The organism is Nocardia brasiliensis, from assembly GCF_042691675.1.
GTDB classification, from domain to species: Bacteria; Actinomycetota; Actinomycetes; order Mycobacteriales; family Mycobacteriaceae; genus Nocardia; species Nocardia brasiliensis_D.
The window spans coordinates 278,586-1,194,831 of the sequence record NZ_CP170507.1; the positions used below are offsets into that span (position 1 = coordinate 278,586).

Genomic DNA, 916,246 nt, shown 5'->3' on the forward strand with positions numbered 1-916,246 from the left:
GGTCGAGCCGTAGACGAAGTTCGAGCGCCGCACGCGCTCACCGGCCGCCGAGGACATGGCGATGATCCGCCCGTAGCCCTGCGCCTTCATCTTCTCGCCGATCAGCACGCCGACGGAAACCGCGGCGGTGTAGTTGATTCCGGCGATCTGCACGGCCTTGCGCTGGTCCTGCCACAGTTCCTCGGCATTGCCGAGCAGGCCGAACGCGACGATGGCCACGTCGATGTCGCCGCCGTCCCACGCCGCGTCGATCACTTTCGGGTGGCTATCGGTATCGAGCGCGTCGAAGTCGATGACATCGACCTGGCTCGCGCCCGCCGCCTTCATCTGGGCGACGGCGTCATCGCGTAGCGGATCATTCGGTAGCGCGGCGAGCACGATGCGCGCGGGACCCTTCTTCAGGTACTCCGCGCAGATCGCCAAACCGATTTCCGAGGTCCCGCCGAGCAGCAGGATGGCCTGCGGGTTACCGACGGCATTGATCACTGCAGCTCCAGCCTTCTCGCCATATCGGACATGAAAACGCCTGTGGGATCGACACTTCGGCGGACCTTGATCCACTCGTCGATCCGCGGGTACATCTGGTGGAACGTCTGCGCGGTGGTCCGGGAGTCCTTGCCGGTGTACAACCGCCCGCCGAACTCGAGCACCCGACGGTCCAGATCGGTGACGAACTCGTTGAGCCCGTTCTTGATCGGGAAGTCCACGCAGATGTTCCAGCCGGGCATCGGGAAGCTCAGCGGCGCTTGGTTTCCCGGACCGAACAGCTTGAATACGTTGAGGAACGAGTAGAACCCGGACCGCTGGATATCGACGATGATGCGTTTGAACTCGTCTACCGACTCCGGCGGCACCACGAACTGGTACTGCAGGAACCCGTTGGAGCCGTAGCCGCGATTCCATTCGCCGAGCATGTCCAGCGGGTGATAGAACTGCGTCAAGTTCTGCACCTTGTTCCGGTAGGTGCCCGACTTGCGGTACCAGAGCTCACCGATCGGGGTGAAGGTGTACTTGTTCGCCAGACCGTTCGGAAACACATCGGGCAGCGTCAGAAACGTCTTCCCGTTGAATCGCAGCGGATCTTTCCGCAGCTTCTTCGGTAGCTGATCCAGCTTGGCGAGGTTGCCGCGGGAGATGGCGGCGCGGCCGAGCTTGGGCTCGGGGCTGATCGCGTCGAACCAGGCCGAGCTGTATTCGTAACGGTCCTCGGAACCGTCGCTGTGGAAGGCGATGGTTTCGTCCAGGGTCGAGGTCACATCACCGTCGGCGATGAAGTACGCGGTCTCCGTCGGCGTCATCTCGATGGTGGCACGCAGGATGATGCCGGTCAGACCGCAGCCGCCGACGGTGGCCCAGAAAAGCTTGGCGTTGCGCTTGGGCGTGATGTGATGCACGGTGCCATCGGCGGTGAGCAGATCCATCGAGCGGACGTGGTTACCGAAACTGCCCGCGCTGTGGTGGTTCTTGCCGTGGATATCGGAGCCGATCGCGCCACCGATGGTGACCTGGCGGGTGCCGGGCAGGACCGGGATCCACAGCCCGAACGGCAGCGCCGCCTTCATCAGCTGATCGAGGTTCACGCCCGCGTCCACGTCGACCAGCCGGGAATCCTGGTCGATGCGATGGATCTTGTTCAACGCGGTCATGTCGACGACCACGCCACCGGCGTTCTGCGCATTGTCGCCGTAGGAGCGCCCGAGCCCGCGCGCGATGACGCCGCGGCGCAGGTGCGGTGGCTTGGCGTCGTTGTCCTCGGCGACCATGGCGACGGCCTTGGCGATCAGTTCGGGATCGCTGGTCGAGAGCACTTCGGAAGAGGTTGGTGCGGTGCGACCCCACCCGGTCAACGTGCGGGTCTGCGTCGGCAATGCGGACGCGGTCCCGGCGTCGGCCCCATCGTTTGTGACGGTGGAGCCGCTCTCGTTACCGGTTGTCGTGGTGGCGGTCGGAGCTTTCGTGGACATCGGCATAGAGGCTACAGGTATGACCGGACATCCGGTCCAGGTCTCTTACTCCGGAGTAGTGATCTACCTATCGGTTCGGCTCCCGCTACGCTCGTCGCGTGCATGCCGAACCCCACCTGCCGCTCCCGGCCGAGCTGCCGCTGGTCGACGAGCCGGGCGGTACCGATGTCGACCTGAAGACCCAGATCGTCCGGTTCACGCTGACCGGTGGCCTGTCGGCGATCGTCGACTTCGGGCTGTACAGCCTGCTGTTCAACCTGCTCGGCCTGCCCCGCGAGGCCGCCAAGTCGCTCAGCTTCATCGTCGGCACGACTACGGCGTACCTGATCAACCGCCGCTGGACCTTCCAGGCCCCACCGAGCCGCGCCAGGTTCGTCGCCGTGGTGATCCTCTACGCGGTCACCTTCGCCGTCCAGGTCGGCCTCAACGCGCTGATGTTCGAAACGCTCCCCGACGCCCCCTGGCGCCAACTACTGGCCTTCGTCATCGCCCAGGGCACCGCCACCGTCATCAATTTCATCGTCCAACGCGTGGTCATCTTCAAAATCCACTAGTCGTCGGGCGCACACCCGCTCCCGCCGCCGCACACCCGCTATACGGGCTGTCCGGCTGACGCGACGGGTGTGCGCACCGACGGGAGACCGGTGGGTCAGTGGGTGGCGAGGGCTGATCCGAGGCGGGCAGCGGTTTGCGCTTTGGCGCCGAAGTAGTCGCCGCCCTTGGCGCGGACGTTGTCGGTGCCCCATTCGCGTTGTTCGCGGTCGGCGGGGACCAGGTGTGGAATGTGCTTGCGGCAGTGGATGTACGCCTCTTCGATGTCGACCACGACCCAGCGTTCGGCGGCCCGGCCCGGCAGGTTCGACGGCAGGCCTGGGGTGGCGTTGCGCAGGGTGGTGTCGGGGATGATCCGGGCCGAGCCGTTGATGTGCAGGCCGATCAGATCGCGCACGAAATCGATTAGCAGGATGCCTACGTGGGGATTCTCCAGGATGTTGCCGAGGCTGGCCAGCACGCCGTTGCCTCGGTACTCGGGGTACGCAATCGTGCGCTCATCGATGACGTGCAAAAAGCCGGGGGCTCCCGCGCGGAAGCTGGCGTCGCATTCGCCGTGTTTGTCCGATGTGGCGATGAACGCCATGTCCATCCGGCCGATGAATTCGATCATCATCGAATTCAGTCGGTCCAGCACTTGATCGTTGTAGAAGCGCGCGGCTCTGTCCTGCGTACCGTACCGATCCTGTAGCTCGTGCTCGCCGTCGCTGCCACACTGTGCACCGGGCATCTTCGCCACCCTCTGGTCGCCGGAATCCGGATCCTTTCGAGGGGTCGACGTTGAGCCCGCGACTAAACCGAAATCCTGTCCATTTTAGTCCGTTTCGGCCTGGCAAAACTACGAAATCCATGTTGAGAATGCACTGAATGCTTAATTAGCGCAAGGGATTCCGTAGGTTAGCTACAAGCCGACCGGCCGGGATGGTCAGCCCGGCCGACCGGACCGGGCGGCGGCCTGCGTCAAGCCGGATTCAGCGTCACCGGGACACCGTTGAAGACCGCGTTGCCGGACGGCACATCGACCACCGAATCATCGGTCAGCACATTCGCGTTGACTCCGGCATGGGCGCGGGCGACCGTCTGCGTGCTGTCGGCATGACCCCACCCGTGTGGCAGGCTCACCACCCCCGGCATGATCGCCTCGGTCGGCTCCAGCGGCACCGTCAGCGTCCCCGCGGCCGACTTCACCACCGCGTGCTCGCCGAGCCCGAAGCGCGCCACGTCGGCCGGATGGATATGCAGCGTACAGCGATTCGATCCGCTCACCAGCTGGCCGATGTTGTGCATCCAGCTGTTGTTGGACCGCAGCTGGCGGCGTCCGATCAACACCACGTCCGGCGCGGCGTCGGCCAGTCGGGCCCGCATCCTGGCCACGTCGTCGAGCAGTGGCTGCGGGGCCAGTTCCACCTTCTTCGACGCGGTCCGCAGCGCGCCGGGGAGTTTCGGTTGCAGCGGGCCGAGCTCGACGCCATGCGGATTATCCAGCAGCACTTGCAGATTCAGCGTTCCGCCGGTCCACTCGCCGTACGGGCCGAGCCGCAGCATCATGTCGAGGCGCTGCTCGGTGGTATCCGCGCCGATCAATTCGTCGCGCCGATCCGCCATTCCGGCCTTGTGCAGGGCGCCCGCGATGATCAGTTCGTCCACCCCGGTGAGTGGGTCGACACCGTCCGCGCCCTCGTGCGGCATGCCGGAGACCGCCGCGGCCAGCCGCGCCAGCACCGCCGATTCCGACGGCCGATCACCAAGTGGCACAAGCGGACGCGAGTAGCGGGCGTAGTTGTGCACAGCGAACTGCAGCAGCGCGAAGTCGTAGTGCGGGGACTGTACCGGCCGCGGTGGCGGCAGAATCACGTCGGCGTGCCTGGTGGTTTCGTTCAGATACCGATCCACGCTCACCATGAAGTCGAGTTGGGCGAAGGCGGCGTCCAGGCGGGCACCGCTCGGCGCGGAGAGCACCGGGTTGCCCGCGACCGTCACCAGCGCGCGGATCTGCCCCTCGCCTGGCGTGCGGATCTCGTCGGCCAAGGTGGCGACCGGCAATTCACCCATCGCCTCGGGCAATGCGCGGACCCGGCTGGTCCAGCGCCCGAGTCGGAACGGCCTGCTGCGGGTGATCCCGCCGGCCGCCGCGGTGGCGAACATCGCGCCGCCGGGCGAGTCGAGGTTGCCGGTGAGCACGTTGATCGCGTCGACGAGCCACTGGGTGATGGTGCCGAATTCCGCTGTGCAGGTGCCGATCCTGGCGTACACCGCCGCCGTCGGCGCCGCCGCCAGCTCGCGCGCCAGCCGAATGACCGTCGCCGCGGGCACTCCGGTGCGCATCGCCACCGAGTCGGGGCTGAAGGCCGCGGCGGCCGTACGCAGTTCGTCCAGCCCGGCGACATCGACCCGAATATCGGTGAGCTGCTCCGCGAACAGCGTGTGCACGATCCCGAACAGCAGATACGCGTCACTGCCGGGCCGGATGAACAGATGCTCGTCGGCCAGCTTCGCGGTACGGGTGACCCGGGGGTCCACCACCACGAACCGGCCGCCCCTACGCTGCAACGCCTTCAACCGCCCGGGGAAATCCGGTGCGGTGCACAGCGATCCGTTCGACTCCAGTGGGTTCGCGCCGAGCATCAGCAGGTAGTCGGTGCGATCCAGATCGGGCACGGGCACTGTCAGCGGGTCGCCGAACATCAGCCCGCTCGCCACCTGTTTGGGCATCTGGTCGGCGGTGCTCGCCGAGAAGAGGTTCTTGGTGCTCAGCGCGCGCAACAGCACCGGTACATAGAGCGCTCCCGCCACGGTGTGCGCGTTCGGGTTGCCCAGATATGCGCCCGCCGATTGTTTGCCGTGCTCGGCGAGGATCGCGGGAAAACGCTCCGCGATGAGATCGAACGCCTCGTTCCACGACGCGCTCCGCCAGGTATCGGTCGCCCGGTCGCGAATCATCGGTTCGGTCACCCGATCGGGATCCTCGTCCAGTTGCCCGAAACTGGCTCCCTTGGGGCAGATGAACCCTTTGCTGAACGGATCCGCTTTATCCCCGCGAACGGAGGTCACATGATCATCCGGATCGAGCGTGATTTCGAGTCCGCAGACCGCCTCACAGAGCGGGCAGGTACGCAATAAGTTGCGAGAATCCGTGACTGAGGCCATGCCTCATCCTCCCGCGCTATCGCCGGTCTGAAAAGAGAACGCGAGAGATGCGGTGGACGCGGCGGCTACATCGTCCGAAACCCGCGCACACGAAACGACCGACACCCGTGCGCCCGGTCGGCGCTACTCGGATATCGGTCGTGGGGGCCGGGTGGTGGACCCGGCCGTAGTTCAGTCCTTACCTCAGCAGGCGACGCTGGTGAGCTGCGTCCGCTTGTTGGCCGTGGCGGCGCGAACGGCGGCGCTGAGCGCGACCACCGGCGGCACCCAGCGGGCCTCGCCGGGCGCGACGCCCCAGCAGGCCGAGCCGACCGAGAGCTGGGTGGGCGGCAGCGGGATGCCCGCGCCGTCGGTGTGCACGATCGCGCCGGCGGCGGTCAGCGCCTCGAGCGCCATTGCGGCCTTGCGGACGCCGGTGACCAGGTGGATCTCGCGGCGCTCGGCGCCGGGCAGCTCGATGACCGGACCGGACAGGTTGTTCGCCCGCAGGAAGCGGCGGACCTCACCGGCCAGCTCGCCGCTGACCTCGATGGCCGAAAGGTCTTCATCGGTGATCAGGCAGAGACCGTTGGCCGTTTCTGCGACCGTCCATCCGCGCTGGGTGTAGTCCTGCGCAGCGGCGGTCATGGTGGCCGCCGAGACGGAAGTCGGAAACGTGGTGCGCACTGTTCTCTCCATTCCCCGGTAGATCTGGGTCCTGCATTCATGGGTCGTATCGGTGGTGGACATCCGCAGCGTTACGCGATCTTCGAAACTTCTTCGAGACTGTTGGCTACGTCTCTTCCGGGCGGTATGAAAGCAAATTGCTATGACTTTGCTCGAACCGCTTCGGATTTGTTGTCCCGCCGCTACTTTCGACCGCTGACCTGTTCTTATGCTGTGTCGTTACTGCGAGACCGCTGAGAATGATGGGACTTGTGTGGTCGGCACTACGTCCCGGCTGGCTCGGAGGTGTGATTGCGGGGAGGATTTCACCATGAGTGATGAATCCACCGCCACCGGCCCGGCCAAGGGGAGTGAGCCGCCGGAGCAGGAGGAGTACGAAGCCGAATCGCGGTGGATCACTTGGAAAGAAGCGGCGTCGCGCAGGTTCTCCCGCGGCGCCGTCGTCCAGGAGGAGCCCCAGCCGGAGCCGTTCGAGAGTCCGCGCGCCTTCCGGCAGTGGAGCGTCGAGGCGGCCCGCGGCCTGCTCGATGTGCAGTTCCGTCGCCCGGCCACCCGCACGCTGCTGCCGCTGGCCTACATCCTCGGCTTGGTGTTCGCCTGCGCCGTGCCGATCGCGCTGACGGTGCTCATGTGGCGGTTCTCGGCGGTATTGGGAGTGCTGGCCGCGCTGATCGGGGTGCCGCTCGGGTTGACCATCGCGGCCGCGGTGCGCCTCATGTTGGAATTCCTGGTGAACGCGTCCCGCCTGGCGACCAGGGTCGAGCACATCAGCGAACTGGCCGACGATCTGTTCCAGGCGCTGTCCGACGTCGCCGAGCCGGTCAACCAGCTCTCCGAAGATGTGCGCGCGGTGCAATTCTGGCGCTTCCGTAGGGGCGGCTCGCGCAGGTAGCACGACCGAATCGGGTCCGGCAGACGATGTTTGGCGTCGTGATGCCACCGGCCTAGCTGCGCCACCGATCGTGACCTGACGCAGATTCGTTGTGAAACAATGCTGTTCGGATGCTCGGATATCGATTACGGGTATCTGATCGAGATGGCCGCGGCAGAGTTCGGTGGTGCGGCCGGTGCATGGCAACAAGGGGGGAACACGCATGGCTTTACCGCAGGGGACCACTGGTTCGACAATGCCCCGACGCCAACTCGGCCGTCATCTGCGCGATCTGCGCAACCGGGCGCGGATGACCACCAGAACGGCTGCCCAGCAGCTGGAATGGTCGGAAGCCAAGATCTGGCGGATCGAGACGGGCCAGACCTCGCTGCGCAGCCTCGACGTCGAAGCGATGTGCAAGGTCTACGGCGCGCCGTCCGACCTCGTCGGCCCGCTCACGGCCTTGGCGCGGGAGACCAAGGCGCGGGGGTGGTGGACCGCGTACGGCGATGTGATCGCCGAAGGTTTCGAGGTCTACATCGGCTTGGAGGAAGCGGCTTCCCGCCTGTCCACCTACGAGAACGAGCTGGTGCCCGGCCTGTTGCAGACCGAGGCGTATACGCGCGCGCTGCTGGCCGCCGCGCGACCGGACATGCCGGCGAACGAGGTAGATCGCCGGGTACAGCTGCGCATGGCGCGGCAGGCGTTGCTCACCCGCGCCGATGCGCCCTTGCAACTCGATGTGGTGATCGGCGAAGGGGTGCTGTGGCGTCGGATCGGCAGCGCCGAGGTGGTCGCCGGGCAGCTGGCTCATCTGCGGCACATGGCCGACCTGCCCAACGTGCGAATCCGGTTGATACCGCAGGATTCCGGTTACCACGACGGCATGGACTCGGGCCGGTTCGTCATGCTCGAGTTCCCCGAGCTGCGGGCTGGTGAGCTGCCGGAGCCGCCGGTCGTTTACGTCGAGGCCTTCACCGGACCGGTCTACCTGGACAAGGAAACCGAAATAGACCGGTACCGAAAGGCTTTCGCGGGCATGGGCGCGGTAGCGGTGGACGCGCGCGACGGTATCGACGTGGCGCGGGCGGGCTGCAACGTCTGAGTCGCGGTGCGGATTACCTAGTGCGTCAGCACCATTGGACCCAGGCGCGTCAGCACTTCTGGCCGGGCACGCCCCAGCTGTCCTGCAGGACCGCGCGATGGGTCGGCAGCGCCTGCCGATAGACCTCGCGGCCCTTCTCGGTGAGGCAGACGAACACCGCCCGGCGATCTTCCGGGCACATGGTGCGCGCGACCAGTCCATCGCGCTCGAGCCGCGCTACCGCACGCGACAGCGCACTTTGGCTCAGGTAGATGTCGTTGGCCAGATCGCTCATGCGGTAATCGCCGCAGTTGGCGTCGACCAGCCGGTCCAGCGTCTCGAACTCACTGAGTCCGATCTGATGCTGTCCCTGTAGCGCTTTTTCCAGTGCGCAACTCACCGTCGCGTGGCGGTCGAGCAGCTCGCGCCACTCGCCGATCAGCCCGGTCGGCGCGACGGTGCGCCGGGCTGTCTCGATTGTCGACGGGTTCGACATGGCCCCATCTTAGTGGTCTCCAGAGATCTATGCAACCGCATTAGATGTGTTGGCATTTAATGCGCGCGCATGTAACGTACCCCGCATGACTTCACCAGCAACCCTGGCGGCCGCCTCGGCGACCGATCCGACCAGATGGACTACCCGGCTTTGGGGCATGCTGATCACGCTGTGCATCGTGCTGTTCCTGGACGGCCTCGACGTTTCGATGATCGGTGTCGCACTGCCGTCCATCGGCAATGAACTCGATCTCTCGACCTCCACCCTGCAGTGGTTGGTCAGCGGCTACATCCTCGGTTACGGCGGCCTGCTGCTGCTCGGCGGACGCACCGCCGATCTCTTCGGCCGCCGCAAGGTCTTCCTGATCGCGCTGGCGGTCTTCGCGGTCGCTTCGCTCGCGGGCGGTCTGGTGAGCTCGGGTCCGCTGCTGATCCTCACCCGTTTCATCAAGGGCCTGGCCGCCGCGTTCACCGCGCCGACCGGTCTGTCGATCATCACCACGAACTTCGCGGAGGGACCGGCCCGGAACAAGGCGCTGTCCATCTACACCGTGTTCGGTGCGGGCGGCTACTCGTCCGGCCTGCTGTTCGGTGGCCTGATGACCGGTGTCGGCTGGCGCTGGACCTTCCTGCTGCCGGTGCCGATCGCGCTGGCCGCACTGGCCGCCGCGTGGGTGCTGGTGCCGAAGGACAAGCCCGCCGAGGAGGGTGGCCACGACATCTTCGGCGCGCTGCTGTCCACCTCCGCCATGCTGCTGCTCGTCTACACCGTCGTCACCGCCCCGGAGGCGGGCTGGGCATCGGCACGCACCATCGGCTCGTTCATCGCGGTGCTGGTGTTGTTCGGCGCGTTCGTCGCGGTCGAGAAGCGGGTCAAGCACCCGTTGGTCCGGCTCGGCATCCTGCGCAAGGTGTCGCTGGTCCGCGCCAGTCTCGCGATCGTCGCGGTGGCCGGTTCGTACTTCAGCTGGCAGTTCATCGTGACCCTGTACATGCAGGACACCCTCGGCTGGTCGCCGCTGAAGCTGTCGATGGCCCTGCTGCCGGTGGGTCTGATGGTCGCGTTGTCCGCGGTGTTCTCCGACAAGCTGGTCGACCGGTTCGGTACCGGCCCGATCATCGGCGTCACCATGGCCGTGATGGCCGTCGGCTACCTGCTGTTCCTGCGGCTGGATACCGCGCCGTCGTACTGGACGATGCTGCTGCCCGCGATCATGCTGATCGGCATCGGCTGGGTCGGCTTCCCCGCCATCAACATTCAGGCGACCAACGGGATCGATGACGACGAGCAGGGTCTGGCGGCCGGTGTGCTGCAAACCTCCATGCAGGTCGGTGCGGCCATCGTGCTCGCGGTGACCACCGCGATCATCGCCTCGGGCACGCACGGTGAAACCTCGCCCACCGCGATGCTGGACACCTACCGCCCCGGCCTGATCTTTGCCGCGGGTATCTCCATCGTCGGTGCGCTGGTTGCCCTTTCGGCCTTCTTCGTCCGGCGCACCAAGCAGACGGACGTTGCTCCGGAGCCGGAGCTCGAACTCGTCGGCTGACCCCTGCGGCCGACTACGAAGCCGACCGGCACCACTGTGGGGTGGTGTCGGTCGGCTTGCGTCTTGCTCAGGAAAAAGGCGGTGCGGCAGTGTCTTTGGCGGACCGGACGAAGGTCAGCGGGCTGCCGTCGCGACCGACCGTCGGCCATTCGATGCCGAGCTGCGGATCGAAAGCGTCGATGTCCCTGTCGAATTCGGGCGTGTACTCGAGCGAGCACAGGTAGGTGACGGTGGAGTTGTCCTCCAGCGACAAGATCGCGTGCCCGAGCCCCTCGGACAGGAACATCGAGCGCCGGTCCACATCGTCGAGCAGCACGCTGTCCCAGCGCCCGTAGGTGGGCGAGCCGGGGCGCAGGTCGACGACCACGTCGAGGAACGCACCACGCACACAGGTCACGTACTTCGCCTGCCCCGGCGGATCCTCGGTGTAGTGGATGCCGCGCAGCACGCCCGCGGCCGAGACCGAGCAGTTCATCTGCCGCAGGTCGAACGGCCTGCCGGTGGCCTTCTCGAACTCCGACGCCTTGAATCCCTCGAGAAACATGCCACGGCCGTCACCGAGTTGCTGCGGGGTGATCACCCAGGCGCCGGGGACCGCGAGCTCGCGAAATTCCATGCTCACCAATCCCGGCCGCGTTCGAGAATGTCGAGCAGGTAGCTCCCGTAGCCGGAGCGGACGAGCGGTTCGGCCAGCTTGCACAGCTGTTCGTCATCGATGAAGCCCAGCCGCCAGGCGACCTCCTCGGGCACACCGATCTTGAGGCCCTGCCGTTCTTCGATGGTGCGCACGTAGTTCGCGGCGTCGAGCAGCGAATCGAAGGTGCCCGTATCGAGCCACGCCGTACCACGGGCGAGCACATCGACGCTGAGCCGATCCTGTTCCAGATAGGCCCGATTGATGTCGGTGATCTCGTATTCGCCACGCGCGGACGGCCGCAGCGTGCGCGCGATCTCGACGACATCGTTGTCGTAGAAGTACAGCCCGGGGATGGCGTAGTTCGACCGCGGCTGCTTCGGCTTCTCCTCGATGGAGACCGCGCGGCCGTCGGTGAACTCGACCACGCCGTAGGCGGTCGGGTCCGACACCCGATAGGCGAATACCGCGCCGCCGTCGATATCGGCAAAGCGATTCAGGCTCGCGCCGAGCCCGGGGCCGTGAAAGATGTTGTCGCCGAGCACCAGTGCCGCGTTGTCGGTGCCGATGTGGTCGGCGCCGAGCACGAAGGCGCGGGCCAGGCCGTCCGGCTCGGGCTGCACCACGTAACTGATCGAGACGCCGAACTGGGTGCCGTCACCGAGCAGCCGCCCGAACGCGTCGGCGTCCTCGGGTGTGGTGATGACCAGGATGTCGCGGATGCCCGCGAGCATCAATGTGCACAGCGGGTAGTACACCATCGGCTTGTCGTAGACAGGGACGAGCTGCTTGCTCACCCCGCGTGTGATCGGATGCAACCGGGAGCCGGTGCCACCCGCCAAGATAATTCCCCGCATGACCAGGAGTCTGCCAGTTCGGCCCGCGCTCGGCGTCGGCGAGGTTCCGAGTCCTCGTCGAATTGATTACGGAATCGGCGTTCGCGGTTTCCAGAGCCGCTGCTCGAGCGATTCTGTTGCTTAGGTCACACAACGCATGGTGTTCTGAAACAGCACTGTGTGAGATGTCAGCGCCGACAGCTCGCCTGGGACCGCTCGGTCGTGGCTCGGCGCGCCAGTTGGTGAGGTAGGTGCGCGATGTCAGCGACCAGAGTCGGCGAGCCCGGCAATGTGATGAATCCGGAAAATTTGAGCGCACCCGCGCGCCTGGTGCTGGCGGCCTGCCTCGGTGTCGTCCGCCCCGCCCTGCGCGCCGCACCGATCACCCGAGCGACCATCCCGATCGGCGCGATGGCGATCGACACGCTGGCCAGGCTGCGGCCGGAACCGCGTGGTGTGGACCGGGAGCAGGTGTCGCTCAACGGTTTCCGGATGGAGATCGTTCGCCCCGCGGGCGCGGCCCGGGCGCTGCGCCACGGTGCCCTGCTGTACATGCACGGGGGCGGATTCGCCGTCTGCGGGCTCCGTACCCACCGGCCGGTCGCGGCCAGCCTGGCGCGGCGTACGGGCCTGCCCGTGGTGAACGTCGATTACCGGCAGCTGCCGAACCGGCGCATCACGAATTCGGTGGACGACTGCCTCACCGCCTACCGCTGGCTGCTGCGCCGCGGCGCGGACCCGAGCCGGATCGTCTTCGCCGGTGATTCGGCGGGCGGCTACCTCGCTTTCGCCACCGCACTGCGCGCGATCGAGGTGGGGCTGCCCGCGCCCGCCGGGTTGGTCGGATTGAGCCCGCTGCTCGATCTGGACTACGCGGCCAAGCGAAGCCACGTCAATGTCCGGCGCGATCCCTATATTCCGCTGCTGGCGCTGGAAGCGGTGGTCCGGATCGGCGCGGAGATCGATGGCAAGCTCGATCCGCTGCTGTCACCGGTCAACGGGATCCTGGCGGGCCTGCCGCCGGTGCTGCTGATCGCCGCGGAAGACGAAGTGCTCCGGTACGACTGCGAGCTCATGGCGCAGCGGCTGACCGCCGCGGGCGTGCCGAACGCGGTGGAGCTCTGGCGTGGTCAGGTGCACGCGTTCATGAGCATCGCCCCGAGTTTGCCGGAGAGCCGGGCGGCGCTGGCGCGGGTGTCGCGCTTCGTCCGTGCTCGGATCGAGGAGGGCCAGCAGGCGCGGACTGCGTAAGCAGTCCGGCCTATCCAGGCGAGCCCCGTTCCGCTGTGGCCGGGACGGGGCTCGCGCCTGCCGGAACCAGTTCGGCCGTACGGTATTTCAACGCGGGAAGACGGAATTCGCTTGGCAGGCAGCGGCGGAGACAGGCGAACCCCGCCCAGCGGTGCCGGGCGGGGTTCGTGCCGTATTCGGTTGTGCGCCTGCGGTTCCGCTTACTTGGCGGGCGCGACGAACGGCTGGTTGATGGTGGTGAAGTACTGGATGGCCGCGCCGATCGCGACGGGTGCGGTGATGAAGATCTGGCCCGCGATGGTGCCCAGCGCGCCCATGGCCGCCGCGCCGCCGAGGCAGCCCGCGATGATGCCGCCGACGAACGGGCCGAACAGGCCGACGATGGTGCCACCGACGACCAAGCCGCCGAGCGCGCCACCCAGGACGCAGCCGACAGCCGCGCCGCCGAGGCCACCGACCAGGGTGCCGATGCTGGCGCCCAGGCTGATCGTGGCCGTCATGCGGCTCCAAGCGGCCTGCTCACGGTCGTACTCGTTCTTCCAGGGCGCCTTGTCCTCGAACGGCAGCGCGACCGGCTTGTAGACGGCCTTGTCCATCTCGATCTGCGGAGTCAAGGTTGCGGTGCGGCCCGCGATGTCGGCGGCGATGGGGAATTCGAAGTCATCGAGCCGGAACTTCAACGGGGTACCGGCGACGACGGTGCCGTCGGCGGCCTTGATCTTCAGCGCGTCGTCCTCGACGACGATGGAGCCCGCATCGATGGAAACGATGGACTGGGTATCGGTGGCCTGGGCGGTGAAATTGATCGGCGCTTCGCCGGCGGGGGCCGCGTTGACGGTGCCCGCGGTGACACCGAGCGCGGCGATCAGTAACGCCGATGTAGCAGCAAACTTCTTGATAAGCATGTCTGTAGTCCTCAATCAGTAGCGTTCAACAGGCGGTAGTGACCATCGACCGAGCTCGCTAATTTCCAGCATTTCGGTCGGTGTTGGAAGAGCCCCGCCTGGCAGTAGCCGGGCGGGGCTCCTGGCTCGCTTTCAGTTATGCGAGTTCACTTGTGGGGCAGAGCAGTTCGCCTTACTTGGCGGGCGCGACGAACGGCTGGTTGATGGTGGTGAAGTACTGAATCGCCGCGCCGATCGCCACCGGAGCGGTGATGAAGAGCTGACCCGCGATCGTGCCCAGCGCGCCCATGGCCGCCGCGCCGCCGAGGCAGCCCGCGATGATGCCGCCGACGAACGGGCCGAACAGGCCGACGATGGTGCCGCCGACGACCAGGCCGCCGAGCGCGCCGCCCAGGACGCAGCCGACAGCCGCGCCGCCGAGGCCACCGACCAGGGTGGCGATGGTGGCGCCCATGGCGATGGTGTCCTTCATGCGGTTGAACGCCGCGACCTCACGGTCGTACTCGCTCTTCCAGGGCGCCTTGTCCTCGAAGGGGAGGGCGACCGGCTTGTAGACGGCCTTGTCCATTTCGAGCTGGGGGGTCAGGGTCGCGGTGCGGCCAGAGATGTCGGCGGCGATGGGGAATTCGAAGTCATCGAGCCGGAACTTCAGTGGGGTACCGGCGACGACGGTGCCGTCGGCGGCCTTGATCTTCAGCGCGTCGTCCTCGACGACGATGGAACCGGCATCGACGGAGATGATGGACTGGGTATCGGTGCCTCGAGCGGTGAAATTGATCGGCGCGTCAGCGGCCGGAGCCGCGTTGACGGTGCCCGCGGTCACGCCGAGAGCGGCGATCAGCAGCGCCGAGGTAGCGGCGAATTTCCTCATCAGCATTTTGTTCGGAACCTCGATGTGAAGCGTTCGGAGGGGACTAGACGATCGAAATCTAGACCAGCTAACGAGTGGTGAACCCCTTGTGACCTTTTATTCAAATTTTGTTCACCAAAGAGACCCATGGCACTGTGGGGCGCCGGAAATAGGCACGCCGACCGGGGTTTTGGGCGACAAAGCGAACTGGGCGTCCTATATCTACCGGAGAGTATGAGACCAAGGTCACAGAGCGCAACTCTGGCGGATCGGCCCCGAGATTGCCTGGCACGGCATCGATCCCGCTTCCGCGCGCCGGGCGAAGTAGAGTCATGGGGTGCGATTGCTTGTCACCGGCGGAGCCGGATTCATCGGAGCCAACTTCGTCAAGCAGACCATTGTCGACCATCCCGACACCACGGTAACCGTTCTCGACGCGTTGACTTATGCGGGGAATCGGGCATCACTCGACCCGGTAGCCGATCGCATCGATTTCGTGCACGGCGATATCGCGGATCTGGATCTGGTCGACGAGCTCGTCAGCGGTGTGGACGCGGTCGTGCATTTCGCCGCCGAATCACACAATGACAACTCCCTGGCCGATCCCTGGCCATTCGTGCAGACCAATATCGTCGGCACCTATTCGCTGCTGCAGGCCGTGCGCCGCTACGACGTGCGTTATCACCATGTGTCCACCGACGAGGTCTACGGCGACCTCACGCCGGACGAGCCCGCCTTCACCGAGCAGACCCCGTACAACCCGTCGAGCCCGTACTCGGCCACCAAGGCCTCCAGCGACCTGCTGGTGCGCGCCTGGACCCGCTCGTTCGGGGTTCGCGCCACCCTGTCCAACTGCAGCAACAACTACGGGCCCTATCAGCATGTGGAGAAGTTCATTCCACGCCAGATCACCAACCTGATCGACGGCGTCCGGCCCCGGCTCTACGGCGCGGGCCATCAGGTGCGTGACTGGATCCACGTCGACGACCACAACCGCGCGGTGTGGGAGATCTTGGAGCGCGGCCGAATCGGGCAGACCTACCTGATCGGCGCCAAGGGCGAACTCGACAACAAGACCGTGGTGCGGATGATCCTGGAAGCCTTCGATCGCGACCCGGACGATTTCGACCACGTCACCGACCGGCCGGGCCACGACCAGCGCTACGCGATCGACGCGACGCTGCTGCGCACCGAACTCGGCTGGACCCCCCGCTACGCCGACTTCCGCGCCGGTCTCGCCGCGACCGTCCAGTGGTACCGCGCCAACGAAACCTGGTGGCGCCCATACAAAGCCATCACCGAGCGGGCCTACGTGGCAGCGGGCGAGCAGACCCTCAGCGGCGCAACGGAATAGCCGCCGAGGGGTTCAGCCCCAGACGATGTCGTAGTACTTCCACGCCGCCGCGATCAGCGCGACGACAGTCGCGACGATGACCGTGACCGCCGGGCCGACGGTGGGCGTCTTGCCCGCGATGTCGGTGAGCCGCAATGGCATCCAGCGCAGCAGCACCGCGAACGCGACGATCGCCAGCGGCACGAAGTAGCGGCCCTGCACGCCGTCGATGATGTAGTAGCCGACCGGCGTGAACGACATGTACAGCGTCACGTAGATCATCGCCACGCTGGCCGCCACGGTGAGCGCGACGAGCAGGGTGCGCCGGAAGGTGGCCGCGGTCATCCGATCCGCGACGCCGATGCTCACCGCGAAGGCGAACAGGCAGGCGAGCATGGTCAGGGCGGGGACATCGATGTAGGCGAAGCCGAGCTCGCCGAAGAACTGGCTGAACCACCGCTCGTCGCGCAGCGCGATGCTCTCGCCGAACACGCTGATGAAATGACCGGGGTCGCTCAGGATTCCGCGCAACTGCTCACCCGGCTTCACCGAATGCCATTGGTGCTCCGGCCGCATCAGGCCCATGCCGTCCCCGGTCGGTGCCGCGATCTTCATCCAGACCGCGAAGACGAGACCGCCGGCCACCGCGAAGGCCCACGGGATCGCGCGCCGCCAGCCGGTGAATCCGAACCGGTCCGCGGGCACCAGCACGACAAGCATCGCCAGCAGCACGTAGGTCGGCTTGCTCACCGGCAACAGGATCGTCGCGGCAAGCAGCGCACCGGTTTCCACCCGCCCGAGCCGGTCGCCGAGGAACAGCGCCTTGACCAGCAGCGCCGAAACCATGATGGCCAGCGCGTTGGTCATCGTGTCCGCCGTGACGGTGCCCGCTTGGAACACCGCGATCGGCAGCACCGCGACGGTGAATGCCAGCCACTGCACCCGATGCCTGCGCAGCGCGTACAGACCGAAGCCGACCACCGACAAGTAGGCGAGCAGCCCGGCGAGCCTGGTCAAAGCGATCGTCCCGCCGACGTCGAGACCGAACAACTCGGCGAGCCGAATGCCAACGGCGGCAGGGATATACGGCACCGGCGAGTAGGCGGCGGTGTTGGTGAACCAGACCGGTTCGGTGTCGTCGGACACCGCGGCGCCGCCGAGCCGGTCGTACGCACCGGGGTCCGCGACCATCGAGCCGGGTTCTTCGGGATTGGTCGTGTAGTCGCGCAGCGCGTAGCCCATCAGGGCGGTGATGCTGGTCGGGACGTCGCCGCCGTAGGCGACGCCGCGGGTGTCCTTGATCTGCTGCGGCAGCAACCCGCCGTGCGCGACCTGGTAGGCGCGGCCGAACTGGGTGATCTCGTCATGGCCCCAGAAGGGCGGGGTGAGGACCGTGAACAGCCCGCCGAAGATCGCGACGAGGACGGTGCAGGCCACCGTCGCCCCGCCGAGGCGTGTCACGATCCTGGCGGCGAAATCGCGGGCCGCGTTCGACGAGGTCGAGCTGTCAGTAGTACCAGCCGATTTGGTCGCGCCATTCGCCTGCGCCGATCCGGCGGACGTCTCGTTCAGCGCCTGTTCCGGAACCAATTCCTCCGCCGTGGCTTTGTCCGCGGAGGTGGTCACCGGCTTGCTCCGCCGGTGCGGGCGTCACCGCCGTTGCCGTTCGGATGGAAGTCGTCCGCGCTCACCGCGGAATAACGCAGGTACACCAGGCGCGCGGCCTCGTGCCGCGAGCGCCGGATGCCGTCGAGGATCAGACCCGCGGTCCAGGCCAGGCTGCCGAGTAGCAGCAAGGTGAAGCCGAGGAACAGAGTCGGGAAACGCGGCACCTCGCCGGTGTTGTAGAACTCGATGACGATCGGGATGCTCAGGATGATCGAAACCAGCCAGCTCAGCGTGCCGAACAGGCCGTAGAACGCGACCGGCCGCTCGTGCCTGGCCAGGCCGATGATCAGCGCCAGGATCTTGAACCCGTCGTGATAGGTGCGCAGCTTGCTCTCGCTGCCCGCCGGGCGGTCGCGGAAACCGACCGGCACCGCGGTCCGCGGCACCCGAAGGTGCAGCGAGTGTACGGTCAGCTCGGTTTCGATCTCGAACTCGCGGGAGACGGCGGGGAAGCTCTTCACGAACCGGCGGGAGAACACCCGGAAGCCGCTGAGCATGTCTTCGACGTTCTCGCCGAACACCTTGCCGACCACGCCGTTGAGCACCTTGTTGCCGGTCTCGTGGCCGGTCCGGTACGCCGAGCCGCTCTCGTCCTGCCTGCGGACGCCGAGCACGTGGTCGTAGGGGCCGTCGAGCAGCGTCTTGATCATCAGCGGCGCGGCCGAAGCCTCGTAGGTGTCGTCGCCATCGATCATCAGGTAGACATCGGCCTCGATGTCGGCGAAGGCGCGGCGCACCACGTTGCCCTTGCCCTTGGTGTGCTCGTGGCGCACGATCGCACCGGCCTCGCGGGCGCGTTCGGCGGTGGCGTCCGTACTCAGGTTGTCGTAGACATAGACGACGATTCCCGGCACGGCGGCCTGCAGGTCGGCCACGACCTTGGCGACGGCAGCCTCTTCGTTGTGGCACGGCACCACGGCGGCAATACGAAGCTCGGTGGAGTCCACCCGGGTCAATCCTCGCGATCGGTGGTGAATGTGGGAACACCGGGAGGGTACAGGGAACTCACCGCTGACGCGTGGCCGACCTCACCGCGCAGCGGGCGGAATTTCCGGTCGGGGCACGCCGTGTCGGGGCTGCGGTACCGTCGGGCCGTGCCAACCAGTGAGTCGACCGCGCAGGCGGGCGCGACCGTACCTCCCGCCGATGGCTCGATAGTGCGGAAGGTGTTCACCGCGCTGCGGCAGGGCAGTGCGTTCTTGGTGGTCGGAGCCATCGGCTTCCTCGTCGACGCGGGCACCTACAACCTCCTGGTCTTCTGGGGTGGCGAGGGCGTGCTTTATCACTACCCGTTGCCTGCCAAGATCATCGCGATCGCGGTGGCGACGGTGGTCACCTATTTCGGTAACAAGTGGTGGACCTTCGCGCACAAGAAGACGGACAATCCAGGGCGCGAATATCTTCTCTATACCGTCTTCAACGTTGTCGCGATCGGCCTGCAACTGGGGTGTCTCGGCTTCTCCCGCTACGTCCTCGACCTGTCCTCACCGCTGTCGGACAACATCTCTGGAACGCTCATCGGCCAGATGGTGGCGGTGATCTTCCGCTACTGGGCCTACGACAAGTTCGTCTTCACCGGGGCGCGCGAACGCGACGACGAGGTCGCGACCGACGCGTCAGCGAATGGCCAGCAACTGCGCTAGGACACGGCGGCATCGCGCCTGAACCGGCAGGTACCGAGGCTGGTTGATATCCTCACCCCCGCCGCGAACGGCATCCAGGGGCGTGTTTGTCCCGTCCGGCACGATAACGATTTCGAGGACTTCATGGATCAGTCGGCTACCCAGGCCGTTACCGAAACGAACGATCGAGCCCCGGCCGTTGACGCCCCGGCCTCGCTGCGCTCCGACCACCGGGCGCCGGATCGGCTGGTGTTGCAGCGCGGCATCTTCTCCGGTCCGTCGGCGAAGGTGAGCGACGAGCTGTATGCCGTGGTCAAGGGTCGCGCGCATCGGGAACGCCAGGTGCTGCGGCTGGAGAAGGGTGCGGCCGCGCACACCAACACCTACTTCGGCCGATTCGCGGCCAGTTATTGGCAGCGTTGGACCACCGTCACCGAGGTGCGGGCGGCCATGGTGCTCGATGTGACCAAGAAGGCGCGGGTCCGTCTCGTCGCCTCCGATATCGCGGGACATCGCCGGATCATCGACACCGCGCAGGTCACCGCGAACGGCCCGCTCACGCTGACCGCGCCGCTGGATCAGTACGTCGACGGCGGCGCGATCTGGCTCGAATTCGACGCCATCGGGGGTGACCTCGGCATCACCGAGGTCAGCTGGACCACGGTGGCGCCGGACCGCATTCGTCCCGTCGCGATCGCCATCTGCACGTTCAACCGGGCCGAGGACTGCGCGCACACGGTCGCGGCCCTGGCCTCCGACGAGGTCGTGCTCGACGCGATCGACGCGGTGTACGTGGTGGACCAGGGCACCGACCTGGTGGAGAACCGGCCGCGCTACCAAGAGGTCGTCCCGGTCTTCGGCGACAAGCTGCGCTACATCCGGCAGCCGAATCTCGGTGGGGCGGGCGGCTTCACGCGCGGGCTCTACGAGGTGTCCGCGGCCAATGAGCACGCCGACGTCATCCTGATGGACGACGACATCCTGTGCGAGCCGGAAACGGTGTTGCGGCTCAACGCCTTCGCCAACATGACGGTGGAGCCGACCCTGGTCGGCGCGCAGATGCTGTTCCTGCTCAATCCCGATTACCTCAATGTCGGCGCCGAAGAGGTGCATCTGCAGGAGCTGCGGCACGGGCAGAAGGTGCCGAAGGCGTTGCGCAACACCAGCATGCTCAAGCGCAACCAGGAACGTCGCGTCGACGCGGGCTACAACGCGTGGTGGACCTGCCTGATTCCGGCCGAGGTGGTCGCCAAGATCGGGTTGCCAGTCCCGATCTTCTTCCAGTGGGATGACGTCGAATACGGCATCCGGGCGCGCGAGAACGGTTTTGTCACGGTCACCCTGCCGAATGCGGCGGTGTGGCACGCGGACTTCTACTGGAAGGACTACGACGACTGGGCGCGCTACTTCAGCACGCGCAATTCGTTGATCGTCGGCTCGCTGCATACCGATCTGAACGGAAAGGCGATCACCCGCAAGCTGTTCCGTGAGCTGGCCGAGCAGCTGGTCGCCATGCAGTACGGCTTGGTGCACACCACGCTGCAGGGTATCGAGGATTTCCTGCAAGGTCCGAAGGTGTTGCGGGACGGCGGGATCGCCGCGCTGGCCGCCGCGCGCGGCAGCCGGGCGGATTACCCGGAGACGATCAAGCACCCCGCCTCGACCCCGCCGGTGCGTTCCGGTGACATTCAATTACGCCGCGCCACCGGCGAACCGAGCAGGCCGATGCTCGTGCTGATCAAGCGAGCCATCAACCAGTGGTTCGGCCGCACCCAGCACGGCATCATCGGCGTCACCCGGGAAGACGCGCACTGGTGGCATGTTTCGCTGTTCGACCACGTCGTGGTCACCGACGCCTCGCAGTCCGGTGTCCGAGTTCGTCAACGGGACAAGGCGCGGGCCCGGCAACTGCTCCGCCGCACCATCCGCGTGCTGCGCCGCCTACGCCGCGAACTACCCGCGTTGCAGCAGCAGTACCGCGCCGCCGTACCCGAACTGACCAGCCGCGCGAACTGGGAGCGGTTGTACGGCATCAAGCCGGAATAGGTTGCCGCACAAGAACTCTGAAAGTGCGTCGAGCCGCCCCGGGTGACTGCCCGGGGCGGCTCGATGTCTTCGGCGCTGGTCGTGATTCGGGATGATTCCGCGGCCCGATCGTGCTGGATTCCGACGTATGCCGGAGCGGTTCTCAGAGGAACAGGTCGGTGGTGAGTTCGCCGTTGCCGGGGACCACGCGGTATTTGTCGAGGTCGGTGATGCCGTGGGTGGCGAGGACGTCCTCATCGATGAAGAAGTTGCCGGTCGTCTCCTTGGCCGGGGACGTGAGCACCAGGTAGGCGGCGTCGGCGTAGATGTCCGGGGTGCGTGAGGTGGCGATCATCTCCTCGCCGCCGAGTAGGTTCTTCACCGCGGCGGTGGCGATGGTGGTGCGCGGCCACAGCGAGTTCACGCCGATGCCGTCGTTCTTCAGCTCTTCCGCCAAACCCAATGTGGTGAGCGACATTCCGTACTTGGCGATGGTGTAGCCCAGGGCCGTGCCGGCCCACTTGGGGTCGAGGTTCAGCGGCGGGGACAGGGTGAGGATGTGCGGATTGCGTTCGGCCGCGGCGGATGCGCGCAGGTGCGGGATGCTCAACTTGGACAGCAGGAAGCTGCCTCGGCAGTTGATGTCCTGCATCAGGTCGTACTTCTTCATCGACAGCGCGTCGGTGGGGGACAGGTCGATCGCGGAGGCATTGTTCACCACGATGTCGATCCCGCCGAACCGCTCGACCGTCTGCCGCACGGCCTCGGCCACCGACTCGTCGATGCGCACATCGCCGACGAACGGCAGCACCTGCCCGCCCGCCGCCTCCAGCTCCGCGGCCGCGGTATGGATGGTGCCGGGAAGCTTGGGATGCGGCTGATCGGTCTTGGCGATCAGGGTGATGTTCGCACCGTCCGCCGCCGCCCGCTTAGCGATCTCCAGCCCGATACCCCGACTGCCACCCGACATGATCATCGTCCGGCCCGCGAGCGGCTTAGATCCCGTTTCCGTCATTGCCCTGCTCCTGTCGTCTCGCCACGGAACCCCGCAGCCTTCCCCCTTTGCACACTAAGCGTAAACCCCACCCCTATGCAACCAGTTGCATAGGGGTGGGTTCATGATCACGGCCCGCACCTGAGCGCCCTCGCACAATGCCCCAGAGCTATCCATCGACCACGCCCCCCGGTTGTCGCCCAACGGGCCATGGCTGAGTGCCCACTCGCACAATGCCACGGCCATGTCCCGTTGGCCACGGTCCGCCGGGGGGCGGTTGCGCTCGACGGGACATGGCTGAGCTGCCACTTGCACAATGGCGCGGCCATGTCCCGTTGGCTACGGCCCGCCGGGTGCGAGTGGTGAACAACGGGGCCTAGTTGAGCGGCTACTCGCACTACGACGCGGTCATGTCCCGTTGACCACGGCCCGCGGCTATTGCCCAACGGGCCGTGGCTTGAACGCCCACCCGCAATATGCCGCAACTGCGTCCCGTTGACGGCGGCTCCCAGAGGGCGGTTGTGCCCGACGGGACATGGCTGAGCGCTCACTCGCACAATGCCACGGCCACGTCCCGTTGATCACGGCCCACCCGGCAAGCTTGATGCCCAACGGGACATGGCTGAGTGCCCACTCGCACGATGGCGCGGCCATGTCCCGTTGGCCACGGCCCACCCGTCGAGCTTGGTGCCCGACGGGACATGACTGAGCGCTCACTCGCACGATGCCGCGGTCATGTCCCGTTCGCCACGGTCAACCGGGGGCGCGTGGTGAGCAACGGGACGTGGCTGAGCGGCTACTCGCGCGATGGCGCCATGTCCGGCTGGCCATGGTCCACAGGGTGGTTGGTGATCAACGGGGCGTAGCTGAGCAGCTACTCGTGCAATGGCTGAGTGCCCACTCGGGCGATGGCGCGGCCATGTCCCGTTAACCACGGCCCCACGCGGCGAGCTTGGTGCTCGACGTGCTCGGCGGGACGTGGCTGAGCGTCCACTCGCACGATGGCGCGGTCATGTCCCGTTGGCCACGGTCTACCGCGGTGGCTGGTGATCGACGGGACGTGGCTGAGCGCTCATTCGTGCGATGGCGCGGCCATGTCCCGTTGATCACGGCTGGGCTGAGCTGGGGGCGGGGCGGGCGGGTGCTGATCGCCGACTGCGGGCCGCCCGCCTCGCGTTTTGGGGTGGGTCAGCGGCGGGAGCCTCGTTCTCGGTAGGCCTGACGCTGTTGTTTGATGATGTTTCGCCAGTTGCGGTCGCGTTCGGCTTGTAGGCGCTTGTCGGTGCGCGCTGCCATCCAGGCGTTTTCGTTGGCGAGTTTGCGGTAGCTGTCGAAGCGGCGCTGGGTTAGTTCGCCGTTGTCGATGGCTTCCTGGACGGCGCAGCCGGGTTCGCTGTTGTGCGCGCAGTCGCTGAATCGGCAGCGGGCGGCGAGGGATTCGACGTCGCTGAAGGTTTTCTCGATCCCTTCGGCGGCGTCCCATAGCCCGATTCCACGCAGGCCAGGCGTGTCGATGAGGGTGCCGCCGTTGGGCAGCGGCCGCAGCTCCCGATGCACGGTGGTGTGCCGCCCCTTCTTGTCCGCCGCGCGAACGGCGTTGGTGGCGAACACTTCTTGCCCGAGCAGGGCATTGGCGAGGGTGGACTTGCCCGCACCCGACGGACCGATCAACGCCACCGTCCCGTCGAGCATGGCGGCGAGTACGTCCAGCCCGACCCCGCTGCTGGCACTCACCGTGAGCACCGCGGCGCCGGGCGCGACAGCCCGCACTTCATCGATCGGAATATCCTCTGCCGCATCCGCTTTGGTCAGCACCACCAGGGGCTGCGCATTGCTCTCCCAGGCCAGCGCGAGCATCCGCTCGATCCGCCCCAGATCGACATCCGCGTCGGCCGCCGTGCACAACAGCACCGTGTCGACATTGGCGGCGAGCACCTGCCCTTGCGACCGGCCGGACACCGACGACCGCATGATCGCCGACCGACGCGGAAGCAGCTGCCGCACAGCCGGTTCGGCGTCGATGGTCACCCAGTCACCGGTGCACAGCCCGCTGACCTCGGAATCCGCCCGCGGGCACCGGGCCCGGGTTACCCCGGTCGGCGTGGCGACATCACATTCGCTGCGATCCATCCGGATAACCCGGGCGGGCACACAGCCTTCCTCGATCATCGAGGCGTATTCATCGGCTACGGCTTCAGTCCAGCCGTAAGGAACAAGAAGGTCGTACTCGACCATGATGGAAGGAATCCTTTGTCGGGCACTGAGCCCGATCGGGACTCAGCGACTGGAGATTGAGGTGGAGTTCCGTGTGGCGGCGTGCACAAGCACAGCTCGACCGCACACGACAATCCGAACGTTCCTGGTCACGGTCCACACCTCCTTGCCTCTCTCGCAGTTGCTCCCCACCCTGACATGCCCCGTTCACCCGCGCAACCGAATTAACGCCCGGCGCGGGCGCCGACGGACGGCTAGGGCCGCTGGTCGGGCTTGCCGAATTGCTCGTGCCGGCCGAGCGACCGCAGATGGAACCATTCGCGCAGGCCCGCAGGGTCGCGGCGGGTGACGAGGAAGAACCAAGAGAAGCGGATCCATTCCTGGGGGAGGAGTTTGCGCATGCCGGGCTGGGACATCAGGTAGCCACGGTTGCGGTAGGTGAAGTAGCGCTTCACCGGGTCGTCGGGGTATTGGGTGTGCATCCGGCCGCCGAGGATGGGCTTGAATTCGGCGGCACCGTTGGGGTGCAGGTACGCGGTCTGCAAGCAGGTGCCGAACGGCAGGCCGGAACGAACCAGTCTGCGATGCACCTCGACCTCGTCGCCGCGCACGAACAGGCGCAGGTCGGGTACGCCGATCACGTCGACCGCCTTGGCGGAGATGAGGGCGCCGTTGAACAGCGAGGCGATACCGGGCAGGAAATCCTCGTCGCCGAGTTCGGAACGCAACCGCCGCCAGACCACACCGCGGCGCAGCGGGAAGGCGAGCTGGTCCGGTTCATCGATATCGCAGACCACCGGCGACACCTCGACGAGTCCGTGCCGCTGTGCGCAATCGAGCAGGGTGGCAAGGACTTCCGGTCCTTCGGGCCGGCCGTCGTCATCGGCCAGCCACACCCAGTCCGCGCCCAGGCTCAGCGCGTGCAGCATGCCGAGCGCGAAACCGCCCGCGCCGCCGAGGTTGTGCGCCGAGCCGAGGTAGGTGGCTTCGATCGGCTGGTCCCGGACCAGGTCGGCGACCTCGGACTCGTTGGCATTGTCGACAACGATCAGGTGGTCGACCGGACGAGATTGGGAAGCAATGACTTTCAGCGATTCGGCGAGCAGTTCGCGGCGCTTGTGGGTGACCACGACCGCGACGATCCGCGCATCCGAACCGGTGCCGCCGGAGCTCTGCGCCGCGGCTTCGGCCGCCGGTGGTGTCGCATCGTCGGAGGGTGCGGGGACGCTAGCTGCTTGGGCCGGTGAGGTTTTCGAGTCTGCCGCGGATTCGCCGACGCTCGCGGACACCGCGGCGCCGGGCTGCTCGGGCGCGGAGTCGACCCGGGCATCCGCCCCGGTCTCGATCGGGGTGTCCTGCCCGGTCGGCTCACTCATGCCTGATTCCGCTCCAGTTCTCGTTCGGTTCCCATGGTCCGTTCGGCTTCCATTTCCCGCAGCACGGTCGCGACGTGGTTGCCCGCGTCCGGACCTTCATAGGCTCGCACCACTTCTTCGATACCGCCACGCAAACGGATCTGTCCGTGATCGATCCACAGCGCCGAATCGCAGAGTTGTGCGAGGAATTCGTTGGAATGGCTGGCGAATACCAGGATGCCCGATCGGGCCACCAATTTCTGCAGGCGCAGCCGGGCCTTCTTCATGAATTCGGCGTCCACCGCGCCGATGCCCTCGTCCAGCAGCAGGATCTCCGGGTCGATCGAGGTCACCACGCCCATGGCGAGGCGCACCCGCATGCCGGTGGAGTAGGTCCGCAGCGGCATGGACAGATATTCGCCGAGCTCGGTGAAATCGGCGATCTCGTCGATCTTGGCCAGCATCTGCTTGCGCGTCTGCCCGAGGAAAAGGCCCCGAATGATGATGTTCTCGTAGCCGGAGATTTCCGGGTCCATGCCGACACCGAGATCGAACACCGGCGCCACCCGGCCGCGGATGCGCGCGCTGCCCCGGGACGGTTCGTAGATCCCCGAAAGCAGCCGCAGCAGGGTCGATTTGCCCGCGCCGTTGTGGCCGACCAGGCCGACCTTGTCGCCTTCCTTCAGCGACAGCGTGATGTCGCGCAGCGCCTCGACCACCACCACGTCGGACTGGTTGCGCCCGATCGCGCCGCCCGCCTTGCCGAGGAAGGCCTTTTTCAGCGACCGCGATTTGGCGTCGAAGATCGGGAATTCGACCCAGGCATTGTGGGTTTCGATACTCACATGGTCGGTCATCGAGCCCCTCCTAGACCCAGTACGGCACGCGCGAACGGAACTGCTTCATCGCGAAGATCGCGACGAGCCAGCCGACCACGGTGATGGCGCCGACGATTGCCCAGTGATACAGATGCTGATCGTCGCCGAGCAACGGTGCGCGAATGATCTCCAGGTAGTGGAACGTCGGGATGATCTCGGCCAGTTTCGCGCGCTCACTCACCTGGCCGCCCTGCGACTCCAGGCTTTTCGTATTCCACATCACCGGGGTCAGCACGAACAGCATCAGGGTGAGGCTGCCGAGGATCGGCGCGATATCGCGGTAGCGGGTGCTGAAGATGCCGAACACGATCGACACCCACATCGCGTTGAGGAAAAGCAGACCGAGTGCGGGAATGGCGAATATCGCGGTCCAGTGCAGTTTCTCCCAGACACCGAACGCGATGAGCACCACGAGATAGATCAGCATGTTGTGCGCGAAGAACAGCAGTTGTCGCCAAACCAGGCGATAGACGTGCACGCTCAACGCGGACGGCAGCTGTTTGATCAGCCCCTCGTTCGCAATGAAAACGTCGGAGCCCTCGAGAATGCTCGCGTTGATGACATTCCAGACGATGATGCCGACCGCCACATAGGGCAGGTAGTCCTTGATCGGCTGGTCGAGCAGCGCGGCGTACAGGAGGCCGATCGCGGCCGCCTGTACGCCGGTGGCAATGGTGATCCAGAACGGTCCGAGCACCGACCGCCGATACCGCTGCTTGATGTCCTGCCAGCCGAGCGACAACCACAGTTCCCGTTGTCCGAAGCCGACGCGGAAGTCCTTGAAGGCCCGCTGGAAGGTCTGCGAATCCGACGCGACCGGCTCGGACTCGGCCGTCCGGGCGGTGTCCTCGGCGAGCTTCTCCTGCGCGGCAGGCGTCTCCCCAGGACTCATCGGATCCTCTTCCGCCGAGCCGTCATCGGAACGCGCAGAACTGTCGCCGAAGGATTCTCCCTCCGGACGCACGGAGTCATCTGAACGAACTTGGCTGTCATCTGAACGCACTGAGCTCTCTTCAGGACGCCCCGAACTCAGTTCCGAGTCGGGGCGAGCGGCAGCGGCGGGCACGGTGCTCGACACTACCCTTGTACATTCCTACCGACCCGCCTGGCACACGCGGGTCAACGCCTCACAGATACTGCCCGGAACCGCCCGTGACGTGATTGGTTTGGCCGCCGCGCGGGTCGGCCGCGTGGATGCCGGGCGGCAGCGCACCCTGGCGCATCTGCTCGAGTTGCGCCCGCGCCGCCATCTGCTGGGCGAACAACGCCGTCTGAATGCCGTGGAACAGCCCTTCGAGCCAGCCGACCAGCTGAGCCTGGGCGATTCGCAGCTCGGCGTCGGACGGAATGGCGTCGTCGGTGAAGGGCAGCGTCAGCCGCTCCAGCTCGTCGCGCAGTTCCGGAGCGAGGCCCTGTTCCAGTTCGCGCACCGACGACTTGTGGATCTCCTTCAGCCTGCTCCGGCTGGCGTCGTCGAGCGGAGCCGCGCGGACCTCTTCGAGCAGCTGCTTGATCATGGTGCCGATCCGCATCACCTTCGCGGGCTGCTCGACCATGTCGGCGAGCGATTCGCCCGAATCGTCCCGTTCGTCCGACTCGTTCTTCTTGTCCTCGTCGGTCACCACCTGTGCGGTGACGGGCGCGTCCGCTGCGGCTTCCGCTGGGACGACCAGCGGGCGGCCATCCGGTCCGACTACGACGATGTGGTCCGGTGCGTCATCCGATTGCGTCATGGTCCCTATCATGTCGCGTCGTTCCAGAACGCGCTAAGCCGGTATTTGAAACCCGTCGGCAAACCACGGAGGGACACCAGCTCAACGGGTTGCCACGGGGTGGCGCCGACCGTCTCGCCCGGTCCCTGACAAAGCGACCCGGCGGCGTTCTATTCTGTTCGGGTCGTGTGGTTCGGATTTGCTGAAAGTCGGTTGCCATGCTGAGTCCCAGGTCGCTGTGCCCCCGCTATGAAGTGGAGGGGAACACGGTTACACAGGCTCGCCCGCTGCCCTTAGAGTGGCCAACATGACTTACGACGTCGCGAGGGTTCGGGGCCTGATACCGTCCCTCGGCGACGGCTGGATCCATCTCGACCCGCAAGCGGGCATGCTGGTGCCCGATGCGGTATCTCGCGCCGTGTCAACGGGATTCCGAACTTCCTCTTTTTCGCATATCGGTCGCAATGGTGCGGCAGTGCGTAGCGCCGCCATTCTGGACGCGGCTCGCGAGGCGGTGGCGGATCTGGTCGGCGGCGATCCGGCGGGCGTTGTCCTGGGGCCGGACCGGGCGGTGCTGCTGGCCTGGCTGGCCGAGTCGTTGAGCTCGCGGCTCGGGCTCGGCACCGGCATCGTGTTGTCCCGGCTGGACGATGAGGCGAATGTCGCGCCGTGGTTGCGGATCGCCAATCGCTACGGCGCGCATGTGCGCTGGGCCGAGGTGGAGATCGAAACCTGCGAGATGCCGTCCTGGCAGTTCGAGGAATTGATCGGGCCCACCGCGCGATTGGTCGCGCTCACCGCGGCCTCGCCGATCGTCGGCTCCGCGCCCGCGGTCCGGGTGGCCGCGGACCGAGTGCACGATGTGGGCGGTCTGCTCGTCGCCGATGCGTTCGGCGCGGCGCCGTACGCGCTCATCGACATCGATGAACTCAATGCCGACGTCGTCGCGCTCAGCGCGCCGGCCTGGGGTGGTCCGCAGATCGGTGCGCTGGTTTTCCGCGATCCGGCCTTTCTGGACCGCATTCCCTCGATGTCGTTGAACCCCTATGCCAAGGGCGCAGAGCGGCTCGAGGTGGGCGGACACCAATACGCCCTGCTCGCCGGGCTGACCACCTCGATCGACTTCCTCGCCGGACTCGACGAGCGAGCCCGCGGCAGCAGGCGGCAGCGGTTGGAAATGTCGATCACCTCGCTGCAGGACTACCACGATCAACTGTTCGAGCACCTGATGGATGTGCTGGACAAGATCCCGCACCTGACCGTCATCGGCCGCGCCTCCACCCGAATCCCCACCGTCAGTTTCACTCTCGCGGGCATGCAAGCCGAGAAAGTCGCCGCCAAACTCGCCGACAACCGCATCGGCACCCTCAGCGGAGTGCACGGCGGCAGTCGCCTGCTGGACGCCCTCGGCGTCAACGACGAAGGTGGCGCGGTAACCATCGGTCTAGCGCCCTACACCACCAAGTTCGAAATCGACCAACTCGGCCGCGCCCTCGCCGCCATGGAGTAGACGGCCCTCTGCGTCGTCCTGTCCGCCGCGAGCGATCTGCCGCCGCGCAGGAGTCCGCCTGCCGCGCATGAACTCGCCTGTCGCGCATGAACCCGCTCGCCGCGCATGAACCCGCTCGCCGCGCATGAACCCGCTCGCCGCGCATGAACCCGCTCGCCGCGCATGAACCCGCTCGCCGCGCATGAACCCGCTCGCCGCGCATGAACCCGCTCGCCGCGCATGAACCCGCTCGCCGCGCATGAACTCGCCTGCCGCGCACGGACTCGCCTGCCGCGCACGGACTCGCCTGCCGCGCACGGACTCGCCTGCCGCGCACGGACTCGCCTGCCGCGCACGGACTCGCCCGCCGCGCACGAACCCGCCCGCCGCGCACGAATCCGCGCGCGGAGCAGCCCGCCGCGCGGAGCAGCTTCCCGCACACGAATTCAGCCTGCCGCGCACAGAACAGCCCGCCGCGAACGAATCAGTGCCGCGCGCTCGGAATTGCTAACGATCATGCGCGCCATGACAACCCATGTACGCCAACGAGCAGTGCGGTGCTCGATCGACTGGCGGCCTCAGTGGGGTCTACGCCGGTGCTGTGCACGGTGGGGTCCTGCCCGCCGCGCACCAGTTTGCGCCCCGCCCTCGAAACGGCTAGCTATTCGGTGCGTGCCAAGAGGATTCGTCCGCAGATGCGAGTAGCCGCAGGCGCCGAAGTTCGAGCGCGCAACTGCTGCAACGGTTTCGGTTAGAGGTCCCGCACCTGCAGGACGACTTTGCCGAAGGTGTCGCCTGATTCGAGTAGACGGTGGGCTTCGCCCGCCTCGGTGATCGGTAGTTCCGCGTGAATGACCGGTGCGACGGTGCCGTCGGCTACCAATGGCCACAGGTGGCGGTGCACTTCGGCGATGATGGCGGCCTTGCTTCCGTGGCCGGTGGCGGGCCTGTTGCGCACGTTGGTGGCGTGCACGGTGCCCCATTTCCGTAGCAGTGCACCGAGATTCAGTTCGCCGGTGGCGCCGCCCTGCATGCCGATCACGATCAGGTGCCCGAAATTCGCCAGGGCGTCTATGTTGCGGGCCAGGTAGGCCGCGCCCATGTTGTCCAGGATGACATCGGCGCCCGAGTCCTCGGCGTGCACCGCGGCGACGAAATCGTCCTCGCGGTAATTGATCAGCACCTGCGCGCCGAGTTCCGCGCATTGCCGCAGCTTTTCGGCCGACCCGGCGGTGACCGCGACCCGCGCGCCGAGGCTGCGCGCAACCTGGATGGCGTGCGTGCCGATGCCACTCCCGCCACCGTGTATCAACACCAACTGTCCCGCGTGCAGCCCGGCCGTCATCACCAGGTTCGACCACACCGTCGCCGCCACCTCGGGCAGTCCGGCGGCTGCGCCGAGATCCAAGCCGTCCGGCACCGGCAGCAGTTGGGTGGCGGGGGCGACCACCTTTTCGGCGTACCCACCGCCGGACAGCAGCGCGCAGACCCGATCACCGACCTGCCAGTCGCGCACGCCGTCGCCGAGTTCGGCGATGACGCCGGAGCATTCCAGACCGATCACCTCGCTGGCACCCTTCGGCGGCGGATAATTCCCTTGGCGCTGCAGCAGGTCGGCCCGATTCACCCCCGCCGCCGCCACCTCGATCAGCACCTCGCCGTGTCCTGGCACCGGATCCGGCGCATCCTCCCACGCCATCACCTCGGGCCCGCCGAAACCATTCAGCTTGATCGCACGCACAGGTCCCATACTGCCCCCGCCCGCCCCATCTCTGTGCGTGGGCCCTGTCGTCCTGGGCCTCCGGGCCCGCATCTTCGTCGTGTGTGGGCACAGGAGCCCCGGGTCTTCGCCCGCCCATCGCCGTGCGTGGGCCTGTCGTTCCGGGTCTTCGCCCGCCCCATTCCTGTGCGTGGGCCTGTCGTTCCGGGTCTTCGCCCGCCCCATCCCTGTGTGTGGGCCTGTCGTTCCGGGTCTTCGCCCGCCCCATCCCTGTGTGTGGGCCTGTCGTTCCGGGTCTTCGCCGCCCCATCCCCGTGGCGTGGGCCTGCCGTTCCGGGCCTCCGCCCGCCCCATTCCCGTGCGCGGGCGCTGCTGCTCGGGCTCCGTCCGCACCACCCTCTGCGCGGATCTCGCCGTCTCGACCCGGGGCCAGTTCGATCCGCCGCCAGCCGTCCGGCGGATCGATCGACTCGGGCACCTCCGCATCGTATTTTCGCGAGCGGCCCCGCACGCCTCGCTCAGGGACTACCGTTCCGGTCGTGAGCAGCGGTTTCGCCGATTTCCAGCACGAGATCTACCTCGGCGGTCTGGGCGGCACAGTTCCCGAATTACCTATGACAGCAGCAGGTTTGGCGCGCAGAGCCGAGGAACTGCTCGACCCGGCGGCGTTCGCGTATGTGGCGGGTAGCGCGTCGGCGGAGCGCACCGCCGCGGCCAATCGAAGCGCCTTCGACCGGCAACGGCTGCTGCCCCGGATGCTGCGCGGCGCCACCGCCCCCGACGCCCGCGATCTTTCGGTGGAGGTACTCGGGACCCGGCTGGCCGCGCCGGTGCTGACCGCGCCGATCGGGGTGCTGGAACTGCTGCACAAGGGTGGCGAGGTGATCGCCGCCGCGGCGACGAAGGAACTCGGCATCGGCACGGTGCTGTCCACGGCGGCGTCCTCGACCATCGAGGAGGTCGGCGCGGCCGCTGGCGAGTGGTGGTTCCAGCTGTACTGGCCCGCCGACGACGAACTCGCCAGGTCGTTCGTCCGCCGTGCCGAGCGGGCAGGCGCCAAGGCGATCGTCGTCACCGTGGACACCCCGACCCTCGGCTGGCGTCCGCGCGACCTCGAGCTGGCCCACCTGCCCTTCCTGCACGGCAAGGGAATCGCGAACTACCTGTCCGACCCCGTCTTTCGGTCGAAACTGGCGACTCCGCCGGAGGAGGGCGAGGACGCCATGCGCGCCGCGATCCTCGTCTGGATCAGCCTGTTCGGCAACCACGCGCTGCGCCCCGCCGACCTCGCGCACCTGCGGGAATGGACCGAGCTGCCGATCGTGGTGAAGGGCATCCTGCACCCCGACGACGCCCGCCAGGTGGTGGACGCCGGCGCCGACGCGGTAGTGGTGAGCAACCACGGCGGCCGCCAGGTAGACGGCGCCATCGCCGCGCTCGACGCACTACCCACCATCGTGGCCACCGTCGGTGACCGGGCCGACGTGCTGTTCGACTCGGGTATCCGGACCGGCTCGGACATGCTGATCGCCCTTGCCCTCGGCGCGAAGGCGGTGCTGTACGGGCGGCCGTGGGCCTACGGGCTCGGCATCGCGGGTCACGCGGGCGTCCGGCACGCGCTGCGGCTACTGCTCGCGGACTTCGATACCGCCATGGGTTTGACCGGTTGCGCGAACCTCGCCGAGGTGGATCGCTCGTTGATCGCCACCGTCCGCTGAGCGATACCGCTTTCCCCACAGCGAGTTTGCGCAGTTGAGGCAACATAGAATGAGCAGCGTGCATCCCGAACCGAGCAGTCCCGTGGCGGCCGAACCGAGATGGCTCACTCCGGCGCAGCAACGGGCCTGGCGGGCCTATATGGACGGACACCAGCGCCTGATGACCGAGCTGAACCGGCAGCTACAGCGGGACAGCGACCTGAGCGTCGCCGAATACCGCATTCTGGTCCTGCTGTCCGAAGCACCCGGCCGCGCCCTGCGGATGAGTGAACTGGCCGACGGTGTGCTCTCCTCCAGAAGCCGACTCACCCACCAGATCCGGCGCCTGGAAGCCGAGCGCATGGTGCGCCGCAACACCTGCCTCGAAGACGGTCGCGGCGTCCTCGCCGAACTCACCGACGAGGGGATGCGCCGCCTCGAAGCCGCCGCCCCCGGTCACGTCGAGGCCGTTCGCCGCAACTTCGTCGACCTGCTATCGCCCGACCAGCTAGAGGTCATCGGAGAAGTCTTCGCCCGCATCGATGCGGAAATCGGAACGCGGCCCCGCTGACCCGTCCGCTACCATCGTGGTTCCTGGAGACGTGGCAGAGCGGCCGAATGCACTCGCCTTGAAAGCGAGCGTCGCGAGAGCGACCGGGGGTTCAAATCCCTCCGTCTCCGCTCATGTACCTGCGTGCAGAGGGCTCCCGCCGACACTACGGCAGGGAGCCCTCAACTTTGCGGGCGGCGGATTCTGTTGTGCTCGAACCGTTTACCGGGCAGTATCCGGTCGTGTGATGAACAGACGAATCAATGGAGCGATCCTGCTGGCCGTATCCGCCGCGGCCGTGACGTTCGCGCCCTTTACCGCCGCGTCAGCGGGCGCGGCGGCACCTCTCGAGGCTCCGGTGGTCACCTTCGAAGGCACCGGACCGGGCACGGTGACGGCGACGCTGCACAACCCGAACGACCGCGGCCAGTGCTGGGCCGAGGCCGGAATCGGGCCCGACAACAACCACGCCTTCTTCGGCGATGGCACGCCGGCGTCGGTGGCCAACCCCGGTCAGACGATCAAAACCTCGCTGACCGGCCTCGAGCCCGGATCCACGATCACGGCCCGGGGCGGCTGCGTGGACACCACTCCCGCGGGCGGGTACGAGCTGGGCGAGACGGTCCTCGTCACCGTCCCTGCCAACAAGCCCGCAACCGGTAGTTTCGGGGGTTAGCCACCCGGTGCGTGGTGCAGGCGCGGTGTTCGCCGCGATCCTGCGCCGCTCGCCGGTGCTGGTTCGTGTTGCCCGCGGAGCTGGTACCCGGCTCCGGCCCACCGAAAACGCCCATCAAGTAGGCCAGCGCGAGTTTGTCTCCCTCGACGCCGGGTAACCGGCCGTCGACTGGGAGGTGCCACCATGACGGAAACGCGGAGCGGCCCACCGACGGAGACACGGTCGGTGGCGGAATTGGTCAACGACGCGACCGAGCAGATGAGCAGGCTGATTCGGGACGAAATTCAGCTCGCCAGGCTCGAGGTACAGAAAAAGGGCAAGCTGATCGGCCGCGGAGCCGGGCTTGCCGGGGTGGGTGCGCTACTGGGGTTCTACGGCGGAGCGGCCTTGATCGCGGCGGCGATATTCGCGCTGGCGATTCCGCTGCCGGAATGGGCCGCGGCGCTGATCGTCGGCGCTGCGCTGTTGGTCGTCGGCGCGGTGTTCGCGCTCCTGGGTAAGAAGGATGTCCAGGAGGCTGTCCCGCCGGTGCCGCAGGAAGCGGCCGAGGGCGTCAAACGCGACATCGAAACCATCAAGGACGGGAGAAACCGATGAGCGACAAACGCCGATCCGCCGACGCCGCAACCGAATCCGACAAGCCGATTCTCAGCGGGCCGATCGAAGAGGAAGCCCTGCGCGCGGACCGCGACCTGACCAGAGAAGAACTCGGGCAAACGGTTTCGGAATTGACCGCCAAGCTGGACGTCAAGGGACGGGCGCAGGACAAGCTGCACGAAACCGCGGACACCGCGCGGGCGAAGGCCGCCGAGACCACCGAAGCGGCCGCCGAGAAGACGGCGCAGGCCAAGGAGGCCGCGAGCCGGAAGGCGACCGAGACCAAGGAGGCCGCGAGCCGCAAGACGGCGGAAGCCAAGGAGGCCGCGAGCCGCAAGGCCGCCGAGGCGGAGGCGGCAGTGCGGGAGAAGGCCGCGCAGGCCAAGGAAGCCGCGAGCCAGAAGGCGGCCCAGGCCAAGCAGGCGGCCGAGGAGAAGGCTCAGCAGGCCAAGGCGCAGGCCCGGGAACTGGTCGAGAAGGCCGAGGCGGCAACGCCGGAGCCGGTCGTCGAGCGGGGCAGGCAGGTCACGGACGTGGCCCGTAGGCAGCCGGTCGCCGTCGCGGGCGCCGCGGCTCTCGCAGCACTGGTGGTCTGGTGGATCCTGCGTCGGCGGCGCGCATGAAGACGCTCTACAAGCCGCTCGGCATGCTGGTCAGCGTTATCGGCGGACTTGCCGCGAACGCCGCGTTCACCCGGGTATGGCGCACCGTCAGCGGCGAAGATCAAGCCCCGAGCGCCACGGCCCGGAACTACACCTGGAGTGAAGTTCTGATCGCCGCGGCCCTGCAGGGTGCGATCTTCGGACTGGTGAAAGCGGCCATCGACCGAGCGGGCGCGACCGGCTACAAATCCTTGACCGGCACCTGGCCGGAATAGCGGGGGACCGGAACGAGAGCGGCCCCACCTAATGGTGGGGCTGTTCCGTCAACCGAACCTGCTGGACAGGCGGTAATGGCCGGTGGCGACCAGCATTTCGAGGGCTGCCTGCCGAGTCGGGCAGGATCGTGGACAGGACCGGTGGACTTGCATCATGCGGTGCGCGTGCTCAAGATCCAGGTCGGTCGGCAGCGCTCTCGCGGTACAGGTCGGGTTGTCGGACACGATCATCCACCTCCCAAATGCATAACGTTCGACTCCAGCATGCGCGCTCTGGCGGATACCGAAGAGATTCCTAACGTTCCCTTAGGACGACGACCACCGATTACCCGTCGGTGTCCGCACTGAAGTCCCGGCGGACGAAGTTCGGGCGGATATCGAGGTCCGGCGGGTCGTAGTACCGGTGGAAGGTCGGCGTCAGACCCGACGAGATCGGCGGGTTGATCCAGCTCCAGTCGGTCGGGCAGGTACGGCCCGCCGCCTCTTCCCGCTTGACGTGATCGCAGAACTGCTTGGCCACCGTGTGGTGATCGACGATGTACACACCCGACTTGCGGAAGCTGTGCAGCACCGCGCGATTGAGCTCGACGAGAGCAAGATCGCGCCACAGGTTGCGCTCGGATCGCGTGTCCAGGCACATCATTTCGGCGATCAGCGGCAGCATGTTGTAGCGGTTGGGGTCGCTGAGGTTGCGTGCGCCGATCTCCGCGCCCAGGTACCAGCCGTTGAACGGCGCGAAAGGGTAAGTGACACCGCCGACTTCGAGATTCATGTTGGAGACCGCGGGCAGCGCGTGCCACCGCAGCCCGAGTCCGGCGAACCACTCGAACTCCGGATGCTCCAGCTCCACCTCGCGGGCCAGTTCGGGCGGGACATCGAACCAGCGAATCGGCTCGTCCGGGGTACTGATCAGCAGCGGCAGCATGTCGAATGGTGTTCTGGCGCCGCGCCATCCGAGCTTCATCGCGAACTCGGTGAGCGCGACATTCGCCGCATCGCCGGTAACCGTGCCGTCGCCGTTGCGGTAGCCCGCGTACCGGATGAGCTGGGGACTGACGATCCGGAATTCCCGCCCGTCGGGCTGCCGCGGCGGACCGACCGTGATCATCGATTGAATCGCGCCGCCATTGGTGGCCATCTCCAGGTGCTGCCAGCACACCTCGGCCAGGTCGCGGGCGGACCGCACCCGCCGGGCATCGAGCAATTTCAATGAGCGCCAATGCTTCCGGCCGACGCAGCGGGCGTGATTACGCCAGGCGAGCTTGGCGCCGATCAGGATTTCCTCGGCGGTCTGTAGATAGCCGCCGGTTTGTTCGAGTTGCTCCAGCGCGGTGCGCCGGCGCTGCGCGGCGAGATGCGCCAGTTCGGGCATCCGGAAGAATTCATCGCATTCGCGGAGCCGGCGCTTCAGTTCGCTGCTGAAAGGCTTTGTGGCAGGGGGGTTTTCGATCGGTGGTACGGGTAATGCAGGGTTCACGGTTTTCTCCGGTCGGGCATAGGTGCTGCGGTGAAACAGACAAGTTCGAGCGGGAGAATTCGCGCGGGCGCGCAGCCGATACCGCCCGCGGCGGCGGCCCGCGAGGGTGTGGCAGGACAGTGATGCCGCGAAATAGCTTCGGCTCGAGGAGGAGTGCGAGTGAGCGGGGTCTGTCGCGACTCCGTACCGAGCGCCCGGTCCGCTTGCTGCACGTGTGCGCAGCCAGGTGACCTCGGTGCCGATAGTGTGGATCCACGATCATGCTCGTCCTTGTTCATGCCCGGAAAAGGCCCGGAGAGTAGCGTACGGCGGGTGTGCTGGCGGTGTGCCCGGATTTGCTGGATTTGCTGGATACCCGCATGTGGCGTTGAGAAATAGGCGGCGTCGAGTAGCGTCGACATTGCCTGGAGTTCAGTAGTGAGGGTTTGCTCGTGCGTAGTGTTCTGGGGATGGCGGCTACCGTTGTCGCTCTTCATGTCATCGGCTGGGGATTGCTGATGCTGGTCGTAGTGCCCGGTCATTACCTGGTGCAGGGTTCGGTGTTCGGTGTCGGGCTGGGAGTCACCGCCTATACCCTCGGGATGCGGCACGCGTTCGATGCCGACCACATCGTCGCGATCGACAACACCACGCGAAAGCTGGTCGCGGAGAACGGCAAAGCGAAGGTCCAGACCGTCGGGTTCTGGTTCGCGCTCGGCCACTCCACGGTGGTTTTCGTGCTCGTCGCGCTGCTCGCGTTCGGCGTGCGTGCGCTGGCGTCCAGCCTGGAAGACGAGGACTCGTCGCTGCAGCGCTGGACCGGGGTGTGGGGCACCAGCGTCTCGGGGACCTTCTTGATCCTGATCGGTCTGCTGAATCTGTCGGCGCTGATCGGGATCTGGGGTGTGTTCCGCCGGATGCGCGACGGCGAGTTCGATGAGGCGCAGCTCGAACGTCACCTGGACAATCGCGGGCTGCTGAACCGGCTGCTGGTGCCGGTGGTCCGGCTGGTGCGCAAGCCGCGCCACATGTACCCGGTCGGGTTGCTGTTCGGCCTCGGGTTCGACACCGTCACCGAGGTCGGGCTGCTGGTGATCGCCGGTGGCGCGGCCGCGACCGGATTGCCGTGGTACGCGATTGTGGTTCTGCCCGTGCTGTTTTCAGCGGGCATGACGCTGTTCGACTCGCTCGACGGCTCGTTCATGAGCTACGCCTATGACTGGGCCTTCGCCAAACCGGTGCGCAAGATCTACTACAACCTGGTGATCACCGGCCTGTCGGTGGCTGTCGCGCTGTTGATCGGCGGACAGGAGATCGTGTCGATCCTCACCGAAAAGCTCGGTGTGCAGACCGGTGTCCTGGCCTGGATCGGGAACCTGGACCTGGGTGATCTCGGCTACATCATCGTCGGTCTGTTCGTGCTCACCTGGGCGGTCGCCGTCGCGGTGTGGCGGTTCGCCGGGGTGGAACGACGCTGGCAGGAGCGCCTCGCGGCGAGCTGAATCGGCCGAAAGTGTCCCTGGTCACACATTATTGCGACCCGCTATGACCAGACGATCGATCCCGGCATTTCTGGCAGGATGGTCGCATGCTGTCTCGGCGTGGGGTGCGGCGCTGGGTATCCGGCGTCTTGGTCAGCGCGGCACTGGTTTCCGGTGCTGTGGGGTTCGGCGCTCCCCAGCTGTCGGCGGCACCCTCGGACTCACCCAAGCCGAGTACGGGCTCCTCGGACGGCCCGGCTCCGGCCGAACCGACCACCGAGCGACCGGCGAAAGCGGCGATCGACCGCATCGAACCGATCAACGATCGGTGGCTGCGGGTCTTCGTCGACTCACCCGCCATGAGCCGCACCGTAGAGGTGCAGGTGCTGCTGCCGCGGGACACCACCCGGCCGCGCCCGACCGTCTACATGCTCGACGGCCGCAGCGCGAACCCGACCAGCAACAACTGGACCGAACTCGGTCGCGCCGACCGGTTCTTCGAGGACAAAGACGTCAACGTGGTGCTGACCGTCGGCGGCCCGGCCAGCTTCTACACCGATTGGCAGAAACCCGATCCGGTGCTCGGCACGAACATGTGGGAAACGTTCCTGGCGCGCGAGCTGCCGCCGTTGATCGACGCGAAATTCCAGGGCAACGGCCGCAATGCCGTGATGGGTGTTTCGATGGGCGCCGAGGCCGCGATGATGCTGGCGATCCGGCAGCCGCGGCTGTACACGGCGATCGCCGCGCACAGCGGATGCTTCTCCATGGGTACCGATATCGGTCAGGCGCAAGCGCGGGCCGTGATTGCCACCTATCAGGGCGAGCCGGACAACATGTTCGGCCCACAAGACGACCCCGCCTGGCTCGATCACGACGTGACGTTGCACGCGGAAGCGTTGCGCGGCAAGACGATCTACATGTCCGTCGGTAGCGGTGTGCCCGGCATCCACGACGTGCCCGGCAACAAGGACGTCGACGTGGCCACCGCCGTCAGCTTCGGTGGGCCGCTGGAGGCGGCCACCAATATCTGCACGCAGCGGTTAGCGGATCGGCTCCGCGTGCTCGGCATCCCGGTGACCGCGCACTTCCGGCCGACCGGAACCCACTCGTGGCCGTACTGGGCCGACGAGCTGGTCCGGTCGTGGCCGGTGGTGGCGGGTGCGCTCGGCGGCTAGCCGAGGAAGCGCCGCAACACCGCCGAATCGGTGGCGAAGCTCAGGAACAGGTCGTTCTCGTGCGGATCGCCGGTGGTGACCCGCACCCCGTCGGTGCCGTAGAGCCGCACCAGCACGCCCGCCTCCGCGCTCGCCTCGCCGAACTCGGCGCTGCGCTCGCCCAGCGGCAGCCAGAGGAAGTTGGACTCGCTCGGCGGCACCCGATAGCCGGCGGCCAGCAGGGCCTCGCGCACCCGGTCGCGCTCGACGACCAGGGTGTCGGTGCGGTCGAGCAACTCGTGGCGCGCCTCCAGCGAGGCGATCGCCGCGGCCTGCGCGACCCGGTTCACGCTGAACGGGATGTGCACCTTCATCAGCGCCGTGATCACCGCCGGATCGCCCACCGCGTAGCCCGCACGCAACCCGGCCAGGCCGTATGCCTTCGAGAAGGTGCGTAGCACAACGACATTGGGTCGGGTGCGGCCCAGCTCGACGCCGTTCGGGAAGTCTTCCGGCGCCAGCCGCAGGTACTCGAAGTACGCCTCGTCCAGCACGATCAGCACGCGCTCGGGTATAGAGTCGAGGAAGCGGGTCAGTTCGGCCTTGCCGACCGCGGTGCCGGTCGGGTTGTTCGGGTTGCAGACGAAGATCAACTTGGTCCGCTCGGTGACCGCCGCGGCCAGCGCGTCCAGGTCGTGCACCATATCCGGAGTGAGCGGGACCTGAACGGCGGTCGCATTGCCCACCTTGGTGACGATCGGATACGCCTCGAACGAGCGCCAGGCGAACACCACCTCGTCGGTCGGGGCGTCGCAGGTGATCTGCACCAGTTCCTGGCACAGCGCCACGCTGCCGCAGCCCACCGTGACGTTCGCCTGCGCGACGCCGAGGAAATCGGCCAATGCGGCGCGCAATTCCAGGGCCTGATTGTCCGGATATCGGTTGGCCAGCTCGGCCGCCTCGGCGATGGCCTTGGCCGCGGCGGGTAGCGGGCCGAAGGTGGTCTCGTTGCTGGCGAGCTTGACCGCGCCGGGGTGGTTGCGGCCAGGGACGTACGCCGGAATCGAATCGAGGTCCGGCCGGGTTGACGCTGTCACACCCCAACCATATGTCGAGAAGCGCAAAGCCTGGCCCGCGTACCGAAAATTCTGTGGGCAATGGGCCCTCAGCAGCAATTTCTACCGAAGATCAAGAAGTCGCCCTACGCTGGAATGATGTCGGGCACTTACAACGACCTTGCCCCCCTGCGCTGCGACGACCTGGCGCCCGAATCCGAGAACGAAGCGAAACGGTCGGCCGCCGATACCCAGGTGCCCATCATCGTGGTCGAACCCGAGGGCAATGCCAGGGGCGGCATCGTGATGCTGCACGAGTCCCGCGAGTTCACCCCCGCCCTGCTCGATCTGATGAGCGCGCTGGCCTCCGAAGGCTGGACGGTGGTCGCGCCCAACCTGTTCCATCGCTCGAACGGCGAACCAGCGGCCGAGGTCTTCGGCGACGAACTGTTCGACGACTTCGACGCCTGCTTCGACTGGCTCACCCGCCGCGGCGTCTTCCCCGACACCATCGGCGTACTCGGCTTCGACTCCGCGGGCACCGCCGCGTTCCTGGTCGCCACCAACCGTCCGGTCGGCGCGGCCGTCAGCGTCGCCGCACCCGGCATCGTCGAACCGCTCACCGAGCAGGCCGACGCCCTGGTGCGCGCCGCCCCCAACCTGCAGGCGCCGTGGCTCGGACTGTTCGGCACCGACGACCCGGCCACCCCGCCCTCGGAGGTCGAGCGACTGCGCGACGCCACCGGCCGCGCCGCCGTGGCAAGCCTCGTCGTCAGCTACCCCGGCCTCCGCCACCGCGCCGACCATCCGGTCACCGACGACGACTACGGTCTGGTCGACTCACAAACCCGGATCTTCGACTGGTTCGACAGCAACTTACGCTGATAACCAGCTGTTTTGCGATCTGGACAACGGCTCCTGTAACCTTCATGCTCGGCGGTTCGAAAGGACCGGTGCCCTCGAAGAGAAGGCTCCAGGAGGCGTGCCAGAGCGGCCGAATGGGACTCACTGCTAATGAGTTGTCCCTTCACGGGGACCGGAGGTTCAAATCCTCTCGCCTCCGCCACACCCGGGCAACCGGTACAACTGAATAACCTATGCGGCTGTAGCTCAACGGATAGAGCATCTGACTACGGATCAGAAGGTTAGGGGTTCGAATCCCTTCAGCCGCACAACATGAAAGCCCTGGCAACCCAACTGCCAGGGCTTTCATCATTTCACTTGGCATCCTCACCGCTCATCAGGGTTTCAATCTCGGCGTCATCCCGCACTTGTCCCGCAGTTGGAGACGCACCCGCGAACCGTTCCAACGCCGCCGACGAGTCGGGCACCAGCAGCTCCCGTTCTACGTAAGTGCTCTTCGGTCACCTTCGAACCACGCCGATGCCCCAGCTGCAAACCCGCCTGACCGATCCCGTACTCACGAGTGATCACCGTGGCCACCGTCTTACGGAACGTCTTCGGAACCACCCATGCGTAGGTATCGCCGCGGGCATCACGCCACGTTCGACGGAAGTTCGCCGGACTGCGCCAGCCCCCTGCACGAGACGGGAAGATCGGCGATTCATCATCCGCATCCCACTTCTCAGCACCGATCTCGATCAGCACCGCCACCGCGAAGCCCGGAAGAATTGCCGAACGCTTGTAGGTGCGGCAACGTGGAGACACCGATTCATTCGTCCGCGAAACATCTATGGAACACCTCGATGCTGTCAGGGACGAATGGCCGCCGACGCATGAGCTCAGGCAGATACTTGGCTGGCACCCAGTCATACCAGGAGATCTCGGCTGCATCTGGGAAAACACGGCGGTCTATCACTACTTCGTGAACCCCGAGCCAGTAGGGCGCGATCGCACCGCGGCACAGGAATTTGAACATGAGTTGAGGCCGGTACTGCACCGAGAGTTCTTCGGCCAGTTCGCGGGCGGCTGCATCCTCATACGACTCACCGACGGCAACCGCGCCACCTACCAACCAGTTGTACTGACCAGGGAAGAGCGCATCGGTGTCCGGTCGGCGGTGTACGAACACTCTGTCGGCGTGGTCACGGCATACGACCGTCGCTACCCGATGCAACCAATGTGACCGAATTGCTGTCGCCCGGTCGACGACACCAAGAACCCGATCGTGCTCATCGACCCGCTCTACCAACTCGCGCACAGAACCACGATGTCACGACAGCTCGATGCCATGCCCCGAGGATGTCCTGAACTCGGCATGAGCGGACTGTGCGGGGCCTGAGTCGCCCTCCGGACCGAGAGTCCCACTATGAGTGTCGACTCGAGCCACTCCCGCATTTGTCCCGCAGTTCACCATGGATCCAGCCGTAATCAGCGGGACTCGTCGGGAACCGCATCAACGCGAAACCAATTGCGTTGGAGAAGCTTTCAGTACCAGCGGGATGGTCCGGGAACCCTATGCCCTGGAACAGAAAGTTAGGGGTTCGAATCCTTCAGCCGCACGCAGCGAGAAGGCCCCTTCCGGGTAATCGGGAGGGGCCTTCTGGCATGTGTGACGACGCCATTTGACGGACAATGGCTACTCGAACAGGCGGTCCATGCCGGTCACCGCATCGCGCTGGACGTCCTCGATCACGTCGATGTAGATGCCCGTGGTCACAGTGATCGAGCCGTGGCGCAAGATCCGCCTCACGGTCGCCGTACCGCCCCATCAAGAGAGGCGCTGCGCGCCGCCCGCGCGGCTACCGCCGCGTCGCGCGACCGCCAGCCTCCGCAGCTGCCGGAAGGGGGCCATGGGGTTGGACCGAGGGGAGGCAACGGAGTCACCGCGCCCAACCCGAAAGATTTGAGTCGACAGACCGATCGTTGGGAGATAAGTAGTCTCGCCTAATCCCACTCGAAGGTGCCCTCACTCTCGCTGAGGATCTTGCCGTCATCGACAAACCTCGCCTCGCCTTCGCCGGTCCCGGGGTGTCCGAACACCGCGCTCATGGTCTCGAGACGAATCGTTTTGGTGTGTTCGGTGCCGTCACAAGTAATGTCGTCGTCAGAGGTTGCCCCGCCGCGTTCCCGCTCCTGCTCGCGTTCCCTCCACCTCCGCTCCATTCGCTTCCGGTCGCTGCGCTCCTCCTCCGATTCCTCCTCCGATTCCTGCGGCGTCGGCTCTCCCGAGTCTTCTGTTTCCTGCTGTGACGCTGGATCGTCTTTCTGGCGCAACTGGATACTGATGTGAGCGGTGCTACCCTTCGCGCACTTGTATTTGACTTTGATGTCCATAGCCATGGCGTTGACGTACGTGACTTTCGTTATCTCGACGTATGGCTTCGGTCCGGCAGACGCCGTAGCCGAAAGACTGATCGAGGACGCGAGAACACCGATGAGGGCGGTACCGGCAAGTCGCTTCGAAACGATCATGAACACGCACTCTCCTGTCCTTGATGACGCGGGATGTACTGCCTGGAGCGCGCGACGACCCCGCAACCGGAAACGGCGAACCCTCGCACACTGTTTCCTATTCGAACCTGTAAGCACTTTGGACCGGACCCTTAGGGGGTTCGAATCCCTTCAGCCGCACTTTTGGACAGCGGGAACGCTGGATGGGCAAACCGCGAACGAGGTCGTTGTTCGCAGCCCTAAGCCTTGCGCACCCAACCTTGCGCTAGATCGGTGAGGTTCCACCACGAAACGTGCTGCGAGTCCTGGGATTCCAGAGCCCACTGCTCCGTGAGGCGGTCGAAGAAGGCGTTGTCGCCGGTCTTTCCGCCCTTGGGTTCGCCGATGTAGACCAGCCGAGTGCCGCCCCTGGATTCGAACTCCCGTAGTGCTTTAGATGCCATCGGGTCGCCCCATCCTGGGGGCCAGCAGAGGAACAGGACACAGTCGCTATTGAGTTCGGCGTTGAACTCGTCGAGTCCGCCAACCGGGTGCCACACATCCAGTTGGCCCGCCGCTCCGGGGAACGACACGTTCGTAGTGCTGTTCGGCGGCTCCACGTCGAACGCAGCGACATCAACGCCCTGCGCGGCGAGCTGCCCAGCCCAGTACCCGCGTCCCGCGCCCAGTTCGAGCACCTGACGCCCTTCGCTGAAGCGTGCCAGCCAGTCGATTGTTTCCGGTGAGGGCACCGCATACGCATACGCCGCTTGCAGGATCGTTTGAGCGAATGCGAGTCGCGCACTACCGCTGGGTCTGCCGCCGTTCACGACTCGACGTCCACCGTCGTCGCCTACCGAAGGTGCGACGATGTCCCAGTACGGGTTACCCGTAGGCGACTTCCCACCGGCCATGTAGTGCACGAGCCGAAGATCGAACGCCGAGTCGGCGCCGGGATCGCCGGTACCGGACAACCGCGGTGCCGTATCCAGATACTCCGCCACCCTCGGATACTCCGCACGAAGCCGCTGCTCGTCCGCCAGCAGCGCCGCCAGTTCGTTCCGCCGTTCATCTGTCAGCACGAAGCCGGTCATGTAGCCGATTCTCGCGGGCACCGCGCACTTCCATCGAAACTCGCCTTTTTCGCGCGATTCAGGGAGGGAGGCTGCGGTTGTCACACTCGGTGGGGGAGCTTCGTCTACTGGGTGTTGGTCCCGAACATCACTCGCAAGGAGCTCGTTCCGATGTACGTCGCATATGTTGTTGTCACTGTTTTGGCTGCCGCTTGGGTGGGGTTTTCGGCGGGGTCGATCTTCTTTCGAGCCAGCTGGGTGGTGGATCCGTTGACCGAATATGGTGTGCCGCAATCGTGGTGGACCTGGCTGGGGGTTGCCAAAGCGGCGGGGGCGGTCGGACTTGTGGTCGGGTTGTTCGTGCCGGTGGTCGGTGTACTGGCTGCGATCGGGGTGGTGCTGTACTTCGCCGGGGCGGTTGTCACGAATATTCGGGCAGGGGCGTATGCGCACATTCCGTTCCCGTTGATGTACATGGTGCCGGTGATCGTTGCCGCGGGGCTGGGCGCTGCGGCCTGAGCGCGGAAGCCGTTGCGGTCGAACAGCAAGCGTCCCCGATCACCGCCGAAGCCCCGCTACCTCGAACATATCGAGGGGCGGGGCTTTGTGGTTTGTGGCGTCAGGTTGGGAGGCCGCGTATCGGGTCGTACTCCAGCCATGGGTCCTGCAGGAACTCACGCCAGCGTGGATCGTGCCCGGATCGCTTGACTCGGAAGTAGATCGCTCGTCGGGTCTGCTTCGCCGTGTTGCCGCCGATATTGTGGCCGAGCAAGTAGTGCGCCAGGAGTAGGTCACCCGCTCGCCCGCGGATCTGTACTGGTTCCGGCAGTGTGATGTGTGGATAACCGGCTGCCTTGAAGAACGCGTCGGGGCCGTGTCGGCGGAAGTACTCCGCATGGGTCAGATGTGTTCCTGGCCAGGCCCAGAGGTTTCCGGCGTCTTCGTCGAGTTGGTCGGAGAGCAAGACACCGGCGAGCAATGTGAATGTCCCCGGTCGCCCGTCCGGCTCAGGAGGAAAGCCGTCGATGTGGGGTCCGCCCGGGCGATGGGAGAACGGCGGGATGTTCAAGGCGATCTGTACCTGCTCCGGCGGCGTCAAAGTGTTCGGCCCGGTGAGGCATTCGGCCAGCGCGAAGGCGGGGCTGTCCATCAACAATGACAGGAGATCGGGAACCTGTTGCGACGCTGGGAAGTAGAAGTACGGACCGCGAACACCGGGCCCTGGCGGCTCGGCCGCGATCGAACCGTCCACGGCCGCTGCCGCCTTGGCCACCAGCTCATGGGACACGACCTGAGGCAATACGAGGAAGCCCTGCTCAGCGAAGGTGCGTAATTCCTCCTGACCCAACACGGCTACCACGTTAGGCCGAGCCACCTACCGCAAGCGAACCATTTTCGGTTGAGCAGGTCCCGCGGTACCGCGCACCGTTCCTGTCAGTCGCGCACCCGGTGTACGGCTGACAGGAAGGGTGCGCGGCTGAAAGAGGGCCAGAACGGCGGGGGGTCTATTTCCAGGCGGGGAGGGTGGGGAGGTTGCCGGTGAGGTCGGAGCCGTCGGAGCGGCCGAGGAGCCAGGCGGCGAGGGCGGCAGCGGGGCCGGTGATGGTGCCGGTTGGGGTGTCGGCGCCGACTATGCCGGTGAAGTCGGTGTCGGTGGCTTGCAGTTCGAAGGCTGCTGTCGGTTCGGTTGCCGCGGTGGTGATTCGGTTCATGTCGACGGTCGCCTGGCGGAGGATGCGGGCGACGAAAGGTGCCGGCCAGTCGGCGGGCTGGTAGCCCGCGTTCAGGTCCACGTGGTGAATTCCGACCTCTTGCAGGCGCATCCAGCGCACTTCGAGTGCTGGAATCGGGCGCCCTTGGCGGGTGCGGACTTCCGCGTGCCAGACGTCGTCGGTCAGCGAATTCGCGAGTGCGAGAAAGCGCTTGGCGGCGGCTTCGTTGTCGACGAGCTGTTCGGCGATGGGGCGCGGCGCACCGGCTTCGATGTCGAAGTCGCGCAGGAACATGCTCGCGTACTGCGGTATCTCGACGCCGGTGTGCGCCCACAACAGCAGATTGAGCAAGCTGTCGGCGTTCCGGGCGGTGTGTGCGAGCACGTGCCCACGAGTCCAGCCCGGCAACAACGATGCCCCGATCACATCGTCATTGCTCAGCTTGCGAATGGTGTCGAGGAAACGATCGGTCGCCTCGCCGAGAGTGTCGAGCGAGACAGGGCCGTCCGGAGCTGCACTGGTCACACCTGCGACCCTAGCGACCCCGATCACAACCCGCCGCCCAATGCGCTAACCAAACGTGCTTCCCGAGCTCACAGAGTCTCCGGACGCCGCAGAGGGTCGGCACTCCTTGTGAGGCGTATGAAAGCTCTGTGGGTGCGACCCGAGGATCGCTCCCAAAGCGTCAACCCAACGGGCTTCCTGAGCTCACAGAGTGTCCACGCGCCACACAGGGCCAACACGCCTTGTGGGGCGTACGAAAGCTCTGGGGGTACCACCCGCAATCACTCGGTGACGATGGCGTCCGCTTCGATTTCGACCAGCAGGGCGGGGGTGATGAGGGCGCTGACCTGGTACATGGCGGTGGCGGGGCGGATGTCGCCGAAGACCTCGGCGTGTGCCTTGGCGACCTCGGACCAGCGGGTGATGTCGGTGACGAAGATGCGGGTGCGGACGACGTCGGCGAGGCTCGCGCCCGCGTCGGTGAGGGCGGTGGCGATGCGGCGCAGGACTTCCCGGGTCTGCTCGCCGATATCGTCGCCGCCGACCGCGGCGTGGCCGGGAATCGAGGCGGTGGTGCCGCTGACCGCGATGGTGTTGCCGACCCGGACGGCCCGGCTGTAGCCGACGATGGCTTCGAACTCGGAGCCGGAGGAAATGTTCACGCGACCAGTCATGGCGACAGCATCGCATGGGGCTGATCTTGGAGCCAGCGGTCGCGAACGGCGGGCAGCGACACCGAGTTGTCATCTCGGCGTCGTCCACCCGTCGGATCGACCCGGTAGGCAGGCGCAGTGAAAGCTCATTCTCGACCCCGCATCACCGCCGTCGCCGCACTCTGCGTCGGCGTACTGGCCGCAGGCTGCTCATCGAACGATTCGGGCGCGGACTTCACCGCGACCAAAGACCAGCCCCTGGTGATCTCCCTGGATGACCTGCTCGCCAAGACCGGTGGCAGCGCCGCCGTTCGCATCGCCGATCCGGCGCACGGCAAGCTGAGCCGCCGCGTCGACGGTGCGCTCGTCTACACCCCCGACGCCGGGTACCTGGGATCCGACAGCTTCGAGGTGACCACCACCGACGCGGTCCGCCTGTACACCACCGACTTTCCGGTGCTCGGCGAGTTCGGTGGAACAACGGTGCAGGGCAGTGGATTCGGCTCGGCGTGGACCCCGGTGCCGGGCAGCGCGGACGAGTTCTACGGGCTCACCGACCGCGGCCCGAACGTGGACGGCCCCGGCAAGAACGAGAAGCTTTCGCCGACACCGAGTTTCGTGCCGAAGATCGCCCGCTTCAAGCTTGTCGGCACCCGTGCGGTGCTGCAATCCAGCATCGATCTGCACACGGCCGCTGGTGTCCCGTTCAACGGCCAGGTCGATGTCGCCGCGAACACCGGCGAAACCATCAAGGACCTCGCCGGAAATGTACTGCCACCCACCGACCACGGCCTGGACCCCGAAGGTCTGGTCGCACTACCTGACGGCACCTTCTGGGTATCCGACGAATACGGCCCGTTCCTAGTGCATTTCGACGCCAAGGGTGCCGAGATCGAGCGCCTCGCCCCCGGTTCCGGCCTGCCCAAGGAACTTTCGCTACGCACACCGAACCAGGGCATGGAGGGTCTGACCATCACCCCTGATGGCAGCACGCTCGTCGGTGTGCTGCAGAGCGGGCTCAACACCCCGGGTCTCAGCGGCTCCGCCAAGGACGTGCCGCTGACCCGCATCGTCACCGTCGACCTGAAGACGAAGGCGCTGAAGGAATTCATTGTCCCGCTGGAGAATCCGAAGAGCACCAAGGTCGCCGACTCCGAGATCACCGCGCTGAGCGCGACCACCTTCCTGATCGACGAACGCGATGGCGCGCTCGCGCCGAAGTCGGACAAGAAGCTGTGGGCCGTCGATATCGCCAACGCCACCGACGTCGGCCCCGACGCGAAGGTGCCCGGCGCACAATATGATCCGGAACGCGGCGGCCTCCAGATCGACGGCAAGCCGCTGGAGACGCTGGTCGGCCCGGTCTCGACCGCGGACAGCATCGCCGCGCTGACCAAAGCGGGCGTCACCCCGGCCGCCAAGACCGAGCACCTCGATCTCGCCACCCTCGTCAAGGAACTCGACGCCGACGGAAAGTTCTTCGGCCACGACAAGATCGAGGGCGTCGCCACCCTGGACGGCGGCAAGACGCTCTACATCGCCAACGACAGCGACTTCGGCCTTGCCGGAAGCCAGGGCGAGCAGCCGCCGTTCGTCCTGAAGCCCAAGACGCTGCCCAATGGCGTGCAGGACAGCGGCGAAATCCTCTTCGTCGACACCACCAAGCTGCCCGCCGAGACCGATAGTCACACGGTCAAGCTGAACGTCGAGTAGCTATTCGTCGGGGTCGGTCCACTCCCGGCCCTCCAGAATCACCGCGGCGGCCAGCGTGATCAACCACAGCGACATAGAACCGACCTGGATCCGCTGGGCGATCCCGAGCGCGTAGTTCCCGGTCAGGTTGTCGGCGACCAGCATCCACACCGTCGCCACCGAGCCGACCACCAGCACGACCAGCCCGAACTCGCGCAGAATCCGCCAGCGGTGATAGCGGAACGCGGCCAAACTGAACGCGAAGGTGGCGACGGCGATCGAGGTGACGGCGATGGTGCTCGACAGCGCGTGCGGCTGGTGCAGTTGCGGGAACAGCTCGCTGCCGCCGCCGCACCCCGCGTCGCTCACGGTGCAATCCTTTAGTGGCAGCAACACATCAGCGATGGTTGCCGCACCGAAGCAGAACAGCGCGACCCAGCCGACCGTGGTGAAGCGCCGCCGCGGGAACACCAGCAGCCCGCCGATCGCGGCGGGGATCAGCAAGGCGCCGACGATCTTGTCGGCGGTCGCGAAAACCGCACGGTAGGGCTTGCCTTCCGCGTCGAGCTCGCTGAGGAACGAGTTGACCGGGTCGACGTCGATCTTCAGAACGAACTCCAGCACCCAGGACGAATAGCAGACCCCCGCGACCAGGATCGCCGCCGCGATCACCAAGGACGCCACCCGCACGCGCCGTTCGGCGATCTTCCGGCTACCTGTCACGGACTCATTCTCCTACCTGCCGCCGGACTGATGATCAAACGGTAGGTCAGCGCGTTCGGAGTGTCTCGGACTCGGCCGCCGATGGGATCAAACACACGGGTTTGTCAACCAGCGCACAGGCTCCTGTCAGGTTCGACGGACAGGCTGTCAGGGAAGCGTTCCCAAGGAGGTCCCCATGATCGGCTACGCAACAGCCGCCGCCGGAGTCGCCGTGATGGCGGTGATGGTGGCATCGAGCTATCTCGCCGCCCACGCGCCGCGCACATTGGTTCGGGTCCGGTCCCGATAATTCACCGCCCGAGCGCGGCAAGCACCCGCTCGGCAGCGGCAACGGTGTCTTCGTGCTCCCACACACGTATCACCTGCCAACCGGCCGCAATCAGCGCCGCGTCGGTTGCCCGGTCCCGCGCCACATTCCCGGCCAGCTTGGCCGCCCACCACTCGGCGTTGTTTCGCGGATCGGTCGCGTGCTGTGGGCACCGATGCCAGAAGCAACCGTCCACATAGACCGCGACCCGTAGTCGCGGAAATACCAGGTCGGCCCGCCGCCGCTGGCCCCGGATCGGCGCCCGATCGACGAAATAGCGCACCCCCCGCCGATGTAGTTCCCGCCGCAGCGCGAGTTCGGGCTTCGTCCCGGTCCGCCGCTGCCGCGCCATCCGCGCGCTGGTCGCCGCGTCGGTGTTCGGTCGTCGGGTTCCACCACCGCGACTCGATTCCGACTTTTCCGCAGAAGACGGGAGTTGCCGCGCATCGTCGGGCGGGTCGCCCGATCGTCGCGCCGCGCCCGCCCACTCGCTCATGCCGCCCAGCCGCCCATCCGATCGAGATGACTCTCCACATCGTCGAGGAATCCCGGCGGAAACCGCAGGCTGCCCATGCCCGCCCGGCGCAGGAACCCGGCGGTCGCCCGCGCCGACAGCAGCCGCGAATCGGTGAGGAAGTTCCGCAGATCCTCGTACGGTTCGTGCACCGGCCAGGTCGACACCGGCACCCGATAGGCCGTCCCGTTGCGACCCCAAGCCGCCACCGGCCACGGTGTTCCCGGCGTCAGCGGCTGGTCACCGGGAATCGGGTCCAGTGGCGCGGCCAACCGCGATCCCACCCAGCCCGCCATGCGCACACTCACCGCGTTACCGACCAGCTTCCACCGATGCCCCTGCCGGATGCCCGGCACCTCACCCGCGGGCGCGGTCCAGCCGGGGGCGAAACCTTGCAACCGTTCCACGTCCACCAGACCGGGTGTGACGATCTCGCCGGACGGCAGCCGCACCGCGGGCGGACTGGCGATACCCAGCGCGGACCCGCCCTTCACCGTCGGCACCGCGTTCACCGCCCAGCCCAGCCCGCGCACCCCTTCGGTCCAGTAGAACCCGCACGGGTCGCGGTCGGCGTCGCCGACGATCCGTGGCCCGGCGTCGTCACCGAACAGCACGCCGCGTGGGTCCTCGGTCCGCGAGGCCAGCATCAGCACCCGCTGACGGCGCTGTGGCAGGCCGAACGCGCGCGCGTCCACTACCCGATAAGCCCAGGTGTAGCCGAGCTCCTCCAGCGCCGCGGTGATGTGCCGCATGGCGGCGCCGCGCCCTAGTTGCAACATGAAGGGCACGTTCTCGATCAACAGCCAGCGCGGCCCACGCTTGCGGCGGACCAGCCGGAACACCTCGTCGACCAGCCCCGACCTGGTCCCGGTGATGCCCGCGGTGCGACCGGCCTGGGACAGGTCCTGGCAGGGGAACCCGGCCGCGACCAACTCGGTCCCGGCGGGTATGGCACGCAACCTGGTGATGTCGGAATGCAGTGGCACGTCGGGAAAGCGGGCGGCGAGTACCCCCTGCGCGCCCGCGTCGATCTCGCAGAGCAGCTCGGTTTGCCAGCCGTTTTGCCCGAGGCCGAGCTCGAGCCCGCCGATCCCGGCGAACAGCCCGACCATCCGCGCGCCCGTCACCGACCGTCCCTTCCTCGCGTCCTCGGGCCACCCGCCGTCGCGCCCGTGCCGGGGAGAGGTTACTCGAGTTGCCGGTAACCGTCCGCGAACAACGCCATGACGGCGCTCGGAACGGCGGCGATCGAGCGCGAATCCGGCGGTGCGGAGAAAGGGCGGCGGTACCCGGAACGGGCCTCGGCGGACAAACTTCGGCGTCGGATTTGCCGATGGCCGGAGCGGAGGCGGGGGAACGCCTGGTACCGTCCGCGTGTCAGCAACATGATCGGTCTGCTGCTCCTCGATAATGCTCATCGGCCGATCATGTGTGCGGCCCTGATGACAGGCTCGGCGGACTGATCTGCCTGCGCTCCAGCGCGATACGCGCGGATGCCCTTGTTCCACGGCGGCCCGTCCGCATGCGAAATGCCATTGCTCCACAAGGTGCTTGCTCCACCAGTTTCGGGCTCGACAAATTTCTTAGTAGTCACGCTAGGGAAAGTGAGCGAACATGCAGATACCTTCGAAAAACAGGAGCTTTCCCAACGTTGTCGTCACCAGCCTGGCGGCGACCACCTCGATCGCCGGTGACGTCGATTCGACGTGGAAGGGCCTGCTCAACGGCGAAAGCGGCATCGACGTCCTAGAGGACAGCTTCATCGAGCAGTTCGAGCTGCCGGTCCGGATCGGCGGACATCTGAAGGTCTCGCCCACCGAGAGCCTCACCCGCGTCGAAGCGCGCACCCTGTCGTATGTGGAGCAGATGGCCACGGTGCTGAGCCGCGAAGTGTGGCGCAACGCGGGCAGCCCGGAGGTGGACAAGACCCGGCTCGGCGTCGCCATCGGCACCGGTCTCGGCGGTGGCGAGTACATCATCGACGCCAGGGACCGGATCAAAAACGGTGGCTACCGCAAGATTTCACCGCTGACCGTGCAACGGATCATGCCGAACGGGTCGGCCGCCTGCGTCGGCATCGAACTCGGCGCCGGGGCGGGCGTGGTCACGCCGGTGTCGGCCTGCTCGTCGGGCTCGGAGGCAATCGCGAACGCGTGGCAGATGATCGTGATGGGTGACGCCGACATGGTGGTCACCGGCGGTGTCGAGGGTTCCATCCAGGCGGTGCCGATCGCGGCGTTCACCATGATGCGCGCGATGAGCACCCGCAACGACGATCCCAAGAGCGCCTCGCGGCCGTTCGACAAGGACCGGGACGGCTTCGTGTTCGGTGAGGCGGGCGCGATGATGATCATCGAGACCGAGGAGCACGCCAAGGCGCGCGGCGCGACGATCCACGCGCGAATCATGGGGGCAGGCATCACCTCCGACGCCTTCCACCTGGTCGCGCCCGACCTCGAGGGCAAGGGTGCCGCGCGCGCGATGACCCGCGCGATCGAGAAGGCCGGATTGACCAAGCGCGACGTCACCCATGTGAACGCGCACGCCACCGCCACGCCGATCGGCGATACCGCTGAGGCGCAAGCGATCAAGGCGGCGGTAGGTGATCACGCCTCGGTCTACGCGCCGAAATCGGCGCTCGGGCATTCGATCGGCGCGGTCGGCGCGCTGGAGTCCGTGATCACCGTGCTGTCCGTGCGCGACGGCGTCGTCCCGCCGACGCTGAATTTGGACAACCAGGATCCGGCCATCGACCTCGACATCGTCAAGGGCCAGAGCAGGCAGGGCCGAATCGATTACGCCGTGAACAACTCGTTCGGTTTCGGCGGACACAACGTGGCGATCGCCTTCGGGCGGTACTGAGCGTCGGAAGGCTACGCACCTGCTAGCCTTCCCGACGCTTCGTTATCGACCTGTGTTCGGTGTAACTGCACGGCTGTATGCGTGCTTTGGCAAAAGGATAAGGCGATGATCGACGAGACCTTCGACGACTATTTGGACGACCAGGGCAATATCAAGATCCGCGGTGACAAGACCCTGATCGACTTCGTCGACAAGCACAGCGCGGAGAACGGCGACGACCTCGCCTACCGCTATATCGACTATTCGCGGGAACGTGACGGCGAGTATCACGAGCTCACCTGGCGGCAGTTCGGCGTGCGGCTACGGGCCGTTGCGGCCCGGCTGCAGCAGGTGACTCGACCAGGCGATCGAGTAGCGATTCTGGCCCCGCAAGGGCTCGACTATGTCGTCTCCATTTTCGCCGCCGTCTACGCGGGCAATATCGCAGTTCCACTGTTCGACCCGGAAGAGCAGGGGCACACCGACCGGCTCACCGCGGTGCTCAGCGACTGCACGCCCGCGGCGATCCTCACCGTCGGTTCCGCGGCGGGCGGTGTGCGGAACTTCTTCCGGCATCTGCCCGCGGCGCAGCGCCCGCGGATCATTGCGGTGGAAGCGATTCCGGACAGCGTCGGCGCGACCTGGGTGCGGCCGGATATCAATATCGACAGCGTCGCTTACCTGCAATACACTTCGGGCTCCACCAGAACGCCTGCGGGCGTGGAGATCACCCATCGCGCGGTCGGCACGAATCTGCTGCAGATGATCGATGCGATTGGGGTGACCGAGAATTCGCGCGGCGTCACCTGGCTGCCGCTGTTCCACGACATGGGTTTGCTGTGTGTGATCCTGCCGACCGTCGGCGGCGGATTCATCACCATCATGTCGCCGAGCGCGTTCGTTCGCCGTCCGTACCGCTGGATCAAGGAATTGGCCGCCGCCTCCGATGGAGCCGGAACCTTCGCCGCCGCACCGAATTTCGCGTTCGAGCACGCCGCGGCGCGCGGCAAGCCGAAGGCGGGCGAAGAGCTCGATCTGTCGAATGTGATCGGCCTGATCAACGGCAGCGAGCCGGTGTCGGTGTCATCGATGAAAAAGTTCAACGAGGCATTCGCCCCGTACGGGCTGCCGAAAACGGCGATCAAGCCCTGCTACGGCATGGCGGAGGCGACGTTGTTCGTCTCGGCGACCAAGGCCGAGGACGAGGCGCGGGTGGTGTATGTCGATCGCGCCCAATTGAATTCGGGCCGGATGGTCGAGGTCGAGCCGGGTACCGACAATGCGATCGCTCAGGTGTCCTGTGGCTACGTCGCGTTGTCGCAGTGGGCGACCATCGTGGATCCGGAAACCGGCGTCGAACGCCCGGACGGCGAGGTCGGCGAGATCTGGTTGCACGGTGAGAACATGGGCATCGGCTATTGGGGTAAGCCCGACGAAACCGTGGCCACCTTCCAGGCCAAACTGACCGCCCGGCAGGCGCAGGGCAGTCATGCGGAGGGGACGCCGGAGGACGCCAACTGGATGCGCACCGGCGATTACGGCGCCTACCTCGACGGCGAGCTGTACATCACCGGCCGGGTGAAGGATCTGGTGATCGTCGACGGCCGCAATCACTACCCGCAGGATCTGGAGTTCTCGGCGCAGGAATCCAGCACGGCGCTGCGGCCCGGCTTCGTCGCGGCATTCTCGGTGCCCGCCAACGAACTTCCGGCGCTGGTCTTCGAAAAAGGCAGCCATTCCGGCCTGAATTTCGATGCCGAGGACAACTCCGAGCAACTGGTGATCGTCGCCGAACGCAACACCGGCGCGGGGAAGTTGGAAACCGGGCCGGTGGCCGACACCGTGCGCGCGGCCGTTTCCCAGCGGCACGGTGTGACGGTGCGTGATGTGCTGCTGGTGCCCGCGGGTTCGATTCCGCGGACCTCCAGCGGCAAGATCGCCCGCCGGGCTTGCCGGGCCGCTTATCTTGACGGCACGCTGCGCGGCGGATATCAGCAGCAGGCATTCCCGGACGCTCCGGCGGAGCGGGAATCCGAGAGCGCGGGCGTTCGCTAGAGCTCGACCTCGTTCGAACATTCGAATTCACGGACCTCGGCGCCCACGATCTGGGCGTCGAGGTCACCGGACGTCCCGGTGCCGCGGAACTTTCCCACCGCGGCCCGGGACGTCCGGCATATGAGCCACCCTTGACCTCGAGGTTACTCGAGGTTGTTTGCTGTCGTCATGAAGGTTGTCGGGACCGAACCAACGGTGATATCCAGCACGAACGCGGACGCGGGGGTATCGGTGCGCCCGGAAAATCGGTTGGCTGATCCGGGCGATGCTGCCACCCTGAAATGTCGGACCTCGATGCGAACATCACCGAGTGTCCCGCTTCACGACACCGCAATCCACAGACCTCGAGGGGGAGCTATGTCAGTTGCACTGGACGTCGCAACGGCCGATCCGGAGGCCGACAGACCGGAGCGGCCCGCGGCGTCCGCGCCCGGCCGCCTGCAATCGCTGCGGCGTTTCTGGCCGTATGTCCGCCCACATCGGCGTGCCCTGCTCGGCGCGACGACGCTCGCGATCCTCGCCTCGCTGACGGCGATCGTCATTCCGCTGCTGCTCGCGCGGATCATCGACGGGCCGATCGCCCGGCGCGATTTCGCGGGGGTCGTCGGGCCGGTACTGCTGGTGCTGTTGCTCGGTCTGCTGGAAGCGTTCGGCGTGTGGGGGCGCCGATGGCTGGTCTCCAAACCGGCGACCGAGTTCGAGATCACCATGCGCGCCAAGATCTTTCGCAAGCTGCAGTCGCTGTCCATCGGACGGCACGACTCCTGGGAGTCTGGTCAGCTGCTCTCGCGTGCGGTCGACGATATGGCCACCATGCGCCGCTTCGTCGCGTTCGCCGGGCCGTTCCTGATCATCCACATCTTCCTGATTCCGATCGGCCTGCTGGCGCTGGTCTGGTTGAGCTGGCAGATCGGCCTGATCTTCGCGATCATCGCGATTCCGTTGACCTACATCTGCATTCGCTTCGAGCGGGAGTACTCGAAGGCGTCGCGGCGGTCCCAGGACCAGTCCGGCGACCTGGCCACCATCGCCGAAGAGTCGGCCCAGGGCGTGCGGGTGCTGAAGGCATTCGGTCGTGGCGTGTTCTTCGGCGGCCGGTTCACCGCTCAGTCGCGCGAACTCCAGCAGACCGAACTGCTCAAGGTGCGCTTGGACGCGCGGCTCTGGTCGGCGATGACCGGTCTGCCGCAGTTGGCGATCGCGTTCGCGCTCGGTTACGGCGGCTACGCGGTGGTGCACGGGTCGATGACGCTCGGCACCCTGGTCGCGGCCATCACGCTGGCGAACTTCCTGCAGTGGCCGATCATCTGGACCGGCTTCCTGCTCGCCGAGCTGAACGACGCTCGCACGGCGGGTGATCGGTACTGGGAGATCATCGATACCCCGGTCGACATCACCGACCCGGCCGATCCGGTGGAGCTGCCGGATGTGATCGTCGGCGAATTGCGCCTGGAAGGCGTCAAGTTCGCGTTCCCCGATGCGAAAGGGGAGGTGCTGCACGATGTTTCACTCAAGGTTCGGCCCGGCGAGACCGTCGCCTTGGTCGGCGCGACCGGTAGCGGAAAGACCGCGCTGCTCAACCTGATTCCCCGGCTCTACGACCTGTCCGGCGGCGTGATCACCATCGACGGCATCGACATCGCGTCCATGCGGCTCGCCGATCTGCGGTCTCTGGTTTCGGTCGCGTTCGAGGAGCCGGTGCTGTTCTCGGCGAGCGTGCGGGAGAACGTCGCACTCGGCGACCCGGCCGCCACCGACGCCGATGTGCGTCGCGCACTGGATGTCGCGCAGGCCACCGAGTTCGTCGACAACCTGCCGTGGGGACTGGACACCAGGATCGGCGAGCAGGGACTCAGCCTGTCCGGCGGTCAGCGGCAGCGGCTCGCGCTGGCCCGCGCCGTGTTGAGCGGGGCGGGGCAGGGGAGCCGCAGCCGGATCATGGTGCTCGACGACCCGCTGTCCGCGCTCGATGTGGAAACCGAGGAGCGGGTGCAGGAACGGTTGCGCACCGTGCTGGCCGGCGCGACGACGCTGCTTGTCGCACACCGGCCGTCGACGGCGGCGCTGGCCGATCGGGTCGTGGTACTGGCCGAAGGCCGGATCGTGGCCGAGGGCACACACGACCAACTGCTGCGTACCAGCAGCCGATACCGAGAACTGATGGGAGGTGAGGAGCAGTGAGCACGGAGACGGTCACGTCGAAAGACGCGGCAGTGCATGAGGATTCGGTCGTCTTGAAAAAACAGGGCGACGAGGCCGCCGATTGGCGCGGCATCGCCAGCGAGGACAAAGAGGTCACCCAGGCCGGAAACCTGGTGCTGGCCGAGCGATCCCGGCGACTGCTGCTCGACCTGGTCCGGCCGTACCGCAAGCTGGCGGCGCTCGCGCTGGTGCTGATCGTGGTGGACAACGCCGCGATGGTCTCCGCGCCGCTGTTCGTCGCGCACGGCCTCGATACCGGCATCCGCGAAGGCGGCAAAGGCAATTGGGCCCCGCTGGCCTGGACCGCCGGTGGATATCTCGCCGCGGTGCTGCTCGGCGTGGTGACCACGTTCCTGTTCCTGCGGGTGTCGGGCAAGCTGAGTCAGAGCGTGCTGTTCGACCTGCGGGTGCGATCGTTCACACACATGCAGCGGCTCGACGTCGCCTTCCACGAGAAGTACACCTCGGGCAAGGTGGTTTCGCGGCTCACCGGCGATATCGAGACGCTGCAGGAGCTGCTGGAGAGCGCGCTGAATCAGGCGCTGAGCGCGATCCTTTCGGTGCTCACCATCGCGGTGCTGCTGGTCTACCTCGATCTGACGCTGGCCGCGATCGTGCTGGTCGGCTTCGTGCCGCTGGTGTTCGTCACCCGATGGGCGCAGCGCAGGCAGCGGGCCGGTTACCGCCGCACCCGTGGCGCCATCGCGAAGGTGGTCGTGCAGTTCGTCGAGTCGATGGGCGGCATGCGCGCGGTGCAGACGTTCCGTCGTGAGCAGCGCAACGAATCGGTGCTGGCCTACGAGGACACCGAATACCAGCAGGCGACCACGACGGCCATGCGCGGCATGGGTGACTACGCGGGACTGACCAGGCTGCTCGGCAACCTGACCACGGTGATCATCATCCTGGTCGGCGCGTGGCAGGTGATCGAGGGCCATCTCGCGGTGGGTGTGCTCGCGGCATACCTGTTGTACCTCAACGAGTTCTACGGACCGCTCGACGAACTCGCCCAGGTGTTCAACTCGTACCAGTCCGCGGCCGCGGCGCTGGAGAAGATCTCCGGCGTGCTCGAGGAGGAGCCGACGGTGCGGGAACCGACCGACCCGACGCCGCTGGCGAAGGCGAGCGGTGCGGTGCTGCTGGATCGGGTCTCGTTCGGCTACGGTCCCGACCGCGAGGTGCTGCCGGAGTTCTCCTTGGACATCCCGGCCGGACAGGTGGTCGCGCTGGTCGGCGCCACCGGTGCGGGCAAGTCGACGCTGGCCAAGCTGCTGACGCGGTTCTACGACCCGACCAGTGGCACGGTCACCCTGGACGGCATCGACCTGCGCCGCATCGCCGACGCCGACCTGCGCCGCAATGTCGTGATGGTCACCCAGGAGTCCTACCTGTTCTCCGGGTCCGTCGCCGACAACATTCGGCTCGGCCGGCCGGACGCGACCGACGCGGAGGTGTTCGCGGCGGCCCGTGCGGTCGGACTGTACGACTTCGTGCAGGCGCTGCCGGAGGGCTTCGACACCGACGTGCGCAAGCGCGGCGGCCGGTTGTCCGCCGGCCAGCGGCAGCTGGTCGCGTTCGCCCGGGTCTTCCTGGCGGACCCGGCGGTGATCGTGCTGGACGAGGCCACCTCCAGCCTGGATATCCCGAGCGAACGGCTGATCCAGCAGGCCCTGGAAACGGTGCTGCGCGGCCGCACCGCCGTGATCATCGCGCACCGGCTGTCCACCGTGGCCATCGCCGACCGGGTGCTGGTCCTGGAATCCGGGCGCGTCGTGGAGGACGGCACGCCGGCCGAGCTGATCGCGGGCACCGGGCGGTTCGCCACCCTGCACGCGGCGTGGCGGGAGTCCCTGGTGTGATGCGGGCTGGTGTGGTGCGGCCAACAGCTCGGTGTCGCTTACGGTAGATACGTGACGACCCCAGCCCCCGAGAGCCAAGCCTCTGGCCCCGAGACGCCACCGGCCTCCCGTTGGCCGGCGATTCTCACCTGGCGCGCGCACAACGCGTCGCGGATGGAGTCGGTGCGCGTGACCCTCAACGGCAATCGCATCCGCGCCGCCGGTCGGATGATCGGCGGCGCGTGCGACGACCATCCGGCGTTCAGCGCGTCCTACGACCTGGTCACCGACGAGAGCGGCGCCACCAAGCGCCTCTCGCTGCGCACCACCACGGCCGCGGGCGAGCGGCACGCGTCCATCGCCAGGGACGAGGAGAACTACTGGCTCGTCGACGCGGGCGGCAGCCACGTGCGCTCCACCTTCGCCGGTGCGCTCGATGTCGACGTGGTGCTCAGCCCGTTCTTCAACACGCTGCCGATCCGTCGGTTCGATCTGCAGCACGCGGTGCACGACGTCCAGGTCCCGGTCGTCTACGTGCGCCTGCCCGACCTGCTGGTCCAGGAGGCGAGTCTGACCTACAGCAGCGCCGCCGACGGCATCAGCGTGCTGTCCCCGGTCTCCAGCGCCACCGTCACGGTCGACGCGGACGGTTTCCTGCTCGACTACCCGGGCCTCGCCGAACGTATTTGACATTCGGTATACCCGCCATTTTGGTGAGCTGACCCTCGGCATTCCGGCGAATACCGAATCGGGCCGCGACGTCCCGACTGGAACCGGGCGTCCGCCGGGATGGCCAGTCGGGCGTGGTAATCAGTTCAAGCTGGTGATAACCCCGCCGCGCCTGCCCGCGTCCCGCAAGTTCACCAGCCAATTGTGGTCGCCGGGGCGGATATCGGTGATTTTCCATCGTTGCGCGGTTTCATAGCGTTCACGGGCATCGTGTCCGGCTTCCACGAGATCGGCGAGGGAATTGTCCGCGCGCAGGCTGTCGCGGGCGGCGCCGAGCACGGTGAGCGTTTCCTCGAGCACCGCCAACAGTGCGGCGGAATTCGGTTCACAAATGGCGCGGACCAGATCGGGCGCGGTGGCGGCGACCCGGGTGCCGTCGCGGAACGAACCCGCCGCCAGTCCGAGTGCCAGTTCACCGCCCGCCGCCCCCGCCGCCGCCAGCGCCTCGGCCAGCACATGCGGCAGGTGCGAGATCCGGGCCACCGCGCGGTCGTGCTCGTCCGCGACCACCGGGACGACCACCGAGCCGCAGTCCAGAGCCAGCCGCACCACCCTGGTCCACGGGTCGACATGGGTGCCCTCGTCCACTCCGACCGCCCACACCGCGTCGCGGAACAAGCCGGAATCGGTGGCGGCCCATCCGGATTCGGCGGTGCCCGCCATCGGATGCCCGCCCACGTAGCGGGCCGACAGACCTTGCGCGCGCACGGCGGCGGCGACCGGCGCTTTCACACTGACCACATCGGTCAGCACGCAGTCCGGCGCGAACGTGGCAATGGACGCGAGTAGATGCTCGACCGCGGGCATCGGCACCGCGAGGACGATCAGCGCGTCGGCTTCGGCGGCCCGTGCCAGTGCGGCGGGCAGGTCTTCGGTGACATCGAAACCGTCGGCTCTCGCGGCTTTCGCCCCGGCGGCCGAGCGGTTGAAACCCCAGGCGGCATAGCCGGCGGCGACGGCGGCGCGCAGCAGGGAACCGCCGATCAAGCCTGTTCCGAGGACGCACACGGGCGCTTTCGCAGCAGAAGTCACCCGAACAGATTCGCATACGACTTCAACATTTCCGCTCGCACAGACTACCGTTGCGGCCATGGCAGCACAGCGCTCGGGCACGAATAGGGCGGCGTCGGATGATTACGACGACGTAGAAGGGTTCGCAGTGGCGGTTGTCCGCGAAGAGGGCAAATGGCGGTGCAGCCCACTGAGCCAGGCCGCGCTCACGGATTTGTCCGCGGCGGAAAACGAACTGAAGGCTTTGCGCAGCTCGGGCGCCGTGTTCGGGCTGCTGGACATCGACGACGAGTTCTTCATCGTGGTCCGGCCCGCGCCGAGCGGCACCCGGATGCTGGTATCGGACGCGACCGCCGCCATTGATTACGACATCGCCGCGGACGTACTCGACGCCCTGAATGTGGAAATCCCGGACATCGATCCCGACGAGCTCGACGACATCGAGCCATGGGAGGAAGGCGACCTCGGGGTGCTCGCCGACCTCGGCCTGCCCGAGCCGGTGCTGAGCGTCATCCTCGCCGAGACCGACCTTTACCCGGACGAGCAGCTCGGCATGATCGCCCAACGCCTCGGCTTCGCCGACGAACTATCGGCGGTGCTGGACAAGCTGCCCCGCTGACGTGGACGGCCCGTCCCTCCCGTCGGACACCGACATGGTGCGCGCCGCGATCGCCGCGGCCGCCGCGGCGGACCCACGCGACGTTCCGGTCGGCGCCGTCGTATTCGACGCCGACGGTAGGGAACTCGCGCGCGCCGCGAACGCGCGAGAAGCCCTCGGCGATCCCACCGCGCACGCCGAAGTGCTCGCCCTCCGCCGCGCCGCCGAGGTCAACGGTGACGGCTGGCGGCTGGAAGGCGCCACCCTCGCGGTAACTCTGGAACCCTGCACCATGTGTGCGGGCGCCCTGGTCCTGGCCCGGGTATCGCGGCTGGTCTTCGGCGCCTGGGAACCCAAGACCGGTGCCGTCGGCTCCCTGTGGGACGTAGTCCGCGACCGCCGCCTCAACCACCGTCCCCAAGTTCGCGGCGGCATCCTGGAAGCCGACTGCGCCGCCCTGCTCGACGCCTTTTTCCGCACCCAGCGCTGACCTCCCGACACCCTCCGCGCCCGATTTCGTGCGTCAAGTCACACCACATCCGCAGCTCCCCTGGGGATTTAGCGATCGGGCAGCGTTCCGGTATGGTTGTCGGCGGTGGCGTGTCCGAGCGGCCTAAGGAGCACGCCTCGAAAGCGTGTGAGGGGTAACCCCCCTCCGAGGGTTCAAATCCCTCCGCCACCGCTCTAGCCCCTCACCTGTCACAGGTGAGGGGCTTTATCTTTGTCCCTATCCCAGGCGTGGGCAGGAGCTGCCGGTGTCGAATCCGGTGCCTACGACTTCGACGGGGATGTAGGCCTGCGAGGTGTACCGGCCGGGGATGCTCTGGATGGCGATGAGGTTTTGCGGGCCGATTCGGGTGGGTGTCCAGGTGGTGGTGACGGTGTTGTTCGCCGGGTGGTGGACGGCCTCGCCGGGGATCCGTTCGCCATTGCCGGGGATGACGCCGCCCGCGAGCATGAAGAACACCGAGCCAGGCGGGACCTCCGCATCGGTGACCGTCGCGGTCACCTGGTAACGGCAGCCGGTCAGCAAGCCGTCCGGGCCGACTGCGACACTGACATCGGTCACGTCGGCGTGCGCCGGGGCGCCGGACAGGGCGACTGTGACGGTCATGGCCGCGAAGGCCGCGGCGCTGGCAACGGCGCGGGAGAAAGCCCTGCTCATCGTGCTACCTCCTTGATTGGAATTTCACGATGTCCTCGGTATTCACACTGACCCATTCCAACAGCCCATGCAATTGCTCCGCCACTTCCGTACCCATCGGCGTGAGCGCGTAGGAGACCTTCGGCGGGGTGGTCGGCTCCACGGTGCGCTCGGTGAGGCCGTAGCCGGTGAAGGTGCGGAGATTCTGGGACAGCATCTTCTCGCTGATGCCACCGATCCGGTCACGCAGCACATGGAATCGCATCGGCCCATCGCGCAGGGACGCCAGAATCAGGACGCCCCAACGACTGGTCAGCTTGTCGAGGACGGTGCGAGCCGGGCAATCACTGTCGAATACGTCACGTCCGGGGGCGGTCGACGACCCATTGGCCTCGAAACCTACTTCCACGTCCTGAGCTTACTTCTAGGTAGGGCCTTACTTGAAGTTAGCTCCATTCGTATGGTGAGCCCATGGTTGAACCAAACAGGATTCTGGTGATCGGGGCGACCGGTCACGTTGGCGGACAAGTGGTTTCGCAGCTCACGACTACCGGGGTGGCGGTCCGCGCGCTCGTCCGCAAGCCCGCTGCGGCATCGCTGCCCGCCGGGGTGGAGGTCGTGCCCGGCGACCTATCCGTGCCGGACACCCTGACCCGTGCGCTCGAAGGAGTGGACGCGGTATATCTGACCTGGCCGATGTTGTCCGCCGACATAGCGACCGCTGCGGTGAAAGCGATTGCGGGACAAGCGAGCCGCATCGTCCTGTTGTCCTCCGGCGCGGTCCGCGACGACGTCGACGAGCAGGACAATCCGATCGGCCGAGCGCACGCGATCATCGAACGGCCGATCGTGGAGTCCGGACTGGAATGGACCTTCCTGCGACCCCATAGTTTCGCGACCAACACTTTGGAATGGGCACCGCAGATCCGCGCGGGCAATGTGGTGCGCGGGGTATACGGAGCGGCATCGATGACCCTGCTGCACGAGGCCGACATCGCCGCGGTCGCCGTGCGCGCACTGACGAGCGAGGGGCACGCCGGGGCACGCTACGAGCTGACCGGGTCGGCGTCGCTGACTCGAGTCGAGCAGGTAACGGCCATCGGCCGGGCATTGGGGCGTCCACTGGAATGGGAGGAGATAACGCCGGAGCAGGCCAAGCAGTACATGGGCTGGGTCCCGCCGGAGTACGCGGACTTCGTGCTCGCTGGACTGGCGGCGATGGTCGACGCGCCTGGCCAGCCGACGTCGACGGTGCGGGATGTCACCGGCTCACCCGCCCGCAGTTACGCCGAATGGGCAACCGACCACGCCGCGGACTTTCGCTGACGACAACTGTCGGCCAGTCGTCAAACGCCACGAGAGAAAAGCCGAACCGGTGGCGGAACCTTGTAACCGGCGGCCTTGATGAATCGCGCGCTGACCCGTGCGTCCCTACTCTCCAGCGGGTCGGCGCCGACGGTGTTCATCAGCCGATTGATCACATTGAACGTGGTGCCCACCCAGACGGCCTCGTCGAACGCCTCGGCGGAAACTCCCGCGTGCCGGATCTTGTCGGCGTCGCCGGTGGTGAGGCCGTCGGGGTCGCGGGTCATCTTCCGGAGGAAGTCGAGCATCGCCTGCGCCTCGGGACGCAGCGGCGAAACATCCCCGTCCGCCAATGCCAGTCGCACGACATTGATGTCCGTGTACACGCCCGCTATCGCATGATGGGCCGACGCGCAGAACGGGCATTCGTTCGCCTGCGAGGTGGCGGTAGCGAAGATCTCGCGTTCGGCCACCGTCCAGAACGAAGGCCCGCGCATGGCCTGTTGGATGAGTTCGGACAGCGGTGACCCGAAGAAGCGGTGCCGATAGAACAGCACCTTCAGTACCGCGGGAACCTCCATCCGGCTGAACAGCTCCATCGTGCGGAGCACCACCCGGGTCGGCCGATCATGGCCGGATTCGATTGCGCCGATCCACATTTCAGTGTCCTTCCCACGCGCGGCGGGCGGCGCGCAGGCGCCGGTCGGCCGCGCCGTAAGCCGCGACGACGGCCGCCTCGAAGATCTGGTCATCGCTGTGACCCGCCGCCGACAACGCGGCGATGGTCTCCTCGGTGACCCGGTACGAACGCTCCGCGACCAGGTCGGTGAAGGCGGCCAGCTCAGCGGGGATGCCGTCAGTGCCCGCGGAATCGGCTGTCTGCCTACGGATCTGCCGCCGCACCTCGGCGGGCAACTGCCCTGGCGCGGACTCGACATGCTCGCCGAACGCCTGCCATTTCTCGTTCATCGACTGCCGTCCCATCGACCCATTGTCGCTGATCGAGGTCCCCGCCGCGCGCTATCGGAAGAGTAAGGACGCCAGCCTCATTCGTGCTTCGGGTCTTCGGGCCGCAGCACGACGGTGCGCCGTTCCAGGTCGACGCCGACCAGCGGCGGCGCCCCCTCCGCTTCCTCGTCGCGCAGCATCGACACCGACTTGCGCAGTACCGACGCCATGGCATTCGAACGGATCGGACGCGCTCCGATGTTCCCTGCGTCACAGACAGGCCGTCGTCGCGTCCCGCCGCGGACATCGCCGAGATGGTTCCGCCCTGGTCGGGGCCGCGTAGGTCGCGCCACGGCCGCGGCCGGTCCACGCCGACGAGCAATAGTTCGGCTGGAGCGGATATTTCGGCGAAACCAGGGTATACGCCCGATAGCTATGTGCGGGAAGGACGTGATGTGCCCATGCGCCGTCGAACAGTCCGCTCGAGACCGATGAGCGAGAGAAATATGAGAATCGGAAGCATTATTGTCCTGGTGTGGTTGCTGATCGGCGTTGTCGCCGCGGCACAGCGCGACTACTTCGATAGCGGCCCGGTGAACTGCGCCGGGTTCGGCACCATCGCGGTCACCGTGATCGCGGGCCCGCTCAACTACATGGGAGTGAACCCCAAGGTCGCGGATTGTAATGTGCCGCAACCAAGTCCGTAGGCAACGGCAACGGTGAGCACGGACTGCGCACCGGCGCAGCCCATTCGATGACCTCGCACCTGGCGACGGGTGCGAGGTCCGTCGTCTGTCGGCGGCACGCAAGCAGGACCCAAGTTCGGGCACCGGTCAATGAGGTTGCTCAGCGGGTGCCGACGCACGATGAAGAATGCCAATTCCGCTCAACTCGCATAGCTGATCCAAGGTCGCCAGCCCCCGTCCAGCCCGTTGGGATAACTCGTGTCCATACGGGTATTCGCAGGTAAGGAGCACGGAAGGGAGCGATGACATGCGCGACCACGAAATACGCGACCGCGATATTCGCGGACGAGCAGGGCGCCACACCGGCACCAGGCTTGTCAGTTTGCTGCTACTTGTCTGGCTGGCCATCGGCATGCTCGCCGCCGGTCAGCGCCACTATTTCGACAGCAGCCCGACGAACTGCGCGGGTTGGGGCACGATCGCCGTCACGGCGATCGCCGGTCCGCTCAACTACATGGGTGTGAACCCGAAAATCGACGACTGCACGTTGCCGCAGCCGAGTCAGTAATAACCGACAACTCGCCCCCACCCGGCACACCGGGCGGGCGCGAGTGCTCCGCGATCAGCCGACGTCGGCGGGTTGTTTCGCACCGCCGGGGGTCGGCTGCCCGCGCAACGCGAACAGCTTGGCACCCTCCACATCGATATCCGGCACGATCTTGTCCAGCCACGTCGGCATCCACCACGCCCACTTGCCCATCAGCGCGAGCAGCGACGGGATCAGCAGCATCCGCACCAGGAAGGCGTCGAACAGCACGCCGGCCGCCAGCGCGAAACCCATCATCTTCGCGGTCACGTCCGACTCCAGCAGGAACGAGCCGAACACCGAGATCATGATGATCGCCGCCGAGGTGACGACCCGGGCGCCATGGTGATAACCGCTGATCATCGCCTCCTTCGGCGGCTTGCCGTGCACGTATTCCTCGCGCATGCGGGTTACCAGGAACACCTGGTAGTCCATGGCGAGGCCGAATACCAACCCGATCAACATGATCGGCAGGAAGCTGACGATCGCCCGCGGATCCTGGATCAGCCCGAGCTTGCCCTCCTGGAAGATCAGCACCGTCGCACCGAAGGTGGCCGCCATCGAGAGCAGGAAGCCGAGTGCGCCGGTGAGCGGCACCAGGATGGATCGGAAGACCAGGATGAGCAGCACGAACGCGGCGCCCGCCACGATGGCCATGTACGGCACGATCTTGCTGAGCAGCACATGGTCGATGTCGGCGTAGATCGCGGTGGTGCCGGTGATGCCGTATTTCATCCCGTACTGCGCGTCGAGCCGACCCTCGGCGTCGCGGGCGTCGCGGACCAAGTCCTTGGTGGACTGATCGTTCGGGCCCGACTTCGGCACGCCGTTGATGACGGCGCCGAGGCCGTCCTGGCTCAGCCGCGGTTGGGTCACGTAGTCCATATCCGGATAGGACGCGAGCTCGTCGCGCAGCGAGTTCAGTGCCGGGGTGCGCTGGTCGGCCGCCACCGCGCTGAGATCGACGGCAACCTGGAGGACGCCGTTGCTGCCCTCGCCGAATCCGGCCGTGCGCAGCTCGTAGGCCTTCCGGACGGTGGAGGTCTTCGGCATGCTGTCCTCGCCGGGCAGGCCGAGGTTCATCTTGGCCGCGGGCAGGGCGAGCAGGCCGAGCACGACCACACTGAGGATCAGCGCGACGGCGGGCGCCTTGCCGATCACCTGGGCGACCCGCATGCCATTGGTGACCGAGTTGTCGTCCTCCGGGTCGTGCTGGGCGATGACCGGCAGCTTCGGCTTGAACAGGAACCGCCCGAACGCACCGAGCAGCGCGGGCATCAGCGTGATCGCGGTGAGCACCGCGAACGCCGCGGCAACCGCACCACCGAGACCCATGAAGGTCAGGAAGCGCACACCGACGATGCTCAGCCCGACCAGCGCGATGATCACGGTCAACCCGGCGAACACCACCGCCGATCCCGCGGTGCCGAGCGCGGTACCCGCCGCCTCGTCCGGTGAATCCTGCACCGCCAGTTCGTGTTTGTAACGCGAGACGATGAACAGCGCGTAGTCGATGGACAGCGCGATGCCGATCATCGAGGCGAGGAACGTGGTGAAGCTGGGGATGGAAAGGAACGACGTACCGAGGAAGATCAGCGAGGTGGCCGCGCTCAGCCCGATGATCGCGGTGACGATCGGAACGAACGCGGCGACGATCGCGCCGAACGCCACGATCATCACCACCAGCGCGACGCCCATGCCGATCATCTCGGACTTACCGCTCGGCGCCTGCTGCTCCATCGCGATCGTGCCGCTCAGCTCCACCGTCAAACCCGCGCTTCGCGCCTGGTCGGCCACGTCATAGGCGGCCTTGCGGTCATCGGCGGTGACCGCGGTGAATTCCTTGATGGTGAACGGCACGCTGAAGAACGCGACCGTGTCCGGCTCGGTCTTGTTGAGTACGTTCAGTGGTGCGCCGCTGCACTTGGAGGCGTCCGGGTCGGGGACGAGGCAGCCCATCTCCTCGGTCGCCGTGACCGGGTTGGTGATCGGCTTGGCGTGGTCGACGATGTCCAACTGGCCGAGTCGCCCGATCAGCGCGTCGATCGCCTGCCGGTTGACCGGGTCGGTGAGTTTCTGTCCAGCGGGCGCGCCGACCACGTAGGTCCCGGTGACGGCGTCGAATTTGAACGCCTCGGACATGCCGGGGAAGTGCTGGTCGAGGATCTGCGTCGCGCGCTCCGATGGCAGGTTGGGCATGCTGAAGTCGTCGCTCATCGGCTCCTTCAACTGGGTTCCCAACCCGCCCAGCACCAGGAACAGGACGATCCAGATGGGCAGCACTAGCCACTTGTGGCGGAAGGCGAACTTTCCCCACCGGTATAGATACACGGACACAGGGTTCTCCTCGCGGTGATCGGGTCGTGCCGGATCGGATCGAGCGACAAACGCGTGCGGGCCGACTGCGCCCGCCGGGGAACTACCTAACTGGAGAGGCCGAACTTCTTCTGAGTCTGCTGTGGACGGCCGACAAGATCAAGAACCGGTCGCGGATACGACTCGGCCCCGCACCCGGAAATCGAGTGCGGGGCCGGGCCGAGTACGTCAGGCGATCAGCTGACGCCGACCGGCTCCTTCACCGTGTCCGCCGACCGCTGCTGCAGTTCACGCAGCTTCGTGCCTTCGACGTCGATGTCGGGCAGGATCCGGTCCAGCCACCGCGGAATCCACCAGGACCACTTGCCCATCAGCACCAGCAGCGACGGGATCAGGATCATCCGGACCAGGAACGCGTCGAACAGCACACCGGCTGCCAGCGCGAAGCCGAACGACTTCGCGGTCACGTCGGTCTCCAGCAGGAACGAGCCGAAGACCGAGATCATGATGACCGCCGCCGACGTCACCACCCGGGCGCCGTGGTGATAACCGGCCACCACCGCTTCCTTCGGTGACTTGCCCTTGACGAACTCCTCGCGCATCCGGGTCACCAGGAACACCTGGTAATCCATCGCGAGGCCGAACACCAAGCCGATCAACATGATCGGCATGAAGCTGACCAGCGGATGCGGGTCCTCGATCAACCCGAACTTGCCCTCCTGGAAGATCAGCACCGTCGCACCGAAGGTGGCCGCCATGGAGAGTAGGAAGCCGAGCGCCGCCGTCAGCGGCACCAGGATCGAGCGGAATACCAGGATCAGCAGCAGGAACGCGGCACCGGCGACGATCGCCAGATAGGGCACGATCTTGCCGAGCAGCACGTTGTCGACATCGGCATAGATCGCGGTGGTTCCGGTGATGCCGTACTTCATGCCGAACTCGGCGTTGAGCTGGCCTTCCGCGTCGCGGGCGTCGCTGACCAGGTCCTTGGTGGCCTGGTTGTTCGGACCGGACTTCGGCACGCCGTCGAGCAGCACGCCCTGCCTGTCCTCGCTCCACTGCGGCTCTGTCACGTAGTCCATGCCCGGGTAGGCGGAGAGCTTGTCGCGCAGCGCCTTGACCGCGTTGTCCCGGATCTCCACCGGCACCTCGGACAGGTCGGCCGCCACGTTCAGCACGCCGTTGCTGCCCTCACCGAAGCCCTCGGTGCGCAGCTCGTAGGCCTTGCGGATGGTGGAGGTCTTCGGCTGACTGTCGTCACCGGGCAGGCCGAGATTCAGCCCGGCCGCGGGTGCGGCGAGCGCACCGAGCACCGCGACGCTGAGCACCAAGGCAACCCACGGCGCCTTGCCGATCAACCGGCCGAAGCGCATGCCGTTGGTGACCGAGTTGTCGTCCTCCGGGTCGTGCTGGGCGATGACCGGCAGCTTCGGCTTGAACAGGAACCGCCCGAACGCACCGAGCAGCGCGGGCATCAGCGTGATCGCGGTGAGCACCGCGAACCCGGCGGCGATCGCGCCGCCCAGACCCATGAAGGTCATGAACTGCACGCCGACGATGCTGAGCCCGGCGAGGGCGATGATCACGGTCAACCCGGCGAACACCACCGCGGACCCGGCCGTGCCGAGCGCGGAGCCGGCCGCTTCCTCGGGTGAATCCTGTACTGCCAGTTCGTGTTTGTATCGCGAGACGATGAACAGCGCGTAGTCGATGGACAGCGCGATGCCGATCATCGAGGCGAGGAACGTGGTGAAGCTCGGCACCTCGATCACCGAGGTACCCAACATGATCAACGAGGTGGCCGCGCCGAGGCCGACGATCGCGGTGACGATCGGGACGAAGGCGGCGACGATCGCGCCGAACGCCACGATCATCACGATGAGTGCGACGCCCATGCCGATCATCTCGGACTTACCGCTCGGCGCCTGCTGCTCCATCGCGATGGAGCCGCTCATCTCGACGGTCAGGCCCGCATTGCGCGCGTCGGCGGCTACCGCGTAGGCCGCGTCGCGGTGCTCGTCGGTGACGTCGGTGAATTTCTTGATGCTGAACGGCACGTTCATCACCGCCACCGAGTCGGGCACGGTCTTGCTGAGCACGTTCAGCGGTGCGCCACTGCACTGGGTGGGGTCGGGGTTGGTCAGGCAGCCCATCTTCTCGGCCGCCTCGACCGGGTTCATGATCGGCTTGCTGTGATCGACGATGTCGAGCTCACCGAGTTTGGCGATGAACGCGTCGAGCGCCGTCCGGTTCGCCGGGTCGGTGAGTTTCTGGCCGTCCGGCGCACCGATCACATAGGTGCCGGTGACGGCGTCGAACTTGAACGCTTCGGAAGCGCCCGGAAAGTGCTTGTCGAGAATGTCGTTGGCGCGTGCGGATGGCAGATCCGGCATGCTGAAGTCGTTGGTCATCGGCTTGCTGAGCTGCGCACCGAGACCGCCGAGGATCAGGAACAGGACCAGCCAGACGGGGAGCACCAGCCATTTTCTGCGGAAAGCGAACTTCCCCCATCTGTACAGATAAACGGACACGAAAGTTCTCCTAGCGGTGCTGGGGCGTGCTGATTCAGGCCGTAGACAGCACTCGCGGGGTGCCCTGCCGTCCCCGCCTCCACATGACGCTTTCTGCCTACCGTGCGGTAGGTAGACTATCCGAGGTCTAAGTGGAGGTACAACCTCAATTTTGCTGGCACCGTTAGCTCGGCGCACGAATGGTGAGAGGATCGTCCGATGGCCGTCCGTTCTGCCCCAGACACCGTTGCCGCTGGTCGGGGGACAAAACTCGCGATCCGCGACGCCGCGGTGAAGCTGTTCGGCGCCAAGGGATTCGAGCAGACCAGCCTGCGCGAGGTCGCAGATGCGGTAGGGATCACAAAGGCATCGCTCTACTATCACTACGCGTCGAAGATCGACCTGCTGCACGCGATCATTGATCCGATCATCGATCACCTGCGTTCGGTGGTCGACGATCTCGATCAGGTGCCGCATGACGCGGACGGCATTCGAGAGGTGCTGCGCGCCTATCTTCGCGGGATGGTGCACCACCGGGACGCGGGCGCGCTGGTGCTGCGCGACACGGTGGCGATCGTCAACGCGATGGCCGATCGGCATCCCGATCTCGTCGACGACGATCAGACCTTGCGCGAATGGCTGGCCGGGCCGGACGCCACCGATGAGGCCAAACTCCGGGCAAGCGCGGCGCTGGCGATGCTCGGCGTCGCCTTGATGTCCAAAGAGTTCGCACCGGGCGCCGATGACGCGCTGGTCGAATCCACGCTGCTCGATGCGGCGACCTGCGTGCTGACTCCGGGCGGTACCGCGTAGATTGCAGCTACTCGACGGACCAACCGGAAACGCCAGGAGACGCTGTGCACATCACCGCGAAGGTCGACTACGCGGTGCGGACGCTGCTCGAGATCGCCCGCGCACCGCGGCTGAATCAGGCCCCGATCGGCCTCGGCCCCGTGGCCCAGGCGGCGCCCGTGGTCAAGGCGGACGCTATCGCAACCGCGCAGCGAATCCCGCCCAAGGTACTGGAGACGGTGCTCGGCGACCTGCGCCGCGCCGATCTGGTGATCAGCAGGCGCGGTCCCGACGGTGGCTACTGGCTGGCCCGCCCGGCCGCCGAGATCTCCATCGCCGATGTGATCAGGGCGATCGAAGGCCCGCTCGCGTCGGTGCGCGGCGAGCGGCCCGAGGACGTGACCTATCCGGGTGCGGCCGAATCCCTGCAGCGTGTCTGGATCGCCTTACGGGTGAATATTCGCGCGGTACTGGAAAACGTGTCGATCGACGACGTCGCCGGCGATCGGCTGCCCGAGTTCGTCGACGCGCTCACTAATGATCCGGGTGCGTGGGCGCGGAGAGAACGTCCGTCGAATTAGCCGACGGCGTCCGCTGAATCGGACAAAGCGCCCGTTCGGCCAGCCACCGGGGCGCTGAATTGATCGCAGGCGGCTGGATAAGCGCGGCGTCCAGAGGCCGTTGATGCAGGTCAGGAATCTGCGCGACGTATGTCACTGTTTGCCGGTAGCCTGCGATTCATCATGCTGATTCGACTACTGCGCACCTATCTGATCCCCTACCGCGCCCAGTTGGCGGGGGTCGTTGTGCTGCAGTTGATCTCGGTGATCGCCATGCTCTATCTGCCGAGCCTCAACGCCGATCTCATCGACAACGGCGTCACCAAGGGCGATATCGGCTATATCTGGAGCACCGGTTTGCGGATGCTCGTGGTCACCGGCGTGCAGATCGTCGCCTCGGCCTGCTCGGTCTATCTCGGCGCGCAGGCGGCGATGGGCGCGGGCCGCGATATGCGTGGCGCGCTGCTGCATCGGGTCGGCACGTTCTCCGCGCGTGAGGTCGGCATGTTCGGCGCGCCGTCGCTGATCACCCGCAACACCAACGACATCCAGCAGGTGCAGTTGCTGATCGTGATGTCCGCGACGATCCTGGTGATGGCGCCGATCATGTGCGTCGGCGGCATCATCATGGCGTTGCGCGAGGACCTCGGCCTGTCCTGGCTGCTGCTGATCGCGGTGCCCGCGCTCGGGCTGTCGATGGGTTTCATCATCAGCAAGATGGTGCCCGGGTTCCGGGATATGCAGACCCGGATCGACGAGGTGAACCGGGTGCTGCGCGAGCAGATCACCGGCATCCGCGTCGTGCGGGCCTTCGTCCGGGAACGCCAGGAGACCTGGCGCTTCGGCGTCGCCAACTCGGAGCTGACCGATACCGCGCTGCGCGTCGGCCGGTTGATGGCGCTGATGTTCCCGCTGGTCATGCTGATCAGCAATGTCACCGCGGTCGCGGTGATCTGGTTCGGCGGGCACGCCGTCGACGCGGGCACCATGCAGATCGGTTCGCTGACCGCGATGCTGTCCTACATCATGCAGATCCTGATGGCCGTGATGATGGCCTCGTTCCTGGCGATGATGGCCCCGCGCGCCGCGGTCTCCGCCGACCGGATCGGCGAGGTGCTGGCGACCGAGTCGTCGGTCGTGCCGCCGAAGCTGCCACAGCCGTTCAAGGGCGACCCGGCCGAGGTGGACTTCCAGTTCGCCGAGTTCGCTTTCCCCGGCGCCGAGAAGCCGGTGCTGAAAGCCATCCGGTTCCAGGTGAAACCGGGCACGACCACCGCGATCGTCGGCTCCACCGGTGCGGGCAAGACCACGCTGCTCAACCTCGTTCCACGGCTGATGGACGTCACCGACGGCGCGGTCTACCTCGGCGGCACCGATATTCGGCACATCGACCTCGAACTGCTGCGCGCGCAGATCGGCCTGATCCCGCAGAAGGCGTATCTGTTCTCCGGGACGGTGGCCAGCAACCTGCGCTACGGCAATCCGGACGCCACCGACGAGGAACTGTGGCGCTGGCTGGAAGTCGCGCAGGCCGCCGACTTCGTGCGCGAGATGCCGCAGGGCTTGGAAACCCCGGTTGCCCAGGGCGGCACCACCGTCTCCGGCGGCCAGCGCCAGCGGCTCGCCATCGCGCGGGCCCTGGTGAAGCAGCCGCGGGTCTACCTGTTCGACGACTCGTTCTCCGCGCTCGACGTGGCGACCGATGCCCGATTGCGTGACGCACTGCGCCCGGTGACCAGAGAGGCCGCCGTCATCATTGTGGCGCAACGGATCACCACCATCCGCGACGCCGACCAGATCGTGGTGCTGGAAGACGGCGAGATGGCCGGCGTCGGCACTCACGAGCAGCTGATGCGCGACTGTAAGGAATACCAAGAGATCGTCTCGTCCCAGCTGAGCGCGGAGGAAGTGCGATGAGGCCCGGAATGCCGGCTCCCGGTGCGCCGGACGCCAAGCCGAAGTCGTTCGTCCCGTCGCTGAAGCGACTGCTGCGCAGGCTCGCACCGGAGCGGAAGTTCGTCTGGCTCGTCGTGCTGCTGGCCATCGGCTCCGTCGTGCTGAACACGCTCGGTCCGTACCTGCTGGGCAAGGCGACCAATATCGTGTTCGACGGTGTGGTCGGCAAGCAGCTGAACTTCCCGCCGGGGACCACCAAGGAACAAGCGGTCGAGTACCTGCGGTCCAAGGGCGACAACACCTTCGCCGACATGCTCAGCGCGATGAACGTCGTGCCGGGCGTCGGCGTCGACTTCGGCGCCGTCGGCCGGGTGCTGCTGCTGGTGCTCGCGCTGTACGTCGGCGCCTCGCTCTTCGGCTGGTTGCAGGGCTACCTGCTCAACCTGGTGATCAACCGGACGGTCAAACGGCTGCGCAGCGACATCGAGGACAAGATCCATCGACTACCGTTGCGCTACTTCGATTCCCAGCCGCGCGGTGACGTGCTGAGCCGGGTCACCAACGATGTCGACAATGTGTCGCAGAGCCTGCAGCAGACGATGAGCCAGCTGATCGTCTCGGTGTTCTCGGTGCTCGGCATCCTGGTGATGATGTTCTGGATCTCGCCACTGCTCGCGCTGATCGCCCTGCTCACCGTGCCCGCGGCCATCGGGGTGACCGCGTTGATCGCCAAGCGCTCCAAGCCGCATTTCGTGGACCAGTGGAAATACACCGGTCTGGTGAACGCGCAGGTCGAGGAGGCCTACACCGGGCACGAGATCGTCACCGCGTTCGGCCGCAACCGCGAGGTCGGCCAGGAGTTCGACAAGCGCAACGAGCAGCTGTACCAGTCGAGCTTCAAGGCGCAATTCATCTCCGGCCTGATCATGCCCGCGATCATGTTCCTCGGGAACGTGAACTTCGTGCTGGTGGCGCTGGTCGGTGGCCTCCGGGTGGCGACCGGTCAGCTCTCGCTCGGCGAGGTGCAGGCCTTCATCCAGTACTCGCGCCAGTTCAGTCAGCCGCTCACCCAGATCGGCGCGATGGCCAACCTGCTGCAGTCCGGTGTCGCCTCGGCCGAGCGGATCTTCGAGATCCTCGACGCCGAGGAACAGCGCCCGGATCCGATCATGGCCGACACCCGCCCCGTCGACCGCGGGAAGGTCGAGTTCGAAGGCATCTCCTTCCGCTACGAGCCGGAGCAGCCGGTGATCGAGCGGTTGTCGCTGATCGCCGAGCCGGGTCACGTGGTCGCCATTGTCGGCCCGACCGGTGCGGGCAAGACCACGCTGGTCAATCTGCTGATGCGGTTCTACGAATTGGATTCCGGCACCATCACCATCGACGGTGTGGACATCACTCAGATCACCCGAGACCACCTGCGTTCCCGCATCGGCATGGTGTTGCAGGACACCTGGCTGTTCAAGGGAACCATTCGGGAGAACATCGCCTACGGCAACCCGAACGCGAGCGAAGAGGAGGTTCTCGCCGCCGCCAAGGCCGCCTACGTGGACCGCTTCGTGCACGCGCTGCCCGACGGCTACGACACGGTCATCGATGAGGAGGGCTCCGGGGTCAGCGCGGGCGAGAAGCAGCTGATCACCATTGCCAGGGCGTTCCTGGCGAAGCCGTCCATCCTGATCCTGGACGAGGCGACCAGCTCGGTGGACACCCGCACCGAATTGTTGGTGCAGCACGCGACCGCGGCCCTGCGCCGCGACCGCACCAGCTTCGTCATCGCACACCGCCTGTCCACCATCCGCGACGCCGACCTGATCGTCGTCATGGAGCAGGGTCGCATCGTCGAACACGGCACCCACGAACGCCTGCTCGAAGAGCGCGGTGCCTACTACCGCCTGTACAACGCGCAATTCGCGGCGGCGGCCGCCGTCGACGTGTAGCCCGGTCGCTCGAGTCCGCCCGCTGGTACTCGAGGCGGAAGGCCGGAGGCCGGTCGAGTGACCGGACGATGACGGTCGCGAGGACGCCGGGTGAGCTCCCGATGACCACACGGCGGAGGTCATCAGCGGCGCCTGAGAGGATGGGCAGCGTGTCTGACCCCGATTCCTTCTCCTTCACCGTTGGTACCCGCCTCGATGGGCGGCACGGCCGGTCGGGCGTGATCAGCACGCCGCACGGCTCGATCGCCACGCCCGCGTTCATCCCGGTGGGCACCAAGGCGACGGTGAAGGCCGTGCTGCCGGAGACGATGCGGGAGATCGGCGCGCAGGCGCTGCTCGCCAACGCCTACCACCTCTACCTGCAGCCGGGTTCCGACATCGTGGACGAGGCGGGCGGGCTGGGCAAGTTCATGAACTGGCCGGGACCCACCTTCACCGACAGCGGCGGCTTCCAGGTGATGTCGCTGGGTGTCGGCTTCAAGAAGGTGCTCGCGATGGAGGCGGTCGACGTCCGCAGCGACGACGTGATCGCGAAGGGTAAGGAGCGGCTGGCCACCGTCGACGACGACGGCGTCACCTTCCGTTCGCACCTGGACGGCTCGAAGCACCGGTTCACCCCCGAGGTGTCGATGGGCATCCAGCACCAGCTCGGCGCGGACATCATGTTCGCCTTCGACGAGCTCACCACTCTGCTCAATACCCGTGGCTACCAAGAGAAGTCGTTGCAGCGCACGCACGAGTGGGCGCAACGCTGCATCGACGAGCACGAACGACTGACGGCGGCCCGCACACACCGCCCGTATCAGGCCCTGTTCGCGGTGATCCAGGGCGCGCAGTACGAAGATCTGCGCCGCAAGGCATGTCGGGAGTTGGAATCGATCCGCGGCAGTGCCGGAACGGGTTTCGATGGTTACGGCATCGGCGGAGCGCTGGAGAAGCACAACCTCGGCACCATCGTCGGCTGGTGTTGCGACGAACTGCCCGAGGACAAGCCGAGGCACATGCTCGGCATCAGCGAGCCGGAGGACATCTTCACCGCCGTGGAGAACGGCGCCGACACCTTCGACTGCGTGAACCCGTCCCGGGTCGCCCGCAATGCCGCCATCTATGTCGCCGAGGGCCGATTCAACATCAACACCAGTCGTTTCCGGCGTGACTTCACCCCGATCGACGACACCTGCGACTGCTACACCTGCGCCAATTACACCCGCGCCTACCTGCACCATCTGTTCAAGGCCAAGGAAATCCTCGCGGCCACCCTGTGCACAATCCACAACGAGCGCTACACGATCCGCCTCGTCGACCGCATCCGCGCCAGCATCGAGGGCGGCTACTTCGACGAGCACAAGGCCGAAACGCTCGGCCGCTGGAAGGGCCGGGTCAAGGCGCCGTGATCAACGGGACATGGCCGCGGCATCGCCCGAGAGCGGGCGCTGCCATGTCCCGTCGGCCAACGCGGACTGCTCAGCTCTGGAGCGCCGGCACTTTGGTGGGAGCGTAGGTGGGTTCGTTCTTCTTGAGCCAGCCGATGACCCGGTAGGTGATCGGTAGCACGATGATCTCGGCGAGGGTCTTCCACAGGAAGCCGACGATCACGTAGTTCACGAACTGACTCCAGGAGTCGATGCCGATGGCGGTGGCCGCGATCGAGCAGAAGATCAGCGTGTCGCCGAATTCGCCGACCACGGTGGAGCCGATCAGTCGCGCCCACAGGTGCTTTTCCTTGGTCCGCTCCTTGATCAGCACCAGCGTCGCGGAGTTCAGCATCTCGCCGACGAAGTACCCGGCCAGACCGGCGGCCACCAGCTGCGGCGTCGTGCCGATAACGGTGCGGAACGCCTCCTGGTTCTCGTAGAACGTGGCGGCGGGTAGCTCGATCGCGATCTTGAAGCACACCACGGTCAGCAGCAGCACGCCGAACCCGTAGTAGATGGCCCGGCGTGCGGACCGGAAGCCGTAGATCTCGCTCAGCACATCGCCGAGGATGTAGGCGAGTGGAAAAAGGAACCAGGCGCCGTCCGTAGTGATCGGCAGTATCTCCAAGGGGCCGAGCTGCACCGAGTGGTCGGTGAAGAACTGCACGCCCTTGGTCGCGCAGATATTGGAAATGATCAGCGTCGCCGTGAACAACGCCACGATCGGTGTGTAGTACCCCCGCGCCACCTGGGCGAATGCCGCATGTTCCGGCGCGGGGTGCCCAGGTTCGGGGGCTTCGGGTGTATTCGGCTCACTCACGCGCTTCATCCAACCAGGTTGTGGAATACGCTGTAGCAATGACGAATCCCGGCGATTCCGACGAATGGTGGAAGCAGTACGGCGGCCAAGGCGTATCGCCGGAATCCGGTGCGCAGAGCTCGGTTCCGCAATACCCGAACGCTGACCAGCCATCGGGGTACCCGTCGGCGCCGCAGTACCCGCAGCAGCCCGCCCAGCCCATGACGCCCCCGCCGCAGCAGCAGTACCCGGGCTACCAGCAGCCACCGCAACCGTATGGGCAGCCGTACGGCTACCAGCCCGGCTATCAGCCGTACGGGATGCCGCAGCAGCAGGGCACCAACGGCATGGCCATCGGCGCGCTGATCTCCTCGCTGGCCGGGTTCGTCACCTGTGGCCTCGGGTCGATCGTTGGGATCGTCCTCGGCGTCATCGCCTTGAACCAGGTCAAGCAGTCCGGTCAGGAGGGCAAGGGCATGGCCCTGGCCGGTATCTGGATCGGCGTCGGCGCGATCGTGCTGGCCGTGCTGTGGTTCCTGGTCGTGATCATCGCCGGAGTCAGCGGCGCGTAGCCGACCCGCCCACGAAAACGTCAGGGGCGCACCCGATAACGGGTGCGCCCCTGCTCGTGTCTTCAGCCGATCGGCGTCAGGACTTGACGACCTGGGTGCCGCCGGCGAACTTGTCGTGCCAGCCTTGCTTGTTCGGGTCCTGCGAGATGGTGACCATGATGTAGATGGCGAGTACCAACGAGACCAGCCCGCCGACACACGGAATGATGTTGGCCGCGACGAACACGTTGCGCTTGAGCGAGGTGACCGGGTCGATCTTGGCCGCGCCACCGGGGGCGAGCACCTTCAGACCGAGCACCTTCTTGCCGAGCGTGGTGCCCTGCGAGGTCTCCATGCCGACGAAGTAGCCGAGCTGCACCAGGGTCCAGACCAGGCCGAGGCCGATGGTCAGGCCCATGCTGTTCTTGACCAGCATGTACAGGATGAAATAGGGGATCATCAGGATGAGTGCGTCGATGACGCGCGCACCGATGCGGGTGCCGAGGTCACCCGGCTGTCCACCGTAGTTGTTGAAGCCGCCCGGCTGCTGCGGGTACTGGCCGTACGGATCCTGCGGCTGCTGGCCGTACTGGGGCTGCTGACCGTACTGCGGCTGCTGGCCATACTGCGGCGGCTGCTGACCGTACTGCGGCTGCTGACCGTAGGGCTGGCCGCCCTGTGGGAACTGTTGACCGCCCTGCGGAAACTGCTGACCGCCTTGCGGATGTTGCTGGCCGCCTTGCGGGTACGGCTGCCCATACGGCTGCCCGCCCTGCGGATATTGGTTGGGGTCGTACCCACCGCTTGTCATAGTTGTTTGTCCTCGTCGAGTGATCAGTAGTTGGACGAATGCGTACGTTACGGACATCGACTGCGTTGCAACAACCCATTCCCGTCGAGTATCCACGGTTCGCGGGGCAGATGTGCCCGGTCGAAACTGTCGAGGAGCTCCGCCGACGAGCTGGCGTCGTAACCGAGCGAGTGGGCGAGCGCCGCCACAACTTGCTCGGGCGTGTTGCCCAGCGCGCGTTGATCGGCGAGCGTCACCGCACCGTCCCGCTTGGCGAGGCGTTTGCCTTCGCTGTTCAGCACCAGCGGAACGTGGGCGTAGTGCGGCACCGGAAGGCCGAGCAGCGTCGCGAGATACGCCTGGCGTGGGGTGGACGGCAGCAGGTCGTCGCCGCGAACCACCTGGTCGACTCCCTGCGCCGCGTCGTCCACCACCACGGCGAGGTTGTAGGCCGGGACGCCGTCGGCGCGGCGCAGCACCACATCGTCCACCGGGGCACGATAGCGGCCGTGCAGATCATCGAGGATTTCGAATTCGCTTGCCGCCGAACGTAAGCGCAGCGCGGCCGGACGACCTTCGGCTCGAAACGCGGTGCGCGCCCGATCGGTCAGGGCGCGACAGGTGCCGGGGTAGGCGCCCATCGGGCCATGTGGCGCCGTCGCCGCCTGCTGGATTTCCCTTCGGGTGCAAAAACATTCGTAGGTGAGCCCGGCGGCGGTGAGGCGATCGATGGCGGCCTGGTAGTGCGGCAGTCGTTCGGATTGCCGGACCACCGGGCCGTCCCAGTCGAGTCCGATCGCGGCCAGATCGGCCAGCTGTCGTTGCTCGGCCCCCGGCCGTACCCGGTCCAGATCCTCGATCCGGAGCAGGAAGCGCCGGCCGGTGTGTCGGGCGAACGCCCACGCGAGCAGCGCCGTGCGCAGGTTTCCCAGGTGCAGATCACCGGACGGGCTCGGCGCGTACCGGCCCGCACCCGGATCAGCCATGGGCTCGCCTCGTGCGGGATGGTCTGTGCACGGTGGCCATGGTAGGTGTCAGCCGCACAGGCGCGGCGCCAGGGCGGTCCGCGGGATCGGCGTCTGGGCGTCCAGGGCGTCGATGAGTGCGTTTGCGTGGGCGATCAGGCCGGTGCGGTCGATGCCGTAGGGCGCGTCCGCGTCGTCGCCGGATCGGTAGTCCGTCAGCCGGGTCACCGCCCGGGTCAGCAGGGTGCGCGCGCCCTTGGTATTACCTCGCTGGATGTGTGTGACGCCGACAGCGAGTTGAGCGAGCGCTTGCCATAGCATCCGTTCGGCGAACGGCCCGTTCTTCCACGCCGCCTCTAATACCTCGTGCGCGTTGAATGCCAAGCCGTCGTCCAGCAGTTGCTGGGCGAAGGTGAGGGTTTGCTCTGGTGGCAGGTTCAGATCGTCGGGAATTCGGGCAACTCCGACACTGCCCGGCGGCAGCGGACGCCCCAATCTGTCACGCGGACGAGAGTTATGGGCGCGACCTGCGTCGTCGCGATCGCGGTCAACCATGATCTCCATGATGCACGGGCCCGGCGGTGTCGTCCATGAGACAGTGTCCGAAGAAAGAAATAATGACGGATCACGGAGCAATCACATCGGCCGTAAAGTTTGCGGCAGCCCGATCAGAGGAATGGACTCTACCGGCTGGCAATGCTTCCGCAACTTTTCATCTTCGCAAACTTGGCAGTTTCGATGATTGAATAAGCAAGAGTCGGGCAAACTTTCGATAGACCTGCTAGTCTTTATCGCGCGGGGGCAACCTCGCGGGGTGAATTCACCCCGACGTACAGTGCGATAACGACGCACCGTGGAGTTGCGCGCTTCCGTTTGGCGCGCAGGGGATTCGGCGTTCCTGGCCGGGTGCCGGTGCTAGTTAGAACGATGTCAGAAGAAATCTCGTTCTCGACGCAGCAAAGGAGCTAGTGCCGTGGAGGTTGATTTGACGGATGCTGTGTGGCGCAAGAGCACATACAGCGGCCCCGATGGGAACTGTGTGGAAGTCGCCTTTCTAGTCGACGGCAAAATCGCGGTCCGTGACACCAAGGACAACGGATATGGTCCGGTGCTGGCGTTTGCCCCGGGTCAGTGGGACGCATTCCTAACCGGAGTTGCGCAGGGGGAGTTCGGGCGCGCCTGATACCGCGGGTCGCCTGAACAGGCAGTACGGGCCCCGAGTCGGCACGGACTCGGGGCCTTCGCAATATTCGGACACCGGCCGGGTTCCGGCGTCCGAATACTTGCCGGCGGGGATATTCGCGCCGATCGGCTATCGGCCCCGCCGACCGGCCTTGGTGTCGTTCAGCTGGCGAGTGCGTCGCTCAGCTATCGAGTAGAGCCGTTACCGTGCGAGCCGTTGCCGCGTTCCTGGTAATCGCGCAGCACCGCGAGCTGTCGGCGCTCCTCCTCATGGTCCATCGCGTGATTGCGCTCGGACTCCTGCGGCGGATCCGGCCGGAAGAAGCTGCCGGTCCCCGGCTTGCCTGCCGCGCCGAGCGTGCTCATCTTCTTCGGCACCGGCGCGCCCTGGTACTCCAGCGGAATCGGGTGGCCGTGCTCGTCGACCGGGCCGAGCGGTTGGTGGATCTCGATGTACTCACCGTGCGGGAGCCGCTTGACCACGCCGGTCTCGACGCCGTGCGCCAGCACCGCCCGGTCGCTGCGTTGCAAGCCGAGACAGATCCGGTAGGCGGTGAAGTAGGCCAGCGGCGGGACGATCAGGATGCCGATCCGCCCGATCCAGGTCGTCGCGTTCAACGAGATGTCGAACTTGTAGGCGACGATGTCGTTCACGCAGGACAGGGTGAGCACGACGTAGAAGGAGATCGCCATCGCGCCGATCGCGGTGCGCACCGGCACGTCGCGCGGTCGCTGCAGCAGATTGTGGTGTGCGGTGTCGCCGGTCAGCCGTTTCTCGATCCACGGATACGTGATCAGCAGTGCGAACACCAAGCCCATGATCAGCGCGCCCCACACCGGGGCCGGCACCGTATATCGGCCCAGATACAGTTCCCAGGGCGGGATGAGGCGCATCATGCCGTCGGTCCACATCATGTAGAAGTCCGGCTGCGAACCCGCGGAGATCTGCGACGGGTTGTACGGACCCATATTCCAGATCGGGTTGATCTGCAGCAGTCCGCTCATGATCGCGACGATCCCCAGTGTGAACGCGAAGAACGCGCCCTGATCCAGTGAGAACACCGGCACGATGCGGGCGCCGACCACGTTCTTCTCGGTGCGGCCCGGGCCGGGGAATTGGGTGTGCTTCTGATACCAGACCAGGGCAACGTGGGCGGCGATCAGCGCCAGCATGATGCCGGGGAACAGCAGCACATGCGCGATGAAAAGCCGCGGAATGATGATGGTGCCCGGATAGTCGCCGCCGAACATCAGCCAGTGCAGCCAGGTGCCGATGATCGGCATGCCGAGCGTGATGGACGAGAACGCCGCCCGCAGGCCGGTGCCGGAGAGCAGATCGTCGGGCAGCGAGTAGCCGAAGTAACCCTCGAACATGGCCAGGATCAGCAGGATCGCGCCGATCACCCAGTTCGCCTCGCGCGGCTTGCGGAACGCGCCGGTGAAGAACACGCGGAACAGGTGCACGATGATCGAGGCCGCGAAAAGTAGTGCCGCCCAGTGGTGTACCTGCCGGACGAACAGCCCGCCGCGCACCTCGAACGAGATGTTCAACGACGATTCGTAGGCCCGCGACATGGTCACACCGCGCAACGGCTGGTAGGAGCCGTTGTAGACCACCTCGGCCATCGATGGGTCGAAGTACAAGGTCAGATACACACCGGACAGCAACAGGATGATGAAGCTGTACAGCGCGATCTCCCCGAGCAGGAACGACCAGTGCGTCGGAAAGACCTTGTTGATCGACCGCTTGAGAAAATTTGCGGCCTGATATCGCTCATCGGCGGCGTTCGCCTGCGCGCTGACCTTACGACCGACTCGAGTTGCCATGGTCGACACCCGCCCCTGGAGAGTGGAATGCGTTCTACTACAGACGGTAGCAGGAGGCACGGCCGGAATCGATAGGTTTCGTCCGATCACCCTGTCAATCAAGATCATTCAGCCCGCTACCAGCGATCGATCGCCCACTTACCGCCCGGCCGACCACGACGCCCACGACGGCCACGCAACGAACGGGACCTGACGGTGGACCACCTCGACGTTTGCCGCAACCACGTCCCGCTCGCCGCCGTCCCCACCGGGTTCTGGGCCTCGAGCGGGACATGTTGGTGGGCTATCTCGGTATTTGTCGCCGTGAGGTCCCGTTCGACGGTGCCGCCCCGTTGGCGGTGTTGAGTTGGGGTTGGTGGGGGAGGGGTGGTGGTCGGTGGCTGGCGCGGGGTGAGCTGGTGGCGGGTTGGGTTCGGGAGCGTTCGATACTGTCGAGTGGTGAGGTCGATGGCGGCGCAGGACGCGACTATGTACTGGTTGTCGGCGCGCACCCGCAACGATCTGTTTCTGTTGTACTGCTTCGCCGACACCGGTCGCCCGTCGGCGGAATTGCGCGCCATTGTCGCCGAACGCAGCGCGCGCATCCCCGACCTGCGGGTCCGGGTGCGCAGCGTGCCGGGTGACCTCGACTACCCATCGTGGGTGCCGTGCGAGTTCACCGCCGAGCAGTTCGTCGAACATCTGCTGCCGGAACCGGATTGGGCGCACCTGGAGGCGGCCGTCGGCGAGGTGGTGGGCACCGGGGTGGATGCGGCGGTGCGGCCGTGGCGGGTGCATGTGTTCCGAAGCATCGTCGGTGCACCTGGACTGAATGACCAGGGTCCGGCGCTCGTAGTAGTTCTGCAGATGTCGCACGCACTCGCCGATGGACGCCGAGCAGCCGAGATCGCACGCGCGCTGTTCAGCGCGGACGTTCAGAAGGGCGAACCCAGCAACGGGGCCGTCGTGCGCGTGCCTGCTGCTAGGGAGGCCACCGCCGCTGCGCTCGCCTCCTCGCTGGTGACGACGGCGCGATCGGTCGCCGCGGCGGTCGTACGGAGACCGACTGCCGCGCTGGCGGATTCAGTCGGCCGCGTGCTGCGTGTTCCAGTCGGCTTGGTGAAAACAGCACCGATAGGTACCGCGCTGGCGGATTCGGTGAGCCGTGTGCGGCGTGTTCCAGTTGGTTTGGAGAAGGCCGCGCCGGTAGCTGCTGCGCTGGCGGATTCGGTGAGCCGTGTGCGGTGTGTTCCAGTCGGTTTGGAAGAGGTCGCACCTGTAGGTGCCGCGCTGGCGGATTCGGTGAGCCGTGTGCGGTGTGTTCCAGTTGGTTTGGAAGAGGTCGCACCTGTAGGTGCCGCGCTGGCGGATTCGGTGAGCCGTGTGCGGCGTGTTCCAGTTGGTTTGGAAAAGGCTGCACCGGTAGCTGCTGCGCTGATGGATTCGGTGGACCGTGTGCGGCGCATTCCGGTCGGCTTGGTGACGGCAGCGCCTGTAGCCGCCGCACTATCCGTGCCGCGGATGCCGATTCAGCTGGCCCGTACGGCAGTTCGCGGCTATCACGCGTTCCGCGCCCAACAGCGGCTCGCCGAACTCACCGCGACGGGGCAGCTCCCACCGCCTGGACCTGACTTTCCGCCCAGTCTTATCAATCACGTTCGCGAAGAGAACACCTCCGTTCCGCAGGAACACGCCGGGGCCACTGCGCCGCGCCCGCTGCCTGACCTTCCCTGCGGCGTTGGCGATCCCGTTGCTGTAGAAGATGCTTCGGCTCAGCATGGGCGCGGCCGCGATCCGGTTGTTGTAGCAGACTCTTCGGCTCACCAGGAGCCCGCCCAGTTCGCTCCGCCAGGACATCAGCGGCCGCCTGCGGCCGATCTTCCGTCCGGCCAGGTTGCCAGGGCAGCGACGGAAGCCGTTGCGGCACATAAGGTGCGAATGATTGTGCGCGACGCGGCCGCACTGCGTGTCCCCGGCTGCACGGTGACCGTCGTCGTGTTGACGGCGGTGTCGGTCGCGCTCGCGCGCTACCTCGAAAGTCGCGGCGATCCGGTCGAGCGGCTCGGCGCCCAGGTGCCCATGGCGCTGTCCGGTACCGCGATGGCCGACGCTCGCAACAACTACCGCAGCCTCAGCGTGGACCTCTTCATCGATGAGCCCGATCTTCGTCGCCGTGCCGACAAGATCACCGCGGCCTTGGCCGACCGTCGCCTGCGCGCACAGCATCCCTTGTTGGCGGCACAGGACCGCGTCACCGCCGTTGTCCCCGCTCCACTACTCCGGCGCGACATCGCTCGCTATCCACTCGACATCGTCCCCGATGCCATTGCCGGTCACACCGTTGTCTCGAGCGTTCACCGTGGCCCCGCGGACCTGACTTTCGGCGGTGGGCAGGTCCACTTCACCGGCGGCTTCCCGGCCATCGGTTCGGTCATGCAGTTGACCCATGGCGTCCACGGCCTCGGTGCGACCGTCACGATCTCCCTCCACGCCGACAGCGCCACTGTCCCGGACATCGATGTCTACGCCGACTTGTTGCGCACGGCGTTGGACGAAGCGGTGCGGAGCTGGAAGTGATTGCCCTCCTGGCGAACCCCGAGCGGCCAGCAGGCTAGCTGTCGGCGGGTTTGCGCCACACCAGCGAGTACCGCCAGTACACCAGCCGCCGCACCCGTGCGCCGGGAAGTATCGCGACCGCCTGCTGCCGCACCTGGCGAGTTGTCAGCGGCGGATTGAGGACGACCGGCATCTCACCATGGGTCGGCTCGTGGGCGAACCAGTTTCCGCGACCGACCTGCCGCAGCACAGCGAACACGATCCCGAGAACCCGATGGCCGACCGCCGCCACAAGCTCCACCGGCAGTTCCCGGCCGAGATCACCCCGAGGCAGTGCGACGACAGCGAGGACACCGCCAGGCCGCAATGCCTCCGCTAACACCGGCAACACCTCGTCGAGCGCCATATGGTGCAGCGTGCTGATCGACACGATCGCGTCATAGGCCCCAGCGGGCAGCGGCTCTTCCAGCACGTCCCCCAGAATGCAAGTGACATTGGCGGGCGTTGCCTGCTTCGCGGCATCGATCATCGCCGGAGACCGATCGATGGCGTCGACCTGTCCGGCATGCCGCGCCAGTTCAGCGGCGAACGCACCGGCCCCACATCCCACGTCCAGTACCCGCGCGCACGGGCTCGGCAGCTGACGCACGAGAAAACGGTGGTAAAAGCTGTTGTGGTTCCAGTCGAATACGCCCATCAAGAACACACTCTGCCACAAGCTTTCGGGCCATCGGGCGATGATCGAGCCAGACTAGTCGAGCTCCAGAGCCGCCGTGACAGAGTCACCACTAACCCTCGCCGCCGCACCGAGCAACCTGCGCGCCGCCGAATTGCCGACCGTGGTGACCGCCACGATCCGCCGCGCACCGATCTCGGCGGCGACCACCCGCAGCTGCTCGGCAACAACCCGCCCGACACCACGCCCGCGATACGAGCGCCCGATCCAGACCCCCGCCTCGAACCCGTCATCGCCCGGCTGCAACCGGGCCGCTCCGACAACTTGCCCGGCCACTGCGATCACATACGTGTATTCCACGGGCTGTTCCGGCCGCAGCCCGCGCCCGCGATGAAAGTCCAGAAACGCCTGCCGCCGCTCCGCGTTCCACCCCGGCTCACCAGCCACCGGTGGCATCACCTCCAGCGGATCCGCGTCGGCAACGGCCGCCGCTAGCAGCAACTCCAGGTTGTGCTCCGTGAGCGGCTCGAGCCCGATCGACTCCGTATTCCTTTGCACAACACCGAGCCTCCCGGACCATGTACCGCCTGGTCAACGCAATTTCCGCGAACGTCGGAGTCGACCGGCCCACTGCTTGATGAACTCGAGCAGATCGGCAGTGAGCCGTTCGCGGTGGGTCCGACGCCGTGCGCCGAGTACACGGTTGCCGACCTCATCGATCACATCGACGAGGTGGCCCAAGGGTTTGCGGCGATCGCGCGCGAGGACACCGGCGAGCCGGACGGCACGGTCGCCGAAGCCGCCCCGGAACATAGTGCCGCGGGGCGCTGCTTGATCGCCGCTCGCGTGCGGGCCCTCGGCCGAGCCTGGGACGACCAGGCCGCCTGGCATGGCGACACCGCGCTGACCGCGGACGTGGTGCTGTCGAACCAGATGTGGGGCAAGATCGCCCTGACCGAGATGGTGGTGCACGGCTGGGATCTCACCGCGGCCACGGGCCGACCCTGCACCCTGCCCGCCGCGACCTTGCGTGCCTGCCTCGCCCACGTCGTCGATTTCGTCCCGAACGCGCCCGTCCCGGCGCTGTGGGGTCCGCAGTCGAAACATCCGACGATGCCGGGCTGATCGACCGGATCGTCGCTGCGACCGGGCGCAATCCACGGTGGGCTGACACCGCTATCCGAGGGTGAACTTTATTTAACAACGGATACCCCCACGGCTCAACTATTTCGGTTGACGCCGGTTCGGTATCGGGCCGTGGCGGCCGAGGCGCGGCCCGCGATAAGCCGCTGACCACTGAGGCGAGTGGTGAACGTTTTACCGCTGGGTGAACAGCACGATACAACTGTTTATTACCTGACAGCTCAACATATTTCCCAGTCGTTTCGGCAAACGACAACCTCTTGTCACATCGCCTTGGACCGTGTGGCAATGCTGCTAACGTGAGTTAGCTGCCCTGTTCCAGGCGCCTGGCAGGCTCGCCGGGTTCGGCCGGTGCTCAGCGGCCGAAATAGGGGGTCTTGCAGGAACTATGAGGTGGAGACGGTGAATCTGCGGCTGCCACAAAGTGTTCCGTCACTCGACGGATACCCCGTGAGCATGATCGCCTATGGTCGGTTGGAGTTTGCTACACCTCCGACCTTTCCTGTCGCACGTGACCGACGAACGTGCCCGCACCGTCTGGAGCCAAGTCTTTGACCACGCCACAATTCGCCGCGTCCGACACCACCGCGCCGGGAGTCTGCCCCGTGCAGCACGGTTCACCCATCGATACCGATGGCCCCCGGGTGCTCCTGCACACTCCGGAGTTCGCCGCCGATCCGCATCGCGCCTACGCCGAGATGCGCCGTCAGTACGGCTCCTTGGTGCCGATCGAGGTGGCCCCCGGCGTGCCCGCCACGCTGGTGGTGGGATATCAGGCAGCGTTGCGAATCCTCAACGATCCCGAGCATTTCCCGGCCGATCCGCGAACCTGGCAGCAGAGCATTCCGGATGACTCTCCCATCAAGCCGATGATGGAGTGGTATCCGAACGCACTGCGCAATAGCGGTGCGGCGCACGCGCGCTATCGGCAGGCCTACACCGCCGCTATCGACGGAATCGACTTGCACGCCCTGCATTCCACCGTTGAAAAGATCGCCGTCCCGCTGATCAACACCTTCAGCGAGGCGGGCTCGGCGGATCTGGTGACCCAGTACGCGTTTCCGCTCATCTTCGACGTCCTCAACCAAATGGTCGGCTGCCCACCGGAACTGGGTCAGCGCGTGGCGACCGGGATGGCCGCGCTGTTCGATACGGTCAACGCCGCCGAGGGCATGCAAATGCTCAGTGCGGCGTTGATGGAGCTGATCCACCTCCGGCGCGCGGAGCCAGGTGACGACGTCACCTCCCGGCTCGCGCATCACCCGGCCGGTCTCGACGACACGGAGATGCTCTGCCAGCTGATCAGCTTCTATGGCGCGGGGCTCGAACCGCAGCAGAACCTGATCATCAACACCCTGTTGCTGATGGTGACCGACGATCGGTTCGGCGGCGATGTCCTCGGCGGCAGTCTGTCGACCCGGGACGCGCTCGACGAGGTGCTGTTCAACGACCCGCCGATGGCGAACTTCTGCACGTCGTACCCGCGGCAGCCGATCCTGATCGACAACAACTGGCTGCCGGCCCACCAGCCGGTCCTGATCAGCCTCGCGGGCTGCAACAACGACCCCGAGATCCGCGGCGGAGACCGTGCTGGGAACCGCTCACACCTGGCCTGGGCGGCCGGGCCGCACGCCTGCCCGGCCAAGTCCGTTGCTTACCTGATCGTGCAGGACGCCATCGATCAGTTGCTCGACGCCATCCCGGAGTTGGAACTTGCCGTGCCCGCCGACGAATTGGTCTGGCGGCCAGGGCCTTTCCACCGCGCCGTCGCATCCCTGCCGGTCGTCTTCCCCAAGTCCCCTCCGTTGAACATGATGTAAGGAGCGTCCGATGGAGCATCAAGCGATAGTTCTGGACCCGACCGGTGCCGACCTCCAAGGCGAGTGCGCGCGGATCCGTGCGCGCGGGCCCGTCGCGCTGGTGGAATTACCCGCCGGTGTGCCTGCCTGGTCGGTGACGGACGCCGCCGTGCTCAAGAGCCTGCTGGCCGACCCGCGCGTCTCGAAAGACCCGCGGCAGCACTGGGCTTCGTTCATCAACGGCGAGATCACCGAAGCCTGGCCGTTGCACCCCTGGGTCGCGGTGGACAACATGTTCACCGCCTACGGTCCGGACCATCGCCGACTGCGGAAGCTGGTCTCGCCCGCGTTCACCCACCGCCGCACCGCGGCGCTGCGCCCGCGCATCGCGGCGATCACCGAAGATCTGCTGACCACGCTGGCGAGCACGCCGCCGGACGAATCAGTAGACCTGCGTGAACGATTCGCGTATCCGGTGCCGATCAAGGTGTTCACCGAGATGATGGGGGTGCCGGAACACCTCGGTCCGGGTCTGCACAAATGTGTCGACGGGTTCTTCGACACCTCGTTCACCCCCGAACAGTCCCAGGCCAATTACATCGAGATGTACGGGCTGGTCTGCGAACTCGTTGCCTATCGCCGCGAGACCCCCGGCGACGACGTCACCAGCGTGTTGATCGCCACCCGCGACGAGGACGACGGTTCGCAGCTGGTCGAGAAGGAGCTCGTCGACACCCTGATGCTGGTCATCAATGCCGGCCACGAGACCACGGTCAACCTGCTCGATCAAGCGATCTACGCGCTACTGACCCATCCCGAGCAGCGCGCCGATGTCATCGAGGGCCGGGTCCCGTGGTCCGACGTGGTGGAGGAAACGCTGCGCTACGAGGCGCCCATCGCGCACCTGCCGTTGCGCTACGCCGTCGAGGACATCGAAATCGGCGAGATCCGGATTCCCAAGGGCGACGCCATCCTTGCTTCCTACGCCGGTGCCGGACGGGACCCGAAGGTGCACGGCGCGACCGCCGACCACTTCGACATACACCGCACCAACAAAGAACACCTGTCCTTCGGCCACGGCGCGCACTTCTGCATCGGCGCCCCGCTCGCCCGGCTCGAGGCGGCGATCGCCCTGCCCGCTCTCTTCGAGCGCTTCCCGAACATCAGGTTGGCCGCGGATCCGGCCGAACTGGCACCCGTGGGCAGCTTCGTCTCCAACGGCCACCGGCAGCTGCCGGTGTTCCTCCAGTAGGCGAAGTAGGTGCCGGCTATTCGCTGACGGTCAAGACCGAGATAACGATCGCGAGGGCGACGAGCAGGCAGACATCCAGGCGGGCAACGCGTTTGGTCTGCTCGTTCAACTCACGGAAATCGATGATGAACGCGAGAGCGACAAAGGTGCTCAGGCTGAGCACGGCCGCGCCGATGGCGGCCGCGCGGATCGCGGTGAGGAAGGCGCCGACGATGACCCACGCACCGATCAGCCCCAGCACCAGCGCGCGATGTCGCAGCAGCAGCTCGAGGTCGCGGTTGCCGAGTTCGGTGCCGTAGGCCGCGGCCGCACGACCGGGTGCGAATGCGACGACGCCAGGGAGCAGGTGGATCACCCCGACCAGCACCAGTGCTGCTTGCGCGAGATATTCGAATCGCATACTCGTCTGCCTTTCATCGGTCGTGCAAGCATGGCGAGTATGGGCAGTGGGGCACTTCCAGAAACGCGCTGTTTCTCGACCGTCTGGCTGTGGCCGGGCCACGCCGTTTATCGGGGACCCTCCTTGCGGCTCGACGCGCACCGCGGTTCGGTGCATTGTCTGGCGGTCGGACTCGACGCACCGTTCACGCTGCGTGCCGACGGGCTGGCGGAAACGGTGCGTACCGCGTTGATTCCGCCGCGCGCGATCCATCGCGTGGTCGCCCACGGTGCGCAGATGCTGTTCTGCTATATCGATCCGAGCTCGCCGCGGGCGAAGACCTGCTGGGACCGGATGACCGAGCGATCCGGCGGATTCGGCCTGACACACTGCGCCGAAGCTGACCTGATAACCCTGGCCGGGCAGGCGGAATTCGATCCCGTCGCCGCGGTCGGCCTCGCCTGTGGTTCCGGCGTGACGACCATCGACGGCAGGATCGCGGCCGCGGCGGCGACGCTGCGCGCCCACCCGGCCAGGCCCAACTCGGCCGCCGAGTTGGCTGCCGAAGCACACCTGTCGACCTCACGGTTCCTGCACCTGTTCGCCCGCCAGGCCGGTACCAGCTTCCGCCGATACCGGCTGTGGGCTCGCATGCTCAGCGTCGGTCGCGCGGTCGCCGAGGGCGCGAATTTCACGACCGCGGCCGTGTATGCCGGGTTCGCCAGCCCTTCGCATTTCAGCGACACCTTCCATGCCATGTGTGGACTCACCCCGAGCGGACTGCTCGGCGCGGGCGCCCGACTCGTCGTTCTCGATGCACCGGAGGCGCGCGGCCGATGAGGGGCAACCGAATCGGGTGTGTCGCCGGATATCTCGAAGCTAGTATTGGCCTCAGCTGACGATCGGTGCATTCGGACCGGGAACGGCCACCAGCGGCGCGCAGACGACCACGCGTCAGTTCGACCCGCGGTCGATATCGAACCGATCGAGCGGTGTCCAGTCCCGGGACTCGAAGTCTGAGGGGACTGGATGCTGCGCGCTGGTGAGGTTTTCGCCGGATATGTGATCAAGCGTCAGCTGGGTCGCGGTGGTATGGGGGCGGTGTACCTGGCGCGGCATCCGCGGTTGCCCCGGCTGACCGCCTTGAAGCTGCTCGATCCGGAGTTGTATTCCGACAACGAGATTCGGGCCCGGTTCGAGCGCGAGGCGGATCTGGTCGCACGGTTGGACCACCCGAACATCGTGACCGTGTACGACCGCGGTGTCGAAGACGGCGTGCTGTGGATCTCGATGCAGTATGTCGACGGCATCGACGCCGCGCATGTCGACCCGCGGACCTTACCGCCGGAGCGGGCGGTGGAGATCGTCACCGAGACAGCGAAAGCGCTCGACTACGCGCATGCCGTCGGCACGCTGCACCGTGACGTGAAACCGGCCAACATCCTGCTGGCCCGGGCCGCCACCGGACAGGGTGAACGGGTGCTGTTGACGGACTTCGGAATTGCGCGATTGCGCGACGACTCACTACACCTGACGCAAACCGGCTCGTTCACCGCCACCCTGGCGTACGCGTCGCCGGAACAACTGTCCGTCGCGACGCTCGACCAGCGATCCGACCAGTACTCGCTGGCGTGCAGCCTGTTCTGGCTGCTGACGGGTTCGTCGCCGTTCGCGGCGGATAGTCCGGCCGCGATGATCGCGGGCCACCTGCAGCATCCACCGCCACCGGCGAGCGCCCGCAGACCCGAGTTGCCTGCGGCCATGGACTCGGTGCTGGCGAAGGCGCTGGCCAAGCGACCCGACGACCGATTCGGGTCGTGTACGGAACTCGCCGCCGCGGCGTGGCAGGCGTTGGCGGTGCCGTCTCCGCAATCCTGGGTCGCGCCGAAGCAACAGCCCGAACTCGCATCGGGGCCGCAGCAGGTCGTCCGACGCCCGGCAGGCCGGTCGCTGCGCTTCGCCGCGATCGGCGGATCGGCGCTGGTCGTTGTGCTGGCGATGGTGGCGGGAGTCCTGTGGGCGACCTCCGATCCCGCGCCCCCAGCGAACAACGACTCCCGATCCGGACCTGTCGCGCAGCAGCCGATCGATTGGTCCGGTGCCGTCGCGCCGGCGACCACGGGCTGGCCCGCGCTGTTCCAACCGCTGGTGCAGATCGATGCCGACGGCAAAGAGGTGGCCAGGCCGAACACCGCGGCCAGTCCAGCAGGGGACGGCAAAGCCACCTGCGAGCCGATGACCATTGCCACGACCGCGCTGCTCACCGGGCCGAACGCCGGGTCCGGTCGCAGCGCTCCCGGTGCCGTGCGGCTGGCCGTCGACCAGTTCACCAAGGCGAACCCCGGTTGCCGGATCACCGTGCAGGAGTTCGACGTCGGTGGGTTTCCGCAGACAGCCGCCGAGGTGGCTCGCCAGATCGTGAGCGATCCATCGATCGTGGCACTGATCGGCCCGGTGCATTCCACCGAAATCCGGGCCAGTGGCGGGTTTTTCAGCGAGGCCGGGCTGCCGTTCCTGTCGCCGGGAAGCACGCCCGCGGATCTGACCACCGGTGGCTGGCGCGGCCTGTTTCGCGGCCTGGCCACCGACGATGTCTATCGCCGTGCCGTGGCGAAGTACTTGGTCGAGACCGCGGGCTTCGACAAGATCTGCGTCGTCCGCGATGATTCCGGCTTCGGCAAGGGGATGGCGCACGACATCGTCGCCGTCCTCGGCACCGTGGCGGACCCGGCCTGCCGGGCGGATGTCAAGCAGGGCGACCGTGACTTCACCGCAGTCGTGAGCAAGATTGCCGCCGCGGGGCCGGATGCGATCTTCTATTCCGGCTACAGCGCCGAAGCAGCCGTATTCACCCAGCAATTGAAGCAAGCGGGCGTCACCGCACCCTTCGTCACCACCGAAGGCGCCCTCAATGTGGATTTCTTTACTCAGTCCGGCAATTCGGCCCAAGGCGCACTGCTGTCGTGCCGATGCGGGCCGGTCGCCGGAAAGTTCTACCTCGACTTCCAAGCCCTGAACGGCCAAGGCGCAGGCTGGAACTCGGTGGAAGCCTACGACCTCACCACGATCGCACTGAACGGCATCGCATCCGGTCACCGGACCCGCGCTGACCTACTGGACTACCTGCGCAAATATGAAGGCAACGGCCTCGCGCGCACGTACCGGTGGTCGCCCACCGGCGAACTGGCGAACCCGGGGATCTGGATCTACAAGGTCAGCTAGCTGGTGCCGGTAGGGCACCTCGAAGGGCATTTCGGCCCGGCGAGCGTTTTCTTCGCGCGGACGATGCGTTGCTGCACGGTGGCGGTGGACACGAGGCAGGCCCGCGCGATCGCCTCGCTCGACAGCCCGCCGACCACCCGCAGCGTCAGCGCGACCTGCGCCCGACTCGATCCGCCAGACGGCCGCGACAGAACGACGCACCGACTCCACCGGGTCCGGGCGACGTACGGGACATTTGCCATCCGGCCACGCGGGTCCTCCTTTCGGCTGATGCCCACCGGTCGGACCCGCACCTACCGTGAATTCATGAAAGCCCTCGTGCACTTCATCCGCGCTCGCATTTTGGACGATGAAACCGGCGCTGGTGTCGATCGCGGCGGGCAAGGCGCCTGGTCGGCGCAGCGCATCCTCGACGAGTGCGCCGCCAAACGCGCGGTGCTGGCCGCGTTGGAACGCGACCGTAAGGAGAAGGCCGCCGAAGACGCGTGGGATTGGCTGGACGAAGGGTCCGCGATCGCCTGGCTGTTCGGCGACTCGAACGAGGAGAAGTCCAAGAAACTGGCCCGGGAGATTTTGCGGGCCCTCGCGCTCCCCTATGCCGATCACCCTGACTACCAAAGTGATTGGTTCGTCGATCAGCGGCGAGCCCGCAAGTTCTGGTGAGTTCGCTGCGATCGGACAACTGACGTTCACCTGGCGTACATCAGGTGGTTCACCCCGTTCTCTTGTGATCTGAAATACACCGTCCTAACCTTGCTGGAACCGATGAATCTCCTATCCCACAAGGAAATTGGATGAAAATATCGTGTACAGCCATCGTCGTTGCCCTGCTGGCTCTCGTCGGGTCGGTCGCGAGTGCCGTTCCGGCCCAGGCGGATACCTCCAGTGACGAAGTGCTCGCCGTGGTCAACCCAGCGCGGGCACAGTACGGCGCAGCACCGCTGACCTGGAACTCCGACTTGTACCCCAGCACAAAGCAATACGCGGAAGCCTGCAAGTTCGAGCACTCGAATTCGCAAGGCCGATACGGCGAGAACCTTTATGCCGGAACCGGAAACGTCGGCTTCGAGGACGCCATGCGGGCCTGGATGGCCGAGGCGGAGTTGTACGACTATAACCGTCCGGAGTTTTCCCCCGAGACCGGACACTTCACCCAGGTGGTCTGGAAGAGCAGCACCCGGATCGCGGTGGGCATCGCGTCATGCCCGGCGGGCACCATCTTCGCGCAGCCGAGCACGCTCGTGGTGGCCCGCTTCACGCCGCCCGGCAACGTTATGGGGCAGTTCGCGCAGAACGTGGGTCGCCCGCAAGGCTGAGCCGGACATCGAACTCCGCTCCCAGCGCGTTGAACTTCTCCGTCGCGCGCTGGGTGAGTTCGTACGTGTTCGCTACCGAACTCGTACCAGCACAACCGTTCTCACGATCTGCTTATGGCAAGGCCAGGGCCGCAGCGCCGAGCGATGTGTGTGATCGCAGCGCCTCTGGCCGAGCGCGTCTGTCAGATCGCTTAGGGCGGAGCGGGACTCGCCGCGATCATCGGATTTGACCTAAAGTCAAGTTGAGCTTCTAGCGTCTTGGAAGACGAAAGGAAGCAAACGTGACGATCTTGGTAACAGGCGCAACCGGAAACACCGGTCAGCACGTCGTGGCAGAGCTGGTGCAGCGTGGGCAGCGGGTGCGGGCGCTGACCCGGGATCCGGCCGCCGCTGCGGCGAAGCTCCCAGCGGGCGTGGAACTGGTGGCCGGAACACACACCGCACCAGGCACATTGGATGCCGCGCTCGCCGGCGTCAGTGCACTGCACATCACCGTGACAGCGGGGCTCGCCGATGTCGGCGCCGAGTTGGTGCGGCGGGCCGTCGACGCCGGGGTCCGGCGAATGACCATCGTGTGGGGTGGCGGGATCGGCCCGGTCGAGCAGGCGGTCGCCGACTCCGGTGTGGAATGGACCCGTCTCGAGCCGCAGGAGTTCATGTCCAACACGTTGACCTGGATCGATTCGATCCGCGCCGAGGGAGTCGTGCGCGAGCCGTACGACTTTCCCAGCGCTATCGTGCACGAGGCCGACATCGCCGCCGTGGCCGCCACCGCGCTACTCGAGGACGGCCACGCCGGGCGCGCCTACAACCTGACCGGTCCGGAATCGCTCACCCCGCGCGAGCGGATCGCGATCCTGTCCCGAGTGCTCGGCCGGGACATCGCGTTCGCCCCGATCACGCACGAGCAGGCCATCGAACGGCTCACGGCCACCGGCGTTTCCCGCGCCGACGCCGAGTATGTCGTCGGCTGGTATGCCGCACCGAATACGGAAGCGACGACGGTGGTCGACACCGTCGAGAAGGTGACCGGGCGACCCGCCCGCACCTTCGAGCAATGGGCCCGCGAGCACGCGGATCGCTTCTAGCGTTTCGGCCGACGCTGCCGCGCGAGAACTCTGTCACTAGTGAAATATGTTGCACGTCACCCTATTTCGCGGCTTCCGGCGGCGAAAACGCTGATCTGAAACGCCCGGTGATGGAAGACTCTCCTGGCAGCTAGGAAAGTGTCGACTTCGGCCGGTGACGGCCGGGGAGAGGAAGGTCATGGAATTGCAAGATGGGCTCAGGAAAGCGGTCTTCGCGGGAGCGGCGGCTCTTGCGTCGCTGGCGTTGATGCCCGGCACTGCGCACGCGGCCGACGGTAGATTCTCCTACATCACCACAGACGGACAGCTCATCCACGTCGACCGCGCGCCCAGCGGCACCTGCCTCCAACTCCAGGCCGGTGCGGTGCGCTTCGAAAACGGCACCTCCGACTCCGCCTTCCTGTTCAGCGACGCCGCATGCAGTACCGGCCATGAAGTCGACCAAGTCGACCTGTTCTGGAACGCCCCAGCAGGCGTCGAAGCACTTTCCGTGCGTCTCGACAAGGTCTGAAGCACAGATGCCGAGCGGGCAGTGGCAGTGGCCACTGCCCGACGGCCAGTTCCGTTGCAGTTCAGGTCGCTCGGCCCCCTCCGCTGTCCCGCCTGGGCTCGGGCCAAGAACCCGCGGAATACAGAATCCGCGATGCCTACCTGCCGTCACGGCCGTAGTCGGCTTCCCGGAAGTGTGGGATGGTCGGCATATGGCGGAACATGTGTACGAGGTCTCGGTCACTTGGTCGGGCGCGACCACCGGGTATCGGGACTACTCCCGTAATCACGACTTGCTGGCCGACGGTCGGCCGCCGATTCTGGCGAGCGCGGATCCCGTTGTCGGCCGCGGGGACCGCACCCGGTGGAATCCGGAACAGCTGCTGGTCGCGTCCCTGTCCGACTGCCACATGCTCTGGTATCTGCATCTCTGCGTCGAAGCGGGGGTCGTGGTCACCGATTATCGCGACGATGCCGTCGGCATCATGGATGACGTGCGATTCCAGCACGTCACGCTGCGGCCGCGGGTCACCGTCACCGAGGCGCGCATGGTCGAGGCCGCGAAACGCATGCATGCCGAGGCGCACAAGAAGTGCTTCATCGCGAATTCGGTGAATTTTCCCGTGAGTCACGAGGCGACGATCGTGGTCGGGAAGGGGTCGTAGTTCTGCTCCACCTTCACCGCGCTACACATCGGATCCCCCGCACACATCCGGATCGCTGCGACCTGCGCGAGGATGGGTGAGGGGGATGCCCCCATCTCGAGGCTTGTTGACGCGGGCACAGGCTATTTACCTGCGCAAACTGCTGTGAGTGACGCCAAAGAGGGCTCTCAACAGGCCTTTTGGTCAACGGCGCCGAGCGGTCGCTGATGCGGGTGGGTCAACACGAAAACGCCCCTGACCAGCCGATATGGCGTGATCAGGGGCGTTTGCCGTGGCGGAGGATAGGGGATTTGAACCCATCCATTTCCACAGGAAAGTCGTGCGACCAGCGAAACTCGTTGCAATTCAGCCTGATTCAGCGCTACTGACAACGCAAACGTTAGGCTCAGGTGTTGACGCGGTCAACACCTGAGCCGAGTCATTCGGGCTCGACAGACTGGGCGGGCTTCTCCTAGTCGGCGGTTGCTGATGGGCTTCCGGAACCTCTGACGACCATGGGACTATTCCGCCGTAGCGGGAACGCCACCGTCGTGTCGGGTGTGCTCGATGGCATCGGACTGCCGATGGCAGCGCACACCTGCTTGCAGGTCAATGTCTGGGACGTGAGCAGAAAGTGTGCGACCGCAGTGATGTCGGTCCATCGTTGGTCAACGAAGTGCTGGGCGCGCGGAATGGCGTCCGCAGTGTCATAGAAGACGAGATCCTCGTCGCCTGCACCACTGACCACTACGTGTGCCCAGGCTTGTGCTGCTCGCCATCCGCATGCGGTGGTCAGGTAGTGGGCCTCGGCGGCAGGTCCGGCCACGCTGATGATGGCAGCCGTCTCTATTGCCATCGCCAGTGGCTCGTCGACGGCCAGTTCGCTAGTGACTCCCGGCTGACCGATGGGTTGAAGGGTGATGAAACGAAATCGGACGCCGTGCGCGATGTAGGCGACGGCCTGGGCGGCGGTGTAGTGGGCCGAGCGCGCGGCCGCGATTTCTGGACTCTGTTCTGTCAGCATGGGTGAGGTCATATCAGCTGGTCACCAGGTTTTCTGATAAGTCCGATCCGCTCGGGGAGTTGGTTATGGCGGTGCGGCCCGGTCTCCACGAGGCATGTGGCCCTACAGCAGGCCACGGCGGCCAGTGAGCAAAACCATGAACAGCGGTACCTTGAGGTAGCGGGGCCAGTCGATCTCGGTCAGTTCAGGATCGGCGGTCAGCAGCAACATCGTGTCGACCTGTCCAGTTTCGGCGTATCGCACGAGCTGTTCCTGTACGCCGTCTGAAGTCCACCAACTCGCGGTTTTGGCCTCGACGCCGACCCTGTGCGAGTCGTCGTAGTGGACGCGGAAGTCAATCCGGCTTCCTCTGGCTTTCGAGGTCCCCACCGAGAGCTCTATCTCGTGCTCGATGGTGACGTCGTTGTCGACACCGGCGTCGAACCACACCTGCCGGACGAGTTCGTGGAACTCGTCCTCATCGCAATACCGGAAGTCGCTGACGTCGTCTACGAACGGATCCACCAGCGGCTTGATGTAGGTCCGCCAGATTGGCGAGTTGTTTGTCTCACCGGGCCGCATGCAGATCTGGTGCACGTAATGCTTGTCGAAGTAGTCCATAGCAGTTCCCCCTGCTCGATGTCGCTCGTACTGCAACAGGATGACTGGAGGTACCGACAAACTTAGGTCGGGCGCGGTGCGCGGGGTAGCACGCCAGCGGTCGGTCCGCTACGAGTGGTGTGAACCATGGACGCACCGGCTAAGGTCCGCGGCGCTACCCAGAAGCTGCTGCCGAGTAAGGTGAGGGTTTCGACTAGCGCGTCGAAGGCGGAGCTTGCGAGCCCGCATCGGTGCGGGTGCTCGACACCTGGAAGTTACCACTGGTCGAAGGGGGGGCCAAGATCTGCGGGGAGCCGCGATTGGCTCGTCACACGTCCGGGGCCGCCAAGTCGGCGATGCGCTGTGTGCATCCGCATTCAGACGACTGAGATCGTCTATTCGTCTATTCGATGGCGCTGTAAGGTTTCGGGGTCGATGTCCCATGCGGCCATGGTGGTGACTCCCGCGTCGCGATCAAGGGGTGGTTCGACAGGACTTGCTCCCGCGGGCCACAGGCGCAGTGCCCGGAACTCGAACCCGTCCTGCTCGGCGGGCTCCCATTCGAACTCCACCTGCTCACCGGCGACCAGATGCCTGCGCTCGGTCTTCAGCGCAGCGAACCACGCCCAGCATCCACCGGGGACCGACGCGGCGTCGATCACGCCCCAGCCTTCCTCGGCGTGCCATTCGCGGACCGTACCTGTTTCACTCATCACTGCTGCTTCCACTCGGTGACTCGTCGTGGAGCGGGGTGGTAACGGTTGGCGTACGTACCAGCCGCCAGCCTGTTCGTGACAAGACCCACGCGATCACCAGCCCGCTGATGGCTCCGATTGCAACTGCCAGGAGCAGCAGAGTCCACGGGCCGGGTAGTCCGTGCAACTGCGCCACTGTGCCTGGGGGAGACACTTGAATGTACTCCCCATCGGGGCGGTATATCTCGACGTCCAGAGAGAGGTTGGAAACCTTCCACAGCGCGCACCCGGCCAGCATCCCCAGTGCGGAACCGAGGGCACCGAGAAGGGTGAACAAGGAATTACGCTTATCGGCGGAGATCATCTGCAGGTGTGTCACCTTGTTCATGATGCCACTACCGTCACTGCCCGTTGGCGTTAACGAATTGATAAGGGTGCGAGAACTGGGCAAGGGTCACGCCGTAAGCGATCGTACCGTTCGGCTTCTTTCGCACCGTGTCGTTGGTGAACTGGCAGGTGCCGAAGAGGTTGTATTTGTCGTATTCTTCGTTGTTGGGGATCCTGCCGTGGTACTGGTAGGTGATCGGGACATCGGTGTGGCCTTTGTCCTGATACCAGCTTTGGGGTACGCCGTTGCGGAGTAGCCATGTGGTGCAACCCATTCGGGTGTTCAGGCCGTTGACTCCCTTGTTGATCATGAAATCGCTGAGGTGGTAGCCCCAGATCAAGATGCTGGTGTCCAAATCCTTCGTGGGTCGAGTACCGTCGAATTTCCCCACTTTGTCAGTGGAACTGATAGCTGTTCCAGGAAAATACCACTGATATTTCGGATCGCCGGGCTTCACCTCGGTGGTGAGGTCGACGACTTCGTTCTGGAAAGCCTGGGTCGGCAATCCCCTCTCGTCGTCATACTGATCACTCGCGGGATATCCCCAAGCGCTCTTCTCATATCCGGTGAACGCCCACCAGGCCAAGAAGGCCCCGCCGACCGGGTGCGCATCGAACGAAGGATGCCAATAGATGACCCCGTTTTCGAACCGGTTCATTCGCCCCTGCCCGTCGGGCAACTTGGTTTCATCGGAGAGTGGATAGCCGAGCCAGCCACTCTCCCAGCCGGCCTGTCCCCACTTGTCCCGGATGGCACCGCTGATGTAGTACGCCTCGTTGAGCTTCCAGTAAACCGTGCCGCCTTGGAAATACTGGCGACGCCCGACGCCATCAGGGTTGACCAGCTCGTCGGAAGTCGGATAGCCGAGCACACCGCCCTCCCAGCCGTTGCGCTGCCAGGCAGCGAAGAAGTGGTTCACCACCGGATGCGCGCCACCATCCGGAGACCAATAGATCGGCCCGTTCTGGAATGTCGAACGCTTCCCCACATTGTCCGGGTTGGTCAGCTCATTGCTCGTCGGGAATAACAGGAAGCTGTTCGGGCCGCCGAGTTCGTTGTACTTGTCACGGATCGCGCCGCACACCTCATAGGGCGCAGGCCAATACACCTGGCAACCGTCCGAGACTCGAAGGTGCGCATTGCGTGAGGGCATGCGGGCTTCCATGGTCTCCGCCTTGTCGGCGTCGGCCTTGCTGTATCCGTCAGGGATCTGTTCGCAGTCCGAGCGCATCTTGCCCGGCTCGATCGTTGCGCGCGGGTTCGGTGTCGGAGTCCAGGAATTTGGCTTCGACTTCGCATCGGGCCCGCAGGTGGTCGCATTCGTTGGCGGCAAGGGTGGAGTCTTCGTCGAAGGCGGTGCGCTGGAGGTCGCGCGCGGCGAAGTTGTCGGGGCACTCGACATCGGAGGTCGGGATGGCGCCGGTGTCGCCGACGGTGGCGAGCCCGTCGTAGTCGGCGTTGCTGAGGACGTGGACGGGGTTGGTGAAGTGGTGGTCGACGTCGTTGTCGACTGGGTCGGCTGAGCCTGCGCGAAGACGGGCCCTCCCGCTGTCAGAACGCCAACCATGACTGCGACCGATGCGGCACGCACGAGCCTGTGCCGCGACTGCTTTACCGAAGATTGCTCAGTGAACATCAGCGAACCCACCCCAATCCATCAATTTGCAGACACCGGGTGCCCAGATTCCTGGCACGCTACGTGGGACCGACAGTCTTTGGCCATGCCAGTAACTCCCCAGATACGACCAGTTGGTACTCACCATCGTCCTGGGTTGCGGTGTGCGAACTCGGTTCCTGTGCGCCGGGGAACCCTGCGACTAGTAATGGCCGCGCCAGGCTGAACGTGTTGAGCACAAGCAGGATTTGGCGCGGGGCGGCGTTTGCGGCCATCGCACGAGCTGTTCGTGTACGCCTTCTGAAGTCCACAAGCTCGGGTTTTGACCTCGACTCCCACCCTGTGCAAGTCGTCGTAGTGGATGCGGAAGTCGATCCGACTCCCCTTGGCTTCCGAGGTTCCCACTGAGAGCTCCAGCTCGTGCTCGATGGTGACGTCGTTGTCGACGCCAGCGTCGGACCACACCTGCCAGACGAGTTCGTGGAACTCGTTCTCATCGCAGTACCGGAGGTCGCTGCAGTCGTCTACGAACGGGTCCACGAGCGGCTTGATATGGATCCCGATTCTGCGGGTCCTCGCCGGCCACGGTGAAAGTAGGCTTCCCCCGGCGCTCAACGCGGCAGACAGTCCCAATTCCCGTCTGCGGGGGCGACAGACAAGAGGCGGTAACTCGTTTGAATGCCCCCCTCGGCGGTGCGGTACATCGCTGAGCCGATGAGCGCTGTGACCTTTTGACCGAGCAATGGAGGAAGGCGCGGAAGTGCGGACTCGACTACCGTGCCGTAGATGTCGCTGTCTCCTGGGTCGTCAGGACTGACGAGATAGAATATTCGGCGGCCCGTCCTGCTGACATCGAGAATGCCTGTGCTCGTGATGGTTTCCTTGGTCAGAGGATCGTCGAGCAGCGGTGAGTTGAGCAGTGCGAGCGCGTGCTCGCACGACACCAACGAACGGTCCTCACCTAGTGAGGACTGGATCTCGATCCCCAGCGATCGGTTCGTCTCGGCTATCACCGAGATCAGTAAGCCGACGGCTGTTCGCAAAGTGCTCGGCAGCGACTGCAACGTTTCCACTGTCAGCCAGTCGTCGGCTTTCGACGGAAGCGTCTGGCATAGCTCCAACGCCGCGCGCACGCTCGACGCGGCATTGGTCTCGGGAGGGTGGCTCGCGGTGCGGGGCTCGGGGGGGAGCCCGAAAACCATCATGTGGGGAGTCATCACCAGCCGAGTGAGTTCGGGTACGAGCGACTGGTCGAGGTCGTGGGTCGTGCGAGTGATATGTGGGCAGATGCGGTGGTGGGCGAACAGCCCGGTGGTGTTGGGCAGCGCGAGCGCAATCTTCCGCGCATCGCGAGCAGACACGCCGTCGTCGGAGTTCACGATCAGCCGCGGGTGAGCCTCTGGGAAGTATTGAGCCTCGGCGGCCCAGAGTGAGGATCTGAGCAATTCCTCGACCAGGCTGCTGCCTCGGTGGCGCGCCATGGCTTGTCGAAAGGGGGTGTTATCTACCACGGCACCTCCACGAACCCTCGGTCGGCGAGTGCGGCCTCCTCCGCGCCATGTCCGGTAGCCCACCCGCGTAGCCACTCCTGCTTGTCGGTGTCGGTGCCCAGGTACGCGGCGATGTGAAAGCCGACAGGATGAACGGCATCGAGGTAAGAGCTCGTGCGTGCATCGCCACCGATGACCACATCGCGCATCGTGAACAGCTTTCTCAACCGGCTGCGCCTTTCCTCTGTCAGCAACTCCAACTCGGCCAGGTTTGCGGGAAACACGGCCAGCGTCAACGCCGGACCCCGCCCCACACCGGGTTGGCCGTCGCGGGTGACGAAGCATCCGTCAAGCCAAATGTGTCCCCTGGTCATGAATTCCCGCAACTGGCCCAGGTAGGCTTGCAACCCGTAATAGACCACCTGGCGGGTATCGGAGTGCTTCGCGTCGATCACGAGCCGCTCGTGAACCTCAGCCATATTCGCTGGCCAGCACCCGAAAGGAAGTAGCCCCTCGGCAGTCCAGTCCGGTAACCCCATGTTGTCCCCCTTGTCGTCGTTCCGTCAATCGGGCGCGTCTGCCTGCACCAGGTAAACGACCTGGAACAGTGCGGAGCGATAGACTTCGAATGCGTTTCGATTGATGCGCTTAAATCGGTATCTGTCGAACTCCGAAGTCCTGGAGTCCTGGCCCGATTGGCTGCAACTGCGTGAAGCGTTCCCCGAGATGGCTTCGACCAGAGCGGCGTTACCAGCCGCTAACACACCACCTACCGCCCGCCAAAATTCTCGATATCAACATCACCACTGTCCAGACCTTCCGTTTCTCGGATCTTGGACAGAGTGCGATGTCAGGAGCATTTTGGCGAGCGCTTCCGGGTCGGTCAGCATTACGTCATGTGGGCCGTCCAATGCGAGAGTCTGATATCCCACGGCCTCCCCGAACCGGGCGAAGGGGTATATCTGTGGCAGGCAGTAGATGGCAGTTCCAGGGATACGGTCGATAGCGCCGGTGAGTCGCGTCGGTTCGGTGAACGTGCGCATCGGCTGGGGGATCAGACGTGAGGTCAGCCAGACCGCGGGGTCGTTGTCGACGATGCCGAACGTATCCGGTGGCGGTGCTGGGATCTGCCATCCGCCACCGGGCGTCTCGACTGCGGTGCTGATCGCTGCGGCGACGGGGCCGCCGCCAAGGTCGAGCAAGCTGACACCGTCGGCCCCTGCCCAGCCGTCGACGAGGATGACGTGGTCGACTGCGTCGGGTCGCGCGTCGGCGGCTTCCCGGACCACCAGTCCCGAGTAGCTGTGCCCGACTAACACAACCTCGTCCTCCTCGGGAACGGTGTCGAGGGCCGCGACCACTGCGGCGGCGTGGTCGTGCAACCCGTGGTCGCCATTAGCGCTGAGATTTGGAGTGAGGGTGTGCACACCACCGGCGCGCAATAATGGGATGACCCGATCCCATGCCCATGGGCCATGCCAGGCGCCGTGTACGAGAACGAAGGTGATCACTGGTGATTCTCCTTGCGTAGCAGGGGCAGAACCTGGCGGACGCGCTCTTCCAGGTCATTTGTTGTGCCCCTCGGTGGCCGGGCGTGACGGCAGGTGGGAACCATCTGGCGTGGGATGCCTTCCGTAGCTGAACTTCTCGTGTCCACCACGACACGCCAGTCAGGGGCAGCACGGCTCACGGACAGGGATGGGTCGTCCCCATCGAAGGCGATAGATCGCACCCTGAATGATTTGATGCACACGACAAACTCCAGTGGCAGCTGACGTGAGCAGCGCAGTCGGCCGCCCACGAAAGGCTAAGTAGCGACGCAGGAACGGATATCGACACGTTCCGCGTAACCCCCTGGAGGGAGTGCAACCCGAACAATAGCCGAACTGCGTCACTGCGCGCCAGGTATCGCGCGGGCCCGTCTCAGGGAACTGGATTGCCGACTGGTCTGAACAACATCGCGCGAAAACGCGGAAGCGCGTGCGGGATTGGCACCCAGGAGATCTGCACTGCTTGCCAGCCGCCGCTCACCGTCAGCAGTCGGAAAGTTCTCTCCGCAGTTTCGATGCGCCCCTCCGCCAGGTCTAGGTAGGTCTGGCGATTGGATGCTCGATCGTCGGGGTGTACGAGGTGGGTGTTGGTAAGGTTGAAAGTCGACCGGCGATCGGTCGGATCTGTGTCGTGGGACTGTGGGTGATGGCGCCATGCGATCTCTGGCAGTGGCGGGGTCAGCCATTCCAGGATCTGCATCGTCAGAAGGTCCATCAGCGCGGTGGTACCACCGAGCAGGGCCGCCGCCGCATCGTTGTGGTAGGTCGGCAGCACGATTCCCGGCTTCCGGTCCTCCTCGATTTGTAACAGCAACGCCCGCAGTCGATTCCGCGCATGGTATCGAAATGTGCCGAAGATGCGAGTGGTGTGGGCATCGTCTGGGGTGAGTACCCGCATCGGTCCCTCCCACACCGTATCGGGATTCGGATCCAGCACGGCGGTCATCAACTGGTCCCGCTCCTCGCACTCGATGATCCGCGACAGGAACCACGCGCCGTGCAGCAGCCGGTGCCGCGCCGGGAGAACCGCCCCGCCTCGGCCACCGCTCATCAATGTCCATTCCCCGCCGTCCCACACGAAAGCATCGATCGGTGGTGGCTCATCGCGCCCGGGTCGCCGCCTGGGGCCTGCCCACAACTGCACCGCGAGGGTCTCGTCGTCGGGGCCGGGAACCGGTATCGCCAATATCTCACGATCTCCTCCGCGGACCCACAAGTCGCGGCTGGCGGGTCGGTTGCTTGAAAGCACCTGGGCGATCGCGCTGTTTGCGGCCGCAGCAAGGGAGTTGGGGCGAATCGCGCGTATCAGCGAACGCTCCCGCGCGATCCCCTCGTCCAGCGTGGACGACAACGCTCTATCCGGGTCCGCAGCATCAACCAGGAACCACATGCTTGCCTCCCGTCCTATATTGGCGTCCACTGCTCGCCACAACCGCCAGCGCGCCGGGTGAAGGTGCGGCCGATCCGCACCGAGGCGCCGCCGCGGGCCTAATGCATCGCGATGTGGCGTTCAGAACCCTGTACTGTATCGCCAAAATTCGACACACTGTCATCCGTGGAGCCAAAAGCGCAGCACAACAACGCGGTTCGTGCCGATCAACACTTCCTCGATCACGAGCACCGTCGCCGCAGATACACCCTCGTGCGTCGAGCATCCGGAACGACACCGGGAGCTGCACTGATCATGGTGCTGCACGGGACTGCGCAAAGCGGTGAGTCGGTGCGCGAGCGCCACAGCGGACTAATCTTCGATGAGCTCGCGCGCACAGGCGACGCCGTCATCGCCTACCCGAGCGCGGTGCGACGCGAGTGGAACGGTGCCCGCAAGGCGGTCATGCTCTCGCCTGCAGTGAAAACCATCGACGATGTGGGCTTCCTGAGTTCGCTGATCACCGAGATCACTGCACGCTGCCCCGTCGACGCCGAGCGGGTGCTCGTCATCGGTTACTCACTCGGCGGCCACATGGCGATTCGTCTCGTCCACGATGCCCCCGAACTGTTGGTCGGGGCGATGCTGATCGGTACCAACCAACCCGCACCTGGCAACCTCGAAAGCGCGGGTGGGCCAGCAATGCCGCTGCCGATGGTGCTGATCCACGGCACTGCCGATCCGTGGGCTCCGTACGACGGCGGTGTGATCAGTTGGCGCGGGCACTTCCCCAAGGGAGAGCACTTATCGGCACTGCAGAGTGCCGAATACTTTGCTGCCCGAAACGGAATCAACGTCGAACCCAGCATTGAATGGCTACCAGGCAAACCCGCACCCACCGAGCTCGGCAGCGTCTGCCGCACCGAGTACCGGCAAATCGGCTGCCCGTCGGTGCGTCTCTACAGCATCGTGGGCGGCGGCCACCAGATCCCAGGACACCGGCAAGTGTGGCCGTGGCTCTTTGGGATATCGCCTAGCACCCTGTCTGCGGCCAGCGTCGCCGCAGAGTTCCTCGGGATCACTCTCCGCTCTGATGAGAAACGCTGAGCAGCAACCTTACTCGTCACGCAGGATGGTATAGCGCCGGGCAACGTGCGACCGAGCTCGGCACGCAACCAGCCCTCGGCAACGGTGTGGCGCACGGAGGCAGCCTGGGTCTGCGCGGACAGCTGCTGTTGGTTGTATTTCCAATCGAGCTTCGACCGCGAAGCTCTACTCTCCCACCTTTCGTCGGGGCCGCAATGACCTGCCAGTCGCATGTGCCCTCTCCTTCGCTCCTTGCTCGATCACCTGCTGGCGACCGCCATCCAGGAGGTCTTCGATCCAGGGGCTGGGCCAGTAGGCGTCGGAGTCAGCTGTGTGGGATTGAGTGGGCTGTAGCGTCGCACCTCCAGTAGCATGGCCTGGGTTACCGGGGGTTCGCTGCGGTTTGGATTCAGCGTTGGCGGCCAAATCGACTGCTACGCGTGCAATCTCACGGCAATCTTCCGGCGGCAGCATGCGAAGCCTCTCGCAAATCTCGACTACATCGGGATACGAGCGGCGATAGCCGGAGTCGATCAACGCGGCATCCACGACGAGCCAATACGGGTACTGCGCCTCTCGGGCAATACCTTCGAGGATGCGCTTGTCGGGAAGTTGCCGAAGGGGTCGCGCCGCCCAGGTGTAGAGGGTTTGCGGGGCGCTGCCTACTCGCCGAGCGAACTCCGCCTTCTTCACACCCCAGCGGTCGATGTGGTTCTGCACGAGGCGTAACAACTCGCTCATGATCGCTCTCCGTTCCGGCGTCGCCGCTTGCGCGACGCCCGCTTCCACTGGCCTGCCCACCATTTCGCTCGACCAGAAACGAAACTTTTTATCCACCGACTGACGCAACGTCGAGCCGGAGAATACGCAGGCTGCGAGCTATATGCCAACAGCAAGCATAGGCTTTCATCCACCCGCCACGCGTGGAAACCTCACAGACTCTTTGAAATCAACGCATCTACCTGGCACGATCGGTCGCATTCGAACATAGGTCCGGCGGGCGGGAAGGATCGCGATGCGATTGACATCAGGGGAGACACTCCGGGCGCTGATGCGCCAAAGGGGCGACACCATGGACTCATTGGGCAGGAAAGCTGGATGTTCGCGGAGCTTCATCGGGCAGCTCTGCAAGGAAGACAAACGCAGTTGCACGCCAGAGTTGGCCGCGCGTATCGCGGAGGCTCTTGCGGTGCCTGCAGATCTTCTTTTTGTGTCCAAAGAACACGCAGTCAGCGATATATATCCACGCAATCTGAGTGGGGCAGCATGAGCGCGCTGCTTGACGCCGACGACGAGGGTCGCCCGGCAGCCCAGGTCGAGCCGACTTTCACCGTCGCCGAGGGCGCAGCAATCCTCAAGCAGACCGAGGGCTGGTATCTGGGCAGGTTGCGCAGCGGTGAGTTGCCCGGTCATCGGGCTGGCCGCCAGTGGTATCTGACCGAATCCGACATCAAGCAAGCGCAGGTGCTTACCGCCCGGCCCGCCGGTGCGCCCGCTCCGCTACCGGCCGGGCTCGCGCCAGCATTTCGTCGCCGAAAGCGACCACCACGGCGCGCGTGAGCGCCCGATCAGGCTCCCTCGGTTCGGGCCGCGCCGACCCGCGTCGGGGGCGTGCGTCCTGGGAGAGGCCACGCGAGTCCCTCAGAGCTCGCGCTCCCAGGACGCACATCACATCAAACAACTTTGTGAGGAGAACAGATGTCGAACAAACAACGCGGTGGTCGCCATCGCAGCGACCGCCCGCACGCAGTGCCGGTGACCGATCTGCAGGCGCGGCTGAGCCGCGAGGACGACGGCGTCGATCCAGAGCCGTCAATCCGACCGTCCGAGGACATGGACTACGACTATGACGGCGGGGGGTCGGCGGCATGAAGGCCAATGAGGATCTTCGGCAAGTGGCTGACCTTTTGGAAGCGGCGACGATCGGCTCAGTGCGACTTGCGCTGGCGCAGTCTCCGCAGGGGCCACAACGGAATCGGAGCCTGCCGGAAAATCTCGACGCCGCGGCCGGAGTGCTCGATCGGCACCGGCACCTGCAGGAAGCGACGATGGCGATCACCTTGGCACACAAGATCTATGACTCCGAGGCCGCCAAACTCGCTCTCACCACACTCGCCTCGAACGCCGATGGCGACCGCGCCGACGGGCCGTCGATGGTCGAGCAGGTCGGCAATGTCGCGCGGCGATTGCTGTCGAGTCCGGTCGGAAGCGAGCTGCACCAGCTCGGCCGAGATCTCGCTGCCATCACCGAGGGCAGTAGATGAACTACGACTGGCAAGAGGACGCTGAATGCCGCGTCGTGCATCCGGAGGTTTTCTTCCCCATCTCGCACACCAGGCCGGGTTCTCGACCGATTCCGGCCGACCGGGAGACCCCTCGTCGCATCTGTGCGGGTTGCCCGGTGCGACTCAACTGCGCCCGACTCGGCCTGGCCACTCTCGCACGAGGGTGGAAACACGGGGTCTATGCGGGCATCGACCTCGAAGAGCGTGACGCGCGCAGCACGTTGCTCAAGGTGATCGACACGCTGGCGCTTGCCTCGATGACTGGCCCCGAGATCGGTGGTACCCGCTCGTCGCCGGACCGGCAGGGCGCGAGGCGGTGAGTATCGCGGAGTCCCTGGTTTCCGTGTCGGCGGCACGCGAGTTGACCGACCGCATTCGCGCGGGAGTGGACGCGGTGTGGGAGCTGATCATGCGCGCGTTCACCACCCGTGTCTGGACCGCGTTGGGTTACGCGTCCTGGGACGAGTACTGCGCCAAGGAGTTCGACACCACTCGGTTGCGGCTACCTCGGGAGCAGCGCCGCGAGGTCGTGGCCTCGATGCACGAGATCGGCATGTCCACCCGCGCCATCGCCTCCGCTCTGCGCTCCAGCACCCGCACCATCGGCACCGACCTGGGGCAGGTGTCTTCCAGGACCACACCTGGCACCACCGTGACCGGCCTCGACGGCAAGTCCTACCCAGCGGTGCACACCAAACCGATACACACAAGCTCGCCGGCCGATCCCGGCCTCGAAACCAGTTCAGCCACAACCCCGCCATCGTCACCCGGCTCCAGCGTGGCGGAACCAGCAGCCACCTCACCTCCACGCACTCGTCGCACCTCGCTGCCGGACTCGTTCTGGGCCGCAACCCGCGAGCTCCGCAAAAGCATCGAACGGCTCCAACGACTCAGCGGCGACGACCGCTTCGACAGCTATGCCGCGCAACTCGCCACACAACATTACAGCGATCTCATCCGAGCTCGCGACGCCGTCCAAACCGTCATTGATCTTCTGCCGCAACCCGATACAGAGGGAAAACCATGAGCATGCACCTGGTGGCCGTGTCACCCGATCCCAGCGAGAACGCCTTGCCCGAGCTGGTGATGGTCGATGCCGACCTCGCCGCTCGATGGTTGGCACGCAACCACAAGAACCGTCCCATCCGGGCGGCACGGGTCGAACAGTACTTCGCCGACATGGTGGGCGGCCGTTGGCGATTCAACGGCGACACGATCAAGTTCGGTGTCGATGGCCAGCTCCTCGACGGCCAACATCGACTGAAAGCCCTGGAGCGTACGAAGGGCAGCGGACTGGTCTTGCCGATGCTGGTGGTGCGCGGACTATCACGCGAAGCACAGATCACCATGGACCAAGGCGCCAAACGCACGCCGGGCGACCAGCTGTCATTGTCGGGTCTGTCCCGCCGCAACACCACGCTGGTCGCCGCAACACTGCGCGTCTACATCGTCTGGATGGAAGACGGGCTCTTCGGCGACCGGGTGCGCACCGCAGTCTCAGCGACCAGGGTGGTCGAGTTCGCCGACGCCTATCCCGAAATCGTCCGCAGCGCCGAGGACCTCGCCGGTGTCGCGATGCGCATCAAATGCCGCCCCGCCGTCGCCTGCGCGCTGGGGATCCGTCTGTCCGAGATCGACCCGGCCGCGGCCACCGAGTTCCTGACGATGCTCGACTCCGGCGCGGGACTGAGCACCGGGTCGCCGATCCTTGCCCTGCGCGAGCGGCTCGACAACATCCGTGCCACCAAGATCCGCACCTCCGACCGTGAGGTCCTCGGCTTGGGAGTGACCGCGTGGAACCTGTGGCGCGACAACCGCTCTGTCTCCAAGCTCCAACGACCCAAGGGCGGTTGGACTCGCGAGAACTTCCCCCAGCCTCGCTGACACAACTCGACCCAACTGGAGCGGAGACAGATGTGACCACGACCGCTATCGCGCCGAATCAGCCGACAGCCAGCCACCTCAGCACACAGACAGCCGCCGACGAAGAGACCATGACCCTCGCCGACCTCACAATCGACCTGCTCCACACGGTTTCGACTTCGCGGGCACACGCACCTACCCGAGCGAGTGCACAAGCCGGGAATCGCACCCGGATCTCTACCCACCAGGGGGCGACGCTGGTCGCGGATGGCCGCCAGCCCACCGGCTTCGACCGCAGGCATCCCTGCGTGGCTCACCAGCTCGGACGGCGACACATCAGTCCCAAAGAGCCGACCCGCCTCAAAGCCCACCTGATGCCCGGTGCTGCACAGCCAGCAGCCGGACCATCCAGCAGCGCGACCACCGAGCCAGCGCCGCCCGACACAGACGAAGGCATCGACAGTGATGAATGAGATCAAGATCGGATCGTTGTTCTCCGGCGCAGGAACACTCGATCTCGCAGCATTGCAGCTCTTTCCGGGATCGCGGCTGGTCTGGCACTGCGACAACGACCCCGCCGCCAGCCGGGTACTCGCACACCACTGGCCGCAGGTGCCCAACCTGGGCGACATCACCGAAATCCGCTGGTGCGAAGTAGAACCCGTCGACGTTCTCGTCGGCGGGTTTCCCTGCCAGGACGTCTCTCTCGCCGGTCACCTCGCCGGCCTCGGCGAGGGAACACGCTCCGGGCTCTGGTCATACATGGCCGAGGCAATCGTGGCACTCGAACCTCGACATGTGCTCATCGAGAATGTCGAAGGAATACTGAGTGCCTACGCCCTACGCGCAATGGAATCCCCGCCGAATGCTGTGGGAGAGCACCGAGATCGATCTAGTGTCCGGGCTGCCGGTGCCGTTCTCGGCGCGCTGGCCACGCTCGGGCTCGACGCGGAGTGGACGAGCTTACGTGCGTCTGCCATCGGAGCCTGCCACCGACGAAGCCGAATCTTCATCCTCGCCCACGCTGCTGCCCACTCCGATGTCGCGAGACCACAAGGGCAAGGCGAATCAGCCCGGACGGACGCGAAAAGGCAGAGCGCGCACCCGAGGCGACGACACGCTGCCCAACGCGGTGGGCCGGATCTGAGGCTGCTGCCGACACCCTCGGTCGCCGATGGCACCGGCGGACATATCTCTCGCTCCGGTGCCCGGATCGGTGAGCTGCTGCTCGGCGGCATCGCCCGCGCCCACGCCGAGGGCACGCTTGCGCCCACGCTGTTGCCCACGCCCCGCGCCAGCGACGGAGCGAAAGGCGCACCGCGCCAGCGTGGCTCCGGCGGTGACCTGATGCTGCCCTCGGCGGTCTATGCACTCACCCACGACCCTGACAGCGGGCACCCATCCGGCAGCCACGACACCGAACGCTCCCCCGGAGCCGACACCGACCGGTGGGGTATCTACGCCGACGCGATCGCCCGCCAGGAAGCGCTGACCCGCCCCGCCCCACCGCCGAACGAACCCAATCGCGACGGAAACCCGCGCCTGTCACCACGTTTCGCGGAATGGATGATGATGATGCCTCCGTCATGGGTCACCGATCCCGAGATCGGCCTGTCCCGCGTACAGCAGTTGCGCATCATCGGTAACAGCGTCGTCGTCCCCTGTGCCGTCACTGCCTACCGGCTGCTGAGCGCACGTGAGCCCTTGGGAGAGGTCGCGTGAGCGCGCTGCGTTACGCCGACGGCACCGTCGTGTCCGAGAGCGACCTCGAGTCGATCGCACGCGCACTGGGATTCTCCTCGGCCCGACGTTGGATCGAATACCACGCCGCCGCACAACGGCGGCGAGATCTGCGCGAGGGGAACGCGGCATGAGCACCACCTGCGTCCGGGCAGCGCGACCACCTCTTCTATTCCCTGCGGGGCGCCGAAAGGAGCAGCTGTGGCGCGCGAGTTCGCGAAGCTCTATCTGAGCATCAATGGCGACGTCGACTTCGAATCGTTGACCGCCGACGCGCAAATGTTCTACACCCGAGTGCTGCTGGCCGAACCCACCCTGTCCTACTGCGGGATCGCCGACTGGCGGCCCAACAGGCTCGTGCGCCGGGCCAGTGACCTGACCCTGCCCCGAATCCTGACTGCTGCAGCCGAACTCGAAAAACGCCGCTACATCCTCATCGACATCGCCACCGAGGAGGTCTTGGTCCGTTCACTCATTCGCCGCGACCACCTGCTGCGCAACCCGAAGATGGCCGCTGCGGTCACCACCGCCTACTACGGTGCCGCCTCACCCACCCTGCGGGCGGCGATCGTCACCGAGGTCCAACGAGTCCACGCCGAGCACCCCGAGTACAGCTCGTGGAGCCACAAGGACTCCGCCGAGCGCCTCGGGCAACTGCTGCGGATGCCCAACCTCGAAACGGTCGGCTACACCAACACCCTTGCGGTCCCAGACACCAATGCCGAACCGGTCCTCAATACCAATCCGATTACCAATACCGGACCGGCCTCGATTGCCAATACCGAACCGGTCACCGACACCGATACCGGCACGAGCGGTGAACACCAACCGGAATACCAATCGGATTCGGCCCCGATTCCCAGTACCCACACCCACACCCCACACCTTGCACCCTCTGGTGGTGGTGACGTAACTACGGAAGCTCACGTGGGCTCACCCCCGTCAAACGTTCCGCCGCCGCGCCGCTGCCCGCAGCATCGCGAGGAACCTTCGCCGCCTCCGTGCCGGGCCTGTGGCGAGGCACGCAAAGCCCGTGACGCCTGGGAACGCGCTCACACCACCGAGATCCGCTCCGCGGTGCGAGCCGAGCGTGATGCCGCTCAGGGCTGTGCGATGTGTGACGGGCGCTGGCGAACCCCGCCCGCCGAGCTGCTGGCCCGTCACCCGGATCCGCCGGTCGTGCGATGTGATCACCGCACCCCGACCAGCCTCGATCACTGGCACACCAGCGAGGTGCGCCGTGGCTGAGCCCACCCTCTTCGACGCAGTCGACCCGCTGCGACCCGGCCTGGACGCCCCGACACCCGTCGGTGACGTCGCCCGGCTCGACGTGGCCGGTCGCACCGAACGGGTGCTGCGGCTGCGCCAGCAGGGCGAGCAGATCTTCAGCGACGCCCTCGCCGCACACCTGGGCCGACACCACGTCGCCGCCGTCTGTGTGCTGTTCTCCGGCGGCACCGACTCCACCGCTCTGGCGCACCTGTTCCGCCACCGCGCCACGCATGCGATCCACTGCAACACCACGATCGGCATCGAGGCGACACGGGAGTTCGTGCGCGAGAGCTGCCTGCAGTGGGGTCTGCCGCTGCTGGAGGAGGCCGCCCCGAAAACGTTCCGCCAGTTGGTGATCGAACGAGGCTTCCCCGGCCCGGCGATGCATCCCAAGATGTACTCCCGGCTCAAGGAACGCGGGCTACGCCAGGCCCGGCGCAAGCTGGTCTCCGACGCGCGCCGCGAGCGCGTGGTGTTCCTGGCCGGACGCAGGCGCCAGGAGTCTCGCCGCCGCGCTCGTGTTCCGCTGCACGAGCGTGACGGTTCGGTCATCTGGATCTCTCCGATCGCGAACTGGACCGTGCTCGACCTGAACACCTACCGCCAGCTCGCCGGTGACGTTCCGGTCAATCCGGTGAGCCAGCTGCTGCACATGTCCGGGGAGTGCTTGTGCGGCAGCTTCGCCAAAGCCGGTGAGCTCGACCAGATCCGCGCCTGGTACCCCGATACCGCCGCCGAGATCGACGCGATCACCACCGAGGTCACCGCCGCCGGACACCGCCCACCCCACAACCGATGGGGCCACGGCTCCGGGCCCCGGACACGGCGTTCCGGGCCACTGTGCAGCGACTGCGAGCTGCGACTGTTCGATCTCGACGAGGAGGCATCCTGATGGCACCCAAGCTCCGCCGACCCCTGCTGGCCCTGCATCATGACGGGCCGACCGCGCACGTGATCACCAGCGGACACGGCAAGAGCTACCAGATCGTGCGCGTCTTCTCCGACCCGACCGAGGCCGCGGTATTCCTTGTCGGGCACAACGCGCGCCCGGACAACGACCGGGCCCGCATCGAGGAATGGGCGATCACCCAGACCGCACCGGAGCAGATCCTGTGGTGGAGCGTGCGCTGGAACCACGACACCGAAACCATCGACCCGCCAAGGCAATTCGCGCAATGGGCTGACGAGGTATCGCTGTTCAACGCCGAACCCTGCCTCTGGCGCACCACAGCCGGGGACATCGTGTCGCTGTCCACCGACCCTGCCCGCGCCCTCGCCGCACTGATCACCGAACTCACCCGCCCCGCCCAGCCGGAACCGAGGGCATCGTGAGCCTCTATCACCGCGACGAGATGACCACCTTGTACCTCGGCGACGCCCTCGAGGTGCTGCGCGAAATGCGCACCAGCAGTGTCGATTGCGTGGTGACCTCGCCGCCGTACTGGGGGCTGCGCGACTACGGCGTGCCGGGCCAATACGGACACGAGGTGACACCCGAGCGGTATGTCGAGACGCTACGCACGGTATTCGCCGAAGTCCGCCGCGTGCTCACCCCCGATGGCACCTGCTGGCTCAACCTCGGCGACACCTACCTCGACAAGAGCCTGGTCGGCGTGCCCTGGCTGGTCGCCCACGCGCTCGGACGCGACGGCTGGCTGCGCCGCAACGCCGTGGTCTGGTACAAGACCAACGCCATGCCCTCCAGCGCGGCCGACCGGCTGTCCTCACGGTATGAGCTGATCTTCCTGCTCACCCGCTCCAAGCGCTACTGGTTCGACCTCGACGCCATCCGCAAGCCTTACACCGGAGACCGGTCGGCATCACGGCGTTCCCGCAGCGGGCGCACCACCAAGTCCACCTCGATCGCCTCCCCGTGGAGTGCCCAGACCAACCTCGCCGCCGACGGAACCCGCCACAGTGCCGCACATCCGGCCGGCGGCAATCCCGGCGATCTCTGGGAACAAGCCAACCAGCCCTTCGCCCAAGCACACTTCGCGGTCATGGCCACCGCGATCGCCGAACGCTGCATCCGGGCGGGCTGCCCGCCTCGCCGCTGCCGCACCTGCGGCACAGCGCCAACCCGAACGAAAGGCGCTGCGGTATTGGATCTTTCCCGGACACAGGCGCGCCGGGCGCAAGCCCTCGCCGAGGCCGCCGGACTCACCGAGGACCACATCACCGCGATCCGGGCGGTCGGCATCACCGACAGCGGTAAGGCCGCCAAATCCCAGACGGGGACCGGCAAGAACGCCGACGAGGTCCAGCGCCTGGCGGCTGAAGCCAAGGCGGTGCTGGGCGGCTACTTCCGCGAGTACCTGCTCGCCCGCCCGCGCTCGACGGGCTGGAGCGACTGCGGCCACGACGACTACCGGCGCGCCGTCGTGCTCGATCCCTTCTCCGGCAGCGGCACCACCGGCCTGGCCGCGCACCGCCACGGCCGCGCCTACATCGGCATCGACCTCAACAGCGACTATCTCGACCTCTCGCTGCGCACCCGGCTCCGCCACGGCGAACTCGACCTCGACGCCGCCTCATGACCAGCACCGACCCGACTCACGAATGCCGCCAGGGCGCGCGCTGCAAGTCCCGAATCCGCGACGACGAGGGCCACTGGCACGGCGGCGGCGTCGAACGCGCCGACACCCTGTGCCGACGCTGTGAACAGGCCGCGTTCGAGGCGATCCGCCAGCTCTATGACGACTGGCTGCTGCTCGAAGCCGCGAAACTCCAACCCCGGCCCAAGGACCGCGCACCAAAGGTCACTCACTCGACGCTGTATTCGCTCCCGATCCGCCTCGACATCGACACCATCCAATCTGCGATCGAAGACGAGACCCTGGCCTGGGCAACGACTCTCACCCGCGGCGACCCAGTGCCGAGTTCCCGGCAGGAATGCGTGCACAAATGCGTGTCGATCCTGTCGACCGGCCTCGGCACCCTGGTCGACCTCCCGCGTCGCCGCCGCTGGCGGTGGACACCGCTCGCCGATGGCGGCGACGACCTCATCCACGTCGGCCGTGACGGCGTCGACGCGGTCCTGTCGCTGGCGGACCTGCACCGACGCAGCCGAGAAATACTCGGCCTCAACGAAACCCGCATCTGGCTACCTGACCCCTGCCACGTCTGCGGAGTGAAAGCACTGACCAGCTCACCGGACCAGCAGCAAGTCACCTGCCAAGCATGCCGAGCCGTGTGGGCCAAAGAGGAATTCGCCCGGCTCAATGGGGTCGGCGTCCTGGACCCGGAACGAGCGTCGTGACCAACGACCCCTGGCCCTTCCCTCGCGACACCGCGCTGCAACGCGCCCGCAAAATTGCAGGCTCCTACCGCGCCGCACTACACGCCGTTGCCCCAGAGCGGTGCGCCGAACTCGATCGGCGCGCAATCGAACTCGGCCAAGGCTGGGTGGCGCCGGTGGAACTGCCGACGCATCTGGTTGAACACGCCCTTGATGCCGAGCTGTCGGCCACCGACATCGAACACTTCTGGCGTATCCCGGCCTCGACCATCCGCACGTGGGCGCACCGCGGGCTCATCACCAGCCGACCGGGGCAGAAATATCTGGTGCGCGAGGTGCTCGCCAGGCAATCGGGGAGCGGGAACAGCACACGCGACGCGTCCTGATCATCGCGACGCCATGGCTGAGGTCCGTTCGCGGGTCAACACCCGCAGCGGGAGCTGACCACCGTTTCTGTCACCAGCGGGCGGTCCGGCCTGACGGATGTCGTGGTTCGGATCGAGGTCCGTCACTGGATTTCCATCGTTGTTGACTGATGTCGTTGGTTGCCCAGCGGGGCCGGGACGGCACGGCTAGGTTCGGGTGGCGTGCGGGCCGATGAGCGACCGGCACGGTGGGTGCCGATGCAGACGACGCTGTTCACGCCCGGATGGGAAGAGGTTGGGAGGGTTACCTGTGATCAGGGTGATGTTCTGGAACATGCAGGATCTGTTCTGGTCCGACACGGCCGAGGAGCAGGCGCGACGTGAGATGGTGTACGAGCTGATCTGCGACCACCATCCGGATGTGTTCGCTGGCACCGAGATCCGCGCCCCACGCAGCGATGACGAACGCGAGGTCGTGTCCGCCCGGTGGCGCGAGCTCACCGACGCGACCGGGCTGCGCTGCGATGTCGGAGACGGTGAAGTCGCGATCGCATTGGGAGGACACACCTTTCACGCTGGGCTGGCCTGGCGCGACGGGATCACTGCGGTGCCGGGTTGTTGGGAGGGGTGGGGTGAGCGCGACTTCTTCCATTCCTGCGGCCGTATCGAACTCGACCTGGGCGGGCCGGTGGTGACCTACGCGGTCTATCACGCGCCGCCGTTCGGCAAGAACCGGCGCGCCGATGAGGCCGAACGCCTCGCGGCACTCATGACCCGGCCCGTCGACCGGTCTGCCGGGATCATTTTGGCGGACTGGAACTCGGTGTCCGCCGATGTCGTGCACCGGCCCGGCGGCATTGGACACGGCTGGATGGGCGACCCCGAAGAGGTTTCTGAGGAGTGGGAGTACTACGACCGGACCCCTACGAACGCCAGCAGTGGCATCCCGATTTTCTCTACCAGTGCCGATGGGAGTACGAGCAAGGGCTTCGGGTGCGGTGGTGGGCCGACCGGACTCCGGGTGAGCACCTACTCGAGGGCGGCTTGCTCGATGCCGCAGCGGTGCTGGGTGCAGCGTGGCAGGCTACGGTCGGGCACCGTGATGCCAGCCAAGGCGACCCTTACGGACAGCGCCGCATCGACGCGGCCAAGGTGACCGCCGGGCTGGTGAGCGCGTTGCGCGGCTATCAGGTGCTCGATTCGGCTGCCGCGCAGACATGCTCGGACCATTTGCCGATCCTGATCGACTACGACATGGAAGGCCAGTGATGCGGCTACCGGATACCAAGACCTCATCGACGCTGGTGACCTGGCTGATCGGTGTAGTGGCGGCGGCGATCGCGGGCGCCACCGTGTGGGTCAGCGGCGATGCGGACATCGTGATGGCGATCTTGTGGGCGGCGACCATCGGTGTGATCGCTGTCATGCTGGCCGTCGGTCTGCGAGCATGGGGCCAGGACCAGCGGGTTCGGGTATTCAGCACCGCCATCGGTCAGCTCGGGTCGGAGAATCCTTTGGTGCGCGCCGGGGCGGTGTACGACTTGGATCGGCTACTGCCGGACTGGGATCCGATGGGTCGCCGTCACGTGCTGGGCATGTACACCGCGATCCTGGCCCACGCCGACTACGCCGGGCGCGGACAGCAATCCCCCGGTCCGGAGATCATCGCGGTATTCGACTCGCTGCGCCGTCACCGCCGCATCCTCGAACACAGTGACCGCCTGTCCTGGCCGGGTGTTCGGCTGCCGGGTGTCGATCTGCATGAGCTGTACCTGGCGGGCGTGGTGCTGGACAGCGCGGACCTGACCGACGTCGATGCACGAGATGCGAACCTGGCGGGCGCGAGCCTGGCCGGTGTCACCCTGATCGGTGCGAACCTCACCGGTGCCGATCTGAGCGGCGCTGACCTCACCGGCTCCAGACTGATCAACACCAACCTCACCGGCGCAAACCTCACCGATGCAAACCTGTCCGAGGTCACGCTCACCGGCGCGAACCTCACCGACACGAACCTCACCCGCGCTGACCTACGGACCATCCGCGGGCACACCCCGACCAGCTGGCCGCCGCCACCGGCATCGATCCCAGCCTGCTACCCAAACCCTGATGCGGGGCGCGCCCTCTGTGGGCCGCTGCGGCAGTGACCTCGCTGTCCGCCTTCTCGACTGCGCAACACCAGCAATGTGATTCGAACGGTACAGGCGACCGGTAGGAAGGCGAGCGTAGTCGCAACAGCACAACTGAAGTGGATTAGAAGAGCTCAACCACCCAACTCGTGCGGTTCGCCAGGTGGTGTGGTGCGACCTCACGGGCAGGAACGACAGTCCGTGGCACAGCGCTTGTTTTCAAGCCGCCTTGACATCGGCCGCCCGTCTCAGGGACGCTGGGAGTCAGCGGTACACGTGTGTCCGCGCGACCCCGATCCATCCCCTCCGGATCGGGGTCTTCGTCATCGATGGAGGGGTTCGCGCGCCCGACTGCGCGTACCTTCTCACCGAACCCCGCTCCGACATGTCGCGCCCGTCTGCGCTATGGACCGCCCGTGGGCAGCTCCAACATCTCTGATTCGGAAGCCGTTCGGTGAGGAGTCCTTTCCCGCAACATCCAAAGGATTGCATCATGCCTGTATTTCTGCAGCTCATCCTCTGGCTCATCGCCGTCGGCCAGCTGGCCAGCGGCTCCGCCAGTGGTTCTGCCGGTCTCCCGACCGGTAGCTAGCAAGCAATTATGAGATCGGTGACGACGGACCCGCGCCAGACCCACCGGTGGCGGGCCATCGTCGCCGACATACGTGCCCGCAGGCTGGCGTGCTGGCGCTGCGGGCAGCCAATCGACTATGCCGCCGCCCGGTTCGCACCGGACGGCTTCGAGGCCGATCACTTCTATCCGGTCAGCACCCACCCGCACCTGGCCCTGGATCCAGCGAACGCGCGAGCAAGTCACCTGCGCTGCAACCGGTCTCGCGGCAACACCGCGCCAGCGACCGGGGAGTGGGTGCGGTCGGACTTCTGACCCGGCCTGGCAACTACGAAAAGCCGCCCAACGCTCCGATTAAACAGAGCACGAAAAGCACGGCGATGGGGACGGCTAGTCCTATACCGTTCCACCGCTTCCTTGGCTTGGGCGGTGTCGCCGGTGCTGCCTCCTGCGGGGAGTTGCCCTGCATGGCCAGCTCGAACAGGAACATCCCGGCGAGCAAGATGAACCCGAGCAGGGCGAGGATCAACCCCAACATGGTCACGAAGAAGAAGCCGACCATCCCGATAACAAGCATCACGAAGCCCAGACCGACAAGCGCTTGGGACACGGCCTTCTGGTTCGGCGACAAGTCATCCCCCATGTAGAAGTCTCCAAAGCTTGCGTACGCAGCCCGCCGGAACCGGCCAGAAGCATCGCTGCCATATAGGCAGTCAGCATCGTAGCAATCCGACTCCAATCACGCTGTACAACAATGAATCTCAAGTCGTCATGACGGCGGGGGAGGGGCGGGTGGAAAGTTGAACGCGATCGGCCTGTCTACTCCCTAGGCACTGGGCAATCTCCCCCCGCGGGCATACCCCCATCGCGCGAGGCCCACAGAGCGCTGCCTAACTGCCGAATTGTCTGTTGAGCACGCGCCCGCGCCGGAGGGCGGTCCCTCCGGCGCGGGTTCACCGTCTGGATTCGGCACCCTGCTACTCCTCGACTGTGAACCGGTAAAGGTCGCCGCTTCGGAGGAGCAGCGTCACGGGGAACTCTCCGAACGTCACCCTGCCGTCCACGACCGCCTCCTTCAGCTTCGCTGCCGTCGTGGGATCGCTTTCGAGTAGATCCTGCTCGGATTCGAGCTCTGCACCCGACTCCAGCTCCGCCAGTACATATTCGAAATTGCTTATCGTCCCGAATTCATATCCGAGGTCGTTTCCCCGCCCCCACCGGACGAACGCCAGCCCGCCGTTGTTGTTGAAGCTGAACTCCGTGCTCATCGCTGCTTATCCCTTCTCGCGACTGTGTTTTGGCATGTCCATTACCGCTCTGAGTCCGGGCGAAGTCAACAACTAGAGGTCATCAATAATGTTGTGTAACAACATCTTTCGCGCACTCGTAGATCCGGACGCGAGAGGGAAACCTGTCTGACAAGGAGTTTCATTCGTGAGTAGTCCTGTGACGGGGATCCGGTTCGACTCGGTACCGGTCGAAAATCTTTCGACATTCGGCGGCAACCCGCGCCGGGGCAATATCGACGCGATCGCAGCGTCGTTGTCGACGACGGGGCAGTATCGTCCGATCGTGGTCAACGCCGGTACTTTGACAGGCCGGGCGATGGAGGTGCTGGCAGGCAATCACACCTTGCTTGCCGCGCGTCAGCTCGGCTGGCAGCAGGTCGAGGCCGGGATCATCGATGTCGACGAGCAGACAGCCCGCCGCATTGTGGCCGCCGACAACCGCACTGCCGACCTCGGCGACTACGACCACACCGCGCTGTTCGAACTCCTCGACGGCCTCGACGACCTCGCCGGAACCGGCTACAGCACAGAGGACTTCGACAAGCTCGTCGCCGAGATCATTCCGCGCGAGACCCACACCGACCCCGACGACATCCCGGAGCTACCCGACGACCCGATCAGCGTGCCCGGCGATATTTGGCAGCTCGGCCCGCACCGGCTCGCGGTCGGCGATGCCACCGACTTCGCTGCGGTCGAAGCGCTGATGACTGGAGAGCAGGCCGACTGCGTGTGGACTGACCCGCCCTACGGCGTCGACTACGTCGGCAAGACCAAGGACGCCTTGCGGATCCAGGGCGACGCCGTAGCCGATCTCGACGGCCTGCTTTCCGGGGCGTTCGCCTCGATGGTCGCGGTCGCCCGGCCCGGTGCGCCGGTCTATGTCGCCCACGCTGACTCCGAACGGCTGCGGTTCGAGACCGCGTTGCGCGAGGCTGGAGTGCTGGTGCGGCAGAACCTGGTGTGGGTGAAGAACACGATCGTCATGGGCCGCAGCGACTACCACTACAAGCACGAGCCGATCCTGTACGGGTTCGTCCCCGGCGGGGAGGGGCGGCTGGGCAGAGGCGGGGACCGCTGGCACGGAGACAATGCCCAGTCCACAACGTTCGAGTTCGACAAGCCCTCGGCAAACCGTGACCATCCAACGATGAAGCCGGTCGCGCTCATCGAGGCGATGCTGGCCAACTCGCTGCGCCCCGGTGGTCGGGTCCTTGATCTGTTCGGCGGCAGCGGCTCTACCCTCATCGCCGCCCACCAGCACGGCTCTGCCGCCCGACTGGTCGAGCTGGATCCGCGCTACGCCGACGTCATTTGCCGCCGCTCTCAGGAGCACATCGGCGTCGTTCCGGTCCGAAACGACGGCGAGGCCGTGGATTTCACGGCCTCGCGCGTGTGATATCTGATCGGCGTTTTGTCAGAAGTCGGCGACCATGGCGATCTGCTCGGGTGTCGGATTCGGGATTTCCTCGATCTCGTCAAGGGTGCACAGGTCGAATTCGCCGTCCGCCCAGCGGACCTCGGCGAGCCCGTGGTGGGCGAACCCGTCCGGGTCGATGGCTGGGCAGGTGATGACCTTGCCGACGGTCGCGTCGACGCCGGTCGCGCCGAGCCAGTAGACCATCGTGCCGGGGATCATGCGCGCCTCTGGTTCTCGATGGCCGACGCGACGGCCGTGTCGATCCACTCGGCGAACTCCGTCGCCTGCTCGGGTAGCAGTGTCAAGATCACGTCGTTGCCGTTGATGGCGTCATAGACCGCGATCCGTACGGTGCCGCCGCGTACGTCGACCAGGGCGTGGCCCCAGTCGTCCACCGTGACGCCCTCCCAGTCCATCCAGTCGCCAGCGTCGGGATCCGGCTCGTCGTTCCACTCGACCTCCAGCTCCTCTTTGCGTCGGTCCTCGGTCATCGTGGTGCTCCCCTCCTGGTCTAGGTACACCACCATGAACGCTCTGACCGGGAACGAAGTCAAGCGTCATGGAAAGCCGTAATATGTTGCTGCACAACGCATTACGGAGCTAAGGTGTGATCGCTTCCGGATCGCGACCGGAAGATGGACCCGCTGTCGACGGGCGGCGGGGTGGAGCCAGGGTTGGAGCCTGCCTGTGGGTAGGGGCGCCGAGTTCGAGTCTCGGACTCCACGCGGACGAGGGATCCGCTCGCTACGGACCTCGGCCCCGGCGAGACGCACGACTCGTCGGAGCTTGGTGGCGGTCCGCGTTGCCCGGCCTGGACCCGACGGTAGCTCCGAAGGGAAAGGGCCGGGGAGCGCAGACCGCCGCTGGCTGATCACGCAACGGCTTCTCGGATTCGGGCGATCACGCCTCCGCGAGATACTGCAGCACCTCCTGTGCGGGCATTCCGAGTTCACGGGCGATCTAGTCGGGCGACTGCCCGATGTGAGTGCCGCAGCGATCGCGAGCTTGCGGACATCGGGGGACTGCGCGGACTCGCGCGGTATTCGCCGGGTGCGTTGATACACCGCCGACGGTGAGACTCCGAGCTGTATCGCCGATGCCATCGAAGTCCACGGACGTGCCCGATGTGACCGGTTCGTCTTTGTTCCCTAGCCGAATGGGATTCAGGCCGAGGTGGGAGGTCCCGCCGAGGTGCGGGTATCACCCCGCTTGCCTCGGCGTTCTCACGCCCTCGCGGCTACGTGACACCGCTACCGGATGGTTGGTCCGGGCGGCCGACCGACAACCTCACCCTCAGTCGGTAATCCGGGGGTACCACCCCCGGACGCGAGGTCCGGCACGCACACAACATAGCTCTGCCATCTCCTGCATGGGAAGGGGTAAACCGGCATGAGTCGTTCGAAATCCGTTGTGGCACAACATGTGCTGCAGCTGCGAAAGGCTGGGGTTTCCTACGCGAAGATCGCCGAGCAGCTCGATATCACCGAAGCCGACGCTTACGACATGGTGACCGCCGCGCTGCAGGCGCACGAGGAAGCGCCCGAGACCCGTACCCGCCTGGACCTCGAACGTCTGGACGCGATGCTGCTCGGTCTGTGGAAGCGCATCGGCCAGGGCGATCCGAAAGCCGTCGAACAGGGCCTGGAAGTCATGCGGATGCGCGCCGACATGCTCGCCGACCGCGCCGCATCCGGCGATGGCAGCGAGGTCGGGGACTATCTGGAATCGGTGAAAGCCGCTGCGCGAGAGAACAAGCAGAGCGCCGTAACGCGGCTGCGGGCGGTGGAGTCCTGATGGCGCGCTCGCTACCGGAGTCGGTCGCCGCAGCGGTCGAGGAGATGACGTGGCTGACTCCCGCCGATCAGGCGGCGGTCGATCTGGCACTGCGCTACGCGGTGCAGATCGAAGCCGGGATCGGTCGCGGCGGTCAGGATGCGACCAAGGCCCTGTACCTCGGTCCGCACCTACTGCGGGCGCTCGCCGAGCTGGGTGGCACTCCAGGAGGCCGGCGAGCGTTCGGTGACGGCGTCGGCGACGGAGTCGAGTCGACGCTGACCAGGTTGCGGCGCGAGTTTGGACACCCCGCGTAGAGGCTGTGAACAGCCACGCGTCTTCACCCCGCCGCTGCGGGAACTGACACGCGAGACGACCCACGGCTTCTCGGTCATCGACTTCGCCGAGGCAACGCTGGGGATCCAGCTGCTGCCGTGGCAGAAGTGGCTGTTCATCCACGCACTCGAACTGCGTGAAGACGGGCTCTACCGATTCCGCACGGTGCTGGTCCTCATAGCCCGTCAGAACGGCAAGACGCTGTGCATGCTGATCCTGGCGCTGTGGCACATCTACGTGCGTGGCTCACGCACCGTGATCGGCACCGCTCAAGATCTCGCCAACGCGGAGAAGGCGTGGGGCGAGGCGGTCGAAATCGCCGAAGCCGTACCCGATCTCGCGGTCGGGATCCGGCATGTGGTCAAGGTCAACGGCAAGAAGTCGCTGAAACTGCAAGCCGGAGAGCAATACCGGGTTGCCGCCGCGTCGCGACGAGGCGCCCGCGGCTTCTCCGGCGACCTGGTACTGCTCGACGAGCTGCGTGAGCATCAGTCCTGGGACGCGTGGGGTGCCTCGACCAAGACCACCCTGGCCCGGCCGCACGCCCAGGTGTGGGGGTTCTCCAACGCGGGCGACTCGCTGTCGGTGGTGCTGCGCTACCTGCGGGCGCTGGCCCACCAGGTATTGGGCTGGCCCGACGGAGACGCTGATGCCACCGCGCTCGAACTCGTCGGCGATGACGTCGTCGACGAGCCCGACGAGGACGATTCGCTGGCATTGTTCGAGTGGTCCGCGCCGCCGAGCGCGGATCGCCGCGACCGCGATGCGTGGGCGCAGGCTAACCCCAGCCTGGGCTTCACGATCACCGAACGCGCGATCGCTGCCGCCCTGCGCACCGACCCACCAGCGGTGTTCTCCGTCGAGGTGCTGTGCCGATGGCTCGAATCAGCCACCGCCGGACCGTTCGGCGACGGCACCTGGGCGGCAACCCTGGACGCTGGCTCTCGCATCACCGAGGGATCGCGGCGGGTCGTGGGCGTGGACGTCTCCTGGAACAGATCGAGCACCTATATCGCGCTGGCCGGATTCCGTGCCGACGGGCGCGCACATGTGGAGATCACCGCCGACCGGGCTGGCACCGACTGGGTCATCGACTGGCTGCTGGAGCGCCGCGACCGGATCGAGGCGGTGGTGCTGCAGGCCAACGGCGCACCGGTATCGAGCCTGCTCGACGCACTGACCGCTGCCGGGCTTCCGGTGCTGGCCTGGGCCGGTCCCGATCTCGGACGCGCGACCGGGCAAGCGTTCGACCTGGTCGACAACAAACGCCTACGCCATCTCCCGCACCCCGGACTCGACCTGGCCGCGACCACGGCGGCGGTGCGTCCGGTCGGGGATGCGTGGGTGATCGACCGCAAGCGCTCACCGAGTGACGCCGCGCCGCTGGTGGCCGCGATCGCAGCGTTGTGGGCGCTGCTGTCACCGGATGACCCGGCCCCGCAGATCCATGACTGGCCCGAGGAATTGTGGGAGGAAACCGGCGTATGAGAGCGAAAACTGTGCTGTTGCTCGATATTTCGGGCACAGCAACGATATTGGGTGGGCTGTGGCTGTTGGGGCCAGCGTTCGTTCTCATCGGCGCTGGCGCGATCTGTCTCATCGCGGCGGCGCTGATCGACCGGCGGGTCGATCGCTCGTGAGCTGGTTGTCGCGGCTGCTCGGCACTGGCGGCGAGGCGCGGGCACTCACCGAGCTGTCCTCGATCCCTTCGAACTGGTCGGGCATCTCCGAATCCGGGATCGCGGTCTCCGAACGCACTGCGTTGCAGCACGTCACCGTCTACGCCTGCGTGCGCCTGCTGGCCGATGCGGTCGCGTCGTTGCCGGTGGACGCTTACCGCCGACGCGGGGAGGTCCGTGAGGAGATATCGCCCGCACCGTTGTGGGTGCGGCGTCCGGATCCTCGCTGGACCCGCTTCGAGTGGCTGTTCCAGGTGGTGTGCTCGCTGGCGTTGCGCGGCAACGCCTACCTGCACGTCACCGCACGCGACCTGAGCCAGTTCCCGACTGTGCTCGAACCGCTGCACCCCGATGAGGTGATCCTGCACGGGGTCGACTCCCGGGGTGTCCCCACCGGCGGCAAGATCTTCTACTCCGTGCTCGGCCAGCCGGTTCCGGCTGCCGACATCGTGCACCTGCGTCGCTTCGTACTGCCCGGCAGCTTGATCGGGTTGAGCCCCATCACGCAGGCCCGCCAGAGCATCGGACTCGGGCTGGCCGCCGAACGGTTCGGGGCACGCTGGTTCGGCCAATCGGCGAACCCGTCCAGCGTGCTGGAGACCGACCAGCCACTCTCGGCCGACGCGGTGACTCACCTGCAGAAGCAATGGATCTCATCCCACGGCGGACGCCGCCACCCAGCGGTGCTCTCCGGCGGGGTGAAGTGGCGCCCGATCTCCATCACCCCGGAAGAGTCGCAGTTCCTGGCCACCCGCGAATTCCAGCGCGCCGAGATCGCGATGCTCTACGGCATCCCGCCGCACATGATCGGCGACACCCAGAAATCGACCAGCTGGGGTGCGGGCATCGAAGCCCAAGGCATCGGGTTCACCACCTTCACCCTGCGCCCGTGGCTGGCCTGCATCGAGGACGCCCTCTCGGACCTGCTGCCCCGCGGGCAGTTCGCCAAGTTCAACGTCGGTGGCTTGCTGCGCGGAGACCAGCGTGCCCGCTATGACGCCTACGCCTCCGCGCGCAACGCCGGATGGATGAGCGTCAACGAGATCCGCGCGCTGGAGGACCTGCCGCCGATCGAAGGCGGCGACTCCTACATCCAGCCCCTCAACTATGGCCCGCTCGGCGCGGACCCCACCAGCTCTGATGAGCCGACATCCCAGGAGGACCCGAGTGGACCGCTCGACGAAGTTGCGTGATTCACGCGAGATCCGTTCCTACGCAGCTCATCACGTGCAGCTACGCAGCCGCGACGATGAACTGACCTTGCGCGGCTACGCCTCGATCTTCGATGCCCCGTATGAGATGTACGGCGGACCCGAGGCCGGCGGATGGACCGAGACCGTCGACCCCGGCGCCTTCGACGTCACCCTGCGCGAACGCCCCGACCTGCACCTGCTCATCAACCACGACGGAATGCCGCTGGCCAGAACGAAATCCGGCACGCTGCGGCTCTCGGCCGACCGGCAGGGCCTGGCTGTCGAAGCCGACCTCGACCGCCGCGACCCCGATGTCGTGCGCCTGGAAACGAAGATGAGCCGAGGCGACATGGACGAGATGAGCTTCGCGTTCCGCGTCAAAGACGACGCCTGGAACCGTGAACAGACCACCCGCCGCATCACCGAGATCAGCCTGCACAAAGGCGACGTCAGCGTCGTGAACTTCGGCGCGAACCCCGCCACCTCGGCCAGCTTGCGTGGGCTGCTCGACGCGCTGGCCGACGTCGAGGTCGATGACACCCTGCTGGCCGAGGCCCGATCTGTCGGCGCGGACCGCCTCGGCTCCGCCCACGAACTGCTGGGCCGCCTGCACGGCGCACTACGCCCGAAGCGTTCCGACACGCTGCGCGTCGCGCAGCTCATCGCACTCGGTGAGGGCACCGACCTGAAGTAGTCCTCACCCACTCACAGCTTTATCCCCAACTACCACAACATGTTTCCGAGTCCTGGCACTGGATCGGGGGCTTCTCAAGCCCTGGCACTGGGCGGAAATGGCCTGGCACTGGCCGCCATTCACCCATTCCGAATCCAGCAAAGGACACCCATCATGGATGAGCGGCTCAACAGGCTCATCGCGCTGCGTGAGCAAGCCACCGAAACCCGTACGACGCTGCTCGGAGCGCGCACGACGATCCTTGCCACGGCCGCCGACGACGGCCGCGAAGACCTCACCGAGGACGAAGACCGCACCTTCCGCGAACTCACTGACCAGATCCGCACCGCTGACGCCGAGATCACCGGTTGCGACGAACGCATCAGCGAGCTGAACGAGGAGATCGAACGCGCCCGCGCGATCGATGAAGGCGCGGTCGCGCTGCGTCGCGCCCAGGCGCGCGTTCAGGTCACCGAGCAGCCAGCGACTTACGTCCGCGGCAACGGCCACTCCTACCTGCAGGACCTGATCCGGTTCTCGTTTCGGATGGATGCCGACGGCACCGCCGAGGAACGGCTGCGTAACCACGGCGAGGACGTCACCCGGTCTCCGGAGTACCGCGACCTCGATCGCGTCGACGGCACCGGTGGGTTCTTCGTGCCGCCGATCTGGTTGATGAACCAGTTCATCGAACTCGCTCGTGCCGGACGCGCGGTCGCCAACCTCGCCGAGTCCGATGTGCTGCCACCGGGCACGGACTCGATCAACATCCCGAAGGTCGCCACCGGCACCGCGACCGAACCCCAGACCGCCGACAACACCCAGATCGCCGACACCGACCTGACCGACACCTACGTCTCCGCCCCGGTGCGCACCGTAGCCGGTCAACAGGACATTGCCGTCCAGCTCTTGGACCAGAGCCCGATCAACTTCGACCAGGTGATCTTCTCCGACCTGATCGCCGATTACGCGGCCAAGCTCGATATCCAAGTCATCGGCGGCAGCGGCACCGCCGGACAGGTGCTGGGCGTCCGGCGCACGGCAGGTATCGCGACCATCACCGCTACCCCGACGGTGCGCTCGGTCTACGGGGCGATCGCCGACGCGGTCCAACGCGTGCACACCAAGCGGCTGCAGCCGCCGACGGTGATCGCCATGCACCCGCGCCGCTGGGGCTGGCTGCTCGCACAGCTCGACGACACCCAGCGGCCGTTGGTTCTGCCGCAACAGAACTCGCCGCAGAACGCACTCGCCACCCTGGGGGCGGTCGCCGCCGAACAGATCGTCGGCAACCTGCACGGGCTACCGGTCATCACCGACCCGAACCTGCCCATCACCCTCGGCACGGCCAACAACGAAGACGTCATCCTCGTGATGCGCGCCTCGGACCTGCGCCTCTATGAATCCGGTATCCGCACAAGGGTTTTCCCCTCACCGCGCTCGGCGACGCTGACCACCCGACTGCAGGTCTACGGATACCTGGCCTTCACAGCCGCGCGCTACCCGCAATCGATCGTCGAGATCGGCGGGCTCACCCCGCCCGACTTCGGCGGCTGACATCTATCGCGGGGGCCTGGTCCCCGAGCGGCGGCACGCCGTTCGGGGACAACAGGTTTGCGCGCCCCAGCCCTCATCAGGGCCTTCAAGCCCCCCTACCGAAAGGGAGGAGTGCCGATGTGGCACATCACGATCACCGTCGACGGTGATCCGTTCACCGATATCAGGAAGGTAGTCATGGCCAATCAGGACAAGATCGACGCCCTGGCAGCACAGCTGACCAAGGTCAAGACCGAGATCGTCACCGAAATTCAGCGGCTCAAGGACCAGCTCGACACCGGCACCGGTGTCCTGGACTTCACAGCGCTGGAAGCCCTCGCAGGCGACCTCGACGCCATCGTCCCCGACAAGCCGAACCCCGGTGAGCCGGACGAGGAAGAGCCAGGTACCGGCGAGCCCGCCTGACACACGGCGGTTCCTTTCGCTGCGGACCGACGCCTCGGGCCGCAGCGAAAGGCCCCTACTGCTACTGACTCATCCCTGTGAGGAGGACAACATGGTGAGCAGCCGAGACGTCGAGGACGACTACTTCCACGCGTACCTCGAGCAGTACACCCGCGCCCGCCACGCGGGCAGGACCGGGGAAGCGATGCGGATCGCGCAGGTGCTGCGCAGCCGGTTCGACCACGAAGTGGATGCGAAGTCCTCGCAGCCTGATACCGGAGCCGACTCCACTGCGGTGCCTCGCCGGCCTCGGGCTCCGAAGGCGAAGGCAACTCCAGCACCGGCTCCCGAGACGACCGTCCACGATTGAGATGAACGACGCGGGCTCGCCTACCCCGGCTGTGGCCCTCGCTGCACCGATCCCGCCGCTGGCCGATGAGGCAGCGTTCGCCGATTACGAAAATGGGAGTCCCGCACTGGCATTGGCGATCGCCAACGCTCTGGTGCGTGACTGGTGCGGCTGGCACATCGCCCCGACCCTCACCGAGACCCTGATCCTGGACGGGTCCGGTGATCGGGTGCAGATGGTGCCGACGCTGCGCCTGCTCGATCTGCACTCGGTCACCGAGAACGACCGCCCGGTCGACCTCGCCAAGGTCCGGTGGTCACGGACCGGATACCTGCGCCGCACGATCGCCTGGACGACCCGTGAGCGCGGCGTCCGGATCGAGATCACCCACGGATGGCCCGCGCCCCCGCCGCTGCTCGTCGGCGTCGTGCTCGGAATCGCCAAGCGCGCCAAGGACACTCCAGCCTCTGCGGTGCGCGCCCGCACCGCAGGACCGTTCAGTGAACAACTCACCGTCAGCGCGGACGGCTCAATCGGTGGGGTGGGGCTGACCCAGGTCGAACGTGACCTGCTCGCCGCCTATCGCATCGTCCCGGTCGCATGAACCTGCCGCTACGCCACACCCTGAGCCACCACCGCCACCGCGACGGCGGCACCGACTCCCACGGCAACCCCGTCTCGCTCTACACCCCGCCCCTGGACGAACCCGGTATCGCGGTGCGCGTGTACGGGTGGGGACCTGCCCGCTCCAGCGAACCCGTCCTCGACGGACACACGCGGGTGATCACCGAGGTCGAGGTGTACGCTCCCGCCCAATTCCATCCCGCCCCAGCAGATCTCATCGATCTGCCGTCCGGTCCCGCTGGTCGTTTCGAGGTGATCGGCGTCGCTGCTGACGCCAACCACGGCCCGTTCGGCTGGACGCCGGGCAACGTCATCACGCTGCGAAAGGTGGACGGATAATGCCCAAGCCGAAGATCCAATGGAAGCCCGACGCCTTCTACAACCTGCGCCGCGCGACCGGCGTGGTCCGCGACGTCGAAGCTCGCGGCCGACGCGTGAAAGCAGCCGCGGGCGAGGGCTTCGAGATGACCTCCCGCCAAGGCGCACGCAACCCGCAAGGTCGCTGGCGGGTCTCCATCTTCCCCCGCACGATCAAAGCGGCCCGCCGCAACGCCAAAGACAACACCCTGGTCAAAGCGCTCGACGCTGGACGCAGCCGGTGACTGAACTCGTCGTCTACCCGGCGATCGAGGCCCTCGTCGTCGCCTATCTGAGCGCGCGGCTGGCCGCACGGGGCGATCTGGCCGTGGTCGCGACGAAAGTCCCCAACCCCCGCCCGGACCGGCTGGTGCGCGTGAGCGCCGCCGGTGGCGGCAACGACCGGCGGATCCTCGCTTCCCGCATGGTGATCATCGAATGCTGGGACCTGCGCGAACCCGAAGCCGCACAACTGGCCGAGCTGTGCCACGCACTGCTACTGAGCGCGCCCCGGGATCCCCAAGAACCACGGATCCGCGCTGCCGTCACGGCCGGTGCCCCGGTCAACCATCCCGATCCCGACACTCGTCACCCGCGCTATCAGGCCACCGTCTCCCTCGACGTGCGCGGTCAACTCACCTGACGACTCCCGCCGCGACGACCCGGCTCGACGCGGCCACGCGGTGCCGACCAAGGAGTTACACGATGCTGTCCTGTTCCGCACTCAACCGATGCCGCACCAAGCGGCTGCGTCGCCCTCCTCGACTGCGTTCGGTCCGGCTTGGCGACATGCGAGTCACCTACGTCCCCGACGGCGCGGTCCGGCTGCGCCCGCGCGGCTGGCTGCCCGAGACCACCGACGCCGACTGGGCAACCCACGCCGACCATCTCGACCAGCACGGCAACCTGGTCGCAGGCATCGGCGCGCTCCTCGTCGAGCACCGCGAGCACCGACTGTTGATCGACGCGGGCGTCGGACCCCTCTCGGTACCCGACGGCCCCGCCAACCCGCTGACCGCAGCCCTGCACGGCGGTGCACTGCTCGACAACCTCACCCGACTGCGCTGCACCCCTGCCCAGCTCGACGCGGTGGCCATCACCCACATGCACATCGACCACCTCGGCTGGGCCTTCCGTCCGGAGTTCGCCCGCACCCGGTTGCTGATCGCCGACGCGGAATGGGCATGGTGGAACACCCTGACCCCGCAACAGTTCGAAGCGATGCTCGAACGCATGGCGCCCTGGGCCAAGGGACAGCTGCACCTGCCCGAGCTGCTCGCCGTCCTGGCACCGCGCGTGGAAACCTTCGCCGCGGACCAGCAGATCGCGCCGAGCATCACCTCGGTTGCGATGGCAGGGCACACCGCTGGGCACACCGCGTTCGGACTCACAAGCGGCCAGCACCGGATGCTCATCTTCAGCGACGCGATGCACTCACCGCTGCAGGTCCAGCATCCGCAGTGGCGCTGCGCCGCAGACCTCTACCCCGCGCAAGCCGTGCTGCACCGGCAACGACTCATTGACGAACTCGCCGCTTCCGGAGACCTGGCCGCCGGAATCCATTTCGCTGACGTGCCATTCGGCCGAGTCCGTCGCCGTCGCGACGGCACCACCACCTGGCAGCCACTGCGCTGACACCCCGCGCCTCTATCCCTATCGCTGCACATCCCTTTCGAGCAGGCCCGGTCCGCCTTGCGCCTGAAAGGGGCTACCGACCATGGCAAGCACGGTCGCCAACATCTACGCGGCAATGCCGCGCGCCACCGGCTCGTTGCTGCGCGCACCGCTGGGCACCACCGGTCCGAGCAGCGCCACCAGCGATCTGGACCCCGCGTTCCTCGATCACGGCTACATAGGTGAGGACGGCTACACCCTCGCCGAGTCGCGTGACGTCGACAAGAAGAAAGCCTTCGGCGGCTCGACGGTCAAGATCCTGCAGACCGACTACACCCTCACCGCCCAGTTCGCGTTCCTCGAGTCCACCAACGCGCTCGTCCTGCGAGCCGTGTACGGCGACGACAACGTCACCGTGACCGGGAACTCGATCGCAGTGCGGCACAACAAGCGCCAGCTTCCGCATTCGAGCTGGATCATCGACACCCTCGACTCCGACGTCGCGCTGCGCCGGATCTGGATCCCCGACGGACAGATCAGCACCGTCGACGACGTGCAGATCGTGCACACCGAAACCATCGCCTACACCGTCACCGTCGAATGCTTCGAGGACACCGACGGCACCCCACTGTATGAGTGGGTCCACAAGGGCCGCCCGCCGAGCCAGTGGACTGTCACGCTATCGGCGACCGCTGGAACCTTCCTGCTCTCGGTCGACGGAAAACCCACCACCGCACTCGCTTTCGACGCCACCAACGCGGCGGTGCGCTCGGCACTCGCGGCGCTGGCCGGGGTCGGCACCGACGGTGTCACCGTAACCGGCCCGGCCGGTGGCCCCTACCAGATCACCCTCTCCAGCGGCGGCACCTTGACCGGCAACGGCACCGGACTCACCGGCGGCACCGGAACCAAGCTCACTGTCACCCCCGCCTGATCGACAGTTCGAGCCCGCGCACGGGTCGCCGGTGCCGAAGCGCCGGTGGCGGGCAGGGCACCAGTCGTGCGCGTCCGGCAAGCACGCGGACTTCGTACTCATCGATCAGGACCGAGGTACTTCAGACCTGGAGCGGCGGCCGACGCCTCGCCGAATACGGCCGACGCTGAGATCAGCGACCCCGTACCCAAAATGCGGTCACAGCACCGAAACTCGCTTCGCACCGGCGCGCAAGCGATTGTGACGCACCCGTCGTCATGTGGCCCCTCGATCCCGCCCGGCGAGGTTCATTCATCCCTTGGACCGGGCCTGCCCTCGCCGGGCGGGCACCGAAAGGCTCAGTCCGCCAATGAAACCCAGAGAAAGGTCCGTCCGAAGGTGATGGAGAAGTTCACGTACACGAGCACGGGTGGCAAGGCGATCTCGCTACCGAAGATGGAGAACATCCCGTTCGGGATCATCCGCAAACTGCGCAAGGAAAACGACACCGAGCAGTTCTTCGCACTCATCGAAGGCGTCGCAGGCGCAAAGGATCTCGCGGTGATCGATGCGATGACCCAAGCCGAGGTGCGCGAGCTTATGAGTGCCTGGCAGAAGGATTCCGGTATCGAACTGGGGGAATCCTCGGACTCCTGAGCCTGGTCGATGCGCACCGCGACGCCGTGGAAGCCGACCTCATCCGCGCTGGTGTCCGGCTGCGCGACGTCGGCTCGGAGTCCTTCAACTGGCACGACCTGCTCGTACTGGTCCGCCAATCGCCCCGCGAGTCCGCGCTCATGGCCGTCATGCACCCCGATGTGACCCGGTGGGGACAAGGCGAGTTCCTGCTCGCCGAGCTGATCGACCTCGCGAGCCTGCTGCTGTGGGCCAAGACCAAAGACGGCGCGAAGAACCGCAACAGGCCGCGCCCCTACCCGCGCCCCGGCGTCGAAGACCCCGGCTCTCGCCGCGTCAACGGGCACGCGGTCCCGATGAACGAGATACGAGACCGGTTGCGCGCCTTGCGAACCCAGAACCAAGGGAGGTGATCAGGTCATGACCAGCGGCGGAGTGAACCTGGCCACCGGCTACGTGTCGCTGGTCCCGGAGACTTCCAAGGTCGCCCCTGGTGTCGAGGGCGCATTCGTCCAGGCGCAAGGCAGTGCCGACAAGGCCGGGCGTTCGCTGGGTTCGCGGTTCGCCTCGGGGTTTGGCGCGGTGTTCAAGACTGCGGTCACCGCTGGGGGGATCGGTGCGGCCCTGTTCGGTGGCACCGCACTGAAGTCGGGGTTAGATCGGCTGACCACGATCCAGAACGCCACCACCTCGCTGACCACGATCATGGGCTCGGCCACCGAAGCCGGTCGCCTCATGGACGAGATCAAAAAGACCGTCAACGGCACCCCGTTCAACTTGGATCAGTTCGCCGACGTCGGCAAGAACTTGGTCGCGATGAACGTGCCCGCGGCGAAAGTCCCTGGATATCTCACCGCGATCGGTGAGGCCGCCGCCGCGTCCGGCAAAGGCGCAGAAGGCGTGGAACAGGTTTCGGCGGCATTCGGGAAAATGGCCGCCACCGGCAAGGTGTCGCTCGATCAGGTGTGGTCGGTCGCCGAAGCCGGTGTCCCCGCGCTGGCCATCCTCGCCAACGGGTTCGGTGTCACCACCGCCGAGATGCAGAAGATGATCTCCAAGGGAGCGGTGCCCGCCGACAAGGCGATGGACATCCTCGCCAAGGGGATCATGGAAGGCTCCGACGGGGCCGCCGGAGCGACCAAAGCCTACGCGGGCACCATGGCTGGACTGCGCCAAACCCTCTCTGGCGCTTCCGGTGGTTTCCAGGCGGCGATGGCACGCTTCGGTGCGGGGATCCTCGCGCCGTGGCTGCCGGTCGCTACGACCACGCTGACCGGGCTCGCCGGTGGCCTCGACAAGCTCACCCCGAAGATCCAGGCGTTCTCCCAGCGATTGGCCGACTCCCAAGCGGTCGAGACGTTCACCGGCTGGATGGTCAACCTGCCCGCCACGATCGAGCGGGTCACCAGTTCCCTTGGCGAGTTCGACTTTTCGAAGCTCACCGCCGGATTCACCACTGTCACCGATCAGCTGACCAAGATCGGCGACGCCGGTGCCGGAGGTGAGGACAGCGGGTTCCTGTCCAGCCTCACCTCCGGGCTGGCCGGACTCGGCGGCGCGCTGGGCAACCTCGGCGTCGACACCATCACCGTGCTCACCGCCGCCCTCGCCTCGATGAGCGACATCCTCGGCGTCCTGGCCGAGCACACCGGACTGGTCACCCCGCTGCTGCTCGGACTGGCCGCAGCCTACGCGACCAGCCAGACCGCGCAGACCGGCTATCAGATCGCCCGGATCGTGCAGACCCCGGCGATGTTCGCGCAGCTGGTGGTGCAGCGCCAGCTCACCGCCGCGATGATCGCCCACACTGCCGCACTGACCGCCAACACCGTCGCGACCGGAGTGAACACCGGCGTACAGAACACCCAGACCGCCACCACCCTGCGGGCCAAAGTCGCTGCGCTCGCCACGGCGGCAGCCTCTCGCGTCGCCGCCGCAGCGACGTGGTTGTGGAACGCCGCGCTCACCGCCAACCCCATCGGCATCGTGATCGCCGCGATCGCGGCACTGGTCGCCGGGCTTGTCTGGTTCTTCACTCAGACCGACACCGGGCGTCAAATCTGGCAAACCGTCTGGGGCGCAATCCAATCCGCGATCGCCTCGGCCTGGTCCTACATCCAACCGATCTGGGCGGGTTTGCTCGACGCGCTGGGCTGGGTCGGAGACAAACTGCTCTGGCTGCTATCGGTGGCTCAACCGGTCTTCGGGTTCATCGGCTCACTGATCTCGACCTGGTGGTCCGGAGTGCAGGTCTACTTCGCTGCCTGGAAGACCGCGCTCGGCGAAGCCGGAGACATCGTGTCCTGGTGGTGGACCAGCGTGGTCCAACCGGTGTTCGGGTTCGTATCGGACCTGATCAGCGGCTGGTGGTCCGAGGTGCAGGTCTATCTCGCGGCGTGGAAAGCCGGGATCGGTGAGGCCGGAGACAAGGTGTCGTGGTTCGCTGACGGCCTGCGCGCCGGTTGGGTGATCATCGGAGCCGCGATAGAGACCGGCAAGGGCTGGTTCACCTCGCTGCGCGATGTGGTGGTCTCCGCGATCGAGAAGATCCTCGAATACTGGGACCGGGTCAAAGGCATCGTCGGCACCGTCACCGACGTCGCGGGCCGGATCGGCTCCAGCGTTCTCAGTATCCTGCCCGGCCACGCCGACGGCGGAGCCATCGCCGGACCCGGCGGCCCGACCTCCGACAGCGTCGTAGCCCGGCTGTCCGCGGGCGAGCACGTCGTCACCGCCCGCGAGGTCGCCTCCGTGGGAGGCCAGGGTGCGATGTACCGGCTGCGTGCGGCGATGCGTTCGGGCGCACTACGTTTCGCCGCCGGAGGCGCGGTCCCGCGCGGCATCCGCGACGCCCTGGCCGCCGCGCGAGCAGTGACCGGTAACCCCTACGCCTGGGGCGGCGTCGGTCCGGACCGTTTCGACTGCAGCGGGTTCATCTCCTTCCTCCAGCGCGTGGCGATGGGCCTGGCGAATCCGGCCGTGCGCCTCTACACCACCCTGGACCTGCTCGCTGGGCGGCTCGCGGGCCTGCAAGTCGGACTCGGTCCGGCCGGCACTTTGTTCCAAGTCGGGGTGAACGCCGAGCACATGGCCGCCACGATCAACGGCCAACCCGCCGAGTCCGGTGGCTCCCACGGCACTTCACGCCTGGGATCACCAGCCGTCGGCGCGGCCGACGCCCAATTCACCCGCGCCTTTCACCTGCCCAACGAGCTGATCGCGGGCTGGGCAGAAGGAGCCAGCGACACCGGCGCCGCAGGCAACACGGGCAAGGGAAAGAAGGAGTGGACCGACGCTGATCAGACGAACCTGGAGTCGGCTCAGGTCTCCGTCGAGCAGGCCAAGCAGCGCCGCGACAAGGTCTACGCCGATGAGGGCAAGTCCGATGCTGATCGCCGCCAAGCCGACCTCGCCGTAGAGAAGGCCGAACAGAAGGTCCTCGGGCTGCAACAGCGCAAGGACGACGCCGCGTCTGGGAAAGCGGATGGTCCCGCACCGCAAGCTCCAGCGCTGGAGCGCAAGTTCAGCGACGACGAGCTGGCCCGCATCGACGCTCAAGCCTCGGTCGACTCGGCCAATACACGCCGCAACGAGGTCTACGCCGATCCCGAGGCCAGCGCCAACGATCGGCTCAAAGCCGATGCCGAGCTCTCGCGGGCGCAGACCAAGCTCGACGAGCTGCGTAATTCCGGCAGCAAGATCCAGGGCCGCGTCCGGGACTTCGTCACCGACGCCGCCGGGATCGCGTTCGACGCGCTGCTCGAACAGCTGCCGTTCGGGCTCGGCGAAACCCGCTGGTGGACCATCGACTACTCGCCGCTGATCGCTGCCGGGCAGAACGCTGCGCAGAAAGCGAGCGAGGCGATCGGGCCACTGCCGTCGTTCTCCCCAGAGTCGATCGCCGCCCAGCTCGGCTACACCCCGGTCGCGGGGCAACCGCCACCGGAATGGTGGGACAAGCTGCGGCCCAAGGTTTTCGACCATGGTGGCTGGTTGATGCCCGGTGAGACCGCGATCAACCTGTCTCGCCGTCCGGAGCCGGTGCTGTCGAGTCCAGGGCAGATGCAGGCGTTCATGGGCGGGTTCGCCGCCGAGCCCGCACTGGATGCCAGCGTCCGCATCGAGAACCTCACCACCGGGATGAGCGCTTCGGAGTTCCGGCGTGAATGGGCGCTGATGACTCTGGACCAGCGTCAGCGCGCCAAGACCTGGCAGGGCCGATGATCACCCCACCCCAAGACACCCGCATCGTCATCGAAGGACCCAGCGCGCAACGGTTCACTGTCGCCGGGCCGGGCATGGGCGATCACGGAGTCGTGCTCGCCGACATCGATTCCGGCACCGACTTCGACGCGATGTACGAGACCGCGACCACCACGATCTGGAACGCCACGGCCTATCAGATCGGCGCGGACTTCGGAGGGCTACGAGAAGAGAAGTTCGACTTCTCGCTCGCCTTCCATGTTCTCGGCACACCACAGCTGCCGTGGCGCAACGCCGATTCGGCTTTCCGGCAAGCCTTTTCGTTCCGACGCGACTCGCTGGTCCGGGTCCAGATTGGTGACACCGCGCGCCGACTGCCGGTGCGCCTGGGCGCCAAACCGCGCGTCAAGATCGTCGGCGACCCGAACATCCACGACTACGGCCTGGTCGTCGTGCCACTGATCGGCGCGTACCCGCGCTGGCTCGAAGACGACGCCACCTCCACCTTCGTCACCACCACCGACACAACCGGCGGCGGTGTCGAGACCGGATTCGTCACCGTCGCCAACCCGCTGCCGATCGACTACGAGATCTGGCCGCGCTGGGTCTTTCAGGGCACCGCCGGAATCGTCTGGACCATCCCCGACTTCTCCTGGGGCAGCGATGAATTCGACCGCGCCGAGATCGACGCCGACCGCAAGATCATCATGCCGCCTTTGCTGGCCGGTGAGCATATCGTCATCGACACCGACCGGATGGCGCGCAACGGCCAAGCCAACTCGAGCCTGGACACCGAGTTCTACGCGCGCATGGGCGGCAAGCGGTTCGTGTACGCGCTGCCCGGGCGCACTCCCGAGACGCGGATTCCGGTGTCGGTGACCGGTGCGCCGATCGGAGCCGGAATCCAAGTGCGCTGCCCGCGGCCGTGGCCGCGCCCCTGGGGCGGGTTGGAGTGAGCACGAGCGTCGAAACCATCGATTTCGATCGGGTTTTCGACCACATCGTCGCGCGCCTCAAGCGCGACACCGATCGCCGGATCCTGCCGCCACTGATGCGGATCTGGGACGGCAACTGGGTGCTACGCGGGGAGATCCACAACGAGATCTCGGCGAAGTTCTCCGCGATCGAAAACGACACCGGCATAGGCACTGTCGAGCTGCCCGCGACCTACTACCTCGCGCGGTGGATGACCAACCACGACGCCCGAACGACCAAGAACATTTTCATCACGGTCGACCGTGACGGGGCGAGATGGTCCGGGATGCTCGACGACCTCGAGCAGGACCGCGACGAGCGCGGTCAGCGCATCATCCGAGCGACGTTCAAGCACGACACGGAGCACCTGCGCCACATAATCGCCTACTGTAACCCGTTCACCCCGCCGGAATTTCAGTTCCCGAAGACCTGGGCGTGCGTGTCCGGACAGACCCTCGTGCAGATCTGCGAGGGCGATCAGATCGTGGCGCGCCCGATCCGGGAGCTGGCCGGGCGCCCCTGCGAGGTCGTGGTCGACGGGCGCATCCACCACTCGCCGACCGGGTCATGGAGCAACGGCATCAAGCCGGTCTACCGGCTCACCACCGCCACCGGCAAGAGCATCGAGCTCACCGGAGACCACAAGGTCCTCACCCCCGACGGATTCATACCCGCCCAAGACATCGGTGTCGGCGGCTGGGTCATGGCCGACCACCAGGTCCCCGAACAGGTCACTGCGTTCGAATCCATCGGCGAGACCGAGGTTTTCGACATCGCGGTCGCTGACGTGCACCGCTTCGTCGCCAACGGAATCACTGTGCACAACTGCTTCGGGCCCGCCCGGTGGAGTCTGCTGCTGACCTTGTTCTTGAATCTCCTTCGCCTCGAAGGGCGACTGTGGACCCTCCCGGTAGGGGATCCGCTGGATCCACGTTCGTGGCTGAACTTGGATACCTCGACCTGGTCGCAAGTGGTCAAGCCGCTATCGATCCTCGATGACCATTCCCAGTTCGCCGTGGTCCACTCCCGCTTCAAGACCATGTATGAGGTCAGTCAGCGCATCGTTGCCGACGCGCAACTGACCTGGGAGCCGCGCCGCTGGCTCACCGGCGACCCGCCACCGTGGCCCGGAGCACGAGTACGCCACGGCGCACTCGTGTGGGACCTCGTCGATTCCTCGGGCTGGGACACCGAAACCTCCTTCGCGGGAAACCTTTTCGACGGCCTGGTGCGTGCGGTCACCCGCATCGCGGCCGACGGCATGGTCGAAACCATCGAGGAGATCAGGGATCCAACCTTCCCCGAGGAATACTCCCGCCCCGGATGGAAGGGGACCATCCCGCGAGCGCCGGGGATCATCCTGCGCGACGGCGACCGAACCGGCGTGGTATCCAACAACTTTCACTGGCGTCCAGCCACCGACGTCGGCTTCGTGACCGGAGGCCACAGCGCACCTGGAATCAACGAAATGCTCGGGGCGGCGGTCAACCTCCTGGGCGATCTGGTGTCGCTGTCCTTGGCGATCCCGCCACTGGGGGGTGTGGCCTCAGAAATCCTGAAACCGCTGTTCACTGACGTGTTCGGGGCCTTCCAGAAGCGCGGTGACCCGGCCCGCGAACGCACGCTCGGCTGGTCGCACTATCACGAAACCTGGTGCGCCGCAGGCGATCGCGCCTACACCCTCAATGCCCTGATTGCCCTGCGCACCGGCCGGTGGCGGACCCGCGAGCAAACCACGCATTCGGTCAAGGTCGTCGATGGCTACGAGAACCTGCGCATCGGCCAACACGGACACGGCAACGCCTGGCTGGGCACCCGCATCGGCACCACGGTGCGCGACTGGGGCACGCCAGGGCGGGTCTATGTCGACCGGATCACCGAAATCGTCCTGGCCTGGGACCGCACCACCACCCCGACCTGGGACATCACCGTCGGCGCGCGAGAACCCGAAGACCCACTACTGAAAGGCTTGGAAATGCTCGATGAGATCGCCGGCCTCGCACGAGACCTCGGAGTCCTCTAAGGGTGGGGTGGAAGCTCGCGGGGTTCTCGATGACTGCTACGGCCGAACAGCTCGTGCCGTTTGTCCCGGAGAGCTCTACGGCGCTCGTCGAGGTCGACGTCGTCAGCCGTGTGTATCCCGAGATCTTCTCGGAGCGCCCGACGCAATAGGCGCACAGCAAATCCCAGTGTGTCATTGAGGTAATGCTCGAGCTCTGTGATTCGTGCGAGGTCAGTCGTATCGGCGTCTATGACTGCTTGGTGGCCAGCGTCCATGCAACGGCTGACTTCAGATGCGATGGCGAGTGCGTTATCGGACAAGACCATCTGAGAACGTGCGTAGCTGTCGCGCAACGCTTCCCAAGCACTGTGAAACTTCTCTGGCTCAGGGCTCGTACCTGCTCTCTCAGCGAGGTAACGGCGGGCGGCGGTGCGGAAGTAGTGTGCCGAAGTGTTGAGGGCGGCATACGCTGCCCGTTTCTCGTCCGATGCCTCTTTCCGGGCAAGCTCGCGTAGTTCTTCGGCGCGCTGGTCACGTTGTAGCTGCGTATCCATCCGCTTGGCGCGCAGCGCGTAGAACTGCGTGGCGATACCACCGCTGAGCGTGCCCGCAGCCGTGATGGCTGCGACCGACACGTTGGTCCAATCCAGGCTCATACCAAGCGATTGTCCCCAGCCGCCGACGAGGGTGCGTCCCGGCCCGACAGCATCGGCAACCGTTAGCCGACTACAGCGTCGACGCGCTATCACGTCGCTACCACAGAGCAGGAGGGCCGATTTTGACCCGATTGTGGCGGCTCGAGGATATCGACCCCGGTAACCCAGAGGAGCGGTTTCTTCCTGCCTTGCAATGTATCCCGATCATCGGTCGCACACCGATCGTGTTCGTCGAACCGCTGGCGCGTGCTATCTCCAAACACCTCACCGAGGCCGGGTGCCCGCCAATGGACTCGGCGCTGGCAACAAAGAAGTTCCAGCGCCCGTACCGGGGTGAGCAGCACTCGCTCAACGGGGCAGGGCAATGGGTCGACATCGACATCACCGATCCCGAGCCGGTCGTCATCCAGGACCCGGCGACGATGACCGTCCGCGAACGCGAAGCCCAGGTCGAGCGGCTGCGCTATCTCGGCTACCGGATCAACGAGCCCGAGCCCGTGACCCCGACCGCCCAGATCATCGACACCCTCGACACTCCGCCACGATTCGACCCGACCAGCCATTCGGTCACCGAGGTCAACGCCTACCTGCGCGGGCTCGACGACCCGATCGAACACCGCCGAGTCATCCACGTCGAACGAAACAACCAGGCTCGCAAAGGAATCCTTCGGAGGTTCGGATGAACAGATACTGGCCGATGGAACGCGGTCACCACGTCACCTCCTACTTCGGGCCCCGCGAGGGCGGCTGGCACTGGGGCGTCGATTTCGGCTGGCCCGGCGGCAGCGCCGGACGCGCGGTCTACGCCATGGCAGGCGGGCGAGTCGATCGCGCTGGACCCGCGCGCGGGTTCGGGCGCTGGGTGTGCCTGGACCACGACACCGCTGATGGTGGCGGCTACACCGTCTACGGGCACGTCGTACCCGAAGTCGCTATCGGTGAGCGCGTCGAGGCCGGTCAACGCATCGCCCACGTCGATCCCGATCCTGCCACCAACGGCGGTGTCGTCCCGCACGTCCACGTCGAGGTCCACGAATCCGTCTGGGTGCAACCAGGGCCGGGCCGATTCGAACCGCTGCTCTGGCTCGGCGCAGCCGCCTATCCGAACGAAAGGCCGACCATGGCAACAATCTTCGGTATCGATGTCTCCAACCATCAGCGGGACTTCGATTTCGGCGCAGCGCGGCGCGAAGGGTTCAGCTTCGCCACGCACAAGATCTCCGAAGGCACCTGGACCGATCCGTGTTGGCCACTCGCCCGAGACGAAATGGCCATCCACTTCCCCGACGCCTGGGGCGGCTACGTGTTCTGCAAGGTCGGCACTGACCCCGACCGCGAAGCCGACACCGCGCTGGCACAGTCCGGTGGCGCCTGCCGCCTGCAGATCGACTACGAGGACCTCGACGCCTACGGCAGCATCGAAGATCTGTGGGCGCGGATCACCGCACTCACCGACCGCGGCTTCGAGTTGCTGCCGATCTACCTACCGCGCTGGTACTGGTCCTCGCGCATGGGCTCGCCCTCTCTGGCTGATCTACCCGTGGGGATCTGGAACAGCCACTACGTGTCCGGCGACGGCTACGCCAGCGACCTCTACCCCGGCGACGGTCACCCCGGCTGGGAGCCGATGGGCGGGCAGCGCATCGACATCCTCCAGTTCTCCTCCACCGCCCGCGTCGCCGGACAACTTATCGACGTCAACGCCGTACGCGGGGGCGAACCCGCCCTCGCCGCTCTTTTTGGAAAGGACACCACCGACATGACCCCCGACCAGGAACGCAAGCTCGACGAGATCCACCGCGAACTCACCCAGCTCTACCCGTCGCGCTCGCATTACCGCGATTCCGACGATCCCGTGGACACGATGGCCGGATATCTGCTCAACGTCGACGGCCGCGTGCACGAGTCCTCGATCGACCTGCCCGCCACCCTCGAACGGTTGCAGCAGAGCATCGACGAGCTGCCCGCCAAGCTCGTCGCCGCCCTACGTGAGGCCAAGCAGTGACCGCGCCCTCGCCGAGGCTTCCCGAGCCCGCGCTGGTGCGCTCGGTGCTGGTCACGCTCACCGCCGTCGCGGCGTACCTGCTCCACCGGCAACTCGACACTAGTTGGGTGGAACCGCTGCTCACCCTCTATACCCTGGCCGCACCCCTGATTGCCGGGCTGCTCATCCGCCGTGCCGTCAAACCCGTCAAGTCAGCTCGGCGGCCGAGGCCCGCACAGGACCAATGAGATGGCCTGGCGTGTCGCAGGGCTCGATCAGGCCGTGGTCATACCGGCGCAAAGGAGTTATTCCATTGTGTCCAATTCCTCGGTGTTGGACTAGATAGCGCCGACGAGTGAGTGCCGCTCCGGCAGAAGGTGCGGACCGGTTTCGGGGCTCCAGTTGGTCGAGTCGCGTGACTTTACACTTCCGGCGGCGTTCTCACCGTTTGATGAACGATGCCGGGACGGCAGTTGAGCAGTTCTTGTGCATGCTAAGGATTGCCACCTTGATAGTCGGCACGATGAGACTGGACCACCCGTTTCTTCGTTCCACGACTACGAAGTCGGCTTTGACGTTTCTGCGACGACTCTTGGCTGACTTCCCTGCCTAAGACTGTGTCGTGTCCCGCACGCACGCGTTCATCGACAATTTGCCTCAACTGCTCGACTGTTACACCTACGGTCCCCGCTAATCCATGCTGTATAAGCTCAATAAACTGACTGCTGACGAGATGCCGTGGCACATGCTGATAACCCAGCATTCGGCCAGGGGTTCCATCGTCGCGTTCTCTGCCGCTGAGCGTGCACTCATTAGCTAAGAGTAATCTGACATACGAGACCGGAAGGTACATTCCTGGGGTGAGACTGTCAGCGCGATTCGCTGATGACGCTTCAGGACTTTTTGGCCAGTACGCCAATTTCAGGAAGCAAGCGTCGGATGAAAGCCTCCATTCGTCAGGCTTTGTTGCCGGTTTACTAAGACTGGAAACTTTCTCTAGGCGGTCCAATTGATCCATCAGTCTCTCGTCGACTGAGATGGAACGCCGAGTGGTGGGAAGGCGCTTGTACTGAAGAAGCATGAAGCTAGAGGTAGGCTCGTGATAGTAGATCATGTCGGCTCCCAATCGGGATTCAGCCGGAGTCGCATTGATATTGGCGATCTCGATCTTGCGCCCGACGGCGTCACGAAAAACATGAATATCACAGCGCACATTTGGATCATCGATCCAATCGCCATAGAGCCCCAAGCTATCCGCTGAAGCGCGTGCATCATGGTCGATATGACTGTGTTCGACAGGTTCCGGAATTAGGCCGGCCAGGTAAGGAGCATCTCGCGCCGCCGGGCGCTTCCACGCGCTGATCGTAGTGGGCGGAAGTCCTGCGATCCGTGCGACCGTGCCCACGGCGTCACGTTGCTCCTGCCACGAACGATCTGCCGCATCCTCGCTGTCCAACAATTCAGGATCAGCCTGGGCGAGAAGCCATTCGAGAGTTGAGGTCAAAGCGGGGTGCTTCTCCAGAAGCTGTACACTCAGACGCTCCCAAGTGGTCCGGTCGAAGGAACCGACACTGTCGAGTCGACACGCCCGATTGAAGTTTTGGCGGGCTTCTTCTGGCAGCTGGGCGAGCAAACCGCTCTCTCCGTCAAGGGGAACATGCTCGAAAACCTCCCGCAGCGGATCTATCGTAATGCTGTCGTCCGCGGGCCCGACTGTGCCTCGTTGAAGCTCGACGCCCATCCAGGACAAAGTTCTGCGCTTCCCCTCGCCGTCGTGGTCCTGCACGACGAGGACCATTCGTGGATGAGGGCGAGAGACGGTACCTTCCGGATATGCCTTGGTTAGTCGTTGTTTGATCCGCAAGTCTGACTGCAACTTGGAAAGTGTTTTCGCAGTGAGAGTTACAACGTATGCCACGATCCGACACTACAGCTCAATCCTGATCGAGTGTGCAGATTGCCTGAACATTTGCTAATTGCGTTTAGCGAGTGGCCACACGCCAGCGTGTGGAACCCGAGTACTGGCGTGCCACGTGAAGCGGCGCGCCGCCACCTTCCGGGGTTGCATTGAAAACACCATCGTTGAACCGTGCTTGTCGGGATTTATTCTTCCCTGGTAGACGGTTCAGATTAGACAACAGTCCGCCGCCTGGCTCTCGCACGGACCTGCAGGCCACATCGCCTGCATGCCCCTGAGCTGTGTTACATCGGGTGCTAATTCAGCTCAGAAGCGGGTATTCGTCCAGCCGTGTCGGTTCATTCGTTCGAAGTAATCGTCGTCGGCGCGCTGAATCTCTTCTTCCGTCGGCTGAGAGCGATCGGTGGGCGCGGGCGTGCTGCGTGGTCGTGGGAGCTGCGCGCCGAGCCGCGGGTCGGCTTTGGTGAGTAGGCATTCGACCCTGGCTCTGGCGTCGGCTCTGGCTTTGCGGTGGCAGTCGAGCAGGGTCGTGGTGAGCTGGTTGCCGCTCCATCGCATTGCAGCGGGGGCGATTTGCAGGTTGGTGATGTCGCCGTCTGCGTCGACCTCGATGATGACACCGCGTACTTCGCCGCGACCCCGCACGACGGCAATGGCAATGGCGAGTTGTGCACTGCTGCGGCGGATGTCGGCGAGGTCTTGCTTGAGCTGCCGCTCCCACTCCTGTATATCGGTCATCGCAACCAGGCGCTTTCCTCGGCCGGAACGGAATAGGTCACATTGATGCGAAACTGGCCGACCATGTCATTCCTGGCGGCTGATAACAGTTCCGGCGGTGACGAGAGGGCGCAGTCCCGCATCCAACATGATCGTCGTTTTCCCGGGCCGACCATGGAGTTCGATCGATTTGATCGTCGCGCCCGTTGTCTGGTCGCCGTTCTGGATGGTCACTGCATCGCCGATGCTGACCGGCTCGCCGGAGAGCACACCGGTGACGAATATCCAGTCGGCACGGCTTGGGAGAACGTCAACTCGTTCGACAATCATTCGTGAAGTTCCGTTGGTCATTGTGTGTTCCTCCGCCAGGTGTCCACGAAGGCATCTTCGGCCGCGTAGGCTTCGTCTTCCAGTGTGCGTGTCATCGAATTGATTTGGCCTTCCGCGTATTGGCGGACATGCACATTTTCATGTGCCAGCGTCCGCACGAGCGTTTCCGGGTCCTGGAAGGACGCCGGTCCGAGTTGGACTCCTTGGGCGTCGGTTCTGGCTATGGCCCCCTGGAAGTCGAGGTAGGAAATCGTGTCGGCATCGTCGAGGATCTCGATCTTGGCTCCTCGAAGGTCGATGCCGGCCAGCCGAGCGTATTCCTCGATTGTGTCCATATCTCTGGGCAGGCCGATATTGCCTTCCAGGACTTCACGATTGGTCAAGGCGCCACCGCGTGAGTACAGGGCGGTGGGTCCGCTGCGGCCGAGGAACTTGGTCCGGGCCGCCTGCACCCAGGTACGAACCTTCGCGACCAGCGGTTTCAATCGCTCGGCGAGTGGTCTGATGACGTCGGCGACAATTTTCGCCGCCCTCGCCGCGAGCTCACCGATGATCGTGGCGATACGTCGAGCCTTGGCGGTGAGGCGGGCAACCAGGGCCGCGTTGCCCACCCATTCCGACAGAGTGGCGGTGAACGGGGCTAGAACCGCGAAAGCTGCTTCGGCGGCGACCGTTTCGATGGCCATGTCTTTGAGCTCGTCGAGGATCTGGCTGTGCGCCTCGTCGAGGTGGTGGGCGTACTCACCGCAGGCGTCACCGAGTGACTGGCAGGCATCAGCCAACGCGTTGAGGTCAGCCTGCCGGGTCTGGCAGGTTTGCACCCCGATCTCGATCTCAGGTGACTGCTGGTTGGTGAGCAGATCGACTGCCTGCGGAGCCGCACCGGCCACCGTACGGAAGTCCGATGAGGCTGTGTGCCATGCGGTTTTGGCGGCGTTCAGTTGGTCTTGATGTCCGCTGGGCCACGCCCACCCGACCATGTCTTTGATGAGCGACCACCCGAACGGCTCCGGTATCCCGTCCCCGGCGGCAGAGGGCGCGGTCTCGGGCAGACACGGATCAGACGACAGCGATGGTGCTGGCGGGTCTGGCAGCTGCCGCAGGTTGGCGGCAGCTTCCGCGACCTGGTGGTTGTAGGCTCCCACAACGATCAGATCCCGGGTCTGCCCGCACGCAGTCGCCAGTTTGGATGACGTCGATATCGCAAGCTGGGCGGCCTCGTCGTAGCCCGCGGCCCACTGAGTACCGACGCTGTCGCTGCCAGCCATCCCCTTGTACGCGGTCAGCACCGTGACCAACGCGGAGTGCGTGGTGACCGAATCGGTGGACATCTGGCCGAAGACCTCACCAGCCGAGGTGTACTCCTGCCCCCGGTGAATGATGAGCGGCACCGTTGGTGTCGGTGTCACCGTGGCCACATCTCCACATTGGTTTGGACTGCGGTGGTGTAGCTCGTGTGTGCTCGCCGAGCCACCTCCCGCAACTCGCCAAGATTCTCCCGCATCTCCGCCGCACCGGCCATCCACCGGTCGTGCGCGACCCGCTGGGCCTGCGCGGCCTCACTCGCCCACGACAGGTGTAATTCAGCGACCTTGGTATCGACTTCCCGCAGCAAGCCCTCGACCTCTGCGCCGAAGGCAGCCATCGTCGCGATCGCTTCGTCGAGTTGCCCGAGATTGACCCTGTAGTCCTCCGCCACGGCTATACCTGCCCACCGACTTGGTTGATCGCGTCCCGGAAACCACCATCGCGCATCTCGTATTGATTGGCCGCAGTCAGCAGTTTCTCAGCCGAATCCTGGAGCGCGGCGACGATCTGCTCGGCTCCGAGTTTCCACTCGACGTAGGACTCGTCATAGGCGGAAGCCGCCGTGCCTTGCCACCCATCGACCAGCAATTCCCGACCGACGGTGCCGTCGAGCTTGTCGACACCGTCCTTGATGCGCTGGGCTCGATCCGAGATGAACCGTGCAGTCTCCCGGAGTCGATCTACCTCGACCTGCAGCTCGGACACCCCGCCTCCCCTCTGACAGCCGCCTTTCACAACATTCTCGCACTATAAGGCAGTCCTCACTCGGCCGCGGCCGAGGCTACGTGCCCGCCACGACTCACACGCTCGTCCTGGCTCACCACCCTCACTGACGGCCGAGGCCACACCGGCCCATAGACCGAGGCGCTGCTGAGCCCCGGCGTCGAGCGCCCACTCCGCTGGTGCCTCTGACCTCGCCACGCTCTGCCGCCAAACCGTGGCGGGCCGGACGTGGCATGCCGCCACCTACCTCGTGCCCCGGAGGTGAGATGACCACTCCAGGACAGCCAGCGCCCGACGGCTCCTTCGTGCTGGGCTCGCAATTCGGGCAGAACATCAACGAAGACTCCGCCAGGGCGGTGCTCAAAGAGGCGACGCTGGCGGTGTTCACCCGCTACCAGCAGCGGCTGCACAACCAGGTCGTCAACGTCATCAACGACCACTCCCAGTCGATCACCGAGCTGCGCCAAGCCTACGAACAACTCACGCTGCATGGCCGCACGATCGTGTTCCCCGGCAACGGCACCTACACGCCCGCCAAGGGCATCGTCTCCGTCGAGGTCATCCTGCTCGGTGGCGGGGCCGGAGGCGCGGCCGGCCGCTGGGATGTCCTCGGCGCGTATCGAAAAACCGGGGGCGGCGGCGGAGGCGGCGGGGAAGTTCACTACAGCATCCCCGCCTCCCTGCTCCCCGTCGACCGCGACGGCAACTTCCTGCCCGTCGCCATCGTCATCGGACGAGGCGGAGGTGGCGGCACCGGCGACGCCCAACCCGGAAACGGCGGCGGCGACACCAAATTCGGTGACTTCCTCACCGCAGGCGGCGGCGTCGGCGGCCAAGCCGACGCCGAAATCGGCGGCACCGGAGGCCCCGGCGGTGTCGGCATGGTGCGCGGCGGTGACGGCGGCAAGGGCTCTTCCTCGGGCACCGGCTCACCCGCTGGTGCGGGCGGAAACTCGTACTCTCCGTACTCTCTCAACGGCGGCGGAGGCGGCGGTGGGGGAGGCGCGGGCATCGCCGGTTCGGGGATGGCAGGAGGCCAAGGCGGAATCTCACTCGGCGGACTCCCCGGTCAAGACGGCCAGGCCCCGTCGAGCGTGGTCACCACCGGTGGCGGTGGCGGTGGCGGCGCACCCAGCACGACCACCAGCGGCGGCCACGGAGCGGCCCCCTCCGGTGGTGGCGGCGGAGGTGGCGCCGGAATAATCCCACCCCGAGGCAACGGCGGCAACGGTGGATCCGGGGTGCTCTACGTCGTCGAGCGATTCACCTGATGCGCGCCGTCCTTCGGCTCTACTCAGCCAACGGCACCTGGCACAAACCGACCGATCTGGAATCCATCGAAATTATCGTCCGGGCCGGGGGCGGCGGGGGCAACGCCACCGACGGCGGAGGCGGCGGTGCCGCCGTGCATCCCCGCCGCATCCGCGCCAGCCAACTACCCGACACGATCGCCATCACCGTCGGACCCGGCGGCGACCTCGGAAACGACGGCGGCACCACCGCGTTCGGTGACCTCATCACCGCCCCACCAGGACTCGGTGCCGACCACGGCGGTACCGGCGGGCCGTCCTACATCCGCGGCGGAAACGGCGGCGGCCCAGGACAACCCGGCGAATCCGTCACGTCCGGTGTTGTCGCCCTGCTCGCCGGAGGCGGCGGTGGCGCGGGATCCGGATCGACCGGCGGCGCATCTGGACTCGTGCCCGCGGGCACCAGTCGTCCGGTGCTGTGGGAGGCCGGGCAATCCGGGGGCGGTGGCCACGACCGGCGACCGGGCGGCTTCCCTGCCGGTGGCGGCGGTGCGGGCGCACACGGCGCGGCAGGGTTACTAACCCTCATCGAATACCTCTTCGAACCGCCGCCGACCACGTCCTGACTCAACCCCATGCGTACCTGCCTATTTCAGGACGCGATACCGAGGAGAGGTAACCCATGGCGCACGCCGTACTCCACGTCGACGACCTCGGTGGGTACATCGGACCCGCCCGCTGCTACAAACTCGACCCACCCGTCCGCCTCGGCGACACCGACCACGAATACGTCACCGTGTGGGTCCAACCACGCCTACCGCACCAACAGGCCGAAGTCGGTGTCGTCGCCGCGACCTCTACCGGCGCGTGCGCCACCTGGTCGATGCTTCGCCAACCCGGAAGCTTTGTCCTGCACAGCGATCCGGACACCGGCGACTACCTCGAAGGCTGCTACACCATGGCACTCGGCCTGCTGGGCTACCAACTCGGCGACGCACCCACCACCTGACACAGCCCCCGCACGCGATCGAGCCCCGGCCTCACGGCCGGGGCTCTTTTCGCATATCCGGGGTCAGGATGAAACCTGGCCCCGGCCGGTCGCACGTCGCCGCGCCTCCAGCCAGTCCTCCCGTTTGAATTCGCCCATCCCGTCCAGTCCTCGTTCATCCACGATCGCCATCGCGGCCACGATCACCTCCGGCGAGGGCACCAACTCGAACTCAGGCGTCGGAGCGACTGCCGCTGTGGTGCGGTCGATCCGTAGATCCGCCGCCACCTCCACCCAGGTGTGGTCGGTGAACAACACCATCACCCGCCCCGGTCGCGGCGAATCCTGCACCACTCGCGTGACCCGGCGATCGCCCTCGTGCCACCGATCGAACGGAAGCAGATCACACACTGCCACCGTGGTATCCCACGGCAGCCGCCCGGTGATCGTGTGATCGATCGCCCAACTATCGGTGCACTCCGCGCAGATGGTGAACTCGTGCCCGCACGCCTCGGTGCTGGACGCGATCGGGATTTCGATCTTGTCGATGAGATGGACCATGACATTCGAACCCGCTGGGGCATAGCTGTTGTCGAGGGTTGCGGTCACCGTCCGCAAGGCAGCATCGGCCATCGCCCGTTCCTTTCGCAATAGGTGAAATGCATATACGGAACGTAGCTCTGGCCGACAAACACTGGAACCCAGATATCGAGTCATTCCAAAGTCAAAATTGTTGTGCTGCAACGCGATACGGCTACCAGACGGGTCCTGTTGGAAGGTGCGGCATCACTGGTGAGTCGCTCCAGCAGTGGCGGTGTCGATCATGAGCCTGACCAGCTACGCCAAAACGACCGAGGTGCGGTGCCGATGATCTCCTTCATCGCGCTTAGGCGCAGGTCTGCCTTGGACAGCTGGGCTGCGGGTAGCCAGTCGAATTCGAGATGTGGCTCTTGGCTCGACGGTTCTCCTTCCAGGGCGACGTCGAAGACCAGATTGATCTCGTGGTGGGTGGACTCGGCGTCGTCGATGTAAACGTGTTCGACCACGACGACCAGGCCGATGATCTTGGCTGCGGCGCCGAGTTCTTCAGTGATTTCGCGAGCGAGCGCGGCTTCGACGGGTTCGCCGGGCTCGACGTGACCGCCAGGCAGAAATGCCCATCGTTTTCCTCGTTCGCGTACCACCAGGACGTGGTCTCCGTCGCGGATTACTGCTCGGGTGATGATTTCTGTTGTGGCGGCACTCATCGGAGCCTTCGTTGCTTCGGGTAACTCCGGATTGAAATAGGAACTGATCGCGCCCGGTGGTCGGCGTGAGCGGCGGCTTAGTGCGGCCAGCTCGGTGGTCTCACTGGTCGAGGCGGGTCAGTCGCCGGAAGGATCACCGGTGCTCCGTGGTCCAGTGGGTTACCAGCCATAGGTCGAGAACATGGAACCGTCAGCGATCTGTCGTATCGCGACGCGGCAGTAGTCGACCATACGATCAGGCAACGCGTCCGACTCGAACCACTGCAACTCGGTGCATTTGCCAAGCTCCCGATTGACCGGCTCCCCGGCCCACCTCGTGACGGTGAAGAAGAACGCCACCCGGCCGCCGCCGGACGAATTGTGCATGATGTGACTGAATCGCACATTCTCCGGCGCTATGACTACACCGATCTCTTCCTCCGCTTCGCGGACCAACGCTCCGACGACGGATTCCCCGGCCTCCACATGACCTGACGGGACATGCCAAGCACCGTCCTCGAAGCCGGTGTTCTGCCGTTGACCGAACAACACTGACTCGCCCCGGCGCAACAACAGGTGTACGTCACTAGGTGTTTTGTGCCGCACAGGACTTACGGCATCGGAATCGGTCGAGGGTATATCCATGGATCAATCTCCTCGTGGTTCAGCGAGCTCTGCCAACCGAGGATGAATCCGGCGGCTAGGTTGGCAGCAGAGCGAGCTGGCGTTGGAGCCGATCAATGTCGTTCTGTGCGGTCTGCTGGCGAGTGCGGATGCCGTCGACGACATCGTCTGGGGCTTTGGCAAGGAAGCTGTCGTTGGTTAGTTTTTTCGCGGTGACCTCAAGTTCTTTCTGCGCCACTGCGAGAGCTTTTTCCAGGCGTCGACGTTCGGCGTCGACGTCGATGGCTTGTGACAGATCGAGGCTGATTCGCGCTTGACCGATCGGCAGCGCGGCTGTCGCGGAGAACGTCTCGGTGACGGGGTCGAGGCGAAGCAACTGTCGGATCGCTGGTTCGTGCAGTTCCAGCCCAGCTGGCAATTCCAGTTGGGCAGGTACCGGCTTGCTGGCAGGTACTCCTTGATCAGATCGGAACCGACGAACTTCGGTGACGAGATGTTGCAGGTCCCGGATCTCGTTCTCTGCGCTGTGATCGCGGTAGCCACTATCGGTTGGCCATTCCGAGATGACGATGGATTCCTGCCCGGTGAGCGTCGTCCACAGTTTCTCGGTGACGAAGGGAATGAGCGGATGGAGAAGCCGCAGGAGGGTGTCCAGGACGTGACCGAGCACGCGTCGAGACGCATCGGCCGCGTCGCCGCCCGCGGCAAAGGTGGCCTTGGACAGTTCGAGGTACCAGTCGAAGACTTCGTCCCACGCGAAGTGGTAGAGCCCATCGGTCAACTTTGCGAACTCGTAGTCTTCGAAAAAGGTATCTGACTCGGCTACAACGGTATTCAGTCGAGAGACGATCCAGCGATCGACCGCAGACAACTGTTCCATGGCTGGGAGCGGGCCGGTCGTCGTCGCTCCGTTGAGCAGAGCGAATCGGGTGGCGTTCCAGACCTTGGTCGTGAAGTTGCGCGCGCCTTCGACCGACTCCTCGGCAATGGGAGCGTCGGTGCCGGGGTTGGCCGCGCGGGCAAGCGCGAACCGCAACGCGTCGGTGCCGTAGGCGTCCATCCATTCGATCGGATCGACCACGTTCCCGAAGCTTTTCGACATCTTCTTGCCGTGCTTGTCGCGGACCATGCCGTGCAGAGCGATCGTCTGGAACGGTGGCTCCCCGGTGGCGTAGAGACCGAACATCATCATCCGGGCGATCCAGAAGAACAGCAGGTCATAGCCGGTGAACAGCACCGAGTTGGGATAGAACTTGGCCAGACTCTCGGTCTTATCGGGCCAGCCCATCGTGGAGAACGGCCACAACGCTGAGGAGAACCAGGTGTCGAGGACGTCAGGGTCCTGCACCCAGCCTTCCGGCGCGGTCTCGTCCGGACCAACACACATGACCTTGCCCGCGGGTCCGTACCAGATGGGGATGCGATGGCCCCACCACAGTTGCCGAGAGATGTTCCAGTCCCGCAGGTTGTCGACCCAGGCGAAGTAGCGGCCGGCCAACTCCGGCGGATGGATGCCGACTCGGCCGTTGCGCACTGCATCACCGGCAGCCTTGGCCAACGGGGCGACTTTGACCCACCACTGCATGGATAGGCGCGGCTCGATGACGGTGCCGCAGCGTGAGCAGTGCCCGACCGCATGCACGTACGGTCGTTTCTCGGCGACGATGCGCCCTTCAGCACGCAGCGCGGTGACGACAGCGCTGCGGGCTTCCAACCTATCCAGCCCTTGGAACGGGCCAGGAGCAGTGACGATCGCTCGTTCGTCCATGATCGTGAGCGACGGCAGGCCGTGCCGTTGTCCGATCTCGAAATCGTTTGGGTCGTGGGCCGGTGTCACCTTCACCGCGCCGCTGCCGAATTCCGGATCCACGTGCCCGTCGGCGACCACACTGATGCGGCGCCCGGTCAAGGGCAGTTCGATCTCGCGGCCGACGAGGTGGCGGTAGCGGTCGTCGTCGGGGTGAACGGCCACGGCGGTGTCGCCGAGCATGGTCTCGGCGCGGGTGGTGGCGACCACGATCGAGTCCTCGCCGTCGCCGTAGCGGATGGAGACCAGCTCGCCGTCGAGGTCTTTGTGGTCGACTTCGATGTCGGAGATCGCGGTGGCGCAGCGCGGGCACCAGTTGATGATGCGTTCGGCGCGGTAGATCAGCTCGTCGTTGTAGAGGCGTTGGAAGATGGTCTGGACCGCGCGCGAGAGGCCCTCGTCCATGGTGAACCGTTCACGCTCCCAGTCGACGCCGTCGCCAAGGCGGCGCATTTGGTTGGAGATCGCGCCGCCGGACTCGTTCTTCCACTGCCACACGCGTTGCTCGAACGCTTCACGGCCGAGGTCGTGACGCGAGTGTCCCTCTTTGGCGAGTTCGCGTTCGACGACGTTCTGGGTGGCGATGCCCGCGTGGTCCATACCGGGTTGCCACAGGGTTTCGAAGCCTTGCATGCGCTTGCGGCGAGTGATGGCGTCGATCTGGGTGTGTTCGTAGGCGTGGCCCATGTGCAGACGGCCGGTGACGTTCGGTGGCGGGATGACCACGGTGTAGGCGGGCTTCTCGCTAGCGGCATCGGCGGCGAAGTAACCCCTGTCTACCCACCGTACGTACAGCTCACCTTCGAGTTCTACCGGTACGAACGTCGTCGGCAGGGTCGTCGGGTCCATACTGTTTCGGGGGTGGGTTTCGGTCACAGTCGCCCAGCATATTGCCTGACCATCGCCGGTCTGACCGCTACCGCACGATGACTGCGATCCGGCTCGGCTTTTCATGGGATGCCCAGTGCATCGATCGGGCTCGCCAAGGTAGCGCTGCGCTGGCGTGCGACCGTGAGGGCCTGGTCAAGGTCCACAGCGGCCATATGCAGCAGCTCGATCAACCGGTCCGGCTTGCGCGTGCAGACGAGTGCCGCCAGTTCGGCGGCCGAACGGTCCTCACCGAGGATCGTTCGGAAGTAGTCCAAGTTCTTGTCGACGACCAGGCGTGTCATCTCCAGCTCACTGATCGCGGCGGCCGACAGTCGCGTGAATTGGGAATGGATGCGGTATTCGTGGAATGGACCTGGGACACAGCGGATCTGGTTCCTCGTGCCGTGCCGGTGGCGGGCTGCGAGTAAGTCGATCGCGAAAGCCCAGTCCTGCCATTTGCGAATGCGGTGGTCATAGCCGCCCGCAGCGAGGGCATCGGTGCGGCGGTAGACGATCGCCATCGGTGCGTGATGCTTGCGGACTAGCAGTTGCTCGTGGCAGGGGTAGGCCGAGATAGTCAGCCCATCGAACTCGCCGAACATCCGCGAGAAGGTGTGCACAAACGCGACATCAGACGTCGAAGACAAGATTTGGACTGCCTGGTCGGGATAGGTGCCGTCGGCCAGCAGTACAGGGTCGATCGCAAGCTGGTCATCGCAGTCCAACGGCAGCACGTAGTCATAGCGGGCCGCGTCGAGCCCAGCGTTGCGGGCAGCTTGGGCGCCACGATTGTCGGGCAGTCGCACGACCCGCACCCCTGGGATCTCGCCGCTGGCATCGATAGCCGCCACTGTGTCGGGGTCGTCGCTTCCGTCATCGATGACAATGATCTCCCGAGCGCATGACATAGGTTGCGCAGCAACGGATTCGACAGCCTCCGTAACAAATCGTCCGCCATTGTGACAAGGAAGGATGACACTGATCCCGGTCGTAGATTCTTCGTTCATGAGCGCCTCTCGTTGTGGTCTCTGCGGTGGGCTTGGACGGTGATCCGGTTGGCCTCGAAGTAGTTTCGCGGCGAATCGGTGTTGCGTTCGGCGTGCTGCGTCAGCGACATATGCAGTTCCCACCCGCTGTAGAGACGTTCGATGGTGTTGCGGAAGGTGGCAGCGGTGTAGGCGGCTTCGTCCTCGATCAGCACGCGGCTGCCTTGGCGGTCGGTGCGAATGATGTCGGTGAACACTTCGAGGAAGTGCCCGGCACCGACAGGAGCGCGCTGAATGCAGCGGGTCAGGACTCCGCGGACCTGATCCGGACGTAGGTAGTGCAACACATCCTTGGCGATCACCACCCCGAACTGACGCTCCACCGAGAAGTCTTCGATCCGACCTTCGACAGGGGTAATCCGGCTCGCCCAGGCGGGGCAGCAGTCTCGCAGACGCGCACGCAGGATCTGGGCCGGGATCTGATCGACGGCAACCACATCGAAGCCGGTGCGCGCCAGAGTGATTGTGTAGGCACCCATCCCGTACCCGAGGTCCAAGGCGGTCCGCGGGGCTCGATCATCGACAGTGTTCAGGAATCCCGCGAACCGGTCGGAGACGGGGGCCGAAAGTCGTTCCGCTGTCGACACTCCGGTGCCGAGCACCTGCTGGTAGAACTCATTGACCTCTTGTCTGGAGCGGACTACACACATGACTGCTCCTAGAATTCGTCGACTTCCACTGTTTGACCGGGGATGCGTAAGGACAGGGCGAGTGCTTCGGTGACCCGCATCGGCAAGTAGTGCTGCTGCAGTCGGCTTCGGGTTTCGGTGCCGCGCAACCAGTTCTGCATCAGAGCACGGTTGCTGTCGCTGTGGAACAGCCCATCGAAACTCTCCCGAGCCACGTACTGGTCGTCGGTGAGCAGGGAGGCGTTGGCGCGGGTGAGTATCTCGGCGACCGCGCCTATCTTGTCGGCGTCCGGGCCCCTTGGCACGTCATAGCAGGTGACGTGAACCGAATACAACGTCGACAACTGCGCCTCGAGGTCGACGCTGCTGGTTCGGCCGTTCTTGTTGTACACCCCATCGGGGAACGCCGACCAGTGCCGGATCGAGGGAGTTGTCTGCTCGAACGACAACGTCCCCAAGGTGATGGTGGCGTCGGTCTCGGCGTCGACTAGTCGGAATGTGGAGGTGATGTCGGTTTCACCATAGCGGCGTGGTTCACGCGCCAGCACCGAACACTTCGAATCCCCGCCGAGCATCTGCGTAGCCGGGCGCGACAACCGTTGCCACTGGTCGGCCGGGAACGCGCCGAACGAGCACACCTGCAAACGAAGATGACGCTTCGGGAAGAGCAGTTTGTTCAGCGACAGCACTTGCACGGCCAAATCGATGTAGTGGTAGCTGCCGTGCATCAGCATGCCGTACCCGTAGCGGTACGGGTGATCGTCACGAGTCACGAACTCGTGTTCCAGATTCCACACGCCGCCCGCCGCACGCAGATGGAACGACGTCAGTGGTGAATGCCATTGGAGCATCCGCTCTTTCAGAGGCGCGATCAGCCGGTCGTTGTAGATGCTGTGGTAGCGGCTCAGCGTCATCACCGAATGGTGGGCTCGGCGCCGCTGTGCGGTCTCGAGAAGATCGGCCATGGTGGCCGAGATCCGCGACGGTTCGAATGTGTCGCCGACCATCGGAGCCAGGACTGGCTTTTCGACCAGCGAATCGACTCCGTCCTCCACACATTGACGCAGATACTGTTCATGAGAGCCGACTTCGGTCGCGATATACGCCTTCATGGGCAGGCCCGGCACTCGCAGGAACTTCAGCGCCGAACTGGCCGCCTCCAGACCCTGCGCCGGGTTGTTCCGCCCCGCCGGAACGAAGAACTTCATGCGCGGCTGCGGATCCGCACCGACCAGGCGCGCTTCGATGACTTCGCGTTCGGATTCCAGATCCACGATCGACCACGAGTCAATGTGGCCGTCCTCGATTGCTGCCCTGATGACCGGCATGTACTTGTTGCGGACGATCTCGTCGTACCCGATCACGACAAGCTGGTGGATGCTCACGAATGACTCCCATCGCTGCACGGCGGGAACGCGCCGCCCGCCTCCGATTGCGGCATCAACCCCACGCCCATCACCGACGGCCACCGGGGGAGAAGGTGCGAATATCATTGCGGTGCTTGGTATTCGACGATCCTCGATGCACTTCTCAACGGTCCCAGCAGATTCGCTCCGGTGGGAGTCTCGTTAAGGGGTACCCGCAGGGGCTTTCGGGGGTACGCTGCCCACACGTCGCTGGTACGGGGGTAGTACCGATGCCTGTACAACTCGAATGGACCGGTCTTGAAGTGCGCGCGCTGCGCGACGCGATGCGCGAAACACGACTCGGATTCTGTGAAGTCGCCGGTGTGCGTTTCGACACCCTGCGTAAGTGGGAACGCCGCAGCCACACACTCACCCTGCGCGCGGTCAACGCCGCGATCATGGACACAATCCTCGCGCGAGCGACCGACGAGCAGCGAGACCGATTCCGCCTGCGCTGCGCCGAACTGCGCCGCCAGCCGGAGGGTATTCAGGCAGCCGAGCCGGGCGATGTTCGGCACGTGGAACTTCTGCGGACCAACACCGGTCCTGCTGTCGCCAATCCGCACCCGCACCTGCGCCTGCACCCCGGCGACCACGAACCGATCGCGGCCTCGGATTCTGAGACTGTCCACAGTCGAAGCAACCCCGTATCGCCACTGGCAGGCAGCACCGGCGAGCCACTGATCCGGACCCCTGCGGGCCGGTACTTCCTCGGGTCGGTGACCCCGGTAGTTTTGGTGCCCGCGGTGCTGGACAGCGGCCGCATCCTTGCTGCCTCGACCGACGCCGTGGCGCTCAATCCGATACTGCTGCGACCCCACCGCAGCATGATTGTCGCGACGGTGAACACTGCCGAAGGGGTCAGCTTCTATGGCCTCGACCGTCGCCGCGCACGCGCTAGGTCACACGCTTCCAATCCCGGTGCGCCGTTACTGATTCCACAGGCGTATCAGCTCGACGACTTCACCCTCGGCATCACATGGGCAGTCACCAATCTCGACGACGCTTTGCTCGATGACGACGCTGAACTAGCCGCTGCCGAGCTGCGGCTGCACACACTGGACTGCCGAGCGCTATCACTGGCGGGCCCTGAGCTCGCCGCTGAGCTATCCGTGGCGTCGCAGATGTGGCTGGGGTCGCAGTTCTGCGCCCGCCACATCCTCGACCACGCCGACCAACTCTCCGATACGCCGTTCTTTTGGACCCGTGAACAGCGAGGAGAAGAAGCCAGCACCTGGCTGCTATTCACCCACAAGTACCAGTACCTGCAAAGCACCGCAGCCACATTCGCTAGCACCGGACGCACGCTTACCCGAGCCTTCTGCATCCCACCCGATTCCGTGACCGCCTCGCGGCGGCCAGAACGGGTGCTGCTGCTACTCACAGCAGCACTCATCGAGTCGTTCGGCGTCACCGTCGCCGTCTGTATCGAGCCCGAATACACGGCAGTGCAGGGCTTTGTCTTGGATCGCGACCGGCGCGCCATCATCGCCACCTGGATCAACACCAATCGCTTCTGGCACGCCGACATCACCGACCACCGCCCGACATTGCACGAGTTCAGCGACGCCAGCGAGTGGGCTCGAACCCATTCCATCCTCACCGCACCGACACCACTGTTACGGCTACACACCTTGTCGGACTACCTCCAGCTGGACTGGACCTGGCTGACCCGCCGAGCCCGCGACCTCGCAGACACCGGAACAGTCGGGCTCATTCGACCCCGCAGCCGCCTGCTCTCCCTCGCCGGCCTCGACAAGAGCCTCCGCTTTCTCGCCGACCTTGCCCGCGAAGATCGCTAGGCTGCCGGAGTGTCCAGAGCCGAAATCCGCCCCAGGGTGATCGTTTTCGCCCTCGGCGGCACCATAGCCATGTCGAGAACCTCCACCGGCGGCGTCGCACCCGCACTGTCTGCCGACCAACTCATCGCAGCTATCCCCGGACTCGGCGATACCGAAATCGAAGTAGAGGTCGTGGACTTCCGGCAGCTGCCAGGAGCCTCACTGAAAGTCTCCGACATCACCGCGCTCGCCGACGCGATCGGCGATCGGCTCGCCGACGCGGACGGTGCTGTCGTCACCCAAGGCACCGACACCATCGAAGAAACGGCCTACCTGCTCGACCTACTCCATACGGCGGCTCAACCAGTTGTGGTGACCGGAGCGATGCGCAACCCGACCCTGGCCGGAGCCGACGGACCCGCAAACCTGCTGGCGGCCATCCAAACCGCTGCCGACCCGCAAGCTCGCCACCAAGGGTGCCTCGTGGTGTTGAGTGACGAGATCCACGCCGCGCGCCGAGTCCGAAAGACCCACACCACCAGTACCGCAACCTTCCAATCAGCCAACGGCGGCACCCTCGGTTACATCGTCGAAGGACATCCGCGGCTACTCAACCACCTCACTCACCGCACGAACGTGCCAGCCAAACCCGTCGATGACACACGCGTAGCGATCATGACCATCGTTCTCGGTGACGACGGCACCACCCTGCGGGCAGTAAGCGAGCACGTCGACGGACTTGTCATCGCAGGTCTTGGCGCCGGACACGTGCCCGCCGACCTGGTCCCGATCCTCGAAAACCTCGCGAGCAGGATCCCGGTCGTGCTCGCTTCCCGCACCGGTGCAGGATCAGTCCTCGAATCCACCTACGGGTTCCCCGGTTCCGAGCGCGACCTACTCTCCCGCGGACTCATCTCCGCCGGATACCTCGACCCGATCAAAGCGCGCATCCTGCTACACACACTGCTCGCAACCGAGTGCAACAATCAGGCAATCGCGGCGGCGTTCGGTGCCGCAGGTGGCTACCGAGACCCCGAAACATGGCCGTGGCTACCTGATTTCAGTGAAGGCAACTAACCATGCGCAGCCACGAACTCACCCTCGGCCGGTCATTCGGCGTCGCATTCGACCACGGCGACGACTTCTATCCGGTGCTCGCTGAATTTTGTCACGCCAACAACCTCCGCCAAGGGTTCATCCCCTCCTTCATCGCGGGATTTAGCGAAGTCGACATCGTCGGTACCTGTGATCGGCTCGACGATCCCCAGGCGCCAGTTTGGTCGAAAGTCCACCTTTCCAACGTTGAAGCTTTCGGCGGAGGCACCCTCGCCTATGACCCCGACACCGGCACGGTACTACCGCACATCCACGTGGCCGTCGGCATCAAAGAGCACTCGGCCACCGGGTACACAAGCCACCTACTCAGTGCAAAGGTGCAGTTCCTCACCGAAATGCTCATCATCGAAGTCGCGGAACCAAACATGCTGAGGATCCGCGAATCCAACCTTTACGACGTGCCGCTGCTGCGATTCGTTGAGGGTGCCAGCCGCAACGTTGGCGGATAGGTAGCGATCGTGACTGATTCCTTCGCCTTCCCCGCATTGCCCGACAACGGGTTGCCGCCAGGAAGAATGGTCAAGGCGACCAACACTGCAGCAGGGGGGCGCGAGGTCCTGTGGGTGTCCGACGAACGGCAACCTAGAGCTGACGTGCTCTGGGGCCGACTCTATGACCAGCGGGCCGACACGGGTTTGTATCCGCTGTTGCTCGATGTCCTGGATCCCTTCCCTCCCGCCGGAGATCTGCAGAACCGTCCCTGGCATAGCGGCGAGCTGGGTTTCGTGCCAGTCGAGAAGATCGACGCACTCGACGCGGAGCAGCTCCTGCGGGGCATGTGGCCAATGACTGACGATGCCTACGCTTCCGATCTCGGCGCACCGAGCAGCTGGCCTGGCGTGGCGGCTCCAGGCACCAGTGGCGGCGACCCAGGCGTAGCCGCTCGGAAGCTGGCTCACGACTTGGCACGTAAGAGAGATCGCCTGATCGGGCTGGTCCCAGCGACGCGCGGTGCCGACGCGATCGCCCTGAGCGGGTGGGAAGGGGCAGTGAATCTCACCAACGACACCGAGGAACTTTCCGCGATCGTTCGATCATGGGAAGACCGATTCGACGTCCGAGTAGTCATGCTCGGCTTCGACACCCTGTACCTGTCGGTGGCCGCGCCGCCGACAACCCAGGACCACGCGTTACAGGTGGCTGCCGAACATCTCACCTTCTGCCCGGACAACTTCGACTTCGGTACCTTCGACGACTACGCGGCAAAATTGATCGGCTGCCATAATTGGGGATTCTGGTGGGACTAGGGCGACACCGTTGTTCTCGAAGGTTCGGATGCTCTGTGCCCCAGCCTCCAGGCCATAGGACCACCGCATAAGGGCGTCGTTGAAGAGCCCTGAGTACTTTGCATGCGGACGAGGTTCCTTCGCGATCTCACGCAGCTCAAGCATCTCGGCTCGTTCGGCCTTGGCGAACTCCAAGTACCTGATTTGGATCCCTGGCCCATTGTTTTAAAGGGTGCCTGCGGCACGTTCCAGCTATCCCTTGGGTAGCAGGGCCTTCCAGTAGGCGCGGTTCCCCGGTTTGTCCCTATAAATCGAGAACCCGGCTGTTCGCTCGTAACCGCACTTTTCATACAGCGCGTGTGAAGCGGTTTGCTTGCTGCCGGTGTCGAGGATCGCTGCCCGATAACCGGCGGCACGGGCGTCTTCCTCCAAGCGGGCAAGTAGCTGCTGGGCGACACCGTGTCGACGCAGGCGGGGTTCGACGTACATTCGTTTGATCTCTGCTGTGGCGCCTGTCTTGTCCTCGACATGGCGTCGGTATCCGCCGCAGCCGATCGGTACACCGTCGAAGTAGGCCACGACGAACGCGCCGCCGTGTTGTGGGGTGAACTCTCCAGGTGAGACCGGCGTCTGGTCCGGGTGTCCGTAGAGTTCCGCGTTGACAGCGTGCGCTTTCGCGATCATCGCGGTGGCGGCCGGAGAATCGTATCGCTCGGAGCGCAGCACGACTGCCTGAGCGGTTACCGACGAAGTCATACATCCAGAATTAGCAGATTTTTGCCTTCTTCATCGTTTCGAACTTGTCGATGAAGGTGCGCACGGTTGAGGTGGCGCGGTGCGGGCGCAGTTCTGCGTTGATTGTGTCGATGAGATTGCGGCAACGTGCCGAACCCACTTCCGGCAGCATCGGCAGCACTTGCCCGGCTTCGTAACATGCGAGCTCAAGATCCTGTCGCCCGCCTGTTCCTCGGGCGTGGGCAAGAGCGAGGGAGAGTCCGTAGAGGACTCGGTCGCGCGTCGCATCCTGGTTCAGGTTTGCGAGACCCTGCGCGAGCTGTTGCTCGGCTTGAAGGGTGTCGCCGAGGTGAAGGTAGCAGCGGCCAGCCTCGCTGGTCAGGACGGTCGGACCCATCCAGTAGACCCAGGCAGGATCGTGGTCATGCTGGCCGCGCGCAAGAGCTTGGTGCGCGCGTTCGAGCGCGGCAGAGGTCTCGGAGTGCATTCCAGAAGTAGCGAATGCGCGCGCCTCACGCATCGCGATCAGCGCTTGCACACGAGGTGTCGTGGCTGAGCGGAGCCCCTGTTGAACTGTGCCCATGATGGATACTGCGTCGTGAGGTCGGTTGCGCCATGTCTGCTGGAACGCGATACAACTGAGCACGAGGGCGCCAAGCTGTTTGTCGCCTGCCGCTACTGCGGCCCGAAGGCCGAGAAGATACATGCGCTGGGCAAATCCGTGTCGTCCCAGGTCGAATCCGAGCCATCCTGCCAACTGGGCCATCTGACCAGCCAGTGAGAGCAGACGACGTCCTAGATCCGCTGGATACGACGAATCACTGAGAAGGTCGATTGCCTCTGCGAGCCGGTTGACGACCGCGCGCAAGACGAGCTCACCACCGTGCCCGTCGTCGAGACGTCGAAGTTCGGCTAGGTCCTTTCCGAGGTAGTCGATGTAGTCGGGGGTGATCCGCCCTTGTCCAGCAGTCATACGGTTCGACATCAACGCGTGGTTGCCGAAGGCCCAGGACTCGGCGAGTGAGGTGAGCTCGTTACCGGAGACTGCAAAGTGGGTTTTTGCTTTCCCAGATGCCCGGAACTCCTTCAGCAGTGCCAGGGTGTCGTGCGGTAGCCACCTATCCGGGGCAATCTGCGCTACAGCGGGCAGCCATACCTCGGTCTTGTGGGCCTGTCCAGGCCACAGTTGGTCGACCGTGACTATTTCGCCACGCGCTTCAGTGAGGATCCCTGCGACCACGGCAGGCAACGGATCTCGTGGCACGGTTCCCCGGTCACGCCATGCAAAGGGCGTCTTGGCGTGAATCCGGCGATCTGGACTGACGAGTCGATTTACCGCTCGCGCCAATTCGTACGGCGACCACCCGATTTCCTCCAGCAGCCGTCGCAGTTCCGCGTTGGAATTCAGCCCACCCATTCCTTGAATCGTACTGAAACTTCGTGCAAGTGGAAGCGAATGTGCTGCTAGAACCCGAAATTCGGCAAAATACTACCCCTGCCTGCCAACATTCGGCGATGTGCGGCATCGCGGTCGGTAGCCACGACCGCCGACATCGTTTGTGCTGGATACAACCGATCGCTATCGGAACATGAACTGCACCAGCACAGGCGGATTGCTAATGAGCGCGGCCTGCAAGGACATCGTTCAGGTCCGAATGCGGTCGAACCGAGAAACGACCGACAAATCCTTCGGCTAACGCCGATCGGGATCGGGGAGCGATGGCGGTACACGTAGTCGGCCACTCGATGAGAAGTGACCAGATCGACCACCAGGCGCGGAGTGTGGAAGGCGGCGGGTGGGAGGTCAGCTTCTTGCCCGGGATGACTCTCACCGCGGATCAAGCTGTTCTTGCCTTGAGGGCGGCCGAGGAGCTTGCGGCGTTGGGACCGTACGCGCAGATCCTTGGCCTGACGACGCTGGAAGTGGTCGGCATGGCGACAGAGCCATGCATATGGCAAAACCGTCAACTCGTTGCGCCTGCCAGGCCGAGTACTCGCCGTGGGATGCGGGCTGTTCGATGACGCAGGACTGGGTGTTGCTGCATGGCAAGCGGGTTCAGGTGCGTGGCAGGCGGATTCAGGGCTTTATGGCCGGTGCGGCGGAGGGGCGGCGTGACGCCGCTGAGTGCGTGTGGGAGCCGATCGGGTCGCCTGCACCGCCGGAAGAACCAGGTGACCACGGTGGGCGTCACTTGGGGGTGGTGCGGTGATGTTCGAAGGCTGTCACGCACCGAAGGACGTGGCGCAGTTCTATCGCAACCGGTACGGGCTGGCGGCGGAGCTGTCCTATCAGCGGGCGTTCGTGCTGACCGATGACACAGTGGGCGCGATCTTGATGCCACCATGGCTGGGCCGACAGGTGAAAAACAGCTTCGGCGAGGGCATTTCGGTTCCGATCATCCGTCACGGTCAACGGGGCGGTTTCTGGATCTTCCTCGTCGGCAGGCGGCGTGGGCACCTGCGCAACCGCGCGGTGCCTGCGTTGACTCGCCACAACGGGGCGATGCTGCCGCCACGTTCGCCCGTATGGCTGCCGATGACCGATGCCGGACTCGGGTGGACATGGCACTCGCCACCACGTCGCGGAGCACTGCTTCCGGCCCGTACCGAGGTGCTGCACTCGGCGCTGGTCGTGATCGACCACGCCGAAGCGGCACCGGATCCGTTGCACAACAGTGCGATTGCGGTGCGTGACCCGGCGTCGGCGCGGGCAACCCGGCGGTGATCGCGGTGTCGCTGCCTTCTGATGACGAGCTATTCCTGGCGATCCGAGGGCAGTTCGAGGACACCCACCGGCTATGCCAGCTCGCCAACGAACTGGGGCGGCTGCACTGGCGAAAGCTACTCGGTAAGCCCGCGTGCGCCGAAAGCTGCTGTGAGCGAGCGGAACTGATTCACGAGATCGACTTGTGGGTCTCGGAGCGGCTGCCGGTCCCGCACCCGAGTGCGACCCTGCACACCGAGACCTTGGGGCAAGTGATCGACCGGTTCGCGTGCGCTGTCGTGCGCGCCTATCACCTGCTGATGACTCTGGATCCTGTCGACGTCAGGGTCCATGCGGCCTGGTATCGGGTCGCCGAGCTCGCCGACGGCTACACCGACCTGTGCACGGAGGTGGGCAATAGAGCGCGGCGGCTTCCTGTGGGCGGTGGGTGCCGTTGATCAGACCCACCGAACGGCATCGACAGCCGCGATGGCGGCGGCTGAGTAGCCCGCTGGCCCCGTGCCGCTTCAGCGCCGAGCTTCCATCCGAAATTGCCAACATCACCATGAAGGAGTGCATCGAAGATGTTCGACGACCCGCCACCGCTGAACGGTCAGCCGTTGAAAGCGGCGTTCACCCGCACGATGCCGGGCTGGCTGGACAGGCTGATGATCCTGGACACCGACCTGTTCTATGACCCCGACGACCTCGCAGCGTTGCTCATTGCCGCCGAGACGGTACCGAATCTCGTTGTGATCACCGCTGATGAGACCCGTGGTCGGCGCGCTCGCCTGGCCCGATACGCACTCGATCACCTGGGTCGTACCGATGTGCCGGTGATCGCCGGCCTCGATCTCGGTGGCGAGCAGCGGTTCCTGATGGACGACTACCTCGATGGCCTGGAGCCACAGCCCGACGATCTGGTCGACGCGGTGGCACGGATCTGCACCATGACGACCGGTCCGATCGACTGGGTCGGTATGGGGCCGATGAGCAACTACGCCGCTGTCGTCACCGCTGCCCCGGAGCTGGCCGAGCGGTTCGTGCTCTATCAAATGGGCGGTTGGCTCGATCATTATCGGGACAAGCGGGTGGCCAGCCATAACCTGCGCATCGACACTGTCGCCGCCGGGCTGGGGTTGCGGATCGCTCACAAGCCAAGGCTGATGCTGTCGGATTTCACCAACGCGCGAGAAATCCGAATCACCCCGGACTGGGCGGTGATCCGCAGCCTACGGTCCTCGCCCAACCCGGCGGCACAGTTGCTGGCTACCAACTTCGAGCTGTGGTTCGCGCGGCGCGGCGGAAGTTGGATGCACGACCCGCTCACACTCACCCTGCCCCTGCAGCTTCCGTTCGTGACCATGCGCGGTGAGTGGATCCGGATCGAGAAAGACGCCCGGCTCTACCGAGACCTCGACGGTCGCGTGATGGAAGTATCGTGCGCGGTCGACTACCCGGGCTTTATCGATTGGTTCCACGAAACCCTCCTAGCGGGGGCATACCGGTGAGGTGGCGATCCTGGCTACATGCCCACCCGCGGACCAACTCTCACCACACTCCGGCAGCCGCCGACATGCGACGTGACACGATCCCGATCGGCGTCGCGGCAGGCCGAGAAGGATACGTCAGGCTGCACGCTGATTGCGGCAGAGCCGAATTCGACGCCGACCACCAGCTGATCCGGGTCGCCTGCCCCGCCGTGTGGTGCGGGGCGGTGTCGGTGGCCGACAACGTGATTCAGTCACACCAGACGTGGGACAACCGAGAGTGCGCGTGGGGCGGGTGGCGCATCGTCGATGACAAGGTCGCGGCCGAGAAGGCGTTGTCATGAACCCAGCGAGCCCCGACCAGATCGGTGCCACAAAGCGTTTCAGTGACTGCCTAGGCGATCCTGGTGAACTCACTCGCGACGACGCCACCACTGCGATGAGCCTCCACTACGACTGCTCGCGCCAGTGCCTGCCGCTGCGACGGGCCGAAGCGACCCTCACCGCCGAGTACGGCTCGGTGCCAGCTGCCAGCGAGGAGATGACCGACCAGAGCTGGGGCGCTGTGATGTCAGCCCGGCTCCGGGTGGCAATGCGGCTGTCCGAACACCGACCTAGCCTCAGCGAACCGACCTAGCGGTAGTCCTGGCCGTTCACCGACAGTGCAAGCTCGCGCGCCACCCCCACTCAGCCGACAAACAGATTCCTGATCTCCGGAGGGGATCCGAATTCTCTTGCCCAACAAAGCTTCCCGATAGGAACGCAAGGAGAACATCATGGGCCTTTTGTACAAGAGCATCGCGACGCTGACCTACACGGTCACGGTGATCGTGATCTACAACGCGATCGTAGCCTTCGCGCGCCAGCAAGTATTCGCAGAGCTTCGCGGCGCCACCTTTGGCGATGACGAATCCGAGCACCAACCGTGAGCTGTTGAACCGCACACGGCCCGGCCGTCCCGCCCGGACGACCGGGCCGGACCTCGTCAGGTCATCAGCCGCTACCGGAAGATTCCGTCGCTGATGATGGAGTAGAGGTCACCGCCGCCGACGGTGGATCGCGCTCTACTGTACAGCCGGACTTTCGCGAGCACGATATGCCCGAACACGACAGGTGATCGAACAGTACTTGGCGGGTCTGCCTGCCCTCTGCGGCACAACAATTTTCCCGCAGCCGCATGATCCGTCCGCCATGCCTAACACACTCGGACCGGACCGAGTTCACGACCTGGCCCAACGAAGGTCGGCGGGTAGAGGAGCCGTTTCTACCCGCCGTGCCGTTCACAGTTAGCGGACGCGGATTCCGTAGCGGGGGCTGGGGAAGGTCTCGGGGTCGACACCGGGCCACTTCTCCTCGGCGCGCAAGCGGTCGCGCAGGTCACGCAAGTACTTGTGGTGGGCCAGGTATCCGTTCTCGCCTTCGAGGAACTCGGTGCGGACCTTGGCAGCGATCTTGTCGATGGGTCGCTTGGTGCTGACCTTGATGCGCTCGTGCCAGTACTCGGCGTTCTCGTCGTAGTAGAGGTCCGGCAGGTCGTAGGTGAGCCCGACCACCTCCACTCGGTGCTTGCCGACGGGGGAGACCCGTATCTTTTGGCGCTGCGGTCCGTTGAGGTACGCCTCGCACGTGCCGTTCATGTACGGGTACAGCGTCCAGCCGGGCTCCCAATGCCCGGCCAGGCGTTCGGTGAAGTCGGCCAGGTCCATGCCGGTCAAGAAGTCGGGCAGTGCGGTGTGGTTGGTGTCGCTGGTCATTGCGAATCCTTTCGTGCTGGTTGATTGCTGCGACACCATGAACGCTCTGCACCCCGCCACGAGTCAAGCCCAGGGTGTATCGAAAATTGTTGGTGGACAACAGATTTCATTAACACCCAGCTTGACTTCGGTGGCGGCGAGAGCGTTCATGGTGTCGTAGCCCGAACACACCGGCAGCACACCGGGGGCTACCGCCCCGACCGGGGCATGACCACCCACCCACACCTTTCGAGGAGCTGTCATGTCCGACACCACCACGACCACCGAACCCACCACCGCCGACAAGCTCTGGGTCGCGCTGCACGAAGCACCCGGTGCCACCTCCGCCGAACTCGCCGAGCGCGCCGGAATCGGCGGCTCCACCGCCCGCAAGCTCCTGGTTGCCCTGGAGCGCACCGGCGGCGCGTACCGCACCGAAGGCGAATCCGATGGCAGTGCCCGCCGCCCCGCCGACCGCTGGTGGCCGAACACCGCCTCCGGCGATACCGACGGCGCGAGCGAGACCCTCGCCGACGAGACCGCCGAAGTCCCCGCTGAATCGGCCGACATCGCGACAACGGCGCACGACCCGGCCACGCCCACCACCGGCGAGGACAACGCGACAGCGGGCGAGGACGAGGCCGACGCCGCAGAACCCGGGATCACCTCCGCCGCTACGGATCTCGACGAAGCCATCGACACCAGCGCCGAGCCCGCCGCCGAGAACGCTGAACCGGCCGAGCAGGACGACGCCACCGAACCGGCGACCGACGAGACCGACGAGACCGACGCCGAGGCGACCTTGGACGCCAAGGAATCGGTCAAGCCGCAGCGACTGGGCAAGGGGGTGCTACGGGGGATGGTCGAGGACTTCCTCACCGATTGCCAGGGCCGGGAATTCACCCCCGGCGAGATCGCCAAGGACCTGGAGCGCTCCGCCGGGGCCATCCACAACGCCCTGGAAAAGCTGGTCGCCGACGGCACCGCCATCCGCACCTGCGACGCGCCCAAGCGATACACCCTCGCCGCCGACGAGTAGCGGATCCAACGCCCAGCCTCGGGCACCGGCCGACCGGCCGGTGCACCTGGCTGGCCGTTGGAACCCATCATGAAAGGGGCGCAAAAGCCATGCCCGACAGCGATATCCGATATCAGACCTATGGCGAGGTCGTCGCCCGGCTCGTCGTCGACCCCGGTGCGCGGATCACCCATGCCGAGGCCCGGACCATCGCATGGCGATGGTTCACCGACTACTACGGCGGCACGCCTTGGAACGGCGAGGAATTCTTCAGCCTCGCTCACTGGTGCGACGGTGGACCGCACGCCGAGCAGATCGCCCGGAGCCAGCTGGCCGCCGAAGCCGAGCGACTGTTGGCCGAAGTCCGGCATCCGGCTATCGCGACGCGATGGCACACCTGGGATCCGGCAGGTGACCCGCACACCGCCGCCCTGGCCGTCGCCGCATTGGCCGAGTTCCTGCACGCAGGGGCAGGTCAGGATGGCTAGGCCGACCTACGGCGACGTCGCCCGCCGCGCCTATCGGGACGAGGGGGCGGGCCTCGTGCTCACCGAGGATGAAGCAAAAGTCGTCGCCGCCGGATGGGTCGGCCAGTTCTACTGCCTCGAGTTGTATCGATGGGTCTGTGGCTTCACCGCGATCGACCTGAAAACCCTCGTCAGCGAAGCGCACAAGCTCCTCGATGACCTCGCTCTCCATCGCGATGATTGGCCACACGCCGGACAAGCCGAGCCCAGCATTGCCGCCGCCTCCGCCTTGGTGAGGTATCTGGAGGCTTGGCAGGACAAGGGGATACGGAAATGAGCGGGCGAAGCGAGATCCGGATCGTGCTCACCGTTGTCGAGGCCGATGCCGACGGGCCTCTGCGGTGTGAGGTCCGGATCAACGATTGGCCGTGCGGGCACGTTGCCCGCGTACCCACCGGCTGGCGCAAGGTCAGCGACAGCACTGGCCGCACGCGCGGCCCGTTCTTCGACACCGCCGAGACCGCCGCGCTGGCGCTGGCCGGTGAATGGGGCTGACCCCCGACGAGCGATGCCGCCCGGCGTACCCGGGCGGCATCGCGGCCTCTCGGGGGCTAGCCGACCTTGAGCAGCTTCCAGAACCCGCCGCGCGCGGCGGCGGCCTCCCAGGCGGCGACGGCCGCGGGCTCGGCGGTGTCGCCGAAATCCGCGTCATCGAAATACTCGGTGTCGGAGAGGGTCTCGTCGAAGGGCATCCCGTTGTTGTCGTACTCCTGCACGATGTAGAGGTTGTTGGCCATCGCCTCGTCCTTCCCGTTGTGGTTGTTTCGTCCACACCATGAACCCCTCTGCCGGGCGAGAAAGTCGACCGTTGCGACGCATAATCGACTGGTCGACAGGACATTACGTAGATTCGCGGCGATACGTGCTATGGCGCTCACCGGACTCCGGCCTTCGGCGGGACCTCGATGAACGAAAGAACCGACCGTCCCTCCCTGGTGTGGAGCGGGCGGTCGGCCGTGGTTCGACATTAGCGTGCTGGTCGTCGATCCATCCACCCGATTAGTGTTGTCCGTCTCAACCCCGACACCGGACAGACGTGGGGCAAGCCCGAACCCGGCTGGGGCGCCCGCCGAAGTCGAACGTCCGCGGCTGATCTCAACGCTGAGGCGGAGTTCCGGGCTCGTCGCCGCGCCGGGCCGCGCAACGACCGCGGGGCACTCGCTCGCCGGCCGCGACAGAGTGCTGCGATCGAGCAGAATCGCGGCGCGTATCCGCCCGGCGCCCCGGCCGCACTTCTACAGTGCGTGCATGACTTCCGATACCGCGCTGTGGCAGCCCCGCAGTGCCCGTGACCACGACTGCGCCGCCGCCGTCCAGGCGCTGACCGCGAAGTTCTTCCGCGACGACGACCTGGGCGCCTCGTATGCGCCTGCCCAGCTCAAGCAGGCGATCGAGCTGATGTCGGTGCTGAACCGCTATCTCAGCAACGCGATCGCAACGCCGGGCTGGCATGGCGCACCCGACCCGGCGCACCGCTTCGAGCTGACGTGCGCGCTGACCGATATGGCCTACGAGCAGCGCCGCTTGTACTGGGGCCTGGCGCGATGGGCCAAACAGAGTCACGAATACGACGAGCTGGACGCCTCGCAGGCGTTCACCGCCGCGCACCGGTTCCTCGATGCCCGCCGCCATGTCGCCGAGCTCGGCGACGCGCTCACCCAAGCCCACAGCTACATCGGCCAGAGTTGCGACCGGGCTTGTACCCGGCACGAGGGCATTGCCAACTACACCGATGACACCGACGAGGACTACGACATGGACTTCCACGACCTGTGATCTCCGCTTACGCAGACGATTTCATCAGGGGGGACAGAGAAGAAGAGGGCGCACGCGGTGCGCCGGAGGGGCGTTCACGCGCTGACGACGCCGAAGAGGTGGCGGCGCAGGGCCGCCACCTCGAACCGTTCGGCTAGGAAGCGTCCGGGAAGGTCCAAGAGCCGATCGTGCCGTCGTCGCTGGCATAGGCGATGGTGCCCGTGGCTCCGGCCTGTTCCAGGTAGTCGAAGGCGTCTTCGGCTTCCGAGGCGTCGCGCTGTCCGGTGAGGTGAATGGTCACGCTCCCGTCGTCGTTGCGCTTGATCTCGGGATCGTCGAAGCATTCGAACTCTCTGGCCAGGTTCTCGGCGATGGCGCTGACCAGGTCGTCGCCGGGCTCGGTCTCCACCATCCAGTAGTGCTCGGTCAGCAGGTTCGCGGCGGCTTGCACCGCGTCGGCGTCCGCGCTGGGCGCGGGGAAGGTGATGGTGGCGTCGAAGTTGATGGTGTCCATCGTGGGCTCCCTTGTGTCGGTGATCTGTCCTGTCGGGCGGGTCCGACCCCGCTCCAACGAGTCCAACATTACAACGGTCGAGTAGTTATTACAACAGTCTGGTCAGGTAAAACTGTTGTGCTGCAACATCTTTCGACCGCTCTGGGCATGTGCGCGGCTCGCTCGGCATCGGATGGGTCGCTGCCCTCGGGGAGAAAACTCGACGGGCACGGGATCCCGCGCCGACCCCGGGGGGTCGTCGTCGCGGGTTCGTGTGGCGGTGCCGTCCGGGATCGGCGGGGAAATCTCGCGGAAGGGCGGCCTGGGGGCCGAAACGGGCATTGCCCTGGGCGAGTGTGCTCGTCGCCCAGGGCAATACGTGATCAGTGTGCGGTCAGCAGCCGGTGGACTTTCTGCGCGTGGTGCGTGGTTTCCAGCAGCTGGAACGCCGCCGCCTCGAGCAGGTAGTTATCGCTGCCGTCGGGTGCGCGCTGGATCATCACCAGGTTCACTCCGCTGACCCAGGTCAAGATCGCCATGAGGGCGGCGCTACGGGCGTCCTCGGATATCGGCTCGCTACTGAGCTTTCGGCGGGCCGCGACCATCGCGTCGAGCGCGTCGTCGATGCTCACCTCCGTCATTGTCGGCATCGGGATCGGCTTCGTGAGCGTGTCCAGGAATCCGGCGATCTCGTCGTAGGTGTGCATGGCGAGCGCGCCGATCTTCTCGGCGTTGTTGTCGTACTGGTCGAGGTTCATCTCGATCCCTTTCGTCGTGTGGTGATCTGTCGCGCCGGGCGGGTTCCGACCCCGTCCAACGACACCCACATTACAACGGCAGGGTAGTGCTTACAACAACGTAGACAATGAAAACTCTTCTACCACAACAGTTTTCAAAACACACCGTGCTCTGGGCGAATCGGCGATCCGCCCAGGGCAAGAGGTGCTCAGGCGTCGGCCGAGAGCTCGGGCATGCCGATGCGGCGCACAGTGAAGGACAGGTCATTCGTGCCGGGGTCCTGAGTGACGGCCACGATGGTGTCGCCGGGGCGTAGATCGTCGGCCGGAGTCTGCACCAGATCCGGCTGCGTTGCGCCGGTTTCGTGAGGCACCCATCCCAGGGATGCCAGGGTTGTTTCGAGGGTGAGGCCGTGGCCGTTCATGCGGTGGCGGATCACCTCGGTCGGGATATGGGTCAGGCGAGCCCAGTCCTCGAGACCCATCCGGACTCCGAACGCATCGAGGGGGACGCCGGTGCCGAGCGTGCTACGCGAGTGGGGCTCCTGGGTGATCGCCTGCTCCGGATCCCATCCCTGCCGGATGCGCTTGCGGATGGTCATCGCGGTGCACTTGGCCCGCTCGTCAACGCCCCATTGGTACAGCGGTTTCGTTTCACCGAACGCGCTGACCGCCACCATGAAGTGCGGTCCGTCGGCTCCTTTGGCGAGCGCGTCGGCGAAGCTCATGCGGCCAACGGTGATTCGCCGGTAGAGGGTGTGATAGTTGATCCCGCTCTGCTCGGCCCAGCCGAGCAGAGTCCGAGTGTGCCCGTCGTGGGTGAACTCAAGCACGGGCCGTTCGTGTTTGGGGCGGGTGACCGCGTCCTCGGGTTCCCAGCCCAGCGCGAGCCGAGTCCGCAACGTCCCCCGCGACACGGTACACCGAGGGTCGATCGACCATTGCTTGAGCGACTTGGCCTCGCCGAAGGCGGTGATCATCCCGCGCGCCTTTTCCCACTCGTAGCGGTCTTCGCGCGGCTTCTGCGGTTTGCTCATGCGCGGTCACCGCGCGGGAACCGAAGGTGGCGAACGAGATTGCGGTGGCGCGGTATTCGGAGCTGCCGTAATTCCACGCCCTGCATGTGTGTGCTGTCGAGGTTCATCGCGAACCCTTCCGTGTTGCCGGTGATCTGTCGTGCCAGGCGGGTCCGACCCCGCGCCGACGACACCGACACTACAAACAGAACAACGGTAATGGAAGCATCATCGCGATGAAAACCCTTGTACGGCAACATATTTCGGCGTACAACACTACCGGCAGGTGCCGGGCCGGGGGAGTCCTCGACGTGCGGATGCCCGGCGCGCTGGGTGCGCGCCGGGCATCGTTGTGGTGATCGGTCAGATCGAGGTCACCATGTCCAGGGCGAGGTGGGCGCGCAGGTCGGTGGCCAGTATCTGGTAGTAGGCCGCTTCGAGTAGCCAGGCGTCGCTGCCGTCGTCGTCGGGCTCGACCGCCGCCAGGGTCACGGCGGTGAGTCAGCCCAGTAGTGTCGCCGCGATCGCGTCGCAGGTTCCCGCGTCGAGCGGCATGTCGTGCAGCGCTGTGCGCGCGCTGGCGAGTTCGCCGAGCGCGTCGTTGAGGTCGGCGGCGGGGAGCGGATTCACCGTGATCGGGATCGGCAGTGCGGCAAGGATTTCCGCGATGACGCCGTGGGTGTGCCTGCTCAGTGCCGCGACCTTGTTCAGGGTGAATTCCTGGGTGCGCTCGTCGTCGTGTTGGTTGCTCATGGTGAGTCCTTCCTGGTTGCCGGTGATTCGTCCGCCGGGTGGGTCCGACCCCGCTCGACGGCACCGACACTACGATGGAAGAGTAGTAACTACACCGATGCTCAAGGTGAAATATGTTGCCCTGAACAGGTTTTCATGACTTCGGCCGTAGATACTTCCGGCGTGCGGCGAGGTCGGCGTCGACGGTGGCGCGACGCCAGCGCTTGACCCCGTTCTCGTCCTCGTCCGGGGCGGGGTACTGGCCTCGTGAGACGTAGGCGGCGATCGTGCCTCGGGCCTTGCCGGTGTAAGCGGCGATCTGGGCGATGGTCAGCAGCTCGTCCGGATCGCCGGGTGTCTGGGCGGGGGCCGGTGGTAGGCCGATCGCGGCTTCGATGTCGCTGGCGAGGTACTCGTTCCAGTGACCGCGTCGCCCGACCGGCGCGGGCCAGCCGGGCTTGACCATCCACACCTTCTGCACCGTGGCCAACGCCCGGCCGTAGCGCTGAGCGATTTCAGGCGCGATCCACCGTGGCGCGGCGGGGCCGTCTGGGCTTACCATCGTGTGTTGACCCCCTTTCTGGGTTGGTCGATTTGTCTGGCCAGCGGGGTTCCGACTCAGGGGTTCGCCTCGCCCCGCTGGCCACCAAACCGTCAACGGGCGGATGCCCGGCGCGCAGCGCGCCGGGCATCCGCTGTCGTTCAGTCCTGCAAGCCGTCGAGCTCCTCGGTCGAGATCTGGCCGGTGAGCAGGCCGTAGGCGATGCTCACCTGCTCGCTGACCCGGTACATGCTCAGCAGCGCCGCGCGCAGCAGCCACTCCGCGTCACCGGGGTTGTCGAAGGCGGTGTTGGTCAAGGTCAGCCCGCCCAGGAAATCGAGTATCGCCGTGTTCAGCACACCCTCGTGTACCGGGTGCGTCGGCAGCTCACGCATGAGCTGGCGGGCGTTGAGCAGGGCGTCGATAGCTGCGGATTCCTGCGCGTCCTCGGGTACCTCGATCTTGATCGGGATGTCGAGCAGTAGCAGGACCTTGGCGATGCGGGCGTGGTTGCGGTCTGTGACCTCGCTGAGCATGGCCAGCAGGTCGTCGTGTTCGTCGCTCATGTGAGCCCCTTCCGGGTTGTTGGTGATTTGTCCGCCGGGCGGGTCCGACCCCGCCCAACGGCACCAACATTACAACAAAAGAGTAGTGATTACAACGCTATCGGCGGGGGTCGTCCACCAACTCGAACCTGTCGAGTCCCGCCGCGTCGCCGGTGGCCCAGAAGTGCCGGCCGGGCAACTCGCCCGCGGGCAGACCCGCCTGCTCGGCGATCACCGACGCCGCCACCAGCAACGGCGCACGGCCTTCATGCCACGGCGTCGCCAGCTGCGCCACCGCGTCCGCACCCTCGCCGTACACCAAGATGCACCGCACCTGCACCCGCTCCTCGGTCATGATCACCATTCTCGTCCATCTCCCGATCGATCGGCGTGGGGCAACGGTGTCGGCCACGACAGCGGGGCGACCCGGATCTTGCCGAGTCGCCCCGCTGGATTGCCTGCGGCCGGTGCCTACTGTTCCCCGACGGCCGTGGCCAGCACCTCCGGATGTGCCCGGAGGAACCCTCCGTTGTCGGGGAAGCCCAGATGTGCCGCGATCAGCGGCCAGGGCACGCCCGCTTCGGCCATCCACTGGGCACACGTCACCCGCAGCACCGCCACGCCGGGACGCGCCCCGCCGAGCATCTCGTCGGAGACCGCCGCGACCGCCGGAGTCCAGACCCGGCGCACGTAGCGCGTGAGCAGCCCCGGCCCGCTCGCCCCGCCGATGCGGAACAACTCCTCACCCGTCCCGCCCAACTCCAGCCGAGCCACCAGCTCCTCGGGCAGATAGATCCGGCGCGGCGCGGGCGAATCCACCAGCTCCCACCGATTGCCCCGACGCCGCCAGTAACGGCGGACTTCACACGCACCGGTGCCGGGGTCGATGTCGGTCTCGGCATGGGCGAACGCCTCGGCCAGGCGCTCGCCGGAGAAGGCCAGATAGTCGGTCAACAGCCGCCATTGGTGCGCGGGCATCCGCTCGATGATCGCCGCGTACTGCGCGCGCTGCAGCGGCGTCGGTGGCCGCATCCGCGAGCGGCGGGCGGCACCGGTACCGCCGCCGATGTCGTTGTGCTCCATGGTGATCACGCCGCCTTCGCGAACGCCGGGGTGTCATAGACCGGAGCGGGCAGCGAGATCACCTTCGCTAGGGTGGGCGGCAGCGGTGTGAGCTCGGGCGGCAGCGGTGCGGGCTGGCTGGGTTGCGGTGCGAGTTTCGCGCCGATCACCGCCGCCGCGTCGGCGGCGGCCCGGCGGTCGAGGTGACCGTAGGTGTCCACGGTGGTCTTGATCGACTCGTGCCCGAGATGGGCCTGCACCACGTGGATCGGCACTCCGGCCGAGAGCATCCACGCCGCACAGGTGTGGCGCATGTCATGGATGCGAGGCCGCTTGCCACCCAGCGGGTCGTTCGCCGCGAGCGAGAGCGCGTCGCGGGTGGGCACCCACACGTCCTTGTAGAAGTGCGAGATGCTCAACGGCTCACCGTCGATGGTGCAGAACAGCCACGCGTCGAGGTCGCGCCCGTCGAGCGGGAGCTTGGCGACCAGACCACCGGGAAGATTGATCGTGCGGGTGGACTTGCGGGTCTTCGGCGCGCCCAGACGGCGCTTGCCACCGGTGTACTTCCACGCCTTGTGAATTCGCGCGGTCAGCGCCGCGCGGTTGATGTCGCGCACGCGCAGCGCGGTCACCTCGCCCCAGCGCGCGCCCGAGGCCACCAGGAACTCCACAAGTAGTCGCCACCGCTCGGGCAGTGCGCGCAGCAGGGCGGCGAACTCCTCGGGTTCGAGGTGGTCCATCTCCGCGCGCACCACACGCGGCAGCTCGGTCTGCTCGCACGGGTTGGACGGAATCACTCCCCGGCGGGCGAGTTTCTTGAGGATGCCGAAGAGCACACCGTGTTTGTTCGCAATGGTTTTCGCGGCGTTGCCGACGTTCTCGGCGAGGTGGTTGATCCACCGGCCGATCACCGTCTCGCAGAACACCGTCACCGGAGACTTGGCTCCGAAGAACGGCTCGATGTCGTTGACCAGCACCCGCCGATAACGGTGCCGGGTGCCCGGCTCCACCCCGGTCATGCTGTCGATGATCTCGGTGAAGGCATCGTGGATGTTGGGCACATCCGTTGCAGCGGCCTCGTTCTCGGCTTCCGCGTACAGGAAGGCCAGCGCCTCGGCCGGACCGTAGAGATTGAGGACCGCCTGCCACCGCTTCGCCTCGTCGAGAGTGTCGAAGCGTTCGGAGCACTGACGTTTGTTGTGCCGGAACAGGACTTGGAAATACGAGGGGCCGCGCTTGGTCGTGCGTTCGCGGATGCTGGGCATCGGGTCACCTTCGGGTTCGCGCCTACAGGAATGTGTCGGTGCGCCGAATCGAGCCTCAGATGCACGGTCGTGTTGACCGCATGTTGACCGCAACCCGGGGGCTATCCGAAAATAGCCCCCGACCTGCGTCTTCTCTGCGGAGGATAGGGGATTTGAACCCCTGAGGGCGTTAACCCAACCCGCGTTCCAGGCGAGCGCCATAGGCCACTAGGCGAATCCTCCGTGGAGCAGCATACCGGTACGGGGCGGGTGGGCGCCAAACGGGTCCATGTGGGCCAGAAAAGTCCCTGTTCGGTCCACTTTTGACCCGAGTATGGGCACCCGGAGGATGGCGGTGGGCGGGGGAGCGGCTACACTGGCCGACGGATCCCGCGCGGCGCGCATCCTGTGAACTCCCCCAGGGCCGGAAGGCAGCAAGGGTCAATGGGCTCTGCCGGGTGCGCGGGGTCCCCTTAATCTCGGGGGCCCGCACGGACCGCGGTCCGGCTGTCGAATATCGCCTCCAAATCAGAGCAACACACGGGTAACGTGAACACGGTCCGTCGGTGCACGATGCGCTCGGCGGGCTGAATGTCCGGCCGCCGCACATCGGTCCGGCCACAACCCACGTCCCGCTGCTTCGAAAGGCTGCCCAGGATGCCCCGGCAAACGCAGATCGGTTTGATGAGCCACGAGGAACTCGTGTCCGAGCACGAGACTCAGAACGCGAACTACGCGACGCTCAAGACCGAGAAGCTCACGCTGGACCTGACCCGAGGGAAACCCTCTCCGGAACAACTCGACCTGTCCGCCGAACTGCTTTCGCTGCCCGGCGACGGTGACTACCGTGACGGCACCGGCACCGACTGCCGCAATTACGGCGGCCTGCACGGACTTCCGGAACTGCGGGCGATCTTCGGTGAGCTGCTCGGCATCCCGGTGGACAACCTGCTGGCGGGCAACAACGCCAGCCTCGAACTCATGCACGACGTGCTCGCCTTCGCGATGCTGTACGGCACCAACGACTCCGAGCGCCGGTGGGCCGCCGAGGACAAGTTGAAGTTCCTGTGCCCGAGCCCCGGCTACGACCGGCATTTCTCGATCACCGAGGTGCTCGGCTTCGAGATGATCCCGGTCCCGATGCACCACGACGGTCCGGACACGCGCGCCATCGCCGCGTTGATCGCGAACGACCCACAGATCAAGGGTTTGTGGGCGGTGCCGAATTATTCCAACCCGTCCGGCGTCACGTTCTCCGAAGATGTTGTCCGGGACCTGGTTTCGATGCCCGCCGCAGCACCCGACTTCCGTCTGATCTGGGACAACGCCTACGCCGTGCACCCGCTGACCGACACCGCGGCCCCGGTGATCGACGTGCTCGGCCTGGCCGCCGCGGCCGGAAACCCCAACCGTCCCTTGGTCTTCGCCTCCACCTCGAAGATCACCTTCGCGGGCGCGGGCGTCAGCTTTCTCGGCGGCTCTACCGCGAACCTGGACTGGTACCTCGGGCACGCGTCGAAGAAGAGCATCGGCCCGGACAAAATCAACCAGCTGCGCCATCTGCGCTTCTTCAAGAACGCCGACGGCGTGCGCGCGCACATGCAGAAGCATCGCGCCATCCTGGAACCGAAATTCGCACTGGTGCTGCGCATCCTGGAGGATCGGCTGGGCGCGTCCAAGGTCGCGTCCTGGACGGAGCCCAAGGGCGGCTACTTCATCAGCCTGGATGTCCTGGAGGGCACCGCGGGACGGGTGATCGCGCTGGCCAAGGACGCGGGCATCGCGCTCACCGCGGCCGGTTCGGCGTTTCCGTACCGGAATGACCCGGACGACAAGAACATTCGGATCGCGCCCAGCTTCCCGAAGCTGCCCGAACTGGAGAAGGCGATGGACGGCCTGGCCACCTGCGTACTGCTCGCGGCCACCGAGAAGCTGCTCGGCAAGTAGATCGACGACAGCGGGCGCGTACCGAGGTACGCGCCCGCTGCGCTGTTCGGGGTCAGTTCGGTTTGTGCGCCAACACGGCGAACATCGTCACCGAGAGATGGATATCGCCACTGGCCGCGCCTGCTTCCAGGTCGTCGATCAGCTGCGCGCGCTGCTCCTCGGTGATCACACCGCGCGCCACCGCCATCGCCGAGATGCGGGTGACCAGCGAGCCGACGCCGACGGTGCGATCCTGCACCAGCGCGTGCGAACCGATCTCGTCGATCACCAAGCCCGCCTTGGTCAGTTGGCCGGGCAGTTTGCGGCCGGAGAACGGGTTGGTGGTCGCGGAGATCAGCGTGTCGACCACCTCGCGGACCACCTGCCGCTCGCCGGGATGCACGATCGCCGTGCCCCAGTCGCTGTCCATCACCACGACGCGGCCGCCGGGGCGCAGCACGCGGGCGATCTCGTTGGCGGCGCGGGCGGGCGCGGTCAGATGCTGGAACACTCGCTCGCACAACGCGGCATCGAAACTGTTCGCGCCGAACGGCAGGCCGTAGGCGTCGCCGGAATGGAACTTGGCGGTCGAACCGGTCTGCGCGGCCCGACGTTCCGCGGAGGCGAGCAGGTTCGGGTCGGGTTCGACGCCCACCGCCACGCCGTCCGGACCGACCACGTCGGCGAAGGCCATCACCTCCGTGCCGGTCCCGGAGCCGATGTCGACCGCGCGTTCGCCCGGCTGGAGTGCGAGCGCGGCGTGCGCCCATTCCCGCAACCGGCGGATGCCGGGCAACGCGGCCTGTAGGTCGCGAACGTCGACGAGTTGATCCTGGCCTGCTCGGTCGAACCGATCCGGGCGCAATGTATAGGTGTTCATGGGCCCGTTTCCATCCCTAGCCGTGCCCATCGTGTGGGGAGCCGATATAGGTACTGCCGTCTGCTGAGGCATGCGCAGGAGCCTACGCGCGGCCCCATACCGGCGCACGCCAGGCCTGTGAGCCCTGTCACCGCCGGACCGAACGGCGCATAGGCGCGCCCAGTTCATGATCAACGGCGCGTGGCCGCGGCGAATAGCGAGAAGAGGTCCCGTGGAGGACGCCTTCATGCGTCTGGACAGATGAGATGATCGAATCCGTCCGAGCAGTTTGTCACGGTGGGAAGGAATGGCGATGAGTCGCAAGCTTTGCCTAGCGCAGGAGGTCGAGGCAGACGAGCTGTTAACCGAGGACCATTTCGCCACCCTGCTCGGCATGCTGCTCGACCAGCAGTATCCGATGGAACACGCCTTCCGCGGCCCGAAAAAGATCGCCGACCGCATGGGTGGTTTCGACATCCACCGCATTGCCGAGGCCGACCCCCAAGAATTCGAAGACCTCTGCGCCACCCCACCCGCCATCCACCGCTACGGCCGATCGATGGCGCGGCGTGCCCAGGAACTGGCGCGCTACATCATCGAGAACTACGACGGCAAAACCGAGAACCTGTGGAAGAAGGACAAGCCCGACGGCAAAGAGGTGCTCCGCCGCCTGAAAGCACTGCCAGGATTCGGTGAGCAGAAGGCAAAGATCTTCCTCTCACTGCTCGGTAAACAGCGCGGCGTCCAGCCGGTGGGCTGGCGGGAAGCCGCAGGTGCCTACGGTGACGAAGGCTCCCGCCGTTCCGTCGCCGACGTAACCGATGCCGAATCGCTCGCGCAAGTCAGGGAATTCAAGAAGCAGGCGAAGGCGGCAGCCAAACAGGGGTAATGGGTGCACCCGTGCTGCCGTCGATGCGCTGTTTGCGGGCGGACTCGCCCGGGGGCTCGCACCGGAAACCGGTGCAGTGGCGGGTTATTGGCAGCGGTCGGGCGTTGTTGGGGACCACTGTTTACCGGGATCGTCGGGGGCGGAAGGAGTGGTCTGATGAGGCGACGTCCAGCGGCGGTTGGTTATCTGCGCCGGGATATCTCCGGTGCTCGGCAGCAGTGGGATGAGGTGTTGATTCGGAGTTTGGCGCAGCGGTTCGGATATGACCTTGCCAAGACTGTGGTGTTCGGTGCGGAGACCGAGGACGTCGTCGGCAGGTTGTTGAGTGTGGCGCAGCGGCTGGAGACGGATGCGGTGATCGTCCCCAGCACAGCACATTTCGAGGGGGACGTGCCCGACGAACTGGTGCAGGTGTGCGACGTGATCACCGTGGCACCGGAGAACACGTACGCGAGGCGGGCGAGTTCCCCTTTTGTCGACGGGGCGTAAGGCCCCTGCCCGATTTGGAGTTCGCGGACTTGGTCAGGACAACGCACATCGGACAACTGGTCGACCGGTGGGTGAAGCGCGGCATAGGCGTGCGAAGACGCCTCGCGGGTTAACTCACGGCGCCGGGTGCGGCGGTGAAGGTATTGCAGTGGGCGGCACGGTTTTTGTCCAGACCGGTCTCGAACCACAGCCCGCCGTTTTCGGAGGTGCCGTGGTCGCGCATGTCGCCGGCTTGGTCGCCGCGGCCGTAGGCGTCTTTGCGGGCCAGGTTGAGCTGGGAATCGGTGAGCGAGCCGCCGCCGGATGACGATGCCAGGTACATGCCGTCGAAGCAGTTGGCCTGCAACTCGACTCGGCGGGAGAGTTCGAGACCGCGACTGCTGCGCGGGCCCGCGTCGGCGCGCTCGCTGTTGGCTTTGCGCAGGATGCCGGACATGGCTTGGATGTGGTGGCCGTATTCGTGCGCGAAGACGGACAAGTAGACGACCCAGTTGTCCCTGAAGAAGTCGGTTTGCAACTGGCTGATCGGCATGTAGATGGTTTTGTTCGCCGGGCAGTAGAAGGCGGCGAAGTTGCTGGTGGAACCGGTGCAGGGCGTGGTGATGCCGGTGGTGGTCGCGCTGACGTGCAACGCGGGCGGCTGGAACGGCAGCTTTGCCTTCTGCATCACCGGTTTCCACGCGGCCTCCAGGCAGCCCGCCGCGCTTTCGAAGAACTCGCGCGCGGCATCCACCTGGGTGCCCCATGGGGAGTACGCGCAGCGCGCGGGGACGAGGGTGGCGTTCGGGTCGACCAGCAGCGGGTTGGCCGCGGTCTCGGCCGGACCGGATGACCCATCGGGGGCGAAGGTGAGACTCGGCGCCGGGCCGGATGCGTCGCCGTCGTCCTTGCCGGTCGATATCGCGTTGCGCACCAGGCCACCCGCGACCAGGAAAACCACTACGACCAGCACCGCGATCCACGCACCGCCGCCACCGGACCGGCGGCGCGGCGGGTACGGCGGACGGCCGGGCGGACCATACGGCATCGGCGGCGGAACCGGCGCGCGATGTCCGGGCGGCGGACCGTATCCGGGCGGCGAATAACCGGGTGGCGGACCATATCCCGGTGGCGGACGATTACCTGGCGGCGCGTAGCCGGGCGGCGGACCGTACCCCGGCGGCGGACCATAGCCCGGCGGCTGACCGTGCCCTGGCGGCTGGCCGTACCCCGGCGGCGGAGCAGCGGGCTGTCGGTGCCCGGGCGCGGGCGCGACCGGTCGCCCACCAGGCGGAACCGGTCCGTATCCGTACGGTGGTTGTGTCACGCCCCCGTACCCCCTCGCTTCAATGATCGCCGACAGCCGATGACGCAGAATAGCAAGCTGTCTAAAGTAGGCAGCCATGCTGACTTTTCGGGGGGGCGCCGTAGGCGCGCTGCTGCTCGCCACCGCGGGATTGCTCGCGACCGCCCCGATCGCCCACCCCCAGCCCGCACCGAGCGGCGTGGCCATCACCGCCGATCTGAAGCTGAGTCGCGAGGGTGTGCTCGAGGTCGTCGAACAGGTTGCGGTGCCGGCCGACGGCACGTTCCGGATGTCACTGCCGTTGCGGCTGCAGGTGGGTGACGACGCAGAGCGTTTCTTCAAGGTCACCGATGTCGATACCAAGGGCGCGGGCACCGCGACGGTGGCGAACGATCAATTCACCATCGAGGCGAAGCCAGGCGAGTCGACGTTCACCTATTCGGTGCACAACCTGGTCAGCGACGCACCGGGCAGCCAGGTGTTCAACTGGCTCGGCGTGATGGGCGCCGACATCGCGTCGATCAGCGCCACCTTGATCAGCCCGAGCTTCGAAATGGGCATCGTGGACTGCAAACTCGGCCCACCCGGCAACACCAGGCCGTGCGCGGACGTGAAGACCGAGGTCGACGGCGTGCTCTATCTGGAGCAGACCGATCTGCGCAAGGGTGACGCCATCGACCTCACCTTGCAACTGCCGCCGGGCAGTGTGCCGAGCAATGCCGATATTCGTGACGGCAGCGATTCCGGTCCGTTCGCGGTCACCACGCCAGTGCTCATCGCCTTCGGCGTTTTGCTGCTCGCGCTCGCCGGTCTGGTCGCCTTCGTGCTGCGCGCACGCCGCCAGAATGCCGCTGCCGGAACCGGATCGGAGACGATCGACCCGCTGGTGCGGGACGGCGAGCGAGTCCAGTTCACCTCGCCGGACGGCGTGCTGCCCGGCGAGGCAGGCCTGCTGCTCGACGGATATGTGGACCCGGTCGACATCGCCGCCACGGTGGTGGATCTCGCCGTGCGCCGGTACCTCTGGGTGACGCCGATCGGCGATACCGACTGGCGGATCACCCGGGTCAATGCCCCAGACGACCAGCTACGTGACTATGAGAAGGCCGTTTATCAGGCGCTGCTGCCCGACGGCACCGACGCGGTCACCATCACCGAACTGCGCGCGCCGGGACGGGTGCAGTCCGGGCCGGTGCGGACCGCGCTGGTTGCCGACGCGGTCGCCCGCGGCACTTTCCACAATCGTCGCCGTCCCGGTCTGGCGATCTGGCTGGGTGGCGCATTGATCGTCGCCGGTATCGCCGCGACGATCGCACTCGCCCTCACCTCGGGTCACGCGCTGGTCGGCGTCGCCATCGCACTCGCGGGTGTCGCCACCGTGCTGCTGCCGAAGTATCTGCCCGTCCGGACCACCCACGGTCTCGCCTTGGCCGGGCAGCTGCGCGCCCTCCAGCGCGGCCTGGAATCAGTACGGCGCGAACAGGTTCCGCCGCTGGACCAGGAGACCGTGTTCTCCCGCGCGCTGCCGTTCATGGTGATCGGCGGCCGTGCCGACAACTGGATCCGTGCCTTCCGCGACCTCAACCCGTCCGCCGATGCCCAACCAGGGCTCTACTGGTTCGGTGGCTTCGACCGGGACCGCAACCTGCAACGGTTCGCAGCCCACTTCCCGTTCTTCATCACCGCGCTGGAAGGACTCTTCGCCACCGCGGGCGACCCTCACCGCTAGACCGCGTCGCCGACCTGGCCCGTGCGCGCTCACCCCGCTATAGCCGCACACCACCCGACCCACCGCACCCGAATCGCATGCGATTCGGTATCCGGCACGTCGGGTGGTGTACGCGTGTCCACCGAGCCGCTGCGCCTCCGTGGGCGTTGGCGGCGGATTTCTCCTGCTCGAGGTAGCGGTCAGTCGGCGAGGGCGGTGCGGCGGATCGCGGCGAGCGGGTCCGCGTAGAGCACGCTCAGCGAGGTGACCACGGCGGCGAATTCCTGGACCTTGCCGCCGAATCCGCTGATCCGGATGTCGGTGGGTGGCAGGGTGGAACCCTGGGCGAAGGCGCGAGCCACATGGGTGACGGCGGGGCGGTAGCCGGTGAAGGCTTGGCCGCCGAGGATCACCCGGTCGGGGTTGAGCATGTCGCGCACCATGGCCACGGTGTGGCCGAGGATGGTGGCGCGTTCGGCGAGCAGTTCGCGCGCCGGTTCCGAGCCCGCCTCGGCCGCGCGGTACAGGTCGGCGATCGTCGAGCCCGCGGTTCCGTTGTGCGCGGGGATGATTCCGCGTCCGACCGCCCGCGAGTGCAGCGAACGGTCGCCGACGGTCACCTCGAGGCACCCGCGCCTGCCGCAGGCGCATTCGACAGCCGAGCCGGTCGGCAAGTGCGCGATGGAGCCGGGTCCGTTGCTCGGCGTGTGCACGCGACCGTCCAAAGTCACTGCCACACCGGCGGTTTCGCGGACATAGAAGTACAGGCTGCTGCCGCGTTCCGGTCCGGCGACGCGTCCGCTGGCCGCGTCCCGCGATTCGATGGTGGGCAGCAACAACTCCGAGGCCGCCATCGCCTCGACATGCGGTGCCACCGACACGGGCAGCTCGAGCACCTCGCCGAGGACGGCACCGATCTGGGCGCCGTGCCAGTCCAGCTTGGGATGGTCGACCACGCCGGTGAGCGGATCGACTCGGCCACCGATGGCGACGCCCGCCCAGAGCGGCTTGCGCCGATGCCATCGCTGCAGGAACGCCTTGGCGCTGCGCGCGACGGTGGTGGTGGCGAATTCCTGACCGGTCAGCGGCGTGGCAATGGCCAGTCCGCCGAGGATGCGGCCGCGCAGGTCGGCCGCCACGATCTTGGTGACCGCGGCCCCGATGTGGATGCCGAGGGTCAGGTACGCCTCGTGGTCGATCTCGAAGGGCACCCGGGGTCGTCCGACCGCACCCGACGCCGTCAGGTCGGGCCGTTCGCGAAGCAGCCCGGCATTGAGCAGCGCGGACACCTGGCGGTTGACCGTGGCGATACTCAAACCCGTTGTGCGCGCGGCATTGTCGCGCGAGACCGGGCCACCCGTCGCGGCGCGGAGGACCGCGGCCGCCGGGTTGTCGGCGATGCGCAGTTCCGGGGCGACCACGGGACGCTGGACGCGGACGCGACCGCCCGCGACCCTGGCGACGGATCGTTCAAGGGTAGGGAGGGACATATGTGAGGTTCCTTGCCGTGGTCCCGCGATCGGCGGGACGTGCCTACAGGGGCGACTAGGCAGCAAACGCGCCGAAAGGGCCGTTCAGCTGCGGCAAGGGCGACTACACAGTTCGCGGGTCAACGGCAGCCGAAGGCCGAGCGCGGCGGTCACATAGGTGACCCGCAGAGCGTTCGATCGACTGGCAGACATGGTATGAAATTAACACCGTCAGCCACGACGCACCAAGCCTCGAGCCACCGCTGTGTTCTCGCACACACCGTCTTCCCGGCTCGGTCCATCCGTCGAGCGCAGGTGCGGCGGCCGCGAACGCAAAACCCCACCCAGCGAGCAGAGTGCTGGGCGGGGCTTTTCGCAGTCGGGACTGTGGACTACTTGGCTGGCGGCACGAACGGCTGGTTGATCGTGGTGAAGTACTGAATCGCCGCGCCGATCGCGACTGGAGCGGTGACGAAGATCTGGCCCGCGATGGTGCCGAGGGCACCGATGGCGGCCGCGCCCCCGAGGCAGCCCGCGATGATGCCGCCGACGAACGGGCCGAACAGGCCGACGATGGTGCCACCGACGACCAGCCCGCCGAGCGCGCCACCCAGGACGCAGCCGACAGCCGCGCCGCCGAGCCCGCCCACCAGGGTGCCGATGCTGGCGCCGAGGCTGATCGTGCTGGTCAGGCGGCTCCAGGCGGCCTGCTCACGGTCGTACTCCGACTTCCACGGCGCTTTGTCCTCGAACGGCAGGGCAATTGGCTTGTACACAGCCTTCGAGAGGTCGAATTGGGGGGTCAGGGTCGCGGTGCGGCCAGCGATGTCGGCCGCGATGGGGAATTCGAAGTCGTCGAGCCGGAACTTCAACGGGGTCGCCGCGACGACGGTGCCGTTGGCGGCCTTGATTTCGAAAGCGTCGTTTTCGACGACGAGCGAACCGGAGTCGATCGAGACGATGGACCGCTTGTCGGTGGCGTGCGCGGAAAAGTTGATCGGGCCTTCGGGCGGCTGCGGTGCGGCGGCGGAAGTGCCTGCGGCGACTCCGGTCGCCAGGGTCACCAGTGCCGCGACCACGGCAAGCTTCCTCATCCTCATCTACTGCGATCCCTCATCTAGATGGTGCTGTCGAGGCAAAGCATCGAGCAGTGGCCCGCGGAGAACGAGGGAAAAACGCAGGCAGATTCCAATACGCGACCGGCGAACGGTCCGTTTCGATGTGCGGTGTCAGAGTCGGCGACGCAGCTCGCTCAGCCAGTTCGCGGCCTCATCCGGCGCCGGGTCGCTGCCGATCATGTCCACGACAACGTGGCCGATGCACGCCGCGCGCAGCACGCGGTTCGCCGCCGCATCGGTATCGCCCCACGGGATATACGGTTTCGCGATCAACAACGATGCGATGCCGTGCGCGGCCGCCCAGAGGTCGAGCACGATCGGCAACGGGTCGCCCGGTGTCATCACGCCCGCGTCCATGCATTCCTGCACGGTCTGCGAAAAATGTTGGAACGCACCGCTACTCAGCACCTGATCCACCGCGCCGCCGACGATGGTCGGCGTGGTCGCCAAGCGATACTGCTCGGGATGCTCCCGAGCGAATCGGACGTAGGCGAGCCCCTGCTGTTGCAGCCGGGTGATCGGGGACGCGGCGGGATCCGTCGCGGCCCGCATCGCGGCGTCCAAGTCCTCGAATACTTGCGCGACAACGGCATCGATGAGCGCGTCCTTGTCGGCGAAGTGCCGGTAGATCGAGGGTGCGCTGACGCCGACCCGCTTGCTGATATCGCGGATCGACACCGCGTCGGCGTGACCGGTGCGGGCCAGCAATTCCCGTGCGGCATCGAGGATTTCGGTCCGCAACTGCGCTCCCGCGCCGCGGGCCGACCTGGATCGACCGGCACCGATCATTCGCGACCGGCCAATACGCGTTCGGTGCGAGCGGGATCGGCGTCGTGCTCACGCAGTCCGACCCGGGCATGCAGGCGGGCCAGCGGTTTCGGTGCCCACCAGTTCGCGGTGCCCATCAATTTCATCAGCGCCGGGGCGAGCATGGTGCGGATGAGGGTGGCATCGGCGAGCACGGTCAGGGTCAACCCGAGACCCATCAACTGGATGAACGACACCTTCGAGGTAACCATCGCGCCCATCACGATGGCCATGAGCAGGGCTGCGGCCGTGTAGATCCGGCCGGTCCGGGCGACACCGACGGCGAGTGCGTGCTCGTTGTCCGCCGCGGTGCGCACGATGACGCCGTCGACGACGCGGCCCGAGGCCAGCCATTCCTCACGGACGCGGGAGAGCAGGAAGACCTCGTAGTCCATCGACATGCCGAACGCGAGGCAGAACATCAGGATCGGCATCGTCGGCGTCATATATCCCACCGCGGTGAAGCCGAGCAGATCGGACAGATGGCCGTCCTGGAAGATCCAGACCATCGCCCCGAACGCTGCCGCTAGCGAAAGCGTGTTCAGCACAATAGCTTTCAATGGCAACAGCAGGCTGCCGGTGAACAGGAACAACACCACGAAGGTGGCGAGTGCGATCAGTGCGATGGCCAGCGGTAACCGGGCGCCGAGCGAATCGAGCGCATCGGAATTGACCGCTGCCGCCCCACCGAACAGCGTCGGCGCGGGGGCGGGCACCTCACGCAGGTCGAGCAATTGCGCCTTGCCCGCCGGGGAGAACGGGTCGACGCGGGTCGCGACATTCACGTATTCGCCGGTGCCATTGGCCATTCCGGGCGGCCCGGCGGCCATTCGCGCGCCCTTGATGTAGATCCCGGCGCTGGACAGTACGGCCGAAACCCCGTCCACCCGGGACAGTTCCGTAGCGTACTCGCCGATCGGCCCCGGCCCGCCGTGATATCCGTCCAGCACGACGGTGGTGTTGTTGCCCGCGTTGGCGGCGGGGAATTCGGCGCGCAGCACGTCACCGACCTGGCGGCTGGCGGCGGTCGTCGGCAGCACGCGGTCGTCCGGGTAGCCGAATTTCACCGAGAGGAACGGCGACCCGAGCGCCAGGAACAGGGCAACGAGCAGCACCGCCACCGGCACCGAATGCCGCATTACCCAGGTCACCGTCCGGTACCACCAGCTCCGCTCCGGCACCAGCGGTGCCATCGGGTCCGGAGCGGGGCGGCCGAGCATGCGCCGCAACGGAATTCGGATGTCGAGCGCATTCACCCGATGCCCGAGCAGGGTGAGCGCGGCGGGCAGGATCACGATGGCCGCCGCCGCGGCCGCGGCGACCACCGCGACACCGGCGTAGGCGAACGACCGCAGGAAGTAGATGTCGAAGATGCTCAACACGGACAGCGAAAGTGCCACGGTCAGCGCGGAATACAGCACCGTCCGGCCTGCGGTCTGCACGGCGCGAATGGTGGCGGGGATCGGATCGAGGCCGTTGGCGAGCTCTTCGCGGTACCGGCTGACGATGAACAGGCTGTAGTCGACCGCCAGCGCGAGACCCATCGCCGTCGTCATGTTCAGCGCGTAGATGGAGACGTCGGTGATCAGCGTGAACAATCGCAGGATGGCCAGGGTGGTGAGGATCGCGAAGATGCCGACGGCCAGCGGCAGCGCGGCGGCGACCAGACTGCCGAACACCAGGATTAGCACGATGAGCGAGATGGGAATCGCGACGCCCTCCGCGAGGGCCAGGTCGTGGGTGATCTGTTTGTTCACATCGTGGAATACGGCGGCCAGGCCGCTCTGCCGGACGGTGACGCCGTCCTTGGTTCCGGTGAGCTGTTCGGTGAGCTCGCCCGCCGTCTCCTGGGCTTTGGTCTCGTCGCCGGTGAGGTAGGCGAGGACGAGCGCGTCCTTGCCGTTGGTGCTGCGCAGGGCGGACCCGATGGCGGGTGGCGCGGTCCAATAGGACTGCACACCCTTGATGTCGGCGCGGGCGCGCAGCTTGTCCACCAAGTCGAGTCCGACGGCGCGGGTGGCCGGTGCGTCGGCGCCCGCGGCCGAGCTGACCAGCAGCACATAGTTCGGTGCGGCACCATCGAAATTGTCCGCGAGCAACCGCGAGACCTGCGACGATTCGGCGTCGGGCGAGGTGAATCCCGCGGACTTCAGATGGGACGCCGCCGTGGCGCCGAACACTCCACAGAGGATCGCCAGTGCGGCCGCGGCGAGCAGGATCGCGCGCGGGTATCGGGTGGCAATCTGGGCGATCCGGACCAGCATGCGCGGCTCCCTCGCTCGGCGCAGTAAGTTAACGCCGTTAGCGTAACGTTGTTAACGCTATGCCGATAGGAGGGAGCCTCGGCCCACTCAGTGATCCCGGTCACTCCCGCCGTGGCCGAAATGCCCCTCACCGAACCGTCGAGGGGAGTGGCCGTGCACCCCTTCCGCATAGGCGGTCTCGGCATGCAGTGCGAAGTCGATGCCTGCCGTCTCGTCTTCCTGGCTCACCCGGAAGCCGACGGTCCGGTCGATCAACTTGCCGAGCAGGAACGTCACCCCGAACGCGTACGCCGCGACGACGAGCACGCCGACCAGCTGCTTGCCGAGCTGGGCGAGCCCGCCGCCGAAAAACAGTCCCTCGACGCCGCCGGTCATCACCTGGGTGGCGAGCAGGCCGATCAGCACCGTGCCGACGATGCCGCCGACGAAGTGCACGCCGACCACGTCGAGCGAATCGTCATAGCCCGCTTTGAATTTCCAGCCGACCGCGAACGAACACACCACCCCGGCCGCGAGTCCGACGATCAACGCGCCGAAGGTGTTCACCGACCCGCAGGACGGGGTGATCGCGACCAGGCCGGCCACCACGCCGGACGCCGCACCGAAGGTGGTCGGCCGCCCGTCGCGGAGCTGCTCGACCGCCAGCCAGCCCAGCATGCCGAGGCAGCCCGCGGCCAGCGTGTTCAGGAATACCGCCGCCGCAACACCATTCGCGGCCAGCGCCGAGCCGGCATTGAAGCCGAACCAGCCGAACCACAGCAGGCCCGCACCGAGCAACACGAAAGGCAGATTGTGTGGTCGCATCGCGTCGGTTTTGAAGCCGATGCGTGGGCCGAGCACCAGGGCGAGCGCTAGTGCCGAAGCGCCGGAGGCGATTTCGACGACCAGGCCACCCGCGTAGTCCAGCACGCCGAACGAGGCCAGCCAGCCGTCCGGACCCCACACCCAGTGCGCGATCGGCGAGTACACCGCCAGCGCCCACACCGGCACGAAGATCATCCATGCGGTGAATTTCGCGCGATCCGCGATCGCCCCGCTGACCAGTGCCGCGGTCAGGACGGCGAAGGTCAGCTGGAAGGTGGCGAACAGCAGCTCCGGCACCGCGCCGCGCACGCTGCTCGGATCGATGCCGGCCATGGCGAAATGGTCGAGGTTGCCGATCAGGCCGCCGCCGGCGTCGTCGCTGAAGGCCAGGCTGTAGCCGACCAGCAGCCAGGCGACGGTCACCAGCGGGATCGCGATGAAGTTCATCATCAGCATGTTGAGCACGCCGGTCGAGCGCACCATCCCGCCGTAGAACAGCGCGAGCGCCGGGGTCATCAGCAGCACCATGGCTGTGCTGATGAGCAGCCAGGCGGTGGCCGCGGGATCCAGGGGTGTGGACACGGGGGTAACTCCTTCCACGCGGGATGCGTCGCAAGGAAATTACCGAACCCTCCTTGTCGCATTTGCGCTGGTACACGAGTTGGGCGCGGGTTCGGACATGGGATGATTGCCGAAGTTGTGGGTGCGACGGTCTGGCGCCGCCCCCCTGGGCGGGCAGCAGACCGGTCGGACTCGCGAGTGCCTACGAGACGCGAGACTTGCGCGCGATCGCGCGTTGGCCACGTTTGCCCGGCACCGGGAGGTCGTCCTGCAACGCGACCCATTCGGCAGTCGTCAGCCACAGTTCTTGGGCGCGCGCGTCGGCGGTGTTGTGGAAGATGCGGCGGCCCCGGTCGTCGCGCAAGTCCTGCGCGGCGGTGGACCAGCGCGGCGGGCGGCCGTGCTCGGCCAGATAGTCCGCGAGATAGGCCGCGACAGCGGTGCCGATCGTGTTGACCGGGCGCAGCGAGACCCGATTGCCGTATTGATCGGAGTGGAAACGCCTTCCGGCGCACAGGGATCTGGCATTGGCATTGGAGGCGATCCAGCCTGCGCGCTGGGCGCGCTCGATCAGCCAGAGGTGTTTCACCGACGCGGGGGCGATGTCGCCGATGCGGGTGCGGATCAGCGACATGACCTCTTCGGAGGACAGCACGTCGCGGCGGGTCGGCCCGATGCCGTGTGCGGTCCAGTGGGCGTACGCCAAGGTGGCGAGGGCGCGGCCGAAGTCGTCGATGCTGCGCTGGGCGCGGCGGCCGAGGCGCTCGATGCGTTCGGCCTCGCGGCGCATCTCGTTCTGCGCGGTGAGGGTGCGGATCGCCGCCATGGTGGGGACCTGGCCGCGTTCGAGGAGTTCCAGGATGGCGGCGGAGGTGGCGGGATCGGCCGCGGCGGCCACCGGGAGCGAATCGCGTTTGATCGCGAAGTCCCGCGGGCTGATCGCGCGGCTCAGCAGGTCGACAGCGGAGCGGTCGCCGGCGAAGTCGGTGCTGGACAGCAACGCGGCGGCGATGTCATCAGGCGACGGCACGGTGAGAAGTTCCTCCGATGGAAGTGGAACTCGGTTGCGCTGTGCGGGAACGTGCGCGGTGCGGGAACTGCGCGGCGACTTTTTGGTTGTGCCCCGGTCGGGATGAGGGACCGGCCGGGGCAACCAACCTGATGAAGGTTTGGCTACCGAAGTTGCCGATTGCCACGGTAGCCAGCCGATTGCGTCGGTGTCACCCTCGTTGACGCTTTCGTTATCTCCACAAATCTGCGGTAAATCGGGGCGTGAGTACATATTTTCCGGTCTACATGGGGGAATTGGGCGGTAGTTTCCCGCATTCGACCGGTCCCGCGTCAGCGATAGCTCGCGCGTTGCCGCTGTTCTTGTCGCTCAGCGGGCGTTAAGAAGGCCGGTGGAATCTTGTGATTTGGATCACATTCCTGGTGGCGCCGCTGCAGGGGTTCCGCCGCGCCGGGCCCGGCGAGGAGCGGGAATGTTCTTTGTCGGTGCACGCCGGTAACCTCTGGCCGTGGCTCTGTACCGGAAGTACCGACCGGCAACGTTCGCTGAGGTAGTGGGTCAGGAGCACGTCACCGACCCACTGAGCATCGCCCTCGACACCGGCCGGGTCAGTCATGCCTACCTGTTCTCCGGCCCGCGTGGTTGCGGCAAGACCTCGTCGGCGCGCATCCTCGCGCGCTCGCTGAACTGCGTGCAGGGCCCGACTTCGACGCCGTGCGGCGGGTGCCCCTCCTGCATCGCGCTCGGACCGGGTGGGCCGGGCAACCTCGACGTGATCGAACTCGACGCCGCGAGCCACGGCGGCGTCGACGACACCCGCGAACTACGCGACCGCGCCTTCTACGCCCCCGCGGAATCCCGGTATCGGGTGTTCATCGTCGACGAGGCGCACATGGTCACCACGGCGGGTTTCAACGCGCTGCTGAAGATCGTCGAAGAGCCGCCAGCCCACCTGATCTTCATCTTCGCCACCACCGAGCCGGACAAAGTGCTGCCGACCATCCGCTCGCGCACCCACCACTACCCGTTCCGGTTGCTGCCGCCCAACACCATGCGAGGACTGCTCGGCAAGATCTGTGAACAAGAGCGGGTCGCCGTCGAAGAAGCGGTGTACCCCTTGGTGATTCGCGCGGGTGGTGGTTCGCCGCGGGACAGCCTCAGCGTGCTCGACCAGCTGCTTGCCGGGGCGGGTCCCGAGGGTGTCACCTACTCCAGGGCGGTCTCGCTGCTCGGTGTCACCGATGTCGCGCTGATCGACGACGCGATCGGGGCACTGGCCGACAATGACGGTGCCGAACTGTTCGGCACCGTCGACCGGGTGATGGAGGCGGGGCACGATCCGCGCCGCTTCGCCATCGACCTGCTGGAGCGGTTGCGCGACCTGATCCTGATGCGCGCCGTCCCCGACGCAGTGGACCGCGGCTTGGTCTCCGGTCCCGGCGACGTGCTCGATCGGATGCGCGAACAAGCCGGGCGCCTCGGCCCGGCCACCTTGGCTCGCTATGCCGAGCTGCTGCACGAGGCGCTCGGTGAAATGCGCGGCGCCACGTCACCACGGCTGCTGCTGGAGGTCGTCTGCGCCCGCATGCTGTTGCCGTCGGTATCCGACGCCGAATCCGCCACATTGCAGCGGTTGGAACGACTCGAACGCGGATTCGCCAGCGGCACAATCGCTGCCGCGCCCGCTACTGTGGGTTCGGTGCCTGCCGCGGCCGCACCACCCAGGCCTGCCGCCGGTGGAACGTCTGCCGAATCGACCCGCCGACGCGGTGCGGAGGCGCTGGCCGCCATCCGCCGCGAGACCTCGGGCTCGGGCGATGCCGCCGTGTCCGGCACCGGTGCGAGCGCCGTGCCGGGAGCTCGCGGGGGAACTTCCGGATCGGGTGCGGCTCCGGGCGACGCCTCGGCGGGCCGCGGTCAGGGCCAGGCCGGGGGTGCCGGATCGGTGAATGCTCCAGCGGCCGACAGCACCGCACCCGCCGCACGCGGTTCTGCGGACGCCGCCGGAGCCGGGTCACCGGGCAACACCACGGGTCGCGTTGATGTAGGCGCGGATGCGGATGTGGCGGCAGCTGGGACCGCCGCGTCGGTCGTCGGTTCGGGTGCCGCTGTCGACCGTTCTACTTCGGCCGCCGGATCTGTGGGTTCCGCGCTGCCGCCCGAGTCGGCATCGTCCGGTCCCGCCGCGGGCCAGGGTCCGGCAGATTCGGCCGACCAGGATTCGACGACGGCCGTGCCGGAACCCGAAGCAACGCACCAGGTTCCCGCAGCCGCAGTTGCCGAGCAGGTGTCCGACTCCTCGGGGCAGGCCGCCGCGCCCGGGTCGAGTACCGCCGGACAAGCCGCCGCACCGCAACCGTCACCTACTGCCGCACCGACTGCTGCCTCCGCCGAGCAGTCCGCAGCGCCGCAAGCATCAGCTACCGCGGCATCGACTGCCGCTGGCGCAGGGCAGGCGACCGCACCGCAACCATCGTCGGCCGCGTCGCCTGCTGGCCCCGCCGGGCAAGCCGTCGCACCACAATCGTCTTCCGCCCAGACGGGCCCGGCCGCGCAAGGCGGCCCAGCTGCTCAGTCGGGTTCGGCCGCCCAGCCAAGCTCGGCCGCCCGTCCAAGTCCGGCCGCGCAAGCTGGCCCGGCCGCCCAGTCAGGTCCAGCCGCCCAGTCAAGATCGGTCGCTCAGCCAGGTCCCACCGCCCAGTCGGGCACGGCCGCCCAGTCGGGCACGGCCGCCCAGTCGGGCACGGCCGCCCAGTCGGGCACGGCCGCCCAGTCGAGCCCGGCCGCGCACGCTGGCGCGAACGCCCAGCCTGACGCGGCTGCCGAGCCGCAGCAGGCGGCAACTTCGGCCGCGCCGAACGCGGATTTGCTGCGTGAGGTCGAGGCCGCGTGGGCGGACATCCGCGCCAAGGTGCGTGAGTTCGGTGCCGCCGTGCAGGCGATGCTCGCCGGTGCTTCGGTGGCGCGGATCGAGGGCGATGTCATCGTGTTCGCGCATCAGCACGCGCCATTGGCGCAGCGGCTGTCCGATCCGCGCAACCTGGATGCCGTGCGCTCGGCGGTCCGTGCGGTGCTCGGGCGGGACCACGACGTGCGCTGGGAAGCCGGGGGCGCCGCGCAACGGCCCGCGGCCACACCTCGGACCGGCGGGCAGGGCAAACCCCAGCGCGGCGCCGGGCAATCGGCGGGGCGTGAATCCGGCAACGCGGCCGGGCGCGGCACCGATGCGCCCGCCGCTCCGCGTTTCTCGCGGCCGAGCCAGGCCAAGAACGCCGCGGCGGATAGGGCCGCCGGTGCGAACAAGCCGCGCTCGTTCGGCGGCGATGACGACATTCCCCCGCCCGACTTTCCCGACCTACCGGATGATCCCGGCCCTTTTGATTCGGCGCCGCCCGAGTCGGCGCAGCCCCCGGTCGGCAATGAGCCAGGTAGCAACGGCGGCTGGGCTGCCGACGGAGTGGTACCGCCCGCCACGGCCGAGGACGAAGAGGAGATGATCCGGGCCGCGGCGGTCCCGGTGGCGCCGGAAGATCGGCGCGACCCCGACGAGGTCGCCCTCGAATTGCTGAAGAGTGAGCTCGGGGCCACACAGCTGAATGGTTGACAACCACCGCCGCCAAGACGTTAAGTTAACCGGAGTTCGCACACCACGGTAGTATGAACGGGTGGCCGTGAGCTCCGGTACGACGAGGTTCTATGGTAAGCCCAGGCGTATGGGCGATCGGAACCTGCGTCCGCCGTCGCATGCCGCGTTTTGTACAGCGTATGCACGGCGAGCGTCAGGGCCGAAGGAGGAAGCTTGCGTAACCACGTAGGCCCAGCGAGTTGTGCAAATTCAATACGGCACGGTCGGTCGCAGGACCGGTCGGCGAGGTTACCCGCAGCTACCCCGCATCGCGCGGAGTAGCCGCACAGAGCGCTCGGACGGACGACGTCCGGCCGCCGCACCTTTAAGGAAGGAACACTCCGATATGACCACAGAGGCCTACATTTACGAGGCCATCCGCACTCCGCGCGGCCGCGGCAAGAAGAACGGCTCGCTGCATTCGGTCAAGCCGATCGACTTGACTGTTGGTCTGATCCAGGAGCTGCGCGGCCGCTTTCCGAACCTCGACGAAGACCGGATCTCGGATCTGATCCTCGGTGTCGTCAGCCCCGTGGGCGACCAGGGTATGGACATCGCCCGCACCGCGGTGACCGTGGCGGGCCTGCCCGACACCGTCGGCGGCTTCCAGCTCAACCGGTTCTGTGCCTCCGGCCTCGAGGCCGTCAACCTGGCCGCACAGAAGGTGCGCTCCGGCTTCGACGACCTGGTGATCGCCGGTGGCGTCGAGTCCATGTCGCGCGTGGCGATGGGCTCCGACGGCGGCGCGTGGGCACTGGACCCCGCCACCAACTACGACACCTACTTTGTCCCGCAGGGTGTTTCGGCCGACCTGATCGCCACCATCGAGGGCTTCAGCCGCGACGATGTCGACGCCTACGCGGTGCGCTCGCAGGAACTGGCCGCCAAGGCCACCACCGGCGGCTACTTCGCCAAGTCGCTCGTCCCGGTCAAGGACCAGAACGGCATCGTCGTGCTGGACAAGGACGAGCACATGCGTCCGGGCACCACCGCCGAGGACCTGGCCAAGCTCAACCCGTCGTTCGCCGTGATCGGTGAGATGGGTGGCTTCGACGCCGTCGCGCTGCAGAAGTTCTACTTCGTCGAGAAGATCAACCACGTGCACCACGGCGGCAACAGCTCCGGCATCGTCGACGGTGCCGCGCTGGTGCTCGTCGGCACCGAAGAGGCGGGCAAGGCCTCGGGCCTGACCCCGCGTGCGCGCGTCGTCGCGACCGCGACCAGCGGCGCCGACTCGACCATCATGCTGACCGGCCCCACCCCGGCCGCCAAGAAGGCGCTGGCCAAGGCGGGCCTGACCATCGAAGACATGGATCTGGTCGAGATCAACGAGGCGTTCGCCTCCGTGGTGCTGAAGTTCCAGAAGGACCTCAACGTCCCGGACGAGAAGCTGAACGTCAACGGTGGCGCGATCGCCATGGGTCACCCACTGGGCGCCACCGGCGCGATGATCACCGGCACCATGGTCGACGAGCTGGAGCGCCGCAACGGCCGCTACGCGCTGATCACCCTGTGCATCGGCGGCGGCATGGGCGTTGCCACCATCATCGAGCGCGTCTAATCCCAACCGACAGCTGAGAATTCAAGGGAGACACATAGCTGTGACCAGCACCGAAACCAACATGATCGGTTGGGAGCAGGATTCGGACGGCATCGTCGTACTGACGATGGACGACCCGAACCAGGGCGCCAACACGATGAACGAGCTGTACAAGACGTCGATGACCGCGACCGTCGAGCGGCTCGAGGCGGAGAAGGACACCATCACCGGTGTTGTCGTCACCTCCGCGAAGAAGACCTTCTTCGCCGGCGGCGACCTGAAGAACATGATGAAGGTCGGCCCGGAAGACGGCCAGGCCCTGATGGACGAGCTGGCCACCATCAAGGGTGCGCTGCGTCGTCTGGAGACCCTCGGCAAGCCGGTCGTCGCCGCCATCAACGGCGCCGCGCTCGGCGGTGGCCTGGAGATCGCGCTGGCCTGTCATTACCGGATCGCGGCCGACGTGCCCGGTTCGCAGATCGGCCTGCCCGAGGTCACCCTCGGCCTGCTGCCCGCGGGCGGCGGTGTCATCCGCACCGTGCGCATGCTGGGCCTGCAGAACGCCCTGATGCAGGTGCTGCTGCAGGGTCAGCGCAACAAGCCGGCCAAGGCCAAGGAGATCGGCCTGGTCGACGAGCTGGTCGGCTCGATCGACGAGCTGGTCCCGGCCGCCAAGGCGTGGATCAAGGCCAACCCGGACAAGGGCGTGCAGCCCTGGGATGTCAAGGGCTTCAAGATCCCCGGCGGCACCCCGTCCAGCCCGGCCTTCGCGGCCAACCTGCCCGCCTTCCCGGCCAACCTGCGCAAGCAGCTCAAGGGCGCGAACATGCCGGCCCCGCGGGCGATCATGGCCGCCGCGGTCGAGGGCTCGCAGGTCGACATCGACAATGCCTCGCTCATCGAGTCGCGCTACTTCGTGCACCTGCTCACCGGCCCGGTCGCGAAGAACATGATCCAGGCGTTCTTCTTCGACCTGCAGGCCATCAACAACGGTGGCTCGCGGCCGAACGATGTGCCGAAGAAGGAGATCAAGAAGATCGGCGTGCTCGGCGCGGGCATGATGGGCGCGGGCATCGCCTACGTCTCCGCCAAGGCCGGCTACGACGTCGTGCTCAAGGACGTCACCATCGAGGCGGCCGAGCGCGGCAAGAACTACTCCGAGAAGATCGAGGCCAAGGCGCTGTCCCGGGGCAAGACCACCGAGGAGAAGTCCAAGGCGCTGCTCGATCGGATCAAGCCGTCCGCCGACGCCAAGGACTTCGACGGCGTCGACTTCGTGATCGAGGCCGTCTTCGAGAACACCGAGCTCAAGCACAAGGTGTTCCAGGAGATCGAGGACATCGTCACCCCGGACGCGCTGCTCGGCTCGAACACCTCCACCCTGCCGATCACCGGTCTCGCGGCCGGGGTGAAGCGCCAGGAAGACTTCATCGGCATCCACTTCTTCTCGCCGGTCGACAAGATGCCGCTGGTGGAGATCATCAAGGGTGAGAAGACCTCGCCCGAGGCGCTGGCCAGGGTGTTCGACTACACCCTCGCGATCAAGAAGACCCCGATCGTGGTCAACGACAGCCGTGGTTTCTTCACCTCGCGGGTGATCGGCACCTTCGTCAACGAGGCGATCGCCATGCTCACCGAGGGCATCGAGCCCGCGACCATCGAGCAGGCCGGTCTGCAGGCGGGCTACCCGGCCGCGCCGCTGCAGCTGTCGGATGAGCTGAACATGAAGCTCATGCAGAAGATCGCCAAGGAGACCATCGAGGCCGCCGAGCAGGGCGACACCACGATGGGCAAGAAGCGCCACCCGGCGCAGGACGTCATCGACTACATGGTCGCGGAGGGTCGTCCGGGTCGCCTGGAGAAGGCGGGCTTCTACGAGTACGACGAGAACGGCAAGCGCACCGGTCTGTGGCCGGGCCTGCGTGAGCACTTCAAGACCACGGCGGGCTTCACCGTGCCGCTGCAGGATCTGATCGACCGCATGCTGTTCGCGGAGGCGATCGAGACCCAGAAGTGCTTCGACGAGGGCGTGCTGGAGACCACCGCCGACGCCAACATCGGCTCGATCTTCGGCATCGGTTTCCCGGCCTGGACCGGTGGTGTGCACCAGTTCATCGTCGGTTACCCGGGTGGGCAGGCCGCGTTCGTCGAGCGCGCCGACTACCTCGCCAAGACCTACGGCGATCGCTTCGAGGTTCCCGCCTCGCTGCGCAAGTAGTCATCAACGGCAAAGCCCGCCACCGTGTTTCGCGGTGGCGGGCTTTCGCCGTTTCCAGAGGCGTCGGTACGGCCGATTCGGGTGCTGTTCACCTACCGGTACCGCACTGTGGATAACGTGATGCGCGTGCATGGACTGGCAAGACGTGGGCGAACACTGTTGGTCGCGAGCATCGCGGTGGCGTTCGGGGTGGCACCGGCGGCGAGTGCCGAGCCCGGGTCCGCGGTTCGATTGCTCGGCGAGCAGGTCGTGCCGTACAACGTGGATTACCAGGGCACGACGGTGGGCGGCCTGTCCGGGATCGACTTCGATTCGCGCACCGGCGATTACGTGCTGATCAGTGACGACCGCTCGGAGCGCGATCCCGCACGGTTCTATACCGCCCGCTTTCCGGTGGGCGAAAACGGCGTGGGCCCAGCGGAATTCACCGGAACTCACCCGCTGCTGACCGCCGATGGTTCCGCTTACGGCCCGAAGTCGGTGGATCCGGAGGAGATTCGGGTCGACCCGTGGACCGGTGACTACTACTGGACCCAGGAGGGTGAGCGCACCGACTCGGTGCTCACCGATCCGTCGGTCCGGGTCAGCCGTCCCGACGGTACTTTCGCGGGCGAGCTGCCGATCCCGGACAACGAACGGATGCGGCCGGATTCCGGCCCGCGGCAGAACATGGCGCTGGAAGGAGCGACGTTCGCCGCTGGTGGTTCGCTGTACGTGACGTCGATGGAAGGGCCGCTGCTGCAGGACGGCCCGCTGGCGACCACGACCTCAGGCGCGACCGCACGGCTCACCGTGCGGGCGCGGTCCGGCCCACTGCTCGCGCAGTACGCGTACCCGATGGACCCGGTCTTCGCCGAGTCCCGCCCGCAGCCCGGCCTCGGGATGAACGGCATCGCCTCGATCCTCGCCGCCGACCCACTCGACCCGACGAAGTTCCTCGTCCTGGAACGCTCCTTCGTCGTCGGTACGGGCAACAAGATCCGGATCTACCAGGCCGACCTCGGCGCCGCGACCAACGTGCTCGATGCCCCGCTCGGTAACGCCCGCCCGGTCACCAAGCGGCTGCTGGTCGACCTCGCCGACGTCGGCCTGCCGCACATCGACAATGTCGAGGGCATGACCTGGGGTCCTCGCCTGTCCTCCGGTGAGCGCACCCTGGTCCTGGTGAGCGACAACAATTTCGCCGATACCCAGATCACCCAGTTCATCGCCCTCGCCGTCCGCTAGGTTCGGCGCACGCGCGAGCGGTGCGCACGCGCACCCTGCTACGGCCCGGACACCGCGCTCCTCGCGACACCGGTCCGCCGGGACGGTCGCTGGCAAATCGCGGCCTTCCGCAACGCCAGGGGTCAGAATGTGATGGAGCGGATCTCGGGCCCGAGCGGCCACAACCATGCGGAGGTCGATGTGGAAATCATCCTGTTTCGAAACTCCGCCCACCGGGTGCCCAGCCGCGCTACGTTGGAGTATGCGCAGACATATCGGACATCGCGCGGGGTTCAGGTGATGTCCGTGCGTCGGCGCGCTTGTTGGTTGCCGCTTGCGCCGATTCGATGTGAGTTCGAGGTGGTCACATGAATCCACGGACGCGTTCGGGCAAGGTCGGTCCCGAGCCGTCTCCGGCCGACTCGGACACCCAGCGCCATCCGCTCATCGGGATCGCCGACGAGCTGGAGGCGATGGGGCTGTCGGAGGCGAAGGAGATAGGCCGAGGCGGCTTCGGGGTGGTCTATCGCTGCGTCCAGCGAACGTTGGATCGAGTCGTCGCGGTGAAGGTGCTCTCCTCGGAAATCGAGCTGGAAAGCCGTGAGCGCTTCCTGCGCGAGGAACAAGCCATGGGCAGGCTGTCCGGGCACCCGAATATCGTCGATATCCTGCAGGTCGATGTCACCCTGAGCGGGCTGCCGTTCATCGTGATGCCGTATTGCACGCGGGGCTCGCTGGAACAGGTGATCCGCGATCAGGGGCCGCTCACCTGGTCGGATTCGCTGCGCGCCGGGGTGAAGCTCGCGGGCGCGATCGAGAGCGCGCACCGGGCCCAGATCCTGCACCGGGACGTGAAACCGGCGAACGTGCTGCTCAGCGGCTACGGCGAGCCACAGCTGACCGACTTCGGCATCGCCAGAATCCCCGGCGGTTTCCAGACCTCCAGCAGCATGATCACCGGTTCGCCCGCTTTCACCGCGCCGGAGGTACTCAAGGGCGAGGAGCCGACCATCCGCTCGGATGTCTACGGCCTCGGCGCGACGCTGTTCGCGCTGCTCACCGGGCACGCGGCGTTCGAGCGGCAGGCGGGGGAGAAGGTGGTCGCGCAGTTCCTGCGGATCACCACTCAGCCGGTGCCCGACCTGCGCGAGCACGACATCCCGCCGGACGTGGCCGACGCGATCCAGCGCGCCATGGCCACCGACCCCGAAGACCGCCCGCCGTCGGCCTACGATTTCGGCCAACTGCTGCGCAACGTGCAACGTGACCACGGCCAGATGCCCGACGAGATGGCGCTGCTGGAAACCGTCTCCGCGCCCGAACCGATCGAGCATCCCGCCGATTCGGCGTCGACTCGGTCCCGCCCCGCGGTGACGGCCCGGCGCAGCTGGCCGCTGACGCTGCGGCCCGCGGTGTCCCAGCACACCGGCGCGGGTGGATCGGCGACCTTGCCGCCGACCGCGGCGACCAAGTTCCGGCCGCCGACCCCGGCTCGCGAACCGGTGCCGCGCCCGCGCCTGCTGGACATCCTGCGCGCGGGCGGCCGACGCAGGCTCGCCGTGATCCACGCGCCCGCCGGTTTCGGCAAGAGCACCGTGGCCGCCCAGTGGCGGGCCGACCTGACCGAGCGCGGCATCCCCGTCGCCTGGATCGGCGTGGATCACGATGACGACAACGAGATCTGGTTTCTCGCCCACCTCATCCAGGCGATCCGCCGGGTCCGTCCGGACGTGGGCACCGGCTTGGATCAGGTGCTCGAGGAAAGACCCGCCGACGCCGCCGCTTTCGTGATCTCGACGCTCATCGACGAGATTCATTCCAGCGGCAGCACGCTGGTGGTGGTCGTGGACGATTGGCACCGGGTCACCGACGCGGGGGCGCACCGGGCGATGGACGCGTTGCTGGACAACGGATGTCACCATCTGCGCTTCGTGGTGACGAGCCGGGAACAGTCCGGCCTGCCGACCAGCCGGATGCGGGTGCACGACGAGCTGGTCGAGATCGGTTCGGCCGCGCTGCGCCTGACCACCGAGGAGACCAGGGAGATCCTGGTGCAGCGGCACGGTTTCCCGCTCACCGACACTCAGCTGGAGCAGATCCACGCCGCCACCGACGGCTGGCCCGCCGCCATCCAGCTGGTCAGCCTTTCGCTGCGGGGCAATGCCGATCCGGCCCAGCTGATCGCCAATCTGTCCGAGGGAAACCACGGGATCCGCGAGTACCTCGCCGAAAACGTGCTGGCCACCTTGGAACCCAGGATGCTCGAATTTCTGACGTCGATCGCGGTGACCGAGCGGGTGTGCGGTTCGCTGGCCGCGGCACTGTCGGAGGACGAGGACGCCGAACAACTGCTGGAACAAGCCGAGCAGCGCGAGTTGTTCGTCCGGCGGATCGAGCACGACCCGGAGTGGTTCCGGATCCAGCCGCTGTTCGCCGAGCATCTGCGCGCCCGGTTGGAACGTGCCCAGCCCGGCCGGTTGAAGTCGTTGCACCGCAAGGCGGCGCGCTGGTACGCCGAACACCAGTTGCTGCGCAAGTCGGTCGACCACGCGCTGGCGGCCACCGATTTCAAGATGGCGCTGGACCTGCTGGAGACCGGCGGCATGGACCTGATCGACCGGTCCCGGTTGGCGACGCTGCTCGGCACTGTATCGAAACTGCCGATGCAGCAGGTGGCTTCGCGGTCGAAGCTGTTGATGGCGGTGGCGCGGGCCAATGTGAATCTGCAGCAGTCCGGTGCGGCGCGCACGGCGCTCGGCAGGCTGTCGAACATTCTCGCGCGCGGTTCGTCGACCGATGAGGATGTGAACCAGCAGCGCTGCCAGGCCGCCGTGCTGGGCGCAGCCGATCAGATCGCCCGCGACCACACCGAGGGCGTGCTGGACCGGATCGCGGATTGCCTGAAGAAGCCGGACGAGCTGCCCGCCTGGACCGTGTCCACCGCGGCGAATCTGACCTCGTTCGTGCGGCTGTGCGAGTTCGACTTCGACGGCGCCCGCGAGATCCAGGACTGGGCGGCGGAATACCATGCGCGGTCGAAGGATCCGCTCGGCGAGGTCTTCGGGCTGTGTGGGCGAGGGGCCGCCGCCTACGAGCAACTCGACATCCGGACGGCGACGGAATGTTTCCAGCAGGCGTGGGAGGTCGCGAAGTCGCGGTCGGGTCCGCGCTCGCACGCGCTGCGGGTGGCCGCCGCCATGCTCGGCGAATTGAACTACCGCCGTGGTGATCTGGACGCCGCCGACCAGCTGCTCGACGAGAGCCATCAGCTGGCCGCCAGGGTCGGCCCGGTCGACTTTCTGATCTCGACGTTCGTCATCGGCGCCCGGGTCAAGGCGGTGCTCGGTGACCTGTTCACCGCCGCGACCCGGCTCGACGAGGGCGCCCGGATCGCGAACGACAAACGGCTGATCCGGCTGGCCGCGCACATTCGCGCCGAACGGCTGCGCCTCGGCTTGCCGCTGGACACCACCGACACCCAGTTCACCGGACCCGAATCGCCCTCCGCGCCGCTACACGCGGGCCATCGGATAACCGGTGCCGCGGTGCTCGCCGCGGAGGCCGAGGAGGTCGCCGCGATCCGCGCGCTGCTGGCCCAGGGTCGGCTCGGCTCGGACGATCGCGCCGTCCGCCGCGCCCGCGCACTGCACGGGCGAATGCTCGAAAAGCACCGCCCTCGAGCGCAATTGGACGCCGCGCTGCTGCTTGCCGAATGCCTCGCCGCATCCGGCTGGGTCGGCGAAGCGACCGGCCTGCTGCTGCCCGCGGCCGCCACTTGCGCCGAACTGGGTTGGACCAGACCATTGCTCGACGCGGGCCCCGGCGTCGTCTCCATCCTGCGCGTGCTGCGCGCCGAAATGCCCAGCGCCGCAGCCCATACCGGAGACATCGAACTGCCCGCCCTATTCCTGGACGAACTCCTGGGCTAGAGCGGGCAGTGGGCTGAGGGCTACGGCTGCCACCACGGGCGCAACGGCACGGTCCAGTCGCCGTCTTCGGGCAGCTTCACGCCGAGCACCTGGTGCAGCTGAACAACGTTGCGCTGGAAGCCGAGTCGGCAACCCGCCATGTACAGGCCCCACACCTTCGCGGTGCCCTCGCCGACCTCGGCGACGCACGCGTCCCAGTTCCGCACCAGGTTCTTGCACCATTCGTGCAGGGTGAGCGCGTAGTGCTCGCGCAGGTTCTCCTCGTGCAGCACCTCGAGCCCGATGTTCTGGATCTCCGAGATGATCCGGCCGGAGCCGATCAGTTCGCCGTCCGGGAACACGTAGCGGTCGATGAAGTCACCGGCCTTGGTGGTCCGGGTGTTGTCCGGCCGGGTGATGCAGTGGTTCAGGAACAGGCCGCCATCGCGCAGCTTGCCCTTGATGTAGTCGAAGTAGTACGGGTAGTTGTGCACACCGATGTGCTCGGTCAGTCCGATCGAGGACACCGCGTCGAAGCCGCTCTCCGGGATATCCCGGTAATCGGAGTGCCGCACCTCGGCGAGATCGGCCAGGCCCTGCTCGGCGATCTTCTTCTGCGCCCATTCCGCCTGCTCGGCCGAGAGCGTCGCGCCGATCACCTTGACGCCGCGCTTGGCCGCGTAGCGGACCATGCCGCCCCAGCCGCAGCCGATGTCGAGCAGCCGGTCGCCTTCCTTCAGTCGCAGCTTCTCGAAGATCAGCCGGTACTTGTTCTCCTGCGCCTGCTCCAGCGTCCAGTCCTCGTCGCCGTAACACGCGCAGGTGTAGGTCATCGACGGGCCGAGCACGTACTCGTAGAACTTGTTGGAGACGTCGTAATGGTGGTGGATGGCCTCGGCGTCGCGAGTCTTGGAGTGCCGCAGGCCCTCCAGCGCGATCCGCCGCCAGCGCGGCAGCGTCTCCTGCGGCGGCGGCGCCACCGGCTTGAGCCGCTCCCAGCCCAGCGAGCGGGCGATGGTGACCAGCGCGAGCGCGGACGGGCGGTGGAACTTCAGCCCGTCCATCGCCCGGAGAATGTCGTAGGGGTCGCCGGGATGGACACCGCTCGCGGTCATGTCGCCCGCGATGTACGCACGGGCCATGCCGAGGTCGCCGGGCGCGGTGGCCAGGTAGTTGATGCCACGCGGCGTCTTGATCTCCAGCCCGTACTTCGAGTCCGCCGGGCCGGTCGTGCTGCCGTCGTACGCGGTCAGCCGGATCGGTACCTCGCCGTCGATCAGCGTCTCGAATATCTCGGCAATGCTGAGTTTGGTCCCTAGATCCGCTAAGACGTCGGAACGGTCCTTGAATGTCGTCATTTGCGTTGCACCGCCTTCGAATACAAATCCAGCAGCCGCTGGTCTGGGTCGTAGCGTTTCTTCAGTTCGGTGTAGATATTGCCGCCGTACAGTGCCGCGAACTCATCCTTGTCGTAATAGGAATCCGAGTACAGCGACTTATGTCCGTCGAAGTCGGTCACGGTGCGCTCGATCGCCCGGTTGGCCGCTCCTTCCTGCTGTCCGGGCACGGTGGGGACGGCAGACCAGAAACCGACGTTGACATACGTGCGGTTCGGCTCGAGCGGGTACAGCGGCCAGGTGCGCTCGGATGTCTCGGGCGCGCCGGTGTCGCGCAGCCGCAGCGGGCACAGCCAGATCGGCTCGATCGGAATCTCGCGCAGGAACCACTCGACGAAGTCGGCGGTGCGTTCGACCGGCACCTCGATGTCCTGCACCACCCGCTCGCGCGGCGGATTGCCCTGCCGGGCCTCCAGCTTGTCGGCGATGTGGTACTTGTGGTCGAGCGCGATCAGTTTCCAATAGAAGCTGCTGCGCCGGTAGCGCTTCGGCCAGAACCGGCGGATCTTCGGATTCTGCGTGCCGAAGGCGCGCGAGCACCAGAACCAGTCGGTGTCCCAGCGCCAGAGGTAGTCGTGGATGGTCAGCCGGTCGCGTTTCGGTTCGGCGGAGTCGTGCTGGATGGACCGGTAGAAGATGTCCATTCCGGTGTAGTCGCTGACCGGGCCCGGCTCGTCGGTTTGGCGACCGAGGGTCAGGTAGCTCTCGTCGGCGGTGAACACCACGCCGTCGAGGTAGTCCACCCGTTCACCGTCGTAGGACTTCTCGTCGACGATCGTGGCGAGGGTCCGCTCCAACTCGCGCAGGTCGTGGAACCGCAGGTGCCGCATGGCCACATAGGGCCGCACGGCTTCCAGCTCGATCTTCAGCCGGACCGAATAGCCGAGCGTGCCGTAGGAGTTCGGGAAGCCGCGGAACAGGTCGGCGTGCTCGTTGTCCGGGGTGGCGGTGATGATCTCGCCCGCGCCGGTCAGGATGTCCATCTCCAGCACCGACTCGTGCGGCAGGCCATTGCGGAACGAGGTCGACTCGATGCCGAGGCCGGTGACCGCCCCGCCGAGGGTGATCGTCTTGAGCTGCGGCACCACCAGAGGTGCGAGGCCATACGGGAGGGTGGCGGCAACCAGGTTCTCGTACGTGGTCATCCCGGCCACGTCGGCGGTCTTCGCCACCGGGTCCACCGCGATCACCTCTGCCAGCCCGGATACATCGAGGCCGGGCGCGGGGTTCTTGGCCCTGGCCCGGAACAGGTTCGACGTTTTCTTCGCCAGCCGCACGTTGGCGTCGCCGGGAATAGCGCGATAACTGGCCAGGAGTCGATCCACCCCGGCCTGATGCGCGGCATACCCGGATTCGCGTGCGGCCGGTGCGCGTCCGGCCTTCCCCAACAGACTCACTGCCACTCCTCGACGCTAGTACGCACCGTTGTGTGAGACCACCACGAGGGCACCGTCTCGGGAGAAATGTCACGCATATGTTGCAAGGCGGAATATCGCCCCGACCGGAGAAGTTCGCCACACGACTCGACCGCTGTGCCGCGCGGCAGCCGCTACAGGGCAGGATGGACACCGGTCGAGATACCGTACCCGGACAAGGAGCTCATTGTGGGACAGGTCAGCGCCAGTAGTTCGATCGCCGTGGCGGCGGATCCGCAGCGCACCCTCGAGGCCATTTCGGACTACGAGACGGTGCGGCCGCGCATTCTTTCCTCGCACTACCGCAACTACAAGGTCGTCGAGGGTGGCAAGGGCGCGGGCACCGTGGCGGAGTGGACGCTGCAGGCCACCGAGAAGCGCACACGCAACGTGCACGCCGTCGTCACCGTCTCGGATTCCATTGTCACCGAACGGGATTCGAATTCCACCATGGTGAACACCTGGACCGTGACGCCGGACGGCGCGGGCTCGCAGGTCACGCTACGCACCACCTGGCAGGGTGCGGGCGGTATCGCGGGCATCTTCGAGGGGATCTTCGCGCCACTCGGACTGAAGAAGATCCAGGCCGAGGTGCTCGGCAACCTGCAGCGCGAGCTCGCCTGAGGCACGCGCACCAGCGCCTGACGCATGCGCACCAGCGCCTGACGCACGCGCACCAGCGCCTGACGCATGCGCACCAGCGCCTGACGCATGCGCACCAGCGCCTGACGCATTAGCGCCGCCCGGCACCTGAGTGCCGGGCTGCGCTCGTCTCGGCTACTTCGCGCCGATGTCGAAGAGATTCCCTTCGGGGTCGGCCAGCGTGGTCCACTTCGCGCCGTACTCGTCGAAATCGCCGATGCGCTTGGCGCCCAAGCTGACCGCGCGCTCGATGTGCTGATGCCAGTCCTCGGCGATCAGGTCGAGGTGGATCACGTTCTTGCCCGGCGTCTTGTCCGGCACCCTGATGAACATCAGCACCGGCGAGGCCCCCGCCTCGCGGCCGATGGTGGCGAATTGTTCGGACGCGCCCTGGTCGACCGGGAGGTCCAGCAACTCGGACCAGAATCCGGCGAGAGCGGCGGCATCGGTGCAGTCGACGGTGACGTGTGCGAGCGACAGGGTCATATTGTCTCCACTTTCTCAGAGCAGGCCGATCGGCCAGCAGACTTCGGTGCGGTAGGCGGTCGGGTCGTCGGTGTCGGCGGGGCCGCGCAGGTACCGTTCCCGAACCGGTTCGGTGAGCGCGCTGTCGTGCTCGGCGACGTGGCTGCCCAGCGCGCCGTAGGTGCGGTCGAAGTCGTCGAAAGGTCCCTGGTGCAGCGCGATCGCGAAGTGCCGCGCCGGTAGCTCGATCACCGATACCCGGTCGAACGGTTCGATCCTGGCGGCGGCCGGGATCGGAACATAGGCCACCACCTCGCCGAGGTCGTTCTCGAAGAACTCCATGGAATAGGTGGCTCCGTCGACGCCGTCGGGTTCGATGCCCGCCGCGATCAGCGTCTGGTGCAGCAGTGGGTACGACGCCTGGCACCATGGGCCGATCTCTTCCCGGCTCACCAGGTCGGTGACCGCGAGCGCGGAAAAGGCCGGGATCGAACGGTATTCGACGGCGATCGGCGCGGCGGGGGTGAGCAGCGAACGCAGCGACGCGACCACCGAGCGGGTCCGGACCAACTCCGCTTCCATCCGTTCCAGATGGGCGCGCAGGGCCACGTTGCGGGTGTCGTCGTCGGGCGCGGCCAGCACAGCCTTGATCTCCGGCAGCGGCATGTCGAGCTGACGCAGACGCCGGATCAGATGTGCCTGTGCCACTTGGTCCGTCGAGTACCGCCGATACCCGGACCCGGAGTCGACCGCGACGGGCTCGAGCAGTTCGATGTCGTGGTAGTACCGGAGCGTTTTCACACTCAGGTACGTCAACCTGGCGAACTCCCCGATGGAGACGGTCGCTGTCATGCCTCCCAGCGAACACCCTCCAGCGGGGGGAGAGTCAACTTTTCGGCGAGAAGATTCAGGCGAGCACGAAAGTCAGCAGGATTGGATCCGGCTTGACACGTACGTGTCAGGAGCGTCGAACAGTGGCGCTACGTCGAATGCATAGTGAACTCGACGCTGTACTGGACGTTGCCAGGAGCGGTGGTGTACCCATTGGTCGCCGTGAAGTCACAGCGCGCTCGGAGCCTATAAGTGGTGTCGAGTCGAAGATCGGTAACGACCGAGTGCCACCAGTAGTCGGCGGGAATGCCCGCGTGGTAGTCGCTGTACCCGCCCTTGCCTTCGACGACGGCGCCGCAGTTCATCGGGCCTCGCACGATTGCCTGCACGGACGGCGAGAGTCGAAGCGACCAGATCAGCCTGTTGCCGCCATCTGCGTTCTGGTTGGCGTAGACCACATCGCCGGTGAAACTACCGTGCAGACCGTCGTAGCGATAGCGAGTGTCATTCGGGTGGTAGTGATAGACCCCCCGGGCGGGTCCGCGGTGGCGTGGGGCGCCAACGCGAGCACGGTTGCCAAAATAGCCGCGAGTGCGGCAACGGCAGTGGTTAAGGGACGTGCCTGCGCACAGATACTGCCCTGCATTCGAACTCCCCCTGTGGAACGTTTTCGATTTCGACGTCGACGCGATCACCCTCTTGCAGAGTGAGCACATCCCCCTCCACGATGCTGGACAAGTGGAACCACGCGGGTGGCCCGTCCGGGCGGGTCAGCACACCGGTGCCGTTGCGGCTGTTCCATCGGTACACCGTGGCCTGCTCCACCGGACTGCTCCCTTCGACGCCTTACTGATCTGACTTGCCCATGATCGCCCCTGTGAGGTTGGCGCGCACTTGAATTCGACGCGCACCTGAATTGGAGGAATGGTCAATCGCGGCGAGGTGTCGCGAGAAGATTCAGGCGAGCACGAAAGTCAGCAGCATTGTGTGTTGGAAGGCGCCGCGCCACCAGGAGTAGCCGAACCAGACGCCGGGTGTGACCTCTCGGATTTCGTCGTAGACGGGGGGTGTGGGGGACGGGGCGTAGTTCAGGGCCCATGTCGGCCTGCCGTCCAGTAGGGCGGGGGCGGTGTAGACGTGTGCGGGCCAGGCTTCGACTCCGGCGCCGGTGACGCGGTTCATCAGGTGGCCGCCGTCGGGGCCGGTGTAGAAGGTCTTGCCGATCCACAAGCCGGAGGCAATGCCCTGGATCGTCGGTGGCCTGGTCACCCAGCCGTTCTTCACGCCCATCGGGACATCGCCGCGGGGTGCGTCGCGGAAGACGGCGTCCTGCTGCTCGGCCGAACATCGGAAGCGCAGCGAGTCGATCGTGGCGGCCTTGTTGTCCGGGTAGAGGACGCAGCCGCCGCCGTAGTCCGCCGCTGCCTCGGTGACATCGGAATCGGCGGCGGCCGTCGGACCGGTCGAGCCGAGGAAGAGACTGGGGATTCCCAGCGAAAGCACCAGAGTGCTCAGGAAACGTACTCGGATCGCGTGCATAGCTATCTCCCGAACTGCCGCACCGGTCTCCCGACTCACATCCGATGGTAAGTCGATCTTGCGGCTCTGCTTCCAGAACTACCCAACCTGTTACCAGCCATGCATCGGAGACATAACGACCGGTCGGGACGTATATTGCCGGGCGGATTTCGGTACCGAGGTCCGTCCGATCGGTCCAGGCGGCTCCGGCCCGCCCGCGCGTCAGGACTAGGCTGATCAGTGACACTTTCCCCAGAGAGGAATATGCCGTGCAGCCCGGTGGTCAGTTCGACATGCAGCAGTTACTCGCCCAAGCCCAGCAGATGCAGCAGGCGGTGATGGAAGCTCAGGCCGAGCTCGCCGCGGCCGAGGTGGAAGGCCAGGCAGGCGGTGGGCTGGTCAAGGTCACCATCAAGGCGTCCGGTGAGGTCGTTTCGCTGACCATCGATCCCAAGGCGGTCGACCCGGAGGACGTGGAGACGCTGCAGGACTTGGTGATCGGCGCCGTCAACGCCGCGATGGCCAACGCGCAGCAGCTCGCGGCCGAGCGCCTCGGCCCACTCTCCGGTGGACTCGGCGGCGGCTCGCTGCCCGGTCTGCCGAACTTCTGATAGCCACGAGGACATAGCCGTTGTACGAGGGTCCGGTTCAGGATCTGATCGACGAGCTGGGCAAGCTGCCCGGCGTCGGTCCGAAGAGCGCGCAGCGCATCGCTTTTCACCTTCTTCAGGTGGAGCCGCCGGAGATCGACCGGCTGCAGGCCGCCTTGCAGAAGGTGCGCGACGGCGTGCAGTTCTGCGTGGTCTGCGGCACCGTTTCCGACGGCGAGATGTGCCGCATCTGTGCCGACCCACGCCGCGACCGCACCATGATCTGTGTGGTCGAGGAGCCCAAGGACGTGCAGGCGATCGAGCGCACCCGTGAGTTCCGTGGTCGCTACCACGTGCTCGGCGGTGCGCTCGACCCACTCAGCGGTATCGGGCCGGACCAGCTGCGGATCCGGGAGCTGTTGGCGCGCATCGGCAACCAGGAGGACGGCATCGATGTCAGCGAGGTGATCATCGCGACCGACCCGAATACCGAGGGCGAGGCGACGGCCACCTATCTGGTGCGGATGCTGCGCGACTTCCCCGGTCTCAGCGTGACCAGGCTGGCGTCGGGATTGCCGATGGGCGGCGATCTGGAATTCGCGGACGAGTTGACGTTGGGCCGCGCACTCTCCGGACGCCGCGCGCTCTAGTTCCGCGCCAGGTCCAGCCCCGAATCCGCGGGGGTTGCGGTACGCCGGGTACGAGTTACTGTGTCGGAGATGAGCATCGAATTCATGCTGACAACGCTCGTCATCGTTGCCACCCCCGGCACCGGCGCGCTGTTCACGCTGGCGGCGGGCCTTTCCCGGGGCACGAAGGCAAGCATGATCGCTGCATTCGGTTGCACGCTCGGCACCGTCCCGCACATGATCGCGGCGATCACCGGTCTGGCGGCGCTGCTCAATGCGAGCGCCGTCGCATTCCAGACGTTGAAGTATCTCGGTGTCGCCTACCTGATCTACATGGCGTGGAGCACTTTCCGCGACAAGGGTGTGCTCACCGTGCCCGAGGAGAGCGAGCAGACCACCCAGTCGGCCCGCAAGGTGATCATCTCGGCGGTGCTGCTCAATATTCTCAACCCCAAGCTGACCATCTTCTTCTTCGCGTTCCTGCCGCAGTTCGTGCCCAACGGGTCACCGAATGCGTTGGCGCGCATGCTCGAACTCAGCGCCATCTTCATGCTCGCCACGTTCGTCGTGTTCGCGATCTACGGCGCGTGCGCTGCGGCGGTCCGCAGCCACGTCATCTCCCGGCCCGCCGTGGTGACCTGGATGCGCCGGGTGTTCGGCGCCTCCTTCATCGCGCTGGCCGGTCGCCTCGCCGTGCAAAACCAGTAGGCCGCAAGGCAATCAGAGTTCGACGCGGGACCACGGCAGCGTGTGCATGCGGCTGCGGTCACCGGTGGCCCAGTCCCAGATGACCGCGGACACCGTCGGGGCGTCCAGCACCGTGGTACCGAAGTGCTTGTCCGGCGAGCCATCTCGGTATTCGAGGGTGAACGCGCCGGTCTTTTCCCGGTAGGTCTGCATGTAGACCTGGTCGTCGCGTTCCACCACCAGGTAGGGGTTCGGCGGGGCAAGCTCGGAAACCCACTGATCGGCAAGGGGTTTGGTCAAGTAGGGGAACTCGCCCGCGCCGCCGTGGGTGACCGTGGCGGGCACATGCCCGGCCGGGTCGATCAGCCACGCCAGCTGCGGGTCGTAGACCGCGTAGTCCAGCGGTGTCGCGATCGAGAACAGCAGCTGCCGGACGAAGCCGATCGCGTCGTACGGGCACGAGACCCGCAGCGCCGCGCCGGTCGCGCCACCGCCCACCGGGGCGGCGCTGAGGAAGCTGTCGTCTTCGGGCAGTTCCGCGTCGGCGGTGTTCAGTTCGGCCGCGATCCGGGTAACCATGCTCGTCTCCGGAACCCCCTGCTGAGTGCTCAGGTAAGCGTCGACCTCGGGGATCGACGACGCGACACCGGACGGCAGCAAGACGTGGTCATAGCTCACCCGGACAGGGTACGTACGGTCCGGATCAGGCCAGGCGACGGGCCGTGTCGGGCTCGGCGCAGGCGCAGCCGCCCGCCACATCGGCGCAGTCGACGACGAAGGTGTGCCTGATGTAGTCGAGATCTACGCAGTCGCCCTCGGTGCATTCGGTGAGCCTGCTCGCATGGACGATGAGGGTGCCGTGACAGTGGTCGACGGCGGATTCGCAGGATGAACAATCCGGCGCACGCATGTGACCTCCCGACGAGATCGGTTCGTTATCTTTTGTCTACCACTCCCGCGCTCCGCGCTGCGGGAGATCGGCGATGTGTGTCGCGTCGCGGTTTCGGTACGCCGGCTGCCGGGCCATGTCGGCGCCGGTGTGGTGAACTTGCTGCATGGGCATCGAGGTGTCGCTCGACCACCGGACCCGCCGCGCTGTCGATCGGCGGCGAGTGCGCCCGCTGGAAGCGCGGTCGGGGCGGTGACGCTCCGCGAGGACGCGCGACCCGAATCGACTGCCGGGGCAGAGGTCCGCGAGCAGGTGATCGAGCAGTTCGCCCGCTACCGCGCCGAGAGCGCCGCGTCCGGCGCCCGCGACGAATGCGGCAGGCCCACCGACGGCTACTACGACGAGCTGGTGGCCCCGGACGGCACCGTGCGCCGGATGTGGTCGGAGCTGTCGGCGGACTTCGTCGAGATCGGCACCGCCGGGCTCGGCAGGTTGCACAGCCGGGTACGCAGGCTGGTCGAGGACGACGGCATCACCTACACCGAGTTCGGCGAGTCGGGGGAGACGCAGAACGCGCCGTGGCGGCTCGACCCCATTCCGCTGCTCGTCTCCGTCGACGACTGGAGCCGGCTGGAGGCGGGGCTGGTGCAGCGCTCGCGGGTGCTCGACGAAGTGCTCACCGATATCTACGGGCCGCGCCGGATGCTGACGTCGGGGCTGCTGCCACCTGAAGTGATCTTCGGCAGCAACGGCTATGTGCGTGCCGCGCACGGCATCACGGTGCCGGGGCGGCACCAGCTGTTTCTGCATGCCTGCGACGTCAGCCGCTGGAGTGACGGCCAGTTCCGGGTGGTCGCCGATTGGGCGCAGGCGCCCTCGGGCGCCGGGTACGCCCTCGCCGATCGCCGGGTCGTGTCGACGGCCATCCCGGAGGCGTTCGAGCATTCCAATCCGAAGCCGCTCACGCCGTTCGTCCGGGCGATGCGCCTGATGCTCATCGAATCCGCGCAGGCGGTCGAGGACGACGATCCGGTTGTGGTGGTGCTGAGCCCCGGCGTGCATTCGGAGACCGCCTTCGATCAGGCCTATCTGGCGTCGATGCTCGGGTTCCCGCTGGTGGAGAGCGCGGACCTGGTGGTGCGTGACGGTGCGCTGTGGATGCGGTCGCTCGGCACGCTGAAACGGGTCGATGTGGTGCTGCGTCGGGTGGACGCGGAATTCGCCGATCCGCTCGACCTGCGGCCGGATTCGCGACTCGGGGTGGTCGGTTTGGTCGAGGTGCTGCGCCGTGGCGCGGTGACCGTGGTGAACACCCTGGGCAGCGGATTGCTGGAGAACCCCGCGTTGGCGCGGTTCCTGCCGGAACTGTCCAGGACCTTGCTCGGCGAGGAGCTGCTGCTCGACAGCGCACCGTCGTACTGGGGCGGTGACGACACCGAGCGGGCGCATCTGGTGCGCAACCTGGACCGGCTGATCATTCGGTCGGTGGTGGACGGCGCCACCGTGTTCGGCCCCGAACTGTCGGAGGCGCAGTGCGCGGAATTGCGGGCCAGGATCGAGGTGACCGGCTGGCAGTGGGTGGGGCAGGAACCCGCGCAGTTCTCGGTGGCACCGGCTGTCGAAGGGTATGGCGGACTCACCCCGGCGCCGGTCGGTATGCGGCTGTTCTCGCTGGCCCGGCGCGGTGGTTACACGGCGATGACCGGTGGTCTCGGTCAGCTCGGTCAGCGTATCGAGCCCGACGACTCGGTCGTCAAGGTGGCCGCGAAGGACATCTGGGTCAGGGCGGCACCGAGTGCCGTTCCGGCGGTGGGTACCGAGGCGCCGCGTGAGGAACGCGAACAGCGCACCGTCGCGGGCGCGGCGGCCGTCACTTCGCCACGTGTGCTGAACGACCTGTACTGGATGGGCCGGTACGGCGAACGCGCCGAAGCCGCCGCTCGCCTGCTCATCGCCACCCATGACCGCTACCGGGACTACCGTTACCGGCCCTGGCTCGACGGTGCCGAGGCGCTGCCGGTCCTGATGGGGGCGTTGGCTCGGACGACCTCGACCGTCGCCCCGGCTGCCGAGTTGACCGATGTCAGCGGCGCGGAGAACGCGGAAGCTCGTGTGGAGCAGGATGATTCGACAGGAGACCAGGAACTCGGTCCGGCCGCTGGGGCGGCAGTGTCGCGCGTGGGGCACGACTACCTGGTGGCATTGACGATCGACCGAGAACTGCCCGGGTCCCTGGCTTTCGCGATCGACCGGTACGAGAACGCCGCGCGTGCGGTGCGTGACCAGTTGTCCGGCGATACCTGGATGATCCTGAGTGCGGTGGATCGAGCGCTCGCGGAGTTCCGTGGTGGCGAGGGCGACCGGGAGAGCGAGTTGGCCGCGGTGCACTCGCTGACCCTGGCGGCGCTGCTCGCCTTGTCCGGCATCGGCGCCGAGTCGCTGGTTCGCGATTCCGGTTGGTACGTCATGGATATCGGTAAGCGGATCGAGCGGGGATTGGCGTTGACGGCGTTGCTGTCGGCGGCGCTGACCCAGGAATTCCCGGAGGAGGCCGAACGGGTGGTCACCGAATCGGTGCTGCGGGCGGCCGAGTCCCAGGTGAGTTACCGTCGGCGGCATCGGGATTCGGTGCGCGTCGCCGCGGTCGCCGAACTGCTGTTGTTCGATACCGCCAACCCGCGTTCGCTGGCCTACCAGCTGGAGCGCATCGATGCCGACTTCCAGGCGCTGCCCGGTGCGTCGGGATCGACGCGGCCGCAACGCTTGCTCGCCGACGCCCAACGGATGCTGCGTCGCCTCGATTCGGACGATCTCGAGGTGACCGACGACGCGGGTGTCCGCACCGAACTCGCCGAACTGCTCGAGGGTGTGCACCTGCGGCTGCGCAAGCTGTCCGATTCGTTCGAAACCTCGAAACTGTCGCTGCCCGAAGGGTTTCAGCCGCTGTGGGGCAGCACGCGGGTGGTCGGATGAGCGGCCCGGACGGTCGCGCCCGGCGTTACCGGGTGGCACACCGCACCACTTACTGCTACTCCGACGACGTGCACAGTTCCTACGGGCGCGCCTACCTGACGCCGCGCGAATTCCCCGGCCAGCGGTTGCTCGCGCACGACATCTCGATCGAGCCCGCGCCGTCGGATCAGTCCATCGGCTCGGACGTGTACGGCAACACCACCTCCTACTTCCATGTCACCGACGAGCACCGGACCCTGGTCGTCGCGGGCGAATCCATTGTCGAGGTGGATCGTCCGGACCACACCGCCGTCTGCCCGGCCGCCCAGCCGTGGGAGAACGCGCGCCCGACCGGCGCGACGGGCCCGCTGGCCGTGGAGTTCACCCTCGACCTGTACCCGCCCGAGATCACACCTGAGGTCACGGCTTACGCGGCGGAATCGTTGACGCCCGGCCGCCCGCTGCTGGCCGCGGTGGCCGACCTCAACAGCCGCATCCACCGCGACTTCACCTACCGGTCCGGCTCCACCACCGTCTCCACCCGGGTCGCCGACGTGTTCGCGGCCCGCGCCGGCGTCTGCCAGGACTTCGCGCGGATCGCGGTGGCCTGCTTGCGGTCCCATGGCCTGGCCGGCCGCTACGTCTCCGGCTACCTGGCCACCGATCCACCGCCGGGTCGGGAGCGCATGGTCGGCGCCGACGCCACCCACGCGTGGGCCGCCGTCTGGGTGCCCGGCAGCGATCAACACGACCGAACCGGTCACTGGATCGACTTCGACCCCACCAACGACCAATTCGCCGACGAACGCTACGTCACCGTCGCCTGGGGCCGCGACTACGCCGACGTCCCCCCACTACGCGGCATCATCTACACCGACGCCAAGGACAGCACCATCACCGTCTCGGTCGACGTCTCCCCGGTGCGGGCGCAATAGCCCGTGCGGGTTTCCGCCAGCCCGAGTCACCGGTAGTCGGGCGGGGGGACGGACTAGCTACGTGGAGCTAAGTGGACTTAGCTCTTAGCTAAGGAGGTGGCCATGTCCGGAGGCGCGGCCGAGCAGTACAACATCCACGATGCGAAAACGAACCTGTCACGAATCATCGAGCGCGTCGAGCGTGGCGAGGAGATTGTCATCAGCCGTGCTGGTCACCCCGTCGCGAAGGTGGTCCCGCTGATCCGCAAGGGGAACCGTGGCGGGCGAGGCTCCCTTCGTGGCAGGCTCGTGCTGGCTCCGGACTGGGACTCGGATGAGACAAATGCCCAGATCGCTGACGACTTCGGCACCACGTCGTGAGCTTGCTGCTGGACACCCACGTGGTGCTGTGGTGGCTGACCGACGACCCAGCGTTGTCCGACGAACTGAAGGAGCGGCTCGACCACGACCCGGACGTCTACGTGAGTGCGGCGACGGTCTGGGAAGCCGCCATCAAACAAGCCCTCGGCAAGTCGGTCGGGCCGGTCGATCTGCCCGAGCACATCAGGGGCAGCGGGTTTGCTCCGCTGCCTATTGACTACGAGCACGCCATCGTCGCCGCTCGGCTGCCGCTGATCCATCGCGATCCGTTCGACCGAATTCTGGTGGCGCAGGCGCGATGTGAGAGTCTCACGCTGGTGACGCATGATGCGTGGTGTCAGAAGTTTGAGGTCGCTGTCCTCGCCGTGTGAGTGCTGGATCCTTAGCCGTGGGCGGCGTAGATGTGGGCTGAGACCTCGTCGCGCATGGTGGTGAAGGCGGGGTGGGCGCGGGTTGTGGTGAAGGAGGGGGTGGGGAGGTCGGCTTTGAAGGAGGTCGGTTTGTCGTAGATGATGCGGCCGGGGCGGGTGCCCATGACCAGGACGCGGGTGCCGAGGAGTAGGGCTTCGTCGATGCTGTGGGTGACGAAGAGGACGGTTTTTCTGCGGTCACGCCAGAGGGTGAGCAGTTCGCCTTGGAGCTTTTCGCGGGTGAGTGCGTCCAGGGCGCCGAAGGGTTCGTCCATCAGGATGATCTGTGGATCGTTGACGAGAACGCGGGCGATCTGGGCGCGTTGTTGTTGGCCGCCGGACAGTTCGTAGGGGCGGCGGCCGCCGAGGTGGTCGAGGCCGACCAGGGCCAGCATGCGTTCGGCCTCGGCGGTGCGCCGACCACGCGGCACGCCACGGACTTTCGGGCCGAACTCGACGTTCTGCCGGACCGACAGCCAGGGGTAGAGATTGGGCTGCTGGAAGACGACGCCGCGGTTCGGGTCGGGTCCGGTGACCGGACGACCACCGACCCGCACCGTGCCTTCGCTCGGCTCCAGAAACCCGGCAAGGATGTTCAGCAGCGTCGACTTCCCACAGCCGGAAGGGCCTACTACACAAACGAATTCGCCGCCATCGATGGTCAGATCGGTCGGTGCGAGCACCGGCGCCGGTCCGCCATCGCCGCGGTAGCTCTTGCTCACCCCGGCGAGAACGACGCGCTGCCGGACGAGCTCGTCGCCCGTCACGAGGCCGCCCCCGCAGCCGCGTCAGCGTAAATGCCGTTCCGGTAGGCGGATTCGTCACCGACCGCGTCGATGCCGCCTTGGCTCAACAGGAATTCGGCCGTCTGACGCAGATCGCCGCCGAACCCACCGCCCAGATACTTCACGTCGGTCTGTTCGGCCGCGCGGAGGTAGGTGTATCCGGCCAGCTGCGGTCCGACCAGTGTGGGCTCGATGCCGAGTTGCGCGCCGAGCGAGACGGCGGCGGCCTCCGGCTCGGTCCGCAGCTGATGCACCGCGTGGTCCTGTAACTTCGCCCAGACCACCGCGAATCGCGCGTTGTCCGCGAGGAACTTCGTCCGCGCGACTGCCACATCGAAGGTGGGCGCGCCCGCGGCCGCGGTGTCGGCACTGGAGGTGACGAGATGCCCGCCGGATTCGATGAGCTTCGACAGGGTCGGATCCCACACCCACGCCGCGTCGATCTGATCGCCGTTCCAGGCGCCGGGAATCGCATCCGGCTTCATATTGATCAGCTGCACATCGTCGGCCAGTCCGGCTTTACCGAGCGCGGCGAGCAGACTGTAGTGCGCGGTGCTGCCGAACGGTGTCGCGATGCGCTTGCCCCGCAGCTCGGCCAGCGTGGTGACCGACTTGTCCTTGGCCACCAGCGATTCCGACGTGCCGATGACATCGTGGATCCACAGCACCCGCACCGGCAGGTGCAACGGCGCGGATAGTGCCTTGGCCGCCGGACTCGACCCCATGGTGCCGATGTCGAGGCTGCCCGCACCGAACGCCTGGACCACGTCCGCACCCGAGGAGAACTGGCTCCAGGTGACTTTCGCGTTCGGCAGGCAGGCGGCGAGCAGGCCGCGATCCTTCACGAACAGATCGGCATTGGGGATCGCCTGGAAGCCGAGCCTGGCCTCCGTGGTGACGCTCGGGTCGGGAGTGAACGGGCAGGTCGCCGGTGTTCCGGTGGCGCCGGTGTCGCCGCGGCCGGACTCCACGCACCCGGCGATCGTCGCGGCAACGGCTGCGATGGCGAGAGCGGTCGTGACGACCCGGCGGACTGCGGATTTCATACCTTGCCTTTCCACGGAACCGCTGTAGCGCCCACGATCTTGATCGCCGAGTCGAGCACCAGTGCGGCGCAGCCGATCACGATGATGCAGGCGATGGTCAGCGGCGTATTCAGCTGCGTGCCCGCGATATACGCGAGGCCACCGATGCCCGGTATGCCGTTGTTGAGCTCGGCGGCGACCACGGTGGTCCAGGCGAACGCGGTGGCGATCCGGATGCCGCCGATCACTTCGGGCAGCGTCGCGGGCAGCACCACGCGCGAAATAACCTGGGCCCGACCGGCACCCAGTGAGCGGGCGGCATTCAGGTAGTCCTGCTTCACCCCGGTGACGCCGCTCAGCGTGGCGACGGCGATGGGTGGGAACGCGGCGAGGAAGAGCAGCCAGATCTTCGACAGATCGCCGATGCCGAACCAGACGATCAACAGACCGATATAGCCGAGCGGCGGCAGTGACCGCAGAAAGTTCAGAATCGGCTCGGTGACCAGCCGCACCGGCGTGAGCATGCCCATCACGAACCCCACCAGCGGGCCGACCACGATCGCGATGCCGACTCCGGCGCCGATCCGCTGCAGGCTGGCCAGCAGATGCTCCCACAGGTAATAGTTCTGCTCGCCGATCACCGTACGATCCACGCCCGCCGCGATCCGATGCCGGGAGTTGGCCCGTACGAACGCCTCCCACACCGCGTGCGGCGACGGCAGATACAGCGGATCGACCAGGTCCGCCGCGGTGATCACCGCCCACAACCCGAGCACGAGCAACAGCGCTGCCACGCGGGTCAGTGCCGGAACCAACAGGCGGCGATAGTTCCTCGGGCGCCGCGCCGCCGCGACAGGGGTGTCGACGGTCGGCGTGTCCGGCGTGGTAACCGCGGTCATCCGGCGCTCCGGTGAAGGCCCACGTCGGGCACGGCACTCTCCTCGTAATTCGGCAAACCTCGACGTTATCGGTGCCGACAGGGCCGAAGGAGAGTTAAGAACGCCGTGAACTTAATTCGCCGCCGCGGCGCACGGCGGCCTGATCAACCTATTCCGTTGACGCTGCCGTTCATGCCGACATGTTCCCCAATGTTCCCCGCCAGCCACTGATTCTGCGCCAAGGTCTCGAAAACACAGATCAGCAGCAACTTTCGACTGCGCCGACTGACCGAGTACTCGAGATCGGGCGCGGCTTCCGGCCCGCGCAGCGCGCTGGAGATGCCTTTACGCAGGTTCGGCTCGGACAGCAACCAGAACAATTCCGGTCCGATCAACACCGATTGCCCGCCGGTCTCGTGGAACCAGCGACCGGCGAATTCGATCAGCAGGTCGGTGAACGCGTCGCCGCTTTCCACCGCCTCGGTGAGTTGGCTCAGTGCGCCCGACCGGTCGACGCTGCTTTGGATCACCGAGGCTAGCCTGCTCGCTACTTCCCGAAACTGATCGACGTCCTGGTCCTGCCAGACTGTGAGAGACATGCGTTTTCTCCATCGAAGTCGTCGAGCACGGATGAGTTACCTGCTGCCGCCGCGGGACTAACGGTGATTGAGCGGGACGAGCTTGCGTCCGTCGGCGGTGTCGAAGGTGTTGAAGCGCATCGGTGTATTCGGTCCGGTACTGAAGGGCGCGGCGGCCTGCGGGGTCGGCTTGGCTAGATCGTGCCCATTGAGCTGCGGCGACGCCACCATCTCCGGTACCTCCTCCACTGCGGGCTGCGCCACTTCCGCGGTGGCGAAGATCGATCGTGACCCGGTGCTGCGGGCCAGCAGGAGAAGGGTGAGGTGCACCGCGAACAGCAGGGTCAGCGGCATCCCGGCGTAGATGATCAAAGACACCGGCCCACCGCCGATTTCCCGCGCGTACTCGATATTTCCGGCCACCGACACCATTGTCGAAATGACGAAAAGTGCCGTCGCATACCACCAGCCGGCGCTGCGTTTCGGGAATGACGCGGTGGCGACAATGGAGCCGACCACCAGGCCGTCGATGGCGATCGGCACATTCGCCGCCAGCTCGGCTTCGACCAGGTTGCGCACGGCCAGATGGTGTAGTGCGGCAAAAGACATCTCGAACGCCTTGAAGGCCACCACCGACGAAACGATCAGCGACAGGTATAACGGGCGCGGCCGTAGGATGCTGCGCCAGCGCGTCCAAACCGGTGGACGGCGTGGCAATACCGGCTGCTCCATTGATTCGGCAGATAACCCCGGCGTGATCGTCGTCATAGCGGCGAGCGTAGCGTGCGAATAGCTCTATGCGCCGGAGCCGATCGGGTCGAGTCGCGTTGAATCGGCATTATTGCCGAACGGTATGGATAACAATCGCACACGATCGACATAGTTCCACCTGAAGGCACAGGCGAGTCGGCTGTGCCGACACCGGCCGCGTACCGCGCTGCGCGGAGTTACTACGCGCGCAGCCGTTCGCGGCGAAGTTGCTCGACTTCCGGCATGGCGAGCGGGGCCAGCTCCGTCACGCCGAGCGCGCGCGCCAGCAGCAGGTCGGCGAGTTCGGGGTTGCGGGCCAGCGCGGGACCGTGCATGTAGGTGCCGATCACCGAACCCTGCACCACGCCTTCGAGGCCGTCACCGACGCCGTTGCCGACGCCGCGGGTGACCCGCGCCAGACCGGTGGCCGCGCCACCGAGTTTCGTGCCACCACGGTGGTTTTCGAAACCGGTCAGGGCCGCGGTGAGTCCGGCGAGCATGGGCGTGGTGGTCACCTCGCCGATCGCGCGCTCGGTGCGCGGGGAGGTGGTGACGTCGATCATGCCGACGCCGTCGACGCGCTCGCCCGACGACGTCTCGTACCACTGGCCGAGCACCTGGATGGCGGCGCAGATGGCCAGCACCGGAGCGCCTTTGGCGGCCGCCTGCTGCAGGCCCGGGTAGCGCCGCAAGTGCCGGGTCGCCAGTCGCTGCGCCGAATCCTCGGCGCCGCCAAGGGTATAGATGTCCAGCGACTCGGGAACCGGGTCGGCCAGGGTGATTTCGACGACCTCGGCGTCGTAGCCGCGCAACCGCAACCGTTGCCGCAGCACCAGTGCGTTGCCGCCGTCGCCGTAGGTACCCATCACGTCTGGCAGCACCAGTCCGATGCGCACGGTGGATTCACTCATGACTTGGCCTCGAGATCACGGTTGAGGTCCCGGAACGCGGTATAGTTGGCCAGCACCTCGACGTGGCCCGCCGGGCAGGAGGCGATGGCGCGCAACGGGTTCGGCACGGTGGTGTGTTCGACGCCCGCGTAGGTGAGGCGCACCGCGAGATCGGTGGCCCGCTCGCCCGCTGCGACCACCTGGACGCCTTCGAAATGTTCGAACCGCACGTCCCACAGCCAGGACAGGTCCTCGCCGTCGGGAACCTGGCCGTTCACCGCGATCACCAGTCCGGCCGAGGAGGGTTCGATCATCGACAACGCTTCCTGCCAGCCCGCCGGGTTCTTCGCCAGCAGCAGGCGCGCGGCATGCTCGCCGACCTGCACTGTTCGATAGCGGCCCGCGATCTCGCGCACCGTGCCGGTCGCCGCGACGGCCTCGGCGGCGTCCGCACCGAGCGCGACCGCGGCGGCGACCGCCTGCGCGGCGTTGCCCCGGTTGGCCCGACCGGGCAGCGCCAGCTTCAGCGGCAGTCGCAGTCCGTCGGGGCCGACCAGGTCTTCACCGTCGAGCCACCAATTCGGTTCGGGCCGTTCGAAATCCGCACCGGTGCTGCGCCAGTGTTGCCCCACTCCGCCGGCTGCCGTCCCCGAGCGTTGCCCCTCCCAGACGATCGGCTCACCGCTGCGCGGGCAGCTGGTGGCGTCCATCGACCAGCCGCTGCCCGCCGCCACCCACACCACGTTCGGGTGGTCGTAGGCGATCGAGGTGACCAGCACGTCATCGCAGTTGGCGATCACGACGGTGTCGGGGTGGCGGGCCAGACCGGCGCGCAGCTTGCGCTCGATCATGTTGATCTCGCCGACGCGGTCCAGCTGGTCGCGGCTGAGGTTCAGCAGCACCACCGCGGCTGGGTTCAGCGCGTCGGTGACGTGCGGCAGATGCAGTTCGTCCACCTCGATCGCGGCGAGCGGCGCGCCACGATGGGCACTGAGCGCGGCCACGATGCCCGCGTCCATATTGGCGCCGTCGGCCTGGGTGGCGACCTCGCCGAGGGTGCTGAGCGCCGCGGTGGTCATCCGCGTCGTGGTGGATTTGCCGTTGGTGCCGGTCACCAGCACCGTGCGCCGACCGCGGCCGAGCTGGTCCATGATCGTCTTATCGATCCGCAGGGCGATGAGCCCGCCGATCATCGATCCCTTGCCTCGTCCCGCCTTCTGCGAGGCCCACGACGCTGCCGCCGCCGCCCGCAGTGCGATACGCCCGCGCACCGAAATGTCTGCCACGCCGCGAGTCTATGTTCGACCGGGCCGCACGGCGTGCCCCGGCCCGGTGGTGTAGCCCACCCGGCCCGCCGCCGCGGCGGTCAGCCCTGGTAAGCGGGGGGATCGATCACCTCAGATCGGGACGTCGAACAGGTTGGGTTGGCCCGCGGCGTAACGATCCGCGTCGATCCGGCGCAGCGGTTCCAGCTCGGTCGCGCGGTACAGCGTGAACATCCGGCAGCGTTCGGCGTTCGAGCCCGCCACGTCGAGCAGGGCATTCACCGCCGCCCGCGCGGACTCGTTGGCGCCCTCCATGGTGGCAAGGTCAACGTTGGTGCGCACGTAATCACCTGCGAGGAACAGGTTTTCGAGCTCACCGTGCGGTTCCGGCCGGAAGTCCCACGAGCCCGCGGTGTTGATCAGCAGCGGGTCGGCGTTGGCGTTGCGGCGTTGGCCCGGCTGCCAGGTGATGCCGGGGTCGAGGAACCAGGAGTGCAGGTCGGCGTCGTGCAGCAGCTCGCCGCGGTCGTCGAGATGTGCCGTCATCTGGGCCCACACCTCGCGAGCGATCTCTTCGTGGGTGCATTCCTTGGCCGGTTTGCCGAACAGGATGCCCGGCGTGTTCCAGTCGGAGATGTCGACGGACAGGCAATCCTGCACCGTGCCGTCGCCGAATTCGCTGAATTTGGTTGTCCACAACTGGTTCTGGGTGATCGAGGTGAGCGCCCACGGTGCGTCGATGTAGGCGGTGTGGCCCTTGGAGATATCGGCGGGCCTGCGCAGATAGAACTGGATGCCGTTCATCCAGTCGGTGACGAGCTGGTCCATTCCGGCCAATTCGGGGCGCACGGCGAGCACGTCGGACGACCACAGGGCGCGTGCCTGCTCGGCGGGCATGGCGACCACGAAGTAGTCGGCATCGATGCTGCGCTGCGCGCCGGTCTGGTCCACGATGCGGGCGGCGGTGATCCGGCGGTCCCGCAGCTCGAGCCCGCGCACCTCGGCGCCGAGCACGAATCGCACGCCCAGCTCGCGCATCCGCTGGAGCCACGGCTCGATCCAGACGGCGTTGGTCGGCCCGTTCAAGACTCGGTCCAACCCACCGTCGTTGCCGATCTCGGCGGGGTTGCCGAGGAACTGTTCACCCATGTTGCCGATGGTGCGGACGCTGGCGACGTCCTCCTTCGCCGCGACCATGATGCTGGTCAGCGTGCGGGACAGCAGAGCGCGGAACTCGTGGGACCGCGCGTGGCCGCCGACGTACGCGCGCCAGGAGGTGTGTTCCCACTGGCCGAACCGGCGCGCGTCGCAACTGGTGTTGAACACCAGCAGGCGGTCGGCGAAGTAGAGGCCTTCGTTGGCGGGCATTTTCAGTGCGGTCGCGAGCGTGGCGCCGAGGGTTTCGCGAAAGCTGTCCGGCGAGAACGCCATTCGAGAACGCGGGCCGAGCGGCAGCCGGAAGTCGTCGCCGTCGCGCCGGGCGAAGCGCGCCTCCGGCACCGCGATCAAGTTGTTCCATACGCCGTTCGGATTGTCCGCGAAGGGGATTCGCCGCATGGTGTCCGGCACATGTTGATAGAAGCCGGGGAAGAAGCGAAAACCGTGTTCGCCGGGTAGATCCGGCCGCCCCGCGGATCCGGTGCCGGGTACCGGCACGCTGCGTGCCTTGCCGCCCCAGGCGCGTCGCTCGAAAATCGTTACCTGGAAACCGCGTTCGGCCAGTTCGTGCGCCGCGGTCAAGCCCGCGACGCCACCGCCGAGTACCGCAACCCGCCTGCCGCCCGCACTGCCCGCGGCAGGCCCCGGTCTCAGCGCACCGCCGATCAGTGCCCCCGATGCCACTACCCCCGCCGCGACCGTTCCGCGAAGTACTGCCCTCCGCGAAACGGCCCACCGATTTTCTGCCATGCGCCGCTCTGTGCCTAGCCTCGGGAACCTTTGTTACACGCTGTCACTACTGTAAAGCGCCAGGTCCATCCCGCCCCACTCGCCACCCCCAAGCTAGCCACCGCTCGTCAGGTCTTGGCCAATTGCTTCGGCTGCCCGGCCGCCGCGTCCAACTCGACGGCCTGGTCGGGGGCAACGGTGCGGCGCTTGCCCGAGGTAGCGGCGAAGGCACCCGCGATGACGACGACCCCGCCGACCAGCGATAGCGGAGTGGGGGTTTCATCGAGGAACACCCAAGCGGCGGCGATGCCGACGACCGGAACAAGCAACGAGAACGGGGCGACGATACCCGCCGGGTAACGGCTCATCAGGTAGGTCCACAGGCCGGTGCCCGCGATCGTCGCCAGAACAGCGATATAGGCGAGGGCCGCCAGAGCAGGCCAGCCGGTCGAGGAGAACGACTCGACCAGAGCGTGTACCCCGGTTGTCGGGCCTTCGGCGAAGGCGGACAGCGCGAACATCGGCACTGGTGGGACGGCGGTCGTCCACAGCATCAGGTGCAGCGGGTTGATACCCGGGGCTTCGGTAGTGGCTTGCCGGGCACCGATATTGCCGAACGCCCAGCCGAGCCCGCCCGCCAGCGTGAGCAGCACGGGCGCCAGCGTGGCGTGTTCGAGCCGGTCCCAGCCGATCACCGTCATACCGGCCATCGCGACGGCGATACCCGCGACCTGGAGCGGCCGGATGCGTTCGCGCAGGAACAGCGTGCCGAGCAGCACGGTGAACGGTGCGGAGGATTGCAGCACCAGCGAGGCCAGGCCGGTCGGCATGCCCACCCGCATGGCGGTGAACAGGAACGCGAACTGCAGGATGCCGAACCCGGTGCCGTACAACAGGATCCAGCGCATCCGCACCCTCGGGCGCGGGATGAACAGCAGCACGGGGACCGCGATGACCGCGAAGCGCAACGCCGCGAAGAAGAAGGGCGGGAAGTGGTCCAGCCCGATGCGGATGGCGAGGAAGTTCAGTCCCCAGAGCAGGACGACGGTCAGTCCGAGCAGGCGGTCACGAGTGGTCACGCTCCAATCGTGAGGTCAGCGAACCATCAGAACAATCGAATTAATGTGCACTATCGATGTAGTTTTGCTTCATGATCCGAATCCGTCGCACACCGGTATCCGGTGCCCCTGCTGACGGGCGAACCTGTGGATGATCAGCCGACAGGACCGCCGATGTCGGTCGAGCGGCTGCGCGTCCTGCGTGAATTCGCCGATCGCGGCACCATCGCCGCTGTCGCCGCCGCCCTCTCGATGACGCCGTCGGCCGTCTCACAGCAGCTCAAGGTGCTGGCCAGGGAAGCGGGCGTCGCACTCCTCGAACCCGACGGCCGCCGCGTCCGCCTCACCGACGCGGGCCACGCGCTGGTCGTGCGCGCCGACGAAGTGCTGGCCGCGATGGATCGGGCCGTCGCCGAGATGGCGCACTACCGGGGTTCACCGCGCGGCCGCGTTCGCGTCGCGGTGTTCCCCTCCGGCGGCGCGCTGCTGCTGCCACTGGTGCTGCCCGCCATGAAGGACAGTGGCGTCGACATCGTCGCCAGCGACGTAGACCTGCCGCCGTCCGAGGTGTCCCGGCTGCTCGCCGACTACGACGTGGTGCTCACCCATCGCGACGAGCGCGCCGCACCGATCGCCGACCCACGGGTCACCGTGCGTGTCCTGATGCGCGAACCCATCGATGTCGTTGTCGCACCGACCCATCGACTCGCGGGCCACGCCGCGGTGACCCCGGCGGAACTGGCCGACGAAACCTGGCTGAGTGTCCGCGGCGGTTTCCCGGTCGACGATGTGCTGCGCTCGATCGCCACCCTGACCGGCGTCCAACCCCGAATAGCTCAGCGGCTCAACGAGTTCCGCCTCATCGAAACGCTGGTCGTCACCGGGTACGGCGTCGCCCTCATGCCGCGCTACTCGGTAGCCCACCCCGACCTGTCCGTGCTGCGCCTCACCGGCGTCCGCGCCGCCCGCAGCTACGAACTCGCCACCCGCCCGCGCGCCGAACATCGTCCCGCCATCGCGGCGGTGCTCGAGGCATTCCGTTCGGCCGCGGCGAATGTCACTGCCGAACCCCCGCCGCCGACCGGATCTGCCACGCACGGTCGAGGCAACCTTGCGGGCGGTAGAAAACAGCGCGGCCCCGGCGGGTAAGCACCGGGGCCGCAACAGCTTTCGAATTCTAGTGACCGAGTGGCCCGGGGTGGTGGTATTGCTGGGCGCTGACGTACCCGAAGTCGTCGGCGACCATCGCGGCCAGTTCCAGCAGCGCGCGACGGGTCGGCTTGCTCACTAGTTCCAGGTCGATTTCCGCGCCTTCGGCGAGGTGATCGTCGAAGGGCACCACCTGGACCGCACGGGTGCGGTCGAGGAAGAGCTTGCGGAGCTGGTCCAGGTCGACCGTGGATGCGCCACGGCGGGAGGCGTTCACGACGACGACGGTGCGCTCGACGAGCTTGTTGTAGCCGTGGTGGTCGAGCCAGTCCAGCGTGGCCGAGGCGCTGCGGGCACCGTCGATGGCCGGCGAGGTGACCAGCACGAGCGAGCTCGCCATGTCCAAGACGCCTGCCATGGCCGAGTGCATCAGGCCGGTGCCGCAGTCGGTCAGGATGATGTTGTAGAACGACTGCAGGATGCCGATGGCCTTGCGGTAGTCGGCCTCGCTGAAGGCCTCGGAGACCGCCGGATCCTGTTCGCTGGCAAGCACTTCCAGGCGGCTGGGCGCCTGTGAGGTGTGTGCCCGCACGTCGGAGTACCTGCTGATGTGCTGGTCTTCCAGCAGGTTGCGCACGGTGGAGCGGGTCTGCCGCGGCACCCGGTGCGCGAGCGTGCCGAGGTCGGGGTTGGCGTCGATCGCGATGACGCGGTCACCGCGCAGCGACGCGAACGTCGAACCGAGACCGACCGTGGTCGTGGTCTTGCCGACGCCACCCTTGAGCGACAGGATGGCGATCCGATAGTCGCCGCGCACCGGCTGATTCACCCGGTCGACGAGGTCGCGGTAGACGATGTCGGCCGCGGACTCGCCCGGGTTGAGCACGCCACCGGTGGCCTTGTGCACCGCGCGACGCCACCCGCTGCGCGGCGCCCGCCGGGCCCGCTTGAGCAGGTTCAGGTCGTTGACCGAGTGGCCGGGCTGACCGGGCGCGGGCACATGCTGCGGCTGGAACGGCTGCGCGGGCTGATGCGGGTTCGGCCCGCCCTGCCAGCTCGGCGCGGGCGGCTGGCCAACGGGCGGCTGCCCCATCGGCGCGGGCGGCTGGTACGCGGGCGGGGGTGGCGGCTGGTGGGTCACCGGCGGTGGCGGTGGCGCCCAGCTGTAGATCGGTCCGCTCGGCTGATCGGCTTGCGGCGCACCGGCTTCGGAATGTTCTTGCGGCACCCGCCGGACCAGCCCGTCGGGGCCGATCTCCTGCCGGTATTCGCCGTAACCCTGCTGTTCTTGCATGCCTGCGATCTGGTGGCTACCACTGTGGCCGGATGCCGACTGGTACGTGCCGGTCTGATACGGCTCATATGCGCCGGTCGGTGCGAACGCGCCCGCGTTCGGCGGGGCGTACCCGCCGTATTGCTCGGCGGGGCCGGGCGGCGGGAAACCTTCGGGCGGGCCGTAGGACTGCGGGGGCATCGTTGCCTGCGGGTAGGACACGGTCTGGTCCGTCGAGCCGCTGAAATCGGGCTCCGCCGGGTCTTGATCCGGCTGGTCCGGCGCTTCCGCTGCCTCGGAGTCCGTCACTTCCACGTCACCGGTCTGCTCCGCCGGCTGGTCGGCGGCTTGCTCCGACTCGGTGGCATCGGCCGTGTCCACCGTTTGACTCTGCAGCCAGGGCGGTGAGGTCGGGTTGTGGTCGTTTGTTGTCACAGTTCCCCCATCTGCTCGGGACTTCGAGCAGAGAGCTCGGCGCTTGAGTGCGAAACCAACGCTAGCACGGGGTTCGCCAGCTCGCGTCACCGTATGCGGGCTCTCGCAAGCGCTCTATGTATGGCGGAAGTGCCCCGATGACACGCCGCCGATATGTGGTCTCCGACAGCAAGATCGAGAGCCGGGCCCTGGGGCGATCAACGACCGCCGCGCCCGGCTCTCACCGTACTCGACCTGCACCCGACGTGGGGCCGGACGACAGTCCTCCGCAATTGCGTACGGCCGGACCGAAGTCGGAGCCTCGCCGGTCAGTGCGCGCGGTTGCCCGAGCGGGCCACCGCACGCAATGACGCGGTTGCCCAGGCGCCACCGCACGCAATGACGCGTTTGTGATCAGTGCGCCCGGTTCACCGCGGAGACCACCGCGCGCAATGACGCGGTGGTGATGGACGTCGCGATGCCGACACCCCACACCACCTTGTCGCCGATCGCGCACTCCACATAGGCGGCGGCCTGTGCGTCGTCGCCCGCGGACATGGCGTGCTCGGAGTAGTCCAGCACCCGCACGTCGAAGCCGACGGTGGCGATGGCGTCGACGAACGCGGCGAGCGGGCCGTTGCCGGTGCCGGTGATCTCCTGCTCGACGCCATCGACTTTCACCACCACCGAGATGGTGTCGGTCCCGCCGTCGGTCTCCGACGCGGTGACCTTCTGCCGGATGCGCTCCAGCGGCCGGATCGGGCTCAGGTACTCGTCGGCGAAGACGTCCCACATCTCCTTCGGGGTGACCTCGCCGCCCTCGCCGTCGGTGATCCGCTGGACCGCCTGGGAGAACTCGATCTGCAGTCGGCGTGGCAGCACCAGACCGTGGTCGGTCTTCATGATGTAGGCGACGCCGCCCTTGCCGGACTGCGAGTTGACCCGGATGACCGCCTCGTAGGTGCGGCCGACATCCTTCGGGTCGATCGGCAGGTACGGCACGGCCCAGACGATGTCGTCCACATCGGCGTCCGCGGCGTCGGCCGCGACCTTCATCGCGTCCAGGCCCTTGTTGATGGCGTCCTGGTGGCTGCCGGAGAACGCGGTGTAGACCAGGTCGCCGCCGTACGGATGGCGCTCGGCCACCGGCAACTGGTTGCAGTACTCGACCGTGCGCCGGATCTCGTCGATGTCGGAGAAGTTGATCTGCGGGTCGATGCCGCGGGAGAACAAGTTCATGCCCAAGGTGACCAGGCAGACGTTGCCGGTGCGTTCACCGTTGCCGAACAAGCAGCCTTCGATCCGGTCCGCACCCGCCTGATACCCCAGTTCCGCGGCGGCGACCGCGGTGCCGCGGTCGTTGTGCGGGTGCAGCGACAGCACGATCGAGTCGCGGCGGGCCAGGTTGCGGCTCATCCACTCGATCGAGTCGGCGTAGACGTTCGGCGTCGCCATCTCGACGGTGGCGGGCAGGTTGATGATCAGCGGCTTGGCCGGGGTCGGCGCGATGATCTCGGAGACCGCGTCGCATACCTCTTTGGCGTATGCCAACTCGGTGCCGGTGTAGGACTCGGGGCTGTATTCATAGCGCCAGTTGGTGTCGGGGTAGCGCTTCTCGATTTCCAGGCACAGTGTCGCCGCGTCGGTGGCGATCTTCTTGACAGCGGCCCGATCGGCGCGGAACACCACTTTCCGCTGCAGGATCGAGGTGGAGTTGTAGAAGTGCACGATCACGTTCTGCGCGCCCGCGCAGGCCTCGAAGGTGCGCTCGATCAGCTCGGCGCGACACTGGGTGAGCACCTGGATGGTGACGTCGTCGGGGATCGCGCCGTCTTCGATGATCTCGCGGACGAAGTCGAAGTCGGTCTGGCTGGCCGACGGGAAGCCAACCTCGATCTCCTTGTAGCCCATCCGCACCAGCAGGTCGAACATGCGGCGCTTGCGGGCCGGGCTCATCGGGTCGATCAGGGCCTGGTTGCCGTCGCGCAGGTCGACGGCACACCAGCCCGGCGCGACATCGATGATCTTGTCCGGCCAGGTGCGGTCGGGCACCGAGATCGGCTCGACCTCCTCGGCGAACGGCCGGTACCGGAAGGTCGGCATCGAGGAGTTCTTCTGCGCGTTCCAGCCGGGCTGGTCGGCCGGGGCGGGTTTGGACGGCGGCGTGATGGTGCGCGAGCCGGATACGAAGGCGTCAGCAGGGGACATGGCGATTTCTCCGAGGGTGTGGTGTTTCCCAAAGGGTGGGTCGACCGGCGCGGCAATACCCCGCGACGGGAGCCGGTCCGATCAGACCCCGTCGCGGCGGCTGAGAAGAAGTGCCCGCTGCATGATGCCGGCGAGTTTACCGTGTGGCATTACACCCCCGAAAGCCCGGCCCCGTCGTCGGGTCATCCGACGTTGCCATTAGCGTTCCGACCAGAAGCAAACGCTTGTACGGGCAGTGCTCGATGGCGTCGTTCACGGGTCCCTGCGTGGTTACGCAAGCTACCGCCTCCGGGCCCGGCGCTCACGCCGCGGGCTCCGACGGGACGTCGAACGGATTCACATATGACCTGGCTGGAACAGCTGGCCGTCTTCGGTGCGGGCATCGCGGCGGGCGGCATCAACACGATCGTGGGTTCGGGAACCCTGATCACCTTCCCGGTACTGCTCGCCTTCGGGCTGCCGCCGGTGACCGCGAACGTGTCGAACACGATCGGCCTGGTCCCCGGCGCGATGAGCGGCGTACACGGCTATCGGCGCGAACTGGCCGGGCAGCGCGAACGGCTGCTGCACCTGGGCACCGCGTCGCTGCTCGGCGGCATCACCGGCGCGGTACTGCTGCTCGTCATGCCCGCGCAGGCGTTCAAGGCGATCGTGCCGGTGCTGATCATCGCGGCGCTGGTGCTCGTCGTGGTGCAGCCACGACTGTCGCGCTGGGTCAAGGAGCAGCGCGCGAACGGTGACAGCCCGGCGCCGAAACACGGTGGCCCGATCCTCTTTGTCGCGGTCTTCGCGACCGGCATCTACGGCGGCTACTTCGGCGCCGCGCAGGGCGTGCTGCTGCTCGGGCTGCTCGGGGTGTTCGTGCACGAGGACATCCAGCGCCTCAACGGCATCAAGAACGTGCTCGCGCTGATCGTGAACGCGGTCGCCGCGGTGATCTTCATCGTGGTCGCCGACGTGGATTGGCGGGCGGTGCTGTGGATCGCGCTCGGCTCGATCATCGGCGGCCAGCTCGGTGCGAAGATGGGCAGGCGGTTGCCGCCGACCGCGTTGCGGGTGGTCATCGTCGTGGTCGGCACCATCGCGGTGGTCCGGCTGTTGATGACGTAGGAGGTGGCGTTGACGAGGCGATCTCAGGGTGCAAGTCATCCCTGCGGAGGACGACGGCTGCGCCGTTGCGGCACAAGATAATCGGTATGCGTGGGTGGAGGATCGTCGTCGTTGCCGCGCTGCTGTTGCCGCTGACCGGTTGCGGCACGCCGGGCAAGCACGAGCAGGCCGTGGCCGACCTGGTCGCCCAGGCCGATGCGGTGCCGACGCCACGGCTGGACTGGGTGCCGTGCCAGGAGAAGGCCCTGAGTCGGCTGCAATGCGCGACCGCGACGGTTCCGGTGGACTACGCGCGGCCGGACGGCGCCACGCTCGCACTGGCGGTGGTCCGCCAGCCCGCGGCCGATCAGTCCCGCCGCATCGGCACCCTCTTCACCGCGGCCGGGGGTCCCGGCGCTTCGGGCATCCGGTGGGCGGGCGATGGCGTGATGTTCCCGGGCGAGATCGCCCGCCGGTTCGACGTGGTGACCTTCGACCAGCGCGGTATCGGTCGCAGCTCGCAGGTGCGCTGTTTCGCCAATCCCGAAGAGCAGAAACAATTTTGGTCCGGGGTGTGGATTCCGCCGGTGAACGCCCAGCAGGAGGATGAGCAGGCGCGCTTCAGCCGCGAGCTGTCCGCCGGATGTGCCGCGCACAATCCCGCCCTGCTGCCCCATCTCACCACCGTCGACGCCGCTCGTGACCTGGATCTGCTGCGCCGCGCCGTCGGCGACAAGCAGCTGACCTACGAGGGCGGTTCGTACGCCAGCTACCTCGGCGAGGTGTACGGCGCCGTCTTCGGCGACCGGGTCCGCGCGCTGAGTCTCAGCTCGATGATCGACCCGGACGCCTACACCGCCGACACCCGCACCGAGGTCGCCACCGCGGCGGCGGGCACCGAGGAGGTGCTGTCGGAGTTCTTCCGGTTGTGCGCCCAGGCCGGGCAGCCGCGCTGCGCTTTCGCCGGTGCGGGCAAGCCGGTCGCCGACCCCGTGGGGCAGATTCGTAGTGATCAAAAGCCAAGCGGCGGTGAGGATCTGCGTGCCCGCGACACCGCATTGCTGGCGCGGCTGCGGCAGGGGCCGGTGGTGGTCGGCGAGGGGGAGCGCGCGCACCAGGTGACCTACGCCGAGGTCGTCGCGTCGCACACGCTGATGCTGTACGACCCCGAGGAAGGCTGGCCCGCGCTCGCGCAACTGCTCACCGAACTGGAGCGCGGCCAGGCGGGCAATCCGGACATCGTGCGCGAGATTCTCGACGCGGGTGCGATGCGGCCCGACTTCCTCGACTCGTTCACCGCGATCTCCTGCGCGGACAACACTTTTCCGCGCGAGCCGGAGCAATGGTCCGCGCTGGCCGAGGAATTGGGCGCGGACGGATCCCCCTACGGCGCGTTCTGGCTGTACCTGCGCCAGCCGTGCGCCTCGTGGCCGTCCCCGCAGGGCGGCTATCCACAGCGCTACCCGGGGCCGTGGATCCTGCGCTCGGACGTGCCCGCCTTGCTGTTCAACAACCGGTTCGATCCGGCGACACCGCTGCCCGCCGCCCGCAAGGCGCAGCAGGCCCTGGTCAACGCGCGCCTGGTCGTCGTCGACGCGGGCTACGGGCACGACACCACCGTCGACTGCACCCGGCGCCTGCAGGAGCGTTACCTCATCGACCAGCAACTTCCCGCGCCCGGCGCGACCTGCAAACCCGATCGAGCACCCTTCGCCGACTGAGTCGCGGCCCGCGGTGCCGCGCCCCTGTCGGCCATCGGCGACCCCGGCCCGTGGCCTGTTGGCCATCCCCGCTTTCCCGGCATCGGGACCACCGGAGGGGCGGTCCGCCGGGACAACGGAAGGGGGACAACGGATGACGACGCGGCAACGACTGTTCAGCGAACGGGAATACCGGTAATCTGCGCTCGGCCATGCGTGATGAGGGAGGTGGCTTGGTGCGTAGACGCGCCTTCTTCAAGGCGGCGGGTGCGGCCGCGCTGTTCGGCGCTGTCGCTGGTTCGTCGTCGGTTGCCGGACCGGCGTCCGCGGACCCGGTCTGGAACCTGCTTTTCCAGGCGTGGGTACCGGAAATCTTTGCGCCCCTGCCTGATCCGCCCGAGCACACGCCCGCGATCGTCATCGGCTCCGGTTTCGGCGCCGCGGTCACCGCGCTGCGCCTCGCCGAGGCGGGCATCGCGAACACGGTGCTGGAGCGCGGTTCGCGCTGGCCCAACGATCCATGGCGGGAGATCTTCACCGGCGACGACCTACCCGACGGCCGCGGCTTCTGGCATCGCACCACGTTCACCGGCGTCAGCAAGGTGCCGATGCAGTTCGCGAGCTTCGGTGGCGTGCTCGACTGCACCAACTATCCCGGCATCGACGTGTGGCGGGCGGCCGCGGTGGGCGGCGGCTCGGTGATCTTCACCGGTGCGATGGTCGCCCCGGAGCGCCGCTTCTTCGACCACCTCTTCGGCGGCACCGTCGAGTACGGCGAGCTGGACCGCGTCTACTACCCGCGGGTGCGGGAAATGCTGCGGCTGAGTTCGATGCCGCCGGACATCTACGCCGCCAAACCGTTCGCGCACTCCAGGGCGTGGGACGATCAGGTGCGCAAGGCGGGCTACCAGCCGATGCCCAACGACTCGATCTTCAACTGGGACATCCTGCGCGGCGAACTGGCGGGCACCACCCGGCCGTCGGCCACCGCCGCGCGCAGCAACCTCGGCAATTCCAACGGCGCCAAGTTCGATCTGAATCAGAACTATCTGAAATACGCTGAGGGCACCGGCCGGTCCACGATCTACCCCGGCCACCAGGTGGAGTCCATCGCCCAGGAGCCCGGCGGCCGATTCTCGGTGCGGGTGACCAAGTTGGCGCCGACCGGCGAAGTGCTCGGCACCAGGACCCTCACCTGCGATCAGCTGTTCCTCGGCGCAGGCTCGGTGGGCACCTCGGAGCTGCTGGTCCGGGCCCAGGCCACGGGCACGCTGCCCAACCTCAACGAGCACATCGGCGACGGCTGGGGCACCAATGGCGACGTGGTGCTCGGCCGCGGCGCGAGTGCGCTGGCCGGTTTGGGCCAGGGTGTCCCCAGCGCGAGCCGGATCTTCGACGAGTCGGGGCTGCCGCTCAGCTTGGAAAGCTGGTACATCCCCGGCATTCCGTTCGAGACGGGTGCGCTCGCCTCGCTGGGCATGGTCCTCGACCCGGCCCGCACCCGATTCGGCTACGACGCCGCCTCGAACCGGGTCGGTCTGTCCTGGCCGACCCGGAATAGGGACGACATGGTGGCCGCCGCCCGCGCGGTCGACCATCGCATCGCCGAACGCGCCGACGCCGTCCTCGAATACGGCGCCCTCGGCTACGACGCGAATGCTCTGTTCACCGCGCACCCACTGGGCGGAGCGGTGCTCGGCAAGGCCACCGACAGTTACGGCCGAGTGCACGGGCATCCAGGTCTGTACGTGATGGACGGTGCCGCCATTCCGGGCAGCACCGGCACGGTGAACCCGTCGCTGACCATTGCCGCGCTCGCCGAGCGCAATATCGAGGCGATCATCCGCGCCGGTAGGTAGACGGCAGCGGATTGTTCGGCTGAGTTCGCCCCGGGGCTACTCATCTCCGTCGCTGCGGTAGCGATTTCGGGGCTGCGACCCGCCGCCGGAATGACGGCGGCAGCCGACGGCGGACTCGAGCCCTGCGCCGGAGTCCGTGCCACCGGCCGAACCGCGTACTACTGTCGGCCTGACCGTTCGGCGTTGAAGGGACACCCCAGGTGACAGCTGCGAGTACCACTCCGGTCGGCGAGGAACTCCCGGAAGGCGATTACCCGCGCAAGCCGCCCGCGTTGTGGACCGACTTCGTGATGCTGGCGCTGGCCGTCATATCGGTGGCGCTGGTCACCTGGATCACCTTCTTCACGGTGTCCGAGCAGACCTATCGCGCGATCGTGATCGTCGACTGGACGGTGTGCGCGGTCTTCGCCGTCGAATTCCTGTGGCGCTGGCGCCGGGCAGGCTGGCCGTGGACGTTCCCGTTCGTCTACTGGTACGAGGTCCTCGGCATGATCCCGGTGACCAGTCCGTTCTTCCGCGGGTTCCGGCTGCTGCGGATCGTGGTGATCGTCGTCCGGCTCGGCCGGGTGGCCGACCGCGTGTTCGGCGACCGGGTCACCGCGGCGCTGGTCAATCGGTTCATGCTGACCATCGTCGAGACGATCAAGCGCCCGATGACCATCGCGGTGATGGACGAGGTCGCCCACGTGATGCGGTCCGGCCACTACACCCGCAATATCGCGGCGGCGCTGCAGGAGAACCGCGCCGAGCTGGACGAGATGATCCTGGAGCTGATCAAGAAGGACCCGCAGGCGGGACGGGTGCGCTATATCCCGTTCCACGACGACATCATTCGGCTGATCGCCGACACTACGTTCCGCATCCTGTTCCAGGTATTGGATGATCCGCGGACCGACGAACTGGTCTCGGATGTGTTGCGCGAGAACATCGATCAGATCCGGCACGCGGTGCAGAACGACGTCCGGGTGCCGCCGTCCGCGTACGGTCCGACGCCTGCCGAACACAGCGTCCGGCATCACCTCACGCGGGTGCCCCGTGCCTGATCTCGTCGCGCGGCTGCGCGAATCGGATTGTCTCCCACACGATCAGCACACCGAGCACGGCGCACAGAATGGCGAGTGCAGCGAGCGCGGGCAGCGCGGCCGCCAGCGGGATCAGCGCGAGCAGCAGCACGATGGTGACCACCCTCGGCAGGCTGACCGCCCCTGTCGCATAGTGTTTCGCGCCGACCAGCGCGATCAGATAGAGCACGACTCCGCCGTACAAGGCGAACAACGGAATTCCGTACAGCGCGTCTTTCAACGTGTGCTGAGAAGAGTCGCCGACATAGTAGAGGACTTTCTTCAATCCCAGTGAGAGCCCGATGATCCCGACGATCATCGGGAAATGCCAAAAGGTGTAGGCGCCCCGCGCGATCTTGATCTGTCGCGCGCCGTCGGCATGTTTCAGCTGGTGTTCGATCGACAGCGCGGCGACATCGAAATAGGTCCACCACAGCAGCCCGGATACCGCGAGTCCGAGCAGCGCGCCGACCGCGATCGGCCACGAGATCGGCAGCTCCGCCACCCCGATACCGATCGAGACGATCGATTCACCGAGCGCCACGATGATGATCAGTCCGTACCGTTCGGCGAAATGGGTCGCCGAATTCAATCGCCAGTCGGTGCCGGCCAGCAGCGTCCACAGATAGTCACCCGCGATGGCCGCGATCCACAGCCCGATCTGCAGCGCCCCGGACGTCATAGCCGCGATCAACAGCAGCGTGGTGCCGATGGTGATCGAGCCGATCGCCCAGCGCAGCACCTGATTGCGCAACTGCGGGTCCTCGGCGCTGGCCAGCCAGAACATCACGACGTGCACCACCCGTACGACGAGATAGGCGATGGCGAAGACCAACGGGCCGTACCAGCCGCCGGGCAGATCGTGGAAGGCCTCGGGAATGGTGAGCGCGGCGAGGAAAGCGCCGCCCATCGCGGTGAACATCGCGACCCGGGCAAAGCCCTCGTCGGCGCGGATCACATTGCCGAGCCAGGAGTAGGCGATCCACAGCCACCACATCACCGCGAGTACGAGCACCGCGCGCAGCATGTTCTTGGCGCTGGTCTCCTCCGCCGCCAGGTCGGTGACCATGGTGAAGGCGAAGACGAGCACCAAATCGAAGAACAGCTCGAGCTGCGTCACCGACGCACCTTCGGCCACCGGTTGGAGCCGAACCCGTTTGGAACCGATCATGGTGCACATCGTCGCACCCCGATCGGCTCGGCGCGTCGCTGCCGCGTTGCGCGTCGTGCGATTTCCCGCCGAGCGTACGTCGACCGGTTGTTATTCGTTATAGCTATACGGTTTCATGGTTTCCGGCTCCGGAAATCGCTCGGCGAACTCGATGAAATTCTGCACGGCGATCTCGTTGGTCTTCCGTACGGTTCGCTTGAGCAGAAGCCCGGGAACGGGGATGGGCATGTAGAGCTCGGTGTGGAACCAGACGTCGGTGCCGTCGGTGCCGTCGGAAACTTCGAACCAGCCGCCGCCCTTGACGCCTCGGGTGCTGTCGGTGACCTGCCAGGACGACCGGACTTCTGTCCAATCATATTCCAGCACTTGCAGATCCGTGCTACCCAACAGTTCGGTCTTGACGAAAACTCGACGCGGCCTTCCTGCTTCGTCGCGCGCGGCGACTCGGGCATCGGTATATCCCGGCGACCATTCCGGGAGCATTTCGACCGCGGCCAGCGCATCCATCACCTGCGCGGAATCGGCGTCGACGACGAATCGAATATCGGTTCTCGTACGCATGTAAAACCTTCCGACCCCCGATGGACAACTCGGCCGATTCTCTCCAGCCGTTATCCGTCCGTCAACCTTTGGTTCCCGGTCCATAGTCCGCAGGCGGGGTCGACGTGGACCGATGTGCCCGAAAGCGCGAGCGGGAACTGCGCGAACCACTTCCGAGTGGAAGGTTTGGGGCATCGCGGAAAAGCCACTGCGCGGTAGTTGCCGTGCGGGCACCGTCATCGGGCCGTGCGAGCACGGTTATCGGGTCTGCCGAACGTTGCCGCATCGCCGGGTGCGGCAGCGTCCGGCGTCAGTGGGCCGGTTCGACTGTCGCGTCCGGCCCGGGATATACCAGCGACTCGTGTCCGTCGGGGTACCGCACCAGATAGGGCGGTGACCCGTCGGGTCCGCGGACCTCGATGATCTGCCCGTGGCGATCACCTTGGCCCACAACGTGTCCGTGCACGTGGAGTCGGTCTCCGACATTCGCCATCATCACTTCATTATCGAATGGAGGTGATGCGGGTCACAAGGGTTCGGGGATTGAGACTGTGCGGTCTTTATCTCCCGATGGCGCGATCGACGGCGGCCTCGATCAGTTCCTGGCTCTGCTCTTCGGTGAACACGTCCGGCAGCGTGAGTCGGTCAACGATCAGCCAGTTGAGCGCCAGATAAAGCAGCAGTACGGATTTCTCGTCGCCGGGCAGGCCCGCGTCGAGGTGGTTGCGCACATTGAAGGCGATGTCCGCGCGCACCCGCTCGGTCAGCACCGCGCGCAGTTCCGGTCGCCGGGTCGCCTCGAGGCGGAGCTCGAGTAGGGCGAGGTAACCGGTGCGGAACGACTCGATGCGCCCGACCGTCTCCTTCATCAGCTCGACGATGTGCGCCCGCGTCTTCGGGCCCTCGGCCAGCTCGGCCATCGTTTCCTCGGTCGGCTGCAACCGCTCGTAGAAGCGGCTGCCCGCTTGGGTGAGCAGGTCGTCCCGGTTGGCGAAGTAGTTCGACGCCGTGCCCGCGGGTACCGCCGCCTCCTTGTCCACCGCGCGGAAGGTGAGACCGCGAGCGCCGTCCCTGGCCAGGACCTCGATTGCCGCGTCCAGCAGCGCTTGCCGGCGCTCGGGATTCGTTCGCACTTGACACCACTCCATCTGTAGTACTACATTTTGACCACTACAAGCACAGTACAACAGTTTGGGTGGTGCCGGAATGCGAAAACTTGTCTACTACGTCGCCGTGTCCCTCGACGGTTACCTCGCAGGTCCGGCCGGGGAGTTCGACTTCTATCCGACCGACGACGAGATGGCCGCCTGGCTCAACGGCCAGTATCCGGACTTCGTCCCGACGCATATCCGGCCGCATGTGGGTGTGCCGCTGGATGAGCCGAACAAGCGGTGCGACACCGTGATCAGCGGCCGCGGCACCTATGAGCCAGCCCTGTCCGTCGGCGTGACCAGCCCGTACGCGCATATGAAGCAGTACGTGGTTTCGCACAGCCTCGGCCGGATCGATGACCCGTCGGTGGAATTGGTCGCTGGCGACCCGGTCGATCTGGTGCGGCGGCTGAAAAAGGAAGAGGGGCTGGATATCTGGCTCTGCGGCGGTGGCAACCTCGCCGCCCAGCTGCTCGACGAGATCGACGAGATGATCATCAAGAGCTACCCGGTCGTCGCGGGCGGCGGAATCTCGGCCTTCGCCGGGGAATTCCGGCCGACCGTGTTCAGCCCGGCGCAGCGCAAGAACTTTGGCAACGGCGCACAGGTCACCTGGTTCACTCGCGCCTGACAAACCCGTACGAAAGAGGCTTTACTATGCGAAAACTTGTCTACTTCGTTGGCATGTCGCTGGACGGCTACATCGCCGGACCCGGCGGCGAGATCGACTTCTATCCGTTGCCCGAGGACTTCATCGGGTGGCTCGGTCAGGAGTACCCGGAGACCCTGCCCACGCACGCGCGCCCGCACTTCGGAATCGCCGCGGACGCGCCGAACCAGAAGTTCGACACCCTCGTGATGGGGCGCGGTACCTACGACCCGGGCCTGGCCGTCGGCCTCGCCAGCCCGTACTCCCACATGCGGCAGTACGTGGTGTCGAGCACTCTCGGCCGGATCGATGACCCGACCGTGGAACTGGTCGAGCGGGATCCGATCACCCTGGTGCAACAGCTCAAACAGGAAGTGGGCATGGACATCTGGCTGGCCGGCGGCGGCAAGCTCGCGGCAGCGCTACTCGGCGAGATCGATGAGCTGGTGATCAAGCGCTACCCGGTCGTCGCGGGCACCGGCGTCCCCGCTTTCGCCGGCGGGTTCCGGCCGACGCTGTTCACGCCGACCGAACGCAAGGAGTTCAGCAACGGCAACCAGGTCACCTGGTTCACCCGCGCATGATCGACCGCTCACCCGTCCGAAAGGAAGGACAGCCGCACCTGGCGCTCTGGATTGTCGACATTGAGGTCGACGAACGCGACCGACTGCCAGGTGCCCAAGGCCATCGTCCCGTCGATCACCGGAATGGTGGCGTAGGGCGCGATCATCGCGGGCATGACATGCGAGCGGCCGTGCCCGCGTGAGCCGTGCGCATGCCGCCACCGATCGTCGGCGGGCAACAGGTCGCGCAGGGCGGCGAGCAGATCGTCGTCACTGCGCGCCCCCAACTCCATCACCGCGATGCCGGCCGTCGCGTGCGGCACGAACACATTCAGTAGTCCGTCGCCGCCGCCGGACGCTGCGCGCACGAACGACGTGCACTGCCCGGTGATGTCCTGCACGACTTCGGTCTGGCCCGTGGTCACCGTGAATACCGTGCTCTTCATGACTCCATCGTGCGTCATTCACTCGGTTTCGTCGGCGCGCAATGCCTTGGTTACCCGAAGTGATGTCTCATGCAGCCGGGTGAACAGTTCCAGGATCAGTGCCAGCTGGTCGTCGGTGTAATCGGCGGCCACCGTGCCGAATTCCCGTGCCAGCAGCTCATAGTGCGGGGCGATCTCGTCGATCCGCTCCTGGACGGCCGTGATGATCACCCGCCGCCGGTCCTGTCCGTCGTGTTCGCGCCGCACGTAACCCGCCTTCAGTAGCCGGTCGATCATCCGGGTGATGGCGCCGGTGGTCAGTCCGGCGGCGGCGGCCAGTTCGCCCGCGGTGGCGGGCCCGCCGAGTCGCAGCATGTTCAGACAGCGCAGATCCGTCACGTGCAGGCCCAATCGGTCCGCGACGGCCTGGTGCATCATCACCGCGTCGGTGGCGCTGCGCTGCGCTGCGAGGGTCAGCGCGGCACCCAATTCCGCCCGCTTCGGCCCGGCATTCTTCGGCATCTTGACACTTTCGTCTGACTCGGACAATATCTTACTCACTCAACTATTTATCGACTCAGTTGATGAGCGGTTCAGATTGTATCGAGAGGTAAGTCATGAGCATCGACCAGCACGCCGACGAGGCCGCAATCCACGCGTTGTTCGAACGTCAGGCCAAGGCATGGAACGACGGCGATGCCGCCGCCTTCGCCGCGGAGTTCGCCGAGGACGCCGACTACATCACCTGGTTCGGCACGCACAGCAGGGGTCGGCAGGAGATCTATGAGTCGCACGTCCCGGTCTTCGAGAAATACCTGAAGAACACCCGGCTGGATGGGGAGATCACCGGCTTCCGCTTCCTCGGCCCCGACGTCGCGCTGGTCCACGGCCGGGGCGCCGTGCTGAAGGGCAGGCGGCGGCGCAACCGCCGCAACACCAAAGTGCAGACGACAGTGCTGGTGCGCACCAACGGCGAATGGCGAATCGCGGCCTTCCAGAACACGAAATACCACTGGCTGCTCGCCAGGTTCGCGGCCAAGGCTGACCAGCGCGTCGAGCCCGCCGCATCGGTCGGCTGAGGAGGCAGGGGTAATCCGCTGGATCACGGCCGGTACGCTGAGTGGCTGTTAGCAGCTGGTAGTCGATCTTGGAGGACCCTGTCGTGGCTCTCGTTGTTCAGAAGTACGGAGGATCCTCGGTGGCTACCGCCGAGCGCATCCGGCGCGTCGCTGAACGGATCGTCGAGACCAAGAAGCAGGGCCACGACGTGGTGGTCGTCTGCTCGGCCATGGGTGACACCACCGACGAGCTGCTCGACCTGGCCCAGCAAGTGGCGCCCGCGCCACCGGCCCGGGAAATGGACATGCTGCTCACCTCGGGTGAACGCATTTCGAATGCGCTGGTCGCCATGGCCATCCACTCGCTCGGCGCGGAAGCTCGATCGTTCACCGGCTCGCAGGCCGGGGTGATCACCACCGGCGCGCACGGCAACGCCAAGATCATCGACGTCACCCCGGGCCGGCTCCGGCAGGCGCTGGACGACGGGCAGATCGTGCTCGTCGCCGGTTTCCAGGGCGTCAGCCAGGACAGCAAGGACGTCACCACGCTCGGCCGTGGCGGCTCGGACACCACCGCGGTCGCACTGGCCGCGGCGCTGGAGGCCGACGTCTGCGAGATCTACACCGACGTGGACGGCGTCTTCACCGCCGACCCGCGGATCGTGCCGGACGCGCAGCGGCTCGAGCAGGTCTCCTACGAGGAGATGCTGGAACTCGCGGCCTGCGGCGCGAAGGTGCTGATGCTGCGCTGCGTCGAATACGCGCGCCGGTACAACGTGCCTGTGCATGTGCGCTCGTCCTATACCGACAAGCCGGGCACCTACGTTTACGGATCGATGGAGGACATCCCCTTGGAGCAAGCAATCCTCACGGGCGTCGCGCACGACCGCAGCGAGGCCAAGGTGACCGTGGTCGGACTACCCGACGTGCCCGGCTACGCCGCCAAGGTGTTCCGGGCGGTTGCCGACGCCGAGATCAATATCGACATGGTGCTGCAGAACATCTCCAAGATCGATACCGGCAAGACCGACATCACCTTCACCCTGCCCAAGACCGACGGCGCGCGCGCCGTCGAGATGCTGACCAAGCAGCAGGACGAGATCGGCTTCTCACAGGTGCTCTACGACGACCACATCGGCAAGGTGTCGCTGGTCGGCGCGGGCATGAAGAGCCACCCCGGCGTCACCGCCAAGTTCTGTGAGGCGCTGGCCGACGCGGGCGTCAACATCGATCTGATCTCCACCTCCGAGATCCGGATCTCGGTGCTGGTCAAGGACACCGAACTGGACGAGGCCGTCAAGGTGCTGCACCGGGCCTTCGAGCTCGGCGGCGACGAGGTCGCCGTGGTGCACGCGGGAACAGGACGTTAACGATGGGAATTCGAGTAGGCGTTGTCGGCGCGACCGGGCAGGTCGGCGCGGTCATGCGAAAACTGCTGGCGGAGCGTAACTTCCCGGCCGACGAGGTGCGCTTCTTCGCATCGGCTCGTTCGGCGGGCACGAAGCTGCCGTGGCGCGGCGGCGAGATCGTCGTCGAGGACACCGAGCTGGCCGACCCGTCCGGACTGGACATCGCGCTGTTCTCGGCCGGTGCCACCATGTCGCGCGTGCAGGCCCCGCGCTTCGCCGCGGCGGGCGTCACCGTGATCGACAACTCGTCCGCCTGGCGCAAGGACCCCGACGTCCCGCTGGTGGTCAGCGAGGTCAACCCCGAACAGACCCGCAACCTGGTCAAGGGCATCATCGCCAACCCGAACTGCACCACCATGGCGGCCATGCCGGTGCTGAAGCCGCTGCACGATCTGGCCGGGCTGCGCCGCCTCATCGTGTCCAGCTACCAGGCGGTGTCCGGTAGCGGCCTGGCCGGTGTGGAAGAGCTCGCGACGCAGGCGCGCGCGGTGATCGACGATGTCGAGAAGCTGACCCACGACGGCCGCGCCGTCGACTTCCCCGCCCCGAACAAGTACGTCGCGCCGATCGCGTTCAACGTGCTGCCGCTGGCCGGTTCGCTGGTCGACGACGGCTCCGGCGAGACCGACGAGGATCAGAAGCTGCGCAACGAGAGCCGCAAGATTCTCGGCCTGCCCGATCTGCTGGTGAGCGGCACCTGCGTGCGCGTCCCGGTGTTCACCGGGCACTCGCTGTCGGTGAATGCCGAGTTCGACGAGCCACTTTCGGTCGAGCAGGCCAAGGAGATCCTGGCGAAGGCGCCCGGCGTCAAGCTGGTGGACGTACCGACGCCGCTGCAGGCGGCCGGTGCCGACGACTCGCTCGTCGGCCGTATCCGGCAGGACCCCGGGGTGCCGGACGGCCGCGGTCTCGCGCTGTTCATCTCCGGTGACAACCTGCGCAAGGGCGCCGCGCTCAACACCATTCAGATCGCCGAGGTGCTGCTCGCGAACCGCTGACACCGTCCCCGGCGGACTAGCGGTGCCGATTCGCATGTGGGTCGGAGTGTGACCCATCCGGTCGAATCCGCTTCCCGAAAGTGGTACCATATGTTGTACCGGTTTCAGGAGGGCTAATGGCTGCGGCGATTACGGCAAGTGAGGCGCGCAAGCACCTATTTCCTCTGATCAAGCAGGTGAATGAGGATCATGACACGATCGAGATCGTGTCGAAGGGGGGCAATGCCGTGCTGATGTCCAAAGCAGACTATGACTCGCTGATGACGACGGTCCAACTGCTCAGTGGGCCTGATGGTGCACGCCTACGTCGGTCGATCCAGGAGCTCGAGGGTGGTGGCGGCACCGGCCGCGAGCTCATCGAATGAGGCTCGTTTTCTCCGAATCCGCTTGGGAGGAATACACCGCTTGGTTACAGCGCGACCGCACCGTGTTGAAGAAGGTGAACGTGCTGATCAAGGCGATCATGTGCGATCCGTTCGAGGGGATCGGCAAGCCGGAGCCGCTGAAGCATGACCTGGCTGGCTACTGGTCCCGCCGGATTACCCAGGAGCACCGCATCGTCTACAAGGTCGTCGAGGATGCGTTGTGGATTGCCAAGGTTGGCAAGCACTACGAATGACTCTTGGCTGGGTGGGCCGTTAGCAGATCGACGAGGCCGCGGGTCCGCAGTCGGAACCACGACCTCGGTCGCTCACTACGTTTCGTAGCGAATTGCCAGGCGGCGATCGGCGGACGAATGGCCTGCTTGAATTTCGTAGGTTCCGGGTACTGATCGCCAAGTGTTGTCGTCTTCGTCCCAGATCTCGAACGCGCGCTGTGGAATTCGGATCCGCGCCGCGACCTGCTCACCCGGGTCGGCTTCGACCCGGGCGAAGCCGGCCAGCCAGCGGGCCGGGCGGATCGCCGAATCCGCTACCGGCGCAAGGTAGATCTGCACCACCTCGGCACCGCGGCGGACTCCGGTATTGCGCAGCCGGACGGTCACGGTCGTCGCATCGCGTTCGATCGACTCGTAATCCCATGTGGTGTAACCCGATCCGTGCCCGAACGGGTACGCCGGAGTCGTGCCCGCCCGCTCCCACGCGCGATAGCCGATGAACACGTCCTCCCGGTAGACGAGCTCACCATCGGTCGGGACGACCTCGGTGACCGGGCAATCGGCCAGTGTGGCAGGCCAGGTGGTCGGCAGCCGCCCGCCCGGCTCGATGTGGCCGAGCAACACGTCGGCGAGTGCGGCCCCGCCTTGCTGGCCGGGGAACCAGCTCAACAGAATCGCCGCGACCTCGTCGCGCCATGGCAGCTCCACCGGCGACCCCGCATTGACGACCACCACCGTATTCGGATTGGCGGCGGCTACCCGGCTGACCAATTCGTCTTGGCGGCCGGGCAGTTTCAGGGTCTTGCGGTCGAAGCCCTCCGATTCGACCTGCTCGGTGGTGGCGACGACGACCACGGCGACATCGGCCGCTCGCGCCGCCTCGACCGCCTCCGCGATCAGTTCATCGGGTTCGCGTCGCGGGTCCCCGTGCGCGAGGCCGACGTTGACCGCTTGGATGGGTGCGTCCGCGAACTTCATCGGGATATGCGTCATGCGCACCTCGACCGGCTGCCCCGCCGTCAGCTCGACCGTGCCGCGCTCGACGGGGGTGCCGAAGAATGCCTCGAAAAGGTCCGCGCCGGAGGGTGTTTCGCTGCCATCGAAGAGCACGGTATCCGCCACGACGAGGCGGAATTCGCCGAAACCCTTGGTGCCGAAGACATGCGCACCGCTTTCCCGTGGGGTGAAGGTGCCCTGGATCTCGACGGTGTGCAGCGCGTCGTAGCTGATGCCGTCGGGCATTTCGCCGATCCACTCGACCATGCCATTGGGCAGCGAGCTGGTACCGAGCACCTCGCCCTCGGCATCGAGGACGCGGACCCGCAACTCGAATCCCTGGTCGGCCGCCCCCAGAGCGTCACTGGGGGTGGCGCCTACCGCGAAGGTCAACGCGCCTTCCGGCAGCGCGGCGGTCAGGCCGTCGAGCGGGGAGACGACGGACTCGGGAAACACGGTGGCCGAACCGCCGCCGAGAATTCGGGCGTCCCTGGCGGCGAGACCGATGAGCGCGACCTTGTCGGCGGCGTCGATGGGGAGCACCGGACGGTCCGCGACTGCGGCGTTCCGCACCAGAACGAAAGAGCGACCGGCGATTTCACGGGCCAGCGCAATGCCGTCGATGTTCGCGGGCGGCGCGGTCACCGCGGGCTCCGCGCCGTCGAGCAGACCCACCCGGGCGGCGAGTCGCAGTACCCGCCGCACGGCTTCGTCGACCATGGACTCGTCGACCTCGCCGTTGCGCACCGCGGCGACGAGCGCGTCGCCGAAGACGCCGCGCGGGCCGGGCATCGCGATGTCGAGCCCGCCGGTGATCGCGCCGACCGTCGACCGTGCGGCGATCCAGTCGGAGACGACCACGCCGTCGTAGCCCCATTCGTCGCGCAGCACCCCGTTCAGTAGGGCGGCGTGCTCGGTCATGGTGGTGCCGTTGACCTGGTTGTAGGCGGCCATGATGCCCCAGGGGCCCGCCTCGCGGACGATCGCTTCGAAAGGCGCGAGATACAACTCGCGCAGCGCGCGCGGGGAGACGACATTGTTCACGGTGAAGCGTTCGGTCTCGGCATCATTGGCGACGAAATGCTTGACCGTGGTGCCGACCCCGCCGTCCTGCACGCCGCGCACATAGCCGGTCCCGATGCGTCCCGTGAGGTACGGATCCTCCGAGTAGGCCTCGAAGTGCCTGCCGCCGAGCGGCGACCGATGCAGGTTGACGGTCGGCGCGAGGAGCACCTGCACACCTTTGCGGCGTGCTTCCTGCGCGAGCAGCAGGCCGGCGCGCCTGGCCAGTTCCGGATCCCAGGTCGCGGCGAGTGCGGTGGGTGAGGGCAGCGCGATGGACGGGTCGTCGGCGGAGAAACGCACCCCGCGCACCCCGATCGGACCGTCGGACAACACCAGCGATCGCAACCCGATCTCCGCCAGCGCGGGCAGCGACCACATGTCCTGCCCCATCAGCAGCCTGGCCTTGGCCGGGAGGTCGAGCTTCCCGAGGGCCGCCGTAACGGCTTCCTCGCGGGCCACGTCGGCTTGACTCATGATGAACTCCTTTGTCTACCAATGTAGTTGCGGACGCGGTCGGCGGATGCCCGCAAAAGCCCCGGCGGGGCAGGCGGCGGACGTCCGCGGACTCCGCTGAACTCACCTAATCAATGGTAGGTGTTGTTATCATCTCGTCATCTATAGACGAGGACCTGCCGCGGTGTCGTCAGCCGGTCCGAGCAACGCGACGAAGTCCCGGAACGCGGCACCCATGTCGACGGCCGCCGGATCGAGCAACCATTGCGTCTGCAAGCCGTCCAGCACCGCGATCAACAGCGGTGCCACCTGCTCCGGTGTCCGCCCGCCCGCCAGCCGATCACCGAACTCCGCCCGCAGCAGGTCGGCGAGTCTCGCCCGGGCGTGGGCGTAGCGCTCGACGAAGTACTCCCGCGCGGGATGCCCGCCGGTCACGCTTTCGCCGACCAGCGCCGTGAACGTCTGCACGACACCGGGCCGCATCGCGTTGTACTCGACCAGCTGCTCGAGATGCGCCAGCCGCCAACTGTCCGACGGCCCGGCCAGAAACGCCGCCGTATCCCAGCGGTCCCGCGCCTCGAGCACCGCGACCAGCAGATGTTCCTTGCTCGGGAAGTAGTGCAGCAGTCCGGGCTGGGTGAGCCCGACGCGCTCGGCGACAGCGGCGAGCGAGGTGCCGCGATAACCGCGCTCGGCGATCACCTCTCGGGCGGCCTCGAGGATGGCCGCGCGGCGTTCGGCGGCCTGCGCCGCCCGTCCACCTCGCTGTTCCGGAGTCACCCGGTCGAGCGTAATGCGCTCCGATGCCGGGGCTGTCGTCGCGGCGCAGCGGGTCGGCATCGTCGCGCACCGAGCGGAGCGCGACGGAAAAATACGTTCGCTCCGCCGCCGTCGCGGCTGTTAGCCTCCGCCGATGGCGAACCCTTATCCCCATGTGTACCTAGGTGACCGGATCGTTGCGGCCGAGCAGGCCACGGTCAGCGTCGCATCGTCGGCGGTGTTGTACGGACTCAGCGTCTACACCGTGTTCCCCGTACACGTGGCAGGGGCAGCGCACACCGCGTTCCGGCTGGACGATCATTTCCGGCGGATCGAGGAGTCCTGCAAGATCATCGGCATCGACCGCTTCGCCGCGGAATGGGACTTCGACCGGTTCTACGCCGCAGTGGTCGAGCTGATCGGCCGGAACATGCCGACGACCGATGTATTCGTCCGCGCTACCGTGCATGTCATCGAGTCGATCCCCGGTACCAGGGTGCGGGGCTGCGCGATTCGGCTGAGCATGTTCGTCTACGACGCGGTGCCGATCGTCCCGCAGGACGGCATGCGTCTGAAATCCAGCCCGTGGCGGCGCATTCCGGACAACGCAATTCCGTCCCGTGCCAAAGTCAATGGCGCGTACGTCAATTCGGTGCTGGCCAAGCAGGACGCCATCGACAGCGGCTACGACGACTGCGTCTTCCTCGATGGCAACGGCCACGTCTGCGAGCTCAGCGCCGCCAACATCTTCCTCGTCCGCAACGACACCCTGATCACCCCCGACGTCTCCTGCGACATCCTCGACGGCATCAACCGCCGAACCATCCTCACCCTGGCGGCCGAGGACGGCATCCCGGTCGTCGAACGCACCGTCGACCTCACCGAGTTGTACATCGCCGACGAAGTCTTCGTCACCGGCACGTCCGCGGGTGCCGCTCCGGTCATCGAGGTCGACGGGCGGGTGGTTGCCGACGGCCGACCCGGCCCCGTCTCGCAGGCCCTGCGCAAACGCCACAGCGCCGCACTGCGTGCCGACACCCTGCACGGCTGGCTCACCACGCTGGTCTGACGCCGCTTCGCTCAGAGGCGTTCGAGCGCGGCGATGGTGCCGAGGAACAACTCGACATTGTCGTGCACGAATTTGTCCCGGGGATAGGGGAGCGACTGCTGGATCCACGCGGTGGTCGTCTCCCCGAAGCCGCCGACCAGGAATCGGGCGGTCAGATCGATGGCCGGATCGTCCGGAGCGCGGTCGGTCAGCAGCCCGTGCAGCAGCGCGCCGTAGGTCCGGGAGACATCCTCGGCCCGCGCGAGTCGGCGCGTCGCGACGGCGGGGTGACCATAAGCCTTGGTGGACAAGAGCTTTCCCTTGGTCGGTGCCTGCAGGAAGAAATCGACCAGCGCCTCGACCAGGGCGGTCACCTGGTCGCGGCGGTCCGGTCCGGCCGCCGCCACCGCACCGTCGACGGCCGTCGCCATCTGCCGGAAGGCTAGTTCGAACGCCGCGACCACCAGATCGTCGAGATCGGTGAAGCTCTCGTAGACGAACCGGGTGGACAGACCCGCTTGCTTGGCGACGGTCCGGATCGTCAGCCCGCCGGGCCCGTCCAGCGCCATCACCTCGAACGCCGCCTCCAGCAGCTGCTCGCGCCGGGTGGCGCGGCGCTGAGCGGCGGGTATACCGCCGTAGGTCCGTGCTTGCTTGGCCACCCCGCAATCTTGACACGGATGTTTCCTAAATCTAGCTTCATTCGGGAGACAACTGATTCCTGATTTAGGGGTGCGCATGACCGGACTTGCCGAAGCATCCGATCGCGGCGTGGAGCAGGTGCGCCAACCGGTGCCACTGAACAGTCCGATGCCGCAGGGCCCGTTGCCGTCGCACGTCGACGGCTGCTTCGGCTGTGGGCAGCACAATCACGCGGGCGTCGGGATGACCCTGGAGCGGACCGGCGATCGGATTATCGGCCGCTTCACCTTCGATGAAAGGCACCAGGGCGCACCGGGTCTGGCGCACGGCGGGGTGGTCGCGGCCGTGCTGGACGAGGCGTCGGGCACCGTGCCGACCACCATGTGCGTCCCCGCGGTCACCGCCAAACTGGAGGTGAACTACGCCAAGCCCGCTCCGCTGCATCGGCCGATGATCGTGTCCGCGATCCTCGATCGCCGCGAGGGCGAGCGCAAGCTGCACATCTACGCGCGGCTCGAGCTCGACGGCGAACTCGTCGCCGAGGCGAACGCCCTGTTCATCGTCGTCTCCCCGGACCACTTCTTCGCCCACGGCGCGAAGGAGGGTGAGCTGCCGTTCTTCGGCGTGTGATTCAGCGGATGCCGGGAGTGCGTGGGTCCGGGCCCAGGCAAGCCAGGATCGCACAACCCGGAGCTGTGTCGGCGAAGGGTGCTGCCAGCGGATAGTTCAGGCAGGTGAGGACGTTGCAGCCCGGATACGCGAACGGACCGTCGCCGAACACCGCCCGCACGAAGTTGACATCCACGAACTGGCTCGGGTTCAGCCGCACCGGTGGTTCGACGTACGGCCCCGGATCGGGGAAGGGCGGTTCCTGGAATGCCGCGAATACCTTGCGGAAGAACTGGTAGGGCAGTTCGGCGGTGTTCTGGATGGTGCCGGTCAGTCCGTGCCTGCTGATATTGCCGTAGAAACCGGTCCACACCACCGTGAGGTCCAGGCTCGGCATGATGAAGACGTTCTGCATGCCGAGTCCGGCCATCATGTACACGTCGGTCGGCAATATGCTCGCGGACTCCGCGCATCCGGGGCCGAGCCAGAACAGATAGCCGTAGCATTTGTTCGCTTGCGAAGGCTGGCGTGCTTGTCGCAGATATCGCGTCGAGACGAGTTGCTGTTCACCCCAACGTCCGTCATTGCTCACCAGCAGACCGAGTTTGGCGAAGTCATTGGGCGGGATCAGCAGGTGCGCATAGCCGTAGGTGTGTCCGGCGCGATCACGGGCCCAGTAGTAGTCGCCGCGGTAGATGCCGAGCGGGTCGAACAGCTCCCGCTGCGCGAACTGCTGGAACGGCTCGCCGATCGCCAATTCGATGACATAGCTGAGCAGGTCGACATTGCGCTGGCTGTAGCTGAATACGGTGCCGGGCGGATTGTCCAGGGGCACACCGAGTGCCTGTACCGCGCTGTTCGGGTCGATCGGGACGACGCCGGTAACTCCCTCGGTCAGCACACCGACCTTCATGCCCGATGTTTCGGTGAGCAGGTTCTCCACCGTGATGGAGCGATGCTGGGCGTCACCGAGTCCGGGCGGCAGGTATCGATCGATCGGCGCGTAGATATCGAGTTTTCCCTGATCCCAAGCCATTCCGGCGAGCACCGAAACTACGCTTTTGGTGGCGCTCCAGATATTCCATGCCACGTTTCCGGTCTGTTTATTGGTCGGCCCCTCGCCGATGAGGCAGTTGTGCCGGAAGACCTGGACGTTCAATCGGTTTCGGGTGGCGGCGAAGGTCAACGCGTCCGCGAGCCGGTCGCTGTCCAGGCCGACCTGTTCCGGCGTCGCCCGCGCGAACTCGCGGCCGGAATGCACCGCGCATCGCGCTTCCTCGGCCACCCGGCTCGGTGCCGCCTGCGCGACCCCGGAAATCACGTTCCCCGCCACTAGCGATAACGCAGCGAACGCAGCCAGGAACCCACCGAAACGCCCCATGCTCAGAGGCTATCGCGCAAGGTCGCCGCCGACGGACGAATGCGGCGTTATGGCGCGCCCGAGATTCATCGGATACCCGGGGCGCCGGGGCCGAGGCACACCAGGATCGCGCAGCCCGGCGGGGTGTCCCAAAAGGGCGGGGCCAGCGGATAGTCCAGACAGGAGAAGACATTGCAGCCCGGATAGGCGCTCGGGCCGATGCCGAATACGGCGAGCAGGATGCTCGGGTCGACGTATTTTCGCGGATCGAGGCGCACCGGCGGCTCGACATACGGGCCGGGGTCCGGCACGGGCCGGTCGTGGAACGCGGCGAATACCTTGCGGAAGAACTCATACGGCAACTCTGCCTGGTTCTGCAGGGTGCCGGTCAGGCCGTGGCTGCTCCGATTGCCGAAGAATCCGGTCCAGACCACCGTGAGATCGAGGCTCGGGATGACGAAGACGTTCTGCATCCCGAGGCCGTCCATCATGTAGAGGTCGGTAGGCACGCCGTAGAGCGGTGCCGCACACTCGGGCCCGAGCCAGAACAGGTATCCATAGCACTCGTTGGCTTTTGTGGGCTGGCGCGCTTTCCGAAGATAACGCTCGGAGACGATTTGCTGTGTGCCCCAGCGTCCCTCGTTGCTCACCAGTAGAGCGAGTTTGGCGAAGTCGTTCGGCGGGATCAGCAGGTGCGCGTAGCCGTAGGTGTGTCCGGCGCGATCACGGGCCCAGTAGTAGTCACCGCGCTCGATACCCAGCGGGTCGAAGAGTTCACGCTGGGCGAATTGCTGGAGTGGTTCGCCGACGGCCAGTTCGAGGACGTAGGTGAGTAGGTCGACGTTGCGCTGGCTGTAACTGAATACGGTGCCCGGCGGGTTTTCCAGCGGCATGCCCAACGCTTGTACGGCACTGTTCGGGTCGATCGGGACTACGCCCGTGATGCCCTCGGTGAGCGCGCCGACCTTCATGCCCGATGTTTCGGTGAGCAGGTGCTCGACGGTGATCGCGCGATGTTCGGCGTCGCCGAGTTCCGGCGGCAGGTATCGGCCGATCGGCGCGTAGATATCGAGCTTGCCCTGATCCCAGGCCATTCCGGCGAGCACCGAAACAATGCTTTTGGTGGAGCTCCAGATATTCCACGCCACATTCCCGGTGATGGCGTTCGACGGGCCCTCGCCGATCAAGCAGTTGTGCCGGAACACCTGCACGTTCAATCGGTTTCGGGTGGCGGCGAAGGTCAATGCGTCCGCGAGCCGCTTGCTGTCCAGCCCGACCTGCTCCGGCTTCGCCCGCGCGAACTCGCGACCGGACTGCGGCGTGCACCGCACTTCCTCGGCCGCGCGGCTCGGTGCCGCGTGCGCATTCCCGGCGAAAACATTCCCCGCCACCAGCGATAACGCAGCGAACCCAGCCAGGAACCCACCGAAACGCCCCATGTTCAGAGGCTATCGCGGGAGGTCGCGATGGTCGTGGCAACAGGCGGAGCGAGGCACCGGCAATCTGCGGCCGAGTTCAGTCGCGCCGCTGGCGAGCCCGCGCTGCCCAGAACGCCACGCCACCCATCGCGAGCACCGCTAGTCCGGTTGCCACCGAACCCACCGGCAGCGACAATCCCACGATCACGCAGCCGACCGCACCGACGATCGGCACCCACCGTGCCGGTCGACCCTCCGCCGCGCCGAGCGTCGCCGCCGAGACATTGGCGACCAGGTAATAGAACAACACGGTGAACGACGAGAACCCGATCGCCGCACGCAGATCGAATACCCCGGCGATCACCGCGACGCAGGCGCCGACCGCCAGCTCCGCGCGATGCGGTACGCCGAACCGCGGATGCACCGCCGCCAGCGCTGCGGGCAGATAGCGGTCGCGCGCCATGGCGAGCACCGTCCGGGAGACGCCGAGGATCAGCGCGAGCAGCGACCCGGCCGCGGCGAGTACCGCACCCGCCCGGATCACGGGCGCCCATCCCGGTGCCCCCGCGGCGGCGACCAGCCGGGCCAGCGGGTCGCTTCCGGCGGCCAGTCCCGCCGAGCCGAGCACGGTCAAGGCGCTGATCGCCACCAGCGCGTAAACCGCCAGCGCCACGCCCAGCGCGATCATGATCGCCCGAGGGATGGTGCGCCGCGGCTCCCGCACCTCCTCGCCGAGTGTCGCGATCCGCGCATACCCGGCGAAGGCGAAGAACAGCAGTCCGGCCGCCTCCAGTACACCTCGCACCCCGATCGGCTCTGGCAAAGCCGTTGCCGCCGAATGCTTTCCGGAGAACCCGACGATCACAACAGTCGCCAGTACGACGAGCACTCCGGCAACGATGACCCTGGTGGCCCTCGCCGACTTCTGCACCCCCGTGTAATTGATCGCCGTAATCGCGACAACGGTCCCCACCGCGACCACCCGTGCGTGCTCCGGCCACGCGTAACTGCCGACCGTCAACGCCATCGCCGCGCACGACGCCGACTTCCCCACGACGAAACCCCACCCCGCGAGATATCCCCAGAAAGCCCCGAGCCGTTCGCGGCCGTACACATAGGTGCCACCCGAAACCGGATACAACGCGGCGAGTCGCGCCGAGGAGGTCGCGTTGCAGTAGGCGAGCAGCGCGGCCACCGCCAACGCGAGCAACAGCCAACTACCGGCCGCGCCCGCGGCGGGCGCGAGGGCGGCGAAGATCCCGGCCCCGATCATCGATCCCAAGCCGATGATCACCGCATCGGTGAGTCCGAGTCGCCGGCGCAGCGCGTCGCTGTCTGTCGTCACCCCCGCATCCTGCGCGACCGCTTCGACCGCCGCGACTCGGCCCGGAAACACAAACGCCGCCAGGTCGCGAAACCTGGCGGCGCTGAGTCGAGTCGACGTCCCACAAGCGCCTCTCGGCGGGTGGTCGCTCGTAGCGACAAAGGGGTGAGGCCCGGGGCTGTCCGGACGCCGACAGTGAGCATCAACGACCATCCATCCGGAAGTATTCCGCGCGGCCGGATGTGATGTGCGCGACGCATGCCTGATCGATTCCTTTTCTTGACTAATTCCAGAAAAGGAGGAGTATCGGTGTCATGCACACCGACCACACCGATCCCCGGACGCAGTTGCGCGCGGCGGGCCTGCGGGTCACCGCCCCGCGGGTGGCGGTGCTGGACGCGGTCGCGGCCGCACCGCATGTCGATGCGGACCGGGTGGCCGCCACCGTTCGAAAAACCCTGGGTTCGGTATCCACGCAGGCCGTCTACGACGTATTGCGCGCCTGCGTGAACGCCGGAATTCTGCGGCGGATCGAGCCGGCCGGTTCGGCCGCGCTGTACGAGACCCGCGCCGGGGACAACCATCACCACCTGGTGTGCCGCGGCTGCGGCACGGTCGTCGACGTCGACTGTGTCGTGGGCAGAGCCCCTTGCCTGGAACCCGATGACGACCACGGGTTCGCGGTCGACGAGGCAGAGGTCGTCTTCTGGGGTCTGTGCCCGACCTGCCGTTCGCGCGGGCGGCAAACATCCTGACAGCCCGGGTCAGCCCACCCGGGGAAGTTGTTCATCAGCCGAGGAGGCTTCGATATGACCAAGCCGACAACCACGAACACCGGCACCCCGGTGGAGAGCGACAACGAATCGCTCACCGCGGGTACCCAAGGCCCGATCCTGCTGCACGATCACTACCTGATCGAGAAGCTCGCCCAGTTCAACCGGGAGCGGGTGCCGGAGCGGATCGTGCACGCCAAGGGCGCGGGTGCGTACGGTGAGCTGGTTGTGACCAACGATGTCAGCCGCTACACCAAGGCCAAGCTGTTCCAGCCGGGTGCGCGGACCGAGTCGCTGGTCCGGTTCTCCACCGTCGCCGGTGAGCAGGGCAGCCCCGATACCTGGCGCGACCCACGGGGTTTCGCGGTGAAGTTCTACACCGAAGACGGCAACTACGACCTCGTCGGCAACAACACCCCGATCTTCTTCATCAAGGATCCGATCAAGTTCCCCGACTTCATCCGGTCGCAGAAGCGCCTGCCCGGCAACGGACTTCGCGACCACAACATGCAGTGGGACTTCTGGACGCTGCGCCCGGAGACGGCGCACCAGGTGACCTGGCTGATGGGCGACCGCGGCATCCCGAAGACCTACCGGCACATGAACGGCTACGGCTCGCACACCTACCAGTGGATCAATGCCGCGGGCGAGCGCTTCTGGGTGAAGTACCACTTCAAGACCGACCAGGGCATCGACTACCTGACCCAGGCCGATGCGGACCGGATCGCCGGCGAGAACGCCGACTACCACCGCAAGGATCTGTGGGACGCGATCGAGCGGGGCGACTTCCCGAGCTGGACGTTGCACGTGCAGGTGATGCCGGTCGCCGAGGCGGAAAGCTACCGGTTCAACCCGTTCGACCTGACCAAGGTGTGGTCGCACAAGGACTACCCGCTGATCGAGGTCGGCAAGTGGACGCTGAACCGTAACCCGGGCAACTACTTCGTCGACATCGAGCAGGCCGCCTTCGAGCCGTCGAATGTCGTTCCCGGCATCGGTTTCTCGCCGGACAAGATGTTGCTCGGCCGGGTGTTCGCCTACGCGGACGCGCACCGCTACCGGATCGGCACCAACTACGCGCAGCTGCCGCCGAACCTGCCGAGGGCCGCCGAAGTGAACTCCTACTCCAAGGAGGGCGCCATGCGGTACTTCTACAACGACGCGAGCGTCCCGGTGTACGCGCCGAACTCCTTCGGCGGTCCGCACGCCGATGCGTCGCAGGCGCCCGACGGCGGCCTGTGGGAGTTCGATCCGACGATGGTGCGGGCGGGCTATATCCAGCATCCCGAGGACGGCGATTTCACCCAGGCGGGCACCATGGTGCGCGAGGTGCTGAACGACGAGCAGCGGGACCGCCTGGTGGACAACATCGTCGGGCACGTACTCGGCGGGGTGCGGGAGCCGGTGCTGAGCCGGGTCTTCGAGTACTGGACCAACGTGGACCCCGATCTCGGCAAGCGGGTCGAGGAAGGTGTCCGGTCCGGTCTCGAGGGTGCGCCGACGCCGCCGCCTTCGCAGGGCTGATAGTTCGACACCGAGGCAGGTGCGTGCCCGTCCGGGTGCGCACCTGCCTCGGTGCTTTGCCACAGATAATGCGCGGCCGTCCGTCAATCCTGTTGGCGGGCGGTGCAATCCACGCTGTCGCGGATCGGCTCTAGTTGCTGGCCGAAAACTCGTCTCGCTGAACCGATAGATCGCCCTCCGGCAGCCGGGTATACCGCTTGTGTCGGTGTGGGTCGCACCGGACAACTCCACCCCGACTGTTCGGCCAGGGGTGGAGCGCTAGGCGGTGCTGCGCCGGGCCCGGAGTCCGGCGACGCCGATGAGGAGATCCGCGATGATCTCGAAAATGGCTGCGAACCAAGAGAATCCGTTGACCTTCGCGGCGGCGGGCGGGTTGATGAAACTGTCGCTGAAGGGGCCGAACCAATCAGGGAACAAGTGCACCAGGATGAACCCGGCCGCACTCACGAAGCCGATCAGAACGGCGGCGGTCGCGGCCCATCGGTGGCCGGTGAACACCAGCACGATCGTCGCCACCGCGAGAACGAATTGCGCGGTGCCGAGCGCCATTACGGTGCTGGACACGGTATCCATGCCACGTCGGAGATGATCGGCGCCGTGGGTGAGCAACGCGACCGCGAACACGGCGGCGGTCCAGCGTAATTCGGCGGAACCGGTCGGGTGAGCCATGGTGACTCCCATCGGGCGAGAGGTGGTTGCGGCTACGCAACCGATCTACGACCGAGTGTAGTAGACCTGGCCGATTCCGACCAGGTTTCCGGTACGGCTACAGCAGTCCCCACCAATAAAGCAGGCAGGCCAGTACCCAGACCACCACGGTTTCCATCGTCGCTCCCACTCTCCTTGGCGCACTTGTCTCCATCATCCGCTATTCGGGTCCGGGTGGTACAAACTCGGCACATTCGCCGCTCTGAAGGCGGGATGACCAGCGGTTTCGCACCTACAAGGTGTTCTTAAGGGCGCGCTAAGCCCGCGCGTGCATTGTTTGTGTCAACACCGAACACGCCGGGCGCTCCGGTTGACGGGGTTAAGCCACCACCGGGGGTGGGAACGGGGCACGACCTGTCTTCGAGGGGTTGACAGGTCGGGCCCCGGGGGAGGGGTGCTTGCCGGGCCGGTCTTCGAGGGGTGACCGGCCTGGCAAGTCACTCGGGACACCGGACACACACTTCGCTGGCTCTTCCGGGAGCTGACCGGCAACGATCATCGTGTTGCCACTGCCGAAGGTAACCGCGGGTGCGCGACGACGGTCCCGACTCGGCAAGGCGGCCGGACCGGTTTCGGAGGGTGATCGGTCCGGCGGATCGAATGAGAACCTGTTCTAGACATAATCGGTAAATTGTCTTACCGTCACTACATGTCGATCGATGTGTATCGGGCAGCTCCCGTGTTCGAGCTCCGCTCCGGCCCGACCTGGACGTCGCCGTGGGAGATGTATGCCGCTCTGCGCGAACAAGATCCGGTGCACCACGTAGTGCCCCAGGCACGGTCGGGCAACGACTACTGGGTATTGACCAGGCACGAGGATGTGTACGCGGCGGCCCGCGACACCGAAACCTATTCTTCCCGCGACGGATTGACCGTCGAGTACGGCGAGTTGGCCCAGATCGGGCTCACCGACAATCCGCCGCTGGTGATGCAGGATCCACCGGAGCACACCGACTTCCGCAAGCTCGTCGCCCGCGGGTTCACGCCACGCCAGGTCACCGAGGTTGAGCCGGTGGTGCGCCGATTCGTCCGCGACCGGCTGGATCGGATCGCCGCGGCGGGTGGCGGGGACATCGTCGAGCAGGTGTTCAAACCGCTGCCCAGCATGGTGGTCGCCTACTACCTCGGGGTACCCGACGAGGACCGGGATCGGTTCGACGGCTGGACCGAGGCGGTGGTCGCGGGCAGTAGCGACCGCGCCCGAACCCAGGCCATGCCCGCCTCGATGGAGATGATGGGCTACTTCGCCGAACTCATCAAGCGGCGCAGGACCGACCCGGGGGAGGACACGGTGTCGCTGCTCGTCCGGGCGGGCATGGCGGCGAATGACGCGGATGTGCGTGGCCTGGTACAGATTCTCGCCTACACCTGGACGATGGTCGCCGGCGGCAACGACACCACCACGGGCCTGCTCGGTGGGGCCGTGCAACTGCTGCAACAACATCCGGACCAGCGAGCGGCCCTGGTCGCCGACAAGAGCCGAATCCGCACGGCCGTAGAGGAATTCGCCAGGCTTACCGCGCCGGTGCAGTGTCTCGCGCGCACGGCGACGCGTGCCGTCGAATTGCGCGGTACAACGATTCCGGCGGGGCGCAAGGTGTTGCTGGTGTTCGGATCCGCCAACCGCGACGAACGTGCCTTCGGCGCCGACGCGGCAGAACTCGATATCGACCGGAATCCGCAGCGCATCCTCACCTTCGGACACGGCCCGCATCACTGTCTCGGCGCTGCCGCGGCCAGGATGCAGGCCAGGGTCGCGTTGGAGGAACTGCTCGATCGGTTCCCGAATTACCTGGTGGACATCGACGCGGTCGAATACGCGCCGGGGCCCTATGTTCGGCGGCCTACCACCGTTCCGTTCCGGTGCGCCGCGTGACCGGCGACTGGCTGGCCGACGGTCGCGCCGAACTGGCGAGCGAGCGCATCCTGGACGCGGTCCGCGCGCTGTTCATCGACAAGGGGGTGAGCGGGGTCGGCATGGCCGAAGTCGCCGAGGCCGCAGGCTGTTCCAGGGCGACGCTGTACCGCTACTTCGACAATCGGCAGGCACTGTATGTCGCGTTCGCCGGGCGCGAGGCACGCAAGGTGGTCGAACGAGTGTGGCGGGACGGGACGGTCGGCGCGGCCACCGACCCGGGCGAGCAACTGCTGGATGGACTCACCGCCTTGCTCGCGCAGGTGCGTGAGACTCCGTACCTGTCCGTGTGGTTCGCCCCCGAGAACGCGGGAACCGTTGCACAACTGTCGGATTCGTCAGAGGTGGTGGACGCGCTCGCGACGAACTTCGTCAGCGGTTTCCGCCCCGATCTGACCGCCCTCGCGGCACAGCGGCTGGGCCAGTGGTTCGTGCGGGTGATGGTGTCCCTGCTGACGCTGCCCGGTGCGAACGAAGCGGAAGAGCGGGCGATACTCCGAAATTTCGCGCTGCCGTTTCTCCTCGATCAACGGATCACGATCGAGTGAGCGGATCGGGGCCGGGCGACAACGACCGGAGCCGTGCCGGACGGTCCGGTCGTTGTGGCTACTGGTTGACGGTCTGGACGGAGTAGTCGGGCAGCTCGTAGGACTCGGTCTTGCTGAGCATCTTCATCATCAGCGGCCGCATCGCCTTCGAGGCCATCAGCTTGCTGACGGTCTGGCCGACGCGAATACCGAAGCGGGACTTGGGTGTCATGGCCCGCAGGCCGCCCGGCGGAAGGCTCTGCGCCTTGGCGATGAACGGGCGGAGCACTTCTTCGTAGCGCGCCACCGCGAGCTCCGGATCGCCTGCGTGCGCGGCGATTTCACCGGCGAGCACATACGCGCCGATCAGCGCCATCGCGGTGCCCTGACCGGTGAGCGGCGAGCCGCAGTACGCCGCGTCGCCGAGCAGCACCACCCGGCCCTTCGACCAGCTCGGCATGTCGATCCTGGCCAGTTCATCGAAGTAGAAGTCGGTTGCCGCGGGCATGGCCGCGACGATCGCGGCCGATTCCCAGCCACCCCCGGCCAGCCGCTGCCGGATCATGTCCTGCTGGGCAGACACCTCGCGACGCAGTGCCGGATCGGCGGCGGTTCGCATGATGATCAAGGCCTTCGAGGTCGCCGGGTCGGCATCGGGACGCAATCCGATGCTGGTCGCACCGGCCAGTGTGTGCATCGCGAACCAGTTGGCCGCCAGGCCGTCCGGCGATGGCAGGGTGAAGAAGGACATGTAGCCGCCGAGGTACGTCGAGAACTGTTCCGCCGGGCCGAACACCATGCGGCGGGTCCCCGAATGCAGGCCGTCCGCGCCGATCACGAGGTCGAAACGCTGCGTCGAGCTACCGGCGAAGGTGACGTCAACGCCCGTCTCGTCCTGCCGGATTGCGCTGATCCACTCGCCGTAGCGGTAGTCCACCCCGCCCGCCTCGGCCAACGCGTCGAGCAGCACCTGGTTGAGGTCGCCGCGGCTGAGCTCGATTTCGGCGACGGCACCCTTGCCCTCGAACATTTCGGTGGGCATGCGCACGATGTCCCGGCCCATGGCGTCGACGAATTTCATGCCGCGCTCGTCGAGTTGGTACTTCCGGATGCCGGGCAGCAGACCCATCCGCTCCGCCACCTCGCGGCTCGGGCCACGCAGGTCGACCGCCTGCCCGCCCGGCCGCGGCGCCGCGGCGCGCTCCACCACGGTGGTCCGGATACCTGCCCGAAGTAGTTGCAGCGCAACCGCATTGCCGCCGATGCCGCCGCCGGCGATCAGGATGCGCGGCTGGGTGGCGGAATGGTTGGTGCTCATGGTCTGGTCCCTCGTTTGACTCGAATGTCTTAGACATATGTCTACACATGGCCTGAACATTTGTCTAGAACAAATGTGTAAGACGAGTGTTCCGGGTGACTACGAGCGATCGAGGTAGGCCTGCCAGCCGCCGAAGGAGGTGATGTCGGTGCCTGCGGCGGCAGCGTCATAGGTGCAGGCAAAGCCGATCACCGAGCGGCCGTCGGACAATTCGACGCTGGTCAGCGCCATCGGGGCGGGCAAGGCGGCGAGGAAACCGCCGAGTCCGGCCTCGGCGATGCGGAACAGTTCACCGGCGATGGGAGCGCCGAGTCCGTCGCCGTGGCGAACGAGTCCCGGCTTCGGGGGAATGGTGTCCAGGGCGGTCAGTCGGTAGGCGTCCGTGGTGTGGATAACTCCGCTGAAGCGGGCGCCGAGCTGTTCGAGCTGCCAGTGCAGCGGCTGGCCGCGCAGGTGCGCGCCGAAGACGGCGAGTTCGACGCCGCGCTCGACCAGCAACGGGGCGGTTTCGCCGCCGAGGATGCGGGCGGCGAGGTCGACGGCGACCTGATCGCCGAAGCGCGGCGTCACCAGCATGACCCCGAAGGGTGCGCCGTCGGTGGTGGGTTCGCCGGGAATCGCGATGGCCCCCATGTCGAGCAGGTTGCAGAAGTTGGTGTAGGTGCCGAGTCGGCGGTTGATGCCGAGCGGGTCCGCTTGTACCGCGGCGATAGTCGGATGCTCGGTGGTCGTCGGCAGCAGTAGCGCGTCGAAGCCGTTGAGCAATTCGGTGGCGGACGCGCGGGCACGGGCCAGTGTGTCAAGGTCTGCGGCGAACGCGGGGCCCGTGGTGGCACGCGCGGATTCGATGATCGCGGCGACTGTCGGGTCGGCACCGGCGGGAGCCGTGTCCAGGAACGCGCCGACCGCGGCATAGCGCTCGGCGACGATCGCGCCGTCGTAGAGCAATCGTGCGGCCTCGAGCAGGCCGGAGATGTCGATCTCCTCGATCTTCGCGCCGGAATCCGCGACGGCAGTGATGGTTCTGGCGAACGCATCCCGGTACGACGCGCTCAGCGCGGTGCGATCCGCGGCGCGCGGGACCGCGATACGTGGCGCGAGCGGCGCGGCAAGCCGGACGTCGGCGGGCCAGGTGCGGCTGCGCGGATCCCGCGGCTCGGGCCCGGCCATCACCGCCGCCGCCGCTACGGCTCGCTCGAGGTCGGCGGCGAAGACGGTGACCGCGTCGTAGTCCGCGCAGGCAGGCACGACACCGTGCACCGGGATGATGCCCAAAGTCGCTTTGATGCCGACGATCCCGTGCAGCGCGGCCGGCACGCGACCGGAACCCGCTGTGTCGGTGCCGATTCCGATATCCGCGAGGCCGAGCGTGACCGCCACAGCCGAGCCCGAACTGGAACCACCGGAAATCAGCGCGGGATCGTGCGCGTTGCGCACCGCACCGTATGGGCTGCGGGTACCGACCAGGCCGGTAGCGAACTGGTCGAGGTTGGTCTTGCCGAGCACGATCGCACCGGCCGCCACCAACCGCTCGACCGCGGCCGCGGTTGCCGCGGCGGTATAGGCGAATTCCGGGCAGGCCGCCGTCGTCGGCAGCCCGGCCACATCGATGTTGTCCTTGACCGCGACCAGCACACCGGCCAGCGGCAGGGCCGCACCGTCGGCGAGCCGCTGTTCGACCGCCGCCGCATCGGCGGCGACCTCGCTCTCCGGGCGCAGCGTGATCCACACCTCGGGTCGATCCACCTCGGCGATCCGCCGATACGCGGCGGCCACCCGTTCGGTGGGTAGTGCGCTGGTGCCCAGGTCGCCGATGGTCATCGAGTCGACTCCTCACTGCCGGTGCGGTTCCTGGATCTACCTTGGCACCCGGCACCGCCTACCGAATCGCTCGCGCGGCACCCTGTTCACCTGCCCGGTGTGGCTTGGTTCACAGGGTGTTCGTTTGCCCAGGTCATGCGGCAACTGAGACCCTGGAGGAGTGTCTCAGCCTGAACAGTCGGGTACGACCGAAAGCTCCGCGACACCCGCACTTCGCCTGGTTTCCCTCGATCACGAGGCGGCACTCGCCGGCGCCGAGGCGCGGCTGCGCGAGGAGTTCGCCACCACGTTCGACCTCGAAGTCATCCACCGCTACCTGCATTCGTCGTACGACCGATTCGCCTCTCGCGCAACGGTAACGCTCTATCTCCCGCTGCTAGCCGAACGCTTCGGCCGCCAACGGCTCCAGGCATTGGCCAAACTCCAGGGCAAGGTCGCCCGCCCCCGTCCCACCGTGCTCTTCCTCTGCACCCACAACGCGGGCCGCTCGCAGATCGCCCTCGGCTTCTTCGCCCAGCTCGCCAAGGGCCGCGCTGTCGCCTGGTCCGGCGGCTCCGACCCGAGCAACACGCTCAACCCCGCCGCGGTGGCCGCGATGGCCGAAATCGGCGTCGACATCGCGAACGAGTACCCCAAACCCTGGACCGATGAAATCATCCGCGCCGCCGACGTCATCGTCACCATGGGCTGCGGCGACACCTGCCCGCTGGTCCCCGGTCCCCGCTACGAAGAATGGTTCATCGACGATCCCGCGGGCCTGCCCGTCGAGCAGATCCGCCCGATCCGCGACGATATCCGTACCCGGGTAGCGCACCTGCTCACCGAACTGGGTGTCCCCGTCTAGCTTGGTCCGCCGATCGCGTTGTCGGCCAACACCCTTGGTAAAACCGCGGAACGGGCGCACACTTTAGCTGTCAGTGTTCAACCGGCTACCACCGTGGCGTACACCGAGCTGGCCAGGCGCCTGCTCGACGCCGCGACCTGGGCCAGGTTCTGATCTGCGGTGAGGGGACGTAGTGGGCTACTGCGAGGAGGCCGAACAGGCGCGGATCGACCAGGTGCCGCTGTCGCACCTTTCGATCGAGGCCGGGCATTTCTGCCTGAACGAGATCGCCGACGACGTGGGTCAGGTGGTCCGCGAGTTCCGCCGGATCGCGCCGCTGGTCGAGGCCTTCACCGCCGCCACTCGGGTGCAATTCGGCCCGCGGGCGCGGGTGAGCACCTGCTATCTGATCGACGACTATTTCCAGCCCGATACCGATCCGCGCGAAATTCTCGGCAAGCTACTCACCGCCGCGGACGAAACCGGCTTGCGCATCGACTATTTGGCCCGCGAATCGGGTTGCTGGGAGGCGGAGCCGTTCGCCGACGGGGCCCCGTTGGACGAGCCGATCCGGCTCGCCGAGATGGTCGCGGCCAGAATCGTTGCCGAGCCGGAGATTTCGTCGTCGACCGGGCGCCGTCCGCCGCCGGCGGAGTCCGGGTGGCTGTGCAATGGTCGGCGTTCGTCGCTGGACGAGCCGGCCCAAGCCATGCGAGTGCAGCCGTATCGGCCGCCGGAGGAGTTCGGCCGACGCGAGCATTCGATCTTCCTCGACGTGCAGTTGTGGAGTAAGCGCACCGAGATCATCAACGGACGCACCGAAGTCCACACCAAGTGGTCGTGCGCCTTCCTCGCCTCGGTCTGGCATCTGCTGCGGCTCGGCATGCTGCGCTACGACGGTGCGGCGGTCGTCGTGCCGCAGCCGTGGCACGCCGGTGACGGCTGGCCGAGCCGGTGGCGGGAGATTCCCGCTGTGGTGCAGCTGAATCCGGACGCGGCGCCGTTCGCGGCGTACAAGACGCTGTCGATGCTGCCCAAACGCTATCTGGGCATCGAACATTCGGTGCGGCTGATCCTGGATCACATCGACCTCGACGGCGATGTGGTCGACCAGATCATCACCCGCGGTATCCGCGACGAGGTGCCGGTCAAGGTGTCGCGCAAGGTCACCGAGCGCCTATCCCATTTATTGCTCGACGGATCCTGAGTGATGGGGCCGTCCAGCACACCGTTGATCGCCCTCGGCGAGGTGCGTACCTGCCTGGTCCCCGCGTCCGCCACCCTGCACCGCGCCGAAGCGAGCGAACTGCTCGCGCTGGTGCCGGGTCGGCGCGTGCTGTGGCGGCAACGCCCGGAGACGCTTGCTGTTTCGCCGGTGACACCGGTCGGCGTCGACTGCGAAATGATGATGGATGGCGCCGCGCCGGTGCGCGTGGTCGGTACGGTCGTGGGCCGGGCGGTGGTGACGGGTGGTCGAATATTGCAGAGTTCGGTGCGCACCCAGGTGGTCCGGGCGGCCGAGCGACGACGGCAGACCTGGTCGCACTACATGAGCAGGGTCGGCGTGACCGAGCTGATCGACCGGATCGGCGACCGCGGCCGAGCAGGTGACGCGTTGGTCAACGGCTACCTGAACGGCCGCCCCGGACCGGAGACACTGGACTTGGCCTCGATCAGTGAGCGGCTGCTCGCGCGGCTGCGCGCCGACCCGAGGCTCGACCAGCAAGTACCGCTGCAGGCGGGCACCACCCGGCTGCGCTGGGCGGCGAAGATCGGCGGCACCGCGGGCCCGAAGCTGCACCTGCGGCTGGACGACGATTTCCGGCGGTCGGCCCGGCTCACCGTGCGCACCGAGGCGGAGCTTGTTGCGGCGCAACGATTCTGCGAGGACCTGGCGGCGCACGACTGGTTGCTGACGGTCGGCGACGCGGCCATCGAGGAGGCCGATCGGTTGCCACCGGCCAGCCGCGAGCAGCTGGAGATCCTGGCCGCGGTGCTGGAATACCTTGCGCACCTGTGGATGCCGGGCGCGCACACCCCGCCCGAGTTGCGCGGCCTGTGGAAGGGTCTGCAATCCGATCCCGGGTTCAGCAGGCAGTGGAACGCCCGCACCGGGCAGGCGCGCGACCGGCTCCGGGCGGCGCAGTGGAACCCGTCCCGGCGTATCCGCATCGGCACTGCCGACTGCTGAACGGAATCGCTTGCGGCACAGCCGGATAGCCGGAACCAGCGGCGGACGAGCAGTGCGACGCCGAACGCGGTTCCGGCGGTTGGTGATCGGTGGTCATGGCCTACGGACGCGTACCTCTCGGTGCCTGCCGTTTCACCGGTCGAGCTTGTATTCCAGCACGTCGCGAGGTTCACCGATGCCGAAGTAGCACTCTTCGTAGGCCGTCCATTCGAAGCCGAGCCGCTTGTAGAGGTTGTATGCCGACTGGTTGGTCGGACGCACGGTGATGAGCACGCTGCGGATCGCGTGCTGCCTGCACAGGTCGATCGCTTCTTCGAGCAGGGTCGAGCCGTAGCCGCGGCCGCAGCGGTCCGCGGTCACCGCGAGGCTGAGCAGCCACGCCCGCCGATCGGGAGTGCGGGCCACCAGCACGTGGCCGAGGACGATGCCGTCGGCCTCCGCGATCAGCCAGTTGTCGCCGTGCAGGTCGAAGAGCTGGCGCAACGCGAAATAGGGGTAGGACTGATCGCCGAAGCGCTCCGTCTCGATCGCCGCGACGTCCTCGAGATCGGACAGCGCGGCAATCCGATACACGGGCGTCGGTGACGTCGTGGCGATGTCCAATGTGCTCCCTTGCGCGGTGACGCGGGTCATAACCCCAAAGCGTAGGCGTTAGCTCGGTCGGTCGAGGCGCACCCGGCGTGCGCCGTCCGGATCGAGGTAGTTTAAGCGGAGCCGAGCCGCATTGCCCGGCGGAAATCGGGTCCTCCCGGTGTCCGTTCTACCCCGAATAGACCCCGTTTACGCCGTTGCTTCGGATTTGCGACCAGTTTGCGTCGGTAGCGAGATCTTTTCAGCCGGTAGGAGCTCGGAACCGGATGTGCCGGGCGGTGCGTTCCTCGGCTTCGTCGCTCGCCAGGAACGCCACCACATCGATGATCTCGGTCGCTTCGTCGAGTTGATCGTGCCCGCTCGTGCCCGTTTCGTAGCTCGGCCCCTGCCCGCTGTTGTCTTGACCTCGGCCGTTCGGCTCGGCTGTGCCGGGGCTGACGGCGTTGACGGCGATGCGCCGAGCTGCGAAGTCCGCGGCGAGCGCGCGGGTGAATTCCGCGATGGCACCCGCTGTGGCGGCGGCGACGGCGTTGCCCGGCGACGGCGCGCAACCGCCCGCGACGGTGATGATGCGGCCGCCGTCGGCCAGGTGGTGCCAGGCGAGCTGCATGCCGTGGAAGACGGCTTTGGCCTGGGCCGCGAAGCCGGAATCGAACTCTTCTCCGGTGATGTCCGGCAGTGGTGTGCCGATCGCCGCCGCGGTGTTGACCAGCACGTCCCAGTGCCCGAACTCGTCGAGTAGGACCTGCACCAGCTCCTCGTATTCGGCACGATCACCGAGGTCGGCCGCGAGTGCCGATGCCGAACCACCGGCCCCGGTGATCTCCTTCACCACATCGGCGGCCGATTCCGGGCTGTGTGGATGCTGGATCACCACCTGAGCCCCTTGTCCGGCAAGGGCTTTGGCGATGGACTTGCCGATTCCGGTGTCGGCGCCGGTGATCAGCGCCGTCTTTCCGGTCAGCGGGCCGGTCTTGGTCATGGCTTTATTCTGCCGGTCCCCAGCGATATCGGCGCAACCACTTCGAGTAGATCGACGGCCGGGAGAACTTGCTCGCCGATCCGAGTTCGATAGTTCGTGAAGAGGAGTAGACAGATCGCCGACTGCCGAAAACAACTCCGCCCCCGGCCTTGGCAGGCCGGGGGCGGAGCGTTCGTCTCAACCACGAGTCGGGGTGACAGGATTTGAACCTGCGACCTCTTCGTCCCGAACGAAGCGCGCTACCAAGCTGCGCCACACCCCGTGAATCGAACCTGGAGTAGCTTACAACAGGGACGGTCTAGACGTTAAACCCCCAGTTCAGAGGGGGTAACCCGGGTGGGTCGGTCAGTTGTCGTGCGGACGGATGCTGGTGAAGATGCGCTTGGCGGTTTCGGTGTCGATGGCCTCGGGGACGCCGGTGTCGGCCGCGATCACCATGACGAAGCTGCCGTTCTCGGTCGGGAACGCGACGGTGTAGACCGAGTACTCGGTGGCGCAGCCGGGCTTGGCTTTGGTCACGGTGCCCTTGGTTTCGACGAACATGCCGCGCTGCGATCCGTCCAAGGATTCGAGCGGGACGGGCGGGGCCGGGTGGCCGTCGGACGACGCCGTGTAGGCGAGCTTGGCCGTTCTGGTGCCGAGTTCGGTTGCGGCGGCTGCCGTATCGGGATCCTTCGAGCCGGTGAGGAAGGAGACGGTACGGGTCGAGCCGGGGCAGTAGCCCTTGCCGTGGCTGGCATAGCCCTTGCCCGCGACCGCGTTCGGTGGTTCACCGAAGCCGCCGATGGCGGTCTCCGGTGCGATGGTCCAACCGGGGGGCACGTCGTAGGCGGCACCGCGGTCGGGGGCGACCACCACCTGGTAGCCGGGGATGACGGGAGTTTCGTTGCGGCCCGGGCCGCTCGGGGTCGGTTGCGCCGACGTGGTTTTCGACGGTGTCGGTTCCGCGTCCGCACTGGTGGTCAGTGCGCTCACCATGGAAGGGGAACTGCCTTGCGCGTCGGCGTTGTCCGACCCGCGCTGCGCGAGCGTCACCGCTGTCACCGCGCCCGCCGCCACCAGCAGCACCACCAGACCGATCAGCAGCACGGTTTTGCCGCGCCCACTGGGCGGTGGACCGCTCGCACCGTGGATCGGCGGCACTTGGTGCGGCGGCCCGCCGAAGCCGCTCTGTGGCGCGTACGCACCGGCTACCGGCTGTCCGTACTGCGGTGCGGCCTGACCGGGCGCCCGGTACTGCTCGATCGGCGGCACCTCGCCGTACTGGGCCGGCGCGGGTTGCCATTGCAGCGTGGGATCGGGCTGACCTAGTCGGGTGGCATTGGGATAGCCGAGCAGAGTCGGCGCCGCCTCGCCCGGCCCGGGCCGGCTCGGTTCGGGCGTTCCGAGACTCGGCTGCCAGAGCCCGGCCGGCTCGCCGGAGTGCGGCTGTGCCAACAGAGTTGGGTCCGCCTGCCCCGGTGCTGCCGAGGGTGGCTGCCATTGCGCGGGCGGCGCGGGCTGGGCCGGTGCGCCGGATAGGGGCTGTGCCAACAGCGTTGGATCTGCCCGCCCGGCCGCCGGGGCCTGCCACTGCGGGGTGGGCGTGGGTCCGTTCGGCTGCCACTGCACCGTCGGGTCGGGTTGCGCCGGTGCGCTCGGACTCGGCTGCCATTGGTAATTGGGGGCGGGCGGCGCCGGTGCTGGCTGGTTCGGCTGTGCCACCGGCGGCCACGTGACTTGCTCATGAAAGCCGGAATCCCGCTTCCACGGCCGGGCGGGGACCGGCTGCTCGGCGGTCTCGTCATCGGACCCGGCGGGGCCGAATCGAGCCGCGCCGGATGACTGTTGCTGGTATGGGTGCGCCGCACCGGGCCGGCCCAGAACCGTCGGGTCGTCGCGCCGGTCGTCGAATCCACTCACAGTTGTCCCCTGCCTGACACACGTCTCGGCACGCGACCTTAGCGGGCGACGGCCTCCGATGTGGACACGCCCTGGCCCGTGTCGGCCGATGGCCGCTTCGGGGGCGCGGCGACCAGCGTCAACAGCGTGGCCTCCGGACGGCAGCAGAAGCGGTACGGCGCCCACGGCGACGTGCCGACGCCCGCGGAGACGTGCAGCCGGGTGTGCTCGCCCCACTTGGACGAGCCCTTCACCCGGGACCGGTCGATGCCGCAATTGGTGACGAGCGCGCCGTATCCGGGCAGGCACAGCTGTCCACCGTGCGTGTGTCCGGCCATGACCAGGTCGTAGCCGTCCTCGGCGAAGCGGTCCAGCACCCGCGGCTCGGGCGAGTGGGTCAGGCCGATGCGCAAGTCCGCCAGCGGGTTCGGGGCGCCCGCCACGGTGTCGTAGCGGTCGCGGTGCAGGTGCGGGTCGTCGACGCCGGCGGTGGCGATCCGGATGCCGGTCACCTCGAGGTCGCGGCGGATGTGCGTCAGATCCAGCCAGCCGCGTTCGGTGAAGGCCGCGCGCAGGTCTTTCCACGGCAGCGGGGCGCCGTAGACGCGGCGGTGATCCTTCTTGAAGTACTTCATCGGGTTCTTCGGCACCGGCGCGAAGTAGTCGTTGCTCCCGAAAACGAAAAGCCCCGGGCGGGAAAGCAATCCGCCGAGGGCCTGGACTACCGCGGGTACCGACTTCTGATGCGAGAGGTTGTCGCCGGTGTTGATGACCAGATCCGGCTCCAGCCGGTCCAGTTCGCGCAGCCACTGCTGCTTTCGCTGCTGGCCGGGCGTCATGTGCAGATCGCTGATGTGTAGCACCCGCAGCGATGACGACCCCGGCGCGAGGACCGGCATGGTGGACTCCCGCAGAACGAAGGCGTTGCGTTCGACCAGCGAGGCGTAGCCGATTCCGGCCACCGCCGCCCCGGCGGCTCCCAACGCGGTCGTGCGGACAGCAGAGGTCGAGATTACGGGCATTTGCCCAGCATAGGTGACCCCGTTGCGGAACGCCGAGTGTGTTTACGCACAAACGCTTGCGCACCCGCCGCTGACCGCCCCGCAAAACAGCGCGGCGATTCGCCGTGGCGACGCAAATGTGGTGGGCGGGTTGCGAAGGACCGGCTACCGTGAGCCTCATGTCGGAACTCAAAGCGCAACTGCGGACGGACATGACCGCCGCGATGAAAGCCAAGGACACGCTGCGCCTTGCCACGTTGCGGATGCTGCTCGCCGCCATCCAGACGGCCGAGACCGCGGGCTCCGAGGCGCGTGAACTCTCCGATGCCGAGGTGATCGCCGTGCTGCAGAAAGAGGCGAAGAAGCGCAGCGAGTCGGCCGAGATCTACACCCAGAACGGTCGCGGTGAGCTGGCCGCCAACGAGCACGCCGAGGCGCGGATCATCGACGAGTACCTGCCGACCCAGCTGAGTGAGGCCGAGGTCGCCGACCTCGCCGACACCGCCATCGCGCAGGTCGCGGAGGAAAACGGAGAGCGTCCCGGTATGCGCCAGATGGGCCAGGTCATGAAGATCGCCACCGAGCTGGCGGCGGGCAAGGCCGACGGCTCGCGGATCTCGGCAGCGGTCAAGGCCAGGCTCTGACGGCGTACCAGCCGAGCTACGGAAAAGGGGCCGCGAACCAATGGTTCGCGGCCCCTTTTTCATCAGCGTGGGATGGGGATCGGGATCGGGATGGGCGGCAACAGCGGTGGCGGTGGCAACCCGGGGATCCCCGGCAGTGCCGGCGGCGGCCCGGGCGGTGGGGCGGCGCGTTGCGTGCCGTCACTGATGTAGAGCGTGATCACCGAGCCGGGGATCGCCGACCCATTGGGTGCGGTCCCCATTACGGTGCCCTTCGGCTGAGCGCCCGGGCCGGTCACCGGTGTCACCTGGAAGCCGGCGCCGACCAGTGCCGCCGTCGCCGCGCCCTGCGTCATCCCGACCACGTCGGGCACCTGCGCGTTGTTCGACCCACGCACGTACTTGTCGTCCAGCGGCGGCAGCGCGGGCGGCGGGAAGCGGTTGAGCACGGGTTTGATGGAGTTGAACCAGGTCCGCGCGGGTTCGTTACCGCCGAACAGGTTTCCGTCGCCACAGTTGCGCAGCGGGAACGAGCAGATCTCGCCGGGTGTCGGGCTGTCGCCGTAGACGTAGGTGGCGGCGGCCAGCGAGTTGGTGAAACCGACGAAGGCCGACGAGCGGTGGCTCTCGGTGGTTCCGGTCTTGCCGGACAGCGGAGCGTTCCAGCCGGTCGACTGGGCCGCGCCCGCCGCGGTGCCGCTGATGTCGTCCTTGCTCATCGCGTTGGCCAGCGTATTGGCCAGGCCCGGCTCGACTACCTGCTCGCAGGCCTGCTGGGTGAGCGGCACCTGCTTGCCCTGGCGGTCGATGACCTCCTTGATCGGGTTCGGCGGGCACCACTTGCCGCCGGAGGCGAGCGTCGCGGCGACGTTCGACAGCTCCAGCGGATTGATCGCGACCGGTCCCAGGGTGAACGAACCGAGGTTCTGTTCCTTGATCATGTCGGCGAGGCTCTGGTTGCCGTGCCCCGAGCTGCCCGGCTCGGTGTAGGAGCGCATGCCGAGCCGGACCGCCATGTCGACCGTCGGCGTCACCCCGACGGCCTGGATCAGCTTGACGAACGCGGTGTTCGGCGAGGTGGCCAGCGCCTCGGTCACCGACATCGGTGACTTGTACTTGCCCGCGTTCTCGACGCAGTAGGTGGCGGGCGGGCAGCCGCGGGCGCCACCGTTACCCATGCCCCTGGCCTCGAACCGGCTCGGCACGTCGAGCTGGGCGTTGATGCCGAGACCCTTCTCCATGGCCGCGGCGGCGGTGAAGATCTTGAAGATCGAGCCCGCGCCGTCGCCGACCATCGAATACGGCTGCGGCTGCACAGTCTCGTTCGCGTCGCGGTTGAGGCCGTAGGTGCGGCTGCTGGCCATCGCGAGCAGCGGATGCGAATCCTGGCCCGGTGCCACGACGGACATCACCTGGGCGATGTTGTCGAGATTCGGGTTGGCCGCCTCGGTCACCGAGCGCTTCACCGAATCCTGCACGGCAGGGTCGAGGTTCGTCTTGATCAGGTAGCCGCCCTTGTCGATCTGCTCCCTGCTGATGCCCGCGTTGGCCAGGTACTGAATGGCGTAGTCGCAGAAGAAGCCGCGATCGTTGGCGGCGATGCAGCCGCGCGGCAGGCCCTTCGGCTCCGGCAGCACGCCCAGCGGCTTGGTCTTGGCCTCACGGAATTCGTCGGCGCGGCTGGGGATGTTCTGGATCATCGTGTCCAGCACCGTGTTGCGCCGAGCCAGCACGCCCTCGGCATTGGTGTACGGGTTCAGCTTCGACGAGCTCTGCACCATGCCGGCCAGCATCGCGGCCTGCGACACGTTCAACTCGGCGGCGTCGATGCCGAAGTAGGTCTGCGCCGCGTCCTGGATGCCGTAGGAGGAGTTACCGAACGGGACCAGGTTCAGGTACCTGGTGAGGATCTCGTCCTTGGTCAGCTCCCGGTCCAGGGTGAGTGCCATCCGGATCTCGCGGATCTTGCGCGCGGGGGTGGTCTCGATGGCGGCCCTGCGCTCGGCATCGGTCTTGGCCACGACGAGCAGCTGGAAGTTCTTCACGTACTGCTGGTCGAGCGTCGAGGCGCCCTGCTGGACTTCGCCGCTGGTGGTGTTGGTGAGGAACGCGCGCAACGTGCCCTGCCAGTCCACGCCCTCGTGCTCGGCGAAACGCCGGTCCTCGATGGAGACGATCGCCAGCTTCATGTCGTTGGAGATCTTGTCGCTGGGAACTTCGAAGCGGCGCTGCTCGTAGAGCCAGGCGATCGGTGTTCCACTCGCGTCGACCATCGTCGAGACGGCGGGCACGGTGCCCTCCACCAGTTCCGAGGACACGTTGTCGACGGCGTCGGCGGCACGGTTCGAGATGAATCCGAAGCCGCCTGCGAGCGGGAACATCAACCCGGCGACGAGCACGGCGGCCAGCGCGCAACTGCCGGCCAGCCTCGCGAGCGTATGTGTGATCGGCACGATCCCCAGCCTACGGGGTGGGGTCCGCGCGCTCTTCCGTGCGTTTACCCGAAGGCGATTCGGATGTGCGTTTGGGCGTGTCGCGAGGGCGAGTCTGGCGTGTCGCGGGACGGCGCGCCGCGAATGTGCCGGACCCGCCGCCGCTCCCGCCATTTTGCAGGGACGGACGTACCAAAAAATCACCGGACGGTCTTGCGCTAGGCCCATACCTTTACCTAGATTGAGAACCCAGTGTGATAGAGCTAACACTCAAAGTGGAATGTGGTGCAGTTCGCAGCGGGGTTTGGGTTGCTGCGACGCTGACACGCGATTCTGGAGCGCCGTTGACCCGGTGTTCGGACTGCAAAGGGGCACACCAAATGCACATGACAACCCCCATCGCTCGATTGGACGTGGAGCAGGCCGAAGCAAGGATCGCCTGGGTAGCCCAGGCCCGATGCAAGGAAGTGGATCCCGATCAGTTGTTCGTCCGCGGCGCTGCGCAGCGCAAAGCCGCGACGATCTGCAGGCACTGCCCGGTGTTGATGCAGTGTGGTGCCGACGCCCTCGACAATCGCGTGGAGTTCGGCGTGTGGGGCGGTATGACCGAGCGGCAGCGTCGCGCGCTGCTCAAGCAGCACCCGGAGGTAACCTCCTGGGCCGACTTCTTCCAGGCCCAACGCCAGCATCAGGTGGCAATGTAGCCCCCGTACACATTCGGAACTGAGCCTGCGAAAGCGGGCTCAGTCCCGTTTGGGGACAATTACTTCCGTCTGGACCTATAGCCGATGCGTCTATGTATCAAGCAGATGCTCGGGTGCCGGTGAGTTGATCACCGACGGCGCGCAGCGCCTCCAGATCCGACACCTCGAACGGCAGCGCGGTCACCGCCACGATCGGTACCCGCGGGTGCGCGCCGGTAAACCGGTGCAGCAGATGCTGTTCGCGCTTGTCGGTGGCGACCCGCCGCGCGTGGATGCGCAACACGGCCGAGGTGAGCGGATCGGCGTCCGCCAACTGCTGCGCCACGGTCAACGCGTGATCGGCCGACAGCGAGCTCAGCGCCGGATGCGTCCGGTTGAGCACCAGACCCGCCAGTGGCATCCGCTCGGTGGAGAGCCGGTCGACGAAGAACGACGCCTCGCGCAACGCGTCCGGCTCCGCGGCCGCGACCACCAGGAAGTGGGTGCCCGGCTTGGACAGCATCGCGTAGGTGCGGTCGGCCCGATCCTGGAAGCCGCCGAACAGCGAGTCCAGCGACTGCAGAAAGTTCGACGCGTCCTTGAGCATCTGGCCGCCGACGATGGTGGACACCCCGCGCACCGCCAGGCTCATCGCGCCGGTGACCAGCCGGGTGACCCCGCGGCCCGGCGCCATGATGACCCGGATCATCCTGCCGTTCAAGAAGTTTCCGAGCCGCTTCGGCGCGTCCAGGAAGTCCAGTGCATTGCGCGACGGGGGAGTGTCGACCACGATCAGGTCCCACTCCTTGCGCGCGGCCAGCTGACCGAGCTTCTCCATCGCCATGTACTCCTGCGTTCCGCCGAACGAGGAGGCGACGGTTTGATAGAAGGGGTTGGCGAAGATCTGCTCGGCCTTGTCCGGGCTGGTGTGCTCGAGCACCATGTCGTCGAAGGTGCGCCGCATGTTCAGCATCATCGCGTGCAGTTCGCCCTTGGCCTCCGGGCCGAGCGGCACCCGCTGCGGTGAGTTGCCCAGATCGGCGACACCGAGTGACTGGGCCAGCCGCCGCGCCGGGTCGATGGTGAGCACGACGACTTTGCGCCCCTTCTCGGCCGCGCGCAACGCGATCGCGGCCGCGGTGGTCGTCTTGCCGACCCCGCCGGAACCGCAGCAGACCACCACCCGGGCCGTCCGATCCTCGATGATGTCCGAAACATTCAGTGGCACGGCCACATTCGGTGTAGTCATCGGACCCCTTGCTTACTGAGGTGTTCGGCTAGTTCGTACAGGCCACCGAGGTCCATGCCCTCCGGCAGGGCGGGCAGGTACAGGCGGGAGACGTCGATCTTGGCGAGCTCGGCCGCGCTGTCGTCCTGCGCCTGCAAAGTGGCCGCGTGCTCGATGGTTTCGGTGATCAAGCCCTGGAAGTCGTTGTCCGCCAGGGTGATCCCCGCCGACTCGAGACCGGCACGGACGGCATCGGTATCGACATCGCCCTGCGCGGCCTTGGCGCGCAGTTCGGCGGGCAGCTGGCCTTCGGCGGCGCGGTTCACGATCACCGTGCCGATGCGCAGATCCGCCGCCTTCAATTCCGCGATGGCGTCGGCGGTCTCCTGCACCGGTAGTGCTTCGAGCAGGGTGACCAGGTGGATCATCGTCTGGTCCGAATGCAGCAGCTTCGAGACGCCCTCGGCCTGCGAGGCGATCGGCCCGCCCTTGGCCACCTCCAGCATGGCCTGGGTGACGTCGAGGAAGCTGGCGATCCGGCCGGTCGGCGGCGCGTCCACCACGATCTCGTCGTAGACCCGTTTGCCGGTCTTGTCGACGCGGACCGCGGTCTCCTTGATCTTGCCGGTCAGGATGACATCACGCAGACCGGGCGCGATCGTGGTGACGAACTCGATGGCACCCATCCGGCGCATCGCCCGGCCCGCGAAGCCGAGGTTGTAGAACATGTCCAGGTATTCGAGGAACGCGTGCTCGATGTCGAGCGCGAGCGCCACCACCTCGCCGCCACCGTCGGCCGTCGCGATCCTGGTCTCCGTCGGCGGCAGCGGCGGCAGATCGAACAGCTGGGCAATGGACTGTCTGCTCTCCACCTCTACCAGCAACACCCGGCGCCCACCCGCGGCCAACGCCAGCGCGAGCGCCGCCGCCACCGTGGACTTGCCGGTGCCGCCCTTCCCGGACACATAGTGCAGGCGAGCCTTCTCCGCGCGCTTCGGCCACCCTGTTTCCAGTCCCGGCTCCGCCGAAAGCGGCACTGCTGTTGGTACTCCCACGCTCGCGAGCCTATAACCCGTTCTGAGATCGTGCCCGAGGGATATGCCAACCCCCTGGTCCAGGGCGCGTGTCTGTACCAGACAGCCGATCATCCCACGCCGAGCAAAGATCACCGGATCAGCCGCGTGCCGCCCCCGAATCCCCCGCACCCCTCGGCCCAACCCCAGGTTTCGAGCGAACCAAGACCGACCTTCGCGCGCTTCCCGTCCGAAGCACACCCCCGCAGGCTCCACTCACCCCCTCACCTACCCACCACAGCGCGAGTCTTACGAGCGCCGTTCGCGGCCCGTCTCGCGTCCGAGTGGCCGAAGCGCACGCGACGAAGTCGCAAGTCTCGGCCGCTCGGACGCGAGACTTCCCGGGGCCGCGAACACGCCGCGGCCACGCGGCAAATAAACCCAGCTACGCTCTGCCACATGAGTGAAGCGAGCTTGTGGGAGTACGCCACCGTGCCGTTGTTGACGCACGCGACCAAGCAGATTCTCGATCAGTGGGGCGCCGATGGGTGGGAGCTGGTGACCGTGTTGCCCGGGCCGACCGGCGAGCAGCATGTCGCGTACCTGAAGCGTCCGAAGTAGAGGAGTACCCGATGACCGCAGTGACCCAGTGGGAGAGCAATCTTGCCCGGCTCGGCGTGACCCTGCCGCCGGTCGCGGCGCCCGTTGCGGCCTACATTCCGGCGATCCAGACCGGTTCGCTGGTCTACACCTCCGGCCAGTTGCCGTTTGTGGACGGTGAGTTGTCGGCGGTCGGCAAGGTCGGCGCCGAAGTCAGCACCGAACAGGCGAAAGAAGCCGCGCGGCTGTGCGCGCTCAACGCGTTGGCGGCCGTGCACGCGTTGGTCGGGCTGGACGCGGTGGTGCGCATCGTGAAGGTGGTCGGTTTCGTGGCGTCCGCCCCGGGATTCAACGATCAGCCGATCGTGATCAACGGCGCGTCGGAGTTCCTTGCCGAGGTCTTCGGCGACGCGGGCGTGCACGCGCGTTCCGCGGTGGGCGTGTCGGAATTGCCGAAGAACACCCCGGTCGAGGTCGAGATCATCGCCGAGGTGCGTTAGAACACAAGGTCCCGGACTGGGATTCGATCGACTGGGGTACATCGATGACGCTGACTCATCCCGCGTACGGGCAGTTACGGCAGGTCACGCCGACGGCAGCGGTGCTGTTGGCGGACAATCCGGGCCAGATGACGCTGGAGGGAACCAATACCTGGATCCTGCGCGCGCCGGGGCGTTCCGATTATGTGGTGATCGATCCCGGTCCGAAGGACAAGGCGCACGGCGCGAAGATCGCCGAGGTCACCGGGGGCGATATCGCGCTCACGCTGATCACGCACCGCCATCACGATCACACCGGCGGCATCGATCACTTGGTGAAGCTGACCGGAACCCCGGTGCGTGCCAAGGAATCCGAGTTCTTGCGCGGTTCGAACGCGCCGCTGGTCGACGGTGAGGTGATCGAGGCCGCTGGCCTGCGGATCACCGTCTTGGCCACCCCCGGCCACACCGGTGATTCGATGAGTTTCGTGCTCGATGACGCGGTGCTGACCGGTGACACGATCCTGGGCAGCGGAACCACCGTGCTCGATTCGACCGACGGGACGCTGGCCGATTATCTGGCGTCGTTGGACCGACTGGTGGAGATCGGGTCGGGTAAGGCGCTGTTGCCCGCGCACGGCCCGGATCACCCCGATCTGGAACCGGTTGCCCGCTATTACATCGCGCACCGGCAGGAGCGCCTCGACCAAGTGCGCGAAGCGTTGCGGGTGCTCGGGCCGGACGCGGGTGCGATGGCGGTGGTCCGGCGGGTCTACGCCGATGTCGACAAGCGACTGTGGCTCGCCGCGCGCAGCTCGGTGCAGGCGCAGTTGGAATACCTGCGCGCCGAGGGTTAGTCCCGGACACGACAACACGCTGGGCTGTGGAGCTCCGAGCCCAGCGTGTTGTTCGGTCTGCTCGGTCGAGCGTCAGCGCGCGCGGCGCGCCAGTCGCTCCGAGTCGGAGATGAGCACGCTCTTGCCCTCCAGCCGCAGCCAACCGCGGTGCGCGAAGTCGGCGAGCGCCTTGTTCACGGTTTCGCGGGAGGCGCCGACCAGCTGGGCGATCTCCTCCTGGGTCAGGTCGTGGGTGACCCGCAGCGCACCGGCCTCCTGGGTGCCGAACCGCTGTGCGAGCTGCAACAGCGCCTTGGCGACCCGGCCGGGGACGTCGGTGAAGATCAGGTCGGCCAGGTTGTTGTTGGTGCGGCGCAGGCGACGGGCGAGCACGCGGAGCAGCTGCTCGGCGATCTCGGGCCGCTGATCGATCCAGGACTTCAGCGCGTCGCGGTCCATCGTGACGGCGCGGACCTCGGTCACCGTGGTCGCGGTGGAGGTACGCGGACCGGGGTCGAAGATCGACAGCTCGCCGAACATGTCCGACGGGCCCATGATGGTCAGCAGGTTCTCCCGGCCGTCCGGCGATCGGCGGCCGATCTTCACCTTGCCCGAGGTGATGATGTAGAGCCGGTCTCCCGGCTCACCCTCGTTGAAGATGACATGGCCGCGCGGAAAATCCACCGGCTGCAGTTGCTTGGCGAGGGCGGCCACCGCAGTGGGCTCGACGCCCTGGAAGATGCCTGCTCTGGCGAGGGCCTCGTCCACTTATGTGCTCCTTATGGGAAATGGCTCCGAACTGGACCGAAAGCGACTCGGCCAACAGCGCAGTCTACGCGGCATGATGACAGCGTAGTGACAGACACCACGTAACGAGTGGATTGCGTGGCGCAGCGAAGAACCGTACCAGTGTTTGATGGCGGTGTTCGCCGGTCCCTACCTCGGGCGCTAACTCGCCCGAGCCACATCCAGCTCCTCGCCGCGAGCACGGCGCCTGCGCATCCGGGCCACGGCCGCGGGCAGGCCGAGCCTCGTCAGCTCTTTCACTTCTGCGTTGCTTGCCTTGTCCAGGTACTGCTGAACCTCTTCGTCGGGTTCGAGAAGTTTGCGGAGCCGGTTCTCGACCCGCTCCATACCCAGTGCGAACAGCATCAACAGCACTGGGAAGAGCACCACAGCGAGTCCTTGCATACGGAGGAGTAAACACGGTCTAGGTCTCAGATGGAACACGGCAACCGAACTGGCCGGGCAACGTTGCCCGACGGTTCCGTATGGTGGACAGGTGCGTGTCACCCCCTCTACAGCCGCCGGAAACGGGCATGCGTCTGCCCCCGAGGCGACCGACGCGCAACCCGCGGCGGCCGCCGCTCCGAAACGGAAATCCCGCGTGCGACAGGCGGAAACCCAGCTCGGCCTGGTCCGCCGAGCGCGCCGGATGAACCGCGCGCTGGCGGCCGCTTTCCCGGACGCGCACTGTGAGCTGGACTTCACCACGCCGCTCGAATTGGCGGTCGCGACAATACTTTCCGCGCAGTCCACCGACGTGCGAGTGAATCTCACCACGCCCGCCCTGTTCGCCAAGTACCCGGACGCGCGCGCCTATGCCGAGGCCAACCGTGCCGAGCTGGAGGAATACATCCGTTCGACGGGTTTCTATCGGAACAAGGCCAGCTCGCTGATCGGCCTCGGCCAGGCGTTGCTGGAGCGCCATGATGGTGAATTGCCTCACACCATGGACGAACTCGTGCAATTGCCCGGGATCGGTCGCAAGACCGCCAACGTCATTCTCGGCAACGCGTTCGGCGTGCCGGGCATCACGGTGGACACGCATTTCGGCCGCTTGGTGCGCCGCTGGCAGTGGACCACCGAAGAAGATCCGGTGAAGGTCGAACACGCCATCGGCGAGCTCATCGAGCGCAAAGACTGGACCATGCTGTCGCACCGGGTGATCTTCCATGGACGCCGGGTGTGCCATGCCCGCAAACCGGCCTGCGGCGTGTGCGTGCTCGCCAAGGATTGCCCGTCGTTCGGCGCCGGGCCCACCGACCCGGACACCGCCGCCGCGCTGGTGAAGGGCCCGGAGAGGGAGCATCTGCTCGAGCTGGTGGGCCGGTGAGACAACTCCCGGTCGCCTGGCGATGGGCACTGGCGGGATTGATCGCTGTGGTGGCGCTGGCAGTTGCCCTGTGGCCGCGCGGCCGCGACACCGACACCGCGGCGGACAACGGGGAACAGGCACGTAGTGCCGGGGTATCCGAACAGCAACGCGCCGCGGCGAACCTCGCGGCGTGCCCGCTTCCCGTCCCGGGAACTGTCGGACCGAGCCCGCTGGCGGGCATCACCGTCGGCTGTCTGGCCGATGGCAAGACCGTCGATCTATCCGCCGCGCTCGCGGGTAAGCCTGCGCTGCTGAACCTCTGGGCCTACTGGTGCGGGCCGTGTGCGCAAGAATTGCCGTATTTGCAGCAGTTCGCCCAACGCGCCGGAAACGCGATTACCGTGCTGACCGTGCACAGCGACCCCGACGAGGCCAAGGCGATTTCACGGCTGACTGGATTGGACGTGAAACTTCCTGGAGTGCTCGACGCGGACGCGCGGGTGCGCACCGCCGTCGGCGCTCCCGCGGTGCTGCCGATTTCGGTGCTGCTGCGGGCGGACGGTTCGGTGGCGCAGGTGGTGGTGCGGGCGTTCAGCGGGGTGGACGACATCGCGGACACGGTCGCGCGGGAGCTGGGCGTGGCCGCATGAGTTATCCAGGAGTCGCGCCATGACCATCCCTGTGCCCCAAGACATTCCGAAATGGTTGAGCAGAGCGACCGAGCCCGCGGCGGATACCTCGGACACGCTCTCGCTGGCGCGTACATTGCGCCGCGCCATGTCCATCACGTCGACGCCGCGGCAGGCGGCGGTGCTGGTGCTGTTCGGCGGCTCACCCGAGGCCGATCCGGACGCGCCGGGCGGGCTGCCCGCCGACGCGGAGGTGCTGCTCACCCAGCGGGCCGCCACCATGCGTCAGCACCGCGGTCAGATCGCGTTCCCCGGCGGTGCGGTGGATCCCGGTGACACCGGCCCGATCGACACCGCGTTGCGTGAGGCTTGCGAGGAAACCGGGCTGGATCGTTCCGGCGTGGAACCCCTCGCGGTGCTGCCGAAGTTGTTCGTGCCGCCGTCGCGTTTCGATGTGACGCCGGTGGTCGCCTACTGGCGCACGCCGAGCGAGGTCCGGGTGGTCGATCAGAGCGAGACCGAACGGGTGGTGCGAGTGCCGCTGGCCACGCTGCTCGATCCGGCGAACCGCTTCCTGGTCCGCGGCAGCCTCGGCTACCAGAGCCCCGCCTTCCTGGTGGACGGCATGTTGGTGTGGGGCTTGACCGGTGGGATTCTCGCCGGAATCTTCAGCACCGCGGGCTGGGAACAGGATTGGGATCGCGACGACGTTCGCGACCTGGAAACCGCGCTGGCCGATGTCGGAATGACGTTATGAGCTCCTCGGCTTGGCTCGACATCGCGGTCGTCCTGCTCGCGCTGCTGGCCGCCTCATCGGGCTGGCGGCAGGGCGCGGTCGCGTCCGCGCTCGCGTTCCTCGGCGTGGTGCTCGGCGCCGTCGCGGGCATCCTGATCGCGCCGCACATCCTGGTCCATGTCGATGCGGGCCGTACCAGGGTGCTCACCGGCGTGCTGCTGATCGTGCTGCTGGTGATCATCGGCGAAGTGGCGGGCATGGTGCTCGGCCGGGCCGCGCGCAGCGGCATGCGACATCCGTTCACCCGCAGCGTCGACAGCGTGGTCGGTGCGGTGCTGCAGGCGGTCGCCGTGCTGGTCACCGCGTGGTTGCTCGCGCTGCCGCTGGCCACCTCGTCGCAGCCGGCCATCGCCACCGCGATCAACGGCTCGCGCGTGCTCACCGACGTGAACGAGGTCGCGCCGAACTGGCTGCGCCGCCTGCCCAACGAATTCTCCAAGCTGCTCAACACCTCCGGCCTGCCGGACGTGATCGGCCCCTTCGGCCGCGCCCCGATCGCGGCCGTCGAGCCGCCGGACGCGAGCGTGCTGGCCAGCCCGGTCGCCGCCTCGCTGCAGCAGAGTGTGCTGCGCATCCGCGGCGTCGCACCGAGTTGCCAGCGGGCGCTGGAAGGGTCGGGTTTCGTGATCGCCCCCGAGCGGATCATGACCAACGCCCACGTGGTCGCGGGCACCACCAGCGTGCAGGTGGACACCGTGCGTGGCCCGCTGGACGCGAACGTGGTGCTGTTCGACCCGTCCAAGGACGTCGCGGTGCTCGCGGTGCCCGGGCTCACCGCACCGGTGGTGCCGCAGGCGCCCGCGCCCGCCCGTTCGGGTGACAGTGCCATCGTGCTCGGCTATCCCGGTGGTGGTCCGTACACGGCGAGCGCGGCCCGCGTGCGCGAGACCCTCGAGCTCACCGGCCCGACCATCTACCGCAACGGCACGGTGGAACGCCAGGTCTACACCGTCCGCGGTCAGGTCCGGGCGGGCAATTCCGGTGGCCCACTGGTGGATACCGACGGCGAGGTGCTCGGCGTCGTCTTCGGTGCGGCCGTCACCGACGACGACACGGGCTATGTCCTCACCTTGTCCGAGGTCCGCGCCCAGCTCGACGCCGCGTCCGGCTCCACCGTCCCGGTCGGCACCGGAGCCTGCGTCCTCAGTTGAGCAGTTTCGCCAACTCGGCGGTCACCACGTCCGGGTTCTCCTGGTGGGCGAAGTGGCCCGCGGCGGGAATGGTGGCCAGCCTGCGGTTGGGCGAAAGGTGCTGGCCCCGGCGGAAAGTGCCGCTGAGCACGTAGGGATCCAGGTCGCCGCGCATGGCGAGGACCGGGATGCTGATCGGTTCGCGCATGGTGGCCATGAAGCGGCGGCCGTCCGGGCGCCACTGGCTGCGGAAGGCCCAGCGCTGGTATTCCAGCGCACAGTGCGCGGCACCCGGGATCTGGATGGCCGAGCGCATGCGCCGTGCCGTGTCGACGAATTCGGTGGTGCCGGACCAGGACCCGCTCACTCGCTGGCGCAGTATCCGCTCGACTTCGAATCCGTCAGCGGTGGTCAGCAGCCGCTCGCCGTAGCGGGGCAGCTGGTAGCGCAGAAAGCCCGGCAGCCAGGTCGCGCGCTGCCTGCGGTTGCGCAGCACCGCGCTCTTCAGCGCCGCGGGATGCGGTGAACTCACCACCGCGATGGAACGGACCAGCCGCGGATGCAGCACCGCGGTAGCCCAGCACACCAGGCCGCCGTCGGCGTGCCCGACCAGCGTCGCGTCGGTGTAGCCGAGCGCGCGGATGAGCCCGGCGATATCGCCCGCCAGGGTCCAGCCGTCGTAGCCGCGCGGCGGTTTGTCGCTGTCGCCGTAGCCGCGCAGGTCGACCGCCACCGCGCGGTAGCCGAGTTCGGCCAGCCCGGTCAGCTGGTGCCGCCAGGACCACCAGAAGTCGGCGAAGCCGTGCAACAGCACGACCAGCGGTGCGTCGGTGCGGTCCGGTGCCGCGTCGGCAACGTGGAATCGGATGCCGTTGGCATGGACGTCCCGATGCGCCCATGGGCCGTCGTAACGGACGCTGGACGGATCCGGAATGAGGTGCGACGACACGCCGATGCAGCCTAATAGTTCGGGGTATCCGCGCGCGAGCGAGCGGTTACGAAGCGGGTTTTTCCAGCGAGAGGTGGTCCTCGTGAGCGGCTGCCCCGAGCCCGTGCGGCAGCACGGCGCGGGCCTGCTTGAGCGAGTCGATCGTCTTCTCCGGCGCGCGCAGCTTCTTCACCCGCAGATAGCCGAGGAAGGCCAGCAGCGCGGTCGCGACGATCATCAGCGCGAACACGATCAGGAACGCGGCCCAGCGGGCCAGCCACACGTCGAGCAGTTCACCGAGGAAGAAGAAAAAGAAGAAGGTGCTGAACAGCAGGACGGTCAGCGCGAGGATGAAGTAGACGCTGCCCTGCAGGCCCTTCTTGATCTCGCCGGTCACCTCGGCCTTGGCCAGCGCGACCTCGGCGCGGACCAGGGTCGACATCTGTTCGGTGGCGTCGCGCACCAGGCTGCCGAAGCTCGCGCTGCCCGCGGGATTGGCGTCGGACAAGGGAATGGAGGTCACCGTACGACCGCGCTGTGCGTCGTTCCCGTTACCGCCGTTTGTGAAACTCACTTGGTCGACCCTTCTCCCTGTCCCGGCACTGCTTCGGCCTCACTCTTCTCGTTGTAACGCACGGGCGTCCTGCCGCGCCTGGTGGACACGCCCACGCCGCAACAGTAGCGCCGAACCGGCGAGCGACGCCGCCATTGATGTGACCAACACGGCGGCCTTCGCCAATTCGGCGGCGGAGCCGTCGCCGACGTCTGCCAGTGCGAGTTCTGCCACCAGAAGGCTAACGGTGAAGCCGATCGCGCCGAGCACCGACAGGGCGAACATGTCGCGGTAGCCGAGTCCGGCCGGACGCTTCGCCACGCCGAACCGGATTGCGAGCCAGCTGATCCCGAAGATTCCGATGGTTTTGCCGAGCAGCAATCCGAGAATCACGGCCAGCGCCAGCCGGTCGCTGAACAGTTCGCCGAATACCTTGCCGTCCAACGGAACTCCGGAGGCGAACAGCGCGAACAGCGGCACACACAGCCCGGCCGAGATCGGCTGGATCAGGTGCTCCAACCGGGTGGCGGGCGCCTCTTCCTCATCCGGGTCCAGCCGCACCCTGGTGAGCAGGCCGAGCGCTACACCGGCCAGGGTCGGATGGATGCCCGCCTCGTGCAGTGCGTACCAGGACACCAGCGCCAGCGGAACATAGACCAACGGCGTGCCGATCCGTTTGTGCTGAGCCAGTGCCCACCCCGCGAAGCAGGCCACGGCGGCCAGCAGCCACAGCAGCGACAACGTAGTGGTGAACAGGACCGCGATCAGAATGATCGCCACCAGATCGTCGACGACCGCGAGACTGAGCAGGAACACCCGCGCACTCGTCGGAATGCGTGACCCGGTCATGGCGAGCACGGCCAGCGCGAACGCGATATCGGTGGCCACCGGAATGGCCCAGCCGCGGTCCATCCCTGGCGCGCCGAAACCGATGGCGAGCGCGATCAGCGCCGGGGTGACCACGCCGCCGATCGCCGCGATGATCGGCAGCGCCGCGCGTTTGGGATCGGCGAGTTCGCCGACGACCAACTCGCGTTTGAGTTCCAGCCCGGCAACGAAGAAGAAGATGGCGAGCAGGCCGTCCTTGGTCCAGTCCGCCAGCGTGAGGTCCAGGTGCAGCGGTGGGATGGCGAGCACCGTCTCGGTCATCGTCACATAGCTCTCGCCCCATGGCGAGTTCACCCACAGCAACGCCACAGCTGCCGCGATGAGGAGGATGGTGCCACCGACGGTTTCGGTCCGTAGAAAGCGGGATAGTTCCGAGCGCACCTGCGTGATCACGGGGAACCTTTCGGCTGGGGTGGTCAGGGCTGCGACCGCACCATCCCAACGATTCGGCTGTCGGGTACACGACCGCACGCCGACCAGACTTCCCGGCACACCTTACGCAATCCTAACGGGTGTAGTCGGACGAAGTCCGTCCGCATACCGCGCCTGGCCGGTGGCGAAGCACGCCACCGGCCCTTTGCACGGGTTACTCCCTAGCTGCGGAGTTACGCCTTGCTCGCCCGAATCGCCTCGAAGACGTTGGGGTCGACCAGCGTCGAGGTGTCGCCGAGTTCCCGCCCCTCGGCCACGTCGCGCAGCAACCTGCGCATGATCTTGCCGCTGCGCGTCTTGGGCAGTTCCGGCACCACGTGGATCTCCCGCGGCCGGGCGATCGGGCTGATCTCCTTCGACACCTCGGCCTTCAGCTCGTCGACGAGCGCCGAACCGGTGTCCTTGGCTTCGGCGGTGAGGATGACGAACGCGACGATGCCCTGGCCGGTGGTCGCGTCGGTCGCCCCGACCACCGCGGCCTCGGCGACACCGGCATGCCCGACCAGCGCCGACTCCACCTCGGCGGTGGAGATCCGGTGGCCGGACACGTTCATCACGTCATCGACCCGGCCCAGCACCCACAGGTCGCCGTCGGCGTCCAGCTTGGCGCCGTCACCGGCGAAGTACCAGCCCTGCGCGGCGTACCGCTCCCAGTAGGTGGCCCGGTACCGCTCCATGTCACCCCAGATGCCGCGCAGCATGGACGGCCACGGCTGGTCCAGCACGAGATATCCGTTGGCCTCGGTCTCGCCGCGCTGGACCGGCTTGCCCTCCTCGTCCACGACGAGCGCCGAGATGCCGGGCAGCGGTGCCATCGCCGCGCCGGGCTTGGCCGAGGTGACGCCGGGCAACGGCGAGATCATGATCGCGCCGGTCTCGGTCTGCCACCAGGTGTCGACGATCGGAGTGCGGTTGCCACCGATGACTTCTCGATACCAGCGCCAGGCTTCCGGGTTGATCGGTTCGCCCACCGAGCCGAGCAACCGGATGCTGGACAGGTCGTGTGCGGCCGGGATCTCACGGCCCCACTTCATGAACGTGCGCACCAGCGTCGGCGCGGTGTAATAGATGCTGACGCCGTACTTTTCGACGATCTGCCAGTGCCGGTGCTCGTCCGGGAAGTTCGGGGTGCCCTCGTAGACGACCTGGGTGGCCCGATTGGCGAGCGGGCCGTAAACGATGTAGCTGTGCCCCGTCACCCAGCCGATGTCGGCAGTGCACCAGTAAACATCTTGTCCCGCTTTGTGATCGAAGACGTTGTGGTGGGTGTAGGCCGCCTGGGTGAGGTAACCGCCGGAGGTGTGCAGGATGCCCTTGGGCTTCCCGGTGGTGCCGGAGGTGTAAAGGATGAACAGCGGATGCTCGGCATCGAACGCCTGTGCCTCATGTTCCGGCGACGCCTGCCCGACCGTCTCATGCCACCACAGGTCGCGGCCCTCGGTCCACGGCACCTCGATGCCGGTGCGGCGCACCACCAGGACGTGCTCGACGCTGTGCTCACCCACCCCGTCGGCTCCGCCTCCTGCCGTGCTGTGCTCACCCACCCCGTCGGCTCCGCCTCCTGCCATCCCCGTGGGCGGCACATCGCCGTTCGCGTGCAACGCCTCATCCACCGCCGCCTTGAGCGGGGCGGCCTTGCCGCGTCGCCACTGCCCGTCGGTGGTGACGATCAGCCGGGCACTCGCGTCATCGACGCGTTGGCGTAGCGCGGTGGGGGAGAACCCGGCGAACACCACCGAGTGGGTGAGCCCGAGCCGGGCGCAGGCCAGCATCGCGACGATCGCCTCGGGCACCATCGGCATGTAGATGGCGACGCGATCGCCCGCCACCAGGCCGAGTTCGGTGAAATAGTTTGCGGCGCGGCTCACTTCGGTGAGCAGCTCGCGGTAGGTGACGTCACGCGAGTCGCCAGGCTCGCCCTCCCAGTGGATGGCGACCTGTTCACCGTGTCCGTCCAGCACGTGCCGGTCGACGCAGTTGTACGCGACATTGAGCTTGCCGTCGACGAACCATTTCGCCACCGGCGCGTCGCTCCAGTCCAGCACCTGGCGCCACTGCTGATGCCAGTGCAACCGACCGGCCTGTTCGGCCCAGAACGCGTCGCGATCGGCCGACGCCCGCGCATAGAGCGAGGCATCGGCGTTCGCCGCGGCGGCGAACGCCGCGGTCGGCGGATACGAATCCCTGTGGTCGGCGGTTTCGGTCATCTCGCTTCTTCTTTCCACGTAGCCTGAGCCCACGATTCAAACGCAGCCAGTTCGACAGTAATCAACTGTGACCTACGCCGCGTCCGGTGTGTCCACCGGGTTTCGGTACCGGCGCGCCGTCGCGTAATCCGCAACGGAGTGGCCGATACCGGAAGTCGCCGGATGGACTCTTCGGAGGCAATGTTCCGGTGGATAGGTCGTTTTCGCGCGATGTTTTTCGTGTTTCGGGCATGTTGCCGTATTGGTAACAAGTGGAACGAACCTTGGTCAATCCGATGACAGAGCTCACTCGAGTGGTTAATCTCCGAGGCACCCAAGGCGGTTTGTGCCGGCATGCGCCTGGTGACCTCACGCGCGTGCCATAGATTCCGCCCTTCTCGAAATCGGGAGAACGCGTTGAGATTCAACAGAGCAATGGCGCTGACCGCGGCAGTACTGCTGGCTACCAGCCTCGGACTAGCCGCGTGCTCGTCGGACGACAGTGCCGGCGCGGACATCGTCACCACGGGAGGCGGTGAGCCGCAGAACCCATTGGTGCCCACCAACACCAACGAGAACATGGGCGGCCGCGTCGTCGACCGGCTGTTCGCGGGTCTGAAGTACTACGACAGCAACGGCAAGGCTCACAACGAGATGGCCGAGTCTATCGAGACCAACGACCGCAAGAACTACCGGATCACGATCAAGCCGGACTGGAAGTTCTCCGACGGCACGCCGGTCAAAGCCAAGTCGTTCGTCGACGCGTGGAACTACGGCGCTCTCGGCACCAACGCTCAGTTGCAGAGTTACGTGTTCACCCCGATCGCCGGCTACGAGGCGGTCTCCGCGGAAACGCCGACGGCGCAGACGTTGTCGGGTCTGAAGGTGGTCGATGACCGCACGTTCACCGTCGAGTTGAAGCAGCCCTCGATCGAGTTCGAGACCGCCCTCGGGTACGCGCCGTTCTACCCGCTGCCGGAGGCGGCGTTCAAGGACATGAAGGCCTTCGGTGAGAACCCGATCGGCAACGGCCCGTACAAGTTCGCGAACAATGGCGCGTGGCAGCACAACGTCCAGATCGACCTGGTGCCCAACCCGGACTACAAGGGTGGCCGCCCGGCCAAGAACAAGGGCCTGCGGTTCGTGATGTACCAGTCGTTCGACACGGCGTACGCGGATCTGCTGGCCGGCAACCTCGACACGCTCGACACGATTCCGGACAGCGCGCTCGCGTCCTACAAGCAGGACCTCGGCGACCGCGCGATCACCAAGCCGACCGCGCAGAACCAGCACATCGGCATCCAGGCCAACGTCCCGCATTTCTCCGGCGAGGAAGGTCTGCTGCGGCGTAAGGCCATTTCGATGGCGATCAACCGGGAACAGATCTGCCAGAACATCTTCCATGGCACCCGTGTCCCGGCACGCGACTTCACCGCCTCCACGCTGCCCGGTTTCGACGGCAACCTGCCCGGCTCCGAGGTGACCAAGTACAACCCGGAGGAAGCCAAGAAGGTGTGGGCCCAGGCCGACGCCATCTCGCCATGGTCGGGTCGCTACGAGATCGCCTACAACTCCGACGGCGGCCACCAGTCCTGGATCGAGGCCGTCGCGAACAGCGTGAAGAACACCCTCGGCATCGACGCCGTCGCCGTGCCGTACCCGACCTTCAAGAACATTCGCGACGAGGTGAACGCCAAGACCATCGGCAAAGCCTTCCGCTACGGCTGGCAGGGTGATTACCCGGCCATGCTGCAGTTCCTCACCTCGCAGTACTACAGCCATTCCGAGACCAACAACGTCGACTACAACAACCCGGAGTTCGATCGCCTCCTCGATGCCGCGCAGGCCGCACCGACGCAGGAGGAGTCCTACAAGCTCATCGGGCAGGCGCAGGCGCTGCTGTTCAAGGACATGGCCGACATTCCGGTGATCGACTATCTGGCCGCCGCGGGTCTGTCGGAGAAGGTGAAGAAGGCCGAACTCGCCTGGAACGGCCTGTTCGATTTCGAGAACATCGAGAAGTAGCCGCTGAGGGGCCGCGTCGCGAAGGCGGCGCGGCTCATCACTGACCCAGGAGGCGAAATGGCCTGGTATGTCGTGCGGCGTCTGCTCCAGATGATCCCCGTGTTCCTCGGGGCGACGCTGCTCATCTATGCCCTGGTATTCCTCGTCCCCGGCGATCCGATTGCCGCGCTCGCCGGCGACAAACCGATGACCCCTGCCGTGGAGGCGCAACTGCGCGCCCGGTACCACCTCGACCAGCCCTTCATCATGCAGTACCTGCTGTATCTGAAGGGCATCCTCACGTTCGACTTCGGGACGGCCTTCTCCGGCAGGCCGGTGCGCGACGAGTTGGCTCGCGCATTCCCGATCACCATCAAGCTGGCCGCCATGGCTGTGTTCATCGAGGCCGTCTTCGGCGTCATCTTCGGCCTGGTCGCCGGGCTGCGCAAGGGCAAGCTGTTCGACTCGACGATGCTGGTCGTCAGCCTGGTCGTGATCGCCGTGCCGATCTTCGTCGTCGGCTTCCTCGCACAGTTCCTGCTCGGCGTGAAGTGGGAAATCGCGCCGGTGACCGTCACCGGCAAGGCGAGTTTCACCGAATTGCTGGTTCCCGCTTTCGTGCTCGGGTCGTTGTCGTTCGCGTACGTGCTGCGGTTGACCCGGAACTCGGTGGCGGAGAACATGTCCGCCGACTTCGTCCGGACCGCGACTGCCAAGGGGCTGAGCAGGCCCCGGGTGGTGACGGTGCACATCCTGCGTAACTCGATGATCCCGGTGATCACCTTCCTCGGCGCCGAACTCGGCTCGCTGATGGGCGGCGCCATCGTCACCGAGGGCATCTTCAACATTCCCGGCGTCGGTGGCACGCTGTTTCAGGCGATCACCCGTGGCGAACCGCCCACCGTCGTGTCGTTCGTGACGGTGCTGATCATCATCTTCCTGGTCTCCAACCTGATCGTCGACCTCCTCTACGCCGCACTCGATCCGAGGATTCGCTATGCCTGACCTCGACAAAGGAAAAGGAATCGACCTCGCGGAAAGCGCGGCACGCGGCAGACAGACCTACTTCGTCGCACCGCCCGACGAGGTCGAGGTGCTCGCCACCGACATGGTCGTCGACGCGGGCTCGCCGACCAGCATCTGGCAGGACGCCTGGCGTCAGCTGCGGCGCAACCCGATCTTCATCGTCGCCGCGCTGATGATCGTGTTCGTGCTCATCGTCGTCATCTGGCCGGGACTGTTCACCAGCCAGGATCCGCGCTACTGCAACGGCGACTTCAGCATGGATCCGCGCGGTCCGGGTCATCCGTTCGGCTTCGACAAACAGGGCTGTGACATCTACGCCCGAACTGTGTACGGCGCACGGGCGTCGGTGCTGGCGGGCGTCGGCTCGACCGTCTTGTTCGTGCTGATCGGCGGCGTCCTCGGTGCGCTGTCCGGATTCTACGGCGGGCTGCTCGATTCGATCGTGTCGCGGGTCGCGGAGGTCTTCTTCGCGATCCCGCTGATGCTGGCCGCGATCGTGATCATGCAGCTGCTCGATGCGCGGACCATCTGGACCGTGGTCCTCATTCTCGCCTCGTTCACCTGGCCACAGGCGGCGCGGATCGCGCGTAGCGCGGTGATCCAAGCCAAGAACAGCGATTACGTCACGGCGGCAAAGGCTTTGGGCGTCTCCCGAATACGCACGCTGTTGCGCCATGTGCTGCCGAACGCGGTGGGCCCGCTCATCGTGGTCACCACGATCTGGCTCGGCGTCTTCATCGTCACCGAGGCGACGTTGTCCTACCTCGGTGTCGGGCTGCCGCGCACGATCGTGTCCTGGGGCGCTGATATCGCCTCGGGGCAGAAGGAGATTCGCACCTCCGCGATCCTGTTCTATCCGGCAACGGCCCTGGCACTGACCGTACTGAGCTTCATCCTGCTGGGTGACGCGGTGCGCGAAGCCCTCGACCCGAAGGCGAAAAAACGATGAGTGACTCGCCACTGCTCGAAATCAAGGACCTCAACGTCTGTTTCACCTCCGACGGCAAGAAGGTGCCTGCCGTCCGCGACGTGAACCTGTCGGTGTACCCGGGGCAAACCGTCGCGATCGTCGGCGAATCCGGTTCGGGCAAGTCCACCACGGCGCACGCGATCATCGATCTGCTGCCCGGCACCGGGCAGGTCACTTCCGGTTCCATCATGTTCGATGGCAAAGACCTCGCCAAGGTGTCCAAGAAGGACGTCGTCGCGGTCCGCGGTACCGGGATCGGGCTGGTCCCGCAGGACCCGATGTCGAACCTGAACCCGGTGTGGAAGGTCGGGTTCCAGATCCGGGAGACGTTGGAGGCCAACGGCATCGCCAAAGGTAAGGCGGCCAAGCAGCGGGCCATCGAGCTGTTGCACGAAGCGGGCATGTCCGACGGGGAACGCCGGGTGAACCAGTATCCGCACGAGTTCTCCGGCGGTATGCGTCAGCGTGCGCTCATCGCCATCGGGTTGGCCTGCCGTCCCAAGCTGTTGATCGCGGACGAACCGACCTCGGCGCTCGACGTCACCGTGCAGCGGCAGATCCTCGATCACCTCGACGGGCTCACCAACGAGCTCGGCACCGCGGTACTGCTGATCACCCACGACCTCGGCCTCGCCGCCGAGCGCGCGGAGCATCTGGTGGTGATGTATCGCGGTCGAGTCGTGGAATCCGGTCCGGCCCTGCAGATTCTGCGCGAACCGCAGCACTTGTACACCAAACGGCTGGTGAATTCGGCGCCCTCGCTCGCGTCGCAGCGGCTGTCCTCGGTGAAGCAGCGCATCGAGATTCGTGAGCAGGCGGTGCAGGTGGCCGAGCAGATCGCGGCGGCCGACACCGAGCTGTCCGTGGTGCCCGACGACGTGGTGGTGGTCGATAATCTCACCAAGGCGTTCAAGATCCGCGGCAGCGTCCCGTGGAAGTCGACCGACTTCTTTGCGGTGCAGGATGTTTCGTTCCGGCTCCGGCGTGGCACCACGACCGCCATCGTCGGCGAATCCGGTTCGGGTAAGTCGACGGTCGCGCAGATGATCCTCGGTCTGCTCGAGCCCACCTCGGGCAAGGTCATGTTCGACGGACAAGAGGTGGCGAAGCTGGATCGCAAGGGCGCCTTCGCGTTCCGGCGCCGGGTGCAGCCGATCTTCCAGGACCCCTACGGCTCGCTGGATCCGATGTACTCGATCTACCGCACCATCGAGGAGCCGTTGCGCACGCACGACATCGGCACCCCGAAGGAACGGGAGGCGACGGTCCGGGAGCTGCTCGACAAGGTGTCGCTGCCATCCACCGTGATGCGCCGCTATCCGAACGAGCTGTCCGGCGGTCAGCGTCAACGCGTCGCCATCGCCCGCGCCCTCGCGCTCGCCCCCGAGGTCGTGGTGTGTGACGAGGCGGTTTCCGCGCTCGACGTGCTGGTGCAGGCCCAGATTCTGCGGCTGCTGAACGATCTGCAGGCCGAACTGGGCCTGTCCTATGTGTTCATCACCCACGACCTGGCCGTTGTTCGCCAGATCGCCGACGACGTGCTGGTCATGCAGACCGGCAAGGTGGTCGAGGCGGCGTCCACCGAAGAGGTCTTCGACAATCCGCGAGAGGAGTACACCCGGCGGCTGCTGGACGCCATCCCCGGGCGAGACCTGCTGGTGGCGGGCTGAGACCCGCTGGCGGGCTGAGGCGGCCGCGCCGCTCGGCGCGCTCCTGAATGGGGTGGGCCGGGCGGCCGCAAGTAGCCTCGTAAGCCGTGACCGATCCGCTACAGCCCCTCGTCGATCTGCCCGGTGTGCGTGCCGCGGCCGACCGTGCCCGCGACGCGCTCGCCGAGGTGCATCGGCACCGGGCGAACCGGCGCGGCTGGCCGACCACGGCCGCCGAGGCCGCGGTACGCGCGGCGCGGTCGTCGGCCGCCATCGACGGCGGCAGTACCGAGCTGCCGGCCGACGGCGCGGTCGGCGATCCGATTCTGGCCGGGTCGCTGCGAGTCGGCCAGGCGTTGGATGGCGACGCGCTGCGCAACCTGGTCGGCACCTGGCAGCGGGCGCCGTTGCAGGCGCTGGCCAGGCTGCATCTGCTCGCCGCGGCTGATCTGGTGGCCGATGCCGAGTTGCTCGGCCGCCCGCGCGGCGACGCGGGTGTGGCGGAGCGGCTGGACCTGCTGGTTCAGACGGTGCTCGGGTCGAGTGCGCCCGCGCCGGTGCTCGCGGCGGTGGTGCATGGGGAGCTGCTCGCGTTGCGGCCGTTCGGGTCTGCCGACGGTGTGGTCGCGCGGGCCGCATCGCGGCTGGTCGCGGTGTCCAGTGGTCTGGACCCACACAGTTTGGGAGTGCCCGAGGTTTTCTGGCTGCGGCGTAAGCAGGCGTATTTCGATGCCGCCGCGGGGTTCGGCAGCGGGGCCGCGGATGCCGTCGGCAGCTGGGTGCTGCTGTGCTGCGGCGCATTCGAGGATGGTGCGCGGGAAGCCACGTCGATCGCCGATTCGGCGTCGGGGTAAAGGCCCCGTACACGTCAGAGCGGGCGGCGTTGTCGTTTGTCGACCTCACCGCCCGCGTAGCACGGACGACCCGGTTACCAAGCGTGCTGGGTGGGTTGTGTTCTACGGCCTCGGCGATAGTCCGAACTCCGACGGTTCATCCCCGCAACCTGTGCGAGGCCTTCGCCGACGAAGACCCGGATTTCGCAGGCCCACAACGCTTCTGCCCTTGTCGCGGCGCGCTCCGCGTGGGTGCCTGGTGTCCGTGCTGGGAAGGCTGGATGGGAGACGGAACCTTCTCTTCCGGTCCTGCCTTGGCCTTCCGACCTTCCGTAGTTACCTTTTTACCCCGTGACGGCGCTCACATCAAGACCTGCGAAGACATTCCATATTCGGCGTGTCGATCGGCGTTTCGTGGTTCAATACCTCGTTGTGACCTCTTGGGCTGACGCCCAGCAAACCCTTCGGCAAGTACCCGGCTTCCTCCCCAGCAGCGCGGGCCGGTCCGTGGTGCGCGTTGGCTAAGGCTCAGCTGCGTCGGCGCAGCAACCGATAGCTGATCGCGCCGGCGAGTACCGCGCTCAAACCCACCGCCGCGGTCGCGGCAAGGGTGGTGGACGACGGTGCCTGGAAGCGGGCCCACAGCGAGACCGGGTTGGAGAAAGTCAAGATCGGCCAACCCTTGGCGGCCGCCTCGCGGCGCAGGTTGCGATCGGGATTGACCACTGTCGGATGGCCTACCGCGTTCAGCAGCGGCAGATCGGTCACCGAATCGGAATACGCGTAACAGCGCGAGAGGTCGTAACCCTCAGTGGCGGCGAGCTTTTCGATCGCCGCGACCTTTCCCTCGCCGTAGCAGTAGAAGTCCACCTCGCCGGTGTACTTGCCGTCCGCCACGACCATCCGGGTTGCCGCGGTGTGCGAGGCGCCCAGTGCCGCCGCGATCGGGCCGACGATCTCCTCACCCGAGGCCGACACGATCACCACGTCGTGGCCTCGGATCTTGTGGTCGGCAATGAGATCGGCCGCCTCGGCGTAGATCAGCGGATCGACCAGCTCGTGAAGCGTCTCGGCCACAATGGTTTTCACCTGCTCCACGTCCCAGCCCGCGCACATGTTCGTCAGATGGGCGCGCATCCGCTCCATTTGGTCGTGATCGGCGCCGGACAGCATGAACAGGAAGTGGGCATAACTACTTTCGAGCACGTCCCGGCGATTCAACAGGCCTTGCGCGTAGAAGGGCTTGCTGAAGACGAACGTGCTCGATTTCGCGATCACGGTCTTGTCGAGGTCGAAGAAGGCGGCGACGCGGCCGTCCGCGGGGGGTGCGTCCACTCGACCAGCTTAGGCGCTGCCGCCCGGCTCGCTCCGGTCCGGCGGTGGACCGCCTCTCGGTGCCTGCCGCAGCGGTGCTCGACTGGGGGTGGACTGGGGATCGTGCGGGTGTCGATGACGGCGGTTTCCGGGCCGGAACCGCGGCCGCGAGCGGGGAGTTTGCCGCGCCGCCGCGGAGCCCGTCACAGCCACAAAGTTCTCCGACGACAGACTTGCGTTGTGGGCGGTGCTTGGGTGTAGTATTGCTGGCACCTGGACATAGTCCAGGCGCGTTCAGCCCGACCCCCCGGGGCTGAACCCGACGGCCCCAGCCTCCTCCCCCCCCGGCTGGGGCCGTCCTCTATTTCGGGGACGGTGCACTGCCCCTTCTCGGAACTGAAAAGTTCTGCACACCCCCGAGTTATCCACATTCGGCGCATCGCCTCTTCTGTCGTCGCCCGGTTTCGGCCACGCTCAGCCGCATGAATCTTGAAGTGGCGCCGGACAACAGCAGCCCGCCACCGGCACTCGTGCTCATCCGCGACCCTCGACTGCGCGACGAAGTGCGGCGCGTCGCCGCCGCGGCCGAACGCGCTCTCGATGAACGGCAGCTGCCCGTCGGCAGGCACGCGTGGACGGGCGCCCCGCTGGTGATCCTGGACACAGTCACGGCCCGCGAGGCGGCCGAAGCGGGATATCTGCGCCGTCTCGGCGTCGTTCTGGTCACCGATGGCGAACCCGGATTGCTCGATTGGCAAGCAGCGGCGGCGGTCGGCGCCGAGCGGGTGACCGCGCTGCCCGGGGCCGCCGTAGGACTTATCGAGATGTTTGCTGAGTACGGTGAACAGCGCCAAGGAGACGGGGTGGTCGTCGCTGTGGCAGGCGCTGCCGGGGGAGCGGGAGCGTCGACTCTGGCCGCTGCGGTGGCGCTGCGATCCGCCGCCGAAGGGTTCCGGCGCGACACCATTCTGGTCGACGGCGCACCCCTCGGCGGCGGTCTCGACCTGCTGCTCGGCATCGAAAACAGCGCCGGATTGCGCTGGCCGGACCTGGTCGTCGAGGACGGCAGGGTGGCGGCGGCCGCGCTGCATTCCGCACTGCCCACCGCCGCTCCCGGGGTGGCCGTGCTGGCCTGTGGGCGCTGCGGTGCGGGCCGGTTGCCACGCGAGATCGGGCCCGCCGCCGTCCGTGCGGTGATCGAAGCAGGCCGTGCCGCAGGCGATTTGGTGATTTGCGACATTTCCGGCGAGCGTGGCCCGCACGCCGACCAGATGCTCGACTCCGCCGACCTCGTCGTCCTGGTCGTTCCCGCGCGATTGCGCGCGGTCGCCGCCGCCGAAGCGGTGGCCGCCCACATCGCCCGCCGAAACCCCAACCAGGGCTTGGTAGTCCGCGGCCCCGCACCAGGCGGCCTGCGCGGCCCCGAGGTCGCCGAGGTGCTCGACCTCCCGCTGCTCGCGGCCGTCCGGGCCCAATCCGGCTTGGCCGCCCGACTGGAACGCGGCGGGTTGACCGTGCAGCGCCGCGGCCCGTTGCGGGACGCGGCCGATGCGGTGCTCGATGTGCTGAGCGCACCGGCGGGACAGCGCCGATGAGGCAACGGTGGGCGGGAAGTCAGGACCGGCCGGGCAGCGCAACGAATTGCCGTCCGACGGTGGAAGAGCAGGGGTGCCTTGTCCGTGGGACCCGGACGGCGGAGGTCTGGCGCCGACGCACGGCGGGCCGGGGACGGCGATGAGTGCGCTGGTGACGTCCGAGCTGCTCGATCGGGTGCGGGAGCGGCTGTCCGGTGCGGCGGGGGATCCGGATCCGGCTCAGGTTGCCGCCGCCATTCGGGCGGAAGCAGGTGGGGTGCTCGGCGACACGGATCTGCTACGGGCACTGCGGTTGTTGCAGACCGAGATGACCGGGGCCGGGGTGCTGGAACCGCTGCTGCACGATCCACAGGTCGCCGATGTGCTGGTGACCGGCCCGGACGCGGTGTGGATAGATCGTGGGCACGGTGTGGAGAAGACGTCGATCACCTTTCCGGACGAGGCGGCGGTCCGCAGACTCGCCCAGCGACTCGCCCTCTCGGCCGGTCGCCGACTCGACGATGCCCAACCATGGGTGGACGGCAGACTGTCCGGAACCGGAGCGGCGCTTGGTGATTCGTTCGGTGTGCGACTGCACGCCGTGCTCGCACCGGTCGCGCACGGCGGCACCTGCCTCTCGCTCCGAGTGCTGCGACCCGCCACGCAGGGCCTGGACGCACTGGCGGCCGCGGGAGCGGTACCCGGCGAAGCAAAGCGCTTGCTGGAGCGCATCATTCAGGCGCGCCTGGCCTTTCTGGTGGTGGGCGGCACCGGCGCGGGCAAGACGACACTGCTGTCCGGCCTACTCGCCAAGATCGGCCCGAGCGAACGGATCGTCTGTGTGGAAGACGCCGCCGAACTCGCGCCGCCACACCCGCATGTCGTGCGGCTCGTCGCACGCACCGCGAATGTCGAGGGTGTCGGCGAGGTGACCGTCCGCGATCTGGTTCGCCAGGCTCTGCGCATGCGACCAGACCGAATCGTGGTCGGCGAGGTCAGGGGTGCCGAGGTCGTCGACCTGCTGACGGCACTCAACACCGGCCACGACGGCGGCGCGGGAACAGTCCACGCGAACTCACCGCAGGAGGTACCTGCCCGGCTGGAAGCCCTTGCCGCCCTTGGTGGCATGGACCGCGCCGCACTGCACAGCCAACTGGCCGCAGCTGTGCAAGTGGTCCTGCATGTGCACCGTCGGTCAGACGGCTCCCGTGGGCTCCGCGAAATCGGCCTCGTTCACCGAAACGACAGCGGCCGCGTCCACATCGCCCCCGCCTGGCACGCGTCCGCCCCGGCCCCCGCCGCCGCAGACCTGGCCCGCCTACTCAGCGAGAGGCTCGACCGATGAGGGCCACCGATGCGGCACCGGCAGCGCCCCGCCTGGATTCGCGGGCGGCACAGCGATCCGGGCCGATGCCCGCCGTGTGGAGGCGGCTGCCGAGGAGCCGGTTCGGTGGGCATTTGGCGCCGCCCGACGACCGAGGCGGCCGATGATCGTGGCATTGATGTGTCTCGCACTTGCGCTGCTCGCGGCACCGGCCGCTTCGTCACGTCGTCGATTCGCCGAGCTGTTCGCAGAACCGATTGCTGCTCGAAAGATGTGCAATGGCAACTTGATTCGGCTCGCTGGTGCAGTCGGCGTGCTGGCTGCGCTGATGTTCGGGCCTGGTCCGTTCCTCGCGGCGGCGATGGTGGTGGGGACGGTGTGGTTCCGGGTGCGCAGGGCCGGTCGGGATCGTCGCAGACACGTCGAATGCGCCTACCTGCTGGATGCCTTGGAAGCGGTGATCGGGGAGTTGCGGGTCGGTGCGCACCCGAGTGCGGCCGCCGAGGTCGCAGCGGGCGAGGCACGAGGTGAATCCGCCACGGCGTTCGCGGTGAGTGCCGGTCGCAGCAGGCTGGGTGGTTCCGCGGCGGACGGGCTACGGCAGCCGGATTCCATTGTCGCCGGGGAACTCGCGCGGATCGCCGATGCGTGGCAGGTCGCCGAGCAGCACGGACTCGCGCTCGCCGAACTCCTGTCCGCAGCACGCACGGACCTGGTGGGCCGCATCCGGTTCCACGGCCGCACCACCGCCGCCCTCGCCGGTGCCCGGGCCACCGCCGCCGTCTTGGCGTGCCTCCCGCTCCTCGGCATCGGCCTCGGCCAAATGATGGGCGCCGCGCCGCTGCACGTCCTCTTCGCCTCCTCAGCGGGCACGGTGCTGCTGCCGCTCGGTGCGGCCCTCGTCTGCGCGGGCTTGCTATGGACCGACGCCATCACCCGAAAGGTGCTCGTATGAAACAACGTCGCTGTCTTATATGCGGCCGATTCGCTGCGCGCCAAGCGGTTTCGGGTACGGCGCTCCTACTTCCCCGGCCCGTGCCCGGGTCTGCGCGGGAGTCGGTGTCGGAGCTGGAGTCGGCCTGCGTCGGCCACACCTGGTCGAGCGCGGACTTCGCGGTCCGCTCGCTTATTCGACACCGCTGCGGACCGCGTCCAGTGGATTCGGCGTGTGCGGGGGATGTCGGTTCAAGAGGTCCGGCTTGCCGTAAGTGCGCGCCGCATTCGTGCACTGATCAGGAGGCTCAGGATGGAACTGGCCGTGGGTTATCCGTCGCTGCCGACCATGTTGCTCGCGGTCGCGCTGCTCCTGTTGCCCGGCCGGGTGGCGGTGAGCCGACGGCTACGGACTCTTCGGCAGCCGGAGGTGGTACGCGCCGCCGAGCCCGCAGCGCGGCAGCGGGACGACCCGCTGGCATCCGCTTCGGTGTTCGACCTGTTGGCCGCGTGTCTGCGGGCCGGACTGCCGATGGCGGGTGCGGCGCGGGCGGTGGCGCCCAGCGCGCCGGAACTGTTGGGCGAGGCACTGAGTCGGGCGGCGGATCTGCTGGCGCTCGGCGCCGATGCGGCGACCGCTTGGGAGCGGGCGGCGGAAGGCGGCGCCGGACGGCCGGGCGCGGCGGACGTCGAGTCGCTGGCGCGGATGGCACGCAGATCCGCGCGGTCGGGCGCCTCGCTGGCGGTCGCGGTAGGGGAACTGGCCGAACAACGCCGGGGTGCGGTCGAGGATGCGGCCGCGGCGCGGGCCGAGCGAGCCGGGGTATTGATCGGCGGTCCGCTGGGTCTCTGCTTTCTCCCCGCGTTCGTCTGCCTCGGCATCGTGCCGGTGGTGGTCGGCCTGGCCGGGCGGGTGCTCGGCGGTGGACTGCTGTGAGTGAGCGGGTCGTTGGCACCGCCACCGCCGTGGCCGCACCGCCCAACGGAATGTGCCCGCGCGGATCGGCCGCGCGGACCGGAGTGAGAGGGGAATCAGGTGCGAGTCGAGCGAGTGACGAGCCACGCAATCCACGAACTGGGGGCTGTATATACGGAGCTGCGTTCGCGAATCCTGCACGCGCTGATCGCCGACGACGGGATGAGCACGGCGGAGTACGCGATCGGGACGATCGCCGCCGCGGCATTCGGTGCCGTGCTGTACGGGGTGGTGACCGGCGACAGCATCGTGAACGCGCTGACGAAGATCATCGATCGGGCCCTCAACACCGCCGTGTAGCAGCTCGGCCGAAATGGATAAAGAGCTGGGGCGCAACGGATCTCGGTGATGATCGAGGCTCGGTGACGGTCGAGGCGGCGATCGCGCTCGCCACCCTCGTCCTCGCGGTCGTGCTGTGTATCGGGGCCTTGCTGGCGGCGTCGACGCAGGTGCGCTGTGTCGACGCCGCCCGCGAGGCGGCCCGGCTGTCCGCCCGCGGCGACGAGGCGAACGCGATCTCGGCGGCCCGCCGGGTCGCACCTCCGGATGCGGACATCTCGGTACGTACCGAGGGTGATCGCGTGATCGCCCGAGTCACCTCCCGCGCCCCACTCCTGCCCCTGCTGACCCTCCGCGCCGACGCCATCGCCGCGCTCGAGCCGGGGACGGCACCGTGAGTGGGGTGAACCGCCAGCTGGCGGCGGGGCCGCGAACGGAGGCGGGAGCGGCGACAGTCTTCGCGTGTCTCGCACTGGCCGGACTGATCGCCGCGACGCTGTTGATCGGACAGGTCGGTGTGGTGGTTGTCACTCGGCATCGGGCGCAGGCCGCGGCCGACTTGGCTGCACTCGCGGCAGCCCGAACTTTGGTCGAGGGCGCGGAGTCCGGATGTGCCGAGGCGGGGGCGGTTGCGCGGCGGATGGGGACGCGGCTGCAAGGGTGCGAAGTCGTTGAGTGGGATGCAACGGTGATTGTGGAAAGGAATGTACCAATAGGTCTGTTCGGTGTGCGGATGGTGAGTGCGGTCGCGCGCGCCGGACCCGTTGATGAGTGAGCGCGACTGGTGCGCGCACTCGCACTCCAGCCGTTCTTGCGAGTAGCGGAAATCGGTAATTCCCCAGGCCAAATAATTCCAACTGGACAATTGTCCGCATTGGCGCGGATAAAGAAACGAATCAATGCGCATGTACGCAGGCGTCGCTGTGGCAATAGCGCAGTTAACCTGAATACATTCCTCTTTATTCGGCCACCCGGAACCCGCCGCCGAGCTGTCGGGCCCGCCCCAGCGTTCCCGGTGAACGCGCAGGTCAGGTGGATGTTCGATCACGCGCCGAGCGCGGCTCCGTCACGAACCGAGCTCGGCGTCGTCACCTGACCGACAGCTCGGCCAGCACCACCGTGAGCAGCCTGGCCGCGCCGACCTTGTCGAGCGGGTGGTTTCCGTTCCCGCACTTGGGCGACTGAACGCAGGACGGACAGCCCGCGACGCAGGCGCAGGACTCGATCACGGCCAGGGTCGCCGAGAGCCAGCGGTGCAGCTGGGCGAAGCCACGCTCGGCGAAGCCCGCCCCGCCGGGTTGACCGTCGTAGACGAAGACCGTCGGCAACCCGGTGTCCGGGTGTTCGGCGGTGGAGACGCCGCCGATATCCCACCGATCGCAGGTCGCCACCAGCGGCAACAGCCCGATCGCCGCGTGCTCGGCGGCATGCAGCGCACCGGGCACATCCGCCACGTCGATCCCCGCCAGCGCCAACAACTCCGGGCGCACCGTGTACAGCACCGCCCTGGTGGGCAGCGTGTGCTCGGGCATGTCCAGTTCGACCAGGTCGAGGACCTCGCCGGTGACCAGAGTGCGCAGGTATCCGATCACCTGGCTGGTCACCCGCACCTGCGCCAGCGCTGTGGTGACGCGGCCGTGGTGGCGATGGTCGGTCATCGCGTCGATGGCGATCGAGGTGACCGAGCGGGCACTGGTGGTCCAGCCCGGCTCGGCGGCGTGCACAAACGCGACGCCCCCCTCGAGATCCAGCTCATCGACCACGTAGGTATCACCTTGATGCAGGTGAACGGCACCCCGATGCAGTGTCGCGGGCGCCCGTCCGGCATCGGCCGTGCCGAGTAATCGGCCGGTCTCACCATCGACGATGGCCACCGGCGTGCCGATCCCGCCGCGCACGTCAACGGCGTCGTGCGGCTGCGTCTCCGCGGTGACGAACCAGCGCCCGCGCTCCTCGGCACCGGGCACGGCACGGCGTCTGATCAGGCCTTTCTCCGCGAGGTCGGTCAACACCTCGCGCGCGCCGAGCTCGTCCACCTCGGCGTCGGTGAGCGGTAGTTCCAATGCGGCGCAGAGCAATTGCGGACCCAGCACATAAGGGTTGCGCGGATCGGTGATCGTGGCCTCGACGGGCTTGTCCAGCAGGGCTTCCGGATGGTGCACAAGGTAGGTGTCCAGCGGATCGTCCCTGGCCACGAGCAGTACCAATGACCCCTGGGTGCGCCGCCCGGCCCGGCCCGCCTGCTGCCAGAACGAGGCGACAGTGCCCGGAAAACCGCAGATCACCACGGCATCGAGCCCGGCGATATCGACCCCGAGTTCGAGCGCGTTGGTAGTGGCCGCGCCCAGCAGCGAACCGTCCGACAGCGCGGTCTCCAGATCGCGCCGATCCTCCGCGAGATACCCCGCCCGGTAGGCGGCGACGCGCTCGGGAAGGCTCGGATCGACCTCGCTCAGCAGCCGCCGCGCATCCATCGCGGTGAGCTCGGCGGCCCGGCGCGAGCGGACGAAGGTCAGCGTCCGCGCACCCTCGACCACCAGGTCCGCCATGATCCTGGCGGCCTCCGTGGTCGCCGCGCGCCGGACCGGTGCACCGTTTTCGCCGGTCACCGTCGTGAGCAGCGGCGGTTCCCACAGTGCGACGGTGCGCGGACCCTGCGGTGATCCGTCCTCGGTGACCGCGACGCACGGCGCTCCGATCAACCGGGACGCGGCGGCCGCGGGCTCCGCCGTGGTCGCCGAGCACAGCACGAACACCGGGTCGGCGCCGTAGCGCGCGGCGATCCGCCGCAGCCTGCGCAGCACCAGTGCCACGTGTGAACCGAAAACGCCCCGGTAGGCGTGGCATTCGTCGACCACCACATAGCGCAGCCTGCGCAGCACCCGGGCCCAGCGCTGATGCGAGCGCAGGATGCCCAGATGCAGCATGTCGGGGTTGGTGAAAATCCAGCGTGCGTTCGCCCGCACCCACTGCCTGATCTCGGCGGGCGTATCGCCGTCATAGGTTGCCGGATGGATATCGCGCAGCGGTCCCTCATGGGTCAGCGCACCGACGGCACGCAGCTGATCCGCCCCCAGCGCCTTGGTTGGTGCCAGATAAATGGCAGTAGCCCTCGGGTCTTCGCGCAACGCGGTCAATACCGGCAGCTGATATCCCATCGACTTGCCGGATGCCGTGCCGGTGCTGACGACCACGTGCGCTCCGCCGAAGGCGAGGTCGGCGGTGCGGGTCTGATGACTCCACGGCGCGTCGACGCCGGTCTCCTGTAATGCGGCGATCACTTCCGGCGATGTCCAATCAGGCCAGGTAGTGACCTCGGCGGCCCGCGCGGGGAGCTCGACGACATGGGTCAGTCGGGGGTCGTCGGAGGGCACGCCGGCTAGGACACGATTCAGCAACGATGTCCCATAGCCGAGGCTGGTGGGCAGCGCTGTCCGGGCGGTCGAGGTCGTCGGATTCATGCGACGCGCACCGCGACACGCTGAGAAAGTGTGAAACGTGTGCGGTTAGGAAGGCCTACCTGCCATTTCGATACCCAATAGCGACCTGGGTCACAGGCTGTTTGCCATACGCCCACTCGGTTATCGGGAGGCAAACGAACCTCAAGTCTGGATTCTGGCATTGTGTCCCTCACCTGCGCATTCGCAAGATCAACTTTTTTGCAAATTGTCGGTAACTCGACTGTTGAATTGCTCGAAGACATGGTTCACTGGTTCCTGGTCGCAAGCTTCTGTGTTCGAGGGACGGATCCAAAGTCCAAACCGTCAGCAGGATCGATGTTGCGAACGGTGTGCTTGGTGCTTTCCTGCAGGGGGAACCAACAGTACAGCGGTCGGAACGGACCCGGTGGACGAACCCAGTTGTCCGCCGTTCCGGTAAGAAAAGAGAAGGAACAGAATGGCACAGGGAACTGTGAAGTGGTTCAACGCGGAGAAGGGGTTCGGCTTCATCGCGCCCGAGGACGGCTCCGCTGACGTCTTCGTCCACTACTCCGAAATTCAGGGGTCGGGCTTCCGTACCCTCGAAGAGAACCAGAAGGTCGAGTTCGAGGTCGGCCAGGGCACCAAGGGCCCGCAGGCCACCGGAGTTCGCGCGCTCAGCTGAGCGTCGCAATCCACCACTCGTCCCTCACCGCCGGGTTACCGGAGGTGAGGGACGAGCTATATCCGGGGTAGGACACAACCCATGCGGATCAGGCCGAACCCGCTGCGAACACGCCGGTGGCGCAGCGGCGGGTAAAAGACAAGGCATACTGAGTCGCAGTGACGCGCGTACGCTCTGTGGTTCAAGTCGCAAGCACTCGGCCACACGTAGCGTCAAGGTATAAACGTGTCTGGTGGCGACGCCCAGCCGTCGTCCCCGCTTGCCCCAGCCGCGCACAGCGCCGAAAAGCGCCCGCGCGGGTCGACAGGAAAGGTGTATTCGCCGGTGGCAACACGAGACCGCGGTGCAGCCGACCAGGGCCGTCCCCTGCGTCGTCTCGTGATCGTCGAGTCCCCAACCAAGGCCCGCAAAATAGCCCCTTATCTCGGCCGTGACTACACGGTCGAGGCCTCGGTGGGGCATATCCGGGACCTGCCGCGTGGTGCGGCGGATGTTCCCGCCAAATACAAGGGTGAGTCCTGGGCGCGCCTCGGCGTCGACGTGGACCACGACTTCGAGGCCATCTATGTGGTGAGCCCCGATAAGAAGGCCAAGGTCGCCGAGCTCAAGAGCCTGCTCAAGGACGCCGACGAGCTCTATCTCGCCACCGACCCCGACCGCGAGGGCGAGGCCATCGCCTGGCACTTGCTGGAGACGCTCAAGCCCAAGGTCCCGGTCCGGCGGATGGTGTTCCACGAGATCACTGAGCCCGCCATCCAGGCGGCCGCCGCCGACACGCGAGACCTCGACAACGATCTGGTCGACGCGCAGGAGACCCGCCGCATCCTGGACCGGCTGTACGGCTACGAGGTCAGTCCGGTCTTGTGGAAGAAGGTCATGCCGCGCCTGTCGGCGGGCCGGGTGCAGTCGGTTGCCACCAGGGTGATCGTCCAGCGCGAGCGTGAGCGGATGGCGTTCCGTTCCGCCGAATACTGGGACATCGCCGCGAAACTCGACGCGGGGCCGGGCGAAGACGGCGACACCAGCAACCCGCGGACCTTCGGGGCGCGGTTGGTGAACGTGGCCGGTGCGCGCGTCGCGACCGGTCGTGACTTCGGCTCCGACGGTCAGCTCAAGACCACCTCCGGAGTGGTCGTGCTGGACGAGGCGTACGCGCACCGCTTGGCGCAGGCACTGGACGGGGCTGACCTGGTGGTCTCCTCCGCGGAGGCCAAGCCGTACACCCGCAAGCCGTACCCGCCGTTCATGACCTCGACGCTGCAGCAGGAAGCGGGGCGCAAGCTGCGCTTCAACTCCGAGCGCACGATGCGGGTCGCGCAGCGGCTGTACGAAAACGGCTACATCACCTACATGCGTACCGACTCGACCACGCTGTCGGAGTCGGCGATCGCCGCGGCCCGGTCGCAGGCGACCCAGCTGTACGGCGCCGAGTACGTGCACCCCAGCCCGCGCCAATACACCCGCAAGGTGAAGAACGCGCAGGAGGCACACGAGGCGATCCGTCCGGCGGGTGACACCTTCGCCACCCCCGGCCAGTTGCACGCGCGGCTGGACAATGACGAGTTCCGCCTCTACGAAATGATCTGGCAGCGCACGGTCGCCTCGCAGATGGCCGACGCCAGGGGCACCACGCTGACCCTGCGGATCACCGGCGTCGCGGCCACCGGCGAGGAATGCGTGTTCTCCGCCTCGGGCCGCACCATTACTTTCGCCGGCTTCCTCAAGGCCTACGTGGAGAGCGTGGACGAGGAGGCGGGCGGCCAGTCCGACGACGCCGAATCCCGGCTGCCCGCCCTCGACGAGGGTCAGGGCGTCACCGCGGTCGAGCTGAATCCTGATGGGCACAGCACTAATCCGCCCGCCAGATACACCGAAGCCTCGCTCATCAAGACGCTCGAAGAGCTGGGCATCGGCCGTCCGTCGACGTATTCGTCGATCATCAAGACGATCCTCGACCGCGGTTACGTGTACAAGCGCGGCAGCGCGCTGGTGCCGTCGTGGGTGGCGTTCGCCGTAATCGGTTTGCTGGAAGAACATTTCGGCCGATTGGTCGACTTCGACTTCACCGCGGGCATGGAGGACGACCTCGACGCCATCGCGGGCGGGCGCGAGCAGCGCGGAAGCTGGTTGTCCAGCTTCTATTTCGGCGGCGACAAGGGCGCCGAAGGCTCGGTGGCCCGGTCCGGCGGACTGAAGAAGATGGTCGGCGAGCGGCTCGACGACATCGACGCGCGAGAAATCAACTCCATCAAGCTCTTTGCCGACGAGGAGGGACGCGACGTCGTCGTCCGGGTCGGCCGGTACGGACCGTACCTGGAGCGGATGGTCTCGAATCCTGATGACCCCGAAGGTAATTCGGTGTCGCAGCGGGCCAACCTACCCGATGATCTGCCGCCGGACGAGCTGACCCCCGAGGTCGCCGAGAAGCTGTTCTCCACCCCGCAGGAGGGACGTTCGCTGGGCATCGACCCGGCAACCGGGCACGAAATCGTCGCCAAGGAAGGACGTTTCGGCCCCTACGTCACCGAGGTGCTGCCCGAGCCCGCCGCCGAGGAGACGTTGGCACCCGCCAAGAAGACCGCGAAGAAGGCGACCGCGCCCAAACCGCGCACCGGGTCGCTGTTCAAGTCGATGGACCTGGCGACCGTCACGCTCGACGACGCGCTCAAGTTGCTGTCGTTGCCGCGGGTGGTCGGCGTCGACCCGGCTTCCGGCGAGGAGATCACCGCGCAGAACGGGCGATACGGCCCATACCTGAAGAAGGGCACCGATTCTCGTTCGCTCACCAGCGAGGACCAGATCTTCGACGTGACGCTCGAAGAGGCGCTCAAGATCTACGCGGAGCCGAAGCGGCGCGGGCGGCAGGCGTCCGCCGCGGCGCCGTTGCGCGAGTTGGGCAACGACTCGGCCTCCGGTCAGCCGATGGTGATCAAGGATGGTCGCTTCGGTCCGTACGTCACCGACGGCGAGACCAATGCCACGCTGCGCAAGGGCGACGAGATCGAGTCGATCACCCCGGAGCGGGCGATGGAACTGCTCGCGGACCGGCGGGCGCGCGGGCCGGTGAAGAAGAAGGCCGCGGCCAAGAAGGCTCCCGCGAAGAAGACCGCCGCCAAGAAGACCGCCGCCAAGAAGGCGACGGCCGCCAAATCCACGACCACCAAGACGGTCGCCAAGAAGACCGCCGCGAAGAAGGCGGCGACCAAGAAAACGGGCGTCGGGAATTCCTGAGTTCGCGGGTCGAGCGGATGGCCGTAGCCTACGGTCCGAAGTGCACGACCCGCGAAAGGATCTCCCATGGCCGACCAGGAACGCGAAGAGCTGATCAAAGTGCTCGCCGATCAGCGAGAACTGTTCCGGATCACGGTGCGCGGCATCGACGACCAGCAGGCGCGGCAGCGCACCACCGCCAGCGAACTGACCCTCGGCGGTCTGCTGCATCATCTGGTGAGCTGCGAACGCCACTGGGTCACCGTCCTCGCCGAGCGGGACGAAACCGCGGAGCTGGACGCGTCGCGCTTCGAGGGTGAATACGTGATGGCCGAGGGCGAGACCGTCGAGGGCCTGCTCGCCGAGTGGGACAAGGTCGCCGCGGCGACCGCCGAGCTGATCCGCACGGTGGACAGCCTGGACACCTCGGTTCCCACCCCGACCACACCCTGGTCGCCGGAACGGATCTGGTGGACGGTGCGCTACACGTTGCTGCACATCCTGCGCGAGATCTCGCACCACTCCGGGCACGCCGACATCATCCGCGAGGAACTCGACGGCGCGAACAGCACGTACTCACGGATCTCGTGAGTCACGCTATTTGCTGAGCACCCTGAGGAATTCACGCATCCAGGCCGGATGATCGGGCCAGGCGCGGCCGGTCACGATGTTCTCGTCGACGTAGGCTTCGCTGTCCACGAACTTGGCCCCGGCCGCCTCGATGTCCGGGGCCAACGCGGGATACGCGCTGCACGAACGGCCGACCAAGACGCCTGCGGCAGCGAGGATCAGCGGTCCATGGCAGAGCGCGGCGATGGGCTTGCCCGCCTCCGCGAAGTGCCGCGCCAGACGCTGGCAGTCCGGGTTGTTGCGCAGATACTCCGGCGCGCGACCGCCCGGCACGACCAGCGCGTCGTAGGACGCCGGATCGACATCGGCGAACGCGACGTCGGCGGGCCAGCTGTGCCCTGGCTTTTCGGTGTATGTGTCGAAGCCGTCGACGAAGTCGTGCACCACGAACTGGAGCTGCTTGACGGCCGGGGCCGCGATGTCCACCTCGTAGCCCTCTTCGAGCAGGCGCTGATACGGGTACATGACCTCGAGGTCTTCGGCCGCATCGCCGGTGATCAACAGAATTTTCACGGTGATTCCACCTCCTCCTCGAGGATCCGCCGGGCCGTCGGCGCGGTCAATAGCGTCGGGTGCGTCGAGCCGAACGGACCCGGCGATCCGTGTCGGTGCGGACGGCTATGGTGTACGGCGTGGCGGGTGTCTTCGATCGGTTGGTCGGCCAGGATGCGGTCGAGTCCGCGCTGACCGCTGCCTCGGTCGCGGCGCGTGCGGAGGTGGTCCAGGGCGCGATGACGCACTCGTGGTTGTTCACCGGGCCACCCGGATCGGGGAGATCCATTGCGGCACTGTGCTTTGCGGCCGCACTACAGTGCACCGATCCCGGTACGCCGGGATGTGGGCACTGCCATGCCTGTACGACCACCATGGCGGGCACGCACGGTGACGTGCGCCGGGTGATCCCGGAGGGGCTGAGCATCAGCACCAAGGAAATGCGCGAGATCGTGCAGATCGCCTCGCGCCGCCCGAGCACCGGACGATGGCAGGTGGTGGTCATCGAGGACGCCGACCGGTTGACCGAGGCCGCGGGCAACGTGCTGCTGAAGGTGGTCGAGGAGCCGCCGGAGCGGACGGTCTTCCTGCTGTGCGCGCCGTCGGTCGACCCGGAGGACATCTCGGTGACCCTGCGCTCCCGTTGCAGGCACGTGCACCTGGTGACGCCCTCGGTGCCCGCCATCGCACAGGTGCTGCGCGAGCGCGACAAGCTCGACGAGAAGACCGCGAACTGGGCCGCCTCGATCAGCGGCGGACACGTCGGCCGCGCCCGCCGCCTCGCCACCGACGAGGAGGCGCGGGCCCGCCGCCAGCGGGCGCTGGCCCTGGTCGCCGCCGCCTCGAAGCCCGGCGCCGCCTACGCCGCGGCCGACGAACTGGTCAAGGCCGCCGACGACGAAGCCAAACAGATGAGCGCCACCCGCGACGACCGCGAGCGCGAAGAACTGGCCACCGCGATGGGCGCCGGTGGCACCGGCAAGGGTGCCGCGGGCGCCACCCGTGGTTCCGCCGGCGTGCTGAAAGACCTGGAAAGACGGCAGAAGTCGCGCGCAACCCGCACCGGTCGCGACTCCCTCGACCGTGCCCTCATCGATGTCGCCGGCGTCTACCGCGACGCCCTCGCCGTCCGCTTCGGCGCCGCTCGCAACGGTTCCGGCGTAGCCCTCACCCACCCCGACATGTCCGACCAGATCCACGACCTGGCCGAGCGCGTCCCCCCCGAGGGCCTACTCAAATCCATCGACGCCGTCCTCGCTTGCCGCGAAGCCCTCGACGTCAACGTCAAACCCCGCTTCGCCCTAGCCGCCCTGGCCGCCGCCTTGATGGCCGCCCAATCCGGCTAGCACCCGGCGCCCCCGTCCAGTCACACCCGCCGCAGCCCCGACCGACTGTCACCTCGCGCCCCGCCCGCTCCCCACCGTGACCACCCGTTTTCGCGATCCACCCCCCGAGACGATAGACTCGCCACGCCGAAAGGCACGCCGCCTTAGCTCAGTCGGTAGAGCGCTTCACTCGTAATGAAAAGGTCGCGAGTTCGATTCTCGCAGGCGGCTCCATCAAATCCAGCTAGTTGCCCGACCCGCTGGACAACTACCATTGCGGCATGCCTCTTCCGAGCATCGAGCGGCCGGACCTCCCCGAATACATGACCTGGGAGGAGCTCGAGCGACTCCCAGAGGAAATCGCCGAACAGATCGAGCTGTGGGATGGTCGCGTGGTGTGGGTCCGCCGCGGGCCCGGTGAACACCAGACCTTCACACGTCGTTTGACGAACTCGCTGGAACGTTGTGCGGGCAAAGCCATGTCGGAAAGTCCCGAACGGTGCTGGCAGGTCAACATGGAGACCAATGTCTTTCTGGGGCACAGCGGAAAGTCCGACTTTCTGACGCCGGACTTCCTGGTCCACCGCTGTCTGGAGTCCCCATACCAGGATGTTCGGGCGATAGACACCGTGCTTGTCGGCGAGGTGTTGTCGCCATCCAATAGGCAGATCGACATCGAGGCGAAGAAGGGTCGATACGCCGGTGCGGGGATTCCCTGGTACTGGGAGATCACCCTGCAGCAAGAGTTGAGTGCGATCGACACTGTGCGCGCCTATGCGCTCGAGACCGGGCACGGGCAGCTCCCGGACGGCGTCCATCCTCTCCGCAGGGCCAATTACCTGCTGGCCGGCGAGTGGACGCACGCTGACGAAACCGGAATCCAGATCGAGTTCCCCTTTTCGATCCACGTGCCATGGTCTGAGCTGGAAGTCTGATCCGGCTTGGTGCCGCCGGACGCCGACACGGTCAGGTTCAGCCGAAGGGTGGGCGGGCGTTGGTGACGGTGTATTCCAGGACGTGGTCGGTCTTGATGGGGATGCCGGGGTCGGGGGCGTTGGCGACGGAGCGCCATGCTTCGAGGTTTTCTCGGGAATCCCAGCGTTCGAAGTTGTAGACGCGGGCGGGGTCGAGGGGGTCGGCGGTGATGGCGACGTCGAGGCAGCCGGGGGCTCGGCGGGCTCGGTTTACCAGGTCGCGGAAGGCGGCGACGTAGGCGTCGCGGTGTGCGGGGTCGACTTCCACATGTCCGGCGATGATCAACACTCGTGGAACCTCTTCTGCCGAAGGGAGATTGCGTGCTCGGCAGTAAGGACGATGTGGGGCCGATGAATTAATCGGCTGGGTGTGCTCCTGGGCCGGGCGCCGTTGACCAGCCCAGGAGAACAGTAGGGGTCAGCCCGCGGCGGCCGTGCGGAGATCGGCCTGCTGGGCGACCAGCTCTAGTTCCGCGTTGAAGCGGTCGGCGGCCTCGATATTGCCGAGATGGCCGGTCGGCCAGCTGTGATAGGCGGCGAGGTGGCCGGTGCGGGCGAGCACGTCGGCGATCCGGCGGGACATCCGCTCCGGCAGGAGGCGGTCATGGCTGCCCGCGATGACGGTGGTCGGCACGGTGAGATGCGCGACGCCATCGCTGACATCGAGATCGGCCAGCGCCGCGGCATGCCGCCCGCGGGTGAGCGGACGACAGGAGCGGACGATGCCGAGGGAGAAGTTCACTTCGTCGGCGGTGGCCGCCCTGCCCATCACCCGACTCTTGAAGACCGTGCCGATCAGCCAGCCGCCGGGCAGCGGCACGGGCGTGGTCAGCACCGTCTCGGAGACGAACGCGGGCAGCCGGACCGGCGCGCCGAGCACGGTGACCGGCTTGTTCTGCACCGTGAGCTGCTTGTTCAGCAACGGCAGCAGGTCGGTGTCGTAGCGGATGTTGCCCGAGGTGGTGTTCAACAGGATGGCCGCGGCGGCGCGAGTGCGGACCTGCTCCGGATAGCGAGCCGCCCACGCCTGCACCGTGATGCCGCCCATGCTGTGTCCGGCGAGCACGGCGCGCTGTCCGGGGCGCAGGGTGGCGTCGAGCACGGCGGACAGGTCGTCGGCGAGGGTTTCCCGGCTCGGCAGCCGGGTGCCGAGTTGGCTGTCGCCGTGGCCGCGCTGGTCATAACAGACCACTCGGTATCGATCGGCGAAGGCGTTGATCTGCGGGTTCCAGTATTCGATGCTGCAGCTCCAGCCATGGATCAGCACGATGACCGCGCCGTCGGCGGGACCGTAGGCGTGCACCCGGAGCCGGGCGCCGTCCACGGTGGTGACCGGGATGACCTCATGGGGGGCGGTGGGGGCGTTCAACGACGCGGTCCGGAAGGTGCGTGATCGCAACCCGGCGCGATATGCGGCGGTCAGGGCGCCATTCCGCGCGTCCGCCAGCGTCTTCATCGACTTCACCAGCATCGAGCACTCCTTTGTGTCTGCCGCCACAGTACAGTGCAAGCTGGGTGCTTGCTAGTGCAAGCGCGTCGTAGCGGATCTTCCTGGCTCATAGGTGTGGATACCCTGATTTCGGTGCAGTGACACTGTCTCTCTTCACAAAGAAACGCGATCGAGATAGCCGTTCTGCTGAGTTCATCGCGGCGTGCACGGCCGCGTTAGCCCGCGAAAGTGGCGATCCAGTAACGGTTTCCGCGAACGTCCGCACCGGACGAAGGCGCGGCCATCGCGGACATCCCTCGATCATGTCGGTCCCCAGTGCCATGATCGGTGACGTGGCTTCCGATGAGATCGGCTTCGCAGCACCCATCCCCGTACTTCGTATGTTCGACGTCGCCAGGGCATACGAGTTCTACCGCGACTACCTGGGTTTCACCGTCGACTGGGAACACCGGTTCGGCGACAACTTCCCGTTGTACGCGCAGTTCTCCCGCGGCTCGGCGACACTCCACCTCAGCGAGCACCACGGTGACGGCACTCCCGGCACCGTCGTGTGGATAGCGGTGGACGACATTCAGGCCTGGCACACCGAGCTGGCGGGTAAGGACTACCGCTACGCCAAGCCCGGCTGCCCGGAGGAAGGTCCGGGCGGCCCCGGTTTCGAACTGGTCGATCCTTCCGGCAACACCCTGCGCTTCGCTCAGCCCGACCAGGACGAGTGACGACCACGGTGTCATCCTGTGGCCACGACCGGTCGGCCACGGTTACGGTTGATGCTGTGGAGAGCACGCACGTTGCCCCGGAACCGGCGGCGCATCCGGAACCAGCGCCCCCGACCCGGTCCGGTTGGCGCGGCGTAGGAGTCCCTCTGCTGGTGGCGGGCGTCGGCATCGGCGTAGGCGTGCTGTTGCACGTGCGCGACCCGCATGTCGAGGGTTCCTATGGCGTGTGCCCGGTGTACGCGCTGACCGGCTGGTGGTGTCCGGGCTGTGGCGGAATGCGGGCGATCCATAACCTGACCGACGGCAACATCCTGGATTCGTTGCACAGCAACCTGCTCGCGGTTCCGCTGGTGCTGGCCTTCGTCCTGTGGGTGAGCGACTGGACGCTGCGCGCGTGGCGTGGCCGGCGTATGCGCCTGCCCTCGATCAACGGACCGACGATGTGGACCTTCTTCGCGCTACTGACGATCTACACCGTGCTGCGCAATACCCCGTGGGGCGCCTGGCTCGCCCCGGTCTGACTCGATCCGGCGCGCCACGTGCGGTTCGCCCGCCGCAGACCGGGCAAGCTGCAAGCATGAGTGATTCATTGAAGGACCGTATCCGGGCGAAGCTACTGCGCCAGCTCCAAGAGGACGGCGCACCGGACGCCGAGCACGACGATCCACGCCAGATCTCGGTGGAATCCGACCTCGAGGCACTCAACTGCGTCCCCGACGACGACCCCCTCCTCGAAGAGCTCGCCGCGCGATACCTGGTGTTCTGACCGCGCTACATCGTCGACGGTGGGAGTTGGGGAAGCGACTTCTCGACCAACCAGCCGTCCCACAGCGGCCGGAGCGGGATCCGGCTGTAATGCCCGGCCAAGTCGGTGAACTCCTCGGTGCTGACCGAGCCGTGGCGATAGCGAATCGTCCACTCCCGCAATAGATCGAAGAACGCCAGATCGCCCAGTTCCAGCCGCAACGCGTGCAGGGTGAGCGCACCGCGTTTGTAGACCCGATCGTCGAACATGTGCAGCGGGCCGGGGTCACCGACGGCGATGTCCTGCGGCTGCCTGGACAGGTTGTGCCTGGCCGCACGGGCGAGTTGGTCGGCGGTGGGGCCGCCCGCCGACTCGGACCAGATCCATTCGGCATAACAGGCGAAACCCTCGTGTAGCCAGATATCGCGCCACTGCGCGATGGTCAGGCTGTTGCCGAACCACTGGTGCGCCAACTCGTGCGCGACCAGCCGTTCGGCGCCGCGCCTGCCGTCGCAGTGGTTGGCGCCGAAGATGGAAATGCCCTGCGCCTCGATCGGAATCTCCAGATCGTCGTCCGTGATTACCACGGTGTACGCGTCGAACGGGTACGGCCCGAACCGCTCGGTGAAGATTTCCATCATCTGCGGCTGGCGGGCGAAGTCGTGCTCGAAGTTGGCGCGCAGCCGGGGCGGGGCAATGGCATGCATCGGCACCGCGCTGGGCGGTGAAACGATGCGGTGCTTGTGATACGGCCCGATCTGGATGGTCGCCAGGTAGCTGGCCATGGGTTCGGCCTGCTCGTACACCCAGGTGGTCTGGCTGGCCTTGATCTGCTTGCGCAGCAGGGTGCCGTTGGCCAGCGCGTAGTACGGGCTGTCGGTGGTGATCGAAATCCGGTAGCTGGCTTTGGAACTCGGGTGGTCGTCGCACGGGAACCAGGACGCGGCGCCGTTCGGTTGGCTGGCCACCAGCGCACCTTCGGTGAGCTCTTCCCAGCCGACCGCGCCCCAGGGGCCACGCAGCGGCCGCGGGACGCCGCCGTACTGGACGACGATCGACAGCACGCCGCCCGCCGGAATCCGCTGCTGCGGCGTGATCATCAACTTGCCACGCTGGTGCACGTATTTCGCGGCCTTGGCACCGTTGACGAAGACCTTGGACACGGTGAGGGCCTGGGCCAGATCCAGCGAGAACCGCGGCTGCACGGCGGTGGTCACCGCGGTGATCTCGGCGCGGCCCGCCAACCGGTTGCTGGCCACCTTGTAGGTCAGGTCGAGTTCGTACCGCGATACCCGGTAGCCCCGATTCCCGTTCTGCGGCAGGTACTCATCGATCGGCGCCTCGTAGAACTTGCCCGGCATCAGCGGGCCGCCCCCGGGTCGCCTCCGAACCACGGCGCGATCGGGTTGCCCCACCAGCGTGTGGACGGGGGAACGGTGTCACCGCGCATGACCAGCGAGGCGGGACCGATGGTCGCGCCCTCGCCGATGGTCGAGGCGGGCAGCGCGACGCAGTGCGGGCCGAGGGTGGCGCCCGCGCCGAGGGTGACGGTGTCCATGGCCATGATTCGATCGTGGAACAGGTGCGTCTGCACGACGCAGCCGCGTTCCACGGTCGCGCCGTCACCGAGTGTCACCAGGTCCGCCTCAGGTAGCCAATAGGACTCGCACCATACCCCGCGGCCGATCTTGGCACCGAGTCCGCGCAGCCACAGATTCAGCACCGGCGTACCCGTCGCGGCGCGCGCGAACCACGGCGCGGCAACGGTTTCCACGAAGGTGTCGGAGACCTCGTTGCGCCACACGAACGAGCTCCACAGCGGATGCTCCTCAGCCCGGATCCGGCCGACCAGCAACCACTTCGCGGCCACCGAACTCGCACCGGCTACCGCACCGGCGGCCAGCAGCACCAGGCCGCTGAGCAGTGCGGCGGGCAGATGACCGATGCTCCGCGCGAGCCAGGCCAGGGTGAACAGCACGCCGAGTCCGATGGCGAAGGTCACCAGCACCGGGACCAGGCGGCAGGTTTCGACGATGCCGCGCGCCAGCCGCAGCTTCGGCGGCGGATCGAAGGTGCGCGCGGTGTCGGAACTCTCCGGCGCGCGGCGCAACCGGACCGGCGGGCTGCCCAGCCAGGACGAGCCCGCTTTCGACTTGGACGGCGCGGCCGAAAGAACCGCCACCAGGCCATTTTTCGGCACCCGCCGACCGGGCGCGGTCATCCCGGAGTTGCCGAGGAAGGCCCGCTTGCCGACCTTCGCCTCGCCGATCCGCAGCCAGCCGCCGCCGAGTTCGTAGCTGGCGATCATGGTGTCGTCGGCCAGGAACGCGCCGTCGGCGACCGTGGTGAATTTGGGCAGCAACAGCACCGTCGATGCCTCGACACTCTTGCCGATCTTCGCGCCGAGCAGGCGCAGCCAGACCGGGGTGAGCAGGCTGGCGTAGAGCGGGAACAGGAAGGTGCGTGCCGCGTCGAGCAGTCGCTCGGTGGACCACACCTGCCAGCCGACCCGGCTGCGCACCGGGTGGTAGCCCTCGGTCAGTCCGATGCTGAGCAGCCGGACGGCGAGGATGGTGACCACCGCGTACACGGCCAAACTGAGTAGCGTCGCGACCGGCAGGATCGCGAAGGCGCGGCCCAAACCGCCCGCGAGGGTGTGGGTATCGCGGATGAACCAGGCGATGAAGACGCCGCCCGAGCCGAGCCCGAGGATGGGCACGGCGGCCAAGGCCATCGAGGTGACACCGAAGATCGCCACCCAGTGCGCCGCCCGAGCGGGGGTGTGGCCGGGCCAGCGATGGTGTGCCTTGCCGACTTTCGAGGCGGGCGAGCCCGCCCACTCCTGCTCGGCTTTGACCTTGCCGGATACCGCGGAGCCGGGGGCGATCTCGGCGTTCTTGCCGATCCTGGTGCCGGGCAGCAGGATCGAGCGGGCGCCGATCACCGCGCCCGCGCCGACGGTGACCGGGCCGAGGTGCACGACGTCGCCGTCGATCCAGTAGCCGGACAAGTCGACCTCGGGTTCCACGCTGCACCCGTCGCCCAGTTCGAGCATGCCGGTCACCGGCGGGAGGGTGTGCAGGTCGACGCCCTTGCCGATCTTCGCGCCGAGCGCCCGGGCGAAGGGGACCATCCACGGTGCGCCCGAGAGGTTTTCGGCGCCGCTGGCCTCGGATAGCCGTACTGCTGCCCAGAGCCGCAGATGCACCGAACCGCCGCGCGGATACCGCCCGGGCGTGACCCCGCGCAGCAGTAGTCGAGCCCCGGCAACGCAGATCGCCATCCGGCCGGGCGGCGAGATGAAGAGCAGGAACGCGGCCAGCGTCCACCACCAGGACAGGTGCGGCAACCACGGCAACGAGCCGGACCAGCCCGCGATATTGCCGACGATCGCCAGCCAGGTGAGCCATTGCAGGCCGGTGAGCGTGGTGAGCGGGATGGTGGCGAGCACCTGCGCCCACTGCGCGAGCCGCGGCGTCGGGCGCACGACGCGCTCCTCGACGGCGACGGCCGGTGTGCTCTGCTCCAGCAGTTCGACCAGCGCGCCGAGGCGGGGATGGTCGTAGAGGTCGGCGACGGTGACCTGTGGGTAGCGCTCGCGCAGTGCGGTGACCAGCTGGGCCGCCGCCAGCGAGCCGCCGCCCAGCTCGAAGAAGTCGGCGTCGAGGTCGGTCGCCTCGCCGCCGAGGACCGAATCCCACAGTCGCGCAACCCATTGCGCGGTGCCGGTGAGTTCGCTTTCGGCATCGTCGTCGGTGTTGTTCGGCAACGGCCATGGCAGGGCGTTGCGGTCCACCTTGCCGGAGGTGCGGGTGGGCAGTTCGGTGACCACCGCGAGCCGGGGGACCAGGGGCGCCGGAAGTTGTTCGGCGAGTTGGGCCCGCGCGGCCTTGGTATCGAAATCGGGCCCGGGGCCGGTGAGGTAGCCGACCAGAATCTTGTTGCCCGCCTTGGTGGTCCGGATGGCCGCGGCAGCGCCGGTCACGCCGGGCAGATGTTGTAGCGCGTTGTCGATCTCACCGAGTTCGATGCGGCGGCCACCGAGCTTGATCTGATCGTCGGCGCGGCCGAGGAAGACCAGACCCGCGCGGTCGTTCCGCACCAGATCGCCGCTGCGGTAGGCGCGTTCCCAGCCGACCGAGGGCAGCGGCGCGTACTTCTCCGCGTCTTTGGCGGGATCGAGATAGCGGGCCAGGCCGACACCGCCGATCACCAGTTCGCCGGATTCGCCCTCGCCCACCGGGTTTCCGGCCGCGTCGACCACCACCAGGTCCCAGCCGTCGAGCGGGAGCCCGATCCGGATCGGCCATGTGCCGTCGAGCAGTGCGGCGCAGGCGACCACCGTGGCCTCGGTGGGGCCGTAGGTATTCCAGACCTCGCGCTCCGTATCCGTGTTGGATTCGCGGCCTTCGCGGTGCCCGCCGTGGTTACGCTCCGCTACCTCCTCCGGGCCCGTCGCTCGTGCCGCGGTGTTCCCGGCAAGACGTTCGGCGAGTTCCGGCGGTACCGCCTCGCCGCCGAAGATCAACAGCCGGACCGCGTCCAGTGCCTCGGCGGGCCAGGTGGCGGCCAGCGTAGGCACCGTGGAGACGATGCTGATCTCCCGGCGTACCAGCCATGGACCGAGGTCGGCACCGGTCCGGACCAAATCGCGCGGGGCGGGGACGAGGCAGGCGCCGTTGCGCCAGGCCAGCCACATCTCCTCGCAGGAGGCGTCGAAGGCGACCGAGAGTCCGGCGAGCACCCGGTCGCCGGGGCCGATCGGGGCGTCCGGCAGGAAGAGCCGGGCCTCGGCGTCGACGAAGGCGGCGGCGTTGCGGTGGGTCACCGCAACACCTTTCGGCGTTCCGGTGGAGCCGGAGGTGAAGATGATCCAGGCATCGTCGGCCGGGGTCGGCGGGGAGCTCGTGCTCGCGTCGGGCGAATTGTCCGCTGCGGCACGGATTCCCGCCGGTGTCGTCTCGATGCCCGCCGCGGTCACGATCGCGGTGACCTGAGCCTCGCCGAAGACCAGCTGAGCCCGTTCGTCCGGGTCGTCGGCGTCGACCGGCACATAGGCGGCGCCCGCGTACAGCACGGCCAGAATGGTGAGGTAGAGCTCTCGGGAGCCCGACGGCATGCGCACGCCGACCCGGTCGCCCGGCCGCACGCCCGCCTTGGCCAGCCGAAGCACGGTCTGCTCGATCTCGGCGACGAGTTCGAGGTAGGTGAGCACCGTGTGGCCGTCATCGATGGCGGGTGCGTCGGGGTGGGTCAGCGCGGTGGCGTTCAGGATGTCGACGAGCGTCCGGGCCGGTGGCGTGTGCGGGGTCCGTAGTAGCGGATCCACCGTCGCGTCAACCTGTGGCTGGAGCATGACGCCCTGCCCACCTCCCATTCGACCTGCCTCGCACTTCCCTGGTGTTGTTGTGTCATAGCTGGGTTACCAGTGGGCAAACACCCTGGTGACCAGTTGTCCACGGTACTCGGGGTTGTCGACGTTTGTTGTTCACCGGCGCGGTTGCCGGGCTCCCGAAGGCGGGCCGGGTCGTTGCAGGTCGTGGCGATTTCTTCTGGGCGTGCCGAAGCAAGGCCTGGTGGGCGGGTCCCGAGGCGAGTTCGCCAGATAGTCGCTGGGTCGGTGGGTTCGCCTCGTTGTGATTCCGCTCATCGGCCCGGTGATCTTGCAGCTCAGGGCCTTTCGAGCACCGCTGCGGCGGTGGGATTCAGGCCGCGGAGGCGGCGGTGCCTAGGCCGAGGGTGGCCAGAATTGCCGCGCTGGCCTGTTCCAGCCGTTCCCGAATCTTCGGACGGCGCAGCAGTGCGACCGCGCGGGAGGCGACCAAGGCCAGGATCACCATCTCTACCGCGGCGATGAGCGATTCGATGGCGCCGAGCGCGAGGGTGTTGACGAAGGTGACCTCGGTGAGGAACTGGGGCAGCACGGCGAGATAGAACAGCCCGACCTTCGGGTTGAACATGCACGAGACGACCCCCGCGGTGAACGCCGAGCGAACCGAGGTACGGGTGCCAGTGCCAGCGTGCGCGAGACCATCGGAGTCACCGGCTTCCCGCGCCGCCCGCCGCTGCCGCCGTTGATCGAGCAGCGCGCGAACACCCAAGTACACCAAGTAGATTCCACCGACCACCTTGAGCACACGGTAAGCCGTCGCCGACTGCTCCAGCAGCGCCGCGACACCGGCCGCGACCACCACCGCCCACAGAATGCCGCCCAGCGCCGACCCGATCGCGGCGGCGATCCCCGGTCGCGCGTCCACCAGCGAGAATCGCAGCACCAGGAACGAATCCGGCCCAGGCGTGATCGACAGCAGGACGCACACCCCGATAAAGCTGAGCAGCAGGGAAACCGACACCCCGCAATGTGACCCCAGAACCCCCGAATAAGCAACGCATTTCCGCCGCTCCCCGCCCAACCCGACCACCACGCCGCCATCTTGTGCCCGAGCCGCCGAGGCACACCCCCTGCGGAATCACCACCCCTCACGCACCCACCACAGCGCGAGTCTTACGAGCGCCGTTCGCGGCCCGTCTCGCGTCCGAGTGGCCGAAGCGCATGCGCCGCAGGCGCGAGTCTCGGCCGCTCGGACGCGAGACTTCCCGGGGCCGCGAACCCGCCGCGGCCACGCGGCCAATCACCCAGTTGACAGGGTCGGGTTGTTTCTGCCAATCTCGGGGCAGGTCATGAGTACCAGCGTTCAGCCCCGGCTTGCTGGTCGGCAACCCTCCTCCGCGGTGGGGTGCTCCGGGTGACGACCGGGCCGACGCCCGACCGGGTGCGGCAAGCGCGGACTCGACGAATCATCTGATTGCGGGTCCCAGAGCCGATGGGATTATCTGATGACTGCTGTTGTGGATCGGAACTGTGCGGCCCTCGCCCGGGTTTCCGGCGATGACCTTCGGGTGCCGCTCGTGCAGGGCGGGACGACCACCTACGCCAACTTCGACTACGCCGCGAGCGCACCCGCGTTGGCCCAGGTCACCGACCGGGTGCAGCAGTTGTTGCCGTTCTACGCGAGTGTGCACCGCGGCGCGGGCTATGCCTCGCGGATCTCCACCGAGTGCTACGAGGCTGCCCGTGGTTCGGTGAGCCGCTTCCTCGACGCGGCCGACGACCAGGTGGTGGTGTTCACTCGCAACACCACCGATTCGCTGAACCTGCTGGCCTCCTGCGTGCCGGGTGACACCGTGGTGCTCGACATCGAACATCACGCCAACTTCCTCCCATGGACCAGGCACGGCCGTCGGGTGGTCCAGGCCGGTGCCACCGTCGAGGAGACCGTGGGCCGTCTGGTCGCCGAGTTGTGCAGCAAGCCCGCCGCGCTGCTGGCGGTGACCGGTGCGTCCAATGCCACCGGCGAGGTGCTGCCGTTGGAGCGCCTCGCTACTATCGCGCACCAGTGCGGGGCCCGCATCCTGGTCGATGCCGCGCAGCTCGCGCCGCATCGGCGAATCAGCTTGCGCGACACGGGTATCGACTATGTCGCGTTTTCCGGGCACAAGCTGTACGCGCCGTTCGGCGCTGGCGTGCTCGTCGGTCGCCGGGATTGGCTGGACAACGCGGAGCCGTACCTCGCCGGTGGCGGCGCGGTCCGCGAGGTCACCACCTCCGGCGCGGAGTGGGCGCCCGCACCGCAGCGGCACGAAGGCGGTTCGCCGAACGTGCTCGGGGCCGCCGCACTTGCCGCCGCCTGTGACGCGCTCTGTGAGATCGACGCCGACACCCTTGCCACCCACGAACATCACCTCGCCGATCGGCTCCGCGCCGGTCTCGCCGCCATCCCGGGCGTGCGGTTGCTCCGCATTTGGACCGACGCCCCAGATACCGTCGGCATCGTCGCCTTCACCCTGGACGGTTTCGTCCCCGGCCACGTCGCGGCCTACCTGTCCGCCGAACACGGCATCGGCGTTCGCGACGGTCGTTTCTGCGCCCACCCCCTGCTCGCCCGCCTCGATCTCGACGGCGCTCTGCGCGCCAGCATCGGTCTCGGCACCACCTTGGCCGACGTCGACCGCCTCGTCCAGGCCGTAGCCACCCTCGTCCACACCGGGCCCACCTGGAACTACGCCAGCACCAACGGCCTCTGGAACCCCACTCCCGAGACCCGGCCGTTCACCTCGCAAGCCCCCACCGGCGCGGCCCCCTGCCTCGTCGGCTGAGCCGCAGCACGCAGGGGGATCAGTCGCCGAGTTTGGTGGGGCGGTGATATTGGCCGTTGTAGTAGAGGAGGGGGGCGGCGGTGGGGGTTTCGTTGGTGTTGTCGTGGACTCGGGTTACCAGGCCCACTACCAGGGTGTGGTCGCCGATGGGGATGAGTTGGTGGATGGTGGCGCGGACCCAGATGGGGGTGCCGTGCAGGACGGGTTCGCCGGTGTCGAGAGTGGTCCACAGGGAGCGGTCGGCGAAGCGGTCCTCGGCGGTGCGGGCGAAGCGCTGGGCCAACTCGTGCTGGTGTTCGCCGAGGAAGTGGATGACGACAGAGTCGGCATCGAGCAGCGCCGCCAGGCTGGACGAGGTGTGCGCGATGTTGAAGGAGACGAGCGGGGGCGCCAGCGACAGGGACGCGAACGAGGTCGCGGTGAAGCCGATCGGGCCCTGCGGTGAGTCCAGCGTGACGACGGTGACACCGGCGGGATAGTGGCGCATCGAGGCGCGGAACTGCTCGGCGGTGATGCCGCTCAGATCGTCGGGAATCTGGAAATCCGTGGCGGGCCGTTGTGCTTCGGTCACACGTCCGAAACTACGCCGTGGTCGGCTGCGACGGGTGATCGCGTCGCCTGCGGAAATCCATCCCGAGATGAACCCCGCTGTTCAGCGGGTTCGCGTGATTCAGTCGACGTCGATCGGCAGACCGGCGGTGATCCGCACCAGTTCTTGAAAAGAGGTGCGGAACACCGTGTTCGGGTGTCCGCCCGCGGCCCACACCTCGCGATGCCGGGACAGCGCGGTGTCCACCCAGGTGGGCAGGTTGGTGGGGTGACCGACCGGCGCGACACCGTTGATCGGCTGCCCGGTCACCTCGCGAACCATATCGGCGGGAGCCCTGGTCAGCGTCCCTTCCAGCCGCTTTCCAGTGGACTCGAGGTCCACCTCGTGCGCGCCGGAAACCAGCAGCAGCACCGGATCCTCGTCCAACAGGAACACCAGCGAGGTGGTGATGGCACCCACATCGACACCGAGCGTTCGGGCGGCATCCGCGACAGTGGGCGTCGGTGCCGGCTGGGTCACGATGACACCGTGATGCCCTCGGGCGATGAGGGTGTCCGCGACTCGGCAGGCGATCGGTGGCAATGTCGACCTGCGCATGTCACCAGAGTAGAGCGATTGCGGTTGGTGCGCCCGGCTACTCGGCGAATGCGTCAGTATTCCGGATACCCCTCGCTCGGCCCCAGCATTCGGGCGATCCTGGCGCGCGTGACGTGTGCCAGCTCGGTCACCCTGCTCCCCGAGACCGGTTCGTGCACAACTACTTCGAGCGCCCGATCGAGATCAGCCTGGGACAGCGCGAGCAGCTCGACATCGGCCTTGGCCAACAACGCCTCCCGATCCTGATAAGGGCGGGCATCGGCGAGCTTGGCGGCCCAGGTGACATTGCAGCAGCAGTCGAAGAGCGCGTGTATCGCACGGGCACGCGAGATCTGGTTGAACCGATCAAGGCCGATTCCTTGATGCATCAGCATGATGGCCTCCGAGCCGATGAATTGAGGTTTGCTGACTCGATTAATGATCCGCTCGACAGCTCGGTGGGAACCAGTGCGCCGCATCGATTTTGCGAAGGATTTACAGTATTTTCGGCCGCGTGGCCGCGGCGTGTTCGCGGCCCCTGAATGTCAGCATCGCGTAGCGATTCGGTGAGGGGCGGTGGTCGGGCGACGGGTGGGCCTCGCGTCCGAGCGGCCGAGACTCGCGCCTGCGGCGCATGCGCTTCGGCCACTCGGACGCGAGACGGGCCGCGAACGGCGCTCGTAAGACTCGCGCTGTGGTGGGTAGATGAGGGGGTGGGTGGGGCTGCGGGCTTTGCTCTGCTCGTTACGCTGGTCAGATGACTGATTGGCAGGCTTTCACCGTCGAAACCAAGGACTACGTCGCGCAGGTGACCCTGACGGGTCCCGGCAAGGGCAATGCGATGGGCCCCGATTTCTGGCGCGAGCTGCCGGAGATCTTCCAGGCGCTGGACGCCGACCCCGAGGTGCGCGCGATCGTGCTGACCGGTTCGGGCAAGCACTTCTCCTACGGCCTCGATCTGCCCGCGATGAGCGGCACGTTCGGCCCGTTGATGGGGGAGCGGGCGCTGGCCGCGCCGCGCACCGAGTTCCTGACCGAGGTCCGCAAGATGCAGGCGGCGGTGACCGCGGTGGCGGACAGCCGCAAACCGGTGATCGCCGCGATTTCCGGCTGGTGCATCGGCGGCGGGCTCGACCTGATCGCCGCCGCGGACATCCGCTACGCGAGCGCCGACGCCAAGTTCAGCCTGCGCGAGGCGAAGGTTGCCATCGTCGCCGACATCGGGTCGCTGCACCGGCTGCCCGGCATTATCGGCGAGGGTCAGCTGCGCGAACTCGCCTACACCGCCAAGGACATCGACGCCGCCCGCGCCGAGAAGATCGGCCTGGTCAACGACGTGTTCGAGGATCAGGCCGCGGCGCTCGACGCCGCACACGCCACGGCACGCGAGATCGCCGCGAACCCGCCGCTGGTGGTGCAGGGTGTAAAGGACGTGCTCGATCAGCGGCGCAAGGACGAGGTGGCCGCCGGACTGCGCTATGTGTCCGCCTGGAATGCCGCGTTCCTGCCGTCCGAGGACCTCACCGAGGCGCTCAAAGCGGTGTTCGAGAAGCGCGCCCCGGAGTTCAAGGGCAAGTAAAGCGTCGTTTACCGCTTGCCCCAGTACCAGGCTCGTCCGCATACTTGCATCGCACAACTAATTGATTGATGCAAGCAAGGATGAGGGTGTGGACGACGAAACGATCGACACGATCGCGGTGCAGCTCACTCGATTGCAGCGGATTCGCGACCGCACGGCGGCCCAGATCGGCACCTGGACCAAGGACGGACTCGATCCCGCCGCATTCGGCGCACTGCTGCGGCTGTGCTGCGACGGACCGATGCGATCGGGCGCGCTCGCGGGCGCATTGCACGCGGACGCGTCGACGGTCAGCCGTCAGGTGGCGCAGTTGGTCGACCGGCAATTGGTCGAGCGGCAGGCCGACCCGGCGGACGGCCGGGCCACCGTACTCGTCGTCACCGACCGCGGCCGGGCCATTGCCGAGCAGATCCGCAGGCGTCGCAACGAGAACCTGACCCGGGTGATGGCCGACTGGACGCCGCAGTCCAGGGCCGACTTCGCCGAGCTGCTCCGGCAGTTCGTCGACGACTTCGAGCGCACCAGGCCGGAGATGATCGCCGCGATGCGCCGCAACTGGGACGAGAACTTTACTGGGACGGAGAACGACACGTGACTGAACGCAGCGAGCGAACCATCGGCACCACGACCGGCGACGGGGCGCGGTCGTGACGACGTCGGAGACCGTGGCGGCGCCCCCCGCGTTCAGCCATCGCCAGATCCTGGTGATCCTGAGCGGATTGATGCTCGGCATGCTGCTCGCCGCGCTCGACCAGACCATCGTGTCCACCGCGATCCGCACCATCGCCGATGATCTCAACGGCTACTCGATGCAGGCGTGGGCGACCACCGCCTACCTGATCACCGCCACGCTGGCGACGCCGCTGTACGGCAAGTTGTCCGATATGTTCGGCCGCAAGCAGTTCTTCATGCTGGCGATCGCGATCTTCATCGTCGGCTCGCTGCTGTGCACGCTGGCCCAGTCGATGTATCAGCTGGCGGCGTTCCGGGCCGTGCAGGGCATCGGCGCGGGTGGACTGATGTCGCTGGCGCTGACCATCCTCGGCGATATCGTCGGGCCGCGGGAGCGCGCTAAGTACCAGGGTTACTTCCTCGCCGTCTTCGGCACCTCCAGCGTGATCGGCCCGGTGCTCGGCGGCGTGCTCGCCGGGCAGGAGACGATTCTCGGTGTCAGCGGCTGGCGCTGGGTGTTCCTGGTGAACGTGCCGATCGGCCTGATCGCGCTCGCGGTGGTCTACCGGGTGCTGAAGCTGCCGAAGCGGCCGCATTCCACCGACCGGGTCGACTGGTGGGGCGTGCTCGTACTGGCGATCGGACTCGTCCCGCTGCTCATCGTCGCCGAACAGGGACGCGAATGGGGCTGGGCCAGTGGACGTTCCATTGCCTGCTATGTGATCGGCGTAGCGGGCATCATCGGGTTCGTCTTCGTCGAGAAGGCGCTGCGAGATGCCGCGCTCATCCCGCTGCGCATCTTCAAGAACCGGACCTTCGCGCTCGGCGTGGTGATCTCGTTCGTGGTCGGTGCCGGAATGTTCGGCGGCATCTCGCTGCTGCCGCAGTACTTGCAGGTGGTGCGCGGGGCGAGCCCCACCCTGGCGGGCTTGCAGATGCTGCCGATGGTGCTCGGGCTGATGACCGGTTCGGTGGTGTCCGGCCAGCTGATCGCGCGGACCGGCCGCTATCGCACCTTCACGATCATCGGCGCGAGCATGCTGACGCTCGGCTTGTTCCTGCTGCACTTCTTGAACGCCGACAGCCCGCTGTGGCTCGCGATGATCTTCATGGCGTGCACCGGCTTCGGGCTCGGCAACCTGATGCAGCCGCTTACCCTGGCGCTGCAGAACGCGTTGCCGCCCAAGGACATGGGCGTGTCCACCGCGGCCGCCACCTTCTTCCGGCAGATCGGCGGCACGCTCGGTGTCGCGGTGTTCCTCTCGATCCTGTTCGCGCAACTCACCCCGAACATCTCCGAGGAGATGCGCAGCGCCGCAACCGATCCGAAGTTCCAGCACGCGGTGGTCGAGGGCGCGCGCAGTAGCAACCCCACCGACGCCGCGCTGGCGAAAGGCCTGCTCGCGCAAGACACTTCGGCCGCCGGACAGGTGCTGAAGGACAGCTCGATCATCCAGCAGCTGAGCCCGGACCTGGCCCGCCCGTTCAAGGTGGGCTTCGCGGACTCCATGTCCACGGTGTTCCTGTCGGCCACCGGTGTCGCGCTGCTCGCGCTGATCCTGGTGCTGTTCTGGCGCGAGGTGCCGCTGCGGTTGACCGGTGGCATCGAGGCGGCCCAGGCCGAAGCGGCCGAAGCGTCCGACGAGCCGAAATCCGGAGCGCACGTGCTGGACCAGACCGGTTTGCTGCTCGGCGGTGGTGAGGCGGTGAGCCCTGCGCACCGCAGTGATCCCGGCGACCGTGCGTCCGGCAGATCGACGGACGGCTCCGGTTCGGCGTGAGCGAATTCGGTCCGGCCGGGCCCGGGGTGACCACCGCCCCGGGCCCGGCGGGCACCGCACGCTGCGGCCGCGTGCTGTTCTGACACCATGACCAGAGTGATGGTGGCCTTGCGATCCGCGCGCGACAAGTTGTGGCGCCTCCCGGGTGCGCTCGGCTACCTGGTGGTCGGCGGCGTGACCTCGGTACTCGCGCTGTTCGCGGTGGTCGTACTGCTGCTCGTCGGCTCGTTCTGTCTGATCGGGGTGGGGATACCCGCGCTGCCCGAGGCGGTCCGGCTGGTCCGGCCGTTGGTGTCGTTCGATCGGCGCAGGGCCGCACGGCTACTCGGTGAACCGATCGAGGAGGCCTATCAACCGTTCACGGGTGGGCTGCGGCAGCGGGTCGCGACGGTGTTCACCGATCCGGCGAACCGCCGCGACTTCGGCTGGCTGGTCGCGCACGCGCTGACCGGGGTCTATATCGCGATCTTCGCCGTCGCGCTTCCGGTGAGCGCACTCGTTCAGCTGACGATCCCCGCATTTTGGCAGTACCTGCCGCCGGGGCAGGAGTTCAGCAGTTACGGGTTCACGGTCGATTCGTGGCCTATGGCGGCGCTCAGCTTTGTCATCGCGTTCCCGGTGGCGCTGGTGTCGCTGCAAATTCCGGTAGCCGCGCGCTGGCAGGCGCTGGCGGCCCGGGCCTTGCTCGAGCCGCCCAAGGGAGTCCAGCTCGCCGACCGCGTCGCGGCGCTCACCGCGACCAGGGCCGCCGCATTGGACGCGCACGGTGCGGAGCTGCGCCGGATCGAGCGTGATCTACACGATGGTGCGCAGGCGCGGCTGGCGGCGGTGATCATGCAACTCGGGCTGGCCGACCAACTGCACGATCAGGATCCGGAAACGGCGCAGCGGCTGGTGCGCAAGGCCCAGGACACCGCGACCGACGCACTGGCCGAACTGCGCGACGTGGTGCGCAACGTGTATCCGCCGGTGCTTTCCGATCGCGGCCTGGCGAGTGCGATCACGGCGGTCGCCGCCCGTAATCCGATCCCGTGTGTGCTCGACCTCAGCGAGGTGGGCAGGCGACCCGCCGCGGTGGAGGCGGCGGCATATTTCGTCATCACCGAGGCACTCACCAACGCCACCAAGCACTCTCGCGCCGAGGGCATCTCGCTGGTACTCGGCGGGGCGCCCGAGCTGTTGACGATCGAGATCCGCGACGACGGCGTCGGCGGCGCCGTGGAGACCTACGGCGGCGGCCTGGCCGGTATCCGCCGCCGGGCCGAGGCGCTGGACGGCCGGATGATGCTGACCAGCCCGCCCGGTGGCCCTACTGTATTGCGGGTGGAGTTGCCGTGCGGGTCATGATCGCCGAGGACGACGCCCTCCTGCGGGAGGGGCTGGTGCTGTTGCTGAGCACCGCGGGTATCGAGGTGGTCGCCGCCGTGGACAACGCGGACGACTTCCTCGCGGCGGTGGCCGCCGACCGGCCCGACGCCATCGTCGTCGATGTCCGGCTGCCGCCGACGTTCACCGACGACGGGTTGCGCGCCGCCGTCCGCGCCCGCAAGCTGCATCCCGGCCTGCCGGTGCTGGTGTTGTCGTCCTGGGTGGAGGACAGCTACGCCGCCGAACTGCTCGGCGACGGCGCGGGCGGTGTCGGTTATCTGCTCAAGGAACGGGTCGGCAAGGTGGACCGCTTCCTGGATTCGCTGCGCCGGGTCGCGGCGGGCGGCACCGCGATGGACCCCGAGGTGATCTCGCAACTGCTGGTGCGGCGCAAGGCCGATGATCCGATGGCCGCGCTGACCGCCCGCGAGCGTGAGGTGCTCGCGCTGATGGCCGAGGGGCACAACAACGCGACCATCGCCGAGCGGCTGGTGGTCAGCGAAGGCGCTGTGCACAAACACATTCGGAGTATTTTCGCCAAGCTGGGTCTGTCCACCGAGGATGTCGGGCACCGCCGGGTACTTGCGGTGCTCGCCTATCTGAACGCGTGAAGGCCTGAACCCGTTGGGGCTCAGGCCTGCACACGCGGTTCCGGGTCAGTCCGCCTGGCAGGTGATATCCGTGGCGGGCAGGGTGCCGTCGCGGAAGTAGGTGTTCACCGCCGAGTACACGCAGCTGTTCTGGTAGCGCCCGAAGATCCAGTGGATGGCCACATCCTGCAGGGTGACCATGCGGGACGCGCTCAGGTAGTTGTGCATGGCGACCGCACCCTGATAGGCGGTGCGGGTGTCACCGGTGGACTGCACGATCAGGGCGGGCACCGAATTACGCACTTCCGTAAGGGGTTCGGCGGGCGGCGCCCAGAACGCGCACGGCGTGATGTTGTTGGCCAACGCGCCGAACACCGGTTGGGTGGCGCGGGCCGCTTCGATGTTGCGCCAATAGAATTGGGGATCCCGTGGCGCGGCGACATCGCCGCACATGATGGCCATCTGGGACGAATTGTCCCTCGGTCGTGCCCGCAACGCGAAGCCGAGCGTGGCGTCCAGCGTCTCGTCGAGCTCGACGGGCTTGCCGGCGGCGGCGTCGGCGATCGTGCGGACCTGACCGGCGAGCATCTCGTACTGCTCCGGGGAGTCCAGTCCGACGAACAGCACCATGGGCAGCCAGTGATCGTCGATCTCGTACTCGCCCAACCGGATCGGCTTGTCCGCGGCCCCGCGGATCAGGTCTTGGACTGCGTCGCGGACCTGGGCGCGGGTGGCGCCGAAGTGGTACTCGCCGTCGCGAGCCGCCACCCAATCCGCCCACAGGTCGAGGGCGGCCTCATTGACCGGCCCCATCGCCTGCATCATCCCCACCACGCCGTACTGGTCCGGATCCGCGGCGCTGTCCAGCACGAACCGATCGCTGCGGTCGGGGAACATCTGGGTGTACACCGCACCCAGGTACGTGCCGTACGAGGTGCCGTAGTAACTGATCCGGTCCACGCCGAGGATGCCGCGGATCACATCCATGTCGCGCGCGGTGTTGCGGGTGGTGATGTGGGGCAGCCGGGCCGCTTCCGTGGTGGCGCAGCGGGCGGCCAGGTCGCCTTGCATCGCAACGGATTCCGCGAAGCTGGTCGCGTCGACGCCCGCCGAGTGCAGCCCGATGCCGCGTGGCCAGCGGCAGTCGATGGGCGAGGAGCGCCCGACGCCACGCGGATCCATGCCGATCAGGTCATAGCGAGCGCGTACGTCGGGCGTCATCGCCTTGCCGACATCGACCATGAAGTCGAGGCCCGCACCGCCCGGCCCGCCGGAGTTGGACAGCATGACGCCGTGTTTGCGCGCCGGATCGGCGGCGATCCGCGAGATCGCGACGGTGAGCGTTGGTCCCTGTGGCTCGGCGTAGTCGAGCGGCACGGTGACATCGGCGCACTGCGCGCCTGCTTCGTCGAGCTTGGGATCTTCGCATCCCTTCCAGTCCAGTTGCTGGCTGTAGAAGCGCTCCAGCGCAGGCGTTTCCGTGTTCGCGTTGGCTGCGGGCCCGGCACAGCCGACCAGACCGGCACAGGCCACCAGTCCGGTCACCCCGGCCAACGCCGCCGTGAGTCCTCTTGTGCGTTTCACTGGCATTCCTCCGAAATGGTTCGGCCGCACCCGAAATCGGAGCGGTCGTGCTGAATGGCCGCACGCCGGTCGGTCACGGGGCGCACAGGGCGGCATCGAGCAGACCTTCGACCTCGTCGGAGGCTTGCTCGGAAGTCGGCAGCTGGTTCACCGTGACGGTCACCGCGGTGCCGTCGGCGGTCACGCCGTTGCGTGTCTCGAAGCCGGGGATGCTGCCGCCGTGTCCCCACACCTCTTTGTCGCACGGCACGGGTTGGTGGATGAGGCCGAGCCCGTAACCCGCGCCCGGCCCGCGGTCGAACGGCACGGTGCGCTTCATCTCGGCCAGTTGCGCGGACGGCAAGAGCTTTCCGGTCAGCAGCGCGGTGAAGAATCGGTTCAGGTCGGCCCCGGTGGCGACCATATCGCCCGCGGTGCCCGCCCATGACGGGTCGAAGTCGGTGAAATCGACTGGCTTGCCGTCCCTTACGTGATAGCCACGGACATGCGGGCCACGGATGGTCGTTTCGCGGGCGGCGGGAACATAGGTGTCCCGCAGGCCGAGCGGCTCGATGATCCGGCGTTGGATCTCGTCGGCGGCCGAGTGACCGGTCACCCGCTCGATCAACAGACCGAGCAGCAGGTAGTTGGTGTTGGTGTAGACCGATTTCGCGCCGGGTTCGAAGTTCGGCGGCATCGTCATCGCATCGCGGACCAGATCGGCCTTCTCGAAGTGCTGCCAGCGCAGCGCTTCCTCCTCCGGGTTCAACTGCGCGGCATGCTCTCGTTCGATGCCGTCGCCATTGCCCCGCCCCAGGTAGTCCGGCAGGCCGCTGGTGTGCTGCAACAGCTGGCGCACCGTGATCCGGTTGCCGTCGTTGCCATTGCCCTGCACCACGCCGGGCAGGTAGCGCTCGATCGGGGCATCCAGGTCGACCCTGCCCTCGGATACCAGTTGCAGCAGCACGGTCGCCACGAATGTCTTTGTGTTGCTGCCGATCCGGACTCGCGCGTCGGCCGGGAACGGAGTGCGGGTGCTCATATCGCCGACGCCCGCGGTGAAGGTGTGATGCCCGCCGGGCCCGTCGATGACCACCTGGACACCCGGAAACCCGTTCCGCACCACGCGATCCATCGCGGCGGCGATAGCGGGCGGAGCGGTTTCGGGCGAGTCGTCCGGCCTGGCCACCGACGTCTCACTGCCACACGCGGCCGCCGCGAGCACCGCGCCGACCACGACGGCCGACAGGGCGGCCTTTCCGGAGTTGCGCCGAAATGGGTTCATGAGCAGTCGATTCCTCCTGTTCGAGCCGGAAGGCATGGGTGCGTCCCCGACGATTCGAGCCTAGGAATCCGGCGCTGCCCAGCCCATGCCGCGCGCACCCGAATGCCGGGTACCGCCTACTGGCGTGGCATGGTGGTGCTAGCACCACCGCGGACTGCGGCATAAGTCGGCCATCATCGAATACTCAGGACGGCGGCCGGTATCGATGACGTCAGATCATCAGTGGCTTATCGGTGACGTCGGAGGGCGAGTGTGCCGACTCGGCCTGACGATTGTCTACGTTCGTAGCCGAAGGTCCGACGGTCAGAGAGGGGACCGAATGCTGAAGTTCGCTGTGCTCGGTGAGGTGCGTGCGTGGCGCGATGAGCTGGAGCTCGATCTGGGTTCCAAGCAGCGCCGAGCCTTGCTGGCAGCATTGTTGTTGCGCAGCGGACGTTCGGCGACGGTGCCGGAACTCATTGATGGCGTCTGGGGCGAGCATCCGACGCCGAGTGCGATCGGCGCGCTGCGCAACCACATCCTGCATCTGCGTCGCGCGCTCGAGCCGGAGCGCCCGTCCGGAGCGCCCGCCACCGTGCTGGTCGGGTTCGGCGGCGGCTACGCGCTGCGGCTCGCGCCCGGCGCGGTCGATGTGGAGATGGTCGAGGACATGCTGCTCGAGGTCCAGCCGGACCGGATCGGCGCGGAGCCGTCACACGCGGTCGAACTGGTCCGCGAACGCCTCGACGCCGCACTGCGGTTATGGTCGGGCACGCCGCTGGCGGGCCTACCCGGGCCCTACGCGGATCGCCAGCGCACCCAGCTGATCGAACGCCGGGTGGCGCTGCTGGAACAGCGGATCGAACTGGACCTGCGCCTCGGCCGCTACCCGGAGGTGATCGCCGAGCTGACACCGCTGTGCAGCGAACATCCGATGCGCGAACAGATCCGCGGGCTGTTGATGACCGCGCTGTATCACGCGGGCCGCCAAGCCGAAGCGCTCGCGGTGTACGCCGACACCCGCAAGGTGCTCATCGAACGGCTCGGCATCGAACCCGGACAGCAGCTGGCCGAACTGCACCAGCGCATTCTGCGAGCGGACCTGCCCGCGCCACAACGGGATACCGATAAACAAGCGGTCATCGTCCGCCCGCCGCGTCGTGCCGTCGCCCGGGTCGCCCAGTTACCCGCCGACGTCGTCGACTTCACCGGCCGCACCGAGACGGTCCGCCGGATCAGCGAATGGCTCACCCGCGCAGATGGTTTCGCGGTGCCGGTGTGTGTGATCGGCGGCATGGGCGGGATCGGCAAGAGCGCCCTCGCGGTGCACGTCGGCCATCGCATCCGGGACCAATTCCCGGACGGACAGCTGCACGTCGATCTGCACGGTTTCGCGCAGGCCCGCGGCCGCAACCTGGCCGACCGGTCCGGCACCCCGGCCGCCGACACGCTGGGTGACTTCCTGCGTGCCCTCGGCATTCCGGAGGGCGAGATCGCGCCGACGCTCGCCGAGCGCTCGGCCCAGTTCCGCAGCTTCCTCGACGGCAAACGGGTGCTCGTCGTGCTGGACAACGCGCGAGACGTCGACCAGGTCGCGCCGCTGATTCCCGGCACTCCCGGGTCGGCGGTGCTGATCACCAGCCGCTCTTCTATGCCCGAATTGCCTTGCGTGGTAGGCGTTCTCGGCGTGCGGCTCGATGTGCTCGCCCGGGTGGAGGCCCGCACCCTGCTCGCCGGGATCGCGGGCCTGCGGCGGGTCGCCGCCGAGCCCGCCGCGGTGGACAGCGTGCTCACCGCGTGCGGTGGGCTGCCGCTGGCCGTCCGGATCGTCGGCGCGCGGCTGGCGGCCCGGCCGAACTGGAGCATCAGCAGCCTGGCCGAGCGGCTGGCGGACGAGAAGCAGCGGCTCGGCACGCTGCGCAGCGGCGACCTCGCGGTCGAGGCGGCGTTCCGGCTCAGCTACGACCAGCTCGATTGCGCTCAGGCCAGGGCCTTCCGGATGCTGGCCGTGCCGGAGGTCGCCGAGATCTCGCTGGACGCGGCGGCCGCGATCCTCGGCGCGGATCGGATGCTCGTCGAGGAACTGTGTGAGTCTCTCGTCGATCTGAACCTGATGGAGACCAGCGCGTCCGGGCGCTACACCTATCACGATCTGCCGCGGTTGTTCGCGCGCGAGCTACACCTCGGGTCCGACGTCGCCGAGCCGGTGTCCGGTGCGTTGCTCCGGCTGCTCGACTTCTACCTGGCCACCATGAAAAACCTGATGACAGTGTGCAATCCGGGGTCGCGGCTGCCCGAACATCTCGGTGCCACCGTCGCGGACGGGCTGTCGTTCATGGACAGCATCGCCGCGCAGTACTGGCTGGATGTGGAACGTCCGAACCTGATCTCGCTGTACGAACAGACCGCGCGAGTGGGTGGTCCCGCGCTCGCACGGGCGGCCGATATCGCCTGGGCCACAGCGGAATTGATCGATGGCGGGCCACATTGCCAGGAGTTGTCGCGGGCGCTGAGCAAGTTGCTCGACGCGGCGGTGCGGGCCGGTGACCGCGGCGCCGAATGCCGGATTCGGGTGACCCTGGGTGCGATCTTCAGTTACTCGCTCGGCACCCTGCGGCAAGGCCGGGATCATCAGCGCATCGCGCTGTCGCTGCCGCCGACCTCGCCGAGTGACGTGCGACTGGTCGCCTTCGCGGCGCAGTTGCTCTCCTCCTCGACCAGAATGGGCACCGAGACGGCCGCCTCGGTCGCGCACGCCGAACGCGCGATCCGCCTGGCGCGCCAGGTCGAGGACCCGGCGGTGGAATGCGCCAGCCTGGTGCACATGTCCAAAACCCTGTCGGACGGCGGGCAATTCGAAGCGGCACAGGATCGGGCGACCGAGGCGAAGACGCTCGCCGCGAAGATCGGCAATGCCGCACTGGAGGCGATGGCGACCCACGAACTCGGGGTGAGTCGCGGATTTCAAGGCGACCATGCGCACGCGATCGAGCTGTGCGGTGAGGCGGTCCAGCTGGCCCGGCTCAGCGGGGTGGAACTGCGCGAAGGCTGGGCGCTGGCGCGGTTGGCGCATGTGCACATGATGGCGGGGCAGTTGGCCGAGGCCGAACCGATCGCCGACGCGGCCGTCCGCCTGCTCAACCGCCAGATCGGCCCGCTCACCAGGGCGCGGGTGCTGGTGATGCACGGACTGATCCTGCAGGCGCTCGGCCGGACCCATCAGGCGTACTGCGTCTACCGTTGCGCGGCAGAAGCTTTCGCGCCGATGGAGGACGCGCACTTCACTCATGAACGGCTCGACCACGAGGTGGAGGCGCCGATCCTGGCGCTGCTGGCCGAGCACCTGGACGAGGTGATCGCCGAACGCAATCAGCGGCGCGACCGCGCCACCGGCGGCGAGTAGACGCGAAAAGCGGGAAGCCGGTTCGCCGGACTTCCCGCTTTTCGTAACCGTGCGGCCGAATCAGTGGCCGCCGTTGTCCTTCAGTCGCTGCAGCGAGGCCTCGACCTCGGCCTCGGCCTCGGCGCGGCCGACCCACTCCGAGCCCTTGACGTACTTGCCGGGCTCGAGATCCTTGTAGCGCTCGAAGAAGTGCTTGATCGCGGCCAGCTCGAACTCGGGCACATCCTTCAGGTCCTGGATGTGATCCCAGCGCTGGTCGCCCGCGGGCACGCACAGCACCTTGTCGTCGCCGCCCGCCTCGTCGACCATCTTGTACATCGCCACCGGACGCACCTCGATGAGGCAGCCGGGGAACACCGACTCGGGCAGCAGGACCAGCGCGTCGAGCGGGTCACCGTCCTCGCCGAGAGTGTTCTCGATGTAGCCGTAGTCGGCCGGGTAGACCATGGACGTGTAGAGGAACCGGTCGAGCCGGACTCGGCCGGTCTCGTGATCGACCTCGTACTTGTTCCGAGAACCCTTGGGGATCTCGATGGTGACGTCGAACTCCACGCCATCTCCTTCGGTGCATCTATGAGCATGAGCAGTCAGGACTGCCGACTCGCCAGGTTGTTCTGGGGAACGGTTGCGCAACGAGGATAGTGTGGTCGGCGGGGACATGGGTGCGGCAGGCGGCTGCTGCGGGAATCAGTCGAGGAGAGCTGCGGGCAGTGGTTGGTAAGAACATCGGTGGCTTGGCTGCCCGGCGGCGCCGCAATCTCTGGATCGGACTCGGCACCACGCTCGCCGTCTTGCTCGCGGCGGGAGCGGGCGTGCTGTTCACGGTCAAGCCGTGGACCGACGAATTCCGGCACGGCGGGCTGACCACGGCCGCCCCGCCCGCCCCGGTCCGGCCGTTCCCACAGGTCGCCCCCGCCCCCTCGAACGCACCCGCGCCCAGCCCGGCCGGGGTGGCCGCCGCGCTCGCCCCGGTGATCGGCAACCCCGATCTCGGCGCCTTCGCCGGGCAGGTCACCGATGCCGACAGCGCGACGGTGCTGTGGAGCGGTGACGCGAACAAGGCGATGATCCCGTCTTCCACCGCGAAGATCCTGCTCACCGCCGCCGCGCTGCTCACGCTGCCCGCCGACCACCGGGTGATCACCAAGGTGGTGGCCGGGAACGCGCCGAATGAACTGGTTCTCGTCGGCGGCGGTGACCCGACGCTGACCGCGGAACCCGAGGGCAAGGGGTATTACCCCAACGGCCCCCGGCTGTCGGATCTGGTGACGCAGGTCAAGAACTCGGGTCGCGCGGTCGACACGATCCTGGTGGACACCTCCGCCTACACCGGCCCCAATTTCGCCAAGGGCTGGGACCCGGTGGACATCGGGGACGGCTCGATCGCCCCGATCGAACCGGTCATGATCGACGGCGGGCGGCTGCGACCACTGGTCGAATACTCGCCGCGCACCACGACACCGGCGCTGGATGCCGGGCGCAGGCTGGCCATCGAGTTGGGCCTCGACCCCGCCCGGGTCAGGATCGCCACCGCCGCACCCGGCGCCGCCGAGGTCGCGAGCGTGCGCTCGGCGCCGCTGCGCGACCGGCTGCGCGACCTGATGGTCTACTCCGACAATGTGCTCGCCGAAACGGTCGGCCGCGAGATCTCGGTAGCGACCGGCGGCCCGGCCTCCTTCGACGGCGCGGTCGCGGCGGTGAACGCCGCGCTGGCCAAGGCCGGTTTCGACGTGTCCGGGGTGACCATGCACGACAACAGCGGGCTCTCGGTCGACGACCGGATCCCGCCGCGGCTGCTGGACCGGATCGTCGCGACGGCGGCCAAGCCGAACGGGGCGACCGCCGTGCAACCGATCGGCACCAAGGCCAGGCCCGAAAACGACCGGCTCGCCACCACATTGGCGCCGCTGCTGGACGACCTTCCGGTCGCGGGCGCGACCGGCTCGCTGAGCAGCCGATATGTCCTCAGAGACCGGGCCGCCGCCGGGTGGGTCCGGGCCAAGACCGGAACTCTGTCGGTGTCCAGCGCGTTGGTTGGGTATGTGCTCGATGCCGATGGGCGGGTGCTGACTTTCGCGTTGATGTCGAACGATCGACCGCCGGAGGTGAGCAGGCCCGCGTTGGACGCGATCGCAGGCACGCTGCGCAACTGTGGATGCTCCTGACGGGTGGTTGACAATGCACCGAGAAAGTTCCGACCCAGCTGATTCCCGCGCGGTGGGTTCAGCGGCCGAGGGGGTCGTGGAGCGGCCCAAGGGCCGTTCCGGGTTCTCCGGTGCTGTCGACTGGCGGCTGGCCGCGAAGACCGGCGCCGCGCTGGTGCCGTCCGGTCCGCGCACCTCGCGTTATTCGGCCGAGCAGGTCGTCGCTGAACTGGCCACCGCCTCGGTGCGGTCCGAGGGGCCGGTGCGGGAGGTGAGCGGGCTGCTCGACGACCAGCCGGTGCCCGCCGCCAGGATCGTCGACCGGCCAGGATGGATCGGCGCGGCCGCCGACTCCATGGCCCAATTGACCGGCACCGAACGCGACGCCGGCGAGCGCGGACTACTACAGGGCAAGCCCGCCGGCGTGCAGGCGGGCGCGATGCTCGCGTTCCTGTCCACCGCGATCCTCGGCCAGTACGACCCGTTCACCGGACCGGACGGCACGCTGCTGCTGGTCGCGCCGAACATCATGGCGGTGGAGCGCGCACTCGGCGTCTCGCCCAGCGACTTCCGCCTCTGGGTCTGCCTGCACGAGGTGACCCACCGGGTGCAATTCTCTTCGGCGCCGTGGCTGGCCGACTACATGCGCGCCAATGTCGAGGTGCTCGGCGAGGTCGGCGACGAACCGATCAACGAGATGCTCGCCCGACTGATCGAGGAGGTACGTGAGCGCCGTCGCGGCACCGCCTCCGAAGACCCCGCCGCCCGCGGCGTCGTCGGCCTGCTGCGCGCCACCCAGGCTCCGCCGCAACGCGAAGCCCTCGACCGCCTGCTCATGCTGGGCACCCTCCTCGAAGGCCACGCCGACCACGTCATGGACGCCGTCGGCCCCGCCGTCGTGCCCTCGGTCGAACAGATCCGCTCCGCCTTCGACCAGCGCCGCAAGCGCCCGACCAACCCGGTCCAGCGCATCATGCGGGCCCTGCTCGGCGTGGACGCGAAGGTCGCACAGTACGTTCGCGGCAAAGCATTCGTCGACGACGTCGTAGGCCGAGTAGGCATGGACCGTTTCAACACCATCTGGACCGAAGCCGAAACCCTCCCTCGCACACACGAAATCGAGCACCCGGACCGCTGGGTAACCCGCGTCCTCGGCTAGCGCGTTCCCGCCTGCCGAACCTTCGGGACCGATTCGGGGCTGATCTCACAGAGCCTTCGTACGTCTCACAGGGTGGCAGACCCTGTGAAGGGTGTGGACGGACTGTGAGATCGGTTGCGGATGGCGAGCCGGGGGGCTTCTGCGGGTGCGGATGCTGGTGGGGGTGGGGTCGGTACGCTGCGGATATGAGCCGCGCGGGGTCGGATGGTGGGGAGGCATCGCCGCGCCGGTTGCCTGAGACGGTGGCGGTGCTGGCAGTGCGGCGGGCCGTTCGGGACTGGGTTGGGGAGTACGTGTCGGATGCTGCGACGGGAGTCGCGGTCGCGTTGTCGGGCGGGGCGGATTCTCTGGCTCTCACTGCCGCGGCCGTTGTCGAGGTGGGCTCGGTCGATGCCCTTGTAGTCGACCATCAATTGCAGGCCGGGTCGGAGGTGGTTGCGGCTGATGCCGCGGCGACCGCGCTGGCGCTCGGGTGCCGGTCGGCTCGGGTGATCGCGGTCGATGTGGCGGGCGAGGGGGGAATGGAGGCGGCGGCGCGACGCGCTCGGTACGCGGCGTTGGATGAGGCGCGGGCCGGGCTTCCGGTATTGCTCGGACACACACTCGACGATCAGGCGGAAACAGTGCTGCTCGGACTGGCTCGCGGGTCCGGCGGACGCTCTATTCAGGGGATGGCGGCATGGGCCGAGCCGTGGGGTCGGCCGCTGCTCGGGGTGCGGCGGGCGGTTACCCGGCAGCTGTGTACAGATCTGGACCTGACGCCGCACGAGGATCCGCACAACGCCGCGCCCGAGTTCACCCGGGTGCGACTGCGTACCGAAGTGCTGCCGTTGCTGGAGGACGTGCTCGGGGGTGGCGTTGCCGCCGCGCTCGCTCGCACGGCCGAGCAGTTGCGCGAGGACGGCGCGGTGCTCGACGCCCTCGCGGGTGAGCTGCTGCACACCGCGAGTGATGGCGAGACACTCTCGATCGAGACGCTCGCCACTGCGCCCGGCGCACTGCGCAGGCGGGCGATCCGGGCCTGGCTGCTCGCGGGCGGTGCGAAAGCGCTGACCGGCAAGCATTTACATGCGGTGGACGAGTTGATCACCGACTGGCGTGGGCAGGGCGGGGTCGCGGTCGGCGGCGGACGGTCGGGTAGCAGGTTGGTCGCGGCGCGCGAACATGGCAGGCTGACACTGCGTCTGCGCAGCGGCTGATGACACATAATGGGTCGGCCGTCCGGGAGCGAAAACCAGAAGGGAACAGCTGACGTGTACGGGGACGACATCGCGTCGGTGCTGATCACCGAGGAAGAGATCGCCACCAAGACCAAAGAGCTGGCCGAGCTCATCGCCAAGCGCTATCCCGCTGATGCTCCCGAGGGCGACCTGCTGCTGGTGGGTGTGCTCAAAGGCGCGATCTTCTTCATGACCGACCTGGCCAAGGCGTTGCCGATCCCGACCCAGATGGAGTTCATGGCCGTCTCGTCGTACGGGTCGTCCACCTCGTCGTCCGGCGTGGTCCGCATCATGAAGGACCTGGACAAGGACATTGCCGGCCGCAATGTGCTGATCGTCGAGGACATCATCGACTCGGGTCTCACGCTGTCCTGGCTGAAGCGCAACCTATCCACGCGCAACCCGGCCTCGCTCGAGGTGGTCACCTTGCTCCGCAAGCCGGACGCGCTACGCACCCACGTCGACGTCGCGCACGTCGGCTTCGACATCCCGAACGAATTCGTCGTCGGCTACGGCCTCGACTACGCCGAGCGCTACCGCGACCTGCCCTATATCGGCACCCTCGACCCCAAGGTCTACTCCTGACCCTCGCGGCTCGCCACCCGTTCGTCAGCGATCGGGGAGAATTCCGAAAATCGTTGCGGGGGAGCCGGAGCCGCCGCTGTACAACGGCCCGCCGACCAAGATCCAGGCGCCCGTCGCGGGGACAGTGACGAGGTTGGCCAGGCATTCCAGGCTGATTCGGTGGTCTCGGTAGAGCAGTTTCGATACCGCGTAGGTGTCGTCCGTGCCCAGATCGGGGCCGAAGGTGTCGATGCCGAGTGCGCCACGGCGGCCGAGCCGCCCGGTGCGCAGCAACCACTCGACGGTCTCGACCGCGAAACCCGGCTGATGGCCAGCGGATTCGCCGGTACCGATGAATTCCGGTGTGCCCCACTTGGCGTCCCACCCGGTCCAGGCGATCACCGCGGCGCCATCCGGGATGCGCCCGTGCCGTCCCTCCCACTTTTTCAGGTCGGCCACGGTGATCGCGTAGTCACGGTCCCCGGCGCACTGCTCACGCACATCGACCTTCACCGCGGGCAGCAGCAGATCATCCAGGTCGAGTTCATCGGCGGCGAGGCCGTCGGAGTGGAAATGAATCGGTGCGCCCCAATGGGTTCCGGTGTGCTCGCCCTGCTGGATGTAGCGCAGGTAGTAGCCGTCATTGGCGACCGTCGCGACGATGTCGGTGTGGAACTCCGGGTCCCCGGGAAACAGGGGAGTGGTGGCCGGGTCGTGCACATGCGACAGGCTGACCAGCCGTGGGAACGGCCGGGGCGAGGTCATCGCGTCCGCTGCGGGATGGCCCGCGCGAGCGCGAGCAGGTCCGCCTCTAGCCAGCGAAACAACCGGTAGGTAACCACGAAAGCCAGAATGCCACCCACGCTGAGTACGCGCACCGGAACGATCACCAACTCCAGATCCGCCGGGTCGACAAAGGTAGCCCCCGCCACGCCGAGCAGCGGAACCGACGCGGCGACGCCGAGGTAGAAGTTGCCGCGCCGGGCCAGGTTTCGTAGCTGTCGCTCATCGCCCGGCCCGATACCACCGCGCACCAACAACTGTGGATACACCGAGCGCACCGCGTACACCATGATCGGAAAGAACGGGTAGGCCAGCGCGATGGCTGCGCAAACGACCTGTGCCGCAAAGAAATGCAGGAAGGTCCCCGGCGGCAGATCAACCCCGGTGAACGCCAAGCCCAGCGGCCAGATGACACCGGCCACCAACCAGAAACCGAACGGCACCAACACCGCCCAGTCACCCATCGACAATGTGTCGCGGCGCGCCTTCGCCAGCGTGCGCGCGGAATACTCGCGGCCGCGGGCCAGCCGGAATCCGATGGTCAGCGGTCGGCGCGTCAGAAAGATCAGCAGCAGCGCCGCGACCGGGAAGGCGATCAGGTTGTTGACCAAGCCGACGGTGGCGAACTTGTGCTGATCGGCGGCCGACATCCGATCGACGATCAGCGACTGGTTCAGCTGGATGTTGTACCAGCTCGCCAGCGCGTTCGGCACGCCGATACACAGCGCCGCAACCGGGATCAGCCAGCCGCGGGCTCGATAGGCCAGGCTGGTCGGCGGCGGGTCGACCAGGTCCCGGGCACGTGCGTCGAGGCACAGATCGAGCTGACCGGCCAACTCGGCGCCGTTGCGCCAGCGCCGTTTCGGGTCGGCGTGCAGGCAGTCGAGCAGTACCCGGCGCAGCGCCGCCGGGGTATCCGCGGGCAGCCGGGACAGCGCGGTCGCGGAGATCCCCGCACGGCGTACGGCGAGCATGCGAGCGTAGACTGCGGCAGGCGCTTCGTTTGTCGGCGCGGGATCATCGAACGGGCTTGTGCCCGTGAGCATTTCCCACAACAACACGCCGAGTGAGTAAAGGTCGCTGCGCGTTCCCGGTGCGGGTGCGGCCGGATCGAGGAACCGGGCAAGCTGCTCCGGTGACCGGTACGGCAACGAATCGTCGGTGAGCTCATCGGGATTCACCGCGGCCTGGCGCGGACCCGACTCACTCAGCGCGAAATCGGCGAGCTTCGGGATACCCTCGGCGGTGAACAGTACGTTCGCGGGTTTGATGCCGTGGTGCAGCACGCCGTGGTGCTCCGCGTAATCCAGCGCGTCGGCCAGCCGCCTGCCGACCCAGGCCACCGTCTCCGGCCAGCTGAGCCGCGCGATCTCGGCCCGCACACTCGAATCCGACGGCCGGATCTCGCCTTTCGTCGCCATCGACGCGTCGATGGCGCGCAGCAGCAGCGCGCCGCCATCGGCCTCCGGCCCGCGCCGCCGCTGGTCGAGCACGCCGACCGCGGTACCGCCGGGCAGGTATTGCATGTAGACGAGTCGCGTCGCGGCGGCACCGAACACGCCGTCGGCAGCGTCGGTACGCAACAGCCGCTGGTCGAAGACTCGCACGATATGCGCGTGATCGAGTTGCGCCATGGTGTGTGGTGCGCCCGCCCGGCCCACCGAAAGCCGCACCGCGACAAGCCGTTGCATGGAGCGCTGCCTGGCGAGGAAGACCCGGCCGAGGATGCCGCTGCCGAGATCGGTGATCAGGTCGAAGTCATCGATTCGTCGGCCCGGAGCCAGTTCGGCCAGGGCGGCGACGGCTTCGCTCGATTCGGCGGTGCCGAAGTCGTCGGTGGTGTCATCGATAGCGAAGGCGTCGAGCCGTTCTCGGATCTCGTCGGCGAACTCCGGGTACCCGGTGAGGAATTCGGCGACCGAGAGTGGGGCATGGCGCCGCCGGGCCAGGAACTCCGCGCAGATCAGATCCGCCAGCTCCGGGCTGTGCTCGACCTCCGGAAACTCCTTGCGGTACTCGGCAACCCGCTTGCCGAGGTCGGCGGCCCTGGCCCAGCGCTCGCGCAGGTCGATGCGCAGCAGATCGGTCAACACGGCCAGGCGCACCTGGGTACCGTCGGGCACGTAGTCCGCGATGCGCGGCGGCGTGAACTGGTCACTGCGCAGGTTGCGTTGCCAATCGGCGGCGAACCGGGCGACAGCGTCGGCGCGCGCGGATCTCACCTGCGGGTCTCCACCACGGTAGGCCCGCTCTCCTCGGGTTCGGCTGCTGCCGCAACAGTATTCGAGCCGGCCGATTCCGGCGCGACGACCCGCTCCAGCGCGCGCAGGTCGGCCTCCAGCGCGCGGAACAGCAGATAGGAGACCACGAACGCGATGATGCCGCCCACACACAACACGCGGACCGCGACGATCACCATCGGAATATCGGACGGGGGCAGAAAAGTCACCCCGGCGACGGCGAGCAACGGCACCGACGCCGCGACCGCCAGGTATCCGTTGCAGCGACGATCCAACCCGCGCAACCAGATCGCGTCCTCGGGACTGAGGTCACCGTGCCGGAGGAACAGCGGATAGATGCAGCGCACCATGTAGAACGTCAGCAGGAAGAACGGATACGCCACCGCGATGGCGCCGCACACCACCAAGGACGCGAGGAAGTGCACGATCGCCCGTGCGGGCAGGTCGCCGGTCACCAATTGCAGCGTGAGCGGAAAGGTGAATCCGGATAGCACCCACAGCGAAAACGCCACGGCCACCGCACGATCGCCGAGTAACAGGGCGTCGCGTCTGGCATGACACAAGGTGTCCGGGTCGTAGCGTTTTCCCTTGCGGAGCCCGCGCGGCACCGTCAACAGCGACCGGGACAGGTACACCACCAGCGCGATGCCGACCGGGAAGAACACCGCGTTCACCACGCCCGTGATGATCACGAAGCTGTGCTGGGCCTCCTCGGTCAGCCTGCTGATGATCAGCCGCTGGTTGTGCTGGATGTTGTACAGCGAGGCAAGGACATTCGGCAGCCCGACCGACAGCAGCGTGACCAGCACCAGCCACGGTCGCAGCCGCAAGCGCCAGCTGTTCGGCGCCGGATCGACCAGTTCCCGCGCCCGCGCGTCCAGACACAGCTCCAATTGCCTGGCCAGCACCGACCCGTTCGCCCAGCGCATCGTCCGCTCCGGCGAAAGACAGCTCAGCAGCACTCGCCGCAGCGCCGCCGGGCAATCGGGTGGCACCCGCTCCAGCGCGGCCGCGTCCACCCCCGCGCTGCGCCGCTCCAGCATCGCCTCCAGTGTCGTGTCGTCACTGTGCTCGCCCGCGCCCGCGGTGCTGTCGTCGAACGGTTTGGCGCCGGTGAGCAATTCCCACAGCACCACCCCGAGTGAGTAGATGTCCGCGCGGGTGTCCAGATCCGCCGCGCTGCGCCCGAATCCGGGATGGCAGGCCTCCAACTGCTCCGGTGACATATACGCCAGCGAGCCGCCGAAATAGGCGACCGGACTCGTGCCCTCGACATTGCGGCTGAAGCTGATGTTGAAGTCGGCGAGCTTGGGCACCGCCTCGGCGGTGAGCAGCACATTCGCCGGTTTCACGTCGCGGTGCAGCACGCCGTGTGCCGAGGCGTAGTCCAGGGCCTCGGCCAGCCTGCGGCCGAGCCACGCTACCGTCTCCGGCCAACTGAGCGTGGCGATCTCGGCGCGCACACTCGAATCGGTCGGGCGGATCTCGCCCTTCTCCTCCATGGCCGCGTCGACGGCGTCGAGCAGCAGCCGACCGCTGCGTTCGGCGGGCGGGGTGGCGCGCACCCAGCGCAGCACACTGAGCAGCGTGCCGCCGGGCAGGAACTGCATGTACAGCAACCGCAGCCGGCGCGAGGGACCGGCATCCGCGTCGAGCAGCCGCTGGTCGAAGACGCGCACGATGTAGTCGTGGTCGAGCTGGGCCAGGGTCTGCGGCTCGGTGCCGTGGTCGGCGGAGATCTTCACCGCGACCAGCCGCTGCAATGAGCGCTGCCGGGCCAGGAAGACGCGGGCGAACGCGCCGCTGCCCAAGCCGGTCAACAGGTCGAAATCATCGATTCGCTGGCCGATTTCGATGCGGTCGAGCGCGTCGAGGCGGTCCGGCCCGGTGGTCCGGTTCAATTCGCTATCGACGAAGGCGGCTCTGGTGCGCGCGAGCGCGGTCAGCGTGAAATCCTCCAGTGCCGCCCGTCGGGTGCTCTGATCGAGATCATCGGCGTTCAGCAGGGCACACAGTTCACTCGCTTGGTGCGGATATTCGCGCAGGCATTCGCGCGGATCCACCCGTTCACCGCTCTGCCTGCGGATGACGAACTCTTCGTACACCAGACCGGCGGGGATACTTCCGGGTTCGAGTTCAGGGAATTCGGCGCAGTATTCGGCGAGCCGTTTGCGCGTCGCCGACCCCGGCCCGGCCTGCTCGGTCGCGCCGAGCACGGTCCGGCGCAGCCAGCGATGCCGCAGGTCGACCCGGATCAGCTCGATCAGCGCCTCGGTCCGCAACGTCTGCGCGTCGGGCAGATACTCGGCGATCTCGGGTGGGCGGCGCGCGGATTGAAAAGCGGCGTCTTCCCATGCTGCGGAGAAGGCTGCCACGGCGCTGAATTCGGTGCGCATGGGATGCCCGCCATAACCGGCCCCGGCATCGAAACCCGAGGCGTAATCGGAACTTCTATCGGAGTCGGCACTCATTCCAGGACCTAGTGGCTCGGCGGACGCCAGAGAATCCGCACTGGTCGGTCGATGGATGTGTCGGAGAAATTCCCGCCACACCCGACGTCATCGTCCCCCGAGCAGTATTCGGAATGATAACTTGCGGCTCAACAGCGATCACCCGAATTCGACAACGATGCGACGGGGGACGACCAGCACATGCACAACAAGTCCACAGCTGTGGCGGACGGTTCGGCAAAAACCGAAACCACCGGCACGGAAGCAGCAGCGCAGCCGCCGACCAAGCACCCGGCGGTCCCGCAGGCTCCGGCTACTTCGAAATCACTGGCGCAGGCGACGGTCGTGCAGGCCGAGGTCGCGCAGTTACCGCCTACCCGATCGGCCGTCGCGGCGACGGCGCCCGCTCGAGATAGTCCGGTGGACGCGAACGACCAAATCGCCACCGGCCAGGACAGCTCACGGGGCCCGGCCGCGGCGATCGCGGCAGGCGTCCGGGACGGTTCGCTGACCGCGACGGAGGTGGTCGAGACCGCCCTCGCCAGAATCGTCGCCGAGCACCGGAATACCAATGCCTTCAGCGTTATCCGCACCGAGAAGGCGCGGTCCGAGGCGGCGTTGCTCGAGCAGCGCGCCGACCTCGACGTGTTGCCGCTGGCCGGGGTGCCGATCGCGATCAAACACAACATCGCGGTCGCGGGCGAGACCATGCGGTGTGGCTCCGCGGCGACGGACACCCGTCCGGTCGCCGACGATCATCCGGTGGTGCGCAGGCTGCGCGCCGCGGGCGCGGTGGTCGTCGGGCTCACCACCATGCCCGAACTCGGACTGTGGGGCACCACCGACACCCAGGACCGGATCACCGGCAATCCATGGAATGTCGCGCGCAGCGCGGGCGGCTCGTCCGGCGGTTCGGCGGCGGCGGTCGCGGCCGGACTGGTGCCGGTCGCGCACGGCAACGACGGACTCGGTTCGATCCGCATCCCCGCCGCCTGCTGCGGGGTCTTCGGCATCAAGCCGGGCAGGCACACGGTGCCCGCGGAGATCGGCCTCGATGCCTGGTCCGGCATGGTCGAAAACGGCGTGCTGGCAACGACAGTCGGCGATGCGGCGCTCGCGCTATCGGTGCTGGCCGCCCGGCCGGACCTAGCTGAGGTGGAGCCGCCCGGCCGACTACGCATCGGTCTAGCCGTGGCTCCGCCGTCTCGCTTCTTCCTCGTCGATCGGCACTGGACCAACGCCGCCCGCACAGCGGCCTCGGTCGCCGCGGCGGCCGGTCACGTGGTCGAGCCGACCACGTTGCCCTATGGCGACGCGATGCTGTCGATCTTCTTGCGCTGGTTGGCCGTTGGTTGCCGCGACGCCGCGGCGCTACCCCACCCCGAGCTCCTGCAACCGCGCACCCGCCGGCATCTGGCGCTGGGCCGCAAGGTGGCCCGACTACGCCTCGTCCGCCCGTCCCAGGTCGACCGGGTCGAGGCGCGACTGCTGGAATACTTCGAACGCTACGACGTGGTGATCACGCCCACGCTCGCCGGCCCGCCGCCCAAGGCGCGGGCCTGGCATAACCGCGGTTGGCTGGCCAATGTGCTTGCCAGCTCTCGGTTTTCGCCCTTCACCCCGCTGTGGAATCTGGTCGGCTGGCCCGCCGCCTCCATCCCGATGGGCATGCACCCCGATGTCGGAACGCCGGTGGCCGCTCAGCTCGCCGGCCCGCCGGGCAGCGAATCCACTCTGCTACGGCTGTCCGCGCAATTGGAATCGCTGCACCCGTGGCGGCGCACTATCAACTGACCGAACTTACGCGCTGACGGCGGGTTGCTGCTGCTGGACCGAGAACCCGCCGTCGACCGCGCGTCCCGCGAATTCGAGGATGGTGGGTCGGGTGTCGTCGGCCCGCCATGCGACGGCCAGCTCGCAGGGCGCGAGACCGGCCACCGGTCGCGCGGTGAGGCCCGGCCAGCGGTACATCGGCACGTTGTTCTCGGCGAGCAAACAGACGCCGAGGCCGAGGCTCACGGCCTCCAGCTTGTCCTCGGGGGTCGCCGCCTCGGCGCCGATCTTCGGCTGACGTCCGTTGCGTGCGTCGTTGCCCAGCCAGAAGTCGCGCACCGCACCGGCTTCGGTGGGCAGCGCGATGAACGGCTCGTCGAGCAGGTCGGTGAAGTCGATGGTTTCCCGATCGGCCAGCGGATGGTTCTCCGGGAGCAGCACCCAGCGCGGCTCGGTGCGCAGCACCTGCCAGCGGTAGCGGTTCGGGTCGGGCAGCGGCAACCAGACCAGGGACAGGTCCGCCTGCCGACCGGCCAGGCCGCTGGACGGGTCGGTCCAGGAGGCCGCGTGCAGAGCGAGCCGATGGCCGCTCGCGCTCTCCAGGTCGTTCAACAGGCCGCGGCCGAGCGCGGACTGGATACCGACGCGCAGCACCTCGCCCGCCTCCTGTAGCGAGACGTTGGTGACCTCCCACAGCTCCAGGATCTTCCGGGCGCCCTCGAGCAGTTCCTTACCGGCGACGGTCAGGGCGACGCTGCGCTGGTTGCGGTCGAACAGGACCACGTCGAGCTGGCGTTCCAGCTGACGGATCTGACGCGAGAGGGTGGGTTGAGCGATGTGCAGCCGCTGAGCGGCGTTGGTGAAGTGCAGTTCCTCAGCGACGGCGACGAAATACCGCAGGTCGCGCAAATGCGGGTCCATAGCCCCTTGCTATCAGAATCAGTCCTGAATTTCCAGCCTTATCAGGCCGGAAAGTCTGGATACGGGTACCAAAACATTCGACAGGTTTGTTAGGGACAGCATATTGCTTGTCATGGTGGGACGCACCATCGACTCCGCGAATCTTCGGCATGCGGGGGCTGTTCTTTCCAGTGCGGTACATCTGGGCGTGTGACCAGCAGTGATGATCATTCGTGGCGTCACGACGGGCGAGGAACTGGCGGTCTGTGCGATTGCCGATCGTCAGCTGGGGGGCCGCTTATGGCCGACCTGCGGTCATTTGCACCCTCTATAGTGATTTTCGTCACAATACGGTTTTGTATTGCTCATTGGATCGGATAGCGAGTCGTCCTCGGACGCGCGAAAGCGCTGCGGCCGAGACGAATCCACGGCCGCAGCGCCCGGCGAGCAAACGAGCTACACGCTGCGCGCCCGCTCCTCGTACGCTTTGCGCTTGTCGGCGTCGACGTCGTCCAGGAACGCGTGCCCCGAGCCGAGCGCCCTGGCGATGCCGTCGCCGACCGCCTCCGGCAGCAGCCCGACCAGCTGCGAGATGATGCCCGCCACCGCCGTCACCCGGACCTTGGACTTCGGCGCGCTGATCAGCCCGACGATGGCGTCGGCGATCTCCTCCGGTTCGGCCGGGCGCAGCAGCTTCGGCGCGGTGACGCCCGCGCCGAGCTCGGTATTGGTCAACGTCGGCAGCACCGAGGAAAAGCGCACGCCGGAATCCCGGTACTCCTCGCGCAGCGTGTCGGTGAAGCCGAGCACCGCGTGCTTGCTCGCGTTGTAGGTGGCCAGGCCGGGGATGTGCGTCTCACCCGCCAGCGAGGCGATATTGATGACGTGCCCGCTCTTGCGCGGCAGCATCCGGGCCAGGCCCAGCTTGGAGCCCAGGATCACGCCGTAGACATTGATGTCGAGGATCCGGCGGGTGATCTGATCCGGCTCGTCGACCAGCCTGCCGGTCGGCATGATGCCCGCGTTGTTGACCAGTACATCGATCGGGCCGACGGTGCGCTCCACCTCGTCGAGGAAGCTCTCGAACGAGACGGGATCGGTGACGTCGAGCTTGCCGTACAGCTCGAAACCGCGGGCGGTGCCGGACTCCTTGACGGTGGCCTCGTCGATATCGCCGATCGCGACCTTGGCGCCGAGCGCCTGCAGCGCGGTCGCGGTAGCCAGCCCGATGCCGCGGGCGCCGCCGGTGATGACGACGACCTTGCCGCGAATCTTCGAAACGTCACTCACTTGTTGTCTCCCTTGAGTTTCAGAACGGCCGGAATATCGAGCCTGCGCAGGCCGCGGGCGCCCGCGGCCCGCATGGCGCCGAGTGCGAAGAGCAGCTTCGGCATCGAGTACGGGTACCAGAACAGTTCCTTCTGCTGGGTCGGCAGGATCGGCGTGGTGATCGCCTGCTGACGGCAGTACTTGCGGACGCCGTTGGCGCCGCCCCAGCGAGCGCCGGTGCCGGACATGCCCCAGCCGCCCATCGGGAGCGCGAAATTGAACAGATTGCTGAAGACATCGTTGATATTGACCGCGCCCGCGTTCAGCTGCCTGGCCACCCGTTCGCCGCGGTCCTTGTCGCCGGTCCACACCGTCGCCGAGAGCCCGTAGATCGAATCATTGGCCAGCCGAATGGCTTCCGCCTCGTCGGCCACCTTCATCACCGGCAGGGTCGGGCCGAAGGTCTCCTCGGTGACGCACGACATGGTGTGGTCGACATCGACCAGCACGGTCGGCTCGAACGCGGTGCCGAACCCGGCCCGCTTGCCGCCGGTGAGCACCTTCGCGCCGGCCGCGACGGCCTCGTCGACGTGGCGCTGCACGATGCTGGTCTGGTTCTCGTTGGCCAGCGCGCCGACGTCGTGCTCGGACTCGCGGCCGTCGATGCCCTGGCGCAGCGCCTTGACGTTCGCGGTCAGCTTGGCGACGAACTCGTCGTAGACCGGCGCCTCGACGTACACCCGCTCCACCGAGATACACACCTGACCCGAGTTGAACATGCCGCCGAACGCGATGCCGTGCGCGGCGCGATCCAGGTCGGCATCGGCCAGCACGATGGCCGGGTCCTTACCGCCCAGTTCCAGGCTGTACGGGACCATCCGCTCCGCACATGCCACGGCGATCTTGCGACCGGTCGCGGTCGAACCGGTGAACTGGATGTAGTCGGCGTTCTCGACGACGGCACCGCCGGTCGTGGCCGCGCCGGTGACCACGGCGAAGATCGGGGGAGCGCCGATTTCGGCCCAGCCCCTTGCCATTTCGAGGGCGGACAGCGGCGTTACCTCGGACGGCTTCAGGATGACGGCGGTGCCCGCGGCGAGCGCGGGGAACACGTCCAGCGCTGGCATGGCCACCGGGAAGTTCCACGGCGTGATGACGCCGACCACCGGGTACGGCCTGTACGCGGTGGTCAGCTTCTTCACCCTGGCCAGTGGGCTGTGCGGAGACGGGTGGTCGTCGGCGAGGAACTTGCCCGCGCGCCGGGCGTAGTAGCCGACCAGGTCGGTCGCGAAGGCGGGGTCGATGAGCGAGTCGACCCGCGGCTTGCCCGTTTCGGACTGCACCACGCCGGCGATCCTGTCGGTGTTGTCGATCAGCCAGTCCTGGAATTTCAGCAGCCATTCCTTGCGGCCGTTCGGGCCGATGGCCTCCCATTCCGGCTGGTACAGCCGTAGCTCGCGGACCTTGGCCGCGACCTCGTCCGCGGTCACTTCCGGCACCGTCCCGACGACCGCACCGGTGCCGGGATTGCGCACCTCTATGACGGCGGGGGCGGTGTCCGCTGCCGTTGTCTTTGCCGCGCCGGGCGCTGGTTCGGTGTTGGTCACTGCTGTTCTCCCACTGACGTTGTGCTGTGAGCCGCGTGGGCTGAATGTGAATCAGGCCACTGAACTATGATCGTGACACAATGTCGGGGGAGATTCTTGGCCCAGTTTGTCAACGGAGCCGCGAGAATTTGTGCTCATAGAACAAAACGGAGGAGCTGTGACCACCGCATCACCCGACCGGATCGGCCCGAACTCCGAAGTGGTCCGCGGCTGGTTGGCGGAGTACGTCTACGAGACGATGCGGACCGAGACGCTCGAGCAGGTCGTCGACCGCCTCGACAGCGCGATCATCGCGCGCATCCCGGAACTCGCCGACCGCGATCTGCGCCGTGATCTCGCCGCGAGCACGCGCGCCCATGCCAGGGTGATGCTGAGCGGAATCACCAGCGACACCTTCGAATACACGCTGCCCGAAGAGGCGCACGCCTTCGCGCGGACGATCGCCCGCCGCGGCTTCGAGCTGCGAATGCTGCTGCGGACCTATCACGTCGGCATGGAAGCGGTGCTCGACTACATGACCGAGGCCATCGATCAGCGGCAGGCCCCGCAGGAGATCGAACGGGCGGTGATGCTGCGGCTGTTCGAGCGGGCGACGAAATGGGTCAGCATGTCGGTCGAGATGTTGACCGATACCTACATGGAGGAACGCGAGCGAGTGCTGCGGGCCGCGCTCAATCGGCGCACCGAGACCATCCGCGCGCTGCTGGCCGGTGACGAGCTCGACACCGACCAGGCGTCGGCCCGGCTCGGGTATCGGCTCACCCAGCGACACGTCGCCTTTGTGCTGTGGACCGACGAGGGCGAAGCCGGCAGTGGCGACGGCGAAGTCATCGGCCTGCTCGAACGGGTCGCGACCCGGGTCGCGACCGAAATCGGCAATGGCAAGGTGCTCACCGTCGCGTCCGGGTCGAGCGGCATGTGGGCGTGGGCCGGACTGGATGACCTACCGGGTGCCGGCGCGGGGCAGAACGGCTGGGCCGAGCAAGGTGCGGGCGAGCCGGGCGCGGTCGAGCGAGTCGCGGCCGGTCTGGTCGAACCGCCGGTCCGGATCGCCTTCGGGGTGCCCGCCGGGCACGTCGCCGGGTTCCGGCAGAGTCATCGCGAAGCGGTGGCCGCCAGGCATGTCGCCGAGCGCGGACCGGCGGGTGCGGCCAGAGTTATCGGTTATCGCGATGTGGAGATCGCCTATTTGGCCGGCGCCGACGACACGGCGATGCGCGGCCTGATCGGGCGGGAATTGCGCGCGCTGTCCGGCTCGGACCCGAACGCGGCGCGGCTGCGCGAGACGTTGCACGCCTATCTGAAGAGCCATCGCAGCCCCGAGGCGACGGCGAAACTGCTTGGGGTGCACAAGAACACGGTCCGCTACCGAATCCAGCGGATCGAGGAACTGCTGGGTTATCCGATCGAGCAGCGCAGCTTGCCGTTGGAGCTGGCCCTCGCCTGCGTTGCTGTCTACGGTGTAGACGCGCTGCCCGGAATCAGTGCTTGAGCTGTGCGTTTATCTGCGGTCAGTCGGCCGACGCTTCGCGGGCTGCGACGCGCAACGGTGGCTCGGTCGGCGGGGCGACCGGTCGGTCCGGTAGGTCCGCCAGCAGCTGTGTGGTGGCCGCGGCGATGGCCGCGACGGCCTTGTCGACCGCCACTTTGGTGGTGGAGCTCAGGCCGGACACACCACCGACCGTGCGCACGTACTGCAGTGCGGCAGCATAGATTTCCTGCTCGGTAGCGGCAGGCTCCAGGCCACGAAGGAGGGTGATGTTGCTACTCATGCGAGCACAGTAGCTCTCGAGCCCGCTATGCGGCAGGGCAAGAAAGTCCTGAGGCGAAAATCGCTGTTCGCCATGCCCGGCAAGCGGGTGGCGTTCAGCGATCGACGCCGACTTCTCGGGCACACCGGACCCCCACGCGCGAGGCTTTCGCGCGCCGGTTCGCGGCCGTCTCGTGTCCGAGTCGGCGCAGCGCATGCGATGTAGTCGCCAGTCGCGACGGCTCGAACACGAGACCAAGGGGCCGCGAACCACGCCGCGCCGCAGGCGCGGCCAATAGACTCGGCTCATGCCTGCCCGCGGTGTACCTACGTTGACGACCTTCCCGTACGAGGAGCTGGATCAGCGCGAAGAGGACCACTGGTCCGGCGCGGCGGTAGCCGATGACGAATTGCGCGCGCTCGCGCTCGGCGCTTTCTACTCCGCCCGCTGGGATGCCTTCCACGATGCGCTGCTGCTCGGCCCGGAGCGCGAGCATCCGCTTGGCGACCGCCGCGAGCTCGCCATCGACACGCTCACCGGCGCCTGGGGCATCACCGACGGGACCGAGGCGCAGGCGTCGATGGAGCAGTTGCTGGACGGCATGCACGCGCCGCTGTACGCGCTGGTCCATCCGCTGGTGATGGCCTCGGTCAATGCCAGTGAACGGGACAGGTTCGGTGAGCGCGCCGACCGGCACCGGGCGTTCCTGCGCCAGGTCGGTTCGTTCCGCGGGATGGACAATCCGGAGGCGCTGGTCCGCGACTACGACATCTGGTCCCAGGCCATCAAGATCGGCTTCACCGACCATCTCGCGCGCCCGCTGCCCAGCGACATCCACGCCTGGGATCTGGCCCGGGTGGTCGCCGTGGCGCGGATGGCCTTCACCGCCGGTTACCTCGACGCGGATCTGGCCTGGGACTATCTGGCCCGCGCCCTGCCCATCGCGCAGGCCAAGTACCGCAACTGGCGGCAGTTCGGCGATGCCTATCTGACCGGCTGGACCTATTGGCAGGCCTGCGAAGACCTCGCCGAACTGAAGAACGGCGGCGTCGACCGGCGGATGGAACTGCTGCGCCTGTGGATGCGCCCGACCAGCCCGTGGCGGCGGATCAGCCTGACCGTGCCGCCGGTCGTGCAGGCCTGACGCGCGGCCCGGACCGTCGTGAACTATCCGCCGTCGGGCAGGGAACGCAGAATGCCGCGGCCGTAGCGCTGGAACTGCGCGTCGTCGACCATGCCGAGTGAATGGCGCTCGACGAGCAGTTCCCATTCCGAATACAGCTGCGACACACCTGGATCGGCCGGACCGGCGGCGCCGTCGGCGGAATCGCGGCGCACCGCGAAGTTCACCGCGCAGGTGACGCGCTCGGTGTCGGCCCGATCGGTGCCGGTGAAACGGAAGGTCATGTTGCCGTCGTGCACTTCCATGCTCGCCTCGCCGCGGACCGCGCCGATCTCGCCGGCCACCACGGGCGTGCCGTCGGTGTTGCGGGCCCACATCACCGCCGGGATGGGTAGCTCGTGCGCGTAGCGGGTGCCGGTGCCGATCGAGATGAACAGCAGTCGCCCGGTCGTCGCGGCGAGCAGGCCGGGGCCGTTGCCCGCGGGCGGGTGCGCGTGCGCGACCGCGGTCTCCAGCACGTACTCGTCCGGTGTGACGTATCGGTGCAGGGCGGCGATCGCCGACTTCGCTTCGCGATGCGGGGCCATCCGGCGCACGGCACGGTCCACGTCGGCGCGGGTCGGGCCGGACTTGCCCCAGGTAGGGGCGGGCGGGTGCAAATCGGGGGCGGCCACGTCGATGCGCTGGGTCGCCAGGATCTGGCTGTTGATCCGGTCCACGATCTCGGTGGCGGCGGGCACGTCGTGCTCGGCGATGAGCACCGGCAGCGGGGTACGGTCCGCGGGTACGCCGGTCAGCACCGGGGTCGGGTATCTCAGGTAGATCTCGATGACGACGGCGTCGTCGGCGCGCCGATTCAACCGAACCTTCAACAGGTCGGTAACCGGTACGTCGAGCACCCGCTCGCCATCGGAGCCAGGACGCAGGACGATCAACCGTCCGCGGCCGTGACGCACTATCGCTGTGGGTGTCCGTAGCTCAACTATGTCCATACCCCCTGCGCTCTGTTCGATTTGCGGTGTTCGCGGTGCCCTCCGTGGTTACGCTTCGCTGCCTCCTCCGGGCCAGTCGCTCGCACCGCGGTGTTCGATTTGCGATGTTCGCGGTGCCCTCCGTGGTTACGCTTCGCTGCCTCCTCCGGGCCAGTCGCTCGCACCGCGGTGTTCGATTTGCGATGTTCAAGGTGCCCTCCGTGGCTACGATTCGCTGCCTCCTCCAGGACCCATCGCTCGCACCGCGGTGTCTGTTTGCGGTGCTCAGGGGGCCTTACGTGGTTACGCAAGCTACCGCCTCCGGGCCGGTCGCTCGCGCCGCGGTGTTGTGTCGTCGCTCACGATAGGCCGAACATGCCATGATTGTGACCACTTGGAGTAACCCGGACCGGGGACTTCGGGAACCACCGACGTCCCTTGGCCGTTTACCTCTTTAACTGCACCTGCAGCCGAACTGCGCGATGTATCGACTAGACCGTACGCGGTAACGTGGCATGTCCGCATCCGAACCCTCCCGGAGCCGGACGCGCCCGACGCATCGCTTGCAAGAACCCGGAGACACCGGAAAGGACTGGCCGGCCGGCCGACGCTCTATGAACCGCAAGACAGTGTTTCGCACCCTGGCCATAGTCTCGGGCATCTTGCTCGTGATCTATGCGTTCAGCTACTTCGGCAATGACACGCGCGGCTGGAAGAGCGTCGATACGTCCGTCGCATTGAGCCAGCTGAACGATAAGAGCAACGTCAAGAACGTTCAGATCGATGATCGTGAACAGCAACTACGCATCGAGCTGAAGAACGGCAACGACGCGACCGGTGGCCAGAGCAAGATCATCGCGAAGTATCCCGGTGGCAGCGAGACTTCCGGACAGGTCTTCGACGCTGTCAAGAACTCCGGCGCGCCCTATAACACCGTGGTCAAGCAGGAGAGCTGGCTCACCCAGATCCTGCTGTTCGTGCTGCCGATGGTGATCTTGTTGGGGCTGTTCGTCTTTGTCATGGCCCGAATGCAGGGCGGTGGTCGCGGCGGCATGATGGGCTTCGGTAAGTCCAAGGCCAAGCAGTTGTCCAAGGACATGCCGAAAACCACGTTCGCCGATGTGGCCGGTGCCGACGAGGCGGTCGAAGAGCTCTACGAGATCAAGGACTTCCTGCAGAACCCGGTCCGCTACCAGGCCCTCGGCGCCAAGATCCCGAAGGGCGTGCTGCTGTACGGCCCGCCCGGCACCGGTAAGACGCTGCTCGCGCGCGCCGTGGCCGGCGAGGCGGGCGTGCCGTTCTTCACGATCTCCGGTTCGGATTTCGTCGAGATGTTCGTCGGTGTCGGCGCCTCCCGAGTGCGCGACCTGTTCGAGCAGGCCAAGCAGAACAGCCCCTGCATCATCTTCGTCGACGAGATCGACGCGGTCGGCCGCCAGCGCGGCGCGGGCCTCGGCGGCGGTCACGACGAACGCGAGCAGACGCTGAACCAGCTGCTGGTCGAGATGGACGGCTTCGGTGATCGCACCGGCGTCATCCTGATCGCCGCGACCAACCGCCCCGACATCCTCGACCCCGCGCTGCTGCGCCCCGGCCGGTTCGACCGGCAGATCCCGGTCGGCAACCCCGACCTGGCCGGCCGGCGCGCCATCCTGCGGGTGCACTCGCAGGGCAAGCCGATCGCACCCGACGCCGACCTCGACGGTCTGGCCAAGCGCACCGTCGGCATGTCCGGCGCCGACCTGGCCAACGTGATCAACGAGGCCGCGCTGCTCACCGCCCGGGAGAACGGCGCCGTCATCACCGGCGACGCGCTCGAGGAGTCGGTGGACCGCGTCGTCGGCGGTCCGCGCCGCAAGAGCCGGATCATCAGCGAGCACGAGAAGAAGATCACCGCTTACCACGAGGGTGGCCACACACTGGCCGCCTGGGCGATGCCCGACATCGAGCCCGTCTACAAGGTCACCATCCTGGCCCGCGGCCGCACCGGTGGCCACGCCATGACGGTGCCCGAGGACGACAAGGGCCTGATGACCCGCTCGGAGATGATCGCCCGCCTGGTGATGGCGATGGGCGGCCGCGCGGCCGAGGAGCTGGTGTTCCACGAGCCGACCACCGGCGCATCCTCGGATATCGACCAGGCCACCAAGATCGCTCGCGCGATGGTGACCGAGTACGGCATGAGCTCGCGCCTCGGCGCGGTGCGCTACGGCCAGGAGGCGGGCGATCCGTTCCTCGGCCGCTCGATGGGCCAGGCCTCGGATTACTCGCACGAGGTCGCGGGCGCCATCGACGAGGAGGTGCGCAACCTGATCGAGGCCGCGCACACCGAGGCGTGGGCCATCCTCAACGAGTACCGCGACGTGCTCGACGTGCTGGCCACGGCGCTGCTGGAGCGGGAGACCTTGCATCGCAAGGAACTCGAAGGACTGCTCGCTTCGGTGGAGAAGCGGCCGCGGATCACCGCGTTCAACGATTTCGGTGACCGGGTTCCGTCGACCAAGCCGCCGGTGAAGACGCCGGGCGAGCTGGCGCTCGAGCGCGGCGAGCCGTGGCCGCCGCCGGAGCAGATCCCGGCGCCGCTGCCCGCGGGTGCGGCCAGGGAGAACCAGCCCGCCAACGGTTATCCGGAGGAGGGTGGCTACACCGCCGCACCGCAGTACGGCTATCCCGCACCGCCCGCGTCCGGCTACCCGGCGCAGCCGCCCGCTCAGGGCTACCCGCAGCGCGGTGGCACGCACGGCTCGCGTCCGGACTACGGCGCTCCCGCCGGTTGGTCGGCTCCGGGTTGGCCGCCGCGTGACGAGCAGCAGCAGCCGAGCCAGCCCACCGGCTGGACCGAGCCGCAACAGCGCCACGGCTACCAGCCGTGGGGTCCGCAACCGGGCGCCCAGGACGGCGGTTACGACCGCGGCAACTACGGCGACCAGCCCGGCTACGAAGAGCCCGGCCGGACGAACCCGAACGGCGAGGGCGACACCGACAATCGCGAGTGGGATGGCCCGAACGGTCGACGCTGAACCAGGCCGGTGCTCTCGTGTCCGCAGTGGTACGTGAGCACCGGCTCCGGGTCTATCGCCCGTGCCGCGCTGTTCGATCGGCGGCGCGCACGGGCCCGTCGCGGTGACGCGGGCTACCGCCTCCGGGCCTGTCGCTCGCACCGCGCCGGTGACGATTAGGCTCGACCATCGGGGTGCCGAGTAATTGCCGGCATCCGAGATTTTGGAGGTGTCCTCGATTGTCGGCCAACAATCACGTCGGCGGCCACGCGCTCGCCGATTCGGACGGTACCGCGGAGAACGGTTCCGGCAATGGCATGACCAGGCCGGAGCTCATCGCTCTTGAAACTGGACGGGCGTTCGACCAGGACCGGGCCGAAGCCGCGGTTCGGGAGTTGCTGCTCGCTGTCGGTGAAAATCCCGACCGGCCCGGTTTGATCGATACGCCGGCCCGGGTCGCCCGCGCCTATCGGGAGATGTTCGCAGGGCTCTATGTCGAGCCGGAAGACGTGCTGAACACCACCTTCGACGAGGGTCACCAGGAACTGGTGCTGGTCCGCGACATCCCCATGTACTCCACCTGTGAACACCACCTGGTGTCCTTCCACGGTGTCGCGCACGTCGGCTACATCCCCGGCAAGCACGGCCGGGTGACCGGACTGTCCAAGCTGGCCCGCCTCGTCGATCTGTACGCCAAACGCCCGCAGGTGCAGGAGCGCCTGACCAGCCAGGTCGCCGACGCGGTGATGCGCAAGCTGGATCCGCGCGGCGCCATCGTGGTGGTCGAGGCCGAACACCTGTGCATGGCGATGCGCGGCATCCGCAAGCCGGGCGCGAGCACCACCACCTCGGCGGTGCGTGGCCTGCTGCAGTCCAGTCCGTCCTCGCGCTCCGAGGCCCTCGATCTCATTCTGCGGAAGTGAACGAGGATCCGATGACCGCAGTGGGGAGCAGCTTCGCACGTGGCGGGCGCTCCTGTGTGGTGATGGGCGTTGTCAACGTCACCAGTGACTCCTTTTCCGACGGCGGGCGCTACCTCGATCCCGACCTCGCGGTCGCGCACGGCGTCGAGTTGTACGCGGCGGGCGCCGACATCATCGACGTCGGCGGTGAGTCGACCAGGCCGGGAGCGGTGCGGATCGATCCCGAGACCGAGGCGGCCCGGGTGGTCCCGGTGATTCGCGGATTGGTCGCGGCGGGCGTGCCGACCAGCGTCGATACCATGCGCGCGGCGGTGGCCGAGGCGGCCCTCGCCGCGGGTGTTTCGGTGGTGAACGACGTCTCCGGCGGCCGCGCCGATCCCGACATGGTGAAAGTCGTTGCCGCCGCTGATGTCCCGTGGATCCTCATGCACTGGCGCGCGGGCGCGGACTACCGGCACACCGGCCCGGCCGACCACTACGACGACGTGGTCGCCGAGGTGCTCGCCGAACTGACCGCCCAGGTGGACCTGGCCGTGGCCGCGGGGGTCGACCCGTCCCGGCTGATTCTCGATCCCGGCCTAGGCTTCGCCAAGAACGCCGAACACAACTGGGCGTTGCTCGGTGCGCTGCCCGAACTCGTGGCCAACGGCCTGCCGATTCTCATCGGCGCCTCCCGCAAACGCTTCCTCGGCGCGCTGCTCGCCGACGACTCGGGCCCGCGACCGCCCGACGGCCGCGAGACCGCCACCGCGACGGTTTCGGCACTGGCCGCTCTGCACGGTGCCTGGGGCGTGCGCGTGCACGACGTGCGCGCCTCCCTGGACGCCATCACCGTTACCGATGCCTGGCAGGCCGCTGCCCGGCAGCACACCGCCACGCCGAGCTCGCGAGGAGCACACCGATGAGTCCGACCCCGACCGACGCTGAGCATGTTGCGTCGCAGGAGAATTCGTCGATCCGGCGCGGTGCCGACCGCATCGAGCTGCGCGGCCTGCGGGCGTTCGGCCATCACGGCGTGTTCGATCACGAACGCCGGGACGGCCAGGAGTTCGTCGTCGATCTCACCGTGTGGGTGGACTTCTCCGTCGCCGCGGCCTCCGACGATCTGGTCGCCACTGTGGATTACGGCCAGCTCGCCGAGAACGCCGTGCGAATCATCCAGGGCCCGCCGCGCAACCTCATCGAGACCGTGGTCTCCGAAATCGCCGACGACGTAATGACCGATCCGCGCATCAGCTCGGTCGAGGTGGTCGTGCACAAGCCCGCCGCCCCGATTCCGCACACCTTCGCCGACGTCCGAGTCGTCACCTCGCGCCATCGCGGGGAGCCGCTGTGAGCCCGATCAGTGAGCCGACCATCGGCACCGCGCCCCGAGGCGTGCTGGAGCCGAGCCGCAGCGAGGTGGCGTCGTGACTCGTGCGGTGCTCTCCATCGGTTCGAATCTGGGCGACCGGCTGGCGCATCTGCGCAGCGTGGTCGACGGCTTCGGTGCTCGCGTCGTGGCGGTGTCGCCGGTGTATTCGACCGCGCCGTGGGGTGGGATCGAACAGGACGACTACCTCAATGCCATTGTCGTGGTGGAAGATCCGGCGTTCGACTGCGCGGATTGGCTGCGCGAGGGCCAGCGGCTCGAGCAAGCCGCCGATCGGGTCCGCGAGGTGCGCTGGGGCGCCAGGACCCTCGATGTCGACGTGATCTGGTGCGCGGAGCGCGCGGACGGCGAGCTGGTGGCCTGCCGCAGCGAGGATCCGGAGCTGACCCTGCCGCACCCGCAGGCCCATCGGCGCGCGTTCGTCCTGATCCCGTGGCTGGACGTGGAATCGGACGCGGTGCTCGAGGTCGACGGCCGCGCGCAGGCGATCACGGACCTGCTCGACGAACTCCCGGTCGCCGAACGCACCGGCGTGCGGCGGACCGAGCTATCCCTGTCGTCCGCCGAAGGATCGGCCCCGTGCAGCTGAAACCCACTCGAATCCTGGACTTGGCGGCGAACGTGGTGATCGCCGCGCTCGTCGCGTGGGTCGCTACCCGGATGGCCTACAACAGCTTTCCGCCGATCTCTACCTACGCGGGCGCCTCGCTGTATCCGGTGGCGGCCATCGAGGCGGTGCTGGCGTTCGTGATCCGGGCGAAGGTCAATGACAACCAGCTCGGCGACGGCAGGAATCAACTGCATCCGATCACCGCGGCCCGTGCGGTCGCGTTGGCCAAGGCGTCGCTGCAAGTCGGTTCGATCGCGGCGGGTGTGTGGCTGGGTTTCCTGTTCTGGGTCTTCCCGCAGCGGGGCACGCTCGGCGCGGCCGCCGCCGACAGTCCGGGTGCCATCGTGGGGATGCTGGCGGGGGTGGCTTTGGTTGCTGCGGCCCTATGGCTCGAGTATTGCTGCCGGGCTCCCGACGACCCTACCGACGATCCAGCAATCACTTAGCAAATATCTCCTCCGGAATTGCCGCACCGAGTTGTGGGCGTGGCGAGTCGATCAAGCTACCCTGGCTTGCATGGTTTCACCCTCCCGTACCAGCACTTCCCGTCGACGGCGGGACGACGCGGGAAAATTGTTCATCGGCGTATTGATTCTGCTCGGGCTGGTTGCCAGCGTTTTCCTGGTATTCAGCAACAGCTTGCAGTTCGTACGGATCGGTCTGGTCGCTGCCCTATGGGCGGCGGTCATCGGCGCGTTAGCTGCGACGAGATATCGCAAGGAAGCGACGATCGACAAGGCCAAGGTTCGCGATCTGCAGACGGTCTACGAGTTGCAGCTGGAGCGTGAGGTCACCGCCCGGCGCGAATTCGAGCTCGGGATCGAGGCCAAGGTGCGCGAGGAAGTGGGCGCCGACGCCACCGAGCTGGCCGCGCTGCGCGCCGAACTCACCGTGCTCCGGCAGAGTCTGCAGCGGCTGTTCGACGGCGATCTGCCGATGGATCGGCCCGCGTTGCGCGCCGACGCGACCCGGATTCAAGAGCTGACCAGCGCGGTAGCCGACCCGGCGAATAATAGCTCCGCGAATGCCGGACCCTGGGCCGTCCCGCCGAACCAGCAACCGCGCAGCAGCGTGACCCCGGTGTTCGTCCCCGATCATCCCGAGCCGCCCGCCTTCGCCAGCCCCTTCGACGACCCGGTCACCGCCGAGACCTCAGCGGTACCCGTCGAACACGACGAAGACGAATTCGAAGTCACCGACGTGGACATCAACGACCGCGACGATCTAACGCAGTCCTCGTCGGGTTGGTCCGACGCCTTCACCGAGGGGCCGGTCATCCAACCCGCACCCGAGCCGACGCAGGCTCCGGCACCGAAGCCCGCGCCGAAGCCCGCTTCGTCCTATCCGTCGACCCGTCCCTCGGCCTGGCCGACGACGGAGTCGCCGACGATCGGTACCGCGAGCTCGCGCAGGCGACGCCGCGCCGAAGCCGATGCCGACTCCGAGGTGCCCGAGCGCAGGCTGTCGGTCGCGGAGATCATGGCCAACCTGCAGTCCGAAGAGAAGAGCCGCGACCGGCGGTGATTGCTGTCGGGCCTGGTAAACGGCAAATCGGGCATTGCGGTGTAAATCACTGCTCGGGTCCGTGGCACTGGCAAACATCGGGCCGATATCCTCGATGACGAAACGTCCGGTACCCGCAAGGCGGGACTGGAACGACATCGAGAGGACAATGTTGACCTCGAGAAGCGTGAATCCTGACGACGCGACTTCGGGCTACCCCATATCGAGCGACCAGCACAGCGGTGACCCCGCACCCGCGCGCCTGACGGTTGGCATCGTCTCGGCGGGACGGGTCGGCTCGGCACTGGGCGCGGCACTGGAGCGTGCCGGACACGTGGTGTTCGGCGTCGCCGCTATCTCCGATGCCTCGGTGCGGCGGGCGCGTACCCGGTTGCCCGACTCCGAGATCCTGCCGGTCGAGAAGGTGGCGGCCCGCAGTGAACTGCTGCTACTCGCCGTGCCCGATACCGAGCTGGCCGGTTTGGCGCGCGGCCTGGCGAGCGCGAAGGTGGTCCGGCCGGGCACCATCGTGGCGCACACCTCCGGTGCCAACGGCGTCGGCGTGCTCGCCCCGCTCGCCGAAAGCGGCGCCCTGCCATTGGCCATTCACCCCGCGATGACCTTCACCGGCCATGACGAGGACATCTCCCGCCTGAGCAACGCGTGCTTCGGCATCACCGCCGCCGACGAGATCGGCTACGCCATCGGACAGGCGCTGGTGATCGAGATGGGCGGTGAACCGGTCCGCGTGCAGGAGCACAATCGCGCGCTCTACCACGCCGCGCTCGCGCACGGCAGCAATCACCTGGTCACGGTGATCGTGGATGCCCTTGCCGCACTGCGGGTCGCGCTCGAGGGCCCAGGCCTGCTCGGGCAGCAGATCGTCGACGATCAGCCGAACGGGCTGGCCGAGCGATTGCTCGCCCCGCTCGCATCGGCCGCGCTGGACAACGCGCTGCGGCGCGGGCAGTCCGCGCTGACCGGTCCGGTGGCGCGCGGCGACGCGGACGCGGTGGCCGCGCACCTGGCCGCACTGGAATCCGTCGACCCCCGCTTGGCCGAGGGCTATCGCGCGCTGTCGCTGCGGACCGCCGAACGAGCGGGTACCAATCCCGCTGTCATCGAGCTGCTGAAGGGGCGCTGATGTTCGATCCGAAATTGCGTGGCGCCTACCGGCCCGGTGAGTTGACCGTGCACCACGACCCGGCGGTGGTCACCCAGGTGTGCAACGCGCTGCGTAGCGTCGGCCGCACGGTCGCGTTGGTGCCGACCATGGGCGCGCTGCACGAAGGCCACCTGGAAATCGTGCGCCTGGCCAAACGGAACAACCAGGTCGTGGTCGTCTCGATCTTCGTGAATCCGTTGCAGTTCGGCGTCAACGAGGACCTCGACAAATACCCGCGCACCCTGGACGCCGACGTCGCACTGCTGCGCGAGGAGGGTGTCGGGCTGGTGTTCGCGCCCAGCGTGTCCGACATGTACCCGGACGGCCCACGCACCACGGTGCACCCGGGCCCGATCGGTGCCGAGCTCGAAGGCGCCAGCCGGCCAACGCATTTCGCGGGCATGCTGACCGTGGTCGCCAAGCTGCTGCAGATCGTGCGGCCGACCGAGGCCTACTTCGGCGAGAAGGACTACCAGCAGCTCACGTTGATCCGGCAAATGGTTCGAGACCTCAACTTCGACGTCAAGATCAAGCCGGTCGCCACCGTGCGGGAACAGGACGGGCTGGCCATGTCCTCGCGGAACCGGTTTCTCGATGCGGCGCAGCGGGAATCGGCGCTCGGCCTGTCCGCGGCGCTGGCCGCGGGCAAGCATGCGGGTGGCCTCGGTCCGGACGCGGTGCTCGCCGCGGCCCGCCAGGTGCTCGATGCGGTGCCCGGCCTCGACGTCGACTACCTCGAACTGCGCTCCGCCAATCTCGACCCCGCTCCGACCACCGGCAATGCCCGGCTGCTCGTGGCCGCCAGGGTCGGCCCGACCCGGCTGATCGACAATGTGGCCGTCACCCTCGGCGCCCCGATCGACGGCCACCCCAACGTCTCCGCCGCGCGGGCCTCCCAGCCTGCCTAGGCCACGAACCAACGAAAGGGCGACGCAATGTTGCGCACCATGATGAAGTCGAAGATCCACCGCGCCACGGTGACCCACGCCGACCTGCACTACGTCGGCTCGGTGACGGTCGACCAGGATCTGCTCGACGCCGCCGATCTGCTGGAAGGCGAGCAGGTCTGCATTGTCGACATCGACAACGGCGCCCGCCTGGAGACCTATGTCATCGCGGGTGAACGCGGTTCCGGTGTGATCGGCATCAATGGTGCCGCCGCCCACCTGGTGCACCCCGGCGATCTGGTCATCTTGATCGCCTACGGTCAGTTGAACGAGCAGGAACTCGCGGAATACGACCCGAAGGTCGTTTTCGTGGACGAGCGCAATCGCCCGGTGGAACTCGGCTCCGATCCCGCGCACGCGCCGGAAGGCTCCGGCCTCACCTCGCCGCGCTCCCTCTCGTTCGCCTGAGCACCGAGCCGGACATGCTGCTGACAATCGACGTCCGCAATACCAATATCGTGATCGGTCTTTTCTCGGGCAGCGGCGCGCATTCGAAACTGGTGCGGCACTGGCGGATACACACCAATCCGCTGCTCACCGCCGATGAATTCGCCAGCCAGGTGCGCGGGCTGGTCGGCGCGCAGCTCGACCAAGTGATCGGAGTATCCGCCCTCTCCACGGTGCCGCCGGTGCTGCGTGAACTGCGGACGATGTTGAACCAGTATTGGGGTCACGTGCCGCATGTACTGGTGGAACCCGGGGTCCGCACCGGCATTCCGCTGCTGGTGGACAACCCGAAAGAGGTGGGTGCGGACCGGATCGTGAACTGCCTGGCCGCCTATCAGCACTATTCCTCCGCGGCGATCGTTGTCGATTTCGCCACCGCGATCTGTGTCGACCTGGTCTCGGCGAAAGGGGAGTTCCTCGGCGGGGTCATCGCGCCTGGCGTGGAAATTTCGATGGAAGCCCTGGTGGAGCGCAGTGCGCTGCGCCGAGCCGAACTGACCAGGCCACGCTCGGTGCTCGGGAAGAACAGCATGGAATGCATGCAGTCCGGTGCGGTTTTCGGTTTCGCCGGGATGGTGGACGGGCTGATCGACCGGATTCGCGACGAGTTCGAGGCGTTTGCCGGCGACGATGTCGCGGTGGTTGCCACCGGACCGAGTGCGGCGCTGATCGTCCCGGAGTCGGAGACGATCGACAACCACGACCCGTACCTCACCTTGACCGGCTTGCGTCTCGTATACGAGCGAAACCAACGCCGCAAGGGAGTGGGCGCGTGAGGTATGCCATTTGCACTGTGCGTCGGCGCTGATACACTCACCGCTGTGAATTCCCGCGTGCGCACCCAGGAGTGTTGTCGAGGCTGACCTGGCCTCGACCGTTCGAGGCCGACCACCGCCCTCGACCGTTCACATACTCCTGGAGATTCGCTCATGCGTTCTTCCGTTCTTTCCCTCTCTTCCGCACGTGACGCCTTTTCGGCAACCCCGCCGCTGGAACGCGCCGTGGCTTCCGCATTGCCGACCCGCCTGCGTCCCGCCGATTTACTGCGATTGACCGACGAGGGCGCCGAAGACGTACTGGCCGGGCGGTATGACCACCTCCTTCCCTCGAATGGCGTCTGGCCCGCCGACGAACGGTGGGCGGCCCGGCTGCTCACCGATGACGAAGTCGATGTCTGGCTGATCAGTTGGACACCGGGGAAATCCACCGAACTGCACGACCACGCCGGCTCGCTCGGCGCATTGACCGTGCTCAGCGGCGCCCTCTCGGAATTCCGTTGGAACGGAAGCGAACTGCGCCGCCGCACGCTCGCCGCGGGTGATCAGGCGTCGTTCCCGATCGGCTGGGTGCACGACGTGATGCGCGCCCCCGCCCAATCCGTGCCGAGTACCGACCCGGCCCTCGATCCCGCACTGCTCGAACCCACGCTCAGCGTGCATGCCTATTCCCCGCCGCTCACCGCCATGTCCTATTACGAGGTCACCGGCCACGGCACCCTGCGGCGCACCCGAACCGTTCTCACCGACCAGCCCGAAGGTGATATGTAATGAGCGAACGTTTGACCATCGATCAGATGCTCGAGAACGCGCGCGCCCAGCTGAAGCGGATCTATGCCTTCGAATTGCCGGAGGCGCTCGCCAGGGGCGCGATTCTGGTGGACATTCGGCCGCAGGCGCAGCGCGTGCGGGAAGGCGCGTTGCCGGGCGCCCTGGTGATCGAGCGGAATGTGCTGGAATGGCGGCTCGACCCGACCAGTTCCGCGCGCTTGGCACTGGCCACCGATCACGACGTGGAATGGATCATCGCCTGCTCCGAGGGCTATACCTCCAGCCTGGCGGCAGCCGCGCTACAGCAACTCGGGCTGCACCGGGCGACCGATCTCGTCGGGGGCTTCCACGCATTGAAGGCGGCGGGTCTCCTGCACATCGGAATCCGGGCGCCGCACTTCGCCCGCGAGGTCGACGCGCTCGCCTCGCTGTAATTGCCGGTATCGCTTCCATCTCGAAACATAAGGTCGCACAAGCGCTTTCGTGCGGCTGTCGGCCGGTGCCCGCTATTTCCGGTGATACCGCACCGCGCAAATCCGGCGCCGGGCAGCGCCCGGAACCGAGACCGATTCGTTACTCCGTGAACTAGGCCGGGCGGCCCGCAAAACGATTTCCGGTGCACGCTAGGGTTGTTGGATGTGAGCACCAGCAACACTCCCTCGTCCAGCGATCCCGCATCGGATTCGCGGCCTGCCGTGGCGTCCGACGCCGACGACGCCCCGGAGCAGATACGGATTCGTAAGGAGAAGCGGGAGCGGTTGCTCGCCGACGGCGGTGACGCGTATCCCGTGGTCGTGCCGCGCACGCACACCCTTGCCGAAATTCGCGCCGCATATCCCGATCTCGCAGCCGACACCCAGACCGGGCTGCAGGCGGGTGTCGCTGGTCGCGTCATATTCATGCGTAATACCGGCAAGCTGTGTTTCGCGACGCTGCAGGAGGGTGACGGCACCAAGTTGCAGGCGATGATCAGCCTGAACGGTGTCGGCGCCGACGCACTCGCGGCCTGGAAGGCCGATGTCGACCTCGGTGACTTCGTTTTCGTGCACGGCGAGGTGATCTCGTCGCGGACCGGCGAATTGAGCGTCATGGCCGATTCCTGGTTCATGGCGGCCAAGTCGCTGCGGCCGCTGCCGGTGGCGCACAAGGAGATGAACGAGGAGTCGCGGGTCCGGCAGCGCTATGTCGATCTGATCGTGCGTCCGGAAGCCAGGGAAATGGCACGGACCCGGATCGCGGTGGTGCGCGCGCTGCGCAATGCGCTGGAACGCCGCGGTTTCCTCGAGGTGGAGACGCCGATGCTGCAGACGCTGCACGGCGGCGCGGCGGCCCGGCCGTTCGTCACCCATTCCAATGCGCTCGATATGGATCTCTACCTGCGTATCGCGCCCGAGCTGTTCCTGAAGCGCTGCGTGGTCGGCGGGCTGGAGCAGGTCTTCGAGATCAACCGCAACTTCCGCAACGAGGGCTCGGACTCCACCCATTCGCCCGAGTTCGCGATGCTCGAAACGTATGAGGCGTACGGCACCTACGACGACTCCGCGCGGATGACCCGGGAATTGGTGCAGGAAGTAGCGCAGGAGGTGTTCGGAACCCAGGTGGTGACGCTCGCCGACGGCACAGAATACGACCTGCGCGGCGAGTGGGCGACCGTCGAGATGTACCCGTCGCTCTCCGACGCCCTCGGCGTCTCGGTGACACCGGAAACTTCGATCGCCGAATTGCGCGAGCTCGCCGATCGGGTCGGTCTGGAAATTCCCGAGGACAAGGGCTATGGCCACGGCAAACTCGTCGAGGAACTGTGGGAACACCAGTACGGCGACAAGCTCTACGCACCGACTTTTGTTCGTGACTTCCCGGTGGAGACCTCACCGCTCACCAGGCAGCATCGGAGCAAGGCGGGGGTCACCGAGAAGTGGGACCTCTATGTCCGTGGCTTCGAGTTGGCTACTGGCTATTCGGAGTTGATCGATCCGGTGATCCAGCGCGAGCGGTTCGTGGATCAAGCACGACTGGCCGCGCAAGGTGACGACGAGGCGATGGCGCTGGACGAGGACTTCCTTGCCGCGATGGAGCACGGCATGCCGCCGACCACGGGTACCGGTATGGGAATCGATCGTCTGTTGATGGCGTTGACGGGTCTCGGAATCCGGGAAACAATACTGTTCCCAATTGTGCGACCGGTCACTCGCTGACTGGTTGATTGCTAAATCTCCGCCCCGTCTTGGAAATTTTGGAATTCGAGGTATTCTTGCCTCGGGTAATCGGCCTAGTATGCGGGTCGCACGATTTCGAGAGGACGTTCATCTCATGGCAAAGAAGGTCACCGTTAGCCTGATCGACGATGTCGATGGGGAGTCCATCGCGGACGAGACCATCGAGTTTGCGATCGACGGTGTGTCGTACGAGATCGACCTGTCGTCGGCAAATGCGGCGAAGCTGCGCGACGGGCTGGAAGAGTGGGTTTCGAGCGCGCGTCGTGTGAGTGGCCGGCGCCGGGTCAAGGCCGCCGCGACCGCGACGGGTGCCCCGAAGAGTCGGGTCTCGATCGACCGGGAACAAAGTGCAGCAATTCGCGAGTGGGCACGTCGGAATGGACACAAGGTGTCCGCGCGGGGTCGTATCTCCGCCGACATCACCGACGCGTACAACAAGGCCGCGAAGGGTTAGTTTCATATTTTTCGCCCGCCGCCCCCGCGAATCGTGCGACGCAGGGGCGGCGGTTTTGTCTTTCTCGGGCGGCCATACCCTCTCGGTATAACAGTGTCATGCGATGACACGCTGCCCGATGTGGCGCGCGGATCGATCTTGCTCGTGGTTCCAGGACGCGGCACCATGGAAACGTGCGGTGGTCACTGGCGGTATGGAGAGACGAGGTATCGGCGCAGTGACTGGTTTCGTCGGATCTTTTTTGCGATTCCAGGATGACACGGGTCGTCAGCAGGAGCTCATGCTCACCGCCGAGCGCGAACGGGTGACGATCGGGCGCTCGCCCCAGGCCGACCTCGCTCTGCCATGGGACGCCGAGGTGTCCCGGCTGCACGCGGCGATCGAGTACCTCGGTGCGCAGTGGACCATCGTGGACGACGGGCTTTCCCGCAACGGCACTTTCGTCAACGGCGACCGGCTGGTCGGCAGGCGCAGGCTGATGGCTGGCGACGTCATCCGGGTCGGCACCTCGCGGGTGTCCTTCCACGATTTCGGCGGCGCCGCCGACGACATCACCCGCACCTCCACCGGTTCGATCCCAACATTGCGGCAGCTCACCGAAACTCAGCGTGCGGTGCTGATCGCGCTGTGCCGCCCGTACAAGAACGGCGCGGCCTTCGCCACGCCCGCCTCCAATCAGCAGATCGCCGAGGAACTGTTCCTGAGCGTCGATGCGATCAAGACGCACCTGCGCGCGCTGTTCGCCAAGTTCGGGGTGGAGGACTTGCCGCAGAACGCGAAGCGGGTCCGGCTCGCCTTTCTGGCGATTCAAAGCGGACTCATCTCCGACCGGGACCTGTGACGCTCCGGTAGACGATCGCTTAGCCGGCCGAGTGTCTCGGCCATGGAGAGCCGTGCTGAAACCGGCTTGACTGATACCCGTGAACCGGAGCGATGAGGGCTCCGGTCGGGTTTCCCTCAGGAGGAAATATGACCGCCGCACGTCTCATCGCCCTGGTGCTGGCCACGCTGGCGACCGGGCTGATCGCGGGCCTGTTCTACGGCTACGCGAACTCGGTGATGCCGGCGCTGAATCGGACCGACGACCGCACCATGATCGACGTGATGCAGAAGATCAACGTGGTCATCATCAACCCGGTGTTCATGATCGGATTCCTCGGCACCGTCGGCTTTTCCATCCTCGCGGCGGCCTTGCATCTGGGCAAGGACCAGCGCGGCACGCTGATCTGGATCGGCATCGCCCTGGCGATCAACGTGATCGCGTTCGCGGTCACCTCCGGCCTGAACGTGCCGTTGAACAATCAGCTGGCGGCAGCGGGTGATCCGTCGCGGATCGCCGACCTGGCTGCCGTGCGCGCCGACTTCGAAGCCGTCTGGGTGCGTTGGAACATCGTCCGCGCGGTGCTGCACACGCTGGCCTTCCTGGTGCTGTGCGGCGCGCTGTTCGTCGCCGGTATGCAGCACGGCAAGGCGAACGCCGCTGGTGCGGCCGCACCCGGTCAGTATGTGGCGCAGGGCCATCCCGGACAGTTCCCCGGTCAGCCGGGTGTCGCGGCCTACCGCTAGCGCTGGTACCAACCGCCACAAGCGATTTCGCGACTCGCCCCCGCCTGGGACACCGCTGCGGTAGCTTTCTGGAACACGTTCTAGATTTGGAGGCTACCGTGCGGCGTGTTCCAGGCTTTTCGTTTCTCGTCGTCGTACTCGCCGCACTGTGGATCGCCGCGGCCGGTCCGGCGCGGGCGCACCAGTACCCGGTCGACTACAACTTCTTCGCGGGCATCCCCAACGAGTTGACGAATCCGGGTGGCTCGTTGCCCGGCGCCAACGATTGGTCGTGCCGCCCGAGCGCCGCCCATCCGAACCCGGTGGTGCTCGCGCACGGCACCGGCGGTGGAGCACAGACGAATTGGGGCGTATACGCGCCGCTGCTGGCCAATCAGGGCTACTGCGTGTACTCGATGACCTACGGCGCCTACGACCTGCCATGGCCGATCTCCGCCATCGGCGGCATGCTCCCGATGGAGCAGAGCGCACCCCAGTTCGCTGCGTTCGTGGACCGCGTGCTCGCCGCGACCGGCGCGCAGCGGGTCGACATCGTCGGCCATTCGCAAGGCAATTTCATCGGCAACTATTTCGTCAAACGGCTCGGCGGCGCAGCCAAAGTGGACAAACTCGTCGCCATCGCCCCACCCTGGCTCGGCTCCGATGTCGCGGCCATAGCCCAGATCGCGGCCTTCAGCCAGCGCCTAGGCGCAGGCCCCGCCTTCGACACCCTGGTCGGTTCCCTGTGCCAGGCCTGCCGCCAGGTCGTCGAAGGCTCCGACTTCCTACAAGCACTAAACGCCGACGGCGTCTACCACCCGTCCGTCACCTACACCAACATCGCCACCCGCCTCGACGAGCTAGTCGTTCCTTACACCGCAGGCCTCGTCCCAGCCCCGAACGTCACAAACATCGTGGTCCAAGACACATGCGCCCAGGACTTCTCCGAGCACGCAGGCATCGCAGGCAGCCCCCGAGCCGCCGCCTACGTCCTCAACGCCCTCGACCCAGCGAACCCAAGAGAAGTCCCCTGCACGTTTGTCGCCCCCTTCACCGGGTAGAACCCCCGTCCGAAAGCTATGACCGACCCCTGACCCACCACAGCGCGAGTCTTACGAGCGCCGTTCGTGGCCCGTCTCGCGTCCGAGTGGCCGAAGCGCACGCGACGAAGTCGCAAGTCTCGGCCGCTCGGACGCGAGGCCCACCCGTCGCCCGACCACCGCCCCTCATGGAATCGCTACGCGATGCTGACATTCAGGGGCCACGAACACGCCGCGGCCACGCGGCCAAAGACACGGCCAAAAATTCAGCTCAGGGCAAAACCGTATTCGGAAACGAATGCTGCAACGCGCACGTTATGAGTGAATGACCGTGCTGACGCTGGTCGCCAATAGGGTGGACTGGCGGCGGCAGTATCCCCCGCCAACTAGAGTGGAGGCGGGGGCCACGACCCCCGGGCTTCATGGCAGGCTGACGCCCACGGTTGTAACACAGCACACTGCGGCGTCTGTTGCCAGAATGTCGGAAGCAGGAGAGTGAGGGAGCGATGTTCGAGAGGTTCACCGACCGCGCGAGGCGTGTCGTTGTCCTGGCCCAGGAAGAGGCCCGGATGCTCAACCACAACTACATCGGCACCGAGCACATCCTGCTGGGGCTGATCCATGAGGGTGAGGGTGTCGCGGCCAAGTCGCTGGAATCGCTCGGCATTTCGCTGGAGGGCGTGCGCAGCCAGGTGGAGGAGATCATCGGTCAGGGCCAGCAGGCTCCGTCCGGTCACATCCCGTTCACCCCGCGGGCCAAAAAAGTCTTGGAGCTGAGTCTGCGCGAAGCGTTGCAACTCGGCCACAATTACATCGGCACCGAGCACATTCTGCTCGGTCTCATCCGCGAGGGTGAGGGTGTCGCCGCGCAGGTGCTCGTGAAGTTGGGCGCCGACCTCAACCGGGTGCGCCAGCAGGTCATTCAGCTGTTGTCCGGGTATCAGGGCAAGGAGCCGGTCGAGTCCGGCTCGCGTGGTGAGGCGGGCACGCCGTCCACTTCGCTGGTGCTCGACCAGTTCGGCCGCAATCTGACCCAGGCCGCGCTCGAGGGCAAGCTCGACCCGGTCATCGGCCGCTCGAAGGAAATCGAGCGGGTCATGCAGGTGCTGAGCCGTCGTACCAAGAACAACCCGGTGCTGATCGGCGAGCCCGGTGTCGGTAAGACCGCTGTCGTGGAGGGCCTGGCGCAGGCCATCGTCAACGGCGAGGTCCCCGAGACGCTGAAGGACAAGCAGCTGTACACCCTCGACCTGGGTTCCCTGGTCGCGGGCAGCCGCTACCGCGGTGATTTCGAAGAGCGCCTGAAGAAGGTGCTCAAGGAGATCAACACCCGCGGCGACATCATCCTGTTCATCGACGAGCTGCACACGCTCGTCGGGGCGGGTGCCGCCGAGGGCGCGATCGACGCCGCGTCCATCCTGAAGCCGAAGCTGGCCCGTGGCGAGCTGCAGACCATCGGCGCGACCACGCTCGACGAGTACCGCAAGTACATCGAGAAGGACGCCGCCCTGGAGCGCCGGTTCCAGCCGGTGCAGGTGGGCGAGCCGACGGTCGAGCACACCATCAACATCCTCAAGGGTCTGCGTGACCGCTACGAGGCACACCACCGGGTTTCCATCACCGATGGCGCGCTGGTGGCCGCGGCGACCCTGGCGGACCGCTACATCAACGACCGGTTCCTGCCGGACAAGGCGATCGACTTGATCGACGAGGCCGGTGCGCGGATGCGTATCCGTCGGATGACCGCTCCGCCGGACCTGCGCGAATTCGACGACAAGATCGCCGATGCGCGCCGGGAGAAGGAAAGCGCGATCGACGCGCAGGACTTCGAGAAGGCCGCGCGGCTGCGCGACAAGGAAAAGCAGTTGGTCGCCAAGCGCGCCGAGCGGGAGAAGCAGTGGCGCTCCGGTGATCTCGACGTGGTTGCCGAGGTCGACGACGAGCAGATCGCGGAGGTGCTGGCCAACTGGACCGGCATCCCCGTCTTCAAGCTCACCGAGGAGGAGACCACCCGGCTGCTCCGGATGGAGGACGAGCTGCACAAGCGGATCATCGGCCAGGAGGATGCCGTCAAGGCCGTCTCCAAGGCGATCCGCCGCACTCGCGCCGGCCTGAAGGATCCGAAGCGTCCGTCCGGTTCGTTCATCTTCGCCGGTCCGTCCGGTGTCGGTAAGACCGAGCTGGCCAAGTCGCTGGCGAACTTCCTGTTCGGCGACGACGACGCGCTCATCCAGATCGACATGGGCGAGTTCCACGACCGCTTCACCGCATCGCGGCTGTTCGGTGCCCCTCCCGGGTACGTCGGCTACGAAGAGGGCGGTCAGCTCACCGAGAAGGTGCGCCGCAAGCCGTTCTCCGTGGTGCTGTTCGACGAGATCGAGAAGGCCCACCAGGAGATCTACAACACCCTGTTGCAGGTGCTGGAGGACGGTCGGCTCACCGACGGTCAGGGTCGGACCGTGGACTTCAAGAACACGGTGCTGATCTTCACCTCGAACCTCGGTACGTCGGACATCTCCAAGGCGGTCGGCCTGGGCTTCACCCAGTCCAACATCCAGGGCTCGAACTACGAGCGGATGAAGCTCAAGGTCAACGACGAGCTGAAGAAGCACTTCCGGCCCGAGTTCCTCAACCGTATCGACGATGTCATCGTCTTCCACCAGCTCACGACCGATCAGATCGTGCAGATGGTGGACCTGATGATCGGCCGCGTCGGTGTCCAGTTGAAGAACAAGGACATGTCGATGGAGCTGTCCGAGCAGGGCAAGGCGCTGCTGGCCAAGCGTGGCTTCGACCCCGTGCTCGGGGCCCGGCCGCTGCGCCGGACCATCCAGCGCGAGATCGAGGACCAGCTGTCGGAGAAGATCCTCTTCGGCGAGATCGGCCCCGGTCAGACCGTCTTCGTCGATGTCGAAGGCTGGGACGGCGAGGGCTCCGGCGAGGACGCCAAGTTCACCTTCACCGGCAAGACGAAGCTGACCAAGTCGGATTCGACCGAGGACAAGCCCGAGGTCGTGCTGACCGGTGCCGCTGAAGGCACCGCGGAAGCGGCCGGCGAGTAAGAGCAACACGTGGAAGGCCCGCTCCCGTTGGGGGCGGGCCTTTCTCGTTGGTTCAGCGCATGGGCAGTTCGCGGGAGTACGTTGGATGGGGTTCACAGAACCGACCCGGGGGTGCGCATGACAAATCCGGACTTGACCCTGATCGCGGTACTACTCGACCGCTCCGGGTCGATGCAGTCGATCAAATCCGACACCGAGGGCGGCTTCAGTGCCTTCATCGAAGAGCAGCGCAAAGTACCGAAGACGATCGAGGTGACACTGGCGCAGTTCGATACCGAATACGAGTGCCTCTACTCGAACCGGCCGATCGCGCAGGTGCCGCCGCTCGACCTGCAGCCACGCGGCATGACCGCGCTGTACGACGCGGTCGGCAGGCTGATCACCGACATCGGCGCGGAACTCGCGAAACGGCCCGAACCCGAACGGCCGAGTACGGTCATCGTCGTCGTGCTCACGGACGGCCACGAGAACTCCAGCAAGGAATGGTCGCATGCCGCGGTGAAATCGCTGATCACCCAGCAACAGGAGGTCTACAGCTGGAACTTCCTGTTCCTCGGCGCCAACATGGACGCGGTCGCGATCGGCACCGAAATGGGCTTCGACCCCCGCAACTCGATCACGTATGCCGCTGCGCCGCAGGGTGTTTCGGGCGTATTCCGGGCCGCCGCGGCGAGCTCGGCCCGGCTGCAAGCCGCACCGCCGGGGTCGGCACCCAGCGGATTCACCGACGCGGAACGCGAACAGTCGAATCCCGGTAGCGCGTAATCACTGCCAGCCCGGCCGCACCAAGCCGGATTCATAGGCCATGACGACCAATTGGGTGCGGTCGCGGGCGCCGAGCTTCATCAGAATGCGACTGACATGGGTGCGGGCGGTGGCCGGGCTCATGAACAACCGAGCACCGATTTCGGCGTTCGTCAGACCCTCGGCGACCAGCACCATCACCTCACGCTCACGTTCGGTGAGTTCGGAAAGTGTCGCGGGCGGCGGAGTTTTGGCGTGGGTGGAGAATTCCGCGATCAGCCTGCGGGTGACGCCGGGGGACAGCAGCGCGTCACCGGCCGCGACCACCCGGACGGCCCGGACCAGATCGGCCGGTTCGGTGTGCTTCACCAGGAAGCCCGTCGCGCCGGAGCGCATGGCCTCGAAGACGTACTCGTCGAGCTCGAAGGTGGTCAGCACGACCACCTTCACCTCCGCGAGCTTGGCATCCTCGGCGATCATCCTGGTGGCGGCGAGCCCGTCCAGGATCGGCATCCTGATGTCCATCAGCACCACATCCGGGACGAGGCTGCGGGTCATCCGCACGGCCTGCTCGCCGTTGTCCGCCTCGCCCACCACCTCGATGCCGTCCTGTGCCGCCAGCAGCGCGACGAAACCGGCGCGGACCAGCGCCTGATCGTCGGCCACCAGGACTCGGACACTCACGACTCCACCTCGCTGACGCTCGGCTCCGTCGTGCGCATCGGCACCCTGTGTCCTCGGTTCACTCCCGGACGGTCGCTCACGGCGTCTCCTACTGCGTTACCGGGCCGGGCGCGCTGGACTGGTGCGCCTTGTCGTCCGGCCGGATCGGCCGCACGTTGTCCGGTCGCACATTGTCCGCTTGGACCACGTCGTCGGAACGACTCGGCGGCAACGGCTTTCGTTCGCTCGGCGCCATCGGACGCAATGGCAGCCGGGCCGCTACCCGGAACCCGCCGCTCGGGCGGGGACCAGCGGTGAGCGCGCCGCCGAGGGCGTGTGTCCGCTCCCGCATGCCGATGATGCCGTTGCCTCCGCTCGTTCCCGATCGCACGGCCTGCGCGGTCGGGCGGGAGTTGTCGACCGTGAGATCTACCGATTGCGCTGTGTAGCGCACGGTCACCGAGGCTTCGGCACCCGGCGCGTGCCGCACGACGTTGGTCAGCGATTCCTGGATGATCCGTGCGGCGGCCACGTCGATCACGCCGGGCAGCTGCTCCGGTTCGCCGATTACCTTGGTCTGCACCGTCAATCCGGCCGCACGCGCCCGCTGGAGGAGATTGTCCAGATCGGCGATGCTCGGCGCGGGGGTCCGCGGTGCCGCCGGGCGCGGGACGGCCTCGGCGGATTCGGTACCGGCGCCGGCCGATTGCTCGTCTTCCGCGGAAACACGCTCGGCGCCTGCCGAATTGCGCCCGCCCCAGCCACGCGGACGGCGGCGGCTCGGCGCGCTCGGTTCGTCGTCGACGAATTCGTCCGCCGAGCCGTCTGATTCGCCGACCGTGCTTCCGGTGCGGATCGAGTGCAGCAGCGTGTGCACCTCCGCGAGCGCGTCCCGGCTGGCCGTCTTGATCGCGTCCAGCGCGGTGGCGGCCTGCTCCGGCTTCCGGTCGAACAGTTCGAGTGCCACCGACGATTGCACATTGATCAGCGAAAGGCTGTGTGCCAGTACATCGTGCAGCTCACGGGCGATGGCGAGGCGCTCCTCGCTGGCGCGACGCTCCCGCTGCGCCTCCTCGTCGCGGCGCGCGGCCTCGGCCCGCTGCCTGCGCGCCACCAGCACGGCCTTGCGCTGCCGAATGCCCTCCGCCACGCACAGCAGCACGACGAGCCAGGCCATCAGCGCGAAGATCTTCCACACATCGGCGCCGCGCCCGAGCAGTTCGGGCAGCGGCCAGACCAGCACCAGATAGCCGAGCGGCACGAGTGGGTAAGTCCACCAGCGCGATCCGGTGCTCGCCGCGGTCAGGAAGGCGATGATCAGCGAGAGGAAAATCGGCCCGTAGCCGTAGCCGAGCGACAGATACGCGGCACCGGCGCCGAGCGCGACCAGCAACACCGGCACCGGCTTGGCCCGCCGCCAGATCAACGCGACCGGACCGGCGAGTAGTAGCAGGTAGCCGAGGACATCGAGCGAATTCTCGCCGGTCCTCATGTTCGCGAACGTGCCCCCGACGATCTGGAGCGCGGCCACGACAAGCGCCACGCCCCAGTCCCATCCCAGCGAGCCCCGACTCGTCATTGCTGCCCTCACCCACAGCAGCCTATTCGGCTGCACCGCGGATCGGCGTCCGCCTCGCTACGTATAACTCAGCTAACCCACTCGCGTATGCCTGCGTACGTACGCCGAACGTCGCCGCGCGACGGATGTGGCGGAAGTGGTCCGCGGCGGAATCTCGAGGCATGACAGATTTGATTGTGGTCACCCGAGGGTTGACCAAACGCTACGGCGAACACACTGCCGTCGACCGCGTGAGCATGAGCGTGGCCGCCGGGGAGATCTACGGGTTCCTCGGTCCGAACGGGGCGGGTAAGACGACAACGCTGCGCATGCTGGTCGGGCTCATCCGGCCGAGCGAAGGCACCGCGTTGGTGGCCGGGCACGCGCCGGGCGACCCGGTGGTGGTGCGCCGGACCGGCGTTCTCATCGAGGGCCCCGGGTTCTATCCGTACCTCTCCGGCCGGGACAACCTGCGGGTGCTCGCGAAATACCGGGGCATCGGCCGTGCCGACGTGGAGGACGCGCTGGACCGGGTCGGGCTGGCCAACCGCGCCGACGACAAGTTCCGCACCTACTCACTCGGCATGAAGCAGCGGCTCGGTGTCGGCGCCGCCCTGCTCGGCCGGCCCGACCTGCTGATCCTGGACGAGCCGACGAACGGCCTCGACCCGCAGGGCATGGCCGAAATGCGCGAGCTGATCACCACTCTCGCCGCGGACGGGCACACGGTGCTGCTGTCCAGCCACATGCTCAGCGAGGTGCAGGAGATCTGCGACCGGGTCGGGGTGATCTCGCAGGGCAAGCTGCTCGTCGAGTCGACGGTCGCGGAACTGCGCGGTGGCTCTTCGATTTTGCTGCGCGCCGAACCATTGGAGGTGGCGTTCCCGGCGGTGCGGGGAGTGGTCGGCGAGCGCGCCGCGATGCTGACCTCCAGTGGCATCCGGATCGAGGCCGGTACCGGGACCGCCCCCGCGGTCGCGCGGGCGGTCGTCGAAGCGGGGGCGGCTCTGCTCGAGCTGCGGATCGATGAAAAGTCCCTGGAAGAAGTGTTTTTCGAAATGACTCAGCTGGAAGTGGCGAAATGACCGTGAAAGACCTGATGGCGAGCACGAAGGCGGAGGCGCTTCGGCTGCGTAAGTGGCCCGCCTTCTGGATCATCCTGGGAACCTGGATTCTGCTGAATCTCACGTTCTCCTACCTGTTCAACTATCTTGCCTACACCTCGGGCGAGTCGGGCCGGATGTCGAACGGCCTGCCCAAAGACACGCTGCTGCAGCAGATGCTGCCCGCCGCGGTGCCGGAGGTATTCACTCAGGGCATGGCCATGTTCGGTGGCGCGCTGATGCTGGTGCTCGGCGCGTTGACCACCGGCAGCGGATATGGCTGGGGCACTTGGAAAGCCGTGTTCACCCAGGGGCCGTCGCGGATCAGTGCGGTCGGTGGGGTAGTGGTGAGCCTGGTTGTCGTGGTGGTCGGGCTGGTTCTGGCCGCTTTCGTGGTGGATATCGGCGTGGCATCGCTGATCGGGGCGACGCAGTCGCAGTCACTCGCGTTGCCGTCGCTGCGTCAGTCGGTGCTCGGGATCCTCACCGGCACCATGATCCTGGGCATGTGGACGCTGGCGGGTGCGCTGATCGGCGCGGTCGCGCGCGGTCCGGCGCTGGCCGTCGGTCTCGGCCTGGTGTGGGTGCTGGTGGTGGAAAATCTGCTGCGTGGCGTCGCGGCGATCTTCTCGCCGATCGCGATCATCACCGATCATCTGCCCGGCACGGCTGCCGGGTCGATGGCCGGGGCGATGCGGACGGTCGGGGCCGGGACGCCCGGCGTGCTCGACATCCTGTCGCGCACCGAGGCGCTGATCGTGCTCGGGACCTACATCGTGCTCTTCGTGGTTGGCACGGCGTGGTTGATGCGCAGGCGCGATCTGATCTGAGTTGAGAACGCGAAAGCCGGTGGTGCAACAGCCTATTTCGAGTCCACCCAGGTGAATCGCCGAGTACCGGCCAACCGTCCTGGACTGCCCGCCGAGCCGTCGAGGTTGCTATGACGGCACTCGAGTCCGACCCGAAGACGCGCGGTGCCCGACTGGCTAGGCTCGGTGCTGCATCGTGACATTGCTCATCAGCGAAAGGACCGTAATGCCTACTCGTACCGCGCGTACTGCTTGGACCGGCACTCTGCAGGAGGGCTCGGGACAGGTCGAGCTGGCCAGTTCCGGCGTCGGCAAGTACGACGTGTCGTTCCCGAAGCGTTCCGCCGAGGAGGCCAACGGCACTACCAGTCCGGAGGAGCTCATCGCGGCGGCGCACTCGTCCTGCTACGCGATGGCCCTCTCGGCGCAACTCGGCAACGCCGGCGGCACCCCGGAGAACCTGGACGTCACCGCCGACGTGACCCTCGGCCCCGACCCGGCGGGCGGCTTCCGGATCACCGGCATCAAGCTGACCGTGCGCGGCAGGGTCTCCGGCATCGATGCCGACGCCTTCGCCGCCGCGGCCGAGGCCGCCAAGGCGGGCTGCCCGGTCAGCAAGGCCCTCGCCGGAGTCGACCAGATCACCCTGGACGCGGCTCTCGCGTAGCGCCGGAACCGTTCCAGTTCTCGGCTGGAGCTTTGATGCCCGGTTTCTCGTGCAGTTGCGCGGGGGGCCGGGCATTACCGTTGGCGAAAGTACCGGCGGGCAGCCGGGTGATACATCGCCGGGATGGCGATCAGCACCGCGACGACGTGGATCGTCCGGAACAGTCCGATCACGGCGGATTCGGCGGTGAGGCCGGTGAAGAGGTCGCCGAACTTGTCCGCGGACAGCAGTGCCGCCAGCGGTTCGATGACGAGCGACAGCAGGCCGAGCACGCCGATGCCGAAGGTGAGCAGGATGCGGGCCCAGCGCGCGCCGTGCGTCATCCGGACGGCGACGAAGAGCACAACCAGGTAGATACCCAGCCGCATGGCGAGCCCGGTGCTCAGCCCGGCGATGTCGGCCTCCGCGCGGTCCAGCATCGCGGCGGCCCGCACGATCGCCTCGCCGACCCCGGCGAGCAGCGCGACGACGAGCCCGACGAAGGCGACATGGACAGCGCGCGGCGGCGTGCGCGCAGCGCCGGAACGAAGCGGTGCGGGCCAGACGGAAAAGGCAGTGTCGATCATGGCACCGACACTGCCCTTCGTCTTCCGGACGCGGATCAGTCCGCGGTAGCGATCGACTCCCGTACCGGAGTATCAGTGCGCGTGGCGAATTCGGTGAGCGCGGCGAAGCCGAGGGCCAGGCAGGCCCACAGCGTCGCGGTCTCGGCCAGCGAGGCCACCCGGAACTCCCACAGCAGACTGGCGGGGAAGTCCGCCTTCACCTCGTTCACGCCGGGCAACAGGAGGTAGCCCACCGTGGTGACGAGGACGAACGCGGCGATCCCGGCGATCAGCCGCAGCATGCTCAGCTGCGCGCGCAGCAACTTGTAGACGTACCCACCCGCACCGACGGCCGCGAGGCCGAGCAGCACCGCCGCGACCCACAGCAGGGTGCGTTCGTTGATCGTGTCCGGATCACCCACCGCTGGCGGGTTCGCCGGATATTTGAAGAACGGCACCGCGACGATCGCCGCCCAGCCGCCGATCCCGAGCGCCAGCGCCAGCTTCGGCCCGGACAATGTGGTGTAGCGCCGCGCGAAGTGCGCGACCGAGGCGTAGATCGCGCCGAGCGCAAGGCCCGCGAGACCGAGTGCCAGGAACTGGCCCGCCTTCTGGCCGGTCCTGCTGACCAGTGGTTCTTCCTCGTCGCCGTGCGAATGTCCGCCTGTCGCCTCCGGTTCCGCGCCGTGCGGATGATCCGCGGGAGCGGAACCGGCTTCCTCGATGGCGATGGCGGCATCGACCTTCGGTTCGCCGACGAAGTAGCCGACGGTCGCGGCGAGCAGACCTGCGATGAGGCCTGCCAGGAGTCCGCGCAATAGGAGGGTTTTCAGCGAACCGAGCAGGGGGACGGCCGCCGACGGAGTCGGCGGGGTGGGTGCGCTCAGTGGCACGGGAGCCCCAGCAAGTGACGTCCGTCGTGCATCAGCTCGTGCATGTACATCCCGCTGCGCGAGATGGCGCCCTGATCGAAGCCGACCAGGTACAGCGTGAGCAGTGCGAGAAGAACGACACCTACCGTGACCAACACAGTGGCGAGTGAATCGGTTGCCCGGCTCGGCGAATGCGCGATAGCCATGCGAGTCCTCCTGAGGGATGCGCGTCCCCGTCGAATGGTGGGCGCGAAGGTGCCGATGTCTGGCTGTCCGGCACTTAGGAACTCGATGCACGGAACACAGTGGCGCGACCGCTCCGGAATCACACCGGATTACCGCATCACCCTCGCGTTTTGTCCTTCGAACTGTGACACCTGTAGGCACCTGCCGTCAACATGACCAGCGGGTATCGCGCCCCGGCGTCGGGCGAGTCGCCGACCCGGCTGAACCGCCTGGCTGGTACCGGTTTCGTCAGTCGGCCGACTTCGCGGTCACGTCGAGGACGACCTCGAATTCCAGCAGCGACGCACCCGTCGAGACCGGCTTCTGCCGCTCACCCGCGTGTGCCTCGCGCGCGGGCCCGTCCCGCCATGCGGCGAACGCTTCTTCCGAATCCCACTGGGTGACAACGAAGTACCGCTTCTCACCGGCGACCGGCCGGAGCAACTGGAAGCCGAGGAACCCCGGCGAACCCTCGACAGCGTGCGCACGGTGGGCGAACCGCTTTTCCAGCTCGGGGCCCGCGCCCTCGGGAACCTCGATCGCGTTGATCTTCACAACAGCCATGGGTTCGACAATACGGCGCACGCGCGGCCGCGGAGCGCGAGGCCGTCGAGCACCGTGCGAGATCGAGGGGGCCGCGAACGCGCCCCGCGGTGGCGCGGCACAATCAACACGGTGTTGCACGACGAAGGCGGAGCGGGAGTGCCGATCCTGCTGCTGCACGGGCTGATGGGCAGTGCTCGGACCTGGCACGATCAGCTGGACTGGCTGCGTGGGTACGGCCACATCTACACCTTCGACGCCGCCGGGCACGGCAGACCGGCGCCGGACGAGTTGACCACCGAGGCATTCGTCGCCGACCTGGCCGCCGCGACCGCGAGCATCACCGAACCCATGGTGGTGATCGGGCATTCGATGGGCGCGCTGCACGGCTGGGTCTTCGCCGCAACCCATCCCGATCGGGTGCGCGCGCTGGTGGTCGAGGACATCGCCCCGGATTTCACCGGCCGCACGGCGGCGAACTGGGCGGCGATGATCGAGGCGTGGCCGCAGCCGTTTCCGGACGCGGACGCCGTGCTCGAATTCTTCGGACCGGTCGCCGGTCGGTACTTCCTCAACTCGTTCGAGCACGGTCCGGATGGTTACCGGCTACACGGTTCGGTCGCGACGTTCCGCGACATCTCGGAGGAGTGGGGGAGTCGCGACTTCTGGCCGCAGTGGCATGCCGTCCGGGTACCCGCGCTGCTGCTCGAAGGTGAACACACCATCACCCCACCCGGTCAGATGCGCCGGATGGCCGAAACTCATCCCGACGCCGAGCACGTACTCGTCTCGGGCGCAGCACATCTCGTGCACGACGACCAACCCGAGCGCTACCGCGCCGAGGTCGAGCGCTTCCTGCGGCGCGTGCTCAACCCCTAGCCGCGCGATTCCGGCTCGCGCACATCGAGTCACCGGTGATCCGTACGAGGAAGCCGAAAAGGTTTGCGGCTCTTCGGGTCAGAGTGCGGTGCCGCCCTCGCCCGCAAGGGCGAAGAGGCCGTCGACGGTCTGCTCGATCAGGCCGTCGACGAGTAGCGAGTCGAGGGCGCGGGCGCGCTGGCCGGGGTCGCGCGGCCAGGCGAGGTCGAGGCGGACTCGCTCGACGGGACCGGTCGCACCGCGCAGGACGTCGAGCAGGCGGCCGCGGGCCTGGCGGTCGGTGCCCTCGTACTTCTGCGTGCGGCGCACCACCTCGGAGACCGGGCGGCCCGCCGTGACCCACGCGCAACTCGGCAGCGGGCAGCGGGAACAGTCCGGCGTGCGGGCGGTGCATACCGTCGCGCCCAGTTCCATCAGCGCGGCGGAGAACACCGCGGCCCGGTCGATCTGTTGCGGCAGTAGCGCTTCCGTCTCCGGCAGATCACGCGACGACGGGTTGCCCGCCTCCGCCCGCCCGTGCACGGCGCGGGCGACCACGCGGCGAACATTGGTGTCGACCACCGGAACCCGTTGTCCGTAGGCGAAACACGCCACCGCCCGCGCCGTGTACGCCCCGATGCCGGGCAGGCTCAGCAGCACCTCGACATCGGTGGGCACCTCGTCGCCGTGCTCGGCGGCGAGCACCCGCGCGCATTCGTGCAACCGCAGCGCGCGACGCGGATAGCCGAGCTTGCCCCACGCGCGCAACACCTCGGCCTGCGAGGATGCCGCCATCGCCGACGGCACCGGCCAGCGCGCCACCCACTCCCGCCAGATCGGCTCGACCCGGACCACCGGCGTCTGCTGCAGCATGATCTCGCTCATCAGGATCTGCCACGCGCTGACCCCGGGGCGGCGCCACGGAAGGTCGCGCGCTGTCTCCTGATACCAGTCGAGCAACACGTCGGCATCGACGCTGTTCGGTGCTTTCCTCACTGTTCCTGTCCTACTGCCGCCGGTTGAGATTTGCCGAGTTGTAACCATGCGAACTCGCTGGTAACGCAAGCGTTGTGCACAATGGTCGGTATGCGAGCTTCCAACCCGATCAGTGCCTGGAAATCTTTGCGGGAAGGCAACGAGCGCTTCGTCAACGGCACGCTGCTGCATCCTAGCCAGGGCGCCGTCGACCGAGCCAAGCTTGTCAGTGGCCAGGAACCGTCCGCGATCCTCTTCGGCTGCGGTGACTCTCGGGTCGCCGCCGAGCTGATTTTCGACCAAGGGCTCGGCGACATGTTCGTAGTGCGCACCGCCGGCCACGTGGTCGACAGCTCGGTACTCGGTTCGATCGAGTACGGCGTGCAGGTGCTCGACGTCCCACTCATCGTGGTGCTCGGGCACGACAGCTGCGGCGCGGTGAAGGCCACCATCGACGCGCTGGACGGCGGGGAAGTGCCCGGTGGCTTCATTCGCAGCGTGGTCGAGCGGGTCACGCCGTCCATTCTGATCGGCCGCCGGGAGGGCCTGTCCACCGTGGACGATTTGGAGGCCAGGCACGTGGTGGAGACGAGCAGGCTGCTCATGCAGCGCTCGATGATCATCTCGCAGCGCGTCGCGACCGGTGATTGCGCGATCGCCTGTGTCACATACAAGCTCGCCGATGGCCGGGTGCAGTTGCAGCGTGTCGTCGGCAACATCGGCGAGCTCGCCTGAACCGGGGTCGTCGGAGTTTTCCCAGCGTGCGGGCCGGAATTTACTCGCCACAATCGCGCATTCCGGTCCGACACGCCGGGAGCATGAGTCGTTGCGCCCGATGGTGCCCTTACCGTTGAGGCGTGCTGGAACCGAATGGACCGCTGCCACCGGAGATCTATTGGCGTCGTCGCGCATTGGCGATCGGCGCCTTGGTCGTGGCGCTGGCGCTGGTCATCTGGCTGGTGCTGACGGTCTCCCGGGGCGGTGACTCGCCCGGTGACTCCGAGCCCGTCGCTGCCGGTGCATCGTCCACGACGACGAGCAAGGCCGCCGAGGTCTCGACGGCAAAGGCCGCGGGCACCAGCGAATCCAGCACCCAGGCGCCATCGAGCAGCGCGACATCGCCCTCGGCCGAACCGGTCGCGGCGGCCGGGCAGTGTCCTGATCAATCGCTGGCGATCAAGATCAGTGTGGACCAGCCGACCTATCGGGTCGGCGAACAGCCGAACTTCCGGATCGTCATCACCAACATCTCCAGCGTGCAGTGCCAGCGGGATATGAACCTGGCGCAGATCCAGGCGTCGGTGTTGTCGTTGGACGGCCAGCGCAAGTTCTGGACGAGTTCGGATTGCTCGCCCGTCGACGAGTCGAACGCGCGGAACCTGAAACCCGGTGAGCAGGCGTTGTTCACGGTGCGCTGGTCGGGCACGACCTCGCAGCCGGGCTGTGTCGGCGAGCGGGTGCCCGTTCCCGCGGGCGCCTATCAGGTCACGGCTCAGTTCGGCTCCCTGCACAGCTCGCCCGAACCGTTCAACCTGACACCCGCCTGAGCTAGAAATCCGGTGCCACTTCCTTCGCCTCCTTCGGCGCCCGGCGTTTTCGCGTGCCGGAGATCCGGATGGCCGATCGGACGTCGGCGACCTCGTGGATCTTCATGCCGCCACGTTTGAGCGGGGCGTAGCCGGGCGGCACCAACGCGGTGGTGAAGCCGAGACGTTCGGCCTCGGCCAGCCTGCGTTCGAGTCCGGTGACCTTGCGTACCTCACCGGCCAGGCCGACCTCGCCGAGGATCACCCAGCCCGCCGGAATCGCCACCTCGGAGTTGGCGCTGGCGATGGCGAGCGCGATGGCCAGGTCGGCGGCGGGCTCCAGCAGCCGCATGCCGCCCACCGTCGCGGCGTACACGTCGGACTTGCCGAGGAACACCTTGCCGCGGCTCTGCAGCACGGCCAGCACCATTGCCACCCGGTTGTAGTCGAGGCCGCTGACCGCGCGGCGCGGGTTCGGAATCTCGGTCTCCACCGTCAGGCCCTGCACCTCGGCGACGAGCGGCCGCTTGCCGTCCATCGCCACGGTGACCGCCGTACCGGGCACCGAATCGGTGCGGTGGTGCAGGAACAGGCCGGACGGGTCGTCGACGCAGGCGATGCCGTCCTCGTGCAGCTCGAAACAGCCGACCTCGTCGGCGCTGCCGAACCGGTTCTTGATGCCGCGCACCATGCGCAGCGCCGAGTTCTTGTCGCCCTCGAACTGCAACACCACGTCGACGAGATGTTCCAGCGTGCGTGGGCCCGCGACATTGCCGTCCTTGGTGACGTGCCCGACCAGCAGCACGGCGATCCCGCTCGCCTTGGCCAGCGAGGTCAGCGCGGAGGTCACCGCGCGCACCTGGGTGACGCCGCCGATCACGCCGTCCACCTCGGGCGCGAGCATGGTCTGCACGGAGTCGACCACCAGTAGCGTCGGCCGCACCTGCTCGACATGCCCGAGCACGATCGAGAGATCGGATTCGGCGGCGAGGTACACCCGCTCGTGCACCGCGCCGGTGCGGTCGGCGCGCAGCCGCACCTGTCCGGCCGATTCCTCCGCCGTGACATACAGCGACTTCGCCTCGTTCTGCCGGGCCCACCGGTGGGCCACCTCGAGCAGCAGGGTCGACTTGCCGACGCCGGGCTCGCCGGACAGCAGCACCACCGAGCCGGGGACCACACCGCCGCCGAGCACTCGGTCCAGCTCACTGACCCCGGTCGGCTGCGCCCGGGTGATCTGGGAATCGATGGTGGAGATGGGGGCGGCGGCGGTGCTCGGCAGCATTGCGCGCCGGGCCGGAGCGCCCGCACCCGTCGCGGCGACGGCGACCTCGTCGACGGTGCCCCACGCCCCGCAGTCGGGGCACTTGCCTACCCACTTGGCGACCTCGTGCGTGCAGGCGGAGCACCGGAAGATCGACCTGGTCTTTGCCACACGCGCACCTTACGTACCGCGTCCGACAAACACCGCGGCCAACGCGAACGGCTGCCGCACCGTGGGGTGCGACAGCCGTTTTGTAAGGGAGCTAGACGATCAGTGTCCGCCCTTGTGCTCGACCTCGGCCGCGCCGGACTTGTCCGACTCGTGCCGCTCGGCGGCGATGCCCGCGTCGACCGGTACCTGAACCTGAACGGTGCCGTTCTGCTTGAAGTTGAACGCCACGGTGTAGGTGAGGCCGGGGGTGATGTCCTTGGTCAGGTTGGTGATCTCGATCAGGATCGGATCGGCCGCCGGGTCGTCGGAGGGTGCGGGCGCGGCGGCGTGATCGCCGGTGCCGTGCGCGTCGGGGGCCGCGGACGGGGACGGCTTGACGGAGGTCGGAGATGCCGCCGAGGTCGGAGCCGCCGCAGAGGTCGGAGACGCCGCAGAGGTCGGAGACGCCGCAGAGGTCGGAGCCGCGCCGTGCGAATCCTCCGCGGGCGCGTCGTGCTTGCCCGGCTTGGTCGCGGCGACCACGGTCTGCTGCGGGGCCAGCTGCACGGCGGACTTGCCGGCCGCCGGGATGATCTTCACGGTGCCCAGGTCGGTGGTGATGCTGTTCAGCTCGTCGGGGACCGACGGGCTGTTGTTGATGATCGACAGCGCGATGAGCGCCTTGCCACCCTTGGTGTTGGTGTATTCGCTGCCCTGGTGCGGGTAGACGATGTGCACATTGCGCAGCGCGATCTTGCCGACATCGGCGTGATTGCCGTTGATCGCGGCCACCTGGTCGGCGGTCTGCGAGATCTGGCCCGAGCTACAGCCGGTCAGTGCGATCGCCGCTCCGGCGGCGAGTGCGGCAACCGGCACCATGCGACGGCGCGCCCTCTTCAAGGCGGTCACAGCTTTCAGGGCAGTCACGGGTTGTCCCTCCATGTCGACCGGGCTCACTCCGCTAGGGAGAGTAGTAACTAGGCAGCGTAGTAGTTCCCGTTACGGACCGAGAGCCCGGGCTCGCGACTCGCGGGTCGTAGATAACAGATCGGTCGAGTGCCGACAGATCGCGGACGTCCTGCCCGGTCGGGGCGTGGGGCTGGTACGGGGGAAGTGCGGGGAGGTAACCCGTTCTGGCACAACGTAATGCACACCGGGCGGGTTCTGTCAAGCCCCACCGCTGCCTCGTTGTGGCCCTGACCTGCACAGTTGATCGCGCCGTTACCGAGTCGCATGTTAAACTGTGAACATCGAAAGGGGCACGGGACACATGATTTTTAAGGTCGGAGACACCGTCGTTTACCCCCACCACGGAGCGGCGCTGATCGAAGCTATCGAGACTCGCACCATCAAGGGTGAGCAAAAAGAGTATCTGGTCCTGAAGGTCGCCCAAGGCGATCTGACTGTTCGGGTTCCCGCTGAGAACGCCGAATACGTCGGCGTTCGTGACGTCGTCGGCCAGGAGGGTCTCGATCGAGTCTTCCAGGTTCTGCGCGCGCCGCACACGGAGGAGCCGACCAACTGGTCCCGCCGTTACAAGGCCAACCTGGAAAAGCTCGCCTCCGGCGATGTGAACAAGGTGGCCGAGGTCGTCCGCGACCTGTGGCGTCGGGAGCAGGATCGCGGCCTGTCCGCCGGTGAGAAGCGAATGCTGGCCAAGGCCCGGCAGATTCTCGTCGGTGAACTCGCGCTCGCCGAGGGCACCGATGACGGCAAGGCCGAGACGCTGCTGGACGAGGTCCTCGCCGCGGCTTCCTGACCGTGAACAATCTCGACAACGGTGCTCGTCTCACCGACGGAACCGTCGTTGCTTTGGTGCCTGCCGCCGGTCGCGGCGTTCGCCTGGGTGAAACCACGCCCAAGGCGTTCGTCCCGGTCGGCGGCAGCCCCATGGTCCGGCTCGCTGTCGAAGGTTTGCTCGCCTCCGGCGCGGTCGACCGGATCATCGTTATGGTTCCCGCCGAATTCGTCGAGAGCGCCGTTGCCCTGCTGCCGCCCTCGGATTCGGTACACGTGGTCGTCGGCGGCGCCGAACGCACCGACTCGGTGCGGGCAGGCATCGCCGCCGCACCCGAGGCCGCCTACTTCCTCGTGCACGACGCCGCGCGCGCCCTCACGCCACCCGGGCTCATCGCCAGGGTCGCCGCCGAGTTGCGCGCCGGGCATCTCGCCGTGGTTCCCGCGCTTCCGGTCGCCGACACCATCAAGACCGTCGACGCGGCGGGCGCGGTGACCGGCACACCGGACCGCGCGGAACTGCGCGCCATCCAAACCCCGCAGGGCTTCGCGGCCGAATTGCTGCGCGCCGCCTATCTGTCCGAGGGCGTCCGAGCCACCGACGACGCCGGGCTGGTCGAACTGCTCGGCACCCAGGTGCGCACCATCCCGGGCGACCCCCTGGCCTTCAAGATCACCACCCCGCTCGACCTGGTGCTCGCGCACGCGGTGCTGGACGGCGCGGACTTCCGCCGGGCGGTGGCCCAGTGACCATGCGCGTCGGCATCGGCAGCGACGTACACCCCATCGAACCGGGCCGCCCCTGCTGGATGGCGGGACTGCGGTTCGACGGCGACGACGGCTGCGCCGGCCACTCCGACGGCGACGTCGCCGCCCACGCCCTGTGCGACGCGCTGCTCTCGGCGGCCGGGCTCGGCGACGTCGGCGCGGTATTCGGCACCGGCCGCCCGGAATGGGCAGGCGTCTCCGGCGCCGCCATGCTGAAGGAAGTGCGCAGGTTGCTCGGCGAGGCCGGCTTCGAGATCGTCAACGCCGCGGTCCAGGTGATCGGCAATCGACCCAAGATCGGACCGCGCCGCGATGAAGCCCAGCAGGTGCTCGGCGAACTGCTCGACGCCCCGGTCTCGGTCTCGGGCACCACCACCGACGGCCTCGGCCTCACCGGCCGCGGCGAGGGCGTTGCCGCGATAGCGACCGCCCTGCTACAAGCCTGTCGCTGACCCCGCTCCGACGGACCTGAGCCGGTCCGGGTACAGGCTTATCTACCGACTAGGATCGAACGCCGTGACATTGCGCCTCTTTGACACCGACACGCGGACCATGCGCGACTTCGCGCCCTTGGTCCCCGGCCGTGCCTCGGTGTACCTGTGTGGCGCCACCGTGCAGGGCGCACCGCACATCGGTCATGTGCGCAGCGGCGTCGCCTTCGACGTGCTACGCCGCTGGCTGCTCGCGCACGACTACGACGTGTGGTTCATCCGCAATGTCACCGACATCGAGGACAAGATCCTGACCAAGGCCGCCGAGGCGGGCCGGCCGTGGTGGGAGTGGGCGGCCACCTACGAGCGCGCCTTCGACAACGCCTACGAAACCCTCGGCGTGCTGCCGCCGTCCGTGCAGCCACGCGCCACCGGCCACATCACCCAGATGATCGACATGATGCGGCGGTTGATCGAACGCGGCCACGCGTACGCCTCCGAAGGCAACGTCTACTTCGACGTGCTCAGCTACCCCGAGTACGGCAACCTGTCCGGCCATCGGCTCGATGACGTGCACCAGGGGGAGAGCGCCGGCGAAGGCAAGCGCGACCCACGCGACTTCACCATGTGGAAGGCCGCCAAGCCCGGCGAGCCGACCTGGCCGTCGCCCTGGGGCCCCGGTCGGCCGGGCTGGCATCTGGAATGCTCGGCGATGGCCGAGTTCTACCTCGGCCCCGAGTTCGACATCCATTGCGGCGGTATGGATCTGGTGTTCCCGCACCACGAGAACGAGATCGCCCAGTCCAAGGCGGCAGGCGACGGTTTCGCCCGCTACTGGCTGCACAACGGCTGGGTGACGATGGGCGGGGAGAAGATGTCCAAGTCGCTCGGCAACGTGCTCTCGGTGCCGAACGTGCTCAAACAGGTTCGCGCCGTGGAACTCCGGTTCTATCTCGGCAGCGCGCACTACCGCTCGAAGCTGGAGTACTCGGACAAGGCACTGCACGATGCGGCCCAGTCCTACCAGCGCATCGAAGCCTTTGTACATCGGACCGTCGACCGCGCGGGCGAGATCCCGGTGGGCAAGTGGACCGACGGGTTCGCCGCGGCCATCGATGACGACCTCGCCGTGCCGAAGGCGCTGGCCGAGATCCACCACGTCGTGCACGAGGGCAACAGGGCGCTCGAGGCGGGCGCGCTCGACAGCGCACGGGACCTGGCCGGACAGGTCCGAGCCATGCTCGGTATCCTCGGTGTCGACCCGCTGGATCCGCACTGGTTCACCCCACGCGACTCATCGGCGGCACTGGGCGCGCTCGACGTGCTGGTGCGCGCCGAGCTCGATCGCCGTCAACAGGCGCGAGCAGACAAGGATTGGGCGAGCGCCGATGCCGCCCGCGATCGATTGCAGGCAGCCGGAATCGAGGTCACCGACACGCAAAATGGGCCGGAATGGGCCCTTGGCGCTGCGCAGAGCTCTGCGCCGGACGCGCCACAACCTGGAAAGGCCAAGTAATGGCAGGCAATTCGCAGCGTCGTGGTGCGATCCGTAAGGGCGGAACCAAAAAGGGCGCCGTGGTCGGCTCCGGCGGTAAGCGCAGGCGCGGACTGGAGGGTCGCGGCGCGACCCCGCCCGCCGAGGCACGCACCAAGCATCCCGCGGCCAAGCGGGCCGCTGCCGCCGCCAAGGCCAAGGCCGCGACGGCGGGTCAGCGCGGTGGCGGCCGGACGGCCGGACGCAAGAACGACGACGGCCCCGAGATGGTGCTCGGCCGCAACCCGGTCGTCGAATGCCTGCGCGCGGGCGTGCCCGCCTCCGCCCTGTACGTCGCCGTCGGCACCGAGAACGACGAGCGGCTCACCGAAAGCGTGAAGATGGCCGCCGACGCGGGCATCTCGATTCTCGAGGTGCCGCGCACCGACCTGGACCGGTTGAGCGCCAACGGTTTGCACCAGGGCGTCGCCCTGCAGGTGCCGCCGTACCGCTACGCCCACCCGGACGACCTGCTCGCCGAGGTCCGCAACTCGCCGGAACCCGCCCTGCTCGTCGCGCTGGACAACATCTCCGACCCACGCAACCTCGGCGCCGTGATCCGCTCGGTGGCCGCCTTCGGCGGTCAGGGTGTGCTGATCCCGCAGCGTCGCAGCGCGAGCGTCACCGCGGTCGCGTGGCGGACCAGCGCCGGGGCCGCTGCTCGGCTGCCCGTCGCCCGCGCGACGAATCTGACTCGCACACTGAAGGATTGGGCCTCCCAGGGCATCCAGATCGTCGGCCTCGACGCGGGCGGCGACACCACCCTCGACGACTTCGACGGTCGCGAACCGACCGTCATCGTGGTCGGCTCGGAAGGCAAGGGCCTGTCCCGCCTGGTCCGCGAGAACTGCGACTCGATCCTCGGCATCCCGATGGCGGGCCCCGTCGAATCCCTCAACGCCTCGGTCGCGGCGGGCGTCGTTCTCGCCGAAATCGCCCGCCAGCGCAGGGTTTGAGCTAGCCCGCCGCTCCGCGTATTCAGGCCAGACCGGGTGCTGCGCGTCAAACGTTGGCGGCCGACGGTCTGCTGCGTTGTCGAGTTCTGGACGTACCGGGCGAGTTACCCATGTACATGCGAAACCAGTCGCTGCGAAACGTAATTCAACGAAACATGATCGGGGTGGCGCTCCCGTAGAATTCGGCTCGTGGTCATACCCAACCAGCCCATCGGTCAGCCGGTCGAGCATCCGAGGGCGACGGCGGTGCTGTTTCTCGGCGCGGCGAGCGTGCTCTGTTGTGGCGTGCTCGGGCCGATGGCGTGGGCGATGGGCAAGCGCGCGCTGGATCAGATCGAGGAATCCAACGGTGGCTACGGTGGCCGGGTGCAGGTGGTGGTCGGGTACATCCTCGGCATCATCGGCACCATCCTGATGATCGTCTTCGCGCTGCTCTACCTGATGATCCTGCTCGGCGGCAACGCCTGACGCGGTCCGTCCTCGGCTCGCGCTACGCCGTCAATCGAGGCTGGGTCGTGCCGGGTCACCCTGGTCGTCCCAGGCCGGCCATTCCTCGCTGACGCTGCCGGTCCACTGGGGTTGTCTGCGTTCCTTGAACGCCGCCATCGCCTCGCCGCCGTCGATGCTCTTGCTGACGTGCTCGTTCAGGTCGGTCTCCAACTGCCCGACCACGGTCGGGCTCATCCCGAGCCCCTCCCACAGCAGCCGCTTGGACATCGCCACCGGCAGCGGGGCAGACCCGTTGGCGATGTCGTGCGCGACGGCCAGCGCCATCGGCAACACCTCGCCGCCGGGCAGACAGTTGTTGGCCAGGCCCATCGCCTTGGCCTCGTCGCCGTCGAAGGTGCGGCCGGTCAGCATGATGTCCGCGGCATTGGCCATGCCGACCAGCCGGGGCAGTGTCCAGTGCGCGTACCCGTCCGCGAGCACCCCGCGCCGAACCTGGTTGAGCCCGTAGACCGCATCCCGCGCCATGTACCGGAGGTCGCACTGAAGGGCGAGCGCGAGCCCGATGCCCACGGCGTGCCCGTTCACCGCGGCGATCACCGGCTTGCGCACCCGCCACGGGGCGGGCTCGATGGTCGCACTCACATCGCCGACCCGGCTGGACAAGTCCGCGCCCGCGCAGAACGCGGGCGGCGTACCGGTCACCACGACAACCCGGACGGTGTCTTCCACATCGCAACGCTGCAGCGCGGCACTCAGTTCGGCGGCCATCGTCGGGGTGAAGGCGTTCTGCTGAGCGGGCCGATTGAGCGTGAGCACGGCGATGCCCGCGGCGACATCGACGTGCAATTCCGAACTCATGCCAGCGATGTTAGTGCACCGGAGCCGCCCTGACTCCGGGCCGAAAAACCTCGCTCAACCACGTAGTACCTTGCGGCCGATGGCGTACTTGTGCACTTCGGTGGGGCCGTCGTAGAGGCGGAAGGCCCGGATATCCCGGAAGATCATTTCGACGACCGTCTCGTCGCTGATACCGATGCCGCCGAGCACCTGCACGCAGCGGTCGGCCACCTTGAACAGCTCCTCGGAGACGAACGACTTCGCGATCGAGCTCTCGTGCCGCGCCTTCTCGCCGTTGTCCATCAGCCAGCAGGCGTGCCAGATGGTGAGGCGGCACTGGTGCAGCGCGATCTCGTTGTCGGCCAACATGAACGACACCCCCTCGTGCTCGCCGATCGGCTTGCCGAACGCGGTACGGGTGCGCGCGTGATCGACCGCGATGCTCTGCGCGCGCTCGGCCGCACCGAGCCAGCGCATGCAGTGCGTCAGCCGGGCCGGTGCCAGTCGCAGTTGGGCGTAGCGCAACGCCTGCCCCGCTTCGCCGAGCAGCGCCGACTTCGGCAGCGTGAGGTTGTCGAACCGGACGACGCCGTGCCCGGCCACGTAGTTGCGGTCCATCGTGTTCATGGTGCGTTCGATGACGATGCCCGGCTGATCGCCGTCGGTGAGGAACAGCGTCGGTCCCGCGGGCAGATGCGGGTTCTCCGCGAGCCGCGCCATGATGATCCAGGTCTTGGCGCCGTTGGCTCCGGTGATCAGCCACTTGCGTCCGTTGATGGTGAAGTTCTCACCGTCGAAGGTGGCGGTGGTGGCCAGCTGCGCCGGGTCCGAGCCCGCCCCGTCCGGCTCGGTCATGGCGAAGACCGAGCGATGATGCCCGGCAACCATCGGAGCGAGGTGGCGCTCGACCTGTTCCGGGTTCGCGACCTTGGACAGCAGGAACATATTGCCTTCGTCGGGCGCCGCGCAGTTCATCGCGATCGGGCCGAGGGTGGACCAGCCCGCCGCCTCGTAGATCACCGCCTGCTCGAGGTGGGTCAGTCCGCGCCCGCCGAGCGACTCCGGCGCCTGCACGGTCAGCAGCTTCTCCGCCCGCGCGAGCTCGACCAGTTCCTGCCGCAGCTCATCGGTCGGCCCGTGCGCGGTGAGTCGCGGATCCCGCTCGTACGGGACGATCTTGTCGACGACGAACTGGCGTACTCGATCGCGTTCGGCGGCGAGCTCGGCGGGAATCGAGAAGTCGATCATCGGTGGTCACCAATCGTTCGGGGGTGCGTGCGTCGAGCATACGAAACCGCCGCCACCTGACTGACGGCACCCGCCCTCAGCAAGCTGTCCGCCCCACGTTGCCCGCGGCGAAGTACGTATCAGCCCCGTGTCAGCGGCGCGCGACATCGTGGGGTCAACGCGAACGAGGACCTACCGGACCTCGCCGAACCACCCGATGAGGAGAACCGCAATGATGACCGCCGCCGCCTTCGCCCAGCTGCTGATCGCCCTCGCCTTCGTCAGCATCCCGATGGTGCGCCACCGGTACGGCGCCGCCGCGAAGGCCGCCGCCGAGGCCGAACTGTCCCGCCAGGGCGTGCGCACCACGGTGTTGGCGGAGAACAACATGCGGTTCGACGCGGGCGGCCACGAGACCGCCGTTCCGGTCGCCGTCGCCCTGGTCATGACCGTCCTGGCGGCGCTGAACCTGGCCGGAAACCAGTGGGGCGCAACCCTGTCCTGGGCCTTCCAGTCGATCGTGCTGCTCGGCAATGTCGTGATCCTGTACACCAACGTGACCGCGGCGAAGTCGGTTCAGGCCGCCTTCCAGCGCAAGAACGATCCCGAACTGCACCGGGTCGATGCCCACGCCCTGCTCGCGGCGGCTGAAGGCGCCTTCCCGCGCTGGGTCATGCCCTACCTGCAGAACGCCAGGCACGCAGTGGTTTTCGGCGGCTCGCTGCTGGTCCTGATCGCCCTACTCGCTGGCTGATTCGAACCGGCCCGGTGTTCTCGCGGACACCGGGCCCGCGGAATTGTCAACGCGCGCGGGCAACCTGGCGACGCCGCGTACCGACGACTCGGCAGACCAGATAGATCAGGAACGAGATCGTGGTGACGAAGGTCGACACCGGAACACCGGGTGCCAGCGAGAGCAGAATGCCGCCGACCGCGGCGATTTCGGCGAAGACCACCGCGAGCACGGTGGCGCGCACCGGATTCGCGGTCAGCTGCGCGGCCGCGGCGGCAGGCGTGATCAACAGGGCGAGCACCAGCAACGCGCCGACGATCTGCACCCCGAACGCCGCCGTGATACCGAGCAGCACCGCGAAGACGATCGACAGGGCGCGCACCGGAACTCCGCGCGCCACCGCCACTTCCGGATCGGAACTGGCGAACAGCAAGGGCCGGTACACCATCGCGAGCACCGCGAGCACGCCGACGGTGCACACCGCGAGCAGCGTGATGCCGCTGTTGCCGACGCTGACCACCTGCCCGGTCAGCAGCGAGAACTTCGACCCGGCCCGGTCCGGGCCGAGCCACAGGAACAGCACGGACAATCCCAGCCCGAACGACAGCACCACCGCGATCACCGAATCGCGTTCTCTGGCGCGCGTTCCCAGCAATCCGAAGAGCACGGCCGCGACCACGGACCCGGCGATGGCGCCGACGCCGACGCCGATTCCCGCGAGCAGGGCCGCGGCGGCGCCGGTCAGCGACAGCTCACTGGTGCCGTGCACCGCGAACGACATCTGCCTGCTGATGATCAGCGGCCCGATCACCCCGGACAACAACCCGAGCAGCGCGGCGGCCAGCACCGCCTGCTGCACGAAGTCGTAGGAGAGCAGGTTCGCGGTGGTAGTGAAATCGAACATCTTCTCGACGACGCCGGACAGTTTGTCGATCACGGGCGGACCCCACGCGGATCCGATTCGACGCCGGTGACCACCGGAGTTTCGGCGCGATACCCGTCGCCCACGTCACCGTGGCAGTGTGCCCCCGCCGTACCGAGTGCGTCCATCGTGTCCCCGGTTCCGACGACCACCAGCCGCCCGCGTACCCGCAGCACATCGACCTCGGTCTGATACAGCTCCGACAGCACCGCCGAGGTCATCACTTCCTCGGGAGTGCCGATCCGGAACTTGCCGTCCACCAGGTACAGCACCCGATCCACCAGCGGCAGAATGGGATTGATCTCGTGCGTCACGAAGAGCACGGCGGTGTCATGGGTTCGCCTGCGCTGGTCGATCAGCTCGGCGACCAGCCGCTGGTTCGCCAGGTCCAGGCTGAGCAGCGGTTCGTCACAGAGCAGTACCTTCGGATCACCGACAAGTGCCTGGGCCACCCGCAGCCGCTGCTGCTCGCCGCCGGACATGGTTTCCAACGGCGCGTCGGCGAACCGCTCCGCGCCGACATCGGCGATGGCGGCGGCGACCCGGCGCCTGCGCTCGGCCCGCGCCCGGAGCCCGAGACCCCAGCGGTGGCCGTCGTAGCCCAACCCGACGAGGTCGACGCCGCGCAACTGCACCCCGGCGTCGATCGTCTTCTGCTGCGGCACATAGCCGATATCGGGGTTGCCGGTGCGCGCGGGCGCGCCCGCGATCTCGGCGGTGCCCGCGCTGAGTCCGAGCTGGCCGAGCAGCACCTTCAACAGGGAGGTCTTGCCGGAGCCGTTGGGCCCGAGGACCGCGACGAATTCGCCGGGCGCCACGTCGAGGTCCAAGCCCTGCCAGAGCGTGCGGTCGCCGAACGACAACCGGCCCCCGTCGAGCCGGACCGCCGAAGTGCCGTACGCGAGTGCCTGCCGCGCCCGTTCGGTGTGTTCGGTCAGCGCGGCTCCCTGGTTCGTTGCGGTACTGGTCAACGCAACGCCGCGGCGAGTGCCTCGGCGTTCTTGGTCTGCCACTGAATGTAATCGACCCCGATGGGCATGGTTTCGGTCACCTCGACAATGGGAAGCCCGCTGGACTGGGCGACCGCGCGCAGCTCCTTGGTCATCTTGTCCTGCGTCTGCACGTTGTAGACCAGGGCGCGAACCTGCTTGCCGGTCAGCAGCTCCCGGGTCGCGGCGACCGCGGCGGGGGCGGGATCGGTCTCCTGTTCGACCGCTTCCTGGAACTCGTGCGGCGTGCGATCGTCGACACCGGCGGCGAGCAGCAGGTAGTGCGCCAGCGGCTCGGTCTGCAGCACCGGCGTCTTCGGCTGCTCGGCGGCGAGCTTGCCCGCGATGGCGGTGATGCCGGCGAGTTGGTTCTTGAAGGTTGTGGCGCGCTCGGTGAAGGCGGCGGCGGAGTCGGGGGCGAGCTCGCCGAGGCTGGTGGCGATCCGGTCGGCGACCGCGGCGACGGTGTTCATGTCGTAGAAGACGTGCTCGTTCTCGTCGTCCTTGTTCGGACGGGCTTCGAAGGCGTCGACGGTGCGCTTGTCGCGCCCGGCCACGGCCTTCTCGGCGAACTCGTCGTAGCCGCCGCCGTTGTAGACGACCAGGTCCGCGTCGCGCAGCTTGGCGGACTCGACGGCCGACGTCTCGTGCGAATGCGGGTCGGCGGACGGGTCGGTGATGATGGACTCGACCTCGGCGTCCGGTCCCGCGATGGTGGCGGCGATATTGCCCCAGACATCGGTGGACGCGACGACGGAGGGTTTCCCCGAATCACCGGAGCTGCTGCCGCAGGCGGCGAGCGAGAGTGTGGCAACGGCCCCCATGGCGACGCCGGCTAACCGAATGGCAAGGCTTGTCTTCACGCGGGGCACTCCTGTGGCGCTCGACAGCTGGTGACGCACTCGAGCGGGTGACACAACGCAGCTTAATGGAAATGGTTTCTGTTTTACTTTAGCAAGCGCACGCAGCGGAGACGAGCCCGGGCCCGCCGACCGAGACGCGCGTGCGCGCGGCCGTCGACGGGCCCGGAACAAGTAAGGGAACTTTCTAGACCAGCGCCTCCACCGGTTGGCTGAGCAGCTGAGCGCAGCGCAGCAGGCCGAGGTGGCTGTAGGCCTGCGGGTGATTGCCGAGCGAACGTTCGGCAACCGGGTCGTACTCCTCGCTGAGCAGGCCGGTCGGCCCCGCGACGTCGACCAGCTGGGCGAACAGCGCCTCGGCGTCCGAGCGCTTGCCGATCAGCAGGTACGCCTCGACCAGCCAGGCCGCGCAGAGGTGGAAGCCACCCTCGCCGCCGGGCAGGCCGTCGTCATGGTGGTACCGGTACACCGTTGAGCCACTGCGCAATTCGGCCTCGGTCGCGACCACGGTCGCGGCGAAGCGCGGATCGGACGGATCGATCAGTCCGCTCAGCCCGATGTGCAGGGTCGCCGCGTCCAGGTCGGTGCCGTCGTAGGCGGCGGTGAACGACTGGACCTCGTCGTTCCAGCCCTTGGACTTCACCTCGTCGGCGATGGTGTCGCGCAGCACCGTCCAGGCCGGGTCGACCTCGCGGGCGAACTTCTGTGCCAGCGTGATCGCCCGGTCGACGGTCAGCCAGCCCATCACCTTCGAGTACACGTGGTGGCGCGGGTTGCCGCGGATCTCCCAGATGCCGTGGTCGGGTTCCTGCCAGCGCCGCTGCACCGCGGCGACCATGGCGCGCACCAGTTCCCAGTCCGCGTCCGGCAGCGCCGCGGCCGGATCGGTGACGCCCTGGAGCTCACGGGCGTGCGACAGGCTGGCGATGAGATCCACGATCGGCCCGAACACGTCCAGCTGCACCTGCATGTTGGCCGCGTTGCCGACGCGCACCGGGCGCGAACCCGCGTACCCCGGCAGTTGGTCGATCACGGCCTCCGGCGGCAGCGTCTCGCCGTACAGCGTGTACAGCGGGTGCAGCCGCTCCGGGCCGGGCAGCGTTTCCAGCACCGTGTGCACCCAGTCGAGGAATCGCTCGGCCTCGTCGAGCGAACCGAGCGACACCAGTGCCTGCGCGGTCAGCGACGCGTCGCGCAGCCAGCAGTACCGGTAGTCCCAGTTGCGCACGCCGCCGATGTCTTCCGGCAGCGATGTGGTGGCCGCGGCCAGGATGGAACCGGAGGGGGCGTGCACCAGACCGCGCAGGGTGAGCGCCGAGCGCTTCATCAGATCCGGCTTCAGCGGCGGCAGCTGCAACGTGCTCGCCCACTCCGACCAGTAGCTCTCCGCCTGCCGCCGACGCTCCAGCTCGCTGGTTTCGGCGGGCTTGAGATCGGCGGTGCCACACCGCATTTCCAGGACGATCGGGCCCTTCGACGGGTCGACCACGGCGCGCGCGGAATCGTGGGTGCCGTCGCTGATGATCTCCCAGGACAGTCCGGGGGAGCGCAGCACCGTCGGATCGTTGGTGCCGAGCACCCGCAGGCCGTTCTCCGTTGCCTCGATGCTCACCGGCACCTGACCGAATTCCGGTCGCGGCGCGAAGGTTACGACGGCCTTGGCGTCACCGGTGATCACCCGGGTCAGGTCGGTGCGGGTCGGCGACACATCGTGCGGCAGGTAGTCGACCACTTGCAGCTTGGCCCACCGGGTTTCGACGGTCATGGTGCTGTCGATGTAGCGCTGCGAAAGCGGCAGGCCCGGCCGTTCCGGCTCGATGGTGAAGTGCCCGGCCTGCGGTCCGCCGAGCAGGTGCGCGAACACCGCGGCCGAATCCGGTTCCGGGTGACAGAACCAGGTGACCGTCGCGTCGGGGGTGAGCAGCGCCACCGAGCGCGGACTGGCCAGCATGGTCAGCCGCTCGATCCGGGGCGCGCTGGCACCGGCCAGCCAGGTGCGCCGCTCCTCCAGCAGGAAGGCCAGTGCGCAGGACACCGCCTCGGTGCTCGCCACCCGGAACTTGGCCAGGCTGTCGCCGTCGCCGACCTTGATGCCGAGGTCGGGACCGGACAGCACGCGGAAGGCCTTCTCGTCGGTTACGTCGTCACCGAAGAACACCGCGGCCGACGCGCCGGCCTGATGCCGGATGGTGTCCAGGGCGGTGCCCTTGTCGGTCTGTACAACGGCCAGTTCGATGACGGCCTTGCCCTCGGTCACCTGCACGCCGAACCAGCACGCCGGACCCTGCCGGACCTGGGTCAACGCCCGGTGCCCGATCTCCGGGCTGGCGTTGCGCACGTGCAGCGCGACGCTGGCCGGTTTGATCTCGACGGTGACGCCAGGGTTGTCCGCGGCGACCTGGGTCAGCGCGGTTTGCACCTCTTGCAGCAGGTGTTTGGCGTCGTTGTCGATGGCGTGCACGAAACCGACGTCGAATTCCGAGCCATGGCTACCGATCAGCTGCACCTCGACAGGCAGTCGCGACAACGCGGCCAGGTCCCGCAGCGCGCGGCCGGAAATGACCGCGGCGGTCGTGCCGGTGAGACCGGCGAGCGCGCGTAACGCGCTCACCGATTCCCGGTGCGGAAAGGCCTTCGCCGGGTCGGACACGATGGGCGCAAGCGTCCCGTCGTAGTCCGATGCGACCAAGAGTCGTGGCACGCGCGCGACCGTCGACAGTGCACGACGAAGTTCCAGTGGCAGATCCTGTGCGCTCACGCATCCAACCTAGTGATCGGAGGAGTTTTTTCAGGGGCGGGCAGAACAATACTGGGTTGAATTCGCCGCACCGACGCCCGCCGCTGTGCGTGCGTTGCGTTCAATTCTTCGCGACTTCCGGTCGGCGTGCGCGTGGGCGCACCGATCGCGCGTCCGAGCGGCCAGGACTGGTCAGTTCGGTGGCTGTGCTGCGCGCACGTCGACGCGGGCCGGGTGGCGGGCCGCGCGCAAAACTCGCGTTATCCGCACTCGGCCCGCGCCCGGCGCGGCCATCAATTCGGCGGAACTGCCGCGCTGCCGGGGCGATTGTGATTTTCGGCACCGCAGCGACGGGCGACCCGAATTTGCCGGGTATGCGCTAGGTGTCCGAATGCTAAGTGCGGTCGCCGAGCAGCAGATCGACGGTCAGTTCGAGGCGCTCCGTCACGTCGGTCGCCGAGGCGCGCCGGGTCAGCCAGGCCACCAGGTTCGACAGCCAGACATCGCTGATCACCCTGGCAATGGCCAATTGACGCTCGGTGGGTTCGCCGTCGTTCATGGCGCGGGCGAAGACCCGATCCATCACCTTGCCGACCCGATCCACCTCGGCCGCCGCCGATGCGTCGGCGAACATGAACGCCCGCGTCATCGCCTCGGTGAGCAGCGGGTCGCGCTGCATCATCCGGGTGATCTGGGTGAGCAGCAGATGCATGCGCTCCTGCGGCGACTGTCCGGCAAGCGGCTTGCGCTTGCCTTCGATCTGCTCGAATTCCCGGGACAGCGCGGAGACCAGCAGGTGCACTTTCGAGGGGAAATACCGGTACAGCGTCCCGACTGCCACATCGGCACGTTCGGCCACCGCGCGCATTTGCACCGCGTCGTAGCCGCCCTTCGAGGCCAGCGCCAGCGTCGCATCGAGGATGCGCTTACGCCGTTCCCGCTGCGCGGCAGAGCTCAACTCGTCTTCGCTGAGCGTCGTGACCGTCGCGGTGGCCGGCGCTGTGCCGGATTGGCGGCGCTCGCGGGCCGCTGCGTGGTCACGCTCCGCTACCGCCTCCGCGGCCGTCGCTCGTGCCGCCGCGGTCGAGTCGGCCGGCTGCGATCGGGAGGGACTGGCCATGGATGAGAGTCCTTTCCGGAAACGTCGTTCGTGTACTGGCCCGAGTATCGGTTCGGCTCGGCGGTCGTCTCTTGACTTCCGCACAGCTAGGATATTAGAACATGTTCTAGGTGTGGGAGTCACGCCGGGAAGGCGGTACGGAGTGTGACCATCGCCACCACTGACGAGCATAAAGCCGTCCAGGAGTCGATGCGCGGATGGGCCGGTTCGGTGCGTCCAATTGCAACAATGCGAACCGATCCGAGCTCCTTCTGGCGCGCGTACTGGCCCGGTCTCGTCGAGCTCGGCATCTTCCGGGTCGCCGTCGCCGAGGACGCGGGTGGAGCGGGCGGGTCGGTGGCCGATCTCGCCGTGCTGATCGAACAGGCCGCGCACGACCTGGTCGGCGGGCCCGTGCTGACAACGGCGTTGGCCAATCTGATCACCGCGGGACGGCTCGACGAGCAACTACCGTGCGGCGTCGCGCTCGACTTCGTTGTCGGAGCGGAGCTCAGCGTACCCGCCGCAGCCGACGAGTTGTTGCTCACGGGTACCTGGGATTCCGTGCTCGGCGCGGCACCGGAAACGGCCGTGCTGCTGCCCGTTTCCGGCCCGCAGGGGCAGCGGTGGGTGGTGGTCACGCCGGACGCCGAAGGGCTTCGGGTGGAACCCCTTTCGCCACTCGACCTGAGTACGCCGATAGCGCGGGTGCACTGCGCCGACGTGCGCGTATCCGCCGATCAGATATTCACGGCACCGCACGCGGTCGAGGATCTGGTCGTGGTGCTGGCCGCCGCCGAGCTGGCGGGGCTGGCCGGCTGGTGCCTGGACACCGCGGTCGAATACGCCAAGGTGCGTGAGCAATTCGGGCGCAAGATCGGCGCGTTCCAAGCGGTCAAGCATCTCTGCGCCGGGATGCTCTGCCGGGCCGAACTGATCCGTGCCGTCGCGGCCGACGCCGCGGCCGCCGTGGACGAAGGTGGAGCGGAACTGCCGGTCGCCGCCGCGATCGCCGCGGCGATCGCGCTGGATGCCGCGGTCGATACCGCGAAGGACTGCATTCAGGTGCTCGGCGGCATCGGCTTCACCTGGGAGCACGACGCGCACCTGTACCTGCGCCGGGCGGTTGCGTTGCGGCAGTTGCTCGGTGGGTCCGCGCGCTGGCGTGCCCGGGTGACCGAACTGACCCGCGCGGGTCACCGGCGCACCACCGGGGCCGATCGGGTCTTCGCCGCCGAAGGTGTTGCGGCCGTGGACGGTAGCGGTGTCGACGAGTTGGCGGCGGAGGTGGCGCGGATCGCCGCGCTGCCCGCCGACCAGCAGCGGGTGGCACTGGTCGAGGCGGGTCTGGCGACCCCGCACTGGCCGCCGCCATACGGTCGCGCTGCGGATCCGATGACGGGCCTGCTGATTTCGGAAGAACTGCGGCGTGCCGGACTGACCGCGCCCGACTTGGCGATCGGCGGCTGGGCGGTGCCGACGCTGCTGCGGCACGGCACGCCGGAACAGATCGACCGCTTCGCCTGGCCGACGCTGCGCGGCGAAGTCGTGTGGTGTCAGCTGTTCAGCGAACCGGAAGCCGGGTCCGATCTCGCCGCCTTGCGCACCACCGCCAAGAAGGTGGACGGCGGCTGGTTGCTCCGCGGTCAGAAGGTGTGGACCTCGTTGGGTGACCGCGCCAATTGGGCGATCTGCCTGGCGCGCACCGACCCCGACGTACCGAAACACCGTGGCATCAGCTATTTCCTGGTCGACATGCGCAGTGCCGGGCTGCAGGTGCGTCCGCTGGTCCAGATCACCGGCGAGGCGCGGTTCAGCGAGGTGTTCCTCGACGATGTCTTCGTCGCGGACGACTGCCTGGTCGGCGCGCTGAACAACGGCTGGAAGATCGCGCGCTCCACGCTGTCGACCGAGCGAGTAGCCATGGGCGGTAACGGCATCGGGCCGGTGCTGGAGGAACTGATCGCGAAGTCGCCCGCCACCGGCCCGGGTGCGGAACTGCTGAACGATCGGCTCGGCGGGTTCGTCGCCGAAGCCATCGCTGGTCTGCTGCTCGAGCAGCGCGCCGCCGTCAAGATGCTGGCGGGCGACGACCCGGGCGCACAGAGCAGTGTGCGCAAACTCGTCGGCGTCCGGCATCGTCAGGCGGTCGCGGAATTCGCCGTGGAGACGGCAGGTCCCGCCGGTGCACAGGACTCCGAGGTGGTAAAAGAATTCCTGCTCACACGCTGTTTATCGATCGCGGGCGGTACCGAACAGATCTTGCTGACCGTCGCTGGCGAGCGGATTCTCGGGCTACCACGCGACGCCAACAGCTAGTCGACAAGGCAACTGGAGTAAAAGCGTGGACTTCACCAGGGACGAGGGCCAGGACGCGGTGGCCGAGGTCGTCGTGAGTTTATTGGAGCGGGAACCGGCACGCGATATCGCGTTGTGGCCGAGCCTGGTCGAGAGCGGGCTGCTGTCGGTCGCACTGCCGGAGTGCTTCGGCGGCGACGGCATGGGCTTGCCCGAGGTGTCGGTGCTGCTGACCGAGTTGGCGACCGACGCCGTCGCGGTGCCCGCCCTGCCGACGCTGGGCTTCGGGCTGCTGCCGCTGTTGTCGCTGCTGCCGGACAGTGTCGCCGAGCGGGTGTTCCCCGAGGTGGCCAAGGGCGCGGTGCTCACCGCGGCATTGAGCGAACCGGCCGCGCCGTTCGCGGTCAAGCCGGAGACGGCGGCGGTCGCCGATGGCGATTCGGTGCGGATCACCGGTCACAAGGTCGCGGTGCCGTACGCGGAGGAGGCCCGTTGGCTGCTGATCCCGACCAATTCCGGTATCGCGCTGATCGATTCGGATGCCAAGGGGTTGATCCGGGTGCCGTCCCCGGTGTCCGGCGGTATTCCCGAATGCACCGTGCGACTCGATCGGGTGCGGATCCCGGCCGATCAGCTGCTGCCCGGTGGGCTAGCGGAGCTACACCGGTTGGCACTCGCTTCGATCGGCGCCGTCGCGGACGGTCTGTTGACGGGTGCGCTCGTGCTGACCGCCGAGCATCTGCGAACGCGGCGCCAATTCGGCAGGCCGCTAGCCGAATTCCAGGCCGTCGCCCAGCAGATCGCCGACCTCTACGTCGTCTCGCGCACCCTGCATGTCGCCGCGGTGTCGGCGAATTGGGCGCTGGCACAGCAGGATTCCAGCCCGGAGCACCAGGCGCGGATCGATGACGATCTCGACGTCCTTGCCTACAGTGTGGCCGCGGATCTGCCCGCCGCCATGCAGAAATGTCATCACCTGCACGGCGGTCTCGGGGTGGACATCACCCACCCGATGCACCGGTACTACTCACAAGCCAAGGACATCGCTCGCTGGCTCGGCGGCGCATCGTTCCGACTAGATCGATTGGGGGCCAGATGTTCATCGACCTGACCACCGAGCAGCGCCGGCTACGTGACGAATTGCGTTCCTACTTCGCCGATCTCGTCACACCCGACGAGGAAGCCGCGATGGCGGTGAACCGGCACGGCGACGCCTACCGGGAGGTGGTGCGCCGGATGGGCCGCGACGGCTGGCTCGGCGTCGGCTGGCCCAAGCAGTACGGCGGACAGGGTTTCGGCCCCGTCGAACAGCAGATCTTCTTCAACGAGGCGGTGCGGGCGGATGTGCCGCTGCCGCTGGTCACCCTGTTGACGGTCGGCCCGACCCTGCAGCAGTTCGGCACCGACGTGCAGAAGGACAAGTTCCTCCCCGGAATCCTGTCCGGCGATGTCCATTTCGCGATCGGCTACTCCGAACCGGAGGCGGGCACCGACCTCGCCTCGCTGCGGACCTCGGCTGTGCGGGACGACTCCGGTGACTGGGTGGTCAACGGGCAGAAGATCTTCACCACCGGCGCGCACGAGGCCGATTACATCTGGCTGGCCTGTCGCACCGGATCGGTCGAGTCCCGGCATCGTGGCATCACCATCCTGATCGTCGACACCACCGATCCCGGCTACTCGTGGACGCCGATAATCACCTGCGACGGTGCGCATCACACCAACGCGACCTACTTCGACGACGTCCGGGTACCTGCGGACATGCTGGTCGGTGCGGAGAACGCGGGCTGGCGGCTGATCACCACTCAGCTCAACCACGAGCGGGTCAGCCTCGGTCCGTCCGGCAAGATCGAGCAGCTCTACGACCGGGTGCGCGACTGGGCGCAGCCGCGCGGTGTGCTCGGCGAAACCGATGTGCGCCGCTCGCTGGGCCGCATCCACGCCATGGTCCGGTTGAACGAGCTGTTGAACTGGCAGGTGGCGGCTGCATCCGATTCGCGGCGTTCGGGGGGCCCTGCGTGGTCACGCTCCGCTACCGCCTCCGGGCCCGGCCCTCGCGCCGCAGGCGTAGACGGCGACCAGTCCAGCGTGATCGCCGATGCGTCGGCCACCAAGGTGTTCTCCACCGAATCACTGCAGGAAGCCGGTCGGCTCGCCGAGGAGATCGTCGGTCGCTACGGCGATCCCGCCGAACCGGGCACCGCGGAGCTGCTCACCTGGCTGGATCGGCGGACCAAACAGAACCTGGTGGTGACCTTCGGCGGTGGCGTCAACGAGGTGATGCGCGAACTGGTCGCCACGGCCGGGCTGCGGTTGCCGCGAGTACCCAGATAGCTACATACAGTGCTAGTCGAGAAGGAGCCGCGCGTGCCGGAAACCATCAGTCCGGAAGCGATTGTCGCCGAGGCCGAACGGATCAAGGCGGCCGGTGATTGCGCGCCGCGCCTCGGGCGTGACCCAGTAAACCAGCCGATGATCAACAACTGGGTGGAGGCGCTGGGCGATACCAATCCGATCTACGTCGACGAGGCGGCTGCCCGGGCCGCCGGACACCCCGGCATCGTGGCGCCGCCCGCGATGGCGCAGGTATGGACCATGTTCGGGCTCAACGGTTTCCGCCCCGACGACGATCCGATGGGCAAGGCGACCGCACTGCTCGATGCCGCCGGGTACACCTCGGTCGTCGCGACCGATTGCCAGCAGACCTATCACCGGTACCTGAACGTCGGTGAGCAGGTGTCGGTGACCAGCAGGCTTTCCGATATCCGCGGTCCGAAGCGGACCGCGCTGGGGGAGGGCTGGTTCATCACCTTCCAGACCAGCTGGCAGGTGGGTGACGAAGTCGTCGCCGAAATGCTCTTCCGGTTGCTGAAATTCGCACCAGGCACCGGTCCCGCTCCGAAAGTGCCTGCGGGGGAGCGGGTCAAGCCGCTGGTCTCGTTGGATACCGAATTCTTCTGGGCCGGAACGAAAGCGGGGGAGCTGCGGATCCAGCGGTTGCCGGATGGCTCGCTGCGGCATCCGCCGATTCCGGCGCTGTGGAAAGACAAGTCGGAACAGACCGACTACGTGGTCGCCTCGGGACGCGGCACCGTATTCAGCTACGTCGTGCACCATGCGCCGAAGGTGCCCGGGCGGCAACTGCCGTTCGTCGTCGCGCTGGTCGAATTGGCGGAAGGGGTGCGGATGCTCGGGGAACTGCGGGGTATCGAACCCGCCGAAGTAGAGATCGGGCTTCCGGTCCAGGTGGGGTTCGAGAAACTCGACGACGAGGTTACGTTGCCGTTCTGGCAGGTGCTGGCATGACGGCGACTGTCGAGCCGACCTCGATTCAGGTCGGCACCACGCTGCCCGAACTGGTGATCAACGCTGATCCGACCTTTGTGATCAGTACGGCCTTGGCCACCAGGGACTTTCAGGACGTGCACCACGACAGGGACAAGGCGGTCGCCCGCGGTTCCAAGGACATCTTCGTCAATATCCTCACCGACACCGGGCTGGTGCAGCGTTTCGTCACCGATTGGGCCGGGCCGCGCGCGATGGTGAAGTCGATCGCACTGCGCCTGGGCGTGCCGCTGTATGCCGGTGACACGCTCACGCTGACCGGCACGGTAAGCGCCATCCAGGGCGACGACATCCACATCGACGTGGTCGGCAAGGACAGCCTCGGCGATCACATCACGGCGAAAGCCGTTATCGCATACCGGAGTTCGCATGAGTGAGCCGAGCATCTCGGGCCGCGCGGCCATTGTCGGCATCGGCGCCACCGACTTCTCCAAGGATTCCGGGCGCAGCGAACTGCGCCTGGCCGCCGAAGCGGTCACCGCCGCGCTGGCCGACGCCGGCCTGACACCGGCCGATGTCGACGGCCTGACCACCTTCACGATGGACACCAACACCCAGGCCGCCGTCGCCCGCGCGGTCGGCATCCCGCAGCTGAAGTTCTTCAGCCACATCGGCTATGGCGGCGGGGCGGCCTGCGCCACCATCCAGCAGGCCGCCATGGCGGTGGCCACCGGTGTCGCCGATGTGGTGGTGGCCTACCGCGCCTTCAACGAACGCTCGGTGTCCCGGTTCGGTCAGTTCTCCACCGCGCTGGCCACCGCGCCCACCTCGTCGGGGATCGACGCGGGCTGGTCTTATCCCCAAGGTCTCGGCACTCCCGCCGCGCAGGTCGCCATGGTGGCGCGGCGGTATATGCACGTATACGGCGCCACCAGTGCGGATTTCGGCCGGGTCGCGGTAGCCGACCGCAAGCATGCCGCGGTGAATCCGGCCGCCTTCTTCTACGGCAAGCCGATCACCCTGGCGGACCATCAGAATTCCCGGTGGATCGCCGAACCCCTGCACCTGCTCGACTGCTGCCAGGAGTCCGACGGTGGTGTCGCCATCGTCGTCACGAGTGCCGAACGGGCCCGCGATCTGCCGCAGCCTGCCGCGGTCATCACCGCCGCCGCCCAGGGTTCCGGCGCCGACCAATACGTCATGACCAGCTATTACCGCGACGCCATGGCCGGACTGCCGGAGATGGGCCTGGTCGGTGACCAACTCTGGGCGCAAAGCGGTTTGCGCCCAGCGGATATGCAGGCCGCCATCCTCTATGACCACTTCACGCCGTTCGTCCTCATGCAACTGGAGGAGCTCGGTTTCTGCGGCCGCGGTGAGGCCAAGGACTTCATCGCCGACGGTGCGATCGAAGTCGGCGGCAGGCTTCCGCTGAACACCCACGGCGGACAGCTCGGCGAGGCATATATCCACGGTATGAACGGAATCGCCGAGGCGGTCAGGCAGATTCGCGGCACCTCCGTGAATCCTGTGGACAACTTGACGAACATCCTCGTCACCGCGGGCACCGGCGTACCGACATCGGGATTGGTGCTCAGCGCGAACCGAGGACTGAGCTAGCGGATCGGAGTTCCCGGCTGATCGTGTGTGGCGCAGTGGATTCCACCACCGCCTGCGGCGATCTCGTCGATCGGAACCGGGACCACATCCCGGCCCGGAAAATGATCCCGCAGGATGCCCTGCGCACGGTCGTCGGCCCGCCGGTCACCGAACTCGGGCAGGAACACCGCGCCGTTGGCGATATAGAAGTTCGCGTAGCTGGACACGAACTCATCGCCCTCGCCGGTTATCCGGTCCGGATCGGGCTGGGGCAGGTCGATGACCTCCAGCTTGCGACCGCGCGCGTCGGTGGCCTGCGCGAGCACCTGCCGTGCCTGTTCACCCGAGCGTGACCACGAGTCGGCGGGCGACCCCGGAAACGCGGTGTCCAGCAGCACGATTCCCGGCGCCACGTAGCGGACCAGGCAGTCGATGTGGGCGTCGGTGATGTCCGCACCGCGGACACCGGCGAACCAGATCACCTTCTCGATGCCGAGAGTCCGCTTCAACTCGGCTTCGAGCTGGTCGCGGCTCTTGCCGGGATTGCGATTGTCGTTGACGATCGAGCTCTCGGTGACGAGCAGGGTGCCCTGGCCGTCGGTTTCCAGCGCACCGCCTTCGGAGACGAAGGGCGCTTGGTAGCGCGGAATCTGATAGCGCGACAGCAGTTTCCGGCCGAGCGGGCCGTCATTGTCGTGGGGCTGCTTGTTGCCCCAGCCGCTGAAGTTCAGGTCGACGCCGACGACCTTGCCGGATTGTTCGACGAAGACGGGGATGGTGTCGCGGGCCCACAGATCGTCCACCGCAAGCGGAATCACTTCGACGCCGTTGCCGCACGCACGCTGAGCCGCGTCGCGCTGGTCGTCCCTGGCCAGCATGACCACCTGCTCGTACTCGGCGATCGCACGCGCCAGCCCCGCGATATCCGCGCGGACATCGCCCAGGTAGGGACCCCAGACCGCCTCCTGCGCGGGCCACGCCAGGTAGGTGCGCGCGTGGCTCTCCCACTCGGCGCCGAATCGACCACCCGCCCCGGCCTGCTCAGGGGCAGGTGGCTCGGCCGATCCGCAGGCCGAGACGCCTGCGGCGAGCAGGCCTGCTCCGGCGAGAACGCTGAAGGCTGATCGGCGAGACATGAGGTTCTCCATCACGGGCTCCGGTAGTAGATCTGCTGGCGATAAATCCTGACTGAAATTTCAGTCAGGATCTCACGGTACCATTGACCGCATGTCTCGTCGTGATTCGATCCTGGAGTCGGCCGCTCGCGTGGTCGCGCAGCGCGGTGTCCGTGGCTTACGCGTGGAGGAGCTGGCCGAAGCGGCCGGTGTGTCCACCTCGCTGATCTACTACCACTTCAAGGACCGCGCCGGACTGCTCGCGCAGACGCTCGATTTCATCAATGCCAGGGCCGAGCGCTACACCGAATCCGGCATCGACCCCGCCGTCGACCCGGTCGGGCATCTCGAACACCTACTGCTGCTCGAACTTCAGGACACGCCGCTGGTCATCGAGAACAGTGCGGCGTGGGGCGAATTCTGCGCCTCCGCCGTCTTCCAGCCCGAGTTACGCGACCAGCTTCGCGGTGCCACTGCCCGCTGGATCGACTATCTGAGCGAACTGATCCGCGACGCCAAGGAGCAGGGCGCCGTCCCCGCCGATATCGCGCCCGCCGATGCCGCCGAACGCCTCACCGCGCTGGTCGAGGGCGTGAGCATGCGCTGGCTCAGCGGCACCCTCGAACTCGCCAGGGCCCGCGAATTGGTGCGTGGCGCAGTCCCGCTGGAACTCGGCCTGCGGTCCTGAGGTCGCGGGTGCGCGGCATGCGGGGCGCGGTGCTGCCCGGCGTAAGTTTGTCTCGGCACGATCGCCGTACCTGAGGAGCTCCATGACCGCTCGGCACCTGGTCGACGTCCACATCCTGCTCATCCGCGACGGCCGCCTGCTGCTCAGCAAGCGCCGCAGCGACGACGAATTCGACGAGCTCTGGCACCTTCCCGCCGGCAAACTCGAGGCAGGCGAATCCGCGACCGCCGCGGCGGTCCGCGAGGCGAACGAGGAAACCGGCGTCCACATCGACCCCGCCGACCTGCGCCACATCCACACCTCCCACGTGGTCGCCCCCGGCCGAGACCCCCGCCTCGGCCTCTTCTTCGAAGCCCGCCAGTGGACCGGCACCCCCACCAACCGCGAACCCGACCGCTGCCACGAACTCCGCTGGTTCCCCCTCGACGCCCTCCCCGACGCCATAATCCCCTACCCCGCCGCAGGCATCCGCGCCCACTTCACCGGCAACCCCTACAGCGAACGCGGCTGGCCCGCCCCAACGGCCTCCGCGGAAGGTTGACAGCCCCGGTGGCCGGTGTAGTAACGTATCTACATTGCGGTAAGGAGGTCACATGGCGGCCACCACTATGACGAGTCGTGAGTTCAACCAAGACACGGGTCGTGCGAAGAGAGCCGCGTCGAGTGGGCCAGTCATCATCACGGATAGGGGGCGTCCTGTGCATGTGCTGTTGAGCTATGCGGACTACGAGCGACTTACGGGGGGTGGCGTGACGATTATCGACCTACTCGGCCTGCCTGACGGGGCGGAGGACATCGAACTGGATCTGCCTGATCGGGGCGACCACGCCCGGGCCGCGGATCTCGACTGATGTTCCTACTCGACACCAATGTGGTCTCCGAGCTCAGGAAGGCCAAGGCCGGTAAAGCCGACAAGAACGTGACGGCGTGGGCGGCCGAGAATCCAGTGGCTGGCCTGTTCGTCTCGGTGATCACCGTCCAAGAGTTGGAGATCGGCGTACTGCGGGTCGAGCGACGTGACCCTGCACAGGGCGCGATCCTGCGGAACTGGCTGGAGTCGCAGGTGTTGCCGTCGTTTGCCGAACGGATCCTGCCCGTCGATGTGGCGGTAGGTCGACGCAGCGCCGGATTGCAGGTCCCTACCACCCGGCCGGTGCATGACGCGCTAATTGCTGCCACTGCGTTAGTGCATGGCATGACCGTGGCGACCCGCAACGTGTGCGACTTCGAACCGACTGGTGTGCCGATCCTCGATCCGTGGAAGTCGCGCGCGGCCGACTGATTCGGGCCGGGCGTCGATGCTGTCGACCGTGTCACCTTTCCTGGCTTCGCACACTTCGGGGCCTCTACAAACGTGGGGGACGAGGAGGTTGCGATGGAGACCGGCGAGGTCCTGATGGACGCGGATCAGGTGCGGGCTGCGGAGCGGTTGCGGGGGTTGCTGGATCGGCGGGGTAGGCCGATCGGGCGACACCGGGGGATTTATCTGCACGGCAGGCCGGGGCGGGGCAAGACCATGGTGATGGATCGGTTCTTTGCCGGAGTCGCGTCGGATAGTAAGCGCCGCTTTCACTTTCATCAGTTCTTTGTCCGGCTGCACGCGGCTGCCCATGCGTCCGGTTCTATCGATACGGCCGTCGCCACTCTGCTCGGCGATGCTCGCCTGGTCTGCTTCGACGAATTCCACGTGCACGACATCGGCGACGCGATGCTCATCGCTCGAATGCTCGACGTTTTGTTCGCTCGGCGCAGCACGCTGGTGGTGACGTCGAATTACCCGCCCGAGGAACTGCTGCCGAACCCGCTGTTTCACGACCGGTTCTTGCCGACGATCGCCCGCATCGGCGCGAATCTGGATGTGGTCCCGTTGAACGGGCCGCTCGACTACCGCACCCGGGCAGACCATCGAACACGCACCCGCCGAACAGGTTTCGCTGCCGGGAGCTACCGCATCGAACCCGCTGACGAGTGCCTGTCGAAGAACATGGGCAGCCGCGCCAACGGAACTGCGGTGCCGGTCCGGATCGGTGCCCGCCAACTGCGTGCCCGGTCCATCGAGGGCGACGCGTTCGCCATCGAATTCGCCGCCCTGTGCGGCGCTCCCACCTCGGCCGCCGACTATGTCGAACTGGCCCAACGCTTTCCGCGCTGGACCATCGCCGACGTACCTCCCCTGAGCGAGGTTCCGGCCGACTGGGCGATGCGGTTCGTCAACCTGGTCGATGTGCTGTACGACGCGGATCGTGAACTCACCGTGCTGGCTCGAGTTCCGTTGACGGACTTGGTCGACGGCGTCCACGGCGTGCCCGATATTTCGCGACTCGCCAGTCGCCTTTGTGAACTTTCCCAATTCGTGCCTACCCGCGTCGGTTAGTTGGGCAACATGGGAACGACCGGTTCGAGGTGGCACCGTACTCGGATAAAGAGGATGAATTCCGAAGTATTCGATTCCATCCCGAGCGGACCGCTCGGCATGTAACTATGTGGCTGTTTTGTGCAGTACTCAGATTTGGTGGTAATACGTGGCCGGGGCGCGAGCGCCGATATTGCGCGTGATCGTGCTGATCACGCTGCTGGCGTTTGCCGCGATCGCGCTGCACGGATACATCCCAGGAGTGACCGAATCCCGCGATAACCGTTCGGCGCCTTCGGCCTTGTCGGTGGCGCTGATGCCGGTGCTGCTCACCGTGTCCATGGTGATCCTGCTGGCAGGCGTGATCGCCAGCCAGCACCGGCTGCCGCTGGCCATGCCGGAACCGGACCGCGACAGCGACCGTCAGCAGTCGCGCCTCGGCCGGATCGGCCTGCTGGTGCTGGCCGGACTCGCGGCGCTCGCCCTGGTTCTCGCCGCCGTCTCCGCGGTGTTCTTCGTCGGGATCGGCCGCGAATCCGCGCCACCTCCAGCAGTACCCGCGCAAACGACCGGCCAGCCGCCGGACGAGTTCGCCACCGGCACGCCCGACCCCGGCGCCACCCCCGCCGAGCTGACCGGCACCGCGTTCCTGCTGACCGTCATCGCCGCGATCGCACTGGTCGCCGTCGCCATGATCGGACTGATCGTGGTCACCCTCGCGTCCCGCCGCAAGCCCGCGCCGCCGCCGTTGCCACCGGTCGCGGTGCCGCCCACCGCGGTGGACTCGCTGGCCCGAGCGGCCGAAATGGGCTTGGCCGCGATGAATGTGCCCGGTCAAGATCCACGCACCGCGATCATCGCCTGCTACGTCGCGATGGAGCGCGGCCTCGCCTTCGATCGTGCTGCCGCACCGCTGGTTTCGGACACCCCGATGGAGGTGCTCGCCCGCGCCTTCGAGCGCGGCGCGTTACACGACGCTTCCGCGCGCGAGTTGGTCGCGCTGTTCGAGGAGGCTCGGTTCAGCCCGCACGCGATGCTCGAGTGGCAGCGGATGCGCGCCGAGCAGCTGTTGCGCATTGTTCTCGCGGACCTGCAGGGAGAGGCGGCAGCTTGAACCGAACGGCCATCGTCATCAGTGCCGCGATCGTCATCGCGGTGATCGAGCTGATCACCTTCGACCAGGCGCGCGGGGTGATGTCGGCGGTCACCGCGGTCCCGGTGGCGCTGGCGGTGGCCTGGCTGGTCTGGTCGCTGCTGGAACGCTCGGAAGCCCGCGGCTACGACGAGATCGATGAGATCGAGAACGGTCCCGCCGAGATGCTGCGCCGCTGGCACGCCAGGGCGCAGATGCTCGCCGACCGTGCCGACGGCACCCGCGCCGACTGGGACCGGCACCTACGTCCGCTGCTGGCCAAGGAGTTCGAGTTGTCCAGCGGGCAGCGGGTCGCGAAGAACCGCAGGGCCACCGAGGCCGCCGGTATTCATCTGTTCGGACCGGAACTGTGGCGCTGGGTGGACCCGGCCAACTCGGCATTGCGTGATCAGACCACTAGGGCACCGGGACGGGCGGCGCTGGACGAGATCCTGAGCCGCCTGCAAAGAATGTGAAATGGGTTGAGGCAAGTGCGGGTACACACATGACGATGCCGATGGACGCCACCGTCCAACGCAGTGACGCCGTGCTCCGGGAGCTGTCCCGGGTCGTGGTCGGCAAGCAGGAAGAAATGCGGTTGATCATGGTCGCGGTGCTGGCCGGTGGTCACGTGCTGATCGAAGACCTACCGGGTCTCGGGAAGACGCTGATCGCCAGGTCGTTCGCCGCCGCCCTCGGCCTGCAGTTCACCCGCGTGCAGTTCACCCCCGACCTGCTACCCGCCGATCTGCTCGGGTCGACCATCTACGACATGTCCTCCGGCCGCTTCACCTTTCGCCGTGGGCCGGTGTTCACCAATGTGCTGCTCGCGGACGAGATCAACCGCACTCCGCCGAAGACGCAGGCCGCGCTGCTGGAGTCGATGGCCGAGGGGCAGGTCAGCATCGACGGCGAAACTTTCCCGCTACCACAGCCTTTCATCGTGCTGGCGACCGATAACCCGATCGAGTACGAGGGCACCTATCCGCTGCCGGAAGCCCAGCTGGACCGGTTCGCGATCCAGCTCCGGCTCGGCTACCTGTCCGAACACGATGAGACGCAGATGATTCGGCGCAGGCTGGAGCGCGGTTCCACGACACCGCAGGTGGGCCAGGTCGTCGATGCCAAAGGCCTGTTGGAGATGCGCCAATCGGTCGAGTACGTCACGGTGCATCCGGATGTGGTGAGCTACGTGGTCGCGCTCGCCGCGGCCACCCGGGCGCACCCGCAGGTGGAGGTCGGTGCCAGCCCGCGCGCGGAGCTGGACCTGGTGCAGATGTCGCGGGCGCGGGCGCTGCTGCTCGGCCGGGACTACGTCGTTCCGGAAGACGTTAAAGCGCTGGCGATTCCGGCCATGGCGCATCGGATCACTTTGCGGCCGGAGATGTGGGTGCGCCGGATCCGCGGCGAGGACGTGATCACCGAGCTGCTGCGCCGTCTCCCGGTCCCACGCGCCACCGTGACATGAGCGAGCGTAGCGAGCGAACAATGAGCACAGCCGAGCTTTCGCTCGTTCCGGCGCCGAGCGCCAGCGAGGATCCGTCATGAGGCATCGCGACGCGAGCACCGCGGTCGAGGCCGAATTGCGGTGGCGCCCGGCACCATTGGTCTTCATGCTAGCGATCTGTGCCGGGGTGGCTCTGGTGCTCGCGGTCGTACTCGGCCGGTGGCAGCTGGTGGTCTTCGCCGCGCCGCTGTTGGGGGTGCTGGCCACCGCGCCGTGGCAGCAGTCCTCGACCAAGATCCAGGTCGACGGCGGCGGCACGCTGCGGTGCTTCGAATCCGAAGAGGTGGTGCTGACCGTCGCCGCCTTCGTCGAGCGCGGGCACGCGTTGCTGCGACTGAAGCCGGAAGCGGTTGCGGCACTGGGTATCGAAGTCGAGGAGTCCAGCGATTCCGGCGCCGCACCGGCCGGGCTGCGGCTGGCGCTCACCGCGGATCGGTGGGGTCGCTATCCGGTGTCGGTGCGGGTCTCCGCGCTCAGTCCGGCGGGCCTCGCCGTCGCCACCGCGGTACTGCCCGCGGGGCAACTGTTCGTCTACCCGATCACCGACCCGCAGCGCATGCGGTTGCCGCGCACCGAACTTCCCGAGCGTCTCGGCACCCACCTCACCCGCAGGCACGGGCCCGGCGTCGAGTACGCCGACATCCGCGCGTACGCGCCGGGCGACCAGCTGCGCATCGTGAACTGGCCGGTGAGCGCGCGGCGCGGCAGGTTGTACGTCACCGAGCGGCTGACCAACCGGTCCGCGGATGTCGTTGTGCTGGTGGACACCTCACAGCAGGCGCCGGGCCCCGCCACCGATTCCCTCGAACTGTCCGTGCGCGGCGCGGCGCAGGTGGTGCAGTCGACCCTGCAAGCCGGTGACCGCACCGCCGTCGTCTGCCTCGGCGAGGGACCGCGCTGGCTGCGACCAGATATCGGCCGCCGCCAGTTCTACCGGATCGTCGATACCGTGCTGGACGTCGGCGACGAGTACATACCCACCACCGGCACCCTGGCACCGCACTCGGCCGTGCCGCTCGGTGCCATCGTCGTCGCCTTCTCCACGCTGCTGGACACTCAGTTCGCGCTCGCGCTGATCGATCTGCGCAAGCGCGGACACGTTGTCGTGGTGGTGGATGTCTTGCGCGGCACACCGTTTCGCGAACATCTCGATCCGACCCTGGCCAAGATGTGGCAGTTGGAGCGGGCCTCGATGTATCGCGACATGGGCACCGTCGGCGTCGACATCGTGGCCTGGCCCGAGGCGACCCGGCTCGATCAGATCATGCGCGTGCTGCCGGAACACCGCAGGACCGTGCGGGTGCGCCGATGACCCGATTCCTCGCTGTCCTGTCGGGCGTGCTGCTGGTGACCTCGGTAGCGCTGCTGGAACCATGGGCCGCCATCCCGGCGCTCGCCCTGGTCGCCCTCGGCTGGTGGTTCCGGCCGCTGGCGGTCGCCGCGGTGCTGTTGGCGGTGGGCGTGCTCGCCGTCGCGAACTCCGGCGTACTCGCCTCCGCCGCAATGGGGCTGGTCGCCACCACCTATCTGCTGAACGCGGCCACCGTCACCGCACCGCGTGGGGTGGTGCCGACCACGGTGCCCTCGGTCGCGGGCGCGGTCGGCTTCGCCGCCGTGGCGGTCGGCGCCGCGCTGCTCCCGCTGCGGTTGGCCTGGGCCCCGCTCGCCGCCCCGATTCTGGTGATCGTGCTGTACGCGTTGATCGTCCAGGGCGTAGCCGTCCGCCGCACCCGCGTCGATACGGCACCGCACGCCCCCTGAACCCGCCCGAGTGCGGCGGGCAAGGGGTGTGCAGCAGCTTCGGCTCAGGCGAAGCGCAAGGTCACGTCGCCGAGGACGGGTGCGTCCTCGCGGTCGACCACCGTTGCCGCGATGGTCAATTCGTTGCCCTGCTGCCAGATGCGGGTACGGATTGTCTCGCCCGGGTAGAGCACTCCGGCGAAGCGGGCGCGGAATCCGGTGATCCGTTCGGCCGCCGAGCCGAGCACGGTGTCGGTGGCCGTCTTGCAGACGATTCCGTAGGTGCACAGTCCGTGCAGGATCGGCGCGGGAAACCCGGCGGCGCGGGCGAATTCGGGATCCGAGTGCAGCGGGTTGCGATCGCCGCACAGGCGATACAGCAGTGCCTGCTGCGGCAGCGTCGGTGTGGTCACGTCGAAATCCGGTGCCCGGTCCGGCAGTTCGGACTTGGTGCTGGGCCCGCGCTCGCCGCCGAAGCCGCCTTCGCCGCGCGCGAAGATCGAGGAGCGCGCGGTCCACAGCGGCCGACCGTCCGAACCGGTGACGGTCTGCTCCTGCACTACCACCGCCGCGGACCCCTTGTCCCACAGTTCGGTGATTCGACCGGTGCTGGTCGCTTTACCGGTGGGCGGGATCGGGCGATGCACCTCCACCTCCTGGTGGCCGTGCACCACCTTCGCCAGATCTATGTCGATACCGGGGAAGCTGACGCGCGGCGGCTCGGTCTCGTGCAGCGTCGGCGCGACGGTCGCGAAGGTCGGCAGCACCTGGGGCACGCGGTCGTCGAGGTACCGCAGTTCGGCCGGATCGGTCCACCGCGTCCCCGCGCCTAGCCCCAGTTGATACAGCTGCACGTCGGATGGCGTCCACGCGAACTCCCGACTCGGAAGTTCGGCCCCGAGCGCGACTTTCGGATCGATGGGCATCAATACTCCTAGTTGGTCGGCGGCTGGACGGCCTGAACAGGCTGCGCGGCCTTCTTCGCGACGATGTCGAGCACGGCCAGGTAGCCGAAGGTCAGTGCGGGACCGATGGTCGCGCCGGGGCCCGCGTAGGTGTGGCCCATTACCGGAGTCGAGCAGTTACCCGAGGCGTACAGGCCCTCGATCGGGGTGCCGTCCTCGCGCAGCACCCGGCCCGCGGTATCGGCGACCAGACCGCCCTTGGTGCCCAGATCGCCGGGCACGATTTTGGCGGCGTAGAACGGGCCCTGCACCAGCGCGGCAAGGCACGGATTCGGCTTGACCGTCGGATCGCCGTAGTACCGGTCGTAGTGGCTGTCGCCGCGGCCGAAGTCCTCGTCCTTGCCGGTTTCGGCGAAGCTGTTGAAACGGGTCACCGTGGCGGTGAGATTTGCCGGGGGAACGCCGATCTTCGCGGCCAGCTCGTCGAGGGTGTCCGCCTTGACGATGTTGTCGTTCTCCATCCATCGCGTCGGAAAGCGCTGGCCGGGCTGCAATCCGGCGTAAATGTAGCGGTTGCGGTAGCGCTGATCGAAGACCAGCCAGGCCGGGATGTTCGCACCCGGGCCCTCGCCCTGCCCGTACTTGCCGCCGTACATGGTGTGCACGGCCTCGACGTAAGGCGCGGACTCGTTGCCGAAGCGCTTGCCCTCGGCGTTGACCATGATGGTGCCCGGCAGATTGCGCTCGGCCAGCGCGAACCACGGCCGCCCGCCCTTGAAGACGGTCGGACCCCACCAGGCGTCCTCCATGAACCCGACGTCGCCGCCTGCCGCCATGCCCGCGATGATGCCGTCGCCGGTATTGGCGGCCGCACCGGTCGTCCACTCGGTGGTGATGGGCTGACGCTGGTACTTGGTGCGCAGCTCGGCATTGCGCTCGAAACCGCCGCTGCCGAGTACCACGCCGTAGCGCGCGGTGAAGGTGACCGGCTCGCCCTCGTGCTCGGCCTCGACCCCGGTGACCACGCCGTTCTCCACCACCAGCCCGGTCAGCGGGGTATTCAGCAGGACCGGCACATTCGCGTCCAGCAGTCCCTTGCGCATCGCGGCGATGATGGCCTGGCCCATGCCGAGGATGTGTTTGCCGGTGAACTTGGCCCAGTAGGTGCGCGCGCCGACCCGGATGGCGCGCATCATGCCCTTCGGGTGCCTGCGAATCAGGTTGAGCCGGACGAAATCGGCCTGCATGACGACGACGTTCAGCGGCGCCTTGGCGTAGGGCGGCTCCAGCTTGGCCAGCTCCGCGCCGAGCACCTTGGCGTTGAACGGAGCGGGCTCGCACGAGCGACCCTCGCCGAGGCCACCGGGCGCCTCGGGGTAGTAGTCGGAGTAGCCGGGCACCCACTTCATCTTCAGCGGGGTGTGGTCGAGCACGAAGTCGAAGGCCTCCGCGCCCCGGTCGATGTAGGTATCGATCCGGTCCTTGGGCACCACGTCCCCGATGATGCTGTGCAGATAGGTGCGGGCCGCCTCGCGGTCGTCGGGTCGCCCGGACGCGCGCAGCGCCTTGTTGCCGGGGATCCAGACGCCACCGCCGGAGCGGGCGGTCGACCCGCCATAGTGCGCGGCCTTCTCGATGAGCACCACGCTGAGCCCGTGGTGGGCGGCGGTGAGGGCGGCGGTCATGCCCGCGGCGCCGCTGCCGACCACCACCACGTCGTATTCCCGATCAATCATGTAGAACACGTTATAGAATGATCCCGCCATTGGTCTATGTTGTGTGGCAGAAGACTTACTCGGCTTTCCATCCACCGAGAAACTCGTTTCAGTTTCAGACCGGAGTGAAGTACATGGGGTTCGATTGGGACCTGGTCACCGACGTGGTCGTCGTCGGATTCGGCGCGGCGGGCGCCGCCGCGGCACTGGAGGCGGCGGCCGACGGCGCGCAGGTGCTGGCACTGGACCGGTTCGCCGGTGGCGGGGCCTCGGCGTTGTCCGGCGGCATCATCTACGCGGGCGGCGGGACATCGGTGCAGCAGGAGGCCGGTGTCGTCGATACGCCGGAGGCGATGCTCGCCTATCTCGCGCGTGAGGTCGGTGACGCGGTGTCGCCGGAGACGTTGCGCCGTTTCGTGGCCGAGAGCCCGGCGATGATCGAATGGCTGAAGGGGCACGGCGTGCCGTTCGAGGCGTCGCTGTGCCCGTACAAGACGTCGTACCCGAACGACAGCTACTACCTGTACTACTCGGGCAGTGAGATCTCGGGTGCGTTCCGCGACATTCCGGCGGCGCAGCGCGGGCATCGGGTCAAAGGCCGTGGCACCTCCGGCAAGCAGCTGACCGCGCCGCTCGCCGCCGCCGCGTCCCGGCTGGGCGTACGGCTCGAAACCCTCACCCAGGCGACGCAACTGATCACCGACGATGCGGGCACGGTGCTCGGTGTCGAATGCCGCACGTTGCGCGACGCTCCGGGTCGGATCCGTGATCGCTACACCCGCTTGGCGAAAGTCGCCGCCAAGCCGGGGATCTACTATCCGCCGCTGCGTGCCGCGTTGGAGAAGCGGTTGACCCGGCTGGATCGTCAGTACGGCCGGACAATTCGGGTGCTGGCCCGGCGCGGCGTGGTGCTCAGCGCGGGTGGTTTCATCGCCAATCGCGCGATGCTGCGCGAATATGCCCCGGCCTATCGCGGCGGCCTCGCCCTCGGCACCACCGGCGACGACGGCAGCGGCATCCTCCTCGCGCAACAGGTCGGCGCGGCCACCGACCGGATGGGCAATGTCTCGGCCTGGCGGTTCCTCTTGCCGCCCAGCGCTTTTACCGGCGCGATACTGGTCGACGCGGGGGGCCGCCGGGTCATCGACGAAACCCGGTACGGTGCGGCGGTCGGTCACGCGCTCATCACCGAACACGACGGCAAGGGCTGGCTGCTCGCCGACGACGAGCTGATGCGCACCGCCATCGCCCAGATCGGTAAGCAGGGCGCCTGGTTCCAGCGCGGTCAGTTCGAGGCCATGCGGCGCACCGCGATTCGCGGCATCACACTGGAAGCCGTTGCCGCGAAGGCGCGCATCGATATCGCTGGGCTGCGGGCGACGGTGGACGCGCACAACGCCGCGATCGCGAACGGTACGCCGGATCCGGTCGGCAAGCCGGCCGAGTTCACCAAACCGCTGCGCACCGGGCCCTTCTGGTTGCTGGATGTGGGCATCAAACCGAGCTTGAGCAATCCGTGTCCGATGCTCACTCTCGGCGGTGTCGTCGTGGACGAGCGCACCGGCGCGGTGAAATCCACTGCCGGAACGGATATTCCGGGTCTCTACGCGGCCGGGCGGACGGCGGTCGGCATCTGCTCGGAGTCCTATGTCAGCGGGCTTTCGCTGTCCGACTGCATCTTCTCCGGCCGCCGGGCCGGTCGGTCCGCGGCGGGCGAACAGGTTCCCGCACTCGATCAAGCAACTGTGGAAGGAAACTAGCGTGCTGTCCGATGCGGTACGAACCGAACTGGCCGACGAACTCGAGCGCGCCGAGCGCGACCGAGTGCCGATCGATCCGCTGGTCAGCCGGTACCCGGATATCGATGTGGTCGATGCCTACGAGATCCAGCTGATCAATATCCGGCGCCGGCTCGACACCGGCGCCAGGGTGGTGGGGCACAAGGTCGGGCTCTCGTCCAAGGCCATGCAGCAGATGATGGGTGTGGATGAACCCGACTACGGTCATCTGCTCGCGGAAATGGAAGTCTACGAAGACGTCCCGGTCGAGGCCGGTCGCTACCTGTTTCCGCGCGTCGAGGTCGAGGTCGGGTTCGTGCTCGGCGCCGACCTGCCCGGCGCGGACTGCACCGAGGCCGACGTGCTCGCCGCGACGGTGGCTTTCGCGCCCGCCATCGAGCTGATCGATTCGCGGATCAAGGACTGGAACATCGGGCTGATGGACACCATCTCCGACAACGCGTCCTCCGCGGGATACGTGCTCGGCCCGCAGCGGGTGGCGCCCGAGGATATCGATATCAAGGCGATCGACGCGGTGCTCACCCGCAACGGTGAGGTGGTGGCCGAGGGCCGCAGCGACGCGGTGCTCGGTGACCCGGTGATCGCGGTCGCCTGGCTCGCCCGCAAGGTCGCGAGCTTCGGGGTCCGGCTGAAGGCGGGCGACATCGTGCTGCCCGGCTCGTGCACCCGCGCCATCGACGCCAGGCCGGGCGATGGGTTTCATGCCGAGTTCGCTGGGCTCGGCTCTGTCCGTTTGCAATTCATTTAGGAGGCTTGTGGTGTCCGAGAACGGGACCGTCACCGCCGCGATCGTCGGGTCCGGCAATATCAGTACCGATCTGCTCTACAAACTGTTGCGTTCTACGGCCATCGAGCCGCGGTGGATGATCGGGATCGATCCGGACAGTGAGGGTTTGAAGCGGGCCCGCGGGCTGGGGTTGGAAACCTCTGCCGAAGGAGTGGACTGGCTGTTGGGCCGAACCGAGCTGCCCGAGCTGATTTTCGAGGCCACCTCGGCGTATGTGCATCGTGCCGCCGCCCCGAAGTATGCCGAGGCGGGTATCCGCGCGGTGGATCTCACGCCCGCCGCCGTGGGGCCCGCGGTGGTGCCGCCGGTGAATCTCGGTGCGAATCTGGACGCGCCGAACGTCAACATGATCACCTGTGGTGGTCAGGCCACCATTCCGATCGTCGCGGCCGTATCTCGCGTAGTGCCAGTTGTTTACGCGGAAATCGTGGCCTCTGTCTCGTCGGTGTCCGCGGGTCCCGGGACGCGCGCCAATATCGATGAGTTCACCAAGACCACCAGTCGTGGGGTGGAAACCATCGGTGGCGCGCAGCGCGGGAAGGCGATCATCATTCTGAACCCCGCCGAACCGCCGATGATCATGCGCGACACCATCTTCTGCGCCATCCCCGAGGACGCGGACACCGACGCCATCACCGACTCCATTCATCGCATGGTGGCCGATATCCAGCAGTATGTGCCCGGCTATCGGCTGCTCAACGACCCGCAGTTCGACCCGCCGTCGGTGGTCTCCGGCGGGATGGCGAAGGTATCGGTGTTCGTCGAGGTGGAAGGCGCGGGTGATTTCCTGCCGCCGTATGCGGGCAACCTCGACATCATGACCGCCGCCGCCACCCGAGTCGGCGAAGTCATTGCGGGACAGATCGTCTCGGCACGGGTGTAAGGGAGCGAAAACATGACGTACTCAGCAGAACTCGACATCCGCGTCACCGATACGTCGCTGCGCGACGGATCGCACCACAAGCGCCACCAGTTCACCGCCACCGAGGTCCGGGACATCGTCGCCGCCCTCGACGGCGCGGGGGTGCCGGTCATCGAGGTCACCCACGGCGACGGCCTCGGCGGCTCGTCGTTCAACTACGGCTTCTCCAAAACCCCTGAGCAGGAACTGGTCAAGATCGCGGCGGAGACCGCGAAGCGGGCCGAGATCGCGGTCCTGATGCTGCCGGGTGTCGGTGTCAAGGAAGACATCAAGATCTCCCAGGACAACGGCGCGTCCATCTGCCGCATCGCCACCCACTGCACCGAAGCCGACGTTTCCACCCAGCACTTCGGCCTGGCCCGCGAACTCGGCCTGGAAACCGTCGGCTTCCTGATGATGTCGCACAGCCAGCCGCCAGAGGTGCTGGCCAAACAAGCCCGCATCATGGCGGACGCGGGCTGCCAGTGCGTCTATGTCGTCGACTCCGCGGGAGCGCTGGTGCTCGAGCAGGTCACTGATCGCGTCGCCGCCCTGGTCGCCGAACTCGGCAACGATGCCCAGGTCGGATTCCACGGTCACGAGAACCTCGACCTGGCGGTGGCGAATTCCATCTACGCCATTCGCGCGGGCGCCACCCAGATCGACGGTAGTGCCCGGCGTTTCGGCGCGGGCGCGGGCAATACGCCGGTCGAAGCGCTGGTCGGCGTGTGCGACAAGCTCGAGATCACGACGGGTATCGACTTCTTCGCGATCGCCGACGCCGCCGAAGATGTCGTTCGTCCGGCCATGCCGCAGGAATGCCTGCTGGACCGCTCGTCCCTGATGATGGGTTACGCGGGCGTCTACTCCAGTTTCCTCAAGCACGCCGAGCGGCAGGCCGAACGCTACGGCGTTTCCGCCGCCGAAATGCTGGTCCGCGCGGGTAAGCGCAAGCTTGTCGGCGGCCAGGAAGACCAACTCATCGACATTGCCCTTGAGCTTCAGCGGGAGAAGTTGACAGTATCCGCCTGATTACCGAAAAGCCCGGGCCGCGAACGGAGTACCGTTCGCGGCCCGTTCTCGTGTGTACTCACCGATGGCTCGGGATGCCTTCGCTGCTGCCGAAGCTCGCCTCTTCCGGACTGACGAGTCCAAGCAGGGACAGTGGGCGTGGGGTGACCGAGTTGGTCAGATAGCCCAGCGAGATCGCCCAGCGGTTGACCGGCCTGGGCACGGCGACGGTGTGGTACGCACGCGTCACCGCCTTGGCGGGGAAGCCGGACAGGTTGACGCCCAACGGATTCGCCACTGCGAAGTGCGGTCCCAGATCGACGACCAGACCCATATCGCGGTGTTTGTACGGTGCGGCCACGCCGATGCCGAGGCTGGCGGCGACATTCCTGGCGAGCGCCTTGCCCTGCCGGGACGCGTGCTGCGCCGTCGGCGGGGTGATCTTGCCGGGTTTGGTGAGGTCGGGCACCGCCGCCGCATCACCGCCCGCGAAGACGTCCGGGTGACCGGGTACGCCGAGCTTCGCGTCGACCACCAAGCGTCCCCGTTCCATCGGCAGGCCGAGCGTTTCGAGCAGTGGTGCGCCGGTAACCCCCGTCACCCAGGCGCAGGTGTAGGTGGGGACGACCGTTCCGTCGGTCAGCACCGCTCGGCTGTCCGTCAGTTCCTTCAGCGAGGTTTTCAGCCGGATGTCGATGTCGCGTTCGCGTAGCACGTTCAGGACCTTGTCGCTCAGCCGATCACCCACCTCCGGCATCACCCGCTCGGCCATGTCGAGCAGCACGAAGCGGACCTCCGCCGGGTCGAAGCCGCGCCGGTCGGCGTAGGTGTCGGCCAGCGCCCGCAATTGCGCGATGAGCTCGGTCCCCGCGTAGGACGCGCCGACCACGACGACGGTCCGCCGGGCGCGGCGCACCTCCGGGTCGTCCTCGAAGTCCGCCAGCTCCAGCTGCCGCAGCAGCTGCTCGCGCAGGTACAGCGCTTCCGCCACCGTCTTCAGACCATGGGCGTGCTCGGCCACACCGGGCACGTCGAACAGCCGCGTCACCGACCCGGGCGTCAGAACCAGCCGATCCCAAGACAATTCCCGCTCCGGCTGATGCTCACTACTCACCGTGATCGTCTTCTTCGCCAGATCGACCGCTTCCGCCTTACCGATCACCAGCCGAACCCGCGGCAGCGCATCGGCCAGCGAAATCGCCACAAACCGCGGATCGATCAACCCACCGGCCACATCCGGCAACAACGGCGTATACAACATGTAGTCATTGGGCGTAACCAGCAAGACCTCGGCTTCCCGCCCCGCCCGCCCCAAAATCCGGCACAACCTCTTGGCACAAGCGAACCCGGCAAACCCGCTACCAACAATCACCACCCGCTCTGCACCCGTGCTGTCCACGGCCACCTCCTCCGAATCGGCTCACCGACGCGGTTCCCGGCCTGCCGCATTCGAAACAGCGTGACTTGCCCACCAGGTCGAGCGGGCGGCAGGCCGGCTGAGGTCGATCGATCACACCGCGACGATCTCGACCATGCTCTCTAGTCCGCGGAAGTCCGCACTGTTGCGCGTGTAGAGCGCCAGACCACGTGAGGATGCGATGGCTGCGATGAGCAGGTCCATCCGGCGCGGACGGGGGTCGCGTTTCGCGGCAAGGGTGAGTGCGACCAGTGTTCCGTACCGAGTCGCAGCGTCCTCATCGAACGGAAGCGGGTCGAATTCGACGATGGCTATGCCCAGCTGCTCGGATCGTGCCGCACGGGTGACGGGGTCCTTGGCCATAGCGACTCCCTGGTGGAGCTCGGCCAAAGTGATTGTTGTGATGTCGGGGATCTTCGGCAGTAAATCCAGATCGAGCTCGTACAGGTCGATGAATGTGCACGTGTCCAATACGCCGGAAGCTCGTCGGTCGCTCACCCGCGCGAACCCCATACATCATCGTCCCCGATGCGATCCGCGGTGCCGAAGAATTCGTCTGCTTCCTTGCGCATCTGCGCATAGTCAACGCGAGGTAGGTTGCGGTGTCGTTCGACGAGTTCCTCGGCGGTCAAACGGCGCCGACGATGGACCGGCCGCAGCTCTGCGACTTCGACGCCGTTGCGGGTAACCCGAAACGTCTCGCCGGCTTCGACAGCATCCATGACCGCAGCAGAGTTATTGCGGAATTCCCGCTGCGAGATCACCTTCATGAGACCAGTGTAGCCGCGTGTAGCACAGTGGGCTACACGCGGCGTTACAGCCAGGTGTCGAGGGTGGTGGTGGTGAGGAAGTGTTCGAGGTCGGCGCGCCAGGGGGCGGGGGTGGTTTTTTCGGGTTCTATGGCGGTGTATTGGCCTCGGTAGAAGAGGAGGGGGCGGCCGGAGGTGGTGGATTCGGTGAGGGCTTGGACTCGGCCGATGACTATGTGGTGGTCGCCGCCGTCTACGACGCTTTCTACGGTGCATTCGATGGTGGCGAGGGCGTCGTCGAGGACGGGGAGGGTGCGGGGTGAGGTGTGCCAGGGGGCGCCGGCGAATTTGTCGGGTTCGCGGGATCCGAAGCGGGCGCACAGGTCGCGTTGCGCTTCGGCGAGGACGTTGACGCAGAAGCGCCCGGATTGTTCGATGGCCGCCCAGGAGCGTGAGGTCTTGGTGGGGCAGAACAGGATCAGGGGTGGGTCGAGGGAGAGGGCGGCGAAGGATTGGCAGGCGAAACCGATCGGCGCCTCGGCATCGTCGAAGGTGGTGATGACGGTGATGCCGGTGCAGAACTGGCCGAGCACATTGCGGAATTGCCGGCCATCGATGGCGGGTTGGGTCATCGTTTCGCTCGCCCTCTGCTCACCCACCCCGTCGGCTTCGCCTGCTGCCGTCCCCTGGCCCGTCACTGCTGGCGCTGCCCGACCGTGAAGTCGTGGCCCCACAGGCTCACGGCGGTGGATTCCCGGGCAATCCAGTCATTGTCGTCGACTTCGAGTCCCTCGCAGCCGAATTCGACGTCGAAGCCGCCCGGCGTCTTCATGTAGAAGGAGAGCATCTTGTCGTTGACGTGCCTGCCGAGGGTCGCCGACATGCGTACCTTCTTGCGCAGCGCGCGATCCAGGCACAACCCGACATCGTCGGCTTCCTCGACCTCGAGCATCAGGTGCACGATGCCGCTCGGTGTCGGCATCGGCAGGAAGGCGAGCGAGTGGTGCCGCGGGTTGCAGCCGAAGAACCGCAGCCAGGCGGGTTCACCGTCGGCGGGACGCCCGACCATCTGCGGTGGCAGCCGCATCGAGTCGCGCAGCCGGAAGCCGAGTACGTCGCGATAGAACTCCAGCGCGGCCTTGTCGTCCTTGGTGCTGAGCACCACGTGCCCGAGCCCCTGCTCCTCGGTGACGAACCGGTGACCGTACGGGCTCACCACCCGCCGATGTTCCAGTGCCGCACCGTGAAACGCCTCCAGGGTGTTGCCGGAGGGATCGTCGAACCGGATCAGCTCGTGCACCCGCCGATCGGCCAGTTCCGCGGCCGTACCCTCCTTGTAGGGCACGCCCGCGGCTTCGAGCCGACTCCGGATATCCTGCAGCTCTGCGGCATTGGCCGTTTCCCAACCCGAGATCTGCAGCCGGTCCTGTTCGCCGGGCACGATCACCAGCCGAGCCGGGAATTCGTCCATCCGCAGGTACAGTGCGTCCGGATTCCCGCCCTTGCCTTCGACCATGCCGAGCACTTTGAGCCCGTACTCGCGCCAGGCGGCCATATCGGTCGCCTCGATGCGCAGATAGGCGAGTGATCGAATCCCCATCACTTCTCCTTGGTACCGGCGAGGAAATCAATTGCCAGCCGGTTGAATTCGTGGAACTTCTCCAACTGTGCCCAGTGCCCGCAGTCACCGAACACGTGCAGCTGCGCCCGCGGGATCAGCTTGGTGGCGACGAGCGCCCCGTCGAGCGGGTTGACCCGATCCTCCCGCCCCCAGATCAACAGCACCGGCTGACGCAGCGTATAGGCGTCGCGCCAGAGCATGCCCTTCGCGAAATCCGCACCGGCGAAGGACTTTCCCATCGCCCGAGCCGCGGCGAGCGATTCCGGTGTGCTGGCCGAGGCGAACCGTTCGTCGATCAACTCGTCGGTGATCAGCGACTGATCGAAGACCATGATCCGCAGGAACGCTTCCAGGTTCTCCCTGGTCGGCTCGTAGTTGAACTTGGCGAGCAGTTTCACGCCCTCGGTGGGATCGGGCGAGAACAGGTTGGTGCTCAACCCACCCGGCCCCATCAGCACCAGCTTGCCTGCCCGATCGGGGTAATCCAGTGCGAACCGGACGGCCGTGCCGCCGCCGAGTGAATTGCCGAGCAGATGTACCCGCGACGTGATCTGCAGGTGATCGAGCAGATCCTGCAGCGCCGAGGCGCTGTGCACGAAGTACTGCGGATGCTCGGTCGGCTTGTCCGAGCGACCGTACCCGGGCTGGTCCACGGCGAGCACGTGAAAATTCTGCGCCAGCACCGGGATGTTGCGGGCGAAGTTCGACCAAGACGACGCGCCGGGTCCGCCACCGTGCAGCAGCACGATCGTCGGCCCGTTGCCTGCGCCCGCTTCGTGGTAGTGCAGCCGCAGGTCCGGCCGCACCTGTGCGTAGCGGGAGGTCGACTCGGCGGTCAGTTCCGTGGTAGAGGTCACGACTCCAGCTCCTACACCATGCCGTCGGTGACGGGCAGCCCGAACTCGTGTGTGCCGTACATCAGGTAGGCCCGCTCGGGATCATTGGCGGCATGTACCCGGCCCGCGTGCGCGTCGCGCCAGAAGCGTTGCAGCGGAGTGCCGTTCGCCAGCGCCGTGGCACCCGAACTCTCGAAGAGCTTGTCGATGGCGGCGATCGAGCGACCGGTGGCCCGCACCTGGTCGCGCCGAGCCCGCACCCGCAGGTCGAACGGGACATCCTTACCCGCGACCAGTAATGCGTACTCGTCGGCGACATTGCCGGACAGCTGCCGCCAAGCCGCGTCGATATCGCTGGCCGCCTCCGCGATGCGCACCTTGGCGAAGGGGTCGTCCTTCGCCTTCTCGCCCGCGTACGCCGCGCGTACCCGCTTGCCCTGATGCTCGACATGCGCCTCGTACGCACCGTAGGCCATGCCGACGATGGGCGCGGAAATTGTCGTGGGATGGACGGTGCCCCACGGCATCTTGTACACCGGGTCGGTGTTCTGTTCCAGGCCGGGCGATTTCATCTCGCTCATCGCGCGGAAACTCAGGAACCGGTGCGACGGAACGAAAATGTCCTTCACCACAACGGTATTGGAGCCGGTGCCGCGCAGGCCGACCACGTTCCATACGTCATCGATGCGGTAGTCGTCGCGTGGAATCAGGAAGCTGCCGAAGTCGACCGGCTTGCCGTCCTTGATCACCGGTCCGCCCAGCACCGCCCAGGTGGCGTGGTCACAGCCGGACGACCAGGCCCACGCGCCGTTGACGAGGTATCCACCGTCGACGGCGAGGCCCGCACCCATCGGCGCGTAGGACGAGGAGATCCGCACCTCGGTGTCCTCGCCCCAGACGTCTTCCTGCGCCTGCTGGGCGTACAGCGCCAGATGCCAATTGTGTACGCCGACAATGCCTGCCACCCAGCCGGTGGACCCGCACGCGCTCGCGATCTTGCGCACCGTGTCGTAGAAGACCACCGGGTCGGCCGCGTGACCGCCCCACTGTTTGGGCTGCAGCAGCCGGAAGAAACCGGTCTCCTGCAACGCCTTCATGGATTCGTCGGGGATCCGCCGCAGGTCCTCGGCCTCCTGCGCGCGCTCGCGCAGCGTCGGCAACAGCGCGTCGACCCGTTCGGTCACTTCTTGCGTCATCTCGGGACCTGCTCCTGCCTGGTCGATTGATAACCGGTACTCATTGCCTCTGAGACTAGAACAGGTTCTTATTTCTGTCGAGAACCGGTGCCGAACCCGGGTCGTAGATGGACATGTGCAGGAAGTGACCGGAATCGCTGGCACGGAACGCGACATTTTTGTAACGTGTTCTAGTACAGAAGGAGGAGGATTCGCGATGGCAGTTACCCCACAGGGGAGCGGTGCGAAGGTCCGGGAGCTAGATGTCGGTACCGTGCCCACCCGGTATGCGAGGGGATGGCATTGCCTCGGTCTGGCCAAGTCGTTCCGCGACGGCAAGCCACACGCCGTCAATGTGTTCGGCACCAAGCTCGTCATCTGGGCCGACAGCGCCGGTGAGCTGCGCGTGCTGGACGCCTACTGCAGGCACATGGGTGGCGACCTGAGCATGGGCGAGGTCAAGGGTGACGACATCGCCTGCCCGTTCCACGATTGGCGCTGGTCCGGCGTGAACGGCAAGTGCACCGCGATTCCTTATGGGCGGCGGGTGCCGCCGCTGGCGCGTACCAGGAAATGGACCACGCTCGAGCGCAACGGACAGTTGTTCGTCTGGCACGACGTCGAGGGCAGCCAGCCGCCGCCGGAGGTGACCATCCCGCACATCAAGGGTCCCTACACCGATGCGGACGGCAATCCGACCGAAGAACTCGACAGCGGCTGGACCGAATGGGTCTGGAATTCGATGCTGATCGAGGGCGCCAACTGCCGCGAGATCATCGACAACGTGGTCGACATGGCGCACTTCTTCTACATCCACTTCGCCTTCCCCACCTACTTCAAGAACGTCTTCGAGGGCCACATCGCCACTCAGTTCCTGGAGACCAAGGGCAGGCCGGACATCGGGATGGCGTCCAAATACGGCGGCGACACCCTGCTGAAGTCGGAGGCGTCCTACTTCGGGCCGTCCTACATGATCAATCCGCTGATCAATATCTACAGTGGGTACGAGGTCAAGAGCGTCCTGATCAACTGCCACTACCCGGTGACCCACGATTCCTTCGTCCTGCAGTGGGGCATCACGCTCGAGAAGCCGAAGGGCGTCGAGGGCGAGATGGCGGACAAGCTGGCCGCGAAGATGTCCGAGGGCATCAGCGTCGGCTTCCTGCAGGACGTCGAGATCTGGAAGCACAAGTCCAAGGTGGAAAATCCACTGCTCTGTGAGGAAGACGGCCCGGTCTACCAGCTGCGCCGCTGGTATGACCAGTTCTATGTGGACGCGGCCGACGTCACCGAGAAGATGACCCAGCGCTTCGAGTTCGAGGTGGACACCACCAAGGCCAACGAGGCATGGGAGGCCGAGGTCGCGGAGAACCTGCGGCGCAAGCGGGAATCCGACGCGGCCGAGGCCAAGGAAGCGGAGGCCGGAGTCTGATGGTCACCTGGGCTAAAGCACCCGACTTCGCCGACCAGCCGGCGCGGCAGGCCGAAGTGCGCGCCCAGACGGTGGTCGACAAGCAGCGCTATCTGGAGCACGGCCTGACACCGCTGCGGTGTCAGGCCTGCCAGAGTCAGGTGCTGGTGCGTAAGAGCAGTTCCCACCAGACCTCGGTGCAGTGGACCGAGCCGCCGCAAACGCGCTGCCCCGTCTTCGCCGAACTCAGCAGGAACGGTGGCGGTCCCGGCCGCCCGGACTCCTGCCCGCAGCTGGAGAAAACCATCAAATGGGCCGTGGACGAGGGCGTCCTCGAAGTTCCGGAATAGCAACCGGCCCTGGTGACTTCCCCGCCACGGTCTACCTGTTCGCCGACGAGTTCTGGTCGCCAGGGCGTGCGGGTCAGTTCATTTCGAAGTCGGCGAAGTCGAAGCCGGGGGAGACGAGGCAGCTCACCAGGACATACTCGTCGCCTGCGGGGCGTGCGGCCTGGCGGACTCCGCCCGGCACGACGGCTTGTAGCAGCTGACCGCGTTCGACGTCGGGGCCGAGGACGATCTCTTCGCCGCCGATGTTCAGCAGCAGCGGACCGCCGCGATGCCAGAGCCACAGTTCGTCGGAGCGGACCGTATGGGGTGCGGACTGTTCACCGGGCAGCAGCAGGAAGTAGATCGCGGTTGCGCTGGATCGTGCGCCGGCATAACCGTCCGGGGTGAATTCCACGGCGCTGCGCCAGGTTTCGCGGAACCAGCCACCCTCCGGGTGGGGTGCCAGGTCGAGGGCGGCGGCGAGCGCGGGTCGGGTCTCGGTCATCACTCGACTATGCCTGACCCGCCGCGAAAAGGCGCCGGTGCGGCGCCTTTCGCACTGCCGGATCAGAGTTCTTCGATGCGCCAGGTGATGTCGAAGGGCGCGAGCGCATCGAGGAAGTCGGCCGCGTCGAAGGCCTCGGCCGCGGCCAGCGCTCCCGGCTTCGGCGTGCCGTCCATCAGTCGCACGGCGACCTCGACCGCCATCAGTGCCGAATCGCGGTAGGAATGCACACCACTCACCACGCCGCGGACCGTCCGGCCGTCCGCCCCGAACGCGTCGACGACCAGGTCGTAGCGCAGATCCGCACTGGGTGCGTCCGGCAGCGAGTCGATGATCTCTTCGGTGAAGCCGCTCAGTGTGTCGAGAATCGAGGTGGCCAGCACCCCCTCGACGTAGGAGACGTTCGAGTGACGGGGAATCGTGAGCACCGGCGGCTGGGGGAATTTCGCGACCGAGGTCGGTTCGGTGTCGCCGGGAAAGGTCATCGTGTTGTGCTTAGCCGTTGCGCCGGTGTGGAATTCGCCGTTCGCGTAGTTCCAGCCGCCGTTGCGGAACCAGTCGAGGCTGGCGAACACCGTCTTGGCGCTGCCCTTGGACCCGTTGCCGCCGCTCTTGCTCAGGTGACTGACCACTACTTCGGCCGGACCGGTCACCCGCCGGGTCGTCAGATAACCGAGCAGGTCGCCGGGCAGATTGCTGTCGGTGACGCCGGAGACCAGGCTCACCCCGGCCGCCTCGGCCCGCGGGCCGAACTCGTCGAACACCCGCTTCAGGAACAGTTGCTCACCGGACATGTCGGTGTAGTGCGCCCCGGCGTCGATCGCCGCCGCCAGCACCGCGGGACCGTGTTGGACGTACGCGGGCAGGCTGCTGATCACCACGTCCGCGCCGGTGAACGCGGCCACCAGGGCGTCGTGGTTGCCGAGATCGGCCACTCGGATCGCGGCGTCGGGCAGGTCGGCGGCTACCGCGGCGGCGCGGATCCGGTCCGCGTTGCGGCCCACCAGAATCGGCGTGAAGCCACGTCGGCGCAGCTCGGTGAGGACGTAGCCGCCGGTGATGCCGGTGGCGCCGTAGATGGCGATGGTCTTGCTGGATTCGGTTGCGCTCGTCGATGTCATGACTCGAAATCTATGGCTGTTCGATGAGTAAACCAATGGCCGTATTGCTCGTCGGTATGTCTTAAACGCTCACCATCAAGCGCTATGGTGAACGAGTGGACATTCTCAGCGAGACCATCGCAGCCATCCGCACCGGCAGCCCGACCTCCGGGATGTTCATTCGACACGCGCCATGGGGTCGCCGCTACCCCGTGGTGCCGGGTGCCGGGTTCCATGTGGTGTTGCAGGGTTCCTGTTGGCTGGTGCCGCCGGGCGGCAGCCCGATGGCGCTCGGTGTCGGCGATGTCGTGTTCATGCCGCGTGGTGCCGATCACGACCTCCTGGACAGCCTCGACACGCCGGTCACCGAGATAGCGCAGCCGGGGGAACCGAGGGAAATCACCGGCCCCGGCGTGCGCACGGCATTGCTCTGCGGCGCTTACGAACTCGGCAGGCAGCGCAGCCACCCGCTGCTCGATGAGCTGCCGGAATTCATTCACCTCCCGGCCCGTCCCGGCAGGCACCCGGCGCTGCGCGGCGCCGTCGACCTGCTCGCCGCGGAGATCGCCGAACCCCGCCCTGGCAGCGACGCCGCCGTTCCCGCGCTGCTGGAAACGCTGCTGCTCTTCGTCCTGCGTGCCTGGCTGGACGAACAGGCCACCGATCGATCTACCGGCTGGGCAGGCGCTTTCGCCGATCCGGCGGTGGCCGCCGCGCTGCGCGCCGTGCACGAGGAACCCGCGCGCACCTGGACCGTCCCCGATCTCAGCGACGTCGCCGGTGTCTCCAGGGCCACCCTGGCACGCCGCTTCACGGCCACCGTCGGCGAACCACCGCTGGCCTATGTCACCCGCTGGCGCATGCTCACCGCGGCCCGCCTGCTCCGGGAAACCGACAGCCCGCTGGGCACGGTGGCCCGAAAGGTCGGTTATACCTCCGAATTCGCCTTCGCCAAAGCGTTCAAGCGCGAATACGGTCTTGCCCCAGGCCAATACCGGCGCGCCGAAGACAAGCCGCCGCTCGTCGCGGTGTGAGCCAGCCGCGGCGGTGGTAGCACCGAATCGGCACGGTAGAAACACGGGTGTGGAAACGGTGGATGTGGACGCTCTGCTCGAGACACACGGAGGGCTGCTCGGCCGCCTGTTGCCCGGCGACGCGCCAGGTGATCTCACGGTGCGTGAAGGCCAGTTCCACTATGTGGTGATCGGTTCGGAGCGAGTCGTCCGCCTGGCGCGCACCGATGCGGCGGCGGTGCGTCTGCCGTCTCGGGTGGCGGTGCTGCGTGTGTTGTCCGGGCTCGATCTCGGTGTGCGCGTCCCTGAGCCGCTGGCGGTGGCAGGGCCTGGCGACGTTGTTCCTTATGTGGTGCTGACCCGGGTTCCGGGTGCGCCCTTGGCGGTAGACGCGATCAGTTATCCAGAGAGCGCGGAAGCTGTTGCGCGGCAATGTCATGCGTTGTTGTCCAGGCTGTCTGCCGCCGGCGGGGACCAAGCGATACGCGAATCGCTCCCGCCCGCTCCGGTCGATCGATGGCGTGAGTTCGCCGACGGTGTCCGTGGCGAGTTGTATCCACTCATGCACGCAGCTGGGCGGAAACGCGCCGAGCGAGAGTTGACGGCACTCGACGCTCTACCGCAGCTGAACAGCGCGGTCGTCCACGGGGATCTCGGCGGCGAAAACCTGTTGTGGGACAACGTCGATGGATTACCGACCTTGCGCGGCGTCGTCGACTGGGACGATGCCTGTCTCGGTGACCCGGCCGAGGACTTCGCCGCCGTCAGCGCTTACGGCCCAGAGGTACTGCGCAGGGTACTGGCGCACACTGAGGCGTCAACTGGTGACCTCACCGCCCGAATAGCAGCTATCCAAGGCACTTTCGCCCTCCAGCAAGCACTCGCCGCCTACCGCGACGGCGACGACGAAGAGCTCGCGGACGGCTTGACCGGCTACCGCTGAACCGCTCAGCTGAACGGGCTGTGTGGACGTTCCTGGAGTTCGCCGTCGACGTAGGTGTCGACCTTCTCGTTGTAGAAGCAGACCAGCCCGGCGACCTTCTGGCTCTCCGGCAGCGGCGTGCGGTAGCCCCACACGTAATCCCGGTATTCGTTGTCGCCCACGCGGACGGTCCAATAGTCGGCGGTGCCCTTGTAGGGGCAGCTGGTGTGGGTGTCGGACGGCTGCAACAGGTCCATCCGGACGTCGGTCATCGGGAGGTAATACCTTGCGGGCAGCCCGGTTTCGAAGAGGATGCGCGGAGAGTGCGAGTCCGCGACCGTGACACCGTCGATCTCCACCCGCACGTGCCGGGAGCTGGCGAGGATGTCGACCCGAGAGTAGGGGTCGCGGGGGTGGACGTAGACCGGCTCGTCTTCTTCGAACCACTCGTCCATCTTGTTCCACTCGAGCCGGACCAGCTCGTTCAGCTCGGGCAACGGTGAATCGTGGTAGCGCAGTGCGGCAGCCGCGGCCGTGGCGCCATCGACGACCACGTCGTATTCCGTCGCCTCACCGCGACTGGGAGAGTGGTGGGTGTTGCCGGTCGCCTCGAGTTTCGCGCGCAGATCCGCCGCCGGTACGTAGTACGTCGGGTAGTGCGGGCTCTCCCACACCAGCACCGGTCGTGCCGTATCGGCCACCACGCGGCCACCGAGAAATACCCGCACTCGCTTCTGGCTGGTCTCGATCTTTACCCGCCCTCGCCGCGCATCGCCCATACCATCCGACGGTACTCCCGCCATCGACTCAGTCGCCCACGGTGATCGCTGTCGCTTCGTCGACGCTGTGCGGCGCGGGATCATGGTCATCGATGTGCGCGAGCGCCGCGCGACCGGCCAGCAGGACGAGTACCGCGGCCGCGGTGCAGGCGGCGCCGACCCAGAACGGCAGCGCGATGCTGTGCTCCCCGAGCTTGCCCGCGAGGTACGGCGCGGCCGCGCCGCCGGCGAAGCGGACGAAGCTGTAGGCCGCGGAGGCGGTCGACCGCTCGACCGGGGCGGAGATCATCACGGCCTCGGTGATCAGAGTGTTGTTCACTCCGAGGAACAGTCCGGCCAGCACGGTACCGATGATCAGCACCGGCTTGTGCTCGGCGAACGCCGCCATCACCGCGAGGTCCGCGGCGAACAGCGCCAGCGACAATCCCATCATCGGCAGCGAACCGAACCGGCGCTGCAACCGCGGCGCCAGGAACACCGACGCGAGCGCGAGCAGCACGCCCCAGCCGCAGAAGATGAAGCCGATCGCGTAGGTGCCCATGTCCAGCGGGAACGGGGTGTATGCGAGCAGCGTGAAGAAGCCGAAGTTGTAGAGCAGCGCGGTGAGGCTGACGGTCAGCAGTCCACGATGGCGCAGCGCGAGGAACGGGGCGGCGATCGAAGTGCGCTGCGTCGGCTTCGGCCCCTCCGGCAGCAACACGACGATGCTGACCAACGCGACGGCCATCAATACCGAGACGCCGAAAAACGGTCCACGCCAGCTGATTCCGCCGAGCACACCGCCGAGCAACGGGCCGGTGGCGATGCCGATGCCCAGCGCGGCCTCGTAGAGGATGATCGCGCGGGCGACGCCGCCGCTGGCCGCACCGACAATGGTGGCCAGCGCGGTAGCGATGAACAGGGCGTTGCCGAGGCCCCAACCCGCCCGGAAGCCGACGATCTGCGTGACGGTGTCCGACAACCCCGCCAGTGCCGCGAACACGATGATGATGGCAAGACCGGCCAGCAATGTCTTCTTGGCGCCGAACCGGCTGGACACCACGCCGGTGATCAGCATGGCGACGCCGGTGACGAGCATGTAGCTGGTGAACAGCAGCGACACCTGCGAAGGCGAGGCGTTCAGCTGTTCACCGATGGGTTTCAGGATCGGATCCACCAGCCCGATGCCCATGAAGGCGATCACGCTGGCGAACGCGACGGCCCACACGGCTTTCGGTTGCCGGGTCGTCTCGCTGGTGTCCGCGCCCGCGGCGCGTTGCGGAGCCGTAGTGCTCATCGATGTTCCCTCGATATCGGATCGTGCTGTCGGGTCGCCGTTTTTAGGGCCTCCAGCAGTTCGTTCAAATCGGTGTCCAGGCGTGCGAGACGCGCGATGTCGAAGTCGTCCAGCCGCGTGGTGAGCGCGGCGGCGAAGGCCTGCCGCGCCTGGGTGAGCCGAGTGCGCCCGGCCGGGGTGAGTTCGACGACGACGGCCCGGGAATCCGCCGAATCCTTGCGTCGGGTCGCGAAACCGTCCGCGACCAGCCTGCCGATCAGCGTCGTTGCCGCCGGCTGGGAACAACGGTCGATCCTGGCGAATTCACTGACCCGCACGGCACCGTGTTCGTCGAGCACCGCCAGTGCCCGCAGCACCGCGCGCGGCAAATCGTCGCCGCTGATCACCCCGGCCAGCCGAGTGAGCCTGCCCGCGGTGACGAGTAGATCGACGACGATGTCATCCGCTGTGTTCACCGGGACCTGCTGCACTTAGATATTATTACATAAGCTAACTATCTATATTTCGTGAACTCGATCACGGGTGCGCAAAGCCCCGGTACGCAGGGCGTACCGGGGCTTTGAGCCGGATGTTCAGGCGTTGAGCGGGACCGGGCGGCGCGGTGTGCCGAAGAGCTGCGCGTCGCCATGGGCGCGCTTGAAGAACAGGTGTGCGTCGTGCTCCCAGGTGATGGCGATGCCACCGTGCAGCTGGACGGTTTCGGCCGCGATCGTGGTCAGTGCGTCCGAGCAGTGCAGGCGGGCAACCCAGACGTCCTCGGTGGCGGTGGGGTGGTTCTCGGCCACCGCGACGGTGGCCGCGGCCGAGGCGGACTTGGCCGATTCCAGCAGCACGTACATGTCGGCCATGCGGTGCTTCAGGGCCTGGAAGCTGCCGATCGGGCGGCCGAACTGAACCCGGGACTTGGTGTATTCGACCGTCATCTCCAGGCACTGCTCGGCGGCGCCCACCTGTTCGGCGGCGACCGCGGCCCAGGCGATTTCGCGCAGGCGCGCGATCGCGGGCGCGGGATCGCCGGTGCCGAGGCGACGGGCAGCGGCGGCCGTGCAGGTGATCCGGGTGAGTTTGCGCGTGGGGTCCATGGTCGGCACGACGTGCCGTGCAACGCCGGTCGCGGTGGGCTCGACCTCGAAGAAACCGGTCGGGGTAACCACGATCAGTGTGTCGGCCTGGTCACCGTCCAGAACGTAATGTGCGGTGCCGGTGAGTGTTCCGCTCGATTCGTGCACACCTGGTTCGTCCCAGCCGCTTTCGTTCGCCCAGCACACCGCGAGGGTGCGAGTGCCCGCCGCGACCTCGGGAAGTAGCCGGGCGCACGCCTCCGTGTCGGCGGACAGCAGCACGGCCTGTACACCGAGAACAGCGGACCCGAGCATCGGCACACCGGCCAGGGTGCGGCCGAGTTCGCGGACCACCACGAGGGATTCGACCAGACTCGCGCCGAAGCCGCCGTACTCCTCGGGGATGGCCAGCGCCGCCACGCCGATCTGCTCGCACAGCAGCCGCCACAGCGCCGGGTCGTAACCGAGGTCGGTGTCCATTGCCGCGCGCACCGCGGCGGACCCGGCGTGCTTGGTGAGCAATGCGCGGACCGAGGCGGTGAACTCCTGATGCTCGGTGCTCGTCATGCCGTCCCCCGCAGTTGGCGCGCAAGCACCGCTTCGTCGCGGAGGGCACGGGCGATTCGCGAGCGGTGGAGATCCGTTGTGCCCCAAGCGGAACGGAGTGCGGTCACCTTGGTCAACCACAGCGACAAATCGTATTCGGCGGTATAACCGATCGCCCCGTGCACCTGGAGAGCCGCCCTGGCCGCCCGGTAAGCGGCATCGCCGCAGGCGATAACGGCGGCCGACACATCCCGGCTGCGCGTCGGCTCGCCCATGGTGAGCGCGGCACGGAAGAGCAGCGGTTCGGCCAGATCCAGCCCGATCAGCACATCGGCGAGCTTCTGCTTGACGGCTTGGAACTCGCCGATCGGCTTACCGAACTGCTTGCGCTGCTTGGCATACCCGGTGGCGGCGTCCAGCAGCGCGTGTCCCGCGCCGAGCAATTGCGCCGCACCGGCCAGTGCGCCGGTGTCGAACCCGACAGCGATGGCGTCCAGCACCTCGTCGCCCTCGGCAATCGACTCGTCGGCGGTGACCGCGAACAGGCGGCGAGCCGGATCGATCGACCGCACCAGTCCGGCCCGCTGTCCGGTGTACAGCTGCCCGCCGTCCGCCAGCAGCACCACCTCGGCGGAATCGGCGTCCAAGGCCACGCTGTGCTGGTCCGGTGACGCGAACGCGATGGTGCCCATCGCGGCACCGTCGGCGAAGTCCGGCAGCCAGCGCGCGGCCAGGCGCTTGTCCGGCAGTGCTTGCAGCAGCGCGGGTATCGCGGCCGCCGTCTCCACCAGCGGGCCCGGCGCGGCGGCCCGACCCAGCTCGACGAACGCCACCACCAGATCGATCGGCTCCGCGCCGACCCCGCCGTGCTCCTCCTCGATGGCCAGACCGAGCACGCCCGCACCCGCCAGTTGGCGGATCAGGGCACGTCCCGGACGGGGGTCGCCGGTCGCCCAGCTGCGCACCGCGCCGGGCGTGCGGCCGGCGTCCAGCAGCTTGCGCAAGCTGGTGCCGAAGTCGAGTTGTTCCGGACTGAGCGCGAATCTCATCGGCTGCTCCCTCTGTGCTTACCCACCCCGCCGGCTTCGCCGGCTGCCGACCCCCTAGGTAGTCCGAGCAGCCGCTCGGCGATGATATTGCGCTGAATCTCGTTGGTGCCCGCGTAGATCGGGCCGGACAGCGCGAACAGATAGCCGTCGGTCCACGGCCCCGACCGCTCGGCGGCCGCGCCGAGCACCTCCAGCGCCGTCTCGTGCATCGCGATATCGAGCTCGGACCAGAACACCTTGGTAATCGAGGATTCCGCGCCCAGCTTGCCGCCCTCGTTCAGCCGGGTCACCGTGCCGAAGGTATGCAGCCGGTACGCCTCGCTGCCGATCCAGGCGTCCACCACGGCATCGCGCTGCGCGGTGTTGGTCCGGTCGCCGATGTCGAGCCAGAGGTCGATCAGCCGCTGTGCGGTGGCGCTGAACCGGCCAGGGCTGCGCAGCGACAGGCCGCGTTCGTTGCTCGACGTGCTCATCGCCACCCGCCAGCCCTCGCCGGGGGCGCCGATCACATCGCGATCGGGCACGAAGACCTCGTCGAGGAAGATCTCGGCGAAACCGGGTTCGCCGTCCAACTGCGGGATCGGGCGCACCGAAACGCCATCCGCGGTCAGCGGGAACATCAGATAGGTCAGTCCCTTGTGCCGCTCGGCCGCCGGATCGCTGCGGAACAGCCCGAAGGCCCAGTCCGCGTAGGCCGCTCGCGAACTCCAGGTCTTCTGCCCGCTCAGCAACCAGCCGCCGGTGGTACGTCGGGCCGTCGACCGGATGCCGGCGAGGTCGCTGCCTGCCTCCGGTTCCGACCAGGCCTGCGCCCAGATGTCGTCACCGCGCGCCATCCGCGGCATGATTCGGGCCAATTGCTCGGCGGTGCCGTGCTCGAAAAGTGTTGGCGCCAGCAGGAAGATGCCGTTCTGGCTCACTCGTCCCGGTGCGCCCGCCGCATAGTATTCCTGTTCGAACAGCACCCATTCCAGCAGCGAGGCATCACGCCCGCCGTACTCCTCGGGCCAGGCCACCACCGAGAGGCGGGCGTCGGCGAGGGTGTGCTCCCAGGCTCGATGTGCCTCGAATCCAGCCGCGGTGTCCATCGAGGGCAGCGGTTGCGCGGGCTTGTTGGCGGCCAGGAACTCGCGGACTTCCGCCTGGAATTCCCGCGTCGCCTGATCGATATCGAGATCCACCTACGTCGCCCCATTCTGTATTGACTCTGCGGCCTTCGCGGGCCCTGCGTGGTTACGCAAGCTACTGCCTCCGGGCCTGATGCTCAGGCCGCTGCGTAGCTTGGTCGCTCGCCTGTGCCTTCATCGTCTTGGCGTTCATGCCGCCCAGCGAGTCGGCCCCGACCTCGGCATTGTGTGCGTGCGCGAAGTGGTGCAGGCCGAACACCGAGTCCATCCCGGTGCGCATGCCCATCAGGTCTTCGGCCTGGTTCACCGCCTTCTTGGTCAGCGCGAGGCCGAATTGCGGCATGGCGGCGATCTTTTCGGCCAGTGCCAGCGTCGCTGTCTCGAGCTCCGCGCGCGGCACGACCCGATTGACCATGCCCCACTCCTTGGCCTGCGCCGCACCGAACCGGTCCCCGGTGAACAGGAACTCCTTCGCCGCGCGCGGTCCCATCACCCAGGGGTGCGCGAAGTACTCGACGCCCGGAATGCCCATCCGCACAACGGGATCGGAGAAGAACGCGTCATCGGCGGCGATGATCAGATCACACACCCATGCCAGCATGAGCCCACCCGCGATGCAAGCGCCCTGGACCATGGCGATGGTCGGCTTGGGGATTTCCCGCCAGCGGCGGCACATGCCGAGGTAGACCTCGAGCTCACGGGCGAAGCGCTGGTCGCCACCGACCTTGTCGACGTGATCCCACCACAGCGCGGCCTTGTTCGGGTAGTGGATGTGATGATCACGGCCCGGCGTGCCGATATCGTGCCCGGCGCTGAAGTGTTTGCCGTTGCCCGCCAGCACGATCACGCCGACCTCGGGGTCTTCGACGGCCCGCTCGAAGGCGGCGTCCAGCGCGTAGGTCATCACGGAGTTCTGCGCGTTGCGGTAGTCCGGCCGGTTCAGCGTGACGATCGCCGTGCGGCCCCGCACCTCGTACGTGACGACGTCACCCTCGTCCGGGATCGGTTCCGACATTACGAAATCTCCTCACGTAGTTGGCGCTTGAGCACTTTCCCGGCGGCGCTGTAGGGCAGCTGGTCGCGGAACTCGATGAACCGCGGCACCTTGAAGTTGGCCAGCACGGTGGTGGCATGGGCGAGCACTTGGTCCTCGGTGAGCGTCGCGCCCGGCTTGCGGACCACGAATGCCTTGCCCACCTCGCCCATTCGGGTATCCGGCACGCCGATCACGGCGGACTCGGCGACACCGTCCAACCGGGCCAGCGCCTGCTCGACCTCGGCCGGGTACACGTTGAAGCCGCCGGAGATGTACATGTCCTTGAGCCGGTCGGTGATCTTCAGATACCCGCGCTCGTCCAGCGTGCCGACGTCGCCGGTGTGCAGCCAGCCGTCGGAATCGATGGCCGCCGCGGTGCTTTCGGGATCGTCGAGATAGCCGAGCATCACGTTCGGCCCGCGCAGCAGCACCTCGCCGTTGTCCGCCAGCCGTAGTTCGAAGTCGGCGATCGGGCGGCCGCAGGTGCCCGCGATGGTCTCGGCGTCGTCGTCCGCCCGGCACATGGTGCCGAACCCGGCCGCCTCGGACAGGCCGTAACCGGTGATGACGACATCGAAATCGAGTTCCGAGCGCATCCGCTCGACCAGCACCACCGGCACGGTCGCCGCTCCGGTCACGGCGACCCGCAGCGTGCTGAGGTCGAACTTGTCGCGGTCCGGGTAGTCGAGAATGGTCTGATAGATCGTCGGCGGCCCGGGCAGCACGGTGATCTTTTCCGCGCTCACCAGCCGCATGGTGGCCGGTACGTCGAAGACCGCCTGCGGAATGATCGTCGCCCCGGTGACCAGGCAAGCGAGGATGCCCGCCTTGTAGCCGAAGTTGTGGAAGAACGGGCTCACCACCAGATAGCGGTCGTCGGCGTTCAGTGTTGTGCACTCCGCCCAAGCCCGGACGACCGAGAGCGCCTGCCGGTGGGCCACCAGCGTGCCCTTGCTGCGCCCGGTAGTGCCGGACGTGAACAGGATGTCGGAAACGTCTTCTGGGCTCACGGCCGCCGCGCGCTCTTCCGCCTCGGCGAGCGTGGCCTTCTCGGCGACTCCGGCGAGCTCGGACCAGTCGAACGCGGTCGCGTCGCCCGTCGTGGTGTCCGGCTCGACCGGGATGACGACCACCGTCTCGATGTCGAGTGCCGGTGCGGCCGCGCGCAATTCGGCGAGCCGGTCGCGGCCGAGGAAGGTGCCGGCGATGAACAGTGCCCGCGCGTCGACCCGGCCGAGCACGTCGGCGGCCTCGTCGGCGACATAGCGGGTGTTCAACGGCACCAACGCCGCACCGACATAGTGCGCGGCGAGCGCCGCGACCACCCAGTGGTGGGTGTTCGGCGCCCACATCGCGACTCGATCGCCCGCTTGCACGCCGCGGGCGATCAGCGCCCGCGCCACCTCCTGCACCGCCGCCAGCAGTTGCGTCCAGTCCAGCCGGACCGCGCCGTCGGCGAGGGCGGGGGCGGCGCCGAAGGTGCGCGCGGCGTGCTGCAGTGCCAGCGGTGTCGTCTGTGCAGGGGTGGTCACGGTTGTCCTTACCGTCTGTGGCGGGCACTTATGCAAGCGCCCTACAAAGCAAGTGCTTGGTAGGTTATCCTACCGGCGTGGGTGCGATCCAGACCTCAGAATCCGGCACCGCCGCGGCGGGCGGGCGGTTTTCCGCGACGCGAGACGCGCAATTCGCCGCCGAAGTGCGCGAGTGGCTGGCGGAGAACCTGAACGGCGAATTCCGCGAGCTGCGCGGGCTCGGCGGACCGGGCCGGGAACACGAGGCCTTCGACGAGCGCCTTGCCTGGGATCGGCACCTGGCCGCCGCGGGCTGGACCTGCCTCGGCTGGCCCACGGAGTACGGCGGCCGCGCGGCGACCGTGCGCCAGCAGGTGATCTTTCATGAGGAGTACGCGAAAGCGAACGCACCGGCCCGGGTTTCGCACGTCGGTGAGGAACTGCTCGGGCCGACGGTGCTCGCCTTCGGCACGCAAGCGCAGAAGGACCGCTTCTTGCCCGGCATCCGCACGGTGAAAGAGCTGTGGTGCCAGGGCTATTCGGAACCGGGCGCGGGCTCGGACCTGGCCGCGATCACCACCGCGGCGCACCTCGACGGCGACGAATGGTCGATCAACGGCCAGAAGATCTGGACCTCGCTGGCCCATGTCGCCGACTGGTGCTTCGTCATCGCACGCACCGAGCGCGGCTCGACCCGGCACCAGGGTCTGTCCTACCTGCTGGTCCCGATGAAACAGCCGGGCATCGATGTCCGCCCGATCATTCAGCTCACCGGGACCTCGGAGTTCAACGAGGTGTTCTTCGACAACGCGCGCACCGCCGCGGATCTGGTGATCGGCGCGCCGGGCGACGGCTGGCGGATCGCCATGGGCACGCTGACCTTCGAGCGTGGCATCTCCACCCTCGGCCAGCAGATCAGGTTCGCCAGGGAACTGGCCGATGTCGAGGCGCTGGCCCGGCGAACCGGCGCCGCCGACGACCCACTGATCGCCGACCGGATCGACCGCGCCTGGGTCGGACTGCGGGTGCTGCGCGCGCACGCCATCCGCACCATGGAGGGCGCGGGTGTGGATGACGGGGGCCAGGCCTCGGTCGCAAAACTGTTGTGGGCCAACTGGCACCGCGGCCTCGGCGAACTGGCGATGGCCGTGCTCGGCCCGTCGGGTCTGGTGGCCGACGCGGACGATCTGAACGAATGGCAGCGGCTGTATCTGTTCACCCGCGCCGACACCATCTACGGAGGTTCGAACGAAGTGCAGCGCAACATCATTGCCGAACGCGTGCTCGGCCTACCGCGGGAGGCACGGCCATGAGTGAGCGAGCCGATCTGTCTGTCGCGCCGCAGCCGATCCCCGGGCACGGCCTGCTCACCGGACGCGCCGCCGTCATCACCGCGGCCGCGGGCACCGGCATCGGCTCGGCCACCGCGCGCAGGCTGCTCGCCGAGGGCGCCGACGTGGTCGTCTCCGATTGGCACGAGCGGCGTTTGGCCGAGACGGCGACCGAACTCGCGGCCGAATTCCCGGATCGCAAGATCGCCTCGATCGCCTGCGATGTGCAGAGCACCGAACAGGTCGACGCCTTGGTGCGCGGCGCGGCCGACGCGATCGGCCGGATCGACATCATGGTCAACAACGCCGGCCTCGGTGGCGAGACGCCGGTGGTCGACATGACCGACGAGCAATGGGATCGCGTTCTCGACATCACCCTCAACGGCACCTTTCGCTGCACCCGCGCCGCACTCGGTTACTTCCGCGCCGCGGGCCATGGTGGCGTGATCGTCAACAACGCCAGCGTGCTCGGCTGGCGCGCGCAGCGCGGCCAGGCGCACTACGCCGCGGCCAAGGCGGGCGTGATGGCGTTGACCCGGTGCAGTGCCGTCGAGGCCGCCGAACTCGGCGTGCGGATCAACGCGGTGGCCCCGAGCATCGCCAGGCACGCCTTCTTGGACAAGGTCAGCTCGCCCGAATTGCTCGACCGGCTGTCCGAGCGGGAGGCATTCGGCCGGGCCGCCGAGCCGTGGGAGGTCGCCGCCACCATTGCCATGCTGGCCAGTGATTACACCTCGTATCTGACCGGTGAGGTGGTCTCGGTCAGCAGTCAACGCGCCTGAGGTGGTTCGGTTTATCGTGACCACCGGAACCGTCGCGCCAGAGTGCGATCGCCATCCAGCATCCCGCACATATCGAGCAAATGGGCGGCTGATCAGGTAGAAAAGGCCGCGCCAGATATCGCCGGGGTGTGCCATGCTGGGTGACATCGGATCCCGCACTCTCCAAAGGGGCGATAGCTATGGGCCTGGATAGCCCAGCTGCCCGCGAACAACTGGAACTCGAATTGGTGCGCGAAGTCGTGCTGGCCCGGCGCAGACTGGACAGCATGGTGCTCGCCGCGCTGACGCTCGGCGCCGAACTGATCGAGCACACTTCCGAATGCGCGACCGCGATGCGCGCCGCACAAATTCTCGAGCAGTACGCCGTCGACGAGCGCGAGGTCGCGCGCGACCCACGCGCCGCGCTACGTGCCGATATGGCGCGAGATCGGGCGCGAGCCAAGCAGATCGGGCTCGGTGCGGATAGCGAGGAGACCGAGCAGGACCGGCGCCGACATCGGCAGACCGCCCTGCTGTGCGAGGTGCGGGCGGACCTGCTCGACGTGGTGGCGAAATGCCGGAAGTTCCGCTTCGATCGCGTCGCCTTCGACGAAGAGATCGCCCAGGGCCTGTGCGCCGCCACCGACAAGCTGGTGATCGGCGCGGACATGGACACCTACCAGGCGTGGCAGCGCGGCATGGTGCTCAAGCTGAAGGAAGAGCCGGTGGCCTACGGCCCGCCGCGGGTGATGGCGACGGTGGACGCCGGGCCCGGCCGCGGTCAGCTCACCGTCGAATGGGACAGCTGCGAAAGACGTCTTGCGTTGGTCGCGCGGATGGCCAGAGCCGGTGTCGCACCCGTGGTGATCTGTGACCGGCTGCTAGCCGACCTATCCATGTCCTCGCCGCTGCGATATTCGATGCGCTGAGCAGCTGAAGCGCGACATACCACCTGCTGCCCTGTACCAAGCAAATGCTTGGTTGTATTATGGCCGATGTGACCGCACCCGACGCTTCGAAATCAGCACGGCGCAATGAACTGCTCACGCTGGCGGCGGAACTTTTCGCCGAGCGAGGTCTGCGCGCCACCACCGTGCGCGATATCGCCGACGCGGCCGGGATCCTATCGGGCAGCCTCTATCACCACTTCGATTCCAAGGAGTCGATGGTGGACGAGATCCTGCGCGGCTTCCTCGACGATCTGTTCGGGCACTACCGCGAGATCGTCGCCGCCGGGCTCAGCTCGCGGGACACCTTGGAAGCCTTGGTGATCGCGTCGTATCAGTCGTTCGATCGGCACCACGCCGCGGTGGCCATCTACCAGGCCGAAGCCAAACGCCTGCGCACCGCGGAGCGGTTCACCTACATCGCCGACTACAACCGCGAATTCCGCGAGCTCTGGCACCGCGTACTGACCAACGGCGTGACCGACGGCAGCTTCCGGCCCGAAATCGACGTCGAACTGGCCTACCGGTTCCTGCGCGACACCGTGTGGGTCGCGGTGCGCTGGTACCAGCCCGGCGGCCCGATCACCGTAGACAACCTCGCCAAGCAGTACCTGACCATCGTGCTCGACGGGCTCACCGTGTCCGAACAGCGCACCACGTAGGAGTTCTTCGATGTCAGCACCAGCCACCCCCCGCCGCCCGTATGCCCCGCTGCGGGACGCCTACGTGATCGATGCGGTGCGCACCCCGGTCGGCAAGCGCGGCGGCGCGCTGGCCGCCGTGCACCCCGCCGACCTCGGTGCCGCCGCGCTGCGCGGACTGTTGGACCGCAGCCCGATCGATCCCGGCAATGTCGACGACGTGATCATCGGTTGCGTCGACAATGTCGGTCCGCAGGCCGGAAACGTCGGCCGCACCGCGTGGTTGGCCGCCGGATACCCGGAAGCGGTGCCCGGCGTCACCGTCGACCGGCAGTGCGGATCCAGCCAGCAGGCCATCAATTTCGGCGCGCAGGCCATCATGAGCGGCACCGCCGAGGTGATCGTGGCGGGCGGGCTGCAGAACATGAGCGCCATCCCGATCTCCGCCGCCATGTACGCGGGCAAGGAGTACGGATTCGACTCGCCGTTCGTCGGTTCCGCGGGCTGGGATCATCGCTACGGCACCGCCGAGGTCACCCAGTTCCGCGCCGCCCAGCTGATCGCGGAGAAGTGGCGGATCAGCCGGGAAGACATGGAGCGCTGGGCATTGCGTAGCCACGAGCGGGCGCGCGATGCCATCAAGAACGGCCGCTTCGATCGGGAGATCGTGCCGGTCGGTGACTTCTGGATCGATCAGGGACCGCGCGAGACCAGCCTGGCGAAGATGGCGACGCTGCCCCCGCTCGCCGAGGGCAGCCCGCTGACCGCGGCCGTGGCCAGCCAGATCTCCGACGGGGCGAGCGCCACCCTGCTCGCCTCCGAATGGGCCGTCGAGGCCTACGGTTTGACGCCGCGAGCACGCATCCATCACGTGAGCGCGCGGGGCGCCGACCCGATCTTCATGCTCACCGCGCCGATCCCGGCGACCAAGTGGGCGCTCGAGAAGACCGGCCTCACCATCGATGACATCGATGTGGTGGAGATCAACGAGGCCTTCGCACCGGTCGTGCTCGCCTGGTTGCAGGAGACCGGCGCGGACCCGGAGCGGGTCAACGTCAACGGTGGCGCCATCGCGCTCGGCCACCCGCTCGGCGCCACCGGCGCAAAGCTTTTCGCCTCGCTGCTGAACGAACTCGAGCGGATCAACGGCCGCTACGGGCTGCTCACCATCTGCGAGGGCGGCGGCACGGCCAACGTCACCATCATCGAGCGTCTCGGCAGCTGAGTAGCGCAACCGCGAAACGCCCCGCTCCCTGGCTGGAGCGGGGCATCCGCGTTGGTGTTCAGAGCACCTTGCGCAGCTCTTCGATGCGCGTGATCGCGTCGGTGACGATGCGGTCGATGAGTTCCTGGCAACTGGGCAGGTCTTCGATGATGCCGGTGACCTGGCCCGCGGCGAGCACCCCCGCCTGCGTGTTGCCCTCGACCAGACCGGCGCGCAACAGCATCGGCGTGTTGGCCGCCATGACGACCTGAGACCAGGTGAGGTCCTTGGTCTTTCGCATCGCCAGCCCGTCGCGGACCAGGGTGGACCATTTCATGCCGGTCATGCTCTTGAACTTGGCGGCATTGGCCACCGCCGCGGCGAGACCGCGAGCCCGGCCCGAATGCTCCAGCCGCTGCACCAGTTCGGTGTTCAGCACCCGGTGCGGCATGCCGTCGACCTTGGTGGAGACCACGGTGTCCTGCAGCTGCCTGCGCAGGTACTCCTGCTTGACGGCCTCGGGTACGGTGCTCTCCTTGGTGAGCAGAAACCTGGTGCCCATCGCGACCCCCGCCGCCCCGTAGGCCAGCGCCGCGGCCAGGCCACGACCGTCGAAGAAGCCGCCTGCGGCGACCACGGGAATATCGACCGCGTCCAGTACCGACGGCAGCAGCAGGGTGGTGGCCACCGGGCCGGTGTGTCCGCCGCCCTCGCCGCCCTGCACGATGACCGCGTCGGCGCCCCAGGACGCCACCTTCACCGCGTGCTTGGCCGCACCGATCGACGGAATCACCACCACGCCCGCGTCTTTCAGTTTGGCGATGAGGTCCTGCTTGGGCGCCAGCGCGAACGACGCGACCGCTACCTTCTCACGGATCAGCAGATCGATGCGTTCGGGAGCGTCCGACGCGTCGGCGCGGATGTTCACACCGAACGGTTTGCTGGTGTGCGCCTTGGTCTTCGCGATCGCCGCTGCCAGCTCCGGGTAGGTCATGGTGGCCGACGCCAGAATGCCCAGCCCGCCCGCCTCGGCGGTGGCGACGACCAGGCTGGGGCCGGCCACCCAGCCCATTCCGGTCTGCACGATGGGGTGTTCGACGCCGACGAGCTCGGTCAGCGGCGTGCGCAACCGCGCGGTCATGACGGCACCTCGGTGTCCCGAATCTTCTTGGGATCGAGCACGTCCCGAATCAACCGCAGTTCCTCGGCATTGGGCAGCCGGGTTTCCGGCGCATCGGCGAGTCCGTCGATCTCGAACGCGGTGTTCTCGGCGACCTCGGCGGCCGTGACGCCGGGGTGCAGGCTGCGGGCCCGCATGGTGTGGCCAGGACCCTCGAAATCGAAGATGCCCAGGTTCGTCACTACCCGGTGCAGGTGATGGAACCGGAACGCCGGGTTTGCCGGATCCACCTTGTCGTAGCCGACGCCGGAGACGATGTCGACCCGGTCGGTGAACACCCGGCTGGTGTGCCGCGAAACCCAGTAGCTGGTGGCGTGATTGATCGTGTTCCCGGGCGCGCCACGTACCCCGAACATCTGCCGGGTCGGCTGCTGTAGCGCACCGAACGCGGAAAGGTTCTGATTGCCGTACCGGTCGATCTGGTTGGCGCCCATCACCACGTGGCGTCGGCCGGAGGCTACGACATCGAACACCCGCCGGAACGGAATCCAGCCCTCGATCGGTCCTTTACCGCCCAGCGGGGGAGTGTCGGCGAAGAACAGCGCCTCACCGTCGGAGAGCAGCAGATCCGGTTCGGTGGTCAGCTTGGCCAGGCGCGCACCGATGATCGACATCGGCGACATCGGGCTCGCCATGATTTCGCCTGCGCCACTGAAGATCTCCGCGCAGGCGACGGCGCACACCTCGGCCCGGGTAATGGTTTCGGTACTCTTCATCGCGAAGCCTCCTCTGCGAAGTCGCGGACTGCGGCCTGGTACTCGTCTTCGGAGACGGCCAGATACTTGTCCACGAACTCCTGCCAAGTCTCCGGGCTTTTCGCCGATTGCACGTAGTGCTTCTGAAACTTCTCGTCCCGGCCGTAGCTGTCCCCGGCCAGCGTGAAGTGGGCTCCGCCGGGCGCCTCGACAACTCCGTCCACCATCATCCGGTTGAGCAGCAGCGATTGCAGGGGAACGGCTTTCACCAACTCGTCGGTCTCGACGATCCGCTCCATCGACACGTACCGGCGCTCGGCCGCCAGGCAGTAGAGGTCATCGAAATAGGGGTCGACACCGGTGTAAGCGGCATTGCCGTGCCGGTCGCCGATATTCAGATGCACCAGCGCGGCATCGAGCTGCAGCGCGGGCATCGCGATCAGCGTTTCCGTCCGCCCCTCGGCATCGGGGTAAGGTGAAGTGACCGTGCGCAGTTCGCCGTCCCAGAAGTTCGGCACATCCGAGCCGAGTCCCGCCCGGATCGGCAGGAACGGCAGCCGGGCCGCGGCCGCCTCCAGCCCGCACTTGAGCATGCCCTCGTCCATCTCGCGCGCCACCAGCGCACCGGAGGTCCGCGCGTGCGCGAACCACGGGTCGTAGAACGGCGGCGAATCCAGCGATACGAACCCGTAATAGGCCTTGCTCACCTTGCCTGCCGAGCACAGCAACCCGAGGTCCGGCCCGCCGTAACTGACCACCGTCAGATCGGTGAGGTCCGACCGTAGGATGGCCCGTACCAGCGCCATCGGCTTGCGCCGTGAACCCCAGCCGCCGATGCCGATGGTCATTCCGCTGCGCAACTCGCCGACGACCTCGTCCAGCGACATTCGCTTGTCTCGCATGACTTCTGAGTCCCTGTCTAATTGGCGGCGTTCCCGGTCCCTCCGTGGTTACGCAAGCTGCCGCCTCCGGGCCTGCGCTCACGCTCGCCGTTACTGCTCGGCCTTGCGCGCCGCCAGATCGTCGTCGAACCGGGCGCGGATCTCGTCGGCGACACCGGCGAGGTTGAGTTCGAAGGTGAATCCCTGTTCGTACCGGTAGCTGCGGTGTACGTCCTGCGGGTCGATGCCGTTGAGCGCCCGCTTCGCCGCGCGGATCACCCGGCCGTCCTTGGCGGCGATGTTCTTGGCGACTTCCATTGCGGCGGCGTCGAGTTCGGCCCGCGGCACCACCTGATACACCGAGCCGAAGTGCTGCAACTGCTGCGCGGTGATGGTGCTCGCGGTGTAGAACAGCGCCCGCATGAGGTGCTGCGGCACCAGCCGGGACAGATGGGTGGCCGCGCCGAGCGCGCCGCGATCGACCTCGGGCAGGCCGAAAGTGGCGTCGTCGGAGGCGATCACCACGTCCGCGTTGCCGACCAGGCCGATGCCGCCGCCGAGGCAGAAGCCCTGCACCACCGCGATCACCGGCACCGGGCAGTCGTATACCGCCGCGAATGCCTCGAAGCAGCCATGATTCGCGTCGATCAGCGCCTGATGGCCCGGCTTGCTCTGGATCTCCTTGATGTCCACGCCCGCGTTGAAACCGCGATTCTCGGCGCGCAGCACCACGACTCGCGTCTCCTTGTCCCGCCCCGCCGCGCGGATCGCGTCCGCGATATCGAACCAGCCGTCGGTCGGTATGGCGTTGACCGGCGGATAGTCGACCGTGACCACGGTGATACCGGTGGATTCGGAGTGACGGTTGATCCCCATCGCCTATCCCTTCGTGATGGCCCCAGCCCGATCGTGATCAATCCGGCTCGGCATAAGCCCAGCGTTGGCAAAGCAAGCAGTTGCTTGGTAGGTTAGCACGGTGGCACTCGAAATCGATCTGGCCGACCGCGTCGTTCTGGTGACCGGCGGCGTCCGCGGTGTGGGGGCGGGTGTGAGCCGGGCATTCCTCGCGGCGGGAGGGACCGTGATCGCGTGTGCCCGGCGGCCCGCCGACGCGCCGATCGAGGTCGGCGGCCGCGCCATCGAATTCCTGTCCTGTGATATTCGCGACGCCGACGCGGTGCGGGTGTTGATCGAAACGGTCGTCGAGCGCCACGGCCGCCTCGACCATCTGGTCAACAACGCGGGCGGCGCACCGTTCGCCCTGGCTGCCGCGGCGAGCAAAAACTTTCACGCCAAGATCGTCGAGCTGAATCTGCTTGCGCCGTTATTGGTTTCGCAGGCGGCCAATGCGGTGATGCAGCGGCAGCCGGACGGCGGCTCGATCGTGAACATCTCCAGCGTCAGCGGTCACCGGCCGTCGCCAGGTACCGCAGCCTACGGCGCCGCCAAAGCGGGCATGGACAGCCTGACCGCCTCGCTGGCCGTGGAATGGGCACCCAAGGTCCGGGTCAACTCCCTCGTCGTCGGCCCGGTCGACACCGAGCTGAGCCAGCTGCACTACGGCGACCAGGACGGCGTCGACGCGGTGGGGGAGACGATCCCGCTCGGCCGGTTGGCCCACCCGGACGACATCGGCCGCTGCGCCGCCTTCCTGGCCTCCCCGCTGGCGTCCTACGTCAGCGGCGCCGCCCTGCTGGTGCACGGCGGCGGTGAGCGGCCCGCCTTCCTGGCCGCGTCCACCGCGGCTGCCGGGCAGCAGCAGTCCTGAACACATCGGACACACACGAAGAGGACACAGGTATGGATTCCGAGCAGCTCTGCGCAGGCCGCGTCGTCATCGTCACCGGCGCGGGCCGTGGCATCGGCCGCGCGCACGCGCTCGCCTTCGCCGCGGCCGGGGCCAAGGTGGTCGTCAACGACCTCGGTTCGGCGCTCGACGGCGCGGCGACCGCCGAGACCCCGGCGGCGCAGGTCGTCGCGGAGATCGAGGCACTCGGCGGCACGGCCGTGGCCAATGGCGACGACGTCGCGGATTGGCAAGGCGGCCAACGGCTTATCCGCCAGGCCGTGGACACCTTCGGCGGACTGGACGTGCTGGTCAACAATGCCGGTTTCGTGCGCGACCGGATGCTGGTCAACCTCGGCGAGGAGGAATGGGACGCGGTGATCCGCGTGCACCTCAAGGGTCATTTCGTCACCATGCGGCACGCGATCGAGTACTGGCGCGGTGAGTCCAAGGCCGGTCGTCCGGTCGATGGCCGCATCATCAACACCAGCTCCGGTGCTGGTTTGCAGGGCAGCATCGGCCAGGGCAACTACGGCGCGGCGAAGGCGGGTATTGCCGGACTTACGCTGACAGCGGCCGCGGAGTTCGCTCGCTACGGCGTCACAGTAAACGCCATCGCCCCCGCCGCCCGCACCAGAATGACCGAGACCGTCTTCGCCGACACCATGGCCCGGCCGGACGAGGGCTTCGACGCGATGGCCCCGGAGAACATCTCCCCACTCGTCGTCTGGCTCGGCAGCCCAGAATCGGCCGCGGTCACCGGGCGCATGTTCGAAGTCGAGGGTGGCAAGATCGCGCTGGCCGAGGGATGGCGGCACGGCGTCGCGGTCGATCGCGGAGCCAGGTGGTCGCCGGCCGAGCTCGGCCCGGTGGTAGCTGACCTGGTAGCCAAGGGTATGCCGCCCGAGCCGGTGTACGGGGCCTGACCGGGCATCCGACCTTCTTCCTGCGCCGATAACGGACGGGGGTTAACATGGGCCCTTATCCGCTAAAAGTCCCGTGTGAGAGTCGCGACCGGGCAATATCTGCGCTTTACAACTGAGGGGAAGGCTCGGCGCATGGCCATTGGTCGCACATTCCGTGTGGTTGCAGTAGCTGGGACTGTGGCCGGCTTTGCGCTACTCGGGCCTGTCGCGGCCGAGGCGCAGCCCGAAGGCAGCTGCCCGCAGTGTGCTGCGGACCCCGCTCCGCCGCCCTACGACACCGGCGAAACCTGGTATCCGCTGTCCGTCCCCGGGCAGCGTTCGGACGTCAGCGCGGTGCCGACGAACCCCGCTATCGGCTCGGGTTCGGCGGCCGGCTCCGCCGCCGCGGGCTCGGCTGCCGCCGGAGGTTCCGCTGCCGCGGGTTCCGCCGCGGGAGGTTCCGCCGCGGCTGGTGGGTCGGCCGCGGCAGGCTCGGCAGCCGCCGCTGGTTCGGCCGGGCTCGGCGCGCTCTTGGGTACCGGTTCCGCCGGGCTCGGGGTGACGCTCGGTACCGGCTCGGCCGGACTCGGCGTCGTCCTCGGTTCCGGTTCGGCCGCGCTCGGCCTCACCGGCTCCGCGGGAGTCGGCGCCTTGGCAACGGGTTCCGCCGCGGTCGGATCCGCCGGGATCGGCGTCGGCGCAACGGGTTCGGCGGCCGTCGGTTCCGCGGGTGTCGGTTCGGCCGGGGTGGGTTCCGCGGGTGTCGGTTCCGCCGGAGTCGGTTCTGCCGGTGTCGGTTCCGCCGGAACAGGTTCGGCCGCAGTGGGTTCCGCTGCGGTGGGCTCGGCTGCCGTCGGCTCGGCGGCTCCGCTGCTGTTGCTTTTGATCCCCATTCCCGCACCACCGACTCCGGTCGTTCCGCCGGTCGTGATCCCTCCGGTGCCGTCTGCTCCGGCCGTCCCGGCCATCCCGGCGCTCCCCGTACTCGTGCCGGTCCCGGCTGCGGTTCCAGCTGCGCCACCACCACCCCCGCCTCCGCCACCTCCGCCACCACCGGTGCAGGCGGCACCCGCCCAGCCGAACCCCGACGTGCGGCCCACCAGCGCCGACGACGGACTCCCGAAACCCAAGCTGCTGTCGGTGATCGGCGGTCTGATCGCCCTCGGGTTGGCGGGAGCCGGTTCCGGCGCGGTCAGTTTCCAGAGCGCCGCGGCCGCGCAGGCCAGAGTCGACGCCGCCCGTGCCATGTTCTTCCCGAGGCCGTGAGGGGTGATGGCATGAGTGAGAGCAAGACTCAGAACAGCTCGCGGTCTTACCGACGGGTCGCCGCCGCGGTCGACGCCGTGTGCGCCGTCGCCGCGGACTTCGACGCCACCACCCTCGACGAGGTGGTGCTCGCCATCGCGAGCGAGCGGCACCGCGAAATCGAAATCGCCAGTGCGCAATTGGGTCCTGGCGTGTGCGGCCAGCGCAGGCTCTACCCCGATCGGGACGTGATCGTGCTCGCCGAATCGCTGCCGAGCCGGGAGCACACCCTCGCACATGAGTTGGGGCACATCGTGTTCAACCACGAGGGCGCGCCGGCCGACGAGGTGACGATCGAGGCCAGTGACGATCTGATCGCCTACATGTTGAGCCAGCGGGCGCACCAGCAGATCCTCGATGACGGCGCGGACGAGCTCGCCGAGTGGGAGGCCGAGACCTTCGCCGCCATGCTGATGACCCGACTGCGCGTGTTCAATTCCCGGGGCGCAGGCGTCTCGGTCCTTCGATTCGATGAGGCGTTGGGATGACCCTCTGGTTGACGGCTCTGCTGGTCTGGATGGCGGCAGGCGCGCGGGTAGGGCGCGTGCTGGTCAAACCCGCGACGACGGCGCGAGTGGCCATCGTGATCGCGGTCGCCGCGGTCGCGCTGGCCGCCACCGTCGCGGTCCCCGAGATCGCGGTGGCGCTGGACAACCTGCGTCCGCAGGGCGTGCGGGCCGGCTGGCTGTCCGACGGTGTCGTGGTCTCGGCCTGGGTCATCTTCGTCACGGCCACCTCGGTGGTCGCCTTCGCCGCCTGGCCGGTGTGCTCCCGGCAGAACCTGCGTCAGGTCGCCATGGCCATCTACAGTCTCGGTGTCGTCACAGTGGTCGCCACCCTCGCCTGGTCGTTCACCTTGGGCTGGGAGGTGGTCACGGTCGGCGCGGTATTCATCATCGTCACCGGTCTCCGCAACCTCGACTGGACCACGCTCGGACGGGGCATTGCGATCTACACCACAGGCACCGCGGTCGTCGCGGGGCTCGCGATGTTGGAGATCCGGCGCGCGTTCACCGAGGCGCCGCCGGTGGCTCCGGGCCAGCCGAACTGGGCATGGCAGGCATGGGAAGTGGCGAGCCTGCTGATCGCGTTCGGCGCGGTGTGGATCGTGGTGGAGCTGTGGGTGCGAGCGCGGGTGCTGCTGCGCCAGATTCGACTGTTGCACCGCATCATGGTCGGTCGGTTTCCAGAAGTGGTCGCGCACGACCAGACCGGTACGTCCACTCAGCTGCGCGCGTCCGATCAAGTGGCGCAGATCATGGACGCCCTTTACCTCCAGTCCGGCGGCGGTGTGGTGCTCGCCGCGGTGCCGCCGCCGCCACCGTCGATCGCGGAGCGCGCGGACACCGTGGCGCAGTGGGCGCGAAACCCACTGGGCGATGTGGCGCTCGACGCACGGTGGATTGCTCCGCCGGAGGGGATTAGTCCGCGCGGCTGGGTCCAGGCCATCGCTAGGGCCTATGACGCGACAACACTCGAACCCGCTCGAAATTGAGCTGTTGCGCCTCTGACGGGTATTCAGCGCACTAGTGCGTGCCCCGAGATGTGCGTTGCTGGCCGGCGGCGGAGCGAGCCGCTGAGTTCTGGGTCTTCCCTATGAGTTACCCATGTACTCACGAAATCAGTTGGCCGAGAAAACCCTTGTGCGGCGACTAGTTCCAAAATTCTCGAATGTGCTTGCATCAGCCGATGTTCGGCATCGTCAGTACCCCTTGACGAACAAGCCCCTATTTCCCTGGGCACGGCTGTGCCGCCTATGCACATTGGCCGGCCGGACGCGCACATAACACAGCACAGTGCGACCCTGTGGGTCGCACTGTGCTTCCGTGCAAGAGAACCTATTCGGTGCCATCCGGAGGAATTTCGGGCAAGCCTTCACTTGCCCGCAACTTCTCCGCCATGGACGTGAGGAGGTTCTGAGATTCTTCGGACAGGTCGAACGCTCTACTCGACAGCCGTCGCAGTCCGTAGCCCTGCAGCTGGGACAGCAACTCCAGATCGTGATCGATCTTGGCGGCATAGATGTCGTTGAAGAAGTAGTCCGGCTTGACCTTGAAGAACTTCGCCAGGGCGGCCACCGTCTCATCGGACGGGTTCGTCCGTTGTCCCGACCGCAACTGCGACAGGTACGGTTTCGAGATCGGATGTCCGGAGGCCGTCAGCGCAGCCGCAACCTCCGCGTTGGTGTGCGGCTTACGCCCCGGGGGATGCACGGTTTCGAACAGCTTGTTCAGCCGCGCCGCGAAATCAGCCATTGTGAGCCGCCCAATTCCCTTCGCTGTACTAACAGTCGTTATCTCGGATACGTATCATTGATATTAGCGGCTCAGTAACTGAAAACCTACGCCTGATTCCGGATTTCCTTGAAGCTTCTAGGTGCCAGTCCGGCGAAGGTACTGGGACCGTTGCGTTTGCGGGTCACCCCAACGGCTCTCGAGAAGCCGACGTACGGACCGGTTCTGGCCCGTCCTGGAGGTCTTCCACGATACACGCTTGATAGCGGCAAGATAGCTGACGTCTCATCTAGTTGTCGGTCCTCCGGAAGATGTGGCGTACGACACGTTTCGGGGCCTGGGGGATGAACGTTCAACAATCCGGTTTCGAGGGGTCGAGGGCCCTACAGCCGCTCGATGATCGTCCCTGTCGCCATTGCGCCACCGGCACACATCAGCACCATGGCGGTGCTGCGGCCCGTTCGCTCCAGCTCATGCAAAGCCGTTGTGATCAGCCGGGATCCGGTAGCGCCCACCGGATGGCCCAGTGCGATCGCGCCGCCGTTGACATTGACCCGGTCCAAATCCGGCTGATGCACCGCGGCCCAGGACAGCGCCACCGACGCGAAGGCCTCGTTGATCTCGAAGAGGTCGATGTCGCCGATGGTCATTCCGGACCGCTCCAGCAGGCGGGAGCACGCCTGCACCGGACCGTCGAGGTGAAATTCCGGCTCCGCGCCGACCAACGTTTGGGTGACGATTCGTGCCCTTGGTCGCAAACCTGCTCGCTGCGCGGCCTTTTCGTCCATCAGCAGCACCGCGGCGGCGCCGTCGGAGATCTGTGACGAACTCCCGGCGGTGTGGATGCCACCCTCCAGTACCGGCTTCAGCTTCGCCAGTCCCTCGACGGTGGTCTCGCGCAGTCCCTGGTCCCGTGACACGTCCAGCTTCTCGCCGGTCGGCTTGCCCGCCTTGTCGACGGCGGGCGCGGTGATGGTGAGCACCTCGCGATCGAAGCGCCCCTGTGCCCACGCCGCCCCGGCCAGGCGCTGCGAACGGGCGCCGAACTCGTCGACGTCGGCGCGAGTGATGCCGCGTCGCTTGGCAATCCGCTCGGCCGCCTCGAACTGATTCGGCAGGTCGATGCTCCAGGATGCCGGCCTGCGTGCGCCGGCGTGCTCGCCGACATTGGCGCCCAACGGAACTCGGCTCATCGCCTCGACGCCACAGGCGACGCCGATGTCGATCGCGCCGGTTGCGATGAGTCCGGCGATCAGGTGGTTGGCCTGCTGTGCCGAGCCGCACTGCGCATCGATGGTGGTCGCGCCGACTTGCCAGGGCAGTCCGGCGTGCAGCCAGGCGACCCGCGTCACGTTGTTGGATTGCTCGCCCGCCTGGGTGACGCAGCCGCCGATGACCTGCTCGACCTGCGCCGGATCCAGATGGGCGCGTTCGAGCAGCCCGCGCTGGGCGAGGCCGAGTAGCTCGGCGGCGTGTAGCCCGGCCAGCCAGCCGCCGCGCTTGCCGATGGGAGTGCGCGCGGCCTCGACGATGACGGGTGTGCCCATGTCCAACCTTTCGTATGGGACAGAAAACTGAAACGAGTTCTCCGTAGTTTTCGAAGGCGGTTCTGTCCGGTTTCTTTCCTCATACTGCCGCCTATGCTTCAATGATTATAGAACGTGTTTCAGTTTGTCGAAGGAGACATCTGGTGGTAGACCCTCGGAATATCCGGCCGAATCTGCCGGACGGATTCGATGTCACAGACCCCGACATCTACGCCGAGCGGGTTCCGGTCGAAGAGTTCGCCGAGCTGCGCCGCACCGCTCCGATCTGGTGGAATCCGCAGCCCGCCGAGGTCAGTGGCTTCCATGACGAGGGCTTCTGGGTGGTCAGCAAGCACGCCGATGTCAAAGAGGTGTCCCGGCGCAGCGACGTGTTCTCCACCTTCGAGAACACCGCCATCCCGCGCTTCAACGACGACATCACCCGCGAACAGATCGAACTGCAACGGTTCGTCCTGATCAACAAGGACGCCCCTGAGCACACCAAGCTGCGCAAGATCATTTCCCGCGGCTTCACCCCGCGCGCGATCAACGGTCTGCGCGCCGAACTCTCGGCGCGGGCCGAGTCGATCGTCAAGGCGGCGGCCGAGTCCGAGACCGGCGACTTCGTCGCGCAGATCGCGTGCGAACTGCCGCTGCAGGCGATCGCCGAGCTGATCGGCGTCCCGCAGGAAGATCGGATGAAGGTCTTCACCTGGTCGAACGACATGACCGGCTACGACGACCCGGACAACGATGCCGACCCGGTCATGGCCTCGGCCGAAATCCTCGGCTACGCATACCAAATGGCCGCGGCGCGCAAGGAATGTCCGGCCAACGATCTGGTCACCACCTTGATCGAAGCGGACGTCGACGGCGACAAGCTCAGCGAGGAGGAGTTCGGCTTCTTCGTGATCATGCTGGCCGTGGCGGGCAACGAGACGACCCGCAACGCCATCACGCACGGGATGAACGCCTTCATGGAGAACCCGGACCAGTGGGAGCTGTTCAAGAAGGAACGCCCGGCCACTGCCGCCGACGAGATCATCCGGTGGGCGACTCCGGTCACTTCGTTCCAGCGGACCGCGCTGGAAGACACCGAACTCGGCGGCGTGCAGATCAAGAAGGGGCAACGGGTGGTCATGTTGTACCGCTCGGCCAACTTCGACGAGGACGTGTTCGAGCATCCGGAGAAGTTCGACATCATGCGAAAGGACAACCCACACTTGTCCTTCGGCGGCACCGGCGCGCACTTCTGTGTCGGTGCGAACCTGGCCAGGCTGGAGGTCGACCTGATCTTCAACGCCATCGCCGACCATCTGCCGGATATCACCAAGATCGGTGAGCCGAAGCGGCTCCGGTCCGGCTGGCTGAACGGGATCAAGGAATTTCCGGTCGACTACAAGACCTGTCCGGTCGCGCACTGACCACGAAAGAGGCCCTCGTCCCGGTCGTCGCCACGCCGGTTCGAGGGCCTTTCGCCCAGTGGTTCAGCTGATCTTCTTGGCGGTGGCCATCGCGCGGTCGACCTCCCAAAAGGCCCGCAGCGCGGCGATTTTGCCCGACTCGTCCACCCGATAGGTGAATACGCCGTCGGCGTCGATCTGATGGCTCCCGAGCGTGCTGCGGATGGTGCCGGTGAAGGCCACCTCGTTCCCGCACGCGAACGAGTCGCCGAACAGGAACTCGATCGCCGTCGTCTGCGCGATCGCCTTGTCCCAGAAGTCCGCGATCGCCGCCTTGCCGCGGTGACCCTTGCCTTCCGGGTCGAAACCCGAAGGGCCGATGGGATCTTCGACGATGCCGTCTTCGGCGAACAGTGCCACCCACGCCTGCTTGTCCCGAGCCCGCACGGCGGCCTGCGAAGCCAGCCCGGCTACCCGGGCCGGATGGTCGGTGGTGGTGGCGGTCATGGTCGCTCCTTGTGTTCTGCGGGGGAGTCGGCGGTCACCGCGCGGCGGCGACGATCGGGTCCTCGATATGCGCCGCGGCGAATCGGCGCAGCGCGTCCTGTTTGGCGGCGAGCTCGCCGTCGAAGCCGATGCCTTCGGTGAGCCAGGGGACCACGATCGCGTCGGTTACGCCCGCATCCGCCAGCTCCTGATAGCCCGAACGGCCGAACCGGTCGACGCACACCGCCTGGATCTCGAACGGCGCGTCGCCCCGGCCGAATTCGGCACGCAGCGCGTCGAGCTTGCCGATGGTGCGGCACAGCTCGTCGTAGGTCATCATCGCCGAGGTCCAGCCGTCGCCGACGCGGGCGGCCCGGCGCAGCGCCGCCTCGGTGTGCCCGCCGATGTAGAACGGCACCGGCTCGGTCGGCGCCGGGCTCACCTGCAGCAGCTCGAAATCGAAGAACTCGCCGTGGTATTCGACCATGCCGCCGCCCAGCACCAGCTTGATGACCTCGATCATCTCGTCCACCCGGGCGCCGCGCCGCGCGTACGGCACGCCACACCATTCGAATTCCTCCGGCGCCCAGCCGATCCCGACACCGAATCCGAAGCGGTTACCGGACAGATTGGCCACCGAACCCACCTGCCGGGCCAGCAGCAGCGGATTGCGTGACCCGAGCTTGAGCACGTTGGTGTAGAACCGAATCCGGCTGGTCACCATGGCCATGGCGGTCGCCCCGATGAGCGGGTCCACCCACGGCGTCTCCGGTCCCCAGAATCGGCTACCGTCTGCGGTGTACGGATACTTCGCCGCCGCGGACTTCATATAGAACAGCGAATCCGGCAGAGCGACCGACGAGAAACCGCACTCCTCAGCCGTTTTGGCCAGCTCGGGCAACTGATCCAGCGGACTCAGCGCGATGCCGAGGGTGAAGTTCAGCGGACTCATCGCTTCTCCGACCCGACAACCCACATGGAGAAGTACTGGGAGCCGCCGCCATAGGCGTGGCCGAATGCCTTGCGGGCGCCTTCGACCTGGTAGGCACCGGCGCGGCCCATCACCTGCTTGGCGGCCTCGGCGAAGCGGATGAGCCCGGATGCGCCGATCGGATTGGACGAGAGCACGCCGCCGGACGGGTTGACCGGCAGAATGCCGCCGATCTCGGTTTCGCCCTTGTCGGTCAGCTTCCAGCCGTCACCCTGCGGCACGAAGCCGAGGTTTTCCAGCCACATCGGCTCGAACCAGGAGAACGGCACGTAGATCTCGGCCACGTCGATCTCGTCGAGCGGGTCGGTGATTCCCGCCGCTTGCCACAGCGCGGCGGCCGCGTCCTGCCCGGCCTGTGGGTTCACCTGGTCGCGCCCGGCGTACGTGGTCGGCTCGGTCCGCATCGCGGTGCCGTGCACCCAGGCGACCTTCTTGCCGGTGGCTTCGACGGCGGTGGCCGCTTCTTCGTCGCCGATCACGAGGGCACACGCGCCGTCCGATGACGGGCAAGTCTCATCGAAACGAATGGGGTCCCACAGCATTTGTGAGGCCAACACGGATTCCAGCGTGATGTCGGGCTGCTTCAGGTGGGCGTGGGGGTTCTTGGCGCCATTGCGGCGATCCTTGACCGCGACCATCGCGCCGATATGGCTCGGCGCGTTCGAGCGCCGGATGTAGGAACGCACGTGCGGGGCGAAGTAGCCGCCCGCACCCGCGCCGACCGGCATGGTGAACGGCACCGGAATCGACAACGCCCACATGGCGTTCGACTCCGACTGCTTCTCCCAGGCGATCGCGAGCACGCGTTTGTGCACCCCGGCCTGCACCAGATTCGCGGCGACCACGCCGGTGGAGCCGCCGACCGAACCGGCGGTGTGCACGCGCAACAGCGGTTTTCCGGTGGCGCCCAACGCATCCGCCAGATACAGCTCGGGCATCATGACGCCCTCGAACAGATCCGGCGCCTTGCCGACCACCACCGCGTCGATATCGGCGATGGTGAGGCCGGCGTCGACGAGCGCGCGATCGATGGCTTCGCGGCACATGCCCGCCATCGACACATCGGTTCGTTTCGTCACGTGATGGGTTTGTCCGGTGCCGAGCACCGCAGCCGGGAAACTCACGGCTCCGCCGCTCCCTTCGGACGCTGTGTTGATGGTTCCCTCGCTGCGCTCGCTCACCGGCTCGCCTCCGAATCCAAGACAGTCACAAGGTTTTGCTGCAGCGCGGGGCCGCTGGTGGCATGGGCGAGTGCGCGATTCGCGGACCCATCCATGATCGCCTCGGCCGCGAAACCGATGCGCTCCAGACCGGCGGCGAACATCGGGTTCGCGGCAAGCGCGCCGCCCGATGGATTCACCTTCGTGCCGTTCGTCAAGCCGATCGCCTCCGCGAGAATCAGCTGCTGATGACTGAACGGCGCGTGCAGCTCGGCGATATCGAAGCTGGTATTGCCGCCGGTAACCGCTTGTGCGGCAGCCGAAGTCGAGGGCGAGACGGTGAGATCGCGGGCGCCGAGCGTCGGGGTGTCCACCCGGTGCGCCATCCCGGTGATCCATGCCGGACGTTCGCAGAGTTCGCGGGCCCGGTCGCCGACCGCGAGCACGATCGCGGCGGCGCCGTCGGTGATCGGCGCGATGTCGTGGGCCCGCAGCGGATCGGCGACATACGGTGTGCCGAGTAGGCTTTCGACGTCGCCGTCATCGCCTGCGGCCACCGCCGCCATATCGCGTTCGGTCCAGCGGCCCGCGTCCAGTCCGGCCCTGGCCTGCAGGCCCGCGATGGACCACGCGTCCGGCCACAGCGGCGTGACCAGGTACGGATCGAGCTGCATGGTGAGAATCTGGCGCAGCGTGCCCGCCGACGACTTGCCGAAGCCGTACACCAGTGCGGTCTTCGCCTGTCCGGAGCGCAGTTTCACCCAGGCCTCGTACAGCGCCCATGCGGCGTCCATCTCGACATGCGATTCGTTGATCGGCGGCACCGCGCCGATCGCATCGATCGCGGAGATGAACGAAAAAGCGCGTCCGGCAAGGTAATCGGAGGATCCGGAGCACCAGAAGTCGATATCGGACTTGGTGATGCCGAGCCGGCTGTAGAGCTGCTGGAAGCAGGGCACCAGCATCTCCACGCCATTGGTGGTGCCGAAGGTCTCCGGCACATGCGGCGCGTGGGCGAAACCCACGATCGCGATGTCGCTAGGGGGACGGTAGCCGTCGGAGCCCGCGGAGACGGCGGGGCGGGTAGACGGAGCTTTGTCAGTCAACGTGCGCCTCTCAGAGGTGGTGCTTGTAGGTCTCGTAGTCGGCATCCGGCTCACCGGTGGGGCGGAAGTGGTCCACGTTCTCCAGCCCGAAGCCCCACTCCTCGCGCGGCTTCCACACGGCTTGCACCCGCATGCCCATGCGCACTTCGCTTGCCTCGCAACCGAGTACCAGGTGCAGCACCGGAATGTCCGCGCCGTCCAGCAGCACATACGCCGCGACATACGGTGGCTTGATCCGCTGACCGAGGAACGGCACGTTCACGATGCAGAAAGTGGTGACCGTGCCGCGGTCGGGCAGTTCCACGATCTCATCGGTGGGCCTGCCGTCGGTGGGGTTGGCGCCGCGCGGCGGGAAGTACACCTTGCCCGCGGCGTCGGTGCGTCCGCCGAGCAGTTTGCCTTCGGCGAGTCCGCGCAGGTAGACGGTTTCCTGCGGCGACGCGGTGTGTTTGTAGGCGAGGTCGACCGGCGTGGTGATCATGGTGATCGGTTCGCCGCCGGGGGCGGATTCCGCAGGCGCGTCGGACTTTTCGCCCGGTTCGAAACAGGCGATGTCGTGGATGCTGCCGGTGGTCTCGGCGGCCCACCGGACGGTCACCCGCATGCCGGTGTGGATGGCGTCCGGCGTGGCGACGTCGACGGCGTGCAGCAGGGTGGTGTCCGCGCCGTCCAGCCGGATCAGTGCCCACGCGAACGGCCGGTCGAACGGCTGGCCGGGCAGCGGTTCGCGCACCCAGGTCCATGATTCGACGGTGCCGGTGTCGGCGACGTCGACGAACTCGGTGAGCGGGTCGGCGGTGATCGGATCGTATTCCGGCGGCGGGACCAGCACCCGCCCGTCCGAGCCGCGCGCGCCGACGAGCTTGCGGGCGCGCAGGTTGGTCAGAAAATTGCCGATGGTCGGTCCGACGGACCGGGTGTAGTCGAATCGCATTCGCAGGGGCGCACTGAGTACATCGGGTGCGGTGTGCACACCTGTCGCCCGGCCGCCGCCCCTCATGGAGTCACTGCGCGACGCTGTGTTCAATTTCGCCCCTCTCTCATCGGCGATTACGCCGGATGCAGTATTCCCCTGAGTCACAATGTCGAGTAGAACAGGTTCTTATTCTGCTGGCAAGCAGTTGGCTCGGAAAGGGTGGCGCATGAAGTTCGGATTGCAACTCGGGTACTGGATGGCGCAGCCACCGCAGAATGCGGGCGAGTTGGTGATCGCGGCCGAGGGCGCCGGGTTCGACGCCGTATTCGCCGCGGAATCCTGGGGATCGGATGCCTTCGGCCCGCTGACCTGGTGGGGATCGTCGACGCAGCGGGTGCGGCTCGGTACTTCCGTTGTGCAGATGTCGGCCCGCACGCCCGCCGCGACGGCCATGCACGCGCTCACGCTCGATCATCTCAGCGGCGGCCGAGCCATCCTGGGGCTCGGTGTCTCCGGGCCACAGGTGGTGGAGGGCTGGTATGGGCAGCCGTTCGCCAAGCCGTTGCAGCGCACCCGGGAGTACGTCGGGATCATCCGGCGCATTCTCGAGCGGCAGGCACCGGTCACCAACGACGGGCCGAACTATCCGCTGCCGTACCAGGGGCCGGGATCTACCGGTCTCGGTAAGCCGCTCAAGCCGATAGTGCATCCGCTACGTGCGGATTTGCCGATCTGGCTCGGCGCGGAAGGCCCGAAGAACGTGGCGCTGACCGCGGAGATCGCGGACGGCTGGCTCGCGATCTATTACGCGCCCCGACTGGCGAACATGTACAACGACTGGCTCGACGAGGGTTTTGCCAGGGCGGGCGCGCGGCGGTCGCGGGCGGACTTCGAGATCGCCGCGAGCTGTCAGGTGGTGGTCACCGACGACGCGGCGAGTGAGATCGAACGGATGCGCTGGATCATGGCGCTCTACATCGGCGGCATGGGTGCGCCGGAGCAGAATTTCCATGCCCAGGTCTACCGGCGGATGGGCTACGAGCGCGAGGTCGACGAGATCGGCAGGCTGTTCCAGGCGGGTAAGAAGGCGGAGGCGGCGGCCGTGGTGCCGGACGAGCTGATTCTCGACACGGCGATCATCGGCGACGAGGAACACGTCCGTAAGCAACTCGGGGTCTGGTCGGCGGCCGGTGTCACCATGCTGCTGGTGTCGGTTCCCGATGTCGCGCAATTACGTCGGCTCGCACCCCTTGTCGATATGTAGAACACGTTCTAGATTCAATACTGTGAATGCCTCACCCACCCCGTCGGCTCCGCGCCATCCCTCAGTGCAGGAGTCAGCAAAAATTCTCGGTCTGTGGAACATCGCCGAAGCCGAGCCCGATCGGATCGCCATGGTCGATCCGGCGGGCCGGGAGGTGACGTATCGCGAATTGGCCACGCTGGCCAACCGATACGCCACCGGCCTGCGCGGGCTCGGCCTGGAAACCGGCGACGTGCTGGTGAGCATGGTGCACAACTGCGTCGAGGCGATCGCCGCCTACTTCGCGGCGTATCAGGCCGGGCTGTACATCGTCGCGGTGAACTGGCACCTCACCGGCCCCGAGGTCGCCTACATCCTGCAGGACAGCGAGGCGAAGGCGTTTCTGGCCAGCGATCGCTTCGCCGCCACCGCGAAGGCCGCCGCCGACGAGGCGAAACTGCCTGCGACGGCGCGCTTTTCGGTCGGTGAAATCGAAGGCTTCAAATCGGTGTCCTGGCTCGGCGCGGCCGATACCGGGCGCCCGGCGGACCGCAGCACCGGGGCGCCGATGCTCTACACCTCCGGAACGACGGGGCGGCCCAAGGGCGTTCGCCGCCCGCTCACCGGGGCCGACCCCGATGTCGTTCCGCCGCATACCACCGCGTTCTTCGGTCTGTTCGGGCTGGCGCCGTACGACGATCACGTGCACATCTGCGGCTCGCCGCTCTATCACACCGCGGTGCTGAACTTCGCGACCATCTCGATCCAGTTGGGGCACAAGCTCGTTCTGATGGATCGCTGGGACGCCGAGGAGATGTTGCGGCTGATCGACAAGTACCGGGTGACGCACAGCCACATGGTGCCGACCCAGTTCCATCGACTGCTCGCGCTGCCGGAAGAGGTGCGCGCCAAGTACGACGTGTCCTCGCTGCGCAGCATGGTGCACGGTGCCGCCCCGTGTCCGCAGGAGACCAAGCGGAAGATGCTCGAATGGTGGGGACCGACGGTCACCGAGTACTACGCGGCCACCGAGGGCGGCGGCACGGTGATCAACGGAACCGAGTGGCTGCGCAAGCCCGGCTCGGTCGGCAAGGCCTGGCCGTGGTCGGTGATCAAGGTGCTCAGCGAAGAGGACGGCTCCGAGGTGCCCGTCGGTGAGCCGGGCCTGGTCTACATGCGGATGGGCGCTTCGAGTTTCGAGTACCACCACGACAAGGCCAAGACCGAGGATTCCCGTGTCGGCGACCTGTTCACCGTCGGCGACATCGGGCACCTCGACGAGGACGGCTACCTGTACCTGCACGACCGCCGTTCCGACCTGATCCTGTCCGGCGGCGTGAACATCTACCCGGCCGAGATCGAAAACGTGCTGATCACTCACCCGAAGGTCGCCGACGTCGCGGTCTTCGGTATCCCGCACCCGGATTGGGGCGCCGAGGTCAAGGCGGTCGTGCAGCCTGCCGAGGGCGTCGAAGGCACCGATGAGCTCACCGCCGAGCTGCTGGCCTTTGCCGCAACGCAGTTGGCGAAGTACAAGATGCCGAAGTCGGTCGACTATCTGCCCGAGCTGCCCCGGGATCCCAACGGGAAGCTGTACAAGCGCAAACTGCGCGAGCGGTACGTTCCGGCGTCCTGAGGTCAGGTGCTTGGTCAGACCGCCTCGCGCAACTCCGGCTCCAGCCCGAACAACGGAAACAGCTTCTCCGTATCCAGGAAGAAGTTCAGCCCGGACACCGCGTCGCCGTCGAGTTCCAGCACGGTGATCGACCACGGAATCCACACCCCGGGCTCGCCGCTCGGCTTGTAGTGGCCGAAGGCGGGGTGGCCGTTGGCGCCGGGCAGGCGGACCATGCGGGAGTTGCGGCAGGCGCTGCCGGTGCCGAGCATGAAGGCGGCCACGTTTTCGGGGCCGGAGATCCACAGCTCGATCGGCGGCATGGACAGGGCCACGTCCTTTTTGAGCAGCGTGGTGAGGGTGTCCATGTCGTAGGCCTCGAACGCCTTGACGAAGTTGTCGACGAGCTTGCGCTGGTCTTCGTTGGACTCGTCGTAGTTGTCGGTGGTCGTCGGCTGCACCTTCGACATGGTTGCTCTGGCGCGTTGCAGTGCGCTGTTCACCGACGCCGGGGACATGGTGAGGGCTTCGGCGGTCTCGTTGGCGGAGAACCGCAGCACCTCACGCATGATCAGGATGGCGCGCTGGGTGGCGGGCAGGTGCTGACAGGCCGCGACGAAGGCGAGCCGCAGCGTGTCCTTGGCCGAGGCGTGGTCGGCCGGGTCGGCGCCGAACGCGAGGGCGTTCGGGATCGGCTCGATCCAGACATAGTCCGGCTGCGGCGCGGGTAGCGGTGAGTCCGGGCGCGACGGCCCGGACAGGTCCATCGGCCTGGCCCGCCGCTGCGGGCCGTCGAGCATGTCGAGGCAGACGTTCGTGGCGATCCGATACAGCCAGGAGCGCAGACTCGCGCGGCCCTCGAACGAGTCGTAGGACTTCCACGCACGGGTGAAGGTCTCCTGGACGGCATCCTCGGCTTCGAAGGACGAGCCGAGCATGCGGTAGGCGTAAGCGCACAATTCCCTGCGGTGCTTCTCGAAAGATTCGAGTACATCGGGAGCGAGGCCGGCGGACTGGCCGGACGGGTCGTTCATGGGTGTCACCCTGCCACAGGCCACCGACACATCCCAGACCCAAAAGCCTGCTACCTGCGGGGCAAGATCAGCGACGGGTTCGCCGCGGTGCCCGCGGCCACATCCGCCGGTTGTAGCGATGACTTTCGTGGCCGCGATTCGTCTCTATTTGTGCGCAACTGAACAGGCGGACTACGAAAAGGTGCCGAGATGACCAGCCGGATGATTTTCCTCAATCTCCCCGTCGCCGACCTGAAACGGTCGAAGAACTTCTACGAGGCGGTCGGCTGGAAGGTCAACCAGGAGTTCACCGACGACAATGCGGCTTGCATCGTGATCGACGACAACATCTGCGTCATGCTGCTGACCAGACAGTTCTTCACCACCTTCAGTCGGCGACCGGTCGCCGTTACCACCGAGAAGGTCGGTGCCACTTATGGATTGGCGCTGACCAGTGTCGCGGAGGTGGACGCTCTCGTGACGGCGGCGCTGACCGCGGGTGCCACGGAGGAGGTCAACGAGGACAAGCGGGCGCAGGAGGAACAGGTCGGCATGTACAGCCGCACCTTCCTCGATCCGGACGGCCACCAGTGGGAGCCGTTCTGGCTGGACTACGCGGGCAACTGAGCCCGACGAGGGGTCGCCCCCGGTACCGGAAGGCGCCGGGGGCGTTGCTTGTTCAGCTGCCGGTGAAGGTCGGCTCGCGCTTCTCCGCGAAGGCCTTCGGGCCTTCTTTGGCGTCAGCGGAGCGGAAGACGGCCGTGCCGAGTTTCGCGTCGATCTGGAACGCCTCTTCCTCGTGCATGCCTTCGGTTTCCCGAATGGTCCGCAGGATGGCCTGAACCGCCAGCGGGCCGTTGGCGGCGATCTGCGCGGCGAGTTCCAGTGCCTTGTCGAGCGCGCTGCCGTCGGGCACCACGTGCCCGATCAGGCCGATCTCCTTGGCCTCCGCTGCGGTGACGTGCCTGCCGGTCAGCAGGATGTCGGCGGCCACCGTATAGGGAATCTGGCGGACCAGCCGCACCGCGGACCCGCCGAGCGGGAACAACCCCCACCGTGCTTCGGAGACACCGAATTTCGCGCTCTCGCCGGCCACCCGGATGTCGGTGCCCTGCAAGATCTCGGTGCCGCCCGCGATGGCCGGGCCCTCGACCGCCGCGATCAGCGGCTTGGTGAGCCTGCGGCCCTTGAGCAGCGCCTCGATCTTCGACAGATCCCAGCCGCCGCCCGCGAACGAATCGCCGGGGTGCTGCGCGGTCATCGCCTTCAGATCCGCGCCCGCGCAGAACGCGCCACCCGCGCCGGTCAGGATCGCCACCCGGATGTCCGGATCGCTGTCCACCTGGTCCCAGGCGTCGCGCATGATCGCCATCATCTCCGCCGACAGCGCATTGCGCGCCTCGGGGCGATTCATCGTGACGATCAGGACATGGTCGCGCTTCTCGACGAGGCAATGTGGCATTGGCGAATCTCCTGACTTCTAGCCGATCATTTCGAGCGACCTGCAAGCAGTCGCTACACCTTGCCAGGAACGGTAACACGTTCTATTTTTAGCCTGTGAGCTACAACATAGCGGACCTTGTCGAACACTCCATCGACCTGATGCCCGACCGCGTCGCGCTCGCTGACGACGGCCGCGAGGTGACTTACGCACAGCTGGAGGAGCGCGCCAACAAGTTGGCTCACTACCTGCTCGAACACGGCGTCCAGCCGGGTGACAAAGTGGGCATCTACTCGCGCAACACGATCGAGGCCGTCGAGGCGATGGTCGCGGTGTTCAAGGCGCGCGCGGTGATGATCAACGTGAACTTCCGATACGTCGAGAACGAGTTGCAATATATCTTCGACAATTCGGACATGGTGGCGCTGATCCACGAGCGCCGGTACAGCGACCGGGTGGCCGGGGTTCGCCCGAAAACGCCGTTGCTGAAAACCGTGATCGTCATCGACGACGATACGACCGGCACCGTTCCCACCGCAGCGGATTCGGTGGAGTACGAAGCCGCGCTGGCGGCCTCGTCCGGTGAGCGGGACTTCGGCGAGCGTTCACCCGACGACATCTTCATGCTCTACACCGGCGGCACCACCGGCCTGCCGAAGGGCGTGATGTGGCGGCACGAGGATTGGTGGCGGGTGCTCGGCGGCGGCATCAACTTCCTCAACGGGGAATACGTTCAGGACGAATGGCACCAGTCCAAGCTGGGTGCTAGCAATCCGCAGATGGTGCGGTTCCCGATTCCGCCGATGATCCATGGTGGCTCGCAGACGGCCACCTTCCACAGCCTGTTCGACGGCGGCAAGGCCGTGATGATCCCGGAGTTCACCGGGCACGGCGTGTGGCAGCACATCGATCGGCACAAGATCAACCTCATCTTCATCACCGGCGACGCCATGGCGCGGCCGATGGTCGACGCGTTGCTCGAAGGCAATCCGGAAACCGGTGCGCCGTACGATCTTTCGAGCCTGTACGTGATCGCCAGCAGTGCGGCGCTGTTCTCGCCGACGCTCAAGGACAAGTTCCTCGAACTGCTGCCGAACCGGATGATCACCGACTCCATCGGTTCCTCGGAGACCGGCTTCGGTGGACTGTCCGTGGTTGCCAAGGGGATGAACCACACCGGTGGGCCGCGGGTGAAGATCGACGCCGCTACGGCGGTGCTCGACGACGACGGCAACCCGGTGGTGCCCGGCTCCGGTCAGGTCGGCTTCATCGCCCGCAAGGGTCATATCCCGCTCGGCTACTACAAGGACGAGGCCAAGACGGCCGCAACCTTCAAGGTGTTCAACGGCATTCGCTACTCGATCCCCGGCGACTATGCCAGGGTCGAGGAGGACGGCACGGTCACCATGCTCGGCCGCGGCTCGGTCAGCATCAACAGTGGTGGCGAGAAGATCTACCCCGAGGAGGTAGAGGGCGCTCTGAAGTGTCACCCCGACGTCTTCGATGCCCTGGTCGTCGGCGTCGACGACGAGCGCTGGGGCCAGCGCGTAGCGGCGGTAGTCCAATGCCGCGGCGACAAGCGCCCCACCCTGGACGAACTCCGCCCCATACTCACCCAGGAAATCGCCCCCTACAAACTCCCCCGCAGCCTCTGGTACGTCGACGAAATCAAACGCAACCCCGCAGGCAAACCCGACTACCGCTGGGCCAAGGCCCAAACCGAGGACCGCCCAGCCGACGAGCACGTCGAGGCGAGCTCGAAGTAACACCCCAACGCCCTTCAGCTCTGCCCGCCGTCCCAGCTATATCAGCGTCGACGGTCGGTCTGCCGAGGATGCCCCGTGCCTGCCAGGGTCAAGTACAGCGTCCGTCCCACGTCATCGATCGCGTACCAGATCCGGCCACCGCCAGTGATCTCGTATTGCCATTGCTCTAGTTCGAAGCCGCCTAACTTGATCGACTTCAACTCGTACTTCAGGCGATGCTGCCGGGATGGGTTCGCAACGCTACGTGGGTCGCTGGTGATGTCGACCCACGCGCGATCGAGATTGCCGGGTGCTTGGGCGAGCAATTCGGCCCATCCGCGCGCCGCATCGAGGTTGTGCACGACCACTCGCCAAGGACGCGGGCGCGGAACCTCATCGCCTTTGCGGAGTTTCATTCCGTGCCGCCAGGGCGGGTCACCTCGGTGAAGTCGTCGGGCTCGAACGGGCCCGCGAGGCGTCGCGCCAGTTCTGGCTGAGCGTAGATCTCGGCCGTGTGCTGCCACGCGATCAGGTCGCGGGCGAAGGGAGTGAACAGACCGGTGTCGGCTCCGGCGATCAGGTGATCGAGCAGTTCGGTGACGGCCTCGGTCCGTCCGGCTTCCGGTAGCCACTTCAACCAGGGCAGTTCCTCCGAGAAGACTTCCTCTGCCAGGCTCCGATTCGTCTTGGCGATGATGGCGATGGTCCGAGCCAGCAGGCGGATAGCCGTCTCTTTGGCTTCGAATCGCTCGGACCGCGACAGCACCAGGTTCTCCGCGTCGCGGCGCTCCAGGATCACGTCGGCGTCGACGAGGGCCGGGAACACCGAGGTCTGCTTGCGAATCAGGTCACTGAACGGGAAGGTCTTCGAGCTCATACGCCCATACTACGGGAACTTCTGAATTAGTTCAGTAGACTTGGGCGACACGCCTCGGTACGCGACGGCAGGCGGAAGCGCGAACTCCGGCGCTTCCGGAAGAGCAGTAGGGCCCGCTGACAAGAATCGGCCCGCCGATCGAAGCGGCGGGCCGATCGGGTTGGGTTCAGGAGGGGGTGGCGGCGAGTAGGGCGCCGAGGGCGCGGAGGTGGTCGGTGCCTGGGCCGAGGGCGAATTCATGGTGTTTGGCGGCGGTGAAGTAGTTGTGGACGATGTGGTCGCGGTCGATGCCGACGCCGCCGTGGATGTGGACGACGGTGTGGGCGACGCGATGGCCCGCGTCGGCGGCCCAGAACTTGGCGGTGTGGACGGCCGCGGCGCTGGGGAGGTCTTCGGAGAGTTGCCAGGCGGCCTGGGTGACCGCTAGGCGCAGGCCCTGGACGTCGATGTAGGCGTCGGCGAGGCGCTGGGCCACGGCCTGGAAGCTGCCGACGGCCTTGCCGAATTGCTCACGCTCGCGGGCATATTCGGCGACCAGGTCGAGGGCCCGCTCGACGGTGCCGAGTTGCAGGGCGCTGAGGCCGAGCCAGGCGCGTGTGAGGATCCAGTCCAGGATCTCGGCACCGTTCTCGACGGTGCCGAGCAGTTCGGCCGGGGCATCGGCGAATTCGACGGCGAACTCGGGGCTGCGGTCGACCACTTGCTGCGCGGTCACCGTCGCCGCCGCCGGATCGACCAGGAATACCGCGGCAGCACCGGACACCATGGCCGGGACCAGGATTCGGTCGGCCCGATTGGCGAACGGCGCGGTGGTCTTGGCGCCGGTGAGCCGCCAGCCGCCGTCCGCCTCGACGGCGGTGGTGGTAGGCCGGGCAGGCTCCCAGTTGTGCTCTTCGGACAGCGCCGCGGTCAGGATCACCCGCCCCGCACCCGCCTGCGTGGCCCGATCCTGTTGCGCCGCATCGCCGAACCGGGCCAGTGCGCCCGCGCCGACCACGATCGACCACAGGTACGGCACCGCGGCGACGTACTTGCCGAGCTCACGCAACACGGCGGTCTGCTCGAGCACGCCGAAGTCGTTGCCGCCGACGGACTCCGGCAGCGCCGCCGCCAGCACACCGGTCTCGGCGAGCGAACTCCAGAGCGCTTCGTCGAATCGCTCGTCCGCGGTGTCGAGCTCACGCAGCCGGTCGGCCGTGACGAGTTTGCCGCACACCTCGCCGGTCAACCGGGCCAGGTCGAGTTGGGCTTCGGTAGGGGTGAAATCCATGTCTGCTACCTGCTTTCTGGTGGTGCGAGCGACGGGCCCGGAGGAGGTAGCCTGCGTAACCACGCAGGGCCCCAGGAGCGCCACCCATCGAACACAGCTCAGCGCGCCGCGGCGGGCTGCTTGAGGGCGGTCATGGCGATGATGTCGCGCTGCACCTCGTTGGTGCCGCCGCCGAAGGTGAGGATCAGCGCGGCCCGGTGCATCCGCTCCAACCGTCCGCGCAGTTCGGCGCCGGGGGAGTCCTGCCGCAGGTATGCCTGTGGACCGAGCACCTCCATCAGCAGCCGGTACGCCTCGGTGGCCAGCTCGGTGCCGTATACCTTGCAGGTGGAGGCATCCCACGGCCGTGGCGCCGCGTCCCCGCCCGCGTCGGCACGGCTGGCGATCTCCCAGTTCAGCAGCTTCAAGTACTCGACCTTGGCGTGCACGCGAGCGAGGTTGAGCTGCACCCACTCCTGGTCGATCACCCGGGAACCGTTGCTTGTCTTGGTATTACGAGCCCATTCGACCGTCTGGCTCACGGCGAGCCCCAGTGGCCCGGCCGACGTCAGCGCGACGCGCTCGTGGTTGAGCTGGTTGGTGATCAGCGACCAGCCGCCGTTCTCCTGGCCGACCAGTGCGCTCGCGGGCACCCGCACGTCCTGGTAGTAGGTCGCGCTGGTGTCGGGTCCAGCCATGGTGTGCACCGGCGTCCAGGAGAAGCCCTCGGCGGTGGTCGGCACGATGAGCATGCTGATGCCCTTGTGCTTCTTGGCATTCGGATCGGTGCGCACCGCGAGCCAGACATAGTCGGCGTAGGCGATCAGACTGGTCCACATCTTCTGGCCGTTGATCACGTAGTCGTCGCCGTCACGCACCGCGCTGGTGCGCAGACTGGCCAGGTCGGTGCCCGCGCCCGGCTCGGAGTAGCCGATGGCGAAGTGCAGCTCGCCCGCCGCGATCTTGGGCAGGAAGAAGCGCTTCTGCTCCTCGCTGCCGTAGTGCATGATCGTCGGCGCGACCGAGTTGATGGTCAGGAACGGTACCGGGGCGCCCGCGATGGCGGCCTCGTCGGTGAAGATCAGCTGGTCCATCGTCGGCCGGTCCTGGCCGCCGAACTCCTTCGGCCAGGCCAGGGTGAGCCAGCCGTCGCGGCCCATCTCCCGCACGACCTCGCGGTAGACGTTGCCTTGGCCGTACTCGCCGGTCTGCGCGCTGAGCGCGGCCCTGCGCTCGGGGGTGATGAGTCGCGCGAAGTAGTCGCGCAGCTCAGCGCGTAGCTCCTCCTGCTGCGGCGTGTACGCAATGCGCATGGCAAATACCTCAGGCCTTCGTCGGGGTGGGTTGCACCGATCATTGCATATCGACTGAAACATGTTCCAGTATTGCTGCTGAATCCGGTCGATGGCGCCGCGCGAGGCGGCATCGGCTTGTTAGGCTTCGACCAGGATCGCGGCAAAGGAGTTCTGATGAAGGTAAGCGTCGATCTGGACCAGTGTGAAGCGAACGGAATATGTGTCGGAATCGCCCCCGACGTGTTCGAACTCGATGATGAGGACCAGTTGCACATCCTCGAAGCCGACGTGCCGGCCGATCGTCTCGCGGACGTCGAGGACGCGGTGGCGCAGTGCCCGAAAGCGGCCCTGCGACTCCAGTGAGACCGGGCCTTGCCATAGATTGGAACACGTTCTAGGGTCGGCTCGTGAGTGATGAAGGTGTGAGTCTTGCGGGCCGGGTAGCGATCGTGACCGGAGCCGGCGCCGGGCTGGGGCGGGCAGAGGCGCTCGCGCTGGCCGGAGCAGGCGCTTCGGTGGTGGTCAACGACCTGTCGGAATCGGAAGCGGTGTCCGACACCCTGTCCGAGATCCGCGCGCTCGGCGCGAAGGCCGAGTTCGTCGCGGGCAGCATCGCCGAACGCGCGACGGCGGACGCGTTGATCCGCACCGCCGACGAGGCGTTCGGCGGCGTCGACATCGTGGTGAACAATGCGGGCATCACCAGGGACCGCATGCTGTTCAACATGTCCGACGAGGACTTCGACGCGGTCATCGCGGTCCACCTGCGCGGACATTTCCTGTTGTCCCGCAACGCGGCAACGTATTGGCGCGGCAAGTCCAAAGCGGCGGGTGCGCCGATCTACGGCAGGCTCATCAACACCTCGTCCGAGGCCGGACTGCTCGGGCCGGAGGGGCAGGCCAACTATGGCGCCGCCAAGGCGGGCATCACCGCGCTGACCCTGTCGGCCGCGCGCGCACTGTCCCGGTATGGTGTGCGCGCCAACGCGATCGCGCCCCGGGCGCGGACGGCGATGACCGAGGCCGTGTTCAGTGCGGCGCCCGAGGGCGGGGTCGACCCGCTCTCGCCCGATCATGTGGCCCGGCTGGTCGCCTATCTCGCCTCGCCGGCCGCCGACCTAGTGAACGGTCAACTGTTCGTGGTCTACGGCGGGATGGTGGCGCTCATGGCGGCACCGGTCGTCGAGCAGCGTTTCGATGCCGCCGGTGGCCAGTGGTCCGCCGGAGATCTCGCCGCGACCCTCGGCGGCTATTTCGCCGAACGCCCTGCCGGGCGGACATTCTCGGCCTCGGCCCTGCTGGATCTGGGCTGAGTCCGGCAGAACCCCTCGGCCAGGCCAGCGAAACAAGCTCAGCGAGGATCGACAACTGCAAGGCCCGGTGACACAGAGCTACTGATCGACTGTCCAACTGTTGATCACGGGTCTGGCACTTGGTAGACATTGGTGGTCGAGATGTGTGCCGCCACACAAAGGTGGGATCAATCTCGCTGACACTCGTTTCAAATTCATATGCCGATGCAAAGAAAAAGTGCAGCTCAAAAGTGGCAAACATCTTCCGGCAACGCAATGAACGTGTTCTAATCGTGGAGGCGGTGCGGCCTCGGTGAAGAATCGTGCCGTGAGCTTGTACGCAGGTTTGAGCAAGGAGGTTCGCTGATGAACGAGGTCCTTGCCGTGCCATTGCGGGCCGTTGGTGGGTTCTTCGAACTGACTGCCGAAGTCGCACGCTCCAGCGTGCGCAGGCCATTTCAATGGCGCGAGTTCATCGACCAGTCGTGGTTCATCGCGCGAGTCTCGATCGTGCCGACGCTGTTGGTCGCGATTCCATTCACCGTTTTGGTGAGCTTCACACTGAACATCCTGTTGCGCGAGATCGGCGCGGCCGACCTCAGCGGCGCGGGCGCGGCATTCGGCGCGGTCACCCAGGTGGGCCCGATCGTCACCGTGCTGATCGTCGCGGGGGCCGGTGCCACCGCGATCTGCGCTGACCTGGGCGCCCGCACCATTCGCGAGGAAATCGACGCGATGCGAGTACTCGGCATCAACCCGGTGCAGCGACTGGTGGTGCCGCGGGTGCTCGCCTCGATGTTCGTCGCGCTGATGCTCAACAGCCTGGTGTGCACCATCGGCATCGTCGGCGGATTTCTGTTCTCGGTGTTTCTGCAAGACGTGAACCCGGGCGCGTTCGTCAACGGGATCACGCTGCTGACTCATTTGCCCGAATTGGTCATCTCCGAGGTGAAGGCCGGATTGTTCGGACTGATCGCCGGGCTGGTGGCTTGTTATCTGGGTCTGAATGTCAAAGGTGGCCCCAAGAGTGTCGGTGACGCGGTGAATCAGACCGTTGTCTTCGCCTTTATGGCCTTGTTCGTGGTGAACGTGGTGGTCACCGCGGTTGGCATCAAGTTCACGGCGCGGTGACCGCATGGCCTTCGTGATCGAATCCCGCTTCCCGCGTACCGTGCGACGAGTGCGTCGGATGTCGGACTCGCTCGATTCTGTCGGTAAACATGCTGTGTTCTATGCCCAGGCTCTCGGGGCCATTCCGCGTGCCATGACGCACTATCGAACCGAAACCATTCGGCTGATCGCCGAAATCAGCATGGGCAGCGGTGCTTTGGCGGTGATCGGCGGCACCGTGGTGATCGTCGGCTTCCTCACCCTGTTCGCCGGCGGGACCATCGCCGTGCAGGGTTACAGCTCGCTCGGCAATATCGGTGTCGAGGCGCTTACCGGCTTCTTCGCGGCATTCATCAATGTGCGCATCGCGGCGCCGGTGATTTCCGGCATCGGATTGGCCGCCACCATCGGGGCCGGTTCGACCGCGCAGCTCGGCGCCATGCGGGTGGCCGAGGAGATCGACGCGCTGGAGTCGATGGCGATTCGGCCGGTGCCGTATCTGGTCGGGACCAGAGTGCTGGCGGGGATGATCGCGATTGTGCCGCTGTACGCGCTCGCGGTGATCGCGTCGTTCTTGGCCAGCCGGTTCGCGACGGTGGTCATCTACGGGCAGTCGGCGGGCGTCTACGACCATTACTTCTCCACCTTCCTGATCCCGAGCGACATCCTCTGGTCGTTCGCGCAGGCGATCTTCATGGCGCTGGCCGTCATGCTGATCCACACCTATTACGGCTTCCATGCCGCGGGCGGACCGGTCGGGGTCGGCGTCGCGGTCGGCAATGCGGTGCGGGCCTCGCTGGTCGCGGTAGTCACGGTGACCCTGCTGATTTCGCTGGCCATCTACGGCACCTCCGGCAACTTCCATCTCTCCGGGTAAGCGAATGGCGGATTCGAAGCAATTGCGCGCTGCACTTGGTCTCAAACTGGCCGGTGCCGCGATGGTGCTCGCACTGGTCGCCGTCGTCGCCATCGCACTGATCATGTTCGTCGGCGGGTTCGCGTCGACGGCCACCATCACGGTGGACGCGCCGCGCAGCGGGCTCGTGCTCGATCCCGACGCCAAGGTGAAGGTGCGGGGGGTGGAGATCGGCCGGGTCGTCGCGATCGATCAGACACCCGACGGCGCGAGCCTGAAGCTGGCGGTGAATCCCGAACAGCTGAAGCTGGTTCCGGCCAACGCGGGCGTCGATATCCGGTCCACCACCGTGTTCGGCGCGAAGTACGTGAACTTCACGGTGCCGGAACAACCTTCGTCGGCCTCGCTGCAACCGGGCGCGACGGTAACGGCGCAGCGGGTGACCGTCGAGTTCAACACGCTGTTCCAGCATTTGTCCGACGTGCTGGCCAAGGTGGAGCCGGAGAAGCTGAACGCGACGCTGTCCGCGCTCGGCACGGCGCTGCAGGGCCGCGGTGCGAAACTGGGCGATCTGCTCGCCCGCAGCGACGCCTACCTGCGCGACATCAACCCGTATCTGCCGACGCTGCAACAGGATCTGGTGCAGACCGGCGAGGTCACCAACCTGTACGCGGACACTGTCCCCGATCTGTTGCGCACGGTCGACAACGCCACCGTGACCAGCGCCAGTCTGGTCGATGAGCAGCAGAGCCTGGACAACGTGCTGGCCAACGTGGTCGGCCTCGCCGACACCACCGGCTCGGTATTGCGGGACAACACGGGCGATTTCAGCACCGCGCTCGATCTGCTGCGGCCGACGACGAGCCTGCTGTTCGAATACGCCCCCGCGCTCGGCTGTTTGATCGACGGCCTCGGCCCGATGATGCCGCTCGCCGAGGACGTGTTCGGCGGGGTGCTGCCGGGCATCGGGATGAACACCAACTTCATGTTCGGCGCGCAGCCGTACACCTATCCGGACGACCTGCCCAAGGTGAACGCGACCGGCGGCCCGCACTGTGCGGGCGTGGTGGATCGGGTGCCGGGCAGTCACGCCGACTATGTCGTCACCGACACGAACGAGGGAGCGCCGTACGTGCCGAACACGGGTTTCACGAAGCCCAATGAGGCGCCCAAGGTGTTCCAGCTGCTGTTCGCCGGGCTGCCGGGGGTGGGAAGGCTGTGAAGAACACCGCGACGACCGTCAAACTGGCCATCTTCACGCTGGTGATGGCGCTGGTCTTCGCCGGGCTGACGATCGTGTTCAGCCAGATGCGCTTCGCCAGGGAGTACGGATACCACGCCGTGTTCACCAGTTCGTCGGGGATGCTGCCCGGCTCGAAGGTGCGCATCGCCGGCGTGCCGGTCGGCTCGGTCTCCTCGGTGAAGGTGGGTAAGGACCATCTCGCGCACGTCGAGTTCGATGTCGACCGCAAGTACCGGCTGCTCACCAGCACCCGCGCCACGATCAGATACGAAAACCTGGTCGGTGACCGGTATCTGGAGCTGCTGGAGGGGCCGGGCTCGGCGGATGTGTTGCCGGACGGCGGCACCATCGGCAAGGACAAGACGGCGCCCGCGCTCGACCTGGACATGCTGCTCGGCGGGTTCCGCCCGCTGCTGCGCGGGTTGGATCCCGCGCAGGTGAACGACCTGACCAGCGCGCTGCTGCAGATCTTCCAGGGTCAGGGCGGCACGCTGGTGTCGCTGCTCAACAGCGGCGGCTCCTTTGCCAAGACGCTGGCCGACCGCGACGAATTGATCGGCAACGTGATCAACAATCTGAACACGGTGTTGCGGACCATCGATGAACGCGGTGACCAGTTCGCCACCACCCTCGACGAATTGCAGCGGCTGGTCAGCGGTTTGGCCGCCGACCGTGATCCGATCGGCGACGCGCTGCCGCGGATCGCGGGCGCCACCCGCGACCTGACCGACCTGCTCGCGCAGGCGCGGCCGGATCTGCGCTCCACCATCGAGCAGACGGGGCGGTTGTCCACCAACCTGGACAACGGCTCGGACACGTTGCAGTGGGTGCTCGACCGGCTGCCGGAGACCTACAAGAAGCTGATCCGGATCGGCGCCTACGGCTCGTTCCTGCAGCTCTACATCTGTGGCACCAACTTGGTGGTGGACGGCCCGAACGGGCAGCCGTTGCAAGTGAACCTGCCGGGTAAGCAGACGACCGGAAGGTGCGCACCCGAATGAACGAGCAGCGATCACGTGTCGTCACCATCGGCATCGTCGGCCTGGTGCTCGCGGTGTGTGTGGCCTTGTCGGCTCTGCAGTTCGACCGGCTGCCGTTCATCCGTGGCGGCGCGACCTACACCGCGCACTTCGCGGACGCGGGCGGGTTGGTGCCGGGCGACCCGGTCCAGGTGGCCGGGGTGCGGACGGGCCGGGTGGACGATGTCCAACTGGACGGCGCCAAGGTGCTGGTCCGCTTCACCCTGGACGAGTCGATCGTGCTCGGCGAGAAGACTTCCGCCGCGATCAAGACCAACACCGTGCTCGGTCGCAAGTCGCTGGAGGTGACGCCGACCGGATCGGGTGCGCTGCGGCGCGACGACACGATTCCGTTGGACCGCACCACCTCTCCGTATTCGCTCAACGACGCCCTCGGCGATCTCGGCCGCACGGTGCAGGGGCTGGACCTGGCGCAGGTCGACAAGACGCTCGACACGCTCTCGGCGACCTTCGCCGACACCCCCGCCCCGCTGCGGGCGGCGCTGGATGGGGTAACGGCGTTGTCGCGCAGCATCAATGCGCGCGACCAAGCCCTGTCCGACCTACTGACCCGGGCGCAGAGTGTCACCAAGATCCTGGCCGACCGGAGCAACCAGATCAACGCGCTACTGCTGGACGGCAACAACCTGCTCGGCGAACTGGACCGGCGCCGCGCCGCGATCGGCCAGCTGATCGTCTACGTGAACGAGGTGTCCAAGCAGTTGTCCGGCCTGGTCTCGGACAACGAGCCGCTGCTCAAACCCGCTCTGGACAAACTGAATTCGGTGCTGGCCCTGCTGCAGCGCAACAAGCAGAACATCTCCGACGCGCTCGACAACCTGGGCCCGTATGCGGCGGCGCTCGGTGAGCAGGTCGGCAACGGCCCGTGGTTCAACGCCTACGTCGTCAATGCCAGCAGCGCGGAATTGCAGCCGCTGGTCGACGCGCTGGTGTGGCCGGAGCATCTGCCCGAAGACCTCCGCAACATCTTCACCAACCCGGCACCGCCGTCGATCGGGCCCGCCCTTCAGGAGCCACCGCGATGAACATGCTGGAACGAGCTCGAAACCTACCGCGCTGGGTGCTGGCGGTCGCGGGCGTGCTGGTCGCCGCGCTGGTGCTGGCCGCCGGGTACAGCGGTGTCACCCGGCTCGGGAAAACCACGATCACGGCGTATTTTCCGTCGACCTCCGGCCTGTACCAGGGTGACGAGGTTCGAGTGCTCGGTGTGAACGTCGGCCGGATCGATTCGATCGATCCGGGCAAGGACCGGGTGAAGGTCGAGATGACCGTGGATCGCGGGATCGACATTCCCGTCGGCGCACGCGCGGTGATCATTTCGCCGTCGCTGGTGTCGGCGCGGTTCATCCAGGTGGCACCGGCCTACACCGGCGGCCCGAAAATGGCCGACGGCGCGGAGATTCCGCTCGAGCACACGGCCGTGCCGGTGGAGTGGGACGACATCAAGGCCGAATTGTCCAAGCTGGCCACCACTTTGGGTCCGGTCGGCGACGATACGCAGGGGTCCTTCGGCCGCTTCGTCAACACCGCCGCGGACAATATGGACGGCAATGGGCAGAAGCTGCGCGACACGCTGCGGGAACTGTCCGCCACCCTGAACACGCTGTCGGACGGGCGCACCGATCTGTTCGGCACCATCCGCAATCTGCAGAAGTTCGTCGACGTGCTGTCGGCGAGCAACGAACAGATCGTGCAGTTCGGCGGCAGGCTCGCGTCGGTGTCCTCGGTGCTGGCCGGTACGTCCGAGGAACTGGGTGCGGGACTGGACAATCTGGATACCGCACTGGGTGATGTGAAGCGCTTCCTCGAAGGCAGCGGCGCCGAGCTCACCGAGGGCGTGCAGCGGCTGGCCGAGGTGACGCAGCAGCTGGTGGACAAGCGGCCCGAACTGGAGCGGGTACTGCACTCGGGACCGACGGCGCTGGTGAACTTCTATCAGATCTACAAGCCGGCTCAGGGCACGCTCAGCGGTGCGGTCGCGCTGAACAACACGGCCGATCCGCTCAGCTTCCTCTGCGGCTCGGTGCGGGCGCTGGAAACCAACGATTCCGATCGCTCCGCCGATCTGTGCGCGCAGTATCTCGCGCCGGTGATCAGTTCGCTGGCCATGAATTACGCGCCGATCATGCTGAATCCGGCCACCGGGGTGCACGCGTTCCCGGACCAGCTGAAGTTCAGCCCGCCGAGTCTCGCCGAGCAGGCGGCACCGCCGGGGCCGCCGCCGGTGACCGTGCCGAATGGCATTGCCGGACTGGCTATCCCGGGAGGAGGGCGATGACACGGCCGCGCCGGATGGCAACCCTGGTAGTGGGACTCGCGGTGGCGCTGGGAATTTCGGGCTGCGAGTGGGACGGTTTGAACTCGCTGCCCATGCCGGGCACCGAAGGCACCATGGACGGCGCGTACCGGGTGCGCATCCAGATGCCGAATGTGACCACGCTGACCAGGAATTCGCCGGTACGGGTCGACGACGTCACGGTCGGGACGGTATCGAATATCGAGGTGGAAGGCTGGCACGCGCTGGTCACGGTCACGCTGAACCCGAGCGTGCGGCTGCCCGCCAACGCCGTCGCCAAGATCGGGCAGACCAGTCTGCTCGGCAGCAATCACGTCGAGCTGGCCGCGCCGACGGACACCGCGCCGCAGGGACAGCTGAAGGGTGGCGATGTCATCCCGCTGGAGCGGGCCGGGGCCTACCCGACCACGGAGCAGGTGCTGTCCTCGCTGTCGGTGGTGCTCAACGGCGGCGGCATCTCGCAGCTGGAAACGATTACCCGCGAACTGAATTCCGCGCTGGTCGGCCGGGAGAACGATATTCGCGATCTGCTGCCGCAGCTCAATGAGCTGACCACGAACCTGGACAAGCAGCGCAACGACATCATCGCGGCGATGAGCGGGCTGGATCGCCTCGGCGGCCAGTTGGTGCGACAGCGCGACGTGGTGGCCGCGGCCATCGAGCGGATCCATCCCGCGCTCACCGTGCTCGCCGACCGCACCGCGAACATCACCGCGGCGATCAACGCGCTCGGTGACCTCAGCGACGTCACGGATCGGCTCATCGCCACCAGCGGCGACAACCTGAAGGCGAACCTGCGCAGTCTCGCGCCGGTGCTGCGGACGCTGGCCGATACCGGGGTCAACCTGATCGAGGCGATGAAGATCATTCCGACCTTCCCGTTCCCGATGAAGAACCTGGACAAGGCGATCAAGGGCGACTACCTCAACTTGTTCATCACGGTCGATCTGACCGGCAAGCGGCTGGACAGCAACTGGCTGACCGGCACGCCGCTCGGCGGCCGGTTCGGCGGTGTCGAGGGCGTGATCGGCAGTTTCGCGCCCGATACCGCGGCGCAGAGCGGCAACCCGGCGACCGGTCCGCTGCAAGCACCACCCGCCGCCGATGCGCAGCCGACGCCGACCATTCCCGGTCTGCCGCCGATTCCCGGCTTGCCCGCCATTCCCGGGCTGACCGTGCCGATGCCGGGAGACACTGTGCCACAAGGGGGTCCGGGCCGATGACGCTCACCCGATTCGTCCGCGTCCAGCTGTCGATCTTCGCCGTCTTGACGGTGATCGGCCTGGCGGTGATGGGCGGGGTGTATGTGAAGCTGCCCGCCATGTTCGGCATCGGCCGGTACGACGTCACGGTGCGGCTGGCGGCGACGGGTGGTCTCTATCCGACGGCCAATGTCGCCTTCCGGGGCACGAATATCGGTGTGGTGCAGGATGTTCTGCTCACCCAGACCGGTGTCGAGGCGAAGCTGTCCATCGATAGCGACTACAAGGTCCCGGCGGATGTGACCGCGTGGGTGCGCAGCGTCTCCGCGGTCGGTGAGCAGTACGTCGACCTGATTCCGCCAGACCGTCCCGCCGGCGGCAATTTGGCCGACGGCGCGGTGATTCCGGTGGAGCGCACCAAGTTGCCGCAGGATGTCGGCTCCTTGCTCGACCAGTCCGACCGGCTGCTGTCCAGCGTGGCCGACACGCGGCTGCGGCAGGTGATCGATGAAGCGTTCAAGGCGTTCAACGGCGCGGGCCCGGATCTGCAGCGGTTCATTGATTCGGCCGCATTGCTGGTGCAGGAGGCGCAGAACAGCGCGGAACCGACGAAGAAGCTGCTGGACCAGATCGGGCCCTTGCTGGACACCCAGATCCGGTCCGACGCGGCCATCCGGTCGTGGACCAGCGATCTGGCCACGGTAACCGATCAGCTGCGCGCGCACGATCCGTCGCTGCGCAACGTGTTGCGCGACGGTCCCTCGGCGATGCAGCGGGTGAACGCGCAATTCGAATCGCTGCGTCCGACGTTGCCGCTGCTGCTGACGAACCTGGTCAGCGTCGGACAGGTCGGCGTCACCTATCACGCTGGGCTGGAACAACTCCTGGTGGTCTTCCCGCCGCTGATCGCGGCGCTGAAGACGATCATCCGCGGACCGGCGGAATACGGCGCCATGGTCGACTTCATGGTCGTGGTCAACGACCCGCCCGCGTGTACGACCGGGTTCCTGCCGCCGAACGAGCGGCGCTCGCCGAGCGAGCTGGACTCGGTCGGCACCCCGCCCGGTCTGTACTGCAAGGTGCCGCAGGATTCGCCGATCGCGGTGCGCGGCATTCGTAATACGCCGTGCGCGGAGTTCCCCGGCGTTCGGGCACCGACGCCCGAGCTGTGCCGGACCGGCTACGTCCCGGAAGGCAACAACCCCCCGTTCGGCCCGCCGCAACCGGTTGCGCCCGCGTCCGCGCCGGTCGCGTCCGATCCGGCACCGGTGGCACCCGCCGCGTACGGCACCGGCACGCCGGCCGCCGCGAGATCCTATGACCCGTCCACAGGCCAGTACATCGGTCCGGACGGCCGCACCTACCGACAGGGCGATATCGGACCGGGCGGTTCGGGCACGGTACCGTCGAGCTGGCAGGCGATGCTCGAGGAGCAGCAACAGTGAGCGAACGAAGTGAGCGAGCCATGTGGCAGCGCGCATTGCGCATGACGGAGCCGAGCGCCAGCGAGGCGCAGTCATGAGCGATAGCAACACTGGTCACCGCCGCACGCGACGACGTGCGGTGCGCTCGGTCGGGCCACCGGCCGAGGAGACGGCGAGCCTCGGTGTGACGTCGGTTCCGACCGTCAGCGCGGGCGCTGGGCAGGCGAGTGCCGCGGCACCGGAACAGCAGCCCGGCACCGAGCAGAGTGCCGCGGCCGCGCAGTCGGACACCGACGCTGAAAAGGTGGCCGCTGCCGCACCGGATGCGAGCGGCGCGGCGCGGACCGACGACGTGGCCGAACCCGTGGCGGTGGGGGGCAAGACAGTCGACCTCGGCAAGACGCCGACCGTGCCACCTGCCGACGAGCAGGACGCCGACGCACAGGACTCGCCGGAGCCGAAGAATCGGGTCGGGGCCGGGCGCATCGCCGCCATGGCCGCCGCCGCGGTCTTGGTCCTCGCACTGTTGGCCGGTGCGGGCCTCGCCGCGGTACAGGCGCACTCGATCGACACCCGCGACGCCCGCCGCACCGAGTACGTGCAGACCGCCCGGCAGGCCATCCTGAATCTCACCACCATCCGCGCCGATTCGGCCAAGGAAGACATCGACCGGATCCTCGCGGTGGCCTCCGGCCAGTTCAAGAACGAATTCGACGGCCGGGTCGACCCGTTCATGAACATCGTGCAGCAGGCCAAGGTCGTCTCGCACGGCGAGATCGTCGAGGCGGCGGTGGAGAGCGACGACAAGGACTCCGCGAAGGTGCTGGTGGCCGCCAAGCAGACGCTGACCAACGCCGGACAGGAGGGACCGCAGACGCGGTTCTACCGCTTCCGGGTGACCGTGAGCCGCGGCGACTCCGGGCTGTCCGTATCCAAGGTGGAGTTCGTGGCATGAAAACGCGTGGCAAGATCCTGCTGGCGGCACTGAGCGTGGTCACCCTCGCGGCCTTGATCGTGTTGGGCGTCAGCGGCTTCCGGATCTGGGACGACAAACGAGCCGAGCAGGCGCGCAAGGACGCGCTGACCGCCGCCGACCGCACGGTCTCGGCGATGTTCACCTACGACTACCGGACGGTGGACACCGAACTGCCCAAGGCGGCCGACAACCTCTCGCCGAAGTTCCGCGACGACTACCTGAAGCTGATCGAGCAGGCCATCGCCCCGGGCGCCAAGGACAAGCAACTCTCCGTCAAGGCCACCACCCAGGCGGGCGGTGTCGTCTCTGCCGACAAGTCCCACGTGGTGGTCCTGCTGTTCCTGAATCAGGTGACCACCAGCAAGGATTCCCCCGAGGGCACCACCACCGGCAGCCGCGTCCGGGCCACCCTGGACAAGGACGGCGACCGCTGGCTGGTCGACCAGGTTACGCCGGTCTGACGAAAGAGACTGTCACGCAGCGTGTTCGCGCGGCAGTCGGACGGTGAAGGTGGTTCCTTCGCCTTCGACGCTGCGCACGTTCACCGTGCCGCCGTGCGCGGTGACCAAGGCTTGCACGATGGACAGGCCGAGGCCGGTGCCGCCGCTGGCGCGGGTGCGGGAGCTGTCGGTGCGGTAGAAGCGTTCGAAGATGCGGTCGGCTTCCTCGGGAGGTAGCCCGGGGCCGGTATCGGCGACCTCGAGCAGCACTTCGTCGTCGGCCGGAGTGAGGCGCACGGTGACCGAGGCGTCGGCCGGGGTGTGCGTGAGCGCGTTGTTGAGCAGGTTCGTCAGGACCTGCCGGAGTCGGGTCTCGTCGCCAATTACCTCCAATGTGCCTTCACCAGAACGAATTTCGAGTTGAATGCGGCGACGGGGCGCGTCCGGGTCGGCGGCCGCCGCCATGGCGCGGGCACTGTGCACGGCATCGCTGGCCACCGCCAGCAGATCGACCTGGCCCTGTTCCAACGGGCGTTGGGCATCGAGGCGGGCCAGCATCAGCAGGTCCTCGACGAGGATGCCCATCCGCTGGGATTCGCGTTCGATGCGGTCCATGAAGAGGTCGGGGTCGGTGGTGGCGCCCTGGCGATAGAGCTCGGCGAAGCCGCGGATGGTGGTGAGCGGGGTGCGCAGTTCGTGGCTGGCGTCGGCGATGAACCTGCGCATGTTCGCCTCCGAACTCTTCGCGGCCGCTTCGGACGCCTCGGTCTTCGCGAACGCCTGCTGGATCTGGGCCAGCATGCCGTTCAACGATTGGGACAGGCGATCGACCTCGGTGTTGTTGCCGCGCACCGGAACTCGGCGATACATCTCGCCGCGGGCGATGGCGGCGGCGATATTCTCCACCCGGCGCAGCGGACGCAGGCTGCGCCGGATAACGAAGTAGGCGACCACCGCGAGTGCGGCGAGCACGACCAACCCCACGACGAGTTGCAGCATGATCAACCGATTGACCGTGTCATTGTTCTGGTTCAACGGCAGTGCCACAGTGGTGATGCGGTCCGGGGTGCGCAGGGTCAACGCGCGCCACTCGATCGGCCCGCCACCGACCGAACCGACGGTCACCGGGACGGGGCCGGGTGCAGCCGGCAGGTCGGGTTGGGCATCCACGCCGAACGCGTTGAGGAAGAAGGTCGGTCCGTCCGTCGTCCCCACCGAGCGGACGTAGAACTGGCTCGGCGCATGCCGCGGATCCGGCGGCGGCACCGGCGGCGGTTGGATCCGCGCCCGCCGCGACCATTCCAGCACGCCTTCGCGCAGCTGCTGGTCGGTGCGGTCGGTCAGCGACTGCTCCAGGCTGGAGGTGACCACCATCCCGGAGATCAACAGCCCGAGCCCGGCGGTCAGGACCAGCACCACCATCAGCGTCACCCGCAACGGGATCGCCGACAGCACGTCGGAAATCTTGGTGCGGATCGTCGCGATCCGCCCCCCGCTCATTTCCCGGCCGACCGGCTGCGGCTCGGTGCGCGCATGACGTAACCGACGCCGCGCAGGGTGTGGATGAGGCGCTCGTCGCCGGTGTCGACCTTCTTGCGCAGATACGAGACGTAGGTTTCGACGACGCCGACCTCGCCGCCGAAGTCGTAGCGCCACACGTGATCCAGGATGCGCGGCTTGCTCAGCACGGTGCCCGCGTTGACCATGAAGTAGCGCAGCAGCGTGAACTCGGTGGGGGACAAGGCAACCGGCTCGCCCGCCTTCCACACCTCGTGGGTGTCGTCGTCGAGTTCGATGTCCTCGAACCGGATTCGAGAACTCTCCCGCTCCGGTGCGGTGTGCCCGGCGCGCCGCAGGATCACCCGCAACCGGGCGACCACCTCCTCCAGGCTGAACGGCTTGGTGACGTAGTCGTCGGCGCCGAGGGTGAGGCCGGTGATCTTGTCCTGCACCTCGTCGCGCGCGGTCAGGAACAGCACGGGCGCATCGATGCCGTCCGCCCGCAGGCGGCGCAGCAAGCCGAAGCCGTCCATGCCCGGCATCATCACATCGACGATCAGCGCCTGCGGTCGGAAACTGCGCGCCTTGTCCAGTGCCTGCGCCCCGTCGGCGGCGGTGTCCACGGCGAAGCCCTGGTAGCGCAAACTCACCGCGAGCAGCTCCACGATCATCGGCTCGTCGTCGACCACCAGCACCCGCGCCTCGGGTGCCTGCTCCGCAGGCGCACCACTCATGGCTTCATGGTCCGCTATCCGCCTGCGAACTTGCTGGACCAACCCTGGGTGATTCCTGTGTATTCGGCCGCGCGGGCGCGGCGTGTTCGCGGCCCCTGAAGTTCAGCATCGCGTAGCGATTCGGTGAGGGGCGGTGGTCGGGCGACGGGTGGGCCTCGCGTCCGAGCGGCCGAGACTTGCGCCTGCGGCGCGTGCGCTTCGGCCGCTCGGACGCGAGACGGTCCGCGAACGGCGCTCGTAAGACTCGCGCGTGGTAGTCGTTCAGGGCCGTAGAGCTGCGATTTCAGCGGGTGGGTTGCCTGTCCTCCGGGTATACGTCGTCGTCGGTGAGCAGGGCGCTGCCCGCGACCTGGCCCTGGGCCAGTGCCTCGAGGAAGGCGCGGGCCCAGCGGTCCACGTCGTGGGCGAGGACCTGGCGGCGCAGTGAGCGCATGCGGCGGCGTTTGGTGTCGCGATCGTCTTCCACGGCGGAGACGATGGCGTCCTTGACGCTGTCCAGGTCGTGCGGGTTGCACAGGTATGCCTGGCGCAGTTCGGCTGCGGCACCGGTGAATTCGCTGAGCACCAGCGCGCCGTTGAGGCCGCTGTGACAGGCGACGTACTCCTTGGCGACCAGGTTCATACCGTCGCGCAGCGGCGTCACCAGCATCACGTCGGCGGCCACGAAGAACGCGATCAGCTCGTCGCGGGGGATCGGGCGGTGCAGATAGTGCACCACCGGGTAGCCGACCCTGGCGAACTCACCGTTGATCCGGCCGACCTGGCGCTCGATGTCGCCGCGCATCTGGATATAGCTCTCCACCCGCTCCCGACTCGGAGTGGCCAGCTGGACCATGACGGTCTCGGACGGATCGACTCGGCCGTCCAGCAGCAACTCCTCCAGCGCGTTGAGCCGGATGTCGATGCCCTTGGTGTAGTCCAAGCGGTCGACGCCGAGCAGGATGTTCTTCGGATTACCCAGTTCCGCACGGATTTTCGTGGCCCGCTCGCGGATCGAGCGGCGCCGCGAGTGCTCGTCGAGTTCGGCCGAGGAGATCGAGATCGGGAACGCGCCGACCCGGACCGTGCGGAACCCGACCTGCACGACGCCGAGCTTGGAGCGCACGCCGACGGTGCCGCGCGAGGTCGGCTGACCGGCCAGCCGGCGGGCCAGGTACAGGAAGTTCTGCGCGCCGCCGGGCAGATGGAAGCCGATCAGGTCGGCGCCGAGCAGCCCTTCGACGATCTCGGTGCGCCACGGCATCTGCATGAACAGCTCGACCGGCGGGAACGGGATATGCAGGAAGAAACCGATGGTCAGATCGGGTCGCAGCATCCGCAGCATCTTCGGCACCAGCTGCAACTGGTAGTCCTGCACCCACACGGTGGCGCCCTCGGCAGCCACCTTCGCGGTCGCCTCGGCGAAGCGGCGGTTCACAGTGACGTAGGCGGCCCACCACTTGCGGTCGTAGACCGGGCGCACGATCACATCGTGGTAGAGCGGCCAGAGCGTTCCGTTGGAGAAGCCTTCGTAGTAGTCGGCCACCTCATCCGCGGACAGCGGCACCGGATGCAGTTCGAGGCCGTCCTCGATGATCGGATCGACGTCCGCGTCGGGGACCCCCGCCCAGCCGACCCAGGCGCCTTTGTTGTTGCGCAGCACCGGCTCCAGCGCGGTGACCAGACCGCCGGGGCTGCGTTTCCAGCGGGTCGTGCCATCGGGCAGGCGTTCGAGGTCGACGGGCAGTCGGTTGGCCACGACGACGAAGCCGGAGCCGGCTTCGGCCGGGCCGGTGGGTGTCTTCGTGCTCTCGTCGGTCGGTGTGTCTAGGGCGGGCTCGGAGTCGTCGGACGAAGTCATCTGGTCCACTCACGCATCCTTTGCGCGTCGCTGGGTCCCCCAGGAAATCTGGTGTCGACGTCGCCGTTGGCGTCGAAAGGCTTGCTTTATTCGCCCCGGGAGCTCGGTCCGATGCCGAGCATCGACAACAGCATCCGGCACTCGTCGGCGTCCTCGGCGTAGGCCGCGACAACGCGCTGCGCCTGACGCGCGGTTTCGTCGGCGAGTGGTTCCAGATCGTCGTCCGCGATGTCGTTCGCGCTGCCCTTCGCGGCCATCTTCAAGTCCTCCCGGTTCACTACGCTCGTACGTGCGAATAGTCAATGGTATCTGGCGCCGCCGAGGCCGGGTGGCACCCGCGTCACACGGGCCCCCGGCCGGTGTGCCGACCCCATCCGTCCCTATACCGTGGGACGTAGCATCAACTCCACGAAAGGGTCGATATGCCGCTGGCCACGGTGAACGGAATTTCCCTCAACTACCAGGTCAAAGGTGACCGCGCGCGGGGTACCGATGTCAAGGGCTCGGCGCCGCTTGTGGTCATGATCATGGGCACCGGCAGCCCCGGACGAGTGTGGGAATTGCATCAGGTGCCCGCACTGGTCGCCGCCGGATACCGGGTGTGCACCTTCGACAATCGCGGGATCGCGCCCTCCTACGAGGCCGCCTCCGGGATGACCCTCGATGAGCTGGTCGCCGACACCGCGGCGCTGATCGAGTTCCTGGACGAAGGTCCCGCGCTGGTGGTCGGTACCTCGATGGGCGCCCGGGTCGCGCAGGAACTGGCGCTGGCCCGGCCCGAACTGGTCCGCAAAGCCGTCTTCATGGCGGGCCATGGGCGCCTCGACCAGTTCCAGAAGACGCTCTCGCTCGGCGAACACGAACTCGACGCCAGCGGGATCAAGCTGCCCGCGAAGTACGAGGCCGCGGTGACCGCGGTGATGAACCTCTCGCCCGCGACGATGGCCGAGCCGAACTCGGCCCGCGACTGGCTGGACCTGTTCGAGTTCACCGGTGGCCCGGTGACGCCGGGAATTCGCGCGCAGCGGCGGATGGACCACGACTTCGAACGGGTGCAGGCCTACCGCGCGATCACCGTGCCGTGCCTGGCCGTCGGGTTCGCCGACGACCGGATGATCCCGCCCTATCTGTCCAGGGAGATCGCCGAGGTCATCCCCGGCGCGCGCTACCAGGAAGTTCCGGACGCCGGCCACTTCGGCTACCTGGAACGACCCGAGACGGTGAACAAGATTCTGCTCGACTTTTTCGCGAGCTGAGTTTTCCCGGTCCGAGGTAACCGCCCAGGCGTAACGTCTCCCTTGCTAGGGTCGAAACAACGCTCGGGACTCCAAACGGCGCGTAAGTCCGTGGAACCTCGGTTCGTCGGACCGGCGCCGGGCGATCCATGAGCGATCCCGTACATAGCGCCAGTATCCAGTGAGGTGAAATTGAGCACCAACCCCTTCGATGATGAGGACGGCCGCTTCTTCGTCCTGGTCAACGACGAAGAACAGCACTCCCTGTGGCCTGCCTTCGCGGAGGTCCCGGCCGGATGGCGAGTCGTGTTCGGCGAGGACAGCCGCGCCGCATGCGTCGAATACGTCGAGAAGAACTGGACGGATATGCGTCCGAAGAGCCTGCGTGACGCAATGGCCGCGGACGACGCGGCCCGTCAGGGCGCCCAGTCCTGAACCGCGGTAGCTGAATACCGCGCCGGGACACTCGAACGACCGCCGACTGCGTGATGCCGTAAAGCCGGTGTCACGCAGTCGGTGTGCCCGGCTATGATGGCAACCGCTTTCCAGCAGGCACCCGCCTCCTTAGCTCAGTGGTAGAGCACTCGCCTTGTAAGCGAAAGGTCGTCAGTTCAATCCTGACAGGGGGCTCCAAGCGTCTCCGACCTGCATGAACAGGTCGGAGGCGCCTTTATGTTCGAGGAGAACAATGCTCGGACAACGGTAAACTTTGCTACGCTCGTTGGGTGACCGCGTCGCGCACAAGGCAGCCTCGCAACCTTGACGCGGGCCAGTTCGAGCCGGAGATCCGGTCGTTCAAGCTACATCTGAACGCCGAGGGTAAGTCGTGGAAGACGGTTAAGACCTACATCGAAGCGGTTCAATGGTTCGCTGGCACGTACCTGCGCGGTGAGACAGAGCACACCGACTGGTCAGAGGTCGGTGCCGACGACGTCAAGTTGTGGATGACGTGGCTCCTAGAGCACTACTCGGATAGCTACGCGAACAACCAGTACCGGGCGTTGCAACAGTTCTTCAAGTGGTACTCCTCGGAGGAGGAGCAACCGAACCCGATGGCGAAGATGCGACCGCCGAGGATCAAAGAGAAGGTCGTGCCGGTGTTCACGGTCGAGGAGCTCTCAGCGTTGTCGCGCACGTGTCGTCACAAGACGTTCGTTGATCGGCGGGATCAGGGCATCATCGAGCTGTTCAAAGCGACCGGCATCCGGCTGTTCGAGATGGCCGACATCCGCTACGTACCGGACTCGCCCGGAGAGAGCGACATCGATCTCGACCGCCGCGAGCTTTTGGTGCGCGGTAAGGGCGGCAAGGAGCGCCGCTGTAAGTTCGGTTTCGAGGCTGCACGCGCAATCGACCGGTACATCCGGCTACGGTCGAAGCACCGGCACGCCGGGAGCTCGCGGCTGTGGCTTGGTATAAACAACCGGCCCCCGCTGACCGACGACGGCATCTATCAGATGATTGTCCGCCGTGGGGGCGAGTGCGGCGTCGTCGTACATCCCCACAAGTTCCGGCACCACTTCTCGCACACCTGGCTCGACAACGGCGGCGGTGAAGGCGACTTGATGGAGCTGAACGGTTGGACATCACCCCAGATGCTCGCGCGCTACGGCGCCAGCGCGCGGAACGCGCGCGCACGTCGCACCTACGACCGGATCATGTCGTCGGACCGTCCTGTCTCTATGTGACGGAGCGGACACGTGCCGTCGTACCAGGCGCGGCGACGAGTTGTAGAGCCGCAACAGTATCGGCTTGAAGACGTGCCCGCTCCCTCATCTGTAGCGTCTTGGTCGTGGGTGGTAATCGCATCGTTCTCGAGGCTGAAGCGCTGGCGCAGGAGTACCTGGCGGACCAGCTACCCAAGCGCTGGAAACACGTCTCAGGCGTGGCACGGCAGGGCACGAGGATCGCACCGGCATTCGGCGATAGCGGAGATCTGCTTGTCGCGGCGTGCTGGCTCCATGACATTGGCTATTCGCCGGAAATCGCGGCGACGGGCTTCCATCCCCTCGACGGCGCCAAGTTCCTGAGCACGGAGGGATGGGATCCGCGGCTGTGCGCGCTTGTCGCCCGGCATTCCTGCGCCATCCGAGAAGCGCGCCTTCGGTCGCTAGACGCCGAGCTGGGTCGGTTCCCGGACGAAGAGTCTGCCCTGCGGGATGCGCTCTGGTACTGCGATATGACTACGAATCCGATAGGGGAGGAGGTGTCGGTGGAAACGAGGCTTGCGGAGATCCTGAGCCGATACGGCGACGGAAGCGTGGTCTTCGATTTTATCCAGCAGGCGACGCCCGACCTCGTAGAGTCGGTGCGTCGGACTGAAGAGCAAATCGAGAGCGCTCAGCCGATATAGGGCTCGATGTTCCGAGCGTAACCATGATCGATCCGCAGCCGAATCGACGGGTGAATTGCGAGGGAGTCTAAATCACCCTCGTCTACCCATCGGACGGACGGTGACTCGCGACTTGTACGAATATCGCCGCCCGTCGGTACTGCACGGAAGCAGATTGCGAACTGCTGCCGCACTTCACCATTTGAATACGCCATAACGTGCCGAGGGTCTGTATATAACCCGACGAGGCCTGTGACCTGAATTTCTATGCCTGTTTCCTCCAGGGTCTCCCTGACGGCAGTTTCGGCGATCGACTCTCCAAAATCGTGCCCGCCTCCGGGAGGCGCCCACAGGCCGTTGTCGCTCCGTTGGATGAGCAATACTTGATCGTGATCGTTCAAGACGAACGCTGTCGCTGCTACTACGATGCTGTTCGGCTTGGGAGCGTTCGGGTCGTTGTAGTACTCGGTACGGGCCATGATTCACGCATCCGCATCGTCTCGTGGTGGTACGTACGGCTTCGACGTCCGCCATATGTCGTTGTAGCTCTGGGCGTATACATCGAAAAGGCTACCCTCGGACAGTTGGCGGATGTGCATCGCTGGTGCTTGGGGAGCCATACGGCCGTGTACGTGCATATTTACAATCATCTCGCTGTCGAACCGATAAATTGAGTTGTACAGCGTGGTCTTGTGCAACCGGAATTCGATGCCGGGCTCATCGAAGACCGGGCGGAAGAACGCCAGCACATTGCGAATCTTTGCGGCTATGGCGCCCTTGCCGATCTGTTCTTCCTCAGTCCGCCGCTTTACCTCGGCGCTGCTGGGATCACCAAGCATGATCCGAACACTGGTTCCGCGGCGCGCCTTCTGCTGAAGCTGCTTGAGTAGTCCTGTGTCGTCCGTGAGAAACATCCCTGCATAAACAAGGATGTCCAGCTGCTCGGTCGTCTGGTCGAACATCTTGAGCCACAACTCACGTGGAATCTCGTGCCTATGAGGGTACACAGCGACGACTTCGGATTGGGCGACCTCCGCTGACCTTTCTGGTGTCGTCGCGCCGGGCCAGAGAAATGTCTCTGATTCCTTGAGGAGAGCTGCGATCTCATAGCGATGCTTCGGGTAGGGGATTCGGCCGTTTCGTACCCACCGTTCGACAGTCTTCGTGCTGACCTTCAGCGCGTCCGCCGCTGATTGAGGGGTCCATCCGTTCCGCAGTAGCGCATCACGCAAGCGATCGTTTGTCACTATTCCCCCTCTGGGACGTCTATAGACATCTTAGATGTCCAAAGACGTCCATACAAGTACCGCCGGGGGCTGATGGCGTCCTATCTGTCGCTGTGAATCTGACTGTGTTCCAACAAGTCCCGTCGATTCACACCGAGAGGTGACACATGAGAGCAAATATCAGTGCGGGCGATATGCCCGCCGATTTGATCACTCTTCGCGAAGCGGCCTCGCTCGCCGGCGGGGTGCATCCGAAAACTATCCGGCGGTGGATCGGCCTCGACCTCCTGAGCGGGTATCGCAGAGGGCCGCGCCTGTTGTACGTCAGCCGTCGAGAACTACTGGAGCTGGCGCAGCCGCTGAAGACTGGCGGTGTCGCATGAGCACCCCCGTTGAGCGCACATTGCAGGCGAAAATGGCTGCTCACGAATCATGGGCTCGCACTCCCGATCGTTCAGCGCGGACCGCGAACGCCCGCAACGCGATGCTGAGCAAGTTCGAGCGGGCTGTTGATCCGGACGGGCTCCTCAGCCCGGAGGAACGCGCCTATCGCGTCGATCAGGCCAAGAAGGCGCATTACGCACGTCTGGCACTGAAGTCTGCGCAGGTGCGTCGGCGTCGCTGCCGGAACCGTCGAAACCAAGGCGGTGAGTTGTGATGCGCGCCCGGACGTTCGGCCTGTCGCTGGCAGCGGTGGCGGTCGGTTACCTGATTCTGACGAATCCCGTGGTTGTTGGTTTCACGGTGATGGTGCTCGGTGCGCTGGCGTTGTGGCGTTCGAGTCGTCGGTGGGGGGTTCGGCGATGAGCGTGAACGAGCCTTTGCATGATCCGGCGGTTCTGCTGGCTGAGTTGGATTCGATCATCGGTGAGCAGGAGCGTTTGCGGCAGCGGACTGTCGCGTTGCAGGCCCGGTACGAGGCGTTGGAGCCGTTCCCGAACAGCTTCGACGCGGCCGAGATCGATGCGACGGCGAGGCGTCTGTCGTACGTGCACGAGACCTACATGGACGCCCCTCTCGACTTCTTGCGCTCGGCTCGGGACAGCGCTTCCTGTATCAGGGAGTGTCCGCAGCGCGAGCAGGATGCCCGCCAGGTAGACGGCGGCGATTCCGTCTACGGTCCGGGATCGGAGCGTTTCCATGGCGATGGTGATTGCGCGCAGATTCGTTGCGGTGCACCGGTTCCGGTGTCCTCGGAGTTCGCTCGGGCAAGGACGCGTGAGCTAGCCGGTCGGCCGCGGGTTGATCGGGGGCGGTCGCGGTGAGCAGGGACTTGCGGGACGCCCCGACTCGGCATGTGCAGACGGTCTACGTCGACCGCGATCGTGGTCATACCCCGTTGCATTCGATGGCTGGCCCGGAGTTCACCGGCGTTGGTGCGGTCTACGCACCGCTCGGGGTGTTGCCGCCGATGCTGCGGCTGGCCGCGTTCGCGTTGCTACTGCTGATCGCGATGGCTGGTTGCACCGCGGCGTGGGTGGACTACAAGCAGTACACGCCCTCGCCGAACCTCTGTCGGTCGGCCAATGCTGGTGTGCCGGTTGAGCGTCCGGGTTCGTGTGTCCCTGCCTCGCAGGTGCCGGGGGTGGCGCGATGAACACCCCGGATAACGACGCCGCCCGGTTGCGCGCCAAACAAGAGCGGTTGTCGGTGGTGCGGAAAGTGCTGTCCCCATCACTGAAGCGGCGTGGGCGTCGATGGAGCGCAAGGACTTCGCCAACTCGACGGCGGAACTGGCCAAGCTCGAGCACGTCAAGTCCGCGCGGAACTCGCTCAGCGACGAGGGGTGGAACCGCTGCTTCGATAACACGCTGGGCGAGGACCGCGCGGACGAGACTCGTGCCGCGCCGCGGCGTACGCGTGGGGTCCGGCGGTCGCGATGAGCAAGTTTCTTGATCCGGACGGTGAGCGGCACGGTTTGCCGACGTGGCCGTGGGGGTTGGCGCCGCAGCATTTGCGGACGTGGCGGCAGCTGGACGCGGAGAACAAGCGCCCGGTCGGTGAGTACGAGGGGCAGGTTCGCGGTGCGGGCTGGCGGCAGGCGTATCTGTACGACTCGCGCGAAGTACGGCCGAAGCGGAAACCCTCTGCGGCGCAACTGGAATCGCTGAAACTTGCGCGTTGGACGCGGTCTGTGGATGCGTGTGAGCGCCGCGGGATCGACGCCCGCGACATGCGCGAGGTCATCGAGACAGCCCGCGCGCAGATCACCGCCCACCGCCAATCCAAACGCGGCCAGGGAAGGGAGCGAAGCAGATGAACCACAAGGACAAGCAGGCGCGTTGGGCGTCGCTGGAGCGTCGCTACCGGCCGCGGATCGTTGCCGGGTTGCGCGATACCGGCATGACCTATGGCCAGATCAGCAAGACGCTGGGTATCTCGCTGCGTCGGGTGGAGAAATGCCTCGGTGAAGCGGCGGCGCTGCGGGCGTCGGGTTTGACCAAGCAGGAAGTCGCCGACGAGATCGGCGTCCCTTATGGGTCGGTCGGGCGGGTGCTGGCCGCGCCGCACCGGGCCACCGTCACCGCCCGCCAGGACGCGGCGCTGGCCGGGATGACCGATATGCACGGGATGCAGGTCGATGTGCTGGCGTGGTTCCTCAACACCAGCCTGAGCAGCGCCTATGACCTGGCGAGCTTGCTTGTGGAACGCGGTGTCATCCATCCGCTGGTGGAGGTGCAGCCGGGCCGGGCGTGGGTGTATCCGAAGCGCGAGACCGCGGCGCGGTATCTGGGGTGGCGGCCCAAGGAATGGAAGCCGCCGTTGATGTATGCCAACCACTACCGGGCGGTGGCCCAAGCACGGATCATGCTCGTCGGCTCGGACCCGCAGAAGTGGGTGTCGGAACGGATCTTGCGGCGCCGCGCCGAGCTCGAGGCCACTGAAACCCGTTCCGGGCAGCTGATGTTCAGCACCGGGCGCGCGCCAAAGGAGGGTCGCCCGCATGTGCACGACGGCCGATTCCTCGGCGAGGTCGAGGGTCGGCACGGCTGGTGGGCACTCGAGGTCGAGCTGACCGAGAAGAAAGACCGCAGACAGATGGACGTCGCGCTGGCCGGGGCGTTGCGGGCCGCCCGCGACAGCGTCGAGGAATCGGTAGTCGGGCTGCTGTATCTGTGCCGCACCGCGCGAGTGGCCGATGTGGTCAACGCCGCCTACGACCGGCTCCCACCCGAGCTGGCGCGCTTGTCGCTGCTGTTCGCTACCGGCGACTTCGACGACGAATGGACCGAGTTCCTCGCCGCCCGCAACCAAGCCCGCGCCGCCGAGGCCGCGAAACGCCGCGCCCGCAACGGACTTCACGTCTCCAAGGAAGCCTCATGAGTAACCCGAACTGCCGACCCATCCTTACCCCGACCGACTGCGACCCACTCGGCACCGCGAGCGCCGCACCACCTCCCCCACCCCCGACGCCGGTCGATCAGACACCGGCGCCGATCGAGGTGCACCCGGTCAAACCGCCGATCGAGCAACTCGACGGTATCGACCTGCCGGACCCGAGCGGGCCGATCCACAACGCCGAGACGGCGGTGGTGTGCGGGATGGTCGTGGTCGCGATGCTGGTCATGATCGTGGCAGTCGCGGCCTATTGGCCGCTGACCCCGCACCGGTTACGCAATTTCGCCATCGCGGCGTTGCTGCTGCCCGCCGTCTCGGCGTTGGCGGGTGGTTCGTGGGCGACCCCGTTGTCGTTGTTGTGGTCCGGTGCCGAACGCGTCGCCGATGGGGACTGGGCCGGGATCCGGATGATGCTGGGCCTTGGTGTGCCGTTCGCGGCGTTGACCGCGACCTATGTGCAGGCGAAGTTCGTGCACAAAGTGCGCACGGTCGGGTTGAAGAACCTCGGTCGTACCGAGCGGGTCAGCGAGGCGATGCTGGCACGCCAGTTCGCCCGCGCCGCCAAGACCGCCGAACGCGGCGCCCCCTACACCGTGGCCGAGGGTGTGGTGCTGGGGCCGTTGGCGAACCGGACGACCGCGGCCACGCCGGGGTTGTGGCGCGGGCTGACCGCGCGTCATGAGCAGTGGATGGTGATCCCCCACAAACAGGCCCGCCGCCATATCGCCTGGGTCGGCACCACCGGTAGCGGCAAGACCGAGGGGATCAAACGCTACTTCGCCGGGATGCTCGACTACGAGTGGACCGCGTGGCAGACCTGGAAAGACGTCCCCGGTATGCGTAACCGGTACCGGCGTCCCTTGCAGGTGATGATCTCGTGTAAGGGCGGGCTCGACGATGTCGAGCTGGGTCGCGAGATCCGGGAGATCGCCCTGCGCAAGGGAATCGAGCCACATCGCATCGCCATCGTAGTGCCAGGCGGGGACCGGCTGGAGCTGTGGCGGGGGCAATCGGCGCGCGACCAGCGTGCCGCCGTCGGGGATCTGCTCAACGCCGGTGAGGCCACCACCAGCGAAGGCCAGCACTTCGACGAAATGCGCCGCCGCATCGTGTCTTTGGTGTGCATGGCGCCCATCGGGACACCGCAATCGCATCTCGAGTTCCTGGCCCGGCTGGACAAGTCGGTGTTGCTGGATGCGTGGGGTGGGGACCGCAACGTCAAACGGATGCTCGACGCGATGCAGGAAGAGAAGGTCCCCCAGCTCGACGACGCGTTGATCAAAGCGTCGAACCTGTTCGAGCTGCTCCAAGACCAGAACGGGCGCATGGTCTTCGACGGCGGCAAGGACCTCGACGACCTCGACGTGCTGTATGTGACCGTGCCCGGGTTGGACAAGGACGCCGCCCGCGCTCAGGTCGCGGCGATTCTGCGGATGGTGATGCAGCGCGCCGGGCGCACCGCGGGAGACCAGCGGCGTTCGGTGTCGCTGATCATCGAGGAACTTTCGGCGCTGACTACCAGCAAGGGCGCGATCGGGCTCACCGACGTATGTGAGCGGGGTCGCTCCCAGGGAATCGCGCTGCTGGTCACCGCCCAATCCCCCGAAGGACTCGCCCCCGATTCCTGGTCGCTGAACCGGTTGCTCAAAGCCTGCGCGGGTGGAGTGATCCTGGGCTACAGCGAGAACGCCGGGGACCTGTGCAAACACCTGGGTTCGGTGCGCTCGATGCTCCCGTCCCGCCACCTGATCAAAGGGCAGCGCCACGGCGACGAAGGCCAAGTCACTGTCGGGGACAAATGGCTCGTCGATCCGGACGTGCTGCGTCAGCTCGAGACCGGCGAGTTCGTCTATGCCCGAGGCCGCCGCGCCGACTGGGGCCACATCGTGCGGGTCGTGCGCGACCAGCTCACCCCGCTTGTCGGCACAGCCGCCGCCGAAGCCGCCGCGGAAGCCCTCGCCCACCGCAAAGACAGCCGCGGCAAACCGTCCCTCTCCGGCGACACCGCCGTCGCCTGAACCCATTTATCCGAAACCTGTTGGAAGGCAACACCGATGCGTATCCGCAACAACCCCGATGACCACAACAACGACGACGACCCCGACGAGCGACGGGAGCCGGTCGAGCCGAAGCCCATCGGTGACATCCTCGCCGCCGAGTTCGCTGACTACCTCGCCCACGTCGTCGCCAACGTCCCACCACCCGCGAACCCCGAAGACGCCACACCCTCGACCCCCCAGCGTCCGGACCTGCGGCTGGTCGCCCCCGCCACCGACGAGCTCGACAGTGAGGACTGGGACAAGCCGTTCACCGTCGAGGAGGCCCTCCAAGCAGCCCGCATCGCACGGCGACGGGTCGTGCGCGGCGCGGCCGGCGGTTCTGCTGTTGTGGTGACCGCCGTTCTGTTCGCGGGCTGGGGTGAACCGCTGATCGTGACCGGCCCTCTGGCCGTCTACGGCACCGGTTGGCTGGCTTACCTGTGGTGGAACGCCGCCTTGCGCCCCTCACTCGGCCAGGTCCTCGCCGCAGGGTTCGGTGGCGTGCGCGCCGCGCTGACCGTCGTGCTTACCACTCTCGCAGCCCTCGCCCACGGCCTTATCGGCCGCGTCAGCGCCGCGCGCGACCGGCACGAAACCACCCGCACCTCACCCGTCACACCATCGGCGTGAAACCAGAAAGGGAGTCAATCACCATGGATAGCAACATTTTTGGGCCGATCGTGCTCGGCGTTGCCGCCGGAGTAGGCGTGTTCGCTGCCCTGTTCGTGTGGGTCGAATACGACCCCTGGGACCGCATCGCACTGCGGATCGCTGCCACTCGGCTTACCGGCGCCGAACGCGCGCAGCTGGCACGGATGCACGAACAACGCCGCCGCAGCGACGCCGAGTATCGCATCAAAGTCGAGGAATACGAGCGCAACCACGCACAGTTCACCGCCAAGGTCGCCGCGGGCTTCAACCCCGACCTCCTCGGCACCGTCGACACGGTCGACGATCCGCGCGAACTGGACCTGTGGCAGCTGGTCGCCGAGATCGAGCACGCCGAACACATCTACCGCCACGCCGATTACGACCTGGTGTATCCGCACCGTGAAGCGCTCTATCAGGAATTCCAGCGCCGCGACGCCTTCGACGAACGGGTCGGCATGCCCCGGGTCGAGCGGCTGCGTATGGATCTGGCCCGCGACCGCGTCAACACGGCCTACTACGAGCCCTTCAGAGTCCGCAATCAAGTCCTCGACGACGAACCAGCCACGGTTACACCAGCGCAGAAGGTCGTGTACCCGGACTTCCCCGGACCCGATCTCGCCGACCCTGAGAACGGGTGGTGAGCGGGCGATGAGTGACAACACACGCGTGCGAGCCGGACACCGCTTCCTGCAACGGTTTTGGGCCTCACTCACCCGCGGTCGACGGCCCGGACGGCCCGCCGAACTGGACCCAGCAGAAGCCGTCGAGAACCGCGGCAACACCGCACCATCCGGCGAGAACACCGACTATCGCACCCCGCCGACCGCACGGCCGGGCCCCTCGGCATTCCCACTGTTCGCCGCGGACCTCGAGCAGGCACGCGCCCGTGCCGCCGCCCGCCGCCGCCCGCGCCGATAGCACGAAAACCCTTACCCCTGAAAGGACCCCGCGAAATGACTGACCGTAGCCCCGAAGACGAAACCATCCTGCCGATCCCGTCAGATCTGTACTGGGAGGTGGGGGAGGTCCAGGACCAGCTGGCCGACCTTCAGGCCAAGCTGCTCGATCTCCAGCATCGCTACTACGAGCTGAGCCGCTCACCCCAGTCGCTGGATGTCGACGACCTCGGCGAGCCGACTAGCCCTCTCTATGCAGTCCAGAACACGGAGGGGTGGTTAGCCAGCGCCGACAGCAACCTGTGGCGCGCCAGTGAGCAGCTCAGCCGAGCCCGCGGCTACGCCAGTCGGTTACGGCTCACCGACCGCGCCTGCGCGCAGCGCGAACAGCAACTCGCGCAGCGTCGCCCACCGCCCGAACGCACTCGATAGCACTGAAATCCCTTATCCCCGAAAGGAAAACTTGTCATGACTGACCGTAGCCCCGAAGACGAACTGATCGCCGAAGCCGTCAAATTCGGTCGCTCGTTTCAGCAGATGCTGCGCCTGCACGCCCAGGCCGGTAACTGGCTCGAGCGGCGCCGCATCCGCAAACAGATCAGCCAGACATTGCGCGAGCAACGCCGCACCGAGCAGGCCGCGCGAGACCATCAGCTGGGCTGGACTCAGCAGATGGTCGACCGCTATCGCGTGCACGCCGCGACCGTCGCTGATCGGGCGATCAACCCGAATGTCGATCACGAACGCCGCTACCGCGACGCGCGGTCTCTGGCCGAGCACGCGGACTACCTGCGCGCCAAGATCATCGCGAACCCGCGCCTGAGCCCAATCGAACAGGGCATTGCCCTCGACGGTCTGGACGCGGCCACAGCATTCCCGCAGTTCGAGCCGGAACGGTTGTTCGACCGCGCTCATCGGGTGAAAGGCCGTGAGGCCCTGCGTTACCGCGCGCAAGTCGCTCGTGCCCGGGAAGCCGCGGGCATCGAAAAGCTGGCCGTGGAGCCCATGCGCCACGTCGACCGCACAATATCGGCGACTGATTCCCGTGCCCGCCAGACGTTCGGCCCCAGCCTGCAGGGCGAGGCCGGTGAGGCTTGGCGGCGCTCTCACGCCGCTGCGTTGGCCCACGAGGATCTGGCCGCCCCCGGTGCCTGGATCGCCGACGAGGACCTGCGTCCGGCCCACGAGGAACAGGACGTGGAGCAGGACTTGCGCCGCTCCTACGAGCGCGAGTTGTTCGCCTGGCAGCAGGCCGAGCGGGAGCTTGCCCCGCTCCGAGCCCGCGACGACCAGGGCAGCAGCACCGGCGTTGCCGAGGGTGAGCCACGCGATGCCGGGAACCGCCTCCAAGACCGCATCGAATCGCAGTCTCAGCCGAGGCGCGCTGATCGGTTCGCGGTTCATGTCGGACCCACAGCGGGCCCGGGACACACCGGGGACTTCGATGACCGGACCCGGGCATACGACTGGACCCTGCACGTACTCGGCACCTATCACGACACCCACCAGGGCCAGCCCTTCACCGCGTCCATCACCGAGCGCGGGAGCCGTGACGGCGGCGAAGTCGTGGATGGCCCGATCGGCATGGTTACCGACGAGATCCGTGCCCTGCGTGAGCAGCACATCCGCAACACCGACCGCAACAACACCGAACACACGACACCGACCCGGACCGCCGAACAGGCAGCACCGCGTACGGAGACGCCGGACTCGCGGATCGCGCAGGTCGAACGTCAGCTCACCGACATGGCCGCCGATCGGGACCGCCTCGGCTCCCGGGTGGAGGTTCTTCAGCGTGGCCTGGACGCGGTCACTGCGGACCGCGACGAGATCCGGCGCAAACTGACCAGCGCCGAAGGCCAGATCGAGGCGTTGAAGAACCGCAACCAGCGACTGGCCGCCGAGATCGGGGAGTTGCGCGACCGGCCCGGCGTCGATGCCGTTGCCGCGGAACGGGACCGCTACAAGCGTGAACGCGACGAAGCCGTCACCAAACTCGCTCAGCAGACCCCGCGCGAGCAGCGCTACGGCAGTCGCGAACGCGTCGAGTTCGACAAGCTCGGCGACACCCAGCGCTGGTCGCACGCGACGCCGACGGATGAAACCGAGCCCCCATTGTGGGATCGCTCGGCACGCGCACGTGAAGAGGCGGTGGACAATCTGTGGCCCGAGATGTGGCCCGAGGTGTCAATACGACAGCGCTCGGAGCGTCGTGAAAGTGACGTCGATGAGGCGGGCGGCAACCCGCGCTCGTCACGAGAGGCCAGTACGGGCGAGAACGGGCTGACCGACGCCGATCTTGCCGCGCGCAAGGCGTTCGACAAGGCGATCGTCGAGCAGATGTCGGCCGACTTCGCCAAGGTGCACGGCGAGATCTACGACGAGCTGAAGTTGCGTGAGTTCGCCCGCGAATGGCTCACCAACGCCGCCAACGATCGCCTTCAACAGCGCGGCAGCCGCAGTGACGGCGCCGAGCGAAACGGTCAGCGCCGCAACGGGACCGAACGGAGCCGTTGAGATGGAACGCGAACACGAAGAAGCCATGCGCGCCGACTTCGCCGAACTGGTTCGACTCCGCCACGAGGTGTTCCACGCCGAGGACTCCGGACAGCCCGCAGCCGAGATCGACCGACTCGATTACCAGCGCTACGACATCGACACACGCTGGATGAAAAGCCCGCACCACACGGAATGGGGCTACCTGCACACCGCCTACAACGACTGGGTGCGAGCCCCGCACGCCACCCGGCGTTTCCTCGACTGGGTCGAGCACTACCGCGAGCTCGGCCACGAGCAGGTCACCGAAGTGGAACAGCGAAGCCTGGAACAAGCCCGCGAACTAGCCGGGGAAACCTTCCAGGTCGACTACGAACGCAACACCCCCGACGCTGCCCGGTTCACACCAGAAACACCGGTACCCACTTTCGGCCGTACCCGCCAAAGCGTCGAGAGGAGGCGATGACCGATGCATATCGAGCACGAGGAAGCGATGCGCGAGGCGTTCACCGAACTCGATCGCCTCACCCGTCTGGCCTACCAGCCGCAGGCGAGCGAGGCCGACATCAACCGCCTCTACACCGAGGGCGCCGCGATCGATCAGGGCTGGCACTACGGCCCACACCAACAGGAGTGGGAGTTCCTGAAAGCTGTTCGCAGCCAATGGGAATGCGAGCCCGACAGTGTCCGCCAGGCACTTCGGCACCCACTCGGCACGCCAGGCGGAGCATTGGATGCGGTGCAGCGGCGCAGCATCGAGCAGGCCCGCATCCTCACCACCGGGACATCACGGTCCGAGATCGAGCGGGGCAGGTGAACCCATGGGAACCCAACCTGCGCGATCGAGCTCCACCGGTAAAGCGTGCGGGCGATGCGAGCGGACGAAACCGCCGCTGCGGCGCGGCCTGTGCGGGGCCTGCTACCAGCGGACCCGCCAGCGCAACACCGCCTACGGCCGCTGGGACCCGGACCGGGTGCCCGCCGAACCCGTGCGTGAGCATGTCGCCCGGCTACGCGAGGCCGGTCTGAGCCAGCGTCGGCTCGTCGAGCTGGCCGGTCTGCATCGGTCGGTGCTAGGCCACCTGCTGCGAGGAGGCGCGGAATCGGAACCGCCGCAATGGATTTCCCACACCACCGCGCAGCGGATCTTGGCGGTGCCGGTGCCGGAATCGGCGGTGGAAGTGGCCGCCGACCGCGCCTTGGTGCCCTCGGTAGGGGCGCAGCGTCGGCTGCGTGCGCTGGTCGCCGATGGCTGGCCGCAAGCCGAACTCGCCCGCGAACTCGGCATGACCCGCACCAACATGGGTCCGCTCATGCATAGTAAGCGCCCGATCACCGCCCGTCGGCACCGCGAGGTCGCCGAGCTGTTCACCCGTCGCCAGCTCACCCCCGGGCCGTCGCAGCGGGCCCGCGACTACGGGCGCGCCCATGGCTGGGCACGGTCGTGGCAATGGGACGAAGACACCATCGATGACCCCAAAGCCCGACCGGACCCGTCCTACTGGCGGCGCACTCGTCAGCCGCGCCCTGAACTCGGCTGGGGCGTTCACCCACCCGACTCCCGGGCCCACTCAGGCGGCGACAGCTACAGCGTGCGCGAACTCGCCGTGCCCGTCCGGCGCCGTCAGATCCAGCGGGGGCGATAACGATGAAACCCCAGCAACCCGCCGGGCCGTCGTATCAGCTCATCACCACGGCGCTGAAACGGACTATGGGGCCAGGCCACGGCAACGGTGATCCGTTGCGGTGGACCAACTTCCTGTGCCCAGTCCACGAGGGCGACGGGCGACCACACACACCGAGCCTGGGTGTGCGCTATGACCCGCAGCAGGCCAAGACGATCGTGCGCTGCTGGGCCACCTGCGACGACGAGAAGGTACTCCAGCGGTTGCCCCATCCGACCGAGAACCGGCAACTCGGCGTGCGGGACATGTTCGACCGCCTACCCGAACGCCGACGCGATACTCACGGCGGCGGCGGGGAAGCCCGGCGGGGGAGCGACGTCGTCTCGCCGGTGGAGAAGGCGATCCTGGCCGCCCGGTTCCCGATCCTGAGCAAACCCGATCTGGGAGTGCAGACCGGTCCCCCGGAGAAGGTCGACGCGTACGTCTACCGGTGGCCGGACGGACGCGCCGAGGGTGCGGTGATCCGGGTGCACACCCCGCACGAGCACGGCATCAAGAAGTCGTTCTATCAACGGCACTGGACCGGAACCCAATGGGAGGACGCCGGCTTCGCGCCGATCCCGTTCCAGCTCTCCGACATCCGCGAAGCCCTCGACACCGGCCGCGAAATATACGTCTGCGAGGGCGAAAAAGATGTGCAACGCGCGAACCGGGCCGGGCAGATCGCGACCTGCAACGTCGGAGGCGCCGGATCGTGGACTCCCGAGCACGCGCGCTGGCTGGCCGGTGCCGCACGAGTGATCGTGGTCGCCGACCGTGACCGACCCGGCTACCGCCACGCCGCCAAAGTCGCCGACACATTGGGCGGGCGTGTGGGGGAGGTGCGGGTGATGCAGGCCCGCGGCGGCAAAGACCTCTCCGACCACCTCGACGCCGGATACGAGCTCTCCGAACTCGACCCCGTCCCCTACCTCGACCGACACCAACAGCAGCCGCCCCGATTTCGCGGCCCGGTCACGAGCCGGGCGCGGACCCGAAGCCGCTGAGCATCGCACCGACCACACGACCTGAAGGAGCCTTTGACGTGACGACGAACGTGACCGGCGCGCAGGCGGTGCACAGCACCGACGGTGTGCACCGCACCGCATCATCGTCTGCACCGTCCGGTGCGCGGACGCGAGAAGAGACCTCAGCGATCCGGTTCTTCTGGTGCGAGCTGTTGCTCGTCGCGGCGATGTCGATCGCGGGCAACATCGCCCACGCATGGATCAACGCCCCGACCGGAAAGGAGTGGGCCGCGGCGTTTGTGGCCTCGTTTCCGCCGATCCTGCTACTGGCAGCAACCCACGGCGTCGGGCTGTTGGTCCGCGCCCAGAACAAGGCCCGCATGGTCTATTGGGCGGTCGTCGCACTAACAGCGGCCATCGCCGCTATGGCCTTCCGGCTCTCGTTCGACGCGTTGCGAGAGTTGTCGATCCAAGTCGGTATGAGCGAAGGTCTGGCATTCCTGTTCCCGCTCATCATCGACGGCGCCATCGGCCAAGCCACCGTCGCGCTGCTGGTGCTCGCACGCACCGATCGCACCACGCCTGAACCGCAGGTGCACACCGCAGCGGAACCGGTGCACAACCCTGAAGCGGTCCGCACCGTCTCGGTGCGCGAAGTCCACACCGAGACCCGATCGACTACCAGCCAGCTCACCGCCCACCAGCACGCCGCCGAGCTCGACGGTGCACAGCAGATGCAGATCGAAGTCGCTACGCAGCAGCCGGTACATGAACCGGACCGGTGGGTCGAGCTGGCCGAGCAGGTATGCAGCACCGACCCAGCCGGGCGGCGCGACCCCGACACTGTGGCCGCGATCCTGCGACTGCGTCACGACCACCAGCTCACCCACGCCCAGATCGCCGAGCAGACCGAGATCAGCAAGTCCACCGTGACGCGAACCCTGATCGCTGCCGACCGCATCACCCAGGAAGGACAACGACCATGAGTACCGGAATCGAGTGGACCGAAACGACATGGAACCCAGTCACCGGTTGTGACCGGATCAGCGCGGGCTGCGACAACTGCTACGCGTTGGCGATGGCGCGGCGGTTGAAGGCGATGGGTGTGGAGAAGTATCAGCGCGACGGCGACCCGCGCACGTCCGGGCCTGGATTCGGGGTGACGATTCACCCGGCGGCACTGGGCATTCCGGTGCGCTGGCGGACGCCGCGGCTGGTGTTCGTCAACTCCATGTCGGATCTGTTCCACGCGCGCGTCCCCGAGTCGTTCGTGCGGGAGGTGTTCGAGGTGATCGCTTCGACACCGCAGCACACCTACCAGGTACTGACCAAACGGCCGCTGCGGGCGCGGCGAATGGCGCAGCGCGGCTTGGTGTTTCCACCGAATCTGTGGATGGGCGTCTCTGCCGAGGACCAGACCACCACGGAACGAATCAGTCACTTGCGGTCCGTTCCGGCCGCGGTGCGGTTCCTGTCGTGTGAGCCGCTACTCGGACCGCTCGACCTCGACATCCACCTGTTCCCCGACCACTGCCCTGGTGGATGTGGATGTCGCCGCCCCGATGACAGCGACCGCTACGAATGCGGTTGTGGTGGTGAGTGTTCGACCTGGAACCCGCGGCCTGCGGTGGACTGGGTGATCGCGGGCGGGGAATCCGGACCCGGTGCCCGCGAGATGCACCCGGACTGGGTGCGCGATCTGCGTGACCAATGCATCCAGGCGGAGGTGCCGTTCTTCTTCAAACAATGGGGCGGACGAACACCGAAACAGCACGGCCGCACCCTCGACGGACAGATCTGGAACCAGATGCCCGCCACCTGATCAACCAACTCAAGCCCCGACCAGTAGGCCCGCCAGGCACCCGCCAGGCGGGCCTACTGGCGTGTTCGGGGCCGTCTTCTGATGCGGACTTGATGCGACTGTGATGCGGATCTGATCGGACTCTCAGTCGCATCAGAATCCGATCAATCCGGGTCGGAAAACGCTCTGAACAGCGGTGTTTTGCGCCGACTCCTGCCCTGCCCGGTCCCCACTCTCTATGGCTTCGCTGTTCATAGAGAGTGGGGACCGGGCAGGGCAGGAGTCAACACAAAACACAAAGAACAAGATCAAAAGCAAGGAGAGAGAAGGAAGGGGCAGGGACCAAAAGAGAAGAGAGACCACAAAGGAGGGTTGGGAGCGGGGTTGCGTCAGGCGGGAACGTCACGTCTAGAGCTGCGCCACCGCAGGTGGCGTGTTCGCGCGCCGGGGCGCGCTCAGTGCGGCCGGTCAAGCCAGGTGCGGGACGTGGCCGTTCAGGGCACGCGAGTTCGCGACGTGGGGACGGGTCCTATCGCGCGAAGCGGTACTCGACGGGCTGGAGGAGGACCACAAGCAAAGGTGGCGTCGGACTCAGTGGTGAGGCGTAAGTGCGACTGCTGGTCACCGTTGAATCCTAGGTATCAATTTGTTGGCAAATAGGAATCAATTCCACTGTGGCGGTGCATATTTCGATAGAATTGAGTTCTAGAAATCAACTCTGGGGAGGGTTCGATGAGCGTAGTCTCCGCAGCAATGGTCGCCGCGATCGATGAAGCCTGGGCGGGGGTGCGTGCCCGGCATCCGGAGGTGCCGGATGTGATGGTCACGATCGCGGCTGGGTCGGTCGGGCGGCGCGGTGTGCGGCTGGGGCAGTTCGGCCCCGATCGCTGGGTGCACGGTGATGCACGCTTACCCGAGTTGTTCGTCGGCGGTGAAGGATTCGCGCACGGGCCGCGCGATGTGCTGGGAACCCTACTGCACGAGGCTGCGCACGGGATCGCGCTCACCCACCTGGACCAGATCCTGGCCGGGATCAGGTCCCAGCACCAGTCTTAAGTAGCCGATTACCGGCTGTCGGGGAACGATCAAGCAGTACTCATCAGGCCGTGAAGCATGGACAGCATGGCATCGAGAGCAGCGTCCCGGGCGTTCGCGGTCTCCAGCGCCCATCTTCGTCATCGCGGCATGCGTTCTGGCGGGATGCGTTGTCGGCCTGCGGGTTTCGGCCGAAGGCGCGACAGGATTTCGCTGCGGATGGGCTGCGCGGGTAGCGTCGCCCGCGTAAAGGTCGGTCGGAGGGGAGGGTGGCATGATGGTGTCGCTGGGGCGGTGGTGGCGCTGTGTCACCTGCTGGCGCGTGGTGGCCCTGGTCCTGGTCGCATTACCACGCGTGTTACATGCGCACTTCCCGGAGCTGCCCGACAGCGACGCCGGGGCGATCCACAGCGAGGACACGGCGGTCCTCACACAGACCCTCGTCGAGGTGGGCTACCTGCCGGCGCGGCCGCTGCTCGAGCAATGGCTCGTATTCGTCGCGGAGTCCGGCCTGGTGGTGCTGCTGCCCGCGGTCGTCTTCGCGCTGCCGCGCAGGCATGTCCGGCGCGGAACACGCTGGGCCGCAGGAATCCTGGCCGTTCTCGGCACGGTAGACGGATATCTCGGGATGAAGACGCTCGAGCACAACGACACGGCGGGATGGGATTTGCTGATCCCGTCGCCGTTCTACCTGCTGGCAGCGGGCGCGCTCGTGCTGAGCCAACGGCAGCACCGGCCCGAGACGAGTGAGCCCGCGACGAGCTAGCGTGGCAACGACACAACCGGCAGCTGAGTGTTGCCACGTTTAGTGACAGCAACTCGGCGCCTCACGAACGTCCGGTATTGCCGCGGAGCGCGCGATCCTGAGAGCCGCTGCGCCGGCTTGTTACGGCGGCGCTGTTCGGTGGTCAGCGCCATGGTGTGCTCTCCTGCATTGCGGTCCGCGGAAACGCGGCGGAGTTCAGGGCCAGTCGGCGGGCCGATGATCGGTTCTGTCTGCGTCGGCCGTCCACGAGGTCGTGATCATGGAATATCGTGCCGGTCATGACCACGAATGAATGGTTGGCCGACACCCGAACCTCCTATGACACGGTCGCGGTCAGCTATGCCGACCAAGTGCGCGGCGCCCTCGCCGGACACCAGTACCTCCGCGCGGCTCTGGCGTTGTTCGCCGACAGCGTGCGGGTCGCTGGCGGCGGGCCGGTCGCGGACGTCGGCTGCGGCCCCGGTGAAGTCACCGCCCACCTGCATGAGCTCGGTGTCGACGCCTTCGGTGTCGACCTCTCCCCGGCGATGATCGACGTGGCTCGGCGCGACCACCCCGGCCTGCGGTTCGAGGTGGGCTCGATGACGGACCTGGACCTGCCCGTCGCTTCGGTGGCCGGCCTGCTCGCCTGGCAGTCGTTGATCCACATCCCTGACGACGAGGTGCCGACCGTGTTCGGGCACTTCCACCGAGCATTGCGTCCCGGCGGACCGCTGCAGCTGCTGTTTCACGTCGGCGACGAGTCGCGGTTGAAGACCGACGGCTATGGCGGTCACCCGATGAAGGTCCATGTCCACCGCCGTCAGCCTGACCGGGTGGCATCCTGGCTGCGCGATGCCGGATTCGTGGTCGAGGCTCAGATGCTGCTCGACCCGGACGCGGAAGCTCAGCAAGCGATTCTTTTCGCACGCAGTAAGTCCTGACTTCTGCATATGTCGGCTCGCCAGTCGGATCCGGAGCCGATGCCCGAGATGGACGCCGACACTGCGCTATACCCTCGGCGCGACCGTCGTGACCACGGACGCGCTCTACACCCTGCAAGCCCTGTGAATCCCGCCCGCGCGGAAATAGTTTCGGGCGATCCGAAGACGCGGCGGCTCCGAATCTCTAGCGGGTGCATCAACGCAACGAGCCACCGATGCGCCCAGTTCGGATACGAGCGTCGCAGAAGCGTCAAACCTCCACGCTTCGGCGACGCGCCTGAGCAGGGGTCGCACCACCCACACCGACGTCGATCGGGCGCTCGCGAGCCGACGGTGAACATCCGATATTGGCTCCCCTTTCGCGTCAAGGGGCAGTGTGTAATTCGCTAGGCTGGTGCATGGCAGGTCCGGGCCGTGGCTTGTCCGAAGAACCGGCACCCGGGGTCGAGCCGGTCGCGCAGGAGTCAGCAGACGCCCCCGATTGCCCTCCCGGATCTGCCTCCTGCCGTCGCCGTTGGTCGGCGACCATCCGGGTGTAGACGGTGTTGGACAGACGCCGTTTCAGGGCGCGTAGCCAACGTCAATAAACGACACTGAACCCCGGCCGGGCCAGGCGATCTGATGAGAAACGTGCTCTAGATTTGCGGGCACGGTCGATCGTGGCGGCGGCCGACCACGACATAATGCCGATGGGCGGGTATTGGTTTCGAACCTTGTGCGCCTGTCCACCTACGGAACCACCGATCAAGCGGCGTGTTTACCGAGCGCTCCGGAAGAATGCGGCCACTGTGCCGGGTCAAGCACCAATCTCCTCACAGAGATCCACGTAGCGATCCAAGTAGTCGGGCGTCGATCGATGGTTACCCAGACCGACCGTGTCGAACTCGTCCAAGCCCTCTGCCGCAGTGACGCCCAGGGCGCGCAGAGCGTCATTGATATCCGCCACCGGACGAATGGGTCCACCGTCGATGGATACCACAGCGCCCTGGTCTCCCATACCCGCAAAGTAGTCCGTGACCACCAACGCGAACGCCGGCTCGAGTTGCGCCGAAAGCTCCCTCGCCAGCACGCCGATCACGTTCTCGGTCGGGAACAACAGTCGACGCGCGCTCGGGGCGAGTTCGAAATGGCCTGTAACTCTAAGCAGCCCTTGCCAATACGCCGTGTAGTAGTGCGTCACATGAAACATCGTCAGGTCGCAGCGCAGCGGCACTGGCAGCAGATCCCACTTGTCCGCCGCGTCGGCGTGGTAGGGGCCGGGCACTATCAGAGCGGTGATCGAGTGTGGCACCTGAGCAGAGTATCGGCGCAGTGGCTTCCGCAGCCACGCAGTTTTCGACCGAACACACTGAGCTGCCGCGTAGCGCAGGATGGCGACTAGCCACTCGAGCGGGTAACCGTCGTCGCCGACAAAGTCCCGCAGCGACTGCTCCACCTCCGGGCCAGCACCGGCGATCCCCCTCGCAGGAAATGCAGCATCTCTACGAGTTCGCCCCAGTCCGGGCCATCCAGGCCACTGGGCATCTGGCAACGATGCCCCCTCGACGCGACCGACACCAGTTCTTCCACCACACATGTGGTGATCTGTTACGGTCTTCACGAAAGCCGCTGAGCTGCAACAACGTTCTCAGATCCGGGCATCAACTCTCCGTGACCCCCAGAGAATCGGCGTCGAACTGGGCATGACCGAGCACCAATACCCCGATGACGACTGGGCTCCGCTGTTCGAGGGCTACACCGCCGAGGGCCTGCTGAGCCAATGTCAGGGCCTGCTGAGCCAATGTCAACGGTGGCAGGAGTGGATGGAAGGCACCTACTTCTCAAGCCCAGCCGGCCGGAGCCCGAGCCGTCCCCCCGGGGATCAAGACAGCTCCGGTTCTTCCTAGACTGGCGCCACTCCAACTCGTTGAGCGAGGCGGCCGAGGTCTCCTGTAGTAAGTTCGCGGCGAGCTCTCCGCATCGTATGGCCTGGTTGCAGGTTCAGAACCGATCATCAATATCGGCCAGCGGGGGTGTGTAGTCCTCGCCTTCATCGAATGCCTCGAGCACATCGAGGATTCGGGCGAGCACGTCTTCGGTGGTTCACCGGGCTGGAACACTATGTTCGGTAGTTCGAGGATGCGCCGGACTGCGGCGACGTCCTCGAGGGGCTCACCGACGAATCGGGCGAGTTGTTCGTCCGTGACCGGCCGGGTTGCCTTGTTGAGCGCGTCGACTACTGCGAGCACCAGCTTTTGTTGGGCTGGGGTCATCAGCTCGTTGTCTTCCATCGGTCTACCTCCGCCAAAGGGTCACGCTACCGGGCGTCGAACGCGGAGCAGCGAGACCGATGGCTTGGTATTCCAAGAACACCTCTAGTGCAGATAAGTCCGGAGTGCGGGGAGCTGCTGCACGCCGCGCGCATGGCCGGCGAGCTTGTCTGGTACTGCCATGGCTGCAACTTCCGGGCCCGCGCAGCATAAAGACCGAATCGAATTCTGGAGCACGTTGTCGGTGCTCTTTGCGACGATGTACCCATGACGCTGGGGGATCAGGATCGCCGGGGGAGCTTCTGGGACGGCGAGGACTATCGGGAATTCGTTGCGGCGCTGCGCACATCGATGTCCGACCAAGAAGTCGCCGACCACCTCGGCCGTAGCCTCACCGCGATCCGGGCCCGCGCGAAACTGCTGCTACTGAACGCCTACGGCGAGACCACGGCGCTGCGCAAGCTACGGCAGATGGCCACCTCACCGGATTTCGACTGGGAGGACACGGCGCGCACCGCTCACGCCCTGGAGGGGATCGCGTACTGGGACGCGGCAGCTGACGAACAGCTGATTCACGCATGGGCGGCGAACCCGCCGCCGAGTATGAGTGAGCTGGTCGCCGCGCTCGGGATCAGCGAACGAGACATCGCGAAACGGTGCCTCTGGCTGGAGTTGGCGCAAACGCGTATCGAGGTGGTTGACCGTTTCGGCGCGGAGCCGGGCGGCGTGCTCGACAAGCAGACCCGGTTAGGTCAAGACATCGCCAGCACTGCGGTCGCGATACTGGTCCTCACGTCCGAAACCGGTGCAGTCGTGCACCTTTCGCTTCACCCCGACACCGCCGCGGCAGCCGAAGCGTGCGCCGAATTGGAGGCGGAGGACCTGACCGCCGAGCCGGTCACGTGGACTATCGCCACGCGTGTGGTGGGAGAAGGGTCTGTACGGCGCACGCTCACCGGCGCCTGGGCAGACCGACACACCATCGACGTGGCGGCCACGCCGGAACCGTCCTCTGCCACGCCACTGTCTCGCTGGCGGTGGCTGCGCCGTCGGCGCTGAACCGTAGAGCTCCCCGTCGCGCCAACTCCACTCCGCCGATGGTCCCCGACGAGGCCGACACCGATCTACCTTCACGGCGGTATGCTCGACGGTATGGCCGGTCGGAAAACGTCGGTGAGCTTCGACGACGCAACCCTGGAAATCCTCGCGCGCCGCGCGCAAGAGGAAGGCATGGACCGCTCTGCCTATCTTGCCGAGTTGGTCCGCCGCGACGACCTACGCCGCCGCCTCGCCGCCGACACCGCCACCCTCTCCGCGGCTGGCCACACGCTCGAACGCGCTAGTGCACTCACCGCTGCCCTGATCGCGCAACGCCGCGCCGCCAGCTGATGGCACTTCCTCGGTTCGGCGAGGTATGGAACGCCCCGTCGGGTTCGGTGCTACCCGGCGGAATGCTGTGCCTGATCGTGTCCAGCGACGACTACAACCGTATCCGCCGCCAATACATCATCGTCGAAGTACTCGCGGAACCTCTGACTGGCGACGCGATAATTTGCGACCTTGGACCAGTCGGTGTTGCGCTCACTGGCGCGCCTTTCACAGTTGGCCCAGGGTGGTTCGCCGAGGCGGACGAGCCCATCGCGGTCCTCGACGATCTGACCGCTCGGCGTGCCACGGACCAAATCAGAGCCATCCTGGGCCCGTGATTCGGGTGGCGTGGCAACATTCGTGCGATGCCCACAAACCACGGGATCGATCCTGTCTGGCTGGATCGTCAACTCGCCCGGTTCAAGCCGTCGGACATGGATGAAGCTGTTCGGTTGATCCGCGGATACGACCGCGCAGACCGGCAAGCGGCCCAACGAGCGGAGCGCGCGCATCTATCTCGCGCTGCAGAACCAGCCGCTGATCAGACGTTATGAACACCACTAAACTTTCAGTTTCGTGCTCAGCGGCGAGCTGCTAACTCCGTGATCAGCACAGCGCCTACGCCGATTGACCTTGTAAGCGAAAGGTCGTCAGTTCAATCCTGACAGGGGGCTCCGGATAGCACGGGTGGTCGGACCGAATCGGTCCGGCCACCCGTTTCCTTATGTGCTGGACCGGAGTTCAGTCGGGGACGTTCGCTCCGTGGCCGAGGTCACGCAGGGCCTGCTTGATCTTCGACTGCGCCTCGTCGAGCGACTCGGGACTCGGATTCGGGTCGGCGCCGGAGATGTCGAAGTCACCCATGGTGAACGCCGGGAAGACGTGCACATGCAGGTGCGGCACCTCCAGTCCGGCGATCAGCAGACCGGCCCGCGGCGCGTCCCACGCCGCCCGCACGGCCTGCCCGATCTTCTGGGCGACACCGGTCAGGCGCGCGAACGTCTCGGCGTCCACGTCCTGCCACTGATCGATCTCCTTGCGCGGCACCACCAGCGTGTGCCCGGGGGTGACCGGTGCGATGGTGAGGAAGCCGACGAATTCGTCGTCCTCCCAGACGAATCGACCCGGAATCTGACCTGCGATGATCGCGCTGAATACGGAAGCCATGTCTCGCAGACTAGTCCGGGCCGGCTGGGGCTACACCGCCGCGAAGTGCGACAGGATGCCCTGCACCTCGTAGATGTCGACCTGGCGATTGAAACGCTTCTGGATCGGCTCGTTGCTACCCGAGATCCAGATGCTGAGTTCGGCGTCCAGATCGAAGGTACCGGCGGTCTCCACCGAGAAATGGGTGATCGCGCGGTAGGGGACGCTGTGATAGCTCACCTTGCGGCCGGTCATGCCTTGCTTGTCGACCAGGATCAGTCGCCGGTTCGTGAACAGGATCGCGTCGCGCACCAAAAGATAAGCGGCGTAGATCTGTTCGCCGTTGCCCATCAGTTTCGCGTATTCCTGTTGCGCTTGGCCGGGATCGATCCGCCCGGCATTGCCCATCAGTCCGTCGATCAGACCCATCGTGTGCACATCCTTCGCGCGGTGTGGGTGGCGTGGCCCGGCTGCGGTATGCCCGAACCATCCCTTTCCATCATCCATGTCGCGAGACCGATATTCGATGGTCGGCCAAGGTTCCTGGCCGAGGCATGTCTTCCTGCGGCTTCACCTAAGCTGTCTGCCGTGCGCGTACTCGTCATCGGTTCCGGAGCCCGTGAACATGCCCTCGTCCTTGCGCTGCGCCGTGACCCCGCGGTGCGCGCCATCGTGGCCGCTCCGGGCAACGCGGGCATCGCGCAGCACGCGCAGACCCGGCCGGTCGATCCGTGTTCGGCGGAGGCGGTGGTCGCGCTGGCCACCGAGACGGCGGCCGACCTGGTGGTGATCGGGCCCGAGGTGCCACTGGTGCTCGGCGTCGCCGACGCGGTGCGGGCCGCCGGGATCGCCTGTTTCGGGCCGTCGGCCGCGGCCGCGCGGATCGAAGGCTCCAAGGCGTTCGCCAAGGACGTGATGGCCGCGGCGGGGGTGCGGACCGCGCACAGCGAGATCGTGGACACCCCGGCCGACCTCGATGCCGCGCTGAGCCGGTTCGGTCCCACCTGGGTGGTGAAGGACGACGGTCTCGCCGCGGGCAAGGGTGTGGTGGTCACCGCCGACCGTTCCGCCGCCCGCGATCACGGCGCCGAACTGCTCGAGCAGGGCCACCCGGTGCTGCTGGAATCGTTCCTGGACGGGCCGGAGGTCTCGCTGTTCTGCCTGGTCGACGGGGAGACGGTGGTGCCGCTGCTGCCCGCGCAGGATCACAAGCGGGTCGGCGACGGCGATACCGGCCCGAACACCGGCGGCATGGGCGCTTACACGCCGCTGCCCTGGCTGTCCGACGAAGCGGTCACCGCCATCGTCGAGGATGTGGTGAAACCTGTTGCCGCCGAACTGGTTCGCCGCGGCAGCGGATTTTCCGGCCTGCTCTACGCCGGTCTCGCGATGGGTGCCGCCGGACCCGCGGTCGTCGAATTCAATTGCCGCTTCGGCGATCCGGAAACGCAGGCCGTGCTCGCCCTGCTGGAAAGTCCGCTCGGCGAGCTGCTCAATGCCACCGCCACCGGCACTCTCGACCAGGTGGCGCCGCCGCGCTGGCGCGACGGCTCCGCGATCACCGTGGTGGTCGCCGCCGAGAATTACCCGGGCCGCCCGCGGGTCGGCGACGTGATCTCCGGTGCGGGCGAAGGCGCCATCGATGATTCCGCCGCGGTGCTGCACGCGGGCACCGCGTTGCGCGAGGACGGCGCTCTGGTTTCCGCGGGCGGTCGCGTGCTCAATGTGGTCGGTGTCGGCGCCGATCTGGCCGAGGCCCGCGCGCACGCCTATGCGCGCATCGCCTCGATCAAACTGCCGGGCAGCCACTACCGCACCGACATCGGCCTCGCCGCCGTCGAAGATCGCATCGCTGTGCTGTCCCGCCTCTCCGGGAATTCAGGCCAGATTCAGGAGCCGTGATAGTGGCGTCGGCGGCCGACGGCGACGTAGTCGGTTGAGTTAGCTCGTACCCGACGAGTTACCCATGTGCTGGCGAAATCAGTTGTTGCGTAGAGCATGGTCTAGCCGAAGTTGAGGCCATGTAGGGCCAGCCACTGTCTGGGATCTACGTGCTGGCCGCCGACGATGACCTCGAAATGCAGGTGCGGGCCGGTGGAGTCGCCGCGGTTGCCCATGCGGGCGATCTGCATTCCGGCCGGGACCCGCTCACCGCGCGAGACGAAGAAGTCGTACATGTGGCCGTACACGGTGATGCTGCCGTCGTCGTGGCGGATCCGCACCCATAGCCCGAAGCCCTCGGCCGGGCCCGCGTCGATGACGGTGCCATTGGCGACCGCGTAGATCGGCGTGCCGATCGGACCCGCGATGTCGATGCCGTTGTGGAAAGCGCCCCAGCGGGAACCGAACCCCGAGGTGAAGATGCCGCGCGCGGGCATGGCGAAGCCGGTGCGGCCCGGCAGGACCGCGCCCGGTGGCGCCGTCGTGCCGCCGGACATCCACGGCTGCCATTCGCCCGCGGCCGCGGCCGCAGCCTCGGCCTTGGCGCGTTCCAGGGTGGCGCGTGCGGCGGCCGCGACCACGGCCCGTTCGCGCAGGCGTTCCCCGTTGGCGATGGCGTTCAGGTACCGGCGCACCGACGGCGGGGTGGCCTGCACCTGCAGCGGATAGGCCACGGCGACACGCTGCACGTGATCCGGGTCCGGGACGCGATAGCTGATCGCGCCCGCGTAGGTGGCGTCACCCGCGGCGAAGACGGCGGTCGCGGCGAGCCCGGCCAGCAGCACGCGATGCTTGCGGAGCAGGGCGAGGAGTTCGTCTCGGTCCGGCCGTTTGTCCCATCGGGCGCGCAGCTCGGCGCGCCGCCGCCACAGTTCCCGCGGATCGGGCCGTCGTCGCAGTAGCTCCTGGACGTTCAGCCGATCGAGCAGGACGTGGGTCGGTCGCTTGTGCGGCTGGGCACGCCAGTTCCGCGGAATGACCCCGATGCCACCCACTCCGCGCACTCGGTCGAGTCCAGCCCGTCGAGCATTCTCGAGCATCAAGCCGACCATAACCCCGGCGGGCGGGGTGTGACACCGTCTACCGTCTGTCGGGTGTCCAGAGAATCTCGCCGGTCGACCATTCCACCTTTCTACGTGATGGACGTCTGGAAAGCTGCAGCGCAACGGGCAAGGACCCACGGTGATGTGCTGGTACTCGCCGCGGGACAGCCCTCGACGCCGGCGCCGATCCCGGTGTTACGGGCGACCAAGACCGCGATCGAGTCCGAATTGCTCGGTTACACCGAAACTTTCGGCATCCTGCCGCTGCGCGAAGTGATCGCCGCGCACCACACCGAAACCTATGGCTACGCCGTCGAGCCGGACGACGTGGTGATCACGACCGGATCGTCCGGCGCGTTCTCGCTGATCTTCCTCGCCGCGTTCGACCCCGGTGACACCGTGGTGGTGGCCCGCCCGGGCTACCCCGCCTACCGCAACACGCTCACCGCGCTCGGCTGCCGAGTGGTGGAACTGGACTGCGGCGCCGAAACCCGGTTCCAGCCGACCGTCGCCATGCTGGACGCGCTGCCCGAACCGCCGGCCGGACTGGTGGTCGCGAGCCCGGCCAACCCGACCGGCACCATGATCGCGCCCGCCGAACTGGCCGCACTGGCCCGCTGGTGCGAGGCGCACGGCACCCTGCTCATCTCCGACGAGATCTACCACGGCATCACCTACGACAGTTCGGACACCGGGACCTCCTCGTCCTGGGAGACCTCCCGCGAATCGGTGGTTATCGGCTCGGTGTCCAAGTACTTCTCGATGACCGGCTGGCGCCTCGGCTGGATGCTCGCGCCGAGCGGATTGCGGCCCGCGCTGCAGCGGCTGGCGTCCAACCTCACCGTGTGCCCGCCCGCGATCTCGCAGTACGCGGCGCTGCACGCGTTCGGTGCCGAGGCGAAGGCCGAACTCGACGGCCACGTCCGTCGTTATGCCGTCAACCGGCAGTTATTGCTCGACGGCCTGCCGAAGATCGGCATCACCGAGCTCGCTCCGGCGGACGGCGCCTTCTATGCGTACGCGGATATCGGCCACCTCACCGACGACGCGCGCAAGTGGTGTGCCGACGTGCTCGACCACACCGGCGTCGCGCTCGCGCCGGGCATCGACTTCGACACCGTGCACGGAAATCGGACAGTTCGCTTCTCCTTCGCGGGGGCCACCGCGGACATCGAGGCGGCGCTGGTTCGTCTAGGGCACTATCTGGGTGTTTGATCGTCGTGTCCGGCAACAACTTTCCGCAGTTCGGCACCGTGGCGGCGCGGATACGGTAGAACATCGATGGTTGCTTTTCCTCGCTGATTTCCCCTGGAAGAACTGATGACGACTGGCACGATGGCACGGTGATCACCGCGACCACCCCGAAAGGCGAACGGCGTCGCCAAGCTCTGGTAGCTGCCGCCGCCGAGTTGTTGCTCGAAGGTGGGTTCGAGGCGGTGCGGCATCGTTCGGTCGCTACCCGCGCCGACCTTCCGTTGGCGTCGACCACCTACTACTTCGAATCGCTCGAAGACCTGATCGCGCGGGCGGTCGAGTTCAGCGGCAATGTGGAACTCGAGGCAATGCGCCGCCGGGTCGGCGAAGTGAGCCACCGCCGCCGCGGCGCCGAGGCGACCGTCGACCTGGTGCTCGATCTGCTGGTGGGCACCGACGGGCACGACGAGGGCGCGCGCGGGCAGCTGATCGCCCGGTACGAGCGGTCGGTGGCGTCCGCGCGGCACCCCGAGCTGCGCGAGGTACAGCTGCGACTGCGCGCTCAGCTCGACGAGCTGCTCGCCGACGTGCTGCGCCGCTCCGACCGATTGGTGCGACCGGAGCAACTGCGCAGGCTGGTCGCGGTGGTCGACGGCGCGGTGGTCGCGGCACTGACCGAGCAGGAGCCCGAACCCCGCCGAATGGCGCGCGGCGCACTGCTCGAGGTGATCGACATCGTCGCCCCCGCGACGCCCCAGCAAGTGGACCGTTTCCGCGCACTAGACTGACCCGACGTGAGCGAGCGCAGCGAGGGAACCATAGACACAGCGCCCATGGGCACGACGGAGCCGAGCGTTAGCGAGGCGCAGTCGTGAGCCTCGTTCCGAACGTCTTGGCCACCCGATACGCCAGCCCGGAACTGGTGCGGCTGTGGTCGCCCGAGAACAAAATCGTGCTCGAGCGGCGGCTCTGGCTGGAGGTGTTGCGGGCTCAATCGGAACTCGGAATCGACCTGCCCGCAGGCGTGCTCGCCGACTACGAGCGGGTGATCGACCAGGTCGACCTGGCTTCCATCGCCGAGCGCGAACGGGTCACCCGACACGACGTGAAGGCGCGCATCGAGGAATTCAACGCGCTGGCCGGGCACGAGCACGTGCACAAGGGGATGACCAGCCGCGACCTCACCGAAAACGTGGAGCAGTTGCAGATCCGGCTCTCGCTCGAGCATGTGCACGCCCACGGTGTCGCGATCGCGGCGCGGCTCACCGAGCGGGCCGCCGAGTACCAGACACTGGTGATGGCGGGCCGTTCGCACAATGTCGCCGCGCAGGCCACCACGCTCGGCAAGCGGTTCGCCTCGGCCGCCGACGAGCTGCTGCTCGCGCTCGCCAGGGTGCGTGAGCTGATCGACCGGTACCCGCTGCGCGGCATCAAGGGTCCGATGGGCACCGCCCAGGACATGCTCGACCTGCTCGGCGGCGATCCGGCCAAGCTCTCGGCATTGGAACAGCAGGTCGCCAGGCATCTCGGTTTCGCGACCGTGCTCACCAGTGTCGGCCAGGTGTATCCGCGTTCGCTCGACCACGACGTGCTCTCCGCGCTGGTCCAGGTGGGTGCCGGTCCGTCGTCGTTCGCGCACACCATCCGGCTGATGGCCGGGCACGAGCTGGTCACCGAGGGCTTCCAGCCCGGTCAGGTGGGCAGTTCGGCGATGCCGCACAAGATGAACACCCGTTCCTGTGAGCGGGTCAACGGCCTGCAGGTGGTGCTGCGCGGATACGCCTCGATGGCCGCCGAACTGGCCGGTGCGCAGTGGAACGAGGGCGACGTCTTCTGCTCGGTGGTGCGTCGCGTCGCGCTGCCGGACGCCTTCTTCGCCATCGACGGCATGATGGAAACCTTCCTCACCGTGCTCGCCGAATTCGGCGCCTACCCCGCCGTCATCGCCCGCGAACTGGACCGCTACCTGCCCTTCCTCGCCACCACCCGTATTTTGATGGCCGCGGTTCGCACCGGTGTGGGCCGCGAAACCGCGCACGAGGTGATCAAGGAACACGCCGTAGCCGTGGCCCTCGCCATGCGCGAACAGGGCCGCGAACCCGACCTGCTCGACCGCCTCGCCGCCGACGACCGGTTACCCCTCGACCGAGCCGCCCTGGACACCGCACTCGCCGACAAGTCCGCCTTCATCGGCGCCGCCGAAGCCCAGGTCTCCGACGTGATCGCCGCAGTCCAAAAGCTCGTCGACCGATACCCCGACGCCGCCCACTACACCCCATCCCCAATCCTGTAGCGGGAGCAGCCGTTAGGGTTTCGGCCGTGGATCCGTACACGATTTTCGCTGACATCATTGCTGGGCGGGCGCCTGCCAGCCGGGTGTATGAGGACGATGATGTGTTGGCGTTCATGGATATTCGGCCGATGACGCCGGGGCATGTGCTGGTGGTGCCGAAGGTGGTCGCGCGGAGTCTGGCGGAGCTGGATCCGGTGATCGGGGGGAAGTTGTTCCAGGTGGGGCAGCTTGTGGCGGCGGCGTTGCGGGACAGCGAGGTCGGGTGTGATGGGGTGAACTTCTTTCTCGCCGATGGGGTGACGGCGGGGCAGGAGGTGTTCCATGTGCACCTGCATGTCATTCCGCGGACGCCCGGCGACGGGTTCGGGTTGCGAGGGCGGCCGACCACTCCGCGGCGGGCCGATCTGGACTACCTGGCGGGGTCCATCCGGGGTGCGCTCGCGCGCTGAACCAGCCGGTTCGCAGTGGGGCTGCTGAGCTCAGTGGGAGCCGAGTTGCCCTCCAGGGAGTTTGCTGAAGGAGCGCTTAAGCGCGGAAACTCTTCCGCGCATACCCCTGGTGAGCTACCTTGTAATCCATTGTCATGCGGTAATGGAGGTGGGGACGTGCGGCGAATCAAGGTTGCTGTTGCGGTGCTGACCTTCGCGCTCGCGCTGCTCGGCCCGGCGATGATCGCCCCGGCCTCGGCGTCGGCCGCGCAGATCGAACGAATCGATCGGCTGAGCCCGACACGTTCGGCGATGTTCGTCTATTCACCGGCGATGGACCGCACCATTCAGGTCCAGGTACTGCACCCGGCGGGCGGCGGCTCGCGACCCGCCTACTACCTGCTGGACGGGCTCGATCCGGGCCTCAGCCAGAGCACCTGGACCAACGCCACCGACGCGGAACGATTCTTCGCCGGTTCGAACGTCAATGTCGTGCTGCCCGTCGGCGGCCAGGCCAGCTACTACACCGACTGGCAGCAGGACGACCCCCGCTTCGGCCGCTACCGGTGGGAGACGTTCCTGACCGAGGAACTGCCACCACTGATCGACGGCTGGTTCAACGGCAACGGCGTCAACGCGATCGGCGGACTCTCGATGGGCGGCAACGCGGCCTTCATCCTGGCCGCCCGGAAGCCGTGGCTGTACCGCGCCGTCGCGGGCTACAGCGCCTGCCCCGACACCGGTCTGGCGACGGGCGCGGTGATGTTCTCCATCGCCAACCGTGGCGGCGACCCGTTGAATATGTGGGGCGCGCCCGGCAGCCCGGCCTGGGCCGAACACGATCCGGCACAGCTGGCAGAACGATTGCGCGGCAAGACAATCTACCTGTCCTCGGGCACCGGCATCCCCGGCCCACACGAGACGGAGATCAAACCGCAACTGGCCGAGAACATCTTCCTCGGCGGCCCGGTCGAGGTCGGCGTCAACACCTGCGTGGCCTCCTTCGAACAGCGCCTGCGCGGCCTCGGCATCCCGGCCCGAGTCGACTACAGCGGCAATGGAACGCACTCGTGGTCCTACTGGCAGGACACGCTGCACGCGTCCTGGCCGACCATCGCACCTGCCATCGGTGCCTGACCGGCACCGAGCCCGCACGGGCACAACTGATTTCCTCAGTCGCGGCCAGCGTTCAGCACGAAAATGGCGATCTGGACCCGGTTTTCGGCATCGAGCTTGGCCAGCAGCCTGCTGATATGCGATTTCACCGTCGCGACACTGAGATGCAGTTCCTTGGCGATCTCGGAGTTGGCCAAGCCGCGACCGATGGCCTCGGCGATATCGCGTTCCCGATCGGTCAGCGTGCTCAGTGCGCGGCGGGCGTGTTCGCGGGCCTGGCCGTCCTCGCTCGGCGCGGCGGTGGCGACCGAGATCAGTTGCGCGATAACACTCGGCGAGAGCATCGGGCGCCCCGCCGCGACCTGTTTGACCGCGGCGACGATATCGGCGGGCGGGGTGTCCTTGAGCAGGAATCCGTGCGCCCCGATCCGCAGTGCGCGCAGCACCATGTCATCGGCGTCGAACGTGGTCAGCACCAGCACGCGCGGCGGATCGGCGTGGCTCAGCAACTCGCGGGTGGCATCGAGGCCGTCGCGCACCGGCATCCGGATATCCATCAGCACGACGTCGGGTGCCTGCTCGCGGACCACCGCCTGCGCTTGCTCGCCGTCGGCGGCCTCGCCGACCAGTTCCAACTCCGGGTCGCCGCCGAGGATCAGCGTCAGCGCCGAGCGGGCCAGCGGCTCGTCGTCCACGACGACCACGCGGATGCGGGCATTCACCTGTCGCCCTCCGCGTCAACCGGCCACGGCAACGTGGCGCGCAAGTGGAATCCGCCCGCCGGATCGGGACCGTAATCGAGTGTGCCGCCGACTAATTCGGCGCGTTCGGTGAGTCCGAGCAGTCCGTAGCCGGAGGACGGCAGCGAGAGACCGGCGCGCACCGGGGCGGCGTTGCCGACGTCGACGATCAAATCGTGGCCGGGCCCGCCGTCGACGCACACCCGGACCGAGGCGCCGGGGGCGTGCTTGCGCGCGTTGGTCAGCCCCTCCTGGGCGATGCGGTACGCCGTGCGCGCGCTCGTCGCCGGCAGGTCGGCCGTCGTGGTGTCGGTCATCGACACGTCCATGCCCGCGGCGCGTGCCTCGTCGACCAGCCGGGTGAGATCGGCGAGCGTGGGCTGTGGCGGTTCGGGGGTGGCGGTGAGCGCGGTGTCGTCGCTGGTACGCAGCACGCCGAGTACCTCACGCAGCTCCTGTAGCGCGAGATGGGCGTTCTCGGCAATGGTCTTCGCCGTCGCGGTGGTCTGCTCTCGGGTCAGATCGGTGCGGAAACCGAGCGCACCGGCGTGCATCGCCACCACCGAGATCCGGTGCGCCAGTACGTCGTGCATTTCCCGCGCGATGCGGTTGCGTTCCAGCAGCCGGGCCTCGGCGGCCCTGGCGTGTTGCTCGCGCTCGGCGGTCTCGGCGCGAGAACGCAACGACCACACCAGATCTCGCCGCGCACCGACCGCGAAGCCGATCGCGACAATCGCGGCGACACTGACCGTCAGCACCGACGGCCCGTACCAATCTGGCTGCGCATCAGGACGTTTCGGGTAGACCAGGCTGTCGGTGAGCAGGCCGGTGCCGATGCAGACGACGGACAGCGCGATCGTTTCGGGATAGCGCCGCCGGGTGGCCAGCGAACACAGCACCAGCGCCGCGGCGCCGTTGGCGCTCACCGAGGCGGTGGACGCCACCATGACGATCACCGCGATCGGCACCGGATACCGCCGCCGCCACAGCGTGAGCAGGATGCATGCCACGCCGAGCAGCGGGTCGCCGACGTGGAACCAGGTCAGCAACGCCCCGTCGAGCGGCGCCATCTCCGCGTTGGCGCCGGACCAGGCCAGCAGACCGATGGCGGCCGCGGCCGCCAGCCGCCAGGCGTGCGACCACGGCCGCAGCGGCGGCGCCGACGACAGCGGTGCGGTGGACATCCCGCGACTGTAGGTGGCGGCTGTCCACCCGCGCATCGGCCGCCAGGGCGAATTCCGATCGACCAAAGGATGAATCGACCGTCGACCGCTGGCCGATGTGCTGTGACGTGCGCCAGAGCAACGATGGGAATCGACAGGCAGCACCTCACCAGCAACACGAAACGGAGAATGTGATGGGCAAGAACGTTTGGGTCGGACTACAGATCGTCGGCATAGTCTTGCTGGTCGCTTCGGCCCAAGCCGTCATCCGCCTGCTCATCGACCACCGCAAATCCCAGGTCTGGGGCCTCCTCGACTGGGTGCCGGGCGGCTGGACCGGCCAGCTCGCGGTCCTTATCGGCATAGCGGCCGTCGGCGCGGTGCTCGCGGACCGCGCCAACAACCGAGCGAAGGCGTTCGGCGAGTGAACCGGCCGCCGCGCTAGGCCGGTGGGACCGTGATCCCGCAGGGCGCCAGCTGATCAGCGGTGTTGCCGGGTCCTGCTGGGACGGGTGCGGTGCCCGCAGCTACGGTGGAGCGCATGGCTCTCGACAGCGGTACCGGAACGATCTCAGACTTGGACGGGGTGGCGGCGCCGATCGCCAAGACGGTGCCCACCGAACGCGTACACCACGGCGATGTGTTCGTCGACGAGTACGAGTGGCTGCGGGACAAGGACAACCCCGAGGTCATCGCCCACCTGGAGGCGGAGAACGCCTACACCGAGGCGCAGACCGCACACCTGGCGCAGCTGCGCGAGACGATCTTCGACGAGATCAAGTCGCGCACCCAGGAGACGGACCTGTCCGTGCCGACCAGGATGGGCGACTACTGGTACTACTCGCGCAGCTTCGAGGGCAAACAGTACGGCGTGCACTGCCGGTGCCCGATCGCCGCCGATGCCGAGGGCATCGACGCGTGGACCCCGCCGCAACTCGAGGCCGGGACCGCGGTGCCGGGCGAACAGGTGCTGCTGGACAGCAACGAGGTCGCCGAGGGACACGATTTCTTCGCACTCGGCGCCTTCTCGCTGAGCCATGACGGCAACCTGCTCGCGTACTCGGTGGACACCGTCGGTGACGAGCGGTACGTGTTGCGCTTCAAGGACCTGCGCACCGGGGAGATGCTGCCGGACGAGATCGCCGAGACCGCGCCGGGCGCGACCTGGTCGCTGGACGGTACGCACGTCTTCTATCAGACGGTCGACGAATCCTGGCGACCCGACACCGTGTGGCGACACCGCCTCGGCGCCCCGACCGACACCGACGTGAAGGTCTTCCACGAGCCCGACGAGCGCTACTGGGTGAGCATCACCTCGACCCGCTCGGAGCGGTATCTGATGATCTGGGTCGGCTCCAAGATCACCACAGAGGGCTGGGTGCTCGAATCCGACAACCCAGAGGGCGAATTCCGGGTCATCCTGCCGCGGCGCGAGGGGGTCGAATACTCGGCCGAGCACGCCGTGGTCGGTGGGGAGGACCGGTTCCTGATCTTGCACAACGACGTCGTCGACGGCGTCAAGGCGGAGAACTTCGTGCTCGCCGACGCCCCGGTCGCCGATCCGTCGAACCTGACGCTGCTCATCGGGCACCGCGACGACGTGCGGCTGGAGGACATCGACGCCTTCGCCGATCACCTGGTGCTGAGCTACCGGCGGGAAGCGCTGACCCGCGTCGCGATCTGGCCGCTGACCGAGGACGGCTACGGCGAGCGGAGCGAGCTCGAATTCGACCTGGAGCTCTTCGCGGTCGGCGCGGGCGCGAACCCCGAGTGGGCGCAGCCCACCTTGCGCATCGGGCTCACCTCGTTCATCACCCCGGTCCAGGTGTTCGACTATGTGCCCGCCACCGGCGACCTGCTGCTGCGCAAGGAGCAGCCGGTGCTCGGCGGGTACGACGCGAACGACTATGAGCAGCACCGGGATTGGGCGGTCGCCGGGGACGGCACCCGGATCCCGATCTCACTGGTGTGGAAGAAGAACGTCGCGGTGGACGCGCCGAAGCCCTTGCTGCTCTACGGGTACGGCTCCTATGAGGCCAGCATGGACCCGTCCTTCTCCGTCTCCCGGCTGTCGCTACTGGATCGCGGCATGGTGTTCGCGGTAGCGCACGTGCGCGGCGGCGGCGAGATGGGCCGACTCTGGTACGAGCACGGCAAGACCCTCACCAAGAAGAACACCTTCACCGATTTCGTCTCGTGCGCAAAGCATCTGATCGACACCGGCGTCACCTCGGCGGACCGGCTGATCGCCGACGGCGGCAGCGCGGGCGGCCTGCTGATGGGCGCGGTGGCGAACCTGGCCCCGGAGCTGTTCGCGGGCATCCTGGCGAATGTTCCGTTCGTGGATCCGCTCACCTCGATCCTCGACCCGTCGTTGCCGCTGACCGTCATCGAATGGGACGAGTGGGGTAACCCGCTGGCGGACAAGGAGGTCTACGACTACATGAAGTCCTACGCCCCCTACGAGAACATCGAAGCCAAGGACTACCCGGCCATCCTGGCCATCACCAGCCTCAACGACACCCGGGTGCTCTACGTCGAACCGGCCAAGTGGGTCGCGAAACTGCGCGCGACCAAGACCGGTGACGCGCCGCTGCTGCTCAAGACCGAGATGAGTGCGGGCCACGGCGGCGTCAGTGGCCGGTACGAGAAGTGGAAGGAAGTCGCCTTCGAGTACGCCTGGGTGCTGGACCGGGTCGGCCTCGCCGACGCCTGATCCCAACTGGTGGCCGGTCGAGCAGACCGGTCACCAGCATTCCGGCACGCTGCCGCAGAACACGTGTGGTGCGAAGAGAACGTGTGTCAGGGTGTTCGTCGCACGGTCATCCCACCTGCACGTCCAGTACATCTGACCCTGGCACCGTGAGTTCATGAACGCTGAGCTGATCGTATCGATTTCCGGGATCAGGGACACCACTCGGGACGCGGCGATCCAGTTCGCCGCCGAGATGGATCAGCGCGGCGTGCCACTGTCGCTGCTCGTGGCGCCCCGGTTGAAAGGCAAGTACCGACTGGTCGACGACCCCGCGACGCAGGCGTGGCTGCGCGGGCGCCGGGCCCGCGGCGACGCGATCGTGCTACACGGCTACGACCAGGCGGCGACCAAGCGCCGCCGCGCCGAATTCGCCACGCTGCCCAGGCATGAGGCCCGGCTGCGGCTCACCGCGGCGGACCGGGTGATGGAGCAGGTCGAGTTGCGCACCAGGCTGTTCGCCGCCCCGCGTTGGGACGCCTCGGCGGGCGCCATCGAGGCGCTGCCCGAGGTCGGTTTCCGGGTCGCGCTCGGCCTGACCTCCATCCTGGACCTGGAACACAATGTGGCGCAGAAGGTTCGGGTGTACGGCATCGGCGAGGGCTTCCGCGCCGAACCGTGGTGGTGCCGGGCGCTGGTGATGGGCGCCGCACGCACCGCGCGGCGCGGTGGCTTACTGCGCCTTGCGGTTTCGGCCGCACAGTTGGAGCGCTCCGGACCGCACCAGGCGATGCTCGACGCGGTCGATCTCGCCCTGTTCCACGGTGCGCTCGGTCGGGTCTACCGCTGGGAGCCGCCCGCCATCGCGCGCGCGGCCTGACAAACGCCGCGGCGTGGTGTGGTCGGGCACCGCGACCGGGTGGTGATCGGCACCGCCGAGCGTGGCCGATCGGCGCCGCCGCTCGTGAATGGCGTAATCGGGCGGCGGTGCGCGGCGACAGGCCGGGCGCCGGTCGAACTCGGGCGACACGGACCGTTCGGTCGACTACATTTCAACCTTCGTACTGATCGGTTCGTGCCACAGTGGACGAGCGGCGCTGCCGCCGCCCTGTCCGAACCGTCTCGGCATCCTTGACCAGGTGTGCGACAACACGAAGAAGTGAGGCGCTGGCAATGACCGACGATTCCCGCACCGCCGAGCTACGCGCGAAGGTGGCCGCGCTGATGCCGCAGGCGAAAACCGATCTGACACAGCTTGTTTCGTTCAAATCGGTGGCCGACCCGCGCCAGTTCCCGCCGGAGGAGTGCGAGCGGGCCGCGCAGTGGGTCGCCGACGCGTTCGCCGCGGCCGGACTGACCAGGGTCGGGTTGCACGAGACGCCGGACGGCAGCAAGGCCGTCATCGCCGCCAACCCGGCCCCCCCGGGCGCGCCGACCGTGCTGCTGTACTGCCACTACGACGTGCAGCCGCCGCTGGACAGCGCGGCCTGGCGCACGCCGGTGTGGGAGCTGACCGAGAAGAACGGGCGCTGGTACGGCCGCGGCAGCGCCGACTGCAAGGGCAATATCGTCATGCATCTGACCGCGCTGCGGGCGCTGGGTCCCGAGCTGCCGTTGGGCGTCATGGTGGTCGCCGAGGGATCCGAGGAACAGTCCACCGGCGGGCTGGAGCGCTTCGTCGAGGCCAACCCGGAGTTGTTGCGCGCCGACGCCATTCTGATCGGCGACTGCGGAAACTTCGCCGCGGGCGTGCCGACGCTGACGGAAACGTTGCGCGGCAACGTGAATGTCCTCGTCACCGTGCGAACCCTCGCGGGCCCTTTGCATTCCGGCATGTTCGGCGGACCGGCGCCGGACGCACTCGCCGCGCTGATCCATCTGCTCGCCACGCTGCGCGACGAACACGGCAACACCACGGTGGCCGGACTGCCCAATGATCAGCGCTGGCCGGGTGTGCAGTACCCGGAGGAGCAGTTCGGCACCGACGCGGGCGTGCTGCGCGGCGTGGAGTTCACCGGTGACGGCTCGATTGCCGACATGCTCTGGGCCCGACCGGCATTGACCGTCCTCGGCATCGACGCCCCACCGGTGGTCGGCTCGGCCGCCGCCATCCAGCCGTCGGCTCGTGCCAGGCTCAATCTGCGCATTCCGCCGGGCACCGATCCGGTCCAGGCGCACAAGGCGCTGGTCGCGCATCTCGAGGCGAACACCCCGTGGAATGCCGAGCTCACCATCGAACTGGAGGGCAGTGGCGCGCCGTTCCGGTCCGGCAGTGGCGGTCCGGCGCGCGAGGCGATGGAGGCGGCGCTGGCGGCCTCGTACGGCCGCGCGGCCACCACCCAGGGCCAGGGCGGATCGATTCCGCTGTGCAACGTCTTCGCCGACACCTACCCGGCCGCCGAGATCATGCTGCTCGGTGTGGAGGAACCGAAGTGCCTGATCCACGCTCCCAACGAGAGCGTGGATCCCGCCGAAATCGAGCATATGGCGCTCGCCGAGGCACTGTTCTTGCTGAACTACGCCGAACAACCCGGGTAACTACCGCTGCGACCGCGCTAGAACTCGCGCTGGTCTTCCGGCTCCACGACGGTGAATTCCGTTCCGGCCGGGCCCATTTCGGACAATCTGCCGAAGTAGATGCCCTGTGCCTCCGGCGCGATGATGCCGTAGTGGATCGGCAGCGCGGTGCGCGGCGCGACCGCCCGTAAATAGTCCACCGCCTCGCTGATCCGCATCCACGGCGCCGCCGCCGGGATGGCGAGCACGCCGACCGGGACCGGTGGCACCCACAGCGAGTCGCCCGGATGCACCAGCTGTGCCGGATCGTCCGGGGTGCCCAGCTGGAACACGGTGTTGTCGATGACCGGCAGCTCTGGGTGAATCACCGCGTGCCTGCCGCCGCCCCCGGTGATCCGCAGGTCGCCGAGCGTGAGCACGTTGCCCGCGTGCACCGCCTCCCACGGCTCGCCGCGCTGCTGCGCGGTCTGCGGGTCGGCCAGCAGCCGGGCGCCGGGATTCGCCTCGACCAGTGCCTCGATCCGGTTCGGGTCGATGTGGTCGGGATGCTGGTGGGTGATCGCGATGGCGTCCAGACCGGTGAGGCCCTCGAAGCCGTGCGAGAAGGTGCCCGGATCGAACAGCACCTTCTTGCCGTGTAGCTCGACGAGCAGACAGGAGTGGCCGAAGTGAGCTATGCGCATCCCGCCATGTTATTGCGCGGCGGGAATTCGGGCACGGAGCGGAATTTTGGCCGACCCCGGAGACGCCGCGGGCAACCAGCACAACTACGCTGCTCAGGTAACCCCCCACCACCACATGAGGAGCAACGCGTGGCACGAGTCGTGGTCGAGGTGATGCCGAAGGCCGAGATCCTGGACCCCCAGGGACAGGCCATCGTCGGTGCGCTCCCGCGCCTGGGATTCGAGGGCATCTCGGATGTACGGCAGGGCAAGCGATTCGAACTCGACGTCGACGACAGTGTCGGGGACGCCGAGCTCGAACAGATCGCCGAATCGCTGCTGTGCAACACGGTGATCGAGGAGTGGAAGGTAACGCGGCTGCCATGAGTGAGCGCAGCGAGCCATCGACCACAGCCGCGCGTATCGGGGTGATCACTTTTCCCGGCACGCTCGACGATGTCGACGCGGCACGGGCGGTGCGGCTGGCGGGCGCCGAGGCGGTCAGCCTCTGGCACGCCGACGCCGATCTGAAGCAGGTCGACGCGGTCGTCGTGCCCGGCGGCTTCTCCTACGGTGACTACCTGCGCGCCGGTGCCATCGCCCGGTTCGCGCCGGTGATGGGCGAGGTCGTGCGCGCCGCGAAGACCGGCCTGCCGGTGCTCGGCATCTGCAACGGCTTCCAGGTGCTGTGCGAAGCCGGCCTGCTGCCCGGTGCACTGACCCGCAACGAGGGCCTGCACTTCATCTGCCGCGACGAATGGCTGCGGGTGGAATCGGCGTCGACCGTGTGGACCTCGCGCTACGAGCCGGGTGCCCAGATCCTGGTCCCGCTCAAGTCCGGCGAGGGCCGCTTCCAGGCCAGCACCGCCGTCCTCGACGAGCTCGAAGGCGAAGGCCGAGTGGTCTTCCGCTACGCGGGCGAGAACCCGAACGGCTCACAGCGCGGCATCGCCGGCATCGCCTCCGCCGACGGCCGCATCGTCGGCCTCATGCCACACCCCGAACACGCCACCGAACCCCTCACCGGCCCCAGCGACGACGGCCTCGGCCTCTTCCTCTCGGTGCTGGACACCCTCGTCACGGCTTGATCGAGCCGATCCTTCGCCATCCAACCACCACAGCGCGAGTCTTACGAGCGCGTTCGCGGCCACGCGGCCGAAAACTCAAGTAATTCTGGCGACTATGTCGAACTCGACGCCGTTTGCGCGGGCGATGTAGCCGTGCTGGATCGCTTGGTTGCCTTGGAAAGCGCGCTGCCCACCGGGGGTTTCGAGCAGCACACCGTGGTCGATCGCGCCGAGGACGTCGGGCACTCGCAGTGAGCCCACCGCGTGCGCGAGTCCGGCCAGCGTGTGGATGGCCTCGTAGGTCATGTTGCTGAAACTGGTGAGTGCGGGCGCGAATTCACCGTGCAGCTTGCGATAGCGCGATACCCGCTCTCGGCCGTCCGGCGTGTGTTCGTCGATGAAGAAGCTGGATGCCACATAGAAGTTGTGGTTGGCGCCGGGACCGCCGGCCAGCAACACGTTCTCGTCGGCCGCCGGGCTGATCCGCAGCTGGGACGCGGCCCGTCCGGTGGCGGCGAATTGCCGGTTGAACCGGGACACATCCGCGCCGACCATCAGGATCACCACGCCGTCGGCCCGGTCCAGCGCCGGATGGGACAGGAAGTCGCCGAAGTCGGGCGCGCCGAGCGGCACGAACCGCTCCAGCACGATGGCGTCCGGGTCGGTCAGGCTGTTGCGGATCGCCTTGGCCGACTCCCGCGGCCAGATGTAGTCGTTGCCGATGATGGCCCAGCGCCGCACGCCGTGCTCACGCTCGAGCCAGCGTACGGCGGGCAAAGTCTGGCCCGCCGGGTGCTCGCCGAGCATCAGCACCCCGGGGAGTTCGTTGGTCAGACCCTCGTGTCCGGTGGCGAATAAATAGGGCACCCGGCTCGCGGTGGCGCGGGCCACCGCCAGCCGCACCGCGGAGGTGTGCCAGCCGGTGATCGCGTCCACCATGCCGGTCGCCAGTAGCGCGGAAACCTCGCTCGCCACCTCGTGTGGCGGACGCCCGCCATCAATATTCGTAGTACGAATTTCGCGCCCGAGAATTCCTGTGCCCCGGTTGATTTCGTCGACGGCAAGCGAAATCGCGGCATCGCAGGAAGGAGCCACGATGCCGCCAGGACCCTGCATCGGAACTATGTTCAGGATCTCGATAGTGCCCTCTGGGCTCTCGCCGAACGCTGACATTCGGTACTCTTCTTCTCGTTCGAGCGAAATTCATGGCAGGCAGGAATAACAATGACGACCATTGTAAGCGGATATTCGACGCTGCATGGTGCGCTGCGTGCCGCGGAACGCGGTTGGCTGCGTCACTTGGATGCCGCACTGTGTGCCAGGCAGCTCACGGCCGACCAATGGTCGATGTTGTCGAACCTCTCCAGTGAGACCGGCATCACCATGAGCGAGCTCGCGGCCAGGTCACAGCTAGCGCCGTCTTCTGCGACCCGGCACGCGGACTACCTGGCCGAGCGCGGTCTGATCTTCCGGCTCGCGGCTCAGGACGACCGCCGGCGGATCCTGATCGGGCTCAGCAGGCTCGGTGCGGAGCTGGTCTCGTCGGTGCGCGCCGAGGAGGCACGGGCGGAGCAGGAACTGCGGACGCGAATCGGTGCGCGCCGCTATGCCGAACTCATGCGTTTACTGGAACTGGTTTCCGCGAACCCTGAGTAGGCCGAATTCGTCCGATGATTTTCGGCAGTCCGGCACCTTCTCGGACGGCTCGTGTGGCCAGCTATGCACGGTGCCAAATGGAATTAACGTGGCCACCCGTCATAGTAAATCCGAAGTACCGGTAATCCTGAACCTCGCTATGCGCGGACGCTCTGTGGCGTCTGTGTAGCCGTTTGGGGCGCATCTCGACAGCGGGGGTCCTCCCGGGTATCCGAGGCGCTTCGCGGCCCGCCTGGTGCGTCGCAAGCCGTGACTCCTGCCGCGTACTATCGTTCCGCTCGGACCAAGATCTTGATCTGCACCATCGCGCACGTTCGTCTCCGCCGAAACGGAAAGTGGTGTCCGATGCGATTGTTCGGTTCGGCACGACGCGCGGCCCTGGCGGCCGGGGTGGCGGTCTGCTTCGTATCCGGCGTGGTCACGGCACCGGCGTACGCGGCAACCGCGGGAACGGTGATCTCGGTGCTGCCGCAGCCCGAGGGCTGGCGCGGCGTCAGCAATGGCTCGGTCGTCGAATACTGGATGACCGGTTCGGACGGCACCCCGAAACCCGCCAGCGGTGCGGTGCTCATTCCGCCCGGCCCGGCGCCGAAGGGCGGCTGGCCGATTCTCGCCTTCGATCACGGCAGCTTCGGCCTCGGTCCCGGCTGTGGCGCCCAGTCCGATCCGGCCCGCGGCCCGTGGCCCGAGCTACGCGTGGCCGAGGACAAATTCGTGGCGAGCTTTCTGTCCAAGGGGTTCGCCGTGGTGGCGCCGGACTATCTCGGGCTCGGCCGGTTCGACACCGGCCCGCATCCCTATCTCGAGCTGAAGACCGAGGCCACCGCGACCATCGATCTCGTCCGAGCGGCCAGGTCGCACTTTGCCGAGTTGTCCCGGACCTGGGTGGTCCTCGGCGGTTCACAGGGCGGGCACGCCGCGTTGGGAACCGCCCACCTGCAACGGACCTACGCCCCGGAGCTCGACTTCCGCGGCGCGATCGCGATCGACCCCGCGTCCGACGCGGAGAACCTGCTGCCGATGGCCGGACCGTGGGGCCCCGACCTGCCCAGCGAAGTCGGTCAGGCCCTCACCGTGTTCGTTTCCAGCGTGCTCGCCGGACTGCGGGCCGCCCGGGCGGACGCGAATATGGACAGCTACCTGACGCCGCGCGGCCGGGACGTTCTCGACACCGTCGGCCGGCTGTGCCAGGACCGGATGATCGAACACGTGGGTGCCGTCCAGCTCAGCGAGCTGCTGTCGAAGCCGTTGACCAACAAGCACTTCCACGATGTGCTCGCCGCGTACCTGGGCCTGCCGACCAGTGGCTACGATGCGCCGATCTTGTTGCTGGTCAACGCGACCGACATCTCGGTACCCTCGCCGCTGCACGCGGCATTGGCAGCCCGTTTCGCCGCCAATCGAGTGGACTATAAGATGATCGTCGGTACGGGCCGGCACCTCCAGATCAACCGGGAGATGCTCGCGGCCATCGATACCTTTCTTGCTCGGATCGAACCCGCCACGACGGGCCAGAACTAGCGTTTCCAGACAGTGGTGCGAGGTGTATCGCGCACCACCGAGTTTCTGTGCGTCAAATACGTGAGTGCATCGAGATACCGGCCGAACGCGTGGTGCCAGTGCGCGCCGAATCGGCGAAATCTGTAGAAACAGAAGGGTTCCGGTTATGCATGGTCAGTGCGCTATGAAGGTGTGTCGTTGCGTCGATAGAAGACCGCTATGGTCGATGCTGGTGCCCATGGAATCGACTTCCCCGAGCGTAGAAAGGCGTAGGCCCCGCCGCGCATTCGTGGCCGGTACCGCGGTAGCAGGGCTGCTCGTCGGTGTTATGACCGGATTCGGCGCGGTGTCGGCTTCGGCGGCTCCGAGCGTATCCGGGATTCCCACGAACGCGGTGTCCCCGGATGGTTCGCGCATTACCGGTGTCGAACAAATCGATGACCACAGCATCCGGCTGCAGGTGCACTCCGCGGCGATGGACAAGACGTTTCCGGTCGATGTCGTCCGCCCGGCGGACAACTCCCGCCCGCGGCCGACGCTCTATCTGCTGAATGGTGCCGACGGGGGTGAAGGCCTGGCGTCGTGGCAGGCGCAGACCGATATTCCGAAGTTCATGGCGGACAAGAACGCCAACCTGGTGATTCCGGTGGGCGGACCGTTCAGCTACTACGCGGACTGGATCAAGGATGATCCGGTACTCGGCCGCAACAAATGGAAGACCTATTTGACCGAAGAGTTGCCGCCACTGATCGATGCGGCCCTCGGCACCAATGGGGTCAATGCCATCGCGGGAATCTCCACCGCGGGCACCAGCGTGCTCACGATGCCCATGGCGAAGCCGGGCCTCTACAAGGCCGTGGCCGCCTACAGTGGCTGCGCGCAGACCAGCGACAAACTCGGCACGGCTTTTGTCAAGTCCGTGGTCGGCATGGGCGGCGGCGACGTGGAGAACATGTGGGGCCCGCCCGGCTCGCCCGAATGGCTGGAAAACGACGCATACATCAATGCCGAGAAATTGCGCGGACTGGATCTGTACCTGTCGTCGGGCGACGGCAGCCCGGGCAAATACGACACGATCGACGGCCGGGCCGAACAGCTCGGCGGCGGCCGGACCCAGATCGATGGGGACGACAATCAGCTCGGCGTCGAGACGCTGATCAATCAGATCGCGGTCGGCGGCGCGATCGAGGCCGTCACCAATTTCTGTACCCGCAATATGCAGCAGCGGCTGGAGTCGCTCGGTATTCCGGCGACTTTCCACTACGCCTCCGGTACGCATTCGTGGGGTTACTGGCAGGACGAGTTCAAGCGGTCTTGGTCGTTCCTGTCCCGCAGCATGGGTTTGGCGGAGTAGCTGGCCTCGGCCGGTCTGCGTAATAGATAATTTGTGGCGGGTCGATGGTTGTCTCCGGATAGCCGTCGGCCCGCTTCAGTATTGGACGTGTGATACCGCTGAGTTTTGTCCGCTGGCTGTCCGAAATGTACTACTCGGTCCCGCCGAGGAGATCGGCGCTCCGGCGCTAAAATGCGAAGTATAAGCAGGTAACATTTACGCCGCTATTCGCCCGATGGACACGCCGCGTTGCTCGGTAACCCGGCCGATCAGCCGTATATCCTGCCTGCATGGTATCTACAGAGCCCCTGATCAACGATGTTTCCGACACGGCACGATGGGCAGCAGCATATCGGGCCATAGAATCGTCCCGAAAAGACGCGATGATCTGTGATCCATTCGCCGATCGCATGGCAGGACCTAGTGGCTACGAAATAATCAACGCGGCTCCGAAGAAAGTGCGGAGCGGGCTCGGCGTCGTGGTCCGGACAAAGATCATCGACGACCTCATCCAGGATTCATTGGCGCAGGGTTGCACTCGGGTGCTGAATCTTGCCGCCGGCCTCGACACGCGTCCGTACCGCCTCGACCTGCCCGCTGAGCTGACCTGGATCGAAGCCGACCTGCCCCGGTTGCTCACCGAGAAGGAGCAACTCCTGGCCGACGAGACGCCCAAGTGCCGGTTGGAGCGGCATCAAGTGGACCTGTCCGATGCGGCCACCATGCGCTCGTTCCTGGATTCCGCGGTGGTGGATCCCGCGCACACCCTGGTCATTGCCGAAGGGCTCATCCAGTACCTGGAGGACGAGCAGGTGAGCGAGCTGGCCGCCGCGCTGCGTGCCGCGAACGTCGCCTGGTGGATCGTGGACGTCATGAATACGACGATGCAGACCGGCATGGAGAAGTCTTACGGAACCATGTTCGAGAATGCGCCGTTCCGATTCGTCTCGGATGATCCGATCGCATATCTGGAAGAACGGGGTTGGGCGGCAACGGACGTGGAATCCGTGTACACCACAGCGCGCCGTGCGGGCCGCCTGCCGCTCAAGATGCGGCTGCTCGCTCCGCTGCTCGAGCCGGACCCTCGCAATACCGCAGGCCGGCCGTGGGCGGGTGTGCTCCGGTTGTCCCCGTCGTGACGTAGCGACATCTGTCGGTGGCCGGGCCGATCGGTACGGCCACCGGATAGTTCCGGTAAACCTGTCATAAACGAAATGCAGGGCCGAGCGTCTGCAGTCGCTCGGCCCCGCATTTTCTAGGTCTGGGTTTACAGCAGGCCCAGCGCGGAGACGGCGATCGCGACGACGGCGCCCAGGCCGATGCCGAGGGGGAGGGTAACGGAGAGCAGCATAATGGTAGTACTCCTTTTTATTCGGGTGGGTGTGGTCCAGTAAAAACGACCTGAATCCGCCTCAGCGGATGTGTGGAATTCAGGAAAAGCGGAGTCTGGCGTTCCTCCTGCGTACGCCAGATTCCGACTTCCCGTCGGCTGCTGTTACAGCAGGCCCAGCGCGGAAACAACCAGAGCGAGTGTGAGGCCGACGCCGAGGCCGAGGGGGAGAGTAACGGAAAGCAGCACGAGGTACTCCTTCGTTGGTCGGTTGAGTGTGGTCTAGCAAGAGAGATCATGCCAAGTGTGGCCTGGCAGACGTTGAACTGTTCCGGCGTGTCGGAAATTTCGCGACATCTGACCTTTCTAAGCAACCGTTCAATCGCTCGATTTCCGCGCTGGACATTCGTTCAACCGGCATCGCCGAAAAGCCGGTCGTGCCAAGGATTACCGGCTGGTGGTGCGGTCGAGCTCAGTAACGGTGGCAGGAGGCCGCGACTTTACTCATCACCGCGCCCGATTCGGCGTTGGCGGCACTGGTGTCGGTCATCGCCTCGATCTGCGCTCGGTGGTTGGTCAGCATCCCGAAAATCGCCGCGCGCTGGTCGGCAGGCGCTGAGAGCGTCATTTCCAGTGCTGTCTTGTGGATCGGCGAGGCATCGAGCTTGGCGGCCGCTTCCGGTGCCACGTCGTGCAGTGCTGTGTCGAACTGACTGAACGAGCATTTCGTCACCAGCAGGCCCACCATGTCATCGATCGGATTGGCGGCGGCGGTGCCGGCCCCGAGCAATGCGGTGCCCGCGGAAACCGCGCCGATGGCGAGAGCGGCGATCGTGTATCGGGTTTTGCGCATCTTCATGTAGTGACCCTTCGTATAGTTGGTCTGACTGTCAGGGTCGGTGACCCGGCGGTGATGCTACTCAACAAAGTGCCGACATCCTGAGAACGAACCGCGTGGATTGCGTCGAAAGTTATTGCGCCAGGAACGAATGCACGATCCAGCGGCGTCACCGTGACGAAAGAATGGCGAAGCGGAGTACGGTGGGCCGGCGCGTTCCGCGACCGGCCGAAGTGGTGGTCGTATTTAGTCGGAAGAATGTGCGGCATAAGCGCATCCGGCCCGTCCGCGGGTGCTCGCGAAACCGCAGGAAAAGAAGTGGATTCACGAGCGCACCGGCCTTTCGGTGTGTTGAGCGGGCGGATCACGTCGTTTCTGGCATGGTGTCGCCGTGCCCTGCGCGGCGTTCGGCGGAGTTCGATCCGGCCGGTCGGGCTGCCTCGTGTACGCGAAGACGATCGTGCGACGAGTGGAAGGTACGAATCTCACGTGTTGGAAATTTCGGGATTGACCAAGCGCTACGGCGACGTTGTCGCGTTGTCCGACATGACGTTCGATGTGCGCCCGGGGGAGTTGTTCGGGTTCGTCGGCTCCAACGGTGCGGGCAAGACGACCACTATGCGAATCATCATGGGGGTGATGGCCGCCGATGCGGGGGAAGTCCGGTTCGATGGGCGCCGAGTGGATCTGGTGACGCGGCGGCGCATCGGCTACATGCCGGAGGAGCGCGGCCTGTACCCGCGGATGAAGGTGGGTGCGCAGCTGCAATATTTCGCTCGGCTACACGGTTTTTCGGATTTCGAGGCGTCGGCCGCCGCGCAGCTGTGGATGATGCGGCTCGGTATCGAACAGCGTGCCGACGACGATGTCCTGAAGCTCAGTCTCGGCAATCAGCAACGCGTGCAGCTGGCGACGGCCCTGGTGCACAATCCGGACGTGCTGGTGCTGGACGAGCCGTTCTCCGGCTTGGATCCGGTGGCGGTCGACGTGATGAGTTCGGTGCTGCGCGAACGCAGTGCGGAGCAGGGCAGCCCGGTGCTGTTCTCGTCGCATCAGCTCGATCTGGTCGAACGGTTATGCGATCGTGTCGGAATCGTCCGTAATGGGACGATGGTGGCCTGTGGGACGGTTGATGAATTGCGTGGCCGCGGACCGGCATTGGTCGCCATCGATGCGCCCGGCCTGGACGACGACTGGATCACCCGAATGCCCGGTGTCTCGGTGGACGGACGCGAGGAGTCCCGGTGGGTCCTGCGGCTGGAGGATCACGTCGACGACCATCTGGTGCTCACCACCGCGCTCGCGGCCGGGCCGGTACGTGAATTCGGCCGGGTACAACCCACTTTGACCGATCTGTTCCGAGATGCGACGGCCGATTCATCAGTAGAGGTGGCGGCATGAGGGAGCGGAGCACCCGAGCCGCCGGGCGTCTCTCCGCCGCGCAGGCGATCCGAATCGTCGCGGCGCGGGAGATCGAGGTCCGGCTCCGATCCAAAGCCTTTGCCGCCATCACGGCAGTCCTGGTGCTCGCCGTCGTCGGCACAGTGCTGCTGTTCCACTTCCTCGACAAGGGCGCTACCGCCGAGGCGGAAAAGGTTGGGGTGACGGCGGACACGGTCCAGTTCCAGCAGCTGCTCGTCGCCGCGGGAGCGGCGTCGGGACAGCCGATCGAGACCACCGTGGTCGACCGGAACGCCGGTGAGCAACAGGTCCAGCAGGGCGATCTGACGGCGTTGCTCGTCGGCGCGGCCAACGGGCAGCTCCAGGTGGTAGTGAAGTCCGCGCTGCCGGACGGCTTGCGCACCGCTTTCGGCCTGGTCGTCCGCCAGGCCGCGATGCATCAGGAAATCGCCTGGCTCGGCGGGGATCCGGCCACGGTGGAGCGCGCGATTGCCGAGGCGAAGGTCGATGTGCAACCGCTGCAACCGGCCGACGAGCATCGGGGTGCGCGCATCGGCATGGCGGCGGTGATCGGGGTGCTCAGCTACGTGATGCTGCTGATCAGTATCCAGCTGACCGGGCAGGGTGTCGTCGAGGAGAAGGCCAATCGCATTGTCGAGCTGCTGCTCGCGACGATCCGTCCGTGGGAGCTGTTGGCAGGCAAGGTGGTCGGCATCGGGCTGGTGACCATCATCCAGGTCGCGGTGGTCGCCGTGGCCGGGATGGTCAGCGCCTTTGCCACCGGGGTGCTGGAACTCTCGACCGCGATGGTCAGCGGCGTCGTCGGGTGGGCGGTGGTGTGGTACCTGCTCGGCTACTTCCTGTATGCCCTGGTGATCGCGGCGGCCGCGTCGCTGGTGTCGCGGCAGGAGGATCTCGCGTCGGTGGCGGTTCCGATCTCCGTTGTGGTGATCGCGGCCTATCTGATCGGGCAGTCCATCGTGCCGGCGGATCCGCACGGCACCTCATCGACGGTGCTGTCGATGATTCCGTTGTTGTCTCCGGTGGTGATGCCGATGCGCGTGGCCTATGACGTGCCCGGTTGGCAGATGACGGGCGCGCTGGTCGCGATGGTGCTGACCATCGCGGTGGTGGCCCGGCTGGCCGGTCGGATCTACGGCAACGCCATCCTGCTCACCGGCAGCCGGGTGTCGGTGCGCACCGCGCTTCGCGCTGACGCAAAGTGAAACATCGATAGACACGCGACCGGACCGGATAGTCCGTTTTGTGACTGGTGTGACTATAACATCGGCGACTGCACCCACTGTCTGTTCGGTCAGGAGGCATCTCGATGGCGTTCGGTCCCCGTCTACGCGATACAGCGCTACGTGGCGGCACAGCACTACGTTGCTGCCGACGTGCAGTGGTGATGTGCTGTGTCGCAATGGCCGCGGGGTCGGTCCCCATCCCCGCCTCGGCCGCCCCGCCGGCCGAGGCCGCCCTCCTGCCACCGAGCCTGATCGAAGCGTTGCGGCGCGACCTCGGCATCGACGCCGACGAATACCTGCACCGGGTCGAGGCGGCACATCGACTGTCCGACTACGCCAGGTCGGCTCGGATCGCCCACCCGGCAGCTTTCGCCGGTATCCGGATGGACGGCGCCCGCCCGGTCGTCTCGCTCACCGACGGGGTGAGTTCCGGGCACGCGCGGGCGGCCGCCGAGGCGGCGGGGTTCACCGTGGAAACGGTGTCCGTCAGCGAGGCCACCCTTCGGGAGCGCCGAGCCGCGTTCGAACGCTGGCTGGCCGGGCAGACCCGCGCGGTCGCCCAGTCGATCTTCGGGTACGGAATCGATGTGGCGCACAACAGTTTCGCGGTGCGCGTCGCCAAAGACATCCAACTGCCCGCCGAGGTGGGACCGGTTCGATCGATCACGGCGACGATGCCGGAAACGCGGCCCGACAACAGCACCGACGAGGTGCGGTCGATTGCGGCCGAGGGGCCCGACGGCGCCATCGTCGGCGGCCAGTCCTACGCCTTCCAGGTCGACGGCGAGGCCCACCGGTGCTCGTTCGGCTTCAACGCCACCGACGAAAAGGGCAACGCGGTCAACATCACCGCCGGTCACTGCGATCCCAACAACCTTGTCGTGCAGGCGAAGCGCACGCGCGAACCACAGCGCATCTTTACTGTGCGGGGCACCTCCGACGAACGGTACGTGCCCGGTGAAAAGCCGAAGCTGGGCGCCGAACTCGGCTACTTCGACGCGTCCAGCTTCAGCCCGCACGACTACGGGATCCTGCGGATCAACGAGGCGGCCGCGCCCCGGTTCCGGAACAACCTGGTTTCGGCCGGACAGCTGTCGCCGCCGACCCCGTCGATCGTGCCGCCCACGCTGGATACCGGCAGCAGCCCCGGCTCGGCGCCGGAAGCCGCACGGCAGGGTGATGTCGTGCGCATCGACGGCACTGCCGATCCGATCGACGGCAGCGTGGTGTGCAAGGCCGGCTTCCGGTCCGGCTACTCCTGCGGCATGGTGCTCGCGTCCGGCCAGACCGCCTGGCTGAACGACGTGCCCGGCCACGGCGATACACCGGTCCGGTTCGAGGAAATGTTCCTCACCACCCTGTGCGGTCACCAGGGTGACAGCGGCGGTCCGATCATGGCGGGCACCAAGGCGGTCGGCATCAACAGCTCCATCGTCACCACCACCACGCTGTTGGACGGCGCCTGCGGTCACCTGCCGGTGCTGCTCGGTCAGCCGCTCAGCACGGTGCTGCGGGAGCACCCGGGCTTGAAAGTCCGCACCAGCTGATCGGCTGGTGCCCCTAAGATCGCGATCATGCCCGTTTCCGCCACCGCCGCCACCGCCGCCGGATTGTGCGCGTTCATCGATGCGTCGCCCTCGCCCTTCCACGTCTGCCGCACGGTGGCGAGCGAACTGGAGGCGCACGGCTTCACCAGGCTCACCGAATCTCAGCCGTGGCCGGCGGACGGCCCGAGCAAGCACTACGTGGTGCGTGGTGGATCGCTGATCGCCTGGGCGACGGCGGACGCGGCGGGCAGCACACCGTTCCGGGTGGTCGGCGCGCACACCGACAGCCCGAACCTGCGGGTGAAACAGCACCCCGATCTGGCGTCGGCCGGGTGGCAGCTGGTCGGCCTGGAGCCCTACGGCGGCGCCTGGCTCAATTCCTGGCTGGATCGCGAGCTCGGCATCTCCGGGCGGCTGAGCGTTCTCGACGGAGATGCGATGCGCGAGCAGCTGGTTCGCATCGACGAGCCGATCCTGCGGGTGCCGCAGCTGGCCATTCACCTGTCCGAGGACCGCAAGGGCGTCACGCTCGATCCGCAGCGCCACGTCAACGCTATCTGGGGCGTCGGCCGCGAACCGCGCTCATTCCTCGCGTTCGTCGCCGAGCACGCGGAGCTCGATCCGGCCGCGGTGCTCGGCTGGGAACTGATGACGCACGACCTGGCGCCCAGCCGGATAGTCGGCCGGGACCAGGATCTGGTCAGCGCGCCTCGGCTGGACAACCAGGGCACCTGTTACGCGGGCCTGCACGCCTTCCTCGCCGCCGTCGAGGAGCCCGGCGCGGCCATTCCGGTATTCGCCACGTTCGACCACGAAGAGGTCGGCAGCCAGTCCGACCGCGGCGCCCAGTCCGATCTGCTGCCGACGGTGCTGGAGCGGATCGTGCTGGCCCGCGGCGGCGACCGCGCCGAATTCCTTGCGACGCTGGCCGGTTCGGTCTGCGCCTCCGGTGATATGGCGCACGCGACGCATCCCAACTACCCCGACCGGCACGAGCCCGCGCACCGCATCGAGGTGAACGGCGGGCCGGTGTTGAAGGTCAACCAGAACCTGCGCTACGCCACCGACGCGGTGGGCGCGGGCGCGTTCGCACTGGCGTGCGCGCAGGCGGGAGTTCCGTTGCAGCGCTACGTCCATCGCGCCGATCTGCCGTGCGGATCGACCATCGGCCCGATGACGGCCGCGGGCACCGGCATGACGACGGTCGACGTGGGCGCGGCGCAGTTGGCGATGCACTCGGCGCGCGAAATGATGGGCGCCGCAGACGTTCCGGCCTACGCCGCGGCGCTGGCCGCCTTCCTCACGCCCGCCGTCACCGGTCGATAGGTCGCCACCGCGACGACGAACACCGCGAGGGTGGCGAGCACGTAACTGCTGCCGATGAGCTGCTGCCACCAGGCCCAGCCGAGTTCCTTGTCCGCGGCGTGCGGCAGCAGCCACTGCGGTCCGATCAGGAACATCAGCGTCAGCGCGCCGACGCAGCCGAGAAACAGCGGGCTGCGTCTGCCGCGCACGATGACGTCCGCGGTCACCACCAGCGCGGGTGCGATCCACACCCAGTGGTGCGACCAGGACACCGGCGAAACCAGCAGCACCACCGCGGCATTCACCAGCAGCGCGGCCACCGTGGCACCCGCGTCGATCAGCCTGCGCATCCAGACGGCGGCCAGTGCGATGGCCACCAGGGACAGCGCGATCCACAGCAGGGTGGCCACCGAGTCGGCGACGCCGAGCCGGAAAACCATGCCCTTGATCGACTGGTTGCCCGCGAAGTACGGCGGCCCGATCCGGCCGGTATCGGCGAGCGTGTGGAACCAGTACTCGGTCGAATCGCTGGGGAACAACAGAAAACCGAGGCCGACCGCGGCGATGGCGGAGACGACCAGCGTGCCCGCCGCCTTCCAGTCCTTGCGCAGCAGGAAGTACAGCAGGTATCCGCCGGGGATCAGCTTGACCGACACCGCGATGCCGATCAGCATGCCGCGCGGCCAGAACGGCTTGCGCACCAGGCAATCCAGCGTGATCGCGGCCATCAGCACCAGATTGATCTGGCCGAAGCCGAAGGTCTGGCGCAGCGGCTCGAAGGTCTGCAGCAGCGCGACCGCGCCGATGACGATCGTCAGAGTGCTCAGCCGGGACAGCTCGGGGCGGATCCGCGCGAGCACCACCCACAGCGTGACGGCCAGGCTCGCCAGCGAGGTCACCAGCACCAGCACCTCGGCGAGCAGCAATGGCATCAGCGCGAGCGGCGCGAAGAACAGCGCGGCGAGCGGGGGGTAGGTGAACGGCAAGCCGATGCCCGCGACCGGCGGCATCGGCCCGTACAGCTCGCCGTCGTCGAGCCAGACCCGGGCGCCGTTGCGGTACACCTGTAGATCGATGTACCCGGACCACCAGTGGGCGAGCAGCGACAGGATCGCCGACGCGATGAACAGGCCGACCGCGATCAGCAGCCAGCGCAGCTGCTCGCGCGACATCGGAACGCGCGCCGGGGCGGTCGGCTCGGAGCTCGCGGCGGCCCGCGGGTGCTTCGAGGCAACCGGCTCAGCGGAATCCGCAAACCCCGATCGTTCGTTCACGGGGCCCAGAGTATCGGTGCGCCCCGATGTGACCGCCGTCGGCGCGCGTGGTCACTAGCACGGCCTGTGACCGGGCGCACAGGAATCCGGCGAACCGGGCGGGAGGCCTATGCGGCCCGGTGCCCACCAACCGTCACGGCTAAACTTCCAGGCGAATCCCCAGCTTCGCGCTCCCGGCCCGCAAGGACCCCCGGCATGGTCGGGTCGAGCGCGGAGGAGGTAGCGCAGCGTAACCACGTAGCGCGCCCGACCAGGTCGAAAGGACGCTGTACCCCGTGACTTCGCAGGTCGACACCGTCAGCGCAGCCGCAGCAACTCCCGACGTGCCGCAACCCTATAAAGAACTGGGTCTGAAGGACGACGAGTACGCCCGCATCAAGGAAATCCTCGGCCGTCGGCCGACCGACGCCGAACTGGCGATGTACTCGGTGATGTGGAGCGAGCACTGCTCCTACAAGTCGTCGAAGGTGCACCTGCGCTACTTCGGCCAGACCACCACTGAGCAGATGCGGGCCTCGATGCTCGCGGGCATCGGGGAGAACGCGGGCGTCGTCGATGTCGGCGACGGCTGGGCGGTCACCTTCAAGGTGGAAAGCCACAACCACCCCTCCTATGTCGAGCCGTATCAGGGCGCGGCCACCGGTGTCGGCGGCATCGTGCGCGACATCATGGCGATGGGCGCACGGCCGATCGCGGTGATGGACCAGTTGCGTTTCGGCGCGGCGGATGCTCCCGATACCCGGCGCGTGGTCGACGGTGTGGTGCGCGGCGTCGGTGGGTACGGCAATTCGCTCGGCCTGCCCAATATCGGCGGCGAGACCGTGTTCGACGCGTCCTACCAAGGCAATCCGCTGGTGAACGCGCTGTGCGCGGGTGTGATGCGGATCGAGGACCTGCACCTCGCCTTCGCCTCCGGCACCGGCAACAAGATCATTCTGTTCGGCGCGCGCACCGGCCTCGACGGCATCGGTGGCGTCTCCGTGCTGGCCTCGGACACCTTCTCCGGTGACGAGTCCGGCATAGGGGGATGGCAGCCGACGGAGTCGGCGGGGCGGGAAAGGCAAGCTCGTAAGAAGCTGCCCAGTGTGCAGGTCGGCGATCCATTCACCGAGAAGGTGCTCATCGAGTGCTGTCTCGAGCTGTACGCGGCCAAGCTGGTGGTCGGCATCCAGGACCTCGGCGGTGCCGGGTTGTCGTGCGCCACTTCCGAACTGGCGGCCGCGGGCGACGGCGGCATGCACATCGAGTTGGACCGGGTACCGCTGCGCGCCACCGGCATGACCCCGGCCGAGGTGCTTTCCAGCGAATCGCAGGAGCGCATGTGCGCGGTCGTGACGCCGGAGAACGTGGACGCGTTCATGGCGGTGTGCCGCAAGTGGGACGTGCTCGCCACGGTGATCGGTGAGGTCACCGACGGTGACCGGCTGATCGTCACCTGGCACGGCGAAACCGTCGTCGACGTGCCGCCGCGCACCGTCGCGCACGAGGGCCCGGTGTACGAGCGGCCGGTGCGGCGACCGGACGAGCAGGACGCGCTGATCGCCGACAGCACCGACAAGTTGACCCGCCCGAAGACCGGCGACGAACTGCGCGCGACACTGCTGCACATGCTGGCCAGCCCGCAGCTGTGCAGCCGCAAGTGGATCACCGAGCAGTACGACCGCTACGTGCGCGGCAACACCGTGCTCGCCGAGCACGCCGACGCGGGCGTCATCCGGATCGACGAGCAGACCGGCCGCGGCATCGCGCTGGCCACCGACGCGTCCGGCCGCTACACCAAACTGGACCCGTACACCGGCGCGCAGCTCGCGCTGGCCGAGGCCTACCGCAATGTCGCCACCACCGGCGCCACCCCGAAGGCCGTCACCAACTGCCTCAACTTCGGTTCCCCCGAGGATCCCGGCGTGATGTGGCAGTTCCAGCAGGCCGTCCGCGGTCTCGCGGACGGCTGTGTGGCCCTTGGTATTCCGGTTACCGGCGGCAATGTGAGCTTCTACAACCAGACCGGGCAGACGGCCATCCTGCCGACCCCCGTGGTCGGCGTGCTCGGCGTGATCGACGACGTGCACCGGCGCATCCCAACGGGGCTCGGCCTGGAGCCGGGGGAGACGCTGATCCTGCTCGGCGAGACGCACGACGAATTCGGTGGCTCGATCTGGTCGCAGGTCGCGCACGACCACCTCGGCGGCGTGCCGCCCAAGGTCGACTTCGCGCGCGAGCAGCTGCTCGCCGAAGTTCTCACCGCGGGCTCGCGCGACGGCATGATCAGTGCGGCACACGACCTTTCCGAGGGCGGGCTTATCCAGACCGTCGTCGAGGCCGCGCTGGCCGGCGAAACCGGTTGCCGCATCCTGCTTCCCGAGGATGCCGATCCGTTCGTGACATTGTTCTCCGAATCGGCCGGGCGCGTGCTCGTCGCGGTGCCGCGTTCGGAGGAAACCCGGTTCACCAAGATGTGCACCGCCCGCGAATTGCCGTGGACGCGCATCGGCGTGGTCGACCAGGGTACGGATTCCATTGAGGTGCAAGGGCTGTTCTCCGTCCCCATGGACGAGCTGCGTGCCGCACACGAAGGCACGCTGCCGAAGTTGTTCGGGGCCAGTGCGGTGTGACCGCGCCTGAGGCTGGAGCGGTCTAGGTAGGGGGCGAATTCGTCGCCCGGCACGACCCCGGCTCACCCGAGGTGCCGCCGACCTACGCCGACGGCCTGGTGGTGTGGTTCGCCGACAGTCGCGGCGATCTGTGGCGGCGGTCGCGCACATGGCTCCCGCCGCGCACCGCGCGAGTGAGTGGATAAGACGCGAACCTGGGCGGGCCAGGACCCCTCGTGCACAAGGCCCGCCCAGGAGCGTCGTCAGGCGACGGAATTGAATGGATCGTGCTCGGCGAGCAGCTTTTCCATCCGCGCCTGATCGATGCGACCGTGCACGGTCGCGGCTTCGTGCTGGTCACGCACCACCTTCGCCAAGGTGAAGGTGCTGGTCACCAGGAAGAGCATGGACATGGCCAGAAAGCCCCGCTGCCACATATCCAGTGGCAGGTAACAGATTCCGACGCCCACCCCGAGAAAGCTGACGCCGAACGCGATCGCGGCCTGCGCGATGAACGCCGAGGTGGTTTTCGGCTGTGCGCTGGAAGTGCTCATGGGTAAGAAGTCTGCCGACACGCCTTCGCGCGCAACCGCGTACAACTACTCGAGCGGTCTGGGTAGTTGCCGACCGCCGCCGAAACCCGGCCGATTCAGCGGTGCCGCCGGGCCGCGGCGCCGCCGCTGGGGATGGGCGGCGATGCGCCGCGCGGCGGCCCGGGCAACGCGCCGCCGACCGTACCGGACCGCCATACTGTTCGGGTGCTCGAGACCGCCACCACCCTGACGAAGCTGCGTGCGCGTGGCATCGTGGTTGTGCGGCGCCTGGAAGACATCATCGATCTGAACTACGTCGGGCTCGTCGTCGCGACGGTGTTCTTCGCGCTGTCGGTGACCCCGTCGCTGCTGCCGCGCGATTGGCTGTTCCAGGGGCTGATCAGCGGGATCAACGCCGCGCTCGGCTACGGCGTCGGCTGTGTGCTGGAGTGGCTGTTCCGGTTATGGGTGCGGCCACGGCTGACCAGGATCCCGCCGCCACCCACCTGGGTGCGCTACGCGGTGAAGTCCGCGATCCTGTTCACCGCCGCGGTGACCGCGGCATTGATGCTCGTCCAGTCGGCGCGCTGGCAGCGGGAGATCACCGCGCTGATGGGGATGGCGGGCACGACGACGCCCGCCTACCTGCGCACCGGGTTGCTCAGCCTGGCGGTGGGTGCGGCGGTGGTCGCGGTCTACCGGACGGTGCGCGAGACCATTCGGTTCCTGGCCCGGCTGCTCAACCACTGGGTGCGGGTGCCGAGGGAGCTGGCACCGGCCGCGGGTTTCCTCGTGCTGGTCGTGCTGGCCGTGACCATCTTCAACGGTGTCGCCTCGCGGGCCTTCTTCGCCGTCGCCAACTCGGCGTTCAGCGTGCGCAACGACCACACCTCGGTGAACGCGATCCAACCCGTCCAACCCGAACGCTCCGGCAGCCCCGCCTCGCTGGCCAAATGGGAAACCCTCGGCTACGAGGGCAGATGGTTCGTTTCGCACGGGCCGACCGCGAGCAAGATCGGCGAGGTGACCGGCCGGCCGGCCCGGGAACCGATCCGCGCCTACGTCGGCTTGGAATCGGTCGAGCCGGGCGAGGACCCGGCGGAACTCGCGGCCGCGGAACTCGAGCGGACCGGCGCGTTCGATCGCAAGGTGCTCGTGGTGGTGACCACCACCGGCACCGGTTGGGTGAATGCCATGGCCGCCGGGGCCATCGAGTACATGTACGGCGGCGACAGCGCGATCGTCGCCTCGCAGTACTCGTATCTGCCCAGCGTGCTGTCGTTCCTCGCGGACCGGAGCAAGGCGATGACCGCGGGCCGGGCGATGTTCGACGCGATCCACCGGCACTGGGCGGCGCGGCCGCGAGAGCAGCGGCCGAAGCTGCTGGTGTACGGGGAAAGTCTCGGCTCGCAGGGTTCCGAGGCGGCCTTCGACGGGCTCGCCGATCTGCGGACGAAGGTGGACGGCGCGCTGTGGGTCGGGCCGCCGAACTCGAATCGACTGTGGAAGCAGTTCGTTTCGCGGCGCGATCCCGGCTCACGGGAGATCCAGCCGGTGTACGCCGACGGGCTGGTCGTGCGATTCGCCTCGGACAGTGCCGATCTCGCCCGCCCGTCCACCGAGTGGCGGCCGCCGCGGATCGCCTACCTGCAACACGCGTCCGACCCGATCGTCTGGTGGTCGACGGATCTCATTTTCTCGCAACCGGATTGGCTGTCCGAGCCGCGCGGCGCGGATGTGTCCTCGCAGATGCGCTGGTGGCCGTTCGTCACCTTCTGGCAGGTGGCCGCCGACCTCACCAATGCCCAAGCCGTCACCGATGGGCACGGGCACCGTTACGGAAGTCTCGTGCTCGACGGGTGGGCGGCAATCGCCGCGCCGGCGGATTGGTCCGCCGCCCTGTCCGATCGGGTACGGGCGGAGCTGGAAGTAGCCGAGGATTTCGAGCGGAAGACCAAGTGAGTAGAGCTTCGGAAGCTGTTGTCGCCATTGGTATTCCGTTGGCATGGAGCAATTGGTTGCTGCCCGGGCTCGGACTCGGTGTCCGTGGTAGGACGGCCGCCAATGCGGGATTCGCCACCGCCTACGCGCTCTCCTTCGATGGCAACCCGAACTGGTTCTCGGCGAAGGGATTTCGGTACGGGATCGTCTCCGGCGCGCTTGTTGCCGTCGGTTACGGTGTGGCCCTGGCTATTCCGCCCGTGCGGGAAGGGTTGCGCGAGTTCGCCGATCGCGGGCCGGAGGTGTCCGACGCCGAGTGGATCGCGGTGCACATCCCGATCGGTACTGTCTACAGCGAAGAGATGGTCTTCCGCGCCGCACTGGATCCGTTGCTGGACAATGCTTTCGGCTCCCGTGCTGGATCGCTGCTCGGTGCACTGATATTCGGCCTATGGCATATCCACCCCGCCCGGGCGGCGGGGGAGAGTGTTCCGGTCACTGTTGCCGCCACCGCTGCGGGTGGCTTTGTACTCGGTTGGCTGCGCCGTCGCACCGAAAGCGTCACTGCCCCGGCCTTGCTCCACTTCGCCACCAATGCGGGCGGTGCTATCGCGCCTCGCCTGGCCCGGCTTTTCGGAACCGCGCGCACGCAATCCTGACTGCCCGGCGTCACACCGACGCCCGGGCTCTCCTCGGGTACCTGTAGCCGTCGATCTTCTGGTTCTTCCGCGATCGTTGTCGCTGGCTGTCGTGCTCCTCGTCGCATGGGCTGAGCGCTACAGCAAGCGCACTTGCGCACAGCGTTCCTGGATGCGTACAGTGTTCGCAACAGGAGAACGGCGTACGCGCCAACTGGATCGAGCAGGAGAAACGGCATGTCGAACAACGTGAACTGGGATACCAACGGCGACTGGAAAGTGCGGGGCGACTGGGGCACTACCGACTCGACCGGTCGGGAATTCGCGCTGGCTCGCTGGCAGCAGCGGCTGGACGAACTCCGGGCCGCCAACCATGTGCCCGGTGCGGCGCTGGCGATCCTGGTCGACGGCAAGGTCTACGAAATCGCCAGCGGTGTCCTGCATCGGGGCACGGGCGTGCCGGTCACCACCGACTCGGTGTTCCTGTGTGGCTCGATCGCCAAGGTCTACACCGCGACGTTGATCATGCGGCTCGTCGACGAGGGCAAGCTCGACCTCGACGCGCCGGTCGTCGAGGTACTGCCCGAGTTCGCCACGCCGGATGCGGAAGCCACACAGCAGATCACGGTCCGGCAGTTGCTCAGCCACACCGGCGGTGTGACCAACGACTTCAACTACGACGGCGGCCGCGGTGACAACTGCCTCGCCGAATACGTCCGGGCCGCAGGGGAAGTCGCGCTGGACTGCAAACCGGGCACGGCGATGTCATACGGCAGTCTCGGCTACGTGGTGCTCGGTCGCGTCATCGAGGTGTTGACCGGCAAGACCTTCGACCGAGCCGTCCGGGACTTGCTCGCTGCCCCATTGGGTCTCGACCATCTGGTGACGTTGCCGGAGCAGGCGCTGCGGTTCCGCACCGCGATGAGCCATCTCGGCGCACCGGGCCAGTACCCGGAGCCCGCCCCGGAGTGGGACATCATGCCGCGCTCGGTCGCGCCCGCGGCACGGGTCATCAGCACGGCCGGTGACATGGTGCGATTCGCCCGGATGCACCTGGAGGGTGGTCGCGCCGCCGACGGCACCACCGTGCTGTCCGCCGAATCCGTTGCGGCGATGCAGCATCGAGAGATCGACGTGCCGGACAAGTGGACCGTCAGCGCGGACGGCTGGGGCCTCGGCTGGACGCTGTACGACTGGAACGGCATCAAGGGCTTCGGCCACGACGGTGCCGCGATCGGCCAGTACGGCTACCTGCGGGCCGTCCCCGCGGCCGGTGTCGCCGTCGCGCTGCTTACCAACGGCGGTGGCGCGCGCCAACTTTACGCGACGCTGTTCCGGGAACTGCTCGCCGAACTGGCCGGGGTGCGGATGCCAGAGCCGTTCGGCCCCGCCGTGCCGCCGGTCCCCGTCGACATCGCGCCCTTCGTCGGCACTTACCAGCGGGCGGGCGTCGTCATCACGGTCAGCAAGCAGGACGACGGCTCCGGTCACATGCTGTACGAATTCGTCGACGATATGAAGGACATGTCCCCGCCCTTGAGCATGGAACTCACCCCCGTCTCGGAAACGGTCTTCGCCGCCTCCGGCGCCGGTCCCTCCTTCAGCGAGGACTACATGCCGATCGTCTTCGCGACCCTCGCAGACGGCACCGAGGCCTGCTACGTCGGCATGCGCGCCACCCCGAAACAGCCCGCAGTCGCCAATTGATCCTTCGCGAAAGATGAGGGCCGGGCCACCACCCGGCCCTATCCGCGTGCGGGACCAACACGTGGCAGTCCGGCACGGTGGGCACCGGTAATCTCGGCGACGTGGCGCGACAAACGGTGAGCCCGGCCGAACTCAGGTCGGCGGTGGATGCGGTGAGTGACTGGTTGCGGGACGAGTCGGCACCCGCCCCCACCCGAACCGAACTCGCGGCCGCCGTCCGCACCACCGCCCGAACCCTGGCCGCCTCAGCCCCAGGCCATTCGGTAGAGGTACGCGTCCCCCCGTTCGTCGCAGTCCAATGCATCGAAGGCCCCCGCCACACCCGAGGCACCCCACCCAACGTCGTAGAAACCGACCCCCGCACCTGGCTCCTCCTCGCCACCGGCCTACTCGACTTCACCACCGCCCTAGACTCCGGCGCCCTCACCGCCTCCGGCAGCCGCGCCCCCGAAGTAGCCCGCTGGCTCCCCATCACCCGCCCGACCCCCGACTGAACACGCTGTCAGCGGGGTGCGGCAGTTCCGGTGAGGCGGTCGAGCAAGGCCGCCTTGATGGGTGGGCGGGATCCGAACACCAGCGTGAAAGTCGCTTCGCGCAGCGTGCGTTCGGCCAAGGAGCCCTGGGTGATGGCAGCGCTGCCGGTGGCGGTTACCAGCCCCGCTGCCGCCCGCATCGCCAACTCGGACGCCCGCGCCCGAGCGGCGTACACGTCGAACTGTCCGCCGAGTGCGCTGTCCAATTCCTTGCGAACCAGGACGGATTCGTCGATCAGTGCGCCGGCGTCGATGCCGAGGGCGCCGAGTTCGGCAACGCACCGCCGCACGATGCCGAGTGCGAGCGAGCCGTTGCGCCAAGCGGCGATGATGTAGGACTCGTGGAACGATCGCAGCGACAGGCGTCTGTCCACGTCGGCATCGGGGACGTACACGCTCTCGAAGCTCGCCGTGACGGTCCTGCTCGCGTTCGCGGCGGTCAACGGGATCGGTCGAACCCGCAGCGACGTTGTCTCGACGGCAGGCACGACCGCGCAGATCAGCGACCTCTCGTCGGTCGCATCGCGCGCCGTCACCCCCACGATGTCGATCATGCCCCAGCCGGTGACGAAGGGTGCTGTCCCATCGAGTAGATAGCCACCGTCGGTTCGGCGGGCGATCAGAGCGGGCTTATCGGCGGCGCCCGCGTACGTGACGCCGGACCGTACCCGTCCGTCCCGCATGTCATCGGTGAGCCGTTCGCGCAGTTCCGCATTCGGCGAGGTGCTGATTCGCCGCGCGACCCCGTGATGCTGCGCCCAGACGAAGGCCGTCGCCAAGCAGCCCGCGATCAAGATCTCGCTGACCTCGGTCGACACGGCCGGATTCACGTCGTCGCCCATGGCGATGCCATAGAAGCCCGCCGCGGCGAGCTGATCGAAATGCGCACGCGGTATTGCCGCGGCGGCGTCGACCGGACCCGCCTGTGGGGCGAGGAACTCGTCGGCCAGTCGGTGGGCGTGTTCGATCCACGGCGTCATGTCGACCATCATCCCCGGCCCAGCGGGCCGGATTCGGGTCAGGCGGTCACCCGGTTGCTGCGGTGCAGGCCCTTGCGGTCGTAGAAGCGGGTGATGAGGGCGCCGAAGGTGAGGCCGATGGCGAGGCCGGCGAGGGCCATCCAGACGCCGCGGGCGAGGCCGGACTCGAAGCTGGCGTCGAAGTAGAGGATGGCGCGGATGCCGAGGAAGACCTGGTGCATCGGTTCGAAGGAGGCCAGCCAGCCGAAGTACTGGGGGGTTGCCTCGATCGGGACGGTGCCGCCGGAGGAGGGCAGGCCGAGGATGATGAACAGGATCAGGTTCACCAGCAGGCCCGCCGAGCCGATCGCGGCCAGCGTGGACAGGCCGGTAATGCCGACGGCGATGATGGCGAGCGCGCTGTAGAGGAACAGGGCCAGCGGGTGGTCGATCGGCATATCCAGCGCCTTGCCGACGAGGAGGAAGACCGCCGAGACGATATTCGCGGTCACCACCATGACGCCCCACTTGATCAGCAGCGTGTGGAAGCGGGAGATGGGTGTCGGCGGGTAGTGCACGAACCACGGCCCGTATTCGGTGGGTATGAAGCCGAGTTGGGCGTCGATCATCGTGTGGATGACCATCGCGCCGACCACCCCGGCGAGCAGCAACAGCAGCGCGTAGAAGAACGCGGTGAGCCCTTGGCCGGTGCCGTCGGGCAACGGATGATACTGCTGGACAACAACTTTCACCGGGTCGGCCAGGGCGACCCGGGTGGCGCCGGACAGCTCGGGCGCGGGCGGTCCGCCGGGCTGCGGCTTCAGCTGTTCGGTCACCTGGTCGGTGAGCTGCTTGCCGACCTGCTTGTTCACCTCGGTCAGCGCCTGATTGCCCACCCGGAGCACGATCTGGGTGCCGAACGCGCCGGTGCGCGGATTGGTCTGCAGGGTGATGATCGGGCGCTCCATGTCGCCCGGAATCACACTGCCGACGCCGAGAATGCCGAGTCGTTTGCTGAAATCGCTCGGGATGACGATCGCGCCGTAGACCTCACCGGACTGCATCTGCCGCTCGGCCTCGCTGATGCTGATCACATGCAGGTCGACCTTGTCCGACGGCACCCCTTTCACGAGGGCGTCGGTGATCTGATTCCCGAAATTCACCTGCTGCGCACGATCGGCCGTGCCGATGACATCGCCCACATCTTGGTTCACCAGCGCGATGGGGAAATCGTGCAGATTCTTCTCCGGATCGACGACGTAATCCAGATACATGATGCCGAGCAGAGTCGTCAGGAGGGTGAGCACTCCGATGGGAAACAGCACCATGCGAGTCCATGGTCGGCGCTGCGGTGTCGCCGCTCCGGTGTTCGATCCCGCCCCGCTGCCGGTGTCCGCGCTGTCGGTAGTCGTCACGGCTCGCACCGTAACAGCTGCCGCGCCGACGTCCCGACCCGTCCGCCGCGCCGATTGCTGCTCGTATGCGGTGGCGGTGATCGCGAACGAAGTTTCACCCGTAGAATGAAACGTGCCCCCAGCCCGCCCGAACAGGGAGCAAACGGTGACCAACGCCGAACTGCCGGTCGACAGCCCCATCTCCGATGACAGTGGCTCAGCCGCCACCCCCGATCAGGTCGAGAACGAGCCACGCGAAGAGTGTGGCGTGTTCGGAGTCTGGGCGCCGAGCGAGGACGTGGCGAAGCTCACGTACTACGGCTTGTACGCGCTGCAACACCGCGGGCAGGAGGCGGCGGGCATCGCGGTATCCGACGGTTCGCAGATCTTGGTCTTCAAGGATCTCGGGTTGGTCAGCCAGGTATTCGATGAGCAGACGCTGGCCGCCATGCCGGGCCACATCGCCGTCGGCCACTGCCGCTACTCCACCACCGGCGGCGTGACCTGGGAAAATGCCCAGCCCATCTTCCGCACCACCTCGGTGGGTTCCGGACTTGCCTTGGGCCACAACGGCAATCTGGTGAATACCGCCGAATTGGCCGGTCGCGCACGGGAACTCGGACTCATCGGCGCCACCGTCGCGAACGGCCGCCCGCAGCCGATCGCCGCGACCTCCGACTCCGACGTGATCACCGCGCTGCTCGCGCACGCGTCCGCGGATTCGAGCATCGAGCAGGCGGCGATGGAACTGTTGCCGACGCTGCGGGGCGCGTTCTGCCTGACTTTCATGGACGAGCACACGCTCTACGCCGCCCGCGACCCGCACGGTGTCCGTCCGCTGTGCCTCGGTCGGCTGGACCGTGGCTGGGTTGTTGCCAGCGAAACCGCGGCATTGGACATCGTCGGCGCAGCGTTCGTCCGGGAGATCGAACCCGGCGAACTGTTGGCGATCGATGCCGACGGCGTGCGGTCGATGCGTTTCGCCAACCCCGAGCCCAAGGGCTGCGTCTTCGAGTACGTGTACCTGGCCCGGCCGGACAGCACCATCGCCGGCCGCTCGGTACACGCCACCCGGGTCGAGATCGGCCGCCGCCTGGCCAAGGAGCACCCGGTCGAGGCCGATCTGGTGATCCCGGTGCCCGAATCCGGCACCCCGGCCGCCGTCGGCTACGCACAGGGCTCCGGCGTGCCCTACGGCCAGGGCCTGATGAAGAACGCCTATGTCGGGCGTACCTTCATCCAGCCGAGCCAGACCATCCGTCAGCTCGGCATCCGACTGAAGCTCAACCCGCTGCGCGAGGTCATCCGCGGCAAGCGCCTGATCGTGGTGGACGACTCGATCGTTCGTGGTAACACCCAGCGCGCGCTGATCCGCATGCTGCGCGAGGCGGGCGCGCTGGAGATCCACGTCCGGATCGCGTCGCCGCCGGTGAAATGGCCGTGCTTCTACGGCATCGACTTCGCCTCGCCCGCCGAGTTGATTGCCAACGGCTCGGGCGCCGAAGGCAGTTTCGACGAGATGGTGGAGGGTGTGCGCCGCTCGATCGGTGCCGACACCCTCGGCTACATCTCCACCGAGGGCATGATCGCCGCCACCGAACAACCGCGCTCCCGACTGTGCTGCGCCTGCTTCGACGGCAGCTACCCGATCGCGCTGCCCACCGAGGCGGCCATCGGCAAGAACCTGCTCGAAGGCATGCTCACCGGACAGCCCGAGGCAATGCTGCTGGGCGAGAACGCGAATGCGAGCGCACTGAGCCGTCCGTGATCACGGCTCGTCGATGATTCATCGCCGTCGGTAAATGCCGGTAACCCCGACATCGGTTTCGCGGAGTCGGATGCGGTCCGTCCGCAGCCGTGTCATGGCCAGATATGCCCCGCCGATTCAGGACGCTGAGTCACGCCCGGAACACGGCATGCGTACGGCGGGTCGAGCGCGCGCGTCGCCGGTGCGGGCGGGTTCCTGTCCGGTGACGTGCCATGGCGTCCTCGGGACACCCTCGCTGATGATCTAGTGCAATCCTGGACATTCGTCCGGTGATCCGGCCCCCGTGGTGCGCTATTTGCAACGCCTGCTAACACCCCGGTGATTTTTTCTGTGAAAACGCAACGTGCAGGAAATGGTTCGTGGGTACGGTGCCCGTCAGATCGGAAGTTCATTGTGTCCGCACCGGGCCTGCGATCCAGGACAACGCGGTGCGGCGCTCGAGAAGTGGGGCCCTGATGTTGGTTTCAAGGACACCTGGGGGCCGGACCCGGACGCGAACTATCGCGGCCGTCGGCCTGGCGTCGCTGGTGGCGTCCGCCTTGGCGGGCTGCGGTTCCGGCCGGACCGGTGATGGTGGTGACGGTGGCGGCTTGCTGGCCGGCACCACGGACAAAATCTTCTCGCTCGACCCGGCAGCCGCCTACGACAACGGCTCCCTGGTCGCGGAAACGCAGTTCTATCAGTACGTGCTGAACTTCGCGCCCGGCGACGCGACGCCGAAGCCGGACGCCGCGGAGAAGTGCGAGTTCACCAGCCCGACGGTGTACACCTGCACCATGAAGCCGAACTTGAAGTTCGCCAACGGAAACCCGTTGACCGCCAAGAGCGTCAAGTTCTCCTTCGACCGGCTGGTCAAGATCAACGACCCGAACGGCCCCGCAGCGCTGCTCAACAACCTCGAGAAAACCGATGCCCCGGACGACCGCACCGTCAACTTCACGCTGAAGGTCGCCAACGACCAAACCTTCCCGGCGATCCTGCCGACCCAGGCGGGTCCGATCGTCGACGAAAAGGTGTACGCACCGGACCGGGTGATGGCCGACGAGGAAGTGGTGAAGAACAAGGGCTACTCGGGCCCGTACACCATCGCCAGCTACGACAAGAACAAGCTGGTGGAATACCGGGCGAACCCGGACTACAACGGCATTCTCGGTACACCGAAGACCAAGACGGTGTCGACCAAGTACTACGCCACCACCGACAACATGAAGCTCGACCTGCAGAACGGGTCGCTCGATGTTGCCTACCGTTCGTTGACGCCCACCGATATCGATTCGCTGCGCAACGACAGCAAGGTCACCGTGCACGAGGGCCCCGGCGGTGAGCTGCGGTACATCGTGTTCAACATGAACACCATGCCCGGCGGTACCCCGGAGCAGAAGCTGGCCGTGCGCAAGGCGCTCGCGTCCACGGTCGATCGGGCCGCGCTGGCCAAGAATGTGTACAAGGGGACCTACACGCCGGCGTATTCGTCGGTGCCCCAGGGTGTTCCGGGCGCGACGGAGCCGTTCAAGGAGATCTACGGCGCCGACCCGAGCAAGGAGAAGGCAGCCAAGTTCCTCGCCGACGCGGGCGTCGCGACGCCGGTCGAGCTGAACCTGCAGTACAACCCGGACCACTACGGTTCGAGCAGCTCCGAGGAATACGCCGCGATCAAGTCCCAGCTGGAGGCCAGTGGGCTGTTCCGGGTGAACCTGCAGTCCACCGAATGGGTGAGCTACCAGCGGGAACGGGCGCGCGATTCGTATCCGCTCTACCAATTCGGTTGGTTCCCGGACTTCCCGGACGCCGACAACTACCTGAGCCCGTTCTTCGGCCCGAACAATTTCCTGGAGTCGCACTTCGAGGACCCGAGCATCAACGCCCAGCTGATCGGTCAGGCCACCGAAAGCGACAAGGCCAAGCGGCTCCAGCTGCTCGCCGCGGTGCAGCGCGACCTCGCGCAGAACCACCTGCCGATCGTTCCGCTGTTGTCCGGCAAGCAGATCGCCGTCTCGGGTAAGAACGTGCAGGGAGTGGAGGACACTCTCGACGCTTCGTTCAAGTTCCGTTACACGGTGCTGAGCAAGTGACATCCGGCGAAGCCGGGCCCGGGACGATAGCTGCTCCAGAAACGAAGCCAGCGCCGGCCCGGGCCCGGCGCTTCGGCGTGCCACGGAAAGGGAAGGGCGGGGGCGATTCTCGCCAGCTCGCGCTGCTGCGCTACTTGGGTGTGCGGCTGCTGCTGATTCCGGTGACCGCGTGGATTCTGGTCACCGTCGTGTTCTTCCTGATGCGCGTGGCCGGTGATCCGATCAGCGCTGCCATGGGTGGGCGAATGACCCAGGAGCAGATCGAGATTCGCAAGGAGGCCGCGGGGCTGAACCGGCCGATCCTGTCTCAGTACTGGGAGTACATCACCGGTCTACTGAGCGGGGATTTCGGTAAATCGCAGGACAATCGGCAGATCAGCGAAGTGGTGATGACCTATGGCGCGGCGTCGCTCGAGCTGATGTTCTGGGCGCTGATCGTGGCCTTCGCCGTCGGCGTACCGCTGGGCAGATACGCTGCGACCCGGCGTGATTCACCGACCGATACCGGTCTGCGGTTGTTCGCCATCCTGGCGTACGCGGCGCCGGTGTTCTTCGTCGGCCTGCTGCTCAAGCTGGTCTTCGCGGTGAAGCTGGGCTGGCTGCCGGTGGCGGGCCGGGCCAGCACCAATGTCGAGCTGCAGCTGCAACATGTTTCGCCGAAGACCAACATCATGTTGATCGACGGCATCCTCTACGGCGACGCGGGATATCTGCTCGATGTGCTGGAACACGCTGTGCTACCGGCGATCGCGTTGGGTTTGCTCACTGCCGGGATCTTCTTGCGGCTGGTGCGGATCAACCTGATCCAGACGCTGCGTGCCGACTACGTGGATGCCGCGCGGGCGCGTGGCCTCTCCCAGCGGGTCGTCACCGGACGACATGCCTTCCGCAACGCGATGATTCCGATCGTCACCGTGATGGGCATGCAGATAGCCATGATGCTCGGCGGCGCGGTGCTGACCGAAACCACCTTCGAATGGAAGGGTCTCGGCTATCAGCTCGCGACGTATCTGTCGGCGCGTGACTTCATCGCCGTGCAGGGCATCGTCGCGTTCATCGCGCTGGTCGTCGCTGTGATGAGCTTTTTGGTGGATGCCCTGGTGGCACTGATTGATCCGAGGGTGAGGTTCTGATGACCGCACCGGAATTGCTCAATGAGCCGGTGATCGTGCCGCCGGTACCGCCCGCGGTCCGCCGGGGCGTGCCCGGTCTGCGCTTGTTCTCGATGACCGCCGGGTTGCAGCGGGTGACGCTGATCTTCGGCCTGTCCCTGGTCGCGATCTTCGTGCTCGCGGCGATCTTCGCGCCGCTGATCGCGCCCTACGATTTCGCGCAAAGCGCCGCCGACGGCGTCGATTTCGCGCGGCAGCAGGCGCCGTCGGCGGACCATTGGTTCGGCACCTCGGTGCGCGGCGAGGATGTGTTCTCCCGGGTGATCTTCGGTGCCCGCACCGCGCTGTTCGTGATCGCGATCTCGCTGGTGCTCTCCCTGTTCATCGGCGTGCCGCTCGGCTTGGTGTCCGGCTACATCGGCCGCTGGTTGGACCGCGTGCTGGTGCTGTTCATGGACGCGATGTACGCGTTCCCGACGTTGCTGCTCGCGATCGTCGTGTCCATCGTGGTTTCGGGTGGCCGGTCGACCAGTTTCGGCGGCGTGCTGTCGGCGGCGGTGGCGATCACGGCCGTCTTTGTGCCGCAATACTTCCGGGTGGTGCGCAACGCCACCATCGCGGTGAAGAACGAACCGTACGTGGACGCCGCCCGGGTCACCGGCGCGTCCACCACGCGAATCCTGTTCCGGCACATCTTCGCCAACGTCACCCAGTCGCTGCCGGTGATCGTCACTCTGAACGGGTCCGAAGCCATCCTCACCCTGGCCGGGCTCGGCTTCCTCGGGTTCGGTATCGAGCCGACCCAGGCCGCCGAGTGGGGCTACGACCTGAACAAGGCCCTGTCCGATGTCTCCAACGGCATCTGGTGGACCGGCATCTTCCCCGGTTTCGCCATCGTGCTCGTGGTGCTCGGCATGACCCTGGTCGGCGAGAGCCTGAACGAGGTGCTCAACCCGATTCTGCGTACCCGCCGCTCGGTCGCGGCGGCGCCCGGCGACGCGATCACCGTCGCCGGCATCGAAGTCGCCCCGACCGAACTCGAGAGTGCCACCGACACCGCCGATGTCGAGTCCGCGGGCACGAAGCCCGCCGGAAACGATGTCGATCTGGTGAAGGACGGCACTGCCGGGAAGGAGACCACATGATCAACTCATCCGCGGTGGCCGACCGGAGCGAACCGGCGCTGTCCATCGAATCGCTGTCGGTCACCTTCGCCACCGACGCCGGGCCCGTCTACGCGGTCTCCGACGTCTCCTACGAGGTGTTCCCGGGCGAGGTGCTCGCCATTGTCGGCGAGTCCGGTTCCGGCAAGTCGGTGAGCTCGCGCACCGCGATGGGATTGCTGCCGCAGACCGCGCGGGTGCGCGGTCTGGTCACCCTCGGCACCGAGACCATCACCTCGATGAACGAGCGGCAGTTGACCGCGGTGCGCGGCGGTGCCATCTCGATGGTGTTCCAGGAGCCCGGGCTCGCGCTCGACCCGCTGTTCACCGTCGGCTTCCAGATCGGCGAGGCGCTACGCGCGCATTCGGAGATGAGCAAGAAGGACGCCAAAGCGCGCGCGATCGAACTGCTGCGCATGGTCGGCCTGCCCGACCCCGAGCATCGGGTGAACTATTACCCGCACCAGCTCTCCGGCGGCCAGAAGCAACGCGTGGTGATCGCCATCGCGATCGCCTGCGAGCCGAAGGTGATCATCGCCGACGAGCCGACCACGGCGCTCGACGTGACGGTGCAGGCGGAGATCCTCGAGCTGTTGCGTGACCTACGCGACCGGATCGGCAGCGCCATCGTGCTGATCACACACAACATGGGCGTGGTGGCCGACCTGGCCGACCGCGTGGTGGTGATGCGCAACGGCAGGGTGGTCGAGCAGGCGCCGGTGGACGAGTTGTTCGCCAGCCCCAAGGCGGACTACACCCGGGCACTGCTCGCGGCCGTTCCGCACCTCGGCACCGAGCAGCTGGCGCACGGCCCGGCCGAAGAGGTCGCGCCGTCCGCCGAGCCGGTGCTCGAGGTGTGCGATCTGGTGGTCGAGTTCCCGGGCTCCTTCGGCAGGCCGCCGTTCCGCGCGGTCGACGACGTGAACATCCGGATCGGGCCCGGTGAAACCCTCGGCCTGGTCGGCGAATCCGGTTCGGGCAAGTCGACCATCGGCCGCTGTGTCGCCGCGCTGCAACGGCCGACCTCGGGCGTGGTGAAGGTGCGCGGACAGGACATCGCTGGATTGTCCGGGCGCAAGCTGCGGCCGATCCGGCGGCGCTTCGGGTTCGTGTTCCAGGACCCGGCCAGCTCGCTGAATCCGCGGCTCACCGTCGGTGAGTGTGTCGCGGAGCCGCTGATCGTGCACAAGATGGGCAGCTCCGCGGAGATCAAAGCGCGGGTGCGCAAACTGCTCGACGATGTGCAACTGCCGGAGGGCACCGAGCGGCGGTATCCGCACGAGTTGTCCGGTGGTCAGCGCCAGCGCGCGAGTCTGGCCAGGGCCTTGGTCCTGGACCCGGATCTGCTGGTCGCCGACGAGCCGACCAGCGCGCTGGACGTCTCCGTGCAGGCCGCGGTGCTGGAACTGTTCGGGCAGCTACAGCGCGAATGTGGTTGGGCCTGCCTGTTCATCAGTCACGACCTCGCGGTGGTCGATCAGCTGGCCGACCGAATCGTGGTGCTGCGCAATGGTGGGGTCGTCGAGCAGGGTGATCGGGATCGCATCCTGCGCGCTCCGCAGCAGGAGTACACACAGCGTCTGGTGGCCGCGGTACCGGTGCCCGATCCGGTGGAGCAGCGCAGACGCCGCGCGGAGACCGCGGCTTTGTTCGCCACCGACGCGGCGGGCTGATTGTCGCACTATGGTTCGGGCCGCTCGATTGTCAAGAGTGCGAGCCAATACCGGTGCGGGGTTGTTATCGCGTTCCGGTAGCGTGAGCAGGCATCTATCCGCCGATTCGGTTTGGAGCTTTCCCCGAAAATGACTGAACAGACCCCCAGTGGTGGTGCCTCCTACGCCGCGGCAGGCGTGGATATCGAGGCAGGTGACCGCGCAGTCGAGTTGTTCGGGCCATTGGCGAAGAAGGCGAGCCGACCCGAGGTCCAAGGTGGCCTCGGCGGGTTCGCCGGACTGTTCGCGCTCAAGGGTGGCTATCGCGAACCGCTGCTGGCCGCTTCCACCGACGGGGTCGGCACCAAGATCGCGGTAGCGCAGGCGATGGACAAGCACGACACCGTCGGCCTCGACCTGGTCGCGATGGTCGTCGACGATCTCGTCGTGTGCGGCGCCGAGCCGCTGTTCCTGCAGGACTACATCGCCATCGGCAAGGTCGTGCCGGAGAAGGTCGCCGAACTCGTCTCCGGCATCGCCGAGGGCTGTGTCCGGGCCGGTTGCGCGTTGCTCGGCGGCGAGACCGCCGAGCATCCCGGCCTGATGGACCCGGACGACTACGACCTGTCCGCCACCGGTGTCGGCGTGGTGGAGGCCGACGCGGTCCTCGGCCCCGACCGGGTGCGTCCCGGTGACGTGGTGATCGCGATGGGCTCGTCCGGCCTGCACTCCAACGGTTACAGTCTGGCCCGCAAGGTGCTGCTCGACATCGACCGGATGTCCCTCACCGGGCATGTCGAGGAGTTCGGCCGCACCCTCGGCGAGGAACTGCTGGAGCCGACCCGGATCTACGCCAAGGACTGCCTCGCCCTGATCGCCGAAACCGACGTGCGCACCTTCGCCCACGTCACCGGCGGCGGACTCGCCGCCAACCTCGGCCGAGTGCTGCCCGCAGGCATGGTGGCCGAACTGGATCGCGGCACCTGGAACCCGGCGCCGGTCTTCAAGATGATCGCCCAGCGCGGCCGGGTCGAACGCGTCGAAATGGAGAAAACGTTCAACATGGGCGTCGGCATGGTAGCCATCGTCGCCCCCGAAGACGTCGACCGAGCCCTGGCCGTCCTGACAGCGCGCCACATCGAATGCTGGACCCTCGGCACCGTCAAGAAGGCAAAGGACGCCGACGCCCTACGCGCCGTCCTGGTAGGCGAACACCCGCGGTTCTGACCCACCCCACCCACCCACGACAGCGCGAGTCTTACGAGCGCCGTTCGCGGCCCGTCTCACGTCCGCGCGAAGGCGCGGCTCATGGAACTCAGCCGAGTGGCCGAAGCGCATGCGCCGCAGGCGCGAGTCTCGGCCACTCGGAAGCGAGGCCCACCCGTCGCCCGACCACCGCCCCTCACCGAATCGCTACGCGATGCTGACATTTACGGGCCGCGAACACGCCGCGGCCACGCGGCCAAAAACACCGGGCGAACACGCAGCGCGCCCGCGCGGCCGATAACTCACCGCCGCGAACCAGCGCCCCCGCGCGGCCAAACACCCAGCGCCGTGCGGCCAACAGCACAAGCGTCCCGCATCTCAACGATGCGGGACGCTGGTGCGTTGTAAGCCTTTTCGGCGGTATCCGTCAACGCGCGGCAACGCCTGAAGGGGGAGGCACGTCCACCTCCCCCTTCAGACGTTGCTCCGAGTCAGCGGCGCCAGTCGTCGTAGTCGTCCTCTTCCCACTTGGATGAGGACTTGTCCGCGTCGTGCTCATCGGACAGCACACCACTCCGTTGAGAGTTGGGGCTTCCCGAAAGCTCGCGCTGAAGGCTCGCGAAGTCGCTCGGCGGGCTGCTGTATTTCAGCTCGCGTGCGACCTTGGTCTGCTTTGCCTTAGCCCGGCCACGGCCCATGGCTGACCCCCTCGCGTCACTGCGGGGCGGCCTGGGGTTTGGTTGGCGGCCCCGTTCGAATTAATACTCTTCCTGACAGACACTTTAGCGTGTGTCCGGCGGTCTCGCTTCCAGGAGTGGGTGAAGAACTCCTGAAGAGGTTCCGTTTGCCCGGTTGTCGCCCTCGGCCGGTCCGGCTAGAGCACCCCGGGGATCGCGCGAATCACGCCGACCCGGGCGCCGCCACCGAGCACCGCGGGGGCCGCGAGCTCCGCGTGCGCGTCGGTCCAGTCCACTCCGATCCGGTGCAAAATGGCCAGCGTCAGGGGCATTCGGGCACGGTCGTGCCCGTCGTCGATCTTGTATGCGAACGCCGTTCCGTCGGGCAGCGCACCGGCGTGCACACCGTCCGCGCCGATCTTGCAGACCAGTCCCGGGGTGGCCTGCATGGCCAGTAGATCGGGTGCGTTGGTGCCGGAAATCACTCGCGGATGGGCGCGGATGGCGTCGGCGACCCGGCGCTCCGGCGCGTCGGGCGCGGCCGTCGCCATGGTCGCGAACACCCGGGCGAGGTTGACCAGCGAGACCGGAATGATCGGCAGGCCACAACCATCGATGCCGAGATCGGTCTCCGGTTCGCCGGTGAGATCGGCGACCGTGGCGATGATCGCCTGCTGCAACGGATGTGCCTCGTCCAGATAGCCTTCGGTCGGCCAGCCGTTGATCGCACAGGTCGCCAGCATCGCGGCGTGCTTGCCCGAACAGTTCATGTAGATCCGGCGCGGTTCCTGCGAACCCGAGAGCACGGCCGCGCGCGCCTTGTCGTCGACCGGTAGATCCGGCGGGCATTCCAGCGACTTCTCATCGAAACCGAAGCGGTCGAGCAGCCGGCGCACCAGTGCGACGTGATCCGGCTCGCCGTAGTGCGATGCGGTCGCGATGGCCAACTCGGCGTCGTCGAGCGGCTCGAATCCGTGCCGCAGCAGGGTGATCGCCTGCATGGGCTTGTTGGTGGAGCGCGGGAAGATCGGCAGGTGCACCTCGCCGAGTTCGAGCATCGGCTCGCCCTGGGGATCGAGGATGACCGCCGAGCCGCGGTGCACGCACTCGCGGAAGCCGGAGCGGACTACTTCGACCAGTTCCACACTCACAGTTGCGCTCCCATGTCGAGTTCGGCGCCACGTCGAGTGGCCGGATTCTTCGCGTGCCTGCGGGCATGGCGTTCGATCTGCATCCGCACGTCGTCGGAGATGGTCGGCTCCGCCGTGAGCAGGGTCTCCAGCAGCTCCGGGTCGTGACCGGTGAACAGGTCGCGGACGGTGATGCCGTGGTCGGGGACGTGCACCACCGACACCTCGTCGCCGGCGCCGATCGTGCCCTCGGTCAGCACCCGCAGGTACGCGCCGGTGTCGCTTTGCCGCGCGAAGCGCTTGACCCACTGGGCTTCTCCGCTCCAGTGCTGAAAGGTGGCGCACGGCACCCGGGGCGCGCTCACCTCGAGCAGGGTGTCGCCGATGGCCCAGCGGGCGCCGAACACCGCGTCGCTGACCGGAAGCCCGGCGATGCGCAGGTTCTCGCCGAACCAACCCGCGGGCAGCTCTCGATCGAGTTCGCTGCCCCAGCGCCGGGCATCCTCCTCGGCGTAGGCGTAGACCGCCTGGTGCACGCCGCCATGATGCTTGACGTCGCACACGTGGTCTCCGTCCAGGCCGAGGGTGCGCACCGGCACCCGGCCCGGCTGCGGCCGCTTGTCGATCGCGGTCCGGCCGACCCTGGTCGGCACTTCGAGCTCGGCATGCACCACACACACGGCCAGCACCTGGCCGCTATCACCGCGTCGCATCAGCGCCCGCGAAGCCGATCGACCGCGAGCCGACCGGCCTGCGGTGCGTCGTTGACCGGCACCGAATCGGGGTCGATGGCGGCGGCGGTGGGTCCGGCGGTCAGCGCGGTGTCCGCCGGGACGGTGCGTTTGATCAGGGCGAGCGCGATCGGCCCGAGTTCGTAGTGGTCGATGACGGTGCCGAGGCGGCCGACCGTGCGGCCGCCCGCGGTGATGTCGTCGCCGATCGCGGGGCGCTCGTCGGCCGAACCGTCCAGATGCAACAGCACCAGATGGCGCGGCGGCTTGCCGAGATTGTGCACCCGCGCCACGGTTTCCTGGCCGCGATAGCAACCTTTGTCCAAATGAACCGCGCCGTACTCGGTCACCCCACCGATCCATCGTGCCTCGTGCGGGATGGTCCGTTCGTCGGTGTCCAGTCCGATCCGCGGCCGCACCGCGGCGACCCGCAGTGCCTCGAAGGCCCACATGCCCGCGGGTTCGGCGCCGGCCTCGGTCAGCCGGGTCCACCATTCGGTGAGCTGTGCGCGCGGGATCAATAGATCGAACGAGTCCGCGGTCGGCCACGGCATCCGGCGCACGAAGCCGCCGCCGGGCAGTGCCACCGCCTGGTAGGTGCCGGGCAGGCCCGCGACGCCGAGCGTCGCAAGCACTTCGGCGACCTTCGGTCCGAGCAGGCTCAGCACCGCGTACTCGGCCTCGGTCGGCTGCGCGTCGGCCCAGAAGACCATCTTCCGCAGGAAGTCCAGCAGCGCCGGGCCGCGGTCGCCCTCGGTGTCGATCCAGACGGTGGCAGCCAGTTCGGTGAGCACGAAGTGGTTCAGCACCCGGCCGTTGAGATCGAGGTCGAGGTTCTCCGCCGACTGCCCGTCGCCGAGCTCGGCGATGTGCTGGCTGGTGATGGTATGCAACCAGGTCAGCCGTTCGGCGCCGGTGATGTTCAGGACGAAACGGTGCGAGCGATCGACCACCGCCGCGCGTTCCACCGCGGCGCGCTGTTCACCGAGTGGATCACCGTAGTGCCACGCGACGGCGGCGTCGGGTGACTCCGGCGCTCCCGCGACGGCTCCCGAAACAGCGAGGACAGGGCTGGGCGCAACGACCACGGACACGTTTCCACTGTAGGCGGGGCCGGAGTCGGGTGTCCGAACCGGGGCTCCGGGGAGCCCTTCGCGATGTCCGGTGCGAGACGTCGGACCGACTCCCGAGTGAACCTCTAGCAGCGGGCGGTAAAAGATGCCGCGAAGTCTGCCGTGACGTAGGCGCGGCGAAGCAACACCGCCTACTCTCGACGCATGGTAGATCGGGTTCTTGTCTCACTCGACGGCGCGGTCCGGGATCCGGACGCGCCGTTGTTGTATGCCGACGATATCGGTGTATTGCGCGGCGACGGTATTTTCGAAACGGTGCTGGTGCGCGCGGGGAACGCGTGCGCGATCGAATTTCATCTAGGCAGGCTGCGTCGTTCGGCGCAGGCGTTGGATCTACCCGAGCCCGAACTGGGGCGGTGGCGGGAGGCGGTCGAGCGGGCCGCGAAGGAGTGGGGCAGCGACCGCGAAGGGTTGATGCGGCTGGTGCTCACCCGGGGGCGCGACTCCGAGCTATCGGGGGTGGCCGAGAAGGTGACGACCGGTGATCTCGCGGCCGCCGTGCCGGTGCCGACCGCCTACGTGCTGGTGCTGCCGGTGCCGGCTCGGGTGCAGAAGGCGCGGACCGAAGGCGTTGCGGTGGTGACCCTCTCGCGCGGCATCTCGATCGACCTGGCGCAGGCGGCGCCGTGGCAGTTGCTCGGCGCCAAGACGTTGTCCTACGCGTCCAACATGGCGGCGCTGCGGTTCGCGGCGCGGATGGGCGCCGACGACGTGATCTTCACCAGCACCGAGAACCGGGTGCTGGAGGGGCCGCGCTCGTCGGTGGTGATCGCGCGGGACAAGCAGCTGATCACGCCGCCCGCGAAGAACGGTGTACTGCCGGGAGTCACCCAGCGCGCCTTGTTCATCGAGGCGGAGAAGGCCGGGTGGGAGTGTATCTACAAGTCGCTGTTCACCGCCGACCTGCTCACCTGCGACAGCGTGTGGATGCTGTCCAGCGTTTCGCTGGCGGCGCGGGTGAATTCGCTGGATGGGCTGCGGATGTCGGCGCCGGACAACGCGCAGGAGATCATCGATCTGGTCGATCGCGGCATCGAGCGGGCGGGCGCCGTACACGAGTGGTGACGGGTCCGGTGGCGACCTGATCTGCCAGGGCCCGCGCGGTGGCGACCCGCCTCGTGATCTGCGTCCTACTCGCCCGGCCGCATGGCGGTTGTGAGCTCGGGAAACCGCTGCTGAGGGCCTGACGGCCCGGTGTGTCGTGGCGTAGGACTCATTGTTGGAACCGGCCTCCGACGTAGTATTACTACGTCACGTCGTAGACGACTAGGAGGCCGGGTTGAACGCGCTCGACATCTCGCGGTGGCAGTTCGGCATCACGACGGTCTACCACTTCCTGCTGGTGCCGCTGACCATCGGTCTCGCGCCGTTGGTCGCCGCCATGCAGACGGCGTGGGTGATCACCGGGAAGGAGCATTGGCTCCGGCTGACCAAGTTCTTCGGCAAGCTGTTCCTGATCAACTTCGCGCTCGGCGTCGCCACTGGCATCGTGCAGGAGTTCCAGTTCGGAATGAACTGGAGCGAGTACTCCCGCTTCGTCGGTGACGTATTCGGCGCGCCGCTCGCGCTGGAAGGCCTGGTGGCCTTCTTCATGGAATCGACCTTCCTCGGGCTGTGGATCTTCGGCTGGTCCCGGCTGCCGAAACTGGCGCACCTCGCGGCGATCTGGATGGTGGCCATCGGCGTCAACGCCTCGGCGTACTTCATCGTCGCCGCGAACTCGTTCATGCAGCATCCGGTCGGGGCGCGATTCAACCCGGAGACCGGACGCGCCGAGCTCGAGAGCATCGTCGCGCTGCTCACCAACAACACGCTGCTGGCCGCCTTTCCGCACGTCGTCGCCGGATCCTTTTTGACCGCAGGTACTTTCGTGGCCGGCATCGCGGGCTGGTGGATGGTGCGCAACGCGCGCAGCGGCGACCCGGACAAGCTCGCCGAGGCGCGCAGCATGTGGCGTCCCGCGGCCCGGGTGGGCATGGTGCTCAGTGTGGTGTCGATGGCCGCGCTGGTGTACACCGGCGACGTCCAGGGCAAGCTGATGTTCGAGCAGCAGCCGATGAAGATGGCCTCGGCGGAATCGTTGTGCCACACCGCGACCGACCCGGAGTTCTCCGTACTCACCGTGGGCACGCACAACAACTGCGACAGCGTCACCCACGTCATCGACGTACCCGGCGTGTTGCCGTGGCTGGCCAAGGGCCAATTCAGCGGAGTCACCCTGGATGGCGTCGTCGATCTGCAGAAGACGTACAACGAGCGGTACGGCGTCGGTGATTACCGGCCGAATCTCTTTGTCACCTACTGGTCGTTCCGGGCGATGATCGGCCTGTCGGCCGGTTCGATGCTGCTGGCGCTCGCCGGGCTGTGGTTCACCCGGCGCGGCCGGGTGCCCGACCAGCGCTGGTTCTCCTGGCTGAGTCTGCTGGCCATTCCGACGCCGTTCCTGGCCAACAGCGCGGGCTGGGTGTTCACCGAAATGGGCAGGCAGCCATGGATTGTCGCGCCGAACCCGACGGGAGATCTCGCGCTGCGACTGACCGTGCAGGAGGGCGTCTCGAACCATTCGGCAGGCGTGGTGCTCTTTTCGCTGATCGTCTTCACGCTGGTGTACGGCGCGCTCGCGGTCGTGTGGTTCTACCTGATGCGGCGCTACGTGATCCACGGACCGGATCCGGCCAAGCCCGCCGCCGTCGACGTCGAGCCGGACGATACCGGCGGTCCGGATCGGCATCGCTCCGAAGAGCCTGCCGTCGAACAACTTTCGTTCGCCTACTAGGAGCCGACGATGAGTTTGCAAGAGTTCTGGTTCGTGCTGATCGGGGTGCTGTTCACCGGTTACTTCGTGCTGGAGGGCTTCGACTTCGGGGTCGGCATGCTGATGCCGATCCTCGGCAAGGGCTCCGACACCCGAAGGCGGGTGGTGCTCAATACGATCGGCCCGGTGTGGGACGGCAACGAGGTGTGGGTGATCACCGCGGGTGGCGCCATGTTCGCGGCCTTCCCCGAGTGGTACGCCAGCATGTTCTCCGGCTTCTACCTGGCGCTGCTGTTGCTGCTCGTCGCGCTGATCCTGCGCATCTGCGCCATCGAATATCGCGGCAAGATCAACGACCCGCGCTGGCGGGCCCGGTGCGACCTCGGCATCGGCATCGGTTCCTGGATACCGGCACTCGCTTGGGGCTGGGTCTTCGCCAATATCGTGCGCGGGGTGCCACTGAACGAGAAGAAGCAGTTCGCCGGGTCGGTATGGGATCTGCTCGGCCCGTACGCCTTGCTCGGCGGGTTGACCACCGGACTGTTGTTCGCCCTGCACGGGGCGATCTTCCTGGGGCTCAAGACCGGCGGTGAGGTGCGTGACGATGCGCAGCGCACCGCCAAGCTGCTGCTGGGGCCGACCGCCGTCGTGGTCGGTGTGTTCGGCTGCTGGACCCAGCTTGCCTACGGCAATGGGTGGACGTGGATTCCGTTGGCGCTCGCGGTGTTCGGTCTTGTCGCCGCAGCAGTCGCGGTGTTCGCCGATCGCGACGGCTGGGCCTTCACCGGCACCACCCTCACCGTGGCCGCGGCGACCGCGTTGCTGTTCGGGTCGCTGTTCCCGAACGTGCTGCCGTCGACCATCGATGCCGCGTTCGACCTGACTATTCACAACGCGTCGTCCACGCCGTACACGCTGAAGGTGATGAGCTGGGCAGCGGTACTCGTCACGCCGGTCGTGCTGGTCTACCAGGGCTGGACGTACTGGGTGTTCCGCAAGCGGATCACGGTCGAGCAGATTCCGGCCCCGGTGGGGCTGCCACTCGGCCCCGTGCGGGACTGAGCCATGGCCCGCCCGCCCGTCGACCCGCGCCTGTGGCGGTACGCCCGCTCGGCCCGCCGCTACCTGGCGCTGAGTGTCGCACTGTCGCTGGTGATCACCGGCTCGATCGTGGTCGCGGCGGTCATGCTGGCCCGCGTGCTGGCCGGGGTCGTCACCGATCCCGGTCGGCGCACGCTCGGTACGTGGACGACGGAGCTGCTGGTGCTCGCGTTCGCCATCGGCTGCCGGGTGCTCGCCACCTGGCTGCAATCCCGGCTCGCGCACCGGGCGGGCGCGGGCGTGGTGGCGGAGCTCGAAACCGCCGTGCTGACCGCGGGCGCCCGACTGCCGCCACGCGAACTGGAAACCCGCAGAACCGAACTCGCGGTCGTGGTCGGCACCGGCCTGTCCGGACTACGCGGCTACCTCATCGGATATGTCCCGGCCCTGCTGCTCGCCGTGCTGGTGCCGCCGATCGTGCTCGCGGTCATCGCGCTGCACGATCCGATCTCCGGGCTCATCGTGGTGATCACGTTGCCGCTGATCCCGATCTTCATGATCCTGATCGGTCTGCTGACCCAGGGGCGTGCCGAGGCCACGCTCGCTGCCACCACCCGGCTTTCGGATCAGTTGCTCGACCTGTTCGCGGGGATGCCGACACTGCGAGCCCTCGGTCGCGAGTCGGGTGTGGCCGAATCTGGGCCCGTAGGTATGGACTCGGGGTCCGAAAGCGGTGCTGTCAGGGCAAGTTCCGCGGCGGACGTGGCGAATTCGGCGGACGCGCGGCCGGGCACGATGGCGCCACGCGTGCGCGAGCTCGGCGACGCGCTGCGGCGGCGGACCATGCGGGCGCTGCGGATCGCGTTCCTGTCCTCGATGGTGCTGGAAATGCTCGCGACGTTGAGCGTGGCGCTGATCGCGGTGTCCATCGGACTGCGGCTGGTGTTCGGCGAGATGAGCCTGTACGCGGGCCTGGTTGCCCTGGTGCTCGCCCCCGAGGTGTATCTGCCGCTGCGGATGGTGGGGGAGCGATTCCACGCCGCACAGGACGGAATGGCGGCCGCCGACAAGGCCTTTGCCGTCCTGGAGTCCGCGCCGGGCACAACGGTGTCCGGTGGCACGGCGGCACCGCGCTTCGCCGGAGTCGTCGAACTACGCGACCTGTCCGTCCGAGCGCGCAACGGCTTTGCGCCCGACGCATTGACGGCACAGTTGCGGCACGGTGCTGTCACGGTGCTTTCCGGGCCGAACGGCAGCGGGAAATCGACGGCGGTGCAAGCCATTCTGGGTTTGCTCGAGCCGGATCGGGGCTCGGTGACCGTCGACGGCATCGATGTGCGCGAACTGGATCAGGACGAATGGTGGGGCCGCGTGGCATGGCTGCCGCAGCGCCCCGTTCTGGTGCCGGGCACGCTGCGCGAAAACCTCGAACTGTTCGGCGCGAAGGCCGAGTACCCGGCCGCGCACGGACCGGCCCGCGTCGTCGATGATCTCGAAGCCGCCTGTGTGGCCACCGGATTCGACACCGTGCTGGCCGAGCTGCCCGATGGCTGGGACACCGTGGTCGGTCCGGGCGGCGTCGGCCTCTCGCTCGGTCAGCGCCAACGACTCGCGCTGACCAGAGTGCTCGCCGCGGACCGTCCGGTTCTGCTGCTCGACGAGCCGACCGCTCATCTCGACCCCGAGAGCGAGGCCGCCGTACTCACCGCCCTGAAGCAGCGGGCCCGCGACGGTGCGACAGTGATCGTGATCGGCCACCGCCCAACGGTTCTCGCCGCAGCCGATCACATTGTTCCCGTGCACGCCACAGCAGACGATCTGACCGAAGTGGGGATCTGATGGCCACGACAGCGGGCAACCCGACGCTGCTCGGCGACCTGCGCCGGATGTGGGCACTGCTCGCGCTGTCCACGTGGCGGGTCGTCGTGGCCGTGGCGTGGGGCGTGCTGGCACTCGGCAGCGGGCTGGGGCTGGCGGCGCTGGCCGCGTGGCTGATCGCCCGTGCCTGGCAGATGCCGCCGGTGCTGGATCTGAGTATCGCGGTGGTGACGGTGCGGGCGCTGGGGATCTCGCGCGGCCTGTGCCGGTATCTGGAGCGGCTCGCCACCCACGATGTCGCGCTGCGGGCGATGGCGACGGCGCGCACCACCGTCTATCGGACGCTGGCCCGCTCGGACTTCTGGCTGCGTCGCCCCACCGGTGCCCGGCGGTCGCTCGCATCCGCCGCGGCGGGCGGCGGTGTCCCCGCGCCGTTGCGGCGCGGCGACCTACTCGTTCGAATCGGTAGCGACATCGACGATCTCGGTGCCGTCGTGGTGCGGGTGTTCGTCCCCGTCGCGGTCGCCGTCATATTGTCCGCGGTCGCGATCGGCCTGCTCGGCACGATTTCGGTGGCCGCGGCCGCGATCCTGGCCGGGGCACTGGCGCTGTCCGGTGTGGTGGCCCCCTGGTTGTCCGCCAAGGCCGCCCGCGAGGCCGAACGGGCGGTGCGCGCGGACCGCGCCGAGTTCACCGCGCAGGCACTCACGGTGCTCGACCACGCGGCGGAACTACGCGTCGCGGGTCGGCTCGACGCGGCACTCGGCGCGGCCACCGAGGCGGCACAACGCGCGGTCGCGGCCGAGGATGCGGCAGCGGCGCGCAGCGCCTGGTCGGCCGCGGCCACACCACTCTCGATCGGCGCGAGCGTGCTGGGGGCCTTGCTCATCGGGATCACCCTGTACGGTCCGTCCGGTGGCGCACCGGGTGCGATGACACCCATGGCGCTGGCCGTGCTGGTTCTGCTCCCGCTGTCGGCGTTCGAAGCCGTCGGCCCACTGCCCGCGGCGGCTCAGTCGCTGACCACCGCCCGCGCCGCGTTGCATCGGCTGACACAGTTCGACGGTGCGGCGCGCGACCGCGCTGCGGACGAAGGTGTTCTCGCGGATGCGATACGACCCGATCTCGGCGCACACGCGGTGGTGCGTACGGACACCGGCGCGTTGGAAAGCGCCTTGGTGCAACAACTTCCAGAGCTACCCCCGGGCCGCCGGATCGCGGTGGTCGGCCCGAGTGGGGCGGGTAAAACCACCCTGCTCATGGTGTGGGCCGGACTCTTCGACACCCCTCGCCCCGGCGTCACGTTCTTCGCCGAGGACGCCCATCTGTTCAGCACCTCCGTGCTGGAAAACCTCCGTGTCGCCCGCGGCGACCTCACTGCGGAGGAAGCCGAAAAGGCGTTGCGCACAGTCGGTCTCGGTGACTGGCTGGACACTCTCGGGCAGGGAGTGCACACCGACCTGGTCGGCGGCGCGGCCGCCGTCTCGGGCGGCCAGCGCCGCCGCATCCTGCTCGCCCGCGCACTCGTGGCACCGGCTCGGGTGCTGCTGCTCGACGAACCGACCGAGCACCTCGAGGCCGAGGCGGGTGCACAGCTGCTGCGCGACCTGCTCGACGCCGACAGCGGACTGGTCGAACCCGAGCGAACTGTGGTGGTCGTCACACATCAGCTGCCGCCGGACAACCGCGCCGACGTAATCGTCGGGGTCGACGCATCGGCGCAGGTGACGGCCGATTTCGTGGCTCGGGCGGTACCCACTTCCGCCCACCGCGAAATTCCGTTGCCGACCCGCTGACTCCTCGCTAGATTCGTCAGTACACAAGGAAGGAGGTGGTTCGACGAATGTATGTTCATAGGACTTGTGAGGTGGCTGTCCGCTAGCGCCACCGCTGCAACGGTTTCCGTTCGCGCGAGCGCTGAGCGAATACCAGGCAGCCACCCGGCCCCCGAGCCCCCGGTCTAGTCCGACCGGGACCGTGCGATTATCCCGCACCGGTTACCGCTCGGGGGCTGTCCCTTTTTCATAGCTGCGTTTGCAATTCTTGTGCTGCAACATATTTCGTCGGGCGGCGATTAAGCTCGGTAGCGTGGATGGGGACTCGAAACGTAGCCGTACGGCGGAAGGCGCGGCCGCATTGCGCGCCGTGGGTGCCCGCGAGCGAGATCCAGCGCTACGAAACCCGGACAATCTCGCCGAGCACCTGATCGGCCTGCGATACCGTCTCGGCATCCGCATACCACCGGTACGGGCAGTGCTGCTGTGGCAGATCGAACGCCGTATGCCCGGGCTGTACTCCTATGTCACGGCGCGCACCAAACACCTAGATGAGCTGCTGCTCAGCGAAACACAAAACGGCGCAAAACAAGTGGTGATCCTCGGGGCCGGAGCAGACAGCCGCGCATACCGCCTGTCCGATGCGCTCGGTGACGCTGAGGTCTTCGAAGTGGATCATCCCGCGACCGGCGCCTGGAAGCGGGAGCGGTTGCGAAATCTGCCCGATGCGCACTGGGATCGGGTCGGTTTCGTCGCGGTCGACTTCGGCACCGGCACCCTCGACGACGCACTGGTCGGTGGGGGAGTGGACCGCGCTGTTCCCACGGTCTTCCTCTGGGAGGGAGTTACCCCTTACCTGACATCGGCGGAGGTCGACGCGACCCTGTCCGCGATCGCCCGCTTCGCCACGGGCTCCAGCGTGGTCTTCGACTACTGGTACCGGGACGTCTTCGATCGCCCGTGCCCATATCCCGAGGGGGAGAAATATTTTCGCGGGCTGGCCGCGCGCGGCGAACCAGCGCGATCCGGCCTCGACCCGGCAACCCTGGCCGACCATCTGGCCGAACGCGGCCTACAGCTCATCGACAACGCCGGACCGCGGGAGCTTGCCCGTCATCTGCCCGGAGCTCGTCGCCCGATCATGAGCTTCTCCGCGATCGCACACGCCAGGGTGCCGTAGACCGCGACCTAACCGATGTAGCGCTGCAGCCGAGCGGACAGCCGCGGCTCCAGCGGCCCGTCGGCGACGACGCGTTCCTCGACATACGCGAGGTCGCCGCCTTCGACGATGCCGTACAGCCGCTTCGCACCGCCGACGACGATGCCGGACTGGCTGCGGATCACCACGTCGGTGGCGAGTTCCCAGGAGGACTGGGTGAGCGCCTGGCCGTAGAAGAGTTCGACGATGCCGGTGCTGTGCGTGAGCAGTAGTTCGATGACCTCGTCGTTGCCGTCGATGCCGACCCGCCAGAAGCCGCTCTCGCGCAGATCGGGGCCGCCGTAATTGCCCTCGGCATCGAGCACCCAGGACCGGGACTCCCAGGACAGGTAATCGCCGCCGTCGTGCGCCACGATGACCTGCTGGCCGAACCGGTAGTCGCCGCGCTCGGGGTCGTTGCCCTCGCCCTCGCCGCGCCACACGCCGACCATCGGCAGCAGCGCCAGCATGGAGGAACTCAGATCCGGGCCGAGCCGCAGGTTGGCGGTGTCCTCGGGCAGCGGCAGATCCGGTAGTACCGGAATGTTGCGGGCCCCGGTCGCCTTCGCCCGCTCGACGGCCTCGGACACGGCTTGATCGCCGCTCCGGCGACCAGCCGAATCGGTCGGAGCGTTGCCGTTCATGTGTTCACTCGCTCGCTCGGCTGGATCGGAACCCTCGCTCGCGAGCTCACTCATGCCTGAGCCTCGCTGGCGCTCACCTCAGGCACGCGCGATGCACGCTGTGACATGATTCGCTCGCTGCGCTCACTCATGATTCCGTGAACAGCCGGTAGAAGACGTACAGGCCGAACCAGCCGATGAGGATGGCAACGGCCACCAGCAGAATCTCGAAGAAGACGACCACATTCGGAGTCTAACGACATCCGGCCCGTCGTACGCAAACGACCCCGGTGCTTCCCCCCACAGTGGGGAAACCCGGGGCCGTCAGCTGCGTACGGTCGTCTTACTTGGCGACGGCGACGTCCACGGGATGGATGCCCGCGCCGTCGGGACGAACCTCCGCGGAGCCGTTACCGGCCGAGGAGAGCGCCCGCACGGTCCACGAGCCCGGCGCCGCGAAGAAGCGGAAGTCGCCGGTGCCCGAGGCGACGACCTCGGCGGTGAAGTCACCGTTGCCGTCGAGCAGGCGGACGAACGCGCCACCGACCGGCTGGCCGTCGGTGCTCAGGACACGGCCGGTGATGACCGTCTCCTTCTCCACATCGACGCCCGCGGGGATGGCCTGGCCTTGGGTAGGTGCTGCACACATGTTGATTACGCTCCCAACTCGATCGGTGCACCGACGAGGGAGCCGTATTCGGTCCAGCTCCCGTCGTAGTTCTTGACATTGCTGTGGCCGAGCAGCTCCTGCAGCACGAACCAGGTGTGCGAGGAACGCTCGCCGATCCGGCAGTAGGCGATGGTGTCCTTCTCGCCGTCCAGGCCGGCTTCCTTGTAGATCTCGGCGAGTTCAGCGTCGGACTTGAAGGTGCCGTCCTCGTTCGCGGCCTTGCTCCACGGCACGTTGATGGCGCCGGGGATGTGGCCGGGACGCTGGCTCTGTTCCTGCGGCAGGTGGGCGGGGGCCAGGATCTTGCCGGAGAACTCGTCGGGCGAGCGGACGTCGACCAGGTTCTTGCTGCCGATGGCGGCGATGACCTCGTCGCGGAAGGCCCGGATCGACACGTCGGGTGCCGCGGCCTTGTACTGGGTGGCCGGGCGGTTCACGGCCTCGGTGGACAGCGGGCGGCCGTCGAGCTCCCACTTCTTGCGGCCACCGTCGAGCAGCTTGACGTTGTTGTGGCCGTACAGCTTGAAGTACCAGTAGGCGTACGCGGCGAACCAGTTGTTGTTGCCGCCGTAGAGGATTACCTCGTCGTCGTTGGCGATGCCGCGCGCCGAGAGCAGATCGGAGAACTGCTCCTGATTCACGAAGTCACGACGAACCGGATCCTGCAGGTCCTTCTTCCAGTCGAGCCGGACGGCGCCCTCGATGTGGCCACCGTCGTAGGCGGAGGTGTCCTCGTCTACCTCGACGAAGACGACGCCGGGGGCGTTGAGGTTCTCTTCGGCCCAGTCCACGGAGACCAGGACATCGGAGCGAGCCATGTTGTTCCTTTCAGAGATGACTTGCGGATCAGTTCGGTGCCGGGGACGGGGTTGTCCGGCGGAAACGGGCGACCAGGGGATAGATCTGGCAACCCAGGCAGATCCCGAACGCCGCGTTCAAGAACGCGGCGAACAGGGCAAAGCCGGCGAACACCACGCCGACAACTGTGGAGCCGAGCGCGAAGCCCAGCAGACTGACCGCCGCGAAGACCAGACCGAGCAGCTGCGCGAACTTCAGCGGCGGCACGGGTTCGGTTTCGGTGGTCGGTGCCACGCGCGGCGCGACGAACTTCGCGTACAGGCGGCCGTACGGATGCTTGCGCGGTCCGTAGGCGGCGCCGATCGCGAAGACGACGGCTTGAATGGCGATGAGCACCGCGGCGGCGATGGGGGAGAAGATGGCGGCGATCAGCACCAGGACGAGGACGGCGGTGGTGACCCACGCGGCGAAGCGTGGGCCGCGAACATCGACCTGTCCGTTGGGAATTGGCTGATTATGCGAAGTATTGCCGATTTCGGTGGGCATTGTGCGTACTCCTGCGCTTGATGCGTCTGTTGGCTGGAAAATTGCCAGTTCGCCGGGGGATCAACGAGATCACTCGCGCGGCGGACAGAGGTCGGCGTCAGGAAATCTGAAGGAGCCGACCGCTCAGCGGCACAGGCAGCAACAACCACCGAGGCGGCACAGGTCAACTGTGCGGCGTCGGGTGAGCATCAGCTCGTGGTTGGAAAGCACGAACGCAGTTTACCTAATCGGGCGGGAGAATTGGACCCCGGGTTGATCACAGGTGTCCGGGGAACTTGTCAAGGTGCCTGAGCAGGCGCAGCCGGACGCGGTCCGTCGTCAGTCCGCGCATGGCCGGAGCGAATGCGGAGGTACGCAGAACAGGCGCAGCCGGACAAAGTCCGTCGTCAGTCCGCGCATGGCCGGAGCGAATGCGGAGGTACGCCTAAGCGGCTATGGTCAGCGGCTCCAGCGCGGACCGCAGATCGGTCACCTTCGGCACGCCGGAGATCCGAAAGCGTTCGCGGCCTTCACTATCGAAGACGAAGGTGGTCGGCAGCGAGAGCACGTTCAGTTCCTTGGCGAGCACGGGCTCGGCATCGATGTCGACCTCGATGTCCAGCGGCGGCTGCGCCGATTCGGCCAGTTGCCCGGTGACATCGGCGACGACGCGGCGCACCGCGGCACACGGTCCGCACCAGTCGGCGGAGAAATGCAGCACGGCGGGGCCGGTTCCGGTCACGCCGACGGAGGCGAGCAAACCGGCACGCGCCGAGTGGGTTTCGATCACGTCCGCGGCGCGGAACTTGCCGTCGCGGCGGCGCAGCACGACGCCCACCGCCACGGCGGCCAGCAACACCACTGCCAGAATTGTGATTTCGATCATGGTCGCTGCAATCGGTCGAGGTCGATCGTCACGTTCACACCCTTGCCCTCCACCACGATCCACCCGCCGTCCGTGCGGACCTTGGTGGGATGGACACCGAACGGCAATTCCTTGATGTCGATAGTACGGGTGAACCGCGCGAGCACCGCCGGGTGCTCGGTCGCCGGGATCGCCGCGGCCGGAATCGTCTTCTCGTTCCCGGTCTTGGGGCAGAAGCCGGTCGCGACGACGTTCAGCCGGTCGCCGTCGAGCAGCAGATCGGCCTGCACGGCGACCTTTCCGCCGCCGTACTGGCTGCCGGAGAACTCCGGCAGCTTGCCGAACAGGCACAGCGGCTCGTCCTCCGCCGCGGTCAGCCCCGAACCGCCCGAGCCGCCCGTGCCATCGGATTTGTCCGCCACCCGGCCCTGCACCTGCAGGTCGGGGATGTTGAACAGCCGGCCGAGCTCGGTCGGTCCGATCCGCAGCGAACTCTCCACCCGCTCCACCGGCACGTTGCGCAGGCTGCCGTCGACCAGGTCGCTCAGCGGCAGCCGCACGCCGGTCAGCGTCGCTTCGAGCTCGTATTCGCCCGGCGTATGCGGTTGGTTTCCGCTCGCCCTGATCAGCACGCTGTCGTAGCGACCGTCGATGCCCTGGCCGAGGAATTGAATCCCGCCGATGGCCACCGCGGGATCGGCGGGCAGATCGGCGCCCTCGCGTAGCGCGCGTGACACCCGGTATTCCGAGTAGGCCGCGACGCTGAAATCAATGACTACTGCGAGTCCCGCGAGAATCAGCAGCCCGATGATGAGCTTGCGCATTCGTGAACCTTATCGGCCGTACGGCTGACGGTGCATTTCTGGTATCAGACATATCACTCGACGTGACTCGACCACCCGGATGGCGAGGTCATCGGGGTTCACGCGCTAATCTTGCATCCGAATTACCTGTGATCAGCGACGTGGCCCCCGGCAGTGCGGCTGTTGTCCTCGGAGCTACGAGATGGGAGGAGAGCTTATGGAGCTGCTCCTGCTGACCTCCGACCCCGATCCCGAGGCGGTGTTGCCTTCGCTGGCGCTGCTGGCGCACAACGTGCGTCCGGTGCCGACCGAGGTCTCTTCGCTGCTCGAGGCGGGCACCGCGGATGTCGCCCTGGTCGACGCGCGCACCGACCTCGCCGCCGCCCGTGGTCTGTGCCGTCTGCTCGGCAGCACCGGATCGTCGGTGCCGGTGGTCGCCGTGCTCACCGAAGGCGGCCTGGTCGCGGTCAACGCGGACTGGGGACTCGACGACATCCTGCTGCCCGGCACCGGTCCCGCCGAGTTGGACGCCAGGTTGCGGCTGCTCGTCGGCCGCAACGGCGGCGTGGCCAGCCCGGAGAACTCCGGCAAGATCACCCTCGGTGAGTTGGTGATCGACGAGGGCACCTACACCGCGCGGCTGCGCGGGCGTCCGCTCGATCTCACCTACAAGGAATTCGAGCTGCTCAAGTACCTCGCTCAGCATGCGGGCCGGGTGTTCACCCGGGCGCAGCTGCTGCAAGAGGTGTGGGGCTACGACTTCTTCGGCGGCACCCGCACCGTCGACGTGCACGTCCGGCGGTTGCGCGCCAAGCTCGGCAGCGAATACGAATCGCTCATCGGCACCGTGCGCAATGTCGGTTACAAGGCGGTGCGGCCGTCCAGGTCCGCGGCCAAGGGCGAGGCGGTCCCGTTTCCGGAGGACGAGACGGAGGGTACGGACGACTCGCCGCTCGCTCCGGTCAACGGCTCCGTGCAGTGACCTCGGCGGGCCCGTCGGCCAATCCGAAATACCGGTGCGTCATTTTGCGTTCGCGCTGTGTTCAAACCGTCGGGCACGGGGGTCGGACCATCCGCAGCGGTCGTCGAAGCGCGCGGGCGAATCCCGGGCCGCCGCGAAATGCTGGACTACCCGATGACGTTGTCCGGGTGGGAATCCCACCCGGGATTCCGCGTAGTGCGAGGAATGGAGCCCGATGACCGGCGCGGTAACACAGTGGACCGGGCGGCTGGATTCGGACGCGGCCGCCGCCGTTCGGCAACTGCTCGAACGGGCGACCGCCGCCGACGGCGTCGCCCCCGTCTCCGAGCAAGCGGTCCTGTCGCTGAGCGCTGGCGATGATCCCACCGTGCGGCACCTGCTCGCGGTGCGCGACGACGTGATCACCGGCTACGCGAATCTCGTTCCGGCGCATGGCGAACACCCGGCGATGGCCGAGGTCGCGGTCGATCCGGCCGCGCGCGGACACGGCATCGGCACCGGTTTGGTCGCTGCCGCGCTCGCCGAGGGCGGGCCGGGCACCCGGGTTTGGGCGCACGGCGACCTGCCCGCCGCCAAGGCTGTTTCGGCTCGGCTCGGCCTGATCACCGCCCGTGAGCTGTGGCAGATGCGCCGCGCACTAGCAACACCTGAGCTACCGGAGTTGGGCGCCCGCGGCCGGGTGACCGTTCGCACCTACGCGGGCCCCGCCGACGACGCCGAGTTGCTGCGGGTGAACAACGCCGCCTTCGCCTGGCATCCGGAGCAGGGCGGCTGGACCGAACGCGACATCGAGGTGCGTCGCGACGAGCCGTGGTTCGACCCCAAGGGCCTGTTCCTCGCGACCGACACCACCGATCCCGACCGTGTCCTCGGATTCCATTGGACCAAGGTGCATTACGAGGAGAGCCCAGCCGTCGGCGAGGTGTATGTGGTCGGCATCGATCCGGCCGCGCAGGGCCGCGGCCTGGGCCGTTTGCTGACCCTGGTCGGCCTGCACTATCTGCGCGATCGCGGGCTCGCCGAAGTGTTGCTCTACACCGAGGCCGACAACACCGCCGCCGTGCACACCTACACCCGGTTGGGGTTCACTCCGGCGCACGTCGACGTGGCCTATTCCGCGTCCTCAGCTGAATAGCAGGGGCCGCGTCGGGGGCGTCCGAGTAAAACTGCGGCTAATGTCACACATAACGCCCCAATCGCGCTTGGCTGTTCACTCGCCGTTCACTCAGGTCGGTCCAACTGTCAACCACGTGACTTTACGTTGAGTGGTGGGCAGCCCACGGCTGCCTGGTGCGCAAGTTCCCCGCGAACAGCACCACATCACCCGTCCGGGCCGGTGAGGGACCGGGCGAGTAGGACGCCTTTGTCGGAGGAATAGTGAATCTGAAGCGCAGCAGTGCCCTCGTGGGTGTGCTGGCCGTTGGCGCCATGACGCTCGTGGGTTGTGGCAGTGACGACAACACGGGCAGTGGCGATGGCAACACCGCCAAGTCGGACATCGACTGTGGTGGCAAGAAGGCGCTCAAGTCCAGCGGTTCGTCGGCGCAGAAGAACGCGATGGACCGCTTCGTCGCCGCGTACGAGACCAACTGCGACGGTTACACGCTGAACTACACCTCGAGCGGTTCCGGTGCTGGCGTCAACGAGTTCATCGGCGGCCAGACCGATTTCGGTGGCTCCGACTCCCCGCTCAGCGCGAAGAAGGACGAGCCGGCCAAGGCGCAGGAGCGCTGCGGCGCCCCGGCCTGGAACCTGCCGACCGTGTTCGGCCCGATCGCCATCACCTACAACATCGACGGCGTCACCGACCTCGTGCTCGACGGCCCGACCGCCGCCAAGGTGTTCAACGGCGCCGTCACCACCTGGGATGCCCCGGAGATCAAGGCGCTCAACCCGAACGCCAAGCTGCCCTCCGACAAGATCGCGGTGATCTTCCGCAGCGACGAGTCGGGCACCACCGACAACTTCCAGCTCTACCTGGACGCGGCGTCCGACGGCGCGTGGGGCAAGGGCGCGGGCAAGGCGTTCGCCGGCGGTGTCGGTGAGGGCGCGAAGGGCAACGAGGGCTCCTCGGCCGCGGTCAAGAACACCAAGAACTCGATCACCTACAACGAGTGGTCGTTCGCGAAGGCGCAGAACCTGTCCATCGCGCAGATCATCACCTCGGCGTCCAAGGACCCGGTGAAGCTGGACACCGCGTCCGCGGGCAAGGCCATCGACAGCGCGAAGATCAAGGGCGAGGGCAACGACCTGGTGCTGGACACCAGCTCGTTCTACAAGCCGACCGAGGCGGGCGCCTACCCGATCATCCTGCCGACCTACGAGATCGTGTGCTCGAAGTACCAGGACGCCGACACCGCCAAGGCGGTCAAGGCATTCCTGACCTCGGCGGTCAGCAACGGCCAGAAGGGCTTGGACGAGGCCGGCTACGTGCCGATCCCGGACAAGTTCAAGACCCGCCTGACCACCGCGATCAACGCCATCTCCTGATCGAACCGCCATGACCGTGCACCCTGAGGTGACCGCCGCCGGCTCGTCGGATTCGACGGGCCGGCGGGCGGCCGGAGACATTCCACCCATGTCGAGTGAACCGAGCACCGAGCCGGCCAAACAGGCTCGCCCCGCCCACAGCAATCGGGCCGAGATCATCTTCCGGTCTCTTGCCACCGCCGCGGGCGCTACCATCGTCGCCGCCATCGCGTTGATCGCGCTATTCCTGCTGATCCGTGCGGTGCCCTCGGTCATGGCGAACGACGCGAACTTCTTCACCAGCACCGAGTTCAACACCTCCAATGCCGACAACCTGCGCTTCGGCATCCGTGACCTGTTCATGGTGACGGTGCTGAGCTCGATCTTCGCGCTGGTGATCGCGGTGCCGATCGGCGTCGGCATCGCGCTGTTCCTGACCCATTACGCGCCGAAGCTGCTGGCGCGGCCGTTCGCGACGCTGGTCGACCTGCTCGCCGCGGTGCCGTCGATCGTGTTCGGTCTCTGGGGATTCCTGGTGCTCGCACCGCAGCTGGAACCGGCGCAAAAGTTCTTGAACGAAAAACTCGGCTGGTTTTTCCTGTTCTCCGACGGCAATGTCTCGATCGCCGGTGGCGGCACCATCTTCACCGCGGGCGTGGTGCTCGCGGTGATGATTTTGCCGATCATCACCTCGGTCTCCCGTGAGGTCTTCAATCTCACCCCGCCCGCGCACATCGAGGCCGCCCACGCGCTGGGCGCCACGAAGTGGGAGATGGTGCGGATGACCGTGCTGCCCTACGGCCGCAGCGGTGTGATCGCCGGTTCGATGCTCGGTCTGGGCCGCGCGCTCGGCGAGACGATCGCGGTGCTGGTCGTGCTGCGCACCTCGGCGCAGGCGGGGCACTGGTCGGTATTCGACGGCGGCTACACCTTCGCCTCCAAGATCGCCTCCGCGGCTTCGGAATTCAGCTCGCCGCTGCCGACCGGCGCCTACATCGCGGCAGGCTTCGTGTTGTTCGCGCTGACCTTCGTCGTCAACGCGCTGGCGCGGCTCGCCGCCGGCGGAAGGGTGAACGGGTGATGACCTCGACCACACTCGACAAGCCGATCAAGGCGCCGACCTTCCGGCACGTCAGCACCGGGCGGCGGATCCGCAACAACATCGCGACCGGCACGGTCTGGCTGTGCTTCGCCATCGCGCTGATCCCGCTGGCCTGGGTGCTCATCATGGTGGTGAGCAAGGGCTTCGAATCCGTTGTCTCGGTGGACTGGTGGCAGAAGTCGCAGAAGGGCATCCTGCCCGACCAGTCCGGTGGCGGTGTGTACCACGCCATCTACGGCACCATCGTGCAGTCGGCGATCGCCGCGGTCATCGCGGTGCCGCTCGGCATCATGGCCGCCATCTACCTGGTCGAATACGGCCGTGGTTGGCTGGCCAAGACCACCACCTTCATGGTGGACATCCTCGCGGGCGTGCCGTCCATCGTCGCGGCGCTGTTCATCTTCGCGCTGTGGATCGCCACCTTCGGCGCACCGCAGAGCGCCTTCGCGGTGTCGCTGGCATTGGTGCTGCTGATGCTGCCGGTGGTGGTGCGCAGCACCGAGGAAATGCTGAAACTGGTGCCGGACGAGCTGCGCGAAGCCTCCTACGCGCTCGGCGTGCCGAAGTGGAAGACCATCGCCAGGATCGTGGTGCCGACCGCGCTGCCCGGGATGATCAGCGGCATCCTGCTCTCCCTCGCCCGCGTCATGGGTGAGACCGCGCCGGTGCTGGTGCTCGTCGGCTACAGCAAGTCCATCAACACCGACCTCTTCGACGGCAACATGGCCTCGCTGCCGCTGTTGATCTATCAGGAGCTGGCGAACCCGGAGCCCGAGGGACGGGCCAGGGTGTGGGGCGCGGCGCTGACGCTGATCCTGCTCATCGCGCTGCTGTACGCGGCGGCCGCGGTCGTCAACAAGCTGCTCACGCGGAATCGATAGGAAGACTCAGATGGCCAAGCGGATCGACGTCAAAGACCTGAACATCTTCTACGGCAAGTTCCACGCGGTCGCCGATGTGGACTTGACCGTGCTGCCGCGCAGTGTCACCGCCTTCATCGGCCCGTCGGGTTGCGGTAAGTCCACCGTGCTGCGGTCGCTCAACCGCATGCACGAGGTGACGCCGAACGCCCGCGTCGAGGGTGCGGTACTGCTCGACGGTGAGGACATCTACGGCTCGCAGATCGACCCGGTCGGCGTGCGCCGCACCATCGGCATGGTGTTCCAGCGCCCGAACCCGTTCCCCACCATGTCCATTCGCGACAACGTGGTGGCCGGACTGAAGTTGCAGGGCGTGCGCAACAAGAAGGAACTCGACGAGGTCGCCGAGCGCTCGTTGCGCGGTGCGAACCTCTGGAACGAGGTGAAGGACCGCCTCGACAAGCCGGGTGGTGGCCTGTCCGGCGGTCAGCAGCAGCGACTGTGCATTGCCCGTGCGATCGCGGTATCGCCGGACGTGCTGCTGATGGACGAGCCCTGTTCGGCCCTCGACCCGATCTCGACGCTGGCGATCGAGGACCTGATCACCGAGCTCAAGAAGGAATTCACCATCGTCATCGTCACCCACAACATGCAGCAGGCTGCCCGGGTGAGTGACCAGACCGGCTTCTTCAACCTGGAGGCCCAGGGCAAGCCCGGCCGGTTGGTCGAGATCGACGACACCGAGAAGATCTTCTCCAACCCCGGCAAGAAGGCCACCGAGGATTACATCTCCGGCCGCTTCGGGTAATCGTTCGGCATCGGAAGGCCCGCGCTGTGCAGCGCGGGCCTTTCTCGTGTTCGCGGCAAGGTGAAACTGCCTGCCATCCTTATCGGACCGCAGGCAGTTGCCACTCAGGATTCGACGTCGGGGTCCGGCGGCAATACGCCGGTGACCAGAAAGATGACGCGGCGGCCGATCTCGACGGCGTGGTCGGCGAAGCGCTCGTAGTAGCGGCCGAGCAGGGTGACGTCGACGGCGGCGGCCACGCCGTACTTCCAGTCGCGGTCCATCAGCAGGGTGAACAGGTGACGGTGCAGGTCGTCCATCGCCTCGTCGTCCTCGTTGAGCTGCGCGGCGCGCTCCGGGTCGCGCGTCTCCAGCACCTCTTTGGCGCCGGCGCCCATGTTGACCGCGATCCGGCCCATCTCGGCGAAGTAGCCGTTGACCGCCTCGGGCAGCGCGTGGTTGGGGTGGCGTCGCCGGGTCACCTTGGCCACGTGCAGCGCGAGCGCGCCCATCCGATTGACGTCGGCCACGATCTGGATCGCACTGACCACCTGTCGCAGGTCGCCCGCGACCGGCGCCTGCAGCGCCAGCAGTGCGAACGCCTTCTCCTCGGCGTCCTGGATCAGCTCGGCGATTCGGTCGGCCTCGGTGATCACCTGCTCTGCCAGGGTGAGGTCGGCCTGGAGCAGTGACTGGGTGGCCCGATCCATGGCCGAACCAGCCAGACCGGCCATCTCGCCCAAGAGGTGAGCGAGATCCGCCATTTGCTCGTTGTAGATGACACGCATGAAACCAGACATTAGTTCCCAGCGCTGACCAAGTCACGAACGGAGGGTGAATGCCCGGTGCCGAAGGTTAGCGCCGGTGTTGCCGCAGGTGACGATGGGTGCTCGACAGGCGCCGCTGGGCGGCGTCCGGCCGCGGTCCGTGAGTAGCGGAGCGAAGCCGGAGGTGCGCTTACTTACACGTGTCGTCCGCGGCGTTGACGTGTTCCAGATCCGAGGGCAGCGTGACCGGCGTCGCAGCGGCGGTGGCGGGCATGTTCGAGATCGGCTCGCCGACCGGTGCCGGAGCCCGCACCGTGCCGGTGAAGTCGGCGCCGATGACGACCTCGACGATGCCGCCGAGATCGTTCGCCGACTCCAGCAGCGCGCCGGGTATCGAGCTGGCCACCGTGGCCGCGGCGGCTTCCTGCCCTGGCCCATAGCGAACCTTGGAGGTCACCTCCTGGCCGCCGGAGTAGTTGCCGGTGTTGAAGATCTGGAAACCCTGGTTGCCCAGCTTGGTCGCCGCCCGCTGGGCCGCGCCCCCGACACCCGAGCCATTGGAAACCAGCAGCGACACCGTGCTCGGATCGGCCGCGGTCAGCTTGGGCGGGGTCGGCGGGGCCGACGGGATGGATCCCGGGGCCGGGGACACCTTCTTCTCACCAGGTAGTGGCTGGTCGTCGCGGATTGCCTTGAAGATGGCCTTGATGTCGGATTCGCGGGGAATCTCGTTGCCGTACGAGGTGGTGCCCGCGGTGGGGATGGTCAGGAAGGTGACGGTGCCCGCGTCCAGCTTCTGCAGCGATCGGCCGAGCGTCAGCAGATCGGAGGGCTGCACCTTGTCGACCCAGGTGTGTTTGGTGAACTCGTTGATGAAGCCGTTCAGCTTGCCCGGATCGAAGAGCACCCGGCTCGATAGCGCGCCGCGCAACAGCGAGGCCATGAAGCGCTGCTGCCGGTTGATCCGGTCGTAGTCGCTGCGCTCCTCGCCGTAGACGTGCCGGGCGCGCACGTAGTTCAGCGCGGTCGAGCCGTTCACCCGCTGCTTGCCGGGGTTCTCCAGCACGGTGCCGAGCACTTCGTCGGTGATCGGCTTCGGCGCGCACACCTCGACGCCGCCGATCTGATCGACCATGGCCTCGAAGCCCGCGAAGTCGACCGCGATGAAGTGGTTGATCGCACTGCCGGTCATCCGCTGGATGGTGGTGAACAGGCACTTGGGGCCGCCGAGCGCGTAGACGGCGTTGAGCTTGTCGCCGATGGCCGACGGGAAGACCTCGTTGGTGTACTGCACCTTCTCGTTGTCCCAGCCGTTGCACTGCGGCCTGGTGACGTCGAGGTCGCGGGGGAACGAGACGACAACAACGCGGGAGCGGTTCTTCGGGATGTTCACCAGCATGACGGTGTCCGCGCGGGAGCCCTCGGCGTCGTCGAGCGTGCCCGCGCCGACCTGACTGTTCACCCCCGCACGGGTGTCGGTGCCGACGAGCAGGTAGTTCTCGTCGCCGAGCTGCGCGTTCGAGTCGACGACGTCTTCGCTGTTGTTGTCGATCGCGGAGATCTGGGTGAACCCGTTACCGGTGGAACGCAGATAACTCCAGCCGCCGCCGGTGGTGAGCAGGCAGAGCACCGCGAAGACCGCCATGGCGCTCCGCCCGATGAGCCGCAGCCGCTTGTTGCGGCGCTGCTTGCTGGCGGCCAGCCGGGACAGCGGTACGGCGCCGACCGACTTGGGTTGGGCGGCACCGGCTTCGCTGGTCGGCCAGTCGGTCTTCTTGCGCTTGGCCCGGCTGGTCTCGGTGAGCGGCGGCAGGATATCGGTGACCTCTTCGGCCGTTTCCTGCTTCGCACGGGCAGCCGGGGCAGCCTGCCTGTTGTCCTCGGCTGGACCGCGCCGGTTCGGGGTCCGCGCGGCGGGAGTGCCCGCGATGTCCTGGACTACCGGTGAACCGGCCGTGCGCGGCGATGGGCCGTCGGCGGAGCGGCGCGGTGCCTGGTCGGCCGGACGGCGCGGTGCCTGCTCGGCCGGACGGCCGGGCGCGGGTTGGCGTCGAGCGGCCGGATCGCCTTGGCGTCGGGTCGGCTGCTCCGGGGGGCGCGGCTGGTCCGCTGGGCGGCGGGGCTGGTCGGCCGGGCGGCGTGCGGACGGCTCGGCGGGGCGCATGCGCGCGGGGTCCGCGGCGGGCGGGGCCGGTTCACCGCGCCGGGTTCCCCGGCTCGGTGCGGCGGCGTCGTCGGGCGCGGCGGCGGCGCGCCGTCCCCGGCGGCCGGAGCGCTCGTTGTCGACCTTCTCGACCAGATCCTGCACGGTGAGTGGGGCCGCACCGGGGTCCGCGGTGGCGTCGGTATGACGGGACCGTCGGGACGACCGGGAGCCGTCTCGTTCGGTGTAATCCTCCGTGGGATAGCGCTCCCACGGGGCGCGACCTCCGGGCCGTGGCGAATGCCCGTGCCGATCGTCACCCACCAACGAACCTCGCTTTTCGTCTTCGTCGCCGCCTCGGGCCGAACTCGACCGGCTTGACCGATTCCGCAATGATAACGATTCCGCCACGGCGAGCCACCCGAGTGCGAAATCGAATAGGCGACCGTGTCGTTTGGATACCCGGATCTCGGTCGCGGCGCCTGGATATTCCAGCGGCTGGATGTCCCAGCGGCTGGATGCTTCAGCGCCTGAAGCTCAGCCGCCGCTGTGCATCACGTCGGCACCGTGCGGCACCGCGGGGTCCTCCGGATCGTCCAGCCAGCCGTGTGGCAGCGCGACCTTGCCCGGCGAACCCTGTCTGCCGCGTGGGCCTTCGGCGTCTCTGGGGAACGGCGCCGTCGGATCGAGTTGCCCGACAAGGTCTTCCAATTCGATGAGCCTCGACACCGTGGCGAACGCGCGGCGCAGGTCGGCGCCGACCGGGAAACCCATCAGGTACCAGGCCATGTGCTTGCGCAGGTCGCGCATGGCTTTGTCCTCGCCGAGGTGCTCGGACAGCAGCGTGGCGTGCCGGTACAGCACCTCGCCTACCCGGCCGAGGTTCGGCGGCGCGGGCAGTGGCTCGCCGCGCAGCGCCGCCTGGAGTTCGGCGAACAGCCACGGGCGGCCGAGGCAGCCGCGGCCGACCACGACACCGTCACAGCCGGTTTCGTCCATCATCCGGACCGCGTCGGCGGCGGAAAAGATGTCGCCGTTGCCGAGCACCGGAATCGTGCGGACGGCTTCCTTCAGGCGCGCGATGGCCGACCAGTCGGCCTGGCCGGAGTAGCGCTGCGCGGCGGTCCTGGCGTGCAGCGCAACCGCTTGCGCCCCTTCGGCTTCCGCGATGCGACCGGCATCGAGGTAGGTCAGGTGCTCGTCATCGATGCCGATCCGGAACTTCACCGTCACCGGGACGCCCGCGGGCTCGGCCGCCTGCACCATGGCGCGCACGATCCGGCTGAACAGCGCCCGCTTGTAGGGCAGCGCGGCACCGCCGCCGAGCCGGGTGACCTTCGGTACCGGGCAGCCGAGGTTGAGGTCGATGTGATCGGCCCAGCCCTCGCCGACGATGATCCGCACCGCCTCGCCGAGGGTGGCCGGGTCGACGCCGTACAGCTGCATCGACCGCGGGCTCTCGTCGGCGTCGAACGACATCATGTGCAGCGTTTTCTCGTTGCGCTCGACCACCGCCCGCGCGGTGATCATCTCGCAGACATAGATGGAGGTCGGGCTACCGAATTCGCGGCACAGCTTGCGGAACGCCAGATTCGTGATGCCCGCCATCGGCGCGAGCACCACCGCCGGATCGACCGGATACGGTCCGATCCGCAGGTCGGTCGTCGCCTCGGAAGTCATCGTCACGCCGTCCAGTGTCTCATTTCCGCACGTAAGGGACCTGCTCGGGTCGTTGACCGGGAGCGGTGGTACCGGGCAACCGTGCAGGCCGCAGCGATGCGTAAGCGCTCCGTTGGGCGGCGGATGTGGCGTACCTCACGTGAGGCACCACCGGCGGATGCGGTGCCGGTGTCGGCGAGTGTGTCGGGTCAGCCGAGGCCCGGTAGGCGCTCGGCCAGATCGGCCAGCTGCCACGGACCGTCGGTTTCGATGGTCGCGGTGGCGGTCCAGCCGTCGAGAGCGGAGACCGCGCCGCCCTGTACCGCGAAGACCTTGCCGGTGATCGGGCAGTTTTCCGAGGCGAGGTAGCCGACTATCGGCGAAATGTTCTCGGGGGCAAAGGCATCGAACTCACCCTCGGGAACCTCGGCGGCGAACACGGCGCCCATTCCCGGCGTGGCCAGGGTGAGCCGGGTGCGGGCAACCGGGGCAATGGCGTTGGCGCGCACACCGTATCGCTCCAATTCGAGCGCGGCGACCTGGGTCAGCGCGGCGATCCCCGCCTTGGCCGCGCCGTAATTCGCCTGGCCCGGGTTGGGCATGAAGGTGCCCGACGCCGAGGCGGTATTGATCACCGACGCCGCGACCTGCCTGCCCGCTTTCGACTGTTCCTTCCAGTACGCGGCGGCGTGGTGCAGCACCGCGAAGTGGCCCTTGAGGTGCACCGCGATCACCGCGTCCCACTGCGCCTCGTCCATCGCGGCGATGAACGCGTCGCGCAGGATGCCCGCGTTGTTGACCAGGATGTCCAGCCCGCCGAAGGCGGTGATCGCCTGCTCGACAAGGGCTTTCGCACCGGCCCAGTCGGCGATGTCGGCGGTGTCGGCGACCGCGCGCCCGCCCGCCGCGATGATCTCGTCGACCACCTGCCGCGCGGGCCCGGCGTCGGCGCCGACACCCTCGTTGTTGCCGCCGAGGTCGTTGACCACGACGGCGGCGCCCTCGGCGGCCAGCAGCAGCGCGTGCGCCCGGCCGATGCCGCGGCCGGCGCCGGTGACGATCGCGACGCGTCCGTCCAGCGAACCCATGTCGTTCCTTTCGATGCGGGTGAACGCGGTCAGGCGAGCAGACCGGCGAGGTTGGTGAGGGAGGCGTCGAGTTCTTTGGTGGCGGCGCGTTCGATCGCGCCGCCGATGGCGCCGACCATCATCTGACTGATGAACTCCGCGTCGATGGTGACCAGCGCGGCCTGGTCGCCGCTGGGCCGCACGGTCAGCGTGAAGCTGATCGTCGCGCCCGCCAAGCCGGTGCCGGAGAACTTCGTCGTGGTCGGGGCGGCGTACTCGTCCACGGTGAAGGTGATGGTGTTCGCCATTCCCAGAATGGTGAGCACCTCGGTCATCTTCGCCCCGGTGGCCAGCCGTGCGGGCGGCGGCTCCTTCCACTTGGTGTGCACCGTCAGCCACTCCTCGAAGCGGTTCGGATCGGACAGCACCGCCCACACCTTTTCCGGTGCGGCCGGGAACTCCTTGGATACCTTGGCTTTTGCCACGGTGATTCTCCTTGCTCAGGTTGCGGGGGCGAACTCGGCGAGCCCGTCCTGGATGACGAATTGGTCGTTGTCGGACCAGGTTTCGAAGACGTAGCCGTCCCGGCCGTCCCGGGTACCCGTCGCCCACGTCGCGGTAGTGATGGTCTGTCCCGGGAATGCGGGCGAACTCAACCGCACCGCAAGCCTTTTCAGCCGGGCTGGATCATCGGGGCTGATTCGGGTGATCAGTGCGTGCGAGATGAACGCGATCGTGCACAGGCCGTGGATGATGATCCCCGGCTGTCCCATCGCCTTGGCGAACTCGTCGATCAGGTGGATCGGCATCGGATCGCCCGCCGCTTCGGCGTAACGGAAGGTCTGGTCCGTGTCGAAGGTCTGCGCCACGGTGAAGTTCGGTTCGCGGGCGCGCAGGTTCTCGTCGAAGAAATGGGCCGGACTCGGTTCGCCTCGGGCGCCGTCGAATCGACCACCACGGAAGAATCCGATGAAGTACTGCTCGTTGACCAGGTCGCCGTTGCTCACGCTGTGGGTCTCGATGTGCGCGGTGACGACCACGCCCGAGGATTTGCCCTCGATCCCGGTCGGCCGGGCGCGCACCGCCAGCGTCTCGCCCGGTTCGATCGGCCGGTGGAACCGGAAGTCGTGCTCGCCGTGCAGGATCCGCAGCATCAGCTCATCGGGTACCACCGACATCGCGGCGTCGGCCATCATCACCGTAGCCGGTACGACCGCGAAAACCGGTGGTGCGTAGATCCCGTCGAGATGCTGCTGGATCGGGTCGTTGGTCGCCGCGGCATAGGCGATCGTGCGCCGCCGATCCACGTCGAACGTCCCCCGCGCACCCCATCTGCCCAACCGCTCCAGAGCGAAGCTGGTCCCGTCCGTCACTGGTGTCTCACCCGGCCTCCTGGGTCGGCGTCATTGCCCGATACCGCAACGCTAGAAACCGGCGGTGGCGGCCGGGATGACCGCGCGGCGCAGGTTCGGTGACCGCCGCGCTCACCGCATCCGGCCTGGTAGGTTCGCCTCGACCAGGGACGCAGGAGGTATCGGTGACGGCGAGGACGGTGCCGATCGACTTCGTGCGCTCCGCCGTCGCCACCGCCGAGCGGCAAGGCGTCGACATCGAGCAGCTACTCGGCAGCGTCGGCGTCGCACCGGAGCTGCTGGCTCAGGATCGAGCGCGGGTCACCGTCGAGCAGATGGCCGCGACCGTGCGCCAACTCTGGCGGATCAGCGACGACGAACTGTTCGGCCTCGGCCCGGCACCCGTGCCGCGCGGGTCGATTCGGCTGGTCGGCTTCGGCGTTGTCGGCTGCCCCGATCTGGGCGCGGCGATCCACCGGTTCATCGAATACCGGCGACTGCTGCCCGGCCTGCCGCCGATGGCGGTGACCACGACCGGTGAACTCACCAGATACACGATCGACACCAGCGTGCTCGACGAGGGCGAAGAGCTGCTCACCGTCTTCCTGCTGGCGGGCGTGCACCGCATGATCTCCTGGGGCATCGGCCGCCGAGTCGCCTTGCGTCAGGTGGAGTTTCCGTATCCGCGGCCCCGCAACATCGACGACTACGACCTGGTCTTCGGCGCCCCGCTCGTCTTCGACGCCGCCACCGCGGCCATCACCTTCGACAGCGATCTACTCGCCGCGCCGATCGCCCGCACCGAGGAAGATCTGATCGCGTGGACGCGCAACGCGCCGACCGACGTGCTGTCCCGCCGCGACTATGGCACCTCGCTCGCCGAGCAGGTACGCAAGATCCTCGCTCGCGGGTTGCGTGGCGACTGGCCGACCGCCGACGAGGTGGCCAGGCGACTGGCCATGAGCCCGCAGACGGTGCGCCGCAAGCTCGGCGACGAGGGCACCTCGATCACCCAGATCCGCGAGGACATCCTGCGCGACGCGGCGGTGGCCAGCCTGGTGCGCGGTGACGAGACGGTCGAGGCGCTCTCGGCCCGGCTCGGCTTCTCCGAACCCAGTGCGTTCCGGCGCGCGTTCCGGCGCTGGACCGGCAGCCCGCCGGGTTCCTACCGTGGTTCCGCGCGTTAGCTATTCGCCGCGCAGCCGCCGGTGGTACTTCTCTCTGATCTCCGGGTTGGGCTGCGTGTAAGCCGTTGTCGCCCCCGTGATTCGCGCGACGCCGAGCTGCGCCCGGTACGGCAGCAGCTGCGCGGACTTGATGATCGCGGCCAATCGGCGCGGCACCGTCACCATCGGCTTGCCCCGGACCACCGTCCGGACGATCGCCTGCGCGACGTCCTCAGGATCGACCGTGGTCATCGGTTCGATCCAGCCGGGCATGTTCGCACCGGCCGACAGCTCGGTGCGCACGATGCCGGGCAGCACCGCCGAGACCCGCACGCCGTGCTCCTTCAGTTCCAGGTGCAGCGCCGAGGTGAACCCCACCACCGCGTGCTTGCTCGCGCAGTAGGTGGCCAGGCCCGGAAAGCCTTGCGTACCAGCCAGGGACGCGATGTTGATGAGGTGCCCGCCGCCACGCGCCAGGAAGCGCTTGGTGGCCAGCCGCGAACCGTGGATCACCCCGCGCAGGTTGATGTCGAGGATCCGCTCGGTCATCGCCTCGTCCTCGTCGGCGAACAATCCGGTCGGCATGATGCCCGCGTTGTTGACGAGCACGTCCAGCGGCCCGAGCTGCTGCTCGAGCTCGTCGAGGAACGCGGCGAACGAGTCGCGGTCGATGACGTTCAGCGGCAGGCCGATGATCCTGGCCGCCGGGTCGGCCCCGAGCTCGACCGCGGTCTTGGCCACCAGTTCCACATCGATGTCCCCGATCGCGACCGCGGCGCCCGCCCCGAGGAATGCCTCGGCCGTGGCCCGGCCGATCCCGCGGGCCCCGCCGGTGATCGCGACGACCTTCCCCGCGAGCGGGTGCTCGTCCTTCGGTGCACTGGTCATGTTCTCGGCCTTTCCGCTTCGTGATCCGAGCGAGCACGGCCGGTCGGCGAATACCCCGACCGGCGCGGCGCACTGTCCTCAGTGTCGGCGTTCCCGGGCGGATCGTCGGCGGATTCGGCAATCACGAAGCGGTGGTGCGGTACTCGGTCGGATCAGAGGCCACGTGCGATGATCTCCTTCATGATCTCGTTGGTGCCGCCGTAGATCTTCTGGATCCGCGAATCGGTGAAGATCCGCGCGATCGGGTACTCGGCCATGTACCCGTAGCCGCCGAACAGCTGTAAACAGCGGTCCGCCAAGATGTTCTGTTGCTCGGACAGCCACAGCTTGGCCTTGGCCGCGGTGGGAATATCCAAATCGCCGGTGACGTGCTTCTCGATGCAATCGTCCAGGAAGCTCCAGCCCACGGTGACCGCCGTATCGCAGTCGGCGAGCGTGAATTTGGTGTTCTGGAAGGCGAAAATCGGCTTGCCGAAGGCGCTTCGCTCTCTGGTGTACGCCAGCGTCAGCTCGACCGTCTTCTCCATCGTCGCCATCGCGGTGACCGCGATGATCAGCCGCTCCTGGGCGAGCTGCTGCATCAGCTGGATGAAGCCCATGTTCTCGGCCTCGCCGATCAGGTTCGCGCGCGGCACCCGCACCTCGTCGAAGAACAGCTCGCAGGTGTCCTGCCCGTGCTGGCCGATCTTGTGCAAGTTGCGGCCGCGCCGGAAACCGGCCCGGCTCGTCTCGACGGCGATCAGCGAAAGCCCTCCCGCGCCGCCCTGCTCGTTCGTCTTGGCGACCACCAGCACCAGATCGGCCAGGAAACCATTGGAAATGAACGTCTTGGCGCCGTTGACGACGTATTCGTCGCCCTGCACGGTCGCGGTGGTGCGGATCGCCTGTAGGTCCGATCCGGTGCCCGGCTCGGTCATCGCGATCGCCGCGACGATCTCCCCGGAGGCCAGCTTCGGCAGCCAGGTCTTCTTCTGCTCGTCGGTGCCGTAGCCCGCGATGTAGTGCGCGATGATCGTGCTGTGCACCGGCCCGCCGAAGCTGGGCGCCAGCGCGCGCACCTGCTCGATGGCGATCACGGCGTCGTGCCGGAAGTCGCCGCCCCCACCGCCGTACTCCTCCGGGATGCTGGGGCACAGCAGGCCGAGTTCGCCCGCCCGCAACCAGACCTCGCGATCGATGTGCTGCTGCTGCGCCCACCGTTGCTCGTGCGGCGCGCATTCCTTGCCGAAGAAGTCGCGCGACAGCTCGGCCAGCGCGTCCATCTCCGCGTCCATCCAGCGTGAGCGGTGCTTTGCCATGTCGCCAATCCCTTTCCCATCCGACGCCGTCGTCGTGCATTCACGGTAGGAACTGACAGGTCGTCCGGGTAGGACCGAGCCGCCCGAATCCGATGACCGCAGCGCTCTCCCCGATAATCCCGATCGAAACCGCACGAGCCGCCGTCGAGTGGAAGGACGGGCAGATATCCACCCATTACCCGATCGAGTCCAATACCGGCGGAACAGCTTGCCGGTCACACAAAGGTCATTTCCGAGCGGGCGACATCGACAAGGCGAATGCGTTCGTCAACGTGAAGAGCGCGACGGCACGGAATGCGGGTCCGTGGAAGTAAGCGGGCCTATGAAGTGAGCGACCCTTCGCAGGTTTATTGCGTCGAAGCGAATCTTCGACGCAATAAACCTTCGAAGTAGGAAATAGCTGGACTCGGCGTTAGCCGGACATACGCGAGCCGCCGCCCGGGTAACCGGGCGGCGGCTCAGGTGTATCGGGCGCGAGCTCAGCTCGCGGTGCTGCCTGCCATCTGGCGTTCGGCCTTGGCGGCCTCGCGGGCGAGCATCCGGTCGCGCTGCTCTTCGAACTTCAGCACGTCCTTGCCGAGCTTGTCGAGGTACGCGGCGAGCCGCTCGCGGCAGGCTTCGCCGCGTGCGGTGAAGTCCTCGCGGTCGAAGATGTTCCACTTCTTCAGCACCGGCTGCACCACTTCTTCCATGTGCTGGCGCAGATCGTAGATGCCGTGCTTGGCCATCAGGACGCCGTTGCGGCGGAAGTTCGGCATGCCGGCGCCGGGCATCTGGAAGTTCTCCAGGATCAGCGTGATGGCCTCGATGGTCTGGTCGGGGGCCAGGTCCAGGGCCGCGCCACACATGTTGCGGTAGAAGATCATGTGCAGGTTCTCGTCGGCGGCGACGCGCTGCAGCATGCGATCGGCGATCGGGTCGTCGCAGACCTTGCCGGTGTTGCGGTGGCTGACTCGGGTGGCCAGTTCCTGGAAGGTCACGTACGCGACGGAGTGCAGGAAGCCCGCGTCGGCCTCGGTCGGCGACGCGAAGCCGTTGGTCATGTGGATCATCCTGGCCTCTTCGAGAGCGACCGGGTCGACGCCGCGGGTGACCACCAGGTAGTCGCGCATCACGATGCCGTGCCGGTTCTCCTCGGCGGTCCAGCGACCCACCCAGGTGCCCCAGGCGCCGTCCTGCGAGAAGTTCTCGGCGATCTCGCGGTGATACGAGGGCAAGTTGTCTTCGGTGAGCAGGTTGGTGATCATGGCCGCCTTCGCGACCTCGCTCAGCCGGGACTGCTCCGGGTCCCAATCGATGCCCCCGAGTGCGGCGAAATTGCGGCCTTCATCCCACGGGACGTAGTCGTGCGGATGCCATTCCTTTGCCAAAGAGAAGTGCCGGTTGACGTTTTCTGCGGCAACCGGCTCCAACTCCGTAAGAAGCTCGAGTTGAGTCAGATCCCTTGCCATGTATGAACCCTTCAGTCTGTGCGTCCGGTCGTGCAGGTCATCCCCCCAAGGTAGACCGATGTCGTGCGGCCATACCTTACGGCACCGTAGGTGTGATGCGAAGCGCATCCGATTGCCCGTTGATGCCCCGTGATGCACGTCATACGCCCTCGTCGGCGTTCGGCGCCCACCCTCGAGTGTATGACTTCGGCCCGCAGCGAGGGGAATATCGCAACGGGCCGGAGAGTGTTAGCTCGGCGTGCCGCATCGCACATGCCGAGGTGAAACGCATAGGCCGCCCCGCTCAGCGTTTTCCGCCGAAGAGGCCGCCCAGCACGTTCCCCAGTGCGCCACCGGCGTTCTTGGCCAGCGCCTCGCCGATCGCTCCGCCGATGCCACCGCTCTTGCTGCTGCCGCCGAGCAGGCCGCCGAGCAGATCGCCGAGCCCGCCGCCGTCGGATTGCGGCGGCGTCTGCGGCGCCGTGCCGCTGGCGCCGCCGGTCATTTGCTTGGCCAGGTAGGCGAGCACGATCGGGGCGAGAATCGGCATGAGTTTGCCGATCAGGTCGTTGCCGCCGGTGCCCTCGGTCGCGCCGAGCGCGCTGATCACCGTGTTCTTCTCGTCGCCGAAAACGTTCTCGACGATCTTCGAGCCGTCGGCGACGTCGACCTTGTCGATGTCGACCGCACCCTCGCCCTCGACCAGGTCGCCGTGGTTGTCCAGCGCGCCGACCAGTGAGGCGGCGCCTTCTGGTTTCGTCGCGTTCGCTCGCAGTCCGCCGAGCAGCGTGGGCAGCGCCGCTTGGACCGCGGTTTTCGCGGTGTTCTCGTCGACGCCGAGCTTCGCGGCGATCTGGGCGATGGGCACCTGGGAGAGCAAATCATCGAAGGAAGTCATCAGCTCCGCCTTGTCGAGGGGTGACCCGGGATTGCCCGTGTCGCGCTCACAGTAGGGGAATGCCCGGATGGAGTGTGGTCATTCGGACCCGCGCGCCGGGGGCGCGTTGTCAGTATGAACCTCGCGATGGGGCGGGCAATAGCCCTGCGGAAACGAGTACGGGCGCCCGGTGAGACCGGGCGCCCGATGGGTGTGCCCCCAGTAGGGCTCGAACCTACGACCTGCGGATTAAAAGTCCGTAGCTCTACCAACTGAGCTATAGGGGCGCGGTGGGCCAGTGTAGTAGGCGTGGCGCGATGACCCAAATGGGGGAGTGCGGCGTGGCGCGGGATAGGTGTCCCGCCGATCGTGGGTGTCGGCGGGTAGTGGCAACCTGACGCCGAGACTTGTTGTCGCGCCTAGTAACGCGGGATGCGTAGGGCGCGATCTTGCGGGTAAACATTTGGTACCCAACTTTGTTCATTGAACGAGTATTTGGATATCATCGAATCATGTTGGCTAGCAATGTCTTTGGATTTGCGGGGGGTGAGTGGCCCGAGCTCGGGGGCGCACGCCGGTGGGGTGAGCGGGCGGGCTGCGGGCGATGGCCGGTGTTCCGGTCGGCCGGTCGACTCGGGTGAACGACGCTGGGACGCTGTCGATTTGGGGGCTCGAGCAGGCAGGGAAGCTTGGTTGCGTGATGTTTGCTGTAACAGTAAACCGGCCCGGTCAGTTACCTGACTCGTCGGTTTGCCGCGTGTCGGATGGGGTTTCCGGGTACGGTGACCACTTGATGAATTCCGGAAGAATCACCGACTCGTCCGGTGATTCGGAATTCGGCTTATCGTTGATGTGCCCGAACGTGTCGCGACCGGTCCGGCCGATCGTGGCTCACCTGGAGACGACGCCGCGGGAGGCAGATCCGAGACGAAGAAATACCCGGGTGCGCACCCCCTGCGGCGCACCCGGGCAGGAAAACTATACCAGCTGGTGTGTTTCAGGTTTTTCGCAAGTTTTCGTACCGAAAGTTTGAAACTGGGCGAAAACCCGGTTTGAAGTATTGATAAAACTCATAACTTCGCGCCAAGGGCCCGTTCCTTTGGGGGTGGCTGTTTGGCGGCGAGTAGGCTTCGGAGGCGTTTCGAGCATGGCACGGCAGCAAGAGCGGGCCCGCCGGACACGTGCGGCGATTATCAGGTCCGCCGCCGTTGAGTTCGGGAAGAGCGGCTATGCCGCTGCATCGCTCAACCGCATATTGGAAGGGTCGCGTGCCACCAAGGGCGCCATGTACTTCCATTTCGATTCCAAGGAAGATCTCGCGCGCGCCGTACTGGAGACGGCGGTCGAACGCTATCGGGCCTCGGCCGAGCGTTGGGTCGGGCGAACGGATCTCGGACCACTGGACATCATGCACGGCATGATCGACGAGATGGCATTGCGGCTCGAGCACGACATCATCGTGCAGGCCGAATACCGGTTGATCATCGAGCCCGACTTCTATCGGGACGTGCAAGCCGGCGGTGGCCGGATCCTCGGGCGCGCCACACGCGCGCTCACGGTCCGCGCCATCGACCAAGGGCAACTGCGCGCCGACGCGGACGCCGACCGGTTCACCCGCACGCTGACCGCCGCGCTGGCCGGCCAGCGATACATGATCGACGCGCACGGCACCGGCATCGATCTGCGGGCCCGCTTCGAGGAAGCACTCGAGGTGATCATCGAATCGATGGCCACCCCGGAATGGACCGAGAAGTTCCGCAACGACGGCTGGCGCACCCACGCGCGCCTCGAGGAGCTCAGTTTGGGACTCTGACCAGCCGGTTTGGGAATCGAGTCCGGTCTGTCATAAGCTAACCGGGCTCCCAACGGACAGCCGTTGAAGCCGGTTCCGGAGAAATCCGGAGACGAGCCCCCTTCGTCTAGCGGCCTAGGACGCCGCCCTTTCAAGGCGGTAGCGCGGGTTCGAATCCCGTAGGGGGTACGGTCTTCGGACCGTTGGAGGTACAGCAAGGCCCTGTGGCGCAGTTGGTTAGCGCGCCGCCCTGTCACGGCGGAGGTCGCGGGTTCGAGTCCCGTCAGGGTCGCAAGTGAGCGCCGGAGCAATCCGGCGTTTCGCGTATGGCATTCAACTCGGGTGCCTGCGGCCAGGTAGCTCAGTTGGTACGAGCGTCCGCCTGAAAAGCGGAAGGTCGCCGGTTCGATCCCGGCCCTGGCCACTCGGAAGCGAGGGAACTCTGCGCGCAAAGAGCGCGCGGTGGAGCTCCCTCGTCTTTTTATTTGTGGGGTGCAACCCCACACCCGCTCGGCGGGGCTTTGCCCCCCGAACCCCCTCCGTCTGTTGTGGACCCGTTGGTCGGGGGTTCGCGCGTGAGGCCTTCCGCCCGTTGCTGTCGCCGCTCGGCGGGGCTCTGCTCTTCGAACCGCTCTGTCCGCGGCGCACTCGTTCGGCGCCGTTTGCGCGAGGGGTGGGGCGAGGGGGCTGTGATCGGTCACAGGGGAGGGGCTGGTGGGGGTCTCTCTTTTCACAAATCCGCTGGTAAGGGCATGGGTTGGTTACTGGGTGGTTAGTGTGAATCGAGGGTTCAGGTAGTTCCTAGGAAAGGGGCTGTCATGGTCGACAGTTCAGTGATGTCCGCGCCGTTGCGGGACTTTCGAGCCTTGTCTCGGCAGATGGTGGGGCATTTCGTGGAGAACGTTGTGCCGTGCGGGACGATGCCGGGGGACGCGATCAACGGGGATATCACGACGATCACTCGGGTTTGCCTGGAGCTGTCGGCGAGCATGCTGGACGGGGAGAACATTCCGGAGAAGCTGGAGCAGGTGGAGGAGGCTGCCGCGGCGTGGGCGCGGGAAGGGGTGCCGATCGACACGGTGCTGCATGCCATCCATGAGGGATTCAAGATGGGCATGGCGTTGATCGTGTCGAAGCTGACGGTGAAGGACTTCGACAGTTTCGTCGAGGGGTCGCAGACGAACATCGAGATCTTGGACACGCTGACCACCGCGATCTCGCGCGCCTACTTCCGCGAACTGCGATCGGTTGTCGGCGAACACCATACGGCCGTGCACACGCTGACCTCGGCGCTGCTCGGCGGCTATCCGACGTCGACGATGGCCCGCGAGTGCGGGATTGCCATCGCGGAGTCGTATCTGGTGCTGGCGGTGGCCATTCCGCGGCACCGCGACGAACGCAACCCGGCCGTCGACGGGAAGGTGGTGGCCCGCCGTAAGCTGCGCCGCGCGCAGGCCGAGCTGGCGGCTCGGTGTGGCGGCGAGGCGCTTTCGCTGTTGAGCGTCGACGGCGGCACGATCCTCATTCCGGTCGAGCAGCACGGCGAGACGGCCCTCGACGAGCTCGTCGACGGTCTCTCGCACGCGGCGCAGGTCGGCATCACCGCGGCAGTCGTGGCGGCGACCGCGGACGAGATTCCGCGCGCGGTGGACCAGGCGCACGAACTGCTGGACATGGTTCAACGATTGCAGTCGGTGCCCGGCCTGTACCGATTCGAGCAACTCGCCCTCGAATACCAGCTCACCCGTCCAGGTCCCGGCCGCGAACACCTCGGCGCGGCGCTGACGCCCCTCGACGAGCACCCCGAACTACTGGAGACCCTGCGAATCCACATCGCCAACAACCTCAACCGCCAACGGACCGCCCGTCTCCTACACGTGCACACCAACACGGTCGACTACCGGCTCAAGCGGATCGGCCAGCTGACCGGCTTCGACCCCGCCCAACCCTCCGGCCTGTGGTACCTGCGCTCCGCCCTGATCGCCCGCTCCTACCGCGCCGAACGTCGCGAAAACGACGTCCCACCCGCCCCCGAGCCCCGCCTCTCGGTAGTCGGCAAACCCGGGTCATAGCCCGAGCGGGACCTGGCTGCGGCAAAACGCGAGTAGGCCCGCTGTCATGTCCCGCTCGCGGCGGTCCGTTGCGCTCTGCGGTTGACCTTGGAAAGTGCCCTGGGCGGGCGGCGCGGATGGGATGCTGGGGGTATGGCTGAGCGCTGGTATTACTGCTTGAAGCACAGGCGGGCCGAGAAGGGGCGGCAGTGCTGGTTCCAGGATCGGATGGGGCCGTATCCGGATCAGGCGACCGCGGAGCGGGCGCTGGAGATCGTCAAGGCGCGCAATGCGCAGGCGGATGCCGGGGATAAATCATGGCGTGATGATGGCGAGTGACCGGGTTGCCAATTGGCAGTGTTCCTGCGTGCCTACTGATTTCGTACGAACATGGGTAACTTGTCGGGTACCGGCTGACTCATCCACTACGCCGCCGCCAGTCGCCCAACGCTGCTCGAGTGCATCCTGAGTCCGGCCTGAGGCGCGGAGGGGCGGGGGAGCCCAGGTAGATCCACTCAGGTCTCGTTCAGTTCGATCAAGTACGGTTTCTCAGAAATCAGACGAATGCTCGGGGTCCTGTCGTGGCTGCGGGCTGGACCAGGATCAGCAGGGAGGGCGACCCTTGAGGGTTACCGTTGTTGTGCCGACCTACAACGAGCGGGAGAATCTGCCGGTTGCGGTGGAGCGGCTGACCGCGCTGCCGGTGCCCGACCTGCATGTGCTCGTGGTCGACGACAGCTCGCCGGACGGAACCGGTGACGTTGCCGACAAGCTGGCCGTCGAGCTGCCGAATGTGGTGGGTGTGCTGCACCGGACCGAGAAAGACGGTCTCGGGCGGGCCTACATCGCGGGCATCACCCGGGCGCTGGACGAAGGCGCCGATGTGGTGATCCAGATGGACGCCGACCTGTCGCATCCGGCCGAGGTGATTCCGGCGATGCTGGAGAAGCTGACGACCACCGACGCCGGTGTCGTGCTCGGCTCGCGCTATGTGCCCGGCGGCTCCACCGCCGCCGAATGGAAGTGGTACCGCAAGGCGCTGTCCGCGTGGGCCAACTTCTATGTGAACCTGATTCTGCGACTGCACGTGAAGGACGCCACCGCCGGCTTCAAGGCGTGGAAGGCGGACACGCTGCGCGCCATCGACGTCGCCTCGATCCGCAGCAACGGGTACTCGTTCCAGGTGGAGATGAACTACCGGACGGTCAAGAAGGGCATCGAGATCGCCGAGGTGCCGATCCGCTTCGAGGAGCGCACCCTCGGTGCCTCGAAGATGAGCCTGAAGGTGCAACTGGAGTCGGCGCTGATGCCGTGGAAGCTGCTCTTCGGTCGCTCCGTCTGAACTCCGACGCCCCGCAGGGCCCCGCATCCGCGATGGATGTGGGGCCCTACGGCATTCGGGGGTGCTTCAGTTGGCGGTCAGTCCACGTCGCATCGCTTCCAACCCGATCACCAGGACCGGCGCCAGCACCACGTGCATGACGGACAAGGCGACGGTGCTCGCGGTGTCGAACGCGGCCGAGACGGTGAGGCCGATGGTCGCGATGGCGAGGACGCTGCCGACGACCTGAGCCACCCGCAGTACCCCCACCCAGCGGTAGGAGATCAGCGCGGCCAGGGTCATGCCGATCAACAGCGGCACCGCGGAGGACAGGATCACCCCGATGCCCCCGACGTAATTGGTGACACCCTTGTCGACCACCTCGAACGAGCCGCCGGCGGCTTCGCCGAGCAGCCAGACGGCGAGGTTGACGACGACCGCGACAGCGACGCTGCCGATGATCGCGACGGGTCGATTGACGGCGGGGATGCGCAGGGCGGGGGCGGTGGCCTGGATGGCGGTCATGATGTTCTCCTCATCAGCAGCTGTGTGCTTCGGTACTGAGAACATCGTTAAACCTGAACAATTGTTGAGGTCAATTCGACGTGGTATGGGCTGAATCACTCAGTGCCAAGGGAATTCGGCGCGCTGCGCCGGGGTTCGCTTCGCTCACTCGGGCTTCGGCCAATTCAGCAGCGTGTCCAGGTAGCGCTGACGGACCGCGGCCACCTTGTCGCCCATGTCGTTCGGATCCCAATCGCGCACATCGATAGGATCGAGGATCGCGACATCCACAATGCCTTTGCGCGCGACCATCGAATTGCGCCAACAGATTTCGCCCGCATTGCGGATGACAATGGGGATGATCGGCACGCCCGCCTGGATGGCGATGTGGAACGCGCCCTTCTTGAAGGGGCCCACGTCCGGCGTGTAAGAGCGAGTGCCCTCGGGGGCGACGGCGATCGACAAGCCGTTGCGCAGTGTCTCGACTACCGGTGCGAGCGCGGCCTTGGCTTTATCGGTGCTCGACCGGTCGATGAAGGTCACGCCGACGAAGCGCATCAGCGGCCCGAAGATCGGGTTGCGGGTCAGCTCCTTCTTGCCGATGCCGGTGACGCCGCCGCCGAGCACCTCGGGGACGATGATGATGTCGAACTGGCTCTGATGGTTGAACAGGAACACCGCGGGCCGGGGTGCGCGCGCGTGCTCGGCGCCGGTCACCCGAAGCCGCACGCCCGCGATGCGCAGGGTGTTGCCCGCCGCGTGTGCCAACAGCGCGTCGGCCATCTGCCTGCGGTCCCTGGTCGGCGATTTGACCGCGACACCGTAGAACGCGCCGCCGAGCAGTCCGGCGAAACCCGCTGTGGTACGGGCATAGTCGGCCGGGCGGGGCGTCTGGCGGGGGTGAAAGCGCAGTGTCGGCCACTGCTGTTCCGCGGCGATCGCGGTGAGCTGCTGATCGGGATTCACCGCGACAGGTTGACCGACCAGGGACAGCAGCGGCCGATCGGCTGCGCTGTCGGCGTAGGCATAACTACGCGTCAGATCAACGCCGTTGTCGACGGCGAATTCCCGAACCGCCTCGGCTTTGCCATTGCGCCACAGCGTCTTCCCGTCGACGTACCCGGTGAGGATGCCGTCCTGGACCGCCATCGGCGTGCACAGCACGTGCTCGATACCCAGCGCGGATGCCATAGGCGCCACCTGGAACCGGGTCAGCGAGCTGGCCAGCGCCACCGTGTGCCCAGCCGCCTGGTGCGTCCGGATCAGTTGCCACGCTTCGGGATACAGGCGGCCGTAAACGGCACGCCGAAACAGACGCACGCTCAGCGCGTCCAGCTCGTCCGCCGGCTTGCCTGCCAGCACGTCGGTGAGCTGGTGCAGGAACCGGCCGTACTCGCCGTCGGTGGTCCCATTACGGATGCCGCCGAGCAGGACGGCCTCGGTGTCACGACGGCCGACCAGGCGTCGAAACGGTCCCCGGCGCGCGAACCCGTCGACGACGGTGCCGCCGAAGTCGAAAATCGCGGCGACCTCGGGACCTTGCGGCCCGGAACGGATCTCGGCGATCGCGGCCTCGAGGTCGGCACTGGGCACCGTCATGGAACCTCCTGTAGGTAGCGGGGTTCAGGACTCCGCCTCACCGTGTCGCCCGATTGGACGGATCGAGCGCTGCCGCCTGCGAGATGCGGGCACCGATGGTGCGCAACCGATCCGCGAATTCCACTCTGCGCTCGGTCAATTCCGCCCTTCGCTTGGCCGAATCGTGTGACACCGGTTCGAGCAGGCCGTAGTTGTCAGCGAGTTTCAGTGCGCTGGTGAACAATTCGGTGGAGACCGATTCCGGACTGTGCAGCCGCTGCTGCAACATCATCTGCTTGCCGACCGAAACGCATTCGGCGATGAACTGTTTGCGGTCGAGCTCCGCCGCCGGGTCGCGGTCGGCCAGCCGTTCGGCGACCACCAGTTGCGCGTCGAAGAACGAACGGAGCACGCGGTGCGCCATCATGAATCCGGAGTCGGTGAGCTTGGCCATCACCTCCGAACCCAGAGTGTTGTCTCGGGTGTGGCTGCGCCACTCCGGGTCCAGCAGCAGCATCTCGGCGGTCATCTGCTCGGCGAACTCGGCCCGCTCGGGGAAGAAGAACTCGAACTTCAGCAGGTCGCGCAGCCGGAACGCCTCGTCCCAGCCGGTGCTCAGCTGGTCCGCGCCGTCGCTGTCGAGTGCGGCCAGGATGGACAGTTCGAGGATGGCGCGATTGACGAACCAGTGCACCGCGCTGTTGCGGTAGAACGCGGCCTCCAGGTGCGCGCCCGCCTCGATCGAGTACACCGGCTCCAGTCCGCCGCGATACACCGTCACCACCTTGGCCAGCGAAAGTTGTTCCAGCACAACGGCAAGTCCCTGGTCGTCGCACAGCGCGGCGAGCTCGCCGTGCGGCAGATCGCGCTTCTCGATATAGCCGAGCACCGGCGCGAGCACGGTACGCACTTCACCCAGTGTCAGGGCGCGCTCGTGCACGCCGAGCAGTGCGAGGGTGACCAACGCGTTCACCGTGACCGGCGTGACCGCATTGATGCCGACCGCGATCTCGAACGCCAACCGCTGCACGGCCTTACGCTCCAACTCGGCGATCTCGGGCGCCTCGGTCTCGCCCTGTCCGGTCTCGGTACGTCCGGGCGGCGCGGGTTCGGTGCGGTGCAGTGGGATGGTCAGCGGCGGCGTGGTGAGCGGATCGCCGTGCGCCGCGAGCCGATCGCGCGCCGAAAGCGGTGCGCCGAACCGCACATACACGTGCCCGGCCGAATGTTGCTGGCTCCGGATGTAGCGCGCCAACCAGGTGAGCCCCTCCGGCTTCTTCTTGCCGCCGACCTGTTCGGTGGCGATGGCGCCGAGTTCGTTCAGCCGCTCGTAGGTGATCGACACCGGCACCAGCATGACGTCTTCGACCCGATCCGCACGGACCGCCGCCGCAAGGTAATTCAGCAGCCCGTAGCGCGGCGGACGCAGCTTGCCGGTGCGGGTGCGGCCGCCCTCGAAATACCATTCCAGGTTGAATCGCTTGGCGAGCAGATAGGCGAAATACTCCTCGACCACCGCCTTGTACACCTCGTCGTCGCCGAAGCTGCGCCGGATGAACACGGTTCCGGTGCGCCGGGCGATCGGTCCCATCGGCCAGAAGCCGAGATTGGCGCCGCCGATCACATGGTTCGGCGGAAAGTCGTTGCGGGCCAGCACATCGCCGAGCACGAACGCGTCGACGTAGGAACGGTGCGAGGGCAGGAACACCAGCGGGTAGCGGCGATTGAGATCGCGCAGCCCGGCCAGCCCCGAATCGTCGGAGTCCACCTTCCAGGTCGAGGCGTGCACCGGCCGCATCGCCTGGGTGAACAGATCGGAGACCAATCTGCTTTGCGCGGCGACGAGTTCGTTCAACGCCTTCTCCGCGCGGCGATACACCTCGTGCGGGCTCGCCCCGATCTGGTCGGCGATGAGCTCGAGCCTGCGCTCGAAGTCGGGGGAGTCGAGGATCTCCTCGGCGACCAGTCGGGGCACCTTGTAGCGGTCGCCGATGATGGTGCGTTCGGCCCGCTCCAGCGCCACCACCGCGGCACGCACGATGGCCCGGGCGAACGGCTCGGCGGTGCCCTTGGTGACCAGCGCCGCGGCTTCCGGGTGGTTCGTGCGCAACTCGCTGAGCAGCGCGGGCTGCCCGGTCAGTACCACGTGCCGGTTCGGTTGACCGACCAGCTTGCGTTGCGCCAGCCGGTTCGGCTTGCGCGGGTTGGTGAGTAGCGCCAGGTCCGCGAAGGTGATCCGGCGAACGCCGTCGCGTTCCGGCGGCAGCCAGAGCACTCGCACCGGTACCACGAGTGGGTCGTCGTGCCTGCCGACGAGTCGGGTGGCGACGGCGCCCGCGTCCAGATCCAACTGGGTGATGGGGGCGTCGGTGCCGAATTCCTTGGCGATTCCGCCGTCGGTCAACCAGTTTCCGATGAGTTCGCGCTCTACCCCGGTTGCCGCGTCGACCAGCGCCACCACCGATCCCGGTGCAGACGCTCGCTGGATATCCGCGGGCAATCCGCCACGGTGCTCGATCATGACCTGGTCCCTCCGACTGACGATCTTTCTATTGAATCCCCCGGAGGGCATTCCGCGCAGGCACTCGGGCCCGCAAGTCGAACGCGCGGCCGTGGTCCCGCGTTCCGCCCCGTGCGCGAATTACGCTGCGCAGATGGATTGGGCCTTACGCGCGTGCGGCTGGCACGGTCACTACACCTACGCACCGGATGAGCCGGACCTGGCCGACCGGTTGCGGGTGGACACCGTGGCGGGGGTGGCGTGGCGCTGTTTGCGCTGCGGGAACTTCGTGCCCGGTGAGCCGGTCGGGTCCGGTCCGGCCGACCACGCGCCCGAGGTGCCGCGCGGGCGGCTGCTGCGGGATCGCTGGCTGATGCGCGCGCTGGCGATCGAGCGGCTGCTGCGCGGACTGCTGCTGGTGGTCGCCGCGGTAGGAGTGTTGAAGTTCCGTTCATCGCGGGAGACCATGCGGGCCGCTTTCGACCAGGATCTGCCACTGCTGCGCCCCTTCGCCGACCAGATCGGCTGGGACATCGACCGGTCCAAGATCGTGCATCTGATCGATGAGGCGTTCTCACTGTCGAACACGACCTTGCTGTGGGTGGCCATCGGCATCTTCGTCTACGCGCTCTTGCAGGGGATCGAGGCGCTCGGCCTGTGGTTGGTGCAGCGATGGGGTGAGTATTTCGCGGTGGTGGCGACGAGTCTGTTTCTGCCGCTGGAGATCTACGAGTTGACCGAGAAGGTGACCGCGCTGCGGATCGGCGCGCTGGTGGTGAACATTGCCGCGGTGGTCTGGCTGCTCTATTCGAAGCGGCTGTTCGGGCTGCGCGGTGGCGCGGCCGCCTATCACGCGGAACATAGTGCGGAGAGTTTGCTGAGCGTCGAACGTTCGGCACTGGCTGTCCCGGCTACCTGATCATGTGCGGGTGGCTGTGTCCGCACGCACAGTACCGCGCTAATCAGGTAATGCTAACCTTACCTCCAAGTTGGGACAGCTAGAACTTTGGAGGATCGTTGTCGACCACGGACGAACGCTTGCGGGTGGAGTATGTGACCGATCCGGCGGCAGCGATGTCCCGGCTGGCGGGGGCGGACCGGTTCGGCGAGTACGTGATGTACGAGCGGCCGGGTGAGTGGGTGTTCGCGGCCGACCCGATCGGCGGGATCGAACTCGACGTCGAGGAACTGCGGGTCACCTGGGCGGGCCAGACCACCACGACCACATGGGACGGCCGTCCGGCGGGCGTGGTCGACCGCGCACTCGCCGCACTGCCGCTCGATGGCCGAAATGCCTACGGCTGGATCGGCTTCGAGTTCTGCGCCTGGGCGTTCGACGCGACCGAGTACCTGGACCCGCGGACCACGCTGGTGCAGTTGATGATTCCGCGCATCGAGGTGCGGGTCGGCGGATTCGGCATCCGGGTGTCCGGCGCCACCCCGGCGGAGACCGGCGACATCCACGACCTCATCGCCGAATCGCAGGAATCCGAACTGCCGCAGCCATATCCGGCGGATATCCGGCTCGACCCGACCGGCTATCAGAACCGGGTGGCCGAGGCCGTCGGCGAGATCCAGGCGGGCCGCTACCAGAAAGTCATCCTGTCCAGGAAGGTCGACCTGCCGTTCGTGGTCGACGTGCCCGCGACCTATCGGCTCGGGCGCGCGCACAACACCCCCGCGCGGTCGTTCCTGCTGCGGCTCGGCGGGCTCGAGGCGGCGGGCTTCAGCCCGGAGCTGGTCGCGGCCGTCGACGCCGATCGGGTGGTGACCACCGAGCCGCTCGCGGGCACGCGTGCCTTCGGCCGCGGTGCGGCGATCGACATGGCGGCGCGGGAAGACCTGATCAGCGACCCCAAAGAGATTGTGGAGCACGCGATTTCGGTCCGGACGTCGTTCGCGGAGATCAGCTCGGTGGCCGATTCCGGCACATCGGTGGTCTCGGACTTCATGGCGGTGCGTGAACGCGGCAGCGTGCAGCATCTGGCCTCCACCGTGCAGGGCAAGCTGGCCGCCGACCGGTCCAGCTGGGACGCGGTCGAGGTGCTGTTCCCCTCGGTCACCGCGTCCGGGATCCCCAAGCGCGAGGGCGTCGACTCGGTATTCCGCCTCGACCACGACCCGCGTGGGCTGTATTCCGGTGCGGTGGTGACCGTTTCGCCGTCCGGCGCACTGGAGGCGACGCTGGTGCTGCGCGCGGTCTACCAGACGACGGAGGGCGCCTGGCTGCGTGCCGGCGCGGGCATCGTCGGACAGTCCCGGCCGGAGCGGGAATTCGAAGAGACCTGCGAAAAGCTCGGCTGCATCGCGCCTTACGTGGTGCGGGCGCAGTAACGCCCTGAACGATACCGACGGGCGGCGCATCGAAAGATGCGCCGCCCGTCGGCATTCAGTCGCTGTCAACGGTCCGCAGGGCCTTCTTGTCGATCTTTCCGACGGCGGTGATCGGGAGTTCGGTGGCCTGGCGCAACACGTCGGGCAGCTTGTAGGTGGCCAGGCCGCGCCCGGTCAGGAAGGTCTTGATCTCGGCCAGGGTCGGCATCGCATCGTCGACAACCAGGACGGCGCAGACCTTTTCGCCGAGCGCGGCGTCGGGCAGCCCGACGGCGGCGGCGTGCCGGACGGCCGGGTGGGCGAGCAGATGTTCCTCGAGCTCGTCACAGGAGATGTTCTCGCCGCCACGGTTGATGACGTCCTTGATCCGGCCGGAGACCACGAGATGTCCGCTCGGCAGCCGGCGCACCAGATCGCCGCTGCGGTAGTAGCCGTCGGGGGTGAAGGCGCGGGCATTGTGCTCGGGCGCGCGGTAGTAGCCGCGAATGGTGTACGGGCCCTTGGTGAGCAGTTCGCCCTCGTCGCCCGGGGCGACGTCGTTGCCCTCCGCGTCCACCACCCGGATCTCGTCGGCGGGGGACAGTGCCCGGCCCTGTGTGGTGTGCAGCAGTTCGGCCGCATCGTCGAGGCGGGTGTAGTTGAGGAGCCCCTCGGCCATGCCGAACACCTGCTGGAGGGTGGCACCGAGTGCGGGGGTGACCTCGCGGGCGTTCACCTCGGCCAGCCGGGCGCCGCCGACTTGGAGCAGCCGTAGCGAGCTCAGGTCGGCCTCCTCCCATTCGGTTGCCGCACACCACAGCTGGGCCAGCGGCGGGACCACGGCGGTGACGGTGACCTGGTGCCGTTCGATGACGGCGAAGGCGCTTTCCGGGCTCGGGTCGGTGACGAAGGTGATCGCGCCACCGACGCTCACGGTGCCGAGGATGCCGGGGCAGGCCAGTGGGAAGTTGTGCGCCGCGGGCAGCGTCGCGAGGTAGACGTCGTCCTCGGTGAGTGCGCACACCTCGGCACTCGCGGTGGCGTTGTACAGGTAGTCGTCATGCGTGCGGGCGATCAGTTTCGGCAGCCCCGTTGTGCCGCCGGACACCAGCATCAGCGCGATATCGCTCGGGTCGATCGCCGGAAGTGAACCCCCTTCGCGCGGCACCGAAGTCAATTCGATGTCGGATCCGGCCGCGCCGAGGATCAGCACATGGCGCAGCGACGGCACCGCCGTCCGCACCGTGGCGGCCAGCTCGCGGTAATCGAAATCGCCGAGCCGGTCGACGGCGATGTAGGCGACGGCATCGGAAAGCGCGGCCAGATGCTCGATTTCGGCCCGCCGGTGCGCGGGCAGCGTCAGCACCGGAATGATTCCGGCCCGCAGCAGTCCGAACAACACGGTCAGGAATTCCGGCACATTCGGCAGCTGCACCACCACCCGGTCACCGGGCGCGATCCCGAGCGCGAGCAGCCCGTGCGCCATCCGATCGGCGGCCGCGTCCAGCCACGCATAGCTGCGTGCGCCGTCGGCATCGAGCAGCGCGGGCCGGTGCGGATGCCGTCGGGCGGTTTCGCGCAGTAGGTCGTCCAGCGGCCGGCCGGTCCAATATCCGGCGGCCCGGTAGGCGTCGGCGGCTTCGGCGGGGAAGGGCACGTAGCCGTCGCGATGCGTGGACGACGTGGTGGGTATCGAAGTCACGGTCTGCCTCACAGATAACTCGAGCCGAGCTCGTCGAACATAGGTAAGGCAACCCTATCTCAGTGCGATATGCTACGGCTGAGCAGTCTCGATCCGCCGGTCCCGGCGGCAACCAAGGAGTGACAGCACCAGATGGAGCCAGCACAGCGACCGGGGGACGGGGCAGATCGCGACGGGGCAGATCGCAAGGAACGCACGGCCGATGGGCCGACGATCGCGCGAGCCGACATTCGCGCCGCGATCGCCGAGCACCTCGGCGTCGGCGTCGACACGATCGAGGACGACGCCGACCTCATCCAGCTGGGTTTGGACTCCATCCGCACGATGAAGCTGGCCGGTGGCTGGCGCAAGCAGGGTGCCCAGGTGAATTTCGCCCAGCTCGCGGCCGCACCGACGGTCGCCGAGTGGGCGCGCTTGCTCGGTGCCGACGACGGGCCCGCGAACGGCAGCGCCGACGACGGCTCCGCGAACGGCGGCGCCGCCGAAATGCCGGACGTGCCCACGGCAGCCGAGGACGAATCCGCGCCCTTCCCGCTGGCGACCATGCAGCACGCCTATTGGATCGGCCGTTCCGACGAGCAAGATCTCGGCGGTGTCGCCGCCCATCTCTACGTCGAATTCGACGGAGCCGCAGTCGATCCCGTGCGGCTGGCGAGTGCGGTCGACGACCTCGTCGCCGCACACCCGATGCTGCGCACCAGGTTCCTGCCGGACGGCACCCAGCAAACCATGCCCGCACCCGGTCGCCCCGTCTGCTCGGTGGTCGATCTGCGCGGGCAGACCACCGACGAGGCGGAGGCGGAATTGGCCCGCCTGCGCGACACCAAGACGCATCAGCGGTTGGCCGTCGAGGACGGTCAGGTCCTGGACGTGACGCTCACCCTGCTCGCCGACGATCGGACCCGGCTACACCTCGATGTGGACATGCTGGCCGGTGACGCGATGAGCTATCGCGTGCTGATCGCCGACCTGGCCGACCTCTACCACGGTGCGTCGCTGCCGCCACAGGGTTACAGCTATCGGCGCTACCGCACCGAACGCCCGGTGGACACCGCGGCGTGGGAGGCCGACCGGCAGTGGTGGCAGCAGCGGCTGCCGGAACTGCCCGGAGCGCCGGAGCTGCCGACGATTCCGGTCAGCGAGCGCACCGACCCGCACCGGACCGTTCGATACGACCATTGGCTCGCACCGGAGGCGAAGCAGCGCCTGCTCGCCGCGGCCCATGCGCGCGGCATCACCCCCGCGATGGCGTTGGCCGCGGTGTTCGCCGAGACCATCGGTGGCTGGTCGGCGCAGAGCCGGTTCTTGCTGAATGTGCCGCTGTTCCATCGGGAACCGGTGCACCCCGACGTGGACCGGGTGATCGGCGATTTCACCTCATCGATCATGCTCGAGGTCGATGTCAGCGCCGACGTGACGGTCGCGGAGCGGGCCAAGGCGTTGCAGCGCGCCATGCACGAAAGTGGCGCGCACACCGCCTATTCCGGCCTCGAGGTACTGCGGGATCTCGGGCGACAGCGCGGCGAGCCGGTGCTTGCGCCGATTGTCTACACCAGCGCACTCAACCTGGGCGAGCTGTTCGCCACCTCGGTCACCGACACCTTCGGCGAGCCGGTCTGGATCATTTCGCAGGGTCCGCAGGTGCTGCTGGACGCGCAGGTCACCGAGGTGCGCGGCGGTCTGCTGCTCAACTGGGACGTCCGGGAATCGGCCTTCCCGGCGGGCATGATCGACGCGATGTTCGCCAGCTACACCGACGCGATCGGCAGGCTCGGCGCGGGCGAGGCCGGGTGGGGCGCCGAAGCCGCTGTCCGGCTGCCGGTTTCGCAGGCGGCGGTGCGGGCCGCGGTGAACGCCACGGACGGGCCGGTCAGTGGCCGGGCTCTGCACGAGGGCTTTTTCGAGCACGCGGTAGCCACGCCCGATGCCATGGCGGTGCTGTGGCAGTTCGACGGCGTCGACGGCGGCTGGACCTATCGTGAGCTGGCCGCTCAGGCACTGGCGGTGTCGGGTGCGTTGCGGGACAACGGGGTTCGCCCAGGGCGGGCGGTGGCGGTGCAGCTGCCGAAGGGGCCCGATCAGATCCTGGCCGTGCTCGGTGTGCTGGCCGCCGGTGCCTGCTACGTCCCGATCGGCTTCGACCAGCCGGTCGGGCGGCGGGCGGAGATCCTGCGCACCGGCGATGTGGTGGCGGCGCTCACCGTCGACGGTGCGGATATGGGACGCCCCGAGATCACCTGCCTGCCGCTGTCGGCGGCGCGAAGTCATCCGAATCCGCTGCCCGAACCCGTGCTTCCCGCTACCGATGCCATCGCCTACGTGCTGTTCACCTCCGGTTCCACCGGCACGCCGAAGGGTGTCGAGGTGCCGCACCGCGGCGCGATGAACACCATCGACGCGGTGAACATCTGGTTCGAGGTCGGCGCGAGCGACCGGGTACTCGCGCTGTCCGCGCTGGAATTCGACGCCTCGGTCTACGACATGTTCGGCATGTTCTCGGTGGGCGGCGCCGTGGTGGCGATGGATGCCGAGCAGCGCGCCGAAGCGACGACGTGGGTGGAACTGCTTCGCCGGCATCGGGTTTCGATTCTCAACTGTGTGCCGAGCATGCTGGACATGATCCTGGAGGTCGGCGGCGACCGGCTGGGCGATTCGTTGCGCGCGGTGACCCTCGGCGGCGACTGGGTGGGCGCCGAGCTGGCCCGCAGGCTGGCCCGCCAGGTGCCCGGCTGCCGATTCGCCGGACTCGGTGGTGCGACCGAAACCTCCATCCACAACACCATTTGCGAGGTCACGGACCCGCCGGCGCACTGGGCCACCGTGCCGTTCGGGGTGCCCTTGCGCAACGTGCGCTGCCGGGTCGTCAACGCCGCCGGTCGGGACTGCCCGGACTGGGTGCCGGGCGAATTCTGGGTCGGCGGCGCGAATGTCGCCGCCGGGTACCGCAACGACCCGGAACGGACCGCCGAACGCTTTGTCGTGCACAACGACATCCGCTGGTATCGGACCGGCGACCTGGCGCGGTACTGGCCCGACGGCACCATCGAATTCCTCGGCCGCGCCGATCATCAGGTGCAGATCCGCGGCTACCGGGTGGAGCTGGGTGAAGTGGAGAGCGGATTGCGCACGGCCCCGGGTGTCCGGCACGCCGTCGCCGCGGTGGTCGGTGCGGAGGCCCCGAAACTGGTCGCCGCGGTCTCCGGTGCCACCGGCACGGCCGACGAGATCGTCGCGGCGATCTCGGACCTGTTGCCCGGCTACATGATTCCGACGCGCATCGAAATACTCGACCGAATGCCGTTGACCGACAACGGCAAGCTGGACCGACGTGCGGTACTGGCCCTGCTGGAACCGGCCGCCACCGAGACGCTGGACGCGAACCCCAGCGGCCCGCTCGAGGCCGCGTTGGTCGCCATCGTCGCCGAAGTGCTCGGCATCGACCGCATCGGCGTGCACGACGACTTCTTCGCCGCGGGCGGCGATTCGGTGCTGGCGACCACGGCCATCGCCCGGGTGCGCGAATGGCTCGACGTGGACCACGCGCTGGTCGCCGACCTCCTGATCGGCCGCACCGTCGCCGACCTCGCGCGGCGGCTGGTGGCCAGGGAGACCGAACTCGGCACCCCCGATCGCCTGGCCGCCGTCGCCGAGCTCTACCTCGAGGTCGCGGCGATGAGCGACGACGAGGTGCTGGCCCAGGTGTAAGCGGGTATTTCGGATTAGACTCGCCGGCATGAGCCGGTGGGATACTTCGAAAATGCCTGACCAGACCGGACGCACGTTCATCGTCACCGGTGCGAACAGCGGGCTGGGGGCGGCCACGGTGCGCGCGCTGGCCGGCGCCGGTGCGCAGGTCGTGCTGGCATGCCGGAACATGGCCAAGGGCGAGCAGGTGGCCGGGCCGCTGGGTGAGCGTGCGACCGTGCGCGAACTGGATCTCGCGGATCTGGCCTCGGTGCGGGCCTTCGCCGAGGCGACGGACCGGGCCGACGTGCTGATCAACAACGCCGGTGTGATGGCGCTGCCGGAGCTGCGGACCGCCGACGGCTTCGAAATGCAGATCGGCACCAACCATCTCGGCCACTTCGCGTTGACCGGCCTACTGCTGGACAAGATTTCGGAGCGGATCGTCACCGTCGCCAGCGGCGCGCACACCATGGGGAAGATCGACCTCGACGACCTCAACTGGGAGCGGCGCAAGTACCAGCGCTGGGCCGCCTACGGGCAGGCGAAGCTGGCCAACCTGATGTTCGCCTACGAGCTGCAGCGCAAGCTGACCGCGGCGGGCTCATCGAAGATCTCGGTCGCCGCCCATCCCGGCTACGCCTCGACCGAATTGCAGTCGCACACCGAGTCGATCCAGGACGCGGTGATGCGGCTCGGCAACCGGCTGATCGCGCAGAGTGCCGAGATGGGCGCGCTGTCAACGCTGTACGCCGCGACCACGAAGGTCGAGCCGGGCGGCTACTACGGGCCGACCAGCTGGCGCGGTCTGCGCGGCTACCCGGGCGTCTCGGGCTCGTCGAGGGCGTCGCGGGACGAGGGCGTCGCTCGCAAGCTGTGGGAGCTCTCGGAGAAGCTGACCGGCGTCACCTACCACTTCACGAAGTAAGCCGCGCCTGCTGCGTCAGCCCAGAATGCGCAGGTCGTAGAACAACTGATACCGGCTCGGGTCGTCCGGCAGGAACCAGTGGAAGCCTTCCAACAGGAAGACCGACACCAGGTTGATCGCGAGCACGATGCCGAGGAACCACAGCGCGATCAGCCCGATGAGCCGATGCGGCCTCGCGCATTCGCGACTCGCAAGCGCTCTTTGCGGCGTCGCCGGGATCGTCCGCGCGGCGGTGCTGTGCGAAAACGACAGCACCGCACCGACAGTCGCGATCGCAGCGACGAAAAGGATCAACGCCCAGACGTACAGATGCAGCCCGAGCACCGGCGCACCGTAGCCGGGATCGCCGGGCAGGATGTGCAACATGGTCTGCCGCCAAGCGGTGAATCCGCCTGCGACACAGCCGACTACGGACAGGCCCCAGCCCATCGCGTAGTCGCGGGCGGCGACCGCTCCCGTCATGCCCTTGCGCACGATGACCGCGGCGCCGAGCGCGGCCAAGGCCATGAACATGCGCTGCACCATGCACAGCGGGCACGGATAGTCCCAGCTGCCGAACTGCACGCCGAGCCCGCCGCAGATCACCCCGGTCCAGCCGGCCACGAAAATGACGGCCAGCCAGTATTGGAGCTGTCCGGCAACGGTTTCCGCTGCCCGGTTCGGCACGGCTTCGGTGGCCATCAGTAGTTCAATCCGAGGCCGAGACCGCTGGTGATGTGGTGGGCCATCAGCAGGACAGTCGCGATCAACAGCACCCACCACGCGCCGAGCACCACCCGCCGGGAGCGTTGCCCGCACAGGACGACCAAGGTCGCGAGCAATCCGCCGAAGATGAGGGTGTCCATAGCGGTCGGACATTACCTGGGGTGTAGCGACGCTCGCCCTGGACACGCCGCGCCCTGACCTGCGCTGACGATCACGCCGGGTTGGTGACTCACGTCACTCGGACAGTCGAGTCACACATCGGCGGCCCGCGTCGTCCTCTCTGTGAACACACAGAACAACCACTCAGGAAGGCCCATCATGGACGCCAGGATCAACCTCTTCGCCAACCCCGTCGGCGGTAGCTTCGTCAAGCGACTCACCATGGCTTCCAAGGTCATCAACGACTCCACCCTGCCCGCCGCCACCTACGAGCTGGTCAAGATTCGCGCCAGCCAGATCAACGGCTGCGGCTACTGCACCGACATGCACACCAAGGACGCCGCGCACGCGGGCGAAACGTCGGTGCGGCTCAACCTGATCGCCGCCTGGCCCGAAGCCACGGTCTTCACCGAGGCCGAACGCGCCGCGCTCGCGCTCACCGAGGAGGCCACCCGGATCGGCGACGGTCGCGGTGTCAGTGACCAGGTGTGGCAGGAGGTGCGCAAGCACTACGACGACGACCAGATCGCGGCCCTGATCGCCGCCATCGCGATGATCAACGCCTGGAACCGGATGAACGTCATCGCCCGCACCCCGGCCGGTGATTACGTGCCGGGTCAGTGGGGCTGAGATCGCCACGTCACCGATGCCGCAGGAGCGAACCCCGTCATGCCGACGCCCGGCATGACGGTCGGCTCGAACCGATGCGGGCCGACCTGCCCGCACGGTGGCAGGCCGACCGGGCCGCGCTGTGGCATGCGGCACGGTCGATTCATCGCTTGGTACATGCCTGGTACAGTCGCCGACGTGCAGCGTGTGTATTTCTGGTTTAGCAAGCCGGCCCTGGGTGGGCTGGTCTGCGGCAACCACCTGCGCTGACGACATTCCACCCCGAGCCGGATTGGACCGGCTCGACGGGGTTTCACGTCCGTGGGTCGGCCGAAGAAAAGGAACCCACGACATGACTACCGCAGCCGACGTCGACGCGCGGCACGCCCACCCGTCGCCCGACCACCACCCCTCATCGAATCGCTCCGCGATGCTGTTCGATCTCGATGATCAACGCACGTTGAGCGTGAGCCCGCTGCGCTCGCCTGCCGAGGTGCGCCACGTGCACCCGATCACCGATCCGCTCGCGGATACGGTCCGTAAGGGCCGCGCGGCCACCGTCGACGTGCTGAACGGCGTGGACGACCGCCTGATGGTGATCGTCGGCCCGTGCTCCGTGCACGACCCGGCCGCCGCCCTCGACTACGCGCGCCGCCTGGCCGCCAAGGCCGCCGAGCTCGACGACCGGCTGCACGTGGTGATGCGGGTGTACTTCGAGAAGCCGCGCACCACGCTGGGCTGGAAGGGGCTGATCAACGATCCGCACCTGGACGGTTCCTTCGACGTCAACACCGGCCTCGGCTTCGGCCGCAAGCTGCTGGTCGACATCACCGCGCTCGGTCTGCCGGTGGCCTGCGAATTCCTCGACCCGATCACCCCGCAGTACATCGCGGACCTGGTCTCCTACGGCGCCATCGGCGCCCGCACCGCGGCCAGCCAGGTGCACCGCCAGCTGAGCAGCGCGCTATCGATGCCGGTCGGCATCAAGAACGGCACCGACGGCGATGTGCAGGTGGCCGTGGACGGTGTCCGTGCCGCGGCGGCCAGCCACGTGTTCCCCGGCACCGATCTGGACGGGCGCGCCGCGCTGATCCGTACCACCGGCAACCCGGACTGCCACGTCATCCTGCGCGGCGGCACCACCGGCCCGAACTACGACGCGGCGTCGGTCGCCGAGGCGTGCATTCGGCTGGAGAAGGCCGCGCTGCCGCAGCGGCTCGTGGTCGACGCCAGTCACGGCAACAGCAACAAGGACCACAACAAACAGGTCGACGTGGTCACCGACATCGCGACCCGGCTGGCCGCGAACGAACCCGGCGTGGTCGGCGTGATGCTGGAGAGCTTCCTCGTCGCGGGCAGGCAGGATCTCACCCTCGGCCACGCCGACGAGCTCACCTACGGCCAGTCCATCACCGACGCCTGCCTCGACTGGGATACCACCGCCCATCAGCTCGACCGGCTGGCCGACGCGGTCCAGCGGCGTCGTAATCCCTGACCGCCGTTCCGGTTTCAGCTTCCCGCGCGGGTGATCCGGGCGGGAGGCTGAAAATGCGGGCGTTACTCGGGAATGGCGACTACGCCGAGTAGGTCACCGGACGAGACGACTTCGACGGCGAATCCGGCTTCGGACAGGTATTCGTTCAGGCGACCGGGGGCGGGCTTCGGGCTGGTGGCGGGCGTGGACGCGGGCGTGCCGTAGCCATAGAAGAGGTACAGCGTGCCGCCGGGTGCGAGCAATCGGCGGATCAGCGCCAGTTCGGCGGTGGGACGCTTTGTCCAGAACACGTTGACGTTGACGGCCATCACCTTGTCGAAACCCGCTGTGCCCGCCCCGATCCGGGCGCGTAGCCGCTGCGGGTCCAGGTCCGCCAGCTCGGCTTGCTGCAGGCTCAATTGTCCTGAATCGATCAGCGCGGCATGGCGTTTCGCGGCGCGGGCGATCGCGGTGGCGGAGCGATCGACACCCACGACGTGCCCACCGTTCAGCTTGGCGGCCAGGTAGGCGATCGAATTACTCGGCCCCGGCCCGATTTCGAGGATTCGGTCGGTCGGCCGCACATCCATGATGTCGACCATCCAGGCGAATCGCTGGTCATCAACCATCCCCGCAATGTACGACGAACCCGGCACGGTGTCCGCGCTATCGATCGGCATTCGGCAGCGTGTGAGGCCAGCAACCTGCAAGTGGACCGAGACGCGGCGACCCTGGGCGGGTGAGGATCGACAGCGTGATCGAGATGGCGGCGGTGCTCGGAGTGGCGGCCGTGGCGTTGGGAATGGTGCTGACGCCCGGGCCGAACATGATGTATCTGATTTCGCGGACCGTAGCGCAGGGGCGGCGGGCCGGGTTGGTCTCGCTCGGCGGTGTCGCGGCGGGGTTCGGGGTGTATCTGGTGGCGGCCGCGGTGGGAATCACCGCCGTGTTCGCGGTCGTGCCCGGTCTGTATCTGGCAGTGAAGTTGGCCGGAGCCGCATACCTGCTGTGGCTGGCCTGGCAGGCGTTACGGCCGGGTGGTGTGTCGGTCTTCGCACCCGCTGCCATGCCCGCGGATCCCACCCGGCGACTGTTCATGATGGGGTTCGTCACCAACCTGCTGAATCCGAAGATCGCGATCATGTACATGGCGCTGATCCCGCAGTTCGTCCAGCCCGACCACGGGCAAGTCTGGTTGCAGAGCCTCTGCCTGGGCGCGGTACAGATCGCCGTGGCTTTGACGGTTAACGCCCTGATCGTCCTGGGCGCGGGCAGCGTCACCTCCTTCCTCACCGGACGCCCCCTCTGGCTCCGCGCCCAGCGCTACCTCATGGGCACCATGCTCGGCACCATCGCAGTCCTGGTCGCGACGGATCGGGCCCGCCCCGCCCCGGCCTGAGGCCGCGAGCTGGCATGCGCCGCAAGCCCGCCGGTATCCCCGCACCCGCACACGGTGACCCGCCCCTGCCGCACCCGACCTGATCTCCCGCGCACGTGAGTACGCGGGAGAACGGTGCGGCGTCGTTGCTAGTCCGCCAATTGGTACCGGAGCTGGGCGAACTGATTCATCTGCGCGACGTCGACGAGTTTCATTCGCGAGGACAGGATTCGGCGCGGCAGCACCGGCGCACCACTGCCCAGTGTCACCGGCGCGATGCCCGCGACGATCTCGTCGAGCAGTCGGGCATCCGCGAACTGAGCTGCCAACTCGCCGCCGCCGAGAACCCAGATGTGCTGCTCGCCCGCGGCTTCCGCCATTTCCTTGTGCACCGGCTCGACCGCGCCGGACACGAAGCGCAGGTTCGCGCCAGGTATGGCGGGCAGCGTCCGATGGGTGAAGACCCAGCACGGGATGTTGCCGTAGCTCTTGTGCCAGTTCTCCGGCGGTTCGTTGGCCACGATCCACTCGTAGGTGGTCGCTCCCATGCACATAGCGCCGACGCCGCTGATGAATTCGGCGATGGTGCTCTCGCTGGTGCCGTCGTCGTCGACCTCGAACAGCCAGCTGAGCGAGTTGTGTTCGTCCGCGATATAGCCGTCGAGGCTGGTTGCCGTGAAGTATTGGGTAGCCATGGACACACCCTGTCAGCGAACCTTGACAGGGTGTGTCAGGGTTTACTGTGCGCCCGCGCGCAGTCGGCGCATTGCTTCGTCGAGGGTTTCGTCGCGTTTGCAGAAGGTGAAGCGAACCAGGTGGTTCCATGCGGCCGCGTCGTCGGCGAAGACGCTGATCGGGACGGCGACGACGCCGAGCCGCTTGGGCAGTTCGCGGCAGAAGGCGAGGCCGTCGGACGCGCCGAGCGGGGTGATGTCGCCACAGACGAAGTACCCGCCTGCGCTGGAGGTCACCCGGAAGCCGGTGTCGGTGAGCGCGGCGGCGAGGCGAAGTCGTTTCTCGGACAACGTGTCCCGCAGCCCGGCGACCCAGTCGAGTTCGTGGTTGAGCGCGTGCGCGACCGCGGGCTGGAACGGCCCGCCACCGACGAAGGTCAGGAACTGTTTGGCGGCGAGCACCCCGTCGATCAATGCCGCTGGACCGCACGCCCAACCGGTCTTCCAGCCGGTGACGCTGAATGTCTTTGCCGCACTGGACACTACGACGGTGCGCTCGGCCATGCCGGGCAGGGTGGCGAGGCTGATGTGCTCGGCGCCGTCGTAGACGAGGTGTTCGTAGACCTCGTCGGTCAGCACCAGAATGTCGTGCTCGCAGGCGATTTCGGCGATGGCCTGCAGATCGGCCCGGCCCAGCACGGTGCCGGTCGGGTTGTGCGGCGAATTGACGACCAGCATCCTGGTCGCCGGGGTGATCGCGGCGCGCAGGCTGTCCAGGTCGAGTACGAAGCGTTCACCGTCGGCCACCAGCCGCGCGGTGCGCCGCCGCGCCCCAGCCATGGCGACGGCGGCGGCGTAGGAGTCGTAATACGGTTCGATCAGCACGACCTCCGCGCCCGGCTCGACCAGGCCGAGCATGGCGGCGCTGATCGCCTCGGTCGCCCCGACGGTCACCAGCACCTGGGAGTCGGGGTCGTAGTGGATGCCGTAGCGGCGGGCCCGGTCGTCGGCGATGGCGCGGCGCAGTACCGGCATGCCCCGCCCTGGCGGGTACTGATTGAGGCCGTCGGCGATGGCCTGCCTGGCGGCCTCGAGCATGCCCGCCGGACCGTCCGTGTCGGGGAACCCTTGGCCGAGGTTGACCGCGTCGTACCGGACCGCGAGCTCTGTCATCTCGGCGAAGATCGTGGAGGCGAAGGGGCGCAGTCGGGCAACGGTGGCGGGTTGCGGAGGCATATCGGGAGACTAGCTCAGGGGCCGCGAGGGGGCCGCGCCGTCGCGCAGAAGCCGAGTGGAGGCGGTACGCGCGGACTCAGCCGAGACGAATGCCGGTCAGTTTGGCCGGGTTCGCGAGGTCGTAGGTGCCCCAGACCAGTCCATCGCGGATGGTGAAGCCCATGACGCGGGCGGCGCGGCCGCTGCCGGCGGTGACTACCAGGCCCAGTTGTCCGTTGACGGAGGCGAATTCGTAGTTGTAGGCCGGATCCACCTCGGTGCTGTCCAACCCGTACTTGCGGACGAGCCCCAAGTAGAAGCGGGCGATCCGGTCGGCGCCGCACAGGATGTTCTCGGCCGTGGACGTGGTGCCGTCGGCGTCGCCGATCACCACCGAATCCGGGTGCAGCGCAGCGGTAACCGCGCTCCGGTCACCGGAGCGCAGGGCGGTGAGGAAGCGCTGCACAGCGGCCTCGTGTTCGGCATCCGGCACCGGCGGTGGCATGTCCGCCACGGCCGTGCGGGCCTCGGCCGCGAGCTGTCGCGCGGCGTCGGCGGAAATATCGAGGATGTCGGCTATCTCGTCGAACGACATCGAAAGCCCGTCGTGCAGCAGGAAAGCCACCCGCTGCGGCGGGGTCAGCGTGTCCAGTGCCACCATGGCGGCGAGTCGGCACTCCGGTTCGCGGGCCACCGCTGCCAACGGATCAGGCGTGTTCGACGGCGTGCGACTGGTCACCACCGGCTCCGGCAGCCATTGCCCCACATACTTTTCCCGGCGCGCCGCGGCACTGCGCAATCGGTCCAGGCAGATGCGGCTCACCACCGTCGTCAACCACGGGCGTAGGTCGTCGATCTCGGATTGATGCGCACCGGCCAGCCGCAGCCAGCTCTCCTGCACCGCGTCCTCGGCGTCGCCGACGCTGCCCGTCAGCCGATACGCGACCGAGAGCAGATGCGCTCGATGTGATTCGAACAATCCGGCGAGCAGAGCGGCAACCATCAGGGAGATTCTACGATCTCCGCGCCGGTCGGTTTACCACGGCGTCCGATTGAACGCACGGCAAACAGGATGATCCGGCAGGGCGATTCGTGACAACATGACTCGATGGACGCTCAAGCGCTCTCGAACGGAACTGTCTGGCTATCGATCCCCACCGCCGATGACATCGACGCCATCACCGAGTGTTGCCAGGACCCGTCCATCGGCGAGTGGGTGACCATCCCGGTGCCCTACACCCGGGAGAACGCCAAAACCTTCATCGACGACATCGTCCGCCCCGGCTGGGCGGGCCACAGCCCGACCTGGGCGTTGCGTTTGTGCGAAAACGGCCCCGTCGTCGGCATGATCGGCCTCGGCGAACGCGATGAATCCGCCGCCGAGATCGGCTTCTGGCTGGCATCAGCCGAACGCTGCCGCGGCCTGATGACGCAGGCGGTAAACCTGGTCTGCGACTATGGCTTCCGCCCCGACGGCCTGGCGTTGCAGCGGATCAGCTGGCGCGCCTTCGTCGGCAACTACGCTTCCGCCGCCGTGGCCCGCCGCACCGGCTTCCGCTATGAGGGCATGGCTCGCCTCGGCAGCCTGCAACGCGGCATCCGCCGGGACCACTGGCTGGCGGCGCGCCTGCCGACCGACCCGCCCGGTCCCGCCGAAGGCTGGCCCGCCGAGTTCGACCGGGCCCTGCATCGAGCGCCGGGACCGCGCTGAAGCCGAGCACCCGCTCGGGGTCCGGAGCGCGCGCCGTCGAGCATCGATTGTCGTGGTCAGCGGACCGGCCGTGCCGGGGTGTCAGGGGGGTCAGGGAGAATGGGCCGGAACCGATGCGAGGAGGGGCTGTGACGGACGGTCCGCTGATTGTGCAGAGTGACAAGACGCTGCTGTTGGAGGTCGACCACGAGTTGGCCGATGCGGCGCGGCAGGCCATCGCGCCGTTCGCCGAGCTGGAGCGGGCTCCCGAGCATGTGCACACCTATCGGGTGACGCCGCTGGCGCTGTGGAACGCGCGGGCGGCGGGGCATGATGCCGAGCAGGTGGTGGACGCGCTGGTCAGCTACTCGCGGTACGCGGTGCCGCAGCCGTTGCTGGTGGACGTGGTGGACACCATGGCCAGGTACGGGCGGTTGCAGCTGGTCAAGCATCCGGCGCACGGGCTCACCCTGGTCAGCCTGGATCGGGCGGTGCTCGAGGAGGTGCTGCGGCACAAAAAGATCGCGCCGATGCTCGGGGCCCGCCTCGACGACGACACGGTGGTCGTGCACGGTTCCGAACGCGGCCGGATCAAGCAGATGCTCCTGAAGATCGGCTGGCCCGCCGAGGACCTGGCCGGTTACGTCGATGGCGAAGCGCACCCGATCGAACTGGACTACACCGACGACAAGTGGCACCTGCGCGACTACCAGGAGATGGCCGCCGACTCGTTCTGGGCGGGCGGCTCCGGTGTCGTGGTGCTGCCGTGTGGCGCGGGCAAGACGATGGTCGGCGCCGCCGCGATGGCGAAGGCGAAGGCGACCACGTTGATTTTGGTCACCAATACCGTGGCGGGCCGGCAGTGGCGGCGTGAGCTGCTGGCGCGCACCTCGCTGACCGAGGAGGAGATCGGCGAGTACTCCGGCGAGCGCAAGGAGATCCGCCCGGTCACCATCGCGACCTATCAGGTGATCACCCGCCGCACCAAGGGCGAATACAAGCACCTCGAGCTCTTCGACAGCCGCGACTGGGGCCTGGTCATCTACGACGAGGTGCACCTGCTGCCCGCTCCGGTCTTCCGGATGACCGCCGACCTGCAATCGCGCCGCCGCCTCGGCCTCACCGCGACCCTGGTGCGCGAGGACGGCCGGGAGGGCGACGTGTTCTCGCTGATCGGTCCGAAGCGCTACGACGCGCCGTGGAAGGACATCGAGGCGCAGGGCTGGATCGCACCGGCCGAGTGCATCGAGGTGCGAGTGACGCTGACCGATGCCGAGCGGATGGCCTACGCGACCGCCGAACCGGAGGAACGCTACAAGCTGTGCTCCACCGCGCGCACGAAGATTCCCGTCGTGCAGTCGATCTTGGCCAACCACGCGGACGCGCCGACCTTGGTGATCGGCGCCTACCTCGACCAATTGGACGAGCTGGGTGTCGCGCTGAGTGCTCCGGTGATCCAGGGCTCGACGAAAACCAAAGAGCGCGAAGAACTCTTCGAGGCGTTCCGGCAGGGTGAGATTCCGGTGCTGGTGGTGAGCAAGGTAGCGAACTTCTCCATCGATTTGCCGGAAGCCTCGGTGGCGGTGCAGGTTTCGGGCACCTTCGGGTCTCGCCAGGAGGAGGCGCAGCGCCTCGGCCGGCTGCTGCGGCCGAAACATGATGGCGGCCAAGCGCATTTCTACTCGGTGGTGGCCCGGGACACGCTCGATGCCGAGTACGCCGCGCACCGCCAGCGTTTTCTCGCCGAACAAGGGTATGCCTACCGCATCATGGATGCCGACGACTTGCTCGGCCCCACCATCGGATAAGCGGAGGCTTTTCCTCCGCAAACTGTGCTAGGAATAGGGACGTGCGACGCTTCGAATTCCCGGTGGACCGCAAACATGCCCACGCGGTCAACGAAGTCTTCGCCGACCAGCGTCGACTCCGCATCATGGCGATTGCCGCCGCGGTGATCGCGACGACCGGCGCGGCCTATTTGATCTGGCTCCGCCATCCGTGGGCCTACCTGCTGGCCGTCGCCTTCGTGCTCGGTGCGGTGGTGGCGCTGTGGGTGGCCATCTGGACCGCTCGGCACGCCAGCATCGACAAGCTGTACACCGACGGCGAACTCGTGCCCGCGGTGGTCTCGGAGACCTATCCGTCGAGCGTGGTGCTGCTCGCCCTGGTCGACGTGTCCAAACCGGGCACTACCGATTCGCGGTACGCGCTGGTGATCCGCCGGGTCCGCGCGCTGCCCGGCCATGTGGCCGAGGCGGGGGAGCGGGTGCCCGCGGTCGCGGTGCGCACCGACCGGGCACCGCGACAGGTCGGCGAGCGCTGGCAGTCGGTCAGTGCCATGCCGATCGCGTGGGGCACCACCGACGAAGCGGTCATCGAACGCGCCCGCGCCGCCATCAGCGACGCCGAATGGCGGTTGCTCACCGACAATCTCGCGCTCACCGACAAGGTGCGGCGCGCGCCCGCCAAGCGCCTGCTGCTCGATCCGCACCAGTTGCCCGGCGATCTCGGCTCCTGAGACCGATGTCGATCTTGCCCTTTTCGAGTTGCGCCGCCGCATAGACTCCGTAGATGGTTCCGCTGTCCAACCTGCTGGCGTTTCTCGCCGCGGCGATCGTCATCATCATCGTCCCCGGACCCGGTGTGTTGTTCACCATCGGGCGGGCGCTCACCCTCGGCAGGCGCGCCGCGCTGTTATCGGTGGCCGGGCACTCAATGGGCGTCTTCGTCGTGCTGCTGCTCGTCGCGGTGGGGCTCGGCACGCTGCTGATGGCGTCGTCACTCGCGCTCACCGCGATCAAGTTCGCCGGCGCGTTGTACTTGATCTACCTGGGCATCCAGGCGATCCGTGAGCGCAAGTCGCTGCGCGCGGCACTGGGCACCGAGATCCCGCGGACACCCGACGCCAAGGTGCTGCGGCAGAGCGTCATCGTCGGGCTCACCAACCCGAAGGCGACCATCTTCTTCGCGGCCATCCTGCCGCATTTCGCCGATCCCGCCGCCGGGTCGCTGCCGCTGCAATTCCTCATCCTCGGCTCCGTCTTCCTGGCCGTCGCGGTGGTCTCCGACAGTGCGTGGGCGCTGCTGGCGGTCTCGGCGCGGGCCTGGTTCGCCCGCTCGCCGCGCAGGCTGGAGGCGGTCGGCGGCGCGGGCGGAGTGATGATCGTCGGCCTCGGCGCGTCGGTGGCGCTGAGCGGCAGCGCCAACTGAACCGACTACCATCCACCCAGTCGGTACGTGCGTACCGGAAGTCGCGGGGCGGAGAAGGGGTCGTGGTCGAATGAGGTTGTCCGGCTGGATGTGTGCCGCGATCGTGGGCGGTCTGGTCGCCGCCGCGGTGCCCGCTGCCGCCGACCCGCCCGCTGATCCGTTCACCGGATCGACCGGCCTCGGCGACCCGTACTACCCGCTGGACGGCAACGGCGGCTACGACGCCCGCCACTACGACGTCACCATCGACTACGACCCGCCGAGCCACCAGCTCACCGGGACGACCCGGATCGACGCCGTCGCCACCCAGGCGCTGCGCGCGTTCAACCTCGACTTCGCGGGTCCGGACGTGCGCATGGTGTCGGTGAACAACATGCCCGCCGCGTTCGACCGCAACGGCGAGCACGAGCTCACGGTGACGCCCGTGCTGCCGCTGCTACCCGGCCTGCCGTTCACGGTGACCGTCGATTACGCGGGCCTCGCCGCGAACACCGAAGGCAACGGCTGGACGTACGCGCCCAGCGGCGGCGCGTTCGCCGCGGGCGAGCCGCATTCCGCGACCACCTGGTACCCGCTCAACGACACCCCGTTGGACAAGGCCACCTTCGCGGTGCACGCGACCGTTCCCGCCGAATGGGAGGTCGTCTCCAACGGTCTGCGCACCCAGGACGCGGTGCAGGGCGACCGCCGCACCGTCAGCTGGGAAGTGCGCCAGCCGGTGCTCGGTTACCTGACCACCATCGCGATCGACAAGTTCAGCTTCCTGGACCAGCAGCGCGCCAACGGCACCCCGCTGATCAGCGCCTTCGCCCCGAACGCGGAACGCAACCGGGAGACCGAGCAACGCCTGCCGGAAATCCTCGACTTCATCGAATCCCTCTACGGCCCTTACCCGTTCGAGACTTCCGGCGGCATCTACGTCGACGCCGACATCATGTTCTCGCTGGAAACCCAGACCCGTCCGATCTACGCGCCGTGGACCGACCTGCCGACCGTCGTACACGAGATCGCGCACCAGTGGTGGGGCGATTCGGTATCGGTGCGCCAGTGGTCCGACATCTGCTTGAACGAATGCTTCGCCAGCTACACCGCCGACTACCTGTGGCCGGAGCACAAGGAAGGCAAGGACGTCGACGAGGAGTACCGCACGACCGTCCGGAAGTACGTGGGCAACAGCGAGTTCTGGCAGGTGCCGTTGGAAAACCCGGGTGCGGGTAGCGAATTCACCTCCGTCTACTACCGTGGCCCGCTGTTCCTGCACGCACTGCGCAAGCAGCTCGGCGACGACGTATTCTTCGCGGCGGTACGGGATTTCAACGCGCGTCATGCCTACGGCAACGCGTCCATGCCGGAGTTCCGCGCGTTCGTCCAGGCCAGCTCGCCGACCGACCTGACCGGCTTCTTCGACGCCTGGCTCAACCAGACCACGCCGCCGCCGGATGAATACCTCTTCCCGGGCAGCCTGCGCGGCTGACCTACCTCACTCGCCGTCGACGCGTTCGCGCGCCCGCTCCACCCACCGCTCGACCCGATCGAGTTGTCGCTGCGCCGAACGCAACTGGTCCTGTGCCGCCCGTTCGGCCGTGCGTGCGAACTGCCGCTCCTGTTCGGCGTGCGCGAGCTGTTCCTTCAACTCGGTGATCCGAGAGTCGATGTCGCCCAATTGGTCTTCCGCGCGTTCGACCTCCTCGTGCGCGGAATCCCGGGCCGCGCGCGCGGATTCGAGCGCCTCCAGCGCGTCGTCGAGTTCTTGTCGCGGGTTGTCCTCTTGCGCGTCCTGCTTCGGTGGGTCGTCCTTCGGTGCCTCCGCGACCGCGGCCAAGCCGGGACCCGCGGGGCCGAACCCCTCGTAGGTCGCCGCGGTGGCCACCGTCCCGGCATGCACCTGCTCGCCGACGTCCGGATCGGCCAGGGCCGCGGTCAACGTCTGCCCGACCTCGCGCAGCACGCCCTCGTTCACCGGGTGCCCGTGTTCGGCGGCCAGCGTGCCCGCCTTCTTCGCCAGCGCGTTGACCGCCTGCTGACGCTGCCCGGTGAGCGTGCGCAACTCGTCGCCGGACAGTTTCTGCTGCGCCGAACGCAGGGCCGCGCCCAGTTGCAGCAGCGCGTCCACATCGTCGGGCGCCTCGCGGGCCAGCAGATTCACCGTCCACGCGGTGACCGTGGGTTTACGCAGCTTGCCGATGGCGGTGGCGAGGTCTTTGTCGCCCGCTTCCTTGGCTTTCTTGACCCTGGCCGCACGGGCCGCCACGAACTCACTCGGAGCGAGTCCGTACAAGTCGCGGGCAGCGTCGTCCAGCGTCATACTTGCCAAGCGTAACGACATGCTCGGTGGAAGCGAAAGAACCCAGGTATTGGACGAATGTCCACGTTTATGGGTCATACGCGAAAGGCATTGCTAGTGAATAACTTTGGATTCCAACTGCTCGGCCGTCTGCTTCCCAGCATCCTCGGGTACTCGCTGCTCGGCCTGTGGGGCCACTGGTAAGCCGACCGGACCCGTCGATATCAGCCGTAGAGCTGATGCGGTCGCGTTGCGCGGCCGGGTATCCTCACCGCGTTCGCGAGCGGCGTGAATGTCTTCGGTGAGAGAGGTTTTCAGGTGAAGTTTCCAGGAGCGAGGCTGCTGGCACGCGTGGTGCTTGCCCTCGTAGCGGTGGCCGCGGTGGTGGTCACGGTGGTCGGGTGTTCGGCGGCCAAGGATGCGAGTAAGTCCGACTCGGCCAAGGCGAATGTGGGTGACTGCCTCAATGTCATCAAGGGTTCCTCGACCGATGCCAAGACCGAGCCGGTCGACTGCTCGTCGGAGAAGGCCGTCTACAAGATCGTGCAGTCGTCCGACAAGAAGACCGAGTGCGCCACCGACTACACGTCCTACGAGGAGACCCTCGCCGGCGGTACCACCGCGTTCCTGTGCCTGGCGCCCAACTTCAAGCAGGGCAGCTGCTACAACGAGAGCAGCACCACCGGCTACAAGCACGTGGAGTGCGGCTCCAGTGAGGCCACGTTCAAGGTGGTGAAGCGGATCGATGGCGAAGCCGACGAGCTGCTGTGTGGCGCGGACGCGGACAGCTTCCGCCTGATCTCCGAGGCCCCGAAGATCACCTTCTGCTTGGCCAAGGCCAAGGCCTGATCATTCGAGCAGGGCGACGGACGCGATCCGGTGCAAGGTGAAGTGCCGGACCGCGCCCGTCACCGGGTCCAGCGCGTCCAGCTGGCCGTTACCCACTTTGAGCGGTTCCACCACGCGCTGCGTCGCGACGCCGGAAGCGTCGACGTAGCCGATATTCACCGACCGCCGCACCCGCGCGGCCAGTTGCAGCAGGGCCAGGGTCGCCGCGGTATTGGTCCGGGTGCCGTCCATCCGCACCGACTGGCCGGAGCGGGCGCTGGTCGCGCGTTCGGCCGCGCGTAGCTCCGTGACGAGCAGTTCCAGCTGTTCGGTGCTCGGCGGCGTCGGCCGCCACGACTGCCTGGCGTTGGGTCGCACGGAGATCCGGGCGCCGCGCGGCCGCAGATCCACGATGATGCCCGCGGAATCCTCGCCCGCCGGTGCGAAACCGGCCGCGCGCAGCTGCTCGAGCACCTCGCCGAGCGGCGCCTGGGCGATGGCCACCGTCGGTGCGATGGCGCGCAGCGCGAGCGTCCCCGCCACCGGGGCGGCGAGCACCTGGGCGAGCAGCGCCGGGTCGTCGCTGCGCAGGAACGACTGCGCCATCCCGGCGCGCAACTGCCCGTGCCGCCGGGCGACGTCATCGATCAGGTAGGTCAGTGCCTGCGGAATCGGGGTCCGCGAATGCTTCGTGAACAGCGCGTGCAGTTCGGCCGCGGTGAGCCCGGCATCGAGCGCCCGCCGCACCGAGGTTTCGCTGATCCGGTACACCGTTGCCGCACCGGCGGATTCGACATCGGCGACCAGGGCGATCCGCTGCTGCAGGTCCGCGGTGAGCGGGCCGGGGGCGATCACCGTCAGGTCCGCCTGGACCAGCACGTGATCGACCGCCGCGGGCAGTGCCGACTCCATTTCCGCCTCGGCATCGGCGGCACTGTTCGGCGCGCCGTGCAGTAGCGCGCGGGCCGGCGAGGCGAGGGCACCGCGTCCGATGAAGCCCAGCGCCGCGGCCTCCGCGAGCGTGTTCTCCACCGCCTCCAGCCGGAAGTGCCTGCGCCAGCGCGGTTGCCGCCAGGCGAGCACCCGGCCGATGTCGGCCGGGGTGAGCGCGCTGCCGGACGGATACTCGGCGAGCAGACCGAGGATGGCGTGCCGGTCGCGCGGTGCGTGTGGGGCGCGTAGCTCCAGCGAGAGCGCTGCGAGCGGTTTGTCATTGGCGTCGCGCATGCCGATCATCCATGGCATCCGGTCCAATTCGAGCCATGCGATGGCCAACGCGGCCCAGCGCCGGGCCGGCGGCGCCTCCAGCCAGGCCTCCACGGCCGGGGTCGGCGCCCAGAAGTCGTCGGTCGAATCGACCTCCGGCGGCGGGTCCGGCAAACCCTTTTCGATGAGTCGCGCGGCGGCCAGCAGTTCGACCAGCAAACCCGCTCGCGGCTCGTCGATGCCGGTCTGTTTGGCGATGCGGCGTAGCTCACGCACGCCGAGCCCACCCGCGCGCAATGCCGGGGCGGGTGCCTGACCGAGGACGTCCAGGATGGCGGTGCAGTGCCGCAGCAGTTCGCCCACCTCGCCCGCGGCTACCGCGTTCACTTCGCCGGAAGTCTGCTTCTTCGGTTTCGGTGCGGGCGGTGTCAGTGCGTGCGGGTGCGTCACCGGCTCGTTGCGCAGCACCTGGCCGACGGTGACCGGCAGTTCCACCGTCTCGTCGTCGATCCGGTTCAACAGCCTGCGGGCCAGCAACTGCTGGATCGGCCGGTCGGCCGGGGTGCCGGGAGCGGCATCCCGGGTGCGTCCACGGGGGCCGGTGGTGGCCAGTTTGTCCAGCAGGGCCCGCGCGGCCGGGGACAGTTCGGGTAGCGCGTCCCGGACTTCCGGCTCGGTGAGCGAGTCGGGGAGCTCGGTGGTGCTGCCGATCGGCCAGGGCAGCGCCTCGACGGCGGCCGGGACGAGATGCAGGTCGTCGCCGCTGGTCCAGACCAGCGCCCGAGCGGACAAGCGCGCCAGCGCGGCATCGATCGCGGTGGCGGACACGCGGTCGCGCAGCTGCACGTGCAACTCGTCGCGGCGCAGCGGGGCGCCATTGCTGTCGGTACGCGTCACCCCGTGCACCGCAAGGGTTTCCAGGATCGCGAAATCGAGCGTGTCGAGGTCGTCGGTGGCACGCAGCACGGAGGCACGCTGCTCGGCGCGAGCGGCCAGCACCGCCATCGAAGACGGCAGCGGCACGGCCAGATCGGGCCGCAGTTCGAGCAGCGTGACCAACTGGGCATCACTACGGTCACCGAGCCATCCAGCTAAGGAGTCGGTCGCGGTCATCCGATCCAGCCTACGGTGCTGGGTCACTGCCTGCCTGTGGGAGCTCGTCGGATCGCGACGGTGCGACTGATTTCGAGAGCACATGGGTAACTCGTCGGGGACCGGCTGACTCCGCCCAACTCGGTACCGCCGGACGCCTACGTCTCCGGAATCGCACCTAGGTCTGGCCTGAAGACTCGGAGAGGCGGGGGAGCGTTACCCATGTGCTCCCGAGATCAGTCGTTGCGTCTCAATCCGATTCTTCAGCGTAGTAGACATAGCCTGTGCGCTGCCGCCTGGCGACAGTGCCCCCTCGGCCGGTGGTGGTAGCGGCAGCGGCAAAGTTGCTGCGGGCGGTCCGCATGCCACAATGGGGGCGTGGTGAACAAATCGAAGAAACCTTATGTCGACAACGGGTGGCCGAAGGTCGCCGAAGGTGACCACGCGGTCACCGAGCTCTCGTCGACCCGTTCCGGTGGGCTCTCGCCGTACGGTGAGGACACCGAGTTTCCGGTCCCGGCAGATCAGCTGCCTTACATGCACCCGAACACGGTGATCAACCGCTGATTTCCGGACGGAAAAGTCCGAAGATACGAATAAGGGCCCCGCATCCGAGGATGCGGGGCCCTTATTCGTGAGTGATCAGGAAGGCAGCAGACCCTTGTTCGCCTCGTAGAAGTTCACGATGGCGGGATCGAGCTTGGTGCCACTGGCCTTGGCGGCGTTGAAGAAGTCGAAGGCTTCCTTGGGCACCTGAACGCCCTGGTTCTGCACGACCTCGAGGGCGCGGTCGACGGCCGAGAAGACCTGCTGGGTGCTGTCCGGCGCGGCCTGAGCGGCCTGCGGCGCGGGGGCGGGGTTCCAGCGCGGAGTGTCGTTGGTGGTGGGGGCCGAACGCGGGGTGGGTGCGCTGCTCAGGCCGAGGTTGGCCGAGCAACTGGGCCAGGCACCCCAGCCTTGGGAAGCGAGCACCTTCTCGGCGACCGCGATCTGCTGCTCCCGGGTGGCCTGGTTGGCGCTGGCCGCGTACTCGCCGCCGCCGTGGGCCTTCCAGGTGCTCGGCGAGAACTGCAGTCCGCCTTGGTATCCGTTGCCGGTGTTGATGCCCCAGTTACCGCCGGCCTCACACTGTGCGAGGCGATCCCAGTCGGAGTCGGGTGCCGCGCTGGCGTTGCCTGCGAGGGCCACACCTGCGGTGCCCATGATGGCGCCGGTCACGGCAACCTTGGCAACCGTGCGCCCGGTGGAGCTTGGCTTGCGATGGCGTCCACTCATATCGGGTTCGTCTTCCTCTCGACGCACCTGCGAGGTCATCGGTCGGGCTGGACTGAGAGGTCGTCATGCCCGCCCTCGCCCCTACGTTTCCGTCGGGTTTCCGGGTCCCGCGGGGCGAGGTTCGGTGCGGCGGGCCGGTGGTTGCCGGTTGTCCCGGCTCGGTAAGAACCGTACGACGATCGCCGCGAAAAATCACCATTTGGTAACCGGCGTGTACGGGCCGGTCTCGATGCGGTCTCGGTGTGGGGGTGAGCCCTTCCGCGCAGCTAGAAGCGGTGCGCTCAGGCCCGTGCCGGGCCGTCACCGGCTCGTGACCTTCTCGTTATGTGACGAGGATCACAACCTGGATTCGGTAACGACAGACTCGGGTAACCGGTTCGCAGCCTGCTCGCGACCCCTGGGTCATCGCGCCGCCCGATCAGCGCGAACGTCTACCCGAGCGCAGCGCGAAAACCACCGCCAGCAAAAACCCGAGCGGGGCCAGCAGTGCGGTGAAGTAGAGCCACAGCCCCGGCGACCCATCCGACACCACCGGAGTCAGAAAGATCGCGATGATCGCCAGCAATCCCAGCGCGAACAGGCCCAGCGCGAGTCGCAGCAACCAGTCGCCCGGCCTGCGCTGCCCGCCGCCGGTCGGCCCAGGATGCCCGCCCTCGGGCGGCGGTGAAGCGGAAGGGTTCGTCACCGCACGACCGTAAAACTGATGTGCTTGCGTGATTCGCACCGGGGTAGACTCATAGACGATCGCGTCCCGCATCTCTGCTGGGCGCGTTCTTTTCGCAAACAGAAAAGGACCTGTTCGCGGCGTTGTGCCGCAGCGGGTTACGCAAACAAATGTGCTCGGGCCGATGGGGTCCGAGTTTTCGATGATGAACGGGTGAGCGCAGTGCCGACCGGCAGGGTGAAGTGGTACGACGTCGAAAAGGGCTTCGGCTTCCTTTCCCAGGACGAGGGTGAGGACGTCTATGTCCGTTCATCCGCGCTGCCCGACGGTGTCGAAGGACTCAAGCCGGGGCAGCGCGTCGAATTCGGCATGGCCGCGGGACGTCGCGGACCCCAGGCGCTGAGCCTCAAGCTGCTCGAAGCGCCGCCGTCGGTGCGGCAAGGGCAGGAACGTGAACGCGTTCGTAAAGAGCCCGTTGCGCGTAAACACACGCCGGATGAGCTGCACGGGATGGTCGAGGACATGATCACCCTGTTGGAGGCGACGGTGCAGCCGGATCTGCGTAAGGGGAAGTACCCGGATCGTAAGACGGCGCAGCGGATTTCAGAGGTTGTGCGCGCGGTTGCGCGGGAGCTCGATCACTGAATTTTTGGCCGCGTGGCCGCGGCGTGTTCGCGGCCCCGGGAAGTCTCGCGTCCGAGCGGCCGAGACTTGCGCCTGCGGCGCATGCGCTTCGGCCACTCGGACGCGAGACGGGCCGCGAACGCGCTCGTAAGACTCGCGCTGTGGTGGGGTGGTTGGCGAGGGACGGTGCGGGTGGGTGTACCCGCTTTGGTTAGTCCGCCGTGCTGATGGACCAAGCTGCGTGCGGGATGTAGAACTCTTTGCCGGTGTCTTGGTCTCTGGCGAGGATCGGGAGTTGGAGTTCGAGGCCTACCAGGCGTAGGTCGGGTTCGGGGTGGGAGTCGATGGTTATGGCCATCGCGCCCTTGGGGTAGTTGGTGTGGTTGATTACGCGGTCTATGCGCTCACCGGAGGGGAGTGCGTAGACGAGTTGGGCGAGCCATGGGGCGTCGGCTATCTGCTTCGGTAGGGACAGTTGCAGGGGGTAGTCGGGGGGGACCATGAGTTGGACTGTTTTGCCGTAGCGGCAATCCTCCATCTTCACCGAGCAGTAGACGTAGGGGGTGACGTTCACGGTCTTGCCGTGGGCGTATGCGGTGATCACGGGGTCGTGCTTCTCCGCGTTGCGGATCAGTACGACCAGGATGCCGACGAAGGCTACGGTGGCCACGAGCAATGCGGCCACGACCAGGGCGACGACGGTGCGGGGTTTGGGCTTGCTCATGCTGCCGCCTCGCTGCCACTCGGCGCCGCCGGGCGCACGGCCGCGGTGTCGATGGTTCGCTCGCTCACTGGCTGGGATCTCCTATCCCTCGTTGGATACGCGTCGGGTCGCCGCCGCTCGATCCCGGTCGGCGGTATGTCGAAGTCTGTGGCATCGGACGGGTCGCGGGGACTTCCTGTTCCGCGTGTTGCGGGCGATTTCCGCCGAGCCCGGGCAGCAGCGAATGGCCCCGATAGCTGACGAAGGTCTGCACCAGGCCGATCACGAGGATCGCGGTGATCACCCCGAAACCCTTCCAGTAGTCGGTCGGCAGGAGCACGCCCGCCGAGCCGCCGACGACCCAGCTGAGCTGCAGCACCGTCTCCGAGCGGCCGAAACCGGACGCGATCGACTCGGGCGGCAGATCGTCCTGGATCGACGCATCCAGCGACACCTTCGCCAGCGCACTGGTACCCGACGCGACCAGGGTGGCCAGCGCGGCACCGAGCAGATTGTTGGTGAACGTCGCGAAGAGCGCGACCAGCGCGCAGGCCGCGGTGCAGCCGAGCACGATCAGCGTCGGCTTGCCGAGCTTGAGCCTGGCACCGGTCGCGTTGCCGGTGAAATTGCCGACCGCCGCGGCGGCGCCGACCACCCCGAGCATGGCGGCCTGCTGGACCGGCCGGTGCTCGGTGGCCTTGGCGACGAAGGCGACGTAAAAGGTGAGAAAGCCGGTCAATACGCGGATGGCGCTGTTGCCCCACAGCGCGGTCACCACCGAACGTCCGAGTGGCTGCCTGCGCTTACGCGGCGGCGTCGTGGCTTCCTTCTCCGGCGAAAGCGCCTCGGTGCGTGCGTGATAGCTCAGCGTCGCGGGCACCTCGCCCTCGGTGACCTCGACCCAGGACGGGATCCGGAGGCTGAGATACGCGCCGGCGCAGGCGATCAGCGCCGCGAAGATCAGCGCGCCCTTGGAGTCGGCGAGCATGGCGATGAGCCCGGCGATCGCGCCCGCGCCGATGGTGCCGCCGACCAAGCCGAAGACGGTGAGCCGAGAGTTGGTGCGCACCAAGTCGATATCGGGTGGCAGCACGCGTGGTGTCACGGCGCTCTTGAGCACCGAGAACGATTTACTGCCGATCATCATGCACAGCGCGAGCGGATACAGCGCCCAGTTGTCGAATTCGAGGATCAGCACCACCGCGACCACCGCGCGCAACGCGAACGAGGTCGCCAGCGCGACTCTGCGGCCGTGCTGCAGCCGGTCCAGCATCGGGCCGATCAGCGGGGCGATCACCGCGAACGGCGCGATCGTGATCAGCAGGTACAGCGCGACTTTCGTCTTGCTCTCGGCAGTGGCGCTGGCGAAGAACAGGGTGTTGGCCAGCGCGACGGCGACCGCGGCGTCCAGCGCGAAGTTCGCCATCGTCGCGTAGGTCAGTGCGGTGAGGCCGGATTTGTCGGCGCCGTCCGCCTTCGCCGCGCGCTGGAAGGTGGCGATGCCTCGTTCGGTCAGCTCGCGCCCGCGCATGGCGGCGACGCGGGTGACCGTGAGCTTGCGTGGAACGCGTTGGCTACCAGGGGGAACGGGGGATTCGTCGGAATCGGCGAGGTCCGGTTGCTCGGGTAACGGCTTGGTGGGCGGCGGAGCCGAATATTCCGGCTCCGGCGGGTGTGGCGGTTGCGGGCGATGCGGGAAGACCCGTCGCGGCGTCTTGCCGGGTACCGGATCGGGCTCACGGCGGCCGCTGGGCAGATACCGGGCTTGCGCCTGTGGGACCCCGTGGCGGCGCGTTTCGGCATCCGACAGGTCCGGCTGGTGCCGGTCGGTCGGTGGCACCGAGCGGTCGGGGTTCAACGGCGGCGGCGGCCTGCGCGGGGTCGGCGCGTTCGGTGGTGGATATCGGTCGAAGCCCGGGTGCCGGTCGATCGGCGGGTACTCCGCGCCGTCCCACCGATCACGGTCGGGACCGGAGGGTTCGCGCGGAGTAGTCACGTCCTCAATTCTGTCGTACTTCGGTACTGGGCGTTCACTCGCTCTCGAAGGTGTCGGCGGAAGGTGACGTTCATCGCGTCGCAGACGGCGGTGCATGCTGCATTGACTTCCCCGCACAGCGAATCGCATGCGAATCGGCGTGCGGAGAGTCACCGGTTCCCGCGATCAGGCGGGGACGAACCGGACTTCGTAGGTCGTCGGCCAGTTCTTGCCGGTGAGCAGGAAGCGGTCGGTGCCGGGGATCTGGGCGATCCCGTTGAGCGCGTCCTCACCCAGCCGGGGAATCGGCGGAACCAGCGCGCTCGCATCGATCACGTCGAGCACGTCGCCGGTGTCGGGGTCGATCCGCAGGATGTTGTCGGTCGGCCAATCGTTGGCGTACACCGAACCGTCCTCGGCGCAGTCGAGTTCGTTGAGCCGCGCGGTCTGCTGACTGGTGAGCCGGATCGAACCGGTCGGCGCGAAGGTGACCGGATCACGGAACGTCAGCGTATCGGTGCCGTTGCTCATCACGAGCCGACCTGAGCGGGTGCACAGACCCCACCCCTCGCCCTCGTATGGCACCCGGCCGCGTTCGGCCAGGGTCACCGGGTCCCTGGCGAACGCGACGTGGTCCTGCCAGGTCAGCTGCCACAGCGTGCCCTCCGCCACCGTCAGCCCTTCGCCGAAGTACGGCGCGGGCAGGTCGGCCCTGGCGAGTTCGACGCCGGTGTGCAGGTTCGTCGCCCGCACGCTCGACGCGCCCGACAACCCGGTGCCTTCGTAGAGCACATCCCCATCGATTTCCAGGCCCTGGGTGAATGCTCGCGGATCGTGCGAGCGGGTGGCCACGACCTCGATATTCATCGTGGGCGACGCTTCTTCAGCGGCGCCGCACCCGCTCCAGATGACCAGACCGACCAGCACACCTATGGCCAACGAACGCCGATTGCGTTTCATACGGCAAAATGTAGGCCGTGAGCGCAGTTTCTGTTTCTGAGTCCGGTATCAGGCCGCTTTTGGCCGATGCCGTCGATCTGGCCCGCCGTGCGCTCCTGGAGTTGGAACCAGCCGGTGTCGGGGCGCATCTCGGCGTGGCTGCCGAGGACGACAGCGCGGCAACCCACCGTTTCGAGGCCACACTGCCCGGCTATCGCGGCTGGCAGTGGGCGGTCGTGGTGGCGGCAGCACCGAAAGCCGGCTATGCGACGGTGAGTGAATCGGCGCTGCTACCCGGCCCGGATGCCTTGGTCGCGCCCGACTTCGTGCCGTGGGAGCAGCGGATCCGGCCCGGCGACCTGGCGCCCGGTGATCTGCTGGCCCCGCCGCCGAACGACCCGCGCCTGGTGCCCGGCTACGTCGCCACCGGCGACCCGGTTGTCGATGAGGTCGCCCAAGAGATCGGCCTCGGCCGTACCCAGGTGATGAGCCTCGAGGGTCGCCTGGAGGCCGCCGAGCGCTGGTACGCCGAGTTCGGACCCGACACCGAGATGGCCAAGGCGGCGCCGTCCACCTGCGGCCTCTGCGGCTTCTACCTCCCGCTCGCCGGTTCCCTGCGCGCGGCCTTCGGTGTCTGCGGCAACGCCATGGGCGCCGACGGACACGTCGTGCACGCCGAATACGGCTGCGGTGCCCACTCCGACACCGTCGCCCCCACCGGGGGTGGTTCGCCGCTGTATGAAGCGTTCGACGATGCGGCAGTGGAAATCATCCCGACCGAGGCGCTGGTCGCGCCGAAGGCACCGGCCGAAGCGGCCCCCGCCGCCGATTCGGCAGCCGCCGCGGTCGAGCCGAGTGACGCGACGGTCGCACCGGACGCCGAGTCCGCGGCAGCCACTTCCGCTGAACCCGCGGCCACAGCCGGGTCCGCTACCGAGGTTGCGCCGACCGCGGAGGTGGCTGTCGCCGAGTCGGCAGACGCAACGGCTACGCCGGATGTCGTCGAGGTGCCGCATGTGGATGCTGCGGCCGCCGTCGAGACCGGCGGGGTTGTCGAGGGTCTCGAGGTCGTGCCCGGTGCTGCTGACGTGCTGAATGCGGATGCCCAGGACGATGGCGAGAGTACCGCTGCGACTGCGGGAATCGAGTCCGCGTCGACCGGCCGGGACACGGCAGGCGGCGAGGCGGTGGCGGAAGCCGAGTCGAGCGCCGATGCGGCCGAGCCAGGCGCGACAGGAACCGTTGTCACTGACAGTGGCTCCGACGTCGCGGCAGAAGGTGCGGATGCCGCGCAGGACGAGCCGGTTGTCGGTGGCGAGGCCGGGGCGGCCGGGGGCCGGGCGGTCGAGTCATCGCCGCAGAGCTGACCGAGACGGCCGATCCGTTCGGCACGGCGGCGTTGCGGGCGGGAGTTCTTGCCGCTTGGCGTGATTCGCCCACCCGGTTGCGCGAAGACGCGGCGACCGAGGCGGATCTGGTGCGTGCCGGTTACCGTGATCGGCTGCTGACCGAGCTGGCGCAGAACGCCGCGGATGCCGCCGCCAAGGCGGGTGTCCCGGGCCGATTGGTGGTCCGGCTCGACGGGCGCGATCTGCGGCTGGCCAATACCGGTGCGCCGTTGGATCTCGCCGGCGTTCACGCGCTGACCGCACTGCGGGCATCCGGGAAGTCGGATGTCGCGGCGGTCGGCCGGTTCGGTGTCGGTTTCACCGCGGTGCTGTCGGTCAGTGACGAGATCGAGCTGCGCTCGTCCACCGGATCGCTCCGCTTCTCCCGCGAGCTGACCTGGGATGCGCTCCGGCAGAGCAACATCCATATCCCGGATAGCCCGGCCGACGGATTCACACCGCCGGTGCTGCGGATGGCTTGGCCGATCGAGGCGGCGCCGCCGGAGGCCTTCGCTACCGAGGTGGTGCTGCGGCTGCGCCCCGACATAGCCGCCGACGCACTGCTCGCGGGCATGCACGCGGAGGCCATCGACCTGCTGCTGGAACTGCCCGCCCTGCACAGCATCATGATCGACGCAGCCGAATTCACCAGTACCACCGCCGATCTCGGCAACGGCATGCAAGAGGTCCGGATCACCGGCCCGGACGAGCACCGAGTCTGGTGGCAGTACCGCGCACCCCGCGCCCGCTGGCTCCTCCCGATCCGCAATGGCAGGCCGACCGCCGCCGCCCCGGACGTGCTGCGCGCACCGACTCGCTCCGATGAGGAATTGTCCCTCCCGGCCCTGCTGGTCGCCGACATCGCCATGCAGCCGGACCGCCGCCGCCTCCTGCCGGGCGCCCGCCTCGCCGAATTGGCTGTCGGCTACGCCGATTTCGCCCGCGCGCTACCGGCCCGCGACCGGCTGGTCCTGGTCCCCGCCCCGGCATTCGCGCGCAGCGAGGCCGACGGCCTGCTCCGCGAAGCCGTCGTCCGCGAACTCCAGACCCACCCTTGGCTGCCGGTCGTCCCCACGGCTTCCGCGAGTGCGGGCGGTGCCGAGGATTTCTACGACCCGGTCCCGCCACCGCCTGCCGCCGCGCCCGGCGGCTCAACCGTCGACGTTGCGGTGCCGACGCGTGCGAGTGCGCTGACCGGGCTGACCGACGAATTGGCGCGCTTGCTCGATGATGTGGTCGGGCCGTTGGTTATTCCGGAGTTGTCGGGACGCGGGCAGGCCGAGGCGTTGAGCGTGCTCGATGTGCATCGACTGGGGTTGGCGCGGCTTGCGGAGTTGTCCGGCGGGCTGGAGCGGACGCCACAGTGGTGGTATTCGCTGTATGCGGCGCTGGAGCCGTTCGTGGTGGATCCGCTGGCCGCCGAGGAGTTGGGGGCGCTCGCGGTGCCGCTGGCCGACGGGCGGCTGGTCACCGGGCCGCGCACGGTGGTGCTCGACGATCAGCTCGAGGTCGCGATTCCGGTGCACTGGGCCAGGTTGGCGCATCCCGAGGCCGCGCATCCGCTGCTGGCCCGGCTGGGGGCGCGTTCGGCGACCGCGGCGGACCTGTTGAGCGAGCCCGGTTTACACGCCGAGCTGGAAGATCACCCGGACGACCCGGACACCACCGATGCCGTGCTCCGCTTGGCCGCACACGCCGATCCCACCGCACTGCCGTCCTGGCTCCGGCTGCTCGAATTACCCGACACCGAGGGCGAATTGCGCCCGGCCGACGAGCTGCTACTGCCCGACGCGCCGCTGCGCGAGCTGCTGGTCGAGGATTCACCGTTCAGTTCGATCGACCCCATTCTGGTGCAACGCTATGGCGCGCAAGCGCTGCGGGCCGTCGGTGTGGGCTGGGACTTCAGTGTGGTCGTCGAGGTCGACCCGACCGGTCCGGACCATGATCTGGACGACGAGGACCGCTGGTGGTCGACGCTGACGGCAGACCCGCCGGAGCTGGCCGCCGTCCGCGATCTCGACCTGGTGGACGACGCCGCATGGCCGGAGGCGTTGTGGCAGTTGGCTTCCACGCCGCGCACCCGCCCCCTGCTCGCCGACCGCGACGGCTACACCGCGTGGTGGTTGCGCACCCATGCGCGCATCGATGGCATCCCGCTCGGCTTGTTCCGGCATCCCACCGATACGGAATTCGCCGACCTGCTGCCGACATTCGCGGTGCCGGGCCTCGCGGACGACGCCGCCGCGATCAGCGCGGTACTCGCCGATCCGGCGGTGCTCACTCCCGAGTTGGCCGCGACGCTGCTCGACGCGCTCGCGGATCCATCGAAAACGCCCACCCCCGAGGTGGTTTCGCGTACGCACGCCCGATTGGCCGCCGCCGTCGCCGCGGCTCATCTCGACCTCACCGAGCTCGACCTACCCGACCGGGTGCGTGCCTTATCCGGAGCCGTCGTCGACCCCGCGGCAGCCTTTGTCCTCGACCAACCCTGGTTCGGCTTCGCGTTGCCCCCGAACCGCCTGGTAGTCGGCGACATCGACACGGCACCCGCGCTGGCGACCCTGCTCGACTTGCCGCTGGTCTCGGAGTCCGTCACCGCCGAGGTGCTGACCACCGGCCGTCGCGGCTCCTGGTCCACCGAGCCGCTCGGAGTGGTACTGCGCCAACTGTTCTCGCTGCCCCCGCAGGACGGCGATCTGGTGCTGCACGACGACCTGAAGGTGCGCCTGCACGGCGCGGTAGCGGTCACGGCGTCCGTGCCGTGGTGGCGCGACGGCAACACCGTGCACGTCAGGGTGCCCGAGATTCAGCAATAGTTCGGCGAATCCGGCTGCGCCGCACCGCCGCCGACTGTCAGGCCGCGTATTCGGCGATCATCTGGCTGAGCAGATCCAGCTGTGCGCGCACGCTTTCGCTGTCGTTGTCCACCAGCCAGCGCAGCACGACCCCGTCGATCACATTGAGGGTGAACCGGCTCAGCGATGTCAGCGGGACCGACCACTGGTTCGCGGTCGCGTCGCGCGCGTGTTCCAGGATGTCGGCGACGGTGGAGTCGTTGAAGTTGTACTGCTCGCGGGCGATCGCGAGTTTCGCCGGAGTTTGCTCACCCTCGCGCAACGCGTAAGTGGTGGTTTCGTAAGTGAGCAGTTGGCGTTCCGGAGTGGCTTCTATGTTGAGCCACATGAGTTCCAGCCCGGCACGGATCAATTTTTGAAGTGCTTCTTTTCCACTTCCGACGTCTTGCCATACCGTTTCATTGGCATCGACGGAATCACGTAATTCCATCGACAACGCCTTGACCAGCTCGGTCATCAGCGCGTCCTTGTTTTCGAAACAGTAATGCACCACACCAAGCGAGACGCCCGCCGCTTGGGCGACATCGCGCGTGGTCACGCCCGCTACGCCCTTTTTTTCGGCAAGACCGATCGCGGCCTCGATAAGGTGGGCCCGTCTTTCTTCGACGCTCAATCGGGAGGACACCCAAGGGAGTTAAGCGCCCGAGGAGCGTGCAGTCAATTCGTCGCTCGAAAAATCTGGACTGGACGAGTGACCAGTTGTATGGTTCGCTGCCATCAGGATCGAAGGAGACGCGTATGTCGGTGTCGCGCAGAACCGTTCTTACCCGAACCGTTGTCAGTTCGGCGACGCTGGCCGCCGCGGCCGCGGTGCCCGCGATGTCCGGCACGATCGGCGCGCGGGCGGCGGCCGCTCCCGGTTCCGGTGGCTACGAGATCGGTGTCGGGCTTTCCGACATCACCGGCCCGGCCGCCGAATGCGGAATGATGGGCTATTCCCAGCTCGAACAGCAGACCGCCGGCATCCACCTGCGCCCGCGGGCCAGGGCTTTCATCATCGGCAGCGCCGGGCAGCGCATCGTGTTCGTTGTCGCGGACAACGGCATGATTTTCCAGTCCGTCCACCGCGGCGTCCTCGCCGAGCTGGCCCGCCGGTTCGGCGATCGGTACACCGAGCAGAACGTGCTGCTCACCTCGACGCACTCGCACGCGACCTGCGGCGGTTCCAGCAACGATTACGCATACAACCTGTCCATCTTGGGTTTTCAACAGCAGGTGTACGACGCGGAGGTGGACGGCATCGTCGAGGCCATCGCGGCCGCCCACGACGACCTCGGCCCCGGTTCGCTCGCACTGGGTCGCGGTGAGCTGCGCACCGCGAGTGTCAACCGGTCGCGGGTGGCCTGGGAGCGCAATCCGGTTGCGGACAAACAACACTTCCCCGAGGCCATCGACCCGGCGGTGACGGTCCTTTCGCTCGTCAAGGGTGGTCGGCAGGTCGGCGCCATCACCTGGTTCGCCACCCACAACACCTCGATGACCAATGCGAACCGGCTGATCAGCGCCGACAACAAGGGTTACGCGTCGTTCTCCTACGAGCACATCGAATACGGTGTCCGTTACCTCGACGGCGCACCGGATTTCGTCGCCGCCTTCGCGCAGACCAATGCGGGCGACATGTCCCCGAACCTGAATCTGCGGCCCGGCTCCGGTCCCACCGAGGACGAGTTCGAGAACACCCGCATCATCGGCGAGCGCCAGTACCTGGCGTCGAAAGCCGCGCTGGCCCAGGCCCGGTCGATGAGCGGGCCGGTCGACGCGATGCTCTGTTATATCGACCTGGCGGACATCGCCGTGGACGGCCGGTTCACCCCGGACGGACAGCCGAGGCGCACCGCGCCCGCCGCCGCGGGCGTCTCGCTCATCGCAGGCAGCATCGAGGACGGACCCGGCGTGCCCGGTGTGCCCATCCCGGAAGGGGTGCACAACCCGTTCGTCCAAGCGCTCGGCGACCCCGCCGCGCCGGCGCCCGCCTGGCTCGCTGATGCCCAGGCGCCCAAGGCCATCGCCGCGCCGCTCGGCCTACTGCCGCCGGTGGCGTGGGTGCCGAATGTGCTGCCGATTCAACTGGTTCGGATCGGCGAACTCTACTTGGCCGCGGCAGGCGGAGAATTCACCATCACCTCCGGGCTGCGCGTGCGCCGTGCCGTCGCGGACGCGCTCGGCGTTCCGCTGGAGCAGGTGCTCATGCAGGGTTACGCCAACGCCTACCACGAATACGTCACCACCCCCGAGGAATACGATTCGCAGCAGTACGAGGGCGCCTCGACCCTGTTCGGCCGCTACACACTCTGCGCCTACCAGCAGGAATTCACCCGGCTGGCAACGGCATTCGCCGCCCGCCAACTCGTCCCGCGCGGTCCGGCCCCGCGCGACGTGTCGAACCTGCAGCCGAACTTCCAGCCGGGAGCGGGCCCGGACGCCACCCCGCCCGGTCGCGACTTCGGTGATGTCCTCACTCAACCCGCGCCCGCCTACCCGCCGGGGGCGCAGGTCGCCGCCGAATTCGTTTCCGCCCACCCGAAACACAACACCCGCCGCAACAGCACCTTCCTGGAGGTGCAGCGGCAGAACGCGGCGGGGGCGTGGGTGCGGGTGGCCAATGAGGGCGAGTGGGCGGTGAAGTTCTACTGGAGCAAGCGCGGAACCGCGGAATCCGTGGCGCGGTTCACCTGGGACATCCCCGCCGACGCCACGCCGGGCCGCTATCGGTTCCAGCACTACGCGGACAGCCTGCGCCCCGACGGCGCGTTGCACCCGTTCACCGGAACTACCAACGACTTCGAGGTGCGCTGACGCCTACCGAGGCGTCACAGCCCCGTCTGCGCCCCCTTGTCGCCCCGGCGCGCGCCACGCCGCTGGACCAGAAAAATTCCGAGGGCGAGCACGCCGACCACCATCCCCATCAGGCAAACCGGCAGCACTGATTCCCAGCGATCGCCGGTGGCCAGGACGACCACGGTGGCGAGCAACCACAGCGCGCTGCCGACCGCGAGCACCGGGCGCGGATCGGTCAGCCGCGGCGGGATCTGCGGCACTTTCTGAGTCACAGCTATAGCCTACGGGCGAGAACACGCGTCCGACGCGCACCGGTCCCGTATCGTTCACCTCTGTGACAACGCCATCCGATGTCCGAGCCCTCGCTGGTGAGCTCTCACTGGCGGTGGTTCGACTGACGCGTCATCTGCGCGGTCGCCGTGCCGACGCCCAGATTTCGCTGACCCAGCTCTCCGCCCTCGCGACCCTGTCTCGCGACGGCGCGATGACCCCCGGGGCGCTTGCCGCGAAGGAACGCGTCCAGCCGCCGTCGATGACCCGGGTCATCGCCTCGCTAACCGATCTGGGCTTGGTCGAGCGCAAACCGCATCCCACCGACGGGCGCCAGATCATCGTCTCGCTCTCCGACGCGGGTTGCGCGCTCATCGCCGACGAAACCAATGCTCGCGAAGCCTGGATGACCGAACAGCTCTCCAACCTCACCGAGGAGCAGATCGCCGTGCTCACCCGCGCGGTCGGCATCATGAAGCAGATCGTCGCCGAATCCGAGTGAACCGTATGCACCCACCCCGTCGGCTTCGCCTCCTGCCATCCCCCTAGCGTTCACCCACCCCGTCGGCTTCGCCTAGCGCGCCCCGAACGGCTGGTCGCTGTCGACGATGTCGCGGCCGAGCGGGAACAGCGAGAGCGGGATCAGCTTCAAATTGGCCCAGCCGAACGGGATTCCGATGATCGAGATGAACAGCGGAATGCTGGTCAGCAGGTGCCCGAGCGCGAGCCACCAGCCCGCGACGACGACCCAGATGATGTTGCCGATCAGCGACCCCGTGCCCGCGCCCGGCTTCTCCACCGTGGTCCGGCCGAACGGCCACAGCGCGTACGCGGCGATCCGGAACGACGCGATCCCCCACGGGATGGTGATGATCAGGATGCAGCAGATGATCCCGGCCAGGATGTAACCCAGTGCCATCCAGAACCCGACGAACACCAGCCAGAGGATGTTGAGAACGAGCTGAATCGGCTTCATGCCAACCAGCATGCCAGCCGCCCGCTGATCCGGACATTTCTCCTCCATCACATCCCGCCGAGTGGCGCATGGCCGCGCCACTCGACGGTCGGATCAGAAGAACCAGCCCAGGACGGCGTCGCGGTCGGTGGCGAAGGCCTCTTCCAGCGGGCGGAGGTGGCTGGGGGCTTTGGTTTGCAGGCGGTTGGCGGCGGCGAATACCCGGGCCGGGTAGGCGCCGAGGTACATGCTGCCGAGTACGTCGATGCCCAGTTCGATGTCCGGCGCGCGGGTGGTCGGTGTGCATTCGGCGACGCCGTCGCGGATCGTGAGGGCGAAGGTGCCCCCTGCGTCGCGGAACGGATCGGTCACCGCGAGAACGAGATCGAGGTCGCGCTGGTACGAGCGAGCCGAGAGCGCCGCGGGAATGTCCATGAGCCGCAACCACAGTCCGTCATTACGTGCCTTGGTGCGGACCAGGCGGGTGTTGGTCAACAGATAGGGCAGCGGATCGTTGTCGCTGAGGATGGCGGCCACTTCGGTGACCAGATCCAGCCCGAGCAGCGCCCGCCACAGTGCGGCATGGGCTTCGGTGGTGACCGCCCGCAGCTCCACCACGTCGACGGTCATGCCGGTTTCCCGATAGTGATACCGGTACAGCGCATAGCCGTCCGGGTGGGTGAACGCGAAAAGGCTTGTGCCACCGCCACGGGCGCGCTCCGGATCGGCGAACCGCGCGGCCCACGAGGCCTCCGGGCGCACCTGCACACCGGGCACTAGCCTGCGCCACCGGTCGTAGACGGTCTTGATGTGATCGATGACCTCGTCCGGTGCGGCCAGTTCCACCCCACCCGGATCCGGTGCGGACGGCAGGAATTCGGCGAAGCGGCGGTCGATGGTGACCGAGTTCTCCCGCACCGTCGGGCCGTAACCGAATCGCCCGTAGATGGTGCCCTCGCTGGCGGTGAAGATGGTCAGCGGCAAAACGGCGGCCTCGGTGCGCCGATGCTGCTCGGTGTACATCGCGCGCAGGATGCCGCGCCGCCGATGGGTCGGCGCCACCCCGACCGCCGAGATCCCGCAGGCGTCGACCGTCCGCTCACCCGGCACGGTCACCGTCATCGTCCTGGATTGCACATGTCCGACGACCCGCGCACCGTCGACCGCGACGATCGCGTTCGCTACCGGAAACAGCTGCCGAATACGGGCGATCTCGTCGTCGTCCGGTCGACCGCCGAAGGAGGTCGCCATCAGCGTCCGGATCGCGGGCGAGTCATCGGGGGTGGCGGATCGAATAGTGATGCCGTTCGTCAACGTCATCGCTCGACCTTCGCACGCCGTCCCGCCGCGCCGCATTCGAATTACCGCCGCGTGCGCGCTACCAGTACTTTCCCCGTTCGGTGTGCCGCGGCGGCGGATGCGGTGCGGGTGGAGCGGCTTCGCACCGGCGCAGCGAACACCGGTCGCCACACGGTGCGACGCCAACCGGCAGGATGTAGCGGTGGCCGAAGTGATCGATATCGACGACCCCGCCGATCCGCGGGTCGATGACTTCCGTGACCTCAAGTCCGCGGACCGCCGACCCGATCTGCCGGGACGTAAGGGCTTGGTGATCGCCGAGGGCGTGGTGGTCGTACAGCGGATGCTGGACTCCCGGTTCGCGCCGACGGCATTGCTCGGCGTGGAGAAGCGGCGGCTGGAGCTGGCGGACGAGCTGGCCGGTGTCGAGGTGCCGTACTACCGCGCGTCTGCCGAGGTGATGGCGGAGGTGGTCGGGTTCCATCTCAACCGCGGCGTGCTCGCGGTGGCGCCGCGGCCCGCGCCGCTCACCCTGGACGAGGTGCTCGAACGGGCCAGGACGGTGGCCGTGCTGGAGGGCGTCAACGATCACGAGAATCTCGGTTCGATGTTCCGCAACGCGGCGGGGCTGGGGGCGGCGGCGATTCTGTTCGGGGATCGGTGCGCCGACCCGCTGTACCGCCGGGCGGTGCGGGTGTCGATGGGCCACGTGCTGCGGGTGCCGTTCGCTTCGGTACCCGATTGGCCGGAAGGTCTGGATATACTGCGCCGCAAGGGGTTCCAGATCATCGCGCTCACGCCGAACCCGGCGGCGGTGCGGCTGGCCACGGCGATGACGGGGGAGCGGGTGGCGCTATTGCTCGGCGCCGAAGGACCGGGGTTGACTGAGGACGCGATGCGAGCCACCGACGTGCGGGCGCGCATTCCGATGTCGCCGGGCACCGACTCGCTCAACGTGGCCACCGCGGCCGCGATGGCGTTCTATGAGCGGGTGCGGACGTGAGTTATTCGCCGCACCATGACCCGACCCCGTGGGGCGCGGGCATCACCGTCGCGAGCATGGTCGCGCTGCTGGTCGCTGTCGCGGTGTTCGCCTTCGGCCGCGCGCTCGCCGAGGTGCATCCGCTGGTCGCGGTGGCGGTGAACCTGGTCGCGGCGGGCGGTGCCGCACCGACCGCCTGGCGGATGCGGTGGGCGCCGGTGACCCGATGGGTGGTCGGCGGTAGCGCGGCGGGCGTGCTGCTCGGCTGGCTGGCGTTGCTGACGACCGGGCTGGCAGCTTGATCAGGAGACGCGGTCGTGCCCGCGCAGCCACCCGAACAGGCCGCGTTTGGGTCGAGCGCTGTCCGGCTCGTGCTCCGGTGGGATGAGGGTGGCCGGGTCGGGCGCTTGGCCTTTCGGATACAACGTGAACCCGCACACCGCGACGTCACCGGGTACCAGTGCGCCCTCGGCGGCCGGCGCGCGGTAGTGGAAGCCGAGCCATTCGTTGTTCGCCGCGTCGGCGAAATCGGGTGGGTCGAACGGCAGCGTCTGCGGGTCGGGCAGTTCCCCGGCCTGCCAGCGCACCGGATGTTCGCCCGCCCAGTACGGGCGTTCCCAGACCAGCGGCAAGCCCTCGTCCTCCAGAATGTTCACCCGGCTGGAACTGAATGCCCTGCGGAATTCGCCGCGCTCCCAATGGGCGAACGCGCCCCAGCCGTGCGCGGTATCGAACGACACCAGGTAGGTGTGCTCGGAGGCCAACGGACGGACCAGCAATTCCGGCAGCTCGGTCGGGTGGATGCGGGCGGCCTGCGCCGAACACACCACCGTCACGCCCGGGTAGCAACCAATGTAGACCTCGTCGAGGTCGGGACCCGCACAGCCGGCCAGGGTGCCGACCATGATCGGCAGCACGTCCCGGTCGCTGTACAGCTGTTTCGCAAGCGCCAGTGCGGCATCGGGATCCGGATCATGATTGGCACGCAGTACCGTCAACGGATCGGGTGCGTCGACATACCAGAGGGACGAAGCTTTCGATAGCATTTCCGGCACCTCCCGATGGTTGCACGAATCAGCTCCGCGAACTCCGAGCAACGCACTGCGGTGTCGAACAATTCACCGCGTTCGTGAACCGCAGGACGCCGTCGCACGCAGTCGACAACACACCAAAAAATCTACTCGCCCCGGACCGCTCTCGGCGGACCTTCCGCCCCTGAACACGCCAGCGAGCCTGAGAATCGGCGGCCACCGCAGCCGCGGCGAACCCGACCGCAGGCGAAATGCCTAGTGCCGAATAGCTGCGGACACAGCCGGAGCGGGGAGTCGAAGGGCCATCGGACCTGTCGCGCGGCCGACAGCGGATCCCCAGCGTGCCAACTGATTTCGTAAGCACTTGGGTAACTCGTCGGGGATGGGCCAACCCGTCAATCACATCACCGTCAGCCGTCAACGCGCCTATGTCGGGCCCGAATACGCGGAGAGGCGGGTGAGCGCGGCGGACTAACCCAGCCTCAGTGGCCTGAGCTGCGCACCCCGAGCAGGACGTCCTCCCAGGACGGCATCGGAGCCTTGCCGCGCTTGGTGCGGGCCTGCTTGGCGGGCGCCTTGCCATTGGCGGGCTTGGCCGGTTCCTCGGCGGCCTGCTTCGTCGACGCGGCGGGCGCGGGCGGGGCGGTGTCCGCAGGAGTGGCGGGGGCCGGTGCGGGCGTGCTCGGTGCCGGATTCGCCGCGGTGGGCGTCGCGGTGGTTGCGGCAGTAGGGGTCGCGCTCGCGCCCGCGGTAATAGCGGGCGTACCCGCACCACCGGCCGCGACGGCACGCTGTTCGTAGTACTCGTCCAGCGTCGGCTGGCTCTGCTGCCGTGCGGTGGTGCGCGCGGGCGGCGCGGCAGGGGGCGTCGGCCGTGGCTCGACCGCGGGCTCCGGCTGCGGCGCGGGCGCCTCGGGCTCGGCGGGCAGGATGGTCGCCAGGCCGCGTAGCGCGCGGCCGAAGTCGGGATCGATCAGATCGGAGGCCGGGTCGTCGAGCGGCGAAACCGAACCACCGTGCGCGTCCGGCTGGTAACGCCAGTGCGCCGCGATTTCGGAACGCCCGTTCTGCCACTGCAATTGGGCGACCCAGAAGCCCTTCTCGTCCTTCCAGGCATCCCATTCCGCGCCCTCGATATTGTGGCCACGCTCGGTGAAAGCGGCGGTGACAACATCGATGAGGGTTTCCACGGCGGGGCCGTCGGGGCGAACAGGATGCGCCTTCTGCGCGAGTTCGGCCGCACGGGCACGTTCCAGCAACACCGGGTAGGCGAACCGCTCGACGCGGCTGGCGGGCATCCCGGATTCTTCGGTGACCTGGTCGACAGAGGCGCCTGCACGGATACGAGCCTGAATATCGCGAGGACGCATAGTTGCTTCCATTTCGATCTCGATCTGGCCGAATCGGGCAAGGTCTCCGCGTGCTGCGGCTCGTAGCTTGTCATCGGCGGGAAGCCGGTACTTCGCTCCGGACTCGGTGTCGATACACACGATGTGCGTGGAGTCGGGCGTCACCCCGATCACTCGAAGTTCACGCACCGTTACCTCCTTACCGCGTCGACTCGCGACACCGCCCACTTTCCGAAACAGTAGTGCACTTCTGGGATCCGTGGGGCCAGACACGCGGGGCGGAAATCACTTCGGACACTGACGCGCCCCGCTAATCTGCTCTATTGGCCGCGTGGCCGCGGCGTGTTCGCGGCCCCTGGAAGTCTCGCGTCCGAGCGGCCGAGACTTGCGACTTTGTCGCGTGCGCTTCGGCCACTCGGACGCGAGACGGGCCGCGAACGGCGCTCGTAAGACTCGCGCTGTGGTGGCGGGGGAGAGTGGCCGATGTCACTCGAGGTATTTGCAGGTTTGGGCGAGTCGCGAACGGTCCGTTCGCGACTCGCCCAAGTGTGGTTCTTCGGGGCGGTCAGCCCAGGTTCTGGACTACCCAGTCGATGCTGCGGGTGAGCTGGGTGACGTCCTCCGGGTCGATGGCGGGGAACATGCCGACGCGGAGTTGGTTGCGGCCCAGTTTGCGGTAGGGCTCGGTGTCGACGATGCCGTTGGCGCGCAGGATCTTCGCGACGGCGGCGGCGTCGACGGTGTCGGCGAAGTCGATGGTGCCGACTACCTGGGAGCGGTGCGCGGGGTCGGTGACGTAGGGGGTGGCGTATTCGCTGGACTCGGCCCAGTTGTACAGGCGCGAGGACGAATCGAGGGTGCGCTTGACCGCCCAGTCCAGGCCGCCGTTGCCGTTGAGCCATTCGATCTGGTCGGCGAACAGCAGCAGGGTGGCCAGCGCGGGGGTGTTGTAGGTCTGGTCCTTGGTGCTGTTGTCGATCGCGATCGGCAGCGAGAGGAACTCGGGGGTCCAGCGGCCCGAACCCTTGATCTCCTCGACCCGGGCCAGCGCGGCCGGGCTCATCAGCGCGACCCACAGGCCGCCGTCGGCGGCGAAGCACTTCTGCGGGGCGAAGTAGTAGACGTCGGCGTCGGTGATGTTCACCGGCAGCCCGCCCGCGCCCGAGGTGGCGTCGATGGCGATCAGCGCGTTCTCCGAACCCGCCGGGCGCTGCACCGGAATGGCGACACCGGTGGAGGTTTCGTTGTGCGCCCAGCCGATCAGGTCGACCGACGGATCCGAGACCGGCTCCGGCGCGCTGCCCGGCTCGGCCGAGACGATGATCGGGTCGCCGATGAACGGGTTGCCCTTGGCGACGGTGGCGAACTTCGAGCTGAACTCACCGTTGGTCAGGTGCAGTGAACGCTCGCGGATCAGACCGAATGCGGCGGCGTCCCAGAACGCCGTCGTCCCGCCGTTGCCGAGTACCACCTCGTAACCGTCGGGCAGCCCGAACAGTTCGCGTAGGCCCGAACGCACCCGCGCGACCACATCTTTCACCGGCTTCTGCCGATGACTTGTTCCGAACACCGAGGCGCCGACATTCACCAGAGACTGCAACTGCTCCGGTCGCACCTTGGAGGGGCCACAACCGAACCGTCCGTCGGCGGGCTTGAGGTCGTCGGGAATCGTCGGGAACGCAGTGGTCATGCCGAACAGGGTAAAGCGTGTCGGACCAGCCCGGTTCGTGCGGGTCGGCAGCTGTGCCCTCGGCCACGAGCGGCCGCGCGGGCCGGCGTCGCCGATTCGATCATGGTCCGGTCGGGTTGCGGTGGTATTGCTGTGTCCTCGACCACACGCCAGCTACCCTTTGCGCCCATGAACATGGCGTCGGCTAATTCGGGGTGGCGATTGCTCGGTCGGCGACCACGGACCTTCGGGTTGCGGATCACCGCGATGTCCGATGCGGCGCGCCGAGAGTTGCTGCTGCGCGGAACTCTTGGGTCGGCGACGGTCCTCGGGGTGCGGCCGAGTTCGAAGGCGACGGAGCCGGACGCGGACGGTGTGGCGGCGGGGCACGTGTTCTGGGTGCGGGTCCAGGTCGAGGGAATGCCGCCCTACGAGGCCCGGGTGCGGCAGCGGGTATCCGAGGCGAACCTGGAGTGGATGCAGCCCGGCGATGTGGTGTGCTGCCGGATCGATCCGGGTGACCGGGATCGGTTGGTGCTGTACGTGCCCGATTTCGCGGAGACCGGCCGGGCCAGCATCTCGAAGATCCTGTCCGACGGCCGCCGGGCCGACGCCACGGTGCTCGCCGCGACCCCGGTCGCGGCGGACTACTCCGGCCACGACGACCCGGTGCTGCGCCTCGACCTGGAATTGCGCGCCTGGGACGAGCCGGCCCCGTGGCACGTCCGCCTCGTCCAACCGGTACCACTGGCCGCGATCGGCCTGGTCGACCTCGGCCAGCACCTCGAGGTCGCCTTCTTCACCGTCGACCACGGCGAATCGGTGGCCGTCGACTGGCCCGCCTCGCTCGGCGAGGACTGAGCGCGTTCGCCTCCCGCGGTGCCGACGTGCGCCGCGGTTCAGAGGTGGACGAAGGTGAAGCCCATGGCGCGGAGGGTGGGCAGAACGGCGATCATGCCCGCGCCGGTACCCGCTTGCGGGCGGTGCAGGTGGGCGAGCGAGATGGCCCCCGGTGCGGCGGCGTTCATCGCGGAGCGCACCTTGGCGGCGCTGGCGGTCGCGCCGTAATCGGCATTGATGCTGAAACCGACCGGAATTTCCCCCAACTCGTGCACGATGGCGACCGCGACATCGTCGTAGTGCGCCGTGCCCGCCCGGAAGAAGCGGGGCGGCCTGCCGAGCAGTTCGGTCAGCCGCTCGTGGTTGGCCCAGACCTCGTCCGCCGCTTCCTGCGCCGAACCGGTCCCCGCGATGCCGTAGGCGGCGCGCCCGGTCACCGACAGCGGCTTGTGCGCCACACCGTGATTGGCCAGCTCGAACAGCGGATTCGCGCCTAGCTGGGCGGCCCGTGCCGGGTTGGCGTCGATCCAGCGTTTGTTCAGGAACAAGGTGGCCGGAATCTGCTGGGTGATCAGGAAATGCACCAGCGACTCGTCGATGTCGTTGTTGCCCGGCCCGCCGCACGCGTCGAAGGTCAGCGCCAGCTGCTTGCCGGTGGCCGCGAAAGTGCTGGTGATGCCGGGCATTTCCGGGCCCCACCGCTGCGGTTGTGCGGCCGCGTGCCTGGCGACCACCGCGGCGGGGGAGTTGTCCGGCGGGGGTGGCGGCGGTGGCGGCGCGGGCTGGGAAACCATGACTGGATCGCCGGTGGTCGAGGCCGCGGCGGTCGTCGAACTCGGCTGGTCGGTCGCGACAGTGCTCTCCGGGGTGCCGCATCCGGTGGGGGCGAACCCGGCGGCCAGCGCGGCGCCGATGCCGAACACCTGCCGCCGCGACACTCGTTTTTCCAGCATCCGTTAGCTACCCTTCCGACGTCGTCCGGACGCGGCGCGAGCCGAATGCCCCAGTGGTGCGGGACATCCGGCTCGCGGTACAGCTACTTTTCGACGGAATTACGCGTGGGCGACGCTGGCCCAGCCCGCGACTTCCTCCGGTCGGCGCGGCGCCGGTCCGGTGTAGATGGCGGCCGGGCGAACCAGCTTGCCGAGTTGCTTCTGCTCGAGGATGTGCGCACACCAACCGGCGGTGCGGCCACAGGTGAACATGGCGGGCATCATGTGCGCGGGCACCTCGGCGAAGTCGAGAATCACCGCGGCCCAGAACTCGACATTGGTCTCGATCGCCCGGTCCGGACGACGCTCGCGCAACTCGGCGAGCGCGGCCTGCTCCAGCGCGGCGGCCACCTCGTAGCGCGGCGCGGCGAGCCGCTGGGCGGTGGCGCGCAACACGCGGGCGCGCGGGTCCTCGGCCCGGTACACCCGGTGCCCGAAGCCCATCAGCTTTTCCTTGCGGTCCAGGATGCCCTTGACCAAAGCCCGCGCGTCGCCGGTCTTTTCCACCTCTTCGATCATCGGCAGCACCCGGGCGGGCGCACCACCGTGCAGCGGACCGGACATCGCGCCGATCGCGCCGGACAGCGAGGCGGCGACGTCGGCGCCGGTGGAGGCGATCACCCGCGCGGTGAAGGTGGAGGCGTTCATGCCGTGCTCGGCGGCCGACACCCAGTAGGCGTCGATGGCCTCGGTGTGCTTCGGGTCCGGGTCGCCCTTCCAGCGGGTCATGAACCGCTCGGTGACCGTGGCGCACTCGTCGATCTTCTTCTGCGGGACCGCGGGCTGGTAGATGCCGCGCGCGGACTGCGCGACATAGGACAGCGCCATCACCGAGGCGCGCGCCAGGTTGTCCCGCGCGGTCTCGTCGTCGATGTCGAGCAGCGGCTGGTAACCCCAGATCGGGGCGAGCATGGCCAGCCCCGCCTGCACGTCGACGCGCACGTCACCGGTGTGCACGGGCAGCGGGAAGGGCTCGGCGGGCGGCAGCCCGCGACCGAACTCGCCGTCCACCAGCAGCGCCCACACATCGCCGAAGGTCACCTGGCCCTCGACCAGGTGCTCGATATCGACGCCGCGGTAGCGCAGCGCGCCACCATCCTTGTCGGGTTCGGCGATATCGGTGGTGAAAGCCACCACGCCCTCCAGGCCGCTGACGAAATCGCTGGGTACGGCGGTCTGCCCAGTGGGCGCCGCGGGGCTGGTAGTCATGTTGTGACTTCTCCTTGCACTTCGCCGAGCACATGCCGATCACCAAAACCTTAGCTCCTTGCTACCCCGGAGTAACGTCTGGCCCATGCGTGACCTGGACAATTCACCCGGCGGCCAGGAAACGGCCGAATCCCTGCCGCTCACCGACCTCGCGGGCATGCGCGCCGAGTACGGCGGTGCCCCGTTCGGTAGCGGCGAAGACGTCGATCTGGACGAAACCTGGCTGGCCGGCGGCTGGGAGCCGTTGCTGCGCCACTGGATCGAGCAAGCGACCGCGGTCGGTGTCGCCGAGCCGAACGCGATGGTGCTGGCCACCGTGTCACTCGCCGACGGGCATCCGCGACCGGTCGCCAGGACCGTCCTCTGTAAAGGTCTTTCCCCCGAGGGTGTGACTTTTTACACGAACTACGACTCGGCCAAGGGCCGCCAGCTCGCGTCGGTCCCGTTCGCCGCCGCCACCTTCGTCTGGCCCGCGCTCGGCAGGCAGGTGCACGTGCGCGGCGCGATCGAGCGGGTCCCCGCCGAGACGACCGCGGTCTACTGGCGCTCCCGCCCGCGTGACTCGCAACTCGGCGCCTGGGCTTCGCGGCAGTCCGCGCCGATCGGGTCGCGCGCCGAGCTGGACCGCACGATGGCCGAGACGATCGCGCGCTTCGACGATGTCGACGAGATTCCGGTGCCGCCGCACTGGGGTGGCTTCCTGCTGCGCCCCGACGAGGTGGAGTTCTGGCAGGGCCGCCGCGGCCGACTGCACAACCGGATTCAGGTACTCATCGCCGACGGTGCGATGAAGGTGCAGCGACTACAGCCCTGAGATATTCCCGACCGGCGGGTGATGAATATCCGGTCGAGCCGAACGGCTGCTACTGGCTACGCTCCCGCCGGTGAGAGTGCTCGCCGACACCGCACCACTGCGACATCGCGACTTCCGCCGTCTGTGGACCTCGGGCATCGTCACCATGATCGGTGCGCAGCTGTCCATCGTCGCGGTGCCGCAGCAGATCTTCCAGATCACCGGCAGCTCCGGATACGTCGGCCTGGCAGGTCTTTTCGGCCTGGTGCCGCTGATCGTGTTCGGGCTCTGGGGCGGCGCGCTCGCGGATGTGATGGACCGGCGCAAGCTGATGCTCATCACCAATGCGGGCACCGGTCTCACCGCGGTGGCGTTCTGGGCGCAGGCCGCCGCGGGCCTGGACAACGTGTGGGTGGTGCTCGGTCTGTTCGCGGTGCAGCAGGCGTTTTTCGCGGTGAACCAGCCGACGCGCAGCGCGACGATTCCGCGCCTGCTGCCGGAAGACCAACTCGCCGCGGCCAATTCGCTCAGCATGACGGTGATGCAGTTCGGCGCCATCGCCGGACCGGTGCTGGCCGGCGCGCTGATCCCGGTGGTCGGGCTGGCCACCCTCTATCTGATCGACTCCATCGCACTGCTCGCCACCGTGTGGGCGGTGTGGCGGCTGCCCGCGCTGCCGCCGACCGGGTCCGCGCGCAAGGCCGGATTCCGCACCGTGCTCGACGGTTTCGGCTATCTGGCGACGCAGCGGGTGCTGCTCGCCTCGTTCGCGGTGGACGTGATCGCGATGGTGTTCGGCATGCCGCGCGCGCTGTTCCCGCAGATCGCGCACGAGACCTTCGGCGACCCGGCCACCGGCGGTGTCGCGCTCGGTCTGCTGTTCGCTTCCATGTCGGCGGGCGCGGTGCTCGGCGGGGTGTTCTCCGGCTGGATCCCGCGGATCCGGCGCCAAGGCCTGGCCGTGCTCGTCTGCATCGTGCTGTGGGGTCTGGCGATGGTCGGCTTCGGCGTGGCCGTCGGATTCACCGGGCACGGCCTCGGCCTCGGCGTGGGGCTGTGGCTCGCGCTGCTCTGCTCGGCCTTCGGCGGCGCGGTGGACATGATCTCGGCCGCGTTGCGGGTGACCATGCTGCAGCAGGTCGCCACCGACGAGATGCGCGGCCGATTGCAGGGCGTGTTCATCGTGGTTGTCGCAGGTGGGCCGCGAATCGGTGATGTTGCCCACGGTTTCGCGGCGGCCGGTCTGGGTACCGCTGTCGCTGCGGCCGGGGGCGGTGGGCTGGTGGTGATCGGTGTGGTGATCGCCGCCGTGGCATTCCCGGCATTCGTGCGATACCGGGTAGGCCGCGCACATGCGGAAATAGTGGCACGATGAGGCCTGCGAATATCCGGCAACTGCTGTTCGGCGAGCCGTTCCGACCTCACTTGGCCACGAGGTGTTTGTGAGGCCGCGCAGGACTACCCTCCGTGGTTGTCCGCGTCGGTGAACGTCTAGCGTTGAGACAAGTGCATCGTGCGCCGACCGCGACGGTGCCTACGGTTCTAGCCTGAGAGGGATCCTTCCGTGCCCGCTGAGAACATCATCAACGTCGACGAAGACGCCAAGCCGGTCCTTTCCTATCCCGGCGGGGAATTCCCGATGACGGTCACCAAAGCCGCCGAGGGCAACGACGGAATCGAGCTGGGAAAGCTGCTGGCCAGCACCGGGTACGTCACCTACGACCCGGGCTTCATGAACACCGCCCCGACCAAGTCGGCGATCACCTACATCGACGGTGAAGCGGGCATCCTGCGCTACCGCGGCTACCCGATCGACCAGCTGGCCGAGTCCTCGACCTTCATCGAGGTCAGCTACCTGCTGATCTACGGCGAGCTGCCCTCGCAAACCCAGCTGGAAGACTTCACCGACCGGATCCGCAGGCACACCCTGCTGCACGAGGACCTGAAGCGCTTCTTCGACGGCTTCCCGCGCAACGCGCACCCGATGCCGGTGCTCTCCTCCGCGGTGAACGCGCTGTCGGCCTACTACCAGGACTCGCTGGACCCGCGCGACCCCGAACAGGTCGAGCTGTCCACCATCCGACTACTGGCCAAGCTGCCCACCATCGCGGCCTACTCGTACAAGAAGTCGGTCGGCCAGCCGTTCCTCTACCCGGACAACTCGCTGAGCCTGGTGGAGAACTTCCTGCGGATGACCTTCGGGTTCCCGGCCGAGCCGTACGAGGTCGACCCCGACGTGGCCGCCGCGCTGGACATGCTGCTGATCCTGCACGCCGACCACGAGCAGAACTGCTCCACCTCGACGGTCCGGCTGGTCGGCTCCTCCGACGCCAACCTGTTCACCTCGGTATCCGGCGGCATCAACGCCCTCTGGGGCCCGCTGCACGGCGGCGCGAACCAGGCCGTGCTGGAAATGCTCGACGACATCAAGGCCAACGGCGGCGACGTCAAGGAATTCATCCGCAAGGTCAAGAACAAGGAAGACGGCGTGAAGCTCATGGGCTTCGGGCACCGCGTCTACCGCAACTACGACCCGCGCGCCTCGATCGCCAAGAAGCACGCCGACGCCATCCTCAGCAAGCTCGGCGGCGACGACCAGCTGTTCGATATCGCCAAGGCGCTCGAAGAGGCCGCACTCACCGACGACTACTTCATCGAGCGCCGCCTCTACCCGAACGTCGACTTCTACACCGGCGTCATCTACCGGGCCATGGGCTTCCCCACCCGCATGTTCACCGTGCTGTTCGCCATGGGCCGACTGCCGGGCTGGATCGCGCACTGGCGCGAAATGCACAGCGAGCCACTGAAGATCGGCCGACCGCGGCAGATCTACACCGGCTACGGCGCCCGCGACTACCGCGAGATCACCAACCGTTAGTTTCACCATTACTCACCATCACCTATCGAAGGGGATAGCCGAATGACCAAGCCGGAGATCGAGTTCCAGGGCGGGCCCGCGCCCGCCGAGCTGGTGATCAAGGACATCATCAAAGGCGAAGGCAAGGAAGCCGTGCCCGGCGGCAACGTCGAGGTGCACTACGTCGGCGTGGAGTTCGAAACCGGTGAAGAATTCGACTCCTCGTGGAACCGCGGCGAAGCCCTCACCTTCCCGCTGCGCGGCCTGATCCAGGGCTGGCAAGACGGCATCCCCGGCATGAAGGTCGGCGGCCGTCGGCAGCTCACCATCCCGCCGGAGCTGGCCTATGGTCCGGCCGGTGCGGGGCATGCACTCGCGGGCAAGACGCTGGTCTTCGTGATCGACCTACTGGACGCCAGCTAGATTTTTGGCCGCGTGGCCGCGGCGGGTTCGCGGCCCCGGGAAGTCTCGCTTCCGAGCGGCCGAGACTCGCGCCTGCGGCGCATGCGCTTCGGCCACTCGGAAGCGAGACGGGCCGCGAACGGCGCTCGTAAGACTCGCGCTGTGGTGGTTGGATTGGTGGATCGTGTTCCGTACCGACGGGATACGGGCCACTGTCGGGCTACTGGCGGACTATTTCTACTGGGTCGGTGAGTGCTAGGGCGAGGGCGGACTGCTGGGCTGAGCTGCGTTGGGGGAGGGCTGCGACGGCCTTGTCGGTCTGTGTGCTCAGGTTGTTGACGATGGTTTGTAGTTGGGTTACGCCGCCGGTGAGTTGGGTGATGGCGCTGACCAATTGGGCGCCGCCCTCATCGGCTAGCTTCGGCAGGCCCTCGGCTAGCTTCGCGCCCTCGTTCAATTGCGCACTGGCGCTGGTCAATCGGTTGACTACGGTGCGGAGTAGGGTGCCGAGGTCGGTGTTCGGGTCGACTGCGCCGCCGACGAGGGAGCCGAGGCCGGTGAGCTGGGATCCCGCTTGGCCGGAAATGCCTTGCAGTGCTTCGAGTTTCTTGATGATGTCGGCCAGTGCTGGATCGTTGGCGAAGGGTAGTGCCCGCAGCAACGGCAGGACTTGATCCAGGCCGGAGCTGACCGTGTTCGCTGTCTGCTCCACCTGCGCGATTGTTATGCCGGTCGAATCCAGGGCGGCGGCAAGCTGATTCGCCTGCTCGGCGGCACCATCGACGGTCGAGTTGAGCAGCGTGATGGCCGAAGTCAGTTGTGCGGAACCCTCTTTGGCGAAGTTCAGGAAACCGAGCAGCTGATCGGCACCCGAGCTGAACTGTTCGGTGCCCGCGGCGGCCGTGTTCACCCCGGCCTTCAGCAACTGTGCGGTGAACTGCACCTGCGACATCTGGCTACGCGCCTGACCGACCGCGGCCAGCGCCGCGTCGACACCCGACGCACCGACCCGGTGCGTCACCTCGGATACCGCGCCGTTCACCAACTCGGCGTCGGCATCCTTGTTCGCCGCCACGGTGACCTTCGCCCGGCGCGGCTGCGGACCGGCCAGGGTGCCCATGGATTCGGTGAGATCGGCAGGCAGGGTGATCACCGCCGCATAGTCATCGGTACTGGCCTCGTCCGCTTTGACAGCGGCCCACTCGTACCCGCCCGCTTCTTTCAGCGCCTGCACCACCCGCGCCCCCGTAGGCCCCGCATCGGCATTGACCAGCGCAATACCTGTCGGCCCGCCATCCGAGCGACCGCATGCGGTAATCCCGGCGCCGAGCGCGCCCGCGGCAACAAGACCAACGGCAAGAAGTGCCCACCGGGCGCGTTTCCCAATCACCAGCCAAACCCTAGGACCCCACTCCAACCCCGCCCCTGGCGTTTCTATGAGAGTTCGCTAAGGACCCGGTGGTCAGGCGGTGCGGTCGGGGAGGTCGAGGACGAGGCGGATGCCGCCCAGCGTGCCGTCGTCGAAATAGGCTCGGCCGCCATGTAGTTGGGCCTGCTGGGCGACCAGGGCGAGGCCGAGGCCGGAGCCGCCCTTGCTGGCCTGGCTGCCGCGGAAGAACCGGTCGAACACGGCTTGGCGCTCGTGTGGGGGGATGCCGCGGCCGTTGTCATCGATGGTGATCACGATGTGGCCGTTCGGCGCTCGGTGCGCGGAGACGAGGGCCTGGGTGGCGCGGCCGTGCTTGACCGAATTGGCCAGCGCGTTGTCCACCGCGAGACGCAGCCCGGCGGGCAGCCCGCGGGTGACGAGTTCGGCGTCGCTGTCGATGCGGACGACCAGGCCGGGGAAGTGGCGCATGGCGTCGTGCGCGGCCTGATCGCACAGGTCGCCGACGTCGGTCGCGACATGGTCGCGTTCGTTGGTCAGATCGCCGGTGGCGAGCCGCTCCAGTGCCGCGAGGGTGGTCTCGACCCGGCCTTGGCTGCGTTGCAGGTCGCCGAGGATCTCCGCGCGCTGTGCCTCGTCCAGGTCGAGGGTGCGCAGTACCTCCAGATCGGTGCGCATGGCGGTGAGCGGAGTGCGCAGTTCGTGCGCGGAGACGGCGGCGAAATCGCGCGCGGTCTCCAGTGCCGCCGCGGTCGCCGACTGCGCCTGGTCCACCCGTTGCAGCATCGTATTCACCGCGTCTGCCAGCTTTTCCGCCTCCCGCACGCCCGAGCCGTCCACCGGCGTCGGCGGATTCTGCGGGTCCGGCAAGCCGCTGCGCGCGCCCACCTGCCGGGTGAGCCGCACGATCGGGCGCACCGCACGTCCGGCCAGCAGCCACCCCAGAGCCGCCGCCGCGGCGATGGCCAGCAGCGCGCCGCCGAGCACCCAGCGCTGCTGCTCGGCGGTCGCCTCGGCGGCCGAGGCGGCGGGGATGCCGATCGAAACCACCCGGCCCGCAGGCTGATTCTCGGTTGTGGAAAGAATGCGATAGGGCGTGCCGCCGACCGGGACGGTCCGCGAACCCGGTGCCAGCTCGGGCAATTGGGTCGGGGTGCTCGCCGTGACATTGCCGTTGTCCCGGACGGTGACGGCCATGTCGTTGTTGAGTCCCGTCAGGCTGACGAACCGCACGGCGATGACCGGTTCGATCAACACGATGCGCGCGGCGATCGCGAGCTGCTGATCGGATTGCTGCACATTGTTGCGTTCGATCGCGCGAATACTGATCACGCTGATCACCGAGACAATCACGATCGCGCCCGCCGCCGCCGCGCCCGCGACCCGGGTGCGCAGCGAAAACGCCCGGCGCCGCCGGGTTTTCGGTGCGGCCTGGGTCATTTGGGCGCCCGCAGCACGAACCCGACCCCGCGGATCGTGTGCAGCAGCCGGGGCGCGCCGTCCACCTCCAGTTTGCGCCGCAGATAGCCGACGAAGACGTCCACCACATTGGTGTCGGCGGCGAAGTCGTAGCCCCACACCAGTTCCAGCAGGCGCTCCCGGCTCAGCACCACGCCGACATTGCGCGCCAGCGTGGACAGCAGCTCGAATTCCCGCTTGGTGAGCTCGATTTCGCGTCCGTTGAGCAAGGCTCGATATCCGGCGACGTCCACCTCGAGCGGACCGACCGTGATCGCGCCCGGCGTAGCGGGCGACTGGGTATCGGTCCGCCTGCGCAGCAGCGCCCGGATCCGCGCGACGAGTTCGGCCAGCACGAACGGCTTCACCAGATAGTCGTCCGCGCCGGACTCCAGCCCGGAGATCCGATCGTCCACCGAGGCCCGCGCGCTGAGCACACAGATCGGCACCTCATTGCCCATCGCGCGCAAGGCGGTCACCACCCCCGCGCCATCGAGCACCGGCATGTTCATATCGAGCACGATGGCATCCGGCGCATGCTCGTTGACGCTGCGCAGTGCCTGCGCCCCATCCCGTGCGACCAGCACATGGAACCCGGACAGTCGCAGCCCACGCTCGACCGAAGCGAGCACGTCCTCGTCGTCATCGACGACGAGGACGGTCGGGATCGAATTAGGCGCCACATCGTTCATTGTGCTCCCCCGCCTCTCCGCGACTTCGAGCCAGACTCGTGTGTCGCGACCGTGGCGTTGGCGCCCGGCGGTGAGGTAACAGGCAGGTCAGCCGGTACCCGGCGAGTTACCCAGGTGCTCACGAGATCAGCCGGTCTGAACGACTGCCGCGATGTCAGGCCACTCAGTAGTTCTGGCAGCTGTCGGCGACGATCTGGATGGTGTCGCGCAGTTGCGCGTAGCGCGGGTCGTTCTGGGCCTGCTGGACGGCGTCCGGGTTCTCATCGATGGCCTGCTGTAGTTGCGCGCGGCGCTGCTCGACCGGCTGATCGAACCTGCGCTGCAGTTCGGCCTTCTGCGTCGGGTTGGCGTCGAGCACGGCGGCCAGCTGCGGTGCCTTGTCGTGCAGCGCGGCGTCGACCTGAGCAAACGAACAGTCGGAGTTCAGCAACGGCTCGGCGAGTCGCATCGGGTCGGCGGCGGCCAGCGCCGGGCTGAGGAAGACGGCCACGGTGGCCAGTCCGCCCGCGGCGAGTGCGGCGACGGCAGGACGGGCTACGGAACGCTTCATGGTGTGCCTCCAGATTGTCGAGCGATTGTGGACTCGACGCTAGGCTGCCCCACTGGCACCCGTTTGAACGTTCCCTAAGGAATCTCTGAGCAGTCGTCCCCGATGCGGCGAGGCACAGCGGAAATATCCAGTAGGACAACCGATCTCGTGAGCACATGGGCAACTCACCGGTACGGGCTGACCTGCCCATATCGTGCCGCCGGGAGCCGACGCCTAACTACGTGGCGAGGCGGGACTGGCGTCCACGTCCTGCGCGACCACCTGGTCCGGGTTCTCCGCAACCGGTTCTTCGCGCGGCGGCCTAGCTGCCCGAATCTGCGATTCCAACGCCTCCAGCACGGCGGGGTCCTCGATGGTGGACGGCACCTCGTACTGATCGCCGGAGGTGATCTGCCGGATCGTCTTGCGCAGGATCTTGCCGGACCTGGTCTTCGGCAGCGCGGACACGATGACCGCATCGTGCAGCGTGGCGATCGCGCCGATCTGCGCACGCACCCGCTCGATCAGCTCATCGCGCAACTGCCCGGGGTCCACCTCCACCCCCGACTTGAGCACCACATACGCCAGCGGCCGGTGCCCCTTCAGTTCATCGGGCAGGCCGATCACCGCGCACTCGGCGACCGCGGGATGCCCCGCGATGGCCGCCTCGATGCTGCCCGCGGACAACCGGTGCCCGGCCATATTGATCACATCGTCGCTGCGGCCGAGCACGTAGAGGTAGCCGTCTTCGTCGAAGTACCCGGAGTCGCCGGTGAGGTAGTGGCCGGGGTAGGCGGACAGGTATGAGCGCTTGTAGCGCTCGTCGTCATTCCACAGCCCGGTGAGCGTGCCGGGCGGCAGCGGTAGCCCGATCACGATGTTGCCCTCGGTATTCGGCGCCACCGCGTTGCCCTCGGAGTCGAGCACGCGCAGCCGGTAACCGGGTACCGGCACCGATGCGGAACCCGCCTTGACCGGAAGTTGTTGCAGGCCAAGCGGATTCGCGCAGATCGGCCAGCCGGTCTCGGTCTGCCACCAGTGGTCGACCACGGGGCAGTCCGATCGCTCGGCGAGCAGGACTTCGTCGGCCCAGGCGTAGGTGGCCGGGTCTAGTCGTTCACCCGCGCAGAACAGCGCGCGCAGCGACGACAGGTCGTACCCGTGGGCCAGCGCGGCGTCCGGGTCGGCCTTGCGAATGGCGCGCAGCGCGGTCGGCGCGGTGAACAGCACCCGCACCCCGTGTTCGGCGACCACCCGCCAGTAGGCGCCCGCGTCCGGCGTGCCGATCGGTTTGCCTTCGTACAGCAGCGTTGTCGCGCCGACCAGCAATGGCGCGTAGACGATGTAGGAGTGGCCGACAACCCAGCCAACATCGGAGGCGGCCCACATCACCTGGCCCACGCCTACGTCGTAGATGTTGCGCATGGACCAGGCGAGGGCAACCGCGTGTCCGCCGTTGTCCCGGACCACGCCCTTCGGTTTCCCGGTGGTACCCGAGGTGTAAAGGATGTAGAGCGGATCGGTCGCGGCGACCGAGACCGGCTCGGCCTGTGGCGCATCTCGGACGGCGTCGTCCCAATCGAGCCATTGCGCCGCAATCGTCTGCGTGGAACTCGGCAGCGATTCGGTCGCGGCCTGCGGCGCGGGGAAGTGGATCGTCGGGAACTGCGGCCGCTGCTTCACGATCACCGTGCGTGGCGCGGTGGTCTCGGCGAGGTCCAACGCCTGCAACACAATCGGCGGATATTCGAGCTGTTTGCCCGGTTCCAGTCCACCCGATGCTGTGATGATCAACACTGGCTCGGCGTCGTCGATGCGGGCGGCGAGCTCGGGTGCCGCGAAGCCGCCGAACACCACCGAATGCACCGCGCCGATCCGCGCGCAGGCCAGCATGGCGATCACCGCTTCGGGGATCATCGGCAGGTAGATGACCACGCGGTCGCCCGCGGAGACGCCGAGCTCGGCCATCGCGCCGGCGAACCTGGCAACCTTTTCCAGCAGTTCGGCGTAGGTGAAAACGCCTCTGGCGCCGGTCATAGCGGAGTCGTATATTAAGGCGGGCTGATCCGCGAGGCCCCCCTCCGCCGCCGTGCCACCGTGCACATGCCGGTCGAGGGCATTGAAGGAGGTGTTGAGGCGAGCGTCGGTGAACCACCTGGCCACCGGGCGTGCGGCGGGGTCCAGGATCTGGGTTGGCGGGACCGCCCAGTCGATCGCTTCAGCCGCCCCGGCCCAGAACTCGGCGGGGTCGACCAAGCTGGTCTGATAGACCGGTCGGTACTCGTGCCGCACGTTCAAACCCGTGACTCCCTAGCCTCGCCTCGATGCCCGCCTCGATAGATCTGGTTGATTGTGGCAGACTTCACGCGACGCCCGGGTGGGTGTTGTGACCATTGGTTTTGCCTGGAACGGGCAGGTCAAGGGGCGCATGCTTACTCGGAGTCACCCAAGAAGTTATTGATCCGTTAGAATCTGATGTCACTTATTTGGGCCGTCGTAGACGCAATTTCTCGGCCAGCCGCAGTTCTCGGCCAGCGCTCCGCCTGTCGAGCCAGTATGCGTGTGGAGGTTCGCTGATGGCGCGTGGTTGGGGCCAGTTTGGAAAGTGAGTGGGAGATGCGTGACGCCGCTAGGTCCGGCAGAAGGCGCTGGGCGCTCGGCAACTGGGACCTGCGCTGGAAGGTAACGGCAGTCCTTGCCGTTCCGCTGGCAGTCGCGGTAGGGCTCGGCGTGTCCAGGATTTCATCGGAGTTCGCCGACTCGAGTCGGCTTGCCGGAGTCGCGGAGAACGTCGGGGCCATCCCTGCCGTCACCGCACTGAGTGCGCAGACGGCGACGACCGTCGGTTCACAGATGATCGAAGTCGCCAAGGACGTGTCCGTGGTGACCGATCAAAACCTTGCCGATCTCGACAAGGCGATCGCCAACGCGAAGAAGTCGGCCGACCGACTCAATGGTGTGTCCGGTGCCCGCGCGGCGTTGGACAGCATGCTCACCCAGGCGGAAGCCGTTCGTGCGCAGGGCAAGGGCGTAAGAAAGGGCCCGACCTCCGACGCCATCGGCCTGATCGACCGGGTCCGCAACGACAGTGTGCGGATCGTCGAGACGACGGTCGGCCAGGTGAGCGACACCGCGGTCGACACCGCCAAGTTGCGCCTCGTCGACTCGCTCAACACCCGTGCCACGCTGGTCGGTGAGGTTGCCGCCTTCCCCGAGGTGTTGCGCAATCCGAGCACCGGCGTGCAGGGCTTCCTCACCGCGGCCAACACCGAACGCTCACTGCTCGGCGTGCTGTCGCACCGGTTCTCCGACGGCGACACCTCGATCGCCGACCTGCGCGCGGGCATCGACACCCGGGTGGCGCTGCTGAGCAGCGCGCAGTCGCAGGCCGGTCAGATTCCGGTCGGCGAGCTGAAGAAGTCGCTGACCGACAGCCTCGCGGTCTACGAGCTCGTGGTGAGCAGGGCGACCAAGGACATCGACAGCGCGATGAACTCGCTGGTGTCCACCGCCCAACGGGACGCGTGGACCTACACCGCGGTCGTCGTCGCCACCATCCTGGCCGCGCTGTTGCTCGCCGTGTTCGTCGCGCGCTCGATGATCGTGCCGCTGCACCGGCTGCGCCTCGCCGCGCTGCGGGTCGCCGAAAGCGACCTGCCGCACGAGGTGTCCCAGCTCCGCAACGGCGCCTCGCCGGAAGAGGTTCCGCTCGAGCCGATGCCGGTGCGCAGCACCGAGGAGATCGGTCAGCTGGCCCGCGCCGTCGATGACATCCACGGCCAGGCACTGCGTCTCGCGAGCGACCAGGCGCAGATGCGTTCGCAGGTCAACGACATGTTCGAGACGTTGGCCCGGCGGTCCAAGTCGCTGGTCGACCATCAGCTCAGCCTGATCGAGGCGATGGAATACGACGAGAAGGATCCGCGCCTGCTGGAAAACCTGTTCCGGCTGGACCATCTCGCCGCCCGCATGCGCCGAAACGGCGACAACCTGCTCATCCTCGCCGGTACCAGGCAGCGCCGCGCCAAGTCCGCGCCGGTCGAGATCGCCGACGTGCTGCGCGCTGCGATCTCCGAGGTCGAGGACTACGAGCGGGTGAAACTGGGTGCCACGCCGCGCGGTTCGCTGGTCGAGCCGGCCGCCTCGGATATGGCGCACCTGTTCGCCGAGCTGCTGGACAACGCACTGCGCGCCTCCCCGCCGGAGACCGACGTGAAGTTCACCTTCGCGCAGGCGCACGACCAGGGCATGCTCATCGAGGTGGCCGACCGAGGCATCGGTATGCCGCCCGCCGAGATGGCCGAGATCAACCGTCGGCTGGAACAGACCGCCGAGCCGGGCCCGGATACCGCACGGCACATGGGTCTTTTCGTGGTCGGTCGACTGGCCGAGCGGCACGGACTCACCGTGCGGCTGCGCCCCACCTTCGACACCGCGCGGGACCCGGGCGTCACGGTGACCGTGCACGTCCCGGTCGGCCTGATCGTGGCGGGCAAGCCGATCACGGCGCAGCCCGTCACCCCGAACCCGCAGGCGGTCGAGCGGCCGCGTCCGTCCGCGCCGTCGTCCATGCAGATGCGGGCGATCACCCGGACACCGGGCGGCAATGTGATGGTCACCGTCGATCCGGGTGTGAGCGGGCCGATTCCGGTCAGCAACCCCAATCCCGCACCCAGCGGGCCGACTCCGGCGGGCGGTGGGCTGCCGCAGCGGCAGCCCGGCACGAACATGGCGTCCGGCATGCAACCGAACGCGCAGTCCGGTCCGACGCTGCGTCCCGCACCGGGCCAGCAGTCCGGCGGACCGCAGCGCGGCAAGCTCGCCGCGGCCAATCTGCCCAAGCGCAATCTCGGCCCCGGCGGTCCGCCGCGGCAACCGGGCGCCCCGGCCGAGCCGACCGTGACCGGCCTGCCGCCGCGGGACGCGAATTCGGGCGACCTGCCGAAGCGGCAGCCGGGCAGCAACGGCGTCCCGCAGCCGAGCATCAGCGGGCTCGCACAGCCACCCAGTGGCCTGCCGCAGCGTCAGCGTGGCGAGAACGGTCTGCCGCAACGGGATTCCGCGTCCGGTGGGCTACCGCAACGCGAGCCCGGCGCGGGCGGTCTGCCGCAACGCGACAGCGCCTCGGGTGGTCTGCCGCCACGGCAGACCGGGCCGAATGGTTTGCCGCAGCGTGAGGGGTTGCCCCAGCGTGACCCGAATGCCGGTGGCTTGCCGCAGCGTGATCCGAGCGCGGGTGGCCTGCCGCAACGGGAACCGAACGCGAGTGGCCTGCCGCAGCGTCAGCGTGGCGAGAACGGTCTGCCGCAGCGGGATTCCGCGTCCGGTGGCCTGCCGCAGCGTGAGTCGAGTGCGAGTGGCCTGCCGCAGCGTGATCCGGCGTCCGGTGGTCTACCCCAACGTGAGTCGAGCGCGAGTGGGCTGCCGCAGCGGGATTCCGCCGCGTCCGGTGGCCTACCGCAGCGCGATCCGAGTTCGGGTGGCCTGCCACAGCGTGACTCGAGTTCCAGTGGCCTGCCGCAGCGGGATTCGAGTCTGCCGCAGCGTGACCCGGGCTCCGGTGGCCTGCCGCAACGGCACGCCGCGGCGAGCCTGCCGCAACGGGAGGCGACGCCGACCGGTCTGCCGCAGCGTCAGCCGGGTTCGCAGGTGCCGCCGAACCTGCCGCAGCGCGGGTCGGGCGACGGTCTGCCGCAACGGGAGTCCTCCCCGGGAATCGGTCTGTCGCAACGCGGACGCGGCTCCGAGGAGCAGTCGCAGGACGCGGAGGCGGGGCGCGATCCGGGGCGGCACAGCTACCGGTCCAACCCGACCAAGACGGCGTCGTTCTTCCAGACCCGACTGCAGCCCGCGGTCGAATCCGGTGATTCCGTCATGGGCGGGACACCAATTTTCGCGGAAATGATGTCCGCGTGGCTGTCAGACCCGAATATGGACAGGTCCCAAGTGGCCGCGTCCTTCGAGTCACCGGGTGATGAAGGTTGGCAGGCGGCTCGCCGAGCCAGCGAGGCGCAATCCGAGACGAAGACGGCGGCCGGGTTGCCGCAACGCAATCCGGGCGGAAGGCTGGTCCCGGGCGCCGTCAACGGTGCGGTGGAACGGGCACCGCGCCGCGATCCAGAAACGATCAGGTCCAGCTTGAGTCGTCACCAGCAGGGCGTCCGGGATGGCCGCGCAATGAGAGCAATGAACCTAACCGGAGATAAAGGAGACCGATGAACCCCGATCTAGGTGGTACGAATCGTCAGCTGGATTGGCTGGTTTCGAACTTCGCCAACGAGGTTCCTGGCGTAGCCCATGCCGTCCTGGTCTCGGCTGACGGCCTACTCATGGCCGCGAGCGCGCAGCTGCCCGTCGACCGTGCCGAGCAGCTCTCGGCCGTCACCGCCGGACTGGCCAGCCTCTCGGTCGGTGTCTCGAACCTGTTCGAGGGCGGCACCGTGCTGCAGTCCGTCGTGGAGATGGAGCACGGTTATCTGCTACTCATGGCAGTCGGTGACGGCTCGTACCTTGCCGTGCTGACCAATACGTCATGCGATATCGGGCAGGTCGGATACGAGATGGCGTTGTTGGTCGAGCGTGTGGGCCAGACGGTTCAGGCCACGCCACGCGTCACGATGGGTTCCTGATGGTGGGATGGACATAGAAGATCACCGCGTGGGGAGCGCCGAGCCGAGCCTCGTTCGCCCATACTCGTTGACCGCAGGCCGGACGAGGCCCGCGGTCGAGTTGGCGTTGGAGGCCCTCGTCGCATCGCATCCGGTCGCCCTGGAGCGGCAGTTCGAACTGACCAACATCGAGACGTCAATCGTGGAGTTGTGCAGAGAATCGCCGTCCGTTGCCGAGGTAGCAGCCCGACTGGGTATCCCCATCGGGGTGGCGCGCGTGCTGGTTGCCGACCTGATCGAGGCCGGGCATGTACGCGTTTCGGCGACTTTGAAAGACGATTCCAGCGACGATGAACGTCGCGAGCTGATCGAAAGGGTTCTCAGTGGACTCCGGCGTATTTGATTCGACGGCGCAGGTCGACACCCGCACCAGCAAGCCCACGTCGGCGAAGATCGTTGTCGCCGGTGGCTTCGGTGTGGGTAAGACCACGATGGTCGGTGCTGTCTCGGAGATCGTTCCGCTGCGCACCGAGGCATTGGTTACCAATGCCAGTACCGGAATCGACAACTTGACCGGCATTCCGATGAAGTCGACCACCACGGTGGCGATGGACTTCGGCCGGATCAGCCTCGCCGACGATCTGGTGCTGTACCTCTTCGGTACGCCGGGCCAGTACCGATTCTGGTTCATGTGGGACGACCTGATCCGCGGTGCCATCGGCGCCGTGGTGCTGGTCGACACCCGCAGACTCGAGGACAGCTTCGCGGCCGTCGACTACTTCGAAGCGCGCGGCCTACCTTTCCTGGTGGCGCTCAACGAATTCGACGACGCACCGCGGTATCCGATCGAGGACATCCGCCAGGCCCTCGCGGTGCCTGCGGACGTGCCGATCCTGTCCATCGATGCCCGGCGTCGCGAGCCGGCCAAGCAGGCCTTGGTCGCGCTCACCGAGTACGCCCTGCGCAAGGTGATGCAGGGCTACTGAGTGCTCGCGCGGCGTCGCTTCCGTCCCCGGAAGAGTGCATAACATCACTCCGATGAGGATCTCGGCGCGCGAGCTACTCGGGCAACTGCTCGACACCGACTCGTTTATCAGCTGGGACCGGCCACCGATCACGGTGGCCGCGACCACGCGGTACCGCGAGGAACTACGGAAAGCGGCAGTCGCGGCGGGCACCGATGAGTCGGTGCTCACCGGCGAGGGGCTGTTGCGTGGCCGTCGCGTGGCCGTAATCGCTTGTGAGTTCGGCTTTTTGGCGGGTTCGATCGGTGTCGCCGCGGCCGAGCGGATCGTCTCGGCGGTCGAGCGGGCCACCGAACTCGGGCTGCCCCTTGTCGCTTCGCCGACCTCCGGCGGCACCCGCATGCAGGAAGGCACCGTCGCGTTCGTGCAGATGGTGAAGATCGCCGGTGCCGTCGCCGCGCACAAGTCCGCGGGGCATCCCTATCTCGTTTATCTGCGCGACCCCACCATGGGTGGCGTCTTCGCCTCCTGGGGTTCCTTGGGCCACATGACTTTCGCCGAATCGGGCGCGCTCATCGGTTTTCTCGGCCCCCGCGTCTACCAGGCCCTGTATGGCCAGCCCTTCCCCGAAGGCGTGCAGATCGCGGAGAACCTTTACCGCCGCGGCGTCATCGACGGCGCCGTCACGATCCCCATCTTCCGCCGCATCGCCCATCGTGCGCTCAGTGTGTTCAGCGGCATCCCGGTGCCGTATTCGACTGTGCCCGAACCCGATCGGGTCGATGACCGGGCGCAGGCGGCCGATGCCGTCTCGGCGTGGGAATCGGTGCTGATCTCGCGGCGGCCCGACCGGCCGGGCATTCGTGATCTGCTACGTCATGTGACGCAACGGGTTCCGCTCAGTGGCACCGGGCAGGGCGAGTCCGATCGGACCGTGGTGCACGCGCTGGCGCGGTTGCGCGGCCAGCCGTGCGTGGTGTTCGGGCACGACCGGTTCGGGCAGCAGGGCGAGTACTCCATGGGCCCCGCCGCCCTGCGCGAAGCCCGGCGCAGCATGGCGCTTGCCGAGGAGTTGCGCCTGCCGCTCGTCCTGGTCATCGATACGGTGGGTGCGGCCCTGTCGAAGGAGGCCGAGGAGCGCGGATTGGCCCCCGAAATCGCCCGGTGTATCGCGGATCTGGTGACATTGAACACGCCGACCATCTCGGTGCTGCTCGGTCAGGGCACCGGCGGCGGTGCCTTGGCCCTGCTGCCCGCGGACCGCGTCCTGGCCGCCACCCATGCCTGGTTGGCTCCGCTCCCGCCGGAGGGCGCCAGCGCCATCGTCTATCGCGACACCGACCACGCCCCGGACCTCGCTCGGGCGCAACGCATCCGTGCCGCTGATCTGCTCGCCGACGGTGTCGTCGACCGGATCGTGCCGGAACTTCCCGACGCGGCCGACGAACCGGGGGACTTCGCCCGCCGCATGGTCGCCGCCATCGGCGCGGAACTCGCGCAGCTGCGCGCCAGGCCCGAGGCCGAACTGCGCGCGCTGCGCAAGGCCCGCTACCGCAGACTCGGTCTGCCCGAGTCATCACCGTCACTGTCGGGCGGCGAGAACGTGCAGGTCGAGTGGTAAACCCGGGTCCAACACGCCAGGGGGCAGCGTTGACGGCTCGCCGCCACACTTCTACCGTCGCAATGTGACCTTCAGAAGCGAGACCTCCGCCATTCCCTCGATCATCCTGAACGACGGGAACGTGATCCCGCAGCTCGGCTTCGGTGTCTTCCAGGTGCCGGAAGACGACGTGACCTCGGTCGTCACCAAGGCGCTCGAGGTCGGTTACCGCAGCATCGACACCGCGGCGATCTACGGCAACGAAGAAGGCACCGGTCGCGCGATCCGCGAGTTCGGGCTGCCGCGCGACGAAATCTATGTCACCACCAAGGTGTGGAACTCCGAGCAGGGCTTCGACTCGACGCTGCGCGCGTTCGACGCCAGCATGACCCGGCTCGGCCTGGACTACCTGGACCTGTACCTCATTCACTGGCCGGTACCCAAGGCCGACCGCTACGTGGACACGTTCCGCGCCTTGCAGGCATTGAAGACCCAGGGCCGGGTCAAATCCATCGGCGTATCGAACTTCAACCCCGCCCACCTGGAGCGGATCATCGGCGAGACCGGCGAGATCCCGGCGGTGAACCAGATCGAGCTACATCCGCGGCTGGCCCAGCGGGAACTACGGGAATTCCACGCCGGCCACGCCATCGCCACCGAGGCGTGGAGCCCGCTCGGCCAGGGCACCCTGCTCGACGATCAGACCATCACCTCGGTCGCTGCCGCTGTCGGCCGCACCCCGGCCCAGGTGATCATCCGCTGGCACCTGCAACTCGGCAATATCGTCATTCCCAAGTCGGTCACCCCGTCCCGGATCGAGGAGAACTTCGACGTCTTCGGCTTCGAACTCACCCGGGATCAGATGGACGCGATCAACGCGCTGGACAACGGCACCCGGATCGGCGGCGATCCGGAAACGCTCACCATGGGTCTCGACGACTGACGTCAGACCGAAGCCAAATAGCGGGTGAGCTCTACGGCGGCCGCACGCCCCGCTCGGTTGGCGCCGATGGTGCTCGCGGACGGTCCATAACCGATCAGATGGATGCGCGGGTCCGCCGCCACCTGGGTGGCCAGCCGTCCGGTCATGGTGATGCCGCCGCCGGGTCCGCGTAGTCGCAGCGGCGCCAAATGGTCCAGCGCGCTGCGGAATCCGGTGGCCCAGAGGATCACGTCGGCCTGCTGGAACGAGCCGTCCGCCCAGCGCACCCCGTCCGGTTCGATGTGATCGAACATCGGCAGCCGGTGCAGCACGCCGCGGTCCCTGGCGGCCCGCAGCCGGTCGTCCAGCCGCAGTCCGGTCACCGAGACCACCGATCCGGGCGGCAGCCCGCGCCGTACCCGGTCCTCCACCTTCGCCACCGCCGCGCGGCCGTCCTCGGGACCGAACGACGCGTCGCGGAAGATCGGTTCCGTCCTGGTCACCCAGGTGGTCGAGGTGACCCGGGAGATCTCGTCGAGCAATTGCACGGCCGAGATGCCACCGCCGACCACCACCACGTGCTTGCCCGCGAATTCGGCCGCGGTGCGGTAGTCGTGGGTGTGCAGCTGCCGTCCGGCGAAGGTCTCCGCACCCCGGTAGCGCGGGATGAAGGGGTGTTCCCACGTGCCGGTGCCGTTGATCAGTCCGCGCACCCGGATTGTTCCGGCCGAGTCCGTTTCGGCGTTCAGGACCGGGCCGTGCTCGGCCGGGCTGCCGTCCTCGGTGCGGTCGCACACCACGGTGACCGAAACCTGTCGGCGTACGCGCAGATCGAAGCGTTTTTCGTACAACTCGTAATAGTGCGGCACCGCGGTCGCCGCCGGGGCCGACTCGGACCCTGGCGGCAATGTTTCCGCGAACGACATGCCCGGGAGGTCATGCACCCGATTGACCGTGGTCAGGGTGAGGGATGGCCAGCGGAACTGCCACGCCCCGCCGGGTCCAGGCGCATGGTCCACGATGAGAAAGTCCTGCTCGGGGCGTAGCCCGAGGCGCTGGAGGTGATAACCGGCCGACAGTCCGGCCTGACCAGCGCCGATCACCAGGATCTCGAAGTCTGTCGGCACAGCCGATGATCGTATCGGCTTGACCGATCTGCGCCGCTCGCTGTGGCAAAGTGAATGTAACCAGACGGATCGTTCAGTTGGGGAGGTCGCATGCTCGGAGTTAGCCGAGACGGTGACGTAGTGACCATCGAACTTCAGCGGGAGGAGCGGCGCAACGCGCTCAACCTCGAACTCATCACGCTGCTGCGCGAGGCCGTCCTTGCCGCCGTTGCCGAGGAAGCACGGGTGATCGTGCTGACCGGCCGCGGTCCCATCTTCAGCGCGGGCGCGGATCTGTCCGGCGTCTATTCCGAGGAGTTCCTCGCGGGCCTGATGGAGATGCTGCACACCATCGAGTCCATCCCCGTGCCGGTGATCGCGGCGATCAACGGCGGCGCGCTCGGTGCGGGCGTGCAGCTCGCGCTCGCCTCGGATCTGCGGGTGATCTCGCCGGACGCCTACATCGCGATTCCCGCGGCCAAGCTCGGCATCTCGGTGGACCGCTGGACGATGCGCAGGCTGGTTTCGCTGATCGGCGGCGGTCCGGCCAGGTCCATCCTGCTCGGCGCGGAGTCGATAACCGCGCCGGACGCCTACAACTTCGGCTTCGCCAACCGGCTCGGTTCGCTGGCCGACGCCCAGTCCTGGGCCAAGCAGATCGCCGAGCTCGCGCCACTGTCGTTGCGCCACATGAAGTTGGTGCTCAACGACGACGGCACCCGCGAGCCGGAGACCGCGCAGCAGCGCGCCGCCCTGGAGGCGGCGTGGACCAGCGCCGATGCGCAAGAGGGGCGGCTGGCCAGACAAGAGAAACGTCCCGCGAAATTCCTGGGGCGCTGATGAATATTCGACGTATCGCCGGTACGGCGGCGGGTGCGCTCGGTCTCACCTGGGTGGTCCGCGCGGCCTGGGGTATTCCGTCGGCGATGGGCGCGGGCATGTCCGCCATTCAGCCGTACGCGCGGGGCGCGACCACCTACCGCGACCGGAAGTTCCACAACACCGAGCCGAGCAGTCAGCTCGTCGCGGGAGCCGCGCTGTCCCTGGTGCTTTCGACCCTCACCAAGCGCAACCTCGGCCGCCCGCTCGGCGTGATCCCGCTGCAGACCCCGCAGCTACCACCGGCGGCAGCGGAGCTGGCGGTCACCTGGTACGGGCACGCCACCGCGCTGCTCGAGATCGATGGATATCGGGTGCTGACCGATCCGGTATGGAGCGAACGGGTTTCGCCGTCCGCGCTGGTCGGGCCGACCCGCCTGCACCCGATGCCCGCCCCGCTGACGGACCTGCCCGCGCTGGACGCCGTGGTCATCTCGCACGATCACTACGACCACCTGGACAAGGACACTGTCCGGGAGCTGGTGCTGCGGCAGACCGCGCCGTTCCTGGTGCCGGTCGGGATCGGTGCGCACCTGCGGCACTGGGGTGTGCCGGAGCATCGGATCATCGAATTGGATTGGGGCGGTTCGGTCTCGCTGTCCGCGCTCGGCCGGGCGCACGAGGGCTCCGATCTGGTGCTCACCTGTACCGAGGCGCGGCACTTCTCCGGGCGCGGCCTGGTGCGCAACACCACGCTGTGGGCATCGTGGTCGATCGTCGGGCCGACCAAGCGGGCGTACTTCGGTGGCGACACCGGCTACACCAAGGCCTTCGCGGAAGCCGGTGCCGCACTTGGCCCGTTCGATCTGACGCTGCTGCCGATCGGCGCCTACGACGAGCGGTGGCGCGATGTGCACATGAACCCGGAGGAAGCGGTCCGCGCGCACGCCGACCTGTGCGGCGATCCGGCCAACGGCCTGCTGGTGCCGATTCATTGGGCGACCTTCAATCTGGCCTTCCACGGCTGGTCGGAACCGGTGCGCCGGATGGTGGCGGCGGCCGAGGCGGCGGGCACGGCGATCGCGATTCCGATGCCCGGGCAGCGGGTCGACCCGGTCGGTGCCCCACCACGGGATTCGTGGTGGGAAGATGTGAGTTGAACATCCTGCTAGTGGGCTAGAGGAAGGAACGAACGCTATGAGCTTCGCGGACACTCTGAAGGGCCTGGTCGGCAAGGGCAAGGACGCGGCGGCCAAGAACGCCGACAAGATCAATGACGCCATCGACAAGGGCGGCGACTTCATCGACCAGAAGACGCAGGGCAAGTACTCGGACAAGATCGCCAAGGGCAAGGAAGCCGCCAAGAAGGTGGTCCCGCCGGATCAGCCGGGTGCGCCGGGTAACACCCCGGGCCAGCCGGGCCCGCAGGCCTGATGAGTGGCGGGGGCCCGGCTTTTGTCGGTCCCCGCCTCTAAAATTGCCGGTATGGCGGCCCGCCGGGAGTTCGGTGGTATCGAGGTTGAGCTGAGCAACCTCGACAAGGTGCTGTATCCGGCCACCGGCACCACCAAAGGCGAAGTCATCGCCTACTATTCGGCGATCGCGCCCGCCATGCTTCCGCACATCGCCGGGCGCCCGGTCACCAGGAAGCGCTGGCCCAACGGGGTCGACGAGCCGTCCTTCTTCGAAAAGAATCTGCCCGCGCACGCGCCGTCGTGGATCGAACGGCACACCATCCAGCACTCCGACCGTACGGTCACCTACCCGGTCATCAACTCCGAGGCCGGACTTGCCTGGCTGGGCCAGCAGGCGGCGCTGGAAGTCCATGTCCAGCAATGGCGTTTCAACGGCGACGAAGTCGGTCCGGCGACCCGGGTGGTCTTCGATCTCGATCCCGGCCCCGGCGCGGAACTGGCGGATTGCGCGCGCGTCGCGCTCGCGGTACGCGACATGATCGAGGACATCGGTCTGCACGCGTTCCCGGTGACCAGTGGCAGCAAGGGCATTCATATCTACGTCCCGCTGGACCGTGCGGTGAGTTCGAGTGGCGCGTCCACCGTGGCCAAACAGGTAGCCACGAATCTGGAACGGCTGCACCCGGATCTGGTCACCGCGACGATGGCTAAATCGGCGCGTGGCGGGAAGATTTTCCTCGACTGGAGCCAGAACAACGCGTCCAAGACGACCATCGCGCCGTACTCGCTGCGCGGCCGGGCGCAACCCAACGCCGCGGCGCCGCGCACGTGGAAGGAAATCGAGAACCGGAAGAAGCTGCGGCACTTGCGATTCGACGAGGTTCTGGCCCGCTGGCAGGACGACGGCGACCTGCTCGCCGACCTCGATCCGCCGCTGCCGAAGGGCAATACGGCGTCCGCGGAGTCGGGGGCCGACGCGCTGGCGAAGTATCGGTCGATGCGTGACCCGGCCCGGACGCCCGAGCCCGTCCCGGCGGACCGACCCGCGCCGGGCGAGGGCAATCGCTACGTCGTGCAGGAACACCATGCGCGGCGGTTGCATTGGGATGTGCGGTTGGAACGGGGTGGGGTGCTGGTGTCCTGGGCGGTGCCGAAGGGACCGCCGACCTCCACGGATCAGAATCGGCTCGCCGTGCACACCGAGGACCATCCGCTGGAGTACCTGGATTTCCACGGCGCCATCCCGAAGGGGCAGTACGGCGCGGGGGAGATGACCATCTGGGATCGCGGCACCTACGAGACCGAAAAGTGGCGCGACGACGAGGTGATCGTCGAATTCCACGGAGAACGGCTCAACGGGCGCTACGCGCTGATCCAGACCAACGGCAACCAGTGGCTGATGCACCTGATGCGGGAGCAGCGGACCGACGGAGCTGGTCCGAACGGTGCCGACAAGACCACGAACGCACCCGGTAACGAGCCCGCCCGACCGTCCGGCCGGATCATCCGGGTGTCCAGCGGTCCGTCGCCGTTCCCGCGTGGGCTGTCGCCCATGCTGGCGACGCCCGGTGATGTCGCCGATCTGACGCCCGACGAATGGTGCTTCGAGACCAAATGGGACGGCTTCCGGCTGATCGCCGAAATAGAGTCCGGCACACTCACTTTGCGTAGTCGGCAGGGCATCGTGGTGAACAAGCGATACCCGGGGATGGCGGTGCTCGCGGACGAATTGGCGGGGCACAATGTTGTTCTGGACGGTGAGGCGGTGGTGTTCGACGATCACGGCGTCGCCAATCTCGGTCTGTTGCAGGCCGATGCGGCCCGCGCGGTGTTCGTCGCCTTCGATGTGCTGTATCTGGACGGCACTTCGCTTGTCCGCAAAAGGTATTCGGACCGCCGCCGGGTGCTGGAGGCACTCGCCGGGACCGCGCCCTCGATGGTTGTGCCGCCGCGGCTGGACGGTTCCGGCGCCGACGCGGTGCGCTACAGCCAGGAACACGGCATGGAAGGCGTCGTCGCCAAGCGCAAGGATTCGGTGTATCTGCCCGGCAAACGCGGGCATTCCTGGGTGAAGCAGCGCAACTGGCGTACCCAGGCCGTGGTCATCGGCGGCTGGCGGCGCAGCGACGCACGGAATTTCAAGTCACTGCTGGTCGGCATCCCGTACGAGGGCAGGCTGATCTACGTGGGCCGAGTCGGCACCGGATTCAACGACGCCGACATGCGGGAACTGGCCAAGCGCCTGAACAAATTGGAGCGCAAAACCAACCCGTTCGACAACAGCCTGACCGCCGAGGAACGCAAGGAAGCGGTCTGGGTGACCCCGAAAATCCATGGCACGGTGCGCTTCATGAACTGGACCGAGACCGGGCGTCTGTGGCACCCGGCCTGGCTGGGCGCCTCCGACTGATCGCCCGCGCTACCCAACCTGAAGTGACCTAGCCGGTACCGGACAGCAGCGGGGTGATGGTGGCCAGGTCGGTGACGATGGTGTGGCCCTGGAATTCGAAGTCCGCGTAGGCGCGGGCCATCGCCTCCTTGTCGCGGCCGCCGACCGCGTCGCTGATGACGACCGGCACGAAGCCGAGGTCGGTGGAGTGGCTGACGGTGGGGGCGATGCCGATCTCCAGGGCGACACCGGCGATCGCGTAGGCGCTGATGCGCAGGTCGCGCAGCATGACGGCGAGCGGGGTGCCCTCGAACGCCGACATCGACGTTTTGTCGAACACCACCTCGTCGCGGCGGGGCCGCAACTCGGGCACCAACTCGAACGCCGGGGTGTCGCGCTGGAGGATGAAACGCACCTTGTCCACCGAATCGACCTGCTGCCAGTTCATCGCCATACGCAGCGCGAAGGCCCCGCTCAACCGTTCGGGCAGGAAGAAGTGCCGCAGGAAGACCACGGGATAGCCGCCGCTGCGCGCAGCGTCCACCAGCTGGACCACTCGCTCGATGATCTCCGGTCCGTCCGGCAGTTGGCTCAGCACCCCGACCTGCATGTCGTAGACGATCACCGCCAGCCGGTCCGGCGCGCACACATCGGCGAGTCCTTCGGGAATGTCCAGTCCGTTGCCATGCCGCATGCTTCAGCTACTCCTCGTCGACGCACTCGTCACCCGGGCGAACCTACCGTGATCCGGTTGCGCCAGGGGCACTTTCGATCACTGTACGGCGCAGTCGACCGGGTTCCGTCGATGGACAACACCGGCCGGAGCGAATGCCGAGGTACACCGCCGGACCGGCCGAGACGGACAACCGCGGCGATCGGGCTGACCAGGCATTGACCGTTGCTGCCGCCTGGAACGGTCAGTACCGTGGGTGGCCCCGAGGCCGAGTGAGTCGGCGCAGAGCTGCGGTCGGCGCACACCGTCGCGCCTCGCCGGACAGGGGAGGCCCCATGCGCAGGATCCACGCGGCATCCGGTGGCGCGCCCCCGCCGGGGGCGTCGGTCGGCCCAATGTGTCGTTCCGGCAACAAATTCGAGGCGTCGGCGAAACATCGGGCGAGTGCCGACAGGTTCGGCGACGAGCAAGGTAGGTTGCCTGCCATGGCGACTCCGGACGGAATCGGTAGGGGGACATCGCTCCTCGGCGGCGCGGCAACACCGCGAACACCTGTTCGGCACATCGGCACGGCGCTAGCGCGCGCCGGATCGTCGGCGCTCATTGCGGCGGCACTGGTCCTGGTGGCCACGCTCATCGTGGCACCCGGCAGCGCGCGGGCCCAGGTGCCGCCGCCCGACGCCGACCCGTTCTACGCGGCACCCGCCGACCTGGCTTCCTATGCCGAGGGCGCGATCGTGGACTCCCGCCCGATCGCGTTGTTCGGTCTACCGCTGCCCATTTCGACCTGGCAGGTGAAGTATCGGAGCACCGACGCGGGCGGCCGGGCGATACCCGTCGTGGCCACCGTCATGGTCCCGATGGTGCCCTGGCTCGGCCCCGGTCCCCGTCCGCTGCTCTCGTACCAGATCGCCGAGGACAGTCTCGGCACTCGTTGCGCGCCGTCGTACGCGCTGCGCGGCGGCGGCGATCCCGGCGGCGCCCAGGCCTGGATCGACACCCCGTTCATGGCCGACGCGCTGCGCCGCGGCTGGGCCGTGGTGACCAGCGACTACGAGGGCCCGCAGTCCCGGTTCCTGGACGGCGTCAATTCCGGCCGCGGCGTGCTCGACGGCATCCGAGCCGCCCGTGACCTGCCCGCCGCGGGGCTCGGTCCGGCGACTCCGATAGCCGCCTGGGGCTATTCGGGTGGCGCCTTCGCCACCCTCTGGGCCGCGCAGATGCAGCCGCAGTACGCGCCGGACGTCCGATTCGCGGGTATTGCCGCGGGGGGCGTTCCGTCGAACTGGCCCGCGATCGCCCAGCACGTGGACGGCACCATGCAGGCGGGCTTGGCCATGCTCATCCTCATCGCGGCCGCCCGGGACAATCCGGAGGCCGGAATCATGGAGCTGCTCAACGACCGCGGCCGCGCGGTGATGGCCACCGACAGCGCCGCCTGTGGTCCCGATCTGGTGGCCAAGTACGTCAACGCCCGCGTCGACGATTACTCCAGCGTCCCGAACCTGCTGGCGCACCCCAACTTTCGAGCGGCGACCGACCCGCACGAACTGGGCAGCCCCGCGCCGAGAATCCCGATGTACCTGTATCACAGCACCACCGACGACGTGGTCCCGGTAGCCGGATTCACCGACGTGCTCGGCCGCTACTGCGCCCAGGGTGCCGACATCACCTTTGTGCATTCCGCGCTGCCCGGCCACAATCCGGCTGCGGTCGGTGAGGCCCTCGGCGCGATGTCCTACCTCGCGGACCGAGTGGCAGGCGTGCCGATCGCGCCCGGCTGCCGCCCGCGGTAGCGCGCACGAATCACCCTGGCCCGCAGACAAAAACGCGGCGCGCACCGAATCGCTGGGGATTCGGTGCGCGCCGCGCCAGAACGTGCGCGTCAGTTCCGCGGACGGCCGGTGTCGTCCATCCACTTGGTGGTTCCGGGGGGTGCGGTGAGGGTGCTGATCAGGTCGATCCCGGCGATGATCAACGTCGGGCCGCCCGCCACGATGGTGCCGATGATGCCGCCGACGGCCGCGCCCGCCAGCACGCTGGCGATCACGGTCGGGCCGCCGAGAATGCCGGTCAGTCCGACCAGGGCGCCGATTACGGTGCCGATGAAACCGCCTACCGCGGTAGCGATTCCGAACTGCGACAGGAACGCTTCCTGCGCGCGCTGGTTCTCGTAGGGCGAGGCAATCGGTGTCGCCGGGGCCGGGCGTGCCTGGGCGACGTCCTTGACCACGGTCAGTTCCAGCACCCGGCCCGCGTCGCGGACCGCGTGCGGTAGCGGGTACTCCAGCCCGTCCTGCCGGAACGCCAGCGGCATGGTGACCACCGTGTTCCCGGCCTCGTCTTTGATGTCGACAGCGCTGCCCGCCACTTCGAACGATCCACCGGTCAGCGTGGTGATGATCTTGTCTCCCACCAGCTCTGCCTGGTAGCCGATGTCGGCTACCTGCCCGGCGGGCTGTGCATGGGAGGTGCCCGCGCCGACCGCGACCGCGGCGACGAGAGGTACGACAGCCGCAGTGATCTTGCGGAGAATCATTCGGATGTTCCAATCTTCATCAGGTTTCAAGCATTGGAGAACGCCGCACGCGTCCGATTTCCTTCCCCCACTGCAGCGCGCGGCCATGATGTGATCAAAAGAACAGCTACTCCGCAGATAACTCTACCTCGCGGGTCCGCCGTTCGACCCCAATAATAGGGGGTATTTATCCTTTTAAAGACCGTCAATCTTGTTATAGCGGTGGGCTATACATGACGCGAGCAGTGTGGAGGATGTCGTCCCACCTGACCGCGGCCACGGCTTCTCCCGCTCGAGCGCACCGGATCGGCGACCGTTCACGGCCCCCGTAGCGGCATCGCCAACGCCAGCAGCAACCGTCCAGCCGCCCACTGGAGACAACAAGCACGCGACCGGATGTCGTGCCTATGGCAGGAGAAGGCCGAGCGTGCAAGCGCCGCCGCAGACCAAGACGACTATCGCCAGCGCCACCGCGTCGCGGCGGCCGGGGGAACCGGGGTGCGCGGTGAGTTCGCCGGTGCCCCCGCGCGCGGTGATCGCCTCACCGAGTTCGCCTGCGCGACGGGTGGATACGGCCATGGCGGCGGTGAGGATATCGATGAGCGGATTCTCGGTGGCGAGGTAGAGGAGGTTGTCCTTTGGGCGCAGCTTGCGCGCCGCGCGCAGCACTCGGATCTCCTCCATCAGCAGCGGCAGCCCGCGCAAGGTGAGCGCGACAACGACGGCCCATTCATCCACGGGCGCACCGAGTTTGCGTAGCGGCGCACCGAGTTTGGCTAGTGCGGGCGCGATTTCGCTCATCGGCGTTGTCCAGGCGACGAGGAACGATGCGGCGAGGATGACCAGGCCGAATACCGCCACCTGGGCATAGCGCAGCACGGCGTGGCCGCCGACCGGCACGTTGATCAGTGCCCCGGCCGCCAGTAACGCCCAGAACCACCAGGGCAGGCGCGGCAGGGTGCCGAGCGGGAGCCGGGCGACCACGCCGATGAACACCAGAAACGCCACCATGATTCCGAGCACCGGCCAGGTGGGCAGGAACATCAGCAGCAGACTGATCACGAACGCGGCGATCATCTTGGTACCCGCCCACAGATCGTGCACGGGACTCGCCACCGGGACCCGGCGAAACAGCACCAAGCTCATGATCGGCCTCCGCGGTCGAGCCGCCACGCGGCATCGCCCGGCGGTCGCAGTGGTGCGGCCGGACGTGAATCCTGTTTGGGCGCGGGGCTATCGCGGACAGCGGTGGCGTCGGGCACCGCGTCGGCGGCCGGTATCCGTCCGGCCCGCAGGTGCACCGTTCGATCGCACACCGTCGACATGTCCTCGACATCGTGCGAGATGACGATCAACGTCAGCCCGGAATCACGCAGCCGCGCAAGAAGTTCCACGATGTCCGCGCGCCCTTCCGGGTCGAGCCCGGCCAGCGGCTCGTCCAGCACCACCACCTGCGGGTGGCTGGCCACGATCGCGGCGAGCACCACCCGCTTGGCCTGTCCGCCACTGAGGCTCTCGATGGAGCGCGCGGCGAGCGAGCGATCCAAGCCCACCGCATCCAGCGCCCGCCCCACCGCACCGGAACCGGTGGCGCGGCCGCCCCAGTCCGCGATCTCCGCGCCGACCGTCTGCTTCTGTAGTTGCAGCCGAGAGTGCTGGAACGCCAACTCGACTCGGCCGATCTGCTGGGTCACCGACTTGCCCGCCAGTTCGCACCGGCCGGAACTCGGGGCGATCAATCCGGCGATGATCCAGGCCAGTGTGGACTTGCCCGACCCGTTGCCGCCGACGACGAGCAATGCCTCACCGCGCCGCACCGACAGGTCGACCGAGTGCAAAGCCGCTGCCTCCCAGGGCGTTCCGCGATTGTAGGTGTACTGGACGGCGCGCAACTCGAGGATGGTGTCGCCCATCGGCCTGCGCCGTGCGTCCCGTACCGGTCGTGGCCAGGCCGGTAACCGCTCGACGGCGCGCCCGTCCGCCAGGTGCACCACCCGGCCCGCCGCGGCCGCGTCGGCCTCGTGGTGGGTGACCAGTACCACGGCCATCGAATGTCGTTTCGGCAGTGCCGCAAGCAGTTCGACGAGCTCGCGCCGTCCCACCGGATCGATCATCGAGGTGGCCTCGTCGGCAATGAGTAGCGCGGGTTTCCTGGCGAGTGCCGCGGCGACCGCGAGGCGCTGCTGCTGTCCGCCGGACAGGGTCGCGGTTTCCTTGTCGCCCATGCCGTCCAGGCCCACTTCGCCGAGCAATGCGTCGACGTCGACCTCGGCGGCGAGTTCCGGCGGCAACCCCCACACCACATCGTCGGCGACGAGCACGCCCAGGGTCTGGCTTTCCGGCCGCTGCAACACCAGCGCGGTGCCACCGAGATGGCCGAGCCCGGCGGATCCGGGTCGCTGCACCGTTCCCGCGGTCGGCGGCAGCCCGGCGAGCAGCCGGGTCAGCGTTGACTTCCCCGATCCGTTGTGCCCGACCACCGCGACGAACTCGCCGACATCCACGGTGAGGTCGATATCGCTCAGTGCGTCGCGCACGGCACCGGGATAACGGAAGCCGGCGCCGCGCAAGGTCACCGGCAGCGGCGCGATCGGCCGATCGTCCGGCGGTGCGTCGAGCCGGTCATGACCGGGCAACCAGGCCAGCCGATCCAGCACCGAGCCGAGCACGAACCAGGAGAACAGCGCGGTCACCACCATGCCCGACGCGACGCCGCCGCCGACCCAGGCCCACCACCAGCGCAGCACGGAATCGGTGACGTCGGCAGCCGCGCGCCCGAGCGGTTCGAGCTGCTGCTGGCGTGCCGCGAGGTCCTGGATGCCACGGGAAAGGTTGCGGATGTTGTCGAACAGCAGATTCCGCCCCGCCGAGAACAACTGCAGCAGGCCGACGGCGAAGCAGGCCCATGCCAGACCGGCGAGCGTGGAAAGCCCGAGTACCGCGACGAACCCGCCGCCGCGCCGTTTGATCGTGCCGATGATGCCCGCGACCGTCGCCGTGGCCAGCAACCCGGTGGTCGGCACCAGGCCCGCCGCGACAAAGGTGACCAGCGTCGCCGCGATGGCGGCGGTGACCAGGGCGCGCAGCCGGTAGCGGTGCGCGATCAAACCCATCGGCACCGCGGCCACCAGGTTCAGCGCGGCCGCGAACGGAACCACCGAGCCGAGGGTGACCAATCCGACGGTGGCACCGCCCAGCACGGCGCCGACGGCCAGCTCGATCGGTCGCAGCGGCCCGTGTTCGGCCGTGCCGTCAGCTATCGGGCGTCCAGTCACGGCACAAGTCTGCCAGGGTGGTCGGGTCCGGACTCGTCGGCGGGAGTCAGGCGGCGGGGGTCAGCGTGTAGTCGTCGGGATCGAGCTTGCGAATGCGGCGGCGGTAGCTGGCCTGCGAGCCGGGCCAGTTGTTGGTGATGCGGCCGGAGGCGTTGCGGTACCAGCTGGAGCAGAAGTTCCAGGGCGTGCGGCTGAGCCGTTCTTGCAGGGCCGCGTTGAACTGTTCCTCCTGCTCCGCGCGGACCTCCAGACAGTGGCCGGGGCGTTCGCCGAGCAGCTCGACGGCCTGGCGGATATAGCGGGCCTGCGATTCGATCATGTAGATGATCGAGCCGACACCCAGATTGGTGTTCGGGCCGTAGACCAGGAACATATTCGGGAAGTCCGGCACCGAGATGCCGTAGTAGGCGTGGGCGCCCTCGGCCCAGGCGTCGGACAGTTTGCGGCCTGCGCGGCCGTAGATGTTCATCGGCCAGAGGAATTCGGTGCCCTTGAAACCGGTGCCGTAGATGATCACGTCCACCTCGTGCACGGTGCCGTCGGCGGTGCGCACGCCCTCGGGCAGTACCTCGGTGATCGCGGTGGTCTCCACCCGCACATTCGGCTGCGTCAGCGCGGGGTAGTAGTCGTTCGAGAACAGCCCGCGTTTGCAGCCGATCGGATAGTCGGGGGTGAGCTTGGCCCGCAACGCCGGATCGGGCACCTGCTTGCGCAGATGCCGGTCGGCGATCTTCGCCACCAGCCGCGCCACCGCCGGGAATTCGACCAGGCCGAGCGACACGAACTCGGCGATCGCCCACCAGCCGAATCGCTCGACCAGCAGCGCACCGGGCAGCCGGGCGAACACTTTGTGCTGAATCGGCGAGTAGTCGGTGTCGAACTTGGGGATCACCCAGGCGGGTGTGCGCTGGAACAGGGTGAGCTCGGCGACCTTCGGCTGGATCTCCGGGATGTACTGGATGGCGCTCGCGCCGGTGCCGATGCAGGCGACGCGCTTGCCGTCGAGGTCGACGTCGTGGTTCCACTCGGCGGAGTGGAACGCCGGGCCCGCGAAGCTGTCGACGCCGGGGATGTTCGGCAGCGCGGGCCGCGACAGCTGGCCGACCGCCGAGATCAGGACGTCCGCGGTCCTGGCGGTCCCGTCCGCGGTGCGTACCGTCCAGCGGCCGGACGCGTCGTCGAACTCCGCGTCGGTCACCTCGACGCCGAACTGGATGGCGTCGTACACGCCGTTGCGCTCGGCGACCCCGCGCAAATAGGCATGGATGGCGTCGCGCCCGGAGTAGCGCTGCGGCCAGTCCGGTTTCGGCTCGAACGAGAACGAGTACAGCGGGGACGGCACGTCGCAGGCGGCGCCGGGATAGGTGTTCGCCCGCCACACCCCGCCGAGATCGGCGGCCCGCTCCAAGATGGTGACGTCGTCGAAACCGTTGCGGCGCAACTCGATCGCCATACCGACGCCGCCGAAACCCGCGCCGATGATGAGGACCGATGGCCGGTTACCCGCTGTCATGTGACACTCCTCACGAGCCCGAAGATAAGTCCACTCTAGGCGGCGGACGCTCGTTCGATCGAGAAATTCGGCCACAGAGCGCTTGCAAGCGCGAATGCGCGAGGCCGCATAGAGCGCTTGCGAGCGCGGATGCGCGAGGCCGCACGGAGCGCTTGCGAGCGCGGATGCGCGAGGCCGCATAGAGCGCTTGCGAGCGCGGATGCGCGAGGCCGCATACTGTCCGCTGTGCAGCGGGTGCAGGATCCGGGAATCCGCGACTGGAACTTTCCGCGCGGGATAGCCAGCGTGGCGCTGATGGTCGGCTACGCGGCCGAGCACGGCGTGCCCGCTGGCCGGATGCTCGCCGGAACCGGGGTGACCGAGCCGTTGCTGCGTGACCCGGATGCGCAGATCGACGCGCACATCGAGCTCGCGGTGATTCGCAATCTGGTTCGCGAACTCGCGGACCGTCCCGCGCTCGGCGTGGAGGTCGGTCGCCGCTACCGGATCACCACCTTCGGCATCTTCGGGTTCGCCTGCGTCAGCAGCCCGACCCTCGGCGAGGCGATCTCGTTCGCGCTGCGATATCTGGAGTTGAGTTTCACCTTCTGCCTGCCGGTCGCCGAGTGGCGCGAGGGGGAGTTCGTCGCCTGGGTGCACGACGAGCTGATCCCGGCCGATGTGCGGCAGTTTTTGGTCGAACGGGATGTCACCGCCATGCATCAGGTGATGAGCGATCTCCTCGGCCGACAGCTGCCGCTCGCCAGGGCCGAATTCGGTTTTCCGGAACCGGCATACGCCGATCGGATCGAAGAGGTCACGGTGGTGCGCCCGCGGTTCGGGCAGCCGCACAACCTGTTCGCCATTGACCCGGCGGTACTGGATCAGCCGCTCCCGCAGGCGAACGAACAGACCTGGGCGATGTGCCTGGCCCAGTGTCGGGATCTGGTGCATCGCCGACGCGCCCGCACCGGCATCGCCGCCGAGGTGCGCGAACTCCTGCTGCCCGGCGGCGCCGACGGGTTCACCGTGCCGCCCGGAATCGATTCTGTCGCACGTGATCTCAATATGAGCACGCGCACGCTGCGCCGCCACCTCGATGCCGCGGGTACCAGCTATCGCGCGCTACTCGACGAGGTGCGCCGTGCGCTGGCCGAGGAAATGCTCACCGCCACACCGCTTTCGGTGAGCGACGTGGCGATCCGGCTCGGTTACGCGGAATCCTCGACGTTCATCTACGCGTTCAAGCGCTGGACCGGTGCCACGCCCGCCGCCTATCGCCGCGAACGGGCCGTGCGGCGCTGACAACTGTCCGGGTCAGCCGCCCTCACCGCGGCCGCTTCTACTGCCCGCGTAGGCGAATTCACGGACCCGGTCGACAACCTTCGGCAGTAACTCCACCCCGTCCGGGTGATTGAGCATCGGATCGAAGTAGTCCGTCCGGTGTTCGCTGGATTCCGAGAGCCGCAGGGTCAGTTCGGCGAGCCGCACCGGTGGCCCGGTGAGCCCGCTCGCCGACAGCTCGAACGAGACCGGATGCTCCTGTAGGTGCTCGTTCATCGTCGCCAGGGACGCGGAGGTGGGCTGGCCGGTGTCGGGTTCGGCGAAGAACCACCTCGGCCCGGACTTGCCGATCCGGTACGGCATCAGGCTGCCGTACTCGGCTCGGACCCAGCCGCGGGCGGGGGTGATCAGGAACCGGCTCAGCAGTCCGCGCCCGGTGGTCGCCAGCGCGAAATCCCACGGTTCGTCGTGGCGATCGAGCACTCGGAAGGCGAAACCGAGCACATCGGGCAGCCCGCCCGGCGTGCCGGTTCCCTTCGACAGGCGCGCGATGACGGCGCGTTCACCGGTGCCGAACAGGTGCTCGAACTCGCTTTCGGCGTGCAAGCGGCCGGAGAGGTGGACACCGTCGGGATGAAAGACCCTGGCATGCCGCAGCCTGGCCCCGGCGGCGAACGTGGTGCGAACTGCTGACGCGGCTAGATCGGTCATCGGAGTTCCTTCGCATCGAGGGGAACCGTCACCCCTCGACTGCCCCGGCCCGGTGTGGATAAACGGCCGCTCGTTCGCAGTCGGGTCAGTTCGGCGGAATGCCGAGCCAGCCGCCCATCGGCACGCTGCGGAAATGCGTTGTCAGGCTGTGCTTCTCATCGATCAAGTGCAACGCGACGGCGGGATCCGGGGCGTAATCCATCACGTGGTCGGGCAGGTCGAGCTCCCACGCGCCGCCGAGCACCGACGCGGTACTCGGCGCGACCAGCAGCGGACGCCCCGCGAAGGTCGTCGTCGCGGGGGAGTGCGCGTGCCCGGTGAGCACCGCGACAATGCGCTGGTCGCTGGAGACGAGTTCGGCGAACTTCTCCGGCTCCTGTAGCGCGATCTCGTCGACGACCGGGCTGAACAGGTGCGCGGGCGGGTGATGCAGCGCGAGCAGCACCGGTTTGTCGGCCGGTGCCGTGGCGAGCACGCCGTGCAGCCAGGTATAGGTTTCGTCGGCGAGTCGCCCACTCGGCTCCCCGGGAATGCTCGAATCCAGCAGGGCGACGGTCAGATCGCCGACCCGGTGCGCGTGGTTGATCGGCGCGGTCGAGGCGACCTCGCCGAGCAGCGTGCTGCGGAACGCGGCGCGGTCGTCGTGATTGCCGGGGATGGCGTACACCGGGATGTCGACGTCGAAGGCGAGCCGGGCCTCGGCGTACTGCTCCGGCTTGCCGGAATCGGTGACGTCACCGGTCACCAGGATCGCGTCCGGCCGGTGGCGCAGGCCGGCCAGGAACGCCATGACCTGCTCGGCCCGTTCGGCGTTGCGGGCGCCGAGATCGAAATGTGTGTCGCTGACCTGAGCCACCAGGATCATCGGCGTTCGCTTTCTCTGGGGGATCGCTCCGTTGCGTCAGAGTGTGCCCGCCTCCCGTGCGCGGCACCTAATAAGGCTAGTTGACCTGGGCGTTACGCGTCGCCATGAGGCTCACCACCAGCGAAAACCTGCACGGTGGTCTGTGTTTACGGTCACTGCGCCTGCTCGCCGACGGCCTCGGACAAGCTCTGCAACGACCGCAGAAAGGCGCGCCGGTCCGCCGCGGGCAACTGGGCGAGCAGGCGGTCCTCCTGCTCCTGGATGTCGCGCTGTGCGCGATCGCGCAGGCTCCGTCCGGCCGGCGTCACCGACACCAGATTGACCCGGCGGTCCGCCGGGTCGGGTTCGCGCCGGATCAGGCCACGCTGCTGCAGCTCATCCAGTACGCCGATGATGCGGGTCTTGTCCGCGCCGATCGCCTTGGCCAGTGCCGCCTGCGTGTACACCGGCTCCTTGCCGAGGCCGAGCAGCACGGAGTAGCCCCACATCGACAGCCCATGTCGTTCGAGCACGGGCAGTTCCGCCGCCATCAGCGCCCGGATGAGCGGTGCGATCATCGCGGCGAGATCGGGACGACGAGCTTCCGGCATGACTAGAAAATACTGCTTGATAGATGATAAGCAGGAGCATACGATAAGCGCGTACATATCATTTCTCGATCGAGCAGAGAGAAGCCATAGATGGCCACCGAACCGGATACCAGCGCCGAACTGCGCAGCTTCGACGCGTTGATGAGCGCCGTCGATCTCGTCGCGTTGAACGCGCAGGCGGTGCGAACGAGCATCGACCTGGTGGACCACGCCACCAGCGCGGATCTGAGCAAGCCGACGCCGTGCGCGGATTGGACGCTGCACGGACTGCTGACCCACATGATCGCCCAGCACTACGGATTCGCCGCGGCTTCCCGTGGCGACGGTGACCCCGACTTGTGGAAATCACGTCCGTTGGGTGCGGACCCGGTGCGGAGCTATCGCGACGCCGCCGAACACGTCATCGCGGCGTTCGCGGAGCCGGGTGTGCTCGACCGGAAGTTTCCGCTGCCGGAGTTCAGCGCCGACTTCCAATTCTCCGGGACGCAGGCGTTGAGCTTCCACTTCATCGACTACGTCGTCCATTCCTGGGATGTGGCAAAGACTTTGGGGCTGGCGGTGCACTTCGACGCGGAAGTGCTCGAAGCGGCGTTGCCGGTGGCGCGAATCGTCCCCGGCGGTGATACCCGAGTCGCCCCCGGTGCCGCGTTCGGTCCGGTGGTGCCGTCGTCCAGCCCGGATCGGCTCGACCAGATCGTCGCGATGCTCGGCCGGTCACCGGAATGGCCACGCTGACTAGTCGATACGGCGGAGCAACTCGTCGGCTCGGCGCAGTATGTCGCCGGGTTCGTGCGGCTCGGGCTGGATCGGCCGCCAGAACGCCGCGTCGGGTGTCGCCTCGAGAGCGAGTTCGGGCGGGGTGCGCCAGCTCGCGGCCAGGCCGAGCCGCCACGAATGCAGGTATGTCCGGTCGGCCGTGCCGGTTTTGTCGAAGAGCGGGTCGCCGACGATGGGATGGCCGATCCAGGCCAGCTGCACGCGAATCTGGTGGCGGCGGCCGGTGATCGGGCGCAACACCAGCACCGCGTGCTCGTCGCGGCGGAGCACCGTCGCGAAGTGGGTGCGGGACGGGTAATTCTTGGTGTCGAGCAGATCGGCGTCCTCGACGAACCAGCGGTCCCCTTCGCGGCGAATACTCTCCCTGGGGGCCGCGATGCGCACCCGATTCTTGCGTCCGACGCTGAGCGGCAGGTCGAGCACACCGGTTTCGGGCAGTTCGGCCGACGCGACGACCGCGAGGTACGCCTTTTCGGCGGTCTGTTTGTTGAACTGTCTGGTCAGCTGGCCGTGCGCGGCGAGTTCCTTGGCGAGCAGGACCAACCCGGAGGTCACCTTGTCGATCCGGTGCACCGGGTAGAGCGTCTCGCCCGCCGCGGCCGCCAGCTCGACGAGATCGGTGTCGTGCCGCTCACCGGTCACGGAGATGCCCGCGGGCTTGTGCAACGCCAGAATCGCGTCGTCTTCCTCGACGAGGAACCGTGCGCGCAACTCCGACCAGTCCATTTCCACTGGCACGAGCTTAGGGCGAGCTACCGGCCGGGTTCGATCGCGGTGCCCGGCGGGGCCGGCTCAGTGATGCTTGTCGTTGCGGCGCAGGACATGTGGGCGCAGGCGGTTGAAGCCGCGGACGCGGACGCTGCGCAGATTCTTGATGATGAACTCCGGCTCGCCGTCGAGCGCGGCGGCGGCTTCGTCATCGATGAGTACCGTGCCGGGCCTGGCGACGCCGGTGAGCCGGGAGGCGATATTCACCACCGAGCCGTACAGATCGCCGAACCGCTGCAGCACCGACCCGTAGGCCACGGCGACGCGCAGTTCCGGAGTTCCGCCGACCATCATCGTCGACTCCTGGATGGCAAGGGCGATCCGGGCCGCGTTGACGGCGCTGTTCGCGGCGAACATCACTTCGTCACCGACATTCTTGACCACCCAGCCGCCGTTCTCGGTGATCGCGGCGGTGGTGGTCGATTCGAACGACTCCAGCAGCAGCGAGAGCTCGTCGGGGTGCAGATGCCTGGTCAGCCGCGTGTAACCGACCATGTCGGCGAAGCCGACCGCCAACTCGCGCACGGTTTCGCCCGCCGAGGTGCCCGGATCGAGCGACCGCGACAGCGCCGCGGCGAGGTGGCGGCGCCAGGCGTAGGCGTTGAGTTGTTCGAGGGTCGCGATGGTGCCCTCGGTGGCGGTGCGGATGGTTTCCTCCTGGTCCGCGTCGGGATCCGCCGCGGCGATGCGCTCACCGAGCTCGGCGAGCACCAGATCGACCTGCCATTCCGCCAGCCGCGCCATGCCCTGGCCGAGCGTGCGCGCGGTGGCCGCCTGCTGCCTGGCGTCGGCGGAGGAGAGCACGTCGAGCCGCTGGAAGTTGCGGACCGCGGCGATGTCGGCGTCGGTGTAGTCGACGGCGTCATCATCGAGTCCGGCCGGGAAGCCGAGCGCCATCCACAGCCGCTTGGTGAGCGCCGTGGTCGTCCCGGACCGCGCGGCGACCTCGGTGCGGCTGTACTGCCGGGTCCCGTCCAGCAGATACGCCTCGACAATCGCCTGCACCAGCTCGGACTTCTCGGTGGGCACCATGTCCGTACCTTACGACCATTGCCCCGCTGTGCGCCGCAAACACCGCCCGCATTGGGTGACCTCACAGCGGGTTTTGCGGCGGTGCGGTCAGCCGAGTCGCAACCAGCGGCCGACCGAGGGCACGCCGCGGGTATCGACGGCGAAGACCAGATACCAGCCGGGTGGGGCGAGGGCGGCGTTGGTCGGCAGCGTCACGGTCACCGAATCCGGTGCGGTAGTGGTGAATTCGAGGTCGATCAGCCGTTGCTCGTTGTCGCAGGAGTGGGTGCATGCATTGGGGCGCACGAGGTTGACCTCGCGCAGCGGGGCGGCACTGGTCGCGGTGATGGTGCCGCCATAGGGCGCGGTATCGGTGGACAGCGTCAGATCGGGCCGCCCCTGCTGGAAAAGGTAGGGCGGCCAATAGATTTCGATCCGCAGCTCCTCGTCCTTGCGGGCCGGGTTGGAGCCCGCGGTGATCACCTTGCCGTCCGGCGTGAGCAGTGCGACCGAGTGATACAGCCGCGGGATGCGGCACTTCGCGGTATGCATCCAGGTGCTCGTCGCCGGGTCGAAGATCTCGGCGTGCGGCGGTGCGGCGTGCGCCATTTCCTCCATGCCGGAACCGCCCGTGGCGAGCACGGTCCGGTTCGGCAGGATGACCGCGCTCAAGTGCATTCTGGCGTGGTCCATCGGCGGTGCCGGCTGGTAGGTGGGACCGGGTGCGCCGAGGTCGGCGATCATGGTGCCCGACAGCGCCGGTGCGGGACTGTGGATATCGAATCCGCCGCCGCCGAGGATCATCACCCGCTGCTCCTGTGCGGGGGGCAGCAGCACGCTGGCGGCCTGGTTGCGCGAGCCGGGGTCGGCCAGGCCGGGCACCTCGGTCAACGTGCCGGAGAACGGATCCCAGATGGACGGCCGCACACCGTTGTTCCCGCCGTATTGGCCGCCGGTGTAGAAGAGGCGGCCGTCGTCGAGCAGGACCAGGTGGCCGTACATCGGAATCGGGCCGGGAACCGGCAGCTGCGACCAGGTCTGGGTCGCGGTGTCGAAGAGCTCGGGAACCACCGAGAGGAAGTTGTCGGCGCCCAGGCCGGATACCGCGACCACATTGCCGTCCGGCATGGTGATGAGCGAGGGATACCAGCGGCCGAAAGCCATGTCCGGCACGGCATTCCAGGACAGCGTGCCGGGGTCGAAGACCAGCGCGTCGGGTAGCCCGTAGAACGGGTCGTAGCGTTCGGTGCCGCCCGCGGCGAGCAGCCGCCCGTCCGGCAGCATGGCCTGTCCGACGCAGAACAGGTCGATCGGCGTATCCACCGGAACGAGGCCGGGATTCGGGTAATGCCAAACGCGCGTGCGGAATTCGTGCGCGTGATGGCGATCGGGGTCGTTGCCCGAGCCCGCGAAGAACAGCACGTCGCCGGTGTGCAGCAGTGCGGCATGCACCGGGTTGATCTCGGTGCCGAAATCGAGAATGCGCCACAGCCCCATGTGCGCGGCATGCGCCAGATCGGTCTCCAGCTCGACCACGCGCAGGTAGCCAGCATTCTGCCCGGGCTGCGCATCGATGGTGAACACCACCATCTCCGGCGGCGCACCCGCATTCGGCAGCAGAACCGCTGCGGCGCCTTGGTTTTCGGTGAAACCCCAATCGGGCACCTTGGCCCAGACGCTCCAGCCGTCGATCGCGTGACCGGTACCGTCCAATCCCCAGCCGATGGTGTACACCCCGACGTTTCCCTCGACCGGATTGTCCACCGCGAACACGATCAGCTCAGGGCGTCCGTCACCGTCCAGATCCGCGACGGTGATGCCCGCACCCTGGTTCTCCCAGCCGTACCAGTCGGGCACCGCCACCCAGGGCGTCCACTCGGCCACCGAGCCGTCCGCCGCCAGTCCCTTCGCCAGCCGGAACTGGCCGCTGTTCTGGCCGGGCGGGTTGTCCACGGTGAGCAGGACCAGCACCGGCTGCCCGTCGAGCACAGTAAGGCAGATGTCGGCGCCCTGGTTCTCCCACCCGTACCAGTCCGGCACCTGGAGCCACGGCGTCCAGCCGCCGGTCACCGTGCCGTCGGCGGCCAAGTCGCGCCCGATCCGGTAGTAGCCCTGGTTCTGGCCGGGCGGATTGTCGACCAGGAAGATCACCAGGTCCAGCTGTCCGTTGCCGCTGAGGTCGGCGAGCGCGATGCCCGCGCCCTGGTTCTCCCAGCCGAACCATTCCGGGACCTCTAGCCATGGCCCCCACGTGAGCACCGAACCGTCGGCGGCCAGGCCGGAGCCGAGCCGGTAGAAACCCGCGTTCTGGCCCTCCGGGTTGTCCACCATGAACACCACGACATCGGTCGCGCCGTCGCCGTCGATATCCGCGACGGCGACCCCACAATCCTGGTTTTCCCAGGCGAACCACCCCGGGACCGGAACAAATTGTCCTGCCACAACTCCATGGTCGTCCGTCGCGGCCGATCCGGCGAGACCATCCTTTCGTGGTCTACGGGTACGGCGCCGTAGCCCGGAGTGTGCTGACTCCGCGGCTGGGTACTCGTTGACTGTGGATCACTCGAAGGCACCGCTTGTAGACGCTCTGGCCGAGTACCACCAGCTCGGCCGCTATGGCTTCACCCCACCGGGTCACCGGCAGGGGCGAGGCACTGACCAGCGCGTTCTCGACGTCCTAGGCGAGGACGCGTTCCGCTCCGATGTCCTGGCCAGTGGTGGGCTGGACGATCGACTCTCGCACGGCGGCTATCTGAAGGATGCTGAGGAGTTGATGGCCGACGCGGTCGGTGCCGACATGGCGTTCTTCTCCACCTGCGGCAGCTCGCTGTCGGTGAAGGCCGCGATGATGTCGGTCGCCGGTGGCAGTAAGGGCGGCCTCCTCGTCGCCAGGGACAGCCACAAATCGATCATCGCGGGGTTGATTTTTTCCGGCGTACAGCCGCACTGGATACCGCCCCGCTGGGATGCCGAGCGGCACTTCTCGCACCCGCCGTCGCCGGAACAGGTGCGCAAGGCGTGGGAGGAGCATCCGGACGCGGCGGGCGCGTTGATCGTGAGCCCCAGCCCATACGGCACCTGCGCGGACCTCGCGGGCATTGCCGAGGTGTGCCATGAGCGCGGCAAGCCACTGATCGTCGACGAGGCGTGGGGCGCGCACCTGCCGTTCCACCCCGAGTTGCCGACCTGGGCAATGGATGTCGGCGCCGATGTCTGCGTGGTCAGCGTGCACAAGATGGGCGCGGGCTTCGAACAGGGCTCGGTCTTCCATCATCAGGGCGACCTGATCGACGCGAAACATCTCAGCGCCTGCGCCGACCTGCTGATGACGACGAGCCCGAATGTGCTGCTGTACTCGGCCATCGACGGCTGGCGCAGGCAGATGGTCGAGCAGGGACACGAATTGCTCGGCAACGCACTGCTTCTCGCAGAGCGCGCCAGGACCGATCTCGCCGCGATACCCGATATCGAGGTGATGGAGGACGCGCTGCTCGGTGTCGAAGCCTCGCACGACCTGGACCGAATGCAAGTACTGATGGACGTATCCGCAACCGGCGCAAGCGGTTTCCAGGTCTCGGACTGGCTGCGGGAGAACCGGCGCATCGATATGGGGCTGTCCGATCACCGCCGGATCCTGGCGACCTTGTCGTTCGCCGACGACAAGGCCACGATCGACGCACTGGTCGATGCGATCGCCGCGTGGCGTGATCAACATGAGGGGCGCACGGCTCCCGAAGTCCGGCTGCCCGCCCCCGAGGAGTTGCAGTTGGAGACCGTGATGCTGCCGAGGGACGCCTTCTTCGGCCCGATCGACACGGTGCCCTTCGCCGAGTCCGCCGGTCGGATCGCCGCCGAACAGGTCACCCCGTACCCGCCCGGGATACCGGTGATCCTGCCAGGCGAGCTGATCGACGACGCGGTGATCGAGTACCTGCGCTCGGGCATCGACGGCGGGATGAATGTCCCGGATCCCGCGGACTCCGAGTTGAAGACCATTCGCGTCGTCGCCCGCTGAGCTGCTCGGGCCGCCGCCAGGCGATCGAGCGGGGCGGCCCGTCGCTACCACCGACTACGTTGCGGCAATTACCATGCCGGGCAATGACTCAGGCCGGAATGGGCGTGGAACCTGTGTTCTGCCAGACGGTTCCGCGGCGTTCGTAGGCGAGCAGCTTCTCGACGGCATGCGCGATGCGTGGCCCGAGTTCGCGTTCCAGCAGATACAGCCCGACGTCCAGGCCGGAGGTGACCCCGGCGCCGCAGACCAGGTCGCCGTCGTCGACGACCCTGGCATCCACCGCGAGCGCGCCCGTGGCCGCGAGCGCATCCATGCCCAGCGGATGGGTCGTCGCGGGGCGGTCGCCGAGTAAACCGGCCAGTGCCAGCACCAGCGAGCCGCCGCAGACGCTGACCATGGTCAGCCCCGGTCGGTCCATCGCTTCCTTCAGCAGTGCGGGCAGGCCGGTTTCCAGCGTGCGGGTGAGCAGGGTCAGGACGCTGTCGTCCCCGTAGTCGTCCGCGCCGGTCGGCATGCGTCCCATCGCGCCGGGCACGATGATCATGTCCGCGCGCTGCGGGTCCAGCGCCCCGGTGGCCCGCAGCGATACCGGATGCACCCCGCTCGGCACTTCCCGCGCGCCCTCCGCGGCGACCAGTTCGACCTCGAGCAATCCGCCGCTAACCGTGCCACCGGCGCCGAGCACCTCGTACGGCGCGATCACATCCATCGGGTCGAATCCGTCGAACAGCACGAACTGTGCGAGCATCGAAATCTCCTTCTATCAGGGTGATTTCGACGCTAAGCGGTCCGCGGAGCCGGGAGAAGTGGCTCGACAGCCAGCTTCCAACGGATTCTCGCCAGGTTGACCTACCCCTGGGCCGGAGTCGCCTTGATGCGGCCCAGGAAAGCGTCGATGGCGGACCACATCTGAGGGTTGAGCTGGGTGTGCGTGCCCGTGCCCGCGACGGTTCGGAAGTCGACACCGTTGGCGGCGAACTGGGCGACGAGGGCCGCGTGCAGCGGCGACGGGACCGTCGTGTCGGTGACGTTGAGCAGCAACAGGATCGGCGCGTCGTACCCGGTGGTGGGCACCGTCAGGTAGGACTCGTATGCGGCGCGAACGCGGTTGTCGGACAACGGCTTCGACAGCAGCTCACCGATGCCGAGACCGGCCACCCGAGCTTCGATCTCCGGCTTGCACATGTGGCCGATCTCGTCGAGCAACGTCCGCCCCACCGGGCTCAGATACTGGTCGAAGTCGATATCGGGACGTGCTGCGCGCAATCCGGCGAAGATCATCGATACGAAGCCGAGCGTTTCCGCCGTATCGGGCAGGGCCGGAATGCTCGGTCCCGCAATGGGAAGCACCTTTTCGACGTCCGACTCCGGGTCGATCGCCACGGTGCCGCGGAAGTCGAGCTCAGGGGCATAACTCGCCTGCAGGTGACCGGTGCCCAGCGCCGCCTGCCCGCCCTGCGAGGGGCCGAGCACAGCCCAGGTCCGCGACAGCTCCGGCCGCGCGGAGCGAGCGGCCCGCACGAGGTCGAGGGTGGCGGTCGCCTCGGTCTTCAACTCCAGGTAAGGGTGCGGTCCGGTGTCGAAAAGCCCGAGTCCGAGATAGTCCGGAGCCACCACGGCGAAGCCCTGCGAGACCAGATGCCGCATGATGCCGTCTTCCTCGGCATGCCAATGCGAGTCCGGCGCGGTGCTGGGATCGGATTTGCCACCACACCCGGGGCCGAGTCCGGTCGTCCCGTGATCGAACGCGATGATCGGCCAACCGCCGGGTGGCGGCGTGCCCGCCGGGACGAACATCGCCCCGCTGGCTTGCCGCGGTGTCCCGTCCGATCCCGCCATCCAGTAGCTGACCACCGACCCGCCGGACATGCCATGCCATCCGTCGGCCTGCGGCTGCACCGAGATCAGCATCCCCGGAGTTTCGGCCACCGCCGGAGCGGCCTGCAGCCCGAGTGCGACGCTCGCGGTGACCGCGGCCACGGTCACCGCGCCTTTCCAACCACGAATAACGCGCATCGAAGAACCTCTCCTTCGTGCTGGACGCTCGTCCAGTTGAAGAGCAGCCTAAGTCGGTTGTGTAGCTACCACATCGGTAGATGGCGAACTGTAAGCAAACCCACGGTACCCCCGAGTCGCGACGGATTCGGTTACCGGGGAACGTCCAGCGCTATCGCGGCAGCTCGGAGTGCGTCGGCTGTGCGGGTCGCCGCGTCGGAGAGCGGGGACGGCAGATGGGCGAGCAAGAGCCGTCGTTGCTCCTGCGGCCCGCCGCGGACCGGCAGGATTCGTACGCCGGGCGGTGCCGCGGCGGCGAGGATGGCCGGGATGGTGGTCAATCCGCAACCCGCGGCGACCAATTGGAGCTTGGCCAGCCAGTCACGAGCGGTATGGGCGATATCGGGCCGCTCGTCCAAGCCGGGCCAGACGCCCATCAGCGTGTCGTCGTCGGCGGTGGGCCCGGCGATCCACTGCCGCCCGCGCAGATCCGCGACGTCGATGTAGTCGCCGCGAGCGAGCGGATCAGCGGCAGGCACGGCCAGGTACAGGCTGCGCTCGGTGAGAGTGCGCAGAAGCAGCGCGAAAGACTCGGCGTCCGGCGGGCGGAACGGCGGCGTAGAACCCAGTAGTGCCAGGTCGAGACTGCCTGCGCGGAGTGCGCGAACCAGTGCGGGTGTGCTGCCCTCCCGGCTGATGACGGTGATCTCCGGATGGTTCTGGCGCAATGCCGCGATGGCCATCGGCAGCAGGGCGGCGCCCGCGCTCGGGAACCAGCCCACCCGGACCGTCGCGGCCTGTGCGGGCAGCCCGGACAACTCGCGTGCCGCCGCCTCGATCTGGTCGAGTACGGCGCTGGCCCGCCGCAGCACGAGATGCCCTGCCGCCGTGACTCTTACGCCATCGCGGCGACGTTCCAGCAGTTCCGCACCCGCCAGCCGTTCGAGCGACGCGATCTGCCGTGAGACCGCGGACTGGGTGTAGCCCAGTGAGTTCGCCGCGGCGGTGAAGGTGCCCTGCTCGGCCACCGCACGGAAGACCCGCAGTGCCGTGAGCGAGACATCGGTGAAGTCCATGACTTCTACGCATAGCAGGTGTGCCCAGCTTTCGTTGGACTCATGGATGGCACGTTCCTAGTTTGGAGCCATGAACGTGGCACGCATTGCCCTGGTGACCGGGGCGAATCAAGGTTTGGGCAGAGCGTTGGCCGAAGGGCTCGCCGCCCGAATGGACCCGGCCGATCTGGTGTTGCTCACCGGTCGCAACGCCGAGCGAGTCGCCGCCGCGGCGGCCGAGATCGCCGCGGCCCCGGATACGCGCAGTCAAGTGCGGGGGCGCGTGCTGAATGTCGCCGATAGCGGCAGCATCGTCGCACTCGCCGCCGAACTGCGGGAAAGCCACGGCGGAGTGGACATCGTGCTCTCCAACGCCATTACCCGGCTCACCCCGGATCGCCCACAATCCGAGCAGGCCGACGAATTCATCGACGTCTCCAACATCGCCACCCATACGATCCTGCGCGCCTTCGGTCCGATCCTGCGTCCCGGCGGACGACTGATCGTCGTGGCCAGCACACTGGGCGCGCTCGGCCATCTACCGGAGCGGCTGCACCCGCTGTTCGACGGCGCCACCCTCGACCAGGTCGAGTACGCCGTCGAATCCTGGCGCAGCGCAATCCGTTCCAAGACGACAACCGAGGCGGGTTGGCCGCGTTGGCTGAACGTGCCCTCGAAGGTGGCCCAGGTCGCCGCGGTGCGCGCGGTGGCGGCCGAGCGCCGTGACCGTGACTCGGCCACCGGCACCCTGGTTGCCGCGGTCTGCCCCGGCATGGTCGACACCGCGACCTCCCGCCCGTGGTTCAGCGACTTCCGGCATGCCCAAACCCCGGCCGCGGCGGCGCGGGCCGTGCTCGACCTGGTGCTGACCCCCGGTGTCGATCCGAGGCTGTATGGCGAGCTGATCCGCTTCGGCAAGGTCGTGCCATGGCATTCCGGCACGCCGCCGGTCGAGCAGGATCGGCTGCTCACTCCATGAATCGGCCTGTGGTGCGTGCTTGTTGCCGGTGCGCTGCGGCGGCTTCCGGCCTGCCGAGGGCGGTGGCGAGTTCGGCGAGGTAGTGGGCGACCGGCTCGAGGGTGACCAGGCCGCTGCCCGCTCCGGCGAGTTCGGTTGCGGCGGGCAGCAATTGGTCATAGCAGCGCCGCATCGTCGATTCGTCGCCGAGGGCGTGGGCGGCGCGGGCGGTGAGGCAGGTGCGAAGTTCGAGCAGTAGGTCTCGGGGCGAGTCGGGGACGGCCCGCAACGCCTCGGCGGCTTGCTCTCGAAGCCCGTTGTCCAACAGGATGATCGGGCGAACCCATGGTTCGTACGGCCCCCATTCCGCGGTCGTGGCGTCATCGCCCGGCAGACGGTGCCGCAGCCGCAGGCAGAGCAGGGCCAGGGGAAGCAGGCCCTGCTCGACACCGGGCATACCGCTGCCGGTGAGGGACGCGGCCGCGGCGCGGTAAGCGGTTTCCGCCTGCCGGGGGCTGCCGATGATCGCTGTGCGCAGGGCGGCGTACCAGTAGGTGAAGACGCCGACCATCGGTAACTCGTATTCGGTGGCCAACTGGTCCGCCGCGGCAGCGTGGGCGTCGGCCGAGGGGAGATCAGCTGTCGCGCATGCTGTTTGAATACCGATCAGGTGGCCGAGGACCTCGAAGGTGGCGAGCCGGTGCTCCCGCCCCAGCGCGATGAGTTCGCCGCCGATGCGGGCACGTTCCGCGCTGAGACCGGCCCGGTGAAACGTGTGCATGAAGCGGCCGTTGAGCGCGAAGGCCAGCAGCGCCGGGTCGCCGAGTTCCCGGGCGATGGCTTCCGCTTCCTCGGCTGCCCGCAGGCCGCGGTCGTCCGCCGCGCCGCGGAGTTCCAGCGCGATAGTCGTACACAACCGCGCACGCAGCTCGCGGCACTCGGCGGGCAGGGCGGCGAGGGTGCGTTCCGCGGCCGCGATAACGTGGCGGGACAGGTCCGGGTCGTCATTGGTTGTCCACACCGCGGGGACATCGAAAGCGCTGATGACGTGCGCGGCAAGCGTTGGATCCGCCCATTGCCCGGTTTGCGTGACGGCCAGTCGGCGGTAATGACGAGCCTCGCCGAGCGCACCCGTCACCGCCAATGCGCGCGCGAGTCCCGTGGTCGCCTCGAGTTGCGCGGACGGGTCGGATTCGGGCATCCGGTCGAAGGCATCCAGGGCCGCACGCCACTGCCGCACCGCCTCGGCGAGGGCGAATCTCCGCTCTGCCTCGACTGCCGCGGCGCTGGCGTACCGAGCTGCCCGTGCCGCGGTGGCGCGGCTGTGCGCACGGACGAAGTGATGTGCCAGCACCGAAACGGCTGCCGTGCCGGTCTTTTCGAGCAATGCGCCGGTCGTGCCGTGCCACTGGGCGCGGCGCGGTCCACTGATGTCGTGGTACACCGTGTCGCGCACCAACGCGTGGGTGAAGCGCAGCAGCCCGTCTGGTAGTTCGGTGAACAGCCCTGCGGCCAGCGTGGTTTCGAGGCTGTCGAGCACGTGGCTCGCGTCGCCGACAAGGTCGATGAGGATCTCCCGATCGACGTCTTCGCCGAGCACGGCCGCCTGTTGTACCACTGTCCGCACGGGTTGCGGCAGCATGGCCATGCGATGCCGGATGACCTCGCGGACGCCCGCCGGGACGGCATCGACGGCGACGGACCCTTCGTCGCGCAGCAGCCGGGCCAGCTCGCGAACGAAGAACGGATTACCGTTGCTGCGCCGGTGAATTTGGTGCACGGCGTGCTCGGCGATATCCGGTCCGGCGATCTCGCTTACCAGGGCGGCGGTGTCGGTCTCGGACAGTCCGCTCAGATACACGCGAACCGGTTCGGCGCGCGCCATCTTGCCCAGCGCGGCAGTCAGTTCGGTGCTGATCTCCGTGCTGCGGTACGTCGCCACGATCAGCACCGGGCCTGCGATACCGCCGGTGACCAGCGCGGCGAGTAGGTCAAGGGTTTCCGCGCCCGCGTTGTGGATGTCGTCGAAGACCAGCAGGACCGGCGTGCGTTGTGACACCGACCCGAGGTATTCGGCCGCGGCTCGATGAAACAGGAACCGCGCCTCGGCCGGATCCGGGCTCGCTGCCGTGCGATGGTGGCCCGTACTCGCTGGATCTGGGGGTTGAACTCCAGGTTCGGCAGTGGTCAGCGTTGCGAGGATACTGGTCCAGGCCCATCCGGGCGGGACACCGACATCCGCTGGGCTCTCGCCGCGCGCGGCGGTCCAGCCGCTGTCGGTCAGTGCGACGGAAATCTCCTGGGCCAGAGCGCTTTTACCGGCTCCGGCTGCCCCGGCCAGTAGTGCCAGTCGCGCGTGACCGTGCCGAGCGGCGTCCTCGGCGGCGTGTTGCAGCGCGGCGAATTCCAACCTTCGACCGACGAAACCCCTTCCGCGCGGCGATGTTCGGGCGGTTGGCGCGAGCAGGTGCGGCGCGTGGGCCAGGATATCGGCCGCCACGCGTTGGAGCTCGGGGCCCGGGTCCGCGCCCAATTCGGTGCGCAAGAGGTCCCGGATGCGGCGCAGCGCGGCCAAGGCGTCGCTCTGTCGGCCGGATCGGTAGAGCGCCACCGCGAGCAATTGCCAGGCGTGTTCGCGCAAGGGGTGCTCGGCGAGCAGGCTATTCAGTACCGGCACGGCTTCGGCGGCCCGCGCCAGCTCGATCAGCGCGGCGGCGCGCTGCTCAACGGCCACTTGGCGCAGCCCGTCGAGTCGATCGACTTCGGCCCGCGCCCAGCCTTGTTCGGCGAATTCCGCGTAGGCCGGGCCTTGCCACAGCGGCAGCGCCGCATCGATGGTCGTCAGGGCGCGCTCGAACCGCCCGGCGGCCAGCAGTTCGGCGGTGTGCTCGACGGCAGTGCCGAACCGGTCCGCGTCCACCGCGTCCGGCTCGGTGCGCAGCGCGTATCCGGGCGGGACGGTCACCAGCACCGCGGCGGGAGTGCGCGGTGGGCGATCGGGCTCGAGCACCCGCCGAAGATCGGCGACGAACGTCTGAAGCGCGCCCACCGCGCCGCGTGGCGGCCGCTCCCATAGGTCATCGATCAGCTGGTCCACAGTGACCATGCGCCCCCGCGCGACCAGCAACCGCGCGAGCACCGCGCGGTGCCGCGGCCCCTTCAGCGGCAGCGATTCCCCGGCCCGCTCGGCGCTGATCGGCCCGAGGACACCGAAGCTCAGCTGCGCCACACGACCAGTCCGATCCCTTCGCTCGCGGCAGCCGACGCCGTACTCAGTCGCTGCTGATTCGTTGCTGACCGCGCGGGAAAAGACTGGTCGGCGTCACCAGCGAACACCGGAAGGACACCTCATGACCCCGAAGATTACCGGATTCACCTACCAGCGGATCGCCGTCGCCGACCAGGTCGAACTCAATGTCGCCGTCGGCGGGTCGGGCAGTCCGGTCGTGCTGTTGCACGGTTTCCCGCAGACCCACCTGATGTGGCGCCACGTCGCGGCCGACCTGGCCGCCGACCACACCGTTATCTGTCCCGACCTGCGCGGTTACGGTGACAGCGACAAGCCGGTCGAGACCGACGGCAGCGGTTACGCCAAGCGCACCATGGCCGCCGACGTCGTCGCCGTCGCCCGCGCCCTCGGGCACGAGCGCTTCGCGCTGGCCGGACACGACCGCGGCGCCCTGGTCGCCATCCGCGCCGGTCTCGACCACCCCGACGCCGTCACCCACCTCGCCTCGCTCGACGTGCTGCCCACCCTCGACATGTGGGACGTGCTGCACGGTGTCACGGCCGCGGTCGGCTTCCACCTGTACCTGATGGCGCAGCCGCCGGGCCTGCCCGAACAACTGATCGCCGCCGCCCCCGCCGCGTTCTTCGGGCACTTCCTCGACATCTGGACCCGCGACCCCGACGCCATCCCACCCGAGATCCGCGCCGCTTACCTGGCTGCCTGCGCCGCCGCGGTGCCCAGCATCGTCGCCGACTACCGCGCCTCGGCGGGCATCGACATCGAGCACGACCGCCTCGACCGCACCGCGGGCAATCAGCTGCGCATGCCCGTCACTGTCCTGCAACAGGATTGGGGCGCTGCCCTCGGCTTCGACGCCGAATCCCGGTGGCGCGCTTGGGCCCCCGACCTGAAGCACACCACCGTCGGCTGCGGTCACTTCATGGCCGAAGAAGCCCCGGCCACCGTCACCGCGGCCCTGCGCGAGCTGCTCGGCCGCTGACGATCAGTGCTGCCAGAAGTCGGCGAAATTCTGTGCCCAGGCCCGTGCTTGGGCGATCTGGGTTTCGGTGATCTGGGTGCCCGGCCCCGGATCGTTCATGACATTGTCCGGCAGGTCGCTGTGCCCGCCGGAATTCGTGATCAGATGCCCGATCTCATGGGCGATCGTGGCGAACCTGTCCGATGCGCCCGCGGCGATGCCGATGCAGTTGTTGCCGAGCAGGGCCTCGCCGATCTGCGGCGCGTCGGGCGGCGCGATCCGATGCATGAAGATCACCTTCAGCACCCGCTTGTCCGAAATGTGCTGGGGGTGCTCGTTCAAGGTGGAGTTGTTCTCCCGCAGGCGTACGTCGTTCACGCCCGGTGCCGGCCCCGGCGCGGCGTGCTCGTTGTCGGTCTTGATGTCGATGTAGTTGACCAGCCGGAACCTGATGCGTGCCTTGCCCCAAATGCTGTCCGGTGACACCCAGCCCAGGTGGCGATAGAGGCCCTCGTTGTCGGGCACGGGCCAGTGGTCCCAAGCGCGTTCGGCGAACTTCAGTTCACCGGTGCTGCCGTCGATGCTCTTGAAGTTGGTGGTGGAACTGATGATCGGGACCTGATCCCACAGCGCCATCTGGCTGGCTGCCGAAATCTCTCGCACCGGAATCTGATCGGAGAAGAACCGGGCGACCTCGACCGGGACGAGGAGCACGTCCGGATCCAAAGCGATGCGCGCCTTTTCGGCTGTGTTGGCGGCGAAGCCGTTCTTGGGTGCCCGGACGAGCAGCTTGACATCGACCGGGCGATAGCCGACTCGAATGCGGGACAACAACTTCACCTCCGAGCCGGTAGCGCCACTGAAAGTGCCGACCGTGGCGGGCCAGGCGTGCGCGCCTTCGCTCAACGACCCGGCGCGGATCGGTCGCGGGGCCGCTTCCGCTTCGCCGTTGCTGACCGAGAGTTCGGTGTCGCCGTGGGTGAATCGCCACCCGTTGCCGATGCGGACGAGTTCCTGCGGCACCATGCCGTTGGCGGCTTCGGAGTGCACATTGATCAGCTTGGTAGTGACCTCGACCTGCGGGTTGTCGGTATCGACGAAGGTGATCCCGTTGTCGATCTTCACGGCGCCTTCGACGACGAGCATGAGCGTCTGCAAGGGCGGCATCGGCTGGTTCTGTGGCTTCGTCAGGGTCTGGAAATTGGTGTTCTGCTCCCCGTACCTGTTGTTGAAGCCATCCAGGATCGCCGCCTCCAGGACGGCGAAATCGACGTCGTCGATGCTACGTGGCGACGGATTACCCGGCGAGTGTTCGTAATTGAACACGATGACATCGAGGAAGACCGGACGGCGCAGCATGCGACCGTCCAGCAGTTTCAGCAACGCGGCAGCTAGCGCCGGGTACGGGGTGAACTCGGCATTGCCGAGAAAGTCGAGGAGGACGGGTTCCGGAAGGCTGAAATCCACCCCGACATGGTCGAGGGCGCGGATCACGGCTGCGGGGTCATTGTTGTTCGGCATGATGATCGTTCTTTACTTCGAAATTTTCCGGTGTCGGGCCGGCTGAAAGCCGATCGTCGCACCGCTCACCCACCAGCGCGCGAGTACTCAGCTACCTGCTTCGCCACCCACCCACGCTCGACATACCGCGTGTGCCACCCAGCCCGGCAACCCACTGCGCCGAACACTCGGACCAACTAGCGACGCATGTCGCGGCGAAGAGGTGGTAGTTCCCTGCCGAGGGCGCAGCCCATACCGCGCCTCCGAAGTTGATTACCGAAGTTCAGAGCCCACGGGCAGAGGAGATCGATCATGAGGTCCACAATTCGCCGCCCCGCCAGCGGCCTACACCGACTCGCAGCAGGCACAGCACTCGCCACCGCTCTCATCGCAGCCGCCACCACCCAAGCCACCGCGGACCCAATGATGAGCGACCTGGAAATAGCGCGCCAAGCCCTAGCCGGAGCAACCGTCCAATCCGTAGAACTGGACACCGCAGACGGCACCCCCCAATGGGAAGTAGACATCCGCACCCGAGACGGCGCCGTCTACGAGGTCCAGGTAGACGCAAACACCGGCAGAATTCTCTCCATCGAACCCGACCACACCTGAAGCCCCCAACCACCCTCTGCCGCAGCGGCCCATCAGCCGTTGCGGCAGAGCCACTCCCGCACCCCGCCGACCCGCGGAGAAAGTGTGCCCTCGGCAGGATTCGAACCTGCGACACCCGCTTTAGGAGAGCGGTGCTCTATCCCCTGAGCTACGAGGGCTGACCTGGTGGCATTGATGATGCCTGGTGGGACGTCGGGGAGTCTACCGGGTGGAGTCCGGCGGGGCCGAAACGGATTGTCGGGGATCGATGGGATGTGGAGGTGGGACGGGGGAGTGGGGGCGTTGATCAGGAAGGTTTGGTGGCTACGGCGATGATGTAGTCGGCCCAGGGGCCCCAGAGGGTGAGGCCGGGGCGGCTGAAGGCGAGGCGGAGGGCGGGGTTTACCCGGCGCATGTCGGGGTCGCGGAGGCGCTTGGTGAGGTAGGTGGCGAGGGGGGCGTAGACGTCGCGGCGGATCGAGTAGGTGACTACGTCGTGGTAGCCGGTGTCGGTCAGTGCCTGCCGGTAGTGGTGGATGTCGAAGTAGTCGCGCTGGGGCGGGGTACTGAGGCGGCGGCCGGGGCGGTCGGACAGTTGGACGATGGCTTTCGAGGCGCGGTTCGTACGCGGCACGATGTCGGCGGTGACGAGCTTGCCGCCGGGCTGTAGCACCCGGTAGGCCTCGGCGAAAAACTTTGTGTACGAAGGGAAGTGGAAGGCCGATTCGAGTGCGGTCACCTTGGTGCACGACTCGTTCTCGCGCGGCAGGTCGATCGCGGAGCCGTATTCGTAGCGGATGCGGTGGCCGAGGCCGAGTTCGGCGGCGCGCCTGCTGGCGATCTCGATCTGTTCGACCGCGATGTTCACGCCGATGATCTGCTTCGGCTTGAACTCCGCGGCCCACAGAAAGTCCTGATCGCCGTACCCGAACCCGACATCGAGCTGGATGTCGTCCGGCCCGAGCTCCGCCTCCCGGGCCACCAGCCGCGCGAGGTCCTTGCTCGCTTCGTCCAGGGTGGCCGGATTGTCGCGCCAGTAGCCGAGATTGATGAACAGCGAGTCCTCACCGAACAGGTTCTGCGGGCCGACTACGTCGTAGACCCGGCCCACCCGCTCGCTCGACGGCAGGAGCGGCACTTTCGCCCACTCGTAGCATTCCTTGGCCCAGCGCCGCGATCGGTGGCGCAAATCCTCGACCGGAATGTCGGCAGTGGTCAGCGTCATGAGGCCTCCAGCGCTCGGGCTCGACCAGGTGCCGCCAGCGGATTCTGGATTCGAGATGCTGACAGTCTCAGACAGTTTGGCGCTGCCGTCAAGACCCGCTCGACGCGAGCCAACGCACCGCACAATCGAAGGTTGAACCGCTGGGTCAGTACGCCTGGTATTCCCGGCTCGGGCGCACGCCGAGGCGGTCAGAAACCGCCGCCGTCGAACCCACCACCACCATCGAATCCGCCACCACCATCGAATCCACCACCGCCACTATCGAATCCGCCGCTGTCCCAACCGCCGCCGTCGAATCCGCCTGTGTCACTGCCGGAGTCGTATCCCGCGGTGTCGCCGGAGTCGTAACCGCCGGAGTCGCCACCTGCGTCGCTCCCACCGTCACCGTTCCCGGCGGCCAACCCGTCCTGGTACCCGTCGCCGTATCCGCTCTCGAATCCTTGGGCGTCGTACCCGACACCGGACATCCCGGCGAACAGTGACGTGAACAGCAGCGCCGAACCGATACCCCAGGCCCCGCCGATCAGGGCGGGCTTCCACCACGGCTCGGAGTACCACCCCGCGGGCACCGGCCGTCCCGCGACCCGCCCGCCCGGGTAGTAATTCGGTGTCGCCGACGAGGGGTTGGGCGAGGCCGCGATCTCCCGGCCGTCGTATTCGACGACCCGCTTCTCGGTGACCTTGCCCGCGGCGTCCTGCCCGTCGAGAGCTGGCACATCGGGGCCGGGGTCCATACCCATCGCGGTGCGCGCGGCCCGGATGTAGTACAGCCCCTCGAGCGCCGTCTGTTTCGCCAGCCGTGCTTGGGCGGGCGTGCGCGCCTGATCGAGCTGTGACCCGGCGGCGAGATGTCGTTCGGACGCGTCGACCAGCGCCTGCCTGGCAGCGTCATTACTGCCGCTGAGGTTGTAGATCTGGCCGCCGAGCCGCTCGTTGACCTGGCGTGCGTCGGCCAGTGCGTCGGCGAGCTCGGTGGCCGCCCGCTGCTTGCTCTGCCGGGCCAGCACGACGACCAAGGCGCCCACCGCCACGATCAGCACGACGATCAGTAGCCACCACACGGTGCGCACCTCTTCCGTTGCCGGGTCCGAACAGGGTCCAGTTTACTGGGCGCTTGCTGAGACACGGCTGAAAACGATGGCGCGTCCGAGTCCGGCTAGGACACCTCGGCCAGCGGCTCCGCCTGTGCCTCGTCGTAGTCACTCAGGTCGAAAGTCTTTGTCTTCCAACGGTAGAGCACGGTGGCGCCGGGCCAGTTGTTGGTGATGCGGCCCGCCGCGTTGCGGTACCAGCTGGAACAGAAGTTCCACGGCGTATCTTTCAGCCGCCGCTGCAGCCAGTCGTCCCAGTTCTGCTCGGCGTCCGCTCGGGCCGCGAGGTACCGGCCCGGCCGGTCGGACAGGTACTGCACGACCTGACGGATATAGCGCGCCTGCGATTCGAGCATGTAGATGATCGAACCGGAGCCCACATTGGTGTTCGGGCCGTACATCATGAACAGATTCGGGAAATGCGGCACCGACAGGCCGAGGAAGGCACGGGCCCCCGCGTCGCCCCAGACGTCGGCGAGCTTGCGGCCGCCGAGGCCGTAGATGTTCATCGGCGCGAGGAACTCGGTGCCCTTGAACCCGGTGCCGTAGACGATGACGTCGACGTCGTGCTCGACGCCGTCGGCGGTGCGGATGCCGGTCGGTGTGATCGCCTCGATCGCGGTAGTCTCCACCGTGACGTTCGGCTGGGCCAACGCGGGGAAATACTCGTTGGAGAACAGGCCGCGCTTGCAGCCCGCCGCGTAATCGGGGGTCAGCTTCGCCCGCAGTTCGGGGTCGCTGACCTGCTTGACCCGATGCCGGTCGGCCAGCGCGATCACCGGGGTCTTCATCGCCGGGATATCGGTCAGCGCCAGCGCGAGCACCTCGAAGAACGACCAGATCGCGAACCGTTCGGCGAGCCGGGTCGGTGGCAGGTACTTGAACACGGCCTTGTGGGTGGCGCTGTACTCGGTGTCGAACTTCGGTAGCACCCACGCCGCCGACCGCTGGAACAGCGTGAGGTGCGCCGCTTTCGGCTGGATGCGCGGAATGTATTGGATCGCGCTGGCTCCGGTGCCGATGCAGGCGACGCGCTTGCCGGTCAGGTCGACGCGGTGATCCCACTCGGCGGAGTGGAAAGCGGGGCCTGCGAAGGTGTCTATGCCCGGGATGTTCGGCATAGCGGGCCGCGACAGCTGGCCGACGGCGGGAACGAGGACATCGGCGGTGAGCTGCGCGCCGTCCGCGGTCGTGATGATCCAGTGGCCGGTCTGCTCGTCGAATTCGGCATCGGTCATCTCGGTGCCGAACCGGATGTGCCGCACCAGATCGTGTTTCTCGGCGACCCCGCGCATGTACTCGTGGATGTCACGTTGCTCCGAAAACCGCCGCGGCCAATCGGTTTTGGGCTCGAACGACCAGGAGTACAGCGGCGAAGGCACATCGCATGCGGCGCCGGGATAGGTGTTCTCCCGCCACACGCCGCCCAGATCCTGGGCGCGTTCCAGAATGGTGAAGCTGTCCAGCCCCGCCCGCCGCAGCTCCAGCGCCAAGCCGAGCCCGCCGAAGCCGGCGCCGATAATGATGATGGACGGCGTTGTCATGGTCCGAGCCTAAGTGGCGAACCCGCAGGTCCGAAGAGATCCGCGGTCAGAGAATCGACATTTTCGGCCAAATGCGGTTCGAGAACCAGACCTGTTCTCGCGATCCGCACCCGCTGCGGTCCGCCGAATCGGGTGCGGATCCTGATGCGTCAGTTGCCCGCGAGTTGGCGGGCAATGACGAGGCGCTGGATCTGATTGGTGCCCTCGAAGATCTGCATGACCTTGGCTTCCCGCATGTAGCGCTCGACCGGGAAGTCCTGGGTGTAGCCGTAACCGCCGAAGACTTGCACCGCATCGGTGGTGACCTTCATGGCGGCATCGGTGGCAATGAGTTTCGCGACGCTGGCCTGGCGCGAGTAGGGCAGCCCGGCGTCGCGGCGGCGGGCGGCATCGAGGTAGGTGGCGCGGGCCGAATCGACCGCGGCGGCCATGTCGGCGAGTACGAAGCCGAGGCCCTGATGGTCGATGATGTGGCGGCCGAACGCTTCTCGCTCCTTGGCGTAGGCGACTGCCTCGTCGAGGGCGCGCTGTGCCAAACCTGTTGCGACGGCGGCGATGCCGAGGCGGCCGGAGTCGAGGGCGCTGAATGCTATCGAAAGTCCCTGTCCCTCTTCGCCGATCAGACGTTCATCGGGCAGGAACGCGTCGTCGTAGGCGGCGGTGGTGGTCGGCACGGCCCGCAGGCCCATCTTCTCCTCGGGCTTGCCGAAGCTCAGCCCCTCGGTATCGCGCGGCACCAGGAAGCACGAAACGCCGCGGGAGCCTTCGCCGGTACGGGCGAACAGGGTGTAGAAATCGGCGCGGCCGCCATTGGTGATCCACGCCTTCGCACCGTTGATCCGGTAGCCGCCATCGACTTTCGTCGCCCGGCAGCGCAGCGCGGCGGCATCGGAGCCCGCGTGCGGCTCGGAAAGGCTGTAGGCGCCGATGGTTTCACCGGACAGCATGTCCGCGAGCCAGCGCTGCTGCTGCTCCTCGGTGCCGAAGGTGAACAGCGGATGGCAGGACAGGCTGTGCACGCTCACCGCCACCGCGACCGCGGCCCACCGCGCCGCCAGTTCCTCCAGCACTTGCAGATACACCTCGTAGGGCTGGGCACCGCCACCGAATTCCTCGGGATACGGCAAGCTCAGCAGACCGGCGGCGCCCAGGGCGGGGAAGACGCCGTCGGGAAACGTCCCGGTCTTCTCGCACTCGACCACCCGCGGTTCGAGCACCTTGTCGGCGATATCGCGGGTCAGCTCGAGCAGGTCCCGAGCCTCGGACGTCGGCAGCATTCGATCCACTGGCATGCCCCTACGCTAGCGAGCCTGCCGCCGGTGCGGGGATCAGGCCGTTGATACCGCACCGGCGTCAGCGGTGGTGCCCTCGACCCCCCGGCCGTGGTGTGCGGAACATGCTGTGTCCGTTCACTATCCGGCGGCCGGTATGTTGGACCGTGCTCCGCGCCGGGTGGCTGCGCCATTGCCGAATTCCGCACGCCGATCGGACCGGATCGCTTCGGCGGCGGATTGTCGCTGGCCGAGCGCGGTCTGGACCGACAACGTGCGCTGGTGAATTGCTCAGTGGCGCACCGGCCGGTGCACCCAGCCAGGCTTGCGGCTGGTCACGGGCGGGAAGCAGTCATAGCCGACCGGTCGGCCTGCGATGCACGTGCAAATGTGAGTGCATCCAGGGGTCTTGAATTTTACTGCCACGCGGATGAATTCGCGCAGGTCACAAGGTTGCTGCCACTTGGCTGGCCCGCCTTGCCGCGCTCGCATTGTCTCATTCGGGTGATATTCGGCAGGTTGCCTGGCGCAGTAGTGCCATAACGACTAAGACGGTGGGTGGTGCGATCGGGGACGGACCGGCATGTCGGCGACCACGCAGGGGGTGTCGCCGCCATTCCGGTCCGATGGGGGGAATCGGTCAGCAACTCCCCAGTGGCCGAGACCGGCCCGCCTGCTCTATTATCTGCGTATGAATGCAGATAACCAGGAAGGCCGGTCGCTCGCGGACGACCAGGTGGGTCTGGTTGTCGAGGTCTTCCGCATGCTTGCCGATGCGACCCGGGTCCGTCTGTTGTGGTCACTGGTCGATCGCGAGCTTTCGGTGAACGACCTCGCGGGCTACGTCGGTAAACCCGCGCCTTCGGTCTCCCAGCATCTGGCCAAGCTGCGGATGGCGCGCTTGGTCAGCACCCGCCGCTCCGGCACGACGATCTACTACAGCCTGGAGAACGAGCACGTCCGGCAGCTGGTCGTGGACGCGGTCTACAACGCCGAGCATGCGGGTCCGGGCATTCCACCGCACCACCGCGGCGAGACGGCCGTGCGCGAATTACCGGAGCAGCGGACCGGGACAGCGGAATGAGTTGCACGAAACATAGTCCTGGGCAACGGATCTCGGAGCATGACGTGATGCATACGGCGGATGGGCACAGCGGTGAGTTCGGCCATGACCACCACCACGGTTCCGGGCATCAGCACGGGCATGGGCACGGTCAGCACCCGCATGATCATCCGAAAGGCTTGCGCGGCATCGTCCGCGAGATCTTCGTGCCGCACAGCCACGATGCGGCCGACAGCGTCGACGACGCCTTGGAAGCCAGCTCCGTCGGTATCCGGGCGGTGAAGATAAGCCTCGTGGTACTCGGGGTAACCGCGGCATTGCAGGTGCTGGTGGTGGCGGCCTCCGGGTCGGTGGCGTTGGCGGCGGACACTATTCACAACTTCTCGGACGCGTTGACCGCTGTACCGCTGTGGATCGCGTTCGCGCTCGGGCGGCGCGCGGCGACCCGGCGCTACACCTACGGGTTCGGTCGTGCCGAGGATCTGGCGGGTCTGTTCGTCGTCGCGATGATCGCGCTGTCGGCGTTGGTCGCCGGGTACGAGGCGGTCCGCAGGTTGCTGGCCCCGGTGCCGATCGAGCATCTCGGCTGGGTCGCCGTCGCCGGTGTGATCGGCTTCCTCGGCAACGAGACCGTGGCGCTGTATCGCATCCGGGTCGGGCGACGGATCGGCTCGGCCGCGCTGGTCGCCGACGGCTTGCACGCCCGCACCGACGGCTTCACCTCGCTGGCGGTGCTCCTCGGCGCGGGCGGTGTCGCGCTCGGGTTTCCGCTGGCCGACCCGATCATCGGCCTGCTGATCACCCTCGCCATCCTCGCGGTGCTACGCACCGCCGCCCGGGATGTGCTGCGCCGCCTGATGGACGCGGTCGAGCCGGGCCTGGTCACGGCCGCCGAGCGGGCCCTGGCCGCCGAACCCGACGTGCAGGGCGTCCGCAGCCTGCGGATGCGCTGGATCGGCCACCGGCTGCACGCCGACGTGGAATTGGATGTCGCCCCGACCATCACCCTCGCCGAGGCGCATCGCGTCGCACACGAGGCCGAACACACCCTCACCCACGTCGTCCCCAAACTGAACACCGCCGTCGTGCACGCCTACCCGGCACACGTCGGATGAACCCCAACCCACATCGCCCATCACTTCCTCCGCCGACTGATCTCGTGAGCACATGGGTAACTCGCCGGGTACGGGCTAATTCGCCCACGGGTGCCACCGCCGGACGCCGATGAAACTCTCGCGGCACCTCAATCTGGCCTGAATACACGGGGAGGCGGGACAGGTAGCATTCGCGATGTGATGTGGCTCATGATCGGTATGTGCTGAGCCATGCTGACGCGCGTCCGAAACCTCTCGAAGCTGCCTGACCTGCTCCATCGGAGCCGGATCCCGGCGGATCTCGAGTCCGTCGCGGCCATCGGCCCCGAGGCCGAGCCCACCGAGTTGGGCCTACCGGCCGACTACGCCGAGCGGATCTGGAAGCGGATGCAGCTGGTATACCGCAGCGGCGTGCACCCGGCCATTCAGGTTTGTGTGCGCAGGCACGGCGTGGTCGTCTTCGACCGCGCACTCGGCCACGCGCACGGCAACGGTCCGGACGATGCGGTGGATACGCCGAAGGTGCCGGTCACGCCGAGCACCCCATTTGTCACTTACTCGGCCTCGAAGGGCGTCACCGCGTTCGTCGTGCATCTGCTCGTCGACCGCGGCCTGATCGATCTGCACGCGCCGATCTGCCAGTACATCCCCGAATACGGTTGTCATGGAAAGGAATCCATCACCGTCGGACATGTGCTCGCGCACCGCTCCGGTGTGGCGAACCTGCCGAGGGCGGCCTTGACGGCCGAGGCCGTCGCGGATCGTGAACTGTTGGTGCGGAATCTGTGCGCGGTGCGGCCGTCCGTGCCGCCCGGCCGGTTCCAGTCCTACCACGCCCTGTCCGGCGGTTTCATCCTCGGCGAGGTGGTCTACCGGGTCACCGGCAAGGACATCCGCACCGTGCTGGACGAGGAGATCCTGCGCCCGCTGGCCTTCCGCTGGACCAATTACGGTGTGGCACCGAAGGATTTCCCGGCCCTCGCCAGGAACTACCGGACCGGCCTGGCTCCGCTGCCGCCGCTGTCGCTGGCCATGGAGCGACTACTCGGCGTCTCCTTCGCCGAGGCCGTGGAAACCGGCAACGACCCCGCCTATCTCGGCATCATCGCGCCGGCGGCGAATGTGGTCAGCACCGCCAACGAGCTGTCCCGTTTCTACGAGATCTTCCGGCGCGGCGGCGAACTCGACGGCGTCCGGGTGATGCGACCGGAAACCATTGCGGCCGCGCTTGTTCCGCAGTCGCGGATCGAGCCGGACCTGTCGCTCGGCATGAACTTCGGTTTCGGCTACGGCCCGATGCTCGGTGGCCGGGTGGTGAGCCTGTACGGCCCCGACACCCGGCGTGCCTTCGGGCATCTCGGCTTCACCAACAACGCGGCGTGGGCCGATCCGGAGCGCGCGCTCTCGTGCGCCGTGCTCACCAGCGGCAAACCGATCCTGTATCCCGAACTCATCCGCTGGGTGGGTCTGCTCTACGGGATCACCTCGGAGACACCGAAGGTGGCCGAAACAGACTTGGCTTTCTGAGTGGAAGTCACTGAAGAAAAAGGAGTTCCGATGTTGAGCACTATGCAGGACGAGCCGTTGTCGCTGGCGACGTTGCTGCGCTACGCATCGACATTTGTCGGCGATTCGACCGTGTCCACCTGGACCGGTACCGGCGTGCGCACCATGACCTATCGCGAGCTCGGCGCGGACGCGGCGCGGCTGGCGAACGCGTTGCGTGCGCTGGGGATCGGCATCGGCGATCGAGTCGGCACCTTCATGTGGAACAACAACGAGCACATGGTCGCCTACATCGCGGTGCCCGCGATGGGTGCGGTGCTGCATGCGCTCAACATCCGGCTGTTCCCCGAGCAACTGGTCTACGTGGCCGATCACGCCGAGGATCAGGTGGTGCTGGTCGACGGCACGCTGCTGCCGATGTTCGCCCAGTACCTGCCGAACCTGAAGACGGTCCGGCACGTCATCGTGGTCAACGGCGACGCGTCGACGCTGTCCGCGCCCGCGGGTGTGCAGGTGCATGCCTACACCGAACTCCTTGCCGCGCAACCGGATACCTACGACTTTCCGATCATCGACGAACGTTCCGCCGCGGCAATGTGCTACACCTCCGGCACCACCGGCGACCCGAAGGGCGTGGTGTATTCGCATCGCTCGAATTGGTTGCACGCCATGCAGGTGTGCTCGCCGAGCAGCATGGGTTTCTCCGGCGCCGACAATGTGCTCGCCATCGTGCCGCTGTTCCATGCCAACGCGTGGGGCCTGCCGTACGCGGCGCTGATGTCCGGCGCGAGTCTGTTGATGCCGGACCGGTTCCTGCAGCCGGGTCCGTTGCTGGAGATGATGGCGGCGCAGCGGCCGACCTTCGCCGCCGCGGTGCCGACCATCTGGGGCGGCGTGCTGGCCGGGCTCGCCGCGCACCCGCAGGACATCACGCATCTGCGCTCGGTGGTGGTCGGCGGTTCGGCGGTGCCGCCGTCGATGATGCGGGCCTTCGAGGAAAAGCACGGCGTCCGCATCCTGCACGCCTGGGGCATGACCGAAACCTCGCCGCTCGGCAGCGTGGCGCATCCGCCTGCCGGAGTGACCGGCGAAGACGCGTGGGCCTACCGCTACACCCAGGGACGGTTCCCGGCGAGCGTGCAGGCCAGGCTGGTCGCCGACGACGGCAGCGTGGTGCCGAACGACGGAGTATCGCTGGGCGAGTTGGAGGTTCGCGGGCCGTGGATCACCGGCTCCTATTACTCTCCGGACGGTACCGAGGTCGACCCGGAGAAGTTCGACGACGGCTGGTTGCGCACCGGTGACGTCGGCAAGATCAGCCGGGACGGTTACCTCACGCTGGTGGACCGCTCCAAGGACGTGATCAAGTCCGGCGGCGAATGGATCTCGTCGGTGGACCTGGAGAACGCCGTGATGGGTCACCCCGCCGTGGCCGAGGCGGCCGTGATCGGCGTGCCGGACGAGAAGTGGGACGAGCGGCCGCTGGTGGCCATCGTGCTCGCCGAGGGCGCCGAGGCGAAGGCCGACGAATTGCGCGACTTCCTCGCCGACAAGTTCGCGAAATGGCAACTGCCGGAACGGTGGACGTTCATCGCGGAGGTGCCGAAGACTAGCGTCGGCAAGTTCGACAAGAAGCGGCTGCGCGCTCAGTACGCCGATGGCGACCTGACGGTCACCACGCTGTCCTGACCGAAACCGGTCCGGTCACCGCATAAGCCCGGCGCGGAGCCAAATCGCTTGCCGCGCCGGGCCTATGCGGGTGGTCATCAGCAGTTACGCAGTTCCGGGCTCTGATTGAGCAGCTGGGCCCGGGTACCGATGAACGTGCTGTAGGTGTCGCCGCCGACCGCGGAGATCGGGAAAGCGGCCACCCGGTGGCAGTTCTGGAAGGCGAGCTTCACGCCGAAGTGGCGCTCCAGCCCGCCGCGGATCGCGTCGGAGGCCATGGCGCGCAGCAGTTGCCCGCGCGCCACCTCATCCGGCGGAGGAACCACGTTGTCCGCGTATTCCGCTGTGCCGGAGTGCAGTTCGCCGGCCACCCGGCTGACGACTTCCCAAGCGTAGGGCAGCGAGTTGCGGACAACCTCGACGAAGTCGGCGTCGCTGACTTCGCCGCGTTCGGCGCGTTCGAGTAATGCGGTGGGTACATCGAGGGACATAGCGCTCTCCTCCAAGGATGGACGGCCGATGCGATGCGTCTCGATTCTAATCGAAAGTCGTTGTCAACAAACCTGGATTCGCCGCGAAAGCGCCGCGTTCAGTGCGGATTTCGTATCAGCGGCGAGCTTGCGGACCAGTTCGCCCGCTGGTAGCTCCGGTGCCAGTGAGTGCGTTTGCCCCGCCCAGAGGTTCACGTTTTCCGGGTTGCCCGCAGTTCGAGCCGCCGCCCGCAAAGGGCCGGTGGCGTAATGGATTTCCGGGTAGGCGGCGGGTGCGGTCGCGCTGTGCTCGACCATGAATCGGTTGCGCAGCCCGCGCGCGCGCCGACCGGTGAAGGCGCGGGTGAGCATGGTCGGGGTGTCCGAGCTCAGCGCGGCGCGGTGCAAAGGATTGGTGCCCGCCTCTGGGCAGCGCAGGAACACCGTGCCGAGTTGCACGGCGGCCGCGCCCGCGGCCAGCGCGGCCGCGATGCCCGCGCCGGTGCTGATACCACCGGTGGCCACCACCGGCCGGTCCGTTGCCGCGCGCAGCAATTGCAGTAGGGCGAGCACGCTCAGCGGATCGGTGGCGTCGTCCTCGGGGCGATCGACGAAGGTGGCGCGATGCCCGCCCGCCTCCGCGCCTTGGGTGATGAGCACGTCGGCACCCCGCTCGACCGCGACGGCCGCTTCGGCGGCCGAGGTCACGGTCACCCAGATCTCGGAGCCGACGGCGTGTAGCCGCGCGATCTCCGCGGCGGACGGGCAGCCGAAGGTGAACGAGACGGCCGCGACCGGATCGGCGACGAGCAGATCCAGCTTGGCGTCCCAGTCGTCGGTGTCGTACTTCGCGTCGCCGACCGGATGCTCGCGCGCGAGCTCGGCGAGGTAGTCCGCGAACGCGGCGGCGGGAGCGGCGGGGCCCGGCACGAACAGATTCACGCCGAAGGGCGCGCCGGTCAGGGCGCGGGTGGCGGTGATCCGCGCGGCGGTGTCGGCTGCGCTCAGGTAACCGGCGGCCAGCAGACCGAAGCCACCGGCCTCGGTGACCGCGACGGTCAGCTCGGGCGTGGAGGGTCCGCCTGCCATCGGGGCGAGCACGATCGGGACGTTCAAGTCATCGATGATCACGGCTCCAGTCTGACTTACTGGACGTGTGACCCGGTGTTTACCTGGGTCTTTGCCGCAGAAGGTTGCGGAATGGTCACGCTGGCGTAGAGTTCCCATCACAACGGATGCCAAACCGTTACATCGCAAGCTTGACCGGATCGTTACCGAACCGGTCCGCGACAGGCCAGGCACCGCTTGAACCAACTGTTCTTCGGACGCAAGGACGCAGCTTTGTCGCACCATCGGGTAGGCCCCAGTTCCATTACGGTCATGAGCCTCATCGGCGATGATATTTCGGGGCGGCCGACGCGGCATCGCGCCGAGTCGACCGCGACCGAACGAGTCAAGGTCGCCGCCGGTGTCGCGGTCGCCACGGGTGCCCTGATCGGCACCGTCTCGCAGATCGCGCCCGCCGTCGCCAGCCCGCTGCTCCCCGGCGCGCACGACGGTGACGAGGCCGAGGGGCCGATGACCTTCCGGGGAACCGGCATTCTTCCGGTCGCCCAGACCAAGATCGCCACCCCCGCACCGGAGGCCCCGGCCGCCGAGGCGCCGGTCGCCACCCAGGTCGCCGCTCCCGTCGCCGCCCCGTTCGGCCTGCCGAACCTGCCGCCGGAGATCGCGGGCCCGCTGGCCCAGGCCGAGCAGATTCTCAAGGGTGTGCAGCAACAGGTCGCTCCCGCGCCCGCCAATGTGGCGGTGCGCCCCGTCGCCGGTGCGGTCAGCTCCGGATTCGGCAGCCGCTGGGGCGAATTCCACTACGGCCTCGACTTCGCCGACCACCTCGGCGCCCCCATCCACTCCGTGAGCAACGGCACCGTGATCGAGGCGGGCCCCGCGTCCGGCTTCGGTCTGTGGGTGCGCGTGCAGCAGGACGACGGCACCACCGCCGTCTACGGCCACGTGAACGAAATGCTCGTGCGGGAAGGCCAGCGGGTCAACGCGGGCGATGTGATCGCCACCGTCGGCAACCGCGGCAACTCCACCGGCCCGCACCTGCACCTGGAGATCTGGGATCAGGGCGGCAGCAAGATCGACCCGATGCCGTACCTCGCGGCCAAGGGAGTGCCACTGCAGTGGGGCCCCTCGGCGCACTGATCCCGCTGCCGGGCTTGATATTCCGTCGCTCACGTCACCCGCTGGCGTGCAGGGTTCCGCACCACAACCAGTCGGTCGTCGGGCGTACCTCCCCCTTCGCTCCGGCCGTGCGCGGTCTGCGGACCGGACTCCGTCCGCCAGTTCACATTAAGCTCATTCCGTGACCGACCTGGGCGACATCTTCGAGCCTGGATCACCACACGGCCGCACCTACGCCGTGCTGGTGCATCATCCGCGGTCGAGTCTCGCCGATATCGCGCAGTATCTGGGCGTTTCGGAAGAGACCGCCGCGGCCTCCTTGGACGTGCTGTGTGACTTGCGCGCCGCCGTGCGCGTGACGACTCCCGATGGCGCGCCCCCGGTGTGGGACGCCCACGCCCCGGAGTCGTTGTCGGAGGCCGAGGCTCGGCGAAGACAACAGCAGATCAACCAGATGCACACGGCCGCAGCGCGGCTCAGTGAGACGTTCCGTTCGGTGCGCCGCTCGCCGCGCAGCAATGGCGCCGTGGTGCCGGTCTTCGAACGCCTGGAAATGCTCGCCGATTTCGAGGAGATGCAAACCGCGGCGCGCAGCTGCGTCAAGGTCGTCGAACGCGGGCCCTATCTCAGCGATCTCGACCGCGAGCGACAGTTGTTCCTGCTCAAGCGCGGCCGGCTCAGCGAAGGTATCCGGTACCAGACGCTCTACCAGGACACCATCTATCAGGACCCGGAACGGCTGCGGCACGCACTGTCCACCAATGCCAGTGGGGCACAGGCGCGCACGTTGCCCGAGCCGCCGTTCAAAATGATCATCAGTGACGACGAACGCGCTAGCCTGGTGTTGCACGTCGACGAACGCCGCCCGGACCCCATGGGCTTACGGATCACCGGCTCACCCGCGCTGGATCTGCTGGTCAAAACGTTCGACGTGCTGTGGTCGCTGGCCGCTCCCATTTCGGTGAACCCGACCGCGGAGGCCCTCGACGAACGGGACCGGGCGATCCTGACCCTGATGGGTCTCGGCGCCACCGACGACACCATCGCGCGACGGCTCGGCATGTCTCGGCGTACTGTGGTCCGCCGGACCGCGCGACTGCTGGAGCGGCTCGGCGCGAGCACCCGATTCCAGGCTGGGGTGCAGGCAACCCGACGTGGTTGGTTGTGAGCTAGTTCACCGATCCGGGTACTCCTGCAACATGACCGGCTCGACACCGATATAACCCCTGGCATCTGGCAAGACACCGCTTCCATGGGGGCAGCGGCGGATGTGTGATCGAAAGACAGGAGCCGACAAGGGGGCGCGGGTTGCTGTCAGCGGCCCGTTAGTAATCCAAGACAGCACGCGTGGACACCGAACAGTCCCTTATATGATTGCTCGGACCGCGCTGGCCCCGGACGATACGCCCTCGATATGGGTAGGGCCGGGTCCTAGCTCGATGCGAGAGGTGAATGCACTCGAATGGAAACTGCCCGTCGTTCCGCTCGTGGTAGCCGTCGCCGCAGGTCGGGCAGCCCGCTGTTCGGGCAGTTGCTGACCGCCGCCGTCGAATCCGAGGCCGCAGAGGTCGCCATCCGCTACAACCCGTCGGGCCAGCTCGACGACGAACGCCAGCTCACCTACGCCCAGCTCGACGCGGCCTCCTCCCGGCTGGCCAGGGAACTGATCGAACGCGGTGTCGGTCCGGGCGACGTGGTCGCCATCGGTATCGCGCGCAGCCTCGAGTCGGTGCTCGCCGTGTGGGCGATCGCGAAGACCGGTGCGGCGTACGTGCCGGTGGATCCGGCCTACCCGACCGAGCGCATCAACCACATCGTGTCCGACTCCGGCGCCGTGGTCGGACTCACCACCTCGGCCCATCGCCCGGTGCTCGGCACCGGGGTGTACTGGATCGAGCTCGACGACCCGGTGCAGGCCGCGCGGATCGCCGCCCGGCCCGAGCACCCGATCTCCTACGCCGACCGAGTGCGTCCGCTCGACGAGCGGCACCCGGCCTACGTCATCTACACATCCGGTTCGACCGGCAAGCCCAAGGGCGTCGTGGTCACCCACACCGGCCTGGCGGGCCTGGTGGCCGCCGAGCGCGAGCACTACGGGGTGACCGCCGATTCGCGAGTGCTGCATGTGTGCTCGCCGAACTTCGACGTGTCGGTCCTGGAGTTGCTGCTCGCCTTCTCCGCCGGCGCGACCCTGGTGATCGCGCCGCCGTCGGTGTTCGGCGGATACGAGCTGGCCGATCTGCTGCGTCGCGAGCAGGTCACGCACATGCTGATCACGCCGGGTGCGTTGGAGTCGGTCGATCCGACCGGACTGGACGACCTGCGGGTCGTGGTGGTGGCCGGTGACAAGTTCGGGCCGGAGCTGGTCGGCCGCTGGGCCCGTGACCACGAGTTCTACAACGGTTACGGACCGACCGAGGCCACCATTCTCGCGACGAGCACCACGCGAATGCTGCCCGACGACGTCATCACCATCGGCTCGGCGATCCCGGGAGTCGGTGCGTTCGTGCTGGATTCGCGGCTGCGGCCGGTTCCCGCCGGAGTGGTGGGCGAACTGTACCTTTCGGGTCCCGCCTTGGCTCAGGGCTATCTCGGCAGGCCAGGACTCACCGCGGAGCGCTTCGTGGCCAGTCCGTTCGGCGCCGATACCGGCAATCCCGGTGCGCGGCTGTACCGCACCGGAGACCTGGTGCGCCGCACCGAAGGCGAGGACGGCGGGGTCATCGAGTACCTCGGCCGCTCCGACTTCCAGGTCAAGATCCGTGGCTTCCGAATCGAACTCGGCGAAATCGACAACGCGCTGACCGCGCACCCCGACATCGACTACGCGGCGACGCTCGGCAAGACGCTGCCGTCCGGCGCCACCGCGCTGGTGTCCTATGTGTTGCCGCGGGCCGGAACCACCGTGGACACCGGCGAACTCGTCGAGTTCCTCGGGGAGTCCTTGGCCGCGTACATGATTCCCGCCGCCATCATGGTGCTCGACGAGATCCCGCTGACCCCGGTCGGCAAGTTGGACCGCGCGGCACTGCCCGCGCCGGTATTCGCCGCCAAGGCGTTCCGGGCACCGTCCACGCCGGTGGAGGAGATCGTCGCCGACGTGTTCGCCGCGTTGCTGGTGACCGGGGACGAAGGGCGCGTCGGCGTGGACGACGACTTCTTCGAACTCGGCGGCAACTCGCTGCTGGCCGCGCAGGCCGCCGCCCGAATCGGGTCGGCATTGAATGTGCGGGTGCCGGTGCAGCTGTTGTTCGAGGCGACAACGGTGGCCGCGCTCGCCGAGCGGGTCGAGCAGCACGCGGGTTCGGTCGCGGGCCAGGCGTTGCACGCGCGGCCGCGACCGGCCCGAGTGCCGCTGTCCTACGCACAGCAGCGGATGTGGTTCCTGAACCGGTTCGATCCGGACAGTGCCGTCAACAACATTCCGGCCGCGGTGCGGTTGTCCGGCCACCTCGATGTCGACGCGTTGCGTGCCGCCGTGCGCGACCTCGCGGAGCGGCACGAGGTGCTGCGGACGAGGTACCCCGAGGTCGACGGCGAGGGCTACCAGCTGGTGCTGCCGACCGGCGACCCGCATGCGGTGCCGGAATTGGTGGTCGAGCAGGCCACCGAGGCCGATATGCCCGGACTCGTCGCCGCGGCGGTGACCGAGGGCTTCGACGTGACCGTCGCGCCGCCGGTGCGGGTGCGGCTGCTCGAGCTGAGCGAGACCGAGCATGTACTGGTCTGCGTGGTGCACCACATCGCGGGTGACGGCTTCTCGATGGGCCCGCTGACCCGCGACCTGATGGCCGCCTACCTGGACCGGATGCGCGGCGGCGCACCGGAATGGCCGCCGCTCGAGGTGCAGTACGCCGACTACGCGATCTGGCAGCGGGAGATCCTGGGTGCCGAAGACGACCCGGAATCGGTACTGGCCCAGCAGATCGCTTACTGGCGCACCGAATTGGCCGCGCTGCCCGAGCAATTGGAGCTGCCCGCGGACCGGCCCCGTCCCGCGGTGGCATCCAACCGCGGCGCCACGCTTGGCTTCGAGATCGGTCCCGATGTCCACGCCGGACTGAGCCGCCTTGCGCACAGCCACAATTCGACGCTGTTCATGGTGGTGCACGCGGCGCTCGCGGTGCTGCTCGCCCGACTCTCGGGCGCCAGGGACATCGCCATCGGAACCCCGGTGGCGGGGCGTGGCGAGGCCGCGCTCGATGACCTCATCGGCATGTTCGTCAATACCCTTGTGCTGCGCACGGATGTCGACTCCGGTGCGACCTTCGACGAGCTGTTGCGCGAGGTGCGCCGGATCGACGTCGAGGCGTTCGGCCACGCCGACGTGCCCTTCGAGCGGCTGGTCGAGCTGCTCGATCCGGCACGCTCCGCGGCCCGGCATCCGCTGTTCCAGGTGATGCTGACCTTCCAGAACCTGGCCCGCACCGAACTGGAACTGCCCGGACTCTCGGTGTCGGCGGTGGATCTGGCGATGCCGCTGGCCAAGTTCGATCTGCAACTGGCCCTGGCCGAGCGGATCGACCGGCACGGGGCGGCGGAAGGCATTTCGGCGGCATTCACCTACGCCACCGATCTGTTCGACGAGGCGACCGTGCAGGACTTCGCCGACCGCTTCGGCCGGATCCTCACCGCGGTTGCCGGCGATTCCAGCGTGACCGTCGGTGATATCGACGTCCTCGCGCCGGGCGAACGCGATCTGGTGCTGCACGAGTGGAACAGCCCGGGCGCCGCGGTGCCCGAGGTTACGCTGGTCGATCTCATCGGCGCCCAGGCGCGCAGGCGACCGGACGCGGGCGCGATCCGCTACGGCGACACCACCGTTACCTTCGGTGAGCTGCAGCGCAGCGCCAACAAAGTGGCGCGGGCACTGATCGCGCAGGGCGTCGGCCCGGAATCCCTGGTAGCCGTTGCGGTTCCGCGGACCGAGGAGCTGCCGATCGCGCTGCTCGCGGTTCTCACGGCCGGTGCCGGGTACCTGCCGATCGATACCACCTATCCCACCCAGCGGCTGGAGTTCATGCTGTCCGATGCCGCCCCGGCGTGCATCCTTACCACCGCGAGCGAGCTGGAATCGGTTCCGGCGGGCGATATTCCGGTCATCCTGCTGGAAGAAACGGCCGACTTCGCCGACGCGCCGATCCGGGCCGCCGAGCGGACCGCACCGCTGCGGCCGGACAACCTCGCTTACGTCATCTACACCTCCGGCTCCACCGGTGTGCCCAAGGGTGTCGGTGTCGCGCACCGCAATGTGGTGCAGCTGTTCGCCAATACCCAGGTGCTGTTCGAGTTCGACGAGACCGACGTGTGGACGTTGTTCCACTCGTTCGCCTTCGACTTCTCGGTGTGGGAGTTGTGGTGCGCGCTGGCCAACGGCGGCACCGTCGTGGTGGTCGATTACCTGACCTCCCGTTCGCCGGAACTGTTCCGCGAGTTGCTGATTCGCGAGCAGGTCACCGTGCTCAACCAGACCCCGTCGGCGTTCTATCAGCTCGCCGAGGCCGATCGGGCCGCGCAGACCGCCGATCAGGCCAAGTTCGCGTTGCGCTACGTGGTATTCGGCGGTGAGGCGCTCGACCTGCGCCAGCTGCAGCGCTGGTACGAACGGCACGCGGTGGACGCGCCGTGGCTGGTCAACATGTACGGCATCACCGAAACCACGGTGCACGTGTCGTTCCTGTCGCTGGACGAGCAGATGGTCGACAATGCGGCGAGCGTCATCGGCCGCGCGCTGCCCGGCCTGGACGCCTATGTGCTCGAAGACCGGCTGCACCCCGCGCCGGTCGGTGTCGCGGGCGAGATCTACGTCGCGGGCACCCAGTTGTCTCGCGGCTACCTCGGCCGTCCCGGGCTCGCCGCGACCAGGTTCGTCGCGAATCCGTTCGGCGCGCCCGGATCTCGGATGTACCGCACCGGCGACATCGGCCGCTGGGTCGGTTTCGGTGGCCAAGCGACGCTCGAGTACGCGGGCCGCGGCGATCAGCAGGTGCAGTTGCGTGGCTTCCGCATCGAGCTCGGCGAGATCGAGTCGGCGCTGGTGCGCTGCCCTGGCGTGAGTCAGGCCGTGGTGCTGGTCCGCGCCGACGAGCACGCGGGCGACCGGCTCATCGGATATGTCGTGCCCGACACCGGTTCCGTGGTGGACTCGGTCGAATTGCGCAGTCAGGTCGGTGAATTCCTCACCGGCTACATGGTGCCGGACGCGCTCGTCGTGCTGGACGTGCTTCCGCTGACACCGAACGGCAAGTTGGACCGAAAGGCCCTGCCCGCACCGGAATTCACCAGCACGGCCACCTTCCGTGCCCCGAGTTCGCCGGTCGAGCAGGCCATCGCCGAAGTCTTCGCCGGACTGCTCGGCGCCAAGGACATCGGTTTGGACGACGACTTCTTCGGCCTCGGCGGCAACTCGCTGCTCGCCACCAGGGTGGTCGCCAGGATCAACGAGGCACTCGACGCGAATCTCGTGGTGCGCGAACTGTTCGAATCGCCCACCGTCGCGGCGCTGGCCGCGCGCGTCGTGCCCGGCGCGGCCAAGGCGTCCGGCGCGCGGCCGCCGCTGGCCCGCGTGCCACGGACCGATCGGGTGCCGTTGTCGCTTGCCCAGCAACGGATGTGGGTGCTCAACCAGTTCGATCCGGAGTCGCCCGCCTACAATATTCCGCTGGCGATCCGGCTGTCCGGCGTGCTGGACGTGCCCGCGCTGCGCAATGCCGTCGCCGACGTGCTCGAACGGCACGAGACGCTGCGCACCCGTTACCCGGCGGATCCGTCGGGGCTGGCGTACCAGGAGATCCTGTCGGTCGGCGAGGCGCTGCCCGGTGGACTCGAGGTCGTGGCCACCGCCGATCCGCTCGGCCGCATCACCGAGCTGATGTCCACCGGATTCGATGTGACGCAACAGGTTCCGGTGCGTGCGCTGCTGCTCGCGGTCGGGCAGGACGAACATCTGCTGGCGCTGGTCGTCCATCACATCTCGGCCGACGGCGCCTCGATGGCACCCCTGGCGCGGGACCTGGTGACCGCGTACCTCGCCAGGATCGGCGGCAATTCGCCACGCTGGTCGCCGCTCGAGGTGCAGTACGCCGACTTCGCCGCTTGGCAGCGCACCGTCATCGGCACCGATGACGACGAGAACTCCATCGCCGCACGGCAATTGGCCTACTGGCGGGAACAGCTCGACGGCCTGACCGGCGAGCTGAGCCTGCCGCTGGACCGCCCTCGCCCCGCCGTCCCGTCGATGCGTGGCGCCTCGACCGGCCTCGCGATCGCACCCGACGTGCACGCGGCGCTGGTTCGGATTGCCCGCGAACACAATTCGACGCTGTTCATGGTCGTGCACGCCGCGCTCGCCGTGCTGCTGGCCCGGCAGACCAACAGCACCGACATCGCCATCGGCACGCCGATCGCGGGCCGTGGCGAACGCGCGCTGGACGAGCTGGTCGGCATGTTCGTCAACACGCTCACGCTGCGCACCACCGTCGAACCCGGCACCACCTTCGCCGAACTCGTCGAGCAGGCCCGCGAGACAGACCTCGCGGCCTTCGCCAACGCGGACATCCCGTTCGAACGGGTCGCCGAGGTGGTCGCCGCCGGTCATGCGTCGGTGTACAACCCGCTGTTCGGCGTGGTGCTGTCGTTCCAGAACAACGAGCAGCCGACGCTGGAATTGCCCGGCCTGACGATCACCGGACTGGACGGCGGCCAGATCGCGGCCAAGTTCGATCTGCAGGTGAATGTCGACCCGCGGCACCGCGAAGACGGCTCACCCGACGAGCTGATCACCGCGATCACCTACGCGATCGACCTTTTCGACGAGTCGACGGTGCAGGCGCTGTGCCGCAGGCTGGAACGCGTCCTGACCGCGGTGGTCGCCGATCCCCAGGTGCGGGTCGGTGACATCGACCTGCTCGACGCACAAGAGCGCGAGCGGGTCCAGGCCGCGACGGAATCGGCGCACGAGACCAACGTCCAGAGCGCGACATCGACCACGGGAACGGCGTTGACCCAGGCGCTGACCGCCGTGGTGGAGGACGACCCGGATGGTCCCGCGGTGGTGTTCGGTGAGGACGCGGTGTCCTACCAGGAACTCGACGCACGCTCCTCGCGCCTGGCGCGGGTGCTCGCGGCACGTGGTTGTGGGCCCGGCGACGGGGTGGCGGTCCGGTTCGATCGCGGTGTGGACGCGGTCGTCGCGACGTGGGCCGTGCTCAAGGCCGGTGCCGCCGTCGTTCCGGTGTCCGCCGCCGACGCCACGATTCCGGCAGCCCCGGTTGTCAAGGTCGGGCTCACCGATGCGGCAGTGCCAGCGGTGGGCGATGTCGACTGGCTGGTGCTCGACGATCCCGCGGTGGCCGCGCAGATCGCGGCCGAATCGCCGCGTCCGGTTACCTACGCGCACCGCACCCGGGTGCTCCGCGGCACCGACCCGGCCTTCGTCGGCGCGCGCACGCTCGACTACGACGAGCTGGCCGGGGCGGCGGACCGATTGCGCACCCGCACCGAGCTGACCTTCGAATCACGCACCTTCCAACTCGGCGGTCCGGCGGAGCTGGCGTTGATCGAGGTGGTGGCCGCCGGCTCGGCTGGGGCCTCGGTGGTACTCGTCCCGGACGATGCCGAGCTGACCGAAGCGCTCGCCGACGAGTGGATCAGCCACCTGCTCACCGATCGAGCGGGACTCAGTACCCTCGACTCGGCGGCGTTGGCGGATCTGCGGGCCGTGGTGCTGGCGGATGGCGCTGATGTCAGCAGCGCATGGACGCAGGTGGCGACGGTGGTCGCCCTGACCGACCTGCTGCGGGTGGGGTAAAACCCGACCAGTACCGGGTGCAAGCCCCCAAAAACATGACTAGGGTCACTCGGGACCGGTTTGCCGAATGAGGGCAGCCGTTGCAAGTGTGGCTTCAACATGTTCGACAGGCAGGATGAGCAGAGTTTCATGGTTCGTGTAGTGGTGGGGGACGTGCGGCCGGATCGGCGGCGGGGAAGCAAGAACCTGGCGATGGTGAACGCATGACGCGTTCCGCTCGTGTCCGGCCGGCGCGGACCCGGCGTCCCCGGGTCATCACGCTGCCGCAGCTGATGGCGACCGCCGTCGAAGCGAATCCCGACGGCGTCGCGCTGACCTATGCCGACGCCACGACGACATTGGCGCACCTGAGCTACGCCGAGCTCGACGAGCGGTCGACCCGACTGGCGAGGCTGCTGATCGATCGCGGCATCGGCCCGGAAGATCTCGTCGCGATCGGTATTCCGCGCTCGATCGAGTCCGTGCTCGCCGTGTGGGCGGTGGCCAAGTCCGGCGCCGGATTCGTGCCGGTGGATCCGAACTACCCGGCCGACCGGGTCGAGCACATGGTGAAGGACTCCGGCGCGGTCTTCGGCCTGACCACCGTGCAGGCCGCCACCCAACTGCCGGGCCAGGTCGAATGGCTGGTCATCGACAGCGATGCGTGCGTGCACACGCTCGAGCGCTACTCGACCGAGCCGGTCACCAATGCCGATCGGGTGCGCCAGCTGCGCGCCGAACATCCGGCCTGGGTGATCTACACCTCCGGTTCGACCGGCACACCGAAGGGCGTCGTCGCCACCCAGGCCGGACTGGCCGGGTTCTGTGAAGAGCAGCGCACCCACTACGGCGTGACGAGCGCCGCACGGACCCTGCACTTTTCGTCGCCCTCGTTCGACGCCTCGATGCTGGAGCTGCTGCTCGCCCTCGGCGGCGCGGCCACCATGGTCGTCGTCGCGCCGACCGTGTACGGCGGCGACGATCTCGCCGAGCTGCTACGCCGGGAACGGGTGACCCATGCGTTCATCACCCCCGCCGCGCTGGCCTCGATCGATCCGGCCGGGCTCGACGATCTCGGGGTAGTGGCGGTCGGCGGCGAGGCATGGCCGCCGGATCTGGTGCGCCGCTGGATACTTCCGGTTTCCACCGGTGTTCGTGAGCTGTTCAATATCTATGGCCCGACCGAGACCACGATCGTGGTGAACATCGGCGCGCCGCTGGCGCTCGACGCTCCGCTGACCATCGGCGGGCCGATCCGCGGCGTCACCGAGTACGTGCTGGACGATCGGCTTTCGCCGGTGCCGGACGGCGTCGTCGGCGAGCTGTACATCGCGGGCGCGCAGGTGGCGCGCGGCTACCACAACCGCCCGGCGTTGACCGCCACGCGTTTCGTGGCGAACCCGTTCGACCCCAACGGTTCCCGGCTGTATCGCACCGGTGATCTGGTCAAATGGGTGCCGGCATCGCGCGGCGATTCGATGGGGGGTGGTGGTCGGGCGACGGCTGGGTCGGCGGACGGGCGACTGGAGTACGCGGGGCGCAACGATTTCCAGGTGAAGGTGCGCGGTTTCCGCATCGAGCTCGGCGAGATCGACGCGGTCCTGGCCGCCCACGACGACGTCGATTTCGCGGTGACCATCGGGCACCAGCTCGACAGCGGGACAACGATTCTCGCCTCCTACGTGCTGGCCGCCCCCGGTGCCGCGGTGGCTACCGACGAGCTGATCGCGCTGGCCGAGCGCCGGTTGCCCGCGCACATGGTGCCGACCACCATCACCGTGCTGGACGAGATTCCACTGACGCCGGTCGGCAAGCTGGATCGGCGCGCGCTGCCCGCGCCGCAGTTGCAGACCAAGGAATTCCGCGCGCCGAGCGGGCAGTGGGAGCAGTTGGTCGCGGATACCTTCGCCGAGCTGCTGGACTCCGGCGCCCCCATCGGCGCCGACGACGACTTCTTCGAGCTCGGCGGCAACTCGCTGATCGCCACCAAGGTCGTGGCCAGGATCGGCGCGCAGATCGGGGCCAGGGTGCCCGCGCGCGCGGTCTTCGAGGCACCGACGGTCGCCGGTTTGGCGGCGCGGCTGGCCCCGCTCGCGGGCTCCGGTGGGCGGCAGGCGCTGGCGCGGATGCCGCGCCCCGAGCACATTCCGCTGTCGCTGGCGCAGCAGCGGATGTGGTTCCTGAACCAGTTCGACACGGCGTCGGCGGCGAACAACATCCCGTTCGCCATCCGATTGTCCGGCGCGCTGGACGTGACCGCGCTGCGGGCGGCGGTCGCCGACCTGGTCGAGCGGCACGAGACCTTGCGGACCGTCTACCCGGCCGTGGACGGCACCGGCTACCAGGTGATATTGCCTGCGGCACAGGCGGTTCCGGAGCTGGCGGTGACCGAGATCGCCGAGTCCGACCTGCCGAGCAGGCTGGCCGAGTTCGCGCTGGCCGGATTCGATGTGGCGGCCGAGGTGCCGCTGCGCACGGCGCTGTTCCAGCTGGGCGGCGACGACTACGTTCTCGCGGTGGTCGTGCACCACATCGCGGCGGACGGCACCTCGATGGCGCCGATGGTGCGGGACCTGACGGTCGCGTATTTCGCGCGCACGGGGATGGCGGGAGGCGGAGCCGACGGGGTGGGTGGACACGGTGCGGGCGCCGCGCCGGATTGGGCACCGTTGCCGGTGCAATATGCCGATTACGCCCTGTGGCAGCGCGCCATGCTCGGGGACGAGAACGACCCGAAATCGGTGGCGGCCGAACAGATCAGGTACTGGCGCAGCGCACTGGCGGGCCTACCCGGTCGTCTCGAACTGCCGACGGATCGCCCCCGGCCCGCGCTGGCCTCCGGCCGTGGTGGCGTCTACACCTTCGAGGTGGACGCCCAAATCCGGGCCCGGCTCGACGCGATCGCGCAGGACACGGGGGCCTCGCTGTTCATGGTGGTGCACGCGGCGTTCGCGGCACTGCTCGCCAGGCTGTCGGGGTCCGCCGACATCGCCATCGGTACCCCGGTCGCGGGGCGTGGCGAGGCGGAGCTGGACGGGCTGATCGGCATGTTCGTCAACATGCTCGTGCTGCGCACCGAGAGCACACCGGGTGCGTCGTTCCGTGAGCTGGTCGAGGCTGCCAAAAAGGTCGATCTCGAGGCTTTTTCGCATGTGGAGCTGCCGTTCGAGCGGCTGGTCGAGGTGCTCGACCCGGCGCGTTCGCAGGCGCATCATCCGCTCTTCCAGGTGGCCCTGTTCTTCCAGAACATGGACAAGCCCGCGCTGGAGCTACCCGGGCTGTCGGCGGCGGCACTGGACCTGGACGGTGCGGCGGCGAAGTTCGATCTGCAGCTGACAGTCACCCCGCACGAGGGCGAGAACACCGGCCTGTCCGCCATGTTCACCTACGCCACCGACCTGTTCGACGAATCGACGGTCAAGAGTTTCGCCGCCCGGCTGCGCCGACTGCTTCGCGCGGTCGCGGCCGATCCGGACCGGGCGGTGGGCGACGCCGATCTGCTGTCGCTGGTCGAGCGGGATCGAATCCTTTTCGAGTGGAACGACACCCGGCAACGGATCGCTCCCAAGCTGTTGCTCGACGGCTACCGGCAGGCCGTCGCAGCCCATCCGAATGCTGTCGCGCTGGCCTACGAGGGAACCGAGCTCACGTATCGGGACTTCGATACGCGAGTCAACCAGCTTGCCCGGCTGCTGATTTCGCGGGGCGTCGGTGCGGAGTCACTGGTGGGATTGGCGATTCGCCGATCCATCGACCTGGTCGTCGGCATGTACGCGATCGTGACCGCCGGTGGCGCCTATGTGCCGCTGGATCCGGACCATCCGGCCGAGCGGATCGCGCACATTCTCGATACCGCGCAACCTGCCTGTGTCGTCACCACATCCGCCGACGGGGCCGCGCTGCCGGACGGCATTGCCGCGGTCGCTATTGATACCGCCGACCTGGCCCGCTTCGACGGTGCGCCGGTCCGCGCGGACGAGCTGCTCCGGCCGGTGTCGCCGCTGAATCCCGCCTACGTCATCTTCACTTCCGGTTCCACCGGCCGCCCGAAGGGTGTCGCGGTCGCCCACGCGGCGATCAACAATCAGCTCGAGTGGATGCTCGCCGAGTACCCACTCGACCAGGACGACGTCTATCTGCAGAAGACGGCGACCACGTTCGACGTGTCCCTGTGGGGCTTCTTCCTGCCATTGCGGGTGGGTGCGAAGTTGGTCGTCGCGACACCGGACGGTCATCGTGATCCGGCCTATGTCGCGGAAACCATTGCCGCGCATTCGGTGACGGTCACCGACTTCGTGCCGTCGATGCTGACGATCTTCGCCGCGCACACCGCCAAAGGCGCCTGCCCGACGCTGGAACAGATCTTCGTGATCGGCGAGGCGCTGCCGCCGGAAACGGTCACCGCGGTGCACGCGGTGCTCGACGCGGACGTGCACAACCTGTACGGCCCCACCGAGGCGGCGGTGTCGGTGACCTACTGGCCTGCCGACGGTTCGGACACCCGCTCGGTGCCGATCGGGTTGCCGCAGTGGAACACCCGGGTCTATGTGCTCGATGCTCGACTTCGCCCGGTACCCGAGGGCGTGGCGGGCGAGCTGTATCTGGCCGGTGACCAACTGGCCCGCGGCTACGTCCGGCGGCCGGACCTGACGGCGGATCGCTTCGTGGCGAATCCGTTCGGCACCGGTGAACGCATGTACCGCACGGGCGATCTCGTGGTGTGGCGCAAGCCTTCCGACGCGGACACCGCCGAGGAGATGGTGCTCGACTACCTCGGCCGCACCGACTTCCAGGTGAAGTTCCGTGGCCAGCGCATCGAGCTCGGCGAGATCGAAACCGCGTTGCTGGCACAGCCTTCGGTGAGCCAGGCCGTCGCCCTGGTCAGCCGGACGACTCTCGGCGACCAACTGGTTGCCTACGCGGTCCCGTCGCCCGGCGACCGGATCGACCCGCGGGAGTTGCGGGCCGCCATCGCGGAATCGCTGCCCACCTACATGGTTCCGGCCGCCATCGTCGCGCTGGACGAGTTCCCGCTGAATCCCAGCGGCAAGCTGGACCGCAAGGCGCTGCCGGAGCCGATGTTCACCGCGCGGGAATTCCGCGCGCCCGCAACGGCGATCGAGGAGATCGTCGCCGGTGTGTTCGGTGAAGTGCTCGGGTTGACCAGGGTCGGTGCCGACGACGACTTCTTCGCACTCGGTGGCAACTCGCTGATCGCCACCCAGGTGGTGGCCCGGCTCGGTGCCGCCGTCGGCGGACGAGTGCCGGTGCGGACACTGTTCGAAGCGCCTACCGTGGCCGGTCTCGCCGCGGTGATCGACTCGCAGGTGCATGGTCGTCCCGGGGTCGAACTGGGCAGCATCGCGCGGCCGGACCAATTGCCGCTGTCGTTGGCGCAGCGCCGGATGTGGTTCCTCAACCGGTTCGACCAGGCCGACGACGAGGTGGCCGGGTCGGCCGCCTACAACCTGCCCTTCGCATTGCGGTTGACCGGTGCGCTGGACGTGGCCGCACTCGGCGCGGCACTGCACGATGTGGTGGCGCGGCACGAGGTGCTGCGCACCGTGTACCCGGAGACCGCCGACGGACCGATCCAGGTTGTGTTGCCGCCCAACAGCGTTGCGCTGGATGTCACGCCGCGGGTGCTGAGCGAGGCAGACGTGGCGGGCGCGGTGTACGCGCTGGCGTCGAGTTCGTTCGACGTGACCGCCGAGGTGCCGGTGCGAGTGGCGCTGATCCAGGTCGACGGCGCGCCGGACACGTATGTACTTGCCGTCGTGGTGCATCACATCGCCGCCGACGGGTCCTCGATGGGTCCGCTGGTCCGCGACGTCATGATCGCCTATGCCGCACGAACCGCGGGAGAGGCGCCCAGTTGGACACCGCTGCGGGTGCAGTACGCCGATTACGCGCTGTGGCAGCGCGCGGTGCTCGGCGACGAAACCGATCCGGAATCCATTGCCGCGCAGCAGATCAGCTTCTGGCGCAAGCAGCTGGCCGACCTGCCGGACCTGCTGGAGTTGCCGACGGATCGGCCGCGGCCCGCGATCGCGTCGATGGCTGGTGCGCGGGTGGACGTGCGGATCGATGCGGCCACCCACGCCGGACTGGTGGAACTCGCTCGGGCGCATGGTGCGACGTTGTTCATGGTTGTGCACACCGCCTTGGCGGTGCTGCTGGCCAGGTTGTCCGGTTCGACGGATGTCGCCATCGGTACACCCTTGGCCGGTCGTGGTGAGCGTGAGCTCGACGACCTGATCGGCATGTTCGTCAACACCGTGGTCTTCCGGACGCAGCTCGAACCGGGGGAGTCGTTTGTCGAATTGCTCGGCAGGCAGCGGGAATCCGACCTACAGGCGTTCGCGCACGCGGATATTCCGTTCGAGCGATTGGTCGAGGTGCTCAATCCGCCGCGCTCGACGGCGCATCATCCGCTGTTCCAGGTCGGGTTGTCGTTCCAGAACATCGCGCGCGCCGCGCTCGAACTGCCCGGTCTCGCGGTGGCGGGGCTGGACGCTGATCTCGCGGTGTCGCAGTTCGATCTGCACCTGATCGTGGGCGACGGCTACGACGAGTCCGGCGTGCCGACGGGCCTCGGTGGGTTCTTCACCTATGCCACCGATCTTTTCGATGCCGCGACGGTGCAGGGCTTCGCCGACCGGCTGTCGCGGATCCTCGCCGCCGTGGTGGCGGACGCCGCGATCCCGGTCGGTGATATCGAGCTCCTCGACGCGGCCGAGCGCCGGGATGTGCTGGCGCGGTGGAACGGTACCGAGCAGCAGGTCGACCGGTCGGCGACATTGGTCTCGCTGTTGGATGCCGCGGTGGCGGCCGATCCGCGATCCGTGGCGCTGGTGCTGGATCTGCCGGAGGGTCGCGAGAAGGTCACCTATGGTGATCTGGATGGTCGGGTGAATCGTCTTGCGCGGCATTTGATTTCGTTGGGTGTGGGTCCGGAGTCGCGGGTTGGGTTGGCGTTGCGGCGGTCGGTGGATCTGGTTGTGGCGATGTATGCGGTGGCGAAGTCCGGTGGTGTGTATGTGCCGGTGGATCCGGATCAGGCTGCTGAGCGGACCGGCTACATTCTCGAGACGGCTGGGCCGGTGTGTGTGTTGTCGAACGCCGATGCTGAGTTCGATACCGATGTCGCGCCGGTGGTGCGGTTGGACGAGCTCGACCTGAGCGGGTTGGATGGGTCCCCGGTCACCGATGCTGATCGGGTGGCGCCACTGCGTCCGGATAACACCGCGTATGTGATTTTCACGTCGGGTTCGACGGGTCGCCCGAAGGGTGTGGCGGTGTCGCATGCGGCGATTGCGAATCAGTTGCAGTGGAAGGTGACCGAGTTCGGTCTCGATGCTGCTGATGCGGTTTTGTTGAAGACCGCGGCGACGTTCGATTTGTCGGTGTGGGAGTTCTGGTCGGCTGCGGTGTGTGGTGGTCGTTTGGTGATTGCCGCGCCTGATGGTCATCGGGATCCGGCGTATCTGAATGAGTTGATGGCCCGCGAGTGGGTCACCACCCTGCATGTGGTGCCGTCGATGCTCGATGCGCTCACCGTCGGTGATTTCCCGAACTCGTTGTGGCGGGTGTTGGCGATCGGTGAGGCGCTGCCTGGTGCGTTGGCGCAGCGGTTCGTGCGTGATTACCCGCGCGTTGAGCTGTTCAATTTGTACGGTCCGACCGAGGCCGCGGTGTCCATCACCAGCCATCGGGTCACTCCAAACGATCAGGTATCGGTGCCGATCGGTGCGCCGGAGTGGAACAGTCAGGTCTTCGTGCTGGATGCGCGGCTTCGTCCGGTGCCGGTGGGTGTCTCCGGTGAGCTGTATTTGGCCGGTGCGCAGTTGGCGCGTGGTTATTTCGGTCGTGCGGATTTGACGGCGGATCGGTTTGTGGCTAATCCGTTCCAGTCCGGTGCTCGGATGTATCGCACTGGTGATGTGGTGGCGTGGAACGCTTCCGGTGAGTTGGAGTATCGGGGTCGTAGCGACTTCCAGGTCAAGATTCGTGGTTTCCGGATCGAGCTCGGCGAGATCGAGGCGGCGCTGCTGGGGTTGCCGGAGATCGCGCAGACCGCTGTGGTTGCCAAGTCCGATCCGAAGACCGGCGATCGTCTGGTGGCCTATCTGGTCGCCGCCGAGACCGGGCAGTCGGATGATTCGGCCGGACTCGATGTGGCGCAGGTGAAGTCGACACTTAGCGCTGGGTTGCCGTCGTACATGGTGCCGTCGGCGTTCGTGGTGTTGGATGCGTTGCCGTTGAACGTGAACGGCAAGTTGGATCGTAAGGCGTTGCCGGAGCCGGAGTTCGAGGCTCAGGTTTTCCGTGCGCCCTCGACCCCGATCGAGGAGATCGTGGCGTCGGTGTTCGCCGAGGTGCTCGGTGTCGAGCGCGTCGGTGCCGACGATGACTTCTTCGGTCTCGGTGGTAACTCGCTGCTGGCCACTCAGGTCGCGGCTCGGATCGGTGCCGCGCTGGACTCCCGCGTCCCCGTTCGTACCTTGTTCGAGGCGTCGACTGTCGCTGGTCTGGCTGCCAAGGTCGAACGGCATGCGGGCACCGGGGGCCGCAAGCCCCTGGTGGCGGGCCCGCGTCCGGAACACATCCCACTGTCGCTCGCCCAACAACGCATGTGGTTCCTCAACCAGTTCGACACCACGTCCTCCGTCTACAACATCCCCGCCGCCATCCGCCTGACCGGCGACCTCGATACCGCCGCACTGCAAGCGGCGGTGTCCGATCTGGTGGCCCGCCACGAGATCCTGCGCACCACCTATCCGCAGACGCAGCACGGTCCCGTGCAGGCCATCGCCGCACACGTGCCGGTCGATCTCGCGCCCATGCGGATCGACCCGGCGGACGTGGCCGACGCGGTATACCGCGTTGTCGCCGCGGGTTTCGACGTCACCACCGAGGTACCGTTCCGCGCCAAGCTGTTCCAGGTCTCCGACACCGACCACGTCCTGGTCTTCGTGGCCCACCACATCAGCGCCGACGGTTGGTCGATGGGCCCGCTGACCCGCGACCTGGTGCTGGCCTACGCCGCCCGCACGGGCGGCGAAGCACCCACCTGGGCGCCGCTCCCGGTCCAATACGCGGACTACAGCATCTGGCAGCGCGACGTGCTCGGCTCGGAGGACGACCCGACGAGCCTGATCTCCCAGCAGGCCGAGTACTGGCGCACCGCGCTGGCCGCGCTGCCGGACGAACTGGTGCTGCCCGCGGACCGGCCGCGGCCCGCGGTGGCCTCGTATCGGGGCGCGACGCTGGACTTCGAGATCGACGCGGACTTGCACGCCGCGCTCGACCGCGTTGCCCAGCAGCACAATTCGACGCTGTTCATGGTGCTGCACGCCGCCCTCGCGGTGCTGCTCGCGCGACTGTCCGGCACCACCGACATCGCGGTCGGCACCCCGGTGGCCGGTCGTGGCGAGGCCGAACTGGATGACATGATCGGCATGTTCGTCAACACCCTGGTGCTGCGCAACGAGATCGAACCCGGCGCCACCTTCGACGCGCTGCTCGCCGACGTACGAGACACCGATGTCGCGGCATTCGGCCACGCCGACCTGCCGTTCGAGCGCCTGGTGGAATTGCTGGATCCGGTCCGCTCGGCGGCGCGGCATCCGCTCTTCCAGGTGATGCTGGTCTTCCAGAACCTGGCCGAGACCTCGCTCGAGCTACCCGGTCTCACCGTGTCCGGCATCGATCCGCAGATCCAGCCCGCCAAGTTCGATCTACAGCTCACCGTCGCCGAACAACCGGACACCCAAGGCATTTCGGCCGTCCTCACCTACGCGACCGACCTGTTCGACGCCGCGACCGTGCAGAACTTCGCCGATCGCTTCCGCCGCATCCTGGCGGCCGTCGCGGCCGATGCCTCGGCGGTCGTCGGCGATATCGACGTGCTCGCCGCCGGTGAACGCGAACTCGTTCTGCACGAATGGAACTCACTCGGCGCATGGGTACCCGGTGCGACGCTGCCCGGCCTGATCGCCGATCAGGTGTGGCGCCGCCCGGACGCGGTAGCGATCCGATTCGGTGATCGCGCGCTTGCCCACCCGTCGCCCGGCCACCACCCCGCATCGAGTCGCTCCGCGACGCTTACCTTCCGTGAACTGCAGCGCCGGGCCAATCAGGTGGCACGAGCGCTGATCGCGCAGGGTGCGGGCCCGGAATCGCTGGTGGCCGTTGCGGTGCCACGTACCGAGGACCTGCCGGTCGCCCTGCTGGGCGTGCTCGCGACCGGTGCCGCCTACCTGCCGATCGACTCCGCTTACCCGGCGCAGCGGCTGGAATTCATGCTCGCCGACGCGGCCCCGGTCTGCGTACTGACCACGGCGGACGAACGGTCCGCGGTGCCCACCGGCGACCTGCCTGTCGTCTTGTTCGAGGAGACGGCGGCATTCGCCGACGCCCCCGTGCACGATGCTGATCGGCTCGCGCCGCTGCACCCGGACAATCTGGCCTACGTCATCTACACGTCCGGTTCGACCGGCGTGCCGAAGGGCGTGGGTGTCGCGCACCGCAATGTCGTCGAACTGTTCGCGAACACCCAGACCCTGTTCCGTTTCGACGAACACGACGTATGGACGTTGTTCCATTCGTTCGCGTTCGACTTCTCGGTGTGGGAACTGTGGTGCGGTTTGGCGCACGGCGGCTCGGTCGTCGTGGTCGACTACCTGACCTCGCGCTCGCCGGAACAGTTCCGCGACTTGCTGATTCGCGAGGGCGTGACGGTGTTGAACCAAACCCCGTCCGCCTTTTACCAATTGGTGGAGGCGGACCGGTCCGCGGCGGCGGGCTCGCTGGCGCTGCGCTACGTGGTGTTCGGCGGCGAGGCCCTCGACCTGCGCAAGCTCGAACGCTGGTACGAACGGCACGGTGCGGCAGCTCGTCTGGTGAATATGTACGGCATTACCGAGACCACGGTGCACGTCTCGTTCCTGCCGCTGGACGAACAGGATCGGCGCAATCCCGCCAGCGTCATCGGGCGGGCGATCCCCGGCCTGGATGCCTACGTGCTCGATCCGCGGCTGCACCCGACCCCGCTCGACGTGCCGGGCGAGATCCACGTCGTCGGTGCGCAACTGTCCCGTGGCTACCTCGGCAGGCCGGGCCTCACCGCGACCCGTTTCGTCGCGAATCCCTTCGGCGCGCCAGGTTCTCGGATGTACCGCACCGGCGATATCGGCCGCTGGCGTGACTCCGGCGACAAGGCGCTGCTCGAATACGCCGGTCGCAGTGACCAACAGGTGCAGCTGCGCGGTTTCCGCATCGAACTCGGCGAGGTCGAAGCGGCGCTGCTGCGCTGCGACGGCGTCAATCAGGCCGTGGCACTGGTTCGTTCGGACGCGCACGGCGATCGGCTGGTCGGCTACGTGGTGGCCGAGAGCGCTGCCGGAATTGATCCGGTGACCGTTCGTTCCCAGGCCGCCCAGTTCCTTACCGGCTACATGGTGCCGGACGCCGTCGTCGTCCTCGACGCGCTCCCGCTCACGCCCAACGGCAAGCTGGACCGAAAGGCTCTGCCCGCACCGGAATTCACCAGTGCGGTCACCTTCCGTGCGCCCAGCTCGCCAGTGGAGCAGACCGTGGCCGAGGTATTCGCCGACCTGCTCGGCGCACAGACAGTGGGTCTCGACGACGACTTCTTCGCACTCGGCGGCAACTCGCTGCTCGCGGCGCAGGCGGTGGGCCGACTACGCGAGGCCACCGGCGCCACGGTCAGTGTGCAGTGGTTCTTCACCGACGCCACGGTGGCCGGACTCGCCAGCCGGATCGGCACGCAGCCGACGGGGGAGACCGACGCCGCCATGAACGTCCTGCTGCCGATCCGCCCCGGCGGCACCGCCGCACCGCTGTTCTGCCTGCACCCGATGTACGGCCTCGCCTGGAGCTACGCGGGCCTGACCCAGTTCCTGCCCGCCGAGCAGCCGATCTTCGGCGTCCAGTCGCCCGCCCTGGCCGAGGACGGCGAGCTGCCGAACTCGATCGCCGAGCTGGCGCATCGCTACGTCACCGAGATCAGGACCGTGCAACCGCACGGCCCCTACCGGCTGCTCGGCTGGTCGCTCGGCGGCGTGCTGGCCCACGCCATCGCGACCGAACTGCAGGCCGACGGCGAGCAGGTCGAGCTGCTGGCCATGATGGACAGCCACCCGAACCCCGACGTCGCGGGCTTCCGCGCGGCGGTGCGCGGCGCGCTGGCCGAACTCGGACTCGGCGGTGAGCTGATCGGGCCCGAGGACGACATCTACGACCTGAGCGACCAGGCACTGGCCGCGCTACACGCGATGATCCCGCCGGAACTGGTCGCGCTGACCCCCGAGCGGCTGCGCCGGATCTATCGCAGCGCGGTCCGCTCGGCCGAACTCATCGCCCAGCACCGTCCAGGGGTATTCCACGGCTCGCTGGAGTATTTCAGCGCGGCCGTGGCGGATCCCGCGGATGTGCTTCGCGCCACTGCGACCGACTGGGCTCCGTATGTGACGGGCGCGGTGGTCGACCGGCCGATCGCGGTGACGCACGCGCAGATGACCGCGCAGGATGCGTTGGCCGACATCGGCTCTGAGCTGGCCGTTCTGCTCGATCGGTTGCGCTGAGGATGCCCTGCCGACGTGAGGTAACCAATCGCGCGTCGGCAGGGAATAATCGTTCCCGGCGCTCGTTTCGCGCGGTCGGGTCGCGGTCCTGCCCTAGGGGATCGCCGAGGCTGTGTTCGGCGTGGGCCGGTGCGGTCGGTAACGATGGGCATGCGCGCGTTCGATGATCACTGGGGGCGGGGGCATCGAAGCGGGTATGCGGCGACAACAGGCAGGGTGAGGCATCTCCATGGTTCGGTCGGTCGGGCAGCTGTGTGACGAGACGCTCGAAGCGGTGTGCGCATGACCCGCCCGGCACGTGTTCGGCCGACCCGAACCAGGCGGCCGAGAGTCACCACCCTGCCGCAGCTGATGGCGACCGCCGTCGAGGCGAACCCCGGCGGCATCGGTGTCACCTTCGCCGACGCCAGCGGCACGCTGACCGAGCTGAGCTACGCCGAGCTCGACGAGCGGTCGACCCGGCTGGCCCGGCTGCTGATCGACCGCGGTATCGGGCCGGAGGACCTGGTGGCCGTCGGTATCCCGCGGTCGATCGAATCCGTGCTCGCGGTCTGGGCGGTGGCCAAGACCGGCGCCGGATTCGTGCCGGTGGATCCGAACTACCCAGCCGACCGGGTCGAACACATGGTCGTCGACTCCGGCGCGGTCTTCGGCCTGACCGTCGCCGCCGTCCGTGACGAACTACCGGACCGGGTCGACTGGCTGCCCATCGACACCGCCGACTGCGCCAGGCTGCTCGACGAGTTCCCCGCGGACCCGGTGAGCTATGTCGACCGGGTGCGGCCGCTGCGCGCCGAGCATCCGGCCTACGTGATCTACACCTCCGGGTCGACCGGCAAGCCCAAGGGCGTCGTCGTCACCCAGGCCGGCTTGTCGAGTTTCTGCGACGAGCAGCGCGAGCGGTATCAGGTGACGAGTGATTCGCGGACTTTGCATTTCGCGTCGCCGTCGTTCGACGCCTCGGTGCTGGAACTGCTGCTGGCGATCGGCGGCGCGGCCACCATGGTGGTGGTGGCGCCGACCGTGTTCGGCGGCGAGGAACTGGCCGCGCTGATCCGCCGGGAGGGGGTGACGCACGCGTTCATCACCCCCGCCGCGCTGGCATCGGTGGACCCGGCCGGGCTGGACGAGTTGCGCGTGGTGGTCGCCGGCGGTGAAGCCTGCCCGCCGGAGCTGGTGCGGCGCTGGGCAACACCGGTGTCCGGCGGCACCCGGGAGTTCTTCAACGGGTATGGGCCGACCGAGACCACGATCATGACGAATATCAGTGCGCCACTGCTCCCGGACGCGCCGGTGACGATCGGCGGACCGATCCGCGGGATCACCGAGTACGTGCTCGATGAGCAGTTGGTCCCGGTGCCGCGCGGCGCTGTCGGCGAGCTGTATATCACCGGCGCGCAGTTGGCCAGGGGATATCACGACCGAGCAGGGCTGACGGCGGCTCGTTTCGTCGCGAACCCGTTCGACGCCAACGGGTCCCGGTTGTATCGGACCGGCGACCTGGTCAGAGTGGTGCCCGCATCGCGAAGCGATTCGATGGGGGGTGGCGGTCGGGTGACGGGTGGGCCTGATCACGGCGAACTGGAGTATCTGGGCCGCAACGACTTCCAGGTGAAGATCCGCGGCTTCCGGATCGAACTCGGCGAAATCGACGCGGTGCTCGCCGCGCACGAGACCGTCGACTTCGCGGTCACCGTCGGACACAACCTGGACAGCGGCGCGACGATTCTCGTGTCGTATGTGCATGCCGCGCCCGGAATGGCCGCGGACGCCGCCGAACTGGCCGGTTTCGCCGAGCAGAGCCTGCCCGCGCACATGGTGCCCACGGTGGTCATGGTGCTCGACACGATCCCGTTGACCCCGGTGGGCAAGCTGGACCGCGCCGCGCTGCCCGCGCCACGGTTGCAGACCAAGATGTTTCGGGCACCGGTCGGCCCGCTGGAAGAGCTGGTCGCCGATGTCTTCGCCGAGCTGCTCGGCCCGGGTGCGCCGGTCGGCGCGGACGACAACTTCTTCGAGCTCGGCGGCAATTCGTTGATCGCGACGCAGGTGGCCGCCCGGCTCGGCGCGGCCGTCGCGGCGCGGGTGCCCGCGCGACTGATCTTCGAAACGCCGACGGTCGCCGGGCTTGCCGAGCGGTTGGAGCCGTTGAAGGGCGCCGATGATCGGCGCGCGCTCGCGCCGATGGAGCGGCCGGAGCACATTCCGCTGTCGCTGGCGCAGCAGCGGATGTGGTTCCTCAATCAGTTCGACCCGGCGTCGGCGGCGAACAATATTCCGTTCGCCATCCGGTTGTCCGGGGCGTTGGATGTGGCGGCGTTGCAGGCCGCGATCACCGATGTGATCGAACGGCACGAGACGCTGCGCACCGTGTATCCGGCCATCGATGGCACCGGCTACCAGGTGGTACTCCCGGCCGCACAGGCTGTTCCGGACCTGGCGCCGAAGCCGTTGGCCGAACACGAGCTGGTCGACTGGCTGCGCGGGTTCGCGCTGGCCGGATTCGATGTCGCCGCGGCGGTGCCGCTGCGCATCGCGCTGGCCGAGCTGTCGCCCAGCGAGCACGTGGTCGTGGTGGTCGTGCACCACATCGCCGCCGACGGCGCCTCGGTCGCGCCGTTCCTGCGTGATCTGCTCGGCGCGTTCCTGTCTCGGCGCAACGGCGCCCCGCCCGCCTGGGCGCCGCTGCCGGTGCAGTACGCCGACTACACGTTGTGGCAGCGGGAAGTGCTCGGTGACGAGAACGATCCCGATTCGGTGGCCGCGGCGCAGATCGCGTACTGGCGCGATGTCCTGGCCGGCATCCCCGACCGGCTCGACCTGCCCGCGGACCGCCCGCGTCCGGCCGTCGCCTCCGGTGGCGGCGCGGAATACACCTTCGAGGTTTCCGCGCAGGTGCATCGCGGGCTGACCGACCTCGCCCAGCGGGCGGGTGCTTCGGAATTCATGGTGGTGCACGCGGCGTTCGCGGCACTGCTCGCCCGGCTCTCCGGGACCGACGACATCACCATCGGCACGCCGGTCGCGGGCCGTGGTGAACGTGAGCTCGACGGGCTCATCGGCATGTTCGTCAACACCTTGGTGCTGCGCACCCCGATCGATCCCCGCGCCTCCTTCCACGACCTGCTCGCCGCCACGAAAGAGACGGACCTGGCGGCGTTTTCCCATGCCGAGCTGCCGTTCGAGCGGTTGGTCGAGGTGCTCGACCCGGTGCGTTCGCAGGCGCACCACCCGCTGTTCCAGGTGGCGCTGTTCTTCCAGAACATGAGCAAGGCCCACGTCGAGCTACCCGGATTGTCCGCGCACGCGGTCGATTTCGACGGTGCGGTGGCCAAGTTCGATCTGCAGTTGACCGTGGTGCCCAAGGAAGACAGTGGGTTCTCCGCGCAGTTCACCTACGCCACGGATCTATTCGACGAGACGACGATCGCGCAGTTCGCGGACCGCTTCGAGCGACTGCTCGCCGGAGTCGCCGAGCATCCGGAGCGCGCCGTCGGCGAGATCGATCTGCTGGCACCTGCCGAGCGGGCGCGGATTCTGGTCGAGTGGAACGAGACCCGGCAAGCCGTTGCTCCCGAGCTGCTGCTGGACGGGTATCGGCGGGCGGTGGCGGCACATCCGCAGGCCGTCGCGCTGGACTACGAAGGCGCGACGCTGACCTATCGCGAACTCGACGAACAGGTCAACAAGCTGGCCCGGTTGCTGATTTCGCAAGGAGTCGGCGCGGAGTCGCTGGTGGGATTGGCGATCCGGCGTTCGCTGGATCTGGTCGTCGGCATGTACGCGATCGTCACGGCAGGCGGTGCGTATGTGCCGCTGGATCCGGATCATCCGGCCGAGCGGATCGCGCACATTCTCGATACCGCACAGCCGACCTGCGTACTGACCACGTCGGCGGACGCGATCGAGGTGCCTGCCGGGATCACGGTGCTGACCCTGGATTCGGTGGATATCAGCGGTTTCGACGGTGCACCGGTGCGTCAGGAGGAGCTGCTGCGGCCGGTGCTGCCGCAGCATCCGGCCTATGTCATCTTCACGTCCGGGTCGACGGGGCGGCCCAAGGGTGTCGCGGTCTCGCACATCGCGATCAACAACCAGATCGAGTGGATGCTCGCGGCGTACCCGCTGGGTGCCGACGATGTGTACCTGCAGAAGACAGCGACGACCTTCGACGTGTCGCTGTGGGGTTTCTTCATGCCACTGCGGGCCGGGGCGAAGCTGGTCGTGGCCACTCACGATGGCCACCGTGATCCGGCTTACGTCGCGGAAACCATTGCCGCGAAGCGGATTACCGTCACCGACTTCGTGCCCTCGATGCTCACGGTATTCGCCGCGCACCTCGAAGCGGGTTCCTGCCCGACCCTGCGCGACGTTTTCGTAATCGGTGAGGCATTGCCGCCGGAGACCGTCAATGCGTTCCGTGCGGTCTCGGATGCCGAGGTGCACAACCTGTACGGTCCGACCGAGGCCGCGGTGTCGGTGACCTACTGGCCCGCCGACGGTTCGGACACCCGGTCCGTGCCGATCGGCGTGCCGCAGTGGAACACCCAGGTGTACGTGCTGGACGGCCTGCTGCGACCGGTGCCCGCCGGAGTGCCGGGCGAGCTCTACCTCGCCGGTGATCAATTGGCTCGTGGGTATGTCCGGCGTCCCGACCTGACCGCGGATCGTTTCGTGGCCGACCCGTTCGGCTTCGGCGGCCGCATGTACCGCACCGGCGACCTGGTGGTGTGGCGCGACGCCACCGCCGGACGGTCACATCGGCTGGACTACCTCGGCCGCACCGATTTCCAGGTCAAGTTCCGTGGCCAGCGCATCGAACTCGGCGAGATCGAAACCGCACTGCTGGCGCAGCCTTCGGTGAACCAGGCGGTGGCACTGGTGCGCCAATCCGCGCTCGGCGACCAGCTGGTGGCCTACGTTGTTGCCGCCCCTGGGCATTCGATCGAGCAGGCGGAACTGCTCACGGCTGTCGCGGAAACGCTTCCGGCGTATATGGTTCCGACGGCGATCGTCGCGCTGGACGCCTTTCCGCTGAACCCGAGCGGTAAGCTGGACCGCAAGGCACTGCCCGAGCCGACCTTCACCGCGCGGGAATTCCGCGCCCCCGCAACGCCGGTCGAAGAGATCGTTGCCGAGGTGTTCGGTGAGGTACTCGGACTCAACCGGGTCGGTGCCGACGACGACTTCTTCGCCCTCGGCGGCAACTCGCTCATCGCCACGCAGTTGGTGGCCCGATTGGGTGCCGCGGTGGATGCCAGGGTTCCGGTGCGGACGCTGTTCGAGACGCCGACGGTGCAGTCGCTGGCCGCCGCGATCGAATCACGCACCCACGGCGATCGGGGCGTGCTGCTCGGCAGCATCGCCCGGCCCGACCGGTTGCCGTTGTCGCTGGCGCAGCGGCGGATGTGGTTCCTCAACCGGTTCGATCAGGCCGAAGGCGATGTCGCCGCGGCCGGTTCGGCCGCCTACAACCTGCCGTTCGCGCTGCGGCTGACCGGCGCGCTGGATGTGGCCGCGCTGGGCGCGGCCCTCGACGACGTGGTGAGCAGGCACGAGGTGCTGCGCACCGTGTATCCGGAGACCGCGGACGGTCCGGTGCAGGTTGTGTTGCCTGCGGGCCGGGTGACGCTGGACGTCACCGCCCGCCCCGTCACCGCGGCCGAGGTCCCCGGCGAGGTATACGCGCTGGCGTCGACGCCATTCGACGTGACGGCCGAGGTGCCGGTGCGCGTTCGGCTGCTCGAAATCACCGACGGCACAGCGGCATCCGACTATGTCCTCGCGGTGGTGGTGCATCACATCGCGGCGGACGCGTCCTCGATGGGGCCGCTGGTGCGCGATGTGATGATCGCCTACGCCGCGCGGACCGCGGGAGAGGCGCCCGGATGGGAACCACTGCGGGTGCAGTACGCCGATTACGCGCTGTGGCAGCGCGCGGTACTCGGCGACGAAACCGATCCCGAATCCATTGCCGCGCAGCAGATCCTGTTCTGGCGCAAGCAGCTGGCCGACCTGCCGGACCTGCTGGAGTTGCCGACGGATCGGCCGCGGCCCGCCATCGCGTCGATGGCTGGTGCGCGCGTGGACGTACAGATCGATGCGGCCACCCACGCCGGACTCGTCGATCTTGCTCACGCGCACGGTGCAACGCTGTTCATGGTCGTGCACACCGCGCTGGCGGTGCTGCTCGGCCGTTTGTCGGGTACCGGTGACATCGCCATCGGCACACCGGTAGCCGGTCGTGGTGAGCGTGAGCTCGACGACCTGATTGGCATGTTCGTCAACACCGTGGTTTTCCGGGCCACCTTCGACGGCGGCGAATCCTTCACCGATGTGCTCGCGCGGCAACGCGATACCGACCTGCAAGCGTTCGCGCACGCGGACATTCCGTTCGAGCGGTTGGTGGAGGTGCTCAACCCGCCGCGCTCGACGGCGCATCATCCGCTGTTCCAGGTGGGGCTGTCGTTCCAGAACATCGCCCGCACCGCACTCGAACTGCCCGGCCTGACCGTTGCCGGTGTCGACGCGGATCTCGAGGTGTCGCAGTTCGATCTACACCTGATCGTCGGGGACAGTTACGACGAGTCCGGCGCACCCACCGGCATCGGCGGGTTCTTCACCTATGCCACGGATCTTTTCGATGCCGCGACGGTGCGGGGCTTCGCCGAGCGGTTCTCCCGGATCCTCGCCACCGTCGTAGCCGATGCCGCGACGCCCGTCGGCGATATCGACCTGCTCGCGGACGAGGAACGCCGGGCCGTTCTGTCGACCTGGAACGAGACCGCCCACAAGGTCGATACGGCCGCGACATTGCCATCGTTCCTGCAACGGTCGGTCATGGCCGCGGCACCCGAGGCGGTCGCCGTCGTCGCCGACCTGCCGGACGGCTCCCGCCTCGAGCTGACCTACGTCGAGCTGGACGCACGGGTGAATCGGCTTGCCCGGTATCTCATCTCGGTGGGTGTCCGGCCGGAGTCGCGGGTGGCGCTCGCCTTCCGCCGGTCGGTGGACCTGGTGGTCGCCATGTACGCGGTCGCCAAAGCCGGTGGCGCGTACGTGCCGGTCGACCCGGACCAGGCTGCCGAGCGCACCGACTACATCCTCGACACCGCGGCACCGGTATGCGTGCTGACCGACGAAGACGCGGGCTTCGACACCGCGGTCGCGCCCGTGCTGCGGATCGACGAGCTCGCATTGAATTCCTTTGCCAGCGGTCCGCTTTCGGACAAGGAGCGGGTCGCGCCGGTGCGGCCCGAGCACACCGCGTACGTGATCTTCACCTCGGGATCGACCGGTCGGCCGAAGGGCGTTGCGGTCACGCACGCCGCCATCGCGAACCAGTTGCAGTGGAAGACGGCCGAATTCGGCCTGTCCGGCCACGACGCCGTGCTGCTCAAGACGGCGGCGACCTTCGACCTCTCGGTGTGGGAGTTCTGGTCGGCGGTGGTCTGCGCGGGCAAGTTGGTGATCGCCGCGCCGGATGGGCACCGTGACCCGGCCTACCTCAACGAGCTGATCACCAGAGAAGGCGTGACGACGCTGCATGTCGTCCCGTCCATGCTCGATGCCCTGCTGGTGCACACCGGGACCGAGTCCGCGCCGGAGCCGTCGCCGTTGCGGCGCGTGCTCGCCATCGGCGAGGCGTTGCCCGCCGCACTGGCGCAGCGCTTCCTGGCGGCGCGTCCCGACGTGGCCCTGTACAACCTGTACGGCCCGACCGAGGCGGCGGTCTCGATCACCCGGCATCGAGTGACCGAGGCCGACCAGGGCTCCGTCGCCATCGGTGCACCCGAGTGGAACAGCCAGGTTTACGTGCTCGACGCTCGGCTTCGGCCGGTGCCGATCGGCGTCTCCGGCGAACTGTATCTGGCGGGCGACCAGTTGGCGCGGGGCTACTTCGGCAGCGTGGATCTGACTGCGGATCGTTTCGTGGCCAACCCGTTCCAGCCCGGTGCGCGGATGTACCGCACGGGTGACCTGGTGGCCTGGAACCGCGACGGTGAGCTGGAATACCAGGGCCGCACCGACTTCCAGGTGAAGATCCGTGGCTTCCGGATCGAGTTGGCGGAGATCGAGGCGGCGCTGCTGGGGTTGCCGGAGATCGCGCAGACCGCTGTGGTTGCCAAGTCCGATCCGAAGACCGGCGATCGTCTGGTGGCCTATCTGGTCGCCGCCGAGACCGGGCAGTCGGATGATTCGGCCGGACTCGATGTGGCGCAGGTGAAGTCGGCGCTCAGCGCTGGGTTGCCGTCGTACATGGTGCCGTCGGCGTTCGTGGTGTTGGATGCGTTGCCGCTCAATGTGAACGGCAAGTTGGATCGTAAGGCGTTGCCGGAGCCGGAGTTCGAGGCTCAGGTTTTCCGTGCGCCCTCGACCCCGATCGAGGAGATCGTGGCGTCGGTGTTCGCCGAGGTGCTCGGTGTCGAGCGGGTCGGTGCCGACGACGACTTCTTCGCGCTCGGGGGTAACTCCCTGCTGGCGACCCAGGTCGCGGCTCGGATCGGTGCCGCGCTGGATTCGCGTGTCCCGGTACGTGCCCTGTTCGAGGCCTCCACCGTCGCGGGCCTCGCCGTGAAGGTCGAGCACACCGCGGGCGAGCACACCCGCAACCCGCTCGTCGCCCAGCCGCGCCCCGACCACATCCCGCTGTCCTTCGCCCAGCAGCGCATGTGGTTCCTCAACCAATTCGACACCACCGCGGCCGTATACAACATCCCGGTCGCCATCCGCCTCTCCGGCGACCTGGATGTCGACGCGTTGCAGCAGGCCGTCACCGATCTCGTGGCGCGCCACGAGATCATGCGCACCGTCTACCCGGAGACGCCGGACGGCCCGGAGCAGCGCGTCCTGGCGCCGCATGAGGTTTCGGTCGATCTGGCCCCCGCGCAGATCGGGGAGGAACGCGTCGCGCACGAGGTGCAGCGCATCGTCGCCGCCGGTTTCGATGTCACCATCGAGGTGCCGTTCCGCGCGAGGTTGTTCCAGCTCGCGGGCAGCGAATACGTGCTGGTGTTCGTCGCGCACCACATCAGCGCCGACGGCTGGTCGATGGGCCCGCTGACCCGGGATCTGATGCTGGCCTACGCCGCCCGCAGCGGCGGTGAGGCACCGTCCTGGGCGCCGCTGCCGATCCAGTACGCCGACTACGCGCTCTGGCAGCGCAGCGTGCTCGGTAGCGACGCCGATCCCGAATCCCCGGCGGGGGCGCAACTCGCCTACTGGACAAGGGAACTCGCCGACCTGCCGGACGAGCTGAACCTGCCTACCGACCGGCCACGCCCCGCCGCACAGAGTTTCGCGGGCGGTAAGACGAACTTCGTCGTCGACGCCGACGTGCACGCCGCGCTGGTGGACTTGGCCAAGCAGCACAACGCGACGCTGTTCATGGTGGTGCACACCGCGCTCGCGGTGTTCCTCGCTCGCATGTCCGGCACCGAGGACGTCGCCATCGGCACCCCCATCGCGGGCCGCGGCGAGGCCGAACTCGACGACCTGATCGGCATGTTCGTCAACACGCTGGTGTTGCGCACCCGGGTCGCCCCCGGCCTCGGCTTCACCGAACTGCTCGCCGCCAACCGGGAGACCGACCTGCGGGCCTTCGCCAACGCGGACACCCCGTTCGAGCGACTGGTCGAGGTGCTCGATCCGGAGCGTTCCGCGGGCCGCCACCCGCTGTTCCAGGTGGCACTGTCCTTCGAAAACCTCGCCGCCACCAGCTTCGAACTGCCCGGCCTGAATTTCGCCGCACTCGACCCGGCCGCCGATACCGCCAAATTCGATCTGCTGCTGACCATGCGCGAGCAGCGCACCGAGACGGGCGCCGAAGCCGGACTCGCCGCCGAATTCACCTATGCCCGTGACCTGTTCGACGAACACACGGTCGCCGAGTTCGGTCGCCGGTTCCGCGGCATCCTGGCCGCTGTCGCCCAGGACCCGGGCACCGCGGTCGGCGATCTGGAGGTGCTGGACGAGTCGGAGCGGGCCGACCTGGTCTCGCGCAGCGGCGGTGAGGCCGCACCGCCGCGCACCCTGCCTGAGCTGATGGCCTCCGCGGTCACCAGGAACCCGACCGGTGTCGCCATCGTCGTCGGTGGCCGTTCCTTCAGCTACGTCGAACTCGACGCCGCCTCTTCGCAATTGGCTCGCACGCTGATCGATCGCGGCGCGGGCCCGGATGTCCTGGTGGCCGTGGCCATCCGGCGCTCGGTCGAATCGGTGCTCGCGGTGTGGGCGGTGGCCAAGACCGGTGCGGCGCTGGTGCCGATCGACCCGACCTATCCGCCCGATCGCATCGCGCACATGGTCGCCGATTCCGGTGCGGCACTAGGTGTGACGCTGACCGCCGAGCTCGGCGATCTGCCCGCCATGGCCGGTGGCCGCCCCTGGCTGGTGCTCGACGATCGCGACTTCACCTACGATGTCGCATCCCGCTCGGATCGCCCGATCAGCTTCACCGAACGCCACGGCCCGGTCCGAAGCGGCAACGCGGCGTACGTGATCTACACCTCGGGCTCCACCGGACTGCCCAAGGGCGTCGTGGTCACCCACGCGGGTCTCGCCAATTTCAGTGCCGAGCAGGTGGAGCGCTACGAGCTCGACCAGTCGACGCGCGCACTGGCTTTCGCCTCGCCGTCGTTCGACGCGTCGATGCTGGAATTGCTGCTGGCGCTGGGTTCGGCCGGTGCGCTGGTGGTCGCGCCGCCGCTGCTGTTCGGCGGCGACGAACTGGCCGAACTGATTCGCGACGAACAGGTCACGCACGCCTTCCTCACCCCGTCGGTACTCGCCTCGCTCGACCCGGACGCGCTGTCCGGCATGCGCGCGATCGTGGCGGGCGGCGAGGCGGTGCCCGCCGATCTGGTCGCCAAGTGGGCGGGTGCCGAGAACCGGCGCTTCCACAACGGTTACGGGCCCACCGAAACCACGATCATGACCAATATCAGCGACCCGCTGCGGCCGGGGGAGCCGGTCACCATCGGCGGTCCGATCCGTGGCACGCGGTCGCTGGTGCTGGACAGCAGGCTGCGCCCGGTGCCGGAAGGTGTTGCGGGCGAACTGTATCTGGGTGGCATCCAGCTGGCTCGCGGCTACCACGCCAGGCCCGGACTCACCGCGGCGCGATTCGTCGCCGACCCCTACGGACAGCCCGGCGAGCGCCTCTACCGCACCGGCGATGTGGTGAAATGGGTGCCCGCATCGCGAAGCGATTCGAGGGGGACTCGGGCGAACGATCGTCCGGTGATCGAGTATGTGGGCCGCAACGACTTCCAGGTGAAGGTGCGCGGCTTCCGCATCGAGCTCGGCGAGATCGATGCCGCGCTGGCCGCGCAACCGGGCGTCGAGTTCGCGGTCACCCTCGGCCGCGAATCCGGTTCCGGTGCCACGATGTTGGTCTCCTACGTGCTGCCCGCCAAGGGCGCGACGCTCGATGTCGCTGCGCTGACCGGGCAACTCGGCACGATCTTGCCGGAATACATGGTGCCGACGGCCATCGTCGTGCTCGACGAGATCCCGCTGACACCGGTCGGCAAGCTGGACCGGCGGGCCCTGCCCGAACCGGTCCTGGAGACAACGGTTTATCGCGCACCGCAGACCCAGGCGGAATTGACCATTGCCGAGGTGATCGGCGAGGTGCTGGGCATCGAACGGGTCGGGCTCGATGACGACTTCTTCGCCCTCGGCGGCGACAGCATCGTCTCCATCCAGGTGGTGTCGCGGTCCCGCGCGCGCGGTGTGCTCTTCTCGCCGCGTGACGTTTTCGAATCCCGCACCGTCGCCGCGCTGGCCCGTGCCGCCGTGGTCGAGGACGGGCCGGGCGACGAATCGGGCGACCTGCCGTTGACCCCGCACGCGGCTCGGCTGCTCGACTTCGGGGTCGAGGTCCGCGCCATCGCCCTCGACGTGCCGGAGAGTTGCGCCGTCGAAGCGGTGCACACCGCGGTCGGGAAGGTCCTCGATCAGCATCCGATGCTGTGGGTCCGGCTCGACCGCGAGGGGGACACCCCGGTGCTGCGGATCCCGCCGGTCGACGAACGCACCGGCGAGGCATTCCGCAGGCTCGACCCGCAACACGGCGAAACCTCGCTGCCCATCGATGATGTGGTGCATGCCGCCGCCGCGGCACTCGATCCCGAACAGGGCCGCAATATCCACTTCGTGCTGACCGGCGGGCTGGAAGGCCGGTCGACGCTGATCGTCGTCGCCAACGGCCTTGTGGTGGACGATGTTTCCTGGCGCACCATCGTGGACCAGCTGACCGCGGCCTGGAGCCGGGGCCGTCACGCGGCGCCCGCGGCCCCGGAGTCCGGCCTCGGCGTGCTCATCCGCGCGTTGTCGGCGCGGGCGCACGATCTGCGGACCGTCGGCGAATTGGGTTGGTGGGAGCGGACTTTGGGTGCCGTTCCGGAGGGCACCGTCGCCGACGGACGGGATCTGCGCACCCGCAGCCGGGTGTCGCTGACCATCACCGCGGAGGGGGCCGCCGCGGTGGCCGCTGCCGCGGCCGCCTATCACGCCGCCGTGGACGACGTGCTGCTCACCGCCGTCGCGCTGGCTCTGCAGACGTCGGCGGAGGAGTCCGTCACCCGCGCCCTCGGCTCGGTGATCCGGCTGTCCGCCGACGAGCGGTCGGCGACGAATGCCGACGAGAGCATGGTCGGCGGTTTCACCACCGAGTACCCGCTGCCATTGCGGCTCACCAGGATCGACACGGCCGACGCGTTGGTCGGCGGCCCCGCCGCGGGCGCGGCGCTCGCCCAGATCAAGGAGTTGCGCCGCTCGGTGCCCTCGCGCGGTGTCGGCTACGGCCTGCTGCGCTACCTCAACGCCGACACCGCCGCCGACCTGAGCGCGCTCGGCCGCGGCCGATTCGCGCTGCGCTACCGGGACCTACGCCCGGCCAGGGTGCACACCGACACCGCGGCCGACGACCTGCTGCTCGACCTCACCGTCGATGCCACCGACGACGGCCTGCTCGCCCGGTTCGACTATGCCGCGGCCGTGTTCACCGGCGACCAAGTGAAAACCTTTGCCGAACACTGGATCCGGGCACTCGGCGGCCTGGCCGAGCACGGCCTGCGGCCCGACGCGGGCGGATTCACGCCGTCGGACTTCTCGCTGGTCCGCCTGAAGCAACCCTGCATCGACCGTCTCGCCGCCACCTACCCGAACCTCGCCGATGTGTGGCCGGTGACCCCGTTGCAGTCGGGCATGCTGTTCCACGCGCTGCTCGCCGAGTCGTCGGTGGACGTCTACACCACCCAGTTCGTCCTCGATCTGGGCGGCGCGGTGGACGCGGGCCGGATGCACGCGGCCGCACAGGGCGTGCTCGACCGGCACGACAACTTGCGCGTCGCGTTCGCCGAGGACGCCGAGGGCAATCCGCTTCAGGTCGTGCAGGATTCGCTCGACGTGCCGTGGCGGCTCATCGACCTCGGCCAGCTCGAACCCGGTGCCGCCGAGGCGGAGCTGGCCAGGATCAAGGCGGCCGACCTGGCCGACCACTTCGACATGCGGACCGCGCCGCTGCTGCGGTTCACGCTGATCCGCTCGTCCGCGGACGCCTACCACCTGCTGGTGACCAGCCATCACATCCTGATCGACGGCTGGTCGATGCCGCTGCTGATGAAGGACCTGCTGACGCTGTACGCGCTCGGCCGTAATTCTCGGCATCTGCCCAAGGTCCCGTCGTACCGGAACTACCTAGCCTGGCTGGTCGCCCAGCAGGCCGACGCGGCGCGCGAGGCCTGGCGCAGCGCGCTGGCCGGCATCACCGAGCCGACGCCGCTGGCACCGGTCGACCCGGGCCGCGAAATCGCCGCCGGGGTCGGCGAAGTCGGCTTCGAGCTGGCGCAGGCCGATACCACCGCGCTCACCCGGCTCGCCTCGGGTCTCGGTGTCACGGTCAACACGGTGGTGCAGGCGGCCTGGGGTCTGCTGATCGGGCGCAGTGTCGATCGCGACGATGTCGTCTTCGGCGCCACCGTGTCCGGCAGGCCGCCGCAACTGGACGGGGTCGAGAGCATGGTCGGCCTGTTCCTCAATGCGATCCCGGTGCGGGTCCGTCTGGGCGCCACCGACACCCTCGGCGGACTGCTGCGCCAGCTGCAAGCCGAGCAGGCCGGGCTGCTGGACCACCACTACCTCGGCCTGAGCGATATTCAGGAAACCATCGGCGTGGAAGGACTTTTCGACTCCCTCGTGGTGTTCGAATCCTTCCCGGTCGACCGCGACGGCTTGGACAAGGCCAGCGCGATCGACGGCATGAGCGTCACCGGCGTGGGCGCGGTCAACGGCACCCACTACCCGCTCACCGTGATGGTGGTGCTGGACAGTCAGCTGCGGGTCTCGGTGAAGTACCTGCGCGACCTGTTCGACGAACCAGCGGCAGCGGCGCTCGCGCAACGGCTTTCGACGCTGATCCAGCGGTTCGTGACCAACCCGCAGGCCCGCATCGCCGACATCGATGTGTTGCTCGACGGCGAACGCGCCGAGCTGGCCGCCCGCAATGCCACCGAGGTGCCGGAGCTGCTGGACGACGCGACGCTGCTCACGCTGTTCGACGCTCAGGTGGCACGCACGCCGGAGGCGCCCGCGGTGCGCTACGGCGATGTCACGCTCAGCTACGCCGAGCTCGACCTGCGCTCACGCGCACTGGCCGCGGAACTCGCCCGGTGGGGTGTCGGCGCGGAATCGCTGGTCGGCGTGGCCATGCGGCGCGGCGTCGACTTGGTCGTCTCGATCTACGCGGTGCTGCGGGCCGGTGCGGGCTACCTGCCGATCGACCCGGATCATCCGGCCGAGCGCAGCGAATACGTGCTCGGCAGTGCCGCTCCCGCCTGCGTGCTGACCACCACCGGCGACGCGTTCGACACCGACACCGACGTTCCGGTCGTCGCGGTGGACACGCTCTACCTCCCGCTGGACGCGGTTTCCGGCGCGGACACCGCCGTTCACCCGGACAATGTCGCCTACGTCATCTACACCTCGGGTTCCACCGGCCGTCCGAAGGGTGTGGTGATCACGCACCGGCAGATGGTCAACCAGTTCCGCTGGGCCCAGCGGACCTACCCGCACGACTCCGCCGACGTGGTGCTGCACAAGACGCCGATCACCTTCGACATCTCCACCTGGGAGCTGTTCTGGCCCTTGCAGACCGGCGCCTCGATCGTCGTCGCCGAACCGGACGGCCATCGTGACCCGGCGTACCTGGCCCGGACCATTGCCGAAAATGCCGTCAGCACAGTGCATTTCGTGCCGTCGATGCTGGATGCCTTCCTCGGCCCGGAGACGGCGGCGCAATACCCGACCTTGCGGCGCGTGTTCGCCGCGGGCGAGGCGCTGTCCGGTGAGACCGCGACGACCTTCGCCGCCGCCGTACCGGCCGCCCGACTGGTGAACTGGTACGGCCCGGCCGAAGCGACGGTGGTCACCGACTATCCGGTCGAAGACACTGCCGCCGTGGCGGTTCCGATCGGCACACCGGTCGCGAACACCCGCGTGTACGTGCTCGACCGCCAGCTGTGCCCGGTTCCGCCCGGTGCGGCGGGCGAGCTGTACATCGCCGGCGTCCAGCTGGCCCGCGGCTACCTCGGTGCTCCCGCCCTCACCGCGGAGCGTTTCGTCGCGCACGCGGGTGGTGAGCGCCTGTATCGCACGGGTGACATCGTGCGCTGGCGCGATGGCGCGCTGGAGTATCTGGGCCGCAGCGACTTCCAGGTGAAACTGCGCGGCCAGCGAGTCGAGCTCGGCGAGATCGAAACCGTGTTGCTCGGCCACGAGTCGGTGCGGCACGCGGCCGTCGCCCTCGTCGAGGGCGGCACCGGCGACCGGCTCGTCGCCTACCTGGTCGCGATGCCGGAGCAGACCATCGACGAAGCCGCGGTCCTGTCGCATGCGCGCGGTGCCCTGCCGTCCTACATGGTGCCGTCGGCGGTCCTCGTCCTCGACGAGCTGCCGCTCAACGCCAGCGGCAAGCTCGACCGCAAGGCGCTGCCGGTCCCGGAACTCGCCGCCCGTCCGTACCGTCCGCCGACCACGCCGCTGGAGCGGACCATCGTCGAGGTCTTCGCCGACATCCTGGCCATCGATCAGGTCGGCCTGGACGACGACTTCTTCGACCTCGGCGGCAACTCGCTGGTGGCCACCCGCGCGGTCAGCCGACTGCGCACGCTCACCGGTGCGGAGATCCGGGTGCAGTGGTTCTTCACCGACTCGACCCCGGCGGCCCTGGCCACCCGCATCCTGGCCGCACTCGCCGGCGACCACGACTACGACCTCGACTCGAACGCCGCCCTCGGCGTGCTGCTGCCCATCCGCACCCGGGTACCGCACGACACGGCCGCCGCCGAGCCACTGTTCTGCATCCACCCGATGTACGGATTGTCGTGGTGCTACGCGGGTCTGGCCCGTTATGTGCCGAGCAGCAGGCCGATCTACGGTCTGCAGTCGCCCGCGCTGTCGGAAGACGGTTACCTGCCTGCCTCGCTGGCCGAGATGGCGAGCCGGTATGTGGCGGAGATCCGCGCCGTCCAGCCGACGGGCCCGTACCGGCTGCTCGGCTGGTCGCTCGGCGGTGTGCTCGCCCACGCCATCGCGACGGAGTTGCAGGCCGCTGGGGAACAGGTCGCGTTGCTCGCGATGCTGGACAGTCATCCCGACATCGACGTGACGGACTTCCGTGCGGCGATCCGTGAGGCACTTGGTGAACTCGGTATCGGAGCCGACGCGTTGCTGCCGAGCGACGGCGATATCCACGATCTCAGCGACGACGCACTCGCCGCGCTGCACGCCACCATCCCGCCGGACATGGCCGTGCTCACCCCGGAACGGGTGCGCCGGATCTACCGCAGCGCGGTGCGCTCGGCCGAGCTCATCGCCGAGCATCGACCCGAGGTGTTCCACGGCAGGCTGGATTACTACAGCGCGGCCGGTCACGAGACAGCGGCAGCCGGCTGGCAACCGTTCATCGACGGGCGTGTCGAAGATCACCCGGTCGGTGTCGCGCATGATCAGATGACCTCGCCGGAAGCACTGGCGGAGATCGGTCCGAGCCTGTCCGACCTGCTGATGCCGCGAGCCTGGTCGGCAACGCCGAAGGTGGGTCGGGCGTGAGGGAAACGAAGCAGCTCGGGCATGATGGGGCAACGCTGTGGTAACGATGACCCCTGTTGTCACGACTACATAGGCCGTATGGTCTGGCGTGGTGTGTCCAGGGCATCCCACCGCAGGCACGTGCGGCCTCGCGCATGCGCGGCTCGCAAGCGCTCCAAGGGGAATGCAGATGGAATCTCGAGACGAAGCGAAGGTGCGAAATTGATACGTCGACAGACCCGGCGCGGCGGCCTACGTGCCGCGGCGGCGATCGCGGCAACGGCGGTCCTTGCGGGAGTGATGACCGGCCTCGGCGTGACCCCGGCGTCGGCCGCTGATCCGATCATCGATTCCAAGAGCCTGCTCGCCAACCCGACCGCCCCGGACGGATCGCGTATCACCAAGGCCGAGTACAAGGATGATCGCAACATCCGGCTCTACGTGTACTCGGCCGCGATGGACCAGAAGGTCATCGTCGACGTCCAGCGTCCGGCCGACGCCTCGGTGCCGCGGCCGACCCTGTACCTGCTCAACGGTGCGGGCGGCGGCCAGGACGATGCCTCCTGGCAGGCGAAGACCGATGCGCTGCAGTTCCTGTCGGACAAGAACGTCAACGTGGTCCAGCCGATCGGTGGCAAGTGGAGCTACTACACCGACTGGATCAAGGACGACCCGGCGCTCGGCCGCAACAAGTGGAAGACCTTCTTCACCGAGGAGCTGCCGCCGCTGATCGACGGCGCGCTCGGCACCAATGGTGTGAACGCGATCTCGGGTCTGTCCACCTCGGGCACCACCGTCCTCGCGCTGCCGATCGCCAAGCCGGGTCTGTACAAGGCGGCCGCGGCCTACAGCGGTTGCGCGCAGACCAGTGATCCGGTCGGCTCCGAGTTCGTCAAGCTCACCGTGGAGACCTGGGGAGGCGGCAACACCGAGAACATGTGGGGCCCGCAGGGTTCGGCGGAGTGGGTGGCCAACGATCCGTACGTGCACGCCGAGGGGCTGCGCGGGCTGGATCTCTACATCTCGACCGGCAACGGTCTGCCCGGCCAGTACGACACGTTGAACGGTCAGTACGCCCTGCCCGGCGCCTACGGCCTGGCCAACCAGATCATCATCGGTGGCGTGATCGAGGCGGGCACCAACTACTGCACGAACAACCTCAAGGGGAAGCTGGATTCGCTCGGCATCCCGGCGACCTACAACTTCCGCAACAGCGGCACCCACTCGTGGGGCTACTGGCGGGACGAGTTCCAGCGGTCCTGGCCGGTCCTGGCCCGTGGGCTCGGCATCTGAGAGCTTCCGCCTCGCTAACTGAATACCGACCGACCGCCTGGTTATACCTGTGGGTATGGCCAGGCGGTCGGCTTTTAAGGGTGGGTTGGATGAAAAAGTTCGGGAACCCGTAAAATTCTGTTCCGTGAGTACCACCTTGGCCGAATCCGCCAGATCCGCGACGCAGCGGGTGCGCGCGGCATCGCTGTTGCTCGGGCCCGCGTTCGTCGCTGCCATCGCCTATGTCGATCCGGGCAATGTGGCCTCCAACATCAGCGCGGGCGCGCAGTTCGGCTATCTGCTGGTCTGGGTCATCGTGATGGCCAACGTGATGGCTGGGCTGGTCCAATTCCTTTCGGCCAAGCTGGGTTTGGTCACGGGCATGTCGTTGCCGGAGGCGGTGCGGTCGAAGTCGAGCCGCTCGGTGCGGCTGGCGTATTGGGGGCAGGCCGAGACGGTCGCGATGGCCACCGACCTGGCCGAGGTGGTCGGCGGCGCGATCGCGCTCAACCTGTTGTTCGACCTGCCGCTACTGGTCGGCGGTGTGATCACCGGCGTGGTCTCGATGGGGCTGCTGCTGGTGCAGGACCGACGCGGACAGCGTCCCTTCGAGCGGGTGATCACGGGCCTGCTCGGCGTCATCGCGATCGGTTTCCTGACCAGCGTGTTCATCTCGCCACCCTCGGTCTCCGGCACGGTCGGCGGGCTGGTGCCGCGCTTCCAGGGCACCGAGAGCGTGCTGCTCGCCGCGGCCATGATCGGCGCGACGGTCATGCCGCACGCGGTCTATCTGCACTCCGGCCTGGCCCGGGATCGGCACGGACACCCGGCGCCAGGCCCGCTGCGGGCCCGGCTGCTGCGGATCACCAAGGTGGATGTCGGCCTGGCCATGGTGCTGGCGGGCACGGTCAATCTGGCGATGGTGCTGATGGCGGCGAACACGCTGCGTGGCCATGAGGTCGAGACCCTGACCGACGCGCACACCGCGGTCGGTGACGCGCTCGGCCCGGTCGCGGCACTGATGCTCGCCATCGGCCTGCTGGCCTCCGGTCTCGCCTCGACCTCGGTCGGCGCCTACGCGGGTGCGATGATCATGCAGGGCCTGCTGCGCAAGCACATTCCGCTGATGCTGCGTCGGCTGGTCACCCTGATCCCGGCCATCGCCATCCTCGCGATCGGCGTCGATCCCACTCGCGCGCTGATCATTTCGCAGGTGGTGTTGTCCTTCGGTATCCCGTTCGCGTTGATCCCGCTGGTGCGGTTCACCAGCGATCGCAGCTTGATGGGCGCGGACACCAACCACCGCGTCACCTCCGCGTTCGCCTGGCTGATCGCCGCCATCATCTCGGCCCTCAATGTGGCCTTGATCTACCTGACGGTCACCGGCGCCTGACGGGTCGGCGAAAGCGCCACGGCCGGAATCAGACCCAGTTCTCGATCCAGTACTTCCAGATCAGAGGGGCGTAGCCGGCCAGCGGCGGCACCTTGATGTCGGTGCCCGCGAGGGCGGCGCTGGTGTTTCGGCAGTCGAACCAGCAGCTGAATTCGCTGTGCTCCAACACATCCTGCGGGACGCCGATCCGGGGGAGCACCCAGCTCGCGCCGGGTACCTGCAACACCATGTCCAGCGCGCGTTTCGGCATCACCTCGACCAGATGCGGTGCACCGGCCTCGTCGGCGAACAGATTCAACGCCTCGGCCACGCTCTGCCTGCGCGGATCGACCAAGTGGAAGGTCGTCGCGTTCGGACCGGGTTGGTGCGCAATATGATCCAGCGCACGGGCCACGAAATCGACCGGGACCATATTGGTTTCGCCGAGCTTGGGCACCAGCACCGGCAGGATTCTCGGCAGCTGCGCGCCCATCCGGAGCAACCGGAAAAAGTAGTACGGTCCGTCGATCCGGTCGATCTCGCCGGTCCGGGAATGACCGATCACCAACGAGGGCCGATAGATCCGCCAGGGCAGCGCGGAATCGCGCACGATCCGCTCGGCCTCGAACTTGGCCCGCTGCACGGGCGTGGTCAGCACCTGGCCCTCGTCGAACATGTCCTCGGTGAACAGGCCCTCCGTCGAACCGGCCACCTCCACCGACGAGACATGATGCAGCAGACCGGCTTTCAGCCCCTCGGCGACATCGACCAGATGCCGGGTGCCATCGCCGCGCTCGGCGAGGTCATAGCTGGACGCCAAATGGAAGACATGGTCGATCGAGCCGCGATGCTCGGCCAGCCAAGCCGGATCGATACCCAGTCCGGGCGCGCCTAGGTCACCGCGCACCGGCAGCACCCGATCCCCGCCGTCCCACTCCCGGGCGCAGCAGGTGAACCGGTCGGCGGACTCGGCGCCCGGCCGCACCAGCACATGGATGTCACCCTCGCGTTTCAGCAGCTCGGGGATCAGGAACCGACCGATGAACCCAGTTGCCCCGGTAACCAGGTAGCCCATAGCCAGTGAACATAGCAGTCCCGCCGCTCCGAGACTTCAGGCCAGACACGGGTGCGCTGATCGTTATGTACCGGCGAGATCAGTTGTCGCCTAGGCACAGTTCCCGGTTCTCAGTCGGCGAACACCGGCTTGCGCTTGGTGAGCATCGCGGTTGCTCCTTCGATGAAGTCGGGGGACTTCAATAGTTCGCTCTGGCCGGTCTTTTCGGCTGCCAGGGCGGCGTCGAGGGAGGTCAGTGTCGCTTGGTTGAGGGCCTTCTTGGTGAGTTCGAGTGCACGGCGGGGACCGGCGGCGAGCTTGGCGGCCACGGCTTCCACCTTCGCGTCGAGCTCGTCCTCCGGCAGCACCGCGGTGAGTAGCCCGGCTTGCTTCGCGGCGGGGGCGGGAAGGCGCTCGCCGAGCAGGGCCATCTCCGCGGCCAGGGGTCGACCCGCCGCGGCGGCGACCATGGCGGCCGCGCCGCCGTCGGGCATCAGGCCGATGTTGATGAAAGCCAGCAAAAGGTAGGCGTCCTCGCTGGCGTAGACCAGGTCGGCGGCCAAGGCGATGCCGACGCCGACACCCGCCGCCGCACCCTTGACGCGGACGATCACCGGGACAGGGGCATCGACGATGGACTTCACCAGTCGGTTCGCCGCATCCATGACCATGTCGGAGGTGATGCCGCGCTGGGCCTCGCCCGCGGTGGCCGACAGATCGGCGCCGGTGCAGAAATCCCCGCCCTCGCCGGTCAGCACGATCACCCGCACCGACCGGTCCTCGGCCGCGGCGAGGAAGGTGTCGCCGAGGGCGACCATGGTGTCGTAGTCGACGGCGTTCTTGCGCTTCGGCTTGGTGATCGTCACCCGGAGCACCTTGCCGTCGTGGACCGCGGAGAAGCCCGTCGCCGACGCGGAGGACGCGGCTACGGCCGCGGAATCTGTATTGCTCATGTCTGCTCCTACGCTGCAACTCAGCGGCTACCGTGGCATGAATAATGGTTAACTTTGCGAATTGTGGTTAACTTAGGTTCCATTGTCGGGCGCTGTCAACCAGCGGCGCCGCCGGAGAACGGAGAGGTGCATGGTCGCGGATCGCAGCGAGGTCGGCCTCGCTTCCGCGCGGTCCGACGCCGACGACTCAGCATCGCGGAGCGATTCCGCCGGGGGTGGTGGCCGGGCGACGGGTGGGCCGGTGCGCAGCGATTCCGCCGGGGGTGGCGGTCGGCCGACGGGTGGGCCGGTGCGCCGCCGCCCCAAGGATCGCAAGGTGCAGATCATCCGGGCGGCCGCGCGCGCGTTCAGCGAGCGCGGGTACTACCCGGTCGGCGTGGACGAGATCGCCGCCGAGGTCGGCATCTCCGGGCCCGCCCTCTATCGCCATTTCACGAACAAGTACGCGCTGCTCGTCGCCGCCGCGGAAGAAGGGGCGCGACACCTGCTGAACGTCGCCCGCGCCGCGGACGACGACCAACTGGAACCGGCCCGGCGGCTGGACGCGCTGATCCGGGCGATCAGCGAACACACCATCGAGATCCGCCGCGAGGCCGGGCTGTACCGCTGGGAGCGGCGCTACCTGGAACGCGAAGATCGCCTCCGGATCAGGAAGATCTACGACGACCTGAACGGCACCCTCGCCGGGCCGATCGCGCAACTGCGACCCGACTCGCCGCCCGCGGATGTCGCGATGCTGGCGGCCGCCGTGCTCAGCGCGATCGCCAGCATTTCCGCGCACCGCAGTGCGCTGTCCGGCGCGCGGCTGCTGCCGCTCTTGCACGACATGTCCTGGGCGATATTGCGCGCCGACCTACCGCCCGCCCCGCCGGAACCGGATCCGGGTCCCGTCACGCGCGGCCTACCGGTGTCGTCGAAGCGCGAACAACTGCTCACCGAGGCGATCCGGATCTTCGGCAGGCAGGGCTACCACGAGGCCAGCATCGAGGAGATCGGCGCGGCAGTCGGCATCAACGCCTCGAGCGTGTACCGCTACTTCGCCAGCAAGTCCGATCTGCTCGCCGCGGCGTTCTACCGGACCGGTGACCGGGTCGCCCTCGCGATCACCGAGGCCCTCGCCGAGGCCACCAGCCGCGAGGACGCGGTGCGTCGCATCGCCGAGCGCCAAGCCAGGCTCACCTTCGCGATGCCGGAGATCATGCCGGTCTACTACGCCGAATTCAGCAATCTGCCGCAGGCCGAACAGCACAAGCTGCGCGCCATTCAACGCCAGAACGTCCTCGAGTGGGCCAACCTGTTGGACGGCGATCCGGTCGAGGCCCGCTTCCGGGTACACGCCGCCATCGGTCAGGTCATCGACGTCGGGCGGCTACTCCACTTCGACTCCCGCCCAGCCCAATTGGCCCGTGTCACGGCCCTGATGGAAGCCGTCCTGCTCGGTCACGCGGCATAGGCCCACACCATTCGCAGGCGATCCGGAGTGCGGGTAGTCGAGGGGTGCACGGCAAATCAGGCGCGGCGACCGTGCCGGATCCGAAAGATGGTCTTGGCCAAGCGCAGATGCCGTGGGTGACGGTCGAAGGTGGACAGGTTCACCGGGGCCTGATAGCGCTTGCGGGCGATGGCCAGGGTGTGGCTGAACTCCCGCAGGCCTTGATCGCCGTGGCTGTGACCCTGCCCGTATTCGCCGACGCCGCCGTAGGGGAGCGCGGGGATGCCCGCGTAGGCGGTCGAGGAATTGATGGTGACCACGCCGACGCGCAGCCGCTCAGCGAACGCCTCGATCTCGTGCACGTCCCTGGTGAAGACCGAGACCGCGACATCGTTGCCCACCGCGTTGATCCGCTGTGCGGCGTCGTCCATGCTGGTCACCTTGTTCACCACCAGCACGGGCCCGATGCCCTCGCCGGTGATGGCCACGCTCTCCTCGGGCACCTCGGCGAGCACCACGGGTTCGATGTACGGCTCCCGGATCGAATCCAGCCCGCCGACCACCGCGCGCCCACCGCGGGCCAGTGCGTCGCGAATTTGCTTGCGCACCACCTCGACCTGCGACTCCAAGATCATCGGGCCGTACGACGCCCGCTTGTCGGCGCCGGGGCGCAGCTTGGCGGCCTGCGCGGCGACCAACTCCAGGAAGCGGTCGTATACCGACTCCGCGACGTAGGCCCGCTGAATCCCGGTGGCGTTCTGCCCGGCATTGGCCATCGCCCCGAACACCGCGGCCTCGGCGGCATCGTCGAGCTTCGCGTCGACGTGCACGACCATGCTGCCCTTACCGCTGCGTTCCACGACCACCGGCGTCATCGACTGGGTACACAGCGCGATCACCTCGCGAGCGCCGGAATCCGAACCGGCATAAGCGATCTTGTCCACCTTGGCCCGGCACAGCGCGGTGCCGGTCAGGTTGTCGCCGGTAACCACTTGCAGCACCGGCTGGTTGGGCGCCAGCCTGGTCCAGCTGTCGGCCAGCCAGACGCCCACGCCGGTGGTCAGTTCATGCGGTTTGAACACCACCGTGTTACCCGCGGCCATCGCGTAGGCGATCGAACCCATCGGCGTGAACACCGGGTTGTTCCACGGGCCGAGCACCCCGATCACCCCGAGCGGCAGGTAGCCGACCGAGGCGCGCTGATTGCGGGTGAGCCAGGTGGAGCCGATCTTGTGCCGGCCGAGCGCGCGCGCCGCGTTACGGGCCGCCCAATCGAGGTTCTCCACCGCGAGCATCACCTCGATGGCCGCGTCCGCCTCCGGCTTGCCGGTTTCCTCGGACAGAATCTCGACCAATTCGCCTGCGCGCCGGGTGATGTCACGCTTCCAGTCGAGCAGCCAGCGCTTGCGCCCGCTGAATCCGAGCTCGGCCCACCATCTTTCGGCCGCTCGGGCACCGCGCACCGTGCGGTTGATTTCGCCTGCGCCCATCACGGCGTAGTTGCCAACGGTCTCGCCGGTGCGCGGGTCGTAGGACGTCAGCACGTTCGGTCGGCCCGATCCTCCCGGCTGCGCCGCCACTCGTGGCTGCGCGGACTCGGCCATGATCACCTCTCGCAGTGTCGAAATCGGCGTGCGGACCACTTGCGGGGCAGCCGCCGCGGACGAGTGAGTGTTCCCCCGATTAGCAGACTATGGTCGCCGCGACGGGCCGACAAGGCTCGTCCGCCGCCACCGCGCTGCCCTTGACACTGTCCACCAGCGCCGATCTGCGTCGCGCCGGACGGATATCGGCAACTGTGAGTAAGGACACAATTAACGCGCGCTCCCGTTGGGTACCGTGCGGGCGACCCGGTGCGAACCCTGCATACCGGTAACATCGCGCCAAGCGCTACGGATCACCTATGGGGACGTATACGCGCGCGCTCCGGCGGCCCCGAGTCGTCGCAATTGCCGATAGTGGAGAGTTGATGCCGAGCTTGAACCAAGCAGATCTGCGTGCGAGTGAGCCAGCGGTCCGGGTGACGGATGTTCGCAAGTCGTTCGGCGATGTGCACGCACTGCAGGGGGTCAGCTTCGACGCCGCCCGCGCCAGCGTCCTCGGCATCCTCGGCCCGAACGGTGCGGGCAAGACGACGATGGTGAAGATCCTGTCGACGCTGCTGCGCCCGGATTCGGGCACCGCCGTGGTCGCCGGGCACGACGTGCTGAAGGACGCGGCGGGGGTGCGCCGGTCGATCATGATGACCGGTCAGTACGCCGCGCTCGACGAGAACCTCTCCGGCCGGGAGAACCTGGAATTGTTCGGTCGCCTGATGGGCCTGAGCAAGTCCGCCGCCCGCAAGCGCGCCGACACCCTGCTCGAGGAATTCGATCTGGTCAGCGCGGGCCGTCGCGCGGTGCGCCACTATTCGGGTGGCATGCGCCGCCGGGTCGACATCGCCTGCGGTCTGGTGGTGCGTCCCGAGGTGGTGTTCCTCGACGAGCCGACCACCGGCCTCGATCCGCGCAGCCGGCAGGGCGTCTGGGATCTGGTGAACGCGCTGAAGGCGCAAGGCATCACGGTGCTGCTCACCACGCAGTACCTCGAGGAAGCCGACGTACTCAGCGACAACATCATCGTCATCGACAAGGGCACGGTGATCGCCGAGGGCACCGCCGACGAGCTCAAGGAGAAGACCGGCGGCAGCTACTGCGAGGTGGTCCCGCTCGACCCGACCCAACTGCGCTCGACCGCCGCCGCGCTCGGCGACCTGGTACCGGCAGCGGTGCTCGCCGACATCGACGGCGGCGATCGCCTCTCGATCCCGGCGCCGGAGGGCGCGGCCACGCTGACCGAGGCGCTGCGCCGCCTCGACACCGCGGGCATCGAGCTGGCCGACATCGCCCTGCGCAGGCCCTCGCTCGACGACGTGTTCCTGTCCATTACCGGTCGGTCGGGTGGAAACGCGTGAGTGCTCCTACTGTCCCGACCCGGGCCGCCGACGCGGCCGCGTTGTTCGCGGACCTACCCAAGGCCCGGCTGTCCTCGTTCGCCCAGTGGCGGGCGCTGTCCGGCCGCATCGTCCGGACCATGGCCACCAAGGGTGAGCTGATCGTCGCGGTCGTGACCCCGCTGGTGTTCACCGTCGGGTTCTACCTACCGCTGCGCTACGTCATGAAGTTCCAGGGCGTCGACTACGCCCAGTACGTCATGCCGATCATCGTGTTGCAGACGATGGCCTTCACCATGATGTCCAACGCGCAGTTGGCCGCGTTCGAGGCGCTGACCGGGCTGAGTACCCGAATGCAGACCATGCCGATCGGCATGCTGGTTCCGTTGTCCGCGCGGGTCGCGGCCGGGCTGGTTCGCTCGGTCACCTCATTGGTCGCGGCGCTGCTGTTCGGATATGTGATCGGCTTCCGTTTCGTCGCGGGTTTCGGCCAGGCCGCGCTGTTCTGCGTTTTCGCCTTGGCGGTCGGTACCACGCTCGCGCTCGGCGCGGACGCGCTCGGCAGCCTGACCAAGAGCCCGGAATCGCTGAGTCAGGCGCTGACCCTGCCCACACTCATCTTCGGCATGCTCTCCTGTGGCTTCGTCCCGGAACGCAGCTTTCCGGAGTGGATTCGCGGGTTCGTGCGCAATCAGCCGGTCTCGCAGTTCTCGTTCGCGCTGCGTGACATGGCCGCGGGCGGGGTGAGCTGGCAAGTGTTGTGGGTGCCGCTGGTCTGGGTGATCGGGCTCGCGCTCGTCTTCACCCCGCTGGCGATCTGGGCGAGCGCGAGGCGGTCATGAGTTCTGCGGAGGCCACCATGGCTCGGGTCGACGAGACCGAAAACATCTCGTGGAAAACGCCGTTGCCCGAAGTGGCGGCGAAGCCGGAGAACTCGCTGAGCCTTTGGGTCACGCACAGCCTGATCCAGTGCAAGCGGCTGCTGCTGGTGTGGGCGCGCGATCCCGCGACGACGATCCAGACGCTGGTGTATCCGGCGTTGACGCTGGTGATGTTCCGGATCGTGCTCGGTAATTCGATCACCGCGTACACCGGTCAGCCCAGCATCTACGCGCAGGTTCCGTTGCTCGCGCTGGTCGCCGCCATGTCCGGTGCGGTCGTGAGCGCGCTGGGGTTCAAGGGCGAGAAGATGACCGGCCTGCTCGGCCGGTTCTGGACCATGCCGATTCACCGAGCAGCCGGGCTGACCGGGCGTCTGCTGGCCGAGGCGGTCCGGGTGCTGATCACGACCCTGTTCGTCGTCGCGGTCGGGATGTTGCTGGGTTTCCGCTTCCTCGAAGGGCCGCTCGCCGGGATCGCGTTGATCGCGATTCCCGTGTTGTTCGGGGTCGCCTTCGCCGTGCTCGTCACCGCACTGGCCACCATCACCGACGGCGTGATGCTGGTGAACGTCATCGGCATCATCAACACGCTGCTGATGTTCTTCAATACCGGCTTCGCACCTGTCTTCGCCTATCCGTCCTGGCTACGGACCACGATTCAGAACCAGCCGATGAGCTGTGCGATCGACGCGATGCGTGGGTTGTCCTACGGCGGACCGGTCGGGGAGCCGCTGATGAAGACCCTGCTGTGGGCGATCGGGCTGATCATCGTGTTCGCCTACCCGGCCGTGCGCGGCTATCGCCGGGCGGCCGAGACCGGCGCCTGATCGAAGTCGTAGTCCAGCCAGCGATTGCGGTGGGTCCAGCCGACCAAGTCGTAGCGCCAGTGGAACGGCCAGGTGTGCGCGACGGTGTTGAACAGAACCGCGCCGAGAGCGGTGTAGTCGTCGTGTGCGGACAGTAGTGCCCGCTGGCCGCGCGGGGAGGCGTTGAAGAACGCGTCGAACATGGCGATGGACTGTTCGGTGGTCAGGCGGCCCAGACCCCATAGGCCGCGCATCCGCATCCAGTACACCAACCTGGCGCGGCGCGGCCACAGTTCGGCGATCGGGTCGCGGCCCTGCCGCAAGGCGATGATCGCGGTGTCGACCAGCGCCAGCGAATCGGCGACGCTGTAGCCGGTGCATGGGTGCATCATGCCGCCGCGCGAGCCGAACGGAACAGCTTGGGCCACGCCCTTTTTCGGCGGCGGCTGGTCCAGCGGATAGTGCGCGGCTTCGGTGGGCTCGGTACCGGTGAGCCTGATGCCGTGTGCGGCAAGACGATTCAGTGTGCGCCTGCGTAGTTCCTGCTGCGGCATACCGCCGCGCAGGCCGAGACTGGTTTCCTCGAAGATCACCGTGCCGTCACCGAGCGGCACCGAGTAGAGGAATGACGGCGGCTCGTCGGGACCCGCCCCGTTCTCCGGCCGCCAGTCCAGCAGCAATCCTTCGCCCTCGGCGACCATGGGCGCGGCCGTCTCGGCGGCGACGAAGATGCCGTGTGCGCTGGCGGCCCTGCGCCGACCGAGGGTGGGCAGGCCGCGGGTATCGAAAACGGTGGCCGCGGTGATCGTTGTGCCGTCGGCGAGTTCGACCACGTGTGCGTCGACCCGGGTGGCGCGTCCGGTGAGCACGGTGGCGTCGTCGAGCGCAAGTGCCTCGCGCAGCCCGGATTTGGACAGCACGCAGTAGGGGCGATCGATGCGGAGTTCGGACTTGGTCCAGACGGTGGGTGTCGGAATCGTGGTGGCGATCGCACTCGGCGGCAACCAATCCGGCAACTCGTCGACCCAGCAGGAGTAGGTGGGCGGCCACAGCCGGTCCGGCCGCGGATCGATGGCGGTGACGCTGAACCCGGCCCGCATCGCGCGATGCGCCAGCGCCCGGCCGGTCGGGCCGAGACCGACCACGCATACGTCGACGTCTCGGACCGCGCTGACACCCATAAGGGCATTCAATCCGCTGCGGCCGGGCCGACGCAACTATCTCGGTGCTCGGAGCCCCCGAAATTCGGGTCTCGCGACAAGGCAAACAAAGTGAAAGCAAGCACTTCGAGAATTGCGTTCTGCCGTGCCCCCAGAATCGGTGGCCCAGCAACTTCAGTGATGAAAATGCGTGGCCACGCACTTAGTGTTGGCGCCGAGCGCGGGTGGTTTCCGTGTTCGGGAGAAGGGGAATCATGAGAGGCTACCACCCCCGCTGGCTTGGTGTGCTCGCGGTCACAATTGGAGCAGCTGCTGTTATAGCGGTGATGCCCGCACCGGCGCACGGGGCGCCCGCGGAATCATCAATTGTCGCGGTGCAAGAACACGATGCGCGAAAGCTCACTTTGACCATTCATTCCGCCGCGATGGACCGCGATATCCAGGTGGAAACGCAGCGGGCGGCCGACACCGGTGTGCCGCGGCCGGTGCTCTACCTGTTGCAGGGTGCGGGCGGCGGCGAGGACGGCGTCACCTGGGAGACGGAAACAGATGCGTTCCAGTTTCTGTCGACCAAGAACGTGCACGTGGTTTCCCCGATCGGTGGCATGTTCAGTTACTACGCCGACTGGGTCAACGACGATCCCCGGCTCGGCCGTCAGCAGTGGAAGACCTTCCTGACCCGCGAATTACCGCCGCTCATCGACAAATACTTCGCGACCAACGGACGCAATGCCATCGCGGGCTTCTCGATGGCGGGCACCAGCACGCTGGCGCTCGCCGCGACCACCGGCGACCTCTACGCCAGCGTCGCCGCCTACAGCGGGTGCGCGCAGATCAGCGACCCGGTCGGCCAGGAGTTCGTCCGGCTCACCGTGGAAACCTGGGGCTGGGCGAACATGGCGAACATGTACGGCGCGCCCGACGATCCGCGCTGGGCGGCCAATGATCCGTATGTACAGGCCGAAGGATTGCGCGGCAAATCCATTTATATTTCCAGCGGCGGCGGGCTGCCCGGGAAACACGACGTATTGAACGGCAAGTATTCCCTGCCCGGCGTAGACGGAATTGCGGCCCAGCTCATCAAAGGCGGCGCCATCGAGGCGGCCACCAACTATTGCTCGCGCAATATGCGGACCCGTCTGAATACATTGGGCATTCCGGCAACCTATGACATCAATGCGGACGGCACCCATTCCTGGGGATATTGGGAAGAGGCGCTGAAGAACTCGTGGCCCGCCCTGTCCGCTCCGTTGGGAATTTGAGATGTGGATTCGGAAACAGGCCGCGAAAATCGCCGGCCTGCTCCTCGCCGCCGCCTGCGCGGCCGTGCTGCACCCGGCTGCCGCGGTCGCCGCACCGCCCACCCCGGTGCTGGCGGGTGCCAACGACTGGGCCTGCCGCCCGTCGCCGGCGCGGCCGGAGCCGGTGGTGCTCGTGCACGGCTCCGGCACCGACGCGGTCAGCAGCTTCGCCCTGCTCGCGCCGTTGCTGCGGTCCGAAGGTCACTGTGTGTACGCGGCGAATCTCGGCTCCGCGCCCGGACTGCGTGATGTCGTAAGCGGCCAAGCCGGTTCCAGCACAACAGGTATCGGCCCGGTCGGGGCCGCGTTGCTCGGTCGCGTGGTCTACGGCGTAGCCGATATCGATCGGATGGCGAGCGAGCTGAGCGATGTGGTGCAGTCCGTGCGGGCCGCTACCGGGGCTCGCCAGGTCGCGCTCGTCGGTCACTCCACCGGCGGCACGGTGATCCGCCAATACGTGCGGACGCACGGCGCCGATACGGTGGCTCAGGTGGTCACGCTCGGCACCCCGTATCGGGGCTCTACCTGGGCCGGACTGCGCGAGAACTACCCGGATCTGGCCTCGCTCGGCCTGGGCAACGCGCAGATCGCCGCCCAGGTCTTCGGAACTCCGGGTCAGCAGCAGGTGGTTGGGTCACCGTTGCTGAACCGGCTGAACGCGGGAGGCGAGACCGTGCCCGGCATCCGGTACACGGCCCTCGCCTCCCGCGCCGACGAGATCATCACTCCGCAGGAGACCGCGCTGCTCGCGTCGCCGACCGGCGAGAACCGCAACATCTGGCTGCAAGACGGCTGCCCCACCGACACCGCCGATCACAGTGGCCTGCTCGCCGATACCCGAGCGGCCGCCGCGGTACTCGGCGCACTGGCCAACGACAATCGTCCCCTGCCCTGCTGAGCGGCGGCCCGGCTACTTCGGGGTGACCCAGGTGGTGATGTCGGCGTGTACGACCTCGAGGCCGTGCTTGTCGTAGATCGAGACCGGCACGATCAGGTTCTGGCCCTCGGTGATCGCCGCGAAGTCCGGAATCTCCGGCAGCTTCGCGACGGCCCGCAGGCCGGTCTCGGCCTTGGCCAGGTACTGCACGTTCATCGCCTTCGGGATCCAGCGGTGCGTCGCGGGCACGGTGGCCTCGCTCAGCATGCCCATCGCCACCTCGGCCAGGTTGCAGGCCGCGATGGCGTGGAAGGTGCCGAGGTGGTTGTGGATGCCGAACCACTTCGGCGAGGTCACCTCGCACAGCCCCGGTTCGAGCCGCACGACGTTCGGCAGCACCGTGCCGAAGTACGGCACCCGCGCGACCATGCCCAGCGAGAACAGCGTGTGGCCGAGCCGATTGTCCGGCAGCTTCTTCCAGCCGCGGTAGGTCGCGGTCTCTTTCGTCATGAGCCGTATCTTACTCAAAAGTAAGTTCACGTCGAGGTTGCCCGCGGGCGCGGCCGAAAACATGCTGGTTGGTCGGCCTGCCGATGTCGGCCCGAATTGCTACCTTGACGGGGCGGGCCGAGGGATGGCGTCGCTGGGGGCCAACACCATTTCGGTTGGCGCGTAGGGGAACTGGAGTTCTGCATCATGAGTATTCGTACTGCCGTCGTTGCGTTGGGCATCGCACTCGGCGGCGCCGCATTCGCGGTATCGGCGGGGGCCGGTCAAGCCGCCGCCATCACTCCGGTCGTCGCTCCGCAGGACGGCATCTACTTCGGCGTTGTGCTGGATCACGGCGAAACGGTCGCGCTGCAGCACAGTCCACTGGTCGGCATGCTGAATGGCCCGCTGACCAACGAGGGCATCTTCTACCTCGACGAAAAATCCGTATATAACGGCGGCGAAGAGTTCGACGGTGTCGTGTACAACGACTACCTCGAGTTCTCCGGCGTCACCGCCGAGGCGGCCGCCTCGCGCAGCGGATGGATCGCGATTGCCCTGGTCGATCCGGCCAGCTTTGCCGGATCGCCGTACGCGATTCGCCAGGTACTGGACTGAGCTCCGACTGGTCCTGCCCGGTTTCGCCGGAGCGGGACCAGCTGATTTACCGAGCGGCGGCGGCCGTGACGGCTCCTCGGAATCGTCACACCGCCGCCGTTGCTGTCTCCGCCGCCATGCCGATGACCTGGGCGGAGCCGCTCGTGGGGGGCGGATTTGAAGTCGATGGACGCGTCGGGCATACTGTTCGGGTTGCCTTGCACCGGGCCGTGCCTGTTTCCGAGTGAGACGGGATGGCTAGGCGAGGCGAGTAGTACCAATCGTGTACCTCACGGGGTCAACCGGTGTGGGTACGTCCGGGACAGTGTTCCAGGCCTGAGATGAAGTTGGATCCAGTGCCGAGGAATGAGCGGATGGGCGACACGCCCGACCGCGTGGACCGGAGAACCATGACAGATGAACAGCGGCGAGGACCGAGCATGCGTGCGCGGTCGCGGTCTCACGTGAGACGTCTTCGTGTGTTCGGGCTGTGCAAATTGAGGGTGGTACGGAAGCCAGCTTCCGGATCACGAAGGTAATAAGCGGAGAAAAGGACACTTAGCGTGGCGGGACAGAAGATCCGCATCAGGCTCAAGGCCTACGACCACGAGGCGATCGACGCGTCAGCGCGCAAGATCGTCGAGACGGTGACCCGCACTGGGGCCCGTGTCGTCGGGCCGGTGCCGTTGCCGACCGAAAAGAACGTGTACTGCGTCATCCGTTCGCCGCACAAGTACAAGGACTCGCGCGAGCACTTCGAGATGCGTACGCACAAGCGGCTTATCGACATCCTCGACCCGACGCCGAAGACGGTCGACGCGCTGATGCGCATCGACCTGCCGGCCAGCGTCGACGTCAACATTCAGTGACGGGGACTCGAGACATGACTGACAACAAGAACAGGCCTGCGGCCGGCATCCTGGGCACCAAGCTCGGTATGACCCAGGTGTTCGACGAGAAGAACCGCGTCGTTCCCGTGACCGTCATCAAGGCCGGACCGAACGTTATTACCCAGATCCGCACCGTGGAGCGCGACGGCTACAGCGCCGTACAGGTCGCTTTCGGCGCCATCGACCCGCGCAAGGTGAACAAGCCGGTCTCCGGTCAGTTCGCCAAGGCCGGTGTCACGCCGCGCCGCCACGTCGCCGAGATCCGCGTCGCCGACGCGTCCACCTTCGAGGTCGGCCAGGAGATCAACGCCGACGTCTTCGAAGAGGGCACCTACGTCGACGTCACCGGTACCAGCAAGGGCAAGGGCTTCGCCGGCACCATGAAGCGGCACGGCTTCGCCGGTCAGGGCGCCTCGCACGGTGCGCAGGCCGTGCACCGTCGCCCAGGTTCCATCGGTGGCTGTGCCACCCCCGGCCGCGTGTTCAAGGGCATGCGCATGTCGGGCCGGATGGGCAACGACCGCGTCACCACGCAGAACCTGTCGGTGCACAAGGTCGACGCCGAAAACGGCCTGCTGCTGATCAAGGGAGCGATCCCGGGTCGTCGCGGCAATGTCGTGATCGTCAAGAGCGCAGTGAAGGGTGGTGCGCACGCATGACCAGCCTCGAAAAGAAGGCCAACCTGACCCTGCCGGTCAAGGAATTGGGCGGCAAGACCAATGGCACCGTCGAGCTCCCCGCGGAGATCTTCGACGTGACCGCGAACATCTCGCTGATGCACCAGGTGGTCATCGCGCAGCTGGCCGCGGCCCGCCAGGGCACGCACTCCACCAAGACCCGCGGTGAAGTCCGCGGTGGTGGCAAGAAGCCGTACCGGCAGAAGGGCACCGGCCGCGCCCGTCAGGGCTCGACCCGCGCGCCCCAGTTCACCGGTGGTGGCGTCGTGCACGGCCCGCAGCCGCGGGACTACAGCCAGCGCACCCCCAAGAAGATGATCCGCGCCGCGCTGCGTGGAGCTCTTTCGGACCGGGCGCGTAACGAGCGCATCCACGTGATCTCCGAACTGGTTGCCGGGCAGGACCCGTCGACCAAGACGGCCAAGAGCTTCCTCGCGGAGCTGTCGGACCGCAAGAAGTTCCTCCTCGTCCTCGGACGTGAGGACATCGCGGCCTGGAAGAGCGTGCAGAACCTCGAGTTCGTGCACCCGATCGCGCCGGACCAGCTCAACACCTATGACGTGCTGGAAAGCGACGAGGTCGTGTTCAGCGTGGAGGCGCTCAACGCCTTCGTGCACGGCCCCGCCGAGGCTGCACAGGAGGAGAGCAAGTGACCACCATCGCCGACCCCCGCGACATCCTGCTGGCGCCGGTCATCTCCGAGAAGTCCTACGGACTGATCGAGGAGGGCACCTACACCTTCCTGGTGCACCCGGACTCCAACAAGACGCAGATCAAGATCGCCGTCGAGAAGGTCTTCGGTGTCACGGTCACCAGCGTCAACACCGCCAACCGTCAGGGCAAGCGCAAGCGGACCCGCTTCGGTTACGGCAAGCGCAAGGACACCAAGCGCGCGCTCGTGACCATCTCGGCCGACAGCAAGCCCATCGAGATCTTCGGAGGCCCGGTCGCGTAAGCGTCTGGGACTCCAGAAAGAAGAGAAGAACTCATGGCAATTCGTAAGTACAAGCCGACAACCCCGGGTCGCCGCGGGTCGTCCGTTTCGGACTTCGCTGAGATCACTCGGTCGACCCCCGAGAAGTCGCTCATCCGTCCGCTGCACAGCAAGGGTGGCCGTAATGCGCATGGTCGCATCACCACCCGGCACCGCGGTGGCGGCCACAAGCGTGCCTACCGTCTGATCGACTTCCGTCGGCTGGACAAGGACGGCATCCCGGCCAAGGTCGCGCACATCGAGTACGACCCGAACCGCACCGCGAACATCGCGCTGCTGCACTTCGTGGACGGCGAGAAGCGCTACATCATCGCGCCCAAGGGCATCGCGCAGGGCACCCCGATCGAGTCCGGCCCCACGGCCGACATCAAGCCGGGTAACAACCTGCCGCTGCGCAACATCCCGACCGGTACCACCATCCATGCGGTGGAGCTGCGTCCGGGCGGCGGCGCGAAGATGGCTCGTTCGGCCGGATCCAGCATCCAGCTGCTCGGTAAGGAAGGCTCCTACGCCACGCTGCGTATGCCCTCCGGCGAAATCCGTCGCGTCGACGTGCGCTGCCGCGCCACCGTCGGCGAGGTCGGCAACGCCGAGCAGTCGAACATCAACTGGGGCAAGGCCGGCCGGATGCGCTGGAAGGGCCGTCGCCCCACCGTCCGTGGTGTCGTGATGAACCCGGTCGACCACCCGCACGGTGGTGGTGAAGGCAAGACTTCCGGTGGTCGCCACCCGGTCTCGCCGTGGGGTCAGCCGGAAGGCCGCACCCGCAAGCCCAACCGCCCGAGCGACAAGCTCATCGTCCGCCGCCGCAAGTCCGGCAAGAACAAGCGCTGAAGGAGGAGGTAAGAAATGCCACGCAGCCTCAAGAAAGGCCCGTTCGTCGACGACCACCTCCTCGCGAAGGTGGACGTGCAGAACGAAAAGGGCACGAAGCAGGTCATCAAGACCTGGTCGCGTCGTTCGACCATCATCCCCGATTTCATCGGCCACACCTTCGCCGTCCATGACGGTCGCAAGCACGTGCCGGTGTTCGTCTCGGACAACATGGTCGGGCACAAGCTCGGTGAGTTCGCGCCGACCAGGACGTTCAAGAGCCACGTCAAGGACGACCGGAAGAGCAAGCGGCGATGACGACTGATACTCAGAATCCGACTGCGCGCGCGACGGCCAAGCACGTTCGCGTGACCCCGATGAAGGCTCGTCGTGTCGTGGACCTGGTCCGCGGCAAGCGAGTCGAGGATGCCCTGGCGATCCTGAAGTTCGCGCCGCAAGCCGCGAGCGAGCCAGTTGCCAAGGTCGTGGCCAGTGCCGCGGCGAACGCCGAGAACAACCTCGGCCTGAACCCGGCCACCCTGGTCATCTCGACGGCCTACGTCGACGAGGGTGCGACCATGAAGCGGTTCCAGCCGCGCGCCCAGGGCCGTGCGTTCCGCATCCGCAAGCGCACCAGCCACATCACCATCGAGGTCGAGAGCATCCCCACCGCCGGTGGAGCAACTCGCAACCGCCGGAAGGGAGGGGCAAAGTAAATGGGACAGAAAATCAATCCCCATGGCTTCCGCCTCGGTATCACCACCGACTGGAAGTCGCGTTGGTACGCGGACAAGCAGTACGCGGACTACGTCAAGGAAGATGTCGCTATCCGTAAGCTCCTCGCCACCGGCATGGAGCGGGCGGGCATCTCCAAGGTGGAGATCGAGCGGACGCGGGATCGCGTCCGTGTCGATATCCACACCGCTCGTCCGGGCATCGTCATCGGCCGCCGTGGCGCCGAGGCCGATCGCATCCGTGCCGAGCTGGAGAAGCTCACCAAGAAGCAGGTGCAGCTGAACATCCTCGAGGTCAAGAACCCCGAGTCGGATGCGCAGCTCGTTGCTCAGGCCGTGGCCGAGCAGCTGTCGAACCGCGTGGCGTTCCGTCGTGCGATGCGTAAGGCCATCCAGTCGGCCATGCGTTCGCCGAACGTCAAGGGCATCCGTGTGCAGTGCTCGGGCCGCCTCGGTGGCGCCGAAATGTCGCGCTCGGAGTTCTACCGCGAGGGTCGGGTCCCGCTGCACACGCTGCGGGCCGACATCGACTACGGCCTCTACGAGGCCAAGACCACCTTCGGTCGCATCGGCGTGAAGGTCTGGATCTACAAGGGCGACATCGTCGGTGGCAAGCGTGAGCTGGCCGCCGTGAGCGCTCCGGCAGGCGATCGTGATCGCCCGCGCCGCGAGCGTCCGTCTCGCCCGCGTCGGTCCGGTTCCGCCGGCACCACGGCGACCAGCACCGAGGCCGGGCGCGCCGCCACCGCGGTGGTGGACGCTCCGGCAGAGACACAGGAGGGCTGACGCATGCTGATGCCTCGCAAGGTGAAGCACCGCAAGCAGCATCACCCGGGTCGTTCCGGCATGGCGAAGGGCGGCACCTCGGTGGCGTTCGGCGAGTTCGGCATCCAGGCACTGGAGCCGGCCTACGTCACCAACCGGCAGATCGAGTCGGCGCGTATCGCGATGACCCGCCACATCAAGCGTGGCGGCAAGATCTGGATCAACATCTACCCGGATCGCCCGCTCACCAAGAAGCCTGCCGAAACCCGCATGGGTTCCGGTAAGGGTTCGCCCGAGTGGTGGATCGCGAACGTCAAGCCCGGACGGGTGATGTTCGAGATGAGTTACCCCAATGAGGAGATCGCTCGTGAGGCCCTGCGCCGCGCGATGCACAAGCTCCCGATGAAGTGCAGGATCGTGACCAGGGAGGAGCAGTTCTGATGGCTACTGAAACACCGGCCGCAGAGCTCCGCGAGCTCACCGAAGAAGAGTTGGTGCAGAAGCTGCGCGACTCCAAGGAAGAGCTGTTCAACCTGCGCTTCCAGATGGCGACGGGTCAGCTGGACAACAACCGTCGGCTGCGCGTGGTTCGTCACGAGATCGCGCGCATCTACACGGTCATGCGCGAGCGCGAGCTCGGTCTGGCCACCGGACCCGCTGACAAGGGAGATGCGGCATGAGCGAGAAAGTGGAAGAGCAGCGCGCCAGCCGCAAGGTACGCACCGGCTACGTTGTCTCGGACAAAATGACCAAGACGATTGTCGTCGAGCTGGAAGACCGTAACCGGCACAAGCTCTACGGCAAGATCATTCGCACCACCTCCAAGGTGAAGGCGCATGACGAGAACGAGATCGCCGGCATCGGCGACCGCGTCCAGCTGATGGAGACCCGACCGCTGTCGGCGACCAAGCGCTGGCGTCTGGTCGAGGTGCTGGAGAAGGCCAAGTAGGTCTTTCCGGTCTGAATGTCGAAGGCCCGCTTCCCATTTGGGAGGCGGGCCTTTGTCGTTTCGTGGACGCTGGCGAGATCCACGTTAATTCCTGTGGTCCACGTGATATACTGTGGCATGACCAAGAGGAACTTGACGCTCCAGCTGGACGAAGAGCTGATCACCGAGGCCAAGGTGATCGCGGCCAGGCAGGGGACGTCGCTCAGCGCGTTGTTGGCGCAGCAAGTGCGCGAACTCGTCACCGATACCGCCCGCTATGAGGCGGCGAGACACCAGGCATTGCAAGCGATGGCGATGGCGGCGGAGCGGACAGGTGAGGGCCCCGTCGAATGGCGGCGCGAAGACCTCTACGACCGATGGGAGAGTCGGAGCCGGTGAGCGCAGAACGGGTCTTCGTAGACACCAACGTCCTCCTCTATGCCTATGAGGCAGGCATCGATCGTCGAAGCGTGATTGCTCGTGAAGTTCTCGCGGGCTTATGGGACCAGAAGGTCGGTGTGCTGAGCACACAGGTCCTGCAGGAGTTCTATAGCGTCGCCACGCGCAAGTTCACACCGCGGTTGACGGCGACCGAAGCTCGCCGCATCGTTGCGGTGTACAGCGAATGGTGCGCCATCGACATGGATCCACTGGTAGTCGTAAACGCCTCATTCCTCCAGGAGGCACACAAAGTGTCCTGGTGGGATGCGTTGATCATCGAGGCCGCAGCCCAGTCCGGCGCGAAATACCTTCTGTCCGAAGACCTTCAGCATGGCCGCAACTTCGCTGGACTCGAGGTCCGAAACCCGTTCCGCGATCGAGCGGAGTAAACAGACGATTCTTGTAGTGTCATGTTGACGGCGAACGAACACTGCGTCGGTGCACCTGGCCTCGGCGGCAGCGCCGGGCGACGCGGAGGTGGGATTCATGACGCAGCCATATGACCGGGCGCTGTTGCGTAAGCATTTGCTGCAAACCAGGATCGCGGGGGACGTCGCGACGCCGCGCGAAGGGAACCTGGCGCACTATCGCCGGATGGTCGCGAAGGATCCCGACTATCAATTCGGGCTGGCACTGAAGGCTTGGACGTTCGACGAGACGCTGGAGATGATGGCGCGGCTGTGTGGGGTCAATCCCGACCCGCGGTATCGGCAAGGCTCCGACACCATCGACCCCGAATTGACCATCGACGCGCTCGACGCGATGGGGGACAGGATCGGCCGTGCGGCCCGTGAACAGGAAACGGTGATCCTGGCGACCGGACACCCGGGACCGCTCATGGGTGTCTATCGAGCCGTCGAAGATGCTTTGCGTGCCGCCGGATGTGCGGTGCTCACCCCCGCCGCCGGATGGTCGTACCAGGTCCGCACGGATAGTGGGCCGAGGATGCGCGAAATCGCCTACACCTCAGGCGTTGCCGCGCTCCGCGCCGACGGCAGGCTGAAGCACACTCACGACCCGCACCCCATGCAGGCCATGCTGGCGGAACTACGCGACAGCCCCAACCCCTGGCCCGACCTGGTCATCGCCGACCACGGCTGGGCCGGTGCCGCAGGCGAAGCAGGCATCGACACCGTCGGCTTCGCCGACTCCAACGACCCAGCCCTGTTCGCCGGCCACGACGAAGGCAAAATCGCCGTCACCGTCCCCCTCGACGACGGGGTCTTCCCCGAATACTACGAACCCCTCACCGACTACCTACTGAATCGCGCCGCCCTCACCGCCTGACCCGCCCACGGGAGCAAGGGGATGCGGTCACCAGCCGGACCGCACGGCGGCTGCGGCGGGCATCGGCGGCAGGCGTGGAAGTCGAAGGCGCACTTCGACTATGTTCCGCTGCTGGTCCTCGCCGCGGTCGCCGGACGCTTCGACGTCCCGATCTTCACCGTGGTCCGGCAAGCGGTGATCGCGGCGACCACAGAGGAGAACCGGCAACCGGCGCTCGCGCTGGAAGCGGTGTCGGTCGAGATGGCGTTCATGGTCGGGCCGATCCTCGGCGTCGCCGCCGCCAGCCTCTGGTCACCACGATCGTATTGCTCTGCGTGCAATGGACGTTGGTACTCGCCCGCGGGCCACCCGGCAGCCCCCGCCGTACCGCGTCGCGCCTGGTTCGGCATCGAATTCGTCGCTCTCTGCGTCGGCGCGAGCGCGGCCATCTCGCTCCTCGCCGCCTCCGAACTGACCTTCGTCTCCGCCGTGCGCGAGTTCGGCGCACAACAATGGCTCGGCGTCGTGCTCGCCGCCCTCGGCGCCGTCACCATCCCGATGGCCTTCGCCGTCGGCCCGATCTCCCTCGCCATCACCGGCCTCCTCGCCGGAATCTTCTGCGCCCCAACAATTACCGCCTCCATCGACCAAATGAGCCGGATCGTCCCCGAAGGCGGCCGCGGCGAAGCCATCGGCTGGCACAGCGCCGCCCTCACCCTCGGCAACGGCATCAGCAGCTCCATGGCAGGCATAGCCATCGACGCAGGCGGCTTCGCCGCAGGTTTCACCGCCGCCGCAACCCTAGGCCTCACCCTCGGCCTGGCCCTGCTCGTCGGCATCCGCGAACGCCGCCGCCTCGCCATCGAGAAGGAAAGAGTGGAAGTCGGCCAGGCCATAGGCTGAAACCTTTGGCCGCTCGACTACTCGCTTCCTGCCACCTAGTCGCCGATCCACTGGACTATCGGCACGTGGACTTCTCGGCGCTCATCAACGACGAGATAGGTCACCAGTCCTTCGTGGTTCCGGCCGAATGGCATTGTTCGTACCGGTGCGTCCGGCTTCGCCCTGTTGATGGAGTCACCGCTCCAAGGACTGACTTCGAGAACGACTCGCAGCTCCGCAAACGGCGCTAGCGCAGTTGCGGAAAGTGCGTCGATTTGCTGATGAACGTCCGGGTCGATCTGGACGCGGTACACCTACATACCGGCCTTGGCTCGAGTGACCTCGAGCGGTTCATCCTCTGGAATCTCTTCGCCGGTAAGTATTTTCGCTGCTTTGCGAACGACCTGCCGGTAGCTTTTCCGGTCGTTTTGCAGGAGCGCGATGCGTCGCCAGTGTTCGAGAGTGCCGAACAACTCCGTGAGATCGAGGCGTTCGCGTGCATGGGTGAGCGCCCGCTCGTACTCGGCATCGAACTCGGCACGGTCGGTGGGCAGCAGCGCCGAGCGAATGTCCTGCGGCGATGCGCCGGGGCGCAGCGGGTGCTCGCCGCTCGGCCGCTCGTCGTAGGCATACGCGCCGGTCATGTTCTCCACGATAGTCGCTCTGGTTTCAACCACAGAGCTCATTCGTCGTCGGCTGGCCGCAGGATGGGGCCACTCGGAGGTCGCAAGAAGGTCCGGTTCCCGACAGCGCTTGCGTTATACGTATACATCTACTTATAGTGGCTCCGGACGGGGTGCTGGGAACGGCGCACCGGGTCAGTGGACAACTGAAGATCTACTCGGGGCGACGGGAACGAATGAGGGGTTCCGTCGCTGTAGATCTATGCGCGTATGCGCATTCACGTATTGATGGGAGTCATCATGGGTAGCGAAGCGGGGCAGACGGTGGATGCCGGTGCGGCGGTTGTGGATCTCGAGAAGGGGGATTCCGGGGAGTTCGACGAGGTGGTGGTGAAGTTGGGGCCGGGGGGTGCGCGGGTGCAGCGGTTTGCCGGGCGGCTGTTGGGGGAGTCGCCGCAGGTCACCAAGGCGGGGATCGAGGTGGTCCGGGTCTATTCGAGCCGGAAGGGCAAGTATGTGGTGCATCGGCGGACGGCGGAGTGGACCGACTTCTCGGTGATGGCCGACTGGGTCAAGGAATTGAAGAAGAAGAACTGGCGCAATGTGCTCGAACTCGACGAATTGAGCTGGGGTGATTCCACACTGGAAGTGGTGGATTCGGACGAGGAATTGCGGGATCGGGTTCCGGCCAAGATCTACCGCACGCTCGTCGACGTGACCGAGCAGCCGCCCATCGAGGATCTCGACATCTGAGCCGCGGCTCGGATACCGAAAGGAACTGTCCCCCATGTTTGCTCGCCTCGGGCGCGTGGTCGTGCACCATCCGTGGAAGGTGATCGGCCTGTGGCTGCTCATCATCGTCGGAGTGGTCGCCGCGGCGCCAGAACTCAAATCGACCACCGACCAATCCGAATTCCTGCCTTCGCATTACGAGTCCATCCAGGCACTCGATATGCAGCAGAAGGCCTTTCCACAAAGCGCCGCGCCCGCGGCGATCATCGTCTTCGCCCGTGCCGACGGCGGCCAGTTGAGTGCCGGGGATTCCGCCGCGATAGCCGCGATCGGCTCGAAGCTCACCGCCGCGAACATCAAGGATGTGACGGCATTACAGCCGATCCCGCCCTCGGAGAACCGGCTCATCCAGATCATCGCCGTGCAGATGACGAAGGTGACCAGTGCGGGCGACATGACGCAGGGCGACGCGGTCAAGGCACTGCGTGACGCATTGAAGGAACAGGTGCAGGGCACCGACCTGAAGGCGGGCATCACCGGCCAGGCCGCGCAGATGCTGGATCAGGTGGAGTCGAGCGAGAAGGGCATGGCCATCATCGGCGCCGCCACGATCATCTTGATTCTGGTGCTGTTGCTGATCATCTTCCGTAGCCCGGTGATCGCGTTGCTGCCGATCGTCGTCATCGGCGCGATCTCCAGCGTCGTCGGCGGCCTGATCGCCATGGTGGCCAAGGCTTTCGACCTCCAGGTGGACAGTTCGGTGAACTCCATCCTGCTGGTCGTGCTGTTCGGCGTCGGCACCGACTACATCCTGTTCCTGATGTTCCGCTACCGGGAACGGTTGCGCGCCGGGGACGAGCCGAAGACCGCGATGGTGAATGCCGTCGCCCGGGTCGGTGAGGCGATCACCTCCGCGGCCGGCGCGGTGATCATCGCGTTCATGGCGCTGACGTTGTCCACCCTCGGCATGTTCCGTGCGCTCGGGCCCGCACTGGCGATCGCCGTCGCCGTGGCGCTGCTCGCGGGCCTCACGCTGGTGCCCGCCGTGGTATCGCTGTTGGGTACCAAGGTGTTCTGGCCGTCGAAGGCATGGCAGGCCGAGCCGAAGGGGGCCCGGTTCACCGCGATGGGCGCCGCGCTCGGGCGGCGACCGGGCGCGTTCGCCGCGGTGTCGGGTGGTGTGCTCGTCGCACTGGGCATCTTCGCGTTCGGATTCCATCCGACCTTCGACCTGACCGGCGGATCGACCTCGGACACCTCCGAATCCGTCGTCTACAACAAGGAATTGCTCAAGGGCATGCCCGCGGGCGCCACCCAGCCGTCGGATGTGCTCCTTCGATCGGACAGTGGCGCGCTGACCAGCGACCAGCTCACCGCCTACCGGTCCGCGCTGGCCCAGGTGCCGGGGGTCGGCCAGGTGGCGGAACCGCTGTTGTCCGAAGACAAGGCGACCGCCAACTTCCAAGTGACGCTTGCCGCCGCACCCGAGTCGGATGCCGCGATCGAGACGGTCCGCAGTCCGCTGCGGGACGCGGCGCACGCCGCGGCACCGGCCGGGACAACCGCGGCCGTCGGCGGTATGACGGCCGTCTTCGTCGACTTCCAGGATGCGATGAACCACGACTACGCCATCGTGTTCCCGGTGGCGGCGATCCTGATCATGATCGTGCTGGCCCTGCTGCTGCGCAGCCTGGTCGCGCCGTGGTACCTGATGGCCTCGGTGTTCCTCGGGTTCGCCGCCACGCTCGGTGCCGCGGTGCTGGTGTTCCAGCACATGCAGGGCAATTCCGGCTTGATCTTCACCCTGCCGGTGATCATGTACCTGTTCGTGGTCGCGCTCGGCACGGACTACAACATCCTGATGGTCGCGCGGTTGCGGGAGGAGGCTCGCGAGGGCCGCGACCCGAGGCAGGCGGCGGCGCTCGGTCTGCAGCACACCGGTCCGACGATCGCGGCGGCGGGCTTGATCCTCGCCGGAACGTTCGCTTCGATGATGTTGGCGGGCAACAACGTTCTCTCACAGATGGGCTTTGCCATCTCGGTCGGCATCGGTATCGCCGCCTTCGTGATGGCGATGTTCTTTACTCCGGCGCTGACGGCGCTGCTCGGGCATCGGGCGTGGTGGCCGGGGCACGGGGATCGGAAGTCCGATAGGTCGTTCGAGTCGGACGGGTCCGGCGGACCAGGGTCCTCTTACGCATCCGGCGACGACCGCACGCTTGCCGCACCCAGTAGCGGAAGCGGTTGGTCGAATACCGGTGAACGACGCAAGTAAGTAAACGACAAGGGCTGTCCTCCGATCACATCGGAGGACAGCCCTTGTTATTGCTCGCGAACGTCAGCCGGAGATCGCGTACGGCCTGCCGACCTTGAGGGCCGCTTCGAGAGCGCGGGCGACGGCGGCGCGGGGGACACCGACCTCGTTGGCGATGCCGGGTGTCGGCCAGGACTCGTCGGCGAGGAGCAGAATCTCCGCGAGCTGTTCGACGGTGAGATTCGACAGCCGCCGACGGGCGATTTCGTGTGCGAGAGCGGAGATTTCGTTGTCCTCGTCGAGCTCGTCCTCGTCGAGTTCGGCGTCCGAGCCGTCCGGTTCGACCTCCGCATCGACGGTGGCGCGGACGACAGCACTGGCCATCCCAGTGCGCACAGGCGGACGCGGCGGCTCGACCGCCTCATCGAAGACGAGTTGTTCGATATCGGCATCGGTGACGGTGGGGGCGGCCGACTTTCGGCGGCTGGTGGTGGGGCGAGAAACGGTCTCGCCCGAAATCGCTTGGGCGACTGTGTCGGCGATCGTCGCGGCGGCCTTACGAATGGGGTCACCAGGGTGAGGCTCTTCTGAGTCGTCGCCGAGGGGCGCGTCCGTGGTGGCCTCGGGGGCGGCGGTCTTGCCGGTGCCGGAATCAGCGGGTTCGCGCGGCGCATCATTAATCGGAAACAACGGCATGGCATGTCCATTGGGCGTGCCATGCCCATTGGTCGACACGACTCGACCCTCGACGGCATGGCCGTTGGTGTGCGCGGTGTCCCCATTGGTGGGTGTGGTGCGGTTGACCGATGTGGCCGACTGGCCGTTCACCGGCGCGGTCCGGCCGCTGTCGGTGACGGCGTGACCGTTCGTCACCGCGTGGCCGTTGGTTGTCGAGCGGTGACTGTTGTCGCGGGAGGTGGGATTCGACGCGGCGGTGTCGGATTCCGGCGCGTCCGGGCGAGGACTTGCCGAGTCGGGTTGGGCGGCGGAGCCGGTGGTCGATGAGGCGTTCTCGGTTGGCCAGGCGGAGTGCGAGCCGCGCGGCTCGGCGGGCAGCGGGTAGCCGTTGACGGCCGAGAACGGTGCCACGACCTGACCATTGGTGCGGGACTCCATGTCGACGGCCGGTTGCTCGTCCGCAGTACGGCGATGATTGTCGACCGGAACGCCTTGCACGGCATGACCATTCGACGAGGGCTTATGAGCCGCACGGCCGTTGGGCGATGGAGCGTTGTGAATGGCTTGTCCGTTGGTCGACGGAGCGTTGTGCACGGCAGGCTCATCGACCGAGTTGGTCAGCGAGTGAGCAGCGTCGGTCGAGAACGACCGCACCGTATGCCCGTTGGTTACTGGTGCGGCGGGCTCCATCGGGTCGAGCGGACCGGTGTGGGGCAGCGGGTGCGCAGCGTCGGTCGAGAACGACCGCACCACATGCCCATTGGTTGCCGGTGCGGCGGGCTCCTTCGGGTCGAGCGGACGAGTGTGCGGCATGTCCGAGAGCCCGCCCGCACTTCCGGCGACCCCACCGTTCTCGGCAACCGCGCCACCCAACCGACTGGCGTTTGACGCCTCATACGGGTCGACTCCACTGAGCAACCATCGGTGCTCGTCCGGTGCATCGACGGCGAGCCCAACGCGCGGGTCCTCGCTGATTCGACGCCGAACCATCGTCGCCTCGCGATCCACCACCGGGGCGCCGTCGATCAGCAACGCATAACGCGCCGAAACCCACGCGTGCAACCAGATGACCACCCCGACCATGACGGGTGCGATCGCGTATTCCGTGGCACGTCCGAAGGAACCCGACGCTAGATGCGGCCCCGCATTCAGTGCGACGGTGGTCCCGAGCAGCGCGACCTCGAAGAACACCACCTTGCCGCGCGGAAGTTCGCGACCCCAGCGGGCCGCGGTGGTCGCGGCGACCATGATGGTGATGATCGGAATCGAGATCATCGCCTCGATCCCGTAGCTCAACCAGTACAGCGGGTCGGACATGTCTCCGCTCGGCACCAGGTTGTGCTGCACATTCACCCCGGCCCACACCATGCCGAGCACAACCACCGCGATCAGCGCTCGGGACGACCACTCCGCGCGCCGATACAGCTGCGCCAGCCGGGCGTCCTCGCTCGACACCCGCCGGCGCGCGGCCAGTGCCCGGCGATGCCAGCGCGCGTCCGCCTCGTCGGCTCGGCGAATGCTCTTCGCACTGCGCCGGTCTCGCTTTTCGGCGGCCAGTTCCGCTTGGATCGCCCGGCGCCGCTGTTTCCGTCGCTGTGCCCGAACCCATTCCGCGAGTTCACGTTCCGCGGCGATCTCGCCCTCGGACAACACCTCGAACAGCGCGGAGTCGTGCTGCAGCGGCAATTTCCCGCGTGCCGTCTCCACTTGCTGCGCCAACGCGGCGATCTCGGAACTACCGGTCGATTGTTCGTCGCGCATCGCGAGCCTTCCCGGAGCAGATCGTCAGCAGACCTACTTGCTCGAACGTATGTGTGATCGCAATGAGGCTAAACCGACCACCGGCCAAGGTCAATGCCGACGCTCGAAAACCAGTGCGAATATCTCAGGCGTTCTTGTGACACGCCGATTTGAGCAACACGCCGTCCGAGCTGATCCAGAACGCGGCGTAATACGGCGGCGGATATTGCGGGAATTCCCGTGGGCTGTGCACTATTTCAGCCCCCTGCGCGTAAGCCCGACCGACCGCCGACTCAAGTCAGAGTCGTATGCCAAACGATGGCGGCGGCCAGCGCACCCGCGCCGTTGACCGACCAGTGCAGCGCGATCGGGGCGAGCAGGCTGCCGCTGCGGCGGCGCAGCCAGGTGAAGACGACGCCCGCCGCCGCCGTGGCCAGCACAGCGAGCAGGACGCCGATGACCTGGCCGGCCAGGCCGCCACCGACGAAGCCCGCGAGGCCGCGGTTGCTGCTGGTCAGGCCGAGCGAGGAGGCGACGTGCCAGAGCCCGAACAGCAGTGATCCCGCGAAGAAGACACCACGAACGCCATAGACCCGATCGAGCGTGCCGTGCAGCACGCCGCGGAACGCCAGTTCCTCGGGAATCACGGTCTGTAGCGGGATCACGATCATCGACGCGATCAGCGCACCGGAGATGGTGGCATAGCGATCGGCCAGGAAAAACGGGCGGGTGATCGGCAGTGCCGCGCCGATGGCGACGGCCGCGATCACAATGCCGACGGCGCCCAGCGCGTAGAGCGTGCCGCGCCGCCAGTGCCGGGGCGAGAGGCCGAGCTCGTGCCAGTGCAGCCCGCGGCGGCGCATCAGCGCCAGCAGCACGACGGCGGCCACGGGCACGGTCACGATGCTGGCCCACGCGGTGGTGAAGTGGGCGATCAGATTGGTGCCTGCCAAGACAACGACAACCACGGCCACGTCGACATAAGCATGCAATTTATGGCGGTGCGGAGCCGCTTCCGCGAGGTCCTGTGCGAGCATCCCGCCCAGTGTACGGACGGGGGGCACGGCTGCTACACGATCGTTCATTTGCCAGCGGCCTACCCGTCAGCCGACCCACCCAGCCGGATCCGTCCAGGCTTGCAGCTTGCGGGTGGTATCGAAGCGGCGCGGTTCGCCATTGATCGGATCGGTGAACTCGAGCGACGCGGCGAGCAGTTGCAGCGGACGGGTGAAATCGTCGACCGGCTTATCGGTGAGTACCGGATAGAAGTCGTCGCCGAGAATGGGGATGCCGAGACTGTTCATGTGCAACCGCAGCTGATGGGTCCGACCGGTCAGCGGGCGCAACCGATACCGGCCCAGCCCGTCGCGATGTTCCAGCAGCTCGATCGACGTCTCCGCATTGGGCTCGCCCTCGACCTCCTGCGCTGCCAGCACGTGCTTCTCTTTGATGATCCGGCTGCGCACGACGCGCGGCAGCGTCAGCCCGGGATCGAACGGCGCGATCGCCTCGTATTCCTTACGAACTACGCGCCTGTGGAACATCGTCTGATACGCCCCGCGTCGCGCCGGGTTGATGATGAAGAGCACCAGCCCCGCCGTCGCCCGGTCCAGCCGATGCGCCGGAATCAGCTCCGGCAGCTCCAGTTCCCGGCGCAGCCGTACCAGCGCGGTCTGCAGGATGTGCTGGCCACGCGGGATGGTCGCGAGGAAGTGCGGCTTGTCCACGACCAGGAGATCGTCGTCGCGATGGACGATGGTGATGTCGAACGGCACCGGCGTTTCGACGGGCAGATCGCGGTGGAACCACACCGCGCCGCCTGGCACGTACGGCGCGTCCGGCGCGACCGGGCCGTCCAGATCGACGATCCCGCCGTCGCGCAGCAGCTCGTCGATGCGCGCCGGGTCGACCCTCGGCAGCCGCTCGACCAGATGGTCGCGAATCGTCCCCCAGTCGCCGTCCTCCGGCAGCCGGAGCCGGGTTGGGTCCAGGCCGTGCCGCTTCGGCAACGGCGATTTTTGCCGCCTTCTCATCGGCATCGACCCTAGTCGTCGGCTATTTCGCCGGGCAGAGCGGCCCGAGTCGATACCTTCCTGCCGGTGCGCCCCGCCCCGGTGCGGGTGGTCGGGCTCGCCATGCGGACGCGCGCCGCGACTGCCCGGCTATGGGCGACGGCTCGACAGCGTGGGGCGGTTCAGAACCCGCGCAGCCGATCGGGGCGGATCCGGACCACCGCCGAGTATTCGGTGAAGAACTGCTCGGCGGTCATCGAGATATCCTTCAGGCCCTCGGTGTATTTCGTTGTATACGTGGCGATTTCGTCCGGGGAGGCCGGTGCGTCATCGATGCGCGCGGTACCGGTGAAGACGACTACATCCCCGCCCCATTCGGTGCTGTTGAAGTTCAGCGAGACGCGCGGATTGCGGGCGAGATTGCGCAACTTGGCCTGGTCGGGCTTGCTGAACAGGAGGAACTCGTCGTCGCGCCACTGGAACCAGACCGGGTTGGGTTGGGGTGTGCCGGTGGCGCCGACGGTGGTCAGCCAGATCACGTGTTCCTTGTCGAGGCGCTCGATGACCTTGGCACCGAAGGGGGTGCCGGGGTCGACGACGGGCGCAGCGGATCGGTCGGATGCCGTAGTGGTCATGTGCGGAACAACACCCCGCAAGCCGGAAGGATTCCGCGCTAGGGCGTGGCCCGCTCATCGAGAACCATCCGCCGGGCCTCGACCAGGGTTCGCCGCGCCCGTCGGCGCGCCCGGCACACGTCCACGTCGCAGTTCAAATGCACCTGCATCGCGCGATGGGCCTGCTCCGGTGTCAGTTCACCTGGGTCCACCGAACAATACGAAAATGTGGAAATGATCTGTGTGACAAACATATTCGTACTTTCGTCGAAGTGCTTCCGTATGGTTGAAACTAGCCATGCGTCCGCGCTATCGGGCCTGGTTGGGCGGTCGTTCACGGAGCATTCCCGCACCGGAGGGGAAATCGAAAGCAGTAAGCCCTGACCCGTTTTCGCAGATGTCCGGAACAAGTCCACAGTGCGACAAACGATTCGACGATAAAACACAGGCATTTCTGAAGGAGGCCGAATGAACACCGAGATGCTGGCGGAACTTTGGCGCTCATGGGCGGAGCGCGGAGCAGCGCTGACGCCGGAACAATGGGCGACGCCTACGCGGCTGCCCGGTTGGTCGGTGCGCGCCCTGTTCGCACACGTGGCCCCGGATGCGGCGGAAATGGACACGATGCGCGATGTCCGGGTGGAGGGCCCTGCCGCGGTCACGACCGGAGCCGAAATCCTCCGCCTCTTCAATAGTCCCGGCGGTTTGGCGCACACCGCGGCCGACGACATTGCCGCACAAGCCGCCGGGGCCGCGGAGACCATCGAGACCGAGACCTTGCTGCGTCGTTTCGCCGAGGATGGCCCGCTGGGACTTGCCGACCTGCGCGACCTCGGCCCCGATACCGTCCTGCCGCACCCGCACCTGGGGTCCGTGACCTGCCGGGCGCTGGTCGAGGTGGCGATTGTCGACCTCACGGTGCATCTACTCGATCTGATTGCGGCAGTCGGCGGACCGCCCGCGCCCGAAGCCGCGCTCCGCTACACGGCGCAGATCCTGGCTGCCGTACCCGACCCGATCGACTTCATCGAGGCCGCGACCGGGCGCGGCACCGTCGCGGTACTGCCCGTGATGCGGTGAGCGAAGCCCACTCCCGCTTAACTTAGGCTAACCTACCTTCGCGGCTCGTTCTGTGTGAGGATGGGCCCGATCCGGTGGGCAATCCCAGCATGGCGAGAGGCAACAAGGTATGACGGTGGAGGTCGCGCCGCTGCTGGCGGCGGAGACGGGCAACCGACCCTCGCGAGCGGTGCGGAAGATGCGAAAGCAGCAAGAAGCCTTGGCGCGCAGGGAGATTCTGGCACCCGTACGGCGGGCGCTCAACCTGGCGAGCATCGTCGTCGCGGTTGCCTCGGTGTGCTCCGTGGTTCCGTTCATGCTGATCGTCGAGGCATGCCGGGAACTGCTGGCCGACCAGGTCGATTCCGATCGGGTCTGGCGTCTGCTGCTGATCGCCGTTGTCGTGCTCCTCGCCCGCGGGCTGTTGCAAGCGGCCGCGCTGACCTGGTCGCATCAGGTGGACGCGAGCTACCAGTTGTCGCTGCGCACCCTGCTCGCGGCGAAACTGACCAGGGTTCCACTCGGCTGGTTCGGCGAGCGATCCGCCGGCGAGGTGAAGAAGCTGCTGCAGGACGACGTCGAGGCGCTGCACTATCTGGTGGCGCACGCCCGGCTGGAATTCGTCGGCGCGCTCACCGTCCCGCTGGGTCACCCTCGGTTACCTGTGCACCGTCGAGTGGCGGCTCACCTTGGTACTACTCATTCCGCTGGTCGCCTACGCGGTGATCTACAGCAGGATGATGGACCAGGACGGACGCGACCGGTTCGCCGTCTACAACCGGTGGGAACGACGCACGCAGGACGCGACCGTCGAATTCGTCGACGGCATCCAGGTGGTGCGCGCGTTCGGCCAGGCGGGCAAGGCGCACAACATATTCCAGGACGCCGTGGACGGACAGGCGAAAAGCCTGGATCGGTTGAAGACGCCGATCATTCGACTGCAGGCCGCCGCCGACCTGGTGGTAGCTCCGGTCTTCGTCATGCTGGTGATCGTGCTCGCGGGCCTCGCCGGTGTCGGTCTGCACTGGGTCGCGCCGGTGGACGTGCTGCCATTCCTGCTGGTCGGGCTGGGTTTGGGTAGTTCGTTGCTCGGTCTCGGCTACGGCACGCAGGCGCTGCGCACCGCCGGTGCCGCCGCAGTCCGGCTGCACGAGTTGCAGCAGACACCCGAATTGCCCACGCGAGCAACGAGTTCGGACGACCCGGCATCCGCTCCGGCCGGTGTGGTCCGCTTCGAGGGTGTCTGCTTCGGCTATCGCAAAGACCATGATGTGTTGCGCGACATCGACCTCGAACTGGCTCCCGGTACCCTCACCGCACTGGTCGGCCCGAGCGGCTCGGGCAAATCGACGCTCGCCAAATTGCTGCCCCGCTTCTACGACGTCGGCTCCGGCCGGATCACCATTGCGGGCAAGGACATCCGGGACTACTCGACCGAGGAGCTCCATCGCACAGTCGGATTCGTTTTCCAGGACGTCCGGCTGATTCGCGGCACCGTACGCGACAATCTGCGGCTGGCCCGTGCCGACGCCGACGACGTCGCGTTGGAAGAGGCGGCACGCGCCGCGCAGATCCACCAGCGCATCATGGCGCTGCCACGCGGCTACGACTCGGAGATCGGTGTCGATGCCACCCTGTCCGGCGGTGAGGCGCAACGCCTTTCCATTGCCCGCGCGCTATTGGCCGATACGCCCGTGCTCGTCCTCGATGAGGCGACCGCCTTCGCCGACCCGGAATCGGAGGCGGCCGTGCAGGACGCACTCGCCGTGCTGGTAGCCGGACGCACCGTGCTGGTCATCGCGCACCGGCTGCACACCATCACCGGGGTCGACCGCATTCTGGTGCTGGCGAACGGAACCATCGTCGAGCAGGGCGACCACCCAACGCTGCGTGAAGCGGGCGGGACCTACCAACGGCTATGGGAAATCAATGAGGCGGCGCTGGGCACGATTGCGCTGGAGACGGAGAAGGTCCGATGATTCGCAGGGTGCTCGGGCTGGTACCCGACGAATTCGACCCGCTGACACCGAAACTGCTCGCCGCGATCGTCGCGCAGGCACTGAGCCAGGCCGCCGCCTATCTGCTGCTCGTTCCGGTGCTGGAGGCGTTGTTCGACGACGACCTCGGCCGCGCCTGGATGTGGACGCTGTGGATGATCGCGGCCGTCTCGGCGGTTGTCGTGTTCGGATTCGTACAGGCCGTGATCGGTCTGCGCATCGGTGTCGGCATGCAGCGGGGGCTGCAGACCAGGCTGGGCGATCATCTCAACGCGCTGCCGCTCGGTTGGTTCGACGCGCAGAACGCGGGCTCGTTGTCGCGGCTCGTCGTCGAGAACGTCCGCGAGATCCAGGGTTTGGTCGCCTACCTGCTGACCAAGGTCATCACCAGCATTCTGGTGCCGCTCGGTGTCGCGGTGGGCATGCTGTTCATCGATTGGCGGATCTCGCTCACCATGCTGCTCGCGGCCCCGGTGCTGTACATGATCAACAGTCTGGCCAACCGCGCTTACACCCGGTCCGACGAGCGGATGCACGCCGCCGCGGCCGAAGCCGACTCGCGGGTACTGGAATTCGCGCAGGCGCAGCCGGTGCTGCGCGCGTTCGGCGCGGTCGGCTCCGGAAACCGGGCATTGGCGGCGGCGCTGGCCGGGCAAAGGTCGGCCATTTCGCGGTTGATGGTCGCGACGGTGCCGGGTCTGATCATCTTCGGGCTGTTCGTCCAAGCGGTCTTTCTCGTCCTGGTCTACGTAGTGGTGGGCCGGGTGACCGAAGGCGCCATCTCGGCGGCCGCCGCCATCGCCCTGATCGCGGTGAGTTCCCGGTTCATCGAGCCGCTGAATCAGGCCGCACAGCTGGCGAATGCGCTGCGCTCGGCGTCGGCCGCGGCGGATCGGGTGACCGCACTACTGGCGGAACCCGTGCTGCCGGAGGCGAAAACGCCGGTGACGCCGGGTGTTCCGTCGGTCGTGTTCGACAATGTGAGCTTCGGCTACCGGCCGGGCGAACGCGTCCTCGCCGAACTCACGTTCAGCGTTCCCGCGGGCACCACCACCGCGATCGTCGGGCCGAGCGGTGCGGGAAAGACCACCTTGTTGCGGTTGGTGGCGCGGTTCGCCGACGTCGAATCGGGCCGGGTAGTCGTCGGTGAGCACGACGTGCGGGATCAGCCGTCGGAGACTTTGCTGGACAAGCTGTCGCTGGTCTTTCAGCATGTGTATCTGTTCGATCAGTCGGTGGCGGACAACATCCGCATCGGCAAACCCGATGCCACCGATGCCGAGGTACGCCCTGCGGCCGAGGCTGCCCGGGTGGACGAGATCGTCGATCGCCTCCCGGACGGCTGGGACAGCAGGGTCGGCGAGGGCGGTGCCACCCTGTCCGGCGGTGAGCGGCAACGGGTTTCCATCGCCCGCGCGTTGCTCAAGGACGCTCCGATCGTGCTGCTCGACGAGGCGACCAGCGCGCTCGACCCGCACAGCGAAGCGGTGGTAGTGCGCGGAATGCACGAACTTACCAGGGACAAAACAGTCATCGTCGTCGCGCACCGGCTCGCCACCATCGCGCACGCCGACCAAATCCTGTTCCTCGACGCCGGCCGGATTGTCGAACGCGGCACGCACCGTGAGCTTTTGGCGGCAGGCGGACGGTACACCGACTTCTGGAACGAACGCTCCCGCGCCGCCGGGTGGCGTCTCGAACCTGTCACGGTCTGAACCGGACAGCCGGGGTCCACAGCGGACCCCGGCTCCGCCACCGCCCGCACAGCGCGTGTGCGATCGGGCCCGAATCCGAGTACCAGCCTGCGCTACACCGGCAACGTCGCGCGAACTACCTCCAGTACGCCTGTGACTTGATCGAGGCTTTGGGCAGGCCGTGGGTCGTCTTGAGCGACTTCACGATCGACCGGGTGGTGTGGCCATCACATGCCACCCAGGCGAAAGCGTCTTTCGGGCAGTCCATTTGGTGTGCTTGTTCGCGCAGCAACCGGCCGTCGTCGACGCGCTGCAGCCAGGTCACCTGATGGTGCGGCTTGTTGCGCACCGGCAGCGTGGTGTCGGACTCGTACTGCCATTCCAGCCAGACGCGGGCAGGGGTGTCGCCGATCGCGTCGAGCAGGGAGTTGATCGCGGGCAGGGAGGCGGTGTCGCCGAAGATGACGAACTCACTCGGCATCGGATCCGGCAGCTGGAAGTTGGAACCGAGAACCGACACGTCGATTTCGGCTCCGACGGCAGCGTTTCGGGCCCACTCCGCGGCGGGGCCGTTGTGCATCGCGAACTCGATCCAGAAGCGATCGCCTGCCGGGTCCGGGTCGACCAGGGTGTAGCCGCGCTGATGCTCTTTGTCGCCGTTCGGGATCCAGAGGCGAACCCACTGCGTCGGATGGACGGGGTGATCCTCGAGTAGCCCCCCTGCGGTGAAGCCGAGCCGTAGGTACTTGTCCGAGATGCTCTCGGTCGAGGTGACGGTCAGCCGATAGTCCTCGGCTCGCCAAGCCTTCAGCAGCAAGCCGTTAAATCCTCTACCCATGTGGTAAGGCTAACCTAATTAGGCCGGAGAATCAGCTGTGTCGTATGACACAAGACGTCCGGACAGCAATGGCCCCCGCCGGGCGGGGGCCATTGCCGTTGCAGCGCAGCTGTTTACACGGTGCAGGGCAGGAATGCGACGCTCGCGACGGTGCATTCGCCCTCGCGGGTCAGCTTCCACATGCCGTCGATGTTCTTCCAGGTGAGCTGGAAGTGGAAGGGGTCATAGCCGTCGACGGCCGTTTGCAGAGTCGCGGTGAGAATGTCCCCGTTGACGGTGACCGGACCGAGGATGGTCCACCGGAAGCTGGGCGGTGTCGCGGCCATCGCGGTGCCGACCTGGTCGATCAGCGGCAGTCCCGCTTCGCCCGCCTCGAGCTCGGCCGCCCGGGTCGCCCGGGGCGCGTTGGTGTTCAGGGCGACCTGCAGTTTCGCCTTCAGCTCGCCGGGCCCGGGCGCGCTGGCGTGCAGCGGGGCGACGATCGGCGCCGCGGTCGCGGGGATCGCGGCCGAGCCAAATCCAAACGCGCCGATGAGGGTGGCTGCGGCGAGAGCGATCAACGTCCCCGGCCTCTTTGTGGTGGTGCTGAGCATTATGTCCATCCAATCGTTGCGTGTATCAGTGCCGCGGTGCGGCGCGGCACCCACTGGCAATATAAGGTAAGCCTATGCAAATATGAACCGGTGGGGTTTGACCCTGTGGGCGCGAACACAGCACGAATAGGCATTGCGCCTGCAAAAGAGTGGAGAACCGGTGGAGACACTTCTGGTAGTCGGCGCGGGGCCGAAGGCCCTTGCGGTGGCGGCGAAGTCGCACGTCTTGCGGAATTTAGGACTGCCCGCGCCCCGGGTAATCGTGGTCGAGGCGCGCACGGTCGGCGGCAATTGGCTGCCCAGCGGTGGCTGGACCGACGGGCAGCACCGACTGGGGACCAGCCCTGAGAAGGACATCGGCTTCCCCTACCACTCGACCTGGGCTCGCGGCCACAACCAGGCGATCAACGCGGCCATGAAGGCCTACAGCTGGACCTCCTTCCTCGTCGAACACGGAACCTTCGCCGAATGGATCGATCGCGGCCGGCCGAGTCCGCACCACCACGTCTGGGCCAAATACCTCCAGTGGGTCGCTCGCGCGATCGATCTGGACCTGGTCATCGGCACCGTGCACTCGATCAAGCAGCGGCAGAACGGTTTTGCCGAGGGTTGGTCGGTCGCGGTCGTCGATGCCGACGGGCACAGCACCGACATCGACGCCGACGGCCTGATGATCACCGGGCCAGGGCAGAGCAGGCAGGCACTGGCCGACCACCCGCGCGTACTCAGCATCGCGGAATTCTGGGAGCTGGCGGGCAAGCGCGAGCTGCCGGTCGCCTCACGGGTCGCGGTGATCGGCGGCGGCGAAACGGCGGGCTCGGCGTTGGATGAGCTGGTCCGCCACGAAATGCTGACGATCTCGGTGATTTCGCCGATGGCGACAATTTACACGCGCGGTGAAAGTTATTTCGAGAACTCGCTTTTCAGTGATCCGAACAAATGGACCGCACTGAGTATGCAGGAGCGCCGCGACGTCATCCGACGCACCGACCGCGGCGTGTTCTCGGTGCGGGTGCAGGAAAGCCTGCTGGGCGACAACAGAGTTCATCACTTGCAAGGCCGGGTGGTCCGCGTCGCCGAACACGGCGACGGCGTAGCGATGACCCTGCGCAACGAGCTGCGCGCCGATCAGGTGCACACTTTCGACCTGGCGATCGACGCGACCGGCGGCCAGCCGCTGTGGTTCCTCGACCTGTTCGATTCCTGCACAGCGGATCTACTGGAACTCGCCGTCGGCGGCCCGCTGACCCAGTCGCGCATCGAGTCGTCGATCGGCTACGACCTGGCGGTATCGGGGCTGGCCTCGAAGCTGTACCTGCCCAACCTCGCCGCACTCGCCCAGGGGCCGGGGTTCCCGAATCTCAGTTGCCTCGGCGAGCTTTCGGATCGAGTGTTGCGGTCGGAGCCGGTCCGCCCCCGTGTCGCGTCCCGGCATTCGTCGGCCGGGCGGGCCGTCGCTGGTCAGGCGAGGTGACCGCCGGTGTTCACGACCGAATCGTGGGGAGGTGATCAGGTTCCCGGGGCAACGTGTACAGCGAGATCCGCCGACCGGGCCGCACATCGAAATCGCCGAGGTGCTGCCAGCCGTTCTTCTCGAGGGCCTTGCGCACCGGGACGTTGCGATAGTCGGGATCGCCCATCAATCGACGGCATTCCGGCTCGGCGGCCCAGATGCCGGTAGCCAAATGTCCGATCCACCTCGACATGACGCCTCGCCCGACGACATTGAGGTCGGCGGTCGCGATGTGAAAGCCGATATCCCTCGGGTGGGCGTGGTAGAGCCGGGCGATCTCGTCCTTCGCCGCGCGATACAGCTCGACGTAACCGACCTCGCGGCGGCCGAGCTCCGGACGATCGATGTCCGCGAAGTCGAAGCCGAGTATGCATGGCCGCGTATAGGTTCCGGCCAGTTGCGCGCGCATATCGGCGCGGCGACGGCTCGCGGGCCACGACTGCTCCCAGGTCTCGATCAAATGCGGCAGGCGCATCCAGGCCTCGAGCGTTTCGGGGTCGGTGCCGTCCGGATCGGCCAGTCGGATCGAGAACGGTTCCGGGAAGCTGGGCAACACCGGCGCGGGGGCGGCGCGAACCTCGGCGGGAATGTCGGTCAGCTCGCGCGGGAAGACGTACGGCATCCCCGTTCCATTCATCGGCGTGGTGCTCCGTTCGGTCGTTATCTATGTCACGTCAAACGATAAGGGTAGCCTATACTAACCTCACGCTGCTAGCCTTGTGCCGACCGGCGTGCTGCGCGGCTGCCCAGTGAAATGCCCGAGGCGCCGCGGTATCTCGATTCGGTCGGCGAGAAGATCGGGCGTCAACGGCCGTCGGTGCGATATCGGCGGTGGTAGGAGAGAGCAGAGTATGGCACGGGAACTCGGATGGCTCAGGCAATTTCAAAAGCCACGTTCTGATTCCGCGGCACCGCTGCTGATCTTTCCGCACGCGGGTGCGGGGGCATCCGCGTATCGAGTGTTCGCCAAACGAATGAGTGACGACTTCGATGTTGTTGTCTTCCAATACCCCGGACGGCAGGATCGTGCCCGCGAGGCACCCGAAACGAGCCTTCCCGGTATCGCGGCCGGTGCGTTCGAGGCCTTTCGATCTTCGGCACATGACCGGGGCTTGCCGCTGACTGTCTTCGGCCACAGCATGGGCGCCATCGTTGCCTTCGAATTCGTCCGGCTGGCCGAAGCCGCCGGCCTGCCGGTGCGGTTGCTCGGTGCTTCCGCGGCTATCGCCCCGAGCCTGATCGCCGATCTGCCAGGGCATCCGACCGACGACGAAGAGCTCCTCGACCATATGGCAGCCCTCAACGGGACCGGGGCCGATGTCATGGCAAGCCGCGACCTGTTGCGGATGGCCCTGCCTGTCATGCGGGCGGACTACCGAGCATTCGATGCCTATTCCTGTGCCGCCGATGTCCAAATCAACGCACCGATACATGTGCTGGGCGGCGACGATGATCAGTACGTCGCGCCACGGGGCCTCTATGCCTGGTCGGCACATACTCGCGCGGCAACTCAGGTGACGCTGTTCGCCGGAGGCCATTTCTACCTGAACGACCACGTCGCCGATATCGCGGAATTGCTTGTGCCAGAAACAAGCACGGTCGCATAGCGATCACCTGAAGGGCATGATGAGTACATCCAATACGGACGATCCGATCGTCGTTGTCGGAATGGCCGTAGAGGCTCCGGGAGGAATCGACACCCTCCCGGAGTTCTGGTCGGCTTTGGCGGGCTCGCGAGAACTGATCGGACCGTTTCCGCGTGACCGGGAATGGCGAATCGATCAGCTGCTCGCCTTAGGCGATATCGATGGTTGGAACGCCGTCCAGGACGCGGGTGGTTTCCTCACCGGCGCAGCGGAATTCGATGCCCTCTTCTTCGGTATCACGCCGCGCGAAGCGGTGGCGATGGATCCACAGCAGCGCGTCGCCATGCGCGTCGCATGGCGAGCGCTGGAGCATGCGGGAATCAACCCGGGTGCACTCGACGGCGCGCAGGCCGGTTGCTGGATGGGCGTGTCCACCACCGAGTACGGGCCGTTGGCGGCGTCGGTCAACGAGTACAGCGGCTACCGGGCGACCGGGATCGCGCTCGGTGCGGTGGCGGGTCGAATCTCGCACGGTCTCGGCCTGATCGGTCCGTCGGTCAGTGTGGACACCGCGTGCGCGTCGTCGCTGACCGCATTGCACCAGGCGGCTTCGGCCATTCGGATGGGCGAGTGCGCGTGGGCGCTGGCCGGTGCGGTGTGCGTGATGGGTTCTCCTGGAGCGTTTTTCGAGTTCTCGAAGAACAACGCGTTGGCCACCGATGGCCACTGCCGCCCCTATGCCGCCGACGCGTCCGGAACTCTGTGGGGGGAGGGGGCGGGCGTGGTCGTGCTGGAACGGGAATCGCGTGCCCGTCAGCTCGGCCACCGGGTGTACGGGCGGTTGCTCGGTTCCCGGATCAATCACAACGGCAAGGGCGCGCCGATCGCCGTGCCGAGCGCGGCCGCGCAGGAACGTTTGATCAACGACACTCTTGCGGCGGCGGGTGTCGGTCCGGAAAGCGTCGACCTGATCGAGGGCCACGGCACCGGAACCCCCGTCGGTGACCCGCTCGAACTCACCGCATTGTCGCGGACCTACGGGTCCGTCGACCGGCCGGGCGCCGGAGCGCTGCTCGGTTCGGTCAAGTCGAACGTCGGTCACGCACAGGCTGCTTCGGGGATGCTCGGCCTGGTCAAGGTACTGCTGTGCGGTGCGAATGGCTATATCGCGCCGAGCTTGGGGGTGCGGGAGCCGACTGCCGCCATCGATTGGGACGCGACCAGCCTGCGCCTGGCCACCGAGCTCGTGCCATGGGAGCCGATCGACGGCGTCCGGTATGGCGCCGTGTCTTCGTTCGGCGTCGCGGGCACCAACGCCCACGCGATTGTCGGCATGCCGGTACTCGAGGAGGACAACGCCGATGTCTAGCTATCGGATGCCGGATGGCACCATCCCGATCCTGCTGTCCTCCGACAGTGCGGACGGAGTGCGGCGCGAAGCCGCGACCATTCTGTCCTACCTCGACGACCATCAGCGCGTCGCTCCGGATCAGGTGTCGGACATGCTGTTCCGCACCCGGCTGCCGCGCCGCTACCGGGCACTGGCATTGGTGAGCAGCCGTGTCGAACTGCTCGACGGGCTGCGCTCGGTCGCCACCGGCACCGCGCACCCGGCCGTGCTGTCCGCCGACGCCCCCGCCACGCCGCGCCGCATCGGCTTCGTGTTTCCGGGCCAAGGCAGCCAGCGTCCCGGCATGGGCAGGCTGTACTACGACGCCTCTCCGGAATACCGCGCCGCCGTCGACGAATGCGCCGGGATCCACGAGGACCGGTTCGGCCATTCGAAGCCAGTGCACTACTTGCTCGCGAACGACGGACACTACGACGACACGCTGGCGGAAATACAGCCTTCGCTGATGTTCCATATGACGGGTCTTGCGGCCATGTGGCAGGCGGCGGGGGTACGTCCGAGTGCGGTCATCGGGCACAGTCAAGGCGAGCTGGCGGCAGGTGCCGTTTCGGGGGTGATGTCGCTGCGCGATGCGGTACTCGCCGTGACGCATCGCGCGCGGCTGGTCAGCCGCATCTCCCCGAGCGGCTACTCGATGGCCGTGCTCGGCATGGACCGCGACGAGTGCGAAGCACTACTGGCCAGGCATTCGGGCTGGGCCGAGCTTTCGGTGATCAACTCACCGCACATCCTCGCCATCTCCGGCGATCGGGACACGATCGTCGACATGGTCGCGACGGCGAACGCGAAAGGTCGCTTCGCCAAGGAGATTCGGGTCTCCTACCCGGCGCACACCTCGCTGGTGAGCGAGTACCGGGCCGAGCTGGAGGCGGCACTGGGCGACGAGATGAGTAGTCGCCACTTCGCGGCCACGGATGTCCCCGCCTACGGATCCACCCTCGGCGGGCTCATTACGCCTGAGCTGGTGCACCAGCAGTACTGGTATTGGAACCTGCGCAATCGGGTTCGGTTCGATCGTGCGGTGGTCGCCGCGGCGACGGACGGGGTCGACACGCTCATCGAGATCGCTGAGCACCCCATGCTCCAACTCGCGCTGCAGGAGAACCTGACCTTGGTGCCGCAGCAGGTGCCCGCCCGCGATTTCCGGGTGCTGGGTACATCCTTGCGGACTGCGCAGGGCCTGCGGGAGTTCACCCGCAACCTGGCTGCTGTCGCGATACTCGACCTGAACTATCGGTGGGATGCGCTGCGGCGCGGGCACACCGCCGGTGCGCCCGTCCTGCCGCTGCGCGACTTCCCGCATACCGTGATGAATCCCAAGCGGCTGTGGGCCTCGCCCGGCTCCAGCGCCGACAACCCGGTGCTTCCGGCGCCGACTCGCCCCCCGAAACCCCAACGCCTGGTGGAGAAGTGGACCCGCGTCGATCGGCGTTCACTGGTTCCGCCGCGCCGGATCGCGGTGGTCGACCACACGGGTCGCTGCGGGGATCTCGCAGCCGCGTTGTGCACCGCGGCCGACCGGCACGGCGCGACCGCGCACATGTTCGACGAGGGCGCCATCGGCGACTTCGACACCGTGGTTGTCCTGCTGCCGCCGCTGGCCGACACCGGCAGCGCGGACGCGATCGCCGACATCGCCGAGTTCTTCGCCGAGCGCACCTGGTTGCCCGCGCTCGATCGATTGCGCCCCGGCGCCGGTGCCGAATGCTGGCTGGTCACCGTGGGCGGCGAAGCCGTGCTGGACGGCGATCCGGTGCCGCAGTTGTTCCATGGCGCGGTCAGCTCGGGTTTCCGCAGCGTCGGGGTCGAGCGCACCGGGGTGCTGCTGCGGCATCTCGATCTGGCGGTCACCGAAGCAGGCCCTGACCAGGCGGCCAAGGTCATCGCGGCGGTGCATACGCGGGGCGAGCACGAGATGGCGTTGCGTGGCGGCAAAATCTACGTGAAGCAGCTCGTACCGGAGAACTCCGATGAATCCACCACGCACGGAATGGATCTCGACCACGTCCTGATCGTCGGTGGCACCGGCCAGCTCGGCTTGCGCTTCTGCGAGCACTTCACCAAGGCAGGAGCCGGCCGGATCACGCTGGTGAGCCGGACCGGTGAGTCCGACTCGGTCGGCGCGGAGCTGCGCCGGATCCGTGGCCTCGGCAACGCGGATATCGCGGCGATCAGCTGTGACGTGAGCGATGAGGATGCGGTTCGCCGGCTCGCCGCCGACTGCGCTGACCGCCCGGTGAGCTTGCTCATCCATGCTGCCGTCAACTACATCGATGCCGAATTGGCCGAGATCACCGCGGAAATGGTGACGGTTGCCGCGGGTTCCAAAGTAGTCGGCCTCGAAACAGTGCTCCGGTCCGTGCCGAGGACCACAGGGTGTCGGGTACTCCTGTGCTCCTCGCTGGCGGCGACGCTGAGCGGACGTGGGCAAATCCTTTATGCCGTGACCAATCGGATGCTCGACATCACCGCTCGCACATTGCGGGAACAAGGTGTCGACAGTGTGTCGCTGCAGTGGGGTCTGTGGAGCGTGGCGGGGCCGCTCGATGCGGCGGGTGTAGCGCGCGCCGAAAGCACCGGTGTGATCCCGATGGATCCGAACGACGCCATCGCGGTCGGGCTGACCGAGCATTGGGGCGATGCGGTTGTCCTGTCGGCCGATTGGCAGGTCCTGCGTGAGGTAGCCGGCCTCTACGGGCAGGCAGCAGTGTTCTCGTCATTGGTGGCCGAGCCCGAAACCTCGGCAGTGGCACCGACGTTGGGCGAGCCCACCGCGGTAGTTGCCGCACCGAGCGGCGATGCGGCCGTGGACAAGTTCTCCCTCTCGACTCGAATGCTGGCCGAGCTGGTGAAAGTCATGGGAACCGATGGTCCCGAAACCATCGACAGCGCCGTCCCGCTGGTCGCTCTCGGGCTGGATTCGCTGCAGGCATTGGACCTCCGCAAACGAATCAAATCAGAGCTGGACCGCGACCTTCCGGTCGCCGCGATCCTCGGCGGCGCATCGCTGAACGATGTTGTGCTGCTGATGGCAGAGAACACCCACCAAGGCTGAGGGGCCAGATCCATGTCAGACACCGACGCCACGACCATGACCACGCTGCAGCGCCGCAAGCAGCTGTTACAGCAGCGGATGCGCGAAAGCGGCTTGACCGCAACGGAATCGACCTCGACACCGGCGCGCCGGGTGGTTGCGGGCGAGCAGTATCCGCTCACGCCGGGCCAGCGCCGGATGTGGTTCCTGCAGACACGCGACCCCGCCGACCCGACACTCAACATCTGCCTCGCTTACCGGCTGACCGGCGCCCTCGACGAGGAACGGCTGCACACCGCCGTCGCCGGAATCGTTGCCCGGCACGACATTCTGCGGACGACGTACGGTGCGGACCACGAAGGGGAGCCGTACCAGGTCTTCCATGAGGGCACGGCGCTCGTTTGGACCTCGCACGACCTGCGAGATCTGCCCGAGCAGGGTCGCGAGCGACGAATCGAGGTGCTCGCGCGCCGGGAGTTCAGTCGCCCCTTCGACCTCTCCGCCGAGCCGCCGCTGCGCGTCACGCTGGTGCGCACCGGTGCGGAAGAGTTCGTGCTGGTCCTCGTCGTCCACCACATCTGCTGGGACGACGACTCATGGGCAGTGTTCTTCGCCGAGCTCAATGCCGCCTACAACGGCGATCGCGAGATCGCCGGCGAACCGGCGCAATTCGTCGCCGTCGAGGTGCTCGACGCGCCCGCGGCTGCCACCACCGAGGACATCGGATACTGGCGCGACACATTGCGTCCACTGCCCGAACCGCTCCAGTTGCCCGGCTCGGCGGCAGCCCTGCCGTCCAAACTCGCCGAACGCCGCAGCACCGAACTGCCCGTTGACCTGCTCGACCGCGTCGAGGCCTTCGCTCGTGCGCGGTCGGCGACGCCGTTCATGGTGTTGCTCGCGGCGTTCGATGCGCTCATCCAGCGCTACACCGCGGCCGCGGACTTCCTGGTTTCCGTTCCGGTTACCGATCGCCGCGCGTCCGCCGAAGGGGTGATCGGCTACTTCGGCAACACCCTGCTGTTGCGTGCCACGATGCGAGCGGAAGACACCTTCGCCACGCTCGTCGACTCGGTACGCGAGACGTGCATCGGCGCGTTTACTCATCAGCGTGTCGGCATCGATCGCGTTGTCCGCGAGATGAATGTGGATCGGGTCGCCACCCGAGATGCCATGGACCAGCTGGTTCGGCTCGGCTTCAGCGTCCGCAAGAGCGCGGCGGGCTTCGAACTATCCGACGTCACCGCGACGGAGTTGGCGCTCGGTGCTTCGACCGCTCAGGTTCCGCTGGCGTTGGCGGTCGTCCTGGATTCCGCCGGTGCTTCGCTGGTGGAAGCGGAGTACCAGGTCGATGTGCTGGCTCGGCCGCTCATCGAACAGTTGCTCCTGCACTATGTGCAGTTGCTGGACAGTGCGCTGGCCGAGCCGGAGCGCCGCCTCGGCGAGCTCGACATGCTCGGCCCGGCCGACCGGATGGCGATCCTGGAACTGTCCCACGGCCAGCTCGTCGACCTGCCGCCGACCACGCTTGTCGATATGCTCGAGCACCGCGCGGCAGTGGCCACGGACACCCTCGCCCTGGTGTCCGACACCACGGAAATCACCTACGGCGAACTGCACCGCCGGTCGAACCGCTTGGCTCATCGGCTGATTCGCGAGGGGATCGGTCCTGAGGACCTCGTGGGTTTGTGTCTGACAACCTCGGTCGAGTTCATCGTCGCGGCCCTCGCCGTGCTGAAGGCGGGCGCCGCCTACCTGCCGATCAACCCCGCGTACCCGGATGACCGCATCGACTACCTGATCGAGGACGCCCGCCCGCGACTGATCCTCGGCCGGGTCGAATTGGACGCCGCGGAAGCGATGGCGGTCGGGTTGCCGGAATCGAACCCGACCGACGCCGATCGAGTCCGGCCGCTGCGACCCGGACACCTGGCGTACGTCATCTACACCTCGGGATCCACCGGGAACCCCAAGGGCGTACCGGTGCCGCACGCGGCGATCGCAGAGCACCTCGGAAGCTTTACCCCAGAGTGGGGGATTACCGCGGACGACCGTCTGCTGCAGTCCGCATCGGTCAGCTTCGACGCCTCGGTCGCGGACATTTTCATCACTTTGACACTGGGCGCACGGCTTGTCATCCCGAAACCCGATGCGTTCCATGATGTTCGCTATGTCGCTGATCTGATCACTCGGCAGGGCGTGACGGTGTTCCAGATGGTGCCGTCGATGCTGAGCAGTTTCTTGCTGCTGCCGGAGGTGAGCGAATGGCGTGCGCTGCGGCATGTTCCGGTCGGCGGTGAGGCGTTGCCGGGGGAGGTCGCCGACAAGTTTGCCGGCATCTTCGACGCCGAACTGCGGAACCATTACGGCCCCACCGAGGCGGTGGTCTGTGCTACGCACATGCCCGTCGAAGGGCCACAGGGCGTCGGCATCGTTCCCATCGGTGTCCCGAACCGCAACGTGTACGCGTATGTGCTGGACGAGGCACTGCAGCTCGTTCCGTCCGGCGTGGTCGGGGAAATCTACCTGGGTGGAGCGCAGCTGGCTCGCGGATACCTCAGGCGGCCAGGCCTTACCGCCGAGCGCTTTGTCGCCGATCCGTTCGTGCCGGGCGCGCGGCTCTACCGTACTGGAGATCTCGCGCGCCGCAACAGCTTCGGCGAGCTCGATTTCGTCGGCCGCGCCGACGAACAAGTGAAGGTGCGTGGCTTCCGGATCGAGCCGGGTGAGGTCGAGGCGGCTGTCGCGGCGTACCCGGACGTCGGGTACTGCGTAGTAGTGGTCGTCGAGGACCCGGTGGCCGGGCCGATGCTCGCCGCGTACGTGGTGCCCGCGGCGGACGCCGCCGACATCGATCTCGACCTGGTCCGTGCCCACTGCGCTGCCGTGCTGCCGGAATACATGGTGCCGAGCGCGTTCGCGATCATCGACGAGATCCCGCTGACGGCCAACGGAAAGCTCGACAAGCGCGCATTGCCCGCACTGGCTCCGGATACTCAGCAGAAGTACCGGGATCCGGCAACGGCGACCGAGCGGCGGATGTGTGCGATATTCGCGCAGCTGTTCACCGTGGATCGCGTGGGCGCTGACGATTCGTTCTTCGAACTCGGCGGCCACTCGTTGCTTGCCGCTCGTCTGGTCGCGCGGATCAGGGCAGAGTTCGGTATCGAACTCGATGTCCGTGCGGTCTTCGATACCCCGACCGCCGCAGGACTCGCGGCGCGGTTGGTCGCGCGGTTCCGGGACGAGTTCGGTATCGACCTCGATGCGGTGGGCATGGACGAGGTCGTGGAAAGCGGTGCCGACGAACCCGGCGCACCGGTCGGCTCGGCTCGGCCGCACCTCGGTGCCCGGCCACGCGAAGACGTTGTCCCGCTGTCCTACTCGCAACTGGCGATGTGGTTCCAGTACCGGATGGAAGGTCCGAGTGCGGTCGGCAACCTGCCCTTCGCGGTGCGGCTGGACGGTGCGCTCGACACCGGTGCACTGACCGCCGCGATCGGCGATGTGGTGACCAGACACGAAGCGCTGCGCACCACCTTTCCCGAACGCGAGGGCGTGCCATACCAGCTCGTCCATCCGGTGCTCGAGGTTCCGGTCCCGATCACATGGATCGCCGCCGACCGGCTCGACGACGAACTGGCCGAGATCGCGACATACCGATTCGCGCTGGACGGTGAGCCGCTGATCCGGGCGCGGCTGCTCGCGCTCGACGCGCAGACCGCTGTGCTTTCGTTGCTGGTACACCACATGGTCGCCGACCACGCGTCGTTCGGCATCTTCCTCGCGGATCTGATCAGCGCTTATCAGTCGCGCGTCGAGGGCGGGCAGGCTCCGGCTCGGGCGCCGTTGCCGATCCAGTACGCCGATTACGCACTGTGGCAACGGGATGTGTTCGATCCAGGCCCGGCAGGCACGCCGAGCCCCTTCGGCCAGTCCCAGATCGACTACTGGCGCACCGCGCTGGCGGGGTTGCCGGACGAGATCTCGGTAGCGCACGATCGCCCGCGTCCTCGGGTCCTGGGTAAACGCGGCGAGGTCGTGACGTTCACCGTGCCGTCGGCACGGCGAGATGGTCTGAAGGCCCTCGCCGAGCAGTGTGGCGCAAGCGAATTCATGGTTTACGAAGCAGTGGTGGCGACCGTGCTGCACAAGCTCGGCGGCGGAACCGACATTCCGCTCGGGACTCCCGTGGCCGCCCGGGTCGACGAGGCCGTCGGGAGCCTGGTCGGTCTTTTCGCGAATATGGTGGTGCTGCGCAACGACCTGTCCGGCAATCCGACGTTGCGCGACACGGTGATCAGGGGACGCGATGTCGTGCTCGACGCGCACGGTCACCAGGAATTGCCGATCGAACGACTGGTAGAGGCGATCAATCCGGTCCGGTCGCGTTCACGGAACCCGTTGTTCCAAACCATGATCCACTTCCGCGGCGCCGACTGGGCGCCCGCTGCACTCGATTTCGACGCCGCCGGTGCCACGACGGCCACTGTCCTGCCGGTGGACTTCGACATCTCGTTCCTGGATCTGAACCTGAGCTTCAACGTGACGTCGGCCGGTGGGCTGGAGGTGCGGGTCGTGGTCAATGCCGATCTCTACGATCCGGAGACCGCCCAGCTGATCGCGAACGCGGTGGCCGCCACCCTGGATGCGTATGCCGCCGACCCGGATCGCACTGTCACCGAGCTGCGGATATTGCCGCAGGAGGACCTCGAGCGACTGCTCGAGCCCCCGGTTGCCGAGCCCCCGGCGGCCCCCGGCGGGCCGCGTCCCGTGGGGGATGGGCAGGTGACCGAGACCGAGCGGACGTTGATCGCACTACTCGAGGAGTTGCTGGAGATCACCGACGTGGCGGCCGATGACGGCTTCTTCGCGTTGGGCGGTGACAGCGTGATCTCCATCCAGTGGTCGGCCCGCGCCGCCGCGCTCGGCCTGCCGCTCACGCCGCAGCTGGTGTTCGAGCATCCTACGATCGCCGAGCTTGCCGCCGCGGTCGACGCGGCGGCGGAACAGCCCGCGCCGGAAGCGGATCCAGCGCAGAGTGCGCAGGTGCAGCATGCGCCGATGAGCGCATCCGGGCTGGACGCGGACTCGCTGGCCGCGCTGACCGCCTCGTGGCAGGCGCAGTCGTGACCGCACCGCCGCAGATCGAGGACGTCCTCGCGCTCAGCCCGCTGCAGGAGGGACTTTTCTCGCTGTCGCAGCTGACCGGCGACGAAATCGACCTGTACACCATGCAGTTCGTCGTCGATATCGACGGCCCGGTCGACCTGACGCTGCTGCGGACGAGCGCGCAGGCGATGCTCGACCGGCACCCGAATCTGCGTGTGTCGTTCTGGGACCGCGACGTGCCCAAGCCGGTGCAGATCGTGCCGAGCCAGGCAGAACTGCCGTGGTCCGAACAGACGGCGCGGCCGGAGGAATTCGCGGTGATCGCGGAATCGGAGCGGCGGCGACCGTTCGATCTGAGTCGCGGTCCGGCACTGCGCATTGTGCTGTTGACTGTCCCCGGCGACACTCATCCTCGACGTCGGATGATCCTCACCGCGCATCACATCCTGATGGATGGCTGGGCGGTCGCAGTCTTCTTCACCGAGTTGCTCGCGGTGTATCAGGCCGGCGGGTCCACGGATTCGCTGCCCGCGCCGCGACCGTACCGGGACTACATCGGCTGGCTGGCCGCGCAGGACGCCGCCGCGGCGATGCGTCGATGGACCGAATACCTGGGTGACATCAGCGGTCCCTTGATGATCGCCGAGGGCACCGCGATCGGCGCGGGAGTGCCGGAGAAGACGCGACTCGCGTTGCCCGCCAACGACACCGCGCGCCTACAGGGCTGGGCTCGCGAGCACGGGCTGACGCTCAATACCGCCGTGCAGTTCGCCTGGACGGTCGTCCTCGGCAGGCTCACCGACCGCCGCGATGTGGTATTCGGCACCACCATCTCCGGGCGGCCCGAGCAACTGGCCGGGGTCGAAGGCATGGTCGGGCTGTTCATCAACACTGTTCCGGTCGCCCATCGGCTGGACCGCTCGGCATCCGTGACCGCCCAGTGCGCACGGCTACAACGGGAATCGGCCGCGATGCGCGACATCGGCTATCTCAGCCTGTCCTCGGTGCAGCGTGCGACCGGCCACGGTGCGTTGTTCGACACGCTCTTCGTGTTCGAGAACGCTCCGATCGGCGACGCGATCAACACCGTCACCACTGCGGACGGCGCGCGCTTCCGGCCGGTCGAGATGGAAAGCCTTGCCCATTACCCGCTGACGGTGGTGTCACACCTCAGCGACGGCGACCTGGTTGTGCTGGTGGAGGCGATTCCAGCAGCGCTACCGCACCTGAATGCCGCCGAGATCGGTGAACGGCTGCTGTCGGTACTGCGGCAACTTCCGGACGTCGGCGACGCGACGCCTGACGCGCTCGACATTCTGACGGCGACCGAGCATGCCGAATTTCAGTCGGCCGCAACCACTCTCGTGCCAGCTGCGGAAACCACCGTGTGGGAGCTGTTCGAGCAGCAGGTTGCGGCGACGCCGGAAACCCTGGCGTTGACCACGAGCTCGGGCGAGCGCTTCACCTACCGCGAGTTGCATACGGCGGCCTGCCAGTTGGCCGGTGAGTTGGCCGAACGCGGCGTCGGGCCGGAAAGCGTTGTGGCCCTGGTGCTGCCGCGGACGACGCGTTCCATCGTCGGCATCTTGGCGACGCTCGCGGCCGGTGCCGCCTATGTGCCGGTGGATATTTCGCTACCCGCGGCCCGGGTCGAATCGATCCTGCGTCAGGCGCGGCCCGTAGTGGCACTCGTTGTCGGCGACTGCCTGGCGTTGCTGGACGGACAGTCCATCGACACTCTGGTGCTCGACGATCCGATTGTCGCCGAACGCATTTCCCGCGGCTCCGCGACGGCACCCATGGTGCGCCGGAATCCGGCGCACAGTGCGTACCTGATCTTCACGTCCGGTTCCACCGGTGAGCCGAAAGGTGTTATCGGTACGAACGCCGCCTTGGCCGGTTACTTCGCCGATCACCGCGACCGCGTCTACCGTCCCGCGATGGCCCGGCTCGGCCGCCCGCTGCGGATCGCGCACGCCTGGTCGCTCAGCTTCGACGCCTCGTGGCAGCCGATGGTCGGTTTGCTGGCCGGACAGGCGATCCACCTGTTCGACGCCGAGGAGATGCGCGACGCCCACCTCCTCGTCGAGACGATGGCGCGCCACGGCATCGACATGATCGACACGACGCCGTCGATGTTCGCGCAGCTCAGCACGGCAGGCCTGCTCGACCGAGAACTCCCGGTCCTCGCGCTCGGTGGCGAGGCCATCGACCTGGCGCTGTGGACCCGGCTGCGGGCGCTGACCGGCACCGCTGTGTACAACTGCTACGGCCCGACCGAGACCACGGTCGAGGCCGTCGTCGCCGCGGTCGAGGCGACCGAAACGCCGACGATCGGCGGGCCGACCGCTGGAATGTCGGGCTACGTGCTCGATTCCATGCTGCGCCCGGTGCCGCGCGGTGCCGTCGGCGAGCTGTACCTGTCCGGAATCCAGCTCGCTCGTGGCTACGTGGGCAAGGCCGCGACAACGGCCGATCGTTTCGTGGCGGACCCGGCGCGCCCGGGTCACCGCATGTACCGCACCGGTGACCTGGTCCGCCGCCTGCCACACGGTGGCTTCGGCTACCTCGGCCGGGCCGACGCGCAGGTGAAGGTCCGCGGGTATCGCATCGAGATCGGTGAGATCGAAACCGCACTGCGCCGACTGCCCGGAGTGGACACCGCCGCGGTCACCGTGGTGCGTCGTGCCGGTGGTGCGAGCCTGGTCGGTTTCGTTGTGGGCCAACCGAACCAGAGCGTCGACTCGGCGCGGATGCGCGCCGCACTCGCGGAACGTCTGCCCTCCTACACGATTCCGGCCCGGATCATCGTGCTGAGCCGACTACCGGTGAACGCCAACGGCAAGTTGGACGGTCACGAGTTGAGCCGACTCGCCGAACAGGCGCTGTCCGGGGGGCCGGGTGCGGGCGGTGCCCCGGTCACCGCAACCGAACGTGCCCTGAGCGAAGTCTTTTCGGAGTTGTTCGAGGGCAGGCTGCCCGGCCTGGACGACGACTTCTTCGCGCTCGGCGTGGACAGCATCGTGGCGATCTCACTCGTCAACAAGGCCCGGCGGCACGGAATCGCATTGAGTCCGCGAATGGTGCTGGCTACCCCGACGATTCGCGAGCTGGCCGCAGCGATCGATGCCGCGACCGCGGGGGTGGCTACCCCCGACACGGCTGACTACGGCGAGGTGCCGCCACTCCCCGTCGTGTCCTGGATGTACGAGTACGGCAACTTCCGTCGGTTCACCCAGACCGCGCTTGTGCGGCTGCCCACCGGGATCCGACGTGCGGCAGTGGAATCGGTTCTTCAGGCACTACTCGACGGACACGACACCCTTCGATCGTTGCTGACCGATACCGCGGACGGTCCGCGCCTGGTAACTCGCGAACCGGGAGTGGTCTCGGCGACCGACATCATCGACCGAGTGGATTGTCAGGTGTCCACCGATGCGGAACTCGATGCGTTGATCGCGGCGTCGGCCCGCTCCGCGACGGACGAGATCGATCCTCGTACCGGTGCCATGGTCCGCGCGGTGTGGTTCACCGGCACGCACCGTGGTGACATTCTGCTGCTGGTCATCCACCATCTCGCCGTCGACGTCGTCTCCTGGCACATTCTGCTCGGCGGCCTCGGCGAGGCGTGGGCCGCGGTCGAAGCCGGTGCGGTGCCGAAGCCATTGCCGGAGTTCACGTCCTATCGCCGGTGGTCGCGGTTGATGTGGGAGCGTGCCGCGCAGCCGGAAGTACTCGCGCAGCGCGAGTACTGGGTCGACCAGGTCAGCGCACCGGACCCGACACTCGGCCAACGGCTGCCGGAGCCGGCGACCGATACCTGGTCTTCGCTGCGAGTCACCTCGGCGGTCACCCCTGTCTCGGTCACCGCGCGCATCCTCGCCGCGTTGTCGAAGGAAGAGGGTGTTCGCGAGTTCCTACTCACGGCACTGACGATGACGTTGGCGAGCTGGCGCGCCGAACGCGACCAGGACGCAACCGCCGGAGCGTTGATCGCGTTGGAAGGGCACGGCCGTGCGGATGCGGTACTCGGCACCGACACCACGAACACCCTCGGCTGGTTCACCAGCGTGTTCCCGGTGCGCCTCGGCGTCGGAGCGGCGTCGGTCGATGTGGCACAGGCGGAAGCGGACCCCGGTGCGGCGCGTGCGCTGTTGAATTCGGTTGCCGCCCAGCTCAGCTCGATCCCCTTCGACGGCCTGGACTACGGACTACTTCGATATGTCGATCGGGCACCGGAGTTGCGAGCCGCAGCGGAGCCCCAGGTCGAGTTCAACTACCTGGGACGAGTCGACTTGAGCGGCAACGCGAATCAGCCGTGGTCGGTGATCACCGACGCGCACCGCGACGCCCTACCGCTCGATCCGGAACCCGAGCTACCGCTGCGCTACGCGTTGGACGTCATCTCTGGTATCGGCACCACCGCCGACGGGCCGCAGCTGAGCACGAATTGGCGCTGGAGCGACGCCTTGTTCTCCGCATCGGACGTGGACCGTCTCGCCGATTTGTGGCAGCGCGCGGTCGTGACCTTGGCGGAAAGTCTAGTGAGCTGATGCCACGTCAGTTCAGCAAGATCATCGACGTCATCGGGGTGCCGTAAGATTTCGTGCCGCTGTCGGTTCGACTGTACGGAGGCTCGATGACCCCGCCTGTGCCGATTGGGCCGGCGGCCTTGGCGCTCGTGTTCGCCCTCGCCGTCGCCACAGCCCGTTGGTTCTTGGTGAACGAAACGTTCGGCGATCGTTTGGTCAATCGAGTGCTGAGCTGGCTGACCGGTGCGGCCGCCATCCAAGTTTTCGGCGCTGGCACCGATTTCGCCGACCTGACATACCGATTGTTCCTTGGCTGCGGTGTCATCACCCTTGCCTACGTTTCTGGCATCGTGACATTGTTCGCCGGTGCGGACGCCGACGTGGCCCGCCGACGGCAGCCCGTCTATAACACCGTCGCCGTGCTGGGTGCCGTCATCGTCATGATTATCGGGCGCCCGGCAGATGCGATGGATCCGGGCTTCGGCTGGAAGGCTCCACTTGTCTGGGCGATCTTCAATGTTCCGATGGCATCGCTGGGGATTTACGTCATCCGTGCGTGTGTGCGTGAGTTCCGGGTTCCGGGAGCCGCGGCCCATGAGCGACTGGTCTTCTCGGTTCTCTTCCTGACCAGTGGATATGCCATTTATGCGGCCAGCTCGTCCGGCGTACAAGTGCTCGGCGGCCGACCGCCCGACAGCCCACCGGAGGACTGGACCACCGCATCCTGCTTCAGCTTTTTCATGATCACCCTGCTGTTGTCGGCACCAGTGGTCAACGCGGGGCTCGTACGCGCAGGGTGGGACCGCAGCAGTCGCCGCTGTCGGCAACTGTGGCCGCTGTGGCGCGACCTCACCGCCGCGGTGCCCGCGATAGTGCTGGCCGAAGAGGCCACTCGCCGTGATCCGGAACTTCGCCTGTACCGCATGCTCGTCGAGATCCGGGATGCGCTGCAACATTTGAAGCAGTACATGACGCCCGGCGATCACCTGCCCGTGACGAACTACGCGGCGCAAGTTGCGCAGGCCGCAGCGGACAAGTTGCGCGGTATCGAACCGGCGGCCGCCATTACGGTGCGCGATCAGCCTATTACCCGTGACATGGCCGCTGAGCTCGACCATCTGCTCGAGCTGGCCCGGGTATGGCCGGGAGCTCGTGGATGACAACGCCCGCACCGATGGCGTTCGTCATAGCGCCGTCGCCTCGGCTTGCCTTGTCACGATCGCTCGATGGGTTCTCGCCGACAGCACGCCCGCTGCCCATCTCATCAACCGAGCGCTCTCGTGGTTGTCCGTGGGAGCCGTGGTCCAGCAGTTTGCCGTCGCGACGAACCATCCGGGCCTGGCAGTCCAGGTGTTCCTCTTCTGCGCTCCGATGGCAGTCGCCAATGTCTACGGTCTGGCACGGCTTTTTGTCGGTGTCGACCCGGACGTGGCCCGCGGTCGTCAACGTATCTATGATGCCGTCGCCGCCGCGGCCGGTCTGTTGGTGCTCCTCACCGGTCGACCAGAAGACCACGGAACGGGTTTCTCGTGGCGGACGGTCGTCTACTGGGTGATTTTCAACGTTCCGCTCATGGCCGCCGGAGCGCATATCATCCGCGCGTGCCTGCGCGACCTCTGGGTTCTCCGCATCAGAACCTCGTTGCCGGAGAAGCTCGCCTATTTCGGTCTGCTGCTGCTTTCGGCGGGCTGGTTCCTCGGTGCGGCAGTCGCGGCTGTGCAATCCAAGGATGGAACGGTGCCCGGCAGCGTGTCGGCCAGGTGGAGTTGGGTGTCGTGTCTGTTCTGCGTGCTGGTGGTGCTGTTGACGGCAGTTCCGCTGGTACATCTGGCATTAGCGCGCACCGGGTGGGATCGAATCGGGCGAGACCTCCGTCGGTTACAGCCCATGTGGCGGGACCTCACCGCGGCGGTGCCGGAGATCGTCTTGCCCTCCGGAACCAGTCGCGGGCGTGACCCCGAGTCGCGGCGCTATCGCATGATCGTGGAGATCAGAGACGCGTTGCTGCACCTGCGGCCGCACCTTTCCGCCGGTGCGGACGCCGCGTCGTCCGCGCGCGGTTACGCCGTCCAGATCGCTCGTGCGGCACAAGCCAAGTCGGCGGGGATCGCTCCGGTGGGCCTGACCTCCGCCACCGACTATCACCGAATCACCGTGCACGACCGAACTTCCGAGCTCGGACAGTTGCTCGCCCTGGCGCGCGAATGGCCGCGAGCCCGCGCCGAGGTCAGTGGTCGCGGGCCGGCGAGCCGACAATAATGCTGCCGACGCCGCATTCCTCCAGTTCATCGACGCCGGCCGCGGCCACGAAGGCCGCTGTGTCGCTGAAACCTTGGGCGCACGCCCCCAGCCCCATCGCCGTCGCGGCGAGGTACACGGTTTGCATGACGACGCCGACGTGTTTCAAGATGCTGGCGTAGGCGACCTGTTCATAAGTCCACATGACGCGGCCCGAGCGTGCCGCCAGCAGGATCACCAGTTGCGGTTCGGCGCCTTCGGCGAGCGTCGCCGAGGTAGAGCGTAGAAGTCGTTGCACCGCGGGCGAATCCAGGGCCGCGACCGGTCGCAACACATGGTCGAACGAGTCGTAGTGGTACATGCCCGACGCCAGTCCGGCCACGTGACGCACGATCGGGTAGAGCTCGAGTTCGTAGACGCTGCCGCCCGACGGGTAGGGGCGCGACGCCAATTCCTCACCCTCGCCCGCACTTCGGACACCGCGAGTGCGGGCCGTGCGGTACAGCAGTTCGGCCAGTTGGTCCCGGGTGATCGGGGCGTCGTCGTCGAACGCCCGCGTCGACTGCCGATCCTCCAGTACCGCGGTCAATGTCGGATCCTCGGCGCGCAGTACCGCGAGATCGGGCACCGTGAGCGGCACCGGTTCGCCTGGGTAGTTCGGCTTCCGCGCGGGTGGCTGCGGGAAGCTGCCCTTCGCCCATTTCGTCGGGCCGAAGTGATCCCAGGTGACGGTGCGCTCGCCGAGCGTGCTGCGCCGGTGGAACCACAGATCGGCGGCGCTCCAGCTGCGGGTGGCGAACTGCCGCTCCTCTTCCTCCGGATCCGCGACGAGGAACCCACCCCAGTGCAGATCCGCCGCCAGTCGCGACTTGATCCAGACCGGCAGTGGGGTTTCCGCCGCACCGAAACCGTCGAGCAGTGCGAGCAGCCGCGGATCATGGATCCGCATATCGCACCACGACAGCGGATGCTCGAGCACGAAGCCTTCGGAGTCCCGGTGCAGGATGGCGAATTTGGACAGCGTCGCCGACCAGGGGAGGGTGCTGGCAGGCCGGGCAGGCGGCTGCCCGAACGGCCGGATCGTGTACAGATTGCGGCCGCCGTCACGCACGGTGACCGAGAGCCAGCCGCCATCGGTCAGCCGGTCCATCAGCCCCGAGACATCGTCGGTGCCGGAACCCGCGGACAGCTCGGAGACTGTCGCGGGACCCCGGTTCAGCGTCTGCAGCGCATGCAGTTGCCCGCTGCCGAGGCCGGACAGCTTCTCGTTGCGGGGCGGGTTCAGCAGCAGCGCACCCGCGGGTGTCGTCAGGCAGGTGACGCCGTCACGCAGCGCGTACCTGGTCTGGTCTGGATAAGTGACCGCGGGCAAAACCACTGACCTCCGCTTGTCGATCGGGTTGACGCGCTGCCTATTTCGCCGCGTTGGCGAAGGCGGGCGTCAGCTTGTCCAGGATGTAGGGCACCGACAGTGCGGTCGGCTGGTTGACGGCGCTGATCTCCTGGGTGGTGAGGAAGACGACCGAGTTCTTTTTCACCGCGGGCAGGTCGGGGTACCCGGGCAGCTGCCGGTACTTTTCGTCCAAGCCGGGGGAGTAGCCGGCGATCAGCAGGTCGGCGGTCAGTTCGTCGACCCGCTCCGGCGACAGCGCCAGCCGCCCCTGATTGGCGGGCAGGTCGGTGAGGTTCTTCGGGATGCTCATTCCCAGCTGCGTGAACAGCTTGCTGGAACCGTCGTTCGGATCGGTGAGCACCATGAGCTGCGCCGCGCTGGCCAGCCAGGTGCTGGCGAAGGTTTTGCCTTTCAAACCCGGATTCGCCTGGGCGATCGCGTCGATCTTCTTGTCGACATCCGCGATGACCTTGGCGGCCTCGTCTTGTTTGCGGAGGACCTTGCCCAAGGTCGTCACCTGGTCCTGCCAGGGCGTCACCGCGTCTTTGCCCAGGGCGGGCAAGGTCGGGGCGAGCTTGGCGAGCTCGTCGTAGGTCTTCTGGTCGGCGATGAACGGGTCGGCCAGGATGAGGTCCGGCTCGAGCGCTGCCACCTGCTCGGCGACGTTTCCGGTGGTGCTCAGTGCTTTCGCCGACTCCAGCGTCTTCGGCTCCCACGGCGGGGTGCTCTTGGACAGCGCGGCGACATTGTCGACGTAGCCGACCGGCGTGACGCCGAGCGCCAAGCTGGCATCGAGCCATTGGTTGCCGAGGGCGACAATCTTTTTGGGCGTCCCCTCCACCGTGGTCGAGCCGCGGGCATGCGTGATGGTGACCGGCTCGCCGCCGGAACCGGCGCCGTCGCCCGACGAACCGCAGGCGGCCAGGCCGAGCGTCAGCGCCGCGGCAACGGCGGCAACCGTCGCCCGCGTCCAGCGAGATGTCCGAACGGACTTCATCAACCGCACGCTCCCTTCGAGAAGTTCCTGCTGCTCCGGCTAAGCCAGCGCAATTGAGCCAAGGCTAACCTATCTAACTGGTCTTCCGTTAGGGGGTGTGCAAGGAATTCGTCCTGGACCTGCTCGTTAGACTTGCTAACTATAGGGTAGTCGAGCTAACAACCTCGGTGGGGCCGCAACGGTTCACGCGAACTGATCCGTACGACGGTTGACCGCCTAACCGGAGGCGGCTCCGTCGCTCCGCTCCGCGCAGGCATCGGCGATAGCTGCCGTATCCCAATAGAACGGATGCACCTCCGAGATTCGGCCGTCGGTGATCGTAATCGTTTGCAGGATAGGAAAAGTGAGTTCGCGGTCGGTTGCGCGGGCACGGGCGCGGACTCGGGTGTGCACCACGGTGGTCTCGCCGGTCACCAGGAACTCCTGCTCGAGGAGTTCGAAGAATGCCCAGGTCTGCGCCATGGCGCGGAAGAACTGTTCCATGCCTTCGTGGCCGCGCCAGGTTCCGCCGTAAGGCAGACCGGCGGCCTGGTGCAGCACCACGTCGGGTGCGAAGAACGGGGCCAACAGCTCGAACGAGGCGCCGCCGGGACCGCCTGCCGCCAGGTACTCGGCTTCGGCCGCGTACATGGCGGTCAGCACGGTCATCGGGTCGGTGGTCGGTAGCGTCATGCGCTCAGTTTGCTCAGTGCGCGGCGGTCGGAACCGGCGGTAATCGGACGTCGCGTTGCACTTGGGACAGCCCACCGTCCGCGTGCGCGAATCTGCCGAAGATCAGCGCGCCACCGGCTCTTGGCTGGTGCCGCCGCGGACGCCGATGGACATGAGGTCGGCGGGCTCGTCGAGTTCGATGCGGTGCCAACGACCCCGGGGCACCACGTAAGCCGTGCCCGCGGTCAGCCGAACCATCGGCTCGTCCTCGCCGGGGTGTTCGGGGCGCAGGTACAGGCGCACCGCGCCGGACAGGCAGCAGACCGCTTCTTCCGCGGACGGGTGCATCTCCCAGTGATCGGCATGCACGTCGGCATCGGTTTCGACGTGGAAGGCGGCGAGTTGCCAGCCGTCGCCCGCGCTCATCCGGCGCTCGCCTGCTCGGACGTCACCGTCCGGGCGGAAGTGGAGTCCACGGTCGAACAGGTCGATCGGTACGAGGGTCATCATGTTCCTTTCATCGGAATGCATTGGAAAGCTGTTCGAGGGGTAGCCGTTTACGCTGCGGAAAGCTCCGCGGGTTCTGGTGATTTCGGCGTGGTGGTCGGCGCCGCCCGCCGAGTCGAGGGGAGTACTGCGGCGGCGACAGCGGTGGCTGCGGCGAAAAGTAATGCGGCGCAACTGAGGCCGAGTGCGTAACCGTCGTTGAGGGCGGTCGGGGTGACGCTGTCGCCGGTCCGCGCCGCCGCTACGGTCGCCAGCGCGGCGACGCCGACGCTGCCGCCGAGCTGGCGAAAGCTGTTGAAGATGCCGGAGGCCATGCCCGCCTCGCCGGGCGCGACGCCCATGGTCGCCGCGGCGGCCACCGGAGCCAGGCACAGGCCGAGGCCGAAACCGCCGATCAGGCACGGGCCGAGGACATCGACGAGGAAGCTGCCGTCGGGACTGATGAGGGCGAACCAGCCGATGCCGACCGTGGTGAGGAGTCCGCCGCCGACGAGTGCTGCCTTGGGGGATCGGCGGGCGCCGACCCGGGTCGCGACCACCGTCCCGGCAACCGCGCCTAGCGAGAACGGAAGGAACGCGGCACCGGTCGCGCCCGCGCTCATCAGCAGCACTTGCTGCATGTAGAGCCCGATCAGATAGAACGCGGTGAATTGCCCTGCGCTGGCGAGGAATACGAACATGTTCGCCCCGGCCACCCAGCGGTTGCGGAAGAGTCCCAGACGCACGAGCGGTGCTTCGGCCACCCGCGCTTCCACTGCGACGAAGGCAACGAGCAACACCGCGCCCGCACCCAGCATGCCGCCGGTGATGCCCGATGCCCAGCCGTAGTGATCGGTCCGCACGACGCCGACTACCAGCAAACCTATTCCGGCGGTGGCCAATACGGCACCGAGCGCATCGACTCGGTGCGAGGTGATTTCCGGCCGCACAGCGGGCACGCCGAGGACGGCCGCGGCCAGCGCGATCACCACGATCGGCACATTGATCAGCATCACCCAGCGCCAGCTCACGTACTCGGTGAGCAACCCGCCGATCAATACTCCCAGTGCGCCACCCGTCGCATTCACCGCGCTCCAGACACCGAGAGCCCGTACTCGCGCGGGCCCTTCGGCGAACACGGTGGTCAGCGTGGACAGTGTGGCCGGAGCGACGGCCGCCGCCGCAACTCCCTGAATTGCCCTCGACGCCACCAACTGCCACGGCTCCTGCGCGAAACCGCCTGCCAGCGAGGCGATTCCGAAAACGACCAAGCCGCCGACAAGAAGCCTGCGCTGCCCGAATACGTCACACGCCTTACCGCCGAGCAGCAGAAACCCGCCGAACGTCAATGCGTAGATGTGCACCACCCACACCAGGTCGAGCGGCGCGAACCCCAGATCCGTCCGAATCGAGGGCAGCGCGACGTTCACCACCGCGATATCCAGCGCGACCATGAACTGGGCCACCGCCACTGCGGTCAGGGCGGCTCGTGGCCGCACAGCAGAGTTTTTATACATGTATATAAACTAACCGCATGATCGTCCCCGTGTCCACACCTCCGTTCGCCGATGGGCCATGATGGACCTCATGCCCACTCCGTCGCCGCAGCCCAAACGCACCGGCAGGCCGCCTCGCATCTCCCGCTCGGAGATCGTCGCGGCCGCCAACGCGGTGATCGACGCGGACGGGGTGGCCAAGCTGACCATGCGTCGCCTCGCGACCGAACTGAGCTGCACGCCGATGGCGCTCTATCACCACGTCCGCGACAAGGAGGACCTGCTCCGCCTGCTGCTCAACGACTACGCCGATCAGGTGGTCCGGCCGGAGCTACCGGACGACCCGAAGGCGCGCATCCGCATCGCGGCCACCGCGATGCGCGACGTCCTCGCTGCCCGCCCGTGGGTGGTCGAAATCATCGCGGCCGACGACCTTTTCGGCGTCTCGGCCCTATGGTTCAGCGAAACCATCATCGATGGTTGCGTCGCGGCGGGCCTCACCCTGGACCGCGCCGCCCACGCCTACCGCGTCATCTGGGCCTACACCGCGGGCGATCTCATCATCCGCAGCAAATCCGCCCGCCGCGCCGCGGCGGGCCGCCCCACCTATCGCGAGCAGGTCTTCGCCGATTTGGACGCCGAAACCCTGCCGCGCCTGGCCGCCCTCGGTCCGCGTTACATCGCCCTCACGGCCGAAGACACCTATGACTACGGCCTCGGTGCCCTGGTCGATGGTCTCTTGGACCAACCCGGTCAGCTCAAAACGTGACGCGCTGATCCGCGGGCATGAAAAGCTTGTCGCCTTCTTTGACATCGAAGGTGTTGTAGAACTCCGCCAGGTTGCGGACCACCTGGTTGCAACGGAATTCGTTGGGGGAGTGGGTGTCACTGGCGAGGAAGCGGACGGTCAGTTCCTTGGTTTGCTTCTCGCGCCAGCTACGCGCCCAGGACAGGAACATGGTCCGGTAGTCGGGGTTGTCGATGCCGCGCCGTTTTTCCGCGATGCGGAAGGCGGCCAAGGTGATCTGGAGTCCACGCAGGTCGGCAAGGTTCTCGCCGACGGTGAGCTCGCCGTTGACGTGTTGGCTCGGGTCGAGACCCTCCGGGACCAGTGCGTTGTACTGATCGATGAGCTGCTTGGCCTTGGCGTCGAACGCGGCGCGGTCCTCCGGGGTCCACCAGTCGCGGCGATTGCCGTCACCGTCGTATTTCGAGCCCTGGTCATCGAAGCCGTGGCCGATCTCATGGCCGATGGTCGCCCCGACCGCACCGAAATTGACTGCGGCCTGGGCGTCCTTGTCGAAGAACGGCGGCTGCAGGTAGGCGGCGGGAAAGACGATCTGATTCGAGCTCGCCGAGTAATAGGCGTTCACCGTTTGCGGCGACATCCCCCATTCGGACTTGTCGACCGGACCGCCGAGGCGGGCGAACGCGCGCTTGACCTCGAAGTCGTTGATGGCGAGCAGTGATTCGATCAGCTTGCCTCTGGTGATCTTCAGCTTCGAGTAGTCGACCCATTTGTCCGGGTAGCCGATCTTGGGGTCGATCTTGTCGAGTTTCGCGAGGGACGCTTCCCTGGTCGCCGGGGACATCCAGGTCGAGTTGGTGAAGTTTTCCCGGTACGCGGCGATCACATCGTCGAGCATTTCCTTCGCGCGCTGCTTGGCCTCGGGCGGAAAGTACTTCTCCACGTACACTTTTCCGAGTTGCTCACCGAGCTTCTCGTCGACGATCCCGACGCCGTACTTCCACCGCTCCGGTCGCTCTTCCTGACCGTTGAGCACCCGGCCCTTGAACTCGAAGTTCGCGTCGTTGATGGCCTTGGGCAGGTACGGCGCGAACTCCCGGAGCACGCTCAGCTTCAAATAGTCACGCCACGTGGGGATGTCGACCTCGGTCCACAACTGGCCCGCCGCCGTGATGAAGGACGGCTGGCCGACCACCATTGTCGCGAACAGTTCACGCGGGCGGTCGGTGTTCCCGGCCAACCACGGGTCCCAATCGAATCCCGGTGCGAGAGCGACCATATCGTTCCAGCTGTACACGTTGTACGTCGCGTCGGCGTCACGGTTGCGCACGTTGTCCCAATGCGCGGGCGCGATGCGCTTCTCCAGATCGAACACGCGCTGCGCCATGCCCGCTGGATCGGCGAAACCGGCGCCCGCGGCGATGCGTTCGAGGAAGACCCGATATTGCGCGAGCACTTCGGCGTGTTCCGGTTTGCGGTAGTACTGCTCGCCGAGCCCGAGTCCGGACTGCCCGACCGAGGGGATATAGGCGTTCGAGTTCTTCCGGTCCGTGCCGATACCGAGGCCGATCAGGCCACCGATCGGCAACTCGGCCATCACCTTCGCCAAGTCGGCCTTGTTCGTCGCACCGTCCACTTTCGCGAACAGACCGGCCAACGGGGTCATCCCCAGCCGTTCGATCTCGTCCCAGTCCACCCGGGCGTCGTACAGATCGCGGATCTGCTGCTCCTCGGACCCCGCCTTCGGATCCTTGATGCCCTCGACGATCTCGCGCAACTGCTGCTGGGTGCGTTCGAACGCCTCACTGGACGAGCCGAAGGAGGTCTTGTCCGGCGGCAACTGGTACTCGCGCAGCCACTTCCCGTTGACATACCGGTAGAGATCGTCCTGCGGCCGGATCGCCTCGTCCGCACCGCCCATGTCGACGCCGGTGAGCGCCTTGGTCGTCGCTGTCGTGTCGTTCGAGCAGGAAGCCAACGCGGCGGCGGCCGGAACCGCCCCGAGCGCGATCAAGAATGCACGACGGTCCAGCTGTCCGAGACGTGTCACGAGGATTCCTCTCCCGATGCGGCCCGCCGCATCCTCGTCAGGCGCGATTTGTTCGCCCGAGGCTACCCGCCGTCAGCGCTCGCCTGCTGCCCGTCTCACAGCGTGACGCGTTGGTCCGGTGCCAGGAAGAGCTTGTCCCCGGCCACGACGCCGAAGGTGGCATAGAACTCGGCGATATTGCGGACCACCTGGTTGGCGCGAAACTCGTTGGGTGAGTGCACGTCCCTGGCGAGCAGCATCTCCTTGGTCTGCTTGGTCGCCTGCTGCCGCCAGATCCTGGCCCAGGACAGGAACACGGTCTCCAGGTTCGGTTGTTTACCGTCCCGCTCAGCGGCGGCGCGGTATGCGGCCAGTGCGATCTGCAGCCCGCGCAGATCCGCGAGGTTCTCGCCGACGGTCAGCGCGCCGTTGACGTGCTGACTCGGATCCAGACCCTCGGGCACCAGCGCGTTGTACTGCTCGATGAGCTGTTTCGTCTTGGCCTCGAACGCGGCCGTGTCCGCGGCGGTCCACCAGTCGCGTCGGTTGCCGTCGCCGTCGTACTTGGCACCCTGATCATCGAAGCCGTGCCCGATCTCGTGGCCGATCACCGCCCCGATGCCGCCGAAGTTGACCGCGGGTTCGGCATCGGCGTCGAAGAACGGCGCCTGCAGGATGGCGGCGGGGAAGGTGATCTGGTTGGCGGTCGGGTCGTACATGGCGTTCACCGTCTGCGGCGGGAAGCCCCACTCGGCCCGATCGACCGGCGTGCCGAGCTTGCCGAAGGCGCGTGCGACTTCGAAAGCGCGGGCGGCGCGCACGGATTCGATCAGTTTGCCCCGGGTGATCCGCACCCCGGAGTAGTCGATCCAACTGTCCGGGTAGCCGATCTTGGCGACTATCTTGTCGAGTTTTTCGAGGGCGGCTGTCCTGGTCGGCGGCGACATCCATGAGGAATTGGTGAAGTCCTGCCGGTAGGCGGCCATCAGATCGGCGACCAAAGCTTTGGCGCGGTCCTTGGCTTGCGCCGGAAAGTGCTCGGCCACATACAGTTTGCCGAACGGTTCGCCGAGATACTGATCGACCGTCGCGAGCCCGTCCTTCCACGGATCCTGCCGCTGGTCGCGGCCATGCAGCGCCTTGTCGACGAAATCGAACGCCGCGTCCGCGACAGCCTTGGCCAGGTAGGGCGCCAACTCCTTGACGACGCTGACGCGCAGGTACTCCCGCCACAGGGCGATATCGACGTCGGCCCACAGCTGGCCCGCGGCCGTGACGAACGACGGCTGCCGGACCACCAGGCTCTCGAAGAGCTGTTTCGGCCGGTCGGTGTTGCCCGCCAGCCAGGGATCCCAGTCGAATTGCGGTGCGAGCTTCGCCAATTCGGCCCAGCTGAGCAGGTTGTAGGTGGTGTCGGGGTCCCGATCGCGGACGCTGTCCCAGTAGCCGGCGGCGATCCGGGTCTCCAGGTCGAGCACCCGCTGCGCGGTGCCCGCGGGGTCGGTGGAGCCCGCGCTCGCGGCAATGCGTTCCAGGTAGGTGCGGTAAGCCGCGAGTTCCTCGGCGTACTCGGGCTTGCGGTAGTACTGCTCGTCCAGGTTGGCGTCGATGCCGGACTGGCTGATCGTGGCGATGTAATTGCCGGAGTTCCGCTGGTCGACAACGACCTGGAGCCCGATCAGACCCGCGATCGGCAGCGCGCCCATCACGCGTGCCAGATCCGGCTTGGTCGCCGCGCCGTCGATCGCGGCGAACAGATCGGCGATCGGCGTCATGCCGAGCCGCTCGATCTCGTCGCGGTCGAGCCTGGCGTCGTAGAGATCGCGGATCTGCTGCTCCGTCGAGCCGGGCCGCGGATCCCGGATGCCCTCGACGATGCCGCGCAACTGTTGCTCGGTGCGGTCGTTGGCCTCGTCGAAGGACCCGAATGTCGACTTGTCCGGCGGCAGCCGATATTCCTGCAGCCAGGTGCCGTTGACGTGGCGGTAGAGGTCATCCTGCGGTCGGATCGCCGGGTTCGCGCCCGCCATGTCGACGCCGGTCAGGCGGACTTCCGATACCGACGAGGACTGGGAGCAGGAGGCCAGCGCCGCGGCGGCGGGCACCGCCCCGAGTGCGAGCAAGAAAGCGCGGCGATCGAGGCGGGCGGACGAGCTCAAAGCATCCCCTTTTCGGTACGGTCGAGCCGAACGGTGCATCTCCTTTTGATCTTGCTCGATCCGAGGGTAGTGGCGCGAAACGACTCGCCAGCAGTGACGCCGGTCGCAAACATGACCCGGATTTGGGCCGACCTGCGGATTCACCTACACTAGACCGGTTGCCTGCGGGAGCTATGCCCGCAATCCGGCAGCGAACCCCCAGTGGTTGGTTCTCGAGTTGCACACTCAGGCCGAAGAAATCGCTGGCAGGCGCGCGTCCGGAGGGCAACTGACCATGCCCGTCGGGTCGGCAATCCGGCGTGCGTATACGTCCAGGTCAAGGAGGAGCTGAAGTGATTCAGCAGGAGTCGCGACTGCGCGTCGCCGACAACACGGGTGCGAAGGAAATTCTCTGCATCCGCGTTCTCGGTGGTTCGTCACGTCGCTATGCCGGTATCGGCGACATCATCGTCGCCACCGTGAAGGACGCTGTCCCCGGTGGCAACGTCAAGAAGGGTGAGGTCGTCAAGGCCGTCATCGTGCGCACCACCAAGGAGCGCCGTCGCCCGGATGGTTCCTACATCAAGTTCGACGAGAACGCGGCCGTGCTGATCAAGGCGGATAACGACCCGCGTGGCACCCGCATCTTCGGCCCGGTCGGGCGCGAACTGCGTGAGAAGAAGTTCATGAAGATCGTTTCGCTGGCCCCGGAGGTGCTCTGACATGAAGGTGCACAAGGGCGACACCGTGCTCGTCATCTCGGGTAAGGACAAGGGCGCGAAGGGCAAGGTCATTCAGGCCTACCCGGAACGCAACCGGATCCTGGTCGAGGGCGTGAACCGGATCAAGAAGCACGTCGCGAACTCCGCCAACCAGCGCGGCGCCTCTTCGGGCGGCATCGTGACCCAGGAAGCTCCGATCCACGTGTCCAACGTGATGATCGTCGACTCCGATGGCAAGCCGACCCGTGTCGGCTACCGGACCGATGAGGAGAGCGGCAAGCGGGTCCGGATCTCCCGTAACAACGGGAAGGACATCTGAGCATGACTACCACCGAAAACCAGCCGCGCCTGAAGGCGCGCTACCGTGCCGAGATCAAGGACGCGCTGAACAGCGAGTTCAACTACGCCAACGTGATGCAGATCCCCGGCGTGGTCAAGGTTGTCGTGAACATGGGTGTCGGCGACGCCGCCCGGGACGCGAAGCTGATCAACGGCGCCGTCAAGGACCTCGAGCTGATCACCGGTCAGAAGCCGGAGATCCGCAAGGCGACCAAGTCGATCGCGCAGTTCAAGCTGCGTGAGGGCATGCCCATCGGTGCGAAGGTCACGCTGCGTGGCGATCGCATGTGGGAGTTCCTCGACCGCCTGGTCTCCATCGCGCTGCCCCGTATCCGCGACTTCCGCGGCCTGTCGCCGAAGCAGTTCGACGGCAACGGCAACTACACGTTCGGCCTCAGCGAGCAGTCGATGTTCCACGAGATCGACGTGGACTCCATCGACCGCCCGCGCGGTATGGACATCACCGTCGTGACCACCGCGACGAACAACGAAGAGGGCCGCGCCCTGCTCAAGCACCTCGGCTTCCCGTTCAAGGAGAACTGACGATGGCCAAGAAAGCACTGCGAATCAAGGCCGAAGCCAAGCCGAAGTTCGCTGTCCGCGCCTACACCCGCTGCCAGCGTTGCGGTCGCCCGCACGCCGTCTACCGCAAGTTCGGCCTCTGCCGCGTCTGCCTTCGCGAGATGGCACACCGCGGCGAGCTGCCGGGCGTGCACAAGAGCTCCTGGTGAGCCTGCGCTCTTCGTGAGTGGACTCGCGTAAGCGAAATTCTGTACAAAGGCACGGCCTCCTGTGAGGCCGTGCCTTTGCGCGTTGATTCGCGCTTGTTTCGATGGGTGATTTCGCCGAGGGCTCGTCGGGCGCGGAATCCAGCGGAACCGGGGCGACGTCTGGTGCGTCATACAAGGAAGAGGGAGTCGCCATCGAGAGGAGTGGGCCATTGTCGCTATCGGTTGAGCCCGAAGAGGTGAAAGCGTTGGGGCGCATGGCCTACCAGATCGCGGACGAGTTGAAGTCCGGGTATGCGTCGCTGGTAGCCGACACGAAGGTCACGATCGACAGCTGGGCGGGCAACAACGCCAGCGTATTCACCGCCGCGTGGGATGAGTTCCACCAGGGAGCGGACCAGGTGTGGGATGCGTTGTTCGAGCTGGCGGAAAAGCTGGGAGTGACTGCCGAGACGCTCCGCGCGACCGACCAGTCGTTCGCCTCGGGCCTCAGCTCCCTGGACCTACCCTGAACAGGCCGAATCCCATGACTGCTGAGACTCCAGCATTTTCGGTCGAACTCGACAAGCTCGAGGAGTTGGCCGCCCGAATGCGCGCCTACAAAGCGGCCGTTGCCGATCGTCTGGCGCAACTCGAGGCGAAAGCCAAAGAAGTCGAGGGCGTGTGGGTCGGCGATGCGGCGGTTGCCTACAGCGAGGCGCACCGGGAATGGGTGGCCGGGGTTACCGATATGCAAGACGGCCTAGCGGCTCTCCAGGATGCCCTGAAGAAGGCGCACGAAAGCTACACCACCGCCGGAGCCCAGGCCCTACGGATTCTCGGCGTATGAGCGACAAACTCGAGGTCGACCCCAAGGTCTACTACCAGGCCGCCATCAACTGCTTCGACGCCGCCGCCGCACTGAACGACAGCTTCAAATACGTCTTCGGCGAACTCAACAGCTGCGGACAGATGGCAGGCCGAGACGAAGACGGCCGCGCATGGGCAGCCTCATACGACGAGTCGGCCCGCGAAGCCGTGTCGTTCTTCGACCAGACCTTTTCGACCCTGCGCGCATACGGCACCGCCCTCAACGACATCGGTTTCGAACACGCCAAATCCGATGCCGCCCTGAAGGGAACAGCGCAGCCGGACAGACCGCAGGACAAGGCCTCGACAGTGACCTTCGGGCCTTATGCGCTTCCGGCGTCAGCCGCAGGAGGAACCCCGCAGGGCCTGGCGCAAGCGTCCATCGAAGTACTCGACGCCATCAATTGCCCACTCCCGGACGGCAATACCGACACCCTCGCCAAGGCAGCCGATGCTTGGGATCGGCTCGGCACGATCTACCAGAACACCAACGCCAAAGACAAGATCACCATCGCGGCAAGCCTTTTCGACGGGGTCACGTCCAGGGATGCGGTGCAGGTTCGGGAGGACCTGAAAACCCTGGAGACCTCCATCGGAGCTCTGCTCGACACCTGCAAACAGATCAGCAAGACCTGCATCGACTACAAGGAATCGATCGAAGAACTCCGCAACGAGGTCAAAGGCTTCATAGAAGCCATCATTCAGGAAGCCGCCATCAACGTAGCGGTCACCGTCATCGCCACCTGCCTCACCGGCGTCGGCGGCGTGATCGCCGGCGCCAAAGCCGTCGAGTCGGCACGACGCTGGGCCGTGAAGATCAAAGGAACCGTCACCGCCTGGCGCGCACGTAAAGCCTTGCAGCTCAAAGGACTGGCCGACGATGCCAAGGCCGCGATGGCGAAGGCGAAAAAGGCTGTTACAGACCTACGCGATCGGCTGCGTGGAAAGCATGGCAGCGATGTGAATGTCGCACCCAAAACGCAGCCGAAGGCCATCGTCGACGATAAGAAGTTCGACTACCTCTTTGGTAAAGCAGCGGACGATTCCCACAATACGCCGAGGTCACTGCAAAATCTCTCGCAGCTGAATCGTGTTGGTGTGTACGACAATACAGCTGGAAGGGATCTGCTCAATCGTCATTTTGATGATATCGTCAGGGTGGACAACAATATCTCTCGCACCTTCTCCAATGAGTATGGAGAGTTCCAAGTGAGGGAATCGCTCTTTGTCGGCCCAAATGGTATCTTGAAGTTCGAAACTACCTGGCAGAGTACACCAGAGGGTTTACGCTTGACTACTGTGATTCCGAAGGGTGGAGGAGGATAAATGTCCAACTATGAGTTCATTGAGCCGGAGGAATCAGAATTCCTGGAGACATTCGGGGCGGAGCGTATAGCGATTCCAGGAGCAACTGCCTCATTTCTGGTGAATATCGTTGCAGACGACCGAAACAAGCTGGAGCTGTCGTACGATGTAATTGCCCGCTCTGTCCGTGTCCGATGGGTTCAGGACTCAGCACTTCTTGCTGACCTCTTTCGTGAACAGGTGAACCGTATCGCGGTCGATAAAAGTGGGGTTATCAGAATCTCCACGCAAGGAGCTGATTTGTCTGGCGAGCTAACGGTCGAGGTCTATCCGGTTCGGATCGCCGACGTGTTCCTGGCCCGCTGATCTGAGAGCTGGATTCGACGGTCTATGCCTGAGGCGAAATATCACGTGGAAGTATTTGATCGGTCGCAATCGCCTGAATGGGAGGTAAGGCGAGACGCCGCGAAAGCGCTCGGTCAGCTACTTCCGGCCGTAAAAGCGTTAGGCAGATTGTCCGAGTTGCTCGATGACGATGATGTGGCGGTGGAGCAGGAGGCGGCGGAGGCCCTCATTCGCTACGGTGGGCGGGATGGCCTGCTCGCGGTGCTCGAGGCGTTGGGCCGCCGTGCGGAGGACCCAGACGCCGACTACCTCGCACATCGGTTGCGAGAGCTCGAGATCTTTGATGGGATACCAGTGCGGCAGCGAGCCCGTGAAATTGGACAGAAGTATACGGCCGGATTAGTCGCTGATGGGATTCGGCAATTGGAAGAACTTATGGACACCACCGATCATTGATGCAACGAGCAGCCGAACCTGACTCTGTTCGATTGGCCTTGCTTCGAGGAGATTTCGTAGTGAAAACCGATGGCCCCGAAACGTTGTCGAAGATTCTGGCAGACTCCAGGAGCGGTGACAATATGACCAGGGTCAATGCGATTCCCGAGCTCGGCCGATACGTCGATTATCGCAGCGCGCGCGAGCGTCTTGAAGAGATCATGTTGAACGATGAGATCGTGACCATGCGCGTTGACGCTGCAGAACAGCTTGCCCGGTGTGGCGGGGAACGTGGACTCCTTGCGGTATTGAACGAATTGGGACGGCGTCACAACGAGCCTGATGTCGACTACATTGCTTACTGCCTATATGAACTAGATGCCAGCGGTGAACTTCCCATTATCGACATCATCACTGCCGTTCAGGGCGATCTGTCGTCCGACGGATCGGTAGGATTCGAGGACCTGAAGCGTTTGAGAGGGCAGTAGGCGGTGTGCCGCCAAGGCGTACGCGATGGCGACAATCGAAGCGGCCTATCTCGGCAAGACCTCAGGTCGGGTAGGTGTCGCGGAAGGCTTCGCGAACGATGGCCGCGTCTGGTGCGCCACGAGTTTCGATGCCGGCGACCACTTCGGCGACGCGCCAGTAATTGGACGGGACCAGTCGGCCGGACGTGACCGCGGCCAGCGCAACGTGGGCCGCTTCATCCGGCTTGTCGGCCGCAACGAGGGCCAACCCCAAATCAAGGTTCGCCGATGCGATACGGCGTGGACGGACTGACTCGGCGCGAGCGAGATCTGCGAGGACGTGTCGAGCAAACGGTTCGGCTGCGGGATCGCCGAGCCATGCAAGCGTTGTTGCGACGTAGGCATCCGACTTGGCGGGGTCGTAGCGGAAGTGATGTTCGGGTCGGTCGGGTTCGTCCATCCTGGATACGAGCCGGGCGACCCTGCGCAGCGCACTGTAGGTTCCTTTGCTGTCGCCGAGGCGCGCGAGCGCCCGCCCCTCTTGCGCCGTCGCTTGGATGAAGACCGAGCTATCTTGCGGGGCAATCGCCTGTGCAGCCCGTGAAAGCTCAACCGCCGCAGCATGATCACCAGCGGTCAGTAGCTGCCACGCTCGCGTCTCGAGGCACCACGCCGTAATCTCCGGATGCTCCGCTTCGTTGGCGACATCTCGTGCCAAGTGTCCCCGCGCCGCTGCGGCTGACAGTTCTCCCAGGTCAATGTGGCACGTGCAGGCCAGCAGAGCGAGCCAGCCCACGGCGACCATCAGCCGTCGATGTTCAACCAAAGTCTTCTTGCCGTCCATCAAACGCCCGGCGTAGCCGAGATGCTGTCCCACCCGGACGAGCAACTCATCGGGTGGGGTGGTCGGGTAGGCCGATGCCAAATCGTCGACCGCCGTTTCCAGCCGATCGAGCGTGCCATCGCTGACGTCCGATGCGGTGACCCGCCGGATCCATTCCAACGTGGCCTGTTCCCCGTTCGTGGATTCGTCGGAGGTAACCGAACCCGCGCCTAGCACTAGTTCATATGCGGCCACTATTTCCGGTGTGACGGGGCGCTTTCCGGTTTCGACCAAACTCAAGTACGACGGCGCGAAGTGAACATGAAACGCCATGCGGCGCAGGCTTTTCCCGGCCGCCACCCGGGCGGCTCGCAACCGTTCACCGTCAGACATCCGCACGCCCTGCGCTCTGTGAACACCAGCAAACACCGAATCCGTATGAATCGCGTCCCGCCTGGCCCACGCTACTACTCAGCGCCCGATGCCGGATAGATGCCGTTGTCCCTCATCTGCACATCGACCGGCAGTCAGCCGCGAAGTCGTGGCGAAAGCCCCGGCGTTGGGTGCCATCAAATGACAGCTGACACGGGAGGGGTGAAATGCGGTGGGGTTCAACTGGTGGCGGGAAGCTGAACCGGACGGCACGTCCGTGCAAGAGATTGCCGACCGTGTCCAGGCCGAATGGCGAGCCGAGCGGCGACGGATCGCGGCCAAGGGTGCTCGGCCCGTAGGACCGCACGAGGCACCGGAACAGCCACTGAGCGTGTCCGACGCGCACTGGACCATGCAGCGGCATCGCGGGTGCAGCGCCGATGAATGCCCGCGTAAGGCGGCGGCGCGGCGAACGTTGATCGAAGCCGGGCGCATGAAGCCGGACACATCCCGGGAGTGCTGATCGGCACTGGCAGTCCGGGGGAATAGCGCTCGGATCAGGGGCCTCGCTGTCATTGTCCAGCTACGGAGCCAGCTATGTTGCGGCAGTTCAGAATTCGAGCTCAGTCCAGGGGATGTGGATTTGGAAGGGGAACTCGATGTCGATCGCGGTGGAGTCTTTCGGTGTCCACTTGCCAGTCAGCAGGTAGTTGGCTGGGTAGAGCGGATGCACCCCTGCGGGGAGTTGGCCGTGTGTCGTCTCGAGCGCGAAGGCGCGAATCATCGCGATCGCGCTTTTCTCGCGCTCCAACGTGACCTCCCAATACCACGGGATGCCGGCTTTGGCGTAACGCGCCTTCTTCTCGTCGATATCGGTCTGCGTGTTCGATGGTGAGAGGACTTCGCCGGTCAAAAGAACTTCGTCGGCGCGAACGTCCTGGTATGGGTTCGGAAGGCAGCGATGCACAAGGAAGTCCGGGGTCATGAAATCGGACTTTCCCGACGTGCCGAAAAAGATGTTCGTCTCCGTGTGAACACGCCAACAGTGCTGCGGGTTTGCGGCCATGTCCTCCCGAGCGCACCGTCGCAGGCCGCTCCACAGCAGGTTGGTGAATTCCTGATGCTCGGCCGGCCCACGCCGCAGCCAAACCACCCGTCCGTCCCAAAGCTCGATCTGCCGGGCGATCTCCTCGGGCAGCTGCTCGAGCTCCTCCCAAGTCATGTATTCGGGGAGGTCAGGCTGTTCGATGCGGGGACCTGACATGGCCCAATCGTAGTCTCTACCGCAGCACGCTCGGGGGGCCTTGCTGCGTGGGGTGAACTCGGTCGGTTGAGGATCCGGTGTGTGAGGCAGGCGGTCAGCGCGGCGATTTCACTTCATGACGAATATCGACGCTGAGGAAGTCTGGGGCTGCGAGCACTCGGCGAAGCATGAAGCGGATGAACGGGGGCATGTCGGCGGCGCTCTCGTCGCGGTATACGTGTGGGTTGTCGACCTCGTAGCGCCGCCGTCTGGACTGGAGTTGGCATCCGCCTGCGGCGAGAACGTTTCGCACCCAATCGGATTCGGGGCCGTAAGTCAGCGCGATCACGTACCTGTCTCCGCGCCGGAAGGCCCACAGTGGGGTCCGGAAGATCCGACCGGATTTACGTCCACGATGTACCACCACCGCCCATCCCGGAGCCCAGGGGGCGATGAACCTGGTGAGCCGGTTGAGGCCGACCCGGTTGGCGTGTGCGACCCATCGTGGAGCAGGCATTTCAAGAACTCCTCAGTTGTGGAATTACTGCGCTCAGCGTAGCGCGACGCCCGGCAGAAAATCAACGGTTGTAGAGTTTCTGGCATCATGCCTCCGATTGGACGACGACCCGGCAAGACCGATACCCGGGAAGTGCTGCTGGCGACGGCACGCCGCAGATTCGCCGAAGCCGGCTACGACAAGACGACCGTGCGCGAGATCGCCGCGGCTGCTGGTGTCGATCCCGCGCTGATCAGGCACTATTTCGGCGGCAAGGCCGACCTGTTCCGCGCCACCATGGGTTGGCCGTTCGAGCCGACGGAGATCGCAGCACGCATAACCGATGGCGACCCGAGTGAAACAGCGGAACGACTGACACGCGTGTTCTTCGAAGCGTGGGACCGACCGGAAACCCGTGCCCCGCTGCTGGCAATCCTGCGCGGCGCCGCAACCCACGAGGAGTCCGCCAACCTGGTCCGGCAGTTCATCCAGGGCCAGATATACGCCCAGCTCGCGGCAGCCCTACCTGGCTCGGATGCGGAATTGCGGATCGACCTGGCGATGGCCCAACTCCTCGGCATCGCCTACCTGCGCTACATCTTGCGGGTAGAGCCCATCGCCTCGGAAAGTCTGGATGAGTTGATCGCGCGAGTCGCCCCGGCGATCAAGACTCATCTGGACGTCTGATTCCGGATGGGCCACTTCATGGCAGGGAGTGTCGACAACTCAGTTCTGCTGGCCCAGCAGTTCCAGCGCGCGCTGGCGCGCGCTGACTGCCAGGGCGGTTTCCCTCGCGGCGTCGGAGCCACCTTGTCCGGCGAGGTACGTGTGCAGATTGGCTTTGGCCTCGTACCAGGCGGCGCGTTCGATGGCGCCGGCCTCGGCGGTGGGGCGGCTCAGAGTCAGGGCAGTCATTTCGACCATGACGTTCACCGCGGTCCTCCTCGACAATGTTGCAGACGTTTCGGTCGGTACACCGTGACCTGCGTGCGGAGTGTTACGCCAGTCGCGAATACCCCACTAGTGTGCGCAGCTCTTCTCCTGCGCAATAGAGGTCACGTGACGTTCGCTGAGATGTCCTCTGGAGGTTGCTGGATCGCGTATGCGTGGACCTGACAGTTGGCAAGACACCCGCTTGCAGGTGCATTCCGAGGTTGTGGCGTTCGATAAACTGCAAGATTGCCAGCGGCGTCCGGCACAATGAGCCCGGCGTCGATCGCTTCTCCGGTCGAGGTTGGAGAGCAAGGCCGTGAGGCCGCCAAGCGTATCCAGCCATCTACCCGACCAGAGGCACGTCGCCGCCCAATATCTTGCGGATGAAGGTGACTGCGTCGGCTTGGGCGGGATCGTCGGTGTATGGGCGCACAGCGGCTTGGGGCTTGCCTCCGTGCGTCGGAACTAGACGAGTTGATAGCGCGAGTCACCGCGGTGATCCAGACCCATCTGCACGTTTGATCCCACCAAGGATGCTTAACAACTTGCGACGGATGTCCGACCCACGATGTCGCCTCTGCGGCGTGGGGCCATTATGGGGCCATTGAGAGTGTGGTCGGAGTCATGACGACGATCAACTATCGCACCGACGATGAGACGAACAACTTGCTCCGTGACCAGGCCGCCGCCGAGGGGGTGAGTATGAATGCGCTGATCAACAAGGCCGTGCGGGAGTACTTGGCTCGACACGCTCACCGCGACCGGGTGCGCGCGCTCGCTGCCAGTGAGGTGACTCGTTGGGCCGAACTCATGGAGCGGCTCAAGTGACTGAGTACGTCGACCTCGAGGATGTGCTGCACATCGCGGAGGTCGCGTTCGGTGGACCAGTGCAGGTACGGGATATCGGTCTCCTCGACTCTGCGGTTCACCGCCCAACTTCGGGAATGTTCGGGCAGGAAGCATACGGGGATCTGTTCGACAAGGCTTCTGCGCTGATGCAATCCCTGACCATCAATCGCCCGTTCGTTGATGGCAACAAGCGCACGGCATGGATCGCGGCAGTGGTGTTTCTGGGTCTGAACGGAGTGACTTTGCCCCTCGATGTCGACGGCGCGGAAGCATTGGTCGTGGAAGTCGCCAAAGGCGCCATCGAGGATGTTCAAGACATCAGCGCGCGATTGCGGACTTTGAAGTAGCGTCGGTAACCCCCTCGCGGCGAGCGGCCCGACCCCGATTTTGCCCCGAGCTGGGCGTTGTCTACACTAGACCGGTTGCCTGGGCACATCTGTGTCCGCAGGTCTGTGTGCAGTGACTGCATCGGCCCGCGGGCCCGCCCTGGCACCGAGAACTCATATGAGAACTCAATCCGGTCGGCAAGTGTCGGCCGGACCAGCCCCATTGCTGTAGGCCCACGGTCGGCATGCCCTGTGTATGCCCACGTTGTATGGGAACCGCGGCGAGAAAGGTGTCGAGGTCTAACCATGACCATGACTGATCCGATCGCAGACTTCTTGACGCGTCTGCGCAACGCCAACTCGGCGTACCACGATCAGGTGAAGGCTCCGCACTCGAAGCTCAAGGCGAACATCGCCGAGATCCTCAAGCGCGAGGGTTACATCGCCGATTACCGGACCGAGGACGCGACCGTGGGCAAGAGCCTCGTCGTCGACCTCAAGTACGGCCCCAGCCGTGAGCGCAGCCTGCAGGGCCTGCGCCGCGTCTCGAAGCCGGGTCTGCGTGTGTACGCGAAGTCCACCAACCTGCCCAAGGTCCTGGGCGGCCTCGGCGTGGCGATCATCTCCACGTCGACCGGTCTGCTCACCGATCGCCAGGCGGCCAAGCAAGGTGTAGGCGGGGAAGTCCTCGCCTACGTCTGGTAAGGGGAGGTAGACAAATGTCGCGTATTGGCAAGAAGCCCATCGCAATCCCGGCCGGTGTCGAGATCACCATCGACGGCCAGCACGTGTCGGTGAAGGGTCCCAAGGGCACCCTGTCGCACACCGTCGCCGAGCCGATCACCATCGCCAAGGGCGAGGACGGCCAGCTCGAGGTCGTTCGCCCGAACGACGAGCGGCAGAACCGTTCGCTGCACGGCCTGACCCGCACCCTGGTCGCCAACATGGTCGAAGGTGTGACCAAGGGCTACGAGAAGAAGATGGAAATCTTCGGCGTCGGTTACCGCGTGCAGGCCAAGGGCTCGAACCTGGAGTTCGCTCTGGGCTACAGCCACCCGGTGCCGATCGAGGCGCCGGAGGGCATCACCTTCGCGGTGGAATCGCCCACCAAGTTCTCCGTGTCCGGAATCGACAAGCAGGCGGTCGGTCAGATCTCCGCTGTGATCCACGGACTGCGTAAGCCCGACCCGTACAAGGGCAAGGGCATCCGCTACGCCGGCGAGGTCGTTCGCCGCAAGGTCGGAAAGACGGGTAAGTGATCATGGCGCAAACCGAAAACCAGATCGCCAAGCGCAAGCCGCGTGGCAAGGACGTGTCGACGACGCGTCGGCTGTCGAAGACCCGCCGTCACTTCCGTCTCCGCAAGAAGGTCGCAGGCACCACCGAGCGTCCGCGCCTGGTGGTCAACCGCTCCTCGCGGCACCTGCACGCACAGTTGGTCGACGACTCGCTGGGCAAGACCATCGCCGCCGCGTCCTCGATCGAGGCCGATGTGCGCGCGCTGGACGGCGACAAGTCGGCCAAGAGCAAGAAGGTCGGCGCACTGCTGGCCGAGCGTGCCAAGGCTGCCGGCATCGAGGCCGTCGTGTTCGACCGTGGTGGTCACGACTACCACGGCCGCATCGCGGCGCTGGCCGATGCCGCTCGCGAAGGTGGGTTGAAATTCTGATGATCAAGAACAACGGAAGGAACGTCTGATGCCGGGACGTCAACGGCGTGACGGCGGCAACGGACCCGCCGGACAGCAGAATGGCGCCGCTGGTGGCGGCGACAACCGGGACGGCCGCGGTGGCGGTCGCGACCGTCGTGGTGGCGGCGATCGCCGCGACCAGCAGGCCGAGAAGAACCAGCTCGAGCGCGTCGTCGCGATCAACCGCGTCTCCAAGGTCGTGAAGGGTGGTCGTCGCTTCAGCTTCACCGCCCTGGTGATCGTCGGTGACGGCAACGGTCTGGTCGGCGTCGGCTACGGCAAGGCCAAGGAAGTTCCCGCGGCCATCCAGAAGGGTGTCGAAGAGGCCCGCAAGAGCTTCTTCCGCGTCCCGATGATCGGCAGCACCATCGTCCACCCGGTTCAGGGTGAGGCGGCGGCCGGTGTCGTCATGCTGCGCCCGGCCAGCCCGGGTACCGGTGTGATCGCCGGTGGTGCGGCTCGTGCCGTGCTGGAATGCGCTGGCATTCATGACATCCTGGCGAAGTCGCTCGGTAGCGACAACGCCATCAACGTCGTGCACGCGACGGTTGCGGCACTCAAGATGCTGCAGCGTCCGGAAGAGGTCGCGGCTCGCCGTGGCCTGCCGCTCGAGGACGTTGCCCCTGCGGGCATGCTGCGTGCGCGCGCCCAGGCTGCGGGAGGTGCCAGGTAATGGCAGATCTCAAGGTGACCCAGATCAAGAGCACGATCGGCGCCAAGAAGAACCAGCGTGAGAGCTTGCGCACGCTCGGTCTGCGCAAGATTCGGCAGACCGTGGTTCGTGAGGACAACCCGCAGAACCGGGGACTCATCAACGTCGTGCGCCACCTCGTGACAGTTGAGGAGGTCTGACATGACCATCAAGTTGCATCACCTGCGTCCCGCGCCCGGTGCCAAGACCGAGAAGACTCGGGTCGGCCGTGGTGAGGGTTCCAAGGGTAAGACCGCGGGCCGTGGTACCAAGGGCACCAAGGCACGCAAGAACGTCCCGGCCGCCTTCGAGGGTGGGCAGATGCCGCTGCACATGCGGCTGCCCAAGCTCAAGGGCTTCACGAACCGGTTCCGCACGGAATACCAGGTCGTGAACGTCGGTGCCATCGCCAAGTTGTTCCCCGAGGGTGGCGAGATCGGCAAGGCCGAGCTCGTGGCCGCCGGCGCGGTTCGCAAGAACCAGCTGGTCAAGGTCCTCGGCGACGGCGAGATCGGTGTCGCGGTCCAGGTGACCGTCGACAAGGTCACCGGCGCGGCCAAGGAAAAGATCACTGCGGCCGGTGGCACTGTCACCGAGCTGGGCTGACGGTACTCTGCAATAAGTGGCACCGGACGAGTGAAAGCTCGTCCGGTGCCACTGTTAGAGTTCAAGTTGTTGTCTGCCAAGCCTCGTCATGGTTTTCAGCGTCCCCAGATGCCGGTTCGCCGGATCTGGGGTATTGCTTGAAATATCCATGTCCTGACCATGTCGTTCGCCAGGAGGATCTGTGCTTTCCGCCTTCGTATCGGCCTTCCGGACTCCGGACTTACGGCGGAAGATTCTCTTCACGCTGGGGTTGATCGCGCTGTACCGGCTGGGTGCGTCGCTGCCGTCCCCTGGTGTCGATTACAAGGCCGTCCAGGAATGCATCAAGGAAGTATCCGGTGGTGAAAACGCCGGTATCTACCAGCTGATCAACCTGTTCTCCGGTGGAGCGCTGCTGCAGCTGTCGGTGTTCGCGATCGGCATCATGCCGTACATCACCGCGAGCATCATCGTCCAGTTGCTGACCGTCGTCATCCCGCGGTTCGAGGAACTGCGCAAGGAAGGCCAATCCGGCCAGACCAAGATGACGCAGTACACCAGGTACCTGTCGATCGCGCTCGCGATCCTGCAGGCCACCGGTCTCGTCGCGCTCGCGTCTCGCGGCCAGCTGTTGCAATGCCAGCAGGACATCATCGCCGACAACGGCATCTTCGCGATGATCATCATCGTGCTGGTGATGACCGCCGGCGCCGCGCTGGTCATGTGGTTCGGTGAGCAGATCACCGAACGCGGCGTCGGTAACGGCATGTCGCTGCTGATCTTCGCCGGTATCGCCGCGCGTATTCCGATCGAGGGCAAGTCCATTCTGGACAGCCGTGGCGGTCTGGTGTTCGGCCTGGTGTGTGTCGCCGCGTTGGCGATCATCATCGCCGTCGTCTTCGTCGAGCAGGGCCAGCGCCGGATTCCGGTCCAGTACGCCAAGCGCGTGGTCGGCCGCAAGATGTACGGTGGCTCCTCGACCTACCTGCCGCTGAAGGTGAACCAGGCGGGCGTCATCCCGGTCATCTTCGCGTCCTCGCTGCTGTACCTGCCGAACCTGGTTTCCCAGCTGACCTCCTCGCAGAACAACCCCAACCCGAGTTGGTGGCAGGAGATCATCGCGAAATACCTGGTCAACCCGGGTAACCCGGTCTACATCGCGATCTACTTCGGTCTGATCGTTTTCTTCACCTACTTCTACGTCGCGATCACCTTCAACCCGGAGGAACGCGCGGACGAGATGAAGAAGTTCGGCGGCTTCATCCCGGGCTACCGCCCCGGCAAGCCCACCGCGGACTACCTCAACTACGTACTGAGCCGCATCACCCTCCCCGGCTCGATCTACCTCGGCCTCGTTGCTGTGCTGCCGAATCTGTTCCTCGATATCGGTTCGTCCGGCGGTGCCCAGAACCTCCCGTTCGGCGGCACCGCGGTGCTGATCATGGTGAGTGTCGGCCTGGACACGGTGAAGCAGATCGAAAGTCAGCTGATGAATCGTAATTACGAAGGGTTCCTCAAGTGAGAGTTGTACTGCTCGGTCCGCCGGGTGCCGGCAAGGGCACCCAGGCCGTCCTCTTGTCGGAAAAACTGGGCGTCCCGCACATCTCCACCGGGGATCTGTTCCGCGCGAACATCAGCCAGCAGACCCTGCTCGGCCGCGAAGCGCAGAAGTACATGGACGCAGGCGATCTGGTGCCGAGCGAAGTAACCAACCGCATGGTCGAGGCCCGCGTCAACGAGCCCGACGCCGCGAACGGCTTTGTGCTGGACGGCTACCCGCGCACGGTCGACCAGGCCGACGCGCTGGAGAAGATCCTCAAGGACATGGACACCAAGCTCGACGCGGTGCTGTGTTTCGTGGTGGCCGAGGACACGGTCGTGGAGCGGATGCTCGCTCGCGGCCGCGCCGACGACAACGAAGACGTGATCCGCAACCGGCTCCGGGTGTACCGCGAGGAAACCGAGCCGCTGCTGGAGCACTACGACGGACTGGTCGTCTCGGTGGACGGCGTCGGCGAGGTCGACGAGGTCAACGCGCGCGCCCTGCGGGCGCTGGGACATTGATGGCGGACGCCAGGACGTTGATGGCCCGCACCGGGGCACAGCTGCCGCGCACGATGGAGCGCTGAGGCCGGATGGTCTTCAAACGCAAGAAGAAGGTCGTGCCGTTCCGCACGGCGGGCGAACTCGACGCCATGGCGGCGGCGGGCGCGATCGTCGGCCGTGCGCTGGTCGCCGTGCGTGCGGCCGCCAAGCCCGGGGTTTCCACCCTGGAGCTCGACGAGGTCGCCGAGCAGCTCATCCGGGACGCGGGTGCGGTGCCGTCCTTCAAGGGCTACCACGGTTTCCCCGGCTCGATCTGCGCGTCGGTGAACGACCGTGTGGTGCACGGGATCCCGACCGCCGACGAAATCTTGACCGAGGGCGACCTGGTCTCCATCGACTGTGGCGCCATTCTCGATGGCTGGCACGGTGATTCGGCGTGGACGTTCGGCGTCGGCAACATCATCGAAGCCGACCGGCTGCTCAGCGAGGCGACCAAGCTGTCGATGGAGGCCGGTATCGAGGCCATGCTGCCCGGTAATCGGCTCTCCGACGTCTCGCACGCCATCGAGCTCGGCACCCGCGCGGCCGAGCGGGAGCACGGTCGCGCGTACGGCATCGTCGACGGCTACGGTGGCCACGCCATCGGCCGCGAAATGCACCTCGACCCGTTCCTGGCCAACGAAGGCGACCCGGGCAAGGGACCGAAACTCGTTGTGGGGTCGGTACTTGCGATCGAGCCGATGTTGACCCTCGGCACGACGCAAACACAGGTGCTCGACGACGACTGGACCGTCGTCACCGTCGACGGCACCCGCGCCGCGCACTGGGAGCACACGGTCGCCGTCACCGAAGACGGCCCCCGCATCCTCACCCTGCGCCCGGAGTAAGTGCCCGGCGCACAGTATCGAACACTGCGCCGGGCTTGTTTGTGCCTACGCTACGCGCCGTTGATCCCGTGCCGACCCCTCTGCACGGAGATCAAGCGGCGCAACACTATCCGCGACGCTGTGGGTCTGTGACGCTGCGTGGCGAGGAGTCGAACCGCACCGACGCCAGAACGGTGAACCGTTCTGGGCGATCTCGCCTCGTGCTCCGGTCCGGCACTATGCGCCGGCAACCGAATGATGGACGATACCCAGCCGCATCGCTGGATCGGTGTCGTCGTTCCTTGCGCCCGCGGCGCCCGACCGTGACGTTGTCTGCCCCGGGCCGCGCTGCCCGGTGTCGAAATCAGGTCGACGTTTGTGTGCCTGATTTCTCGGTTACCTGAACGATGCCGTCAGCGTATGTCGGGGCGAGTGCCGCGGACGCGAGTAGGCGACTACTCGAATCCGATTGCCGCGCCACGCAGTTCGCGTTCCCGCCACTCTCGGCCCGGCCTGCGTGGCGGCGGAAAAACGGGTCTGGCGTGCGAATTCCGTTGCGGCAGGTAGCTTGCGAGTGACGGCCGTCGCCCGACGCAAAACCCTGCGATGAGTGCGCTCATCGCAGGGTTTCGCTGTGCGAGATTCAGTCGGTGCGCAGCGCGGCGCGGAGCACCAAAGTCACCAGGGGCAAGTCGAATTCGCCCTCGGCCGTCTCCGGCCTGGTGTGCAGGTAATCGGTGATGCGGCGCAGCACCTCGGCTCGCTGTTGTGGCGACACCACCAGGGTGTGCGAGTGCGTTCCGATGGTCGCGGCAAGGGAATCCGCGGTCCGCCGTTGCGCGTGCGGGAACTCGGCCCGTTCGAAGACCTCGAACAGCGGATGCTCGGGCAGCATCGTCCCGCCCGGTTCCGGCGGCGGAGCCGAGGCATCCGACCTGGCGACCCGGGCCAATTCGGCGACCCACTCGACCCGCATGTCGTCGGTGTTCCACAGCGCCGCGAAAATCCCGCCTCTGCGTAACACCCGGGCGAACTCCGGAAAGGCACGCTGCTGATCGAACCAGTGGAACGCCTGTCCGGCCACGACGGCGTCCACCGATCCGGCGGGCAGCGGTATCTCCTCCGCGGTCCCCTCGTAGGCGCGGACACCGGGCAGCCGACGCATCAGCTCGACGCGCATGCCGTCGTCGGGTTCGACCGCGATCACGGTGGCACCCGCGGCCAGCAGCCCATCGGTCAGCTTGCCGGTGCCCGCACCGAGGTCGAGGACGACCGGCGCCGGGACGCTCGGAATGGGCTCCAGCGCCCATCTGATGGCCGCCAACGGGTAGTCGGGCCGGTGCTCGGCGTAGTCGGTGGCGTGGGCGCCGAAGGAGGTTGCCCGTCGGGCATGAAGGGCACGCTTGCTCGCTTCTCGATCAGTCGTATTCCCCATGCGCCCCACCCTAAGTCCGGGCAGCGCCCGTGCGTGCGTTATTTACGAGGCGCCGGGCAAGCGTCGCACGCCCGCGGATACCTCGGCGGCCAGATCGTCGTAGCCGACGGCCAGTTCCGCCAGGCGCTGCCATGCGTCCCACAGATCCCACTCGGAGGCACTCGCCAGCGCCGCGTAGGCGTTGGCGGTGAACTGCGCGAGGCGGTCGATCACCGCGCCGACGGTTTCGGTGTGCACATGCGCGGCACCGTGTGCGGGCGGCAACTGCACGGTGATCCAGCGGTCGATGTCGCGCACCAAACTCGCACGGCGCGCGTCGATTTCGTCAGCCACCTCGCGGCAAGCGCCGAGTCGTCGCTCGTGCAACGTGGTCAGCTCGTGCGCGCACCGCAGCAGCGGATTGCCCTCCGGGTGTTCGCCCCGGCAGGCTTGCAGCACTTGATGTTTGGCGGGAAGCTGTCCCGTCGTCATCGCAGCCCCAGATTCCGGCACGAGCGAACGGTGTCCACGATGGACGCGCCGGATGGTCGAAACCCGTTCTCCGGGGCAATAACCCACTCGCGGTACCCAGCATGGGCGTCGGCGGGTGAGGGCAACGCTATCTCGCCGCCGGTCGGCACGATCGATACGTTGAGCCGGAACAGTTCGGCGAACAGGCGCACGTCGTCGGGCAGATCGGGCCGGACCAGAAAGGTCCATCGTTTCGACCGCACATGAGAGATTACCGGCCCCAAGGGATTTCGATGATGTATCAAATCGTCATGGACCTGCTGACCCAGCGCGGCGGGCATCGTGATCGCGCCGACGAATCCGGCGCGGACGATGATCCGGCCGATCTCCGGATGGAATCCGGCGGGGAGGTCGCAGGTGTGTCGGTAGTAGGCGCATCGGGCGGCTGGTGTTTCCGCCAACGCCAGTTGGTCCATGGGGAGCCTCGACTAGCATCGTGTGTCTGGTGAAGCCGCCCGAGCCGGTGCGTCCTAGGCACTCAGGGTGACCTACGACACCGTTCGGGCGTGAGCTTCAGTAGAGCACCCCGTGGATCGGGATAAACGTTCCGTTCAATTAGTTCTCGAGAAGTTCGCCTCGTCGCCGGTTGCCGGTTGGTGCGGTACGGGTCATCCGCGGGGTGTACGCCTGACGGCGTATGTGTAGGCAAGCAAGTTCAGGGTTAATCACCGATGCGGCGGCGACGAGCGGTCCCTACGCTCGTCGGTATGACAACGATTGCTCTCGCTTCCGCGCCAGCCCTGGCCAGTACCGTTGAAACGGCGGGCTCGATCGCCCTCGGCGTGCTCGCCATCGCCGTCGTGCTCGGCGGCCTCGTCCTGTTCATCGCCGGAGTGGTGAGCGCGCTACGGTCCAGCAACTATGCGGCGGCCGGTAAGGCGATCTGGGTGCTGCTGATGCTCGCGTTCCCGTTCCTCGGTCCGCTGGTGTGGTTCATCTGGGGCCGCAACTCGACCATCCAGCCGGTGGTGCACTCGAACTCCGCGGGGTGACGGCTCAGGGGGTGGTACGGAAGAACAGCACGCGATCACCGTGCTCGGCGAGCGGCGTGGTCGCGCTGATCTGCCGCAGGCCGCTGGCCGGCAGATAGGTCAGGTTGGCGAACATCTGGGTGTTGCCGAACGCGGCGCGCAGTTTGGTCTCGGTCGCGCGGTCGGCGTTCAATTCGGCGAGCATCTTGAAGTCCAGGGGCGCCAGCGGTTTGTCCAGTGGCGCCTGCCCGGCCGGTCGGCCGAGTGCGGCGTACTGGGTCGCCGCCCCGTGTTCGTACCAGCACAGTTCGTAGGCGACGTGTTCGGTCACGGTGATCGCGGCGACCGGCCAATCCTGGGAAAGGCGCATCGCCAGTGGATGTTTCCCGACCGGCGTCAGCTCCCAGTGCAGGCTCATCACCGTCACCCAGCCGCCGTACGGCTGATCGATCAGCACCACGTCGTCGCCGAGCTTCTCCGCGGTGTTCACCTCGGCGTCGGTGATCTTCCAGTGCTCGTCGTGTTCGCCGAGATAGCTGGCGCGATCCAGCGGATAGGCGTCGTCGGTCGCGTAGGCGCCGATGATCGCGGCGCGGATCTGCGCGATCGCGTCGGGGACCGGGCAGTACACGCTGAGCGCACCGAAGCTGGTGCCGATCTGCACCGGCATCGACGGCGGGTCGGGCTCGGCGCCGGGCAGCAGCGGCCGCAGGCCGACCAGGGCCAGCTTCCAGTTGATCTCCTCGACGGTCGACAGATCGCCCGAGGACTTGAACAGGATCTGCTGCTGGGTCAGCCGTCCGGCCTGCTCCAGGGTGCGGCAACCCAGCTCGGCGAGCGCCTTGTACGACTTGGGGGTGAGGTCGAGATCTTGAATCCCGCAGGCGCGCAATCGGATCGACATGCTCGTAGAGGTGAACGCGGAGTACCGCTCCCGATACATCGAGAGAGCCTGCTTGCGGGACCGCCCGACCATCAGTGTCCGCAGCAACGTGCTCAGGCTCGCCAGGTATTTGCCGGAGAGCTCTGGATTGGCCGCGGCCAGCGCGCTGCGAATCCGGGCCGCTTCCTCGGTCGCCGCCACCGCGGCGTCCTGGTCGAGCCGTCCCAGCCACACGCCGCACTTGGACAGGCCATCGGCGCACAGCCCCGCGACCTCCGGATGGATTCGCGCCAGTTGCCGATAGGCGTCACACGCGCGCCGAATGGTGGTGGTCGCCAGTTCCCGGCGACCGCTGTGCCGGGCCGCGAGTTCGACCGACCGGAGGGCCTCGTTCAGCTCGCCCGCAAGGCGCGCATTCAACACCTGCCCGGTGGCGAGCAGGCGGAGCCGGATGCCGACCGCCTCCTCGGCGGGGGCGAGGGCGTCCCGGGTGCGGTCCCGTACCGACCCGTTGGTCTTCGTGGCGATAAAGGCCTTCGCGAGTTCACCGAGTGAGGTGGCCAGCCGAAGGTCGGCCTCGACCGAACGGTCGAGCGCCGCATACCGATCCGCGGCGACCTGACGCTCCAGCGCGTCCAGATCCATCGCGTCCCTCGTTTCCAGCATGATCCTCCGCCGACGAGCGGCGCCGAGACGCCGCACCTTCTGGGATCCGAGTCTGTCACGGTTGCCGGAGCCGCGCACCTGAATCTTTTTCGATCCCCCGCCGAGTCGGTCCGTCAGCGGGGTTTCAGCGAACGGGTGCTGTTGTCTTCGGCTACCTCGAAAGCCTTTGCGGCTTTGCGCAATTCCCGCGTCTGCTCGGTGAAGCGATCGATGTTGTTCTGCAGTGAGGCATAGAGGTTGTCCCGGCCGGCCAGGTAGCCCTTCTCACCGTTTGCGAACTGTTCACCGGTCTTGTCGTCGCCCCAGCAGGCGCCCCGGCCGTCGGCCGAGGTGCGCAGGTTTTTCAGAATGCTCTCGACCTTGTGCGTGCAGGCTTCGAAATCTGTTGCCGCCGAGCGGAAACCGCTGGTATCGACTTCGATGTTGTCAGCCATGATGCGCTCCTTGGTGCCGGTGTTGCCGAGTCGGGTCAGTGTTCGGCGAGATCACGGACGGCTGCCAGATTCGGGGCCGTATGCAGCTCGGCGCGGGGGTCGACGACTCCGGCGAACGAGTCGTGCGGATAGGTTCTGGCATGCCGTAGCGCGTCCGTCGCGGACAATCCGGCGGCATACGCGTCGCCGAGCCGCATCCGCCACAACCCGGCGGCGAGCTTCCCGTCCGCACCCGCCGCGACCAGGGGAAGGTAGTCGGCCGCGTCGCCGGTGACCGAAGCCCACAGGTAGCCGAGCATCGTGTTGTCCTTGACGATCGGCAGGAACTGCACGGCGGCCGTCGTTTCCGTCGGATAGTTCGGCGGCGTGGGCGCACTGACCAGCGGGCCCCATCCTTGCGTCCGGTCGGCGGGGGTGCCGTCCGGGAACATGCCGTCCTGGATGATCGGGCCCGGACCCAACGGCGGGCCGTCCGGGTTCAGTTCATTCCAGATCGCTTCGAGGCTCGCGGCTGCCGTGGGGGTGGCGTCCGCGGCGATCCCGCCGCCGTCGGGATCCTCCGGCTCGCCGATCCAGCGTTCGATGGCGGCGGACGGGGTGAGGCCGGCCGCTGCCGCCTCGTTCAGTCGACGTTCCCAGGTGAACAGACAGGTCAGGTTGTCGCCCGCGACGGCGAGGCGTCGTTCGAAGCCCGCGGCGTTCCCGGTCGGCGACGCCCAGAGATATCCGATCAGGGTGCCGTTCAGGGTGACCGGGAGGTAGACGACCGGCAGGCGGGTCCACTTCGCATAGGTGCCGGATACGGAGCTATTACTCATCGGGCTCGATTCTTTCATCTCGGTGCGGGTCCGGCTGTCGACGGCGGGACGCTGGTCGTGGCGGTCGCGGGCGGTATGTAGACGACGGGTGCGACCCTGGGTTCGATTCGTCCTCGGACGAGGTACCGCACTCCGGTGTAGCGGGTGCCCTGCGGATTTTCGATGACGTCGGTGATGAGGTAGCGGGTGCCGCGCGGAAGGATCAGTTCACGCTGATCCGGGTACGCGCTGCGCGGTCCCATCCAGAGCCCGGTGGCCGCGGGTGGGAGCTCGAGCTCCATGCGGATGGGGCCGTCGAAATGCCCTGGAGGGGTGGCACCCAGGCTGGTGGACATGTAGCCGGACTCGATCTGGACGGTCCCGCGCAGCGAACGGGGATCCCCGGTGCCCAACGGTGCGCCGCCGACACGCAGGAACGAGACGTCGCGCATGCCGCGAACGACTTCCAGTGGGGCGGGCAGGTCACGGCCGACCGCTTGATCGAGCCACAGCGCGTGGGTGTTCAGATTCTCGGCGGTCAGGGTGCCGCCGATCCACTCCGACACCGACCAATGCGTTTCCGCGTTGGCCCTGGCCAGCTCGATTCGGCGGTCGGGGGCCGGGTCACGGAGCATGTCGAGGACCGCCTGGTTTTCCTCGAACGTCAACGGCACCCGTCGTCCCGCGGTGGCGTCGGCCAACACCGTGTGCAGCCCGTGTGCGGTAGGCGGACTGTTGGTCAGCCGGAACAGCGTGTCGTAGCGAATTCGGTCGTTGCTCAAATCGGTTACCCACTGCTGGATGTCACCGTTGCGCAGCGGGAAATTGATCCAAGAATTCACGGTATAGCGGTGGGCTTCAACAAATGCGGGGGCCGGCAGGCTGTCTCGGATCGGGCCGAGGACGCTTTCGCCATAGTGCTCCCCGTCGTTGTTGGAGGCGAAGCGAACGATTTGGGGGGTAGCCGGGGCCATCGGGTTGGTGGCGCCGCCGGTGAGTGGTGCGGTCGAGTCGGTTGCCGTCGAGTGGATGGGGTGGTCGGTGGCCACGGTGGCCGGTGTGCCGTCCGGGCGGACGGCGACGTGGTAGTGGCCGCCGTTGGTGTTTTCGCGATAGAGGACGCCGACGGGTTGGTCCGGGAAGCCGTGGTGCAGGATCCTGATCTTCTCGTCCGGGTGGAGCACGACCAGGTTCAGTTGGAGAGCTCGTGCGGCGAGCGGGAGCAGGAAGTTGCCTGCCTCGTGTCGGTATTCGCCCTCGCCCAGCAAGCTTTCGAGTTGCCGGTGGTATTCGGCGGTGACGCGTCGGTCGTCGCTCCACCGGCCCGGCTGCTCGGCGTCGAGCTGTCGGCGGAAGTCGGCAAGGTAGTGCTCACTGTTGAGGTTGAGTTCGATGGCGAGTCGGGCGCGTAGGTCGAGGTGTCCGTCGGGGCCGAGGCCCATGGTTTCGGACAGTGCGTGGAACAGGCAGTCGCCGTCGCCGGGCATGGATTTCCAGCGACCTTCCGGCGGGCGGATTCCATCGACGTGCTCGGCCTGTCCCGCACGGTCGAGTCCACCGCTGGTTTCGGCGGTCCGGTCCCGCGTGGATTCCGCTGCGGGCGGCGGTGTTTCGTGGGTGCTCCGGACGATCGTGGGTGCTGCGAGGTGCGAGTCTGTTTCGGCAGTCGTCCGGCCGTTGACGCCGCCCCCGAGCTCCGATGGCGTGCGGATCGGTCCAGGAGCGGCCGCGACGGGGGCGCCCGGGGCGGTGGCGGTGGTTTTTCCCGGACCGTGCAGAGCATATGCCCCCGCGCCGCTGAGGGAGAGCGTGCCGAACTTCGGCAGATGCTCGAGATCGACCGCGAGGACACCTGGCCCACGCCGCAGTCGGCTTTCGGTGGCCTGCCCGTCGGTGCGGTATTCGATACCGGGTGCTGGTTGGCGGAAGACCCGCGCACCGGTTGCCGGGTCGGTCCCGTCGTTGTGGTTCCAGGGATTCTCCAGAACCACCCGGACGGGCTGCCCGAGCCCGTCGCGCTCGATGCCGACGACCGGATAGGCGTGGCCACCGACGAGGCCGGGGACCAGTGTCGTGTCCTCTTGCCCGTCCCCGAACGTACGCGTACCGAGCACCACCATGTCGCCGCGGGCCAGTGCGTAGTCGATCTGTTCGGCGATCGCTCGCGGCAAGGCCGGGGAGTCGGTCAGCGTCCGCAGATGGTTCTCCGCGCCGAACGCGGATTTCATGTAGTCGTCGAGCTTTGCCCGCTCGGTGCTCCATTCGGCCGGGAAACGGCTTTTGACGAATTGTTCGAATCCCTTGGGCGAAGCGAGATCTTCGTCTTTCAAGAAGTCGAGCCATACGGGACGACCAGCGGCCTCGTCATAGCCGTGCTGTTTGACCAGGTCCGCGATCTTCTCGTTGCGCTTGGTTTCCAGCGCCTGTTCCCAATCGGCGCGTGCGCCGAGCAGTTTGTGGACGAACTCGGGATCGCCACCGATCTGGGCGTGCAGCACGTCGGCGGAGAATCGCATGGGGTGCAGAAAGTCCGAGTCGTCGAAGCTGCGTACCGGCTGACGCAGCCAGCCGCCGTCCGGCCGATGAAAGTCCTTGCTCAAGTGTTCGGCCGTGATACCCGGTACGCCGCCGACAATGCCGTGGTAGCCGTTGATCCCGCCGAATCGCACCACGTACGCCTTCTCGATCAGTGCGGGCCACAGCGGCGCACCGGGGCGGTGGCCGGCGAAATAGCCTTCGTTGGTCGCCGGGTCGACGTAGATCTGCTTGGTGACACGCACCCATTCCGGTGCGCCGTCGACGAAGAAGCGAACCCCGACGGTGCCGTCACGGTAGTCGTGGATGATTTCTCGGATTGCCACTGGCCGGTTGGCGGCCAGGCTTTTCAGGTCGGCGAGCAGGTAGCAGTCGCCGAGCTTGCCTTGCGCTACATCTTCGGGCCGCGGTGCTCCGTCGGGTCGGAACAGTTCATCATGGAAACGGCTGACCGCTTTCGGCATCGGCAGCGTATCGGCCGGGGTTTTGACCCAAAACCCCTTGGCGTCCTTCGGGTATTTGATCCAGTGCGAGGTGCCGGGGCCCGGGGTCGCCACGATGGCAGCGCCGTTGGGCATGCGCACTACCTTTCCCGGATCGCTCGGGGAGATGAAGCGGAGTCCGCCGCCTTTGCCATTCCAGGACAGTGTCCCGGTCTTTCCATCGGGGCTCTGAAAAGTGAAGTTGGTCAGGAGATCCGGGTGTAGAGGCACCCACTGGTTGTTCGACTTGACGAGGAAGCGCTTATTGGGTGTACCGGCGCCCATCAGCGCGGCGGGGAAGGACGACGTGGGCCGCACCGTGATGGACGCGCCGGAATGATCGACAATGATGAGCCCGCTGTCGGGGACGTTGATGGGGACCGGGATCGGGCGCAGCAGCACCTTCTTGTCCTGGTCGGAAAGATTCACCAGCTGCTGGTGCACCGCAAGCGGCGTCGGTTCGAGGCCCTGCTCGGAAAACGACGACCGGGTCGGCTGGGTTTCGCCGGGCAGGTCGATTGCCAGCTGCCGCAGCAGGTCGGCGCCGTAAGTATCCGGGCTGTCGGGTAGTCCGGACCGTGCCGGGCCGCCGAACAGATGACGTAATCCAGGATCGCCGGGTGTGTCCAGTAGTGAATCGACGCGCCCGGGTGACTCGTCGAATATGCGTGCCAGCACATCATTTTCGGGGCCGTCCAGCAGTCTGGCGCCACCTTTGAGTGGGGAGGTCGAGTCCGGCTCGATCGCAGTAATCGGATGGTTGGGTGGCACGGTAGCCGGTGTGCCGTCGGGGTGAACGGCGACGTGGTAGTGACCGCCGTTGGTGTCTTCGCGAAAGAGGACGCCGACGGGTTGGTCGGGGAAGCCGTGGCGCAATGTGGTGACGCCGCCGTCCGGATGCAGCACCACCAGGTTGAGTTCGAGGACGCGTGCTGCGACGGGCAGCAGGAAATTACCTGCCGCGGCACGATATACGCCTTCGCCGAGCAGGCTTTCGACCTGCCGGTGATACTCCGCGCTGACGCGCTGGTCGTCGTGCCACCGACCGGGTTGCTCGGCGTCGAGCCGTTGGCGGAAGTCGGCGAGGTAGTGCTCGCGGTTGAGCTCGAGTTCACTGGCGAGTCGCGCGCGTAGGTCGAGATGCCCGTCGGGACCGAGGCCCATGGTTTCGGAGAGCGCGTGGAATAGGCAATCGCCTTCGCCTGGCATGGATTTCCAGCGGCCCTCGGGTGGACGGATGGCGTTGATGTGCTCGCTGACTGTTCCGGGGCTCGTCTCGGTCGTCCGCCCGGCTGCGGATTCCGTTGGGTATGAAATGTTTTCGGCGACGGAATCAGTGCGGGTCGTCGCCGGGTTGGTGGCGCCGCCCGCGAGGTCCGGCGTTCCGATCGACGCCAGGCCCGCGGTCGGCCCCCCGGCGGTGGGTGTGGCGGCTACCGATGTCGGTGGAACGGCGCGGGCGACTGCCGGTGGTGGGTAGCCGACGGGTGGGCTGGTGGGCTGGACGCGGCCTTTGAGGAGGTACTCCACCCCGTTATAGCGGTCGCCGGGTGGGCTTTTGATGACATCGGTAATGAGGTAGCGGGTGCCGCGGGGCAGGATAAGCTCGCGTTCCTCGGGGTAGGCGCTGCGCGATCCCATCCAGAGGCCGGTGGAGTCGTTCGGTAGTTCTAGCTCGAGGCGGATGGCGCCGTGGAAGCCGCTGGGTGGGGTGGCTCCGAGACTGGTCGACAGGTAGCCACTCTCGATCTGGATGGTGCCCTTCAGCGAAAGCGGGTCACCCGCACCGAGAATTCCGTCACCGACGCGCATGTATTTGGCGCTGGTCACGCCGCGCACGACCTCGACGGGTTCGGGCAGATTACGGCCGAGTGCTCTATCGAGCGTATCCCGGTGTGCGGTCAGGTTTTCGGTGGTGGGTGGGCGGCCGTCGAGCCACTGCGTCAGGTCCTCGTACTTTTCCGCGTTCTTCTTGGCCTGGTCGATTCGGCGGTCCGGGTTGCCGTCCGACAGCATCACCTCGATGCTCCGGCTTTGGGCTTCGGTCAGCGGACTCCGGTTTCCGGCGTTCGCCTCCGCACGGATCTCGTACAGCCGGGCCGCCGACGGCTCGTCGGTGAGACTCAACAGTGTGTTGTAGTGATTCCGGTCGTCGGTCAGGTCTTTCACCCACTGGTGGATGTCACCGGTGCGCAGCGGATGATTGATCCACGAGTCGACCGTATAGCGATAAGCCTCGCCGAATTCCGTCGGCGACAAGCTGTCTCGGATCGGACCGAGAGTGGTTTCGCCGTAGAAGTGTCCGTCTTCGTTGGTGGCGAAGTGCCGAACCTCGGGTGTGTCCGGCGTGATCGCCGCCGACGGTGCGGTCACGGCGTGCGCGGTATCCGAGTCGTCCTGGTGGGAAGTAGGCTCGGGCGCCAGGGGAGCGGAATGGGTGGCGCCACCTGCGAGTCGGGCCGGGGAATCGGTAGCCGGTGCGTGGATCGGGTGATCACGCGACACCGTCGCCGGTGTGCCGTCGGGATGTACGGCGACGTGATAGTGACCGCCATTGGTGTTTTCCCGATAAAGGACGCCGACGGGCTGGTCCGCGAAGCCCTCGTGCAACTTGGTGACCCGGCCATCGGGATGCAGCACCGTGAGATTGAGTCCCAGCACGTGCGCGGCGACGGGCAGCAGGAAATTCCCTGCCGCATAGCGATATTCGCCTTCGGCGAGCAGGCTGGCGAGCTGTCGGTCGTATTCGTCCGCGACGTTCCGGTCATTCCACCGGCCGGGGCGCTCGGCTTCGAGGCGGCCCCGGAAGTCGTCGAGGTAGTGCTCCCGGTTCAGATTCAGTTCGATCGCGAGCCGCCCACGCAAGTCCACGTGTCCTTCGGGGCCGAGGCCCATCACTTCCGACAGCGCGTGGAACAGGCAGTCACCTTTGCCCGGCATGGACTTCCACTGTCCATCCGGCGGACGGATTCCGTTGAGGCGCTGCACATTGTCGGCGACCCCACCCGCGAGGTCCGGTGCTGTGCGGGTCGATATGGGATCGGGTGTATTGATCGGGACCACGCGAGCTTTGATGAGAGTTTCGACGCCAGGATGCGTGGTATTGCCCGCGACATTTTCGACCTTGGTGATTTCGTACCGGGTGCCCCGGGGCAGGATCAACTCACGCTGGTCGGGGTACGCGCTCTTCGGTCCCATCCAGAGGGCATGCCCGCCTTTCGGGATGTCGATTTCCATCCGAATCTTGAACGGCTTGCCGTCGACGACCGTGAGGTTGTTGCCCAGGCTGGTCGACAGGTAGGCCGGGTCCTGCTGAATGGTGTGCTCTAGCAGGCTGAGATCCGTGCGGTCACCGAGCGGGTTTCCGTCGTGAGCATTCAGGAAGCGCGCGTCGTGCAGGCCGCGGATGGCCCGGACGGCCTGCGGGAGAGGTTGTGCGACAGCGGAATCGAGCAAAGTGAGCCGCTGATCCACCGCCGCGCGGATATCGGATTCCCAATAATTGACGACTTCATCGATGGTGGGAGGCATCGGCCGGTTCGGTGGCCGCACATCGAAGTTCTGCCACATCCTGCCGAAGGTCGTGGCGTTGAACGCGATCTCCTGCAGACGGGCATCCGGCCGGGGATGCCGGAGTATCGGATCGATGAAGTACAGCTGGTCCGGGTGCGACTGAGCGAGCTCCACCAGCCGTTGGACAGTGGGCAGCTGTCCGCCGTTCAACCCCGCCAAGTGCCCGTTGATGTAGGAATCCCAGGCCAGCGTGTGCAAGAAGGTGTTGTCGCTACGCAGAATGGCATTCGGGAAAGACACCTCGGTATATCTGCGTACCGCGTGGAACTGGTCGGGGGGCAGCGCATCCCGGATCGGCCGACCGAGTGTCTCCTCCCCGTAACGCTCCCCCTCGCCGTCGTCGGCGAAGGTGCGGTACCCGCGGTCGGGCGTCGCGTCGGTGCTGTGTTGCTCGATGGCGTGGTGCGGTGTGGCCGGTTCCTTCGGCGTGGGCGGCCGGGTGGCGGGATCGGGGCGGGTGGGCTTGCCAGTTGTGGTGTCCGGCGTCATCGCGACCGGGACGGGTGTGCTGGTGTCGTGGAGTTCTCGGGGGAGTTTCGCAGCGCCGGGTCGGTCGGTGGGGGCGGTAGTCGCTCGGGGGGTGGAGCCGTCGCCGATCAGGCTCGCCTTCGGGCGGGTGATCTGTTCGGAGGGGGCGGGCGTGAGAGTGGTCGCGGCAGCCTTGGCCGGTGGCTTGACGTCGCTCGGATTCGGTCGCGAGTCGCCCGCATTGGTAGGCGCGGAACTGGGCTGATTGGTGTCGGTCGGGACATTCGTCGGCAGCGCAGACCCGGTGCCCGACAAGGTTGCGGGCATCACCGGGGCGACGGACGGTGCTGGTTCGGGGTCGAGGGTGCGGGGCAGCACGAATTCGTTTGCCCCGTCTGGGGTGGATCGATCCACGCCGGTGGGTTCGGCTGCACCGGGCTCGCCGGCGAGGTGGGCGACGACTGTCTCAGGAGTTGCCGCGTTGCGGTTCGTCTCGGTGTCGGCGCGAGCCGGTGTTGGAGCGACGCCGGTCGATTCGGCCTTGACCGGGGTGGCGGCGTGCGCGTCGGCCCGCGTCTCGGCGGTGCCTGCGCGTGGCGATGCGGCGCCGGACTTGCTGGTGGATTCCGAAGTGGCGGAGGGGGTTCCGGTCCGCGGCGGCGTGCTGGGCTTAGGGTCGGTTGCGGTGCTCGTCGGCCGGGTGTCGGCGACGGTCGTGGGTCGAGTGTCAGGCTGTGTTGCAGTGCTTCCCCGCACCGGGTCGGCGTTGTTGGGAGTTGCTGCGGCTCCTGGGGACGAAGTGCCCTCGGTGCCGGAATGCCCGTCGCTGAGCGCGGTTTCGCCGGACGACCCGGCATTCGGATGCGTCGCGCCCTGGTGGGTGGTCGAACCGCCGGACCCGGCCGACGGCGTGGTCGAGCCGGTCGGTGTGTGGTCGGCCGGGCCGGACTCGTTCGTGGTCGAGGTCGACTCGTTCGACGTGGAATCGTTGGATTGTGTTGTCGTCGTGTTTGTCTCGGAATGCTCCGAGCCGGTCGGGCTGGCCGGTCCAGCGTCGCCGTTGATGCTGCTCGGACGGCTCGAGCCAGGTGTATTCGTCCCGCTGTCGGAACCGAGCACGCTGGGCGGCCGGGAACTGGAGCCGTCGGACCCGAGCAGGCTGGGCGGACGGGAATTGTTGCCGCCGGACCCGGCGGACGCATTGATCGTGTTCTTGTAGTCGGTCGCGCCGGACACACCGCCGGACAGGGCGCCGCCGATCGCGCCGCCCAGCATGCGCGGATCGAATTCCCATTCGCCGGTGAGAAGTCCGCCCATCACGAAACCGCCACCGACACCGGCCAACCCGGCCGGGATGGCGGCGCCCAGTGCCCGTGCGACGGCGCCCTTCATGCTCGTCGCCGGGCCGAACTTCTTGTTGAGCAGCAAACCAGCACCGTGACCGACCGGAAACGCCACCGCCGCACCGGCCGCCGAGGTCGCGGCGGCGATGCCGACTTGCTTCCAGTCGATATTGTCCCGATGTCCGGCGCCGACCTGCCCGGCCTGAATGCCGAATTCCTGTGCGAAGCCGATGATGGTCTCCGCGACGATGGTGATGCCGAGCTTCTTGAGGAACGTCTGCGAGGTGAACTTCCCAGCGAACGACACGATCTTGGTCAGCAATTGCCGGGCGATGCTCTGGCAGACCACTTGCCCGGTGGCCTGGATCGCGGGCACCGCGGCTGAACCGAACAACGTGGATAGCGCCCAAGCGATTTCGGCGGCGGTGATGGCCAGGGTGGTGATGATCTGCAGCTTCGAGTACTCGATCTGCGTGCCGCAGTTCTTCGCGTATTTGCCGAGGTCGGTGAGGCTCTTGGCCAGTGCTTCGATCGAGTGGTCACCGGCGAAGAAGGTGTCGAAGTCGGCCTTCATCACGTCGGCGCCGTCGCCGGTATAGGACGCCAGGGTGGTGCTGGTGGCGCCCCGCAGATCCGGGATGATCGTGAGCAGTTCGGTGCCCGCGCGCTGCCAGTCCTCGGCCAGTGCGAACATCTGGTCTTCATCGCCCTGCGGCCATTCGGAGCCCGCCAGGAAGCTGAGCCACTCCAGCCACGGCGGCATCGTGATGGTCATCGGTGTGCCCAGGTCGTCTGCGTGGTCACCAGCTGTCGTCGGCTATCGCGGACCGACCGCGGCCGCGAGGGTGTGCGGTCTCGTCGAATTCCGATGCCTGCGCCGCTATTCGACGCTCGCTGGAGCCCGGCGCGGTGGTCGGCGCCTGCTGCGGCTGCGGCAGCAGCTCGCGCAGTTCCGGCAGGCCGGGCACGATGTCGGACAGGCTCGGCAGCCGCGACCGTGTCTTTTGCAGCGGTTCGAAGAGCTCTTCTGCCTTGGCTTTCACCTGCGTCGCGGCGGACCGCACCGCCTCGGTCATGGCCGCGGCGATTTCGTCGTAGCTGAGATCGGAGATGTCGTCGGCGAAGCGGGTCTCGATCAGCACGCCGTCGGCGTTTACGGTCACCTGGATGCGCTTCTCGCACGCGGTGACGGTGGCGGTGAGCAGCGCCCGCTGCTGGTGCGCGGTGGCCAGCGACTGGATCTGGACCTGCACGGTGTCCAGCAGATCCGCCAGATCCGCCTTCGCCGTTTCGTTCGGCATAGGAAATCCCTTCTGCTGCGGAAAAATACGAGACACCATGGATTGGGCATTCCATTGATACCGCGAAATTTGCCGAATGACCGGCTATCCGGCGATGCCGTGATCACCCGATGATGTTTCGATGATGCGCCGGTGACCGGATGGGCGTCGAAGTCTCGTGCGTGCCACCTACTATTCATTCGGTCGAGCTTCCATGCCAAGTGAATCGGCAGCGGTACAGAGGATCTGGAGGATGAGTGGCGCACAAACCCGACTCGCCATGGCCCGAGCTGAAGCAACAGGTAGCGGACGGCTTCCTCAAGTTCGAAGACAAGGCCGCGATCGACTGCGCGAATGCCTGCACGGATTTGATCAGTCGTTTCAAGGGACTTCAGGGCCTGATCAAGTCCAATAACTTGACCGCACTGACCGGCTTCGGCAATTTTGCCTCCGGGTCCGCGCTGGCCAGCAAGTTCGGCACCAAGGCTTCGGAACTCAACGGCCGGTTGGACGCCCACATCAATGTCCTCACCACCATGGCCGAAACATTTCGGGACGCGGGAAAGAAATACGTTGGTACCGATAATGATTCGGCAACCCGAATAGCGGCGCTCGACGCGCTGAACATGTCGCCGGGCGCCAAAGCGCCGTCAACCGACAACAAGAAGTCGACGGACCCGCTGTCGAGCACCAAGTCCTCTCCGCCTGCTTTTCTCGGGGACAACTCGTCCAGTGGGAGCGGTACGGACAAGTCCAACCCCATCGAACCCGAGGCCGCGGACAGCAAGGATTTCGAGAACTACCGATCGTTCGGGGCGGCGATCAACGCCCAGCCTGCCGCGGACGCCGCCGCGGTCTGGCAATGGATGGCCGTCGAGGTCGATACAGCGGTGACCGCCCTACAGAGCAAACTTACGAAGGTAACAGCGTCCAGTTGGCAAGGGCAGGGCGCTGAGGCGGCCACCAAAGCGGTGGAAAAGTATCGCTCGTCGGTGCTGGCGCTGAGCAAGAACGTGAATACGGTCGGAGAGAACCTCGGATACACCGCGCAGTGGTTGAGTACGACGAAGCCATGGATGCCCGGCCCCAATGAAATTTGCAGCAATAGCCGTCTCGACGAGGTGCGCCGGAAGTTCAAGGAGCACTACGTCACCGGGTTGAAGAATACCGACGCGGCATTCCCGATGCTGGCCGACCCGTACAGCACGGTCACCGGCATAAAGGGCGACGGCAAGAACGAAAACAAAGACGGCACAAAGGAAGACAACAAAGACGGCAACAAGGACGGAAATAAGGACGGCAACAAGGCCGGGGACTACAAGGACGGGTACAAGCAGGGCTTCGAGGACGCGAAGAACGGCAAGACCGGGCCCACCGGGAGCTACGCCGACGGCTACAAACAAGGCTTCGAAGACGCCAAGAACGGGAAGAAGTACGACCCGACCAACGGCGGCAAGGAGGGCGGTACCGGTTCTGGATCCGGTTCCGGCCCGGGGTCCGGCGACAAGAAGGGTGGCGGCTCCGGTTCGGAAGGCGGTGACAAGAAGGGCGGTGGGTCCGGCTCGGAAAGCGGTGACAAGAAGGGTGGCGGTGCCGGCTCGCAGGGCGGCGGTCCCGGACCCGGCGGCGGATCGGGCGAATCCAAGAAGCAGCAAGGCGCGGGCCCCGGCCCCGGCCCGGCCGTACCGCCACCGCCCAAGCCGAACCCGGAGCAAGGGGGTTCGAAGAAGTCGCCCAAGCCCACCGAACCGAGTGTGCCGAAGGTTCCCGGCGAGCAGCCGCGTGCGGGCGACCCGGCGCACACAACTCCGGGCCTACCGAACATGCCCGGTAACGAGTTGCTGAGCACGCTGCTCAACGCGGCGAAAGACGCGACGCAGCTGGTGAATCCGTTGCTGCAAGCCGCGGCGGCCCAGATGCAGGCAGCGGGTCTGCCCGACCCCAACGCGCTCGGTGGTGGTCCCGGCCCCGGATCGGATGCCGCCGGGGCCCCCAAAGGGACCGATCCATCCTCGAAACTCTTTCCCCGAGCGTCGATTCCGACCGGCGCCGGACAGGCCCTCGGGCCGAACATTCCGTTCGGCCCCGGCCTGCCGCCCGGCGGCCCCCCGGGTACCCCCGGCGCGGCAGGCGCCGGACAGGGCCAACAGGGTCAGCAGGGCCACAAGCGCGCCAAATTCCTCGATTCACCCTTGCATTTCGAGGAAGACCTCGGAATGCCCGTCGCCGCGGTTCGGCCGGTGATCGACCAATGACCGCGACATGGAGCTTCACCGACTTGGAGTTCAAGGTGTTGTGGGAGCGGCACACCGACGCGCCGCTGCCCGAACCGTTCGTCTACAAGTGCCGCATCGAATACGACTCCGACTACGAGCGGGCGAAGTACCAGACCTGGGAGCGGTTGCGCGCCACCATGGATCGCTCGTTCGACGGCGTGCTGGACACTGTCGCACGGCCGGACGTCGTGGTGACGGCGTTCGGCTGGTGTGACGACGACATGGAGAATCCGGCGAAACGGCTCTGGGTGCACGCCGCCCGCGCGGGAGCGCAGGCGTACGTCCTGAAACAGCTGCCCGGCGAGACCATCCAGCACAGCGGCGGTTTCACGGTGACCGAGTGTGAGCCACGCGATCTGGCCACCGCGGTGGTGGCCACCCTGCCCGCCGTCGCTGCCGGCCGGCTCCCGTCCGTGGCCATCGTGACCGAGGAGGCGAAACCCGAGGAACGGTTCGGACTCGGTAGACCGTTGATCGCCGATGACGGGGAGGAAACCGCCGGAGCCCGCAGTTTGCGGTTTCTCAGCGCGCAGGCCACCACCACCGGCGTGATCTCGATCCGGCAGGGCTATTCGAAGTTCGGCCCGCGTGGCGTTCTCGAACAGCTGCTGCTGTGGCGGGATCTGACCGACGACGGTCGCTACGTGATCCCGCTCGACGGCGCGCCGGTCGCGGTGGGTATCGGTGCCAAGCGTCTGGCGAGGTTGGTCGATGACTCGATCGACGTGGTGGTCGACCGGCTGGAGACTCACTGGGAGACCGGGGACGCCCTGCCCCAGGGGGGATTCCGGCACGCTGGGGCGGCATGGTGAACAGCAAAGCGGAAGGTCCCGCCGCGTCGAGGGGGACGCTCGCCGCAGCGTTGCCGGACATCGCGTTCGCCCTTGATACCGATGCGGGCCTGTTGAGCGATCGGGCGGAGCCCCCGGTGGATGAGCCTGTCGATACCGCGGCACGGTCGGCGGAGCTCATTCAGCGGATCGTGCGGGAATTCACCGCCGTCGCGCCGCCGGGTTGGCGGCGGCTCGATGCGCTGTTCACGCTGTCGGTCGGCGGCGGGATCGTGACCGCGTATTTCACCGACGACAAGGGCAATGCGGTTGCGGTCGAGCCGTCGGCCGAGGCGATCGAGCTGGCGCACCGGCAGCGCGGCCTGTCGGCTCAGTCGGCGGACGGGCCGTGGTGGCGAATGCTGTTGCGCGCGAGGCCGTCCGATGCTTGGCAGGTCGAGTACGACCATGGCGAGGAGCCGTTTCCGGAGGACCAGCTTTTCGAGCCGGAGGCGTATCGGGAAGACCTGCTGGCGTTTCCGCGGCAGCGGCTCCCAGTGTGGTTGGCGGCCTATATCGGCCATCGGGGCGCACAACGGCGAGATCCGGGCCGGGCGGCGCAGGGGGCTGCTCGAAATGCGCTGCCTGCCAAGGGCTTACCGGCCCTGCCCGCATTGTGGGCGCGATGGGCACTGATCGCGGCGGCTCATGTCGCGACCGGATCGGCGTGGGGGCCACGAATCCTGCCTGCGCTCGGGTGGTTCGAGGGAAACAGCGGCGGCGGCAGCACATTGGTGATGCTGCCTGGTGCGCGCGCCGTCCTGTCGGGTGGGACCTGGGACGCGCCCGCGCTCGAAGCCGCTTACAACGGCGGCGCCGAATTGCCCGACCTCTATGCGGGAGCACCGGATTGGCTTGCCGATCCGGTGCTGAATCAGCGGGCGGCGAAGGGCCTACTGTCGTTCTGCTACTGGTGGGACGGCGCGGGTTGGTGGCACGGCGCCTCACCCGACATCGCCGAGATCGCCCCTGCGGTGCCCGGGGTGTGGACGCCGGAGGCAGTGGTGGACGTGGTCACCGCGGTCCTGTCGGAGCGGTTGACAAGGGAATGCGGGCGCGACATTGCCGAACTGCTGGTGGCCGCTGAGGCGGGGACGGCCACCCGCACCGCTTTCGCGGAGTTGGTCGGCAACGATCCGCGCGCTGCGCTCGACGACGGCTATTACCAGCTGTTGCTGGCCGGTGTCGGGAAGTAGCCGCTGGTCAGCCTTCGAGCAGCAGCGTCACCGGGCCGTCGTTGACCAGGTCGATATGCATGTGCGCGCCGAACTTGCCGGTGGCCACGGTGGCACCGAGGGCGCGCAGGGCCGCGGTGAAGACGTCGACGAGAGGCTCGGCGACAGCTCCCGGGGCGGCGGCCGACCAGGACGGGCGCCTACCCTTGGCGGTGTCGGCGTAGAGGGTGAACTGACTGACCACCAGGACCGGGGCGTCGAGGTCGGCGGCTGAGCGTTCGCCGTCCAGGATGCGCAGCCGCCACACCTTGTCCGCGAGCGCCCGCGCCGTCGCCTCGGTGTCGCCGTGTGTCACGCCGACCAAGGCGAGCAGACCGTGCGGCGCGCCGTGCGCCGCCGGATCGATCCGGCCGACGATCTCGTCGCCGACCGTCACCTTGGCCGAGGTCACTCGCTGTAGCAGGATGCGCACAGCGGTCGATCATGCCGTGCCGGGGTGCCTACCTTGCCGCGTGGTCCGGCCGGACGCCGCAGCGATGATCGTTCACTGATCCCGGAGTGATCGATCCGAACCCCGAATTACGTTCGGCGACACCGGGAATTCACTACGGTGCGGTGTCGTGGGGGTCCTGGCGGCGGGCGAACGGTGGATCGAATGGGGCTGTACCTCCCCGAGGAACTGCGGTGGCTCGGTTGGGTGGCGGGCTCCACCTGGCCGGATGGTGACGAGACCAAAATGTGGGAAATTGCCGCCGCGTGGCGGAACGCGGCGACCGAACTGAGGTCGCTGCTGCCGGCGATCGATGGCGCGAAGAACGCGACGATGGCGGCGTACCCGGCCGGTGCGGGCCGGACGGCGATGGGCGCGAGGTTCGATGAATTGCGGACCGGTGACCAATCTTTGGAATCGCTGGCGGGACTGTTCGAGACGATCTCCGACTCCACCTTCGACACCGGTACCGAGTTGGAGGCCACCAAGCTCACCATCATCGTGTCCCTGGTGTGGCTGGCACTGGAAATCCTGTGGGCGTGGGTGTTTCCGCCGACCGCACCCGCCGCCGAAGCAGCAGCCATCACGACCACCCGGTCCTTCCTCCGGGTGCTGGAAGACCGGTTGACCGCCCAGATCCAAAACCTGGCGAAGCGTCTGGGGGCCGCCACCGAAAAGCGCTACTTCTTCAAGACGGTGGCACAGCAGCGCAGGTTCGTACTGCCCACCGCCAAGGGCTGGGGCGGCTACGGCGTGAAGTTCCTGGAATCCGGGCTCACCTCGATGGCGTTGGACGCGAGCGTGCAGCTCGGGCAGATGGGCGCGGGCCATCGCCGGAACTTCGACGGTCGGCAGTTCGGGATCTCGGCCCTCGCCTCCGTAGCCGGCACGCTGCCGTCGCGGGAGTTCGCGCGGTATCTGGGTTTCGGGCTGGACAAGGCGTTCGGGAAGCAGATCGCGGGGGTGTGGGGCGGGCCCGCCATGCGTGGTGCGTTCATCGGGGCGTCTTCGGGCGTGGTGAGTTCGGTGATGGGCAATGTGGCTGTCGGTGCGGCCACCGGGTCGTGGTCGTCGTTCTCGTCGCCCGCGGGTTGGGTCGGCGGGATGGCCAGGGGTGGGCTGGTCGGTGGGGCGCGGGGCGGGTTTTCGATGAACACGGTGTCGAAGACCGATATCCGGCGGTTCGCGTGGGCGGACAAACCGACGAAGGCGGCGGGGCCGCCTGTCGCGAGCCCCGGTGCTGCGACTGGTAATTCGCGGGCAGGTGACGGCTCCGCGTCGGTGCCGCCCGGTGCCGGGGTGCACACCGCGGCCGGTGGTGACGGGCATTCGTCGGCGAGCTCGCGCAGTTCCGACAATCAGACTTTCGTGACGGCGCGGGAAACGGATTCGGGATCGCAGGTGTCGACCCGTGATTCGGATGCCAGTTCGTACGTGTCTACGCGCGACTCCGACGGTTCGTTCGTCACGGCGCGGAGCGGGTCAGGCGGGGAAGAAGGTCAGCCGGGAGCGCGTGAAAGTGGCGGCAACGAGCCGCCGACCTCCTGGTCTTCCTCGGTGGACGGCGGGTGGAATCCGACCACCTCGGGCACTGCATCGGCAGCTGGCGTGGGATCGAATACCCCGGTACCGCAAGCCGGTTCACGTCCCCCATTGCCGGGCGGTGACGGCTCGTCGCAGCCGAGCGGTCGAGACAAAAACCCGGAGCCGTTTCTCGCCCCGGGTAAGGACTTGAAGTCGAAGACACGGCCCAAGCTGATCGTCGATTGGGGACCTATGCCTGTGAGGTTCGAGGCACCGAACGCGCCTGCCGCACCGGACTGGCTGCCGCCCGAGCCCGAACCCACCGAGCAAACCCCGGATGTCGATGTGGCGTTGCGGCTGAACACGGACAGCCGACCAGCGGCACCCACCAGGAAGGAGCGGTGATGGCGGAAGAAGTGGCGGTCGATCCCGAGCAGCTACGGAGGGCGGCGAAACAGGCGGCGCTGGTTCAGGAGCGGATCGATGGAACGCTGAGGAAGCTGCAGGCGTCGTTGGCCGCGGCGGGCCCCGCGTGGGGCAACGACAGCTTCGGCGACAAGTTCGCCAATGGCGAGAAGGGCTATCTCGCCGCACGCGACAACTTGACCAAGGGCACCGAAACCATGGCGAAGACCTTCGGTGACGTGTCGAGCGGACAGGAGCAGGCGGCAGATCATCTGTCGGGCCAGGAAGCGGACAACATCACCGGCTTCGGACGGCGGCGAGCACCCCGGACCATAGCGTGAGCGCAGGGCCGGGGACGGGCGTCGACCGGGATAAGCGGAGGCCGCGATGACGAACGAACGGCTGAAGGCCGACGCGGCGATGATGATGGACGCCCTACAGCAACAGTTGACCGGCATCGCCGAGGTACAGCAGCAACGCATGCGGCTGACCGGCACAGCGTCGGTGTGCGACAAGCGGATACAGGTGACCGTGAACGCGAATGGCATCCTCATCGACACCCGATTCGCCGACGATATCGGCGATTTGACCTTCGAGGAGATCGCCGCCGCCATGGCCGAGGCGGTCCAAGCCGCGGCCGCCGACGTCGAACGGCAAGGCCATGACCTCCTGCAGCCGCTGCGCGCCAACAAGACTCGGCTGCCGAAGCTGTCCGACCTGGTAGAAGGCGCACCGGATCTCGACGCCCACGCGCCACTCACGCCACCAGCGGCTGCCTCGTCACCCGATGGCCCTGTGCGCCCACGTTCGGTTGTGGCCGACCAAGATTGGTGACGTCAGGACATCGTAAATTCCGGCCTCGGGTACTGGTCGCCGGAACCCGCGCATGCCATCGTCGGATCCCGGTCGATGAACGGAAGGGACGGTATGGCGGGCAGGGTCGAGGTGACGCCGGGACAGTTGCGCCGTGTCGCAGGCGATATGGGGGAGTTGCGCCGGAGAGTGCACCGCATTCTCGATGACCTGGAGTCCGCGTTGGCCGAGCGGGGCGCGGCCTGGGGCGGCGACGGCTACGGCAGCACCTTCGCCGACGGCGAGACCGGATACCTTGCGGCGCACCAGAATCTGAAGACCGGTATGCAGAACGTCGCCAGCACGCTCGGCTCGTACGCCGCAGGGCAGTACAGGTCGGCGGACCTGCTCGAGCGGCAGGACCTCGCGTCGGGCAAGCGCCTCCGCGGATAGCGGGACGACTTGTCGATCAGCATTCCCGGCGAGCTGGAATGGCTCGGCTGGGTCGCCGGTTCGGACTGGCCGGACGGCGACGAAGACAAAATGTGGGAAATCGCCGACGCCTGGCGGACAGCGAGCGCCCAGCTGCGCGACTTGCTACCGGACTTGGCGGCCGCATCGAACGCGACCGTCGCCGCGTACCCGTGGGGTGCGGGGGTCGACGCCGTGCGGACCGCGCTGAAAAAGCTCCAACACGGCGACGCCTCCATCGAACACCTGGCCGAAATCCTCACTCGGGTAGCGGATTCGGCGGACGCACTGGGCACCGAGATCGAGTACACCAAGATCCTGGTCATCACCTCGATCGCGATGCTCGCGGTCGAGATCGCAACGGCCTGGCTGTTCCCGCCGACCGCACCGCTGGTCGAGGCGGCGGCGATCGGACTCACCCGCGTCGCGGTCCGGCTGCTCGGCGAGCGAGCGGTGAGCGCGATCGCGCGATACGCCGCCGAACTCGGCATCGCCGCGGTCGCCCGATTCACCGCCGAGCATGTCGTGCTCAGCACGGCGCTGGGGGTGGGCCAGGACTTCGCCATTCAGGCCGGGCAGGTCGCCGCGGGGCACCGCAAGGACATCGACTGGAACCGGATCGCCACGACCGCCTACACGGCGGCGGCGGCCGGCGCGATCGGCGGGCCCGCGGGCGGGTTGTTCGCCAAAGCTGCGGCGAAGGTGCCATTGCCCGCGGGAGCGTGGTCGGGCGCCGCCAAGGGCGCGGTGGTCGGCATGAGCGCGGGAATGGTGGGCGCACTGGGCGCCTGGGGCGTCGGCGGTCTCACCAATGGTTGGACGTGGGATCCCCGCCTGCTCACCAGCGGCGCGGCAATGGGCGGACTGACCGGCGGAAGCAAGGGATTTCGGCACGGCATGTCCATTCGACACCCGGTGCGTGCGCGATTCCCGGTACCGGAGCCGGGGCGGTTCGGTGCGCCGGGCAGTGGCGACGGTAGCGCGCCGGTAGGACAGCACCGCGCGGAGCGACAAGACGGTGCCGAAGGCCGCGCACAGAGCGGGGAACCTCGGCACGTGGCCGCAGAACGCGCCGCCGCGGTCGGTGCGCCGCCGCGGTCGGTGCTCCCTGAGCCCATCGCCGGTGAACTTCGGTCGGTGCTGGCGGAACCCACCGCCGAGACCGGCGGGCCACGGTCGATGGTGGTGGAGCCTCGACCAGGGCGGTTCGATGAGGTGCAGCGCGAAGCCATGGCCGGACTGGATGCCATCGAGACGCGAACAAACGAACGGCTCGACGCGGCTTCCCGCCGACTGCACGAACAGGCAGATGCCTTCGAAAGGGAACTCGGCCTGACGCCGGACACGCCGAAAAATGTTACGGCGGAACCGAAGCCGACGGCGCCGACCGCTGAGCCCGGGCCGAAGCCCGAACAGCGGACGGATCGTTCAGCACCGCGAGGAGATACAGCGCAGGCCGCCGACGTGGGCCAATCGAATTCGGAGACGCCGCCGGACAGTCACCGACCATCCCCCAGCCAGGCAAGCGGTCCGGGACTGCCAAAGCAGACACCCGATCAGTCGGTGCGGCCGGAGATCGCGGAACCGACGGGCGGACCTTCCGAGGGCACGCCGCCCGACCGCCCGACGGCACCGGAAACTACTTCGCAAATCCCCTACACGCCACGCTATTTCGGGCTTCTGCCGATCCCGGAGTACCGGGCTGCGGAACCACCCGCCGACACCGTCTGGCAACCGCCTCTCGCCATCGAACCGGCACCTCCACCGCAGCCAGAACCGGAGCCCGGGTCGAAACCCGAATGCGAGCCGACAACCGGACGGAGCCGACATGACGAACGAACGCCCGAAGGCCGAATTGGCCACCGTGCTAGCGGAATTCGAGCAGCAAATGGAGACGATCAGCCGAATTGGGCAGCAGCGAAGCCGAATCACCGGCCGGGCGACGATTCGCGGTAAGCGGGTGACCGTGCTGGTCGACGTCGAAGGTGTGGTGCTGGAGACGAAGTTCGGTGCCGATGTGGCGGCACGAGTTTGTCGACGGTATGCCAGACCTGACCGATCGGCTGGCCGAACACCTGTTGTGGTCGGCCGGAATTGGCGAGAACGATGGATTCGACTGCGGCGCGGCCGCGTTCACCGAGGTCGACGACCGGCCACGGTCCGGGGTGACCGACACCGGCTGGTGACCCCGGGTGGGCGCTGTGTGGTAACTGCGGCGGCACTGTCCGTTCATGTTCGGGCCACGAACATGTCGCCAACGGCTGTCAGTGTCGATAGGCACGGGTGTGCAGGTGCGGAGCGACCGCAAGAGCACAGAGGAGCAAGCGATGGCGCCGAACGTCGAGAACAGTCCGGATCTCTTGCGCAAGGCAGCACAGAACAAGACCGGACATGTGCGTGATCGCCTCAACAGTGTGCTGTCCACGCTGGAGAGCTCGCTGGCCGGGCGGGGCAGGCCGTGGGGTGACGACAAGATCGGCCACCGGTTCTACAACGGCGAGAACGGCTACGGCACCGGACGTGAGCACGCGACCAAGAACGTACAGAACGCGGCGACCAGCTTCGATAACTTCGAAAAGGGGCAGGTCAAGTCGGCAGGCATGCTCAAGACGATGGATACCGGCAACGCCGCGGGCTACCGGTGATCCGGGACCGGACGCGGGCATGACAAACGAATACGCGAAGACCGAACTCGCCTCGGTGTGGGAGGAAGTACAGCAGCAGTTCCGCTCGATCGCCCAGATCCAACAAGAGCGGGCTCAGCTCACCGCGAGTGCGACGGTGCGTAAGCGGGTGACGGTGACGGTGAACGCCGACGGCACCATCATCGAGACGAAGTTCGGGCCACGGATCGAGGAATTGAACTTCACCGAGATCGCCGAGGCGGTGACGGCGGCGGCGCAGCAGGCGTGCGCCGAGCTGGCCCGCAAGACCCAGGACCTGATGGCGCCACTGCACGAGCGGCGCGCGCGACTGCCGCGGGTGTCGGACCTGATCGAGGGCATGCCGGATTTCTCCGCCCAGCAGCCGGTCGAGCCCGAGGTGTCGCTCGCGCCACCGGGATCGGCGGAACGTCAGGACGCTGCCGACAACGACAGCGCCGCTCGGGAATTCAGCAATGTGGAGGCATACACCCCGGATCTCGGTCGCGGAGTCACCCAATCCAGCTGGTGATCGAGGGTAACCACTGATGGTTGAGGTTCCAGGCGCCCTGCAGTGGCTGCTGGAGGTCGTCGCCGGGTCCGAGTACCCGGAGGGCGACCCGGACGGGATGCGCGGTCTGGCCGGTGACTGGCGCACCGCCGCAACGGAATTGCGCAAGATCCTGGCGGATATCGATGCCGCCAAGGAAGCGACCCGCAACGCGTATCCGCAGGGCGCCGGTGTCGAGGCGATGCTCGCCGACCTCGACGTCTATCGCAACGGCGACCAGTCACTGGACTTGCTGGCCAAGGACTTCGAGAGCCTGGCCGAGGCGGCGGACGGTGTCGGCACCGAGATCGAGTACGCGCAACTGATGGTGATCACCTCGATCGCCTTGCTCGCGTTGGAGATCGCGATCGCCTGGCTCTTCCCGCCGACCGCGCCCGCCACCGAGGCGCTGGCCATCATCGGCACCAGAGCGACCGTGCGGTGGATCGCCGCCCGCTTGATGAATCGAGTCGTGCAGCTGCTGTCGAGGGTGCTCGGCAGACGGCTGGCCAACTTTCTGGTCCGGCATGTGGCGATCGACACGGTGATCGGCACCGGACAGGACCTCGGTATCCAGGAATACCAGCGACAGGCCGGACATCGGAAGAACATCGACTGGACGCAGGTCGGCATCACCGCGATCAGCTCCGCCGCCGGTGCGGGGGTGGCCAGCCCGATCGGCGAACGGCTCGGCCGACGCCTCGGCCGAGTGGTGGGCGACGACGGGCAACCCAGGATTCGGCCCGCGGTCAGCGGCGCGATCACCGGCACCGTCGCGGGCACGGCCGGTGCGGTCGGTGGCTTCGCGGGCAGCATCGGCGCGCAGCTCACCATCGCCGCGTATCAGGGCGACGGCAACTGGGATTGGGGCAAGGCCTGGGACGGCCTGAACATCAAAGACCAGTTCGATTGGCGGATGCTTTCCGCGGGAGCGACGAACGGCGCAATGTCGGGGGCGAACCGGGCGACGGCCGACAGCTTCTATCGCAACCGGCATCCCGATTGGTATCGGCCGCCCGGCGGTCCGATGGACCCGAGTAGTGGTCCACCCGGCGGCCATTCGCCCGCCGGAACACCGCCGGGCGGCGGGGGTGACAATTCGGCGCGAAATGGGGGTCCTGGTAATCGGGTGCCCGCAGGACCGGGCACTGGTGACGGGCCGACCGCTGGACACGGTGCGGGTGACGGTTCCGTGAATGGCCGCCCTGTCGCCGATGCGTCGGTGAATGGACGTGGTGCGGGGGATAGTTCGGCTGTTCACCCAGCCGCTGGTGACGCCGACGCACCCGCGGGTTCGGACAGCGGTGCGCGGCAAGTTGGCGAGCCCGTTGGCGGGGAAAACGACCCTGCTGGACAAGGTGATTCGAACTCCGCCCGGGATTCGGACAACACAGTTGACGGATCGACTACGGACAATCGCGCGGGAGCCCCGTCGGCGGAGCCCACCAAGACGCCGGTCGCGGGTGTCGACGCCGGAGTTCATGCCGAGCCCGCACCTAGCGGTACGAACCACACGACGTCAGCCGGTGACGGGTCATCCGCTCGACCCGCGGTGGGCCAGGAGGGCGTGCACACGGATTCCGACAACAGTGGCGGAGTGGTTACCGCTTCTCCTGCGGATAGTGCTGCACAGCCATCACATCCGGCTGCGACGGATGCCGACGGGACGGCGACCGGTGACCGGCCGGGAAGTACTCAGGTACAACCCGCGCAAACCCCGCTCAACGGAGTCGATCCCACCGATACGCCGGTCGACGGTACGGAGCACGGGACGACGCCGGAAACCGGAAACAACGGAACGCCAGCGATCGGCGACCGCTCCGGACAACAGGCGCCAGCTGTGCCTGGTCCGACCCACACTGGTACCGGCCCCGCTCACCTCGGTTCCGACGCCCGTGTCGGCGCCGAGCCACGGACCAATCCCGAAGTACGCAACGGTACTGAGACACGCAGTGGTGCACCATCGTCCACCGCGCGCCCCGATGCCCCGCCCGCCACCCGCCCCCAGCCCACAGCCGACGCACCCGCACGCCCACAACTCGGCGCCGATCCCAGAGCCGCCGAGCCGCGCGCCGGTACTCCGGAAAGTCGCCCCGCCACCAACGTCCGCGCCGACGAGTCGCGAGCCGGTGCGGCGGACACCAGGACCGGTCTGGGCGACAACGCCATCGCCGCCGAACCACACCGCAGCATCGCCGACGCGCGCACCGAATCACGCTCTGGCACATCGAATGTGGCGGATGACGGCTCCCGGATCCGACCAGTCCTCGGTGTCGCCGAACCGCATCGCGATCAGGCTGTGCCAGACCGCGGTCGCGCTGAGCAGGATTTCGGTCGCGCCGAGTGGGATAGCGCCCGGGCTGAGCAGGATCGCGTAGGCGCCGAGCCCACCCGGGCACGACCCGACGATGCCCAACCCAGCCGTCGCCCGGACCAGCCAGGCACGCCCCTGCTACCGGAAAACGTGCTGGCCTTCCCGTTGCACCCGGGTGATACCGGCGGACGCGATTCGACCTCGCGCACGACGCCACGACCGGGAATGGGCGACAACAGGATCGGCGCGAACCGTCCGGAAAGCCGTTCGACCGATCGGCTCGCCGCAGCAGCCGAGGACCGGTCCGCGGCCATGGAGGGTGAGCGCGGCGGCGACGTCGACGGGCCCGCTGATCGTTCGCCGGAGGACACGACGCCACGGATCGATGACGAATGGTCGCGCCGGGATGCCGCCGAGATCGAGCGAATACTGAAGCAGCGGCATGGATTCGAGGAAATCGTCGGGTTCGACAACTCGGACGTTCCGGCGGACGTGCTGCGTGAGTTCGCGCGGGCGGTCGACGAGAAGCTGTCCGAGAATCCCGAGATCGACCTGCGCCGCCTGCGTATCCTGCCGCTCGCCCCCAACCCGGAAACCGGCGCGCCGGTCTACGCGCGGGCCCACTACGACATCGATCCGAACGACATCTACTCGTATCACACCAGCGCGATCACGCTGAACGCCGACGTGGCCACCAACCCGGATGCGATGCGCACCTCCAAGCTGCGCGCCGAACAGGTGCGGCATGCCCCACCCGGCGCTGCCGCCCGCCCGGTGTACGCGACGATCCTGCACGAACTCGGCCACGCGCTGGACTTCGCGGGCGGTATGCGCGCCCGCAGCCAGATCGAGGACGCGCTGCTGAATCACTACCGGGCGACCTACGGCCACGTGGACCCGGACGAGTACAGCGTGTGGCTGAACAAGCTCAGCGGCTACAGCTTCGACCGGCACGGCAATCTCACCCTGCCCGAAGCCCTCGCCGACGCGTACCTGGATGTACAGCTGAACGGCAGGCACGGCGAACTCCGACCAGATGGCACCGAGGGCACGGCCTCGGAACCCGCGACCGTGCTACACGACCTGCTGATGCGGGAGGCCAAGGGCGACGCCGAATCCTCCAATCGTCCGGATGATGTCATCATCGGCCTGCCCCCCGCCGAAGAGCCCGGCTCCGCGCGTCCCGAAAAGCCCTCGCCCCGACCGGAATCCGTCGGCGATGACAACACCGGCACACCGAGCCGACGCCACGAGGATGCGGAAGGCCCGCCGCCGCAAGAAGGTTCACCCGAACCGGAGCCGAACGCCGGACCGAGGCCGCGTTTCGCCGAGCCAGGCGAGACCCGTCCGCATTTCCTCGACGTGGACGGCGAGCAGTTGCCGCTGTGGTTGCGCGCCGACGAGACGGGTCGCTGGCAGGTCGAACTGCGGCAGCCGCACGAGCCCGTGCCCAACGAACCCGACGCCAACGAGACCGAGCCGGACGCGGCCGCCGCGACCAAGCCAGCGGAACCGGCCGCGCAGCCCGACCCACCGTCGCGCCTGCGCCGTCTCCTCGACATGATCCGCGCCGGATACCAAGGCCTGGTCCCGAAGTACCCCTCGGGGTCCGGCGTGGACAGCGCTGGTCAATCGATGCTCAGCCATCAGGCCGGTGTGCCGCTGATCAAGCACACCGATCAGGGCGACGTGCTGCAAACCAAATTCAGCCCCGTGCGCATCCTCAAAGAGGGCGCGACCATGTGGAAGAACCGCGAGCTCATCCCGTTCCTGAAACACCTGACCAGCCGGATTCCGGACCAGACCGGCCACTACTCGGTGCCGCGCACCCGCGACGGCGAGGAGTACCGCTACTGGCTGGACGAGGCGGACCCGGAGCTGGTGCGCAAGGAACTCGGAGTGGAGCTCGAGGACTTGCGCCGCGAAGCCGCCGAGGAGGACCGGCGCGCGAAGGAGAACGAGCCCGGCGAAACCGCCCCGCCACCGAAATCCCCCGAATCGCCTCGCGTGCATCCGAATACGACGGGCGTGTTCCGCGAATTGATTGACGAGCTGACCGACGCGGCGGGCCGTCGCGAGGATCTGTCCGACGTGTTGAAGGCCGAGGCGAGGCGGCTCGGCATCGACCTGCCCGACACCGTCACCCCGGACGATGTCCGCCGTGCGGTGCGCGTGCTGGAGTACCAGCAGGCTCGCCGCATCGGCGCCCTGGCCGGACTGGTCGAAGCCGCACGGCGCTACAACTTCGAAAACCAGCGCATCCCCTACAGCGAACAGGTCAACTTCTTCGACTCCGACCCGATGAGCCGGTTCCTGCGCGAGGTCGTCCGCGCCAACGACCGCCCCACCACCATGCTGGACTGGGAAGGCGTCAACAACGGCGGCGAGCCGGGCCGGGACTGGGGCGATCTCACCTACACCGACCAGCCGGGGCTGGACGAGGGCATTCCGATCTACTTCGAGAACGCACTGCGCCGCGACCAGCTCAAGGACGAACGGTCCGTCTGGGCGCAATTGCTCGGCGTCGATCTGGCGGGGCTGGACCAGCGCGCGACCGAGACGCTGACCGAGCAGTTGCGCAACATCCGTGACCGCGCCGCCGAACTCGCGGACTTCCGCGACGAAGCCCACCGCTACCTGCGCGCCGACGGTGAAGTGGACGAGCTCACCGGGATCGTGGCCGATATGGCGTTGCGTGCGTCGATCGAGTCCGACGGTGGCTTCGTCTTCCCCGACGTGGACGGGCTCGGGTTGGTCCCCGGTGAACCGGGCAAACGGCCGCGGCTGGTGGTGATCGACGGACATCTCGACCACGAGCGGGTGCTCGCCGACGCGTTGGCCGAACATCGGGACCTCGCCGAAGCGGTGAATACGGGGCTGGTGGATGTCGTGCACCGGGTCGCACACGTCCAACCGGATGGGACCGTCCGGATCGGCGAGACAGATCCGTTGCAGGTGCGCCACCTTCGCGAGGAGCTCGAGGGACGCACGCTGAACGTGACGGCGGTGCGTGACGAGGACGGACCGTGGCGCGCCATCCCGGATCCGCAGCAGGACAGCGGCGTCCGGCCCCGCGACACGGAGCCGGAACGGTTGTCCCGCAGCGAGATCGAGACGGCCAGACAAGAACTCGCGGATCGGCTCGCGGTGCCGAGCGAGGATCGGGATTCGCCCGAGCGCCTGCGGCAACTACGGAACGAGAACGCCATCCGGGCGGCCCAGATCGAGGCGGTCATCGACTATGCCCGCACCGCATGGGATATCGATGACTTCCACGCCCACGACGACGCGCGATCGCAGCTGGCGCATCGGCTCGGACTGGACGAGGTGCCGCTGACTCCCGAACGGGTAGCGAAGGCGCTACTGGATCCGAAGCTCGGCAAGGCACGCCGGCTCCAGGCGGTTCAGGACCTGGTCGCCTACGCGAAACTGTTGCAGGGCACCGATGCCGACGTAGTTCTTGCCGCGCGGGATCGGTTGGCCGAGCGGCTGGGCGTCGGCGAACGGCCGGGCCGGTTCCCGAAGGACCTGTATCCGCTGAAGTTCACCAAGGATCTGGCGCACCGGGTGCCGAACACCGATGCCGTCGATCCGAACAAGCTTGCCAAGGCCATTGGGAAGCTGGCGCGCCGACCGCGCGAGCGCGCGAACCTGGCCGACGCGCTCGCCGAGTACTACCGGACGATCAACAACCTCGATCCGTTCGATCCGGTGACCCGTGGCGACCAGGCGATCGATCCACGGGTGGCGGATGTCGAATTGCCGGTGCACGACAAGGCGATCGCGCATCTGCTCGACCTGGTCGGCGATGTCGGCGCCCTCACCGACGCACTGGACGGCGCGGGTCTGTTCGCCCGGCACGACACGCCGCCCGATCCGGATGACCTTGGGGCCAGCCGTGATTGGGCCCGGACCGTCGGCGTCGATCTGACCGAGGCCGATGCCAAGCGCTGGGCGAAGGTTTACGAGGTCTACCGCGACGGGAAGATCGACAAGAAGGAACGCCTCACCCCCGCCCAACTGGCCGAAGTGCAAGCCGCGCTGCGTGCGGAGGTCACCCGCCGTGGCGCCGACCTCGACGCACTGATCGATCTCACCGACCGGGCCGCCGCCCTCGACGCGGCACAGCAGCCGGAGGGGAACAGCAAGAACTCGCCGCCCGATGATCCGTCGCTCGGAGCCGCCCCGCCGCGGCCCGATACACCGGACTCGGACAGCGGCGGAAAGCCCGAGCCGACCGGCGACGACGGAACGAAGACACTGCCGCAGGACCCTGCGGGCAGCCGCGAGGAGCCGCCGCAGGACGGCGTCGACGCGGACCTGGCTCGGCAGGTGACGAACCGGCTGGCCGCCGAAAATGCCGCTGCCGTCGCGGAATTGGCCAGAGCGCGCGAGATATGCGAGGCGGCCATGCGCGGTTTGCCCGTCGACGAGACCGGGCTGACCGAGGAGGCACTCGACGGCACCATCGACGCTTTGGCGACGAAGACGGTGCGCCAAACCCCGCACGGCAACGAAATGGCGGACTACCAGGCGCGCGTCGCCGCGCTGGAAGAAGCGGCCGTCGCCGTCAATCGAGCCGAGGCCAAAGTGGCCTTCTTGGACGAGATGGTCGCGCTGGCCATGGAGCGCGAAGCACTCGCAGCACAAGGCGCCCGTCCGGTGGGCGACAGCAACCGGGTCGGCGCGGTCGATGGCGACCCGCCGCGCATCGTCGTGATCGGCTGGAACGCACCGGACCAGGTCCGCGCCGACCTCGCCGCCGAACACCCCTGGCTCGTACCCTTCCTCGACCGTTCCGACGTCGTCGTCAGCCACGTGGAAATCGCTTACCGCCCGGATGGTCGAATCATCCACCTGCGCACCGACTTCGGTGTGGACGGGCCGATCCACAATCCCGCCGAAGATCCGGTGCGTACCGACGCCACCGATCTACCGGACCCGGTCCGTCAACTCGTGCAGGCGCAGCAGCGGACCGACACCGAATTCGATGCACTGCAACGCCGGAATGCCGAACGGCATCAGGACTCACAGCGAGACACCGACGCTGAGTTCGATGCGGCACAACGTCGGATCGATGAGCGGTACGCGGAGGCGCAGCGGGCGGTGGAGCGCCGGATCGAAGAGGCGCGGCGGTCGTCGGACCGAACGGAGGCCGATTTCGATGCGCTGCAACGTCGAATCGCTGAGCGGCACGCGGAGTCGCAACGGCGCACCGACACTCGGTTCGATGAGGCGCAGCGCCGGATCGATGAGCGGTACGCGGAGGCGCAGCGGGCGGTAGAGCGCCGAATCGCGGAGGCATGGCGGTCATCGGAGGAAACCGAGGCCAGCTTCGATGCGTCCCGCCGCAACATAGCTGAGCAACATCAGGAGTCGCAGCAGCGAACCGAAGCGGATTTCGATGCGCTGCAACAAAAGATCGCCCAACGGCATGCGGAGTCGCAGCGGCACACCGACACTCGATTCGACGAGGCGCAGCGCCGCAGCGACGAGCGGTACACGGAGGCCCAACAAGCGGCGCAACGCCGCGCCAAAGAGGCCAAGCGGCTGCTGGATCAAGAGGAGCCCCCAGTGCGGCCCGGTGCTTCGGCTCCGCCGCGCGCTCCCCACAATGGCGCGGAAGGTGACGTTCGAGTCTGGCCACCAGAGCAGGCACCGAGACAGCAGCCCGATGGGTCTGCGGGGGCGGCCGAGCTGGGCCACTCCACAAGCCTGTATGAGGACGGCTCGGGCGTGTCCGGTGCAGGCCCAGAAAGTGCTCCGCAGCAAATGGATTCGCAGGCCGGGCCATCTCGAACGCGGTCATCCGAAGCCGACAGGCCGCTAATGCAGGAAGAGGGTGGTAAACAGGAATCACAAGATCCCGCGACCCGTGAAAATGGGTCAGCCGAGCAGGAGCCGAAGCGAACTGCTGCCCGCCAACGGGATGATGGCGAGCAGGCGGCGCCCGCGCGGGCACCGGGTCAACCGGGAGACGATGGTGTGCAGGGGCCGCCAGCGCGGCAGGGCGATGATGGTGGGCAGGAACCACCCGACCCACGGACGACCGATGGGGATGACGGACCGGTAGGGGAGTCGCCGCGTCCCATCTGGCGGTCGCATATTCCACATCCGCCGCACCCCTACGACTTCGAGTTGCCGGACATCACCCTGTTCCCACCGGTGGTCCCCCAACCCCCACAGCCACCGGTTCCACCCGAGCCGCCCCAGCCACCGGTCCCGCCGCAGCACCCGCCGACCGTTCCGAGCCACCCCCGGCCACCCACGCCTCCGGCGACGCCCGAATCGCCGAAGCCGCCTACCCCCCAAGTACCTCCGCAGCCGCCGGAATTGCCGAAACCCTCTGAGCCGCCGACCCTTCCGGATCCGCCGCAGTTGCCCGGGGTGCCGACGCTTCCGGATTCGCCGCAGGTGCCTGGGGTGCCGACGCTTCCGGAGCTGCCGCAGGTGCCTGGGGTGCCGACGCTTCCGGAGCTGCCGCAGGTGCCTGGGGTGCCGACCCTTCCAGAGCCACCGCAGGTGCCCGAGGTACCGACCCTTCCAGAGCCACCGCAGCTGCCCGCGCTGCCGACCCCTGAGCTGGCGGTTCCGCCTGAGCTGGCGGTTCCGCCTGAGCTGGCGGTTCCGCCTGAGCTGGCGGTTCCGCCTGAGCTGCCGGTTCCGCCTGAGCTGCCGGTTCCGCCTGAGCTGCCGGTTCCGCCTGAGCTGCCGGTTCCGCCTGAGCTGCCGGTTCCGCCTGAGCTGCCGGTTCCGCCTGAGCTGCCGGTTCCGCCTGAGCTGCCGGTTCCGCCTGAGCTGCCGGTTCCGCCTGAGCTGCCGGTTCCGCCTGAGCTGCCGGTTCCGCCTGAGCTGCCGGTCCCGCCTGAGCTGCCGGTCCCGCCTGAGCTGCCGGTCCCGCCAGAACTGCCGGTCCCGCCAGAACTGCCGGTCCCGCCTGAGCCCCCGGTTCCGCCGGAACTGCCAGCTCGACCCGAGCTGTCGACCCCGGAGTTGCCAGCTCCACCCGAGGTGCCAACGCCGGATCTCCCACTGCCACCTGAGCTGCCGGACCAGCCAGCGATTTCGGACCTACCGGACCTCCCGGAATCCCCGCTGCCACCCAGTTCCCCGGAGTTGCCGGTACCGGAACTGCCGTCCGACTTGCCGGATCTTCCGGTACCACCAGGGTTCCCGGACGGCGTCCTGCCGCCGGACCCGCCGGAGACACCGGGTTCGCCTGATCTGCCGCACCTTCACGTACCGCCGGAGGTGCCGGGGCCGCTGAAGGTGCCGGGGTTGCCAGAGCTTTCGGACTCGACGGTGCCGCCGAGCTCGCTTCAGCTGCCTCATCTGCCTGATGTGGATTCGGCGGTATCGGCGAGCTCTCCCGGTCTGCTGGATACATCGCTCGCCCGGCGATGGGATGAGTCCGCCGGTGGTGCGGCGTTGCCGGGGCCGAATGCTCCAGGGGTGGCAGGCCATTCGTATGCACTCTCGGAATCGACTCCGCCTGGAGATCACCACACGCAGGTGTCGCCGACCGGATCGTTGGATGGCGGATCCGGCGCACCGGGGATGACTACGCCGGGGTCGGGGGAAGGGCGGCAAAATGCTGGTCCCGGGCACATACTGCCGCCGATGGCACCGCCGCCCGCATCAGGGCGGCCGTCACGTGCCTTTCCGCGAGCTTCGGCCTACGGCAATGGCCACGGGTCGACAACCAACGGAACCCGCAGTGGCGCAAGCATTGTCGTGCGCTCGCATACCGGCTTCAGCGGGTTTGCCGAGTTCGATCCGGTAACCGGAGTGCTGCGCGAGCACCCGTCGGGTCTGGGTTCGTTGGGTGGGGTGTTCGGCGAGTTGGGCGAGCTACCGGTGGTGTTCTACCGGGATGGCGGGCGGTTGACGGTGCGTGCGGGCGATCGGGTCATCGACTTGGACGCGGCGCATGTCGGCGCCGAATGGCAGCGGTTCGACGAAGGGACTACCCGCTTCCTGCTCACGACGGCGGGAACGGTCGTCTGCGATGTGCGCTACCGGTCCGTCCTGCCCGATATCGACCTGGGCCTGCTGATTCGTGACGTGCTGGCCGACCCCGACCGGCGTACCCGGATCTTCGCCGGATGACCGGCGCACGGACAATGGCGGAAATCGAGGAGGAACGATGCGCGAGGACTTCCCCAACGACAACGAACTACGCGGCAATTTCGAGGAACTGCTCGCCTCGGTGCGCAGCGGCGGCGGCCTGTTCACCGAGAGCGGGCTGGATACGGCAACCGAGAACGCGCTGCTCGCGATCGCCCGCGCCTACCCCGAGGTCCCCGATCACCTGATCACCGCCGCCCACCGCGCATTCGCGGGCCAATTGGACGGCTCGAACGCGGCGGCCGTCAAAGCGGCTACGGCCCGCAAAATCGCCGAAATAAACCGCCGCGGCACCGCCCGCTGACACCTGGCGCGGAAATGCCGCTCGCACGACCGGCCAGGTGTCCAACAAACGACGCGACCGCTTGTGCTGTTTGACGAATCGGCCTGCTTGCTATTGCTAACACCCATCCTCGCTGGGTCCAATTGACGGATGGTCAATGGTGATCGAGGCTTTACCGGTGTGTCTGTGCCCAGTCGAGGCGCGATCTTCGCGTTGAACGCGACACTGCGTCCCCTGGGTTCGGTGTTGCCACCGAACCGCTTCGGGGTGGCCGCCGCCCGGCTCGGCCTGGCCGCTTCGTGCAGGCTCTGGTTCGACAGCAAGCTGCCGCATCGGGTCGTCGACGAGGCGGGGCCGCGCGGCCGGACCGTCGGCGAGTGGGTCGGCGAACCGCCCCGCCCCGGCACCCCGATCATCTACTACCTGCACGGCAGCGGTTACGTCGGTTGCAGCCCGACCACGCATCGTGGCCTGGTGTCGGAACTGGTGCGGCGGCTGGGGCGTCCCGCCTTCACCCTGCGGTACCGGTTGGCTCCGAAGCACCGGTTCCCGGCCGCCCACGACGACGTGCTCAACGGCTACCTGTGGTTGCTCGAGCAGGGTCACGCCGCTGAAGACATTGTGCTGATGGGGGACTCGGCAGGCGGCCACATGGCGCTCGGTTTGGCCGTGCAGCTGCGTGCGCTCGGCGTCGCGCAGCCCGCCGCGATCGTCGCGTTCTCGCCGCTGGTCGACGCGACCTGGGCGTTGGCCGCCGCGCGTCGCGCGCAGGTGTGGGATTCGTTCATGTCGCTGAGCCTGGCCAGCAAGATGACCGGGCTCTACACCGGGACAACCCATTTCGACGATCCACGACTGGACGTCCTGAGTGGCGTCGGCGCGGATCTGCCGCCGATGTTGCTGCAAGCGGGCGCCAGCGAGATGCTGAGCGCCGACGCCGAACGTTTCGGCGAGGCGCAGCGCGCGGCAGGCGGACAGTGCCAGGTTCAGTTGTGGCCCGGCATGTTCCACGTCTTCCAGGTCGGTCACCGCCTGCTACCCGAAGCCCGCGCCGCGCTCACCGCCGTCGAACAGTTCGTCGCCGACGTGGAAACCCGTTCCGCCACCCGAGACTCGCGCTCAGCCTAAGAAGTAGTTAATTTTCGCGGGCTCGCAGCGGCGGTCGCGGGCCCTGCGCGGCGGGCGGGTCGCGCGGGAAAAGGGTGTGCACACCTGATATCGGTGCCGCGCCGTTGCCGTTCCCGAGCCGATGACGTCGCCGTGACCCCATAATGATGGTGGATTGCGCCCCGAGCTCTCGTTCGGTTGAATCCTCTCAGGCGCCACTCGAATGCGCATCATGCGAGGTGGTGGCCGAGCGCGGGTGGGGAACGTCAGGAGGAGCGTTCAACGTGGGAAATGACTCGCCATGGTCCGGGCTGCGGGCGCAGCAAAAGGGCAATGGAGACATCGTCAAGGTTGATACCGGTGTTGCCCATGGCTGCGCGAAGGCATGCTCGGACATGATTCGTGAGCTCAGGGGCTATCAAAAGATCATCAACACCGAGCACATCGAGACGATGGAGCGCCTGAGCCCGCTGTTCAGCGGCTTGAACCTGACCGAGGCGTTCAAGAAGAAGTCGCGTGACCTGAACGACAAACTCGATCAGCACATCAAGGCGCTGACCGATCTGGGGGACCTGTTCAAGACCGCGGGACTCGCGTACGCGAACCAGGACGCCGACTCCAAGGCGAAATTCAAGGACACCATCCCGCGGCTCGGCCAGGTCGACACCGCACCGTCCGGCGCCGACATCAAGTACAGCGCGCCGGACTACAACAAAAACAAGACGTCGAGCATGCCCGCCGAAAAGCCCACGATGCCCGCGTCGATCAAGGACACCGAGCCCATCGACGTCGGGTTGGAAGCCCCGAAGAGCATGATGGGGCCACAGCTGGTCTCGCTCAGGGAGAGCTCTAAACCGGAGGCGGCGTTCCGGGCCGGTGCCGTCTGGAAGACCCTGTCGGAGCGGCTCGTCGGCGAGTCCTACAAGCTCGAGCAGCATCTGCAGAAGGTCACGGTCGACAACTGGCGCAGCCCCGGCGCGGACAAGGCGGTCGGTGCGGTCCAGCGATACGGCGCCGTCGTCCAGCAGTTGGCGATGCGCATGCAAGTGGTCGGCAATTACCTCACCTACACCTCGCAGTGGCTGAGCGCGACGGTTTCTGCGATGCCGTACTCGCACCAAGGCCTGTCGGAAAGCCAGTTGAACGAGTACCGCGACAAGTATCGGGATACGTACGCGCGGGGCATGACCGACACCACCCAGGCTTTCCCCGTTCTCCCGGACCCGAACTACGACCTCACTCCCAAACAGCCGCCCGGCCAGCAGCCCGGTCAACAACAACCCGGCCAGCAGCAACCGGGCCAACAACAACCCGGCCAGCAGCAGCCCGGTCAACAACAACCTGGCCAACAGCAGCCGGGTCAACAACAGCCCGCCCAGCAGCAACCGTCCCAGCAGCAGCCCACCGGCGGCGGCCCGGGTGGTCCTGGACCCGGCGGACCCGGCCCGAAGGCGACCGTGCCCGCGGGTCAGACCGCGCAGGACCCTTCGAAGCTCGTGGAAGCGGTTTCCAAACAACAGGTCAAACCAGAGGTCGAGCCGAAACCGGCGTCGGAAGAGAAGTCCGGGCCGAAGGAAGAGAAGGACCCGCAGAAGCCGGGAACCGGCGATGGCAGACCATCGACCCTCCCCGCGGCCGCGTCGAGCGGTCAGGACATGATCGGCCCGCTCACCAGCGCCCTCTCCTCGGGCGTGCAGGCGCTGAGCACCGGCATCCAGGGCGCGGTGGAGGCCGCCACGCAGATGCATGCCGCCGAGTTGGCCGCCGCTCAGCAGCAGCAGCTGCAAATCCCCGACGGCCAGCAGCCCGGCGAGCACGACGGCCAGCCGGGCGACGCCGACGACAAAGACAAAGAAGACAAAGACAAAGACGAGAAGGACGAGAAGGACGAGAAGGACGAGAAGGACGGCAAGGACAAGGAAGAAGAAGCCAATCCGCTGCTGAGACTCTTTCCGCGCGCGGAACTTCCGTCGATCCCCACCATGTCCGGCGTCCCCCAGCCGCTCGCCGCGGCCTTCCCGTGGGGACCCGGCGAACCGGGCACCGGCGCGCCGCAGGCCGCATGGGCGGCGGGCATCCCCAATGCGCTCGCCTCGGAAACTCCAGGGGCACTGGGGATTCCGGGAATAGGCGACGGCAGCGCGCCCGAGGCGGCGGTCCGCGCGGCCTCGACAGCCGAGGTTCCGCAGGCGTCGACGGCCGCGGTCGGCGAATTCGCCGCGGAACTCGGCTTGCCGGAATTGCGTCTGCCGCAGACGGATAACCCGGTGACCGAGACGTGACGCAGACCTGGACCTTCACCGACGACGAGTTCGACGCGCTGTGGGAACGCTATTCGAATACCCATCTCCCCGCGCCGTTCATGTACACCGCGCGCACGGTGCGTCTCGATGATTATGAACGCGAATCGTTCCAGACCTGGGAGCGGTTACGGCGCACCCTGGACAGTTCCTTTCACGAGGTGCTGGAGACGTTCTTGCGGCCCGAAGTGTCCGTGGTCGGATACGGGTGGAACGAGCAGGACATGAACAACCCGGAGAAGCGGACCAGGGTACGCGCGGTCCGGGCCGGTTCGCGCGGCTACCTGATGACCCAGCTGCCCGGCGAAACTATCTGGCACAGCGGCGGTTTCGTCATCACCGACTGCGGTCCGCACGGCTTGGCCGAGGCGGCGCTCGCGGCGTTGCCGCAGTCGGACAAGGCTGGTCGCCTGAAAAACGTTCCCATCGTGGTCAACCGGCACGACGACGGCGATTACGACTCGGCAGGCTCTGTCGCCTTGGACTACTCCCGCGATACCTCGGCCCAGCGCAGCCAGCAGTTCTTCGACATACCCGCGACGAGCACCGGCGCGATCACCATCCACCAGGGTCGGTCGAAGTTCGGTCCGCGCGGCATCCTGCAGGAGATCCTGATGTGGCGGGACCTGCCCGATGACGGCCGGTACGTCATCAAGGTCGACAACGCTCCGGTGGCCATCGGTGTCGGGCCGGAACGGCTGCGCAGAATGGTCGACGACGCGATCGAGATGATTCTGGAACGGATGGAAACGCACTGGGAACCGGATGGTTTGCCGGAGCGCGGGCGCTGGTAACCGGAGGTCCAGCCGTGGGAGCGAGCTGGTCGGGAACGGCGCTTCGTAGCGTTTTGTTCAGCGGTCGCCCGCCCCGCCGCTGTGCCAGTATGGGGCGGTAGGACAGCTCGGGCATCGGGTCTCGGTGCATGGATGAGGAGATTGCTGCGACGTGACCACACCAGGCGACGAGGCGGCAGACCGCCGGGCCGGAGACGAGTCGGCCGCGGAGCATGCCGGAGCGGCGAACGACCCGACGGCCGCGGCCGACGATCAGCCCGCGGGCCAGCCGGACGACTCGACATCCTCGCCCGAAGATGCCAAGGCCCAGGCCTTTATGCGGGAGTTCATGACCTCGCTGTCGGACGAGAGCGCGACGGACGAGCCGGGTACTGGCGAACCCGCCGAGGGCGCGCCGACCGAGGCCGCCGGCGAGGCGTTCATGCGAGAGTTCGTGAACGCCTTCGGGGAGTCCGGCGAAGAACCCGATGTCGGCTTCACCCTGCTCGAGCAGCCCCCGGCGGCGGACGTCGCCGAGCGCGCCAAGCAGCTCGGTCACCAGATGGCCAGGGAGCTGGCGGCGTTGGGCCCGCAGGGCTGGCGGCGGCTGGAGGCGGTGTTCGCCCTGACGACCAGCGCGGAGACCGCGTTTGTCGAGTACTCCGACGACGACCAGCGCTCGGTGCAGGCACAGCCGACCCCCGAGATCCTCGAACTGGCCAGGGAACACCGGGACGTGTCCGCGCGGCTGAGCGACGGTCCCTGGTGGCGGCTGCTGATGACGCTGACCAGTTCCGGCGAGATCGAAGTCGACTACGACTACGGCGACGAGCCGTTCCCGGAGGACCAGCTCTTCCCGGCCGAGGTGTATCGCGCCGACCTGGAGGCCTATCCGCGGCAGACCCTGCCGGTGTGGCTGGCGGCCTACGTGGGCCATGGCGAACGCCAGTCGCGCCCGGCGCAACTGGCGGCCGCGCAGGCACGAGCCGATCGCGCGGCGGGCGTGCGAGCTGTGTTGTCGCAGCAGGAGTTTCCGGCCTTCCCGCTGATGTCGGCGCGCTGGGCGGTGATCGCCGCGGCGTTCGTCGCCGCCGGATCCCAGTGGGGACCACGGGTGCTGCCCGCGCTGGGCTGGTTCGAGGGAGCCAAGCGCAGCGGCTCGACGCTGTACACGCTGCCCGGTGGCCGGGCCGTGCTGTCGGGTGGGGTGTGGAACGCGCCAGAGCTGAACGCCACCTACAACGACGGCGCGCCGATGCCCGCGCTGTTCGCCGGTGCGCCCGAGTGGGTGGCCAATCCGGTGCTGAATCCCCGTGCGGCGAGCGGACTTCTGTCGTTCTGTTACTGGTGGGAGGGCGGCCGCTGGTATCGCGGCGAATCGCCGACCTCGGACCAGCTGGCCGAGGCGGTGCCCGGCGTCTGGACCTCCGACACGGTGGTCGATGTGGTGACCGGTCTGCTCGCGGAACAACCGACGGATCGCCAGCGCGAGGCGGTGGCCACCCTGGTCTCGGCGGCGGAGGTCGGCGTCGTTACCCGCGACACCTTGGTCGATGTCTTCGGCGACGACGGCACATTCGACATCGACAGCGCTCTGTACCAGCTCACCCTGGCCGGCGTGACGCTGACGCTGCCGGAGCCGATGCCGCAGGCGGAGGCGATCGAGCGGGTGCGTCAGTACATTCTCGACCAGGAGATGGACACCAGCGGATACCCGTTGGAGAAGCTGCGGGCCGACCGGATCAGCGTGGGCTGGATGGTGTTCGTGCCGACCGAGCCCGGTGAGATCTCGATCGGTCGAGCGATCTTCTATATCGCCGATGACGGTGTGCTGGAACAGTCTTCGTCGTCGGTGGCGCCATCGGTGTATATCGCGGATTTCGAGCAGCGTTTTCAGCAGCGGCAGGGTTCGGTGAATGCGTGACGCACCGGTCCCGGCCGCGCACGGGATATCCTTAAGCGACTGCTAAGTATTCGCCTTCCGGCTACATTCGCCGCACCCGCAGCGCCATTATCGAATCGTATTCATCGGCGGGTTAAGAGGATTCGATATGGCGGGTCATTCCGAGCGGACGGCGACCGGTTCGGCACTCGGCGATCGAGTGCGGGTGACCGTCGACGCGGACGGGATCGTGATCGACACCCATATCGAGCTCGGCGGAGAGCTGGTCGACTACGACACGCTCGCGCAAGCGCTGACCGAGGCGGCGCAGAACGCCCAGGCGGCGCTGAAACTTCAGGCCGCCCCCCACCGGTAGCCGAAGCCGCGGATCGTGACGATCAAGCCGGGCCGACCCAGTTTGGCGCGCAGGCCCGCCATATGCACGTCGAGCACCCGCGATACCGCCGCCGAGGAGTCGCCCCAGATGCGGTCCATCATCTGCTGGCGGCTCACCGCCGTACCGGGCCGTTCCACCAGGATCTGCACCAGCTGGAATTCCTTGGGGGTCAACGGTATTTCGCTGCCCGCCACCACCACCTGGTGGGCAACCAGATCGACCCGGACGTCCTCGGTGACCACGTCCACCGGGGTCGGCTCCCGCGGTCCGGCCCGGCGGGTCACCGTCTCCAGGCGCGCGGCCAACTCCGCGATGCGCGGCGGCTTCACCAGGTAGTCGTCGGCGCCACCGCGCAGCGCGGTGACGATGGTGTGCTCGCCACCGCGCGCGGTGAGGATCAGCACGGGCACCGAGCTGACCTGCCGTAATCGCCGAAGCACCTCCAGCCCATCGATATCGGGCAGGCCGAGATCGAGGATCACCGCGTCATAGTCGTGGTACGAGGCGAGCAACTCGGCGCCGCGGCGTTTACGGTCGACGTGGTAGCCCCGGGCGGTCAGCGCCGCGACCAGGGCGTCTGCCACGCCGTCATCGTCTTCGACCACCGCAAGCCGCACGCGCCGATCCTCGCAAATCGCGAGGTCCGGTGCGCGCGGTTTCGCATTTACCGGGGGTGACCAGCCGTCAGCAAGTCGGAAATAGTCATTTCAGATTCTTAACAGTCCCTTGAGCTTCTTGTCCCCGGTATGGGGCTCGGTGCCCTTGTGTGCGTGTCACTATCGAAAAAAGACTGCGCAGCACCAGTCTCTCGGCAACAAGAACGGCACCTGATGAGCGACGAGAACTTCGAAGACGCCACCGGCGTAAGCGAACTCGCCGTCGCGGAGGCCCGGTCGCCGCTGGCCCGTCTCGTCGCGGGGGTCGCCGCACTCGGCAGGCCAGGACTGCGGCGAGTGGACGCGGCGTTCGCGCTGACGGTGTCCGCCGAGTCGGCGCGCATCATCTGCACCGACGGAACCAGGGTGACCAGGATCGAGGCACCCCCGGCGCTGCTCGCGCTGGCCCGTGCGCACCGGGCCGAGTCGCTGACCGCCGTGGGCGGACCGTGGTGGCGATTGCTGGTGCGGGTGAACGCATTCGGTGCGCCCGAAATCGACTACGACTACGGTGACGAGCCGTTCCCCGGCGATCAATTGTTCCGGCCCGAGGCGTATCGCGCCGACGTGGCGGCATATCCGCGCCCGCGCCTACCGGTGTGGCTCGCCGCGTATATCGGCCACCACGACCGGCAATCACGCAGTGGGCGCCGTGCCGAGGTCGCCGCCCGAGCCGATCGGACTCGCGGCATCCCACCGACCCCGATCACCGAGGACCTGCCCCCCTTCCCGGAGATATGGGCTAGGTGGGCCACGATTTCCGTCGTCTACGAGGCGGTCGCCGCCGATCCGGGGCCGCGGATCGTGCCGGACACGGCGTGGTTCGAGACCGCGCGGAACGCGAGCAGCGGCTCCTCGTTGTACGTGCTGCCGGGGGACCGGGCGGTGCTCTCCGGCGGCGTGTGGAACGCGCCGACGCTGAACGCCGCGTACAACGGCGGCATCGACTTACCGAATCTCTATGCGGGCGCGCCCGATTGGGTGACCAACACGGTGCTGAACCCACGCGCGGCGGTCGGTCTGCTCTCCTTCTGCTTCTGGTGGGAAGGCGGCCGCTGGTACGGCGGGGAGTCGCCTTCGGTGCCGCAGTGCGGCGCGGCATTGCCGCCGATCTGGAGTCCGGGCGCCGTGGTGGAAACCGCGGTGCGGCTGCTATGGCCGCGCCCGGAGCCGCGGCACCGGGCGGCGCTGGCGCGGCTGCTGTCCGCGGCCGAGCGTGGCGCGGTGACCAGGGAGGTAGTGCTGGACGCCGTGGGTGCGCAGCGGGATGTGGACGCTGCGCTTCGGCAGGTGTCCGCCGCTGGATTGCTGGCGTCGTCCGGGGCTACGGTGGAGCGGCGGTACCCACCGAACGTTCACCTACTGGACGGTTGGTATTTGTGCGATGATCGAATCGCGTTGTAGCCGAAGGGCTGGAGGTCGTAATGGCAGGCAGGGTAGAGGCGAGTACGCACGGTGTGCACAAGACCGGCACGCACGCGCATGAGGTGATCTGGAAGCTGGAACAGATCCTCGCCGCACTGGAACGGGCGCACGCCGCCGGTTACGGCAAGTGGGGTACCGACGACTTCGGCAAGAGTTTCGAAAGCGAGAACGGCTACGTCGCCTCCTACGAAAACCTCAAATCCGTCATCCAGTCCCAGATCGCGCGGCTGCTCCAGTACGGCGAGGGGATGCTGACCAGCGCGGAATTGCTCCAGGACATGGAACTTGCGAACAAGTTGGGCGTCACCTTCGAATAGCGGGTCGAGGTAGTTGACGGTCGGCATCGCCGAGTCGAGGTGTCGGGGGTGAGGGTTAGGAGAGGTTGATGGCGTACGAACCAGCGAACGCGCAGCTCGCCGAGCTGATGGATTCGATCCACACCAGCATCAAGTCGATGGTGCGGTCACAGCAGAAGCAGGCGCAGCTCACGGCGACCGCGTATGCGGCCGGTAAGAAGGTCGCTGTCGTCGTCAACGCCCGGGGCGTGGTGATCGAGACCCGATTCACCGAGGACATCAGCGATTTGACGCCGAAGGAACTCGCCGCCGCGGTGACCGCCGCCGCGCAGGATGCGGCCGGGCAGGTGGAACGGCAGACCAAAGCGATGATCCAGGAGTTGCGCGACGAGCAGGCGCGACTGCCGAAGATGTCGGAGATCGTGCAAGGCCTGCCCGACGTGGAGGAAATGCTGCCCACGCTGCCGGAGGTCTCGCTGGCGCCGCCGCGCGCCCGCTCCCGCGCGCAGGCGACCGACGACGACGGCGTGGACGGAACCATGGAATTCACCGATGTGGTGCCGTTCGACCACGAGCGTCAGGATCGCGCGGGCTCCGATGTCGCCGAATCCGGTTGGTAGGCCCGGAGTTGCCGCTATGACAGGCCGCTGATGACCTGGCTGACCTCTATCTGGAGTTGGATTCCGCCCTGGATCCTGACCACCCTCAACTTCGGCATGGCCTACCCGGACGGCGATCCGGACGCCATGTACGACCTGGGCGACGAGCTGGAGAACGTCGGCAAGCAGCTGCTCGATCTGGAGAACGATCTCAACATCCTGCTGCGCCAGATCGAGAAGGCGTACCCGGAGGGCGACGGCGTACAGAACATCAGCCAGGAGCTCGACAAGTACTTCGGCGGCGACTTCACGATTCGCAAGAATGGCGAAGGCCTGGTCGATCTCGGCGAGTACGTATCCGGCGGCGGCAAGTCGATCGAAGGCTCCCAGGCCATCTCGGCATACTTCGCCGCGGCGACCGCCCGAACGATCATCATGCTGTTGATCCAGGGCTGGCCCTACGGTGCGATCGGCGCCACGATCGCGGCCGCTTTGGGCCGCATCGGGATGGGGATACTCGGCAAGGAAGGCCTGCGCAGGCTCGAGCGAGAGGCCGCGCGGCTCACCACGAAGAACCTGGTGATGCCGTACGTCAAGAAGATCGGTCTGAAGCGGGCCGGCACCCAGGCCGCGACGAGAAACCCGCTGAAAAAGCTGGATCAGTGGGCATTGCAGAAGACCGGCAAGGCGGGCCTGGCCAGAACCGCCCTCGCCGGTGGCGTCCGCGGCGGCGTGCACGGCACGACCCTCGATCTCGCGATCCAGACCGCACAGGCGCTTTCGGGTCACGGCTCGATCGACCTCATGCAGACCGCGCGCACCGCCGTCGACTGGGCGGCGGGCGGTGCGCTGGGTGCGCCGGTCGGCCGCAAAATCGGTGAGCGGTTTCACGCCAACGGGTCTCGGCTGTCGCCGAAGTTCCAGCGCGCGCTCGCCGCAGGTGCGGGTGGCGCCGCTGGTGTTCCCGCGATGTGGGCGTCCGGCATGGGCTGGCAGATGGCCGTCGAGGGCAAGAGCTGGAGCGAAGTCGACAAGACGTTCCACTGGGAGATGCTCGGCGCGGGTATCGGCATGGGCGGGCTCGGCGCCATGCGCAACCATGGCATGGGCGCCGCTCCCGGCACGGGGCTGGCCATCTCGGACGGCGCCCATTCCCGGCCCGGCGGGGCGTTCGCCGGCTCGGAGCAGGCGGCGAAGGAGGCCGCCGCACCGGTTGCCGATCGGCTCATGCGTGCCAGCCATCCCGACCGGGTGCAAGACCCGGTGGAGCGTGCGCGTTACGAGGAAACCTTCCAGCGTGCGCAACAGTTGAAAGACGCTCCCCGCGTCTACTCGACCGATAGCAATGGCGTCCGGTACGAGATGTCGCGCGCCGAGCGCTTGGCCGAGCTCCAGAGGCTCGAACAGGACTTCGCCAACTCGTCGGCCCGCACGGAAAACACCACGTCGGCACAGCCCACTGCCAGTGCGCCGACGAACGCCGAAAGCGGCTCCCGCTCAGCCGATTCCGGGACGAAGACAGCGGATGCGGGTGCTCGGCAGCAGGCTGCGCCGCCCCCGCAGGAAGGCCGGTCCAACCTTCCCGCGGAACGAAGCACCGGGTCGTCGGAGCGAGGTGTCGCGCAGCGTGGTACCTCGACCGGTGGGCAATCCAACAGTCCCGTGGCCAACCCCGGCCGCGCCGGTGTCAGCCCCACGATCAATACCGCAGCGGGTAGCGCCAGTATCGCCGCGGGGCAACAGAGCGCACCGGCCCCGACAGCCCAGCCGAGCCAGCAGTCCCCATCGCAAGGCAATCCCGACCAGGACTCCCGCGTCGTCGGACCGGCGGAGGATCGCGGCACGGGCACCAAACCCACCGACGTGGCGAACGGGACCGAGCGACCCGTGGACAACACGACGGGTTCCAAGGAGAGCGGCACCAAGCCGACGGACGCTCCGGTCGAGCCGAGCACGCGCGGCGACGATGCGCCGGTGGACAATTCGCGTTCCCGCTCCGACGATTCCCCGGTGCCGGGTCGGGACCGGCTGCCCGAGGAAACCAAACCTGCCGCGGAATCTACTGTGGCACAGCCTGATCGGGGCACAGCAGGGGACAAGGGTGCCAACCTCCCGCCCGTCTCGGAGCGTGACGCCAGGCCTACCCAACCGGATCGGCCTATCCAGCCGGATCCCACTACCCCGGGCCGCGAGACATCCGCTGTGCCGCCACCTGCCAACGCCGACAAGGGCGTGCCACGCGTCGTCGAGCCGAGCAACACCGACCGCACCACGAATAGCAGTGCCCAGGAGCACAAGCCAGCACGGATCGGTGTCTTCGATGGCAAGTCGGAGCGTGCCGACGGCGGGCAATTCGATGGTTCCCGGCCGCGCACCGCTGAGCCGCGCATTGCCGAGCCCGAATCACGTCCCGCGAACCAGGAGCCAGGTGGCGCCGCGGTGGCGCCCGAGGGCAAGTCGACCGATGTAGAAGCCAGGCCGACACGTCCGGAGCCCGAGGCGCACCGCACAGCCGAGCTCGAGCGGCGCGGCACCGACGTCGAACCGCGCCGCGGTGACGGTGCGTCGCGGGATCATGTCCGGCAGCCCGAGACGTTCACGGACCTGATTCCGGACAGCCCGGCCGCCGTATTCACGCTGATCGCCGACGGCATTAGGACGCAAACCGAAGCGGCGCTCAATCACTGTGTCCTCGACTCCATTCGGCAGCTGCGGGAGAAGCAGGGCGATGTCGCCGATATGCCGTCGCGGGAGCTCGTCAATCGGGCCGGGGTCCCGTGGTCGGAGGTGGAACCGCTGCTGCGCGGGGCGGTCCCGGAGGTTTACTCCGGCAAGGACGGGGGGCCTGGCCACGCCCTGATACTCGACACGCTGAGCAAATTTGAGCCCGGCGCCACCGCATGGATCGTCGAGGAGCGCGCCACCCCCAACGAGCAGGGCGTCGGCGTGCACACCTATCCCGTCACCTATCTCGGTGGAAACTCGGCGGGCGTACGGCAATACGAGGTCAACGACAGGCACTTCAGCTATCTCTACACCGACCGGCAAGGTCGGGAATGGCTCATCGACAACGCTGCGCCCGAGCGCGGTCCGTACTCACTGGCCGAGCTGGCGGGTGGGTCCAGGGAGAACGCCATACGGACCTCCGCGATCCTCTACAGCGACGGTCAGGTCGTCAGCAGCGGACGCGAACCGATGGTCCTGTCAGGCGGTGAGCGCGTGGGCGCGACGCCGGAGCGCGGTGCCGCGCCGGAACCGCACCGCGAATCCCGGCAGTTGATGCGCGAACTGCAAACGACGATCGGCGAGGAGATGCGTGCCCGCGCCCAGGCCGAGAACCTGCGGGCTGACGCCGAAACCGCCCGTGCGGCAGCCGAAACCGAGCGCGCACGGGGCCGAGAGGAGCAGGCGCGGACCTTCGATGAGCAAGCACAGCGGCTGGTCGAGCAGGCGCAAACCTTCGACGGGCAGGCGGCGTTGGCGCGTGAGCGCGCTGATCAATTGCGCACCACCGTGCTCGACCGTGAGGTGGCGCAGCTTGATCAGGCCGAGCGAAATCTGCGCGCCCGCGAGGATCGGCTGATCGATCAGTTGGGGGAGCGGCTCGGTGACCCGGAGCGCGTCGCACCGCTGCGCGCCGACCTGGAGCGGATCGACGCGATCGAGTCGCTGGAGCGGGAGACCGCTGCCGCGGGCATTGTCGAGCGCGAGCCGTTGCCTGCCATGCGGGCGCTGGAACGCAAGCTCGCGGAGCTGCGGGCCGACGAAAACCTCGTGCAGACCGGCATGCGCGCCATCGAGGACCGGATGGCCGGTATCCCGTTCGCCGCGCGCGAGCGGCACGAAATGATCGAGGCCGCCCAGCGCGGTATCTCCGAGATTCGCGGCGAGATCCGCACGCTGGAGGCCTCGCACGGCAAGTTGGCCGAACAGCACGACGCCGCGCGCACGACACGCGAGGCGCTCGAGGGACGGCTTGCGGAGGCGCTGGCCGCCCGCGATCGGGTGGCCGACGAGTTCCGGGTGGCGGACCCCGAACAGCTGAGCCCGCGCTATCGCGAGGACCCGGTGCGCGAAACCGAGCGCGGCCGCGAAACCGAATCGCCAGGCTCGACTCGCAAGGAGCTTTCGCCGGAGGCCAAGCAGGTCCGGGGGCTGCGGGCGATCGCCGACGAATTGGCCAGGGTGGATGCGGAAGGGCGCGACCTCACCCGCCGCCGCACCATGCTGCGGTCGCTGGACGAACTAGGGGCGCTGCCGCTTTCGGAGCGCGTCGGACTCGTGCCGCCGCACATCGGCGCGGACGGCTCGGCCGGGCCCGCTCGGCTCCTCGTGGTCGGCACCGATGCCAACCCGCGCGGCTACTACCACGCGTTGGAGCAGGTGTTCGGGCAGCAGACCGACCGGATGCTCGCGGTGGCGAAGTCGGGCAAGACGCCGTTCGACATACAGTTCGCGCGAGTCACCGAGGGCGATCCGCACCCGACGGCAGGCCTGGAACAGTATCGGGAGGGCACCGGCAACGCGAAGCTCGGAAAATACCCGGGCAAGTTCGAGGACGCGCTGCCGCCGTACTGGGTGAAGTACTCGTTGACGCAGACGATCGGACAGTCCGGACTACTGTTCGATCAGGTCCCGCACGGGCAGACGGCCGAGGTACTGACCGCGAAGCACGCGCCTTTCGCCCCAACGGATTTCGCGGGTACCAATCAACCCGGCATCTATCAGGACAATATCGGGGTCTACCCGTTCCACTACTACATCATCGCCCACCGCATCATCGGCCAGGCCGCTCGCCACCCGTGGACGCTCGAGTTCGTGCAGAACCGCCCGTGGATCGGCAAGGGCGTGCTCGCCGCCACCAAGTGGTTGCCCGCGCACACCAAGTTCGAGCCGATCACGCCGCGACTGTCGCCGGAGTTCCTGCGCGACCACCCGCACGTCGCCTCGGGCCTGGTGAAGATCAGCGAGTGGATTCCGAACCTGCGCAACCGCGAATGGATCCACGCCATCGCGCCGCCGTTGCGTAATACCCGGACCTACCCGTGGTTCGACCCCGCGCAGCGGCATCCGGAACCGCTGCAGAAGGAGCAGACACCCGGCACCAGGCGAACGGTGCCGGTGTCCCCGCACATCGGCCCGTCGCGGGAGATCCCGCCGCGGCCGGTGGAAAGCGTCGAGATCCCGACCTCGCTCGCCGAACGCTGGCGCAACGAGGGCCGCGAATACGCGGACCTGCAGCGCTGGACGAACGCCGAATACGAGCGGTACGAACGCGATCGGTTGCGCAACGACGATGCCCTGATCAAGAAGATCGCCGACAACGCGCTCCGCGATCCGAACCGCTACTCCGGCGGCGACGCGAAGGCTTGGGACCGAAACGGCGGCAAGGAACCGTGGGTCCGCGATCCCGACGGCTCGCGCCTGCCGAAGCATCCCGACGGCTCCACCTGGTTGCTCGATCCGGATGGCACGCCGCGCCCGCGCGAGGAGGTCGTCGCGAACCTGCGGCAGGTCCGCGACCTGTGGATGCGCAGCGGGCATGTGGAGCGGATCGCCGACGTCGCCGAACTGTGGAACCGGATGGCCGACGGAAATCCGTTGCGCCAGGACCGAATCGGGATCGAGTCCGCGCTGCTCGAGAGCACGCTGATGGCCAAGAACCCGAAACTCAGCTGGGAACAGGCACACGACCAGGCCAAGAAGGTCTACAACTGGGATGCCAACCGGCCGCACCTGACCGGCGAGCGGGCCGAGCGCGGGCCGATCGCCAAGCTGACCGGCCGCCGCGAGTTGACCCGTCCATTCCTGCACGAACAGGCACCGATCGTGCCGCGACCCGAGCAGACCCGGCGCTTCGGGCAACAGCTGAACTACGGCCTGCAGTATCTCGGACCCACCCGCAGCCGGGTGCGGGAAATCCTCACCGGCTGGCCGGAGGCGCGGATCGCCGAGGCCGAACGCGCGGTCACCAAGCTGGTCCGGCGGGCGACCCGCAACTACCGCGGCGATCACGATCTCGCCCTCGGCGGGGTGGAGGTCACCGGGAAGGTCACCGGGGCGCCGGGCGAACAGCGCCTGCAGATCGAGATCACCAAACGGGGTGGCCACAAGCCGCCCTCGGTACGGCGCTTCACGCTGGAGCAGTACGAGAACAACTGCGTACCACGTTCGCTCAACCAGGTGACGAAACATCAGGGCCCGGTGGTCGACCCGCCGCAGCCGAATCCGAAGAACCGGGCGGGCCTGCCATTCCGCGAAGTGGTACCGCGGCTGAACGGGGCCCGCCTCGACGGATTCACCACCGACGCGACCGGGACGGCGCACGGGCACATCATCGAGGGGTTGATGGCGCGCGGGCTGAACGAGAACGGTCGCGGGGCGACGGCGTGGGTGGTGGACCGGCGGGTGACCGTCGACGGTCACGAGATCGGTGGGCACTCCTGGTCCGCCACCTACCAGGGGCGAACGAGTTCGGGCGCACATGTATTCGAGGTGGACGGCAAGACGGTCACCTATGCGGGCCGGGATGCCAGGGGCCGCGAGCTCGTTTTCGACGAGAACGGGGTCCGCCAGTCGTTGGCCCGATTGACCGGTGGGTCACGAAAGGAAACCGCGCAGACCTGGGCGGTCGTCTGGCACGACGGCGAGGTCGTACACCTGCCCGCGGGCAATCAGCATGCGCCGCAACCGGAATCGAAGCTGCGCGTCGGCCAGGACCCGGTGGGCGAGGCGCGGCGCGACCCGTTGCGCGAGGCGGAGCGCGCGTTCGAGCAGGCGGAGGTCTGGTCCGGCAGCGATCCACCGGCGCGGGCCGGGGACCGCGAGTACGCGCGGGCGCTGACCGACGAGCTCGGCATGCGCGACGTGCTGGTCAACGCGCGTGATCCGTTGCGCGAGTTGAGCGATCTCGGGCGCAAGGCGCTGGCCCGCGGCTTCCTCGAACCGCCAGCGCCCGGCGCGGAGCCGCGCCAGATGCGGCTCGACGACCACCGCCCGCTCGGCGACGGTGAGTACCATCCGGTCGACCGGATGGCCGCCGCCGATCCGGAAGCGATCGGAAACGGACCGGGCGCACAGCGTTCGGTACGAACGGATCCGATACCGCGTCCGGAGTCGATGGACACGGTCCGGGACGGGTTGACGCGCAGGCTGGATCTGCGTGCCGAGGATGTGGCAACGGGCAAGCTGGCCGAGACGATCACCGATCAGCGTTTTCGGACGCTGTTGCGGGCAGGCGCGGTCGAGGCGCTCGACAACGCGGTGCGCAGACTGCCACATGCCTCCGACGTCGATCTCAGCAATCGCATTGCCGCCGAACGGGATACCTGGGCGCGATTGCTCGGTGTGCGTGAGCCGGAGCTGCACCCGGATCGGTACGCCGACACCCTCGCGCGGTTGCGCCAAGAGACGCTGGACCGGGCCGCCGCGATCAACCATCTCGCCGACGCGGTGCAGCAGAGCGGCGGGACCGCGCGGCCGGACGCACCACTGCGCGTCGATCTGGACGTGCACGGCAAGAAATTGCCGCTGCGCCTGGTACCCGACGGCAGCGGCGGCTGGCGGGTGGAGCCCGCCGACCGACTGCCCGCACCCCGAGTGACCGAATCCGATCCCGCCACCACCAAGTCGAAGCTGCGGGAACTGGTGGAACGGTTGAGAAACCGTGGGCACGAGCAGATTCCGCAGCATCCGCTGGGCTCGGGTCAGAACGCCGATCTGTACGGTCAGATCGGCAGTGGTGTCGAGGCGGGCCTGCACCTGCCGGCGGTGGATACCACCTGGGACCCGGCGTTCTTCGCGTTGCAGGTGCTGAAGTTCAACAGCGGTAACCGCGAGCGGTTCTTCCACCTGGTCATGGGCACGGTCGGCGACAAGGTGCACAACCCGCCGCCGCTGCTGGACCGTACTGGTCGTGAGTACGAGTACTGGCGCGATATCGACCAAGAACAGCTGAAGAAGTTCGACGCCGAGATGAAGCGGCTCGGGCTGGACACCCGTTTCAACCCGCCCGCCGAGGAACGGCCCGCGGTGGCCTCACCCCCGGTGGCAGGCGAGCGGCCCGGCGCCGAACGCGACGTGCCCGCACCGGTGGAGGGTGCGCAGACGCACCAGCCCGAGTCGGCGGTGCGCGCGGATCTCGCGCGGGAGGGTCAGCAGCTTTGGAACGCCGGGTTGGCACGCCAGCGCGAGGGCGAGGCGCTGTATCAGGCGGGTCGCAAGATCGGCGTCGAGCTGACCGACCTGAACCCGGAGACGGTGCGGCAGGCCTTGGAGCAGGCGCGTTACCGGGCGCTGCGCCATGTGGGTGCAGTGGAGGCCATGCGTGAAGCGGCCCTGCGATTCGACCGCGAGAACAGATTCGTCCGCTACATCGACGAGCACAGCGCCACCAACCCGAACCCGATGGAGCGCTTCGCCAAGGAGATCGCTCAGCACCAGGGCAAGGACTTCGAGCGGCTCGATACCGAGAAGCGAGTCGCGAACAATTCCGCGGGCACTCGCCGCTGGTGGGATCTGAACTACAACCGCGAACCCGGCGTGGTCAAGATGTTCGAGAACGTCGTGCGCCGCGACCAGGTGCGCCTCGAACTTTCCGACTGGACCCAGATCTTCGGCCTCGATCGGGCCGAGGTGCACCCGTCGAACCTGGACCGGACGGTGCTCGGCCTGCTCGGCGAGGAGCGCAACTTCTCCAGGGCGGTGGATGAATTCCAGGCGCAGGCACGCGAATATCGTTCCGCCGCCGACCGGTTCGACGGCCTTGCCGAGAAGATGGCGCGCGATGCGGGCGCGGAATGGATTCGGTCGCAGCACGGCGAGCCGCTGGACGCGCGCAATCCGCACAACGTCGGCCGGGTGGCGGGCCCGCCGGAGCGGCTGCTGATCGTCGACAACGGAACGAAACACGATCGGCTACTTGCCGATACGCTGGCCGACCCGGCCAACGCCCGGCTCGCCGAGGCGATCACGCGCGGTGCTGTGCAGGTCGAATACCACACCGTCTGGGCGGACCGCGCGGGCGAGGTGCACGCGGTGGTGCTGGAATCGCCTGAGGTGCGGCACTTCTCGGGCACGGTCGAGGGCCGAACGCTGCACGTGACGGCGGTCGGCGACGGCTCGGGTGGGTGGCGAGTCGTTCACGATCCGGCGCAGCCCGCGCCCGCGCCCGCCGCGATGGCTACGCCGCGCAGCGCTGCCCGGCTGGCCCAGGTGGTCGATCGACTCGGCCTCACTCCGGCGGATCTCAGTCCTGGCCGGTTGGCACGAACGCTGTCCCAACTGCGCGCCGAAAACGGCTTGCGAGCCTTGCGAATCGAGGCGATCGCCGATCAGGTCAGCACCCGGCAGGACATCGCCCGGTTCCAGGAACTCCAGGATCTGCTGCACAAGCTGAAGGCCGATCCCGTCGCATTGCGGACCGATCCGGTCAAGACGCTCGACCAGCTGCGACCGAAGATCGAGGAACTGAAGAAGGCGGATCCCAAGTCGGCCACCAAGATCGACGGCCTGGTCAAGGATCTACGGGAGCGGCCGGGATTCTCCGAGTGGGATCCGCGCATCGCCGAAGGCGATATGCCGGTGCACCGCTCGGACGCGCCCGCGCACATCGAGCGGGTGATCGGCGACGCCGAACGGTTCCGTGCCGATCTACGCGACCGCCCGGTCGACCTCGCGGAAGTCCCGACACCCGACAGTGATTGGCTGCGGCTGACCGGCGTCGACCTGACCGGCAAGACGCCGGAACAGGTGGCGAAGATCTACAGTGAGGTCGTCGCGGGCAAGCTGCACGAGCAGGGTATCCAGACGCGCGAGCAGTTGGCCGAAGTGCTCGGTGAACTGCGGGCCGAGGTCCGCGAGGACGCTGTCGCGATCGCCGAACTGGCCGACCTGGTCACCTACAACAACTGTGTGCCCGAGTCGCTGCACCAGGTGAACGACCTACAGGGACGCCCGCTGGTGACCGTGCCCGAAGTCAACCCGGGCCGGCTGTCCGGACGGACCTGGTCCGAGACCGAACCGCATCTCAATGGCGCGCAGGTCGAGGGATTCGTCTCGGACGCGGCATCCTCGGGTCACGGCCGGTTGGCCGAAGGAATGATCCAGCGCGGGCTGGACCGCAACGGCCGTGGCGCTACCGCGTGGGTGCTGGAACGGCGGGCC

General features: G+C 67.1%; 831 protein-coding genes, 13 tRNA genes, 1 other RNA gene, 6 pseudogenes and 2 riboswitches (2 of these 853 only partly in view). Of the genes and pseudogenes, 498 read left to right on the top strand and 353 right to left on the bottom strand.

Annotated elements, in window-relative coordinates:
* Together ACFK0J_RS01460 and ACFK0J_RS01465 are read right to left on the bottom strand one after the other, a co-directional pair.
* Positions 1-486 carry the 5' portion of a decaprenylphospho-beta-D-erythro-pentofuranosid-2-ulose 2-reductase gene (locus tag ACFK0J_RS01460; RefSeq protein WP_378735800.1) on the bottom strand. It extends 294 nt beyond the left edge of the window, so 486 of the gene's 780 nt are visible here — the first part of the coding sequence; the start codon lies at positions 484-486; its stop codon lies beyond the left edge, outside the window.
* Positions 483-1,970 carry an FAD-binding protein gene (locus tag ACFK0J_RS01465; RefSeq protein WP_378735802.1) on the bottom strand — a complete coding sequence of 496 codons (1,488 nt, stop codon included), beginning with the start codon at positions 1,968-1,970 and terminating at the stop codon, positions 483-485. The genes ACFK0J_RS01460 and ACFK0J_RS01465 overlap by 4 nt, the downstream gene beginning before the upstream one ends.
* A 92-nt stretch (positions 1,971-2,062) precedes the next feature.
* On the opposite strand from ACFK0J_RS01465, the gene ACFK0J_RS01470 reads away from it, so the two are divergent.
* Positions 2,063-2,518, top strand: coding sequence for a GtrA family protein (locus ACFK0J_RS01470; protein WP_378735804.1), 456 nt, complete (start codon positions 2,063-2,065; stop codon positions 2,516-2,518).
* A gap of 95 nt (positions 2,519-2,613) precedes the next feature.
* On the opposite strand, the gene ACFK0J_RS01475 is transcribed toward ACFK0J_RS01470, so the two are convergent.
* From ACFK0J_RS01475 to ACFK0J_RS01485, 3 genes are all read right to left on the bottom strand, one after another.
* Positions 2,614-3,246, bottom strand: a complete 633-nt coding sequence (locus ACFK0J_RS01475) for a pyridoxamine 5'-phosphate oxidase family protein (RefSeq protein ID WP_378735807.1) — start codon at positions 3,244-3,246, stop codon at positions 2,614-2,616.
* Between the two features lie 230 nt (positions 3,247-3,476).
* Positions 3,477-5,663 (bottom strand): molybdopterin-dependent oxidoreductase, encoded by a 2,187-nt coding sequence (locus ACFK0J_RS01480; RefSeq protein ID WP_378735809.1) that lies wholly within the window; start codon positions 5,661-5,663, stop codon positions 3,477-3,479.
* A gap of 183 nt (positions 5,664-5,846) precedes the next feature.
* Positions 5,847-6,329: a hypothetical protein gene (locus ACFK0J_RS01485; protein ID WP_378735811.1), complete on the bottom strand. Its 483-nt coding sequence runs from the start codon at positions 6,327-6,329 to the stop codon at positions 5,847-5,849.
* 310 nt (positions 6,330-6,639) lie between these two features.
* Between ACFK0J_RS01485 and ACFK0J_RS01490 the strand changes: the two genes are divergently transcribed.
* Together ACFK0J_RS01490 and ACFK0J_RS01495 are read left to right on the top strand one after the other, a co-directional pair.
* A complete protein-coding gene (locus ACFK0J_RS01490; RefSeq protein ID WP_378735813.1) occupies positions 6,640-7,221 on the top strand; it encodes a DUF4282 domain-containing protein in 582 nt (193 codons plus the stop codon).
* Positions 7,222-7,456: 235 nt separating this feature from the next.
* On the top strand, positions 7,457-8,305 hold the full coding sequence (locus ACFK0J_RS01495) for a helix-turn-helix domain-containing protein (RefSeq protein ID WP_378735815.1): 849 nt from the start codon (positions 7,457-7,459) through the stop codon (positions 8,303-8,305).
* 49 nt (positions 8,306-8,354) lie between these two features.
* Here the strand turns inward: ACFK0J_RS01495 and ACFK0J_RS01500 are convergent, their stop codons facing one another.
* On the bottom strand, positions 8,355-8,780 hold the full coding sequence (locus tag ACFK0J_RS01500; RefSeq protein ID WP_378735817.1) for a MarR family winged helix-turn-helix transcriptional regulator: 426 nt from the start codon (positions 8,778-8,780) through the stop codon (positions 8,355-8,357).
* A gap of 85 nt (positions 8,781-8,865) precedes the next feature.
* Here ACFK0J_RS01500 and ACFK0J_RS01505 point away from each other — a divergent pair, with 85 nt between their 5' ends.
* Entirely contained in the window at positions 8,866-10,329 is a 1,464-nt protein-coding gene (locus tag ACFK0J_RS01505; RefSeq protein WP_378735819.1) for an MFS transporter, read from the top strand.
* Positions 10,330-10,396: 67 nt separating this feature from the next.
* Here ACFK0J_RS01505 and ACFK0J_RS01510 read toward each other — a convergent pair whose 3' ends face one another.
* Both ACFK0J_RS01510 and rfbA read right to left on the bottom strand, forming a co-directional pair.
* Positions 10,397-10,945, bottom strand: coding sequence for a dTDP-4-dehydrorhamnose 3,5-epimerase family protein (locus ACFK0J_RS01510; protein WP_218472636.1), 549 nt, complete (start codon positions 10,943-10,945; stop codon positions 10,397-10,399).
* Between the two features lie 2 nt (positions 10,946-10,947).
* Positions 10,948-11,820 carry a glucose-1-phosphate thymidylyltransferase RfbA gene (rfbA, locus tag ACFK0J_RS01515; RefSeq protein ID WP_218472637.1) on the bottom strand — a complete coding sequence of 291 codons (873 nt, stop codon included), beginning with the start codon at positions 11,818-11,820 and terminating at the stop codon, positions 10,948-10,950.
* Positions 11,821-12,057: 237 nt separating this feature from the next.
* On the opposite strand from rfbA, the gene ACFK0J_RS01520 reads away from it, so the two are divergent.
* Entirely contained in the window at positions 12,058-13,050 is a 993-nt protein-coding gene (locus ACFK0J_RS01520; RefSeq protein WP_378735822.1) for an alpha/beta hydrolase, read from the top strand.
* A gap of 200 nt (positions 13,051-13,250) precedes the next feature.
* Here ACFK0J_RS01520 and ACFK0J_RS01525 read toward each other — a convergent pair whose 3' ends face one another.
* Complete coding sequence (locus ACFK0J_RS01525; RefSeq protein WP_378735824.1) at positions 13,251-13,955, bottom strand: hypothetical protein; 705 nt, start codon at positions 13,953-13,955, stop codon at positions 13,251-13,253.
* 172 nt (positions 13,956-14,127) lie between these two features.
* Positions 14,128-14,832 carry a hypothetical protein gene (locus ACFK0J_RS01530; RefSeq protein WP_378735826.1) on the bottom strand — a complete coding sequence of 235 codons (705 nt, stop codon included), beginning with the start codon at positions 14,830-14,832 and terminating at the stop codon, positions 14,128-14,130.
* A gap of 310 nt (positions 14,833-15,142) precedes the next feature.
* Between ACFK0J_RS01530 and rfbB the strand changes: the two genes are divergently transcribed.
* Positions 15,143-16,159: a dTDP-glucose 4,6-dehydratase gene (rfbB, locus tag ACFK0J_RS01535; RefSeq protein ID WP_378735828.1), complete on the top strand. Its 1,017-nt coding sequence runs from the start codon at positions 15,143-15,145 to the stop codon at positions 16,157-16,159.
* 12 nt (positions 16,160-16,171) lie between these two features.
* On the opposite strand, the gene ACFK0J_RS01540 is transcribed toward rfbB, so the two are convergent.
* Entirely contained in the window at positions 16,172-17,764 is a 1,593-nt protein-coding gene (locus ACFK0J_RS01540) for a DUF2142 domain-containing protein (RefSeq protein ID WP_378735830.1), read from the bottom strand.
* A complete protein-coding gene (locus ACFK0J_RS01545; protein WP_378735832.1) occupies positions 17,761-18,753 on the bottom strand; it encodes a glycosyltransferase in 993 nt (330 codons plus the stop codon). Before ACFK0J_RS01545 ends, ACFK0J_RS01540 begins: the two co-directional genes overlap by 4 nt.
* A 147-nt stretch (positions 18,754-18,900) precedes the next feature.
* On the opposite strand from ACFK0J_RS01545, the gene ACFK0J_RS01550 reads away from it, so the two are divergent.
* Positions 18,901-19,449, top strand: a complete 549-nt coding sequence (locus tag ACFK0J_RS01550; protein WP_378735834.1) for a GtrA family protein — start codon at positions 18,901-18,903, stop codon at positions 19,447-19,449.
* A 123-nt stretch (positions 19,450-19,572) separates the two neighbouring features.
* On the top strand, positions 19,573-21,474 hold the full coding sequence (locus tag ACFK0J_RS01555) for a glycosyltransferase (protein ID WP_378735836.1): 1,902 nt from the start codon (positions 19,573-19,575) through the stop codon (positions 21,472-21,474).
* Between the two features lie 142 nt (positions 21,475-21,616).
* On the opposite strand, the gene ACFK0J_RS01560 is transcribed toward ACFK0J_RS01555, so the two are convergent.
* From ACFK0J_RS01560 to ACFK0J_RS01585, 6 genes are all read right to left on the bottom strand, one after another.
* Positions 21,617-22,468 carry an SDR family oxidoreductase gene (locus ACFK0J_RS01560; protein WP_378735838.1) on the bottom strand — a complete coding sequence of 284 codons (852 nt, stop codon included), beginning with the start codon at positions 22,466-22,468 and terminating at the stop codon, positions 21,617-21,619.
* Between the two features lie 1,167 nt (positions 22,469-23,635).
* Positions 23,636-24,682 carry a ribosome small subunit-dependent GTPase A gene (rsgA, locus tag ACFK0J_RS01565; RefSeq protein WP_378735840.1) on the bottom strand — a complete coding sequence of 349 codons (1,047 nt, stop codon included), beginning with the start codon at positions 24,680-24,682 and terminating at the stop codon, positions 23,636-23,638.
* Between the two features lie 233 nt (positions 24,683-24,915).
* Positions 24,916-26,037: a glycosyltransferase gene (locus ACFK0J_RS01570; protein WP_378735842.1), complete on the bottom strand. Its 1,122-nt coding sequence runs from the start codon at positions 26,035-26,037 to the stop codon at positions 24,916-24,918.
* On the bottom strand, positions 26,034-26,873 hold the full coding sequence (locus tag ACFK0J_RS01575) for an ABC transporter ATP-binding protein (RefSeq protein WP_218472648.1): 840 nt from the start codon (positions 26,871-26,873) through the stop codon (positions 26,034-26,036). The genes ACFK0J_RS01570 and ACFK0J_RS01575 overlap by 4 nt, the downstream gene beginning before the upstream one ends.
* Before the next feature lie 10 nt (positions 26,874-26,883).
* On the bottom strand, positions 26,884-27,786 hold the full coding sequence (locus ACFK0J_RS01580) for an ABC transporter permease (protein ID WP_378735843.1): 903 nt from the start codon (positions 27,784-27,786) through the stop codon (positions 26,884-26,886).
* 235 nt (positions 27,787-28,021) lie between these two features.
* Complete coding sequence (locus ACFK0J_RS01585; RefSeq protein ID WP_378735845.1) at positions 28,022-28,627, bottom strand: bacterial proteasome activator family protein; 606 nt, start codon at positions 28,625-28,627, stop codon at positions 28,022-28,024.
* 286 nt (positions 28,628-28,913) lie between these two features.
* Here ACFK0J_RS01585 and ACFK0J_RS01590 point away from each other — a divergent pair, with 286 nt between their 5' ends.
* Positions 28,914-30,116: a cysteine desulfurase-like protein gene (locus ACFK0J_RS01590; RefSeq protein ID WP_218472651.1), complete on the top strand. Its 1,203-nt coding sequence runs from the start codon at positions 28,914-28,916 to the stop codon at positions 30,114-30,116.
* 730 nt (positions 30,117-30,846) lie between these two features.
* On the opposite strand, the gene ACFK0J_RS01595 is transcribed toward ACFK0J_RS01590, so the two are convergent.
* Positions 30,847-31,836, bottom strand: coding sequence for an NAD(P)H-quinone oxidoreductase (locus ACFK0J_RS01595; protein WP_378735847.1), 990 nt, complete (start codon positions 31,834-31,836; stop codon positions 30,847-30,849).
* Between the two features lie 518 nt (positions 31,837-32,354).
* Between ACFK0J_RS01595 and ACFK0J_RS01600 the strand changes: the two genes are divergently transcribed.
* The 7 genes from ACFK0J_RS01600 (at position 32,355) to ACFK0J_RS01630 (ending at position 36,212) form a co-directional block, all read left to right on the top strand.
* Entirely contained in the window at positions 32,355-33,533 is a 1,179-nt protein-coding gene (locus ACFK0J_RS01600; RefSeq protein WP_378735849.1) for a lactate 2-monooxygenase, read from the top strand.
* A gap of 49 nt (positions 33,534-33,582) precedes the next feature.
* Positions 33,583-34,083, top strand: coding sequence for a MarR family winged helix-turn-helix transcriptional regulator (locus ACFK0J_RS01605; protein WP_378735851.1), 501 nt, complete (start codon positions 33,583-33,585; stop codon positions 34,081-34,083).
* 25 nt (positions 34,084-34,108) lie between these two features.
* A tRNA-Ser gene (locus tag ACFK0J_RS01610) sits at positions 34,109-34,193 on the top strand.
* 116 nt (positions 34,194-34,309) lie between these two features.
* Entirely contained in the window at positions 34,310-34,738 is a 429-nt protein-coding gene (locus ACFK0J_RS01615) for a hypothetical protein (protein WP_378735853.1), read from the top strand.
* A 183-nt stretch (positions 34,739-34,921) separates the two neighbouring features.
* Complete coding sequence (locus ACFK0J_RS01620; RefSeq protein ID WP_378735855.1) at positions 34,922-35,335, top strand: phage holin family protein; 414 nt, start codon at positions 34,922-34,924, stop codon at positions 35,333-35,335.
* Complete coding sequence (locus ACFK0J_RS01625) at positions 35,332-35,958, top strand: DUF3618 domain-containing protein (RefSeq protein WP_378735857.1); 627 nt, start codon at positions 35,332-35,334, stop codon at positions 35,956-35,958. Before ACFK0J_RS01620 ends, ACFK0J_RS01625 begins: the two co-directional genes overlap by 4 nt.
* The gene (locus ACFK0J_RS01630) at positions 35,955-36,212 is read left to right on the top strand and encodes a DUF4235 domain-containing protein (RefSeq protein WP_378735859.1); all 258 of its coding nucleotides are present in this window, start codon (positions 35,955-35,957) and stop codon (positions 36,210-36,212) included. Before ACFK0J_RS01625 ends, ACFK0J_RS01630 begins: the two co-directional genes overlap by 4 nt.
* A gap of 325 nt (positions 36,213-36,537) precedes the next feature.
* Here the strand turns inward: ACFK0J_RS01630 and ACFK0J_RS01635 are convergent, their stop codons facing one another.
* Positions 36,538-37,662, bottom strand: a complete 1,125-nt coding sequence (locus ACFK0J_RS01635) for a nitric oxide synthase oxygenase (RefSeq protein ID WP_378743388.1) — start codon at positions 37,660-37,662, stop codon at positions 36,538-36,540.
* 476 nt (positions 37,663-38,138) lie between these two features.
* Between ACFK0J_RS01635 and ACFK0J_RS01640 the strand changes: the two genes are divergently transcribed.
* Together ACFK0J_RS01640 and ACFK0J_RS01645 are read left to right on the top strand one after the other, a co-directional pair.
* Positions 38,139-39,170: a HoxN/HupN/NixA family nickel/cobalt transporter gene (locus tag ACFK0J_RS01640; RefSeq protein ID WP_378735861.1), complete on the top strand. Its 1,032-nt coding sequence runs from the start codon at positions 38,139-38,141 to the stop codon at positions 39,168-39,170.
* 86 nt (positions 39,171-39,256) lie between these two features.
* A complete protein-coding gene (locus ACFK0J_RS01645; RefSeq protein ID WP_378735863.1) occupies positions 39,257-40,327 on the top strand; it encodes an alpha/beta hydrolase in 1,071 nt (356 codons plus the stop codon).
* Here the strand turns inward: ACFK0J_RS01645 and hisC are convergent.
* Entirely contained in the window at positions 40,324-41,403 is a 1,080-nt protein-coding gene (gene hisC, locus ACFK0J_RS01650) for a histidinol-phosphate transaminase (RefSeq protein WP_378735865.1), read from the bottom strand. The genes ACFK0J_RS01645 and hisC overlap by 4 nt on opposite strands.
* A 117-nt stretch (positions 41,404-41,520) precedes the next feature.
* Between hisC and ACFK0J_RS01655 the strand changes: the two genes are divergently transcribed.
* The 3 genes from ACFK0J_RS01655 (at position 41,521) to ACFK0J_RS01665 (ending at position 42,533) form a co-directional block, all read left to right on the top strand.
* Positions 41,521-42,246, top strand: a complete 726-nt coding sequence (locus ACFK0J_RS01655; RefSeq protein ID WP_378743390.1) for a dienelactone hydrolase family protein — start codon at positions 41,521-41,523, stop codon at positions 42,244-42,246.
* Positions 42,247-42,337: 91 nt separating this feature from the next.
* Positions 42,338-42,427, top strand: a tRNA-Ser gene (locus ACFK0J_RS01660).
* A 33-nt stretch (positions 42,428-42,460) separates the two neighbouring features.
* Positions 42,461-42,533 (top strand) — tRNA-Arg (locus ACFK0J_RS01665).
* 500 nt (positions 42,534-43,033) lie between these two features.
* Here ACFK0J_RS01665 and ACFK0J_RS01670 read toward each other — a convergent pair.
* The 3 genes from ACFK0J_RS01670 to ACFK0J_RS01680 form a co-directional block, all read right to left on the bottom strand.
* Entirely contained in the window at positions 43,034-43,522 is a 489-nt protein-coding gene (locus ACFK0J_RS01670) for an NUDIX hydrolase (RefSeq protein WP_378735867.1), read from the bottom strand.
* A gap of 686 nt (positions 43,523-44,208) precedes the next feature.
* Positions 44,209-44,742: a hypothetical protein gene (locus tag ACFK0J_RS01675; protein ID WP_378735869.1), complete on the bottom strand. Its 534-nt coding sequence runs from the start codon at positions 44,740-44,742 to the stop codon at positions 44,209-44,211.
* A 212-nt stretch (positions 44,743-44,954) separates the two neighbouring features.
* Positions 44,955-45,809: a hypothetical protein gene (locus tag ACFK0J_RS01680; protein WP_378735871.1), complete on the bottom strand. Its 855-nt coding sequence runs from the start codon at positions 45,807-45,809 to the stop codon at positions 44,955-44,957.
* Between the two features lie 129 nt (positions 45,810-45,938).
* Here ACFK0J_RS01680 and ACFK0J_RS01685 point away from each other — a divergent pair, with 129 nt between their 5' ends.
* Entirely contained in the window at positions 45,939-46,286 is a 348-nt protein-coding gene (locus tag ACFK0J_RS01685) for a DoxX family protein (protein ID WP_378735873.1), read from the top strand.
* 100 nt (positions 46,287-46,386) lie between these two features.
* On the opposite strand, the gene ACFK0J_RS01690 is transcribed toward ACFK0J_RS01685, so the two are convergent.
* From ACFK0J_RS01690 to ACFK0J_RS01700, 3 genes are all read right to left on the bottom strand, one after another.
* Positions 46,387-47,118: a phytanoyl-CoA dioxygenase family protein gene (locus ACFK0J_RS01690; protein WP_378735875.1), complete on the bottom strand. Its 732-nt coding sequence runs from the start codon at positions 47,116-47,118 to the stop codon at positions 46,387-46,389.
* Between the two features lie 154 nt (positions 47,119-47,272).
* Positions 47,273-48,004, bottom strand: coding sequence for a maleylpyruvate isomerase family mycothiol-dependent enzyme (locus ACFK0J_RS01695; protein ID WP_378735877.1), 732 nt, complete (start codon positions 48,002-48,004; stop codon positions 47,273-47,275).
* Between the two features lie 260 nt (positions 48,005-48,264).
* Positions 48,265-48,657 (bottom strand): RidA family protein, encoded by a 393-nt coding sequence (locus ACFK0J_RS01700; RefSeq protein ID WP_378735879.1) that lies wholly within the window; start codon positions 48,655-48,657, stop codon positions 48,265-48,267.
* A gap of 117 nt (positions 48,658-48,774) precedes the next feature.
* Between ACFK0J_RS01700 and ACFK0J_RS01705 the strand changes: the two genes are divergently transcribed.
* The gene (locus ACFK0J_RS01705; RefSeq protein WP_378735881.1) at positions 48,775-50,349 is read left to right on the top strand and encodes an esterase-like activity of phytase family protein; all 1,575 of its coding nucleotides are present in this window, start codon (positions 48,775-48,777) and stop codon (positions 50,347-50,349) included.
* On the opposite strand, the gene ACFK0J_RS01710 is transcribed toward ACFK0J_RS01705, so the two are convergent.
* From ACFK0J_RS01710 to ACFK0J_RS01720, 3 genes are all read right to left on the bottom strand, one after another.
* Entirely contained in the window at positions 50,350-51,051 is a 702-nt protein-coding gene (locus ACFK0J_RS01710; RefSeq protein WP_378735883.1) for a DUF998 domain-containing protein, read from the bottom strand.
* A gap of 290 nt (positions 51,052-51,341) precedes the next feature.
* Positions 51,342-51,854 (bottom strand): very short patch repair endonuclease, encoded by a 513-nt coding sequence (locus tag ACFK0J_RS01715; protein WP_378735885.1) that lies wholly within the window; start codon positions 51,852-51,854, stop codon positions 51,342-51,344.
* On the bottom strand, positions 51,851-52,984 hold the full coding sequence (locus tag ACFK0J_RS01720; protein ID WP_378743392.1) for a DNA cytosine methyltransferase: 1,134 nt from the start codon (positions 52,982-52,984) through the stop codon (positions 51,851-51,853). Before ACFK0J_RS01720 ends, ACFK0J_RS01715 begins: the two co-directional genes overlap by 4 nt.
* A 502-nt stretch (positions 52,985-53,486) precedes the next feature.
* Here ACFK0J_RS01720 and ACFK0J_RS01725 point away from each other — a divergent pair.
* From ACFK0J_RS01725 to ACFK0J_RS01745, 5 genes are all read left to right on the top strand, one after another.
* A complete protein-coding gene (locus tag ACFK0J_RS01725; protein ID WP_378735887.1) occupies positions 53,487-54,734 on the top strand; it encodes a KasA/KasB family beta-ketoacyl-ACP synthase in 1,248 nt (415 codons plus the stop codon).
* A 105-nt stretch (positions 54,735-54,839) separates the two neighbouring features.
* A complete protein-coding gene (gene fadD32, locus ACFK0J_RS01730; RefSeq protein WP_378735889.1) occupies positions 54,840-56,768 on the top strand; it encodes a long-chain-fatty-acid--AMP ligase FadD32 in 1,929 nt (642 codons plus the stop codon).
* 357 nt (positions 56,769-57,125) lie between these two features.
* A complete protein-coding gene (locus tag ACFK0J_RS01735) occupies positions 57,126-58,949 on the top strand; it encodes an ABC transporter ATP-binding protein (RefSeq protein ID WP_378735891.1) in 1,824 nt (607 codons plus the stop codon).
* Positions 58,950-58,981: 32 nt separating this feature from the next.
* Positions 58,982-60,829 (top strand): ABC transporter ATP-binding protein, encoded by a 1,848-nt coding sequence (locus tag ACFK0J_RS01740; protein ID WP_378743394.1) that lies wholly within the window; start codon positions 58,982-58,984, stop codon positions 60,827-60,829.
* Between the two features lie 51 nt (positions 60,830-60,880).
* Positions 60,881-61,498 (top strand): putative glycolipid-binding domain-containing protein, encoded by a 618-nt coding sequence (locus ACFK0J_RS01745; protein WP_107653662.1) that lies wholly within the window; start codon positions 60,881-60,883, stop codon positions 61,496-61,498.
* Between the two features lie 120 nt (positions 61,499-61,618).
* On the opposite strand, the gene ACFK0J_RS01750 is transcribed toward ACFK0J_RS01745, so the two are convergent.
* Positions 61,619-62,569, bottom strand: coding sequence for a prephenate dehydrogenase (locus ACFK0J_RS01750; RefSeq protein WP_378735894.1), 951 nt, complete (start codon positions 62,567-62,569; stop codon positions 61,619-61,621).
* A gap of 58 nt (positions 62,570-62,627) precedes the next feature.
* Here ACFK0J_RS01750 and ACFK0J_RS01755 point away from each other — a divergent pair, with 58 nt between their 5' ends.
* From ACFK0J_RS01755 to ACFK0J_RS01765, 3 genes are all read left to right on the top strand, one after another.
* A complete protein-coding gene (locus tag ACFK0J_RS01755; RefSeq protein ID WP_378735896.1) occupies positions 62,628-63,167 on the top strand; it encodes a tRNA adenosine deaminase-associated protein in 540 nt (179 codons plus the stop codon).
* Positions 63,168-63,201: 34 nt separating this feature from the next.
* A complete protein-coding gene (locus ACFK0J_RS01760; protein ID WP_378743396.1) occupies positions 63,202-63,636 on the top strand; it encodes a nucleoside deaminase in 435 nt (144 codons plus the stop codon).
* Positions 63,637-63,740: 104 nt separating this feature from the next.
* Positions 63,741-63,828 (top strand) — tRNA-Ser (locus tag ACFK0J_RS01765).
* Positions 63,829-63,873: 45 nt separating this feature from the next.
* Here ACFK0J_RS01765 and ACFK0J_RS01770 read toward each other — a convergent pair.
* Together ACFK0J_RS01770 and ACFK0J_RS01775 are read right to left on the bottom strand one after the other, a co-directional pair.
* On the bottom strand, positions 63,874-64,311 hold the full coding sequence (locus tag ACFK0J_RS01770) for a hypothetical protein (RefSeq protein ID WP_378735898.1): 438 nt from the start codon (positions 64,309-64,311) through the stop codon (positions 63,874-63,876).
* A gap of 4 nt (positions 64,312-64,315) precedes the next feature.
* Entirely contained in the window at positions 64,316-64,699 is a 384-nt protein-coding gene (locus ACFK0J_RS01775; protein WP_378735900.1) for a winged helix-turn-helix transcriptional regulator, read from the bottom strand.
* Between the two features lie 62 nt (positions 64,700-64,761).
* Here ACFK0J_RS01775 and ACFK0J_RS01780 point away from each other — a divergent pair, with 62 nt between their 5' ends.
* A complete protein-coding gene (locus ACFK0J_RS01780; protein ID WP_378735902.1) occupies positions 64,762-65,616 on the top strand; it encodes an NAD(P)H-binding protein in 855 nt (284 codons plus the stop codon).
* Between the two features lie 20 nt (positions 65,617-65,636).
* On the opposite strand, the gene ACFK0J_RS01785 is transcribed toward ACFK0J_RS01780, so the two are convergent.
* The 3 genes from ACFK0J_RS01785 to ACFK0J_RS01795 form a co-directional block, all read right to left on the bottom strand.
* Positions 65,637-66,254, bottom strand: coding sequence for a carboxymuconolactone decarboxylase family protein (locus ACFK0J_RS01785; RefSeq protein ID WP_378735904.1), 618 nt, complete (start codon positions 66,252-66,254; stop codon positions 65,637-65,639).
* A 1-nt stretch (position 66,255) separates the two neighbouring features.
* Entirely contained in the window at positions 66,256-66,579 is a 324-nt protein-coding gene (locus ACFK0J_RS01790; protein WP_378735905.1) for a hypothetical protein, read from the bottom strand.
* A gap of 62 nt (positions 66,580-66,641) precedes the next feature.
* Positions 66,642-66,773 (bottom strand): DUF6191 domain-containing protein, encoded by a 132-nt coding sequence (locus tag ACFK0J_RS01795; protein WP_378735908.1) that lies wholly within the window; start codon positions 66,771-66,773, stop codon positions 66,642-66,644.
* Positions 66,774-67,049: 276 nt separating this feature from the next.
* On the opposite strand from ACFK0J_RS01795, the gene ACFK0J_RS01800 reads away from it, so the two are divergent.
* Positions 67,050-67,250 carry a hypothetical protein gene (locus tag ACFK0J_RS01800; protein WP_218472680.1) on the top strand — a complete coding sequence of 67 codons (201 nt, stop codon included), beginning with the start codon at positions 67,050-67,052 and terminating at the stop codon, positions 67,248-67,250.
* Between the two features lie 286 nt (positions 67,251-67,536).
* Positions 67,537-67,797, top strand: a complete 261-nt coding sequence (locus ACFK0J_RS01805) for a hypothetical protein (protein ID WP_378743413.1) — start codon at positions 67,537-67,539, stop codon at positions 67,795-67,797.
* Positions 67,798-67,851: 54 nt separating this feature from the next.
* Here the strand turns inward: ACFK0J_RS01805 and ACFK0J_RS01810 are convergent, their stop codons facing one another.
* Both ACFK0J_RS01810 and ACFK0J_RS01815 read right to left on the bottom strand, forming a co-directional pair.
* On the bottom strand, positions 67,852-70,152 hold the full coding sequence (locus ACFK0J_RS01810; protein WP_378735910.1) for an MMPL family transporter: 2,301 nt from the start codon (positions 70,150-70,152) through the stop codon (positions 67,852-67,854).
* 215 nt (positions 70,153-70,367) lie between these two features.
* On the bottom strand, positions 70,368-72,662 hold the full coding sequence (locus ACFK0J_RS01815) for an MMPL family transporter (protein WP_378735912.1): 2,295 nt from the start codon (positions 72,660-72,662) through the stop codon (positions 70,368-70,370).
* A 198-nt stretch (positions 72,663-72,860) separates the two neighbouring features.
* Between ACFK0J_RS01815 and ACFK0J_RS01820 the strand changes: the two genes are divergently transcribed.
* From ACFK0J_RS01820 to tgt, 5 genes are all read left to right on the top strand, one after another.
* On the top strand, positions 72,861-73,454 hold the full coding sequence (locus ACFK0J_RS01820) for a TetR/AcrR family transcriptional regulator (protein WP_378735914.1): 594 nt from the start codon (positions 72,861-72,863) through the stop codon (positions 73,452-73,454).
* 44 nt (positions 73,455-73,498) lie between these two features.
* Positions 73,499-74,014, top strand: a complete 516-nt coding sequence (locus ACFK0J_RS01825) for an RrF2 family transcriptional regulator (protein WP_378735916.1) — start codon at positions 73,499-73,501, stop codon at positions 74,012-74,014.
* A gap of 162 nt (positions 74,015-74,176) precedes the next feature.
* Positions 74,177-75,910, top strand: a complete 1,734-nt coding sequence (locus ACFK0J_RS01830; RefSeq protein WP_378735918.1) for an ABC transporter ATP-binding protein — start codon at positions 74,177-74,179, stop codon at positions 75,908-75,910.
* Positions 75,907-77,829 (top strand): ABC transporter ATP-binding protein, encoded by a 1,923-nt coding sequence (locus tag ACFK0J_RS01835; protein WP_378735920.1) that lies wholly within the window; start codon positions 75,907-75,909, stop codon positions 77,827-77,829. The genes ACFK0J_RS01830 and ACFK0J_RS01835 overlap by 4 nt, the downstream gene beginning before the upstream one ends.
* 140 nt (positions 77,830-77,969) lie before the next feature.
* Positions 77,970-79,223: a tRNA guanosine(34) transglycosylase Tgt gene (gene tgt / locus ACFK0J_RS01840; RefSeq protein ID WP_378735923.1), complete on the top strand. Its 1,254-nt coding sequence runs from the start codon at positions 77,970-77,972 to the stop codon at positions 79,221-79,223.
* Positions 79,224-79,293: 70 nt separating this feature from the next.
* Here tgt and ACFK0J_RS01845 read toward each other — a convergent pair whose 3' ends face one another.
* Positions 79,294-80,073, bottom strand: coding sequence for a queuosine precursor transporter (locus ACFK0J_RS01845; RefSeq protein WP_378735925.1), 780 nt, complete (start codon positions 80,071-80,073; stop codon positions 79,294-79,296).
* 29 nt (positions 80,074-80,102) lie between these two features.
* Here ACFK0J_RS01845 and ACFK0J_RS01850 point away from each other — a divergent pair, with 29 nt between their 5' ends.
* Positions 80,103-80,615, top strand: a complete 513-nt coding sequence (locus tag ACFK0J_RS01850) for a DUF4190 domain-containing protein (RefSeq protein ID WP_378735927.1) — start codon at positions 80,103-80,105, stop codon at positions 80,613-80,615.
* 76 nt (positions 80,616-80,691) lie between these two features.
* Here the strand turns inward: ACFK0J_RS01850 and ACFK0J_RS01855 are convergent, their stop codons facing one another.
* From ACFK0J_RS01855 to ACFK0J_RS01865, 3 genes are read right to left on the bottom strand one after another with little or no spacing between them, the layout of a single operon-like run.
* Entirely contained in the window at positions 80,692-81,405 is a 714-nt protein-coding gene (locus tag ACFK0J_RS01855; protein ID WP_378735929.1) for an RDD family protein, read from the bottom strand.
* Between the two features lie 47 nt (positions 81,406-81,452).
* On the bottom strand, positions 81,453-82,370 hold the full coding sequence (gene gluQRS, locus ACFK0J_RS01860) for a tRNA glutamyl-Q(34) synthetase GluQRS (protein WP_378735931.1): 918 nt from the start codon (positions 82,368-82,370) through the stop codon (positions 81,453-81,455).
* Between the two features lie 48 nt (positions 82,371-82,418).
* Positions 82,419-82,904 carry a DUF309 domain-containing protein gene (locus ACFK0J_RS01865; protein ID WP_378735933.1) on the bottom strand — a complete coding sequence of 162 codons (486 nt, stop codon included), beginning with the start codon at positions 82,902-82,904 and terminating at the stop codon, positions 82,419-82,421.
* Positions 82,905-83,334: 430 nt separating this feature from the next.
* Here ACFK0J_RS01865 and ACFK0J_RS01870 point away from each other — a divergent pair, with 430 nt between their 5' ends.
* A complete protein-coding gene (locus tag ACFK0J_RS01870; RefSeq protein WP_378735935.1) occupies positions 83,335-83,532 on the top strand; it encodes a DUF397 domain-containing protein in 198 nt (65 codons plus the stop codon).
* A 185-nt stretch (positions 83,533-83,717) separates the two neighbouring features.
* Here the strand turns inward: ACFK0J_RS01870 and ACFK0J_RS01875 are convergent, their stop codons facing one another.
* Complete coding sequence (locus tag ACFK0J_RS01875; protein WP_378735937.1) at positions 83,718-85,358, bottom strand: cytochrome bc complex cytochrome b subunit; 1,641 nt, start codon at positions 85,356-85,358, stop codon at positions 83,718-83,720.
* Positions 85,359-85,805: 447 nt separating this feature from the next.
* Between ACFK0J_RS01875 and ACFK0J_RS01880 the strand changes: the two genes are divergently transcribed.
* The gene (locus ACFK0J_RS01880; RefSeq protein WP_378743398.1) at positions 85,806-87,914 is read left to right on the top strand and encodes a wax ester/triacylglycerol synthase domain-containing protein; all 2,109 of its coding nucleotides are present in this window, start codon (positions 85,806-85,808) and stop codon (positions 87,912-87,914) included.
* Positions 87,915-87,948: 34 nt separating this feature from the next.
* Here ACFK0J_RS01880 and ACFK0J_RS01885 read toward each other — a convergent pair whose 3' ends face one another.
* Both ACFK0J_RS01885 and ACFK0J_RS01890 read right to left on the bottom strand, forming a co-directional pair.
* Entirely contained in the window at positions 87,949-88,590 is a 642-nt protein-coding gene (locus tag ACFK0J_RS01885) for a class I SAM-dependent methyltransferase (protein WP_378735939.1), read from the bottom strand.
* Between the two features lie 54 nt (positions 88,591-88,644).
* Complete coding sequence (locus ACFK0J_RS01890; RefSeq protein WP_378735941.1) at positions 88,645-89,127, bottom strand: GNAT family N-acetyltransferase; 483 nt, start codon at positions 89,125-89,127, stop codon at positions 88,645-88,647.
* Positions 89,128-89,241: 114 nt separating this feature from the next.
* Here ACFK0J_RS01890 and ACFK0J_RS01895 point away from each other — a divergent pair, with 114 nt between their 5' ends.
* The 3 genes from ACFK0J_RS01895 (at position 89,242) to ACFK0J_RS01905 (ending at position 92,763) form a co-directional block, all read left to right on the top strand.
* Positions 89,242-89,694 (top strand): maleylpyruvate isomerase family mycothiol-dependent enzyme, encoded by a 453-nt coding sequence (locus ACFK0J_RS01895; protein WP_378735943.1) that lies wholly within the window; start codon positions 89,242-89,244, stop codon positions 89,692-89,694.
* A 569-nt stretch (positions 89,695-90,263) separates the two neighbouring features.
* Positions 90,264-91,532 carry a cytochrome P450 gene (locus ACFK0J_RS01900; protein ID WP_218472697.1) on the top strand — a complete coding sequence of 423 codons (1,269 nt, stop codon included), beginning with the start codon at positions 90,264-90,266 and terminating at the stop codon, positions 91,530-91,532.
* A 10-nt stretch (positions 91,533-91,542) separates the two neighbouring features.
* A complete protein-coding gene (locus ACFK0J_RS01905; protein ID WP_378735946.1) occupies positions 91,543-92,763 on the top strand; it encodes a cytochrome P450 in 1,221 nt (406 codons plus the stop codon).
* A gap of 16 nt (positions 92,764-92,779) precedes the next feature.
* Here the strand turns inward: ACFK0J_RS01905 and ACFK0J_RS01910 are convergent, their stop codons facing one another.
* Positions 92,780-93,163, bottom strand: coding sequence for a hypothetical protein (locus ACFK0J_RS01910; RefSeq protein WP_378735948.1), 384 nt, complete (start codon positions 93,161-93,163; stop codon positions 92,780-92,782).
* A gap of 123 nt (positions 93,164-93,286) precedes the next feature.
* Here ACFK0J_RS01910 and ACFK0J_RS01915 point away from each other — a divergent pair, with 123 nt between their 5' ends.
* Together ACFK0J_RS01915 and ACFK0J_RS01920 are read left to right on the top strand one after the other, a co-directional pair.
* Complete coding sequence (locus ACFK0J_RS01915; RefSeq protein WP_378735950.1) at positions 93,287-93,982, top strand: helix-turn-helix domain-containing protein; 696 nt, start codon at positions 93,287-93,289, stop codon at positions 93,980-93,982.
* 189 nt (positions 93,983-94,171) lie between these two features.
* Positions 94,172-96,364 carry a bifunctional serine/threonine-protein kinase/ABC transporter substrate-binding protein gene (locus ACFK0J_RS01920; RefSeq protein ID WP_378735952.1) on the top strand — a complete coding sequence of 731 codons (2,193 nt, stop codon included), beginning with the start codon at positions 94,172-94,174 and terminating at the stop codon, positions 96,362-96,364.
* Here the strand turns inward: ACFK0J_RS01920 and ACFK0J_RS01925 are convergent.
* The gene (locus ACFK0J_RS01925; RefSeq protein ID WP_378743400.1) at positions 96,361-96,606 is read right to left on the bottom strand and encodes a sigma factor-like helix-turn-helix DNA-binding protein; all 246 of its coding nucleotides are present in this window, start codon (positions 96,604-96,606) and stop codon (positions 96,361-96,363) included. The genes ACFK0J_RS01920 and ACFK0J_RS01925 overlap by 4 nt on opposite strands.
* Before the next feature lie 64 nt (positions 96,607-96,670).
* Between ACFK0J_RS01925 and ACFK0J_RS01930 the strand changes: the two genes are divergently transcribed.
* The 5 genes from ACFK0J_RS01930 to ACFK0J_RS01950 all read left to right on the top strand — a co-directional run bounded on the left by ACFK0J_RS01930 (position 96,671) and on the right by ACFK0J_RS01950 (position 99,922).
* Positions 96,671-97,027, top strand: a complete 357-nt coding sequence (locus ACFK0J_RS01930) for a DUF6221 family protein (RefSeq protein WP_378735954.1) — start codon at positions 96,671-96,673, stop codon at positions 97,025-97,027.
* 131 nt (positions 97,028-97,158) lie between these two features.
* Complete coding sequence (locus tag ACFK0J_RS01935; RefSeq protein WP_378735956.1) at positions 97,159-97,680, top strand: CAP family protein; 522 nt, start codon at positions 97,159-97,161, stop codon at positions 97,678-97,680.
* Positions 97,681-97,961: 281 nt separating this feature from the next.
* Positions 97,962-98,768, top strand: a complete 807-nt coding sequence (locus tag ACFK0J_RS01940) for an NmrA family NAD(P)-binding protein (RefSeq protein ID WP_378735958.1) — start codon at positions 97,962-97,964, stop codon at positions 98,766-98,768.
* Positions 98,769-98,946: 178 nt separating this feature from the next.
* On the top strand, positions 98,947-99,279 hold the full coding sequence (locus tag ACFK0J_RS01945) for a hypothetical protein (protein WP_378735960.1): 333 nt from the start codon (positions 98,947-98,949) through the stop codon (positions 99,277-99,279).
* Between the two features lie 190 nt (positions 99,280-99,469).
* On the top strand, positions 99,470-99,922 hold the full coding sequence (locus ACFK0J_RS01950) for an OsmC family protein (protein ID WP_378735962.1): 453 nt from the start codon (positions 99,470-99,472) through the stop codon (positions 99,920-99,922).
* Between the two features lie 451 nt (positions 99,923-100,373).
* Here the strand turns inward: ACFK0J_RS01950 and ACFK0J_RS01955 are convergent, their stop codons facing one another.
* From ACFK0J_RS01955 to ACFK0J_RS01975, 5 genes are all read right to left on the bottom strand, one after another.
* Entirely contained in the window at positions 100,374-100,925 is a 552-nt protein-coding gene (locus ACFK0J_RS01955) for a hypothetical protein (protein ID WP_378735964.1), read from the bottom strand.
* 102 nt (positions 100,926-101,027) lie between these two features.
* Positions 101,028-101,525 (bottom strand): hypothetical protein, encoded by a 498-nt coding sequence (locus ACFK0J_RS01960; RefSeq protein WP_378735966.1) that lies wholly within the window; start codon positions 101,523-101,525, stop codon positions 101,028-101,030.
* A gap of 374 nt (positions 101,526-101,899) precedes the next feature.
* Positions 101,900-102,217, bottom strand: a complete 318-nt coding sequence (locus ACFK0J_RS01965) for a hypothetical protein (protein WP_378735968.1) — start codon at positions 102,215-102,217, stop codon at positions 101,900-101,902.
* Complete coding sequence (locus ACFK0J_RS01970) at positions 102,210-102,587, bottom strand: hypothetical protein (protein WP_378735970.1); 378 nt, start codon at positions 102,585-102,587, stop codon at positions 102,210-102,212. Before ACFK0J_RS01970 ends, ACFK0J_RS01965 begins: the two co-directional genes overlap by 8 nt.
* Before the next feature lie 13 nt (positions 102,588-102,600).
* Positions 102,601-103,920, bottom strand: coding sequence for an LGFP repeat-containing protein (locus ACFK0J_RS01975; RefSeq protein WP_378735971.1), 1,320 nt, complete (start codon positions 103,918-103,920; stop codon positions 102,601-102,603).
* On the opposite strand from ACFK0J_RS01975, the gene ACFK0J_RS01980 reads away from it, so the two are divergent.
* Positions 103,898-104,110 carry a hypothetical protein gene (locus ACFK0J_RS01980; RefSeq protein ID WP_378735974.1) on the top strand — a complete coding sequence of 71 codons (213 nt, stop codon included), beginning with the start codon at positions 103,898-103,900 and terminating at the stop codon, positions 104,108-104,110. The genes ACFK0J_RS01975 and ACFK0J_RS01980 overlap by 23 nt on opposite strands.
* Positions 104,111-104,813: 703 nt before the next feature.
* On the opposite strand, the gene ACFK0J_RS01985 is transcribed toward ACFK0J_RS01980, so the two are convergent.
* The 4 genes from ACFK0J_RS01985 to ACFK0J_RS02000 all read right to left on the bottom strand — a co-directional run bounded on the left by ACFK0J_RS01985 (position 104,814) and on the right by ACFK0J_RS02000 (position 108,632).
* Positions 104,814-105,713: a hypothetical protein gene (locus ACFK0J_RS01985; RefSeq protein ID WP_378735976.1), complete on the bottom strand. Its 900-nt coding sequence runs from the start codon at positions 105,711-105,713 to the stop codon at positions 104,814-104,816.
* A complete protein-coding gene (locus ACFK0J_RS01990) occupies positions 105,707-106,231 on the bottom strand; it encodes a DUF6932 family protein (RefSeq protein WP_378735978.1) in 525 nt (174 codons plus the stop codon). The genes ACFK0J_RS01985 and ACFK0J_RS01990 overlap by 7 nt, the downstream gene beginning before the upstream one ends.
* A gap of 261 nt (positions 106,232-106,492) precedes the next feature.
* The gene (locus ACFK0J_RS01995) at positions 106,493-107,203 is read right to left on the bottom strand and encodes an alpha/beta fold hydrolase (RefSeq protein ID WP_378735980.1); all 711 of its coding nucleotides are present in this window, start codon (positions 107,201-107,203) and stop codon (positions 106,493-106,495) included.
* 412 nt (positions 107,204-107,615) lie between these two features.
* Positions 107,616-108,632 carry a GAF domain-containing protein gene (locus tag ACFK0J_RS02000; RefSeq protein WP_378735982.1) on the bottom strand — a complete coding sequence of 339 codons (1,017 nt, stop codon included), beginning with the start codon at positions 108,630-108,632 and terminating at the stop codon, positions 107,616-107,618.
* Between the two features lie 165 nt (positions 108,633-108,797).
* Between ACFK0J_RS02000 and ACFK0J_RS02005 the strand changes: the two genes are divergently transcribed.
* A complete protein-coding gene (locus ACFK0J_RS02005; RefSeq protein WP_378735984.1) occupies positions 108,798-109,718 on the top strand; it encodes an alpha/beta hydrolase family esterase in 921 nt (306 codons plus the stop codon).
* A 165-nt stretch (positions 109,719-109,883) separates the two neighbouring features.
* Here ACFK0J_RS02005 and ACFK0J_RS02010 read toward each other — a convergent pair whose 3' ends face one another.
* Positions 109,884-110,534 (bottom strand): hypothetical protein, encoded by a 651-nt coding sequence (locus ACFK0J_RS02010; RefSeq protein WP_378735986.1) that lies wholly within the window; start codon positions 110,532-110,534, stop codon positions 109,884-109,886.
* Positions 110,535-110,712: 178 nt separating this feature from the next.
* On the opposite strand from ACFK0J_RS02010, the gene ACFK0J_RS02015 reads away from it, so the two are divergent.
* From ACFK0J_RS02015 to ACFK0J_RS02100, 18 genes are all read left to right on the top strand, one after another.
* A complete protein-coding gene (locus ACFK0J_RS02015; RefSeq protein WP_378735988.1) occupies positions 110,713-110,967 on the top strand; it encodes a helix-turn-helix domain-containing protein in 255 nt (84 codons plus the stop codon).
* Positions 110,964-111,257 carry a helix-turn-helix domain-containing protein gene (locus tag ACFK0J_RS02020; RefSeq protein ID WP_378735990.1) on the top strand — a complete coding sequence of 98 codons (294 nt, stop codon included), beginning with the start codon at positions 110,964-110,966 and terminating at the stop codon, positions 111,255-111,257. The genes ACFK0J_RS02015 and ACFK0J_RS02020 overlap by 4 nt, the downstream gene beginning before the upstream one ends.
* A 138-nt stretch (positions 111,258-111,395) precedes the next feature.
* Complete coding sequence (locus tag ACFK0J_RS02025; RefSeq protein ID WP_378735992.1) at positions 111,396-111,569, top strand: hypothetical protein; 174 nt, start codon at positions 111,396-111,398, stop codon at positions 111,567-111,569.
* A 23-nt stretch (positions 111,570-111,592) separates the two neighbouring features.
* Complete coding sequence (locus tag ACFK0J_RS02030) at positions 111,593-111,961, top strand: hypothetical protein (protein WP_378735994.1); 369 nt, start codon at positions 111,593-111,595, stop codon at positions 111,959-111,961.
* Positions 111,958-112,302 carry a WhiB family transcriptional regulator gene (locus ACFK0J_RS02035; RefSeq protein ID WP_378735996.1) on the top strand — a complete coding sequence of 115 codons (345 nt, stop codon included), beginning with the start codon at positions 111,958-111,960 and terminating at the stop codon, positions 112,300-112,302. Before ACFK0J_RS02030 ends, ACFK0J_RS02035 begins: the two co-directional genes overlap by 4 nt.
* The gene (locus tag ACFK0J_RS02040; protein WP_378735998.1) at positions 112,299-113,009 is read left to right on the top strand and encodes a hypothetical protein; all 711 of its coding nucleotides are present in this window, start codon (positions 112,299-112,301) and stop codon (positions 113,007-113,009) included. Before ACFK0J_RS02035 ends, ACFK0J_RS02040 begins: the two co-directional genes overlap by 4 nt.
* Positions 113,006-113,866, top strand: coding sequence for a hypothetical protein (locus ACFK0J_RS02045; RefSeq protein ID WP_378736000.1), 861 nt, complete (start codon positions 113,006-113,008; stop codon positions 113,864-113,866). The genes ACFK0J_RS02040 and ACFK0J_RS02045 overlap by 4 nt, the downstream gene beginning before the upstream one ends.
* A 444-nt stretch (positions 113,867-114,310) precedes the next feature.
* Positions 114,311-115,567 (top strand): DNA cytosine methyltransferase, encoded by a 1,257-nt coding sequence (locus ACFK0J_RS02050; RefSeq protein ID WP_378736002.1) that lies wholly within the window; start codon positions 114,311-114,313, stop codon positions 115,565-115,567.
* Complete coding sequence (locus ACFK0J_RS02055; protein WP_378736004.1) at positions 115,564-115,719, top strand: hypothetical protein; 156 nt, start codon at positions 115,564-115,566, stop codon at positions 115,717-115,719. The genes ACFK0J_RS02050 and ACFK0J_RS02055 overlap by 4 nt, the downstream gene beginning before the upstream one ends.
* A gap of 67 nt (positions 115,720-115,786) precedes the next feature.
* Positions 115,787-116,833 carry a hypothetical protein gene (locus ACFK0J_RS02060; protein ID WP_378736006.1) on the top strand — a complete coding sequence of 349 codons (1,047 nt, stop codon included), beginning with the start codon at positions 115,787-115,789 and terminating at the stop codon, positions 116,831-116,833.
* Positions 116,826-117,749, top strand: coding sequence for a phosphoadenosine phosphosulfate reductase family protein (locus tag ACFK0J_RS02065; RefSeq protein WP_378736008.1), 924 nt, complete (start codon positions 116,826-116,828; stop codon positions 117,747-117,749). The genes ACFK0J_RS02060 and ACFK0J_RS02065 overlap by 8 nt, the downstream gene beginning before the upstream one ends.
* On the top strand, positions 117,749-118,189 hold the full coding sequence (locus ACFK0J_RS02070; protein WP_378736010.1) for a hypothetical protein: 441 nt from the start codon (positions 117,749-117,751) through the stop codon (positions 118,187-118,189). Before ACFK0J_RS02065 ends, ACFK0J_RS02070 begins: the two co-directional genes overlap by 1 nt.
* The gene (locus ACFK0J_RS02075; RefSeq protein WP_378736012.1) at positions 118,186-119,394 is read left to right on the top strand and encodes a DNA-methyltransferase; all 1,209 of its coding nucleotides are present in this window, start codon (positions 118,186-118,188) and stop codon (positions 119,392-119,394) included. Before ACFK0J_RS02070 ends, ACFK0J_RS02075 begins: the two co-directional genes overlap by 4 nt.
* Positions 119,391-120,116: a hypothetical protein gene (locus tag ACFK0J_RS02080; protein ID WP_378736014.1), complete on the top strand. Its 726-nt coding sequence runs from the start codon at positions 119,391-119,393 to the stop codon at positions 120,114-120,116. Before ACFK0J_RS02075 ends, ACFK0J_RS02080 begins: the two co-directional genes overlap by 4 nt.
* Positions 120,113-120,481 (top strand): hypothetical protein, encoded by a 369-nt coding sequence (locus ACFK0J_RS02085; RefSeq protein ID WP_378736016.1) that lies wholly within the window; start codon positions 120,113-120,115, stop codon positions 120,479-120,481. Before ACFK0J_RS02080 ends, ACFK0J_RS02085 begins: the two co-directional genes overlap by 4 nt.
* A gap of 289 nt (positions 120,482-120,770) precedes the next feature.
* The gene (locus ACFK0J_RS02090) at positions 120,771-121,616 is read left to right on the top strand and encodes a hypothetical protein (RefSeq protein WP_378736018.1); all 846 of its coding nucleotides are present in this window, start codon (positions 120,771-120,773) and stop codon (positions 121,614-121,616) included.
* Between the two features lie 112 nt (positions 121,617-121,728).
* Positions 121,729-122,604 (top strand): pentapeptide repeat-containing protein, encoded by an 876-nt coding sequence (locus tag ACFK0J_RS02095; protein ID WP_378736020.1) that lies wholly within the window; start codon positions 121,729-121,731, stop codon positions 122,602-122,604.
* A gap of 592 nt (positions 122,605-123,196) precedes the next feature.
* Positions 123,197-123,472 (top strand): HNH endonuclease, encoded by a 276-nt coding sequence (locus tag ACFK0J_RS02100; protein ID WP_378736022.1) that lies wholly within the window; start codon positions 123,197-123,199, stop codon positions 123,470-123,472.
* Between the two features lie 13 nt (positions 123,473-123,485).
* On the opposite strand, the gene ACFK0J_RS02105 is transcribed toward ACFK0J_RS02100, so the two are convergent.
* Complete coding sequence (locus tag ACFK0J_RS02105; RefSeq protein ID WP_378736024.1) at positions 123,486-123,800, bottom strand: hypothetical protein; 315 nt, start codon at positions 123,798-123,800, stop codon at positions 123,486-123,488.
* 334 nt (positions 123,801-124,134) lie between these two features.
* Positions 124,135-124,425 carry a hypothetical protein gene (locus tag ACFK0J_RS02110; protein ID WP_378736026.1) on the bottom strand — a complete coding sequence of 97 codons (291 nt, stop codon included), beginning with the start codon at positions 124,423-124,425 and terminating at the stop codon, positions 124,135-124,137.
* Between the two features lie 166 nt (positions 124,426-124,591).
* Between ACFK0J_RS02110 and ACFK0J_RS02115 the strand changes: the two genes are divergently transcribed.
* Positions 124,592-125,842: a DNA modification methylase gene (locus ACFK0J_RS02115; protein ID WP_378736028.1), complete on the top strand. Its 1,251-nt coding sequence runs from the start codon at positions 124,592-124,594 to the stop codon at positions 125,840-125,842.
* An 18-nt stretch (positions 125,843-125,860) separates the two neighbouring features.
* Here ACFK0J_RS02115 and ACFK0J_RS02120 read toward each other — a convergent pair whose 3' ends face one another.
* Entirely contained in the window at positions 125,861-126,082 is a 222-nt protein-coding gene (locus tag ACFK0J_RS02120; protein WP_378736030.1) for a hypothetical protein, read from the bottom strand.
* Positions 126,079-126,354, bottom strand: coding sequence for a hypothetical protein (locus ACFK0J_RS02125; protein ID WP_378736032.1), 276 nt, complete (start codon positions 126,352-126,354; stop codon positions 126,079-126,081). Before ACFK0J_RS02125 ends, ACFK0J_RS02120 begins: the two co-directional genes overlap by 4 nt.
* A gap of 898 nt (positions 126,355-127,252) precedes the next feature.
* Here ACFK0J_RS02125 and ACFK0J_RS02130 point away from each other — a divergent pair.
* The 20 genes from ACFK0J_RS02130 to ACFK0J_RS02225 all read left to right on the top strand — a co-directional run bounded on the left by ACFK0J_RS02130 (position 127,253) and on the right by ACFK0J_RS02225 (position 145,152).
* The gene (locus ACFK0J_RS02130) at positions 127,253-127,657 is read left to right on the top strand and encodes a hypothetical protein (protein WP_378736033.1); all 405 of its coding nucleotides are present in this window, start codon (positions 127,253-127,255) and stop codon (positions 127,655-127,657) included.
* On the top strand, positions 127,657-127,953 hold the full coding sequence (locus tag ACFK0J_RS02135; RefSeq protein ID WP_378736035.1) for a hypothetical protein: 297 nt from the start codon (positions 127,657-127,659) through the stop codon (positions 127,951-127,953). Before ACFK0J_RS02130 ends, ACFK0J_RS02135 begins: the two co-directional genes overlap by 1 nt.
* Positions 127,937-129,460, top strand: a complete 1,524-nt coding sequence (locus ACFK0J_RS02140; RefSeq protein WP_378736037.1) for a terminase large subunit domain-containing protein — start codon at positions 127,937-127,939, stop codon at positions 129,458-129,460. Before ACFK0J_RS02135 ends, ACFK0J_RS02140 begins: the two co-directional genes overlap by 17 nt.
* Positions 129,457-129,612, top strand: a complete 156-nt coding sequence (locus ACFK0J_RS02145; RefSeq protein WP_378736039.1) for a hypothetical protein — start codon at positions 129,457-129,459, stop codon at positions 129,610-129,612. Before ACFK0J_RS02140 ends, ACFK0J_RS02145 begins: the two co-directional genes overlap by 4 nt.
* A complete protein-coding gene (locus ACFK0J_RS02150; protein ID WP_378736041.1) occupies positions 129,609-130,844 on the top strand; it encodes a phage portal protein in 1,236 nt (411 codons plus the stop codon). The genes ACFK0J_RS02145 and ACFK0J_RS02150 overlap by 4 nt, the downstream gene beginning before the upstream one ends.
* Entirely contained in the window at positions 130,819-131,538 is a 720-nt protein-coding gene (locus ACFK0J_RS02155) for an HK97 family phage prohead protease (protein ID WP_378736043.1), read from the top strand. The genes ACFK0J_RS02150 and ACFK0J_RS02155 overlap by 26 nt, the downstream gene beginning before the upstream one ends.
* A 153-nt stretch (positions 131,539-131,691) precedes the next feature.
* Positions 131,692-133,074 carry a phage major capsid protein gene (locus ACFK0J_RS02160; protein WP_378736045.1) on the top strand — a complete coding sequence of 461 codons (1,383 nt, stop codon included), beginning with the start codon at positions 131,692-131,694 and terminating at the stop codon, positions 133,072-133,074.
* Between the two features lie 117 nt (positions 133,075-133,191).
* Positions 133,192-133,479 (top strand): hypothetical protein, encoded by a 288-nt coding sequence (locus ACFK0J_RS02165; RefSeq protein WP_378736047.1) that lies wholly within the window; start codon positions 133,192-133,194, stop codon positions 133,477-133,479.
* A 91-nt stretch (positions 133,480-133,570) separates the two neighbouring features.
* The gene (locus ACFK0J_RS02170) at positions 133,571-133,828 is read left to right on the top strand and encodes a hypothetical protein (protein WP_378736049.1); all 258 of its coding nucleotides are present in this window, start codon (positions 133,571-133,573) and stop codon (positions 133,826-133,828) included.
* A 1-nt stretch (position 133,829) separates the two neighbouring features.
* A complete protein-coding gene (locus ACFK0J_RS02175; RefSeq protein ID WP_378736051.1) occupies positions 133,830-134,411 on the top strand; it encodes a hypothetical protein in 582 nt (193 codons plus the stop codon).
* Positions 134,408-134,770 carry a hypothetical protein gene (locus ACFK0J_RS02180; RefSeq protein ID WP_378736053.1) on the top strand — a complete coding sequence of 121 codons (363 nt, stop codon included), beginning with the start codon at positions 134,408-134,410 and terminating at the stop codon, positions 134,768-134,770. The genes ACFK0J_RS02175 and ACFK0J_RS02180 overlap by 4 nt, the downstream gene beginning before the upstream one ends.
* Complete coding sequence (locus tag ACFK0J_RS02185) at positions 134,770-135,033, top strand: hypothetical protein (RefSeq protein ID WP_378736055.1); 264 nt, start codon at positions 134,770-134,772, stop codon at positions 135,031-135,033. The genes ACFK0J_RS02180 and ACFK0J_RS02185 overlap by 1 nt, the downstream gene beginning before the upstream one ends.
* Positions 135,030-135,431: a hypothetical protein gene (locus ACFK0J_RS02190; protein ID WP_378736057.1), complete on the top strand. Its 402-nt coding sequence runs from the start codon at positions 135,030-135,032 to the stop codon at positions 135,429-135,431. Before ACFK0J_RS02185 ends, ACFK0J_RS02190 begins: the two co-directional genes overlap by 4 nt.
* 62 nt (positions 135,432-135,493) lie before the next feature.
* Positions 135,494-136,423 (top strand): MBL fold metallo-hydrolase, encoded by a 930-nt coding sequence (locus tag ACFK0J_RS02195; RefSeq protein WP_378736059.1) that lies wholly within the window; start codon positions 135,494-135,496, stop codon positions 136,421-136,423.
* An 82-nt stretch (positions 136,424-136,505) separates the two neighbouring features.
* Positions 136,506-137,336 carry a hypothetical protein gene (locus ACFK0J_RS02200; protein ID WP_378736061.1) on the top strand — a complete coding sequence of 277 codons (831 nt, stop codon included), beginning with the start codon at positions 136,506-136,508 and terminating at the stop codon, positions 137,334-137,336.
* 381 nt (positions 137,337-137,717) lie between these two features.
* Positions 137,718-137,972 carry a hypothetical protein gene (locus tag ACFK0J_RS02205; protein ID WP_378736063.1) on the top strand — a complete coding sequence of 85 codons (255 nt, stop codon included), beginning with the start codon at positions 137,718-137,720 and terminating at the stop codon, positions 137,970-137,972.
* 26 nt (positions 137,973-137,998) lie between these two features.
* Positions 137,999-138,364, top strand: coding sequence for a DUF5361 domain-containing protein (locus ACFK0J_RS02210; protein ID WP_378736065.1), 366 nt, complete (start codon positions 137,999-138,001; stop codon positions 138,362-138,364).
* A gap of 7 nt (positions 138,365-138,371) precedes the next feature.
* On the top strand, positions 138,372-142,175 hold the full coding sequence (locus ACFK0J_RS02215) for a tape measure protein (protein ID WP_378736067.1): 3,804 nt from the start codon (positions 138,372-138,374) through the stop codon (positions 142,173-142,175).
* On the top strand, positions 142,172-143,110 hold the full coding sequence (locus ACFK0J_RS02220) for a phage tail protein (protein ID WP_378736069.1): 939 nt from the start codon (positions 142,172-142,174) through the stop codon (positions 143,108-143,110). Before ACFK0J_RS02215 ends, ACFK0J_RS02220 begins: the two co-directional genes overlap by 4 nt.
* Positions 143,107-145,152, top strand: coding sequence for a hypothetical protein (locus ACFK0J_RS02225; protein ID WP_378736071.1), 2,046 nt, complete (start codon positions 143,107-143,109; stop codon positions 145,150-145,152). The genes ACFK0J_RS02220 and ACFK0J_RS02225 overlap by 4 nt, the downstream gene beginning before the upstream one ends.
* On the opposite strand, the gene ACFK0J_RS02230 is transcribed toward ACFK0J_RS02225, so the two are convergent.
* Positions 145,149-145,787 carry a hypothetical protein gene (locus ACFK0J_RS02230; protein ID WP_378736073.1) on the bottom strand — a complete coding sequence of 213 codons (639 nt, stop codon included), beginning with the start codon at positions 145,785-145,787 and terminating at the stop codon, positions 145,149-145,151. The genes ACFK0J_RS02225 and ACFK0J_RS02230 overlap by 4 nt on opposite strands.
* Positions 145,788-145,909: 122 nt before the next feature.
* Between ACFK0J_RS02230 and ACFK0J_RS02235 the strand changes: the two genes are divergently transcribed.
* The 3 genes from ACFK0J_RS02235 to ACFK0J_RS02245 are packed head-to-tail and all read left to right on the top strand — an operon-like array spanning position 145,910 to position 148,019.
* The gene (locus tag ACFK0J_RS02235) at positions 145,910-146,470 is read left to right on the top strand and encodes a DUF2744 domain-containing protein (protein WP_378736075.1); all 561 of its coding nucleotides are present in this window, start codon (positions 145,910-145,912) and stop codon (positions 146,468-146,470) included.
* Complete coding sequence (locus ACFK0J_RS02240; RefSeq protein ID WP_378736077.1) at positions 146,467-147,792, top strand: peptidoglycan DD-metalloendopeptidase family protein; 1,326 nt, start codon at positions 146,467-146,469, stop codon at positions 147,790-147,792. The genes ACFK0J_RS02235 and ACFK0J_RS02240 overlap by 4 nt, the downstream gene beginning before the upstream one ends.
* The gene (locus ACFK0J_RS02245) at positions 147,789-148,019 is read left to right on the top strand and encodes a hypothetical protein (RefSeq protein WP_378736080.1); all 231 of its coding nucleotides are present in this window, start codon (positions 147,789-147,791) and stop codon (positions 148,017-148,019) included. The genes ACFK0J_RS02240 and ACFK0J_RS02245 overlap by 4 nt, the downstream gene beginning before the upstream one ends.
* A gap of 245 nt (positions 148,020-148,264) precedes the next feature.
* On the opposite strand, the gene ACFK0J_RS02250 is transcribed toward ACFK0J_RS02245, so the two are convergent.
* The 6 genes from ACFK0J_RS02250 to ACFK0J_RS02275 form a co-directional block, all read right to left on the bottom strand.
* Positions 148,265-149,689, bottom strand: a complete 1,425-nt coding sequence (locus ACFK0J_RS02250) for a hypothetical protein (protein ID WP_378736082.1) — start codon at positions 149,687-149,689, stop codon at positions 148,265-148,267.
* Positions 149,690-149,995: 306 nt separating this feature from the next.
* Complete coding sequence (locus ACFK0J_RS02255; protein ID WP_378736084.1) at positions 149,996-150,427, bottom strand: hypothetical protein; 432 nt, start codon at positions 150,425-150,427, stop codon at positions 149,996-149,998.
* A gap of 66 nt (positions 150,428-150,493) precedes the next feature.
* Positions 150,494-150,757: a hypothetical protein gene (locus ACFK0J_RS02260; RefSeq protein WP_378736086.1), complete on the bottom strand. Its 264-nt coding sequence runs from the start codon at positions 150,755-150,757 to the stop codon at positions 150,494-150,496.
* Positions 150,754-152,154: a hypothetical protein gene (locus tag ACFK0J_RS02265; protein ID WP_378736088.1), complete on the bottom strand. Its 1,401-nt coding sequence runs from the start codon at positions 152,152-152,154 to the stop codon at positions 150,754-150,756. Before ACFK0J_RS02265 ends, ACFK0J_RS02260 begins: the two co-directional genes overlap by 4 nt.
* A complete protein-coding gene (locus ACFK0J_RS02270) occupies positions 152,142-152,435 on the bottom strand; it encodes a WXG100 family type VII secretion target (RefSeq protein WP_378736090.1) in 294 nt (97 codons plus the stop codon). Before ACFK0J_RS02270 ends, ACFK0J_RS02265 begins: the two co-directional genes overlap by 13 nt.
* 2 nt (positions 152,436-152,437) lie before the next feature.
* Complete coding sequence (locus ACFK0J_RS02275; RefSeq protein WP_378736092.1) at positions 152,438-152,749, bottom strand: WXG100 family type VII secretion target; 312 nt, start codon at positions 152,747-152,749, stop codon at positions 152,438-152,440.
* Positions 152,750-153,033: 284 nt separating this feature from the next.
* On the opposite strand from ACFK0J_RS02275, the gene ACFK0J_RS02280 reads away from it, so the two are divergent.
* The 3 genes from ACFK0J_RS02280 to ACFK0J_RS02290 are packed head-to-tail and all read left to right on the top strand — an operon-like array spanning position 153,034 to position 155,026.
* Positions 153,034-154,038, top strand: a complete 1,005-nt coding sequence (locus tag ACFK0J_RS02280; RefSeq protein ID WP_378736094.1) for a hypothetical protein — start codon at positions 153,034-153,036, stop codon at positions 154,036-154,038.
* Entirely contained in the window at positions 154,038-154,643 is a 606-nt protein-coding gene (locus ACFK0J_RS02285; protein WP_378736096.1) for a hypothetical protein, read from the top strand. The genes ACFK0J_RS02280 and ACFK0J_RS02285 overlap by 1 nt, the downstream gene beginning before the upstream one ends.
* Before the next feature lie 56 nt (positions 154,644-154,699).
* A complete protein-coding gene (locus tag ACFK0J_RS02290) occupies positions 154,700-155,026 on the top strand; it encodes a hypothetical protein (protein WP_378736098.1) in 327 nt (108 codons plus the stop codon).
* A 63-nt stretch (positions 155,027-155,089) separates the two neighbouring features.
* Here the strand turns inward: ACFK0J_RS02290 and ACFK0J_RS02295 are convergent, their stop codons facing one another.
* From ACFK0J_RS02295 to ACFK0J_RS02325, 7 genes are all read right to left on the bottom strand, one after another.
* On the bottom strand, positions 155,090-155,638 hold the full coding sequence (locus tag ACFK0J_RS02295) for a hypothetical protein (RefSeq protein ID WP_378736100.1): 549 nt from the start codon (positions 155,636-155,638) through the stop codon (positions 155,090-155,092).
* 188 nt (positions 155,639-155,826) lie between these two features.
* Positions 155,827-156,252, bottom strand: a complete 426-nt coding sequence (locus ACFK0J_RS02300) for an NUDIX domain-containing protein (protein ID WP_378736102.1) — start codon at positions 156,250-156,252, stop codon at positions 155,827-155,829.
* A gap of 159 nt (positions 156,253-156,411) precedes the next feature.
* Positions 156,412-156,876, bottom strand: a complete 465-nt coding sequence (locus tag ACFK0J_RS02305) for an NUDIX domain-containing protein (RefSeq protein ID WP_378736104.1) — start codon at positions 156,874-156,876, stop codon at positions 156,412-156,414.
* A gap of 55 nt (positions 156,877-156,931) precedes the next feature.
* A complete protein-coding gene (locus ACFK0J_RS02310; protein ID WP_378743402.1) occupies positions 156,932-159,511 on the bottom strand; it encodes a valine--tRNA ligase in 2,580 nt (859 codons plus the stop codon).
* A gap of 101 nt (positions 159,512-159,612) precedes the next feature.
* Positions 159,613-160,539, bottom strand: coding sequence for a glycosyltransferase family 2 protein (locus ACFK0J_RS02315; protein WP_378736106.1), 927 nt, complete (start codon positions 160,537-160,539; stop codon positions 159,613-159,615).
* The gene (locus tag ACFK0J_RS02320; RefSeq protein WP_378736108.1) at positions 160,536-161,228 is read right to left on the bottom strand and encodes a class I SAM-dependent methyltransferase; all 693 of its coding nucleotides are present in this window, start codon (positions 161,226-161,228) and stop codon (positions 160,536-160,538) included. Before ACFK0J_RS02320 ends, ACFK0J_RS02315 begins: the two co-directional genes overlap by 4 nt.
* An 8-nt stretch (positions 161,229-161,236) precedes the next feature.
* On the bottom strand, positions 161,237-162,592 hold the full coding sequence (locus tag ACFK0J_RS02325) for a hypothetical protein (RefSeq protein WP_378736110.1): 1,356 nt from the start codon (positions 162,590-162,592) through the stop codon (positions 161,237-161,239).
* A 251-nt stretch (positions 162,593-162,843) separates the two neighbouring features.
* On the opposite strand from ACFK0J_RS02325, the gene ACFK0J_RS02330 reads away from it, so the two are divergent.
* The 4 genes from ACFK0J_RS02330 to ACFK0J_RS02345 are packed head-to-tail and all read left to right on the top strand — an operon-like array spanning position 162,844 to position 166,757.
* Positions 162,844-164,415: a hypothetical protein gene (locus ACFK0J_RS02330; protein ID WP_378736112.1), complete on the top strand. Its 1,572-nt coding sequence runs from the start codon at positions 162,844-162,846 to the stop codon at positions 164,413-164,415.
* A 9-nt stretch (positions 164,416-164,424) separates the two neighbouring features.
* Complete coding sequence (locus ACFK0J_RS02335) at positions 164,425-165,471, top strand: asparaginase (protein ID WP_378736114.1); 1,047 nt, start codon at positions 164,425-164,427, stop codon at positions 165,469-165,471.
* Between the two features lie 2 nt (positions 165,472-165,473).
* A complete protein-coding gene (locus ACFK0J_RS02340) occupies positions 165,474-165,959 on the top strand; it encodes a PPC domain-containing DNA-binding protein (protein ID WP_378736116.1) in 486 nt (161 codons plus the stop codon).
* Positions 165,960-165,968: 9 nt separating this feature from the next.
* Positions 165,969-166,757 (top strand): DUF4253 domain-containing protein, encoded by a 789-nt coding sequence (locus ACFK0J_RS02345; RefSeq protein WP_378736118.1) that lies wholly within the window; start codon positions 165,969-165,971, stop codon positions 166,755-166,757.
* 231 nt (positions 166,758-166,988) lie between these two features.
* Here ACFK0J_RS02345 and ACFK0J_RS02350 read toward each other — a convergent pair whose 3' ends face one another.
* Entirely contained in the window at positions 166,989-167,492 is a 504-nt protein-coding gene (locus tag ACFK0J_RS02350; RefSeq protein WP_378736120.1) for a GNAT family N-acetyltransferase, read from the bottom strand.
* Between the two features lie 10 nt (positions 167,493-167,502).
* Positions 167,503-168,888, bottom strand: a complete 1,386-nt coding sequence (locus ACFK0J_RS02355) for a hypothetical protein (protein ID WP_378736122.1) — start codon at positions 168,886-168,888, stop codon at positions 167,503-167,505.
* Between the two features lie 792 nt (positions 168,889-169,680).
* On the opposite strand from ACFK0J_RS02355, the gene ACFK0J_RS02360 reads away from it, so the two are divergent.
* The 6 genes from ACFK0J_RS02360 to ACFK0J_RS02385 all read left to right on the top strand — a co-directional run bounded on the left by ACFK0J_RS02360 (position 169,681) and on the right by ACFK0J_RS02385 (position 172,594).
* The gene (locus tag ACFK0J_RS02360) at positions 169,681-170,196 is read left to right on the top strand and encodes a hypothetical protein (protein ID WP_378736124.1); all 516 of its coding nucleotides are present in this window, start codon (positions 169,681-169,683) and stop codon (positions 170,194-170,196) included.
* Positions 170,197-170,201: 5 nt separating this feature from the next.
* Positions 170,202-170,633: a DUF4254 domain-containing protein gene (locus ACFK0J_RS02365; RefSeq protein WP_378736125.1), complete on the top strand. Its 432-nt coding sequence runs from the start codon at positions 170,202-170,204 to the stop codon at positions 170,631-170,633.
* Positions 170,634-170,759: 126 nt separating this feature from the next.
* Positions 170,760-171,686, top strand: coding sequence for a nucleoside hydrolase (locus ACFK0J_RS02370; protein ID WP_378736127.1), 927 nt, complete (start codon positions 170,760-170,762; stop codon positions 171,684-171,686).
* Between the two features lie 65 nt (positions 171,687-171,751).
* Positions 171,752-172,009, top strand: a complete 258-nt coding sequence (locus ACFK0J_RS02375; protein WP_378736129.1) for a hypothetical protein — start codon at positions 171,752-171,754, stop codon at positions 172,007-172,009.
* The gene (locus tag ACFK0J_RS02380) at positions 172,006-172,302 is read left to right on the top strand and encodes a hypothetical protein (RefSeq protein ID WP_378736131.1); all 297 of its coding nucleotides are present in this window, start codon (positions 172,006-172,008) and stop codon (positions 172,300-172,302) included. Before ACFK0J_RS02375 ends, ACFK0J_RS02380 begins: the two co-directional genes overlap by 4 nt.
* A gap of 139 nt (positions 172,303-172,441) precedes the next feature.
* Positions 172,442-172,594 carry a hypothetical protein gene (locus tag ACFK0J_RS02385; RefSeq protein WP_378736133.1) on the top strand — a complete coding sequence of 51 codons (153 nt, stop codon included), beginning with the start codon at positions 172,442-172,444 and terminating at the stop codon, positions 172,592-172,594.
* 357 nt (positions 172,595-172,951) lie between these two features.
* On the opposite strand, the gene ACFK0J_RS02390 is transcribed toward ACFK0J_RS02385, so the two are convergent.
* Complete coding sequence (locus ACFK0J_RS02390; protein WP_378736135.1) at positions 172,952-173,419, bottom strand: hypothetical protein; 468 nt, start codon at positions 173,417-173,419, stop codon at positions 172,952-172,954.
* 241 nt (positions 173,420-173,660) lie between these two features.
* Here ACFK0J_RS02390 and ACFK0J_RS02395 point away from each other — a divergent pair, with 241 nt between their 5' ends.
* The 4 genes from ACFK0J_RS02395 to ACFK0J_RS02410 all read left to right on the top strand — a co-directional run bounded on the left by ACFK0J_RS02395 (position 173,661) and on the right by ACFK0J_RS02410 (position 175,438).
* A complete protein-coding gene (locus tag ACFK0J_RS02395) occupies positions 173,661-174,437 on the top strand; it encodes a hypothetical protein (RefSeq protein ID WP_378736137.1) in 777 nt (258 codons plus the stop codon).
* Between the two features lie 89 nt (positions 174,438-174,526).
* Positions 174,527-174,904, top strand: coding sequence for a hypothetical protein (locus tag ACFK0J_RS02400; protein ID WP_378736139.1), 378 nt, complete (start codon positions 174,527-174,529; stop codon positions 174,902-174,904).
* Positions 174,897-175,220, top strand: a complete 324-nt coding sequence (locus ACFK0J_RS02405; protein WP_378736141.1) for a hypothetical protein — start codon at positions 174,897-174,899, stop codon at positions 175,218-175,220. The genes ACFK0J_RS02400 and ACFK0J_RS02405 overlap by 8 nt, the downstream gene beginning before the upstream one ends.
* Complete coding sequence (locus tag ACFK0J_RS02410) at positions 175,217-175,438, top strand: hypothetical protein (protein ID WP_378736143.1); 222 nt, start codon at positions 175,217-175,219, stop codon at positions 175,436-175,438. The genes ACFK0J_RS02405 and ACFK0J_RS02410 overlap by 4 nt, the downstream gene beginning before the upstream one ends.
* Before the next feature lie 56 nt (positions 175,439-175,494).
* Here the strand turns inward: ACFK0J_RS02410 and ACFK0J_RS02415 are convergent, their stop codons facing one another.
* A complete protein-coding gene (locus ACFK0J_RS02415) occupies positions 175,495-175,680 on the bottom strand; it encodes a hypothetical protein (RefSeq protein WP_378736145.1) in 186 nt (61 codons plus the stop codon).
* 511 nt (positions 175,681-176,191) lie between these two features.
* Here ACFK0J_RS02415 and ACFK0J_RS02420 point away from each other — a divergent pair.
* Positions 176,192-176,719 carry a hypothetical protein gene (locus ACFK0J_RS02420; protein ID WP_378736147.1) on the top strand — a complete coding sequence of 176 codons (528 nt, stop codon included), beginning with the start codon at positions 176,192-176,194 and terminating at the stop codon, positions 176,717-176,719.
* A gap of 133 nt (positions 176,720-176,852) precedes the next feature.
* Here ACFK0J_RS02420 and ACFK0J_RS02425 read toward each other — a convergent pair whose 3' ends face one another.
* The 11 genes from ACFK0J_RS02425 to ACFK0J_RS02475 all read right to left on the bottom strand — a co-directional run bounded on the left by ACFK0J_RS02425 (position 176,853) and on the right by ACFK0J_RS02475 (position 183,314).
* The gene (locus ACFK0J_RS02425) at positions 176,853-177,212 is read right to left on the bottom strand and encodes a hypothetical protein (RefSeq protein WP_378736149.1); all 360 of its coding nucleotides are present in this window, start codon (positions 177,210-177,212) and stop codon (positions 176,853-176,855) included.
* 362 nt (positions 177,213-177,574) lie between these two features.
* Positions 177,575-177,949: a hypothetical protein gene (locus tag ACFK0J_RS02430; RefSeq protein WP_378736151.1), complete on the bottom strand. Its 375-nt coding sequence runs from the start codon at positions 177,947-177,949 to the stop codon at positions 177,575-177,577.
* Positions 177,950-178,137: 188 nt separating this feature from the next.
* Positions 178,138-178,965 carry a hypothetical protein gene (locus ACFK0J_RS02435; protein ID WP_378736153.1) on the bottom strand — a complete coding sequence of 276 codons (828 nt, stop codon included), beginning with the start codon at positions 178,963-178,965 and terminating at the stop codon, positions 178,138-178,140.
* 342 nt (positions 178,966-179,307) lie between these two features.
* On the bottom strand, positions 179,308-179,436 hold the full coding sequence (locus tag ACFK0J_RS02440) for a hypothetical protein (RefSeq protein ID WP_378736155.1): 129 nt from the start codon (positions 179,434-179,436) through the stop codon (positions 179,308-179,310).
* Between the two features lie 9 nt (positions 179,437-179,445).
* Positions 179,446-179,697 (bottom strand): hypothetical protein, encoded by a 252-nt coding sequence (locus tag ACFK0J_RS02445; protein WP_378736157.1) that lies wholly within the window; start codon positions 179,695-179,697, stop codon positions 179,446-179,448.
* A 133-nt stretch (positions 179,698-179,830) separates the two neighbouring features.
* Complete coding sequence (locus ACFK0J_RS02450) at positions 179,831-180,238, bottom strand: helix-turn-helix transcriptional regulator (RefSeq protein WP_378736159.1); 408 nt, start codon at positions 180,236-180,238, stop codon at positions 179,831-179,833.
* Positions 180,239-180,378: 140 nt separating this feature from the next.
* Entirely contained in the window at positions 180,379-180,783 is a 405-nt protein-coding gene (locus tag ACFK0J_RS02455; protein WP_378736161.1) for a hypothetical protein, read from the bottom strand.
* A gap of 97 nt (positions 180,784-180,880) precedes the next feature.
* On the bottom strand, positions 180,881-181,117 hold the full coding sequence (locus tag ACFK0J_RS02460; RefSeq protein WP_378736163.1) for a hypothetical protein: 237 nt from the start codon (positions 181,115-181,117) through the stop codon (positions 180,881-180,883).
* A 116-nt stretch (positions 181,118-181,233) separates the two neighbouring features.
* Entirely contained in the window at positions 181,234-181,854 is a 621-nt protein-coding gene (locus ACFK0J_RS02465) for a hypothetical protein (protein ID WP_378736165.1), read from the bottom strand.
* Positions 181,851-183,092: a tyrosine-type recombinase/integrase gene (locus tag ACFK0J_RS02470; protein ID WP_378736167.1), complete on the bottom strand. Its 1,242-nt coding sequence runs from the start codon at positions 183,090-183,092 to the stop codon at positions 181,851-181,853. Before ACFK0J_RS02470 ends, ACFK0J_RS02465 begins: the two co-directional genes overlap by 4 nt.
* 137 nt (positions 183,093-183,229) lie before the next feature.
* A tRNA-Ser gene (locus tag ACFK0J_RS02475) sits at positions 183,230-183,314 on the bottom strand.
* 139 nt (positions 183,315-183,453) lie between these two features.
* Between ACFK0J_RS02475 and ffs the strand changes: the two genes are divergently transcribed.
* Together ffs and ACFK0J_RS02485 are read left to right on the top strand one after the other, a co-directional pair.
* Positions 183,454-183,548, top strand: an RNA gene (gene ffs, locus ACFK0J_RS02480) — signal recognition particle sRNA small type.
* A gap of 180 nt (positions 183,549-183,728) precedes the next feature.
* Positions 183,729-185,018, top strand: a complete 1,290-nt coding sequence (locus ACFK0J_RS02485; protein ID WP_378736169.1) for an aminotransferase class I/II-fold pyridoxal phosphate-dependent enzyme — start codon at positions 183,729-183,731, stop codon at positions 185,016-185,018.
* Between the two features lie 52 nt (positions 185,019-185,070).
* Here the strand turns inward: ACFK0J_RS02485 and ACFK0J_RS02490 are convergent, their stop codons facing one another.
* A complete protein-coding gene (locus tag ACFK0J_RS02490; RefSeq protein ID WP_378736171.1) occupies positions 185,071-185,877 on the bottom strand; it encodes a methyltransferase domain-containing protein in 807 nt (268 codons plus the stop codon).
* Between the two features lie 292 nt (positions 185,878-186,169).
* On the opposite strand from ACFK0J_RS02490, the gene ACFK0J_RS02495 reads away from it, so the two are divergent.
* Both ACFK0J_RS02495 and ACFK0J_RS02500 read left to right on the top strand, forming a co-directional pair.
* A complete protein-coding gene (locus ACFK0J_RS02495) occupies positions 186,170-186,745 on the top strand; it encodes an HhH-GPD-type base excision DNA repair protein (protein WP_378736173.1) in 576 nt (191 codons plus the stop codon).
* A 156-nt stretch (positions 186,746-186,901) separates the two neighbouring features.
* Positions 186,902-187,234, top strand: coding sequence for a hypothetical protein (locus ACFK0J_RS02500; RefSeq protein ID WP_378736175.1), 333 nt, complete (start codon positions 186,902-186,904; stop codon positions 187,232-187,234).
* 109 nt (positions 187,235-187,343) lie between these two features.
* Here the strand turns inward: ACFK0J_RS02500 and ACFK0J_RS02505 are convergent, their stop codons facing one another.
* A complete protein-coding gene (locus tag ACFK0J_RS02505; protein WP_378736177.1) occupies positions 187,344-188,261 on the bottom strand; it encodes a neutral zinc metallopeptidase in 918 nt (305 codons plus the stop codon).
* A gap of 355 nt (positions 188,262-188,616) precedes the next feature.
* Between ACFK0J_RS02505 and ACFK0J_RS02510 the strand changes: the two genes are divergently transcribed.
* Positions 188,617-190,248 (top strand): DUF2207 family protein, encoded by a 1,632-nt coding sequence (locus tag ACFK0J_RS02510; RefSeq protein ID WP_378736179.1) that lies wholly within the window; start codon positions 188,617-188,619, stop codon positions 190,246-190,248.
* A gap of 179 nt (positions 190,249-190,427) precedes the next feature.
* Here the strand turns inward: ACFK0J_RS02510 and ACFK0J_RS02515 are convergent, their stop codons facing one another.
* From ACFK0J_RS02515 to ACFK0J_RS02540, 6 genes are all read right to left on the bottom strand, one after another.
* On the bottom strand, positions 190,428-191,717 hold the full coding sequence (locus tag ACFK0J_RS02515) for an ROK family protein (RefSeq protein ID WP_378736181.1): 1,290 nt from the start codon (positions 191,715-191,717) through the stop codon (positions 190,428-190,430).
* A 371-nt stretch (positions 191,718-192,088) separates the two neighbouring features.
* Positions 192,089-192,796, bottom strand: a complete 708-nt coding sequence (locus ACFK0J_RS02520) for a hypothetical protein (protein ID WP_378736183.1) — start codon at positions 192,794-192,796, stop codon at positions 192,089-192,091.
* 129 nt (positions 192,797-192,925) lie between these two features.
* On the bottom strand, positions 192,926-193,555 hold the full coding sequence (locus ACFK0J_RS02525) for a TetR/AcrR family transcriptional regulator (RefSeq protein ID WP_378736185.1): 630 nt from the start codon (positions 193,553-193,555) through the stop codon (positions 192,926-192,928).
* A gap of 44 nt (positions 193,556-193,599) precedes the next feature.
* Positions 193,600-195,885 (bottom strand): MMPL family transporter, encoded by a 2,286-nt coding sequence (locus ACFK0J_RS02530; RefSeq protein WP_378736187.1) that lies wholly within the window; start codon positions 195,883-195,885, stop codon positions 193,600-193,602.
* Positions 195,886-195,972: 87 nt separating this feature from the next.
* Positions 195,973-197,271, bottom strand: a complete 1,299-nt coding sequence (locus tag ACFK0J_RS02535; RefSeq protein ID WP_378736189.1) for an ammonium transporter — start codon at positions 197,269-197,271, stop codon at positions 195,973-195,975.
* A 181-nt stretch (positions 197,272-197,452) separates the two neighbouring features.
* Positions 197,453-198,280: a hypothetical protein gene (locus ACFK0J_RS02540; protein WP_378736191.1), complete on the bottom strand. Its 828-nt coding sequence runs from the start codon at positions 198,278-198,280 to the stop codon at positions 197,453-197,455.
* 487 nt (positions 198,281-198,767) lie between these two features.
* Here ACFK0J_RS02540 and ACFK0J_RS02545 point away from each other — a divergent pair.
* The 5 genes and pseudogenes from ACFK0J_RS02545 to ACFK0J_RS02565 form a co-directional block, all read left to right on the top strand.
* Positions 198,768-200,510 (top strand): annotated as a pseudogene (locus ACFK0J_RS02545) (DNA polymerase III subunit gamma and tau); the annotation flags it as partial.
* Positions 200,511-202,230: 1,720 nt separating this feature from the next.
* A complete protein-coding gene (locus ACFK0J_RS02550; RefSeq protein ID WP_218472822.1) occupies positions 202,231-203,445 on the top strand; it encodes an acetyl-CoA C-acetyltransferase in 1,215 nt (404 codons plus the stop codon).
* Between the two features lie 61 nt (positions 203,446-203,506).
* Positions 203,507-205,642 (top strand): 3-hydroxyacyl-CoA dehydrogenase NAD-binding domain-containing protein, encoded by a 2,136-nt coding sequence (locus tag ACFK0J_RS02555; protein WP_378742570.1) that lies wholly within the window; start codon positions 203,507-203,509, stop codon positions 205,640-205,642.
* A gap of 120 nt (positions 205,643-205,762) precedes the next feature.
* Positions 205,763-206,869 carry an esterase-like activity of phytase family protein gene (locus ACFK0J_RS02560; RefSeq protein ID WP_378736193.1) on the top strand — a complete coding sequence of 369 codons (1,107 nt, stop codon included), beginning with the start codon at positions 205,763-205,765 and terminating at the stop codon, positions 206,867-206,869.
* A 347-nt stretch (positions 206,870-207,216) separates the two neighbouring features.
* The gene (locus tag ACFK0J_RS02565; protein ID WP_378736195.1) at positions 207,217-210,777 is read left to right on the top strand and encodes a protein kinase; all 3,561 of its coding nucleotides are present in this window, start codon (positions 207,217-207,219) and stop codon (positions 210,775-210,777) included.
* A gap of 20 nt (positions 210,778-210,797) precedes the next feature.
* Here ACFK0J_RS02565 and ACFK0J_RS02570 read toward each other — a convergent pair whose 3' ends face one another.
* On the bottom strand, positions 210,798-212,114 hold the full coding sequence (locus ACFK0J_RS02570) for a class I SAM-dependent methyltransferase (protein WP_378736197.1): 1,317 nt from the start codon (positions 212,112-212,114) through the stop codon (positions 210,798-210,800).
* Positions 212,111-213,550, bottom strand: coding sequence for an FAD-binding oxidoreductase (locus tag ACFK0J_RS02575; RefSeq protein WP_378736199.1), 1,440 nt, complete (start codon positions 213,548-213,550; stop codon positions 212,111-212,113). The genes ACFK0J_RS02570 and ACFK0J_RS02575 overlap by 4 nt, the downstream gene beginning before the upstream one ends.
* Before the next feature lie 207 nt (positions 213,551-213,757).
* Here ACFK0J_RS02575 and ACFK0J_RS02580 point away from each other — a divergent pair, with 207 nt between their 5' ends.
* Positions 213,758-214,192, top strand: a complete 435-nt coding sequence (locus ACFK0J_RS02580) for an SRPBCC family protein (RefSeq protein ID WP_378736200.1) — start codon at positions 213,758-213,760, stop codon at positions 214,190-214,192.
* Between the two features lie 153 nt (positions 214,193-214,345).
* Here ACFK0J_RS02580 and ACFK0J_RS02585 read toward each other — a convergent pair whose 3' ends face one another.
* The 3 genes from ACFK0J_RS02585 to ACFK0J_RS02595 form a co-directional block, all read right to left on the bottom strand.
* Positions 214,346-214,696 (bottom strand): VOC family protein, encoded by a 351-nt coding sequence (locus ACFK0J_RS02585; protein WP_378736201.1) that lies wholly within the window; start codon positions 214,694-214,696, stop codon positions 214,346-214,348.
* A 15-nt stretch (positions 214,697-214,711) separates the two neighbouring features.
* Positions 214,712-215,527 carry a MerR family transcriptional regulator gene (locus ACFK0J_RS02590; protein ID WP_378736202.1) on the bottom strand — a complete coding sequence of 272 codons (816 nt, stop codon included), beginning with the start codon at positions 215,525-215,527 and terminating at the stop codon, positions 214,712-214,714.
* Between the two features lie 128 nt (positions 215,528-215,655).
* A complete protein-coding gene (locus ACFK0J_RS02595) occupies positions 215,656-216,201 on the bottom strand; it encodes a hypothetical protein (RefSeq protein ID WP_378736203.1) in 546 nt (181 codons plus the stop codon).
* Positions 216,202-216,212: 11 nt separating this feature from the next.
* Here ACFK0J_RS02595 and ACFK0J_RS02600 point away from each other — a divergent pair, with 11 nt between their 5' ends.
* Positions 216,213-216,359 carry a hypothetical protein gene (locus ACFK0J_RS02600; protein ID WP_378736204.1) on the top strand — a complete coding sequence of 49 codons (147 nt, stop codon included), beginning with the start codon at positions 216,213-216,215 and terminating at the stop codon, positions 216,357-216,359.
* A 104-nt stretch (positions 216,360-216,463) separates the two neighbouring features.
* Here ACFK0J_RS02600 and ACFK0J_RS02605 read toward each other — a convergent pair whose 3' ends face one another.
* Entirely contained in the window at positions 216,464-217,084 is a 621-nt protein-coding gene (locus ACFK0J_RS02605) for a hypothetical protein (RefSeq protein ID WP_378736205.1), read from the bottom strand.
* A gap of 209 nt (positions 217,085-217,293) precedes the next feature.
* Here ACFK0J_RS02605 and ACFK0J_RS02610 point away from each other — a divergent pair, with 209 nt between their 5' ends.
* The 3 genes from ACFK0J_RS02610 to ACFK0J_RS02620 all read left to right on the top strand — a co-directional run bounded on the left by ACFK0J_RS02610 (position 217,294) and on the right by ACFK0J_RS02620 (position 218,951).
* The gene (locus ACFK0J_RS02610; RefSeq protein WP_378736207.1) at positions 217,294-217,635 is read left to right on the top strand and encodes a YbaB/EbfC family nucleoid-associated protein; all 342 of its coding nucleotides are present in this window, start codon (positions 217,294-217,296) and stop codon (positions 217,633-217,635) included.
* 20 nt (positions 217,636-217,655) lie between these two features.
* Positions 217,656-218,264, top strand: a complete 609-nt coding sequence (gene recR, locus ACFK0J_RS02615; protein ID WP_218472831.1) for a recombination mediator RecR — start codon at positions 217,656-217,658, stop codon at positions 218,262-218,264.
* Between the two features lie 69 nt (positions 218,265-218,333).
* The gene (locus tag ACFK0J_RS02620) at positions 218,334-218,951 is read left to right on the top strand and encodes a LysE family translocator (RefSeq protein ID WP_378736209.1); all 618 of its coding nucleotides are present in this window, start codon (positions 218,334-218,336) and stop codon (positions 218,949-218,951) included.
* A gap of 12 nt (positions 218,952-218,963) precedes the next feature.
* On the opposite strand, the gene ACFK0J_RS02625 is transcribed toward ACFK0J_RS02620, so the two are convergent.
* Both ACFK0J_RS02625 and ACFK0J_RS02630 read right to left on the bottom strand, forming a co-directional pair.
* Positions 218,964-219,608 (bottom strand): hypothetical protein, encoded by a 645-nt coding sequence (locus tag ACFK0J_RS02625; RefSeq protein WP_378736211.1) that lies wholly within the window; start codon positions 219,606-219,608, stop codon positions 218,964-218,966.
* 25 nt (positions 219,609-219,633) lie between these two features.
* Entirely contained in the window at positions 219,634-219,840 is a 207-nt protein-coding gene (locus tag ACFK0J_RS02630) for a hypothetical protein (protein ID WP_378736214.1), read from the bottom strand.
* Between the two features lie 231 nt (positions 219,841-220,071).
* Here ACFK0J_RS02630 and ACFK0J_RS02635 point away from each other — a divergent pair, with 231 nt between their 5' ends.
* The 4 genes from ACFK0J_RS02635 to ACFK0J_RS02650 all read left to right on the top strand — a co-directional run bounded on the left by ACFK0J_RS02635 (position 220,072) and on the right by ACFK0J_RS02650 (position 224,437).
* Positions 220,072-222,792 carry a circularly permuted type 2 ATP-grasp protein gene (locus ACFK0J_RS02635; RefSeq protein ID WP_378736217.1) on the top strand — a complete coding sequence of 907 codons (2,721 nt, stop codon included), beginning with the start codon at positions 220,072-220,074 and terminating at the stop codon, positions 222,790-222,792.
* Positions 222,789-223,706, top strand: coding sequence for a transglutaminase N-terminal domain-containing protein (locus ACFK0J_RS02640; RefSeq protein WP_378736219.1), 918 nt, complete (start codon positions 222,789-222,791; stop codon positions 223,704-223,706). The genes ACFK0J_RS02635 and ACFK0J_RS02640 overlap by 4 nt, the downstream gene beginning before the upstream one ends.
* A gap of 102 nt (positions 223,707-223,808) precedes the next feature.
* Positions 223,809-224,066, top strand: a complete 258-nt coding sequence (locus tag ACFK0J_RS02645) for a type II toxin-antitoxin system Phd/YefM family antitoxin (RefSeq protein ID WP_378736221.1) — start codon at positions 223,809-223,811, stop codon at positions 224,064-224,066.
* The gene (locus ACFK0J_RS02650) at positions 224,063-224,437 is read left to right on the top strand and encodes a type II toxin-antitoxin system VapC family toxin (RefSeq protein WP_378736223.1); all 375 of its coding nucleotides are present in this window, start codon (positions 224,063-224,065) and stop codon (positions 224,435-224,437) included. The genes ACFK0J_RS02645 and ACFK0J_RS02650 overlap by 4 nt, the downstream gene beginning before the upstream one ends.
* An 11-nt stretch (positions 224,438-224,448) precedes the next feature.
* Here ACFK0J_RS02650 and ACFK0J_RS02655 read toward each other — a convergent pair whose 3' ends face one another.
* The 9 genes from ACFK0J_RS02655 to ACFK0J_RS02695 form a co-directional block, all read right to left on the bottom strand.
* Positions 224,449-225,243 carry an ABC transporter ATP-binding protein gene (locus ACFK0J_RS02655; RefSeq protein WP_378736225.1) on the bottom strand — a complete coding sequence of 265 codons (795 nt, stop codon included), beginning with the start codon at positions 225,241-225,243 and terminating at the stop codon, positions 224,449-224,451.
* Positions 225,240-226,307, bottom strand: a complete 1,068-nt coding sequence (locus ACFK0J_RS02660) for an ABC transporter substrate-binding protein (protein ID WP_378736227.1) — start codon at positions 226,305-226,307, stop codon at positions 225,240-225,242. The genes ACFK0J_RS02655 and ACFK0J_RS02660 overlap by 4 nt, the downstream gene beginning before the upstream one ends.
* A complete protein-coding gene (locus ACFK0J_RS02665) occupies positions 226,304-227,185 on the bottom strand; it encodes an ABC transporter permease (protein WP_378736229.1) in 882 nt (293 codons plus the stop codon). The genes ACFK0J_RS02660 and ACFK0J_RS02665 overlap by 4 nt, the downstream gene beginning before the upstream one ends.
* A gap of 143 nt (positions 227,186-227,328) precedes the next feature.
* Complete coding sequence (locus ACFK0J_RS02670; RefSeq protein ID WP_135234392.1) at positions 227,329-227,763, bottom strand: hypothetical protein; 435 nt, start codon at positions 227,761-227,763, stop codon at positions 227,329-227,331.
* Positions 227,764-227,820: 57 nt separating this feature from the next.
* Positions 227,821-228,510, bottom strand: coding sequence for a DUF2637 domain-containing protein (locus tag ACFK0J_RS02675; RefSeq protein ID WP_378736231.1), 690 nt, complete (start codon positions 228,508-228,510; stop codon positions 227,821-227,823).
* 182 nt (positions 228,511-228,692) lie between these two features.
* Positions 228,693-229,403 carry a type 1 glutamine amidotransferase gene (locus tag ACFK0J_RS02680; RefSeq protein ID WP_378736233.1) on the bottom strand — a complete coding sequence of 237 codons (711 nt, stop codon included), beginning with the start codon at positions 229,401-229,403 and terminating at the stop codon, positions 228,693-228,695.
* Positions 229,400-230,668, bottom strand: coding sequence for a MurT ligase domain-containing protein (locus tag ACFK0J_RS02685; RefSeq protein ID WP_378736235.1), 1,269 nt, complete (start codon positions 230,666-230,668; stop codon positions 229,400-229,402). Before ACFK0J_RS02685 ends, ACFK0J_RS02680 begins: the two co-directional genes overlap by 4 nt.
* Before the next feature lie 111 nt (positions 230,669-230,779).
* Positions 230,780-232,555 (bottom strand): FAD-dependent oxidoreductase, encoded by a 1,776-nt coding sequence (locus ACFK0J_RS02690; RefSeq protein WP_378736237.1) that lies wholly within the window; start codon positions 232,553-232,555, stop codon positions 230,780-230,782.
* A 107-nt stretch (positions 232,556-232,662) separates the two neighbouring features.
* Entirely contained in the window at positions 232,663-233,613 is a 951-nt protein-coding gene (locus tag ACFK0J_RS02695) for an EamA family transporter (RefSeq protein ID WP_378736239.1), read from the bottom strand.
* A 153-nt stretch (positions 233,614-233,766) separates the two neighbouring features.
* Between ACFK0J_RS02695 and ACFK0J_RS02700 the strand changes: the two genes are divergently transcribed.
* Complete coding sequence (locus ACFK0J_RS02700; protein ID WP_378736241.1) at positions 233,767-234,741, top strand: LysR family transcriptional regulator; 975 nt, start codon at positions 233,767-233,769, stop codon at positions 234,739-234,741.
* 28 nt (positions 234,742-234,769) lie between these two features.
* Here ACFK0J_RS02700 and ACFK0J_RS02705 read toward each other — a convergent pair whose 3' ends face one another.
* Together ACFK0J_RS02705 and leuA are read right to left on the bottom strand one after the other, a co-directional pair.
* Positions 234,770-236,395 carry a MinD/ParA family protein gene (locus tag ACFK0J_RS02705; protein ID WP_378736243.1) on the bottom strand — a complete coding sequence of 542 codons (1,626 nt, stop codon included), beginning with the start codon at positions 236,393-236,395 and terminating at the stop codon, positions 234,770-234,772.
* A 447-nt stretch (positions 236,396-236,842) separates the two neighbouring features.
* On the bottom strand, positions 236,843-238,636 hold the full coding sequence (gene leuA / locus ACFK0J_RS02710) for a 2-isopropylmalate synthase (protein WP_378736245.1): 1,794 nt from the start codon (positions 238,634-238,636) through the stop codon (positions 236,843-236,845).
* A gap of 342 nt (positions 238,637-238,978) precedes the next feature.
* Here leuA and ACFK0J_RS02715 point away from each other — a divergent pair, with 342 nt between their 5' ends.
* The 4 genes from ACFK0J_RS02715 to ACFK0J_RS02730 all read left to right on the top strand — a co-directional run bounded on the left by ACFK0J_RS02715 (position 238,979) and on the right by ACFK0J_RS02730 (position 244,327).
* The gene (locus ACFK0J_RS02715) at positions 238,979-239,746 is read left to right on the top strand and encodes a sulfite exporter TauE/SafE family protein (RefSeq protein ID WP_378736247.1); all 768 of its coding nucleotides are present in this window, start codon (positions 238,979-238,981) and stop codon (positions 239,744-239,746) included.
* 86 nt (positions 239,747-239,832) lie between these two features.
* The gene (locus ACFK0J_RS02720; protein WP_378736249.1) at positions 239,833-241,446 is read left to right on the top strand and encodes an alpha/beta hydrolase; all 1,614 of its coding nucleotides are present in this window, start codon (positions 239,833-239,835) and stop codon (positions 241,444-241,446) included.
* Positions 241,447-241,637: 191 nt separating this feature from the next.
* On the top strand, positions 241,638-243,284 hold the full coding sequence (locus ACFK0J_RS02725) for a GMC oxidoreductase (protein ID WP_378736250.1): 1,647 nt from the start codon (positions 241,638-241,640) through the stop codon (positions 243,282-243,284).
* Positions 243,285-243,484: 200 nt separating this feature from the next.
* A complete protein-coding gene (locus tag ACFK0J_RS02730; RefSeq protein WP_378736252.1) occupies positions 243,485-244,327 on the top strand; it encodes an ion transporter in 843 nt (280 codons plus the stop codon).
* Here ACFK0J_RS02730 and ACFK0J_RS02735 read toward each other — a convergent pair.
* From ACFK0J_RS02735 to ACFK0J_RS02750, 4 genes are all read right to left on the bottom strand, one after another.
* Complete coding sequence (locus ACFK0J_RS02735) at positions 244,305-245,516, bottom strand: low temperature requirement protein A (protein WP_378736254.1); 1,212 nt, start codon at positions 245,514-245,516, stop codon at positions 244,305-244,307. The two genes, ACFK0J_RS02730 and ACFK0J_RS02735, sit on opposite strands and share 23 nt — an antisense overlap.
* Positions 245,517-245,606: 90 nt before the next feature.
* Positions 245,607-246,077: an SRPBCC family protein gene (locus tag ACFK0J_RS02740; RefSeq protein ID WP_378736256.1), complete on the bottom strand. Its 471-nt coding sequence runs from the start codon at positions 246,075-246,077 to the stop codon at positions 245,607-245,609.
* 289 nt (positions 246,078-246,366) lie between these two features.
* On the bottom strand, positions 246,367-246,552 hold the full coding sequence (locus tag ACFK0J_RS02745; RefSeq protein WP_218472855.1) for a DUF1918 domain-containing protein: 186 nt from the start codon (positions 246,550-246,552) through the stop codon (positions 246,367-246,369).
* Positions 246,553-246,616: 64 nt separating this feature from the next.
* Positions 246,617-247,204: a TetR/AcrR family transcriptional regulator gene (locus ACFK0J_RS02750; RefSeq protein ID WP_378736259.1), complete on the bottom strand. Its 588-nt coding sequence runs from the start codon at positions 247,202-247,204 to the stop codon at positions 246,617-246,619.
* Between the two features lie 58 nt (positions 247,205-247,262).
* Here ACFK0J_RS02750 and ACFK0J_RS02755 point away from each other — a divergent pair, with 58 nt between their 5' ends.
* Both ACFK0J_RS02755 and ACFK0J_RS02760 read left to right on the top strand, forming a co-directional pair.
* Positions 247,263-247,838 carry a dihydrofolate reductase family protein gene (locus ACFK0J_RS02755; RefSeq protein WP_378736261.1) on the top strand — a complete coding sequence of 192 codons (576 nt, stop codon included), beginning with the start codon at positions 247,263-247,265 and terminating at the stop codon, positions 247,836-247,838.
* 26 nt (positions 247,839-247,864) lie between these two features.
* Positions 247,865-248,440 carry a dihydrofolate reductase family protein gene (locus ACFK0J_RS02760; protein ID WP_378736263.1) on the top strand — a complete coding sequence of 192 codons (576 nt, stop codon included), beginning with the start codon at positions 247,865-247,867 and terminating at the stop codon, positions 248,438-248,440.
* 8 nt (positions 248,441-248,448) lie between these two features.
* Here the strand turns inward: ACFK0J_RS02760 and ACFK0J_RS02765 are convergent, their stop codons facing one another.
* Entirely contained in the window at positions 248,449-248,865 is a 417-nt protein-coding gene (locus ACFK0J_RS02765; protein ID WP_378736265.1) for a secondary thiamine-phosphate synthase enzyme YjbQ, read from the bottom strand.
* A gap of 18 nt (positions 248,866-248,883) precedes the next feature.
* Positions 248,884-249,366, bottom strand: coding sequence for a MarR family winged helix-turn-helix transcriptional regulator (locus ACFK0J_RS02770; RefSeq protein ID WP_378736267.1), 483 nt, complete (start codon positions 249,364-249,366; stop codon positions 248,884-248,886).
* A gap of 95 nt (positions 249,367-249,461) precedes the next feature.
* On the opposite strand from ACFK0J_RS02770, the gene ACFK0J_RS02775 reads away from it, so the two are divergent.
* From ACFK0J_RS02775 to ACFK0J_RS02795, 5 genes are all read left to right on the top strand, one after another.
* Positions 249,462-249,923 carry an SgcJ/EcaC family oxidoreductase gene (locus ACFK0J_RS02775; protein WP_378736269.1) on the top strand — a complete coding sequence of 154 codons (462 nt, stop codon included), beginning with the start codon at positions 249,462-249,464 and terminating at the stop codon, positions 249,921-249,923.
* 83 nt (positions 249,924-250,006) lie between these two features.
* Positions 250,007-251,272, top strand: a complete 1,266-nt coding sequence (locus tag ACFK0J_RS02780) for an aspartate kinase (protein WP_014981150.1) — start codon at positions 250,007-250,009, stop codon at positions 251,270-251,272.
* A gap of 2 nt (positions 251,273-251,274) precedes the next feature.
* The gene (locus tag ACFK0J_RS02785) at positions 251,275-252,309 is read left to right on the top strand and encodes an aspartate-semialdehyde dehydrogenase (RefSeq protein WP_378736272.1); all 1,035 of its coding nucleotides are present in this window, start codon (positions 251,275-251,277) and stop codon (positions 252,307-252,309) included.
* A 116-nt stretch (positions 252,310-252,425) separates the two neighbouring features.
* A complete protein-coding gene (locus tag ACFK0J_RS02790; RefSeq protein ID WP_378736274.1) occupies positions 252,426-252,674 on the top strand; it encodes a type II toxin-antitoxin system Phd/YefM family antitoxin in 249 nt (82 codons plus the stop codon).
* Entirely contained in the window at positions 252,671-252,928 is a 258-nt protein-coding gene (locus ACFK0J_RS02795) for a Txe/YoeB family addiction module toxin (RefSeq protein ID WP_378736276.1), read from the top strand. The genes ACFK0J_RS02790 and ACFK0J_RS02795 overlap by 4 nt, the downstream gene beginning before the upstream one ends.
* A 75-nt stretch (positions 252,929-253,003) precedes the next feature.
* Here the strand turns inward: ACFK0J_RS02795 and ACFK0J_RS02800 are convergent, their stop codons facing one another.
* Positions 253,004-255,442: a glycoside hydrolase family 3 protein gene (locus ACFK0J_RS02800; protein WP_378736278.1), complete on the bottom strand. Its 2,439-nt coding sequence runs from the start codon at positions 255,440-255,442 to the stop codon at positions 253,004-253,006.
* Between the two features lie 141 nt (positions 255,443-255,583).
* Entirely contained in the window at positions 255,584-256,201 is a 618-nt protein-coding gene (locus tag ACFK0J_RS02805; protein ID WP_378736280.1) for a TetR/AcrR family transcriptional regulator, read from the bottom strand.
* Between the two features lie 133 nt (positions 256,202-256,334).
* Here ACFK0J_RS02805 and ACFK0J_RS02810 point away from each other — a divergent pair, with 133 nt between their 5' ends.
* On the top strand, positions 256,335-257,249 hold the full coding sequence (locus ACFK0J_RS02810; protein ID WP_378736282.1) for an aminotransferase class IV: 915 nt from the start codon (positions 256,335-256,337) through the stop codon (positions 257,247-257,249).
* A gap of 11 nt (positions 257,250-257,260) precedes the next feature.
* Here ACFK0J_RS02810 and ACFK0J_RS02815 read toward each other — a convergent pair whose 3' ends face one another.
* On the bottom strand, positions 257,261-257,890 hold the full coding sequence (locus tag ACFK0J_RS02815) for a TetR/AcrR family transcriptional regulator (protein WP_378736284.1): 630 nt from the start codon (positions 257,888-257,890) through the stop codon (positions 257,261-257,263).
* Positions 257,891-257,966: 76 nt separating this feature from the next.
* Here ACFK0J_RS02815 and ACFK0J_RS02820 point away from each other — a divergent pair, with 76 nt between their 5' ends.
* Entirely contained in the window at positions 257,967-258,500 is a 534-nt protein-coding gene (locus ACFK0J_RS02820) for a PaaI family thioesterase (RefSeq protein ID WP_378736286.1), read from the top strand.
* Position 258,501: 1 nt separating this feature from the next.
* Here ACFK0J_RS02820 and ACFK0J_RS02825 read toward each other — a convergent pair whose 3' ends face one another.
* The 3 genes from ACFK0J_RS02825 to ACFK0J_RS02835 all read right to left on the bottom strand — a co-directional run bounded on the left by ACFK0J_RS02825 (position 258,502) and on the right by ACFK0J_RS02835 (position 262,602).
* Positions 258,502-259,860 (bottom strand): serine hydrolase domain-containing protein, encoded by a 1,359-nt coding sequence (locus tag ACFK0J_RS02825; protein ID WP_378736288.1) that lies wholly within the window; start codon positions 259,858-259,860, stop codon positions 258,502-258,504.
* Positions 259,861-259,925: 65 nt separating this feature from the next.
* Positions 259,926-261,278, bottom strand: a complete 1,353-nt coding sequence (locus tag ACFK0J_RS02830; RefSeq protein ID WP_378736290.1) for a serine hydrolase domain-containing protein — start codon at positions 261,276-261,278, stop codon at positions 259,926-259,928.
* Positions 261,279-261,354: 76 nt separating this feature from the next.
* The gene (locus tag ACFK0J_RS02835) at positions 261,355-262,602 is read right to left on the bottom strand and encodes an APC family permease (protein WP_378736292.1); all 1,248 of its coding nucleotides are present in this window, start codon (positions 262,600-262,602) and stop codon (positions 261,355-261,357) included.
* A 293-nt stretch (positions 262,603-262,895) separates the two neighbouring features.
* Here ACFK0J_RS02835 and ACFK0J_RS02840 point away from each other — a divergent pair, with 293 nt between their 5' ends.
* Positions 262,896-263,336: a Fur family transcriptional regulator gene (locus tag ACFK0J_RS02840; RefSeq protein ID WP_378736294.1), complete on the top strand. Its 441-nt coding sequence runs from the start codon at positions 262,896-262,898 to the stop codon at positions 263,334-263,336.
* Between the two features lie 54 nt (positions 263,337-263,390).
* A complete protein-coding gene (locus ACFK0J_RS02845) occupies positions 263,391-264,878 on the top strand; it encodes a catalase (RefSeq protein WP_378736296.1) in 1,488 nt (495 codons plus the stop codon).
* Between the two features lie 258 nt (positions 264,879-265,136).
* Here the strand turns inward: ACFK0J_RS02845 and ACFK0J_RS02850 are convergent, their stop codons facing one another.
* Entirely contained in the window at positions 265,137-265,547 is a 411-nt protein-coding gene (locus ACFK0J_RS02850) for a hypothetical protein (RefSeq protein WP_378736298.1), read from the bottom strand.
* A gap of 688 nt (positions 265,548-266,235) precedes the next feature.
* On the opposite strand from ACFK0J_RS02850, the gene ACFK0J_RS02855 reads away from it, so the two are divergent.
* Both ACFK0J_RS02855 and ACFK0J_RS02860 read left to right on the top strand, forming a co-directional pair.
* Positions 266,236-267,462: a cytochrome P450 gene (locus ACFK0J_RS02855; protein ID WP_378736300.1), complete on the top strand. Its 1,227-nt coding sequence runs from the start codon at positions 266,236-266,238 to the stop codon at positions 267,460-267,462.
* Positions 267,459-268,049: a TetR/AcrR family transcriptional regulator gene (locus ACFK0J_RS02860; protein ID WP_378736302.1), complete on the top strand. Its 591-nt coding sequence runs from the start codon at positions 267,459-267,461 to the stop codon at positions 268,047-268,049. Before ACFK0J_RS02855 ends, ACFK0J_RS02860 begins: the two co-directional genes overlap by 4 nt.
* Positions 268,050-268,107: 58 nt before the next feature.
* Here ACFK0J_RS02860 and ACFK0J_RS02865 read toward each other — a convergent pair whose 3' ends face one another.
* Positions 268,108-269,346, bottom strand: coding sequence for an FAD-dependent monooxygenase (locus ACFK0J_RS02865; protein ID WP_378736304.1), 1,239 nt, complete (start codon positions 269,344-269,346; stop codon positions 268,108-268,110).
* Positions 269,347-269,445: 99 nt separating this feature from the next.
* A complete protein-coding gene (gene atzF, locus ACFK0J_RS02870; RefSeq protein ID WP_378736306.1) occupies positions 269,446-271,167 on the bottom strand; it encodes an allophanate hydrolase in 1,722 nt (573 codons plus the stop codon).
* 160 nt (positions 271,168-271,327) lie between these two features.
* Between atzF and ACFK0J_RS02875 the strand changes: the two genes are divergently transcribed.
* From ACFK0J_RS02875 to ACFK0J_RS02885, 3 genes are all read left to right on the top strand, one after another.
* Positions 271,328-272,011: an arsenate reductase ArsC gene (locus ACFK0J_RS02875; protein ID WP_378736308.1), complete on the top strand. Its 684-nt coding sequence runs from the start codon at positions 271,328-271,330 to the stop codon at positions 272,009-272,011.
* 172 nt (positions 272,012-272,183) lie between these two features.
* Entirely contained in the window at positions 272,184-273,197 is a 1,014-nt protein-coding gene (locus ACFK0J_RS02880) for an SCO2522 family protein (protein ID WP_378736310.1), read from the top strand.
* A 3-nt stretch (positions 273,198-273,200) separates the two neighbouring features.
* Complete coding sequence (locus ACFK0J_RS02885; protein WP_378736312.1) at positions 273,201-274,181, top strand: SCO2521 family protein; 981 nt, start codon at positions 273,201-273,203, stop codon at positions 274,179-274,181.
* A gap of 132 nt (positions 274,182-274,313) precedes the next feature.
* On the opposite strand, the gene ACFK0J_RS02890 is transcribed toward ACFK0J_RS02885, so the two are convergent.
* From ACFK0J_RS02890 to ACFK0J_RS02910, 5 genes are all read right to left on the bottom strand, one after another.
* Positions 274,314-274,814: a GNAT family N-acetyltransferase gene (locus ACFK0J_RS02890; protein WP_378736314.1), complete on the bottom strand. Its 501-nt coding sequence runs from the start codon at positions 274,812-274,814 to the stop codon at positions 274,314-274,316.
* 199 nt (positions 274,815-275,013) lie between these two features.
* The gene (locus ACFK0J_RS02895) at positions 275,014-275,754 is read right to left on the bottom strand and encodes an SDR family NAD(P)-dependent oxidoreductase (protein ID WP_378736316.1); all 741 of its coding nucleotides are present in this window, start codon (positions 275,752-275,754) and stop codon (positions 275,014-275,016) included.
* A gap of 188 nt (positions 275,755-275,942) precedes the next feature.
* Positions 275,943-276,016, bottom strand: a tRNA-Pro gene (locus ACFK0J_RS02900).
* Positions 276,017-276,099: 83 nt separating this feature from the next.
* Positions 276,100-277,656, bottom strand: a complete 1,557-nt coding sequence (locus ACFK0J_RS02905) for a hypothetical protein (protein ID WP_378736318.1) — start codon at positions 277,654-277,656, stop codon at positions 276,100-276,102.
* 38 nt (positions 277,657-277,694) lie between these two features.
* Positions 277,695-278,657, bottom strand: coding sequence for a metallophosphoesterase (locus ACFK0J_RS02910; protein ID WP_378736319.1), 963 nt, complete (start codon positions 278,655-278,657; stop codon positions 277,695-277,697).
* A 158-nt stretch (positions 278,658-278,815) separates the two neighbouring features.
* Here ACFK0J_RS02910 and ACFK0J_RS02915 point away from each other — a divergent pair, with 158 nt between their 5' ends.
* Positions 278,816-279,280, top strand: coding sequence for a GatB/YqeY domain-containing protein (locus ACFK0J_RS02915; RefSeq protein WP_378736321.1), 465 nt, complete (start codon positions 278,816-278,818; stop codon positions 279,278-279,280).
* A 62-nt stretch (positions 279,281-279,342) separates the two neighbouring features.
* Here the strand turns inward: ACFK0J_RS02915 and ACFK0J_RS02920 are convergent, their stop codons facing one another.
* Positions 279,343-281,640, bottom strand: coding sequence for a penicillin-binding protein (locus ACFK0J_RS02920; protein ID WP_378742572.1), 2,298 nt, complete (start codon positions 281,638-281,640; stop codon positions 279,343-279,345).
* 431 nt (positions 281,641-282,071) lie between these two features.
* Here ACFK0J_RS02920 and ACFK0J_RS02925 point away from each other — a divergent pair, with 431 nt between their 5' ends.
* Positions 282,072-282,395 carry a WhiB family transcriptional regulator gene (locus ACFK0J_RS02925; RefSeq protein ID WP_014981178.1) on the top strand — a complete coding sequence of 108 codons (324 nt, stop codon included), beginning with the start codon at positions 282,072-282,074 and terminating at the stop codon, positions 282,393-282,395.
* A 97-nt stretch (positions 282,396-282,492) separates the two neighbouring features.
* On the opposite strand, the gene ACFK0J_RS02930 is transcribed toward ACFK0J_RS02925, so the two are convergent.
* Both ACFK0J_RS02930 and ACFK0J_RS02935 read right to left on the bottom strand, forming a co-directional pair.
* Positions 282,493-283,623, bottom strand: coding sequence for an ArsA family ATPase (locus ACFK0J_RS02930; protein ID WP_378736323.1), 1,131 nt, complete (start codon positions 283,621-283,623; stop codon positions 282,493-282,495).
* A complete protein-coding gene (locus tag ACFK0J_RS02935) occupies positions 283,620-284,639 on the bottom strand; it encodes an ArsA-related P-loop ATPase (protein WP_378742574.1) in 1,020 nt (339 codons plus the stop codon). Before ACFK0J_RS02935 ends, ACFK0J_RS02930 begins: the two co-directional genes overlap by 4 nt.
* 435 nt (positions 284,640-285,074) lie before the next feature.
* Here ACFK0J_RS02935 and ACFK0J_RS02940 point away from each other — a divergent pair, with 435 nt between their 5' ends.
* Genes ACFK0J_RS02940 through ACFK0J_RS02950 form a run of 3 tightly spaced genes read left to right on the top strand, consistent with a single transcriptional unit; the run spans position 285,075 to position 286,551 of the window.
* Positions 285,075-285,236, top strand: coding sequence for a DUF4177 domain-containing protein (locus ACFK0J_RS02940; protein WP_014981181.1), 162 nt, complete (start codon positions 285,075-285,077; stop codon positions 285,234-285,236).
* A gap of 11 nt (positions 285,237-285,247) precedes the next feature.
* Positions 285,248-285,715: a RidA family protein gene (locus tag ACFK0J_RS02945; protein WP_378736325.1), complete on the top strand. Its 468-nt coding sequence runs from the start codon at positions 285,248-285,250 to the stop codon at positions 285,713-285,715.
* Positions 285,716-285,759: 44 nt separating this feature from the next.
* On the top strand, positions 285,760-286,551 hold the full coding sequence (locus ACFK0J_RS02950; RefSeq protein ID WP_378736327.1) for an MBL fold metallo-hydrolase: 792 nt from the start codon (positions 285,760-285,762) through the stop codon (positions 286,549-286,551).
* A gap of 72 nt (positions 286,552-286,623) precedes the next feature.
* On the opposite strand, the gene ACFK0J_RS02955 is transcribed toward ACFK0J_RS02950, so the two are convergent.
* Complete coding sequence (locus ACFK0J_RS02955; RefSeq protein ID WP_011206875.1) at positions 286,624-287,298, bottom strand: Crp/Fnr family transcriptional regulator; 675 nt, start codon at positions 287,296-287,298, stop codon at positions 286,624-286,626.
* Between the two features lie 180 nt (positions 287,299-287,478).
* A complete protein-coding gene (locus ACFK0J_RS02960; protein ID WP_246634313.1) occupies positions 287,479-287,721 on the bottom strand; it encodes a hypothetical protein in 243 nt (80 codons plus the stop codon).
* 196 nt (positions 287,722-287,917) lie between these two features.
* Here ACFK0J_RS02960 and nth point away from each other — a divergent pair, with 196 nt between their 5' ends.
* Genes nth through ACFK0J_RS02980 form a run of 4 tightly spaced genes read left to right on the top strand, consistent with a single transcriptional unit; the run spans position 287,918 to position 291,204 of the window.
* Positions 287,918-288,646 (top strand): endonuclease III, encoded by a 729-nt coding sequence (gene nth / locus ACFK0J_RS02965; protein WP_378742576.1) that lies wholly within the window; start codon positions 287,918-287,920, stop codon positions 288,644-288,646.
* On the top strand, positions 288,643-289,278 hold the full coding sequence (locus ACFK0J_RS02970) for a TlpA family protein disulfide reductase (protein WP_378736329.1): 636 nt from the start codon (positions 288,643-288,645) through the stop codon (positions 289,276-289,278). Before nth ends, ACFK0J_RS02970 begins: the two co-directional genes overlap by 4 nt.
* 19 nt (positions 289,279-289,297) lie before the next feature.
* Complete coding sequence (locus ACFK0J_RS02975; protein WP_378736331.1) at positions 289,298-290,014, top strand: NUDIX hydrolase; 717 nt, start codon at positions 289,298-289,300, stop codon at positions 290,012-290,014.
* On the top strand, positions 290,011-291,204 hold the full coding sequence (locus ACFK0J_RS02980; RefSeq protein WP_378736333.1) for a MarP family serine protease: 1,194 nt from the start codon (positions 290,011-290,013) through the stop codon (positions 291,202-291,204). Before ACFK0J_RS02975 ends, ACFK0J_RS02980 begins: the two co-directional genes overlap by 4 nt.
* Here ACFK0J_RS02980 and ACFK0J_RS02985 read toward each other — a convergent pair.
* The 4 genes from ACFK0J_RS02985 to ACFK0J_RS03000 all read right to left on the bottom strand — a co-directional run bounded on the left by ACFK0J_RS02985 (position 291,197) and on the right by ACFK0J_RS03000 (position 296,191).
* Entirely contained in the window at positions 291,197-292,132 is a 936-nt protein-coding gene (locus ACFK0J_RS02985; RefSeq protein WP_378736335.1) for an alpha/beta fold hydrolase, read from the bottom strand. The genes ACFK0J_RS02980 and ACFK0J_RS02985 overlap by 8 nt on opposite strands.
* 46 nt (positions 292,133-292,178) lie before the next feature.
* Positions 292,179-292,685 carry a phage holin family protein gene (locus ACFK0J_RS02990; protein WP_378736337.1) on the bottom strand — a complete coding sequence of 169 codons (507 nt, stop codon included), beginning with the start codon at positions 292,683-292,685 and terminating at the stop codon, positions 292,179-292,181.
* 39 nt (positions 292,686-292,724) lie between these two features.
* Entirely contained in the window at positions 292,725-293,942 is a 1,218-nt protein-coding gene (gene nhaA / locus ACFK0J_RS02995; RefSeq protein WP_378742578.1) for a Na+/H+ antiporter NhaA, read from the bottom strand.
* Positions 293,943-294,157: 215 nt separating this feature from the next.
* The gene (locus tag ACFK0J_RS03000; RefSeq protein ID WP_378736340.1) at positions 294,158-296,191 is read right to left on the bottom strand and encodes an acetate--CoA ligase; all 2,034 of its coding nucleotides are present in this window, start codon (positions 296,189-296,191) and stop codon (positions 294,158-294,160) included.
* Positions 296,192-296,605: 414 nt separating this feature from the next.
* Here ACFK0J_RS03000 and ACFK0J_RS03005 point away from each other — a divergent pair, with 414 nt between their 5' ends.
* From ACFK0J_RS03005 to ACFK0J_RS03025, 5 genes are all read left to right on the top strand, one after another.
* Complete coding sequence (locus tag ACFK0J_RS03005) at positions 296,606-298,195, top strand: ABC transporter substrate-binding protein (protein ID WP_378742580.1); 1,590 nt, start codon at positions 296,606-296,608, stop codon at positions 298,193-298,195.
* Between the two features lie 57 nt (positions 298,196-298,252).
* A complete protein-coding gene (locus ACFK0J_RS03010; RefSeq protein ID WP_378736342.1) occupies positions 298,253-299,179 on the top strand; it encodes an ABC transporter permease in 927 nt (308 codons plus the stop codon).
* Positions 299,172-300,149, top strand: a complete 978-nt coding sequence (locus ACFK0J_RS03015; protein ID WP_378736344.1) for an ABC transporter permease — start codon at positions 299,172-299,174, stop codon at positions 300,147-300,149. Before ACFK0J_RS03010 ends, ACFK0J_RS03015 begins: the two co-directional genes overlap by 8 nt.
* Entirely contained in the window at positions 300,146-301,840 is a 1,695-nt protein-coding gene (locus ACFK0J_RS03020; RefSeq protein ID WP_378736346.1) for a dipeptide ABC transporter ATP-binding protein, read from the top strand. Before ACFK0J_RS03015 ends, ACFK0J_RS03020 begins: the two co-directional genes overlap by 4 nt.
* A gap of 86 nt (positions 301,841-301,926) precedes the next feature.
* Positions 301,927-302,673, top strand: coding sequence for an oxidoreductase (locus ACFK0J_RS03025; RefSeq protein WP_378736348.1), 747 nt, complete (start codon positions 301,927-301,929; stop codon positions 302,671-302,673).
* Positions 302,674-303,180: 507 nt separating this feature from the next.
* Here the strand turns inward: ACFK0J_RS03025 and ACFK0J_RS03030 are convergent.
* Entirely contained in the window at positions 303,181-303,987 is an 807-nt protein-coding gene (locus tag ACFK0J_RS03030) for an HAD family hydrolase (RefSeq protein WP_378736350.1), read from the bottom strand.
* Positions 303,988-304,448: 461 nt separating this feature from the next.
* Here ACFK0J_RS03030 and ssd point away from each other — a divergent pair, with 461 nt between their 5' ends.
* The 7 genes from ssd (at position 304,449) to ACFK0J_RS03065 (ending at position 309,827) form a co-directional block, all read left to right on the top strand.
* Positions 304,449-305,561 (top strand): septum site-determining protein Ssd, encoded by a 1,113-nt coding sequence (ssd, locus tag ACFK0J_RS03035; protein ID WP_378736352.1) that lies wholly within the window; start codon positions 304,449-304,451, stop codon positions 305,559-305,561.
* Positions 305,562-305,700: 139 nt separating this feature from the next.
* Entirely contained in the window at positions 305,701-306,885 is a 1,185-nt protein-coding gene (locus ACFK0J_RS03040; protein ID WP_378742582.1) for a TadA family conjugal transfer-associated ATPase, read from the top strand.
* A gap of 142 nt (positions 306,886-307,027) precedes the next feature.
* Complete coding sequence (locus tag ACFK0J_RS03045) at positions 307,028-307,819, top strand: type II secretion system F family protein (protein WP_378736354.1); 792 nt, start codon at positions 307,028-307,030, stop codon at positions 307,817-307,819.
* Between the two features lie 291 nt (positions 307,820-308,110).
* A complete protein-coding gene (locus ACFK0J_RS03050; RefSeq protein ID WP_378736356.1) occupies positions 308,111-308,734 on the top strand; it encodes a type II secretion system F family protein in 624 nt (207 codons plus the stop codon).
* A gap of 138 nt (positions 308,735-308,872) precedes the next feature.
* Positions 308,873-309,073, top strand: coding sequence for a DUF4244 domain-containing protein (locus tag ACFK0J_RS03055; protein WP_378742584.1), 201 nt, complete (start codon positions 308,873-308,875; stop codon positions 309,071-309,073).
* 62 nt (positions 309,074-309,135) lie between these two features.
* A complete protein-coding gene (locus ACFK0J_RS03060; protein WP_378736358.1) occupies positions 309,136-309,450 on the top strand; it encodes a TadE family type IV pilus minor pilin in 315 nt (104 codons plus the stop codon).
* Positions 309,451-309,455: 5 nt separating this feature from the next.
* Entirely contained in the window at positions 309,456-309,827 is a 372-nt protein-coding gene (locus ACFK0J_RS03065) for an Rv3654c family TadE-like protein (RefSeq protein ID WP_378742586.1), read from the top strand.
* Positions 309,828-310,140: 313 nt separating this feature from the next.
* Here ACFK0J_RS03065 and ACFK0J_RS03070 read toward each other — a convergent pair whose 3' ends face one another.
* Positions 310,141-312,513, bottom strand: coding sequence for a DEAD/DEAH box helicase (locus tag ACFK0J_RS03070; protein ID WP_378736360.1), 2,373 nt, complete (start codon positions 312,511-312,513; stop codon positions 310,141-310,143).
* Between the two features lie 436 nt (positions 312,514-312,949).
* On the opposite strand from ACFK0J_RS03070, the gene ACFK0J_RS03075 reads away from it, so the two are divergent.
* From ACFK0J_RS03075 to ACFK0J_RS03085, 3 genes are all read left to right on the top strand, one after another.
* A complete protein-coding gene (locus ACFK0J_RS03075; RefSeq protein WP_011206895.1) occupies positions 312,950-313,156 on the top strand; it encodes a cold-shock protein in 207 nt (68 codons plus the stop codon).
* A gap of 324 nt (positions 313,157-313,480) precedes the next feature.
* Positions 313,481-316,387 carry a type I DNA topoisomerase gene (gene topA / locus ACFK0J_RS03080; protein WP_378736362.1) on the top strand — a complete coding sequence of 969 codons (2,907 nt, stop codon included), beginning with the start codon at positions 313,481-313,483 and terminating at the stop codon, positions 316,385-316,387.
* A 66-nt stretch (positions 316,388-316,453) separates the two neighbouring features.
* Positions 316,454-316,957, top strand: coding sequence for a DinB family protein (locus ACFK0J_RS03085; RefSeq protein WP_378736364.1), 504 nt, complete (start codon positions 316,454-316,456; stop codon positions 316,955-316,957).
* Positions 316,958-316,963: 6 nt separating this feature from the next.
* Here ACFK0J_RS03085 and ACFK0J_RS03090 read toward each other — a convergent pair whose 3' ends face one another.
* Positions 316,964-317,509, bottom strand: coding sequence for a DJ-1/PfpI family protein (locus tag ACFK0J_RS03090; RefSeq protein WP_378736366.1), 546 nt, complete (start codon positions 317,507-317,509; stop codon positions 316,964-316,966).
* 107 nt (positions 317,510-317,616) lie between these two features.
* Between ACFK0J_RS03090 and ACFK0J_RS03095 the strand changes: the two genes are divergently transcribed.
* The 3 genes from ACFK0J_RS03095 to ACFK0J_RS03105 all read left to right on the top strand — a co-directional run bounded on the left by ACFK0J_RS03095 (position 317,617) and on the right by ACFK0J_RS03105 (position 319,748).
* The gene (locus ACFK0J_RS03095; protein ID WP_378742587.1) at positions 317,617-318,834 is read left to right on the top strand and encodes a DNA polymerase III subunit delta'; all 1,218 of its coding nucleotides are present in this window, start codon (positions 317,617-317,619) and stop codon (positions 318,832-318,834) included.
* A 137-nt stretch (positions 318,835-318,971) separates the two neighbouring features.
* Positions 318,972-319,047: transfer RNA gene (locus tag ACFK0J_RS03100), tRNA-Thr, on the top strand.
* Positions 319,048-319,094: 47 nt separating this feature from the next.
* Positions 319,095-319,748, top strand: coding sequence for a Uma2 family endonuclease (locus ACFK0J_RS03105; protein WP_378736368.1), 654 nt, complete (start codon positions 319,095-319,097; stop codon positions 319,746-319,748).
* A 37-nt stretch (positions 319,749-319,785) separates the two neighbouring features.
* On the opposite strand, the gene ACFK0J_RS03110 is transcribed toward ACFK0J_RS03105, so the two are convergent.
* Positions 319,786-320,076 carry a putative quinol monooxygenase gene (locus ACFK0J_RS03110; protein WP_378736370.1) on the bottom strand — a complete coding sequence of 97 codons (291 nt, stop codon included), beginning with the start codon at positions 320,074-320,076 and terminating at the stop codon, positions 319,786-319,788.
* Between the two features lie 129 nt (positions 320,077-320,205).
* On the bottom strand, positions 320,206-321,258 hold the full coding sequence (locus ACFK0J_RS03115) for an alpha/beta fold hydrolase (protein WP_378736372.1): 1,053 nt from the start codon (positions 321,256-321,258) through the stop codon (positions 320,206-320,208).
* A 281-nt stretch (positions 321,259-321,539) separates the two neighbouring features.
* On the opposite strand from ACFK0J_RS03115, the gene ACFK0J_RS03120 reads away from it, so the two are divergent.
* Genes ACFK0J_RS03120 through ACFK0J_RS03130 form a run of 3 tightly spaced genes read left to right on the top strand, consistent with a single transcriptional unit; the run spans position 321,540 to position 322,722 of the window.
* Positions 321,540-321,956 (top strand): glyoxalase superfamily protein, encoded by a 417-nt coding sequence (locus tag ACFK0J_RS03120; RefSeq protein ID WP_378736374.1) that lies wholly within the window; start codon positions 321,540-321,542, stop codon positions 321,954-321,956.
* Positions 321,957-322,012: 56 nt separating this feature from the next.
* A complete protein-coding gene (locus ACFK0J_RS03125) occupies positions 322,013-322,477 on the top strand; it encodes a DUF2752 domain-containing protein (RefSeq protein ID WP_378736376.1) in 465 nt (154 codons plus the stop codon).
* A gap of 56 nt (positions 322,478-322,533) precedes the next feature.
* The gene (locus ACFK0J_RS03130; RefSeq protein WP_378736378.1) at positions 322,534-322,722 is read left to right on the top strand and encodes a hypothetical protein; all 189 of its coding nucleotides are present in this window, start codon (positions 322,534-322,536) and stop codon (positions 322,720-322,722) included.
* 5 nt (positions 322,723-322,727) lie between these two features.
* Here ACFK0J_RS03130 and ACFK0J_RS03135 read toward each other — a convergent pair whose 3' ends face one another.
* From ACFK0J_RS03135 to ACFK0J_RS03145, 3 genes are all read right to left on the bottom strand, one after another.
* Positions 322,728-324,062, bottom strand: a complete 1,335-nt coding sequence (locus ACFK0J_RS03135; RefSeq protein WP_378736380.1) for a M1 family metallopeptidase — start codon at positions 324,060-324,062, stop codon at positions 322,728-322,730.
* Positions 324,062-328,057, bottom strand: coding sequence for a Pls/PosA family non-ribosomal peptide synthetase (locus ACFK0J_RS03140; protein WP_378736382.1), 3,996 nt, complete (start codon positions 328,055-328,057; stop codon positions 324,062-324,064). Before ACFK0J_RS03140 ends, ACFK0J_RS03135 begins: the two co-directional genes overlap by 1 nt.
* A gap of 349 nt (positions 328,058-328,406) precedes the next feature.
* Positions 328,407-329,054, bottom strand: a complete 648-nt coding sequence (locus ACFK0J_RS03145) for a LysE family translocator (RefSeq protein WP_378736384.1) — start codon at positions 329,052-329,054, stop codon at positions 328,407-328,409.
* A 324-nt stretch (positions 329,055-329,378) separates the two neighbouring features.
* A riboswitch (SAM riboswitch) is annotated at positions 329,379-329,492 on the top strand.
* A 46-nt stretch (positions 329,493-329,538) separates the two neighbouring features.
* Here ACFK0J_RS03145 and ACFK0J_RS03150 point away from each other — a divergent pair.
* Entirely contained in the window at positions 329,539-330,858 is a 1,320-nt protein-coding gene (locus tag ACFK0J_RS03150; RefSeq protein ID WP_378736386.1) for an aminotransferase class V-fold PLP-dependent enzyme, read from the top strand.
* A 19-nt stretch (positions 330,859-330,877) separates the two neighbouring features.
* Here ACFK0J_RS03150 and ACFK0J_RS03155 read toward each other — a convergent pair whose 3' ends face one another.
* The 3 genes from ACFK0J_RS03155 to ACFK0J_RS03165 form a co-directional block, all read right to left on the bottom strand.
* Positions 330,878-331,429, bottom strand: coding sequence for a flavin reductase family protein (locus ACFK0J_RS03155; protein ID WP_378736388.1), 552 nt, complete (start codon positions 331,427-331,429; stop codon positions 330,878-330,880).
* A 99-nt stretch (positions 331,430-331,528) separates the two neighbouring features.
* Positions 331,529-332,005: a YbaK/EbsC family protein gene (locus ACFK0J_RS03160; protein WP_378736390.1), complete on the bottom strand. Its 477-nt coding sequence runs from the start codon at positions 332,003-332,005 to the stop codon at positions 331,529-331,531.
* A 53-nt stretch (positions 332,006-332,058) separates the two neighbouring features.
* Positions 332,059-332,379: a 2-oxo-4-hydroxy-4-carboxy-5-ureidoimidazoline decarboxylase gene (locus tag ACFK0J_RS03165; RefSeq protein WP_378736392.1), complete on the bottom strand. Its 321-nt coding sequence runs from the start codon at positions 332,377-332,379 to the stop codon at positions 332,059-332,061.
* A gap of 362 nt (positions 332,380-332,741) precedes the next feature.
* On the opposite strand from ACFK0J_RS03165, the gene ACFK0J_RS03170 reads away from it, so the two are divergent.
* The 5 genes and pseudogenes from ACFK0J_RS03170 to ACFK0J_RS03190 all read left to right on the top strand — a co-directional run bounded on the left by ACFK0J_RS03170 (position 332,742) and on the right by ACFK0J_RS03190 (position 337,995).
* The gene (locus tag ACFK0J_RS03170; RefSeq protein WP_378736394.1) at positions 332,742-333,563 is read left to right on the top strand and encodes a crotonase/enoyl-CoA hydratase family protein; all 822 of its coding nucleotides are present in this window, start codon (positions 332,742-332,744) and stop codon (positions 333,561-333,563) included.
* 88 nt (positions 333,564-333,651) lie between these two features.
* Positions 333,652-334,158: a MarR family winged helix-turn-helix transcriptional regulator gene (locus ACFK0J_RS03175; protein ID WP_378736396.1), complete on the top strand. Its 507-nt coding sequence runs from the start codon at positions 333,652-333,654 to the stop codon at positions 334,156-334,158.
* Positions 334,159-334,180: 22 nt separating this feature from the next.
* A pseudogene (locus ACFK0J_RS03180) lies at positions 334,181-336,016 on the top strand (MDR family MFS transporter); the annotation flags it as partial.
* Positions 336,017-336,103: 87 nt separating this feature from the next.
* Complete coding sequence (locus ACFK0J_RS03185; protein WP_378736398.1) at positions 336,104-337,363, top strand: sensor histidine kinase; 1,260 nt, start codon at positions 336,104-336,106, stop codon at positions 337,361-337,363.
* Positions 337,351-337,995, top strand: a complete 645-nt coding sequence (locus ACFK0J_RS03190) for a response regulator (RefSeq protein ID WP_378736400.1) — start codon at positions 337,351-337,353, stop codon at positions 337,993-337,995. The genes ACFK0J_RS03185 and ACFK0J_RS03190 overlap by 13 nt, the downstream gene beginning before the upstream one ends.
* A gap of 45 nt (positions 337,996-338,040) precedes the next feature.
* On the opposite strand, the gene ACFK0J_RS03195 is transcribed toward ACFK0J_RS03190, so the two are convergent.
* The gene (locus tag ACFK0J_RS03195) at positions 338,041-339,564 is read right to left on the bottom strand and encodes an alpha/beta fold hydrolase (RefSeq protein ID WP_378736402.1); all 1,524 of its coding nucleotides are present in this window, start codon (positions 339,562-339,564) and stop codon (positions 338,041-338,043) included.
* A 67-nt stretch (positions 339,565-339,631) separates the two neighbouring features.
* A complete protein-coding gene (locus ACFK0J_RS03200; protein ID WP_378736404.1) occupies positions 339,632-340,822 on the bottom strand; it encodes a serine hydrolase domain-containing protein in 1,191 nt (396 codons plus the stop codon).
* A 319-nt stretch (positions 340,823-341,141) separates the two neighbouring features.
* Here ACFK0J_RS03200 and ACFK0J_RS03205 point away from each other — a divergent pair, with 319 nt between their 5' ends.
* Positions 341,142-344,204, top strand: coding sequence for a BTAD domain-containing putative transcriptional regulator (locus ACFK0J_RS03205; protein ID WP_378736406.1), 3,063 nt, complete (start codon positions 341,142-341,144; stop codon positions 344,202-344,204).
* Between the two features lie 60 nt (positions 344,205-344,264).
* Here the strand turns inward: ACFK0J_RS03205 and ACFK0J_RS03210 are convergent, their stop codons facing one another.
* Positions 344,265-344,756 (bottom strand): inorganic diphosphatase, encoded by a 492-nt coding sequence (locus ACFK0J_RS03210; protein WP_218472969.1) that lies wholly within the window; start codon positions 344,754-344,756, stop codon positions 344,265-344,267.
* 158 nt (positions 344,757-344,914) lie between these two features.
* Between ACFK0J_RS03210 and ACFK0J_RS03215 the strand changes: the two genes are divergently transcribed.
* The 4 genes from ACFK0J_RS03215 to hpt all read left to right on the top strand — a co-directional run bounded on the left by ACFK0J_RS03215 (position 344,915) and on the right by hpt (position 349,312).
* The gene (locus ACFK0J_RS03215; protein WP_378736408.1) at positions 344,915-346,369 is read left to right on the top strand and encodes a D-alanyl-D-alanine carboxypeptidase/D-alanyl-D-alanine-endopeptidase; all 1,455 of its coding nucleotides are present in this window, start codon (positions 344,915-344,917) and stop codon (positions 346,367-346,369) included.
* Positions 346,370-346,382: 13 nt separating this feature from the next.
* Positions 346,383-347,507 carry a zinc-dependent metalloprotease gene (locus tag ACFK0J_RS03220; RefSeq protein ID WP_378736410.1) on the top strand — a complete coding sequence of 375 codons (1,125 nt, stop codon included), beginning with the start codon at positions 346,383-346,385 and terminating at the stop codon, positions 347,505-347,507.
* Positions 347,508-347,692: 185 nt separating this feature from the next.
* A complete protein-coding gene (gene tilS / locus ACFK0J_RS03225; protein ID WP_378736412.1) occupies positions 347,693-348,706 on the top strand; it encodes a tRNA lysidine(34) synthetase TilS in 1,014 nt (337 codons plus the stop codon).
* Between the two features lie 54 nt (positions 348,707-348,760).
* Positions 348,761-349,312, top strand: coding sequence for a hypoxanthine phosphoribosyltransferase (gene hpt / locus ACFK0J_RS03230; RefSeq protein WP_069165896.1), 552 nt, complete (start codon positions 348,761-348,763; stop codon positions 349,310-349,312).
* Positions 349,313-349,336: 24 nt separating this feature from the next.
* Here the strand turns inward: hpt and ACFK0J_RS03235 are convergent, their stop codons facing one another.
* The 3 genes from ACFK0J_RS03235 to ACFK0J_RS03245 are packed head-to-tail and all read right to left on the bottom strand — an operon-like array spanning position 349,337 to position 354,785.
* Positions 349,337-350,056: a cyclase family protein gene (locus ACFK0J_RS03235; RefSeq protein WP_378736415.1), complete on the bottom strand. Its 720-nt coding sequence runs from the start codon at positions 350,054-350,056 to the stop codon at positions 349,337-349,339.
* A complete protein-coding gene (locus tag ACFK0J_RS03240) occupies positions 350,053-352,296 on the bottom strand; it encodes a serine/threonine-protein kinase (RefSeq protein WP_378736418.1) in 2,244 nt (747 codons plus the stop codon). The genes ACFK0J_RS03235 and ACFK0J_RS03240 overlap by 4 nt, the downstream gene beginning before the upstream one ends.
* The gene (locus tag ACFK0J_RS03245; RefSeq protein ID WP_378736420.1) at positions 352,293-354,785 is read right to left on the bottom strand and encodes a serine/threonine-protein kinase; all 2,493 of its coding nucleotides are present in this window, start codon (positions 354,783-354,785) and stop codon (positions 352,293-352,295) included. The genes ACFK0J_RS03240 and ACFK0J_RS03245 overlap by 4 nt, the downstream gene beginning before the upstream one ends.
* A 180-nt stretch (positions 354,786-354,965) precedes the next feature.
* On the opposite strand from ACFK0J_RS03245, the gene ACFK0J_RS03250 reads away from it, so the two are divergent.
* Entirely contained in the window at positions 354,966-356,558 is a 1,593-nt protein-coding gene (locus ACFK0J_RS03250) for an amidase family protein (protein WP_378736422.1), read from the top strand.
* Positions 356,559-356,564: 6 nt separating this feature from the next.
* Here ACFK0J_RS03250 and ACFK0J_RS03255 read toward each other — a convergent pair whose 3' ends face one another.
* From ACFK0J_RS03255 to ACFK0J_RS03265, 3 genes are all read right to left on the bottom strand, one after another.
* On the bottom strand, positions 356,565-357,458 hold the full coding sequence (locus ACFK0J_RS03255) for a LysR substrate-binding domain-containing protein (RefSeq protein WP_218472987.1): 894 nt from the start codon (positions 357,456-357,458) through the stop codon (positions 356,565-356,567).
* Positions 357,459-357,893: 435 nt separating this feature from the next.
* Positions 357,894-358,727 carry an SDR family oxidoreductase gene (locus tag ACFK0J_RS03260; RefSeq protein ID WP_378736424.1) on the bottom strand — a complete coding sequence of 278 codons (834 nt, stop codon included), beginning with the start codon at positions 358,725-358,727 and terminating at the stop codon, positions 357,894-357,896.
* Positions 358,724-360,313, bottom strand: coding sequence for an aldehyde dehydrogenase family protein (locus tag ACFK0J_RS03265; RefSeq protein WP_378736426.1), 1,590 nt, complete (start codon positions 360,311-360,313; stop codon positions 358,724-358,726). The genes ACFK0J_RS03260 and ACFK0J_RS03265 overlap by 4 nt, the downstream gene beginning before the upstream one ends.
* A gap of 157 nt (positions 360,314-360,470) precedes the next feature.
* On the opposite strand from ACFK0J_RS03265, the gene ACFK0J_RS03270 reads away from it, so the two are divergent.
* A complete protein-coding gene (locus ACFK0J_RS03270; protein ID WP_378736428.1) occupies positions 360,471-361,805 on the top strand; it encodes a PucR family transcriptional regulator in 1,335 nt (444 codons plus the stop codon).
* 19 nt (positions 361,806-361,824) lie between these two features.
* Here the strand turns inward: ACFK0J_RS03270 and ACFK0J_RS03275 are convergent, their stop codons facing one another.
* Positions 361,825-362,085 carry a DUF2277 family protein gene (locus tag ACFK0J_RS03275; RefSeq protein ID WP_378736430.1) on the bottom strand — a complete coding sequence of 87 codons (261 nt, stop codon included), beginning with the start codon at positions 362,083-362,085 and terminating at the stop codon, positions 361,825-361,827.
* A gap of 286 nt (positions 362,086-362,371) precedes the next feature.
* On the opposite strand from ACFK0J_RS03275, the gene ACFK0J_RS03280 reads away from it, so the two are divergent.
* Positions 362,372-363,208, top strand: coding sequence for a DUF1266 domain-containing protein (locus tag ACFK0J_RS03280; RefSeq protein WP_378736432.1), 837 nt, complete (start codon positions 362,372-362,374; stop codon positions 363,206-363,208).
* Between the two features lie 23 nt (positions 363,209-363,231).
* On the opposite strand, the gene ACFK0J_RS03285 is transcribed toward ACFK0J_RS03280, so the two are convergent.
* A complete protein-coding gene (locus ACFK0J_RS03285) occupies positions 363,232-364,179 on the bottom strand; it encodes a hypothetical protein (protein WP_378736434.1) in 948 nt (315 codons plus the stop codon).
* A gap of 593 nt (positions 364,180-364,772) precedes the next feature.
* Here ACFK0J_RS03285 and ftsH point away from each other — a divergent pair.
* The 20 genes from ftsH to ACFK0J_RS03385 all read left to right on the top strand — a co-directional run bounded on the left by ftsH (position 364,773) and on the right by ACFK0J_RS03385 (position 384,753).
* Positions 364,773-367,178, top strand: a complete 2,406-nt coding sequence (gene ftsH / locus ACFK0J_RS03290) for an ATP-dependent zinc metalloprotease FtsH (RefSeq protein ID WP_378736436.1) — start codon at positions 364,773-364,775, stop codon at positions 367,176-367,178.
* A gap of 296 nt (positions 367,179-367,474) precedes the next feature.
* The gene (gene folE, locus ACFK0J_RS03295) at positions 367,475-368,080 is read left to right on the top strand and encodes a GTP cyclohydrolase I FolE (RefSeq protein WP_378742589.1); all 606 of its coding nucleotides are present in this window, start codon (positions 367,475-367,477) and stop codon (positions 368,078-368,080) included.
* Positions 368,081-368,091: 11 nt separating this feature from the next.
* Positions 368,092-368,985: a dihydropteroate synthase gene (folP, locus tag ACFK0J_RS03300; RefSeq protein WP_378736438.1), complete on the top strand. Its 894-nt coding sequence runs from the start codon at positions 368,092-368,094 to the stop codon at positions 368,983-368,985.
* Positions 368,982-369,416, top strand: a complete 435-nt coding sequence (folB, locus tag ACFK0J_RS03305; protein WP_378736440.1) for a dihydroneopterin aldolase — start codon at positions 368,982-368,984, stop codon at positions 369,414-369,416. The genes folP and folB overlap by 4 nt, the downstream gene beginning before the upstream one ends.
* 73 nt (positions 369,417-369,489) lie before the next feature.
* Positions 369,490-370,041: a 2-amino-4-hydroxy-6-hydroxymethyldihydropteridine diphosphokinase gene (folK, locus tag ACFK0J_RS03310; RefSeq protein ID WP_378736442.1), complete on the top strand. Its 552-nt coding sequence runs from the start codon at positions 369,490-369,492 to the stop codon at positions 370,039-370,041.
* Positions 370,038-370,508 (top strand): DUF3180 domain-containing protein, encoded by a 471-nt coding sequence (locus tag ACFK0J_RS03315; RefSeq protein ID WP_378742591.1) that lies wholly within the window; start codon positions 370,038-370,040, stop codon positions 370,506-370,508. The genes folK and ACFK0J_RS03315 overlap by 4 nt, the downstream gene beginning before the upstream one ends.
* A 70-nt stretch (positions 370,509-370,578) precedes the next feature.
* Positions 370,579-371,586 carry a DUF6779 domain-containing protein gene (locus tag ACFK0J_RS03320; RefSeq protein WP_378736444.1) on the top strand — a complete coding sequence of 336 codons (1,008 nt, stop codon included), beginning with the start codon at positions 370,579-370,581 and terminating at the stop codon, positions 371,584-371,586.
* A 199-nt stretch (positions 371,587-371,785) separates the two neighbouring features.
* Positions 371,786-372,709, top strand: coding sequence for a Rossmann-like and DUF2520 domain-containing protein (locus ACFK0J_RS03325; protein ID WP_378742593.1), 924 nt, complete (start codon positions 371,786-371,788; stop codon positions 372,707-372,709).
* A complete protein-coding gene (panC, locus tag ACFK0J_RS03330; RefSeq protein WP_378736446.1) occupies positions 372,709-373,638 on the top strand; it encodes a pantoate--beta-alanine ligase in 930 nt (309 codons plus the stop codon). The genes ACFK0J_RS03325 and panC overlap by 1 nt, the downstream gene beginning before the upstream one ends.
* A gap of 27 nt (positions 373,639-373,665) precedes the next feature.
* A complete protein-coding gene (gene panD, locus ACFK0J_RS03335; protein ID WP_378736448.1) occupies positions 373,666-374,085 on the top strand; it encodes an aspartate 1-decarboxylase in 420 nt (139 codons plus the stop codon).
* A 14-nt stretch (positions 374,086-374,099) separates the two neighbouring features.
* The gene (locus ACFK0J_RS03340) at positions 374,100-374,900 is read left to right on the top strand and encodes a type III pantothenate kinase (RefSeq protein ID WP_378736450.1); all 801 of its coding nucleotides are present in this window, start codon (positions 374,100-374,102) and stop codon (positions 374,898-374,900) included.
* A 153-nt stretch (positions 374,901-375,053) separates the two neighbouring features.
* Positions 375,054-375,671, top strand: a complete 618-nt coding sequence (locus tag ACFK0J_RS03345; protein WP_378736452.1) for a cysteine dioxygenase — start codon at positions 375,054-375,056, stop codon at positions 375,669-375,671.
* Between the two features lie 11 nt (positions 375,672-375,682).
* Positions 375,683-376,105: a rhodanese-like domain-containing protein gene (locus ACFK0J_RS03350; protein WP_378742595.1), complete on the top strand. Its 423-nt coding sequence runs from the start codon at positions 375,683-375,685 to the stop codon at positions 376,103-376,105.
* Between the two features lie 261 nt (positions 376,106-376,366).
* A complete protein-coding gene (gene lysS, locus ACFK0J_RS03355) occupies positions 376,367-377,866 on the top strand; it encodes a lysine--tRNA ligase (RefSeq protein ID WP_218478124.1) in 1,500 nt (499 codons plus the stop codon).
* 115 nt (positions 377,867-377,981) lie between these two features.
* On the top strand, positions 377,982-378,341 hold the full coding sequence (locus ACFK0J_RS03360; protein ID WP_029900677.1) for an Lsr2 family protein: 360 nt from the start codon (positions 377,982-377,984) through the stop codon (positions 378,339-378,341).
* Positions 378,342-378,621: 280 nt separating this feature from the next.
* Positions 378,622-379,182, top strand: coding sequence for an FHA domain-containing protein (locus tag ACFK0J_RS03365; RefSeq protein WP_378742597.1), 561 nt, complete (start codon positions 378,622-378,624; stop codon positions 379,180-379,182).
* A 128-nt stretch (positions 379,183-379,310) separates the two neighbouring features.
* Positions 379,311-379,907, top strand: a complete 597-nt coding sequence (locus tag ACFK0J_RS03370; RefSeq protein ID WP_378736454.1) for a DUF1772 domain-containing protein — start codon at positions 379,311-379,313, stop codon at positions 379,905-379,907.
* 98 nt (positions 379,908-380,005) lie between these two features.
* Positions 380,006-380,947, top strand: a complete 942-nt coding sequence (locus tag ACFK0J_RS03375; RefSeq protein WP_378736456.1) for an esterase/lipase family protein — start codon at positions 380,006-380,008, stop codon at positions 380,945-380,947.
* A 485-nt stretch (positions 380,948-381,432) separates the two neighbouring features.
* Entirely contained in the window at positions 381,433-383,988 is a 2,556-nt protein-coding gene (locus tag ACFK0J_RS03380) for an ATP-dependent Clp protease ATP-binding subunit (RefSeq protein ID WP_378736458.1), read from the top strand.
* A 117-nt stretch (positions 383,989-384,105) separates the two neighbouring features.
* Positions 384,106-384,753, top strand: a complete 648-nt coding sequence (locus ACFK0J_RS03385; RefSeq protein WP_378736460.1) for a VWA domain-containing protein — start codon at positions 384,106-384,108, stop codon at positions 384,751-384,753.
* Here the strand turns inward: ACFK0J_RS03385 and ACFK0J_RS03390 are convergent, their stop codons facing one another.
* Both ACFK0J_RS03390 and ACFK0J_RS03395 read right to left on the bottom strand, forming a co-directional pair.
* A complete protein-coding gene (locus tag ACFK0J_RS03390; protein ID WP_378736462.1) occupies positions 384,754-385,416 on the bottom strand; it encodes a response regulator in 663 nt (220 codons plus the stop codon). It lies immediately after the preceding gene.
* An 88-nt stretch (positions 385,417-385,504) separates the two neighbouring features.
* Positions 385,505-386,974 (bottom strand): sensor histidine kinase, encoded by a 1,470-nt coding sequence (locus ACFK0J_RS03395; RefSeq protein WP_378736465.1) that lies wholly within the window; start codon positions 386,972-386,974, stop codon positions 385,505-385,507.
* Between the two features lie 161 nt (positions 386,975-387,135).
* On the opposite strand from ACFK0J_RS03395, the gene ACFK0J_RS03400 reads away from it, so the two are divergent.
* The 3 genes from ACFK0J_RS03400 (at position 387,136) to ACFK0J_RS03410 (ending at position 389,532) form a co-directional block, all read left to right on the top strand.
* The gene (locus ACFK0J_RS03400; protein WP_378736467.1) at positions 387,136-388,038 is read left to right on the top strand and encodes an ABC transporter ATP-binding protein; all 903 of its coding nucleotides are present in this window, start codon (positions 387,136-387,138) and stop codon (positions 388,036-388,038) included.
* On the top strand, positions 388,035-388,886 hold the full coding sequence (locus tag ACFK0J_RS03405; protein ID WP_378736469.1) for an ABC transporter permease: 852 nt from the start codon (positions 388,035-388,037) through the stop codon (positions 388,884-388,886). The genes ACFK0J_RS03400 and ACFK0J_RS03405 overlap by 4 nt, the downstream gene beginning before the upstream one ends.
* 205 nt (positions 388,887-389,091) lie before the next feature.
* Positions 389,092-389,532, top strand: coding sequence for an OsmC family peroxiredoxin (locus ACFK0J_RS03410; RefSeq protein WP_378736471.1), 441 nt, complete (start codon positions 389,092-389,094; stop codon positions 389,530-389,532).
* A 74-nt stretch (positions 389,533-389,606) separates the two neighbouring features.
* On the opposite strand, the gene ACFK0J_RS03415 is transcribed toward ACFK0J_RS03410, so the two are convergent.
* The 4 genes from ACFK0J_RS03415 to mhuD all read right to left on the bottom strand — a co-directional run bounded on the left by ACFK0J_RS03415 (position 389,607) and on the right by mhuD (position 391,738).
* Positions 389,607-390,098 carry a hypothetical protein gene (locus ACFK0J_RS03415; RefSeq protein ID WP_378736473.1) on the bottom strand — a complete coding sequence of 164 codons (492 nt, stop codon included), beginning with the start codon at positions 390,096-390,098 and terminating at the stop codon, positions 389,607-389,609.
* Between the two features lie 35 nt (positions 390,099-390,133).
* Entirely contained in the window at positions 390,134-390,970 is an 837-nt protein-coding gene (locus tag ACFK0J_RS03420) for a CbtA family protein (RefSeq protein WP_378736475.1), read from the bottom strand.
* The gene (locus ACFK0J_RS03425) at positions 390,961-391,155 is read right to left on the bottom strand and encodes a CbtB-domain containing protein (protein WP_218473050.1); all 195 of its coding nucleotides are present in this window, start codon (positions 391,153-391,155) and stop codon (positions 390,961-390,963) included. The genes ACFK0J_RS03420 and ACFK0J_RS03425 overlap by 10 nt, the downstream gene beginning before the upstream one ends.
* Before the next feature lie 32 nt (positions 391,156-391,187).
* Positions 391,188-391,343: riboswitch (cobalamin riboswitch) on the bottom strand.
* An 80-nt stretch (positions 391,344-391,423) separates the two neighbouring features.
* Positions 391,424-391,738, bottom strand: coding sequence for a mycobilin-forming heme oxygenase MhuD (gene mhuD, locus ACFK0J_RS03430; RefSeq protein ID WP_378736477.1), 315 nt, complete (start codon positions 391,736-391,738; stop codon positions 391,424-391,426).
* Between the two features lie 111 nt (positions 391,739-391,849).
* On the opposite strand from mhuD, the gene ACFK0J_RS03435 reads away from it, so the two are divergent.
* Positions 391,850-392,596, top strand: coding sequence for an alpha/beta fold hydrolase (locus tag ACFK0J_RS03435; RefSeq protein ID WP_378736479.1), 747 nt, complete (start codon positions 391,850-391,852; stop codon positions 392,594-392,596).
* 78 nt (positions 392,597-392,674) lie between these two features.
* On the opposite strand, the gene ACFK0J_RS03440 is transcribed toward ACFK0J_RS03435, so the two are convergent.
* Positions 392,675-393,571: an A/G-specific adenine glycosylase gene (locus ACFK0J_RS03440; protein ID WP_378736481.1), complete on the bottom strand. Its 897-nt coding sequence runs from the start codon at positions 393,569-393,571 to the stop codon at positions 392,675-392,677.
* A gap of 90 nt (positions 393,572-393,661) precedes the next feature.
* Between ACFK0J_RS03440 and ACFK0J_RS03445 the strand changes: the two genes are divergently transcribed.
* Together ACFK0J_RS03445 and ACFK0J_RS03450 are read left to right on the top strand one after the other, a co-directional pair.
* Entirely contained in the window at positions 393,662-394,285 is a 624-nt protein-coding gene (locus ACFK0J_RS03445) for a carbonic anhydrase (RefSeq protein WP_378736483.1), read from the top strand.
* Positions 394,286-394,407: 122 nt separating this feature from the next.
* Positions 394,408-395,097, top strand: a complete 690-nt coding sequence (locus ACFK0J_RS03450) for a hypothetical protein (RefSeq protein ID WP_378736485.1) — start codon at positions 394,408-394,410, stop codon at positions 395,095-395,097.
* A 1-nt stretch (position 395,098) separates the two neighbouring features.
* Here the strand turns inward: ACFK0J_RS03450 and radA are convergent, their stop codons facing one another.
* On the bottom strand, positions 395,099-396,511 hold the full coding sequence (gene radA / locus ACFK0J_RS03455; RefSeq protein ID WP_378736487.1) for a DNA repair protein RadA: 1,413 nt from the start codon (positions 396,509-396,511) through the stop codon (positions 395,099-395,101).
* A gap of 99 nt (positions 396,512-396,610) precedes the next feature.
* Positions 396,611-397,399: a hypothetical protein gene (locus ACFK0J_RS03460; RefSeq protein ID WP_378736489.1), complete on the bottom strand. Its 789-nt coding sequence runs from the start codon at positions 397,397-397,399 to the stop codon at positions 396,611-396,613.
* Between the two features lie 361 nt (positions 397,400-397,760).
* On the opposite strand from ACFK0J_RS03460, the gene carD reads away from it, so the two are divergent.
* From carD to ACFK0J_RS03490, 6 genes are all read left to right on the top strand, one after another.
* The gene (carD, locus tag ACFK0J_RS03465) at positions 397,761-398,249 is read left to right on the top strand and encodes an RNA polymerase-binding transcription factor CarD (protein ID WP_011206964.1); all 489 of its coding nucleotides are present in this window, start codon (positions 397,761-397,763) and stop codon (positions 398,247-398,249) included.
* A gap of 2 nt (positions 398,250-398,251) precedes the next feature.
* A complete protein-coding gene (gene ispD / locus ACFK0J_RS03470; protein WP_378736491.1) occupies positions 398,252-398,977 on the top strand; it encodes a 2-C-methyl-D-erythritol 4-phosphate cytidylyltransferase in 726 nt (241 codons plus the stop codon).
* Between the two features lie 2 nt (positions 398,978-398,979).
* Positions 398,980-399,447, top strand: a complete 468-nt coding sequence (gene ispF / locus ACFK0J_RS03475; RefSeq protein WP_378742599.1) for a 2-C-methyl-D-erythritol 2,4-cyclodiphosphate synthase — start codon at positions 398,980-398,982, stop codon at positions 399,445-399,447.
* 64 nt (positions 399,448-399,511) lie between these two features.
* A complete protein-coding gene (gene cysS, locus ACFK0J_RS03480; protein ID WP_378736493.1) occupies positions 399,512-400,942 on the top strand; it encodes a cysteine--tRNA ligase in 1,431 nt (476 codons plus the stop codon).
* Positions 400,942-401,916, top strand: a complete 975-nt coding sequence (gene rlmB, locus ACFK0J_RS03485; RefSeq protein WP_378736495.1) for a 23S rRNA (guanosine(2251)-2'-O)-methyltransferase RlmB — start codon at positions 400,942-400,944, stop codon at positions 401,914-401,916. The genes cysS and rlmB overlap by 1 nt, the downstream gene beginning before the upstream one ends.
* A 189-nt stretch (positions 401,917-402,105) precedes the next feature.
* Complete coding sequence (locus ACFK0J_RS03490; RefSeq protein ID WP_378736497.1) at positions 402,106-402,384, top strand: DUF4190 domain-containing protein; 279 nt, start codon at positions 402,106-402,108, stop codon at positions 402,382-402,384.
* Between the two features lie 30 nt (positions 402,385-402,414).
* On the opposite strand, the gene ACFK0J_RS03495 is transcribed toward ACFK0J_RS03490, so the two are convergent.
* Entirely contained in the window at positions 402,415-403,224 is an 810-nt protein-coding gene (locus ACFK0J_RS03495; RefSeq protein WP_378736499.1) for an enoyl-CoA hydratase/isomerase family protein, read from the bottom strand.
* A gap of 54 nt (positions 403,225-403,278) precedes the next feature.
* Entirely contained in the window at positions 403,279-404,451 is a 1,173-nt protein-coding gene (locus ACFK0J_RS03500) for an acyl-CoA dehydrogenase family protein (protein ID WP_378736501.1), read from the bottom strand.
* 211 nt (positions 404,452-404,662) lie between these two features.
* Here ACFK0J_RS03500 and ACFK0J_RS03505 point away from each other — a divergent pair, with 211 nt between their 5' ends.
* Positions 404,663-405,184 carry a hypothetical protein gene (locus tag ACFK0J_RS03505; RefSeq protein WP_378736503.1) on the top strand — a complete coding sequence of 174 codons (522 nt, stop codon included), beginning with the start codon at positions 404,663-404,665 and terminating at the stop codon, positions 405,182-405,184.
* Between the two features lie 46 nt (positions 405,185-405,230).
* Here ACFK0J_RS03505 and ACFK0J_RS03510 read toward each other — a convergent pair whose 3' ends face one another.
* From ACFK0J_RS03510 to kstR, 5 genes are all read right to left on the bottom strand, one after another.
* Positions 405,231-406,067: a metal ABC transporter permease gene (locus tag ACFK0J_RS03510; protein WP_378742601.1), complete on the bottom strand. Its 837-nt coding sequence runs from the start codon at positions 406,065-406,067 to the stop codon at positions 405,231-405,233.
* Positions 406,068-406,096: 29 nt separating this feature from the next.
* Complete coding sequence (locus ACFK0J_RS03515; RefSeq protein WP_378742603.1) at positions 406,097-407,023, bottom strand: metal ABC transporter ATP-binding protein; 927 nt, start codon at positions 407,021-407,023, stop codon at positions 406,097-406,099.
* Positions 407,024-407,052: 29 nt separating this feature from the next.
* Positions 407,053-407,937, bottom strand: coding sequence for a metal ABC transporter solute-binding protein, Zn/Mn family (locus ACFK0J_RS03520; protein ID WP_378736505.1), 885 nt, complete (start codon positions 407,935-407,937; stop codon positions 407,053-407,055).
* 184 nt (positions 407,938-408,121) lie between these two features.
* A complete protein-coding gene (otsB, locus tag ACFK0J_RS03525; protein ID WP_378736507.1) occupies positions 408,122-410,692 on the bottom strand; it encodes a trehalose-phosphatase in 2,571 nt (856 codons plus the stop codon).
* A 373-nt stretch (positions 410,693-411,065) separates the two neighbouring features.
* The gene (gene kstR, locus ACFK0J_RS03530) at positions 411,066-411,791 is read right to left on the bottom strand and encodes a cholesterol catabolism transcriptional regulator KstR (protein WP_378736509.1); all 726 of its coding nucleotides are present in this window, start codon (positions 411,789-411,791) and stop codon (positions 411,066-411,068) included.
* 144 nt (positions 411,792-411,935) lie between these two features.
* On the opposite strand from kstR, the gene ACFK0J_RS03535 reads away from it, so the two are divergent.
* Genes ACFK0J_RS03535 through ACFK0J_RS03560 form a run of 6 tightly spaced genes read left to right on the top strand, consistent with a single transcriptional unit; the run spans position 411,936 to position 418,973 of the window.
* Entirely contained in the window at positions 411,936-414,089 is a 2,154-nt protein-coding gene (locus ACFK0J_RS03535; protein WP_378736511.1) for an acyl-CoA dehydrogenase family protein, read from the top strand.
* Between the two features lie 25 nt (positions 414,090-414,114).
* On the top strand, positions 414,115-415,179 hold the full coding sequence (locus ACFK0J_RS03540; protein WP_378736513.1) for an acyl-CoA dehydrogenase family protein: 1,065 nt from the start codon (positions 414,115-414,117) through the stop codon (positions 415,177-415,179).
* Positions 415,164-416,402, top strand: coding sequence for an acyl-CoA dehydrogenase family protein (locus tag ACFK0J_RS03545; RefSeq protein WP_378736515.1), 1,239 nt, complete (start codon positions 415,164-415,166; stop codon positions 416,400-416,402). The genes ACFK0J_RS03540 and ACFK0J_RS03545 overlap by 16 nt, the downstream gene beginning before the upstream one ends.
* A gap of 45 nt (positions 416,403-416,447) precedes the next feature.
* Positions 416,448-417,374, top strand: coding sequence for a bifunctional MaoC family dehydratase N-terminal/OB-fold nucleic acid binding domain-containing protein (locus tag ACFK0J_RS03550; protein WP_378742605.1), 927 nt, complete (start codon positions 416,448-416,450; stop codon positions 417,372-417,374).
* On the top strand, positions 417,371-417,790 hold the full coding sequence (locus ACFK0J_RS03555; protein WP_378736517.1) for a MaoC family dehydratase: 420 nt from the start codon (positions 417,371-417,373) through the stop codon (positions 417,788-417,790). The genes ACFK0J_RS03550 and ACFK0J_RS03555 overlap by 4 nt, the downstream gene beginning before the upstream one ends.
* Positions 417,783-418,973: a lipid-transfer protein gene (locus tag ACFK0J_RS03560; protein ID WP_378736519.1), complete on the top strand. Its 1,191-nt coding sequence runs from the start codon at positions 417,783-417,785 to the stop codon at positions 418,971-418,973. Before ACFK0J_RS03555 ends, ACFK0J_RS03560 begins: the two co-directional genes overlap by 8 nt.
* Here the strand turns inward: ACFK0J_RS03560 and ACFK0J_RS03565 are convergent.
* Positions 418,970-420,088, bottom strand: a complete 1,119-nt coding sequence (locus ACFK0J_RS03565) for an agmatine/peptidylarginine deiminase (protein WP_378736521.1) — start codon at positions 420,086-420,088, stop codon at positions 418,970-418,972. The genes ACFK0J_RS03560 and ACFK0J_RS03565 overlap by 4 nt on opposite strands.
* A gap of 91 nt (positions 420,089-420,179) precedes the next feature.
* Between ACFK0J_RS03565 and ACFK0J_RS03570 the strand changes: the two genes are divergently transcribed.
* From ACFK0J_RS03570 to ACFK0J_RS03615, 10 genes and pseudogenes are all read left to right on the top strand, one after another.
* Positions 420,180-420,755, top strand: coding sequence for a TetR/AcrR family transcriptional regulator (locus ACFK0J_RS03570; protein WP_378736523.1), 576 nt, complete (start codon positions 420,180-420,182; stop codon positions 420,753-420,755).
* Positions 420,756-420,837: 82 nt separating this feature from the next.
* Positions 420,838-421,296, top strand: a complete 459-nt coding sequence (locus tag ACFK0J_RS03575) for an NUDIX domain-containing protein (RefSeq protein ID WP_378736525.1) — start codon at positions 420,838-420,840, stop codon at positions 421,294-421,296.
* Positions 421,297-421,363: 67 nt separating this feature from the next.
* Positions 421,364-421,483 (top strand): annotated as a pseudogene (locus tag ACFK0J_RS03580) (type II toxin-antitoxin system prevent-host-death family antitoxin); the annotation flags it as partial.
* A gap of 122 nt (positions 421,484-421,605) precedes the next feature.
* Positions 421,606-422,037 carry a type II toxin-antitoxin system VapC family toxin gene (locus ACFK0J_RS03585; RefSeq protein ID WP_378736527.1) on the top strand — a complete coding sequence of 144 codons (432 nt, stop codon included), beginning with the start codon at positions 421,606-421,608 and terminating at the stop codon, positions 422,035-422,037.
* 93 nt (positions 422,038-422,130) lie between these two features.
* Entirely contained in the window at positions 422,131-423,129 is a 999-nt protein-coding gene (gene zapE / locus ACFK0J_RS03590) for a cell division protein ZapE (protein WP_378736529.1), read from the top strand.
* A 148-nt stretch (positions 423,130-423,277) separates the two neighbouring features.
* Positions 423,278-424,222: a DUF4129 domain-containing protein gene (locus tag ACFK0J_RS03595; RefSeq protein WP_378736531.1), complete on the top strand. Its 945-nt coding sequence runs from the start codon at positions 423,278-423,280 to the stop codon at positions 424,220-424,222.
* Positions 424,219-424,716, top strand: a complete 498-nt coding sequence (locus tag ACFK0J_RS03600; protein ID WP_378736533.1) for a hypothetical protein — start codon at positions 424,219-424,221, stop codon at positions 424,714-424,716. Before ACFK0J_RS03595 ends, ACFK0J_RS03600 begins: the two co-directional genes overlap by 4 nt.
* Positions 424,717-424,745: 29 nt before the next feature.
* Positions 424,746-425,708, top strand: coding sequence for an AAA family ATPase (locus ACFK0J_RS03605; protein ID WP_378736535.1), 963 nt, complete (start codon positions 424,746-424,748; stop codon positions 425,706-425,708).
* Positions 425,709-425,784: 76 nt separating this feature from the next.
* Positions 425,785-427,059: a DUF58 domain-containing protein gene (locus ACFK0J_RS03610; protein WP_378736537.1), complete on the top strand. Its 1,275-nt coding sequence runs from the start codon at positions 425,785-425,787 to the stop codon at positions 427,057-427,059.
* The gene (locus tag ACFK0J_RS03615) at positions 427,056-427,508 is read left to right on the top strand and encodes a hypothetical protein (protein ID WP_378736539.1); all 453 of its coding nucleotides are present in this window, start codon (positions 427,056-427,058) and stop codon (positions 427,506-427,508) included. Before ACFK0J_RS03610 ends, ACFK0J_RS03615 begins: the two co-directional genes overlap by 4 nt.
* A gap of 44 nt (positions 427,509-427,552) precedes the next feature.
* Here the strand turns inward: ACFK0J_RS03615 and ACFK0J_RS03620 are convergent, their stop codons facing one another.
* Positions 427,553-428,413, bottom strand: a complete 861-nt coding sequence (locus tag ACFK0J_RS03620) for a MaoC/PaaZ C-terminal domain-containing protein (RefSeq protein WP_378736541.1) — start codon at positions 428,411-428,413, stop codon at positions 427,553-427,555.
* Between the two features lie 8 nt (positions 428,414-428,421).
* Positions 428,422-430,128, bottom strand: a complete 1,707-nt coding sequence (kstD, locus tag ACFK0J_RS03625; protein ID WP_378736543.1) for a 3-oxosteroid 1-dehydrogenase — start codon at positions 430,126-430,128, stop codon at positions 428,422-428,424.
* Positions 430,129-430,241: 113 nt separating this feature from the next.
* Between kstD and ACFK0J_RS03630 the strand changes: the two genes are divergently transcribed.
* The 4 genes from ACFK0J_RS03630 to dmpG are packed head-to-tail and all read left to right on the top strand — an operon-like array spanning position 430,242 to position 434,626.
* Complete coding sequence (locus ACFK0J_RS03630) at positions 430,242-431,867, top strand: FAD-binding protein (RefSeq protein ID WP_378736545.1); 1,626 nt, start codon at positions 430,242-430,244, stop codon at positions 431,865-431,867.
* Between the two features lies 1 nt (position 431,868).
* Complete coding sequence (locus tag ACFK0J_RS03635) at positions 431,869-432,654, top strand: 2-keto-4-pentenoate hydratase (RefSeq protein ID WP_378736547.1); 786 nt, start codon at positions 431,869-431,871, stop codon at positions 432,652-432,654.
* Between the two features lie 10 nt (positions 432,655-432,664).
* The gene (locus tag ACFK0J_RS03640; protein ID WP_378736549.1) at positions 432,665-433,576 is read left to right on the top strand and encodes an acetaldehyde dehydrogenase (acetylating); all 912 of its coding nucleotides are present in this window, start codon (positions 432,665-432,667) and stop codon (positions 433,574-433,576) included.
* Positions 433,577-433,588: 12 nt separating this feature from the next.
* The gene (gene dmpG / locus ACFK0J_RS03645; RefSeq protein ID WP_378736551.1) at positions 433,589-434,626 is read left to right on the top strand and encodes a 4-hydroxy-2-oxovalerate aldolase; all 1,038 of its coding nucleotides are present in this window, start codon (positions 433,589-433,591) and stop codon (positions 434,624-434,626) included.
* A gap of 58 nt (positions 434,627-434,684) precedes the next feature.
* On the opposite strand, the gene ACFK0J_RS03650 is transcribed toward dmpG, so the two are convergent.
* The 7 genes from ACFK0J_RS03650 to hsaA all read right to left on the bottom strand — a co-directional run bounded on the left by ACFK0J_RS03650 (position 434,685) and on the right by hsaA (position 440,424).
* The gene (locus ACFK0J_RS03650; protein ID WP_378736553.1) at positions 434,685-436,004 is read right to left on the bottom strand and encodes an NAD(P)/FAD-dependent oxidoreductase; all 1,320 of its coding nucleotides are present in this window, start codon (positions 436,002-436,004) and stop codon (positions 434,685-434,687) included.
* 111 nt (positions 436,005-436,115) lie between these two features.
* On the bottom strand, positions 436,116-436,385 hold the full coding sequence (locus ACFK0J_RS03655; RefSeq protein ID WP_378736555.1) for a hypothetical protein: 270 nt from the start codon (positions 436,383-436,385) through the stop codon (positions 436,116-436,118).
* A 131-nt stretch (positions 436,386-436,516) separates the two neighbouring features.
* On the bottom strand, positions 436,517-436,792 hold the full coding sequence (locus ACFK0J_RS03660; protein WP_378736557.1) for a type II toxin-antitoxin system Phd/YefM family antitoxin: 276 nt from the start codon (positions 436,790-436,792) through the stop codon (positions 436,517-436,519).
* A gap of 44 nt (positions 436,793-436,836) precedes the next feature.
* Positions 436,837-437,403: a 3-hydroxy-9,10-secoandrosta-1,3,5(10)-triene-9,17-dione monooxygenase reductase subunit gene (hsaB, locus tag ACFK0J_RS03665; RefSeq protein WP_378736559.1), complete on the bottom strand. Its 567-nt coding sequence runs from the start codon at positions 437,401-437,403 to the stop codon at positions 436,837-436,839.
* Positions 437,404-437,465: 62 nt separating this feature from the next.
* Complete coding sequence (gene hsaC / locus ACFK0J_RS03670) at positions 437,466-438,371, bottom strand: iron-dependent extradiol dioxygenase HsaC (protein ID WP_218473162.1); 906 nt, start codon at positions 438,369-438,371, stop codon at positions 437,466-437,468.
* A complete protein-coding gene (gene hsaD / locus ACFK0J_RS03675; RefSeq protein WP_378736561.1) occupies positions 438,371-439,249 on the bottom strand; it encodes a 4,5:9,10-diseco-3-hydroxy-5,9,17-trioxoandrosta-1(10),2-diene-4-oate hydrolase in 879 nt (292 codons plus the stop codon). Before hsaD ends, hsaC begins: the two co-directional genes overlap by 1 nt.
* A gap of 11 nt (positions 439,250-439,260) precedes the next feature.
* A complete protein-coding gene (gene hsaA / locus ACFK0J_RS03680; RefSeq protein WP_378736563.1) occupies positions 439,261-440,424 on the bottom strand; it encodes a 3-hydroxy-9,10-secoandrosta-1,3,5(10)-triene-9,17-dione monooxygenase oxygenase subunit in 1,164 nt (387 codons plus the stop codon).
* Between the two features lie 196 nt (positions 440,425-440,620).
* Between hsaA and ACFK0J_RS03685 the strand changes: the two genes are divergently transcribed.
* Both ACFK0J_RS03685 and ACFK0J_RS03690 read left to right on the top strand, forming a co-directional pair.
* The gene (locus ACFK0J_RS03685; RefSeq protein ID WP_378736566.1) at positions 440,621-441,835 is read left to right on the top strand and encodes a Rieske 2Fe-2S domain-containing protein; all 1,215 of its coding nucleotides are present in this window, start codon (positions 440,621-440,623) and stop codon (positions 441,833-441,835) included.
* A complete protein-coding gene (locus ACFK0J_RS03690; protein WP_378736568.1) occupies positions 441,835-442,164 on the top strand; it encodes a hypothetical protein in 330 nt (109 codons plus the stop codon). Before ACFK0J_RS03685 ends, ACFK0J_RS03690 begins: the two co-directional genes overlap by 1 nt.
* Positions 442,165-442,237: 73 nt before the next feature.
* On the opposite strand, the gene ACFK0J_RS03695 is transcribed toward ACFK0J_RS03690, so the two are convergent.
* A complete protein-coding gene (locus ACFK0J_RS03695) occupies positions 442,238-442,648 on the bottom strand; it encodes a cupin domain-containing protein (RefSeq protein WP_378736570.1) in 411 nt (136 codons plus the stop codon).
* Between the two features lie 62 nt (positions 442,649-442,710).
* Positions 442,711-443,769, bottom strand: a complete 1,059-nt coding sequence (locus ACFK0J_RS03700) for a saccharopine dehydrogenase NADP-binding domain-containing protein (RefSeq protein ID WP_378736572.1) — start codon at positions 443,767-443,769, stop codon at positions 442,711-442,713.
* Between the two features lie 95 nt (positions 443,770-443,864).
* Here ACFK0J_RS03700 and ACFK0J_RS03705 point away from each other — a divergent pair, with 95 nt between their 5' ends.
* Together ACFK0J_RS03705 and ACFK0J_RS03710 are read left to right on the top strand one after the other, a co-directional pair.
* On the top strand, positions 443,865-444,782 hold the full coding sequence (locus ACFK0J_RS03705) for an AraC family transcriptional regulator (RefSeq protein WP_378736574.1): 918 nt from the start codon (positions 443,865-443,867) through the stop codon (positions 444,780-444,782).
* A 73-nt stretch (positions 444,783-444,855) separates the two neighbouring features.
* Complete coding sequence (locus ACFK0J_RS03710) at positions 444,856-445,704, top strand: aminoglycoside phosphotransferase family protein (RefSeq protein ID WP_378742607.1); 849 nt, start codon at positions 444,856-444,858, stop codon at positions 445,702-445,704.
* 5 nt (positions 445,705-445,709) lie between these two features.
* Here ACFK0J_RS03710 and ACFK0J_RS03715 read toward each other — a convergent pair whose 3' ends face one another.
* The 8 genes from ACFK0J_RS03715 to ACFK0J_RS03750 all read right to left on the bottom strand — a co-directional run bounded on the left by ACFK0J_RS03715 (position 445,710) and on the right by ACFK0J_RS03750 (position 454,089).
* Complete coding sequence (locus ACFK0J_RS03715; protein WP_378736576.1) at positions 445,710-446,462, bottom strand: DUF427 domain-containing protein; 753 nt, start codon at positions 446,460-446,462, stop codon at positions 445,710-445,712.
* 28 nt (positions 446,463-446,490) lie between these two features.
* Entirely contained in the window at positions 446,491-447,738 is a 1,248-nt protein-coding gene (locus ACFK0J_RS03720) for an MFS transporter (RefSeq protein ID WP_378736578.1), read from the bottom strand.
* Complete coding sequence (locus tag ACFK0J_RS03725; protein WP_378736580.1) at positions 447,735-448,193, bottom strand: MarR family winged helix-turn-helix transcriptional regulator; 459 nt, start codon at positions 448,191-448,193, stop codon at positions 447,735-447,737. Before ACFK0J_RS03725 ends, ACFK0J_RS03720 begins: the two co-directional genes overlap by 4 nt.
* 117 nt (positions 448,194-448,310) lie before the next feature.
* Entirely contained in the window at positions 448,311-449,366 is a 1,056-nt protein-coding gene (locus ACFK0J_RS03730; protein WP_378736582.1) for an acyl-CoA dehydrogenase family protein, read from the bottom strand.
* Positions 449,363-450,394 (bottom strand): acyl-CoA dehydrogenase family protein, encoded by a 1,032-nt coding sequence (locus ACFK0J_RS03735; RefSeq protein ID WP_378736584.1) that lies wholly within the window; start codon positions 450,392-450,394, stop codon positions 449,363-449,365. The genes ACFK0J_RS03730 and ACFK0J_RS03735 overlap by 4 nt, the downstream gene beginning before the upstream one ends.
* Complete coding sequence (locus ACFK0J_RS03740) at positions 450,391-451,575, bottom strand: acyl-CoA dehydrogenase family protein (RefSeq protein WP_378736586.1); 1,185 nt, start codon at positions 451,573-451,575, stop codon at positions 450,391-450,393. Before ACFK0J_RS03740 ends, ACFK0J_RS03735 begins: the two co-directional genes overlap by 4 nt.
* 61 nt (positions 451,576-451,636) lie before the next feature.
* Positions 451,637-452,536: an enoyl-CoA hydratase gene (locus tag ACFK0J_RS03745; protein ID WP_378736588.1), complete on the bottom strand. Its 900-nt coding sequence runs from the start codon at positions 452,534-452,536 to the stop codon at positions 451,637-451,639.
* Positions 452,536-454,089: a FadD3 family acyl-CoA ligase gene (locus ACFK0J_RS03750; protein WP_378736590.1), complete on the bottom strand. Its 1,554-nt coding sequence runs from the start codon at positions 454,087-454,089 to the stop codon at positions 452,536-452,538. The genes ACFK0J_RS03745 and ACFK0J_RS03750 overlap by 1 nt, the downstream gene beginning before the upstream one ends.
* A gap of 86 nt (positions 454,090-454,175) precedes the next feature.
* Here ACFK0J_RS03750 and ACFK0J_RS03755 point away from each other — a divergent pair, with 86 nt between their 5' ends.
* The 5 genes from ACFK0J_RS03755 (at position 454,176) to ACFK0J_RS03775 (ending at position 458,973) form a co-directional block, all read left to right on the top strand.
* Positions 454,176-455,381 carry an acyl-CoA dehydrogenase family protein gene (locus ACFK0J_RS03755; protein ID WP_378742609.1) on the top strand — a complete coding sequence of 402 codons (1,206 nt, stop codon included), beginning with the start codon at positions 454,176-454,178 and terminating at the stop codon, positions 455,379-455,381.
* Complete coding sequence (locus tag ACFK0J_RS03760; protein ID WP_378736592.1) at positions 455,378-456,181, top strand: SDR family oxidoreductase; 804 nt, start codon at positions 455,378-455,380, stop codon at positions 456,179-456,181. Before ACFK0J_RS03755 ends, ACFK0J_RS03760 begins: the two co-directional genes overlap by 4 nt.
* Positions 456,182-456,360: 179 nt before the next feature.
* Entirely contained in the window at positions 456,361-457,089 is a 729-nt protein-coding gene (locus ACFK0J_RS03765; protein ID WP_378736594.1) for a hypothetical protein, read from the top strand.
* Between the two features lie 59 nt (positions 457,090-457,148).
* Positions 457,149-457,769, top strand: a complete 621-nt coding sequence (locus ACFK0J_RS03770; protein ID WP_378736596.1) for a TetR/AcrR family transcriptional regulator — start codon at positions 457,149-457,151, stop codon at positions 457,767-457,769.
* 10 nt (positions 457,770-457,779) lie between these two features.
* On the top strand, positions 457,780-458,973 hold the full coding sequence (locus tag ACFK0J_RS03775; RefSeq protein ID WP_378736598.1) for an acetyl-CoA C-acetyltransferase: 1,194 nt from the start codon (positions 457,780-457,782) through the stop codon (positions 458,971-458,973).
* Positions 458,974-459,031: 58 nt separating this feature from the next.
* Here the strand turns inward: ACFK0J_RS03775 and ACFK0J_RS03780 are convergent, their stop codons facing one another.
* From ACFK0J_RS03780 to ACFK0J_RS03795, 4 genes are all read right to left on the bottom strand, one after another.
* Entirely contained in the window at positions 459,032-460,093 is a 1,062-nt protein-coding gene (locus tag ACFK0J_RS03780; protein WP_378736600.1) for an NAD(P)H-dependent flavin oxidoreductase, read from the bottom strand.
* Complete coding sequence (locus ACFK0J_RS03785; protein WP_378736602.1) at positions 460,090-460,848, bottom strand: CoA-transferase subunit beta; 759 nt, start codon at positions 460,846-460,848, stop codon at positions 460,090-460,092. The genes ACFK0J_RS03780 and ACFK0J_RS03785 overlap by 4 nt, the downstream gene beginning before the upstream one ends.
* On the bottom strand, positions 460,845-461,729 hold the full coding sequence (locus ACFK0J_RS03790; RefSeq protein ID WP_378736604.1) for a CoA transferase subunit A: 885 nt from the start codon (positions 461,727-461,729) through the stop codon (positions 460,845-460,847). The genes ACFK0J_RS03785 and ACFK0J_RS03790 overlap by 4 nt, the downstream gene beginning before the upstream one ends.
* A gap of 90 nt (positions 461,730-461,819) precedes the next feature.
* The gene (locus tag ACFK0J_RS03795) at positions 461,820-462,584 is read right to left on the bottom strand and encodes an enoyl-CoA hydratase family protein (protein WP_378736606.1); all 765 of its coding nucleotides are present in this window, start codon (positions 462,582-462,584) and stop codon (positions 461,820-461,822) included.
* Between the two features lie 100 nt (positions 462,585-462,684).
* On the opposite strand from ACFK0J_RS03795, the gene ACFK0J_RS03800 reads away from it, so the two are divergent.
* The 5 genes from ACFK0J_RS03800 (at position 462,685) to ACFK0J_RS03820 (ending at position 467,199) form a co-directional block, all read left to right on the top strand.
* On the top strand, positions 462,685-463,476 hold the full coding sequence (locus tag ACFK0J_RS03800; protein WP_378736608.1) for an SDR family oxidoreductase: 792 nt from the start codon (positions 462,685-462,687) through the stop codon (positions 463,474-463,476).
* Positions 463,477-463,508: 32 nt separating this feature from the next.
* Entirely contained in the window at positions 463,509-464,420 is a 912-nt protein-coding gene (locus ACFK0J_RS03805) for an SDR family oxidoreductase (protein ID WP_378736610.1), read from the top strand.
* Between the two features lie 177 nt (positions 464,421-464,597).
* Positions 464,598-465,665, top strand: coding sequence for a hypothetical protein (locus tag ACFK0J_RS03810; RefSeq protein ID WP_378736612.1), 1,068 nt, complete (start codon positions 464,598-464,600; stop codon positions 465,663-465,665).
* Positions 465,666-465,676: 11 nt separating this feature from the next.
* Positions 465,677-466,192: an ImmA/IrrE family metallo-endopeptidase gene (locus ACFK0J_RS03815; RefSeq protein WP_218473242.1), complete on the top strand. Its 516-nt coding sequence runs from the start codon at positions 465,677-465,679 to the stop codon at positions 466,190-466,192.
* The gene (locus ACFK0J_RS03820; protein WP_378736615.1) at positions 466,189-467,199 is read left to right on the top strand and encodes a hypothetical protein; all 1,011 of its coding nucleotides are present in this window, start codon (positions 466,189-466,191) and stop codon (positions 467,197-467,199) included. The genes ACFK0J_RS03815 and ACFK0J_RS03820 overlap by 4 nt, the downstream gene beginning before the upstream one ends.
* Before the next feature lie 343 nt (positions 467,200-467,542).
* Here ACFK0J_RS03820 and ACFK0J_RS03825 read toward each other — a convergent pair whose 3' ends face one another.
* Both ACFK0J_RS03825 and ACFK0J_RS03830 read right to left on the bottom strand, forming a co-directional pair.
* Complete coding sequence (locus ACFK0J_RS03825; RefSeq protein WP_011207048.1) at positions 467,543-467,959, bottom strand: helix-turn-helix domain-containing protein; 417 nt, start codon at positions 467,957-467,959, stop codon at positions 467,543-467,545.
* 362 nt (positions 467,960-468,321) lie between these two features.
* Complete coding sequence (locus ACFK0J_RS03830; RefSeq protein ID WP_378736617.1) at positions 468,322-469,485, bottom strand: steroid 3-ketoacyl-CoA thiolase; 1,164 nt, start codon at positions 469,483-469,485, stop codon at positions 468,322-468,324.
* A 101-nt stretch (positions 469,486-469,586) separates the two neighbouring features.
* On the opposite strand from ACFK0J_RS03830, the gene ACFK0J_RS03835 reads away from it, so the two are divergent.
* Positions 469,587-470,888, top strand: a complete 1,302-nt coding sequence (locus ACFK0J_RS03835) for a cytochrome P450 (RefSeq protein ID WP_378736619.1) — start codon at positions 469,587-469,589, stop codon at positions 470,886-470,888.
* A gap of 63 nt (positions 470,889-470,951) precedes the next feature.
* Here ACFK0J_RS03835 and ACFK0J_RS03840 read toward each other — a convergent pair whose 3' ends face one another.
* From ACFK0J_RS03840 to ACFK0J_RS03860, 5 genes are all read right to left on the bottom strand, one after another.
* Entirely contained in the window at positions 470,952-471,374 is a 423-nt protein-coding gene (locus tag ACFK0J_RS03840) for a nuclear transport factor 2 family protein (RefSeq protein ID WP_378736621.1), read from the bottom strand.
* Positions 471,375-471,408: 34 nt separating this feature from the next.
* Positions 471,409-472,296 (bottom strand): TIGR03619 family F420-dependent LLM class oxidoreductase, encoded by an 888-nt coding sequence (locus tag ACFK0J_RS03845; RefSeq protein WP_378742611.1) that lies wholly within the window; start codon positions 472,294-472,296, stop codon positions 471,409-471,411.
* Positions 472,297-472,301: 5 nt separating this feature from the next.
* Positions 472,302-473,468, bottom strand: a complete 1,167-nt coding sequence (locus tag ACFK0J_RS03850) for a thiolase domain-containing protein (protein WP_378736623.1) — start codon at positions 473,466-473,468, stop codon at positions 472,302-472,304.
* 53 nt (positions 473,469-473,521) lie between these two features.
* On the bottom strand, positions 473,522-474,538 hold the full coding sequence (locus ACFK0J_RS03855; RefSeq protein WP_378742613.1) for a thiolase domain-containing protein: 1,017 nt from the start codon (positions 474,536-474,538) through the stop codon (positions 473,522-473,524).
* 82 nt (positions 474,539-474,620) lie between these two features.
* Positions 474,621-475,544, bottom strand: coding sequence for a Zn-ribbon domain-containing OB-fold protein (locus ACFK0J_RS03860; RefSeq protein WP_378736625.1), 924 nt, complete (start codon positions 475,542-475,544; stop codon positions 474,621-474,623).
* A 208-nt stretch (positions 475,545-475,752) separates the two neighbouring features.
* On the opposite strand from ACFK0J_RS03860, the gene ACFK0J_RS03865 reads away from it, so the two are divergent.
* Positions 475,753-476,790: an LLM class F420-dependent oxidoreductase gene (locus ACFK0J_RS03865; protein ID WP_378736627.1), complete on the top strand. Its 1,038-nt coding sequence runs from the start codon at positions 475,753-475,755 to the stop codon at positions 476,788-476,790.
* A gap of 64 nt (positions 476,791-476,854) precedes the next feature.
* Positions 476,855-478,405, top strand: coding sequence for an acyl-CoA synthetase (locus tag ACFK0J_RS03870; protein WP_378736629.1), 1,551 nt, complete (start codon positions 476,855-476,857; stop codon positions 478,403-478,405).
* A 14-nt stretch (positions 478,406-478,419) separates the two neighbouring features.
* On the opposite strand, the gene ACFK0J_RS03875 is transcribed toward ACFK0J_RS03870, so the two are convergent.
* Entirely contained in the window at positions 478,420-479,418 is a 999-nt protein-coding gene (locus ACFK0J_RS03875) for a sigma-70 family RNA polymerase sigma factor (RefSeq protein ID WP_218473280.1), read from the bottom strand.
* 189 nt (positions 479,419-479,607) lie between these two features.
* Here ACFK0J_RS03875 and ACFK0J_RS03880 point away from each other — a divergent pair, with 189 nt between their 5' ends.
* A complete protein-coding gene (locus ACFK0J_RS03880) occupies positions 479,608-480,024 on the top strand; it encodes a VOC family protein (RefSeq protein WP_378736631.1) in 417 nt (138 codons plus the stop codon).
* A gap of 52 nt (positions 480,025-480,076) precedes the next feature.
* Here ACFK0J_RS03880 and ACFK0J_RS03885 read toward each other — a convergent pair whose 3' ends face one another.
* Positions 480,077-480,859 (bottom strand): crotonase/enoyl-CoA hydratase family protein, encoded by a 783-nt coding sequence (locus ACFK0J_RS03885; RefSeq protein WP_378736633.1) that lies wholly within the window; start codon positions 480,857-480,859, stop codon positions 480,077-480,079.
* A 95-nt stretch (positions 480,860-480,954) separates the two neighbouring features.
* Between ACFK0J_RS03885 and ACFK0J_RS03890 the strand changes: the two genes are divergently transcribed.
* The gene (locus ACFK0J_RS03890; RefSeq protein WP_378736635.1) at positions 480,955-482,604 is read left to right on the top strand and encodes an acyl-CoA synthetase; all 1,650 of its coding nucleotides are present in this window, start codon (positions 480,955-480,957) and stop codon (positions 482,602-482,604) included.
* A gap of 41 nt (positions 482,605-482,645) precedes the next feature.
* Here the strand turns inward: ACFK0J_RS03890 and ACFK0J_RS03895 are convergent, their stop codons facing one another.
* The 4 genes from ACFK0J_RS03895 to ACFK0J_RS03910 all read right to left on the bottom strand — a co-directional run bounded on the left by ACFK0J_RS03895 (position 482,646) and on the right by ACFK0J_RS03910 (position 486,022).
* Positions 482,646-482,999, bottom strand: coding sequence for a hypothetical protein (locus ACFK0J_RS03895; protein WP_378736637.1), 354 nt, complete (start codon positions 482,997-482,999; stop codon positions 482,646-482,648).
* Positions 482,996-483,460 (bottom strand): hypothetical protein, encoded by a 465-nt coding sequence (locus tag ACFK0J_RS03900; RefSeq protein WP_378736639.1) that lies wholly within the window; start codon positions 483,458-483,460, stop codon positions 482,996-482,998. The genes ACFK0J_RS03895 and ACFK0J_RS03900 overlap by 4 nt, the downstream gene beginning before the upstream one ends.
* A gap of 166 nt (positions 483,461-483,626) precedes the next feature.
* Entirely contained in the window at positions 483,627-484,730 is a 1,104-nt protein-coding gene (locus ACFK0J_RS03905) for an acyl-CoA dehydrogenase family protein (RefSeq protein WP_378736641.1), read from the bottom strand.
* Positions 484,731-484,828: 98 nt separating this feature from the next.
* Positions 484,829-486,022 (bottom strand): acyl-CoA dehydrogenase family protein, encoded by a 1,194-nt coding sequence (locus ACFK0J_RS03910; RefSeq protein WP_378736643.1) that lies wholly within the window; start codon positions 486,020-486,022, stop codon positions 484,829-484,831.
* A 156-nt stretch (positions 486,023-486,178) separates the two neighbouring features.
* Here ACFK0J_RS03910 and ACFK0J_RS03915 point away from each other — a divergent pair, with 156 nt between their 5' ends.
* The 12 genes from ACFK0J_RS03915 to ACFK0J_RS03970 all read left to right on the top strand — a co-directional run bounded on the left by ACFK0J_RS03915 (position 486,179) and on the right by ACFK0J_RS03970 (position 497,904).
* Positions 486,179-486,367, top strand: coding sequence for a ferredoxin (locus ACFK0J_RS03915; protein WP_378742615.1), 189 nt, complete (start codon positions 486,179-486,181; stop codon positions 486,365-486,367).
* A gap of 44 nt (positions 486,368-486,411) precedes the next feature.
* A complete protein-coding gene (locus ACFK0J_RS03920; protein WP_378736645.1) occupies positions 486,412-487,317 on the top strand; it encodes a 3-oxoacyl-ACP reductase in 906 nt (301 codons plus the stop codon).
* Between the two features lie 345 nt (positions 487,318-487,662).
* Positions 487,663-488,427 carry an ABC transporter permease gene (locus ACFK0J_RS03925; RefSeq protein WP_218473297.1) on the top strand — a complete coding sequence of 255 codons (765 nt, stop codon included), beginning with the start codon at positions 487,663-487,665 and terminating at the stop codon, positions 488,425-488,427.
* A 4-nt stretch (positions 488,428-488,431) separates the two neighbouring features.
* Positions 488,432-489,283, top strand: coding sequence for an ABC transporter permease (locus ACFK0J_RS03930; RefSeq protein WP_218473299.1), 852 nt, complete (start codon positions 488,432-488,434; stop codon positions 489,281-489,283).
* Positions 489,284-489,287: 4 nt separating this feature from the next.
* A complete protein-coding gene (locus ACFK0J_RS03935) occupies positions 489,288-490,484 on the top strand; it encodes an MCE family protein (RefSeq protein ID WP_378736648.1) in 1,197 nt (398 codons plus the stop codon).
* Positions 490,481-491,506, top strand: coding sequence for an MCE family protein (locus tag ACFK0J_RS03940; RefSeq protein WP_378736650.1), 1,026 nt, complete (start codon positions 490,481-490,483; stop codon positions 491,504-491,506). The genes ACFK0J_RS03935 and ACFK0J_RS03940 overlap by 4 nt, the downstream gene beginning before the upstream one ends.
* Positions 491,503-492,570: an MCE family protein gene (locus ACFK0J_RS03945; protein ID WP_378736653.1), complete on the top strand. Its 1,068-nt coding sequence runs from the start codon at positions 491,503-491,505 to the stop codon at positions 492,568-492,570. The genes ACFK0J_RS03940 and ACFK0J_RS03945 overlap by 4 nt, the downstream gene beginning before the upstream one ends.
* Entirely contained in the window at positions 492,567-493,823 is a 1,257-nt protein-coding gene (locus ACFK0J_RS03950; protein ID WP_378736655.1) for an MCE family protein, read from the top strand. Before ACFK0J_RS03945 ends, ACFK0J_RS03950 begins: the two co-directional genes overlap by 4 nt.
* Positions 493,820-495,064: an MCE family protein gene (locus tag ACFK0J_RS03955; protein ID WP_378736657.1), complete on the top strand. Its 1,245-nt coding sequence runs from the start codon at positions 493,820-493,822 to the stop codon at positions 495,062-495,064. The genes ACFK0J_RS03950 and ACFK0J_RS03955 overlap by 4 nt, the downstream gene beginning before the upstream one ends.
* Entirely contained in the window at positions 495,061-496,488 is a 1,428-nt protein-coding gene (locus tag ACFK0J_RS03960) for an MCE family protein (RefSeq protein ID WP_378736660.1), read from the top strand. Before ACFK0J_RS03955 ends, ACFK0J_RS03960 begins: the two co-directional genes overlap by 4 nt.
* 73 nt (positions 496,489-496,561) lie before the next feature.
* Positions 496,562-497,422, top strand: a complete 861-nt coding sequence (locus ACFK0J_RS03965) for a hypothetical protein (protein WP_378736662.1) — start codon at positions 496,562-496,564, stop codon at positions 497,420-497,422.
* The gene (locus tag ACFK0J_RS03970) at positions 497,419-497,904 is read left to right on the top strand and encodes a h domain protein (RefSeq protein WP_378736664.1); all 486 of its coding nucleotides are present in this window, start codon (positions 497,419-497,421) and stop codon (positions 497,902-497,904) included. The genes ACFK0J_RS03965 and ACFK0J_RS03970 overlap by 4 nt, the downstream gene beginning before the upstream one ends.
* Positions 497,905-497,916: 12 nt before the next feature.
* On the opposite strand, the gene ACFK0J_RS03975 is transcribed toward ACFK0J_RS03970, so the two are convergent.
* The 4 genes from ACFK0J_RS03975 to ACFK0J_RS03990 form a co-directional block, all read right to left on the bottom strand.
* On the bottom strand, positions 497,917-499,383 hold the full coding sequence (locus tag ACFK0J_RS03975) for a sensor histidine kinase (RefSeq protein ID WP_378736666.1): 1,467 nt from the start codon (positions 499,381-499,383) through the stop codon (positions 497,917-497,919).
* Entirely contained in the window at positions 499,380-500,117 is a 738-nt protein-coding gene (locus ACFK0J_RS03980; RefSeq protein WP_218473314.1) for a response regulator transcription factor, read from the bottom strand. The genes ACFK0J_RS03975 and ACFK0J_RS03980 overlap by 4 nt, the downstream gene beginning before the upstream one ends.
* Before the next feature lie 283 nt (positions 500,118-500,400).
* Positions 500,401-501,957 (bottom strand): trehalose-6-phosphate synthase, encoded by a 1,557-nt coding sequence (locus tag ACFK0J_RS03985; RefSeq protein ID WP_378742617.1) that lies wholly within the window; start codon positions 501,955-501,957, stop codon positions 500,401-500,403.
* A gap of 86 nt (positions 501,958-502,043) precedes the next feature.
* Positions 502,044-502,214: a hypothetical protein gene (locus ACFK0J_RS03990; protein ID WP_218473316.1), complete on the bottom strand. Its 171-nt coding sequence runs from the start codon at positions 502,212-502,214 to the stop codon at positions 502,044-502,046.
* Positions 502,215-502,379: 165 nt separating this feature from the next.
* Here ACFK0J_RS03990 and ACFK0J_RS03995 point away from each other — a divergent pair, with 165 nt between their 5' ends.
* The 5 genes from ACFK0J_RS03995 (at position 502,380) to ACFK0J_RS04015 (ending at position 505,545) form a co-directional block, all read left to right on the top strand.
* Positions 502,380-503,213, top strand: coding sequence for an alpha/beta fold hydrolase (locus ACFK0J_RS03995; protein WP_378736668.1), 834 nt, complete (start codon positions 502,380-502,382; stop codon positions 503,211-503,213).
* Positions 503,214-503,384: 171 nt separating this feature from the next.
* Complete coding sequence (locus tag ACFK0J_RS04000; protein WP_011207082.1) at positions 503,385-503,627, top strand: MbtH family protein; 243 nt, start codon at positions 503,385-503,387, stop codon at positions 503,625-503,627.
* Between the two features lie 123 nt (positions 503,628-503,750).
* Positions 503,751-503,825: transfer RNA gene (locus ACFK0J_RS04005), tRNA-Thr, on the top strand.
* A 92-nt stretch (positions 503,826-503,917) separates the two neighbouring features.
* Positions 503,918-504,880 carry a tyrosine-type recombinase/integrase gene (locus ACFK0J_RS04010; RefSeq protein ID WP_378736670.1) on the top strand — a complete coding sequence of 321 codons (963 nt, stop codon included), beginning with the start codon at positions 503,918-503,920 and terminating at the stop codon, positions 504,878-504,880.
* Positions 504,881-504,984: 104 nt separating this feature from the next.
* Entirely contained in the window at positions 504,985-505,545 is a 561-nt protein-coding gene (locus tag ACFK0J_RS04015) for an HD domain-containing protein (protein ID WP_378736672.1), read from the top strand.
* Here ACFK0J_RS04015 and ACFK0J_RS04020 read toward each other — a convergent pair.
* Together ACFK0J_RS04020 and ACFK0J_RS04025 are read right to left on the bottom strand one after the other, a co-directional pair.
* The gene (locus tag ACFK0J_RS04020; protein WP_378736674.1) at positions 505,533-506,003 is read right to left on the bottom strand and encodes an NUDIX hydrolase; all 471 of its coding nucleotides are present in this window, start codon (positions 506,001-506,003) and stop codon (positions 505,533-505,535) included. The two genes, ACFK0J_RS04015 and ACFK0J_RS04020, sit on opposite strands and share 13 nt — an antisense overlap.
* A 3-nt stretch (positions 506,004-506,006) precedes the next feature.
* Entirely contained in the window at positions 506,007-506,771 is a 765-nt protein-coding gene (locus ACFK0J_RS04025; RefSeq protein WP_378736676.1) for an XRE family transcriptional regulator, read from the bottom strand.
* A 146-nt stretch (positions 506,772-506,917) separates the two neighbouring features.
* On the opposite strand from ACFK0J_RS04025, the gene ACFK0J_RS04030 reads away from it, so the two are divergent.
* From ACFK0J_RS04030 to ACFK0J_RS04135, 22 genes are all read left to right on the top strand, one after another.
* The gene (locus ACFK0J_RS04030) at positions 506,918-507,133 is read left to right on the top strand and encodes a DNA-binding protein (protein WP_378736678.1); all 216 of its coding nucleotides are present in this window, start codon (positions 506,918-506,920) and stop codon (positions 507,131-507,133) included.
* Positions 507,130-507,408 carry a hypothetical protein gene (locus ACFK0J_RS04035; RefSeq protein WP_378736680.1) on the top strand — a complete coding sequence of 93 codons (279 nt, stop codon included), beginning with the start codon at positions 507,130-507,132 and terminating at the stop codon, positions 507,406-507,408. Before ACFK0J_RS04030 ends, ACFK0J_RS04035 begins: the two co-directional genes overlap by 4 nt.
* 145 nt (positions 507,409-507,553) lie before the next feature.
* Complete coding sequence (locus ACFK0J_RS04040) at positions 507,554-508,015, top strand: hypothetical protein (protein ID WP_378736682.1); 462 nt, start codon at positions 507,554-507,556, stop codon at positions 508,013-508,015.
* The gene (locus ACFK0J_RS04045; protein WP_378736684.1) at positions 508,012-508,347 is read left to right on the top strand and encodes a hypothetical protein; all 336 of its coding nucleotides are present in this window, start codon (positions 508,012-508,014) and stop codon (positions 508,345-508,347) included. The genes ACFK0J_RS04040 and ACFK0J_RS04045 overlap by 4 nt, the downstream gene beginning before the upstream one ends.
* A 100-nt stretch (positions 508,348-508,447) precedes the next feature.
* Entirely contained in the window at positions 508,448-508,633 is a 186-nt protein-coding gene (locus ACFK0J_RS04050; protein ID WP_378736686.1) for a hypothetical protein, read from the top strand.
* Entirely contained in the window at positions 508,630-509,010 is a 381-nt protein-coding gene (locus ACFK0J_RS04055) for a hypothetical protein (RefSeq protein WP_378736687.1), read from the top strand. The genes ACFK0J_RS04050 and ACFK0J_RS04055 overlap by 4 nt, the downstream gene beginning before the upstream one ends.
* The gene (locus tag ACFK0J_RS04060; RefSeq protein ID WP_378736689.1) at positions 509,007-510,074 is read left to right on the top strand and encodes a hypothetical protein; all 1,068 of its coding nucleotides are present in this window, start codon (positions 509,007-509,009) and stop codon (positions 510,072-510,074) included. Before ACFK0J_RS04055 ends, ACFK0J_RS04060 begins: the two co-directional genes overlap by 4 nt.
* Positions 510,071-512,107: a hypothetical protein gene (locus ACFK0J_RS04065; RefSeq protein WP_378736691.1), complete on the top strand. Its 2,037-nt coding sequence runs from the start codon at positions 510,071-510,073 to the stop codon at positions 512,105-512,107. The genes ACFK0J_RS04060 and ACFK0J_RS04065 overlap by 4 nt, the downstream gene beginning before the upstream one ends.
* A gap of 36 nt (positions 512,108-512,143) precedes the next feature.
* The gene (locus ACFK0J_RS04070; protein ID WP_378736692.1) at positions 512,144-512,758 is read left to right on the top strand and encodes a hypothetical protein; all 615 of its coding nucleotides are present in this window, start codon (positions 512,144-512,146) and stop codon (positions 512,756-512,758) included.
* A 23-nt stretch (positions 512,759-512,781) separates the two neighbouring features.
* Positions 512,782-513,420, top strand: coding sequence for a hypothetical protein (locus ACFK0J_RS04075; RefSeq protein WP_378736694.1), 639 nt, complete (start codon positions 512,782-512,784; stop codon positions 513,418-513,420).
* A gap of 7 nt (positions 513,421-513,427) precedes the next feature.
* On the top strand, positions 513,428-513,697 hold the full coding sequence (locus ACFK0J_RS04080) for a hypothetical protein (protein WP_378736696.1): 270 nt from the start codon (positions 513,428-513,430) through the stop codon (positions 513,695-513,697).
* 35 nt (positions 513,698-513,732) lie between these two features.
* Positions 513,733-514,107 carry a hypothetical protein gene (locus tag ACFK0J_RS04085; protein ID WP_378736698.1) on the top strand — a complete coding sequence of 125 codons (375 nt, stop codon included), beginning with the start codon at positions 513,733-513,735 and terminating at the stop codon, positions 514,105-514,107.
* A 36-nt stretch (positions 514,108-514,143) separates the two neighbouring features.
* Positions 514,144-516,192, top strand: coding sequence for a hypothetical protein (locus ACFK0J_RS04090; protein ID WP_378736700.1), 2,049 nt, complete (start codon positions 514,144-514,146; stop codon positions 516,190-516,192).
* A 1-nt stretch (position 516,193) separates the two neighbouring features.
* The gene (locus tag ACFK0J_RS04095; protein ID WP_378736702.1) at positions 516,194-516,637 is read left to right on the top strand and encodes a hypothetical protein; all 444 of its coding nucleotides are present in this window, start codon (positions 516,194-516,196) and stop codon (positions 516,635-516,637) included.
* A gap of 3 nt (positions 516,638-516,640) precedes the next feature.
* Positions 516,641-516,988 (top strand): hypothetical protein, encoded by a 348-nt coding sequence (locus tag ACFK0J_RS04100; RefSeq protein WP_378736704.1) that lies wholly within the window; start codon positions 516,641-516,643, stop codon positions 516,986-516,988.
* Between the two features lie 4 nt (positions 516,989-516,992).
* Positions 516,993-517,817 (top strand): helix-turn-helix domain-containing protein, encoded by an 825-nt coding sequence (locus ACFK0J_RS04105; protein ID WP_378736706.1) that lies wholly within the window; start codon positions 516,993-516,995, stop codon positions 517,815-517,817.
* Between the two features lie 2 nt (positions 517,818-517,819).
* Positions 517,820-518,842: a toprim domain-containing protein gene (locus tag ACFK0J_RS04110; protein WP_378736708.1), complete on the top strand. Its 1,023-nt coding sequence runs from the start codon at positions 517,820-517,822 to the stop codon at positions 518,840-518,842.
* Between the two features lie 38 nt (positions 518,843-518,880).
* The gene (locus ACFK0J_RS04115; RefSeq protein WP_378736710.1) at positions 518,881-519,789 is read left to right on the top strand and encodes a DUF2637 domain-containing protein; all 909 of its coding nucleotides are present in this window, start codon (positions 518,881-518,883) and stop codon (positions 519,787-519,789) included.
* Positions 519,786-520,625 carry a DUF5131 family protein gene (locus ACFK0J_RS04120; protein ID WP_378736712.1) on the top strand — a complete coding sequence of 280 codons (840 nt, stop codon included), beginning with the start codon at positions 519,786-519,788 and terminating at the stop codon, positions 520,623-520,625. The genes ACFK0J_RS04115 and ACFK0J_RS04120 overlap by 4 nt, the downstream gene beginning before the upstream one ends.
* A 711-nt stretch (positions 520,626-521,336) precedes the next feature.
* On the top strand, positions 521,337-521,660 hold the full coding sequence (locus tag ACFK0J_RS04125; protein WP_378736714.1) for a hypothetical protein: 324 nt from the start codon (positions 521,337-521,339) through the stop codon (positions 521,658-521,660).
* A gap of 253 nt (positions 521,661-521,913) precedes the next feature.
* Positions 521,914-522,405 carry a hypothetical protein gene (locus ACFK0J_RS04130; RefSeq protein WP_378736716.1) on the top strand — a complete coding sequence of 164 codons (492 nt, stop codon included), beginning with the start codon at positions 521,914-521,916 and terminating at the stop codon, positions 522,403-522,405.
* A 278-nt stretch (positions 522,406-522,683) separates the two neighbouring features.
* The gene (locus ACFK0J_RS04135; protein ID WP_378736718.1) at positions 522,684-523,328 is read left to right on the top strand and encodes a class I SAM-dependent DNA methyltransferase; all 645 of its coding nucleotides are present in this window, start codon (positions 522,684-522,686) and stop codon (positions 523,326-523,328) included.
* Between the two features lie 796 nt (positions 523,329-524,124).
* On the opposite strand, the gene ACFK0J_RS04140 is transcribed toward ACFK0J_RS04135, so the two are convergent.
* Positions 524,125-524,619, bottom strand: a complete 495-nt coding sequence (locus ACFK0J_RS04140) for a hypothetical protein (RefSeq protein WP_378736720.1) — start codon at positions 524,617-524,619, stop codon at positions 524,125-524,127.
* A gap of 1,225 nt (positions 524,620-525,844) precedes the next feature.
* On the opposite strand from ACFK0J_RS04140, the gene ACFK0J_RS04145 reads away from it, so the two are divergent.
* Positions 525,845-526,636, top strand: a complete 792-nt coding sequence (locus tag ACFK0J_RS04145) for a hypothetical protein (RefSeq protein ID WP_378736722.1) — start codon at positions 525,845-525,847, stop codon at positions 526,634-526,636.
* 93 nt (positions 526,637-526,729) lie between these two features.
* Complete coding sequence (locus ACFK0J_RS04150) at positions 526,730-526,966, top strand: hypothetical protein (protein WP_378736723.1); 237 nt, start codon at positions 526,730-526,732, stop codon at positions 526,964-526,966.
* A 50-nt stretch (positions 526,967-527,016) separates the two neighbouring features.
* Here the strand turns inward: ACFK0J_RS04150 and ACFK0J_RS04155 are convergent, their stop codons facing one another.
* From ACFK0J_RS04155 to ACFK0J_RS04165, 3 genes are all read right to left on the bottom strand, one after another.
* Positions 527,017-527,457, bottom strand: a complete 441-nt coding sequence (locus ACFK0J_RS04155) for a hypothetical protein (protein ID WP_378736725.1) — start codon at positions 527,455-527,457, stop codon at positions 527,017-527,019.
* 229 nt (positions 527,458-527,686) lie between these two features.
* A complete protein-coding gene (locus ACFK0J_RS04160; protein WP_218473319.1) occupies positions 527,687-528,112 on the bottom strand; it encodes an HIT family protein in 426 nt (141 codons plus the stop codon).
* A 30-nt stretch (positions 528,113-528,142) separates the two neighbouring features.
* Positions 528,143-528,520, bottom strand: coding sequence for a PH domain-containing protein (locus tag ACFK0J_RS04165; RefSeq protein ID WP_378736727.1), 378 nt, complete (start codon positions 528,518-528,520; stop codon positions 528,143-528,145).
* Between the two features lie 159 nt (positions 528,521-528,679).
* On the opposite strand from ACFK0J_RS04165, the gene purD reads away from it, so the two are divergent.
* Positions 528,680-529,993 (top strand): phosphoribosylamine--glycine ligase, encoded by a 1,314-nt coding sequence (purD, locus tag ACFK0J_RS04170; protein WP_378736729.1) that lies wholly within the window; start codon positions 528,680-528,682, stop codon positions 529,991-529,993.
* A gap of 101 nt (positions 529,994-530,094) precedes the next feature.
* Here purD and ACFK0J_RS04175 read toward each other — a convergent pair whose 3' ends face one another.
* On the bottom strand, positions 530,095-531,072 hold the full coding sequence (locus ACFK0J_RS04175) for a M23 family metallopeptidase (RefSeq protein WP_378736731.1): 978 nt from the start codon (positions 531,070-531,072) through the stop codon (positions 530,095-530,097).
* Positions 531,073-531,126: 54 nt separating this feature from the next.
* Here ACFK0J_RS04175 and ACFK0J_RS04180 point away from each other — a divergent pair, with 54 nt between their 5' ends.
* The 5 genes from ACFK0J_RS04180 (at position 531,127) to ACFK0J_RS04200 (ending at position 536,127) form a co-directional block, all read left to right on the top strand.
* Positions 531,127-532,290, top strand: coding sequence for a pyridoxal phosphate-dependent aminotransferase (locus tag ACFK0J_RS04180; protein ID WP_378736733.1), 1,164 nt, complete (start codon positions 531,127-531,129; stop codon positions 532,288-532,290).
* A gap of 128 nt (positions 532,291-532,418) precedes the next feature.
* Entirely contained in the window at positions 532,419-533,057 is a 639-nt protein-coding gene (locus ACFK0J_RS04185) for a TetR/AcrR family transcriptional regulator (RefSeq protein WP_378736735.1), read from the top strand.
* A gap of 83 nt (positions 533,058-533,140) precedes the next feature.
* Positions 533,141-534,562: an adenylosuccinate lyase gene (purB, locus tag ACFK0J_RS04190; protein ID WP_378736737.1), complete on the top strand. Its 1,422-nt coding sequence runs from the start codon at positions 533,141-533,143 to the stop codon at positions 534,560-534,562.
* A gap of 26 nt (positions 534,563-534,588) precedes the next feature.
* Complete coding sequence (locus ACFK0J_RS04195; protein WP_378736739.1) at positions 534,589-535,011, top strand: HIT family protein; 423 nt, start codon at positions 534,589-534,591, stop codon at positions 535,009-535,011.
* 156 nt (positions 535,012-535,167) lie between these two features.
* Entirely contained in the window at positions 535,168-536,127 is a 960-nt protein-coding gene (locus ACFK0J_RS04200) for an alpha/beta hydrolase (RefSeq protein ID WP_378736741.1), read from the top strand.
* Between the two features lie 35 nt (positions 536,128-536,162).
* Here ACFK0J_RS04200 and ACFK0J_RS04205 read toward each other — a convergent pair whose 3' ends face one another.
* On the bottom strand, positions 536,163-536,828 hold the full coding sequence (locus ACFK0J_RS04205; protein ID WP_378736743.1) for a response regulator: 666 nt from the start codon (positions 536,826-536,828) through the stop codon (positions 536,163-536,165).
* The gene (locus ACFK0J_RS04210) at positions 536,825-538,030 is read right to left on the bottom strand and encodes a sensor histidine kinase (protein WP_378736745.1); all 1,206 of its coding nucleotides are present in this window, start codon (positions 538,028-538,030) and stop codon (positions 536,825-536,827) included. The genes ACFK0J_RS04205 and ACFK0J_RS04210 overlap by 4 nt, the downstream gene beginning before the upstream one ends.
* A 173-nt stretch (positions 538,031-538,203) precedes the next feature.
* On the opposite strand from ACFK0J_RS04210, the gene ACFK0J_RS04215 reads away from it, so the two are divergent.
* From ACFK0J_RS04215 to ACFK0J_RS04230, 4 genes are all read left to right on the top strand, one after another.
* On the top strand, positions 538,204-538,437 hold the full coding sequence (locus ACFK0J_RS04215) for a hypothetical protein (RefSeq protein WP_378736747.1): 234 nt from the start codon (positions 538,204-538,206) through the stop codon (positions 538,435-538,437).
* A 113-nt stretch (positions 538,438-538,550) separates the two neighbouring features.
* Positions 538,551-540,725, top strand: a complete 2,175-nt coding sequence (locus ACFK0J_RS04220) for a S9 family peptidase (RefSeq protein ID WP_378736749.1) — start codon at positions 538,551-538,553, stop codon at positions 540,723-540,725.
* A gap of 154 nt (positions 540,726-540,879) precedes the next feature.
* On the top strand, positions 540,880-541,581 hold the full coding sequence (locus ACFK0J_RS04225; RefSeq protein ID WP_378736751.1) for a DUF2334 domain-containing protein: 702 nt from the start codon (positions 540,880-540,882) through the stop codon (positions 541,579-541,581).
* A 293-nt stretch (positions 541,582-541,874) separates the two neighbouring features.
* Positions 541,875-543,239: a dipeptidase gene (locus ACFK0J_RS04230; protein ID WP_378736754.1), complete on the top strand. Its 1,365-nt coding sequence runs from the start codon at positions 541,875-541,877 to the stop codon at positions 543,237-543,239.
* A 17-nt stretch (positions 543,240-543,256) separates the two neighbouring features.
* Here the strand turns inward: ACFK0J_RS04230 and ACFK0J_RS04235 are convergent, their stop codons facing one another.
* Positions 543,257-543,901 (bottom strand): MBL fold metallo-hydrolase, encoded by a 645-nt coding sequence (locus tag ACFK0J_RS04235; protein WP_378736757.1) that lies wholly within the window; start codon positions 543,899-543,901, stop codon positions 543,257-543,259.
* 129 nt (positions 543,902-544,030) lie between these two features.
* Between ACFK0J_RS04235 and purS the strand changes: the two genes are divergently transcribed.
* Complete coding sequence (gene purS, locus ACFK0J_RS04240) at positions 544,031-544,267, top strand: phosphoribosylformylglycinamidine synthase subunit PurS (protein WP_040730735.1); 237 nt, start codon at positions 544,031-544,033, stop codon at positions 544,265-544,267.
* Positions 544,264-544,968 (top strand): phosphoribosylformylglycinamidine synthase subunit PurQ, encoded by a 705-nt coding sequence (gene purQ, locus ACFK0J_RS04245; protein WP_378736759.1) that lies wholly within the window; start codon positions 544,264-544,266, stop codon positions 544,966-544,968. The genes purS and purQ overlap by 4 nt, the downstream gene beginning before the upstream one ends.
* A gap of 75 nt (positions 544,969-545,043) precedes the next feature.
* Here the strand turns inward: purQ and ACFK0J_RS04250 are convergent, their stop codons facing one another.
* Positions 545,044-546,120 (bottom strand): substrate-binding domain-containing protein, encoded by a 1,077-nt coding sequence (locus tag ACFK0J_RS04250; RefSeq protein WP_378736761.1) that lies wholly within the window; start codon positions 546,118-546,120, stop codon positions 545,044-545,046.
* A gap of 51 nt (positions 546,121-546,171) precedes the next feature.
* On the opposite strand from ACFK0J_RS04250, the gene ACFK0J_RS04255 reads away from it, so the two are divergent.
* The 4 genes from ACFK0J_RS04255 (at position 546,172) to ACFK0J_RS04270 (ending at position 550,575) form a co-directional block, all read left to right on the top strand.
* Positions 546,172-546,603 (top strand): MarR family winged helix-turn-helix transcriptional regulator, encoded by a 432-nt coding sequence (locus tag ACFK0J_RS04255; protein WP_378736763.1) that lies wholly within the window; start codon positions 546,172-546,174, stop codon positions 546,601-546,603.
* Positions 546,604-546,948: 345 nt separating this feature from the next.
* Positions 546,949-548,124: a lipase family protein gene (locus ACFK0J_RS04260; protein WP_378736765.1), complete on the top strand. Its 1,176-nt coding sequence runs from the start codon at positions 546,949-546,951 to the stop codon at positions 548,122-548,124.
* Positions 548,125-548,431: 307 nt separating this feature from the next.
* Positions 548,432-549,457, top strand: coding sequence for an alpha/beta hydrolase (locus ACFK0J_RS04265; protein ID WP_378742619.1), 1,026 nt, complete (start codon positions 548,432-548,434; stop codon positions 549,455-549,457).
* A 269-nt stretch (positions 549,458-549,726) separates the two neighbouring features.
* Entirely contained in the window at positions 549,727-550,575 is an 849-nt protein-coding gene (locus tag ACFK0J_RS04270) for a class I SAM-dependent methyltransferase (protein WP_378736767.1), read from the top strand.
* 663 nt (positions 550,576-551,238) lie between these two features.
* On the opposite strand, the gene ACFK0J_RS04275 is transcribed toward ACFK0J_RS04270, so the two are convergent.
* Positions 551,239-551,625: a hemophore-related protein gene (locus ACFK0J_RS04275; protein WP_378736769.1), complete on the bottom strand. Its 387-nt coding sequence runs from the start codon at positions 551,623-551,625 to the stop codon at positions 551,239-551,241.
* Positions 551,626-552,150: 525 nt separating this feature from the next.
* Here ACFK0J_RS04275 and ACFK0J_RS04280 point away from each other — a divergent pair.
* From ACFK0J_RS04280 to ACFK0J_RS04295, 4 genes are all read left to right on the top strand, one after another.
* Positions 552,151-553,005, top strand: coding sequence for an ABC transporter ATP-binding protein (locus tag ACFK0J_RS04280; protein WP_378742621.1), 855 nt, complete (start codon positions 552,151-552,153; stop codon positions 553,003-553,005).
* Positions 553,002-554,231 carry an ABC transporter permease gene (locus ACFK0J_RS04285; protein ID WP_378736771.1) on the top strand — a complete coding sequence of 410 codons (1,230 nt, stop codon included), beginning with the start codon at positions 553,002-553,004 and terminating at the stop codon, positions 554,229-554,231. The genes ACFK0J_RS04280 and ACFK0J_RS04285 overlap by 4 nt, the downstream gene beginning before the upstream one ends.
* Positions 554,232-554,428: 197 nt before the next feature.
* Positions 554,429-555,799 (top strand): S1 family peptidase, encoded by a 1,371-nt coding sequence (locus ACFK0J_RS04290; protein ID WP_378736773.1) that lies wholly within the window; start codon positions 554,429-554,431, stop codon positions 555,797-555,799.
* A 27-nt stretch (positions 555,800-555,826) separates the two neighbouring features.
* Positions 555,827-557,125 carry a M18 family aminopeptidase gene (locus tag ACFK0J_RS04295; protein WP_378736775.1) on the top strand — a complete coding sequence of 433 codons (1,299 nt, stop codon included), beginning with the start codon at positions 555,827-555,829 and terminating at the stop codon, positions 557,123-557,125.
* On the opposite strand, the gene ACFK0J_RS04300 is transcribed toward ACFK0J_RS04295, so the two are convergent.
* Positions 557,074-558,378 (bottom strand): glycosyltransferase 87 family protein, encoded by a 1,305-nt coding sequence (locus ACFK0J_RS04300; protein WP_378736777.1) that lies wholly within the window; start codon positions 558,376-558,378, stop codon positions 557,074-557,076. The genes ACFK0J_RS04295 and ACFK0J_RS04300 overlap by 52 nt on opposite strands.
* 275 nt (positions 558,379-558,653) lie before the next feature.
* On the opposite strand from ACFK0J_RS04300, the gene purL reads away from it, so the two are divergent.
* Both purL and ACFK0J_RS04310 read left to right on the top strand, forming a co-directional pair.
* Entirely contained in the window at positions 558,654-560,990 is a 2,337-nt protein-coding gene (gene purL / locus ACFK0J_RS04305; protein WP_378736779.1) for a phosphoribosylformylglycinamidine synthase subunit PurL, read from the top strand.
* A gap of 47 nt (positions 560,991-561,037) precedes the next feature.
* Positions 561,038-561,175: pseudogene (locus ACFK0J_RS04310) on the top strand (hypothetical protein); the annotation flags it as partial.
* Between the two features lie 57 nt (positions 561,176-561,232).
* On the opposite strand, the gene ACFK0J_RS04315 reads toward ACFK0J_RS04310, so the two are convergent.
* A complete protein-coding gene (locus ACFK0J_RS04315) occupies positions 561,233-561,523 on the bottom strand; it encodes a YiaA/YiaB family inner membrane protein (protein WP_378736781.1) in 291 nt (96 codons plus the stop codon).
* Between the two features lie 204 nt (positions 561,524-561,727).
* Between ACFK0J_RS04315 and ACFK0J_RS04320 the strand changes: the two genes are divergently transcribed.
* From ACFK0J_RS04320 to ACFK0J_RS04335, 4 genes are all read left to right on the top strand, one after another.
* Entirely contained in the window at positions 561,728-563,464 is a 1,737-nt protein-coding gene (locus tag ACFK0J_RS04320) for an alpha/beta hydrolase (RefSeq protein ID WP_378736783.1), read from the top strand.
* Entirely contained in the window at positions 563,461-564,102 is a 642-nt protein-coding gene (locus tag ACFK0J_RS04325) for a CPBP family intramembrane glutamic endopeptidase (protein WP_378736785.1), read from the top strand. Before ACFK0J_RS04320 ends, ACFK0J_RS04325 begins: the two co-directional genes overlap by 4 nt.
* A gap of 216 nt (positions 564,103-564,318) precedes the next feature.
* Entirely contained in the window at positions 564,319-565,788 is a 1,470-nt protein-coding gene (locus ACFK0J_RS04330; protein ID WP_378736786.1) for a serine hydrolase domain-containing protein, read from the top strand.
* A gap of 101 nt (positions 565,789-565,889) precedes the next feature.
* Positions 565,890-566,282, top strand: a complete 393-nt coding sequence (locus tag ACFK0J_RS04335; RefSeq protein ID WP_378736788.1) for a sterol carrier family protein — start codon at positions 565,890-565,892, stop codon at positions 566,280-566,282.
* An 8-nt stretch (positions 566,283-566,290) separates the two neighbouring features.
* On the opposite strand, the gene ACFK0J_RS04340 is transcribed toward ACFK0J_RS04335, so the two are convergent.
* Together ACFK0J_RS04340 and ACFK0J_RS04345 are read right to left on the bottom strand one after the other, a co-directional pair.
* Entirely contained in the window at positions 566,291-567,301 is a 1,011-nt protein-coding gene (locus ACFK0J_RS04340; RefSeq protein WP_378736790.1) for an acyl-CoA dehydrogenase family protein, read from the bottom strand.
* Between the two features lie 38 nt (positions 567,302-567,339).
* Positions 567,340-568,608: a YhgE/Pip domain-containing protein gene (locus ACFK0J_RS04345; RefSeq protein WP_378742623.1), complete on the bottom strand. Its 1,269-nt coding sequence runs from the start codon at positions 568,606-568,608 to the stop codon at positions 567,340-567,342.
* 232 nt (positions 568,609-568,840) lie between these two features.
* On the opposite strand from ACFK0J_RS04345, the gene purF reads away from it, so the two are divergent.
* From purF to purM, 6 genes and pseudogenes are all read left to right on the top strand, one after another.
* The gene (gene purF / locus ACFK0J_RS04350) at positions 568,841-570,442 is read left to right on the top strand and encodes an amidophosphoribosyltransferase (protein WP_378736792.1); all 1,602 of its coding nucleotides are present in this window, start codon (positions 568,841-568,843) and stop codon (positions 570,440-570,442) included.
* 455 nt (positions 570,443-570,897) lie between these two features.
* The gene (locus tag ACFK0J_RS04355; RefSeq protein WP_378736794.1) at positions 570,898-572,514 is read left to right on the top strand and encodes an ABC transporter substrate-binding protein; all 1,617 of its coding nucleotides are present in this window, start codon (positions 570,898-570,900) and stop codon (positions 572,512-572,514) included.
* A 122-nt stretch (positions 572,515-572,636) separates the two neighbouring features.
* Entirely contained in the window at positions 572,637-573,647 is a 1,011-nt protein-coding gene (locus ACFK0J_RS04360) for an ABC transporter permease (RefSeq protein WP_246634676.1), read from the top strand.
* Between the two features lie 92 nt (positions 573,648-573,739).
* Positions 573,740-574,600 (top strand): annotated as a pseudogene (locus tag ACFK0J_RS04365) (ABC transporter permease); the annotation flags it as partial.
* A 167-nt stretch (positions 574,601-574,767) separates the two neighbouring features.
* Positions 574,768-576,462: an ABC transporter ATP-binding protein gene (locus tag ACFK0J_RS04370; protein WP_378736796.1), complete on the top strand. Its 1,695-nt coding sequence runs from the start codon at positions 574,768-574,770 to the stop codon at positions 576,460-576,462.
* Positions 576,463-576,591: 129 nt separating this feature from the next.
* Positions 576,592-577,668, top strand: a complete 1,077-nt coding sequence (gene purM / locus ACFK0J_RS04375) for a phosphoribosylformylglycinamidine cyclo-ligase (protein ID WP_378736798.1) — start codon at positions 576,592-576,594, stop codon at positions 577,666-577,668.
* Positions 577,669-578,138: 470 nt separating this feature from the next.
* On the opposite strand, the gene ACFK0J_RS04380 is transcribed toward purM, so the two are convergent.
* The 4 genes from ACFK0J_RS04380 to ACFK0J_RS04395 form a co-directional block, all read right to left on the bottom strand.
* Positions 578,139-578,345 carry a DUF3073 domain-containing protein gene (locus ACFK0J_RS04380; protein ID WP_107653982.1) on the bottom strand — a complete coding sequence of 69 codons (207 nt, stop codon included), beginning with the start codon at positions 578,343-578,345 and terminating at the stop codon, positions 578,139-578,141.
* A 176-nt stretch (positions 578,346-578,521) separates the two neighbouring features.
* Positions 578,522-579,475, bottom strand: a complete 954-nt coding sequence (locus tag ACFK0J_RS04385) for an asparaginase (protein ID WP_378736800.1) — start codon at positions 579,473-579,475, stop codon at positions 578,522-578,524.
* Positions 579,472-580,167: an MOSC domain-containing protein gene (locus ACFK0J_RS04390; RefSeq protein WP_378736802.1), complete on the bottom strand. Its 696-nt coding sequence runs from the start codon at positions 580,165-580,167 to the stop codon at positions 579,472-579,474. The genes ACFK0J_RS04385 and ACFK0J_RS04390 overlap by 4 nt, the downstream gene beginning before the upstream one ends.
* Positions 580,167-581,279, bottom strand: coding sequence for a YgfZ/GcvT domain-containing protein (locus ACFK0J_RS04395; RefSeq protein ID WP_378736804.1), 1,113 nt, complete (start codon positions 581,277-581,279; stop codon positions 580,167-580,169). The genes ACFK0J_RS04390 and ACFK0J_RS04395 overlap by 1 nt, the downstream gene beginning before the upstream one ends.
* A 183-nt stretch (positions 581,280-581,462) precedes the next feature.
* Here ACFK0J_RS04395 and ACFK0J_RS04400 point away from each other — a divergent pair, with 183 nt between their 5' ends.
* The 6 genes from ACFK0J_RS04400 (at position 581,463) to ACFK0J_RS04425 (ending at position 589,887) form a co-directional block, all read left to right on the top strand.
* Positions 581,463-582,383 carry an aminodeoxychorismate lyase gene (locus ACFK0J_RS04400; protein ID WP_378736805.1) on the top strand — a complete coding sequence of 307 codons (921 nt, stop codon included), beginning with the start codon at positions 581,463-581,465 and terminating at the stop codon, positions 582,381-582,383.
* A gap of 214 nt (positions 582,384-582,597) precedes the next feature.
* Entirely contained in the window at positions 582,598-584,094 is a 1,497-nt protein-coding gene (locus ACFK0J_RS04405; protein WP_378736806.1) for a cytochrome ubiquinol oxidase subunit I, read from the top strand.
* 9 nt (positions 584,095-584,103) lie between these two features.
* Positions 584,104-585,135 (top strand): cytochrome d ubiquinol oxidase subunit II, encoded by a 1,032-nt coding sequence (cydB, locus tag ACFK0J_RS04410; RefSeq protein WP_378736807.1) that lies wholly within the window; start codon positions 584,104-584,106, stop codon positions 585,133-585,135.
* Between the two features lie 3 nt (positions 585,136-585,138).
* The gene (locus tag ACFK0J_RS04415) at positions 585,139-586,953 is read left to right on the top strand and encodes an ABC transporter ATP-binding protein/permease (RefSeq protein ID WP_378736809.1); all 1,815 of its coding nucleotides are present in this window, start codon (positions 585,139-585,141) and stop codon (positions 586,951-586,953) included.
* The gene (gene cydC / locus ACFK0J_RS04420; RefSeq protein ID WP_378736811.1) at positions 586,953-588,728 is read left to right on the top strand and encodes a thiol reductant ABC exporter subunit CydC; all 1,776 of its coding nucleotides are present in this window, start codon (positions 586,953-586,955) and stop codon (positions 588,726-588,728) included. Before ACFK0J_RS04415 ends, cydC begins: the two co-directional genes overlap by 1 nt.
* Before the next feature lie 292 nt (positions 588,729-589,020).
* Complete coding sequence (locus ACFK0J_RS04425) at positions 589,021-589,887, top strand: class I SAM-dependent methyltransferase (RefSeq protein ID WP_378736813.1); 867 nt, start codon at positions 589,021-589,023, stop codon at positions 589,885-589,887.
* An 8-nt stretch (positions 589,888-589,895) separates the two neighbouring features.
* Here ACFK0J_RS04425 and ACFK0J_RS04430 read toward each other — a convergent pair whose 3' ends face one another.
* From ACFK0J_RS04430 to ACFK0J_RS04455, 6 genes are all read right to left on the bottom strand, one after another.
* Positions 589,896-590,603: an FABP family protein gene (locus tag ACFK0J_RS04430; protein ID WP_378736815.1), complete on the bottom strand. Its 708-nt coding sequence runs from the start codon at positions 590,601-590,603 to the stop codon at positions 589,896-589,898.
* Between the two features lie 268 nt (positions 590,604-590,871).
* Positions 590,872-591,177 carry a DUF1416 domain-containing protein gene (locus ACFK0J_RS04435; protein WP_218473446.1) on the bottom strand — a complete coding sequence of 102 codons (306 nt, stop codon included), beginning with the start codon at positions 591,175-591,177 and terminating at the stop codon, positions 590,872-590,874.
* Positions 591,178-591,182: 5 nt separating this feature from the next.
* The gene (locus ACFK0J_RS04440) at positions 591,183-592,016 is read right to left on the bottom strand and encodes a sulfurtransferase (protein WP_378736818.1); all 834 of its coding nucleotides are present in this window, start codon (positions 592,014-592,016) and stop codon (positions 591,183-591,185) included.
* A gap of 28 nt (positions 592,017-592,044) precedes the next feature.
* Positions 592,045-592,542, bottom strand: a complete 498-nt coding sequence (locus ACFK0J_RS04445; RefSeq protein WP_378736820.1) for a DUF4395 domain-containing protein — start codon at positions 592,540-592,542, stop codon at positions 592,045-592,047.
* A 424-nt stretch (positions 592,543-592,966) separates the two neighbouring features.
* A complete protein-coding gene (locus ACFK0J_RS04450) occupies positions 592,967-593,407 on the bottom strand; it encodes a thioredoxin family protein (protein ID WP_378736822.1) in 441 nt (146 codons plus the stop codon).
* Positions 593,404-594,210, bottom strand: a complete 807-nt coding sequence (locus ACFK0J_RS04455) for a DUF2993 domain-containing protein (RefSeq protein ID WP_378736824.1) — start codon at positions 594,208-594,210, stop codon at positions 593,404-593,406. Before ACFK0J_RS04455 ends, ACFK0J_RS04450 begins: the two co-directional genes overlap by 4 nt.
* 196 nt (positions 594,211-594,406) lie before the next feature.
* Here ACFK0J_RS04455 and ACFK0J_RS04460 point away from each other — a divergent pair, with 196 nt between their 5' ends.
* The 6 genes from ACFK0J_RS04460 (at position 594,407) to pstB (ending at position 600,410) form a co-directional block, all read left to right on the top strand.
* A complete protein-coding gene (locus tag ACFK0J_RS04460; protein WP_378736826.1) occupies positions 594,407-595,171 on the top strand; it encodes a winged-helix domain-containing protein in 765 nt (254 codons plus the stop codon).
* A 214-nt stretch (positions 595,172-595,385) separates the two neighbouring features.
* On the top strand, positions 595,386-596,306 hold the full coding sequence (gene mshD / locus ACFK0J_RS04465) for a mycothiol synthase (protein ID WP_378736828.1): 921 nt from the start codon (positions 595,386-595,388) through the stop codon (positions 596,304-596,306).
* A 242-nt stretch (positions 596,307-596,548) separates the two neighbouring features.
* Positions 596,549-597,661 carry a phosphate ABC transporter substrate-binding protein PstS gene (gene pstS, locus ACFK0J_RS04470; RefSeq protein ID WP_378736830.1) on the top strand — a complete coding sequence of 371 codons (1,113 nt, stop codon included), beginning with the start codon at positions 596,549-596,551 and terminating at the stop codon, positions 597,659-597,661.
* Between the two features lie 88 nt (positions 597,662-597,749).
* Positions 597,750-598,721: a phosphate ABC transporter permease subunit PstC gene (gene pstC, locus ACFK0J_RS04475; RefSeq protein WP_378736832.1), complete on the top strand. Its 972-nt coding sequence runs from the start codon at positions 597,750-597,752 to the stop codon at positions 598,719-598,721.
* On the top strand, positions 598,721-599,623 hold the full coding sequence (gene pstA, locus ACFK0J_RS04480; RefSeq protein WP_218473460.1) for a phosphate ABC transporter permease PstA: 903 nt from the start codon (positions 598,721-598,723) through the stop codon (positions 599,621-599,623). The genes pstC and pstA overlap by 1 nt, the downstream gene beginning before the upstream one ends.
* 10 nt (positions 599,624-599,633) lie before the next feature.
* The gene (gene pstB, locus ACFK0J_RS04485) at positions 599,634-600,410 is read left to right on the top strand and encodes a phosphate ABC transporter ATP-binding protein PstB (protein ID WP_218473461.1); all 777 of its coding nucleotides are present in this window, start codon (positions 599,634-599,636) and stop codon (positions 600,408-600,410) included.
* Positions 600,411-600,514: 104 nt separating this feature from the next.
* Here pstB and phoU read toward each other — a convergent pair whose 3' ends face one another.
* From phoU to ACFK0J_RS04515, 6 genes are all read right to left on the bottom strand, one after another.
* Positions 600,515-601,177: a phosphate signaling complex protein PhoU gene (gene phoU / locus ACFK0J_RS04490; RefSeq protein ID WP_218473463.1), complete on the bottom strand. Its 663-nt coding sequence runs from the start codon at positions 601,175-601,177 to the stop codon at positions 600,515-600,517.
* A 169-nt stretch (positions 601,178-601,346) separates the two neighbouring features.
* Positions 601,347-603,623 carry an LCP family protein gene (locus ACFK0J_RS04495; protein WP_378736836.1) on the bottom strand — a complete coding sequence of 759 codons (2,277 nt, stop codon included), beginning with the start codon at positions 603,621-603,623 and terminating at the stop codon, positions 601,347-601,349.
* 213 nt (positions 603,624-603,836) lie between these two features.
* Complete coding sequence (dusB, locus tag ACFK0J_RS04500; protein ID WP_378742625.1) at positions 603,837-604,979, bottom strand: tRNA dihydrouridine synthase DusB; 1,143 nt, start codon at positions 604,977-604,979, stop codon at positions 603,837-603,839.
* A gap of 188 nt (positions 604,980-605,167) precedes the next feature.
* Complete coding sequence (locus ACFK0J_RS04505; RefSeq protein ID WP_378736838.1) at positions 605,168-606,046, bottom strand: SDR family oxidoreductase; 879 nt, start codon at positions 606,044-606,046, stop codon at positions 605,168-605,170.
* Between the two features lie 29 nt (positions 606,047-606,075).
* On the bottom strand, positions 606,076-606,510 hold the full coding sequence (locus tag ACFK0J_RS04510; protein WP_378736840.1) for an SRPBCC family protein: 435 nt from the start codon (positions 606,508-606,510) through the stop codon (positions 606,076-606,078).
* A 15-nt stretch (positions 606,511-606,525) separates the two neighbouring features.
* Entirely contained in the window at positions 606,526-607,398 is an 873-nt protein-coding gene (locus ACFK0J_RS04515) for a MaoC/PaaZ C-terminal domain-containing protein (protein ID WP_378736842.1), read from the bottom strand.
* 164 nt (positions 607,399-607,562) lie between these two features.
* Here ACFK0J_RS04515 and ACFK0J_RS04520 point away from each other — a divergent pair, with 164 nt between their 5' ends.
* Complete coding sequence (locus ACFK0J_RS04520; RefSeq protein ID WP_378736844.1) at positions 607,563-608,564, top strand: AraC family transcriptional regulator; 1,002 nt, start codon at positions 607,563-607,565, stop codon at positions 608,562-608,564.
* Here the strand turns inward: ACFK0J_RS04520 and ACFK0J_RS04525 are convergent, their stop codons facing one another.
* The 5 genes from ACFK0J_RS04525 to ACFK0J_RS04545 form a co-directional block, all read right to left on the bottom strand.
* On the bottom strand, positions 608,565-609,431 hold the full coding sequence (locus ACFK0J_RS04525; protein WP_378736846.1) for an SDR family oxidoreductase: 867 nt from the start codon (positions 609,429-609,431) through the stop codon (positions 608,565-608,567).
* A 152-nt stretch (positions 609,432-609,583) separates the two neighbouring features.
* Positions 609,584-610,729 carry an acyl-CoA dehydrogenase family protein gene (locus ACFK0J_RS04530; RefSeq protein ID WP_378736848.1) on the bottom strand — a complete coding sequence of 382 codons (1,146 nt, stop codon included), beginning with the start codon at positions 610,727-610,729 and terminating at the stop codon, positions 609,584-609,586.
* Positions 610,730-611,208: 479 nt separating this feature from the next.
* On the bottom strand, positions 611,209-612,180 hold the full coding sequence (locus ACFK0J_RS04535; protein WP_378736850.1) for an acyl-ACP desaturase: 972 nt from the start codon (positions 612,178-612,180) through the stop codon (positions 611,209-611,211).
* A gap of 283 nt (positions 612,181-612,463) precedes the next feature.
* Positions 612,464-613,057, bottom strand: coding sequence for a DUF937 domain-containing protein (locus tag ACFK0J_RS04540; protein WP_378736852.1), 594 nt, complete (start codon positions 613,055-613,057; stop codon positions 612,464-612,466).
* Positions 613,058-613,250: 193 nt separating this feature from the next.
* Positions 613,251-613,323, bottom strand: a tRNA-Lys gene (locus ACFK0J_RS04545).
* A gap of 860 nt (positions 613,324-614,183) precedes the next feature.
* On the opposite strand from ACFK0J_RS04545, the gene ACFK0J_RS04550 reads away from it, so the two are divergent.
* The 7 genes from ACFK0J_RS04550 to ACFK0J_RS04580 all read left to right on the top strand — a co-directional run bounded on the left by ACFK0J_RS04550 (position 614,184) and on the right by ACFK0J_RS04580 (position 618,221).
* Complete coding sequence (locus tag ACFK0J_RS04550; RefSeq protein WP_378736854.1) at positions 614,184-614,849, top strand: TetR family transcriptional regulator; 666 nt, start codon at positions 614,184-614,186, stop codon at positions 614,847-614,849.
* Between the two features lie 95 nt (positions 614,850-614,944).
* A tRNA-Glu gene (locus ACFK0J_RS04555) sits at positions 614,945-615,017 on the top strand.
* Positions 615,018-615,046: 29 nt separating this feature from the next.
* Positions 615,047-615,120 (top strand) — tRNA-Asp (locus ACFK0J_RS04560).
* Between the two features lie 58 nt (positions 615,121-615,178).
* Positions 615,179-615,252 (top strand) — tRNA-Phe (locus ACFK0J_RS04565).
* A 394-nt stretch (positions 615,253-615,646) separates the two neighbouring features.
* Entirely contained in the window at positions 615,647-616,900 is a 1,254-nt protein-coding gene (locus ACFK0J_RS04570) for a PucR family transcriptional regulator (protein WP_378736856.1), read from the top strand.
* Between the two features lie 132 nt (positions 616,901-617,032).
* The gene (locus ACFK0J_RS04575; RefSeq protein WP_378736858.1) at positions 617,033-617,218 is read left to right on the top strand and encodes a hypothetical protein; all 186 of its coding nucleotides are present in this window, start codon (positions 617,033-617,035) and stop codon (positions 617,216-617,218) included.
* Positions 617,219-617,519: 301 nt separating this feature from the next.
* Positions 617,520-618,221: a polyprenol monophosphomannose synthase gene (locus ACFK0J_RS04580; protein WP_218478153.1), complete on the top strand. Its 702-nt coding sequence runs from the start codon at positions 617,520-617,522 to the stop codon at positions 618,219-618,221.
* 66 nt (positions 618,222-618,287) lie between these two features.
* Here ACFK0J_RS04580 and ACFK0J_RS04585 read toward each other — a convergent pair whose 3' ends face one another.
* The 3 genes from ACFK0J_RS04585 to ACFK0J_RS04595 form a co-directional block, all read right to left on the bottom strand.
* Complete coding sequence (locus tag ACFK0J_RS04585; protein ID WP_378736860.1) at positions 618,288-618,725, bottom strand: DUF6069 family protein; 438 nt, start codon at positions 618,723-618,725, stop codon at positions 618,288-618,290.
* 144 nt (positions 618,726-618,869) lie between these two features.
* A complete protein-coding gene (locus ACFK0J_RS04590; RefSeq protein ID WP_378736862.1) occupies positions 618,870-620,303 on the bottom strand; it encodes an HAD-IB family hydrolase in 1,434 nt (477 codons plus the stop codon).
* A 37-nt stretch (positions 620,304-620,340) separates the two neighbouring features.
* A complete protein-coding gene (locus ACFK0J_RS04595; RefSeq protein WP_378736864.1) occupies positions 620,341-622,803 on the bottom strand; it encodes a glycerol-3-phosphate 1-O-acyltransferase in 2,463 nt (820 codons plus the stop codon).
* A gap of 133 nt (positions 622,804-622,936) precedes the next feature.
* Between ACFK0J_RS04595 and ACFK0J_RS04600 the strand changes: the two genes are divergently transcribed.
* Together ACFK0J_RS04600 and ACFK0J_RS04605 are read left to right on the top strand one after the other, a co-directional pair.
* Positions 622,937-623,701, top strand: coding sequence for a DUF2127 domain-containing protein (locus ACFK0J_RS04600; protein ID WP_378742627.1), 765 nt, complete (start codon positions 622,937-622,939; stop codon positions 623,699-623,701).
* Between the two features lie 98 nt (positions 623,702-623,799).
* Entirely contained in the window at positions 623,800-625,116 is a 1,317-nt protein-coding gene (locus ACFK0J_RS04605) for a salicylate synthase (protein WP_378736866.1), read from the top strand.
* Between the two features lie 55 nt (positions 625,117-625,171).
* On the opposite strand, the gene ACFK0J_RS04610 is transcribed toward ACFK0J_RS04605, so the two are convergent.
* A complete protein-coding gene (locus tag ACFK0J_RS04610) occupies positions 625,172-626,788 on the bottom strand; it encodes a (2,3-dihydroxybenzoyl)adenylate synthase (protein ID WP_378742629.1) in 1,617 nt (538 codons plus the stop codon).
* Between the two features lie 141 nt (positions 626,789-626,929).
* Here ACFK0J_RS04610 and ACFK0J_RS04615 point away from each other — a divergent pair, with 141 nt between their 5' ends.
* Both ACFK0J_RS04615 and ACFK0J_RS04620 read left to right on the top strand, forming a co-directional pair.
* The gene (locus ACFK0J_RS04615; protein WP_378736868.1) at positions 626,930-630,502 is read left to right on the top strand and encodes an amino acid adenylation domain-containing protein; all 3,573 of its coding nucleotides are present in this window, start codon (positions 626,930-626,932) and stop codon (positions 630,500-630,502) included.
* Positions 630,503-630,530: 28 nt separating this feature from the next.
* Positions 630,531-631,409, top strand: coding sequence for an oxidoreductase (locus ACFK0J_RS04620; RefSeq protein ID WP_378736870.1), 879 nt, complete (start codon positions 630,531-630,533; stop codon positions 631,407-631,409).
* A 15-nt stretch (positions 631,410-631,424) separates the two neighbouring features.
* Here the strand turns inward: ACFK0J_RS04620 and ACFK0J_RS04625 are convergent, their stop codons facing one another.
* Together ACFK0J_RS04625 and ACFK0J_RS04630 are read right to left on the bottom strand one after the other, a co-directional pair.
* The gene (locus tag ACFK0J_RS04625; protein WP_378736872.1) at positions 631,425-632,090 is read right to left on the bottom strand and encodes a disulfide bond formation protein B; all 666 of its coding nucleotides are present in this window, start codon (positions 632,088-632,090) and stop codon (positions 631,425-631,427) included.
* On the bottom strand, positions 632,090-632,254 hold the full coding sequence (locus ACFK0J_RS04630; protein ID WP_378736874.1) for a DUF5993 family protein: 165 nt from the start codon (positions 632,252-632,254) through the stop codon (positions 632,090-632,092). Before ACFK0J_RS04630 ends, ACFK0J_RS04625 begins: the two co-directional genes overlap by 1 nt.
* 178 nt (positions 632,255-632,432) lie before the next feature.
* On the opposite strand from ACFK0J_RS04630, the gene ACFK0J_RS04635 reads away from it, so the two are divergent.
* Both ACFK0J_RS04635 and ACFK0J_RS04640 read left to right on the top strand, forming a co-directional pair.
* Positions 632,433-632,903 (top strand): carboxymuconolactone decarboxylase family protein, encoded by a 471-nt coding sequence (locus ACFK0J_RS04635; RefSeq protein WP_378736876.1) that lies wholly within the window; start codon positions 632,433-632,435, stop codon positions 632,901-632,903.
* A 331-nt stretch (positions 632,904-633,234) separates the two neighbouring features.
* Entirely contained in the window at positions 633,235-634,377 is a 1,143-nt protein-coding gene (locus tag ACFK0J_RS04640; RefSeq protein ID WP_378736878.1) for a 3-deoxy-7-phosphoheptulonate synthase, read from the top strand.
* A 62-nt stretch (positions 634,378-634,439) separates the two neighbouring features.
* Here the strand turns inward: ACFK0J_RS04640 and ACFK0J_RS04645 are convergent, their stop codons facing one another.
* Positions 634,440-634,985, bottom strand: coding sequence for a class I SAM-dependent methyltransferase (locus tag ACFK0J_RS04645; protein WP_378736880.1), 546 nt, complete (start codon positions 634,983-634,985; stop codon positions 634,440-634,442).
* Between the two features lie 125 nt (positions 634,986-635,110).
* Between ACFK0J_RS04645 and ACFK0J_RS04650 the strand changes: the two genes are divergently transcribed.
* Positions 635,111-635,755, top strand: a complete 645-nt coding sequence (locus ACFK0J_RS04650) for a LysE family translocator (protein WP_378742631.1) — start codon at positions 635,111-635,113, stop codon at positions 635,753-635,755.
* A 128-nt stretch (positions 635,756-635,883) separates the two neighbouring features.
* Here ACFK0J_RS04650 and ACFK0J_RS04655 read toward each other — a convergent pair whose 3' ends face one another.
* The 3 genes from ACFK0J_RS04655 to ACFK0J_RS04665 all read right to left on the bottom strand — a co-directional run bounded on the left by ACFK0J_RS04655 (position 635,884) and on the right by ACFK0J_RS04665 (position 638,626).
* Positions 635,884-636,429: a dihydrofolate reductase family protein gene (locus tag ACFK0J_RS04655; RefSeq protein WP_378736882.1), complete on the bottom strand. Its 546-nt coding sequence runs from the start codon at positions 636,427-636,429 to the stop codon at positions 635,884-635,886.
* Positions 636,430-636,471: 42 nt separating this feature from the next.
* Positions 636,472-637,644: a pyridoxal phosphate-dependent aminotransferase gene (locus ACFK0J_RS04660; RefSeq protein ID WP_378736884.1), complete on the bottom strand. Its 1,173-nt coding sequence runs from the start codon at positions 637,642-637,644 to the stop codon at positions 636,472-636,474.
* A 76-nt stretch (positions 637,645-637,720) separates the two neighbouring features.
* On the bottom strand, positions 637,721-638,626 hold the full coding sequence (locus tag ACFK0J_RS04665; protein WP_378736886.1) for a sigma-70 family RNA polymerase sigma factor: 906 nt from the start codon (positions 638,624-638,626) through the stop codon (positions 637,721-637,723).
* A gap of 105 nt (positions 638,627-638,731) precedes the next feature.
* On the opposite strand from ACFK0J_RS04665, the gene ACFK0J_RS04670 reads away from it, so the two are divergent.
* The 5 genes from ACFK0J_RS04670 to ACFK0J_RS04690 all read left to right on the top strand — a co-directional run bounded on the left by ACFK0J_RS04670 (position 638,732) and on the right by ACFK0J_RS04690 (position 643,997).
* Positions 638,732-639,334: a GNAT family N-acetyltransferase gene (locus ACFK0J_RS04670; RefSeq protein ID WP_378736888.1), complete on the top strand. Its 603-nt coding sequence runs from the start codon at positions 638,732-638,734 to the stop codon at positions 639,332-639,334.
* Positions 639,335-639,462: 128 nt separating this feature from the next.
* Entirely contained in the window at positions 639,463-641,121 is a 1,659-nt protein-coding gene (locus ACFK0J_RS04675) for a DNA repair helicase XPB (RefSeq protein WP_218473516.1), read from the top strand.
* Between the two features lie 41 nt (positions 641,122-641,162).
* A complete protein-coding gene (locus tag ACFK0J_RS04680) occupies positions 641,163-641,831 on the top strand; it encodes a DUF3239 domain-containing protein (protein ID WP_378736891.1) in 669 nt (222 codons plus the stop codon).
* Between the two features lie 53 nt (positions 641,832-641,884).
* Positions 641,885-642,523 carry a LysE family translocator gene (locus ACFK0J_RS04685; RefSeq protein ID WP_378736893.1) on the top strand — a complete coding sequence of 213 codons (639 nt, stop codon included), beginning with the start codon at positions 641,885-641,887 and terminating at the stop codon, positions 642,521-642,523.
* Positions 642,524-642,593: 70 nt separating this feature from the next.
* Entirely contained in the window at positions 642,594-643,997 is a 1,404-nt protein-coding gene (locus ACFK0J_RS04690; protein WP_378736895.1) for a M1 family metallopeptidase, read from the top strand.
* 6 nt (positions 643,998-644,003) lie between these two features.
* Here the strand turns inward: ACFK0J_RS04690 and ACFK0J_RS04695 are convergent, their stop codons facing one another.
* A complete protein-coding gene (locus ACFK0J_RS04695) occupies positions 644,004-644,828 on the bottom strand; it encodes a hypothetical protein (RefSeq protein ID WP_378736897.1) in 825 nt (274 codons plus the stop codon).
* Between the two features lie 297 nt (positions 644,829-645,125).
* Between ACFK0J_RS04695 and ACFK0J_RS04700 the strand changes: the two genes are divergently transcribed.
* A complete protein-coding gene (locus ACFK0J_RS04700) occupies positions 645,126-645,656 on the top strand; it encodes a hypothetical protein (protein WP_218473521.1) in 531 nt (176 codons plus the stop codon).
* Here the strand turns inward: ACFK0J_RS04700 and ACFK0J_RS04705 are convergent, their stop codons facing one another.
* Positions 645,657-647,954, bottom strand: a complete 2,298-nt coding sequence (locus ACFK0J_RS04705) for a helicase-associated domain-containing protein (protein ID WP_378736899.1) — start codon at positions 647,952-647,954, stop codon at positions 645,657-645,659. It lies immediately after the preceding gene.
* Between the two features lie 357 nt (positions 647,955-648,311).
* Between ACFK0J_RS04705 and ACFK0J_RS04710 the strand changes: the two genes are divergently transcribed.
* A complete protein-coding gene (locus ACFK0J_RS04710) occupies positions 648,312-648,500 on the top strand; it encodes a hypothetical protein (RefSeq protein ID WP_040731009.1) in 189 nt (62 codons plus the stop codon).
* Positions 648,501-648,575: 75 nt separating this feature from the next.
* On the opposite strand, the gene ACFK0J_RS04715 is transcribed toward ACFK0J_RS04710, so the two are convergent.
* Both ACFK0J_RS04715 and ACFK0J_RS04720 read right to left on the bottom strand, forming a co-directional pair.
* The gene (locus ACFK0J_RS04715; protein ID WP_378736901.1) at positions 648,576-649,208 is read right to left on the bottom strand and encodes a resuscitation-promoting factor Rpf1 domain-containing protein; all 633 of its coding nucleotides are present in this window, start codon (positions 649,206-649,208) and stop codon (positions 648,576-648,578) included.
* 418 nt (positions 649,209-649,626) lie between these two features.
* Positions 649,627-649,809 (bottom strand): hypothetical protein, encoded by a 183-nt coding sequence (locus ACFK0J_RS04720; protein WP_218478154.1) that lies wholly within the window; start codon positions 649,807-649,809, stop codon positions 649,627-649,629.
* Positions 649,810-650,094: 285 nt separating this feature from the next.
* Here ACFK0J_RS04720 and ACFK0J_RS04725 point away from each other — a divergent pair, with 285 nt between their 5' ends.
* Entirely contained in the window at positions 650,095-650,517 is a 423-nt protein-coding gene (locus tag ACFK0J_RS04725) for a cold-shock protein (protein ID WP_218478155.1), read from the top strand.
* Between the two features lie 190 nt (positions 650,518-650,707).
* Here the strand turns inward: ACFK0J_RS04725 and ACFK0J_RS04730 are convergent, their stop codons facing one another.
* From ACFK0J_RS04730 to ACFK0J_RS04740, 3 genes are all read right to left on the bottom strand, one after another.
* Positions 650,708-651,220, bottom strand: a complete 513-nt coding sequence (locus tag ACFK0J_RS04730; RefSeq protein ID WP_378736903.1) for a DUF2771 domain-containing protein — start codon at positions 651,218-651,220, stop codon at positions 650,708-650,710.
* 64 nt (positions 651,221-651,284) lie between these two features.
* The gene (locus ACFK0J_RS04735; protein ID WP_378736905.1) at positions 651,285-653,195 is read right to left on the bottom strand and encodes an MFS transporter; all 1,911 of its coding nucleotides are present in this window, start codon (positions 653,193-653,195) and stop codon (positions 651,285-651,287) included.
* A gap of 165 nt (positions 653,196-653,360) precedes the next feature.
* Complete coding sequence (locus ACFK0J_RS04740; protein WP_378736907.1) at positions 653,361-654,134, bottom strand: glutaminyl-peptide cyclotransferase; 774 nt, start codon at positions 654,132-654,134, stop codon at positions 653,361-653,363.
* 17 nt (positions 654,135-654,151) lie between these two features.
* Here ACFK0J_RS04740 and ACFK0J_RS04745 point away from each other — a divergent pair, with 17 nt between their 5' ends.
* Together ACFK0J_RS04745 and ACFK0J_RS04750 are read left to right on the top strand one after the other, a co-directional pair.
* Positions 654,152-655,480, top strand: a complete 1,329-nt coding sequence (locus tag ACFK0J_RS04745) for a DUF3027 domain-containing protein (RefSeq protein WP_378736909.1) — start codon at positions 654,152-654,154, stop codon at positions 655,478-655,480.
* Between the two features lie 32 nt (positions 655,481-655,512).
* Positions 655,513-658,317, top strand: a complete 2,805-nt coding sequence (locus ACFK0J_RS04750; RefSeq protein WP_378736911.1) for a sacsin N-terminal ATP-binding-like domain-containing protein — start codon at positions 655,513-655,515, stop codon at positions 658,315-658,317.
* A 37-nt stretch (positions 658,318-658,354) separates the two neighbouring features.
* Here the strand turns inward: ACFK0J_RS04750 and ACFK0J_RS04755 are convergent, their stop codons facing one another.
* On the bottom strand, positions 658,355-658,969 hold the full coding sequence (locus tag ACFK0J_RS04755; RefSeq protein WP_246634337.1) for a TetR/AcrR family transcriptional regulator: 615 nt from the start codon (positions 658,967-658,969) through the stop codon (positions 658,355-658,357).
* 125 nt (positions 658,970-659,094) lie between these two features.
* Between ACFK0J_RS04755 and ACFK0J_RS04760 the strand changes: the two genes are divergently transcribed.
* Positions 659,095-661,152: a neutral/alkaline ceramidase gene (locus ACFK0J_RS04760; protein WP_378736913.1), complete on the top strand. Its 2,058-nt coding sequence runs from the start codon at positions 659,095-659,097 to the stop codon at positions 661,150-661,152.
* 14 nt (positions 661,153-661,166) lie between these two features.
* Here the strand turns inward: ACFK0J_RS04760 and ACFK0J_RS04765 are convergent, their stop codons facing one another.
* Positions 661,167-661,406 (bottom strand): DUF2530 domain-containing protein, encoded by a 240-nt coding sequence (locus ACFK0J_RS04765; RefSeq protein WP_378736915.1) that lies wholly within the window; start codon positions 661,404-661,406, stop codon positions 661,167-661,169.
* A 62-nt stretch (positions 661,407-661,468) separates the two neighbouring features.
* On the opposite strand from ACFK0J_RS04765, the gene ACFK0J_RS04770 reads away from it, so the two are divergent.
* Complete coding sequence (locus tag ACFK0J_RS04770; protein WP_218473535.1) at positions 661,469-661,906, top strand: MarR family winged helix-turn-helix transcriptional regulator; 438 nt, start codon at positions 661,469-661,471, stop codon at positions 661,904-661,906.
* 72 nt (positions 661,907-661,978) lie between these two features.
* Here ACFK0J_RS04770 and ACFK0J_RS04775 read toward each other — a convergent pair whose 3' ends face one another.
* Together ACFK0J_RS04775 and ACFK0J_RS04780 are read right to left on the bottom strand one after the other, a co-directional pair.
* A complete protein-coding gene (locus ACFK0J_RS04775) occupies positions 661,979-662,380 on the bottom strand; it encodes a YccF domain-containing protein (RefSeq protein WP_218473537.1) in 402 nt (133 codons plus the stop codon).
* 93 nt (positions 662,381-662,473) lie between these two features.
* A complete protein-coding gene (locus ACFK0J_RS04780) occupies positions 662,474-663,679 on the bottom strand; it encodes a GNAT family N-acetyltransferase (protein WP_378736917.1) in 1,206 nt (401 codons plus the stop codon).
* 181 nt (positions 663,680-663,860) lie between these two features.
* Here ACFK0J_RS04780 and ACFK0J_RS04785 point away from each other — a divergent pair, with 181 nt between their 5' ends.
* Together ACFK0J_RS04785 and ACFK0J_RS04790 are read left to right on the top strand one after the other, a co-directional pair.
* Entirely contained in the window at positions 663,861-664,661 is an 801-nt protein-coding gene (locus ACFK0J_RS04785; protein ID WP_378736919.1) for a TrmH family RNA methyltransferase, read from the top strand.
* Positions 664,658-664,942 (top strand): DUF2537 domain-containing protein, encoded by a 285-nt coding sequence (locus ACFK0J_RS04790; protein WP_378736921.1) that lies wholly within the window; start codon positions 664,658-664,660, stop codon positions 664,940-664,942. Before ACFK0J_RS04785 ends, ACFK0J_RS04790 begins: the two co-directional genes overlap by 4 nt.
* On the opposite strand, the gene ACFK0J_RS04795 is transcribed toward ACFK0J_RS04790, so the two are convergent.
* The 3 genes from ACFK0J_RS04795 to serC form a co-directional block, all read right to left on the bottom strand.
* Positions 664,943-665,686: a DUF6928 family protein gene (locus ACFK0J_RS04795; protein WP_378736923.1), complete on the bottom strand. Its 744-nt coding sequence runs from the start codon at positions 665,684-665,686 to the stop codon at positions 664,943-664,945.
* 467 nt (positions 665,687-666,153) lie between these two features.
* Entirely contained in the window at positions 666,154-667,209 is a 1,056-nt protein-coding gene (gene sepH / locus ACFK0J_RS04800) for a septation protein SepH (RefSeq protein WP_378736925.1), read from the bottom strand.
* Between the two features lie 376 nt (positions 667,210-667,585).
* The gene (gene serC / locus ACFK0J_RS04805) at positions 667,586-668,710 is read right to left on the bottom strand and encodes a phosphoserine transaminase (protein ID WP_378736927.1); all 1,125 of its coding nucleotides are present in this window, start codon (positions 668,708-668,710) and stop codon (positions 667,586-667,588) included.
* Between the two features lie 168 nt (positions 668,711-668,878).
* On the opposite strand from serC, the gene ACFK0J_RS04810 reads away from it, so the two are divergent.
* Positions 668,879-669,550, top strand: coding sequence for a hypothetical protein (locus ACFK0J_RS04810; protein ID WP_378736929.1), 672 nt, complete (start codon positions 668,879-668,881; stop codon positions 669,548-669,550).
* Positions 669,551-669,588: 38 nt separating this feature from the next.
* Here the strand turns inward: ACFK0J_RS04810 and ACFK0J_RS04815 are convergent, their stop codons facing one another.
* Together ACFK0J_RS04815 and ACFK0J_RS04820 are read right to left on the bottom strand one after the other, a co-directional pair.
* Positions 669,589-670,482 carry a polysaccharide deacetylase family protein gene (locus tag ACFK0J_RS04815; RefSeq protein WP_378736931.1) on the bottom strand — a complete coding sequence of 298 codons (894 nt, stop codon included), beginning with the start codon at positions 670,480-670,482 and terminating at the stop codon, positions 669,589-669,591.
* Positions 670,483-670,581: 99 nt separating this feature from the next.
* Positions 670,582-671,730, bottom strand: a complete 1,149-nt coding sequence (locus tag ACFK0J_RS04820; protein WP_378736934.1) for a citrate synthase 2 — start codon at positions 671,728-671,730, stop codon at positions 670,582-670,584.
* Between the two features lie 85 nt (positions 671,731-671,815).
* On the opposite strand from ACFK0J_RS04820, the gene pdxH reads away from it, so the two are divergent.
* From pdxH to ACFK0J_RS04840, 4 genes are all read left to right on the top strand, one after another.
* Positions 671,816-672,544, top strand: coding sequence for a pyridoxamine 5'-phosphate oxidase (gene pdxH / locus ACFK0J_RS04825; RefSeq protein ID WP_378736936.1), 729 nt, complete (start codon positions 671,816-671,818; stop codon positions 672,542-672,544).
* A 70-nt stretch (positions 672,545-672,614) separates the two neighbouring features.
* A complete protein-coding gene (locus tag ACFK0J_RS04830; RefSeq protein WP_378736938.1) occupies positions 672,615-673,898 on the top strand; it encodes an MFS transporter in 1,284 nt (427 codons plus the stop codon).
* A 189-nt stretch (positions 673,899-674,087) separates the two neighbouring features.
* A complete protein-coding gene (locus tag ACFK0J_RS04835) occupies positions 674,088-675,401 on the top strand; it encodes a citrate synthase (protein WP_378736940.1) in 1,314 nt (437 codons plus the stop codon).
* Positions 675,402-675,443: 42 nt separating this feature from the next.
* Entirely contained in the window at positions 675,444-675,803 is a 360-nt protein-coding gene (locus ACFK0J_RS04840) for an FKBP-type peptidyl-prolyl cis-trans isomerase (protein ID WP_378736942.1), read from the top strand.
* A 199-nt stretch (positions 675,804-676,002) separates the two neighbouring features.
* Here ACFK0J_RS04840 and ACFK0J_RS04845 read toward each other — a convergent pair whose 3' ends face one another.
* From ACFK0J_RS04845 to ACFK0J_RS04865, 5 genes are all read right to left on the bottom strand, one after another.
* The gene (locus tag ACFK0J_RS04845) at positions 676,003-677,172 is read right to left on the bottom strand and encodes a hypothetical protein (RefSeq protein ID WP_378736944.1); all 1,170 of its coding nucleotides are present in this window, start codon (positions 677,170-677,172) and stop codon (positions 676,003-676,005) included.
* A gap of 72 nt (positions 677,173-677,244) precedes the next feature.
* Positions 677,245-678,609, bottom strand: a complete 1,365-nt coding sequence (locus ACFK0J_RS04850) for a sensor histidine kinase (RefSeq protein WP_378736946.1) — start codon at positions 678,607-678,609, stop codon at positions 677,245-677,247.
* Positions 678,606-679,319 carry a response regulator transcription factor gene (locus tag ACFK0J_RS04855; protein ID WP_378736948.1) on the bottom strand — a complete coding sequence of 238 codons (714 nt, stop codon included), beginning with the start codon at positions 679,317-679,319 and terminating at the stop codon, positions 678,606-678,608. The genes ACFK0J_RS04850 and ACFK0J_RS04855 overlap by 4 nt, the downstream gene beginning before the upstream one ends.
* A 163-nt stretch (positions 679,320-679,482) precedes the next feature.
* Positions 679,483-679,869, bottom strand: coding sequence for a hemophore-related protein (locus ACFK0J_RS04860; RefSeq protein WP_378736950.1), 387 nt, complete (start codon positions 679,867-679,869; stop codon positions 679,483-679,485).
* Between the two features lie 213 nt (positions 679,870-680,082).
* Positions 680,083-682,146, bottom strand: coding sequence for an AMP-binding protein (locus ACFK0J_RS04865; RefSeq protein WP_378736952.1), 2,064 nt, complete (start codon positions 682,144-682,146; stop codon positions 680,083-680,085).
* A 318-nt stretch (positions 682,147-682,464) separates the two neighbouring features.
* Here ACFK0J_RS04865 and ACFK0J_RS04870 point away from each other — a divergent pair, with 318 nt between their 5' ends.
* The 6 genes from ACFK0J_RS04870 to ACFK0J_RS04895 all read left to right on the top strand — a co-directional run bounded on the left by ACFK0J_RS04870 (position 682,465) and on the right by ACFK0J_RS04895 (position 689,964).
* Positions 682,465-686,067, top strand: a complete 3,603-nt coding sequence (locus tag ACFK0J_RS04870) for an ATP-binding protein (RefSeq protein WP_378736954.1) — start codon at positions 682,465-682,467, stop codon at positions 686,065-686,067.
* Positions 686,064-686,477 (top strand): roadblock/LC7 domain-containing protein, encoded by a 414-nt coding sequence (locus ACFK0J_RS04875; RefSeq protein ID WP_011207200.1) that lies wholly within the window; start codon positions 686,064-686,066, stop codon positions 686,475-686,477. The genes ACFK0J_RS04870 and ACFK0J_RS04875 overlap by 4 nt, the downstream gene beginning before the upstream one ends.
* Positions 686,478-686,484: 7 nt before the next feature.
* On the top strand, positions 686,485-686,859 hold the full coding sequence (locus ACFK0J_RS04880; RefSeq protein WP_014981573.1) for a DUF742 domain-containing protein: 375 nt from the start codon (positions 686,485-686,487) through the stop codon (positions 686,857-686,859).
* Positions 686,840-687,442, top strand: coding sequence for an ATP/GTP-binding protein (locus ACFK0J_RS04885; protein WP_014981574.1), 603 nt, complete (start codon positions 686,840-686,842; stop codon positions 687,440-687,442). Before ACFK0J_RS04880 ends, ACFK0J_RS04885 begins: the two co-directional genes overlap by 20 nt.
* 52 nt (positions 687,443-687,494) lie before the next feature.
* Positions 687,495-689,042, top strand: coding sequence for a carboxyl transferase domain-containing protein (locus ACFK0J_RS04890; protein ID WP_378736957.1), 1,548 nt, complete (start codon positions 687,495-687,497; stop codon positions 689,040-689,042).
* A 64-nt stretch (positions 689,043-689,106) separates the two neighbouring features.
* Positions 689,107-689,964 carry an aldo/keto reductase gene (locus tag ACFK0J_RS04895; protein WP_378736959.1) on the top strand — a complete coding sequence of 286 codons (858 nt, stop codon included), beginning with the start codon at positions 689,107-689,109 and terminating at the stop codon, positions 689,962-689,964.
* Between the two features lie 2 nt (positions 689,965-689,966).
* On the opposite strand, the gene ACFK0J_RS04900 is transcribed toward ACFK0J_RS04895, so the two are convergent.
* Positions 689,967-691,070 (bottom strand): NAD(P)-binding domain-containing protein, encoded by a 1,104-nt coding sequence (locus tag ACFK0J_RS04900; RefSeq protein WP_378736961.1) that lies wholly within the window; start codon positions 691,068-691,070, stop codon positions 689,967-689,969.
* Between the two features lie 90 nt (positions 691,071-691,160).
* Here ACFK0J_RS04900 and ACFK0J_RS04905 point away from each other — a divergent pair, with 90 nt between their 5' ends.
* From ACFK0J_RS04905 to ACFK0J_RS04920, 4 genes are read left to right on the top strand one after another with little or no spacing between them, the layout of a single operon-like run.
* Complete coding sequence (locus ACFK0J_RS04905; RefSeq protein WP_378736963.1) at positions 691,161-691,889, top strand: enoyl-CoA hydratase; 729 nt, start codon at positions 691,161-691,163, stop codon at positions 691,887-691,889.
* A complete protein-coding gene (locus tag ACFK0J_RS04910) occupies positions 691,889-693,028 on the top strand; it encodes an MBL fold metallo-hydrolase (RefSeq protein ID WP_378736964.1) in 1,140 nt (379 codons plus the stop codon). The genes ACFK0J_RS04905 and ACFK0J_RS04910 overlap by 1 nt, the downstream gene beginning before the upstream one ends.
* Before the next feature lie 37 nt (positions 693,029-693,065).
* Positions 693,066-693,302: an antitoxin gene (locus ACFK0J_RS04915; protein WP_218473579.1), complete on the top strand. Its 237-nt coding sequence runs from the start codon at positions 693,066-693,068 to the stop codon at positions 693,300-693,302.
* Positions 693,303-693,353: 51 nt separating this feature from the next.
* The gene (locus tag ACFK0J_RS04920) at positions 693,354-695,693 is read left to right on the top strand and encodes an ATP-dependent DNA ligase (protein WP_378736965.1); all 2,340 of its coding nucleotides are present in this window, start codon (positions 693,354-693,356) and stop codon (positions 695,691-695,693) included.
* A gap of 28 nt (positions 695,694-695,721) precedes the next feature.
* Here the strand turns inward: ACFK0J_RS04920 and ACFK0J_RS04925 are convergent, their stop codons facing one another.
* On the bottom strand, positions 695,722-696,366 hold the full coding sequence (locus ACFK0J_RS04925) for a cysteine hydrolase family protein (RefSeq protein ID WP_378736966.1): 645 nt from the start codon (positions 696,364-696,366) through the stop codon (positions 695,722-695,724).
* A 464-nt stretch (positions 696,367-696,830) separates the two neighbouring features.
* Between ACFK0J_RS04925 and ACFK0J_RS04930 the strand changes: the two genes are divergently transcribed.
* Positions 696,831-698,141: a lipase family protein gene (locus tag ACFK0J_RS04930; protein WP_378736967.1), complete on the top strand. Its 1,311-nt coding sequence runs from the start codon at positions 696,831-696,833 to the stop codon at positions 698,139-698,141.
* An 89-nt stretch (positions 698,142-698,230) separates the two neighbouring features.
* Here ACFK0J_RS04930 and ACFK0J_RS04935 read toward each other — a convergent pair whose 3' ends face one another.
* The 4 genes from ACFK0J_RS04935 to ACFK0J_RS04950 form a co-directional block, all read right to left on the bottom strand.
* The gene (locus ACFK0J_RS04935; RefSeq protein ID WP_378736969.1) at positions 698,231-698,884 is read right to left on the bottom strand and encodes an ammonium transporter; all 654 of its coding nucleotides are present in this window, start codon (positions 698,882-698,884) and stop codon (positions 698,231-698,233) included.
* A gap of 384 nt (positions 698,885-699,268) precedes the next feature.
* Positions 699,269-700,009, bottom strand: a complete 741-nt coding sequence (locus ACFK0J_RS04940; protein WP_378736971.1) for an energy-coupling factor transporter transmembrane component T family protein — start codon at positions 700,007-700,009, stop codon at positions 699,269-699,271.
* Complete coding sequence (locus ACFK0J_RS04945) at positions 700,006-702,138, bottom strand: ATP-binding cassette domain-containing protein (protein WP_378736974.1); 2,133 nt, start codon at positions 702,136-702,138, stop codon at positions 700,006-700,008. The genes ACFK0J_RS04940 and ACFK0J_RS04945 overlap by 4 nt, the downstream gene beginning before the upstream one ends.
* 46 nt (positions 702,139-702,184) lie before the next feature.
* Positions 702,185-703,651, bottom strand: coding sequence for a flavin-containing monooxygenase (locus tag ACFK0J_RS04950; RefSeq protein WP_378736976.1), 1,467 nt, complete (start codon positions 703,649-703,651; stop codon positions 702,185-702,187).
* A gap of 225 nt (positions 703,652-703,876) precedes the next feature.
* On the opposite strand from ACFK0J_RS04950, the gene ACFK0J_RS04955 reads away from it, so the two are divergent.
* Positions 703,877-704,935 (top strand): AraC family transcriptional regulator, encoded by a 1,059-nt coding sequence (locus ACFK0J_RS04955; protein WP_378736977.1) that lies wholly within the window; start codon positions 703,877-703,879, stop codon positions 704,933-704,935.
* Between the two features lie 12 nt (positions 704,936-704,947).
* Here the strand turns inward: ACFK0J_RS04955 and ACFK0J_RS04960 are convergent, their stop codons facing one another.
* From ACFK0J_RS04960 to ACFK0J_RS04970, 3 genes are all read right to left on the bottom strand, one after another.
* Positions 704,948-705,625, bottom strand: coding sequence for a phosphodiesterase (locus ACFK0J_RS04960; RefSeq protein ID WP_378736979.1), 678 nt, complete (start codon positions 705,623-705,625; stop codon positions 704,948-704,950).
* A gap of 85 nt (positions 705,626-705,710) precedes the next feature.
* The gene (locus tag ACFK0J_RS04965; RefSeq protein WP_378736982.1) at positions 705,711-706,490 is read right to left on the bottom strand and encodes a metallophosphoesterase; all 780 of its coding nucleotides are present in this window, start codon (positions 706,488-706,490) and stop codon (positions 705,711-705,713) included.
* Between the two features lie 152 nt (positions 706,491-706,642).
* Positions 706,643-707,080: a MarR family winged helix-turn-helix transcriptional regulator gene (locus ACFK0J_RS04970; protein ID WP_378736984.1), complete on the bottom strand. Its 438-nt coding sequence runs from the start codon at positions 707,078-707,080 to the stop codon at positions 706,643-706,645.
* Positions 707,081-707,170: 90 nt separating this feature from the next.
* Between ACFK0J_RS04970 and ACFK0J_RS04975 the strand changes: the two genes are divergently transcribed.
* Positions 707,171-707,815 carry a TIGR03086 family metal-binding protein gene (locus tag ACFK0J_RS04975; RefSeq protein ID WP_378736986.1) on the top strand — a complete coding sequence of 215 codons (645 nt, stop codon included), beginning with the start codon at positions 707,171-707,173 and terminating at the stop codon, positions 707,813-707,815.
* Here ACFK0J_RS04975 and ACFK0J_RS04980 read toward each other — a convergent pair whose 3' ends face one another.
* The 3 genes from ACFK0J_RS04980 to ACFK0J_RS04990 all read right to left on the bottom strand — a co-directional run bounded on the left by ACFK0J_RS04980 (position 707,816) and on the right by ACFK0J_RS04990 (position 712,078).
* Positions 707,816-708,583 carry an RluA family pseudouridine synthase gene (locus ACFK0J_RS04980; protein WP_378742634.1) on the bottom strand — a complete coding sequence of 256 codons (768 nt, stop codon included), beginning with the start codon at positions 708,581-708,583 and terminating at the stop codon, positions 707,816-707,818.
* Positions 708,584-708,649: 66 nt separating this feature from the next.
* Positions 708,650-709,657, bottom strand: coding sequence for an adenylate/guanylate cyclase domain-containing protein (locus ACFK0J_RS04985; protein WP_378736988.1), 1,008 nt, complete (start codon positions 709,655-709,657; stop codon positions 708,650-708,652).
* 87 nt (positions 709,658-709,744) lie between these two features.
* On the bottom strand, positions 709,745-712,078 hold the full coding sequence (locus tag ACFK0J_RS04990) for a galactose oxidase-like domain-containing protein (protein ID WP_378736990.1): 2,334 nt from the start codon (positions 712,076-712,078) through the stop codon (positions 709,745-709,747).
* A gap of 112 nt (positions 712,079-712,190) precedes the next feature.
* Between ACFK0J_RS04990 and ACFK0J_RS04995 the strand changes: the two genes are divergently transcribed.
* On the top strand, positions 712,191-713,651 hold the full coding sequence (locus ACFK0J_RS04995; RefSeq protein ID WP_378736992.1) for an aminotransferase class I/II-fold pyridoxal phosphate-dependent enzyme: 1,461 nt from the start codon (positions 712,191-712,193) through the stop codon (positions 713,649-713,651).
* An 88-nt stretch (positions 713,652-713,739) separates the two neighbouring features.
* Here the strand turns inward: ACFK0J_RS04995 and ACFK0J_RS05000 are convergent, their stop codons facing one another.
* The 3 genes from ACFK0J_RS05000 to ACFK0J_RS05010 all read right to left on the bottom strand — a co-directional run bounded on the left by ACFK0J_RS05000 (position 713,740) and on the right by ACFK0J_RS05010 (position 716,722).
* The gene (locus tag ACFK0J_RS05000; RefSeq protein ID WP_378736994.1) at positions 713,740-714,399 is read right to left on the bottom strand and encodes a DJ-1/PfpI family protein; all 660 of its coding nucleotides are present in this window, start codon (positions 714,397-714,399) and stop codon (positions 713,740-713,742) included.
* A 101-nt stretch (positions 714,400-714,500) separates the two neighbouring features.
* On the bottom strand, positions 714,501-715,667 hold the full coding sequence (locus ACFK0J_RS05005; protein ID WP_378736996.1) for an alpha/beta fold hydrolase: 1,167 nt from the start codon (positions 715,665-715,667) through the stop codon (positions 714,501-714,503).
* A 131-nt stretch (positions 715,668-715,798) separates the two neighbouring features.
* Positions 715,799-716,722, bottom strand: coding sequence for a LysR family transcriptional regulator (locus tag ACFK0J_RS05010; RefSeq protein ID WP_378736998.1), 924 nt, complete (start codon positions 716,720-716,722; stop codon positions 715,799-715,801).
* A 70-nt stretch (positions 716,723-716,792) separates the two neighbouring features.
* Here ACFK0J_RS05010 and ACFK0J_RS05015 point away from each other — a divergent pair, with 70 nt between their 5' ends.
* Positions 716,793-717,680, top strand: a complete 888-nt coding sequence (locus ACFK0J_RS05015; RefSeq protein WP_378737000.1) for an SDR family NAD(P)-dependent oxidoreductase — start codon at positions 716,793-716,795, stop codon at positions 717,678-717,680.
* Here ACFK0J_RS05015 and ACFK0J_RS05020 read toward each other — a convergent pair.
* Positions 717,670-720,888: a BTAD domain-containing putative transcriptional regulator gene (locus ACFK0J_RS05020; protein ID WP_378737002.1), complete on the bottom strand. Its 3,219-nt coding sequence runs from the start codon at positions 720,886-720,888 to the stop codon at positions 717,670-717,672. The genes ACFK0J_RS05015 and ACFK0J_RS05020 overlap by 11 nt on opposite strands.
* Before the next feature lie 121 nt (positions 720,889-721,009).
* On the opposite strand from ACFK0J_RS05020, the gene ACFK0J_RS05025 reads away from it, so the two are divergent.
* On the top strand, positions 721,010-721,888 hold the full coding sequence (locus ACFK0J_RS05025) for an alpha/beta fold hydrolase (protein ID WP_378737004.1): 879 nt from the start codon (positions 721,010-721,012) through the stop codon (positions 721,886-721,888).
* A 3-nt stretch (positions 721,889-721,891) separates the two neighbouring features.
* On the opposite strand, the gene ACFK0J_RS05030 is transcribed toward ACFK0J_RS05025, so the two are convergent.
* Positions 721,892-723,388: a hypothetical protein gene (locus tag ACFK0J_RS05030; RefSeq protein WP_378737006.1), complete on the bottom strand. Its 1,497-nt coding sequence runs from the start codon at positions 723,386-723,388 to the stop codon at positions 721,892-721,894.
* Between the two features lie 291 nt (positions 723,389-723,679).
* Here ACFK0J_RS05030 and ACFK0J_RS05035 point away from each other — a divergent pair, with 291 nt between their 5' ends.
* On the top strand, positions 723,680-723,979 hold the full coding sequence (locus ACFK0J_RS05035) for a PepSY domain-containing protein (protein ID WP_378737008.1): 300 nt from the start codon (positions 723,680-723,682) through the stop codon (positions 723,977-723,979).
* Positions 723,980-724,064: 85 nt separating this feature from the next.
* On the opposite strand, the gene ACFK0J_RS05040 is transcribed toward ACFK0J_RS05035, so the two are convergent.
* From ACFK0J_RS05040 to ACFK0J_RS05060, 5 genes are all read right to left on the bottom strand, one after another.
* Positions 724,065-724,137, bottom strand: a tRNA-Arg gene (locus ACFK0J_RS05040).
* Between the two features lie 128 nt (positions 724,138-724,265).
* Positions 724,266-725,240: a methyltransferase domain-containing protein gene (locus ACFK0J_RS05045; RefSeq protein ID WP_378742636.1), complete on the bottom strand. Its 975-nt coding sequence runs from the start codon at positions 725,238-725,240 to the stop codon at positions 724,266-724,268.
* 131 nt (positions 725,241-725,371) lie between these two features.
* Positions 725,372-726,253, bottom strand: coding sequence for a DUF1542 domain-containing protein (locus ACFK0J_RS05050; protein WP_378737010.1), 882 nt, complete (start codon positions 726,251-726,253; stop codon positions 725,372-725,374).
* Between the two features lie 86 nt (positions 726,254-726,339).
* Positions 726,340-727,818, bottom strand: coding sequence for a flavin-containing monooxygenase (locus ACFK0J_RS05055; protein ID WP_378737012.1), 1,479 nt, complete (start codon positions 727,816-727,818; stop codon positions 726,340-726,342).
* Between the two features lie 149 nt (positions 727,819-727,967).
* Positions 727,968-729,110 (bottom strand): acyl-CoA dehydrogenase family protein, encoded by a 1,143-nt coding sequence (locus tag ACFK0J_RS05060; protein WP_378737014.1) that lies wholly within the window; start codon positions 729,108-729,110, stop codon positions 727,968-727,970.
* A gap of 670 nt (positions 729,111-729,780) precedes the next feature.
* Here ACFK0J_RS05060 and ACFK0J_RS05065 point away from each other — a divergent pair.
* The 4 genes from ACFK0J_RS05065 (at position 729,781) to ACFK0J_RS05080 (ending at position 734,441) form a co-directional block, all read left to right on the top strand.
* Complete coding sequence (locus ACFK0J_RS05065; protein ID WP_378737016.1) at positions 729,781-730,173, top strand: ArsR/SmtB family transcription factor; 393 nt, start codon at positions 729,781-729,783, stop codon at positions 730,171-730,173.
* A gap of 47 nt (positions 730,174-730,220) precedes the next feature.
* Complete coding sequence (locus ACFK0J_RS05070; protein WP_378737018.1) at positions 730,221-731,267, top strand: cation diffusion facilitator family transporter; 1,047 nt, start codon at positions 730,221-730,223, stop codon at positions 731,265-731,267.
* 210 nt (positions 731,268-731,477) lie between these two features.
* Positions 731,478-732,773 (top strand): serine hydrolase domain-containing protein, encoded by a 1,296-nt coding sequence (locus ACFK0J_RS05075; RefSeq protein WP_378737020.1) that lies wholly within the window; start codon positions 731,478-731,480, stop codon positions 732,771-732,773.
* Between the two features lie 30 nt (positions 732,774-732,803).
* Complete coding sequence (locus tag ACFK0J_RS05080; protein WP_378737022.1) at positions 732,804-734,441, top strand: long-chain fatty acid--CoA ligase; 1,638 nt, start codon at positions 732,804-732,806, stop codon at positions 734,439-734,441.
* A 77-nt stretch (positions 734,442-734,518) separates the two neighbouring features.
* Here ACFK0J_RS05080 and ACFK0J_RS05085 read toward each other — a convergent pair whose 3' ends face one another.
* Together ACFK0J_RS05085 and ACFK0J_RS05090 are read right to left on the bottom strand one after the other, a co-directional pair.
* Positions 734,519-734,911: an SCO5389 family protein gene (locus tag ACFK0J_RS05085; RefSeq protein WP_378737024.1), complete on the bottom strand. Its 393-nt coding sequence runs from the start codon at positions 734,909-734,911 to the stop codon at positions 734,519-734,521.
* Between the two features lie 63 nt (positions 734,912-734,974).
* The gene (locus ACFK0J_RS05090; RefSeq protein WP_378737026.1) at positions 734,975-736,021 is read right to left on the bottom strand and encodes a nitronate monooxygenase; all 1,047 of its coding nucleotides are present in this window, start codon (positions 736,019-736,021) and stop codon (positions 734,975-734,977) included.
* A 249-nt stretch (positions 736,022-736,270) separates the two neighbouring features.
* On the opposite strand from ACFK0J_RS05090, the gene ACFK0J_RS05095 reads away from it, so the two are divergent.
* The 7 genes and pseudogenes from ACFK0J_RS05095 (at position 736,271) to ACFK0J_RS05125 (ending at position 778,232) form a co-directional block, all read left to right on the top strand.
* Complete coding sequence (locus tag ACFK0J_RS05095; RefSeq protein ID WP_378737028.1) at positions 736,271-737,098, top strand: M23 family metallopeptidase; 828 nt, start codon at positions 736,271-736,273, stop codon at positions 737,096-737,098.
* Positions 737,099-737,258: 160 nt separating this feature from the next.
* Positions 737,259-738,245: a DNA-binding response regulator gene (locus tag ACFK0J_RS05100; RefSeq protein ID WP_378737030.1), complete on the top strand. Its 987-nt coding sequence runs from the start codon at positions 737,259-737,261 to the stop codon at positions 738,243-738,245.
* A gap of 294 nt (positions 738,246-738,539) precedes the next feature.
* Positions 738,540-745,886: an amino acid adenylation domain-containing protein gene (locus ACFK0J_RS05105; RefSeq protein WP_378737032.1), complete on the top strand. Its 7,347-nt coding sequence runs from the start codon at positions 738,540-738,542 to the stop codon at positions 745,884-745,886.
* Between the two features lie 203 nt (positions 745,887-746,089).
* Positions 746,090-758,473, top strand: a pseudogene (locus ACFK0J_RS05110) (amino acid adenylation domain-containing protein); the annotation flags it as partial.
* Between the two features lie 276 nt (positions 758,474-758,749).
* On the top strand, positions 758,750-775,588 hold the full coding sequence (locus tag ACFK0J_RS05115) for a non-ribosomal peptide synthase/polyketide synthase (RefSeq protein WP_378737034.1): 16,839 nt from the start codon (positions 758,750-758,752) through the stop codon (positions 775,586-775,588).
* Between the two features lie 279 nt (positions 775,589-775,867).
* Positions 775,868-776,860, top strand: a complete 993-nt coding sequence (locus ACFK0J_RS05120; RefSeq protein ID WP_378742638.1) for an alpha/beta hydrolase — start codon at positions 775,868-775,870, stop codon at positions 776,858-776,860.
* A gap of 136 nt (positions 776,861-776,996) precedes the next feature.
* Positions 776,997-778,232 carry an Nramp family divalent metal transporter gene (locus ACFK0J_RS05125; protein WP_378742640.1) on the top strand — a complete coding sequence of 412 codons (1,236 nt, stop codon included), beginning with the start codon at positions 776,997-776,999 and terminating at the stop codon, positions 778,230-778,232.
* A 28-nt stretch (positions 778,233-778,260) separates the two neighbouring features.
* Here ACFK0J_RS05125 and ACFK0J_RS05130 read toward each other — a convergent pair whose 3' ends face one another.
* Together ACFK0J_RS05130 and ACFK0J_RS05135 are read right to left on the bottom strand one after the other, a co-directional pair.
* The gene (locus ACFK0J_RS05130; RefSeq protein WP_378737036.1) at positions 778,261-779,286 is read right to left on the bottom strand and encodes an SDR family oxidoreductase; all 1,026 of its coding nucleotides are present in this window, start codon (positions 779,284-779,286) and stop codon (positions 778,261-778,263) included.
* Between the two features lie 110 nt (positions 779,287-779,396).
* On the bottom strand, positions 779,397-780,218 hold the full coding sequence (locus tag ACFK0J_RS05135; protein ID WP_378737038.1) for an enoyl-CoA hydratase: 822 nt from the start codon (positions 780,216-780,218) through the stop codon (positions 779,397-779,399).
* Between the two features lie 130 nt (positions 780,219-780,348).
* Between ACFK0J_RS05135 and ACFK0J_RS05140 the strand changes: the two genes are divergently transcribed.
* Positions 780,349-781,671, top strand: coding sequence for a TetR/AcrR family transcriptional regulator (locus ACFK0J_RS05140; protein WP_378737040.1), 1,323 nt, complete (start codon positions 780,349-780,351; stop codon positions 781,669-781,671).
* 56 nt (positions 781,672-781,727) lie between these two features.
* On the opposite strand, the gene ACFK0J_RS05145 is transcribed toward ACFK0J_RS05140, so the two are convergent.
* Positions 781,728-783,254 (bottom strand): aldehyde dehydrogenase family protein, encoded by a 1,527-nt coding sequence (locus ACFK0J_RS05145; protein WP_378737042.1) that lies wholly within the window; start codon positions 783,252-783,254, stop codon positions 781,728-781,730.
* Between the two features lie 365 nt (positions 783,255-783,619).
* Between ACFK0J_RS05145 and ACFK0J_RS05150 the strand changes: the two genes are divergently transcribed.
* Genes ACFK0J_RS05150 through ACFK0J_RS05160 form a run of 3 tightly spaced genes read left to right on the top strand, consistent with a single transcriptional unit; the run spans position 783,620 to position 786,290 of the window.
* Complete coding sequence (locus tag ACFK0J_RS05150) at positions 783,620-784,603, top strand: ATP-binding cassette domain-containing protein (protein WP_378737045.1); 984 nt, start codon at positions 783,620-783,622, stop codon at positions 784,601-784,603.
* Complete coding sequence (locus ACFK0J_RS05155; protein WP_378737047.1) at positions 784,600-785,424, top strand: ABC transporter permease; 825 nt, start codon at positions 784,600-784,602, stop codon at positions 785,422-785,424. Before ACFK0J_RS05150 ends, ACFK0J_RS05155 begins: the two co-directional genes overlap by 4 nt.
* A complete protein-coding gene (locus tag ACFK0J_RS05160) occupies positions 785,421-786,290 on the top strand; it encodes an ABC transporter permease (protein WP_378737049.1) in 870 nt (289 codons plus the stop codon). Before ACFK0J_RS05155 ends, ACFK0J_RS05160 begins: the two co-directional genes overlap by 4 nt.
* Here ACFK0J_RS05160 and ACFK0J_RS05165 read toward each other — a convergent pair.
* Positions 786,260-787,450 carry a lycopene cyclase family protein gene (locus tag ACFK0J_RS05165; protein ID WP_378737051.1) on the bottom strand — a complete coding sequence of 397 codons (1,191 nt, stop codon included), beginning with the start codon at positions 787,448-787,450 and terminating at the stop codon, positions 786,260-786,262. The two genes, ACFK0J_RS05160 and ACFK0J_RS05165, sit on opposite strands and share 31 nt — an antisense overlap.
* Before the next feature lie 233 nt (positions 787,451-787,683).
* On the opposite strand from ACFK0J_RS05165, the gene ACFK0J_RS05170 reads away from it, so the two are divergent.
* Together ACFK0J_RS05170 and ACFK0J_RS05175 are read left to right on the top strand one after the other, a co-directional pair.
* The gene (locus ACFK0J_RS05170; RefSeq protein ID WP_378737053.1) at positions 787,684-788,691 is read left to right on the top strand and encodes an alpha/beta hydrolase; all 1,008 of its coding nucleotides are present in this window, start codon (positions 787,684-787,686) and stop codon (positions 788,689-788,691) included.
* Position 788,692: 1 nt separating this feature from the next.
* Entirely contained in the window at positions 788,693-789,628 is a 936-nt protein-coding gene (locus ACFK0J_RS05175) for an esterase/lipase family protein (protein ID WP_378737055.1), read from the top strand.
* Between the two features lie 12 nt (positions 789,629-789,640).
* Here ACFK0J_RS05175 and ACFK0J_RS05180 read toward each other — a convergent pair whose 3' ends face one another.
* On the bottom strand, positions 789,641-790,117 hold the full coding sequence (locus ACFK0J_RS05180; protein WP_218473659.1) for a hotdog fold domain-containing protein: 477 nt from the start codon (positions 790,115-790,117) through the stop codon (positions 789,641-789,643).
* Between the two features lie 186 nt (positions 790,118-790,303).
* Here ACFK0J_RS05180 and ACFK0J_RS05185 point away from each other — a divergent pair, with 186 nt between their 5' ends.
* The 16 genes from ACFK0J_RS05185 (at position 790,304) to ACFK0J_RS05260 (ending at position 799,104) form a co-directional block, all read left to right on the top strand.
* Positions 790,304-790,714 carry a hypothetical protein gene (locus ACFK0J_RS05185; RefSeq protein ID WP_378737057.1) on the top strand — a complete coding sequence of 137 codons (411 nt, stop codon included), beginning with the start codon at positions 790,304-790,306 and terminating at the stop codon, positions 790,712-790,714.
* A gap of 542 nt (positions 790,715-791,256) precedes the next feature.
* Complete coding sequence (gene rpsJ, locus ACFK0J_RS05190) at positions 791,257-791,562, top strand: 30S ribosomal protein S10 (protein ID WP_003938093.1); 306 nt, start codon at positions 791,257-791,259, stop codon at positions 791,560-791,562.
* A 14-nt stretch (positions 791,563-791,576) separates the two neighbouring features.
* The gene (rplC, locus tag ACFK0J_RS05195; protein WP_040731331.1) at positions 791,577-792,242 is read left to right on the top strand and encodes a 50S ribosomal protein L3; all 666 of its coding nucleotides are present in this window, start codon (positions 791,577-791,579) and stop codon (positions 792,240-792,242) included.
* Positions 792,239-792,913 (top strand): 50S ribosomal protein L4, encoded by a 675-nt coding sequence (gene rplD, locus ACFK0J_RS05200; protein WP_378737059.1) that lies wholly within the window; start codon positions 792,239-792,241, stop codon positions 792,911-792,913. Before rplC ends, rplD begins: the two co-directional genes overlap by 4 nt.
* Positions 792,910-793,215: a 50S ribosomal protein L23 gene (gene rplW, locus ACFK0J_RS05205; RefSeq protein ID WP_167460767.1), complete on the top strand. Its 306-nt coding sequence runs from the start codon at positions 792,910-792,912 to the stop codon at positions 793,213-793,215. The genes rplD and rplW overlap by 4 nt, the downstream gene beginning before the upstream one ends.
* Before the next feature lie 33 nt (positions 793,216-793,248).
* The gene (rplB, locus tag ACFK0J_RS05210) at positions 793,249-794,088 is read left to right on the top strand and encodes a 50S ribosomal protein L2 (protein WP_107654113.1); all 840 of its coding nucleotides are present in this window, start codon (positions 793,249-793,251) and stop codon (positions 794,086-794,088) included.
* 15 nt (positions 794,089-794,103) lie between these two features.
* On the top strand, positions 794,104-794,385 hold the full coding sequence (rpsS, locus tag ACFK0J_RS05215; RefSeq protein WP_019045020.1) for a 30S ribosomal protein S19: 282 nt from the start codon (positions 794,104-794,106) through the stop codon (positions 794,383-794,385).
* Complete coding sequence (gene rplV / locus ACFK0J_RS05220) at positions 794,382-794,783, top strand: 50S ribosomal protein L22 (protein ID WP_107654115.1); 402 nt, start codon at positions 794,382-794,384, stop codon at positions 794,781-794,783. Before rpsS ends, rplV begins: the two co-directional genes overlap by 4 nt.
* Entirely contained in the window at positions 794,784-795,587 is an 804-nt protein-coding gene (gene rpsC, locus ACFK0J_RS05225) for a 30S ribosomal protein S3 (RefSeq protein WP_218473665.1), read from the top strand.
* Positions 795,588-795,590: 3 nt separating this feature from the next.
* The gene (gene rplP / locus ACFK0J_RS05230) at positions 795,591-796,007 is read left to right on the top strand and encodes a 50S ribosomal protein L16 (RefSeq protein ID WP_025347180.1); all 417 of its coding nucleotides are present in this window, start codon (positions 795,591-795,593) and stop codon (positions 796,005-796,007) included.
* Positions 796,007-796,246, top strand: coding sequence for a 50S ribosomal protein L29 (rpmC, locus tag ACFK0J_RS05235; protein ID WP_014981663.1), 240 nt, complete (start codon positions 796,007-796,009; stop codon positions 796,244-796,246). Before rplP ends, rpmC begins: the two co-directional genes overlap by 1 nt.
* The gene (rpsQ, locus tag ACFK0J_RS05240) at positions 796,243-796,515 is read left to right on the top strand and encodes a 30S ribosomal protein S17 (protein ID WP_218473667.1); all 273 of its coding nucleotides are present in this window, start codon (positions 796,243-796,245) and stop codon (positions 796,513-796,515) included. Before rpmC ends, rpsQ begins: the two co-directional genes overlap by 4 nt.
* 117 nt (positions 796,516-796,632) lie before the next feature.
* Positions 796,633-796,893, top strand: coding sequence for a DUF6364 family protein (locus ACFK0J_RS05245; RefSeq protein WP_218473669.1), 261 nt, complete (start codon positions 796,633-796,635; stop codon positions 796,891-796,893).
* On the top strand, positions 796,890-797,324 hold the full coding sequence (locus tag ACFK0J_RS05250; RefSeq protein WP_378737063.1) for a PIN domain-containing protein: 435 nt from the start codon (positions 796,890-796,892) through the stop codon (positions 797,322-797,324). The genes ACFK0J_RS05245 and ACFK0J_RS05250 overlap by 4 nt, the downstream gene beginning before the upstream one ends.
* A 97-nt stretch (positions 797,325-797,421) precedes the next feature.
* Entirely contained in the window at positions 797,422-798,222 is an 801-nt protein-coding gene (locus ACFK0J_RS05255) for a phosphatase (RefSeq protein WP_378737064.1), read from the top strand.
* A gap of 21 nt (positions 798,223-798,243) precedes the next feature.
* Positions 798,244-799,104: a hypothetical protein gene (locus ACFK0J_RS05260; protein ID WP_378737066.1), complete on the top strand. Its 861-nt coding sequence runs from the start codon at positions 798,244-798,246 to the stop codon at positions 799,102-799,104.
* Between the two features lie 293 nt (positions 799,105-799,397).
* Here the strand turns inward: ACFK0J_RS05260 and ACFK0J_RS05265 are convergent, their stop codons facing one another.
* A complete protein-coding gene (locus ACFK0J_RS05265; protein WP_378737068.1) occupies positions 799,398-799,727 on the bottom strand; it encodes a DUF6247 family protein in 330 nt (109 codons plus the stop codon).
* 279 nt (positions 799,728-800,006) lie between these two features.
* Here ACFK0J_RS05265 and ACFK0J_RS05270 point away from each other — a divergent pair, with 279 nt between their 5' ends.
* Together ACFK0J_RS05270 and ACFK0J_RS05275 are read left to right on the top strand one after the other, a co-directional pair.
* Entirely contained in the window at positions 800,007-800,459 is a 453-nt protein-coding gene (locus tag ACFK0J_RS05270; RefSeq protein ID WP_378737070.1) for an EXLDI protein, read from the top strand.
* A 34-nt stretch (positions 800,460-800,493) separates the two neighbouring features.
* Complete coding sequence (locus ACFK0J_RS05275; protein ID WP_378737072.1) at positions 800,494-802,713, top strand: MMPL family transporter; 2,220 nt, start codon at positions 800,494-800,496, stop codon at positions 802,711-802,713.
* A 63-nt stretch (positions 802,714-802,776) separates the two neighbouring features.
* Here ACFK0J_RS05275 and ACFK0J_RS05280 read toward each other — a convergent pair whose 3' ends face one another.
* From ACFK0J_RS05280 to ACFK0J_RS05300, 5 genes are all read right to left on the bottom strand, one after another.
* Complete coding sequence (locus ACFK0J_RS05280) at positions 802,777-805,131, bottom strand: hypothetical protein (RefSeq protein WP_378737074.1); 2,355 nt, start codon at positions 805,129-805,131, stop codon at positions 802,777-802,779.
* 272 nt (positions 805,132-805,403) lie between these two features.
* Entirely contained in the window at positions 805,404-806,147 is a 744-nt protein-coding gene (locus ACFK0J_RS05285) for a CPBP family intramembrane glutamic endopeptidase (RefSeq protein WP_378737076.1), read from the bottom strand.
* Positions 806,148-806,213: 66 nt separating this feature from the next.
* Positions 806,214-807,143 (bottom strand): RluA family pseudouridine synthase, encoded by a 930-nt coding sequence (locus tag ACFK0J_RS05290; protein WP_378737078.1) that lies wholly within the window; start codon positions 807,141-807,143, stop codon positions 806,214-806,216.
* Between the two features lie 161 nt (positions 807,144-807,304).
* A complete protein-coding gene (locus ACFK0J_RS05295) occupies positions 807,305-807,757 on the bottom strand; it encodes a TIGR03667 family PPOX class F420-dependent oxidoreductase (RefSeq protein WP_378737080.1) in 453 nt (150 codons plus the stop codon).
* Between the two features lie 38 nt (positions 807,758-807,795).
* Positions 807,796-807,948: a hypothetical protein gene (locus ACFK0J_RS05300; RefSeq protein ID WP_378737082.1), complete on the bottom strand. Its 153-nt coding sequence runs from the start codon at positions 807,946-807,948 to the stop codon at positions 807,796-807,798.
* Positions 807,949-808,204: 256 nt separating this feature from the next.
* Here ACFK0J_RS05300 and ACFK0J_RS05305 point away from each other — a divergent pair, with 256 nt between their 5' ends.
* On the top strand, positions 808,205-808,816 hold the full coding sequence (locus tag ACFK0J_RS05305) for a maleylpyruvate isomerase N-terminal domain-containing protein (RefSeq protein WP_378737084.1): 612 nt from the start codon (positions 808,205-808,207) through the stop codon (positions 808,814-808,816).
* 22 nt (positions 808,817-808,838) lie between these two features.
* Here ACFK0J_RS05305 and ACFK0J_RS05310 read toward each other — a convergent pair whose 3' ends face one another.
* Entirely contained in the window at positions 808,839-809,447 is a 609-nt protein-coding gene (locus ACFK0J_RS05310) for a hypothetical protein (protein ID WP_378737086.1), read from the bottom strand.
* Between the two features lie 37 nt (positions 809,448-809,484).
* On the opposite strand from ACFK0J_RS05310, the gene ACFK0J_RS05315 reads away from it, so the two are divergent.
* Together ACFK0J_RS05315 and ACFK0J_RS05320 are read left to right on the top strand one after the other, a co-directional pair.
* Complete coding sequence (locus tag ACFK0J_RS05315) at positions 809,485-810,774, top strand: ABC transporter ATP-binding protein (protein ID WP_378737087.1); 1,290 nt, start codon at positions 809,485-809,487, stop codon at positions 810,772-810,774.
* Entirely contained in the window at positions 810,771-812,507 is a 1,737-nt protein-coding gene (locus tag ACFK0J_RS05320) for an ABC transporter ATP-binding protein (protein ID WP_378737089.1), read from the top strand. Before ACFK0J_RS05315 ends, ACFK0J_RS05320 begins: the two co-directional genes overlap by 4 nt.
* Positions 812,508-812,622: 115 nt before the next feature.
* Here the strand turns inward: ACFK0J_RS05320 and ACFK0J_RS05325 are convergent, their stop codons facing one another.
* Together ACFK0J_RS05325 and ACFK0J_RS05330 are read right to left on the bottom strand one after the other, a co-directional pair.
* Positions 812,623-813,324, bottom strand: a complete 702-nt coding sequence (locus ACFK0J_RS05325; RefSeq protein ID WP_378737091.1) for a siderophore-interacting protein — start codon at positions 813,322-813,324, stop codon at positions 812,623-812,625.
* A 113-nt stretch (positions 813,325-813,437) separates the two neighbouring features.
* Positions 813,438-813,917, bottom strand: coding sequence for a hypothetical protein (locus ACFK0J_RS05330; protein WP_378737093.1), 480 nt, complete (start codon positions 813,915-813,917; stop codon positions 813,438-813,440).
* A gap of 160 nt (positions 813,918-814,077) precedes the next feature.
* Between ACFK0J_RS05330 and ACFK0J_RS05335 the strand changes: the two genes are divergently transcribed.
* Positions 814,078-815,391, top strand: a complete 1,314-nt coding sequence (locus ACFK0J_RS05335) for a SidA/IucD/PvdA family monooxygenase (RefSeq protein ID WP_378737095.1) — start codon at positions 814,078-814,080, stop codon at positions 815,389-815,391.
* Positions 815,392-815,401: 10 nt separating this feature from the next.
* On the opposite strand, the gene ACFK0J_RS05340 is transcribed toward ACFK0J_RS05335, so the two are convergent.
* Positions 815,402-816,067: a GNAT family N-acetyltransferase gene (locus tag ACFK0J_RS05340; protein ID WP_378737097.1), complete on the bottom strand. Its 666-nt coding sequence runs from the start codon at positions 816,065-816,067 to the stop codon at positions 815,402-815,404.
* Between the two features lie 214 nt (positions 816,068-816,281).
* Between ACFK0J_RS05340 and ACFK0J_RS05345 the strand changes: the two genes are divergently transcribed.
* From ACFK0J_RS05345 to ACFK0J_RS05375, 7 genes are all read left to right on the top strand, one after another.
* Positions 816,282-817,037: a thioesterase II family protein gene (locus ACFK0J_RS05345; protein ID WP_378742642.1), complete on the top strand. Its 756-nt coding sequence runs from the start codon at positions 816,282-816,284 to the stop codon at positions 817,035-817,037.
* 19 nt (positions 817,038-817,056) lie between these two features.
* A complete protein-coding gene (locus tag ACFK0J_RS05350; RefSeq protein ID WP_378742644.1) occupies positions 817,057-818,385 on the top strand; it encodes a polyketide synthase in 1,329 nt (442 codons plus the stop codon).
* Positions 818,378-821,482 (top strand): nocobactin polyketide synthase NbtC, encoded by a 3,105-nt coding sequence (gene nbtC, locus ACFK0J_RS05355; RefSeq protein WP_378737099.1) that lies wholly within the window; start codon positions 818,378-818,380, stop codon positions 821,480-821,482. Before ACFK0J_RS05350 ends, nbtC begins: the two co-directional genes overlap by 8 nt.
* A 12-nt stretch (positions 821,483-821,494) precedes the next feature.
* A complete protein-coding gene (locus ACFK0J_RS05360) occupies positions 821,495-826,594 on the top strand; it encodes an amino acid adenylation domain-containing protein (protein ID WP_378737101.1) in 5,100 nt (1,699 codons plus the stop codon).
* Entirely contained in the window at positions 826,591-831,126 is a 4,536-nt protein-coding gene (locus tag ACFK0J_RS05365) for an amino acid adenylation domain-containing protein (RefSeq protein WP_378737103.1), read from the top strand. The genes ACFK0J_RS05360 and ACFK0J_RS05365 overlap by 4 nt, the downstream gene beginning before the upstream one ends.
* Positions 831,127-831,212: 86 nt before the next feature.
* Entirely contained in the window at positions 831,213-832,265 is a 1,053-nt protein-coding gene (locus ACFK0J_RS05370) for an MAB_1171c family putative transporter (protein WP_378737105.1), read from the top strand.
* The gene (locus ACFK0J_RS05375) at positions 832,258-833,364 is read left to right on the top strand and encodes an MAB_1171c family putative transporter (protein ID WP_378737107.1); all 1,107 of its coding nucleotides are present in this window, start codon (positions 832,258-832,260) and stop codon (positions 833,362-833,364) included. The genes ACFK0J_RS05370 and ACFK0J_RS05375 overlap by 8 nt, the downstream gene beginning before the upstream one ends.
* On the opposite strand, the gene ACFK0J_RS05380 is transcribed toward ACFK0J_RS05375, so the two are convergent.
* The 5 genes from ACFK0J_RS05380 to ACFK0J_RS05400 form a co-directional block, all read right to left on the bottom strand.
* Positions 833,333-834,715, bottom strand: a complete 1,383-nt coding sequence (locus ACFK0J_RS05380; RefSeq protein ID WP_378742646.1) for a SagB family peptide dehydrogenase — start codon at positions 834,713-834,715, stop codon at positions 833,333-833,335. The genes ACFK0J_RS05375 and ACFK0J_RS05380 overlap by 32 nt on opposite strands.
* Positions 834,716-834,755: 40 nt before the next feature.
* Positions 834,756-835,733, bottom strand: a complete 978-nt coding sequence (locus tag ACFK0J_RS05385; RefSeq protein WP_378737109.1) for an ABC transporter substrate-binding protein — start codon at positions 835,731-835,733, stop codon at positions 834,756-834,758.
* A 216-nt stretch (positions 835,734-835,949) separates the two neighbouring features.
* Complete coding sequence (locus ACFK0J_RS05390) at positions 835,950-836,405, bottom strand: nuclear transport factor 2 family protein (RefSeq protein ID WP_378737111.1); 456 nt, start codon at positions 836,403-836,405, stop codon at positions 835,950-835,952.
* Positions 836,406-836,507: 102 nt separating this feature from the next.
* Positions 836,508-836,894: a cupin domain-containing protein gene (locus ACFK0J_RS05395; protein WP_378737112.1), complete on the bottom strand. Its 387-nt coding sequence runs from the start codon at positions 836,892-836,894 to the stop codon at positions 836,508-836,510.
* 47 nt (positions 836,895-836,941) lie between these two features.
* Positions 836,942-838,387 (bottom strand): MFS transporter, encoded by a 1,446-nt coding sequence (locus ACFK0J_RS05400; protein WP_378737114.1) that lies wholly within the window; start codon positions 838,385-838,387, stop codon positions 836,942-836,944.
* A 70-nt stretch (positions 838,388-838,457) separates the two neighbouring features.
* Between ACFK0J_RS05400 and ACFK0J_RS05405 the strand changes: the two genes are divergently transcribed.
* A complete protein-coding gene (locus ACFK0J_RS05405) occupies positions 838,458-839,135 on the top strand; it encodes a TetR/AcrR family transcriptional regulator (RefSeq protein ID WP_378737116.1) in 678 nt (225 codons plus the stop codon).
* Here the strand turns inward: ACFK0J_RS05405 and ACFK0J_RS05410 are convergent.
* Both ACFK0J_RS05410 and ACFK0J_RS05415 read right to left on the bottom strand, forming a co-directional pair.
* Entirely contained in the window at positions 839,125-841,164 is a 2,040-nt protein-coding gene (locus tag ACFK0J_RS05410; RefSeq protein ID WP_378737118.1) for a M13 family metallopeptidase, read from the bottom strand. The genes ACFK0J_RS05405 and ACFK0J_RS05410 overlap by 11 nt on opposite strands.
* Before the next feature lie 95 nt (positions 841,165-841,259).
* The gene (locus ACFK0J_RS05415; RefSeq protein WP_378737120.1) at positions 841,260-843,302 is read right to left on the bottom strand and encodes a M13 family metallopeptidase; all 2,043 of its coding nucleotides are present in this window, start codon (positions 843,300-843,302) and stop codon (positions 841,260-841,262) included.
* Positions 843,303-843,634: 332 nt separating this feature from the next.
* Between ACFK0J_RS05415 and rplN the strand changes: the two genes are divergently transcribed.
* The 10 genes from rplN to ACFK0J_RS05465 all read left to right on the top strand — a co-directional run bounded on the left by rplN (position 843,635) and on the right by ACFK0J_RS05465 (position 848,492).
* A complete protein-coding gene (gene rplN / locus ACFK0J_RS05420) occupies positions 843,635-844,003 on the top strand; it encodes a 50S ribosomal protein L14 (protein ID WP_107654146.1) in 369 nt (122 codons plus the stop codon).
* A gap of 1 nt (position 844,004) precedes the next feature.
* Complete coding sequence (gene rplX, locus ACFK0J_RS05425; RefSeq protein WP_107654147.1) at positions 844,005-844,322, top strand: 50S ribosomal protein L24; 318 nt, start codon at positions 844,005-844,007, stop codon at positions 844,320-844,322.
* Positions 844,323-844,324: 2 nt separating this feature from the next.
* Positions 844,325-844,885, top strand: a complete 561-nt coding sequence (rplE, locus tag ACFK0J_RS05430; protein ID WP_218473730.1) for a 50S ribosomal protein L5 — start codon at positions 844,325-844,327, stop codon at positions 844,883-844,885.
* A 2-nt stretch (positions 844,886-844,887) separates the two neighbouring features.
* On the top strand, positions 844,888-845,073 hold the full coding sequence (locus tag ACFK0J_RS05435) for a type Z 30S ribosomal protein S14 (RefSeq protein WP_040731429.1): 186 nt from the start codon (positions 844,888-844,890) through the stop codon (positions 845,071-845,073).
* Positions 845,074-845,282: 209 nt separating this feature from the next.
* Positions 845,283-845,582 (top strand): WXG100 family type VII secretion target, encoded by a 300-nt coding sequence (locus ACFK0J_RS05440; protein ID WP_378737123.1) that lies wholly within the window; start codon positions 845,283-845,285, stop codon positions 845,580-845,582.
* Positions 845,583-845,596: 14 nt separating this feature from the next.
* A complete protein-coding gene (locus ACFK0J_RS05445) occupies positions 845,597-845,899 on the top strand; it encodes a WXG100 family type VII secretion target (RefSeq protein ID WP_378737125.1) in 303 nt (100 codons plus the stop codon).
* Entirely contained in the window at positions 845,896-847,245 is a 1,350-nt protein-coding gene (locus ACFK0J_RS05450) for a hypothetical protein (protein ID WP_378737127.1), read from the top strand. Before ACFK0J_RS05445 ends, ACFK0J_RS05450 begins: the two co-directional genes overlap by 4 nt.
* A complete protein-coding gene (locus tag ACFK0J_RS05455) occupies positions 847,246-847,590 on the top strand; it encodes a hypothetical protein (RefSeq protein WP_378737129.1) in 345 nt (114 codons plus the stop codon).
* 24 nt (positions 847,591-847,614) lie between these two features.
* Positions 847,615-848,025: a HEAT repeat domain-containing protein gene (locus tag ACFK0J_RS05460; RefSeq protein WP_378737131.1), complete on the top strand. Its 411-nt coding sequence runs from the start codon at positions 847,615-847,617 to the stop codon at positions 848,023-848,025.
* A gap of 59 nt (positions 848,026-848,084) precedes the next feature.
* Positions 848,085-848,492 carry a hypothetical protein gene (locus ACFK0J_RS05465; RefSeq protein ID WP_378737133.1) on the top strand — a complete coding sequence of 136 codons (408 nt, stop codon included), beginning with the start codon at positions 848,085-848,087 and terminating at the stop codon, positions 848,490-848,492.
* A gap of 61 nt (positions 848,493-848,553) precedes the next feature.
* Here ACFK0J_RS05465 and ACFK0J_RS05470 read toward each other — a convergent pair whose 3' ends face one another.
* The 3 genes from ACFK0J_RS05470 to ACFK0J_RS05480 all read right to left on the bottom strand — a co-directional run bounded on the left by ACFK0J_RS05470 (position 848,554) and on the right by ACFK0J_RS05480 (position 851,426).
* On the bottom strand, positions 848,554-849,687 hold the full coding sequence (locus ACFK0J_RS05470; protein ID WP_378737135.1) for a helix-turn-helix domain-containing protein: 1,134 nt from the start codon (positions 849,685-849,687) through the stop codon (positions 848,554-848,556).
* Positions 849,688-850,276: 589 nt separating this feature from the next.
* Positions 850,277-850,930, bottom strand: a complete 654-nt coding sequence (locus ACFK0J_RS05475) for a Uma2 family endonuclease (protein ID WP_378737137.1) — start codon at positions 850,928-850,930, stop codon at positions 850,277-850,279.
* A 94-nt stretch (positions 850,931-851,024) separates the two neighbouring features.
* A complete protein-coding gene (locus tag ACFK0J_RS05480; protein WP_378737139.1) occupies positions 851,025-851,426 on the bottom strand; it encodes a nitroreductase family deazaflavin-dependent oxidoreductase in 402 nt (133 codons plus the stop codon).
* Positions 851,427-851,513: 87 nt separating this feature from the next.
* Between ACFK0J_RS05480 and ACFK0J_RS05485 the strand changes: the two genes are divergently transcribed.
* Positions 851,514-852,092, top strand: coding sequence for a TetR family transcriptional regulator (locus ACFK0J_RS05485; protein ID WP_378737141.1), 579 nt, complete (start codon positions 851,514-851,516; stop codon positions 852,090-852,092).
* A gap of 39 nt (positions 852,093-852,131) precedes the next feature.
* On the opposite strand, the gene ACFK0J_RS05490 is transcribed toward ACFK0J_RS05485, so the two are convergent.
* Complete coding sequence (locus tag ACFK0J_RS05490; protein WP_378742648.1) at positions 852,132-852,329, bottom strand: hypothetical protein; 198 nt, start codon at positions 852,327-852,329, stop codon at positions 852,132-852,134.
* 633 nt (positions 852,330-852,962) lie between these two features.
* Here ACFK0J_RS05490 and ACFK0J_RS05495 point away from each other — a divergent pair.
* From ACFK0J_RS05495 to map, 11 genes are all read left to right on the top strand, one after another.
* Positions 852,963-853,166 carry a CopG family transcriptional regulator gene (locus ACFK0J_RS05495; RefSeq protein WP_378737143.1) on the top strand — a complete coding sequence of 68 codons (204 nt, stop codon included), beginning with the start codon at positions 852,963-852,965 and terminating at the stop codon, positions 853,164-853,166.
* Entirely contained in the window at positions 853,163-853,534 is a 372-nt protein-coding gene (locus tag ACFK0J_RS05500; protein ID WP_378737145.1) for a type II toxin-antitoxin system death-on-curing family toxin, read from the top strand. The genes ACFK0J_RS05495 and ACFK0J_RS05500 overlap by 4 nt, the downstream gene beginning before the upstream one ends.
* Positions 853,535-853,819: 285 nt before the next feature.
* A complete protein-coding gene (gene rpsH, locus ACFK0J_RS05505) occupies positions 853,820-854,218 on the top strand; it encodes a 30S ribosomal protein S8 (protein WP_014981717.1) in 399 nt (132 codons plus the stop codon).
* Positions 854,219-854,232: 14 nt separating this feature from the next.
* Complete coding sequence (rplF, locus tag ACFK0J_RS05510; protein WP_378737147.1) at positions 854,233-854,772, top strand: 50S ribosomal protein L6; 540 nt, start codon at positions 854,233-854,235, stop codon at positions 854,770-854,772.
* A 2-nt stretch (positions 854,773-854,774) separates the two neighbouring features.
* A complete protein-coding gene (rplR, locus tag ACFK0J_RS05515; RefSeq protein ID WP_246634347.1) occupies positions 854,775-855,182 on the top strand; it encodes a 50S ribosomal protein L18 in 408 nt (135 codons plus the stop codon).
* A 28-nt stretch (positions 855,183-855,210) separates the two neighbouring features.
* Positions 855,211-855,876: a 30S ribosomal protein S5 gene (rpsE, locus tag ACFK0J_RS05520; RefSeq protein WP_218473758.1), complete on the top strand. Its 666-nt coding sequence runs from the start codon at positions 855,211-855,213 to the stop codon at positions 855,874-855,876.
* Entirely contained in the window at positions 855,876-856,055 is a 180-nt protein-coding gene (rpmD, locus tag ACFK0J_RS05525; RefSeq protein ID WP_218473760.1) for a 50S ribosomal protein L30, read from the top strand. Before rpsE ends, rpmD begins: the two co-directional genes overlap by 1 nt.
* Position 856,056: 1 nt before the next feature.
* A complete protein-coding gene (gene rplO, locus ACFK0J_RS05530) occupies positions 856,057-856,500 on the top strand; it encodes a 50S ribosomal protein L15 (RefSeq protein WP_014981722.1) in 444 nt (147 codons plus the stop codon).
* A 181-nt stretch (positions 856,501-856,681) separates the two neighbouring features.
* Positions 856,682-858,001, top strand: coding sequence for a preprotein translocase subunit SecY (gene secY, locus ACFK0J_RS05535; protein WP_378737150.1), 1,320 nt, complete (start codon positions 856,682-856,684; stop codon positions 857,999-858,001).
* Entirely contained in the window at positions 857,998-858,543 is a 546-nt protein-coding gene (locus ACFK0J_RS05540; protein WP_218473764.1) for an adenylate kinase, read from the top strand. Before secY ends, ACFK0J_RS05540 begins: the two co-directional genes overlap by 4 nt.
* 71 nt (positions 858,544-858,614) lie before the next feature.
* Positions 858,615-859,412 (top strand): type I methionyl aminopeptidase, encoded by a 798-nt coding sequence (gene map / locus ACFK0J_RS05545; protein ID WP_378737152.1) that lies wholly within the window; start codon positions 858,615-858,617, stop codon positions 859,410-859,412.
* 622 nt (positions 859,413-860,034) lie between these two features.
* Here map and ACFK0J_RS05550 read toward each other — a convergent pair.
* The 3 genes from ACFK0J_RS05550 to ACFK0J_RS05560 are packed head-to-tail and all read right to left on the bottom strand — an operon-like array spanning position 860,035 to position 861,752.
* Positions 860,035-860,826: a class I SAM-dependent methyltransferase gene (locus tag ACFK0J_RS05550; RefSeq protein ID WP_378737154.1), complete on the bottom strand. Its 792-nt coding sequence runs from the start codon at positions 860,824-860,826 to the stop codon at positions 860,035-860,037.
* A 42-nt stretch (positions 860,827-860,868) separates the two neighbouring features.
* On the bottom strand, positions 860,869-861,297 hold the full coding sequence (locus ACFK0J_RS05555; RefSeq protein ID WP_378737156.1) for a DUF4254 domain-containing protein: 429 nt from the start codon (positions 861,295-861,297) through the stop codon (positions 860,869-860,871).
* Entirely contained in the window at positions 861,294-861,752 is a 459-nt protein-coding gene (locus tag ACFK0J_RS05560) for a DNA-directed RNA polymerase subunit beta (RefSeq protein WP_378737158.1), read from the bottom strand. Before ACFK0J_RS05560 ends, ACFK0J_RS05555 begins: the two co-directional genes overlap by 4 nt.
* A gap of 291 nt (positions 861,753-862,043) precedes the next feature.
* On the opposite strand from ACFK0J_RS05560, the gene ACFK0J_RS05565 reads away from it, so the two are divergent.
* A complete protein-coding gene (locus tag ACFK0J_RS05565; protein WP_378737161.1) occupies positions 862,044-862,328 on the top strand; it encodes a PLD nuclease N-terminal domain-containing protein in 285 nt (94 codons plus the stop codon).
* 4 nt (positions 862,329-862,332) lie between these two features.
* Here ACFK0J_RS05565 and ACFK0J_RS05570 read toward each other — a convergent pair whose 3' ends face one another.
* The 5 genes from ACFK0J_RS05570 to ACFK0J_RS05590 form a co-directional block, all read right to left on the bottom strand.
* Positions 862,333-863,856, bottom strand: coding sequence for a hypothetical protein (locus tag ACFK0J_RS05570; protein ID WP_378737163.1), 1,524 nt, complete (start codon positions 863,854-863,856; stop codon positions 862,333-862,335).
* 113 nt (positions 863,857-863,969) lie between these two features.
* Positions 863,970-864,290 (bottom strand): hypothetical protein, encoded by a 321-nt coding sequence (locus ACFK0J_RS05575; protein ID WP_378737165.1) that lies wholly within the window; start codon positions 864,288-864,290, stop codon positions 863,970-863,972.
* A 35-nt stretch (positions 864,291-864,325) separates the two neighbouring features.
* A complete protein-coding gene (locus ACFK0J_RS05580; protein ID WP_378737167.1) occupies positions 864,326-865,108 on the bottom strand; it encodes a hypothetical protein in 783 nt (260 codons plus the stop codon).
* Positions 865,109-865,122: 14 nt separating this feature from the next.
* The gene (locus ACFK0J_RS05585; RefSeq protein ID WP_378737169.1) at positions 865,123-874,263 is read right to left on the bottom strand and encodes an ADP-ribosyltransferase; all 9,141 of its coding nucleotides are present in this window, start codon (positions 874,261-874,263) and stop codon (positions 865,123-865,125) included.
* Between the two features lie 25 nt (positions 874,264-874,288).
* Complete coding sequence (locus ACFK0J_RS05590; RefSeq protein WP_378737171.1) at positions 874,289-874,789, bottom strand: YbaB/EbfC family nucleoid-associated protein; 501 nt, start codon at positions 874,787-874,789, stop codon at positions 874,289-874,291.
* A 236-nt stretch (positions 874,790-875,025) separates the two neighbouring features.
* Between ACFK0J_RS05590 and ACFK0J_RS05595 the strand changes: the two genes are divergently transcribed.
* The 3 genes from ACFK0J_RS05595 to ACFK0J_RS05605 are packed head-to-tail and all read left to right on the top strand — an operon-like array spanning position 875,026 to position 879,070.
* Positions 875,026-877,023 carry a WXG100 family type VII secretion target gene (locus ACFK0J_RS05595; protein WP_378737173.1) on the top strand — a complete coding sequence of 666 codons (1,998 nt, stop codon included), beginning with the start codon at positions 875,026-875,028 and terminating at the stop codon, positions 877,021-877,023.
* Positions 877,020-877,856, top strand: a complete 837-nt coding sequence (locus ACFK0J_RS05600) for an ESX secretion-associated protein EspG (protein WP_378737175.1) — start codon at positions 877,020-877,022, stop codon at positions 877,854-877,856. Before ACFK0J_RS05595 ends, ACFK0J_RS05600 begins: the two co-directional genes overlap by 4 nt.
* Entirely contained in the window at positions 877,850-879,070 is a 1,221-nt protein-coding gene (locus ACFK0J_RS05605) for a hypothetical protein (RefSeq protein ID WP_378737177.1), read from the top strand. Before ACFK0J_RS05600 ends, ACFK0J_RS05605 begins: the two co-directional genes overlap by 7 nt.
* Before the next feature lie 7 nt (positions 879,071-879,077).
* Here ACFK0J_RS05605 and dtd read toward each other — a convergent pair whose 3' ends face one another.
* Entirely contained in the window at positions 879,078-879,521 is a 444-nt protein-coding gene (dtd, locus tag ACFK0J_RS05610; protein WP_378737179.1) for a D-aminoacyl-tRNA deacylase, read from the bottom strand.
* 183 nt (positions 879,522-879,704) lie between these two features.
* On the opposite strand from dtd, the gene ACFK0J_RS05615 reads away from it, so the two are divergent.
* From ACFK0J_RS05615 to ACFK0J_RS05685, 15 genes are all read left to right on the top strand, one after another.
* Positions 879,705-881,468 (top strand): hypothetical protein, encoded by a 1,764-nt coding sequence (locus ACFK0J_RS05615; protein ID WP_378737181.1) that lies wholly within the window; start codon positions 879,705-879,707, stop codon positions 881,466-881,468.
* Complete coding sequence (locus ACFK0J_RS05620) at positions 881,468-881,809, top strand: WXG100 family type VII secretion target (RefSeq protein WP_378737183.1); 342 nt, start codon at positions 881,468-881,470, stop codon at positions 881,807-881,809. Before ACFK0J_RS05615 ends, ACFK0J_RS05620 begins: the two co-directional genes overlap by 1 nt.
* 46 nt (positions 881,810-881,855) lie before the next feature.
* On the top strand, positions 881,856-882,302 hold the full coding sequence (locus ACFK0J_RS05625; protein ID WP_378737185.1) for a YbaB/EbfC family nucleoid-associated protein: 447 nt from the start codon (positions 881,856-881,858) through the stop codon (positions 882,300-882,302).
* Between the two features lie 75 nt (positions 882,303-882,377).
* Complete coding sequence (locus ACFK0J_RS05630; RefSeq protein ID WP_378737187.1) at positions 882,378-882,713, top strand: WXG100 family type VII secretion target; 336 nt, start codon at positions 882,378-882,380, stop codon at positions 882,711-882,713.
* Between the two features lie 9 nt (positions 882,714-882,722).
* Positions 882,723-884,687, top strand: coding sequence for a hypothetical protein (locus ACFK0J_RS05635; RefSeq protein WP_378737189.1), 1,965 nt, complete (start codon positions 882,723-882,725; stop codon positions 884,685-884,687).
* A gap of 86 nt (positions 884,688-884,773) precedes the next feature.
* Positions 884,774-884,917 (top strand): hypothetical protein, encoded by a 144-nt coding sequence (locus ACFK0J_RS05640; protein WP_378737191.1) that lies wholly within the window; start codon positions 884,774-884,776, stop codon positions 884,915-884,917.
* Between the two features lie 141 nt (positions 884,918-885,058).
* Positions 885,059-885,376 (top strand): hypothetical protein, encoded by a 318-nt coding sequence (locus ACFK0J_RS05645; protein ID WP_378737193.1) that lies wholly within the window; start codon positions 885,059-885,061, stop codon positions 885,374-885,376.
* Between the two features lie 19 nt (positions 885,377-885,395).
* Entirely contained in the window at positions 885,396-885,905 is a 510-nt protein-coding gene (locus tag ACFK0J_RS05650; protein WP_378737195.1) for a YbaB/EbfC family nucleoid-associated protein, read from the top strand.
* A 16-nt stretch (positions 885,906-885,921) separates the two neighbouring features.
* Positions 885,922-896,346, top strand: a complete 10,425-nt coding sequence (locus ACFK0J_RS05655; RefSeq protein ID WP_378737197.1) for a hypothetical protein — start codon at positions 885,922-885,924, stop codon at positions 896,344-896,346.
* A gap of 37 nt (positions 896,347-896,383) precedes the next feature.
* A complete protein-coding gene (locus ACFK0J_RS05660; protein WP_378737199.1) occupies positions 896,384-896,668 on the top strand; it encodes a hypothetical protein in 285 nt (94 codons plus the stop codon).
* 165 nt (positions 896,669-896,833) lie between these two features.
* Positions 896,834-897,775 carry an alpha/beta hydrolase gene (locus ACFK0J_RS05665; protein ID WP_378737201.1) on the top strand — a complete coding sequence of 314 codons (942 nt, stop codon included), beginning with the start codon at positions 896,834-896,836 and terminating at the stop codon, positions 897,773-897,775.
* Positions 897,776-898,038: 263 nt separating this feature from the next.
* Positions 898,039-900,036, top strand: a complete 1,998-nt coding sequence (locus tag ACFK0J_RS05670; RefSeq protein ID WP_378737203.1) for a hypothetical protein — start codon at positions 898,039-898,041, stop codon at positions 900,034-900,036.
* Entirely contained in the window at positions 900,033-900,848 is an 816-nt protein-coding gene (locus ACFK0J_RS05675; RefSeq protein WP_378737205.1) for an ESX secretion-associated protein EspG, read from the top strand. Before ACFK0J_RS05670 ends, ACFK0J_RS05675 begins: the two co-directional genes overlap by 4 nt.
* Positions 900,849-900,999: 151 nt before the next feature.
* Positions 901,000-902,751 carry a hypothetical protein gene (locus ACFK0J_RS05680; protein ID WP_378737206.1) on the top strand — a complete coding sequence of 584 codons (1,752 nt, stop codon included), beginning with the start codon at positions 901,000-901,002 and terminating at the stop codon, positions 902,749-902,751.
* A 127-nt stretch (positions 902,752-902,878) separates the two neighbouring features.
* Entirely contained in the window at positions 902,879-903,085 is a 207-nt protein-coding gene (locus ACFK0J_RS05685; RefSeq protein ID WP_218473814.1) for a YbaB/EbfC family nucleoid-associated protein, read from the top strand.
* Here ACFK0J_RS05685 and ACFK0J_RS05690 read toward each other — a convergent pair.
* A complete protein-coding gene (locus tag ACFK0J_RS05690; RefSeq protein ID WP_378737209.1) occupies positions 903,064-903,723 on the bottom strand; it encodes a response regulator transcription factor in 660 nt (219 codons plus the stop codon). The genes ACFK0J_RS05685 and ACFK0J_RS05690 overlap by 22 nt on opposite strands.
* 213 nt (positions 903,724-903,936) lie before the next feature.
* Here ACFK0J_RS05690 and ACFK0J_RS05695 point away from each other — a divergent pair, with 213 nt between their 5' ends.
* The 4 genes from ACFK0J_RS05695 to ACFK0J_RS05710 form a co-directional block, all read left to right on the top strand.
* Positions 903,937-905,166 carry a hypothetical protein gene (locus ACFK0J_RS05695; protein WP_378737210.1) on the top strand — a complete coding sequence of 410 codons (1,230 nt, stop codon included), beginning with the start codon at positions 903,937-903,939 and terminating at the stop codon, positions 905,164-905,166.
* 20 nt (positions 905,167-905,186) lie between these two features.
* Positions 905,187-905,504 carry a hypothetical protein gene (locus tag ACFK0J_RS05700; RefSeq protein ID WP_378737211.1) on the top strand — a complete coding sequence of 106 codons (318 nt, stop codon included), beginning with the start codon at positions 905,187-905,189 and terminating at the stop codon, positions 905,502-905,504.
* Between the two features lie 68 nt (positions 905,505-905,572).
* Positions 905,573-906,103 (top strand): YbaB/EbfC family nucleoid-associated protein, encoded by a 531-nt coding sequence (locus tag ACFK0J_RS05705; RefSeq protein WP_378737212.1) that lies wholly within the window; start codon positions 905,573-905,575, stop codon positions 906,101-906,103.
* A gap of 30 nt (positions 906,104-906,133) precedes the next feature.
* On the top strand, positions 906,134-916,246 hold the beginning of the coding sequence (locus tag ACFK0J_RS05710; RefSeq protein WP_378737213.1) for a sigma factor-like helix-turn-helix DNA-binding protein. The gene runs 26,658 nt beyond the window's last position; 10,113 of the gene's 36,771 nt are visible here — the first part of the coding sequence; it begins with the start codon at positions 906,134-906,136; its stop codon lies beyond the right edge, outside the window.

Excerpts from the sequence above, each read along its gene's own strand:
- ACFK0J_RS01465 (WP_378735802.1), bottom strand. The coding sequence starts at position 1,970 with ATGCCGATGTCCACGAAAGCTCCGACCGCCACCACGACAACCGGTAAC.
- ACFK0J_RS01475 (WP_378735807.1), bottom strand. The coding sequence starts at position 3,246 with ATGCCCGGTGCACAGTGTGGCAGCGACGGCGAGCACGAGCTACAGGAT.
- ACFK0J_RS01480 (WP_378735809.1), bottom strand. The coding sequence starts at position 5,663 with ATGGCCTCAGTCACGGATTCTCGCAACTTATTGCGTACCTGCCCGCTC.
- ACFK0J_RS01490 (WP_378735813.1), top strand. The coding sequence starts at position 6,640 with ATGAGTGATGAATCCACCGCCACCGGCCCGGCCAAGGGGAGTGAGCCG.
- ACFK0J_RS01495 (WP_378735815.1), top strand. The coding sequence starts at position 7,457 with ATGCCCCGACGCCAACTCGGCCGTCATCTGCGCGATCTGCGCAACCGG.
- ACFK0J_RS01500 (WP_378735817.1), bottom strand. The coding sequence starts at position 8,780 with ATGTCGAACCCGTCGACAATCGAGACAGCCCGGCGCACCGTCGCGCCG.
- ACFK0J_RS01505 (WP_378735819.1), top strand. The coding sequence starts at position 8,866 with ATGACTTCACCAGCAACCCTGGCGGCCGCCTCGGCGACCGATCCGACC.
- ACFK0J_RS01510 (WP_218472636.1), bottom strand. The coding sequence starts at position 10,945 with ATGGAATTTCGCGAGCTCGCGGTCCCCGGCGCCTGGGTGATCACCCCG.
- rfbA (WP_218472637.1), bottom strand. The coding sequence starts at position 11,820 with ATGCGGGGAATTATCTTGGCGGGTGGCACCGGCTCCCGGTTGCATCCG.
- ACFK0J_RS01520 (WP_378735822.1), top strand. The coding sequence starts at position 12,058 with ATGTCAGCGACCAGAGTCGGCGAGCCCGGCAATGTGATGAATCCGGAA.
- ACFK0J_RS01525 (WP_378735824.1), bottom strand. The coding sequence starts at position 13,955 with ATGCTTATCAAGAAGTTTGCTGCTACATCGGCGTTACTGATCGCCGCG.
- ACFK0J_RS01530 (WP_378735826.1), bottom strand. The coding sequence starts at position 14,832 with ATGCTGATGAGGAAATTCGCCGCTACCTCGGCGCTGCTGATCGCCGCT.
- ACFK0J_RS01555 (WP_378735836.1), top strand. The coding sequence starts at position 19,573 with ATGGATCAGTCGGCTACCCAGGCCGTTACCGAAACGAACGATCGAGCC.
- ACFK0J_RS01560 (WP_378735838.1), bottom strand. The coding sequence starts at position 22,468 with ATGACGGAAACGGGATCTAAGCCGCTCGCGGGCCGGACGATGATCATG.
- rsgA (WP_378735840.1), bottom strand. The coding sequence starts at position 24,682 with ATGGTCGAGTACGACCTTCTTGTTCCTTACGGCTGGACTGAAGCCGTA.
- ACFK0J_RS01570 (WP_378735842.1), bottom strand. The coding sequence starts at position 26,037 with ATGAGTGAGCCGACCGGGCAGGACACCCCGATCGAGACCGGGGCGGAT.
- ACFK0J_RS01575 (WP_218472648.1), bottom strand. The coding sequence starts at position 26,873 with ATGACCGACCATGTGAGTATCGAAACCCACAATGCCTGGGTCGAATTC.
- ACFK0J_RS01580 (WP_378735843.1), bottom strand. The coding sequence starts at position 27,786 with ATGAGTCCTGGGGAGACGCCTGCCGCGCAGGAGAAGCTCGCCGAGGAC.
- ACFK0J_RS01585 (WP_378735845.1), bottom strand. The coding sequence starts at position 28,627 with ATGACGCAATCGGATGACGCACCGGACCACATCGTCGTAGTCGGACCG.
- ACFK0J_RS01590 (WP_218472651.1), top strand. The coding sequence starts at position 28,914 with ATGACTTACGACGTCGCGAGGGTTCGGGGCCTGATACCGTCCCTCGGC.
- ACFK0J_RS01605 (WP_378735851.1), top strand. The coding sequence starts at position 33,583 with ATGAGCAGCGTGCATCCCGAACCGAGCAGTCCCGTGGCGGCCGAACCG.
- ACFK0J_RS01615 (WP_378735853.1), top strand. The coding sequence starts at position 34,310 with ATGAACAGACGAATCAATGGAGCGATCCTGCTGGCCGTATCCGCCGCG.
- ACFK0J_RS01620 (WP_378735855.1), top strand. The coding sequence starts at position 34,922 with ATGACGGAAACGCGGAGCGGCCCACCGACGGAGACACGGTCGGTGGCG.
- ACFK0J_RS01625 (WP_378735857.1), top strand. The coding sequence starts at position 35,332 with ATGAGCGACAAACGCCGATCCGCCGACGCCGCAACCGAATCCGACAAG.
- ACFK0J_RS01630 (WP_378735859.1), top strand. The coding sequence starts at position 35,955 with ATGAAGACGCTCTACAAGCCGCTCGGCATGCTGGTCAGCGTTATCGGC.
- ACFK0J_RS01640 (WP_378735861.1), top strand. The coding sequence starts at position 38,139 with ATGGCGGCTACCGTTGTCGCTCTTCATGTCATCGGCTGGGGATTGCTG.
- ACFK0J_RS01645 (WP_378735863.1), top strand. The coding sequence starts at position 39,257 with ATGCTGTCTCGGCGTGGGGTGCGGCGCTGGGTATCCGGCGTCTTGGTC.
- ACFK0J_RS01655 (WP_378743390.1), top strand. The coding sequence starts at position 41,521 with ATGTCGGGCACTTACAACGACCTTGCCCCCCTGCGCTGCGACGACCTG.
- ACFK0J_RS01685 (WP_378735873.1), top strand. The coding sequence starts at position 45,939 with ATGTACGTCGCATATGTTGTTGTCACTGTTTTGGCTGCCGCTTGGGTG.
- ACFK0J_RS01700 (WP_378735879.1), bottom strand. The coding sequence starts at position 48,657 with ATGACTGGTCGCGTGAACATTTCCTCCGGCTCCGAGTTCGAAGCCATC.
- ACFK0J_RS01715 (WP_378735885.1), bottom strand. The coding sequence starts at position 51,854 with ATGAGCGAGTGGGCGGGCGCGGCGCGACGATCGGGCGACCCGCCCGAC.
- ACFK0J_RS01720 (WP_378743392.1), bottom strand. The coding sequence starts at position 52,984 with ATGGTCGGGCTGTTCGCCGGGATCGGCGGGCTCGAGCTCGGCCTCGGG.
- ACFK0J_RS01725 (WP_378735887.1), top strand. The coding sequence starts at position 53,487 with ATGCAGATACCTTCGAAAAACAGGAGCTTTCCCAACGTTGTCGTCACC.
- fadD32 (WP_378735889.1), top strand. The coding sequence starts at position 54,840 with ATGATCGACGAGACCTTCGACGACTATTTGGACGACCAGGGCAATATC.
- ACFK0J_RS01735 (WP_378735891.1), top strand. The coding sequence starts at position 57,126 with ATGTCAGTTGCACTGGACGTCGCAACGGCCGATCCGGAGGCCGACAGA.
- ACFK0J_RS01755 (WP_378735896.1), top strand. The coding sequence starts at position 62,628 with ATGGCAGCACAGCGCTCGGGCACGAATAGGGCGGCGTCGGATGATTAC.
- ACFK0J_RS01760 (WP_378743396.1), top strand. The coding sequence starts at position 63,202 with ATGGTGCGCGCCGCGATCGCCGCGGCCGCCGCGGCGGACCCACGCGAC.
- ACFK0J_RS01770 (WP_378735898.1), bottom strand. The coding sequence starts at position 64,311 with ATGAGCAGGGCTTTCTCCCGCGCCGTTGCCAGCGCCGCGGCCTTCGCG.
- ACFK0J_RS01780 (WP_378735902.1), top strand. The coding sequence starts at position 64,762 with ATGGTTGAACCAAACAGGATTCTGGTGATCGGGGCGACCGGTCACGTT.
- ACFK0J_RS01785 (WP_378735904.1), bottom strand. The coding sequence starts at position 66,254 with ATGTGGATCGGCGCAATCGAATCCGGCCATGATCGGCCGACCCGGGTG.
- ACFK0J_RS01790 (WP_378735905.1), bottom strand. The coding sequence starts at position 66,579 with ATGGGACGGCAGTCGATGAACGAGAAATGGCAGGCGTTCGGCGAGCAT.
- ACFK0J_RS01795 (WP_378735908.1), bottom strand. The coding sequence starts at position 66,773 with ATGGCGTCGGTACTGCGCAAGTCGGTGTCGATGCTGCGCGACGAGGAA.
- ACFK0J_RS01800 (WP_218472680.1), top strand. The coding sequence starts at position 67,050 with ATGAGAATCGGAAGCATTATTGTCCTGGTGTGGTTGCTGATCGGCGTT.
- ACFK0J_RS01805 (WP_378743413.1), top strand. The coding sequence starts at position 67,537 with ATGCGCGACCACGAAATACGCGACCGCGATATTCGCGGACGAGCAGGG.
- ACFK0J_RS01820 (WP_378735914.1), top strand. The coding sequence starts at position 72,861 with ATGGCCGTCCGTTCTGCCCCAGACACCGTTGCCGCTGGTCGGGGGACA.
- ACFK0J_RS01830 (WP_378735918.1), top strand. The coding sequence starts at position 74,177 with ATGCTGATTCGACTACTGCGCACCTATCTGATCCCCTACCGCGCCCAG.
- ACFK0J_RS01835 (WP_378735920.1), top strand. The coding sequence starts at position 75,907 with ATGAGGCCCGGAATGCCGGCTCCCGGTGCGCCGGACGCCAAGCCGAAG.
- tgt (WP_378735923.1), top strand. The coding sequence starts at position 77,970 with ATGGGCAGCGTGTCTGACCCCGATTCCTTCTCCTTCACCGTTGGTACC.
- ACFK0J_RS01845 (WP_378735925.1), bottom strand. The coding sequence starts at position 80,073 with ATGAAGCGCGTGAGTGAGCCGAATACACCCGAAGCCCCCGAACCTGGG.
- ACFK0J_RS01850 (WP_378735927.1), top strand. The coding sequence starts at position 80,103 with ATGACGAATCCCGGCGATTCCGACGAATGGTGGAAGCAGTACGGCGGC.
- ACFK0J_RS01855 (WP_378735929.1), bottom strand. The coding sequence starts at position 81,405 with ATGACAAGCGGTGGGTACGACCCCAACCAATATCCGCAGGGCGGGCAG.
- gluQRS (WP_378735931.1), bottom strand. The coding sequence starts at position 82,370 with ATGGCTGATCCGGGTGCGGGCCGGTACGCGCCGAGCCCGTCCGGTGAT.
- ACFK0J_RS01865 (WP_378735933.1), bottom strand. The coding sequence starts at position 82,904 with ATGGTTGACCGCGATCGCGACGACGCAGGTCGCGCCCATAACTCTCGT.
- ACFK0J_RS01875 (WP_378735937.1), bottom strand. The coding sequence starts at position 85,358 with ATGGCAACTCGAGTCGGTCGTAAGGTCAGCGCGCAGGCGAACGCCGCC.
- ACFK0J_RS01880 (WP_378743398.1), top strand. The coding sequence starts at position 85,806 with ATGGCGGCGCAGGACGCGACTATGTACTGGTTGTCGGCGCGCACCCGC.
- ACFK0J_RS01885 (WP_378735939.1), bottom strand. The coding sequence starts at position 88,590 with ATGGGCGTATTCGACTGGAACCACAACAGCTTTTACCACCGTTTTCTC.
- ACFK0J_RS01905 (WP_378735946.1), top strand. The coding sequence starts at position 91,543 with ATGGAGCATCAAGCGATAGTTCTGGACCCGACCGGTGCCGACCTCCAA.
- ACFK0J_RS01910 (WP_378735948.1), bottom strand. The coding sequence starts at position 93,163 with ATGCGATTCGAATATCTCGCGCAAGCAGCACTGGTGCTGGTCGGGGTG.
- ACFK0J_RS01920 (WP_378735952.1), top strand. The coding sequence starts at position 94,172 with ATGCTGCGCGCTGGTGAGGTTTTCGCCGGATATGTGATCAAGCGTCAG.
- ACFK0J_RS01925 (WP_378743400.1), bottom strand. The coding sequence starts at position 96,606 with ATGGCAAATGTCCCGTACGTCGCCCGGACCCGGTGGAGTCGGTGCGTC.
- ACFK0J_RS01930 (WP_378735954.1), top strand. The coding sequence starts at position 96,671 with ATGAAAGCCCTCGTGCACTTCATCCGCGCTCGCATTTTGGACGATGAA.
- ACFK0J_RS01935 (WP_378735956.1), top strand. The coding sequence starts at position 97,159 with ATGAAAATATCGTGTACAGCCATCGTCGTTGCCCTGCTGGCTCTCGTC.
- ACFK0J_RS01945 (WP_378735960.1), top strand. The coding sequence starts at position 98,947 with ATGGAATTGCAAGATGGGCTCAGGAAAGCGGTCTTCGCGGGAGCGGCG.
- ACFK0J_RS01950 (WP_378735962.1), top strand. The coding sequence starts at position 99,470 with ATGGCGGAACATGTGTACGAGGTCTCGGTCACTTGGTCGGGCGCGACC.
- ACFK0J_RS01955 (WP_378735964.1), bottom strand. The coding sequence starts at position 100,925 with ATGCTGACAGAACAGAGTCCAGAAATCGCGGCCGCGCGCTCGGCCCAC.
- ACFK0J_RS01960 (WP_378735966.1), bottom strand. The coding sequence starts at position 101,525 with ATGGACTACTTCGACAAGCATTACGTGCACCAGATCTGCATGCGGCCC.
- ACFK0J_RS01965 (WP_378735968.1), bottom strand. The coding sequence starts at position 102,217 with ATGAGTGAAACAGGTACGGTCCGCGAATGGCACGCCGAGGAAGGCTGG.
- ACFK0J_RS01970 (WP_378735970.1), bottom strand. The coding sequence starts at position 102,587 with ATGAACAAGGTGACACACCTGCAGATGATCTCCGCCGATAAGCGTAAT.
- ACFK0J_RS01990 (WP_378735978.1), bottom strand. The coding sequence starts at position 106,231 with ATGGGGTTACCGGACTGGACTGCCGAGGGGCTACTTCCTTTCGGGTGC.
- ACFK0J_RS02000 (WP_378735982.1), bottom strand. The coding sequence starts at position 108,632 with ATGTGGTTCCTGGTTGATGCTGCGGACCCGGATAGAGCGTTGTCGTCC.
- ACFK0J_RS02015 (WP_378735988.1), top strand. The coding sequence starts at position 110,713 with ATGCGATTGACATCAGGGGAGACACTCCGGGCGCTGATGCGCCAAAGG.
- ACFK0J_RS02020 (WP_378735990.1), top strand. The coding sequence starts at position 110,964 with ATGAGCGCGCTGCTTGACGCCGACGACGAGGGTCGCCCGGCAGCCCAG.
- ACFK0J_RS02025 (WP_378735992.1), top strand. The coding sequence starts at position 111,396 with ATGTCGAACAAACAACGCGGTGGTCGCCATCGCAGCGACCGCCCGCAC.
- ACFK0J_RS02035 (WP_378735996.1), top strand. The coding sequence starts at position 111,958 with ATGAACTACGACTGGCAAGAGGACGCTGAATGCCGCGTCGTGCATCCG.
- ACFK0J_RS02045 (WP_378736000.1), top strand. The coding sequence starts at position 113,006 with ATGAGCATGCACCTGGTGGCCGTGTCACCCGATCCCAGCGAGAACGCC.
- ACFK0J_RS02050 (WP_378736002.1), top strand. The coding sequence starts at position 114,311 with ATGAATGAGATCAAGATCGGATCGTTGTTCTCCGGCGCAGGAACACTC.
- ACFK0J_RS02070 (WP_378736010.1), top strand. The coding sequence starts at position 117,749 with ATGGCACCCAAGCTCCGCCGACCCCTGCTGGCCCTGCATCATGACGGG.
- ACFK0J_RS02080 (WP_378736014.1), top strand. The coding sequence starts at position 119,391 with ATGACCAGCACCGACCCGACTCACGAATGCCGCCAGGGCGCGCGCTGC.
- ACFK0J_RS02095 (WP_378736020.1), top strand. The coding sequence starts at position 121,729 with ATGCGGCTACCGGATACCAAGACCTCATCGACGCTGGTGACCTGGCTG.
- ACFK0J_RS02105 (WP_378736024.1), bottom strand. The coding sequence starts at position 123,800 with ATGGGGGATGACTTGTCGCCGAACCAGAAGGCCGTGTCCCAAGCGCTT.
- ACFK0J_RS02110 (WP_378736026.1), bottom strand. The coding sequence starts at position 124,425 with ATGAGCACGGAGTTCAGCTTCAACAACAACGGCGGGCTGGCGTTCGTC.
- ACFK0J_RS02120 (WP_378736030.1), bottom strand. The coding sequence starts at position 126,082 with ATGATCCCCGGCACGATGGTCTACTGGCTCGGCGCGACCGGCGTCGAC.
- ACFK0J_RS02125 (WP_378736032.1), bottom strand. The coding sequence starts at position 126,354 with ATGACCGAGGACCGACGCAAAGAGGAGCTGGAGGTCGAGTGGAACGAC.
- ACFK0J_RS02130 (WP_378736033.1), top strand. The coding sequence starts at position 127,253 with ATGAGTCGTTCGAAATCCGTTGTGGCACAACATGTGCTGCAGCTGCGA.
- ACFK0J_RS02135 (WP_378736035.1), top strand. The coding sequence starts at position 127,657 with ATGGCGCGCTCGCTACCGGAGTCGGTCGCCGCAGCGGTCGAGGAGATG.
- ACFK0J_RS02145 (WP_378736039.1), top strand. The coding sequence starts at position 129,457 with ATGAGAGCGAAAACTGTGCTGTTGCTCGATATTTCGGGCACAGCAACG.
- ACFK0J_RS02160 (WP_378736045.1), top strand. The coding sequence starts at position 131,692 with ATGGATGAGCGGCTCAACAGGCTCATCGCGCTGCGTGAGCAAGCCACC.
- ACFK0J_RS02165 (WP_378736047.1), top strand. The coding sequence starts at position 133,192 with ATGTGGCACATCACGATCACCGTCGACGGTGATCCGTTCACCGATATC.
- ACFK0J_RS02170 (WP_378736049.1), top strand. The coding sequence starts at position 133,571 with ATGGTGAGCAGCCGAGACGTCGAGGACGACTACTTCCACGCGTACCTC.
- ACFK0J_RS02175 (WP_378736051.1), top strand. The coding sequence starts at position 133,830 with ATGAACGACGCGGGCTCGCCTACCCCGGCTGTGGCCCTCGCTGCACCG.
- ACFK0J_RS02180 (WP_378736053.1), top strand. The coding sequence starts at position 134,408 with ATGAACCTGCCGCTACGCCACACCCTGAGCCACCACCGCCACCGCGAC.
- ACFK0J_RS02185 (WP_378736055.1), top strand. The coding sequence starts at position 134,770 with ATGCCCAAGCCGAAGATCCAATGGAAGCCCGACGCCTTCTACAACCTG.
- ACFK0J_RS02195 (WP_378736059.1), top strand. The coding sequence starts at position 135,494 with ATGCTGTCCTGTTCCGCACTCAACCGATGCCGCACCAAGCGGCTGCGT.
- ACFK0J_RS02200 (WP_378736061.1), top strand. The coding sequence starts at position 136,506 with ATGGCAAGCACGGTCGCCAACATCTACGCGGCAATGCCGCGCGCCACC.
- ACFK0J_RS02205 (WP_378736063.1), top strand. The coding sequence starts at position 137,718 with ATGGAGAAGTTCACGTACACGAGCACGGGTGGCAAGGCGATCTCGCTA.
- ACFK0J_RS02215 (WP_378736067.1), top strand. The coding sequence starts at position 138,372 with ATGACCAGCGGCGGAGTGAACCTGGCCACCGGCTACGTGTCGCTGGTC.
- ACFK0J_RS02220 (WP_378736069.1), top strand. The coding sequence starts at position 142,172 with ATGATCACCCCACCCCAAGACACCCGCATCGTCATCGAAGGACCCAGC.
- ACFK0J_RS02230 (WP_378736073.1), bottom strand. The coding sequence starts at position 145,787 with ATGAGCCTGGATTGGACCAACGTGTCGGTCGCAGCCATCACGGCTGCG.
- ACFK0J_RS02240 (WP_378736077.1), top strand. The coding sequence starts at position 146,467 with ATGAACAGATACTGGCCGATGGAACGCGGTCACCACGTCACCTCCTAC.
- ACFK0J_RS02255 (WP_378736084.1), bottom strand. The coding sequence starts at position 150,427 with ATGACCGATATACAGGAGTGGGAGCGGCAGCTCAAGCAAGACCTCGCC.
- ACFK0J_RS02260 (WP_378736086.1), bottom strand. The coding sequence starts at position 150,757 with ATGACCAACGGAACTTCACGAATGATTGTCGAACGAGTTGACGTTCTC.
- ACFK0J_RS02280 (WP_378736094.1), top strand. The coding sequence starts at position 153,034 with ATGACCACTCCAGGACAGCCAGCGCCCGACGGCTCCTTCGTGCTGGGC.
- ACFK0J_RS02285 (WP_378736096.1), top strand. The coding sequence starts at position 154,038 with ATGCGCGCCGTCCTTCGGCTCTACTCAGCCAACGGCACCTGGCACAAA.
- ACFK0J_RS02290 (WP_378736098.1), top strand. The coding sequence starts at position 154,700 with ATGGCGCACGCCGTACTCCACGTCGACGACCTCGGTGGGTACATCGGA.
- ACFK0J_RS02295 (WP_378736100.1), bottom strand. The coding sequence starts at position 155,638 with ATGGCCGATGCTGCCTTGCGGACGGTGACCGCAACCCTCGACAACAGC.
- ACFK0J_RS02300 (WP_378736102.1), bottom strand. The coding sequence starts at position 156,252 with ATGAGTGCCGCCACAACAGAAATCATCACCCGAGCAGTAATCCGCGAC.
- ACFK0J_RS02305 (WP_378736104.1), bottom strand. The coding sequence starts at position 156,876 with ATGGATATACCCTCGACCGATTCCGATGCCGTAAGTCCTGTGCGGCAC.
- ACFK0J_RS02310 (WP_378743402.1), bottom strand. The coding sequence starts at position 159,511 with ATGGACCCGACGACCCTGCCGACGACGTTCGTACCGGTAGAACTCGAA.
- ACFK0J_RS02315 (WP_378736106.1), bottom strand. The coding sequence starts at position 160,539 with ATGAACGAAGAATCTACGACCGGGATCAGTGTCATCCTTCCTTGTCAC.
- ACFK0J_RS02320 (WP_378736108.1), bottom strand. The coding sequence starts at position 161,228 with ATGTGTGTAGTCCGCTCCAGACAAGAGGTCAATGAGTTCTACCAGCAG.
- ACFK0J_RS02330 (WP_378736112.1), top strand. The coding sequence starts at position 162,844 with ATGCCTGTACAACTCGAATGGACCGGTCTTGAAGTGCGCGCGCTGCGC.
- ACFK0J_RS02340 (WP_378736116.1), top strand. The coding sequence starts at position 165,474 with ATGCGCAGCCACGAACTCACCCTCGGCCGGTCATTCGGCGTCGCATTC.
- ACFK0J_RS02350 (WP_378736120.1), bottom strand. The coding sequence starts at position 167,492 with ATGACTTCGTCGGTAACCGCTCAGGCAGTCGTGCTGCGCTCCGAGCGA.
- ACFK0J_RS02355 (WP_378736122.1), bottom strand. The coding sequence starts at position 168,888 with ATGGGTGGGCTGAATTCCAACGCGGAACTGCGACGGCTGCTGGAGGAA.
- ACFK0J_RS02360 (WP_378736124.1), top strand. The coding sequence starts at position 169,681 with ATGTTCGAAGGCTGTCACGCACCGAAGGACGTGGCGCAGTTCTATCGC.
- ACFK0J_RS02370 (WP_378736127.1), top strand. The coding sequence starts at position 170,760 with ATGTTCGACGACCCGCCACCGCTGAACGGTCAGCCGTTGAAAGCGGCG.
- ACFK0J_RS02375 (WP_378736129.1), top strand. The coding sequence starts at position 171,752 with ATGCGACGTGACACGATCCCGATCGGCGTCGCGGCAGGCCGAGAAGGA.
- ACFK0J_RS02380 (WP_378736131.1), top strand. The coding sequence starts at position 172,006 with ATGAACCCAGCGAGCCCCGACCAGATCGGTGCCACAAAGCGTTTCAGT.
- ACFK0J_RS02385 (WP_378736133.1), top strand. The coding sequence starts at position 172,442 with ATGGGCCTTTTGTACAAGAGCATCGCGACGCTGACCTACACGGTCACG.
- ACFK0J_RS02390 (WP_378736135.1), bottom strand. The coding sequence starts at position 173,419 with ATGACCAGCGACACCAACCACACCGCACTGCCCGACTTCTTGACCGGC.
- ACFK0J_RS02395 (WP_378736137.1), top strand. The coding sequence starts at position 173,661 with ATGTCCGACACCACCACGACCACCGAACCCACCACCGCCGACAAGCTC.
- ACFK0J_RS02400 (WP_378736139.1), top strand. The coding sequence starts at position 174,527 with ATGCCCGACAGCGATATCCGATATCAGACCTATGGCGAGGTCGTCGCC.
- ACFK0J_RS02405 (WP_378736141.1), top strand. The coding sequence starts at position 174,897 with ATGGCTAGGCCGACCTACGGCGACGTCGCCCGCCGCGCCTATCGGGAC.
- ACFK0J_RS02410 (WP_378736143.1), top strand. The coding sequence starts at position 175,217 with ATGAGCGGGCGAAGCGAGATCCGGATCGTGCTCACCGTTGTCGAGGCC.
- ACFK0J_RS02415 (WP_378736145.1), bottom strand. The coding sequence starts at position 175,680 with ATGGCCAACAACCTCTACATCGTGCAGGAGTACGACAACAACGGGATG.
- ACFK0J_RS02420 (WP_378736147.1), top strand. The coding sequence starts at position 176,192 with ATGACTTCCGATACCGCGCTGTGGCAGCCCCGCAGTGCCCGTGACCAC.
- ACFK0J_RS02425 (WP_378736149.1), bottom strand. The coding sequence starts at position 177,212 with ATGGACACCATCAACTTCGACGCCACCATCACCTTCCCCGCGCCCAGC.
- ACFK0J_RS02430 (WP_378736151.1), bottom strand. The coding sequence starts at position 177,949 with ATGAACCTCGACCAGTACGACAACAACGCCGAGAAGATCGGCGCGCTC.
- ACFK0J_RS02435 (WP_378736153.1), bottom strand. The coding sequence starts at position 178,965 with ATGAGCAAACCGCAGAAGCCGCGCGAAGACCGCTACGAGTGGGAAAAG.
- ACFK0J_RS02445 (WP_378736157.1), bottom strand. The coding sequence starts at position 179,697 with ATGAGCAACCAACACGACGACGAGCGCACCCAGGAATTCACCCTGAAC.
- ACFK0J_RS02450 (WP_378736159.1), bottom strand. The coding sequence starts at position 180,238 with ATGGTAAGCCCAGACGGCCCCGCCGCGCCACGGTGGATCGCGCCTGAA.
- ACFK0J_RS02455 (WP_378736161.1), bottom strand. The coding sequence starts at position 180,783 with ATGAGCGACGAACACGACGACCTGCTGGCCATGCTCAGCGAGGTCACA.
- ACFK0J_RS02460 (WP_378736163.1), bottom strand. The coding sequence starts at position 181,117 with ATGACCGAGGAGCGGGTGCAGGTGCGGTGCATCTTGGTGTACGGCGAG.
- ACFK0J_RS02470 (WP_378736167.1), bottom strand. The coding sequence starts at position 183,092 with ATGCCCAGCATCCGCGAACGCACGACCAAGCGCGGCCCCTCGTATTTC.
- ACFK0J_RS02485 (WP_378736169.1), top strand. The coding sequence starts at position 183,729 with ATGCCCCGGCAAACGCAGATCGGTTTGATGAGCCACGAGGAACTCGTG.
- ACFK0J_RS02490 (WP_378736171.1), bottom strand. The coding sequence starts at position 185,877 with ATGAACACCTATACATTGCGCCCGGATCGGTTCGACCGAGCAGGCCAG.
- ACFK0J_RS02495 (WP_378736173.1), top strand. The coding sequence starts at position 186,170 with ATGAGTCGCAAGCTTTGCCTAGCGCAGGAGGTCGAGGCAGACGAGCTG.
- ACFK0J_RS02500 (WP_378736175.1), top strand. The coding sequence starts at position 186,902 with ATGAGGCGACGTCCAGCGGCGGTTGGTTATCTGCGCCGGGATATCTCC.
- ACFK0J_RS02505 (WP_378736177.1), bottom strand. The coding sequence starts at position 188,261 with ATGCCGTATGGTCCGCCCGGCCGTCCGCCGTACCCGCCGCGCCGCCGG.
- ACFK0J_RS02510 (WP_378736179.1), top strand. The coding sequence starts at position 188,617 with ATGCTGACTTTTCGGGGGGGCGCCGTAGGCGCGCTGCTGCTCGCCACC.
- ACFK0J_RS02515 (WP_378736181.1), bottom strand. The coding sequence starts at position 191,717 with ATGTCCCTCCCTACCCTTGAACGATCCGTCGCCAGGGTCGCGGGCGGT.
- ACFK0J_RS02520 (WP_378736183.1), bottom strand. The coding sequence starts at position 192,796 with ATGAGGATGAGGAAGCTTGCCGTGGTCGCGGCACTGGTGACCCTGGCG.
- ACFK0J_RS02530 (WP_378736187.1), bottom strand. The coding sequence starts at position 195,885 with ATGCTGGTCCGGATCGCCCAGATTGCCACCCGATACCCGCGCGCGATC.
- ACFK0J_RS02550 (WP_218472822.1), top strand. The coding sequence starts at position 202,231 with ATGACCACAGAGGCCTACATTTACGAGGCCATCCGCACTCCGCGCGGC.
- ACFK0J_RS02555 (WP_378742570.1), top strand. The coding sequence starts at position 203,507 with ATGATCGGTTGGGAGCAGGATTCGGACGGCATCGTCGTACTGACGATG.
- ACFK0J_RS02560 (WP_378736193.1), top strand. The coding sequence starts at position 205,763 with ATGCGCGTGCATGGACTGGCAAGACGTGGGCGAACACTGTTGGTCGCG.
- ACFK0J_RS02565 (WP_378736195.1), top strand. The coding sequence starts at position 207,217 with ATGAATCCACGGACGCGTTCGGGCAAGGTCGGTCCCGAGCCGTCTCCG.
- ACFK0J_RS02570 (WP_378736197.1), bottom strand. The coding sequence starts at position 212,114 with ATGACGACATTCAAGGACCGTTCCGACGTCTTAGCGGATCTAGGGACC.
- ACFK0J_RS02585 (WP_378736201.1), bottom strand. The coding sequence starts at position 214,696 with ATGACCCTGTCGCTCGCACACGTCACCGTCGACTGCACCGATGCCGCC.
- ACFK0J_RS02590 (WP_378736202.1), bottom strand. The coding sequence starts at position 215,527 with ATGACAGCGACCGTCTCCATCGGGGAGTTCGCCAGGTTGACGTACCTG.
- ACFK0J_RS02620 (WP_378736209.1), top strand. The coding sequence starts at position 218,334 with ATGAGCATCGAATTCATGCTGACAACGCTCGTCATCGTTGCCACCCCC.
- ACFK0J_RS02630 (WP_378736214.1), bottom strand. The coding sequence starts at position 219,840 with ATGCGTGCGCCGGATTGTTCATCCTGCGAATCCGCCGTCGACCACTGT.
- ACFK0J_RS02640 (WP_378736219.1), top strand. The coding sequence starts at position 222,789 with ATGAGCGGCCCGGACGGTCGCGCCCGGCGTTACCGGGTGGCACACCGC.
- ACFK0J_RS02645 (WP_378736221.1), top strand. The coding sequence starts at position 223,809 with ATGTCCGGAGGCGCGGCCGAGCAGTACAACATCCACGATGCGAAAACG.
- ACFK0J_RS02660 (WP_378736227.1), bottom strand. The coding sequence starts at position 226,307 with ATGAAATCCGCAGTCCGCCGGGTCGTCACGACCGCTCTCGCCATCGCA.
- ACFK0J_RS02665 (WP_378736229.1), bottom strand. The coding sequence starts at position 227,185 with ATGACCGCGGTTACCACGCCGGACACGCCGACCGTCGACACCCCTGTC.
- ACFK0J_RS02670 (WP_135234392.1), bottom strand. The coding sequence starts at position 227,763 with ATGTCTCTCACAGTCTGGCAGGACCAGGACGTCGATCAGTTTCGGGAA.
- ACFK0J_RS02675 (WP_378736231.1), bottom strand. The coding sequence starts at position 228,510 with ATGACGACGATCACGCCGGGGTTATCTGCCGAATCAATGGAGCAGCCG.
- ACFK0J_RS02680 (WP_378736233.1), bottom strand. The coding sequence starts at position 229,403 with ATGAGTGAATCCACCGTGCGCATCGGACTGGTGCTGCCAGACGTGATG.
- ACFK0J_RS02690 (WP_378736237.1), bottom strand. The coding sequence starts at position 232,555 with ATGGCAGAAAATCGGTGGGCCGTTTCGCGGAGGGCAGTACTTCGCGGA.
- ACFK0J_RS02700 (WP_378736241.1), top strand. The coding sequence starts at position 233,767 with ATGTCGGTCGAGCGGCTGCGCGTCCTGCGTGAATTCGCCGATCGCGGC.
- leuA (WP_378736245.1), bottom strand. The coding sequence starts at position 238,636 with ATGTCCCCTGCTGACGCCTTCGTATCCGGCTCGCGCACCATCACGCCG.
- ACFK0J_RS02715 (WP_378736247.1), top strand. The coding sequence starts at position 238,979 with ATGACCTGGCTGGAACAGCTGGCCGTCTTCGGTGCGGGCATCGCGGCG.
- ACFK0J_RS02720 (WP_378736249.1), top strand. The coding sequence starts at position 239,833 with ATGCGTGGGTGGAGGATCGTCGTCGTTGCCGCGCTGCTGTTGCCGCTG.
- ACFK0J_RS02725 (WP_378736250.1), top strand. The coding sequence starts at position 241,638 with ATGCGTGATGAGGGAGGTGGCTTGGTGCGTAGACGCGCCTTCTTCAAG.
- ACFK0J_RS02735 (WP_378736254.1), bottom strand. The coding sequence starts at position 245,516 with ATGATCGGTTCCAAACGGGTTCGGCTCCAACCGGTGGCCGAAGGTGCG.
- ACFK0J_RS02740 (WP_378736256.1), bottom strand. The coding sequence starts at position 246,077 with ATGCGTACGAGAACCGATATTCGATTCGTCGTCGACGCCGATTCCGCG.
- ACFK0J_RS02745 (WP_218472855.1), bottom strand. The coding sequence starts at position 246,552 with ATGATGGCGAATGTCGGAGACCGACTCCACGTGCACGGACACGTTGTG.
- ACFK0J_RS02750 (WP_378736259.1), bottom strand. The coding sequence starts at position 247,204 with ATGGAGTGGTGTCAAGTGCGAACGAATCCCGAGCGCCGGCAAGCGCTG.
- ACFK0J_RS02755 (WP_378736261.1), top strand. The coding sequence starts at position 247,263 with ATGCGAAAACTTGTCTACTACGTCGCCGTGTCCCTCGACGGTTACCTC.
- ACFK0J_RS02760 (WP_378736263.1), top strand. The coding sequence starts at position 247,865 with ATGCGAAAACTTGTCTACTTCGTTGGCATGTCGCTGGACGGCTACATC.
- ACFK0J_RS02765 (WP_378736265.1), bottom strand. The coding sequence starts at position 248,865 with ATGAAGAGCACGGTATTCACGGTGACCACGGGCCAGACCGAAGTCGTG.
- ACFK0J_RS02770 (WP_378736267.1), bottom strand. The coding sequence starts at position 249,366 with ATGCCGAAGAATGCCGGGCCGAAGCGGGCGGAATTGGGTGCCGCGCTG.
- ACFK0J_RS02775 (WP_378736269.1), top strand. The coding sequence starts at position 249,462 with ATGAGCATCGACCAGCACGCCGACGAGGCCGCAATCCACGCGTTGTTC.
- ACFK0J_RS02785 (WP_378736272.1), top strand. The coding sequence starts at position 251,275 with ATGGGAATTCGAGTAGGCGTTGTCGGCGCGACCGGGCAGGTCGGCGCG.
- ACFK0J_RS02790 (WP_378736274.1), top strand. The coding sequence starts at position 252,426 with ATGGCTGCGGCGATTACGGCAAGTGAGGCGCGCAAGCACCTATTTCCT.
- ACFK0J_RS02795 (WP_378736276.1), top strand. The coding sequence starts at position 252,671 with ATGAGGCTCGTTTTCTCCGAATCCGCTTGGGAGGAATACACCGCTTGG.
- ACFK0J_RS02800 (WP_378736278.1), bottom strand. The coding sequence starts at position 255,442 with ATGAGTCAAGCCGACGTGGCCCGCGAGGAAGCCGTTACGGCGGCCCTC.
- ACFK0J_RS02810 (WP_378736282.1), top strand. The coding sequence starts at position 256,335 with ATGGCGAACCCTTATCCCCATGTGTACCTAGGTGACCGGATCGTTGCG.
- ACFK0J_RS02820 (WP_378736286.1), top strand. The coding sequence starts at position 257,967 with ATGACCGGACTTGCCGAAGCATCCGATCGCGGCGTGGAGCAGGTGCGC.
- ACFK0J_RS02825 (WP_378736288.1), bottom strand. The coding sequence starts at position 259,860 with ATGGGGCGTTTCGGTGGGTTCCTGGCTGCGTTCGCTGCGTTATCGCTA.
- ACFK0J_RS02830 (WP_378736290.1), bottom strand. The coding sequence starts at position 261,278 with ATGGGGCGTTTCGGTGGGTTCCTGGCTGGGTTCGCTGCGTTATCGCTG.
- ACFK0J_RS02840 (WP_378736294.1), top strand. The coding sequence starts at position 262,896 with ATGCACACCGACCACACCGATCCCCGGACGCAGTTGCGCGCGGCGGGC.
- ACFK0J_RS02845 (WP_378736296.1), top strand. The coding sequence starts at position 263,391 with ATGACCAAGCCGACAACCACGAACACCGGCACCCCGGTGGAGAGCGAC.
- ACFK0J_RS02850 (WP_378736298.1), bottom strand. The coding sequence starts at position 265,547 with ATGGCTCACCCGACCGGTTCCGCCGAATTACGCTGGACCGCCGCCGTG.
- ACFK0J_RS02855 (WP_378736300.1), top strand. The coding sequence starts at position 266,236 with ATGTCGATCGATGTGTATCGGGCAGCTCCCGTGTTCGAGCTCCGCTCC.
- ACFK0J_RS02865 (WP_378736304.1), bottom strand. The coding sequence starts at position 269,346 with ATGAGCACCAACCATTCCGCCACCCAGCCGCGCATCCTGATCGCCGGC.
- atzF (WP_378736306.1), bottom strand. The coding sequence starts at position 271,167 with ATGACCATCGGCGACCTGGGCACCAGCGCACTACCCACCGAACGGGTG.
- ACFK0J_RS02885 (WP_378736312.1), top strand. The coding sequence starts at position 273,201 with ATGGGGCCGTCCAGCACACCGTTGATCGCCCTCGGCGAGGTGCGTACC.
- ACFK0J_RS02890 (WP_378736314.1), bottom strand. The coding sequence starts at position 274,814 with ATGACCCGCGTCACCGCGCAAGGGAGCACATTGGACATCGCCACGACG.
- ACFK0J_RS02895 (WP_378736316.1), bottom strand. The coding sequence starts at position 275,754 with ATGACCAAGACCGGCCCGCTGACCGGAAAGACGGCGCTGATCACCGGC.
- ACFK0J_RS02910 (WP_378736319.1), bottom strand. The coding sequence starts at position 278,657 with ATGCCCGTAATCTCGACCTCTGCTGTCCGCACGACCGCGTTGGGAGCC.
- ACFK0J_RS02915 (WP_378736321.1), top strand. The coding sequence starts at position 278,816 with ATGTCGGAACTCAAAGCGCAACTGCGGACGGACATGACCGCCGCGATG.
- ACFK0J_RS02920 (WP_378742572.1), bottom strand. The coding sequence starts at position 281,640 with ATGTTCCCGCTCGCAGGCGGCTTCGGATTCATCTCGAACCGTGCCGCC.
- ACFK0J_RS02925 (WP_014981178.1), top strand. The coding sequence starts at position 282,072 with ATGCACATGACAACCCCCATCGCTCGATTGGACGTGGAGCAGGCCGAA.
- ACFK0J_RS02930 (WP_378736323.1), bottom strand. The coding sequence starts at position 283,623 with ATGACTACACCGAATGTGGCCGTGCCACTGAATGTTTCGGACATCATC.
- ACFK0J_RS02940 (WP_014981181.1), top strand. The coding sequence starts at position 285,075 with ATGAGTGAAGCGAGCTTGTGGGAGTACGCCACCGTGCCGTTGTTGACG.
- ACFK0J_RS02945 (WP_378736325.1), top strand. The coding sequence starts at position 285,248 with ATGACCGCAGTGACCCAGTGGGAGAGCAATCTTGCCCGGCTCGGCGTG.
- ACFK0J_RS02950 (WP_378736327.1), top strand. The coding sequence starts at position 285,760 with ATGACGCTGACTCATCCCGCGTACGGGCAGTTACGGCAGGTCACGCCG.
- ACFK0J_RS02960 (WP_246634313.1), bottom strand. The coding sequence starts at position 287,721 with ATGCAAGGACTCGCTGTGGTGCTCTTCCCAGTGCTGTTGATGCTGTTC.
- ACFK0J_RS02975 (WP_378736331.1), top strand. The coding sequence starts at position 289,298 with ATGACCATCCCTGTGCCCCAAGACATTCCGAAATGGTTGAGCAGAGCG.
- ACFK0J_RS02980 (WP_378736333.1), top strand. The coding sequence starts at position 290,011 with ATGAGCTCCTCGGCTTGGCTCGACATCGCGGTCGTCCTGCTCGCGCTG.
- ACFK0J_RS03000 (WP_378736340.1), bottom strand. The coding sequence starts at position 296,191 with ATGACCGAAACCGCCGACCACAGGGATTCGTATCCGCCGACCGCGGCG.
- ACFK0J_RS03005 (WP_378742580.1), top strand. The coding sequence starts at position 296,606 with ATGGCGCTGACCGCGGCAGTACTGCTGGCTACCAGCCTCGGACTAGCC.
- ACFK0J_RS03010 (WP_378736342.1), top strand. The coding sequence starts at position 298,253 with ATGGCCTGGTATGTCGTGCGGCGTCTGCTCCAGATGATCCCCGTGTTC.
- ACFK0J_RS03015 (WP_378736344.1), top strand. The coding sequence starts at position 299,172 with ATGCCTGACCTCGACAAAGGAAAAGGAATCGACCTCGCGGAAAGCGCG.
- ACFK0J_RS03020 (WP_378736346.1), top strand. The coding sequence starts at position 300,146 with ATGAGTGACTCGCCACTGCTCGAAATCAAGGACCTCAACGTCTGTTTC.
- ssd (WP_378736352.1), top strand. The coding sequence starts at position 304,449 with ATGAATCTTGAAGTGGCGCCGGACAACAGCAGCCCGCCACCGGCACTC.
- ACFK0J_RS03040 (WP_378742582.1), top strand. The coding sequence starts at position 305,701 with ATGAGTGCGCTGGTGACGTCCGAGCTGCTCGATCGGGTGCGGGAGCGG.
- ACFK0J_RS03045 (WP_378736354.1), top strand. The coding sequence starts at position 307,028 with ATGATCGTGGCATTGATGTGTCTCGCACTTGCGCTGCTCGCGGCACCG.
- ACFK0J_RS03050 (WP_378736356.1), top strand. The coding sequence starts at position 308,111 with ATGGAACTGGCCGTGGGTTATCCGTCGCTGCCGACCATGTTGCTCGCG.
- ACFK0J_RS03070 (WP_378736360.1), bottom strand. The coding sequence starts at position 312,513 with ATGAATCCGACGACCTCGACCGCCCGGACAGCGCTGCCCACCAGCCTC.
- ACFK0J_RS03075 (WP_011206895.1), top strand. The coding sequence starts at position 312,950 with ATGGCACAGGGAACTGTGAAGTGGTTCAACGCGGAGAAGGGGTTCGGC.
- ACFK0J_RS03085 (WP_378736364.1), top strand. The coding sequence starts at position 316,454 with ATGGCCGACCAGGAACGCGAAGAGCTGATCAAAGTGCTCGCCGATCAG.
- ACFK0J_RS03095 (WP_378742587.1), top strand. The coding sequence starts at position 317,617 with ATGGTGTACGGCGTGGCGGGTGTCTTCGATCGGTTGGTCGGCCAGGAT.
- ACFK0J_RS03105 (WP_378736368.1), top strand. The coding sequence starts at position 319,095 with ATGCCTCTTCCGAGCATCGAGCGGCCGGACCTCCCCGAATACATGACC.
- ACFK0J_RS03115 (WP_378736372.1), bottom strand. The coding sequence starts at position 321,258 with ATGCTGGTGAAGTCGATGAAGACGCTGGCGGACGCGCGGAATGGCGCC.
- ACFK0J_RS03120 (WP_378736374.1), top strand. The coding sequence starts at position 321,540 with ATGTCGGTCCCCAGTGCCATGATCGGTGACGTGGCTTCCGATGAGATC.
- ACFK0J_RS03130 (WP_378736378.1), top strand. The coding sequence starts at position 322,534 with ATGAGTGATTCATTGAAGGACCGTATCCGGGCGAAGCTACTGCGCCAG.
- ACFK0J_RS03135 (WP_378736380.1), bottom strand. The coding sequence starts at position 324,062 with ATGCCGGGCAAGTTCTACGAGGCGCCGATCGATGAGTACCTGCCGCAG.
- ACFK0J_RS03140 (WP_378736382.1), bottom strand. The coding sequence starts at position 328,057 with ATGCTCCAGCCACAGGTTGACGCGACGGTGGATCCGCTACTACGGACC.
- ACFK0J_RS03150 (WP_378736386.1), top strand. The coding sequence starts at position 329,539 with ATGACTGCTGTTGTGGATCGGAACTGTGCGGCCCTCGCCCGGGTTTCC.
- ACFK0J_RS03160 (WP_378736390.1), bottom strand. The coding sequence starts at position 332,005 with ATGCGCAGGTCGACATTGCCACCGATCGCCTGCCGAGTCGCGGACACC.
- ACFK0J_RS03165 (WP_378736392.1), bottom strand. The coding sequence starts at position 332,379 with ATGCTGATGCATCAAGGAATCGGCCTTGATCGGTTCAACCAGATCTCG.
- ACFK0J_RS03170 (WP_378736394.1), top strand. The coding sequence starts at position 332,742 with ATGACTGATTGGCAGGCTTTCACCGTCGAAACCAAGGACTACGTCGCG.
- ACFK0J_RS03185 (WP_378736398.1), top strand. The coding sequence starts at position 336,104 with ATGACCAGAGTGATGGTGGCCTTGCGATCCGCGCGCGACAAGTTGTGG.
- ACFK0J_RS03195 (WP_378736402.1), bottom strand. The coding sequence starts at position 339,564 with ATGCCAGTGAAACGCACAAGAGGACTCACGGCGGCGTTGGCCGGGGTG.
- ACFK0J_RS03200 (WP_378736404.1), bottom strand. The coding sequence starts at position 340,822 with ATGAACCCATTTCGGCGCAACTCCGGAAAGGCCGCCCTGTCGGCCGTC.
- ACFK0J_RS03205 (WP_378736406.1), top strand. The coding sequence starts at position 341,142 with ATGCTGAAGTTCGCTGTGCTCGGTGAGGTGCGTGCGTGGCGCGATGAG.
- ACFK0J_RS03220 (WP_378736410.1), top strand. The coding sequence starts at position 346,383 with ATGCACCGAGAAAGTTCCGACCCAGCTGATTCCCGCGCGGTGGGTTCA.
- tilS (WP_378736412.1), top strand. The coding sequence starts at position 347,693 with ATGAGCCGCGCGGGGTCGGATGGTGGGGAGGCATCGCCGCGCCGGTTG.
- ACFK0J_RS03235 (WP_378736415.1), bottom strand. The coding sequence starts at position 350,056 with ATGACCTCGCCCCGGCCGTTCCCACGGCTGGTCAGCCTGTCGCATGTG.
- ACFK0J_RS03245 (WP_378736420.1), bottom strand. The coding sequence starts at position 354,785 with ATGAGTGCCGACTCCGATAGAAGTTCCGATTACGCCTCGGGTTTCGAT.
- ACFK0J_RS03250 (WP_378736422.1), top strand. The coding sequence starts at position 354,966 with ATGCACAACAAGTCCACAGCTGTGGCGGACGGTTCGGCAAAAACCGAA.
- ACFK0J_RS03255 (WP_218472987.1), bottom strand. The coding sequence starts at position 357,458 with ATGGACCCGCATTTGCGCGACCTGCGGTATTTCGTCGCCGTCGCTGAG.
- ACFK0J_RS03275 (WP_378736430.1), bottom strand. The coding sequence starts at position 362,085 with ATGAGTAGCAACATCACCCTCCTTCGTGGCCTGGAGCCTGCCGCTACC.
- ACFK0J_RS03280 (WP_378736432.1), top strand. The coding sequence starts at position 362,372 with ATGCCTGCCCGCGGTGTACCTACGTTGACGACCTTCCCGTACGAGGAG.
- ACFK0J_RS03285 (WP_378736434.1), bottom strand. The coding sequence starts at position 364,179 with ATGGACATAGTTGAGCTACGGACACCCACAGCGATAGTGCGTCACGGC.
- ftsH (WP_378736436.1), top strand. The coding sequence starts at position 364,773 with ATGAACCGCAAGACAGTGTTTCGCACCCTGGCCATAGTCTCGGGCATC.
- folE (WP_378742589.1), top strand. The coding sequence starts at position 367,475 with ATGACCAGGCCGGAGCTCATCGCTCTTGAAACTGGACGGGCGTTCGAC.
- folP (WP_378736438.1), top strand. The coding sequence starts at position 368,092 with ATGACCGCAGTGGGGAGCAGCTTCGCACGTGGCGGGCGCTCCTGTGTG.
- folB (WP_378736440.1), top strand. The coding sequence starts at position 368,982 with ATGAGTCCGACCCCGACCGACGCTGAGCATGTTGCGTCGCAGGAGAAT.
- ACFK0J_RS03320 (WP_378736444.1), top strand. The coding sequence starts at position 370,579 with ATGGTTTCACCCTCCCGTACCAGCACTTCCCGTCGACGGCGGGACGAC.
- panC (WP_378736446.1), top strand. The coding sequence starts at position 372,709 with ATGTTCGATCCGAAATTGCGTGGCGCCTACCGGCCCGGTGAGTTGACC.
- panD (WP_378736448.1), top strand. The coding sequence starts at position 373,666 with ATGTTGCGCACCATGATGAAGTCGAAGATCCACCGCGCCACGGTGACC.
- ACFK0J_RS03340 (WP_378736450.1), top strand. The coding sequence starts at position 374,100 with ATGCTGCTGACAATCGACGTCCGCAATACCAATATCGTGATCGGTCTT.
- ACFK0J_RS03345 (WP_378736452.1), top strand. The coding sequence starts at position 375,054 with ATGCGTTCTTCCGTTCTTTCCCTCTCTTCCGCACGTGACGCCTTTTCG.
- ACFK0J_RS03360 (WP_029900677.1), top strand. The coding sequence starts at position 377,982 with ATGGCAAAGAAGGTCACCGTTAGCCTGATCGACGATGTCGATGGGGAG.
- ACFK0J_RS03365 (WP_378742597.1), top strand. The coding sequence starts at position 378,622 with ATGCTCACCGCCGAGCGCGAACGGGTGACGATCGGGCGCTCGCCCCAG.
- ACFK0J_RS03370 (WP_378736454.1), top strand. The coding sequence starts at position 379,311 with ATGACCGCCGCACGTCTCATCGCCCTGGTGCTGGCCACGCTGGCGACC.
- ACFK0J_RS03380 (WP_378736458.1), top strand. The coding sequence starts at position 381,433 with ATGTTCGAGAGGTTCACCGACCGCGCGAGGCGTGTCGTTGTCCTGGCC.
- ACFK0J_RS03385 (WP_378736460.1), top strand. The coding sequence starts at position 384,106 with ATGACAAATCCGGACTTGACCCTGATCGCGGTACTACTCGACCGCTCC.
- ACFK0J_RS03395 (WP_378736465.1), bottom strand. The coding sequence starts at position 386,974 with ATGACGAGTCGGGGCTCGCTGGGATGGGACTGGGGCGTGGCGCTTGTC.
- ACFK0J_RS03400 (WP_378736467.1), top strand. The coding sequence starts at position 387,136 with ATGACAGATTTGATTGTGGTCACCCGAGGGTTGACCAAACGCTACGGC.
- ACFK0J_RS03405 (WP_378736469.1), top strand. The coding sequence starts at position 388,035 with ATGACCGTGAAAGACCTGATGGCGAGCACGAAGGCGGAGGCGCTTCGG.
- ACFK0J_RS03410 (WP_378736471.1), top strand. The coding sequence starts at position 389,092 with ATGCCTACTCGTACCGCGCGTACTGCTTGGACCGGCACTCTGCAGGAG.
- ACFK0J_RS03415 (WP_378736473.1), bottom strand. The coding sequence starts at position 390,098 with ATGATCGACACTGCCTTTTCCGTCTGGCCCGCACCGCTTCGTTCCGGC.
- ACFK0J_RS03425 (WP_218473050.1), bottom strand. The coding sequence starts at position 391,155 with ATGGCTATCGCGCATTCGCCGAGCCGGGCAACCGATTCACTCGCCACT.
- mhuD (WP_378736477.1), bottom strand. The coding sequence starts at position 391,738 with ATGGCTGTTGTGAAGATCAACGCGATCGAGGTTCCCGAGGGCGCGGGC.
- ACFK0J_RS03445 (WP_378736483.1), top strand. The coding sequence starts at position 393,662 with ATGCGAGCTTCCAACCCGATCAGTGCCTGGAAATCTTTGCGGGAAGGC.
- carD (WP_011206964.1), top strand. The coding sequence starts at position 397,761 with ATGATTTTTAAGGTCGGAGACACCGTCGTTTACCCCCACCACGGAGCG.
- ispF (WP_378742599.1), top strand. The coding sequence starts at position 398,980 with ATGCGCGTCGGCATCGGCAGCGACGTACACCCCATCGAACCGGGCCGC.
- rlmB (WP_378736495.1), top strand. The coding sequence starts at position 400,942 with ATGGCAGGCAATTCGCAGCGTCGTGGTGCGATCCGTAAGGGCGGAACC.
- ACFK0J_RS03495 (WP_378736499.1), bottom strand. The coding sequence starts at position 403,224 with ATGAGTTCGGAATTGCACGTCGATGTCGCCGCGGGCATCGCCGTGCTC.
- ACFK0J_RS03500 (WP_378736501.1), bottom strand. The coding sequence starts at position 404,451 with ATGATCGACTTCTCGATTCCCGCCGAGCTCGCCGCCGAACGCGATCGA.
- ACFK0J_RS03505 (WP_378736503.1), top strand. The coding sequence starts at position 404,663 with ATGATGACCGCCGCCGCCTTCGCCCAGCTGCTGATCGCCCTCGCCTTC.
- ACFK0J_RS03510 (WP_378742601.1), bottom strand. The coding sequence starts at position 406,067 with ATGTTCGATTTCACTACCACCGCGAACCTGCTCTCCTACGACTTCGTG.
- kstR (WP_378736509.1), bottom strand. The coding sequence starts at position 411,791 with ATGGCCAGTCCCTCCCGATCGCAGCCGGCCGACTCGACCGCGGCGGCA.
- ACFK0J_RS03545 (WP_378736515.1), top strand. The coding sequence starts at position 415,164 with ATGTTCATCGACCTGACCACCGAGCAGCGCCGGCTACGTGACGAATTG.
- ACFK0J_RS03555 (WP_378736517.1), top strand. The coding sequence starts at position 417,371 with ATGACGGCGACTGTCGAGCCGACCTCGATTCAGGTCGGCACCACGCTG.
- ACFK0J_RS03560 (WP_378736519.1), top strand. The coding sequence starts at position 417,783 with ATGAGTGAGCCGAGCATCTCGGGCCGCGCGGCCATTGTCGGCATCGGC.
- ACFK0J_RS03565 (WP_378736521.1), bottom strand. The coding sequence starts at position 420,088 with ATGTCTCGCCGATCAGCCTTCAGCGTTCTCGCCGGAGCAGGCCTGCTC.
- ACFK0J_RS03570 (WP_378736523.1), top strand. The coding sequence starts at position 420,180 with ATGTCTCGTCGTGATTCGATCCTGGAGTCGGCCGCTCGCGTGGTCGCG.
- ACFK0J_RS03575 (WP_378736525.1), top strand. The coding sequence starts at position 420,838 with ATGACCGCTCGGCACCTGGTCGACGTCCACATCCTGCTCATCCGCGAC.
- ACFK0J_RS03585 (WP_378736527.1), top strand. The coding sequence starts at position 421,606 with ATGTTCCTACTCGACACCAATGTGGTCTCCGAGCTCAGGAAGGCCAAG.
- zapE (WP_378736529.1), top strand. The coding sequence starts at position 422,131 with ATGGAGACCGGCGAGGTCCTGATGGACGCGGATCAGGTGCGGGCTGCG.
- ACFK0J_RS03605 (WP_378736535.1), top strand. The coding sequence starts at position 424,746 with ATGACGATGCCGATGGACGCCACCGTCCAACGCAGTGACGCCGTGCTC.
- ACFK0J_RS03610 (WP_378736537.1), top strand. The coding sequence starts at position 425,785 with ATGAGGCATCGCGACGCGAGCACCGCGGTCGAGGCCGAATTGCGGTGG.
- ACFK0J_RS03615 (WP_378736539.1), top strand. The coding sequence starts at position 427,056 with ATGACCCGATTCCTCGCTGTCCTGTCGGGCGTGCTGCTGGTGACCTCG.
- ACFK0J_RS03620 (WP_378736541.1), bottom strand. The coding sequence starts at position 428,413 with ATGCCCATCGATCCGAAAGTCGCGCTCGGGGCCGAACTTCCGAGTCGG.
- kstD (WP_378736543.1), bottom strand. The coding sequence starts at position 430,128 with ATGATTGATCGGGAATACGACGTGGTGGTGGTCGGCAGCGGCGCCGCG.
- ACFK0J_RS03630 (WP_378736545.1), top strand. The coding sequence starts at position 430,242 with ATGGGGTTCGATTGGGACCTGGTCACCGACGTGGTCGTCGTCGGATTC.
- dmpG (WP_378736551.1), top strand. The coding sequence starts at position 433,589 with ATGACGTACTCAGCAGAACTCGACATCCGCGTCACCGATACGTCGCTG.
- ACFK0J_RS03655 (WP_378736555.1), bottom strand. The coding sequence starts at position 436,385 with ATGGCCAAGGACCCCGTCACCCGTGCGGCACGATCCGAGCAGCTGGGC.
- ACFK0J_RS03660 (WP_378736557.1), bottom strand. The coding sequence starts at position 436,792 with ATGAAGGTGATCTCGCAGCGGGAATTCCGCAATAACTCTGCTGCGGTC.
- hsaB (WP_378736559.1), bottom strand. The coding sequence starts at position 437,403 with ATGACCCAACCCGCCATCGATGGCCGGCAATTCCGCAATGTGCTCGGC.
- hsaC (WP_218473162.1), bottom strand. The coding sequence starts at position 438,371 with ATGGGGATTCGATCACTCGCCTATCTGCGCATCGAGGCGACCGATATG.
- hsaA (WP_378736563.1), bottom strand. The coding sequence starts at position 440,424 with ATGACGCAAGAAGTGACCGAACGGGTCGACGCGCTGTTGCCGACGCTG.
- ACFK0J_RS03685 (WP_378736566.1), top strand. The coding sequence starts at position 440,621 with ATGGCAGTTACCCCACAGGGGAGCGGTGCGAAGGTCCGGGAGCTAGAT.
- ACFK0J_RS03690 (WP_378736568.1), top strand. The coding sequence starts at position 441,835 with ATGGTCACCTGGGCTAAAGCACCCGACTTCGCCGACCAGCCGGCGCGG.
- ACFK0J_RS03695 (WP_378736570.1), bottom strand. The coding sequence starts at position 442,648 with ATGACCGAGACCCGACCCGCGCTCGCCGCCGCCCTCGACCTGGCACCC.
- ACFK0J_RS03700 (WP_378736572.1), bottom strand. The coding sequence starts at position 443,769 with ATGACATCGACGAGCGCAACCGAATCCAGCAAGACCATCGCCATCTAC.
- ACFK0J_RS03715 (WP_378736576.1), bottom strand. The coding sequence starts at position 446,462 with ATGGGCGATGCGCGGCGAGGGCGGGTAAAGATCGAGACCAGCCAGAAG.
- ACFK0J_RS03720 (WP_378736578.1), bottom strand. The coding sequence starts at position 447,738 with ATGAGCACTACGGCTCCGCAACGCGCCGCGGGCGCGGACACCAGCGAG.
- ACFK0J_RS03730 (WP_378736582.1), bottom strand. The coding sequence starts at position 449,366 with ATGACGAGCACCGAGCATCAGGAGTTCACCGCCTCGGTCCGCGCATTG.
- ACFK0J_RS03735 (WP_378736584.1), bottom strand. The coding sequence starts at position 450,394 with ATGAGATTCGCGCTCAGTCCGGAACAACTCGACTTCGGCACCAGCTTG.
- ACFK0J_RS03745 (WP_378736588.1), bottom strand. The coding sequence starts at position 452,536 with ATGTCGGAACCGATCCCGGACGAGGGTGACGTCGTCACGTACGAGGTG.
- ACFK0J_RS03760 (WP_378736592.1), top strand. The coding sequence starts at position 455,378 with ATGAGTGAGCGAGCCGATCTGTCTGTCGCGCCGCAGCCGATCCCCGGG.
- ACFK0J_RS03765 (WP_378736594.1), top strand. The coding sequence starts at position 456,361 with ATGGGCCTGGATAGCCCAGCTGCCCGCGAACAACTGGAACTCGAATTG.
- ACFK0J_RS03770 (WP_378736596.1), top strand. The coding sequence starts at position 457,149 with ATGGCCGATGTGACCGCACCCGACGCTTCGAAATCAGCACGGCGCAAT.
- ACFK0J_RS03775 (WP_378736598.1), top strand. The coding sequence starts at position 457,780 with ATGTCAGCACCAGCCACCCCCCGCCGCCCGTATGCCCCGCTGCGGGAC.
- ACFK0J_RS03780 (WP_378736600.1), bottom strand. The coding sequence starts at position 460,093 with ATGACCGCGCGGTTGCGCACGCCGCTGACCGAGCTCGTCGGCGTCGAA.
- ACFK0J_RS03785 (WP_378736602.1), bottom strand. The coding sequence starts at position 460,848 with ATGAAGAGTACCGAAACCATTACCCGGGCCGAGGTGTGCGCCGTCGCC.
- ACFK0J_RS03790 (WP_378736604.1), bottom strand. The coding sequence starts at position 461,729 with ATGCGAGACAAGCGAATGTCGCTGGACGAGGTCGTCGGCGAGTTGCGC.
- ACFK0J_RS03795 (WP_378736606.1), bottom strand. The coding sequence starts at position 462,584 with ATGGGGATCAACCGTCACTCCGAATCCACCGGTATCACCGTGGTCACG.
- ACFK0J_RS03805 (WP_378736610.1), top strand. The coding sequence starts at position 463,509 with ATGGATTCCGAGCAGCTCTGCGCAGGCCGCGTCGTCATCGTCACCGGC.
- ACFK0J_RS03815 (WP_218473242.1), top strand. The coding sequence starts at position 465,677 with ATGAGTGAGAGCAAGACTCAGAACAGCTCGCGGTCTTACCGACGGGTC.
- ACFK0J_RS03820 (WP_378736615.1), top strand. The coding sequence starts at position 466,189 with ATGACCCTCTGGTTGACGGCTCTGCTGGTCTGGATGGCGGCAGGCGCG.
- ACFK0J_RS03825 (WP_011207048.1), bottom strand. The coding sequence starts at position 467,959 with ATGGCTGATTTCGCGGCGCGGCTGAACAAGCTGTTCGAAACCGTGCAT.
- ACFK0J_RS03830 (WP_378736617.1), bottom strand. The coding sequence starts at position 469,485 with ATGGGCACACCCGTCATCGTCGAGGCCGCGCGCACTCCCATCGGCAAG.
- ACFK0J_RS03835 (WP_378736619.1), top strand. The coding sequence starts at position 469,587 with ATGATTATAGAACGTGTTTCAGTTTGTCGAAGGAGACATCTGGTGGTA.
- ACFK0J_RS03840 (WP_378736621.1), bottom strand. The coding sequence starts at position 471,374 with ATGACCGCCACCACCACCGACCATCCGGCCCGGGTAGCCGGGCTGGCT.
- ACFK0J_RS03860 (WP_378736625.1), bottom strand. The coding sequence starts at position 475,544 with ATGCGATTCGACTACACCCGGTCCGTCGGACCGACCATCGGCAATTTT.
- ACFK0J_RS03865 (WP_378736627.1), top strand. The coding sequence starts at position 475,753 with ATGAAGTTCGGATTGCAACTCGGGTACTGGATGGCGCAGCCACCGCAG.
- ACFK0J_RS03875 (WP_218473280.1), bottom strand. The coding sequence starts at position 479,418 with ATGAACGACCCGTCCGGCCAGTCCGCCGGCCTCGCTCCCGATGTACTC.
- ACFK0J_RS03880 (WP_378736631.1), top strand. The coding sequence starts at position 479,608 with ATGACCAGCCGGATGATTTTCCTCAATCTCCCCGTCGCCGACCTGAAA.
- ACFK0J_RS03885 (WP_378736633.1), bottom strand. The coding sequence starts at position 480,859 with ATGCCACATTGCCTCGTCGAGAAGCGCGACCATGTCCTGATCGTCACG.
- ACFK0J_RS03895 (WP_378736637.1), bottom strand. The coding sequence starts at position 482,999 with ATGAAACTCCGCAAAGGCGATGAGGTTCCGCGCCCGCGTCCTTGGCGA.
- ACFK0J_RS03900 (WP_378736639.1), bottom strand. The coding sequence starts at position 483,460 with ATGAGCTCGAAGACCTTCCCGTTCAGTGACCTGATTCGCAAGCAGACC.
- ACFK0J_RS03905 (WP_378736641.1), bottom strand. The coding sequence starts at position 484,730 with ATGGATTTCACCCCTACCGAAGCCCAACTCGACCTGGCCCGGTTGACC.
- ACFK0J_RS03910 (WP_378736643.1), bottom strand. The coding sequence starts at position 486,022 with ATGCGCATTGCGTACACGCCGCAGCAGGAGGAGCTACGCGCTGAGCTG.
- ACFK0J_RS03915 (WP_378742615.1), top strand. The coding sequence starts at position 486,179 with ATGAAGGTAAGCGTCGATCTGGACCAGTGTGAAGCGAACGGAATATGT.
- ACFK0J_RS03925 (WP_218473297.1), top strand. The coding sequence starts at position 487,663 with ATGAACGAGGTCCTTGCCGTGCCATTGCGGGCCGTTGGTGGGTTCTTC.
- ACFK0J_RS03930 (WP_218473299.1), top strand. The coding sequence starts at position 488,432 with ATGGCCTTCGTGATCGAATCCCGCTTCCCGCGTACCGTGCGACGAGTG.
- ACFK0J_RS03935 (WP_378736648.1), top strand. The coding sequence starts at position 489,288 with ATGGCGGATTCGAAGCAATTGCGCGCTGCACTTGGTCTCAAACTGGCC.
- ACFK0J_RS03945 (WP_378736653.1), top strand. The coding sequence starts at position 491,503 with ATGAACGAGCAGCGATCACGTGTCGTCACCATCGGCATCGTCGGCCTG.
- ACFK0J_RS03950 (WP_378736655.1), top strand. The coding sequence starts at position 492,567 with ATGAACATGCTGGAACGAGCTCGAAACCTACCGCGCTGGGTGCTGGCG.
- ACFK0J_RS03955 (WP_378736657.1), top strand. The coding sequence starts at position 493,820 with ATGACACGGCCGCGCCGGATGGCAACCCTGGTAGTGGGACTCGCGGTG.
- ACFK0J_RS03960 (WP_378736660.1), top strand. The coding sequence starts at position 495,061 with ATGACGCTCACCCGATTCGTCCGCGTCCAGCTGTCGATCTTCGCCGTC.
- ACFK0J_RS03965 (WP_378736662.1), top strand. The coding sequence starts at position 496,562 with ATGAGCGATAGCAACACTGGTCACCGCCGCACGCGACGACGTGCGGTG.
- ACFK0J_RS03970 (WP_378736664.1), top strand. The coding sequence starts at position 497,419 with ATGAAAACGCGTGGCAAGATCCTGCTGGCGGCACTGAGCGTGGTCACC.
- ACFK0J_RS03975 (WP_378736666.1), bottom strand. The coding sequence starts at position 499,383 with ATGAGCGGGGGGCGGATCGCGACGATCCGCACCAAGATTTCCGACGTG.
- ACFK0J_RS03980 (WP_218473314.1), bottom strand. The coding sequence starts at position 500,117 with ATGAGTGGTGCGCCTGCGGAGCAGGCACCCGAGGCGCGGGTGCTGGTG.
- ACFK0J_RS03985 (WP_378742617.1), bottom strand. The coding sequence starts at position 501,957 with ATGACTTCGTCCGACGACTCCGAGCCCGCCCTAGACACACCGACCGAC.
- ACFK0J_RS03990 (WP_218473316.1), bottom strand. The coding sequence starts at position 502,214 with ATGGCCGCGAAGGGCAGCGCGAACGACATCGCGGACGACGATCTGGAA.
- ACFK0J_RS03995 (WP_378736668.1), top strand. The coding sequence starts at position 502,380 with ATGCCGCTGGCCACGGTGAACGGAATTTCCCTCAACTACCAGGTCAAA.
- ACFK0J_RS04020 (WP_378736674.1), bottom strand. The coding sequence starts at position 506,003 with ATGGCCCGTACCGAGTACTACAACGACCCGAACGCTCCCAAGCCGAAC.
- ACFK0J_RS04030 (WP_378736678.1), top strand. The coding sequence starts at position 506,918 with ATGAGAGCAAATATCAGTGCGGGCGATATGCCCGCCGATTTGATCACT.
- ACFK0J_RS04035 (WP_378736680.1), top strand. The coding sequence starts at position 507,130 with ATGAGCACCCCCGTTGAGCGCACATTGCAGGCGAAAATGGCTGCTCAC.
- ACFK0J_RS04040 (WP_378736682.1), top strand. The coding sequence starts at position 507,554 with ATGAGCGTGAACGAGCCTTTGCATGATCCGGCGGTTCTGCTGGCTGAG.
- ACFK0J_RS04050 (WP_378736686.1), top strand. The coding sequence starts at position 508,448 with ATGGAGCGCAAGGACTTCGCCAACTCGACGGCGGAACTGGCCAAGCTC.
- ACFK0J_RS04055 (WP_378736687.1), top strand. The coding sequence starts at position 508,630 with ATGAGCAAGTTTCTTGATCCGGACGGTGAGCGGCACGGTTTGCCGACG.
- ACFK0J_RS04060 (WP_378736689.1), top strand. The coding sequence starts at position 509,007 with ATGAACCACAAGGACAAGCAGGCGCGTTGGGCGTCGCTGGAGCGTCGC.
- ACFK0J_RS04065 (WP_378736691.1), top strand. The coding sequence starts at position 510,071 with ATGAGTAACCCGAACTGCCGACCCATCCTTACCCCGACCGACTGCGAC.
- ACFK0J_RS04070 (WP_378736692.1), top strand. The coding sequence starts at position 512,144 with ATGCGTATCCGCAACAACCCCGATGACCACAACAACGACGACGACCCC.
- ACFK0J_RS04075 (WP_378736694.1), top strand. The coding sequence starts at position 512,782 with ATGGATAGCAACATTTTTGGGCCGATCGTGCTCGGCGTTGCCGCCGGA.
- ACFK0J_RS04080 (WP_378736696.1), top strand. The coding sequence starts at position 513,428 with ATGAGTGACAACACACGCGTGCGAGCCGGACACCGCTTCCTGCAACGG.
- ACFK0J_RS04085 (WP_378736698.1), top strand. The coding sequence starts at position 513,733 with ATGACTGACCGTAGCCCCGAAGACGAAACCATCCTGCCGATCCCGTCA.
- ACFK0J_RS04090 (WP_378736700.1), top strand. The coding sequence starts at position 514,144 with ATGACTGACCGTAGCCCCGAAGACGAACTGATCGCCGAAGCCGTCAAA.
- ACFK0J_RS04095 (WP_378736702.1), top strand. The coding sequence starts at position 516,194 with ATGGAACGCGAACACGAAGAAGCCATGCGCGCCGACTTCGCCGAACTG.
- ACFK0J_RS04100 (WP_378736704.1), top strand. The coding sequence starts at position 516,641 with ATGCATATCGAGCACGAGGAAGCGATGCGCGAGGCGTTCACCGAACTC.
- ACFK0J_RS04105 (WP_378736706.1), top strand. The coding sequence starts at position 516,993 with ATGGGAACCCAACCTGCGCGATCGAGCTCCACCGGTAAAGCGTGCGGG.
- ACFK0J_RS04110 (WP_378736708.1), top strand. The coding sequence starts at position 517,820 with ATGAAACCCCAGCAACCCGCCGGGCCGTCGTATCAGCTCATCACCACG.
- ACFK0J_RS04120 (WP_378736712.1), top strand. The coding sequence starts at position 519,786 with ATGAGTACCGGAATCGAGTGGACCGAAACGACATGGAACCCAGTCACC.
- ACFK0J_RS04125 (WP_378736714.1), top strand. The coding sequence starts at position 521,337 with ATGAGCGTAGTCTCCGCAGCAATGGTCGCCGCGATCGATGAAGCCTGG.
- ACFK0J_RS04130 (WP_378736716.1), top strand. The coding sequence starts at position 521,914 with ATGATGGTGTCGCTGGGGCGGTGGTGGCGCTGTGTCACCTGCTGGCGC.
- ACFK0J_RS04135 (WP_378736718.1), top strand. The coding sequence starts at position 522,684 with ATGACCACGAATGAATGGTTGGCCGACACCCGAACCTCCTATGACACG.
- ACFK0J_RS04145 (WP_378736722.1), top strand. The coding sequence starts at position 525,845 with ATGACGCTGGGGGATCAGGATCGCCGGGGGAGCTTCTGGGACGGCGAG.
- ACFK0J_RS04150 (WP_378736723.1), top strand. The coding sequence starts at position 526,730 with ATGGCCGGTCGGAAAACGTCGGTGAGCTTCGACGACGCAACCCTGGAA.
- ACFK0J_RS04155 (WP_378736725.1), bottom strand. The coding sequence starts at position 527,457 with ATGCGCGCGCTCCGCTCGTTGGGCCGCTTGCCGGTCTGCGCGGTCGTA.
- ACFK0J_RS04160 (WP_218473319.1), bottom strand. The coding sequence starts at position 528,112 with ATGGCTTCCGTATTCAGCGCGATCATCGCAGGTCAGATTCCGGGTCGA.
- ACFK0J_RS04165 (WP_378736727.1), bottom strand. The coding sequence starts at position 528,520 with ATGGGTCTGATCGACGGACTGATGGGCAATGCCGGGCGGATCGATCCC.
- ACFK0J_RS04175 (WP_378736731.1), bottom strand. The coding sequence starts at position 531,072 with ATGCTCGAGAATGCTCGACGGGCTGGACTCGACCGAGTGCGCGGAGTG.
- ACFK0J_RS04210 (WP_378736745.1), bottom strand. The coding sequence starts at position 538,030 with ATGTCCACCGCACCGCTGTCGTCGGCGCCGCCGCTGCGGCCGTGGTCG.
- ACFK0J_RS04215 (WP_378736747.1), top strand. The coding sequence starts at position 538,204 with ATGGGCAAGAACGTTTGGGTCGGACTACAGATCGTCGGCATAGTCTTG.
- ACFK0J_RS04220 (WP_378736749.1), top strand. The coding sequence starts at position 538,551 with ATGGCTCTCGACAGCGGTACCGGAACGATCTCAGACTTGGACGGGGTG.
- ACFK0J_RS04225 (WP_378736751.1), top strand. The coding sequence starts at position 540,880 with ATGAACGCTGAGCTGATCGTATCGATTTCCGGGATCAGGGACACCACT.
- ACFK0J_RS04230 (WP_378736754.1), top strand. The coding sequence starts at position 541,875 with ATGACCGACGATTCCCGCACCGCCGAGCTACGCGCGAAGGTGGCCGCG.
- ACFK0J_RS04235 (WP_378736757.1), bottom strand. The coding sequence starts at position 543,901 with ATGCGCATAGCTCACTTCGGCCACTCCTGTCTGCTCGTCGAGCTACAC.
- purQ (WP_378736759.1), top strand. The coding sequence starts at position 544,264 with ATGAGTGAGCGCAGCGAGCCATCGACCACAGCCGCGCGTATCGGGGTG.
- ACFK0J_RS04250 (WP_378736761.1), bottom strand. The coding sequence starts at position 546,120 with ATGTCAGCGTTCGGCGAGAGCCCAGAGGGCACTATCGAGATCCTGAAC.
- ACFK0J_RS04255 (WP_378736763.1), top strand. The coding sequence starts at position 546,172 with ATGACGACCATTGTAAGCGGATATTCGACGCTGCATGGTGCGCTGCGT.
- ACFK0J_RS04260 (WP_378736765.1), top strand. The coding sequence starts at position 546,949 with ATGCGATTGTTCGGTTCGGCACGACGCGCGGCCCTGGCGGCCGGGGTG.
- ACFK0J_RS04265 (WP_378742619.1), top strand. The coding sequence starts at position 548,432 with ATGACCGGATTCGGCGCGGTGTCGGCTTCGGCGGCTCCGAGCGTATCC.
- ACFK0J_RS04270 (WP_378736767.1), top strand. The coding sequence starts at position 549,727 with ATGGTATCTACAGAGCCCCTGATCAACGATGTTTCCGACACGGCACGA.
- ACFK0J_RS04275 (WP_378736769.1), bottom strand. The coding sequence starts at position 551,625 with ATGAAGATGCGCAAAACCCGATACACGATCGCCGCTCTCGCCATCGGC.
- ACFK0J_RS04280 (WP_378742621.1), top strand. The coding sequence starts at position 552,151 with ATGACGTTCGATGTGCGCCCGGGGGAGTTGTTCGGGTTCGTCGGCTCC.
- ACFK0J_RS04285 (WP_378736771.1), top strand. The coding sequence starts at position 553,002 with ATGAGGGAGCGGAGCACCCGAGCCGCCGGGCGTCTCTCCGCCGCGCAG.
- ACFK0J_RS04290 (WP_378736773.1), top strand. The coding sequence starts at position 554,429 with ATGGCCGCGGGGTCGGTCCCCATCCCCGCCTCGGCCGCCCCGCCGGCC.
- ACFK0J_RS04295 (WP_378736775.1), top strand. The coding sequence starts at position 555,827 with ATGCCCGTTTCCGCCACCGCCGCCACCGCCGCCGGATTGTGCGCGTTC.
- ACFK0J_RS04315 (WP_378736781.1), bottom strand. The coding sequence starts at position 561,523 with ATGAGCACTTCCAGCGCACAGCCGAAAACCACCTCGGCGTTCATCGCG.
- ACFK0J_RS04330 (WP_378736786.1), top strand. The coding sequence starts at position 564,319 with ATGTCGAACAACGTGAACTGGGATACCAACGGCGACTGGAAAGTGCGG.
- ACFK0J_RS04340 (WP_378736790.1), bottom strand. The coding sequence starts at position 567,301 with ATGACGCCGTGGATCGAACACGCCCACCGACTGGCCGACGAGTTCCTC.
- ACFK0J_RS04345 (WP_378742623.1), bottom strand. The coding sequence starts at position 568,608 with ATGGTGCTGTTTCCCATCGGAGTGCTCACCCTCCTGACGACTCTGCTC.
- ACFK0J_RS04355 (WP_378736794.1), top strand. The coding sequence starts at position 570,898 with ATGTTGGTTTCAAGGACACCTGGGGGCCGGACCCGGACGCGAACTATC.
- ACFK0J_RS04370 (WP_378736796.1), top strand. The coding sequence starts at position 574,768 with ATGATCAACTCATCCGCGGTGGCCGACCGGAGCGAACCGGCGCTGTCC.
- purM (WP_378736798.1), top strand. The coding sequence starts at position 576,592 with ATGACTGAACAGACCCCCAGTGGTGGTGCCTCCTACGCCGCGGCAGGC.
- ACFK0J_RS04380 (WP_107653982.1), bottom strand. The coding sequence starts at position 578,345 with ATGGGCCGTGGCCGGGCTAAGGCAAAGCAGACCAAGGTCGCACGCGAG.
- ACFK0J_RS04390 (WP_378736802.1), bottom strand. The coding sequence starts at position 580,167 with ATGCGACGCGGTGATAGCGGCCAGGTGCTGGCCGTGTGTGTGGTGCAT.
- ACFK0J_RS04400 (WP_378736805.1), top strand. The coding sequence starts at position 581,463 with ATGGTAGATCGGGTTCTTGTCTCACTCGACGGCGCGGTCCGGGATCCG.
- cydB (WP_378736807.1), top strand. The coding sequence starts at position 584,104 with ATGAGTTTGCAAGAGTTCTGGTTCGTGCTGATCGGGGTGCTGTTCACC.
- ACFK0J_RS04415 (WP_378736809.1), top strand. The coding sequence starts at position 585,139 with ATGGCCCGCCCGCCCGTCGACCCGCGCCTGTGGCGGTACGCCCGCTCG.
- cydC (WP_378736811.1), top strand. The coding sequence starts at position 586,953 with ATGGCCACGACAGCGGGCAACCCGACGCTGCTCGGCGACCTGCGCCGG.
- ACFK0J_RS04430 (WP_378736815.1), bottom strand. The coding sequence starts at position 590,603 with ATGAGTGAGCTCGCGAGCGAGGGTTCCGATCCAGCCGAGCGAGCGAGT.
- ACFK0J_RS04435 (WP_218473446.1), bottom strand. The coding sequence starts at position 591,177 with ATGTGTGCAGCACCTACCCAAGGCCAGGCCATCCCCGCGGGCGTCGAT.
- ACFK0J_RS04440 (WP_378736818.1), bottom strand. The coding sequence starts at position 592,016 with ATGGCTCGCTCCGATGTCCTGGTCTCCGTGGACTGGGCCGAAGAGAAC.
- ACFK0J_RS04445 (WP_378736820.1), bottom strand. The coding sequence starts at position 592,542 with ATGCCCACCGAAATCGGCAATACTTCGCATAATCAGCCAATTCCCAAC.
- ACFK0J_RS04450 (WP_378736822.1), bottom strand. The coding sequence starts at position 593,407 with ATGATCGAAATCACAATTCTGGCAGTGGTGTTGCTGGCCGCCGTGGCG.
- ACFK0J_RS04455 (WP_378736824.1), bottom strand. The coding sequence starts at position 594,210 with ATGCGCAAGCTCATCATCGGGCTGCTGATTCTCGCGGGACTCGCAGTA.
- ACFK0J_RS04460 (WP_378736826.1), top strand. The coding sequence starts at position 594,407 with ATGGAGCTGCTCCTGCTGACCTCCGACCCCGATCCCGAGGCGGTGTTG.
- mshD (WP_378736828.1), top strand. The coding sequence starts at position 595,386 with ATGACCGGCGCGGTAACACAGTGGACCGGGCGGCTGGATTCGGACGCG.
- pstC (WP_378736832.1), top strand. The coding sequence starts at position 597,750 with ATGTCGAGTGAACCGAGCACCGAGCCGGCCAAACAGGCTCGCCCCGCC.
- pstA (WP_218473460.1), top strand. The coding sequence starts at position 598,721 with ATGACCTCGACCACACTCGACAAGCCGATCAAGGCGCCGACCTTCCGG.
- pstB (WP_218473461.1), top strand. The coding sequence starts at position 599,634 with ATGGCCAAGCGGATCGACGTCAAAGACCTGAACATCTTCTACGGCAAG.
- phoU (WP_218473463.1), bottom strand. The coding sequence starts at position 601,177 with ATGCGTGTCATCTACAACGAGCAAATGGCGGATCTCGCTCACCTCTTG.
- dusB (WP_378742625.1), bottom strand. The coding sequence starts at position 604,979 with ATGACTTCCGAGGCGACGACCGACCTGCGGATCGGACCGTATCCGGTC.
- ACFK0J_RS04505 (WP_378736838.1), bottom strand. The coding sequence starts at position 606,046 with ATGGGTTCGCTGGACGGACGCGTCGCGATCGTCACCGGCGCCGGCCGC.
- ACFK0J_RS04525 (WP_378736846.1), bottom strand. The coding sequence starts at position 609,431 with ATGACCAGTGCACCGAAGGACGAGCACCCGCTCGCGGGGAAGGTCGTC.
- ACFK0J_RS04530 (WP_378736848.1), bottom strand. The coding sequence starts at position 610,729 with ATGGCAAAGCACCGCTCACGCTGGATGGACGCGGAGATGGACGCGCTG.
- ACFK0J_RS04535 (WP_378736850.1), bottom strand. The coding sequence starts at position 612,180 with ATGGCAAGGGATCTGACTCAACTCGAGCTTCTTACGGAGTTGGAGCCG.
- ACFK0J_RS04540 (WP_378736852.1), bottom strand. The coding sequence starts at position 613,057 with ATGACTTCCTTCGATGATTTGCTCTCCCAGGTGCCCATCGCCCAGATC.
- ACFK0J_RS04550 (WP_378736854.1), top strand. The coding sequence starts at position 614,184 with ATGGCACGGCAGCAAGAGCGGGCCCGCCGGACACGTGCGGCGATTATC.
- ACFK0J_RS04570 (WP_378736856.1), top strand. The coding sequence starts at position 615,647 with ATGGTCGACAGTTCAGTGATGTCCGCGCCGTTGCGGGACTTTCGAGCC.
- ACFK0J_RS04575 (WP_378736858.1), top strand. The coding sequence starts at position 617,033 with ATGGCTGAGCGCTGGTATTACTGCTTGAAGCACAGGCGGGCCGAGAAG.
- ACFK0J_RS04585 (WP_378736860.1), bottom strand. The coding sequence starts at position 618,725 with ATGACCGCCATCCAGGCCACCGCCCCCGCCCTGCGCATCCCCGCCGTC.
- ACFK0J_RS04590 (WP_378736862.1), bottom strand. The coding sequence starts at position 620,303 with ATGACGGTGCCCAGTGCCGACCTCGAGGCCGCGATCGCCGAGATCCGT.
- ACFK0J_RS04595 (WP_378736864.1), bottom strand. The coding sequence starts at position 622,803 with ATGATCGAGCACCGTGGCGGATTGCCCGCGGATATCCAGCGAGCGTCT.
- ACFK0J_RS04600 (WP_378742627.1), top strand. The coding sequence starts at position 622,937 with ATGGATTGGGCCTTACGCGCGTGCGGCTGGCACGGTCACTACACCTAC.
- ACFK0J_RS04615 (WP_378736868.1), top strand. The coding sequence starts at position 626,930 with ATGGAGCCAGCACAGCGACCGGGGGACGGGGCAGATCGCGACGGGGCA.
- ACFK0J_RS04620 (WP_378736870.1), top strand. The coding sequence starts at position 630,531 with ATGAGCCGGTGGGATACTTCGAAAATGCCTGACCAGACCGGACGCACG.
- ACFK0J_RS04625 (WP_378736872.1), bottom strand. The coding sequence starts at position 632,090 with ATGGCCACCGAAGCCGTGCCGAACCGGGCAGCGGAAACCGTTGCCGGA.
- ACFK0J_RS04630 (WP_378736874.1), bottom strand. The coding sequence starts at position 632,254 with ATGGACACCCTCATCTTCGGCGGATTGCTCGCGACCTTGGTCGTCCTG.
- ACFK0J_RS04635 (WP_378736876.1), top strand. The coding sequence starts at position 632,433 with ATGGACGCCAGGATCAACCTCTTCGCCAACCCCGTCGGCGGTAGCTTC.
- ACFK0J_RS04640 (WP_378736878.1), top strand. The coding sequence starts at position 633,235 with ATGACTACCGCAGCCGACGTCGACGCGCGGCACGCCCACCCGTCGCCC.
- ACFK0J_RS04645 (WP_378736880.1), bottom strand. The coding sequence starts at position 634,985 with ATGGTTGATGACCAGCGATTCGCCTGGATGGTCGACATCATGGATGTG.
- ACFK0J_RS04655 (WP_378736882.1), bottom strand. The coding sequence starts at position 636,429 with ATGGCTACCCAATACTTCACGGCAACCAGCCTCGACGGCTATATCGCG.
- ACFK0J_RS04660 (WP_378736884.1), bottom strand. The coding sequence starts at position 637,644 with ATGCCTCCGCAACCCGCCACCGTTGCCCGACTGCGCCCCTTCGCCTCC.
- ACFK0J_RS04665 (WP_378736886.1), bottom strand. The coding sequence starts at position 638,626 with ATGGTTGCCGCTCTGCTCGCCGGATTGTTCGAATCACATCGAGCGCAT.
- ACFK0J_RS04670 (WP_378736888.1), top strand. The coding sequence starts at position 638,732 with ATGGACGCTCAAGCGCTCTCGAACGGAACTGTCTGGCTATCGATCCCC.
- ACFK0J_RS04685 (WP_378736893.1), top strand. The coding sequence starts at position 641,885 with ATGGTTCCGCTGTCCAACCTGCTGGCGTTTCTCGCCGCGGCGATCGTC.
- ACFK0J_RS04690 (WP_378736895.1), top strand. The coding sequence starts at position 642,594 with ATGAGGTTGTCCGGCTGGATGTGTGCCGCGATCGTGGGCGGTCTGGTC.
- ACFK0J_RS04695 (WP_378736897.1), bottom strand. The coding sequence starts at position 644,828 with ATGACGCTGGACGACGCTGCCCGCGACTTGTACGGACTCGCTCCGAGT.
- ACFK0J_RS04705 (WP_378736899.1), bottom strand. The coding sequence starts at position 647,954 with ATGACCGCGACCGACTCCTTAGCTGGATGGCTCGGTGACCGTAGTGAT.
- ACFK0J_RS04715 (WP_378736901.1), bottom strand. The coding sequence starts at position 649,208 with ATGAGTGGACGCCATCGCAAGCCAAGCTCCACCGGGCGCACGGTTGCC.
- ACFK0J_RS04730 (WP_378736903.1), bottom strand. The coding sequence starts at position 651,220 with ATGAGCAAGCCCAAACCCCGCACCGTCGTCGCCCTGGTCGTGGCCGCA.
- ACFK0J_RS04740 (WP_378736907.1), bottom strand. The coding sequence starts at position 654,134 with ATGAAACGCAATCGGCGTTCGTTGGCCATAGGTGTGCTGGTCGGTCTG.
- ACFK0J_RS04760 (WP_378736913.1), top strand. The coding sequence starts at position 659,095 with ATGTCGGTGTCGCGCAGAACCGTTCTTACCCGAACCGTTGTCAGTTCG.
- ACFK0J_RS04775 (WP_218473537.1), bottom strand. The coding sequence starts at position 662,380 with ATGAAGCCGATTCAGCTCGTTCTCAACATCCTCTGGCTGGTGTTCGTC.
- ACFK0J_RS04780 (WP_378736917.1), bottom strand. The coding sequence starts at position 663,679 with ATGACGTTGACGAACGGCATCACTATTCGATCCGCCACCCCCGATGAC.
- ACFK0J_RS04795 (WP_378736923.1), bottom strand. The coding sequence starts at position 665,686 with ATGCTATCGAAAGCTTCGTCCCTCTGGTATGTCGACGCACCCGATCCG.
- serC (WP_378736927.1), bottom strand. The coding sequence starts at position 668,710 with ATGACCACTGCGTTCCCGACGATTCCCGACGACCTCAAGCCCGCCGAC.
- ACFK0J_RS04810 (WP_378736929.1), top strand. The coding sequence starts at position 668,879 with ATGAACATGGCGTCGGCTAATTCGGGGTGGCGATTGCTCGGTCGGCGA.
- ACFK0J_RS04815 (WP_378736931.1), bottom strand. The coding sequence starts at position 670,482 with ATGCTGGAAAAACGAGTGTCGCGGCGGCAGGTGTTCGGCATCGGCGCC.
- ACFK0J_RS04820 (WP_378736934.1), bottom strand. The coding sequence starts at position 671,730 with ATGACTACCAGCCCCGCGGCGCCCACTGGGCAGACCGCCGTACCCAGC.
- pdxH (WP_378736936.1), top strand. The coding sequence starts at position 671,816 with ATGCGTGACCTGGACAATTCACCCGGCGGCCAGGAAACGGCCGAATCC.
- ACFK0J_RS04840 (WP_378736942.1), top strand. The coding sequence starts at position 675,444 with ATGACCAAGCCGGAGATCGAGTTCCAGGGCGGGCCCGCGCCCGCCGAG.
- ACFK0J_RS04850 (WP_378736946.1), bottom strand. The coding sequence starts at position 678,609 with ATGACCCAGGCCGCACCGAAAACCCGGCGGCGCCGGGCGTTTTCGCTG.
- ACFK0J_RS04855 (WP_378736948.1), bottom strand. The coding sequence starts at position 679,319 with ATGAACGATGTGGCGCCTAATTCGATCCCGACCGTCCTCGTCGTCGAT.
- ACFK0J_RS04860 (WP_378736950.1), bottom strand. The coding sequence starts at position 679,869 with ATGAAGCGTTCCGTAGCCCGTCCTGCCGTCGCCGCACTCGCCGCGGGC.
- ACFK0J_RS04870 (WP_378736954.1), top strand. The coding sequence starts at position 682,465 with ATGCGTGACGCCGCTAGGTCCGGCAGAAGGCGCTGGGCGCTCGGCAAC.
- ACFK0J_RS04875 (WP_011207200.1), top strand. The coding sequence starts at position 686,064 with ATGAACCCCGATCTAGGTGGTACGAATCGTCAGCTGGATTGGCTGGTT.
- ACFK0J_RS04880 (WP_014981573.1), top strand. The coding sequence starts at position 686,485 with ATGGACATAGAAGATCACCGCGTGGGGAGCGCCGAGCCGAGCCTCGTT.
- ACFK0J_RS04890 (WP_378736957.1), top strand. The coding sequence starts at position 687,495 with ATGAGGATCTCGGCGCGCGAGCTACTCGGGCAACTGCTCGACACCGAC.
- ACFK0J_RS04905 (WP_378736963.1), top strand. The coding sequence starts at position 691,161 with ATGCTCGGAGTTAGCCGAGACGGTGACGTAGTGACCATCGAACTTCAG.
- ACFK0J_RS04910 (WP_378736964.1), top strand. The coding sequence starts at position 691,889 with ATGAATATTCGACGTATCGCCGGTACGGCGGCGGGTGCGCTCGGTCTC.
- ACFK0J_RS04915 (WP_218473579.1), top strand. The coding sequence starts at position 693,066 with ATGAGCTTCGCGGACACTCTGAAGGGCCTGGTCGGCAAGGGCAAGGAC.
- ACFK0J_RS04920 (WP_378736965.1), top strand. The coding sequence starts at position 693,354 with ATGGCGGCCCGCCGGGAGTTCGGTGGTATCGAGGTTGAGCTGAGCAAC.
- ACFK0J_RS04925 (WP_378736966.1), bottom strand. The coding sequence starts at position 696,366 with ATGCGGCATGGCAACGGACTGGACATTCCCGAAGGACTCGCCGATGTG.
- ACFK0J_RS04930 (WP_378736967.1), top strand. The coding sequence starts at position 696,831 with ATGGCGACTCCGGACGGAATCGGTAGGGGGACATCGCTCCTCGGCGGC.
- ACFK0J_RS04935 (WP_378736969.1), bottom strand. The coding sequence starts at position 698,884 with ATGATTCTCCGCAAGATCACTGCGGCTGTCGTACCTCTCGTCGCCGCG.
- ACFK0J_RS04940 (WP_378736971.1), bottom strand. The coding sequence starts at position 700,009 with ATGAGCTTGGTGCTGTTTCGCCGGGTCCCGGTGGCGAGTCCCGTGCAC.
- ACFK0J_RS04950 (WP_378736976.1), bottom strand. The coding sequence starts at position 703,651 with ATGACAGCGGGTAACCGGCCATCGGTCCTCATCATCGGCGCGGGTTTC.
- ACFK0J_RS04960 (WP_378736979.1), bottom strand. The coding sequence starts at position 705,625 with ATGACCGATCTAGCCGCGTCAGCAGTTCGCACCACGTTCGCCGCCGGG.
- ACFK0J_RS04965 (WP_378736982.1), bottom strand. The coding sequence starts at position 706,490 with ATGATCCTGGTGGCTCAGGTCAGCGACACACATTTCGATCTCGGCGCC.
- ACFK0J_RS04970 (WP_378736984.1), bottom strand. The coding sequence starts at position 707,080 with ATGCCGGAAGCTCGTCGTCCCGATCTCGCCGCGATGATCGCACCGCTC.
- ACFK0J_RS04975 (WP_378736986.1), top strand. The coding sequence starts at position 707,171 with ATGGCCACCGAACCGGATACCAGCGCCGAACTGCGCAGCTTCGACGCG.
- ACFK0J_RS04980 (WP_378742634.1), bottom strand. The coding sequence starts at position 708,583 with ATGGACTGGTCGGAGTTGCGCGCACGGTTCCTCGTCGAGGAAGACGAC.
- ACFK0J_RS04985 (WP_378736988.1), bottom strand. The coding sequence starts at position 709,657 with ATGGTGCCCACCGAGAAGTCCGAGCTGGTGCAGGCGATTGTCGAGGCG.
- ACFK0J_RS05000 (WP_378736994.1), bottom strand. The coding sequence starts at position 714,399 with ATGCTCGCACAGTTCGTGCTGTTCGACGGATTCGACCCGATGGATGTG.
- ACFK0J_RS05005 (WP_378736996.1), bottom strand. The coding sequence starts at position 715,667 with ATGCGCGTTATTCGTGGTTGGAAAGGCGCGGTGACCGTGGCCGCGGTC.
- ACFK0J_RS05010 (WP_378736998.1), bottom strand. The coding sequence starts at position 716,722 with ATGGACTTCACCGATGTCTCGCTCACGGCACTGCGGGTCTTCCGTGCG.
- ACFK0J_RS05015 (WP_378737000.1), top strand. The coding sequence starts at position 716,793 with ATGAACGTGGCACGCATTGCCCTGGTGACCGGGGCGAATCAAGGTTTG.
- ACFK0J_RS05025 (WP_378737004.1), top strand. The coding sequence starts at position 721,010 with ATGACCCCGAAGATTACCGGATTCACCTACCAGCGGATCGCCGTCGCC.
- ACFK0J_RS05030 (WP_378737006.1), bottom strand. The coding sequence starts at position 723,388 with ATGCCGAACAACAATGACCCCGCAGCCGTGATCCGCGCCCTCGACCAT.
- ACFK0J_RS05035 (WP_378737008.1), top strand. The coding sequence starts at position 723,680 with ATGAGGTCCACAATTCGCCGCCCCGCCAGCGGCCTACACCGACTCGCA.
- ACFK0J_RS05055 (WP_378737012.1), bottom strand. The coding sequence starts at position 727,818 with ATGACAACGCCGTCCATCATCATTATCGGCGCCGGCTTCGGCGGGCTC.
- ACFK0J_RS05060 (WP_378737014.1), bottom strand. The coding sequence starts at position 729,110 with ATGCCAGTGGATCGAATGCTGCCGACGTCCGAGGCTCGGGACCTGCTC.
- ACFK0J_RS05065 (WP_378737016.1), top strand. The coding sequence starts at position 729,781 with ATGAATGCAGATAACCAGGAAGGCCGGTCGCTCGCGGACGACCAGGTG.
- ACFK0J_RS05070 (WP_378737018.1), top strand. The coding sequence starts at position 730,221 with ATGCATACGGCGGATGGGCACAGCGGTGAGTTCGGCCATGACCACCAC.
- ACFK0J_RS05075 (WP_378737020.1), top strand. The coding sequence starts at position 731,478 with ATGCTGACGCGCGTCCGAAACCTCTCGAAGCTGCCTGACCTGCTCCAT.
- ACFK0J_RS05080 (WP_378737022.1), top strand. The coding sequence starts at position 732,804 with ATGTTGAGCACTATGCAGGACGAGCCGTTGTCGCTGGCGACGTTGCTG.
- ACFK0J_RS05085 (WP_378737024.1), bottom strand. The coding sequence starts at position 734,911 with ATGTCCCTCGATGTACCCACCGCATTACTCGAACGCGCCGAACGCGGC.
- ACFK0J_RS05095 (WP_378737028.1), top strand. The coding sequence starts at position 736,271 with ATGAGCCTCATCGGCGATGATATTTCGGGGCGGCCGACGCGGCATCGC.
- ACFK0J_RS05105 (WP_378737032.1), top strand. The coding sequence starts at position 738,540 with ATGGAAACTGCCCGTCGTTCCGCTCGTGGTAGCCGTCGCCGCAGGTCG.
- ACFK0J_RS05120 (WP_378742638.1), top strand. The coding sequence starts at position 775,868 with ATGACCGGCCTCGGCGTGACCCCGGCGTCGGCCGCTGATCCGATCATC.
- ACFK0J_RS05130 (WP_378737036.1), bottom strand. The coding sequence starts at position 779,286 with ATGGGCTACCTGGTTACCGGGGCAACTGGGTTCATCGGTCGGTTCCTG.
- ACFK0J_RS05135 (WP_378737038.1), bottom strand. The coding sequence starts at position 780,218 with ATGAGCAATACAGATTCCGCGGCCGTAGCCGCGTCCTCCGCGTCGGCG.
- ACFK0J_RS05140 (WP_378737040.1), top strand. The coding sequence starts at position 780,349 with ATGGTCGCGGATCGCAGCGAGGTCGGCCTCGCTTCCGCGCGGTCCGAC.
- ACFK0J_RS05145 (WP_378737042.1), bottom strand. The coding sequence starts at position 783,254 with ATGGCCGAGTCCGCGCAGCCACGAGTGGCGGCGCAGCCGGGAGGATCG.
- ACFK0J_RS05150 (WP_378737045.1), top strand. The coding sequence starts at position 783,620 with ATGCCGAGCTTGAACCAAGCAGATCTGCGTGCGAGTGAGCCAGCGGTC.
- ACFK0J_RS05160 (WP_378737049.1), top strand. The coding sequence starts at position 785,421 with ATGAGTTCTGCGGAGGCCACCATGGCTCGGGTCGACGAGACCGAAAAC.
- ACFK0J_RS05165 (WP_378737051.1), bottom strand. The coding sequence starts at position 787,450 with ATGGGTGTCAGCGCGGTCCGAGACGTCGACGTATGCGTGGTCGGTCTC.
- ACFK0J_RS05170 (WP_378737053.1), top strand. The coding sequence starts at position 787,684 with ATGAGAGGCTACCACCCCCGCTGGCTTGGTGTGCTCGCGGTCACAATT.
- ACFK0J_RS05175 (WP_378737055.1), top strand. The coding sequence starts at position 788,693 with ATGTGGATTCGGAAACAGGCCGCGAAAATCGCCGGCCTGCTCCTCGCC.
- ACFK0J_RS05180 (WP_218473659.1), bottom strand. The coding sequence starts at position 790,117 with ATGACGAAAGAGACCGCGACCTACCGCGGCTGGAAGAAGCTGCCGGAC.
- ACFK0J_RS05185 (WP_378737057.1), top strand. The coding sequence starts at position 790,304 with ATGAGTATTCGTACTGCCGTCGTTGCGTTGGGCATCGCACTCGGCGGC.
- rplC (WP_040731331.1), top strand. The coding sequence starts at position 791,577 with ATGACTGACAACAAGAACAGGCCTGCGGCCGGCATCCTGGGCACCAAG.
- rplD (WP_378737059.1), top strand. The coding sequence starts at position 792,239 with ATGACCAGCCTCGAAAAGAAGGCCAACCTGACCCTGCCGGTCAAGGAA.
- rplB (WP_107654113.1), top strand. The coding sequence starts at position 793,249 with ATGGCAATTCGTAAGTACAAGCCGACAACCCCGGGTCGCCGCGGGTCG.
- rpsS (WP_019045020.1), top strand. The coding sequence starts at position 794,104 with ATGCCACGCAGCCTCAAGAAAGGCCCGTTCGTCGACGACCACCTCCTC.
- rplV (WP_107654115.1), top strand. The coding sequence starts at position 794,382 with ATGACGACTGATACTCAGAATCCGACTGCGCGCGCGACGGCCAAGCAC.
- rpsC (WP_218473665.1), top strand. The coding sequence starts at position 794,784 with ATGGGACAGAAAATCAATCCCCATGGCTTCCGCCTCGGTATCACCACC.
- rplP (WP_025347180.1), top strand. The coding sequence starts at position 795,591 with ATGCTGATGCCTCGCAAGGTGAAGCACCGCAAGCAGCATCACCCGGGT.
- rpmC (WP_014981663.1), top strand. The coding sequence starts at position 796,007 with ATGGCTACTGAAACACCGGCCGCAGAGCTCCGCGAGCTCACCGAAGAA.
- rpsQ (WP_218473667.1), top strand. The coding sequence starts at position 796,243 with ATGAGCGAGAAAGTGGAAGAGCAGCGCGCCAGCCGCAAGGTACGCACC.
- ACFK0J_RS05245 (WP_218473669.1), top strand. The coding sequence starts at position 796,633 with ATGACCAAGAGGAACTTGACGCTCCAGCTGGACGAAGAGCTGATCACC.
- ACFK0J_RS05255 (WP_378737064.1), top strand. The coding sequence starts at position 797,422 with ATGACGCAGCCATATGACCGGGCGCTGTTGCGTAAGCATTTGCTGCAA.
- ACFK0J_RS05260 (WP_378737066.1), top strand. The coding sequence starts at position 798,244 with ATGCGGTCACCAGCCGGACCGCACGGCGGCTGCGGCGGGCATCGGCGG.
- ACFK0J_RS05265 (WP_378737068.1), bottom strand. The coding sequence starts at position 799,727 with ATGACCGGCGCGTATGCCTACGACGAGCGGCCGAGCGGCGAGCACCCG.
- ACFK0J_RS05270 (WP_378737070.1), top strand. The coding sequence starts at position 800,007 with ATGGGTAGCGAAGCGGGGCAGACGGTGGATGCCGGTGCGGCGGTTGTG.
- ACFK0J_RS05275 (WP_378737072.1), top strand. The coding sequence starts at position 800,494 with ATGTTTGCTCGCCTCGGGCGCGTGGTCGTGCACCATCCGTGGAAGGTG.
- ACFK0J_RS05280 (WP_378737074.1), bottom strand. The coding sequence starts at position 805,131 with ATGCGCGACGAACAATCGACCGGTAGTTCCGAGATCGCCGCGTTGGCG.
- ACFK0J_RS05285 (WP_378737076.1), bottom strand. The coding sequence starts at position 806,147 with ATGCTCGCACAGGACCTCGCGGAAGCGGCTCCGCACCGCCATAAATTG.
- ACFK0J_RS05290 (WP_378737078.1), bottom strand. The coding sequence starts at position 807,143 with ATGAGAAGGCGGCAAAAATCGCCGTTGCCGAAGCGGCACGGCCTGGAC.
- ACFK0J_RS05295 (WP_378737080.1), bottom strand. The coding sequence starts at position 807,757 with ATGACCACTACGGCATCCGACCGATCCGCTGCGCCCGTCGTCGACCCC.
- ACFK0J_RS05305 (WP_378737084.1), top strand. The coding sequence starts at position 808,205 with ATGAACACCGAGATGCTGGCGGAACTTTGGCGCTCATGGGCGGAGCGC.
- ACFK0J_RS05320 (WP_378737089.1), top strand. The coding sequence starts at position 810,771 with ATGATTCGCAGGGTGCTCGGGCTGGTACCCGACGAATTCGACCCGCTG.
- ACFK0J_RS05325 (WP_378737091.1), bottom strand. The coding sequence starts at position 813,324 with ATGGGTAGAGGATTTAACGGCTTGCTGCTGAAGGCTTGGCGAGCCGAG.
- ACFK0J_RS05330 (WP_378737093.1), bottom strand. The coding sequence starts at position 813,917 with ATGCTCAGCACCACCACAAAGAGGCCGGGGACGTTGATCGCTCTCGCC.
- ACFK0J_RS05340 (WP_378737097.1), bottom strand. The coding sequence starts at position 816,067 with ATGAATGGAACGGGGATGCCGTACGTCTTCCCGCGCGAGCTGACCGAC.
- ACFK0J_RS05345 (WP_378742642.1), top strand. The coding sequence starts at position 816,282 with ATGGCACGGGAACTCGGATGGCTCAGGCAATTTCAAAAGCCACGTTCT.
- ACFK0J_RS05350 (WP_378742644.1), top strand. The coding sequence starts at position 817,057 with ATGAGTACATCCAATACGGACGATCCGATCGTCGTTGTCGGAATGGCC.
- nbtC (WP_378737099.1), top strand. The coding sequence starts at position 818,378 with ATGTCTAGCTATCGGATGCCGGATGGCACCATCCCGATCCTGCTGTCC.
- ACFK0J_RS05360 (WP_378737101.1), top strand. The coding sequence starts at position 821,495 with ATGTCAGACACCGACGCCACGACCATGACCACGCTGCAGCGCCGCAAG.
- ACFK0J_RS05370 (WP_378737105.1), top strand. The coding sequence starts at position 831,213 with ATGACCCCGCCTGTGCCGATTGGGCCGGCGGCCTTGGCGCTCGTGTTC.
- ACFK0J_RS05385 (WP_378737109.1), bottom strand. The coding sequence starts at position 835,733 with ATGAAGTCCGTTCGGACATCTCGCTGGACGCGGGCGACGGTTGCCGCC.
- ACFK0J_RS05390 (WP_378737111.1), bottom strand. The coding sequence starts at position 836,405 with ATGACGCTACCGACCACCGACCCGATGACCGTGCTGACCGCCATGTAC.
- ACFK0J_RS05395 (WP_378737112.1), bottom strand. The coding sequence starts at position 836,894 with ATGATGACCCTCGTACCGATCGACCTGTTCGACCGTGGACTCCACTTC.
- ACFK0J_RS05400 (WP_378737114.1), bottom strand. The coding sequence starts at position 838,387 with ATGTATAAAAACTCTGCTGTGCGGCCACGAGCCGCCCTGACCGCAGTG.
- ACFK0J_RS05405 (WP_378737116.1), top strand. The coding sequence starts at position 838,458 with ATGCCCACTCCGTCGCCGCAGCCCAAACGCACCGGCAGGCCGCCTCGC.
- rplX (WP_107654147.1), top strand. The coding sequence starts at position 844,005 with ATGAAGGTGCACAAGGGCGACACCGTGCTCGTCATCTCGGGTAAGGAC.
- rplE (WP_218473730.1), top strand. The coding sequence starts at position 844,325 with ATGACTACCACCGAAAACCAGCCGCGCCTGAAGGCGCGCTACCGTGCC.
- ACFK0J_RS05435 (WP_040731429.1), top strand. The coding sequence starts at position 844,888 with ATGGCCAAGAAAGCACTGCGAATCAAGGCCGAAGCCAAGCCGAAGTTC.
- ACFK0J_RS05445 (WP_378737125.1), top strand. The coding sequence starts at position 845,597 with ATGACTGCTGAGACTCCAGCATTTTCGGTCGAACTCGACAAGCTCGAG.
- ACFK0J_RS05450 (WP_378737127.1), top strand. The coding sequence starts at position 845,896 with ATGAGCGACAAACTCGAGGTCGACCCCAAGGTCTACTACCAGGCCGCC.
- ACFK0J_RS05455 (WP_378737129.1), top strand. The coding sequence starts at position 847,246 with ATGTCCAACTATGAGTTCATTGAGCCGGAGGAATCAGAATTCCTGGAG.
- ACFK0J_RS05460 (WP_378737131.1), top strand. The coding sequence starts at position 847,615 with ATGCCTGAGGCGAAATATCACGTGGAAGTATTTGATCGGTCGCAATCG.
- ACFK0J_RS05470 (WP_378737135.1), bottom strand. The coding sequence starts at position 849,687 with ATGTCTGACGGTGAACGGTTGCGAGCCGCCCGGGTGGCGGCCGGGAAA.
- ACFK0J_RS05475 (WP_378737137.1), bottom strand. The coding sequence starts at position 850,930 with ATGTCAGGTCCCCGCATCGAACAGCCTGACCTCCCCGAATACATGACT.
- ACFK0J_RS05480 (WP_378737139.1), bottom strand. The coding sequence starts at position 851,426 with ATGCCTGCTCCACGATGGGTCGCACACGCCAACCGGGTCGGCCTCAAC.
- ACFK0J_RS05485 (WP_378737141.1), top strand. The coding sequence starts at position 851,514 with ATGCCTCCGATTGGACGACGACCCGGCAAGACCGATACCCGGGAAGTG.
- ACFK0J_RS05490 (WP_378742648.1), bottom strand. The coding sequence starts at position 852,329 with ATGGTCGAAATGACTGCCCTGACTCTGAGCCGCCCCACCGCCGAGGCC.
- ACFK0J_RS05495 (WP_378737143.1), top strand. The coding sequence starts at position 852,963 with ATGACGACGATCAACTATCGCACCGACGATGAGACGAACAACTTGCTC.
- rpsH (WP_014981717.1), top strand. The coding sequence starts at position 853,820 with ATGACCATGACTGATCCGATCGCAGACTTCTTGACGCGTCTGCGCAAC.
- rplF (WP_378737147.1), top strand. The coding sequence starts at position 854,233 with ATGTCGCGTATTGGCAAGAAGCCCATCGCAATCCCGGCCGGTGTCGAG.
- rplR (WP_246634347.1), top strand. The coding sequence starts at position 854,775 with ATGGCGCAAACCGAAAACCAGATCGCCAAGCGCAAGCCGCGTGGCAAG.
- rpsE (WP_218473758.1), top strand. The coding sequence starts at position 855,211 with ATGCCGGGACGTCAACGGCGTGACGGCGGCAACGGACCCGCCGGACAG.
- rpmD (WP_218473760.1), top strand. The coding sequence starts at position 855,876 with ATGGCAGATCTCAAGGTGACCCAGATCAAGAGCACGATCGGCGCCAAG.
- rplO (WP_014981722.1), top strand. The coding sequence starts at position 856,057 with ATGACCATCAAGTTGCATCACCTGCGTCCCGCGCCCGGTGCCAAGACC.
- map (WP_378737152.1), top strand. The coding sequence starts at position 858,615 with ATGGTCTTCAAACGCAAGAAGAAGGTCGTGCCGTTCCGCACGGCGGGC.
- ACFK0J_RS05550 (WP_378737154.1), bottom strand. The coding sequence starts at position 860,826 with ATGGGGAATACGACTGATCGAGAAGCGAGCAAGCGTGCCCTTCATGCC.
- ACFK0J_RS05555 (WP_378737156.1), bottom strand. The coding sequence starts at position 861,297 with ATGACGACGGGACAGCTTCCCGCCAAACATCAAGTGCTGCAAGCCTGC.
- ACFK0J_RS05560 (WP_378737158.1), bottom strand. The coding sequence starts at position 861,752 with ATGGACCAACTGGCGTTGGCGGAAACACCAGCCGCCCGATGCGCCTAC.
- ACFK0J_RS05565 (WP_378737161.1), top strand. The coding sequence starts at position 862,044 with ATGACAACGATTGCTCTCGCTTCCGCGCCAGCCCTGGCCAGTACCGTT.
- ACFK0J_RS05570 (WP_378737163.1), bottom strand. The coding sequence starts at position 863,856 with ATGCTGGAAACGAGGGACGCGATGGATCTGGACGCGCTGGAGCGTCAG.
- ACFK0J_RS05575 (WP_378737165.1), bottom strand. The coding sequence starts at position 864,290 with ATGGCTGACAACATCGAAGTCGATACCAGCGGTTTCCGCTCGGCGGCA.
- ACFK0J_RS05580 (WP_378737167.1), bottom strand. The coding sequence starts at position 865,108 with ATGAGTAATAGCTCCGTATCCGGCACCTATGCGAAGTGGACCCGCCTG.
- ACFK0J_RS05585 (WP_378737169.1), bottom strand. The coding sequence starts at position 874,263 with ATGACCATCACGATGCCGCCGTGGCTGGAGTGGCTCAGCTTCCTGGCG.
- ACFK0J_RS05590 (WP_378737171.1), bottom strand. The coding sequence starts at position 874,789 with ATGCCGAACGAAACGGCGAAGGCGGATCTGGCGGATCTGCTGGACACC.
- ACFK0J_RS05600 (WP_378737175.1), top strand. The coding sequence starts at position 877,020 with ATGACCGCGACATGGAGCTTCACCGACTTGGAGTTCAAGGTGTTGTGG.
- ACFK0J_RS05605 (WP_378737177.1), top strand. The coding sequence starts at position 877,850 with ATGGTGAACAGCAAAGCGGAAGGTCCCGCCGCGTCGAGGGGGACGCTC.
- ACFK0J_RS05615 (WP_378737181.1), top strand. The coding sequence starts at position 879,705 with ATGGGGCTGTACCTCCCCGAGGAACTGCGGTGGCTCGGTTGGGTGGCG.
- ACFK0J_RS05620 (WP_378737183.1), top strand. The coding sequence starts at position 881,468 with ATGGCGGAAGAAGTGGCGGTCGATCCCGAGCAGCTACGGAGGGCGGCG.
- ACFK0J_RS05625 (WP_378737185.1), top strand. The coding sequence starts at position 881,856 with ATGACGAACGAACGGCTGAAGGCCGACGCGGCGATGATGATGGACGCC.
- ACFK0J_RS05630 (WP_378737187.1), top strand. The coding sequence starts at position 882,378 with ATGAACGGAAGGGACGGTATGGCGGGCAGGGTCGAGGTGACGCCGGGA.
- ACFK0J_RS05640 (WP_378737191.1), top strand. The coding sequence starts at position 884,774 with ATGCCAGACCTGACCGATCGGCTGGCCGAACACCTGTTGTGGTCGGCC.
- ACFK0J_RS05645 (WP_378737193.1), top strand. The coding sequence starts at position 885,059 with ATGGCGCCGAACGTCGAGAACAGTCCGGATCTCTTGCGCAAGGCAGCA.
- ACFK0J_RS05650 (WP_378737195.1), top strand. The coding sequence starts at position 885,396 with ATGACAAACGAATACGCGAAGACCGAACTCGCCTCGGTGTGGGAGGAA.
- ACFK0J_RS05655 (WP_378737197.1), top strand. The coding sequence starts at position 885,922 with ATGGTTGAGGTTCCAGGCGCCCTGCAGTGGCTGCTGGAGGTCGTCGCC.
- ACFK0J_RS05660 (WP_378737199.1), top strand. The coding sequence starts at position 896,384 with ATGCGCGAGGACTTCCCCAACGACAACGAACTACGCGGCAATTTCGAG.
- ACFK0J_RS05685 (WP_218473814.1), top strand. The coding sequence starts at position 902,879 with ATGGCGGGTCATTCCGAGCGGACGGCGACCGGTTCGGCACTCGGCGAT.
- ACFK0J_RS05695 (WP_378737210.1), top strand. The coding sequence starts at position 903,937 with ATGAGCGACGAGAACTTCGAAGACGCCACCGGCGTAAGCGAACTCGCC.
- ACFK0J_RS05700 (WP_378737211.1), top strand. The coding sequence starts at position 905,187 with ATGGCAGGCAGGGTAGAGGCGAGTACGCACGGTGTGCACAAGACCGGC.
- ACFK0J_RS05705 (WP_378737212.1), top strand. The coding sequence starts at position 905,573 with ATGGCGTACGAACCAGCGAACGCGCAGCTCGCCGAGCTGATGGATTCG.